This window comes from Microbacterium halimionae (assembly GCF_011761265.1).
Taxonomy (GTDB): domain Bacteria; phylum Actinomycetota; class Actinomycetes; order Actinomycetales; family Microbacteriaceae; genus Microbacterium; species Microbacterium halimionae.
The window spans coordinates 517,426-1,440,171 of record NZ_JAAOZB010000001.1; the positions used below are offsets into that span (position 1 = coordinate 517,426).

At 62.1% G+C, this 922,746-nt stretch carries 824 protein-coding genes, 9 tRNA genes, 6 pseudogenes and 2 riboswitches (2 of these 841 cut by a window edge); of the genes and pseudogenes, 502 read left to right on the forward strand and 337 right to left on the reverse strand.

Going from position 1 to position 922,746, the window contains the following annotated elements:
- Positions 1-140, reverse strand: partial view of a chorismate mutase gene (locus FHS06_RS02400; protein WP_167045001.1) — the beginning only. The gene continues 160 nt to the left of window position 1, outside the view; 140 of the gene's 300 nt are visible here — the first part of the coding sequence; it begins with the start codon at positions 138-140; its stop codon lies off the left edge, out of view.
- Positions 141-204: 64 nt separating this feature from the next.
- Here FHS06_RS02400 and FHS06_RS02405 point away from each other — a divergent pair, with 64 nt between their 5' ends.
- The gene (locus FHS06_RS02405) at positions 205-1,308 is read left to right on the forward strand and encodes an AI-2E family transporter (RefSeq protein WP_167045004.1); all 1,104 of its coding nucleotides are present in this window, start codon (positions 205-207) and stop codon (positions 1,306-1,308) included.
- Here FHS06_RS02405 and FHS06_RS02410 read toward each other — a convergent pair.
- Both FHS06_RS02410 and FHS06_RS02415 read right to left on the reverse strand, forming a co-directional pair.
- Entirely contained in the window at positions 1,305-2,525 is a 1,221-nt protein-coding gene (locus tag FHS06_RS02410) for a lactonase family protein (RefSeq protein ID WP_167045007.1), read from the reverse strand. The two genes, FHS06_RS02405 and FHS06_RS02410, sit on opposite strands and share 4 nt — an antisense overlap.
- Positions 2,525-3,811, reverse strand: coding sequence for an adenylosuccinate synthase (locus tag FHS06_RS02415; RefSeq protein WP_167045010.1), 1,287 nt, complete (start codon positions 3,809-3,811; stop codon positions 2,525-2,527). Before FHS06_RS02415 ends, FHS06_RS02410 begins: the two co-directional genes overlap by 1 nt.
- Before the next feature lie 170 nt (positions 3,812-3,981).
- Here FHS06_RS02415 and FHS06_RS02420 point away from each other — a divergent pair, with 170 nt between their 5' ends.
- From FHS06_RS02420 to FHS06_RS02465, 10 genes are all read left to right on the forward strand, one after another.
- Positions 3,982-4,680: a DUF1684 domain-containing protein gene (locus tag FHS06_RS02420; RefSeq protein WP_167045013.1), complete on the forward strand. Its 699-nt coding sequence runs from the start codon at positions 3,982-3,984 to the stop codon at positions 4,678-4,680.
- Between the two features lie 35 nt (positions 4,681-4,715).
- On the forward strand, positions 4,716-6,209 hold the full coding sequence (locus FHS06_RS02425) for an ABC transporter substrate-binding protein (protein ID WP_167045016.1): 1,494 nt from the start codon (positions 4,716-4,718) through the stop codon (positions 6,207-6,209).
- A gap of 75 nt (positions 6,210-6,284) precedes the next feature.
- Positions 6,285-7,247, forward strand: coding sequence for an ABC transporter permease (locus FHS06_RS02430; protein WP_167045019.1), 963 nt, complete (start codon positions 6,285-6,287; stop codon positions 7,245-7,247).
- Positions 7,244-8,083, forward strand: a complete 840-nt coding sequence (locus FHS06_RS02435) for an ABC transporter permease (RefSeq protein WP_167045022.1) — start codon at positions 7,244-7,246, stop codon at positions 8,081-8,083. The genes FHS06_RS02430 and FHS06_RS02435 overlap by 4 nt, the downstream gene beginning before the upstream one ends.
- On the forward strand, positions 8,080-8,892 hold the full coding sequence (locus FHS06_RS02440; protein ID WP_167045025.1) for an ABC transporter ATP-binding protein: 813 nt from the start codon (positions 8,080-8,082) through the stop codon (positions 8,890-8,892). Before FHS06_RS02435 ends, FHS06_RS02440 begins: the two co-directional genes overlap by 4 nt.
- Complete coding sequence (locus tag FHS06_RS02445; RefSeq protein ID WP_310734903.1) at positions 8,889-9,644, forward strand: ABC transporter ATP-binding protein; 756 nt, start codon at positions 8,889-8,891, stop codon at positions 9,642-9,644. The genes FHS06_RS02440 and FHS06_RS02445 overlap by 4 nt, the downstream gene beginning before the upstream one ends.
- A 44-nt stretch (positions 9,645-9,688) precedes the next feature.
- Positions 9,689-11,134, forward strand: coding sequence for an argininosuccinate synthase (gene argG, locus FHS06_RS02450; RefSeq protein ID WP_167045028.1), 1,446 nt, complete (start codon positions 9,689-9,691; stop codon positions 11,132-11,134).
- A gap of 55 nt (positions 11,135-11,189) precedes the next feature.
- Positions 11,190-11,825 carry a TetR/AcrR family transcriptional regulator gene (locus tag FHS06_RS02455; RefSeq protein WP_167045031.1) on the forward strand — a complete coding sequence of 212 codons (636 nt, stop codon included), beginning with the start codon at positions 11,190-11,192 and terminating at the stop codon, positions 11,823-11,825.
- A complete protein-coding gene (locus FHS06_RS02460) occupies positions 11,825-12,436 on the forward strand; it encodes a hypothetical protein (protein WP_167045034.1) in 612 nt (203 codons plus the stop codon). Before FHS06_RS02455 ends, FHS06_RS02460 begins: the two co-directional genes overlap by 1 nt.
- A complete protein-coding gene (locus tag FHS06_RS02465) occupies positions 12,433-14,244 on the forward strand; it encodes a YhgE/Pip domain-containing protein (RefSeq protein WP_167045037.1) in 1,812 nt (603 codons plus the stop codon). Before FHS06_RS02460 ends, FHS06_RS02465 begins: the two co-directional genes overlap by 4 nt.
- A gap of 29 nt (positions 14,245-14,273) precedes the next feature.
- Here the strand turns inward: FHS06_RS02465 and FHS06_RS02470 are convergent, their stop codons facing one another.
- The gene (locus FHS06_RS02470; RefSeq protein WP_167045040.1) at positions 14,274-15,122 is read right to left on the reverse strand and encodes an SDR family oxidoreductase; all 849 of its coding nucleotides are present in this window, start codon (positions 15,120-15,122) and stop codon (positions 14,274-14,276) included.
- 99 nt (positions 15,123-15,221) lie between these two features.
- Between FHS06_RS02470 and FHS06_RS02475 the strand changes: the two genes are divergently transcribed.
- Together FHS06_RS02475 and FHS06_RS02480 are read left to right on the forward strand one after the other, a co-directional pair.
- The gene (locus FHS06_RS02475; RefSeq protein WP_182486531.1) at positions 15,222-15,611 is read left to right on the forward strand and encodes a winged helix-turn-helix transcriptional regulator; all 390 of its coding nucleotides are present in this window, start codon (positions 15,222-15,224) and stop codon (positions 15,609-15,611) included.
- Positions 15,595-17,046, forward strand: coding sequence for a phytoene desaturase family protein (locus FHS06_RS02480; protein ID WP_167045043.1), 1,452 nt, complete (start codon positions 15,595-15,597; stop codon positions 17,044-17,046). The genes FHS06_RS02475 and FHS06_RS02480 overlap by 17 nt, the downstream gene beginning before the upstream one ends.
- 16 nt (positions 17,047-17,062) lie before the next feature.
- On the opposite strand, the gene mnhG is transcribed toward FHS06_RS02480, so the two are convergent.
- From mnhG to FHS06_RS02515, 7 genes are all read right to left on the reverse strand, one after another.
- A complete protein-coding gene (mnhG, locus tag FHS06_RS02485) occupies positions 17,063-17,428 on the reverse strand; it encodes a monovalent cation/H(+) antiporter subunit G (RefSeq protein ID WP_167045046.1) in 366 nt (121 codons plus the stop codon).
- Positions 17,428-17,691 (reverse strand): MrpF/PhaF family protein, encoded by a 264-nt coding sequence (locus tag FHS06_RS02490; protein ID WP_167045049.1) that lies wholly within the window; start codon positions 17,689-17,691, stop codon positions 17,428-17,430. Before FHS06_RS02490 ends, mnhG begins: the two co-directional genes overlap by 1 nt.
- Positions 17,688-18,257, reverse strand: coding sequence for a Na+/H+ antiporter subunit E (locus FHS06_RS02495; protein WP_375138710.1), 570 nt, complete (start codon positions 18,255-18,257; stop codon positions 17,688-17,690). The genes FHS06_RS02490 and FHS06_RS02495 overlap by 4 nt, the downstream gene beginning before the upstream one ends.
- Positions 18,257-19,819: a Na+/H+ antiporter subunit D gene (locus FHS06_RS02500; RefSeq protein ID WP_167047801.1), complete on the reverse strand. Its 1,563-nt coding sequence runs from the start codon at positions 19,817-19,819 to the stop codon at positions 18,257-18,259. Before FHS06_RS02500 ends, FHS06_RS02495 begins: the two co-directional genes overlap by 1 nt.
- Positions 19,819-20,349 (reverse strand): Na(+)/H(+) antiporter subunit C, encoded by a 531-nt coding sequence (locus tag FHS06_RS02505; protein WP_167045055.1) that lies wholly within the window; start codon positions 20,347-20,349, stop codon positions 19,819-19,821. Before FHS06_RS02505 ends, FHS06_RS02500 begins: the two co-directional genes overlap by 1 nt.
- The gene (locus tag FHS06_RS02510; protein ID WP_167045059.1) at positions 20,346-23,279 is read right to left on the reverse strand and encodes a Na+/H+ antiporter subunit A; all 2,934 of its coding nucleotides are present in this window, start codon (positions 23,277-23,279) and stop codon (positions 20,346-20,348) included. Before FHS06_RS02510 ends, FHS06_RS02505 begins: the two co-directional genes overlap by 4 nt.
- A gap of 83 nt (positions 23,280-23,362) precedes the next feature.
- Positions 23,363-24,430: a LacI family DNA-binding transcriptional regulator gene (locus FHS06_RS02515; RefSeq protein ID WP_167045062.1), complete on the reverse strand. Its 1,068-nt coding sequence runs from the start codon at positions 24,428-24,430 to the stop codon at positions 23,363-23,365.
- Positions 24,431-24,500: 70 nt separating this feature from the next.
- On the opposite strand from FHS06_RS02515, the gene FHS06_RS02520 reads away from it, so the two are divergent.
- Entirely contained in the window at positions 24,501-25,748 is a 1,248-nt protein-coding gene (locus FHS06_RS02520) for an MFS transporter (protein ID WP_167045065.1), read from the forward strand.
- Positions 25,749-25,769: 21 nt separating this feature from the next.
- Here the strand turns inward: FHS06_RS02520 and FHS06_RS02525 are convergent, their stop codons facing one another.
- Complete coding sequence (locus tag FHS06_RS02525; RefSeq protein WP_310734875.1) at positions 25,770-26,855, reverse strand: ATP-binding protein; 1,086 nt, start codon at positions 26,853-26,855, stop codon at positions 25,770-25,772.
- A 94-nt stretch (positions 26,856-26,949) separates the two neighbouring features.
- On the opposite strand from FHS06_RS02525, the gene nucS reads away from it, so the two are divergent.
- From nucS to FHS06_RS02540, 3 genes are read left to right on the forward strand one after another with little or no spacing between them, the layout of a single operon-like run.
- Entirely contained in the window at positions 26,950-27,642 is a 693-nt protein-coding gene (gene nucS / locus FHS06_RS02530) for an endonuclease NucS (protein ID WP_167045071.1), read from the forward strand.
- Between the two features lie 21 nt (positions 27,643-27,663).
- Positions 27,664-28,350, forward strand: a complete 687-nt coding sequence (locus tag FHS06_RS02535) for an HAD hydrolase-like protein (protein WP_167045074.1) — start codon at positions 27,664-27,666, stop codon at positions 28,348-28,350.
- 22 nt (positions 28,351-28,372) lie between these two features.
- Positions 28,373-30,454, forward strand: coding sequence for a bifunctional lysylphosphatidylglycerol flippase/synthetase MprF (locus tag FHS06_RS02540; protein ID WP_243845239.1), 2,082 nt, complete (start codon positions 28,373-28,375; stop codon positions 30,452-30,454).
- A gap of 60 nt (positions 30,455-30,514) precedes the next feature.
- Here the strand turns inward: FHS06_RS02540 and FHS06_RS02545 are convergent, their stop codons facing one another.
- Positions 30,515-30,721 (reverse strand): cold-shock protein, encoded by a 207-nt coding sequence (locus FHS06_RS02545; protein WP_165140603.1) that lies wholly within the window; start codon positions 30,719-30,721, stop codon positions 30,515-30,517.
- 274 nt (positions 30,722-30,995) lie between these two features.
- On the opposite strand from FHS06_RS02545, the gene FHS06_RS02550 reads away from it, so the two are divergent.
- Positions 30,996-31,679 carry a GntR family transcriptional regulator gene (locus FHS06_RS02550; protein WP_167045077.1) on the forward strand — a complete coding sequence of 228 codons (684 nt, stop codon included), beginning with the start codon at positions 30,996-30,998 and terminating at the stop codon, positions 31,677-31,679.
- Positions 31,680-31,849: 170 nt separating this feature from the next.
- Here the strand turns inward: FHS06_RS02550 and FHS06_RS02555 are convergent.
- Positions 31,850-31,933: transfer RNA gene (locus FHS06_RS02555), tRNA-Leu, on the reverse strand.
- A gap of 183 nt (positions 31,934-32,116) precedes the next feature.
- Between FHS06_RS02555 and FHS06_RS02560 the strand changes: the two genes are divergently transcribed.
- The 7 genes from FHS06_RS02560 (at position 32,117) to pknB (ending at position 40,983) form a co-directional block, all read left to right on the forward strand.
- Positions 32,117-32,860 (forward strand): FhaA domain-containing protein, encoded by a 744-nt coding sequence (locus FHS06_RS02560; protein WP_167045080.1) that lies wholly within the window; start codon positions 32,117-32,119, stop codon positions 32,858-32,860.
- Positions 32,857-33,390 carry an FHA domain-containing protein FhaB/FipA gene (locus FHS06_RS02565; RefSeq protein ID WP_167045083.1) on the forward strand — a complete coding sequence of 178 codons (534 nt, stop codon included), beginning with the start codon at positions 32,857-32,859 and terminating at the stop codon, positions 33,388-33,390. The genes FHS06_RS02560 and FHS06_RS02565 overlap by 4 nt, the downstream gene beginning before the upstream one ends.
- A 12-nt stretch (positions 33,391-33,402) precedes the next feature.
- Positions 33,403-34,641 carry a Stp1/IreP family PP2C-type Ser/Thr phosphatase gene (locus FHS06_RS02570; RefSeq protein ID WP_167045086.1) on the forward strand — a complete coding sequence of 413 codons (1,239 nt, stop codon included), beginning with the start codon at positions 33,403-33,405 and terminating at the stop codon, positions 34,639-34,641.
- Positions 34,638-36,029 (forward strand): FtsW/RodA/SpoVE family cell cycle protein, encoded by a 1,392-nt coding sequence (locus FHS06_RS02575; protein WP_167045089.1) that lies wholly within the window; start codon positions 34,638-34,640, stop codon positions 36,027-36,029. Before FHS06_RS02570 ends, FHS06_RS02575 begins: the two co-directional genes overlap by 4 nt.
- On the forward strand, positions 36,026-37,483 hold the full coding sequence (locus FHS06_RS02580; RefSeq protein WP_167045092.1) for a peptidoglycan D,D-transpeptidase FtsI family protein: 1,458 nt from the start codon (positions 36,026-36,028) through the stop codon (positions 37,481-37,483). The genes FHS06_RS02575 and FHS06_RS02580 overlap by 4 nt, the downstream gene beginning before the upstream one ends.
- Complete coding sequence (locus FHS06_RS02585; RefSeq protein ID WP_167045095.1) at positions 37,480-39,213, forward strand: serine/threonine-protein kinase; 1,734 nt, start codon at positions 37,480-37,482, stop codon at positions 39,211-39,213. Before FHS06_RS02580 ends, FHS06_RS02585 begins: the two co-directional genes overlap by 4 nt.
- 78 nt (positions 39,214-39,291) lie before the next feature.
- Positions 39,292-40,983 (forward strand): Stk1 family PASTA domain-containing Ser/Thr kinase, encoded by a 1,692-nt coding sequence (gene pknB / locus FHS06_RS02590; RefSeq protein ID WP_167045098.1) that lies wholly within the window; start codon positions 39,292-39,294, stop codon positions 40,981-40,983.
- Positions 40,984-40,987: 4 nt separating this feature from the next.
- On the opposite strand, the gene FHS06_RS02595 is transcribed toward pknB, so the two are convergent.
- The 3 genes from FHS06_RS02595 to FHS06_RS02605 are packed head-to-tail and all read right to left on the reverse strand — an operon-like array spanning position 40,988 to position 42,583.
- Positions 40,988-41,614 (reverse strand): anthranilate synthase component II, encoded by a 627-nt coding sequence (locus tag FHS06_RS02595; protein ID WP_167047807.1) that lies wholly within the window; start codon positions 41,612-41,614, stop codon positions 40,988-40,990.
- A 16-nt stretch (positions 41,615-41,630) separates the two neighbouring features.
- Complete coding sequence (locus FHS06_RS02600) at positions 41,631-41,786, reverse strand: hypothetical protein (protein ID WP_167045101.1); 156 nt, start codon at positions 41,784-41,786, stop codon at positions 41,631-41,633.
- Positions 41,786-42,583 carry a class E sortase gene (locus FHS06_RS02605; RefSeq protein WP_167045104.1) on the reverse strand — a complete coding sequence of 266 codons (798 nt, stop codon included), beginning with the start codon at positions 42,581-42,583 and terminating at the stop codon, positions 41,786-41,788. The genes FHS06_RS02600 and FHS06_RS02605 overlap by 1 nt, the downstream gene beginning before the upstream one ends.
- 54 nt (positions 42,584-42,637) lie before the next feature.
- Between FHS06_RS02605 and FHS06_RS02610 the strand changes: the two genes are divergently transcribed.
- Positions 42,638-42,877: a cell division protein CrgA gene (locus FHS06_RS02610; protein ID WP_167045107.1), complete on the forward strand. Its 240-nt coding sequence runs from the start codon at positions 42,638-42,640 to the stop codon at positions 42,875-42,877.
- Between the two features lie 89 nt (positions 42,878-42,966).
- Here the strand turns inward: FHS06_RS02610 and FHS06_RS02615 are convergent, their stop codons facing one another.
- Together FHS06_RS02615 and FHS06_RS02620 are read right to left on the reverse strand one after the other, a co-directional pair.
- A complete protein-coding gene (locus FHS06_RS02615) occupies positions 42,967-43,842 on the reverse strand; it encodes a rhomboid family intramembrane serine protease (RefSeq protein WP_167045110.1) in 876 nt (291 codons plus the stop codon).
- Between the two features lie 9 nt (positions 43,843-43,851).
- On the reverse strand, positions 43,852-44,409 hold the full coding sequence (locus FHS06_RS02620) for a peptidylprolyl isomerase (protein WP_165140579.1): 558 nt from the start codon (positions 44,407-44,409) through the stop codon (positions 43,852-43,854).
- A gap of 102 nt (positions 44,410-44,511) precedes the next feature.
- Here FHS06_RS02620 and FHS06_RS02625 point away from each other — a divergent pair, with 102 nt between their 5' ends.
- Together FHS06_RS02625 and FHS06_RS02630 are read left to right on the forward strand one after the other, a co-directional pair.
- On the forward strand, positions 44,512-45,096 hold the full coding sequence (locus tag FHS06_RS02625) for a DNA helicase (protein WP_167045113.1): 585 nt from the start codon (positions 44,512-44,514) through the stop codon (positions 45,094-45,096).
- Between the two features lie 8 nt (positions 45,097-45,104).
- On the forward strand, positions 45,105-45,599 hold the full coding sequence (locus FHS06_RS02630; RefSeq protein ID WP_167045115.1) for an aminoacyl-tRNA deacylase: 495 nt from the start codon (positions 45,105-45,107) through the stop codon (positions 45,597-45,599).
- On the opposite strand, the gene FHS06_RS02635 is transcribed toward FHS06_RS02630, so the two are convergent.
- Complete coding sequence (locus tag FHS06_RS02635) at positions 45,600-46,028, reverse strand: NUDIX hydrolase (RefSeq protein ID WP_167045119.1); 429 nt, start codon at positions 46,026-46,028, stop codon at positions 45,600-45,602.
- A gap of 158 nt (positions 46,029-46,186) precedes the next feature.
- On the opposite strand from FHS06_RS02635, the gene FHS06_RS02640 reads away from it, so the two are divergent.
- Positions 46,187-46,375 carry a hypothetical protein gene (locus tag FHS06_RS02640; protein ID WP_167045122.1) on the forward strand — a complete coding sequence of 63 codons (189 nt, stop codon included), beginning with the start codon at positions 46,187-46,189 and terminating at the stop codon, positions 46,373-46,375.
- Here the strand turns inward: FHS06_RS02640 and FHS06_RS02645 are convergent.
- The 3 genes and pseudogenes from FHS06_RS02645 to FHS06_RS02655 form a co-directional block, all read right to left on the reverse strand.
- Positions 46,300-46,853 (reverse strand): annotated as a pseudogene (locus tag FHS06_RS02645) (transposase); the annotation flags it as partial. The gene FHS06_RS02640 and the pseudogene FHS06_RS02645 sit on opposite strands and share 76 nt — an antisense overlap.
- Before the next feature lie 143 nt (positions 46,854-46,996).
- Positions 46,997-47,176 carry a hypothetical protein gene (locus tag FHS06_RS02650; RefSeq protein ID WP_167045129.1) on the reverse strand — a complete coding sequence of 60 codons (180 nt, stop codon included), beginning with the start codon at positions 47,174-47,176 and terminating at the stop codon, positions 46,997-46,999.
- A 9-nt stretch (positions 47,177-47,185) separates the two neighbouring features.
- Positions 47,186-47,539, reverse strand: coding sequence for an RHS repeat-associated core domain-containing protein (locus FHS06_RS02655; RefSeq protein ID WP_167047810.1), 354 nt, complete (start codon positions 47,537-47,539; stop codon positions 47,186-47,188).
- Between the two features lie 477 nt (positions 47,540-48,016).
- Here FHS06_RS02655 and FHS06_RS02660 point away from each other — a divergent pair, with 477 nt between their 5' ends.
- From FHS06_RS02660 to FHS06_RS14390, 5 genes and pseudogenes are all read left to right on the forward strand, one after another.
- On the forward strand, positions 48,017-48,250 hold the full coding sequence (locus tag FHS06_RS02660; RefSeq protein WP_167045132.1) for a hypothetical protein: 234 nt from the start codon (positions 48,017-48,019) through the stop codon (positions 48,248-48,250).
- Positions 48,251-48,578: 328 nt separating this feature from the next.
- On the forward strand, positions 48,579-49,118 hold the full coding sequence (locus FHS06_RS13865; RefSeq protein ID WP_243845242.1) for a hypothetical protein: 540 nt from the start codon (positions 48,579-48,581) through the stop codon (positions 49,116-49,118).
- Positions 49,119-49,627: 509 nt separating this feature from the next.
- Complete coding sequence (locus tag FHS06_RS14135; protein WP_259393050.1) at positions 49,628-49,942, forward strand: transposase; 315 nt, start codon at positions 49,628-49,630, stop codon at positions 49,940-49,942.
- 153 nt (positions 49,943-50,095) lie between these two features.
- Positions 50,096-50,866, forward strand: coding sequence for an IS3 family transposase (locus FHS06_RS02670; RefSeq protein ID WP_341779284.1), 771 nt, complete (start codon positions 50,096-50,098; stop codon positions 50,864-50,866).
- A gap of 48 nt (positions 50,867-50,914) precedes the next feature.
- Positions 50,915-51,718 (forward strand): annotated as a pseudogene (locus FHS06_RS14390) (type I restriction enzyme endonuclease domain-containing protein); the annotation flags it as partial.
- Between the two features lie 207 nt (positions 51,719-51,925).
- Here FHS06_RS14390 and FHS06_RS02680 read toward each other — a convergent pair.
- The 9 genes from FHS06_RS02680 to dnaA form a co-directional block, all read right to left on the reverse strand.
- Positions 51,926-51,998, reverse strand: a tRNA-Ala gene (locus FHS06_RS02680).
- Positions 51,999-52,011: 13 nt separating this feature from the next.
- A tRNA-Ile gene (locus FHS06_RS02685) sits at positions 52,012-52,085 on the reverse strand.
- Positions 52,086-52,169: 84 nt separating this feature from the next.
- Entirely contained in the window at positions 52,170-52,574 is a 405-nt protein-coding gene (locus tag FHS06_RS02690) for a DUF3566 domain-containing protein (RefSeq protein ID WP_165140571.1), read from the reverse strand.
- Positions 52,571-55,123 (reverse strand): DNA gyrase subunit A, encoded by a 2,553-nt coding sequence (gene gyrA / locus FHS06_RS02695; protein WP_167045135.1) that lies wholly within the window; start codon positions 55,121-55,123, stop codon positions 52,571-52,573. The genes FHS06_RS02690 and gyrA overlap by 4 nt, the downstream gene beginning before the upstream one ends.
- A 29-nt stretch (positions 55,124-55,152) precedes the next feature.
- Complete coding sequence (gene gyrB, locus FHS06_RS02700; protein WP_167045138.1) at positions 55,153-57,189, reverse strand: DNA topoisomerase (ATP-hydrolyzing) subunit B; 2,037 nt, start codon at positions 57,187-57,189, stop codon at positions 55,153-55,155.
- A gap of 122 nt (positions 57,190-57,311) precedes the next feature.
- Positions 57,312-57,800, reverse strand: a complete 489-nt coding sequence (locus FHS06_RS02705; RefSeq protein ID WP_167045141.1) for a DciA family protein — start codon at positions 57,798-57,800, stop codon at positions 57,312-57,314.
- Positions 57,793-58,938 (reverse strand): DNA replication/repair protein RecF, encoded by a 1,146-nt coding sequence (gene recF / locus FHS06_RS02710; protein WP_167045143.1) that lies wholly within the window; start codon positions 58,936-58,938, stop codon positions 57,793-57,795. Before recF ends, FHS06_RS02705 begins: the two co-directional genes overlap by 8 nt.
- A gap of 36 nt (positions 58,939-58,974) precedes the next feature.
- Positions 58,975-60,123 carry a DNA polymerase III subunit beta gene (dnaN, locus tag FHS06_RS02715; protein ID WP_167045145.1) on the reverse strand — a complete coding sequence of 383 codons (1,149 nt, stop codon included), beginning with the start codon at positions 60,121-60,123 and terminating at the stop codon, positions 58,975-58,977.
- Between the two features lie 349 nt (positions 60,124-60,472).
- Positions 60,473-61,897: a chromosomal replication initiator protein DnaA gene (gene dnaA, locus FHS06_RS02720; RefSeq protein WP_167045147.1), complete on the reverse strand. Its 1,425-nt coding sequence runs from the start codon at positions 61,895-61,897 to the stop codon at positions 60,473-60,475.
- A gap of 299 nt (positions 61,898-62,196) precedes the next feature.
- Between dnaA and rpmH the strand changes: the two genes are divergently transcribed.
- The 9 genes from rpmH to FHS06_RS02765 all read left to right on the forward strand — a co-directional run bounded on the left by rpmH (position 62,197) and on the right by FHS06_RS02765 (position 67,669).
- Positions 62,197-62,334 carry a 50S ribosomal protein L34 gene (gene rpmH / locus FHS06_RS02725; RefSeq protein WP_165140557.1) on the forward strand — a complete coding sequence of 46 codons (138 nt, stop codon included), beginning with the start codon at positions 62,197-62,199 and terminating at the stop codon, positions 62,332-62,334.
- 8 nt (positions 62,335-62,342) lie between these two features.
- Positions 62,343-62,678: a ribonuclease P protein component gene (rnpA, locus tag FHS06_RS02730; RefSeq protein ID WP_167045149.1), complete on the forward strand. Its 336-nt coding sequence runs from the start codon at positions 62,343-62,345 to the stop codon at positions 62,676-62,678.
- The gene (gene yidD, locus FHS06_RS02735; RefSeq protein WP_167045151.1) at positions 62,675-63,034 is read left to right on the forward strand and encodes a membrane protein insertion efficiency factor YidD; all 360 of its coding nucleotides are present in this window, start codon (positions 62,675-62,677) and stop codon (positions 63,032-63,034) included. Before rnpA ends, yidD begins: the two co-directional genes overlap by 4 nt.
- 54 nt (positions 63,035-63,088) lie before the next feature.
- Positions 63,089-64,111, forward strand: a complete 1,023-nt coding sequence (gene yidC / locus FHS06_RS02740; RefSeq protein ID WP_167047813.1) for a membrane protein insertase YidC — start codon at positions 63,089-63,091, stop codon at positions 64,109-64,111.
- A gap of 12 nt (positions 64,112-64,123) precedes the next feature.
- Positions 64,124-64,627, forward strand: coding sequence for a Jag family protein (locus tag FHS06_RS02745; RefSeq protein ID WP_167045153.1), 504 nt, complete (start codon positions 64,124-64,126; stop codon positions 64,625-64,627).
- A 23-nt stretch (positions 64,628-64,650) separates the two neighbouring features.
- Positions 64,651-65,271 (forward strand): 16S rRNA (guanine(527)-N(7))-methyltransferase RsmG, encoded by a 621-nt coding sequence (rsmG, locus tag FHS06_RS02750; RefSeq protein ID WP_310734872.1) that lies wholly within the window; start codon positions 64,651-64,653, stop codon positions 65,269-65,271.
- A 115-nt stretch (positions 65,272-65,386) separates the two neighbouring features.
- Complete coding sequence (locus tag FHS06_RS02755) at positions 65,387-66,328, forward strand: ParA family protein (protein WP_182486530.1); 942 nt, start codon at positions 65,387-65,389, stop codon at positions 66,326-66,328.
- Positions 66,328-67,278 (forward strand): ParB/RepB/Spo0J family partition protein, encoded by a 951-nt coding sequence (locus FHS06_RS02760; RefSeq protein WP_167045160.1) that lies wholly within the window; start codon positions 66,328-66,330, stop codon positions 67,276-67,278. The genes FHS06_RS02755 and FHS06_RS02760 overlap by 1 nt, the downstream gene beginning before the upstream one ends.
- A 46-nt stretch (positions 67,279-67,324) precedes the next feature.
- Positions 67,325-67,669, forward strand: a complete 345-nt coding sequence (locus FHS06_RS02765; RefSeq protein ID WP_167047816.1) for a tryptophan synthase subunit alpha — start codon at positions 67,325-67,327, stop codon at positions 67,667-67,669.
- Between the two features lie 71 nt (positions 67,670-67,740).
- Here the strand turns inward: FHS06_RS02765 and trxA are convergent, their stop codons facing one another.
- The 4 genes from trxA to FHS06_RS02785 all read right to left on the reverse strand — a co-directional run bounded on the left by trxA (position 67,741) and on the right by FHS06_RS02785 (position 72,970).
- The gene (gene trxA, locus FHS06_RS02770; protein WP_167045163.1) at positions 67,741-68,064 is read right to left on the reverse strand and encodes a thioredoxin; all 324 of its coding nucleotides are present in this window, start codon (positions 68,062-68,064) and stop codon (positions 67,741-67,743) included.
- 79 nt (positions 68,065-68,143) lie between these two features.
- Positions 68,144-69,127, reverse strand: coding sequence for a thioredoxin-disulfide reductase (trxB, locus tag FHS06_RS02775; protein WP_167045166.1), 984 nt, complete (start codon positions 69,125-69,127; stop codon positions 68,144-68,146).
- 85 nt (positions 69,128-69,212) lie between these two features.
- The gene (gene murJ / locus FHS06_RS02780; protein ID WP_167045169.1) at positions 69,213-70,805 is read right to left on the reverse strand and encodes a murein biosynthesis integral membrane protein MurJ; all 1,593 of its coding nucleotides are present in this window, start codon (positions 70,803-70,805) and stop codon (positions 69,213-69,215) included.
- Positions 70,802-72,970 carry a DUF6049 family protein gene (locus FHS06_RS02785; protein ID WP_167045172.1) on the reverse strand — a complete coding sequence of 723 codons (2,169 nt, stop codon included), beginning with the start codon at positions 72,968-72,970 and terminating at the stop codon, positions 70,802-70,804. Before FHS06_RS02785 ends, murJ begins: the two co-directional genes overlap by 4 nt.
- Before the next feature lie 118 nt (positions 72,971-73,088).
- Between FHS06_RS02785 and FHS06_RS02790 the strand changes: the two genes are divergently transcribed.
- The 3 genes from FHS06_RS02790 to FHS06_RS02800 are packed head-to-tail and all read left to right on the forward strand — an operon-like array spanning position 73,089 to position 76,717.
- Positions 73,089-74,621, forward strand: a complete 1,533-nt coding sequence (locus FHS06_RS02790; protein WP_167045175.1) for a DUF7059 domain-containing protein — start codon at positions 73,089-73,091, stop codon at positions 74,619-74,621.
- A gap of 9 nt (positions 74,622-74,630) precedes the next feature.
- The gene (locus FHS06_RS02795) at positions 74,631-76,058 is read left to right on the forward strand and encodes a CCA tRNA nucleotidyltransferase (RefSeq protein ID WP_167045178.1); all 1,428 of its coding nucleotides are present in this window, start codon (positions 74,631-74,633) and stop codon (positions 76,056-76,058) included.
- 17 nt (positions 76,059-76,075) lie between these two features.
- Positions 76,076-76,717 (forward strand): TMEM175 family protein, encoded by a 642-nt coding sequence (locus FHS06_RS02800; protein ID WP_167045181.1) that lies wholly within the window; start codon positions 76,076-76,078, stop codon positions 76,715-76,717.
- Positions 76,718-76,729: 12 nt separating this feature from the next.
- Here FHS06_RS02800 and FHS06_RS02805 read toward each other — a convergent pair whose 3' ends face one another.
- Positions 76,730-77,722, reverse strand: coding sequence for a hypothetical protein (locus tag FHS06_RS02805; RefSeq protein WP_167045184.1), 993 nt, complete (start codon positions 77,720-77,722; stop codon positions 76,730-76,732).
- A 191-nt stretch (positions 77,723-77,913) separates the two neighbouring features.
- Here FHS06_RS02805 and rpsF point away from each other — a divergent pair, with 191 nt between their 5' ends.
- From rpsF to FHS06_RS02840, 7 genes and pseudogenes are all read left to right on the forward strand, one after another.
- Entirely contained in the window at positions 77,914-78,270 is a 357-nt protein-coding gene (gene rpsF, locus FHS06_RS02810) for a 30S ribosomal protein S6 (RefSeq protein ID WP_167047819.1), read from the forward strand.
- 5 nt (positions 78,271-78,275) lie between these two features.
- Complete coding sequence (locus tag FHS06_RS02815) at positions 78,276-78,800, forward strand: single-stranded DNA-binding protein (RefSeq protein WP_167045187.1); 525 nt, start codon at positions 78,276-78,278, stop codon at positions 78,798-78,800.
- An 85-nt stretch (positions 78,801-78,885) separates the two neighbouring features.
- On the forward strand, positions 78,886-79,140 hold the full coding sequence (gene rpsR, locus FHS06_RS02820; protein WP_165140522.1) for a 30S ribosomal protein S18: 255 nt from the start codon (positions 78,886-78,888) through the stop codon (positions 79,138-79,140).
- An 11-nt stretch (positions 79,141-79,151) separates the two neighbouring features.
- Positions 79,152-79,604, forward strand: coding sequence for a 50S ribosomal protein L9 (gene rplI, locus FHS06_RS02825; protein ID WP_167045190.1), 453 nt, complete (start codon positions 79,152-79,154; stop codon positions 79,602-79,604).
- A gap of 129 nt (positions 79,605-79,733) precedes the next feature.
- Positions 79,734-81,215: pseudogene (locus tag FHS06_RS02830) on the forward strand (GH1 family beta-glucosidase).
- Between the two features lie 586 nt (positions 81,216-81,801).
- Positions 81,802-83,139, forward strand: coding sequence for a replicative DNA helicase (gene dnaB / locus FHS06_RS02835; protein WP_167047822.1), 1,338 nt, complete (start codon positions 81,802-81,804; stop codon positions 83,137-83,139).
- 91 nt (positions 83,140-83,230) lie between these two features.
- A complete protein-coding gene (locus FHS06_RS02840) occupies positions 83,231-84,139 on the forward strand; it encodes an oxygenase MpaB family protein (protein WP_167045193.1) in 909 nt (302 codons plus the stop codon).
- A 63-nt stretch (positions 84,140-84,202) separates the two neighbouring features.
- Here the strand turns inward: FHS06_RS02840 and FHS06_RS02845 are convergent, their stop codons facing one another.
- Positions 84,203-85,300 carry a nuclear transport factor 2 family protein gene (locus FHS06_RS02845; RefSeq protein WP_310734871.1) on the reverse strand — a complete coding sequence of 366 codons (1,098 nt, stop codon included), beginning with the start codon at positions 85,298-85,300 and terminating at the stop codon, positions 84,203-84,205.
- Positions 85,301-85,479: 179 nt separating this feature from the next.
- On the opposite strand from FHS06_RS02845, the gene FHS06_RS02850 reads away from it, so the two are divergent.
- Complete coding sequence (locus FHS06_RS02850) at positions 85,480-86,313, forward strand: formate/nitrite transporter family protein (protein ID WP_167045196.1); 834 nt, start codon at positions 85,480-85,482, stop codon at positions 86,311-86,313.
- A 92-nt stretch (positions 86,314-86,405) separates the two neighbouring features.
- On the opposite strand, the gene FHS06_RS02855 is transcribed toward FHS06_RS02850, so the two are convergent.
- The 7 genes from FHS06_RS02855 to FHS06_RS02885 form a co-directional block, all read right to left on the reverse strand.
- Complete coding sequence (locus FHS06_RS02855) at positions 86,406-87,803, reverse strand: ABC transporter permease (RefSeq protein WP_167045198.1); 1,398 nt, start codon at positions 87,801-87,803, stop codon at positions 86,406-86,408.
- On the reverse strand, positions 87,800-88,228 hold the full coding sequence (locus FHS06_RS02860; RefSeq protein WP_167045201.1) for a hypothetical protein: 429 nt from the start codon (positions 88,226-88,228) through the stop codon (positions 87,800-87,802). The genes FHS06_RS02855 and FHS06_RS02860 overlap by 4 nt, the downstream gene beginning before the upstream one ends.
- Positions 88,225-88,998, reverse strand: a complete 774-nt coding sequence (locus FHS06_RS02865; protein WP_167045204.1) for an ABC transporter ATP-binding protein — start codon at positions 88,996-88,998, stop codon at positions 88,225-88,227. Before FHS06_RS02865 ends, FHS06_RS02860 begins: the two co-directional genes overlap by 4 nt.
- Before the next feature lie 77 nt (positions 88,999-89,075).
- A complete protein-coding gene (locus FHS06_RS02870) occupies positions 89,076-89,774 on the reverse strand; it encodes a response regulator (RefSeq protein WP_167045206.1) in 699 nt (232 codons plus the stop codon).
- A gap of 5 nt (positions 89,775-89,779) precedes the next feature.
- Positions 89,780-90,979 (reverse strand): sensor histidine kinase, encoded by a 1,200-nt coding sequence (locus FHS06_RS02875; protein WP_167045208.1) that lies wholly within the window; start codon positions 90,977-90,979, stop codon positions 89,780-89,782.
- Positions 90,980-91,104: 125 nt separating this feature from the next.
- Positions 91,105-91,374 (reverse strand): hypothetical protein, encoded by a 270-nt coding sequence (locus FHS06_RS02880; RefSeq protein ID WP_167045210.1) that lies wholly within the window; start codon positions 91,372-91,374, stop codon positions 91,105-91,107.
- Between the two features lie 33 nt (positions 91,375-91,407).
- Positions 91,408-92,613, reverse strand: coding sequence for an MFS transporter (locus FHS06_RS02885; RefSeq protein ID WP_243845244.1), 1,206 nt, complete (start codon positions 92,611-92,613; stop codon positions 91,408-91,410).
- A 61-nt stretch (positions 92,614-92,674) separates the two neighbouring features.
- Between FHS06_RS02885 and FHS06_RS02890 the strand changes: the two genes are divergently transcribed.
- The 3 genes from FHS06_RS02890 (at position 92,675) to FHS06_RS02900 (ending at position 98,914) form a co-directional block, all read left to right on the forward strand.
- Positions 92,675-93,376, forward strand: a complete 702-nt coding sequence (locus FHS06_RS02890) for a GntR family transcriptional regulator (RefSeq protein WP_310734870.1) — start codon at positions 92,675-92,677, stop codon at positions 93,374-93,376.
- Positions 93,377-93,575: 199 nt separating this feature from the next.
- A complete protein-coding gene (locus FHS06_RS02895; protein ID WP_167045213.1) occupies positions 93,576-97,811 on the forward strand; it encodes an Ig-like domain-containing protein in 4,236 nt (1,411 codons plus the stop codon).
- Positions 97,812-97,930: 119 nt separating this feature from the next.
- The gene (locus FHS06_RS02900; protein WP_208387871.1) at positions 97,931-98,914 is read left to right on the forward strand and encodes an oxidoreductase; all 984 of its coding nucleotides are present in this window, start codon (positions 97,931-97,933) and stop codon (positions 98,912-98,914) included.
- A gap of 6 nt (positions 98,915-98,920) precedes the next feature.
- On the opposite strand, the gene FHS06_RS02905 is transcribed toward FHS06_RS02900, so the two are convergent.
- From FHS06_RS02905 to FHS06_RS02920, 4 genes are all read right to left on the reverse strand, one after another.
- Positions 98,921-99,490, reverse strand: a complete 570-nt coding sequence (locus tag FHS06_RS02905; protein ID WP_167045215.1) for a YdeI/OmpD-associated family protein — start codon at positions 99,488-99,490, stop codon at positions 98,921-98,923.
- A 115-nt stretch (positions 99,491-99,605) separates the two neighbouring features.
- Positions 99,606-100,187, reverse strand: coding sequence for a recombinase family protein (locus FHS06_RS02910; RefSeq protein ID WP_167045217.1), 582 nt, complete (start codon positions 100,185-100,187; stop codon positions 99,606-99,608).
- Between the two features lie 384 nt (positions 100,188-100,571).
- Positions 100,572-101,273 carry an SDR family oxidoreductase gene (locus FHS06_RS02915; RefSeq protein WP_167045219.1) on the reverse strand — a complete coding sequence of 234 codons (702 nt, stop codon included), beginning with the start codon at positions 101,271-101,273 and terminating at the stop codon, positions 100,572-100,574.
- Positions 101,274-101,345: 72 nt separating this feature from the next.
- Complete coding sequence (locus tag FHS06_RS02920; RefSeq protein ID WP_167045221.1) at positions 101,346-101,918, reverse strand: TetR/AcrR family transcriptional regulator; 573 nt, start codon at positions 101,916-101,918, stop codon at positions 101,346-101,348.
- 171 nt (positions 101,919-102,089) lie between these two features.
- Here FHS06_RS02920 and FHS06_RS02925 point away from each other — a divergent pair, with 171 nt between their 5' ends.
- From FHS06_RS02925 to FHS06_RS02940, 4 genes are all read left to right on the forward strand, one after another.
- Complete coding sequence (locus FHS06_RS02925) at positions 102,090-102,551, forward strand: nuclear transport factor 2 family protein (protein WP_167045223.1); 462 nt, start codon at positions 102,090-102,092, stop codon at positions 102,549-102,551.
- Positions 102,552-102,742: 191 nt separating this feature from the next.
- Positions 102,743-103,789 (forward strand): MsnO8 family LLM class oxidoreductase, encoded by a 1,047-nt coding sequence (locus tag FHS06_RS02930; protein WP_167045226.1) that lies wholly within the window; start codon positions 102,743-102,745, stop codon positions 103,787-103,789.
- A gap of 235 nt (positions 103,790-104,024) precedes the next feature.
- Positions 104,025-104,831 carry an alpha/beta fold hydrolase gene (locus tag FHS06_RS02935; protein ID WP_167045229.1) on the forward strand — a complete coding sequence of 269 codons (807 nt, stop codon included), beginning with the start codon at positions 104,025-104,027 and terminating at the stop codon, positions 104,829-104,831.
- 186 nt (positions 104,832-105,017) lie between these two features.
- Positions 105,018-105,647, forward strand: a complete 630-nt coding sequence (locus tag FHS06_RS02940; RefSeq protein WP_167045233.1) for a DUF1349 domain-containing protein — start codon at positions 105,018-105,020, stop codon at positions 105,645-105,647.
- An 85-nt stretch (positions 105,648-105,732) separates the two neighbouring features.
- On the opposite strand, the gene FHS06_RS02945 is transcribed toward FHS06_RS02940, so the two are convergent.
- From FHS06_RS02945 to budA, 3 genes are all read right to left on the reverse strand, one after another.
- Positions 105,733-106,965: an FAD-dependent oxidoreductase gene (locus FHS06_RS02945; RefSeq protein WP_167045236.1), complete on the reverse strand. Its 1,233-nt coding sequence runs from the start codon at positions 106,963-106,965 to the stop codon at positions 105,733-105,735.
- 68 nt (positions 106,966-107,033) lie between these two features.
- Positions 107,034-107,381 carry a hypothetical protein gene (locus FHS06_RS02950; protein ID WP_167045239.1) on the reverse strand — a complete coding sequence of 116 codons (348 nt, stop codon included), beginning with the start codon at positions 107,379-107,381 and terminating at the stop codon, positions 107,034-107,036.
- A 12-nt stretch (positions 107,382-107,393) separates the two neighbouring features.
- Positions 107,394-108,143, reverse strand: a complete 750-nt coding sequence (gene budA / locus FHS06_RS02955; RefSeq protein WP_167045242.1) for an acetolactate decarboxylase — start codon at positions 108,141-108,143, stop codon at positions 107,394-107,396.
- A gap of 74 nt (positions 108,144-108,217) precedes the next feature.
- Here budA and FHS06_RS02960 point away from each other — a divergent pair, with 74 nt between their 5' ends.
- On the forward strand, positions 108,218-108,778 hold the full coding sequence (locus tag FHS06_RS02960; protein ID WP_167045245.1) for a histidine phosphatase family protein: 561 nt from the start codon (positions 108,218-108,220) through the stop codon (positions 108,776-108,778).
- A gap of 9 nt (positions 108,779-108,787) precedes the next feature.
- Here the strand turns inward: FHS06_RS02960 and FHS06_RS02965 are convergent, their stop codons facing one another.
- Genes FHS06_RS02965 through FHS06_RS02975 form a run of 3 tightly spaced genes read right to left on the reverse strand, consistent with a single transcriptional unit; the run spans position 108,788 to position 110,809 of the window.
- On the reverse strand, positions 108,788-109,573 hold the full coding sequence (locus FHS06_RS02965; protein WP_167045248.1) for a hypothetical protein: 786 nt from the start codon (positions 109,571-109,573) through the stop codon (positions 108,788-108,790).
- A gap of 15 nt (positions 109,574-109,588) precedes the next feature.
- A complete protein-coding gene (locus tag FHS06_RS02970) occupies positions 109,589-110,002 on the reverse strand; it encodes an NUDIX hydrolase (RefSeq protein ID WP_167045251.1) in 414 nt (137 codons plus the stop codon).
- 42 nt (positions 110,003-110,044) lie between these two features.
- Entirely contained in the window at positions 110,045-110,809 is a 765-nt protein-coding gene (locus FHS06_RS02975) for an SDR family oxidoreductase (protein WP_167045254.1), read from the reverse strand.
- 100 nt (positions 110,810-110,909) lie between these two features.
- On the opposite strand from FHS06_RS02975, the gene FHS06_RS02980 reads away from it, so the two are divergent.
- The 3 genes from FHS06_RS02980 (at position 110,910) to nhaA (ending at position 115,080) form a co-directional block, all read left to right on the forward strand.
- Positions 110,910-111,758, forward strand: a complete 849-nt coding sequence (locus tag FHS06_RS02980) for a helix-turn-helix transcriptional regulator (RefSeq protein ID WP_167045257.1) — start codon at positions 110,910-110,912, stop codon at positions 111,756-111,758.
- A gap of 110 nt (positions 111,759-111,868) precedes the next feature.
- Positions 111,869-113,305 (forward strand): SDR family NAD(P)-dependent oxidoreductase, encoded by a 1,437-nt coding sequence (locus tag FHS06_RS02985; protein ID WP_310734879.1) that lies wholly within the window; start codon positions 111,869-111,871, stop codon positions 113,303-113,305.
- On the forward strand, positions 113,299-115,080 hold the full coding sequence (gene nhaA / locus FHS06_RS02990; protein WP_167045260.1) for a Na+/H+ antiporter NhaA: 1,782 nt from the start codon (positions 113,299-113,301) through the stop codon (positions 115,078-115,080). The genes FHS06_RS02985 and nhaA overlap by 7 nt, the downstream gene beginning before the upstream one ends.
- Before the next feature lie 9 nt (positions 115,081-115,089).
- On the opposite strand, the gene FHS06_RS02995 is transcribed toward nhaA, so the two are convergent.
- Positions 115,090-116,202 (reverse strand): glycosyltransferase, encoded by a 1,113-nt coding sequence (locus FHS06_RS02995; RefSeq protein ID WP_167045262.1) that lies wholly within the window; start codon positions 116,200-116,202, stop codon positions 115,090-115,092.
- 207 nt (positions 116,203-116,409) lie between these two features.
- Between FHS06_RS02995 and FHS06_RS03000 the strand changes: the two genes are divergently transcribed.
- The 6 genes from FHS06_RS03000 (at position 116,410) to FHS06_RS03025 (ending at position 120,336) form a co-directional block, all read left to right on the forward strand.
- On the forward strand, positions 116,410-116,931 hold the full coding sequence (locus FHS06_RS03000; RefSeq protein WP_167045265.1) for a DUF222 domain-containing protein: 522 nt from the start codon (positions 116,410-116,412) through the stop codon (positions 116,929-116,931).
- On the forward strand, positions 116,823-117,755 hold the full coding sequence (locus tag FHS06_RS03005) for an HNH endonuclease signature motif containing protein (protein WP_167045268.1): 933 nt from the start codon (positions 116,823-116,825) through the stop codon (positions 117,753-117,755). The genes FHS06_RS03000 and FHS06_RS03005 overlap by 109 nt, the downstream gene beginning before the upstream one ends.
- 30 nt (positions 117,756-117,785) lie before the next feature.
- Positions 117,786-118,802, forward strand: a complete 1,017-nt coding sequence (locus FHS06_RS03010; RefSeq protein WP_167045271.1) for a hypothetical protein — start codon at positions 117,786-117,788, stop codon at positions 118,800-118,802.
- A 115-nt stretch (positions 118,803-118,917) separates the two neighbouring features.
- Complete coding sequence (locus FHS06_RS03015) at positions 118,918-119,568, forward strand: acyl-CoA synthetase (protein WP_310734869.1); 651 nt, start codon at positions 118,918-118,920, stop codon at positions 119,566-119,568.
- Positions 119,565-119,903, forward strand: a complete 339-nt coding sequence (locus FHS06_RS03020; protein ID WP_167045274.1) for an amino acid transporter — start codon at positions 119,565-119,567, stop codon at positions 119,901-119,903. The genes FHS06_RS03015 and FHS06_RS03020 overlap by 4 nt, the downstream gene beginning before the upstream one ends.
- A 52-nt stretch (positions 119,904-119,955) precedes the next feature.
- Entirely contained in the window at positions 119,956-120,336 is a 381-nt protein-coding gene (locus tag FHS06_RS03025) for an SRPBCC family protein (RefSeq protein WP_310734868.1), read from the forward strand.
- Between the two features lie 18 nt (positions 120,337-120,354).
- Here the strand turns inward: FHS06_RS03025 and purB are convergent, their stop codons facing one another.
- Positions 120,355-121,737 carry an adenylosuccinate lyase gene (gene purB / locus FHS06_RS03030; RefSeq protein ID WP_167045280.1) on the reverse strand — a complete coding sequence of 461 codons (1,383 nt, stop codon included), beginning with the start codon at positions 121,735-121,737 and terminating at the stop codon, positions 120,355-120,357.
- Positions 121,738-121,778: 41 nt separating this feature from the next.
- The gene (locus FHS06_RS03035; RefSeq protein ID WP_310734867.1) at positions 121,779-122,279 is read right to left on the reverse strand and encodes a low molecular weight protein-tyrosine-phosphatase; all 501 of its coding nucleotides are present in this window, start codon (positions 122,277-122,279) and stop codon (positions 121,779-121,781) included.
- A 114-nt stretch (positions 122,280-122,393) separates the two neighbouring features.
- On the opposite strand from FHS06_RS03035, the gene FHS06_RS03040 reads away from it, so the two are divergent.
- Both FHS06_RS03040 and FHS06_RS03045 read left to right on the forward strand, forming a co-directional pair.
- Positions 122,394-122,663: a hypothetical protein gene (locus FHS06_RS03040; RefSeq protein ID WP_167045286.1), complete on the forward strand. Its 270-nt coding sequence runs from the start codon at positions 122,394-122,396 to the stop codon at positions 122,661-122,663.
- Between the two features lie 13 nt (positions 122,664-122,676).
- On the forward strand, positions 122,677-124,005 hold the full coding sequence (locus FHS06_RS03045) for an alpha/beta fold hydrolase (RefSeq protein WP_167045289.1): 1,329 nt from the start codon (positions 122,677-122,679) through the stop codon (positions 124,003-124,005).
- On the opposite strand, the gene FHS06_RS03050 is transcribed toward FHS06_RS03045, so the two are convergent.
- Positions 123,977-124,369, reverse strand: coding sequence for a phage holin family protein (locus FHS06_RS03050; RefSeq protein ID WP_167045292.1), 393 nt, complete (start codon positions 124,367-124,369; stop codon positions 123,977-123,979). The genes FHS06_RS03045 and FHS06_RS03050 overlap by 29 nt on opposite strands.
- 44 nt (positions 124,370-124,413) lie before the next feature.
- On the opposite strand from FHS06_RS03050, the gene FHS06_RS03055 reads away from it, so the two are divergent.
- The 17 genes from FHS06_RS03055 (at position 124,414) to FHS06_RS03135 (ending at position 139,538) form a co-directional block, all read left to right on the forward strand.
- On the forward strand, positions 124,414-125,517 hold the full coding sequence (locus FHS06_RS03055) for a histidinol-phosphate transaminase (protein WP_167045295.1): 1,104 nt from the start codon (positions 124,414-124,416) through the stop codon (positions 125,515-125,517).
- A 58-nt stretch (positions 125,518-125,575) separates the two neighbouring features.
- A complete protein-coding gene (locus tag FHS06_RS03060) occupies positions 125,576-126,652 on the forward strand; it encodes a thiamine pyrophosphate-dependent dehydrogenase E1 component subunit alpha (RefSeq protein ID WP_167047840.1) in 1,077 nt (358 codons plus the stop codon).
- On the forward strand, positions 126,649-127,632 hold the full coding sequence (locus FHS06_RS03065; protein WP_167045298.1) for an alpha-ketoacid dehydrogenase subunit beta: 984 nt from the start codon (positions 126,649-126,651) through the stop codon (positions 127,630-127,632). The genes FHS06_RS03060 and FHS06_RS03065 overlap by 4 nt, the downstream gene beginning before the upstream one ends.
- A gap of 24 nt (positions 127,633-127,656) precedes the next feature.
- Positions 127,657-128,967, forward strand: coding sequence for a dihydrolipoamide acetyltransferase family protein (locus FHS06_RS03070; protein WP_167045301.1), 1,311 nt, complete (start codon positions 127,657-127,659; stop codon positions 128,965-128,967).
- A gap of 75 nt (positions 128,968-129,042) precedes the next feature.
- A complete protein-coding gene (locus tag FHS06_RS03075; protein WP_167045303.1) occupies positions 129,043-130,032 on the forward strand; it encodes a metal ABC transporter solute-binding protein, Zn/Mn family in 990 nt (329 codons plus the stop codon).
- Positions 129,984-130,850, forward strand: coding sequence for a metal ABC transporter ATP-binding protein (locus tag FHS06_RS03080; RefSeq protein WP_182486528.1), 867 nt, complete (start codon positions 129,984-129,986; stop codon positions 130,848-130,850). Before FHS06_RS03075 ends, FHS06_RS03080 begins: the two co-directional genes overlap by 49 nt.
- Positions 130,847-131,707 (forward strand): metal ABC transporter permease, encoded by an 861-nt coding sequence (locus FHS06_RS03085; protein ID WP_167045307.1) that lies wholly within the window; start codon positions 130,847-130,849, stop codon positions 131,705-131,707. Before FHS06_RS03080 ends, FHS06_RS03085 begins: the two co-directional genes overlap by 4 nt.
- A gap of 57 nt (positions 131,708-131,764) precedes the next feature.
- A complete protein-coding gene (locus FHS06_RS03090) occupies positions 131,765-132,178 on the forward strand; it encodes a Fur family transcriptional regulator (RefSeq protein ID WP_167045309.1) in 414 nt (137 codons plus the stop codon).
- Positions 132,159-133,178, forward strand: a complete 1,020-nt coding sequence (locus FHS06_RS03095; RefSeq protein WP_167045310.1) for a permease — start codon at positions 132,159-132,161, stop codon at positions 133,176-133,178. Before FHS06_RS03090 ends, FHS06_RS03095 begins: the two co-directional genes overlap by 20 nt.
- Positions 133,171-133,965 (forward strand): TIGR03943 family putative permease subunit, encoded by a 795-nt coding sequence (locus FHS06_RS03100; protein ID WP_243845245.1) that lies wholly within the window; start codon positions 133,171-133,173, stop codon positions 133,963-133,965. The genes FHS06_RS03095 and FHS06_RS03100 overlap by 8 nt, the downstream gene beginning before the upstream one ends.
- A complete protein-coding gene (locus tag FHS06_RS03105; RefSeq protein ID WP_167045312.1) occupies positions 133,955-135,382 on the forward strand; it encodes a hypothetical protein in 1,428 nt (475 codons plus the stop codon). The genes FHS06_RS03100 and FHS06_RS03105 overlap by 11 nt, the downstream gene beginning before the upstream one ends.
- Positions 135,361-136,050 carry a DNA-3-methyladenine glycosylase gene (locus tag FHS06_RS03110; RefSeq protein ID WP_310734865.1) on the forward strand — a complete coding sequence of 230 codons (690 nt, stop codon included), beginning with the start codon at positions 135,361-135,363 and terminating at the stop codon, positions 136,048-136,050. Before FHS06_RS03105 ends, FHS06_RS03110 begins: the two co-directional genes overlap by 22 nt.
- Positions 136,051-136,230: 180 nt before the next feature.
- A complete protein-coding gene (gene rpmB, locus FHS06_RS03115; RefSeq protein ID WP_165140428.1) occupies positions 136,231-136,467 on the forward strand; it encodes a 50S ribosomal protein L28 in 237 nt (78 codons plus the stop codon).
- Positions 136,467-136,637: a 50S ribosomal protein L33 gene (rpmG, locus tag FHS06_RS03120; RefSeq protein ID WP_165140426.1), complete on the forward strand. Its 171-nt coding sequence runs from the start codon at positions 136,467-136,469 to the stop codon at positions 136,635-136,637. Before rpmB ends, rpmG begins: the two co-directional genes overlap by 1 nt.
- A gap of 3 nt (positions 136,638-136,640) precedes the next feature.
- On the forward strand, positions 136,641-136,946 hold the full coding sequence (gene rpsN, locus FHS06_RS03125; protein ID WP_165140424.1) for a 30S ribosomal protein S14: 306 nt from the start codon (positions 136,641-136,643) through the stop codon (positions 136,944-136,946).
- A gap of 254 nt (positions 136,947-137,200) precedes the next feature.
- On the forward strand, positions 137,201-137,488 hold the full coding sequence (locus FHS06_RS03130; RefSeq protein WP_165140422.1) for an HU family DNA-binding protein: 288 nt from the start codon (positions 137,201-137,203) through the stop codon (positions 137,486-137,488).
- A 73-nt stretch (positions 137,489-137,561) separates the two neighbouring features.
- On the forward strand, positions 137,562-139,538 hold the full coding sequence (locus tag FHS06_RS03135) for a bifunctional copper resistance protein CopD/cytochrome c oxidase assembly protein (RefSeq protein WP_167045314.1): 1,977 nt from the start codon (positions 137,562-137,564) through the stop codon (positions 139,536-139,538).
- Here the strand turns inward: FHS06_RS03135 and FHS06_RS03140 are convergent.
- A complete protein-coding gene (locus FHS06_RS03140; RefSeq protein ID WP_310734864.1) occupies positions 139,535-140,686 on the reverse strand; it encodes a hypothetical protein in 1,152 nt (383 codons plus the stop codon). The two genes, FHS06_RS03135 and FHS06_RS03140, sit on opposite strands and share 4 nt — an antisense overlap.
- A gap of 99 nt (positions 140,687-140,785) precedes the next feature.
- Here FHS06_RS03140 and FHS06_RS03145 point away from each other — a divergent pair, with 99 nt between their 5' ends.
- Complete coding sequence (locus FHS06_RS03145; protein ID WP_167045317.1) at positions 140,786-142,162, forward strand: ATP-dependent DNA helicase; 1,377 nt, start codon at positions 140,786-140,788, stop codon at positions 142,160-142,162.
- A 6-nt stretch (positions 142,163-142,168) separates the two neighbouring features.
- On the opposite strand, the gene FHS06_RS03150 is transcribed toward FHS06_RS03145, so the two are convergent.
- On the reverse strand, positions 142,169-142,822 hold the full coding sequence (locus FHS06_RS03150) for a biliverdin-producing heme oxygenase (RefSeq protein ID WP_167045320.1): 654 nt from the start codon (positions 142,820-142,822) through the stop codon (positions 142,169-142,171).
- Between the two features lie 42 nt (positions 142,823-142,864).
- Positions 142,865-143,173 (reverse strand): DUF2470 domain-containing protein, encoded by a 309-nt coding sequence (locus tag FHS06_RS03155; protein WP_167045322.1) that lies wholly within the window; start codon positions 143,171-143,173, stop codon positions 142,865-142,867.
- A 136-nt stretch (positions 143,174-143,309) separates the two neighbouring features.
- Between FHS06_RS03155 and FHS06_RS03160 the strand changes: the two genes are divergently transcribed.
- The gene (locus FHS06_RS03160; RefSeq protein WP_310734863.1) at positions 143,310-144,521 is read left to right on the forward strand and encodes a serine hydrolase domain-containing protein; all 1,212 of its coding nucleotides are present in this window, start codon (positions 143,310-143,312) and stop codon (positions 144,519-144,521) included.
- An 18-nt stretch (positions 144,522-144,539) separates the two neighbouring features.
- Entirely contained in the window at positions 144,540-145,484 is a 945-nt protein-coding gene (locus FHS06_RS03165; protein ID WP_310734862.1) for an EamA family transporter, read from the forward strand.
- On the opposite strand, the gene FHS06_RS03170 is transcribed toward FHS06_RS03165, so the two are convergent.
- Complete coding sequence (locus tag FHS06_RS03170; RefSeq protein ID WP_167045328.1) at positions 145,481-146,899, reverse strand: HNH endonuclease signature motif containing protein; 1,419 nt, start codon at positions 146,897-146,899, stop codon at positions 145,481-145,483. The genes FHS06_RS03165 and FHS06_RS03170 overlap by 4 nt on opposite strands.
- A gap of 111 nt (positions 146,900-147,010) precedes the next feature.
- The gene (locus tag FHS06_RS03175; RefSeq protein ID WP_167045331.1) at positions 147,011-147,964 is read right to left on the reverse strand and encodes a nucleoside hydrolase; all 954 of its coding nucleotides are present in this window, start codon (positions 147,962-147,964) and stop codon (positions 147,011-147,013) included.
- A 98-nt stretch (positions 147,965-148,062) separates the two neighbouring features.
- Here FHS06_RS03175 and FHS06_RS03180 point away from each other — a divergent pair, with 98 nt between their 5' ends.
- The gene (locus tag FHS06_RS03180; protein WP_167045334.1) at positions 148,063-148,902 is read left to right on the forward strand and encodes a PfkB family carbohydrate kinase; all 840 of its coding nucleotides are present in this window, start codon (positions 148,063-148,065) and stop codon (positions 148,900-148,902) included.
- A gap of 10 nt (positions 148,903-148,912) precedes the next feature.
- On the opposite strand, the gene FHS06_RS03185 is transcribed toward FHS06_RS03180, so the two are convergent.
- From FHS06_RS03185 to FHS06_RS03195, 4 genes are all read right to left on the reverse strand, one after another.
- Entirely contained in the window at positions 148,913-149,221 is a 309-nt protein-coding gene (locus FHS06_RS03185; protein WP_341779347.1) for an SDR family oxidoreductase, read from the reverse strand.
- Positions 149,222-149,341: 120 nt separating this feature from the next.
- Positions 149,342-149,503, reverse strand: a complete 162-nt coding sequence (locus tag FHS06_RS13770; protein WP_208387873.1) for a hypothetical protein — start codon at positions 149,501-149,503, stop codon at positions 149,342-149,344.
- 173 nt (positions 149,504-149,676) lie between these two features.
- On the reverse strand, positions 149,677-150,261 hold the full coding sequence (locus FHS06_RS03190) for a hypothetical protein (protein WP_167045337.1): 585 nt from the start codon (positions 150,259-150,261) through the stop codon (positions 149,677-149,679).
- Between the two features lie 213 nt (positions 150,262-150,474).
- A tRNA-Gly gene (locus FHS06_RS03195) sits at positions 150,475-150,548 on the reverse strand.
- Between the two features lie 60 nt (positions 150,549-150,608).
- Here FHS06_RS03195 and dcd point away from each other — a divergent pair.
- Genes dcd through FHS06_RS03210 form a run of 3 tightly spaced genes read left to right on the forward strand, consistent with a single transcriptional unit; the run spans position 150,609 to position 153,691 of the window.
- Positions 150,609-151,214: a dCTP deaminase gene (gene dcd, locus FHS06_RS03200; RefSeq protein ID WP_167045340.1), complete on the forward strand. Its 606-nt coding sequence runs from the start codon at positions 150,609-150,611 to the stop codon at positions 151,212-151,214.
- Positions 151,215-151,260: 46 nt separating this feature from the next.
- Positions 151,261-153,210 (forward strand): BCCT family transporter, encoded by a 1,950-nt coding sequence (locus tag FHS06_RS03205; protein ID WP_167045343.1) that lies wholly within the window; start codon positions 151,261-151,263, stop codon positions 153,208-153,210.
- 52 nt (positions 153,211-153,262) lie between these two features.
- Positions 153,263-153,691, forward strand: a complete 429-nt coding sequence (locus FHS06_RS03210) for a MarR family winged helix-turn-helix transcriptional regulator (protein ID WP_310734861.1) — start codon at positions 153,263-153,265, stop codon at positions 153,689-153,691.
- 6 nt (positions 153,692-153,697) lie between these two features.
- Here FHS06_RS03210 and FHS06_RS03215 read toward each other — a convergent pair whose 3' ends face one another.
- Positions 153,698-155,074: an MFS transporter gene (locus tag FHS06_RS03215; RefSeq protein ID WP_167047858.1), complete on the reverse strand. Its 1,377-nt coding sequence runs from the start codon at positions 155,072-155,074 to the stop codon at positions 153,698-153,700.
- 305 nt (positions 155,075-155,379) lie between these two features.
- Between FHS06_RS03215 and dnaK the strand changes: the two genes are divergently transcribed.
- The 7 genes from dnaK to FHS06_RS03250 are packed head-to-tail and all read left to right on the forward strand — an operon-like array spanning position 155,380 to position 163,911.
- A complete protein-coding gene (gene dnaK, locus FHS06_RS03220; protein ID WP_167045346.1) occupies positions 155,380-157,245 on the forward strand; it encodes a molecular chaperone DnaK in 1,866 nt (621 codons plus the stop codon).
- Between the two features lie 9 nt (positions 157,246-157,254).
- A complete protein-coding gene (locus FHS06_RS03225; protein WP_167045349.1) occupies positions 157,255-157,848 on the forward strand; it encodes a nucleotide exchange factor GrpE in 594 nt (197 codons plus the stop codon).
- A gap of 8 nt (positions 157,849-157,856) precedes the next feature.
- Positions 157,857-158,876, forward strand: a complete 1,020-nt coding sequence (locus FHS06_RS03230) for a DnaJ C-terminal domain-containing protein (protein ID WP_167045352.1) — start codon at positions 157,857-157,859, stop codon at positions 158,874-158,876.
- A gap of 39 nt (positions 158,877-158,915) precedes the next feature.
- Entirely contained in the window at positions 158,916-159,356 is a 441-nt protein-coding gene (locus FHS06_RS03235) for a heat shock protein transcriptional repressor HspR (RefSeq protein WP_165140368.1), read from the forward strand.
- A 41-nt stretch (positions 159,357-159,397) separates the two neighbouring features.
- Positions 159,398-160,147: a potassium channel family protein gene (locus FHS06_RS03240; protein WP_167045355.1), complete on the forward strand. Its 750-nt coding sequence runs from the start codon at positions 159,398-159,400 to the stop codon at positions 160,145-160,147.
- Positions 160,148-160,156: 9 nt separating this feature from the next.
- Positions 160,157-161,884, forward strand: a complete 1,728-nt coding sequence (locus FHS06_RS03245) for an ABC transporter ATP-binding protein (protein WP_167045358.1) — start codon at positions 160,157-160,159, stop codon at positions 161,882-161,884.
- On the forward strand, positions 161,881-163,911 hold the full coding sequence (locus FHS06_RS03250; protein WP_167045361.1) for an ABC transporter ATP-binding protein: 2,031 nt from the start codon (positions 161,881-161,883) through the stop codon (positions 163,909-163,911). The genes FHS06_RS03245 and FHS06_RS03250 overlap by 4 nt, the downstream gene beginning before the upstream one ends.
- On the opposite strand, the gene FHS06_RS03255 is transcribed toward FHS06_RS03250, so the two are convergent.
- From FHS06_RS03255 to FHS06_RS03270, 4 genes are read right to left on the reverse strand one after another with little or no spacing between them, the layout of a single operon-like run.
- Positions 163,908-165,209 (reverse strand): ion channel protein, encoded by a 1,302-nt coding sequence (locus FHS06_RS03255; protein WP_167045364.1) that lies wholly within the window; start codon positions 165,207-165,209, stop codon positions 163,908-163,910. The two genes, FHS06_RS03250 and FHS06_RS03255, sit on opposite strands and share 4 nt — an antisense overlap.
- A 3-nt stretch (positions 165,210-165,212) precedes the next feature.
- Positions 165,213-165,545: an SHOCT domain-containing protein gene (locus tag FHS06_RS03260; protein ID WP_243845246.1), complete on the reverse strand. Its 333-nt coding sequence runs from the start codon at positions 165,543-165,545 to the stop codon at positions 165,213-165,215.
- A 4-nt stretch (positions 165,546-165,549) separates the two neighbouring features.
- On the reverse strand, positions 165,550-165,981 hold the full coding sequence (locus tag FHS06_RS03265) for a DUF6325 family protein (RefSeq protein WP_167045367.1): 432 nt from the start codon (positions 165,979-165,981) through the stop codon (positions 165,550-165,552).
- Between the two features lie 52 nt (positions 165,982-166,033).
- Positions 166,034-166,630, reverse strand: coding sequence for a hypothetical protein (locus FHS06_RS03270; RefSeq protein ID WP_167045370.1), 597 nt, complete (start codon positions 166,628-166,630; stop codon positions 166,034-166,036).
- A gap of 128 nt (positions 166,631-166,758) precedes the next feature.
- Between FHS06_RS03270 and FHS06_RS03275 the strand changes: the two genes are divergently transcribed.
- Positions 166,759-167,976 carry a glycosyltransferase gene (locus FHS06_RS03275; protein WP_167045373.1) on the forward strand — a complete coding sequence of 406 codons (1,218 nt, stop codon included), beginning with the start codon at positions 166,759-166,761 and terminating at the stop codon, positions 167,974-167,976.
- A 5-nt stretch (positions 167,977-167,981) separates the two neighbouring features.
- Positions 167,982-169,208: a glycosyltransferase gene (locus FHS06_RS03280; RefSeq protein WP_167045376.1), complete on the forward strand. Its 1,227-nt coding sequence runs from the start codon at positions 167,982-167,984 to the stop codon at positions 169,206-169,208.
- A gap of 118 nt (positions 169,209-169,326) precedes the next feature.
- Here FHS06_RS03280 and FHS06_RS03285 read toward each other — a convergent pair whose 3' ends face one another.
- The gene (locus tag FHS06_RS03285; protein ID WP_167045378.1) at positions 169,327-169,650 is read right to left on the reverse strand and encodes a hypothetical protein; all 324 of its coding nucleotides are present in this window, start codon (positions 169,648-169,650) and stop codon (positions 169,327-169,329) included.
- 85 nt (positions 169,651-169,735) lie between these two features.
- Here FHS06_RS03285 and FHS06_RS03290 point away from each other — a divergent pair, with 85 nt between their 5' ends.
- Positions 169,736-170,761, forward strand: coding sequence for a GlxA family transcriptional regulator (locus FHS06_RS03290; RefSeq protein ID WP_167045381.1), 1,026 nt, complete (start codon positions 169,736-169,738; stop codon positions 170,759-170,761).
- A 4-nt stretch (positions 170,762-170,765) separates the two neighbouring features.
- Here the strand turns inward: FHS06_RS03290 and FHS06_RS03295 are convergent, their stop codons facing one another.
- Positions 170,766-171,998 carry a DUF2254 domain-containing protein gene (locus FHS06_RS03295; RefSeq protein WP_167045384.1) on the reverse strand — a complete coding sequence of 411 codons (1,233 nt, stop codon included), beginning with the start codon at positions 171,996-171,998 and terminating at the stop codon, positions 170,766-170,768.
- Positions 171,999-172,104: 106 nt separating this feature from the next.
- Here FHS06_RS03295 and FHS06_RS03300 point away from each other — a divergent pair, with 106 nt between their 5' ends.
- Together FHS06_RS03300 and FHS06_RS03305 are read left to right on the forward strand one after the other, a co-directional pair.
- Positions 172,105-174,297 (forward strand): ATP-dependent Clp protease ATP-binding subunit, encoded by a 2,193-nt coding sequence (locus FHS06_RS03300; RefSeq protein ID WP_167045387.1) that lies wholly within the window; start codon positions 172,105-172,107, stop codon positions 174,295-174,297.
- A 2-nt stretch (positions 174,298-174,299) separates the two neighbouring features.
- The gene (locus FHS06_RS03305) at positions 174,300-175,136 is read left to right on the forward strand and encodes a UbiA family prenyltransferase (protein ID WP_167045389.1); all 837 of its coding nucleotides are present in this window, start codon (positions 174,300-174,302) and stop codon (positions 175,134-175,136) included.
- Here FHS06_RS03305 and FHS06_RS03310 read toward each other — a convergent pair.
- From FHS06_RS03310 to FHS06_RS14285, 3 genes are read right to left on the reverse strand one after another with little or no spacing between them, the layout of a single operon-like run.
- Positions 175,113-176,297 (reverse strand): FAD-dependent oxidoreductase, encoded by a 1,185-nt coding sequence (locus tag FHS06_RS03310; protein WP_167045392.1) that lies wholly within the window; start codon positions 176,295-176,297, stop codon positions 175,113-175,115. The two genes, FHS06_RS03305 and FHS06_RS03310, sit on opposite strands and share 24 nt — an antisense overlap.
- Entirely contained in the window at positions 176,290-176,994 is a 705-nt protein-coding gene (locus FHS06_RS03315) for a methyltransferase domain-containing protein (RefSeq protein WP_167045395.1), read from the reverse strand. The genes FHS06_RS03310 and FHS06_RS03315 overlap by 8 nt, the downstream gene beginning before the upstream one ends.
- A complete protein-coding gene (locus FHS06_RS14285) occupies positions 176,991-178,094 on the reverse strand; it encodes a type III polyketide synthase (protein ID WP_167045398.1) in 1,104 nt (367 codons plus the stop codon). The genes FHS06_RS03315 and FHS06_RS14285 overlap by 4 nt, the downstream gene beginning before the upstream one ends.
- Positions 178,095-178,198: 104 nt before the next feature.
- Between FHS06_RS14285 and catA the strand changes: the two genes are divergently transcribed.
- From catA to FHS06_RS14395, 3 genes are all read left to right on the forward strand, one after another.
- Complete coding sequence (catA, locus tag FHS06_RS03325) at positions 178,199-178,855, forward strand: type A chloramphenicol O-acetyltransferase (RefSeq protein ID WP_167045401.1); 657 nt, start codon at positions 178,199-178,201, stop codon at positions 178,853-178,855.
- Positions 178,856-179,394: 539 nt separating this feature from the next.
- Positions 179,395-181,002: a hypothetical protein gene (locus FHS06_RS03330; protein WP_167045404.1), complete on the forward strand. Its 1,608-nt coding sequence runs from the start codon at positions 179,395-179,397 to the stop codon at positions 181,000-181,002.
- 72 nt (positions 181,003-181,074) lie between these two features.
- Positions 181,075-181,521, forward strand: a complete 447-nt coding sequence (locus FHS06_RS14395) for a helix-turn-helix domain-containing protein (RefSeq protein WP_424960768.1) — start codon at positions 181,075-181,077, stop codon at positions 181,519-181,521.
- Positions 181,522-181,571: 50 nt separating this feature from the next.
- Here FHS06_RS14395 and FHS06_RS03340 read toward each other — a convergent pair whose 3' ends face one another.
- From FHS06_RS03340 to FHS06_RS03350, 3 genes are all read right to left on the reverse strand, one after another.
- On the reverse strand, positions 181,572-182,303 hold the full coding sequence (locus FHS06_RS03340; protein ID WP_167045410.1) for an SDR family NAD(P)-dependent oxidoreductase: 732 nt from the start codon (positions 182,301-182,303) through the stop codon (positions 181,572-181,574).
- A 74-nt stretch (positions 182,304-182,377) separates the two neighbouring features.
- On the reverse strand, positions 182,378-182,944 hold the full coding sequence (locus FHS06_RS03345) for a hypothetical protein (RefSeq protein WP_167045413.1): 567 nt from the start codon (positions 182,942-182,944) through the stop codon (positions 182,378-182,380).
- Between the two features lie 87 nt (positions 182,945-183,031).
- Positions 183,032-183,643 (reverse strand): MerR family transcriptional regulator, encoded by a 612-nt coding sequence (locus FHS06_RS03350; RefSeq protein ID WP_167045416.1) that lies wholly within the window; start codon positions 183,641-183,643, stop codon positions 183,032-183,034.
- A 72-nt stretch (positions 183,644-183,715) separates the two neighbouring features.
- Here FHS06_RS03350 and FHS06_RS03355 point away from each other — a divergent pair, with 72 nt between their 5' ends.
- Positions 183,716-184,207, forward strand: coding sequence for a DUF4188 domain-containing protein (locus FHS06_RS03355; RefSeq protein ID WP_167045419.1), 492 nt, complete (start codon positions 183,716-183,718; stop codon positions 184,205-184,207).
- Between the two features lie 21 nt (positions 184,208-184,228).
- On the opposite strand, the gene FHS06_RS03360 is transcribed toward FHS06_RS03355, so the two are convergent.
- Positions 184,229-185,590: a glucose-6-phosphate dehydrogenase gene (locus tag FHS06_RS03360; protein WP_167045422.1), complete on the reverse strand. Its 1,362-nt coding sequence runs from the start codon at positions 185,588-185,590 to the stop codon at positions 184,229-184,231.
- On the opposite strand from FHS06_RS03360, the gene FHS06_RS03365 reads away from it, so the two are divergent.
- A complete protein-coding gene (locus FHS06_RS03365) occupies positions 185,582-187,417 on the forward strand; it encodes a glycoside hydrolase family 15 protein (protein WP_310734860.1) in 1,836 nt (611 codons plus the stop codon). The two genes, FHS06_RS03360 and FHS06_RS03365, sit on opposite strands and share 9 nt — an antisense overlap.
- A 61-nt stretch (positions 187,418-187,478) precedes the next feature.
- Here the strand turns inward: FHS06_RS03365 and FHS06_RS03370 are convergent, their stop codons facing one another.
- From FHS06_RS03370 to FHS06_RS03400, 7 genes are all read right to left on the reverse strand, one after another.
- Positions 187,479-188,063, reverse strand: a complete 585-nt coding sequence (locus FHS06_RS03370; RefSeq protein ID WP_243845247.1) for a nitroreductase family protein — start codon at positions 188,061-188,063, stop codon at positions 187,479-187,481.
- Positions 188,064-188,190: 127 nt separating this feature from the next.
- Positions 188,191-189,309: an ABC transporter permease gene (locus tag FHS06_RS03375; protein WP_167045431.1), complete on the reverse strand. Its 1,119-nt coding sequence runs from the start codon at positions 189,307-189,309 to the stop codon at positions 188,191-188,193.
- Positions 189,306-190,190: an ABC transporter ATP-binding protein gene (locus tag FHS06_RS03380; RefSeq protein ID WP_167045434.1), complete on the reverse strand. Its 885-nt coding sequence runs from the start codon at positions 190,188-190,190 to the stop codon at positions 189,306-189,308. The genes FHS06_RS03375 and FHS06_RS03380 overlap by 4 nt, the downstream gene beginning before the upstream one ends.
- A gap of 85 nt (positions 190,191-190,275) precedes the next feature.
- Positions 190,276-190,932: a response regulator gene (locus tag FHS06_RS03385; protein ID WP_167045436.1), complete on the reverse strand. Its 657-nt coding sequence runs from the start codon at positions 190,930-190,932 to the stop codon at positions 190,276-190,278.
- A complete protein-coding gene (locus FHS06_RS03390; protein ID WP_310734859.1) occupies positions 190,925-192,160 on the reverse strand; it encodes a histidine kinase in 1,236 nt (411 codons plus the stop codon). Before FHS06_RS03390 ends, FHS06_RS03385 begins: the two co-directional genes overlap by 8 nt.
- A 29-nt stretch (positions 192,161-192,189) precedes the next feature.
- Positions 192,190-192,510, reverse strand: a complete 321-nt coding sequence (locus tag FHS06_RS03395; protein WP_167045438.1) for a putative quinol monooxygenase — start codon at positions 192,508-192,510, stop codon at positions 192,190-192,192.
- 7 nt (positions 192,511-192,517) lie between these two features.
- Complete coding sequence (locus FHS06_RS03400) at positions 192,518-193,363, reverse strand: exodeoxyribonuclease III (RefSeq protein ID WP_167045440.1); 846 nt, start codon at positions 193,361-193,363, stop codon at positions 192,518-192,520.
- A gap of 374 nt (positions 193,364-193,737) precedes the next feature.
- Here FHS06_RS03400 and pyrE point away from each other — a divergent pair, with 374 nt between their 5' ends.
- On the forward strand, positions 193,738-194,316 hold the full coding sequence (pyrE, locus tag FHS06_RS03405; RefSeq protein ID WP_167045442.1) for an orotate phosphoribosyltransferase: 579 nt from the start codon (positions 193,738-193,740) through the stop codon (positions 194,314-194,316).
- 104 nt (positions 194,317-194,420) lie between these two features.
- Here the strand turns inward: pyrE and FHS06_RS03410 are convergent, their stop codons facing one another.
- Complete coding sequence (locus FHS06_RS03410) at positions 194,421-195,245, reverse strand: HAD-IIA family hydrolase (RefSeq protein WP_167045444.1); 825 nt, start codon at positions 195,243-195,245, stop codon at positions 194,421-194,423.
- 88 nt (positions 195,246-195,333) lie between these two features.
- Here FHS06_RS03410 and FHS06_RS03415 point away from each other — a divergent pair, with 88 nt between their 5' ends.
- Positions 195,334-196,320: an SDR family NAD(P)-dependent oxidoreductase gene (locus FHS06_RS03415; RefSeq protein WP_167045446.1), complete on the forward strand. Its 987-nt coding sequence runs from the start codon at positions 195,334-195,336 to the stop codon at positions 196,318-196,320.
- A 71-nt stretch (positions 196,321-196,391) separates the two neighbouring features.
- The gene (gene gad / locus FHS06_RS03420) at positions 196,392-197,756 is read left to right on the forward strand and encodes a glutamate decarboxylase (protein WP_167045449.1); all 1,365 of its coding nucleotides are present in this window, start codon (positions 196,392-196,394) and stop codon (positions 197,754-197,756) included.
- 35 nt (positions 197,757-197,791) lie between these two features.
- Here gad and FHS06_RS03425 read toward each other — a convergent pair whose 3' ends face one another.
- The 3 genes from FHS06_RS03425 to FHS06_RS03435 are packed head-to-tail and all read right to left on the reverse strand — an operon-like array spanning position 197,792 to position 202,259.
- Positions 197,792-199,504, reverse strand: coding sequence for an aldehyde dehydrogenase family protein (locus FHS06_RS03425; protein ID WP_167045452.1), 1,713 nt, complete (start codon positions 199,502-199,504; stop codon positions 197,792-197,794).
- A 42-nt stretch (positions 199,505-199,546) separates the two neighbouring features.
- Entirely contained in the window at positions 199,547-201,943 is a 2,397-nt protein-coding gene (locus FHS06_RS14290; RefSeq protein ID WP_310734858.1) for an acyltransferase family protein, read from the reverse strand.
- 55 nt (positions 201,944-201,998) lie between these two features.
- Positions 201,999-202,259: a glutaredoxin family protein gene (locus FHS06_RS03435; RefSeq protein ID WP_167045454.1), complete on the reverse strand. Its 261-nt coding sequence runs from the start codon at positions 202,257-202,259 to the stop codon at positions 201,999-202,001.
- A gap of 135 nt (positions 202,260-202,394) precedes the next feature.
- Here FHS06_RS03435 and FHS06_RS03440 point away from each other — a divergent pair, with 135 nt between their 5' ends.
- The gene (locus FHS06_RS03440) at positions 202,395-203,537 is read left to right on the forward strand and encodes a glycosyltransferase (protein ID WP_167045457.1); all 1,143 of its coding nucleotides are present in this window, start codon (positions 202,395-202,397) and stop codon (positions 203,535-203,537) included.
- Between the two features lie 21 nt (positions 203,538-203,558).
- Here the strand turns inward: FHS06_RS03440 and FHS06_RS03445 are convergent, their stop codons facing one another.
- Together FHS06_RS03445 and pgi are read right to left on the reverse strand one after the other, a co-directional pair.
- Positions 203,559-204,695 (reverse strand): polysaccharide deacetylase family protein, encoded by a 1,137-nt coding sequence (locus tag FHS06_RS03445; protein WP_167045461.1) that lies wholly within the window; start codon positions 204,693-204,695, stop codon positions 203,559-203,561.
- A 61-nt stretch (positions 204,696-204,756) separates the two neighbouring features.
- Positions 204,757-206,439, reverse strand: coding sequence for a glucose-6-phosphate isomerase (gene pgi, locus FHS06_RS03450; RefSeq protein ID WP_167045464.1), 1,683 nt, complete (start codon positions 206,437-206,439; stop codon positions 204,757-204,759).
- Between the two features lie 255 nt (positions 206,440-206,694).
- Between pgi and FHS06_RS03455 the strand changes: the two genes are divergently transcribed.
- Genes FHS06_RS03455 through FHS06_RS03470 form a run of 4 tightly spaced genes read left to right on the forward strand, consistent with a single transcriptional unit; the run spans position 206,695 to position 210,963 of the window.
- Positions 206,695-207,612 carry a hypothetical protein gene (locus tag FHS06_RS03455; RefSeq protein ID WP_167045467.1) on the forward strand — a complete coding sequence of 306 codons (918 nt, stop codon included), beginning with the start codon at positions 206,695-206,697 and terminating at the stop codon, positions 207,610-207,612.
- Positions 207,609-208,823: an acylneuraminate cytidylyltransferase gene (locus tag FHS06_RS03460; protein WP_167045470.1), complete on the forward strand. Its 1,215-nt coding sequence runs from the start codon at positions 207,609-207,611 to the stop codon at positions 208,821-208,823. The genes FHS06_RS03455 and FHS06_RS03460 overlap by 4 nt, the downstream gene beginning before the upstream one ends.
- Positions 208,820-209,692: an N-acetylneuraminate synthase family protein gene (locus tag FHS06_RS03465; RefSeq protein WP_167045473.1), complete on the forward strand. Its 873-nt coding sequence runs from the start codon at positions 208,820-208,822 to the stop codon at positions 209,690-209,692. Before FHS06_RS03460 ends, FHS06_RS03465 begins: the two co-directional genes overlap by 4 nt.
- Positions 209,693-209,733: 41 nt before the next feature.
- Complete coding sequence (locus FHS06_RS03470) at positions 209,734-210,963, forward strand: DUF6716 putative glycosyltransferase (RefSeq protein WP_341779874.1); 1,230 nt, start codon at positions 209,734-209,736, stop codon at positions 210,961-210,963.
- Positions 210,964-211,214: 251 nt separating this feature from the next.
- Here the strand turns inward: FHS06_RS03470 and FHS06_RS03475 are convergent, their stop codons facing one another.
- Positions 211,215-212,039, reverse strand: a complete 825-nt coding sequence (locus FHS06_RS03475; RefSeq protein ID WP_167045479.1) for a formate/nitrite transporter family protein — start codon at positions 212,037-212,039, stop codon at positions 211,215-211,217.
- A 72-nt stretch (positions 212,040-212,111) separates the two neighbouring features.
- Entirely contained in the window at positions 212,112-212,897 is a 786-nt protein-coding gene (locus FHS06_RS03480; RefSeq protein ID WP_167045482.1) for a glucose 1-dehydrogenase, read from the reverse strand.
- A 245-nt stretch (positions 212,898-213,142) separates the two neighbouring features.
- Here FHS06_RS03480 and FHS06_RS03485 point away from each other — a divergent pair, with 245 nt between their 5' ends.
- Positions 213,143-214,336 (forward strand): NAD(P)/FAD-dependent oxidoreductase, encoded by a 1,194-nt coding sequence (locus FHS06_RS03485; protein ID WP_341779388.1) that lies wholly within the window; start codon positions 213,143-213,145, stop codon positions 214,334-214,336.
- Between the two features lie 221 nt (positions 214,337-214,557).
- Here FHS06_RS03485 and FHS06_RS03490 read toward each other — a convergent pair whose 3' ends face one another.
- A complete protein-coding gene (locus FHS06_RS03490) occupies positions 214,558-214,830 on the reverse strand; it encodes a DUF7218 family protein (RefSeq protein ID WP_167045485.1) in 273 nt (90 codons plus the stop codon).
- A gap of 282 nt (positions 214,831-215,112) precedes the next feature.
- Between FHS06_RS03490 and FHS06_RS03495 the strand changes: the two genes are divergently transcribed.
- Positions 215,113-216,813, forward strand: a complete 1,701-nt coding sequence (locus tag FHS06_RS03495; RefSeq protein ID WP_167045488.1) for an AMP-binding protein — start codon at positions 215,113-215,115, stop codon at positions 216,811-216,813.
- A gap of 153 nt (positions 216,814-216,966) precedes the next feature.
- Here FHS06_RS03495 and FHS06_RS03500 read toward each other — a convergent pair whose 3' ends face one another.
- The 8 genes and pseudogenes from FHS06_RS03500 to FHS06_RS03535 form a co-directional block, all read right to left on the reverse strand.
- Positions 216,967-217,938: an NAD-dependent epimerase/dehydratase family protein gene (locus FHS06_RS03500; protein WP_167045491.1), complete on the reverse strand. Its 972-nt coding sequence runs from the start codon at positions 217,936-217,938 to the stop codon at positions 216,967-216,969.
- Entirely contained in the window at positions 217,935-220,544 is a 2,610-nt protein-coding gene (locus FHS06_RS03505) for an alpha/beta fold hydrolase (RefSeq protein WP_167045494.1), read from the reverse strand. Before FHS06_RS03505 ends, FHS06_RS03500 begins: the two co-directional genes overlap by 4 nt.
- Positions 220,544-221,566 carry a 3-oxoacyl-ACP synthase III gene (locus FHS06_RS03510; protein WP_167045497.1) on the reverse strand — a complete coding sequence of 341 codons (1,023 nt, stop codon included), beginning with the start codon at positions 221,564-221,566 and terminating at the stop codon, positions 220,544-220,546. Before FHS06_RS03510 ends, FHS06_RS03505 begins: the two co-directional genes overlap by 1 nt.
- Before the next feature lie 198 nt (positions 221,567-221,764).
- Positions 221,765-222,378: pseudogene (locus tag FHS06_RS03515) on the reverse strand (LysE family translocator).
- Between the two features lie 239 nt (positions 222,379-222,617).
- Positions 222,618-223,226, reverse strand: coding sequence for a class I SAM-dependent methyltransferase (locus FHS06_RS03520; RefSeq protein ID WP_310734905.1), 609 nt, complete (start codon positions 223,224-223,226; stop codon positions 222,618-222,620).
- 143 nt (positions 223,227-223,369) lie between these two features.
- Positions 223,370-223,442 (reverse strand) — tRNA-Phe (locus tag FHS06_RS03525).
- Between the two features lie 68 nt (positions 223,443-223,510).
- Positions 223,511-223,584, reverse strand: a tRNA-Asp gene (locus tag FHS06_RS03530).
- 28 nt (positions 223,585-223,612) lie between these two features.
- Positions 223,613-223,685, reverse strand: a tRNA-Glu gene (locus FHS06_RS03535).
- Between the two features lie 220 nt (positions 223,686-223,905).
- Here FHS06_RS03535 and FHS06_RS03540 point away from each other — a divergent pair.
- A complete protein-coding gene (locus FHS06_RS03540; protein WP_310734906.1) occupies positions 223,906-225,348 on the forward strand; it encodes a peptidoglycan DD-metalloendopeptidase family protein in 1,443 nt (480 codons plus the stop codon).
- A gap of 81 nt (positions 225,349-225,429) precedes the next feature.
- Here FHS06_RS03540 and FHS06_RS03545 read toward each other — a convergent pair whose 3' ends face one another.
- Positions 225,430-225,963 (reverse strand): inorganic diphosphatase, encoded by a 534-nt coding sequence (locus tag FHS06_RS03545; protein WP_167045503.1) that lies wholly within the window; start codon positions 225,961-225,963, stop codon positions 225,430-225,432.
- A 67-nt stretch (positions 225,964-226,030) separates the two neighbouring features.
- Here FHS06_RS03545 and tilS point away from each other — a divergent pair, with 67 nt between their 5' ends.
- The 13 genes from tilS (at position 226,031) to lysS (ending at position 237,730) form a co-directional block, all read left to right on the forward strand.
- The gene (tilS, locus tag FHS06_RS03550) at positions 226,031-227,032 is read left to right on the forward strand and encodes a tRNA lysidine(34) synthetase TilS (protein ID WP_310734907.1); all 1,002 of its coding nucleotides are present in this window, start codon (positions 226,031-226,033) and stop codon (positions 227,030-227,032) included.
- Positions 227,033-227,064: 32 nt separating this feature from the next.
- The gene (locus tag FHS06_RS03555) at positions 227,065-227,832 is read left to right on the forward strand and encodes a ParA family protein (protein WP_167045509.1); all 768 of its coding nucleotides are present in this window, start codon (positions 227,065-227,067) and stop codon (positions 227,830-227,832) included.
- Between the two features lie 18 nt (positions 227,833-227,850).
- Entirely contained in the window at positions 227,851-228,402 is a 552-nt protein-coding gene (gene hpt / locus FHS06_RS03560; RefSeq protein WP_167045512.1) for a hypoxanthine phosphoribosyltransferase, read from the forward strand.
- 126 nt (positions 228,403-228,528) lie between these two features.
- Positions 228,529-230,538, forward strand: coding sequence for an ATP-dependent zinc metalloprotease FtsH (gene ftsH, locus FHS06_RS03565; protein ID WP_167045515.1), 2,010 nt, complete (start codon positions 228,529-228,531; stop codon positions 230,536-230,538).
- A 9-nt stretch (positions 230,539-230,547) separates the two neighbouring features.
- Complete coding sequence (folE, locus tag FHS06_RS03570) at positions 230,548-231,159, forward strand: GTP cyclohydrolase I (protein ID WP_167045518.1); 612 nt, start codon at positions 230,548-230,550, stop codon at positions 231,157-231,159.
- 11 nt (positions 231,160-231,170) lie between these two features.
- Positions 231,171-231,956, forward strand: coding sequence for a dihydropteroate synthase (folP, locus tag FHS06_RS03575; RefSeq protein ID WP_243845248.1), 786 nt, complete (start codon positions 231,171-231,173; stop codon positions 231,954-231,956).
- Complete coding sequence (gene folB, locus FHS06_RS03580; RefSeq protein WP_167045524.1) at positions 231,953-232,327, forward strand: dihydroneopterin aldolase; 375 nt, start codon at positions 231,953-231,955, stop codon at positions 232,325-232,327. The genes folP and folB overlap by 4 nt, the downstream gene beginning before the upstream one ends.
- A complete protein-coding gene (gene folK, locus FHS06_RS03585; protein WP_167045527.1) occupies positions 232,324-232,857 on the forward strand; it encodes a 2-amino-4-hydroxy-6-hydroxymethyldihydropteridine diphosphokinase in 534 nt (177 codons plus the stop codon). Before folB ends, folK begins: the two co-directional genes overlap by 4 nt.
- Positions 232,854-233,345, forward strand: coding sequence for a DUF3180 domain-containing protein (locus tag FHS06_RS03590; protein ID WP_167045529.1), 492 nt, complete (start codon positions 232,854-232,856; stop codon positions 233,343-233,345). Before folK ends, FHS06_RS03590 begins: the two co-directional genes overlap by 4 nt.
- The gene (locus tag FHS06_RS03595) at positions 233,293-233,904 is read left to right on the forward strand and encodes a PH domain-containing protein (RefSeq protein ID WP_167045532.1); all 612 of its coding nucleotides are present in this window, start codon (positions 233,293-233,295) and stop codon (positions 233,902-233,904) included. The genes FHS06_RS03590 and FHS06_RS03595 overlap by 53 nt, the downstream gene beginning before the upstream one ends.
- On the forward strand, positions 233,901-235,457 hold the full coding sequence (locus FHS06_RS03600) for a PH domain-containing protein (protein ID WP_167045535.1): 1,557 nt from the start codon (positions 233,901-233,903) through the stop codon (positions 235,455-235,457). Before FHS06_RS03595 ends, FHS06_RS03600 begins: the two co-directional genes overlap by 4 nt.
- Positions 235,454-236,140, forward strand: coding sequence for a DUF2520 domain-containing protein (locus tag FHS06_RS03605; protein WP_167045538.1), 687 nt, complete (start codon positions 235,454-235,456; stop codon positions 236,138-236,140). The genes FHS06_RS03600 and FHS06_RS03605 overlap by 4 nt, the downstream gene beginning before the upstream one ends.
- Before the next feature lie 69 nt (positions 236,141-236,209).
- Positions 236,210-237,730, forward strand: coding sequence for a lysine--tRNA ligase (gene lysS, locus FHS06_RS03610; RefSeq protein ID WP_167045541.1), 1,521 nt, complete (start codon positions 236,210-236,212; stop codon positions 237,728-237,730).
- A gap of 6 nt (positions 237,731-237,736) precedes the next feature.
- Here lysS and FHS06_RS03615 read toward each other — a convergent pair whose 3' ends face one another.
- The gene (locus tag FHS06_RS03615) at positions 237,737-238,873 is read right to left on the reverse strand and encodes a DUF4192 family protein (RefSeq protein WP_167045544.1); all 1,137 of its coding nucleotides are present in this window, start codon (positions 238,871-238,873) and stop codon (positions 237,737-237,739) included.
- 111 nt (positions 238,874-238,984) lie between these two features.
- On the opposite strand from FHS06_RS03615, the gene FHS06_RS03620 reads away from it, so the two are divergent.
- From FHS06_RS03620 to FHS06_RS03650, 7 genes are all read left to right on the forward strand, one after another.
- Positions 238,985-239,176 carry a hypothetical protein gene (locus tag FHS06_RS03620; RefSeq protein ID WP_167045547.1) on the forward strand — a complete coding sequence of 64 codons (192 nt, stop codon included), beginning with the start codon at positions 238,985-238,987 and terminating at the stop codon, positions 239,174-239,176.
- Positions 239,177-239,221: 45 nt separating this feature from the next.
- Positions 239,222-240,685 carry a cardiolipin synthase gene (gene cls / locus FHS06_RS03625; RefSeq protein WP_167047876.1) on the forward strand — a complete coding sequence of 488 codons (1,464 nt, stop codon included), beginning with the start codon at positions 239,222-239,224 and terminating at the stop codon, positions 240,683-240,685.
- Positions 240,686-240,708: 23 nt separating this feature from the next.
- Positions 240,709-241,422, forward strand: a complete 714-nt coding sequence (locus tag FHS06_RS03630; RefSeq protein WP_167045550.1) for a hypothetical protein — start codon at positions 240,709-240,711, stop codon at positions 241,420-241,422.
- Between the two features lie 116 nt (positions 241,423-241,538).
- Positions 241,539-244,064: an ATP-dependent Clp protease ATP-binding subunit gene (locus FHS06_RS03635; RefSeq protein ID WP_167045553.1), complete on the forward strand. Its 2,526-nt coding sequence runs from the start codon at positions 241,539-241,541 to the stop codon at positions 244,062-244,064.
- 95 nt (positions 244,065-244,159) lie between these two features.
- The gene (locus FHS06_RS03640) at positions 244,160-244,663 is read left to right on the forward strand and encodes an amino-acid N-acetyltransferase (protein WP_167045556.1); all 504 of its coding nucleotides are present in this window, start codon (positions 244,160-244,162) and stop codon (positions 244,661-244,663) included.
- 49 nt (positions 244,664-244,712) lie between these two features.
- Positions 244,713-245,417 carry a hypothetical protein gene (locus tag FHS06_RS03645; protein WP_182486535.1) on the forward strand — a complete coding sequence of 235 codons (705 nt, stop codon included), beginning with the start codon at positions 244,713-244,715 and terminating at the stop codon, positions 245,415-245,417.
- Positions 245,418-245,499: 82 nt separating this feature from the next.
- Positions 245,500-245,649 carry a hypothetical protein gene (locus tag FHS06_RS03650; protein ID WP_167045559.1) on the forward strand — a complete coding sequence of 50 codons (150 nt, stop codon included), beginning with the start codon at positions 245,500-245,502 and terminating at the stop codon, positions 245,647-245,649.
- 26 nt (positions 245,650-245,675) lie between these two features.
- On the opposite strand, the gene FHS06_RS03655 is transcribed toward FHS06_RS03650, so the two are convergent.
- Positions 245,676-246,254 (reverse strand): hypothetical protein, encoded by a 579-nt coding sequence (locus FHS06_RS03655; RefSeq protein WP_167045562.1) that lies wholly within the window; start codon positions 246,252-246,254, stop codon positions 245,676-245,678.
- Positions 246,255-246,555: 301 nt separating this feature from the next.
- On the opposite strand from FHS06_RS03655, the gene FHS06_RS03660 reads away from it, so the two are divergent.
- Together FHS06_RS03660 and FHS06_RS03665 are read left to right on the forward strand one after the other, a co-directional pair.
- Complete coding sequence (locus tag FHS06_RS03660) at positions 246,556-246,966, forward strand: dehydrogenase (RefSeq protein WP_167045565.1); 411 nt, start codon at positions 246,556-246,558, stop codon at positions 246,964-246,966.
- A gap of 143 nt (positions 246,967-247,109) precedes the next feature.
- Positions 247,110-248,186 carry an aromatic acid exporter family protein gene (locus FHS06_RS03665; RefSeq protein WP_167045568.1) on the forward strand — a complete coding sequence of 359 codons (1,077 nt, stop codon included), beginning with the start codon at positions 247,110-247,112 and terminating at the stop codon, positions 248,184-248,186.
- Between the two features lie 28 nt (positions 248,187-248,214).
- Here the strand turns inward: FHS06_RS03665 and radA are convergent, their stop codons facing one another.
- The 10 genes from radA to add are packed head-to-tail and all read right to left on the reverse strand — an operon-like array spanning position 248,215 to position 260,405.
- Positions 248,215-249,597 (reverse strand): DNA repair protein RadA, encoded by a 1,383-nt coding sequence (radA, locus tag FHS06_RS03670; protein ID WP_167045571.1) that lies wholly within the window; start codon positions 249,595-249,597, stop codon positions 248,215-248,217.
- Between the two features lie 53 nt (positions 249,598-249,650).
- Positions 249,651-251,018: an amidohydrolase family protein gene (locus FHS06_RS03675; RefSeq protein ID WP_167045574.1), complete on the reverse strand. Its 1,368-nt coding sequence runs from the start codon at positions 251,016-251,018 to the stop codon at positions 249,651-249,653.
- An 18-nt stretch (positions 251,019-251,036) separates the two neighbouring features.
- Positions 251,037-252,155, reverse strand: coding sequence for an acyl-CoA dehydrogenase family protein (locus FHS06_RS03680; RefSeq protein WP_167045577.1), 1,119 nt, complete (start codon positions 252,153-252,155; stop codon positions 251,037-251,039).
- 24 nt (positions 252,156-252,179) lie between these two features.
- Positions 252,180-253,097, reverse strand: a complete 918-nt coding sequence (locus FHS06_RS03685) for an ABC transporter permease (RefSeq protein ID WP_167045580.1) — start codon at positions 253,095-253,097, stop codon at positions 252,180-252,182.
- Positions 253,094-254,254, reverse strand: coding sequence for an ABC transporter permease (locus FHS06_RS03690; RefSeq protein WP_167045583.1), 1,161 nt, complete (start codon positions 254,252-254,254; stop codon positions 253,094-253,096). Before FHS06_RS03690 ends, FHS06_RS03685 begins: the two co-directional genes overlap by 4 nt.
- Positions 254,255-254,262: 8 nt before the next feature.
- Entirely contained in the window at positions 254,263-256,056 is a 1,794-nt protein-coding gene (locus FHS06_RS03695) for an adenine deaminase C-terminal domain-containing protein (RefSeq protein ID WP_167045586.1), read from the reverse strand.
- Between the two features lie 19 nt (positions 256,057-256,075).
- Positions 256,076-257,608 (reverse strand): ABC transporter ATP-binding protein, encoded by a 1,533-nt coding sequence (locus FHS06_RS03700; RefSeq protein ID WP_167045589.1) that lies wholly within the window; start codon positions 257,606-257,608, stop codon positions 256,076-256,078.
- Positions 257,608-258,624 (reverse strand): BMP family lipoprotein, encoded by a 1,017-nt coding sequence (locus FHS06_RS03705; RefSeq protein WP_167045592.1) that lies wholly within the window; start codon positions 258,622-258,624, stop codon positions 257,608-257,610. Before FHS06_RS03705 ends, FHS06_RS03700 begins: the two co-directional genes overlap by 1 nt.
- A gap of 27 nt (positions 258,625-258,651) precedes the next feature.
- Positions 258,652-259,305, reverse strand: a complete 654-nt coding sequence (locus FHS06_RS03710) for a hypothetical protein (RefSeq protein WP_167045595.1) — start codon at positions 259,303-259,305, stop codon at positions 258,652-258,654.
- Entirely contained in the window at positions 259,305-260,405 is a 1,101-nt protein-coding gene (add, locus tag FHS06_RS03715) for an adenosine deaminase (RefSeq protein WP_167045598.1), read from the reverse strand. The genes FHS06_RS03710 and add overlap by 1 nt, the downstream gene beginning before the upstream one ends.
- Positions 260,406-260,602: 197 nt before the next feature.
- On the opposite strand from add, the gene FHS06_RS03720 reads away from it, so the two are divergent.
- Positions 260,603-261,097 (forward strand): nucleoside deaminase, encoded by a 495-nt coding sequence (locus FHS06_RS03720; RefSeq protein WP_167045601.1) that lies wholly within the window; start codon positions 260,603-260,605, stop codon positions 261,095-261,097.
- A 1-nt stretch (position 261,098) separates the two neighbouring features.
- Here FHS06_RS03720 and FHS06_RS03725 read toward each other — a convergent pair whose 3' ends face one another.
- The 3 genes from FHS06_RS03725 to FHS06_RS03735 form a co-directional block, all read right to left on the reverse strand.
- A complete protein-coding gene (locus FHS06_RS03725) occupies positions 261,099-261,854 on the reverse strand; it encodes a GntR family transcriptional regulator (RefSeq protein WP_167045604.1) in 756 nt (251 codons plus the stop codon).
- A gap of 69 nt (positions 261,855-261,923) precedes the next feature.
- Positions 261,924-262,676: a creatininase family protein gene (locus tag FHS06_RS03730; RefSeq protein WP_167045607.1), complete on the reverse strand. Its 753-nt coding sequence runs from the start codon at positions 262,674-262,676 to the stop codon at positions 261,924-261,926.
- Complete coding sequence (locus tag FHS06_RS03735; protein WP_167045610.1) at positions 262,669-263,100, reverse strand: PPC domain-containing DNA-binding protein; 432 nt, start codon at positions 263,098-263,100, stop codon at positions 262,669-262,671. Before FHS06_RS03735 ends, FHS06_RS03730 begins: the two co-directional genes overlap by 8 nt.
- Positions 263,101-263,351: 251 nt before the next feature.
- Between FHS06_RS03735 and FHS06_RS03740 the strand changes: the two genes are divergently transcribed.
- Genes FHS06_RS03740 through FHS06_RS03760 form a run of 5 tightly spaced genes read left to right on the forward strand, consistent with a single transcriptional unit; the run spans position 263,352 to position 269,625 of the window.
- Positions 263,352-264,560 (forward strand): metal-dependent hydrolase family protein, encoded by a 1,209-nt coding sequence (locus FHS06_RS03740; protein ID WP_167045613.1) that lies wholly within the window; start codon positions 263,352-263,354, stop codon positions 264,558-264,560.
- Between the two features lie 35 nt (positions 264,561-264,595).
- Positions 264,596-266,203, forward strand: coding sequence for an ABC transporter substrate-binding protein (locus tag FHS06_RS03745; protein ID WP_167045616.1), 1,608 nt, complete (start codon positions 264,596-264,598; stop codon positions 266,201-266,203).
- 49 nt (positions 266,204-266,252) lie between these two features.
- Positions 266,253-267,224: an ABC transporter permease gene (locus FHS06_RS03750; RefSeq protein WP_167045618.1), complete on the forward strand. Its 972-nt coding sequence runs from the start codon at positions 266,253-266,255 to the stop codon at positions 267,222-267,224.
- Positions 267,221-268,018, forward strand: coding sequence for an ABC transporter permease (locus tag FHS06_RS03755; RefSeq protein WP_167045620.1), 798 nt, complete (start codon positions 267,221-267,223; stop codon positions 268,016-268,018). Before FHS06_RS03750 ends, FHS06_RS03755 begins: the two co-directional genes overlap by 4 nt.
- Complete coding sequence (locus FHS06_RS03760; protein ID WP_167045622.1) at positions 268,015-269,625, forward strand: dipeptide ABC transporter ATP-binding protein; 1,611 nt, start codon at positions 268,015-268,017, stop codon at positions 269,623-269,625. The genes FHS06_RS03755 and FHS06_RS03760 overlap by 4 nt, the downstream gene beginning before the upstream one ends.
- Here FHS06_RS03760 and FHS06_RS03765 read toward each other — a convergent pair.
- Both FHS06_RS03765 and FHS06_RS03770 read right to left on the reverse strand, forming a co-directional pair.
- Entirely contained in the window at positions 269,622-270,572 is a 951-nt protein-coding gene (locus FHS06_RS03765; RefSeq protein ID WP_167045624.1) for an L-lactate dehydrogenase, read from the reverse strand. The two genes, FHS06_RS03760 and FHS06_RS03765, sit on opposite strands and share 4 nt — an antisense overlap.
- Before the next feature lie 12 nt (positions 270,573-270,584).
- Entirely contained in the window at positions 270,585-271,952 is a 1,368-nt protein-coding gene (locus FHS06_RS03770; RefSeq protein ID WP_167045626.1) for an MFS transporter, read from the reverse strand.
- 95 nt (positions 271,953-272,047) lie between these two features.
- Between FHS06_RS03770 and FHS06_RS03775 the strand changes: the two genes are divergently transcribed.
- A tRNA-Ser gene (locus FHS06_RS03775) sits at positions 272,048-272,137 on the forward strand.
- A gap of 57 nt (positions 272,138-272,194) precedes the next feature.
- Here FHS06_RS03775 and FHS06_RS03780 read toward each other — a convergent pair.
- Complete coding sequence (locus FHS06_RS03780) at positions 272,195-272,626, reverse strand: MarR family winged helix-turn-helix transcriptional regulator (RefSeq protein ID WP_167045628.1); 432 nt, start codon at positions 272,624-272,626, stop codon at positions 272,195-272,197.
- 117 nt (positions 272,627-272,743) lie between these two features.
- Here FHS06_RS03780 and FHS06_RS03785 point away from each other — a divergent pair, with 117 nt between their 5' ends.
- Positions 272,744-274,192, forward strand: coding sequence for an MFS transporter (locus FHS06_RS03785; protein WP_167045631.1), 1,449 nt, complete (start codon positions 272,744-272,746; stop codon positions 274,190-274,192).
- Between the two features lie 69 nt (positions 274,193-274,261).
- Here FHS06_RS03785 and FHS06_RS03790 read toward each other — a convergent pair whose 3' ends face one another.
- Together FHS06_RS03790 and FHS06_RS03795 are read right to left on the reverse strand one after the other, a co-directional pair.
- On the reverse strand, positions 274,262-274,468 hold the full coding sequence (locus FHS06_RS03790) for a hypothetical protein (RefSeq protein WP_167045634.1): 207 nt from the start codon (positions 274,466-274,468) through the stop codon (positions 274,262-274,264).
- Between the two features lie 47 nt (positions 274,469-274,515).
- Complete coding sequence (locus tag FHS06_RS03795) at positions 274,516-275,457, reverse strand: LysR family transcriptional regulator (RefSeq protein ID WP_167045637.1); 942 nt, start codon at positions 275,455-275,457, stop codon at positions 274,516-274,518.
- A gap of 123 nt (positions 275,458-275,580) precedes the next feature.
- On the opposite strand from FHS06_RS03795, the gene FHS06_RS03800 reads away from it, so the two are divergent.
- A complete protein-coding gene (locus tag FHS06_RS03800) occupies positions 275,581-276,573 on the forward strand; it encodes a DUF1852 domain-containing protein (protein WP_167045640.1) in 993 nt (330 codons plus the stop codon).
- Between the two features lie 20 nt (positions 276,574-276,593).
- Positions 276,594-277,634 (forward strand): methionine synthase, encoded by a 1,041-nt coding sequence (locus FHS06_RS03805; protein ID WP_167045642.1) that lies wholly within the window; start codon positions 276,594-276,596, stop codon positions 277,632-277,634.
- Here the strand turns inward: FHS06_RS03805 and FHS06_RS03810 are convergent, their stop codons facing one another.
- Entirely contained in the window at positions 277,635-278,996 is a 1,362-nt protein-coding gene (locus FHS06_RS03810; protein WP_167045645.1) for a glucose-6-phosphate dehydrogenase, read from the reverse strand.
- Between the two features lie 350 nt (positions 278,997-279,346).
- Between FHS06_RS03810 and FHS06_RS03815 the strand changes: the two genes are divergently transcribed.
- Positions 279,347-280,330 (forward strand): aldo/keto reductase, encoded by a 984-nt coding sequence (locus FHS06_RS03815; protein ID WP_167045648.1) that lies wholly within the window; start codon positions 279,347-279,349, stop codon positions 280,328-280,330.
- On the opposite strand, the gene FHS06_RS03820 is transcribed toward FHS06_RS03815, so the two are convergent.
- A complete protein-coding gene (locus tag FHS06_RS03820; RefSeq protein WP_167045651.1) occupies positions 280,294-281,220 on the reverse strand; it encodes an amidohydrolase family protein in 927 nt (308 codons plus the stop codon). The two genes, FHS06_RS03815 and FHS06_RS03820, sit on opposite strands and share 37 nt — an antisense overlap.
- A 29-nt stretch (positions 281,221-281,249) precedes the next feature.
- Positions 281,250-282,560: an enolase C-terminal domain-like protein gene (locus tag FHS06_RS03825; protein WP_167045654.1), complete on the reverse strand. Its 1,311-nt coding sequence runs from the start codon at positions 282,558-282,560 to the stop codon at positions 281,250-281,252.
- A gap of 139 nt (positions 282,561-282,699) precedes the next feature.
- Between FHS06_RS03825 and FHS06_RS03830 the strand changes: the two genes are divergently transcribed.
- From FHS06_RS03830 to FHS06_RS03845, 4 genes are all read left to right on the forward strand, one after another.
- A complete protein-coding gene (locus FHS06_RS03830) occupies positions 282,700-283,572 on the forward strand; it encodes a fumarylacetoacetate hydrolase family protein (protein WP_167047882.1) in 873 nt (290 codons plus the stop codon).
- 2 nt (positions 283,573-283,574) lie between these two features.
- Positions 283,575-284,327 carry an SDR family NAD(P)-dependent oxidoreductase gene (locus FHS06_RS03835; RefSeq protein WP_167045657.1) on the forward strand — a complete coding sequence of 251 codons (753 nt, stop codon included), beginning with the start codon at positions 283,575-283,577 and terminating at the stop codon, positions 284,325-284,327.
- Positions 284,324-284,485, forward strand: coding sequence for an SDR family NAD(P)-dependent oxidoreductase (locus tag FHS06_RS03840; RefSeq protein WP_182486536.1), 162 nt, complete (start codon positions 284,324-284,326; stop codon positions 284,483-284,485). The genes FHS06_RS03835 and FHS06_RS03840 overlap by 4 nt, the downstream gene beginning before the upstream one ends.
- Before the next feature lie 479 nt (positions 284,486-284,964).
- Positions 284,965-287,082 carry a beta-galactosidase gene (locus FHS06_RS03845; protein WP_167045660.1) on the forward strand — a complete coding sequence of 706 codons (2,118 nt, stop codon included), beginning with the start codon at positions 284,965-284,967 and terminating at the stop codon, positions 287,080-287,082.
- On the opposite strand, the gene FHS06_RS03850 is transcribed toward FHS06_RS03845, so the two are convergent.
- Positions 287,009-287,980 carry an acetylxylan esterase gene (locus FHS06_RS03850; RefSeq protein WP_167045663.1) on the reverse strand — a complete coding sequence of 324 codons (972 nt, stop codon included), beginning with the start codon at positions 287,978-287,980 and terminating at the stop codon, positions 287,009-287,011. The two genes, FHS06_RS03845 and FHS06_RS03850, sit on opposite strands and share 74 nt — an antisense overlap.
- A 174-nt stretch (positions 287,981-288,154) precedes the next feature.
- Between FHS06_RS03850 and FHS06_RS03855 the strand changes: the two genes are divergently transcribed.
- The 6 genes from FHS06_RS03855 to treS all read left to right on the forward strand — a co-directional run bounded on the left by FHS06_RS03855 (position 288,155) and on the right by treS (position 296,952).
- Entirely contained in the window at positions 288,155-289,477 is a 1,323-nt protein-coding gene (locus FHS06_RS03855; protein ID WP_167045666.1) for an ABC transporter substrate-binding protein, read from the forward strand.
- Between the two features lie 8 nt (positions 289,478-289,485).
- Positions 289,486-290,427, forward strand: a complete 942-nt coding sequence (locus FHS06_RS03860; RefSeq protein WP_208387876.1) for a carbohydrate ABC transporter permease — start codon at positions 289,486-289,488, stop codon at positions 290,425-290,427.
- Between the two features lie 85 nt (positions 290,428-290,512).
- Entirely contained in the window at positions 290,513-291,373 is an 861-nt protein-coding gene (locus FHS06_RS03865; protein ID WP_208387877.1) for a carbohydrate ABC transporter permease, read from the forward strand.
- 10 nt (positions 291,374-291,383) lie between these two features.
- Positions 291,384-293,681, forward strand: coding sequence for a glycosyl hydrolase family 95 catalytic domain-containing protein (locus FHS06_RS03870; protein WP_167045675.1), 2,298 nt, complete (start codon positions 291,384-291,386; stop codon positions 293,679-293,681).
- Between the two features lie 21 nt (positions 293,682-293,702).
- Positions 293,703-294,374, forward strand: coding sequence for a FadR/GntR family transcriptional regulator (locus FHS06_RS03875; RefSeq protein WP_167045678.1), 672 nt, complete (start codon positions 293,703-293,705; stop codon positions 294,372-294,374).
- 283 nt (positions 294,375-294,657) lie between these two features.
- Positions 294,658-296,952, forward strand: a complete 2,295-nt coding sequence (gene treS / locus FHS06_RS03880; RefSeq protein ID WP_167045681.1) for a maltose alpha-D-glucosyltransferase — start codon at positions 294,658-294,660, stop codon at positions 296,950-296,952.
- A gap of 1 nt (position 296,953) precedes the next feature.
- On the opposite strand, the gene FHS06_RS03885 is transcribed toward treS, so the two are convergent.
- Positions 296,954-298,189 carry a phosphotransferase gene (locus FHS06_RS03885; protein ID WP_167045684.1) on the reverse strand — a complete coding sequence of 412 codons (1,236 nt, stop codon included), beginning with the start codon at positions 298,187-298,189 and terminating at the stop codon, positions 296,954-296,956.
- Positions 298,190-298,290: 101 nt separating this feature from the next.
- Between FHS06_RS03885 and FHS06_RS03890 the strand changes: the two genes are divergently transcribed.
- From FHS06_RS03890 to FHS06_RS03915, 6 genes are all read left to right on the forward strand, one after another.
- Positions 298,291-299,586, forward strand: a complete 1,296-nt coding sequence (locus FHS06_RS03890) for a wax ester/triacylglycerol synthase domain-containing protein (protein ID WP_208387878.1) — start codon at positions 298,291-298,293, stop codon at positions 299,584-299,586.
- A 214-nt stretch (positions 299,587-299,800) separates the two neighbouring features.
- Positions 299,801-301,105: an ABC transporter substrate-binding protein gene (locus FHS06_RS03895; protein ID WP_167045687.1), complete on the forward strand. Its 1,305-nt coding sequence runs from the start codon at positions 299,801-299,803 to the stop codon at positions 301,103-301,105.
- Positions 301,106-301,170: 65 nt separating this feature from the next.
- Positions 301,171-302,061: a carbohydrate ABC transporter permease gene (locus FHS06_RS03900; protein ID WP_167045690.1), complete on the forward strand. Its 891-nt coding sequence runs from the start codon at positions 301,171-301,173 to the stop codon at positions 302,059-302,061.
- Entirely contained in the window at positions 302,058-302,921 is an 864-nt protein-coding gene (locus FHS06_RS03905) for a carbohydrate ABC transporter permease (protein WP_167045693.1), read from the forward strand. Before FHS06_RS03900 ends, FHS06_RS03905 begins: the two co-directional genes overlap by 4 nt.
- Positions 302,918-305,536, forward strand: a complete 2,619-nt coding sequence (locus FHS06_RS03910) for an alpha-L-rhamnosidase (RefSeq protein ID WP_167045695.1) — start codon at positions 302,918-302,920, stop codon at positions 305,534-305,536. Before FHS06_RS03905 ends, FHS06_RS03910 begins: the two co-directional genes overlap by 4 nt.
- Positions 305,521-306,570 carry a family 43 glycosylhydrolase gene (locus FHS06_RS03915; RefSeq protein WP_167045699.1) on the forward strand — a complete coding sequence of 350 codons (1,050 nt, stop codon included), beginning with the start codon at positions 305,521-305,523 and terminating at the stop codon, positions 306,568-306,570. Before FHS06_RS03910 ends, FHS06_RS03915 begins: the two co-directional genes overlap by 16 nt.
- A 13-nt stretch (positions 306,571-306,583) precedes the next feature.
- Here the strand turns inward: FHS06_RS03915 and FHS06_RS03920 are convergent, their stop codons facing one another.
- Positions 306,584-307,642 carry a LacI family DNA-binding transcriptional regulator gene (locus FHS06_RS03920; RefSeq protein ID WP_167045702.1) on the reverse strand — a complete coding sequence of 353 codons (1,059 nt, stop codon included), beginning with the start codon at positions 307,640-307,642 and terminating at the stop codon, positions 306,584-306,586.
- Between the two features lie 157 nt (positions 307,643-307,799).
- Between FHS06_RS03920 and FHS06_RS03925 the strand changes: the two genes are divergently transcribed.
- The 4 genes from FHS06_RS03925 to FHS06_RS03940 all read left to right on the forward strand — a co-directional run bounded on the left by FHS06_RS03925 (position 307,800) and on the right by FHS06_RS03940 (position 320,209).
- Complete coding sequence (locus FHS06_RS03925) at positions 307,800-310,601, forward strand: discoidin domain-containing protein (RefSeq protein ID WP_167045705.1); 2,802 nt, start codon at positions 307,800-307,802, stop codon at positions 310,599-310,601.
- 101 nt (positions 310,602-310,702) lie between these two features.
- Entirely contained in the window at positions 310,703-311,353 is a 651-nt protein-coding gene (locus tag FHS06_RS03930) for a hypothetical protein (RefSeq protein WP_167045708.1), read from the forward strand.
- A gap of 337 nt (positions 311,354-311,690) precedes the next feature.
- Positions 311,691-314,780, forward strand: coding sequence for an immunoglobulin-like domain-containing protein (locus tag FHS06_RS03935; RefSeq protein WP_167045710.1), 3,090 nt, complete (start codon positions 311,691-311,693; stop codon positions 314,778-314,780).
- A 107-nt stretch (positions 314,781-314,887) separates the two neighbouring features.
- Positions 314,888-320,209, forward strand: a complete 5,322-nt coding sequence (locus FHS06_RS03940; protein WP_167045711.1) for a glycoside hydrolase domain-containing protein — start codon at positions 314,888-314,890, stop codon at positions 320,207-320,209.
- Between the two features lie 30 nt (positions 320,210-320,239).
- Here FHS06_RS03940 and FHS06_RS03945 read toward each other — a convergent pair whose 3' ends face one another.
- Positions 320,240-321,130 carry an SDR family oxidoreductase gene (locus tag FHS06_RS03945; RefSeq protein ID WP_279587432.1) on the reverse strand — a complete coding sequence of 297 codons (891 nt, stop codon included), beginning with the start codon at positions 321,128-321,130 and terminating at the stop codon, positions 320,240-320,242.
- 220 nt (positions 321,131-321,350) lie between these two features.
- Between FHS06_RS03945 and FHS06_RS03950 the strand changes: the two genes are divergently transcribed.
- On the forward strand, positions 321,351-321,641 hold the full coding sequence (locus FHS06_RS03950; RefSeq protein WP_167045714.1) for a sugar ABC transporter ATPase: 291 nt from the start codon (positions 321,351-321,353) through the stop codon (positions 321,639-321,641).
- Positions 321,642-321,747: 106 nt separating this feature from the next.
- Entirely contained in the window at positions 321,748-322,266 is a 519-nt protein-coding gene (locus FHS06_RS03955; RefSeq protein WP_167045717.1) for a DUF421 domain-containing protein, read from the forward strand.
- 14 nt (positions 322,267-322,280) lie between these two features.
- Here the strand turns inward: FHS06_RS03955 and FHS06_RS03960 are convergent, their stop codons facing one another.
- Entirely contained in the window at positions 322,281-322,445 is a 165-nt protein-coding gene (locus FHS06_RS03960; protein WP_167045720.1) for a hypothetical protein, read from the reverse strand.
- A gap of 32 nt (positions 322,446-322,477) precedes the next feature.
- Positions 322,478-323,161 (reverse strand): HAD family hydrolase, encoded by a 684-nt coding sequence (locus FHS06_RS03965; RefSeq protein WP_167045722.1) that lies wholly within the window; start codon positions 323,159-323,161, stop codon positions 322,478-322,480.
- A gap of 193 nt (positions 323,162-323,354) precedes the next feature.
- On the opposite strand from FHS06_RS03965, the gene FHS06_RS03970 reads away from it, so the two are divergent.
- From FHS06_RS03970 to FHS06_RS03990, 5 genes are all read left to right on the forward strand, one after another.
- Positions 323,355-323,699, forward strand: coding sequence for a DUF7882 family protein (locus FHS06_RS03970; RefSeq protein ID WP_310734881.1), 345 nt, complete (start codon positions 323,355-323,357; stop codon positions 323,697-323,699).
- 127 nt (positions 323,700-323,826) lie between these two features.
- On the forward strand, positions 323,827-324,906 hold the full coding sequence (locus tag FHS06_RS03975) for an acyl-CoA dehydrogenase family protein (RefSeq protein ID WP_167045723.1): 1,080 nt from the start codon (positions 323,827-323,829) through the stop codon (positions 324,904-324,906).
- Complete coding sequence (locus FHS06_RS03980; RefSeq protein ID WP_167045724.1) at positions 324,900-326,270, forward strand: bifunctional PIG-L family deacetylase/class I SAM-dependent methyltransferase; 1,371 nt, start codon at positions 324,900-324,902, stop codon at positions 326,268-326,270. Before FHS06_RS03975 ends, FHS06_RS03980 begins: the two co-directional genes overlap by 7 nt.
- Entirely contained in the window at positions 326,267-327,001 is a 735-nt protein-coding gene (locus tag FHS06_RS03985) for a glycosyltransferase family 2 protein (RefSeq protein WP_167045727.1), read from the forward strand. The genes FHS06_RS03980 and FHS06_RS03985 overlap by 4 nt, the downstream gene beginning before the upstream one ends.
- Positions 326,982-328,445 carry an MDR family MFS transporter gene (locus FHS06_RS03990; protein ID WP_310734882.1) on the forward strand — a complete coding sequence of 488 codons (1,464 nt, stop codon included), beginning with the start codon at positions 326,982-326,984 and terminating at the stop codon, positions 328,443-328,445. The genes FHS06_RS03985 and FHS06_RS03990 overlap by 20 nt, the downstream gene beginning before the upstream one ends.
- A 62-nt stretch (positions 328,446-328,507) precedes the next feature.
- Here the strand turns inward: FHS06_RS03990 and FHS06_RS03995 are convergent, their stop codons facing one another.
- A complete protein-coding gene (locus FHS06_RS03995) occupies positions 328,508-329,488 on the reverse strand; it encodes an LLM class F420-dependent oxidoreductase (RefSeq protein WP_167045733.1) in 981 nt (326 codons plus the stop codon).
- Positions 329,489-329,662: 174 nt separating this feature from the next.
- On the opposite strand from FHS06_RS03995, the gene FHS06_RS04000 reads away from it, so the two are divergent.
- Together FHS06_RS04000 and FHS06_RS04005 are read left to right on the forward strand one after the other, a co-directional pair.
- Positions 329,663-330,625 carry an MFS transporter gene (locus FHS06_RS04000; RefSeq protein WP_167045736.1) on the forward strand — a complete coding sequence of 321 codons (963 nt, stop codon included), beginning with the start codon at positions 329,663-329,665 and terminating at the stop codon, positions 330,623-330,625.
- The gene (locus tag FHS06_RS04005; protein ID WP_167045739.1) at positions 330,586-330,870 is read left to right on the forward strand and encodes a CynX/NimT family MFS transporter; all 285 of its coding nucleotides are present in this window, start codon (positions 330,586-330,588) and stop codon (positions 330,868-330,870) included. Before FHS06_RS04000 ends, FHS06_RS04005 begins: the two co-directional genes overlap by 40 nt.
- A gap of 27 nt (positions 330,871-330,897) precedes the next feature.
- On the opposite strand, the gene FHS06_RS04010 is transcribed toward FHS06_RS04005, so the two are convergent.
- Positions 330,898-331,671 carry an adenine nucleotide alpha hydrolase family protein gene (locus tag FHS06_RS04010; protein WP_167045742.1) on the reverse strand — a complete coding sequence of 258 codons (774 nt, stop codon included), beginning with the start codon at positions 331,669-331,671 and terminating at the stop codon, positions 330,898-330,900.
- Positions 331,672-331,803: 132 nt separating this feature from the next.
- On the opposite strand from FHS06_RS04010, the gene FHS06_RS04015 reads away from it, so the two are divergent.
- From FHS06_RS04015 to FHS06_RS14295, 3 genes are all read left to right on the forward strand, one after another.
- Complete coding sequence (locus FHS06_RS04015) at positions 331,804-333,405, forward strand: sensor histidine kinase (protein ID WP_167045745.1); 1,602 nt, start codon at positions 331,804-331,806, stop codon at positions 333,403-333,405.
- Positions 333,402-334,049 carry a response regulator gene (locus FHS06_RS04020; protein WP_167045748.1) on the forward strand — a complete coding sequence of 216 codons (648 nt, stop codon included), beginning with the start codon at positions 333,402-333,404 and terminating at the stop codon, positions 334,047-334,049. The genes FHS06_RS04015 and FHS06_RS04020 overlap by 4 nt, the downstream gene beginning before the upstream one ends.
- Before the next feature lie 239 nt (positions 334,050-334,288).
- Positions 334,289-334,429, forward strand: coding sequence for a hypothetical protein (locus FHS06_RS14295; protein WP_182486537.1), 141 nt, complete (start codon positions 334,289-334,291; stop codon positions 334,427-334,429).
- Positions 334,430-334,656: 227 nt separating this feature from the next.
- On the opposite strand, the gene FHS06_RS04030 is transcribed toward FHS06_RS14295, so the two are convergent.
- On the reverse strand, positions 334,657-335,970 hold the full coding sequence (locus FHS06_RS04030; protein ID WP_167045751.1) for an HNH endonuclease signature motif containing protein: 1,314 nt from the start codon (positions 335,968-335,970) through the stop codon (positions 334,657-334,659).
- Between the two features lie 177 nt (positions 335,971-336,147).
- Between FHS06_RS04030 and FHS06_RS04035 the strand changes: the two genes are divergently transcribed.
- The 3 genes from FHS06_RS04035 to FHS06_RS04045 all read left to right on the forward strand — a co-directional run bounded on the left by FHS06_RS04035 (position 336,148) and on the right by FHS06_RS04045 (position 338,311).
- On the forward strand, positions 336,148-336,843 hold the full coding sequence (locus FHS06_RS04035; RefSeq protein WP_167045754.1) for a phosphatase PAP2 family protein: 696 nt from the start codon (positions 336,148-336,150) through the stop codon (positions 336,841-336,843).
- Between the two features lie 78 nt (positions 336,844-336,921).
- Positions 336,922-337,725, forward strand: coding sequence for a DUF1206 domain-containing protein (locus FHS06_RS04040; protein ID WP_167045757.1), 804 nt, complete (start codon positions 336,922-336,924; stop codon positions 337,723-337,725).
- 46 nt (positions 337,726-337,771) lie between these two features.
- On the forward strand, positions 337,772-338,311 hold the full coding sequence (locus FHS06_RS04045; RefSeq protein WP_167045760.1) for a YaeQ family protein: 540 nt from the start codon (positions 337,772-337,774) through the stop codon (positions 338,309-338,311).
- Positions 338,312-338,386: 75 nt separating this feature from the next.
- On the opposite strand, the gene FHS06_RS04050 is transcribed toward FHS06_RS04045, so the two are convergent.
- Positions 338,387-339,352 carry a sugar-binding transcriptional regulator gene (locus FHS06_RS04050; RefSeq protein WP_167045763.1) on the reverse strand — a complete coding sequence of 322 codons (966 nt, stop codon included), beginning with the start codon at positions 339,350-339,352 and terminating at the stop codon, positions 338,387-338,389.
- A gap of 140 nt (positions 339,353-339,492) precedes the next feature.
- Between FHS06_RS04050 and FHS06_RS04055 the strand changes: the two genes are divergently transcribed.
- A complete protein-coding gene (locus tag FHS06_RS04055) occupies positions 339,493-341,331 on the forward strand; it encodes an alpha/beta hydrolase family protein (protein WP_310734883.1) in 1,839 nt (612 codons plus the stop codon).
- Positions 341,332-341,430: 99 nt separating this feature from the next.
- On the opposite strand, the gene FHS06_RS04060 is transcribed toward FHS06_RS04055, so the two are convergent.
- Entirely contained in the window at positions 341,431-343,608 is a 2,178-nt protein-coding gene (locus tag FHS06_RS04060) for a glutamine synthetase III family protein (RefSeq protein WP_167045770.1), read from the reverse strand.
- A gap of 141 nt (positions 343,609-343,749) precedes the next feature.
- Here FHS06_RS04060 and FHS06_RS04065 point away from each other — a divergent pair, with 141 nt between their 5' ends.
- From FHS06_RS04065 to FHS06_RS04095, 7 genes are all read left to right on the forward strand, one after another.
- Positions 343,750-345,108: a D-alanyl-D-alanine carboxypeptidase family protein gene (locus tag FHS06_RS04065; RefSeq protein ID WP_167045773.1), complete on the forward strand. Its 1,359-nt coding sequence runs from the start codon at positions 343,750-343,752 to the stop codon at positions 345,106-345,108.
- Between the two features lie 146 nt (positions 345,109-345,254).
- Entirely contained in the window at positions 345,255-346,103 is an 849-nt protein-coding gene (locus FHS06_RS04070) for a MetQ/NlpA family ABC transporter substrate-binding protein (RefSeq protein ID WP_167045776.1), read from the forward strand.
- Positions 346,100-347,131: a methionine ABC transporter ATP-binding protein gene (locus FHS06_RS04075; RefSeq protein WP_167045780.1), complete on the forward strand. Its 1,032-nt coding sequence runs from the start codon at positions 346,100-346,102 to the stop codon at positions 347,129-347,131. The genes FHS06_RS04070 and FHS06_RS04075 overlap by 4 nt, the downstream gene beginning before the upstream one ends.
- A complete protein-coding gene (locus tag FHS06_RS04080) occupies positions 347,128-347,796 on the forward strand; it encodes a methionine ABC transporter permease (protein WP_167045783.1) in 669 nt (222 codons plus the stop codon). Before FHS06_RS04075 ends, FHS06_RS04080 begins: the two co-directional genes overlap by 4 nt.
- A 3-nt stretch (positions 347,797-347,799) precedes the next feature.
- Positions 347,800-348,969: an aminotransferase class I/II-fold pyridoxal phosphate-dependent enzyme gene (locus FHS06_RS04085; protein WP_167045786.1), complete on the forward strand. Its 1,170-nt coding sequence runs from the start codon at positions 347,800-347,802 to the stop codon at positions 348,967-348,969.
- Positions 348,969-349,442, forward strand: coding sequence for an S-ribosylhomocysteine lyase (locus FHS06_RS04090; RefSeq protein ID WP_167045789.1), 474 nt, complete (start codon positions 348,969-348,971; stop codon positions 349,440-349,442). Before FHS06_RS04085 ends, FHS06_RS04090 begins: the two co-directional genes overlap by 1 nt.
- Before the next feature lie 63 nt (positions 349,443-349,505).
- On the forward strand, positions 349,506-351,305 hold the full coding sequence (locus FHS06_RS04095; protein ID WP_167045792.1) for a DEAD/DEAH box helicase: 1,800 nt from the start codon (positions 349,506-349,508) through the stop codon (positions 351,303-351,305).
- An 18-nt stretch (positions 351,306-351,323) separates the two neighbouring features.
- Here FHS06_RS04095 and FHS06_RS04100 read toward each other — a convergent pair whose 3' ends face one another.
- Positions 351,324-351,854: a hypothetical protein gene (locus FHS06_RS04100; RefSeq protein ID WP_167045795.1), complete on the reverse strand. Its 531-nt coding sequence runs from the start codon at positions 351,852-351,854 to the stop codon at positions 351,324-351,326.
- A gap of 141 nt (positions 351,855-351,995) precedes the next feature.
- Here FHS06_RS04100 and FHS06_RS04105 point away from each other — a divergent pair, with 141 nt between their 5' ends.
- Both FHS06_RS04105 and FHS06_RS04110 read left to right on the forward strand, forming a co-directional pair.
- Positions 351,996-353,294, forward strand: a complete 1,299-nt coding sequence (locus tag FHS06_RS04105) for an APC family permease (protein WP_167045798.1) — start codon at positions 351,996-351,998, stop codon at positions 353,292-353,294.
- Positions 353,295-353,364: 70 nt separating this feature from the next.
- On the forward strand, positions 353,365-355,731 hold the full coding sequence (locus FHS06_RS04110) for a phosphoketolase family protein (protein WP_167045801.1): 2,367 nt from the start codon (positions 353,365-353,367) through the stop codon (positions 355,729-355,731).
- A 43-nt stretch (positions 355,732-355,774) separates the two neighbouring features.
- Here FHS06_RS04110 and FHS06_RS04115 read toward each other — a convergent pair whose 3' ends face one another.
- Genes FHS06_RS04115 through FHS06_RS04125 form a run of 3 tightly spaced genes read right to left on the reverse strand, consistent with a single transcriptional unit; the run spans position 355,775 to position 363,440 of the window.
- Positions 355,775-356,089 carry a hypothetical protein gene (locus FHS06_RS04115; protein ID WP_167045804.1) on the reverse strand — a complete coding sequence of 105 codons (315 nt, stop codon included), beginning with the start codon at positions 356,087-356,089 and terminating at the stop codon, positions 355,775-355,777.
- A gap of 37 nt (positions 356,090-356,126) precedes the next feature.
- Positions 356,127-357,101, reverse strand: a complete 975-nt coding sequence (locus FHS06_RS04120) for a serine hydrolase domain-containing protein (protein ID WP_167045807.1) — start codon at positions 357,099-357,101, stop codon at positions 356,127-356,129.
- 42 nt (positions 357,102-357,143) lie between these two features.
- Entirely contained in the window at positions 357,144-363,440 is a 6,297-nt protein-coding gene (locus tag FHS06_RS04125) for a rhamnogalacturonan lyase family protein (protein ID WP_310734884.1), read from the reverse strand.
- A 293-nt stretch (positions 363,441-363,733) separates the two neighbouring features.
- On the opposite strand from FHS06_RS04125, the gene FHS06_RS04130 reads away from it, so the two are divergent.
- Together FHS06_RS04130 and FHS06_RS04135 are read left to right on the forward strand one after the other, a co-directional pair.
- Positions 363,734-364,420: an META domain-containing protein gene (locus FHS06_RS04130; protein WP_167045811.1), complete on the forward strand. Its 687-nt coding sequence runs from the start codon at positions 363,734-363,736 to the stop codon at positions 364,418-364,420.
- 53 nt (positions 364,421-364,473) lie between these two features.
- Entirely contained in the window at positions 364,474-365,040 is a 567-nt protein-coding gene (locus tag FHS06_RS04135; RefSeq protein WP_167045813.1) for a hypothetical protein, read from the forward strand.
- On the opposite strand, the gene FHS06_RS04140 is transcribed toward FHS06_RS04135, so the two are convergent.
- From FHS06_RS04140 to FHS06_RS04165, 6 genes are all read right to left on the reverse strand, one after another.
- Entirely contained in the window at positions 365,037-366,479 is a 1,443-nt protein-coding gene (locus FHS06_RS04140) for an aldehyde dehydrogenase (NADP(+)) (RefSeq protein WP_167045816.1), read from the reverse strand. The genes FHS06_RS04135 and FHS06_RS04140 overlap by 4 nt on opposite strands.
- Positions 366,476-367,573: a mandelate racemase/muconate lactonizing enzyme family protein gene (locus FHS06_RS04145; RefSeq protein WP_310734885.1), complete on the reverse strand. Its 1,098-nt coding sequence runs from the start codon at positions 367,571-367,573 to the stop codon at positions 366,476-366,478. Before FHS06_RS04145 ends, FHS06_RS04140 begins: the two co-directional genes overlap by 4 nt.
- A complete protein-coding gene (locus FHS06_RS04150) occupies positions 367,570-368,469 on the reverse strand; it encodes a 5-dehydro-4-deoxyglucarate dehydratase (RefSeq protein ID WP_167045819.1) in 900 nt (299 codons plus the stop codon). The genes FHS06_RS04145 and FHS06_RS04150 overlap by 4 nt, the downstream gene beginning before the upstream one ends.
- Positions 368,466-369,380, reverse strand: a complete 915-nt coding sequence (locus FHS06_RS04155; protein WP_167045822.1) for an NAD-dependent epimerase/dehydratase family protein — start codon at positions 369,378-369,380, stop codon at positions 368,466-368,468. The genes FHS06_RS04150 and FHS06_RS04155 overlap by 4 nt, the downstream gene beginning before the upstream one ends.
- Entirely contained in the window at positions 369,377-370,714 is a 1,338-nt protein-coding gene (locus FHS06_RS04160) for a Gfo/Idh/MocA family protein (protein WP_167045825.1), read from the reverse strand. Before FHS06_RS04160 ends, FHS06_RS04155 begins: the two co-directional genes overlap by 4 nt.
- 224 nt (positions 370,715-370,938) lie before the next feature.
- Positions 370,939-371,937 carry a LacI family DNA-binding transcriptional regulator gene (locus FHS06_RS04165; RefSeq protein ID WP_167045828.1) on the reverse strand — a complete coding sequence of 333 codons (999 nt, stop codon included), beginning with the start codon at positions 371,935-371,937 and terminating at the stop codon, positions 370,939-370,941.
- Between the two features lie 105 nt (positions 371,938-372,042).
- Here FHS06_RS04165 and FHS06_RS04170 point away from each other — a divergent pair, with 105 nt between their 5' ends.
- Genes FHS06_RS04170 through FHS06_RS04180 form a run of 3 tightly spaced genes read left to right on the forward strand, consistent with a single transcriptional unit; the run spans position 372,043 to position 374,364 of the window.
- Complete coding sequence (locus FHS06_RS04170) at positions 372,043-373,050, forward strand: LacI family DNA-binding transcriptional regulator (protein WP_167045830.1); 1,008 nt, start codon at positions 372,043-372,045, stop codon at positions 373,048-373,050.
- Entirely contained in the window at positions 373,050-374,105 is a 1,056-nt protein-coding gene (locus FHS06_RS04175; protein WP_243845251.1) for a M24 family metallopeptidase, read from the forward strand. The genes FHS06_RS04170 and FHS06_RS04175 overlap by 1 nt, the downstream gene beginning before the upstream one ends.
- Positions 374,106-374,145: 40 nt before the next feature.
- Entirely contained in the window at positions 374,146-374,364 is a 219-nt protein-coding gene (locus FHS06_RS04180) for a hypothetical protein (protein WP_167045832.1), read from the forward strand.
- A 12-nt stretch (positions 374,365-374,376) separates the two neighbouring features.
- On the opposite strand, the gene arfB is transcribed toward FHS06_RS04180, so the two are convergent.
- Positions 374,377-374,814 (reverse strand): alternative ribosome rescue aminoacyl-tRNA hydrolase ArfB, encoded by a 438-nt coding sequence (gene arfB, locus FHS06_RS04185; RefSeq protein ID WP_167045834.1) that lies wholly within the window; start codon positions 374,812-374,814, stop codon positions 374,377-374,379.
- An 89-nt stretch (positions 374,815-374,903) separates the two neighbouring features.
- On the opposite strand from arfB, the gene FHS06_RS04190 reads away from it, so the two are divergent.
- Positions 374,904-376,679, forward strand: a complete 1,776-nt coding sequence (locus FHS06_RS04190) for an ABC transporter ATP-binding protein (protein WP_167045836.1) — start codon at positions 374,904-374,906, stop codon at positions 376,677-376,679.
- A gap of 24 nt (positions 376,680-376,703) precedes the next feature.
- Here the strand turns inward: FHS06_RS04190 and FHS06_RS04195 are convergent, their stop codons facing one another.
- Entirely contained in the window at positions 376,704-377,705 is a 1,002-nt protein-coding gene (locus tag FHS06_RS04195) for a LacI family DNA-binding transcriptional regulator (RefSeq protein WP_208387879.1), read from the reverse strand.
- A gap of 87 nt (positions 377,706-377,792) precedes the next feature.
- On the opposite strand from FHS06_RS04195, the gene FHS06_RS04200 reads away from it, so the two are divergent.
- From FHS06_RS04200 to FHS06_RS04280, 17 genes are all read left to right on the forward strand, one after another.
- Positions 377,793-378,905, forward strand: a complete 1,113-nt coding sequence (locus tag FHS06_RS04200) for a Gfo/Idh/MocA family protein (protein WP_167045838.1) — start codon at positions 377,793-377,795, stop codon at positions 378,903-378,905.
- Positions 378,902-379,819: a DUF6807 domain-containing protein gene (locus FHS06_RS04205; RefSeq protein WP_167045840.1), complete on the forward strand. Its 918-nt coding sequence runs from the start codon at positions 378,902-378,904 to the stop codon at positions 379,817-379,819. Before FHS06_RS04200 ends, FHS06_RS04205 begins: the two co-directional genes overlap by 4 nt.
- Positions 379,816-380,529, forward strand: a complete 714-nt coding sequence (locus FHS06_RS04210; RefSeq protein WP_167045843.1) for a cupin domain-containing protein — start codon at positions 379,816-379,818, stop codon at positions 380,527-380,529. Before FHS06_RS04205 ends, FHS06_RS04210 begins: the two co-directional genes overlap by 4 nt.
- Positions 380,530-380,669: 140 nt before the next feature.
- Entirely contained in the window at positions 380,670-381,785 is a 1,116-nt protein-coding gene (locus FHS06_RS04215) for a Gfo/Idh/MocA family protein (protein WP_243845252.1), read from the forward strand.
- A gap of 11 nt (positions 381,786-381,796) precedes the next feature.
- Positions 381,797-382,768, forward strand: coding sequence for a family 43 glycosylhydrolase (locus tag FHS06_RS04220; RefSeq protein WP_310734886.1), 972 nt, complete (start codon positions 381,797-381,799; stop codon positions 382,766-382,768).
- Between the two features lie 142 nt (positions 382,769-382,910).
- Positions 382,911-384,203, forward strand: coding sequence for an ABC transporter substrate-binding protein (locus tag FHS06_RS04225; RefSeq protein WP_167045849.1), 1,293 nt, complete (start codon positions 382,911-382,913; stop codon positions 384,201-384,203).
- A gap of 72 nt (positions 384,204-384,275) precedes the next feature.
- Positions 384,276-385,271 (forward strand): carbohydrate ABC transporter permease, encoded by a 996-nt coding sequence (locus FHS06_RS04230; RefSeq protein ID WP_167047912.1) that lies wholly within the window; start codon positions 384,276-384,278, stop codon positions 385,269-385,271.
- Positions 385,268-386,194: a carbohydrate ABC transporter permease gene (locus tag FHS06_RS04235; protein WP_167045852.1), complete on the forward strand. Its 927-nt coding sequence runs from the start codon at positions 385,268-385,270 to the stop codon at positions 386,192-386,194. The genes FHS06_RS04230 and FHS06_RS04235 overlap by 4 nt, the downstream gene beginning before the upstream one ends.
- A 3-nt stretch (positions 386,195-386,197) precedes the next feature.
- Positions 386,198-386,881: a hypothetical protein gene (locus tag FHS06_RS04240; RefSeq protein ID WP_310734887.1), complete on the forward strand. Its 684-nt coding sequence runs from the start codon at positions 386,198-386,200 to the stop codon at positions 386,879-386,881.
- 3 nt (positions 386,882-386,884) lie between these two features.
- The gene (locus FHS06_RS04245; protein WP_167045855.1) at positions 386,885-388,933 is read left to right on the forward strand and encodes a beta-galactosidase; all 2,049 of its coding nucleotides are present in this window, start codon (positions 386,885-386,887) and stop codon (positions 388,931-388,933) included.
- 20 nt (positions 388,934-388,953) lie between these two features.
- Positions 388,954-390,231 carry an ABC transporter substrate-binding protein gene (locus FHS06_RS04250; RefSeq protein WP_167045858.1) on the forward strand — a complete coding sequence of 426 codons (1,278 nt, stop codon included), beginning with the start codon at positions 388,954-388,956 and terminating at the stop codon, positions 390,229-390,231.
- Positions 390,232-390,354: 123 nt separating this feature from the next.
- Positions 390,355-391,557, forward strand: a complete 1,203-nt coding sequence (locus FHS06_RS04255) for a Gfo/Idh/MocA family protein (protein ID WP_310734888.1) — start codon at positions 390,355-390,357, stop codon at positions 391,555-391,557.
- Positions 391,558-391,561: 4 nt separating this feature from the next.
- Positions 391,562-392,764: a dihydrodipicolinate synthase family protein gene (locus tag FHS06_RS04260; protein ID WP_167045861.1), complete on the forward strand. Its 1,203-nt coding sequence runs from the start codon at positions 391,562-391,564 to the stop codon at positions 392,762-392,764.
- Positions 392,761-393,663: a sugar phosphate isomerase/epimerase family protein gene (locus FHS06_RS04265; RefSeq protein WP_167045864.1), complete on the forward strand. Its 903-nt coding sequence runs from the start codon at positions 392,761-392,763 to the stop codon at positions 393,661-393,663. Before FHS06_RS04260 ends, FHS06_RS04265 begins: the two co-directional genes overlap by 4 nt.
- Before the next feature lie 10 nt (positions 393,664-393,673).
- Positions 393,674-394,729, forward strand: a complete 1,056-nt coding sequence (locus FHS06_RS04270) for a LacI family DNA-binding transcriptional regulator (protein ID WP_167045867.1) — start codon at positions 393,674-393,676, stop codon at positions 394,727-394,729.
- Positions 394,730-394,826: 97 nt separating this feature from the next.
- A complete protein-coding gene (locus FHS06_RS04275; RefSeq protein WP_167045870.1) occupies positions 394,827-395,204 on the forward strand; it encodes a DUF1801 domain-containing protein in 378 nt (125 codons plus the stop codon).
- The gene (locus FHS06_RS04280) at positions 395,201-396,307 is read left to right on the forward strand and encodes a glycerate kinase (protein ID WP_167045873.1); all 1,107 of its coding nucleotides are present in this window, start codon (positions 395,201-395,203) and stop codon (positions 396,305-396,307) included. The genes FHS06_RS04275 and FHS06_RS04280 overlap by 4 nt, the downstream gene beginning before the upstream one ends.
- A gap of 4 nt (positions 396,308-396,311) precedes the next feature.
- On the opposite strand, the gene FHS06_RS04285 is transcribed toward FHS06_RS04280, so the two are convergent.
- The 5 genes from FHS06_RS04285 to FHS06_RS04305 all read right to left on the reverse strand — a co-directional run bounded on the left by FHS06_RS04285 (position 396,312) and on the right by FHS06_RS04305 (position 398,944).
- On the reverse strand, positions 396,312-396,872 hold the full coding sequence (locus FHS06_RS04285; protein ID WP_167045876.1) for a Dps family protein: 561 nt from the start codon (positions 396,870-396,872) through the stop codon (positions 396,312-396,314).
- 97 nt (positions 396,873-396,969) lie between these two features.
- A complete protein-coding gene (locus FHS06_RS04290) occupies positions 396,970-397,257 on the reverse strand; it encodes a DUF6510 family protein (RefSeq protein ID WP_167045879.1) in 288 nt (95 codons plus the stop codon).
- Positions 397,254-397,982: an FAD-binding oxidoreductase gene (locus FHS06_RS04295; RefSeq protein WP_310734889.1), complete on the reverse strand. Its 729-nt coding sequence runs from the start codon at positions 397,980-397,982 to the stop codon at positions 397,254-397,256. The genes FHS06_RS04290 and FHS06_RS04295 overlap by 4 nt, the downstream gene beginning before the upstream one ends.
- A complete protein-coding gene (locus FHS06_RS04300; protein WP_167045884.1) occupies positions 397,979-398,572 on the reverse strand; it encodes a sulfite oxidase-like oxidoreductase in 594 nt (197 codons plus the stop codon). Before FHS06_RS04300 ends, FHS06_RS04295 begins: the two co-directional genes overlap by 4 nt.
- A gap of 27 nt (positions 398,573-398,599) precedes the next feature.
- Positions 398,600-398,944 (reverse strand): DUF7882 family protein, encoded by a 345-nt coding sequence (locus tag FHS06_RS04305; RefSeq protein WP_167045886.1) that lies wholly within the window; start codon positions 398,942-398,944, stop codon positions 398,600-398,602.
- A 69-nt stretch (positions 398,945-399,013) separates the two neighbouring features.
- Here FHS06_RS04305 and FHS06_RS04310 point away from each other — a divergent pair, with 69 nt between their 5' ends.
- The gene (locus FHS06_RS04310) at positions 399,014-399,331 is read left to right on the forward strand and encodes a DUF7882 family protein (protein ID WP_167045889.1); all 318 of its coding nucleotides are present in this window, start codon (positions 399,014-399,016) and stop codon (positions 399,329-399,331) included.
- 24 nt (positions 399,332-399,355) lie between these two features.
- Here the strand turns inward: FHS06_RS04310 and FHS06_RS04315 are convergent, their stop codons facing one another.
- Complete coding sequence (locus tag FHS06_RS04315; protein ID WP_167045892.1) at positions 399,356-399,664, reverse strand: DUF7882 family protein; 309 nt, start codon at positions 399,662-399,664, stop codon at positions 399,356-399,358.
- A gap of 209 nt (positions 399,665-399,873) precedes the next feature.
- Complete coding sequence (locus tag FHS06_RS04320; protein WP_310734890.1) at positions 399,874-400,932, reverse strand: LacI family DNA-binding transcriptional regulator; 1,059 nt, start codon at positions 400,930-400,932, stop codon at positions 399,874-399,876.
- A gap of 106 nt (positions 400,933-401,038) precedes the next feature.
- Between FHS06_RS04320 and FHS06_RS04325 the strand changes: the two genes are divergently transcribed.
- The 4 genes from FHS06_RS04325 (at position 401,039) to FHS06_RS04340 (ending at position 404,498) form a co-directional block, all read left to right on the forward strand.
- Positions 401,039-402,187 (forward strand): Gfo/Idh/MocA family protein, encoded by a 1,149-nt coding sequence (locus FHS06_RS04325; RefSeq protein ID WP_167047921.1) that lies wholly within the window; start codon positions 401,039-401,041, stop codon positions 402,185-402,187.
- Positions 402,187-402,885, forward strand: a complete 699-nt coding sequence (locus FHS06_RS04330; protein ID WP_167045899.1) for a ThuA domain-containing protein — start codon at positions 402,187-402,189, stop codon at positions 402,883-402,885. The genes FHS06_RS04325 and FHS06_RS04330 overlap by 1 nt, the downstream gene beginning before the upstream one ends.
- Positions 402,864-403,967, forward strand: a complete 1,104-nt coding sequence (locus FHS06_RS04335) for a Gfo/Idh/MocA family protein (RefSeq protein WP_167045903.1) — start codon at positions 402,864-402,866, stop codon at positions 403,965-403,967. Before FHS06_RS04330 ends, FHS06_RS04335 begins: the two co-directional genes overlap by 22 nt.
- 90 nt (positions 403,968-404,057) lie before the next feature.
- Entirely contained in the window at positions 404,058-404,498 is a 441-nt protein-coding gene (locus FHS06_RS04340; protein ID WP_167045906.1) for a hypothetical protein, read from the forward strand.
- Here the strand turns inward: FHS06_RS04340 and FHS06_RS04345 are convergent.
- Both FHS06_RS04345 and FHS06_RS04350 read right to left on the reverse strand, forming a co-directional pair.
- Positions 404,495-405,532 carry a permease prefix domain 1-containing protein gene (locus FHS06_RS04345; RefSeq protein ID WP_167045909.1) on the reverse strand — a complete coding sequence of 346 codons (1,038 nt, stop codon included), beginning with the start codon at positions 405,530-405,532 and terminating at the stop codon, positions 404,495-404,497. The genes FHS06_RS04340 and FHS06_RS04345 overlap by 4 nt on opposite strands.
- On the reverse strand, positions 405,529-405,876 hold the full coding sequence (locus FHS06_RS04350) for a PadR family transcriptional regulator (protein WP_167045911.1): 348 nt from the start codon (positions 405,874-405,876) through the stop codon (positions 405,529-405,531). The genes FHS06_RS04345 and FHS06_RS04350 overlap by 4 nt, the downstream gene beginning before the upstream one ends.
- Before the next feature lie 123 nt (positions 405,877-405,999).
- Between FHS06_RS04350 and FHS06_RS04355 the strand changes: the two genes are divergently transcribed.
- Positions 406,000-406,812: an endo alpha-1,4 polygalactosaminidase gene (locus tag FHS06_RS04355; RefSeq protein ID WP_310734891.1), complete on the forward strand. Its 813-nt coding sequence runs from the start codon at positions 406,000-406,002 to the stop codon at positions 406,810-406,812.
- Positions 406,813-406,828: 16 nt separating this feature from the next.
- On the opposite strand, the gene FHS06_RS04360 is transcribed toward FHS06_RS04355, so the two are convergent.
- From FHS06_RS04360 to FHS06_RS04375, 4 genes are read right to left on the reverse strand one after another with little or no spacing between them, the layout of a single operon-like run.
- A complete protein-coding gene (locus FHS06_RS04360) occupies positions 406,829-409,147 on the reverse strand; it encodes a beta-xylosidase/alpha-l-arabinosidase (protein WP_445668758.1) in 2,319 nt (772 codons plus the stop codon).
- 25 nt (positions 409,148-409,172) lie between these two features.
- Positions 409,173-410,057 (reverse strand): carbohydrate ABC transporter permease, encoded by an 885-nt coding sequence (locus tag FHS06_RS04365; protein ID WP_167045914.1) that lies wholly within the window; start codon positions 410,055-410,057, stop codon positions 409,173-409,175.
- Positions 410,057-411,064, reverse strand: a complete 1,008-nt coding sequence (locus tag FHS06_RS04370; protein WP_167045917.1) for a carbohydrate ABC transporter permease — start codon at positions 411,062-411,064, stop codon at positions 410,057-410,059. Before FHS06_RS04370 ends, FHS06_RS04365 begins: the two co-directional genes overlap by 1 nt.
- A 10-nt stretch (positions 411,065-411,074) precedes the next feature.
- On the reverse strand, positions 411,075-412,361 hold the full coding sequence (locus tag FHS06_RS04375) for an extracellular solute-binding protein (RefSeq protein ID WP_167045920.1): 1,287 nt from the start codon (positions 412,359-412,361) through the stop codon (positions 411,075-411,077).
- Between the two features lie 163 nt (positions 412,362-412,524).
- On the opposite strand from FHS06_RS04375, the gene FHS06_RS04380 reads away from it, so the two are divergent.
- Both FHS06_RS04380 and FHS06_RS04385 read left to right on the forward strand, forming a co-directional pair.
- A complete protein-coding gene (locus tag FHS06_RS04380; protein WP_167045923.1) occupies positions 412,525-413,523 on the forward strand; it encodes a LacI family DNA-binding transcriptional regulator in 999 nt (332 codons plus the stop codon).
- A 182-nt stretch (positions 413,524-413,705) separates the two neighbouring features.
- Positions 413,706-414,074 (forward strand): hypothetical protein, encoded by a 369-nt coding sequence (locus FHS06_RS04385; protein WP_167045926.1) that lies wholly within the window; start codon positions 413,706-413,708, stop codon positions 414,072-414,074.
- 270 nt (positions 414,075-414,344) lie between these two features.
- Here the strand turns inward: FHS06_RS04385 and FHS06_RS04390 are convergent, their stop codons facing one another.
- Entirely contained in the window at positions 414,345-414,914 is a 570-nt protein-coding gene (locus FHS06_RS04390) for a TetR/AcrR family transcriptional regulator (protein ID WP_167045929.1), read from the reverse strand.
- Between the two features lie 63 nt (positions 414,915-414,977).
- On the opposite strand from FHS06_RS04390, the gene FHS06_RS04395 reads away from it, so the two are divergent.
- Positions 414,978-415,715: an SDR family oxidoreductase gene (locus tag FHS06_RS04395; protein WP_167045932.1), complete on the forward strand. Its 738-nt coding sequence runs from the start codon at positions 414,978-414,980 to the stop codon at positions 415,713-415,715.
- Positions 415,716-416,031: 316 nt separating this feature from the next.
- On the opposite strand, the gene FHS06_RS04400 is transcribed toward FHS06_RS04395, so the two are convergent.
- On the reverse strand, positions 416,032-416,586 hold the full coding sequence (locus FHS06_RS04400; RefSeq protein ID WP_167045935.1) for a TetR/AcrR family transcriptional regulator: 555 nt from the start codon (positions 416,584-416,586) through the stop codon (positions 416,032-416,034).
- A 36-nt stretch (positions 416,587-416,622) separates the two neighbouring features.
- On the opposite strand from FHS06_RS04400, the gene FHS06_RS13780 reads away from it, so the two are divergent.
- Positions 416,623-417,144 (forward strand): enoyl-CoA hydratase/isomerase family protein, encoded by a 522-nt coding sequence (locus tag FHS06_RS13780; protein ID WP_208387880.1) that lies wholly within the window; start codon positions 416,623-416,625, stop codon positions 417,142-417,144.
- Here the strand turns inward: FHS06_RS13780 and FHS06_RS13785 are convergent.
- Complete coding sequence (locus FHS06_RS13785; protein ID WP_208387881.1) at positions 417,122-417,346, reverse strand: hypothetical protein; 225 nt, start codon at positions 417,344-417,346, stop codon at positions 417,122-417,124. The two genes, FHS06_RS13780 and FHS06_RS13785, sit on opposite strands and share 23 nt — an antisense overlap.
- Positions 417,347-417,811: 465 nt before the next feature.
- Complete coding sequence (locus FHS06_RS04410; protein WP_310734892.1) at positions 417,812-418,987, reverse strand: ROK family protein; 1,176 nt, start codon at positions 418,985-418,987, stop codon at positions 417,812-417,814.
- A gap of 58 nt (positions 418,988-419,045) precedes the next feature.
- Here FHS06_RS04410 and xylA point away from each other — a divergent pair, with 58 nt between their 5' ends.
- From xylA to FHS06_RS04455, 9 genes are all read left to right on the forward strand, one after another.
- On the forward strand, positions 419,046-420,251 hold the full coding sequence (gene xylA / locus FHS06_RS04415) for a xylose isomerase (protein WP_167045940.1): 1,206 nt from the start codon (positions 419,046-419,048) through the stop codon (positions 420,249-420,251).
- A gap of 11 nt (positions 420,252-420,262) precedes the next feature.
- Positions 420,263-421,570: a xylulokinase gene (gene xylB / locus FHS06_RS04420; RefSeq protein ID WP_167045943.1), complete on the forward strand. Its 1,308-nt coding sequence runs from the start codon at positions 420,263-420,265 to the stop codon at positions 421,568-421,570.
- Positions 421,571-421,626: 56 nt separating this feature from the next.
- Positions 421,627-422,328, forward strand: a complete 702-nt coding sequence (locus FHS06_RS04425; RefSeq protein ID WP_167045946.1) for a GTP pyrophosphokinase — start codon at positions 421,627-421,629, stop codon at positions 422,326-422,328.
- Between the two features lie 36 nt (positions 422,329-422,364).
- On the forward strand, positions 422,365-423,561 hold the full coding sequence (locus tag FHS06_RS04430) for a cation:proton antiporter (protein WP_167045949.1): 1,197 nt from the start codon (positions 422,365-422,367) through the stop codon (positions 423,559-423,561).
- 1 nt (position 423,562) lies between these two features.
- Positions 423,563-424,069 (forward strand): glutaminase, encoded by a 507-nt coding sequence (locus FHS06_RS04435; protein WP_167045952.1) that lies wholly within the window; start codon positions 423,563-423,565, stop codon positions 424,067-424,069.
- 48 nt (positions 424,070-424,117) lie between these two features.
- Positions 424,118-426,328 (forward strand): glycogen debranching protein GlgX, encoded by a 2,211-nt coding sequence (glgX, locus tag FHS06_RS04440; RefSeq protein WP_167045955.1) that lies wholly within the window; start codon positions 424,118-424,120, stop codon positions 426,326-426,328.
- Positions 426,329-426,330: 2 nt separating this feature from the next.
- A complete protein-coding gene (treY, locus tag FHS06_RS04445) occupies positions 426,331-428,733 on the forward strand; it encodes a malto-oligosyltrehalose synthase (protein WP_167047930.1) in 2,403 nt (800 codons plus the stop codon).
- A gap of 103 nt (positions 428,734-428,836) precedes the next feature.
- Positions 428,837-430,591 (forward strand): malto-oligosyltrehalose trehalohydrolase, encoded by a 1,755-nt coding sequence (gene treZ / locus FHS06_RS04450; RefSeq protein ID WP_167045958.1) that lies wholly within the window; start codon positions 428,837-428,839, stop codon positions 430,589-430,591.
- Between the two features lie 171 nt (positions 430,592-430,762).
- On the forward strand, positions 430,763-431,809 hold the full coding sequence (locus FHS06_RS04455) for an isopenicillin N synthase family dioxygenase (protein ID WP_167045961.1): 1,047 nt from the start codon (positions 430,763-430,765) through the stop codon (positions 431,807-431,809).
- Between the two features lie 63 nt (positions 431,810-431,872).
- Here FHS06_RS04455 and FHS06_RS04460 read toward each other — a convergent pair whose 3' ends face one another.
- On the reverse strand, positions 431,873-432,634 hold the full coding sequence (locus FHS06_RS04460) for an SDR family NAD(P)-dependent oxidoreductase (protein ID WP_167045964.1): 762 nt from the start codon (positions 432,632-432,634) through the stop codon (positions 431,873-431,875).
- A gap of 85 nt (positions 432,635-432,719) precedes the next feature.
- On the opposite strand from FHS06_RS04460, the gene FHS06_RS04465 reads away from it, so the two are divergent.
- Together FHS06_RS04465 and FHS06_RS04470 are read left to right on the forward strand one after the other, a co-directional pair.
- Positions 432,720-433,331 carry a TetR family transcriptional regulator gene (locus FHS06_RS04465; protein ID WP_167045967.1) on the forward strand — a complete coding sequence of 204 codons (612 nt, stop codon included), beginning with the start codon at positions 432,720-432,722 and terminating at the stop codon, positions 433,329-433,331.
- Positions 433,332-433,392: 61 nt separating this feature from the next.
- Positions 433,393-434,202 (forward strand): tryptophan-rich sensory protein, encoded by an 810-nt coding sequence (locus tag FHS06_RS04470; protein ID WP_167045969.1) that lies wholly within the window; start codon positions 433,393-433,395, stop codon positions 434,200-434,202.
- On the opposite strand, the gene FHS06_RS04475 is transcribed toward FHS06_RS04470, so the two are convergent.
- Together FHS06_RS04475 and FHS06_RS04480 are read right to left on the reverse strand one after the other, a co-directional pair.
- A complete protein-coding gene (locus FHS06_RS04475) occupies positions 434,199-434,942 on the reverse strand; it encodes a glutamine amidotransferase-related protein (protein ID WP_167045973.1) in 744 nt (247 codons plus the stop codon). The two genes, FHS06_RS04470 and FHS06_RS04475, sit on opposite strands and share 4 nt — an antisense overlap.
- A gap of 20 nt (positions 434,943-434,962) precedes the next feature.
- Positions 434,963-435,559, reverse strand: a complete 597-nt coding sequence (locus tag FHS06_RS04480) for a LysR substrate-binding domain-containing protein (RefSeq protein WP_167047933.1) — start codon at positions 435,557-435,559, stop codon at positions 434,963-434,965.
- 174 nt (positions 435,560-435,733) lie between these two features.
- Here FHS06_RS04480 and FHS06_RS04485 point away from each other — a divergent pair, with 174 nt between their 5' ends.
- Positions 435,734-436,132 (forward strand): DUF1304 domain-containing protein, encoded by a 399-nt coding sequence (locus FHS06_RS04485; protein ID WP_167045976.1) that lies wholly within the window; start codon positions 435,734-435,736, stop codon positions 436,130-436,132.
- 17 nt (positions 436,133-436,149) lie between these two features.
- Here FHS06_RS04485 and FHS06_RS04490 read toward each other — a convergent pair whose 3' ends face one another.
- Positions 436,150-436,557, reverse strand: a complete 408-nt coding sequence (locus FHS06_RS04490) for a transferase (RefSeq protein ID WP_167045979.1) — start codon at positions 436,555-436,557, stop codon at positions 436,150-436,152.
- 213 nt (positions 436,558-436,770) lie between these two features.
- Here FHS06_RS04490 and FHS06_RS04495 point away from each other — a divergent pair, with 213 nt between their 5' ends.
- Positions 436,771-437,436, forward strand: a complete 666-nt coding sequence (locus FHS06_RS04495; protein ID WP_375138712.1) for a YitT family protein — start codon at positions 436,771-436,773, stop codon at positions 437,434-437,436.
- An 11-nt stretch (positions 437,437-437,447) separates the two neighbouring features.
- Here the strand turns inward: FHS06_RS04495 and FHS06_RS04500 are convergent, their stop codons facing one another.
- Both FHS06_RS04500 and FHS06_RS04505 read right to left on the reverse strand, forming a co-directional pair.
- On the reverse strand, positions 437,448-438,221 hold the full coding sequence (locus FHS06_RS04500) for a DNA-formamidopyrimidine glycosylase family protein (protein ID WP_167045982.1): 774 nt from the start codon (positions 438,219-438,221) through the stop codon (positions 437,448-437,450).
- 24 nt (positions 438,222-438,245) lie between these two features.
- Positions 438,246-443,102, reverse strand: a complete 4,857-nt coding sequence (locus tag FHS06_RS04505) for an Lhr family ATP-dependent helicase (protein WP_167045985.1) — start codon at positions 443,100-443,102, stop codon at positions 438,246-438,248.
- A 136-nt stretch (positions 443,103-443,238) separates the two neighbouring features.
- Here FHS06_RS04505 and FHS06_RS04510 point away from each other — a divergent pair, with 136 nt between their 5' ends.
- The 4 genes from FHS06_RS04510 to FHS06_RS14150 all read left to right on the forward strand — a co-directional run bounded on the left by FHS06_RS04510 (position 443,239) and on the right by FHS06_RS14150 (position 445,294).
- Entirely contained in the window at positions 443,239-444,294 is a 1,056-nt protein-coding gene (locus FHS06_RS04510; protein WP_167045988.1) for a DUF3558 domain-containing protein, read from the forward strand.
- 151 nt (positions 444,295-444,445) lie between these two features.
- Complete coding sequence (locus tag FHS06_RS04515) at positions 444,446-444,610, forward strand: hypothetical protein (RefSeq protein WP_167045990.1); 165 nt, start codon at positions 444,446-444,448, stop codon at positions 444,608-444,610.
- Between the two features lie 27 nt (positions 444,611-444,637).
- A complete protein-coding gene (locus tag FHS06_RS04520; RefSeq protein WP_167045993.1) occupies positions 444,638-445,147 on the forward strand; it encodes a hypothetical protein in 510 nt (169 codons plus the stop codon).
- A gap of 18 nt (positions 445,148-445,165) precedes the next feature.
- Positions 445,166-445,294, forward strand: coding sequence for a hypothetical protein (locus FHS06_RS14150; RefSeq protein WP_259393122.1), 129 nt, complete (start codon positions 445,166-445,168; stop codon positions 445,292-445,294).
- Between the two features lie 637 nt (positions 445,295-445,931).
- Here the strand turns inward: FHS06_RS14150 and FHS06_RS04525 are convergent.
- Positions 445,932-446,594, reverse strand: a complete 663-nt coding sequence (locus tag FHS06_RS04525) for an alpha/beta hydrolase (RefSeq protein WP_182486560.1) — start codon at positions 446,592-446,594, stop codon at positions 445,932-445,934.
- 78 nt (positions 446,595-446,672) lie between these two features.
- Here FHS06_RS04525 and FHS06_RS04530 point away from each other — a divergent pair, with 78 nt between their 5' ends.
- Together FHS06_RS04530 and FHS06_RS04535 are read left to right on the forward strand one after the other, a co-directional pair.
- Entirely contained in the window at positions 446,673-447,299 is a 627-nt protein-coding gene (locus FHS06_RS04530) for an NUDIX hydrolase family protein (protein WP_167045997.1), read from the forward strand.
- A 12-nt stretch (positions 447,300-447,311) separates the two neighbouring features.
- Positions 447,312-448,148: an AlbA family DNA-binding domain-containing protein gene (locus tag FHS06_RS04535; protein ID WP_167046001.1), complete on the forward strand. Its 837-nt coding sequence runs from the start codon at positions 447,312-447,314 to the stop codon at positions 448,146-448,148.
- 206 nt (positions 448,149-448,354) lie between these two features.
- Here FHS06_RS04535 and FHS06_RS04540 read toward each other — a convergent pair whose 3' ends face one another.
- From FHS06_RS04540 to FHS06_RS04550, 3 genes are read right to left on the reverse strand one after another with little or no spacing between them, the layout of a single operon-like run.
- Positions 448,355-449,170 (reverse strand): MBL fold metallo-hydrolase, encoded by an 816-nt coding sequence (locus FHS06_RS04540; RefSeq protein ID WP_167046004.1) that lies wholly within the window; start codon positions 449,168-449,170, stop codon positions 448,355-448,357.
- A gap of 31 nt (positions 449,171-449,201) precedes the next feature.
- Complete coding sequence (locus tag FHS06_RS04545; RefSeq protein ID WP_167046007.1) at positions 449,202-449,585, reverse strand: DUF1801 domain-containing protein; 384 nt, start codon at positions 449,583-449,585, stop codon at positions 449,202-449,204.
- Positions 449,582-450,196, reverse strand: a complete 615-nt coding sequence (locus FHS06_RS04550) for a TetR/AcrR family transcriptional regulator (RefSeq protein ID WP_167046010.1) — start codon at positions 450,194-450,196, stop codon at positions 449,582-449,584. The genes FHS06_RS04545 and FHS06_RS04550 overlap by 4 nt, the downstream gene beginning before the upstream one ends.
- A gap of 86 nt (positions 450,197-450,282) precedes the next feature.
- Between FHS06_RS04550 and FHS06_RS04555 the strand changes: the two genes are divergently transcribed.
- Positions 450,283-450,873 (forward strand): biotin transporter BioY, encoded by a 591-nt coding sequence (locus FHS06_RS04555; RefSeq protein ID WP_167046013.1) that lies wholly within the window; start codon positions 450,283-450,285, stop codon positions 450,871-450,873.
- 150 nt (positions 450,874-451,023) lie between these two features.
- On the opposite strand, the gene FHS06_RS04560 is transcribed toward FHS06_RS04555, so the two are convergent.
- Both FHS06_RS04560 and FHS06_RS04565 read right to left on the reverse strand, forming a co-directional pair.
- Positions 451,024-452,091 (reverse strand): threonine aldolase family protein, encoded by a 1,068-nt coding sequence (locus FHS06_RS04560; protein ID WP_167046016.1) that lies wholly within the window; start codon positions 452,089-452,091, stop codon positions 451,024-451,026.
- A gap of 11 nt (positions 452,092-452,102) precedes the next feature.
- Complete coding sequence (locus FHS06_RS04565; protein ID WP_167046019.1) at positions 452,103-453,530, reverse strand: DUF6421 family protein; 1,428 nt, start codon at positions 453,528-453,530, stop codon at positions 452,103-452,105.
- Between the two features lie 127 nt (positions 453,531-453,657).
- Here FHS06_RS04565 and FHS06_RS04570 point away from each other — a divergent pair, with 127 nt between their 5' ends.
- Positions 453,658-454,140, forward strand: coding sequence for an Lrp/AsnC family transcriptional regulator (locus FHS06_RS04570; protein ID WP_167046022.1), 483 nt, complete (start codon positions 453,658-453,660; stop codon positions 454,138-454,140).
- Here FHS06_RS04570 and FHS06_RS04575 read toward each other — a convergent pair whose 3' ends face one another.
- The 8 genes from FHS06_RS04575 to FHS06_RS04610 form a co-directional block, all read right to left on the reverse strand.
- Positions 454,141-455,451, reverse strand: a complete 1,311-nt coding sequence (locus FHS06_RS04575; protein ID WP_167046025.1) for an aspartate aminotransferase family protein — start codon at positions 455,449-455,451, stop codon at positions 454,141-454,143.
- 108 nt (positions 455,452-455,559) lie between these two features.
- Positions 455,560-456,735, reverse strand: a complete 1,176-nt coding sequence (locus tag FHS06_RS04580) for an ABC transporter substrate-binding protein (RefSeq protein WP_167046028.1) — start codon at positions 456,733-456,735, stop codon at positions 455,560-455,562.
- A gap of 56 nt (positions 456,736-456,791) precedes the next feature.
- Positions 456,792-457,565 (reverse strand): ABC transporter permease, encoded by a 774-nt coding sequence (locus tag FHS06_RS04585; protein WP_167046031.1) that lies wholly within the window; start codon positions 457,563-457,565, stop codon positions 456,792-456,794.
- Positions 457,562-458,374 carry an ABC transporter ATP-binding protein gene (locus tag FHS06_RS04590; protein ID WP_167046034.1) on the reverse strand — a complete coding sequence of 271 codons (813 nt, stop codon included), beginning with the start codon at positions 458,372-458,374 and terminating at the stop codon, positions 457,562-457,564. The genes FHS06_RS04585 and FHS06_RS04590 overlap by 4 nt, the downstream gene beginning before the upstream one ends.
- Entirely contained in the window at positions 458,371-459,252 is an 882-nt protein-coding gene (locus tag FHS06_RS04595; protein ID WP_167046038.1) for an ABC transporter permease, read from the reverse strand. Before FHS06_RS04595 ends, FHS06_RS04590 begins: the two co-directional genes overlap by 4 nt.
- Positions 459,249-460,265: a TIGR03842 family LLM class F420-dependent oxidoreductase gene (locus FHS06_RS04600; RefSeq protein ID WP_167046041.1), complete on the reverse strand. Its 1,017-nt coding sequence runs from the start codon at positions 460,263-460,265 to the stop codon at positions 459,249-459,251. The genes FHS06_RS04595 and FHS06_RS04600 overlap by 4 nt, the downstream gene beginning before the upstream one ends.
- An 8-nt stretch (positions 460,266-460,273) precedes the next feature.
- A complete protein-coding gene (gene hydA / locus FHS06_RS04605) occupies positions 460,274-461,710 on the reverse strand; it encodes a dihydropyrimidinase (RefSeq protein WP_167046044.1) in 1,437 nt (478 codons plus the stop codon).
- Between the two features lie 30 nt (positions 461,711-461,740).
- Positions 461,741-462,589: a nitrilase-related carbon-nitrogen hydrolase gene (locus tag FHS06_RS04610; protein ID WP_165139866.1), complete on the reverse strand. Its 849-nt coding sequence runs from the start codon at positions 462,587-462,589 to the stop codon at positions 461,741-461,743.
- A 162-nt stretch (positions 462,590-462,751) separates the two neighbouring features.
- Between FHS06_RS04610 and FHS06_RS04615 the strand changes: the two genes are divergently transcribed.
- Positions 462,752-464,089 (forward strand): aminotransferase-like domain-containing protein, encoded by a 1,338-nt coding sequence (locus tag FHS06_RS04615; RefSeq protein WP_167046047.1) that lies wholly within the window; start codon positions 462,752-462,754, stop codon positions 464,087-464,089.
- A 4-nt stretch (positions 464,090-464,093) separates the two neighbouring features.
- On the opposite strand, the gene FHS06_RS04620 is transcribed toward FHS06_RS04615, so the two are convergent.
- Positions 464,094-464,582 (reverse strand): hypothetical protein, encoded by a 489-nt coding sequence (locus FHS06_RS04620; protein ID WP_167046050.1) that lies wholly within the window; start codon positions 464,580-464,582, stop codon positions 464,094-464,096.
- A 321-nt stretch (positions 464,583-464,903) separates the two neighbouring features.
- Between FHS06_RS04620 and FHS06_RS04625 the strand changes: the two genes are divergently transcribed.
- Positions 464,904-466,460: an RICIN domain-containing protein gene (locus tag FHS06_RS04625; protein WP_167046053.1), complete on the forward strand. Its 1,557-nt coding sequence runs from the start codon at positions 464,904-464,906 to the stop codon at positions 466,458-466,460.
- Between the two features lie 47 nt (positions 466,461-466,507).
- Positions 466,508-469,315 (forward strand): LamG-like jellyroll fold domain-containing protein, encoded by a 2,808-nt coding sequence (locus FHS06_RS04630; protein WP_167046056.1) that lies wholly within the window; start codon positions 466,508-466,510, stop codon positions 469,313-469,315.
- Between the two features lie 199 nt (positions 469,316-469,514).
- Here the strand turns inward: FHS06_RS04630 and FHS06_RS04635 are convergent, their stop codons facing one another.
- From FHS06_RS04635 to FHS06_RS04645, 3 genes are all read right to left on the reverse strand, one after another.
- Complete coding sequence (locus FHS06_RS04635) at positions 469,515-470,003, reverse strand: SprT-like domain-containing protein (RefSeq protein WP_167046059.1); 489 nt, start codon at positions 470,001-470,003, stop codon at positions 469,515-469,517.
- A gap of 29 nt (positions 470,004-470,032) precedes the next feature.
- Positions 470,033-470,560, reverse strand: coding sequence for a hypothetical protein (locus tag FHS06_RS04640; RefSeq protein WP_167046062.1), 528 nt, complete (start codon positions 470,558-470,560; stop codon positions 470,033-470,035).
- 104 nt (positions 470,561-470,664) lie between these two features.
- Positions 470,665-471,525, reverse strand: coding sequence for a spermidine synthase (locus FHS06_RS04645; RefSeq protein ID WP_167046065.1), 861 nt, complete (start codon positions 471,523-471,525; stop codon positions 470,665-470,667).
- 75 nt (positions 471,526-471,600) lie between these two features.
- Between FHS06_RS04645 and FHS06_RS04650 the strand changes: the two genes are divergently transcribed.
- The 5 genes from FHS06_RS04650 to FHS06_RS04670 all read left to right on the forward strand — a co-directional run bounded on the left by FHS06_RS04650 (position 471,601) and on the right by FHS06_RS04670 (position 482,496).
- On the forward strand, positions 471,601-472,356 hold the full coding sequence (locus tag FHS06_RS04650; RefSeq protein ID WP_167046068.1) for a 5-oxoprolinase subunit PxpA: 756 nt from the start codon (positions 471,601-471,603) through the stop codon (positions 472,354-472,356).
- A 5-nt stretch (positions 472,357-472,361) separates the two neighbouring features.
- Positions 472,362-473,936 (forward strand): 5-oxoprolinase subunit B/C family protein, encoded by a 1,575-nt coding sequence (locus FHS06_RS04655; protein WP_182486559.1) that lies wholly within the window; start codon positions 472,362-472,364, stop codon positions 473,934-473,936.
- A gap of 353 nt (positions 473,937-474,289) precedes the next feature.
- Positions 474,290-477,787, forward strand: a complete 3,498-nt coding sequence (gene rpoB, locus FHS06_RS04660; protein ID WP_167046071.1) for a DNA-directed RNA polymerase subunit beta — start codon at positions 474,290-474,292, stop codon at positions 477,785-477,787.
- A 41-nt stretch (positions 477,788-477,828) separates the two neighbouring features.
- Positions 477,829-481,704, forward strand: a complete 3,876-nt coding sequence (gene rpoC, locus FHS06_RS04665; RefSeq protein ID WP_167046074.1) for a DNA-directed RNA polymerase subunit beta' — start codon at positions 477,829-477,831, stop codon at positions 481,702-481,704.
- A gap of 144 nt (positions 481,705-481,848) precedes the next feature.
- A complete protein-coding gene (locus FHS06_RS04670; RefSeq protein WP_167043772.1) occupies positions 481,849-482,496 on the forward strand; it encodes a hypothetical protein in 648 nt (215 codons plus the stop codon).
- Between the two features lie 9 nt (positions 482,497-482,505).
- On the opposite strand, the gene FHS06_RS04675 is transcribed toward FHS06_RS04670, so the two are convergent.
- Complete coding sequence (locus FHS06_RS04675) at positions 482,506-483,099, reverse strand: hypothetical protein (RefSeq protein WP_167046077.1); 594 nt, start codon at positions 483,097-483,099, stop codon at positions 482,506-482,508.
- A gap of 128 nt (positions 483,100-483,227) precedes the next feature.
- On the opposite strand from FHS06_RS04675, the gene FHS06_RS04680 reads away from it, so the two are divergent.
- From FHS06_RS04680 to FHS06_RS04910, 47 genes are all read left to right on the forward strand, one after another.
- A complete protein-coding gene (locus tag FHS06_RS04680; protein ID WP_167046081.1) occupies positions 483,228-484,214 on the forward strand; it encodes an ABC transporter in 987 nt (328 codons plus the stop codon).
- Positions 484,215-484,688 carry a hypothetical protein gene (locus FHS06_RS04685; RefSeq protein WP_167046084.1) on the forward strand — a complete coding sequence of 158 codons (474 nt, stop codon included), beginning with the start codon at positions 484,215-484,217 and terminating at the stop codon, positions 484,686-484,688. It abuts the gene before it with no gap.
- A gap of 20 nt (positions 484,689-484,708) precedes the next feature.
- Positions 484,709-485,380 (forward strand): spermidine/putrescine ABC transporter substrate-binding protein, encoded by a 672-nt coding sequence (locus FHS06_RS04690; RefSeq protein WP_167047945.1) that lies wholly within the window; start codon positions 484,709-484,711, stop codon positions 485,378-485,380.
- Between the two features lie 144 nt (positions 485,381-485,524).
- On the forward strand, positions 485,525-486,664 hold the full coding sequence (locus FHS06_RS04695; protein WP_167046087.1) for a serine/threonine-protein kinase: 1,140 nt from the start codon (positions 485,525-485,527) through the stop codon (positions 486,662-486,664).
- 17 nt (positions 486,665-486,681) lie between these two features.
- Entirely contained in the window at positions 486,682-492,579 is a 5,898-nt protein-coding gene (locus FHS06_RS04700) for an Ig-like domain-containing protein (RefSeq protein ID WP_341779521.1), read from the forward strand.
- Positions 492,580-492,613: 34 nt separating this feature from the next.
- Positions 492,614-493,579: an AAA family ATPase gene (locus tag FHS06_RS04705; RefSeq protein WP_167046093.1), complete on the forward strand. Its 966-nt coding sequence runs from the start codon at positions 492,614-492,616 to the stop codon at positions 493,577-493,579.
- Positions 493,576-494,943, forward strand: coding sequence for a DUF58 domain-containing protein (locus tag FHS06_RS04710; RefSeq protein ID WP_167046096.1), 1,368 nt, complete (start codon positions 493,576-493,578; stop codon positions 494,941-494,943). Before FHS06_RS04705 ends, FHS06_RS04710 begins: the two co-directional genes overlap by 4 nt.
- The gene (locus tag FHS06_RS04715) at positions 494,940-497,408 is read left to right on the forward strand and encodes a transglutaminase domain-containing protein (RefSeq protein ID WP_167046099.1); all 2,469 of its coding nucleotides are present in this window, start codon (positions 494,940-494,942) and stop codon (positions 497,406-497,408) included. The genes FHS06_RS04710 and FHS06_RS04715 overlap by 4 nt, the downstream gene beginning before the upstream one ends.
- A complete protein-coding gene (locus tag FHS06_RS04720; RefSeq protein WP_167046103.1) occupies positions 497,405-498,991 on the forward strand; it encodes a DUF5684 domain-containing protein in 1,587 nt (528 codons plus the stop codon). Before FHS06_RS04715 ends, FHS06_RS04720 begins: the two co-directional genes overlap by 4 nt.
- Positions 498,988-499,590 (forward strand): hypothetical protein, encoded by a 603-nt coding sequence (locus tag FHS06_RS04725; protein WP_167046106.1) that lies wholly within the window; start codon positions 498,988-498,990, stop codon positions 499,588-499,590. The genes FHS06_RS04720 and FHS06_RS04725 overlap by 4 nt, the downstream gene beginning before the upstream one ends.
- Positions 499,591-499,861: 271 nt before the next feature.
- Complete coding sequence (rpsL, locus tag FHS06_RS04730; protein WP_013584051.1) at positions 499,862-500,230, forward strand: 30S ribosomal protein S12; 369 nt, start codon at positions 499,862-499,864, stop codon at positions 500,228-500,230.
- Positions 500,231-500,235: 5 nt separating this feature from the next.
- Positions 500,236-500,706 (forward strand): 30S ribosomal protein S7, encoded by a 471-nt coding sequence (rpsG, locus tag FHS06_RS04735; RefSeq protein WP_165139824.1) that lies wholly within the window; start codon positions 500,236-500,238, stop codon positions 500,704-500,706.
- A gap of 90 nt (positions 500,707-500,796) precedes the next feature.
- Positions 500,797-502,911 (forward strand): elongation factor G, encoded by a 2,115-nt coding sequence (gene fusA, locus FHS06_RS04740; RefSeq protein ID WP_167046109.1) that lies wholly within the window; start codon positions 500,797-500,799, stop codon positions 502,909-502,911.
- Positions 502,912-503,078: 167 nt separating this feature from the next.
- Entirely contained in the window at positions 503,079-504,272 is a 1,194-nt protein-coding gene (gene tuf / locus FHS06_RS04745; protein WP_167046112.1) for an elongation factor Tu, read from the forward strand.
- Positions 504,273-504,550: 278 nt separating this feature from the next.
- Positions 504,551-505,081 (forward strand): hypothetical protein, encoded by a 531-nt coding sequence (locus FHS06_RS04750; protein ID WP_167046115.1) that lies wholly within the window; start codon positions 504,551-504,553, stop codon positions 505,079-505,081.
- A gap of 435 nt (positions 505,082-505,516) precedes the next feature.
- The gene (gene rpsJ / locus FHS06_RS04755) at positions 505,517-505,825 is read left to right on the forward strand and encodes a 30S ribosomal protein S10 (RefSeq protein ID WP_045246810.1); all 309 of its coding nucleotides are present in this window, start codon (positions 505,517-505,519) and stop codon (positions 505,823-505,825) included.
- A gap of 8 nt (positions 505,826-505,833) precedes the next feature.
- The gene (gene rplC / locus FHS06_RS04760) at positions 505,834-506,493 is read left to right on the forward strand and encodes a 50S ribosomal protein L3 (RefSeq protein ID WP_165139816.1); all 660 of its coding nucleotides are present in this window, start codon (positions 505,834-505,836) and stop codon (positions 506,491-506,493) included.
- 4 nt (positions 506,494-506,497) lie between these two features.
- Complete coding sequence (rplD, locus tag FHS06_RS04765; protein ID WP_167046119.1) at positions 506,498-507,160, forward strand: 50S ribosomal protein L4; 663 nt, start codon at positions 506,498-506,500, stop codon at positions 507,158-507,160.
- A complete protein-coding gene (gene rplW / locus FHS06_RS04770) occupies positions 507,157-507,456 on the forward strand; it encodes a 50S ribosomal protein L23 (RefSeq protein ID WP_165139812.1) in 300 nt (99 codons plus the stop codon). The genes rplD and rplW overlap by 4 nt, the downstream gene beginning before the upstream one ends.
- Before the next feature lie 24 nt (positions 507,457-507,480).
- On the forward strand, positions 507,481-508,320 hold the full coding sequence (gene rplB, locus FHS06_RS04775) for a 50S ribosomal protein L2 (RefSeq protein ID WP_167046122.1): 840 nt from the start codon (positions 507,481-507,483) through the stop codon (positions 508,318-508,320).
- Between the two features lie 13 nt (positions 508,321-508,333).
- Positions 508,334-508,615, forward strand: a complete 282-nt coding sequence (gene rpsS, locus FHS06_RS04780) for a 30S ribosomal protein S19 (RefSeq protein WP_141929808.1) — start codon at positions 508,334-508,336, stop codon at positions 508,613-508,615.
- A gap of 39 nt (positions 508,616-508,654) precedes the next feature.
- Positions 508,655-509,053, forward strand: coding sequence for a 50S ribosomal protein L22 (gene rplV, locus FHS06_RS04785; protein ID WP_165139808.1), 399 nt, complete (start codon positions 508,655-508,657; stop codon positions 509,051-509,053).
- Positions 509,053-509,802: a 30S ribosomal protein S3 gene (gene rpsC, locus FHS06_RS04790; protein ID WP_167046125.1), complete on the forward strand. Its 750-nt coding sequence runs from the start codon at positions 509,053-509,055 to the stop codon at positions 509,800-509,802. The genes rplV and rpsC overlap by 1 nt, the downstream gene beginning before the upstream one ends.
- Positions 509,802-510,221, forward strand: coding sequence for a 50S ribosomal protein L16 (gene rplP, locus FHS06_RS04795; protein WP_167046130.1), 420 nt, complete (start codon positions 509,802-509,804; stop codon positions 510,219-510,221). Before rpsC ends, rplP begins: the two co-directional genes overlap by 1 nt.
- Positions 510,221-510,541: a 50S ribosomal protein L29 gene (gene rpmC / locus FHS06_RS14155; protein WP_167046133.1), complete on the forward strand. Its 321-nt coding sequence runs from the start codon at positions 510,221-510,223 to the stop codon at positions 510,539-510,541. The genes rplP and rpmC overlap by 1 nt, the downstream gene beginning before the upstream one ends.
- Positions 510,541-510,900, forward strand: a complete 360-nt coding sequence (gene rpsQ / locus FHS06_RS04805) for a 30S ribosomal protein S17 (RefSeq protein ID WP_182486526.1) — start codon at positions 510,541-510,543, stop codon at positions 510,898-510,900. The genes rpmC and rpsQ overlap by 1 nt, the downstream gene beginning before the upstream one ends.
- Positions 510,901-510,932: 32 nt before the next feature.
- Positions 510,933-511,301 (forward strand): 50S ribosomal protein L14, encoded by a 369-nt coding sequence (gene rplN, locus FHS06_RS04810; RefSeq protein WP_167046136.1) that lies wholly within the window; start codon positions 510,933-510,935, stop codon positions 511,299-511,301.
- A gap of 2 nt (positions 511,302-511,303) precedes the next feature.
- The gene (gene rplX, locus FHS06_RS04815; RefSeq protein ID WP_167046139.1) at positions 511,304-511,663 is read left to right on the forward strand and encodes a 50S ribosomal protein L24; all 360 of its coding nucleotides are present in this window, start codon (positions 511,304-511,306) and stop codon (positions 511,661-511,663) included.
- 2 nt (positions 511,664-511,665) lie between these two features.
- A complete protein-coding gene (rplE, locus tag FHS06_RS04820) occupies positions 511,666-512,253 on the forward strand; it encodes a 50S ribosomal protein L5 (protein ID WP_167046142.1) in 588 nt (195 codons plus the stop codon).
- A gap of 91 nt (positions 512,254-512,344) precedes the next feature.
- Positions 512,345-512,743 (forward strand): 30S ribosomal protein S8, encoded by a 399-nt coding sequence (rpsH, locus tag FHS06_RS04825; RefSeq protein ID WP_165139794.1) that lies wholly within the window; start codon positions 512,345-512,347, stop codon positions 512,741-512,743.
- A gap of 6 nt (positions 512,744-512,749) precedes the next feature.
- On the forward strand, positions 512,750-513,286 hold the full coding sequence (gene rplF / locus FHS06_RS04830; RefSeq protein ID WP_167046145.1) for a 50S ribosomal protein L6: 537 nt from the start codon (positions 512,750-512,752) through the stop codon (positions 513,284-513,286).
- A 2-nt stretch (positions 513,287-513,288) separates the two neighbouring features.
- A complete protein-coding gene (rplR, locus tag FHS06_RS04835) occupies positions 513,289-513,648 on the forward strand; it encodes a 50S ribosomal protein L18 (RefSeq protein WP_167046148.1) in 360 nt (119 codons plus the stop codon).
- Complete coding sequence (gene rpsE, locus FHS06_RS04840) at positions 513,645-514,355, forward strand: 30S ribosomal protein S5 (protein WP_167046151.1); 711 nt, start codon at positions 513,645-513,647, stop codon at positions 514,353-514,355. Before rplR ends, rpsE begins: the two co-directional genes overlap by 4 nt.
- Positions 514,355-514,540, forward strand: a complete 186-nt coding sequence (gene rpmD, locus FHS06_RS04845; protein WP_167046154.1) for a 50S ribosomal protein L30 — start codon at positions 514,355-514,357, stop codon at positions 514,538-514,540. The genes rpsE and rpmD overlap by 1 nt, the downstream gene beginning before the upstream one ends.
- A complete protein-coding gene (gene rplO / locus FHS06_RS04850; RefSeq protein ID WP_167046157.1) occupies positions 514,540-515,103 on the forward strand; it encodes a 50S ribosomal protein L15 in 564 nt (187 codons plus the stop codon). Before rpmD ends, rplO begins: the two co-directional genes overlap by 1 nt.
- Positions 515,104-515,214: 111 nt before the next feature.
- Entirely contained in the window at positions 515,215-516,540 is a 1,326-nt protein-coding gene (gene secY, locus FHS06_RS04855) for a preprotein translocase subunit SecY (protein ID WP_167046160.1), read from the forward strand.
- Positions 516,537-517,142 (forward strand): adenylate kinase, encoded by a 606-nt coding sequence (locus FHS06_RS04860; protein ID WP_167046163.1) that lies wholly within the window; start codon positions 516,537-516,539, stop codon positions 517,140-517,142. The genes secY and FHS06_RS04860 overlap by 4 nt, the downstream gene beginning before the upstream one ends.
- 15 nt (positions 517,143-517,157) lie before the next feature.
- Positions 517,158-517,988, forward strand: coding sequence for a type I methionyl aminopeptidase (map, locus tag FHS06_RS04865; protein ID WP_167046166.1), 831 nt, complete (start codon positions 517,158-517,160; stop codon positions 517,986-517,988).
- Between the two features lie 10 nt (positions 517,989-517,998).
- Positions 517,999-518,673, forward strand: coding sequence for a DsbA family protein (locus FHS06_RS04870; protein WP_167046169.1), 675 nt, complete (start codon positions 517,999-518,001; stop codon positions 518,671-518,673).
- Between the two features lie 174 nt (positions 518,674-518,847).
- Entirely contained in the window at positions 518,848-519,069 is a 222-nt protein-coding gene (gene infA / locus FHS06_RS04875; protein WP_047544504.1) for a translation initiation factor IF-1, read from the forward strand.
- A 61-nt stretch (positions 519,070-519,130) separates the two neighbouring features.
- Positions 519,131-519,247 carry a 50S ribosomal protein L36 gene (rpmJ, locus tag FHS06_RS04880; RefSeq protein ID WP_165139771.1) on the forward strand — a complete coding sequence of 39 codons (117 nt, stop codon included), beginning with the start codon at positions 519,131-519,133 and terminating at the stop codon, positions 519,245-519,247.
- 191 nt (positions 519,248-519,438) lie between these two features.
- The gene (gene rpsM, locus FHS06_RS04885; protein WP_165139768.1) at positions 519,439-519,813 is read left to right on the forward strand and encodes a 30S ribosomal protein S13; all 375 of its coding nucleotides are present in this window, start codon (positions 519,439-519,441) and stop codon (positions 519,811-519,813) included.
- 38 nt (positions 519,814-519,851) lie between these two features.
- Positions 519,852-520,250 (forward strand): 30S ribosomal protein S11, encoded by a 399-nt coding sequence (gene rpsK, locus FHS06_RS04890; RefSeq protein ID WP_167046173.1) that lies wholly within the window; start codon positions 519,852-519,854, stop codon positions 520,248-520,250.
- A gap of 118 nt (positions 520,251-520,368) precedes the next feature.
- The gene (locus tag FHS06_RS04895) at positions 520,369-521,358 is read left to right on the forward strand and encodes a DNA-directed RNA polymerase subunit alpha (protein WP_165139762.1); all 990 of its coding nucleotides are present in this window, start codon (positions 520,369-520,371) and stop codon (positions 521,356-521,358) included.
- 48 nt (positions 521,359-521,406) lie between these two features.
- Entirely contained in the window at positions 521,407-521,973 is a 567-nt protein-coding gene (gene rplQ / locus FHS06_RS04900) for a 50S ribosomal protein L17 (RefSeq protein ID WP_167046176.1), read from the forward strand.
- A gap of 277 nt (positions 521,974-522,250) precedes the next feature.
- Positions 522,251-524,566 (forward strand): glycosyltransferase family 2 protein, encoded by a 2,316-nt coding sequence (locus tag FHS06_RS04905; RefSeq protein WP_167046179.1) that lies wholly within the window; start codon positions 522,251-522,253, stop codon positions 524,564-524,566.
- Positions 524,563-526,128, forward strand: coding sequence for a glycosyl hydrolase family 18 protein (locus FHS06_RS04910; RefSeq protein ID WP_167046181.1), 1,566 nt, complete (start codon positions 524,563-524,565; stop codon positions 526,126-526,128). The genes FHS06_RS04905 and FHS06_RS04910 overlap by 4 nt, the downstream gene beginning before the upstream one ends.
- Here FHS06_RS04910 and FHS06_RS04915 read toward each other — a convergent pair.
- A complete protein-coding gene (locus FHS06_RS04915) occupies positions 526,125-527,996 on the reverse strand; it encodes an acyltransferase family protein (protein WP_167046184.1) in 1,872 nt (623 codons plus the stop codon). The two genes, FHS06_RS04910 and FHS06_RS04915, sit on opposite strands and share 4 nt — an antisense overlap.
- 65 nt (positions 527,997-528,061) lie before the next feature.
- On the opposite strand from FHS06_RS04915, the gene truA reads away from it, so the two are divergent.
- Positions 528,062-528,934, forward strand: coding sequence for a tRNA pseudouridine(38-40) synthase TruA (gene truA / locus FHS06_RS04920; RefSeq protein ID WP_167046188.1), 873 nt, complete (start codon positions 528,062-528,064; stop codon positions 528,932-528,934).
- 82 nt (positions 528,935-529,016) lie between these two features.
- Positions 529,017-529,706 (forward strand): endonuclease/exonuclease/phosphatase family protein, encoded by a 690-nt coding sequence (locus tag FHS06_RS04925; RefSeq protein ID WP_167046191.1) that lies wholly within the window; start codon positions 529,017-529,019, stop codon positions 529,704-529,706.
- Between the two features lie 27 nt (positions 529,707-529,733).
- Here FHS06_RS04925 and FHS06_RS04930 read toward each other — a convergent pair whose 3' ends face one another.
- Positions 529,734-530,288, reverse strand: a complete 555-nt coding sequence (locus FHS06_RS04930; protein ID WP_167046194.1) for a cell wall protein — start codon at positions 530,286-530,288, stop codon at positions 529,734-529,736.
- Positions 530,289-530,388: 100 nt separating this feature from the next.
- Positions 530,389-532,167, reverse strand: a complete 1,779-nt coding sequence (locus FHS06_RS14300; RefSeq protein WP_167046197.1) for a DUF4012 domain-containing protein — start codon at positions 532,165-532,167, stop codon at positions 530,389-530,391.
- Between the two features lie 107 nt (positions 532,168-532,274).
- On the opposite strand from FHS06_RS14300, the gene FHS06_RS04940 reads away from it, so the two are divergent.
- Complete coding sequence (locus tag FHS06_RS04940) at positions 532,275-532,898, forward strand: hypothetical protein (RefSeq protein WP_167046199.1); 624 nt, start codon at positions 532,275-532,277, stop codon at positions 532,896-532,898.
- Here the strand turns inward: FHS06_RS04940 and FHS06_RS04945 are convergent.
- The gene (locus tag FHS06_RS04945; protein WP_167046202.1) at positions 532,895-534,010 is read right to left on the reverse strand and encodes a nucleotidyl cyclase domain-containing protein; all 1,116 of its coding nucleotides are present in this window, start codon (positions 534,008-534,010) and stop codon (positions 532,895-532,897) included. The two genes, FHS06_RS04940 and FHS06_RS04945, sit on opposite strands and share 4 nt — an antisense overlap.
- The gene (locus tag FHS06_RS04950; protein WP_167046205.1) at positions 534,007-535,683 is read right to left on the reverse strand and encodes a sensor histidine kinase; all 1,677 of its coding nucleotides are present in this window, start codon (positions 535,681-535,683) and stop codon (positions 534,007-534,009) included. The genes FHS06_RS04945 and FHS06_RS04950 overlap by 4 nt, the downstream gene beginning before the upstream one ends.
- A gap of 129 nt (positions 535,684-535,812) precedes the next feature.
- Between FHS06_RS04950 and FHS06_RS04955 the strand changes: the two genes are divergently transcribed.
- Positions 535,813-536,541 (forward strand): fructose 1,6-bisphosphatase, encoded by a 729-nt coding sequence (locus FHS06_RS04955; RefSeq protein WP_167046208.1) that lies wholly within the window; start codon positions 535,813-535,815, stop codon positions 536,539-536,541.
- Here the strand turns inward: FHS06_RS04955 and FHS06_RS04960 are convergent.
- Positions 536,516-537,442, reverse strand: a complete 927-nt coding sequence (locus tag FHS06_RS04960) for a hypothetical protein (RefSeq protein WP_167046211.1) — start codon at positions 537,440-537,442, stop codon at positions 536,516-536,518. The genes FHS06_RS04955 and FHS06_RS04960 overlap by 26 nt on opposite strands.
- A gap of 287 nt (positions 537,443-537,729) precedes the next feature.
- Here FHS06_RS04960 and FHS06_RS04965 point away from each other — a divergent pair, with 287 nt between their 5' ends.
- Positions 537,730-539,214 (forward strand): glycosyltransferase family 2 protein, encoded by a 1,485-nt coding sequence (locus FHS06_RS04965; RefSeq protein ID WP_167046214.1) that lies wholly within the window; start codon positions 537,730-537,732, stop codon positions 539,212-539,214.
- Positions 539,215-539,227: 13 nt separating this feature from the next.
- On the opposite strand, the gene FHS06_RS04970 is transcribed toward FHS06_RS04965, so the two are convergent.
- Positions 539,228-540,235 (reverse strand): response regulator transcription factor, encoded by a 1,008-nt coding sequence (locus FHS06_RS04970; protein WP_182486525.1) that lies wholly within the window; start codon positions 540,233-540,235, stop codon positions 539,228-539,230.
- Positions 540,236-540,312: 77 nt separating this feature from the next.
- Entirely contained in the window at positions 540,313-541,347 is a 1,035-nt protein-coding gene (locus FHS06_RS04975) for a glycoside hydrolase family 6 protein (RefSeq protein WP_310734857.1), read from the reverse strand.
- A 104-nt stretch (positions 541,348-541,451) separates the two neighbouring features.
- On the opposite strand from FHS06_RS04975, the gene FHS06_RS04980 reads away from it, so the two are divergent.
- Positions 541,452-541,883, forward strand: a complete 432-nt coding sequence (locus tag FHS06_RS04980) for a VanZ family protein (RefSeq protein ID WP_167046217.1) — start codon at positions 541,452-541,454, stop codon at positions 541,881-541,883.
- A gap of 235 nt (positions 541,884-542,118) precedes the next feature.
- Positions 542,119-542,964, forward strand: a complete 846-nt coding sequence (locus FHS06_RS04985) for a universal stress protein (protein ID WP_167046220.1) — start codon at positions 542,119-542,121, stop codon at positions 542,962-542,964.
- Between the two features lie 70 nt (positions 542,965-543,034).
- Here the strand turns inward: FHS06_RS04985 and FHS06_RS04990 are convergent, their stop codons facing one another.
- Positions 543,035-544,852, reverse strand: coding sequence for an amidase family protein (locus tag FHS06_RS04990; protein WP_243845253.1), 1,818 nt, complete (start codon positions 544,850-544,852; stop codon positions 543,035-543,037).
- A 56-nt stretch (positions 544,853-544,908) separates the two neighbouring features.
- Entirely contained in the window at positions 544,909-545,646 is a 738-nt protein-coding gene (locus tag FHS06_RS04995; protein WP_167046226.1) for a cohesin domain-containing protein, read from the reverse strand.
- A gap of 247 nt (positions 545,647-545,893) precedes the next feature.
- On the opposite strand from FHS06_RS04995, the gene FHS06_RS05000 reads away from it, so the two are divergent.
- On the forward strand, positions 545,894-546,904 hold the full coding sequence (locus FHS06_RS05000) for an adenosine deaminase (RefSeq protein ID WP_167046229.1): 1,011 nt from the start codon (positions 545,894-545,896) through the stop codon (positions 546,902-546,904).
- Here FHS06_RS05000 and FHS06_RS14305 read toward each other — a convergent pair.
- Positions 546,901-548,562 carry a sensor histidine kinase gene (locus FHS06_RS14305; RefSeq protein WP_167046232.1) on the reverse strand — a complete coding sequence of 554 codons (1,662 nt, stop codon included), beginning with the start codon at positions 548,560-548,562 and terminating at the stop codon, positions 546,901-546,903. The two genes, FHS06_RS05000 and FHS06_RS14305, sit on opposite strands and share 4 nt — an antisense overlap.
- A 9-nt stretch (positions 548,563-548,571) precedes the next feature.
- The gene (locus FHS06_RS05010) at positions 548,572-550,575 is read right to left on the reverse strand and encodes an ATP-binding protein (protein WP_167046235.1); all 2,004 of its coding nucleotides are present in this window, start codon (positions 550,573-550,575) and stop codon (positions 548,572-548,574) included.
- A gap of 72 nt (positions 550,576-550,647) precedes the next feature.
- Between FHS06_RS05010 and FHS06_RS05015 the strand changes: the two genes are divergently transcribed.
- Positions 550,648-551,010 carry a response regulator transcription factor gene (locus tag FHS06_RS05015; RefSeq protein WP_167046238.1) on the forward strand — a complete coding sequence of 121 codons (363 nt, stop codon included), beginning with the start codon at positions 550,648-550,650 and terminating at the stop codon, positions 551,008-551,010.
- Here FHS06_RS05015 and FHS06_RS05020 read toward each other — a convergent pair.
- Both FHS06_RS05020 and FHS06_RS05025 read right to left on the reverse strand, forming a co-directional pair.
- On the reverse strand, positions 551,000-551,818 hold the full coding sequence (locus FHS06_RS05020) for a shikimate 5-dehydrogenase (protein WP_167046241.1): 819 nt from the start codon (positions 551,816-551,818) through the stop codon (positions 551,000-551,002). The genes FHS06_RS05015 and FHS06_RS05020 overlap by 11 nt on opposite strands.
- Positions 551,819-551,850: 32 nt before the next feature.
- On the reverse strand, positions 551,851-552,591 hold the full coding sequence (locus FHS06_RS05025; protein ID WP_167046243.1) for a ZIP family metal transporter: 741 nt from the start codon (positions 552,589-552,591) through the stop codon (positions 551,851-551,853).
- Between the two features lie 272 nt (positions 552,592-552,863).
- Here FHS06_RS05025 and FHS06_RS05030 point away from each other — a divergent pair, with 272 nt between their 5' ends.
- Both FHS06_RS05030 and FHS06_RS14310 read left to right on the forward strand, forming a co-directional pair.
- Entirely contained in the window at positions 552,864-553,424 is a 561-nt protein-coding gene (locus FHS06_RS05030; protein ID WP_243845254.1) for a flavin reductase family protein, read from the forward strand.
- Positions 553,425-553,543: 119 nt separating this feature from the next.
- Positions 553,544-556,099 (forward strand): helix-turn-helix transcriptional regulator, encoded by a 2,556-nt coding sequence (locus FHS06_RS14310; RefSeq protein WP_167046245.1) that lies wholly within the window; start codon positions 553,544-553,546, stop codon positions 556,097-556,099.
- Here FHS06_RS14310 and FHS06_RS05040 read toward each other — a convergent pair.
- Positions 556,080-557,483, reverse strand: a complete 1,404-nt coding sequence (locus FHS06_RS05040) for an MFS transporter (RefSeq protein ID WP_167046248.1) — start codon at positions 557,481-557,483, stop codon at positions 556,080-556,082. The two genes, FHS06_RS14310 and FHS06_RS05040, sit on opposite strands and share 20 nt — an antisense overlap.
- Positions 557,484-557,583: 100 nt before the next feature.
- Between FHS06_RS05040 and FHS06_RS05045 the strand changes: the two genes are divergently transcribed.
- The gene (locus tag FHS06_RS05045) at positions 557,584-557,733 is read left to right on the forward strand and encodes a hypothetical protein (RefSeq protein WP_167046251.1); all 150 of its coding nucleotides are present in this window, start codon (positions 557,584-557,586) and stop codon (positions 557,731-557,733) included.
- Between the two features lie 133 nt (positions 557,734-557,866).
- Positions 557,867-559,504, forward strand: a complete 1,638-nt coding sequence (locus tag FHS06_RS05050) for a sensor histidine kinase (RefSeq protein WP_167046254.1) — start codon at positions 557,867-557,869, stop codon at positions 559,502-559,504.
- On the opposite strand, the gene FHS06_RS05055 is transcribed toward FHS06_RS05050, so the two are convergent.
- A complete protein-coding gene (locus tag FHS06_RS05055) occupies positions 559,472-559,990 on the reverse strand; it encodes a hypothetical protein (RefSeq protein WP_310734856.1) in 519 nt (172 codons plus the stop codon). The genes FHS06_RS05050 and FHS06_RS05055 overlap by 33 nt on opposite strands.
- A gap of 31 nt (positions 559,991-560,021) precedes the next feature.
- Between FHS06_RS05055 and FHS06_RS05060 the strand changes: the two genes are divergently transcribed.
- On the forward strand, positions 560,022-560,675 hold the full coding sequence (locus tag FHS06_RS05060; protein WP_167046257.1) for a pentapeptide repeat-containing protein: 654 nt from the start codon (positions 560,022-560,024) through the stop codon (positions 560,673-560,675).
- A gap of 3 nt (positions 560,676-560,678) precedes the next feature.
- Here the strand turns inward: FHS06_RS05060 and FHS06_RS05065 are convergent, their stop codons facing one another.
- From FHS06_RS05065 to FHS06_RS14160, 5 genes are all read right to left on the reverse strand, one after another.
- Positions 560,679-561,140: a pyridoxamine 5'-phosphate oxidase family protein gene (locus tag FHS06_RS05065; RefSeq protein WP_243845255.1), complete on the reverse strand. Its 462-nt coding sequence runs from the start codon at positions 561,138-561,140 to the stop codon at positions 560,679-560,681.
- Between the two features lie 114 nt (positions 561,141-561,254).
- The gene (locus FHS06_RS05070; protein WP_208387886.1) at positions 561,255-562,637 is read right to left on the reverse strand and encodes a CoA transferase; all 1,383 of its coding nucleotides are present in this window, start codon (positions 562,635-562,637) and stop codon (positions 561,255-561,257) included.
- 2 nt (positions 562,638-562,639) lie between these two features.
- Positions 562,640-562,837 carry a hypothetical protein gene (locus tag FHS06_RS05075; RefSeq protein ID WP_167046259.1) on the reverse strand — a complete coding sequence of 66 codons (198 nt, stop codon included), beginning with the start codon at positions 562,835-562,837 and terminating at the stop codon, positions 562,640-562,642.
- A gap of 83 nt (positions 562,838-562,920) precedes the next feature.
- Positions 562,921-566,418 (reverse strand): Ig-like domain-containing protein, encoded by a 3,498-nt coding sequence (locus FHS06_RS05080; protein ID WP_167046262.1) that lies wholly within the window; start codon positions 566,416-566,418, stop codon positions 562,921-562,923.
- Between the two features lie 261 nt (positions 566,419-566,679).
- Entirely contained in the window at positions 566,680-566,811 is a 132-nt protein-coding gene (locus tag FHS06_RS14160; RefSeq protein ID WP_259393016.1) for a hypothetical protein, read from the reverse strand.
- A gap of 369 nt (positions 566,812-567,180) precedes the next feature.
- On the opposite strand from FHS06_RS14160, the pseudogene FHS06_RS05090 reads away from it, so the two are divergent.
- The 3 genes and pseudogenes from FHS06_RS05090 (at position 567,181) to FHS06_RS14165 (ending at position 580,210) form a co-directional block, all read left to right on the forward strand.
- Positions 567,181-568,456: pseudogene (locus FHS06_RS05090) on the forward strand (amidase family protein).
- A 275-nt stretch (positions 568,457-568,731) separates the two neighbouring features.
- Positions 568,732-577,575 carry an isopeptide-forming domain-containing fimbrial protein gene (locus FHS06_RS14315; RefSeq protein ID WP_167046267.1) on the forward strand — a complete coding sequence of 2,948 codons (8,844 nt, stop codon included), beginning with the start codon at positions 568,732-568,734 and terminating at the stop codon, positions 577,573-577,575.
- A gap of 223 nt (positions 577,576-577,798) precedes the next feature.
- Positions 577,799-580,210, forward strand: a complete 2,412-nt coding sequence (locus FHS06_RS14165) for a metallophosphoesterase (protein ID WP_167046270.1) — start codon at positions 577,799-577,801, stop codon at positions 580,208-580,210.
- 87 nt (positions 580,211-580,297) lie between these two features.
- Here the strand turns inward: FHS06_RS14165 and FHS06_RS05105 are convergent, their stop codons facing one another.
- The 4 genes from FHS06_RS05105 to FHS06_RS05120 all read right to left on the reverse strand — a co-directional run bounded on the left by FHS06_RS05105 (position 580,298) and on the right by FHS06_RS05120 (position 584,710).
- On the reverse strand, positions 580,298-581,671 hold the full coding sequence (locus tag FHS06_RS05105) for an HNH endonuclease signature motif containing protein (RefSeq protein WP_167046272.1): 1,374 nt from the start codon (positions 581,669-581,671) through the stop codon (positions 580,298-580,300).
- A gap of 110 nt (positions 581,672-581,781) precedes the next feature.
- Entirely contained in the window at positions 581,782-582,612 is an 831-nt protein-coding gene (locus FHS06_RS05110) for a formate/nitrite transporter family protein (RefSeq protein ID WP_167046275.1), read from the reverse strand.
- Complete coding sequence (locus FHS06_RS05115) at positions 582,609-583,778, reverse strand: MFS transporter (RefSeq protein ID WP_167046278.1); 1,170 nt, start codon at positions 583,776-583,778, stop codon at positions 582,609-582,611. The genes FHS06_RS05110 and FHS06_RS05115 overlap by 4 nt, the downstream gene beginning before the upstream one ends.
- A 173-nt stretch (positions 583,779-583,951) precedes the next feature.
- Positions 583,952-584,710 (reverse strand): peptidase M23, encoded by a 759-nt coding sequence (locus tag FHS06_RS05120; RefSeq protein WP_167046280.1) that lies wholly within the window; start codon positions 584,708-584,710, stop codon positions 583,952-583,954.
- Between the two features lie 170 nt (positions 584,711-584,880).
- Between FHS06_RS05120 and FHS06_RS05125 the strand changes: the two genes are divergently transcribed.
- The 3 genes from FHS06_RS05125 (at position 584,881) to FHS06_RS05135 (ending at position 589,884) form a co-directional block, all read left to right on the forward strand.
- A complete protein-coding gene (locus FHS06_RS05125; protein WP_167046283.1) occupies positions 584,881-588,012 on the forward strand; it encodes a lamin tail domain-containing protein in 3,132 nt (1,043 codons plus the stop codon).
- 127 nt (positions 588,013-588,139) lie between these two features.
- Complete coding sequence (locus FHS06_RS05130; RefSeq protein ID WP_167046286.1) at positions 588,140-588,739, forward strand: TetR/AcrR family transcriptional regulator; 600 nt, start codon at positions 588,140-588,142, stop codon at positions 588,737-588,739.
- A complete protein-coding gene (locus tag FHS06_RS05135; RefSeq protein WP_167046289.1) occupies positions 588,736-589,884 on the forward strand; it encodes an SGNH/GDSL hydrolase family protein in 1,149 nt (382 codons plus the stop codon). Before FHS06_RS05130 ends, FHS06_RS05135 begins: the two co-directional genes overlap by 4 nt.
- On the opposite strand, the gene FHS06_RS05140 is transcribed toward FHS06_RS05135, so the two are convergent.
- Together FHS06_RS05140 and FHS06_RS05145 are read right to left on the reverse strand one after the other, a co-directional pair.
- A complete protein-coding gene (locus FHS06_RS05140) occupies positions 589,874-590,368 on the reverse strand; it encodes a GNAT family N-acetyltransferase (RefSeq protein ID WP_167046292.1) in 495 nt (164 codons plus the stop codon). The two genes, FHS06_RS05135 and FHS06_RS05140, sit on opposite strands and share 11 nt — an antisense overlap.
- Positions 590,369-590,394: 26 nt before the next feature.
- Entirely contained in the window at positions 590,395-591,711 is a 1,317-nt protein-coding gene (locus FHS06_RS05145; protein WP_167046295.1) for an NAD(P)-binding domain-containing protein, read from the reverse strand.
- 84 nt (positions 591,712-591,795) lie between these two features.
- Here FHS06_RS05145 and FHS06_RS05150 point away from each other — a divergent pair, with 84 nt between their 5' ends.
- A complete protein-coding gene (locus FHS06_RS05150) occupies positions 591,796-592,164 on the forward strand; it encodes an ArsR/SmtB family transcription factor (protein ID WP_167046298.1) in 369 nt (122 codons plus the stop codon).
- Positions 592,165-592,202: 38 nt separating this feature from the next.
- Here FHS06_RS05150 and FHS06_RS05155 read toward each other — a convergent pair whose 3' ends face one another.
- The 3 genes from FHS06_RS05155 to eda all read right to left on the reverse strand — a co-directional run bounded on the left by FHS06_RS05155 (position 592,203) and on the right by eda (position 596,391).
- Positions 592,203-593,936: a hypothetical protein gene (locus tag FHS06_RS05155; protein ID WP_167046301.1), complete on the reverse strand. Its 1,734-nt coding sequence runs from the start codon at positions 593,934-593,936 to the stop codon at positions 592,203-592,205.
- A 300-nt stretch (positions 593,937-594,236) separates the two neighbouring features.
- Entirely contained in the window at positions 594,237-595,607 is a 1,371-nt protein-coding gene (locus FHS06_RS05160; RefSeq protein ID WP_243845256.1) for an HNH endonuclease signature motif containing protein, read from the reverse strand.
- Positions 595,608-595,755: 148 nt separating this feature from the next.
- The gene (eda, locus tag FHS06_RS05165; RefSeq protein WP_167046304.1) at positions 595,756-596,391 is read right to left on the reverse strand and encodes a bifunctional 4-hydroxy-2-oxoglutarate aldolase/2-dehydro-3-deoxy-phosphogluconate aldolase; all 636 of its coding nucleotides are present in this window, start codon (positions 596,389-596,391) and stop codon (positions 595,756-595,758) included.
- Between the two features lie 91 nt (positions 596,392-596,482).
- On the opposite strand from eda, the gene FHS06_RS05170 reads away from it, so the two are divergent.
- Together FHS06_RS05170 and FHS06_RS05175 are read left to right on the forward strand one after the other, a co-directional pair.
- Positions 596,483-597,919, forward strand: a complete 1,437-nt coding sequence (locus tag FHS06_RS05170; protein ID WP_167046305.1) for a gluconokinase — start codon at positions 596,483-596,485, stop codon at positions 597,917-597,919.
- Positions 597,919-598,896, forward strand: a complete 978-nt coding sequence (locus tag FHS06_RS05175) for a phosphoglycerate dehydrogenase (RefSeq protein ID WP_243845351.1) — start codon at positions 597,919-597,921, stop codon at positions 598,894-598,896. The genes FHS06_RS05170 and FHS06_RS05175 overlap by 1 nt, the downstream gene beginning before the upstream one ends.
- On the opposite strand, the gene FHS06_RS05180 is transcribed toward FHS06_RS05175, so the two are convergent.
- On the reverse strand, positions 598,893-599,591 hold the full coding sequence (locus FHS06_RS05180; RefSeq protein WP_167046312.1) for a FadR/GntR family transcriptional regulator: 699 nt from the start codon (positions 599,589-599,591) through the stop codon (positions 598,893-598,895). The genes FHS06_RS05175 and FHS06_RS05180 overlap by 4 nt on opposite strands.
- Before the next feature lie 158 nt (positions 599,592-599,749).
- Here FHS06_RS05180 and FHS06_RS05185 point away from each other — a divergent pair, with 158 nt between their 5' ends.
- From FHS06_RS05185 to FHS06_RS05215, 7 genes are all read left to right on the forward strand, one after another.
- The gene (locus FHS06_RS05185; RefSeq protein WP_167046314.1) at positions 599,750-601,138 is read left to right on the forward strand and encodes a GntP family permease; all 1,389 of its coding nucleotides are present in this window, start codon (positions 599,750-599,752) and stop codon (positions 601,136-601,138) included.
- Between the two features lie 31 nt (positions 601,139-601,169).
- Positions 601,170-601,937, forward strand: coding sequence for an SDR family NAD(P)-dependent oxidoreductase (locus FHS06_RS05190; RefSeq protein WP_167046317.1), 768 nt, complete (start codon positions 601,170-601,172; stop codon positions 601,935-601,937).
- A gap of 53 nt (positions 601,938-601,990) precedes the next feature.
- Entirely contained in the window at positions 601,991-603,007 is a 1,017-nt protein-coding gene (locus FHS06_RS05195; protein ID WP_167047973.1) for a zinc-binding dehydrogenase, read from the forward strand.
- A gap of 94 nt (positions 603,008-603,101) precedes the next feature.
- A complete protein-coding gene (locus FHS06_RS05200) occupies positions 603,102-604,157 on the forward strand; it encodes an iron-siderophore ABC transporter substrate-binding protein (RefSeq protein WP_167046320.1) in 1,056 nt (351 codons plus the stop codon).
- The gene (locus FHS06_RS05205; RefSeq protein ID WP_167046323.1) at positions 604,117-605,181 is read left to right on the forward strand and encodes a FecCD family ABC transporter permease; all 1,065 of its coding nucleotides are present in this window, start codon (positions 604,117-604,119) and stop codon (positions 605,179-605,181) included. Before FHS06_RS05200 ends, FHS06_RS05205 begins: the two co-directional genes overlap by 41 nt.
- A complete protein-coding gene (locus tag FHS06_RS05210; RefSeq protein ID WP_167046326.1) occupies positions 605,178-606,242 on the forward strand; it encodes a FecCD family ABC transporter permease in 1,065 nt (354 codons plus the stop codon). Before FHS06_RS05205 ends, FHS06_RS05210 begins: the two co-directional genes overlap by 4 nt.
- Positions 606,239-607,051 (forward strand): ABC transporter ATP-binding protein, encoded by an 813-nt coding sequence (locus FHS06_RS05215; protein WP_167046329.1) that lies wholly within the window; start codon positions 606,239-606,241, stop codon positions 607,049-607,051. The genes FHS06_RS05210 and FHS06_RS05215 overlap by 4 nt, the downstream gene beginning before the upstream one ends.
- A gap of 240 nt (positions 607,052-607,291) precedes the next feature.
- Here FHS06_RS05215 and FHS06_RS05220 read toward each other — a convergent pair whose 3' ends face one another.
- Positions 607,292-608,689, reverse strand: a complete 1,398-nt coding sequence (locus FHS06_RS05220) for an HNH endonuclease signature motif containing protein (RefSeq protein ID WP_167046332.1) — start codon at positions 608,687-608,689, stop codon at positions 607,292-607,294.
- A gap of 185 nt (positions 608,690-608,874) precedes the next feature.
- The gene (locus FHS06_RS05225; RefSeq protein WP_167046335.1) at positions 608,875-609,474 is read right to left on the reverse strand and encodes a TetR/AcrR family transcriptional regulator; all 600 of its coding nucleotides are present in this window, start codon (positions 609,472-609,474) and stop codon (positions 608,875-608,877) included.
- A 119-nt stretch (positions 609,475-609,593) separates the two neighbouring features.
- Here FHS06_RS05225 and FHS06_RS05230 point away from each other — a divergent pair, with 119 nt between their 5' ends.
- Positions 609,594-610,538, forward strand: coding sequence for an alpha/beta hydrolase family protein (locus FHS06_RS05230; protein WP_167046338.1), 945 nt, complete (start codon positions 609,594-609,596; stop codon positions 610,536-610,538).
- 67 nt (positions 610,539-610,605) lie between these two features.
- A complete protein-coding gene (locus FHS06_RS05235; protein ID WP_167046341.1) occupies positions 610,606-610,914 on the forward strand; it encodes a hypothetical protein in 309 nt (102 codons plus the stop codon).
- 24 nt (positions 610,915-610,938) lie between these two features.
- On the opposite strand, the gene FHS06_RS05240 is transcribed toward FHS06_RS05235, so the two are convergent.
- A complete protein-coding gene (locus FHS06_RS05240; RefSeq protein WP_167046344.1) occupies positions 610,939-612,249 on the reverse strand; it encodes a UDP-glucose dehydrogenase family protein in 1,311 nt (436 codons plus the stop codon).
- 647 nt (positions 612,250-612,896) lie between these two features.
- Here FHS06_RS05240 and FHS06_RS05245 point away from each other — a divergent pair.
- The 5 genes from FHS06_RS05245 to FHS06_RS05265 are packed head-to-tail and all read left to right on the forward strand — an operon-like array spanning position 612,897 to position 618,080.
- On the forward strand, positions 612,897-613,910 hold the full coding sequence (locus FHS06_RS05245; protein ID WP_167046347.1) for an NAD-dependent epimerase/dehydratase family protein: 1,014 nt from the start codon (positions 612,897-612,899) through the stop codon (positions 613,908-613,910).
- Positions 613,900-614,685 carry a WecB/TagA/CpsF family glycosyltransferase gene (locus FHS06_RS05250; protein WP_208387887.1) on the forward strand — a complete coding sequence of 262 codons (786 nt, stop codon included), beginning with the start codon at positions 613,900-613,902 and terminating at the stop codon, positions 614,683-614,685. The genes FHS06_RS05245 and FHS06_RS05250 overlap by 11 nt, the downstream gene beginning before the upstream one ends.
- The gene (gene murB, locus FHS06_RS05255) at positions 614,682-615,716 is read left to right on the forward strand and encodes a UDP-N-acetylmuramate dehydrogenase (protein WP_167046350.1); all 1,035 of its coding nucleotides are present in this window, start codon (positions 614,682-614,684) and stop codon (positions 615,714-615,716) included. Before FHS06_RS05250 ends, murB begins: the two co-directional genes overlap by 4 nt.
- The gene (locus FHS06_RS05260; protein ID WP_167046353.1) at positions 615,713-617,044 is read left to right on the forward strand and encodes an oligosaccharide flippase family protein; all 1,332 of its coding nucleotides are present in this window, start codon (positions 615,713-615,715) and stop codon (positions 617,042-617,044) included. The genes murB and FHS06_RS05260 overlap by 4 nt, the downstream gene beginning before the upstream one ends.
- Before the next feature lie 49 nt (positions 617,045-617,093).
- Complete coding sequence (locus FHS06_RS05265) at positions 617,094-618,080, forward strand: glycosyltransferase (protein WP_167046356.1); 987 nt, start codon at positions 617,094-617,096, stop codon at positions 618,078-618,080.
- 49 nt (positions 618,081-618,129) lie between these two features.
- Here the strand turns inward: FHS06_RS05265 and FHS06_RS05270 are convergent, their stop codons facing one another.
- Both FHS06_RS05270 and FHS06_RS14400 read right to left on the reverse strand, forming a co-directional pair.
- Positions 618,130-619,392, reverse strand: coding sequence for a UDP-N-acetylglucosamine 1-carboxyvinyltransferase (locus tag FHS06_RS05270; protein ID WP_167046359.1), 1,263 nt, complete (start codon positions 619,390-619,392; stop codon positions 618,130-618,132).
- On the reverse strand, positions 619,385-620,284 hold the full coding sequence (locus tag FHS06_RS14400) for a serine O-acetyltransferase (RefSeq protein WP_424960767.1): 900 nt from the start codon (positions 620,282-620,284) through the stop codon (positions 619,385-619,387). Before FHS06_RS14400 ends, FHS06_RS05270 begins: the two co-directional genes overlap by 8 nt.
- Before the next feature lie 227 nt (positions 620,285-620,511).
- On the opposite strand from FHS06_RS14400, the gene FHS06_RS05280 reads away from it, so the two are divergent.
- Complete coding sequence (locus FHS06_RS05280; RefSeq protein WP_167046365.1) at positions 620,512-621,771, forward strand: O-antigen ligase family protein; 1,260 nt, start codon at positions 620,512-620,514, stop codon at positions 621,769-621,771.
- A 1,203-nt stretch (positions 621,772-622,974) separates the two neighbouring features.
- Here FHS06_RS05280 and FHS06_RS05285 read toward each other — a convergent pair.
- Positions 622,975-624,339 carry a tyrosine-protein kinase domain-containing protein gene (locus FHS06_RS05285; RefSeq protein ID WP_167046368.1) on the reverse strand — a complete coding sequence of 455 codons (1,365 nt, stop codon included), beginning with the start codon at positions 624,337-624,339 and terminating at the stop codon, positions 622,975-622,977.
- Between the two features lie 179 nt (positions 624,340-624,518).
- On the opposite strand from FHS06_RS05285, the gene FHS06_RS05290 reads away from it, so the two are divergent.
- The 7 genes from FHS06_RS05290 to FHS06_RS05320 all read left to right on the forward strand — a co-directional run bounded on the left by FHS06_RS05290 (position 624,519) and on the right by FHS06_RS05320 (position 631,835).
- A complete protein-coding gene (locus FHS06_RS05290; RefSeq protein ID WP_341779882.1) occupies positions 624,519-626,003 on the forward strand; it encodes a sugar transferase in 1,485 nt (494 codons plus the stop codon).
- A 115-nt stretch (positions 626,004-626,118) separates the two neighbouring features.
- On the forward strand, positions 626,119-627,195 hold the full coding sequence (locus tag FHS06_RS05295; protein ID WP_310734854.1) for a FecCD family ABC transporter permease: 1,077 nt from the start codon (positions 626,119-626,121) through the stop codon (positions 627,193-627,195).
- Between the two features lie 37 nt (positions 627,196-627,232).
- Positions 627,233-628,225, forward strand: coding sequence for an ABC transporter substrate-binding protein (locus FHS06_RS05300; protein ID WP_167046371.1), 993 nt, complete (start codon positions 627,233-627,235; stop codon positions 628,223-628,225).
- Complete coding sequence (locus FHS06_RS05305; protein WP_167046374.1) at positions 628,222-629,013, forward strand: ABC transporter ATP-binding protein; 792 nt, start codon at positions 628,222-628,224, stop codon at positions 629,011-629,013. The genes FHS06_RS05300 and FHS06_RS05305 overlap by 4 nt, the downstream gene beginning before the upstream one ends.
- Positions 629,006-629,800, forward strand: a complete 795-nt coding sequence (locus tag FHS06_RS05310; protein ID WP_167046377.1) for a class I SAM-dependent methyltransferase — start codon at positions 629,006-629,008, stop codon at positions 629,798-629,800. Before FHS06_RS05305 ends, FHS06_RS05310 begins: the two co-directional genes overlap by 8 nt.
- 133 nt (positions 629,801-629,933) lie before the next feature.
- Positions 629,934-630,368, forward strand: a complete 435-nt coding sequence (locus FHS06_RS05315; RefSeq protein WP_167046380.1) for an Hsp20/alpha crystallin family protein — start codon at positions 629,934-629,936, stop codon at positions 630,366-630,368.
- Between the two features lie 126 nt (positions 630,369-630,494).
- Positions 630,495-631,835 (forward strand): amidohydrolase family protein, encoded by a 1,341-nt coding sequence (locus FHS06_RS05320; protein ID WP_167046383.1) that lies wholly within the window; start codon positions 630,495-630,497, stop codon positions 631,833-631,835.
- Position 631,836: 1 nt separating this feature from the next.
- Here the strand turns inward: FHS06_RS05320 and FHS06_RS05325 are convergent, their stop codons facing one another.
- Complete coding sequence (locus tag FHS06_RS05325; protein WP_220476522.1) at positions 631,837-632,508, reverse strand: hypothetical protein; 672 nt, start codon at positions 632,506-632,508, stop codon at positions 631,837-631,839.
- Between the two features lie 10 nt (positions 632,509-632,518).
- The gene (locus FHS06_RS05330) at positions 632,519-633,469 is read right to left on the reverse strand and encodes a hypothetical protein (RefSeq protein ID WP_167046386.1); all 951 of its coding nucleotides are present in this window, start codon (positions 633,467-633,469) and stop codon (positions 632,519-632,521) included.
- Between the two features lie 203 nt (positions 633,470-633,672).
- Between FHS06_RS05330 and FHS06_RS05335 the strand changes: the two genes are divergently transcribed.
- Entirely contained in the window at positions 633,673-634,251 is a 579-nt protein-coding gene (locus FHS06_RS05335) for a phosphoribosyltransferase family protein (protein WP_167046389.1), read from the forward strand.
- 86 nt (positions 634,252-634,337) lie between these two features.
- On the opposite strand, the gene FHS06_RS05340 is transcribed toward FHS06_RS05335, so the two are convergent.
- Complete coding sequence (locus FHS06_RS05340) at positions 634,338-635,108, reverse strand: IclR family transcriptional regulator (protein ID WP_167046392.1); 771 nt, start codon at positions 635,106-635,108, stop codon at positions 634,338-634,340.
- Between the two features lie 204 nt (positions 635,109-635,312).
- Here FHS06_RS05340 and FHS06_RS05345 point away from each other — a divergent pair, with 204 nt between their 5' ends.
- The 13 genes from FHS06_RS05345 to FHS06_RS05405 all read left to right on the forward strand — a co-directional run bounded on the left by FHS06_RS05345 (position 635,313) and on the right by FHS06_RS05405 (position 660,944).
- A complete protein-coding gene (locus tag FHS06_RS05345) occupies positions 635,313-636,263 on the forward strand; it encodes a carbohydrate ABC transporter permease (RefSeq protein ID WP_167046395.1) in 951 nt (316 codons plus the stop codon).
- Complete coding sequence (locus FHS06_RS05350) at positions 636,260-637,162, forward strand: carbohydrate ABC transporter permease (protein ID WP_167046397.1); 903 nt, start codon at positions 636,260-636,262, stop codon at positions 637,160-637,162. Before FHS06_RS05345 ends, FHS06_RS05350 begins: the two co-directional genes overlap by 4 nt.
- A gap of 37 nt (positions 637,163-637,199) precedes the next feature.
- Entirely contained in the window at positions 637,200-638,492 is a 1,293-nt protein-coding gene (locus tag FHS06_RS05355) for an ABC transporter substrate-binding protein (RefSeq protein ID WP_182486523.1), read from the forward strand.
- 50 nt (positions 638,493-638,542) lie between these two features.
- Positions 638,543-640,804 (forward strand): FAD-dependent oxidoreductase, encoded by a 2,262-nt coding sequence (locus FHS06_RS05360; protein WP_167046400.1) that lies wholly within the window; start codon positions 638,543-638,545, stop codon positions 640,802-640,804.
- A 51-nt stretch (positions 640,805-640,855) separates the two neighbouring features.
- On the forward strand, positions 640,856-643,921 hold the full coding sequence (locus FHS06_RS05365) for a golvesin C-terminal-like domain-containing protein (RefSeq protein ID WP_167046403.1): 3,066 nt from the start codon (positions 640,856-640,858) through the stop codon (positions 643,919-643,921).
- A gap of 611 nt (positions 643,922-644,532) precedes the next feature.
- Positions 644,533-651,942 (forward strand): family 43 glycosylhydrolase, encoded by a 7,410-nt coding sequence (locus FHS06_RS05370; RefSeq protein WP_167046406.1) that lies wholly within the window; start codon positions 644,533-644,535, stop codon positions 651,940-651,942.
- A gap of 169 nt (positions 651,943-652,111) precedes the next feature.
- The gene (locus tag FHS06_RS05375; RefSeq protein WP_341779884.1) at positions 652,112-653,086 is read left to right on the forward strand and encodes a LacI family DNA-binding transcriptional regulator; all 975 of its coding nucleotides are present in this window, start codon (positions 652,112-652,114) and stop codon (positions 653,084-653,086) included.
- A 104-nt stretch (positions 653,087-653,190) separates the two neighbouring features.
- Positions 653,191-654,705: a sugar ABC transporter ATP-binding protein gene (locus tag FHS06_RS05380; protein WP_167046411.1), complete on the forward strand. Its 1,515-nt coding sequence runs from the start codon at positions 653,191-653,193 to the stop codon at positions 654,703-654,705.
- Positions 654,706-654,870: 165 nt separating this feature from the next.
- On the forward strand, positions 654,871-655,869 hold the full coding sequence (locus FHS06_RS05385; protein ID WP_167046413.1) for an ABC transporter substrate-binding protein: 999 nt from the start codon (positions 654,871-654,873) through the stop codon (positions 655,867-655,869).
- A gap of 148 nt (positions 655,870-656,017) precedes the next feature.
- Positions 656,018-657,628, forward strand: coding sequence for a sugar ABC transporter ATP-binding protein (locus FHS06_RS05390; protein WP_167046418.1), 1,611 nt, complete (start codon positions 656,018-656,020; stop codon positions 657,626-657,628).
- A complete protein-coding gene (locus FHS06_RS05395) occupies positions 657,625-658,722 on the forward strand; it encodes an ABC transporter permease (RefSeq protein ID WP_167046420.1) in 1,098 nt (365 codons plus the stop codon). The genes FHS06_RS05390 and FHS06_RS05395 overlap by 4 nt, the downstream gene beginning before the upstream one ends.
- The gene (locus tag FHS06_RS05400; protein ID WP_167046423.1) at positions 658,719-659,771 is read left to right on the forward strand and encodes an ABC transporter permease; all 1,053 of its coding nucleotides are present in this window, start codon (positions 658,719-658,721) and stop codon (positions 659,769-659,771) included. Before FHS06_RS05395 ends, FHS06_RS05400 begins: the two co-directional genes overlap by 4 nt.
- A 195-nt stretch (positions 659,772-659,966) precedes the next feature.
- Positions 659,967-660,944, forward strand: a complete 978-nt coding sequence (locus FHS06_RS05405; RefSeq protein ID WP_167046426.1) for a zinc-binding dehydrogenase — start codon at positions 659,967-659,969, stop codon at positions 660,942-660,944.
- A 173-nt stretch (positions 660,945-661,117) separates the two neighbouring features.
- Here FHS06_RS05405 and FHS06_RS05410 read toward each other — a convergent pair whose 3' ends face one another.
- From FHS06_RS05410 to efeU, 8 genes are all read right to left on the reverse strand, one after another.
- On the reverse strand, positions 661,118-663,319 hold the full coding sequence (locus FHS06_RS05410; protein ID WP_167046429.1) for a heavy metal translocating P-type ATPase: 2,202 nt from the start codon (positions 663,317-663,319) through the stop codon (positions 661,118-661,120).
- A gap of 4 nt (positions 663,320-663,323) precedes the next feature.
- Positions 663,324-663,542, reverse strand: a complete 219-nt coding sequence (locus tag FHS06_RS05415; protein WP_167046431.1) for a heavy-metal-associated domain-containing protein — start codon at positions 663,540-663,542, stop codon at positions 663,324-663,326.
- A 28-nt stretch (positions 663,543-663,570) separates the two neighbouring features.
- Entirely contained in the window at positions 663,571-663,852 is a 282-nt protein-coding gene (locus tag FHS06_RS05420; RefSeq protein ID WP_167046434.1) for a metal-sensitive transcriptional regulator, read from the reverse strand.
- Between the two features lie 97 nt (positions 663,853-663,949).
- Positions 663,950-664,120 (reverse strand): CsbD family protein, encoded by a 171-nt coding sequence (locus tag FHS06_RS05425; protein ID WP_167046437.1) that lies wholly within the window; start codon positions 664,118-664,120, stop codon positions 663,950-663,952.
- 113 nt (positions 664,121-664,233) lie between these two features.
- The gene (locus FHS06_RS05430; protein ID WP_167046440.1) at positions 664,234-664,854 is read right to left on the reverse strand and encodes an arsenate reductase/protein-tyrosine-phosphatase family protein; all 621 of its coding nucleotides are present in this window, start codon (positions 664,852-664,854) and stop codon (positions 664,234-664,236) included.
- A 451-nt stretch (positions 664,855-665,305) separates the two neighbouring features.
- Positions 665,306-666,580: an iron uptake transporter deferrochelatase/peroxidase subunit gene (gene efeB / locus FHS06_RS05435; RefSeq protein WP_167046443.1), complete on the reverse strand. Its 1,275-nt coding sequence runs from the start codon at positions 666,578-666,580 to the stop codon at positions 665,306-665,308.
- A gap of 19 nt (positions 666,581-666,599) precedes the next feature.
- Positions 666,600-667,832 carry an iron uptake system protein EfeO gene (efeO, locus tag FHS06_RS05440; protein WP_167046447.1) on the reverse strand — a complete coding sequence of 411 codons (1,233 nt, stop codon included), beginning with the start codon at positions 667,830-667,832 and terminating at the stop codon, positions 666,600-666,602.
- Positions 667,829-668,803 (reverse strand): iron uptake transporter permease EfeU, encoded by a 975-nt coding sequence (gene efeU, locus FHS06_RS05445; protein WP_167046450.1) that lies wholly within the window; start codon positions 668,801-668,803, stop codon positions 667,829-667,831. Before efeU ends, efeO begins: the two co-directional genes overlap by 4 nt.
- Positions 668,804-668,934: 131 nt before the next feature.
- Here efeU and FHS06_RS05450 point away from each other — a divergent pair, with 131 nt between their 5' ends.
- The 3 genes from FHS06_RS05450 (at position 668,935) to FHS06_RS05460 (ending at position 671,538) form a co-directional block, all read left to right on the forward strand.
- A complete protein-coding gene (locus FHS06_RS05450) occupies positions 668,935-669,774 on the forward strand; it encodes a CPBP family intramembrane glutamic endopeptidase (RefSeq protein ID WP_167046453.1) in 840 nt (279 codons plus the stop codon).
- Between the two features lie 310 nt (positions 669,775-670,084).
- Positions 670,085-671,152, forward strand: coding sequence for a lactate/malate family dehydrogenase (locus tag FHS06_RS05455; RefSeq protein ID WP_167046456.1), 1,068 nt, complete (start codon positions 670,085-670,087; stop codon positions 671,150-671,152).
- On the forward strand, positions 671,149-671,538 hold the full coding sequence (locus tag FHS06_RS05460; RefSeq protein ID WP_167046460.1) for an ACT domain-containing protein: 390 nt from the start codon (positions 671,149-671,151) through the stop codon (positions 671,536-671,538). The genes FHS06_RS05455 and FHS06_RS05460 overlap by 4 nt, the downstream gene beginning before the upstream one ends.
- Before the next feature lie 240 nt (positions 671,539-671,778).
- Here the strand turns inward: FHS06_RS05460 and FHS06_RS05465 are convergent, their stop codons facing one another.
- A complete protein-coding gene (locus FHS06_RS05465) occupies positions 671,779-673,155 on the reverse strand; it encodes an FAD-dependent oxidoreductase (RefSeq protein ID WP_167046463.1) in 1,377 nt (458 codons plus the stop codon).
- A 1-nt stretch (position 673,156) separates the two neighbouring features.
- Entirely contained in the window at positions 673,157-673,831 is a 675-nt protein-coding gene (locus FHS06_RS05470; protein ID WP_167047990.1) for an aquaporin, read from the reverse strand.
- A gap of 105 nt (positions 673,832-673,936) precedes the next feature.
- Here FHS06_RS05470 and FHS06_RS05475 point away from each other — a divergent pair, with 105 nt between their 5' ends.
- A complete protein-coding gene (locus FHS06_RS05475) occupies positions 673,937-674,629 on the forward strand; it encodes an arsenate reductase/protein-tyrosine-phosphatase family protein (protein WP_167046466.1) in 693 nt (230 codons plus the stop codon).
- 13 nt (positions 674,630-674,642) lie between these two features.
- Here FHS06_RS05475 and FHS06_RS05480 read toward each other — a convergent pair whose 3' ends face one another.
- Positions 674,643-674,912 carry a hypothetical protein gene (locus tag FHS06_RS05480; RefSeq protein ID WP_167046469.1) on the reverse strand — a complete coding sequence of 90 codons (270 nt, stop codon included), beginning with the start codon at positions 674,910-674,912 and terminating at the stop codon, positions 674,643-674,645.
- A gap of 338 nt (positions 674,913-675,250) precedes the next feature.
- Here FHS06_RS05480 and FHS06_RS05485 point away from each other — a divergent pair, with 338 nt between their 5' ends.
- From FHS06_RS05485 to FHS06_RS05535, 11 genes are all read left to right on the forward strand, one after another.
- Positions 675,251-675,736, forward strand: a complete 486-nt coding sequence (locus FHS06_RS05485) for a hypothetical protein (RefSeq protein ID WP_167046473.1) — start codon at positions 675,251-675,253, stop codon at positions 675,734-675,736.
- Positions 675,737-675,873: 137 nt separating this feature from the next.
- Entirely contained in the window at positions 675,874-676,719 is an 846-nt protein-coding gene (locus tag FHS06_RS05490) for an NAD-dependent epimerase/dehydratase family protein (RefSeq protein ID WP_167046476.1), read from the forward strand.
- A 162-nt stretch (positions 676,720-676,881) separates the two neighbouring features.
- Positions 676,882-677,328 carry a 50S ribosomal protein L13 gene (gene rplM / locus FHS06_RS05495; RefSeq protein WP_165139438.1) on the forward strand — a complete coding sequence of 149 codons (447 nt, stop codon included), beginning with the start codon at positions 676,882-676,884 and terminating at the stop codon, positions 677,326-677,328.
- A gap of 29 nt (positions 677,329-677,357) precedes the next feature.
- A complete protein-coding gene (gene rpsI, locus FHS06_RS05500; RefSeq protein WP_165139436.1) occupies positions 677,358-677,840 on the forward strand; it encodes a 30S ribosomal protein S9 in 483 nt (160 codons plus the stop codon).
- Between the two features lie 14 nt (positions 677,841-677,854).
- Positions 677,855-679,210, forward strand: coding sequence for a phosphoglucosamine mutase (gene glmM / locus FHS06_RS05505; protein ID WP_167046479.1), 1,356 nt, complete (start codon positions 677,855-677,857; stop codon positions 679,208-679,210).
- A gap of 91 nt (positions 679,211-679,301) precedes the next feature.
- Positions 679,302-680,447 (forward strand): LacI family DNA-binding transcriptional regulator, encoded by a 1,146-nt coding sequence (locus FHS06_RS05510; protein ID WP_243845257.1) that lies wholly within the window; start codon positions 679,302-679,304, stop codon positions 680,445-680,447.
- Between the two features lie 121 nt (positions 680,448-680,568).
- A complete protein-coding gene (locus FHS06_RS05515; RefSeq protein ID WP_167046482.1) occupies positions 680,569-681,837 on the forward strand; it encodes an extracellular solute-binding protein in 1,269 nt (422 codons plus the stop codon).
- A 3-nt stretch (positions 681,838-681,840) separates the two neighbouring features.
- Positions 681,841-682,818, forward strand: a complete 978-nt coding sequence (locus FHS06_RS05520; protein ID WP_167046485.1) for a carbohydrate ABC transporter permease — start codon at positions 681,841-681,843, stop codon at positions 682,816-682,818.
- 119 nt (positions 682,819-682,937) lie between these two features.
- Positions 682,938-683,744 (forward strand): carbohydrate ABC transporter permease, encoded by an 807-nt coding sequence (locus FHS06_RS05525; RefSeq protein ID WP_243845362.1) that lies wholly within the window; start codon positions 682,938-682,940, stop codon positions 683,742-683,744.
- A gap of 27 nt (positions 683,745-683,771) precedes the next feature.
- Positions 683,772-684,932 carry a glycoside hydrolase family 1 protein gene (locus tag FHS06_RS05530; RefSeq protein ID WP_310734852.1) on the forward strand — a complete coding sequence of 387 codons (1,161 nt, stop codon included), beginning with the start codon at positions 683,772-683,774 and terminating at the stop codon, positions 684,930-684,932.
- A gap of 212 nt (positions 684,933-685,144) precedes the next feature.
- Entirely contained in the window at positions 685,145-685,672 is a 528-nt protein-coding gene (locus tag FHS06_RS05535) for an NADPH-dependent FMN reductase (protein ID WP_167046491.1), read from the forward strand.
- Positions 685,673-685,737: 65 nt separating this feature from the next.
- On the opposite strand, the gene FHS06_RS05540 is transcribed toward FHS06_RS05535, so the two are convergent.
- Positions 685,738-686,664, reverse strand: a complete 927-nt coding sequence (locus FHS06_RS05540) for a Ppx/GppA family phosphatase (RefSeq protein ID WP_167046494.1) — start codon at positions 686,662-686,664, stop codon at positions 685,738-685,740.
- A 160-nt stretch (positions 686,665-686,824) separates the two neighbouring features.
- Here FHS06_RS05540 and coaA point away from each other — a divergent pair, with 160 nt between their 5' ends.
- From coaA to tsaE, 5 genes are all read left to right on the forward strand, one after another.
- Positions 686,825-687,763: a type I pantothenate kinase gene (gene coaA, locus FHS06_RS05545; RefSeq protein ID WP_167046497.1), complete on the forward strand. Its 939-nt coding sequence runs from the start codon at positions 686,825-686,827 to the stop codon at positions 687,761-687,763.
- A gap of 278 nt (positions 687,764-688,041) precedes the next feature.
- The gene (gene glmS / locus FHS06_RS05550) at positions 688,042-689,895 is read left to right on the forward strand and encodes a glutamine--fructose-6-phosphate transaminase (isomerizing) (protein WP_167046500.1); all 1,854 of its coding nucleotides are present in this window, start codon (positions 688,042-688,044) and stop codon (positions 689,893-689,895) included.
- Between the two features lie 58 nt (positions 689,896-689,953).
- Positions 689,954-690,328, forward strand: a complete 375-nt coding sequence (locus FHS06_RS05555) for a holo-ACP synthase (protein ID WP_167046503.1) — start codon at positions 689,954-689,956, stop codon at positions 690,326-690,328.
- The gene (gene alr, locus FHS06_RS05560; protein ID WP_182486522.1) at positions 690,325-691,449 is read left to right on the forward strand and encodes an alanine racemase; all 1,125 of its coding nucleotides are present in this window, start codon (positions 690,325-690,327) and stop codon (positions 691,447-691,449) included. Before FHS06_RS05555 ends, alr begins: the two co-directional genes overlap by 4 nt.
- Entirely contained in the window at positions 691,446-691,949 is a 504-nt protein-coding gene (gene tsaE / locus FHS06_RS05565) for a tRNA (adenosine(37)-N6)-threonylcarbamoyltransferase complex ATPase subunit type 1 TsaE (protein WP_167046506.1), read from the forward strand. Before alr ends, tsaE begins: the two co-directional genes overlap by 4 nt.
- A gap of 48 nt (positions 691,950-691,997) precedes the next feature.
- Here tsaE and FHS06_RS05570 read toward each other — a convergent pair.
- Positions 691,998-692,888 (reverse strand): annotated as a pseudogene (locus FHS06_RS05570) (alpha/beta fold hydrolase); the annotation flags it as partial.
- A gap of 63 nt (positions 692,889-692,951) precedes the next feature.
- Between FHS06_RS05570 and tsaB the strand changes: the two are divergent.
- The 4 genes from tsaB to FHS06_RS05590 are packed head-to-tail and all read left to right on the forward strand — an operon-like array spanning position 692,952 to position 695,687.
- Positions 692,952-693,632: a tRNA (adenosine(37)-N6)-threonylcarbamoyltransferase complex dimerization subunit type 1 TsaB gene (tsaB, locus tag FHS06_RS05575; RefSeq protein WP_167046509.1), complete on the forward strand. Its 681-nt coding sequence runs from the start codon at positions 692,952-692,954 to the stop codon at positions 693,630-693,632.
- Positions 693,629-694,150, forward strand: coding sequence for a ribosomal protein S18-alanine N-acetyltransferase (gene rimI / locus FHS06_RS05580; RefSeq protein WP_167046512.1), 522 nt, complete (start codon positions 693,629-693,631; stop codon positions 694,148-694,150). Before tsaB ends, rimI begins: the two co-directional genes overlap by 4 nt.
- Positions 694,147-695,214 (forward strand): tRNA (adenosine(37)-N6)-threonylcarbamoyltransferase complex transferase subunit TsaD, encoded by a 1,068-nt coding sequence (gene tsaD / locus FHS06_RS05585; protein ID WP_167046515.1) that lies wholly within the window; start codon positions 694,147-694,149, stop codon positions 695,212-695,214. The genes rimI and tsaD overlap by 4 nt, the downstream gene beginning before the upstream one ends.
- Complete coding sequence (locus FHS06_RS05590) at positions 695,211-695,687, forward strand: hypothetical protein (protein WP_167046518.1); 477 nt, start codon at positions 695,211-695,213, stop codon at positions 695,685-695,687. Before tsaD ends, FHS06_RS05590 begins: the two co-directional genes overlap by 4 nt.
- A gap of 26 nt (positions 695,688-695,713) precedes the next feature.
- Here FHS06_RS05590 and FHS06_RS05595 read toward each other — a convergent pair whose 3' ends face one another.
- Positions 695,714-696,904: a class I SAM-dependent methyltransferase gene (locus FHS06_RS05595; protein ID WP_167046521.1), complete on the reverse strand. Its 1,191-nt coding sequence runs from the start codon at positions 696,902-696,904 to the stop codon at positions 695,714-695,716.
- A gap of 156 nt (positions 696,905-697,060) precedes the next feature.
- Here FHS06_RS05595 and groES point away from each other — a divergent pair, with 156 nt between their 5' ends.
- From groES to FHS06_RS05610, 3 genes are all read left to right on the forward strand, one after another.
- Complete coding sequence (gene groES / locus FHS06_RS05600) at positions 697,061-697,357, forward strand: co-chaperone GroES (RefSeq protein WP_165139410.1); 297 nt, start codon at positions 697,061-697,063, stop codon at positions 697,355-697,357.
- A gap of 179 nt (positions 697,358-697,536) precedes the next feature.
- Positions 697,537-698,493, forward strand: coding sequence for an EamA family transporter RarD (gene rarD / locus FHS06_RS05605; RefSeq protein WP_167046525.1), 957 nt, complete (start codon positions 697,537-697,539; stop codon positions 698,491-698,493).
- A 160-nt stretch (positions 698,494-698,653) separates the two neighbouring features.
- Positions 698,654-699,925: an ABC transporter substrate-binding protein gene (locus FHS06_RS05610; RefSeq protein WP_167046528.1), complete on the forward strand. Its 1,272-nt coding sequence runs from the start codon at positions 698,654-698,656 to the stop codon at positions 699,923-699,925.
- Positions 699,926-700,090: 165 nt separating this feature from the next.
- Here FHS06_RS05610 and FHS06_RS05615 read toward each other — a convergent pair whose 3' ends face one another.
- From FHS06_RS05615 to FHS06_RS05630, 4 genes are read right to left on the reverse strand one after another with little or no spacing between them, the layout of a single operon-like run.
- Positions 700,091-700,831 carry an ABC transporter ATP-binding protein gene (locus FHS06_RS05615; protein WP_167046531.1) on the reverse strand — a complete coding sequence of 247 codons (741 nt, stop codon included), beginning with the start codon at positions 700,829-700,831 and terminating at the stop codon, positions 700,091-700,093.
- Positions 700,828-701,820: an ABC transporter ATP-binding protein gene (locus tag FHS06_RS05620; RefSeq protein ID WP_243845258.1), complete on the reverse strand. Its 993-nt coding sequence runs from the start codon at positions 701,818-701,820 to the stop codon at positions 700,828-700,830. Before FHS06_RS05620 ends, FHS06_RS05615 begins: the two co-directional genes overlap by 4 nt.
- A gap of 19 nt (positions 701,821-701,839) precedes the next feature.
- Entirely contained in the window at positions 701,840-702,820 is a 981-nt protein-coding gene (locus FHS06_RS05625; protein ID WP_167046537.1) for a branched-chain amino acid ABC transporter permease, read from the reverse strand.
- A 9-nt stretch (positions 702,821-702,829) separates the two neighbouring features.
- Positions 702,830-704,104, reverse strand: coding sequence for a branched-chain amino acid ABC transporter permease (locus FHS06_RS05630; protein WP_167046540.1), 1,275 nt, complete (start codon positions 704,102-704,104; stop codon positions 702,830-702,832).
- A 332-nt stretch (positions 704,105-704,436) separates the two neighbouring features.
- Between FHS06_RS05630 and guaB the strand changes: the two genes are divergently transcribed.
- From guaB to FHS06_RS05660, 6 genes are all read left to right on the forward strand, one after another.
- Positions 704,437-705,939: an IMP dehydrogenase gene (guaB, locus tag FHS06_RS05635; protein ID WP_167046543.1), complete on the forward strand. Its 1,503-nt coding sequence runs from the start codon at positions 704,437-704,439 to the stop codon at positions 705,937-705,939.
- 189 nt (positions 705,940-706,128) lie between these two features.
- Positions 706,129-707,244 carry a GuaB3 family IMP dehydrogenase-related protein gene (locus tag FHS06_RS05640; RefSeq protein ID WP_167046546.1) on the forward strand — a complete coding sequence of 372 codons (1,116 nt, stop codon included), beginning with the start codon at positions 706,129-706,131 and terminating at the stop codon, positions 707,242-707,244.
- A gap of 7 nt (positions 707,245-707,251) precedes the next feature.
- Positions 707,252-708,082, forward strand: a complete 831-nt coding sequence (locus FHS06_RS05645; protein WP_243845259.1) for an SURF1 family protein — start codon at positions 707,252-707,254, stop codon at positions 708,080-708,082.
- Positions 708,083-708,127: 45 nt separating this feature from the next.
- Positions 708,128-708,607 (forward strand): DUF3817 domain-containing protein, encoded by a 480-nt coding sequence (locus FHS06_RS05650; protein WP_167046549.1) that lies wholly within the window; start codon positions 708,128-708,130, stop codon positions 708,605-708,607.
- Positions 708,604-710,184: a glutamine-hydrolyzing GMP synthase gene (gene guaA, locus FHS06_RS05655; protein WP_167046552.1), complete on the forward strand. Its 1,581-nt coding sequence runs from the start codon at positions 708,604-708,606 to the stop codon at positions 710,182-710,184. Before FHS06_RS05650 ends, guaA begins: the two co-directional genes overlap by 4 nt.
- A 13-nt stretch (positions 710,185-710,197) precedes the next feature.
- Positions 710,198-711,577 carry a glycosyltransferase gene (locus FHS06_RS05660; protein ID WP_167046555.1) on the forward strand — a complete coding sequence of 460 codons (1,380 nt, stop codon included), beginning with the start codon at positions 710,198-710,200 and terminating at the stop codon, positions 711,575-711,577.
- A gap of 144 nt (positions 711,578-711,721) precedes the next feature.
- Here the strand turns inward: FHS06_RS05660 and FHS06_RS05665 are convergent, their stop codons facing one another.
- Together FHS06_RS05665 and FHS06_RS05670 are read right to left on the reverse strand one after the other, a co-directional pair.
- Positions 711,722-712,648: an ROK family protein gene (locus FHS06_RS05665; RefSeq protein WP_167046558.1), complete on the reverse strand. Its 927-nt coding sequence runs from the start codon at positions 712,646-712,648 to the stop codon at positions 711,722-711,724.
- Positions 712,649-712,740: 92 nt separating this feature from the next.
- On the reverse strand, positions 712,741-713,646 hold the full coding sequence (locus FHS06_RS05670) for a Bax inhibitor-1/YccA family protein (RefSeq protein ID WP_167046561.1): 906 nt from the start codon (positions 713,644-713,646) through the stop codon (positions 712,741-712,743).
- 167 nt (positions 713,647-713,813) lie between these two features.
- On the opposite strand from FHS06_RS05670, the gene FHS06_RS05675 reads away from it, so the two are divergent.
- The 3 genes from FHS06_RS05675 to FHS06_RS05685 are packed head-to-tail and all read left to right on the forward strand — an operon-like array spanning position 713,814 to position 716,872.
- The gene (locus FHS06_RS05675) at positions 713,814-714,842 is read left to right on the forward strand and encodes a glycerophosphodiester phosphodiesterase family protein (protein ID WP_167046564.1); all 1,029 of its coding nucleotides are present in this window, start codon (positions 713,814-713,816) and stop codon (positions 714,840-714,842) included.
- 57 nt (positions 714,843-714,899) lie between these two features.
- Entirely contained in the window at positions 714,900-715,835 is a 936-nt protein-coding gene (locus FHS06_RS05680) for an ABC transporter ATP-binding protein (RefSeq protein ID WP_167046567.1), read from the forward strand.
- Complete coding sequence (locus tag FHS06_RS05685) at positions 715,832-716,872, forward strand: ABC transporter permease (RefSeq protein WP_167046570.1); 1,041 nt, start codon at positions 715,832-715,834, stop codon at positions 716,870-716,872. The genes FHS06_RS05680 and FHS06_RS05685 overlap by 4 nt, the downstream gene beginning before the upstream one ends.
- 492 nt (positions 716,873-717,364) lie before the next feature.
- Here the strand turns inward: FHS06_RS05685 and FHS06_RS05690 are convergent.
- The 3 genes from FHS06_RS05690 to FHS06_RS05700 all read right to left on the reverse strand — a co-directional run bounded on the left by FHS06_RS05690 (position 717,365) and on the right by FHS06_RS05700 (position 719,453).
- Positions 717,365-717,440, reverse strand: a tRNA-Met gene (locus FHS06_RS05690).
- Positions 717,441-717,597: 157 nt separating this feature from the next.
- Positions 717,598-717,906 carry a hypothetical protein gene (locus tag FHS06_RS05695; RefSeq protein WP_167046573.1) on the reverse strand — a complete coding sequence of 103 codons (309 nt, stop codon included), beginning with the start codon at positions 717,904-717,906 and terminating at the stop codon, positions 717,598-717,600.
- Positions 717,903-719,453, reverse strand: coding sequence for a PspC domain-containing protein (locus FHS06_RS05700; RefSeq protein WP_167046576.1), 1,551 nt, complete (start codon positions 719,451-719,453; stop codon positions 717,903-717,905). The genes FHS06_RS05695 and FHS06_RS05700 overlap by 4 nt, the downstream gene beginning before the upstream one ends.
- A 114-nt stretch (positions 719,454-719,567) precedes the next feature.
- Between FHS06_RS05700 and FHS06_RS05705 the strand changes: the two genes are divergently transcribed.
- The 13 genes from FHS06_RS05705 (at position 719,568) to FHS06_RS05765 (ending at position 733,218) form a co-directional block, all read left to right on the forward strand.
- Positions 719,568-720,773 carry an ATP-binding protein gene (locus FHS06_RS05705; protein WP_167046579.1) on the forward strand — a complete coding sequence of 402 codons (1,206 nt, stop codon included), beginning with the start codon at positions 719,568-719,570 and terminating at the stop codon, positions 720,771-720,773.
- Positions 720,770-721,438 (forward strand): LuxR C-terminal-related transcriptional regulator, encoded by a 669-nt coding sequence (locus FHS06_RS05710; RefSeq protein WP_167046582.1) that lies wholly within the window; start codon positions 720,770-720,772, stop codon positions 721,436-721,438. The genes FHS06_RS05705 and FHS06_RS05710 overlap by 4 nt, the downstream gene beginning before the upstream one ends.
- A 53-nt stretch (positions 721,439-721,491) precedes the next feature.
- Positions 721,492-723,918, forward strand: a complete 2,427-nt coding sequence (locus FHS06_RS05715) for an ATP-dependent helicase (protein ID WP_167046585.1) — start codon at positions 721,492-721,494, stop codon at positions 723,916-723,918.
- Positions 723,919-723,971: 53 nt separating this feature from the next.
- The gene (locus tag FHS06_RS05720; RefSeq protein ID WP_167046586.1) at positions 723,972-725,033 is read left to right on the forward strand and encodes an SseB family protein; all 1,062 of its coding nucleotides are present in this window, start codon (positions 723,972-723,974) and stop codon (positions 725,031-725,033) included.
- Positions 725,034-725,233: 200 nt separating this feature from the next.
- On the forward strand, positions 725,234-725,998 hold the full coding sequence (locus FHS06_RS05725) for an SDR family oxidoreductase (protein ID WP_341779615.1): 765 nt from the start codon (positions 725,234-725,236) through the stop codon (positions 725,996-725,998).
- A gap of 40 nt (positions 725,999-726,038) precedes the next feature.
- Complete coding sequence (locus FHS06_RS05730) at positions 726,039-726,629, forward strand: TetR/AcrR family transcriptional regulator (protein WP_167046589.1); 591 nt, start codon at positions 726,039-726,041, stop codon at positions 726,627-726,629.
- On the forward strand, positions 726,616-727,611 hold the full coding sequence (locus FHS06_RS05735) for an NADPH:quinone oxidoreductase family protein (protein ID WP_243845260.1): 996 nt from the start codon (positions 726,616-726,618) through the stop codon (positions 727,609-727,611). The genes FHS06_RS05730 and FHS06_RS05735 overlap by 14 nt, the downstream gene beginning before the upstream one ends.
- Positions 727,611-728,342, forward strand: a complete 732-nt coding sequence (locus tag FHS06_RS05740) for a glucose 1-dehydrogenase (RefSeq protein ID WP_167048008.1) — start codon at positions 727,611-727,613, stop codon at positions 728,340-728,342. The genes FHS06_RS05735 and FHS06_RS05740 overlap by 1 nt, the downstream gene beginning before the upstream one ends.
- Before the next feature lie 119 nt (positions 728,343-728,461).
- Positions 728,462-729,199 (forward strand): ABC transporter ATP-binding protein, encoded by a 738-nt coding sequence (locus FHS06_RS05745; protein ID WP_167046592.1) that lies wholly within the window; start codon positions 728,462-728,464, stop codon positions 729,197-729,199.
- Positions 729,196-729,954, forward strand: coding sequence for an ABC transporter ATP-binding protein (locus FHS06_RS05750; protein WP_167046595.1), 759 nt, complete (start codon positions 729,196-729,198; stop codon positions 729,952-729,954). Before FHS06_RS05745 ends, FHS06_RS05750 begins: the two co-directional genes overlap by 4 nt.
- Positions 729,954-730,832: a branched-chain amino acid ABC transporter permease gene (locus FHS06_RS05755; protein WP_167046598.1), complete on the forward strand. Its 879-nt coding sequence runs from the start codon at positions 729,954-729,956 to the stop codon at positions 730,830-730,832. Before FHS06_RS05750 ends, FHS06_RS05755 begins: the two co-directional genes overlap by 1 nt.
- Complete coding sequence (locus FHS06_RS05760; protein ID WP_167046601.1) at positions 730,829-731,932, forward strand: branched-chain amino acid ABC transporter permease; 1,104 nt, start codon at positions 730,829-730,831, stop codon at positions 731,930-731,932. Before FHS06_RS05755 ends, FHS06_RS05760 begins: the two co-directional genes overlap by 4 nt.
- Positions 731,933-731,943: 11 nt before the next feature.
- Positions 731,944-733,218, forward strand: coding sequence for an ABC transporter substrate-binding protein (locus tag FHS06_RS05765; RefSeq protein ID WP_167046603.1), 1,275 nt, complete (start codon positions 731,944-731,946; stop codon positions 733,216-733,218).
- Between the two features lie 88 nt (positions 733,219-733,306).
- Here FHS06_RS05765 and FHS06_RS05770 read toward each other — a convergent pair whose 3' ends face one another.
- The 5 genes from FHS06_RS05770 to FHS06_RS05790 all read right to left on the reverse strand — a co-directional run bounded on the left by FHS06_RS05770 (position 733,307) and on the right by FHS06_RS05790 (position 738,361).
- Positions 733,307-734,893, reverse strand: coding sequence for a long-chain-fatty-acid--CoA ligase (locus FHS06_RS05770; protein ID WP_167046607.1), 1,587 nt, complete (start codon positions 734,891-734,893; stop codon positions 733,307-733,309).
- Positions 734,894-734,929: 36 nt separating this feature from the next.
- The gene (locus FHS06_RS05775; RefSeq protein WP_167046610.1) at positions 734,930-736,144 is read right to left on the reverse strand and encodes an acyl-CoA dehydrogenase family protein; all 1,215 of its coding nucleotides are present in this window, start codon (positions 736,142-736,144) and stop codon (positions 734,930-734,932) included.
- A complete protein-coding gene (locus FHS06_RS05780) occupies positions 736,144-737,181 on the reverse strand; it encodes a phosphotransferase family protein (RefSeq protein WP_167046613.1) in 1,038 nt (345 codons plus the stop codon). The genes FHS06_RS05775 and FHS06_RS05780 overlap by 1 nt, the downstream gene beginning before the upstream one ends.
- 95 nt (positions 737,182-737,276) lie before the next feature.
- Positions 737,277-737,690 carry an acyl-CoA thioesterase gene (locus tag FHS06_RS05785; RefSeq protein WP_167046616.1) on the reverse strand — a complete coding sequence of 138 codons (414 nt, stop codon included), beginning with the start codon at positions 737,688-737,690 and terminating at the stop codon, positions 737,277-737,279.
- 14 nt (positions 737,691-737,704) lie between these two features.
- Positions 737,705-738,361, reverse strand: coding sequence for a QsdR family transcriptional regulator (locus FHS06_RS05790; RefSeq protein WP_167046619.1), 657 nt, complete (start codon positions 738,359-738,361; stop codon positions 737,705-737,707).
- A 96-nt stretch (positions 738,362-738,457) separates the two neighbouring features.
- On the opposite strand from FHS06_RS05790, the gene FHS06_RS05795 reads away from it, so the two are divergent.
- Together FHS06_RS05795 and FHS06_RS05800 are read left to right on the forward strand one after the other, a co-directional pair.
- Entirely contained in the window at positions 738,458-739,687 is a 1,230-nt protein-coding gene (locus FHS06_RS05795; RefSeq protein WP_167046622.1) for an acyl-CoA dehydrogenase family protein, read from the forward strand.
- Between the two features lie 25 nt (positions 739,688-739,712).
- Positions 739,713-740,927 carry an acetyl-CoA C-acetyltransferase gene (locus FHS06_RS05800; protein WP_167046625.1) on the forward strand — a complete coding sequence of 405 codons (1,215 nt, stop codon included), beginning with the start codon at positions 739,713-739,715 and terminating at the stop codon, positions 740,925-740,927.
- 73 nt (positions 740,928-741,000) lie between these two features.
- Here the strand turns inward: FHS06_RS05800 and FHS06_RS05805 are convergent, their stop codons facing one another.
- The 6 genes from FHS06_RS05805 to FHS06_RS05830 form a co-directional block, all read right to left on the reverse strand.
- Entirely contained in the window at positions 741,001-741,459 is a 459-nt protein-coding gene (locus FHS06_RS05805) for a MaoC family dehydratase (protein WP_167046628.1), read from the reverse strand.
- Complete coding sequence (locus FHS06_RS05810; RefSeq protein WP_167046631.1) at positions 741,456-742,205, reverse strand: SDR family oxidoreductase; 750 nt, start codon at positions 742,203-742,205, stop codon at positions 741,456-741,458. The genes FHS06_RS05805 and FHS06_RS05810 overlap by 4 nt, the downstream gene beginning before the upstream one ends.
- Positions 742,202-743,326 (reverse strand): alcohol dehydrogenase catalytic domain-containing protein, encoded by a 1,125-nt coding sequence (locus FHS06_RS05815; RefSeq protein ID WP_167046634.1) that lies wholly within the window; start codon positions 743,324-743,326, stop codon positions 742,202-742,204. The genes FHS06_RS05810 and FHS06_RS05815 overlap by 4 nt, the downstream gene beginning before the upstream one ends.
- A gap of 112 nt (positions 743,327-743,438) precedes the next feature.
- The gene (locus FHS06_RS05820; RefSeq protein WP_167046637.1) at positions 743,439-744,587 is read right to left on the reverse strand and encodes an AI-2E family transporter; all 1,149 of its coding nucleotides are present in this window, start codon (positions 744,585-744,587) and stop codon (positions 743,439-743,441) included.
- Positions 744,588-744,657: 70 nt separating this feature from the next.
- The gene (locus FHS06_RS05825) at positions 744,658-745,893 is read right to left on the reverse strand and encodes an acyl-CoA dehydrogenase family protein (protein WP_167046640.1); all 1,236 of its coding nucleotides are present in this window, start codon (positions 745,891-745,893) and stop codon (positions 744,658-744,660) included.
- An 87-nt stretch (positions 745,894-745,980) separates the two neighbouring features.
- Positions 745,981-746,646: a TetR family transcriptional regulator gene (locus FHS06_RS05830; RefSeq protein ID WP_167046643.1), complete on the reverse strand. Its 666-nt coding sequence runs from the start codon at positions 746,644-746,646 to the stop codon at positions 745,981-745,983.
- Positions 746,647-746,782: 136 nt separating this feature from the next.
- On the opposite strand from FHS06_RS05830, the gene sucC reads away from it, so the two are divergent.
- The 6 genes from sucC to purH all read left to right on the forward strand — a co-directional run bounded on the left by sucC (position 746,783) and on the right by purH (position 753,304).
- Positions 746,783-747,946: an ADP-forming succinate--CoA ligase subunit beta gene (gene sucC / locus FHS06_RS05835; protein WP_167046646.1), complete on the forward strand. Its 1,164-nt coding sequence runs from the start codon at positions 746,783-746,785 to the stop codon at positions 747,944-747,946.
- Between the two features lie 29 nt (positions 747,947-747,975).
- Positions 747,976-748,878 carry a succinate--CoA ligase subunit alpha gene (gene sucD, locus FHS06_RS05840; protein WP_167046649.1) on the forward strand — a complete coding sequence of 301 codons (903 nt, stop codon included), beginning with the start codon at positions 747,976-747,978 and terminating at the stop codon, positions 748,876-748,878.
- Between the two features lie 209 nt (positions 748,879-749,087).
- Positions 749,088-749,528, forward strand: a complete 441-nt coding sequence (locus FHS06_RS05845; protein ID WP_167046651.1) for a nitroreductase family deazaflavin-dependent oxidoreductase — start codon at positions 749,088-749,090, stop codon at positions 749,526-749,528.
- Positions 749,529-749,605: 77 nt separating this feature from the next.
- A complete protein-coding gene (locus FHS06_RS05850; RefSeq protein WP_182486550.1) occupies positions 749,606-751,078 on the forward strand; it encodes a cell division protein PerM in 1,473 nt (490 codons plus the stop codon).
- 4 nt (positions 751,079-751,082) lie between these two features.
- Complete coding sequence (gene purN / locus FHS06_RS05855; RefSeq protein ID WP_167046653.1) at positions 751,083-751,676, forward strand: phosphoribosylglycinamide formyltransferase; 594 nt, start codon at positions 751,083-751,085, stop codon at positions 751,674-751,676.
- A gap of 20 nt (positions 751,677-751,696) precedes the next feature.
- The gene (gene purH, locus FHS06_RS05860; RefSeq protein ID WP_167046655.1) at positions 751,697-753,304 is read left to right on the forward strand and encodes a bifunctional phosphoribosylaminoimidazolecarboxamide formyltransferase/IMP cyclohydrolase; all 1,608 of its coding nucleotides are present in this window, start codon (positions 751,697-751,699) and stop codon (positions 753,302-753,304) included.
- 201 nt (positions 753,305-753,505) lie between these two features.
- Here purH and FHS06_RS05865 read toward each other — a convergent pair whose 3' ends face one another.
- Positions 753,506-754,930, reverse strand: a complete 1,425-nt coding sequence (locus tag FHS06_RS05865) for a dihydrolipoyl dehydrogenase family protein (RefSeq protein ID WP_167046657.1) — start codon at positions 754,928-754,930, stop codon at positions 753,506-753,508.
- A 133-nt stretch (positions 754,931-755,063) separates the two neighbouring features.
- Between FHS06_RS05865 and FHS06_RS05870 the strand changes: the two genes are divergently transcribed.
- The 4 genes from FHS06_RS05870 to FHS06_RS05885 all read left to right on the forward strand — a co-directional run bounded on the left by FHS06_RS05870 (position 755,064) and on the right by FHS06_RS05885 (position 761,027).
- Positions 755,064-756,623 carry an AlkA N-terminal domain-containing protein gene (locus FHS06_RS05870; RefSeq protein WP_167046658.1) on the forward strand — a complete coding sequence of 520 codons (1,560 nt, stop codon included), beginning with the start codon at positions 755,064-755,066 and terminating at the stop codon, positions 756,621-756,623.
- Entirely contained in the window at positions 756,620-757,144 is a 525-nt protein-coding gene (locus tag FHS06_RS05875; protein WP_167046660.1) for a methylated-DNA--[protein]-cysteine S-methyltransferase, read from the forward strand. The genes FHS06_RS05870 and FHS06_RS05875 overlap by 4 nt, the downstream gene beginning before the upstream one ends.
- A gap of 293 nt (positions 757,145-757,437) precedes the next feature.
- Positions 757,438-759,219, forward strand: coding sequence for an ABC transporter ATP-binding protein (locus FHS06_RS05880; RefSeq protein ID WP_167046662.1), 1,782 nt, complete (start codon positions 757,438-757,440; stop codon positions 759,217-759,219).
- On the forward strand, positions 759,216-761,027 hold the full coding sequence (locus FHS06_RS05885; RefSeq protein WP_167046665.1) for an ABC transporter ATP-binding protein: 1,812 nt from the start codon (positions 759,216-759,218) through the stop codon (positions 761,025-761,027). Before FHS06_RS05880 ends, FHS06_RS05885 begins: the two co-directional genes overlap by 4 nt.
- 31 nt (positions 761,028-761,058) lie before the next feature.
- Here the strand turns inward: FHS06_RS05885 and FHS06_RS05890 are convergent, their stop codons facing one another.
- Positions 761,059-761,511 (reverse strand): GNAT family N-acetyltransferase, encoded by a 453-nt coding sequence (locus FHS06_RS05890; protein WP_167046668.1) that lies wholly within the window; start codon positions 761,509-761,511, stop codon positions 761,059-761,061.
- A gap of 130 nt (positions 761,512-761,641) precedes the next feature.
- Between FHS06_RS05890 and FHS06_RS05895 the strand changes: the two genes are divergently transcribed.
- Complete coding sequence (locus FHS06_RS05895; protein ID WP_167046671.1) at positions 761,642-763,858, forward strand: NADP-dependent isocitrate dehydrogenase; 2,217 nt, start codon at positions 761,642-761,644, stop codon at positions 763,856-763,858.
- Positions 763,859-763,905: 47 nt separating this feature from the next.
- On the opposite strand, the gene FHS06_RS05900 is transcribed toward FHS06_RS05895, so the two are convergent.
- The 3 genes from FHS06_RS05900 to FHS06_RS14320 form a co-directional block, all read right to left on the reverse strand.
- The gene (locus FHS06_RS05900) at positions 763,906-764,295 is read right to left on the reverse strand and encodes a GntR family transcriptional regulator (RefSeq protein WP_243845261.1); all 390 of its coding nucleotides are present in this window, start codon (positions 764,293-764,295) and stop codon (positions 763,906-763,908) included.
- Positions 764,292-765,209 carry a hypothetical protein gene (locus FHS06_RS05905; RefSeq protein WP_167046674.1) on the reverse strand — a complete coding sequence of 306 codons (918 nt, stop codon included), beginning with the start codon at positions 765,207-765,209 and terminating at the stop codon, positions 764,292-764,294. The genes FHS06_RS05900 and FHS06_RS05905 overlap by 4 nt, the downstream gene beginning before the upstream one ends.
- A gap of 113 nt (positions 765,210-765,322) precedes the next feature.
- Complete coding sequence (locus FHS06_RS14320) at positions 765,323-766,819, reverse strand: L,D-transpeptidase (RefSeq protein ID WP_167046677.1); 1,497 nt, start codon at positions 766,817-766,819, stop codon at positions 765,323-765,325.
- A gap of 186 nt (positions 766,820-767,005) precedes the next feature.
- Between FHS06_RS14320 and FHS06_RS05915 the strand changes: the two genes are divergently transcribed.
- From FHS06_RS05915 to FHS06_RS05940, 6 genes are all read left to right on the forward strand, one after another.
- Positions 767,006-768,196 (forward strand): ROK family transcriptional regulator, encoded by a 1,191-nt coding sequence (locus FHS06_RS05915; protein ID WP_167046680.1) that lies wholly within the window; start codon positions 767,006-767,008, stop codon positions 768,194-768,196.
- Between the two features lie 71 nt (positions 768,197-768,267).
- Complete coding sequence (locus FHS06_RS05920) at positions 768,268-769,536, forward strand: extracellular solute-binding protein (protein WP_167046683.1); 1,269 nt, start codon at positions 768,268-768,270, stop codon at positions 769,534-769,536.
- An 81-nt stretch (positions 769,537-769,617) separates the two neighbouring features.
- Positions 769,618-770,577, forward strand: coding sequence for a carbohydrate ABC transporter permease (locus FHS06_RS05925; RefSeq protein WP_167046687.1), 960 nt, complete (start codon positions 769,618-769,620; stop codon positions 770,575-770,577).
- Positions 770,574-771,416 (forward strand): carbohydrate ABC transporter permease, encoded by an 843-nt coding sequence (locus FHS06_RS05930; protein WP_167046690.1) that lies wholly within the window; start codon positions 770,574-770,576, stop codon positions 771,414-771,416. The genes FHS06_RS05925 and FHS06_RS05930 overlap by 4 nt, the downstream gene beginning before the upstream one ends.
- 8 nt (positions 771,417-771,424) lie before the next feature.
- Complete coding sequence (locus FHS06_RS05935; RefSeq protein WP_167046693.1) at positions 771,425-772,384, forward strand: ROK family protein; 960 nt, start codon at positions 771,425-771,427, stop codon at positions 772,382-772,384.
- Positions 772,377-773,156 carry a glucosamine-6-phosphate deaminase gene (locus FHS06_RS05940; RefSeq protein WP_167046696.1) on the forward strand — a complete coding sequence of 260 codons (780 nt, stop codon included), beginning with the start codon at positions 772,377-772,379 and terminating at the stop codon, positions 773,154-773,156. The genes FHS06_RS05935 and FHS06_RS05940 overlap by 8 nt, the downstream gene beginning before the upstream one ends.
- 7 nt (positions 773,157-773,163) lie before the next feature.
- Here FHS06_RS05940 and FHS06_RS05945 read toward each other — a convergent pair whose 3' ends face one another.
- From FHS06_RS05945 to FHS06_RS05955, 3 genes are all read right to left on the reverse strand, one after another.
- Positions 773,164-774,525, reverse strand: a complete 1,362-nt coding sequence (locus tag FHS06_RS05945; protein ID WP_167048017.1) for an FAD-binding oxidoreductase — start codon at positions 774,523-774,525, stop codon at positions 773,164-773,166.
- Positions 774,526-774,539: 14 nt separating this feature from the next.
- Positions 774,540-774,908: a YrdB family protein gene (locus FHS06_RS05950; protein ID WP_310734899.1), complete on the reverse strand. Its 369-nt coding sequence runs from the start codon at positions 774,906-774,908 to the stop codon at positions 774,540-774,542.
- A gap of 113 nt (positions 774,909-775,021) precedes the next feature.
- Entirely contained in the window at positions 775,022-775,633 is a 612-nt protein-coding gene (locus FHS06_RS05955; RefSeq protein WP_167046699.1) for a TetR/AcrR family transcriptional regulator, read from the reverse strand.
- Positions 775,634-775,687: 54 nt separating this feature from the next.
- Between FHS06_RS05955 and FHS06_RS05960 the strand changes: the two genes are divergently transcribed.
- Together FHS06_RS05960 and FHS06_RS05965 are read left to right on the forward strand one after the other, a co-directional pair.
- Entirely contained in the window at positions 775,688-776,485 is a 798-nt protein-coding gene (locus tag FHS06_RS05960; protein ID WP_167046702.1) for an SDR family NAD(P)-dependent oxidoreductase, read from the forward strand.
- A complete protein-coding gene (locus tag FHS06_RS05965; protein WP_167046705.1) occupies positions 776,485-777,417 on the forward strand; it encodes an SDR family NAD(P)-dependent oxidoreductase in 933 nt (310 codons plus the stop codon). The genes FHS06_RS05960 and FHS06_RS05965 overlap by 1 nt, the downstream gene beginning before the upstream one ends.
- Positions 777,418-777,557: 140 nt before the next feature.
- On the opposite strand, the gene FHS06_RS05970 is transcribed toward FHS06_RS05965, so the two are convergent.
- Together FHS06_RS05970 and FHS06_RS05975 are read right to left on the reverse strand one after the other, a co-directional pair.
- The gene (locus FHS06_RS05970; protein WP_167046708.1) at positions 777,558-777,806 is read right to left on the reverse strand and encodes a hypothetical protein; all 249 of its coding nucleotides are present in this window, start codon (positions 777,804-777,806) and stop codon (positions 777,558-777,560) included.
- Positions 777,807-777,924: 118 nt separating this feature from the next.
- The gene (locus tag FHS06_RS05975; RefSeq protein WP_167046711.1) at positions 777,925-779,346 is read right to left on the reverse strand and encodes an AAA family ATPase; all 1,422 of its coding nucleotides are present in this window, start codon (positions 779,344-779,346) and stop codon (positions 777,925-777,927) included.
- 98 nt (positions 779,347-779,444) lie between these two features.
- On the opposite strand from FHS06_RS05975, the gene FHS06_RS05980 reads away from it, so the two are divergent.
- Positions 779,445-779,996 (forward strand): DUF6578 domain-containing protein, encoded by a 552-nt coding sequence (locus FHS06_RS05980; protein WP_167046713.1) that lies wholly within the window; start codon positions 779,445-779,447, stop codon positions 779,994-779,996.
- 27 nt (positions 779,997-780,023) lie between these two features.
- Here the strand turns inward: FHS06_RS05980 and nagA are convergent, their stop codons facing one another.
- Both nagA and FHS06_RS05990 read right to left on the reverse strand, forming a co-directional pair.
- Positions 780,024-781,193: an N-acetylglucosamine-6-phosphate deacetylase gene (gene nagA / locus FHS06_RS05985; RefSeq protein WP_167046716.1), complete on the reverse strand. Its 1,170-nt coding sequence runs from the start codon at positions 781,191-781,193 to the stop codon at positions 780,024-780,026.
- Entirely contained in the window at positions 781,180-782,685 is a 1,506-nt protein-coding gene (locus FHS06_RS05990; protein WP_167046719.1) for a beta-N-acetylhexosaminidase, read from the reverse strand. Before FHS06_RS05990 ends, nagA begins: the two co-directional genes overlap by 14 nt.
- Positions 782,686-782,774: 89 nt before the next feature.
- Positions 782,775-782,859, forward strand: a riboswitch (ZMP/ZTP riboswitch).
- Positions 782,860-782,898: 39 nt separating this feature from the next.
- Between FHS06_RS05990 and glyA the strand changes: the two genes are divergently transcribed.
- Genes glyA through FHS06_RS06010 form a run of 4 tightly spaced genes read left to right on the forward strand, consistent with a single transcriptional unit; the run spans position 782,899 to position 786,777 of the window.
- A complete protein-coding gene (gene glyA / locus FHS06_RS05995) occupies positions 782,899-784,173 on the forward strand; it encodes a serine hydroxymethyltransferase (protein WP_167046721.1) in 1,275 nt (424 codons plus the stop codon).
- Positions 784,174-784,229: 56 nt separating this feature from the next.
- The gene (locus tag FHS06_RS06000) at positions 784,230-785,117 is read left to right on the forward strand and encodes a bifunctional methylenetetrahydrofolate dehydrogenase/methenyltetrahydrofolate cyclohydrolase (RefSeq protein WP_167046723.1); all 888 of its coding nucleotides are present in this window, start codon (positions 784,230-784,232) and stop codon (positions 785,115-785,117) included.
- Between the two features lie 4 nt (positions 785,118-785,121).
- Entirely contained in the window at positions 785,122-786,438 is a 1,317-nt protein-coding gene (locus FHS06_RS06005; RefSeq protein WP_167046725.1) for an amidohydrolase family protein, read from the forward strand.
- Between the two features lie 51 nt (positions 786,439-786,489).
- On the forward strand, positions 786,490-786,777 hold the full coding sequence (locus FHS06_RS06010) for a hypothetical protein (RefSeq protein WP_167046727.1): 288 nt from the start codon (positions 786,490-786,492) through the stop codon (positions 786,775-786,777).
- An 18-nt stretch (positions 786,778-786,795) separates the two neighbouring features.
- Here FHS06_RS06010 and FHS06_RS06015 read toward each other — a convergent pair whose 3' ends face one another.
- Positions 786,796-787,782, reverse strand: a complete 987-nt coding sequence (locus FHS06_RS06015) for a PDR/VanB family oxidoreductase (RefSeq protein ID WP_167046729.1) — start codon at positions 787,780-787,782, stop codon at positions 786,796-786,798.
- Positions 787,783-787,974: 192 nt separating this feature from the next.
- Between FHS06_RS06015 and FHS06_RS06020 the strand changes: the two genes are divergently transcribed.
- Genes FHS06_RS06020 through FHS06_RS06035 form a run of 4 tightly spaced genes read left to right on the forward strand, consistent with a single transcriptional unit; the run spans position 787,975 to position 792,128 of the window.
- Positions 787,975-789,237 carry an amidohydrolase family protein gene (locus FHS06_RS06020; protein ID WP_167046731.1) on the forward strand — a complete coding sequence of 421 codons (1,263 nt, stop codon included), beginning with the start codon at positions 787,975-787,977 and terminating at the stop codon, positions 789,235-789,237.
- Entirely contained in the window at positions 789,234-789,995 is a 762-nt protein-coding gene (locus FHS06_RS06025; protein ID WP_167046734.1) for an ABC transporter ATP-binding protein, read from the forward strand. The genes FHS06_RS06020 and FHS06_RS06025 overlap by 4 nt, the downstream gene beginning before the upstream one ends.
- Entirely contained in the window at positions 789,992-790,870 is an 879-nt protein-coding gene (locus tag FHS06_RS06030; RefSeq protein ID WP_167046737.1) for an ABC transporter permease, read from the forward strand. Before FHS06_RS06025 ends, FHS06_RS06030 begins: the two co-directional genes overlap by 4 nt.
- Positions 790,871-790,925: 55 nt before the next feature.
- Complete coding sequence (locus FHS06_RS06035) at positions 790,926-792,128, forward strand: hypothetical protein (protein ID WP_167046740.1); 1,203 nt, start codon at positions 790,926-790,928, stop codon at positions 792,126-792,128.
- Between the two features lie 92 nt (positions 792,129-792,220).
- On the opposite strand, the gene FHS06_RS06040 is transcribed toward FHS06_RS06035, so the two are convergent.
- Positions 792,221-792,817, reverse strand: a complete 597-nt coding sequence (locus tag FHS06_RS06040) for a cyclodeaminase/cyclohydrolase family protein (RefSeq protein ID WP_167046743.1) — start codon at positions 792,815-792,817, stop codon at positions 792,221-792,223.
- 86 nt (positions 792,818-792,903) lie between these two features.
- Between FHS06_RS06040 and FHS06_RS06045 the strand changes: the two genes are divergently transcribed.
- Together FHS06_RS06045 and FHS06_RS06050 are read left to right on the forward strand one after the other, a co-directional pair.
- Positions 792,904-793,941, forward strand: a complete 1,038-nt coding sequence (locus FHS06_RS06045; RefSeq protein ID WP_167046746.1) for a methylenetetrahydrofolate reductase — start codon at positions 792,904-792,906, stop codon at positions 793,939-793,941.
- Positions 793,938-794,963 (forward strand): methylenetetrahydrofolate reductase C-terminal domain-containing protein, encoded by a 1,026-nt coding sequence (locus FHS06_RS06050; protein ID WP_167046749.1) that lies wholly within the window; start codon positions 793,938-793,940, stop codon positions 794,961-794,963. Before FHS06_RS06045 ends, FHS06_RS06050 begins: the two co-directional genes overlap by 4 nt.
- A 14-nt stretch (positions 794,964-794,977) precedes the next feature.
- Here the strand turns inward: FHS06_RS06050 and FHS06_RS06055 are convergent, their stop codons facing one another.
- Entirely contained in the window at positions 794,978-795,580 is a 603-nt protein-coding gene (locus FHS06_RS06055; RefSeq protein WP_243845262.1) for a helix-turn-helix domain-containing protein, read from the reverse strand.
- Between the two features lie 184 nt (positions 795,581-795,764).
- Here FHS06_RS06055 and FHS06_RS06060 point away from each other — a divergent pair, with 184 nt between their 5' ends.
- The 4 genes from FHS06_RS06060 to FHS06_RS06075 all read left to right on the forward strand — a co-directional run bounded on the left by FHS06_RS06060 (position 795,765) and on the right by FHS06_RS06075 (position 800,065).
- Positions 795,765-797,087, forward strand: a complete 1,323-nt coding sequence (locus tag FHS06_RS06060) for an FAD-binding oxidoreductase (RefSeq protein ID WP_167046752.1) — start codon at positions 795,765-795,767, stop codon at positions 797,085-797,087.
- Positions 797,084-797,881, forward strand: coding sequence for a creatininase family protein (locus FHS06_RS06065; protein WP_167046755.1), 798 nt, complete (start codon positions 797,084-797,086; stop codon positions 797,879-797,881). Before FHS06_RS06060 ends, FHS06_RS06065 begins: the two co-directional genes overlap by 4 nt.
- Positions 797,878-798,525, forward strand: coding sequence for a pyridoxine/pyridoxamine 5'-phosphate oxidase (locus FHS06_RS06070; protein ID WP_243845263.1), 648 nt, complete (start codon positions 797,878-797,880; stop codon positions 798,523-798,525). Before FHS06_RS06065 ends, FHS06_RS06070 begins: the two co-directional genes overlap by 4 nt.
- Positions 798,526-798,592: 67 nt before the next feature.
- The gene (locus FHS06_RS06075) at positions 798,593-800,065 is read left to right on the forward strand and encodes an NAD-dependent succinate-semialdehyde dehydrogenase (RefSeq protein ID WP_167046758.1); all 1,473 of its coding nucleotides are present in this window, start codon (positions 798,593-798,595) and stop codon (positions 800,063-800,065) included.
- Between the two features lie 8 nt (positions 800,066-800,073).
- On the opposite strand, the gene FHS06_RS06080 is transcribed toward FHS06_RS06075, so the two are convergent.
- Complete coding sequence (locus FHS06_RS06080; RefSeq protein WP_167046761.1) at positions 800,074-801,516, reverse strand: helix-turn-helix transcriptional regulator; 1,443 nt, start codon at positions 801,514-801,516, stop codon at positions 800,074-800,076.
- 121 nt (positions 801,517-801,637) lie between these two features.
- Between FHS06_RS06080 and FHS06_RS06085 the strand changes: the two genes are divergently transcribed.
- On the forward strand, positions 801,638-803,467 hold the full coding sequence (locus FHS06_RS06085) for a phosphoenolpyruvate carboxykinase (GTP) (protein WP_167046764.1): 1,830 nt from the start codon (positions 801,638-801,640) through the stop codon (positions 803,465-803,467).
- A gap of 45 nt (positions 803,468-803,512) precedes the next feature.
- Here the strand turns inward: FHS06_RS06085 and FHS06_RS06090 are convergent, their stop codons facing one another.
- Positions 803,513-803,851, reverse strand: a complete 339-nt coding sequence (locus tag FHS06_RS06090; RefSeq protein WP_167046767.1) for a hypothetical protein — start codon at positions 803,849-803,851, stop codon at positions 803,513-803,515.
- A 128-nt stretch (positions 803,852-803,979) separates the two neighbouring features.
- Between FHS06_RS06090 and FHS06_RS06095 the strand changes: the two genes are divergently transcribed.
- On the forward strand, positions 803,980-804,948 hold the full coding sequence (locus FHS06_RS06095) for a DNA topoisomerase IB (RefSeq protein ID WP_167046769.1): 969 nt from the start codon (positions 803,980-803,982) through the stop codon (positions 804,946-804,948).
- Positions 804,949-804,956: 8 nt separating this feature from the next.
- Here FHS06_RS06095 and FHS06_RS06100 read toward each other — a convergent pair whose 3' ends face one another.
- The 8 genes from FHS06_RS06100 to FHS06_RS06135 all read right to left on the reverse strand — a co-directional run bounded on the left by FHS06_RS06100 (position 804,957) and on the right by FHS06_RS06135 (position 813,715).
- Complete coding sequence (locus FHS06_RS06100) at positions 804,957-806,846, reverse strand: ABC transporter ATP-binding protein (RefSeq protein ID WP_167046772.1); 1,890 nt, start codon at positions 806,844-806,846, stop codon at positions 804,957-804,959.
- 69 nt (positions 806,847-806,915) lie between these two features.
- Positions 806,916-808,406, reverse strand: a complete 1,491-nt coding sequence (locus FHS06_RS06105; protein ID WP_167046775.1) for an MFS transporter — start codon at positions 808,404-808,406, stop codon at positions 806,916-806,918.
- Between the two features lie 173 nt (positions 808,407-808,579).
- Positions 808,580-808,933, reverse strand: coding sequence for a Fe-S protein (locus FHS06_RS06110; RefSeq protein ID WP_167046777.1), 354 nt, complete (start codon positions 808,931-808,933; stop codon positions 808,580-808,582).
- Between the two features lie 62 nt (positions 808,934-808,995).
- On the reverse strand, positions 808,996-809,469 hold the full coding sequence (ribH, locus tag FHS06_RS06115; protein ID WP_167046780.1) for a 6,7-dimethyl-8-ribityllumazine synthase: 474 nt from the start codon (positions 809,467-809,469) through the stop codon (positions 808,996-808,998).
- Entirely contained in the window at positions 809,466-810,746 is a 1,281-nt protein-coding gene (gene ribA / locus FHS06_RS06120; RefSeq protein WP_167046783.1) for a GTP cyclohydrolase II, read from the reverse strand. Before ribA ends, ribH begins: the two co-directional genes overlap by 4 nt.
- Positions 810,743-811,393 carry a riboflavin synthase gene (locus FHS06_RS06125; protein ID WP_167046786.1) on the reverse strand — a complete coding sequence of 217 codons (651 nt, stop codon included), beginning with the start codon at positions 811,391-811,393 and terminating at the stop codon, positions 810,743-810,745. The genes ribA and FHS06_RS06125 overlap by 4 nt, the downstream gene beginning before the upstream one ends.
- Complete coding sequence (gene ribD, locus FHS06_RS06130) at positions 811,393-812,436, reverse strand: bifunctional diaminohydroxyphosphoribosylaminopyrimidine deaminase/5-amino-6-(5-phosphoribosylamino)uracil reductase RibD (RefSeq protein WP_243845264.1); 1,044 nt, start codon at positions 812,434-812,436, stop codon at positions 811,393-811,395. The genes FHS06_RS06125 and ribD overlap by 1 nt, the downstream gene beginning before the upstream one ends.
- A gap of 56 nt (positions 812,437-812,492) precedes the next feature.
- Positions 812,493-812,650, reverse strand: a riboswitch (FMN riboswitch).
- Between the two features lie 45 nt (positions 812,651-812,695).
- Positions 812,696-813,715 carry a LacI family DNA-binding transcriptional regulator gene (locus FHS06_RS06135; protein WP_310734898.1) on the reverse strand — a complete coding sequence of 340 codons (1,020 nt, stop codon included), beginning with the start codon at positions 813,713-813,715 and terminating at the stop codon, positions 812,696-812,698.
- A gap of 147 nt (positions 813,716-813,862) precedes the next feature.
- Between FHS06_RS06135 and FHS06_RS06140 the strand changes: the two genes are divergently transcribed.
- The 7 genes from FHS06_RS06140 (at position 813,863) to glpK (ending at position 824,627) form a co-directional block, all read left to right on the forward strand.
- Positions 813,863-815,881 carry a beta-galactosidase gene (locus FHS06_RS06140; protein ID WP_167046792.1) on the forward strand — a complete coding sequence of 673 codons (2,019 nt, stop codon included), beginning with the start codon at positions 813,863-813,865 and terminating at the stop codon, positions 815,879-815,881.
- Positions 815,878-816,810 (forward strand): carbohydrate ABC transporter permease, encoded by a 933-nt coding sequence (locus FHS06_RS06145; RefSeq protein WP_167046795.1) that lies wholly within the window; start codon positions 815,878-815,880, stop codon positions 816,808-816,810. Before FHS06_RS06140 ends, FHS06_RS06145 begins: the two co-directional genes overlap by 4 nt.
- Positions 816,810-817,709 (forward strand): carbohydrate ABC transporter permease, encoded by a 900-nt coding sequence (locus FHS06_RS06150; RefSeq protein WP_167046798.1) that lies wholly within the window; start codon positions 816,810-816,812, stop codon positions 817,707-817,709. Before FHS06_RS06145 ends, FHS06_RS06150 begins: the two co-directional genes overlap by 1 nt.
- Positions 817,710-817,781: 72 nt before the next feature.
- Entirely contained in the window at positions 817,782-819,107 is a 1,326-nt protein-coding gene (locus FHS06_RS06155) for an ABC transporter substrate-binding protein (protein ID WP_167046801.1), read from the forward strand.
- Between the two features lie 5 nt (positions 819,108-819,112).
- Entirely contained in the window at positions 819,113-821,173 is a 2,061-nt protein-coding gene (locus tag FHS06_RS06160; RefSeq protein WP_167046804.1) for an alpha-galactosidase, read from the forward strand.
- 112 nt (positions 821,174-821,285) lie between these two features.
- Positions 821,286-823,016 carry a glycerol-3-phosphate dehydrogenase/oxidase gene (locus tag FHS06_RS06165; protein ID WP_167046806.1) on the forward strand — a complete coding sequence of 577 codons (1,731 nt, stop codon included), beginning with the start codon at positions 821,286-821,288 and terminating at the stop codon, positions 823,014-823,016.
- 72 nt (positions 823,017-823,088) lie between these two features.
- Entirely contained in the window at positions 823,089-824,627 is a 1,539-nt protein-coding gene (glpK, locus tag FHS06_RS06170) for a glycerol kinase GlpK (protein WP_167046809.1), read from the forward strand.
- A gap of 24 nt (positions 824,628-824,651) precedes the next feature.
- Here glpK and FHS06_RS06175 read toward each other — a convergent pair whose 3' ends face one another.
- The 3 genes from FHS06_RS06175 to FHS06_RS06185 are packed head-to-tail and all read right to left on the reverse strand — an operon-like array spanning position 824,652 to position 827,954.
- Complete coding sequence (locus FHS06_RS06175; protein ID WP_167046812.1) at positions 824,652-826,439, reverse strand: sensor histidine kinase; 1,788 nt, start codon at positions 826,437-826,439, stop codon at positions 824,652-824,654.
- Positions 826,440-826,497: 58 nt separating this feature from the next.
- Positions 826,498-827,361, reverse strand: coding sequence for an Fpg/Nei family DNA glycosylase (locus FHS06_RS06180; RefSeq protein WP_167046814.1), 864 nt, complete (start codon positions 827,359-827,361; stop codon positions 826,498-826,500).
- A 29-nt stretch (positions 827,362-827,390) separates the two neighbouring features.
- Positions 827,391-827,954 carry a GNAT family N-acetyltransferase gene (locus FHS06_RS06185; protein WP_167046817.1) on the reverse strand — a complete coding sequence of 188 codons (564 nt, stop codon included), beginning with the start codon at positions 827,952-827,954 and terminating at the stop codon, positions 827,391-827,393.
- A 519-nt stretch (positions 827,955-828,473) separates the two neighbouring features.
- Between FHS06_RS06185 and FHS06_RS06190 the strand changes: the two genes are divergently transcribed.
- Positions 828,474-829,331: an endonuclease domain-containing protein gene (locus FHS06_RS06190; RefSeq protein WP_167046820.1), complete on the forward strand. Its 858-nt coding sequence runs from the start codon at positions 828,474-828,476 to the stop codon at positions 829,329-829,331.
- Between the two features lie 117 nt (positions 829,332-829,448).
- Here FHS06_RS06190 and trpS read toward each other — a convergent pair whose 3' ends face one another.
- From trpS to sdhC, 7 genes are all read right to left on the reverse strand, one after another.
- Positions 829,449-830,453, reverse strand: a complete 1,005-nt coding sequence (gene trpS, locus FHS06_RS06195) for a tryptophan--tRNA ligase (RefSeq protein WP_167046823.1) — start codon at positions 830,451-830,453, stop codon at positions 829,449-829,451.
- A gap of 84 nt (positions 830,454-830,537) precedes the next feature.
- On the reverse strand, positions 830,538-831,386 hold the full coding sequence (locus FHS06_RS06200) for an exodeoxyribonuclease III (protein ID WP_167046826.1): 849 nt from the start codon (positions 831,384-831,386) through the stop codon (positions 830,538-830,540).
- 39 nt (positions 831,387-831,425) lie between these two features.
- Positions 831,426-832,643 carry a YihY/virulence factor BrkB family protein gene (locus FHS06_RS06205; protein ID WP_310734897.1) on the reverse strand — a complete coding sequence of 406 codons (1,218 nt, stop codon included), beginning with the start codon at positions 832,641-832,643 and terminating at the stop codon, positions 831,426-831,428.
- Between the two features lie 61 nt (positions 832,644-832,704).
- Entirely contained in the window at positions 832,705-833,484 is a 780-nt protein-coding gene (locus tag FHS06_RS06210; RefSeq protein ID WP_167046830.1) for a succinate dehydrogenase iron-sulfur subunit, read from the reverse strand.
- Positions 833,484-835,289, reverse strand: a complete 1,806-nt coding sequence (sdhA, locus tag FHS06_RS06215) for a succinate dehydrogenase flavoprotein subunit (protein ID WP_167046833.1) — start codon at positions 835,287-835,289, stop codon at positions 833,484-833,486. Before sdhA ends, FHS06_RS06210 begins: the two co-directional genes overlap by 1 nt.
- Positions 835,290-835,334: 45 nt before the next feature.
- On the reverse strand, positions 835,335-835,784 hold the full coding sequence (locus FHS06_RS06220; RefSeq protein ID WP_167046836.1) for a succinate dehydrogenase hydrophobic membrane anchor subunit: 450 nt from the start codon (positions 835,782-835,784) through the stop codon (positions 835,335-835,337).
- The gene (sdhC, locus tag FHS06_RS06225) at positions 835,784-836,218 is read right to left on the reverse strand and encodes a succinate dehydrogenase, cytochrome b556 subunit (RefSeq protein WP_167046838.1); all 435 of its coding nucleotides are present in this window, start codon (positions 836,216-836,218) and stop codon (positions 835,784-835,786) included. The genes FHS06_RS06220 and sdhC overlap by 1 nt, the downstream gene beginning before the upstream one ends.
- Before the next feature lie 234 nt (positions 836,219-836,452).
- On the opposite strand from sdhC, the gene FHS06_RS06230 reads away from it, so the two are divergent.
- The 10 genes from FHS06_RS06230 to FHS06_RS06275 all read left to right on the forward strand — a co-directional run bounded on the left by FHS06_RS06230 (position 836,453) and on the right by FHS06_RS06275 (position 848,004).
- A complete protein-coding gene (locus FHS06_RS06230) occupies positions 836,453-837,565 on the forward strand; it encodes a mannose-1-phosphate guanylyltransferase (protein WP_167046841.1) in 1,113 nt (370 codons plus the stop codon).
- Positions 837,562-838,551, forward strand: coding sequence for a nucleoside hydrolase (locus FHS06_RS06235; RefSeq protein WP_167046844.1), 990 nt, complete (start codon positions 837,562-837,564; stop codon positions 838,549-838,551). The genes FHS06_RS06230 and FHS06_RS06235 overlap by 4 nt, the downstream gene beginning before the upstream one ends.
- Before the next feature lie 196 nt (positions 838,552-838,747).
- On the forward strand, positions 838,748-839,845 hold the full coding sequence (locus FHS06_RS06240; protein ID WP_167046847.1) for a BMP family lipoprotein: 1,098 nt from the start codon (positions 838,748-838,750) through the stop codon (positions 839,843-839,845).
- A 74-nt stretch (positions 839,846-839,919) separates the two neighbouring features.
- A complete protein-coding gene (locus tag FHS06_RS06245) occupies positions 839,920-841,440 on the forward strand; it encodes an ABC transporter ATP-binding protein (RefSeq protein WP_167046850.1) in 1,521 nt (506 codons plus the stop codon).
- Positions 841,437-842,747, forward strand: a complete 1,311-nt coding sequence (locus tag FHS06_RS06250; protein WP_167046853.1) for an ABC transporter permease — start codon at positions 841,437-841,439, stop codon at positions 842,745-842,747. Before FHS06_RS06245 ends, FHS06_RS06250 begins: the two co-directional genes overlap by 4 nt.
- The gene (locus tag FHS06_RS06255; RefSeq protein WP_167046855.1) at positions 842,744-844,042 is read left to right on the forward strand and encodes an ABC transporter permease; all 1,299 of its coding nucleotides are present in this window, start codon (positions 842,744-842,746) and stop codon (positions 844,040-844,042) included. Before FHS06_RS06250 ends, FHS06_RS06255 begins: the two co-directional genes overlap by 4 nt.
- A gap of 26 nt (positions 844,043-844,068) precedes the next feature.
- The gene (locus FHS06_RS06260; protein ID WP_165139221.1) at positions 844,069-844,470 is read left to right on the forward strand and encodes a cytidine deaminase; all 402 of its coding nucleotides are present in this window, start codon (positions 844,069-844,071) and stop codon (positions 844,468-844,470) included.
- A complete protein-coding gene (locus FHS06_RS06265) occupies positions 844,467-845,759 on the forward strand; it encodes a thymidine phosphorylase (RefSeq protein ID WP_167046858.1) in 1,293 nt (430 codons plus the stop codon). Before FHS06_RS06260 ends, FHS06_RS06265 begins: the two co-directional genes overlap by 4 nt.
- Positions 845,760-845,791: 32 nt before the next feature.
- A complete protein-coding gene (locus tag FHS06_RS06270; protein WP_167046861.1) occupies positions 845,792-846,907 on the forward strand; it encodes an adenosine deaminase in 1,116 nt (371 codons plus the stop codon).
- A 203-nt stretch (positions 846,908-847,110) separates the two neighbouring features.
- Positions 847,111-848,004 carry an endonuclease domain-containing protein gene (locus tag FHS06_RS06275; RefSeq protein WP_167046863.1) on the forward strand — a complete coding sequence of 298 codons (894 nt, stop codon included), beginning with the start codon at positions 847,111-847,113 and terminating at the stop codon, positions 848,002-848,004.
- Positions 848,005-848,227: 223 nt separating this feature from the next.
- Here the strand turns inward: FHS06_RS06275 and FHS06_RS06280 are convergent, their stop codons facing one another.
- The 6 genes from FHS06_RS06280 to FHS06_RS06305 all read right to left on the reverse strand — a co-directional run bounded on the left by FHS06_RS06280 (position 848,228) and on the right by FHS06_RS06305 (position 853,952).
- A complete protein-coding gene (locus tag FHS06_RS06280; RefSeq protein ID WP_167046866.1) occupies positions 848,228-849,379 on the reverse strand; it encodes a mannitol-1-phosphate 5-dehydrogenase in 1,152 nt (383 codons plus the stop codon).
- A gap of 5 nt (positions 849,380-849,384) precedes the next feature.
- Entirely contained in the window at positions 849,385-849,822 is a 438-nt protein-coding gene (locus tag FHS06_RS06285; protein ID WP_167046869.1) for a PTS mannitol transporter subunit IIA, read from the reverse strand.
- Between the two features lie 85 nt (positions 849,823-849,907).
- On the reverse strand, positions 849,908-851,590 hold the full coding sequence (locus tag FHS06_RS06290; RefSeq protein WP_167046872.1) for a PTS mannitol transporter subunit IIBC: 1,683 nt from the start codon (positions 851,588-851,590) through the stop codon (positions 849,908-849,910).
- Between the two features lie 33 nt (positions 851,591-851,623).
- Positions 851,624-853,279 carry a phosphoenolpyruvate--protein phosphotransferase gene (gene ptsP, locus FHS06_RS06295; protein WP_167046875.1) on the reverse strand — a complete coding sequence of 552 codons (1,656 nt, stop codon included), beginning with the start codon at positions 853,277-853,279 and terminating at the stop codon, positions 851,624-851,626.
- 44 nt (positions 853,280-853,323) lie between these two features.
- Positions 853,324-853,599 carry an HPr family phosphocarrier protein gene (locus tag FHS06_RS06300; protein WP_167046878.1) on the reverse strand — a complete coding sequence of 92 codons (276 nt, stop codon included), beginning with the start codon at positions 853,597-853,599 and terminating at the stop codon, positions 853,324-853,326.
- A complete protein-coding gene (locus FHS06_RS06305; protein ID WP_167046881.1) occupies positions 853,596-853,952 on the reverse strand; it encodes a PTS sugar transporter subunit IIB in 357 nt (118 codons plus the stop codon). The genes FHS06_RS06300 and FHS06_RS06305 overlap by 4 nt, the downstream gene beginning before the upstream one ends.
- 174 nt (positions 853,953-854,126) lie before the next feature.
- On the opposite strand from FHS06_RS06305, the gene FHS06_RS06310 reads away from it, so the two are divergent.
- Positions 854,127-856,055 carry a BglG family transcription antiterminator gene (locus FHS06_RS06310; protein WP_167046884.1) on the forward strand — a complete coding sequence of 643 codons (1,929 nt, stop codon included), beginning with the start codon at positions 854,127-854,129 and terminating at the stop codon, positions 856,053-856,055.
- Positions 856,056-856,074: 19 nt separating this feature from the next.
- On the opposite strand, the gene FHS06_RS06315 is transcribed toward FHS06_RS06310, so the two are convergent.
- Genes FHS06_RS06315 through FHS06_RS06325 form a run of 3 tightly spaced genes read right to left on the reverse strand, consistent with a single transcriptional unit; the run spans position 856,075 to position 859,227 of the window.
- On the reverse strand, positions 856,075-856,656 hold the full coding sequence (locus FHS06_RS06315; RefSeq protein WP_167046886.1) for a GNAT family N-acetyltransferase: 582 nt from the start codon (positions 856,654-856,656) through the stop codon (positions 856,075-856,077).
- 22 nt (positions 856,657-856,678) lie between these two features.
- Positions 856,679-858,397, reverse strand: coding sequence for a phospho-sugar mutase (locus FHS06_RS06320; protein WP_167046889.1), 1,719 nt, complete (start codon positions 858,395-858,397; stop codon positions 856,679-856,681).
- The gene (locus FHS06_RS06325) at positions 858,394-859,227 is read right to left on the reverse strand and encodes a purine-nucleoside phosphorylase (RefSeq protein WP_167046892.1); all 834 of its coding nucleotides are present in this window, start codon (positions 859,225-859,227) and stop codon (positions 858,394-858,396) included. Before FHS06_RS06325 ends, FHS06_RS06320 begins: the two co-directional genes overlap by 4 nt.
- A 100-nt stretch (positions 859,228-859,327) precedes the next feature.
- On the opposite strand from FHS06_RS06325, the gene FHS06_RS06330 reads away from it, so the two are divergent.
- Positions 859,328-860,779, forward strand: coding sequence for an NAD(P)H-quinone dehydrogenase (locus FHS06_RS06330; protein WP_375138707.1), 1,452 nt, complete (start codon positions 859,328-859,330; stop codon positions 860,777-860,779).
- A 12-nt stretch (positions 860,780-860,791) separates the two neighbouring features.
- On the opposite strand, the gene FHS06_RS06335 is transcribed toward FHS06_RS06330, so the two are convergent.
- Together FHS06_RS06335 and FHS06_RS06340 are read right to left on the reverse strand one after the other, a co-directional pair.
- Complete coding sequence (locus tag FHS06_RS06335; RefSeq protein ID WP_167046897.1) at positions 860,792-862,558, reverse strand: ATP-binding protein; 1,767 nt, start codon at positions 862,556-862,558, stop codon at positions 860,792-860,794.
- A 98-nt stretch (positions 862,559-862,656) separates the two neighbouring features.
- Complete coding sequence (locus FHS06_RS06340; RefSeq protein WP_167046900.1) at positions 862,657-863,304, reverse strand: Maf family protein; 648 nt, start codon at positions 863,302-863,304, stop codon at positions 862,657-862,659.
- Positions 863,305-863,359: 55 nt separating this feature from the next.
- Between FHS06_RS06340 and FHS06_RS06345 the strand changes: the two genes are divergently transcribed.
- Genes FHS06_RS06345 through FHS06_RS06360 form a run of 4 tightly spaced genes read left to right on the forward strand, consistent with a single transcriptional unit; the run spans position 863,360 to position 867,627 of the window.
- The gene (locus tag FHS06_RS06345) at positions 863,360-864,679 is read left to right on the forward strand and encodes a class I SAM-dependent RNA methyltransferase (RefSeq protein ID WP_167046903.1); all 1,320 of its coding nucleotides are present in this window, start codon (positions 863,360-863,362) and stop codon (positions 864,677-864,679) included.
- 23 nt (positions 864,680-864,702) lie between these two features.
- Positions 864,703-865,368, forward strand: a complete 666-nt coding sequence (locus FHS06_RS06350; RefSeq protein ID WP_167046906.1) for a response regulator transcription factor — start codon at positions 864,703-864,705, stop codon at positions 865,366-865,368.
- Positions 865,361-866,611: a sensor histidine kinase gene (locus tag FHS06_RS06355; protein WP_167046909.1), complete on the forward strand. Its 1,251-nt coding sequence runs from the start codon at positions 865,361-865,363 to the stop codon at positions 866,609-866,611. The genes FHS06_RS06350 and FHS06_RS06355 overlap by 8 nt, the downstream gene beginning before the upstream one ends.
- Positions 866,605-867,627: a hypothetical protein gene (locus FHS06_RS06360; protein ID WP_167046912.1), complete on the forward strand. Its 1,023-nt coding sequence runs from the start codon at positions 866,605-866,607 to the stop codon at positions 867,625-867,627. Before FHS06_RS06355 ends, FHS06_RS06360 begins: the two co-directional genes overlap by 7 nt.
- 382 nt (positions 867,628-868,009) lie before the next feature.
- Here the strand turns inward: FHS06_RS06360 and FHS06_RS06365 are convergent, their stop codons facing one another.
- Together FHS06_RS06365 and FHS06_RS06370 are read right to left on the reverse strand one after the other, a co-directional pair.
- Positions 868,010-868,243, reverse strand: coding sequence for an acyl-CoA carboxylase subunit epsilon (locus FHS06_RS06365; RefSeq protein WP_167046915.1), 234 nt, complete (start codon positions 868,241-868,243; stop codon positions 868,010-868,012).
- A complete protein-coding gene (locus tag FHS06_RS06370) occupies positions 868,240-869,829 on the reverse strand; it encodes an acyl-CoA carboxylase subunit beta (protein ID WP_375138706.1) in 1,590 nt (529 codons plus the stop codon). Before FHS06_RS06370 ends, FHS06_RS06365 begins: the two co-directional genes overlap by 4 nt.
- Before the next feature lie 70 nt (positions 869,830-869,899).
- Here FHS06_RS06370 and FHS06_RS06375 point away from each other — a divergent pair, with 70 nt between their 5' ends.
- The 9 genes from FHS06_RS06375 to FHS06_RS06415 all read left to right on the forward strand — a co-directional run bounded on the left by FHS06_RS06375 (position 869,900) and on the right by FHS06_RS06415 (position 880,407).
- Positions 869,900-870,772 carry a biotin--[acetyl-CoA-carboxylase] ligase gene (locus FHS06_RS06375; protein ID WP_310734845.1) on the forward strand — a complete coding sequence of 291 codons (873 nt, stop codon included), beginning with the start codon at positions 869,900-869,902 and terminating at the stop codon, positions 870,770-870,772.
- Between the two features lie 79 nt (positions 870,773-870,851).
- Complete coding sequence (locus FHS06_RS06380) at positions 870,852-871,430, forward strand: PH domain-containing protein (RefSeq protein WP_167046920.1); 579 nt, start codon at positions 870,852-870,854, stop codon at positions 871,428-871,430.
- A 58-nt stretch (positions 871,431-871,488) separates the two neighbouring features.
- The gene (locus FHS06_RS06385) at positions 871,489-872,625 is read left to right on the forward strand and encodes a 5-(carboxyamino)imidazole ribonucleotide synthase (RefSeq protein ID WP_167046923.1); all 1,137 of its coding nucleotides are present in this window, start codon (positions 871,489-871,491) and stop codon (positions 872,623-872,625) included.
- Between the two features lie 134 nt (positions 872,626-872,759).
- Positions 872,760-873,227 (forward strand): 5-(carboxyamino)imidazole ribonucleotide mutase, encoded by a 468-nt coding sequence (gene purE / locus FHS06_RS06390; protein WP_167048037.1) that lies wholly within the window; start codon positions 872,760-872,762, stop codon positions 873,225-873,227.
- Positions 873,224-874,669 carry an LCP family protein gene (locus FHS06_RS06395; protein WP_310734844.1) on the forward strand — a complete coding sequence of 482 codons (1,446 nt, stop codon included), beginning with the start codon at positions 873,224-873,226 and terminating at the stop codon, positions 874,667-874,669. Before purE ends, FHS06_RS06395 begins: the two co-directional genes overlap by 4 nt.
- A gap of 66 nt (positions 874,670-874,735) precedes the next feature.
- Entirely contained in the window at positions 874,736-875,839 is a 1,104-nt protein-coding gene (locus tag FHS06_RS06400; protein ID WP_167046926.1) for a glycosyltransferase, read from the forward strand.
- 146 nt (positions 875,840-875,985) lie between these two features.
- Positions 875,986-876,861 carry an ABC transporter permease gene (locus FHS06_RS06405; protein ID WP_208387891.1) on the forward strand — a complete coding sequence of 292 codons (876 nt, stop codon included), beginning with the start codon at positions 875,986-875,988 and terminating at the stop codon, positions 876,859-876,861.
- Positions 876,861-877,610, forward strand: a complete 750-nt coding sequence (locus FHS06_RS06410) for an ABC transporter ATP-binding protein (protein WP_167046929.1) — start codon at positions 876,861-876,863, stop codon at positions 877,608-877,610. Before FHS06_RS06405 ends, FHS06_RS06410 begins: the two co-directional genes overlap by 1 nt.
- A 238-nt stretch (positions 877,611-877,848) precedes the next feature.
- Positions 877,849-880,407, forward strand: a complete 2,559-nt coding sequence (locus FHS06_RS06415; protein ID WP_167046932.1) for a glycosyltransferase — start codon at positions 877,849-877,851, stop codon at positions 880,405-880,407.
- Positions 880,408-880,484: 77 nt separating this feature from the next.
- Here the strand turns inward: FHS06_RS06415 and FHS06_RS06420 are convergent, their stop codons facing one another.
- Positions 880,485-880,904, reverse strand: coding sequence for an acyltransferase (locus tag FHS06_RS06420; protein ID WP_208387892.1), 420 nt, complete (start codon positions 880,902-880,904; stop codon positions 880,485-880,487).
- Between the two features lie 191 nt (positions 880,905-881,095).
- A complete protein-coding gene (locus tag FHS06_RS06425) occupies positions 881,096-882,178 on the reverse strand; it encodes a glycosyltransferase (RefSeq protein ID WP_167046935.1) in 1,083 nt (360 codons plus the stop codon).
- 305 nt (positions 882,179-882,483) lie between these two features.
- On the opposite strand from FHS06_RS06425, the gene FHS06_RS06430 reads away from it, so the two are divergent.
- Both FHS06_RS06430 and FHS06_RS06435 read left to right on the forward strand, forming a co-directional pair.
- Positions 882,484-885,270 carry an SH3 domain-containing protein gene (locus FHS06_RS06430; protein WP_167046938.1) on the forward strand — a complete coding sequence of 929 codons (2,787 nt, stop codon included), beginning with the start codon at positions 882,484-882,486 and terminating at the stop codon, positions 885,268-885,270.
- A 359-nt stretch (positions 885,271-885,629) separates the two neighbouring features.
- Positions 885,630-887,249 (forward strand): ArnT family glycosyltransferase, encoded by a 1,620-nt coding sequence (locus tag FHS06_RS06435; RefSeq protein ID WP_167046941.1) that lies wholly within the window; start codon positions 885,630-885,632, stop codon positions 887,247-887,249.
- Positions 887,250-887,451: 202 nt separating this feature from the next.
- Here the strand turns inward: FHS06_RS06435 and FHS06_RS06440 are convergent, their stop codons facing one another.
- Genes FHS06_RS06440 through FHS06_RS06485 form a run of 10 tightly spaced genes read right to left on the reverse strand, consistent with a single transcriptional unit; the run spans position 887,452 to position 899,340 of the window.
- A complete protein-coding gene (locus FHS06_RS06440; protein WP_167046944.1) occupies positions 887,452-888,348 on the reverse strand; it encodes a glycosyltransferase family 2 protein in 897 nt (298 codons plus the stop codon).
- The gene (locus tag FHS06_RS06445) at positions 888,348-889,775 is read right to left on the reverse strand and encodes a sugar nucleotide-binding protein (RefSeq protein WP_167046947.1); all 1,428 of its coding nucleotides are present in this window, start codon (positions 889,773-889,775) and stop codon (positions 888,348-888,350) included. The genes FHS06_RS06440 and FHS06_RS06445 overlap by 1 nt, the downstream gene beginning before the upstream one ends.
- 5 nt (positions 889,776-889,780) lie before the next feature.
- Positions 889,781-890,782, reverse strand: coding sequence for a dTDP-glucose 4,6-dehydratase (gene rfbB / locus FHS06_RS06450; RefSeq protein WP_167046950.1), 1,002 nt, complete (start codon positions 890,780-890,782; stop codon positions 889,781-889,783).
- Positions 890,782-891,654 carry a glucose-1-phosphate thymidylyltransferase RfbA gene (gene rfbA / locus FHS06_RS06455; protein ID WP_167046953.1) on the reverse strand — a complete coding sequence of 291 codons (873 nt, stop codon included), beginning with the start codon at positions 891,652-891,654 and terminating at the stop codon, positions 890,782-890,784. Before rfbA ends, rfbB begins: the two co-directional genes overlap by 1 nt.
- A gap of 41 nt (positions 891,655-891,695) precedes the next feature.
- A complete protein-coding gene (locus FHS06_RS06460) occupies positions 891,696-892,565 on the reverse strand; it encodes a glycosyltransferase family 2 protein (protein ID WP_167046956.1) in 870 nt (289 codons plus the stop codon).
- 47 nt (positions 892,566-892,612) lie between these two features.
- Positions 892,613-893,866 carry a lipopolysaccharide biosynthesis protein gene (locus FHS06_RS14325; RefSeq protein ID WP_167046959.1) on the reverse strand — a complete coding sequence of 418 codons (1,254 nt, stop codon included), beginning with the start codon at positions 893,864-893,866 and terminating at the stop codon, positions 892,613-892,615.
- Positions 893,863-894,990 (reverse strand): glycosyltransferase family 4 protein, encoded by a 1,128-nt coding sequence (locus FHS06_RS06470; RefSeq protein ID WP_167046962.1) that lies wholly within the window; start codon positions 894,988-894,990, stop codon positions 893,863-893,865. The genes FHS06_RS14325 and FHS06_RS06470 overlap by 4 nt, the downstream gene beginning before the upstream one ends.
- A 1-nt stretch (position 894,991) precedes the next feature.
- Positions 894,992-896,191, reverse strand: coding sequence for a glycosyltransferase family 2 protein (locus tag FHS06_RS06475; RefSeq protein ID WP_208387893.1), 1,200 nt, complete (start codon positions 896,189-896,191; stop codon positions 894,992-894,994).
- On the reverse strand, positions 896,188-897,411 hold the full coding sequence (locus FHS06_RS06480) for a glycosyltransferase family 4 protein (protein ID WP_167046964.1): 1,224 nt from the start codon (positions 897,409-897,411) through the stop codon (positions 896,188-896,190). The genes FHS06_RS06475 and FHS06_RS06480 overlap by 4 nt, the downstream gene beginning before the upstream one ends.
- Before the next feature lie 3 nt (positions 897,412-897,414).
- A complete protein-coding gene (locus FHS06_RS06485; RefSeq protein ID WP_167046967.1) occupies positions 897,415-899,340 on the reverse strand; it encodes a DUF6541 family protein in 1,926 nt (641 codons plus the stop codon).
- A 165-nt stretch (positions 899,341-899,505) separates the two neighbouring features.
- On the opposite strand from FHS06_RS06485, the gene glf reads away from it, so the two are divergent.
- Positions 899,506-900,642: a UDP-galactopyranose mutase gene (gene glf / locus FHS06_RS06490; protein ID WP_167046970.1), complete on the forward strand. Its 1,137-nt coding sequence runs from the start codon at positions 899,506-899,508 to the stop codon at positions 900,640-900,642.
- A gap of 7 nt (positions 900,643-900,649) precedes the next feature.
- Here glf and FHS06_RS06495 read toward each other — a convergent pair whose 3' ends face one another.
- Both FHS06_RS06495 and FHS06_RS06500 read right to left on the reverse strand, forming a co-directional pair.
- Complete coding sequence (locus tag FHS06_RS06495) at positions 900,650-902,737, reverse strand: acyltransferase family protein (protein ID WP_167046973.1); 2,088 nt, start codon at positions 902,735-902,737, stop codon at positions 900,650-900,652.
- Positions 902,734-904,311, reverse strand: coding sequence for a DUF2142 domain-containing protein (locus FHS06_RS06500; protein WP_167046975.1), 1,578 nt, complete (start codon positions 904,309-904,311; stop codon positions 902,734-902,736). The genes FHS06_RS06495 and FHS06_RS06500 overlap by 4 nt, the downstream gene beginning before the upstream one ends.
- A 184-nt stretch (positions 904,312-904,495) precedes the next feature.
- Here FHS06_RS06500 and FHS06_RS06505 point away from each other — a divergent pair, with 184 nt between their 5' ends.
- From FHS06_RS06505 to FHS06_RS06530, 6 genes are all read left to right on the forward strand, one after another.
- Positions 904,496-905,596 (forward strand): glycosyltransferase family 2 protein, encoded by a 1,101-nt coding sequence (locus tag FHS06_RS06505; RefSeq protein ID WP_167046978.1) that lies wholly within the window; start codon positions 904,496-904,498, stop codon positions 905,594-905,596.
- A 33-nt stretch (positions 905,597-905,629) separates the two neighbouring features.
- Entirely contained in the window at positions 905,630-906,703 is a 1,074-nt protein-coding gene (locus tag FHS06_RS06510; protein WP_167046981.1) for a nitroreductase family protein, read from the forward strand.
- A gap of 15 nt (positions 906,704-906,718) precedes the next feature.
- A complete protein-coding gene (locus tag FHS06_RS06515) occupies positions 906,719-907,687 on the forward strand; it encodes a lysylphosphatidylglycerol synthase domain-containing protein (protein WP_167046982.1) in 969 nt (322 codons plus the stop codon).
- On the forward strand, positions 907,684-908,925 hold the full coding sequence (locus tag FHS06_RS06520; protein ID WP_167046984.1) for a polysaccharide pyruvyl transferase family protein: 1,242 nt from the start codon (positions 907,684-907,686) through the stop codon (positions 908,923-908,925). The genes FHS06_RS06515 and FHS06_RS06520 overlap by 4 nt, the downstream gene beginning before the upstream one ends.
- A gap of 104 nt (positions 908,926-909,029) precedes the next feature.
- Positions 909,030-910,571, forward strand: coding sequence for a phospholipid carrier-dependent glycosyltransferase (locus FHS06_RS06525; RefSeq protein ID WP_167046994.1), 1,542 nt, complete (start codon positions 909,030-909,032; stop codon positions 910,569-910,571).
- A complete protein-coding gene (locus FHS06_RS06530) occupies positions 910,568-912,175 on the forward strand; it encodes a phospholipid carrier-dependent glycosyltransferase (RefSeq protein WP_167046997.1) in 1,608 nt (535 codons plus the stop codon). Before FHS06_RS06525 ends, FHS06_RS06530 begins: the two co-directional genes overlap by 4 nt.
- Before the next feature lie 2 nt (positions 912,176-912,177).
- Here the strand turns inward: FHS06_RS06530 and FHS06_RS06535 are convergent, their stop codons facing one another.
- Genes FHS06_RS06535 through FHS06_RS06550 form a run of 4 tightly spaced genes read right to left on the reverse strand, consistent with a single transcriptional unit; the run spans position 912,178 to position 919,149 of the window.
- Entirely contained in the window at positions 912,178-915,255 is a 3,078-nt protein-coding gene (locus tag FHS06_RS06535) for a glycosyltransferase (RefSeq protein ID WP_167047000.1), read from the reverse strand.
- A complete protein-coding gene (locus tag FHS06_RS06540) occupies positions 915,252-916,247 on the reverse strand; it encodes a rhamnan synthesis F family protein (RefSeq protein ID WP_167047003.1) in 996 nt (331 codons plus the stop codon). The genes FHS06_RS06535 and FHS06_RS06540 overlap by 4 nt, the downstream gene beginning before the upstream one ends.
- Positions 916,244-917,269 (reverse strand): glycosyltransferase, encoded by a 1,026-nt coding sequence (locus FHS06_RS06545; protein WP_167047006.1) that lies wholly within the window; start codon positions 917,267-917,269, stop codon positions 916,244-916,246. Before FHS06_RS06545 ends, FHS06_RS06540 begins: the two co-directional genes overlap by 4 nt.
- Positions 917,239-919,149, reverse strand: coding sequence for a glycosyltransferase (locus FHS06_RS06550; RefSeq protein WP_167047009.1), 1,911 nt, complete (start codon positions 919,147-919,149; stop codon positions 917,239-917,241). The genes FHS06_RS06545 and FHS06_RS06550 overlap by 31 nt, the downstream gene beginning before the upstream one ends.
- Before the next feature lie 128 nt (positions 919,150-919,277).
- Here FHS06_RS06550 and FHS06_RS06555 point away from each other — a divergent pair, with 128 nt between their 5' ends.
- Positions 919,278-920,069, forward strand: coding sequence for an ABC transporter permease (locus FHS06_RS06555; RefSeq protein WP_167047012.1), 792 nt, complete (start codon positions 919,278-919,280; stop codon positions 920,067-920,069).
- Positions 920,069-920,815 carry an ABC transporter ATP-binding protein gene (locus FHS06_RS06560; protein ID WP_167047015.1) on the forward strand — a complete coding sequence of 249 codons (747 nt, stop codon included), beginning with the start codon at positions 920,069-920,071 and terminating at the stop codon, positions 920,813-920,815. The genes FHS06_RS06555 and FHS06_RS06560 overlap by 1 nt, the downstream gene beginning before the upstream one ends.
- On the opposite strand, the gene FHS06_RS06565 is transcribed toward FHS06_RS06560, so the two are convergent.
- Both FHS06_RS06565 and FHS06_RS06570 read right to left on the reverse strand, forming a co-directional pair.
- Entirely contained in the window at positions 920,800-922,122 is a 1,323-nt protein-coding gene (locus FHS06_RS06565) for an O-antigen ligase family protein (RefSeq protein WP_310734843.1), read from the reverse strand. The genes FHS06_RS06560 and FHS06_RS06565 overlap by 16 nt on opposite strands.
- Positions 922,119-922,746 carry the final stretch of an O-antigen ligase family protein gene (locus tag FHS06_RS06570; protein WP_167047018.1) on the reverse strand. 806 nt of this gene lie beyond the right edge of the window, so 628 of the gene's 1,434 nt are visible here — the last part of the coding sequence; the start codon falls outside the window, past its right edge — the gene reads right to left on this strand; its stop codon occupies positions 922,119-922,121. Before FHS06_RS06570 ends, FHS06_RS06565 begins: the two co-directional genes overlap by 4 nt.

Sequence of the window (922,746 nt, forward strand, 5' to 3'; positions counted from 1 at the left end):
ATCCCGTGCTCGGCCTTCAATTCGCCGACCTGTTTCGTGCAGCGAAAGCGTTCAGCGAGCATGAAAATAAGAGCGGCATCAACGTTGTCGATGCTCGCTCGCAGCCGGGTCAAGGTGGCTACTGGATCAGCGTCAGTCATGGGGGGCGGCCTCCTGAATTCGACGATACCGTGTTGCGGCGCGCGCCACCTCTAGAGTGTGATCATGACCGATGGCACAGAGACCTCCGTGACGCCTGAATCCGCCGAAACACCAGCGCGCTCGGCAGTGTTGCGAAACCCATTTGCTTTCGGGTTCTTCGTCACGCTTGGAGGGCTCGTTGCCATCGTCCTCGGTCTCGCGGTTACCAATCTCACAACGATCCTGATCTATATCGCCTTTGCGATGTTCGCAGCGCTCGGCCTCGACCCGATCGTCCGCGCTTTAGAGCGTCGAAAGGTACCGCGCACCTGGTCGATCGTCATCGTCTACATCGGCTTCGCCGCGGTGCTCGCCGGCGTGCTCTTGATTGTGCTGCCGACCGTCATTCGGCAGGTCACACAGTTCGTAAACAACGTGCCGACCTACTTCAACGAGTTCATGCGGAGCGATGTCTACGCCTACATCAACGCGAACTTCGGAGACGCTGCGGGCGACATCGTTAAGCAGCTTCAGGACTTCATCGTCAACCCATCCAATATCGCGGCAATCGGCGGCGGCGTGCTGCAGTTCGGCGTCTCTCTCGCGACCGGGGTATCTGGCCTCGTGATCGTTCTGGTGCTGAGCCTGTATTTCCTTGCGTCACTCCCAATGGTCAAGCGCTCGTTCTACAGCCTCACGCCGGCGCGCAACCGTTCCGGGGTCGCTGATCTCACCGAGCAAATCACCGACTCGATCGGCGGCTACTTGATGGGCATGGTGGTACTTGCGTTCTTCAACTCGATGTTCACGCTGGTGCTCTTCCTGATTCTCGGGCTTCCGTTCCCAGCGTTGATGGCCGTAATTGCGTTCTGCATCACGATCATCCCGCTCGTGGGTCCCGTGCTCTTCTGGATTATCGGCTCGCTTGTCGCACTACTCGGCGATCCCGTCGGCGCACTGATCTTCTCGGCCTCGTATCTCGCTTACATGCAGGTCGAGGCATATTTCCTCACCCCGAAGGTCATGAACCGAACGATCTCGATTCCCGGCTCCCTCGTTGTCATCGGGGCGCTCGTAGGCGGCACGCTACTCGGGCTCCTGGGCGCGCTCGTGGCGATACCCGTGACGGCATCGCTCTTGCTCATCTTGAAGCAGGTAGTGATCCCGAAACAGGATCAGAAAATCTAGCGCAGCGGCAACAGGCACGTGGGTGATGCCACGTCGACGCGGTGACGGACTCGCCCCGGAATGCCTGTTCTGTCGTCAAGACTGAGCGACGCCACTTCATCAGAGAGCTGGCCTGCTATCAGGAGCGTGTCACGCACAACAGCATGATGGCGCGGCCAATTCACCCCTGCATCGACTAGTGCGATCGCGCTGACGGATTCACCCGCACCATCCACACGAAGCGATGCGATCGTGTTCGATCCGCGCACGCCAGCGTAAAGAAATGCGCCGTCGCGGGAAGGTGCGAGCTCCGCGGCGGTGTCGGTGTCCAGCAGGCCACCGCCGAATGCAACGCTTGAGACGATCCGCCACGTGCCCATCGCGTTCGGGGCGAGCACAAACACTTCATGCGAAAGCTCGGTGATCACGTAAAGGTGACCGCTCTGATGCCACACAGTGTGCCGCGGGCCACTCCCGCGCGGGAAAACAACCTGTTGGGCGAACTGAAGTTGCCCATCGGCACCGTGGCGCCAGAACCTGACGAGGTCATAACCCATGTCGACTGTCACGACGAGACCATGCGGAAGGTAACGCACTTGGTGCGCGCGGGATGCGCGAGAGGCGGCATCCGCTTCTTCGGAGTCGTCGAATAGCTTCAGGTCGTCGCTTCGGTTTTCATCGATGAAAGGAGGCGGTTCTTCCGCCGCGAGAAGGTCGGCGTATTCAGCGCCGGCGGCGTCTCGGAGCGCGCGGCGCGCCTGCTCAATTTCAGACTCTGGTTCTTCCTGCGCACCGGAATTTACCGGCACGCCAGTGCCGTACGGGTCAATCGCGGCCGGCAGGAGCTGTCGTTCTCGGGGAACACCCGAGGAGTCAAGTGGCATCCGCAGCACGCGGCCATCGCCCCAACATGACACCGCGAGAGCTGAGGCGTCGGGGGCAACAGCAATATGGCACGTCAGTTCTCCGGCCTCTACTGGGCGCCCGAGCGTCACAAAAGAGGTCTCACTAACGCGACGAAATGCCTGTACGACTCCCCGCCCCTCGAGCGCCGCGTATACGACGTCGAGCGTGGGGTGCTTCGCGATCCAAGACGGCGACTGGGCTGCCGCGACAGTGCCCGAAAAGTGCAGTTGACCCCCGGCGAGCGCTTCATCGCGAGCACCCGCAACAACCTCACCGATACCCTCGCCGACACCACCCATGTCAGGGGTGTAGCCACCGGTCAGAATGCGCATTAGTCGACGAGGTCGTGGCGCACGATCACCGCGTCACGCGAAGGCCCCACACCAATGACCGAAATTCGCGTGCCGCTCATGCCTTCGAGAGCGAGCACGTAGTCCTGCGCTTCGAGCGGGAGATCCTCAAAAGTGCGAGCCTTCGAGATGTCTGCATTCCAACCGGGGAAGTACTCGAAGATGGGCTTCGCGTGGTGGAAGTCAGTCTGGTTGACCGGCACCTCATCGAATCGTTCACCATCAACGTCGTATGCGACACACACCGGAATCTGTTCGAGCCCACTGAGAATGTCGAGCTTTGTCAGCACGAGATCGGTGATGCCGTTGATGCGTGTGGCGTACCGGGTGATGGGAGCGTCGTACCAACCAACGCGGCGCGGGCGCCCCGTTGTGGTGCCGAACTCGAAACCGCGCGAACGCAACCAGTCGCCCTGCTCGTCGAAAAGCTCGGTGGGAAACGGGCCCGACCCCACGCGAGTCGTGTACGCCTTCACGATTCCGACGATGCGATCGAGACGGTTCGGACCGACGCCCGAACCTGTCGAGGCCCCGCCTGCTGTCGCCGATGATGACGTGACGAACGGATACGTACCGTGATCGACGTCGAGCATGGCGGCCTGTCCACCTTCGAAAACGACAACATCACCAGCGTCGAGGGCTTGGCTCAACAACAGGCCGGTGTCGGCGACCATCGGGCGGAGCCGATCGGCGTAAGACAGCAGATCTTCGACGACCTCGTCGACGGTAACCGCGCGCCGGTTGAAGACCTTGACGAGCAGATGGTTCTTCTGGTCGAGAGCGCCTTCCACCTTCTGGCGCAGAATGTTCTCGTCGAAAAGGTCTTGCACGCGGATGCCTACGCGATTGATCTTGTCGGCATAGGCCGGACCGATGCCGCGACCGGTCGTTCCGATCTGGCGCTTGCCCAAAAATCGCTCCGTCACCTTGTCGAGGGTGCGGTGATATTGCGTAATGATGTGCGCGTTCGCGCTGACTCGCAGACGCGTAATGTCGACGCCGCGGGCCGACAGGGCTGTCAATTCGCCAAAGAGAACTTCGAGGTCGACCACGACGCCATTGCCGATGACGGCGTTGACTCCGGGACTTAGGATGCCCGAGGGCAAAAGGTGAAGAGCGTACTTTTCGTCGCCGATGACGACAGTGTGGCCGGCGTTATTACCGCCATTGAACTTGACGACCCAGTCGGTGCGGTCGCCGAGAAGGTCAGTCGCCTTACCCTTACCCTCGTCACCCCACTGGACTCCGACGATCACGATGCCTGGCATGAGGAGCTCCCTCTGTGGTGGATCGGTACACCCCATCCTATCGAGCCGTACGGGACCGTATTCTTCGCACGCATGAATCGGAGAGGGAATAAATCACCGCCCGATGCGCATTTCGCTATGTGACGACTGAATAAGTTGCCTCCCCTGTTGCCACCGAGAATGGTTGAAATATGTCTGCCGCCGAAGATCACGCTCGCTGGCGCGAACAGCGTCGCAGTGCAGTGACCGCACCCACCGGTAACCTCGCGCTCATCGAAACCCGATGGACTGGCGAAGTGCCTGACATCGAGGCCGCGAAGCGAAGCGCCCCCAGCTCGGCAACGGTTACGCCCCTGCAGCGCACGGGGATCGACTCCGGCCTCCCCGAGCACGGGCTCCGAGTGTGGGACGCGCAGTCCCCCGCGATCAACTCATTCGAGAAGATCGACGCCTACGACTACGACCCATCGTGGGTGATCACCGCACAGTTCATTCCCGTCGGCGAAGGTCGCACCGTGCCCTTCGAGCACATCCGCGACAACGGCGGAACACGCAATCTTGTCGTGCCCGGCGACATCGTCTTCACGCTCGACGGCAACGACTACTCACTGTCGGCGTTCGACGACGGCGGCCAGCTTCTTCTGGTTTTTGCGGATCAAACCAACGGTTCCGAAACCTACGGCTCCGGACGCTTTTTGTTCGTTGATCGCAGTGCCGAAGACTCCGAAAACGTGACACTCGACTTCAACCGTGCATTCGTTCCGCCGTGCGGTTTTTCGGCGAAGTACAACTGCCCTCTCCCACCCGCCACGAACAGGTTCTCGTTGCCTATTCGTGCCGGCGAGAAAAACGTCGTCTTCCGCGACGACTTCGACATCTACGCGGCTTAGCCCGCCCACATCACAGCAACCTGGAGCACCCGTTAATGAAGAGATCTCTCGCTGCCGTTTCGGCAATCGTCGTCGCGACCCTCGCGCTAGCAGGCTGCTCGTCGGGTGGAGAAACGGCCGCAAACGCCGATGATGCGACGATTTATATTGGTTCGCTCTACGAACCTCAGAACCTCAGCAACACCCAGGGTGGCGGGCAGGGCGTCACGGAGGCGTTCAATGGAAATGTTTATGAGGGCCTCTACAAGCTGACCGACGATGGCGAGGTTGAACCACTTCTCGCCGCGAGTTCGGAGGTGAGCGACGACGGTCTCACATACACCATCACGCTGCGCGATGACGTGACTTTTCACTCCGGCAAAGCGCTGACATCCGCTGACGTCAAGGCGAGCGTTGACGCTGTCACGGCGGAGGACTCCCAGTCGGCACGAAAGTCGAGCTTCGCCGTCATCAGCGATATCGCAACCCCCGATGATACGACTGTCGTTTTCACACTGTCGGAGCGATCCATCTCGTTCCTTTACAACCTGAGCTACATCTGGATCGTCAACTCCGAAGCAGGAGACCTTACCCAGACAGAAGACGGCACCGGGCCGTACACACTCGATGAGTGGCGCCAGGGAAGCACGCTCACCCTCACACGCTGGGATGACTACTCGGGAACCCCCGCGACCAACGGTGAGGTAGTTTTCACCTACTTCACCGATGCAACTGCTGAGAACAACGCGTTGCTCACCGGCGAAATCGACATCATTACGAGCGTGCAGAGCCCCGATTCGCTCACTCAGTTCACCGACAACGACGAGTTCGTCGTCAGCGAGGGCACCTCGACAACGAAGGAACTGCTCGCCTTCAACGACCGCGTTGCGCCTTTCGACAACGCGCAGGTGCGAAAGGCCGTCTACTCCGCGATCGATACCGAGCAACTGCTTACGGCAATTTGGGGCGATTACGGCACGCTCATCGGATCGATGGTTCCGCCCACCGATCCTTGGTACGAAGACCTCACTAACGTGAACCCTTACGACCCGGATCTTGCTCGTGAAGAGCTCGCTGAAGCCGGTTACGCTGACGGCTTCACGTTCACACTCGACACACCGAGTTACGACCCGCACCCGGCCGTCGCTGAGTTCGTGCAGTCGGAGCTGGCAGAGATCGGTATCACTGTCGAGATCAACACGATTAGCGCAGACGAGTGGTACACCAAGGTCTTCAAAGACCAAGACTTTGAGGCCACTTTGCAAGAGCACGTTAACGACCGCGATGTGGTTTGGTACGGCAACCCTGATTTCTACTGGGGCTATGACAACGCTGACGTACAGCAGTGGGTCGCCGACGCAGAACAGGCGACCACGATCGACGAGCAGACCGAGCTCCTCACACAGGTCAACGAGCAGATCGCTGAAGATGCCGCGAGCGTGTGGCTGTATCTTTATCCACAGATCGTCGTTGCCTCAAGCGACGTCACCGGGTACCCCGTTAATGGCTTGAACTCGCAGTTCTACGCCTACGACATCGTCAAATCGTAACTTCGCCCTTTCAACTGAAGAGCGGATGCCACGACGCACCTGTGTCGGCGGCATCCGCTCTCGTCTGTGAAACACATGATCACCTATCTCCTGCGTCGCTTCGCGTTTCTGGTGGTGTCGCTGGTCGTTGCGATGATCGTGATTTTTGTTCTGCTCCGCCTGTTGCCCGGAGATCCGGCGAATGCGCTGCTCTCTGTGGACGCAACGCCCGAGCAAATCGCGGCCGCTCGCGCACAGGTGGGCTCAGATCAACCGGTTCTGCAACAGTTTTTTCAGTGGGCGAGCCAACTCTTGCGGTTCGACCTGGGCGATTCGCTCATCAGCTCACGGCCAGTTGGCCCCGAAGTGGCATCGCGCCTCGGCATCACACTCCCGCTCACTCTTTTGGCATTTATCCTCGCGCTTCTTCTCTCCCTTGCGATCGGAATCGTCGCTGCTGTCAAGGCTGATCGTTGGTACGGCATCGCGCTATCCGGCTTTTCACAACTCGGCGTCGCTGTTCCGGTGTTCTGGGTGGGTGTCATTTTGGTGTGGGTATTCGCGCTCAATCTCGGACTCTTGCCGTCGGGTGGTTTCCCCAGAGGTGATTGGGACGATCCGGCAGATGCACTGCGTTCGCTTGCACTCCCCATCGTGACGATTGCCATCGTGATGAGTGCGTCGCTGAGCAGATATGTTCGCTCGGCGACCCTCGACGTGCTGGGGAGCGATTATCTCCGCACCGCTCGCGCCGGCGGTGCGGCCATGGCGGAAGCATTGTTGAGACACGGAGTGCGAAACGCTTCAGTTCCGGTGATTGCTGTGCTCGGCATCGAGCTTTCAACAACACTGCTGGGCGCCGTTGTGGTCGAGAGTGTCTTCACTCTGCCTGGCCTCGGAAACATGTTGCTCACGGGCATCGAGCAGCACGACTACGCGAATATTCAGGGCGTTCTCGTCGTCAGTACTCTTTTCGTGCTTTTGGTGGGTTTTGCCGCCGACATTCTTCAGCGACTCGTCGACCCGCGGTTGCGCACAAGCGTCTCGGGTAACCGTTGAGTGGCGCAAAGCGGCGGCCGCACGCAACACTCGTTATCGGGATCGCCCTCACTGCGGTGGTTCTCGTCGTGGCAGCCGTCTCGCTGTTTTGGCTGCCGTACCCACTCTCCGACACCAGCGGCGGCCGCCTAGAGGGCCCAAGTGCGCTGCACCTCCTCGGAACTGATCGACTGGGCCGGGATCTGCTGTCGCAACTCATGGTCGGCGCACGCATCGCACTGACGGTCGGGGCGGGTGCTGTGGCCATCGCCGCAACCCTCGGCATCCTGATCGGTCTCGGCGCCGCTCTCGCTCGCGCGTGGATTGATGACACGTTCTCGGCAGCCCTCGACGTCGTCATTGCTTTTCCGGTTCTGCTGCTAGCGATGCTCGTCGTTGCGGTGCAGGGCGCGTCACTGTGGTCGGCAACGTTCGCGATCGGGTTGGCGATGTCAGCGGTTATCGCGCGACTCACCCGTATTCTTTCGCGCCGGGTGCTGCAAGAGCAGTTCGTGACGGCCGCGCGCACCAGCGGCACGAATCTTCTCGGCATTGTCACGAAGCATGTGCTGCCCAACATCGCACCGACTATCGTCGTGAGTCTCGCATTGCAGTTCGGCATCGCGGTGCTCGCCGAAGCGAGCCTTTCTTACCTCGGGCTTGGAGCACCGCCACCAAACGCATCCTGGGGACGAATGCTGCAAGAGGCGCAGGGAACCGTCCTCACCGCCCCGGTCGGGGCTATCGCCCCGGGTATTGCGATCGTGGCTCTCGTACTCGGCGTGAATTTTCTCGCGGACGGCCTCCGCGAGTACACCGATCCAACCCGTCGGCGCTCAGGATGGAGGTCACGATGAATGTTCTCGATATCTCCGGCCTCACCGTGCGTGCGGGTGACAGCACGCTCGTCGACAATATTTCGTTCGTGGTGAAACCCGGCGAGCGCGTAGGAATCATCGGTGAGTCGGGTTCAGGAAAGTCGATCACGTCACTCGCGGCACTAGGCCTGCTAGCCGACTCCCTCGTGGCGACGGGAAGTGTGCGGATCGAAGGACGCGAGGTCATCGGCACACCCGACCATGAAATTCGCCGGCTTCGCGGGCCCGCCGCACAGATTGTGTTTCAGGAGCCCCTCACCGCGCTCGACCCGCTCATGCGCGTTGAGAGGCAGATCGCTGAGCCACTGCGTCGCCATCTCCATCTGCACGGCGCTGCTCTCCGCGACGCGGTGCGCGAGGCCCTCGCCGAGGTTTCGCTCACCGAACCCCGCATCGCGCGCGCCTACCCTTTTGAGCTTTCTGGAGGACAGCGCCAGCGTGTAGCCATCGCTATCGCTCTCGCCGCGCACCCGCGCATCCTGATTGCAGACGAACCGACGACGGCCCTCGATGTCACAGTGCAAGACGGCGTGCTCACGCTGCTCGAGCGTCTCGCAACCGATCGTGGCATGGCACTGTTGTTTATCAGCCACGATTTAGCTGTCGTTTCTCGTATGGTCGAGCGTCTCATCGTGATGCGTGACGGCGTTGCCGTCGAAGAGGGTGACGTTCGAGCTGTTCTTTCGACTCCGAAGCATCCGTATACGGCAGCGCTCGTCGCCAGCGCTCGTGCTCTCGATGCCGCATGGGATGCCGCAACACCCGGCACCGAGCGAGAGTCATCGTGAGCATTCTCGAACTCGAATCAGCCAGCTTCTCGTATGGCGCCTCAGAGGTACTCCGAGACGTTTCGCTCTCGGTGGAGCGCGGCGGCGCTGTGGGCCTCGTCGGCGAATCTGGGGCCGGAAAGTCAACCATCCTGCGGTTGCTTCTCGGTCTGGATTCGCCTCGCTCTGGCACCATACGATTCGAAGGCGAGCCTCTCCGACTTCGAGATCGGGCTCTGATGCGTCGTTTTCGAACGAGTGTGCAGCCGGTGTTTCAAGACCCATATTCGTCCCTTGATCCGCGACAGCGTATTGACAGCATCATCGCGGAGCCATTGCGCTCACTGCGGATCGCCAAGCCCGGAGAAATACCCGAGCTGGTTGCGGCAGCCGTTGCATCGGTCGGTCTCGAGCCCGACGCTCTTGCACGCTATCCCCATGAGTTCTCCGGTGGTCAGAGACAGCGAATAGCGATTGCGCGCGCAATCGTTTCGCGTCCACGGGTGCTCCTCGCCGATGAGCCGGTGAGCGCGCTCGACGTCACAACGCGAGTTCAAGTGCTCGATCTACTCGCGACGCTCCGCCGCGAACAGGGACTCGCGCTTGTGATGGTGTCTCACGACCTGGGTGCCGTGGCAGCCGTCTGCGATCACACCATCGTGCTGAAAGATGGACAAGTGGTTGAAGCCGGGTCGACCAGCAAGATACTCACTGCGCCCGAATCGGCCTATGCCCGCGAACTTGTAGCAGCGGCCCCTCGCCTGCCGCGATAGCTCGCCGAATATGCGAGCGCCAAGCGATCAGTAGGATTGAAGGTATGTCGAAGGTACTTGAATCACTGCCCATCGGCGAGCGCGTCGGAATTGCTTTCTCTGGAGGTCTCGATACCTCTGTCGCGGTCGCATGGATGCGCGAGAAAGGCGCCGTGCCGTTCACCTATACCGGTGACCTCGGTCAGTACGACGAAGACGACATCGAGTCGATCCCAGGGCGCGCGCTTGAGTATGGTGCCGAGGCATCCCGTCTCATTGACTGCCGCCGGGCTCTCGTAGAAGAGGGTTTCGTTGCGCTTTCATGCGGCGCATTCCACATCCGTTCGGGTGGACGCACCTACTTCAACACCACCCCTCTCGGCCGCGCCGTCACCGGCACCCTTCTCGTCCGCGCGATGAAAGAAGACGGCGTCGACATCTGGGGCGATGGGTCGACTTACAAGGGCAACGACATCGAGCGCTTCTACCGCTACGGTCTGCTCGCAAACCCACGTCTTCGCGTGTACAAGCCGTGGCTCGACGCTGACTTCGTCACCGAGCTCGGTGGACGCACCGAAATGAGCGAGTGGCTCACCGCGCGTGATTTTCCCTACCGTGATTCCGCCGAAAAGGCGTACTCAACCGATGCCAACATCTGGGGAGCGACCCACGAAGCGAAGACGCTCGAGCAGCTCGATGTGTCACTTGAAATCGTCGAACCCATCATGGGTGTGCGCTTTTGGGATCCAGAAGTAGAGATCGAAACCGAAGATGTCACGATCACCTTCGAGGCGGGTCGCCCTGTCGCCATCAACGGCGACTCTTTCGACGGTGACCCCGTCGAGCTCGTCAAGGCGGCCAACACCATCGGTGGCCGCCACGGACTCGGCATGAGCGACCAGATCGAAAACCGCATCATCGAAGCCAAATCTCGCGGCATCTATGAAGCTCCCGGCATGGCGCTGCTGTTCATCACCTACGAGCGCCTCGTGAGTGCAATTCTCAATGAAGACACCCTCGCGACCTATCACGAGCAGGGTCGCCGCCTCGGTCGTCTCATGTATGAGGGCCGGTGGCTCGAGCCCCAGTCGCTCATGCTTCGCGAGTCGATTCAGAAGTGGGTCGGTTCGACCATCACTGGTTCTGTCACCCTTCGGTTGCGTCGCGGTGAGGACTACACGATCCTCGAGACGACCGGCGCCGGACTCTCGTATGCCGCCGAGAAGCTGTCGATGGAGCGCGTCGGTGACGCAGCGTTCGGGCCGACCGACCGTATTGGTCAGCTGACAATGCGAAATCTCGACATCGCCGACTCACGCTCGCGTCTTGAGCAGTACGCGTCGCTTGGCCTCATCGGCGGAGCAACCGGTGAACTCGTCGGTGAGTTGGAGCGTGGGGGTGCAGAAGAGATCACCGAGCACGCGACAGACCGGAGCGCCGCACGTGAAGAACTCGCCGACGCTGTGGATGAAGCATCCGAGGCTGCAGCGTTTGATTCCGGCACCGACTAAGTGACATCGCAACATTAAGTTGCACACTACTGTGCAACTTGCGTAATATGTGCGGGTGAGCACACAACAGGTACCTCGGCGCGCTCGGCGCGATGCGCGCGACAACCGAACCGGAATCCTCTCGGCCGCGACCGAAACAATCGCGCGAAACCCGCACGCGTCAATTGACGAAATCGCTCGAAACGCTGGGCTCTCGCGGCGTGCGCTCTACGGGCACTTCGATGACCGTGAAGCCCTAGTGCGCGAAGTGATTTCTGCTGGCGCCGTGCGCTTCAACGCAATCGCCACCGAAATCTCGGCGCAGTCGCAAGCAACCGATAGCCGCGTCACGCTCGCCCGCCTCACTTCGCGGTTGTGGAAAGAGGCATCGCACGTGCAGGTGTCCGCGGCGGTCGCTCTCGATGATGCGCACATCAACGACACTGCAGCAGCCCTCGCTCCACTGCGGAGCGAGCTGCTGCAGGTAGTGGCAACCGGGCAAGCAGCCGGACACCTGCGCACCGACGTAACCGCCCCCACACTCGCTCGGCTGCTCGAAGAAACTGCGCGCATGATGGTGACACGGATCGATCCGGCGCCCGAGCCACAGCTTTCACTCGCGGTCCGCACAGTGCTTTCGGTCGCCGGGCTTTCGTGGCGCGAAGCCGCCGACCTTATGCACGAGTACTCCGACCTCGTGGGGGCGAACTGATGCTCATCGAACTTGAGTCGGTGGCGAAAGGGCGACGGATGCGGGCGCTCCCCGAAACGTCAGTCGCCTATTCAACCGGGCATGCTGTGCTCGCGTGTGCCGAGACAGAGCAGCGTCCCACGGTCCTTGGGCTCATCGCCTCAGGGAGAATGCGCCCGAGCGCAGGCTACGTAACGATCGATGGTTCCGAGAGAACTCGAGATCTTCGTCGGCGCGTTGCTCTGATCGATGCGCCAGAGGTGTGCGATCCGCACCCTGACGTTCTCACCGCGGGCGTGGTCTCTGAAGAACTCATGTTCGCGGGGCGCGGGTCCTCGACGATCTCCGCGGTGCGTTGGCTACGCGCACACGACATGGGTGACATCGCTTTCGTGCCCTTTGGCAACATCTCTCCCACTGAGCGGGTGCGGATCCTCTGCGAACTCGCTGTGCTGCGCACCGGCGTCGAGGGGTTCGTCCTCGTCTCTCCCGATAGGCACGGCGGGCGACCTAGTGCCTGGTGGGAAATCGCCGAGGAGTTCGCCGAAAGAGGCTTCGCCGTCCTTGTCATCGCAGGGCAGGCCGCAGCTGAGGCACTCGAAGCCACCGCCGAGAAAGAAGTTGGCGCATGAAGGTTCCCCAGATGATCACCGCCGAATTCCGGCGGTTGTTCTCCACACGGATGTCGATCATCGCCCTGATCGCGCTTGTGTGTGTCCCCATCCTCTATGGCGGCCTCTACCTGTGGGCAAACCAGGACCCCTACGGCAGTCTCGATGAGGTACCGGTGGCTCTTGTTGTGAGCGACAGCGGTGCCACAATCGACGGCACCTCACGAAACCTCGGTGACGAGGTGGCAGACGAGCTGCTCGACTCCGACACGTTCGATTGGCATGTTGTCCCGGCATCCGAAGCCGAATCAGGCCTTGATGATGGCAGCTACGACTTCTCAATCGAAATACCGGCTGACTTCACCGAAGCGATTGCGTCTATCACCTCAGACAGCCCCCGCCAGGCAGATCTAGACCTCCGCACCAACGATGCGAACAACTACCTCGCTTCCACGATTGGGTCCCAGGCGATCCAAAAGATCCAGAAGACGGTCGCCGAAAAGGTCGTCAACGAGTCAGGACTCACGCTTCTCGACGCGCTCAACACGATCAGGCTCAACCTGATCGATGCGTCCGAGGGTGCCGGTCAGCTCGCCGACGCCCTCTCGACGGCGAAGGATGGCGCCGACACCCTGGGTGCCGGCTCATCACAACTTGCCGATGGGACTGTGTCGCTCCGCGACGGCGCAGCCACTCTCACCGACGGTGCGACCCAAGTCGCGGCAGGTACCGCAACCCTCAACGACACGGCCCAGCAAGTGGCTGCAGCATCCACTGATGTCACGAACAGCCTCCCGCAGGCACGCAGCGACATTGCCGCAGAGCTCGCCAAAACCGACCTCGACCAGAGTCAGATCGATCAGATTCTCGGCTACCTCGACGACGTGGGCGACGACGTGGTGACGGTGAACGGCCGCGTGCAGAACGCTGTCGCTCAGATAAGCCAGCTCAACGACGGCGCCCACCAGGTCGCGGCGGGAGCAGCCAGCCTCACCGACGGGGCGGCGAGCGCCGCCGATGGCGCGGCGCACGTTCGCGATGGTATCAACTCGCTCGACAGTGGGATTGTTCAAATGCTCGACGGCGCCGGGACTCTGCGTGACAGCCTGGCAAGCGGAGCCGATGAACTCCCAAACACCGACGAAGCCACCCGCAGCGCACAAGCGGACACGCTCTCAAGCCCGGTCGACATTGAAACCAGCTCTGTGACGTCGGCGCAGAACTACGGAGCGGGTCTCGCGCCGTTCTTCGCGGCCCTCGCCGCGTGGATCGGCATCTACGCACTCTTCCTCATCGTCAAGCCGACATCGCGCCGCGCTGTGACGGCATTGCACTCTCCCCTGCGCGTCACGCTTGCGGGATGGGCGACACCGGCAGCTCTGGGTGCGGTGCAGATGGTCGCGCTCTTTGCCGTGCTGTCGTACACACTCGGCTTCGAGTTCACGCACCCGTGGGCAACCCTCGGACTCTTGGTGTTTGCGTCCGCGACCTATGCGGCAATCATCATGGCCCTCAATGTCTGGCTTGGCTCTGTCGGACAGTTCCTCGGTCTTGTGCTGATGGTGCTGCAGTTGGTGACCGCGGGAGGTACGTTCCCCTGGCAAACTCTGCCGGCGCCACTCGCTGCCCTCCATCATGTGCTGCCGATGGGTTACGTTGTTGATGCCATGCGCCAGGTGATGTACGACGGCAACGTTGATCGAGTATGGGTGGACGTGAGTGTTCTCACGGCATGGCTCGTCGGCGCACTCGTTCTCTCAGCAATCGGGGTCACCCGCATGACACACAAACGCACCCTGCGTGACCTGCAACCGAGTCTGATCGGCTGAGTCAACGCAGGATGCGTGTGAGGTGTTGGCTACGCGCGAAGGCTTTCGACGAGCGAAGCGGTCGGACGGCCGATGAGCTCGGAGAGGGTGTGGTCTGGTGCGACAAGAGCGCCTGCGGCGATACCGGCATCGAGCGCTGCCACGAAACCAGCAGTGCCCTCGTCAAGACCAGCGGCTTCGAGAGCCGCGACGTGGTCCGCTGTCGAGATCGCGCTGTAGACAACCTCACGACCCGTGATCTCCGACATGGCCTGCGCAAGCTCTGCGTATGACCAGGCGACGTCGCCGCCGAGTTCGTAGATCGCTCCGACGTGTCCATCGCCAAGCACGACCGCCGCTGCCGCGTCAGCATATTCGGCGCGAGTGGCGCTTGAGACACGCCCGTCACCGGCGCTTGCGATAAGGGTGCCGGTTTCACGCGCACGCTCAAGGTCAGCGGCGTAGTTCTCGGTGTACCAGCTGTTGCGGAGGATCACGGCGGGAAGACCGGATGCTGCGATCGCCTTTTCCGTCTCGACGTGCTCGGGGGCAAGCGGCAATGGGCTGTCGGGTGCACCCAAAAGGCTCGTGTAGACGAACAGCGAAACCCCGGCAGCCACAGCCGCGTCAATGACGGCCTGGTGCTGGGCGACGCGCTGACCCACAGCTGAACTCGACACGAGCACAACCTTGTCGACGCCATCGAACGCAGCGACCAAAGAAGCGCTGTCGGTGTAATCGAGGGCCACGACGCGTACACCCTGAGCGGCGATATCATCCGCCTTCTCGACGGTTCGCGCTCCCGCCACGATTTCAGCCGCATTAGCTCCGCGCGCAAGGAGGCTGTCAACAACGAGGTGCCCGAGCTGTCCGCTGGCACCAGTCACGAGAATGGTCATAATAAAATCCTTCCGAGGAAATCGGTACAGAGAGTGCAGCATCCGCGAGGCATCAAACATTCCAATCTGGGGGTACCCACCTTTTGGTAAGGTACTCACGTGTCCATCAGTTTTGCGGAAATTCAAGCGTCTCGGCCAGGATCTTTTTCTCTCGCGTGCCCCACGCGCACCGTTCTTGACCACGTCATGAGTCGATGGGGCGTCTTGGTTCTCTGCGCGCTTTCGAACGGCACGCGGCGCTGGAGCGAGCTCCGACGCGAAGTTGATGGCATCAGCGAGAAAATGCTCGCATCCACTCTTCGAACCCTGACAGCTGATGGCATCATCTCGCGCACCGCCCTGGCAACCGTTCCGCCGCACGTCGAGTACTGCCTCACGGATACCGGCCGCGAATTGATGGAACGCATGCTTCCTCTCATCGACTGGATCTCCGCGAACGCCGACGACATCGTCGGCGATGTCGAGAATGCAGATGCCGTCATCTACTGACGCGAATGTCGTCGGCTCGGGCCCGAACGGACTCGCCGCGGCTGTCACTCTCGCGCGTGCCGGCTACACCGTGCGGGTCTACGAAAAGGCCGACACGATCGGCGGAGCCGCGCGAACTCTTCCACTGACCATGCCGGGCTTCGAACATGATCTCGCTTCAGCAGTTCATCCGCTCGCACTCGCCTCGCCGTTCTTCCGCGCATTCGGGCTCGCCTCGCGGGTAGACGTTCGCGTTCCCGACATTTCGTTTGCGCACCCCCTCGTTGCTGGGCGGAGCGTCGTCGCATATCGAAGCCTTGAGCGCACAGTGTCAGAACTCGGACGCGATGGCCGCGCATACCGTCGGCTCCTCGCGCCTCTCGTAGCTCACGCCGACGACGTTGCCCGGTTCACTGGGTCCGCACTGTTACAGATTCCCGACGCACCCGTCGTTGCAGCGAGGTTTGGGCTGGGTGCACTGATCCAGGGCACGCCACTGTGGAATGCAGGCTTTCGCGGAGAAGATGCGCGGGCGCTGCTTACGGGAGCTGCCGCGCACACCGTTTTGCCCCTGCCCTCTCTCGCGAGTGCCGCTGCTGGTCTCGCTCTCACCACTCACGCTCATGCGGGCGGCTGGCCGGTTCCCGTTGGTGGCAGTCAGGCGATCATCAACGCCCTCGTTGCAGATCTCGAAGCACACGGTGGCAAAGTGATCACCGGTGTTGACGTCCAGACTCTCGGTGATCTGCCGGCATCCGAGATCACCATTCTCGATGTCACTCCGCGCGCGTTCGTTGGTCTTGCGGGTGACAGGATGCCGTCGTCTTACCGCCGCTCGCTCGAGCGCTTCCGATACGGCAGCGGCGTCGCCAAAGTGGACTTTGCGCTGCGTGAACCAGTTCCCTGGACTGATCCGGTGCTGCGGCAAGCACCCACTCTGCATCTCGGTGGCACTCGCGCGCAGATTGCCCGCGCCGAGGATGCCGTGGCGCGGGGTGGACACCCGACATCCCCCTACGTTCTCGTCTCGCAACCGTCTGTGCTCGATTCCGGTCGCGCACCGGGCGGGGCAGCGACCCTGTGGGCGTATACGCACGTTCCGGCCGGCTCCACGCTTCACCGCCGCAACGCAATAATTGCCGCGATCGAGCGCTTTGCTCCAGGCTTTCGGGACGTCATCCTTGCCTCTTCAAGCATGAGCGCGACCGACATCGAGGTAAGCAATCCCAACCTCATTGGTGGCGATATCGGTGCGGGTGCTCCCACACTTTCGCAGTTGATTGCGAGGCCGCGTCTCACACACGACCCGTGGCGGACGCCGATTCGCGGCGTTTACCTCTGTGGCGCATCAACCGCGCCCGGACCCGGGGTCCACGGCCTTTCAGGCTGGTATGCGGCACAAAGCGCCCTGCGCACGCATGCTCAGCTCGAATCGCCGGATCTGTCGCCCCGCTAGGAGCGCCTTCGGGGAGCTACTTGGTTACGGATTCGTCCGCGATGTCAGAATCCGCCAATTCATCAACCACGAGATCCGACTTGTGAATTGCGCCATTTCGGTAGGCCTGTCGTCCCACTATGTGCGCTGAAAGGGGTGCTGTTGCCAGCTGCATCATGATCACAGGCAAAAGGAAAGCAACAACGGGCCACGAGCGCAGCGAGACCGCCACAGCAAGGCACACCAGCACGAGGCCGAGCACCTGTGGCTTGGTGGCCGCGTGCAATCGCGACGCAACATCACGAAAGCGCACGACGCCGACAGCGGCGCTCAAACACAGCAGCGCACCCAGCAGGATGAGAACCAGCGAGACTCCGTCGAGCCAGGCATCAAGAGTCGGCACTATCTGTTGTCCTTCCTGGCGACGAACTGGGCAATCGAGATAGACCCGAAGACTCCGACCGCGGCAATGATGAGAAGTACCGGCAGCGTACGAGTGTGATGATTAATCGCCATGTCTGCGGCAAGCACACACATCACTTCGGTAAGCAGAACATCGGATGCGACGGCTCGGTCAAGAATCGATGGACCACGAACAATTCGCCACATAGTGATGAGAGCGGCGACTGCGAAAACGATGCAGATGATCAGCAGCATCACGTTCATGCGGATCCTCCAGCGGTGGCGTTCTGGTGCGCGCTGATCTGTGCGACCTGTTTTCGAGAGCCGACCGCGCGAACAATGCGGCGCTCCCAGAGCTGTACATGGCGACGCTGAGCATCAGCGTCTGCTGCGGAGTCGACGCCGACCACGTGCACATACAAGATTCGCTGATCGCGATCGACATCGACGAGAAGCGAACCCGGAACAAGCGAGGCGGTGACCGCCGTGTGGGTCATGATGAGGTCATCATCGATCACGAGCGGCACCGCGATAATCGCAGCCCCGGGTTGCCGGCGAAAGTCGAAGACCTGCAGCGCTACGACGACAGAACCTCGCACAACTTCAATGGCGAAAGTCACCAAGAAAATAAGGCCGTACCAGCCGTTTATGCGCCCTGAGAGCTCCACCGGCGGTAGCCGAAATACTCGCGTGACGAAGATAGCCGCCGCAACTCCGGTGAGAAAAGCGACAAGCGTGAACTGGCCCCACAGCAGCATCCACAACGCCACGAGCCATACGAAGAATGGCATCTGGCGCCAAACCCGCGTCAATCGCTTCTGCGGCGTCATCATGATCGCGTCTCCTGATCGACCTGAACGATGTGCACCGGCTCCAAGAGCGCGGCGCCGATGCGCTCACACACTTCGTAGAGCGGTCCAGCAAAGATCGTCAGCGCGACGGTAACCGCCACCATTCCTGTCGTGGCCGCGGTCATAATTCGCGGAATCGAACGTCGCGCGGTCTGCACCGTCGCCTCGGGAGCGTCACCGAGATATGAGATGCGGGCTTCGATCTCAGCTTCTTCCGGAGCGTCGCTCTTCTCGCGCCAGAACGAAAGGTTCCACGCCCGCATCAGGGCGTAAAGCGTGAGCAGCGACGTCACGATGCCAGCCACGATGAGCACCATCATGAGTGGTGTGCCGACCTCGGCCGCAGCGTCAAAGAGCGCGTACTTTCCGATGAAGCCCGAGAACGGCGGAAGACCCCCGAGGTTGACCGCCGGTATGAAATACAACACGGCGATCATCGGGGCCGCGCGCATCAGACCCTTGACCTTCAAAATGGAGGTGCTGCCGGCACGTCGCTCCACCAGGCCGACCGCCAAGAACAGCGTGGTTTGCACGATGATGTGGTGCACCATGTAGTAAATCGTGGCGCCAATCGCTGCCGGTGTCGCGATCGCAAGCCCGAAAACCATGTAGCCGATATGACTCACAAGCGTGAACGACAGGATGCGTTTCAGCTCAGCCTGGGCCAACGCACCGAGAACTCCGACAATCATGGTCGCGAGCGCCACGATCATAAGAAGGTCATTGACGCTGTTGTCAGAGAACAGCTGGGTTTCGGTGCGGATCAGCGCGTAAACACCGACTTTTGTCAGCAGGCCCGCGAACACCGCCGTCACGGGTGCCGGAGCCGTCGGGTAAGAGTCTGGGAGCCAGAACGAAAGTGGGAAGACCGCGGCCTTGATCGCAAAAGCCAGCAACAGCATCAAGTGCAACACGAGCTGCAGATCCTGCGGCAACTCCGTCATGCGCTCTGAGATCTGCGCCATGTTGACGGTGCCGAGTGCCCCATAAATCATCGCGATCGCCGCGAGGAAAAGAATCGACGAGACAAGGGAAACAACGATGTACACGGCGCCGGTGCGAATGCGCGACTCGGTACTCCCGAGAGTTATCAACACAAAGGATGCCACGAGCAGAATTTCGAACCCGACATAGAGGTTGAAAAGGTCACCCGCGATGAACGCGTTGAAAATACCTGCGGCAAGAATCAAATACGACGGGTGAAAAATTGAGACTGGTGTTTCGTCGTCACCGTCTGCGGCGCCTTGACCCACTGAGAACAAGAGCACCGCGAGCAGCACCACGCTCGAGACGAGAACGAGAAGCGCCGAAAGCCTGTCGACGTAAAGCACTATGCCGAAGGGAACAGGCCATCCACCGACCGATACGGCAATGGGGGTGCCAGCATCCACCGCCACGAGCAGAATGCCAGAGATCACAAAAGTGACGGTCAGCGTGATGACCGAGATGGTCACCTGCGCCCGGCGGTGCCGTCCCGCGATGAGAGCCATCGCCGCCCCGAGGAGCGGCAGGGTCACGAGCAGGGGAACAAGAGCGCTCATCATCGATCGCCCTCCGGTCTCTCGTAACCGCTATCTGTGGGAGCATCGTCGCGAAGCCCCGGAACATCGGCACTGTTGAGCACGGTCAACGGAGACGCGGCGTCGCCAACAAAGTCTGTGACCGCGTCGCTGTCTTGTTCTTCTGCTTCATCGTCAAGTGTCTCTTCGGTCTCGGCGCTGCGTCCGCGCACTGCGAGGTCTTCCGCGTCATCCTCGACGGTGTCGGCTTGACCGAGCTGCCAGGATCGATAGATCAGCGCGAGCAGGAACGCAGACACCGCAAACGTGATCACGATTGCTGTGAGCATGAGCGCCTGAGGAAGCGGGTCGCTGAAGGTGTCGGAATCTCCGGACCCGTAGAACGGTGCCATTCCCGGGTCGCCGATCACGATCAAGAGCAGGAGATTGGCAGCGTTGCCGAGAAGAAGGAACCCGATGAGTACGCGGGTAAGACTGCGCTCGAGCATCGCGTAGACGCCGCACGCGAAGAGAACCGCCATCACGATGATCAGCGAAAGAGAGACTGTCATGCGGTGGTGACACCCCGCATCCGACTCTGCTGTGTCTGTCGATCGACTTCTGCACCGAGGCTTCGCAGCACATCGAGCACGAGCCCGATAACCACGAGATAAACGCCGATGTCGAAGATTGTCGAACTTACGAACTCGATGTGGCCCAAAAGAGGAATCTCAGCCTCGAACACCATGCTCGTCAGGGGGTCGCTCCCGAAGAACATCGGCACAATTGCGCACGCGAGAGCAAGGCTCATACCGATTCCAAGTAGACGTCCGGCGTCTGTGGGTGCCGCTACGCCGAGTTCGTACCTTCCTCCTGCCACGTACCTCATGACGAGCGCCATTCCCGCAACCAATCCGCCTGCGAAACCGCCGCCGGGCAGGTTATGGCCTGCGAACAGCAGGTAAAGAGAAACCAGAATGATCGTGTGAAACAGCACGCGAACGATCACTTCTAAGACAATGGAACGACTTTCGGGGCGCATCCGCTGGCCACCCAGCAGCCATGTTCGCGGCTGCTGAATCGGACCCGTCGTTTGCGGTTTCGATCCCGATGACGTTTCGACAAGCGGTCTTCCGTCCCGCACCCGCGGCAGCGGTCGGGTGAGTTGCGTCAGCGTGTCAGAGCGGTGAGTGACGAACACGAGGGATGCTACGCCGGTGGCGGCGAGGATCAGCACCGACAACTCCCCCATGGTGTCCCAGCCACGAATGTCGACGAGCGCCACGTTGACGACATTTCGCCCGTGGCCAAGCTCATAGGCGAGTTCCGGGAAACTTACCGAGATCGGTGCGGCTTCCCGCGCGGCCGTCGCAACAATTGCCACGAATGCCATCGTGACCCCGACGGCACCGGCGAGCACTGCCCGAGCGAACGGCCATACCGAGGCGTTGTGGTCGCCCAAGCGTGCGGGGATTCGACGCAACACCAGTGCAAACGCGACAAGCGTGACGGTCTCGATGAGCACTTGAGTGAGCGCGAGGTCCGGCGCGCCACTCGTTGCAAACAACACAACCATTCCGAGACCTGTCACGGAGACGAGAACGACGCCGGTGTAGCGCTTCCGCGCCCTGACGGCGATGATTCCGGCAATGATCATGATCGGTGCCACGACAATTTGTGCCGGCGACTGCCAGAGCGCCAGATCCGTCTGCCACGCGGGATTTGCCAACAGGGCGGTGCCTTCCGCCACGACAAAGACGAGGAAGATCGTGCCGACGTAGACGGGGAGCGATCCTCGCTGTGTCGAACTCGTGGTCACTACGGCAACACGCGCGATGACTCGGAGTGTCGCGTTGTAAACCCCACCCGCAGTGAACGGCAGCACTCGGCGCCGACGCTCCCAGCCGAACTTTCGCGCAAAGACGAAGACGGCCGCCCCAAGCAAAAGAGTTCCGATTGATATCCCGAGAGCGGGCTCAAGGCCATGCCAAAGAGCGAGGTGATAGGTGTACTCGGGCGCGGGCACACCGTCAGATGCGAATGGTGCGGTGTCGGCGTACTTTTCAAGCGCCGAGCCGACCACTGATGAGGCAACACCGCCAGCAATCGTGAGTGCTCCAAGGACCACGGGCGCGGTCAAGAATCCGATCGGGGGCGCGGGCCACTCGGTCGGAGTTTTGGTGCGACCATCGGCATCTTTCTTCGTCCAGAACGCTCCCCAGACGAAGCGGATACCGTACGCCGCCGTCAAGACCGAACCCGCAACGATCCCGAGCAGGGCAACGAGACCCCAGATCGAGCCACCCTCAGCCTCAGTGAGCAGGGCCGAGAGTGCGGCCTCTTTTCCGACGAAACCGATCGTTGGGATAACACCTGCCATCGATGAGATCGCCACAATCGCGCACGTCGCAAGAAGAGGCGCGCGTCTTCCGAGCCCACTGAGGTCGTCGATATTTCGGGTTGAGAGCTGCCGGTCTATAATCCCGACGACGAGGAAAAGGGCTGATTTGAAGAGCGCGTGAGCTATCAGCAGTGTGATGCCGGCGAGTGCTGTATCGCGGGTTCCGTAGCCGAGCACAACAGTCAAGAAACCGAGCTGGCTCACGGTACCGAACGCGAGCAGGCGCTTGAGGTCAGTCTCGCGGAGGGCCTGGACACCTCCAAGCAGCATCGTAAAGACACCGAGCGTGATGATGATCGGGCGCCAGGGAGCGGAATCGGCGTACATCGGGGCAAAGCGCGCGATGAGATAGATGCCAGCCTTGACCATTGCGGCGGCATGCAGGTACGCGCTTACCGGCGTGGGGGCGGCCATCGCGCCCGGCAACCAGAAATGGAAGGGGAATATCGCGGACTTCGACAGCGCTCCGACCAGGAGCAGCACAAGCGCGGCGTCGATCACGGGGCCGGTTGGGATGTCAGTGAGTATCTGCGAAAGACTCGAGGTGCCTGCTTCGACGACGAACAGCACAACGCCGATCAGCATGACCAAACCGCCGAGCGTTGTGACCAAAAGCGCCTGCAGCGCCGCGCGTCGGCTGGCGCCTCGCATGTTGTAGAAGCCGATGAGCAGGTACGACAACACGCTGGTGATTTCCCAGAACATCACGAGCATGACGATGTCATCCGTCAAAACGAGCCCGTACATCGCTCCCGCAAAGGCGAGCAGAACCGCGGCGAACTGCCCAACGCCCTGCGTCTTTCCGCGGAAATACCAGCGGCAGTAGAGCATGACGAGAGCCCCGACACCCGTGACGATGAGCGTCATGACCCAGCTGAGCACGTCCATACGCATCGACAGCTCGATGCCCAAACTCGGGATCCAGGAGTATGACTCGTGCGGAATACTGCCGCTCAGCACCTGCGGAGCGTGCGCCACCGCAGCCCCAAAGGCGATGAGCGGCAGAAGAGCGGTCACATAGAACGCCCGAGCCCCGATGCGGGCGACAACGGCGGGCACGAGGAGCGGAAGTATCGCGAACGCGCTAAGGAGGAGAAGCAAGAGTCCTCCTCGGAGTCGTCAGTATTGGCGCAGATTATGCGTCTCGGGCGATCGGGGTGCGAAGACTATTCTACGGGCCAATTTCAAGAATCCGGCGGGAGGGCCGTCGTGTTCCCCTCGCGGAATACGCATGTGAACTCAATCGTCGCGGCATTATCCCCCTCCAACATGGCAGTCACAGCACGTCCAGCAGCACGACCCTTTTCGGTCGCGGGCTGCGACATCGTTGTGAGCAGATACGGGGCAAGGCCATCAACATCGACCCCGTCGAAACCCGTCACGCTGACATCCTCCGGAACGCGTAAACCCGCCTCCTCCGCAGCTCGAATGACTCCCGCGGCGAGCAGGTCGCTTTGCGCGACAACCGCTGTGGGCCGATCGGAACCGGCGAAGATCTCTCTTCCCGCGATGACGCCCTCGTCGATCGAACTATTTCTCGCAGACATTGCGGGCGCGTCAGGGAACACCTGGCGCGCACCCTGAAGCCGATCGCGCATCACGTCGACGGTGATCGTCGCTTCCCGCTGTTCATTGATCCACCCACGCTCACCGGAGACATCCGTGGGCAGCGTGACGAGTGCGACGCGGGTGTGTCCAAGTTTCTTGAGGTGCTCGGCCACGACGCTTTGAGCAAAGGAATTATCAAGCAGGACGGCGGGCACGTCCGACCCTGCGTCGCCTTCAATCACAACAACTGGGATTCGTCGCGAGAGGACGATCTCCAAGGAGGCTCGCATCCGGGCGTTGCATCCGATCAATACGGCCGCATCGATCGGTGCTGTGGTCAACGTTGCGCCACTCTCTCCTGAGCCACTCTCGCCTTCAACGTCATCACGCAAGAGCAGCAAGCCAGCGCCCTGTGGGGCCACCGCATCCGCGAGTCCATCCATCATCGCTCGGGTTACGGGGTCCAGAAAGGCGCCACCCAGGTGGCCTTGAAAAACGACACCGACGATGCCCGATCGACCCCGTCTGAGCGATGCAGCTCGTGGATCTGGGCCGGTGTAGCGAAGCCTCACTGCCGCGTCGAGCACTCGCTGACGCGTTGCATCTGTGACAGGGGTTTTTCCGCTGAAGACAACGGATGCCGTAGATGCCGACACCCCCGCCTCGCGGGCAACGTCGGCGATAGTCGCCCGTCGCGCGTTCATGGAGCGATCGTAGCCTTCTCTGGCGATGTCACCTATCGCAGGGATCGAATCGATTCGGTAAACTTCAGCCGTGGACACCCAGCTCAGCCGCTCGCGACTCCTCCGTTGGCGCGCCGCTATCTTTGCCGTCTTTTTCACCGCGGGTCTCGGATTCGCCACGTGGGCGGCACGCGTGCCCGCAATTAAGGTCAACCTCGGCATCAACGATTTTCAGATCGGCCTTCTGCTCGTCTTTTCGGGTGCGTTCTCGATTGTCGGGCTCTCCCTCGCTTCGGTCCTCATGGCGCGATTCGGTGCGCGACGCGGAATGCTGATCTCCCTCGTGAGTTTCGCAACAGGGCTCACGCTCGTCGGTGTGGGCGGTCAGCTCATTCCGATGTTCGCGATCGTTGCTGTCGGTCTTGCGCTGCTCGGTCTCGGCATGGGTTCCGTCGACGTGATGATGAACATCGAGGGCGCCGCGATCGAACAAACCACAACGAAGACGTTGATGCCGCTTTTCCACGCGTTCTTTAGTTTTGGCACTGTCATCGGAGCCGGCACTGGCGCCTTAATGGCGCTGTGGCGCGTAGACATTGCGCCGAATGCGTTCGCCATCGCTGCGGCGATTGTTGTGGTCGCGATCGCCGCCGTAGCGAACGTTCCGCAGCGTGAAATCGTGGGTGACCCCGCGACCGGGGACGAGAACGGACGCTGGACCGAACGCTTTGTCCGTGCTCTCTCGGCATGGCGAGACCCGCGGATCTGGTCAATCGGCATCATCGTGCTCGGGATGTCCTTCGCTGAAGGCGGAGCGAACGATTGGCTCTCGCTCGCAGTCGTTGACGGTCACGACGGATCTCAGTCGATGGGCGCGCTCGCACTCACGGTCTTTTCGATCAGCATGACAGTCGTGCGTGTGTGCGGCGGGCCACTTGTCGACGCTCTCGGTCGCGTGTGGACGCTCAAAATCTTGTCTCTGACTGCAGGCACCGGCCTTGTTGTCTTCATCCTCGCCCCGACGATCCCGGTTGCGCTCGTCGGTGTCGCATTATGGGGCGCTGGAGCATCTCTCGGCTTCCCCCTCGGTATGTCGGCTGCCGCCGATGATCCGACGAAGGCTGCGGCTTCTGTGAGCGCTGTCGCGACCATCGGCTACGTCGCTTTTCTTGCCGGGCCTCCTGCACTTGGCTGGGTCGCGCACGAAATCGGATTGCTTCCAACGCTGTGGATCATCGTTGTTCTGATCGTCCTGTCCGGGCTGTTTTCGGGCGCAGCGAAACCCGTCGCAGGATCAAAGGTGGGCGCTGCTCACTCCACGAGGCAAGCAAAACCGTAGCGGTAGACGCGCGCCCTCCCCTCAACGCAGCGGAACCGCTACGTCGCTGCCGCCCTCGTGGGTAAGCCGTTGACCCATCTGCACGAGTCGGGGCGTGTCCACGAACCCACCAGCGAACAGGGCCTGACCCTGCGCGAACGTCGGGGAGCGGCGCAGCAGCTCGTCGGGGGCGAAGCTAAACACTTCGCCGAGCTCGGCCAAGTCGCGGGCCGAACTCATGCGCATGAGCGCGAGGTTGTCGCACTGCGACAGAGCGTTCGGGTGCACCTTCGCAGGGCGCTGGGTCGACAACAGCAACCACAGCCCGTACTTGCGACCCTCCGCAGCAATCTGGACGATGCGCTCGGTGAGACGGCGCTCGACGGGTGTCGTTGCGTCAGGGCTACAAAGATTGTGTGCTTCATCGATCACGATCAGACGTCCGATGCGATCAGCGCGGTGCTCCCACAGGTGGTCGAGGATCGCGAGTGCTGCCGCCCGACTCTCGGGCTGCGTCGGGAATCCTCCGAGATCCGCGACGATCGCGTCCGGTCTGTCGTCGATCTCGTCGTTGATGGAACGTCCACCCCACGACCACAGATCCCAGTCGGTGATGCCAAGGTTCTCCAGCCGCATGGCGAGGCGCAGTCGCGCGGGGTTGCCCGATTCACGCAGCGCGTCGACGACCGATCCCTTCAGATTCGGCACGTCCGCTTCGAACTGCAACAGCGCGTTGAACTCTTCGACATCGACTAGGGGGTCGAGTCGCAGCACTGCTGCACGCGAACGCACCGGAAGATCGAGGAAGCGTGCGTGCAAGCCGGGCTCATCACCGCCGGACAAGAACACACGGATGTCGCGATCAGACAGCGCGGCGCGCGAAGCCTCCGGGGCGTCGTCGCGTACCTCTCCGAGCCGCACGAAGTCGGAATTCGGGTCGAGGATCACGATCGGGAGTCGTGTGTGGATAAGTACCTGCTCCAGCGCGACGCCCAGCGCGTATGTCTTGCCGGAGCCACTCTGCCCGCACCAGAACGTGTGCCGGTTGAACTTCCGCGCCAACAGGTGTGCGGCAAGGTGGGCATCGGACCCGAGTTGCGTGCCGATCTGCAAGGGATGTGTGCTCACATCAATAGGTTGCCACGAAACAACTTCCGCCACGAGCCGCGAGGTGAAACGCTTGTGGAGCACTCTTGCCTCGCCGACTTGGGACAATAGGTATGTGCGCCTCGTCATAGCTCGTTGTTCCGTCGACTACTCCGGCCGACTCAACACCCATCTTCCACTCGCCACCCGTCTCATCATGATCAAAGCCGACGGGACGGTGGCGTTCCATAGAGACGTACAACACGCACCCCTCAACTGGATGAGCCCGCCCTGCACGTTGACGGTCGAAGAACCGGAGCAGGATGCCGTCGACGCAGGCGTCATCCAGCAGTGGCGTGTCAGTCACACGAAGACCGGCGACTCACTTGTCGTGCGCATTTTCGAGGTCATCCACGATTCGACTCATGAGCTCGGCGTGGATCCGGGCCTGATCAAAGACGGTGTCGAAGCAGACCTTCAGCGCCTGCTGGCTGAGCAGGTCGATGTGATTGGTGAGAACCTCACGCTCGTGCGACGCGAGTTTCCCACCGCGATCGGCCCAGTGGATCTGCTGCTGCGCGATCCGGCCGGCGGCACAATTGCCGTCGAGGTGAAACGGCGCGGCGATATCGATGGCGTGGAGCAACTCACTCGATATCTTGAACTGCTGGGACGAGACTCACACCTCGCGCCGGTGACCGGGGTTTTCGCGGCCCAAGAGATCAAGCCGCAGGCACGCGTCCTCGCGGCTGACCGCGGCATCCGGTGCGTCACTCTCGACTACGAAGACATGAAGGGCATCGAATCAGGAGTGCCCCGCCTCTTCTGAGGTGCCGGTAGCGTATTGACCATGCCCGATCGATCACCTTTTTCTTGCGTCCTCTGGGATGTCGACGGCACAATCGTCGATGCGTCGGTCGGAATTCTTCGACGTTTGACGATAACGATGGAGCACTTCAGCAAGCCGGCACCAACGCGCGCAGAGCTCGTGCATTGGATCGGTCCTCCAATGCACGACTCATTTCAGGACAACGTGGGGATGAGTGCCGAAGAAGCCGACGAAGCAGTCACTTTCTACCGCACACTTGGCAAGGCCGACGGATACACAAAAGACGCGCAGTTGTATCCGGGCGTCGCCGAGCTCATCAGTGAACTTGCCGCAAGCGGCATCCCCCAGGGGACAGCTTCATCAAAACCAGAAGTGCAGGTCGCGGCACTCATGGATCACTTTGATCTTGCCCAGTACCTCACCTCGATCACTGGAGCCACCAGCGACGAGCGCACCCTCAGTGCAAAGTCGGACATCATCGCCGAAGCACTTCGGCGCCTCAGTGCATCAGGTGTCGACACCAGCCGGCCCGTGCTAATCGGCGACAGGCACCACGACGTCGAAGGTGGTGCAGAGCACGGGGTGCCTGTCATCTTCGTGCGGTGGGGATTCAGCTGGCCGCACGAGTCCGAGGGTGCGCAGGCTGCGGTCGACAATGTCGACCAGTTGCGCGATCTACTCCTCGTCGGAGACACCACCCTCGACTGACGACCCCGCTAGTGTGAGCACCATGTCGCAGACCTCCGCCATGGCAGGCCCACGCAGCCGCCTCCTTGCAGTAGTCCGAAGGGTTCCGGCAACGATCACGCTTGTTCTCATACTGATTGTTGTCGGTGTGGCAACGTCAGCGCTGTGGCAGCCGTTTGCGAACAATTCCGCATGGGATGCTGTCGCCTACGGCCTGCCCGCGCTCGAAGCGGGAAGGTGGTGGACGCCACTGACGGGAACCTTCCTTATCGCTCACCCCCTGCTCTACATTCCTGGCGTACTCGCCTTCTTCGGAATGGGATATCTCGAATACCGTCGCGGATCTCGCGTCGCGCTCGGCTACTTCACTATTGGGCAGCTCTTTGCAGTTCTCGGATCCGCACTGCTTCTGTGGGTGCTCGCATTCACACCGTGGGAGTGGGCACAGACGGTTGCGACTCTTCGAGACGTCGGCCCATCAGGTGGCACCATGGCCTGCATCGCTGCCGCGGTTGGTCTGTTCGTGTCACCGTGGCGCGTACGGGCGTGGATCGTTCTTCTCGCCTTTGTCTTCGTCACGATGTTGTTCTGGGGAAATCTCGATGACATCGAGCACCTCCTCGCCGTCGTGCTTGTCCTTTGTGTTGACCGCACTCTTCGCGTTCAGAAAACCACGGTGCGAGAACAGCGCCTACTCGCTTTTGTTGGTCTCACGACGCTCGTGATCATGGAGATTATTGTTCTCCTCGTGCCGACGAGCGGCCCCTTCGGCGCCACGAGGCCAGAACGTGGCTCCATCGTCGATGTCGCGATCGACGTTTTCATAGTGATCTTCATCGCGAACGGGCTTCGCCGCGGCAGGCGTTGGGCGTGGGTTGTTTCCATCGTGCTAGCCAGCATCAATGTCGCGACGTTCATCGTCGTAGTAGCTCTCATTGCCGCGCTCGGGATGGGCACAGTAACCAACCTCCTCTCCTCGCCGCCGTCGCTGAGCCTTGCCACCGGAGTGCTCTGGATGCTGATGCTCGGCTATCTCTTCTGGGTTCGGGGAGCATTCCGTGCGCGTCGCAGCGCGTCAGTCGGCGTCGCGCCGGTTCCCACGAAGTCTGATGTCGTCGCAGCGCTTCACGAATCCGGTGGCGGCACACTGTCGTGGATGACAACGTGGGATGGAAACTCCTACGCACGCACATCGACCGGGATCGTGGTTTATCAGCGTCGCGCCGGTGTCGCAGTCGTTCTCGGCGACCCGCTCGGCCCGGAAAGTGGTCGAGCGCAATCAATCACGGAATTCGTTGCCGCAGCCGAACGCGCAGGTCTCGTGCCATGCTTCTTCAGCTCGAGCGAAGCCACCCGTGCCGCCGTGCCTAAAAACTGGCGAAGCCTCATCGTCGCGGATGACACGATCGTTGATCTCGCCGGCCTCGAGTTCACGGGTAAGCGGTGGGCAGCAGTCCGAACATCAATAAATCGCGCACAACGCGAAGAGGTTGCGTTCCGCATGACGCGCCTTGCTGACGAGTCATGGGGTGTCCGCCAACAACTTCGCGCAATTTCGGAGATGTGGGTTGGTGACAAGGGGTTGCCAGAAATGGGGTTCACACTGGGGACTCTTGTCGAAGCCGAAGATCCGGAGGTCCGCCTCGCTCTTGCGATCTCGCCGCAGGGAGATATTGACGGATTCTTGTCGTGGCTTCCGGTTTATGGCCCCGACGGCAAGGTACGCGGATGGACTTTAGATCTCATGCGCCGTCGTGACGGCGGATTCTCCCCCGTCATGGAGTTCCTCATCGGATCGTCGGCCGCGTACTTTTCTCAAGAAGGAGCAGAGGTGATCTCACTGTCGGGTGCGCCACTTGCACATGATTATCCCGAGGACGCTGGCGTCATATCGGAGTTGAGCAGCCGCTTGGCCGAGACGCTTGAACCGGTCTACGGGTTCAAGTCACTCCATAAGTTCAAAGAGAAGTTCCACCCGCGATACGAAACCATGTACCTGCTGTTTCGCGACGAAAGCGACCTGTCTCGCATTGGCATGGGTCTAACCCGTGCCTTCTTGCCCACAGCGACGCTGCGGCAATTCGCCGGCGCAGGCGTAGAGCTGCTGCGCGGCGGAAGTTCTTAGGCGAAAGAAAGTCCTGGGTGGCGGGAAATCCATCCCGCCACCCAGGACGTCATCGCTCGATTAGATCGGGCGGATCTCAGCTGCCTGAAGACCCTTGGGGCCTTCAGCAACCTCGAACTCGACCCGCTGGTTCTCTTCAAGCGAGCGGAAGCCGCCGGACTGGATCGCCGAGTAGTGCGCGAAAAGGTCCGCTCCCCCGTCGTCGGGCGCGATGAAACCGAACCCCTTGTCCGCGTTGAACCACTTTACGGTGCCTGTCGTGCTCATTGAATTGCCGTTCTATACATCACCCGCGCGCTCTGCGCCGGCTAGCCCCACGTTAGCGGTCAAAGTGGGGTATGGTCTACGCCCTTTGAGAAGGTGACACAAATGTTGCACGAATATTTCCCATTCGATGCCCGGGCCGAGCCCTGCTCAAAGGCCCGGGCATCGACGGATCCCCCCGGATATGTCACGCAAAACGCGACAGCGACACTCTACTGATTTCCATACGAAATAGGCAGTGCCCTCGAAACCAGGCGCGCGTAGAATTGCCGCGCCAATGACCGATTCAGCAAGCTTTTCCCCGCTCGATCCCCGAGGTGTCGTCCTCGGAGACGAAGTTTTCGCTGTGCTCGGACAGGCAATTCTTGATGGCCGGCTAATGCCGGGTCAACGCCTTCGTGACGTGGATCTCGCCGATCAGTTGCGTGTGTCGCGCACTCCGGTGCGCGAAGCGCTGCAGCGATTGGAGAGATTTGGTCTTGTCGAAATCGCTGCGAATAGATGGACCCGCGTCACGACACCGAGCCCGACGGCGCTCCACGATACGCAGGAATTCATCGTGCATCTCGTCAGGGATGCCCTCACTCTGGGCCTACCGCGGTGTTCTACCGAACAGCTTGAGTTGATAATCGCAGCATCCGACGCTCTTATTGCGGCGTCGGAGGCCGACAGCTCCGACGCCATGCTGGGCACGACAGTCATGATGTACCAGCAAATGATCAGAGCGACCGGCAACGAGGTCTTTATCCAAGTCATGCGAGAGGCCGGCATCGCCTTTCAGCGGAACCTTCGCGGGTGGCAGCATCCTGATCCCGACGTCGAAGTGCGGACCAATAACTACCGGGCCCTCCGCGATGCAATCGCGCGCCGTGATGCCCCGGCTGCCGAGCGTGCGCTCTTCGCGAACACCCTCGATGCGGGTTCAACCGACAGACGGACGACCGAGTCTGATTCGCTTTGAGGCCGAACGGCAAGCCACGCGGGGTGAACTGCATCTTTGAGTAGGAGAAATGGATGCTGGCGCGGCCGCGCTCCGGCGCATGACGAAAACTGCTTTTGGAATGACCGAGAGCAAAAAATACCCCCAGCCGGAAGCCAAAAACTTCCGGCTGGGGGTCTCAATCTTTGCTGTGCGCGAGGGGGGACTTGAACCCCCACGCCCTTGCGGGCACTGGCACCTGAAGCCAGCGCGTCTACCTATTCCGCCACTCGCGCGAAGCAGCGCACCGCGAGGCGCGCCGTACACAACCTCACGAGGATATCACGGCGCGCGCGCCCGTCTTCTAACCGGACAAGGTCACTCGCGCCATGACGTGACATGCTTCGGAGCGACGTTGCACCGCACATCCAGCCGAGCCAACTACGATATAGCCACCGATCGCCTGCCTGAGGAGTCACGTGGGACTACTTGACAGTTTCGAGAAAGGTCTCGAACGCGCCGTTAATGGCGCCTTCGCGAAGACCTTTCGCAGCGGTATTCAGCCCGTTGAGATCGCCTCTGCCCTGCGGAGCGAGATGGACAAGAAGGCGGCAGTAGTCAGTCGCGACCGCATCCTTGTTCCAAACTCATTCGAGGTACGCCTTTCTACCGTCGACGACACGAAGATGAACGCGCTCGGCCCAGCTCTCGGCGACGAGCTGAACGCGCTCGTCCAAAAGCACGCGACGTCACAGGGGTACTCCTTCGCAGGTCCCGTTTCGATCAGTGTCTTGCGTGACGAGACGCTATCGACCGGAACCTTGCGCGTTGACTCGCGGTCCGCCGAAGGGCAGGTTTCCTGGCAGGCTGTCGTCGATATCGGGGGCACTCGTCACCCGCTGACTTCAGCGCGCACCGTCATCGGCCGCGGCAGCGACGCAGACATCACCATCGCCGACACCGGAACAAGCCGACGTCACGTCGAGATCCTGTGGGATGGCGAACGTGCCATGGTCCGAGATCTGCAGTCGACGAACGGCACGAAGCTCAATGGAAATCCCGTGAAGGAAGCGCGTCTCACTCCGGAATCGACGGTCACCATCGGGCGAACGAATATCGTCTTTCGCGTTGTGCCACAGACTGTCGCTCGTCGGCCACCCGCAGATGGCGTTTCAGATGCCACGCGAGCCTTCACTACCGGGGATGGGGGCCCGCTCACATGAGTGAACTCACTCTGCTTCTTCTTCGCATCGGTTTCCTTCTGCTGCTCTGGTTCTTCGTCTTCGCAGTCGTCTACTCACTTCGCGCCGACCTGTTCGGCACCAAGGTGCGACGGATGCCGCAAGCAGCGCCTGCTGCAGCAGCACCGACCGCCGGTGCAAAGGACGCGACGGCGCCGGTCGTGTCGCCTCCGCCCCCTTCGAAAGAGAAGGGCGGGCGTCGAGAGAAAGCCACAACCGAAAGTGTTTCGCGCATTGTGATCACCAGCGGACCAAAGACCGGACTTGAGATCTCACTGGGTACCGAAGCGCTCACGATTGGGCGTTCCAGCGAGTCTGGGCTCGTCATCCGTGACGACTACACATCGAGTCATCACGCTCGACTCCTCTTGTGGGGCGACCAATGGATGTTCCAGGACCTTGACTCAACGAATGGATCCTGGCATGACGGTGAACGCGTGACTTCTCCGGTTCCGATTACCGCTGGGGCTCCGCTCAAGGTCGGGGCGACCACCTTCGAACTGCGGAAGTAGCGGATTCCCTCGATGGTTTTCCAAGGCTCGAGTGCAGCACTTTCCCATACCGGGAAAGTGCGCTCGAACAACCAAGATTCGGGGTATTCGGGCTCCAATCTCTTCGTTGTCGCCGACGGTATGGGTGGCCACGCCGGCGGCGATGTCGCGTCGAGCCTGGCGGTCCATCGGCTCGAAGATCTCGATCATCCCTACGGATCGACATCGGATGCGGAGCACGCACTTCAGACGGCGATCGTCGACACCGCAGGCGACATCATCGACACGGTGCAGGTGAAGCCCGAGCTCGCAGGCATGGGCACGACCGTCAGCGCGCTCGTCATGGTTGATGATTACGCGGTCATCGCTCACATCGGCGACTCTCGTATCTACCTTTACCGCGATAACGCGCTGACGCAGATTACGACCGACCACACGTTCGTGCAGCGACTTGTCGATTCTGGTCGCATCACACCCGAAGAGGCAAGGTACCACCCACGCCGCTCCGTTCTCATGCGAGTTCTGGGCGACATGGACCCCGACCCCGAAGTCGACACGTTCATCATGCCGACCCAGCCCGGCGACCGCTGGCTGCTGTGCTCCGATGGCCTGTGTGGAGTGGTGGATGACGCGCAGACGTCGAAGGTGCTCGATCAGGGCCTTGCCCCCGGCGGCACTGCCGATGCACTCCTCAAGCTCGCGCTCGATGCGGGCGCACCCGACAACGTCACCATCGTGCTGGTCGATGTGGGGGGCCAGCATCCCGTCGTTTCTGGCACAGCCACGGTCGTCGGTTCGGCATCGAATCCGGTCGGTATAGAAGTACCGGCCGCACGCCCCGGCAGGTCATCCTGGCTTCACCCCGGACGCCAGGCCGCGAACGAACCGTCGCACTTCGAGCCGGCACCGGAGTATCTTGAAGAGCTCATCGATGAAGACCGCAGGCGCGCCCGCAGGCGTCGCGTGGTGTGGATCACAGGTCTCGTACTCGTTCTCGCCGCAATCGCCGCTGGCCTTTTCGCCGGATACAGCTGGTCGCAGACGCGCTACTACATCGGTGCGGATGACGATTCAGTCGTCATCTATCGCGGCGTACAGCAAAGCATTGGCCCTATCGCACTGTCGAGTGCGTACGAAGAGACCGGCATCGCGCTGGCTGACCTCAGCGACTTCGACCGAAACAAGGTTGAGAACACCATCTCAGCGCGATCGCTCTCCGACGCCAAGCTGATCGTTGACCGCCTCGAACCGCAAGAGGAGGCTGCCGGATGACCGCACCCGTTTCTGACGCACCCGCCGCCGACACCGCAGTCCTGCGGGCGCTTCGCAAGATGCGAGTGCCGCAAACGCTTCGCAATCGCGAGATGTGGTTGCTGCTCTTCGCCTTCGTAATTAACGCCGGGGCCGTGGCGCTCGTGCAACTCGGCGCGCTCGGCGCCATTGATGCAAGCTTCCTCATCTATGGCGGCGCCGTATCGGTGCTCACCCTCGTCATCCATATTCTGCTGCGAATCTTCGCGCGCGACGCCGATCCATTTCTACTGCCGATAGCAACCCTCTTGACCGGGCTCGGTATCGCGATGATCTATCGCATCGACATCGCCGATAACGCCGAAGGCTGGGATTCCTTCGCGATCAAGCAACTTGCCTGGACTGCCATCGCGCTCGTACTCGCTATCGCCGTCGTGCTTTTGCTTCGCAACTATCGAATCCTCTTTCGCTACACCTACGTCGCGGGTTTTGCGGGTGTCGCGCTGCTGGTGTTGCCTTTCGTCCCGGGCCTTGGCACCGATGCAAACGCAGATGTTTGGGTATCAGTGGGCTTCTTCTCTTTCCAGCCAGGTGAGCTCGCCAAGATTGCGCTGGCAATCTTCTTCGCTGGATACCTCGTGCGCACGCGAGAAAGCCTGACATCTGTCGGGACGCGCTTTCTGGGGATGACCTGGCCACGCGCACGCGAGCTCGGTCCGCTCTTGGTGATCTGGCTCATTTCTCTCGGCACAATCGTGCTGCAACGCGACCTTGGAACGGGTCTCCTGATCTTCGGCATGTTCGTCGCCATGCTGTACGTCGCGACCGGCAAGACAAGTTGGGTGCTCATCGGTCTTGGCCTCGCAGTCGCCGGCGCAGTGCTGGCTTCGCAAATCCTCACCTACGTGGGATGGCGTTTCACGAACTGGCTGGATGCCTTCAATCCCGCTGTCATCGATGCTCCGGGCGGAAGTTACCAGCTCGTGCAGGGAATCTTTGGACTCGCACACGGGGGACTCATCGGCACGGGCCTTGGGCAGGGTCGCCCCTACATCACGCCACTTTCACAGAGCGACTACATCCTGCCGAGCCTGGGAGAAGAACTCGGACTCATCGGGGTCTTCGCGATTCTGTGTCTGTATATGGTGCTCGCGAGCCGCGGTCTTCGTATTGGGCTTGCCGGTCAGGATGACTTCGGCAAACTCCTCGCTACGGGGTTGTCGTTCACTGTCGCGCTGCAGGTGTTCATCATGGTTGGTGGCGTGACCCGCGTCATCCCGCTCACCGGTCTCACAACGCCGTTCCTGGCGGCGGGTGGTTCTTCGCTGATCGCAAACTGGTTGATCGTCGCAATTCTTCTTCGCATTTCTGACTCTGTGCGCACCCGACCAAGGGCGGTGATCGGATGACAAAAGAATTGAAACGGCTGAGCATCCTGATGCTCGCTATGTTCCTCGTGCTGTTCGGTTCAACGAGTTGGATTCAGGTGGTTGACACCGACTCACTCGCCAACAACGACCGGAATACCCGCTCACTCTACGATTCCTACGAAGTGCAGCGCGGATCAATCATCGCGAGCGGCAGCGCCATCGCGTCCTCCGAACCATCGGACGATGTATTCAGCTGGCAACGTGTCTACACCGACGCCGACATGTGGGCGCCAGTTACTGGGTACATCAACCCCGCTCTCGGGTCAGCGACAGGTATCGAGCAGTCGATGAATCAGGAGCTTTCAGGCACGGGTAGTTCGCAATTTCTCGATCGCATTGATCAGATCTTCACCGGTCAGTCGCCGCAGGGGTCAAACGTCGTACTGTCGTTGGATTCTGATGTGCAACGTGCGGCCTACGAAGCTCTCGGTGATCTGCAAGGCGCCGTGATCGCGATCGAGCCATCAACCGGGCGCGTGCTCGCGATGGCGTCGACGCCGAGCTACGACACCAACCTGCTCGCGTCACACGATACAAACGCCGTGCAATCTACATATGCCGAGCTCGACGCAGCGGTGAATCACCCGCTTTACAACCGGGCCATCGCCGGAAACTTGAACCCACCCGGCTCGACCTTCAAGCTCGTCGTTGTCTCGGCGGCGCTCGCCTCCGATGACTTCACCCCGGAATCGACGCTTCCGAACCTCGCCACCTACACGCTTCCTGGAACCAGCACCGCGATTCGCAACGCCGGCGGCGGCACATGCGGCAGCGGTGAAACCGTGACAATCGCCGATGCCCTGCGACTGAGCTGCAACATACCGATGGCGCAGCTGGCTGTGAAACTGGGTGACGACGCGATCCTCGAAGAGGCCGAGAAGTATGGGTTCAATTCTTCGTTCTCGATGCCGCTCGAATCGACAGCATCTACGTACCCCCGAGGGCTCAGTGCCGATAAAACCGCACTCACCGGATTCGGCCAGGGCGACGTCCGGGCGACGCCTCTTCAGATGGCGATGGTTTCTGCCGGAATAGCGAATGATGGCATCGTCATGAACCCACGAATGGTTGACGAAGTCATTGCGCCTGATCTTTCGGTGCAGCAAACCTACGAAGACAGTGAATATGGCCGGGCACTCGAAGAGGACCTCGCAACGGAGATGGTGCAAATGATGATCGCTAATGTCGATAACGGTGCCGCATCGAATGCAAGAATAGATGGCGTCAAGGTGGCCGGTAAGACCGGTACCGCAGAGAATGGGTCAGATGACCCATACACCTTGTGGTTCACCGGCTTTGCGCCCGCAGACGACCCAGAGGTCGCAGTTGCGGTCGTCATCGAAGACGGTGGCGGTCAAGGACAAACGGGCACGGGAAATACGATCGCGGCGCCCATCGCGAAAAAGGTCATGGAGGCGGTGCTAGGTAAATGAGACCGACACAGGGTGTGACCTTCGGCGGCCGCTATGAACTGGATTCGCGGATCGCAATCGGCGGCATGGGCGAAGTATGGGAGGCCAACGACCACGTTATCGGCCGGACCGTCGCCATCAAGATCCTCAAAGACGAGTACATGGGCGACCCGGGCTTCCTCGAGCGTTTTCGCGCCGAGGCTCGGCACGCAGCGCTTGTGAACCATGAAGGAATCGCCAGTGTCTTCGATTATGGCGAAGAGAACGGCAGCGCTTTTCTCGTCATGGAACTCGTTCCTGGTGAAGCTCTCTCAACCATCCTGGAGCGCGACGGTTCGCTGTCGAGCGACAAAACGCTCGACATTGTCGCCCAAACAGCCGCCGCCCTTCAGGCCGCGCACGCCGCCGGTCTGGTCCACCGCGACATCAAGCCCGGAAACCTTCTGATCACGCCCGACGGTCGCGTCAAGATCACTGACTTCGGTATTGCCCGCATCGCCGATCAGGTTCCACTGACGGCCACCGGCCAAGTAATGGGTACCGTCCAGTACCTCTCACCAGAGCAAGCGTCTGGGCACGCGGCATCGCCCTCGACTGACATCTATTCGCTCGGAATCGTTGCGTACGAATGCCTCGCGGGCAAGCGTCCATTCACTGGCGAGTCGCAAGTAGCGATCGCTATGGCGCAGATCAACGAGCAAGCGCCACCACTCCCGCCGACAATCGCGGCGCCGGTGCAGAACCTCGTGATGGCGATGATCACGAAGAAGCCCGAAGATCGTCCATCCACTGCCGCTGCGGTATCGCGCGCCGCAGCTGCTCTTCGCCGTGGCGACGTTGCTGCTGCAGCGAGTGCCGTGCCCGCTGTCGCTGATGGCGTGCTCGAAACTGACGCGGCAACTCAGCTCCTCGCATCAGCAGGTGCGACTGGGGCCGCGACGCAGCTCATGCCGAGTGCCGACATGGAAGCCGAAACGGGTGAGCCTGCGAAGAAAAAGAAGCGCAGCCCTTGGACTTGGCCTCTTGTCGCGCTTGTGGTGCTGTTACTCATTGTCTTAGGTGGCACAGTCTTCGCGCTGTTCGGCAACCAAGGTTCTGACACTGATCCCTCAGCGTCGGCTTCCACGTCAGCATCGAAGCCCGCACCGTCCCAAACGACTCCGAGTTCGACGCCATCCTCCTCAACAGTGAGTGTCAATTCGCTGGGGCTCGACGGCCTCACATGCGACGATGCTTCGGCGAGGCTTAGCGAAGCAGGACTTGCCGCCAACTGCACAGCTGGAAACAGTGCCCCGAACGCCGAAAGCGTCGGCGTTGTCTACGAGGTGAACCCGACGGGAAATGTGCCCGAGGGAACGATCATCACGTTGACCGTCTATGGCGGTGAAGTTGAACTCGGGTCTCCGGGCGCGCCGTCGATGCCCGAAAGTGCTGTCACAGGTACGTCAGTTCAGGTCACCTGGCCCGGCTACACCTGCCCGTCCGGAACCGGTTCCGTGAGTTCGTATGACCTCACTGCCACGAACGGTGTGTTCCCCGCAACTGGACAGTCCACGGCATCCTTCGGTTCTGGTGAGCGCAGCGCCGATTTGCAGATCACCGGTACCGAGGGCCAGACAGTCATTGTCACTTACACGGTCTCATGTGTCGGGGGTTCCAGTACCGAAGCGCGGACGTCACCGTCCTCTGAAGAAGCAACACTTCAGGTACAAGCTGTAGCGCCGACACCGACGCCGACTTCGACGCCCTGAACTGTCTCCGGTATATCGGTTGGGCATACCCTCAGCAGTCGTCCGTTAGGCTGAATACGATCCACCCAGGGAGTGACCGTGACAGCTGATCCGCGACTACTTTCGGAGCGCTACCGGGTCGATGAACTCATCGGAACTGGCGGCATGGCGAGTGTCTACCGGGGCTACGACGCAACACTGGGCCGCGAGGTCGCGATCAAGCTCTTGAAGCCCGAACTTGCTGCGGACTCCGCGTTTCGAACCCGCTTTAGGCTTGAGGCTCAAGCGGCGTCGCGCATGGCGCACCCGTCGATCGTGCGCGTTTTCGATGCGGGCGAAGATTCTGAAGTCACACCCGAAGGCAAAACGGTCCCGGTGCCTTACATCGTCATGGAACTTGTCCATGGTGAGCTACTGAAGAACATCATCGCGGGTGGTCCGGTTCCGCTTGCAGACACGTTGAGCTACGTCGACGGCATCCTTGAAGCGCTTGAGTACTCCCATCGAGCCGGCGTCGTCCACCGTGATATCAAGCCTGGAAACGTCATGATCACGGCCTCGGGCAATGTGAAAGTGATGGATTTCGGTATCGCTCGTGCCGTATCGGATTCGTCATCGACTGTCGCTGAAACGACGACGATTCTGGGTACTGCGGCCTATTTTTCCCCTGAGCAAGCCAAGGGTGAGTCAGTAGACACTCGTGCCGACCTGTACTCCACGGGTGTTGTGCTTTACGAATTGCTGACCGGCCGGCAACCTTTCCGGGGTGAGTCTCCGGTCGCTGTGGCTTACCAGCACGTCAGTGAAGCCCCTATCGCTCCGTCCGAGGTCGCTGAAGATATTCCACGCGGCCTCGATGCGCTGGTTATGCGGGCGCTCGCAAAAGACCCCTACCAGCGCTTTCAGGATGCTCCGAGTTTCCGAAGCGCCCTCGTGGCCGCAGTCCAGGGCAAGAATCCGTCCAAGCGTCAGTTGGGCACGCTCACAAGCGAACTGTACGGCCCGAATCCCCGTCACGCAGCGGAGACAGCCCGTTCGCTTCGTCAGCTCTCCACCGACACGACGATGCCCCGTACTCAAGCAGGTCCCCCCGTTGCATGGATCTGGGCGGGCGTGGCGGTACTGGCGGTTCTCCTCATTTCGGTGTTGATCTGGGTTGTATCGTTGCCGCGCGGTGAGACAATCCCAGATTCAGCCCGTGTTGTTCCCGATGTCTCGCAAATGTCTGTGGATCGCGCCATTACGACGCTCGAAGACGAAGACTTGGAAACGCTGACGCGGAAAGAATCGAGTGAAAGCGTCGCCGAAGGCAATGTGGTCCGCACTGACCCCGAAGCGGGGGTCACCGTTACTCCGGGAGAGACGGTGACGGTCTACGTTTCGATAGGACAAGAGCTGGCTGAGGTTCCGACCCTCGAAGGCCTCACTGAAGCCGACGCGCGGACCGCGCTAGAAGCGGCTGGCTTGAAGGTCGGCACGATCACGCCGCAAAATGACGCGGATCTGGCAGCCGGGACTGTCATCTCGGCATCGGCACGCGCTGACAGCGAGGTGCCGCCCGGAACAATTGTGAACATGGTTGTAGCGACGGGCCGAGTGGTACTCGTCGATGTGACCGGTTACACGATCGATGCGGCCACTCGCGGTCTGGAAGACCTCGGGCTGATCGTTGAGACTGCCGACGACCCCGAGTGCGCCGCAACAAACCCACGAACGGTCTCAGTGCAGTCACTTGCTCCCGGCGAGGTCGACATACATTCGACCGTGACGCTCACTTCTTGCTCCGGTTAGTTGCTCACCTGAGTGGTTTGAGGTGTGCTCCGCGAGCGGCGGCCCCCGCCATACCGGCCGTCTCGAGCCAGTTACCGAGCAGAAGGTAGCCGTACTCGGTAAGCACGCTCTCGGGGTGAAACTGCACGCCCTGTACGGGGAGGCTGCGGTGTGAAATCCCCATCACTACTCCGGAATCCGCGGTGGCCGTAATTTCGAGGTCGGCACCGATAGTTCTGGGATCGACGGTGAGAGAGTGGTACCTCGTCGCGTGGAATGGCGACGGAAGCCCGGCGAAAACGCCTTTTCCATTGTGATGAATGGCGGAGGTCATTCCATGAACGAGTTCGTCCGACTGCGACACTTCGGCGCCACATGCGACCGCGATGATTTGATGCCCGAGGCAGACTCCGAGCACTGGAACGCCCACTTCTGCCGCGACGTGAGCGACCTTAAGCGCCGAGGTTGCGCTCTCGGGCGCACCCGGGCCCGGTGAGATGACGACACCCCCGTATCCCTGACACAGCGCCGCAAGATCAGCAACTGCCAGGGTGTCAGCTTCGACGAGGTCAATGACCGCCCCGAGCTCTTCGAGGTAGCCGCAGAGCGTGTGTACGAAGCTGTCGTGGTTGTCGACAACCAAGACGCGCATAGTCACGAGCTGCAGCTCACTCGACCGTGACCTCCTGCGGGTTCACAAACGTGCTCACCCACGGGAACACGTAGAAAAACAGGCCGTAGACGACGGCGGCAAGAAGAATCAATAGCAGGATGACTCGAACCCACCAGGGTCCCGGAAGAATTCGCCACAGTGCCCCGTACATCAGCTGAGTCCTTCGGTCAGTGCAGCAGGTTCGCCAGCGCTCCGCGGAGTAAAGGATTCAAACACGCTGTACGCGATAATTCGTTCAGTCAGGTTGTACATCGGGGAGCAGCTTGTCATGGTCAGGTAACGGCCATTCGCCTCGACCCCCTCTTGCTGGGGCACGGGGAGGAGAACGTCACTTGAATCAGGTGTCACGTATTCGAGGGTCCGGAAGCGATACGTGTACCAGCCCTCTTCAACCTCGATCACGATCGCATCGCCGACATGGAGGTCGGCGATCTGATTGAAAGGCTTTCCGTAGGTTGTTCGATGCGCCGCAAGCGAAACGTTTCCCACCGCCCCTGGCATCGGAGTATCCGAATAATGCCCGATGCGCACAGTATCAAGTGTGCGTTCGCGAGTAACCCCGCCGGCAACTTCATACGCATAGTCGGAGCCGAATCGAGGAACGTACATCGTCGCGAAAGTTTCGGCATCCGCGGCAGTCGGGAGCACGATCGGGTCGACTGTCGTCACGGGCGCCTCAGCAGTCTCCGAAGGTGACGGGCTGGCGGGCGCAGACTGCTCGTAGTCCTGTTGCCACTGCTCCGACAGGCTCTGGGCTTCAGCTGATGCCTCCGCGCCGTAGATAAGATCGCCGATCCACATCTGCCACGCAACGTAAAGCAGAGCGATGAGTCCGACGGTGATGAAGAGCTCACCGATCACACCGAGCACGCTCGTTCGACGACGCGGGCGACCCGCGGGAGGACGCGTGCGATCGCGTCGAAGAGGTGCGTTCTCGACATCCGTCACAGCAGGATTCTAACCTGAGCCAACTGAACGGAATCTGCCCGATACAATGACTGCATGGCACGACCCGTGAAGGACGACGATCAGTTCGAAGAACGCCCATCCGGCGAGGCCGCACCCAACCCTGTGTGGTTCAAGCCCATCATGCTCGGCTTGATGCTCGTGGGGCTGGTATGGGTGCTCGTCTTCTACCTGAGTGGCACTCTGTACCCGATTCCGGGGGTGGGTGCGTGGAACTTGGTAATTGGCTTCGGTATCGCCTTTATCGGTTTCTTGATGACCACGAGATGGCGTTGAGGTGAAATCTCGCTCGACAGAGTGAGAACACCGAATTACACCCGTGTGATTCATCCCCATGTGTGGATGAATCTGTGGATAACTTTCGGCTACACCCAGATAAGTGGTGCGAGTACGAGTAGGCCGATGAGCGCGGCCACCAGCAAAACGGTCAACGCTATCTGCCAACCGAGCTGAGATGCTCGGCGCGTGCGTGCGTAGATGAGCCCGAGCAACGCACCCGCAACGAGACCGCCGACGTGCGCCTGCCAGGAGATTCCGAAACCGGGGAGAAAGCCGATCACAAGGTTGATTCCCAGCACGATCATGATGCCTTTGACTTCGGCGCCGATGTGCCGACCGATGACGACGAGCGCACCAAATAAAGCGAAGATCGCACCGGATGCTCCCACCACAGGTGTAGTGAATGCCAAGAGTGCCACCGCGACCGAGCCACCCAGCGCTCCGACTACATAGAGCGTCAGAAACCGCCAACGGCCGAGCAGCGGCTCAAGGGATCTTCCGATCATCCAGAGCGCGAGCATATTCAGTCCGATATGCCAGAAGCCGGAGTGAACGAGTGCACCGGTGAGAATGCGCCATGGCTCAAAAACACCAGTCACGCTGGGGTAGAGCCAGGGAGCGTAGAACGCGAGCCACTGGTCAACTGCTCCGCCCGTGAGCAACTGCAGAAGAAAAACAGCAACCGTGACGCCGATGATCGAGTACGTAACTACCGGTCGTCCACCTACGGCTACAGAGCCTGAAGGCCGGCGGCTCCATCGGCGCTGCGCCGTGCGCTGTGCCGGTGTCTGAGCACGGACTTGCTCTTTCATGCACTCCGGGCAGATGACCCCGACCGCTGCTTGCGTCTGGCACTCAGGACAGATTGTTCGCAAGCACCGTTGACACAACACAAAACTTTGGCGATCGGGATGCCGATAGCAAAAATTCTCGGTGTTTCGAGTGAACTCGGTCGAGGTCACGGCCGGGAGTCAGACGGTTTCGATGTCGACCGAGGAGAGCACGACGGGGGATACCGGGCGGTCACCAGCAGCCGTGGGAACTGCAGCGATTGCATCCACAACGGCACGTGACGCATCGTCGGCTACTTCACCGAAGATGCTGTGCTTTCCCTGGAGCCACGGTGTCGGGTCAGTAGTGATGAAAAACTGCGAGCCGTTGGTTCCCTCGGCAGCGCCAGTGATTGCGTTCCGACGTAGGCCGGCGTTCGCCATGGCGAGCTTGTACGGGGCCTCAAACGTGAGCTCGGGGTGAATCTCATCATTGAAGTTGTAGCCGGGTCCACCGGTTCCCTGACCGAGCGGGTCGCCACCCTGAATCATGAAGTTCGGGATGATCCGATGAAAAACAACGTCACTGTAGAGCGCGCCCTCACCGGGTTGACCGGTGGCTGGGTTCGTCCAGGAGGTTGTTCCGTCAGAGAGTCCGATGAAGTTCTGCACCGTACGTGGTGCGTGATCTCCGAAGAGGTTGACGACGATATCGCCGTGGTTAGTGTGCAAGGTTGCGACAGCGGTATGTGCAGGCATGCATACATTCTCTCAGAGTTGGCAGCAAGCCCTGCCGTTTCTACCTGTGAGGTCTGGCAAGATGGGGACAACAATTACCCCCAGCGAGAGGGAGGACACGTCGTGAGCCTCAGCCGCAAGCGCAAGAAAGAGCTCCGTAAGCTTCAAGACCATGCCAATAAGGTGTGGGGATCGCAACAAGTGATCGTGGGGGAGGCTGCTGACGTCGCCCGCGAAGCCAGCCGTCAACTCGGACACTTCGGTCGCGAACAGGTTGCTCCTGCCGTCCACGCTTCATACGATCGCTACGCTGCGCCGTATGTAGACCGGGGCGTCAAGTATTCCAAGCACGTCCTGAGCGACAAGGTCGTTCCCGTCACCGGTTCGGTAGTGGGATCAGCATTGTCGGTATGGGATGCCGCGAACGAAACTCGTGAGCGAATCGCCGCAGGTAAGGGCCTCGCTCTTCCCGACGCGAAGAAGTATCAAAAGCTTGCCGACAAGTACGGCAAGAAGGCGTCCAAGAAGCTGTCGGCCAAGCTTTCTGCGCTCGAGCCCCCGCGGAAGGGTATTGGCGCCGGCGGCGTCATTGCCATCGTTCTGGGAGTATTCGCTGCCGCAGGAATTTTGTACGCAGCGTGGCAGACGCTTCGCGCTGATGACGAGTTGTGGGTTGCTGATGACCCGCTTCGCGCCCCTGATGCGTGATTACTAAAATGACTGAGCCTTCCGCCTCGCCGACGCACCGCGTCAGCGAGGCGGCGGCCGTTTTAGGCCTCGATGTCACGTTCGTTTCTCGGCCAGCGGCCGACAGTCTTGTTGCCGCGGCTGCTGCGTTGCAGATCGAACCACGCGACATCGTGAAAACTCTTGTCGTGAAGCGCAGCGATGACACTTTCGTCTTTGCGTTGATTCCCGGCGACCGAGTCATCTCCTGGCCGAAGCTCCGTGCCGTCGTCGGCGTCAATAAGCTGCAACTTCCCTCACCAGACATCGCGTTGGCTGCCACAGGTTATGAGCGGGGAACGATAGTTCCGCTCGGAAGCTCACACGCGTGGCCGGTCTTCGCCGATGAACGCGTGAGAGATCGCCTTGTTGCGCTCGGAGCCGGTGTGCACGGCTACAGCGCGTTCGTGGACAGCAACGCGCTGCTCAGCGCGTTAGAGGCTACCGTCGCCGACATCAGCAACGAGGCGCCAGCAGCATCCTGATCACCGGGCGTCTCTCGCCATCGACAGAGCCACGTCAACGAGTGAAACGCGTTTCAGCGTGCTGATCTCAGTACGTGTGAACCATCCTGCCCGGTCGGTAGAACCGCCGATCTCGTTGCGGAGCGCACCGCCGGTGATGCGAGCGCGGTAAAGGATCCGAAGGGTATGCAAGGGCGCGCTTGCGCCTGACGTGATGCGCTTGCGCGCGGGAATCACTCGAGAGTCGATTCCAAGTAGGTCACCGACTTCGACGTCGTAGCCGGTCTCTTCCCGCACTTCACGACGAGCAGCAAGTACAGGGTCCTCGCCGGGCTCCAAGCCGCCCCCAGGCATCGTCCACGAAGAATGCTGAGCCTCGCGCCAGTGAGCAAGAAGAACGCGATCGTCATCGTCAACAATGACCGCGTATGCAGCAACCCGGATGTCCATGACCCTTAGCCTAGGTCCGGCCAACAATGCGGTGTCTGAGAGAAAAACATCCGGTGTCTGAAAGATAAAGACTGTGGAGCCTGGGCTGTCTGGTTTCAGGACATAGGTCACAGGTGATGTGTCGCTCATGTCGTGAGACATAAGTCACAGTTCGATGCATGTCCAAACACCGGGTCGTGATCCTGAAGATCGTCGCGAAGCAGCTCACTGTCACCGAAGCGTCCGAGCAGTACGGGCTCGGCAATGCTGAGCCTTTGGGTGACTCGTTTCCTTATCCGGCCAGACAGGCAGGGTCTTTCATGATGGTCTCGAACTCGATGGGGGTCAACCTCCCGAGTCTTCGTTGACGTCGGCGCCGGTGCTAGCGCGCTTCGATCCAGTAGACGATCGCGAGGCGGAGATCAACACGCGTGGCCCACACGTGTTGATTGAGAACGTTCTTCTGCAACAGACTGAACCAATTCTCCATCGCCGCATTGTCCGCGCACGCGACCACTCTGCCCATCGATCCGAGGAGCTCTTGACGACGCAGCGCACGGCGGTAGCGACGCGATCGAAACTGATTGCGCCGTCCGAATGCACGATCACTCCGACCGGGTTTCCGCGGCGACCGACCGCGTCCTCGAGCGCGTTGACAGCCAGCCGGGCTTTCACTCGGTCGCTGATCGAGTACCCCACAATGCGGTTGCTGAACACGTCCTTCGCCGCGCAGAGATACAACTTGCCCTCACCGGTTCGATGCTCGGTGAAACCGGTGAGCCACAACCGGTTCCGCGCATCGGTCAGATCATCCGCATCCGGTGCACCATGGAAGCGAGGGGTACCAGTGTGATCTCGCGGCTTGCTCTAGGTCTCCGCGCTGAGTTCTCGACCAGGGAGGGCTTCTCGCCAGCGAATCTGCAGCACGAACGTTGCGCTGTACGTCCGAGGCGAGTTTCAGCCCAGGCCGCGGAATCGCCGTGACGAGGCTATTTTCCGTCTCGGCTATTCGCTCGTCCTGCACGCACAAATCGCACCAGGGTAATCAGGAAGATGGTCGACCATGCGGTTAGGAGAATGAGACCCCAAAGTCTCGCCTCGGGCGCGACGATCAGCGCAACGATGCTGGTGACTACGAACAACGCCGAGATGACGAGAAGAGCTTTCAAGAGCGACTCCTAATTACGGGACTGGATGCCGCCATACAGACTTAGTGCATAGCTTGCGGTAGCGGCACCCAGAATAAGTGAACCGCCCAACGTGGCTGGCGCAGTGACGGTTGTAGCGATGACGCCCACCGCTGCTAAGAGTACGCCGGCATACGCAAGCCAGCAGTCTCCTGACACCGCTGCCAGACCGCTGGGGTCAGCGCTGTTGATCGGGTTGCAGCTGGCATACGCGGAGGGGTTCCTTTCTTGGCCGCTGGGGTCCATCTGGGTGAAGCGGCCCTGAGCCGCTTCGTAGTGGCGGGCGCCGAGTTTGTAGATGCCGTTGCCGCCGTGGGAGCGACCGACGCAGCCGCCGAGTGCCAGGCAGCGAAGCGCGGCCGCCGGCCCGTCTCACCTGGTCGTGAAACGCGAACCAGACCCCGAGATTTGGCAGCGCCACACCGAGGAAGTCGCGCAGCTCCGCGAGCAACTGCGCGCCGTCCCGCTCGACGACCGCGACACCTGGTCGACCACGTCGCACGGTAGACCGCGGGCGCCTTCGCGACGTGGTCGAATGCGGTCGAGGAGACGCCCGGCGACCTGGCCGAGGCATCCGACGCCCTTGCGAAGTGTGCCCAGACCTACCGACACCCGGTGAAGCCGCAGCGGGCCGGTCGGGTCGCTATGTCGGGGGCGACGATGCTCCTCGCCAGCGTCGCGCAAGGCGGCTAGGGAACGTCCGCGCAGCTCGCACTCCTGCGCCAGCTCATTAACCTCTCCGAGACCGTCTACGACGCCGCCACAGCTGCAGGAGAAGCGCGCCAGGCGGCCAAGGTCGCCACCGCTGTGCGGGAGCGCGTGATGAACGTGCGCCGCCAGCTCGAAGCCGCACCCGTAGCCACGTCGACGGCGACCACACCGAAGGTCGACCGCTCCGCGATCGTCGACGCATCCGTACACGAAGCCCTCGACATCATGCAGCGCGCGGAGGAGAACCGCAGCAAGACCACCGGCTCGCCGGTCCCGCCACAGGTAGACCCGGCGCGGCCGCGCACCACGACGAAACCGGGCGCAGATCACGGCCCAGAGCGATGAGGAAGCAGTCAGATCATGGCCGATGAAAGCGACGGCATCGAGGAGGCCTTCGACGGGCAGCTCCGCGCCGCCGTGACGGCGGCGGGGCGGATCGGTGAAGCCCTCGCACGCGCCCGCGAGGACGCAGCTCGACGAGCACAGGCACAGGCACAGGCACAGAGTGAGCGGGAAGCCCGCGAACTGTCGTCACGGTTCGAGGCAGAGAAGCGCGCGGCTCGCGTCGAGCTGGGGAGCGTATACCGCTCCGACTGGTGGGACCGAGCCACACCGGAGCAGATCGGCGGCGCGTTCACCACGGCGCGCGTGGGGATCGGAAGACCCCGAAGCCGTGCGCGCGGAGGGCCGCATCCGCGACGAGCTCCGCACCCGCTTCGGCGTCGACGTGAACAACACCGGCGCCGATCCCGCGGCCGTACAGGCGGCCGTCGAGGCCGAGCAGCTACGCCGGCAGTCGGACACGGAGCGGCAGCGCAGCGCCACCGAGCAGGCCGAGGACGCCGCGCTCTCCTGTCAGGCCGACGAGACAGACCGCACAGCCGAAGCGGCGCGCACGAGCGCCGAAGTCGCTCCCGACGAGGGCGAACGGGAACAGGCTCAGGTGCAGGCCGAGCGCGAGCAGAACCGCGCCGACGCGACCCGCGAGAAGGCCGAGCCGCTGTACGACTCCGAGGAACGCCGAGAGCGCGACGCCGACAAGCTCGAACAGCGCGACGTCGGCAAAGACGCCGTCAGCGCCAAGATGGCGGCCGACGTCAGCCAGAGCAAGCCCGCCACCGCCGCGGTGAAGGCGCAGCAGACACAGAGCGCGAAGGCGCGACCGACCCTGTCGCGGTCGCCTAAGCTGCAGCGCACAGACATGGGGCGTTAACCGGTGGACGAGATCCTCGCGGAAATCTTCGGGATAGGGAACGGGCATGATGACATCCTCCCTGCCAGCGCTGGGCGGCATTTACAATCAGTCGTCATCGATCCGTTCCTCTCGCCCTTCTCAGCTACCGCGCTCGGTCTTGCCGACCTGCACCGCTGCCATTCTTGGCCTCGAACGCCCTCAATCTTTTCTTTGCCTTTCGCCAGAGGAACACGCCGTAGATCCCCATAGCTGCAAAAAACCAGATAGACCTATCGACCAGAGGTCCCAGCCCCGGAGTGTCGTGGAGTAGTAGACGAAATTTCCCAAAGCGAAGAAGGCTCCCACGAACGTCACGACTTTTGCCCACAGAAGCGCCCGCTCCATCGACATCCGCGACTGGATAAGGGACATCAGCTTCTCAATCCCGGATCAGACATTTGGCCAGCGCGGGTCCCACTCGGGTTCACATACAAAATTGATTCGCCCTGGGTTTCGTTCCGATATTTTCATCTGTGAAGGTTGGAACGATGTCGAGAATTTATCCACCCGAGTTTCGGGAACGAGCGCTGAGGTTGCTGGCCGAGGTCCGTGCTGACCATCCGTCCGATTGGGCCGCGTTCACTCATGCCGCAGGCAAGCTCGGAGTGAACCCTGAAACCCTGCGGAACTGGACTCGTGCAGCGCAAGTCGATGCCGGTCATCGCCCGGGACTGACGAGCGAAGCGCAGGCGGAGATCACGCGACTGGAGAAGCAGGTGCGCGAGCTGGAGCGCGCGAACGAGATATTGAAGGCAGCATCTGTGTTTTTCGCGAAGGAACTCGACCGTCCCACGACGCGATGATCCGGTTCATCACTGAACACAGGGATCGTTTCGGGGTCGAGGCCATCTGCCGGGTGCTCCGCGCGGCAGTTCGTGGGTTCATCACCAGCCGCGGGTACCGGGCAGCCGTGCGCCGTGGACCGTCGGCTCGTTCGTTGTCCGATCAGGTGTTGGGTGCGGAGATCGAACGCCTCCACTCGGAAAACTACGGCGTCTATGGGGGCGCGGAAAATGCACGCACTCATGGTGCGGCAAGGGTGGGTGATTGGTCGTGACCAGACCGCCCGTCTTATGAGGCAGGTTGGCGTTCGCGGCGTGATTCGCAGCAAACGTGTGTTCACGACGAAATCCGACCCGGCGGGTGCTCGTCCCATGGATCTCGTGAACCGGCGGTTCCATCCCGAAGCTCCCCGGAGGCTGTGGGTCGCGGACGTCACGTATGTGCGGACCTGGGCAGGGTTCGCGTATGTCGCGTTCGTCACCGACGCGTATTCGCGCCGCATCGTTGGGTGGAATGTCGCCTCCACGCTGAAAGCGGACGTGTTGCCGTTGCAGGCGTTAAACATGGCCGCCTGGGACGCTGAGGGGCAGCTTGACTACGTGTCGCACCACTCGGACCACGGGTCGAACTACATGGCGCTGGTCTACACCGAGCGGATCGTCGAGCTCGGCGCGACCCCGTCGACGGGCACCGTGGGCGACAGCTTTGATAACGCTCTCGCCGAGGCGGTAAACGGGCTTTACAAGACCGAACTCATCCGTCGGCAGGGCCCCTGGCGCACCGTCGAGCAGGTCGAAATCGCGACGCTCGAGTACGTGTGGTGGTGGAACAACCAACGCCTTCACGGCGAGCTCGGAATGCGCACACCCATCGAGACGGAACAGGCGTACTACGCTGGCCCCGAATCACCCTTGGGAACAAACGTTTCTCAAGCCACCAAGTAGGAACGAAACCCAGGGCGAATCACACGCCAAGAACGCCCACGATGAACTGGCGCTGGTCCGATGCAGGCGATCACGCGTGTGAACCGCACGCTCCGGGACAAGCCCGGCGGCCTGATAATCGACTACATCGGACTGTTCGCGAACCTGCAGGACGCACTGAAGGAGTACTCGCCGTCCGACGGACACCAGGCCAGCGTGCCGATTGAGGAGATCGTCGACGAGCTGCTGGAGAAGTAGGACATCGTGCGCGGCATCCTCCACGGCGTCTCCTACGACTCGTCCCCCGGGCTCACTTCATCCCAGCGACTGGCAGAGTACGCGAAGGTGCTCGACTTCGTGATGTCCGGCCCTGACCGCACGAAGCGGTTCAGCGACGAGGTCCTGGACTCGCTCGCGGAGAAGGAGAAGCCCAACCTCCAGATGGGTCTGTTGCGGAAGATCCTGAACGACCATATCCGCACCGTGCAGCGCAAGAACTTCGTCCAGGGGCGCAAATTCTCTGAGATGCTCGACGAGGCGGTGAACCGGTACAGGAACCGATCGCTGTCGACGGCGGAGACCATTGCCGAGGTGGTCTAACTCGCGAAGAACATGCGGGACGACCAGGCGCGGCACGTGCAGCTCGGCCACGAGACGCTGAAGGCGATCGCTCGCGACCTCGTGAAGTCGGTGCAGCACTCTGCGACGATCGACTGGACCCTCAAAGAATCGGTGTTGGCTTTGATGCGCTCGAAGGTGCGCCCGATCCTCACCCGCTACGGCTATCCACCGGATGCCGAGGAGGCTGCCGTCGACCTAGCGATCCAGCAGGCGGAGGTTTTCGCTGGCAAGCTCGGGGAGATTAGCAGATAGCTGATGGGACGCACCCTTGCACGCGGCGGATTCAGTTCCGCGTGATTCTGCGGAACTCTGCGACGCACCTGGCGCACTCGACCCAACACGCACTACTACCAGATCTCACCATTTCACTACCATTTAGAGTGAAGATCCGGGCCGTGGAGAGAAGAAAATCCCCGGTATTCGGCTGTTTCAGCGTAGATTCCGGGGATTCTGGTTCTGTGGAGCCTAGGAGATTCGAACTCCTGACATCCTGCTTGCAAAGCAGGCGCTCTACCAACTGAGCTAAGGCCCCCGGGGAAACGGGGTGGGGCTACCTGGACTTGAACCAGGGACCTCTTCATTATCAGTGAAGCGCTCTAACCGCCTGAGCTATAGCCCCGTTTTTCTTGACGATTCTCACCGTCAACCTCCAAGACTTTACCCGAAGGATGAGGGTTTTTACTAATCGTGTCGAGGAGTAGATCTAGTTCGAGGTGAAACCTACCAAAAGGCCGCCCGTCACCTTGACCGCAAGGTTGTAAATGCCCGCCACAACAGCACCAAGCACCGTCACAACGACGAGGTTGAGAATAGCGACGACAGCCGCGAAGGCCATAACCTGCGGCAGCCCGATGAAGTCCCGCAAGGATGCTCCACCCTCCGCAACGCTCTGGAAGATCTCATCACCTTTGTCGATGAGTCCTGTCGTCTGCACGATCATGTAGATCAAGAAGAACGTGACAACTGTCACAATCGCCAGAGCTACTGCTGCCAGAAAAGACAGCTTCACCGCCGACCAGAAGTCGATGTAAACAAGTCGCAGGCGGACCTGCTTTGCAGCAGTTTTACTGCCCGACTTCTTCGCGAGCTTGTCGGCTACCGTGCTCATTCGTCAGTGCTTTCCTCGGGGATGGGATCGGTGGCGCCCGTTGCGCCGTCCTCGGCTGAAGGCTGGGATTCATCAGTGAGACCACGCTCGGAGTTCCGCGCGATGGCAATGATCTTGTCATTTCCACCGACTCGGGCAAAAACGACACCCATCGTGTCGCGTCCCTTTGCTGGTACCTCAGCCACGGCAGAGCGTACCACCTTGCCGCTGCCAAGAACCACCAAGACCTCGTCCTCCTCGGTAGCGATCAGGCCGCCCGCCAGGTTGCCGCGATCGTCATTCAAACGCGCGACTTTGATACCCAGACCACCACGACTTTGCGTGCGGTACTGATCAACTGAAGTGCGCTTCGCATAGCCACCTTCGGTGACTACAAAGACAAATCCGTCCTCCGAAACGACTGAAGCCGATAGCAGCGAGTCATCTTCTCGGAACGACATTCCCTTGACGCCCTCGGTCGCGCGACCCATTGGGCGCAGCGACTCGTCGGTGGCTGTAAATCGCAATGACATACCGTGACGGCTAATCAGGAAAACATCGTTTCCCTCGTCGACGAGAAGAGCGCTCGTGACCTCGTCACCCTCACGCAAACGGATCGCGATGACTCCACCCTGACGGTTTGTGTCGTACTCGGTGAGCCGCGTCTTCTTCACGAGACCGCCCCGAGTCGCAAGCACGAGATAGGGCGCGACTTCGTAGTCACGAATGTCGAGAATCTGCGCGATATCTTCATCCGGCTGAAGGGCAAGGAGGTTAGCGACGTGCTGACCCTTGGCATCCCGGCCGGCCTCAGGAACCTCGTACGTCTTCGCGCGATACACGCGCCCACGGTTGGTGAAGAACAACAGCCAGTGGTGTGTCGTCGTGACGAAGAAGTGCTCGACAACGTCGTCAGAACGGAGCTGTGCACCCTTCACGCCTCGACCACCGCGGTGCTGCGACCGGTAATTGTCGCTACGCGTGCGCTTGATATAGCCGTCACGCGTAACCGTCAACACCATCTCTTCTTCTGGGATGAGATCTTCGATTGACATGTCGCCGTCAAAGCCGGGCATGATCTCCGTGCGGCGATCATCGCCGAACTTCGCAACGATCTCCGTCAGCTCATCGCGCACGATGGAGCGCTGCCGCTCCGGATCAGCCAAGATGGCGCGGAAGTCAGCGATCTGTGTCTCGAGATCCGTGGCTTCGTCGATGATTTTCTGGCGCTCGAGAGCTGCAAGGCGACGCAACTGCATTGCGAGGATCGCATCAGCCTGAATGTCATCGATCTCGAGCAGGCTCTTCAGCCCTGTGCGGGCCTCATCGACTGTCGGCGACCGACGGATAAGAGCAATAACCTCGTCAAGCGCGTCAAGAGCCTTGAGGTACGCACGCAAAATGTGCATACGCTCTTCTGCTTTACGCAGACGATATGTTGTGCGCCGCACGATCACAGTGATCTGGTGAGTGATCCAGTGCGAGATGAAACCGTCGAGGGGGAGCGTTCGCGGAACGCCATCGACGATGGCGAGCATGTTCGCGCCGAAGTTCTCCTGCAGCTGCGTGTGCTTGTAAAGATTGTTGAGAACAACCTTGGCAACAGCATCCCGCTTCAGAACGATGACCAGACGCTGACCCGTGCGATCTGACGTCTCATCGCGGATATCAGCAATCCCAGTGATCTTGCCCTCGCGAGCGAGATCACTGATCTTCACAGCGACGTTATCCGGGTTGACCTGGTACGGAAGCTCCGTGATGACGAGGCACGTACGACCCTGCAGCTCTTCGACGTTGACGACTGCGCGCATCGTGATCGAGCCGCGGCCCGTGCGATAGGCCTCGCGAACTCCGCGAACACCGAGAATCTGCGCGCCAGTGGGAAAGTCAGGACCCGGGATACGGGCCATGAGAGCTTCGAGCAACTCTTCGCGCGAAGCATCCGGGTTTTCAAGCGCCCAAAGCGCGCCGTTTGAGACTTCACGGAGATTGTGGGGCGGAATGTTCGTTGCCATTCCCACGGCAATTCCCACAGAGCCGTTGACCAAGAGGTTCGGGAAGCGCGCCGGCAGCACGACCGGCTCTTGGGTCTGTCCGTCATAGTTATCTTCGAAGTCGACGGTGTCTTCTTCGATATCGCGCACCATCTCGAGCGCGAGCGGGGCCATCTTGGTCTCGGTGTAGCGAGGAGCCGCGGCGCCCTGGTTACCGGGAGAGCCGAAGTTTCCCTGTCCAAGCGCGAGTGGATACCGCAGCGACCAAGGCTGAACGAGACGCACAAGTGCGTCATAGATGGGGGAGTCACCGTGCGGGTGATACTGCCCCATGACCTCCCCGACAATACGGGCGCACTTCGAGAAGGACTTGTCGGGGCGGAAACCACCGTCGTACATGCCGTAGATGACCCGGCGGTGCACTGGCTTCAAACCGTCCTCGACGCGAGGGAGTGCTCGTCCGACGATGACACTCATCGCATAGTCGAGGTAGCTCCGCTGCATCTCGGCTTGCAGATCGACCTGGTCGATATTTCCGTGGTTGTGGATGGGCTCGGGGCGCTCTTCGTCAGCCATATCTCGTTCTCAGTTCTGTCGCTACTCGATCAAATGTCGAGGAAGCGAACGTCCTTGGCGTTGCGCTGGATGAAGCTTCGACGTGATTCAACGTCTTCGCCCATCAGGATGGTGAAAATTTCGTCCGCAGCTGCAGCATCGTCGATGGTGACTTGGCGGAGCGTGCGTGTCTCGGCATCCATGGTGGTTTCCCACAGTTCTTTTGCATTCATCTCACCGAGACCCTTGTAACGCTGGATGCCACTGTCTTTCGGAATCCGCTTGCCCGACGCAAGTCCGTCGGCCAAAAGCACGTCGCGCTCTTGGTCGCTAAAGACGTATTCGTGCGGAGAATTCGACCACTTCAAGCGGAACAGCGGAGGCTGCGCGAGATAAACGAATCCAGCTTCAATGAGCCCGCGCATATATCTGAACAGGAGTGTAAGAAGGAGCGTCGTGATGTGCTGACCGTCAACGTCGGCATCTGCCATCAGAACGATCTTGTGGTAGCGAGCCTTCTCGATCGTGAATTCTTCACCGATGCCGGTACCGAAGGCAGAAATCATTGCCTGAACTTCTTTGTTGCCGAGTGCGCGATCAAGTCGCGCACGTTCGACGTTAAGAATTTTCCCCCGGAGGGCCAGGATCGCCTGGGTGTGCGGGTCGCGTCCCTGGACGGCAGAGCCGCCAGCGGAGTCACCCTCTACAAGGAAGATCTCGCTGATGGAGGGATCCTTGCTCGTGCAGTCCTTCAGCTTGTCGGGCATTGCTGCCGACTCAAAGACGCTCTTGCGACGCGCTGTTTCACGGGCTTTGCGTGCCGCCATGCGAGCATTTGCGGCGTCGATACCCTTGCGCACAACGTTCTTCGCCTGCGCGGGGTTACGTGCAAACCAGTCACCGAGGCGATCTCCTACGGCTTTCTGAACGTACGCTTTTGCCTCGGTGTTTCCCAGCTTTGTTTTGGTCTGGCCTTCGAACTGCGGCTCCGACAGCTTTACGGAAATGACTGCAGTAAGACCTTCGCGAACGTCATCTCCGGTGAGGTTGTCGTCCTTCTCTTTCAGAAGACCTTGAGCGCGCGCATATTTATTGACGAGAGCAGTCAGTGCGGCTCGGAAGCCTTCCTCGTGCGTTCCACCCTCGTGTGTATTGATCGTGTTCGCGAACGTGAAAACACTCTCGGTGTAGCTCGTGGTCCACTGCATAGCCATCTCGAGCGCAATTTTTCGCTCGGTGTCTTCGGATTCAAAATCGATGATGTCTTCGTTGACAACGTCGCTTTTGCGCATCTTGTTGAGGTACTCGACGTAGTCGACGAGACCACGCTCATAAAGAAAGCTGTCGTGACGCTGACGAACAACCTCTTCGCCGTTTTCCTCTTCAACCGCGACGGCATTTTCACGCTCGTCGCTCAGAGTGATCCGAAGGCCCTTATTCAAAAAAGCCATCTGCTGAAAACGAGTACGCAGGGTGTCGTAGTCAAAATCAACAGTGTCAAAGATTGTGTCATCCGGCCAGAACGTGATCGTTGTTCCGGTGAGCTCGGCTTCTTCGCCCTTCACAATCGGTGAAACCGGTGTTCCACCATCTCGATACGTCTGGCGCCATACGTGGCCCTGTCGTCGAACCTCAACCTCCAGTTTCGAGGACAGCGCGTTCACAACGGAGGAGCCGACACCATGGAGGCCGCCCGAAACTGCATACCCGCCACCGCCGAATTTTCCACCAGCGTGAAGAACAGTCAGAACAACCTCGAGAGTCGACTTGCCTTCGGTGCGGTGCATGTCAACAGGGATGCCTCGCCCGTTGTCGACAACTCGTACGGCACCGTCTTCAAGGATCGTGACCTGAATGACATCGCAGTAACCGGCGAGTGCCTCATCGACGGAGTTGTCGACGATTTCATAGACGAGGTGATGTAGACCCCGCTCGCCTGTCGAGCCGATGTACATACCGGGGCGCTTACGAACGGCTTCAAGTCCTTCAAGAACCTGAATCTCGTCGGCACCGTATGCGTGTCGCTCATCGACGGGGACCGGTGATTCGGGGTCTTCAGGAACGCTTGCGGAATTGTCTGACGTCATGTGTTTCGAGCGCTCCGAATCGATGGGCGGGTCAGTACCACCCTATCAAGTGGAGCGGGTTGGCGCGGCATTGTGCGGTCCTGTGACGCGATCAAATCAATTAACCCAAGGCGGGAGATGGGTTACCCGTAGGTATCTCGCGGACCACGCCCTGAAACCGTTCTGGGACCCCATTTCCAGGAGGGGACGTCTGGCCCGATGAAGCGGATAGCTTGCACACCTGCGTCAGGGAAGCGGCGAGTCAGTTCTGTGAGTATTTGAGATCGCATCAGTTGCAGTTGCTTCGCCCAGGCCGTCGAGTCGCATTGCACAACGAGCGTTCCGTCGTTGAGTCCCACTGGTCGCGTGTGTTTTGCCGTATCGTCGCCCGCAACATCAGCCCATTGCAAGACAATGTCTTCGCGAGCGAGTTGAGGCTCCCACCCGGCTTCACGTGTGAGCGTCGCGAGCACATCTCCTACTCCGTGTGGGTCACGCCCCGGAGTGAATGGTCCATGCTCTTCGTCGTCAGGGCTTCGCCTACGACGTCGTTTGGCCCGTGCAGATGGCTGTAGCCCTCGCAACCGCAGGTAGGTGGCGACCGTTTCCGGGATCGAATCTGGCTCACTCACTGACGTCACCCGAGATTTGACCCGCTTCTACGCGAACAGTGTGAGCTCTGAGTGCAGAGGGAACATCTGCCTCAACCGCAGCTGTCACGATGACCTGTTCGTACGCGCTCACGAGGTCCGCCAGACGAGTGCGTCTATGCACATCAAGCTCCGCAAAGACGTCGTCCAAAATTAGAACCGGATCGCCGAGACGAGAATCTGCGCGAAGGAGTTCCGCAGATGCGAGGCGAAGCGCAAGCGCAACAGACCACGACTCCCCGTGCGATGCATAGCCCTTGACCGGCAGATTGCGGATACTCAAGTTCAGGTCATCGCGATGTGGACCAACGAGCGTGACCCCGCGCTCAAGTTCCGCGGCCCGCCGGTTTTTCAACGCCGCTCGGAATGCTGTCTCAATATCGGAGATAGCCATCGCCTCTTGCGGTGGCGTGTCGTCATCACCGTGGAGTGACAAACTCCAGGATGCTGTCGGGTTGTGGTCTGCACCCGCGATCGATGTATACGCGGATGAGAGGGGTGAGGCCAGTGCGGAAGTCATCTCGGCCCGTGCGTTGATCACCTGGGTCCCAAGCGCCACCAGCTTGTCGTCCCACACATCGAGAGTTGAGAGTGAATCCGCGCGAAGACCCCGAGCGCGTGCAGACTTCAGCAGCGCAGTGCGCTGCTTGACCACCCGCTCGTAGTCACCGAGCACAGCTGACAGACGTGGAGTTCTTTGCACGAGTAGTTGATCAGCGAAGCGACGTCGGGCAGATGGGTCACCGCGAACAATCGTGAGATCTTCCGGTGCGAAGAGAACCACTTGCGCGTATCGGGGAAGTTCAGAAGTCTTTACAGGCGCGCCATTGACGCGTGCTTTATTCGAACCTGACTTGTTTATCTGGACATCGAGCGATATTTGGCGTTCGCCATGACCCAGTCGGGCCCTGACAATCGCGTAATCTGCGCCATCTCGCACCATCGGCGCGTCCATCGAAACACGATGGGAGCCCAGGGTCGCGAAGAAGGCAATGGCCTCGACGAGATTGGTTTTGCCTTGACCATTACTGCCGACGAAGACGTTGGGACCGGGGCGCAGCTCAACGTTGGCTTCCGTGTAGTTGCGGAAATCCGTCAGATTCAGCCGTTCGACGATCACTTCAAAACCCTAAAGCGCGCCACCGACGCTCGGCACTCAGCGCAGCAGAAGATTTGGCTGCAACAGGTACTTGAATGTGTCTTCGCCCGACTTATCCACAGATGTCTGAGGAGTGACGAGCACGGGACTCAACTTGTTTGCGTTGTCACTCGAGGTGAAGGTCACTCGCGCAAATTCACTTCGTACAGCGCTGAGCGACTCGAGCAGATACTGCGGATTGAGTCCGAGAGTCACGTCTTCGCCAATCAACGTGGAATCCACTGACTCCGTCGCGCGTGCTTGCTCAGTGCCGGCAGCATCCATCGAAACTGATTCGGGTGTGAAAGTGAAACGAAGTGGCGCCGCACGGTCGAGTACGAGAGAAACACGACGTACTGCTTCAGCGAGTTCCGCGGTATTAACAACAGCGTGGTGCTCAGTCTGTTCGGGAAAAAGTCGCCGTACCGGTGGGAAGTTTCCCTTGATGAGAAGTGAAGTGACTGTTTTGTTCGCTGAAGTGAAAGCGATGATCTCGCGGTCACCGGCGCCCGAAAATGCAATCGAGATATTTCCACCGTGCGCGAAGGTCTTACCCACTTCTTGGAGCGTGCGAGCTGGCACCAATGCGGTCATCGGGCTGTCGTCGCCGGCGCCGGGACCATCCCACGGAATCTCGCGGAGGGCGACGCGGTAGCGGTCTGTTGCGACGAGGCTCAGGCGATTTCCGTTGACTTCGAGCTGCACCCCAGTGAGAACGGGAGTGACATCATCGCGCGATGCCGCGAATGCAACTTGCGAAATTGCCGTTGCGAAATCTTCGGCCGGAACGACGCCGGTTTCAGCAGCAACTTCCGGGATTGCCGGGTATTCCTGCACAGGCATCGATGAGAGTGTGAATCGCGCAGAACCACAGGTGAGAACAATTCCGTCGTCTCCGGTCGCCACCTCGATGGGCGCGTTCGGCAGACGGTTGGCAATATCTGAAAGCAAACGACCGTGTACGAGAATCGTGCCTGGGTTATCAACCGTGGCATCGATCGTTGTTCGAGCTGATGCTTCGTAGTCGAAAGCTGCAAGGGACAGTCCTTCTGGGCCGGCCTCGATGAGGACTCCGGCCAGAATCGGCTGAGGATTGCGCTGCGGCAAGAGCTTGACTACGAACGACACGGCGTCGCTGAAGACATCGCGATTTACTTGAAACCTCACGGGCTCTCCCTTGACGTCGGGTTGGGCTCTCTCATGCTAGTGCCGTTGTCGTGAGCTTCTGTGCGAGCTGGCACGAATGGGTAAAGGTGATTGCATCAGCTTTCAATAGAGAGAGATCTGTCATGGTGTTAACACCTGTGGATAATGTGGATAACTCTGGGGATGCTTGTTCTCGCTTGGGAACTACATCCGTGTCAGTTGTGGAAGCCGTGCATGAAGTCAAAGGTATGAACACAAGTCCGGGATGTGAAAATCTCGCTTCGTCCACAGCTTCTCGGCTCCAGTTGAACAATTTGTCCGCAGCCTTTCGGAGTTTTCCACAAGTTATCCACACTGTGGGAAAACATGTTTACCGGGCGTTTCGCCCCAGCTGAGCCGTGATTTCAGTGACCTGGTTGTAGATCGATCGCCGTTCTTTCATGAGATCGCTGATCTTCTTGTAGGCGTACATGACGGTGGTGTGGTCGCGATTTCCGAACAACTGGCCGATCTTAGGAAGAGAGAGGCTGGTGCGCTCTCGACACAGATACATCGCGATCTGCCGTGCGATGGCGATTGCTTGAGAGCGACTAGAACCGTAAAGGTCGTCGACTGAGAGCTTGAAGTACTGGGCCGTTGCGGTGATGATGTCAGTCGGCGAGATGACGTTCGAGTCGTCCTGATCGATGATGTCTCTGAGGACTTGTTGCGCGAGCGATATATCGAGATCTGACCGATTGAGGCTCGCGAAAGCTGATACCCGGATCAATGCGCCTTCGAGCTCGCGAATGTTCGACGACACTACTGTCGCGATGTACTCCAGAACTTCGTCGGGAATCTGCAGCCGTTCGCTCTGTGCTTTTTTCCGGAGGATGGCGATACGTGTCTCAAGGTCAGGTGCCTGAACATCCGTGATCAAGCCCCACTCGAAGCGACTTCGCATCCGATCTTCAAACCCGGTCAGATGTTTTGGTGGCACATCACTGGTGATGACGACTTGCTTGTCGTGGTCGTGGAGCGTGTTGAAGGTATGGAAAAACGCTTCTTGCGTCTCGGCTTTTCCTTGCAAGAACTGGATGTCATCGATCATCAGAATGTCGACGTCGCGGTAGCGCGCCTGAAAGGCCGAACCGCGGTTGTTAGCGATGGAGTTGATGAAGTCGTTGGTGAACTCTTCGCTCGAGACATAGCGAACGCGAATTCCGGCGTAGAGGCTGAGCGCGTAGTCACCGATGGCGTGCAAGAGGTGCGTCTTACCAAGTCCCGAGTCGCCGTAAATGAAAAGCGGGTTGTATGCCTTTGCCGGCGCTTCGGCAACAGCGACAGCAGCTGCATGTGCGAATCGGTTGGATTGGCCGATGACGAAGTTATCGAATGTGTACTTTGCATTTAGGCGGGTGTCGCTCCGGCTGGCGCTGCTCGCTGGCGGTTCCACCGGTTCTTCGAGCGAAACTCGAGTGGTGAGTGGAAGCACATTGGCGGCGGTTGTGACGCGTGACGGCGCATGAAGGTGTGCGTCCGCGAGCTCTGGGTTGACGACCGTGCGGAATGTGGAAGCCTCAGGCTCACTGTCGACGTGAGCGAGCGCTTCCATAATCGGTGCTCGCATGCGCTTATTGAACTGCGCTGCAGTGAGTTCGTTCGGGACATCGAGATAAAGAGTTCCAGCCATGACACCCTGTGGTACCGCGAGGCTGAGAAATCCCTGCATCTGGGGCGTGATCCGAACGTCGTCGACGAGTACGTCGAGCACGTCGTTCCAGACTGGGACGTCCGGCGTGTCGTGCTGTGTCATATTGTTCCCGTGTGAAGTCGTGTCGGTGCCCGGTGCGAGGCCGGCAGCCAGCCTGTGGAAAACTGCCGGAGCTACGCTAGCCAGCGAGTGTCGCTGGGGCAAACTCCACTGTAGATCCGGGGGCGTGTCACTTCCAAGGCCTGACAGAGCCCTGTGGATAATGACAACTTCTGCATTCGGTTTGAGTTCTGGGGATCGGCGTCGTAGTCTTAGTCGGTTGACTTATGCCCTTGAGGCAGTCCCGTTTTCCTGTCACCGGTCTGAAGCGTTCCGGTGATAAACCGATCCGGAGTGATCCTATGACCAAGCGCACATTTCAGCCCAACATCCGTCGTCGTGCCAAGAAGCACGGCTTCCGTGCCCGTATGCGCACTCGCGCAGGCCGCGGCATCCTCTCTGCTCGTCGCTCCAAGGGGCGCACCGAGCTCTCGGCTTGATCTAGCGCGTGCTGGCCAAGCCGAACCGACTTACCGACGGCGCGGAATATAAGGCCGTCGTCCGTCGCGGTGCCCGCGCTTCTGGCGTTCATACGATCACATACGTCGTATCACGCGAGGATTCAGCGAGCCCGAGGTTTGGCTTCATCGTGAGCCGGCAGGTTGGTTCTGCTGTCGTCCGCAATCGTGTGCGACGTCGGTTGAAAGCTGTGTGTCTCAGCGCTCTTCCGCGAGTGCGGGCCGGATCAGAGGTTGTTATCCGCGCCCTGCCTTCGGCGGCAGACGCGACGTTTGATGCGCTTGAAAATGAAGTTTTCTCTTCGCTTGCCAGGAGAGCTGCATGAGTTCTGCAACTCTGCCGACGTCGGCAACAGGCGAGGCGACCCTCTCGCCCTCTGCTATCGCTCGATCGCTACCGCTACTTCCGCGCAATCTGGTCCTTGGTTTTCTGCATGGATACCGCGCGACGATTTCTCACACATACGGTGATGTATGTAAGTACTACCCGTCGTGTTCTGCCTACGCTGTCGGTGCTGTTCAGCAGCATGGTGCGGCGAAGGGTTCTGTTTTGGCGGCAGCCCGACTTGCGAGATGCCATCCATGGGCGGAGGGCGGTATCGATGATGTGCCGTCGAAACCTCGCTATCAATACGAACTAACGCGGCACGGATTCGTCGTGCCTTCTGTGAGAAAGGACTGATCCTTGCCGGATCTGTTGGGGTACGTCCTCTGGCCGCTTAAGTGGCTTGTCGAAATGGTGCTTGTTGCATGGCATCAGGTTTTGACCTTCTTTGGGATGCCGCCCGCGGCAGGCCTCACATGGGTTTTCTCTATCGTTGGCCTCGTCATCGTGGTTCGCGCGGCCTTGATTCCGCTCTTTGTGCGTCAGATCAAGAGCCAGCGCAAAATGATGGAACTCGCGCCGGAGATGAAGAAGATCCAGGCGAAGTACAAGGGCAAAACGGATCAACTCTCTCGCGAAGCCATGAGCCGCGAGACCATGGCGCTCTACAAAAAGCACGGCACAACGCCGCTTTCGAGCTGCTTGCCGCTGCTGGTGCAGATGCCCATCTTCTTCTCGCTGTACAGCGTTTTGAGTGATGTAAAGAAGCACGCCGAGGATGGTGTCGGTGGCGTGGGGCTCCTCAGCCCCGAGCTCACTCAAGAGTTTTACGACGCAAAGTTGTTCGGCACGACATCGATGCACACGACCCTGGTCGAGGCATGGGGACAGCCGGACGGCACCGGTACCGTCATCCTTCTGATCACGCTGGTCATTTTGATGATCGCTTCGCAGTTCTTCACGCAGCTCCAGATCATCTCAAAGAACCTCTCGCCCGAGGCGAAGACCGGCCAGGCGTACCAGATGCAGCGCATCATGCTGTTCATTCTCCCCCTGGGCTTTGTCTTCTCGGGTGTGTTCTTCCCGCTCGGTGTTGTCATTTACTGGTTCACGAGCAATATCTGGACCATGGTTCAGCAGTTCATCGTTATTCGCGAGATGCCAACTCCTGGTTCGGACGCAGCAAAGGCTCGCGAAGAACGTCTAGCTCGCAAGGGTAAGGCTGTTGATGCCAAGGGGAAGATCATCCCGCTCGAGAAGTACCAGGCAGAGCAGCAGCGTCTGTTGGAAGAAGCAGAGCGCGCACGGGCGGCAGCACCGAAGCGCCAGCAACCCGTGAGTAAGCAGCGAGCTAAGAAGCAGGGCACGCGTTCAAATGGAACCGCGACGCCGAAGCCTAGCCCGGACTCCCCCGATACTTCGAACAAATCCTGAGAGCGAGACATCATGACGCAGGTATCCCAGACGGAGGATGCTCCGACGGAATCGACAGTTTCCGAGCTTGAAAAGGAAGGCGACATCGCCGCTGATTATCTCGAGGGTTTGCTCGATATTGCCGACATCGGTGGCGACATGGCGCTCGACGTGAAAAACGGCCGAGCTTACGTATCGGTTGAGTCAGACGATGATGACTCGATTCGACTCTTATCCCACCCGGACACAGTGCAGGCGCTTCAAGAGTTGACGCGGCTCGCGGTGCAGAACCAAACTGATCAGTTTTCGCGCCTGATTCTTGATATTGCCGGATCACGTGATGTACGTCGCCGTGAACTCGAAACACTCGTCGATCGCGCTGTTGTTCGCCTTGACGAGGGTGCGACGCAAGCGTCTCTTCCAGCAATGACCAGCTACGAGCGCAAGCTTGTGCATGACATCGTGTCAGAGCGTGGACTTATCTCAGAGTCTTATGGCGAGGGTGCCGATCGGCACACAGTCATCCGCCGCTCTTGAATGTTTCACGTGAAACAAGCCCGGTGATTGAGGAAGAGCCATCTGTTGCTCAAGCGATCTTCGGTGAGCAGTTGCCAGTCGCACGCCAATTCGTGGAAAACCTCTCAGCGGAGGGTGAAGTTCGAGGTCTCATTGGCCCACTCGAACTCCCTCGGCTATGGTCGAGGCACATCCTCAACTGTGCAATTGCTGCCCCACTGTTCAGTGGCCACGTCGGTGATGTCGGTTCCGGCGCTGGACTCCCTGGACTTGTGCTTGCCATAGCTCGGCCAGATGTGACCTTCACGCTCATTGAGCCGATGGAACGGCGTGTTTCGTGGCTAGAGGAGCAGATTCAGTCACTTCAGCTCGACAACACGACGGTTGTGCGCGCCCGAGCAGAGGACTGGAGCGGTGGCCGGGTTTTCGACGTCGTTACTGCGCGTGCGGTGAGCGCACTTCGTACCCTGGCGCCTCTCACATCTCCACTCGTTCGGCCCGGCGGAGAGCTGATCCTTTTTAAGGGTGCGAATTCACCCGCAGAAATCGAAGCAGCGCAGAAGCAGATTCGGCGCGCAAAACTTCAAGATGTTCGAGTCGAAATCATCGGTGAAGGCGTTCTCGCCGAGCCAACGCGCGTTGTACGCGCACTCGTCACCGCGTGATGGATGAGGAGCGATGTTTCACGTGAAACACCGCCGCCGGGCAGTCATCGCGATTAATCGTGTCCGTGCTGACGGTTAGAGTTGTAGGTCGAGGAGCAAGGCTCGGAAAGGGAGTGTGTTTCACGTGAAACAACCCGAACAGGCGGCAGCCACTGCATCCTTTGATGACACTCCACTCGCGCGGGAACTCGCAGATCTAAGCTCGCGCCGCCGAGCTCTGGAAAAGGCTCAGGTCACTCTTCCGACGAGCACGCGCATTGTGACAGTATCCAACCAAAAAGGCGGCGTCGGTAAGACGACAACGGCTGTGAACCTCGCCGCCGCTCTCGCCCACGCGGGTGCCCAAGTGCTTGTTGTGGACCTTGATCCGCAAGGGAACGCGTCAACGGCGCTCGGTGTGCCGCACTCAGCTGATATTCCGAGTGTCTACGACGTACTTATCGATGAATTTCCGCTTCAGGATGTCGTTCAGTCGAGTCCTGAGTCGCACAATTTGTTCTGTGCTCCAAGCACTATTCACCTCGCCGGCGCTGAGATTGAGCTGGTATCGCAGGTTGCACGGGAGCATCGACTACGTCGGGCGCTGGAGGGATACCTCGAATCTGTTGATGTCGCTCCTCACTTCATAATCATCGACTGCCCACCGTCGCTCGGCCTTCTTACGATCAACGCTTTCGCGGCGGCTGATGAAGTCCTGATTCCTATCCAGTGTGAGTACTACGCATTGGAGGGGCTCAGCCAGCTGTTGGGTAGCGTGAAAATGATCCAAAAGCATCTCAACCCGGCTTTGCATGTCTCTACAATTCTTTTGACGATGTACGACGCTCGCACACGGCTCGCACAGCAGGTTGCCGAAGAAGTGCGCTCGCACTTCGCTGATGAAGTTTTGAAGACCGTAATTCCGCGCTCGGTGCGTGTGTCGGAAGCTCCTAGCTTCGGACAGACCGTCATCGCTTACGATGGCCAGTCAGCAGGGGCTGTGGCTTATCGCGAAGCAGCGGTAGAGATTATGGCGCGCGGTGTTCGTGCTGTCGTTGCAACAGAGGGAGAAGCCTGATGGCTAAAAGGACTGGTTTGGGACGGGGCATTGGTGCACTGATCCCTACGACGGACGCGAGCGAGTCACGTCCGGTTGATGTCTTCTTTCCTGGTGCGTCAGCGACGGCATCAGCGAAGCCCGCCGACGAGACCGAGCTTTTGACCGTGCCGGGGGCGCGGTTGATTAATATCGATCCACACGAGATCGTGCCGAACCCTCGCCAGCCACGTACCAATTTCGATGCGGACGATCTTGCCGAACTCGTGCACAGCGTGCGGGAGTTCGGTGTCTTACAGCCGGTCGTTGTTCGTCGCAACGATGAGGGTTCGTACGAGCTCATCATGGGCGAACGGCGCACCCGCGCTGCGCGTGAAGCAGGGCTTGAAACCATGCCCGCGATTGTTCGCGAAACCGAAGACGAGAACCTCCTGCGCGACGCGCTTCTTGAGAACCTGCATCGTTCACAATTGAATCCGCTGGAAGAAGCGTCAGCCTACCTGCAACTGTTGGAAGACTTCGGGATTACGCAGGAAGAGCTCGCGTCTCGGATCGGACGGTCTCGTCCGCAGATTTCAAACACGATCCGACTGCTTCGTTTGCCTGTACCGGTGCAGCAGCGAGTTGCGGCGGGCGTGCTGAGTGCAGGGCACGCGCGGGCGATCCTCTCAGTGGATGACCCGACGCGCATGCAGCATCTCGCGGACAAGATCGTCAACGAGGACTTGTCGGTGCGCGCGGCGGAGGCTGCTGCCAAGCAGTCTTCAGATCCGCGACGAAGCACACCAAAGGCTGGTTCTCGCCGAGGGCACCTTGATGACGTCGCGGCGCGCATTGGCGACCACCTGAACACGCGCGTAAGAATTTCTTTGGCTGCAAAAAAAGGCCAGATCACGATCGATTTTGCTACCATCCAAGACCTGAACCGCATCGTGGGTGAACTCGGGGTCGACGGGTACTCCACACACTGAGAATTTTGGGTCCATGCGCGTTGCTGGACCTTAGGCTAGAGGAGTGATGGAAGGTTCAGGGAGCGCCCCGCGGCGCGCGAGTCTCGAGTTGCTGCGCGCGGAGGCAACAGATGAACTCTCGTCGTTGGTGCACGAACGTCTTCGTGATGGCGAGGACCCCTGGGACTTTATGGAAGACCTACCGACGGTCGATGAGCTGGTTGTTCTGACCCTTCGGGCCGAAAACATCGCCGCAAATGGTGGCGTGAAGCCAAATGCTGCGCGCCACTACCGGGTGCTGCGACAAATCTCGTTCGACTATCCGCAACTCACTCCCGCGGTGTGGCGTCTTCTCGGCGAGCCAAACACCCATCGACGCTGGGACGCTGTCGTTCATATCGACGCGCAATAGCCTCTGAAATCACCCCACCCAAAAGTAATGCCCCCATCGACGCTGTCGACAGGGGCGCTACTTTGAGCAAACTAGCTGAGGTATGCCGCGAGATCCTGCTCGAGAGCAAACTTGGGCTTCGCGCCAATGATCGTCGTCTTGACCTCGCCGCCCTGGAAGACCTTCATCGCAGGAATCGACGTGATCTGGTACTGCATCGCCAGATCGGGATTCTCGTCAACATTCAGCTTGAGAACGGTGATCTTTCCCGCGTTTTCAGCCTGAATCTCGTCGAGAACGGGTCCAACCATGCGGCACGGGCCACACCACTCGGCCCAAAAATCAACGAGGACGGGGCCATCTGCGTCGAGAACGTCCTGCTGGAAGGTGCTCGAAGTGGTGGAATTGGCGGTCATGATTTCTCCTTTGAGAGTCTGCTTCCTATCCGAAGTCATTCACTTAAACAGCGAAGTGGGTCAAATTGTTCCCGACCGGCTACAGCTCAGCCCCGCTACGACCCTCGATTTGGTCTGCATCGGGTTCGGGTGCGCCAGCTTCGTCAAGCGCCGCGAGATAGTGCTCAGCGTCGAGCGCCGCCACTGTTCCGCTGCCTGCTGCAGTGATCGCCTGTCGGTAGGTCGGGTCGATGACATCTCCGGCGGCAAAAACTCCGGCGAGAGACGTGTGCGACGAGCGACCCTTAACCCAAATCGTGCCTTCGGGTGTGAGGTCGAGCTGGTTGTGCACGAGATGCGTGCGTGGGTCGTTGCCGATAGCGACGAAGAGCCCGTCGAGTGGCAGTTCGGTCAGTGCGTCATCGACGAGCGAGCGCAGCTGCACACCAGAAACGGCGGCGTCACCAAGGATGTCGACAACCTCGCTGTTCCAGATGAACTCGATCTTCTCGTTGGCAAACGCGCGCTCCTGCATGATCTTGGATGCTCGCAGCTCGCCGCGGCGGTGGATGACGTACACCTTTGACGCGAAGCGAGTGAGGAATGTCGCTTCCTCCATCGCGGAATCGCCACCGCCGACGACAGCGATCGTGCGGTCACGGAAGAAGAAACCATCGCACGTCGCGCACCAGGAGACGCCATGGCCGGAAAGTCGCTCTTCGCCAGCGACGCCGATCTTGCGATAGGCAGATCCCGTCGCGAAGATGAGAGCCGCGGCCTCGTGCTGCTTCTTGCTACCGAGCGTTACCTTCTTTACCGGGCCCGTCAGATCGAGTTCGGTGACGTCGTCGTAGACGATTTCGGCACCGAACTTCTCTGCCTGTTCTTGAAGCTTGGTCATGAGGTCAGGACCTTGAATTCCCTCCGGAAAACCGGGGAAATTCTCCACTTCTGTCGTGTTCATGAGTTCTCCGCCGGCTTCGACGGAACTCGCGATAACGAGTGGATTGAGATTGGCTCGAGCCGCGTAAATTGCGGCGGTATAGCCCGCAGGTCCCGAACCAATGATGATGAGCTGTCGCACGTACTTCTCCCTCGTGAGTTCCAGGGTGCTCAACACATGGTAGCCGGGCGGTATTCCCTTGCCGTGTGATACGAGTGATGATCGCTTAGCGCGCACCTGGAATGAATCGTCGAACAATGGCAAGCGCCGGCACGAGTTCAGGTGCGCGCAAGACTGCCAGCATCCCGAAGTAGACGACGACGGCACCGATCCCAATTGCGGCAGAGCTCACAACGCCGGTAAATACCGACTGCGACGCCCAACCCGCTGGGCCGCCCATCAGCATCAGGATTCCCCAGCCGAGGAGTGCCGCGGGAATTGCGGCGATGATGAATCGAAGGACTGCGGGCGCCCAGAGCGAAAAGCCGACGGTGCCGAGACGGCGGCGCAGCAGCCAGGTCGCGATGATGAGCTGAACGGTGGAAGCGAGTGATTGTCCTAAGGCAATACCGGCCGCGAGATTCGTGGCGTCGAGAGTTGCCCCGGCGATAAGCGCGGTGATCGCGACGAGAGAAGCCTGCACGAGCGTGAAGAAGAACGGCGTACGTGTGTCGTCATACGCATAGAAGGTGCGCTGCACGACAAAGAGAATAGCGAGAGGCACGAGTCCTACGAGAAGGCACAAGAGTACCGGGGCTGCAGCAATTGCATCCGCACTCGAATTCGTGAAAATACGGGACGCAGGCACTGCGGCAACGGCCAGTGCTACCGCCGCGATAACGATGAAGACGCCGAGCGTACGAATGCTGCTGGAAATGTCTGAACGCACGTCATCGTCACGACCCGCTGATGCGTGTTGACTCAGTCGCGTGAAGTAGGGGGTGCCAATCGAAATGACGATTATCGAGTACGGGAGCATGAACAGCAGCCATGCATTTTGCATTGCGAATGCGCCAGGACTGCCCTCTGGTGGAAGTTGGCGAGTCTGAACCAGCGCCGCTAGCTGACCGATGACAACCATAAGGAAGGTCCAGCCCGCCAGGCGGCCGATCTTGCCGAGACCCATTCCCCGCCACCTGAAATCGGGACGCACCTTCAGTCCTGCGCGCCGCCAGAACAGCAGCAGGATGCCGGCCTGCACAGCAATTCCGAGTGTCGCAGTACCCGCAAGAAGTGTGATCATCGGGAGCGTCCAGCCGGAAACCTTGCCGGTTGTTCCGAAGAAGAGAATGAATGCGCCGAAACCAGCGATGGAAACCACGTTGTTGACGATCGGAGACCACGTGAATGGCCCGTAGATGTTCCGAGCGTTCAGCGTTTCGCCGAGGAGTGCGTAGATACCGTAAAAGAAGATTTGCGGGAGGCACCAGTATGCAAATGTCGTCGCGAGTGCGGCCTGTTCGGGGGGAAACTTGGGTTGATAGAGCGTGATGAGCAGCGGAGCCGCGGCGAGAGCCAGTGCCGTTGCGACCATCAGAGTGAGAGTTCCGACAGTGAGGAGCTTTGAGACGAACGCGCTTCCCCCATCGGCAAGAGTGGCGGATCGCGCAATCTGTGGCACAAGAACGGCCGTCAGAAGCCCCGTCGAAATGATCGCGAAGACGTTGTTCGGAAGCTGATTCGCAATCGCGAAAGCATTCGCAGCCCCGGACATCGAGCCAACCGCGGAAACGAGTACGACAGTTCGCACAAAACCCGACAGGCGCGAAGCTATCGTGCCCGCGCCGATAATGAGGCTCGCGCGACCGATACCGCTCACTGTGCTGAATCTTCGTCGACGGAAGGTGCGGCGGCTGCCGGAGAATCCCTTTTTGCGCGGCGCCGCAGGATGGTACGGATGATTCCCACCACGAGCAGGCCACCGATCAAGACGATCAGCACGACGACTCCGATGCCTTCCCACTCGGCGCGGACGTTAACGTCGACCGATTCGGTAGGTCCCACATGAACTCCCGTTGGGCTTTCGAGTCGGAGGACGATGGTGACTTCGCCGCTCGCGATGCGCGCTTGAACGGGAATCTCTGCCCGAGTGTTGCTCGCAGGTTCAGCTTGCACCGTGGTGACAGGTTCGACTTCTAGTCGAAGGTCATCGGGCTGCGCGTACAGCACGACAGAGACGGGATAGGGCAGATCGTTCTTTACCCAGAACCCGAGCCCGGCGCCCGAGGTCAAGAGATTTATGTTGCTGGGGGGCAGAATGCTGACTGACGACAGGGTCGTCACCATCTGTTCGTGATGGGCATCGAATGCTGCGCGCCAGGCATCGTCAGCGATGAGGTCCACGCTCATCACCTGGAGTTCTCCTGCTCGATGAGGTCCGGTGAGGAGCACTTCATCATCAAGGATCGTGGCGAACTGCGCGATCTGCGCCTCTTCCTGTTGCATCGCATTGAGGGCAGCAACCCGGGCCTCATCAGGAGCGACATCTTTCAGAGTGCGTTGCTGAGGTGTTTGCGCGACGAGGGCGTCGAGCGAAATAGATGATGTCGTTGAAGACTGCTCGACGACATCTACTGCTGCTTCAAGTCCAGCGGCCGATCGTGTGAGCGAACGATCGAGCACGATCAGAACGGGGGAATCCGGTGAGTCAGCGTGAGCGAGGGATAGATAGGCCGTTGCCGCAGAGAGGGGAGCACCCCGAAAGGTGAGGTCAGCTGTGCTCGCGGCATCCGTGAGCGCGTCTGAGACTTCGGTGTTGTACACGAGAGCGTCCGCACCGTTCACCGTTGCACGGGTCGCGATATCTGGTTCGTTCACCGAAGCCGACGAGACGAGGGTGACAGTGTCGTCGTTCCCCGTGAGAGAGACAAGGGAAGAGACAGTTGAGTCATCGACCGAGCCTGTCGCTGGCCACAAGATATTCGAGGATGTAGCTCCGACATCGGTGAGTGCAGCGAGGTCCGGGACTACCGGTTCCGACGAATCGTCTACGACGTCTGTGTCTGTGTTGGAGTCAGTGGGTGTCGCGGTGGGTGAAGCCGTCACAGTGGGCTCGGGTTCGTTCTCAAAATTTGTCGGATCCGTATACGCCGTCAAATCCAGCGGAGTAACAAGAGAGGCGAGGCCCGCATCGACCTGTACTGCAACGTCAGCGTCTGCGAATTGCAGAGCGAATCGATCGTTGGAAAGCCGATTCAGCCGCTCTAGCCACGCGCTCGCGGAGCTTGGTGCGCTTGTGCCCAGCACGCGAATTGCCGCAACCACGGCGGGGTCGATCGCGAGGATCGCCGATGTGCCGTCCACCGCGTCCAACAGCGCGGTGAGTTGACCATCGCGCGCGGTGAGGGTTGCGAGCTCGGCTGAACTGAGAAGTCCGCGGTTTGAAGCTCGCGCCGTGATTGGCACGACGAGCGCCACCGGAGTCGAGGATGCGGTGTCGGCCGCCACGGTCACAACACTGGGTGAAGATGACGTTTCGGAGTCAGTTTCTACTGAGACCTCAAGCGGATAGACGCCTGGCGCACGATTCGCGAGCAAAGGGTCTGTTCCGGGTTTCGTGATGACAACCGCATTAGATTCTCCTGACGGAATATCTGCGTTTGCAGTGTCGAGAACGTCAAAGCCGGAGGTCGAACTGCTGTTGTCCAGCCACAGCGTGAGGTCGTCGCTGCTCGAGATGGCCTGATTGCCGATAGAGAGAGTGACTGTTGCGCCACTGATATCGGAATCCGTGCCGTTGGTCACATTGGCCCATGCGGTGAGTGCATCACCGGGCGTCATGACACCACTTGAAACGGGTGACAACTGGACATCTATGTGACCGCTCAGTTCACGCGGAGAGGGACTCGGTGTCACATCGGTCGCGTTCGCGGGCACCGTCGTGAGAACCGATCCCACCGCGACGATAATCGAGGTGAGCACGGCACACACCCGTGCGCGGCGGCGTGAGGCGGGGGACCCCGGCGAGGGAAAAGTCTCGGTCATGTCGTTGCTCCTGTGCGATACATGACCGCACGAATCAGATGCGAGTCTAAGGGGCGCTGCTCGGAGCATCCGGTAGACGCCCCGTGCATACCGCGGCGGAGGAAGGTTGAATAGAGCAATGCCCTATGTCTCGTCTGCCCTCGCGCGATCTCTCGCTCACAGTCTCTATCGCGCTGACTATACGGTGGCTGCCCTGACAGAAACCTTTGGCACAGCTGCACTTTCGGCGCTTCAACAGGGTGACGCGGCGCCGATTCGACGATCGCTTCACGCCGTTGCGACACCGATGGCAATCGTCACGCGCTTGTTCTGGTTGGGCGACTTGTGTGCGCGGCCGGAGGTGGAGAATGCACTGCAATCCGTCGCGTTGGGCGAGCTCGAAGCCAGCGGGATTGTTGAGACCGAGGGCAACGCCGTGCGAGCGCTCATCGCTATCCGGCCTTATGCCTATCAAGACGCGCATGGCGCCGGGGAGTGGTGGATTGCGAGCGACCTCGACGAGGTTGCCGGTGTTGCGCCACTCCGCAGCGATCATGTGCTGGGCGTGGGTGGCGCTGGCCGCACGCTCGCGAGTTTGCTCCCACCGTTGCACGTGAAACATTCACTCGACATGGGGTGTGGGTGCGGCATCCTGAGCTTGCACTTGCGGCGATTTTCAGACGAAGTGACCGCCACGGATATTTCTGAGCGCGCGGTGTGGTTCACCAATCTGACAGCAGACCTCAATGGCGTCGATTGCATCAACACGCGAGTCGGTAGCCTCTTCGATCCGGTTGCGGGGGAGCGGTTCGGCATCGTCGCATCTAATCCGCCTTTTGTTGTCACACCGCGAGTTGAAGGCGTGCCAACCTACGAGTATCGCGATGGCGGCGCCACGGGCGATGCGTTGATGGCGAACGTGCTGAGCGGTTTGCACGCGGTTTTGGATGACGGCGGAGTCGCCGTGCTTCTGGGTAATTGGGAGGAACGCATCGACACCTCGGGTCTCGATCGGGTGCAGACATGGACGGGCAACCTCGACACGTGGATTATCGAACGCGAAAACATTGATCCCGTTGGATACGCGCGCCTCTGGGCGCGTGACGGTGGTTCTCGGCCAGGGACCGACGACTACGACTCCCTGGTAGCCGCATGGCTGGATGACTTTGACTCCCGAGAGGTCTCAGGAATTGGCATGGGGTGGATCGTTGCCCGGCGACCGCTCGGCGGTAAGACTCTCGCTCGGTCGGAACGGCTTGCTCACCACATGCCGACAGACATGCCAGGAGTCCATGTTCTGGACGCGATTCGCGCACACGATGAACTGAGTGAGACTAACGACGATGCACTCGAATCGACATACCTGTTCGTCAGTGCGGATGTGACGGAGGCTCGGCATCATATGCCGGGTTCGGAATCTCCGAGCGTGATCGAGCTGCGCCAGGGCGGAAGCTTCGGTCGGAGCGTTGAGGTGGACCCAGCCCTCGCGGGATTCGTCGGTGCGTGCGACGGTGACCTGACGGTTGGCGCAATCATTGGAGCGCTCGCTCAGATCCTGGAGGTAGACCGCTCAGCACTGACCGCTGATCTTCTCCCGCGAGTGCGTGAACTAATCTTCACTGGGTTCTTGTCGTTGCCGCGCGCAGCGGGCTCAGCCGCAACAGATCGGTAGGCTCGACTGATGCTCAATATGGCCGAGGGAATCGCACGCCTCAGTGCGCTCGCCCAGTCTCCAGTGATCTCGACCGTCGCCGATGCTTTTGCGGCCGCCGGATTCGACCTTGCCATCGTGGGTGGACCCGTGCGTGACGGTCTCCTCGGACGATCGACGCATGATTTCGATTTCACGACAAATGCACGGCCCGACGACATCCTTCGCATCGTCACTCCCGTGAGCACTGCGCAATGGGACATCGGGCGTGAATTCGGAACCATCGGCGCACGCGTGCGCGGCGAGCAGGTGGAGATCACCACCTATCGTGCCGACAGTTACGACGGGGCGACGAGGAAGCCCACTGTGGAGTTCGGTGACACGCTCGAGGCAGACCTCGCTCGACGCGACTTCACCGTCAACGCGATGGCGTTGCGGGTGCCGTCTCTGACACTTGTCGACCCGTCCGGCGGAGTCGAAGATCTCATTGCTGGAGTGCTGCGTACCCCCATCGATCCCGCCGTCAGTTTCGGCGATGACGCGCTCCGGATGCTGCGTGCGGCGCGGTTCTCAGCGCAGCTCGGGTTCGAGATCGAAGAGAAGACCTCAGTCGCGATGCACGAGCTGCGGGAGACTCTCGGGATCGTCAGCGCAGAACGAGTGCAGTCGGAGCTCGTCCGTTTGCTGGCGGCGGACGATCCAGTGCGCGGTCTCAGAACGCTCGTCGACACAGATCTGATGGCACAGTTTTTGCCCGAGATTCCGGCGCTTCGCCTAGAAATCGATGAGCATCATCATCACAAAGATGTCTACGAACACTCGCTCACTGTCGTGCGTCAGGCTATTGAACTCGAACATGAGCGACACCCGGGGGCTGCGCCGGATGTGTCGTTGCGGCTCGCGGCTCTCCTGCACGACATTGGAAAGCCCGCTACCCGTCGCCTTGAGCCGGGCGGAGCCGTCACCTTTCATCACCACGATGTCAAAGGCGCACGGATGGCTCGCAAACGTCTCAAAGAGTTGAAGTTTGACTCCGCGACGATCGCCTCGGTCACGACCCTCATCGAACTGCACTTGCGATTCTTTGGCTACGCCGAGGGGACGTGGACAGATTCTGCGGTGCGTCGATATGTGCGCGATGCCGGCGACGAACTTGAGCGCCTGCACATCTTGACCCGCGCTGACGTGACGACGCGAAACAAACGCAAAGCCACTCGGCTGCGCAATGCTTACAACGACATTGAGGATCGGATCACGGCGCTCCGAGAGCAGGAACAGCTCGATGCGATTCGTCCAGAAATCGACGGGAACCGAATTCAAGAAATTCTCGGACTCGGGCCGGGTCGTGAAGTCGGCGAGGCCTACCGCTTCTTGCTCGAGCTGCGACTGGATGAGGGTGTGTTGGGAGACGAAGAGGCCGAAGCGCGCTTGCGGGCTTGGTGGGCATCCCGCCGCTGAAACGCTACGCTCGCACGGTGACGAAGGATCGGATGAATCAACCCGAGGGATTGCTCTCTTCGGAGCGCTTCAAGGCCTTTACCGACGCTGTCGTTGCCATCGCGCTTACCCTGCTGATCTTGCCGCTCATGGAGAGCGTCGGTGAATTCGCCAGCGAGTTCAGCACCGGGGAGTGGTTCGCTGAAGAATCGGCGAAGATCGCGAGCTTCCTGATCAGCTTCGCTGTGATTGCCGTTTTTTGGTTGGGTCATCACCGCATGTTCGCGAACGTCGAGCACGTTGATGGCTCTCTCATGTGGCTCACGTTCGGGTGGATGCTCACGATCGTCGCGCTCCCGGTTACGACCGCGATTTCGACCGCTTTCTCTGCGGACGTGCTGCAGCTTCTCGTTTACATGGGCTTGATGCTGGTGTCGAGCGTGGTGCTTTTCACCACTCGTATCTATTTGATGAGGCATCCGTTCTTGCGAACGTCCGATGTGGGATTCACGCCGGCAGACATCGCAGACGGCGCGGCAGTACCAGCGCTGTTTGCGATCGCAATGGTGCTCTCGATCGTCTTTCCCGTGCTGAGCTACTGGACACTCATTTTGCTGTGGCTCGCAGGTTTGCTCGGCCGTCTCTTTGTTAAATGGTTCGCGCCTCGGGGATCGAAGTAGCCGGGGTCTCTATCAAGCGTTGAGTTCGTCGGCATCCCACTGCAGCGATGATCCCTCGGCGATCGCACGTGCTTCAAGATCTGGGTCTGCGCACACAGCCTGAATGAGTGCGCTCGAACCGGCGACGATCGTTGAGTCAAAGTCGACTTCGCTGACCACAACCCAGGAATGGTCTGCCGGCCAGATGAGACTCGGAGAATGCGCCGAGGGCGCAAACCCGTTGCTTTCCGCCTCAAGATCACGCCAGGGGACGTTCTCGAACCAGTCGGGTTCCGCGAAGGCGGAGATGTCGCCGCGAAAGAGCACGTAGTCGCGATCCGGCAGGTGAAACCGGCCACTCTGAGAAATTTCATCTGAAAGGATGCCGGGTTGCCACCGTGGTTTCCGAAACGAATCATCGATCGGGCTCGTGATGCTGCGCGCGAGCATCTCGTCGTGGCGATCGCCGCCGCTCTCGCCAGCATTACTCATCGCGAAGAAAGTGCGGGAGGGCGTGACACCCATATGACCCATGAGATCACCCCAGCCTTCCCAGAGCGCAACGTACCCAGCACCCGGGGTAGTCGTGTGGGCGGCGAGATGATGCGTGAGTTGTGACAGTACTGCGGGATCGAGTTCGCCGACCACCGGGCTCGAATAGCGCCAGCCGTCGGTGTCTCGCGGACCGTCTTCGTTTTCGACAATGACGCCAGGAGCGACGAGTCGCTGCCACTGGGCTCCGGAGTGCATCTGAGTGCCGAGCGCGTGGGCGGTTTCGGCCCACGTGACGTTCTCGGTATCGATCTCCGGTGACGAGTTCTGAAACGCCTCCCATTCGCGCTCATGGGCTCGGTAAGGAAGGGGCGGCCAGGGCTGACCTACGGGCCGGTCGCGAAATCCCGGATGAAACACACGCGCGTAGGCGGGAAAGCCGCGAGGTACGACATCGTGCATCGTCCCGCGCCACGGCTCATCGACACGTTCACGTAGCCATGCACCTGCTGTGTTGTCACTTTCCCACTCCATGGTCCCAACGGTAGCGGTACGAATCGCTAAGAGCTGCGGCATCCGTTATGATCAAAAGGTTGTGTGGGCAAGAGCCACCCGGTTCGACCTCACACCAACGTGCATCAACCCTCCTGCTGCCGGGAAACGCCCGGTAGCCGTTCTAGTCCGAAGGAGGTGGGTTAGTGACGCACTCACACCAGTACGAACTTATGGTCATCCTCGACCCCGAGATCGACGAGCGCCTGGTCGCCCCGAGCCTTGATAAGTTCCTCAAGGTCATCACCAACGATGGGGGCACCATCGAAAACGTCGACATCTGGGGCCGTCGCCGCCTGGCTTACGAAATCCAGAAGAAGAACGAGGGCATCTACGCCGTCGTTAGCTTCACCGCGACGAGTGAGACCACGCAGGAGCTTGACCGTCAGCTGAAGCTGAACGAGCAGATCATGCGGACCAAGGTTCTTCGCGCCGAAGAGGCAATCGCTCTCGTAGCTTCTGAGAAGAAGCGCGCCGACGAGAAGGCTGCCCGCAAGGCTGCTGCTCCCGCCAAGGCTGCGAAGGCGTAACGATCGTGGCCGGCGAAACGATCATCACCGTCGTGGGAAACCTCACGGCAGACCCTGAGCTGCGTTACACGCAGAACGGCCTGCCCGTTGCGAACTTCACGATCGCATCGACGCCGCGCAACTTCGACCGTGCCTCGAACGAGTGGAAGGACGGCGAAGCGCTGTTCCTCCGGGCGTCCGTATGGCGCGAGTTCGCAGAGCACGTCGCCGGTTCCCTCACCAAGGGCTCACGCGTCATCGCGTCAGGTCGCCTGAAGCAGCGCTCTTACGAAACCCGTGAGGGTGAGAAGCGCACGTCGATGGAACTTGAGATTGACGAGATCGGTCCGTCACTTCGCTACGCGACCGCTCAGGTCACACGTGCTGCCGGTGGCAGCGGCGGTGGCGGCGGACAGTCGCGTCCGCAGGTTGCTGATGAGCCGTGGTCGACCCCCGGGTCGTCTGCTGCGAACAACAGCAATTCTGGCGGCAACGGTGGCGGCGATGCCTGGGCTGCGCCCGGCGCGTACGGCGACGACACTCCGTTCTAAACACAGATTCAGGCACGAGCCGGTCACGCAACAGACGTTTCGTCTCGCGTGACACATGTGCCGGTCACTAACCGAAGGAAAAAACATGGCTGGAAAGTCAAGCGGCGACCGCCGCAAGCCGCGGAAGGGCGCGAAGAACGCCGCCCCCGCGAAGTCCATCCGCGTGGGAGTCATCGACTACAAAGACATCTCCACGCTTCGCAAATTCATCTCGGAGCGTGGGAAGATCCGCGCCCGTCGTATCACCGGAGTCTCAGTGCAGGAGCAGCGTCTGATCGCGAAGGCGATCAAGAACGCGCGCGAAATGGCGCTCCTCCCCTACGCCGGCGCTGGCCGCTAAGGAGCACTCTCATGTCGAAGCTGATTCTCACAAACGAGGTCGCGGGGCTCGGTAGCGCCGGCGACGTGATCGAGGTCAAGGACGGGTACGCCCGTAACTACCTCATTCCCCAGGGTTTTGCCGTGGCCTGGAGCCGCGGTGGCGAAAAGCAGGTCGCATCGATCCGCGCCGCTCGCGAGACCCGTCTCATTCACGACCACGAAGAGGCCGTTGCGCTGCAGAACACTCTGCAGTCGAACAAGGTCAAGCTCACGGTCAAGGCTGGAGCCGAGGGCCGCTTGTTCGGTTCGGTCAAGCCCGAGCACGTAGCAAACGCAGTGAAGGATGCCGGTTTCGGTGACCTTGACAAGCGCAAGATCCACATCACCTCGCCGATCAAGTCGGTGGGCGAGCACGAGGCTACGATTCGTCTTCGCGACGACGTGACCGCCGTGATCACCCTGCAGGTGGTTGCTGCCAAGTAAGGCACAACAGTAAAGAAAGACGGCGTGCGGCTTCGGCCTCGCGCCGTCTTTCTTTACACCGGGGCCTCGGATAGCTTGTTCAATAGCCGGTGCAGCGCCACTGTCGAGCAAGCGAAAGGCTGACGTGTCATGGGCGTAAACGAAGTCGAAACCAGCGACGCACGTTCAGGTCTGGGTTTTCCCGCCGGTTTCATCATCGGGTCAGCGACGGCCAGTTATCAGGTCGAGGGGGCCGTCAACGAGGGTGGTCGCGGACCGTCAATCTGGGACACATTCAGTCACACGCCCGGTCGAACGTGGAACGGGGATACGGGTGATGTCGCCGACGACCACTTCCACCGTTGGGAGAGCGACCTCGACATCATGGCTGATATGGGGCCTGCAGGCCTATCGCTTCTCGATCGCATGGCCGCGCATTCAGCCTCTCGGCCGTGGCCCGGTGAACGCCGACGGTGTGCGCTTCTACTCTGAGCTCGTTGATGGGCTGCTGGAGCGCGGCATCCGACCTATCGCGACGCTCTACCACTGGGACTTGCCCCAGCAACTCGAGGATGCCGGCGGCTGGCCAGTACGTGACACGGCGCTGCGCTTTGCGGAATATGCCGCACGCACCGTGGAGCAACTCGGTGATCGGGTTCACACCTGGACCACGCTGAACGAACCTTGGTGCTCCGCGTATCTCGGCTACGGTTCGGGCGCTCACGCTCCGGGGCGTACGTCCGGCGCTGATGCGCTCGCCGCGGTACACCACCTCAATCTTGCGCACGGGTTGGCTGTTCCCGAGATTCGGCACGCGGCTACGAACAGTCCCGATGTGTCGGTGACACTGAACTTTCATGTGCCGCGTGGCCTGGATGACACCTCTCCGGAGGCGATTCGGCGAGTGGATGCTCTCGCCAACCGCGCATTTACGAGCCCGATCCTTCGCGGTCGATACGACGAAGACCTGCTCGCCGACACGGCGGAGACCTGCTCGCCGACACGGCGGAGGTCACGGATTGGGGCTTTGTTCACGACGAGGACCTCGCAGCGATTCACCAGCCGATTGACGTTCTCGGGGTCAACTACTACTCAACCGTGACGGTACGGATGTGGGACGGTGTCAGTCCGCGCGAACAAAACGACGGCCACAAGATGGTGGGCGGGTCCCCGTGGCCTGGCGGTGACTCGATCGAGTTTCTTGCACAGGATGGGCCGTTCACAGACATGGGGTGGAATATCGCCCCCGACGGCCTTGAAGAGCTGCTCGTGCACTTGCACGAAGAGTTCCCTGATCAGCCTTTGATGATTACGGAGAACGGTGCCGCTTTCCCCGACGAGCTTGTGGCAATCGGCTCCGAAAAGCGGGTCGTCGATTCGGACCGGGTCGACTATCTTCAACGTCACTTCGCGGCGGCTGAACGTGCCATCTCTCGAGGCGTTGACCTTCGCGGCTACCTTGTCTGGTCACTGCTCGACAACTTCGAGTGGGGCTACGGATACGCGAAGAGATTCGGCATCGTGTACGTCGATTTCGACACGCAACAGCGAGTGCTCAAAGACAGTGCGCTGTGGCTTCGACAGCTCCTCGCTGATCGGTATGACGCTGGGTCCCGCGACGCTGCACTCTGAGACCTGAATCGAAGCGCACCACGAATGATACGCGTGGCGCGCTTGGGTGATTATGCCCGCCAAGCAGCCCCATGACAAGTCATTTCTCCGTGTTGCGACTGATGCACATACCCGGCTTGAACGCAACACGTCGCGCTATTTGCGCGCGGCGTTGTGCACAACCTTCGACATGCATAACGCAACCTTCAACCCACACTTAAACCGCATCCCTATCCACAGGTTTTGATGATGTTATTACCTGATCAGGGATACAAAAAAATATTGAAAGACAGCGTGTTCGGGAGTTTATCCACAGTCGTTGTACACAGGGTTCGCGGCGTTTCGCGCATCTTATTCACATAGTTATCCACAGGCAGATTTGCGGGTGTAGAGACTCGCCCATAGCGTGGTCCCGGTCGGGCGCGAGGGGCTCCGGCACTCACACGCAGACAACGATGTCGGTGGGTGATGGTCAAGTGGTTACGCGGGGTTAAGCCGGGCACCAGCGCGATCGTTTTTTACCCCCAACACTTGTGCCCGAGTTACCGGGCAGTCTTCTGAGAGGAGCGTCACCACTGTGTCAATCGCCGACATCTCTGAAGACCGAATGGGGAGCCGCCGGGAGCATGAGCGCACCCCACCCCACGACAATCTCGCTGAGCAGAGCGCGCTCGGTGGAATGCTCCTCTCGAAGGATGCCGTGGCCGACGTCATTGAGACTTTGCGCGGCGTCGACTTCTACGTTCCGAAGCACGAGCTGATCTTCGAGGCGATTCTCAGCCTCTACTCGCACGGTGAACCGACCGATGTCGTCGCCGTGACAGACGAGCTCATTAAGACCGGCGAGCTGCAGCGCGCCGGCGGTGCTGACTACCTCCACACCCTCACGTCGATCGTTCCGACAGCGGCAAACGCTGGGTACTACGCGTCGATTGTTTCTGAACGAGCGCTGCTTCGCCGCCTTGTCGAGGCAGGGACCCGCATCGTTCAGCTCGGGTACTCGGGTCAGGGCGAAGCGCTCGACCTCGTCAACAATGCGCAGGCAGAGATTTACGGTGTCACGGGCGCGGATGCCGCAGAGGATTACGTTCCGCTGACGGTCGCTGTCGACGCGGCCGTTGACGAGATCGAAGCGGCCCGTGGCCGTGATGGTCAGATGACCGGTATTCCGACGGGCTTTTCCGGACTCGACCAGCTGACGAACGGTCTGCATCCCGGCCAGATGATCATCATTGCGGCGCGCCCTGCAATGGGTAAGTCGACGCTCGCGCTCGACTTTGCGCGTGCCGCAGCGATCAAACACAACATGCCGACCATCGTCTTCTCGCTCGAGATGGGCCGTAGCGAGATCGCGATGCGCCTCATGAGCGCCGAAGGTGCGATCCCGCTGCAGGCGATGCGTAAGGGAACGCTCGACTCGCGTGACTGGACGACGATCGCGGCTACCCGTGGCCGCATCAACGACGCACCGCTCTACATCGACGACAGCCCCAACATGACCCTGGTGGAGATTCGCGCGAAATGCCGTCGTCTCAAACAGCGCGTCGGTTTGAAGATGGTCATCATCGACTACCTCCAGCTCATGACGAGCGGTAAGCGTGTCGAGTCGCGTCAGCAAGAGGTCAGTGAGTTTTCGCGTGCGCTGAAGCTGCTCGCGAAAGAGCTCGGCGTGCCTGTGATCGCACTGTCGCAGCTGAACCGTGGTCCTGAGCAGCGCACTGACAAGAAGCCGGCGCTGAGCGACCTTCGTGAGTCGGGCTCTATCGAGCAGGACGCCGACATGGTGGTGCTGTTGCACCGCGAAGCGGCTTACGAGAAAGATAGCCCGCGCGCGGGCGAAGCTGACCTGATCGTGGCGAAGCACCGAAACGGCCCGACCGACACGATCACGGTCGCGTTCCAGGGTCACTTCTCCCGCTTCACCGACATGGCGGTTGGGCCGTAAACACTGCTGGAGGGATTATTCGGGAAATCCTCTGACGATCACCTTTCTGAGCCCCGGCCCAGGCTTCCCGTGGGCGTGGCACGCTGGAAGTATGAAGCGTCCCCCACTTCGAGCACGGTTGCTCACCGCGCTCGCGGGCGATCCAGATGGCACGCCGCGGTGGGTGCGCGAGCTCACGAACGGTGACGACGACGGGTATTTTCCCGACAGCGGCGCGGCCTGGACGGTCCATGCGGGTACCGCGACCTTTGTCGCCGGCATCCGAGCGCTGCTCATCCAGGCCCTGCACCCCGGGGCGATGGCCGGTGTGCACGACTTCTCGCGCTATCGCGAAGACCCGATCGGGCGCCTGACCGGCACCGTGCGCTGGGTCATCTGCGTCACGTACGGGTCGACGACGCAGGCGCAGCGAGAGACGGCCCGCGTCGGCCAGCTGCACAAGCGCGTCGCCGGAACATACGAGACGGATGCCGGGGCCCGCACCTATTCAGCGTCGGATGCCCGTCTCGTGGAATGGGTGCATCTCGCGTTCACCGAGGCATTCCTGGGCGCGCACGAGCGGTGGGGCGGTCCGATCCCTGGGGGTGCCGACGCATATGTGCGCGAATGGGCGACCGCGGGGCGTCTGATGCGTGTCGAGAATCCGCCTCACACTGAGGCCGAACTTCGAGAGAAGCTGCAAGGATTTCTGGTCAGTGGGGAGCTCCGCCGCGACGAACGCGTCGACGAGGTGGTGCGGTTCTTGCGAGACGTGCCCTTCACCGGTTCGATGCGCCTTGCCTACCGCGTGCTGTTCGCAGCAGCTGTCGCGAGCCTGCCGCGGCCGTACCGGCAGCTGCTCGGTGTACGTCGAACGGTGCTGCCCGTCGTGACGGCGACGCGCCTCGTGCTCGCGATATCGCAACGTGCCCTCGGCTCGGGCCCGCGTGCACAGGACTTCGCTCGAGAGCGGCACCGCCGTCTGGCGCGCGAACAGGCCGGGACTCAACCCGCAGAGTGAACGGGGCTCTCCCATGCTCCACGGCAGTTTCGTGAGCGCAAACGGGGCGACGCGGATGCGAAATCAGCTCGCGGGGGCGGTGGGAACCACATCCCAGTGTTCGCGGATGAGGTTGTCGTCGACGCGGAAGATGTCGGCAGCGATGAACGCGTCTCCGGGTGCGGCACCGACCGACTGCGAGAACGTCCACACCAGGTCACCGTCGGCGAGCGAGATGACCGACTCGTTCGGCGGGAATGTCGTGCCGCCGGAGAAAATCGACTTCAGCGCTTCGGTGCCGTTCGGTGCGACGGAGTTGTGCTGGAGATAGTTCGGGTCGAAGGCGGTATCGAGGATGCTCGGGTCCTGGTCGCGGAACAGGGTGTTGTAGGCGCCCACGGCGAGCTGACGGTTCGCTTCTTCTTGCTCTTCGGCGGGAGCGAACGTGCCACCGGTCGGCTGGTAGAGGTTGCTGAACATCGTGTTGGTGTTGCCGCTGGCCGGGGTGCCCGTGGGAACGGCTTGATCGAACGACCAGCGTTCGACGACCTTGCCGTTGGTTATGCGGAAGAGGTCGACTGCGGCCTCGCCCGTGCGCTCATCGGCCGGGGTGGGCGTGATCTGGTAGTGCACGGCGACGAGGTCTCCGTCGGTAGCGGTGTGCTTGATGACGGCCTGCGCGTTGGCGATGCGCGTGTGCGCCGCGGTGAACTGAGCCAGTAGCCCCTCGGGGCCCGCGGTGAGACCGTCGCCGTGGGCGACGGCGTCAGAGGCGACGAGCTTGTCGGCTGTGGTGGCCGCCGTGGTCGAGGACGGATCGTCGAATGCGTCGGTGATCAGACGCGTCACGATTTCTTCGTTTGCTTTCTCGGTTGTGGTGTCGGTGCGGTCTGCGGTGCTGCCGCCATCCTCCACGGAGGAGAGGGTCGTTGCCCCGGGCGACGGGTCGTCGACAGGAGATGCCGGCGACGCGGTCGCGCATCCGGTGAGGAGGGCGACGGTGGCGATGGCCAAGGTGGCGCCGGCGAATAGGGATCGGGGGGATCGGTGAGTGCTCATGGGGTACACCGTGACCGTCGATCCTGTGAAGATCTCAAGCGAAACCTGTGGGCCGGCCCTGGGCTCGGGAGACGGCAGGATGCTGGTGGTGGGGGAAGCTCGTGGCGCCAGAATTCCGTTCACAACACGCGCCGAGAGATTTGGATCAGACGAACGATATTCGACAGCGCATCGGACGCTCGTGCCCGGGACGTGCCCGCCGTCTGATCCGTGGCATCCATTACCCAGCTTTATCGCTGATCTTGTGCGTCTGGCCCGGCCCGCGATCAAGCAGGCCAAGCGTTATGTGAGAGCCTGACGATATGGCCGATCAAAGTCAGCTGTTCCCCGGTAAGCAGTTCATTTCGACAGTGCTGGGTGCGCTGGAGACCAAGACTGTCATGAGCGGCGCTCTGATCCGCATCTATCTGATGCGCGCGGCTATGGCGGGCACCATAATCGGCGTGATGTATCTCACCTACTACACCGTGCTCGCGGCGTTTGACGGCATCGCGCGTGGCGAACTCGTCGGAGTCGGCCACATGGTCGGGGCAGTCGTGTTCGGGTTTGCGCTGGTGTTCATTTACTACAGCAAATCCGAGCTGCTCACATCGAACATGATGATCGTCACAGTCGGTGCCTATTACCGCAGCGCCGCATGGTGGCGGCTACTGCGCATCCTGGTGTTCTGCTACGCCGGCAACATCATCGGCGGGCTGTTCGTCGCCCTCATGGTGAGACTCTCGACGCTTGGCGGCGGAGAGGTCGGTGCGGAGATGAGTGAGGCGGTCGACCACAAGCTCGCGTACCTGGGCGAGGGCGTCGCCGGATGGGGCGACTTGTTCGTCCGTGCCATCTTCTGCAACTTGATGATCAACCTCGCGATGCTGCTGGTCTACAACGGCTTGATCAAGAGCGACGTCGGCAAGATGCTCGTGATGATTGCGAGCGTGTTCGTGTTCGGATTCGTCGGCTTCGAACACTCCGTTGCAAACACGGTTCTGTTCATGATCGTCGGCCTGCAACAGAGCCTCGACATCGGACTCGTTCTGGGAAACCTCGGGATCGTTCTTCTTGGCAACTACATCGGCGGCGGATTGTTGATTGGCCTCTACTACGCCTACGCGAACGATGACCGCCGCTTCCACCGCGACTAGGCACATCGGGCTACGAGGTCGGGCTGGCACGACCATGAACGGCTCGCACCACACGTGGTGTAGACCTACACGTGTGGTGCGAGCGTCGCGTCTCACGCTTCGCGGAGAGCCTCGATCGGTGTAGTGCGGGTGGCCCGGCGCGCCGGCGCGAGCGCGGCGATCATGGTAATCGCGGTACCGACGATGAGGAGGGCGGCGATCAAGGTCGGGGGCACGGCTGGAGCGATCATGCCGCCGGCGGGGATCGAGCCGAGCAGGGACTGCGCCCCGGCCCAGCCATAGGCGATGCCGAGCAGGATGCCCACGACGATGGATGCGAATGCGACCTGAGCTGCCTCGGCCGTGATCATCGTCCTGACTTGTCGCACCGTGAGGCCCAGGGTGCGGAGGAGTCCGAGTTCGCGTCGTCGTCGTCTCACGCTCGTCGTTAGGTCGTTGATGAGGCCGATGGCGGCGATGAGGATGCTGAAGCCCACGAGCGCGCTGACCACGAGGCTTGTTGCCTGGAACATGGTGTCGATGCCCTTGTAGTAAGCAGGGTCAGCATCCGAGGCGCGGATGATGAGTTCCCGAAACGTCGCAAGCGCGACCGTGAAAGTCGTGACGAGGGTGACCCCCACGAGGACTCCAACGAACGAGCGGGTGCTGATCTCGGGATGGCGGGCGCTGTTTGCTGATGCCAGCCGCGAGGGCATGTTCCGGTTCATCATTCGCCCAACCAGTCGAAGGCTCGCCGGTACGAACAGATGCGCACCAAGAACGACGCCGCTGAAAGAGACAACTCCTCCCGCAAGCGCAACCAGGACGCCGAGGATCTGTGTTTGCCCGAGGATGATCCCGCCGACGAGTGCGGCTGTGCCGACGCCGAAAGCTGTGAGGGCGATGCTGGTGCGCACTGGCTGTCGTAGTTCTTCGGCTCTCGGTTCCTCAGCGGCACCGAGAGCTTGCAAAGGTGTCACGGCCAATACCGACCGCGAGCCCGCCCAGCCGGCCGACACTGTTGCAAGAATCACGCCGACCATCGGGAGCAAAAGGAGCCCGTCGACAAATTGATAGCTGAGTTGGGGAAGAACACCGATCGCGGCGAGGCCTTTTGTAAGGAGAGTGGCGAAGCCGAGGCCGAGCACACTCCCGAGAGCTGCGCCCGCGGCGCCAACGAGAAGGCTTTCGCGGAGGAACGAGCGACGAAGGTCGCGGGCGGATGCACCGAGCAGTCGCATCAGAGCGATAGTGCGAATGCGGGATTGCACGACTGAAGTGAAGGTATTCGTCGTAACGATGCCGCCCACGAATGTCGCGACGACCACGAAGACGATCGCGGCCATCGTGAGGAGCACTTGCACGGTCATGCTTGAGCCCGTGACCGGGTCGGCTTCGATGGCTTGGGTGAGCACGTGGGTGACGACGAGGACGGTCGTGCCAAATGCGGCTCCCGCAGCGGTGACAACGATGCTCGGCCCGTGACCGCGCAGTGCGAGATGCACGCTCACTGTGCCTCTCCCTCCGCGGAGGGCGTCCAGCCGTACCAGCCATCTGCACTAGCCATGACGGTCCATTCCCCGCAGGAGAACACGGCATCCCCGTCGGCGCCGTACACGTCCGGGGCGCCGACGACCTCAATCGTCGGTGCAGAGAGGCGGGGTACGCGCGTGCAGAGATCGGCGTCGAGGTCTCGGTCGCTGGCGAGCAGGATCGACGTAGCCGCTCCGTCGCGCGTCTGCACCTGCGTGATGTCCGTGGCATCTCCAGGTATCCAGGTCGGCGCATCGCCAGCGAGCGAGTCCAGCGAGTCGGATGTTGTCGTGGTTTTGCTGTACAGCAGGTCGTCGACCGCGGTGCAGCCTGCGAGGCTGGTGACGGTTAGGAGCGCTGCGGTCACGACGAGAAACCTGCGGGGAAAAGTCGTCTTGTTCATGCGGCATCCTCCATCTCGAGCATGTAACGGCTGATATCGGATGCGTCGGACCGCTCACGTTCGTCGACGATGCGGCCGTCGGCGAGAAAGACGATCCGGTCGGCGTAGCTCGCCGCGATCGGATCGTGCGTCACCATCGCGATGCTTTGGCCGTAGTCGCTGCTCGCGGTCCTCAACAGGGTCAGCACTTCACGGCCCGACTTCGAGTCGAGGTTTCCTGTCGGTTCGTCGGCGAAGATGAGGTCGGGCTTCGTCGCCAGAGCGCGGGCGATCGCCACGCGCTGCTGCTGCCCGCCCGATAGCTCGCTCGGGCGGTGCCGAAGACGCGCAGACAGCCCGAGCGAGTCGATGAGGCCGTCGATCCAGGTCTGCTCTTGGGAGTTCGGATTGCGTCCGTCAAGCGCGAAAGGGAGCAAGATGTTGCCGCTCACATCGAGCGTGGGTACGAGATTGAAGCTCTGGAAGATGAAGCCCACCCGCAGGCGGCGCAGCACCGTGAGTTTGTCGTCGGGGAGCGCCGTGATCTCGGTGTCACCGATCCAGGCGCGACCGGAGGTCGGCGCGTCGAGCCCCGCCATCACATGCATGAGCGTGGACTTGCCGGATCCGCTCGGACCCATGATGGCCGTGAGCTCTCCGCGCCGGATGCCGACTGTCACGTCGTCGAGCGCGGTGACCGCGGCAGGGGCTGTGCCGTAGGACTTGTTGAGGGAAGCTACCCGAGCGACGAACTCGCCGGGAGCGGGGGGAGGTGGTGATGTCAAGGTCATGACTTCGACGGTACGGAGACGTCCTCGGTCACCGAATCGTCCTCGAGTCGTCAAGGTGTACCTCTGAGGGATGACCTTCAGCCGGTGAGACCGTGCTCGAAAGCGAACACGACGAGCTGCACCCGGTCGCGCAGCGACAGCTTCGCGAGGATGCGACTGATGTGGGTCTTCACAGTTGCTTCGCTGAGAAACTCGGTGGCGGCGATCTCCGCGTTGCTGAGTCCTCTTGAGGCAAGCAGGAAGATCTCCTTCTCCCTCGCGGTCAACTCTCGAAAAGCCGCAGGCTCGACGTGCGTGGCCGGAGGCACGAACTGCTCGAACAGCTGCATCGTCGCGGAGGCTGCAATCACCGCGTTCCCCGCATGTACAGTCCTGATCGCGGCGAGAAGAAACTCCGGTTCCGCGTCCTTCAGGAGGAAGCCACTCGCGCCCGCGGCGATAGCCCGAGTTGCGGCCTCGTCGAGGTCAAAGGTGGTGAGAACGATCACGCGTGGCCTGGCGTCACGGCTGTCCGCCTCCGTGAGGATCTGACGGGTGGCGTCGATGCCGTCGAGCATCGGCATTCGGATGTCCATCAGGATCACGTCGGCACGCCAGCGTGCAGCTGCCGAGACGGCCTCCGCGCCGTTCGACGCTTCCCCGACGAACTCGAGATCGCTTTGGCTGGTGACCAGCATGCGGATGCCGGCCCGGAACATAGCCTGGTCGTCGACGAGCGCCACCCTGATGCGGTCAGTGCGGTTATCAATCTCGTCGTGATTGTTCTGGTTGATCATGTCTCTCAACTCGACACCACGACAGACTCAGGCGACACGGGAATACGTGCTGTCACAACGAAGGAACGGCCGTCCCTTTCCGACCGGAAGCTGCCGCCGACGAGCGCTGCCCGCTCCCGCATGCCAGCGAGGCCGTGCCCTCCGAGGTCGTGATCTTCCGGCTCCGGGGACACCTCATTCGTCACGACAACGGCGAGCACGTCTGTCGTCCAGCGCAGGTCGACTCGCACGGGCGTGTCGCGATCTCCGTGCCGCAGTGCGTTGGTGAGCGCCTCCTGCACGATTCGGTAGACCGCGAGCTGCCTGCCCAGCGGCAGCTCCATCGCCTGACCGACGACGGTCATCTCAACGACCAGACCGGATGCCCGCAACTGGTCGATGAGCGTGTCGATGTCATCGATCGTGGGTTGAGGGCCTGGGGGCTGGTCATCCCGCAGCTGCGCGAGCAGCATGCGTACGTCGCTCAGGGCACTTCGAGCGGTCGAGGCGATGGTCAGAAGCGCCGTGTCTGCCACCCGGGGATCGTACTTTGCGGCATAGCGGCCACCGTCTGCCTGCGCAATGACGACGGCCAGCGAGTGGGCGACGACGTCGTGCATGTCTCGAGCGATTCGAGTGCGCTCCTGCTCGACCAAGACATCTTTCTGCGCGGCAGCGCGCGCCGACTCCGCGAGGACCTCCGCTCGCCTGCTCTCCCGCGCCATGGAGAAGGTCCGCGTGAGCAGACCGAGAACCCAGCTGAGGAGAAACACCGAGAGCGACGCAACGAACAGCGGGTAACCGCTCGTGATCATGCTCGCCACTGTCTGGCTTAGCGCGTACTCTCCCGATCCGTCGCGCACCAGCTGCAGTCCCGAAAGCTCGATCGCGACTGCGGTTGCGCCGAGGACAGTCGAGATGAGTCCCGCCGAGCGAACTGCTTTTGACCCGTAAGCTGCGGTGCCGAAGAGCACGACGAGAATCGCGACGTTTGAGAAGCTCGGTGAGCCACCTGTCGCGATCTGCAGGATCGCGGTGAGCCAGGAGACTGCGAGAGCGAGGGCAGGGCTGAGACGCCGCATGCCGAGCGCGAGCGACATGCCAAGCGCGACCGGTATCCCGACAGGTTCGCCGATAAGAAAGTAGGCGAGGCATACCACCGAGAGGAAGGCGGTCGCCACTGCGAGATCGATCAGCAGAGCGCGACGGCTCAGGGCGCGGATCATCTCTCCACGATAGAGGAGAGGCTGCTTGCATCCGACTGATCCGGAGAAAGATCCTCCCTCCGATGCACGGTGTCATCCGAGCGATGTAGCTCCGAAGGAAGGCGGCTTCTCCCGCTTTTTGCGAGTTACCAGATGGTGCCGCCGCCGATCGAGATTCCGCCCCATGTGAGAGCGATGAAGATCGCCGCGAACACGACGGGCGCGATGCCCTTGCCGCTACGCGCGAGCCCTTTCAGTAGGGCGATTACGCCGAAGACGGTGGCGACGACGGAGAGGCCACCGCCGAGAATGAGCCCGATGAACAGTGGGATGGGCATGAGCACGAGGCCGACCAACGCGAACCAGAAGGCGGCCCAGGCGGTCGGGTTGGAACGGCGTTCGACGGGGTAGGTCATACGCCCATTATCCGGTGTTCGGTAAATTACCGCTTAACCCCAGTGCTGATCGCGCTTCGGGATAAGCCCGAGGGACGCGAGCGGAGCGAACGCAACAAGGGCGAAAGTCAGTGGGTAGCCGACCAGTGCGATGAGCGCGCCAATGCCGGGACCCACAGCGGATGCCGCAACGAACTGCCCCGTGTTTTGAATACCTAGCGCTCGGCCAGCCCACGCGGGACCGGCCGCCTCCGCAACGGACGTGAAGGCGAGTCCGTTGTCGGCAACAGTGACAGTGCTCGCGAGGATCAGCATGACAGCCGCCGCCGCGCTCCAGTGGAGTTCTCCGACTCCCGCGAGCAGCAGCATGACCCCCACGCAGCTGACCGCTACCCACCGCAAGACGCCCACTCGGGTCGCGACCCGGTCACTCACAGACCCGACCACAATTCGCCCCAGCGCGCCGATGAATTGCGACACCGCGATGAGCACACCGGCAGCTGTCGCGTTCCACTCCAGACCACCGACAAGCCACACGAGCCCGAAGGTTGAGAGCGTGAACTGGGGAATGACGAGCAGCACTGACACAGCGTGAATTCGAACCAAAAACGGGCCGTTGCGATACGGATTTACTGACCCTGAGGTCGGTGCGGATGCGCGCGTTGGTCGCGGCGGGTTCGCGATCGCGACGGAGCATGCGGCAGCGAGCACAGCAAGCGCTATCGCTGCTGCCAGGAGCGGTGCACCAATTCCGTAGTTCTCGGCAAGGGTCGGAACGACAATCGCTGCCAGCGCGACGCCGAGCGGCTGCGACATCTGGCGGATTCCCATCGCGAGCCCGCGTCGTCGCCGCGGAAACCAACCGACAACGATGCGGCCACTCGCGGAATTCGTGCTCGCGGATGCCGCACCGGCGAGCACGAGCAGCAGCCCCAGAGCGACAAAACCCGACGTCGACGCTGCGCTCGCGGTCAAGACCGCCGTAAGAGCAAGCCCGCCCGCAATGACCCAGCGCTCGCCGATGCGATCGGCCAGTGCGCCCCACGCCACAAGAGTCAGCACCATGCCGAAGGTGGGGGCGGCGGCGAGCAAACCGGCGTCCGCCAGTGAAAGACCCTGCTGAAGATGGAGCATTGGGATGAGAAATGCCGGGGTGCTGACGACGAAGGTTCCTGTCGCCTGGGCTGCGACGCCGAGTGCCAGCATTCGCCACGCCGCGAGAGGAACGCGCTCGACGCCATTTGTCGTCATGTCTGCCATGAGCTGCTCCGTTCTGGGTGCACCGTTTCGGTATACGATAGTGGTATACCAAGGAGGTTCAGTGACAACGCAGGCTGACGGCACTATTTACGCTTCGCTGCGGGCGGCAATACTGTCGCTTGATCTTGTGCCGGGTGAGAAGCTCAGTGAACGCGGACTCGAAGGACTTCTCGGTGCTTCACGCACACCCATTCGTGCCGCACTGATGCGGCTCGAAAACGAAGGGCTCACGGAGCGTGCGGGTCGAGGGTGGCAGGTGACTCCCATCGATCTCGCCGAAATTCGGGCGGTCATGGAGTATCGCGAGGCGATCGAAAAGGCTGCCGTGGCTCTCGCCATCGACCGTGCGGATGCCGAAGAGCTCGAGGCACTTCGGCAACTCATCGACTCCACGCCGATCGACGACAGCGAAGAAGCGGGGCTACGCGACGGTGGAGACTTTCATGTCGCTCTCGCACGCCTGTCGCGAAACAGATTCCTGGCCGAGGCGATCAGCGCATCACTTACGCGGCTCAGCCGCACACGGTGGTTAGAAGTGAGAACAGCCTCCTCGCGTGCTACCGCGCGCGAGGAGCACGCTGAGATCGTTGCCGCTGTCAACGCGCGGGATGCTGAGCGCGCTGACATGCTCATCTCAGCGCATGTTCGAGGAACTCGCGATCGTCTGCTGACCCACCTTTCGGAAGAGCACCGTCGGCTTCGCGGGCGAGGGTTTTCGATTATCGAGTCGTCGACAACCCCGCTGCCGTTGCTTCCATCGTGAGCGAGATCCGTTTTGGATGCAAAAGTGAACCGGCCAGTTAAAGTCTTGTTACGGGCCTGTTAAACGGCATAGCGAGCACACAGGTTATCCATAACCTCATCTCAGGATCATCTCGATCCAGCTCCATCCCCCCTCTGCGCTGCACTAAGCACACCGCTGTTTTTGCGCGCCCTTTTTCTGGAGAACCGTGAGATTTCGCATGCCTTCACGGGCCGGGTCGGTCACCCAAGAGACCCCTACGCCCCCGTACACGACATCATCCCGCCCGAAGTTTGCCGGCCGTGCGTTGATCGCGATTCCGGTCGTCGTCGCGCTTCTGCTGCCGGCGTCCCCCGCGCTTGCAGCGCCAACGACGACAGAGGTGCCGTCGATCGACAAGGTCGCCACCGCGCTCGAAACGGATGAACTGCCTGATCCCCTCGATCGCGGAACGTACACACCGCTCACGATCCAAGAAACGAAACTGGGACTCGCCGAGCTGCAAGAACCCAACTCAAGTGGCGCGGCCCCGACAGCTGGTACTTCGCAAGCCCCCGAATCGCTGGAGATTCGCGGCGCGCTCTACTATCCCGCCGACCGCACCGAGCCATCGCCGCTGATCGTGCTCGTCCACGGTAATCACGGTTCGTGTGACTCGGGCCAGAACAGCTCGACCGCGTCGTGTGCTGAGTTCAAGCGCAACGAAGCCGGATACGCGTATCTCGGTGAGAACCTCGCGAGCTGGGGATACACGGTTTTCTCACTCTCGCAGGACCAGCTCATGATGCGTCAAGACGGCACGAGCGGCAAGGGAATGCACCAGCGCCGCATGCTGATCGCGGCGGCTCTTGACGCTCTCACGGCGGCCAACCAGCCGGGCGGACTCCTCGTCGACGAGCACACCACGATCGGTGACGCTCTGGCCGGCAAGCTCGACATGACGCGCATCGGTCTCATGGGCCACTCGCGCGGCGGCGACGCTGTGACGAGCTTCATCGACTACAACCGCATCCGCACCGACGGCCCGCGGTACCCGATCCGCGGAATCATTGCGCTTGCGCCCGTTGACTACGAGCGCAAGGCGCCGTACGGCGTGCCGTTTATGACGATCCTGCCGTTCTGTGACGGTGATGTCTCGAACCTCCAAGGCGCGCGGTTCTTTGAGCGAAGCCAGTACATCAATGGCACCAACCCGTTCCCGTCTATTCAGGTCTCGCACCTCGGCGCGAACCACAACTGGTACAACTCAGTGTGGTTCGCAGACGGCCAGGATGGAAACAGCACCGGGGATGCGGCGTGCGGAAACACGCTCCCGACGAGTGATCGCAACGTCGCCCCCAACAACCTTCGCTTGAGCGGCGCAGCGAGCTACGACCCGATGTCGTACGTTCGCGACAACTCCGACACGTACAACCCGCTGGTCAACACCAAGATCTCGGGCGACCCGGAGCGCATGGGCGACCAGGAAAAGCTAGGTCTTGCGACGATGGCCGCGTTCTTCCGTCGTTACGTCGGTGGTGAAGGCGCTTTTGAGCCGTACATGACCGGAGAACTTTCTGACACGGCAACTCACGAGCAGGTGCCGGCGTCTGCGTGTCCCACGAGCGAGAGCGGAACGCGCATTGATTGCGCCGAGCGCGTCTCGACGTCGTACTTCGCCCCCTCGAACGAGCGCATTGACATTGTTCGCCCCGAAATCGAGAACCCGTTGACCCTCAACGCCTTGGGTGGCTCGCTGTCGGGCTCGGGCTTTGTGAACCCCTATCTCGACAACGGCGCGGTGGACCCGCTGCCCGAAACGACCGACCAGGGATTTGACTGGTGTGACCCTGAGCCAGATGAGTTCGCGCCGGGCGTGCTCGGAAAGTCGACCCAGCCCACCGGCGCCAAGGCATGTCCGTTGCCGGGCAAAGCCGACCAGGGTGGACAGAACAGCACACGTGAAAACGCGCCGATCAACCACTCCTACGGTCGTCAGCTCGCATTGGCATGGGAGTCCCAAAGCACCGCCACACTGAAAGCACAGATCCCCGACGCATCGAAGGATGCCAGCGGCCTCAAGGCTCTCGCCTTGAACGCTGACGTTAACTACTTCGATTCTCGGAACCCCGGTTCAGCTCGACTCAACGACGTCGGGGAACTTCTTCCCGTGAACTGGAACCCTGCAGCCACAACGCAGGACTTCAAGATCGTGCTCACCGACACCGAGGGTAACGAGGCATCCGTCAACGCGGGTGACCCGCGCTGGGGTAACGCGCTGCACATGACAACGGGTACCGTGACGCCCTCGACGCACATGGTGCTCGAGCAGCTGCGCGTGCCGCTGACCGAGTTCTCGTCACAGGGCGTCGATGTGTCGTCGCTCGCGTCGCTCGAACTGCGATTCGGCACTGACGGAACGCCCACATCGGGCTCGATCCAGCTTGCAGATGTGCGGTTCCAAGAGGCTGCGGCGGATGCCCCGCTCATCCTTTCGGATGGAAGGGCGCTGAACCAGGGCGCAGGCTCCGGTGCACCAACCTCCGGACCGGACCCGGAGGCGTACCTCGCTGGATTCGACATCACCGCCGGCGAGCTTTCGCTTCCTGACACAGTTTCTGACACGGCTTCGAACTCGACGTGGGTTGTCGACGACGATGGCATGCAGTGCCCCGCGGCGAACTTCACGAACATCCAGGATGCCGTCGACTACGCGGCACCGTGGGACACGATCGTTGTCTGTGAAGGCACATATGAAGAGAGCTCAACGCCTGTGAACAGCGCACGGGTGCCGGTGGCATCCGGAGCTCTCAATGGCCTGACGATCAACAAGCCGCTGAAGATCAAGGGTGCCGGCGCCGACAAGGTGACGATCATGCCCGATCAGAGCCTCACAACCCTCGCAGGCACCACGCCGTATCTGCGTGACGGTGGCGGCAACGTGATCACGGTCTCGCGCCAGTCGCTTGGCTCGACAGACACAAACGAGTTGTTCCTTGACATCTCAGGCGTGACTGTCACATCCGGCACCGTGTTCGCTGAGGCTGGGATCGCGTTCCTCAACACCGCAGGGCGTGTCTCGGACAGCGTCGTTGGCCCGTTGAAGACGGCGGAAACGGCCGAAGAGCTCGCAGCGAACCCGCACGGCTGGGGAATCGTGAAGACGAACTATTTGCAGGGCGCCGGAAGCGGCACAGTCGAAACTGAGCTCACTGTCGCCGACAGTGTTGTGACCGGTTACCAGTCGGGCGGCATTCTGTTCGACGGGGCGCGCGGCGCCGACGGTGACGCAGCGAACCTCGAGCGATCGGGCATCCGCCAGCACGGGTACGTTACGGGCACCGTTGTGACCGGATCGGCGAACCCGCTCTACCCGCAGGTAGGTGTGCGCTTCACGAGCGGCTTCGACGGTTTCGTGTCGGGCAGCCGCATCACGGGCAACACGTTCGCCTCTGAACCGACCCGCGGTGTGGGCGTGGAGTTGCGCGACTCGGGTGCTGTCGAAGTAAGTGATTCGGTCATCACCGCAAACGGCGTCGCGGTCGCAAACCGGGATGCTGCGGGCACGGCTCCGCGGACCGATGCACCGGTCACGGTGCGCGGTAGCATGACGGACGGGCTGTCGGCAGACGGTTCAACTGTCACCGTGCTCGACCCCGCCCAGAGCGAGCCGGGCAACGTGCCGATGACTGTTGGTGCCGTCACTGACAACGCACCGACGAGCATGATCATCGACCCGGGAACGGGCCTTGAGCTCGAATCCGGCGACACGATCGCACCTCTCGTGCGTGCCAATGACGACTTCGCCGTCACTTCGGTGTCGTTGCTCGTCGACGGCGAGTCGGTATCGAGCTCTTCAACGTCTCCGTACACGTTCTCGTGGACTGCTGCTGATGCCAACAAAGGCGAGACCGTCGCCTTGACGGCTGTCGTCACTGACTCTTCGGGTCAGTCGACAACGTCGGACGTCGTCTCCGTGAAAGTAGCGGGCGATGAAGAACCCGGAACTGAAGAACCGGGCACTGGGGAGCCAGGAACAGAAGAGCCCGGAACAGGTGAGCCGGGAACGGAAGAACCCGGAGCGGCGACCCCGAGCATCGCACTCTCCGCGATGACGGTGCAGGCCGGCGGAAAGATCACTGTGAGTGGTTCTGGGTTCGCACCCGGTGTCACCGTGCGCATCGAGTTGCACTCGACACCTGTCGTGCTCGGTGAGGCACTCGCTGCGGCTGATGGAAGAATCAGCACAACAGTGACGATCCCTGCCACAACCGCTGCGGGAGCACACGTGATGCATGCCTACCTCGGTGACACCTCGGTAGCGACTGCAGACGTGACTGTCTCCGCGGCAAACCCGCTGGCAACGACGGGTGGTGTGATCTGGACAATGGGCATCATCGTGGGGCTCATGCTGCTCGCCATCGGTATCGCACTGCTGCTGGTGATCCGAGGCAGAAGCCGCAACGCGCTGAGCTAAGCGCGTGAAAACAGGATGCGAGGACGCCGCCTCTCCGGGGCGTCCTCGCATCCTCTTTTGTTGCTGATAGTCGAGCTGGCAGCTTGACTTCGAGGTGCTTCAAGATCGAGCGTTAGACCATGACCACGACGCCCGAAATGATCGCCCGGCAACAACCTCTCGCTACCGACTTCGGATACCGCACGACAGCCGCCGAGGTAATTGCGGGACACGACCTCGCGGGTAAACGCGCGATCGTCACGGGCGGGTACTCCGGGCTCGGTCTCGAAACCGTCAAGGCGCTCGCCGGGGCTGGCGTGACTGTCGTTGTGCCTGCGCGTCGGCCGGATGCTGCGGCATCCGCTCTCGCTGGCGTCACTGGCGTCGAGGTCGAATCCATGGACCTGAGTGATCTCGAATCTGTCGCCGCATTCACTGCGTCGGTGCGAGGCGCGGCCAAGCCAATTGACCTTGTGATTGATGTTGCAGGTGTGATGGCACCCCCTCAGGGTCTGACCGCACAGGGGTGGGACACGCAGTTCGGAACGAACCACCTCGGACACTTTGCGCTGGTCAGTGGAGTTGCACCACTTCTAGTTGAAGGCTCGCGTGTCGTGTCGTACTCGTCGACGGGGCACTATCGCTCGCCAGTGTTGTTCGACGACATCAATTTCGAGTCGACACCGTATGACCCATGGGTGGCCTACGGGCAGGCAAAGACTGCCAACGCCCTGTTCGCCGTGGGCCTCGATGCCCGAGCTGCCAACCGCGGGATTCACGCCTTTTCAGTGCACCCGGGTGGAATTATGACGGATCTTCAGCGTCACATTTCGAAGGAAGAACTGATCAAGCGGCAGTGGATCGACGCCGACGGCAACCCCAACCCGCTGTTCAAAACACCGGCCGAAGGTGCCGCCACGGGGCTCTGGGCCGCCACAGCGCCCGAACTGCTGACGCGCGGTGGTGTGTACTGCGAAGACTCTTCTATCAAGGGCGTCGTGTCGGCCGACCATGCGGATATGACGACGGGTGGCGTCAAAGAATGGGCCATCGACGTTGACTTCGCCGACCGCCTCTGGGATCTCTCGGTTGCGGCGACGGGCCTCGATCCCTTCAGCGAGTAGCGCGAACTACACACCGGTGTCGAGGCGATCGATGGCTTTCACGATTCTCCTCGAGAGGGCTTCGTCGTTCGTGGCCGTGACGAGCGGGTGCAACACCGAATATCGCTCGCCACGGCTCAACGCGTCAAACCGAGCGCGCGCAGTCGGCGATGCGTTTAGTGCGTGCTCGAATTCTGCTGGCACGACGATGGTCGCTGAGCCGGCGTAGGCGCGGTCCCATCGACCGTCAGCTTGGGCGCGGTCGATCTCGGCCTGGCCACGCGGCCGAATCCGACCTTCGCGCGTAAGCCGCTCGACGTGCTCGAGATTTCGCTGCGACCACATCGAGCGTGCGCGGCGGGGAGTGAACCGTTGCAAAAATGTGGCCGCATCGTGGGAACGCTTTTGGCCATCGATCCACCCACTGCAGAGGGCTTCGTCAAGAGCCTCGGCATAGGTGAGTGATGTGGGGTGCACTGTGCCCTTCTTTGCGAGCGCCAGCCAGACTCCGTCAGAGGACTCTTCGTTGGTGTCGAGCCAGGCGCGCCATGCCGCTGCATCCGTCACCATAAACGGAACGATTGCCACTGCTGTCATGTTCTCCTCCGGGTGGGATGTCGCCGAGTGTAGAGCGCCGGGGCGTGGAGTTCGGAGCTCTTTGGCGGTGTTCTGTGATCGCTTCGTGTCGCGTCCGCTGCAGTGGCGGGTGTGATCAGGGCGTGAGTTCGGCGGCGCGGCGATAGAACGTGGAACGGGAGATCCCGAGGTCGCGGATGACCTGCGCGGTGGTTTCGCCGTTCTGGATGAGGTGGAGCGCGCTGCGTATTTGACTGTCGGTGATCCGCCGGGGCCTTCCGCCGAGATGCTTGCCGGCTGCACGTCTCTTGCTGACGGAGTCGGTGATTCGTTCGCTCTTGATGTCGTGTTCCATCTGCGCGAGAGCGGCCATGATCGTGAACAGCATCGAACCCATCGGTGTGGAGGTGTCTACGTCCCCGCCGCCAAGATTCAGGACTCTAAGACCAGCGTCGATCTGGCGGAGCTCTTCCGCGAAAGCGAGCATGTTCTGTGTGGACCGTCCGAGACGGTCAAGCGTGGTGATGACGAGGGTGTCACCCTCCTCCAGCGCGTCGACTGCTCGATCGAATTGTGGGCGTGACGCCCGGGCACCCGAGACGCCCTGATCGACGTAGAGGTCGTCGCGCCGGACCCCGGCCGCGAGGAGGTCTGCTTCTTGCCGGTCCGTTGACTGCTGACGCGTTGATACTCGCGCGTACCCAATCAGCTTCCCCATATGTGCTCCCGTGGTGTCTCATAACTAACAGTGAGTACTTGAATCCGAGCATCAACTTATGACGCATAGTTGCGGGACTCGCCGACATTGAAGAATTCGCAGGGCGCGCTGTGGTCAGTCATGCACTCATGGGGCGTCCTGAAACTCTAGCTTTTCAAGACAGTTCTCGACCGCATCCTCCCTATACAAAAGAGGTGTGCTCTCGCAAGCTGGCGGTGTATTTGTCGGGTCATGTCACCGAACGCCTCGAGGGTGAGCGCCACGGTGAGGTCGTCGCTCAGTCCAAGAATGACCGTGGAGGTGACCGGCGTGCCGGCAACGGTCGTGCGGAACTATAGGACGCCGCCGACGGGTTAAAGTTCCGGATCGGTGGGAGGGAACCGCTCAGCCGTAGAGGCGGCTGGGGTCGCCCCCGAGGGCGGCTTTGACGAAGCGGGCGGGGTCGTCCACGAGCACTTCGATCATGCTGGCCTCTACGCCATCGAGACTGGCACGCGCGACGTCCGCTGGGTCGATCTTCGGTCCCTCAACCCCGGCCATCATGTCGGTGTCCGCCCCGCCGAGGTGGACACCCTGCACGAGGATGTTCTGGCCTGCGAGTTCGACGCGAATGCCGTTGCTCATGTTCCATTCCGCTGCTTTGGCCACAGAGTAGGAACCCGATCCGGCGGCGGTGGCGACCCAAGACAGGACCGAAAGCACATTGACGATGACTGCCTCGTTCTGGTGGCGAAGTGCGGGCAGGAGCGCCCGGGTCACGCGCAGGGTGCCGAACAGGTGGGTTTCAAGATCTGTGCGGATGTCATCAAATGGTGCGGTGAGGAGATCTGCTCCTGTGGTGATTCCGGCGTTGTTGATGAGGAGTGTAACGTCGGACGCGACCTTCGCGGCCTCGGCGATGGAGTCCTGGTCGAGGAGATCGAGTCGGAGCGGGACAACGCGTGGGTCGTCTACGCGGATGGTTTCGGGGTGTCGAGCGGTGGCATACACCTTGCTTACACCTCGTACAAGGAGCTCCTCGACGAAACTCCGGCCGATGCCTCGGTTGGCGCCGGTAACCAGGGCGACTGATTTTTCGATGTTCATGCGTTCTCTTCCGGTTGGCGGGACGGTGCCCGCGGTGTGCGATTTGCCGTACCGCGTCGGTGACGGCGCGAGTCAGGGACCTGGGAAGGGTTGGCCCCACCCGTTGACCGTGATCTCGAGGAGGCGATTTCGTGCGTCACGGTCTGGTAGTGAGCTGATCGCCATGGCCATCGCCATCAGCTCGTCAATCTGGATGTCCGCCCGGATGTCGCCGGATGTCTTACCCACGTGCAGGAGGCGCCCACCGGCACCGGCGATCACGTCATGGCAACTCGGCATGTCGCTCGCCTGGTCGTCGGGCGGGGGTCCGATGACGGCAGCGAGACCGGATGTGCGGTTGGCCATGTCCACCAGAGCGCTGAACCACGAGGCGAACGCAACGTTGGGGTCATCCGCCATCAGCTCGTCGGCCTGCTGCGCAATCTGGTCCGCACGATCCTTGAAGATCGATTCCAGAAGGTTCCAGCGGGTCGGAAAATGACGATGCAGGGTGGCCGAGCCGACCCCTGCTTCGCGCGCGATCTCCTCCAGCGAGACCCCCGTACCGTCGCGAGCGATTAACTCTGCGGCCGACTCGAGTAAGCGACCGCGACTGCGCAGCGCGTCTGCGCGCATACCTCGACGTCGATTTTCCTCTTCCGCCACTACTTCTCCTCTCCTCGCACGTGTCCCTGATGCCCAGTCGGCTCGTCAGCACCGACCTCGACCCATCATGCCACAAACGGGGTGGAACCCCATATAGTAAGTGGGGGCGCCCACCGTTTGTTGGGTGTCTTCGTCTCTTCGAGGCGAACGACTCGAAGGAAAGGAAGACTCATGGGCAACACCAAGCAGGAGGACCTCGCGCTGCACGCGGAGGTCGTGGACGTGGTCACCCGCTATGCGAGCGGTATCGATCGGCGCGACTGGACACTGTTCCGCAGCGCGTTCGCCGACGACGCAAAGGTCGACTACGGGCCGTTCATGGGCTCGTGGGAAACGGGTGACGATTTCACCGCGTTCATGCGGGAGTCCCATTCGCCCGCGGGGCTGAGTGTCCATCGGATGACCAACATCGTCATCACCGGCACTGACCCGCTGACCGCACGGACCTACGGCGACGCCCTGCTGCAGCACCGTGATGACCCCACCACGGTTGACCACAGCGCCGGGTACTACGACGACGTGTTCGTCCGCACCGAGGGGGGGCTGAAGATCGCTTCTCGCACCACCGTCGCGGTCGTGCACGAGCGGCTGTCGAACAACATGGCTGCAGGCAACGCTGACCTGCCCGCCTGACAGGTGACCACACCCACCGGCTCTCCGCGCTCGTGAAGGATGGGGCGTCCGTACGCGGACGCCCCATCCTCGCGTCCATCAACGCGGTCGATCGGCCCTCGCCAATGGAGGCGTGCGCTGCCGCTTGGGTGCAGACCACTCGGCACGTTCTGCCTCACCACCGCCACATCCGCAGTCCGACAGGAACAGACATGTCCCACCTTGCACTTTCCATACTCGACCTCGTTCCCGTCCGCGACGGACAAAGGTCCTCCGACGCGGTGGCCGCTTCAATCGCGCTTGCCCGGCGCGCGGACGAGTTCGGCTTCACCCGTTACTGGCTCGGCGAGCACCACAACGTCCCATCAGTCGCCTCCACCAACCCCGCGGTCCTCCTCGGGGTCCTTGTAGGCCACACCGAGCGCATTCGGCTCGGTTCTGGCGGGGTCATGCTGCCCAGCCATGCGCCCCTCGTCATCGCGGAGCAGTACGCGGCATTGGAAGCGGCAGCGCCTGACCGCATCGACCTCGGGATCGGGCGCGCGCCCGGCTCCGACCCCATAGTCACCGCCCTACTGCAGCCCGGCGGACACGCCAGCAATGTCACTCGCCTGCCGGAGCACTTGCAGCAGATCAGGGCGATGATGTCCCCCCGAGGGGCCAGCTTGCAGTTGTCCGGGGGTGGGCAGTACTCGGTGTACGCAACACCCATGGCTGGCTCGAGTCCCTCGCTCTGGCTCCTCGGCACAAGTGAGTACTCCGCACGGCTCGCGGCACGTCTCGGGCTGCCCTATGTTCTCGCTCACCAAACCTCCGAGGAACACACCCACCGACTCCTGGACCTATACAGAGCGCAGTTCGAAGCGAGCGACCAACTGCGCGCTCCCCGAGCGCTTCTCACAGTGACGCTCGTCGTCGCCGACTCCGACGCTGACGCTCGCCGCCTCGCGCTCCCGCAACTGCAACACATGGCCCGCCTCGGCAGTGGCACCTCGCTCGGTCCAATGCAGACGGTGGAAGCGGCCGCACACACGGTCCTGACTGCGTCCCAATCAGAACTCGTCGACGGCCTGCTTGAACACCTGTTCATCGGCGAAACCGGCGCGGTCGCAGAAAGGCTCGCCGAATTTGCCGCCCGGATCGGGGTCGATGAAGTTATGATCGGGCCGGCAGCGGGCGGGTCGATTACTGACCCAAGAGACCGTTTCCCCGCGCGTGAACGCACTCTCGAACTACTCGCCGCCCGCATGTGGCGCTGATGCCAACCCCTCGGCCCGCATCTCGACACGGAGCGATGCGATGCGAGAAGGCCGCCACCAAGGGCTGCTGCCCACACTCCCCACCAGGAAGTACCAGCGCTTCGCGCCGACTCGTGAGACGTCTCGCAACCCATGCGATGCAACACAGCTATTGCCCGGAAGGAGCGACACGGAGCGATCACAGAACGCCGCCATTTAGCGTCGAAGGTCACACGCCGGGGCGACAATGGCACCTATGGATAGCGCACTTCGCCCCCTGACCGAGATGCCGGAGCCCCAGTTCGTGATGGCGGGAGCCGATCGCATCGCGACGTACACCTGGGGCGACGAAGATGCTCCGACCGTGCTCTGCGTGCACGGTTTTGCGTCGAGTTGTCGCGACAACTGGGTGAACACGGGCTGGGTGCGCGACCTCACGCGCGCTGGGTTTCGCGTGCTCGGTGTTGACCAGCGCGGTCACGGTGCGAGCGACAAGCCCCGTGACCCGAGCGGCTACGAGATGACGGCGCTCGTGAGCGACCTCGTGAATGTGCTCGACACCTACCTGCTCGACACCGTGCAGTACGTCGGCTACTCCCTTGGCGCGAGGGTCGGATGGCAACTTGCTGTCGACGACGCTGATCGCGTGAGCCAGGCTGTGCTCGGCGGCATCCCCGATGGTCGCCCGCTGGCGCGCCTGCAAATCGACCAAGCGCGCGCATACGCAGACGAGGGCGTCGCGGTCGAAGACCGCGTCACGAACAACTACGTCACACTCGCCGAGCGGGTGCCCGGAAACGACTTGCACGCGCTGATCGCGCTCGCCGAGGGCATGCGGCACGGCGAAGGCGACCCCGACGCGGCGCACCCGCCGCAGCAAGAGGTCTTGTTCGTCACGGGGAGTGAAGATGCGATTCTTGACGACTCTCGAAAGCTCGCGGCGGCGACTCCGCGCGGTTCATTTCTCGAGGTTCCGGGCCGGCACCACTTCAATACGCCCGGTTCGCGCGATTTTCGCCACGACGCGATCGATTTCCTCTCCCGTGAACGCGACGCCCGTTAGGTGTCCCCGGTCAGGACGTTGGTTGCAGTCGGCTGATCGGTGGTTGGCCGCCGAGGGCCGGGTGGCGTCAAAAAATGGGCCATCGACGTCGATTTCGCCGACCGCCTCTGGGAACGCTCAGCTTCAGCTACCCGAATTGACCCGTTTTCTGGGAAATAGTGGAGCGGTACAAGGAAAGGAGGCAGCATGCCCCACACTGTTGCCGTAACCGGCGCGCCCTTCGACTTCCTGCCCTCTGATCGAGCGTCGTGGCTTTCTGACCCCACATCAGGACGTCTTCACGTAATAGCCCATCCGCACAGCGATATTTTCGTCGACCCGGGCGGTGACGACGGCAAAGCCAACTCTGAAACCTTGCTCAACGCAGCGACGCTCCTCGCCGATGCGCCCGAAGGCGACTTTCAACTCAGCGCGCGTGTGTCCGTAAAGTTCGCTGACACTTTTGATGCGGGAGTGCTGCTGCTGTGGTTTGACGAGAAGCGGTGGGGAAAGCTCTGCTTCGAATTTGCTCCTGATCGCCAGCCTATGGTCGTCTCTGTCATCAACCGCGACGTCGCCGACGACGCAAATGCGTTCGTTGTAGCGGGCAACGAGGTTTGGCTACGGATGTCCCGCGTAGGAAGAGTTTTCGCTTTCCACGCATCACTCGACGGCGAGCACTGGCAAATGGTGCGCATTTTCGTGCTCGATTCGCCCGGCGCTCAGCCGCGCATCGGATTTGAAGCCCAGTCGCCGATGGGAGAGGGCTGCGACGTCGAGTTCAACGACATCGAGTATTCGACGACCTCGTTGAAGGATCTGCGCGACGGTTCATAGTCGAGCGGGAATGGGTCGCACGGCGAAAGTGACCCCGATCCGGCGCATCCGCCCCAGCAAGAGGACTTGTTCGCCGCGGTTAACTTCAGCCGAGAAGTGCGCGCGCTGCGCGTTCTCCCGAGACGAGCGCGCCCTGGATCGATGCGGTATCTCGATGGTCGCCGGCGAGGTAGACGTGTTCGCTGTGTCGGGGCACGCGCTCGGTGCTGAGCGGCGCGGGTTGCGCGGGCAAGGCATCGGGGATGTCGTCGCGCTGGAACAGCTGCCAATCGGCGGTCGCGACTCCCCAAATTTCCGCGAGATGACGGCGAACGTCGGGTTCGGTTGCCCCTGACGCCAGCAAGCACGTCGCTTCGATGAGGTGCTTGCCTGGGGGTGCGTAACGTGGTGCAGCATTCGACATGACCACCGTGTTGACCACGGGGCCCTGGCGGCGGCCATCCACCGAGATCATCGCGGATGCCGTTGGCGCACTGTCGGCGCTAAACCACCAGGTTTGCAATCCTTTTGTCGCCGGGCGAGGAATGTCGAGTAGGTCTGTGACGGCCCCCGGGCCCACGGCGACGACGACGTCACGCGCGCGGATGGGGTCGGACCCCGTGACATCGAGCTCGACGCCGTCGGTGTGGGCGCGGAGGTTCTGCACCCGCATCCCGAGCCGGATATCGGCACCGGCTGCGGTTGCCTTTCGGGCAAGTTGCGCCGGAAGAGCGCCGATGCCGGCCGCGGGAACGCCGGGGGCCCCGAGCACGAACATGCGCACGAGGAGCCGTACGAAGGCATCCGATGTCTGGCCCGAGTCGTCGGCGATAACCCCCGCAAGAAATGTTTCGAGCACTTCAGTGCGAAGTGGCCCGCGGAGTCCGACCCGGTCTAGGCCCTCGGTGAGGGCGCGGTCGGTGCCGGAGATCACGGCGCGGGGGCGAAGCAGCACCGGTACGACCCAGCGGAGGAGTGCGGCGGCATCCCTGGGTGAGACGAGGCCGCTGCGGAGAGTGCGAAGGATTGTTGAGGGATGACGAAGCGGGTGGCTCAGTTCAGCCACGCCGTTTTCGCGCCGAACGCGCACGCCAACGGGAAACGCGCGTAGGTCGAGCTCTGCGATGTCGACCCAGCGTTTGACCGCGGGGTAGGCCGGATTGAGTACTTGGAAGCCTCGATCGAGCAAAAATCCGTCGCGCGCGATTGTGCGCTGGCGGCCACCGACAACATCTTCGGCTTCGAGGAGCGTGACACCGCGTCCGCTAGCGGCCACGCGCGCTGCACACCGGAGCCCTGCGAGCCCTGCTCCGATGATGACGACGTCGTGATTCTTCACGGGTTCACGATAAGCGGTTGCGGGGGACCGGAGTGCCGCGGGGCGCAAAATATTGTGGCCTTACCTGGTCACATGACCCCTGCGCCAATACTGAGCGTCACGTAGGCCACAACGGTGAGCAGCGCAGAGACGCCGATGCCGATGAGGAGTACTGGCAAGGGGCTACGCCCCCAGACGAGCGGTACAGCGAATACCAGCACGGCTGTGATTGCCCACGCGACAAGAAGAGCGGGTTGAATACCGTTTGTCGCTAAGTCAGTCAGCGTGTGGTTGCAGGGCCGCTCTGGGCCACACCCCGCAACCATCATCCCGCTTAGCTGGACAAAGGTCCACGCAACTGCGGATCCGACGAGCTGAAGAACAAGCCCTGGCGACGCTTCGAGTGCATACCCGAAGCGCCGCCAGCCACTGTCCATAGGCCTCACCATTTAGTGGAACTCGTCTTCCTTTTTGCCGCCACCTTCCACGGTCACGATGCGGTGGTCTTCGTCGTGTGTGAGTTCGGTGCGCAAAAAGTGGTCGTCGCTCGGTAGGTGCAGATCGAACCGGGCGTAGGCCGCGATCCCCAGTTCGGCCCGATCGACAGTGACATCGAGTACGTGTCCGCCGACGCTGCGGTCATCGGCGAGAAAGTGGATGTGCAGCCCGGCAACGGTGATGCCCTGATAGATCGCGGGTGCCCAAAAGCCGACGAGAGTGCCGCGAACATCGGTCAGCAAAGTCTCGATCTGCCCGTTGGTTACTTCGGCAAGTGGACGATACGGATGCTCTTGCCGCTCGGTTACCCGAACGAGCACTGACGCGAAGACCCCGTCCGCGCGCACGGCGTGGAAGAGGTTGCGGCTCCGCAGCGCGCTTTCGACGCTGCGGGTGAATTCGGCGAGATCTGATCCGGCGACCTCCCTCACCGTGGCCGAGGCGAAGTGGCACACGTCGACGAAGGGCAGGATCTGTTCGTCACTCATGCGGTCGGGTGCCTCATCGACAGTGCATTCGAAAACGTCGCCGTCGAGGATGATGACTTCGCCGCCCAGGTGCTCGCAGCATCCGATGCCAAAATCACCGAGTTGCCGCACTCGAGAGACCGCGACGCCGGATTCGTAGGCGCCAGCCAGGAGCGCATCGAGCACCGCGAATTGCGTCACTGCGGCGTCGGTCAGGGTTTGTTCAGTCGTCACGGTGCGAGGCTATCCCGCCGGAAGGTGTCAAAACGCGACACACTGGGAACCGGAGTGATTGAAAGGGCTTGCGCATGACTGAGTTGTACATTGTTCGCCACGGTGAAACCGAGTGGAGCAAGTCAGGTCGACACACGTCGATCACCGACCTCGACCTCACAGACCGGGGCGTCGAGCAGGCGCAGGCGCTGCAGGCGCAGCTGAACCCCAACGATTTCGATCTGGTGCTGTCGAGTCCGCGACTGCGGGCCCGGCGCACAGCCGAGTTGGCTGGTTTTGATGATGTCGTTATCGACGACGATCTTTCGGAGTGGTTCTACGGCGATTTTGAGGGCAAGACGAGCAACGAGATTCGTGAGACCCACCCGGGCTGGCGTATCTGGTTCAACGGCTGCCAGGGTGGCGAATCAGCCGATCAGGTGCGTGCTCGCCTCACTCGAGTGATGAGTCGCGTGCGTGACTCCGGAGTCGACAAGGCCATCTGCTTCGCTCACGGTCACGCCTTGCGTGTCTTGGCGCTCGCTTGGCTCGATTTTCCCCTCGTCTTCGGCCAGAGCTTTCCGATCCAAACAGCGAGCGTCTCGGTCTTGGGCTACGAGAAGGAGTCCGCGGCCGTCATCAGGTGGAACATGTGAGGTCCTGGGCTATTCAGCGTCGCTCAGCACGATGACTTCGGAGCCATCGAGCACGAACTGAAATGCCGTGCCCTCGGGGTATGCGTCCTGGAGTTCTTGCGGGACCGAGTTCGATACGACGAATTGCAGCGTCGCGGGAAAGGTGCCGGTGCTACAGCCGCTGTAGAGCGGTCCTTCGAATGAATCAGATTCTGGGCTGAAGCCGGCCGTCGCGCCCAAAATGAGGCAGGTCTCGTCGACACCGTATCCCCAGCGTTCTGCGGGCACGGTGAATGCCGAGAGACCATAAAACTCGGTGAATGCTTTTTGTTTCGCGTCTTGCGACGGCTCGGGTGGAGCGTCGCCAAAGGAACTCGTCAAGAAGCCCGGCAATTCCGCCGCTGGATTGACTGTCAAGACAGCGATCTCTTGCGGATCCGCCTGAACTCGTCGGCTGACGACGGCGGTGACGGCGGTCGCAACAACGACTGCTGCGACAACGGATGCCACCCACACCATGCCGATCCGTCGTGCGCTCCATCGCGTGCGCTCGGCGGATTCGTTGGTGAGTGCGGGCTCAATATCGAGCCCAGGTTCGGCGTCCGGTTGCAGTTCGGGCAATGCGAGAAATTCCTCAGCAGGGGAGGGTGCCTCACTGGTCGTTTCGTCCGAGTCCGGCACAGTGTCTGCACCGCGCGACATCGCTTCGAGTTCCTGCAACCGCCGCAACGCTTCAGGGTCGTCGTGAAGATCGGCATTCGGGCCGTACGCTCGCGCTCGCAGTGCGCGCAGTTCGGCATTCACCTCGTCGTTCATGCGAAACGCCTCCCGTCACGCCTCGGGTAAGAAGTACTCGCGTGCCAGGGGCGCAACTTCGATCAGGTCGGCATCAGCACGAGTGATCCAGCGGAGCTCCGCGATCTCGGCCGCGATCTGCGGCCGCTGCGCGGCGATATCGGCCGCGAATACCTCGGCGACAACATCAAAACCGGCTTCGTTGGCGGCGACGGCGGTGAACGTGCCAAGAGGCTCAAGAGCATCAGCATCCAGCCGCACCCCGATCTCTTCTTCGAGCTCGCGGATGAGAGTTTCGCTCGCTGACTCTCCTGCCTCGGGTTTACCTCCCGGCTGCATGAATGCCGTTGTGCCGTTTTTTCGTACGAGCAGCAGACGGCCTTCTGAGTCGGTGATCACCGCCGCAGACACATGGATCTGGCGCGCGGCGTCGGGAGAGGCTGAAGTCACCCCTTCACGATAGGTGCTGAAGGGGTGACTGGGTCGAAGGTGTTACTTACCGTGCGGATCCAGCTGGTTGAGCGCGCGAACGACCTCATCGTAGTTGCCGCGGGCTTCGCCGTAGCGAAGGAACTTGACGTTCTCGACCTGGATCTCTGTCGCTGTCGGCTCGGATTTGATGAGCTCGACGACTTCCGACACGAAGTCATCGAGCGGCATTGCGAATTCACTCTCCCGCTGGCCGGGCAGCAGATCGGTGCGAACCGACGGAGGCACGAGCTCGAGCACCTTTACGGAAGTACCAGCGAGCTGCAGGCGCACCGACTCGCTGAGCATGTGGATCGCCGCCTTCGTCGCGTTGTAGGAGGGTGTTGCCTGCAGGGGCGCGAACGCGAGGCCCGACGAGACAGTCAGAATCGTGGCATCAGGGCGCGTTTGAAGGTGCTCGATGAATGCGCCGATGAGGCGAATAGGGCCGAGCAGATTGGTTGTCACGGTTTCTTCCGCCGTCGCGACAAAACCTGTCGGTGCTGTCCAGTCTTCGACCCGCATGATGCCAGCCATCGTGATGAGCACGTTGAGATCGGGATGCGTGTCGATGACGCTGCCTGCTGCACGGCGGATGCTGTCGGCATCCGTCGTGTCGATCTCAACGGCATCGACGCCCGGGTTCTCGGCCACAATACGAGTGAGAAGTTCGGTGCGGCGCCCGCCGATGATGACGGTGTTGCCTGCGTCGCGAAGACGAAGAGCCAGCGCGAGACCGATGCCACTGGTAGCGCCGGGGATAAAGATGGTGTTTCCGCTGATGTTCATGTCTCAACCTTCGGCCGGTTCTCTCTATCGCTCCAGGCACCACCGATCGGGGGAGCGGTGATCCCTGGTTGATCGTGACGCACGCGGTGATACTTGATTCATGGATCGCGCTGCGCTCGCCGCATTTCTGCTGAGTCGTCGCAGCGGCCTGCGGCCCGCCGATGTCGGGTTAAGCGCTGGACCACGTCGACGGACCCCCGGCCTCAGACGAGAAGAAGTCGCGCAACTCGCGGGAATGTCGGCCGATTACTACACGCGGTTAGAACAGAGCCGCGGTCCGCAGCCGAGTACGCAGATGCTGTCGTCACTTGTTCGAGCGCTCCGGCTGACGGCCGATGAGGGCGACTATCTTTTTCGCGTGGCAGGGCACAGCCCGCCCGACCGCTCGTTCGCGGGCGAACACGTCGCGCCAGGGCTGCTGCGGGTACTCGACAGGTTGGAGGACACTCCGGCGATGATCCTGTCGTTGCTTGGAGAGACACTGGTGCAGAACGGCCCAGCGAAAGCGCTTTTCGGTGACGCGAGCGCTTTAACCGGCTGGGCGCGTAGCGATGCCTATCGATGGTTTGTGAGTCCGTATGACGCGCGTAGTCGTTATCCCGAGAGCGATCACGAACGACAAGCTCGTGCGCTGGTGGCGTCTCTTCGCGCGGCGATCGGTGTGATGGGCAACGACTCGCGTGCGGGCGCACTCGTTCGTGAAATCAGCCGACAAAGTCCGGAGTTCGTGGCGCTGTGGGCAGAACACGAGGTGCGTCGGCGCTTCGAGGACCACAAAGTACTCATCCATCCCGAGATCGGCGAGATCGAAGTGGACTGCCAAGCTCTCTTCACCGAGGATCAATCGCAGGTGTTGCTCGTTCTTACAGCCCCACCGCGCAGCGAGGCAGCCAGCAAGCTTGAGCTGCTGGCAATTCTTGGGACCCAACGCTTTGCGAGTGAACGATAGCGTCTCATCGCCCTAGGTCGAGTGGGTTCGGCCTAGAATCGCATGTGCCCTCCGAGACGACAGAACCGCAGCCAGACGGTAGCGAGACGCCAGGCGACTACACGCCTGCGATCGACCCTGACGAGCTGGCGATCACTCTCAAGGTGCTCGCCGGGATGTCGAGCATCGACGAAGAGCACCCCGATTACGTGCAAGTGCGCCGCGCAACCGCGGCAATGTTCAAGGCCGTCAAGCGCGTTCGCCGCCGAGAGATCCGCGACGCGATCGTTGCCGCAGACAAAGCCGTTGTGGCAAAGACCGCGACGGGCGCTCCCGATCGCATCGACGATGAAACCCGTGGCATCCCGATTTCAACGGCCACTACGGCGCCGACTGCGGGCACGCTCCTAAAGGCGCGCGGATGCTACATCTGCAAAAAGCCGTACACGGTTGTCGATGCGTTCTACCACCAGCTGTGCCAGGAGTGCGCGGCGATGAGCCACGCCAAGCGCGATGCCCGCACCGACCTCACGGGTAAGCGTGCGCTGCTCACCGGTGGACGAGCGAAGATCGGCATGTACATCGCGCTTCGTCTGCTGCGTGATGGTGCACACACCACGATCACGACGCGTTTTCCGCGCGATGCCGTGCGTCGATTCAGTAGCCTTCCCGATTCGGCAGACTGGTTGCAGCGCTTGAAAGTGGTCGGGATCGACCTGCGCGACCCCGCTCAAGTGATCGGCCTCGCCGAAGATGTTGCCGCAGCCGGGCCCCTCGACATTCTGATCAACAACGCCACGCAGACGGTGCGCCGGTCGACGGGTGCGTATCAACCCCTCGTGGATGCCGAACTCGCGCCTCTCCCCGATGGCCCGCTGCCCGAACTCATCACTTTCGGGCACACGAACGACCGGCACCCGCAGGCTCTCGCGCAGTCGGTGACATCGCACCCGATTTTGGCGGCGGCATCCGCTCGAGCCGAGGAGCTCACCGAGCAGGCGCTGGCTGCCGGGTCGAGTTCGCTCGAGCGTCTCGCTGCCGGCACCGCAATCGATGCCGGTGGACTTCTGCCCGACCTCCACGACATCAACTCGTGGACGCAGCACGTCGACCAGGTCGACCCGCTCGAGATGCTCGAAGTACAGCTCGCCAATACAACGGCGCCGTTCATCCTCATTTCGAAACTGCGGCCATCCCTTGCCGCCAGCGACGGACACCGCAAGTACGTCGTCAACGTCAGCGCGATGGAGGGTGTGTTCGGTCGCGGTTACAAGGGGCCGGGGCATCCGCACACCAACATGGCGAAAGCTGCCGTCAACATGCTCACGCGCACAAGCGCGCGCGAGATGTTCGAGTCGGATCGCATTCTTATGACGAGCGTTGATACCGGTTGGATTACCGATGAGCGCCCGCACCCGACGAAGGTGCGTTTGGCCGAGGAAGGGTTTCACGCGCCCCTAGACCTCGTCGACGGTGCCGCGCGCGTGTATGACCCGATCGTGCGCGGCGAAGCCGGCGAAGACCTTTTTGGCGTCTTCCTTAAGGACTACGCTCCGGGTTCATGGTGACAACTCTGTCGGCAGCGCGCAGCGACCGGGTTGCCGCAGCGCTCCTGCTGCTCGCGACAATCGCCGCGGTGGTCTGGGCGAACGTATCGACCAGCGGATACGAAGTCTTCTGGTCGACGAACATCGATATCTCGGTGGGCGGGTTCGGCGCCGAATTCACGGCGCACGAACTGGTGAACGAGGGTCTCATGACCTTCTTCTTCTTTCTCGTCGGACTCGAAGTCAAACGAGAGTTCACGATAGGTGAGCTGACCTCGCGCTCACGTGCAATCGTGCCGATCGTTGCGGCCATCGCTGGGCTCGCGGTTCCGGCGCTTATCTTCATTGCCATTAACGCATCGAGCGGGTCGGCGGGCGCCTGGGGTGTAGTTATTTCAACAGACACCGCGTTCTTGCTCGGAGCACTCGCACTCATCGGGCCGAAGCATCCCGCACGACTTCGTACGTTCTTGTTGACCCTCGCGGTCGTTGATGACGTCGGCGCGCTCATCGTGATCGCGGTGTTCTACAACGAGGGCCTCAGTTTGCTCCCGCTGACCATCGCCATCGTGCTCTTGGTTTTGCTTGCGTTTGTGCGCTGGTTGCCTGCTGGCACGGGCATCGCCTACGCCATTGGTGGCATCGCGCTGTGGGTCGCCGTGTCGGCGTCGGGTGTGCACGCAACGCTCGCGGGTGTGGCGGTAGCGCTTATCATTCCGGTGTTTTCGCCGCGTCGCGCCGAGGTTGAGCGCACGACCGACCTCACGCAGGCCTTCCGGGAGTCGCCGAACCCGGCGTACGCGTCGGCCCTGCAGCGCACGGTGCGAGGTGCGCTCTCGATCAACGAGCGGATCGACTCAGCGTGGCGGCCGTACATTCAGCTCGGCGTGCTGCCGATCTTTGCTCTCGCGAACGCCGGCGTGCACATCGACGTCGAGGTGCTGACAGCCGCCGTCACGTCACCGATTACGTGGGGCATCATCGCGGCCCTCGTCGGCGGCAAGTTCGTCGGTATCACCGGTGCGACAACGCTCATGAAGCGCCTCGGCGTCGGCGAGCTCGCCCCCGGACTCACCGTCCGACGTGTCGGTGGCGGGGCAGCGCTTTCGGGCATCGGGTTCACCATTGCGCTGTTCCTTGTGCCACTGGCGATCAGTGACCCCGATCAGCAGGATCTTGCCCGGGTCGGGGTGTTGGCGGCATCCGTTATTGCCTTCGCTCTGGGCTGGGCGATTCTGTTCATCGGCGACAGGTTGCGCCCGCCGCGCGCTGTGGGTGCCGTGCTGAATCGGCCCGTTGATCCGGCACGCGACCACATTCGTGGCCCCGTTGATGCTCGCTACACAATCGTGGAATACGCCGACTTTGAGTGCCCGTTCTGTAGTCGCGCGACGGGATCAGTGGATGCTGTGCTCGCACACTTCGGAGACGAGTTGCGCTGGGTCTACCGGCACTTGCCGCTCAGCAGCGTGCACCCGCATGCCACTCTCGCCGCCCAGGCCGCCGAAGCATCCGCATTGCAGGATCGATTCTTCGACTTCGCCCCGCTGCTGTTTTCGCATCAAGACGAGCTCGATGAAGATGGCCTCCGTCGCCGAGCCGAGGAGGTCGGGCTCGATGTTGTGAGATTCAGTGCCGATCTCCACTCTGCCGATGCTGCACGTCGGGTCGAAGACGATCGTCTCGACGCGGAATTGATGGATCTCCACAGCACTCCCACGTTCTTCATCGGCGAGAAGCGCCATATCGGCCCGTACGATTCGGCATCGCTCATACGTGCAATCGAGGGACAGTAGGCCGAAGGGCTAATGGGGGCGGGTGACGAGGGCCTGCACCGCGTTGAGTGCGGCTGTTGGAGCCGGAAGAGCGAGAGCCTCTGCGCGCAGATCCAATACGCGTGCGCGAGTTGCGGCATCCTCCATCAGCGCTCCCGTAGCCGATGCGATCAGAGCGGAATCCGCGGTAAGTGCGTTGAGGACAGTTCCCACACCGAGGTCTTCCACGCGGTCACCCGTAAAAGGTTGATCAGCGCCCATCGGAAACACTATTTGGGGCGCGCCGCCCGATACTGATCGCATGAACATGCCGCTACCACCGTGATGAAGAACCACACTGGCACGCGGAATCAACGCTTCTAGATCGACGAAGCTCTCTATGCGAATGTGCGCGGGCTGTGGTCCGAAGCGGGACGCATCGAGGTCACTACCGATTGCGACAACCGCTGGCACGTCCAGCGCGGCGAGGGCGCCAAGAATGCGGTCGAAGAGATCCCCGGATTCGGTGTTGAATTCGGTTCCTAACGTCGCAACTATTGACCCGTTCGGGTGGGGTTCTGGCCCGCGGTCAGGGCGCATCCACGTTGTGTGCGGAGGTGGTGGAAACTCCGCTGCACGCATTCTTGGCGCGAAAGGAATGACAAAGAGATCACCGTGCAGCCTCAGCTGCGCGGAAAGTCCCAGATCGACGGAGAGTCGTTGCAGTGCGGCGCCGACACGGCTCTCGCGGACGAGTGCTCCTGATGCAATGACGGATACAACGACAACAGGAATCCCGGCTTCTGCACCTGTCGCCATCGCCCCAAAGTCGAATTCGTCGCAGATGACAACGTCTGCTGTCGCGGCACAGGCAATAGCGGCTGCAAATGAGCCGAGTGCAGCCTCGCCAGCGAAATATTGAGCCACGACGTCGACCTCGGACTCGCGGTTCAGGGGCAGCAAGGGGGTGATCTGTTGGGCGAGCGCAGCGCGACGATCGTCGCGCGTCACGATGCGGCGAAAGATGCCAGCCGGAGCCGCTTGAGCGCCAGACGAACGTCCGATCAGGGTGAGTTCATGCCCTGCCGCGGCCATTTCGCGTAGCAGCGGCATCTGCGGAAGTAGATGACCCGCACCGCCGGCGAAAGAGCAGAGAGCGCGCACACCCCAAGAATATGCGTCAACGATAAATGTTTCGGTGATCAGAGCGCGCCTCCCCCTTGGGACCTGAGCTTGCTCGGAGGCGAAGGGTTCTGATTGATATCTCTCTTCCTCTTCTCCCCAAAAGTTTTTTGAGAAAGTTATCCACACCGGGGCTTTTTGGGCTAGTTTGGCATGGTCAATGTCAGAGGTATGTTCGATACTTGGGGCATGTCAGAGAACGAAGCCGAGCCGCAAGAATCAGAAGCGCAGGTGCTGTCTGAGTCTGTATCGACTCTGACTTCTTTTGACGAGCAGATCGGGCAGATGGAGGCGGCGCGGGCTGCGGTTCTGGCGAACATGGGCCGGATCGCACTCGCGCAAATGCGGCGGATGACATCGCGCGATTCACGGGATCGTGAGATTCCGATGCGTGCGGTCGCGGCAGAAGTCGGGGCAGCATTGCGGATGTCGGACCGGACTGCGCAAACGCGCATCGATGACGCGATCGAAGTCACCGAGTCGTATCCCGAAACGTTCGCGTCGTGGAGTGCGGGGCGTATCTCGGAACGGCATGTGCAAGAGATATTGCGGGCGGGCGTGAACCTCACGGATGCTGCACCAAGGCCCGGTACGACCGGGACGTGGCGGCGGTCACTGAGGCCGAGACACCGGGGCGACTCCGCGGGTTCGCTGCAGCTCTTGCCGAGAAGGCGCAGCCACGAACGCTTGAGGAACGCTTCGACGACGTGAACGCGACGCGCACGGTGCGGTTGTTTGATCTTGCGGATGGGATGAGTTCGATCAGCGCGGTGTTGCCGTCGGTGCAAGCGCACGGGATCTTCAACCGCCTCACACAGCAGGCGCGAGCGTTGAAAGACTTTCGGGCCGGCCGGTCGGATTACGGCACGAAGGAACACGATCAGCCCGTGGATGATCCGCGGACGACGGATCAGATCCGCGCCGACATGTTCTCCGACATGCTGCTGACCTCGGTTCCGAGCCTTGACCCGCTCGCGGGCGATGACTGTGGCGGGCTCGGGGCAATCAAAGCGATCGTGCAGGTCACCGTTCCTGCCACAACGCTTGCGGGTACCTCATCGACACCGGCGGATTTGTCGGGCCTCAGCCTGGTTGACCCCGAGACCGCACGACGCCTCGCAGGTACCGCACCGGGATGGGATCGGGTGTTCACCCGGCCCGTGACAGGCACCGTCGTCGCCGTCGACCGGTACCGACCCAGCGATCAACTCAAACGGCAACTCCGGGCACGAGATCAACACTGCCGGTTCGTCGGATGCCGCATGCCCACCCACCGGTGCGACATCGACCACACAGTAGATGCAGCCCTCGGTGGACCCACCCATCAGCACAACCTCGCGCATTTGTGCCGAAGGCATCACAGTTTGAAACACGTGAGCAAGTGGTCAGTGAAGCAACGCGGCGATGGGGTGTTGGAGTGGACCTCGCCGACCGGGCGAAGGTACACCGACAAACCACCCGGGGTTGCATTTGAACCCGACTCAATCGATTACTCGACGCACTCCACGTCGCGCTTACCGTACTGTGGCGAGTGAGTGGGACTTACTCACTGGGGGAGTCTCGTTATGGTGAGTTCAGTTCGCGCATGGGCGACCGCTGCATTACTCGTTTCGCTCTTGGCGGTAGCGGCGCCCGCCGCAGCCGCTGCGCCGCCGGCGCTCGTGCTTACGCTTCCCGATCGTCTTGTTGTCGGTTCAGACGGTTCGCCTCCATTCGGCGACGTACATGGCGAAAATATACCGGGCCAATTTGTCGTTGAGGGGTGTCCTGATCCGAACGCCGTTGTCGTCGAAGCGACCTATTTCACCCCGGGCGGGAATCCAGACGGAGACGCAGCCGAAACATTTGACGGTTACCCGGAAGAACAAGGCCGCCAGGCAATCGCGTTACGCCAAGTGGTCGAGTGGTTCGAGAGCACCGGTCAGGCTGCGGGAGGTTCGATGGTATTCGCCGTAGAGTGCTCACCTCTTGGCGACACAGCGGTCGCTGCCATCCCCGTGCTCGAGCTGCAATTTCAGTTACCGACAGGCACAACCATCGAGACGCTGCAGGCGGAGGCAGACCCAGGTAGCGCTGTGATCCTTGGGTGTGGAGAAGGCTCCAGCAACTACATGCGTATCGCTGCCACTTATTGGGCCTCGATCGATGGCGAGTACATTGAGATGCCCGTGGCGGAGGTCCCCGGACAAGCGGTCGTAGACGGTGTCGTTGAGTTCCCTCTCACTGAGATAGCGGAATGGCTCAAGATCGAGAATCCTGCTCTCGGCTCTCTCATCTTGGAGGCGACGTGCTTTTCTCCGTCTTCCACGCCGTCGCCGGACGACGCAATCTCATTTGCGTGGATACTCATCCCAGGAAACGTGAACGGCGGTAGCGAACTCCTGCCGACGTCCGAGCCGGAAGTTACCGCCGATTCAACTACCGAGACAGATGGTTCCAACTCCGAGATGGATGGCCTCGCGGTAACGGGCGGAGATGAAGTCGACCCACTTGTGCCGTTGCTGGCGTTCGCCATGATCATTGCCGGTGCTATTGCGGTCGGGTTCAGTTCGATGCAAGGTCGTCGAAAGCGACAGGTGTGATCAGCGACCTCGCTACCGAGATCCCTGACTTCTCGGGCAACGCTCACCGCACCACGACTTAGACTGGAGTCATCCCCTGAACTCGCCGGGGAACCCGCTGCGCCCAGGAATTACCGTGTCTTCAACGTCCGTACCCCGAACTTTCGAAGTTCGTCACGTGCAAATGGCGCGCGCCGCTTTCGCGGCTCTCGCTGCCGCGATGATCACTTTTTCGCCTGATCACTCGGCGACCGTGGGGCTCAGTGTGTTCAGCGGGTTCACTATCGCGACCGGCATTGTGCTGTTGCTGGCGTCATGGCTCGTGTATCCGGCCGGCGCGCGCTGGCCCGCAATCACGCTCGGCGTCTTCGCCGTAATCGCGGGAATGGCCAGTGGCGTTGCAGGCCTTCGCACCTCAACACTGTTCTTCAGCGTCGTCATCAGCTGGGCACTTGCAACGGGATTTTTCGAGACCCTCGCGGGCTGGCGTGCACGTAAGAGCGTCGCCTCGACGGCCGCCAAAAGTGAGGCGCGTGACGCACTGACCGTCGGCATCCTGACTCTGGTTTTGGGCATCGCGCTGCTCTTCGTTCCGGCGCAGTACGCGCTGCAGTATTACATCGCGGATGCCGATCAAACCTTCACTCTCACCGGCATCACCATCGGCGTCGGTGTGTTCGGAGCGTACGCCGCAATCATCGCGGTGTTCCTCGCGATTGCGGCGCTTTCGCCGCGACCAGCGCCCGCCGAATCCGCGCAGACCGACACGCCGGGAGGCACGGCATGACAGATCGTCCGACACGTCGAGACCTCATGAAGCCCGCACAACTGGTGGGCCTCGCATTCGTTGCAGCTCTCTTTGGCGGCATCGTGACGCTGGTATCGATGGGAGCCTTTCAGGCGCGTCCCGCCGACGAGATTCAGCGCGCCATCATGGTCGCTCTGGTGGTTGCCGGTGTCACGTTCATCGTCACACTCGTCGTGATGGCGCTTCTCGTGCTCGCGGTTGACCCCGCACAGATCGAGAAGAAAATCGACCGCGCAGTGCTGCTGCCGCCCGAAGAAACCACCGACTCTTCCGAATCGGCGTCGAACGGCGACGAGACCCCCGAACGCCAGTAAGCCCAAATTGGTCCCACCGCAGTGGCATGCTGGTGCGATGAGAAGTCATCACGTGAGCAGAGTGATTTCGGCAACGCCCCAAGCGGTGTACGAGTTCGCTTCGGAGATCGACAATTTGCCGAAGTGGGCTGCTGGCCTCGCTCTCGCCGAAGTCGTTCGTGACGGCGACCTGCTGCTTGTTGACTCGCCGATGGGTCGAGTGAAGATTCGATTTGTCGAGTGGAACCGCTTCGGCGTCCTCGACCACGACGTCACACTGCCGTCCGGCACCGTTGTGACAAACCCAATGCGAGTGCTCGCGCACCCAGATGGCGCCGAAGTCGTCTTCACTGTTCGTCAGATCGAACTCACTGATGACGAATTCGCGCGCGACGTCGACATGGTCGCAGCAGACATAGAACGGCTCGCGAGCCATTTCGGCTCGCAGAGCTAGAGCGACGCTTCTGATCCGCTACAGCAGTTCGTCGACGACGTTTGCGGCAAGGCCCGTGTAGGTCGCTGGCGTGAGCGCGAGTAGCCGCTGACGCGCGTCATCCCCGATGTCGAGACCTCGCACGAACTCGGCAAGCTCCGGAGCACCCACTCGACGACCGCGAGTGAGGTCTTTGAGGAGTGCGTACGGGTCGGTGATCTTGGAGCGCCCGGCAGCGATTTCGGCGCGTACAACCGTCTGAATAGCTTCCGCGAGCACTTCCCAGTTCACGTCGAGGTCTGCAAGCAGCACATCGCGTGACAGCGAAATTTCGCCAAGGCCGCGACGCAGATTATCGAGCGCGAGCAGCGAGTGCCCGAAAGCGACCCCGATGTTTCGCTGAGTCGTCGAGTCGGTAAGGTCGCGCTGCATCCGTGATGTCACAAGAGTCTGCGACAGCGTCGCGAACAAGCCACTCGAGATCTCGAGGTTCGCCTCGGCGTTCTCGAACCGAATCGGGTTGATCTTGTGCGGCATCGTCGAAGAGCCTGTCGCGCCCGCAACCGGAATCTGCGCGAAGTACCCCATCGAGATGTAGGTCCAGATGTCGGTCGCGAGGTTGTGCAAGATTCCACCGACGTGACGCACGCGGTCGTAGAGCTCGACCTGCCAGTCGTGCGATTCGATCTGCGTCGTGAACGGGTTGAATCCGAGGCCCAGCTTCGTGATAAATCCGGCGGTGAGAGCGGGCCAATCCACGCTCGGGTCAGCAGCCACGTGCGCCGACCAGGTGCCGGTTGCTCCCGAGAACTTCGCGAGAAAGTCGGATGCCTCAACCTGGCCCGCAACGCGCTTCAAGCGCCACGCGAACACACCGATCTCTTTACCCATCGTGCTGGGAGTCGCGGGCTGACCATGAGTGCGCGACAGCATGGCCGCGTCTTTGTGCTCGTGCGCGATCTGCTCGAGAGTCGAGATCACGCTCTGGAGCGCGGGCAGCCACACGTCGAGAGCCGCGCGCTTGACGGTGAGGGCATACGCCGCGGAGTTGATGTCTTCGCTGGTGCACGCGAAATGCACGAGCTCAGCGAGATGACCAAGGTCGAGGGTTTCGAGGCGGTCGCGCACGAGGTACTCGATCGCCTTCACGTCGTGACGGGTGACCGCTTCTTTCTCGGCAAGCCAGTCGATCTCTTCCTGACCGAAGTCGAGGTAGAGGGCACGTAGGCGCTCCTGGTCGAGGGCACTCAGCGGCTCAGAGCCAAAAAGCGATGCGTCGGTCAGAGTGATGAGCCACTCGACCTCGACCTCGACCCGGGCACGATTGAGGCCCGCCTCGGAGAGATACTCGGTAAGCCCAGCAACGGCGGTGCGGTAGCGACCGTCGAGCGGGCTGAGGGGCTGAGCGGGGAAAGACGACATGGTGGCTCCCGTCGTGTCGTACGCTTGCGCCCGAGTGCGAGTCAGACGGCGCGGATGGCGGGGTGGAGTTGCCGGAAAAGTGCCCGGCACGCGTTCTCGATCATAGCGAGCACGTCGTCGAACATTTCTGGACCCGCGTAGTACGGGTCGGGAACATCGAGCTGGTCGCTCGTACCAAACGAGAGCAGCAGAGCAATCTTGTCGGCATCAGCCTCGCTCCGTGCCCATCCCCGCAGGATGCGTTCGTGCGTGCGGTCGAGCGCGACCACAAGGTCGCTTTGATCAAAATCTGCCGGTGTGAACTGGCGGGCTCGATGAAGCGAGCCGTCGTACCCCTCCTGGGAAAGCGCATCTATGGCGCGGTGGTCGGCTTGCTCGCCAACGTGCCAGTCACCGGTGCCGGCGCTTGTCGATGTCGCGCGCCCCGCAAGTCCGGCGTCTGCGACGAGCCGACGAAAGACGACATCTGCCATCGGGGAGCGGCAGATGTTTCCGGTACAAACGAAAACAACTCGAAAGGGATCTGATCCGGCAGCACTCACTTGTCCATTGTGATGGCCGTGATGCATTCTGCACACTTCCCGCGACCGCGCGCTTTTCCACCGAGGCTCGCTTGTTTGGCTTCGCGGGTCTTCCCTTCGCTCGACACTTGCGTCATGACCTATGGGTTTCTGCTCGACAATGACGCTGTTCTGTTCGCAGAACTCCAGGCGATTCATCAGTGCGCTGTCGCGCTCGAAGCTCCCGTCCGCGCGATTGCTGCGAGTGCCGCCGAACTCATCGAAGTGTCGGGCTGGCAATCGACAGCTATGGAGGAATACCGCAAGAGAGCGATCGCCTGGGATGCCGAAATCCACCTGCTTCGCGACGAAACGCTGCTGATCATCGACGAACTCGCAGCTGTACCTTGGCGTCTGATTGCGTGATGGGGCTGACTAGGTGAGCGATGGCCTCGAGATCACAAGCGGCGCCGTCGTTGCGGTCGACACGGCGGCGCTTCGCGGTGCCGCCGATCGACTCGAGTCGTGTGCCGAAGCCCTCACGGCCGTTGAGGAGGAGTTTCGTGTCATCTACATGCGCCTCTTTGCCAGCCTGCGGGCAAACATCTGGGCCGAGCTCTCTCGAGTACAGGGAGCGCGCGAACGCGCCCACAACGCGGCAGCGAAAGCAATCGAGGTGGCAGCGGCGCTTCGCTCATCCGCCGCTGTCTACGAGATCGTCGAACTGCGCGCGCAACGCGAACTCGCAGCGGCCAGCGGACACACAAGCGAGGTTGGCCTCATTGATGATCAACTGCGCGCGATCGCGCGCGAGTGGCCGGAAGCCACGGCGACGGCAGACGACCTCGTGGCGGAGTGGGGGCGGGAACGTTCGAGCGAACTGACGAATCAAGCGCTCGGGATGGTGTTGCCGTGGACGCCGCTCTTGGGGCTCACTCCAGCACTTTTTGCCATCGTGCTGCCGTGGGGAATCTCGCAAACCGCGACAGGAAAAATTCCTTCTGGCACCCTCCTCAGCGGTGACGCGCAGCCCGTGAAGGTGACGCCGCTCACGACGACTACCGGTGTGGCACCGCGAAGCCTTGCTGATGCGGCGGCACGGATTCCGGGTGGCGAGAAGGCACGCGTGCGCGTCGAAAAATATGCCATGACCGATGGCACCAAGCGATTCGCGATCTACATCACGGGGACGCAATCGTGGTCGACAAAGGGGCAAGAACCCTGGAACCTGACGTCGAATCTGGAACTCTACGACGGAGAACGTTCAGCATCTTACGGAGCAACACTTGCGGCGCTGCAAGCGGCTGGCGCAGAGCCCGGCGACACCATCTACGCGTTCGGGCATTCGCAGGGAGCGATGGTGGCAAGCCATGTTGCGCTCTCGGGCGAGTTCGACACCCGAGCGCTTTTTACCTTCGGCTCCCCGGTAGACGCTGCGGTTCCGGAGCAGACCCTGAGCGTGCAGGTGCGCCACGACGACGACATCGTTTCGGCACTCGCCGCCGGAGGGTACGCAGCTCCCGTGGGCACCGAGGGGAGCTTTGTCGCGCACCGCGTCGCTGATCCAAATGCGGGTTTTCATGACTTCACGCTCCCGGCACATCACATGAGTGTCTATGCCGACACGGCGGCGATGCTCGACGACTCGTCAGATCCCCGCATGAATCAGGTTCGCGAGGTCTTCAGTGAGCTCGGTGGTGCCGACTCAGTGCGGGTGACTGAGTATGGCGCTCTCGATCTCAGTCCTGACGCTGGGGGCGAAGAATGAGTCCGAAAATCCAGTTGATAAGTGAGATGACCACCCCTGCGACGACGCCCCACCAGAAGTCCTCGACGCGAAGACCCCACGACCAGAAGCCCGTGAACCAGGCCGTCAGCCACAGCAAGAAGCCGTTGATAACGAGTGAGATGAGCCCGAGGGTGAGGATGTAGAGCGGAAACGCCAGCACTTTCACGACGGTGCCGATGATCGTGTTGACGAGCGCGAAGATCGCGGCGACGAGAAGCAACGTGAGAACGAGTTGCAGCGTCTCGCCCGGCGAGAAGGCAATGATGCTCACCTGCAGAGCAGGAATGAGCGTGACGACCCAGATTGCAAACGCATTGATGACGACACGAATGAGGAAGCCCATGACATCGAGTGTGCCACGAGCACACGCTCTCTAGACTCGATCCCGTGACCGAGCCGATTCCCGTGCGTATTCGCCCAGAGATTGCCGCCCTACCCGCCTACCGCCAGGGACGCCAGGCGGGAGCTGACTCTTACAAGCTCTCGAGCAATGAGAACCCGTTCGACCCGCTTCCGACGGTCGTTTCGGCGCTCCACGCGGCGACGGGCGTCAACAGATACCCGGATGCCGCAGCCACGCGCCTGCGGGAACGCCTTGCGGAGCGCTACGGAGTGTCAGTCGACGAGGTGCACGTCGCCGCCGGCAGCGTCTCGATTCTCTACCAGCTCGCCCTCGCGGCCTGCGGCCCGCGGGACGAACTCATGTTCGCGTGGCGCTCGTTCGAGGCGTACCCGAGCCTTGGAGCCGTCGCCGGTGCGATTACTGTGCAGGTGCCGCTCGCTGAGGGTGCCCGACACGATCTCGACGCAATGGCCGCCGCGGTCACTGATCGCACTCGCATGATCATCGTCTGCAGCCCGAACAACCCCACGGGCCCCGTCGTGCGCCAAGACGAATTCGACAGTTTCGTCGCAGCCGTGCCGCACGACGTGCTTATCGTGCTCGACGAGGCGTACGCCGAGTTCGTGACTGACCCCGATGCTGTCAGCGGCCCTCGTGTGCTCTCAAACGGCCACCCCAACGTCGTGATGCTGCGCACCTTCTCGAAGGCGTACGGACTTGCGGGCCTTCGCGTCGGGTATGCGATCGGTAATTCGCGCATTCTGGATGCGGCCCGAAGCACAGCCATCCCGCTGTCGGTCACGGGCCAAGCGGAAGCTGCGGCCCTTGCGAGCCTCGACGCCGAACCTGAACTTCTTGAGCGCGTAAGTGTCATCGCGGAACGTCGCGACCGTCTTGTTGACGGCCTCCGTGCCCAAGGCTGGAACGTCCCGAATGCGCAGGGCAACTTCGTGTGGCTCGCCACGGGCGAACACACAGCTGACTTCGCGCCGGCGTTTGAGGCAGGCGGCATCGTGGTGCGCGCATTTGCCGGCGACGGCATCCGAATTTCGGTGGGCGAGCACGAATCTGTAGAGAAAGTCCTACAGATCACTAATTCCGTTGTGAAGAACCTCCCAGAAAGCCATCCGGCACGAGGGTTAGCGTAGAACGGTGATCCCGCTAGATGACCCCGCGGTCGTGCGCATCCTCAACCCGAATGGGACGATGAGCCCGACGGCCGCCGCTGAGCCCTATCTCGACGCGGTTGCCGCCCTGACCGACGCCGAGCTCGAGTCCTTTTATCGCGATATGGCGCTGGCCCGCGCGTTTGATCGCCAAGCCACGAACCTGCAGCGTCAGGGCCAGCTTGCGCTGTGGCCGCCCTCGTTCGGCCAGGAGGCAGCCCAAGTGGGCTCTGCCCGCGCCGCCCGCTCACAGGACCACATCTTTCCGTCGTACCGTGAGCACGCCGTATGCATGATTCGTGGCGTTGACCCGCTCGACATCATTCGATTGATGCGCGGCGTGACCCACGGCGGGTGGGATCCGTTCGATCCCAAGAACGGCAACACCCACATCTACACTCTGGTTTTGGCGTCGCAGACCCTCCATGCCACCGGCTTTGCCACCGGACTTGTCTACGACAAGAAACAGGGCACCGGAAACCTCGACACCGACGAAGCCGTCATCGTCTACTACGGCGACGGCGCCTCGAGCCAGGGCGACGTACACGAAGCGATGGTGTTCGCCGCGAGCACCCAAACGCCGCAGGTGTTTTTCTTGCAGAACAACCAGTGGGCAATCTCGGTGCCGGTGGCAACACAGTCGCGTGCTCCGCTCTACCGCCGCGGCGAGGGGTACGGCATGCCGTCGATCCAGGTCGACGGCAACGATGTGCTTGCAAACTATGCGGTGACCCGTGACGCGCTTGATGGTGCGCGCTCAGGCGGGGGTCCGCGCGCTATCGAAGCCGTCACCTATCGCCGTGGCGCTCACACGACGAGCGATGACCCCACCAAATACCGCACGAGCGAAGAAGAAGAAGCGTGGGCACTTCGCGACCCGATCCTCCGCATGCGCGCATTCCTTGAGAACCGCGGCGCTTCGGAGAGCTTCTTCACTGACATCGATGCCGAAGGCGACGACCTCGCAGAAGACGCGCGTGCACGCACGGTCGCCCTTGGTGGCATCCCGGCTGACTCGATGTTTGAAAACGTGTATTCGGAACCACATCCCGTGATCGAAGAGCAGCGGGCATGGCTTGCCCGCTACGAGGCATCGATGGGGGAGGACGCATCATGAGCGAAACCACGACGATGCCCCTCGGCAAGGCCCTCAATGCGGGACTTCGCCGCGCGCTGAGCGAAAACGATCGAGTGCTGTTGACTGGTGAAGACATCGGCCCACTCGGTGGTGTCTTCCGCGTGACAGAGGGCCTGCAGGCTGAATTCGGTCCACAGCGAGTCGTTGACACACCTCTTGCCGAGTCGGGAATCATCGGCACCGCGATCGGCCTTGCCATGGCAGGCTTTCGCCCCGTGTGCGAAATCCAGTTCGATGGTTTCGTCTTTCCTGGCTTCGACCAGATCACGACGCAGCTTGCGAAGTTTACGAACCGCCACGAGGGCGCCGTCAGCATGCCTGTTGTCATCCGCATTCCCTACGGCGGGCACATCGGCGCAATTGAGCACCACCAGGAAAGCCCCGAAGCGTACTTCACTCACACGGCGGGTCTTCGTGTCGTGAGCCCCTCAACGGCAAACGACGCCTACTGGATGATTCAGGATGCCATTGCGTCCAATGACCCTGTGATCTTCCTCGAACCGAAGGCCAAGTACTGGCAAAAGGGCGAAGTTGATACTTCTGAGCGCGCGATCGACCTCCACGCGAGTCGCGTTGTGCGCCGCGGAACCGATGTCACTCTCGTCGGCCACGGTGCGATGGTCACAACTCTCCTGCAGGCGGCGGCGCTCGCCGAGGCCGAGGGTACAAGTTGCGAGGTCATCGACGTCCGCTCTCTGTCGCCCATCGACTACGCGCCGATTCTCGATTCGGTGCGTCGCACGGGTCGCATGGTCTACGCGCAAGAAGCGCCCGGCTTCACGAGTGTTGGCAGCGAAGTGGCGGCGACCGTCACCGAGCGTGCGTTTTACTCTCTCGAAGCTCCGGTTCTCCGAGTCTCGGGATTCGATGTTCCCTTCCCGCCCGCGAAGCTTGAGGGCGTTTACCTGCCCGACCCCGATCGCATCCTCGAAGCCGTCGACCGCGCGCTCGCATACTGAGCTCGCACCCAGTTAGGAATCCGGATGAGCACCCAAACCTTTCTTCTCCCCGATGTCGGTGAGGGATTGACTGAAGCCGAAATCGTCTCATGGCGAGTTGCCCCCGGCGACACTGTCGCGGTCAACGACGTGCTTGTCGAGATTGAAACGGCTAAGTCGCTCGTCGAGCTGCCCTCGCCGTTTGAGGGCACAGTCGGTGACCTTCTCGCGGCAGAGGGCGACACGATTGAGGTCGGCGCGCCGATCATCACGATCGGCAGCGGTGCTGCCGCACCTCGCGAGCAGCCTGCAGCACCCGCCGAAGAAGCTGATGCCGGCGGCTCGGTGCTCGTTGGATACGGCACGGGTGGTCAGGTGGCATCGCGTCGCCGTAAACCTGCCGAGAAGCCCGTGACTTCCGCCGTCGGCGTGGTGGCAAAGCCTCCGATTCGCAAACTTGCTCGCGACCTCGGCGTAGACCTCGCCGAAGTCAGCCCAAGCGGGGCATCCGGCGAGGTGCTGCGCGAAGATGTCGTTCGTCATGCGTCCCAGGCGAGCGTCTTCCGCAACATCGAGACGCCCGAGTGGCCCGAGGTGCGCGAAGAAACGATCTCTGTCGCCGAGTCTGTTCCTGCGGCGACGACCGATGCGCGTGAGGAATCAATTCCCGTACGGGGCGTGCGCAAGGCAACGGCCAGCGCGATGACGAGCAGTGCCTACACAGCCCCGCACGTGTCGGTGTGGACCGACGTCGACGCAACCCGCACGATGGAACTCGTCAAGCGACTCAAAGCGTCGCCTGATTTCGCTGACACCAAGGTGTCGCCGCTGCTGATCATGGCCCGCGCCGTGATCTGGGCCGTGCGACGCACGCCGATGGTCAACGCCGCATGGATTGATGACGACGAGGGGGGCGGCGCACAGATTCGCGTGCGCCACTATGTCAACCTCGGCATTGCCGCGGCGACGCCGCGAGGCCTCCTCGTGCCGAACATCAAAGACGCGCAGGATCTCAACATGCGTGGGCTGGCGCAGTCGCTTGAGAAGCTCACTCTCACCGCGCGTGAGGGCAAAACGACGCCCGCCGACCAGCAGAACGGCACGATCACAATCACGAACATCGGCGTCTTCGGCATGGATGCCGGTACCCCGATCATCAACCCCGGCGAAGTCGGGATCGTCGCACTGGGAACGATCCGCCAGAAGCCGTGGGTCGTCGACGGGGAAGTACGGCCTCGCTGGGTGACGACGGTGTCGGGGTCGTTCGATCACCGGGTTGTCGACGGCGACGGCGTCTCACGCTTCATCGCCGACATCGCGTCGATTCTTGAGGAGCCTGCACTGCTGCTCGACTGAGGGCTCAGGTCCGTTAGCGATTTCGTGTCCGTTACTGGTTTTGATAACGATTATCAGTAACGTATAGTGATTGTCATGCCCCCCAAAGTCAAACCCCTTGCGTTGGTCGCTGTCGCGGCCGTTTCAGCCCTCGCACTCGCCGGATGCGCCTCGACGAGCGCCACTCCCGCGGCAACTGACGACAACTTGTTCAGCCTCGTGTCGTCAACCAACGTCTACGGAGATATCGCGCAGCAGATTGCGGGAGACGCCGCGACGGTCACACCGATCATCGCGTCTGCCGCTCAAGACCCCCATGGATATGAAGCGACAGCAGGCGACCAGCTCACGGTTCAAAGTGCCGATCTGATCGTGTCGAATGGTGGCGGGTATGACTCGTTCATCGACACGATGATCGACGCTTCCGGCTCAACTGCTCCCGTCATCGTCGCCGCCGAGTACTCGCACTCCTGGCCGGGCGATGAAGCAGACGAGCACACGACGGATTCGCTCGAAGACGAGCCGCACGCCGAAGAAGAGCACGACCACGATCACATCGAGGGGTTCAACGAGCACGTCTGGTACGACCCGCACACGGTCGAGCACGTCGCAGAGGCAATCGCACAGGAGCTGTCAACCCAGCTTCCCGATCAGGCCGACACGTTCGCTGCAAACCTAGAAAGCTTCGAATCTCAGGTAGCCGATCTCGAAGCGAGCCTTGATGAGATCAAGGCTGGGCACGAGGGTGAGGCCGTCTTCTACACTGAGCCAGTGCCGGGCTACCTGGTTGCTGCAGCCGGACTTGAAAATGCCACACCTGATGAATTCAGCGAGGCTGTCGAAGAGGGCCAGGACGTGCCCCCGGCGACGCTGCTCGAAGCGAAGACCGCCATCGAATCGGGTGACGTCAAGGTGCTGATTGCCAACGCACAGACCGGTGGCGCCGAAACGACCCAGGTGATCGACGTGGCAAACGCACAGGGAATTCCCGTGCTCGAGTTCACAGAAACGCTCCCGGACGGCGAGACTTACATTCAATGGATGCAGGAGAACGTCGCAGCCCTCGCCGGCGCGCTAACCAAGTGACCGCTGACGCGGCGCCGCTTCGGATCACCGGAGCGGCGCTTCGTCGCGATGGTCGAGAGCTCTGGTCGGGCCTCGACCTCGAAGTTGCGCCCGGTGAAATGATCGCGGTTCTGGGCCCGAGTGGCGCCGGAAAGACGACATTGCTCCGGGCGGTTCTCGGCCTCGACAAGCTGTCTCAGGGCAGCATCGAGGCTCTCGGTGAACCTGTTCGCCGAGCGGGAAACCGGCGAATCGGGTACATCCCGCAGCAGCGGCCTCTGCCGCGCGACACTGCGATGCGTGGCCGCGACTTGATCGCCCTCGGTGTCGATGGACACCGCTTTGGGCTGCCATTCCCGCGCCGTGGCGATCGTGTGCGTATAGATGCTCTCCTCGAAGATGTCGGCGGCATCGAGTTTGGTGACCGCGCGGTGGGAGTCCTTTCGGGCGGTGAGCAGCAACGTCTTCGCGTAGGACAAGCGCTCGCCGATGACCCCAAGCTGCTGCTGTGTGACGAACCGCTCACGAGCCTTGACCTCGCAAATCAGCAGGCGGTGATCCGCCTCATCGACCGGCACCGTCGTGAGCGGCAGGCCGCTGTGCTGTTGGTAACACACGACATCAACCCGGTCCTCTCAGCGGTTGACCGCATCCTTTACATCGCCAATGGCCGATTCACCCTCGGAGCGCCCGAAGAGGTTCTCACCTCTGAGGTGCTGAGCGACCTCTACGGAGCGCCGGTGTTAGTCTTGCGCGCCGGTGACCGGCTCGTCGTGGTTGGCGCACCCGATGCCCAAGAGTCGCACCATCACCACCACGATGAAGAGGACCAGGTATGAATTGGTCTGACATCGGCGACGCGCTCTTTGGCGGCGTTTCGCAATACGGCGCGATTCTCGCTCTGGTGCAGAATTCGCTGTGGGCCGGGGCCGCCCTCGGACTGGTGGGCGGGCTCATCGGTGTGTTCATCATGCAGCGTGACATGGCGTTCGCAGTCCACGGTATTAGCGAGCTGTCGTTTGCGGGAGCAGCCGCGGCCCTGTTGCTGGGCTTCGACGTCGTCGCCGGCTCAATCGTCGGTTCGGTGCTCGCTGCGGCAATCATCGGATGGTTGGGCGCGCGCGCCCGCGATCGCAACTCGATTATCGGTGTGCTGATGCCGTTCGGGCTGGGGCTCGGCATCCTGTTTCTTTCGCTCTACAGCGGACGCAGCGCCAATCGCTTCAGCTTGCTGACGGGCCAGATCGTCTCGGTGCAGTCGTCGCAGCTCACCTGGCTCATCGCAATCAGCGCCGTGGTCTTGGTCGGCCTGCTGGTCATTTGGCGTCCGCTGCGGTTCGACTCGCTCGACCCCCAGTCAGCCGCCGCGCGTGGGGTTCCGACCCGCACTGTGTCGCTGCTGTTCATGCTGCTGCTGGGTCTGGTTGTCGCTGTTGCCGTGCACATCATCGGCGCGCTTTTGGTGATGGCACTCCTTGTCACCCCGGCTGCGGCGGCAATGCGTGTGGCGCACGGTCCACTCATCGTGCCGGTGCTCTCGGCCGTGTTCGGGTTCGTGTCGGCGGTCGGCGGCATCCTGTTAGCTGTCGCTGGCACCCTGCCGGTGAGTCCGTACATCACAACGATTTCGTTCGCGATCTACCTCGTGTGCCGTCTCATCGGTGCGCGAAGAGACAGCACGATGCGTGCCGCATGACGGGTGTGAGTCAACTCTCTCGGTAGACCCACAACACCGGCCGTTAGACTCCCGCCTATGGTTCAGCGCAATACGTGGCAGCGCGAGCGCGTGCGCGAAGAGCTCTCTTCAGAGAGTGGTTTCGTGAGCGCGCAATCACTGCATGCGCGACTTCGCGACGACAACACGGGTATCGGACTTGCCACCGTGTACCGGGCGCTCGCGGGCCTTGCCGCCACAGGTGAAGCGGATTCGCTCCAGAGCCCTGACGGCGAGAGCCTCTATCGGGCGTGTTCAACGAGCGGCCACCATCACCACTTGATCTGCCGACGTTGTGGGCTGACCGTCGAAATCGCTGCCACCGACGTTGAGCAGTGGGCGCACGACACCGCAGCTGCCCATGGATTTACCCACGCGGAACACGTCGTCGACATCTTCGGACTCTGCGAGTCGTGCACGCGAATTGCTGCAAATGAGTCTGACGCGCGCTGACACACGTGCGCCGGTTTCCACTCGCGGGTGGGCAGTAGGCGCAGGTGTTGGCTTTGCCGCCGTCGCGGCGCTTTTTCTCATCGATCGGTTCGCGCCGACGCTTTTTACGGCGCCGCTCTCTGACCGTGCGCAAGACGGACTGACCCTCGCCATCAGCGTGCTGATCGAATCCTTGCCGTTTGTCGCTCTCGGCGTCATCCTTTCGATCGTCGTTCAGGTGTGGGTTCCGCCCGGTGTGATCGAGCGTTGGATGCCACGCCGAGCCTGGGCGCGCCGCGCTGTGCTGTCGCTCCTCGGCATGCTGATTCCGGTGTGCGAATGCGGCAACGTGCCGTTTGCGCGCGGCCTTCTGATCCGTGGCTTCGGCGTAGCCGAGACGCTTGCGTTTCTTATCGCTGCCCCCATCGTCAATCCGATCGTGATCATCACGACCCATGCCGCATTCGGGTTCAGCGATGGCATCCTCATCGCGCGGCTCGTGGGTGGGTACCTCATCGCGAACCTCATCGGATGGCTGTACAGCCGGCATCCCTCACCCGACGCGCTACTTACCGACCGCTTTCGCGACACGTGTGTACTCGTCTCCGGCGAAACCGGTGGGAAGGGCCGTCGGAGCATTGCCCAGTTCGTCATCGAACTGCGGGCGGTGATGCCGGCGCTGATCATCGGGTCGGCAATCGCGGGCGCAGTCCAGGTGATCGTGTCGCGGGAAGCTCTCCTTGAAATCGGATCGAATCCGGTTTACTCGATCGCCGCGATGATCGTGTTGGCAATGGTCGTTTCGATCTGTTCCAACGTCGATTCGTTCTTCGCGCTTTCTTTCGCTTCGACCTTCACTCCGGGTTCGATCGTCGCGTTCTTGCTGGTGGGCCCGCTCGTCGACGTCAAGATGCTCGCGCTCTTGCGCACGACTTTCACGGCACGAACACTGGTTGGCATTGTGGCCGTTGTCATACCCTTCGCCTTTGTCGTCGCGCTGGTGGTGAACTTCATTGGCTAAAGCACGTTTGGTTCAGGCGCGCTGGATCGGCGCGCGTTGGCTCGGAGTCGGAACGGCAGCGGTGCTGTCGGTTGTGACGATCGCGCTGACGCTTTCCGGCCAACTTTCGCTGTACATCAACCCCGATTCCACGTGGTTCACGGCGGGTATGTCGGTGTTCGTCCTTATCGGCGCTGTTGCAAGCTTTACGCTGCCACTGGGCGCCGAAGAAGAGCATGGTCACGATCACGGCGACGCGGATGGCGCTGCGGATCATGACCACCAACACTCGGCGTGGCGAGTCACCCCGGGAGGAGTTGCCGCTCTCAGTGGCGGGGTCGTCGCCTCGGGCGTCGTGCTCTCGATGCTTGTTCTGCCCGCGGCGACGCTCTCGACCGAGCTCGCGATGTCGCGCGATGTCGGAGCACCGCAGCTGTTTGGTGGATCGGATGCCGTCACGCTCGCATCGACCGGGGATACGACCCAGTTCGGCGTGGGCGACTGGGCGAGCGTTTTTGCCACCGCGACAAACCCAGACGCCTTCGAAGGCGACACCGTCACGCTCACTGGCTTTGTCACGCCTTCCGATGACACGGGGGACTTTCGGCTGTCACGCCTTGTCATCACGCACTGCGTTATTGACGCGCAGCAGGCAAGCCTTGCGATCTCGGCGGATGCCTCGGTGCCCGCTACCGGTCAGTGGGTCGAGATCTCCGGCACGATTCGCGAGAGCGACAACGGTTCCCTAAACATCGTTGCGAGCAACGTGTCGGCGATCGACGAGCCGCAGGACCCGTATGAGTACTAGGAGCGGTGCTACGCCCGAGGTTCGATCCCGGCGCGCGCGTACGACACAGCGGCGGCGACGCGCCTTCGCGAGTGCGTTTGCGATCGTTCTCACAGCTCTTGTGGTGTTCGCACTCGGCGGCGGACTCCTGAGTACGTTGCAGGGCCCGCGCGTGACATCGGTTGACGTCGCCCCGGAAGCTGCGACTCAGGCATCGGGCTCCCGGCTCATCATCACCACCAATCAGTCGCTCAACGACGTCACCGCTGATCAGGTGACGGTGACTCCCGCGACTGATTTCACCGTCGACACCTCGGGTCGGAGCATCGGCGTGCGCTTCGCGTTGCCGCTCTATGACGCAACCGACTACACGGTGACGATCAAGGGCGTGACGGGCATCGGTTCGGAGCCGGCATCGACGTTCACTGAAACTTTCACAACGCCAGCGCTAGACGCATACCTGCTGAAGCGGACCGACAGTGCCGACACGATTTTTCGCACCGACCTCACCGGCGAGGCGGCGGTGCCTGTCTTTGAAAACGAGCACATCGAGGATTTTCGCGCCACGGCCAACCACCTTGTGATTTCGGTGCGCAATGACGCCACGCCAACGCTGGTTGTCACCGATCTCGATGGTGAGAACCCCGCAGACATGACACTCCCCGGCGACGGGCAGATCACTCTGCTGCAAAGCGCCGATCGTGGCGACCTCATCGGCTACGTGTACTCCGATGCTGTGCTCACTGAGACGACGGGCGAGAACTCGGCGCTCTACACGGCATCCCTCGATGACCCGACGGCTGCGCCGACGCTCGTTACGATAGAGGGCGCTGATCCTCGTGTCGCGCAGTGGCGTTTCGTGCCCGATACCGACAGTGTGCTGGTGCTGACGTTTGGCGGTCGCCTGCTGTTGACGGATGCCACAGGAGACGGGGCTGTCGACCTCGGCGCCGCTGTCACGATCGATGGCATAGCGCGTGGTTCGTCGGTTGCCGTAATCGAACGTGCCGACGGCATGTTCGCCATCGACCTGACCGATGGCACCGAATCTCCGCTCGTCGACGCAGCCGACACCGATGGGCTCCCGGGCACAGTGCTGCCACTTCCCGGCGACGAGGGCACGCTCCGACCCTTCGCGCTCATCGGTGACGACGGTATCGCGCAGGGCACGATGATTGGGCGGGTAGCGTCCGATGGCACAACGACAAGCGTGTACTCGGTCGCCGCCGGAGATGCCCTGCTGCAGAGTTGCGTCTCTCCCAGTGGTCGCTACGCCGCCGTAACCGTTGCGCCTGACATTGTTGCCAACCCCTATGACACCTACCTACTGCCGGTTCCAACCACGGTTGAGACCCACGTGATCGACCTCGACACCGACGACGAGGTCGTCGCCCTCGCGGGGCTTGCAATCTCGTGGTGCCAGGTGCCACTGCAGTGAGGGCTGAGTGGGCAGCCGGTCGCCGGCCGGCTCGGCGCGATGATCTCGTCGGCCTTCCGCTCGAGGTCGCCCCGCGCCTTCTCGGCGGGGTACTCCAGGTGCATAGCGGTGGACGAGACGTAGCCCTCCGCATTACCGAGGTGGAGGCCTACCACGGGCAGGGCACGGGAGACATGCCTGACCCCGGATCGCACGCACGAATGGGACCGACCGCTCGCAACGCCACGATGTGGCGTGAACCGGGATTGTTGTACGTCTATCTGAGCCACGGCATCCACACCTGCATCAACGTCGTGTGCAGCCCTCCCGGTGTCGCCGGCGCCGTGCTGGTGCGCGCGGGCGAGGTCGTTGAAGGGGCGGATGCCGCAGCCATCCGCCGACCCGCAGCTCACACACCGCGGGACTATGCGCGTGGCCCCGGAAGGCTCGCGGCAGCTGTGGGGCTCCGCCATCCGGTGCACGACGGCGTGGACGCTATCGCAGGCAGCGAGTTGGCCGGGGCTACCGTGCGGCTATGGCTGACGAACGCGCAGCAGGCGGGGGTGGCCTCCGGGCCGCGCGTTGGTGTTGCGGGTGTTGCGGGCACCGACGCTTTTCCGTGGCGGTTCTGGATTGCGGGAGATCCCACGGTTTCGTCGTTTCGTTGGGGCCGCGGTGCTGCACCCTAAGTCAAGCCGACACGCCCGAGCATGTTAGAGTTGAACCTGTCTGTGCGCACTCCAGCGCGCGGTTCGCACTTTTTTCCTTCCTCTTCCTCGTTCTGCGGGGATGAGTTCTGCGGGAAAAAAGCGCAGACAAGGGATCTTGGGTGGCACCGTCCGGTGTCACGGTACTAAGGAGAAATTACTATGGCAGCAGTGTGCCAGGTGACTGGAGCTGTTCCCGGCTTCGGACACAACATCTCGCACTCGCACCGCCGGACGAAGCGTCGCTTCGACCCGAACGTGCAGAAGAAGACCTATTTCGTTCCGTCGTTGGGCCGCAACATCAAGCTCAACGTTTCGGCTAAGGGCATCAAGGTCATTGACGCCCGCGGTATCGAGTCGGTCGTCAAGGACCTCATTGCGAAGGGTGTGAAGCTCTAATGGCAAAGAAGTCTCAGGACGTTCGTCCGATCATCAAGCTGCGTTCGACCGCCGGCACGGGTTACACCTACGTGACGCGCAAGAACCGCCGCAATAACCCCGACCGCATCGTGCTCAAGAAGTACGACCCCGTAGTGCGTAAGCACGTTGATTTCCGAGAGGAGCGTTGATCCATGGCTAAGAAGAGCAAAATCGCTCGTAATGAGCAGCGCAAGGTCATCGTCGAGCGTTACGCGGCAAAGCGTCTTGAGCTCAAGAAGGCCCTGGTCGACCCGACCTCGACCGACGAGCAGCGCGAAGCCGCACGCCTCGGCCTGCAGAAGCTGCCCCGCAACGCATCGCCCATCCGCGTGCGCAGCCGCGATGTCATCGATGGCCGTCCCCGTGGTGTCCTGACGAAGTTCGGCATCTCGCGTGTGCGTTTCCGCGACATGGCGCACCGTGGCGAACTGCCCGGTGTCACCAAGTCCAGCTGGTAACCACCACAGCGTAAGAAAAGGGGCAGGAGTTCTTCGGAGCTTCCGCCCCTTTTTCGTGTTCCCGACGTCCAAAAATGGCAAAACGGGGTGAATTCACCCCAACACGCCGTGGGATTCGGGCCACAACAGCCTAAATCCGCGTATTTCCGGGGAAATTGGCTATAGTCGAGGCGGTCGATCCGACCAGCCGGAAGGTGTTCACCAACCGGACCCCAGTAATCAAAGGCGGCACTCGCTGCCTCGGAGGACAACACATGGCCGACAAGTCCATTACCAAGACCGAACTCGTTGCGAGCATCGCGAGCGCCACCGGACAAAGCCAGTCCGCCGTTTCGGGCGTTCTCGACTCCCTCTTCTCGACCGTTTCTGAGGCCGTTGCCAAGGGCACGAAGGTTTCGATCCCGGGTTGGATCGCGTTCGAGCAGGTTGAGACCTCGGCACGTACGGGCCGTAACCCCCAGACCGGCGCAGAGATTCAGATCCCGGCCGGCAAGCGCGTCAAGGTGACCGCTGGCTCGAAGCTGAAGGCTGCCGTCAAGTAGTCGACACCATCGTCAACAACAGGGAGGATGCTTCGGCGTCCTCCCTGTTGTTTTGGCCGCTTAGGCTGGGGGAGTGAATCCTCGAGTGCTGAGGGCCGTCGGCCCGTCGATCCTCGCGCTCACCGCGGCTCTTGGGCTTATTTGGGGCCTCGCATATGGCGGTGGAGCCGACCCGCTGCAGATAGCCGATCCCGGGCCTGTGGTTCGGTGGGGCCTGCCTGCCGCCACGATGTTGGTCAACATTTCCGCAGCCGGCATGCTCGGAACCCTCGTGCTCGCGCTCTATGCGTTGAAGGCTAGCGAGCGCGCCTTCGAAGTTGCACTCGATACCGCATCAATATCCGCGGCAATTTTCACAGTGGCTTCGGCACTGACGGGATTCTTCACCTTCGTCAACATCACGAATGCTGCCCCGAGTGCTGACGCTCTCTTCGGCGAGCAGCTCGGTCGTTTTCTCATTCAGCAAGAAGTCGGTCGCACGTGGCTGATCACCACGATCGCTGGTGCCGTCCTGACGGTGCTCACATTCGCTGTGCGTGGCTGGACATCGACACTGTTCGTGGCAATCCTTGCTGCCGCAGCCCTCGTGCCGATGGGGACTCAGGGCCACTCGGGCGAGCTATCGACCCACAACCTCGCGATGACCGCGCTCATCCTGCACATGATCGGTGCAGCGGTCTGGGTTGGCGGGCTTGTGCTGTTGGTCGTTATCCGTCCAGTGCTCACTCGAGATGAGATGGGCGGGGTGCTTCGTCGTTATTCGAGTCTCGCGATCGTCGCGTTCGTCGCAGTCGCGGCTTCAGGTGTTGCGCGTACGACTGTGAGCGTCCAGTCGTGGGCGGGTTTCATCTCTCCCTACGGCGCTCTGCTCGCGGTGAAAGTGATCGTCCTGATTGCGATAGGCATGTTGGCGGCGTGGTATCGGCTCAGGTTGATTTCGAAGATCGGGCAAGAAACGGTATCCCGTCTGTTCTGGCTGCTCATCGCGATCGAGGTCGCCTTCATGGGGATTGCGAGCGGTGTCGCGGTGGCGCTTGCTCGCACGGCACCACCCGCAGACGAAACCGTGCCGGTGGTGCGGACGCCCGCGGAACTCCTCACAAGCTCACCACTGCCACCTGAACTCACGATCGCGCGCTGGTTTACCTCGTGGGAGATTGACCTGCTGTGGGCATTCGTCGTTGCGTTCGGGGTCTTCTTCTACCTCGCCGGTGTCTGGCGCTTGCACCGCCGCGGTGACAAGTGGCCGATCTATCGCACCGCGCTGTGGCTGCTCGGTATGGCGCTGTTGTTCTGGGTCACCTGCGGACCCCTCAACGTCTACCAGGACTATCTGTTCAGCGTGCACATGATGGGGCACATGCTCTTGACCATGGCGATACCGCTGTTGTTGGTGCCCGGCTCTCCGATCACTCTGGCTGCACGCGCCATCGAGAAGCGACAGGACGGCAGTCGCGGCGGCCGGGAATGGATCCTGTGGGCGGTACACACTCCGGTTGCCCGTGTCGTCACGAACCCCTTCTTCACAGCTGCGATGTTCGTCGGATCGCTGTGGGTGTTTTATTACACCGACCTCTTCCGGTGGTCGCTGTACGACCATCTCGGCCACGAGTGGATGGTTGCGCACTTTTTGATCACCGGCTATCTCTTCGTGCAGTCGTTGATCGGCATCGATCCCGTTCCGTACCGCTTTCCCTACGCTTTCCGTCTCTTGACTCTCATCACTGTGATGGCAACCCACGCGTTCTTCGGTGTGGCCATCATGATGCAGTCGACCCTGTTCATCGCGGAGTGGTTCGGTTCTATGGGGCGCGAATGGGGCCTCACGCCCCTCGCAGATCAGTACACGGGCGGCGGCGTTGCCTGGTCGGTCGGTGAGATTCCCACGCTCATCCTTGCGATCACTGTGGCGATTCAGTGGAGCCGAAATGATGACCGCCTGCAGCGGCGCACTGACCGCCAGGCTGACCGCACGGGCGACGCAGAGCTTGCCGAGTACAACGCCCAGCTGCAAGCCCTTGCTGACAAAGACGCGCGGGCTGCACGCTAGTTTGCGGGAGTACCGCCGACGCGGATCGAAACTGATCCGTCGCTCAAGGCTGAGATTGAGCCATTCACGATGAACGGAATGTCTTGACTCAGCGTCGAAATTGAACCGTCGAACAGCGACTGCACGGCGACTTCGATGTGGGCCATCGCGGTGGTGTCGGGAATGCGCCAGTTTGCGCCGTCGGGCTTGATTGTCACTACGGGTTGCTGCACCACCGTCCAGGTCGGCAGGTCAACAATGCGATTCTGCTCGACGAAGCCGAAGGGGCATCCTGTCGGTTGGAGCACCTGCTGCTCGGCGCAACTCGCCAAGAACTCGGTGACGCGCTCTTGCGCTGTCTCGATGAACTCGGGTGTGGGTTCGGCTTGTACCTGAATCGGCACTTCTTTGAGCGGAACATCTGCCAGCACCGCCACCCCGGGTGTGGCTGAGATCGCAGTGTTGACTGACACAGTGTAGATGCCGGGAGAAAACACCAGCATGGGAATTGACGCTGTGGGGTCTGCGTCGACGCCGTCGGCCGAAACCTGGCGCTTATCGATCTCGAAACCGTTGACGCTGAACTCCATCGAACCGAGCACTGTGATGTCGACAATGCCGAGGGGGCTCGTCGCGAAGCGCCAGGTTGGTGCGACTCCGATCACTCCGTCGCGCGCAACCTCGAAGGTTGTGGTCGCGGGGTTTCCCATCGCCTTGTACGAGACCGTGACCTCGCTGATGTCGCCATCGGTGCTCTCCGAAATGGGAGTGATGTCGCTCAACTGCCCGAGTGCTGCTTTCCGCAAGAGCGCATCGGATGCCTCGGGTGATAGCTCATTCGCTTGAAGCTCTGCTTCCGTCAGTGCAACGCCGGGAAGCGTCAGTGCGTTCGCGGCCTCACCGTCACTGAGCATCTCCAGGTAGCGCATGACGAAGGCAGTAGGGCTGTAGAAGCGTTCGTAGATGACCGAGTACGAGGCGCCTGTCGCCGCGACGAGCAGAACGCCGATGACACCCAGAACAGTGAGATCGAGTGCGAGCCGTCGTCGGGTGCGAGGCTGTTTCTTGCGGCGCCGCGTAGTGGGCTGGGACGAGCGTTGAGCCGCAGGCGCGGCGACGGGCGGGTCTGCCTCAGCATCCCGCTCACTCGTGTCCACCCCCGTATCCACAGCATCAGTCTAGGAAACCTGGCGGCGCGTCCGGTGCAGAATGCACTTTGGGGTCATGTGGTACCACGAAGCGCCGCCAGCACGCCTAGCATTGGAGTGGTGAGCAAGCCGTCCCTGTCAGCAGAGCAGGAGGCGCTCTATCGACTTATCGAAGACACTCGAGAGCATGTCTTCGTCACGGGACGTGCCGGCACCGGAAAATCGACACTGCTGCGGCATCTGACGTACAACACGTCGAAACAGATCGCGATCTGTGCTCCGACAGGCGTTGCCGCCCTCAACGTCGAGGGTCAGACGATCCATTCGCTGTTCCGTCTCCCGATCGGTCTGATTGCGAACGGCGTTATCGATCAGAACGATGCCACTCGCAAACTGCTGAACGCGATTGACACTCTCGTGATCGACGAGATCTCTATGGTCAATGCCGACCTGATGGACGGGATTGACCGGTCACTGCGCCAGGCTAGGGGCCGTCGGGCTGAGCCCTTCGGTGGCGTGCAGATCGTGATGTTCGGCGACCCGTATCAGCTGGCCCCGGTGCCGCCCCGCGGTGATGAGCTGCGCTACATCGAAGATCACTACCGTTCGTTCTGGTTCTTCGACGCGCACGTGTGGGTCGGCGAGACCTCGGGCGATGGTCTTATCGATATCGGGTCGCACGGCGCTGAGCTGCACATTCGCGAGCTTCGCGATATTCACCGCCAGGCCGACCCGGTATTCAAAGCGATGCTCAACGCGGTGCGCTATGGACGCGTCACCGCAGACATCGCCCAGGTGCTCAACGATGCTGGAGCGCGAAAGCCCCCAGAATCGAGCGACGACGAGCCACCGATCATTACTCTCGCCACACGCAACGACATTGTGACGTCGATCAATCGGCGACACCTCGATGCGCTGCCCGGGAGATCTCAAACGGCGAAGGCCGAGATCAGCGGTGACTTCGGTCGAGGCGATCTCTATCCGGCTGATCCTGAACTTCAGCTCAAGGTCGGCGCGCAGGTGATGTTCTTGCGCAACGATGCGGCGACGTACGGCGAACCGCCACGATGGGTCAACGGCACGATTGGCACTGTGACGCGCATCACAGGAGGCACAGTGCGCGTCGAGGTTGATGGGCAGGAGCATGATGTCGAGCCCGCAGTGTGGGAACGATTCCGGTACGCCTACGACTCGGCATCCCGAAAACTCTCACGCGATATCGTCGCGGAGTTCACCCAGTTTCCACTGCGATTGGCGTGGGCGGTGACGATTCATAAGTCGCAGGGGCAGACCTACGACCGTGCCGTAATTGATCTTGGTGCTGGGGCGTTTGCCCCAGGTCAGACATACGTTGCGCTGTCGCGCCTGACGTCAATCGATGGCCTTTACCTATCGCGGCCGCTTCGGCCAAGCGATATTCGTGTCGATGCCGATGTGCAGCGTTTCATGGCACAGGCGCTTCGGCCTCCGGCAGCTCCGGCTCCCGAGGCGTCGTAGTGCTGGTTACGCCGCGGCTTCGGCCTTAGCGCGAGCGAGGTCTTCGAACAACTCAGTGTTGAAGCGGTAGGCGAGCAGCACCTCTTCGATGACGCGATCTTTTTCGCCGTCATCCCAGGGGGCAGCATCGAGCTGGTCGCGATAGACCTCTTTGAACTCTTTCGGATCGGCGATGTCAGCGAAGACGTAGAAACCGATGCCATTGGTGTCGAAGCCGAATCGACGTTTCATGAGGCGCCCGATGAAGAGCCCGCCGGAGAGATCACCGAGGTAGCGCGTGTAGTGATGGGCGACGAACCCACCCGCCCACGTTGCTGCGACCCTATTGATGCGGTCCACGTAGCGTTGCGTCGTCGGCAGCGGCGCCACCTGTTCGCGCCAGTCCGCGCCAATCAAAAATTCGAGGTCAGCCTCAAGCGCCGGCATCCGCGTGAGCTTGTCAGTGATGAACACGGATGCCACGGGGTCACGGCGCATTCGATCGGCGGCGCCTTCAAGAGCTTCATAGATGAACCAGTGCTGGACAACGAGCGCGACATAGTCATCGCGGGTGCCCTTGCCGTTGATGAGGTCGGCCATGAAGCCAGCGCTCTCACTGCCGGAGTGGGCTGTCGTGGAACGTTCGCGGAGGGCCGTCGAGAACGGTGTCAGGTGGCTCATGCGGTCAGTCTAGTGGAATATTAGGCTGCCCTAAGTAAAAGTTTACGCGTGGGGTCGTGGTTCAACGCCGAGACGGACGCAGGCTTCGTCGTAGAGCGCGACAACCTCGCGGCGCACCTCTCCGCGCTCTGTGATGGGGGCTCCCGGCCAAGCGACGTGCACCTCGGTAGTGCCGCCCGCGGCATCCGCTGCGTCCCATGTGCCACCGTCACCGTCGAAATCGATCATCGTCGCACCCACCGCAGCACGGTCGACGAACGCTCGGACGATGAGCAGGTTGTCATCTGAGTGGTCACCGTTCATGTGCGAGAGCACGGCGGAGCGAACATTGTCGTCAAAGCTATGGGGCATGTTCTCAGCCTAGAGAGTGATGTGATGGGACTGTGATATCCGTATGTTTGAATCGGTAAAGCACGATCACGGAGGGGTGAGGATGCAGGCCCGATCCGGTCGACGTCGTTTTGCAGTTCTAGGGACTGTTCTGGCAGTGAGCACACTGCTTCTTTCGGCGTGCTCCACCGACACCACAGTGTCGGTGAACGTGCCGGAGCAGGTTGACGCTGATCTTCCTGCCGACACAGCAGCGGAGATCGAAAGCGCTGTCGAGTTTGCGATGGCCGCGACCGGCTCCACCGGCGCGATCGTCGGTGTGTGGGCTCCGTGGAGCGGGACGTTGGTCAGCGGCTTTGGTATCGCTGATGGCGGTGACGCCGCAGACCTGACGTTCCGCGGCGCTGAAATTACGCGCGCTATGACCTGCGATGCGCTTTACCAGCTCGCAGCTGACGGTGTTGTTGCCCTTGACGACTCAGTATCGACGTATGTGTCGAGCGTCGCAGGCCTCGGATCTATCACTCTTGAAGAGCTCTGCAACGGCACCTCTGGACTCGGAACGTACTGGCCGGTCATCGAATCAATGGCGCTCTCGACGCCCGAACGCAAGTGGGAGCCCCGCGAACTCGTCGCCTATGGCATGGGTCGCTCCACCGACGTCGTGCCGGGAACCGCGTGGGGCGATTCTGACGCGGGATATGTGCTGCTCGGACTTGCCCTCGAAAGCGCGACTCAAAAGACCGCGTCGGCACTTTTTGCCGACACTATCTTTGAGCCCCTCGAAATGGAATCGACCTCGCTACCGCGCGCCACGGCGACGAGCCCAGGTTCAAATCCGCTCGACGGCATGCTTTCACTGCCAGATAAAGAGGGTGCGCTTAACTGCGCCGACCCGGCCAACGTCACCGAGTATTCGTCGAGTATCGGATTCACCAACTCTGGTGTCGTCACAAACATCACGGACCTCGGGCACTACACACAGGCGCTCGCTGTCGATGCCCTCGGAGTGGATGGCTCTGAGCGATTTGCGGCGCCCCTCCCCGCTGACCCGAGCGGCCCGACGTGGTTCACCACGACGGGCGGCGCCTACCAGGCGGCAAGCCTGGTGGGTCAGTACGGCAAGGTCCCCGGTTACATCACGGCATCGTTCGCTGACCCAACGACCGGCATGACGGTGTCAGTTGTGCTCAACAACTCGGCAGCTGATGCAGAGGTCGGCGCGTACTTGGCGTGGCAGATTGCAGCGATCACATCGAAGGCGCCGGCAGCGTCCGGTGAGACGGCGCCCAACGCTGGCCTCCCCTGGACAGCGGAGCAGTATCACGACGCTATTGCAGAGGCTGCTGTCTGCCCCTTGCCGGAGTGATCCTCCGATGAGCGCGACGTGGGCGTGAAATTCGGTTCCGCGCCGGCGATCACGCTTGTCGCGATCGGGCTTTTGTGCCAAGAAGTCGGGGCTTCGTTCGCAGTGTTGCTGTTCCCGCAGACCGGGCCGCTCGGCATGGTCATGCTGCGTTTGGTGTTCTCTGCGGCGATTCTGCTCCTGATAGCCCGACCGGCGTTGCGTGGTCACTCCTGGCAAACCTGGCGCTCAATACTGATCTTCGGAATCGTGTTGGCGCTGATGAACACGCTCTTTTACCTTGCCCTCGACCGCCTCGCCCTCGGGGTGACAGTGACGATCGAAGTGTTGGGCCCGCTCGTGCTGTCGATCGTAGCCAGCAGGAGCCGCGCGGCGTGGCTGTGGGCGGTGCTCGCCTTTGCCGGAGTCGCTGCCCTCGGTAGCGGCGGGTGGGACCGCCTCGATCCGCTCGGTGTCGTTTTCGCCCTTGGCGCGGCGGCGAGCTGGGCGTTTTACATTTTGGCGTCGGCGAAGGTCGGAGGCGAACTGCCCGGGCTCCAGGGTCTCGCGCTCGCCATGGCGTTGGGTGCAGTGATATCGGCGCCGCTCGGCATACTCGACGCGGGCACAGCGCTCGGGCGCATCGACGTGCTGGCCCTTGCTGCTGCCGTTGCTGTGCTGTCGTCGACGATTCCGTACGCGTTCGAGATCATCGCGTTGCGCCGGGTGGCGGCATCCGTGTTTGCTGTGCTCATGAGTCTCGGACCGGCGATCGCCGCGGTGGCGGGTCTGGTGCTACTCGGGCAGCAGCTGGTGTGGCTCGAAGTCGTGGGAATCGCCCTCGTGATCATCGCGAGCATGGGCGCTGTCTTCGCCGCGAGCCGAGCAAGCAGGGCTTCGCGCGCGGCATCAGAGTCTGACCCAACAGCGTCTGATTCAGTAAAGCCCGATCCAACCGAAGAACCCTTCAGCGCCCCGATGGCCTAGAACGGCGCGAGGGCAGAGTCATCCTGCGCGTTCGTGATGGTGTCTGGTGCAAGCGTGACATCGCGCGGCGTCGGCTGGAACATCACGCCCGGCGGTCTGTCGGTGTAGCTGTGGCCGGTGGGTGAGATCCATTCGAGGACTCCGCCGGGCTTCTGCTTCACCCTCCACGCCGTGGCATGTTTCAACGAATGGTGTCTTCGGCAGAGGTGGGCCAAGTTGCGCACTTCGGTCGGCCCTCCCAGGGCGGCATCAATGGTGTGGTCAATATCGCACCGGTGAGCGGGCGTGCGGCATCCCACGAATCGGCAATGCTGATCCCGTGCTCGCAAATGTCTCTTGAGCTGCTCGCTCGGGCGATACCGATCAACGGCAAGAACATTAAGACTGACGGGATCGGTGAACACACGATCCCACCCCGGCGCGTTGCCGGCGAGGCGACGGGCGGTTTCGGGGTCGACAAGCCCCATACGCCCCGCATCTCCGGGCGCGAAATCAGAGCCGCACAGGCTCGTCGCCGGAACAGTGACCTGCACAATCGCCCGGATGGCCCCGAGACCGGTCCCGCCCTCGCCGGTGCCGTCACCGGGAACAAAACCCGCCACGGGGCCAGCCGTCAGCAACATGTCTGCGAGTAGGTCTGCGCGGATCTGATCGGTCGTGCGCTCATCACGCTCAGACACCCGCTCGCCGGTACGCTCATCCGTACACTTCTCGGTGTCGGCAACGGGCTCGGCACCCGCGTCTCTCCGCGCATCCTTGATTGCGCGCGCCTGCTGCGTGAGTCTGTCGTGGATGCCGTGCGCCAGTATTCCGGGCAGTTCCGCGTGCAGCTCTGCCATTCCGTCGGGGAGCGGCGTCACCCACACTTTGCGCGACTCGCGCGCATCGCCATGGCGTTCCGCCATCGTGCGAGGCTGAGCTTTCTCGGCGAGGGCTTCGGCACGCTTTCGTAAGCGCCCCGTTGTCTCGACCTCAGCTATCGGCGCAACATCACGATCGAACTGCGCACGCGCCTTCGCATCCGAAATCGGAGCACCTGTGCGCAAAACAGTGGTGACGTGGCCCCGAGAAATTCGACCCGCAGCCCACGAACCATACGTCTCGGGATAGTCGCCGACGATCGTCATCGCTTCGTCGATCTGGCCTTGCGCGGTGCGATCCGCGACGTGCATTACAGTGCCGAGCTCGGCTGCGATCGAACGCAGGGGCATTTCCCGTTCGTGCGACGACCTCGAGCCGCTACGCGCCCCCTGTGCGAGACCGATACGGCCGGCCTCAGCGAGCAGCGCCACTTCTGTCGCTTGCCACTCGGCGACTTTTTGCCGCGCGTGCACCACTCCGGAGTAGATCGCAGTCAGGCCCGCAGGTTCGGCGGCTGCCGCGTCTGCGAGGTGAGGGGAGTGGTGGTCGCTCATGCATTAATTATCGAACAGACCTACGACATTGAGGTAGCTAACGTGGAGTCTGTATAGAAACTAAATGCGCCACTGCCCCTGGGTGGGGCATCGACCACGGCCCGTGCCGGCTCAGCTCGTGATGATCTCAACCAGGTGCGCCGCAGTACCGCTTTCCACATCGCGCACGAACCGGGTGCGAACGCCCTCGTGGTTGCGGTCGCCCAGGCGCTGGCCGCGAAGGTCAACAACTGTCTGGCCGCGACCGGGACCATCCGTCGTATCGACCTGAACCGGCACGAGCGGCGCGCGAGTAATGGTCGCGGCCCCGGCAGCAATCACAGCGGCGAGCGGGTCGTGCAGTGAGCTTAGGCGTTCGCCATACTGCGGCAGGTAGAAGTCGAGGTAGTGATCGAGAATCTCGCCCACGGCGCGCGCAAGCGGCGATGAGCTTTCGAGCAGTGCGTGGCGGTCGGCATCCGAGAGCGTGTGTTCCATCGTGACGTCGAGAGGCACGATCGTGACATCCCAGTCGGCGCTGAACACAACGGATGCCGCTTCGGGGTCGTTTCCGATGTTCGCCTCGGCGACGGGTGAAATGTTGCCGGCGGCGAGGGCCGTGCCACCCATCGTTGTGACTGCGGCGATGCGCTCGGGCAGAGTCGGGTCGGCGGCGAGGGCTGCCGCGATGTTGGTGAGGGGCCCGATCGTCAACAGGTGCAGTGTGCCCGCGTAGGTGTGCGACAGGTCGATCAACAATTGCACCGCCGTGCGCTCATCGACGGGCTGCGACGACGTGGGCAGAACGACATCGCCGACGCCGTTATCTCCGTGCACGTGCGGCGCGCCGCCGCCGTAGGGGTGGCTCGTGAAATCGTGCGCGCCCACGGCGACAGGAATGTCGTCGCGGTCAGCGACCGCCAGCAGGTCGAGGGTATTGCGGGCAGCCTGAGCTGAGTCGGTGTTACCGCTTACGGTGCCGACGCCGACGAGGTCGATCGCAGGTGAGCGCAAGAGGTAGGCCAGGGCGACAGAGTCGTCGATGCCGGTGTCGCAGTCGAGAAATACGGGGGTGGGGGTGCTCATACGGCTCCTCACGTCGGGGCGGGGGACCGCGTTGTCCGGGAACGGGCGCAAAAGCACCCCTTCGGTTATACCCCGTCAACGCATGATGAAATGGCGGTATGGATCTTTCGGCACTGGGCGCACTCTGCGTTGTAGGCAGTATCAACGTTGACGTGACGGCATCCGTGGTGCGTCTTCCCGCACCGGGCGAGACCGTGATGGGCAACGCGTTGCGACGGGATGCCGGAGGTAAAGGTGCAAACCAAGCGGTCGCTGCGGCTCGTCTCGGTGCCGCCGTGCGCATGGTCGGTGCCGTTGGCGATGATAGCGACGGCCAAGCGATGCTGCAGAACCTCCGCGATGCCGGAGTCAACGTGAGTGACGTCTGGCTCGGCGAAGATGCAACCGGAACCGCGCTGATCACGGTCGACGAAACCGGCGAGAACAGCATCGTCGTGTGTGCCGGGGCCAACGCCACGGTGTCGATCGACGGAGTGACCTTCGACGAAAACGAAGCCGTGCTGGCGCAGCTTGAAATTCCGATGGCAACGGTCGAAGCGCTCGCCGCTGTAGTGCCGGGCTACTTTGTGGTGAACGCGGCTCCCGCGCAGGGCGTGCCGCAGTCGGTTGTCGACCGAGCGGATCTGTTCATCGTCAACGAGACCGAGTTCGCCGCGTTGCCCGCCCTCAAAGACGCAAAGCTCGTTGCCGTCACCGAAGGCTCGGCGGGGGCAGCACTCTTCTCGCACGGCAAAGAGATCGCTCGGGCCACTGCGCCGCGCGTGCACTCGATCAGCGCAGTTGGCGCGGGCGATGCGTTTTGCGCTGCGCTCACCGTGGCGCTGCACGCCGGGTGGGATCCCGTCGAGGCGCTCGCAGCAGCCTGCGCTGTCGGCGCGGATGCCGTGACGCACCTGGGCGCTCAGCCGCCGCTCGCAAAACTCCCCACGTACCGCTGAGGGGCAGGCGTCAGCCGCGCTTGATGCGGTCAGACATTACTTTGACGCCGGCCGACGACGTGAAGCCGCCATCGACGGGAATCTCGGCGCCAGAAATGTAGGCCGAGGCATCCGACATCAAAAAGGTGACCACACTCGCAACGTCTCGGGCGGCTCCCATGTGACCGAGTGGCGTGAGGTCCAATAGGGCGCTGCGCATCGCATCGGGCGCGTTCGCCGTCATGGGCGTTTCGATAAAGCCAGGGTGCACGATATTCACACGGATGCCGCGGGCTCCATATTCGGTCGCCGCGACGTGTGCCAGGCCCCGTAGCCCCACTGCTCACCGTGTAGGCGACCGGGTAATGCGCCGTGAGCGCTGCCGACGACCCGACGTTTACTATCGAAGAACCCTCGGCTATGAGCGGCGCGAGTGCCTGAATTCCGAGCATCGCCCCCGTCAGGTTGACCGCGATGACACGGGAGCCGTCTCGGCGACGTCGGTTGCGATGACCCGCGCGCCCGATTGCGCCATCAGGACGGCTGCCGCAAGTCCTTGCCCACCGGCGGCGCCCATGACAACCACGGTGTGATCAATCAGCCCGGAGTACGAAGTGGTCATTGACGCTCCCGCAGTGTTGCTGAGCGGCGACGATGCCGCTCTGACTCGACGCTAGCGTCAGTGCGCTACGTCGGGAACGCGCGATCACTGATACCGGCTATCAACAGAAATGACGGGTTGTGCGATCGTCGCGCATCCCGTCTCGGCTCGCGTCAGGCCACGCTCACCATGCGTCAAGGATGGGTCGCGTTGAGGCGGGATTCGAGCTCAGCAGCCATGGCTTCAACGTCTGATTGACGCACCTTGTCGTAAGTGCCGACGATGGGCGTAAGCGCCATAGCCAGTTCGCTTGTTTCTCGCCGGATTGTGATCCACAACGACGGGTACTTTAGGGCGATGAAGGTGCCCTTTGGGGTGATCGCGGCCTCCCGTGCTTCGATCGAGGCGATGTTCTTCAGGGGGATCGAGACGATCTCGCCGATCTTCTTGTCGCGGATCGTTAGAGAGTAGGCGTCTGTGGTCACGACGGGGACGCTGTACCGCGTGATGCGGGGCGCTGGCGAGGTCGCACCCAGCAGCGTGCGGAGGCGAGCCACGTCTTCGGGAAAGGGCGGTGCCGGTGCGATTCGAATAGCCAAACCATCGGATGCTCCGCCAGCCGTGCCAGCCACGTTCTTGTTGGCTCGCCGGGCGAATATCCACCTCATCACAAAGACGACGAGCGCCAGTATCACGGCGAGGATGATGTAGAAGAAAATGTCGACGCTTTCGTCTGACGAGGTTCCGGCCCCTGCCAAGACGGATGAGATTAAGGACACGATTCTCCGTTCGTCGCGCTGCGCGCGTCTTCTGTGCGGTTGCGACGGACGCGGTGACCAGTCGCCGCAGCGTCTTGTGCGAGGGAAAAGCTGAAAGTGTTGATGAATCTACCGGACCGCGCCCGGGCTCGACACCGTCGAGCTGACGGGAACTGTCCCATCGCACTAAAACACGAAGGCCCTCCCGCACGACCTTTGGCCGCACGTGAGAGCTGGAGGGGCTGACGGGAATCGAACCCGCGCTATCTGCTTGGGAAGCAGAAGTTCTGCCATTGAACTACAGCCCCATGCGCCAGAAGACGCCCGGCAAGCATAACAGCAGGCCCCTCCGCCGATAGGCTGAACGCGTGCTGCTCTCTGATGGCGATATCCGCAAAGAACTGGGCTCCGGCCGTATCGGGCTTGCCCCCTTCGACTCCGAAATGGTGCAGCCATCGAGCGTCGACGTGCGCCTCGACAGGTACTTCCGGCTCTTCGATAACCACAAGTACCCCTTCATCGATCCGGCCGAAGATCAGCCCGATCTCACGCGCCTCATCGAGGTCGCGCCCGACGAGCCGTTCATCTTGCACCCCGGCGAATTCGCGCTCGGCGCCACGTTTGAGCAGGTCTCGCTTCCCGACGATGTCGCCGCACGCCTTGAGGGCAAGTCTTCGCTTGGTCGCCTCGGGCTGCTCACGCACTCCACTGCGGGCTTCATCGACCCCGGGTTCACCGGTCACGTCACACTCGAACTATCGAACGTGGCAACGCTCCCCATCAAGCTGTGGCCCGGCATGAAGATCGGCCAGCTGTGCTTCTTCCGCCTCTCGTCGCCTGCCGACAACCCCTACGGAAGCGGCCCTTACGGCAATCGGTACCAGGGGCAGCGGGGGCCGACGGCATCCCGTTCAGCGCTCAACTTTCATCACACGAACGTGGGCCTAACAGATCTGGGCGCTGCGGGCAATTAATCTTCCCGACCTGACAATTGCTCTCAGCGTTCGTTAAGGTTGCGGAATGCCGGATGCCAAAACCACCCGCGCCACTGCGCCACAAATAGTCGAGCCCAAGACCACGATCAAGCGCTGGGTCTTTTGGCCTGCGGCGATCGTGGTTCTCACCTTTAGCGGGTTCGCTCTCATCGCACCCGACGCCGCTGAGGCGATGTTCGGCGCGATCCAATCGTCGATCGTCAGCGCATTCAACTGGTACTACGTACTCATCGCTGCCTTCTTTGTGGCGTTTGCGTTCTTTCTCGGGTTCAGTCGGTTCGGTGACATCAAACTTGGCGCGGATGACGACAAGCCCGAGTTCTCGCTCGGGGCCTGGTTTTCGCTGCTGTTTGCCGCAGGTATGGGAATCGGCCTCGTCTTCTACGGCGTCAGCGAGCCACTCAGCCACTTCGTCACGCCGCGCCCCGGTGTGAGCGGAACCCCCGAACAACTCGCGCAGTCGGCACTGAGCCAGACCTATCTGCACTGGGGTGTGCAGGCCTGGTCGATTTACGTGATTGTCGGTCTCGGCCTCGCCTACGCGATTCACCGTCGCAAGCGGCCCATCTCGATTCGCTGGACGCTTGAGCCACTTCTCGGCAAGCGCGTGCGTGGGGGCTGGGGAAACGCGATCGATGTCGTCGCGCTCGTCGGCACCCTCTTTGGGGTCGCCACGTCGCTCGGACTCGGCGTGCTGCAGATCAGCGCTGGACTCGATTCGGCGGGTCTTTTTGAGCCCAACGAATTCGTGCAGATCATCATCATTGCGATCATCACGGTGTTCGTGCTGATGTCGGTGCTTTCGGGTGTGACCAAGGGCATGAAGTGGCTCTCGTCGTTCAACCTGATCCTCGCCGGTATCCTGGTGCTCTACCTGTTGGTGTTTGGCCAGACCGAATTTCTGCTGCGCGAATGGGTGCAGTCGATCGGTAACTACATTCAGGGTTTCGTCGGCCTCTCGTTCAACGTCAGCGCATTCGCTGGTGACGCGGGTGAATCGTGGCAGGCATCGTGGACGTCGTTCTACTGGGGTTGGTGGATTTCGTGGGCGCCCTTCGTGGGTATCTTCATCGCCCGCATCTCTCGCGGACGCACGGTGCGCCAATTCGTCATGGGCGTCATCATCGTGCCCACCCTCATCACGATCCTGTGGTTTGCGGTGCTTGGCGGTTCGGCGCTGTACATCGAGTTGAATCAACCGGGTGCGTTGACGACCGCTGGCGGAACTGTCGACCTCAACACCGCGCTGTTCCAGATGCTGCAGTACATTCCGGGAACGCCAGTGCTCACGATCGGCGTGATCTTGTTGATCACGATCTTCTTCGTGACGTCGTCTGACTCTGGCGCCCTTGTCATGGGAATGATCGCGACGGGCGGGCAGATCAACCCGCCCAAGTGGGTTCGTACATTCTTCACGCTCATCACAGCGCTCCTCGCGATCTCGCTGCTGCTCACGGGTGGCTTGCAGGCGTTGCAGACCGCGGCGATCATCATTGCTCTGCCGTTCAGCATCATCATGCTGCTGATGTGTTGGTCGACAGTGATTGCATTCAGTCGAGAGCGGCGAGCGTACGATCGCGCAGCACGCGCACAGTTCGTCGATGCGATCGGTGAGCACTACGGGCTTGAGGTCGAAAAGCCCAATGAAGAGGGCGACCTCGGCCGAGCTTCGTCGTGGGCGCGTCGTATCGCGCGACGCGTGGGGCTCCGACACGATGCCCCAACCGCCGCGATTGACGTTGTCGATGCGCCGGTGCAATCAGGGTCTACTGAGACCGACAGTGACGAGGTTTCTCGCAGTGCGGCGCAAAGCACGCTTGAGGCGCAGAATGCCCGACCTGGCGGCATCCCCACCGAAGACATCGACTTCATCGTGGACAACGACCCGCAGTCGAGTGGCGACGTGCAGGAGATGCTCGACCGTCGAAGTGAAGACGACGGCAAAGACCCGCTCGGAGACGGCGCAACTCGCTAGGCGCACGGAGCCTCACCGAGAAGCATGTCAGGTGGCATGTAATACTCGAACCGTGACCTCACCTCAACCCGCGGATGCGGCCGACGAGATCCTTTTGGCTCTCGGCCGTCTCCGTGGGCGAAGGGGGCCGCGTCCCACCGACGGTGGTCCGGGTCGAATGCGCCTGCTCATGGCGGTGGCTGCGGCATCCGCGCCGCTCTCGGTGAGTGAAATCGCCGATGTCATCGCCGTCGACCAGCCGCGCGCTTCGCGCCTAGTGCAGCAGTCAGTCGATCTTGATCTCGTGCGGAGAGAAGCCGACCCGGCCGACGCGCGACGTACCCAGATCGTGCTCACCGAGGCTGGCACAGCGCTTATCGACGGGTTTCGCGAAAAGCGACGCACTGCGTTGAATACGGCGCTCGCCGAGTTCGACGAGTCCGAGCGTACGGAGCTTGTACGACTGCTCTCGAAGCTTGCCGAGGCGTGGCCGCACGCATAACCGCCGCTAGTCGATCGCGACCTGCTTTTCTTTCACGGGCAGCATGAGCACGAGACCTGCGAGCAGCACGATGACAAGCCCGAGGATGCCGAGCCGCGTGTCGCCAGTGAGTGCAACAAACAGCGCAAACAGGCTGGGTGCAAGAAACGAAACGGCCCGGCCACTCGTGGCATAGAGCCCGAAGATCTCGCCCTCGCGCCCTGGAGGTGTGATGCGAGCAAGGAACGAGCGGCTTGCAGACTGCACGGGGCCGACGAACCCAGTGAGCACGAGTCCGGCGATCCAGAACCCCACCTGAGCGGTGCCGATGAAGAGCACCGCGGAACCTGCGATCACGAGCCCCGCGAGAGACACGATGATGACGCGCTTGGGTCCGAAGGAGTCATCGAGGCGCCCCGCGATGATCGTGCTGATACCGGCAACGACGTTGGCGGCCACTGCGAAGTACAGCACCTCGGTGCTGGAAAACCCGAAGACTTGCGCTGCGATGATCGCACCAAATGTGAAGACACCAGCGAGCCCGTCACGAAAGACAGCGCTCGCTAAGAGGAACATCAAGACCTGGCGGTTGCTGTGCCAAAGCTTCGAGATCGTCTTCGCAAGTACGGCGTACGACCGAAAGAATCCGACACGCACTTGCACATCTCGGGCCGGGATCTCAGGAACTTTCACGAGCACGGGGATGGCGAAGATCGCGAACCAGATTGCCGACGCGACGACAGCCATCCGCACGTGCAAGCCGCCCTCGGTCGAAATGCCCAGGAGTCCTGCCTCCCCCTCCGTGCCGAAACCCTGCACGAAGAGAGCGAGCAGCACGATGAGCAGCACGATGCCGCCGACGTATCCCATGCCCCACCCAAAGCCCGAGACGCGCCCCATGTTCTTGCGCGTAGAGACCTGCACGAGCATCGCGTTGTAGTTGACGCCTGCGAACTCGAAGAAGATGTTTCCGACGGCGAGGAGCGTCGCGCCAAGAATGAGGTAACCGGGGGCTCCGTCGACGAAGAACATGGCGAGCATCGCCAGAACGACGGCCCCCGTATTGATGCCGAGCCACAGCTTTCGGCGGCCCGTGCCATCGGAGCGCTGACCGAGCACGGGGGCGAGTATGGCAATCAGCACGCCAGCGATAGCGAGAGCCCATCCGATGGTGCTCGCATTGTCGGCGAGGGCGGCGACGAGAGCCGGGTCTTTGGCGTCGCCGTCAGCGGCGGCAACGATCGCGGGATCAACGAAGAGCTCGCTGGCAAGAAAAGTACTGAACACAAACGTTGTCACGACAGCGTTGAAAGCCGCCGAGCCCCAGTCCCACAGTGCCCACGACACCACTTGACCGCGCGGGATCACGCGGTTCTGTGCGGAATCGTCAGATTGTGCAGCCATTCCCAAGAGGGCCCCGGTGGATGCAGCGGGCGGCGAGGCGGCTGTTCGGGAGTTTGCTCGCGATGGTTTGTGGTCGTTCACAGCCTTACGGTATGCCCCAGGGGTAAACAGTGGGTAGCGCTCCTTGCAGATACAAACGTGGTGTTCCGCGAATTCTTCAAAGTTGAGCCGACTGATGTCAACTTCATTTGACACAAACAGCGTCGCTGAGTAACCTTGAGTCATCACGGCTCAACCTGTTGATTCGTGAGCAAACTTCGTCACCACTGGCCACGCTGGGCGCGGCCCCCGTAAAGGAGAATCACATGCCACGTGCTGTTGGAATCGACCTCGGTACGACCAACTCGGTCGTCAGCGTCCTCGAGGGCGGCGAGCCCAAGGTCATCGCAAACGCCGAAGGTTTCCGCACAACCCCCTCGGTTGTCGCGTTCACAAAAGATGGCGAGGTGCTCGTCGGTGAAACCGCGAAGCGCCAGGCCGTCACGAACGTTGACCGCACAATCTCTTCCGTCAAGCGCCACATGGGCACCGACTGGAAGACGCAGCCGATCGACGACAAGGGTTACACCCCGCAAGAAATCTCGGCTCGCATTCTGCAGAAGCTGAAGCACGACGCTGAGCAGTATCTCGGCGACACAGTGACGGATGCCGTCATCACGGTGCCCGCGTACTTCAACGACGCTGAGCGCCAGGCTACGAAAGAGGCCGGCGAGATCGCGGGACTCAACGTTCTGCGCATCATCAACGAGCCCACTGCCGCAGCTCTTGCGTACGGTCTCGACAAGGGTAAAGAAGACGAACTCATCCTCGTATTCGACCTCGGTGGCGGTACGTTCGACGTCTCGCTGCTCGAGGTGGGCAAGGATGACGACTTCTCGACTATTCAGGTGCGTTCAACGGCCGGCGACAACCGTCTCGGTGGCGACGACTGGGACCAGCGCGTCGTTGACTACCTGATCAAGCAGTTCAAGGCGACGTCGGGCGTTGACGTCTCGGGCGACAAGATTGCGCTGCAGCGCCTCAAGGAAGCTGCCGAGCAGGCGAAGAAGGAGCTCTCGAGCTCGAGCTCGACGGGCGTCAACCTTCCCTACCTCTCGCTGACCGACAGCGGCCCGGTGTCACTTTCTGAGACCATCACGCGCGCCAAGTTCGAGGACCTCACCAAGGATCTCCTCGACCGCACCAAGAAGCCGTTCGCTGACGTCATCCGTGAAGCTGGCATCAAGGTTTCGGACATCGACCACGTTGTTCTCGTTGGTGGCTCGACCCGTATGCCTGCTGTTGCCGAACTGGTGAAGCAGGAAGCCGGAAAAGAAGCCAACAAGGGTGTCAACCCTGACGAGGTCGTCGCCGTAGGCGCTGCCCTCCAGGCTGGCGTGCTGAAGGGCGAGCGCAAGGACGTTCTGCTCATCGATGTGACTCCCCTGAGCCTCGGTATCGAGACCAAGGGTGGCATCATGACGAAGCTCATCGAGCGGAACACCGCTATCCCTACCAAGCGCAGCGAAACCTTTACGACTGCCGACGACAACCAGCCGTCTGTTGCCATTCAGGTCTTCCAGGGTGAGCGTGAATTCACGCGCGACAACAAGCCGCTCGGAACGTTTGAGCTCACCGGAATCGCCCCGGCCCCCCGCGGAATTCCGCAGGTCGAGGTGACCTTCGATATCGACGCCAACGGCATCGTGCACGTGTCCGCAAAGGACAAGGGCACCGGCACCGAGCAGTCGATGACGATCACCGGTGGCTCGTCGCTTCCGAAGGAAGACATCGAGCGCATGGTGCGCGAAGCCGAAGAGAACGCCGCAGAAGACAAGAAGCGTCGCGAGCTCGCCGAGGTGCGCAACCAGGCCGAGACCCTCTCTTACTCGATCGAGAAGCTCATCAGCGACAACGCTGACAAGCTGCCCGAAGAGGTCAAGACAGAGGTTCAGGGTGACGTTGACGCACTCAAGGCAGCACTCGCCGGAGACGACGACGACGCCGTGAAGACAGCGTTCGACAAGCTCAACGCCAGCCAGCAGAAGCTCGGCGAAGCGATCTACGCGTCGAGCCAGTCTGAGCAGGCTGCCCCGAGCGCTGACGAGCAGCCCGCAGACAGCGGTGAGACGGCATCCGATGAGGATGTCGTTGACGCCGAGGTCATCGACGAAGACGACGAAAAGAAGTAAGACAGAGTCATGGCAAATAAGAACTTCGACGAAACGCCCGAAGGCGACGACGAGGTTCGGCCGAGCGACGAGGGGTCGGAAGCGCAGGCTTCCGGCCCCGAGTCGCAGGACGAGCTGACGGTCGACGACATTCTGGGCGCCGCGCAGAGCGCAGAGGCCGCGGCCGGAGGCGCAGAAGCTGCAGCCGACGAGCCCGACCTTTTGATTGACCTCAAGCGCGTTCAGGCCGAATACGCCAACTACCGCCGCCGCACGGAAGACCAGCGCGAGGTAGAAATCGAGCGCGCAAAGGGTTCGGTCGCAAAGGGCCTCCTGCCCGTGCTCGATGATCTCGACCGTGCCGCCAAGCACGGCGACCTCGTCGACGGCACGCCGTTCGCTGCCATCGCTGAAAAACTCCGTGCGGTCGCGGAGCGCATGGGCCTTGAAACGTACGGTGCCGCAGGCGATGTCTTCGACCCACAACAGCACGAGGCGATCTTCCAGCAGCCGACCCCCGGTGCGACAGAAACGACTGTTCTTGAAGTCGTCGAGGTCGGTTACCGGCTCGGCACTGTCGAACTGCGCCCGGCGAAGGTCGTCGTCGCCGTTCCGGCGGAATAGGAGACGATGTGGCCAGTCAGGACTGGTTCGACAAGGACTTCTACGCAATGCTCGGCGTCTCAAAAGACGTCAGCGCTGCCGACCTGAAGAAGACCTACCGCAAACTCGCGCGCAAGTATCACCCCGATTCGAACCAGGGAAATACCAAGGCTGAAGCGAAATTCAAAGAAATCAGCGAAGCCTATTCGGTGCTGAACGACCCTGCCCAGCGTGAAGAATACGACCAGATCCGCGCCATGGGTTCAGGTGCGCGTTTCAGCGCCGGCGGCACGAGCGGTGGCGGATTCGATGACGTGTTCAGCGGATTCGGCGGCCCCCGCGGTGGAGCACGTGGCGGACGAGGTGGATCAGCCGGGTTCTCTCAAGAGGACTTCGGCGACTTCTTCAGCATGTTCGACCAGGGCGGATCGTCGTCACGGTTCGGATCTGGCTCGTTCGGTCAGACGAGCGGTGGTTTCCGCGGCTATGGCGGCCCCACGAAGGGCGCTGACGTCACTGCGCGCACAACGCTCGACTTCATTACGGCAGCCAAGGGCGAAACGATCAGTTTGCAGTCCGAAGAGGGCAAGCCGTTCAAGGTGAAGATTCCCGCCGGAGTCGCCGATGGGCAGAAGATTCGCCTGCGCGGACGCGGGCGCCCCTCTCCCGACGGTGGCGAAAGCGGTGATGTGGTGGTGCAGATCTCTGTGCGGCAGCATCCTGTCTTTACCCGCGACGGGCTCAACCTGCGAGTTGTCGTTCCCGTGACCTTCACAGAAGCAGCCCTCGGTGCCACGATTGAAGTGCCAACGCTCGGCGGCGATGCCGTCAAGTTGCGGGTCGCGCCGGGAACCCCGTCAGCACGAGTGCTTCGGGTGAAAGGGCGCGGCATCCAAACCGCGAAGGGCACCGGTGACCTCCTCGCGGAGGTGCAGGTGGCAGTGCCGACGCATCTCGACGATGCGGCACGCGCCGCTCTGGAGAAGTTTCAAGAACTCGAACCGAACGAAAACCCACGCGCCGATCTCATGACGAAAGCACGCGGATAGCTGAACACGAGGGATGAGAGAAGACGGGAGGTGACGTACATGTCGGAAGACACGATTGACGAAGATGCGCCCATTTTCGCCATCGCCACCGCGGCGGAGCTTGCGAACATGCACCCGCAGACGCTCCGTCAGTACGACCGCATCGGTCTCGTCGTTCCCGCCCGCACAAAAGGTGGCTCTCGACGTTACTCCGTGCGTCACATCGCACAGCTGCGCGAAGTCGGGAGGCTTTCAGCCGAAGGCATGAGCCTCCCGGCCATCGCGCGCATTCTTGAGCTTGAAGATCGTGTGCGAAACCTTGACCGCCAGGTGAGAGAGCTCGAACAGCGCGTCGCGAGCGAACTCGAAAACCGCCCCGGTGCGCGGGTATTCGCCGCGGGCGCAACCGGATCTGTCGTGAGACTTCGGCACGGAACGCGAATGCGGCGTGCCACCGAGATCGTGGTGTGGCGTCCCCGCGGCGGCGAGCTCGAGCGTTAAGAATAGAACGAGCAGCGTCAACACCCCGGGGAGTTCCACTCATGTCGCGTAATCAAAAAGCGATGACGCGGTGGGAGTCCGTCACCCGGTGGCCGCTGACCGCCGCCGCCCTCGTCTTTCTCGTTGTCTATACCGCGCAGGTCACGCTCGAGTACACCGGTACTGCGCGCCTCATCGCTTCGACGCTCATCTTTGCGACCTGGGTTGCTTTCTTCGTTGACTACATCGTGCGGCTGAGCCTTGCGGATCCCAAAGGCGAGTGGTTCCGAAAGCATCTGTTCGACCTCGCTGCCGTGCTTCTGCCGATGCTGCGCCCGGTGCGCCTGCTCAGCGTTTTCGTTCGACCGCAGGGGGCGAAAGAAAGCGCCGGCGCGAATCTTCGAGCGCGCATGCTGATCTACGGTATTGGCGCCGCGCTGCTGCTTGTGTGGATCGCTGCGCTCTCAGTGCTCGAGGTTGAGCGCTACGCGGCGGGAGGCAACATTCGGAGCTTCGGCGACGCGATCTGGTGGGCTTTTTGCACAGTGACAACCGTTGGCTACGGTGACTTTGTGCCGGTGACGTTGCCAGGGCGCGCAATCGCCATCGGCCTCATGCTTGGTGGTGTCGTGCTCGTCGGCCTCATCACTGCGACGTTCTCGTCGTGGGTGATTGATCGCGTCACTCGAGGACACCAGGAGCAGCGCGCAGCGACCCGCGCGGATGTCGAGCGTCTTACTGCCGAACTCGACGCGCGGTTGCCCCGGCCGAGCGGGAACAACGGGCTCCCGAATGTCGGCGGTCAGCTCTAGTCTGAGCGTGTGCTCGGAAAAATCCTCTATCGCTACCTCAAGGAGTATCGCTGGCTCCTCGGAGGTGTGCTGGCGTTCCAGTTCATCGCAGCGATGGCATCTCTCTATCTGCCGCGACTGAACGCCAACATCATCGATCAGGGCGTCGCCCAGGGCGACACGGCGTACATCTGGTCGACCGGCACCGTAATGCTCGCTATCTCACTCGGGCAGATCACGGCATCCATCATCGCCACCTACTTCGCAGCGCGAGCATCTATGGCCGCGGGGCGAGATATTCGCCGTGACGTCTACGAAAAGGTGAGCGGTTTCTCCGAGCGTGAAGTGTCGACTTTCGGGCCCGGTTCGCTGATCACTCGCAACACGAACGATGTGCAGCAAGTGCAGATGCTCGCGATGATGGCGTCGACCATGCTGGTCAACGCGCCGTTGCTCGCAATCGGCGGCATTGTGATGGCGCTGCAGCAGGATGTGGGGCTCAGCTGGTTGATCGGTGTGTCGGTGCCGACCCTGCTCGTGATCGCGGGACTCATCATCAGCCGCATGGTGCCGTTGTTTCGTCAGTTTCAGAAGAAATTGGATGCGGTAAACCGCATCCTTCGCGAGCAGCTCACCGGCGTTCGCGTTGTACGCGCGTTCGTGCGCGAAGACATCGAAGAAGAGCGTTTCCGTGGCGCCAACACCGACATCATGGTGGTCGGGCGTAAAGTCGGGTCGCTCTTCGTGCTGCTCTTTCCGCTCGCGATGCTCGTGCTCAACATCACTGTCGTCGGAGTGATTTGGTTCGGTGGAATTCAGGTGAGTGCTGGCACTGTTGAAATCGGGACCCTCTTCGCCTTCATGCAATACGTGGGGCTCATCATGACGGGCGTACTCATGGCGAGCTTCATGGCCATCATGATTCCGCGCGCCGCGGTGTCAGCCGAACGAATCAACGAGGTGCTTTCAAGCGAATCGACGCTCGTGAAGCCCGGAAACCCCGTTTCGGAGTTTCCGGCTCCCGGAGCGATTCGGTTCGACGAGGTTGAGTTCAGCTACCCCGGAGCCGAAAAGCCGGTTTTGCAAGGCATCAGTTTTGAGGCAGCGGCGGGTGAAACCGTGGCCATCGTCGGCTCGACGGGTTCGGGAAAGACCACGCTCATTTCGCTCATTCCGCGGCTTTTCGATGCCACCGCGGGTTCGGTTTCGCTGGGCGGCGTCGATGTTCGCGAAGCGGACCTTGACCGCATGTGGCAGGGCATCGGGCTCGTGCCGCAGCGCCCGTTTTTGTTCACCGGCACTGTCGCATCGAACCTTCGCTTCGGCCGTGAAGAAGCCACCGACGAAGAACTCTGGCAGGCTCTCGAGATCGCTCAGGGTCGCGATTTCGTCGAGGAAATGGCAGGCGGTTTGAACGCCCGCATTTCGCAGGGCGGTACGAACGTTTCGGGCGGCCAGCGACAGCGGTTGGCGATTGCGCGAGCCATTGTGCACCAGCCCGATGTACTCGTCTTCGACGACTCGTTCTCGGCTCTCGATCTCACCACCGACGCGCGGTTGCGCCAAGCGCTGTGGCGCGAACTTCCCGAAGTGACGAAGATCGTGGTCGCGCAGCGCATATCGACGATTACTGACGCCGACCGCATCGTGGTCCTCGATGCTGGTCGCATGGTCGGCGTCGGCACCCACGAGAAGCTGCTTGCGACGAACACGACCTACCGAGAAATCGTCGAGTCGCAGTTGGGAGTAGAAGCATGAGTTCTCCCGACATGTTGACCGAAGAAGAACGACTCGAGCTTGAGCTCGCTGAGCAAGCCCGCCAGACATCAGGCGACTGGGACAGCGTAAAGCCCGGCAAGGCGGCCAACTTCGGCGCCAGTTTTGCGCGACTCGTCGGCCTCCTCAAGCCCTACGCGGGTGCCTTCATCTTCGTTTCGATCCTCGGTGCGCTGGGGGTCGTGCTCGCGGTCATCGCTCCCCGTGTGCTGGGCGAAGCGACAAACATCATCTTTGAAGGTGTCACCTCGACGGCGCTCGGAACCCAGTTCGCCGAGGGGACTTCGCAGGCGGATGTCGTCGCAGCCCTCCAAGCGGCGGGCCAGACCGATATGGCCAATGTGGTGTCGGCGATGAATAACTTCGCGGTGGGTGCCGGCATCGACTTTGACCGACTTCGCGTCGTGATCGTCGCAGCGCTCGCAATCTACGTCGGATCATCGATTCTCACCTGGCTCCAGGGTTTCGTCATCAACATCATCATGGTGCGCACGATGTGGCGCCTGCGGGAATCTGTTGAGGCGAAGCTCAACCGACTCCCGCTCGCATACTTTGATCGGGTGCAGCGCGGTGAGTTGATTTCGCGAGTCACGAACGACATCGACAACATCACGCAGACAATGCAACAGTCGCTATCCACTGTTGTCACGTCCGTGCTCACGGTATTCGGTGTGCTCATCATGATGTTCTCGATCTCATGGCAGCTCGCGATAGTCGCGCTCATTTCTTTGCCACTCATGGCGGTCATTTTCGGCGTCATCGGCCCGCGCTCGCAGAAGGCCTTCGGCGTGCAATGGAAAAAAGTCGGCCGTCTCAACGCCCGCGTCGAAGAGTCGTTCTCCGGCCACGCGCTTGTGAAGGTCTTCGGGCGCGAGCAGGATTCGCGTGAGAAGTTCCAGGAAGAGAACGAAGATCTCTACCAGGCAGCCTTCAAAGCGCAGTTCCTCGCCGGCGTCATCATGCCCGGCATGATGTTCATCGGAAACCTCACCTACGTCGGAATTGCCGTGCTCGGTGGGCTGATGGTGGCGAGCGGAAATCTCCGCCTCGGCGATGTGCAGGCATTCATTCAGTACTCGCAGCAGTTCACCCAGCCGCTGTCAGAGCTCGGTGGAATGGCAGCGGTCATCCAGTCGGGAACGGCATCGGCCGAGCGCGTGTTCGAATTGCTCGACGCCGACGAGCAAGACCCTGACGCGGAAGACGCGCCAGCTCTCGTGCGCGGACCAGGAGTCATTGAATTCGAGAACGTGCAGTTCTCCTACTCGCCCGACAAGCCGCTCATCACGGATCTGTCGTTCCGTGTTGAGCCCGGCCAGACTGTCGCGATCGTCGGCCCGACAGGTGCGGGCAAGACAACGCTCGTCAACCTCATCATGCGGTTCTACGAAATCGATGACGGGCGCATTTTGCTAGATGGACAAGACATCGCCGAACTTTCGCGCGACGATGTGCGCTCACGCACCGGAATGGTGCTGCAGGATCCCTGGCTCTTTGCCGGAACGATCCGCGACAACATCCGATACGGCCGCGAATCTGCCACCGACGAAGAGATAGCCGACGCGGCGAACGCTACTCGCGTTGATCGTTTCGTGCACTCGCTGCCTGAGGGTTACGACACTGTGCTCGACGAAGACGCGGCGAATGTGTCAGCTGGCGAGAAGCAGCTCATCACTATCGCGCGCGCGTTCGTGGCTCAACCTGCTGTGCTCATCTTGGACGAGGCGACCTCGTCGGTAGACACCCGAACGGAACTGCTGCTGCAGCACGCGATGGCGGCGCTTCGCGAAGGCCGTACTTCGTTCGTCGTTGCTCACCGACTATCGACGATTCGTGACGCTGACCTCATCCTTGTGATGGAGCACGGTGACATCGTTGAAAAAGGCAGTCACAACGACCTCATCGCGAAAAAAGGCGCGTACTGGCGGTTGTACCAGTCGCAGTTCGAGCACGCCGCAACCGAACCCGACGCCGTTTCGCCGGAAGAGGGTGCAGTCACGGAGAGCTAGGCGCTTGCTGCCTGTGCGCCCGAAGGTTCTTGTTTTTTGGGATGCACGATCATCTCCGGCGCAACCCGCACGATGAGCCACGCTGGCAAGATCACAACACACATCACCGGAAGCAGGGTGATGTCACCCGAAATTGCGACAGCGATGAACAGCGCAATCCAGCCATCCCGTGAAACCGCGAGCGTAAGTCCCAGCACTCCACAGGCCACGGCGAGGCCGAGGGGCAGTCCGGGAATGAGCGCATGAGCGAGTGTGCCGAGCGCGACGCCGATAAAGACAGCGGGAAAGATTCTTCCGCCGCGAAAACCCGCAGCTGCAGCGACGACAAGGGCTGCGAGCTTGACGACGGTGATCACTGCGAGCTGCGCCGGGCTGTAGGCATCCGGGTTCGCCAACAACTCCGCCGACTGTTCGAGTCCTTTGAAAAGAGTGAGGGGCCCACCCAAAAGCCCGAGCAGTCCCAAAATGAGTCCGCCGAGCGCCGTGTAGATGACGGGGTTTCGTAGCCGTCGAAACAGGCGGTGCACGTGCGGAAAGACCGCTATTCCCACGAGTGCGAGCGCAGCGGCGGCACACGCAATACCAATGCCCCAGAGGGCTTCGATAGCGGGGTTCTCAGGCTGGTAGGCGGGAATCCCCGCGGTCATCGAGATGCCGCCACCCACCATTGATGCCACAATGCTGCCGGCGCCAGCCGCGACAAGAGGCAGAAACAGCTTGTCCCATAGTGAGCCGGGCGCTTTCGTTGCGGCAAGAATCCCAGTGAAGACGAGTGCGGCAGCGACCGGCGTGCCAAACAGCGCCCCGATTGTGCCGGCGGCCGCGAGAACAACAACGAGCTCCGTGGGCACCGCACTCCACAGTCGTGCGACGACCGCGACAGCGATCGCGGTATTGATGGCGATGATGGGGCTTTCAGGCCCAAGGCTTACGCCGCCAGCGAGCGCAAGCACAACCACGAGTGCGACGCTCGGCAGCGCTGACACCGGCAGGGTGGGCGCGACAAGCTCGGTCGTTGCCGAGTCGGTTCCGCCGTGGCCTGGAACGAGCCACACGACGAGACCGACTGCTGCACCCGTCAGCGTGAGGATGAGCACGACCCACCAACCATCTGGGTCAACCCCGAGGGCGGCTGGCAGCGTTTGCCACCACACTTGTTGCAACAGATGTGCCAGTTCGTCGAGCAACCACAGGGTAAGGGCGGATGCCACGCCGATCAGTAGTGCAGGCAGCGACAGCTGGAGGAGCTGCCGTGTGCGAAGGACGCCGCCGGGTGTGTCTCCTGAGGTTTGCGACATGGTTTAGCTGAGGAGCTTCGCCTTAGCTGCCGCGAACTCAGCGCCATCGAGAATTCCGGCATCCTTCAGTGCCGCAAGCTTCTGGATCTCTGCGACGAGATCGAGAGCAGGAGCCGCGGGAGCTACCGGCTGCTGCTGTGCGACGGCCTGTGCCGCGGCGGCCTGCATCGCGATCTGTTGCTCTTGCGCTTCGTATGCTTCTGCCTGCTGCTGTTGCATCGAGCGATTCTCCTGTGAACGGCGCATGCCACCCGAGACGGCATTCGCCGTACCAGCCACAACCGCTGTGCGCGCCGCGAGGCCGAGCAGACCCGGGCGTCCCATTCTGCGAATCATGCGATCACTCCTCTTCCTGAGCTGCTTCGAGCAGCGCGTTCACGACCGGGGCGGGGATTCGTTCGCTATGGAGCAGCACGCTACCCGACGCTGCGAACGTCTGGGCGAGCCGTTTTGCCCACGCCATTTCGTAGGCGACGACGGCCGCTGATGAGCCAGCCGGAATCATGGCCGCCAACTCTTCAATGTCTTCAGTGCCGGCAATACCGATCTCAGCGAGTTCGACACCGCCGAACCCATAGCGATCTGTGTCGTCGTCGATCTCAATCGCGGTTACTTCGCCATCCTCAGACTTCGACACAATAATGAAGTCCAGTAGGCGAACAAGGCCCGAATCGATCAGATCTGTGATGGCAGCGATGACCCCGGGCGCGGGGCGGTCACCCTCGAAACCGATCAGGTGAAGTTCGACGGGTCCGTACTCGAATTCGGCCACGAGGGTCCTTTCAGTGCGTTATTTAACACAAAGAATGCCATGCCGCGGCGTTTCACGCAGAGGGATTTATTCGCAGCACCGTCGGATCGCCTTGCAGGGCAATGTCGTCAACGATGCGCAACGTGCGTGCGATGTCGTCCGCACCCCTCAGCACGATTCCGAATCTTTCCCGGTCTCCGCCGACGGCTGTGAGGGTCACGAGGTGCGTGCCGGTATCCCACGTGTATGTGGCAAACGGCGGGGTGCCGGGTTTACTCGGAAGCTCCATGGCCAACTTCTCACCGGTGCCGAGGTGAGGGTTCCGGAAATCTTCGGTGTCGTCATACTCCATCGGCATCATCGCGCGCGCTGTGCGCAGTTGCGGTGTGGCCTCTTGAAGCTGAGCGATGACGACCATCTGTTCGGGCTCTGCTTTCCACACCCACACGAGAATTCGACCCGCCGCTTTCCGCAGTAGCAAGGGCGTCGCCTGGCTCGCGGCCCACGCGGCAAAACCCGAACCTGGTCGCGGTGCTGCGCCGGTAAGACCCGCGCCCTGGTTGATCAGCATCCGAATCGCTGCTTTGCGGTGGCGTCGACCACGCAGCCCGAATGAACCCGTAACGGGGACCCAAAGATCGACGTTGGCATCGGCTTGAAGACGGGGCATGGCTCCAGGTTAGAACGCTCGCGGTGGGTGGGCGAGGCATCCGGGGTGTAAACAGGGGGCTCAGGTACAGTTGACGTGCGCGCGGAGACCCCGCGTGCACGCCGCAGAGATAGGCAGCCACCACACCCGTGACTTCCCCCGCGTCCCTTCCTTCTTCATCAGATGACGCCGACACGCAGCGCCCCTTGACGGTGCTCATCGGTGCCGACACCTTCTGGCCAGACGTCAACGGTGCCGCTCGCTTCGCGGAGCGCCTTGCCGCGGGCCTCACCGCACGCGGTCACGAGGTGCACGTGATGGCGCCGAGCCTCACGCACGCCAAACACGGTGCCTTCCGTGAGGTCATCGAAGGCGAGGAGATGACAATCCATCGACTCCCTTCGTGGCGCTACTACCCGCACGACTGGCTGCGTTTTGTCACCCCCTTCCGCTCGCCGCATCATTCGCGCCGGATTCTCGATGAGATCAAGCCCGACGTTGTGCACATTCAGTCGCACATTCTGATTGGGCGGGGACTCACCCGCGAGGCCCGAAAACGCGGCATCCCGGTGATCGCTACGAACCACGTGATGCCCGAGAACATCCTCGATTTCACGACGCTTCCGGCGAGACTTGACGAACTGATCGTCAAACTCGCCTGGAAAGACGCGAAGCGGACGCTCCTCAGGGCGCGCGCCGTGACGACGCCCACGCGAAATGCCGCCAATTTTCTGGAGTCGGCAATCGATATCACCGGCGTTATTCCCGTGAGCTGTGGGATTGATCGCCAGAACTACACTCCCGATCTCACGCCGCGAGACGCCAATCGTGTGCTGTTTGTGGGCCGATTGACAAGCGAGAAGAAGATCGATGTGGTGCTGCGCGCGATCGCACGTCTTGATCCATCTCTTGCGGTGAGCTTCGACATAGTCGGTGGTGGAGATCAGCGAAAGAACCTCGAGTTGCTTGCGGGCGAACTCGGAATCTCTGATCGAGTGCATTTTTACGGGCACACCTCAGAGGATGAGCTCCGGCAGATCCTGTCGCGAGCAAGCGTTTTTGCGATTGCGTCGATCGCAGAACTCCAGTCCATCGCGACGATGGAGGCGATGGCATCCGGATTGCCGATCGTCGCCGCGAACGCCGTTGCCCTGCCGCACCTCGTGCATGACGGTGAAAATGGTTACCTTTTCGAGCCCGGCAGCGTCGATGAACTCGCCGCGCGTCTCACTGATGTGTTGACAGCCGAACCCGAAGAGCGACTGCGGATGCAGCAAGCATCGCTCGACGGTGTGATCGTGCACGACATCAACCGCACCCTCAATACTTTCGAAGCGTTGTATCGCGGCCAGCCGCTGCCGGAGTAACCCCGATGCACGTCGTGATGTTCGGCGATCAGCACCTCGAGTCGCTCGGCGGGGCACAAGTGTCGATGCGGTTGCAGCGGCGCTTCTTAGAGCGCGCCGGACACACAGTGACGATCGTTGCCCCCGCCATGCACGGCGCGCGAGGACGTGCTGCGACTGTGGATGCTGCCTACCTCGACCTGCCGTCGATACCCATCACTTTCGACCGCGAGTACTCATTGGCGTGGCCAGGCAGACGCACTGACCGCTTTCTCGACGCAGCCATGGCGGATCGTGGACCAGTAGATCTGGTGCACGTGCAGGCTGACTTTTGGGGAGCATTCACGGGGCATCGATACGCCGCCCGCCATGGATTGCCCGTTGTGCACACGATGCACAATCGCGTTGACGTCGGAATTGAAGCCACCGCACCGGCCCCGGGCCTTGTGCTGCGGGCACTGAACTTCTGGCAGCGTCGCGCGTTGAATGTACGCGGTCCTGGCAGCGGCGGGTGGGACTATCTCCAGCGCTTCGCCCGGCTTTCACAGGCCGTGACGGCACCGTCTTCACATTTTGCGCGCCGGCTGGAAGCGCACGGAGCTGTGCCGCTCGGGGCGGAGACTCACGTCGACGTGGTCTGGAACGGTATTGACGATGACGTGCTTGATTCGGCGCTCGCCGCCGGCCGCGGGTCGCGTCGCCCGGGCCCCGCGCGTCTCGTGTGGATCGGCCGGATGAGCCCCGAGAAACGGCTTCTTCCGTTTCTCGAAGCTGTCGCGGCCTCATATGCCCACGTCGAAGTTGAGGTCATCGGCGGCGGTGGCCAGTGGCGCGAAGCGCAGCGAATCGTCGCGCGGCGGGTGGGGGCCATGGCATCCGTTCGTTTCGTTGGACGTTTGACGTACCTCGAGACTCTCCGCCGAATTGCGGCAGCGGATGCTGTGGTGCAAACGTCGATCGGTTTCGAAACGCAGGGCATGACGCCATTCGAAGGTGCGTCGCTCGGCACGCCTGCGATCGTGTGCGACCCCGATATTGCGAACGAACTGGGTTCAGGTATTTGGCGGGTCGGTGACGGGGTGACAGCTGACGCATCTGTGGAGGCTCTCGCTGCCGCGATCCGACGCGCCGCTGCCGACGTTGCAGACGGCTCGGCTCCCGTCCCTGATGCCGACATCGGCGAGCGATTCCGGCAATCTTCGCGCACGGCGGCGATGATCGACATCTACCGCCGCGTCACAAACGCCGCGTAGCCCCGCGCCGACTTACTACCCGCGCCGACTTGCCCGTTTTTGTGGGTGCGGAGCGCCCCGCACCCACAAAAACGGGCAAGTCGACGGGTGTGACGCCGGGTCAAGCGGCACGCGAGGGTCACGCAGCACGCGAGGGCGATGCCGAGCGGCGGGATGCTCGTGTGCCACGGTGTGACGACGAAACCCCCGCTGACTTGCCCGAATTTGTGGGTGCCACGGCGTCCGCACCCGCAAAAATGGGCAAGTCAGTGGGTGATGCGAGGGGTTCCGGCGCGGGCTCGGCAACGGCGGGCGCGGGCTGGGTGACGAGGGATGCGTCGGGGCGAGGGGGAACTCGGGCGGGGTCAGTAGCGACGGGTCGGAAGCCGTCGCGAGCGACGGCGATGATCGTGCCTGCGACGGCAGTGAGTGAGATGGCTGCGACAACAACGAAAAGTATCATGGCAGAAACGCTACGCATGTACCCATTCTGCCAAAAGTGGCAGAATGGACACAAATAGACGAATTACTGCCACTATGGAACTCTCATGAAAACTGTCGCTGTGATCGTAGAAGACGGATTCGCTCCTTTTGAGTTCGGAGTCGCGTGCGAAGCGTTTGGATTAGACCGCTCGGCCGACGGCGTTCCGAACTTCGACTTCCGCGTCGTGACGCCGGACCCCGGCGTCGTGCCGTCGCGCATGGGATTCTCGCTGAACGTTCACAACGACCTGTCGTACGCGTACGAAGCTGATCTCGTCGTCGTCTCCCCAACGCCGAAAGAGATGTGGGGGCGCTCGGATCCGCGGGTGCTCGAGGTGATTCGCGACGCTGAACGCCGCGGTGCGTGGCTGCTGAGCGTGTGCAGTGGCGCATTCATTCTCGCGAACGCCGGAGTGCTCGCCGGTCGCCGGGCGACGACTCACTGGATGTACGCGGATGTCATGACCGACATGTTCCCCGACATCGAGGTCGACCCCGACGTGCTTTACGTGCAGGACGGCAAGATCATCACGAGCGCTGGCACGGCCGCAGGGCTGGATGCCTGTTTGCACCTGCTGCGTCAAGAAGTCGGCCCCGAAGCGGCAAATACGATCGCGCGTCGCATGGTGGTTGCCCCGCAGCGCGACGGCGGGCAGGCGCAGTTCATCAACAAGCCGCTGCCGGAGGTGGCGTCGCTTTCACTTGCCCCTGTGACCGACTGGATGCTGCAGAATCTGCGTCTCGACCTGCACGTCGATGAGCTTGCAGCCAAAGCGCACATGTCACCGCGTACTTTTGCCCGCCGATTCAAAGCGGACCTCGGGGCAACGCCCGCCGCCTGGCTCGCGCGCCAGCGGTTGCTTCATGCTCAGCGGCTTCTCGAGAAGACCACGCTCGGGCTCGACCGCATCGCCTACGAATGCGGTTTCGGCTCGGCCGCCGTGCTGCGCCAGAACTTCGTGCGAACGCTCGGGCTCACGCCGACGGCCTATCGGGACCGCTTTCGCTGCACGACCGACACGCCAGCGGAAGTTTCACTCGATGCGACCATCGACATCACCGCAATGGCTGAGCCCACTCCGGTGGTGTAGCGCTTCAGCCCCAGAGGTTCCGGCGGCTGCTACGAAGCGTCGCGGCGTCGGCTCGAGGGAGAGCGTTGAATGCGCGGCGGGCTGCGGCATCCGCTGCGCGTCGAAATGACGCGGCGCGCCGCGGTGAGGTTGCCGCAAGTGCTGCGAGCACGCGTTGCAGCCGCAATGCGACCTCGATCATGCCTGCACCGTCACGGGCCAATGGTCGAAACGCGTCTTCGAGCAGGTCGTCGAGAGCCACCGGCGTGATCCAGACGTGCGGGTAGAGCACTTCATCGTCTGGTTCTTCAGTCAGCATCGCGGTAAACACGCGCTGCAACGAACCCAACACCTCGATTGCGGTTCCGGGGTCGTTGGTCGACGGAGAGAGTGCGCGGCTGCCAATCTCCGACAGTGCGATTACCCCCAGTCGCGGGTCCTGTTCGTACGTGCGGTGCGCATCGATCTGAAATGCGTTCGCGATCGCGGAGGCGGCATCTTCGTCGAGGTGACCGCTCACGCGCGCGAGGGGGGTTGCGGCATCCGTCATGCGACCAGCGCTGGCCACAATGTGCACCTGCACGTCTGCATCTGCTGCAACGCTTTCGATACGCGACAGTTGTACATGCGTGACGACGCCGACGCGCGGGGCCCGAATCTGAAATGAGCCCGTCGGCTTTCCTCGCAACACATTCGCGCCGAGCGCAGGCTTCGCCGCATATGAGGCGAGAGTTGAGCATGCTTCGCTTTCGACGCGATCGATCACGTCGGCCATGCGCCCAAAGCTCGAGAGGTGCCCGATCCATCGCAGCAAAGTGACCACGATGATGACGATGACTACGAGTGTGCCGAGGAACAGAATCGCGCGACCCTGGTCGGTGTAGTAACTCGTCGAAAGCGCGATGATGCCGACCAGAGAAAACGTGAATGCGCCGATAAACGTCGAGAGTACGTTCTGCGAGGTGGTGTCTTCGACGAGCAACTGGGTGGCGCGGGGCGTGGCAATCGCGGATGCCGAGGAGTACGCAGTCACCATCGTGGTCAGCGAGAAGGTGGTCACCGCGAGCATTGACGTTGCGAGAATCTGCAGGATTGATCCGACGGCACCTTGGCCCAAGTCGAATGCAAACGAATAGGGGACAAAGGATGCCACAGCTCCCGCGATCAGGGCATAGACGATGGCGATGATGGTGAAAAGGGCGGCGCGAAACCACACGCGTCGCGGCAGCCGTTTCACAAGAACCCAGAGACCACTCATAGCGACACGCTAGCCGCGTTCCGGCAGCCGTTGTTGCGCAGCATGCGACCTGATAAACTTGAGTCCACTAGGCTCAAGTTCGATCCTCGCAGATTTCAGGAGACAGATGAACGCCACGCAGCAGCCAGGACAGGAAGAGTCAAAGAGCGCCCTGGAGCAGTTTGGAATCAACCTCACCGAGCGTGCTCGCATGGGAAAGCTTGACCCCGTGATCGGCCGCGACGCCGAAATTCGGCGCATCAGTCAGGTGCTCACGCGCCGCACGAAGAACAACCCCGTGCTTATCGGCGAGCCCGGCGTGGGAAAGACAGCCGTCGTCGAGGGTCTTGCGCAGCGGATCGTTGCTGGCGATGTTGCGGAGAGCTTGAAAGACAAAGAGCTCGTCACTCTTGATATTTCGGCACTTGTGGCGGGAGCGATGTACCGCGGCCAATTTGAGGAGCGGCTGAAGAGCGTGCTGCAAGAGATCACGGAATCAGACGGCAAAGTGATCACCTTCATCGACGAGCTCCACGTTTTGATGGGCGCCGGTGGCGGCGAAGGCTCCGTTGCAGCGTCCAACATGCTCAAGCCCATGCTCGCCCGCGGCGAGCTGCGACTTATTGGCGCGACAACACTCAACGAGTACCGCGAATTCATCGAGAAAGACGCCGCCCTCGAGCGCCGCTTTCAGCAGGTGTACGTCGGTGAACCGAGTGTCGAAGACACCGTCGCGATCCTCCGCGGACTCAAAGAGCGCTACGAAGCTCATCACAAAGTGGCTATCGCTGACGCGGCACTGATTGCTGCGGCATCCCTCTCGCACCGGTACATTCCTTCGCGGCAGCTGCCCGATAAGGCCATCGACCTCATCGATGAGGCGGCCTCGCGATTGCGCATGGAAATCGATTCGGCGCCGCTCGAGATCGACGAACTTCGTCGTCACGTCGATCGGCTGAAGCTTGAAGAGCTCGCGCTGAAACGCGAGAAAGATGCCGCGTCGAAAGAGCGCCTCGTAAAGCTCCGCACCGACCTCGCCGAAGAAGAAGATCGACTTCAGGTGCTCGCCGAGCGGTGGGAGCATGAACGTTCGTCGCTCAACCGCGTCGGCGAATTGAAGACCCGGTTGGATGCGGCTCGCGTCGACGCCGAGCGTGCGCAACGTGAGGGAAACCTCGAGCGCGCCTCGCGTTTGCTCTATGCCGAGATTCCCGCTCTTGAGCGAGAACTTGCTGTCGAGGAATCGGCGGAAGACACGACGGATCGCATGGTGAGTGATCAGGTGACCGATGAAGACATCGCGTCGGTCATCGCCGCGTGGACCGGAATTCCCGTGGGCCGGCTCTTGCAGGGTGAGACTGAAAAGCTCATTCACCTCGAGGCAGAACTCGGCAAGCGATTGATCGGGCAGAAAGCTGCCGTCAAAGCGGTCGCGGATGCCGTGCGTCGCTCTCGCGCTGGGATCAGCGACCCGAACCGCCCAACGGGTTCGTTTCTGTTCCTCGGACCCACCGGTGTGGGAAAAACGGAACTCGCCAAAGCGCTCGCCAACTTCCTCTTCGATGACGAGCACGCGATGGTGCGCATCGACATGTCGGAGTATGGCGAAAAGCACTCGGTATCGCGCCTTGTTGGTGCCCCTCCCGGGTACATCGGGTACGAGCAGGGTGGCCAGCTGACCGAGGCTGTGCGCCGCCGTCCCTACAGCGTCGTTCTGCTCGATGAGGTGGAAAAAGCCCACCCTGAGGTGTTCGACGTGTTGCTGCAGGTGATGGACGATGGTCGACTGACCGATGGTCAGGGTCGCACCGTCGACTTCAAGAACGTCATCCTGATTTTGACGTCGAACATCGGCTCACCGATTCTGATCGACCCGACCCTGTCGGCCGAGCAGAAGGAAGAGCAGGTGCAGGCACTCGTGCGTCAGGCCTTCAAGCCCGAGTTCGTGAACCGCCTCGATGACATCGTCGTGTTCCAAACACTGACCGAAGACGACCTCGCGCAGATCGTCGAGCTCACCGTGGATGCGCTGCAGCAGCGCCTCACCGAGCGGCGGTTGACGCTCGCGGTTACCCCCGACGCGCGCACGTGGCTGGCGGAGCGAGGGTACGACCCGATTTATGGGGCGCGGCCGTTGCGTCGCCTCATCCAGTCGGAGATTCAGGACCGCCTCGCTATGGCGATTCTCTCCGGCGGTGTGCGAGATGGCGACGTCGTACGCGTCGATATCGATGCCACGGGTACGCAGCTTGTGCTGACGAGCGATGGACCGGCACGCGCTGAGGGCGACGAGTCAGAGCAGCACGAGCCAGAGCAGTGAGCATGGCGCGGGCGCTGTGGGCGTCATCGCATCCCGGCCCGACGCTTGTAGTCACCGCGCTGGCTGTCGCGCTCGGGGTGGCCGCCGGGGTCGATGCGTTGCGCGTTGTGCTCCTCGGCGCTGCCGTGCTCTTCGGCCAGCTCTCGGTGGGCATTTCGAACGACGCCATCGACGCGGCGCGCGACCGGAGCGTCGGCCGAAGCGATAAACCAATCGCACGAGGCGATGTCACGGTGCGCGCAGCTTTCGTCGCGGCATTCGTTGCGCTTGCCGGCGCTCTGCTGCTCTCGGCGATCCTGAGCTGGGGGATGCTGCTGGCACACGCGATCGCGCTCGCCTCTGCCTGGTCTTACAACCTCCGGTTGAAGTCCACAGCATTTTCGGTTGTGCCGTTTCTCGTGAGCTTCGGGCTCTTTCCTTCGCTCGCCACGCTTTCGGCGGTGCCGAGTGCTCTCGCAGCCCCGTGGGCTTTTGCTGCAGGCGCCGCTCTCGGTGCCGCTGTGCACCTCACCAATGTGCTGCCTGACCTCGACGATGATCGCCGCACTGGGGTGCGAGGCCTCGCCCACCGCATCGGCGGACGCCCGGCGGCGATCATCTCGACTCTCGCGCTCGCCGCCGGGGCTCTCGCGGTGCTGCTCGGACCCGTTGATGGCGCCCTCATCGAGGTAAGTGTGTTGTCGTGGGTGTTCTTCGGTGCCGTGATCGTTGTGTCAGTTGCGACTCTCTACACGGCGCTGTCTCGGCGGCCGGGACGAATTGTTTTTCGTCTCGTCATGACCGCAGCGCTCTTACTCGCCGCCCAGCTTGTTGCCTCAGGCGGAGCGCTCGCGGCCTGATTGACGATCTGGCGCGTGCGCGCCACGATCAAATCCCATGGCATAAGCCTTCGCAAACGCGCCGCCGGTGGGGGGCCGGAGCATCGCGCGCACCAGGGCGCTTCGCGAAGCATCACCCGCGGGCGAGAGCGCGCGGCCAAGGCGGGTGTTCGCTGCAGCGAGTGTTGCCGCCACGCGAGCCGACGCGATGCGTCGTTTCTCCCACGCCTCGAGGTCGGGCTCTGGCGTGAGCCCGCGTTGCACCCAGCGCGCGAGCAGTGGGGCAAGGCCCACTGCGTCGAGAAGCCCGAGGTTCATGCCCTGCCCGCCGATCGGGCTCACTTCGTGCGCCACGTCTCCGATGGCGAAGACTCGGCCGCGACGCAGCTGCGGGGCAACGAATCGTCGCACGTGGAACGCGGTCGCCGCGGTGACGTTTGTAGCTGCGACTGCTTCGCCACGCGTGCGCATTGCCTCTCGCAGTCGGTCGGCCCGGGCATCCGGAGAGTTGTCGGCACCCGGTTGGTCCCATGCCACGTAGCGGCGAAGCCCTCCCGGCAACGGAAAAGACTCGAGCACGCCTCCGCGCGACAGATTGACGACAGCGGTGTTTTCGTCGGCGTCGGGGCCGGCCACCGAGTCTGTCATGAGGTACAGGTCGGGGTAGCTGTGCACGGCGAGGCGGTCGGGTCGATAGACGAGGTCACGGCCACCCCAACCGGATGCCACCACCACAATCCGCGCGTAGAGCGTTTCGCTGCGGTCATCGTTGTCGCGGGTTTCCACACGCACGCGAAGACCCTCGGGAACGACCGCCGTCACGGTGACTCCACGTCGGGGTACCGGCGCGGCATCCCGAAGTACTGCTTCGCTCGCCGCTTGCGGCAGTGTCGCAACGAACGGGAAGGGGGCCGCGAGCTTGTTGAACTGCACAGTGCCGAGGCGGGCTCTATCTGAGCGTGCTTCGCCGCTCGTGACTCGGAGCGCGTGCGAAAGCAGAGCGTCGGTCACGCCCGATGGCTCGAGCGCCGCCAGCACGGGAGGGTGCACACCGATCGCGCGTGTGCCCGTTCCGGGCTCGGCACGCTGCTCCAGAATCTGCGCATCGACGCCGTGTCGGGCAAGCTCGATGGCGAGCAACATTCCGACGGGGCCCGCCCCCACCACGATGACGTCATGCATGGCCGGGGCCTTCGGCGAGTACCCGGAAAGCCCCGGGCGTCGTGATGTGCCAGGGTGTCGGCATCCGTTGATCAAGAAGCTCTTGCAGCTCGCGCGCCGTGAAGCTTCGGCGGATCGATCGCAGACCATCGGTGCGAAGAAAAGTGCCGGGGGCAAAGGGCGTGATGGCAATCGCATAGAGCGCGTATGCGCGGCGGCTGCGCGCGATATCTGAGTGGAGCACCGGGCCCGAGCTGAGCTGCTGCGAGAGCGCGAGAAATTCAGGCAGATCGTCGCCGAGGTGGTGCATAACGTGGTTGGAGATAACGGCGTCAAAGCGTTCGCCGGCGGCGAGCAACCCGGCCGCATCGGCGTGAACGAAGCGCAGGTTTTCGCGGCTGCGTGTCGAGGCGACCTCGAACGCTGTGGGTTCGGGGTCGACGCCCACCCACTCCACACTGAGCCCGTCGCGTTGCGCGAGGTCCGCGAGGTGCGCCGTGACATCGCCGCCCCCGCAGCCGAGGTCGAGTACGCGCGCTGGACGCCCGAGCGATGTGAGGTAGGGCAGAAGTTTGCTGCGATAAACGCCGCGCCAGCCGGCGATCACGGGGTTGATGAGGCCGAATCGTTTGAGCGTTGCCCGCAAGCGGGTTTGATCACAGTCGGGATCGTCCATGAGCTCATGCAGAGTCTCGTTGCGGGCTGAGAGAGACGTCATGAGCGGATCATCGTGAGCATCGCCGATTCGACAGTAAGACCCGGCCCGAAAGCGAGGGCTGCGAGTGGCGCTCCGTCGGGGAGGGCATCACTTTGCATGATCTCCTGCAGGATGAAGAGGATCGTGGCGCTCGACATGTTGCCGTAGTCACGCAGCACCGCGCGAGATGTGGCGAGAGCGTCGGGCGGCAGTTCGAGGCCGTGCTCGACGCGATCAAGCACGCTTCGGCCGCCGGGATGAACCGCCCAGGAAACGTTCCGCGGTTCGTCAGCCAGAAACCGAGTGACGGCATCCCGCACTTCACGGCCGACGATGCGGGGAACTTCGGCCGTGAGGGTCATATCGAAGCCTTCGTCGCCGATCGTCCACACCATGTCGGCTTCGCCTTCGCTGGTGAGGAGAGTTGCGAAGCTGTCGAGCCGAAGCTCCGTGGTGGTGTGGTGAGCTGCGTTGGCGGTGACGATGGCAGCCCCGGCGCCATCGGCGAACAGGGATGCCGCCACGATCTGCTGCGGATCACTCGATGCGCGGATGTGCAGCGAGCACAGCTCCGCACAAACGACGAGTACGACAGCGTCGGGTTGAGAGTCGGTGATTCGTGCGGCGAGGCGGAGCGCGGGAACCCCGGCTGCACACCCCATGAATCCGAGGTGGTAGCGCTCGACGGCGGGAGAGAGGCCGAGGTCGCGCACCAGGCGATAGTCGGGGCCCGGGGCGAAGAATCCCGTGCACGACACTGTCACGACGTGCGTCACCGCGCCAGCGTCGACGCCTGCGCGGGTGAGCGCATCGCGAGAAGCTTCAGCGAACAGATCGGGAGCCGTCTGAATGTACAGGTCATTCCGCTCGCCGGTTGTCGGCATGTGCAGCACGCCCGCCTCATCAATGAAACGCGCGTCTCCGGATGCTGCGGCAGCCCCGCCGAGCTCAGCGAGAACTGTATGGCGCTGCTCAATTGCTGCGGCGTCGAAAGCCGCGTGAACGAGCCTGGTTGTCAACCTGTCAATGTGCGGTTGCGCAGCGAACAGATCCCGCACGCTCGCTTGCGAAACACGGGTGGGCGGCACCGCGGTACCGATAGCGAGGATGCGGGCGGTCACTCAGTTACCTAAGCACGCTTCTGAGTCGCCGGGAACGACTTGCGCTCGTTTCGTATGTTGAGTAACGATCTCGCCGGTGGACCTCACGCTGCGAGAATGATCGAATGAACGATCCGATCCCGATCGATGTTGAAACGTGGCCGCGACGTCAGCACTTTGAGCACTACCGCACAGCCGTACCGTGCACGTATTCCATCACCGTCGAGCTCGACGTAACCACGTTCGTCGCGGCGGTTCGGTCCGCGATGCGCCGAACGTATATCGCGCAGATCTGGGCGATCGCATCGGTCGTCAATCGCTATGAAGAGTTTCGGATGACGTTGACCGATTCGGGTGCGCCAGCAACCTGGTCGCTTGTGCATCCCTCCTTCACCGTGTTCAACCGTGAGCGGGAGACATTCGCGAGCGTGTGGGCGCCCTACAATCCGGACTTTGCCGCCTTCCACGAGGCCGCAGCTCATGTCATCGCTGAGCACGCAGAGTCGACACGGCTTTTTCCACAGGGGCCTTCGCCACGAAACTCGTTCGACGTGTCGAGTCTGCCGTGGACTGCCTTCACCGGTTTCACACTCAATATTGGCGGCAGCTGGGATCACCTGGCGCCGATATTCACCCTCGGCCAGTACGTCGAGAGGGATGGGCAGGTGCTTCTTCCACTTGCTGTGCAGATGCACCATGCGGCCGCCGACGGTTTTCACACAGCGCGCCTCATCAACGAGCTGCGAGACCTTTTCAGCGACGCATCGTGGGTGAGTAGCTAGCGTCTATCAAGCACGACTAGAGACCGCCGCGTCGAGATCAACGAGGCGCCCCACACCGCGTACTGCTCCCGCGGCGGCGACCACTCCAGTGAGGCCTCCGAGCGGCCGTGCCGCTCAACCCGCGGAGTCACCAATTTCCGAGCGTCGGCGTGGCTTGGTGCACACGATGATCTCGTGTCACCGATAAGCAGCGACGAACTCCGCCAGCTGCTGTGCGTGCTCATCCAAGTAGATTGTGTCGGCCTCAGATTGCGCAACCATTCCTACGCCAATCAGGCTACTGACCTGCTTGCAATGGATGTCGGCTACGGCTGTTGCGATCTGAGATTGAGTTGGTTCAGGTTCTTCATGACTCTCTCCTTTACTCCACGGGGTTGTTCCCTTGCGAGACAAAATACTGAACTGCAGAGCCCGTGTTCGAAGTTGGTCACACTTCCGGGGTAAGCCTTTGCTGGTGGCCTGCCAACGACTTGAAACGGGGTCGTAGGCTCGAATACGTATCACTCCTCCCTTCCACGAGCAGACGCTGGAGACCGCGGATGACGCTTACCAGCACGCAAAATGTTCCGACCGACGGTAGTGCGAACGGCTCTTTGAACGCGAGAGAGCGCATGCCCTGGCGAGTCTTCGTGAGCGAACTGCTCGGCTATGTGCTTGCGGCCGCGCTTGGGGTCTACCTAACGGCCCATGTCGCGGCGACGCGCGAAGAGTTGTTCTTCTTCGACGGCGATTCCCTCTTTAACGCCCTGTTCATGCATTCTCTTGCTACCGGAGCGCCGCAGGACTGGGCCATGTCTCCCGTTCTGTTCGTTCCGGAGTTGGCAGCGTACGCGCTCGCGGCCGCGTTCGGAGGAGACACCGCGAGTGCGCTCCTGATCAATTCTGTGCTCAACTTTCTCGCCCTCTACGGCGCGTTTCGTCTCGCCTCAGGTTGCCGCCAAAGCGCGTCGGCTCCGATCCTGAGCGCTTGGGCTGCCTACGGCGCCTTCTGCTTGATCGCACTGTTCGAAAACGGCGGTGATCGCGACAGCTCGCAGTTGGCCAGCTTGATGGCGACAACCACCTACTACAGCGCCACGGTGGTGGCATCGATCGCAGCCTTGGGGCTCGTGCGTCGCTCCCTGGAGGCCGGGCGCCTTCGAGCGAGAGCCAGCGTGCCGCTCATCGCACTGGTCGTTTTATCGTGCTTCAGCAACCCGCTGTTCGTTGCTTGGGCCGTCGCGCCCCTTGTGTTGGTCATGGTAATCATTGGGATCGGCGGGGCACGCAGACATCTGCTGACGATGAATCTCCTGTTCATTGTCTGCTCGACGGTGGTTGGTCTCCTGCTTCGGAACCTCTTTAGCGGAACGATTGTTGCCCAGATGGGCTTCTATATTCGGACAGACAACGCGAGGGGCTCCTTCGCTCACTATTTGGGTCTAGCCAGTGCTGAGTGGCATCGGCCGCTGGCGGTCGTCGCGACGATCGTTTTGATATCCCTCGCAATCACCGCGATGGGTTTTTCGGTTGTGAGACTTCGAGGTGTCTCGAGCGGTGTACGCCTCGTCGCTCTATTCGCATGGTTGGCGCCACTGACGTGTTTTTTCGGATTCGTGCTGGTCGGTTCTGAGTCGCCGCGATACCTGCAGCCGCTCGTGTTCGCGCCTGTACTTGCCGCCATCTGTCTGGTCCAGATCATTGCCCGTCCTCGCCGTCGCGAGCCCACTTCTCCTCGTCCTGGTTGGACGGTCTTGCTTGCCGTCGTCGCTTTGGGAGGGATGTTGCTGTCGCTCCAGAGCGTGCAGAAGCTATCGGAGAATCGCGAAACAGCGTCCTCAGCGTCGCTTCAGTGCGTCGTCGGTTGGGTTAATGCAACACACCGCACGGGTGCTGGCCAGTTCTGGTCAATTAGGGCACCAAAGGCTTACATCGACGATCCAAGTCAGCTGCTACAGGTGACATGGAATCTCCGCCCTTATGCGTGGCTTGTCAACCGAGACGACTTCAATATGAAGTCGGCCTCTTTCTTGATCGTTGATGCGCAGTCGCATGATTTCGAGTTGCCGGTCGGCTGGTCGCTAGATTCAGCAACGCAAGTCGGATGCGGGCGATACACAATCTACGATTTCGGTCCAGTCGAGCTCCCCATTACCGGAGCAACTTAAACGGAACTCTTGCGGCTCTCCGTGACATTCCGTTGTACGTAGTCGGGATCTCACGAGGAGTGGCTTGTGCATGTGCAGGGAGAAGAATGGGAAGACGAATCAACTAGAGCTCTCGCGCTAAAGCTGATAGTTGCGGGTCATGCCGAACGCAACTTCTGTCCGCAATCTCTCGCCCACCGTCTGTACATCTCTCGCCGCCATCTTTACCGATGCCTGCATTCGGTTGGGGGCGTTGCCGAGATCATCGGCGTAGCGCGCGCGGAGACTGCAGCGATGCTCATGGTCCACAATCCAGCGGCGACGATGACAGACATTTATCCTGCTGCAGGGTTCGGCAACGACGAAGCGCTCCGATATCACTTTGTTCGAACCTTCGGTCTGCTGCCCGGTAGATACGAAGTCGGCGCGTCTTCACATCGTCCAGTGATAAGCCAAGCGCTCGCCCAAACGAGAGCGGCTACGGGCAGCGCCCATCGGCACCACGTCGCGCCAGCTCCCGGGTTCCACGTTCAACAGTGATCAAAGTTGCGGTGAGTGGTGCTCATGTTCGGTAGGTAGCCGAGGTCTCCTCACAGGCCGCCGGCGACTCGCAGGGTTGCGCCCGTCGTGTAGGCGGCGTCAGGGGAGAGCAACCACGCCACGGCACCCGCGATCTCCTCCGGCATCCCCGCCCGTCCCATGGGAATGGATGCCGCAACTTTTGCAGGGCGCTCGGGGTCCTGGTGAAAGTCGGTCCACACTGTGCCGGGCTCGACGCAGTTGACGCGGATGCCTTCTGACGCAACTTCTTTTGACAACCCCACGCTGAGGGCCGCGACGCCGGCTTTAGCTGCGGCGTAGTGCACGTAACTTCCAGGGCTACCGATCGTTGCAGCCGCCGATCCGATCAGCACGAGCGATCCCGCCGATTCGGCGAGGTGTTCGACCGCAGCGCGGCTCGTCAGAACGGCTCCGAGAAGGTTGACCTCGAGGTCATGCTTGAGGTCCGCCGGGTCGAGATCAATGAGGCGCCCCACACCGCGCACTGCTCCTGCAGCGGCGACCACTCCCGTGAGGCGACCGAGTTGCCGTGCTTGTTTGAGGAAGCTGTCGAGTGATTGTGGATCGGTCACGTCCACGGCGGCGACGATGGCGCTCCTGTCGAGCTTTCGCACGTGAGCTGCCACCTCATCTGCGGCGGTTGAGTCGTCTCGGTATCCAATGACGACGTCGTGACCGTCCGCTGCGAGACGGCGGGCGATTGCTGCTCCGATGCCACGTGACCCACCGGTGACCGCTGTCACCGCTTGTGCGCTGTTCATATAACTATCCTCGCGGATCTACCGCGCCGCATCGGCGGTACGGGTACGAACAGACTCAGATGCCGTGAGGCTTCTTAGCCCTGTCCCGGTTTTCCCATCATCGAACCAGGTGGGAGGGAGGGGCAGACCGCGGATTCTGTAAGGGCGGCAACTTCAGCCCTGATCGCGACGCCGTTTTCCTCCTTCGTAACCGTGTAAACGACTCCCTGCTGCGAATCGTCCGCGGGAATGTAACCGACGGTTGCCTCGTCGTAGTCCCCCTCCTCGTCGACGGTCCCCACGGCGGTAGAGACGAGGTCAGCCGTCGGATTCGCCGCCAGCCAGTTGGCAGTTTCTGCCACAGTCATACCGGAGATGGTCCAGTACGCTTCTTGCTCGACGACTGGTTGGCAGGGCCATCCCTGGTACGAGTAGAAGCCGCCGATGGTCTCAGTCGAACGGACGGCATCCGGCGGCACCGTGGCTGCATCGAGCCAGGCCTGAGCTTGCGCTTGTGCCTCGGCATCCGCCTCTTGCGATGTATCGGCTTTCTCGGGGGTTTGCGCTGGCGAAACGCTGATTCCATCGGCCGCGCCGGATGCGCAACCAGTCAGTGTTGCGAGTGAGAGGATGCCGATTATCAGAGCCGAGCGCCGCCGCATGACCCAACTATAGACACCGCCCTCAACGTGGATGATGGCAAGCGAATATTGCTGACAGCACGGGTCCATCAAAGGTGCACAAGGTCGCTAGCCCTCGCCGCCGAATCGCTCCCACGAGCTCACCTGCTGCGCTACTCGCCGCAGCGCCAAGAGCAGTGGCTCCACCAGCACTGAACCCAGCACTACATACCGAACCGCAGCCTCCGGAGACTCCGTCGGCACGCCGGCGATCTCGGCATCCGCGATGCGGCGCATGCTCGCGAGATACTCGCGCATCACGGCATTCGGTACGACAAAACCGGCACGCTCCAGACCTTCCACCGCTCGCGCGACTTCGTTCAACACGGCCAGATCGCACGTCCCTGGCTTCCAGCCCAGCGCAGAAACGATTCGTTCGGCCTCGTTGAGATCTAGCGCCTCATCCAAGGGTGGAGTAATTGCCGCGTGCGCAGTTCCGAGCAGGTCGTACGAATGCTCGGGTGGCTCATCCAGCGCGGTCAGTACCCGTCTTGTCTCAGCAATGCTCACTCCGGCGTCGAGCAGCGCTCGAATCACCCGCAGCCGCTCCACGTGCTTGTCGCCGTACGTGGCCTGCGTCGGTGAGCTGCGCTCACCTTCGGGAAGCAGTCCCTCGCGCAGGTAGTACTTGATCGTCGGCACGGTCATGCCCGTCTGCGTCGACAGTTCGGAAATTCTCATGGCCACCTCTTGACTTCGATAGTAGCGCTATCCATTATAGATAGTGAAGCTATCCAATTGCGAGGAGTCACCATGTCGAAAGTCGTAACCGGCCGCATGACACATCAACATGAGGGCGAACTCGTCGTCTTTCATATCGGGATGCAGATCAATCGCTGGTGGCGACCAGATCTGTGGATGCCAGCATTCTTCGCAATGCCGCGGATGTTGCGGGAACTCTCCGCAGACCCCGACTCAGGGATGCTCGGCTACCAGCTGCTTCTCGGCGCAGGCGGCCCGTACGTCGTCGAGTATTGGTCATCGATCGACAAGCTCTACGCCTACGCCTCCAACTCCTCACAGGAGCACCGCCCTGCCTGGACCGCCTTCAACCGTGCGGCCCGCAAGGCTCCTGGATCCGTCGGTGTCTGGCATGAAACCTTCGTTGTCGAGCGCGCCGAGAGTATGTACGTGTCAACGAAGCCGATCGGGCTCGCAAAGGCGACAGAGCTCATCGAGGTTGGACATAGACACGACCGCGCCAAGGCCCGGATGGCTGACGGGCGCACCGACCAGGGGAACTAAGAAACTAGCGCATGTGCTGCGCTAGTTGTCCCAGCCGGCGGGTCCGCGGGATCCCGCGGGGTACGTGTCGAGCGGAACTTTGTTTGCCTCCCACGCATCGAGGATCGGCTGCACGATGCGCCAGCACTGTTCGGCAGCGTCTCCCCGCACCGACAGTGTCGCTTCGCCGTCGAGTACTTCGGAAAGCACTTCGGCGTAGGCGCGGAGGGATCCGGCGCCGAGTGCCGCGTTCAGGTGCACGCGCTGCAGCTCGAAGGGATTCTCGCCGCCATTGACGTTCAGCTCAAGGGTCATCGTGTCGGGCCCGAGCGACATCCTCAGTACCGACGGTGCCGCGGCGCCCGCAAAGCCGCTCGGCAAGTGTCGTACCGGGCGGAATGTGAGGGCGATCTCTGTGCGCGGCTCGGAGAGGGCTTTTCCGGATCGCAGCGTGAACGGGACGCCTGCCCAGCGAGCATTCTGTACTTCAAACTTTGCTTCCGCGAGCGTTTCGGTGTCGCGCGAGGGGTCGACGCCGGGCTCATCGACATACGACGGGTAGTCGCGGCCGTCGATGTTTCCGGCCGTGTAGCGCGCGCGGCCCGAGTTGGCTACCGGATCGTCGTCCCACACGTGCGTCGCACGGAGTGCTGCCGCAGTTGCCGCCCGCAGATCGGTTTCATCGATGGAAGTCGGCGGCTCCATAGCGACGATGGCGAGTACTTGCAGCAGGTGGCTTTGGAGCATGTCGCGAAGAGCGCCGGCCTTGTCGTAGTAGCCTGCGCGGCCTTCGAGGCCGAGCGATTCATCGAAACGGATTTCAACCTCGGCGATGTGGTCGGCGGACCACACGGGCTCGAACACCTGGTTGGCGAAGCGCAGACCGAGAATGTTCAGCAGAGTGGAGCGGCCGAGAAAGTGGTCGACGCGAAAAATCTGGCGCTCCGGCAGGAGTGCCGCGAGCTTGGCGTTGAGCTCTTCCGCGTTTTTCTGGTCGGTACCGAACGGCTTTTCGAGCGCCAGCACGAGTCCGTCCGGCAGATCGACGCCGTTCAACGCCTCGCATGCGGTGGCAGCAACCGCGGGAGGCACCGCGAAGTAGACAGCGATGTGTCCCTCTGCAGACGCCAGCAGCTTGGTCAGATCATCGGTCGCAGTGATGTCGGCCTGCTGGTATTTCGTGGCCGCAACACGGTCGAAGGCATCGTTTGCACCGACCGATGCGAAGGCATCCTTCACTACTTTCTGCCAATGCTCGTCGGTCCAGTCGTCCATACCGGCACCCATGAGCGTGACTGAACGCTCCGGCTGCATTGTCAGCAGCTGCCCGAGCGCGGGGAGCAGCAGCCGTGAGGTGAGATCGCCCGAGGCGCCAAGGATGAGCAGTGTGCTGGTGTGTGCCATGCGCCTACGCTAGCGCCCTGGCACAATCAACACATGGCTACTCCTATCGAGGACTATGCAATTCTCAGCAATTGCCGCACGGCCGCTCTCGTTTCACGCGACGGCAGCATCGACTGGTTGTGTCTCCCGCGCTACGACTCATCGTCGATTTTCGGCGCGCTGTTGGGAGACGAATCGCACGGACACTGGAGTCTGCGACCGACAGACCCGGATGCCGTGCCCACCCGCCGCTACGACGGTGACACGTTCGTTCTCATCACAACGTGGCAGACGGCATCCGGTGTCGCCGAGGTGCATGAGTTCATGCCCGTCCACGGCGGCCGTGTCGAGGTCGTTCGCCAGGTGATCGGTGTCAGCGGCGATGTCGAGTTCACAACCCACGTGCGGCTGCGTTTTGACTACGCGCGAGCAATTCCCTGGATCCGTCAGGTTGGCTCCGAAGAACTCCCCGCGATTCTCGGCATTGCGGGCCCCGACGCGGTGGTGGTGCGCGGTGTCCAGCTGCGCGCCGAAGACCACATGCACGCTGGTTCGTTTACGGTGCGTCCGAACGAGCTTCGTGACTTGAGCCTGAACTGGTATCCGTCACACCTCCCGATGCCCGAAGCAGTCGACGTCGATGAGATGAAGCAACACACACTCACGTGGTGGCAAGACTGGGCCGCTCGCATCGACCATGACGGTCCGTTCGAAGCTGATGTCGTGCGCTCGCTCCTGGTGCTTCGCGCACTGACGCACGAAGACACCGGCGGAATCGTGGCCGCCGCAACCACATCGCTGCCGGAGGACTTCGGCGGGGTGCGCAACTGGGACTACCGCTACGTGTGGCTGCGCGATGCGGCCCTCACGATCGAAGCACTCATCTCGCACGGCTTCCTTCGCGTGACGGCCCGCTGGCGCGAATGGCTGCTCCGCGCGATCGCCGGAGACCCCGGCCAGATGCAGATCATGTACGGCCTCGCTGGTGAACGTGACCTCACTGAGCGCGAAATCACGAGCCTGCCCGGCTACGAGAATTCCTCGCCGGTGCACGTCGGCAACGGTGCGTGGCAGCAGTACCAGGCCGATGTCATCGGCGAAGTGATGGTGGCACTTGAGGCCGCGCGCTCGGCGGGGCTCGAAGAGACGCCATTTTCCTGGGCGCTCCAGCGCTCGTTGCTGGCGTTCGTTGAGGAACACCGAGCGCGTCCCGACAACGGCATTTGGGAGATCCGCGGCGAACTGCAGATGTTCACGCAGTCGCGCGCGATGATGTGGGCGGCTCTTGACCGCGGAGTGCGCGCCGTGCGAGAGTTCGGCCTCGACGGTCCCGTCGAAAGGTGGGAAGCCCTGCGTGACGAGGTCGCCGCAGAAATCGACGCGAACGGCTTCGACACCGAAGGTAACTACTTCGTGCAGCACTACGGATCAACCGAAGTGGATGCCTCGCTCCTGCTTCTCCCTCAGGTTGGCTACTGCGCCTACGACGACCCGCGCATGCTCGGAACCGTCGCGCAGATGGAAAAAACTCTCATGCACGATGGGCTCCTCCACAGGTACCGCACGGCATCGGGCGTTGACGGGCTGCCGGGGGCGGAGCATCCGTTCCTGGCATGCTCGTTCTGGCTCGTCGAGCAGTACGCCAATAGCGGCCGAATCGATGAAGCGAACGCTCTCATGACGCGGCTGTGCTCGCTCGCCAACGACGTGGGCCTTCTCTCCGAGGAGTACGACGTCGTGAATCAGCGGCAGGTAGGCAACACGCCTCAGGCGCTTTCGCACCTCGCTCTTGTGCGCGCCGCTGACGCGCTCGCTGGCCACCAAGGTCGGGCCGCGCAGCGCAGCTAAGAGGCCTAGAAAAACAACGGATGCCGCGCCTCAGCGAGACGCGGCATCCGTTGTTTTATTGCTACGCGTTGCGCAGCAGCGACTCGGCGACGGGGCGCCGAGTGCGCGGAGCCGACTCGAGCTCGCGCAGGAAATCGGGCGAGTCGGTGCTGTCGCCGAATGAGCCCACTGCCATCACAGCGACGGGGGTGAAGCGAGCGTCGAGGCCGAAGGCCGCGCTCACGCCGTCGCGGTCGAAGCCGCCCATCTGGTGCGTTGCCAAGTCACGGGCGTGCGCCTGAATGGTGAAGAAAGCCGCTGCCTGGCCGGTGTCGTACACGGCCCACGGGGCGCCGGTGCCGTCTTCCGTTTCGGTTTCTGCCACGAAGACGACAAGGGCCGCGGCGGAGCCCGCCCATGCCTGGTTGAAGCCGAGGAGGTGTGACATCAAGCTCTCGTGCTCCGAGGTGCCACGGCGAGCAACGATTGCGCGCCACGGCTGGCTGTTGTTCGCCGACGGCGCCCAGCGGGCGGCTTCGAGTGCGCTGGCGAAAGCTTCTTCGTCAAGAGGAACCTCGGTGTCGAAAACGCGAGTGCTCCAGCGCTCGGCGAACACATCGAGAACGGGGACATCGGTAACCGCGACGCGGTCCTGAATGATAGTCAAAGCTTGCTCCTTGAAGTACGCGGGGGTGGGCATTCACATGCCCACCCCCGGTCCAACGAAAGCCGCCGCCAAAATGTTCCCGGTTGCGACCTGTGAGTCTTCGATGAGTGGCGAACCACTCAGGCGCTCACCGGGACTTCAGTGCATCAACGAGCTTCACGCGCGCGCCCATTCGCAGGAGTGACCCGGAATAGATACGTGACGCCACCAAGATCGCGGCGATACAGGTCGCTGCCAAGACGACGAGTGAGACAAGTGGTTCCCACCACTGCGCTTCGCCGAGGTAGAGGCGAAGCGGCATGCCGACTGGCGCCGAGAACGGAACATACGACATCACCGTGAGCACCAGCGGGTTGTCGTTGAAGAAGATGACGAGGAAGTAGGGCAGCATGACGAGCATCGTGATCGGAGCTGTCGTGGCGCCGATATCTTCTTGGCGCGACACCATGGCGCCTGCGGCAGCGAAGAGGGATGCCAAAAGCACAAACCCAAGCAAGAAGAAGATGGCGAACCACACGAGCGGCCCGCCAAGGCCCGCCAGGACGAGTTGCTGATCTGTCACCGTGAGTCCGACGACCGCAATCGCTGCGAGTACCAGGATTTGGGCCATGGCCAGAATCGTGTTGCCGATCACCTTGCCGGCAAGGAGGGCACGCACCGGGATCGCAGAAATGAGAAGTTCTACGACGCGGGTTTGTTTCTCCTCCACGACAGACTGCGCGATCGTTCCGCCGAAGGTGGACGCGGCGAGCAAGAAAACGATTCCGAAGCCCAGAGCGACGAAATAACGAAGCAAGAAGTCTGTGCTCGGCGGTTCAAGAAGGTACGTCGCCGGTACCTGACTGAGCGACTGCAAGAGGCCCGAAGGTAGCTCCGTGTCGCCAACAACCGTGAAGTCGAATGCGCCAGCCTCGGCTTCAGGTACAGCGCTCGACGGCACAAGGGCGGCCGAGACGGTGCCATCTTCGACGAGCGCAAGAGCCTCATCAGCAGATGACGCAGCTGTCACTTCGAGACCTGCTGCATCCGGCACGAGACTCGACGTCTCGGTTGTCACGGCGATCGTCGTTGCAGATGTCGAACTCGCGGTGAACCCGCCCCACACCACAGCGGCAAGCGCGATGGCAAACAAGATCAGTGTTGAGATGACGAACGCTTTACTGCGAAGGCGCGATCCGATCTCGCGCTCCGCGACGAGTCTGATGCTCTGCGCCGTGGTGGGTGAGGTGTGTGATGCAGTGCTCATTTGATGACCTCCGTGAAAATCTGGGCGAGCGTCGGACGCTGCGGAGCGAAAGACGTGACGTCGCCCTCTTCAAGCGCGCGACGAAGAACCGCCTGTGCGACATCGCTATCGGGAGCATCGAAGACGGCGCGCCCGGCGGCGAACTCGATGACCGTGACTCCCGGCACGGTGCGAAGCCAACCGGCATCCGTTGTGCAGTTGAGCTCGTATCGGTGGTTCGCGTGCTGCTCGCGAAGCGCGGCACGGGAGCCCGCGGCGCGAATTGTGCCTTCGGCGATGATGATGAGGTCATCGCACAACCGCTCCACCACGTCGAGCTGGTGGGAGGAAAACAGCACGGCAGTGCCGCTCGCGGCCCGCTCTGAGAGCACAGCGGCCACGACATCGACCGCGAGTGGGTCAAGACCCGAGAACGGCTCATCGAGAATGAGCACCTCGGGGTCGTGCACGAGAGCCGCTGCGATCTGTGCGCGCTGCTGATTGCCGAGTGACAGGGTCTCGACGGTGTCGTTGAGGCGCTCGCCGAGGCCCAGCCTGTCGAGAAGCGCTGTCGCGTTGGCCGTGGCATCGGCCTTGCTGTAGCCGTGCAGCCGCGCCAAGTAAGCGATGTGCTCGCCGACCTTCATCTTTGGGTAGAGCCCGCGTTCCTCCGGCATGTATCCGAAGCGGCGGCGGTCATCGGCTGTCACTCGTGAGCCGTTGAGCTCGACGGTTCCCCCGTCTGATGCCAGCACGCCCAGGGCGATTCGCATGGTCGTGGTCTTGCCCGCGCCGTTTCCGCCGACGAACCCCGTCAGCCGCCCGGGCTCCACATGGAATCCGACGTTGTCGAGCACGCGGCGCTCGCCATAGTTCTTCGTAACTCCGGTGAGTTGGAGCATGGAACCTCCCTGTGTTTTCAACGACCGTTCGCCAACGACGCTACGGGGAGGGGTACGGCATCCGCTTCCCCCGGAGGAGGGATCTTTAGACCAGACCGTGCCGGTACGCGAGCACAATCGCATGAGCTCGATCGCGCGCGCCGAGCTTCTGCAGCAGGTTAGAGACGTGAGTCTTGACGGTTTGCTCGCCGATGAAAAGACGCGCGGCGATTTCGGCATTCGACTGCGCATCTGCAAGCAGCGCGAGCACCTCGCGTTCGCGTTCGGTAAGCGGCGGCGAGTTCGGAGTGATCGGGGCGGGTGGCGATGTGGGGGCCCCAGCGAACCGGGCGATGACGCGCCGCGTGACTTCGGGGGCAAGTAGTGCATCGCCGGCGGCGACTACACGCACAGCGTTGACCAGCTCTTCGGGCCCTGCGTTCTTCAGCAGAAAACCACTGGCACCGGCTTCGAGTGCGGCGAAAAGGTAGTCATCTCGGTCGAATGTTGTCACGACCAGAACCGCAGCTGACACTGCGGGGTCTGACACGATCCGCTCGGTGGCAACAAGGCCATCCATATCGGGCATCTGCACGTCCATACAGACGACATCGGGGTGAAGATCATTGGCAAGGCGCACGGCAGCGGCGCCTGTGGAAGCCTCGCCGACAACCTCGAATCCTGCGGCCTCCAAAATGACGCGGAAGCCCGCGCGCATCATGGCGTGGTCATCGGCGAGCAGCACGCGCACGGTCTTACTCATCATCGTTCCCTGTGAGCGGCGCCCGCACGCGCACCACGAAACCGCCTTCGCGAATCGGCAACAGCTCAATGCTGCCGCCCGAGGCGGCAGCTCGCTCGCGCATGCCGCGATGGCCCATGCCCGGACGGGTCGACGTGGGAACGCGCCCCGTGTTCGATACCTCCAACTCGACTTCGCTCGACAAATAGCGCAGGCGCACGTCAGCGGTCGCGTCGTGCCCGCCGTGCCGGCGCGCATTCGTCAGCGCCTCCTGCGCGATGCGATACAGGTTTACTTCGACAGTCGCTGGCACTTTCTGGGGCTCGCCCACAAGATGAAACTTCGTGGGCAAACCCGCCGCTGCGCTTTCAGCAACGAGCTTTTCTAGCTCGGTGAGACTCGGTGCCGTCAAAGTAGCATCCGGCTCATCACCGGCCCGGAGCGTCTGCAGGAGGTGCCGCATTTCAGTCAGTGCTGTGCGAGCCGACTCTTCAACCTGAGCGAGAGTGCGGGTTGCGGCATCCGGGTCTGTAGGGAGCACCGTCCGCGCAGCGCCCGCTTGCACACCCATAAGAGACACATGGTGAGCGACGACATCGTGAAGTTCCCGCGCGATACGTAGTCGCTCGAGCTCGACGGCTTGAGCCGCCGTGCGTGCACGCTCGCGTTCGAGCTCGGCCGTCCGCTCCTCCAGCGCGCGGCGCTGCTCGGCTGCCGCCCACGTGCGTTCGCCGAAGTAGTAGGCGCCGCCGAAGTAGAGGACGTTGATCAAGATGTTGATGAGCATGAAGGCGGCATATGCCGAGAACATTCCGGCGCGCGAAAGCCCGTCGTCTGCCGACGAAGAAGACGCATCGACGAAAAGCGAAACGAGCAGCCAGGTGAACATCCCGACGATGATCGCGATGCGTGTCCAACGAGCACGCTTGCGGTTCGGATCCCACGCTCCCACGGTGTAGAACGTGATGAACATCGCGATATTGCCGGCATAGATCTCGGGGACTCGCAGCGACACCGCAACGAAATAGGCGGTTGCGATGATGATTGCGACCGTAGACGGAAAGCGGCGGCGGAATGCGAGAGGCACGGCAAGAACGAATGCGTAGGCGATGGCCATCGGCATCCCAGCCTGGTTTGTTCCGTACATGCCGGCGACTGAAGATAGCGCGGCGCTCAGTACTGCGCCGAGACACGTCGCGGCGGCAAGGAACGCGTCGCTTCGGCGTTGCGCGGGAGTGAGCGGTGGCACCCCCTAACGGTACGGGGGATGCGCGCGTGCTACCTCCCCCGTGTGGGGGAGTCGATGGTCTGCGCGCTGAAATGCCGGAGCGTCAACGGGCGCTGCAGATAGCGGTCTTCGTCTGGAAAAGTCACCGGTTCGGTGGCCCAATTCACGCCCGCATAGTGCGCGAGGCCTTCTTCACTTGCCCACCGGCTGACGTAGAGAATGCGATCGGGGTCATGGTGGTCGACAAGTACTTCGTGGTCGATCAGTCCGGGGTACGCGGCGGGAAAACCCTCGACGAGCGCGTGCAGCGTTGTGAGGAACTCGGCCCTTGACTCTGGACGAACGAGCGCCTCGGAGGTGCGGACGATCATGAGGGGATCAACCGAAGATCATCGGGCGATCGTCGTCGTCATCGGGACCCGTGAGGTCGAGGTCGATGACCACTGGAACGTGGTCGCTCGGGATCTCGCCCTTCCGCTCGTCGCGGTGAATCTTGGCGCCGGTGACGGCATCTGCCAACGCGTGCGACCCGAGGATGAAGTCGATGCGGATCCCCTCATTGCGGGGGAAACGGAGCTGCTTGTAGTCCCAGTAGGTGTAGCCCGTCGGGATGAGAGGGCGAACGGTGTCGGTGAGCCCAGCATCGAGCAAGCCTGCGAACGCCTCGCGCTCGGGAACCGAGACGTGTGTCGTCACCCCTTCGATGAGAGTCGGGTCGCCGTTGTCTTCGTCGGTGGGCACGATGTTGAAATCGCCCACCAGCGCGAGGGCAAGGTCGGGGTCTTTGGCCAGCGCATCGCGGGTGTACCCGGTGAGAGCACTCAACCATTCGAGCTTGTAGCGGTAGTGCGGGTCGTCGAGGCCTCGGCCGTTCGGCACGTAGAGGCTCCACACTTTGACGCCGCCGATCGTTGCGCCGAGAGCGCGCGCCTCTTGCGGAGCTCCCGGGCCCTCGTGGCCCTTGAGGAAGCCCGGCATGTCAGGAAACGCGTACTCAACGTCTTCGATGGGCTCACGGCTTGCGATCGCTACGCCGTTCCACTGATTGAGGCCATGCGCCACGACGTGGTAACCGGCATCCTCGAACGGACCATACGGAAACTGCTCCGGCTTGCACTTGATTTCTTGCATCGCCAACACATCGACGCTCTCGCGCACGCAAAAGTCGACGGTGCGCGCAACGCGCGCGCGGATGGAGTTGACGTTCCAGGTAGCCAGGCGCATGGAATCCAGCCTAGAGCTGGGCGGGCATCAGCGTGCCCCGTGTTGCCCCGGCATCCTGTGTTCGCTCCCCGACCCTCCCGCCCTGCACGCTGCCCCGACCTCCGCAACCCTGGCCCAGGCCTTGTGCCCTGCACCGCCCCCGCCCGCCCTGTGCCCTGCACTAACTCAGGCTGCAGGGCATGTGTGACGGGTTTTGGGGGTGTGGGCGCGGCATCCTGCCTGAGTTAGTGCAGGGGGGCGGCAGGTATGGAGCGGAGGAAAGCGCGGAGACGGGGCGGCGCGGAGACGGGGCGGCGCGGAGACGGGGCGGCGAGGAGACGGGGCGGCGAGGCGGCGGGGCGCTCTAGAAACACGGTGCGCTCTAGAATCAAGACGTGACTGTCGCCTCTACGCCCGAGATCGAATCCGACCGCCAAGCCCTCATTGCGCTCATCAAAGATGAGGCGGTGTTCCACGGCGACTTCACGCTGTCGAGCGGCAAGAAGGCGACGTACTACGTCGACATGCGAAAGCTCACGCTCGACCACCGCGCGGCTCCTGCGATCGGCCGCATCATGCTCGATCTCGTCCGCGACGTCGAGGGCGTTGTCGCGGTTGGTGGGCTCACGCTCGGTGCTGACCCCATCGCCAACGCTGTGATGCACGAATCGGTGCACGCCCACCACCCGCTCGACGCATTCGTCGTGCGCAAAGAGCCGAAAGACCACGGCCGCGGGCGTCAGGTTGAGGGTGCGGATGTCGCGGGTAAACGCGTCGTCGTGCTCGAGGACACCTCCACCACTGGCCAGTCGGCCCTCAAAGCGGTCGAAGCGCTTCGGCGTGAAGGCGCTGAGCCGGTGGCGGTCGCTGTGATCGTCGACCGCAAGACCGGGGCACAGGCCGCTGTCGAGGCTGCCGGGCTGCAGTGGCTTGCTGCGATCGACCTCAATGACTTGGGTCTCGCGCCCCAGTAGTCAGTCGCGATCGCGGCGGAACCACTGCCACGCAAAAACCACGAGCGCTCCGAGCGTCGTGACGAGCGCCGTGAGCAGCACGAGGTTCTGCCCGAGGTCATCGCTCACAGAACGTCGGTGACTCCGGCGTCGGGCATTTCTGACTCGAACGGGCCGGTCGAGATGAGGTCTGCAACAGAATCCAGCACCTCATCGGGGCGGAATGGGTAGCGCTCGATTTCGGCCGCGTCACTGATTCCGGTCATGACGAGCACAGTGTGCAACCCAGCTTCGATGCCAGCGACGACATCGGTGTCCATGCGGTCACCGATCATGCCCGTCGTTTCGGAGTGCGCCCCGATGCGGTTGAGCGCCGAGCGGAACATCATGGGGTTCGGCTTACCGACGACGTAGGGATCTTTGCCCGTGGCCTTTGTGATGAGGGCGGCAAATGATCCCGTCGCGGGAACGACACCCTCGGAGGTGGGCCCGGTGGCATCCGGGTTGGTCACGATGAACCGTGCTCCGGCGTTGATGAACCGGATGGCTTTGGTGATCGCTTCGAAAGAGTACTGGCGGGTCTCGCCCACGACCACGTAGTCGGGCTGAGATTCAGTGATGATGTAGCCCGCTTCGTGGAGCGCGGTGGTGAGACCCGCCTCGCCGATGACGAAGGCCGACCCACCCGGAAGCTGCGACTTCAAGAATTCGGCCGTGGCCAGGGCCGAGGTCCAGATGTTGTCTTCGGGAACGTCGAGCCCCGAGCGTCGCAGCCTCGCGCTCAAATCGCGGGGTGTGAATATTGGGTTGTTCGTCAGTACGAGAAAGGGCGTGCCACCGTCGCGCCACTGCGCGAGGAGCTCAGCGGCTCCGGGAACGGGTCGGTTTTCGTGCACCAGCACGCCGTCCATGTCGGTGAGCCAGCAATCAATGTCCGCGCGGGTTCGCATGTGCCCAGCTTAGAACTATGACCTGTGACGGACGAGACCTTCGGCGCGCGGTCGACCGCATCGAGCGCGTGCCACTAGGGTCGGTTGCGTGAGCCGACGCGCTGCGGACTGGAATCCGCGCCTTCTGCCCGACCTCACGGGTCGGACATACCTTGTCACGGGTTCCAACGCGGGCTTGGGCTTCTTTTCAAGTGAGCAACTCGCCCGGGCAGGAGCGCGGGTCATCATGACCGGTCGCAGCCCCAATCGGTTGGCGGCAGCACGCAGCGCCCTGCTGTCACGACTAGCGGATGCCACAACAACAGGCCCGGTCGACACTCTTCTGCTCGACACGAGCAATTTGGGCTCGGTGCGTGCCGCAGCGGCCTCCGTAAAGCACATGGTGCGACGCGGACTGCGCTTCGAAAGTCGCATCGATGGTCTCTTGCTCAACGCCGGTACCGTGCATCCCCCGAAAGAGCGCCGCCAAACGCTCGACGGAAATGAGCTTGTCTTCGCCACGAACGTGCTGGGTCATTTTGCGCTCGCCGGTGAGCTGCTTCCGGCGCTTGCCGCGGCGCGTGGCCGCATGGTCTGGCTCGGAAGCATGTCGACGTCGATGGGTTCGTACGATCCGGTCGATCCGCAACTCGTCAATGACTACAGTCCGTGGCGCGCCTATGTGCAATCGAAGGTTGCAACGACTGCGCTCGGCCTTGAAGCTCATCGGCGTCTGCGCGAAGCGGGCGTGCCGGTCGATAGCGTGATTGCGCATCCCGGGTACGCGATAAGTGGACGAACACCTTTTGTTCGGGGCGTCAACGAGCCGAGCCGAAGGGCGCGCTTCGTCGACAATCTGCAGGCTCCCATCACTCAGTCGAAAGAACACGGCGCGTGGTCGCTGGTTCGCGCCCTGGTCGACCCCGATATCGATGGTGGGCAGATGTGGGGCCCCAAATTCATCACACACGGCGAGCCGCGACGCACGACGCCGGCACGGCTCACGCGCAGCGTCGAACTTGGCGATCGGCTCTGGCACGTCTGCGAAACGGCCGCTCAGGTTCGGTGGCCATTCGAGAAAGCTGCTCGAGTCTGACGTAAGACTCCTGACTCTGCCGCCACCCGAAGATCATGGCCACCCCGATAAACCTGTAAGAAAGGCGCTCGATGTCAGACGATGAACTTACGCCGGTATTTGACCGAGGTACCCGAGAGCACTCACGCTCTCGAAACCGCCTTCGGGCTGAGCCGATGCTTCCCGAGACGGCCTATCAACTTGTGCACGATGAAGCCTTGCTCGATGGCAACGCGCGCCTGAATCTCGCCACGTTCGTGACGACCTGGATGGACGATCACGCCAACCGGCTGTACGCCGAGACGTTCGATAAGAACATGATCGATAAAGATGAGTACCCCTCGACTGCTGCAGTAGAAGATCACTGCTGGCGAATTCTCGGAGAGCTGTGGAACGCCCCGAACGTCGACGATGCCGTGGGTACATCTACGACAGGTTCGAGTGAAGCCTGCATGCTGGGAGGGCTCGCGTTCAAACGCCGGTGGCAGCATGCCCGTCGTGCTGAGGGCAAGTCGACAGAGAAGCCGAACCTTGTGATGTCGAGTGCTGTGCAGGTGTGCTGGGAGAAGTTCTGCAACTACTGGGACGTCGAAATGCGCCTCGTGCCAGTGAACGCTGAACACCCCGTCTTCGATGGCTCAGATCTCGAAAACTACGTCGACGAAAACACGATTGGTGTCGTCGCGATCATGGGCGTCACATACACGGGCGCATACGAGCCGGTGCGAGACATCGCCGCGAAGCTCGATGAGATCCAGGAGAAAACGGGCTTCGACATCCCGATTCACGTTGATGGAGCGTCGGGCGCGATGATCGCACCGTTTGTGCAGCCTGACCTTGAATGGGACTTTCGCCTCCCGCGTGTGCACTCCATCTCAACCTCCGGCCATAAATACGGCGGCGTCTACCCGGGTCTCGGGTGGGTCGTCTGGCGCGAAACCAAGTGGCTTCCGGAAGATCTCGTGATGCGCGTGTCGTATCTCGGTGGCGACATGCCCACTTTTGCGCTCAACTTCTCGCGCCCCGGCGCCCAGGTGCTGCTGCAGTACTACCTGTTCTTGCGTCTCGGGTTCGCAGGCTACGCAGAAATGCAGCAGGGATCGCAGGATGTCGCGGTGTTCCTGTCCCGTGCCATCGGCGAAATGAAGCCCTTCCGTCTCATCAGCTCGGGCACCGACATCCCGGTGTTCGCGTGGACGATGAACGACGATTACACCGACAAGTGGACGCTGTATGACCTCAGCGACCGGCTACGGATGCGGGGATGGTTGATTCCGGCGTATCCGCTTCCCGCGGACCTCGAGAAGGTCATCGTGCAGCGGATAGTCGTGCGGGCTGACCTCAGCCTCGATATGGCGCAGAAACTCATGGGTGACTTCCGGGATGAAGTCGGCTACCTCGACGCTCTACCGGCGCCGATGCCTGACGCAGAACGGGCGCCGGCCTTCCACCACTGAGCTTGTCTCAACACTGAGCTGGTCGGCCCGCACGCTCACGCACGCATCGCGAGCGCAAGCGTGCGGGCCAGCCGCAGTGGGTCGTGATCGGTCTGAAACTTCGTGAGTCCCTCGCCGACTCGATCAGCTGTGCGCGATGTGACGAACCACGGTGGACGAGCTATCACCGAGAACTGGCCGTGGCGCACGCTATCGATCGAGGCCGAGCGCGGGAACGGCCGGAACGGCCCGCGCAGAACCGAACGTTCAACCCGGTCGAGTAAGAGCGCGTTGTGGACGACCCCGAGCCCGCTCCCGACGTCACTGATGGTGCCGCCCGGATAAGCGCCCCACGACAAGACGGGTGTTGCGAAGACAACTCCCGTCCAGGTGTTTATGGCGATGCCTCCGTAGTGCAGATCGCTGATCGCTCGCTCGAATCCGGCTCCGAGAGCCGATTCCGTGGCGGGGTCGATGAGCACGTTGGCGCCGAGGGTTCCGACGAGCTTGTTATTGGCGTGGACGACCGCAGCATCGAGAAACTCTAGTCCGCTTCCGGCTAGTTCGACAACACCCAGTACCGGCGCGAAGTATTCCGTCGTCTCAAGGTCGTTTGCCTCTCCTGGTAAAAGGTCAACGAGCGCACGCATGCCATCGCGGCTCCACGTCGCCTCGGGATAGTCGCGGCGCGCTGTGGCCAGCTTTTCGTCGCTGCGTGGGTACCAGACTGCTCGATCCGGTGCATCGCGGTAGGCAGAGCCGAGGGCTTCGAGAAACTTCTCCCTCAGGTGCCAGTCGCGACTGATGATCACAACCTGGCCCGCTACGCAGTTGTGACCGCCGTTGTGAAGCCGCATCGTCACGATGTGCTCGGCTTGGTAGCGCAGATCGGCATCGCTCCACGCGCCCGGAACCACGATGACGGGCGCGACCCCGCCGAGTTCTGCCGTGATGGGGGTCTGCAGGGCAGGGTCGGCGCGTTCTTTGTCGCCGCCCCAGACGATCGCGTCGAACGTTGCGGCAGATCCCGTGATGTGCACGTGAGAGATACCAGGATGCTGCGTCAGGTACGCACCGACGTCACCACCGCCGGTCACGATCCGGACGAAGCCCGGCTCGATGAGTGGGGCGAGGGCTCGTCGGAACACGTCGGCGAGAGCGTCTTGAGTGGGGTTGAGCTTTAACAGCACCACTCGTCCTGCAGCGAGCAGTTCGTAGAACGCATCGAGCACGGGTATCCCGGTGACGTTTCCGGCGCCGAGCACCAGCCCGATCCCGTGGTTCTCACGCGGATGCCGCTGCGCAAGTCCGGCGTGAATGTGAGCGTCGTCGAGCGAGACTCCCGGCTCAAGCCAGATTTCACCCCGAAAGCCCGAAAGCACGAGGTGATCGAGCGGTACCGCAGGGAACGCGTGAATACGCAGGCGACCGCCGGGAGCTGTGTCGGTCGAAATGCCCTCGAGCGGACTCTTACCCGCCGCGAGCGCTGCGAGTGAACGCCCATACGCGCTGAGAGCTTGCAGGGTCACGTAGGGTCCGGTGAGCCATTCTTCACCGCGCAGCGGACTTCCGGGGTCGATGCTTTTTGCGCGTGATGCCGCTTCAACCCAGTCATCCGCAACGGCGGCGACGGTCATTCTCACACGCTCCAAGAGCTGCGAACGCTGCGTCACTGTGAGGTTGGCCCATATTCGCGCACCTGTCTCGAGGCTCTCGATCGCGCTGTCGATGTCAGAGCGGGTGGCTTCAGCAAGTGTCGAATCGCTCATTGCTCGGCCCTTCGTTGGGTGCGCCAGATGTGGATCCTCAGCCTAGTTTGCCGACGTCGACATGAGTCCAAGCTGTTCGAGATTCCACCGGATAACCGGCGCAATGTGCTGGGCGTAGGCGGCCGTCATATGGGTCTGGTCGTACTTCGTGGGTATTCCGCCAGCAAAAGCTGGACACGAGTTTTCCCAGCAACTGAAAGTGAGCGAGCTCATCGAGGTGTCGCCGGAGGCGGCCGCTGCGACTTCCATCGCCATCTCGTATTCGGTCCACGTCGAGTCGACGCCCGAAAGGCAGTTGAGCGGGCTCGTGAGCGGCGAGTAGCAGCTACCGAGGCTTGCTCCCATTGGAGGCGGGGCGAGGTAGAGAACGCGACCTGCGGCGTTGAATTGCTCGAGTTCAGACTGAGTGCTCGATACCAGATCAGTCACCGACAGCGGCTGGCCTGCGACAGTGTTGCCGAGTGTGTACGCGTTCGAGACGACGACCAGATCTGGTGAATCGGCTGACACGATTGCCGCGATGTCAGCCTTTCGTTGAGTGCAGGCATCCATCACTCCAGCACCCGAGTTCTCGACGAGCACGTCGGTGAACCGGCATCCGTACAGCCCTATGGTCGTGATGCGCCAGTTGCCACTACTGCTTTCAGCGATCTGTTTGAACGCGGGAGCGTACGCCATGGCCGTCGAGTCGCCGACGAGATACATGTGGTGCGGAGCACTGGAACTTCCCCACGTGCACGCGTCAACGTTCGGAGCGGTGGCGGGCTCGAAACACGTGCGCGCGGGGTTGGTTTGTGATCCGTTGGTGATGGCGTTGTCCATCGATGGGTTGAGATCGGGCCACTCCGTCGCTTGGGTTGCTGCGGCAAGCTCCGCCTGAATAGCCGGCGTCGGGTCGGTCGCATCGTCCGCTGAGGCCACGGCTGTCGGCCCGATAGGAGTGATCAGCGAGCCACCCATCGCGCTATTTGTTAGCAGCAGAAGCGCTGTGAGGGCAACCGCGAAGCCGCCTGCCGTGATTCCGAGCTGCGACCCGAACTTTTCGCGCCACTGCGACCACGCGGCGCGCTTGTTCTCTCGAGCCGAGATCGCCACGGTGGGTACGTCTTGTGCCGCCGGCGTCGTGGGGTTCTCTAGAGCGACTTGCTGCGGGGGAGCGACGCGGGGCGCCACGGGTCGCGGCGTCGCTCCGGGAAAGTATCGCTGCCCTGGGGTCCATCCCGCGGGGCGGGTTTCGGCCCGTGCTGCGGGTGTTACGACTGGTTGCGGTTGAACGGATGCTGGTTGCTTCTTGGCTGGTACTCCAGAGGTTTCTGAATACCGCCGCAACCACGGAGAGCGATGAATCGGCTGCTCAATGAGGAAGTAAGAGGTCAGGGAAAAAACGAGAATCGCGCCAACCACGATCGCCAGCGTCAGGCCGGTGCTCCCAGGAAGGAGAACAGCCGCGAACACGATGACCGGAAAGTGCCAGAGGTACAGCGAGTAAGAGATGTTGCCGAAGAAAACGCTCACTGGATTCGTGAGCGGAAACAGATGCGCTTCGGCGCCACCCCTCATGCCGCCGATGATCACGAGGGCTGCGCCACACACCGGGAGGGCAGCGCCGGGACCTGGAAAAGGCGGATCAGAGGGGGTCAGCAGAAAGAATGAAGCGACGACTCCCGCGAGCCCTAACCAGCTGAGGAGACCTCCGAGCGCTGCAGGTATTCGCACGAGTTGTGAAGCAAGAACCGCGATCAGTGCGCCGAGCGCGATTTCCCACGCTCGCGTCAGTGTCGAAAAGTAAGCGACCGTCGCATCGCCCGTGCTCTGCACGACAGCCCACGCGAATGACGCAGCGATCACTGTGGTGGCAAGTACGCCAACCACGGTTCGGGCATGTGCCGTCTTCCGCACTGCCACGGGCAGAATCAGCAGTACGCACGCGAGTGCAACCGGCCACACGAGGTAAAACTGTTCCTCCACCGAGAGTGACCAAAAATGCTGCAGGGGTGAGACAGCATCTGCTGCGTGAAAGTAGTCGGTTCCCGCGAGGGCGAAGTTCCAGTTGGCTACGAGGAAGAACGACGAAACGGCGTCCCACATCGTCGCGATGGCGCGGGGACCGTTGAAGGCGAAGAACGCCGCAGCGCTGACAGCGATGAGAACTACGACTGCCGCCGGCAGAATGCGACGGATACGCCGCGCGTAGAACGACCGGAGCGATATCGACCCGGTCGCGGCAACATCTCGCAAAATGATTGCCGTCAGGAGATAGCCCGAAATGACGAAGAATACGTCGACACCAGCGAAACCGCCGGTTGGCCAATCGAGCAGGTGACTCAGTACGACCGCGATGACGGCCACAGCACGAAGCCCCTGAATATCACGACGAGCAGCAGGGCGTGGAACGGCGTCCGCGTTTTGCTGTGTGGAGATGGGGTCGGTCGAGTGCACTTCGTTGCAGAGTTTAAACCCCCGGGACCGCTCCCACCGTCAGGCTGACCAAAGGCTAGATGAGCGAGAGCTCCCGCAGCTTGGCGGCGACATCGTCGTTGCTCGGCTCAACGTGATGCGATGCGTCGGGGTACAGAACAACAGGAATGTTGGTTCGTCCCGAAATTTCGTGTGCAACGTCGGCAGCTTCGGGGGTCGCTACAAGGTCGACGTATTCGTATTTGACGCCAAGTTCATCGAGCTGAGCCTTGGTGCGGCGGCAGTCCCGGCACCAGTCGGCGCCGAAAAGTGTAAGGGGAGTGGTCTGTGTGGTCATGTATCAAGAGTAAAGCCGCATAATCTGGAGGGCTCCTTTGTATTGTGACGCGCGGCGCCAGTTGTGTCTGTGCACATGACACGATGGAGGGGATCGCGCCGGAGGGGGCGAGACCGTTGATTCCGGAGGGGCCGCATGCAGGTCACGGTCATTGTGCCGACGTTCAATGAGGCACCGAACGTCGCCGAGCTCGTGCAGCGAGTGTCTGCTGCAACCGTGGGACTCGAAGCCGAGATCCTTTTCGTCGACGACAGCACCGATGCCACGCCCGCGGCTGTCGCCGCGGCTGCTGCGACTGCCGCGATTCCGGTGCGCCTGATTCATCGTGATCGACCGACCGGGGGGCTCGGCGGTGCAGTGGTCGCCGGGCTGCGTGCTGCCGCCTTCGACGTGTGCATCGTGATGGACGGCGACCTCCAGCATCCGCCAGAGGAAATTCCCACGCTTATTGACCGCTACGAACGCGGCGAGGTAGACGTTGTCGTCGCGTCGAGGTACTCCGGTACTGGGTCGGCCGCGGGGCTCGCCGACCGCACACGCATTGCCGTCTCGAAACTGTCGACAGCGCTCACGAAGGCGATGTTTCCCATTCGACTGAAGGATGTTTCAGACCCGATGACGGGCTTCTTCCTTGTTGATCGGCGCAGTATCGACGTCGATGCGTTGCGTCCGCACGGATTCAAGATTCTGCTCGAACTTCTCGCGCGGCGGCCGCTGCGGGTCTGTGAGGTTCCCTTCGAGTTCGCTGATCGCCACGCCGGCGCCTCGAAGGCCTCACTACGGGAAGGACTGCACTTCTTTGCTCAGCTCACGTCGTTGCGATTCGGCAAGATGTCGCTGTTTGCGATCATCGGCGGTCTCGGTGCGATCGTCAATCTTCTGATCGTCTGGCTGCTCGCGCGCGCGGGGGTTGGCGACATTTTCGCGATGATTGTCGCGGCGGAGGTGACGATCCTCGGCAACTTCGTGCTGCAGGAGCGTTTTGTGTTCAGCGATATGAAGAGCGACGCATCCGGCGTCTGGAGTCGATTTGCCAAGTCGTTCGCTTTCAACAACACCGAGTTGCTCGTGCGCATACCGATTACAGCACTCATGATTTCGACCTGGCACCTGTCGGTCGTTATTGCGACTGCCATCACGTTGGTTGTCGCGTTCTTGGTGCGCTTTATGTTCCACTCGCTTGTGGTCTACGCGCCGCGCTCGTCGCGCCGGCCGTCGAAGATGCGCGCTTTTGTAGAAGAGATTGATCAGCAGGCGATGTCGCCCGGTGAACTTTGAGAACTCCCATACCGGCGAAATTCAGCCGATGAGCGAGATCAGCTCGTTCAACCCCATGCCGTAATTCATCCGGATGCAGGGGAGCGCCAGCTTGTCGGTGCCGACATGCACGTATCCCTGCTCGATGGTGCGTGCCATCTCAAATCCGGCCCGCCTAAGGCCTTCTTTTGCCGTGTCGTTATAGTGGCCAAACGGGTACGCCATGATCTCTTTGGCGCCGAGAACATCCGCTGATGTTTGCATGTCGGCCGCGATCTCTTCGGCGGTGTAATTGACCATGCGGCCATCGCCGTTGGCGCCGGCTTCGTGCATGTCGTGGGTGTGCGAGCGCTGCAACACATACTTCGATGGCGTGCCCTCGGAGCGGAACTTCGTGATGACAAAGGATGTCGTGAGCACACCGTGAGAGTCGACCACCGGTGCTGCCAGCTCGAGCCACGACGAATCAGCGTCGTCGTCGGTGATGATGACCGACCGGTTGGGTAGGAACAGGCGGCCATCGATGAACGCGCTCAGTTCATCCCACGTGGGGAGGTAGAAGCCGGTGTCGGCGATGTAGGTGATCTGCTCTTCGAAGTCACCGATGTAGGCGTAGTTGCCGCGCAACCAACCGTCTTCACCCTCGGGGCGAGTCGTGAACTGGTGGTACATCAAGATCGGTACACCGGTATTCTCGGCGGTGACTTCGTCGGGGGTTACCCAACCGCCGTAGAGCGTGAGTTCGTCGTCGGTGCATGCGACAACGTCTGACCCGTTGACTCGAGCCGCGATGTTGTGCGCTGCGGCATCCGCTTCTGTCGGGTACCACCCAGCAAAGACGTCACCCTCGCGGTCGGGAATTGGAAGGTATGAAAACAGGGCGTCTTGTGTTTGCAGCATCGGCTCATCCGGTACGGAATCTCCCACGAAACTCACCGCGCACGCGGCCGGGTCGTTCGCCTCTTGGAGGAGGGATTCGGCCGCAGTGAGCGGGGTGGGGGTCGGAGTCGCCGTTTTTGTCGACGCGGCGGGAACGGCGGCCGACGGCTCGGACGCCGTGAGGCCCACCGCGACAACGCTCCCCGCGGCAATCAGGCCAACCGCGAGAGCCGACACTCCCACCGCGATCGCGATACGCCGCTTCTTCCGACGTGCTCGACTCGACGAACGTGACGCCATTGCTCCCCCAAGCCTTCAGACCGAGCCAGCGTCGGTGGTGTCGTGATTTTAGCGCGGGTGCTCAGTTCGTGCGGTGCGAGTGGTAGTAGGCGAGCAGTGCCTGAGTGGAGGCATCCTGAGTTGCTGTGGCCTCGGCATCGCCTTCGATAGCGGGAGCGATCTGCTGAGCGAGCTGCTTTCCGAGCTCAACGCCCCACTGGTCGAACGAGTTGATGCCCCAGATGACGCCCTGAGTGAAGGTGATGTGCTCGTAGAGCGCGATCAGCTGGCCGAGCACGTTTGGAGTGAGCGCGGGAGCAAAGATCGACGTTGTCGGCCGGTTGCCCGCGAAGGTGCGTGCGGCAACAAGCGCGCCGGTTGTTCCTTCGGCCTCAACCTCTTCGGCCGTCTTGCCAAACGCGAGAGCCTTGGTCTGCGCGAGAAAGTTCGCGAGGAACAGCGCGTGCACGTCGCGCCCGCCGTCCGCCAGCGGGTACGCGGGGTTTGCGAACGCGATGAAGTCGGCGGGGATCAGGCGTGTGCCCTGGTGAATGAGCTGATAGAACGCGTGCTGCCCGTTGGTGCCGGGTTCTCCCCAGAAGACCTCACCGGTGTCGGTGGTGACGGGGGTGCCATCCCAGCGGACCGACTTGCCGTTCGACTCCATCGTGAGCTGCTGCAAGTACGCCGCGAAGCGGTGCAGCTGCTGAGCGTAGGGGAGAACTGCGTGCGACTGTGCCCCGAGGAACGTCGAGTACCAGACGTTGAGAAGGCCCATGAGCACCGGCACGTTCTCGGCGAGCGGCTGGGTGCGCACGTGCTCATCGACGGTGTGGAAACCGGCGAGCAGCTCGCGGAAGACGTCGGGGCCGAGAGCGATCGCGAGAGACGTGCCGATGGCGGAGTCGACGGAGTAGCGACCGCCCACCCAGTCCCAGAACCCGAAGGCATTTTTCGGGTCGATACCGAACGCTTCGACCTTGTCGAGAGCCGTCGAGACAGCGATGAAGTGGTGAGCCACGGCATCCGTTCGGGATGCCTCGTCGTCGCCGATCGAGCCACGCTTGCTGAGTTCGGCCCAGAGCCAGTCACGCGCAAGGCGCGCATTGGTGAGTGTCTCAAGCGTTGTGAACGTCTTAGACGCCACGATGAACAGCGTGGTCTCGGGGTCGAGGTCGGCTGTCTTCTGGGCCATGTCGGTCGGGTCGATGTTGGAAACGAACCGCGCCTCGATGCCAGCGTCGGCATAGGGCTTGAGAGCTTCGTAGATCATGACGGGGCCGAGGTCGGAGCCACCGATGCCGATGTTGACGATGTGAGTGACCTTCTTGCCGGTGACACCCTTCCACTCACCCGAGCGAACGCCCTCGGCGAAAGCGTCGATGCGGCCGAGTACTTCTTGCACGTCGTCGTCGATGTTCTGTCCGTCAACAACGAGCGCGGGTGTGGCGCCGGCCGGGCGGCGAAGTGCCGTGTGGAGCACCGCACGGTCTTCGGTCGTGTTGATGTGCTCGCCCGCGAGCATGGCCGCGTAGCGCTCGGCGACACCGGTCTGCTCAGCGAGGCGCACGAGCGAGGCGAGGATGTCGTCGGTGACGAGGTTCTTCGACAGGTCGACGTGCAGATCGCCGAGGCCGAAGCTGAATCGGTCGACGCGCCCCGGGTCTGTCTCGAACCACTCCCGCAGGTCTGGCGCGAAGCCATCCTTGTGTGAGGTCAGTTCAGACCAAGCGGACGTTGCGGTGGGGTCGATAGGTGCGCTCACTCGGTCCAAACTACTCCTCACTCCCCCCTCTCAACTACCCGCGAGGGGTCGCAACACGCCGCATACGTTGCCCTCCGGGCGCCGCAATGCGGCGTGTTGCGACCCCTCGAGATGGGGGTGCCGCAGCGTCTGAACGCGACGGGGAGCACCGTTCACCTTCTGGACGCTCGAACGACACCTTCGACGCACGCCGCGTTCACGTCTAGCGCAGAAAGTGTGCAGACGGTGCGGCCGTGAGCGGAAAGGAGACCGCGAGTGCGAAGCGAATCAGATCACATCGCGTGGGTAGAGTCTCCCCTGCAGCTTTTGGGCGCAGCCGAGTGGGGCCACGCGCACCGCAGGAAGGTGCCCATCGCGGGCCGACTCACCGCCCAGATGTCGGCCACGGCCGACGAACTCATCTCCCGCGGCGCGCCCTTCGGTGAGTGTGCTCCCTATCTCGGTATTCCGTGGCAGCTTCTCGCGACCCACCGGCACTGGCTGGTCGGCGATGGTTTTTCGGGTCAGTTTCGGCTCGCGGCATCCGTTCTGCGGCCCCGATCAATCACATTTCTCGACGACGGCGCAAACGCTGTCGCTTATGCCGACGCCCTCATCGGCTACGTGCCGTATGCGCGGCCCGGGGTCGCCGAGCGCGGGTTGACGACACGCGTCGCCCCTATCGCTCGTGAGCGTGTGCTCGCGCTCGCGCGCCGCGGCACTGTCGACATCTTCACGGCGTTCGAGCTGGGAGCATCGCGCATCGAGCGCCTCGAAGACATCGGGGTGACCTCCAACCGGCACAGCTTCACATTCACGCGTGCCACGGCACGGCCGTTGCCGCTCGAAACCGGACGCGTCGTGCTCGGCAGCGCGCGCGTCGTCGACGGCCGGATGCCGGAGGCCACATACCTGCGGTGGGTAGCTGCCGAGGCATCCGTTGCCGCATTCACGTATTTGCCGCACCGACGCGAACCCGAGGCTCAGATCGCTGCCGTGACGGCGCTGCCCGGTGTGCGGGTGCATCGAGCCGAGCTACCCGTTGAGATGCTGCTCGCCGGGACCACCCATCCGCTTGACGTCGTATCGCTCGCGTCGAGCGCCCTCACAACACTGTCGCTCGTGCTCGCACCGTCGGGTAGCCGAATCCAGGAGCGCCGCATGCGCGGCGAAACGGTGGAGGTACCCGCATGAGCGAGGTGATCGCGATCATTCCAGCGCGCGGCGGGTCGAAGGGCATTCCGGGCAAGAATCTGCAGCGCGTGGGCGGCATTCCGCTCGTCGCTCGTGCCGTGGCAGCGGCGCGCGCAGCGGACAGCGTCGATCGCGTTGTGGTCTCGACCGATGACCCCGAGATTGCCCGGGTTGCGACCGAGTGGGGCGCCGATGTCGTGACGCGCCCGGGAGCACTTTCGGGCGATGAAGCGAGTAGCGAAAGCGCACTGCGCCACGCCATAATGCAGCTCTCCGGAACGACAGCCGATGTTGCAACCGTCGTGTTCGTGCAGGCCACGTCGCCCTTCATCGATCCGTCACACATCGACCGAGCCGTCGATATGGTCACCTCCGGAACGCACGACTGCGTCTTCTCGGCTGTCGAGACCTACGGATTTTTGTGGGCGCCTGATGCAAGCGGCAATACGCACGGCATCAACCATGACCGAGCAGTGCGCCCGCGCCGCCAAGATCGCGCGCCGCACTTTCTCGAAACGGGCGCCTTCTATGTGATGGATGCCGAGGGCTTTCTCGAAGCGGGCCATCGCTTCTTCGGCCGAGTCGGTTTCGTGGCAGTCGACGAGCGTTCCGCGATTGAAATCGACGACCCGACGCAGCTCGAGCTTGCGCGCGCACTGGCGCCGCTCATGGTCACCGGCGGTGAGCCGATCCATGTCGACGCTGTTGTGACCGACTTCGATGGCGTGCACACCGATGACACGGCGACGGTCGACTCGAAGGGCCGTGAATACGTGCGAGTCAGTCGGTCTGACGGCGCAGGTGTGGCGGCGCTTCGTCGAGCCGACATTCCCCTTCTGATTCTCTCGACGGAAACGAATCCTGTCGTGACCGCTCGCGCCACAAAGCTTGGCGTCGATGTGCGCCAGGGCGTGAGCGACAAGCTCGCTGTGCTTCGCGAATGGGCAGCGGGGCGCGGCATCCCGCTCGATCGCATCGCCTACGTCGGAAACGATCTCAACGACCTGTCGTGCCTCGAGGCAGTCGGGTGGCCGGTGGCTGTGCCCGGGTCGCACCCCATGGTGCTGGCCGCGGCCCGAGTTGTGACGACTCACGCGGGTGGCGACGGCGCCGTCCGCGAAGTTGCCGAGCGCGTGCTCGATACAAGAGCTTCGGCAGCGCGCGGACGCGCTACCGCAACCGCCGCGACAACTGAAAGGTCTGCGACATGACTGTGACAATCGGAAACCACGTGATCGGAGGCGGACGACCCGCTTACGTGATCGCCGAGATCGGCCTCAACCACAATGGCGACGTTGCAATTGCCAAAGAGCTCATCGACGTGGCAGTTGCCGCCGGTGCTGATGCCGTGAAGTTTCAAAAGCGCACGCCGGAGATCTGCACCCCCGAACACATGCGTGACATTCCGCGCGAGACGCCGTGGGGAACCATGACGTACCTCGACTACCGCTACCGGGTCGAGTTCGGTCTCGAGCAGTACATCGAGCTCTCGGATTACGCCCTCTTGCGCGGTCTCGATCTGTTCGCATCTCCCTGGGACGTGCCGAGCGTGAAGTTTCTCGAGAAGCTCCAGGTACCAGCCCACAAGGTGGCGTCGGCGTGCCTGACTGACGTTCCGCTGCTCGAAGCGTTGCGCGACACGGGAAAGCCGATCATTCTCTCCACCGGCATGTCGACGATGGAGCAGATCGACGCGGCCATCGACGTGTTGGGTACCGATCAGCTCGTGCTGATGCACGCGACATCGACCTATCCGATGGAGCCCGACGAGGCAAACCTTCGCATGATCCCCGCGCTTCGCAACCGCTACCCGGGAGTGCCGGTGGGGTATTCCGGGCATGAGCGTGGACTCCAGATTTCGCTTGCCGCCGTTGCACTCGGCGCAGTCGCAGTCGAACGCCACATCACGCTTGACCGCACGATGTGGGGTTCCGACCACGCCGCGTCGCTCGAGCCGACGGGACTCACACACCTCATCCGTGACATCCGCATCGTTGAGCAGGCGCTCGGCGACGGCGTGAAGCGCGTGTATGAGGGCGAGCGGGCGCCCATGGCGAAGCTTCGCCGGGTGAGCGCCTGAGCGCTCACGAGGTCGCGTCGCCGACGCCGAGAGTTGTCGCAATCGCCGACAGCGACTCTTACGTCAAATGGGCGGCAGCGCTCCTCGGAACGCTGCCGCCCGAGGCCGGCGCAACGCTCCTGATCGTCGAAACGCGCGGCACGGTGAGCGCGGCACAGCAAAAAGCAGCCCTCCACGGCAGCGGGCTTGAGAGCACGCGGGTGCGTCGTATCGAGTACACGCAGCTCGCCGAAGTACTGCAGAAAGAAGCCCCCGACGCGGTGCTTCTCGCAGCTCGCGGACCCGTTGTGCGCGTGCTCGCCCGAGTGGTTGCCGCGCTCGATCCACGCCCGGTGCTAGTGACTGGGCTGCCTGGAATCTCGATTCCGGCAACGACTGCGGCTCTCATTCACCGCACGCAGTGCGACCTCTTCGTGCTGCACTCGCACGCCGAGGTGCAGAGCTTCGTGGAGCTTGCCCGCTTTCGCCAGATGACGCAGCGGTTCGCCCTCGCCCGGCTGCCGTTTCTTGCACAGCTGGGAGACGCGGATGCCACTCCCACAACGGATCGCACGGACCTCGTTTTTGCGTCGCAAGCTATCGTTCCGCGCGAGCGGGCTGACCGCCGTCGGGTTGTGGAGATGCTTGTGCGCGCTGCGATTGCGAACCCTGATCGACGCGTTGTGCTCAAAGAGCGCGCCGTCAAAGGCGAACTGCAAACTCACCGACAGAAAGACGCGCTGCCCGACCTCCTCGCGCGCCTTGGTCCGGTTCCTCCGAACCTCGTCGTATCGACCGCACCCATGTCGCGCGCGCTCGAGAGCGCAGAAGGCCTGGTGACCGTGAGCTCGACAGCAGCACTCGAGGCGGTGGCCCGCGGCATCCCGATCATCGCTCTTGACACCTTTGGAGTCTCGCCCGAGATGATCAACCCGGTGTTCGTCGGAAGCGGTCTCTTCGGCTCCGAAGACGACGTCGTAGCGCGAAACTTTCGCCACCCGAGCGATGAGTGGCTGCGCTCTACCTACTTCCATGCGCCGGTGGATGACGACTGGGTGGCGCAGATCGCTGAGCTCGTGGCGCTTCGACGCGCGGGTTCGCTGCCGGTGAAGCCCGCCCGCGTCCGCCGTGGCGGAGTGGTGCGCGACGCGTGGGAGCGAAAGCTGGCTCTCGGCCACCACGACCGCACAGTGTCTGGCATTGCTGTTGTGGCCGTCGGCATCCCGCTGCGTGTGGTGGTTCGTCTCGCGCGGCGCGCGACCGCCCCCTTTCGCGACACCTCCCCGGCCTGACCTGCCCGGCTCGGCCCGGCGCGGTTCGGCCCGGCCCGGCGCGGTTCGGCCTTAGCCCTTGCCGCTCCCGCCTCTTCGCATTCGCCGAAACGCTGCTCGCTGGCGCGACACGCCGAGTCGTCGGGCTCGACCGCGGTGTGTCGCCGGTTAAAGGCAGCGTTTCGGCGAACGGGCAGGGGTGAAGCTCGCGGCGAGTGGGTCAGGCTAAGGCTAGTTTTTCAGCCGTGGCTGGGGTGTCGACCGCGCCTGGTTCAGGCCGTGGCGGGTGTTTCGATCGCTGCGGCTTCGCTCGGCGCCCGGTATCGGGGTGATCCGCCGATGACCCAATAGGCGAGCCCCACGACGAGCGCACCGCCGACGAGGTTGCCGAGTCCGACCCAGAGCATGTTGGTTCCGAATGAGCTCCAGGTTGCGCTTTCGACTCCGGTGGCAAAGCCCAGAGTGAAGGTCGTCATATTCGCCACGACGTGCTCGAAGCCCGAGGCGATGAACGCCAGAAGAGCCCAGAAGATCACGGCGAGCTTCGGGCCGTCCGTGGTCAATCGTGCGACCATCCAGATTGCCAAACACACCAGCACGTTGCACAAAATGCCACGCACGAAAAGTTGCAGCGGAGCCTCGTGAGCCTTGGCGTCAATCATCGCCTCGAGCATGTCGGCAGCCGCAGGATTGTCGTGCACCACTCCCGAAACGGCGACCAGGATGCCGAAAACCGCTGACCCGAGAAGGTTCGCTATGAACGTGAACCCGAGCGCGCCGGCGGCGGGTCCCCGCGGTGTCGCTCGCATGAGCGTGCCCTGCGTGAGCGTCATCATCGATGAGGTCACGAGTTCAGCGCCCGCAAAGACCACGAGTGTCAGGGCGATTCCGAACACCAGCCCGCTGACGAGCTTGGTGAGCCCGTCATCTGCCGCGGCGAGCGGCCCGGCGGTACTGAGCATCAGGACGACGGCGATACCGACGTACGCACCCGCGAGCATGCCAGCGACTGTGAATCGCACGGGATGTCGGAGCTCCGCCACCTTGTGGATGGCAGCATCCGCTTGATACCCGAGGGTCTGTTCGATCGTCCGCACACTTCGACCCTAGGGAGCGGTCAGACCACACCCTAGGGTCGAAAGTCCCGAGCGATCAGGACTAGCGAAGAGTCAGTATTTCGCTGACTGTCCGCCGTCGATCGGAATGACTGCCGCGTTGACGTACGTGGAGTCATCAGACAGTAAGAAGGCCACGACTGAAGCGATCTCGTGGGCCTCGCCGTAGCGTTTGGTGGGGTTAGCCTGAATGAACTGCTCGGCAGCTGCGCGCGGGTTCTCGGCGTCGATCTGCTTCATCGAGTTTTCTACCATGGGCGTCCAGATCGCACCCGGTGCAATCGCGTTGATGCGGATGCCGTCGGCGCCGTATTCGACGGCGGAATTGCGCGTGAGACCCACAACGCCGTGCTTCGCGGCGGCGTAGCCAGACTGGTTACCCACGCCACGGATGCCTCCAACGCTTGCCGTGTTCACGACGGCGCCGCTGCCCTGTCGCTTCATAACGGCGAGTACCTTCTCGAGGCCGAGGAAGACGCCGCGGAGGTTGATCGCTACGACCTTGTCGAACTCATCTGCGGTGAAGTTTTCGGTGAGGTTCTGCTTGCCCTCAATGCCAGCGTTATTGAAGAAGCCGTCGATGGTGCCGAACTTTTCGACTGTGGCGTCAACGTACTTCTGCACGTCGGCCTCTTTCGAGACATCCGCGATGACTGTGACGTATTCCGCATCGGGTGCGGCAGCGGTGACTGTCTTTACTGTCTCGGTGAGCCCGTTTTCGGAGATGTCGACAAGTGCCAGCTTCGCGCCGTCTTTTGCCAGGCGCTCTGCCGTTGCCCGACCAAGGCCGGAACCTGCGCCGGTGATGAGGATCGTCTTGTTGGTGAATCGTTCTGTCATGTCAGCCTCCTGAGCTGTCGTTGAGGAACGGCCCGTTGGTCTTCACATCAGCGAGTCGCGCGCCGGTGTGGGCGCCTCATTCCAAAATACGCCTGATATTCATGCGGATGCATATATTCGCCGTCAGCGAACGGAGTTGCGGAGCATAGCGTTTTGCCCCTTGAGCGCAACACCCGTTCTGAGCGACGGCGCCCGACCTAGCATTGTGCGGGTCGGCGCAGACGTGCCGATGTGAGTAGCGAAAGGTGGATGACGAGATGGAGCGATTTGATTACGTGATCGTCGGAGGCGGGATGGTTGCGGATGCTGCTGCCCGCGGCATCCGTGAACTCGACACCGTCGGAAGCATCGGTGTGTTCAGCGCCGACGCGGACGAACCCTACGCTCGCCCGGCTCTCAGCAAGAAGCTATGGACCGACCCCGACTTCACCTGGGAAAAAGTGCCGCTCGGCACAGCCGCGGATACTGGAGCTGACATCCGGCTCAACACGCTCGTTACGTCGATTGATCGCGTGGGCAAGTCCGTGACGCTCGGCTCGGGCGAAAGCGTTGAGTACGACCGACTACTGCTCGCCACGGGTGCAACGCCACGCACGCTTGATACGCCCGAAAGCGATCGCATCATCTACTTTCGCTCGGCTGACGACTACCGCACCCTGCGAAGCCTCGCCAACGACGGCGCACACGTTGTCGTCGCGGGCGGTGGCTACATCGCCAGTGAAATCGCGGCGAGCCTCGCAACAAACGGTGTCTCGGTGGATCTCATATACCCGCACTCAGTGCTCGGCTCATCGCGTTTTACTGCCGAGATCGCGAGACGCTTCGAAGCGCTCTTCGTCGAAGGCGGTGTGAATCTCGTGCGCGAGCGTCGCGTCGACAGCGTGAGCGAGTCGAGCGAGGGCGTCGAAGTAGTGCTTGATGACGGGGTGAAAATGTCGGCGGATGCCGTCGTCTTCGGCCTCGGAGCAGACCCCGTCGTCGCGCTCGCCGAAGACGCCGGACTTGTTGTGGATGACGGCGTCGTGGTCGACGAGACGCTCAAGACATCCGATGGCTCGGTGTGGGCCGCGGGTGACATCGCACGATACCCCGACCCGATTCTCGGCAGCACCCGGGTCGAGCACGTCGATAACGCGAAAGAGATGGGTGCTGCAGCTGGGCGATCGCTCGCCGGTGCGGATGAGCCGTACTCGCACACCCCGTACTTCTACTCGCAGGTGTTCGGAACCCGATGGGAAGCAGTGGGAACGCTCGACCCCGAGGGTGACATTCTGCAGATAAACCTCGACGATGATCGGGCCGTCGTCTATTACCGCGACGACGAAGGAAAACCGGTCGGCGTGCTGCTCTGGCAGGTCGAAGACGCACGGGATGCCGCCCGCCAAGTGCTCGCGGACGCCCCGACCGACGAGGCAGCGCTCGCCCAGCGAATCAGCTAGCCCGCGGCATCCTGGATCGTCGTGGTGCCCCTCCGTTCGCCGAAACGCTGCTTCGCCGGGCGACACGCCGGGCTATGCCGGGTGCGCCCGGCGCGGCGGGCTCTCGGGGCAGCGTTTCGGCGGATGAAGAGCGAGTGAACACCGGGCGGAGAGCTGGCCGATAGCTGGCGGAGAGCTGGGGGAGAGCGCCAGAAAAGGAGCTTCGGGCGGATGCCTCGAATCTAGTGATTGCGAAGTTCCCTGATGAGGTCGGCTTTTTTCAACGTGGAGTACCCGGAGAGACCGAGCTCTTTTGCGCGCTCTTTGAGCTCTGGCACCGTCCAGTCGTCGTAGCTGCCGGACTCGCCGCCTTTGCGTCCCACCTCTGAGCGACCTCTTTTCGTGCCGCCCGAGGCGTTTGAGATGCGGGCAGCTTTTTCTTTTGACGCGCCCTCGTCGCGCAGCGCCTCGTACATCTCAGGGTCTTTTAAACGAGAGTTTTTTCCGCTGGGCATTGGTCTGCCGTCCTTTCGTTTTGCCCAGGCTAGGAGGCCTGGCAATTCACGCGCGAGGGCTTGACAGGCCGAGCGGCGCCCCTGGTTGGCTATTTCTGGCAGGCCGTGCGCAGAAGCCGAAACGCTGCTTCGTCGGGCGACACTCCGGGCTATGCCGGGTGCGCTCGGCGCGGCGGGCCCGCAGGCCAGCGTTTCGGCGAATGAAAGGGCCTGGGCTCGTAGACTGGCGCGGCAAGGTGCGGCCGCCGTGGCCGCGGCACCACCACGATGATCGAAGGCTCCATGTCTCTCTCTGCTGCTGGTCTCGCCTACCGTGAGGCTCGTGACACCCTGCTTGCTCGCTCGCACGACCTCGAAGCCGCGCGAGCAGCTTTTGAATGGCCGGATGTCGGGGCTCACTTCAACTGGGCTGTTGACTGGTTCGACGCCATCGCCGCGGGAAACGACCGCATCGCACTTCGCGTGGTCGAAGAAGACGGCACCGAGGTGTCGCGGACGTTCGATGAAATGCGCCGCCGCTCGAACCAGGCCGCCAATTGGCTGTCGAGCAACGGCGTGCAGCGCGGCGATGCCGTGATGCTGATGATCGACAACCGCGTCGAGCTGTGGGAAACGATGCTCGCGATCATGAAGGTTGGCGCGGTGATTTTGCCGACGTCTGTCGTGCTCGCGCCGGAAGATCTCGCCGAGCGCGTTGAGCGTGCCGATGTGCGCGTCGTCATCGCCGATCATGACGACGCCGCCAAGTTCGACGGTTTCGACCGCGACCTCGTGCGTATCAACGTGGGTGCCCCGCGCGAGGGGTGGCTGTCGTATGGCGATGTGGATGCGGCATCCGATGCGGCTCCTGGCGTCGTCGTGAATTCCTCGGATGCCTCGATCATCTATTTCACCTCGGGCACAACGTCGCAGCCCAAAATGGTGGAGCACACGTACGTCTCGTACCCCGTGGGTCACCTCAGCACGATGTACTGGATCGGCGTGAAGCCTGGCGATGTGCACATGACGATCAGCGCTCCGGGATGGGGAAAGCACGCGTGGAGCCTGTTCTTTTCGCCATGGATCGCCGAGGCCACGATCTTCGTCTACAACTATTCGCGCTTCAACGCTGTCGCGCTCGCTGATCAGCTCGACCAGGCCGAGGTCAACACGTTCTGTGCGCCGCCGACGGTATGGCGCATGCTGATTCAGGCTGATCTTGATCGCAAACCGCGGGCGCTCCGCGAACTGCTGGCCGCGGGCGAACCCCTCAACCCCGAGGTTATTTCTACGATCGAGCGGTGGTGGGGCATCCAGATTCGCGATGGATACGGCCAGACCGAACTCACCGCCGTCATCGGCAATACCCCCGGTGAGACGCTGAAGCCGGGTGCGATGGGCAAGGCGCTGCCGGGCAACGACATCGTGCTGCTTGACCCGATCACAGGCGAAGAAGCGCAAGAGGGTGAGATCTGCATGCCGATCTCACCCGTCCGCCCCCTCAACCTCATGCCCGGTTACATCGACGAACCCGACCGTACGGCGAAGGTCGAGCACGACGGTTTTTATCACACGAGCGATGTTGCATCGAAGGATGCCGATGGCGTCCTCACATTCGTTGGCCGCACCGACGACGTGTTCAAAGCGAGCGACTTCAAAGTGTCGCCGTTCGAAGTCGAGTCGATCCTCTTGGAGCACGACGCCGTTGCCGAAGCCGGAGTGATCGGAGCGCCGGACCCGCTGCGACTGAACGTCGTCAAGGCCTACGTTCAGTTGGCCGCGGGGGTTACCGCTGATGCCGAGACGGCGCGCAGCATCCTGTCGTATGCCCGCGAACACATGCCGCCCTATATGCGTGTGCGCCGTGTGGAATTTGCCGAGTTGCCGAAGACGATCTCGGGCAAGATTCGCCGCGTCGAGCTGCGCGAACGCGAGCAGCAACTCGCGGATACCCGCATCGACACCGAGTTTCGCGAGTCTGACTTTCCCGGCCTCAAGGGCTAGCGCCCCTGCCTCACGCCCCTGCCTCACGCCCCTGTCAGACGCGTCACTTGCCCGTTCTTGCGGGTGCGACGCGTTAAACACCCACAAAAATGGGCAAGTCGCGAGGGGTGACGGCGGGCTGCTGCAGGGCGGGTGCCTCTCTCGGCCCAGACCTCAGCGCGCGGGGTAGTGGGCGCGGAGGCGCTCGAAGCCCTCAGCGAGAGTGACGCGCGGGGTCCAGCCGAGGTCCCGGCGCACGTCGCGCTGGTCGAACCAGTGGGCGGTCGACAGTTGCTCGGCGAGAAAACGGGTCATCGGGGGTTCGTCTTCGCCGGGGCGCACTTTCCACCACTGCTCAACGGCGCCGCCGGCGGCCCGCGCGAGGCCCGAAGGCACCGACCAACGCGGTGGGTTCACGCCGGCTGCGAGGCAAATGTTCGCGAGCATTTCGGCCACCGGCCGTGGTTCACCGTTCGTGATCACGTACGCGTTGCCGTGGGCACGATCGATCGAGCGGAGTCCGGCGACGATCCCCCCGGCCGCGTTGTCGATGTACGTCGTGTCGATGAGCGCCGTGCCGCCGTCGAGGAGGGGCAGGCGTCCGCGCCGTGCGCGCTCGACGATGCGCTCCACGAGCTGCGGATCACCGGGACCCCACACCAGGTGCGGGCGCACAGCAACCACGCGCATCGCGGCGCCATTGCGTGACAGTGCTGCAATCTCGGCCAGAGCTTTCGTGCGCGCGTAATCGCCACGGGCACCCGTCGGGTCGGCAGGCTCAGCGCCCACGCCCACGAGGGCGCTGCCCGCGTGCGCAACCGAGGGCGACGACACCTGCACGAACGAGCGCACACCAGCGGCCTCGGCGGCCGCGAGCATCGTTTCGGTGCCGCCGACATTGACCTCGTCAAACTCGCGGGCATCACCGGTCAGCGTCACTTTCGCCGCGAGGTGGATGACGGCATCCGCACCATCGAGTGCTGCCGCTACGACCGCAGGGGCTGTCACCGAGCCCGCAACATCGTGGGCTCCCGCCACCCCCGAAGGTCGCCGCTGCAAAGTACGCACATCATCGCCATCAGCGAGAAGTGCCGCGACAACGGCCTTACCGAGGTACCCGCTTGCGCCGGTAACGAGCACTGTCATGGCGTGCGCATTTTCTGACCCGACAGGATGCCGTCGGCCCACACCGAGAGCGCGACTCTGTCGATCTTCGAATTGTGGCGGATATCGGTCGGCAACTCAGTGACCACAAGTACGGCCACAAGCGGCACCGAAGCTGCCGCACGCACTGCACGTGTCACCTCGGGCTCAGCGATACCCGCGTGCCGCGCGCCCGGCACGGTCTCGATTACGGCGACGCACTGGCGATTTCCCTCGGGGCCGATGCCGACGATGGCCGCGCGGCGCACGGCGTTGACGGCCTCGACCTGCTGCTCCGTGCCGACGGGCGAGAGGGGGCCGTCGGCCGTGACGATGACGTGGGGGAGTCGCCCTTCGATCCACAGCTGGCCGTCGGCGTCGAGGTGGCCGACATCGCCGGTGCGGTGCCAACGCCCAGCGGGCACGTCGCGCGTGCTCGCTTCGTCGGTGCGCCACAGGCGGTCGTAGCGTTGTTTGAGGTGCGGGGCCGACACGACGACTTCGCCGAGCACGCCCGGGGTGTCCGAGGGCTCGCCGGTGGCGTGACCGTGGGCATCGAGCGCGCTCACCCGCACCGAGACACCGGCGACCGGGCGACCCACGCAGACACCCGAGTCGGGCGCTACAGCAGCACCGTGAACGCCATCGAGAGTGATGTCGGAGACGAGTAGGCATTCGGTCATGCCGTAAACGACATGTGGCTCTGCATTCGGCATGAGGCGGGCGGCATCCTGCAGCAGCGCTTCGCTGATGGGCGCACCTGTCGAGAGGAAGATCCGCACCGATTCGAGGTCAGCGCGTGCGGCAGGCGAAAGCTCGTCGGCGGTCGCCACGACATTCAGCACTGCAGCGGGCGAGAGAAACACGATGTCCGCGTCAGACTCCGTCACGGCTGCAGCAACGGCGCGCGCGGTAAGGGTTCGTGGGGCCGAGACGTCCATGTCGGGGGTCGCCGAGCGTGCACCGAGCGCCGGGCCGAGTAGTGCAAAGGGCGCGAAGCCGGTCACGAGTCCAGACTCTGATGTGAGGTCGAACTGCTTCACGAGCGCATCCCGAATGCCCGAAAGCTGGGCGTGCGTGTAGAGCGCACCCTTGGCGGGTCCGGTTGATCCCGAGGTGAAGAGGATTGCGGCGGCCTCGGATGCCTCGGGCTCAGGCGGCAGTGCAGTGCCCGATGTGCCGCGAATCAAATCTCCGAGCGACGTCGAAACGCCGAGCGCCGCAGCCGATGCGCGGGGCAGCGACCGTGTGGAAATACGCTCGCCCGGCCAGCGCAGCACGCGCGCGGCGGTGAGCCCGCGAAGGTCGCCAATGACAAACCGTGGCCATGCGCCGCGGATCGCGCGGCCAAGGCCTTTTGCGCCAAGGCCGGCGTCAGCGACGACGACGACAGCACCTATGCGAAGACAGGCATATACCACCGCGGTGAGCGTTGCCCCGGGCGGAACCAGCAGCGAGACACGGTCGCCCCGGCGCACACCGTGGCGGTGAAGGCCCTCGGCGAGGCGCCGCACCCGGTCGTCGAGTTGTTGCCAATTCACGCGGCGGTTCGTGCCGTCGGCGCCCATCTCGACGACAGCGACCGAATCGTCGTCTGCGCGTGCATCGAGCCGGCTCCAAAGCGGTTCAAAGGCCGCAGCGGGTGCGACTTCAAGCGGCGAATTCCCGAGCGCATCGAGCCACGACAACACGGTTGCCGCAAAGGGGGCGTCTTCGGCGATGAGGTGGCCGGCGCCTTCGAACCGATGCACATCGGCCTGTGGCATCCGTGTCATCAGGTCGTTGAGGTAGCGGTCGCTGAAGATCGGATCTTTCGGCCCCCACAGCATGAGCGTCGGCAAGCCAAGATCGCGGATGCCGTCAGCAATCCGTGTGAGCTCGCTAAAGCTCTCGTGCGACGGCCCCACCGGGATGTCTGCGACGAATGCACCGATGCCGCGTCGACGCTCGGCCGAAAGGTACGGTGCGCGGTAGGCGTCGCGCACGTCGCGCTCAAGCGGCGGCGAAGCGAGAGCGAGAGTCACATCGAGAAAAGCCGTCGTGTTGACCGAGCCGGCACCGAGCATGCCGCGGGCACCTGCAAGTCGCAGCGGCGCCGGAATCGGCGTGCCATCATCGTGGTGCACAGCGGTGTTGAGAAGCATCGTGGCGGCAAGATCTGCCGTGTGCTCGGTGGCCCAGCCGAGCGAGACCACGCCACCCCAGTCGTGGCCGAGCGTTATCACGGGCCCGGTAAGAGGCACAGCCGCAGTGAACGCTGCGAGGTCATCGACCCGCTGTCGCAGCGTGCGGCGGAGCGACGTGCGCTCAGAGAAGCCCATTTCGAGCTGATCGACGGCGACCACGCGCCACGCGCGACCGCCGGCTTGAGCGGCCGTCACGCTTGCGGCGACAAGCGAGCGCCACATGTACGACCACGTGGGGTTGCCGTGCACGGCAAGGATTGTGCCCTCGGGCTCGATTCCCGCGGCAGTGAGCGCATCACCGTTGTCGAGATAGTGCCAGTGCCGCTCGACACCCGCATCGAGTCCGCGGCCAACAACTGTCGCGGTGCGTGAGTACGTGGCATCCAGTCCAGGCAGGTCTGTCGGCGCGTGTGTCTGGGGCATCACCAGGCGAGCTCCATGAGCGCCGTGTTGAGCCCTGATCCCACTCCCATCAGCAAGACGCGATCGCCGCGTTCGAGCGTTTTTTGCTCATCGGCCAGAGTGATCGGTATGGATGCCGGCCCCACATTTCCAAGGTACGGAAACGTCGTTGGAACGCGAGACGCATCGAGGTGAGCGGCCTTCACCATCGAGTTGGTGTGGACGGATGAGACCTGGTGCGTGATGTAGCGGTCCATGTTCGACCAGTCCCACTCGGTCGAAGCCTCGTCCCATGCCGAGACGACGAGGTCGAGACCGCCGCGCAGCAGCGCCTTTGCGTCGGTGAACATGCCGTCGACGCTTCCGACGCACAGGTCGTAGAACTGCGTGGCAGCGCGGGTGACGCCGCCCAGGATGCGGTGGCCCTCGGGGTGCAGATTGCTCGGGCCGATCACTGCGGCAGCAGCGCCCGAGCCCAGGGTGAGAGATGCAAACTCGCTCATGAACGCGTCGCGATCGATGTCGTCGTGCAGCAGGCGCTCAACCGTGTTGACCTGAATCTGGTCGGCATCTTCGCCGTTCACGATCAGTGCGTACTTGATCTGACCCGACTCGATCATGGCGCCAGCCAGCGTCATGCCGGTGACGAACCCGAGGCACGCGTTGGCCACGTCGAAGTTGATGGCAGATGTTGGCAGCCCAAGCCCGTGGTGAATGCGCACGGCAACAGATGGCTCGAGGTGCGGGCGAGATACCGAAGTATTGATCAAAAGACCAATATCGGATGCCTTGATGCCAGCCTCGTCGAGCGCGCGTTGACCCGCAGCGATCGTTGCGACGTCGGATGACTCGCCTTCAGCCCAGTTACGTCGCTCAATGACGCCCGCGACTCGTCGCAGCAGACTCTTTTTGAGTTTGAGGCGTTTGAGGGCGCCGCCGAGGCGGGTTTCGAGGTCGTCTGACGACGTCACTCTCGAGGGCAGCGAAGAAGCCACTGACAAGAGCGAAACGTTGTCGAACCGGGTTGTTGCGTTGCCGGTCACAATGCCTCCGCTGTCCAGTTATGACGCGCGAGCGCCAGTATGCATATGAAAGTATCGCCCAATAAATATGCGTGAGCTGGTACACGCAACTTCTCATTCGCGATGAAGCCGCTCGGGCGGGCGACCGTACTGTTCATCTATAGTTTCACGCCGACGGGTGTGGCAGGTGATTTCGGCGCTTATATAGGCGCCTGTTTGTCAGCTTTTACTGCCGGTGAGGGCGAGCGCGCCGCCGAGCCCGATCATCATGACCCCGCCGGTCGCGGTGAGATTCGACAGCCGTTTGGGTGACCTGGCAAACCAGTGCCGCGCACTGCCTGCGGCAAGAGCTCACGTGCCATCGGATGCCACAGCAATCACCTCGAAGATCAGCCCCAGCAGTAGTAGCTGCAACCACACGGCTCCGGCCGTGGGATCGACGAACTGCGGCAGCGCCGCAACGGAAAAGGCAATGGTCTTCGGGTTGGTGAGGCCCACGATGAAGCCCTGGCCGAGCACTGCGAGGTGCCCGCGGGTTCGCGGGGGACCGTCGCCATATGTGCGTTTCGATGCCGAATTGCCTGAATGCCCAGCCATGCGAGGTAGAGCGCGCCCGCGAACTTGATGATCGTGAATGCAACAACTGACGAGGCGACGATCGCGCCCACGCCGAAAGCGACCAGAAGCACCGCGGGCAAAGTGCCGAGTGCGTTGCCGAGCACGCTCAGCACCCCGACGCGGCGCCCGAAGGCGATGGAGCGGCCGATGACGAACAGCACGCTCGGGCCAGGAATGATGATGATCAGAAAGGCTGCGGTTGAGAACGCGAGCACGTGATCTAGCGGGGGCGTGAGCTGAGATTACTGCTCACGTGCGTCACAGCGCTCCTAATCGTCGCCCTGCACGAGCGGCGAACCGATCGATGGCCGAAGGTGCCTCTTCGCTTCGCCAGAACTGCCCACTCGATACTTGGCCCTTGTTTTGAGAATGCCCGCGTCGACGAGAGCTGTGAGGGGCGGATATGCGCTCGGTGTCTAGGCGTCGAGTGCCGTCGCTGCGGCCGAGGCGTCGATCACCGGATGTCGGAGGTGGGCAGTTCACAGAGAATCGCTCCAACAGGCCGGTGGCCCCGCTCGGTTCGATGATGGGTTTCGATGATCTCGAAACCGGCTGCTTCTAGAGCCTCATGTAGATCGTGTGATGGCCACCGGTAGGCGCGTGCGACAGCATGATCGAAGGCCTCGACGTCGCTGCCGGAGAAGTGTCCGAGCAGGAGTGTGCCGCCTGGGCGGAGCGTTCGCGCAAACTCAGCGAGCGGCGCCGCGATGCGTGATGGTTCGTGGTGGATGGTCGAGAACCACGACAGGATACCGCCGAGAGCGTCGTCCGGCTCGTCAAGGGCGTCGATGCTGCCGAGTGCAAAGCGCGCAGTGGGGTAAATGGCGCGGGCATGGTCGACGAATTCCGGGACGAGATCGATGCCGTGCACGTCAACACCGAGTGTTGCGAGATGGTTTGTCCAGTGTCCCGGTCCGCAGCCTGCGTCGAGAGCGCGGCCGGACACGGACTTTGCCCACTGCTCTACAACGTGACGGTCGCTGGAGTGCACAGCACTCATCGAGCCGAGGGCATCCGTGTATTCCACTGCCCGTTCCGAGTACGCGATGGTTACATTCGTCACATCGCGAGGATACCGAGCGCCTAATCCAGCGTGACCAAAAAAGTAAGTGTCCTTCCCCCAGTAAAGACCCAAGGGAAAAGCAAAACCCCCGCCATGTAGAAGCTAGGCGAGGGTTTCTGGGGCAACTGTAATGATTACCCGTGTGGCTCCGACCGGCATCGATCCGGTGACCTTTCGATTTTCAGTCGAACGCTCTACCAACTGAGCTACAGAGCCTCGCGGCATGTGGAGATGTCGCGATCTAGACGAAAGGCCCTCTCAAAGAAAGGGCCCGTCGCTTAGAGCGACCCTGACGGGACTTGAACCCGCGACCTCCGCCGTGACAGGGCGGCACGCTAACCAACTGCGCTACAGGGCCATGATTATTAAATTGTATGTGTCTTGCGTGACCCCAACGGGATTCGAACCCGTGCTACCGCCGTGAAAGGGCGGCGTCCTAGGCCGCTAAACGATGGGGCCGGAAGGAACCTTTACGGGTTCTCTCACCGACGGTTAAGCATACGCAACCGAAAGCGAAATCGCCAATCGGGATCGGAGTTGTTCCGCGCGGCGTGCAGAGCAGCCAGGTGTTGGGCGCGCATGATTGCGTTATCACGTCTCGCTTTGCGCCTGTTGAATATGTGACTGGTGTTGCTAGTGTGGTCTATGTTATTTGGCCCAATCAAGGGGAGGAGTGCGCGTGCAGACTGAAGACGACGACTGCGGCTGCGCTCCCACCGAGAGCGAAAGCCGCGCTTTCTGGCCCAAATCAGTCAGCCGACGCCGCGCCCTCAGCCTTGGCGCACTCGGTGTCGTTGCCCTCGGAGCCGCCGGTTCCCTCGGAGTCGCGAGCATTCCTTCGGCGTACGCCGCCGACTACCCCTCGTGGGACGACGTGCAGGCGGCGAAGGCGAATGAGTCGGCGAAAGCCTCTCAGGTGTCACGCATTCAGGGTCTTATTCAGCAGCTCAACGCAGATGTTGAGCGCACGGCTGCCGAAGCTCAGGCAGCATCCGATGCGTTCTTCCAGGCGCAGCAAGAATTCTTCGACGCCGCAAAGCGCGCCGACGACCTGCAGTCGCAGGCAGACGAGCAGGCCGCCGCAGCCCTCGACGCTGCCAACAAAGCCGGTCGGGTAGCCGCTCAGCTCTACCGCAGCGGTGGCGACGACACTGCTCTTGAACTTTTCTTCGCAGGCTCCGCCGCGAGCGCTGACGACCTTCTCTCTCGTCTCGGCACGATGGACAAGCTGCTTGAGCGCAATCAAGCCGTGTATTCCGACGCGACAACAGCGCGCGATGCAGCGCAGGGGCTGAGCGATCAGGCTAAAGAGGCACGTGCTGCGCGCGATGAGCTGCAGAAGGCCGCTGAAGCCGCGATGCTCGAGTCTCAGCAGGCAGCAGATGCTGCCGCAGCGGCCCTCGCTGCTCAGCAAGAAAACCTCGGCACATTGCAGGCCCAACTTTCCGCGCTGCAAGACAAGACAGCCAGCACTGTCGCCGAATACCAAGAAGGCGAGCGCGTCCGCAAGGCGGAAGAAGAGCGCAAGCGTCGCGAAGCAGAAGCCGCGGCCGCCGCGGCAGCTGCCGCAGCAGCCGAAGCCGAGCGCAAGCGGCGTGAAGCAGAAGCAGCCGCGCAGCAGAACTCCGGCGGCGGCGGTGGTGGCGGTGGTGGATCGTCAGGCGGCGGTGGCGGTGGCGGCGGCGGCGGAAGCAGCAGCAGCGGCGGCGCTTGGCGTCGACCTTCCGACGGTTACATCAGCTCCGGCTACGGTCCTCGCACTGTGCAGTGCGGTTCGGGCTACTGCTCAAGCGGTTACCACTACGGCGTCGACTTCGCCCCGGGCTGTTCAGCGCCGATTTACGCTGCCTCGGCAGGAACCGTTGTGTACGCGGGTTACAACGGTGGCTACGGCTACTACGTCAAGATCGATCACGGCAACGGCACTGGCACCGGCTACGGGCACATTCGCGAAGGCGGAATCTTCGTCGGCTATGGCCAGCAGGTCTCGGCGGGACAGGTCATCGCGAGCGTTGGCAACACCGGAAACTCGTTCGGATGCCACGTGCACTTCGAAACGTACGTCTACGGCGCCGCGGTGAATCCCTACGGCTTCATGTCGGCGCGAGGCGTCAACATCTAACCCACGTCGGATAACCCACGTCAGACAAAGAGAACGACGGATGCCTCTTCTCAGGCATCCGTCGTTCTCTTTGGATCTGGGTCACACAGTGCGGGGTGATTCGCCCTCGCCCTGGCTCTTCGTCTGGCCTTCGTGCTCTTCGAAACGCGCGAACGCTTCGCCGACGAGACGCTCAGCCTCAGCCGCGTTCGCCCACTCGTCGACCTTGACCCACTTGCCGGGCTCGAGGTCTTTGTAGTGCTCGAAGAAGTGCGAAATCTCTTTCTGCATGAACTCGGGGATGTCGGCGACGTCCTGCACGTGAGCCCAGCGGGGGTCCTTCGCGAGCACTGCAACGACCTTGTCATCGCCGCCGGCTTCGTCGCTCATCTTGAGCACGCCAACCGGGCGGATGCTCGCCGAGACACCGGGGTACAGGTCGTAGTCGAGCAGCACGAGCACGTCGAGGGGGTCACCGTCTTCGCCGAGGGTGTTCTCGAAGAATCCGTAGTTGCTGGGGTATCCGAAGGCCGTGTAGAGAATTCGGTCGAGAAACACTCGCCCGGTTCCGTGGTCGACTTCGTACTTCACGCGGCTACCGCGCGGGATCTCAATGACGGCGTTGTATGCGCCCATGCTCGTACTCCTTCAAAAGACGTGGGGATGCCGTCATCCACCCTACTGTGCGGGCTACCGTGGGACCGTGCCCGATTTACGACCTCCCCTCGACCCCGCCACAGCTCACATTCGCCGAGCGGTGAGAGCGGCGCTCGAGCCGCTGCGCGGAGCAACGGTTCTTGTGGCGCTCTCGGGCGGCACCGATTCTCTCGCGCTCACGGCTGCGGTCGCGTTCGAAGCACCCCGTCTCGACGTCACGGCCATCGCTGTAACGGTTGACCACGCGCTCCAGGATGGCTCGGATGCCGTAGCCGGCACCGCTGCAGCTGCTGCGGGCGGGCTCGGGCTTCGCACTCGCATTGTGCGCGTCACGGTCGACACCGAAGGCGGGCCCGAGGCCGCAGCGCGGACGGCCCGGTACGACGCACTGCGCGAGGTAGCCGAAGAAGAGTCCGCTTCGGCTGTTCTCATCGCGCACACTCTTGATGACCAAGCCGAAACTGTGCTGCTCGGGCTCGCCCGAGGAGCCGGCGCCACAAGCCTTTCGGGAATGCCGACTGCCCGCCCCGACGAGAAGAGCGACGTCACGTGGCTGCGCCCTCTCTTAGCCGTGCGCCGTGCCGAGACCGCGGCGGCGTGTGCTGCCGCGTCTCTTGAGCCGTGGCACGACCCGCACAACGACGATTCGCGTTTCGCCCGCGTTCGGGCGCGCCAGCTGGTGCTTCCCCAGCTCGAGAGCGAACTTGGCCCGGGTATCGCCGAGGCTCTCGCGCGAACGGCTGACCAACTGCGCGAAGACGCCGAGGCTTTTGCCGAGATGATCGAGGAGACGATCGAAGACATCGTCGAACACGCCGAGGCGGGCATCGCCGTGTCGGTTGCAGCTCTCGCGGCGAATCCGGCGGCACTTCGGCATCGCATCATCCGCCATGTTGTCGCCAGCGAGTTCGGCCAGAGCCTCACTCGCGCTCAGACTCTTGAAGTTGCGCGCCTCGTCACAGATTGGTCGGGGCAGGGCCCGCTTGATCTGCCGGGATGCCGTGCGGCACGGGTGAGTAGCCGCATTGTGTTCACCGCAACCCCCTGACATCAGCCCTCGCCGCAGATATCGTGGCCCGCGTGAAGGTTATTGGTGTCTATAGCGTCAAGGGTGGGGTCGGAAAATCGACGACCGCCGTAAATCTCGCGTGGGAAGCAGCAAAAGACCACCGTGTCTTGCTGTGGGACCTCGATCCGCAGGCTGCGGCGACCTACCTGTTAGAGGTCAAACCCAAACTCAAGGGCGGCGCTGAATCTCTCGTCGGCGGCAAGGGCAAGCCCAAGACGTCGAAGGCCGTGCGAAAGACAGCATTCGACAGGCTCGACGTGCTGCCGGGCGATGAGTCTTACCGAGATCTTGAGGTCGCCCTCGACGCCGCAAAGCACTCGAACCGACGGCTCGAGAAGGTGCTCGGTCCGCTCTCGAGCGATTATGACGTCGTCATTTTGGATTGCCCGCCTGGTTCTTCGCTGCTTGCGCAAGCCGTCATCCGGGCGTCAGATCTTGTCGTTCTTCCGGTCGTACCGTCACCGCTCTCGGCACGGTCACTTCAGCAGGTGCGCGACGTCATTTCCGCTGAACCCAAACCACCAAAGATTCTCGGGTTCCTCTCGATGGCCGACCGCCGGAAGACCGCGCACCGCAACGCGATCGCCTACTTTCCCGCCACCGAGCCTGAGATGACTGACATCGTGATCCCGGCAACTGTCGTCGTGGAACGCATGGGATCAGAGCGCTCACCGCTCGGTGTTTTGGCGCCCAGGTCTGTTGCGGCACAAGAGTCCTCGCGCCTCTGGGCGGCCGCGTGGGATGCCGTGAGCCCCCGCCGCCGGAAAGGTAAGAAGTGAGCCACGTAGACTCCTGATATGCGCGCGGCTGACATTGCGAATGACCTCACGACAGTTCTAGCAACCGAGGAGGAGATCCTCGCGAAGCTCAACGAGATCGCCGCTCAAGTCGCAAAAGACTACGAGCCAGACAGCCTTGTGCTCGTCGGTGTGCTGAAGGGTGCCGTCATGGTGATGGCTGATTTTTCGCGCGCCCTGCCGATGCTTGTGCCGATGGACTGGATGGCTGTGTCGTCGTACGGCGCTGGCACGCGCTCCAGCGGCGTCGTGCAGATTCGAAAAGACCTCGATACCGACATTCACGATAAGCACGTGCTGATCGTCGAAGACATCATCGACTCCGGACTCACCCTCAGCTGGCTTCTGGAGAACTTTGCCGCTCGCGGCGCGGCATCCGTCGAGGTTTTTGCGCTCTTCCGGAAGCCGGAAGCCGCAAAGGTTGAGGTGCACTGCCGCTACGTCGGATTCGACATTCCGAACGAATTTGTTGTCGGGTACGGCCTGGATTATGCCGAGCGTTACCGCAATCTGCGCGACGTCGCGGTGCTTGCGCCTCACGTCTACAGCTGAATCGAATACTTCGCTAGTACGCCGTGGGCGAATGCACAGACCTCACATAGCGAGGCCGCGATAGCCTAAATCCACTCTCCGCCGTAGCGGATCGTCGACGAAAGGGCTGGGGCGCGCCCCCGCAGCATGAATTTCAAGAAGCTCACACGCAACCCGCTCATCTATGTGCTGCTGATCGGGATAATGCTCATCGTCGGGTTCTCGCTCATTTCGAGCCTCGGCGGAGCGAAGCAGATCACGACCGAACAGGGCCTCACTCTCCTGAGTGGTGACACAGTGACCGAGGTCACAAACACCGATGGCGAGCAGCGCGTCGATATGACCCTGTCGAAGGCCTATGAGGGCTCGACCGATGTGCAGTTCTACTACGTCGGGGCACGCGCGGACGACGTGATTACCGCGATCAACTCCGCGGCACCGACCGACGGCTACAACGATGTCGTGCCGCAGTCTTCGTGGTTCGACGGCTTGCTCTCGCTGATGATCCCGATCCTGCTTCTCGGTCTGCTCTTCTGGTTCTTGCTCTCCGGAGCCCAGGGTGGCGGTAGCAAGATCATGCAGTTCGGCAAGTCGAAAGCAAAGCTCGTGTCGAAGGAGTCACCGACGGTGACCTTCGTCGACGTTGCCGGTTCTGACGAAGCCATCGAAGAGATGGAAGAGATCAAAGACTTCTTGAAAGACCCGACCAAGTTCCAGGCGGTCGGCGCACGAATCCCGAAGGGCGTGTTGCTCTACGGCCCTCCCGGAACCGGAAAGACACTGCTCGCACGTGCTGTTGCGGGCGAAGCTGGGGTTCCGTTCTACTCGATCTCGGGTTCTGACTTCGTTGAGATGTTCGTCGGTGTGGGTGCGTCGCGCGTTCGTGACCTGTTCAATCAGGCCAAGGAATCGTCGCCCGCCATCATCTTCATCGATGAGATTGACGCTGTCGGTCGCCACCGCGGTGCTGGCATGGGAGGCGGACACGACGAACGCGAGCAGACACTCAACCAGATGCTGGTTGAGATGGACGGCTTCGACCCCAAGGTCAATGTCATCGTGATTGCGGCGACCAACCGCCCCGACATCCTTGACCCCGCGCTCCTTCGCCCGGGTCGATTCGACCGACAGATCGGTGTCGATGCTCCCGACCTCAAGGGCCGCAAGAAGATTCTCGAAGTACACGGTCGCGGCAAGCCTCTTGCCGACGGTGTCGACCTCGAAGTCGTTGCGCGAAAGACCCCGGGCTTCACCGGTGCCGACCTTGCCAACGTTCTCAACGAGGCAGCGCTCTTGACTGCCCGCTCAAACGCGCAGCTCATCGACAACCGCGCACTCGACGAGGCAATCGACCGCGTCATTGCCGGTCCGCAGCGTCGCACACGTGTCATGAAAGACAAAGAGAAGCTCATCACGGCCTACCACGAGGGCGGCCACGCGCTTGCTGCTGCTGCGATGAACCACACCGACCCGGTCACGAAGATCACAATTTTGCCGCGCGGTAAAGCGCTCGGCTACACGATGGTGCTGCCGCTTGACGACAAGTACTCGATCACTCGCAACGAGCTGCAAGACCAGCTCACGTACGCGATGGGTGGTCGCGTCGCCGAGGAGATCGTGTTCCACGACCCGACGACCGGTGCGTCGAACGACATCGAGAAGGCCACCGACATCGCGCGCAAGATGGTGACCGAATACGGCATGACCACGGGCGTTGGCCCCGTCAAGCTCGGCTCGTCATCGGGCGAGGTCTTCATGGGACGCGATATGGGTCACGGTCGCGACTTCAGCGAGCGTGTTGCCGAGCGCATCGATGATCAGGTACGACAGCTCATCGAGCAGGCGCACAACGAGGCATACCAGGTCATCAACGACAACCGTGATGTGCTCGACAAGCTGGCTCTCGAACTTCTCGAGAAAGAGACTCTCGACCACATCGAGCTCGCCACGATCTTCGCGGAGGTGAAGCGGTTGCCCCCACGCCCGCAGTGGCTCTCGAGCGAAGAGCGTCCGGTTTCGCAGCTGCCGCCGGTCAAGGTGCCGCGTCGTGCCGAGCCCGCAGGTGTCGCAGCCCAGAACGAAGCTGAGGCCACGGAGGCCGAAGCGTCTCCTGCGCGTCAGCCTTCCTCCGGGCAAGCGCGGCCTGCAACCGCGTAGGCTCGCCCTGTGGCGGTCGATCAAGAACGGGTCGCAGCTCTCGTCCATGAGCTGCTCGAGGCGATCGGGGAAGACCCCGACCGCCCGGGACTGCGGGCAACACCTCAGCGGGTAGCTGACTCGTACGCCGAGTTCTTCGCGGGTGTTGGTGAGGATGCTTCGGCTCCCCTTGCACGCACAATCTCTGTCTCCCGCGGACCCGCGCCAGAAACGCTTCCCTCCGGCGCAGTGATGTTGCGCGACATCCGCTTTCGCTCGGTGTGCGAACACCACCTGCTGCCGTTCGCTGGGGTCGCCCACGTCGCATATCTTCCGGGCGAACAGATCGTCGGTCTTGGTGCGCTCCCACGTGTCGTCGACATTCTTGCCGCGCGCCCCCAGGTCCAGGAACGTCTCGGTGAGCAGATTGCCGACACGATCGATGCGGCGCTGGATGCAAAGGGCGTACTGGTCGTTATCGATGCTTCGCATGAGTGCGTGACGATGCGCGGAGGCAAGCAACCGGATGCGTCAACAGTGACGATCGCGGCGCGTGGGGAGCTGGCGGACCCAGCCGCCCGCGCCGAGCTCATCGCTCTTGCTGTTCGAGGCTCCGCCAACGCTGCCGTGGACGCGCGATGAGCTGCCTCATCATGGGCATCGTCAATGTGACGCCCGATTCGTTCAGCGACGGCGGTCGCTTTATCGCCACCGACGCAGCTGTCTCTCACGGCCGGCGGCTCTTGGCCGATGGGGCACACATTCTCGATATCGGCGGTGAGTCGACTCGCCCCGGCGCTGCACGTGTTGAGTCGGCCGTCGAACAAGAACGCGTACTGCCAGTCATCGAAGCGCTCGCCGCTGAGGGCGCGGCAGTAAGCATCGACACGATGAACGCGGCCACGGCGCGAGCTGCCGTCGCGGCAGGCGCGAGGATCGTGAACGACGTCAGCGGTGGTCTGAGCGACCCCGATATGCTCGCAAGCGTTGCCGACACTGACGCCGAGATCATTTTGCAGCACTGGCGTGGCCCATCTGCCGATATGTATGCCCGCGCGGAATACGACGATCTCGTGCGCGACGTCGCGGCGGAACTGCGGGGACGGATGGCCGCAGCAGAGGCCGCAGGCATCCCGCTTTCTCGCGTCGTGCTCGACCCGGGCATTGGCTTCGGTAAGCGCGGCGCTCAGAACTGGACCGTGTTACGTGCCCTTCCTCACCTCGTGGCGTTAGGGACACGGATGCTGGTGGGCACAAGTCGCAAGCGGTTTCTCGCCGATGCGCTCGGGGACGGCGCGTCGGAACAGCGGCGAGACCTCGCGACGGCCGTGACGAGCGTGCTCGCAGCGCAAAGCGGAGCCTGGGCGGTACGCGTGCACGATGCCAGAGCGACACGAGACGCGCTTGAGGTCGAGCGCGCATGGAGGGAACAGACATGAGCGAGCTCGACGAGATCACTCTCACGGGGCTTCGCGGATTCGGTTTCCACGGGGTCTATCCCGACGAACGCCGTGACGGTCAGGAATTCGTGGTTGATATCACGCTGTCGCTCGATACTCGCCGGGCCGCGGCATCCGATGATGTCACCGACACCGTGCACTACGGCGAGGTCGCCGACGAAGTCGTGGCGGTTATTACGGGCGCACCCGTTGACCTGATTGAGACACTCGCGGCACGCATTGCCGACACCGTGCTGATGCGCGATGCTGTGGAGCGCGTGCGGGTGACCGTGCACAAGCCTTCGGCGCCGATCACCGTGCCATTTTCCGATGTGACGCTCACGATCTTGCGTGATCGGACCAAGCTATGAGCCGGCGTCTTGCGCAGGGACTCGGTGACGACGGCGCCAGCGACACATCCGAACCGGTCGCTGCCGTCGTCGCACTCGGTGCCAATCTCGGCGACCGTGCGGCAACGATGGAGTCGGCAGTGCAAGCGCTTCGAGCTCTGCCGCTGGTAACCGGCGTCGTCGTGTCGACGCCCATCGAGTCGATCGCTGTGCGAGTAACTGGGCCTGACGCTGCGGCCCCCTCGTACCTGAATGCTGTGGCGCTCGTGACAACGCGGCTGGCGCCGAGTGTGCTGCTGTCATACCTCCACGCAATCGAGGCCCGTCATGGGAGAGAGCGCCGCGAGCGCTGGGGAGACCGCACTCTCGATCTCGATCTCATCGCCTACCCCGGCGTGACAAGCGCCGACGCCGCACTGATTTTGCCGCACCCACGAGCCGCCGAGCGAGACTTCGTTCTTGGGCCGTGGCTTGAGATCGATCCCGATGCAGAGCTCGCCGGTTATGGCCGAGTCGATGAGGTATTGGCACACCTGAGAGGTGACGCGTGAAACGCACAGGCCCCGCAGTATTGTTCGTCGCCGCCGTGCTCGGCACTGGTGTCGGCTTTCTCATCGACCAGGTGCTGACCGCCGGCGGACGCACCACGTTTACTCCCCACATCACGTTGCCGATTCTGTTGCTCCTGCTCGGAGCTGTCGTCGTGGTGCTTGCCATCCCCATCCGACGCGCCACGCGGAGCGCATTGGCCGCACCCATCAACCCGTTCCATGCCCTTCGCATTGCAATATTGGCGAAAGCATCGAGCATTGTGGGCGCGACGATGACAGGCATTGCACTTGGATTGGTGCTCTTCGTCGCAACCCGACCGGTGCAGCCCTCGCTAGGCTCGATGGCGACGAGTATCGCCACGATCGCGTGTGGCGTCATGCTGGTCGCCGCAAGCCTTGTGGCCGAGCAGATGTGCACCATTCGGAAGGACGACGATGACAACGCCGACGGACCCGACGAACCCCCCACCATCGGAGCCAGTCACTGACCTGCCACCCGCGCCTGTCGAGACTGAATCGGCGTTGGACGTCGATACTTTTCGGAAGATTCCGGAGCCGCGTTCTGCAGCAAAATTGCCGATCGGTGATGGGCAATGGCATCAGTTGGCACGCGCGTATCTCTGGGTACGGCTCATATCCACCGCTGTCGTCATGATCGCAATCCCCATTGCGGCGGTTGTTATCTCAACGCTGTCAGGCACGCCGTGGGTATGGATTCCGGCCGGCATCGCCCTGGTGGTGATTGCGTGGACACTCGCCATCACTCCGCGCCAGGTGCGCTCCTTTGGCTACCAACTGCGAGACGACGACCTCATCATGCGCCGCGGCATTCTGTGGCAGCGCGTTGTCGCTGTGCCCTACGGTCGCATGCAGCTGGTCGACATCACTCACGGACCGCTCGACCGGCTCGTCGGAATTGCCCAGTTGAAGCTCGTCACAGCCGCTGCAACATCGGGAGTTGTGCTGCCCGGGCTCACCCAGCGTGCTGCCGATGAGCTTCGCGACACGCTCATCGCTGTCGCAGAGTCACGCCGGACGGGGCTATGAGCGCACCCGTTCGCACAGCCTCCGCCTTCAGCGATGGGCAGTGGCATCGCATGCATCCCCTCAGCCCCTTGCTGCGCGGTGGCATCTTCCTGCTTGCCATGATCGGCATCATCGTGGCGAACCTGCGGGAGCGCCTCATCGAATGGTTCTTGCCGTGGCTTGTTCCCGGTGCGACGGGAGTACGCGCGCCCGATGACCCTGTCGACTACGTGCTGACGCACGAGCTCGTGCCGATCGCGCTTCTTGCGATGCTCGGTGTCGCGCTCATTTTGGTTCTGCTGTTTTGGCTGTCGTGGCGGGCACACTCTTTTCGCATCACCGATGATGTCGAGGTGCGAAGCGGTGTGCTTTTTCGCACGCACCGACGCGCTCCGCTCGACCGTGTTCAGGGCGTCAACCTCACTCGTCCGCTCGTTGCGCGCCTCGTCGGGCTCTCTAAGCTCGAAGTGATCGGGGCTGGTCTCGATGCCAACGTCAAACTCGAATACCTCGCAACTCGTGCGGCCGAGGCGGTGCGCTCCGACATCCTTTACCTCGCCTCCGGCCAGCGGCTCGCAGCCGCGGGCGCGGCGCCCGCGCGCGGCCCTCTTTTTCAGGGTGCAGTCGATGCGTTCAGCGACGGCGTCACTGGTGTCATCGATGGCGCCGAAGCGCCGGTCACTGAGCCCGAATCAGTGGTGCATATTCCGGCAGGGCGACTCGTGGCATCCCATCTACTCAGCAGCGCCACCATCTGGCTCATTGTTCTCATCGTTGGGTTCTCCATCGCCGCGAGTATGGGAAGCCCGTGGTTGCTCATCGGCTTCGTGCCAGCGGTGCTCGGCTTCGGCGCGTACTGGGTGCGCTCGATTACGCGCTCGCTGCGCTACGCAATTGCGCCCACACCCGATGGCGTGCGCGTGACCTTCGGACTGTTCACGACAGTCACCGAGATTTTGCCCCCGGGACGCGTGCACGCCGTCGAAGTTCGTCAGCCTCTCATGTGGCGCGGCGTCGGCTGGTGGAGCGTGCGGGTCAACCGGCTATCGGGCGGGGCGAGCCGGCAAAACGGGCAGGATGTCGCCGACGTGCTGCCGGTGGGAACACTCGGTGATGTCGAGCGAGTTTTGGACCTGTTGCTACCGGGCCTTGACCAGGATCAACGCGCGGCCGTCTTCACCCATGGTCTGTCGGGCTCGTCGGCAGACGAGGGCGACCCCTACACGACAACTCCGCGCCGGGCCCGGTTGCTGCGTCTGCTGTCATGGCGACGCAACGGCTTTGTGCTGAAAGCTCAGATGCTGTTCTTTCGGCATGGGTTTATCTGGCGCCGCCTCAACATTTTTCCGCTCGCGAGAATGCAGAGCATCGCGATGACGCAGGGACCACTCCGTCGATCGTTGGCAGTCGCGAACATCACGGTTCACACAATCGAGGGTCCGGTTTCAGGTGGGCTCCGAGTTGTGGGGCGTGCCGAGGCGCTCGAACTCTTTGACGCGACGGAGACGCACGCGATCGCCGCGCGTTCGTTGGATAGGTCGCATCGCTGGGCGGCAGAACAGGAGTCTTCGTGAATCGTGACGGTCGACTGGGCGTCGGCATTATTGGTGCGGGAAAAGTCGGCCCCGTTCTCGGGGCAGCGCTCGCTGGTGCTGGCCATGCGCTCACGGGCGTGACAGCTGGGTCAGACCCCGACCGGGTTGAGGCGATGCTGCCGGGCGTCCCGGTGCTCGATGCGTTGGAGGTCGTCCGCCGCAGCCAGCTCGTGGTGGTCGCGGTTCCTCATGACGAGCTCGCGGGCCTGGTGGCAGGTCTTGCTGAGGTTGGCGGGTGGCAAATCGGCCAGCTGGTGCTGCACGTCGACCCGGCGTACGGCATTGAGGTGTTGCGTCCGGCGGCAGCCGTTGGCGCGATTCCCCTTGCTCTGCACCCGGCCATTACGTTCACCGGCACGAGCAGCATCGATCTTCGCCAACTGGCGGCGTCATATGCGGCCGTCACAGCGCCGCCCGCAGTGCTGCCGATCGCGCAGGCACTTGCCGTTGAGCTCGGGTGCGAGCCCATCATCGTCGCAGAGGAAGATCGCCCAGCGTATGCCGAGGCGATCACGACCGCGACCGCGTTTTCTCGGTCGATCGTGCAGCAGTCCACCCGCATCCTGTCCGATCTCGGCTTCGACAACCCCGGCGGCTATCTCTCGGCACTCGTGCGTTCTACCGTCGACCACGCTCTCACCGAAGCCTCGCCTCTGCTCTAGCCAGCGGTTTCTCTCGACAGCCCAGCCCGCTCGGTAGACTGGGGAGGATTTTCTGAGGAGCCCCCGTACATGACGAATACACCCGCGAATGCCGCTGCCGAAACACCCGAAGAAGAGATCTTCGAGCAGAAAGCTGTGCGGCTGGCCAAGCGCGAGCGTTTGATCGCAGAACGAACGGATGCCGCCGGTGGTGCGTATCCCGTGGCGGTTGCCGTCACGACAACTATCGGTGCTGTGCGCGCGCGTTTTGACGGCCTCGAAATGGGTGCAGAAACCGGCGAGCAGGTGGGTGTTGCCGGACGCATCGTGTTCAGCCGCAACACCGGCAAGCTGTGTTTTGCCACTCTCCAGGCTGGGGACGGCAGTCGTATTCAGGCGATGGTTTCTCTCGCGAGCGTCGGCGAAGAGTCGCTGCAGGCGTGGAAAGAGCTCGTCGATCTTGGTGATCACGTGTTTGTGCACGGTGAAGTGATTTCGAGCCGTCGAGGTGAACTCTCGGTCATGGTGTCGACGTGGCAGATCGCATCGAAGGCGATTTTGCCTCTCCCCAATATCTACAGCGAACTGAGCGAAGAGAGTCGTGTGCGCAGCCGCTACCTCGACCTGATTGTTCGCGAACAGGCACGCGAGACCGTAGTCGCCCGCGCCAAGGTGAACCAGAGCCTTCGCCAGACTTTTATCGAGCACGACTTTCTCGAGGTCGAAACACCGATGCTGCAGGTGCAGCACGGTGGTGCGTCAGCACGTCCGTTCGTGACGCACTCGAACGCCTTCGATACCGAGCTCTATTTGCGCATCGCGCCGGAGCTCTTCCTCAAGCGCGCAGTCGTCGGCGGCATCGACCGGGTCTTCGAGATCAACCGAAACTTCCGCAACGAAGGCGCCGACTCAACGCACAGCCCAGAGTTCGCAATGCTCGAGGCCTATCAGTCATATAGCGACTACAACGGCATCGCCGATCTCACCCAGGAGCTGATTCAGAACGCCGCGATTGCTGTCTCGGGGTCAACATCGGTCACATGGGCAGATGGCACCGTCTACGACCTCGGTGGCGAATGGGAACGCATCTCGATGTACGACTCGCTGAGTGCGGCGAGTGGCCGATCGATCACTCCCGAGACACCGGTCGGAGAGCTCGTGGCGCTCGCCGACGAGGCTGGCGTTGACGCGCCTCCGCACGCCACACACGGCAAGTGGGTTGAAGAGCTGTGGGAGCACTTCGTCAAGGTGAACCTTGTGCGTCCGACTTTCGTCATGGACTTTCCCGTCGACACGAGTCCCCTCGTGCGGGAGCACCGGACACTTCCGGGTGTTGTGGAGAAATGGGACCTCTACGTGCGCGGCTTCGAACTTGCCACCGGCTACTCCGAGCTCGTCGACCCCGTGATTCAACGTGAACGCTTCGTCGAGCAGGCATCGCTTGCAGCGCGCGGCGATGATGAGGCGATGCGCATCGATGAAGAGTTCTTGCGCGCCCTCGAGCACGGCATGCCTCCAACAGGCGGCATGGGCATGGGCATTGACCGGTTACTCATGGCCATCACTGGACTCGGAATTCGCGAAACGATTCTCTTTCCGCTCGTCAAATAGCGCGCCTCACCCCTCGGGTGTAAATGCCCATTCGGGGAGATGGGAAGCGGCGACCATTGAGATCATGATCTGCGCGAAGCCGTGCCGGGGCTCAATCTCGCAGGCACGACTCGCATAGATACCAGCGTGCGTCGATCGCCCGAGCGCCCACGACAGCCATGCGCATACGGCGAGCGGGCCTGGTTGGCGCGCTCTCGTGGCGAGAGCCGCGACACGTCGCGAAAGCGACAGCGCTTTTTCGAGTCGCTCGCTGTTGGGCTTGGGGCCTTCGCCCCAGATGAACTTCGCGATGTCTTCGGGATATTCTTCGCCCCCTTCCCACCGAAGCTGGCCTTCCGCGGCGGCATCTGCGAGGTGCAGGCCGCGACACCAGCCGGCGAGTCCGATATCTCGCAGCGACGGACGCATGAGGCACCACAGAAGACTTGCCGCTTCAAACGGGGCGAGGTGCTCGGCATCCCACTCCAACGACTGTTCGAACAACAGCGGAATGTCGTCAAGCGTGCCGACGGCGGTGAGCGCGGCAGGGTTGATGCGAACTTTGTCACCCGCGTGCGGAGTGAAACCACACACTGTTGCCGCAGCGCCGTTGAGTTCTTCATACTCACGCGCGACCCGCACTCGTTCTGCAGCGCTTACGTCCGGCAGTACGGCGCCGGTTGCCTGATCTCCCCCAGCGGGAGCGGGTGCTGAAGCAGTTGGTGCCGTGCCGTCAGCGATCTCAGCGAGTGGACGTCCCGCTCGCGGGCGGCGTGCATCGAGATACGAACCCCACCCGTCCGCGGCAACACACAGTGCGTCGTGCACTTTGAGGCCGCAGCTGTCAGCCCGCTGCAAGACTGCCATCATGAGCTTCTGCTGTGGCAAACGCGCCGACGTCGCGTCGATGCTGTCATCGGTATAGATCACTGCTGTAAACGCGTCTGCTTCTGGAATGCGACACACCATCCCGAGGTACGTTGCCGCCACGCTGTCGATCTCGTTCTCGAGCGCGGGTGATGGCAAATCGATGCGCATCGCGCCGCAACTGCGTGTTCCCGCAAAAGGCACGAAGACGATGCTGCGGGTAGGCGTGAAAGCGAGCATGCGCGGGACGAGGGGAAGAAACTCTGCGGCTGACCGGGCGGGGATGATCGTCGTCATACGTCGACGGTCGTCGCCGTGGGGTTGCACCGGCAGCGCCACGTCGCACATGTGGATAGGAATCTCAGCTCGCGCGGCGGGGGAGAGCGGGATGCGAAGTACAGTTAATACGTGGACAGTTTTTGGGCAGCAGCGCTGTGGTCGATTCTTCCGACCCTGGTTGTTTCGGTGATCTTCGTGGTCGTTGTCCGCTCGATCATCCGCGCTGACCGCTCCGAGCGCCGTGTTTATGCTCGAGTCGAAGCCGAGGAACGGGCAAAGCGCGGATTGCCGCCAGCTCAACCCTCAGCATCCGATAGTTGAGCCGGCTCCCGCTACGCTGAGAGAGACCAGCGGGGAGAGCGTGTGATACAGATCGAGTTCGACGGGGCATGGTGGCTCGTCCTCATCTTCGTCACAGACGTTATTGTGCGAATTTTGGCGATCATTTTTGTGCCGCGCAATCGTCGGCCTACCGCCGCAATGGCGTGGCTCTTGGCGATCTATTTCATCCCGTTCGTGGGCGTGCTGCTCTTCTTGGTGATCGGTACACCGAAGCTGCCGCGCAAGCGTCGCCTCAAGCAAGAGGCGATCAACGACTACATTCGAGACACTAGTCAGGGCCTCGAATTCGGCACGCTCCGCCCTGACGCTCCGGACTGGTTCACAGCACTTGTGAGACTCAACAGCAACCTCGGTGCGCTCCCACTCTCGGGAGACAACGAGGCAACACTGATCTCGGATTACCAGACAAGCCTTGACACAATGGCCGACGCCGTGCGCGAGGCGAAGTCATACGTGCACGTCGAGTTCTACATCCTGCAGTCAGATACCGCGACGAACAACCTGTTCCTGGCGCTCGAAGAAGCCGCCGCACGTGGTGTCGTCGTTCGAGTGCTTCTCGATCACTGGGCGAATCGCGGAAAGCCGTACTACCGGCAGACGCTTGCGCGCCTTGACGCGATGGGCGCGCACTGGCGTTTGCTGCTGCCGGTTCAGCCCTTCAAGGGCAAGTACCAGCGACCCGACCTCCGAAACCACCGGAAGCTCCTCGTGATCGACGGCGACGTTGCTTTTATGGGGTCGCAGAACGCCACCGATTCGACGTACAACCTGAAGAAGAACATCAAGCGTGGTTTGCACTGGGTAGACCTGATGTCGCGTGTCGAAGGACCCGTCGTCAATAGCATCAACGCCGTGTTCCTCTCTGACTGGTATAGCGAAACCGATGAGATTCTCACTGAGGAGATCAATCTTTTCGAAGTGACGAACATGCCGGGAAACCTCGACTGCCAGATCGTGCCGTCGGGACCGGGATTCGAATTCCAGAACAACCTCAAGTTGTTCCTGTCGATGCTGTACGCCGCTGATCGCAAGATCATCATGGTGAGCCCATACTTTGTGCCAGAAGAGTCACTGATGCTCGCCATCACGACAGCGTGTCAGCGGGGAGTGCACGTCGAACTCTTCGTCTCAGAAGAGGGCGATCAGGCGATGGTTTACCACGCGCAGCGCAGCTACTACGAGGCCCTGCTTCGCGCGGGCGTAGAAATCTGGATGTATCGGAAGCCGTACATCTTGCACTCGAAGAGTCTCACGATCGATGATGAGGTCGGAGTGATCGGCTCGAGCAACATGGACATGCGTTCGTTCGGTCTCAACCTTGAGATTTCAATGCTCGTGCGAGGCACAGAATTCGTGGACGACATGCGGCGCGTTGAAGATAAGTACCGGAGCCTGAGCCGAAGGCTCACTCTCGAGGAGTGGACCAAGCAACCCTTGCGTTCCACTGTGCTCGACAACCTTGCGCGCTTGACCTCCGCTCTTCAATAGGCACTTACCACAGAGGAATATTCATGGCACGTCATACTGCACGCACGTTGGGCGCAGCTCTTCTTGTTGGCTCGGTGGCGTTCATCGCCGGTTGCTCCGATGCGGGTCCCATCCCGGAGACAACCGGTGATGCTGGAGTGCAGGTGGATGTCAATGCAACATGGCTTGACGATGGGCGAATGATTGGCCTGTGGACATCGGGTAGCTCGAGTTGCGCACCGATCGTGTCGGACACCGTCGTCAACGACGATGGTGTGCTCGAAGTAACTCTGGATGAGGACGGCGACCCGACGCCATGTACCGCAGACATGGCTCCGCAGATCACACTTCTTGGTGTGCCTGAGGGCGTCGACACGGCGGCAGACCTTGAGATTGTCGTGCAGGGTCAAGGCTTCTTCGGCACCGAGGAACTCTCCGGCGTTGAAGGTCTCGCAGGCCCCGGCTCCGAAACCGACTACGCACCATCGGCTGGATGGGGCGACACGTACAACGACTTCATCATTTTGACCTGGGGCTCATCTACGTGCGTGCCGATGCTGGAAGAAAGCGCCATCACCGGGCCGTTGGAAGTGACAGTGACATTTGCCGACGCACCCGCTGACCAGATGTGCACCATGGACATGGCCCCGCGTGGCACGAGTGCGTTTGCTGGCGGGATGAAGTCCGGTGATGCCGAGGTCGTTCTCTTCGGCGACAGTTTTGACGGCATCCGGGTTCCTATTCTCGGCAGCAACTGACTTATCGCGCGAAACCGGTCACGCCCACGGCGAACAATCGCCAAGGGGCCCAAGGCTCTGGTTACTCTCGTTGTAATGCGCCAGAAGTGGCGCACGGCCGATGCCGAGGAGTGATGATGTTCGAAAGATTTACCGACCGTGCCCGTCGAGTGGTGGTGCTCGCCCAAGAAGAGGCGAAGATGCTCAACCACAACTACATCGGCACCGAGCACATTCTGCTGGGTCTGATCCACGAGGGCGAAGGCGTTGCAGCCAAAGCTCTCGAGTCGCTCGGGATCTCGCTCGATGCCGTGCGTGAGCAGGTGCAAGACATTATTGGCCAGGGTCAGCAGCAGCCGACCGGCCACATCCCCTTCACGCCGCGGGCGAAGAAGGTCCTTGAGCTGTCATTGCGCGAAGCGCTGCAGCTCGGGCACAACTACATTGGCACCGAGCACATTCTGCTTGGCCTCATCCGTGAGGGCGAGGGAGTTGCCGCGCAAGTTTTGGTGAAGCTCGGAGCCGACCTCAACAAGGTGCGACAGCAGGTAATCCAGCTGCTGAGCGGTTACCAGGGTAAAGAGCCCGCCGCAGTTTCAGGGGCCGCGAACGAGACCGGCCAGGCCGCTCAAGGCGGATCGGCAGTTCTCGATCAGTTCGGACGCAACCTCACGCAGGCAGCGCGCGACAACAAGCTCGACCCGGTTATCGGGCGCGAAAAAGAGATCGAGCGCGTCATGCAGATTCTGTCGCGGCGCTCCAAGAACAACCCTGTGCTGATCGGTGAGCCCGGCGTCGGTAAGACCGCCGTCGTTGAGGGTCTTGCACAGGCGATCGTCAAGGGTGATGTGCCCGAGACGCTGAAAGACAAGCAGGTCTACTCGCTTGACCTCGGCTCGCTCATTGCCGGTTCCCGCTACCGTGGTGACTTCGAAGAGCGCCTCAAGAAGGTCACGAAAGAGATCCGCACCCGCGGTGACATCATCGTTTTCATCGACGAGATCCACACGCTTGTTGGTGCCGGTGCCGCTGAGGGCGCAATAGATGCCGCCTCGATCCTCAAGCCGCTGCTCGCCCGTGGCGAGCTGCAGACGATCGGCGCTACGACGCTTGACGAGTACCGCAAGCACTTCGAGAAGGATGCCGCTCTCGAGCGCCGCTTCCAGCCGATCCAGGTGGCTGAGCCCAGCTTGCCCCACGCAATCAACATCTTGAAGGGTCTGCGCGACCGTTACGAAGCGCACCACAAGGTGCAGATCACTGACGGTGCCATCGTTGCGGCCGCGAACCTCGCAGACCGTTATGTAAGCGACCGCTTCCTTCCCGACAAGGCCATCGACCTGATCGATGAGGCCGGAGCTCGCCTTCGCCTGTCGATCCTGTCGAGCCCGCCGGAGCTGCGCGAATTCGACGAGAAGATCGCCAAGGTCCGCGAGCAGAAAGAAGTTGCCTCGGAAGAGCAGGACTTCGAAAAAGCCGCGTCGCTGCGTGACGAGGAGAAGTCGCTTCTTGCTGAGCGCCTTCGCCTTGAGAAGCAGTGGCGCAGTGGCGACGTGGCATCCCACGCGGTCGTTGACGAAGGCCTCATCGCTGAAGTTCTCGCCCAGGCCACCGGCATCCCGGTGTTCAAGCTCACTGAAGAAGAGACCAGCCGTCTCGTCTTCATGGAGAAGGCGTTGCACCAGCGGGTTATCGGCCAGGAGCAGGCGATCGCCGCGCTCTCGCGCACGATTCGCCGTCAGCGCGCGGGTCTCAAGGACCCCAAGCGTCCCTCGGGATCGTTCATCTTCGCTGGCCCGACCGGCGTCGGTAAGACGGAGCTTGCCAAGGCTCTTGCCGAATTCCTCTTCGACGACGAGGGCGCGCTGATTTCCCTCGACATGAGCGAGTACGGCGAAAAGCACACAGTTTCGCGTCTGTTCGGTGCCCCTCCCGGGTTCGTCGGCTTCGAAGAGGGCGGACAGCTCACCGAAAAGGTGCGCCGCAAGCCCTTCTCCGTCGTACTTTTCGATGAGATCGAGAAGGCACACCCCGACATCTTCAATTCGCTGCTGCAGATTCTCGAAGAGGGTCGCCTGACTGATGGTCAGGGTCGCGTCGTCGACTTCAAGAACACCGTGATCATCATGACCACGAACCTCGGTTCGTCGGCGATCGCCGGTGGCCCCGTCGGTTTCCAGGTCGAGGGCAACGCGCAGACCAGCTACGAGCGGATGAAGGGCAAGGTCGACGAAGAACTCAAGCGTCACTTCAAGCCCGAGTTCCTCAACCGTGTCGACGACGTCATCGTCTTCCCACAGCTGTCGAAGACGGAGCTCGTACAGATCGTTGATCTGTTCACCAAGCGACTGAGCGAGCGTCTGCTCGACCGCGATATGACAATCGAGCTGTCGCAGGCCGCCAAGGAGCGCCTCATCGAGGTCGGATTCGACCCGACACTTGGTGCACGTCCGCTGCGTCGTGCCATGCAGCGTGAGATCGAAGACAACCTCAGTGAGCAAATTCTCCACGGCGAGCTGAACCCCGGTGACCACGTCAAGGTGACGTTCGACGACGGCAAGTTTGCCTTCGTCAGCGCACCCCGTGCCGACAAGGTTGCCGTGGGAGTCGCTACCGGCGGCGAAATCACGGCCACGCCCGACATCGTCGCCCAGGGCGAGTAGCCGAAGTCAGCGAACAGACGAAGAGCGGATGCCACGTGGCATCCGCTCTTCGTCGTTCTCGTGCGAGTGTCGCAGACGGCAATAGGCTTGATGCGATGAGTACATTCACGATTCGGCCGGCACGTGCCTCTGATGTGCGCGCTATCCATGCGCTGCTGGAGCCGCATGTGCAGCGACGAATACTTCTCGGAAAAGACCTCGTCGTGCTGTACGAATCTGTGCAGCAGTTCTTGGTTGCGGAGTCCGCTGAGGGGCGGCTCATTGGTTTCGGCGCGTTGCACGTGATGTGGGAGGACCTTGGCGAAGTGCGAACTCTCGTGGTCGCCGAGGAATGGCTGCACCTTGGCGTCGGGCGCGAGATCGTCGCCGAGCTTGAAGCTGTGGCTCGCAGGCTTGGGTTGACGCGACTCTTTTGCCTCACCTTCGAAGTCGACTTCTTCACGAGGCGTGGCTTTTCGCCCATCGGCGAGCATGTCGTCGACCCCGATGTGTACTCGCAACTTCTTCGGAGCCCCGACGAAGGCATCGCAGAGTTCCTCGATCTGGCCCATGTGAAGCCGAACACGCTCGGCAACACACGCATGCTGAAGCGCCTCTGACGCCGCGCGCCGTCGGAGTTGTTGCAGAAGGAGCGCTTAACCTTTCAGCATGAGTAGCCCGACCCCACGGCGACGCCCATCGCCCGCTGTCTACCGGCGGCGCCGACTGGTGGCTCTCGTGTTGGCGCTTATTGTCGTCGGGGCGATTGTTGCCGGAATCTGGGTCGTTGTTGCACAGCCATGGCGAGGCAATGCTGCGGAAACTTCCGCGGTAACCCCGAGCCCCTCGGTGTCGAAGAGCGTTGAGGCATCGCCCTCGGCCTCTGCAGCTTCGCAAGCGCCCGCTGAGGAAGACGCACCCGATGAAGACGCGGCTGCTGATGATGCGGTTGCTGCTGACGGCGCGCCCGCGTGCAATGCGGGTGACGTGACTGTCGAGGGATCGACGAGTCAAGAGTCGTACGGGTCGGATCAGAACCCCGAATTCTCGCTCACGCTCACCAACACCGGTGACGCCGACTGCACAATCAACGTCGGAACGAGCGCGCAGTCGTTCACCGTGACAAGTGGATCCGATACCTGGTGGCGCTCGACCGACTGCCAAGCCAAGCCGAGCGACATGATCGTGACGCTTGCTGCCGGGCAGACTGTCTCAAGCGCAGAAACGCTCAGCTGGGACCGCACACGTTCGTCCGTTGACACGTGCGACAGCGGCGATCGCCCTCGTGCACCCGGCAGCGGCGCGTCATACCATTTGGCCGTGGAAATTGGCGGCATCGCAGCGAATGGCACGACTCAGTTCTTCCTCAACTGACACCGTTTCATCCCGGGCATCGACGTGAGGCATCCCGCTCGCTAGTCTTTTGCCACGCAATGATGCGAACTGGGGGCCAGTCATGAACGAAACTGCAACCGAGGCGGCGCACGATGCCGTCGCGCACGCACGCCAAGCGAAATACCTCGCGAAAGATGAAGAGTTTCGTGAGCTAGCGAAGGCGGTCGAGAGCATCGCGAAGGCGCTAGAGCGCCTCACCCAAGAGCGTTGAAGCCTGGTCGCTGGCGCTTCGTGAAGTCAAGAAGCCCAAGCTATGTTGCTCACTTCTTCGACTGACGGGGCAATGGCAAACCAATCCTCTGTCACGACGTAGACCACGGTCGCTGGCGGTCCATTGTTGGGATCCGGCACGAGCTCGGTGCCACCCTCGACGTCACGGGTCGTGTAGCCGTAGTCGCCAGCAACGTCGATAATCTCCCGCTTTTGCCCTGCGGAAAGCTCGGCCCAGCCGTAGTACGTCACCACATTCTCATCATGGCCATCCGGTGGCCCCCAGGGGCATTCAACCGCAGGAAGCGTGAGCCCATCATAAAAGATCGTGAATCTGTCTTTTTGAGTCGGAACGAGTCCTTGAGCCCGGAGGTCGGCGTCCGCCTCTGGCGTGAGGAGTGTGTCGCAGCTGAGCACAGTCGCGGAAGAACTCGCAGACGGCTGACTCGTAGGTGACGCGGTATCCGCCGGTGTGGGCGTCGACGAGCTAGCGGCGGCGGTGGTCTGCGCTGCAGATGGCTCAGGCTCTTCGAAGGATGGTGCGCAGCCTGCAACCAGCGTGGCGACGAATCCGATTGCGAGGATTTGAGCGGGTATGTGGCGCATGCCGAAACCGTAGCGCGAACTTTCGCGCGGTCCCAATTCGTTGCACGCCATGCCCACGGCCTCCCCGATCCCTCCCCGGCTCCTCCCCCGTTTCCTACCCCTTCCCCTGCACTAACTCAGGCTGTGTGGGCACTTTATGGCTCTGCACTGGTCCGTGGCCGGGATTTTGCCTGCGTTCGTGCACGGCAGGAGGAAGACGGCGGGCGGGAAGTGGGACCAGGCAGGACGCGAGGTGGGCGCCGGGTAGACCGGTGTGGGCGTGAGGCGGGCCGGGTGGGCTGAAGCTCAGTAGGGTGGAGGGATGGCCTCGGGAAAGAAGCGAAAGAACAAGGCTGGGTCGCAGGAGTTTCGCAACACCGCGCTGAGCGACGCGTTGCAGACGCAAGACATGGCAGCGGTTGCGTTCGCGCTGCGGCACGGCCCGACGGTGGTTCCGCTGTTGCGTCATGGGTCCCGCGACGACCCGCGCGACGCCGGCGAAGTGTGGACCTACCGTGATCCGAACACCGGCGACGTCGCGCTCTTGCTCTTCAGCGATGCCACGCACAAGCCCGAGACTCTTCCGCCCGCCGTTGCGCTGCAGTCACCTGAATGGCTTCTCGCATTTCTGGCGACGCACATCGATCAGATCACGACCGTCTTCTTCGACATCGCTGGCCCCCACGCGATGCAGGCAACACCAGCCGACCTCATCGAGGCCCTCGGCGCGTAGGTTCTCGCCAGAGCATCACACGCATTTTGTGGTACCGCCGCAGCTATTCGTAAAACTCGTTCAGACAGCTTCGTCAAGCCCTCGGGTCTGATCACGCGCCTACGGAAGAGTATGAGCGAGTGACGGCGATCAGGAGGCAGCGGATGCTCCAACTCTCGACCGCGTGGCGCCAGCTCAGCGACTCGGCGCGGCTGCTTCTGGCGGGCAAAACCGCGATGGCTGCGACCATCGCATGGCTGACGGTGTCGTGGATTCCGCTAGCTGAAGATCAGTACGCTTACTACGCGCCGCTCGGCGCGATCGTGAGCATGTACACCACAGTCGCCGCGTCAGTGAAATCGGGGGCGCAGGCGCTCCTTGGGCTGGCTGTGGGAATCGGGCTTGGTGTTCTCGGTATAACGATGGTCATCAACGGCGTGCCCATCGTGGCTGCCCTTGCGATCGTTATCGCTGCCGGAGTGCTGATGGGCGGTCTCACCGCGCTTGGCGCCGGCCGTGACTGGGTGGCGGTAGCGGCACTGTTCGTCATGCTCTTGAGCGGCCCGGATGTCGAGGAGTACTCGCTGTCATACCTGCTCAGCGTGCTGTGGGGCGTTCTTGTGGGCGTCGTCGTGAACCTGGTTGTGGTGCCGCCGTTGTATCTCCGTCGAGCCGGTAATCAGTTAGCGGTGCTTCGGGATGCTGTGGTGTCGGCGCTGAACTCGGTCGCTGACCAGCTAGAGGCCCCTCAGTCGAATACGGCGACAATATCGATTGACACGGGCCGGTTGACGCGCGTCGTGGATGACGTGAGTTTCGAAGTGAAAAGCGCTGATGAGAGCAGCCGGGCGAATCCCCGCGCTCGTTGGTATCGCGATCAGTTGCACGGAACTGGTCGCGAGATGCAGTCATTGCAGCTCATCTCCGCGCATGCCAATGACGTGGCCCGCGTGCTCGGGCGGCTTGAAGAGTCGGATGAGACGCGGCTCCACGGCGAAGTGCGAGCGAAATGTATCGCGGCGATTCGCGCATGCACGGTTCTTGTGGGCACCCTCGATGGTGCGCATGTCGATCGTGAGTTGTGCGCTGCTGCTGAGTCCGCCGTCGACGAGTTTCTTGTCTCGCTATACGAGGCCCCAAGCGAGCAAGTCACATTTCGATCAGAGGTGTGGACCGTCGGCTTCGCCCTGCGGTGGATTCTGGATGCTTCGCGCCCCCCGGCTGGCTCAGAGAATACCTAAATCTGCGTCATCGTGAAGAGTGCGGCGCCTAGAACTCTGGGACGTCAACGCGGTCGCGCGCGGCGGACTTCGGCGCGGGCATTCCTCGCGCGGCGATTGCCTGCAGAGCACCCTGAAGGTTGACGGATGCCTCATCCACAACTGTGCGGAAGCCCAACCTCTCCGCCTCTGCGCGCCGCTGCGATGCTTGCGACACCGGGCGCACTTCGCCCGCCAAGCTGAGCTCCCCAATGGCGGCAACGTCGTGCCGCACGGCGCGCTCGCGGAGGGCACCAGCGATCGCGATCGCGATGGCGAGGTCGGCGGCGGGCTCGGTGAGACGCACTCCGCCAACCGTGGAAACGTAAACGTCTTGGTCGGAGAGCTTGATGCCGGCGCGGCGTTCGAGCACCGCCAAAATCATTGCCACGCGCGACGAGTCGACACCGTTCACCACGCGCCGAGGATTGGGTGCCGTGGTGTGCACAGTCAGCGCTTGCACCTCAACCGGAAGCGCGCGGCGGCCCTCCATCGCGACGGCGACGCAGGTTCCGGCGACGGGCGTGCCGCGGCTGATGAACAGTCCGCTGGGGTCGGGGACTTCAACGATCCCCGCGCCGCTCATCTCGAAGCAGCCGACTTCGTCGGTTGGTCCGAAGCGGTTTTTCTGTGCTCGCACGAAACGCAGCGACGTGTGGCGGTCGCCCTCGAAGTGGCAGACGACATCGACGAGGTGTTCGAGCACGCGCGGCCCCGCGATCGAGCCGTCTTTCGTGACATGGCCGACGAGCACGATGGGAATACCCCGGTCTTTCGCCACACGGATGAGAGCGGATGCCACCTCCCGTACCTGCGAGGGATGACCCGCTGCCCCATCAGACAGTGCCGACGAAACCGTCTGTACAGAGTCGACGATGACGAGCTCGGGGGAGACTTCGTCGATGTGACCGAGGATCGTGGCGAGGTCGGTTTCGCTCGCAAGGTATAGCTCATCGTGTAGCCCGCCGGTGCGTTCAGCGCGCAGGCGCACCTGGGAGGTCGACTCTTCACCACTCGCATAGAGAACTCGGCGGCCAGAGCGAGCGCTCTTGGCGGCGACATCAAGCAGAAGTGTCGATTTGCCGACGCCGGGTTCACCGGAAAGCAGTATCGCGGCGCCCGGAACAATGCCGCCGCCGAGCACGCGGTCAAACTCCGCGACACCGGTGGTTCGGCGAGGGGTGTCGTGTGAATCAAGCTCCGTGATGGGTCGCGCGGCTCGGCCCGGAGCGGGCGCCACAGCTGTCACGCCCCGAACGATGCCTGCCTGCTGCGAGACTTCGACCACGGTGCCCCACTGTTGGCATTCGCCGCACCGGCCGGCCCACTTGGACGTCGTCCACCCGCATTCGGTGCACCGGTAGGGCGCGACGGTGCTCTTACGTGTGGCCATCCCTAAAGGCTACGCGCCACCACCGACATCAGAGTCGACATAACAGCCGCACGTCAGCCCATCAAGCCGCCGAGTTCGCCGGCGCTCTCGAGATATGCCGTCCGTCGCGCAAACAGCCCGGGAACGAGTTCCCGCACCCGGGCGATCAGCTCTGGCATGTCGGCCGTCACGAGCTCACCGTCGGCAACAACAGTGCGACCGGCAACGATTGTGTGGGTCACGTCGTCACCGCGCACCGCGTGCACGAGGTTGTGGTGAATGTTGGCGTACGGCCCCTCGGGCAGGAGCGGCGTCATGCGAGGTGTGTCAGTGCGAACCGCCACGATGTCGGCCTGTTTGCCGACTTCGAGCGAACCGAGTCGGCCGTCTTCGCCAATGGCGCGCGCGCCACCGGTGGTCGCCATTTCGAGTACTTGCCAGGAATCCATGGCTGCGGCATCCATCTTGCGGAGCTTGCCCATGAGAGACGCAACTTTCATCTCTTCGAACATGTCGAGGTTGTTGTTCTCTTTTTCGCCGTCGGTGCCGATTCCGACAGCGACACCGGCGGCCAAAAGCTCGGCGACGGGTGCAAAGCCACTGGCGAGCTTCATGTTGCTCACGGGGTTGTGCGAGACGCTCACACCGCGCTCGGCCATGAGGGCAATCTCGGGCGCATCGAGCCAGACCGCGTGCGCAATCATCGTGCGGGGCACGTCGAAGAAGCCGATGTCTTCGAGGGCGAACATGGGGCGCTTGCCGGTGCGGTGATCGAAAAGCTCCACATCGAGTTCGGACTCGCTGCAGTGTGTGTAAAGCCCGGTGTCGTACTGCTTCGCGAGAGAGATTGCCCGGCGCTGACCGGCGGCATCCGCATAGAACGGATGCTCAAGACCCACCCACGGCATGATGCGCCCGCCTGCGGCTCCCGTCCACTCCTGCAGCATCTTCTCGTTGTCGTCGAGCGTGTCGAAGTAGTTGTAGTCGGGGTGCTCGCCCACGTAGTTGACGGTCACAAGCCGGTTGCCGAGCGCGCTCGCCGCGCGAGCGGCGCCATCCATGTATCGCCACATGTCGACAACTGTCGTCGTGCCAGAGAGGAGCCCCTCGGCGTAGCAGAGCCACGCGGCAGCCTCGGCATCTTCGGGCTTAAGCACGCGGTGCATCGGGTCGATGTGAAGGCGCAGCCACTCCCATACCGGTAGGTGCTCGGCGGTACCGCGGAGCATCCCGGAGTGGTGGTGTGAGTTGACGAGCCCGGGCATGAGTACACGGTCGGCAAAGTGCGTGCGCGCAGCATCGGGGTACGCGAGAGCGAGATCGGATGCCGCCCCCACGGCGATGATCGTGTCGCCCTCGATGACGATCCCGGCGTCGACAAGTACGTCGCGGGTGGCGTTCATCGTCACGACGATGTCGGCGGTGAGTAACTGAGAAGTCATGGGAGTCTCCGAGGGGGATTATTCAGCGTCGAGAACCCAGCCGCCGACCAGCTCTTCGCTGAACGGAACCGAATACGCCATCAGAGCGCCGGCTTGGGCGTCACGGAAGATGCGCTGGATGGGGGAGCGGACGAGATAGCCGCTACCGCCGCCGACGCGGACGGCAAGGGCCGCTGCTTTCTTGGCGACCTCGTTGGCGAGCATCTTGGTTTCGGTTGCCGCGGGCATTGCGTCGGGCGACTTCTGGTCGGCGAGCCACGAGACCTGCTCGGCCATGAGACGTGCTGCGCGGACCTCTGCCCACACCGGGCCGACGTCGGACTTGACCCACTGTGCATCGCCAAGGGTCCCCTGGGGAGAGCGGCGCGAGGTCGCGTAATCCTTGAGGGCGTCGAGAGCTGACTCTGCGATACCGATCGAGACGAAGCCGAACCCGACGGTGATGAGGTTGGAGTAGTCGGGTGCGGGCGGTGCGCACAGGCGGGACGCCAGCAGGGGCGTTCGCGAAAGCGTCATGCTGCGGCTGCGGGTGGCACGCATTCCGCTGGTTTCATCGATGGGAGGAAAGCTGATCGTGTCGTCGACTGTGACGCCGAAGAACGCCGGTGCGCCGTCGACGCGTGAGTTGAGGAAGAGGTGATCGGCGGCTTCAGAACCGGAGACGAACAACTTGCGACCCTCCAAGACCCAGCCATCTTCGACAGCTTCGGCGTCCTGTTGGGAGTTGAGGAAGTAGTTTCCGCCGGCAGGCTCTGACAGGGCGTTCGAGAATCGCTTGCCGGCGCGAAGCTCGGCAGCAAAGAACTCGGCCTCGGCGGGCTGTGAGCAGCTGACGAGCGCGTGGGCTGCGCCGATGTGCATGAGCCAAACCGTCGCCACAGCGGGGTGGGCCGCCGCGAGAGTGCGGACGACCTGGCCAAGCGTTGCGTAGGAAAGAGCTTCGCCGCCGTGCTCGATCGGAAGAAACGCGGTGTCGAGCCCCGTTGCGGAGAGCGCCCGCAGGTGGTCGATCGGCAGGCGCGCTTCGGCGTCGTCGCTGGCTACGGTCTCGGCAAATGTCTTCGCGAGGGACTCGACGGTGTCGAGCCAGTGCTGCTCGTGGGCCGGAACCTGAACGGGGGAGAGTCGGGTAAGCATGGGGATCCTTTCTTGCGGGTGAGACTACGTCGCGAGCTTCACTTTTGCTGTGGTCTTACGCAGTTGTGCGCGCGAGGTGAAGACCAAGACGATGAGTGTGACGACATAAGGAAGTGCTTGGTAAACCTCGCTCGGCAACTGCACGGCCGTTGCCTGCGAGAGCAGCGAGAAGCTCTGCAGGAACGAGAACAACAGTGCTCCGAGCGCGATACCGAGGGGAGTCATCCGGCCCATAATGACGACAGCCAGAACAACATAACCACGTCCGGCTGTGATTCCGGGAGTGAACGAACCGATCGATCCGACAGTGATGGTCGCTCCCGCGAGCCCAGCAAGAGCGCCGCCGATGAGCAAAGCGCGAGCGCCCACCTTCGCCGTTCGCACCCCTCGAAGCGCAGCGGACGTGGGATCTGAGCCGACCGCCCGGATTTGAAGTCCAAAGCGCGTGAATCGCATAACGGCCCATGCGGCGATGAGGAGAACAATTGCGGCATAGACGAGCGGGCTCTGGTTGAAAAACACCGGGCCGAGAATCGGGATGTCGGCGAGGGGGCCGAGAGGTGTGCGGCCGATGGTGTCGACGCTCACGTTCGTCTGGCCGCTCGGTATCCAGAGCTGGAAGAGGTAGGCACTGAGGCCCAGACCGAGCATTGTGATGGCGAGGCCGACAACAATCTCGTTGGCGCGCAGGCGGTAGACCGCCGTGTTCATCACGACGGCAGCAATGAGCCCCGCAAGAGTTCCGGCGAGGAGGCCGACGAAGGGGCCCGCAACGCTTGCTGCGACAATGGCGGTGAATGCGCCGAGGATCATCATGCCCTCGATGCCGAGGTTGATGCGACCCGCACGTTCAACGAAGCCTTCGCCGACGCCGGCGATGATGAGTGGGGTTGCGAGCGCGATGGCACCCGCAAAGATTGAGATCCAGAGTTCGAGACTCATCGCTGCTGCTCGCTTTCGCCGATGCCGATGTGGTCTTCGACTGCTGCGCTGGTTCCGCTGCCGGCCCCAGCCGGGTCGTCATCAGTGGCCGCAGGCTCGGCCGTTGGAGCAACAATCGCGGCGGGCTTTTTCTGCACGGCAGCTATGCACGCGACGCCCAACAAAATGACACCCTTGATGACCTCGGCGATGGAGGTCGGCACGCTACCGGTGGCTGACTGCATCCCCAACGCGCCGGCCGCGAGCGCAGAAAAGAAGAGGGCAGCGACAACGATGCCGCTCGGTACCAGTGCGCCGAGTAGGGCGACGGCGATACCAGAGAAGCCGACCCCACCAGCAACCGACCCCATCAACCGATCATTGATGCCCGAAACCTGGATCCAGCCGACGAGGCCCGCGCCAAGACCAGAAACCAGCATGGTGCTGTAGATCGTGCGGGCGCGTGTCGTACCCAATCGCCGGGCAAGCTTGGGGCGGCTTGCAAACACAGTGAGGCGAGCGCTATTCGATGTGCGCTGCCACCACATGAGCGCTGCGGCAATGATGACGACAAGAACTAATCCCCAGTGGGCGCGAGTGCCGGCGATCAGGGTCGGCAGAGCTGCCGACTCTGGAAACAGCGCGCTCTGCGGAGTGGCGGTGTTCTCACCGCTCGCGAGCCATGTGCGCAAAGACCAGCCAAGGATGCCGGTGGCAACGTAGTTCAGGAGGAGGGTTGAGAGAATCTCATTCACATTCCAGCGCACGGCCAACAGCGCGGGAAGAAGAGCGTACGCACCGCCGCCGATAGCGCCACAGACGGCGCCGCATACGAGGTAGACCGGTGCGGGAACCGCATCCCCGAAGGCGTTCTGTAGACCGAAGATGCCAGCCGTGGCGGTGATCGCACCGATTGTGACCTGGCCCTCGGCGCCCACTGAGAAAACGCCCGCGCGAAGAGCCGGGATGAGGGTGAGCGCGATGATTGCGATCGGTACCGTGCCGACGAGAAGCTCGCCGAATCGGTAGGGAGAGCTTGACACGCCCTCAACCAAGCCCCGGAGCCCGTCAAGCGGGCTCGCGCCCGCGAGCACGATCAGCAGGGCGGCGACCGCAACAATCCCCGCGGCGACGCCACCGATGATGGCAACGCGGCGGAAATCGAGTGTGAGTTTCATGATGACGGCTACACCTCGCCGTGGCCGCAGGATTCGACTGGGCCAGGTAGGAGAAGGTCGACGAATGATTGCTCGAACGCGTCGATCAGTCCGCGCTCGGTGATACCCAAATCGGGCACCACGTAGAGGCCGACAAACGACAGGATGATGTATGGCGAGGGGATGCGGCATCCGAGCTCTGCTGTGCGTTCGTGCCCAGCTTTGAGCGCTGCCGCTGTCTCTTCGAAGGGCGCATCGCTCATCATGCCGCCAATGGGGAGCGGCACCGAAGCGAGCACTTCGCCGTCGGCCACTGTGACGAATCCGCCCTGCATGCGTTCGAGCTCGGCGACGGCAAGCAGCATCGATTCATCATCGGCACCCACGACGGCGATGTTCATGTTGGGGCAGTTCATGCTGATGGCAATCGCGCCCCGCGAGAGGCCAAAACCTCGTACGAAACCGACTCCTGCTTCGCCTGAAGCGTGGTGGCGATCAAGAATGGCGATCTTCAATACGTCGGTTTCGGTGTCGCTCTTGACCAGGCCGTCAACGACCTTGAGCGACGTTTCGAACGCGTGCTTGAAGTACCCGTTGTACATTTCCATGGCGCGAACGCGGGCGGTATCACCGACAGCGTGCACCTCGAAGATTTTAGGATCGAGCCGCGAAGGCAATCGCACTGTGTCGCGCGCCCAGGTCGGCACGACGTCGTCATTGGTGAAGAGTGCCTTGCCGTCTCGCGCGACAACGTCGCCAGCAACCATCACGAGGTCGGGATGAACCTGGGCAAGATCGGGGATGATCTGCAGGTCGGCGAGACGTGAGGGCGCCAGGATGCCGAGTACCTGGTCGAGTCGGTAGTAATGCGCTGCGTGGGTCGTGGCCATGCGGTACGCAAGCTGCGGGTCGACGCCGAAGGCGATCGCTTGGCGCACGTGGTGATCGATGTGTCCCTGGACGGAGATGTCGAGCGCGTGCTTGTCATCAGCGCAGAAGCAAATGCTCCGAAGCGCTGGGGCAACACGGTCAAGATCTGAGAACAGGGGAATCGTGTTGTCTGTCAGCGATGAGCCCATGATCGTGACCATCGCGCCGAGCCGGGTTCGCTCAAGGACTTCATCGATCGTCGCTGAGTTGTGGTCGTCTCCGACACCGGCCGCGAGATAGCCCCAGAGTGACTCGCTTGTTTGCGCGGCTGTGTGCCCGGTGATGCGTCGACCCGCTACGAGAGCTTCACGGAAACGGTTGGTGGAGACATCCCCGTAGTCGAAGGGGTTCCCCTCGCCGAGCGTCGCGGTGACGTCGTCGTGCAGACGCGAGAGCACTGTCTCTTCGGGAATGATCGCGCCGCCCGTTTCGAGAGCAGTGGATGCGGGGGTCGTTGGCGAGACCTGCTGGAAGATGTGCAGCGGAGTCTGGGTTTCGAGAAGAAAGTCCATACCGCGCGGGCCCCAGACGTTCGCGGCACCGTTCGGATCGGTTAGAACCGTCGTTGTTCCACGTGCAACGCTCACTCGAGCAAGCTCGCCGGGAGTGAGGTTGGTGTATTCGATATGGAGGTGAGTGTCTATGAATCCCGGCACGACATAGCTGCCCGTTGCATCAATGGATGACCCAGCCTCGGGGAAATGTCCCCAAGGAGTGAGGGTTGCGATATGGCGACCCGAGATCACAATGTCGCGCTCAAGCCACTCCTCGGTTCCCGGCGATTGGACGAGCCCGCCACGAATGATGACATCCGGAAGCGCGCGACCCGTCGCGACGGAGCGAAGGGCAACCATCTCGGCAGTGGTCGGGTAAAGATCGGTTTTCTCCGTCATGCTTGCTGCTCTTTCGTCATCAACTCTGTTGGCCCGTCGTGATGCCGGCCATCGCCGACCCGAGGCGGTCAGTTGTTGCTTCGGCTACGGGGAGGTCGGTAACAATCTTTCCGGCGAACATCACTAGAACGCGGTCGGCGACTTCCAGAATCTCTTCGAGATCGTGCGAGGCGATAAGCACCGCTGCGCCCTGTTCGGCGCACGCGATCAGGCGTTCGCGGATAGCCTGGGCCGCTCGCAGGTCAAGACCCTGAGTCGGACCGTACGCCAAGACCACACGCGGCGTGCCCGAACCTGGAAGACCGAGACCGAGCTCGCGCGCCACGAGCAGCTTTTGCTGATTTCCGCCGGAAAGCCCAGACGCTGGGATCGTCGCGTTGGCGGGGCGAACATCGAATTCGCGCATCGCTGCTTCATGAGTTCGGCGCTGTTCCGCGCGACGGGGATGGCGCTGTGCTCGAACTCCGGCGGTGTGTCGGTACACATCGAGGTTGTCACCGGTGGAGAGGTTGGGCACGAGCGATTCGGAGCGCTCTTCGGGGATCCATGCAACGTGACCGCGCAAGATGTCGACGGCGCCAGCGGGGCTACCGTCGAGGAGCACTTGGCCGGTGACGGGGGTGACGAAGCCCGCCAATACGTCCATCAGCAGGTTTTGACCGCTGCCTGCAACTCCCGCGATGCCCGTGATTTCGCCCGCCCGCAGCGCGATCGAGACGTTCGTGAGCTGCGAGTCGCGCGCTGCCGCTGCTGTGACGTCGACGGCCTGCAGAACTATCTCGCCGATATCTCGCGCGGCGCGGGGCGCCGGTTCTGGAAGATCGCCCACCATGAGCTGTGCGATTCGACGAGCGTCGAGTCCGCGGGTGGGGCCGCTGTGCACGTCTACGCCGTGTGAAAGTACCGTGACGTCATCGGCGACGTCACTGACTTCGTCAAGGCGATGTGTGATGAGGACGATTCCGGTGCCGAGCGCGCAGAGTGCGCGAAGGTGGGCGAAAAGCCCGCCAACTTCTACCGGGCCGAGGCTTGCCGTCGGCTCGTCGAGAATGAGGGTTCGTGCGCCCTCGGCGAGCGCTACCACGATTTCACCGAGCTGGCGATGAGCTTGGCCGAGCGACGAGGTGGGCGCATCGATATCGACGTCGACTCCGGCAAGTGAGAGGGTCTTCGCGAGAAGTGCACGTGCGTGCGAGCGGCGTGCGATGCGTTCTGGAGCAACGAGCAATAGGTTTTCGGTGAGGCTGAGCTCCCCGACCAAACTCAGTTGCTGCGGCACCATGTTGATGCCGAGCGCGCGGGCGTCAGCGCGGTCATTGGGCGCATATGGCTCGGAGTCGATCGACATGACAGCGTGGTCGGGCTGTTCGATTCCCGCGAGGATCTTGGCGAGTGTCGATTTTCCGGCACCGTTTTCGCCGACGATGGCGTGGACCCGCCCGGGACGCACGACGATCTCGACATCGTCAAGCGCTGTGACGGTGCCGAAGCTCTTCGAGACGGACCGCGCCGTGAGGACGCGGCCCGTCTCAATAAGGGGGGTGGTGCTCATTAGGAGATGGTGACGCTTCCGTCTGCGAGGTTGGCCAGAAGCTCTTCGATCTCCTGAGTGACGTCGGAAGGCACAGCGCCATCGACATCGTTGATGGGCGCGTAGACAATGCCACCGTTGTCGAGAGTTGATGTCACGCCCTGGCCGCCGAACTTGCCTGCGGCAACCTCTTCGACCCAGGCTTTCACGATCGGGTACATGTCGAGGTCGACCGTTGACACATTGGTCGCCAGCGCATCCTCGCCCGCGGCGGGCGAAACGCCGACCGTCATGACTCCCGCAGAGGATGCGGCGGAGCCGACTCCGGCCGCGATACCGTCTCCGGTTGTGTACACGAGATCTGCGCCCTGTCCGATAAGACCCGTGGTCGCTGACGCCGCGGCTTCTGCGTCGTCGAAGCTACCGGCGTAGACGACCGGGAGGAGCGATGCTTCGGGGTTGGCTGCCATAACGCCCTCCTGGAAGTACTCATCGGTGGCGACGACGAAGTCAAGCTCCATACTTTCGACGCGTCCGATTTGAGTTGCGCCCGTGAGGCCGGCGATGTAGCCAGACAGGTAGCCGACCTGCGAAGAGTCGTAGGTCCACGTCTCGACGTTGTCGGTGTACGCGTCGAGGATATCCATGCCGCCCGATGCTGTGAAGTTCACATCGGGAAAGTCCTCGGCAACCGAGAAGACAGCATCCCCGAGCTCGATGCCGTGACCGATGACGAGATCGAAGCCCTGGCTTGCGAAGTCAGCGATGACAGGTTCGGAAGTCGCCGGGTCTGACATCTGGTCACGAAGCTCGTAAGTGATGAGTCCTTCATCTTCGAGCTGGGCGAGCGCGTCGGCGAGTGCCTGGTTGAAAGCGCCGTCATTGGTGTTTCCCGGGGTGAGGGCTCCCACGGTGATGACTTCGGATGCATCCGCGCTCGCATCGTCAGATGAGGTGTCGACTGTGCTCGAGCAGCCGGCGAGTGCGAAGACGGTCGCGGCAACCGTTGTCGTGAGGAGAAGTGGTCGAATGCGCATGCGTGGGTTCCTTTGCGTGAGGGGGGATTAACGGTGCAGGTCGGATAAAAGAGAAGCGTTGGGTGTGCCCGTGATGGTGAAACCGGGAGCGAGAGTTGCTCCGACGAATGCTGCGCTCGCCGCGGACCAGTGGCCGAGAACGGCTCCGGTTTCGACGTCGACACACGGGTCGAGCGCGACGAGCGCCGGCGACGCGGCGGGATGAATCGCCGCGTCGTCGATGCAGACGACGTCGGTGCCGTGCAAAACCCGCATGACGCCCGTCTCGGGGAGCGCCCCGGTTCGTGCGCTCTGCACAATTGCTGCCGTGGCAAGAAAACCCCGCAACTCGGGGTCATCGGTACACGCGGACGCTGACTTGGTGCACCCATCGATCCACTCGATGCCGCTTTCGGTGATGCTCACGGCGCTCAACTGCGTTCCCATTGCCGCATCACCCTGTCCGACTACTTCGATGCGGACGGCGAACGTGTCGCTGTCACGTGTCGCAAGAATCCGCTCGGTGTAAAGCGGCTCTGACTTCGTGCCCGTCACTTGGTAGCTGTCCGGCCAGCTCGACACGATGTCAGCGAGCGCGACCGTATCGCCCTCGCTGGGAGCTGCCCATGCAACGACGCCAGCCGTAAGCACCGAGGCGAGCACAATGCTCCCACTGGCAGTTACGAGCAGGCGTCGATTCATTAGCTGTGCTCGGCGATCGTCGTCTGTAGTTCGGAGTGGAGCGTGGCCTTGAGGTCGTCGTTTGCGAATGACGCGTCGATGGAGCGTTCAGCGAAGCCCGCGAGGTCGTCATAGGTGAAGCCGAATTCAGTGGCGGCAACAGCCCAGTCGGCGTCGAGTGTCGTGCCGAGCGGCGCGGGGTCGTCAGTGTTGAGGGTGACGGCAACACCCGCATCGAGCAACCGAGGCAGTGGGTGAGACTGCCAGTCGCGGTAGATGCCGAGCGAGACATTCGAGCGCGGGCACACCCCCAGCGTGATCTCGCGGTCAATCAGGGTCTTGATGAGTGCCGGGTCTTCGATCGCACGCACGCCGTGGTCGATGCGCTCAGCCTGGAGAAGATCGATGGCATCCCAGACACCCTCGGGACCGCTTGATTCACCCGCGTGCACCGTGCGGTGAAAGCCGGCGCTCGCGGCAGCGGCGAACGCATTCTGGAACTTTTCGCCGGTGCGGCCGGAGACCTTTTCGTCGCCATCAACCGAGAGTGCAACGACTCGTCGTGGACGCGCCGCAACGAGGGCACCCACGATGTCTTCTGCCTCGATTGCTGACTGAGAGCGCAGCAGCGAATACGCCATATTCGTCACACAAAGGCCGTCTTGTTCTGCGTCGTCGAATCCGGCGGCAAATGCATCCATAAGTTCGAGTTCGCGCCCGCGCCACGCATTCCAATGGGTTGGATTCACGATGACGTCGCTGTAACGCACACCGGCTGAGCTCTGCCGCGCCGCGAAGGAATAAGCGATGCGAGCCGCTTGTTCTCGGGTGCGAACGAGACCGCACTGCCAGTCAAGAAAACCGAGGAAGCCGGTGAGTCCACCCGCGCCGACACCTGAGCCGCCGCCGGTTGTCACTTCGGGGGCCGCGTATGCTCCATGCGTTGTGATGTCGAAGATCGTGGATGCGGGTCCGGGGAGAGCGCTTCCGGACTCTTTCGCGAGCGTCAGGATATCGATGAGGGCGAAGCTGCCCTCAAGGTGGATATGCACTTCAGCTTTCGGGAGGGCGCGGATATCGAACTCGTCGATGCGCGGTGCGCTTTGTGTGCGCTCTGGCATGGGGGCCTTTCGTGGTGCGGGTGCTTCTTGGTGTCTCAAGTTAGCGCTACTCGATAACTTGTTGACAAGTTGCAGCATCATCTTTCGAAACCTGTAACAAGAGCGAAATAAAAGACCTGAAATACGGCAAATAAGGTCGTACGCTGAATATGGCTCGCCGCAACTTATCTACAAGAAGGCGATTCTGAGGAGATGGAATGATGACTGAGTTGAACGCCGAAGACCTCGATTTTCTTCGCGAGAGCATCCGCATCGCTGAACGCGCGCGAGAGCGCGGCGTGCATCCGTTCGGTTCGCTCGTGGTGAGCGCAGCAGGCGAAGTCGTGTCGACGGCCGAAAATAACTCGCTGCCGCCGCACGGCGACCCTACTCAGCACGCAGAGATGCAGGCGGTAGCGGGGGCGTGGCGCGCGGTCGGTGCCGAAGGCATGGTGGGGTCGACTCTCTTTACGAGCGCGGAACCCTGCGCGATGTGTGCCGGCGCTGCGTACTGGACAGGAATCGACCGGGTTGTGTATGCGCTCTCAGAGCGAAGCCTGCTCGAGCTGACCGGTGACCACCCGGAAAACCCGACCTTTTCGTTGCCCTGCCGCGAAGTGTTCGCTCGCGGTCAGCGAGAGATTCAGGTCGTCGGGCCGCTTCTCGAAGACGAAGCAGCAGTAGCGCACCTGGGTTTTTGGACAGCTTCCTGAATCACAGACCGCCCCACGGCGGGCGGACGGTGCGAACGAGTGAGTACGACACGATGTCGGGATCGTGATACTCGAAGCTGTGCATGAGTCGGCGGCCACTGGTACCGATGCCGATGATCTCAAAGGTCATCACTGGAGTGCCGACTTCGCGCTCGAAGAGCGCCGCAAGGTTCTCATCGAGCGTTGTAATTCCGGGAGTAGAGACTTCCCAAATGACGGGCTCGCCCCACACTCGTGCCGCGAGAGCGAAGATCGACTCGTCGGCGTCACGCGTCAGATCATCGGCCCCGAGAGGCACGATATCGTCGGCGATCATCGCTACGGCGCCATCGGCGCGCCAACGCTTACGCACCGAGATTCCCTTGGTTGTCCCCGGCAGTTCCATGACCGCCGCGACATCCGGATGCAGCGGCGCCCGGTGTGAATCGAGCACCTCGACCTCTGCCCGGTACCCGAGCCGATTCAGTAGATCAGTGTGCTCAAACTGTTCTTCGAGTCGCACGCTCAGTCGAAGCGCGATGGGGTCGACGGTTGTGACTGTGCCTTGGCGTCGGCGCACCACACCCTGTGCTTCGAGACCCGCCATGGCGTTTCTCAACTGCTGACGAGTGCATCCGAGTCGCGACGTGAGCTCGATTTCTCCGGGCAGTGGCGTGCGATTGTCGGCAGCTTCGCGAACGAACCGGAGCAACCCATGCTGCACGCGCATGTGTGCGGGGTCGCTGTCTGGTCTCGGCAGAGGCAGATAGGTGGTCATGGACTCTCTTTCACCATCGATAGTGAGCGCGACGAGATCCTCACGCTAGCGCGAGTGTGCTCATCACATTTACTGCTGTTGTTGTGTGATGCCGAGCGATGTGCGGACGGCTGCAATGACTTGGGCGGACTCCTCGACGACATGAGCGAGGATGCGGTTGCCCTTTTCGGCGCTTGCCGAACGAGGATCGCCGAACACGCCGCTGTGCGACAGCGGCGCCAACGCCATCTGTCGTAGGCCGAAGTCCGGAGGAAGCTCGGGGTACTCCACGACGTATCGCTCTCGATGTACGAGTTCGGGCGCGATGGCCAGGATGAGAGAGGTCTCTACCTCTTCCGCGTGGCAGAGTCCGGGAGCGGCCCAGGGCGTCTCTTTGACGGCGTCGCCGATTTCGGTGAGTCCGGGGTAGTCGAGCACCAGGATCGGCATGCCGCCGCGCGAAGCTGCGGCTTCTGCGGCTCGGTGCAGTGGCAGCCGGTTTCCGAAATCACCGTTCACGACCACCAAGAGGCTAAAGCCAGCACTCTCTAGCGAAAGCGCGATGTCAGCACAGACAGCTGTCACAGTATCTGCGCTGAGAGAGATCGTGCCGGGGAGCGCATCGTTGCTCCACGTGTTTCCGTAGGGAATGGCGGGAATCAGAGCGCCCGTGATGTGCTCTGCGATCGCGGCGGCGAGCGCTTCGGCTTGAAGAGTGTCTGTCGACAGCGGAAGGTGTGGCCCGTGCTGTTCGAGAGCGCCGAATGGCATGACAGCAACCCGTCCATCGGTTTCGAGGAACTCCCCGACATCGGGTGATGTGCTGCGGCTGTAGTCAATCATTCGTCTGCTCGAATCCAAGAGTCGGGATGCCGTAGGTGCCGGCCCGCGGCGAACGCTCGAGGCGCGGTAAGAGCACCTCGTCGATGACGACTTCGACCGTGTAGTGGGCTGTGCCGCGCAGGAGGTGTCCGGCGTAGGCGGCTGCTGCGGCATCCTTTTCGCCTGCGACAACGTGCAGGTGCACAGCATATTCGCCATCCCGTGACGTGATCGTGCCAGAACCGATTCCCTCGGTGTAGGCGACGACTACGGAGTCGGCAAGGGGTAGTTCAGGGTCGGCAGCTGGTGTGTGGGACGCAATCAGCTCGACGGAGCGGAACGCTCCGCTGAAGGTCACGATGACGCCCTGTTCGATGTTCGCTCGCTCGCAGGCAGCGCTGATGCTCGGAATGATGTCGTCGCCGGGGTCGAGCAAAACGGCCAACCTGCGACCTGTGGTCAGAAGCTGATGGCGAATGATGCACTCCTCAAATTCTGCGACTTATCGACAAGCGAACTGTCGCGCATAACTGGGTATTTCGACCTCTAACGCTATTTTGCGTTGTCACGACGAGTGTTTCAGTCTCGTAAATATTTGGTCATTTCGAGCACTTGTTGATCTTTTGCAAAAACTCCGCCGGTATCGTGGCGGCTTGCACTCTTGCGCGCACGCCGCGCTCACTGGAAGGGACGCCCATGACGAACGCCAACGGACGCATTGAAGGAATCGCGCTGTGGGATGGCGACAGTTACCGGGGCGCTTCGGCCCTCGCATGGGACGCAGGTCGCATCACTTCTGTCGATGCCACCGACGCTGAAACCGGCAAGGCTGAGTTCAGCATCATTCCAGGCCTCGTTGACACCCACGTGCACTTCGACGGCTATGCCGGCGCCGGTTCGGTCGACTGGATGACATGGCCCCTCATCACGCCCGAGCCCGAGCGTTCGATCCACGTTCTCGCGCACGCACGCCGGGCCGCTGCCGCCGGAATCACGACCCTTCGCGACCTCTCGGGATCTTCTGTGCAGCTCGCCGCGGCGCGGGCGCTGGAGGCTGGGCTCGTTCCCGGTCCACGTCTTCTCGTGCACGGTGCTGTCGGAATGACAGCGGGGCACGGTGACCTCTTCACGCCTCCGCACTACCCGCACCGTGGGCCGGTTGCTGATTCCCCCGATGAGTGCCGCAAGCTTGTTCGTCAGTGGGCTCGTTCCGGGGCCGACGGCATCAAGATCTTCACGAGCGGTGGGGTTCTCTCGATCGGTGACAAGGTCGGCTGGCGCAATCAGACCGAGCAGGAGATCGCTGCGACTCTCGACGAAGCACACGCGCTCGGAATGCTCGTTGCCGCACACACTCACACCGCCGAGGGTGTTGATATCGCGTTGAAGTTCGAAGTCGACTCCATCGAGCACGGCACGGGTATCGAAGAACGCCACTGGGAGACGCTCATCGAGCGGAACATTCCGGTTGCGCCGACGCTCCTGATCAACGACGCCATCGCTGAACGACGTTTCACAGTGAGCGACGATGCATCCGAAAAGGCCCGCGCGGTCGTAGCTGAGCGCGACAGGAACTTCGTCGGCGCAGCTGCCGCCGGCGTGCGGTTCGTGCTCGGAACCGATGCAAATGGCATTTTCGTCGCCTTTGGCGATCAGCTCGAAGAATTGCGCCTGATGAAACAGGTGTTCGGATGGACCGATGAACACGCGCTGAAAGCGGGAACATCGGATGCTGCAGACGCTGTGCGCATGGGTGCGCACGTGGGCCGACTCGCTACCGGAAAGGGCGCCGACTTCGTCGTTGTGCGCGGCCGTCCGTGGGAGAACATCGGCGACTTGAACCGCGAGAACATCGTTGCCGTCGTGGCACGCGGTGAGCTCGTTGCCGGTGCCCTACCGGCGTGATGCACCACCCCATTCACAACAAGGAGATCACCCCCGTGACCACCAATAATCACCGCTTCGTCCGCTGGGCGTCGCTTCCTGCCGGCGCTCTCGTCGGCGTTCTCGCGCTCGCTGGCTGTTCCGGCGGCACCGAAACGGCGGCAACGCCAGCAGCGGATGCCGACCAGAACATCGTCTTCGCGCTGAAAGAAGACCCGACCTGCATCGACCCGCAGCAGACGTCGCTTACGACGTCACTGAACGTGGGCCGACAGATCGTCGACTCGCTGCTCGATCAGGATCCTGAAACCGGCGAGCTCGTTCCGTGGCTCGCTGAGAGCTGGGATGTCGCCGACGACCTCACGTCGTACACGTTCACGCTGCAAGATGGTGTGACCTTCTCGGACGGCACCGAGCTCACGTCTCAGGTCGTGGCCGATAACTTCGATGCGATCGTCGCACTGGGCGCTTCCGCGTCGCTCGCGAACGGTTACCTCGAAAACTACGCGGGCACCGATGTGACGAGTGACACCGAATTCACCGTCAACTTCTCGCAGCCGAACGTGCAGTTCGAGCAGGGCGCAACAACAATGTCGCTCGGCATCCTGTCTGAAGACACGGTGGCCGCAACCGCTGAAGAGCGCTGCCAGAGCGTTGTTGGCACCGGCGCATTCACGCTAACCTCTTACGTGCCCAACGACTCGGTCGTCATCGACCGTCGTGATGGTTACGACTGGGCGTCAGATCTTCGCACGCACGAGGGCGACGCTTACCTTGAAACCGTCACCTTCCCGATCATCACCGAAGCAAGCGTTCGCACCGGTGGCCTGACCTCCGGTGAGTACGACGTCATCCAGGATCTTCCTTACGTTGACGAAGCGCGGTACACAACCAACGAGTACAACCTGTACGCACAGGCGAACCCCGGCGTTCCGAACTCGTTCGTCGTGAACACCACTCACGGCCTCATGGGTGATGAGTCGGTTCGTCAGGCCATCTCGAAGGGCCTCGATCGCGACCAGATCAACGTGATCGCGGGTTCTGTGAGCGGATCTGCTCCCACGAGCGTGCTGACCTCTTCGACCCCGGGCTACACCGACCTCGGTGACGCTCTCGCGTTCGACGCCGAGGGTGCCCAGGAGCTCCTCGAGGATGACGGCTGGGTGCTCGGCAGCGACGGTATCTACGAAAAAGACGGACAGAAGCTCACTGTTACCGTCACCGCGTTCTACGCCCAGGATGTCCTCGAAGCTGCTCAGATTCAGCTGAAGGATGTCGGAATCGATCTTCAACTCAACATGGTGAGCGCCGGAGACTTCTTCGGTGCGATCGCAACGGGTGACTACGACATGCTCGGTGCGGGTCTCACGCGCACCGACCCTGATGTGCTCCGTGTGCTGCTCTCTGACTCTTCCGCTTCCCGGTGGGGAATCACGGGCGACGACGAGCTCGAAGCGCTGCTGATCGAGCAGGGGCAGACCGCCGACGCCGATGAGCGTCAGACGATTGTCGACGAGATTCAGCAGATGGTTGCTGACCGTGCCTACGTCATCCCGACTCTCGAGACAGTGCAGCTGCACGCGTCGCGTTCGGGTGTTGAAGGAATCACCTTCGACTCGGCGTCGCGCATCAACCTCTACGACGCAATGGTCACGTCCAACTAAGAAATAGCCGGTGCAGCGCGTGGAAAAAGTAAGTGTGAAAGCGAGAGCGGTGACCGTGCTGCGGTTCCTTCTCCCGAAGATCGCCCAGGGGATCTTCGTCGTGTGGGCTGCCTACACGGTTGCATTCCTCTTGATCCACGCGCTGCCCGGCGACCCCGTGCTCGCAGCTCTCGCCGTCAAGGGTGGCGACGCCACGAGCACCGACCCCGAGGTACTCAACGCCGTGCGTGCCCAGTACGGTCTCGATGGGCCGCTCTGGCAGCAGTATCTCAACGGCTTCTTCGGACTCTTCCGCGGTGACCTCGGTATCTCGATATCGACCGGTATGCCGGTTTCCGACATCATCGGCCGCGCGCTGCCTCACACCGCCGCGGTTGCAGTCTTCGCACTGATCCTTGGCTTTGTGCTCGCGCTCGGGTTCACGGTCTGGGCGTACGTCGCTCGCCCGGCGTGGGTGCGACAGGTGCTCGTGCAGATTCCACCGCTCGGAATTGCGATTCCCGCGTTCTTGAGCGGCCTGGTGCTGATTACTGTCTTCTCGTTCGGCCTCGGCTGGTTTCCGGCATCCGGAACTGGCGGGTTTGAGAGCATCGTTCTTCCCGGTGTCACTCTTGCGCTTCCGACAGCTGCGGTGTTTTTCCAAGTCTTCTCGGCCGCGGTATTTGACGCCGGCACGAGTCCTTTCGTTTTCACCGCCAACGCCAAGGGCCTCTCCCAGCCGACGGTGGTCTTTCGCCACGTGCTCCGAAACGCGATGTTGCCCGCAATCACAGTGATCGGCCTTCAGGTTGCTTACCTTGCTGGCGGAACTGCTGTCGTCGAAACCGTCTTTTCGCGTGACGGCATCGGACGCATCACCGTGGATGCCGTGCTCGCTCGCGACGTCAACGTCGTGATGGGCGTCGTGATCGTCGTTGCGATCGTGTACGCCGTTGTCACTCTCATCGTCGAGGCGCTTTACGGCGTGATCGATCCGCGCACGCGACAGACGCTCAAGGCGAAAGCGGGGGCGACCCGATGAGTATTTTGCGTAAGCCGGGCATTTTGCTGGCCATTCTCGTTCTCGCGTTCACAGCTCTCGCAATCGTCGCGCCTTCACTGCTCGCACCCTACGACCCCTACGATTCGGTGGGCACCGCACGCCTTGCTCCTCCCAGCTGGGAGCACCTCTTCGGCACCGACTACTTGGCGCGCGATGTCTTCTCCCGTGTGATTTATGGCGCGCAGCTCTCGATTTCTGCCGCGGGGCTTGCAGTCGTTGCCGGTGTCACTCTCGGTGGCATCATCGGTCTCGTGACCGGCTACGTGCGCGGCCTCGTTGATGCTGTCGTGATGCGCTTCGTCGATGTTCTCATCGCGATCCCCGGCATTCTGCTAGCGCTCATCGTGGTGGCCTCGCTCGGATTCGGCCCGCTCTCGATCGCACTCGGCGTCGGTCTTGGAACGGCAGGTACCTTTGCCCGTGTCATGCGTGCTCAGGTGCTGCGTGTGAGGTCAGAAGAGTACGTCGAAGCCGCACGAACACTCGGAGTGCGCGGCGGCACCATTCTTCTCCGGCACGTGCTGCCAAACGCGGTGCGCCCGATCATTGCGATGGCAGCTCTTGAACTCGCCCTGGCGATTCTGGCTGTCTCTGCGCTCAGCTTTCTCGGGTTTGGCGCTCAGCCGCCGGCGCCCGAGTGGGGTGCACTCGTCTCGTCGGGTCGTGACTTCGTCGCGGTAGCGCCGTGGCTGAGCCTCCTTCCCGGTGCCGTGATTCTCGCGGTCGTGCTCTCGGTGAACCGCATCGCCCGCTACATCGGAGGTGAGCGATGACTTCGCAGCCACTACTCGTCGTTGACGATCTACGCATCGACTACACGACACCGGCTGGAACGATGCCCGCCGTTCACGGCGTCGACTTCACGATCAACCGTGGCGAGGTTCTCGCCGTCGTGGGCGAATCGGGATCGGGCAAGAGCACGATCGCGCATTCTCTCGTGCGGTTGCTCCCCGATGAGGCACGCGTGCGTGCCGGGAGTGTGCGCTTCGATGGCACCGATCTGCAGAGCCTCAGCCAGCGCGCCATGCGGCGCATTCGCGGTGGTCGCATCGGATTCGTGCCGCAAGACCCGTCACACAGCCTCAATCCGCTCATGAGGGTGGGGGAGCAGATCGCCGAAACGCTCCGTCGCCACCTCGGACTCACCCAGCGCGTGGCAGCGAACCGTGCGATCGACATTCTCACCGAGGTCGGCATCCCCGATGCGGAGCTTCGCAGCACGCAGTACCCGCACGAGCTCTCGGGCGGGCTGCGTCAGCGTGTGCTCATCGGAATTGCCTGGGCGTGCACGCCCGACCTGGTTATCGCCGACGAACCGACAAGTGCGCTCGATGCCACTGTGCAGCGGCACGTGCTCGACCGGATCGAAGCACTCCGCGTCGCGCACGGCACCTCGGTACTCCTCGTCACGCACGATCTGGCGGTCGCCGCCGACCGGGCCGACCGCATCGTCGTCGTCAACAAGGGGCGCATCGTCGAAGCCGGCAATGCGCAGGACGTGCTTGCGTCCCCGACCCACGAGTACACGCAACGTTTGGTTGCCGCAGCCCCCGGCCTCAACAGCCGACGCCTCGAGCCGACGGTGAAAGCCGAAGCGCGGCAGGTGCGCGAAGGCATCCTGCTGTCGGTTAATGGTCTATCGAAGACCTATGGTCGCGGCGGGGTTGCGGCAGCGAAGGATGTCTCGTTCGAGATTCCGCGCGGCAGCACGTTCTCGATCGTGGGCGAGTCAGGCTCGGGTAAGAGCACGACGGCGCGAATGATCGCGCGTATCGTGCCCTCCGACAGCGGCCGCATCACGTTCGACGGCGCCGACATCACAGCGCTCCGCGGCGAGAAGCTGCGCCAGCTGCGCCGTCGCATTCAGGTCGTGTACCAGAACCCGTTCGGGTCGCTGGATCCGCGCATGAAGGTCGGCGCGATCGTCGCTGAGCCGCTCCGTGCCTTCGGAACGTCGTCGCGTCGTGAACGCGCCGCTGCCGTGCGAGACCTCATGGGGCAAGTGAAATTGGATGCCGCCCTCATCGACCGCACTCCGGCACAGCTTTCGGGAGGTCAGCGCCAGCGAGTCGCTATTGCACGTGCGATCGCACTTCGGCCCGAGTTCTTGGTTCTCGACGAACCGGTGTCGGCTCTCGACGTATCGGTGCAGGAGCAGGTGCTGCAGTTGCTCGTTGACCTGCAGGCCGATTTTGGGCTGACCTATCTCTTCATCTCGCACGACCTCGGTGTGATCCGGCAGGTGTCTGATCAGATCGCCGTGATGCGTCGCGGAGAGTTCCTTGAGCAGGACAGTGCGACGGCGATCTTCGAGAGCCCTCGCACTGACTACACGCGCGAACTTATCGGCGCGATCCCCGGCGCACACACAGCTCGCTAGCGCAGCGTTGTTGCGGCCTCGCGAAGCGTGGCAGCGGAGCGCGCGAGCAATTCGAACTCGTTCGAGCTGAAGGGCGTCTCGTGGATCGGGGTTGCACCCGACGCGCTCACGATCGACGGAACCGAGAGGGCAACGCCGTCGATGCCGTGGTAGTTGCTCAGCACCGTAGAGACCGGCATGACGGAGTGTTCATCGCCGAGAATCGCTTCGACGATACGGGCGCTCGAGAGACCGATCGCGTAGTTGGTCGCGCCCTTTCCCTGAATGACCTTGTACGCGGCGTCACGCACATCGATGGCAATCTCGTCGAGCTCGTCTGTTGTCATGCGCGGGTGACCGGGGCTTTCCCAGTCGAGAATCGGCACTGTGCCGATCGTGGCATTCGACCACAGCGGAAACTCGGTGTCGCCGTGCTCTCCGACGATGTAGGCGTGCACGCTCGAGGAGGCGACACCGGCACGTTGCGCGAGCTTCCACCGCAGGCGCGACGTGTCGAGCACTGTGCCGGAGGCGAAAATGCGCTCGGGAGGCAAGCCCGTGGCATCTTGTGCGAGCACGGTCAGCACATCGCACGGGTTGGTTACTATCACGTAGATAGCGTCGGGTGCGACCTCAAGTAGCCGGGGCAACATCGTCTTCAAGATATTGGCGTTGGTTCCCGCCAGTTCGATGCGGGTCTGGCCGGGCTTCTGCTTCGCGCCAGCGGTGATGACGACAACGTGGGACCCCTCGGCCACCGAGATGTCGCTGCCGCCGATGATGTCGCTCGAGCCGGTGAACTGTGTGCCGTGGGCAAGGTCGAGCACCTCGGCTTCGACCTTCTCGGTCGCGATGTCGTAGAGGGCGACATGGCGTGCCGAACCCCGAATGAGGGCCGCGTAGGCGGTACTGGAGCCGACGCTGCCAGCGCCGACGACGGTCAGTTTCGAGTTCTCGATCACGCTCATGCACCCAGTGTCTCAGGCGGAGGGCTCGCTCTGGTTACGAATTCCGAGAAAAGACACAGCCGCGCCCAGCACCATGAGTGCGGCTGTCACGATCGCGGCGCGGTGGAAGCCGTCGAGATCGAGGCTTCCGCCGACGATCGTCGCGATGGCGGCGATCGCCAGGAGCCCGGCAACTCGCGAAATCGCGTTGTTGACAGCGGATGCTGTGCCAGATCGCTTCGCATCCACGGCTCCCAGCACGGCGGACGTCAGCGGTGACACCGTGATCGAGAGGCCGAGTCCGAAGAGAAGGAGCCCGGGGAGCACTTGAGTCCAGTAGTTGAAGTCGCCTGAGACGGAAAGGAGTAGGAGGCATCCGACGGCGATGATGAGCGGCCCGATGGTCATGAAGATGCGCGGACCGAAGCGATCAGAAAGTGCACCCGCTCGAGAGCTGAGCGCGACCATCAAAAGCGTCATAGGGATGCTGGCCAGCCCTGCGAGGGTCGCAGGCAAGCCCGCGCCCTGCTGCAGATAGACCGACAGCACGAATCCATTGAGCGACAGCGCCGCGTAGATGAAGAAGGTCGCGACGTTTCCCGACCAGAAGTTGCGGGCACGGAACATATCGAGCGGCAGAATCGGCGCGCGCGAGGTGCGTTGCCGCAGAAGAAACATCGTGAACAGAACGATGCCTGCGACGAACGTTGCCCACACCGCGGGGTCGCCCCACCCGAGGTTCGGCTGTTCGATGAGGGCGAAGACCGTGAGGCCGAGGCCGAGCGTACACATGACCGCCGCGAGGATGTCGATCGAGGCATCCGTGTTTCGTTCGTCAGATGTGTGCTTCAGCCGCAGCATCCAGAGGGCGAAGGCGATCGGGATGACGTTGATGACGAAGACCAGTCGCCATGACACGAGATCGACAAGCGCGCCGCCGACGAGCGGCCCAGCGATCATGGCGCCTGTCGTCATAGACGTCCAGATGCCGATGGCCCGACCGCGCACCGGCCCATCGAATGCTTCGGTGATGAGGGCGAGCGAGCTTGGCACGAGAAATGCGCCGGCGGCGCCCTGCGCGGCGCGCGCGGCAATCAAGAACACGGGGTCGGGGGCAAGACCCGCCGCAAGTGACGTCACGCCGAAGCCGATGAGGCCAATGCGGAGCACGACCGTGCGACCGAAGGCGTCGCTGACGGAGCCGGCGAACAAGATGAGCGCCCCGAGTGTGATGAGGTAGGCGTCGACGACCCACTGCTGCGTGGTGAGTCCGCCGCCGAGCTCGTCGCGGATAGCGGGCAGCGCAACGTTCACGACAGTGCCGTCGAGAAATGCCACGAATGACGCGAGGGCAGCGATTGTGAGTACCCGACGCTGCACGGATGTCATTGTTGCGGCCATATCGACACGTTAGTTGCGTGGCGCGAAGTTTGGCGGATTATTCGCGCTGACAACCCGATTCGCTCGCGTGGCAAACCTCGCGTAAACTCTTCCGCGGTGACGTGTCCGAGCGGCCGAAGGTGCAACACTCGAAATGTTGTGTAGGTTCACCCCTACCGTGGGTTCAAATCCCACCGTCACCGCCATGGAAACCCCCGAGAAATCGGGGGTTTTTCCGTTTCCGAACTGCCTCGGTGTGCAGCTCAGCGGGCTTCGCGGTATCCCTCGATGTCGAGGTTGAAACGGTGGAGCATGTCGGCAAAGAGAGCGATCTCCTCGCTTGACCAGTCGCCGAGGATCTGGTCGAGTGCGCGCGTCGATCTTTCGCGCACCGCACGGAGTCTCGCAACCCCGTGCGTCGTCACGGTGAACTTGCGGGCGATTCCACCATCCGGATCCGGAATGCGCTCCAGAAGCGATTCTCGGGTGGCTGCCGTGGTCTGGCGCTGCACCGTGGAGATGTCGAGGCGGAAGGCCTCGCTCAGCTCGCTGATCGACATCGGGCCCTGGGTGTGGATGCGACTGAGCAGGAGATACGCACTGCGGTCGAGTCCATCGTCGGCCCGATGCTGAGCGATCGCATAGCGACTCAACAGCATCTGCTCGTACTCGATATCGGCGATCCGACGCTCCATTGCTGACTCTCCATTCCGGCGCGGTTGCCCGCCTCGCAACCTAGAATACCGCGTCATTATGTATACTGCATATGCAAGATACATATTTGTGATGACCTGACGTGCGGGGGACAGACCATGAAGTTCGAGACTGCGGAGCGCCGCCCCACCCTCATCGTCGCGGTCTTGGCCTTCGCGGGCATCGCCGCAGCCATCACGCAGACGATGATCACTCCGCTCATCCCGCAGCTGCCGACGATATTCGCAACCTCATCGTCGAACACGGCGTGGGTAATTACTGCGACGCTGCTCGCTGGCGCCGTGGTGGTTCCGATCGCCGGCCGGATGGGTGACCTGTTCGGCAAGCGCCGCATGATCATGTTTTCAAGCATCCCGCTCATCGTCGGCGGTGCCGTGTGCGCCATGGCGCCGACGGTCGAAATTATGATCACGGGGCGCGCCCTTCAGGGAATGGGGGCGGGGATGATCCCGCTCGGCATCGCGCTCCTGCGCGACGCGATTCCGAAAGAAAAGCTCTCTTCTGCCATCGCTACCGTCAGTGCGACGATGGGCGTCGGTGGCGCGATCGGCCTGCCGCTTTCGGCAGGCGTCATCGAGTTCGCCGATTGGAGAATGCTCTTCTGGGGTGGCGTAGGCATCAGCATCCTCGTTCTCTTCACCGTGTGGATGATTGTGCCGGCCGTACCCGGAGGCGCGCCAGGGCAGCGGTTCGACGGGCTCGGTGCCGCTGGCCTCGCGACCGGGCTAGTAGCGCTTATCCTCGCGGTTTCGAAGGGATCTGAGTGGGGATGGGCTTCGGGGTTGACGTGGGGGCTCATCGTCCTCGCGGTCGTCACTTTCGCGGCGTGGGGGTTCTGGGAGCTTCGCACGCGAGACCCGCTCGTCGATCTTCGAACGACTGCTAAACCACGCGTCTTGCTCACCAACGTCGCGTCGATTTTCGTGGGTTTCGCGATGTACGCAAGCATGCTCGTGCTGCCACAACTTCTTCAGCTGCCAGCGTCGTCTGGATACGGCTTGGGCCAATCGGTACTCGCGGCGGGCCTGTGGATGGCTCCGGCGGGCATCATGATGATGCTTCTCTCGCCGGTAGGCGGACGCTTGACCAACGCGAAGGGGCCGAAATTCACCCTGATCGTGGGCGTCAGCATCATCGCGCTGGGTTACGGTGTTGCCCTACTGGGAATGGGAAGCACCTGGGGACTATTGGCTACGGGCATCGTCGTCAACAGTGGTGTCGCGCTCGCCTACGGAGCGATGCCCGCCCTCATTATGAGCGCTGTACCGCGGAGCGAGACGGCTGCGGCCAACGGATTCAACGCTCTGATGCGCTCACTTGGCACCACGATTGGGGCCGCGGTTGTCGGTGTCGTTCTCGCTCAGATGACGACGACCATGGGTGGAATGCCTGTCCCGTCGGAAGCGGGATTTCGCACTGCGCTGATCATCGGAGTGGGAGTCGCCGTCATCGCCGCGCTCGTCGCGCTCTTCATCCCGGCAAAGAAGGCGACCGAGGCCGGGGTAGATGACGAGCTCGCAAAGCAGAAGGTCCCCACTTCCGCTTAGCGGAGGGCTGGGCTTCACTCACGCTCACACGTCGCGTAAGCCGCGAACGTTGCGAGAGCGTCGACGCTGTCAGCGGGCTGGCTGCGGGTATCCCACCGAGAAAACGATATTCAGTTCCGTCGACGAGAGCATCCCGAAGCCGAGCTCGACGGGTTTCTTGCTGAGTGGCTCGACCACATCGAGACCGGGCAGATGACCTACCAGTCCGTCCAGAATCTCAAGAGCAGCCTCGAGCTCGAAGGAACTGTCACTCTCACCGCGCAATAACAAACTCACGCCACGATCTTGCGGACCGGTGGCACGTGTCCGCAGAGATGCCCGACCTAACCGAGCACCTCGACTCCGAAGTCTGCGACGACGGCCCGCACCTGGGTGAGGTACCCCTGTGCCTGCTCAGTGAGCGGGATCGCGGAATGTCCGATCCAGCCGATCTCGATGCGTTCGTCGACGTCGAGCGGCACGGCAACAATCTGCGGGTCGAGGTCGTCGCTGATGATGCCCGTCGAAATCGTGTAGCCGTCGAGCCCGATCATGAGGTTGAAGATCGTTGCCCTATCGGAGACGCGAATCTCCTGCGCGCTCGAAAGCGTGGAGAGGATCTCTTCGGCGAAGTAGAACGAGTTATTCGCCCCTTGATCGAAAGTGAGCCGCGGCAGGTTGGCGATGTCGGCGAGGGTTGCGCGCTCTTGCGAGGCGAGTGGGTTCTTTCGGGAGATAAAGATGTGCGGCTCGGCGAGGAACAGCGGGTGAAACGCGAGGCCGGAGTCTCGGAGAAGCTTGGCGATGACATTGCGGTTGAAATCGTTGCGGAAAAGGATGCCCAGCTCGCTGCGAAGCGTTCGCACGTCTTCGATGATGTCCCAGGTGCGAGTCTCACGCAGCGAGAATTCGTATTCGGATGCCTCGGTGCCTTTGACCATTCGAACGAACGCGTCGACCGCGAACGAATAGTGCTGTGTCGACACGCCAAGCAGCCGTCGAGACGGCGGCCGGCCAAGGTATCGCTGCTCAAGGAGTGCCGCCTGCTCGACGACCTGTCGGGCGTAGCCGAGAAACTCCGCGCCGTCAGTCGTGAGTGTGACCCCGCGGGCAGAGCGGGCGAGAAGGATGCGGCCAACCCGGTTCTCGAGGTCTTTCATCGCCGCGGACATCGTCGGCTGGGCGACATAGAGCATCTCGGCTGCCGCGGTGATCGACCCCTCGGCGGCGACCTCGATGAAGTACTGCAGTTGCTGCAATGTGATGCCACTCGATTTCCCAGCCATAGGCAAAGGCTATAGGAAACCATAAGTTTATCGAGTTACCCGATGACCGGAAGATGCCGACACGATAAATGCACTGACTTCCGCTTGGCCAGCTCGGCCGATCAGCTACCGGATTGGCCGCTCATGACGAACGAATTCACGTTCAGCGTCACCACCACCCACTTCGACGAGAACTACGCGCCGTCGGAGAGTTCTCGAGCCACGACAAACTTCGCCAATCTTGCCCGAGGCGAGCATCGTCAGCAGAATCTTCGCAACGCGCTGGCAATGATCGATCGCCGATACAACGAGCTCGCACACTCAAAGAACCCGAAACAGGACCGCTACGCCGTCGAACTCGAGATCGTTTCCGTCGCGCTGGGCTTCGCTGCGGAAGGCGATGATCAGGAATTTCCGCTGCTCGAAATGCTCGACATCCAGATCGTCGATCGGCACACCGGCGCGCGCCACCAAGGAATCGTGGGGAACAACTTCTCGTCCTACGTCCGCGATTTCGACTTTAGTGTGGTGTTGCCAGCGGCCAACGAAGCCGCGACCGAGCCGACCGTGCCCGAAGACTTCGGCGATCTGCACGGCAAGCTGTTCCAGCACTTCCTGAACTCTGCCGCGTACCAGGAACGCTTCGCGCTGCCGCCAGTCATCTGCATCAGCGTGTCAACAAGTAAGACGTACCGCCGGACCGACAACTACCACCCGGCACTCGGAGTCGAGTATCAGCAGGATGAGTACTCGCTCACTGATGAATACTTCGGAAAGATGGGATTGCAGGTCCGCTATTTCATGCCCGTGGGCAGTGTGGCGCCACTTGCGTTCTATTTCCGCGGCGATCTGCTCAGCGACTATACCGACCTGCAGCTGATTGGCACGATCAGCACGATGGAGACCTTTCAGAAGATCTATCGCCCCGAGATCTACAACGCGAACTCGGCCGCAGAGGGCGTCTATCGGCCAAGCTTGAACCAGCAGGACTACGCACTGACGCAGATCGCTTACGACCGCGTTGAGCGCGGCCAGCTCGCGATCAAGCAGGGCAAGTACACCGAGCAGCACTTCGTCAATCCACATAAGAAAGTGCTGGAAGCGTGGGCAGCCAATTACCCGACTCCCGCCGGTTGAGCAGCGGAGAGTCATCGATCATGCACACCCTCTTGCCTACCGCAATTGTCGGCAGCCTCCCGAAGCCGCCGTGGCTCGCCGAGCCGGAAACGCTCTGGTCGCCCTGGAAGCTACAGGGCGACGCCTTGGTCGAGGGCAAACAGGATGCGCTGCGTATTGCCGTTCAGGAGCAGCGCCAACGCGGCATCCATATCGTCAGCGATGGGGAGCAGACCCGCCAGCACTTCGTCACGACATTTATCGAGCATCTCAGCGGGGTCGATTTCGAGCAGCGCGAAACGGTTCGCATTCGCAATCGATATGACGCGAGCGTGCCAACTGTCGTCGGTGCCGTGAGCCGTGAGAAATCAGTGTTCGTCGACGACGCGAAGTTCCTTCGCCAGCAGACTGATCAGCCGATCAAGTGGGCGCTTCCGGGTCCGATGACGATGATCGACACGCTCTACGACCGCCACTACAAGAGTCGAGAGAAGCTCGCGTGGGAGTTTGCGACGATCCTCAATCAGGAGGCGAGGGAACTCGAAGCGGCTGGGGTCGACATTATTCAGTTCGACGAGCCCGCGTTCAACGTCTTCTTCGACGACGTGCAGGACTGGGGGATAGCAGCGCTGGAGCGGGCGGCAGAAGGCCTCCGCGCGGAAACCGTCGTGCACATTTGCTACGGGTACGGAATCCAGGCGAACACCGACTGGAAGAAGACCCTCGGGTCGGAATGGCGGCAGTACGAGAAATCGTTCCCGCTGTTGCAGCGATCAACCATCGACATCATCTCGCTCGAAAGTCACCACTCTCATGTGCCGATAGATCTCATCGAGCTCATCCGTGGCAAGAAAGTGATGCTTGGGGCCATTGACGTGGCAAGTGACACTATCGAGACCCCGGATGAAGTCGCCGATACGCTCCGGAAAGCACTCGAGTTCGTCGATGCGGACAAGCTCATCCCCAGTACGAACTGCGGCATGGCACCCCTGCCTCGGGCTGTTGCGTTCGAGAAGCTGAGCGCGCTGACGGCGGGTGCGGACATCGTTCGCGACGAGCTCAGCGCCGCGTACTCGCTCTGACTAAGGGAACGTCAGCGAGTCTTCTGGACCGTCCGAGCCGGCGGCGTATTCCTGCAGCGGCACCAGATTTGCGCGCCACGCGGTGAGTGCTGGCTCGACGATGTCCCAGCAGCGTTCGGCGACGTCTCCTCGTACCGCGAGCAGGGGGACGCCATCGAGTACCGCGGCCAATACCTGCCCGTAGGGCAAAAGTGTTGGTGCCGGCGTGTGCGTCTCGGCTGTCGTCGGAGCGAGCGAGAACGGGTCGGCGTCGGCATTCAGTGACAACGTCAGAGATACCTGGCCGGTTTCGAGGTCGACGCTGATGCGGTCGGACTGCGGTCGTGACCCGAGCCCCTCGATTCCTTCTGCGCGCGCCAAGACTGCAGTAAGCAGGCGCCGATTGGTGCCGAGCGCCTTGCCGCTACGAAGAATAAACGGCACGCCTTTCCAGCGTGGAGTGTCGACCGCGAGCCGCAGCTCGGCGAGGGTCTCGGTGTCGCCGCTGGCGTCGACGCCGTCTTCATCTACGTACGACGGGGTGCCATGGCTTGCGGTATACCGGGCACGGCGACTAGCGTCCGCGGGATCGCCATCGAGACGAGTCGCTGCGAGCACGCCGGCCATCGCGTCACGGAATAGGCCCGCGTCCATCGATTCGGGCCGTTCCATGGCAGCGAGCGCGAGAACGTTGAGGAGATGGCTCTGCAGCATGTCGACCAGCGCACCCGTGCCCTCGTAAAAGCTCGATCGACCCTCAAGGGCAATTTCCTCGTCGAAGACGATCTCCACGCGCTCGATGGTGTCTGCGCTCCACGCCGGCTCGATCAGCCGATTCGCGAAGCGCATGCCGAGAAGGCCGAGAACCGCATTCATTCCGAGAAAGTGATCGACTCGAAAGATTCGCTCTTCCGGCAGGACGCGGCTCACCAGTGCGTTCAGGTCGCGAGCGTCGTCCCCTGATTCCCCGAAGGGCTTTTCGAGAACGAGCCGCAGATCGTCCGGTGCGCCGACTTCGAGCAGCGCCTTTCCGATTCCTTGCATCGCCGCCGGTGGCAGCGCCAGATACAGGGCGACACTGCCCTCGGCATCCTCCAGCAACGAGCGCAGCTGGTCGGGATCGGAGGGGTCGACGGTGCGCGCGTCACTGGCAACGAGTAGTTGGGAGAGGCGGTCTTTCGCGAAGCCCGCGGATTCGCTCGAACGCTCCAGCATCGCCTCCCACGCGCCGTCTTCCCACTCGTGGCGCGAAGTGCCGATGAGGCTCACTTCGCGATCGCTGTGTTCGAGGAGCGTCGCGAGGCCGGGTAAGAGCAAGCGTTCAGCGAGGTCGCCGCTCGCGCCGACCAGAATCACGGTGTGGGTCGCGGTAGCAGACGTCACGGGGGCCTCTTTTCTGGGGTGCGAGCGGCCGAGGCGCCGCTGAGCGGTGATGTTCGTCTACGTTACGCCGCAATGCACTGGCACAGTGGGGTAATACGAAGCTCCGCGCGCGCGATGGCTTCCGCGATGGCGGCATCGCCCTTTCTTAGACGGCGCCGCCCGTTCTCGCGTGCAAATTGACGGGCTTGAACATCGGCAGTCACGAAACACACCGGCGGCGCGAGTGCGGTTGTGCGCATAATTCGCACGCATTTGTCCGTGGCTACGAGTTTTAAGGTGTGCTGAAAAACGCATAGTCTGTGCGCTACACACAACGAGGTGGATATGCGAAAGGTGCCCGGCAAGCGGACATGAAACAGCGAATCTGGCACGGCGGGATTACGACGACGGAACTCGGGATCGGTGCCGCGCAATTCGGAAATCTCTACACCGAAACCACCGACTCTGAATCGGATGACGCAGTAGAGGCCGCATGGGACGCGGGAGTGCGATGTTTCGATACCGCCCCCCACTATGGGCTGGGCCTGTCGGAGCGACGGCTGGGATCGGCGCTGGGCGGGCTTCCGCGCGATGAATTCGTCGTGTCAACCAAGGTAGGGAGATTGCTGGTTCCGAATCCGGGCGGGGAAAGCGAGCAGGACACTGACTTCGTCGTGCCAGCGTCGACGCGCAGAGTCTGGGACTTTACCCGCGACGGCATTCGCCGCTCGCTCGACGCTAGCCTTGAGCGCTTGCGCCTTGACCGAGTCGATGTGCTCTATCTGCATGATCCTGATGACTATGAGCGGGAAGCGCTCGAACAAGCGCTGCCGGCGATGGTCGAGCTGCGAGATGAGGGCATTGTCCGGGCGGTCGGAGTAGGGATGAATCAGTCGGCGATGCCCGCTCGATTCATCCAGGAAATCGACCTCGACGTTGTCATGCTCGCGGGCCGCTACACGCTGCTCGAACAGACAGCCCTCGGCGACCTGCTGCCTGCGGCCGCGCTTAGGGGCGTCTCGATCGTCGCCGCCGGCGTGTACAACTCCGGTCTGCTATCGACCGACCCCATTCCGGATGACGCCCACTACAACTATCAGAAGGTGCCGCAGCGGATTCTCCAACGCGCTCGGCAGATCGCTGCGGTATGCGCGCAATTCGATGTCACGATTTCGGAGGCAGCAGTCGCTTTCCCGCTACAGCATCCGTCCGTCGTCAACGTCACTATTGGAGCGCGTACGTCCGAGCATGTTGCCGCTGCGGTTGCTCGCAATGCGGCGGCTGTGCCCGCCGAGCTGTGGAGCGCCCTGGTCGAACATCAGCTTCTGGACGCGCGAGCAGTGTTCAATCGATAGACCCGCTGTGCGTTCGCGCCCAATATAGCGCTGAGTTCACTAGCTGAAAGTACTCTGTTGAACACGCCTTCGATCGTGTGCCACATCGCGCTGTACCCACCGCCGGTGGTTGTCATCGGCCAGTCGCCGCCATACATGATCCTCTGGGCGCCGAACGTCTCGAGAGCCAAGACAAGGAGATCTTCAAGTGCGCGTAACGTATGCGAGCGTCCTTCCCGGTGCAGGCCGGAGTACTTGACGACGACATTCGGACAACCGCTGATCTCACGTAGCTGTTGTTCCCACAGGCGCATGGACGGATGCCCCGCAGGGGGTTTTCCGAGATGATCGATTACGACGGTGAGATCGGGCACAGCCTCGGCGAGCGCTCGGGCACTGTTGAGATGATCTGGGTATGCATCTGGAACGTCAAGAGTCAGTCCGGCTTCAGCGAGAAGTGCGGCGGACTGACGAACTGTACTCCTCTCAAGAAAATGAGGGCGCGGGTCGATGTGGACGAGGTGGCGCACGCCGATGAGTGCGCTTTCGTTTGCGTAGTCCTTGATTGACCTGAGAGTGTCTTCGGGGGAATCCAAGGGGAGCCAGCCGACGACTGCTGCTGCCCAGGGCTCGTGATTCGCGACTTCTAGAAGGTAATCCGTGTCTTCGCTGGTGTCATCTGCCTGCACGAGCACAGCGGACCCGAAGCCAGCGGTTCGGAGCTCGTGGGCGGCTTCTTCGGGAAGGAAGTCACGATCCAATACTCCGTCGCGAGGGATCCAGGAGTAGTCGCTGCGGGCCCGATTCCAGAGGTGTACGTGAGCGTCGACTGCCTCGAACGGATAGCGGTCTGAGCCCGGGGGGCACTCGACACCAGGGCGGCGGGGAGGGTAAAGATTGGTGCTATTCACGGCGGTGTCGAGACTATTCTGATGCCGAGCTACGGCGCGAGAGTGGTCGCTGAGTTTTCCGGCTTCAGCCATTCGAACTCCGCGAGCGATGTTGCATGCATCTCGGTGCTGGCTCCTGGCGTTAGGGGTGCGCAGTAGCGCCCGTCGAGGACCCGTGCCGGGCTAACGAAGTGATCATGAAGGTGATCCACGAATTCGATCATCCTATCTTCGAAGGTTCCTGACACCGCAACATAATCAAACATCGAGAGGTGCTGGACGGCCTCGCAGAGGCCAACTCCGCCCGCGTGCGGACACACGGGGATGTTGAATCGGCGTGCGAGGAGCAGGTGGGCGATGTTTTCATTCACCCCTCCCACGCGCGTCGCATCCACTTGCATCACCTGCATTGCTTGCGCCTGCAGCATCTGCTTGAAAATGACGCGATTTTGCGCGTGCTCCCCGGTCGCAACCCGGATAGGTGCGATGGCGCGCGAGATGGCAGCGTGTCCGAGAATGTCATCTGGGCTCGTGGGCTCTTCAACCCATGCGATTCCATAGGGCGAAAGTGCGCGTATCCATTCGATTGCTTGCGCGACTTCCCATTTCTGATTCGCATCGATCGCGATGGGGAAATCGTCACCAACAGTGGCCCGCGCGACACGCATGCGCCGGATGTCGTCGTTCAGGTCGGCACCGACTTTGAGTTTGATCTGAGGAAAACCGCTCTCGACCGCAAGGCGTGTGAGACGCTGCAACTTCTCATCGGAATAGCCGAGCCAGCCGGGGCTCGTCGTGTAGGCCGGATATCCGGTCGCCAGAATTTCTGCTTCTCTCCCGGCGCGCCCAGGAAGTGCATCCTGCAAAATGCTCAGTGCATCAGCGGGGCTAAGCGCATCAGTCAGGTAGCGAAAGTCGACGAGGGAAACGAGCTCCTCGGGGGAGAGTCGCGACAGAAGCTGCCACAGCGGCAGGTTTTCTCGCTTGGCGCGCAGATCCCAAAGTGCGTTTACCACTGCGCCGATCGCCATGTGCATGACTCCCTTTTCGGGGCCGAGCCACCGTAGCTGCGAGTCATGGACGAGACGCTGAGAGGTTGCACCCATATCGGACAGGAGCGCTTCGACGTCCTGTCCGAGAAGGTAAGGGCGAAGCGCTCTGAGAGCAGCCACTTGCACATCGTTGCCGCGTCCGATGGTGAACACGAACGCGTGACCTTCGTGGTGGTCGTCCGCATCCGTCCGGATCATCACGTACGCAGCCGAGTAGTCCGGATCCGCATTCATCGCATCGGAACCGTCGAGAAAGCGCGAAGTCGGAAACCTGACATCTCGTGTCTCCACGGCGACAATTGTGCTCATGTGCCCTCCAGGCGAATGCGACCGCAAGATGTGTCGCAGGAGGAGCCTAGACATCTGATGTATTTTCTGTCAATCTGTGAACGGTTCTAAGGGAATGATGCGTGGTCGCGCCAAAGAACTACCGTCTATGGAGGATATTTTGCGATTTGCTCGAGTTGGCCCCATCGGCGAAGAAGTTCCTGTCGTCGAATACGACGGTAAAACATATGACCTTCGACCCCTCACCGCCGACATCGACGGCCGCTTTCTTGCCGATCAGGCGCGACAGATTTTGCCTGCACTTTCCGCTGGTCGGCTCGCACCGTTCGTCGTCGAAGCCGGAGCGAGATGGGGGGCACCGATCGCTCGCCCGTCGGCGATTTATTGCATTGGGATGAACTACGCGGCGCATGCAGCAGAGTCTGGTTCCGCTCCGCCTGAGCACCTGGTCGTGTTCATGAAGGCACCAAGCTCACTGGCGGGCCCGTATGACGACGTGACCATCCCGCGCGGGAGCACTAAGACCGATTGGGAAGTTGAATTGGGTGTTGTCATCGGCGCTCGCGCACACGAACTGGATTCGGGCGCTGGCGCTCGAGCCGCGATTGCGGGTTACACCGTTGTCAATGATCTTTCAGAGCGTGATTGGCAGATCACGCGCTCGGGTGGTCAGTGGTCGAAGGGAAAAAGCGCGCCCGGTTTCTGCCCGGCCGGGCCGTGGCTTGTCACCCCAGATGAGGTCGACGCCGACGATCTTCGCCTGCGCAGCTGGGTGAACGGGAGTCAGCGACAGGATTCGCGTACAAATGACCTCATTTTTTCAATCGAAGAAGTTCTTATTGAACTGAGCTCGGTGCTCGTGCTTGAGCCCGGAGATCTCATACTCACCGGTACTCCCGCCGGCGTCGCGTTTTCTGGTCGTTTCCCCTACCTCGCACACGGTGATGTCGTCGAACTCGAAATAGAACTCGTCGGGCGGCAGCGGCAAGAATTCGTGGGGTACTCCGAAGCTTCCTCGCATACAAAGGAGTGAACATGGTTAGCGGTTTTGTGGGGCTGACCGCCCTTGTTACCGGAGGCGCCTCAGGCATTGGTGCGGCGGTCGTGGCGCGATTACGCGAGGAGGGTGCGCGGGTAGCCGTCTTCGATATCAATCCCGAGGGTGTTCGCGCGGACCTGGCGCTGGCGGTGGATATATCGGACGATGACGCCGTCCGTGCGGGCATGCTTCGAGTCGCTGAAATGTTCGGCGGGCTAGACATCCTCGTTAACAATGCGGGGGTCGGTGCGCGCGGGGATATCTCAGCGAACGACGATGCTGAATGGGCGCGTGTCTTGGACATAAACGTCGTAGGTATTGCGCGTGTGACTCGGTCTGCGTTGCCCTACCTCCATGCGTCACACTTCGCGTCGGTCGTCAATGTCGCATCGATCGCCGCCACGGCTGGGCTGCCGCAGCGTGCGCTCTATAGCGCGAGCAAGGGCGCGGTTCTTGGACTCTCTCGCGCCATGGCAGCCGACTACGTGCGACTCGGCATTCGCATCAACGCCGTTGCGCCGGGTACGGCTGATACGCCGTGGGTAGGGAGGCTTCTATCGGAGGCCGACGACCCGATCGTCGAACGTTCCGCGCTCGAGTCGCGCCAGCCACACGGGCGCCTCGTGACAGCGGAAGAGATTGCTGATGCGGTTGCCTACCTCGCGGGTCCGCGCGCGTCATCGACGACAGGAATCACGCTGGCCGTTGACGGCGGCATGGCGGAGCTACGGCTGGCGGCTGTGCAGTGAGCGGTTCCGGCTCAGCTCCTATCGCTCTGATCACCGGGGGTGAGAGAGGCATAGGTAAGGAGTGTGCACGACAGCTCGCTCAGCGCGGATACACCGTCCTGATTGGTGCGCTTGATATCGCGCTAGCAAAACTGCAGAGACGTGTCTTCGGACGCTGACAATAAAGCACTCAATGGACTGTCGCTTCGAAATACATCAGCTGTTTCTACTACCTCGTACCTAGTTTCCCGGGCTGCCTTGATCGAGATCGCTTCTACGACGCTGGTTTTAGGATGACTGGATAGTGATCCTGCCGCGACGGAACTCATGCGAGAGGCTTCTGTCGGAAACGGAGATTCAGTTGGTTCATTCCTCTGACCTTTGCAGGCGTCGTTACCGCCTCTGCCGTCGCACTCTGACAGTGCAGAATTTGCTGTGAAATAGCCGATTTTCGGGCCTTAAGCTTGTTTAACCTAGCTCGACGTGTCGAGCGACTACTCTGTCGCATAGATCAGATGATAGAACGAATTCTGCAGCAATGTCACCCCCTGAAATTCTCGGCGTGACGGCCGAGCTCCAGGCCGATTGGCCCTCACTGCTTCGATATTTTGCCAGACGGCTGTCTCAGAACGTGGCTCATTGCGAGCATAATGGTCAGATGAATACGGGACTTTCCGAAGGCGCCCCAACCCGCAACTCTCTTCGAGGCGTTGTGTCAGGCATCGCATTCGGCGGGGACTACTGCCCTGAGCAGTGGCCGCGCAGCGTGTGGGAAGAAGATATCGATCTCATGCGCGAGGCTCGCGTCAATTTAGTGACCGTCGGGGTCTTTTCATGGGGCGAACTTGAACTGGAAGATGATGTGTGGGAGTTCGGCTGGCTTGACTCCATTCTTGGGAGGCTGCACGAAGCGGGTATTGCGGTGGATTTAGCAACGCCGACCGCTTCGCCGCCGATTTGGCTTCACCAGGCGCACCCGGAGATTTTGCCAATGGACGAGCGTGGAACTCGATTTCATCAAGGCGGCCGATTGCAGTGGTGTCCTAGCTCGCCAATATGGCGCGTATACGCGACGCGTGTCGCGCGGAGGCTCGCTGAGCGCTACGCCAGCCACCCAGCGGTGCGGATGTGGCACGTGAGCAACGAAATCGGTGGAGGTAACCGACGCTGCTACTGCCCCGAGTCAACGGTGCATTTTCAACGTTGGCTCGCTGAACGGTATGGCAGTGTCGCGGCGCTCAACGAGACCTGGGGAACGGCCTTTTGGGGGCACCGCTATGGCTCCTTTGGTCAGGTCGAGGTGCCGCTAGACAGTGAATCGGGCCATAATCCGGGCTTGCTGTTGGATTTCGATCGTTTCAGCTCTGACGCTCTGCTCGATCACTATCGCGCTGAGCGGGACACCCTACGTGCGGCTGGAGTGTCTGCTCCCATCACGACAAATCTCATGATTAAGCCTGACCCGGCGGTAGCCGACTACGCATCGTGGGCGCCTGAGGTCGATGTGATCGCAAATGATCACTACACGGTGTCAAGCGACGCGCGCCGCGAGCAGGAATTGAGTTTTTGTGCGGACCGCACGCGGGGCCTCTCGAAGGGGGAACCGTGGCTACTAATGGAACACTCGACGGGAGCCGTCAACTGGCAGGTGCGTAACCGGTCGAAGGGGCCGGGCGAGATGATGCGCAACAGCATCCAGCACATTGCCCGGGGCGCCGACGGCGCGCTTTTCTTCCAGTGGCGAGCTTCGCGCGCCGGCGGTGAGCAGTTTCATTCGGGTATGGTGCCGCACGCTGGAACGCGTACCCGTATCTGGCAGGACGTAGTGCAGCTCGGGCATGCGTTGAGTGCGATCGCTGAGGTCGCGGAAACGCGTGTAGAGCCAGCTGACGTGGCGATCATCGTTGATGATGTCGCTGGGTGGGCGTGGCAAGCGGGCGGTAAACCGCTTAACGGTTTCGCGCCGTGGGCGCAGGGACCACGCTGGCATGGGCTACTCGGTCAATGGGGCATCCGTGCCGAGGTGCTGCCGCGCACGGCTGCTCTCGACGACTATCGCCTCATCATTATTCCCGGCGTGTATCTCGTAGACGAGACGCTGGCTGCGCGTATTGCCGCGGCCGCGTCGCGAGGAGCAGTCGTTGTAGTGACAGCGACCTCAGGAATAGTGGATGAGGCTAACGCCGTGCTCCTGGGCGGGTATCCGGGTAGATTTAGAGAGCTTCTGGGTGTCGTCGTGGAAGAGTTCTTCATCCTGCAAGACGGTGAAGAAGTGTCTTTGGACGACGGCGGAGCGGCTGTCGACTGGACTTCTTCCGTACTGATCGAAGATGCTGAGACCATAGTCAGCTACGCCGATGGCACGCTGCGCGGACGTCCTGCGTTGACTCGCCGGGCGGTCGGCGAGGGCGCAGCGTGGTTCGTGTCTGCTGAGCCGAATGAAAAAACTCTCGCAACGATCGTGGCTCGTGTTGTCGATGACTCGGGCGTAGAGCCGCCGTTTGCCGTGGTCGAGAATCTCGAATGCGTGCGTCGGATAGGTGCCGACGCCAGCTATTTGTTCGTTATCAACCACGGCGCGGAGCCGGCAGAACTTGTTGTGACGGGCCGCGAATTGATCGCAGGTATCGACGTCGGGCCAGCTCTGACGATCACGCCTGGAGGGGTGGCCGTCGTGAGGGAGAGACGAAGGAGCGTTGGGTTTACGGCATTCGAGCCGCCAACCATTCAGCCTGCCGAAGAGCATGGACGGTCTGTCCGCCCTCGTGACCGTTAAATCGGTAGACCTCAATAGCGCGATCTGCGCTTTTCAGGTGGTTGAACGCGGCGAATACAGTGGAGGGTAAAACGATGCCGTCCATCAGCGCGACGGAGAAATAGGCGGGGATGCTGATGCGTTCCGCAAAGTTGACCCCATCGAAGTAGGAGAGAGTGTCGAAGACCTGTTCGATGCGGTCGCGGTGGACCGCCAGATAGCGCACGATCTCGGTGAAGGGCATCTCAGCGGTCAGCTCAACCGCCCGCTCGAAATGGCTGAGGTAAGGCACATCGGGAAGGGTCGCTGCCACCCCATGAGAGAGTGCGGCGGCGGCAATAGCGATCCCTCCACCTTGGCTCGCCCCCGTGACGGCGATCCGGTCGCTGTCAATCCCGTCGAGCGATCGCACGGCATCGATGAGCATCACTGCGTCGGTGTAGACGCGCCGGTAGTAATACTCGGCGCGGTCGGTGATGCCGCGAGTCATGAAGCCGGGGAAACTCGAGTCACTGCCATGGGGGTCTGGGGTGGCGCCACCGGTGCCCCAACCACTTCCCTGTCCTCGCGTGTCCATTACGACGTGCGCGTAGCCCGCCGACGCCCAGAAGAGCTTCTCGCCTGGGACACCCCGTCCGCCGTTGTAGCCGACATATTCCACAACGACTGGGAGTTGTCCTGTGTGATTTTGCGGGGTAATCAGCCACGCGCGGATCGATTCGCCCCCGTACCCAGAGAACCGCAATTCCTCGAATTGCACAGTCTGCAGGGGGGTCGCTACTCGGCTGCGGGTTGCGGGCCACGAAGCAACTCGTGCTTGTGCCAGGGTGGTGTCCCAGAACGCGTCGAAGTCTTTAGGTAGACGGATCGATGGCCGGTAGGTGCGTAGTTCATCGAGTGGCAGGTCAGTAAGAGGCATTGAAATCCTTGGCTCAAAATAGATCGGATGTTTAGCGGCAAAATGCTTGACTGGAAGCACGCTTTGCTCCAAAATACACAAGAGACCGACCCCTAACATCAGATGAAATGGGATTGGTTATCGAGTTGCTTCCCCTGCACCTTCGAGACGACGTAGTTTCTGAAAGGAAAGTTGATGACAAAAACGTCTTCAGTTCACAGCCGCATCTTTCGCGCAGCAGCGGTCCTTGCATCTGGTGCGCTCGTGGCCACCGGGCTTGGCGCGTGTTCCGGCGCTGCGTCACCTGACGGCACTCGTGACGTCAGTAGCGGAGAGGCCACGGTCGATTTCTGGGGCTGGGTCCCCGGGCTAGAGGATTTGGTGGACGAGTGGAACTCACAAAACCCCGACATCCAGGTCTCATTCCACCGCATGACCGGTGACGACGGCGCAAAAGTCGAAGCGGCTGTTGATGCCGGTGCCGGCCCCGACCTCGTGCAGCTGAGTACTCATAATCTTCCCGACTATGTCATTGCGGGCCGGGTGCAGCCGATCGGCGAGTACGTCGAGGGTGACAAATCGAACTACACGCCAGCATCGTGGGCCGCTGTTTCTTTCGACGGCGAGGTGTATGGAGTCCCCCAAGGCATCGGGCCGGCAGGAACAATGTACCGCGAAGACATCTTTGCTCAATACGGCATCGATTTCCCCACAAACTGGGACGAATATCTCGACGCTGCGCGTGAACTTCACGCCGCTAACCCTGACGTCTACATCGCTAACATGTCTCCGACTGAATTTGGGCAGTGGGTGCAGGAAGTCTCGCAAGCCGAGGGCACCTGGTACGACATCGAGGGTGACTCGTGGTCGGTAAGTATGAACGGCGAGCAGTCTCAGCTCGTCGCCGAACGCTGGCAAACACTGCTTGACGAGGGTCTGGTCACAACCGAGCAAATGTGGACCCCCGAGTACTGGGCTCTGGTCAACGATGGCAAGATCGCTTCGATCTCTTATGCGGCCTGGTTCCCAAGCTTGCTGGCGCAGAATGCGGAGTCGACGTCTGGCCTATGGCGAGTTGCCCCCATGCCCGTTAATGCGGGCACCAGCTTCCAGGGTGACTCCGGTGGAGCCGCTGTTGTTGTCTTGACGGGCGCACAAAACCCGGCAGCCGCTGCCGAATTTGCGAGTTGGCTCAATGGATCTGACGAGACCCAAGAAGCACTCATCACTGTTGGAGGCTTGTTCCCGTCGACTATCAACGGGCTGGAGTCGCCGGCGCTACTCGAAGCGCAGCCATTCTATGGCGACCAGGTCATCAACGAAGTCTTCATTGACGCCGCAAAGAACACTCCGGATACCTGGGTGGAAGGGCCGAACTTTGGTACCGCGACTACGGCACTAACGGATGAGTTCTCCGAGGTCGTTACGGGAGCGCAAACATTCGCTCAGGCACTCGACAACGCTCAAGCCGCAGTGGTAGCAGACCTCGAAGCGCGCGGTCTGAACGTTAGCGAATGACAGAGGCTATGAGTTCTCCCGCTGTGCTTGCAGCCTCCCGGCGCCGCTTCCGCGGTGCCGGGAGGCCTTGGGTCCCCTACGCATTTGTCGCACCGTTCGTCATCCTCTTTCTGACGTTTCTGGTAGCGCCGATCGTTGTCGCTCTCATTAATGCGCTCTTCTCGCAGAAGTCCAGCGGACTGGGATTCGGCGGGACTGAGACTCTCTTTGTCGGCTTCGACAATTTTGCGCGCGCCTTCAGTGACACAGACTTCCTCGTCAGCTTCGGGAGGGTAGCCCTGTTCGGCATCGTGCAAGTGCCCGTCATGATGTTGTTTGCGTTGACTCTGGCGATGCTCTTTGACACCGCGTTTGTTCGTGCAGGCAAGTTCTTTCAGTTCGCAGTATTTCTGCCTTACGCGGTTCCCGGCGTCATTGCCGCGCTGCTCTGGGGGTTTCTCTATCAACCATCTGTTAGCCCGCTGATTCAGGGCTTGACTGCGATCGGCATCGATATCAACCTTCTGGCGCCGGGAACCGTGCTGTGGTCAATCGCAAACATTAGCGTCTGGTCATATACAGGCATCAACATGATCATTCTCTTCGCCGCTCTGCAGTCGGTGCCTCGCGAGATGTACGAGGCAGCAAAGCTTGATGGCGCGAACGATATGAGGATCTCTGTCAGCATAAAGCTGCCAATGATTGCACCCGCTGTCTTGCTCACGACGCTCTCATCGATTATCGGTACTCTCCAGCTTTTCAACGAGCCCAAGGTGCTCCAGACCGTCAGCTCCAACATTTCGAGTGACTACACCCCCACCATGGCGATTTACGCGGCATCGACTCTCGGCAAGGACGCGAACCTCGCGTCAGCAATGGCCGTCATTCTCGGACTGGCGACGCTCATCGTGTCGATCATCGTGCTGCGCGTCAGCAACAGAACGACGAGGACAGCTACCGATGGCATCTAACACCCTCAACACGGAGGCCATCGTTACGACATCAGAGCGCGGCGCAGTTAGGCCTAGCCGCGCACCGCAGCGCCGAGGTTCGTCGATGACAACGATCGCAGGCGAACGCGTGAGCAAGGCGTGGGTGTTCGTCATCACCTGCGCCATGGTTATCGCAGCGCTGTATTTCCTTATCCCCGTCGCATGGCTCGTGATTGCCTCTACGAAGTCAACGGGCCAGCTCTTTTCTACCCCCGGATTTGCGTTCGCTGATTTTCATCTGTTCGACAACCTCATTGAATTGAGCACGTACGATAACGGCATCTTCTGGCGATGGAGTCTGAACTCGATCATTTACTCAATCGTGGGTTCGGCCCTCACCACGCTCGTGTGCGCGGCAACCGGGTACGCGCTTGCTCTGTACCGATTCAGGGGACGCAATGTGCTGCTGGCAGTCGTCCTCGCGAGCCTTCTCGTCCCTGGCACCGTTATCGCGCAACCTACCTACGTGCTTCTGGTGAGCATGGGGCTCAACAACACGTATGCGGGGTTGCTGCTGCCGGCTCTCGTCTATCCGTTCGGAGTGCTGTTGTGCTTCATATACGCTCAGTCTTCGGTTCCGAACGAATTAGTTGAGGCCGCGCGCCTTGATGGCGCCGGAGAGTTCCGTATATTCCTTTCTATCGGGCTTCGCCTCATGATGACGGGAATGGTAACGGTGCTGCTGTTCGCATTTCTTAGCAGCTGGAACAACTACATTCTCCCGCTACTTGTCCTCACCGATCAGGAGCTCATGCCGGTAACAGTCGGACTCACCGGGTGGGGCCAATCGGCTGTCACGATCCCAGGGCTCCAAACTCTGACGGTTGTCGGCTCGCTCGTTTCTGTTATCCCGATAGCGATAGTCTTCGTCGCTCTTCAACGCTTCTGGCGCTCCGGCTTGACTGCGGGAGGAATCCGCGGATGAGTATGGTTGAATGAGTTCGCTAATCTATCGCGGCGCCGCTCGCGACTGGACAGAGCGGCTGCCGCTCGGCGACGGATCGTTCGGCGCTATGTGTCAAGGCGCGACTCCTCATGCTCGCTTCGCGCTGAATCACGACACGGTTTGGTCAGGTGAATGGCCGCAGGCGAGTGCCGGCCCAGACGAGGCGGAAGCGCGGGATGCGTTGGCGCTGGCACGGGACTACCTCTCGAATGGCCGCATACAGGCAGCAGAGCAGCAGCTACGCCGGCTGCAGTCTGGACACTCTCAGGCGTATTTGCCCTTCGCTGAGCTTGAAATACGCCGTGACGGTCGGTCGACATTGCTGCCCGAACGCACCTTAGATCTCGTCGACGGCGTGCACGAAGTGAGTGACGCTGGAGTTTGTGAGACGACCTTCGTCTATCAGGGGGTCCTGGTCCATCGCGTTCGCGGTGCTCGCGTGACGGGCCTGAACCTCACTACGCAACTCTGGGTCATCGGCAACGCTCATACGAGCGACGAACGTCATTTGTTGGTGCGTCTTCCGGTAGATGTAGCGCCGCGGCACGAACCAGCGTCTCCGCCCGCGCGTTGGGGTGACGGTACCGAGCGTGTGGTCGAGGGCGCCGTCGTTGCGCGAATTCTTCCCGCCGACGCGACCGGGCAGACAGTTCTCGTGGCGGGGGCAACTACCTTTGATCGCATCGGTCATGCGCCTGTCGGCTCGGCATCCGATGCGCTTCGTCGAGCTCGCACGCTCATCGATGCCGCAGCCCAGCAAGGACCGGATGGTCTCGAACGTGCCCATCGAGATTCGCATCGCGCGGTCATGCAACGCGTGCAACTCGTCACGTCGCTCGAGCGGGAGCGAGACGTGAGATCGACAGACGAGCGAGTAAGGCTCGCGGCGGAGAGCGGAGATCCGTTGGCCGCCGATCCCGCGCTCGCCGCGCTTCTCTTCGACTATGGCCGGTACCTCTTGTGGTCTTCGTCTCGGCCCGGGTCTTTACCGGCAACGTTGCAAGGTATCTGGAATGAGAACATGCAGCCGCCGTGGAGTTCGAACTATACGGTCAACATCAACACGGAGATGAACTACTGGGGTGCCTACGTCGCAGCACTTCCAGAGACCGCCATGCCTTTCGCCGACTTAGTCGTCGCGCTGTCGGAGCGTGGAACCGAAACCGCTCGCAGACTATACGGGGCGCCAGGTTGGGTTTGCCACCACAACACCGATGCGTGGGCATTTACCGAGATCGCTGGCGCAGGAAACGGCGACGCATGTTGGGCCTTTTGGCCCATGGGCGGGCCGTGGCTGATCCAGCAGCTGTGGGAAGCTGTTGACTTCGGTGCGGCATCGACCTCAGATGTCGAGGCATGGTGGCCAGCTATTCGCGGCGCGACGGAGTTTGGACTTGCTTGGCTGCGGCGCGACGAGAACGGTGAGTGGGTCACGAGTCCTGCTACGTCTCCTGAAAACACCTACAGACGCCCCAGCGGCGGAGTTGCTGGTGTGGATGTAACGTCAGCTCTCGATCTGCAGCTGCTGCGGACCCTTTTCCGAATCACCGCGGCAGCTGCAGATCGCCTCGGCATCGGAAACGACCCCGTCGTAGCCACGGCCCGGGCGCGTGCAGCGGAGCTGCCTGAGACGCCGCGCGTCGGAAGTGACGGTCTGCCCATTGAATGGGCCAATGAATACAGGGCCGACGATATCCACCACCGCCACGTCAGCCCTCTGTTTTGGCAATATCCGGGAGGAGGGGTCGGAACAGATGCTGATCGTGATGCTGCGCGAGCCCTTTTGCTGAGTCGCGGCGATGGCTCCGCAGGTTGGTCTGTTGTATGGAAGGCGGTGCTGTGGGCGCGACTTCATCGCGCAGATAAAGTCACCGACATCCTGCGCCATCTCTTTCGCCCGAGCCATGAGATGGACGGGCCTTACGGGGGAGGCCTCTGCTCAAACCTGCTGGCAAGCCACCCGCCTTTTCAGATCGATGGCAATCTCGGGTACATTGCAGCACTCGCTGAAACACTGGTGCAGAGTCATGACGGCATCGAACTGCTCCCGGCGTTACCGCCCGCTCTCTCGGACGGCGAAGCTCGCGGTCTTATTGCGCGTCCTGGCATTGTGGTGTCGATGCGATGGCGTGGCGGCCAGCTTGTCGAGGCCTCGCTGCGCTCGCTCGGTGAAACCCGAACGGTACGAGTGAAGTGGGGCACGTTCGAACTCACGTGCACGATCGAACGGCGGAACGCTATCACGCTTCTTCCGCGCGACTTCATAAGCGCAGCGCCGAATCAATAACGTCGCGATACGATACCCCACATGGCAGTCACTGACGAAGCAATCCTCCGTATCAAGGAGATGATTGTGGCGAGCGAGCTCACAGCAGGCTCGAAATTGCCGCCCGAGAAAGAACTTGCCGAACGGCTGGGTTTGTCTCGATCGTCATTGCGAGAAGCGGTCAAAGCGCTCGCGGTGATTCGGGTGCTCGATGTTCGTCAGGGTGACGGTACTTATGTCACAAGCCTAGAACCCCGGCTTCTCCTCGAAGCGATGTCTTTCGTTGTCGATCTGCACGAGAATGATTCAGTTTTGGAGCTATTCGCCGTCCGCCGGATTCTTGAGCCCGCGGCATCGCGACTCGCTGCTCGGCACGCCACGCCACAGATGATCGAATCACTGCGAGTGCTTGTCGGAACGATCGATGATGTCGATGATGTCGAGACTCTCGTCCAGCACGATTTGGGATTCCATCGTGGCATCGCCGATGCGACCGGCAACAGGTACCTCGCGAGTCTCATCGAGTCACTTTCAAGTCAGACTGCTCGCGCCCGTATTTGGAGGGGCATTACAGAGCAAAACGCTGTCGAACGCACACTTCACGAACACTCAGCGATCCTCGGTGCAATCGCAGCGGGGGATGAGCAGCTTGCCGAAGCGCTCACGCTCGTGCATGTGAGTGGCGTTGAGGAATGGCTTAAAAGTGCAATTTGATCAAGCTTCGAGCGCCGCCTCAGCGTGTTCGACGCGTTTCTGAATGAGCGCGCCGCAGGGCGTTCTTGCCGCCGAAATCTGACACGAAGTTCGGTCGCTGATTTGTGAAAGCCGCCGAAGTGATCGAACTTTCGCATTCTCCGCTGAGTCACGCTCGACACCGTTTCTGTCCCGGTCGACGCAGGGTGCGGCTCGCGGATCTTGTGCGGCGCGACCCCTTATCGCCTTGCGATGGTAATCACCAGCCCTCGTCGCTCACGCGCGGAGCGCGTAGCGTTAGGGAATGGCACGCGACGAGCTTCGGCCGGAAGACCTGTACACCGGACCCATCGACCTGCCCGGAGTGGCGGCCCTTGAGGACGACGAAACTGATCCCGAAAAGATCGAGATCACCTACGACGAGCAGCGCTATCCGGCCCGGCCAGGTCGGCTGCGGCCGCGAGATCACTTCCGCGGCGGGAGCGTACGTCGTGTCGCAACTGACCCTCGAAGCGCGGTCGGTACCAATCCCTCGTACGTCGAATGGCTCGTCAGACAGTCGATGCTGAAAGATGCGGATGTCTTGGCGCGGCAAGTATCGGGGCAGCCCTCGATGTGGCGGAATCCTTACGCGCGTCCCGACGCTCGTCGCGCGATTGCGACGAGCGACGTGTGGTTCACGGCGTATCCGATCTCTCTCCTGACCCGCCCGGGACAATCATTCCTGGCAGCCCTCGGCGATGAAGCGTTGTGGTCGGCGTTCGAGCGCGTCGGTATTACCGCGATCCACACCGGACCGGTCAAGCGTGCCGGAGGAATCGCTGACTGGCGCTACACCCCGAGCGTCGACGGACACTTTGATCGCATCAGCACACAAATCGATCCGGCTTTCGGCACCGAAGACGAATTCCGTGCGCTCTGCGATGTCGCAGAAACACACGGCGGCAGCGTCATTGACGACATCGTGCCCGGCCACACCGGCAAGGGCGCCGATTTCAGGCTCGCCGAGATGGGGTTCAAGGACTACCCGGGGATTTATCACATGGTGCAGATCCCGGAGGAAGATTGGTCGCTACTCCCTGACGTTCCCGACGGCGTCGACAGCATCAACCTCGACCCGGACACCGAGCATGAGCTCGCCGAGCGCGGGTACATCATCGGCGCGCTGCAGCGAGTCATCTTCTACACGCCGGGCGTTAAGGAGACGAACTGGAGTGCGACGGCACCGGCCACCGGTCCCGACGGCATCACGCGTCGGTGGGTTTACCTCCACTACTTCAAGCAGGGGCAGCCCTCGATCAATTGGCTGGACCCGACTTTCGCGGGCATGCGTCTCGTGATCGGTGACGCCTTGCACTCGCTCGGTGAACTCGGCACGAGCGCGCTGCGCCTCGACGCGAACGGCTTTCTCGGTGTGGAGAAGAGCGCGGGGGGTCTCCCTGCCTGGTCTGAGGGGCATCCGCTCTCTCACGCCGCGAACCACATCATTGCGGGAATGGTGCGTAAGGTCGGCGGCTTCACGTTCCAGGAACTCAACCTCACGATCGAGGACATTCGCGACACCGGAGCGGTTGGCGCTGACCTCTCGTATGACTTTGTGGGTCGGCCGGGCTATCACCACGCCCTCGCCACGGGCCAGACCGAGTTTCTGCGGCTTGCGCTCAGGGCGTCGCTCGAGCTCGGCGTCGAACCGGTGCAGCTCGTGCACGGTCTTCAGAACCACGACGAGCTCACGTACGAGCTCGTACACTGGGCGACGCGACACGATGACGATCAGTACCGCTTCCGTGGGCGCGAAATATCGGGTGGACAGCTTGCCGAAGAAGTTCGCGCCGACCTCACCGACAGTCTCACGGGTACCGCCGACTACAACCGTGTGTTCACGCAGAACGGCATTGCCTGCACCACCACGTCGCTGATCGCGGCAACGCGGGGTGTGGCGCAGCTGGACGAGATTACGGATGCCGACATCCCGGCGATCCGTGACGCGCACCTGCTGCTCTGCGCCTACAACGCGTGGCAGCCCGGGGTGTTTGCGCTCTCTGGCTGGGATCTCACGGGCATGTTGACAGTTCCGGCCGACGAGGTAGCGGACCTGTTGTCGGCGGGCGACACCCGATGGATTGAGCGTGGGGCGCACGACCTGCTTGATGTCGATCCGACTGCCACACGCTCCGCGGCTGGTATGCCGCGCGGGCGCGCACTTTACGGTCCGCTGCCAGCGCAGCTCGACGATCCGTCATCTTTCGCCTCCGGGCTCGCTGGCATTCTCGACATTCGGCGCGAATATGGCATCGCGACCGCGTCACAGATCGATATTCCCGAGGTCGCGCATCCGGGAATGCTCGTGCTCGTGCACCGTCTCGACAACGGCGAAGCGAATGACGACGCACAAATCCAGGTTACTGTGCTGAATTTCTCGGCCGAAGAGATCGAGGGCACAGTTCGGTCGGAGGAACTCACGCCGCAAACCGAGGCGATCGACGCCACCACGGGTGAGACAGTCGGCCACGTCGACGACCTTCAGAGCTTCGCCGTTTCACTCCCCGCGTACGGCGCGATGTTCTTGCTGCTCGACTCGGCAGACACCGCCGATTAAGTCAGGCAAGCGCCGCATCGATGCCCGCCAGCGGGACTGGCAGCCATTCGGGGCGGTTGCGCGCTTCGTAGATCGACTCGTACACAGCTTTGTCGAGCACGAGTGCTCGCAGTATGAGCGGGTCGAGATCGACGGAAACGGCGGCACTGGAATAGCCATCGAGGAAGGCCGCGCGGCAGGTAGCTGCCCAGCCCAAGCCGTCGCTGCTTCCGCCGACAGCGCCCGCGTAGTCGAACGAGCGCAGCATCCCGGCGACATCACGAGTAGTGAGGTCGGGGATTGCTCGCTCTTCCATAGGGCGGAGGGGCTCGCCCTCGAAGTCGACGATGCGCCATCCGCCGTGAGGCACAGCGAGCACCTGCCCGAGGTGCAGGTCACCATGGATGCGCTGCAACCGCGGCCACGGACGCTCGAGCGCAGCCTGATAGACGGCGTCGATCACGTCGATTCGATCAGCGACGGCAGGAACTTCGGACGCGGCGATCGCGAGCCGACGCCGCCATGCGGTCCCGGTTGCCGTTACGTCGGTGGGGCCGGCGTCAATCGTCTCTAGCGTCGTGGCGAGAGCCCCATGCACCCCTGCCACGGCGACACCGAGGTCGTGTGCGGCTTCGGTGAAGTCTCGTCCGTCGCGTGCGGCGTCAAGCGCGACTGCCCATCCGTCTTGCACGCCGGGGAGGAATTCCTGTGCGAAACCCAGCGTGCCGTGCGCGACACCGGAGGAGCGTCCGACATCCGGCCACTCGGTGTCGACGCTCGCATAAAAGCGAGGGACGTACGGTGACCCGGCTGCGCTGAGCGCGCGCTGCACGGTGACGTCGGGGTTTTCGCCGTGGTGGAGACTGCGGAAGATCTTGAGGATGATCGTCGGCTCTCCATCCTCATCGAACACGATCGAGGTATTGGATTGCTCGGCATTGAGCACTCGCGAGCCAGTGACGCGGCTAACGTCGACGCCCATCTCCGCCAGCATGCCGATCGCGAAGGCTGGGCTCCGAGTTGCATCGATCAGATGAACGTCGTCACCGATCGACACATCGGCATTGCCAGCAGATTCCACGCGCGCAAGCGGCACGTTATAGAGCGCCGGCAGCGACCCTGCGTCATCCATGAGGAGGTATCGAGTGGCCGCAGGCGCGGATTGTTCCGCGAGAATGCGGAACCGAGGTTCGTGGCTTTTCCCGGCGTACCACCGCTGCTGCGCCACCCAGGGGCTGAGATCTTCCAATAACCGCATACTCCACCTTGGCTTAGCGCCATCACATGGCGAAAGGGGGTGGACGATGCGGGAGAAGCGTAGTACCGGACTGCGTGTGCCCGCCCGCTACTCTGGGGCTGATGATCAGCGAACCCGATCCTTTGTCTGCCGATGATGCCCGCATCCTGGCGATGGAATCGGACGTGCTCACCGGACACACACTAAAGCTCATCATCATCGAGCCGGGGGTACCTCTTGACCTCGATGCCATGCGTGCTGCGGTCGTCGCTCGGCTGGCTGACCAACCTCGGGCACGTCAGAGGGTTGAGTCCGCTGACGGGCAGCCGAGGTGGGTTTTATCGGAGGGGTTTGACATCGCCAACCACGTGCGCCGTCGCGTTGGCGCGGAAGGCGCGACAACGGAGGGGCTCTGGCGCACGGTCGGCGCTCTGGTGTCGGAACACCTCGATCGCGCCCATCCGCTCTGGACGCTCGATCTGATCGGGCCTCTCGCAGACGGCCGAGAGGCGATCGCCGCGAGGATGCATCACGCGATGGTAGACGGCATCGCCGGGATGAGGTTCCTGGAGGCCGTCCTTCTCGACGCTGTGCTGCTCGAAGCGGGCGGCGCATCGATGCATGCCGTGGGCCGGCGAGAGAGTGAGCAGCCGTTATCGTGCTCCCAGGAGTGGCGCCGCATGCCAGCAGCCGTGCTGCGTGAACTCGGTCGCCCAGGGCCCGCGTCCCCCTTCAACCGGCCGGTCACGAGTGCACGCGAGCTTGCATTTGTTGCCGTACAGCTAAAAGAGCTGAAGGCGATCGGCGCATCTCGGCCGGAGCGGGCGACGGTGAATGATGTGCTTCTCGCTGTCGTCGCAGGCGGGTTGAGTGAATGGCTTGGCGCACATGCCGCGCACAGCCTGCGTGCTCAGGTGCCCGTGAGCTTGCACCACCGTGACGAATCCGCGACTGATCTCGGAAATCGCGACTCATTCCTCAACGTCGACCTACCGCTGACGATATCTGATCCCTTGCGCCGTCTCGATCGGATCAGCGCGCAGACACGCACTGAGAAGCTGCATGACGATCCCGCGCTGATGTACGACCTGTTCCATGCCCTCGGGCGCTGGAGCTGGGCGACGGCTGCGGCTCACCGTATTGCCGACAGCTCCCGAGAGTTCAGCGTTGCCATCTCCAACGTTCCCGGGCCGCGTGCGCGTGTGTCGGTTGCCGGACGGCAGGTAGAGGATATCTTCACCTCCTCCGAACCTGCGACTGGCCATGCGCTGCGCATCTCCGCAATCTCGTGCGCCGGCGAGATGGGCATCGGGTTCTGCGTCGACCCGAATGTTCTTCCTCGTGTCGCGGCGCTCGCCGAGGCGACCGCTGCCGCCTATCGAGGGCTCCAGGCAGCGGTACGGGGGCACGCTTCCTGAGGGTCGATGGCTTGTCTTTGCGTGCACATGATCACCGCTCGCTGAGTTCCTTTTCGAGAGAATGTGCCCGATTTTGGTCCCAGAGTTGACGACGATCTCGATGCCCGTGAAGCGTTTCGCGCTGCGGTATTGACTTCGCGCTTCGAAGGGGTAACATCATCAGCGTGAAGCGCTTCACGCAAGCTTCATCCTGACCCTGTTTCAAGGAGGAAACGTGTTCACAGCACAACGCGCTCGTACCGCAACCACTCTCGCTCTTTTATCCGCCGGAACCCTCGCTCTGTCCGCATGTGGGGCCAGTGATGGCGAATCCGGCGGAGCGGGAGGAAGATTCACCTACCTCGGCCAGACCCAAAACACAACCATCTCCGGCACGCTGGAAGCGCTTGCGGGTGACCAGTGTGCGGATGCCGACGCCGCAGCTCCTCTGACTCCTGATGCAATCGACGGCACGACGTGGGACCAACAGCTTCAGCTTCTTGCGGGACAGGGAGCCCTGTCGAACATGAGCATGGCCGCTGGTACTCCGTCACTGATGGAGCAATTCATTGAGGCTGGTCAGGTCGTCAATCTCAGCGACAAGCTCAGTGAGCTCGGTGTCGACTCCAGTGTTCTGCCTGCCGCAGAATCGACGATCAAGGCGTTGTATGATTCCGAAGACCTGTGGTCGCTCCCGACCGAATTCAACATCGAAGGATTTTGGTACAACAAGCAATTGCTTGACGACAACGATGTCGACGTGCCCACTACGTGGGGCGAGCTTGCGGATGCCGCAGCAACCCTGCAGGCAGCTGACGTACAGCCTTTCGTCGCGGCAGGTCAGGACGGATGGCCGATCACGCGCCTCGTCGGCGATTACATCTTGCGGGATCTAGGTCCGGACGCACTGAAGAAAGTGGCCGATGGTAAAGCATCGCTCACGGACCCAGAGTATGTCGTGGCAGCGGATGCGGTGGCTGAATTCGGTTCAGCCGGGTACTTCGGTCCCGCCGCCGGCTCGATCGACTACAACACCTCGATGAACCAGTTCCTTACCGGGAGTGGGGCGTTCTTTTATATGGGTAGCTGGGCGTTAGGAAACTTTAACGACGCAGAGCAGAACAAGATTGGCCTCGACAACATCGGATTTGCTCCGTTCCCAGAGGTCGAAGGCGGTGCGGGCAGCATCGACCAGATTCCCGCGAACGTGGGAATTCCGGTGATGTTTACGACTGAGAACTATGACGAGACCACGGATGCCTGGGTCGAGTGCGTTGTCGAGAACTATGGCGACACTGCGTTGAACGATTTCGGTCAGGTAACCGGTTTCGTCGTCGACAATCCCCCGGCAGATCAGCCCGCCTTGACAACACTCGTGCAAGAGGTGATTGCCGATGCGCCTAGCAGCATTCTGTGGTTCGAAGCGGCTTTCTCTCCCGAGGGAACAAGCGTGAGCCAAAGTAACGGTGGCGGCCTCGCTACCGGCTCTCTTTCAGGCCAAGAGTTCATGGAGCTCGTGCAAGCCGCCAACGAAGGCTGATTCCGCTTCGACGGGGTGGGCCTGCTCCGGAACCCACCCCGTCGCGCTGAAAGAAAGATACTTCTATGAACAAGCTGCTCGGAGATCCGAAGGCAGTACTAGTCCTTCTTGGCCCAGCCTTCGCTGTGTATTCACTCGTAATGCTGGTGCCCATCTTTTGGTCGCTCGGTTACACGGTGCTCGAAGGGAACTCGGTTACTGGGTTCGAGTTCGTCGGATTCGATAACTTCGTGCGGTTCTTCCAGGATCCAACAGCGATACAGGCTGTCGGATTCACAATCCGATACGCGCTCGTACTCACTCTTTTGCAGGTAGCCGCAGGGTACGGGCTTGCGCTGCTCTACGTGTTTTATCTCAAGCGTGGCTCGGCGATCGTCCGCACTCTCGTTTTCTTTCCTGTCATCCTGCCTACGGTTGCGGTTGCGCTCTTGTTTCGTCGTTTCTTCGAGGCGGCGCCGACGACCGGACCGGTGAACGCGATCATTGAGTTTCTCGGCGGCGCGTCCATCGACTGGTTTGGGCAGCCTGACGCCTCTTTCTGGGTCATCATCCTGATGGACCTGTGGCGATCGATGGGTTTCTACGCCGTGCTTCTCTACGCGGGCGTCGTCGAGATCCCCGACGACATTATCGAGTCGGCTCGCCTAGACGGCGCCAGTGGGCTTCGCCTCGTGCGATCAATCATTGTGCCCTTGTCGCTACCGGTCTTGATGGCCGCGATCATTTTCAGTATCAACGGGACGCTGAAAGTCTTCGACACCGTTGTGGCGCTCACCAACGGAGGGCCGGGTACCGCGACCACTCCGCTCACTGTCTATATGTTCCGCACGTCATTCAGTTTCGGGCAATACGGCTACGGCAGCACGGTGGCGTTGATGCTTTCCCTGCTGTGTCTGGCCGTCACACTCTTCATCTTTCGCGCTTCGCAGCGCGATCTCACGAAGGGCAAGTCATGACCACCACCCGCTCTCCCGAGGGTCGGCGCCTTCGAGTATTCGCTCGCCGACTGCCCATCCTTCTTGGTGTGGCAATTCTGCTTGTCATCGTGGCCTATCCGCTTGTCTGGCTCTTGCTCGGCTCATTCAAGACCCAGGATGAGTTTCTCAGCGAGCCCTTCTGGACGCTGCCGCGGCAGTGGAACTTCGACAACTACATCGAGGCGTTCGTCGGTGGGGGCCTTGGCGGATACATCGTCAACAGCGTGATTGCGGTGTTCCCATCACTCGCCCTCATCGTGATTCTGGGCACAGCCGCCGGCTTCGCGCTAGAGGTCATGGTGTGGAAGGGGCGCGGAATGGTGCTGCTGATGTTCCTCGCCGGCATCATGATTCCGGTGCAGATGATTCTGCTCCCGCTCTTCACGATCTATTTCAATGTGCACCTCACTGGCACGCTTTGGCCGCTCATAATTACCTACGTGGCGATAGGGATGCCGCTGACTGTCTTCATGATGGCGACATATTTTCGGTCGGTGCCTCGCGAGATCTTCGAGGCGGCAGCGCTGGATGGTGCCGGGATCTATCTAATGTTCTGGCGAGTCGGACTACCGCTGGTGAGCAATGCTGTCTTCACGGTCGCCCTCGTGCAGTTCTTCTTCATTTGGAACGACTTGCTGATTGCTCTGACGTTCGTGAACAGCCAAGGACTGCGAACGATTCAGGTCGGCCTCCTCAACTTCACTGGACAGTACGGGGCCGTTGACTACGGTCCGATGTTCGCAGGTATCGCAGTGAACGTCATCGGCACACTCGTGCTCTATCTGTTCCTCAATCAAAAGGTGATGCGCGGCATGACAGCAGGGTCGGTGAAGGGATGATCGCGCAAATCTCAAGACTTCGTGCTGAGCATCGCACCAATGCCTTCGGGCTGGGAACGGCAACTCCGCGTCTTTCTTGGTGGGTTGCCGCCGACGGTGGTGTGCAGGCCTGGGCGGAGATAGAACGCACGACCGCACGCGGCCCGATCGTTGCTCGCATCGATGGTGATGAGCAGGTGCTTGTGACGTGGCCTTTCGAGCCGCTGCGTTCTCGCGAACGAAGTGAAGTGCGAGTGCGCGTCGGGATCAACGTTGGCGAAGGGCGAGAACAACAGGTAAGCGCTTGGAGCAGTGCCTTGGTTGTTGAAGCGGGGTTACTCGAGCGCGATGACTGGGCAAGCAGTCTCATCATTCCCTCTGAAACTGCTGACCATTCTCGATGCAGGCCAGCATGGATGCTGAGAGCTGAGTTCGATCTCGCCACGGCGCCAGTGCGTGCTCGCCTCTACGTCACAGCCCAGGGGCTCTACCGCACCGAAATCAACGGGCGCCGGGTTGGCGACGACGAGTTGGCGCCGGGCTGGACCAGCTACGGTCATCGTTTGCGTGCCCAGGCATACGACGTGACAGAGACAGTGGTGCTAGGGAGCAACGCCATCGGATTTGAAATCGCCGACGGCTGGTTTCGTGGCCACATCGGATTTGACGGTGGAGTATGGGACCTCTATGGCGCCAACGTGGGGGTCCTGGCGCAGCTGGAAGTCACGGCTGACGATGGGACCATCCGCCGCATCGATCTCGACAAGAAATGGCGGACCGCTGTTGGTGGCACGATAGCGACGGGCCTCTACGAGGGGGAGAGCTTCGACGCTCGCCTTCACCCGGAGGGATGGTCAACGGCAGGTTTCGATGACAGCGGATGGATGCACCCGTTGGTGCGGCCCGTTGAGTCGATCGACGCGCGAATCGAGCATGCGATCGCCGAACCCGTGCGTCAGATCGAGCGGCTTGCGCCGGTCATGGTGGAACGACTGCCTAGTGGTCGCGTGCGCCTTGATTTCGGGCAGAACATTTCAGGCCGTCTGGAGATGACAGTGCGCGGTGCGAGCGGTCACCGCATCCGGTTGCACCACGCCGAAGTCCTGGAGGGTGGTGAGCTGGGCATTCGCGCCCTCAGGGCTGCGACGTCAGTCGATGAGTATGTAATCGGTGGGGGCGAGGTGCGCACGTGGCAACCGCGATTCACGATTCACGGCTTCCGGTTCGCGGAGATCGAGAATTGGCCCGATGGTCTTGATGCGAGCGCTCTCGTTCGTGCGGTAGTTCTTCACACCGACATGGAGCGCACTGGCTGGTTCGAATGCTCAGATCCGAACTTGACAAAACTCCACGACAACACCGTCTGGAGCATGCGCGACAATTTTGTGGACCTTCCCACCGATTGTCCGCAGCGTGATGAGCGGATGGGGTGGACGGGTGACATTCAGGTGTTCGCGCCAGCTGCAACGTACTTGTATGGCAGTGGAGGGGTGCTCTCCTCGTGGCTTCGTGACCTGGCGGACGAGCAGCACGAAGATGGAGCCGTGCCCAACTTTGTGCCCTGGGTGCCCTGTGGTTTTCCTGAGCCCGCGTCGCCCGCCTGGGGCGACGCGGCGGCCGTTGTGCCGTGGGCTATGTGGCAGCGGTTTGGTGACCGCGGAATTTTGGCTCAACAGTTTTCGAGCATGCGCGCCTGGGTCGAGCATTTGGCATCACGTGCGGATGAAGACGGGGCTATTCGCTCCGGGTTCTCTTTGGGAGATTGGCTTGATCCGGCCGCGCCGCCTGAGGATCCGGGTGCGGGGCGCACTGACCGTTACCTGGTTGCAACCGCATATCTGGTGAGATCTTCAAGAATCGTTGCCGAAGCGGCCGAGTTGCTCGGCGAGCACGCGCTGCGCAGTCGTTACCACGCTCTTGCGGACCACACGCTGCGAGGTTTTCAAGACGAGCACATCGCGCGGACTGGACGCATGCATGTGGAGACTCCAACGGGGCTGTCGCTAGCGATCGCATGGAACCTTTTCGCGACTGAGGGTCAGCGTGAGACAGGCGGCAGGCGACTGAGCGAACTCGTAGCGGAAGGTGACTACCGTATCTCGACCGGTTTCGTGGGAACGCCCATCATCTGCGATGCGTTAGTACAGACCGGTCATATCGATTCGGCGTACCGCTTGCTTCTAGAGCGAGAGTGCCCCTCCTGGCTATACCCGGTCAGTATGGGAGCAACCACGATATGGGAACGCTGGGACAGCATGTTGCCGGACGGCCGAGTGAACCCCGGTGACATGACTTCTTTTAATCACTACGCGTTGGGTGCGGTAGTCGACTTCCTTCATCGAATCGTCGCAGGGCTTGCGCCACGGGAGTCTGGCTATCGCAGCTTCAACGTTGCGCCGCAGCCTGGGCCTGGTATTGATTGCGCCTCGACCGAACATTTGAGCCCTTATGGACCTATACGTGTTGCATGGCAGCGCGACGGGGACGGACTCAACGTTGACGTGGAAGTTCCGTTTGGGACGACCGCTTACATCCAGATGCCTGGTGATGACAGCCCGCACATCGCTACGAGTGGGCGCCATCGGTTTTCTGCCGCCCCTTCGCAACCGAAAGGACAGATATGTCTTCTCACATGATCCAGCCTGGTAAACCCTGGCTTGATACCAACGGCAATCGAATCCACGCTCATGGCGGTTCGATTCTGACCGTTGACGGAATCTACTACTGGTACGGCGAGAACAAAGAGCACTCAACTCCCGGTAGCGGAATATGGCACTGGGGGGTGCGGTGCTACTCCTCATTGGACCTCATAAATTGGGAAGACCGCGGACTAATTATTCCACCCGACCCAGACGATGAAGAATCCCCTCTGCATCCATCAGCCGGGGTTGATCGTCCGCACATCATCTTCAATGAGCGCACCGGAAAATTTGTTTGTTGGCTGAAGGTTATGTCGAAAGGGTCGGTTCAGCGCTCCACTGTCTTGACGTCGGACAACATTCTTGGCCCATACGAAACGGTGCGCACGTGGCTCCGCCCGTTGGGTATGAGCGCCGGTGACTTCGACCTCGTGACTGACCCTCACGACGGGAAAGGGTATTACTACTTCGAGCGAGTCCATTCCGAGATGATCGTCGCTGATCTCACAGATGACTACACGGATGTCACGGGCTACTATTCGACGCATTTTCCGCAACCTCAGCCCCCGTTCGTGCGCGAGGCGCCCGCATACTTCACTCGAAGTAGAAAGCACTACCTGCTCACGTCTGGCACTACCGGCTACTATCCGAATCCCTCAGAAGCTGCGGTGTCCGCCAGCTACCACGGGCCTTACACGGTGATTGGTGACGTGCATCCGACCGACCCCTCGCGAACGTCTTTCCATTCACAAATTTCGTCGGTTTTCCGCCACCCCACCAAACGTGACCTGTACATCGCTCTTGGCGATCGGTGGCTGCCACGCTATCTCGAGGACGGCGCGCGTGCTCTCACTGAGTTCGAGACGCACTTCGCTCCCGGTCGCGACAGCGACGAGGCGATGGAGGAATTCGCCGCAGTCGATTCATCCATCGCGGACTATGTCTGGTTGCCCATTCGATTCGAGGGTAATCGCCCCGTCATCGAGTGGCGTGATGAGTGGAGCCCGGACGAGTTCGAGGACCTGCCCTAGAGCTGCCTGTGTTCTACCCGAGATGGCGGCCGAGCGTGCTTTCTCGGGCCGTCAACGAAGGCGCAAGAGTTACGTGACGATGCACATGCGCCGCGCCGTCGGCGAGTTCTTCAAGAAGAAGAGTCATCCCGGCGCGGCCCATTTCGTGTCCCGGCAAATTGATAGTTGAGATCGGAACCACACTGTCGTTCGCTGATCGGTTGTCGTCACACGCAATGAGGGCGATGTCGTCTGGAAACCGATATTCAGTTCGATTAAGTATCGCCTGCACCAAGCCGAGAGCGAGCAAATCAGCCGCTGCGACGACGCCATCGGGAAGCGCAGCGGCGGGGCGGTCGCTCAAGATGTTTCCCACATGGCGTCCGTCATCGACGACGACACCGGGAGAGGAAATATGCTCGAAGGTTGCCCCAGGAGCCTCGGCGACTGCCTCGCGTGCGCCGAGGTATCGATCAGCCACCGGTCGCGATTGTTCTAGTGGCCCCCCCACGAAAGCGATGTGGCGGCAGCCGCGTTCGAGAAGGTGCTGTGCTGCGAGACGCCCGGCTAGCCGGTTGTCTGCTGAAACGGCGCACCGACCGGTAAGGTCGGGAGACGCATCGAGCACGACGACCGGTCGGTGCGACCGATCGAGGCGATCGATGCCCAGCATGTTTTCTCCCACCGGCGCAAGAAGAACACCCGCTACCTGTTCCTCGTCGAAGTACTCGATGTAAGAGCGTTGTTTTTCGGGAGCTATGTCGCTGTTCGCTAGCACGAGATATTTGCCTGCTTCGGTCGCGCACTGTTCAGCCCCTCGCGACATATCGGTGAAGTATGAGTTGGCGAGGTCGACGAGGACGAAAGCTACTGTGTTGCTCACGCCGGCTGCCAGGCTGATTGCTGCTCGGTTCCGAACGAATCCCAGCTCGATGATCGATGCGCGTACTCGCTCGAGGATTACCGGAGTCACATGGTCGGGTCGGTTGAGCACTTTAGAGACCGTGCCCAGAGCGACGCCGGCATGTTGAGCCACGTCGCTCATCGTGACGGCACCGCTGCTTCGCGTCCGCCGAGTTTTTGCTTCGCTCATCTCCGAGCTCCTCTCTGCCAACACGTCTGGCACAACTGTAGCGTGAGTGGACCTTGACAGATGAAGCGCTTCACGACAGGATGTGAAGCGCTTCACGCTAGAGCGGCGTTGAAGCGGCGCCGAAACCGGCGCGACGACACAGACAAGGGAGCCTGTGATGTCTATACGCATACGCCGAGCCACTAGCGTTGCCGCAGTCGGAGTACTAATCGGGGCAGCTCTGGTCGGCACCAACCCGGCAACTGCATCGACTGCCGCTGGTGGCCTCGTCGAGGTCACCTACAGCGGATACAACGACGCGGCGACGACGCATCGACTTTCTGCGATGCCCGAGAAAAATCTCAGCGAGGTGACCTCGGCAGACATGCCATCTATCGTCGTCGATCCATCAGTCAAGTATCAGACCTGGGAGGGTTTTGGTGGATCGCTTGAGGATGCCACCGTTTACAACCTCAATCGACTCTCCACGGCCAACCGCGACGCTGCTCTTAACGATCTCTTCGACCCCGTCAGTGGCAATGGCTTTTCTCTGATGCGTGTGCCGATCGGCTGCTCAGATTTTTGCAGAGATGCCCCCAACTATTGGACATATGACGACAACGGTGGCGTTGCCGACCCGCTTCTTGAGAACTTCAGCGTGCAGCGCGACATCGACAACGGGCTCATCGAGATGCTGGGCGACATCACTGCCATAAATCCGACCACACGTTTCTACGCGTCGATGTGGTCACCCCCGGCATGGATGAAAACCAACAGCAGCTTGGTGGGTCCTGAGGAATGGGGCGCATGCGATCAAGAAGATGCACCCCGCGTGCACCACGGCGTATCTACCGGATCAAATGTCGACTACTATCCGATTCTCGCTGACTACTATGTGCGATACATCGAGGCCTATGAAGAACTCGGTGTCCCGATCTATGCCGTCACGCTTCAAAATGAGCCCGACATCAGCATGCCGTATCCAAGTACCTGCTTCACTCCGGCACAGCTCGCCGACTTCGCTGTTGAGCTTGGCTCCGCCTTCAGTTCAGCGGGCATCGATGCGCTCATCTGGGGGCTCGACGGAAACGAGCAAGGCACGTTCCCATATAGCGATGCGCTCCTCGGCGACCCCGCGGTCGTTGACTATGTCGATGGGTTGGGATGGCATAACTACGGCGGCACGGCTGTCTGGCAGCCAACCGCCGTCATCGGTGCTTACGCCGGAAAGACAGCGCATGTCACCGAAATCTCGAATGGCGCCGCGCGTTTGATCGAGTATTTCCGCAACGCCGTGTCGAGCTACTCCTATTGGGTCACGATGTATGAGTTTTCACCGGGACCGAGTCCGAGCTTCTGGGGCGACAAACCGCGCGACCCCGCGACTGATCCTGATTTTTACTCGCCCTCAATCGTGTCGTTCCTTGACGGTGACCCAACCAATTACCAGCTCAACGGGTGGTATTACTCGTTCGGGCAATTCTCCCGCTACATCCAGACGGGCGCTCATCGTATCGACAGCTCAGAAATCGTCTCTGACACGGTCAGCAACGTCGCCTTCGAGAACCCGGACGGCACCATCGTGATCATCGCAACTAACCGGGGAAACTCGCCATACAATTCGGCGCTTACTAACCCAGCGCCGGCAACCGTGCGCTTCGTAACTCCCAGCGGCGAGTTTCGCGACACGCTGCCAGGCGACACCATCGCCACCTACGTCGTTACGCCGACGACAGGCGCGGAAGCTTCGGTCGTGGCAGCGTCCGCGTCCGCAGCTCGCGAGGGGAACGCTGCTTTTCAAGCAATCGATGGCGACTCCGCGACGTTCTGGACGACAGGTGCTAATCAAGCCGCCGGACAAGCCTTCACTCTTGATCTCGGTGATGTGCGTACCGTTGATCAACTCACGCTCACACACGGCACACTCTCTGGGGACTTCGCAGCGGCCTACGAACTGAAGGCATCCACTGACGGAGTGACCTGGGGGAGCCCGGTCGCATCCGGCTCTGGAACACGCGACATAACCAACATCACCTTTGACAAGGTCAACGCTCGATACCTGCAGGTCAGCCTCACCACCGGAGCGCCGCGCTGGTGGAGCGTGGCTGAGGCAACGGCTTATGACTCGACCACCGGGCTATTGGACGGCAGCTCCATGTCAGCCGTCGCCTCGGCAACGAATGGTGCCGAGGTAGCTGATCGAGCGCTCGACGGCACTGCCACGTCGCGGTGGAGCAGCGGCGAAGCACAGCAGCCGGGCCAAAACTTCACCATCGACCTCGGCGACTCGCGTTTGGTGACGGCCATTGAGCTCGACAGTGGGTCGTGGGTAGGGGACGAGCCTCGCGGGTGGGAAGTGCAGGCATCCGATGACGGAGTCTCGTGGGGACCGGTGCTTGCTAGCGGGCTCGGGTCGCCCGGCGCGACACGTATCGCGATAGCGCCCAGCCCTGCGCAGTATTGGAGAATCACTCAGACTGGAACGGCGGCGAACAACTTCTGGACCATAGCCGAAGCTCGCGTCTATGGGACTTCGGCCGAACTGCCAGCGATCGAAGATGTGCCGCTAGATCGTGCAGGATGGTCGGCCACCGCGTCGAATGCTGGGCCGACGGGTGCTGGTGAGGCGTTGGATGGGCTCCTTGATACTCGGTGGGCGTCCGGCGCGGCGCAAAGCGGCAATGAGTGGTTTCAGGTTGATTTGGGCGCAGTGGAGACATTCTCTGCCGTGCAATTGAACGCCGCGGGGCCGCCCGATTGGGCAGATCAGCTCGCGCGGACCTACCGCGGCGACTTTGCGCGGGGATATGAGGTGTACGTATCCAGCGGCGACTCGTGGACGCTCGTTGCAAGCGGTGCTGGTGACTCGGCGGCAGACTTCATCCGTTTCCCCGAGCAGACTGCGCGCTACATCAACGTTCACCAGACTGGAACTTCCGCATATTGGTGGGGTATCGCAGAGTTCTACGCGTACGAATAGATGCCATGCGACGGCAGAGAGCATCCGCCCGCTGAGTCGCGTTTACTTCGTGTCCACTCCACGGACACGCGATTGATGTCTGAGTCGGGTGTTCTGTCGCGATGAAGATTCCACGATCGCTTGTACCCGGACTCGCGGCGTTGGCTCTCTCATCCGCGCTCGTTGGGTGCACGGCTTCATTCGCACCTGAGACAACCGCATCGACGACTGCATTCGCTGATGACGTTGTGCCCGAGCCCGGCCGCACGATCGAAGCAGCCGAGATCGACGCCAACACCGATACCTCGCTGACCGGTTATCGCATCGCCGTCGTGAACGTTGCGAGTGCTGGCTCGGACGCGATGCTCGACGGCGTCGTCGCCTTCGCCGAAGAAAAGAATGCGGATGTCGAGATCTTCGATGCGGCGGACGGCGACGATGTGGCGGGTGCCGTGGGCGACGCAATCGCGGCGCACCCCGATCTCGTTGTCGGGCTCGGTGAGAGTGTTGTCGACACCTTCTCGTTCGAGACCGCTCAGGTGCTCTACCAGCAGTTCTTGATCCTCGGCGCGCAGGTGGCAGAACCCACAGCGAATGTGACAGCCGTCATCTGGGAGGGCGCCACGTCGCGCGGATCTGCGGCGTCGGCCGACGGTGATCTGAATGGGGCGAACGTCACCGCGGAGTTCTCACGCAGCGTCGTGGGGGTAGGTGTCGCAAGCATCGAGTACGGAGTCACCGGGGTTATCGTCGCGGTAGACGCCCCGGGCTAAAAAAGGTTTTTCTCACGAACTGTGCGCTGATCGGGAGCAATCCGAAACACGTTGCCAGCAGTATGACTGTCGTTTACCTAGCGATCTCCTCCCGGATATTTCGAACGATCAAGTTGGTCGCGGGCGTGCACTCTGCCCACATCCCCTCACCACACAATCCAGATTGGCGTGACCTCTTTTGCTGAATAAGAATGCGACACCGGCTTCCGCCGGTGTCACGCGTGGGAAACGGATCGGGCGGCGCAGCGTTGCCGGCGCGGTCCTTCTCTCTCTGACTGCTGCCTCACTTGCCGCGACTGCGCTCCCCGCTGCAGCGGTCACTTCGCCCCGTGCCGCTGTGAATGCGGTCGCGTCGGACGGCATCGCCGTCGAGCCTGTGCGAATTCAGGCCGAGGACTACACGAGTGACAACGGCAACGGACTGAAAAAAGAAACCAGTTCCGACGCCACAGGAATGTCGCTCGGGAACGTCGGCGGCAGTTGGGATGGTGGTGAGATTGTCTTCGACAAGGTAAGCCTCGGCGCCACCCCGCTGTCGAGCCTCACCGTCCGCTATGTAAATAACTCGGGTCGCGTAGGCCAGAACCCCTCACTCGAGTTCTACCTCGATGACAAGTCGGAGGCGAACAAGCTCACTACCGTCGCGCTTCCGGTCACGGGGTCCAACTGGAACGCCTACAACACGACAACCGTCGAGCTTCCTCGCGAGGTTTCGGGCGACCACAAGTTGATTGTTGTGATGCGGGTCACCGCCGACTCAGGTCACCCCTACGTTGGCAATTTCGACTACTTCGAGTTCGCGCCAGAAGCGCTTCCGGAGACGTACCTCACGACTGACGACGAGTGGAAGTACTCAGACAACGCCACTGACCCGTCGGGCAATGGTTCGCTTTCTTGGACCACCGCCGAATTCGATGACAGTGCGTGGAAGCAGGCCGCTGGTTCGTTCGGTTCGAAGAAGGGCGCTGCCGACCTCGGCGGCGGCTTCGTCGCCGACACGCTGCTTCAGTATCTGAAGCCCGGTTCTGCCGACACCGTCGAGACTTACCACTTCCGGACAGATGTTGACATCAGTGCGGGTGAGCTGGCGCAGCTCGACTCCCTGCAGGGTTCGATCACTTACGACGATGCTGTGCGGGTTTACGTCAATGGTGTGAAGGTCGCTGGGTTTGAAGATGAGCGCGTCAACGGCGCGGCGAACCAGAACTTGACGTACGCGGGTAACAGTAACGGCGACCCCCGCACAAGCTCGTTCACGGTCCCGGCCGATCTTCTCGAGGCGGGTGAGAACACGGTCTCGGTCGCTCTTTACCAGGACCGCGCCACAAGCAGTGACATCTACCTCGATGTCACTGCGCTTAGTCCCGTCGCGAACGCGCCGGAGGTGCCCGAGGGCCCGGTCGTTGCGAAGATCACGGACGTCGCGCTCGGTGTGGGCGAGACCGAAGCTGAGCGTAATCTCGCGTGGTACTCAGACGTTGACGTGGCGCAGGTCGCTCAGCTTGCTCCCGCATCTGCTGTCGTCGATGGTGCATTCCCTGAATCAGCGACAACTGTCGAAGCTGTCAAGACGGGCGGAACGTCGAGTGGCGAGTTCTTCCGTGACGCTGTGTTCGCCGATCTCTCGGAAAACACCCAGTACGCCTATCGAGTTGGTAGTGAAGAGACCGGTTGGTCGGACATCTACACGTTCCGCACCCAGGACTTCAGTGGCGACTTCTCGTTCTTGTTCTTCGGTGACCCGCAACTCGGTGCTTCGGGCAATTTGCAGCGCGATGGTGCTGGTTGGCTCGACACCCTGAACGTCGCGACCGAGAGCTACCCCGACGCTGAGCTCCTGTTCTCCGCGGGTGACCAGGTCGAGAGTGCAGCGAATGAGTCACAGTACGAGTCGCTGTTTGCGCCCGAGCAGATGCAGAGCATTCCGTTCGTAGCGACGAACGGAAACCACGACGTGGGGTCGAAGGCGTACGAGCAGCACTTCAACGTGCCGAATGAGGACCTCACAGCCGGTGCCGGAAGCTCAACATCGTCGGGTGGCGACTACTGGTTCATCTACAAGGACGTGTTGTTCGTCAACCTCAACTCGAACAGTCGCGACTATGCATCGCACAACGCGTTCATGGACAAGGTCATTGCCGAGCAGGGCGACAAGGCGTCGTGGCGTGTACTTGCTTTCCATCACTCGATCTACTCGGTCGCTGCACACTCGAACGACGGCGACATTCTTGACCGACGTGGCACGATGCCGCAGAAGATCTCGGAGCTCGACTTCGATGTCGTGCTGATGGGTCACGACCATAACTACACCCGCAGCTACCTCATCAAGGACGGCCAAATGGCCGACGCGCAGGAGCTTGCTGGTCAGTCGAGCGTCGAAGCGAAAGATGGTGAAGTGCTTTACGTCACTGCCAACTCGGCGAGTGGCTCGAAGTACTACAACACGACTGTGCCCGACGCGTGGTTTGCCTCGGTGATGAACCAGGAGAAAGTACGCAACTATTCGGTTCTCGAAGTTACCGATGAGGACATCACGATGCGCACGCTGCGCAGCGAGTCAAACGGCTCGTCAAAGCCGGTGAACAGCGTCGTCGACGAGGTAGTGCTCACGAGGGACGCGGCTCCCGAGCTGAGCGTGCCGGCGGATTCTGAGATCGCTTTCGGCGACACCTTCGATGCGCTCGAAGGCGTGACTGCGATCGACAACGTTGACGGTGACCTCACCACGAAGATCACGGTAACGGGTACGGTCGACACTGCCACTGCGGGTACCTACAGCCTCACCTACGCGGTGAAGGATGCGCGTGGCAACGAGTCGACCGTCACGCGCGTCGTCACGGTGATGCCCAAAGCCGAAGAGCCCGGCACAGAAGAGCCCGGAACCGAAGAGCCCGGCACGGAAGAGCCGGGCACGGAAGAGCCGGGCACGGAAGAGCCGGGCACGGAAGAGCCGGGCACGGAAGAGCCCGGAACTGAAGAGCCGAGTGCGGGTAAGCCGGGCTTCACGCCGGGCGCTCCCGTTGCAGACGGCGCTGACCTGCCGTTCGCCCTGAAGGACAAGGTAGAGGCGACGATCAACGGCCGCACCGTGACTCTCAGTGGTCTGGTTGGCGACAGCTGGCACTACGTCTACGCCTACTCGGCCCCTACCGGGCTTGGTTGGGTGCAGTCCGCTGCCTCTGGTACCGCGACGGTGACGCTTCCCGCGTCGCTTGAGGCTGGTACTCACCGCATTGCGGTGACCGACGCCGAAGGAGCACTCGTCGGCTGGGCTGAAGTTACGATCGCTGCACCGGCCGGAAGCGGCCTCGCTGTCACTGGTTCGGATGCTGCAGCCGCTTGGGGCTTCGGCACGCTCGGCGCGCTCATGCTCGCCGCCGGCGGAGTGCTGCTTATCGCACGCCGCCGCGTCACTGCCACGCGCTGACGCACCCGCATCATCGGGGACCGGGACACATCACCCGGTCCCCGATGATCGCCCCGCTTCACACTGCCTTCTTTTTCTCTTCCCCCCTCTCACAGGAGAACCAGCGCATGTCTCTTTCGACCAGATCCCTCCGGCTCGTCGCCGTGGGTGTGCTCGCCGCCCTTGTTGGCACCGGACTCGTGCCCGCAGCTGCAATCGCAGCCCCGGGTGAAGCAAAGGTCGAAACCAACGACTTCGCCGCGCTGGTGAACTCCTTCGTGTCTACCGAGGATGACTTCGGCCAGGACCTTCCTGGAGCCGAGGCACCCAACTCGATCATCAAGATCAACCCGATGACGACACCGGGTCGCTCACACAGCGGATACGACTACGCAGAAGACCAGATCGCTGGTTTCACTCACACCAACCTCAACGGCGTCGGCGGCTCAGGCGGCGGCGGCGACCTTCTGGTCGTTCCCACATATGAGAGCTACACCAGTCGTCCCTCGACAAACACGTACGCGAAAAACTTCAGTCACGATGACGAGGAAGCCGAGCCCGGCTACTACGGCGTCGACCTGCAGACGACTAAGGGCGCGATCCTCGCCGAGGCGACCACCGATGTACGCACGGGGCAGGATCGCTTCACCTTCCCGCAGGCGGGCACGGCATCCGTCGTCGTTGACCTCCGCAATAACTTCACAAGCCGCCGCGACGCGTCCATTTCGTACGAGAAGTTGGGCGATGGGCGAGTAACGCTGTCGGGTGAGTTCACCGGACACTTCAACGGTTACGACTACCGCATGTATTACCACGCTGAGTCGACGAGCGCCGTCAAAACTGTTCGTACCTGGGGTGGATCGGGTGCACTCGGCGCGTCGAAAGAGCAGAAGGGCACCGACATCGGTGCGGTCCTTGAATTCAACGTGGCCGCCGGCGAGCAGGTCGGCCTGACCGTCGCGATCTCACCTATTAGCGCCGCACAGGCGCGCACCGATCTCGGCGTTGAGATGGGTGATCGCAGCTTTGAAGAAGTGCGAAGCGACACGAAGGCAGACTGGAACGAAATCCTCGGGCGTCTCGCTGTCACGGCATCAGAGACCAGCGATCCAGACGGCGAACTGCAGGAGCTCTTCTACACACACCTGTACCGGATGTTCGGCTCTCCCGTAAACGCTACGAGCACCAGCGGAACCTATCGTGGGCTCGACGGCGAGATCCGCACCGCCGAGGGTTACACCCACTACGACGGATGGGGATTCTGGGACGACTTCCGCAAATACGAAGTGCTTGCCGTCGGATACCCAGAGGTATTCAGTGACATGGCGCAATCGGTTGTCGATCTCTACTCTTCGTTCGCGAAGACGGGTAGCGCCTCGCTCTCGAATCGCGTCCACTCTGTGCCCACCGTGCGATTTGAACGCGCCGCAATCGTCGTTGCTGACGCGGTCGCCAAGGGGGCAGACCTGCGCGGTCTCGAAGAAGCATGGCCAGCGCTCGTTTCACAGTCGCAGGGCGGATACGCGAACGCCGACAATGTGAAGCGCGGCTACATCGCGAACGAGGTCGACGACACGCTCGGTACCGCCTATGACGACACGGCCATGGCCACGATCGCTGATGCTCTCGGGCGCACCGATGAAGCTGATGCCTATCGCCTGCGTGCGGCGAACTGGACGAACCTCTACAAAGATGATGCGGTCACGCTCGCTGACGGCTCGAAGGCCGGGCTCGTCTTTCCTAAAGACGCCGACGGCAAGTGGAGCACAGCCGACCCGGAGCGGTTCGAAGCCGGCAACGTCTACCAGGGCACCCTGTGGCAGTACAACTGGTACGTCGCAGGTGACATGGGCGGAATGATCGAAAAGATGGGCGGCGAAGATGCGACGCTATCGGCGCTCAGCTTCATGTTCGGCGAGCAAGCTCCAAACGACGGAAAGCGGATGCTGCACGCCAACGCCAACGAGATCGATCTGCAAGCGCCCTATCTCTTCAACTACGTAGGTGAGCCCTCGAAGACTCAGCACTGGGTCCGCAGTATCTACACGAAAGAGACCTGGAACCGTTACATCGCGACCGGTTCGACGAATGAGGCCCCCACGGGCGGCGGTGAGTTCAATCCACCGGTGAAGACGAAGGTCTACCAGAACTCCCCGCAGGGTTTCCTACCGACGATGGACAACGACACTGGCACGATGTCTTCGATGTTCGTCGCCGCAGCGATTGGCCTCTTCCCTGTGGCAGCCGGGTCGGATGAATACCAGATCGGCTCGCCCTTCTTCGAGAATGTCAGCATCAACTACGAGAGCGGTCGCACCTTCGATATCGCAGCGAACGGTGTCTCGCCCGACGACTATTACATCCAGTCAGCGACGCTCGATGGCGAAGGGTTCGACCGCACCTGGGTGACCTACGATCAGCTCACCTCGGGAGGTTCGCTCAGTTTCGAGATGGCAGACGAGCCCTCCGATTGGGCGGCCGACGGCGTTGCGGCGTCGTCGCTCAGCGACGAACTTCCGACCAGCGTCTATGAGCCCACCAGCGCGATCTCCCTTGACTCGCGTGAGTTCGTTGAGACCGAAACCGGCGACGGCAGCATCGGCAACACCATTGAGCTGACGATCACGAACGGCCGATTCTCCGGTCGTGATGGAGACGACCTCATTGCGTCGGGAGCGATCAGTGCACACAATGTGCCAGAAGGCCTTGACCTGCGAGCCACCCGCTCGGGCGATAGATCGGTCACTCTCCACCTCGATGGCGCCGCGACTACATCCGGCGTTCTCGAGAGCATCGACGACCTCGGCATCGAGATATCGGATGCCGCTTTCAGCCGGATGCCGTCGACTGGTCCCCGTGATTTCGAGCTCAAAGTTACCTTCGTCGGTGCCTCGCTGTCGGCTGACCGCACAACTGTGCTCGCGGCCCCCGATGGAACGGTCGATGCGACTGTTGCCATGGCGATGAATGGCGCCACGTTTGCCGGTGCGGCCGGACGTGACCTGATCGCAGACGGAGTCCTGACTGTTTCGGGACTACCCGCCGGTGTCACAGTCGCTGGAGTGCTGCGTTCGCCGACCGAACTCGACCTGCGACTGGGCGGATCCCTCGGTGACGCTCAAAGCGCGTCGTTCACGCTGGTTTTCGCTGACGGAGCGCTGAACGGAGTGCACGCGTCTAGCCTCCGAGGTGACGGAGTTTCTGGGCTTCGGTCGTTGACACTCGAGGTCGACCGCGAATGGCGGAGCCAGCTCGCGGCCTTGCTGGCCGACGCTGACCTGGTCGAGCGTGGCTCGTACTCGACGGCATCCTTCACCGCGTTCGCCGCCGCTCGCGAGTCAGCGCGCACAACTCTCGCCGACGACAAGTCATCTGAGGATGCCGTGCGGGCCGAGCTCGATGCCCTCACGCGTGCCGCCGACGCGCTGCAGATTGCTCCCGCGTCTGATCGTGTGGTGCTCGATGGGATCACCTTCGGTGACGTTGCCTTCGACGATGATTTCTCGACCGACCGCCTTTCGGAGTACACGACCTATGGTGATTCTGCCGAGCCGGCAGCGGCACTCGCGGTTGATGCGGCTGAAGGAGTGTTGACAGCAACGGCCGACGGTCGCCGCTGGAGTCATATTGCCTTTCCGGCGGAACCCGGCGACAGCTTCGCGCTCGTTGTCGAACCTCGGAGCTTCGCGGCTACTGGGGCAAGCGAAGACAGCCTCTTTCTCGGGCTCACCGATGGGGTCGGCAATCGCGTGCACAGCTGGTTCAACAACTCGCGTGGCGAGAGCGGCTTCGATGCTGTGGTGGGTGGCGAAGGACGCAACCTCAACACCGGTAATCAGAGCGGGCTTTCTTGGCAGCCAGGCGACCGGTTGGCGACGGTTGTCGACCACGGCACGATCACGTCGTGGATTGAGCAGAACGGCTCGTGGCGAAAGCTTCGCGCCGGTGCCTTAGATGGAGTGCTCACAGCGGAGCAGTTGCAGAGCTGGAAGCCGACGGTGAGCCTGCGCCTCGACACGGGGACAATCAGCCTCGACCGTGTGACGCTATTGCGCGCTGACTCGGCGGCGGCTGTTTTGCCCGCGAGGATCGAGGCGGAAGAGTTCACCTCGTCGAGCGGCGGCTCTTTGATCGCCGAAGGTACAAGCCCATCGGGCAACGTCGGTGGCACCTACGACGGTGGCGAGCTCGTGTACGAAGATTCCTCGTTTGGCACCGGGCCGTTGGCGACCGTGACAGTGCGCTCGTCAACGCGCGACGAGCGTGTCGGCGCCAATCCGCGATTGGAGTTCTACCTCGACGAGAAGTCGGACGCCGGAAAAGTGGCATCCGTTTCGTTGCCGAAGACGGGCGGGTGGGGCAACTACGTGACGACGACACTCGATCTCGACAGGCCGGTGTCGGGGCGCCACACCCTCATTGTGGTGATGCACTCAGACCCGATTGCCGGTCAGTCTTTCCAGTACGTATCCAACCTGGACTGGTGGGAGTTTGCACCCGCAGCGGACTCCGTAGAGCCCGCAGATCGCTCTGCGCTTCAGGCTGCTGTTGCCGGAGCGCAGGACGCCAAGGCGCAGGAGGACCGCTACGTCGCCATGGACTTCAGAGTGTTCCTCGGCGCCTTGAACACGGCAACGAAAGTGGCCGACGATGCGTCAGCAACGCAGGGTGAGGTCGATGAGGCACTGCGCGTACTGGAGGCCGCTCACGGTCAACTCGTGTGGAAAGTAGCACGCACGCTCCCTGGCCTGATCACTCAGGCCGAGGCAGTGGTGCGCGAGGGGTACACATCCGAATCGCTCGCGGCGCTCGATGCTGCGCTTGATGGTGCGCGGAACGTGGCGGATGACGCGACCTACGAGACGTATGTCTCGGCGTTCGATTCGCTAAAGGCCGCGCTCGAGGGACTAGCGACGCCCGGACCCGGCACTGAGGAGCCAGGAACTGAGGAGCCGGGCACGGAAGAACCGGGCACGGAAGAACCCGGCACGGAAGAACCAGGAACTGAGGAGCCGGGAAGCGGCAAACCAAGCTTCATCCCGGCAGCGCCGAGTGCGGATGGCAGCGACTTGCCGCTCGTCTTCCAGGACGTCATCACGGCGACAGTTTCGGGTCGTCAGGTGACTGTCGGTGGTCTCGGTGGCGGTGAATGGCACTTCGGCTACGTGTTCTCCGCACCTCGGGCGCTCGGGTGGTCGATCGCCGACGCCGGCGGCGAAGCGACGATGATGCTGCCCTCCGACCTGCCGGCCGGTGTGCACCGCTTGGCCGTCCTCGACGGCTCGGGGAGCCTCGTGGGCTGGACGGAGATCACAGTAGCGGTGACGAGCAGCCTGCCCGCCACGGGCGCTGATGCATCTCCGATGTGGTGGGCAGGCCTGATCGCGGCATTCTCTGTCTTGATCGGCGCTGTGCTCGTTGTGCGACGACGTCGCTCGATCAAGTTGTGAGGCGGCGCTTGTTGGTCCGAACGTGCGAGATCAGTGAACCGGCATCCCACCTGTGACGGCGATGGTCTCTCCGACTACGTAGCTGGACTCCTGCGACGCGAGGAAGACGAACGCAGGAGCCAGCTCCACCGGCTGTCCGGCGCGGCCCATCGGAGTTTGCGAACCGAATTCCTCGATCTTCTCGTTCGGCACGAATGCAGGTTGCAGCGGTGTCCAGATGGGGCCGGGTGCGACGCCGTTGACGCGGATGCCGCGCTCGATCAGCTGCTGCGACATTGCGCGTGTCCAGTTGGCAATGCCGGCCTTCGAAGTGGCGTATTCAGCGAGCGACGGCGAGGGGTTGAAGCCCTGCACGCTTGACGTGGTGATGATCGAGGCCCCGGGCTTCAAGTGCGGCGACGCGGCCTTGGTCAGCCAGAACAGGGGGTAGATGTTCGCCTTGACGACGTGGTCGAGCGTCTTCGTTTCGAAGTCATCGATGCTGTCGACAGTTGGCATCGTGCCCGCGTTGATTACGAGGATGTCGAGGCCCCCGAGTTCAGCGACAGCTTTTTCGACGACCTCGGCGTTGGTGCTCTCTTGTTGCAAGTCACCCGGCAGCAGCACGGCGGTGCGTCCCTCCGCGCGTACGAGGTCGGCCACTTCCTCGGCCTGTTTCTGTTCTTCAGCCAGATAGCTGAGAGCAACATCCGCGCCTTCGCGTGCATAAGCGATGGCTACTGCTCGGCCAATACCGGAGTCCGCTCCTGTGATCAGAGCCTTGCGCTCGGGGAGGCGACCCTTTCCGATGTAGGTCTTTTCGCCGTGATCGGGGGCCGGGTCCATCTTGTGGATGTCACCAGGGCCGTCCTGCTGCTGAGGCGGAAACGGCGGGCGAGGAAACTGAGTTGTGGGGTCCTGAGGGGTGTACATATCAGCCATGCTGCTGACGTTACGCCGCACCTGGCGAGGGTTTTTCGGGCTTGCGCACGGGGCTTTTGTCATCTACACGCCCACACCTATCCACAGTCTCTGATCGAAGAAGTGTGTGGCTGACGGCAGCGGGGATAGCGTCCAACCTCAGTAGTGTCAAGGCTCCGAGGTCATGCGCACATGGTGCGCATGATGGTGGTGAAGTCAAATGAGAAGACGAGGTGAACGCATGAGTACACCAGCTAGTGACGCTCCAGACGAGTCGAGCGCGATGGAGACTATCCAGCCGCTCCGTGACAACGACACATCGATTGAAACGGACCCGGCGGAGGACCCTGCGCAGGCGGAATGGGACCAAACCGCATCGTTTGACGAGGGCGCCGACCCCGTCGAAGACGCCGAGATCCCCGCGGCAGCACTTCCGAATCGAGCGATCCAGCCCGAGACGCAGGGAGACAACCCTGTTGCTGCGGAACTTGGTGAAGAGGGTCAAGGCGACCTCGCCCCTGAAGACCTCTGAGGAGCTCACTGGCTAGACCCCCCGGCGCGTGGGTCTAGCGCGACTCGCTTGAGCTACTCATCTTGAGCAGTAGCTGTATTGAGAACCCGCCCGTATGGTGGCACGCATGTGGTTCGAATCCTGGTCTGATCTGATGCGCGTCGTTCTATTGGGGACGGCGGGCTATGTCACCCTGGTGGGGGTGCTGCGATTGTCAGGAAAGCGCACGCTTTCGCAGCTCAACGTGTTCGACTTTGTCGTGACGGTGGCATTGGGATCGATCCTCGCGACGCTCTTGCTCAGCGCCGATGTGTCGTGGGCCCAGGGCGCGGTGGCGTTCATGCTCATTGCCGCGTTGCAGTTCGTCGTGGCGTGGGCATCCACGAAATGGCCGGCGGTGCGCCGGATGATCACTTCTACGCCGTCGCTCTTACTCAGAGACGGGGTCATTCTCGAATCGGCGCTTCGGCGCAGTCGTTTGACAGAGTCTGAGTTGCGTCAGGCGATACGCGCGGCAGGCAACGGTGACCTGGCCAACATTAAAGCAGTTGTGCTGGAAACAAATGGCACGCTCAGCGTCATTAGCGCGCAGAACTTCGGCGATGGTTCTGCTGTAAAAGACGTGGAGTCTGAAGCTTCAATGTAAGAGTGCTCCAAGCCCTATCGTTCGCTGTCGTCATCAACTACAGCGTCTTCGGCTGCAGCCATGGCGGCCTGACCTTCCTCGGGTGACTCCGAACCGGTGTCGGCGGCCGTGGCGTCCGACGACTCTTCCTCTTTTTGCTGGGCGCCGCCGTGCTGTTCCTTCGATGCGCTGTCGCTCATTTTTACTCCTCTGTTGTTGGTGTAGATCAGCATCACGCCGATGAGTTGGTAATGACGCTCTCGTCGAGTTTTTTCAGGAGGTCTGCGACGTCGCGATACACAGCTTCCGCGCCAGCTGATAGGAGCTCGTCCGCGCTGTACCCACCGGTGAGTACTCCGAGACTCATGACTCCCGCTCTTTTCGCCGATTGGATATCCCACACCGCATCGCCCACCATGATCGCTTGACCAGCAGAGACGGATGCCTTGTCGAGCGCCACCTTGATGATTTCTGGACTCGGCTTTGCCGTGCCGACGTCTTCGCTTGACGTCACGACATCGACATATTGATTGACGTCGAGTACCTCAAGCAGAGTGTCGAGTTCGCCCTGTGGCGCAGAGGTTGCGAGAACAACGCGGTGGCCTCTCGCATCGAGCTCCTCCAACAGTTGCCGTGCGCCCTGGAACGGACGGATTCGGTCGGAAAGTTCGGCATAGAAGCGACTTTGAGCTTCTTTCGCGGCGTCTCCCAGAGTCGACGCTTCGTCGCCGAGCAGCTCATCTAGCAATTTTCCCGAGTCCATCCCGATTCCGCGGTGAATGCGCCACATCTCCGCGGGGCGCTCGATCGCGACGAGCGCGCGGTCCCAGGCGTCGACGTGGAGGTAGTTCGAATCGACGAGCGTGCCGTCGATATCGAAAAGCACCGTCACGGGCTTTTGCGGGGAGATATCCATGGGGTTATTCAAAGCTATTGAGCAAGTTGAGTTCAAGGGCTGGCGGATCCGCAGAGAGTGTGCAGGTGCGGCGAGCGAACTGGTCACCGCGCTGAGCCGAAATCTGAGCCGAAATCTGGGCCGAACTGTTCAGCGCGCCATGCGAACGGGTATCGTCGCTGGTGCGTAAACACGCTGCGAGTTGACTGCCGAAGTGTCGGCAACGGGGGTACGAATGGGTCAGCTGATTTACGGAGTGGCACCTGCGATACAGATTGATGACTGGGGTCTGTACCATCTGCAGTCGGTGATGCTCAGCAAGTTGCGGCGTGATGAGAGCTTCAGCTTCAGCTGGGACAACGAGCCAGATGTCGATGGTGACGAAGCGCTCCCGACTCCTGGTCTTCACGGCACCGTGTGGATATCCAAAAGCACACCGCTCTATTTCAGCTACGACGAACCACGTGCGAAGCCTTTGAACCCGAAGTGGATCGCCACTCTGGCAGGAGCCGCCGGCAAAAATAGTGGCGCGTTTCGGCTTCTTCCAGAACCTGAGTAGCGCGCAGCGACGATTTTCGTTTCGTTTGTCAAGTCCCGGTAATCGAGGTTGACGCGGCCATAGCCTCCATTTTGGAGGAAATCATGGCTGAAACGTTGACGAAGGACGAGACGCGAGTCGGTGTTGCATGGATCGCGCAACGCTAACTCCCACTGCGCGCCAGAGCGCTCGTGTCGCGTCTGCGCTCGCCGGTGCGCAGCAGATCCGCGATTTCGGGCGCGACGTCGAGGCCACACTTAAGTGGTGCGTCGACGTCGGTAACCGTTCGCCGCGCGTAGGGGAGGGCAACACGGCTGAGGTGTGGGAGCTGCTCGCTGCCACTGCTCGACACGATGTTTCGGCTGCACGCATGCTCGAACCACACCTTGATGCGTTGAGTGTTCTCGCGCAGGCACGGGCAACGGCGGGCGTTGTATCGCGCTCGATTGATATCGAGCCCTTGAACGCAGGCAAAGACTCGAGCTGGGGAGTTTTCGCTGCCGAGGCTGCCGGCGTTCGCCTTGACGCACGAGAAACCTCTCGCGGCTGGACTCTTACTGGAACGAAGCCATGGTGCTCACTCGCCGCACACCTCTCTCACGCTTTGGTGACGGCATATATCGGCGACGACACGCGTCGACTTTTCGCCGTTGACCTGCGCGGATCCGGTGTGCATCCGCACCCGGGTCCGTGGGTGGCGCGAGGCCTCCCCGATGTCGTCAGCGCGCCGGTCGACTTCAACGAGGTACCCGCAGTGCCAGTGGGGGATGCTGGGTGGTACCTCTCACGCGCGGGGTTCACGTGGGGTGGAATGTCGGTGGCTGCGTGCTGGTGGGGTGCAGCAGTCGGAATCTCAGCACGCCTGCTTGATGCGGCACGATCGGGCGACGCCGACCAGCTGGCGCTGGTTCATTTGGGTCGGGTCGATGCAGCGCTGTGGGCCGCCCGCGCCGCGCTTCTCGAAGCCGCATCTCTCGTAGATGACGGCACGTCGGCAGAAGTCGGAAACCGTCTGCTTGCAGAGCGTGTCCGTTCCATCGTTGCGGATGCTGCAGCTCTCACCCTGGCAGAAGCGGACGCTGCGCTCGGCCCGGCGCCGCTCGTCGCCGACGACGCGTACGCGCGCCAGGCTGCGGGCTTACATCTCTATCTACGCCAGCACCACGGCCCGCGCGACATTGCGAAGGTCGGTCGTGCGGTCGTGACTGCGCCGCGTGCAGCATGGTGAGCTTCGACCACCTTGCCATCGGAACTGCGGAAGCCACCTGGCGGGCCGATGAGCGCATCAACGCTGTTCAGCCGTTCGATACGCGCATCAACCAGCTGATCGTCGCGGCAGCGCATCCGGACGATGAGACTCTCGGCGCGGGAGGTCTCATCCGTTGGGCACATGAGAACAATTGCGATGTGACGGTTGTCGTCGCAACCGACGGCGAAGCATCTCATCCGAACTCGCCGTCTCACACTCCCGCTGGCTTGGCCACGCTAAGAAGGCGAGAGGTACTCAACGCTGTTCACGTGCTCAACCCCACCGCGCACGTACATTTTTTGGGGCTTCCCGATGGCGAGCTTCGCGAGAACGCCGTGGCACTCGCCGCGGCGTTCCTCTCAGCGCTCGACGGATTGCCGCCGGCATCGGGCGAGAGCGTGATTGTCGCCCCCTGGTCGGGTGATGGCCACAGAGACCACCGGGTCACTGCGGAGTGTGTTGCGCAGGTTGCGGGGGTTCGCGGCATCCCTCATTTCGGGTATCCGATTTGGATGTGGCATTGGGCGCAGCCCGACGACGTGCCGTGGAACGCTGGCCGGGTACTCGCGCTGACACCCGATCAGCGTGCAGCGAAGGGTCGAGCGCTTCGTGAGCACGTGTCGCAGGTGCACCCGCTGTCGGATGCGCCGGGTGACGAGGCGATTCTGTCGGCGTCGATGCACGCGCACTTCGAGCGGGGCACCGAGCTGTTCTTCACGGAGGCCCCGCAGAACGAGGGCAAGACCCTTCCTGCTGACTGGTTTGAGCGGTTTTACGCTCGGCATGCTGATCCGTGGGGCTTCGAAACTCGCTGGTACGAGGAGCGGAAGCGCGCGCTGCTGATGGCAAGCCTTCCGGTGCGGAACCTAGGGAGAGTGCTAGAAATTGGTTGCTCGACAGGCTTGATCACGGCTGAACTGTCGGAGCGAGCAGACGAGGTTCTTGCGTTGGATGCATCCGCTGCTGCCGTTGATGCGGCATCTTCTCGACTGGCTAAGCGGCCCCACGTCAGCGTGCGCCAAAGCGCTGTGCCCGAGCAGTGGCCAGGCGGTTCCTTCGACACGATCATCTTCTCGGAAGTGGGCTACTACCTGTCGCATCGCGATCTTGCGAAGACGGTTGCGCTTATCGACACCGCGATGACGGGCGATGGGTGTCTCGTTGCCTGTCACTGGCGTCATCCCGTCGATGAGTATCCGCTGAACGGCGATGAAGTGCACGCCGCCCTCAGGTCTGTCGAAGGGTGGGACGGCATCGCCATTCACGAAGAGCGCGATTTTGTCATTGAGGTCTTCGGTCGCAGGCCCGCTCTATCGGTGGCTCAGCGGGAGGGACTGCGATGAGCCACCGCACAATAGGCGCTGTCGTGATTGTCGTTCCGGTACATAACGAAGAGGTGTTGCTGGCTGCGTGCCTTGATTCGATAGAAACGGCGATCAGCAACGTAGATATCCCTTGCGAGGTCCGAGTCGTGCTCGACGCGTGCAGCGACGGCTCGGCCGATATTGCCGCACGATATGCGTTTGAGGCGATGGGCATCGCAGCGAATGCGGTGGGTGTTGCGCGATCGCGGGGCGTCGCATCGGCCCTTTCGATGTTTTCCCGGATGCCGTCAGATCAGATCTGGATCGCAAATACCGATGCGGATTCGACAGTGCCGGCGAACTGGCTGACGGCTCAGCTCGACCTGGCGGCATCCGGCACAGATGTCGTCGTCGGCACGGTACGACCCGATTTCAACGATCTCGATCCCAATCATCAGGATCTTTGGCTGCGCACGCATTTTGCGGGCGCGCCCAACGGTCACGTGCACGGAGCGAACCTCGGAGTGCGTGCCAGCACCTACCTCGCAGCGCGGGGTTTTAGCGGTTCGACCGAGCACGAAGATGTGCGTTTGGTGGAGTCCTGCCGACAGGTGAACGCAACCGTGACGCCGAGCGATGCCGCCGAAGTCGTCACTTCAGGTCGATTCACCGGTCGCACGCCGGGTGGATACGCCGGTTATCTTCGCGAGCAGTCGCGTGCGGTGCACGATGCCCTGCCATACTTGCCCCGTGTCGAAGACCACTGCTGAAACTTCTCCCGCCCAGGATGCCGACGCGATAACGCCTGCCCATCGCCGTGTCATCGGGCTTTTGCTGATATCGGCGTTCGTTGTGATGCTCAACGAGACGCTGGTGGGCGTGGCGTTGCCGAGGATCATGGACGACCTCAAGATCGGCGCGTCAACAGCACAGTGGCTTGTGACGGCCTACATGCTGACCATGGCCGTTGTCATTCCACTCACGGGCTTCTTTATGAAGCGCTTTACGACGCGTGCTGTGTTTATCGGCGCGATGGCGCTGTTCGTCGCGGGAACCCTCGTCGCAGCCCTTGCGCCGGCCTTCGGCGTGCTGCTTGCAGGTCGAGTTTTGCAGGCGGCGGGCACAGGAGTCATGACACCGCTCCTGATGACCACGATTATGACTGTGGTGCCGGCCGGGCGTCGTGGTCGCATGATGGGCACGATCACGATTGTGATGTCGGTCGCACCTGTGCTCGGTCCCCTCATCGGAGGGATCATCGTCAACTCGCTACCGTGGCAGGCGCTATTCGTGATCATCTTCCCGTTCGGGATTCTCGCGCTCGTGCTGGGACTCTGGCGAATGACGAACGTCAGCGAAACAGAGCGCGTCCGGATCGACCTGCTCTCGGTGCTGCTGTCGGTTTTGGCATTCGGCGGGCTTATTTACGGTCTGTCGGAGTTCGGCAACGAAGCCGAGGGCGTCTCAACGATGTCGCCCTGGATTCCGGTTGCGGTCGGTGTGTTGTCGCTCGCAGCATTTGTGTTCCGACAGCTGCATCTTCAGCGCACCAACGACGCCTTGATCGACCTGCGAATCTTCGCGTCGTCAGCATTCTCGCGTGCGCTCATCATGATGGCGGTCATAAACGCCATCCTGTACGGGTCGCTGACGCTGCTGCCGCTTTATATTCAGGATGGTCTCGGCCTCACCCCGCTTCAGTCTGGACTGATCGTTCTTCCGGGTGGGCTGCTCATGGGCTTGGCTGGCCCGTTCGTCGGTTTGGCATTTGATCGCATCGGCCCGCGGCCGCTCGTGATCCCCGGCGCAATTATCACGTCGATTGCGCTGTGGCTGATGGCACTGATGTTTACCGCGCACGCGACGTTCGCGACGGTTCTTGGGCTTTACCTCGTGCTCTGTGCCGGGCTTTCGCTTCTGTTTGCCCCGTTGTTCACTGTGGCGCTCAGCTCGGTAAAGGACCAGTTCTATCCGTACGCGAGCGCTGGGATCGGCACTGCGCAGCAGCTCGCGGGAGCCGCGGGCACCTCGCTCTTCATCGTCGTCTACACGGTCATCGGTCAGGGAGTTCGCACTGATGGTGGCTCGGCTGCACACGCTGTGGACCAGGGGGCGCACTCTGCACTGCTGTTGGCAGCGGTGCTTTCGTTGGCGATCGTTGCGCTTTCGTTCACGATTCGAAAGCCAGAGCCCGCCGAGGTTGCTGCCAGCTGAACGCAACGAACAAAGCGGATGCCGCGGCTCGGCTTTCGGTGGACACTGCGGCGGCCGGTTCGTTAGTTTGCGGGCACGAGGGCGCGAAGCTTCTCTAGCAGCGGCTCGGCGGCTTCGGCGAGGAATCGGTCTTGGCCTTCGTCGCCGATCTGTACGAGCGCAACATCGGTGAAGCCCGCGTCAAGGAACGGCTGGAAGCTGGCGGCGATCTTGTCGAGGTCTGGGCCGCACACGATACTTTCGGCTACGTCATCCGGGCGAACAAATTGGGTAGCGCCCTGAAAGCCGGCCGGTGTGGGAAGGTCTGAATTCACTGACCATCCGCCGGCGAACCAGCGGAACTGATCGTGAGCGCGCGCGATCGCGGTCTCTTCATCGGGGTCCCAGCAGATGGGAATCTGACCGATCTTGCGTGAGCCCGCACCGTGGTGTTCGTCCCAACCACTTACGAGTGCCGCATCCGGAGTGGTTGCAATTGCGTGGTCGACGAGGGGTGCGAATTCCTCGATCGAGCGCGGCCCCGACACCGCCGCCGCGAGTGGAACGCCAACCTCTGGCAGGTCCCAGATGCGCGCCGAGTCGACCCGGAAATACTCGCCCTCCCAGGTGATGAGCTCACCGGTGTGCAGCTCTCGGATGATGTGGATGGCTTCTTTCAACATGTCTTGGCGTGCATGGACAGCGGGCCATCCTTCGCCGACCACGTGTTCGTTCAGGTTTTCACCGGATCCGAGACCGAGGGTGAAGCGCCCATCGGAGAGAAGCTGCAGTGTTGCTGCCTTTTGAGCGACCACGGCTGGGTGGTATCGCACGGTGGGGCATGTGACGTATGTCATCAGTTCCACAGAAGACGTCGCCTGAGCGACAGCCCCGAGCACTGTCCAGGCGTACGGTGCGTGGCCCTGGCTCACGAGCCACGGTGAGTAGTGATCGCTTGAGACCTCGAAATCGAACCCGGCGTGCTCTGCGCCGACCGCATAGCGGACGAGTTCGCGGGGCCCGCTCTGTTCAGTCATTAGCGTGTAACCGAAATTGACGCTCATCTGTTCTCCTAGGACGGGGGTTCGGGGCGATGCCATCGGGCAGCAATCGTCGGAGCGAGCGTACATTTCGCAATTTTCGGAGCCCGGGGGATTGCGTCACGTACTGCGTCGGCGTAAAGCGCTTGTGCTGCACGCGCGCCGTCGTGAGGCAACTCGGCGCTGTATCGTTCCGACATGACGTCACCCTCGCATCGTTCGCGCAGTCGCGTCGGTTGGATCCTCGTTGCGATTGTGCTCGCTGCGGCGATGCTCCGAAGCCCCATCGTCGCGGTGGCGCCGGTTGCGCGCCTGGTTGAGCAGCAACTGGGCATCACTGCGACCGTGGTGGGGTTGTTGACCAGCATCCCAGTGCTCGCTTTTGCTATCTGCGCACCGCTGGGAGTGGCCGTTGTGCGCCGCGGCGGCGCAAACTTCGCGCTGACTGTTAGCCTCGCGGGAGCGGTGCTCGGTTGCATCATTCGCTCCTCGGGAGACCTTGCATCAGCGCTCGTTGGCACCGCGATCATGGGCATCTTTTTGACAGTCGGAAATGTCGTGATGCCTGTCATCATTGCCCGTGATTTTCCGCCCAACCGCGTGCACGCGATGACGGGGGTCTTCACCGCATCCTTGAATATCGGCACGATGACCGTCACTGTTTCGACCGCGCCGTTGGTCGGTGCAGTCGGATGGCGCGTGGCCCTTGCCTCGAGCGCAGTTTTTGGCGTGGCAGCGCTCGCGACGTGGATTGCTCTGCACGGAATCCGAGGGGCTATCGTTCCCGAGCGGCGAGGCCACGAAGCGGCGCCAAAGATCGCAGCTCGGTCGGCCGCGAACATCGGCACGACCTGGATGCTGGGCGCGGCATTTGCCGGTCAAGCTTTCGCGTTTTACGCGATGACGGCTTGGCTGCCGACCCTTTTGACAGACAGCGGCTTTGGTGTCGCGGCCGCGGGCGCGATCGCGGGGATTTTTCAAGTCGCGGGCATTGCTGGCGCGCTTCTCGTTCCGCTGCTCACCACGCGCGGCTCAACGCTTGTTGCGGCCGTTGCCGTTGCCGGTGCGTGGTTGTCAGTGCCGCTCGGGTTCTTATTTCTTCCGCAGGCGTGGGTGGCGTGGTGCTTGCTGGGGGGGGTGTCGCGCAGGGAGGCGGGCTGACGATCGTCTTCATCATGATTGTGGGGCTCGGTGGCGGGCAGCGCGTCATCGCTGGTCGCTCCGGGGTAACGCAGGCGATCGGGTACGCAATCGCGGCAACGGGGCCGACTGTCGTGGGGGCGCTCCACGAGCAGACCGGCAATTGGGTCGCGTCTCTCTACGTCGTGCTCGTCGCTGTGCTCGTGTTTGGCGTCGCGGGCGGGTTCGTCGCCCGGCATTTGGAACGCGTTCCGGCGCGCCAGTGATACGGGTCTGCGCTCGTTCGACGCGCTTCAGCCCTCACCGGAGATCGACAGATGACCGAATGAAGATGCCGGTTCGTTCACGGCGGTTCGCGCAATGAGCACGGGCGCATTGATGTTGACGAGCACGTCGTGGATGACAAGAGCAAATGGAGAATCGGGTTGCGAGCAACCTGGTCCGAGTACAAGCAGAGTCGCGTTTCGCGACGCATCGAGGAGTGCCTCCGGCGCTGGTCTCGAAGTGCTGCGGCTACGTACCACGACTGTGGGCCAGCGCTCTTTGACGGCGGCCGTCGCAGCGGCGAGTTCAGAGCGGGTATCCGCTGCATTGGCCGGGGTGCTCCGCCCGAACGACGAGTGAATGAGTTGCAGTGGCTCTCCGAGGGCTGCGGCGTCAGCGTCGGCGACGGATGCCACGAGCACTGCGGTGGCAGCATGGTCGATTCCTGCAACGACCCCGGTGCGAAAGCGTAGATCGACATCCGGTATGACGGCGACGCTACTTCGCACGGTTGAGGCGATCTGGATGCCACGTGCCCCGTACCCGCGGGCATGGATGAATCCAGTTTTCCCGGTGCCGATCACAAGCAGATCATCGCTCTGAGCAAATCCTGCCAGCGTGTGAGAGATCGGTCCTCGCAGCACGATTTCCTCGCTACTGCCAGCAGTAGTGGTGTCGCTATCGGGCTCAACTCGCACCGTAATGAGAGGTATGTGGGTTCTCCGCGCGCGTGCTCTGGCCCAAGCCAACGCGTTGCCTGACGAGCGGGTGTCGTTGACCGCGACGACGTAGCGTGTGCACACTGACGTCGCCTCCGATCTGGTTACTACTGATCCTCTCCTGCGCCGTGGTATCCGTTCAGTGCCGAAGGTCCCAAAGTATGAGCAAGCAACCGTAGACTCGAGAGGGGCTCCGACGGCGCGGGAAAGGGAGAGATGGATGCTGACTCTCTCCGCCTGCTCGCGGCCAACCACCTCGTGGTCGAAGGCCTCGAGCTAGATCAGGTACTCCGTCATATTGTCGACGCGGCAGTGAGCCTGATCGATGCTGAGTACGGGGCACTCGGCGTGATCGCGCCAGACGGTCATTTGGAGCGGTTCATCCATGTGGGGATCTCCGACGAGGTTGCGGCGAAGATCGGCCACCTTCCAGAGGGGCGCGGCATTCTTGGTGCTGTCATCGATAGCGACGCCGCGATTCGGCTCGACGATTTGGGTGCCGACTCGCGTTCTATCGGGTTTCCCGCTCACCACCCGCCGATGGGCGCATTTCTCGGGGTGCCCATCCGCACGCGCAACGAGACGTACGGCAATCTTTACCTGACCAAACGCGCTGGCGACTCATTCACCGCAGAAGATGAAGAGCTCGTGACCGGTCTCGCCGCCACGGCCGCGATCGCGATCGACAACGCTCGCCTCTATGAAGAATCCGTCCGCGCACACCGTGTCAGCACGGCACTGAGTGAAGTGACCGCGACTCTGCTTGCTCCCGATGCGGGCGACGCGTTTGGGGTCGTCGCGGAGCGGATAGCTGCCCTGGTGGGTGCCGATCTCGTGACCATCGTTGTGCCCGGGTCAAGCGCAGCGGAGTATCGAATTGAGACAGCGCGTGGTGTTGGAGCGGCAGCGATCGAAGGCAGCATTCTGCCGGGTAATGACTGGTTGGTGGCGCGTGCTATCGCGGGCGGACAGGTCGTCTCAGCCGAGAACAGCGCCGATGCGCCGTGGCTCGGTGACCAGTTCACCGATGGTTCAACAGTCGCGGTACCGTTTGTCGTTTCGGGCTCGCCGGTAGGCGCGCTGTGCATCACTCGCGGTTCACACTCGGATGCCTTTTCGGCGATCGAACTCGCCACAATCGCCGAGTTCGCCGCCCAGGCAGGTCTTGCTGTGGCACTCGCTTGGGCACGCGCTGACCGTCAGCGTCTCGATGTGATCGCGGACCGGTCGCGAATCGCGCGAGACCTTCACGACCACGTCATTCAGCGGCTTTTTGGAACAGGGCTTGGGCTCCAGGCTCTTGCTGGTTCGGCGCCCGCCCACGCAGCCGCGCTTGATCGCCATGTGGCAGAGATAGACACGGCGATCGCTGACATTCGCACCGCGATTTTCGCTCTCCAAAATTCAGCTGCTGAGTCGGTTCGGCACCGCTTGCTTGACGTCGTCACAGAACTCACGCCGAGCCTTCGCCGCCCGCCGCGCATTAGCTTTGCGGGGCCCGTTGACCTGATTGCGAGCGGCGCTCTCGCCAACGATGTGGTCGCCGTCGTGCGCGAGGCGCTCGCCAACGTCGCGCGCCACGCTCACGCTGACACAGCAGTAGTGTTCGTTGCCGCCACAGAGAAAGAACTAACGGTCACCGTGGACGACGACGGCGTCGGAGTCGCCGCGAGCTCGGTAAGGGCAAGCGGTACAGCGAACATGGCCGCACGCGCCAGCGCCCACGGCGGCGCGTTTGTGCTCGAACCACGCGCCGGCGGCGGCACACGTGCGATCTGGCAGGTTCCGCTCGCGTCCACAGCTAAGGAGCAACGATGACCCGCGTATTCCTGGTCGATGACCACGAAATTGTGCGCCGAGGGATTGCGCAGCTGATCGATTCTGAACCGACGTTTGAGGTTGTCGGTGAGTCGGAAGCTGTGAGCGGCACCCTGGGCCGGGTGGCAGCGACGATGCCAGACATTGTCGTGTTGGATGTGCGCCTGCCCGATGGGAGCGGAATCGATCTGTGTCGCAGCATCCGATCAGCCCATCCAGACATTCGGTGTCTCATGCTGACCGCATACGACGATGACACGGCGAGCGTTGCGGCGGTTGTTGCTGGCGCCTCAGGGTATGTGCTGAAAAATATCCGCGGGCGCGGCCTTATCGAAGGCATCCATCGAGTGTCTCGCGGTGAGAACTTGATGTCTCGCGAAGTCACAGATCGAGTGCACGACTTTCTTAGTACGCACAGGCCGGAGTCGTCCGCACCGTCGGTCGAGCTGACGATGAGGGAGCGCCAGGCGCTTGAGCTGATTACGGAGGGTCTGACTAACCGGCAAATCGGTGAGCGTCTTGGTATCGCTGAAAAGACCGTCAAGAACTATGTGTCGGGGTTGCTCGCGAAGCTCGGAATGGAACGGCGCACGCAGGTTGCGGCGTACGGAGCAACCGCGATCGCGCGTGACAGGCAGGACTGAGGAGAAACGGGTAGGACCAACGGCTCTATGGGGTGCCCCGATACCCGGCCAGAGTTGAGTCATCGGCAACGCGCACGTGTGCCGATGGAAGGGCCCGAAAGTGGGTACCGTTACCGGTCGCATTCTGGCGGCAGCCCGCCGATATCCGTGGGTCACCGCGACAGTCGCTGTTGCCGTCGTGGCCGGGATCTTGGCATTCACGGATTGGGCGCCTGCGTGCCCTCGGCACCCAGAACCTCATGGTGCTGACCGGAGACGGTCAGGTGACAGCTGCAAGCGAAGCGGCCGACATCGTCATCTTGGGTGATGATGTATCTCGAGTAGCGGATGCTCTGGCTATCGGTCGCAGAACCGTCAACGTCGGGCTGCAAAGCATCTGAGTCGGCATCGCGCTGAGCCTCGCGCTCATGGTTCTCGCAGCGCTTGGCTTCATCCCGGCACTCGTCGGCGCATGGTTGCAGGAGGGCGTCGATGTTGTCGCAATTGCATGGGCGCTGCGCGCCACACGGCCTGGTTCCCCTCAGTAGCGCGCGGCTGAATCTCGCCGTGCTTCTTTGCGCCGCGACAAATACAAGGCTGATGTCGGCGCCAACAGCCGCGCCGACGACTAGCCGGTCAGGTCGGGTTCGAACACGACGCCGGGTGGTGTGTCGGTGTAACTTCGTCCGGTTGGCGAGGTCCACTCCAAAACACCGTCGCCTTTTTGTTTCACCGACCACCTGCTCGCATGTTTCAGGCTGTGATGTCGTCGGCACAGATGCGCGAGGTTGTGCTGATGCGTCGGACCCCCGAGCGCGGCATCGACTGTGTGATCAATGTCGCACCGGTGGGTGGGCATGCGGCATCCCACGAACCTGCAGTGTTGATCTCGCGCTCGAAGTTGCCGTTTGAGTTGGTCGCTGGGTCGGTATCGATCGACCGCCACCACCGTGCCCGTGACGGGCCGAGTGAACACTCGATCCCACCCCGGCGCGGTACCCGCGAGCCGTCGTGCACTCTCGGGGTCAACAAGACTCAGCCCCGACAGATCCGCCGGTGTCGATGACGTGCCCGCAAGTGTCGTAGCCGGCACTGTCACCTGCACAATCGCCCGGATCGCACCCAGCCCACCACAGTCGTCGCCCGCGAGCTGGTCGAGGCTCGGCACCGAGGTGAGCAGCATGTCGGAGAACAGGTCAGCGCGGATCTGATCCGTCGTCCGCCGATCATCCACCACAGGCTCATCCTCAGTGCGAAGCTTCGTGCCGTACTCCGACCGCTCTGTTTGGAAGTCTTTCAACGCCCGCGCCTGCTGCGTGAGTCGGTTGAAGATCCCATGGGCCTGCACCGACGGCAACACCGCGTTGAGCGTACTCATCCCATCAGCGAGGTCAAACAGGCGCACAGTCCGCGTCGCGTTCGCGTCTTCGAAGCGTTCCTGCAGCGTTCGCGGCTGTGCTTTCTCCGCCAACGCTGCAGCAAACCCCCGCAACCTGCCCGGTGTCTCAGCCTCAGCGACCCCGACCACGTCCCGGTCGTAGAGGGCCTTGGCTGCAGCATCCGTCAGGTTCACGCCCGCCCGCAAGATCTCTTGTACGTGGCGTTCCGAGACACGCCCCGCGCTCCACGACGCGAACGTCTCCGGATACGACTCGGTCACGTCGAGCGCGTCATCGACACGTATTTGCGCCGTGCGATCCGACAGTCGCAACGCAGCCCCAACTTCTGCCGCGACCGCCCGCATCGGAATCTCACGATCCCGCGAGTCACGCGATGTCATCCGCCGCATTTGCGCAAGCGCGATCCGCCCCATCTTTGCCAGAACCGCAGCGCGTGCCGCCTGCATCTGAGCGATCTGTTGATCGAAAGAAATCAACGTCACCACAGACTCAGACAGCTCGGAGGCTTCTGCTTCTTGTTGCTCGGTTTCGTTCTCTGACATGCCCCAAGTATCGAACATACCTCCGACACTGACCATGCCAAACCAGCCTAAAAAACCCGGCGTGGATAACTTTCTCAAAAAACTTTCGGGGAGAAGAAGAATGCGTGCGGGCCGCAACTCTCAGAAGTTCGACGCGTTGACCCGGCACTTGGGCGGGCGCTCTGGCACGATCTGTTCATGACAGAATCTCGGGACGCTCGCGTGCAGGCCGCGTCTGAGATGCGCGAGCCCGCCGCGCCAGACTTTCGGAGGCCCATAGCGCTCGCCGTGGGCGTTGGTGCGACCGTTGCCTTCGTCATCCTTCGCCTCGTTGTTGCGCTCGGCGACACGAAACCCCTCGACATCGATATCTGGTGGCACGACGTAATGGTCGCAACCCTCACTGACGCCGGTGTCGTCGTCGCGTTGGTGCCAGGGGTCGTCGGCGGCACCCTCGGAATGATCGTCATCGGCATCCTGGTCACGGTGCTGTTCTTAATTCGCAAACGACCATGGGATGCCGTGACCCTCGCGAGCGCGATCGTCGTCGTTGTGGCGATCGGGGCGCCGATGGCGGCAGTCATTGCTCGAGTGCGCCCAGCCGACTCGCTCGCCGAGAGCGTCGACACCTCGTTTCCCTCCGGGCACACGGCGGTTGCGACCACATTCGTGATCATCCTTTCGTTTATCTTGCGACGCAGGTACGTGTGGATGATCGGCATCGCCTGGGTCGTGCTGATGATGTGGAGCCGGACATATCTTTATGCGCATTGGCTGAGCGATGTGGTCGCCGGCATGCTGGAGGGGATCGCCGTTGCGACCCTCGTGTGGTGTGCAGTCGAGACTGTGCGCGATAATCACGCCCTCCGGGCGCAGCGCGATTCAACCGTTTAAAGAACCCGTCATTTACGGCACCGCAAAGTAAATCTCAAGCCCATCGCCGCATCTGATGCGGGTCGGTACCCTCCGAGGATGGCCAATGCAAAGGGTGCCGCGCGAGCGGCTACGGGTTCGAAAACGCTCCGAACGCTTGCTCGCGCAGGGTATGCGGTGCTCGGTGTCGTGCACATCGTCATTGGTGCGATCGCGATTTCTGTCGCGGTGGGTGCGGGCGGAGGCGAGGCCGATCAAAGTGGCGCGATGCGCCAGATTCAACAGAGTCCCGCAGGGGTTTTGCTCTTGTGGCTCATCGCGATTGGGCTGCTGGCTCTAGCTATCTGGCAGATAGTGCAAGCATTCCTCGAGCGCGACTCTGATGCAAAGAAGAAATGGGCGTCTCGCGCAAAATTTGTCGGCACAGCGGCCGCATACCTCGCTATTGCCTCCACAGCGCTGGTTTATGCGCTGGGCGGGCAGTCAGATTCGTCGCAGTCATCACAATCTCTAAGCGCGCAGCTACTCGCTGTGCCTGCGGGTGTGTTCCTTCTGGTTCTGGTTGGACTCGGTGTCGTGGCCGTCGGAATTGCGTTCATTGCGAACGGCGCGACGCGCTCGTTCAAGAAGAAGCTCGTGTTGCCCTCTGGAGCGGCCAAGCGCGGGATCGTCGCGTTCGGTGTGGCCGGATACATCGCGAAAGGCATCGCTGTGGGCGTCACCGGAATACTATTCATCGTCGCCGCCCTGACTCAGGACCCAGAAGCTGCAGGCGGGATGGATGCTGCACTCCACAGCCTCGCCGCGCTCCCGTTCGGCGCCGTCATCCTGTGGGTCGTCGGTGTTGGTCTCGCTCTCTACGGTTTGTTCTGCTTCGCGCGAGCGCGCTACGCCAAAATGTAGCGTCCTCGTCCGGTGAGAAGTCCGCCGGGGCATAAGCTCAGGCGTTATGGCAATCGGCGCAACAATCCACACGTTCACTGTGCAACTGGCGGATGTTGACCGTGGTGTCTATGACGAACTCACGCTCCGCGTGGCGCGGCATCCGTCTGAGACCGACGCGTACATGATGACCCGCGTACTCGCGTACTGCCTCGAGTTCGAAGAGGGTATCGGCTTCAGCGAGGGTGTTTCGTCGACCGAGGAGCCGGCCGTACTGGTTCGAGACCTGACGGGAGCGCTGAAGGTGTGGATCGAAGTGGGCGCCCCCGACGCTGCTCGCCTGCACTACGCCAGCAAGCTCGCGGACCGCACAGTGATTTACACGCATCGCGACCCAGCGAAAGTGGCGGCACCGTGGGCCGGAAAACGCATCCACGATGCCGACGCCATCACGCTCCGGAGCTTCGACGTGGGCTTTATCGATGCGGCTGCAGCCCTCCTTGAGCGCCGCAACACGATGACGCTCTCGATTACAGAGGCCCAGCTCTACCTCGAGCTCAATGGCACAACCCTGAGCTCCGGTCTGCACGAGCGCGGCGTCGAGTAGCCGACGCCTCAAACCCTCCGCGACTTGCCCGTTTTTGTGGGTATGTGAGCCCCACAACCCGCAAAAACAGGCAAGTCAGCGGGTGGGGGTGCGATCCAGCGCCGCGACGACGCCACTCGCTGTTTGCTCATCGAGGATGAGGTGCGTGATGATCCCAGCGTGGAGCGCCGCGATAAGGGGCTCGACCTTGTTGTCGCCGGCCACCGCGCAGACTCGCCGTGGAATCCGTTTGAGCTCTTTTGGGGTCGGACCCGTCGCGCGCTGATTGAGCGAGAGATCTTCGTACGTGCCGTCGGCACGAAGGAAGACCGTGCACACGTCGCCCACGACGCCCTCGGCATCGAGGGTCTCGATGTCTTCGGGTTCGAGGTAGCCGGCGGAGTACACATGGCTTGGCACTTCGCCGGTGAGGGCGCCGATCGAGAACAGTGCGATATCGACGCGGCGCTGCACGTCGAGCACTCGCGCCACCGATCGTTCGTGCCACATTGCTTCGCGAGTCGCGGCGTAGTCGAAAAAGGCTGGAACCGGAAAAAGATGCACTCTTGCGTCAAAAGCGCTGCCGAAACGCGAGATCAAACTTCCGATGTAGTCAACGCCGAAAGTGCGGTTGTTGGCGGCGCCGTTGAGTTGCACGATTGAGCTGCCTCGCGTCGGCTTCTTGCTGAGATGTTTCGCAATTGCAGCAAGCGTTGTGCCCCACGCGACCCCCAAGACCATGTCGGAATCGAACCAGCCGGTCACCATGCGGGCCGTTGTGATGGCGACCTGCTCAAGTCGTTCCTGCGTCGATGCTGAATCGTTCACTGGGGCCACCGAGGTTTCGACCCCGAAGCGTTGCGAAATGCGTCGCCCGACCTCGGGAGCACGCGTGGGTGCGGGGCGCAGTGTTATCTCGACGAGTCCCGTTTCACGCGCCTCTTTGAGCATGCGAGAGACAGTAGACCTCGACATATGCAGGTGGGCTGCGATTGCCTCCATCTTCATGTCCTGGAGGTAATACATCGTCGACGCCGCGAGGATCGTGTCGTCTTTATCCATCGTTTTCTTTCTGCACATACGTGCACATTCTCTGGGCGGATTGCCAGGCGGCCTGCTCATCGTAATACGCTCCTCGACGCGACTTGTCTGCGCTGATACCTCAATGAATGCCGATACCCACACAAAGGAGTAGGGATCACGTGAAAACCCCCTTACTGAGAAGAAACCCGTTCTGGCTTGCCCTCTCACTCGTACTCATGCTCGTTTCGGGATTTGTTGCTTCGGCCGTGCAGACGGATGCCGGTGGCGTCGATATCGAAGACATGCGCTGGGAGACCGCGTCTGGTCAGATGCTGCGCGCACTGCTGTTCAAGCCCGACGCCGCAACGGTTGACAACAAGGCGCCCGCCATCGTCGTGAGCCACGGCTGGTGGAACAACCGCGAAATGCAAGACGCCAACTACGTCGAGCTCGCTCGCCGCGGATACGTCGTCGTTTCAATCGACATGTATGGCCACGGCAACTCTTCGTACCTGCTGAACGAAGAGCTCACTCTCGGCGGCACCGGCATGTATGACACCGTCAAGCTGGTCGCTGACTTCCCGTACGTCGACCAGAACAAGATCGGGGTCTCGGGTCACTCCAACGGCGCACGTGCCGCGAACTTCTCGGTCGCACTCGACAACGAAGCCGACACGCAGCTGATCGACGCTGTTTTTCTCGTCGACAATGACCCGACATATACGGATGCCGATGGCGCCTATACCAACGTGTACGGCTCGCGTGACGTTGGCCTTGTTGCCGATCAATACGACGAGTTCTTCTTCCGTGGTTATGACGAGACCGGAGCGGTTGTTTCTCTCCCGCGCGACTACATCACGAGTCCCAATGCGCAGTCGTTCTTGAACTTCGGTACCGACCCCGCTGAGGGGGAGACGCGTAACGCTGACCAGTTCTACTCCGAAGATGGTGCCGTACGCATCATCTACAACCCCGCGCAAACTCACCCGTGGGGCACGATCTCTAAGGCGACAGTCGCCGACCAGCTCGAGTACTGGGATGAAGTTTTCGGCACACCGACGACGATCGCCCCAGGCTCACAGATCTGGCAGTGGAAAGAGGCGTTCACCGCGCTTGGTCTTGTGGGCTTCGGAATCTTCCTCGTCGCATTCACACGTGCCCTTCTCGGAACGCGCGCGTTTGCTGGCCTGAAGTCTGAACTGCCGAAGACGATTGCGGCGAACACCCGTAAGGGCCTCGCATGGTTCTGGGGCGGACTCGCGGCAACGGTCTTGTTCTCGGGCCTCAGCTACGTGTGGCTCAGTCAGCAGCCGATTATGCAGGGGATCGCGTACAACATCACGCCCACGATCTTCACCCAGGGGGCCGTGTTCTTCATCGCCGCATGGGCTGCGATCAACGGCATTTTCGCCGCGATCATCATGACCATCTCGTACTTTGCCTTCGGTAAGAAGAACGGGGTCAACCTGCGTGACGTTGGAGTGCTGCCCGGGTGGAAGAAGTTCTGGCACGGCATCGGGCTCGGCGCTGTGGTGGTGACGGCCGCGTTCGCGATCGTGTTCGTTATGGACTACTTCTTCAAGACGGACTTCCGGTTCTGGGTGCTCGCGGTAAAGGCGTTCGAGGCTGACAAGCTCTGGATTGCGCTGCTCTACGTGCCGTTCTTCCTCGTCTACTTCATCGCGAACTCTGTCGCAGTCAACGGCTTCAACCGGTTCACGATGCGGGGCAAAGAGTGGGTCAACACGCTGCTGCTGGCGGTTGCGAACTCGTTCGCGCCGATCGTCCTCGTGGTCGCGCAGTACACAACGTTCTTCATCAGCGGCGAGCTCATCCCGGGCTTTGGCGGAATCTTCAGCATCTGGCTGTTCCCGGTGATCGTGATTCTCGCGGCGTCGGCTGTCATCTCGCGCAAGATCTACCGCGTGACGAACAACCCCTACATCGGCGGGTTCATCAACGCAGCTGCTGTCACCATCATTTCGGTGTCGAACACGCTGACGGTGATCTACTCCTAACGGATGGTCGCCTACTCCTAGAGATAGTCGCCCACTCGTAAATACGACGATCGCCCCGGCGCGCATTCTGCGCATGCCGGGGCGATCGTCGTATTCGCGCTACAGGATGTAGAGCATTTCTTGATACGTCGGCAGGGGCCAGAGGTCATCCGCGATGACACATTCGATATCGTTGGATGCTGCTCGCACCGCCGCCATTGCGGGCAGGAGCGACTCGCGCGCGTGCTCGGCCTCGGCAAGCGTTTCGTGGCCGATCTCTTCGCCCAGTGCTTCGCTGAGAGCTGCGAGCGCTGCGCGCAGTGCTGTGAGAGGTTCGGTCACCTCATTGAGGGGCGCAAGATCAGGCTCGATTCCGGCCGCTTTCAGCGCAGCGACGTTGTGAGCAAGCTCGGTCTGGTACCGCATCGCCGCAGGAAGAATCGATGTGGCGCCCATCTCAAGCGTCAGGCGCGCCTCGACACCGATCGTGAGTGCGTACTGCTCTAGCCCGATTTCGTAGCGGCTGTGCATCTCTCGCTCGTTGAAGACCTTGTACTTCTCAAAAAGGGCCAGCGCCTCGTCCGAGATGAGTTCGGGCAGTGCGTCGAGGGTCGTGCGCAGGTTCTTGAGTCCGCGCTTTTCGGCTTCAATGGGCCATGCATCGCCATAACCGTCGCCGTTGAAGACAACAGCACCGTGCTCAGTGATGATCTGAGTGAGCAGGTTCTGCACTGCCGTGTCGAAGTCGGTGCCATTGGCAACGGCGGTTTCGAGTTCGGTTGCCGCGTAGTCGAGAGAGTCGGCCATGATCGTGTTAATTGTGACCATCGGTCCGTTCACCGTCTGCAATGAGCCAGGGGCCCGGAACTCGAACCTGTTCCCGGTGAAAGCGAACGGGCTCGTGCGGTTGCGATCGCCCGGGTCGGTCGGCAGCACCGGCAGGGTGTCGACACCGATCTGCATCGTGCCTTTGCCCTTAGATGATGTGGCGGCTCCCGCGGCGATCTGGTCGAACACATCAGCGAGCTGGTCGCCGAGGAAGATCGAGATAATCGCAGGCGGTGCCTCGTTCGCACCGAGGCGGTGATCGTTCGACGCGGACGCCACCGACGCACGAAGCAGTCCGCCGTACAAGTGCACCGACCTAATAACAGCGGCACAGAACACCAGGAACTGTGCGTTGTCGTGGGGGGTGTCTCCGGGTACGAGAAGCGAACCGAGGTCGCTGTTGCCGAGGGAGAAGTTGACGTGCTTGCCCGAACCGTTGACGCCTTCGAAGGGCTTCTCGTGGAACAGGCACTCCATGCCGTGCTTCTTGGCGATCGTTTTGAACGTCGTCATCAGCAGCTGCTGGTGGTCGGCGGCGATGTTACCGCGCTCGAACATGGGCGCAATTTCGAACTGGCCGGGAGCGACCTCGTTGTGACGCGTCTTCGCCGGAATTCCGAGTTTGAACAGCTCGCGTTCGGTGTCCATCATGAAGCCGAGTACGCGCTCAGGGATCGCACCGAAGTAGTGGTCGTCGAACTCCTGGCCCTTGGGAGGCTTCGTGCCGAACAGCGTGCGGCCCGAGTTGAGAAGGTCGGGACGCGCGAGGAAGAAGTGCCGGTCGACCAGGAAGTACTCCTGCTCCGGTCCGCAGAACGAGACGATTTTGCCCGGTTTGCTGTGGCCGAAGAGCGCGAGGATGCGTTCGGCGTGCTCGCCCATCGTCTGCTGCGATCGCAACAGCGGCGTCTTGTGATCGAGGGCTTCACCCGTCATCGAGACGAACACCGTCGGGATGCAGAGTGTGTTGCCGTTCGGGTTTTCGAGCACGTAGGCGGGGCTTGTGACGTCCCACCCGGTGTAGCCGCGCGCTTCGAACGTGTTGCGGAGTCCGCCGTTTGGAAAGCTCGAGGCATCGGGCTCACCCTGAATCAAGGTTTTGCCGGCGAATTCCGCGAGCGCTGAACCATCGCCCACGGGTTCGAAGAAGCTGTCGTGCTTCTCGGCGGTGAGGCCGGTGAGCGGGTAGAAGACGTGTGCGTAGTGCGTGGCACCGCGTTCCAGGGCCCAGTCCTTCATGGCCGAGGCGACGGCATCCGCAACAAGAGGATCGAGCACGGCACCGTGCTCGATGGTCGCCATGACCGACTTGAAAACAGGTTTCGGAAGCCGCTGGCGCATCACAATCGTGCTGAACACGTTGGATCCGAAGATCGCACCGGGTGTTTCAGACTCGTCGAAGCTCACGGCTGGCGGTACATAGGCCTCAACATCTTTGATGGCTTCGCGACGAACTGCATTTCCACTCATGTTTCCCCCAACACGGCTTATCCGCCGCCGGGTGCGGGCAGAAGCCTAGACAAGAAGATACGGATGCGGTGGGTCCGGGCTGTTTCCTAGGGGTAACGGTTGCTGCATGATGGATCTCAGCGTTACGGACGGGGGCCCGCAATGACGACGCAGCACGACTCTGCCGACGATCTCTCTGAATTCACGGAGATGATCGAGGTCGAGGCCGATTACTCAGGCCACGTTGAATCTCGGAGTATCGATCCCAAAATTCGTCGGCGCTGGCTCCGCGCATTTTTGATCGTGGGCCTTGTGATCGTGCTCGCTCTTGGATCGGTCGGGGCCTATGTAGCGTGGGCGCTCACGGCTCCCGTGCGCGCAGCTGACGTTTCGCTACGTGAGCCAGCAGTACCGACACCCGAAGCTGCGGTGATCGCTCTTCCGGCCGACGGCGCGTCGATCGTAAATGTCGTGGGCGGTGACGAATACCTCGGAGGGGATGAGGGCGGCACCTGGCTGGCTAGTGGTCCCGATGAGTCACGATCGATCGCAAGCATCAGCAAGCTGATTACCGCGCTCGTCGTGCTGGACGCGAAGCCGTTGGCGGATGCCGGTGACTCCGGCCCCACGATCACTTTCGACAAAGCAGCGCACGACCTCTACGACAAGTACTACGTGATGGGTGCGACTATCGCGCCGATGCCGACGGGCACCGCGATGTCGGAGTATGACGCGCTTGCGACCATGCTCATTCCTTCTGCAAGTAACTACGCGGAGGCGGTGTCGACCTGGGCCTTCGGTTCTCAAAACGCGTTTGTCGGTGCGGCCCGAGCATGGCTCAACGCCAATGGCCTCAACAACACAACGATCGTAGAGCCGACGGGAATCAGCCCGAACAACACGAGTACGCCCAACGACCTCATGGCGATCGCACGGCTCGTCGACGCCAACCCAGCGCTGAAAAACATCGTGGCAACCTCATCGATTTCGGTTCCGGGCGGCGGTACCGCTTTCAACACCAATAATCTGCTGGGCGTTGATGGTATCGACGGGCTCAAGACCGGGAATTTGGGCGAGGGGCAATTCAACCTGCTCTACACCGCGACGCTCTCAGTGGGGATCGAGGAACCACTCCGCATTACCGGCGTTGCGCTTGGTGGAGCAACTCACGAATCCGTGAACGCCGGTGTGCGTGCCGTGCTCGATGACATTCGCGCCGGATTCCACGATGTGCCGCTGATCGAAAGTGGCGAGGTGGTGGGTTCGTACTCGACGCCGTGGGGCTCCACTGCTCAGCTGGTGGTTGGATCTGACGCATCAATTTTCACCTGGTCGGATACTCCGATCGAGCTGACGATGGATACCTGGGACCCCACGGAGTATGTCGATGGTGAAGAGGCCGGGAGTCTGACGTGGACGGCGGGCCCCAACACGGCGACAGCGCCCCTCCAGCTCAGTGGGGAAATTGAACCACCAACTGCGTGGTGGCGCCTGACCCACCCCGATCAGCTGGGGAGCTAGTAGCGGCTCTCTCGGCAGACGTCGCATGTTGCGCTCTGTGACGCGCGACAAGACGAACTGAGCGCACGGTGGATAGCGTCTTTTCCGCGGCCACCCATGCACAGATCCAGGCGTGGTTGCGGTCTTCCACAGCGAAAGAGGCACCCATGAATGTCACGCGTACCGCCCTCATCGGGGCTACGTTCACAGCACTCCTTTTGGCGACAACGGCGTGCAGCGGCGCCAATGCCGAAACCACGGATGCCTCGGGCGCCGAGAAGACCGAGATCATCACTATCGGGTTCAACCCGGGCCCGTACCAGGAGATGTTCGAGGGCGGCATCCTGCCAATCCTCGAAGACGAGGGCTACGCCGTCGACACGCAGGACTTCACCGACGGCATTGTGATCAACGTTGCTGTTGCAAACGGCGAGATCGATGCGAACATCATGCAGCACCCGGTCTACCTCGACTTTGTGAACACGCAAGAGGGAATCGACAACGCCGCGCTCGTGCAGATTCCGACGCCGCGGATGGCCCTCTTCGGCGGCAAGTCGACGTCACTCGACGATGTGAAGGAGGGCGCCACGATTACCGTGCCGAACTCGCCGTCCAACCTCTATCGCGGCCTGCTGGTGCTGCGCGATGTTGGCTGGATCGACTTCGACGACGTGGACGACCCGAACACCGCAGATCTGTCGATCATCACCTCGAACCCGAAGAACCTCAACATCACGCCGATTGAGAACGCGCAGCAGGTGCCTGCCCTTCAAGATGTCGACTACGCGACCATCCAGGGCAACTTCATCGTGTCGGGCGGGCTCGACTACGGCGATGCGCTCGCCGTAGAGGATCAGCCCGTTGAGTTCTCGAACGTCGTTACCGTACGTGCCGGTGATCTCGAATCGGACTGGGCTCAGGCGATCAAGGATGCCTACGAGTCGCCGGAGTTCATTGAGTACATCGAGTCGAACCCGCAGTACGACGGCTACCAGTTGCCGTCCTGGTTCAATTGAGCTCGCCAACAGCGGGCGGAATCGTCTTCGAACAGGTCTCGAAGACGTTCACCGCAAGGGCTGCCGAAACGGCGGCCCTTCGCGGCGTTGATCTGACGGTTACTCCCGGCTCGATCTTCGGCGTGATCGGTTACAGCGGCGCAGGCAAGTCGACATTGATCCGACTCGTCAACGGTTTGGAAAAACCCACAAGTGGTCGTGTGCTCGTCGACGGTGTCGACGTCGGGGCTTTGAGCGGACGCACGCTCCGTGAGGCACAGAAACGCACCGGCATGATTTTTCAGCAGTTCAACCTGCTCGACACCGTGAGCGTGCGTGACAACGTGGCCCTTCCGCTGCGTCTTGACGGTGCGAACGCCACCCGTGCTCGGGCTCGCGCCAACGCGGTACTTGATTTCGTGGGGCTCGGCGAGAAGGCGGATAAGCACGCGGGCGAACTCTCTGGGGGCCAGAAGCAGCGCGTCGGCATCGCGCGTGCCCTCGTCCGCAATCCGAGAATTCTGCTCTCCGACGAAGCCACGAGTGCACTCGATCCCACAACGACAACGCAGATCATCGACCTCCTCAGAAGCGTGAACCGCGAATATGGCACGACGATCCTTGTTGTCACACACGAGCTCGATGTGATCAAAGACCTCGCTCATGACGTCGCGGTGATGGCCGCCGGCGAAGTCGTTGAACAGGGCACAGTGCTGGAGACGTTTCTCCACCCGCGCGCGCAGATCACGCGGGACTTCGTCTCGACAGTGATTCCGCAGGGCGTACCGGAGCGTGTCGTCGCGCACCTCGGTGGCGAGGGACTCTGGCGCCTGCGTCTCGTTGATGACGAGGTCACGCAGCCACTCATTTCGGACCTCATCACCGACATCGGTGTTTCGGTCAACGTCTTGCATGCCGACATGACCGAGATTCAAGAGCACACTGTCGGGCACATGATCATGAAGGTCGGCGGGCCACCCGAGCGGGTGGCTGCCGCGCGGGAGTTTCTCGCCGCGCGCGTCGTGCAGCTTGACGAGGTCGTCGCATGAACGATGGCAAATGGACTCTCATCACGCCCGAGATCTTCTTCAAAGCTCTTGGCGAGACCCTGCAGATGCTGGGCGTCTCGCTCGTGCTGGGTTCGCTCCTTGGCATCCTGATCGGTGCAGTTCTTGCACTCACACGGCCCGGCGGCGTGCTGCCGAATCGTGCCGTCAGTATCGTTCTCGGCACGCTCGTCAATCTTGTGCGCTCGCTCCCGTTCATCATCCTGCTCGTCGCCATCCTGCCGTTCACGCGGGTGCTCGTCGGCACGAGTATCGGCGTGTGGGCCGCGATCGTGCCACTGACGGTGATGATCGCGCCCTACATTGGACGCCTCGTTGAGAACTCCCTTCTCGAAGTTCCGCAGGGCGTCATCGAGGCCGCACGGTCGATGGGTGCCTCTCCCATGCAGATCTTCTGGCGATTCTTGCTCCCCGAAGCGCGAGCATCTTTGATTCTTGCCGTCACAATCGCGACCGTGGGGCTCGTTGACGCGACTGCTATGGCAGGAACTGTCGGTGCCGGTGGCATCGGTGACCTGGCGCTTTCTTACGGATATCAGCGCTACGACGGCTTCGCGATGGTCATCACCTGTGTGACGCTGATTATTTTGGTGCAGGGTGTTCAGATGATCGGTACATCGATAGCCCGCCGGTATCGGAGGCGTTGAGTCGTGGTGACCTTCGACGTTTCGGCCCGAGTGCGTGAGCTCCCGGCGAACTTTTGGGGCGCCATGGATCTGCAGATCGCGGCGCTCGCACAGGCTCCTGGCCCCGGGGTGATCGATGTTTCCAAGGGAAACCCTGACCTTCCGACCCCCGAGCACATCGTCGCTGCGATGCAGCGCGCCGTTGCGGAGCCGCTGAACCACCGCTATCCGTCGTATGCGGGGCGCAAAAGACTGCGCGACGCTGTGGCGTTCAGGTACCGCGAAGACCACGGCGTCGCCGTTGACCCTGATGCCGAGGTCGCGATATTCCATGGCGCACATGAAGCGATCATCGCCGCAGTCGGCGCGCTCGCCGACCCGCACACAACTGTCGTCGTTCCCGACCCCGGGTACCCCATTTATCGTTCGGCGGTAACCCTCGCGAATGCGGATGCCGTCACCCTGCCGCTGCGTGAACCTCACTTTCAGCCCGACTTCGACTCGCTGCGCGCAATCGAGGCGGCTCGAGTTCTGTTTCTGAACTACCCGAACAACCCCACTGGGGTGCTCGGGTCGCGCGCCACGTTCGACGATGCGCTTGTCTTTTCGCACCGCACGGGTGCTGCCTTCGTGCACGACTTCGCCTACTCGTCGCTCGGGTTTGATGGACAAAAGCCGCTATCTGCGCTCACGGTCGACACGAAGCTCGATGTGACTGTGGAACTGCAGACGTTATCGAAGACGTACAGCATGGCGGGTTGGCGGGTGGGATTCGCTGCGGGAAACGCATCGATCATCAGTGCGATGAAGCGGTACCAAGCGCACGCGTTCAGCACGATGTTCGGTGCGACCCAAGACGCAGCCGCCGCAGCGCTTGAAGGAGACCAATCGGGCGTTGCCCACCTCGTGGGTGTTTACGAGCGACGCCGAGACCTTGTTATCGCAGGGCTCCAAAGGCTCGGGTGGGATGTAGCGGCGCCCGCGGGTACGTTCTTCGTGTGGGTGCGGCTTCCTGGCGCTCAAGATGCAGTGCAGTTTGCGCAGCGGCTTCGTGATGAACAGCGCGTCGCGGTGGCGCCGGGCGACGGCTTCGGCGAGAGCGGCCGTGGATACATCCGCATCGGGCTTGTCGATGATGAAGCGACGCTTACAGAATTGATCGAACGCCTTGCTGCGTTCACGAGGAGGAACTAATGGCAGAAATCGAAAGCTTCACCCTCGACCACACCGCGGTTATTGCACCGTATGTGCGGCGCATTGGAGTGGAACACGGGCCGGGTGGCGGCACGATCACGAACTTCGACGTGCGTCTCGTGCAACCCAACAAGGGAGAGATCCCCACGGCCGGGCTTCACACGATCGAGCACATGCTCGCGGGGCTCCTCCGTGATCACGTCGACGGCGTCATCGACATTTCGCCCTTCGGGTGCCGTACCGGCTTTCACCTTCTCATGTGGGGCGAGCCCGAGATTCCAGCGGTCGTTGCTGGTCTCACGGAGAGCCTGCGGTTCATCGCAGAAGAAGCTGTTGAGGCCGACATCCCCGGTGTTTCAGAGATCGAGTGCGGCAACTATCGCGATCATTCGCTGCATTCGGCCCGGGAGTGGGCCAAGGTCGTGCTCGATCAGGGAATCAGTCACGACGCATTTTCGCGCGTCGGTGTATGAGTTAATTCGGCTCAACTGAAAGCTCAGTGCGCATACTCAGCACTGGGGGGACTACCCTTAAGCGTGACCTCCACAGATGTTTCCGCCGACGGTGCGGCCCCAGAAGAGCCCGCCGCGATCACCTTCTCTGACCTTGGCCTTGACGGGGCGGTGCTGAAGGCGCTGAGCGACGTCGGCTACGAGACCCCTTCTGCCATCCAGGCAGCTACTATTCCCACGCTCCTCGGCGGCCGCGATGTCGTCGGCATGGCGCAGACCGGAACGGGTAAAACCGCCGCCTTCGCGCTTCCGATTCTCGCTCAGCTCGACGTTTCGCAGAAGAAGCCGCAGGCCCTTGTGCTTGCGCCGACTCGTGAACTTGCCCTGCAGGTGTGTGAGGCTTTCGAAAAATACGCCGGTCGCATTAACGGCGTCCACATTCTTCCGGTCTACGGCGGACAGGGCTACGGTGTTCAGCTGTCGGCCCTTCGCCGTGGCGTCCACGTTGTCGTCGGTACTCCCGGCCGCATCATGGATCACCTCGAAAAGGGCACGCTTGACCTTTCCGAACTGAAGTTCCTCGTACTCGACGAGGCCGACGAGATGCTCAAGATGGGCTTCGCCGAAGACGTTGAGACGATTCTCGCCGACACCCCCGCTGAGAAGCAGGTTGCCCTGTTCTCTGCAACGATGCCGGCCGCGATCCGTCGCATCTCGCAGAAGTACCTGAACAATCCCGAAGAGATCACCGTCAAGACCAAGACGCAGACCTCGAACAACATTGCGCAGCGTTACCTTCTGGTCTCCTACGCCCAGAAGGTGGATGCCCTCACCCGCATCCTCGAAGTTGAAAACTTCGAAGGCATGATCATCTTCGTTCGCACGAAGAACGTCACCGAAGAGCTCGCCGAGAAGCTGCGTGCGCGCGGGTACTCAGCGGCCGCGATTAACGGTGATGTCGCTCAGGTGCAGCGTGAGCGCACGGTCAACCAGCTGAAGTCGGGCAAGCTCGACATTCTGGTGGCAACGGATGTCGCGGCTCGTGGCCTCGACGTCGAGCGCATCAGTCACGTGGTCAACTTCGACATTCCCACCGACAGCGAGCCTTACGTTCACCGCATCGGCCGCACCGGCCGTGCTGGTCGGAAGGGCGACGCGATTAGCTTCGTCACGCCGCGCGAGCGAGGCTTGTTGGCGCGTATCGAAAAGGCGACCCGCCAGCCGATCACGCAGATGCACCTCCCCACGGTCGACGATGTCAATGTCACGCGTCTTGCCCGTTTCGATGACCGCATCACTGCGGCCCTTGAGCAGAACGAGCGCATCGACGGCTTCCGCGACATCATCGCTCACTACGTGCGCAACCACGATGTGCCCGAAACGGATGTCGCGGCGGCCCTCGCCGTTGTTGCACAGGGCGAGTCGCCGTTGTTGCTTGAGCCCGAGGCCGAGCGCACGAGGCGCGACCGCGAAGAGCGTTTCGATCGCGAGAGCAGCCCGCGTGGCGAGCGTCGTGACCGGCCCGAGCGCGGTGACCGCGAGTCGCGCCCGCGTCGTGGAAACGGCAAGCCGATGGCCTCTTACCGACTCGCGGTCGGTAAGCGTCACCGTGTCGAGCCCCGCCAGATCGTGGGTGCACTCGCGAACGAAGGCGGACTGCAGCGTGACGACTTCGGCGCGATTCAGATCTTCCCGGCGTTTTCGCTCATCGAACTTCCGGCAGATATGCCCGCGGGTGTTCTCGACCGGCTGGCTGGCACGCGCATCTCGGGTCAGCTGATTCAGATGCGTCCCGATTCAGGTGCGCCCAAGCGCCGCGGCGGAGATCGCGAGTTCGACTCGCGCGACGACCGTCCGCCGCGCAAGCCTCGTCACCGCGACTAATCTCCGCCGCGCTCGCCGTTAGTCGTGATGATTGACGGCGAGCAGGTCGAAGACGACTTTGTCGCCCTGCGCGTTCTGCGCGATCCATGCGACCGAACCGACGAGTTCAATAGAAGCGTCGCTGTCACTGTCGGTAAGGGTCAGGTAGCGCATCAAGCCCACCTTCTTGATCTTGTGATCGACGGTGGCGCGATTAAACGACGCAAATTCTGTCGCGAGGCGTCCGTGGGTGTCGCCGTTGAGCACATGGATCGTGTCGGGCGTGATGGCGACGAGCAAAGTCGTCGTAGCGCCTTTCTCTTCAGCGGCGGCTGTCATCGCCAGATGCCGACCCGCAATTGCGCCGATCGCTGCGCCGACGCCACTGGAGTCGCTGAGCCCCGTGGGATCAAGTACGTCGGCAGCTGCTAGGCCGCCGGTGCTGCCGACGATTGAAGCGCCGACGAGGCTGGCAAGGTTGAACCTACCTGCCGCGAGCACGTCCGCGTCCTGGCCGAGAATCTTCTTCGCCTCGATGATCAGGTTTGCTTCGCTAAACGCACTGTTCATAGTGTTACTCCCCAAGGTTTCCTGCGGCGCAGGACAATTCAATTTACCCATACACCCTATCGATGAGCTGCGATAGCCAACGTTCCCGGGCCATGGCCGCGCGTAGTCTTCCCTCGCTGACTCCTCGAGAAAGGAAACCGCGTGGCCGAAAAGACAAACGGATCGATAAGCCTGGCGGGCTCGATATCGCTCGGCACGGGTGTCATGATCGGCGCGGGTATCTTTGCGCTGGTCGGACAAGTCGCGGGCCTTGCCGGGGTCTGGTTTTCGCTCGCTTTCGTTGCCGGCGCACTCGTGGCTGGGGTGAGCTCCTACGGCTACGCGAGGTACTCAAGCATCAACCCGTCGTCTGGCGGCATCGCGATGCTGCTGAAAGACGCGTACGGCCCAGGCGTTGTCGCGGGCTCTTTTTCGCTCTTCATGTATGTCTCCATGGTCGTGGCTGAAAGCCTGCTCGCTCGCACCTTCGGCACCTATCTACTTCGCCCATTCGGGCTGCAAGATTCGGCGATCCTCGTTCCGATTCTTGGCATCGTCGCGATCGTTGCGGCGGCCATCGTGAATCTTGTTGGCAACCAACTCGTCGAGCGATCGGCGATGACCACGGCCATCATCAAAATCGTGGGGATCGCAGCGCTCGCCATCGGCGGGCTGATCGCGGCATCCGTCAGTGGAAGTGGGTTCTTCTCGGGCAGCTCGGATGCCTCCGCAACACCTGTGGGGATCGTCGCGAGCGTCGCGCTCTGTGTGCTCGCCTACAAGGGTTTCACGACGATCACGAACCAGGGCGACGATGTGCGGGAGCCAAAGAAGAACCTGGCCCGTTCGATCTACATCTCCATCGCTATCTGCGCTGTTTTGTACCTTCTGATCACGGTGTCAGTTGAGGCATCCATCGGTGCGGGTGGCGCAGTTAACGCAAGGGATTACGCGCTTGCTCAAGCTGCCGAACCGCTCTTTGGATCGTGGGGTGTTGGCCTCACTGTGGCCATTGCGGTCGTGGCAACGCTCTCGGGCCTTCTCGCCAGTCTGTTCTCAGTTTCGCGGCTCTACGCGATGCTGCAAGATATGCGGCAGGCACCGCGCCTGCCGAAGCGGGTTCCGCACCAGCCGCTTGTGATCACCGCGGTGCTCGCTATCGTGCTCACTGCCTTTTTTGACCTTAGCCAGATTGCTTCATTCGGCGTCTTTCTCTACCTCACGATGGACATCGCGGTGCAGTGGGGAATTGTCTGGCGCCTTCGTGGAAAAGTAGATGCGAACGTCGCTTGGCCGATCATCACGATCATCGTGGACCTCGCGATCCTTGTGGCCTTCACGATCGTCAAGGTGCAGGCGGATCTCCTGACGGTGGGAGTCGCCGCGGCGATCGGTGCTGTCATCTTCGTCGGGCAGATAGTCGTCGTCTCCCGTCGCCATGCCGATGTCTCAAAGGGGTGACAACAACGTTCACGCATTGATCACTGTCAACCCCTCGCATGATGAGGTTTTTCGATGCAAGGTGGAGAAGATGACGACGATTAGTGCTGAACAAACGTTGCAACTTGATGCATGGTGGCGAGCGGCTAACTATCTGAGCGTCGGTCAGATTTACCTGAGAGACAACGCGCTTCTGCGTGAACCTCTCCGGGCCGAGCACATCAAGCCGCGGCTGCTTGGTCACTTCGGGACAGTGCCCGGACTCAACCTCGTTTATGCACACGCGAACCGGGCCATCGCAGAGCGTGACCTCTCGGCTCTCTACATTGCCGGGCCGGGACATGGTGGCCCTGGCATGGTGGCAAATGCGTGGCTCGATGGCACCTATTCTGAGCTCTTCCCCGACATCACAACGGATGCCGCTGGCATCACGAAGCTCTTTCGCCAGTTCTCTACTCCCGGCGGAATACCATCTCACGCAGCACCCGAAACCCCCGGATCAATCCACGAGGGCGGCGAGTTGGGATACTCGCTCAGTCATGCCTACGGCGCGGCGTTCGATAACCCCGACCTCACAGTGTTTTGCGTTATCGGCGACGGTGAAGCTGAAACAGGGCCACTTGCAACCGCATGGCACGGCAATAAGTTTTTGAACCCCGTAACCGACGGAACTGTCTTGCCGATTCTTCACCTGAACGGGTGGAAGATCGCCAACCCGACGGTGCTCGCGCGCATCCCCGAGGAAGAACTGCGCGACCTGATGCGCGGGAACGGCTACGAGCCGATCATGGTGGAGTTTGAGGCATCCGATGAATCCGCATCGGTGCACGAGAGATTCGCCGAGGTTGTCGATCTCGCCCTTGACAGAATCGCGGAGATTCGCGATGCGGCGCGCTCCGGCGAGACCGCGCGTCCGCGCTGGCCGATGATCGTGCTGCGCTCGCCGAAGGGCTGGACTGGCCCCAAAGAAGTCGGCGGCTTGCCCGTCGAAGGCACCTGGCGTGCACACCAGGTGCCGCTGCCCGATGCGCGGAAGCCGGAACAACTGGCACAGCTCGAAGAGTGGATGCACTCCTACCGCCCCAATGAGCTGTTCTCCGGTGACGGGGTCCCGGCGTCTCTGATCACTTCTCTCGCGCCCGAAGGAGAGCGCCGCATGTCGGCGACGCCGGTCGCAAATGGGGGACTCTTGAGAGAAGATCTCGATCTGCCCGATTTTCGCGACTTCGCGGTGGCGGTCGAACGCCCGGGGGGCTCGGATTCGAGCGCGACGACAGTTTTGGGCGACTATCTCGCAGAGGTGATTCGTCGCAATCCTCGCTCGTTCCGCCTCTTTGGCCCCGACGAAACGGCGTCGAACAAGCTGGCACCTCCGGTATACGAGGCGACCGAGAAGCAGTGGACTGCCGAGTTCGGCCCGCTCGATGAGCACCTGCAACGCGCCGGTCGAGTGATGGAAGTGCTGAGCGAGCATCAGTGCCAGGGGTGGTTGGAGGGCTACCTTCTCACCGGCCGACACGGCATGTTCGCTTCGTATGAAGCGTTCGTGCACATCGTCGATTCGATGTTCAACCAGCACGCCAAGTGGCTGGAAGCCTCAGCGAACATTCCGTGGCGCGAGCCGATTTCTAGCCTCAACTATTTGCTGTCGAGCCACGTCTGGCAACAAGATCACAATGGCTTCACTCATCAAGATCCTGGCTTTCTCGATGTGGTCGTCAATAAGAGTGCTGACGTCGTTCGCGTTTATCTTCCGTTCGACGCCAATACGCTCCTCAGCACGTACGCGCACTGTCTGCAGTCGAAGGGATACGTCAACGTCGTTGTTGCCGGAAAGCATCCGTCTCCCCAGTGGCTTTCGGCGACAGAGGCCGCTGACCACTGTCGTCGCGGGCTCGGCGTCTTCGAATGGGCGGGCAACGCCGATAGCGGCGAGAAACCAGATGTCGTGCTTGCCGCGGCCGGTGATGTGCCAACCGTGGAAGTCATTGCAGCGGCCGAAATCCTCCGTGAAGAAGCGACCGACCTGCGAGTTCGAGTTGTGAATGTCGTTGACCTCATGCGTATGACGTCGGAGTCGGAGCATCCGCACGGTCTGTCTGATGACGACTTCGACGCCATCTTCACTGCTGACTCGCCTGTCATTTTCGCCTTTCACGGGTATCCATGGCTGATTCACCGGCTGGCTTACCGACGTCGCGTACACCCTCACCTGCATGTGCGCGGCTACAAAGAACGGGGCACGACCACGACGCCGTTCGACATGCTCATGTTGAACGATCTCGACAGGTTCCAACTCGCTGTCGATGCACTCGATCGCATCCCGGGTGCCGCCGATACGTACGCGCGGCTGCGGGCTGATCTCGTTGAGCGCCGCACGGCGGCTCGGCAGTACACGCGCGATCACGGTGAAGATGACCCCGCGATTGCCCAGTGGCGGTTTAGCGAAGCGCGGTGAGCGCAGGCGCCGCCTCATCGCTCGACTAGCGCGGCGCGACGGATCAAGTGCGAGGTGCCAGGTGGGGCGACTCCCAGTTGACCTCGAGGGCCTCAGGATGCTGCGGCGCAATTGCGGCGGGGTAGATCGTTCCGGGTTTCGGCCAGTGCGCGCGGTTGAAGCCACCCGTCGTCTGCACAGTCGCTGGCTCCATGCCGGGCGCTTCAGCACGCACTTCGACGCGGCACTCCTGGTACGCCGCCCGCCCGACTCGTTCTGATACTGAGAGCACCTGAACTCGGCCTCGCACGGCGTCAGCCATCGGGTCGCCGAGAAGCTTCTCGATCTGTCTGGCTGCGTCTTCTACCCAAGGCTCCACGAGGGCAGCCTATTGCGTGCCCATTGCGGCCGTGTAACTAGACTCCCGAAACGATCGCATTGTCGAGCTGTGCGGTGTCGACACCGGGGCGGAGTGCCTGGTTCGTCAGCAGCACGTAGGTAACCCCGGCCGTCGGGTGCACCCAGAATTCGGTTCCGGCCCAGCCGCCGTGACCGAAGCCATCAGTCGAAATCAGTGCCGGGTCGTGACGGCGGAGATTCCACGAAAAACCCCAGTCCTGCCCGCGCTCAACGGGATAAGGCTCCAGGCGAGGAACGTCTCCCGTGAGTGGACGCAGCATCATTTCAAGGGTTGCCGGCTGCACGACACCGTCGCGGCGAAGCAGCGTGCTGCCGAGTGCGAGAAGGTCGCTCGCGCGCGCGAACATGCCAGCCCCCGGATGCTGCAGGCTCTGAAAGCGATCAACATCAAGGCCGGCGGCGCCAGCATCCGCCACGGGGTGAGCGTCGCACGCGGGGTCGACGGTGAAGCCATCTGCCCCGATCTCGTTTGCCCACTTGCTGACGCCGTCAATCCAGCTTTGGCCGGTTGCCTGCTCGATGAGGGCCGCGACACCTTCGTAGGCGATCGAGGAGTATCTGGATGCGGCGCCGGCGGCGAAGTCGCGGCTGCCAACCAAGAGCGACTCCCGAAGCCCCGCTACCGGGTCGAGTGGAGGCTCAGTGATGCCCGACGTGTGGCTCACGAGATGGCGGAGGCGCACGACATCGTCTCGAAGCGATCCGAACTCGGGGATTGCCGCCACGAGCGGGGTCTGCGGCGTGAGCAGGCCCCGCTCGATAGCGCGGGCCGCGACAAGGCCAACGAGGGGCTTCGTGATCGAGAAGAGCGCGTAGTGATCGTCAACGGTTGCCGTACGGGGGCCCGAAGCACCGAACGCATCAAGTGCGACGGTTCCGTCGGCGGTCGCGATACCGAGTACCGCCGACGGAAGTCGATCGCTTTTGACCTGGTGTCGAGCCCAGTCGAACGCGGCCGAGAAGTGTGACATTGGTTGTGAATCCTTTTGAGCTGCGATCGGGCCGCAGCCGAATCAGCGGACGACGACGTTGAGTGGTTGAGAGCTGGTCACACCGGCGGTGTTTTCGAACTCCACTACATACTCGTACGTTCCGCTTTCGCGCGCCACGACCGCTGACTTCGCACGCTGTGCCTGGGGCGATGCCGCAACGAGCTCCTGCTCATCGATGAGCACCCCGTTCTCCAAGAGTCGGTACTCGGTAGCGTTCGTGCCCCACCACAGGTTGCTCGTCACCGTGTAGTTGCCGTCGCCATCCCAGTTGTCGTGGCTGAGCACGGGAGCCCCCGGCGCCGCATCTTTCACTCGCACAGTGGTCGAGGTTGTCGACGTCACGCCGGCGGCATTGATCAGTTCACCGGTGTACTCGTAGGTTCCGTTTTCACGCCCCGCGACCTGCACCGTCGTCACCTGCGCGTTTGGCGAATCCGCTGACAACACCTGAGTGGAGATCAGGGCGCCGTTCTCGTAGAGCCGGAAGACCGACCCGTTTTCACCCCACCACAGGTTCATCGAAATTGTGAAGGCACCGTCGTGTAGACCGTCCTCCCATCCGCTGTTCGACGAGAGCACGCCGCGAGCCGGAGCTTGTGACGAACCGTTGTCTGCGTAGACGAGAATCTGCGCCGCCTGCGACGTCACAGCCCCATCGTGGTTGACGGCGCGTGCTGTGAGGGTGTGCGTGCCCGCAAGCCCGTCGAGGTCGATGACCGCATCGGAGGCAACCGGTTCACCATCGAAGGCGACGTCGAGACTGCGAACCCCTGATTCTGGATCGTCGGCCGTCACGGCGAGGGTAAGCGACTCGGTCGTTGCAAACAGCGCACCGTCGGCTGGTAGCCCCGATACGACCGGAGGAGTCGTATCGCCCTCGCCTGTGGGCGCACCTGTTACTGCAATCGACGGCATCGGGGCGGGATCCATGCCGTCGCCGATGAAGAAGCTCGGGTGCGGTGGCTGGTTGTATCCCGTGTTTTGCCATGCCACTGCGACGCGATACTGCATGTCATGCATGAGAGTCGGGATGCGGATGTCGGTGACATCGGTCGTCGAGTAGATACGTAGCTCGCTCGAATCAGCGCTTCGCCAGGCGATTTCTTCACGCCAATCTCCGAAGAGGTCAGCCTGTAGGTTGGGTGTTCCCTTCGTGCCGTTGTTTGAGCGGGCACCCTCATCGATCAGGATTGTCTCCTGTGTCTCGGTCTCCCAATTCCACTTCGATACCGTAGGCACTCCGAAGTACTCCTCCTGGTTGAAGTCGTGGTCGACGATTTCACGCAGAGCGTCTCCGTCGAACCACGCCAGGAAGTTCGCCGCCGGAATGTTCTCCGAAATCAACTCACCCTGGGCGGAACGCAACTCGCCGTTTCGAGAGTTCCAAGAAGCGTCGCCGCCGATGGCCCACCCTTCGGCACCTGCGTAGCGCGGATCGATGTCGCCCGCAGCCGCCCGACCAGTGTCGACCGTTGCGGCGATATCCCACAGGATCTCACCGGTGGCCGCATCTCGCATCGTCGCGCCACGGTTGCCCGCGGCCCCCATGTCTTCGTGTGCAGAGAAGATTTCGAGCCCCGGCCGGCCCGGGTCAAGGTCCGAGACGTGCTGAGCGTCGCCGTGGCCAAGGCCCGTCGAATACAGCAGTGAGCCGTCGTCGTCGATCGTGGCAGAACCGTAGACGATCTCGTCTTTACTGTCGCCGTCGACATCGGCCACCGACATGCTGTGATCGCCCTGCCCGTAGAGCCCTTCGCTGCCAGCATCGTTGGAGTCGATCACCCAGCGCGTGCTGAGGCTTTCGCCGTCGAAATCGTACGCAGCGACAACAGCACGCGTGTAGTAACCGCGGCTGAAGATCACGCTCGGGTGTTCGCCATCGAGGTATGCCACCGAGGCCAGGAATCGATCGACCCGGTTGCCGTACGTGTCACCCCATGAGCCCACGTCGCCACGGGCCGGGATGTAGTCGACAGTATCGATTGCAGCACCTGTTGCGCCGTCGAACACCGTGAGATATTCGGGGCCGCTCAGCACGTAGCCCGAGCTGTTGCGGTAGTCGGCACTCGCGTTTCCGATCGGCTGGCCGAGGCCATCGATCGTGCCATCACCGGTTTTTACGGACACCTCAGCGCGGCCGTCACCGTTGAGGTCGTAAACCATGAAGTGCGTGTAGTGCGCTCCGGCGCGAATATTCACGCCGAGGTCGATGCGCCACAGCTGCGTGCCATCGAGCCGATAGGCATCGAGGTAGACGTTGCCGGTGTAGCCCGCTTGCGAATTGTCTTTCGCGTTCGACGGGTACCACTTCACGAAGAGTTCGTACTGCCCATCACCGTCTACGTCTCCCACACTCGTGTCGTTCGCGCTGTAGGTGTAGGGCTGGCCATCTTTCGTGTAGCCGTCAGCAGGCTTGTTGAGCGGCACCGAGAGATACGAGGCATCCTGCACTGCGATGTCTTCACCCTCGGTGGTTTCAACGTCACCGATCACCTTTGTGATGAGATAGCGGGACTCTGTCGTGCCGTCTGCGTCGAGGTAATTGGTCGAATCAGCGATGGGCTCGTCGGTGAGGCGCTCGCCGTCGCGGTAGACGTGAAAGGCGATCTCGGAGGGATCAGTGCCAAGGAGTCGCCACGCGACGAGATTTCCCTCGTCGGTGCTGACAGCCGATGGTGCACGATCGAGGTACTCGGCTTGACGTTGCAAGACCGTCACCGCATCCGTGGCCAGCTGCTCGCTGGTGTCTCCGGTGCCACCGGCACCGACCGCGACGACCGAGTAGTAGTACGGAATCGTCGTGAGAACATCGGTGTCAACGAAACGCCCAGTGTCGGCAAACCCTGCAAACGTGCCGCGCTCGCCCTCGGTCTCTGACCGGAACACGAGATAGTACGCGGCGTCGACCGGCTGCGCCCACGCGATTTCGAGCTCGCGCTTTTCGATGCGTTCCACCGATAGCGACGTGGCAACACCGGGTGTGTCAGCGTCGGTGTCGATGAGCGACGCCTCAACCGAGGGGGATGGCACCGACTCGAGGTCGGTCTGATCCACCGCGGTGACGTAGTAGGTGTAGTCGAGACCAATGCGCGCAGTGGAATCGGTGAACGTTGGCTCGTCGACGGCAGCGATCAATGCGGCCGAATCCTCAAATGGAGACTGTCGATACACGTTCCAGCTGAGATCGGGTTGCTCATCCCATTCGAGGCTCACAGCGGGAGATTCAGGGTTGGCGTCAACGTCTGAGATCGCAAGCCCGGTGGGGCCGAGGAGGATCGGTGTGATCTCGAGACCATTGAGCCGCGTGCCAGCCGCAGCTCCGTACGCTTCGACCGTGAGTTGTCCGTCGGTGACCAGGAACGGGCCGCGCAGGGTGCTATTCACACTGCCGCGACCGGCATTTCCAGAGCCTGCCTCGGTGCCCTCGACACGGAAGCTCGTGCGCGTTGATCCGATCCAGTCGCCGGAGTACGTCATCACCGAGTACGTGCCGTTTGGTACGTCGAGGTTGAAGGTTCCGCTGTCTCCGGGCAGAAGGAAGTCACGCACCAGATCATTCGCCGCGCCATCGGCGCTGCCGCGGTCGCGGCCTCCCCAGCCAGAGCGGTCGAGGCCGTAGCCGCGCTCTTCGGTGTAGACCGTGGCATCCGTCACCTCGGTATATCCCGGCATGGTCGGGTTGCCCGCCAACTGGAAGTCGAACTTATACAGCGCCTGCTTTGTGGTGAAGGTGACAGTTGCGCTCGGCTCCGACTCGCCCCGACCATTGACTGCCACGACGCGGTATCGGTACCCGGTGCCCTCGGCGAGTCCCTGCACGATTGAGCTCGTCTGTGTTGTCGTTCCGACGAGAGCCCAGGTGGGTTCTGGGTCGGCAACGGCTTGGCGGTAGATCTTGTAGACGTCGGCTGTCGCTGCGGCATCCCACTGGAGTGTTGCGCCGCCGTTGCTGATGGCTCCAGCCACGACGTTCTGCGGTGACGGGGGCACTTCGGCTGGCGGATCAATATCGATCACAGCGGATGCGAGTGGGTCATCGAGGGCCGCGACATCCTGAGCAATCAGGCGTGCCATCTGGATGGCCCCGTACTCCTGAAAGTGGGTGTCATCGGTTGTGCCTCCCGGTCGGTTCGGGAAGATGCCCGGATCGACATGAAGGAACACGGCCTTCGACGCCTCGGGGCCAATCTCGTTGAGGTACTCGCGCGACGACGCCGAGAGGTCGACGAGCAGCACGCCTTCTTCGCCAGCGAGCTCTGTCATCTTCGCGACGTATTCGGGAAAGCTCACGTTGAACTGCCCTGTCGCTTCATCGAAGCTGCGTCGCGAGACCGGCGTGACCAAGATGGGGGTTGCGCCGCGCTGGCGCGCTCCCTCGACATACACGCGCAGATACTCTTTGTAATCTTCGGGGCTCGCATAGCGGTCATCGACGCCCTGAGTTGCGTCGTTGTGACCGAACTGAATGAACAGATAGTCGTCGGGACGAATGGCGCGAAGTACATCGTCGAGACGCCCCTGCGTCAAGAAGTTCTTCGAGGAACGGCCGCCAATTGCCTGATTGTTGAACGCGATGTCATCTTCAAAGAAGCGATCGATCATCTGGCCCCAGCCGGCCTGGGGTGCGTAGGCGGTGGGGTCGTATGTCTGAACAGTCGAGTCGCCCGTGATGAACGCGGTCGTAATGGCGCCGGCTACCCGCTCGGGCAGGCGTGTAATCGTGAGCGCATTGAGCGCTGCAGTGTCGCCTCCGAATTCGAGCGTCAGGACGCCGTCAACTAGTGCGATCTGAAAAGCCATTTCGAGGTAGGCGCCCGCGCTTTGCGGATTCTCCAGCACCTTCGGGATCGACTCTGCCGTGATGGTCGTGGTCGTGGCCTGCTCAGCGTCACCCGCAATGAGCTGCACCGAGTAGTCGCCGGCGCCGAGAGCGACAGCAAACGTCGATCCGGAAACGGCAACGAAGTCGCTGCGGGTGGCGTCGTCGGTGCCGCGGTCGATATCGGATGCATCGGCCGGAGGCGTGGTGAAGCCGTAACCCCATGCATCGTCGAATGCGGTGGTACTCGTGATCGCGATGGCATCTGTCGCGACAGCGCCCGGGCCAAAGTCAAAGGTGACGACATCGCCGTCGGGAAGCTCGGCAGGTGGTGCGTACGATGTTGCATCCACCACGGCGGGCTCGGATGTGCCCGCGGGGTTGCTGGCCGAGACGCGATAGGTCCAGCCAACTGTGGTGTCGATACCGGCGTCTGTGTAGCCCGGCACGTCGAGAGTCGCGACAGCTTCGAAGCCGTCAGTTCCGGTGACGGCTCGTTCAACGCTGTAGGTTTCGGCATTTGCTGTCGCTGACCAGGTGAGGCTGATGGCATCCTGTGTTACCTGCGTCACCGCGAGATCTGTCGGCGCTCCGGGCGCGGCGAGCTCAGGAATCGTGCCGCTTGTCACCGAGTCGCTTTGTGAAGACGAGCGGCCGAAGCCGCTGACTGCGACGACGGCATAGGCGTAGTTAGCGCCCGTTGTGACGGTCTCGTCGGAGTAGGCAGCGTCGCCGATGTTTTCTGCGATGGGGGCGAAGGCGCCGGCGGTGGAATCTTCGGCGATGTCAGCCCGCAGCACTGTGTAGCTGGCGGCATCCGCTTCTGCAGCCCAGGCGAGCGTGACGCCGTTGTAAGCGACGCGAGTGATCGTGACATCGCTCGGAGCGGCGGGTGTCACCGGTGCGACCTCGATGCCGTTGACGTAGGCTCCGAGACCTGAGCCGGTGAGTCCGACGGTGAGCTGACCATCTTCGACAAGAGCGCGGAAGGTGGCAGTTGTTGACTCGGCCCGCCCCGTCGTAATGCGCTCTTGGGCGACCCCTTCGAGCGAGACGGTCGCGTTCGTGCCCGATGTGCCGGTGAGCGCGTCGCCGATCGTCACGGTGACGTCGTAATCGCCCTCGGGTACGTCAACGAGGAACTCCCAGTTGGTGCCGGCAACGAAGTCTTCGGCGACAGCGTCTGCGGGAGTGCGGTTGCCAGTGCGGTCGCGGTCGAACAGCGTCGCACCGTCAGGAATCGCAATGCCGAACCCCGCCTCGGCCGTGTACAGCGAGTTGGTGCGAACCGCCTCGAAACCGTCGGCAACGGGGCTCGTCGCGGTGCCGAAGTCGAAGCGATACGTGCCATCATCGGCGGGCTCGATCGCGGATGCCGCCGGGGCTGTGAGCGCGGCGCTCGCGACTAGCGCGACAGCGGCGAGCGTGGCAATGGCGGCTCGACGGCGCGAAAGATGGTGATCCGCGGGGGATGCAGGATCGGACAACGCGTAGGGCACAGTTCCTCCTTGGGCGACATCGGCAAAGGGGTGTGCAGCGGGATGCAGCGACTTTGCGGCACTCCGAACACCGAACGAGCACGCACGTGTGCGAGCCTCTCGACCAGAATGCCATTATCTTGGAAAGCGCATTCCGAATCTGTTCGCAGCGATCCTGACATGCCGTACACGTGGTGCGCAACCCTTTATGAAACGTTTCTCATAAAGCGGGTTGGGCCGCCCAGTGTCCGTTACGGGTGACAGGAAGTTGCTACCTTGTGAGACCAACGTCGGCATGCATGAGGGGGTAGCTGATGTCTCGCGAGGCACCTCGCTCATCGTTCAGCGTGCTCGGCGAGATCGCACTCTGGATTGCGCTGCCGACGATCGCGGTGCTCGGCTACTGGGCCATGCTCTTGAGGGCAATGGGCGTCGCGGGATGCGAAGGTGCATGCGACATGGACCTCATCGATTGGGCCTATGGAGCCGTTCCGTGGGGGATCGGAGCGGCGTTCACCGTCGCCATTGTCGGCGCGGTTGTGCTTGTCCTTATGCGCCAGCGAACGGCCTGGGCGGCGGGCGCCGGCGTCGTCGTCCTCCTCGCGTCATTCGTCGTCACCGGCAGCGTTGTGGGCGAGGGGTTCGCGCCGATGCATGAGCGGAACGAGCGATCTGCGAGAGAAGCGGCGTCGCCACCTCCGCCGCTCCCACCGGTTGCTCCGATAGGTGCGTGGGGTACTGCTGGCCAGGGGCAAGCGCACATCACTTTTTCAGCCGATGGCACGTTAGCCGGGAGCGACGGATGCAACGATCTTGAGGGTATCTGGATGCAGGGCGCCGATGGCGAGATTTCGATCGACAAAACCGACGTGACGTTTCTCGCGTGCGACGGACTCGATACGTGGTTCAGCTACGGAGAATCAGCTGTCATCGCCGATGGTTTTCTGTACGTGAAGAATTCCGACGGTTCGGTAATCGGCGGATTCGACCGCGCGGAGTGAGGCGCTGACGCAACACTCGCTATCGTCAATGTTGTGCAGGGGTCGTCGCGGTGATGAGATTCGCAGCTTCCGCTTCCTGGTTCGTCAGCGATGGGGAGAACCTCCGCGCCGAGCCATCGTCACAATGGGCAATGGTTACGGGACTTGCGTTGGGGCTCAGCCTCGTGCTTTTGGTCCTCCTGCGAGCGCGACATTGGCGTCGCAAGATGGCTCAAGCGCTAGATAGATCAGGTGCGCCAGTTACCTTCGTTGCTGTGCCGGCCCGCGGCGGCTTTGGTCCGCCCACTCGCACATTGAGTGGCGCGCCCTTCCCTTTTGAAGGCGGGCGGGGCGCCGTGGGAATCGCAATAGCTGAAAGCGGCGTTTCTTTCTGGGAGTATTCGTCTCGCACGCCGGTGAAACGGTTCTCGCTAGAGGTCGAGACTGAAGTCCAAGTGGATTCTCGATTGGGCGAAGTGTGGCTCAGCTGGACGCACGAACGCCAACGTGTGCGCCTCGGGCTGATTCCGATCACTGTGGACACCATTGTGCGTCGCAGAGCGAAGGGTCAGTGCGAAGAGCTCATCGAGGCATTAAAGCTTTCGCATCCGCCGTCTCATCGCGTTGGAGACTCCTCCTAGGCGCGTAATACGCCGTTTCGGCGATGGGGGAGCGAAGCGAGCGTGCTGTCTCGAAGAGACTCGGGTAGAAGATGCTCGGGGGCGTCCTGGAACGCGATCGGGCGCAAGAAGCGACGGATGGCGGTAGCCCCGACCGACGTGTGGAGCGACGTTGTTGCGGGCCACGGGCCGCCGTGTTGTTGTGACCAGGTGACGGCAACACCGGTGGGCCAGCCTGCAAAGAGCACGCGGCCTGCCCGCAGCTCAAGAGCTTCGAGAATCGCAACGACGTCATCGCTTGGTTCGCTGTGGAGCGTTGCTGTGAGGCTCCCCGGCACAGCCTCGAGGGTGAGCAGGAGTTCTGCGTCGTTGTCGTATCGCACCAGCAAAGTCACGGGGCCGAAGCACTCTTCCAAAAGCACGTCCGCGTGGGCCGCGACTGCCGCGGCATCTGTTGCAAGCACCACTGGACTCGCGGATGCCTCGTCGTCGCTCGTGCCACTAAAGAGAACTTCCACGCTCGGCTCGGACTCAAGATGCGCAATACCGCGCGGGAACGCCTCGGTGATGCGGTCGGTCAGGAGTGGGCCGCTCGCAGCACCCGCAACATGACTCACCACGGCGTCTTCGAAACCAGCATCCCGCGGAACGAATACGACGCCAGGCTTCGTGCAGAACTGTCCGACGCCGAGTGTGAACGAAGCAACGAGCCCCTGGGCGAGTTCGTCGCGGCGAGCTTTGATGGCGCTTGCCGTGACGACGACAGGGTTGACGCTGCCGAGTTCGCCATAGAACGGGATGGGGTCTGGGCGACCAGTCGCGAGGTCGAACAAAGCGCGACCGCCGCTGAGCGAACCGGTAAAACCGGCGGCCTTGATCGTCGGATGCTGCACGAGAGCGTTGCCAGCTTCGCGACCCTCGACGAGGGCGAGCGAACCCTGCGGTGCCCCGGCTCCCTCGAGCGCCTGAATCATGATCTCTGCGGTTCGCTCGGAGAGCCGCGGATGCCCGGAGTGAGCCTTCACGATCACGGGGCAGCCCGCGGCGAGAGCGGACGCGGTGTCACCGCCTGCGACCGAGAACGCAAACGGAAAATTGGATGCCGCAAACACGGCGACGGGGCCAACCCCCGTGAGAGTGCGGCGCAATTCTGGCCGGGGAGGGGTGGCCGCCGGGTCAGCGTCGTCCACCGTGAGCTCGAGGTACGAGCCCTCCTCCACGACAGTCGCGAACAACCGCAGCTGACCGGTGGTGCGTGCTACCTCACCGCGCAGGCGAGGCTCACCGAGCCGTGTTTCTTCGTTGGCGATGGCAACGAGCTCGTCGCTGGCTGCACCGAGGGCATCGGCTGCGGCACGAAGCCACGCGGCACGATCGGCGGCGCGTGAATGGCGCCAGACGGGAGCCGCCTGCCGCGCGAGGGCCGTGAGTGCGTTGAGTTCTGCCGTCGTGGTGGTCATGCCATCTCCTTTTCGAGCTGGGGTGAGAATCGTATGCCGATTCCGGCATGGGGTCGTTCCGTGAGCCAACCATCGGTGATATCCACCGGGCATTCATCGGCGAGGGCGCCGAGAGCCGCGAAGCCGGCGTCTTCGACGTCTTCTGTCATCGGCTCTTGTTCGCCGACTGCAGCGAGGGTCATCGCGAGTTGTCCGGAGAGCTCAGGCAACAGGTGAGGATGCACCGGCACGCCCGAGTCTCGGGCGATATCGGCGATCGCCAGAAACGGTGTGATGCCGCCGACCCGCACGATGTTGGGCTGCACGATTTGAGCGGCGCCCGCGCGCACGTACTCTTCGAATCGCTGTCTTGTATGCAGGTTCTCACCGACCGCAATCGGCGTTGAGATCTGCTGAGCGAGCAGCGCGTGGCCCGCAAGGTTTTCGGCGCGAAGGGGTTCTTCGATCCATGCAGGATCGAATTTCTCGAGAGCTCTCACCGACTTCACAGCACGAGGCACGTCCCATCGCTGGTTGGCGTCGATCATGAGCGCGCGATCGGGGCCGAGCAACTCCCGCACTGCGCGGACTCGTGCGACGTCTTCGTCGAGATTCGGCCGACCCACCTTGATCTTGACGGCGTCGAAACCGGCGTCGATCCAACGCTGCACTTGAGAGAGCAATTCGTCTTCGGTGTAGTGCAGATTCACGCCGCTCCCGTAAGTGCGCACGCGCTTTCGCTTCTGGCCGAGCAGTTCAGAGAGCGGGGAACCTTGGCGGCGAGCTGCAGCATCCCACAGCGCGAGGTCGAGACCGGCGAGCGCGATCGTCGTGATGCCGCCGCCGCCAGCTTCGTGGAGGTGCTCCCACATGCCCTGCCACGCGGCGCCAGGGCTCGCATCGCGCCCGACCGCTGCGGGCGCGATGTCGTGGGTGAGCATCTGAGCTACGGCCTCGGCGCCGATCTGCGGCGTCCACGAGAATCCCCACCCTTCGCTCCCGTCGCTGCATTCGACGTGGGTCGCAATGATGCCGACAGACGTGACGTCAGCAGCCCATGGACGGGATAGCTTCATCCGCTGGAGACGGGACGTGAGGTGGGTAATCGTGGTCACAGTAGGGCGCGTCCGGTGTCGAGAATTTCGGTCAGGCGCGCTTCTTGAGACGCTGATGGATCGACGAGCGGCGCACGCACACTGCCGACATCGAGCCCACCCTGGCGAAGACCGGCCTTGATCAGCGAGACGCCAAACCCCGGCGTCTCATCGCGGAGTGCGACGAGTGGGCGGTAGAACGCGTCGATGATTTCGAGTCGTCGCGCATCGTCGCCGGCAACGTAGGCGCGATAGTGCGCGTTTGCGACTTCAGGAATCATCGCGAATGCGGCAGAAGAATAAAGAGGTATTCCAATACCGCGATACGCCCCTTGAGTGAGCTCTGCTGTTAGCAGACCGTTGAAGAACGCGAAGTCGGTGCGCCCGGTTTCAGCGACTGCCCGCACGATGAGCTGCGCCGTACCGACATCGCCCACGCCGTCTTTAAAGCCGACGACCTTTGGGTTTTCGGCAAGGTGCCGTACTGATTCGACGGAATATTGCGCGGTGCCACGGTGATAGATGATCACGGGAAGGGGCGAGGCATCCGCTATGGCCTCGACATACGCCACGAGTCCCGGCTGCGGCCCGGATACGAGATACGGCGGCAAGACGAGCAGGGCGTCGGCACCCGCATCTGCAGCGCTATGCGCGACCTCGATGGCGTGACCGAGCGGGCCGCCCGTGCCAGCGACCACTGGCACTCGACCCGCGACGGCAGCAGTTGCGGTGCGCACAACCGAGGCTGCTTCGGCAGCTGAAAGGGCGTGATATTCGCCAGTTCCGCACGCCGGAAAGACCGCTCCAGGTTTGTGATCAAGCGCGGAACTGATGTGCGCCGTGAGCACATCGTGATTGATCTGACCATCTCCGTCGAATGGCGTGACCGGAAAAAAGAGGATGCCGTCGAAGTTCACTGTGCTGCGTCCGTTCGAGTCGAGAGTTCGCCGCGCCAGGAGTACTTTGGGCGCCAGCCCAGCAGGCTCCGGGCTTTAGCGTTCGAGAATGCGGGAGAAGTTCCCGTGAGCTCGCGGGCGAGGGCTTCGGTTTCGGGAAAGAACCGCGGGATGAGCTCGGCGAGTGGTTCTCGGGCGAGAGCATCGTCGGCGGCGACGAAGAACACTTCGCCGTTCGGAATGTCATCGAGACCTTGAAGCAGAGTGTCTGTGAAGCACGCGACATCTCGTGCGTCGACGTAGTTGAACAGCGCCGGTGCCGACAGTGCCGGATCGTCGAGCCGCTCGTGCACCGTGTGGCCCTGCTGGGTTACGGCACCCGCCCACTCCTCTGGAGCGATTACATAACAGGGACGGAATGCAGCGAATCGCGTGGCATTGCCAGTCTGGCGAATAAGCATGTGAAGGGTCTGCTCAATCACAAGCTTCGAGAGCGCGTAAGCGTTCCAGGGGCGAGTGGGGCTCGATTCGTCGAGCGGTAGACGCTCCGGAATCCAGCCCGCCGGGGCGCCGTAACCGAGCACTGTCGGACTCGACGCCGCAACGATCTTGGGAATGCCAGCGGCGACCCCGCCGCCGAGTACCGATACGGCGAGCTGAGAATTGGTGCGCATGATGATGTCTTCTGGTGCGCTAAAGGGCACCGCGACGGCAGCCAAGTGAATGAGGGCATCTGCCTGTGCATTCGTCAGGGCGGTGGTGGTGGCATCCGCATCTGTCAGATCGAGCGCGAGCTGCTCAACGCCATCGAGCTCTGGGGCAGACGAAACCCCGCGGTCTAGCGAGATGAGGTCATGGCCGGCGTCCCGGAGTCCCGCAACGAGGCTTCGCCCGAGACGGCCGGCTCCGCCCGTGACGACGATTCGACTCACGGCTCATTCCCCGAAAGCAGCGGGATGCCGAGGTCTGAAATCAGCACCGGCATACCCGTTTCGAGCGACCTGTTTCCGGCGATTCCGACCGCAATTGACCGCACACCGTCGCGCCAGTCAGCAGGGCGAGCGAGCGGGTCTTCTGAGGGACCCACGAAAACATCCGCCATCAGAAGTGCGTCACCGCCGCCGTGGCCTCCCGCGGCACCATGGATGGGAACCTCAACGGCGTCTTGCCAGTGCAGCTGCACGAGTAGGCGCTCACCCATCGGGCGAAGTGATGTCGAGTCGCCCGCGTCGACAGCGCTCGGATCGAGAACCGGGTGCAACCCCTCATCTTCGAACACGGCTCCGCGCTCAACGACTTCGAGTTCGACCCGGCCGAGCGTTCCGTTGACGGCAACGCGGTAGCCCTCCCACGGAGAGTGGGCGTTGAGGGAGTAACTCATCGTCGCCCCGCCGTCGTAGTCGACGACCAGGGCGAGGTTATCTTCGATCGTGATTCCGGCACCGAAAACGTCGCGGTCCCGCACATAGCCGTCGTGCGATTCGGCCTCGAGGTAGAGCGAGCGCATGCGGTCGTCGTCGCGCAGGTCAAGTTCGAAGGCATCCCTCTCGCCGTCGTGCGTGCCGCGATCAGGCCGGATGCCGAGGCCCCGCGCCGCGGCATTGTCGGCGCCGTAGAACTTGAGCCCGCCGGATGCGTACACGCGCTGCGGAACCTGACGGATCCACCAATTGACGAGGTCGAAGTGGTGGCTTGCTTTGTGGACGAGCAGCCCGCCGGAGTGCTCTTTCTCGCGGTGCCACCGGCGGAAGTAGTCAGCGCCGTGCTTGGTGTCGAGCATCCACGAGAAGTCAACCGAGGTGATCTCGCCGATCGCGCCGTCTTGCAGCACTTGGCGCATCGCGCTGTTGCGTGGCGAATAGCGGTAGTTGAACGTGAGCACGACTTCGCGGCCTGTTCGCGCTACCGCTTCTTCGATCTGAGCCGCGCTCTCGGCATTGATCGTTAGGGGCTTTTCGACGACGACGTCGGCGCCAGCGTTGAGGCTTCGCACAATGATTTCGGCGTGCATGTCGTCGCGCGCGCACACAATGACGCGATCAACGTTCTCGTCGCGGATCATCTTCTCGAGGGCTTCCGGCTGCCATAGCGATGGTGCTTTGAGACCGAGCTCCCGAAGTTGGTCCGCGTAATACGCGGCGCGCACGGGGTTGGGTTCGCAGATCGCCGCGAGCGTGGCGCGGTCGGCGTAGGTGGTCGCGATGGCTTCGACGTACATCTGCGAACGGTGCCCCGCTCCGACGACGGCGTACCGACGGTGGCTCATGTCTACTCCTCAGGAAACGTTTTCTCAGCGTAGCCCGCTCTCACCCAACCGGCAAGCGTTTTCCCAAGCACTCGTTACCTCGGATTTTCGCCGCCTCATCCCCCCGTGAGGGGTCGCAACACGCCGTAGCCACCGCCGCATTCGCCGACCATTGCGGCGTGTTGCGACCCTTCGCGAGGAACGAAACGAGGGGCGGATGCTGCGGCGATGGGATGCTGCGGCGGCTACGGAGTGGCGGCGGTGCTGGCGCGGGGGACGATCTGGGGGTACAGCGTCTGGGCTCCGGGCACAGGTTGCGCGGTCAAGAGGGCGTGCAGCAGAGCCCAGGCTACAGCGCCGAGCTCGAACGCGGGGACAGACGCCGTGGTGAGAGGCGGGGAGAGGTACCGCGCAAATGGGATGTCGTCGAACCCCGTCACAGCGATGTCTTCTGGCACCCGCACGCCTTGGGCCGCGAGTGCGGTAACGAGCCCGGTCGCCACGAGGTCATTAAAGGCCAGCACAGCTGTCGCGCCTGAATCGCGCACGTCCGCGGCTGCTCGGGCGCCGGATTCCATGTCTACGCCCGTGTCGCGAGTGGTCAGTTCGACGCTGGAGTGCGTTGCAACAAAGCGGGCTGCGGCATCCCGTCGTGCGCGCTCGGAGGCGCTCCGCGTGCCGCCCGCAAGAAACAGCAACCGGCGATGGCCACGCTCGTAAAGGTGGTCGAGCAGCAGGGTGAACGCCGATCCGTAGTCAGCTGAGACGCTCGGGATGCCGGCAGACTGCCGGTTGATCAGTACCACCGGGCCAAGCGACGGCAGGAGGGCATCGAGTTCGCTGTCTGGCAGGCGCGGCGCGCACAGAACGAGGCCATCGGTGCGGCGCCGAGTTGTCGTCGCGAGCGTCCGTTCGGTATCGATGTCTTCGGCCGAATCGGCGACGAGCACATGGTAGCCGTCGTCTGCGGCAGCCCGGCTGAGCCCGCGCAAAATCGCGTGGAACGTGGGGTTGGCAAGATCGGGAACGACAACCGCGACTGTCTGGGTCTTGCCGAGCACGAGACTCCGGGCGAGCGGGCTCGCCGTGTACTTGAGCTCGACCGCAGCGGCTCGTACCCGCGCGGTCATGGCGGGATCAACTTTGACGTTGCCGTTCATCACACGCGAGACAGTTGAGAGCGAAACTCCCGCGCGTTTTGCCACGTCAGCGATGGTCGAGCCGCTGTCAGAGTGCTTCGCCATTACAGCCCTTTCCGTCGCGTCTCGCCCCTCATTATCACCGGCACCAGCCCGGACCATGCCAGACTGTCGGCAAATCGCTTGCCCACAGGGCTGTGTGGAGACGATATGAACAGAGTTGGCATCAAAGACGTGGCGCAGCGCGCGGGCGTCTCTATCAGCACGGTTTCAAACGCGCTGAATAAACCCGGCACCGTTAGCGCGCCGCTCGTCGAGCGCGTGACTCAGGCTGCTACTGAACTCGGCTACGTGCCGCTGCAGGCGGCGCAGCAACTGCGCGCACGGCGAAGCGGTCTGCTCGGGATGACGGTCATCAATATCGCCAACCCTTTCTTCGCCGAGCTGATGGCGGGAGCCGAAGAGGCTGCTGCGGCAGCTGGGAAGCGTGTTCTCGTTGGCAACAGTGACGATGACGCGCAAAAAGAACGAGACTACATCGAGCTCTTCGAGCGAGTGCATGTCGAAGGCGCGCTGATCGCACCGTTCGCCGACAACGCTGTGGCGATCGAGCGGCTGCGGGCACGCGGCATCCCTGTCGTTCTCGTTGACAGCGTCGATGAGGAAGGCGCGCTGTCTTCGGTCTCATTCGACGATGTGGCCGGTGGTCGCATGGCGGCGGAACATCTGATTTCGCTCGGACGCCGGCGGCTCGCGTTTTTGGGGGCACGCGAAGAAGTGCGCCAGGTGCGCGAGCGCCTCAGGGGAGTGCGCGAAGCTGTCGCTGCCCATTCCGGAGTTGAACTCGACGTCATCTGGACAAAGCGCACAACCCCAGACCTTGGCGACAGCTGGGGCGCTCGGTATGCACACAGCCCGGCGCTAGATCGCCCCGACGGGGTTATCGCGACCAATGACCTGCTCGCGTGCGGTGTCGTGAGTGCGCTTGTCTCGCGCGGCGTGCGAGTTCCAGAAGACCTCGCGGTCATCGGCTATGACGACATCGAATTTGCCCGGGTCGCGGCGGTGCCTCTCACCTCGATTCGGCAGCCGGCGCGTGACATGGGACGCCGCGCCGGAGAAATACTGCTCGCCCACGCGGCGGGTAGCCAAGAACGTGTGGCGGTGTCGTTCAGTCCGACGATCATCGTCCGCGCCTCAACTGTGGGAGTGCAGTGATGAGCGGTTCTGCTGCAGACAGAGCAACAAAGCAGCAGCGGATGACGCAGCTGCTCATCAATGCAGATGCTGACGCAGTGCTGCTCACCTCCCACGAGGCGGTGTCGTGGTACCTCGAAGGCGCGCGCACTCACGTGTCGTTGGCAGGCCCGCCCGTGATCGCGGTGCGTGCAGCGCGCGATGGTGATGAGATCTTTGTGGCGGCAAACGAGGCGGAACGGCTCGCGGAAGAAGAGCTACTTGCCCCCGACGCGGAGAGTCTCGTGCGCGTGTCTTGGGACCAAGCAGTGGCGCCGCCACTAGTCGGAGCGTTGCCCGAGAGCGCCGTTGCCGGCGAGCTTCGGAGGGCGAGGGCATCGCTCCTGACGGCAGAGCTTGCACGCTACCGCGCGCTCTGCGCTGAGACCGCCTGCGTCATGACTGATGTACTTTCGGCTGCGTCACCTGGCGACCGCGAGAACGCGCTCGCCGCTGCCGCCAGCTCGGAGCTTCGGGCACGGGGAATCGACCCGCTCGTCGTACTTGTGGCGGGTGCTGCGCGGTTGGACTACCGGCATCCGCTTCCGACAGCTGCTCTGCTCGGCGACTGCGCCATGCTGGTCGTCTGCGGCAGACGGCACGGCATGATTGCAAACGCGACCCGATGGGTGCAGGCGGGCGCGGCGGCTGGGGCGCTCGATGAAGCACGCTCACGAATTTTGGAAGTCGAAGCGACATTCTTCGCCGAGACGAGACCGGGAGTGCGCCTGAGCGATGCATTTCGGGCCGGGATCGCTGGGTACGGCGCGGCCGGGTTCGACGGCGAAGAGTGGCGACAGCATCACCAGGGCGGCCCCACGGGCTACGCCGGACGAGACCCGAGAGCGACTTTTGTGACGACTGACTCGGTGCAACAAAACCAAGCGTTCGCGTGGAATCCGAGTGCGCCCGGCGTCAAAGTCGAAGACACAGTGCTCGTCACGGCCGACGGCATCGAGCCGCTCACTGTCGACCCGCGGTGGCCAACGGTAGAAGTGCGCGGCATCCTTCGTCCGGTCGCACGTGATTTCAGTTGAACCGCTTCGCCCGCTGACGCGCGCTGATTAGGCTGGCCGCATGACGAGCTCGAACGAACCAGCAAACCCGTACCCGTTTCGCGGTTCGATAGAAGCGATCGACGCGGCCAACCCGCTGAAGTCGCCGTGGCACTACGACCAGAGCATCACGGCCCCGCGGCTCGACCGGCTCGACGCTAAAGCGACCTACTTTGTCGACTACATCGAGTATCTCGAGAGACGGATCGCCGCCCTCGAAGCACGTCTCGACAAAGAGTAGTTAGCCCGGTCTTCAGTCGGTGGGCGGTCGTCGCAAGCGCTTGATTTCGGTGTGACGCTGGTTCGCTTTGACGCGGCGCTGCTTCGCACCTCGACTCGGCGTCGTCGGGCGGCGCTTCGGCCCCGGCGGTTTCAGTGCGTCGGCTACGAGATCGACGAGACGGCCGCGAGCGGCTTCTCTGTTGCGCAACTGTGCGCGGTGCTCGGATGCCGTGACGCTCAGCACGCCGCCAACCAGGCGACCGCTCAGCCGGTCGAGTACTCGCTCGCGCTGGGCTGTTGAAAGCGCACCCGAGCTCGCAGCATCCCACACGAGTTCTGCCCGAGAGTCCGTGGTGTTCACGCCCTGGCCTCCTGGGCCGGATGATCGTGAGAATCGCCATGACAGCTCAGCTTCGGGAATCGTCACCGCCGCAGTGATCCGTAAGCCGGGGCGGTGGGGAGCAGCCATTATGCCTCCATCATCCGCTACTGAGCGGCGCGGTGAAGCCGTAATTCAAAAGTTGAGCCAAGAACCGCTGTGCTGGGTAGCATTGTTGCGTGTCTCAGAAAGCGCTTTCCAGTGCGACCGATCTGATCGACGGTACGCGTCCGAGTCGATCGGTCATCCGCCTACTTGCGCGTCGCCCGTGGCGAATGGCGATTGCGCTGGTCGCCTTCGCTTTCAAAGAGATCCCCATGTGGTTCCTGCCGGTCATCACCGCAGCGATCATCGATATCGTCGCGGGAAGCGGCACCGTGACAGCCGTGCTCGGATGGTTCGCGGTCGCCGTCGTCCTGCTTCTGCAGAACTATCCAAACCACATCGTCTACACCCGCAACTTCATGACTGTCGTGCGCGACACGGGGGCTGACCTCCGGAACGCCCTGGCTGAACGTCTGCAGTCGCTTTCGATCGGGTATCACACGCGTGTCAGCTCGTCGATCGTTCAGACCAAGGTGGTGCGCGACGTCGAAAATGTCGAACTCATGCTGCAGCAGGTCACGCATCCGCTCTTGTCGGCGCTCATGGTGCTGATTGGCGCCATCACGATGACAGCCATTGCAGTGCCGCAGTTTCTGCCGGTGTACGCGCTCGCTGTGCCGATTGCGATTGGGCTCCGCGCCGGCCTCCGACGCCGCTCACACGTTCGCAACGAGGTATTCCGTCGCGAGATGGAAGGGCTCGCTTCCCGCGTCGGTGAAATGGCATCGCTCATTCCTGTCACGCGTGCGCACGGGCTCGAGCGAACGGCTGTCACGCGGGTTGCGTCAGGCGCTGACGGTGTGCGGCGTGCGGGTCTTCACCTCGACATGCTGAACGGGCACGTCGCCTCGATTTCGTGGGTGACGATGCAACTGCTGGGAGTGGGATGCCTCGTGCTCGCTGCAGTGTTTTCGCTCACCGGCATCCTGCCCATTACTCCCGGCGAGGTCGTTCTGCTGTCGACGTACTTTGCTCTGCTGACACAGGGACTAACGCAGTTGCTCATGCTGATTCCGGTGGGCGCGCGCGGACTCGAATCGGTGCGCTCGATGGCGGAAGTGCTGCAAGAGCCTGACCTCGAACTCAACGAGGGAAAACGCCAGGTCGATGAAGTCATTGGCGCGATCACGCTTGCCTCAGCAAGTCACCGATATCCAGAGGCCGACGAAGACGCCCTGCATGCGATCGAGCTCGAAATTCCGGTGGGTAAGACGATTGCGCTCGTGGGGTCGTCCGGCTCGGGCAAGTCGACTCTCCTCAACCTTGTGCTGGGGTTTGTGCGGCCGACCGCGGGCCGGCTCCTGCTCGACGGTGCTGACATGCAAACCCTCGACATGCGCACAGTGCGGCGCTTCGTCTCGGTCGTGCCACAAGAGTCAGTGCTCTTCGAAGGCACGATTCGCGACAACGTGGCGTACGGCATGCCGGAGGCGAGTGACGAGCAAATCGAGCAGGCGCTCCGCGACGCGAACGCGTGGGAATTCGTCACCGAGCAGACGCTCGGCTGGCACACCGTGGTTGGCGAGCGGGGTGCTCGGCTGTCGGGCGGTCAGCGTCAGCGCTTGGCGATTGCGCGAGCCCTGGTGCGCGACCCGCGTATCCTTTTGCTCGACGAGGCGACGAGCGCTCTCGATCCGGAGTCGGAGGGACTCGTCAAGGACGCTCTCAACCGACTTATGGCCGGGCGAACGACTCTTGTCGTCGCGCACCGACTGTCAACCGTGCGTCGAGCCGACGTCATCGTCGTGCTGGAGCGTGGCCGAATCGTCGAGCGCGGCTCGCATGACGAACTGCTCGCGGCCCAGGGCCGCTACGCTCACCTTCACTTCACACAGTCGAGTGCGCGATGAGTGCCGTCACCGGCGAGCCTTCGATCAGGATGCCGCGTGCGCCGTCGATTCGCGCCAGATCACGCGGTGCAGGTCTGTCGCCGCAGTCTGATCCGCTGCATTGCCCCCCACCTTCGCAACGAGACGCTGCATCGATGCTCGGCCGAGTCCTTCGAGATCGACGTGAACTGTCGTGAGTGAACGGGCAAGGTAGCGCCCCATCGACGAGTTGTCCCACCCGGTGATGCTGATGTCTTCCGGAATCCGCCAGCCTCTATCGAGCGCCCCACGCATGGCGCCAGCCGCCGCGTGGTCGTTGCTCGCGATCACCGCTGTGGGGTGATCGCGCGTGCTGAGTGCGCGGATTGCATCGAGTCCACTACGACCCGACCAGTCGCCGTCGGCGACATCGGCCTGGGCAAGAGCGAGCGATTCGGCGGTGTGGAGAAAGGTTTCTCGTCGAGCGCGTGCAGAAGCAAAATCTAGATCGCCGGCAATATGCAAAAACTGGCGATGTCCTTGAGATGCGAGCGTGGTCATGAACTCGACAATCGGCGTTGCTTCGGCAAGGTCGCCCGTCCCACGCATTTCGCCGTCAAAATCTGGCGACACCACGAGCGGCGTGCGCTCGTAGGCGCGGCTGTGCCGAGTGATCGGGGCGAAGGAGAGGATGCCTTCGACTTGGCCGGAATTCGCGACCTCGACTACTCGGCTCTCGCGCGCGTGAGAGGTGTCATCAAGACTCAAGACGTCCACGGTATATCCGGCTTCATGGGCCGCTGCGGTCGCGCCGGCGAGAAGACGTGCTGGATTGAAAACGAGCGGTGGCAGCACCACCGTGAGTCGTCCGCTGCGGCGCGTGCGCATAGAGCGCGCGGCGAGATTGGGATGGTAGTCGAGTGCGCGAATCGCGGCGTCGATCCGGGCACTTGTTTGCGGCTTGAGCCCGCCAGAGAACGCGAGATACCTCGACACCGTCTGATGCGAGACCCCGGCGTGGCGCGCGACATCCAGCATCGTGGGGGCACGATCGTCAGATGCTGCCACCGCGTCACTCCTTGACGAAAACGAAGAGAAGTCACTACCGTAGCAGTGCAAAAGGTGAACGTTCACTATTCGACGCGAAGGAGCGCCATGTCCGTTAACGGCCACACCCTGAGGGCGGCAATCATCGGCACCGGAGGTATTGCGCATGCGCATGCCGATGCGCTGGCATCGCTCGCGCCGCGGGTGGAACTCGTGGCAGTCACTGACGTCGACGCCACGCGCGCACGCGAATTCGCAGCGACGTGCGGGGGCGCTGCCATCTATGACGACGCAGGCGACATGCTCGCGAGAGAAAAGCTGGACATCGTTCACATCTGTACGCCGCCACAGACGCACGCAGCCCTCGCGGAGCAGGTGGCTCGTACCGGTGTCGTGGCGCTCGTCGAGAAGCCGACGGCGCTGAGTCTCGCGGAGATGGACCGGCTCGTCGCGGTAGAAGCCGAGACAGGCGTGCCGATCTTGACAGTGTTTCAACACCGTTTTGGAGCCGCCGCGCTCGAGCTTCGCCAGCTCGTAAAGTCCGGGGCACTCGGCAGGCCGCTCGTGGCCACGTGTGAAACGCTCTGGTACCGAGCAGATGACTATTTCGATGTTCCGTGGCGGGGCCGGTGGGCGATTGAAGGCGGTGGACCGACGATGGGGCACGGCATCCATCAGTTCGATCTCATGCTCGCAATTCTCGGACCGTGGGCGCGGGTGAGCGCGATTGCCGCACGACAAGCTCGGCCGACGGATACCGAAGATGTCTCTCTCGCCCTCGCTGAATTTGAGAATGGGGCGGTGGCCACTGTGGTCAACTCTGTCGTTTCGGCGCGAGAGACCTCGCGTCTGCGGTTCGACTTCGAATGGGCGACAGTCGAAGTCGAGCACCTCTACGGCTACCGCGACGCGGACTGGAGATTCACGGCGGTGCCGGGGCGCGAAGACCTCGCGGCGCTCTGGCGGCGCGAACCTTCTGACGAGTTGAGCAGCCATCGCGGTCAGATCGGAGCGATTATCGACGCGCTAGTTTCTGGCGAAACTCCGGCCGTGGGAACGGTCGAGGCTCGCCGCACGTTGGAATTCGCGGCCGCGACATACGCGTCAGCGTTCCGAGGAATTCCGGTGGAGGCGGGTCAGCTGAGCGGGGACGACCCGTTCGTGAGCCGAATGGACGGCGGTATGGTGCCGTGGACGCCTGTTAAGGAGGTACTCGTATGAGCGCACTGCGCCTCACGCACCGGATTGGCCGCGGCATCGAGGTACACGACGGCGACACTGAACTGTTTCGGTACACGTATATGCCCGATTCGCCTCAGCTCGAATCCCCGAAGCCGTACTTCCATCCGATTCGTACGCGCTCCGGCCGGATAGTCAGTCTCTTTAGACCGCACGATCATGTCTGGCACAAGGGTATCGCGTGGTCTCTCCCGGTAGTCAATGACGAGAACTTTTGGGGCGGACCCACCTATGTTCGTGGTCGCTCGTACGTGCAGCTTTCGAACGACGGCGCTCAGGTTCATGCCGCAGTGGACGCGGCCGAGGTGTGCCCGGATGGCGGCGTTCGGTTCGCACACACTCTCGACTGGGTCACCGAGAGTGGGTCTCGGTTGTTTACCGAACGACGCGAGCTCACGGCATCTGTCACGGCAGAAGACACCTGGGTGCTCACTTTCGAGACGGCGATGACGAACATTTCTGATGCGTCAATCTCGATTGGATCCCCCACAACCAGAGGGCGCGAGAACGCGGGCTACGGTGGGCTGTTTTGGCGAGGGCCACGCTCGTTCACGGGTGGAACGCTCGTGACTGAAAACGGGTCGGGTTCGGGAAATGACCTTCGTGGTCAACATCACGAGTGGATGGCGTTCGTTGGAGAGCACGATGAGGTCGACGGAAGTGCCCTCGTGGTGATGCTCGACGCTGTCGAGAACCCGCACCACCCGCCGGCATGGTTCGCCCGCTCTGAGGAGTTCGCCTGCCTGAATCCGGCGCCGTTTTTTCATGAGGAGCTCTCGGTCGCGCCTCAACAGACTGTGCGGTTTCGCTACGGCGTCGGCGTGGCCGACGGTGAAGAAGCGGATGCCTCGAAGCTGGCGAGCGCCGTTCGCTCGGTCGTTGCGCGGTTGCCATGACGACGCCGCTCTTTCCAGGTGGCGTCGCACTGAGCGATCTTGCCGTCTACGACTGGCTTGCAAGTGATGGCACCTGTGGCGGGTCTCCGCACGTGCACACGGCTTCGAGCGAGGGGTATTTGGTTTCTGCGGGGAGCGGTCGCGTACAGACCCTTTCTCGCGACGGCGCAGCCGATTATTCGCTCACCCCCGGTGAGGTGCTGTGGTTCTCGCCCGGCACCGTGCACCGGCTCATGAACGAAAGTAACCTCGCGCTAACTGTCGTGATGCAAAATTCAGGGCTACCCGAAGCTGGCGACGCGGTGCTGACGTTTCCGGCGGCGGTCCTCGATGATCCCGAAGCCTATGCGGCAGCGGCCAGACTCCCCGCCGGTCGCGAAGAAGAACGCGCGGCCGCCGCGCGAGTTCGACGTGACCTGGCGGTCGCGGGCTACTTGGAGCTTCGCGACGAGATGGAGCGGAATGATCGCGCGCTCGCCGCATTTCACGACCGCGCCGCGCGCTTGGTTCGACACCGCGTCCGCGAGTGGCAGCAACTCTGGGAATCCACGGTGGCGGCCGAGACTGAACGCACGCGGCGCCAGTTCGTTGCTCTTTCTCGCGGTGACCGAGGCATCATGGCAGATGCTGCGGTCGTTCGCGCCGAGCCCAACCCTGGTCCGCGCGCCTTCGGCATGTGCGGCCGACTCGCAACCTGGCAGGGGTTCTAGCCCTGCCAGAGTATAGATGCCATGCGAACGCGCCCCGGATAGCGCTTTCCAATCTGTGGCCATAGGCTGGGATTCGGTGTTCCTCGATGTGGAGGTTGTATGTTCGTCACAGATTGCGCAATGGCCGCCAGGCCCGCGACATGAGCAGGGTTCAGGGCCTGAATAGGGTGCTGCGTTGCGCCCTCGTGGGCACCGGAGCCGTAGCTGCATTGCATGCCCGTGCGGTGGAGGCCGATCCACGCGCCAAGCTCGTCGCTGTGAGTGACCACAGTCGGGAAAAAGCTGAAGAGTTCGCCCGCACGTGGCGTGTGAATGAGGTCTATGACTCGCTCGAGGAATTACTGGCAGCAGAGCATCCCGATGTCGTTCTCGTCTGCACCCCGCCCGCAGCTCACACGTCGCAAGTGATTGCAGCGCTGGACGCAGGCGCCGATGTTGTTGTGGAGAAGCCACCGGCACCGTCGCTCGATGAACTGGAGCAGATGCGTATAGCGGAACGTGAGTCAGGCCATCGGCTAGCGGTCGTCTTTCAGCAGAGAACTGGAACAGCGGCCGCTCATGTGCGCTCCCTGCTGCGCTCCGGAGCGCTCGGGCGACCGCTGTTGGCAATCTGCCAGACACTCTGGTTTCGAGGCCCTGAGTATTACGCCGTGCCGTGGCGAGGAAAATGGAATACCGAGGGTGGCGGCACGACCCTGGGTCACGGTATCCATCAGATCGACCTGCTCGCCCACCTGCTCGGTGACTGGGAGAGCGTGCACGGGCGGCTATGGCGGGTCGATCGCGATATCGAGACCGAGGATGCCTCAACGGGAACAGTCGTTTTCGCCGACGGCGTTGTGGCCACCATCGTCACGAGTGCTGTCTCGCCGCGCGAAGTGAGCGCACTCCGGATCGATACTCAGAAGGCGACCATCACGGTGGAACATCTCTACGGGCATGGCCACGAGAATTGGTCGATCACCCCCGCGCCGGGGGTCGACGCAGAAGAAGCTGCCAGTTGGCGGTTTCCTGACACCGAAGAGCGAAGCGACCATCTGCCGCTGTTGCGAGACGTTTTCACGTCGTTCCTGTCTGGCGAGCCGCTCCCCCCGACGGCAGAGGCCCCGGCGCGTTCGCTTGAGATCGTCGCGGCACTTTATGCGTCGGCAGCCGGCGGCGGAGCCATCGTGACGCCCGCAAGCCTCGCGGCACACGCAACGCACCGGCGAAATTTCGAGAGTCCCGTGACAGATATGCGCGCAAGCGGCCTATGACTTGCGGTCACGTGGGAGATCGACCGCTCACGCCACGCGAGGTCTATCGTGACCCGGTGTACGACGGTGCGACAGACCCGAATGTCGTGCACGACGGTGAGTCGTGGTGCATGTTGTACACACAGCGCCGCGCCACCCACCCCGACCCGGGCGATGGTGTGGCATGGGTGCACGGCAGTCGAATCGGCGTCGCGCGAAGTGCTGACGGCGTGGCTTGGGAGTACGCCGGAACGCTGGAACCGGCTTCCGGCGGTCTCGTGCTGCACACTGGCCCGCCGCCAGAGGCTGTCGACAGCACTTTCTGGGCGCCCGAAGTGATTCACGATGGCGAACGCTGGCACATGTACGCGACGGAGATAGACGGCGTACCGACACAGTGGGCGGGTCATGACCGCCGCATCGTGGAGTACGTCTCGGATGACCTGGCACGCTGGACGCGTCGCGGTGCGCTTAAGTTGGCGAGCACCGCAGTGATCGATGCCGCGGTCGCGCGCTGCCCCGATGGGCTGTGGCGGCTCTGGTACAAAGACGAGGCTGCTGATTCCGTAACGAAGGTTGCGGCATCCGCTGATCTCGATGCATGGCGCGAAGAGGGGGTTGCGATCGGTGGACGCGCGCACGAAGGACCCTTCGTCTTTCACCTCGGCGGTTGGTGGTGGATGCTCACGGACGAATGGCGGGGTATGGCCGTATACCGCTCGGTCAATGCGTTGACCTGGACGCGGCAGGGTGGTGTCGATGACGTGATTTTGGGCGAGGCGGATGCCAGGCGTCTTTTGCAGGTCGGCCGCCACGGAGCGGTCGCGGTGGTCGATGGCAACGCCTGGCTGTACTACTTCACTCACCCGTGGTGGGATGCCGCGGAGCTCGCCGATGGTGCGGAATCGGTGGATGCGCGGTTCTCAACGATTCACCGTGTACAGCTCGTCGTCACTGGTGATGTGCTGACCGAAACCAAATCGTTTCCCACTGGGCAAGAATGACTGTTGCGAAACGTTTTTGCCCGTAGTACGGTTACCGGCAAGCGCTTTCCCGGCACCAAGGGACGCGTCAGACACCGCAACAACGGACAACGATCGTTCGTGCGATTTCATCGAACATGGACGTTCGTCAGAAAGGACAAAGATGTTCAGTAAGAAGCGGGCAACAGCAGCCATAGCTGTCGCGACCGGTGCTGCCTTGGCTCTCGCCGGGTGCTCCGGGTCGAGCGACACGGCAGACACATATGACCCGAACGAGGAGGTCACTCTCGACCTTGCGTTCTGGGGAAACGATGTGCGTGCCGCGCTCTACGACGAAGCAATCGCGGCGTTCGAAGAGGAATATCCCAACATCACAGTGAACTCATCGTTCCTGGGCTTTCCTGAGTTCTGGGAAAAGCGTCAGACCGAGGCTGCCGGCGGCAATCTCCCCGATGTGATGCAGTTCGACTACTCGTATATGCGTCAGTATTCGCAGAACAATCTTCTCCTCGATCTTGATCCGTATCTCGGCGGAATCATCGAGACGGACGCGCTGCCGGAGAACGTGCTCAGCATCGGCGTCGTTGATGGCGTAACGACGGGCCTTGCGACTTCCACGAATGCGTGGGGGATGTACACCAACCCGACCTTGCTTTCCAACGTGGGTGTCGACGAGTTCGCGGGCGGCTCGTGGGAGGACTACAACGACTGGATGGCTGAAGTCACTGCGGCCGGCGACGGCGAAGTGTGGGGCGGCACCGACTGGACCGGCCGAATTCAGAATTTCGAGATTCAGCTTCGCGCCAACGGGGGAGAGCTCTTCAACGAAGACGGCGCTGCTGGCTTCGACGAGGAAGACCTCGCCGCGTTCTGGGAGCAGGGCGACGGCATTCGCGCCGACGGTACCGTCATCGCGCAGCAGAAACTTGAAGAGGTGTACCCGCTATCGAGCTTTGACTCAGCGCTCACAGCGAGTGAGCTCACCTGGGACAACTTCGGTAGTGGCTACCTTGGCAACCTGGGCGAGGCTTACCCGGAACTTGGGCTCATTGAGCCCCCGATCACGGTGGAAGGTTCACAGGATCTATACCTGAAGCCCTCGATGTTGCACACGATCTCGTCGTCGACCGAGCATCCCGAGGCTGCCGCGACTCTCGTGAACTTCCTCGTGAACTCGCCGGAGTCAGGAAGAATCTTCGGCACAAACCGTGGCCTGCCCGCGTCCGAGACCGCACTCGCGGGGGCGGACCTCGACCCCCTCAGCCAGCAGATCGCCGACTACGAGGCATCCATCGAAGACCGTCTCGGTGACGCACCGCCGGTTCCGATCGTCGGCTTCGGCAGCCTGGAAGAGAAATTCCGCGTTCTCGGAACCGAGCTCGGATTCGGAACAGTGACTGTCGATGACGCTGTTGATCAGTTCTTCACCGAGATGGACGTCGTCCTCAACTCGTAAGAACACCACGGAGCCCGGGCGTTCAGCCTGGGCTCCGTGCCCATCCTCGCTACGACAACGGGAGATTCGACAGTGACCACTACTTCGACGAGAGTCATCGTCACCGGACAGAAGTCGTCTCGCGGCGCACTGTTTCGCGGCCGGCGCCCAGAGCTGAACGAGCGTCCGGGGCAGCGCGCTCGCCAACGTCGAGAGACGCTCGCGGGGTACGGCTTTCTCATCCCCTGGCTCCTCGGGTTCTTCGGTCTGACCCTCATCCCGATGGTCTATTCGCTGTATCTCTCATTTACGCGATACAACATTTTCCAGCCGCCACGCTGGGTCGGCCTCGACAACTACATTCGGTTGTTCACAAACGACCCGCAGTTCATTCAATCGGCGCAGATCACCATGATCTACGTGCTGATCGGCACCCCGATCACGCTCGCGGCAGCGCTTGCCGTTGCAATGCTTCTGAACTTTCGCGATCGCGGTGCTGGTTTTTTCCGCTCGGCGTTCTACGCTCCGTCACTCATCGGCGCTTCGGTTTCAGTCGCGATCGTCTGGCGCGCGATGTTCTCAACCGAAGGACCGGTTGACAACGTTTTGAGTTCGATCGGCCTCGATCTCGGCGGCTGGATCGGAAACCCTTCCCTCGTTCTGCCCGCAATGATCGTGCTCGCCGTCTGGCAGTTCGGCGGCACGATGGTGATTTTTCTCGCTGGCCTCAAGCAGATTCCAAAGGAGCTGTACGAAGCAGCCGAAATGGACGGTGCAAATGCGTATCGCCGTTTTCGTGCGGTGACGATTCCGATGCTTTCGCCGGTGATCTTCTTCAACCTGCTGCTTGGCCTGATCGGAGCCTTCCAAGTATTCGCGTCGGCCTACATCATCTCGAACGGCACCGGCGGCCCCGCGGGTATGACCAACTTCATCACCGTGTACCTCTACAAACGAGGTTTCTCTGACGGACAGATGGGATACGCGGCCGCCATCGCATGGGTGCTTCTTGTCGTCGTCGCCATCATCGCCTTCATCCTCTTCCGCACGCAGCGAAACTGGGTCCACTACTCGGGAGACAACCGATGACTACTGCAAGTTTCAGCGAACCCGCTCTCGCCGAACTCGAGCACCAGCTCGAGGATTCCTCCGGGCCGCGGCCGCGCCGCAAACTGAAGCGCAAGACCTGGCAGACGATCGTTTGGTTCGTCGTGTTGCTCGCGATCACGCTCGTCGTGCTGTATCCGATGTTTTGGCTCTTCTTGTCCACGTTCAAGCCGAACGCCGAATTCGGCCAGAACTCGGGGTTGCTCCCAAACAACCCGACCGTCGACAACTACTTCAAGGTGATGGAGGGCATCGCCGGCATCCCGATGTGGAAGTTCTTTTGGAACTCCTTTGTGCTGGCCGCTCTCGCTGTTATCGGCACTGTCATCTCGTCGGCACTCGCGGCGTATGCATTTGCTCGCATCCAGTTCAAAGGGCTTGGCATCCTCTTTGCCGCGATGATCGGCACGCTGCTGCTGCCGTTCCACGTCGTGATCATCCCGCAGTATCTGTTGTTCAATTCGCTCAACATGATCGACACGTTCTGGCCGCTCGTGCTGCCGAAATTTCTCGCGACCGAGGCATTCTTCGTCTTCTTGCTGGTGCAGTTCATGCGGCAGATGCCGCGCGACATGGACGAAGCAGCGCGCATCGACGGCGCCGGACACATTCGCATTTTTTGGGCGATCATCGTGCCACTCATTCGGCCGGCCCTCATTACATGCGCAATTTTTGCCTTCATCTGGTCGTGGAACGACTTCCTCGGCCCGCTCCTCTATCTGACTAGTCCCGAGAACTACCCGCTCCCGATCGCGCTGAAGCTCTACAACGACCAGACGTCGACGAGCGACTATGGCGCAACGGTGACGGCATCCTTCATGGCGCTGTTGCCGGTACTGATCTTCTTTATCGTGTTCCAACGTTTCCTCGTGGATGGCGTGGCAACACAGGGTCTCAAGGGGTAACTCGTGAGTGCGAACACAAAAGAGCTGCGCGCTGCGCGGCGCGCAGATCGGTCCGGTTCGGGGCCGACACTCACCGCGCGTGCGCCGGAGCGGTTTCCTGGTGCCACCGCGAAGTTCGCCCTGCTGGGCGAAGTTCTGTTGGTTGGGTTGCTCGTCGTGATCGTCGGTCTTGCGGTGGTTACGCTTCCGGCAGGGCTGGCTGCCGGAGTGCGACACCTCCGCCGCTTCATCCGCGCAGAAGGCTCACCGCAGCGCCTCTTCTGGCGTGACGTGTTGGCAGCCTTGCCCGGCGGCATCGCGGTCGGGTTTGTCGCGGTAGTGCTCGCGTTCGCGCTCACATTCGATATCGCCATCGCGACATCTGGCGCTCTGCCCGGCGGTGAGGTCATCGCAGCGCTCGGGTGGATCGGTCTTGCCCTGGGCGCCGCCGCACTTCTCGGTGCCGCCGGCCAATGGCGTCCGGAAGACGGGTGGAAAGGTGCCCTCAGGGCTCTGCCGAAGGTGGCCGCGCGTGACTTCGCCGGCGTGCTCTATCTGGTTGCGACGGGCGTATTCGTTGGTGTCGTGACGTGGGCGCTCGTGCCACTGATCATCCCCGCGCTCGGCTGCGCTGTGTTCGCCGTCGTTGCGATTCCTGAGCGTCCGCGTCGTGATCGGGTCGCACGCACAGCACCCGATCAGGAGTAAGCCATGCAGTACGGCGCTGACTACAACCCCGAGCAGTGGCCCGAAGAGATCTGGGACGACGACGTCCGCCTCATGCGTGAAGCTGGCGTCACTGTCGTGAGCCTCGGGATCTTTTCATGGTCGCGAATTCAACCATCGGAACACGTGTGGGATTTCGGATGGCTCGACCGTTGTCTTGACAAACTTCACGCCGCCGGAATTCAGGCAAATCTCGCCACGGCGACGGCATCACCACCACCCTGGGTGAGTGTCGCGTATCCCGACGTACTGCCGACAGACGAACGGGGCGCAATCTACTGGCCGGGCAGCCGTCAGCACTTCGCACCTTCTTCACCGTCTTACCGACGACTTGCGGGCGAACTCGTGAGTCGCATCGCCGAGCGATACGTTGACCACCCCGCAGTGGTGCTGTGGCACGTCGGAAACGAGTACGGCTGTCATTTGTGGGCCGACTACTCCGACTCGGCGCGGGATGCCTACCGAAACTGGCTGCGACAACGCTACGGCAGCATTGGTGCGCTCAACGCGGCGTGGGGAACCGATTTCTGGTCGCAGCGCTACAGCGATTTTGCGGAAATTTTTCCGCCGCGGTTGGCGCCGTACAGCCACAACCCCTCGTCGATGCTCGACTTTCGCCGGTTTACCTCCGACATGCTGCTGGAGTGCTATCTCGCCGAGCGCGAGATCTTGCAGAGCGCTGGCGCCACACAGCCCATCACGACCAACTTCATGGGTCCGTTCAAGCCCGCCGACTACCGGGCGTGGGCTCCCCACATGGACGTCATCGCCGACGATTGCTACCCCGACCCAAATAACCCCCACCGCGTGCGGGATGCAGCATTTCAGCGCGACCTCATCCGTTCCCTCAAGCCCGGTGTGCCGTGGCTTCTCATGGAACAAGCAACGGATGCCGTCAACTGGCGCCCCACGAACCCCGGAAAACGTGCCGGAGTACTTGCCGCAGAAACAGCACAGTCGATCGGGCGCGGTGCCGACGGCATCATGTTTTTTCAATGGCGACAGTCTCGCGCGGGAAGCGAGAAGTTCCATTCCGCGATGCTGCCCCACGCGGGAACCAACACGCGAATCTGGCGAGACGCTTCTTCGCTCGGGGCACGTTTAGCGTCATTGCCGGAGCTCCCAGCGCCCGGTCGTGATGCGCGAGTGGCACTGGTATTCGACTGGGAGAACTGGTGGGCTGTCGAAGAGCGAGACCACCCGATAGAGATCGACTACCTCGCGATCACACTCGCCTGGTACGGTGCGCTGCACCGCCGCGGAATCATGGTCGACATTGTTGCTCCCGAGGGCGTCGATGAGGGCTATGACCTCGTGATTGCACCGGCGCTCTATCTGTTGCGTGACGAGGGTGCCGCCGCCTTGACTCGCTTCGTCGCGGCGGGCGGCACGGCATTGATTGGCCCCTTCAGCGACATCGTTGATGAGCGCGATCAGTTTCGAACCGGGGGATTCGTCACTCAGCTCGTTGAAATGCTCGGCCTTCGATACGAAGACGTTGGCGCACTCGGCGGCGAAAGCACAGGCGGCACCGGTGTCGGTCTGCAGCACGCACGAACCGCGGCAACGCCCGGTGATCGCGTTGCTGTGCGCATGGGAAAAGGCGACTTTTCGGGATCTGTCCTCGCCGAAACAGTGCACGTGATCGGCGCTGAAACAGGCGCCCCCGCTGAAGTCGTGGCGACGTTCGTCGACGGTCCAGCGGCTGGCTCGCCGGCGCTCACGCAGCACCCCCATGGTCGCGGCTCGGCCTGGTACATCGCGACCGTGCCCGACGCCGACGGCATCGATCTGATCGTCGGTTCCGTTGTGGCGGCATCCGGTGTGAAACCCGTCATCGAGGATGTGCCGGCGGGGGTCGAAGTGGCACGTCGCGGCAGCCTCGTCACTGTGATTAATCACACCGACAGCGAAGTTGACGTCTCGCTCGACGGTACCGACATCGAAACCGGCAACCATGTCGGCGTTCGTCGCCTGCAGGCGCAAGAGGCGCTGTTCGTTTCGATGCCGATTCAAGAAAATTTGCAACGCTAAACCCCATCCGAAAGGGCACCATGAAGACCAGATCTCGCACTGTCGCGACCATAGCCATCGCCAGCGCCGGAGCGCTCCTCCTCGCCGGTTGCGCGGGGGGTGAAGAAGGCGCGGCCTATGACCCAGAAGAAGAGGTCTCGCTCAATTTCGCGTGGTGGGGCAACGATGACCGTGCTGACCGTTATGGAAAGCTCATCGATGCATTCAACGAGGACTACCCGAACATCACGATCAACTCGACGTTCAGCGACTTTCCGAGCTACTGGGAAAAGCGGCAGACCGAGGTAGCCGGTGGCGGCCTCCCCGACGTCTTCCAGTTCTCCGATAGCTACCTGCGTCAGTATGCAGAACCCGGACACGTGCTGGACCTCTCGACGGTCGCTGACCAGATCGACTTCACGACATTCGATGACGCGCTGCTCGGGACCGGGCAGTTGAACGGCGTGCAGTATTCGCTTCCGACGGGGTACAGCGTCTGGGCCAACTTCGTCAATGACGAGCTGCTCGCGGAGTACGGTCTCGATGCCCCGGAGGGCGGCACGAGCTTCGGCGAGTTCGACGAGTGGATGGCGGATGTCACCACCTCCACCGACGGTGCGCTCTACGGCGGCACCGACTATACGCAGCGAATTCAGGCGTTCGAGCTGGTGCTTCGCGCTAACGGCGAGAACCTCTACACGGAAGATGGCCAGCTCGGATTCGCCGAAGACGAACTGCGTGACTTCTGGACAAGCGGCGACGATCTCCGCGACGGCGTCACTGTGCCGCAGCAGCAACTCGAAGAGATCAGCCCGATCTCAGGGTTCGGGTCGAATCTCACTGCGACCGAGATGAGCTGGAGCAACTTCTTGGGCGGCTACCTTGCCGACTCTGGCTCATCAGCGATCTCGCTCGTGGCGCCCCCGACGGCGGTTGAGGGATCGAAAGACCTCTATCAGCAGGGTGGTTTGCAGATTGCGATCGCTGAAAACACCGAGCACCCAGAGGCTGCTGCGATCTTCTTGAACTACATCGTCAATAGCCCCCAAGCCGGCGAGATCTTCGGCACGACGCTGGGGTTCCCGGCATCGTCGTCGAAGCTGTCGGGTACGACCCTTGAGGGCGTCGACGCTCAGGTTGCTGATTACCTCGAGTCCGTCGCCGACCGCGTCGGTGAGGCCCCGCCCGTGCCGGTTGTGGGGTACGGATCGCTCGAGCAGACCTTCTGGGATCTCGGCAAATCGCTGGGACTGGGCGTCATTTCGGTTGATGACGCTGTCAGCTCGTTCTTCGGAGAAGCCGAAGTCATCCTCGGCTGAGAGCTGCCCGCGGTTGCAGCGAAACTGCGACCGTGACACACTTTTGGAAAGCGCTTACCCGCTTGAGATCAATTGCCCGCCGCGACAGATCTGTCGCGGCGGGCCCAAAGAAAGTAGGACACGGTGACCGACACGACGACAGCTTCGGCTCCCACCGCACGCCCGGCCGTGCGCGATATCGGCATCATCATGAATGGCGTTTCGGGCCGCATGGGATACCGCCAGCACTTGGTGCGCTCCATCCTTGCTATTCGCGAGCAGGGCGGCATTGAGATGCCCGACGGCACAAAAGTTACCGTCACGCCCGTGCTCGTTGGGCGAAACGAGCTGAAGCTCGCCGAGATCGCGGCGGAGCACGGCATCGAGAACTACACCACCGATCTTGATGCGGCTCTCGCCGACCCGCGCTGGGAGATCTACGCCGATTTTCTCGTGACGAAGGCACGCGCGTCAGCGTTGCGACGAGCAATTGCTGCGGGCAAGACGATCTACACCGAGAAGCCGACGGCCGAAACAGCAGAAGAAGCCTTCGAGATCGCGAAGCTTGCTGCCGACTCTGGCGTGAAGACAGGCGTCGTGCACGACAAGCTCTACCTGCCGGGGCTCCAGAAGCTCAAGCGGCTCATCGACTCGGGCTTCTTCGGACGCATTCTCAGCGTGCGTGGTGAATTCGGCTATTGGGTGTTCGAGGGCGACTGGCAGCCTGCCCAACGCCCCAGCTGGAACTACCGGGCTGAAGACGGCGGCGGCATCATTGTCGACATGTTCCCGCACTGGAACTATGTGCTGGAGAACCTCTTCGGCCACGTCAAGACCGTGTACGCGCAAGCAGCGACCCACATTCCGCAGCGTTGGGACGAACACGATGAGCCATATGCTGCGACGGCAGAAGATGCAGCCTATGGAATCTTCGAGATCGACGGCCGCGACGGTGAAATCGTCGCGCAGATCAACTCGTCGTGGACGGTGCGGGTCAACCGAGACGAACTCGTCGAATTCCACGTCGATGGCACGCTGGGGTCTGCGGTTGTCGGTTTGTTCGGTGCCAAAATCCAGCACCGCAGCGCCACGCCGAAGCCGGTGTGGAACCCCGACCTCGAAGACAGCCACGACTACGACGCCGACTGGGCGGGCATCCCGACGAACGACGTGTTCCAAAACGGGTTCAAGCAGCAGTGGGAAGAATTCCTGACTTCGTATGTTCTCGGAACGGAATACGAGTTCGACCTGCTTGCTGGTGCACGCGGTGTGCTCCTCGCCGAGTTGGGTCTTCGGTCGAGCAGCGAAGGCCGCAAAATCGAGCTGCCGAACCTGACGCTGGGCTAGAGCCATGACGACACTCACTCTTCTCGGCGCCGACGGCGGGCTCACGGCAACAGCTCTCAATGACGCTCCCGCATACGTCAAGCCCACGGTGCCGCTTCGCTCGCGCGTTGCCTACGCGGCAGCTCACGTCGTGCCGGTTACGTCAGGCGACAACACTCCAGGGCATCCCGCGCAGATCGACTGGGACGCGACGCTCGACTTCCGTCGAGCTGTCTATTCCTGGGGACTCGGGGTTGCCGATGCTATGGATACCGCGCAACGGAACATGGGGTTGGATGCCGCGGCCACCCGCGAACTGATCGCACGTTCCGCGCATGTTGCGCGGGAAGAGGGCGGATCCGTCGTTGTCGGGGTCAACACTGACCACGTCAGCGACGAGACCATCACACTGCGTGAAGTCATTGATGCGTATAAGCAGCAACTGCACTTCACCGAAGAGCAGGGCGCAGGCCCCGTGCTCATGGCAAGTCGCCACCTCGCGCGTGCGGCAGCATCGGCGGATGATTATCGGCGGGTCTACCGGGAAGTGCTCGAGTCTGCGACGACGCCCGTGGTGTTGCACTGGCTTGGCACAGCATTCGACCCGGCTCTTGCGGGGTACTTCGGCTCGACGGGGTGGCCGGAAGCATCCGAGGTGCTCTTGGACATCATCGGCGACAATGTCGACAAGATCGCCGGGGTGAAGATGAGCCTGCTCAATGCGGCATCCGAAGTGTCGGTGCGTGAGCGGTTGCCCGAAAGCGTCCGCATGTTTACCGGCGACGACTTCAACTACGTGGGTCTCATCGGTGGCGCAGACGTTCCCAATGCTCCACAGCCCGAGCGTGACAGCTCACGTGCTCGCCAGCATTCCGATGCGCTGCTTGGTGCCTTCGCTGCAATAACTCCGGTGGCGTCGGCGGCAATCCAAGCCTTGGATGCCGGTAACCCCGAGGGCTACCTCGACATCCTTGCTCCGACGGAGGCACTCAGCCGACAGGTTTTTGCTGCGCCTACCTTCTACTACAAAACCGGTGTGGCTTTTCTGTCCTGGCTTAACGGTCACCAGAGCGCGTTTCAGATGGTCGGCGGGTTGCATTCGGCGCGGAGTCTCCCGCACCTCTCCCGCATTGTTGAGCTTGCGAATTCCGCGCATGCTCTCGAAAACCCCGAATTGGCCGCGTCTCGATGGCACAGCATGCTGCGCGTGAATGGAGTGGACGCATGAGTGCACCCGACCCTCGCCTTTCGATCAACCAGGCAACGATCAAGCGCGCAAGCCTCAAAGAAGCCCTCGATGCCACGGCGCGAGCAGGTATCAGCGGAGTGGGTCTCTGGCGCGAGCCCGTGCAAGAAGTCGGGCTCGACACGGCCGCGCGAATGCTCGCCGACTCCGGACTTGTCTTCACGACGCACTGTCGAGGCGGTTTCTTCACGATGACTCCGGGCGATGCGCGGAATGCATCGCTCGACGACAATCGCCGTGCGATCGAGGAGACCGCGGTACTTTCTGCCGCTGCCGCGCCCGGATCGACAGCTGTCTTGGTGCTCGTCGCCGGTGGGCTGCCAGAAGGCTCTCGCGACCTGATCGGGGCGCGGGAACGCGTGCGGGATGCCCTGGGCGAGCTCAGCGCAGACGCGGATGCCGCGGGTGTGACGCTTGCGATCGAGCCGCTGCATCCGATGTACGCCTCCGACCGCGCAGTCGTGTCGACTCTCGGGCAGGCTCTCGACCTCGCGGCCGACTTTTCCCCCGAAACCGTGGGCGTAGCGGTAGACACTTTTCACATCTGGTGGGATCCGGAAGTGTTGCCGCAAATCGCACGCGCGGGACGAGAAGGCAGGATCGCCACCTATCAAGTGTGCGACTGGAAGACTCCACTCGCGGCAGACGTCTTGCTCAGCCGCCACTACCCCGGTGATGGTGTTATCGACTTCGCCTCCTTGACCTCGGCGGTCACGGCTGCGGGATACACGGGTCGTATTGAAGTAGAGATCTTCAACGAAGAGATTTGGTCGAGTCCGCCCGAAGAAGTGTTGCGCCGGACAGTAGCCGGATTCAACGCTGCTGTGTCGCCATCACTCGTGTCTCCATCGTTGGTGTCGCCATCGCGCCAGCAACCGTAGAATCGGCTCGATGAGCGACACGACGGTGGTACCTGCTTCACACGAGCGCGCGCGCACGAGCGCCCCGACTCTCGAAGATGTTGCGCGCGAGGCGGGTGTTTCGCTTGCCACGGCGTCGCGTGCGCTCAACGGGTCAACCCGCAAGGTCGCAGATTCGTATCGCGAGCGCGTTGAAGCCGCGGCGCTTCGACTTGGCTATACCGCCAATCTCTCCGCGCAAGCCACGGCACGTGGAACGTCGGCTGTCGTCGCGCTCTTGGTCGCCGATATTGCCGACCCCTACTTCGGTCAGCTTGCGGCGGGAGTCGCGCGCGGCGCCGACGAAGCTGGTCTCATCGTGACGATCTCGATCACCGAACGCAGCCTCGAACGTGAATTACGCCTCGTGCGTGCTCTCCGGGGACAGCGTCCGAGGGCTCTCATTCTTGCGGCTTCACGAAGTGATGACTCATCGGCGCCCGAATTGCAGGCTGAGCTTGATGCGCTTGCGGCAGCAGGCGGGCGGATCGTCGCTCTCGGGCCCGGCGCCGGCGAGGTGCGAAGCGTTCTCGTTGACAACAGATCCGGCGCGCGTGCATTAGGCGCGGCACTCGCAGCACGCGGGTATCGCCGCGCTATCGTGCTGGCAGCTGATGAGGGCGTGCGGACCTCCGATGAGCGCATTGCAGGCTTTGATGCTGGGTTCACCTCAGGTGGCGGCAGCATCGATCGCATCTACCGTGACGGCTTCACACGCGAAGGTGGGCACGCACTGATGCAACAGGCGCTCCGCGATGGGGTTGAGCCGGGAACCCTCGTGTTCGGAGTCAGCGACGTTGTCGCCATCGGCGGACTCGTCGCTATTCGTGAGGCCGGACGCACCGTGGGCGATGACATCGCAGTCGCGGGTTTTGACGATATCCCCGCCAGCCGTGACCTCACACCTGCTCTGACAACAGTGCACGTTCCGCTCGAAGACGTCGGCTACGAGGCACTCCGTGCCGCGGTTGATAACGATTGGCACCCAGACGCCGTCGTCACTCAGCTCGACGTGCGAATGCGTGAAAGCACGCCGGATAGATCGTGACGCGCGTCGCGTTCGGGGCTGACGCCCACCGGCGATCTCGTCATCGCCGACATGTCAAGACCGCATCACACCCGGACTCGTTAGGTTGGACAAATAGGTGCCCACGGTAGACGACATCATCGATCAGCTAGAAGACTGGCGCGGCGACGTGCTCGCGCGCGTTCGTGGTCTGATCAAAAACGCCGAGCCCGGTGTCCTCGAAGAGACCAAATGGCAGAAGCCGACGAACCCGCTCGGCGTCGCGACGTGGAGCGTTGAGGGAATCATCTGCACGGGCGAGACCTATAAAGACAAGGTCAAGTTCACGTTTGCCAAAGGTGCGTCGCTTGACGATCCCGAGAATGTCTTCAACGCAAGCCTCGATGCGAACGTCCGGAGGGCGATCGATATTCGTAAGGGCGAAGAGATCGATGCACCAGCACTCCAGGCTCTTGTGCAAGCCGCAGCAGCGCTCAACAGATCCACTCGATCGTGACGCGCGTCGTCTTCGCACCCGACAGCTTCAAGGGTTCGATTTCAGCAGCGGATGCCGCAGCAGCACTCGCGCGAGGGTGGAGCGCCGAGCGGCCCGGTGACGTTGTTGAGCTGCTGCCGATGGCTGATGGCGGAGAGGGAACCGTTGACGCGTTTGCTCTCGCGCTCCCGCACGCCCGACGCATGCCGATCACGGTCACAGGGCCCGATGGCGCCGCGGCTAGCGCATCGTGGTTGCTGGTTCCCGGGGGCCGTGACGGAGACGCGGCTGTCGTCGAACTCGCCTCGACATCCGGCATTGAGATGCTCGGTGAGAATCTGCTGCCGCTCGATGCGCAGACCCTCGGATTCGGCCAGGCGATTGCGGCGGCCCTCGACCACGGTGTCGAGCGACTCGTGCTGGGCATTGGATCGAGCGCGTCGACTGACGCGGGGGCCGGAATGCTCACGGCCCTTGGCGGGAACTTCTTCGACGCATCCCATACGCCGGTGCAGCCCGGACTCCGCGGTCTCAATGCAGTCGCGCAGGCCGATATGTCGGAGTTGCGTGCTCTCCCGCCGGGCGGGGTCATCGTGCTGAGCGATGTCACGAATCCGCTCTGCGGGTCGCGGGGTGCCGCGGCCGTCTTCGGTCCGCAGAAAGGTCTTGTTTCGGAGATCGCTGAAGCCGACCGCACGCTCGCGCGCTTCGCAAAGCTCCTCGGCGGCAACTCAGATGCGCCGGGTGCCGGAGCCGCTGGCGGCGCCGGGTTCGCCCTCGCCGCGTGGGGCGCAACACTCGTACCCGGAGCAGGTGAGGTCGCACGGCTCATCGGCCTGCCACAGGCGATCGCTGCGGCATCCGTCGTCGTCACGGGTGAGGGTTCGTTTGACGGGCAGTCTGCCGGTGGCAAAGCGCCCGCTCACGTCGCGATGATCGCCGCCGCAGAGGGCACTCGTGTCAACCTCGTAGCAGGGCGAATCGCCTCGGATGTCGTGACCGCTGGATTCGCGGAGGCCGTCTCGCTGACAGCACTAGCGGGCTCAGCTCGCAGTGCGCTCGCTGAGCCCGCTCGGTGGCTTGTGCAGGCCGGCGCGACTATCGCTCGAGCACACGCCGACTGATTTCTTACTTCTTGGGCACGCGGTTTTCTGCGCTCACCATCCACGACAGCTGCTCGAGGCGCTCAAGCACACCGTGCAGCACATCAGCCGTGGTGGGGTCTTCTTCGTCAACGGCGTCGTGCACTTCACGAATCGTCGACGTCACGTCGTCGATCCGTTCGGTGATGAGGTCGATGACCTCAGCCGTGTCGACTTCGCCCTGGGGAAATTCGGGAAGAGTCGTGGTCTCTGCCACGACGTCACTTCGCCCGTCGGGGAGAGCGTGAAGCGCTCGCATGCGCTCGGCAACATCGTCACCGAATTCGCGTGCCGCGTCGATGATCTCGTCGAGCTGCAGGTGCGTGTCGCGGAAGTTCTTGCCGACGACGTTCCAGTGGGCTTGCTTGCCCTGAAGCGAGAGCTCGATAAGGTCGACGAGCACCTTCTGCATGCTCTCGCTGAGCTCTTCCGACGCGCTGAAGCCGCGCTCTGCGTTCTGGTTGTCGGTCAGTTCAGCGCCGGTACCCCCGCGTGCCGCGCGACGGTTGTTCTTGGGCGTTGCTCCGGACTTTGTTGCTGTAGCCATCTTGAGGCTCCTTTCGCTGTCGGACGAGTCGACGATACGGAATCGGCGCATCCGGCTGCGGGGGATTGCGTGCTGCCTGTGGCAGTGATAATCGCGCTCAGATTGCGAGAGCCGCAAGCCCGGGGAACGACAAGTCGTGCCCCGATGAAGTCTTTACGCAGCGAAGGAGGGTGTGACTGCATCCGCGACAGATCAGGGTCACGCTTGCCTCATCTATCTCGGCTGTCGTTTCGGCGAGAGCGCCGGTGAGGTCGCAGAAGCGGCACGTGACCTGGGCCAGGGTCATGTCCGCGGTGAAAATTTCACTCAGCACGCCACTGGCCGCGTTGCCATCGACACGACCGATATCGACGGCACCTGTCGCGGGGTGGAATCGAGGCATCATGTTCCTCCGAATCGCTCCGTTTTGATCCTTGCGTCATTGAATCCGGATGCCTGGAGGAGGCGGGTCGTTGCCTCAACAAAACCAGTGGGTCCGCAGATATAGACAAGCGGGTCGTCGGCTGGCGAGATAACGGATGCCGCAGCTGTTGCAGCGTCGAGTCGTGCTGCAGGACGCGACCACCCCGCTGGGGTTGTGCGCGTATAGACCCAGTCGAGGGCGAAGCGTGAATCCATCAGCGCCGCCAGCTCGTCGGCGTAGAAGGCTTCGATTGGACTCCGCACCGAATACAGAAGTTTCATCGGTGCGGCACTGGCGTCTGCCGCGTGCGCTCGCGCTATCGAGACGAGCGGAACGATGCCCGACCCGCCGGCTATGAGCTGCACCGGCTCGGTTTGGGCGGCAGTCCACACAAAGTAGGCACCGAGCGGTCCGCGCACTTCAAGCTCATCGCCGATCATCATGTCTTCCACGAGGTAGGGAGACACTTCACCGTCGGGCAACTCATCGACCGCGATTTCGACGAGATCGCCTTCACCGTATGAGGCGAGCGAGTACGAACGCGCTGCTTGGTACCCGTCTTCAGCTGTCAATCTCAGGTCGAGATGCTGCCCAGGAAGATTGCCCGGCCACCCCGGCACTCGCAGAAAGAGGATGCGGGCGTGATCGTTGACCTGCTCCGCCCGCTCGAGTCGGGCATGGAGCCAGGCGGAAACGCCGCCGCTCACCAGTAGCGCTCTTCTTTCCAGGGATCCCCGTACATGTTGTAGCCGTTCTGTTCCCAGAACCCGGGCTCGTCTGTGGCCTGCAGGGTGAGACCACGCACCCATTTCGCTGATTTCCAGAAATAGAGGTGCGGAACGAGGAGGCGTGCGGGTCCGCCGTGTTCGGGCTCAAGCGGTTCGCCCTCGAACTCGGTAGCAATCCACGCTTTTCCCTCGAGCAGATCCTCAAGGGGCACGTTGGTCGTGTAGCCGCCATACGAATGCGCCATGACGTAGGCACCATCCGTTTCGATGTCGGCGAAGAGCTTGTCTAGTGAAACACCGCGCCAGTTCGTTGCGAGTTTCGACCACCGCGTCACGCAATGGATGTCAGTGTGCACATCCTCGACGCCGAGCGCGAGCATTTCATCCCACGACCACGTCGAGCGCTCGCCACTCTCGGAGACAATCGTAAGTTCCCAATCGGCGGTCTCAATGCGAGGCGTTGGCCCCGCCGATAACACCGGAAAGTCTTCGGTCAGATACTGACCGGGGGGAAGATTCTCGTCGGACTCACGACGTCGCCCACCAAATCCACGCGATAAAACCGCCATGCGCACCTCTCCTTAGCTGAGGCGAATCTACCGACTCTCAGCGTTGTCAGCGACCGGAGCGTGAGGAACATTGTCGAAATGTTCGGAGACAAGCATGATGCCACCGGAAGAGTTCGCTGAACTTGCCAACTCTTCCATCCACTCGGGACTCAACATCGTGGGTTCAGCATCGTCGAACACGAAGCGAAGCGGTATCGACTCCTGCAGCCAGATTGTGCTGCGACCGCGCGGCTGATCTTCCGGATGACGCCACGAAAGGGTGAAGCTTTCGCCGCGGCGAAGCTTGGTCGCAATGATGACCTTCAGGTGCGCGAGAGCTCGATCCTCGATGTGGATCGGTGTCGCGCCTCCGCCGTAATAAATCGTGCCCATATCACCAACAATAGCTCTCAGAAACCACCATGGTGATCACTATTTTCAGCGCCGGATACACTCGTTAATATGGGCCGATTCATCTACGACACGTCATCCAATTCTGTCGACATCGATGACCGCACGCTTGCGCATTTGCGCATCGTGGTGATGAACAAGTTGCGGCGTTCCGAATCGTTCATGTTCGATTTTGAAGTGGGTGATGGCAGCGGTCGTCGAAGCTACTGGATTGCACCCAGCGTGCCCATCCAGTTCCACTTCTACGGGAGTCGCACACCGCAGATCAACCGCGCCTGGGTGGAAGATCTGATGTTGGCCGCGTCTGGTCCTAACGGACTTTCGCTCACTCCTGAACCCGCAGACAGCGCGCCGCCGATTACTGGTTGACGACGGCCTGCAAGAACTGCAGGTCTACTCTTTTTCCAAATGCTCGGAGACGAGCATGATGCCGCCGGACGAGTTGGCGGAATTCGAGAGCTCTTCGATCCACTCCCGGCTGAGCGTTGCCGGCTCGGGATCGTCAAAAACGTAGCGCATGGGGATCGAGGGGTGCAGCCAAATAGTGCTGCGCCCGTTCTCATCGTCGTCAGGGTGAGTCCACGAGAACGTGAAACTTTCGCCTCGTCGCAGTTTTGTCGAGATCACGACTTTGAGGTGCGCGAGCGCTCGGTCTTCGATCTGGATCGGTGCTTCTGACCCGCCGTAATAGATGGTTCCCACACCGACACGATAACGCGTCCGCTTTCGTGGCGTTGGTGCTGCCCGTACGCACCGCCTGATCAAGTGTCAAGGGGGCTGCATTTCCTAGGTACGGGCGACATTGTTGAATGACAATAAGGAGGCGGCTATGAATCCACGCCCGAATCCGGAGAACATGCCGGAGCCCTCGGCAACCGACGCGCTTTTTGCGTCCGTTCCTCGAATCGACGTCATCGACGGCGAGCTAGTTCCGTTTGACTGGAGTAGCTCTGCACAGGATGCGCATTCGTCGAGTCCCGCACTATGAGGCGAGTCGGAAGAGTGATTGAGTTTTCGGAGAGCGGGTTACCCGCAGCGGCCGCTGCGAGATGATCTACGGCGATCGCCGCCATCTCGCGAATCGGTTGCCGCACCGTGGTGAGTGACGGCAGGAGCCACCGTGATTCGCGTAGATCATCAAAGCCCACGACAAGGACGTCGTGTGGAATGCTGCGATCCGCGTCCGCGGCAGCCGCGTAAACGCCTGCTGCCATATCGTCGGAGCACGCGAAAACCCCCAGCCGCTCGCCAGGGTGAAGCTCGCGCATGATGTTAAGCGTCGCATCCCGAGCGGAGGCTGTTCCCCAGCTTGCGGTGACGGTGTCGACGTAAGCATTCGGTCGTACGTCGCTGAGACGTTCGATAAACCCGCTCGCACGGGCCCGGCCAAAGCGGTACGGCGGATTGCCACCGACAACCAGAAACCGGGTGGCTCCCATGGCAGCCAAGTGAGTTGCGGCATCCGCTCCGCCGATCTCGTCGGTTGTTCGCACGTGGGATAGGGGGAGTGTCGCCTCGGCGCGCGGATCGACAACGATCATCGGAATGCCGGCCTCCGTGAGTACAGCGCGCTGAGTGGCCGTCGGCACCATGATGCCGAGCGCAACGCCTGCCGATCCCCGTCGGCGGATGCGCATGGGCCAGTCGTCATCTGGGGTGTCTCGTTCTTCCGTGAGCACGAGATCGTAGCCGTGGCGGGCTGCGGCGCTTCGTGCTCCGGCGGTGACCTCGTCGGCGTAAGCGTGATGAAAGCTTCCAAGCACGAGGTCGAATAGTCGCGTCGCGGCGGGAGGGCGACCGCCAGCTCGGGGTGAACGTGAATATCCGAGTTCTCGTGCGGCGGTCAGCACTCGCCGCCGCGTTGCTGGGGCGAGGTCGCCTCGTCCGGCGAGCGTGCGCGAGGCCGTGGCGATACTCACCCCTGCGGCTTCTGCCACTTGGGCAAGCGTTACGCGGTCAGAAATGCTCACGCGTTTAGTTTTGCGCAAAAAGCTAGCGCCGTGTCTCAGTGCATGAGATTGTCGAGCAAGCGGCGAGGAGGCCACGGGAGTGAGAACGAGAACTTTGCGGATTGCCATGATCGGCACCGGCTTTATGGGGCGTATGCATTCGCACGCGTGGCGTACAGCGCCGCGATTCTTCGATCTCCCGCGCGATGTCGAATTGACGACACTCGTGGGGCGGAACGGTGTCGTCACAGAGCGCGCCGCGACTGAACTGGGATGGCTCGAACACGCGACCGACTGGCGCGATGTTGTTGCGCGCGACGACATCGACGGGATCGATATCTGCACACCCGGAGACAGTCACGCCGAGATCGCTATCGCGGCGCTCGCCGCGGGCAAGCATGTGCTCTGTGAGAAGCCGCTGGCCAACTCTCTCGCCGAGGCCGAGGACATGGCCAAAGCCGCAGACCGCTCGGATGCTGTCGCCATGTGCGGTTTCAGCTACCGCCGCACTCCCGCGCTTGCGTACGCGCGGGAGCTCATCCGAGAAGGGCGCGTCGGCAACATTCGGCACGTGCGTGCGCAGTACCTTCAGGACTGGCTGAGCGATCCCGATGCCCCCTACACCTGGCGGCTCGATCGTGACCGGGCGGGCTCTGGAGCGCTCGGCGACATTGGCGCTCACAGTATCGATACTGCGCAGTGGCTGGCAGGAGACGAGATCGTCGGGGTTTCGGCGGCGCTGCAGACGTTTGTGGTATCCCGTCCCGTCATGGAATCGCAGCAGGGGCTCGGTGGTATCGCGGTAGCCGATGCCGAGCGGATGCCTGTCACCGTCGACGACGCTGTCGCATTCACGGCGCGCTTTCGCGGAGGTGCCTTCGGTGTCTTTGAAGCAACCCGCATGGCGACCGGCCGGCGAAACGCGAATCGGATCGAGATCAACGGTGACCGCGGAGCGATCTCGTTCGACTTTGAGCGTATGAATGAGCTCGAATTCTTCGACGCGACTCTGCCGAAGTCAGAACAGGGTTTTCGTCGCATCCAGGTGACCAACGCTGAGCACCCGTACGCGGGTGCGTGGTGGCCAGTCGGGCACGGGCTCGGATACGAACACCTCTTCACTCACCAGGCGGTCGACTTCGTGCGCGCTGTCGCGGGCGAAGCGGCAACAGAGCCCACCTTTGCCGACGCGGTGGTGGTGCAGCGCGTGCTTGCCGCGGTGGAAAAGAGCGCGGCGGAAGACAGCAGATTCACTCCCGTAGAAAGCAGCAACTGATGACCAAAACCGCACTCGTTGTGCGCGGTGGCTGGGACGGGCACCACCCGGTCGAAGCGACCGAACTGTTTATCCCGTTCTTGAAAGCGCACGGGTACGACGTAGCGATCGAAGAGACGCCCGAGGTCTACGCCGATGCTGAGCGCATGAAGGTGACGGATCTGATCGTGCAATCGGTGACCATGTCCGAGGCTTCCGCCGAAGCCGTTGCAGGTCTTCGAGATGCTGTCGCGTCGGGAACGGGCCTTGCCGGATGGCATGGCGGTATCGCCGATTCGTTTCGCAATAGCTCCGACTACCTTCAGCTCATCGGCGGACAGTTCGCAACGCACCCGGCAGCGCATCCTGATCGGCGGCAGGGTGATGAGAGCGACAACTTTCTCACCTACGCGGTAGAGATGACCGACCTGGGTCGCGAGCACGAAATCACAGTCGGCCTCACTGACTTCTCGCTTCACACCGAGCAGTACTGGGTTCTGCATGACAGCCTGATCGACGTGCTGGCAACGACAACCCATCCGGTTGAGCCCTATTACCCGTGGCACCGGCCAATCGTGTCGCCAGCCGTATGGACACGTGACTGGGGCAAGGGTCGAGTTTTCGTTGCCACTCCGGGCCACAACCCCGACGTTTTGCGCGACGACAGTGTACGAACGATTGTCGAAAGAGGGATGCTGTGGGCTACTCGCGCGGCATAGGAATCGTGGGCCTCGGGGTTATCTCCCGCGCCTACCTCGAGACGCTTGTGGGGCACGCAGACGTGCGCATTGTGGCGGTCGCAGACCTTGATGCCGAACGAGCGCGGGCAGTTGCGGAAACAGTGCCTGGCGCCCGCGCACTTTCGGTCTCGGAGCTGCTAGCCGACCCCGAGGTCGACACCGTCTTGAACCTTACGATTCCGGCGGCTCACGCCGAGATCGCTCACGGTGCGATTTCGCACGGCAAGAACGTGTACGGCGAGAAACCGCTGACAGCCGTGCTCGACGATGCGCGAGCGGTGATGGCGAGTGCCGCCGCGGCCTGGGTGCACGTCGGTTGCGCGCCCGACACTGTGCTCGGCACCGGAGTGCAGACGGCGCGCGCCGCGATCGATGCCGGGCATATCGGGCGACCGATTGCTGCGACTGCTGCGTTTTTTTCGGCGGGACATGAGTCGTGGCATCCGAACCCTCACTTCTACTACCTGCCCGGGGGCGGCCCACTGTTCGACATGGGGCCGTACTACCTTTCAGCGCTCGTGCATATGCTCGGCCCCATCGTGACCGTGCAGGGCGCGGGCTCTCGCACCCGATCGGTGCGCACGATCGGCTCTGGCCCACGTGAAGGCGAGACACTCGACGTCGAAGTGGCGACGCACGTCACAGGTGTGCTGACGCACGCGAGTGGTGCGCTTTCAACCGTCACCTTCAGCTTCGATGCGCACGCTTCGGAGGCGAAGCCTATTGAAGTGCACGGCGAAGCCGGCTCGCTGTCTGTGCCAGACCCCAACTACTTTGATGGCGACGTACGTATCTCTCGCGGCGACGGGTGGGAGCTTGTTCCGGTGTCGGCTGGCTACGAGCATGGTTCGCGCGGTGTGGGGCTGCTCGATTTTGCTGTCGGTGATGCGCCAGCGCGCCGAGCGAGCGGGGAGCTTGCGCTTCACACTCTCGAAGTAATGACGCTCCTTCTGGAGTCTGCTGAGACGGGGGAGCGTCGTCGGGTGTCGACAGCGCCCGAGCGCCCGGAGCCGGTGCCACTGACGACCGAAGCCGAGTGGCGGCGAATCGCAGACGCATAACCTCCCCTTGGACGTCTGTTGCGAGAGCCTGGGAGGCAATATCGTTGGCTCTGCGCAGCGGGCTGGTGCGAGCGAGCGAAGGGAACTGAGATGAGCGAAACCGAAGGCGGATTCAGCGATTCTGAGCGCGCTGCGATGAAGCAGCGCGCCGAAGAGCTCAAGGCCATGAAAGGGGTCAAAGGCTCTGCGAAGAAAGCCAAGGAGTTCGAGGCGTGCCTCGAGGTCATCGACGGACTCGAAGGCACTGACCGCGTTATCGCCGAGCGCCTCCACGTGATCGTGTCAGAGGAGGCGCCCGGGCTTGATCCGAAGACCTGGTACGGATTTCCGACCTATGCGAAGGACGGCAAGAACATCGTGTTCTTCCAGCCAGCGTCGAAGTTCAGCACGCGGTACGGCTCAATTGGCTTCACCGAAGATGCCGCTCTCGACGATGGCGAGATGTGGCCCGCGGCATTCGCTGTGGTCGAGATGACCGATGTCGTCGAGAAGCAGCTGCGCTCACTCATCAAGAAAGCCGCTGCCTACTAGGGCCGAGCCCTGCGGTAACCCTCGATGGCACTCGTGCCGCCCGCGATAGCCCCGAAGAGTACGGCTCCGACCGGCCAGATGACCCACGAGATGCCCCAGGCGTTGCCGATAAAGCTCCAGGCAAGAAATGCGGCTGTGAGAAACGGCCAATAGAACGCGGCAATAACTCCGACGATGCTGCGCTCGCCGTCCGAGCCGATTCCAAAGTTTCGGCGATGGCCCGCGCCGCGGACGAGCTCTTCTGCAACGTTCTTCGCCCACGCCCGCGGGAGAAAGATTCCGAGTCCTGTTGCGACGAAGGCGAGCACGAGCACGACACCGATCACGCTCCAGAAGCCATTTTGGGGTGAGTCTTCCGTGAGCAGTGCAAGTCCGATGAGCGGGATAGGAGCGAGAATCCAGAACGCGATCGCGATCTGGAGCGCGCGGATGCGTCCGCGTTCGTGCTGCATGGCGAGCGCCTCGGCCCAGTGCGTGACGGCCGGGCTGGTGGCGAACCGACCTTCTGGGATGCGTCCGTAGCGCGCAGTTTCGCGAGACGTCGCGAGGATGATTACCACTCCGATGGTAATGAGAGCGAGTAGCGCCACGAGTCCCACGAGCGACGCGACGCCATCAGTGAACGGAACAAATCCGGACTGCGCGGCGACCGGCAGCAGGATAAGCGCCGCAGGGGACATGACGAACAGGATGACGGCGGTGCTCACCCTAAAGCGAACATGCTGTTGCACGTCTGCGTAACCCTGAGCCTCTTCGATCGTGATCGGCGGATGCTCCGGAATGTCTTTGTCAGCAAAATTTGCTGAATCGTGGGCAATATCGGATGTGATGCCGAGCGCCGGCGCGACCTCTTCGAGGTTGCCGAAATCGCGAATTACCTGCCCGACGGCCTCATTCTCGGAACGACCGTCGGCGATGAGGCTCGAGTAGGCGTCCTCCATCATGTCTCTTAGTTCGGCCTTGGCCTCGAGTAGTCGTGGAGTTTGCGGGTACGTGCTGAACATGGTGTCCAGGTACGTGATGATGACGTTCACGGAGTGCCTCCTTCGATGGTTCCGTTGATGAATCTGTCGACGACGGACTTCGTATTGCGCCACTCCTCGACTTTGACGTCGAAATGGATGAGGCCAGCGTCGGTGATGCTGTAGTAGGTACGAGGTTTTCCTGAGGGGGACACTCCGGCGGACGAGTTGACCAGCCCGCTGGCTTCGAGTCGTTTTACAGCCGAGTAGAGGGTCGTCTGCTTGATGGCGTATTCATCGCCGCTGATTGCGGTGATGCGCTGCGCGAGCTCGTAGGCATACGAAGGGTTCGTGCGTAGTAGCGACAGGACGAGCACGTCGATGTAGCCACGAATAGCATCGGCACTGATCGCCATAGCTCGCCTTCTCATGATCGTTACTATTTCAAACATACTACGCCTGAAATAGTATCGGCAACAAGGGTGGTCTCCGCGCTGTCTGAAACCGCGTAAGGGTCGCTGCTTCTTTAGACTCAGAATGTGCCAAGCATCCGCGGAAAGATAACCAGTGCCGGAGCTCTCGTTATCGTTCTGCTCATCTCTGGATGCGCTGCGGCAACGGATACCGCCGGTGCCATCACTCTGCCGCCGTCCGATGGCCTGTTCGATTACCAGCTCGGTGGCGGCTACGACCCCGGTGAAGACGTGACTGTCGTCACGCGAGACAGCACCGATGAGCCCGCCGACGGACGCTATTCCATTTGCTATGTGAACGGTTTTCAGACCCAGCCGGGTGCCGAGTGGCCGGAGGCGCTGATTCTTCAGGACGCCAACGGCACGCCGGTGGCTGATCCGGGCTGGCCCGATGAATACCTGCTCGATATCTCAACGCCCGAAAAACGTACTGAGGCGGCCGCGCAGCAGGGCGCGATCATCGAGCGCTGTGCGGATAGCGGCTTTCAGGCCGTCGAGTTCGACAATCTCGACTCGTGGACACGATCCGAAGGCGCACTGACAGAAGCGGATGCCGTGGCATTTGCCACCGTGCTCGTCGACACCGCGCACGATCAAGGTCTGGCTGCGTCACAGAAGAACTCGGCCGAAATGACCGCTGTGGGTAAAAACGACATCGGCTTCGACTTTGTGACAGTTGAAGAGTGCGATCTATTCGACGAGTGTGATGAGTTCATGCGCGCGTACGGTGAGCAGGTCTTCGACATCGAATACACCGACGACTTTCGGGGCACGTTCGCCGAGGTGTGTGCCCGAGCTGCGACCCCCGCGCGCACTATTTTGCGCGACCGAGATCTGGTTACACCCGATAACCCCGCATACGTTTACGAACACTGCTGAGCCAGTCAGCGCACCGTCACTGCACCGAAACCTCCGCGCTCTGCACCGTGGCGCGAACAACGCGCGGGTCATCCGACGTGACGCTGTGGTCGGCGCCGACGAAGCGCACCTGAGCGCTCGTCTCTTGGTCTGCACATGACGAACCGACCCAGAGTTCGATGTCGCCTGCTTCGACAACGCGCTCGCCGCGGCGGTTGGTCAACGACATCCGTGCCGTCGGTACTTCGAAACGAATAAAAGCTTCTTCGCCCGCGTCGAGCTCGACGCGGCGATAGGCGATGAGCTGGGCGACGGGCCGCGTGACGCTTGCGACGACATCTCGGCCATACAACTGCACGAGATCAGTGCCAGCGCGCTCGCCCGTGTTCTTCACTTTTACTTCGACGGTGAACACGCTGCCCGTGTTCGTCTCCTCTGTTGTGCAGAGCTCGCTGTGCTCGAACGTTGTGTAGCTCAAGCCATGGCCGAACGGTAGCGCTGGGGTGCTGTCGGCGCTCGTAATCTCGTTCGGCCCGCCAAGGAACGGATGCAGATAGCTGTAAGGCTGTGCACCTGCCGAACGGGGGAGTGAGACCGGCAGGTGGCCCGAGGGTGCAACAGCACCGCTCAATACCCGCGCGAGCGCTCGGCCACCTTCTTCGCCGGGAAAAAACGCCTGCACGACAGCGGCGGGCGCTGACGTTCCCGAAAGCGCCCAGTCCAGTGCATACGGGCGACCCGATAGCACCACGAGAACAACCGGAGTGCCGCTCGCGACAACGCGCTCGACGAACTCTCGCTGCACACCTGGCAGCTCGAGCGACTCCACATCGTTTCCTTCGCCGACTGTGCCGCGCCCGAAGAGCCCAGCGCGGTCGCCCACGACAACGATGGCGACGTCCGCGTCGCGCGCAACTGTGGCGGCGGCATCGAAGCGCGACCGATCATCGCCCTCGACGTCGCATCCGTCTGCCGTCAACACGACGGAGCGATCGAACTCTGCCGCCATGGCGTCGCGCACACTTGGAATCTCGAACCCGAGAGGCGTTCCCGGGTGATGTGCGAGCACGTGGTTAGCGAAGGAATAGCAGCCCATCAGTGCTTCAGGACTATCGGCGTTCGGACCGATGACGGCAATGCGTGCCGGCGCCGAGTCGCCACTTGCGAGCGGCAGGGCGCCGTCGTTGGTCAGGAGCACGAGCGATCGTTCTGCGAGTTCACGCGCGACGCCGCGGTGCTCGGCATCGTCGAGATTGATCGACGTCGGAGCCGAAGACTGGTCGTCATCGAGCAGGCCGAGCGCCTCTTTCTGAGCAAGCACGCGGGCAACAGCTCGATCAACGAGCGCGAGATCGGTGCGGCCGTCTCGCACGCGTTCGGCGAGCGCTGCGCCATAGGTGTCGCCGCTCGGCAACTCGACATCGATACCGGCCGAGAGTGCCAAGTGAGCGGCGGCGCCCTTGTCTTCGGCAACGCGATGCATTGTCTGCAAGAACGCGATCGCGAAGTAGTCGGCGACCACAACACCATCGAATCCCCATCGGTCGCGCAGGATTCCCGTGAGGAACTCCGGTGCCGATGCGACCGGAATTCCGTCGATCTCGGCGTACGAATTCATGATCGACCGCACGCCGCCATCGCGAATTGCCATTTCGAACGGTGGCAAGAGCACATCTTCGAGTTCGCGTATTCCCACGTGGACGGGCGCGTGGTTTCGGCCGGACTGCGACGCTGAATAACCAACGAAGTGCTTTAGCGTCGCGTGGATTCCGGCATCCTGCAGTCCACGCACGTACGCGGTGCCGATGGTTCCGACGACGTAGGGGTCTTCGGCGATGCACTCATCAACCCGGCCCCATCGCGGATCACGGATGACATCGAGCACCGGGGCGAGCCCCTGGTGTACGCCGAGTTCACGCATCGAGCGCCCGATCGCGGTGCCCATTCGCTCAACGAGGTCGGGGTCAAATGCGGCACCCCACGCGAGCGGAGTCGGAAAGGTGGCCGCTTTCCACGCCGCAAGCCCGGTGAGGCACTCTTCGTGCACGAGCGCCGGGATGCCGAGGCGCGTTTCTTCACGCAGGCGCCGTTGCTCGTTCCACAGCCACTCGGCACGAGCCAATGGTTCGACCGGGCGGGTGCCGTACACGCGAGTGAGATGGCCGATTCCGTGTTCGGTGGCGTCTTCGTAGCGCGTCGATGTGGCCATCTCTCCCGCCATGGGGGCCACCACTTCGTCGCCCTGGTCTACCCAGAACCCCACCAGTTGGGCAAGCTTTTCTTCCAGCGTCATCTGGTCGATCAGTGCACGCACAAGCGCTGAAGCTGCGGGCGCACCGGATGTCGTCGTGTACACAGTTCTCAATCCGTTTCGCTACTGCTCAACCCTTGACCGCACCGGTCAAGCCGCCCACGATGCGTCGCTCGAACAGGCTGAAGAACACGAGGGCAGGAATCATTGACAGTGAGGTGAATGCGAGCACTTTCGCGGTGTCGACGGAGTATTGCGAGGCGAATGCCTGCACTCCGAGCGGCAGCGTGAAGGTGGATTCATCGTTGAGGATGAACAGGGGCAGCATGTAGCTGTTCCAGCTGGCGATGAAGGCCAGAATTCCGACTGTGATGACGGCGGGCACAGCGAGCGGAATCACCATTCGCCAGAAGAAGCCGAGCCGGCTGCAGCCGTCGATAAACGCCGCCTCTTCGATTTCTCGCGGCAGCGCCTGCAGGAAGGGCACCAGGATGATGATCGTCACCGGCAGCGCGAACGCTACCTGGGGCACGATGACACCGGCGAGCGAGTTCATGAGTCCGAGGGATCGGACCATGATGTAGAGCGGCGTGATGGCGACGGTCATGGGGAACATGAGGCCCGCTGCGAAGAGCGCGTAGAGCGCACCGCGTGCCCGAAAGTTGTACCGCGCGAGTACGTAGGCGGCTCCGAGACCGAACGCCACGACGAAGAACGTCGTGACTCCAGCCGCGATCGTTGAGTTGATTACTTCACGCCAGAAGACACCGCTCGACAACACATTGAAGTAGTTCTCGATCTGCCACGTCGCGGGAAGCCCCGAGGGGTCTTGCGTGATCTGTGAGTTCGTGCGAAATCCGCCGATGATGATGTACGCAACGGGGGCGAGAATGAGCCCGATCAGCACGATCGCAAGGAAATAGATGAAGAAGCTTCCGGTGCGCTGGCGAGGAGTGCGCGTAACCCGTCGCTTGCCGGGCTTGATGTGTCGAGTGATGATCGCTTCGGTAGCCATCAGCGTTTACCTCCCGTGACAGCGCCTTCGGTATCGCGGCGCAGCACGAAGCGCTGATAGAGCAGCGCGATGATGAGTGAAATAAGAAAGATCACGACAGCGACCGCGTTGCCGTAGCCATAGCTGCCGGCGTTGCGACCGGTGGCCACCATGTAGGTCGCCATCGTCGAGGTGCCGGCTGTTGCCGCAATGTATTGGCCCCAAATGATGTAAACGAGGTCGAAAAGCTGGAGCGATCCGATGATCGACAGGAATGCCCAGATCCGCACGGTGGGTCCGAGCAGCGGGAACGTGATCGAGCGCTGGATTTGCCAGTAGGAGGCGCCGTCGATTGCGGCGGCTTCATAGAGCTCTTCGGGGATGCCTTGGAGTCCAGCGAGGAAGAGGATCACGGCGAACCCGATGTATTTCCAGGTGATGATCGCCATGAGCGTCCAGATCGCGATATCAGGGTTTGCGAGCCAGTCCTGCGCGTAAGCGCTCAGTCCGAGTTTCGCCAGCAGGTCGTTGAGCGCGCCGTTGTTGGCGAGCATCAGGCTCCACCCGGTGCCGACGACAACTTCAGAGATGACGTATGGAACGAAGATCAAGACTCGGATGCTCGACTGGAAACGCATCTTGCGGTTGAGCAGAAGCGCAAGGGCGATAGCGATGGGGCCCTGGATAACGAGCGAGAGGATGACGATCAAGAAGTTGTGCCACAGCGCCTCTTGGAACGCCGGGTCGGACAGGATCACCACGTAATTGCGGAGCCCAACAAAGTCGGTCGCGGCTCCGTAGCCGCCCCAGCTGAAGAAGCCGTAATAGGCCGCAACGGCAACGGGCAGCATGACGAAGGAAAGAAAGACGATGAGAGCGGGACCGGCAAGAACGGCGATCTCGAGGCGTGTGCGCCACGGTCCGCCGGAGCGGGACCGCCGGGGCGGGGACGGCGCTTTTGCGCCGCCCCCGCCCCCTGCGAGATTCCCCGTCGACGTGCGCTCAGCGTTGTCGGTGAGGGAAGTCATGTGTTGCGCCTCAGCCTCTCAGTGCTGCGTCATTGACGGCACTCACGATGCTCTCCGGCGTTCCGCTACCGGCGAGCATGTCGACGACTGCGACGTTCAGCGCGTTACCGACGTTCTGTCCGTAGAGCGTGTCGAGCCACAGCACCACGTAGGGCGCGTCGTTGTACGCCTCAAGCACGCTCACGAGCGCGGGGTCTGTAACGACGCTCTGGGCTTCCTGGCTTGACGGCAGCGTCTGGAACGCATCTGCGTATGCTTCCTGCTGCTCTTTCGACGCGAGGAAATTGAGGAAGTTGACACATTCGGCCGGGGCATCTACGTAGCAGGAATATCCGTCAGCGCCACCCATCATGGCTCCGGGTGTGCCGTCGCCGCCACTGATTTCGGGAAAGGCGAACCAGCTCAGGTCGGCGAGCGGTTGCTCGTCGGGTGTGAGCGATGCCACGACTCCTGGCTCCCATGCACCCATGAGTTCCATGGCGGCCTGCTGGTTGGCGAGCAGCCCAGCCGATGAACCAGCGCCCTGCTGCGCTGCAGTCGTCAAATAACCCTGGTTGAAGGGCTCGGTGTCGGCGAAGTCCTGGAGGTCTTCTCCAGCGCGCAGCCAGCATTCGTCATCAAAAGAGCGCGAGTCAGCTGCTTCATTCATGACGTCTTGAGAGCACTCGCGAAGTGCGAAGTTGTAGTACCAGTGCGCTGCAGGCCAGGCATCCTTCGCTCCGACGGCAATGGGGTCGATGCCGGCTGACTTCAGTTCGTCATTGACAGCGATGAGCTCGTCGATGGTTCCAGGTGTGCCAGAAACACCGGCCTGGTCGAAGAGGTCCTGACTGTAGAACAGACCCTCGGGAAGCACCGAAAGGGGCATTCCATAAAGCTTGCCGTCGTATGTGAACGCGCTCAACGATGAGCTCATGGCGGACGCGGCATCCGAAGAAATCTTGTCGGTCAGGTCCATCACTTGGCCGGCCTTGACGACATCGGCGAGCTTGCCGCCACCGCGTGCCATGAATACGTCGGGCGCGTCTCCCGAGTTCAAAGCGGTCTGCAGCTTGCCGTCCATGTCTTCGTTTTGGATTGACTGAATCTCGACGGTTACGCCGGGATTTGCCTCTTCGAACGCCGCTGCAGCGTCTTCCCAGTAGGCCACGCCGTCACCGGTGGTGGAGTTCTGCCAGACCGAGAGGCTGACGTCGCCGCCGCTGTCACCGCCTCCGGAGTCTCCGCTGCATCCGCTGAGCGCGAGTGCGCCAATCGCTAGGGCTGCTGAGCCCGTGAGGATGTGTCGCATATTCATGTGATTCCAGCCTGCTCTCTTCTTTGAGCGGCACCTCGATCGTTGAGGTGCCAGGGTGGTGCGTCGTGGCGTGCATGCCCGAACGCGATGTCAGTGTCTCAGCGGGTTTTCAAAAGTGTCAAACGTTTTCGAAAACATTTTCAACGGTCTAGCATCAGGTCTCATGACAACACGTCCGACCATTCATGACGTCGCCCGCGTGGCCGGAGTTTCTGTTGCGACGGTCTCCAAAGCGATGAACGGCAGGTACGGGGTTGCCGCCGAAACTGTCGATCGCGTGATGACCGTTGTGGCTGAGTTGGGATACGCCTCCAGCCTCGTCGCAAGCAGCATGCGATCTCGAACGACGGGTGTTATCGGCGTTCTTGTGGCCGACTTCGAACCGTTCAGCGCCGAGATTTTAAAGGGCGTTGGTGCGGCGCTTCACGACTCGAGCTACGACGTGCTGGCCTACAGCGGTTCGCGTCAAGGCAACGGTGAAGGGTGGGAGCGCCGGTCGCTCAGCAGGCTGAGCGGCACGCTGATCGACGGCGTGATCATGGTCACGCCCACTGTCGTGAACGTTGCGGCCGAGGTGCCTATCGTGCTGATCGACCCGCACACCGGGCGAGCGGATTTACCGACGGTTGAATCCGACAGCCTCGGAGGTGCGCGAAATGCCACTCGGTATCTTGCCGAACTCGGTCACCGTCGCATCGGTTTCGTTGGCGGAAGACCAGACCTCAAATCGTCTCGGTTTCGAGACACCGGTTATCGCGAAGCGCTGGGGGCTGCGGGTATCCCTTTCGACGCCGATCTTGTGCGCGTTGGTTTCTACTCGGGAGATGCCGCGCGGGATGCCGCCCGCTCCCTACTCGTGCAAAAGCACCCACCGACCGCAGTCTTTGCCGCCAATGACCTCTCGGCCATCGCCCTCATTGAGGTGGCTACCGAGCTCGGAATCCGTGTGCCTGAAGACCTCTCGGTCGTCGGCTTCGATGACGTGCCCGAGGCCTCACGGCTGACGCCTGCGCTCACAACCGTCCGTCAGCCGATGCATCAGATCGGCCACACGGCCGCCGAAATGCTTACGACCCTCATGAGCGGACAGTCACTCGCGAAAACGCACGTGCTACTGCCGACACGACTCATCGCGCGCGCAACAACAGCGCCACCGCGCTGAGGTTCAGCTCGCTAGAAGACACGTGGCCCCGTATCTCGTTGGAGTCTGCTCATGTCGGCGCTTCTGTTTCTTGCGGCGATGCTGGTTTTCGCGCTCGGTCTGCCCTCCGGCGGCAGCGTCACGCGTCGGCGCCCACATGGTGCCTAATCGTGCTGGCGGTTCCGTCGATCCTGCTCCAAGGAATGGCTGCAACGAATCCATCGAATCTGCAGCAGTCAGCGGAGTGGATCTACACTTTCAACGTCCTTGTTGGTCTTGGCGTGCCTACCTTTCTCGGCGTGCTTGCGATCGCACTCGCTCGGCGACCAGCAATTCGTGAGCCCGTTCAGATCTATGGCGGCGGCCTCAACGGGGATCAATTCGCGGGTTCTTCTCGCGGTACGCGCGGCGCACTGTCAGCACCACGTCTGTTCGCGTCTGTTGCCGGACATTTGACCGCAGCGATCCCCGAGCTCATTCCCGACCGGACGTTGAATCCGGGGCCGGAACAGTGGACCCGGCCAAAAGATGACTGGCGCTGGACTCGAGCGATCCTCCCTGACGGCCAATAACCAATCGCCCGCCGTGAAGCCGCGTCAAAAAAGACGTCTCGTGACCCAAGGGATATGAGACGTCTCACGCACACTTAAGACTGACGAACCGAATCGGCAGAATTCCTGTGGACTTGATCGGTAGGTGGCGGTGTTCTGTGATCACTCGGTGGCGCAGTGGGAGGCGGAACCGTCTTGGATCGCATGCGTTGTGAGAGGTCTCAGATGTGGCACACCTCCGTGGCGAACGAGCGGGCAGGCTTCGCGCCCGTCGGGCGTGTCTCGACCGGGTCAGCGGTGGCGGCGAAGGGCGTCGACGACGAGGTCGAGCAAGTGATCAGTTCGGGTATCCGTTCGGCCGTCGAGCTGCCAGAGGAAGCCGACCAGGGGGAGTACCTCGTCGGGCGCGACGTCGGTGCGGAGCTCCGCGGTTGCCGCGCCGGCGTCCAGGAGTGCGGCGATGGCGGCGAGGACGCGGTCGTATTGCTCGTCGTGGAGCTGTGCCCGTGTCGCTGCGTCAAGGACGTCCGCGAGGGCGTGCTTCTTGCGGCCGAAAGAGGCGAGCTCGTCGAACCAGGCGCGGAGGGCCGCGACGGGGGAATGGTCGATGAGCAGGGTGTGAGCTGCGTCGACGAGTCGGTCGAAGTCCTCCCGGTAGACCTCGGCGAGTAGCGCTTCGCGGGTGGGGAAGCGTCGGTAGAGGGTGCCTTGTCCGACGCCGGCAGCGCGGGCGACGGCCTGCATGGTGGTCTCGCCGTCGGTCGCGAGGGCCTCGCGCGCGATCTCGATGATGCGCGCACGGTTCTGCTCAGCGTCCGCGCGAAGGGGGCGCCCAGTGGACGGTTGTTGCGAAACGGACATATGTCCGGTACCTTCCAGGAGGCGGACGGGTGTCCGCTTACTGTACTGGACATCAGGAGAATCATGAGCGGCATCACCGGCAAAACCATCGCCATCACTGGCGCATCGAGCGGGATCGGCGCCGCCACAGCTCGCCATCTCGCGGCACTGGGGGCGAACGTCGTGCTCGGCGCGCGTCGTGCAGACCTGCTCGAGGAAGTGGTCGACAGCATCACAGCCGACGGGGGATCAGCGATTGCGGTTGCCATCGACGTACGCCTGAGGGAGGGCCTCGAGCGGCTGGTGGAGACCGCTCAGGAACGCTTCGGCCGGCTGGACGTCCTCTTCTCCAACGCGGGGAGCATGGCGATCTCGCCGTTCGATGATCTCCAGGTCGACGCCTGGCAGCAGATGATCGACGTGAACCTCACCGGCGTTCTCAACGGAGTGGCCGCGGCACTGCCGGGTTTCCGCGCTCAGGGTTCGGGGCAGTTCATCCACACCGCCTCCACCGCCGCGCACCGGATCGTCCCCACCCAAGGCGTCTATGCGGCAACGAAGACCGCGGTCCGGGTCCTCTCCGAGGCCCTTCGTCAGGAGGCTGGTCCTTCGCTCCGCGTCACCGTCATCACGCCTGGCTTTACCAACACCGATGGGGTAGGCGTTGGCGCAAGCGCCGAGGTCGCTGCTGCGCTCGTTGCTCAGCGCGACGCGATCGCCATGCCGCCAGATGCGATCGCCCGCGCGGTCGCATTCGCCATCGAGCAGCCGGACGGCGTCGACGTGGGCGAGATCATCATTCGGCCGACCGCGCAGGGATAAGTCACCAAGTCTCGACGACCAGCGGACTCGCGATGGGGCGTCCCGAAAGCTTAGGGTTACGAGACGTCTCATCGATGATCAATAACGGCGCTGGAATTGCGATTTCGAGCTCGGGACGGCAAATCGTCGCGTTCATTTGACTTCGAGCCGCCAGCACGCGTGGCGGAGTTCGTTGACGGGGGTCGACCAGACGTCGTCGCGATGTGGTGCAGTGCCGTCACAATGCCCGCTAGAGGATCAATCACTAGTCGTTGTGAGCTGCCGCGGGTACACGAAGCCATAGCGTCGGAGATGAGCGGGCTCGAGCTAAATGCCTCTAGTTATCTAGCGGAACCGCGCTCAGCGCGACTCTCGCGACGGATTCAAGTTCGCTCCGGGTGGCTCCTTCGAGAGCACGCGCAGCGAGACCTGCGAGAACGCCGTTGACGTGCTCTGCCATGTCTTCGGCGTCTGCGGCGGTCGCGAATTCATCGGTGACAGCTCCCGCTTTAAAGCGGTGTCGAATGGCCTCGCGGGTCTGTTCTCGGCGTGTGGCGAGTCTCGGTTCGCGCATGACTAGGCATCCGTGGGGAGCGTCATCACGCGTAAATCCGATGACAGCCGACCGGAGCAGCGCCTCAGTGACTGCCCGAATAGATGAGCGTGCAAGGTCAGCCCGCAGCGCATCGTCGAGGCCTCGGATGTAGAGCTGGGCAGCTTCATGGAAGAGTTCGGACTTGCTGCCGAACGCTCCGTAGAGGCTGGGTTGGTTGATGCCGAGCTTCTGCGCGAGTTTCGCTGTCGTCACGCCATCGAATCCCTCAGCCCAGAACTCACGCATGGCGCTGTCGAGCGCGACGTCACGATCGAAGAGTCGAGGTCTGCCAGTCATAGAAATACTTTCGCAGTCACTACAAAAAGCAATTTGATGACGTACGAGAGTTTTGAAGCGATCCGGGTAGCCCTGGATGCTGGGGTGGCGACCGTGACCTTGGACAACCCGCCGGTAAATGTCGAGGATGCCAAATTGGTCCGCGACCTCACCCAGTTCGCACAGACCGTGGCCACCGACTCATCAGTGCAGGTAATCGTCTACCAGAGCGCCAACCCCGACTTCTTCGCTGCCCACGCGGACAACGGGTGGATGTTCGACCCCAGCGGCCTGATGGCCCTCGCGGATCCTGACGGCGACCCGGGTCTGAACCCGTTGCAGCAGCTGCATGAGCGGCTGCGCACCCTGCCCCAGGTTACGATCGCGAAGCTCCGCGGGCGTCTGCGCGCTGGCGGTGCGGAGCTCGCAATGACGGCGGACATGCGTTTCGCCGCAGCCGGTGAGACGTGGCTGTCCCAGCCAGAATCGCTGATGGGTATCTTTCCAGGCGGCGGCGGCACGCAGTACCTCAACCGTCTCGGGCCGAGCCCGCGGTCTAGAAATCGCCCTCAGCGGTGAGCGTTACGACAGCACCACGGCCGAGCGATATGGATGGATCAACCGAGAACTCGCACCCCAGTACCTTGACGCCTGGGTATCCACTGTCGCGCGGCGCATCGCCGCCCTTCCTGCGGGCGTCGCCGCGGCAGCCAAGGAGGCCTTCGACGCCGCAGAAGCCAGCGGCGTCGTTCCCGATCTTCTTGAAGAGGCCAAGGCCCACGGCAAGGTCTACCCCTCACCGCCTTCGGTTGTTGACCGAGTGCGCGTATTGATGGACCACGGCGGACAACAGCCCATCGGGGAAATCGACCTTGAGGGAACACTCCGCAGCATTCCCTGGCCCGCCGAGTAACGGGGCGGGCGACCGAGGGTCGCGTTTTCGGTCGCCCCGCCTGGCCGTCTCGCCGCAACGCGCGGGTCGCGAGAGTCGCTCGCGATCCGCGCTTTAGACGGTCAATCATCGATTGCAGGTAGATCTCGCAACGCCTCTTCCCGTCGTCGCCGAGCTATTGCTCGGTTGCCTCGCGGTCGTGCGGTTCTGCAGCGACTGCGCTCAGTAACTACTCCGTGTCTACCGCGCCGGGGCGGAACATCCTGCCAGCCACCGAACGCGCCGAGACCAATGCAACCTCACAGCGCTCGCAGTGGCTTCGCTGGAATCTCACGCAGAACGCCCCGGAATGGGTTAGCTAGCGCGCGAAGGATCTTCCAAAAGTGGAGCGAATGCCAGCTCGGCCGCACCGATCAGTAGGCGGTTTTCGGCAAGCGACGCGGCACGAATCTGCAGATGCTCGCCGCTTGCTGGCATCGCCTGCTGCCGCACTGCCGCGGTGAGGCCTTCGAGGTCCACTCCCGCGAGGGTTGCCAGAAACCCACCGAGCACAATGACACTCGGGTTGAGCACATTGACGGCGTTGGCGAGTGCCGTGGTGAGAATGCCCCGCTGCCGCGTGACCTCGCCTGCCACCACTGCCCCGGTGGCCTCGGTGAGTGCCGTGGCGAGCGTTGGCTCGTCCGCATCCGTGAGTTGAAGCACCTCCAGCAGTCGGGCACGACTCACTTCGTCTTCGAGTACGCCACCCGGCGCGCGCCGGTCATGATCATGCGCAATACCTGGCCGATTTTGGCCGAACTCGCCCGCGTAGCCGCCGGCACCGGCCACCGGCATCCCGCCAATGATCAGCCCGCCACCGATACCGCTGGCACCGCCGTTGAGATAGATAGCGTGATCGATTCCGCTCGCGGCGCCGAACAGATGCTCGGCGAGAGCGCCGAGGGTGGCATCGTTTCCCACCGAGACCGGCAGCTCTGTCGCCGCCGCGACGACCTCGGCGAGCGGCACATCGCGCCACCCGAGGTGCGGTGCATCGCGGACGAGCCCATCGCTTGCGCGCACGAGACCCGGAACTGCGAGGCCGATGCCGATGATTCGCGACAACGCGAGCGGGCCCGCGCGCCACCCAGAGACCTTTTTGGCGATCAGTGCTGCGGTCTCGGCTGGAGTTGGCACAGTGTCGTGCTGTACGCGGTCGCGAACGATGATCGCGCGGTCAATGCCGATCGCGGCGATTGTCAGCGCATCGACTTCGGGGTTCACAGTAATCGCGACGGTCTCGGGGGAGAGCGAAACGATGGGCGACGGACGCCCAACGCCGCGCGCAATGTCGGGTTCGCGTTCTGTCACGAGTTCCCAGGTTCCGAGCTGGGCGATGAGATCGGCGATCGTCGACCGGTTGAGCCCCGTGTGTTCGGTGAGCGCCGCGCGAGAGAGCGAACCCTCGAAATGCAGCAGGCGCACGACTTCGGCGAGGTTCAGCTGCCTGACGCTCCCTCGCGGAGTTCCTTGCTCTCTGGCATTCACGGTTCCATCGTAGTATGTTGTGGCTGACAACTTATTAGGTCCGCTGCAAAGGAGCACCATGTCCACGTCGTCTGTACCGACTCCCACCCCCGCCGATAAGTTCTCATTTGGTCTGTGGACTATTGGGTACAACGGTGCTGACCCGTTCGGTGGCCCCACGCGTCCCGCTCTTGACGTCGTTCACGGCGTGGAGAAAATCGCCGAACTCGGCGCCTACGGTCTCACGTTCCACGATGACGACCTCTTCGCTTTCGGTTCGACGGATGCCGAGCGCCAGAAGCAGATCGATCGACTCAAGGGCGTTCTCGCCGACACCGGCGTCATCGTGCCGATGGTCACAACCAACCTCTTCTCGGCTCCCGTTTTCAAGGACGGCGGCTTCACTTCGAACGATCGTCAGGTGCGCCGCTTCGCCCTCCGCAAGGTGCTGCGAAACGTCGACCTCGCCGCAGAGCTCGGCGCTAAAACCTTCGTCATGTGGGGCGGCCGCGAAGGTGCCGAGTATGACGCTGCGAAAGACGTGCGCGCAGCGCTTGAGCGCTACCGCGAAGCCGTCAACCTGCTCGGCGACTACGTCACCGACAAGGGCTACGACATCCGGTTCGCAATCGAGCCGAAGCCCAACGAGCCTCGCGGTGACATCTTGCTGCCGACGGTCGGCCACGCGCTCGCCTTCATCGAATCGCTCGAGCGCCCTGAGCTCGTCGGGGTGAACCCCGAGGTTGGCCACGAGCAGATGGCGGGCCTGAACTTCGCCGCAGGTATCGCGCAGGCGCTGTACCACGGCAAGCTCTACCACATTGATCTCAACGGCCAGCGGGGCATCAAATACGACCAGGACCTCGTCTTCGGTCACGGCGACCTGCACAACGCGTTCGCGCTCGTCGACCTGCTCGAAAACGGTGGCCCGAACGGCGGACCGTCTTACGAGGGTCCGCGTCACTTCGACTACAAGCCCAGCCGCACCGAAGACGAGTCGGGCGTGTGGGACTCGGCATCCGCCAACATGCGCACCTACCTGATGCTCAAGGAGCGGGCCGCGGCATTCCGTGCCGACCCCGAGGTGCAGGAGGCACTGGCGGCTGCCAAGGTTCCGGAGCTTTCGACACCGACGCTGAACGCGGGGGAGTCGTACAACGACCTGCTCGCCGACAAGTCCGCGTACGAAGACTTCGACGCGTCGGCCTACTTCGGCGCCAAGGGCTTCGGCTTCGTGCGGCTGCAACAGCTCGCGACCGAGCACCTCCTCGGCGCGCGTAGCTAGGTTCAGTGCACATGGGGTTTGTCGCAGGGGTCGATTCATCGACGCAGTCATGCAAAGTCGTCATCCTCGACACCGAATCAGGACGTGTGGCGCGCGAAGGGCGCGCACCACACCCTGATGGGACCGAGGTTGACCCGTCGGCATGGTGGGAGGCGTTGAACGACGCCATCACGGCCGCGGGCGGGCTCGACGACGTCACGGCGTGGGCAATCGGCGGACAGCAGCACGGCATGGTCGCACTCGACGCCGCGGGCCGCGTCATCCGGCCGGCGTTGCTCTGGAACGACACGAGATCAGCGGACGCCGCAACCGCCCTCATTGCAGAGTTCGGGGCAGACGAGCTGGCGCGCCGCACGGGGCTCGTTCCCGTGGCGTCGTTCACGATCACGAAGCTTCGGTGGCTGCGTGACAACGAGCCCGAAAATGCGGCACAGGTGGCAGCGGTTGCGCTGCCGCACGACTGGCTTACGTGGCGGTTGCGCGGATTCGGACCCGAGGGTGAATCACCGCTCGGCCCTGTGCTCGACGAACTCATCACCGACCGATCGGATGCCTCCGGCACCGGCTACTTCGACCCCGAAACCGACGGCTACGATCGTGAGCTTTTGATCGCGGCGCTCGGTCACGACGCTGTGCTGCCTCGTGTGCTTGGCGCGATCGAGAGCGTGCGCGATGAAGACGACCGTGTCGTCGGACCTGGCGCAGGAGACAACGCGGGTGCAGCGCTCGGGGTCGGTGCGAAAACCGGTGACGTCGTGGTGTCTATTGGCACGAGCGGCACGGTCTTTGCTGTGAGCGCGAAGCGCACGATCGACCCCACGGGGACGGTCGCGGGTTTCGCCGATGCCGACGGCGGCTTTTTGCCGATCGTCGTGACTCTCAACGCGGCGCGCGTGCTCGACGCGGTCGCTCGCCTTCTCGGCGTCGATCATGCCGAGCTCAGCGCGCTGGCGCTCGCAGCAGAACCGGGTGCGGGTGGCCTTAAGCTCGTGCCGTACTTCGAGGGTGAGCGAACGCCGAACCTGCCGGATGCCACAGCTTCGCTGGCGGGAATGACTCTGGCGTCGACAACGCGCGAGAACCTGGCTCGCGCCGCTGTCGAGGGAATGCTCTCGGGGCTCGGAGCGGGGCTCGAAGCGCTGCGACAGCTGGGCGTTCCGCTCCGGCGCGCGCTTCTCATCGGGGGAGCGGCGCAGTCCGAAGCGGTGCGAGAGATTGCGCCGCGTGTGCTGGGGCTTGCTGTTGACGTGCCGCCACCGGGCGAGTACGTAGCGTTGGGGGCCGCACAGCAAGCAACGAGGGTGCAGAGCGTCGCGTAGCGTATCCAGCCGTCCTTCACAGCCATCTCGTATGCGCGCTGCATACCGTTGGAGGCATGACTTCGCCCATTGAGGAAGAGCAGATGACTTTCTCTGCCGCACAGCTACGAGCCGCGCGCGATGAGATGCAGGCGTTTCTTCTCGAGTATCGCTTCGGGATGCAGGAGATCGAAACGAAGATCTCCATTCTTCGTGACGAATTCTTGAATATGCACGACTACAACCCGATCGAGCACGTCACAAGTCGGGTAAAAAACCCAGACAGTCTTGTCGAGAAGATCACTCGAAAGGGCATTCCCGCTGATTTCGAGTCCGTGCGCGCCAACATTCTCGATATCGCGGGGGTTCGAGTTACCTGCAGCTTCGTCGACGACACGTATCGCCTTTTTGATCTCTTGACCGCGCAAGACGACATTGTCGTGCGGACAGTGAAGGACTACATCGCCGAACCGAAAGAAAACGGCTACAAGAGTCTGCACGCAATCATCGAAGTGCCGGTTTTTTTGTCGACCGGCCGCGTCGACGTGCCCGTCGAGGTGCAGTTTCGCACCATCGCGATGGACTTCTGGGCAAGCCTCGAACACAAGATCTATTACAAGTACGACCGCCAGGTGCCCGGCGATCTGCTGGCCAATTTGAAAGAAGCGGCGGTTGCGGCATCCGATCTTGATGCACGCATGGAGTCGTTACATCGCCAGGTTCACGGCAGGTCGCCATCGTGTGGCGGCCGCGCGTCGTCACGCCCACGCGCGGTGTAGCCCGACACAGACCGCGCACGCCGCTACGCTGGGGCGATGCTGACCGACGCGAGTCTCGTGGTGATTCCGCTCCTGGCTGTGCTCGCGCCGCTTTTGGCGCGCGGAATCGGGCGATGGCTGCCGATCCCGATCGTGGTTTTCGAGCTTGTACTCGGAATCATCGTTGGGCCGGACGTGCTGGGGTGGGCACAGTCTTCCGAGTTCCTCGAGATACTCTCCGAAGTCGGGCTCGCCATGCTGTTCTTCGTGGCCGGATCTGAAATCGATGCGAGTTCGCTCCGCGGACGAACCGGCCGCCGCGCCATCACCGGTTGGATACTGAGTCTGGCACTCGGGCTTGCGGCAGGATGGATCATCGCCCCGGGAGAAGCCGCCATCATCATCGGTGTGGCGTTGAGTTCGACAGCCCTCGGCACGCTGTTGCCGATTCTGCGCGACGCCGGCGAGCTCCGTACCCCCTTCGGAAAGAGTGTCGGTGCGATTGGTGCTGTCGGCGAGTTCGGTCCGCTGATCGCGATCTCCGTTTTTCTTGGCTCCCGCAATCCCGGAGCATCGACGATCGTGCTCACGATTTTCGTCGTGATCGCCGCTCTTTCCGCCTGGTACGCGTCTCGAACGCCACAGGGTGCGCTCCACAGATTTGTCAGTGCGAGCCTTCACACATCGGGGCAGTTCGGTGTGCGCGTCGTGCTGCTCATCCTCGCGGCCCTCGCGACCCTCAGCATCGCCCTTGACCTCGACATGCTTCTTGGTGCGTTCGCGGCAGGAATCATCTGGCGCATCATGATGCGCGATGCGTCGAAAACCGACCAAGAAGCAGTTGAAAGCAAGATTGAAGCTCTTGCGTTCGGTTTTCTCGTTCCGATCTTCTTCATCTACACCGGCGTGACATTCAACCTGCAGGCTCTGCTCGATACACCGATCTTGTTTGCCTTTGTTCCTGTTGTTGCGATCGTGTTGCTGCTCGTTCGCGGCTTGCCGTCCGTTCTTGCCGCACCCGCTGGCTCGAGTGCACGCGACCGCACCGCCGTGGTGCTGATGGGTGCAACCGGCCTCCCGATCATCGTGGCTGTCACGGCTATCGGTGTCGACGCCGAGATTCTTTCGCCAGCCGTCGCCTCGGTGCTCGTGGGTGCGGGAATGCTGTCGGTTCTCGTCTATCCGCTGGTGGCAATGGCTGTGCGTCACACTCAAGTCGATGCGGATGCCGTGGCCTTCGACGAACGCATGTGACATGGCTCGCGTCGATTCAACTGCGCTCGCTGCACTCATTGCCAACGCTCGGGTTCAGCTCGGGAACACTGCGCGCGAACAGCTTGGACGCTGGCATCAGCCGGCACGGATTCTCGGCTTTTCCCGCGCAGAACGCATCGTTGCCGCTGGGCACGCGTGGCATCTCGGGGTCTTGTTGCTCACCGATTCTGAGTTGCTGGCGACCGGAGAAGTAGTGCGCTCGCGGGAACCCGCTCGCCGGGGGTTCACTGCCCAATCGCAGCGTGAACGCGCCACACACGCGGAAGCCGCCTACCGGGGCGGATTTGCGGAGGGCGACACCGCGCACGTCGACTGGCGCGTCATCGATCTTGACGCGATCGGCCGGGGGGAGGCATCCGGTCCGTTGTCGGTCGTTGACGGCGGGGTACGGGTGCGCTGGAGTCGCGGTGGTCTTACGCAACCGCTCGATACGTACCTATATGACCGGATAGCGCTGCTTGTCAACCCTCCCGGAGGAGCGACCTGAACCTAAATCCCCCTCGACTAGGGTTGACTCCACAACAAGGGAGAGCCAGTGCAGACGTGGCCAGGATCGACATATCCGTTGGGTGCAACATTCGACGGAAACGGAACGAATTTCGCGCTATTCAGTGAGGGCGCTGACCGCGTCGAACTCTGTTTGTTTGACGACGACGGCGAAGAGACCCGCTATGACCTCGTCGACGTAGACGCGTTCGTGTGGCACGGCTTCTTGCCGAATGTGGGCCCGGGACAGCGGTATGGCTTCCGTGTGCACGGAGAGTACGACCCATCGAGTGGCCGGCGCTTCAACGCAAACAAGCTGTTGCTCGACCCCTACGCCAAAGCAGTTGAGGGCCAGGTCGACTGGGATCAAGCAGTCTTCGGATATAACTTCGGCGACCCCGACTCGCGTAACGACGAGGACTCAGCCGAGCACATGATGATGGGTGTCGTCATCAACCCCTTCTTCGACTGGGGTGGGGATCGTCAGCCGAAAACGCCCTATTCCGAGAGCGTCATTTACGAAGCGCACGTCAAGGGTCTCACGCAGCTTCACCCCGACATCCCGGAAGAGATTCGCGGAACCTATAGCGCCATCGCTCACCCCGCGATCATCGAGCACCTCAATAAGCTCGGGATCACCGCGATCGAGCTCATGCCGGTCCATCAGTTCGTCAATGATTCCGGACTGCAGGATCAGGGTCTGTCGAACTACTGGGGCTACAACACGATTGCGTTCCTCGCACCCCAGAACACGTACTCATCGACGGGCGAACGCGGCCACCAGGTCCAGGAGTTCAAGGGCATGGTGCGTGCGCTGCACGACGCCGGCATCGAGGTCATCCTCGACGTGGTCTACAACCACACCGCGGAGGGCAACCACCTTGGCCCGCACCTATCGATGCGCGGCATCGACAATGAGGCGTACTACCGCCTCGAAGACGATGACAAGCGGTATTACACCGACTACACCGGCACCGGAAACAGCCTCAACGCGGGAAATCCACACGCGCTGCAGCTGCTCATGGATTCGCTTCGCTATTGGGTGCTCGACATGCACGTCGACGGGTTTCGCTTCGACCTCGCCGCAACCCTTGCGCGTGAGTTTTACGATGTCGATCGCCTCGCGACCTTCTTCGAGCTCGTGCAGCAAGACCCCGTAGTTTCGCAGGTCAAGCTCATAGCTGAGCCGTGGGACGTGGGTCCTGGCGGCTACCAGGTCGGAAACTTCCCCCCGCAATGGACCGAGTGGAACGGTAAATACCGCGACACCGTGCGCGACTTCTGGCGCGGTGAACCGCAGGCTCTCGGTGAGTTCGCTTCCCGGTTGACGGGCTCTGCTGACCTCTACGAGAACTCGGGACGTCGCCCCTTCGCCTCGATCAACTTCGTCACGGCGCACGACGGCTTCACGCTTCGTGACCTCGTCTCGTACAACGAGAAGCACAACGACGCCAACGGTGAAGACGGTCGGGACGGCGAATCACACAACCGATCGTCGAACTTCGGTGTCGAGGGTGAAACTGACGACCCCGAAATACTGATGCTGCGCTCTCGCCAGCAGCGCAACTTCATCGCTACCCTCATGCTCAGTCAGGGTGTGCCGATGATCTTGCACGGTGATGAGCTCGGGCGCACACAACACGGCAACAACAACGGCTATGCGCAAGACAATGAGATCACCTGGATCGACTGGAGTCAGGTCGACAACCAGCTCATCGAGTTCACCGCAGCCCTCGTGCGGCTCCGTCGCGAGCACCCGACCTTCCGGCGTAATCGTTTCTTCGACGGACGCCCGGTGCGTCGCGAAGCAGGGGAGCGAATTCCCGACATCGTATGGGTTCGCCCGGATGGCTCCGTCATGCAACCAGAGGACTGGGACTCCGGATTCGGCCTTGCCATCGGGGTATTCATCAACGGAAACGGGATTAGTGAGCGTGACCGCCGGGGCGAGGGAATTTCCGACTCCCACTTCATGGTGCTTTTCAACGCCGGCGGTGAAACCGTGGACTTCACGCTGCCCGATGTCGACTACAGCCCGAAGTGGGACGTACTCGTCGATACCGGCGGGGAGCGTGCAACCGAGGAACCCGTGGGCCCAGGCGACACGCTTGCTGTTAAAGCGCAATCGCTCATGCTTTTGCGGGAACACCAAGTGACGGAAAGCGATGTCGATCATTCGTTGTCGGCATCGTTGTCGCCGATGACGGGCGTCATCGACACGATTCCGTCTCCAGCACCGAAACCTGAAGCAGGGACATGAGCATGAGGCATCCATCGTCGACATATCGCCTACAGATTCGGGCAGCATTCGACCTGGATGCCGCAGCGAATGTCACTGATTACCTTCACGACCTCGGAATCGACTGGGCATACCTCTCACCGTTGCTTCGCGCCACTGCAGGGTCGGATCACGGGTACGACGTTGTCGACCCTTCAATGGTTGATCCGGCTCGTGGTGGCCGGGCGGGATTCGAGCGCTTCGTTTCGGCTGCGCGAGCTGGCGGCCTCGGCGTGCTCGTAGACATCGTGCCGAATCACATGGGCGTTGCGGTGCCCGCTGAGAACCCGTGGTGGTGGGACCTGTTGCTGCGGGGACGTGAGTCTCGCTACGCGGATGCCTTCGATATCGACTGGGCGTTCGGTGCTGGTCGCATTCGACTGCCGATTCTGGGAGACGATCTCGAAGCTGTGTTGACGGCGGGCGAGATCACGATCGATCCGACAGAGACGGATGCTGCGCCCTTCGGTGTGTTGCGGTATTACGACCACGTGCTGCCCCTTGCCGAGGGATCTTCTGCCCTGGCTGACGTGCCTGCTGTGCTCGACGCACAGCACTACGAACTTCTCTTCTGGCAGCGCGAGGCGACCGAACTCAACTACCGCAGGTTCTTTGCGGTGACAACGCTTGCGGCTGTGCGCGTTGAGCTGCCCGAGGTCTTCGCGCAGGCGCATGCTGAGGTGATCGGCTGGGTGAACGACGGCCTCATCGACGGGCTACGCGTTGATCATCCCGACGGTCTCGCTGACCCCGGCGCGTATCTTGTCGCCCTCTCTGAGGCGACCGGCGGCCTGCCGGTGTGGGTCGAGAAGATTCTCGAGCACAGTGCCACAGACCACCCCGAAGCATTGCCGTCGTGGTGGCACACCGTCGGCACCACGGGATACGACGCGCTCGCCGAGATCGAGCGAATGCTCATCGACCCCGCGGGTGCCAACGGCTTGGACGAGCTCGATGCTGACCTTCGCCGTGACACCGATCTGCCGGGGCCACAAAGCTGGAGCGATCTGATTCACAGCACCAAGCGAATGATCGCCGACTCGATTCAGGTGGCCGAGATTCGTCGCCTGGTGCGCACACTTCCCACCGAGGTCGCCGCGGTGGCCGGGGCAGAGGACGCACTCGCTGAGGTTCTTGCGTGTTACCCGGTGTATCGGTCGTATCTACCGGCGGGCGAAGAGTTCATGACGCAGGCGATAGCTGAGGCATCCGAGCGTCGCCCCGACCTTGCCGATGCCATCGCGGCGCTGGTTCCTGCGCTCACCGATACCTCGGCCGAGGTTGCGCGGCGTTTTCAGCAGACCACCGGCCCTGTGATGGCCAAGGGCGTCGAAGACACAGCGTTCTATCGGTACACACGACTCGGATCGCTGACGGAAGTTGGCGGGGACCCCTCGGTTTTCTCGCTCGATGTCGGCGGCTTTCACCGCGCCTTCGCCGCCCGGCAAGCGTCGTGGCCACTGTCGCTTACCACCCTGTCGACGCACGATACGAAGCGCGGCGAAGATGTGCGGGCGCGCCTCGATGTGCTTGCTGAGATGCCGGAGCGGTGGGCCGGCATGCTGGGTGAGCTGCGTGGAGTCGCCTCAAGTGGCCACGGCCCGTTCGACGCGCTGCTGTGGCAAGCGATCATCGGGTCGTGGCCTGCAACGCCCGAGCGCCTGCACGCCTACGCCGAAAAGGCCGCTCGCGAGGCGGCCGAGGCTACCGGTTGGTGGCAGCCGAACGCCGAGTTCGAACAGCGGATGCATGCGGTAGTCGATGCGGCCTATGGGCCTGCCCACGATGTTGTCGACGGTTTCGTCGCCGAGATCGCGGCCGCTGGATGGTCGAATTCACTCGGTGCCAAGCTGCTGCAGCTGACAGGCCCCGGGGTTCCTGATGTGTACCAGGGGTCGGAGCTGTGGGAAACCTCGCTCGTTGACCCGGACAATCGGCGCGCTGTCGACTTCGACCTGCGACGTCGGCTTTTGGTCGACATCGATGCCGGGGCGCGCCCTGAGATCGACGCGTCGGGGGCAGCGAAGCTGCTGGTGACATCTCGTGCCCTGCGGCTGCGCCGCGACCACCCCGAGTTGTTCACGAAGTACACGCCACTCGAGGTTGTGGGGGAGGCATCCGCTCATGCGGTGGCCTTCGACCGCGGCGGTGCGCTCACGGTCGCAACGCGCTTGCCGCTGGGCCTTGTCGCCCGCGGTGGCTGGGCAGACACGGCAGTGATGCTGCCGGAGGGGGCCTGGGTTGATGTGCTGACCGGCACCCAGTGTGCCGGCGGCATCCTGCCCCTCGGTACCCTGCTGCACACCTACCCCGTTGCCCTGCTGGCCCCCGCCCCCACAGATGTCTCACTTGTGCAGGCTGCGGCCTCCCGAAAGCTGAATAAGTGAGACATCAACGGTCGGAGTGCTGGGCTGATGTCTCAGTTGTGCAGGGTTTTGGGCCCGGGGAGCTGAATAAGTGAGACATGGGCTAGGGAAGAGGGATGAATTGATGCAGGTATGGGCTCCGCGGGCGGAGCGAGTACGGCTCAGGATGCTGCAGCACGGCGCCGCAGAATCGAACGTTGTCGAAGACCTCGAGATGACGCGCGGCGCCGACGGCTGGTGGGATGCCGCGGTGCAGCTGTCCGACGGTGACGAATATGGCTTCGTGCTCGGTGACGGCGACGACCTGCTCCCCGACCCCCGGTCGATGCGGCAGCCGCACGGGGTGCACGAGGCATCCGCTTTCGTCGACCCCGGCGCCTTCACGTGGACCGACGACGCTTGGACTGGCAAGCAACTCGCTGGCGGGCTCATTTACGAGCTCCACATCGGTACTTTTACGCCGGAAGGCACTCTCGATGCGGCGATCAGCCGCTTTGACCACCTCATCGAACTCGGCGTTACTCACATCGAACTGCTCCCCGTCAACGGGTTCAACGGCACCTGGAACTGGGGCTACGACGGGGTCGCCTGGTACACCGTGCACGAGGCGTACGGCGGGCCCGCCGCCTACGTGCGCTTCGTCGATGCCGCGCACAATGCCGGACTCGCCGTCATCCAGGACGTCGTCTATAACCACCTCGGGCCAAGCGGAAATTACCTGCCTGAGTTCGGGCCGTATCTCCGCGACGGCAGTCGCAACACGTGGGGCGACTCGGTCAACCTCGACGACGCGGCGGTTCGCGCGTACATCGTCGAGAACACCCTCATGTGGTTGCGCGATTACCACGTCGACGGGTTGCGACTGGATGCCGTGCACGCTCTGCACGACGAACAGCCCGTGCATATTCTGCAAGAGATGGCCGAGGCATCCGATGTGTTGAGTGCCCACGTGGGGCGCCCGCTGACGCTCATCGCCGAGTCGGACATGAACGACCCGAAGCTCATCTTGCCGCGCGAAGCCGGTGGCTACGGGCTGACCGCCCAGTGGAGCGATGACTGGCACCATGCGGCACACGTGGCGCTCACGGGTGAGACCGTCGGGTATTACGAAGACTTTGCGGCGCTAGAGGCGCTGCCGAAAGTGTGGATGCAGGGTTTCTTTCACAACGGCACCTTTTCGTCGTTCCGGGAGCGCGCGCACGGCTTCCCGATTCCGGAGACGGTGCCAGCCTGGCGCCTTGTCACGTTCGCTCAAGACCACGACCAGATCGGCAACCGGGCAGCGGGCGACCGCCTCTCGCAATCGCTGTCTTACGGACGCCTAGCGGTGGCAGCAGTTCTCACAATGACCGCGCCCGGAACGCCCATGCTCTTCATGGGCGAGGAATGGGGTGCCTCAACACCCTGGCAGTTCTTTACGTCGCATCCCGAAGAGTGGCTCGGCGAAGCTGTGCGAAAGGGCCGCACGGCCGAGTTCGAAAAGATGGGCTGGGACGAGTCGGTCGTTCCCGACCCGCAGGATCCCGCAACGTTTGAGCGATCGAAGCTCGCATGGCATGAGGCCGCCGAGGGCGACCACGCTCGTCTCCTGAAGCTCTACCGAAGCCTTGCGCGGCTGCGCCGGGATCGCCCTGAGCTGACCGATCCGGCGTTCGCGAATCTGACCGCGCAAGCCGGAGAGAGCGCCGATGGCAGCGTCGCGGGCCGTACATTCAGGTTGGGCCGCGGCGACGTTTCGGTGTTCGTCAACCTGAGCGATGCTCCGGTGAGCTGGCGAGCGGCGAAAGATACCTCGGTGCTGCTGCGCACAGACGCGGCCGTCGCGATCGTGGACGGCCGTCTCACGCTGCCTGCCGCTACCGCTGCCGTGGTCGACTGACGGGCACAAGAATTCCCACCCGCTCGTAATCGTTTTGAAATGTCGTGCACGTAGCGTGTAGGCAGCGTTCATGTACAACACGAGCCGTGGCGAGGCCGCGGTGGGAAACACGTGAAGTGGCTGACTCACTCACCATGGTCGCCTTGAGCGACCTCCTGCCAAGGAGTAGCTATGACATTCAACGTTCCACTCGTCGACATCACGCCCTACGTGCGCGACGGATCACCCGAAGACCGCGCCGAGGTTGCGCGGCAGATTGATGCCGCCTGCCGCGAGGTGGGCTTCATCCAGATCACAGGTCACGGCATCCCCGATGAGGTCATTGCCGGTCTCACCGATGCTGTCGATGAGTTCTTCGCGTTGGGGCTCGAAGAGAAGAAGACTTACCGCACGCCGCCATCAATCAACCGCGGCTACAGTCCGCCCAAGTCCGAATCGCTGAGCCTTTCGCTCGGCGTCGAGTCTGCCAACCGTATGAACGACTTCTTCGAGGCATTCAACATTGGTGCGGGTGAAGCAGAGTATCCCCATATGGCGGAGCTTCCTCAGCCCGATTACGCCCCCAATGTGTGGCCGGATGTCGATGGCTTCGAAGAGCAGGTGCAGACCTATTTCGGCGAAGCTGCCCGTGTCGCGCGCGCGATGACACGCATCTTCTCTGACGCTCTGGGCCTCCCCGCCGACTTCTTTGCGAACGTCACCGACCACTCACTCGACGTCATGCGAATGAACAACTATGCGCTCCCGCCGGGTACCGATGTGAAGCTCGACGGAGATCTCATCGGGATGGGGGAGCACACCGACTATGGCATCGTGACGATCCTGTGGGCCGACCAGGTGGCTGGTCTCCAGGTTCTCGGTACGGATGGCTCGTGGAATGATGTGCAGCCGGCTGACAACGCGCTGCTCATCAACCTCGGAGATGTGACAGGCCGGTGGACCAATGAGCAGTGGATGTCGACGCTCCACCGGGTGAAGCCGCCCGTCATCGACGGCACGATCGAGCGACGTCGGTCGGTAGCGTTCTTCCACGACGGCAATGTGGATGCCACGATCTCGACGCTGCCCTCGTGTATTGATGCGGAGCATCCTGACCTCTACGAGCCGGTCACGATCGGCGAGCACATCGCCGCGAAGCTTGCTGGCTCCCGTGCCGGAAAGAAAAACGAGTCTGCCGAGCGCGAGTCTGCCCGCGTGCTCGCAAGTCAGCGCTACTAGTACGCGTCGAACGGCGAAAAATGCGGCGTCTGGCTCACGCCAGACGCCGCATTTGTTGAGAGATCAGACGGTGGACCAGCCGCCATCAGACATCAAGATGGCGCCGTTGACGTTGGCCGAGTCATCGCTCAAAAGCCACGTGATCGCCGAGGCAAGTTCGTCAGGCTCGGCGGGTGCGGGAACCGTTGTGCCCATGATGGGGCCGAGACGCTCGCCCGCCCACGCGGAATGGAAAGGCGCTTCGATGTTGGTCTTGACGGCACCCGGAGCGACGGCGTTGGTACGCACGCCCTTGGGGCCGTAGAAGAAGGCTGTGCTCTTCGTGAGACCGATGACGGCGTGCTTAGAAGCGGCGTAGGCGGTGCCGGAGGCACCGGCGCGAATTCCGGCTTCGCTTGCCGTGTTGACAATGGTGCCGTGTCCGCGCTCGATCATGCCGGGGAGTACAGCACGCGTGAGACGCATGGGCGCCGTCACGTTGACGTTCATGACGCGGTCCCACATCTCATCGGTGATTTCTGCTGTGGGAAGGAACGCATCCATGATGCCGGCATTGTTTGCAAGTGCATCGACAACTCCATCCGCGGCTTCCAGAATGGCGGCGATCGTTTCGGCGGCGGCGACGTCGCCACTGACGGTACGAAGCCGATCGGATGCCAGTGCGGTGACGAGAGCCTCGAGGCGTTCCGTAGAAATATCGGTGGCGACGACGATCGCGCCCTCTGCGATGAGGCGTTCGGTGATCGACTTGCCGATGCCTGAACCTGCGCCCGTGACAACTGCGGTCTTTCCTTCAAAGCGACCAGTAATGGCGGTAGAAGTCATAGCTCCATTGCTCCTTTCGGGAGGAATTTCTCTGAACTCACAATTTTAGCACTCAGTGTCATAAAAGTATCGGGATACTAGATGTGTGATCAACACCAGCGCGACACCTCAGCGGGGGCGAGGGCGCCCGGCGCAGGCGGAGCCAGAAGCTATCGCATTGATAGCGCTCCGTCTTTTCGAAGAGCGCGGAGTCGCCGACGTCACGATGGACGAAATCGCGGCCGCTGCGGGGGTCAGTCGCCGCACACTCTTTCGGCTTTTCCCATCGAAGGCTGCACTCGTGTGGTCGGGTGCGACTGAGGCGGATGCGCGCTTTGAAGTCGCCTACAACAACCTCGATGCGCGCGAAGGCGGTGTGCTTACGCGCATCAGGGTCGCGTACGCGGCGTCGATAGCGCCGCTCGACGAAACCGCCGACATCACCAGGCTTCGCTTGCGCCTCATCAGCGACAACCCCGTCGTATACGCGTGGGGTTCCGATCTTCGCGCGATGACGCGGGCTCATCTCGCAGCTCACATCGCTGCGGCTCTTTCGCAACCTGTAGGGAGTGTTCGAGTGCTGGCGCTCGTTGCCGCGATCGAGGGTGCCACCTACGCTGCGCTCGCGTGGTGGGCGCACAATGGCGAGAACATGAAGCCCGACGACGTTATCGACGAGGCGCTCGCGGCACTCAGCTCCACGTTCTTCGAGTCATAGTGTGCGCAGTGGCCTTGTCAAGGTCGAGCGTTTTCGGGTATATCTCCGTACGGTAGAGGGCATGAGCACCACCGATACGTCTGCTGGCCACCGCGATATCGTCCGCCAGATCGCCGTGCTTTCGGCGACGACATTCATGCTGATCGCCGCAGCGGTCGGCGTGGGAGCCTTTGGCGGCACTGCAGTGCAGGATTTGCAGGGTGGGGCCCTCGACTCAGATGGGTCCTATCTTGCTCCCGCTTCGTCGGCATTTTCGATCTGGAGCGCGATCTACGTCCTCCTGATCGCTTTCGCTGTCTGGCAGGCGCTTCCGGGTCAGCGCTCACGCCCACGCCAGCGCGCTATCGGTTGGTGGATAGCCCTCACGATGGTGCTGAACGGCTTTTGGCTGCTGACGGCTCAGTTCTTGACGCTCATCATGACAGCCGTCGTGATTGTGCTGTTGCTCGTCGCGCTGGCGATCACGTTCCGTCGTACCGTGAAGATGCCGTCTGAGACGTGGGGCGACCGTCTCTTCATCGACGGGTCGACCGGGCTTCACCTTGGGTGGGTGTCGCTTGCCACCGTCGCGAACATCACCGCGTGGCTCACGCAAAATCTACCGGCCAGTGCCGAAGAAAACGCGACGTTCTGGGGCATTGCTGTTCTCGTCGTTGTCGCCATTGTCGGCATCGGGATCGCAGCGGCAAGTCGGTGGCGGATTGCGCCCGCGCTCGCGCTCACATGGGGTCTCTCATGGCTGGGCGTCGGGCGGCTCACCGGTGAACCCACGAGTTTCGCGATCGGTGTCACAGCGTTTGTCGTGGCCATCATCGTGCTCGTGGTGCCCGTCGTCGGAACGACAGCGAAGATTCTTCGTCAGACTGCCTAGCGATCGTTCTTCGCGCACATCAGCGCGAATGCACGTAGCAGTCGCGGCGGTTCGGTAACGGATGCCGCGAGCACACGTGCTGCGACTGCGTCGTAGTCGCGGGAGTCGAAATAGCCGCCATCACGGTAGATCGTCATGCGCTCGGTGAATGCGTGCGGTGTCGGTTCGGGGTGAAACTGCGTCGCGTACAGTCGGTCGCCGAGCCGGAAAGCCTGCACGGGACAGTCATCGTTGGTCGCGAGCTGGATCGTGCCTTCTGGGAGTTCGGCTGCTCCCTCTTTGTGCGCTGTGAACGCAGTGAAGGTCGGACTCATCACCCCGGTGAGTTGATCGGCACCTCCGTCTGCGGTGAGTGTGACCGTCGTTGGCCCGGTGTCTTCAGGGTAGGCGCGAGAGACGGCGGTGCCGAGCATCCTAGCCACGATCCCGATGCCGAAGCAGGTGAACATCGCGCTTGTCCTCTGGGCCGCAGCCTCTGCGGCAATCTCTTCCAATCCTGCTTCGACCTGCAGCTGTGCGGCGGGCTTCGACGATTCGGGGTCGGCAACGTTGAACGGGCTCCCGCCCACGATGAAGCCGCTGTAGTTCTCGAAGACTCCCGACGGAAGCGGTGCTTCGACGAGATCGTGACGGGCAAGTTGGGAGCGCTCAAGGCCCATCGCGAGACGAAATGATTCGTATTCACCGTCTGCGGCGTCACGTTGCGGGCGCACACAGACGTAGAGGAGTGCGCGAGTCATGCCGAAAAGCCTAGCCGGGGTTATGCGCGCGACGAGTTCGCGGTGCGGCCGCGCACGATGCCAACGAACGCTTCGATAGCGGGAGTGGTGGCGTCGGCGTTCCACGCGAGGGCGACAGTCGACGTTCCGGCGCCAAGAAGCGGGCGGGATGCGAGGTCCTTGCGGTGATAGAGCCGCGCGATCGACATCGGCACCACGAGAAAACCCACGCCTGCCGCAACCGTTGCCACCGCATCCTCAGTTGTTGTCGGTGGTGCAAAGCGAGGAGCGTGTGCACCCGGGATCTGAAGCACGAGGGTGTCATCTTCTGGCACGACGTGCACTTCACCGGAAAGATCTGAGATCTCAAGCTCATCAGCGGCGGTGAGCGATGAGTCGACCGATGTTACGACGACCGCTACCTCCTCGTAGAGAGAAACGAGGTGCAAGCCGTCGGCCGAAAGTGGAAGACGCACGAGCGCCGCATCGACTCGATTCTCGTCGAGCGCAGCACGTTGGTCGGACACAGCAATAGGTACGAGCTCAAGCGGAGCGCGAGGCATCCGCTCTTTCCACGCATCGATCCACTTGCCGGGCGTAGTTCCAGGCACCACGCCGAGCCGAAAACGACCCACCACCTCGGGGGAAGCATCAGGCTCCGGCGCTGGCTTTGGGGCCCGCTTTACTTGGCTTCGGGCCGGTACCGGGGTGCGCCCGACGCGGGGCTTGCGAGGGAGCTTTCCCCGCCCGCCGCCTGCGTGTTTACGTCCGTTGGCCACTGGTTCAGCGTACCTGCGCGCTATCGTCAAATCATGCTCGCCATCATCGCAACAGTCTTCGCCGCGCTCGCGGCACTTCTTCACGGCTATATCTTCGTGATGGAAAGCGTGCAGTGGACTCAGCCGAAGGTGTACCGGCGCTTCGGGCTTGCCGATGCGGAGACGGCGGAGATCACGAAAGGCATGGCCTACAATCAGGGCTTCTACAACCTCTTCTTGGCGATCGGCGCGGCCCTAGGGCTCGTGCTGTTCTGGATCGGAGACAATGCCACTGCCGCCGATGTTGCCGGCCGCACCCTCGTACTCTTCTCGCTCGGATCCATGGGAGCGGCATCCCTCGTGTTGCTATCGACGGGGATCCGCAACCTTCGACCCGCGCTCACGCAGGGAACACTACCGATAATCGGCTTCGTGCTCTTTCTCTTCGCGTAGAGCGCTAGTAATAATAACTACGCTGCGAGGCGTAGCCCTCGTCGGTCGGTTGCGACGTGCTCGCCGTCTTGGATCGTCTCGTCGTCGCCGATGAGCGAACCAATCGCTACCTGCGCGCGTTCGCCGATATAGGTGCGCACCCCGATTTTCGCTCCAGCGCCGATGGCAGCCTGCGACGCAATATGCGCGTGGGGTGCGATCAGCACGTCGGGACCGATCGTGGCGTCGTGTTCGACCCACACTCCGTGTCCGATTCGTGCTCCGGCACCCACATGGGCCCCCGGCTCGATGTAGGCACCCGCTTCAATCATCGCGCTCGCGTGCACTTTGGCGCCATGCGCAATCAGGCCGCGACCGTTCGAGTGCTTGCGGTAACGCAGCGTCTCGCCACGTTCGTTCTCAATGTCGACGTAGTTCTTACCCACGTTGCCCTCCTCCGGCTCTCATTCCTTGCCGAGTTATCACATGCAGAAACCGGGAGTCTGTCGGATTCATTCCCGATCGTTGCTGGTTGTTCGTTGTGAACGCCGAATCGGATTGCGACAGACCGCCGTCGACTCGCCAGGGTGTCATATGGAGTGATCGCTTAGCTGGCAGTACGGCGAACGCGTGAAGCGAGAGCGGCCACCAGTGGCACGATAGACCCCGTGACTAACGCCGAACACACCGCTGATCCAGCGACCTCGCCCACGCTCGTATTCGACGAGCGCACTATGGCTCACAGTTGGTTCGAAGATGCGCTCGGGATTCTCACGGGCACGTTCGCGGCGGCATTCGGCATCTACCTGCTGCAGTCGAGCGGCTCTGTCACGGGTGGTACCGCTGGACTTGCGCTGCTCGTTGATTTCGCGACGTCGTGGCCGTTCTGGCTCATCTTCGGCGTGGTCAATCTCCCCTTCGCGGCCCTGGCCCTGTGGAAGAAAGGTGTCAGCTTCACCGTCCGCACGGTGATCTCAATCGCGCTGGTATCTCTTTTTTCGGCCGTCAACCCTGTGCTCGTGCCACTCGGCGACATCAACCCGATCTTCTGCACCTTCGCGGGCAATCTCTTTGCCGGCGTCGGCCTTTTAATTTTGTTCCGTCACCGGGCAAGCCTCGGCGGCATCAACATCATTGCGCTGTTGGTGCAAGAAAAAACCGGATTCCGCGCAGGCTGGACTCAGTTGGCGTTTGATGTCGTGATCATCGCTGCTGCGCTCATTGTTGTGCCATGGCCGAATGTGCTGCTGAGCGCCGCGGGTGCTGTGCTGCTGAACGTTGTGCTCGCTCTCAACCACCGGCCCGGTCGCTACATCGGCCATTGAGCCGACGGCAGCTATGTCTGGCAGCGTGGGCACCAAAACACGTTGCGTGTCGATGTGGCGTTCGCCCCGAGCTCAGCGCTGAGAATACGAGTGCCGCAGCGACGGCACGATCGATTTTCTCGCCCGTACACCCACGTGCTGCGGCCGCGACGGCTGTCTCCGGTGAACGTGCGAGCGGAACGATCACGGTTCGCCCGGATCATTCGAACCCCCACGTCGAGGATGGCCGCGGCATCCGTGTCGGGCGCGGGGGTCGCAGGCAGGATACCGCGGACGAACAGAATCTCGTTCGCGTATTCGTTTCCGAATCCGGCGACATTGCGCTGGTCGAGGAGCGCGACATGAATCGGACGTGAGTCGGCGCTCAGCCGCCGGGTAGCCTCCGCCAGGTTCCAGTCTTCGCGCAGGGGATCAGGACCGAGGTAGTCAACCAGTTCGCCCTCGTCGCGCGTGGCAACCACATCGATCATGGCGAGGTCGAAACCGACAGCCAGAGCTTGTGAGGTACCCACGATTGCGCGCGCTTTGAATGCCGGCGCGCGCCACTTCTCACCCGGCCGGTACACGTGCCACTCACCCTCCATCTTGAGATGAGAGTGGAGCGTGTACTCGCCGATCCGCATCAAGAGGTGTTTCCCGCGGGGGACGACACCGTGCACAACCTGGCCGGTGAGGTCAAACGTTGCGAGCTGCGGTACGCGGAGGTCAAAGCGCGTCACTTCTTGGCCGTGGAGCGCCGTCTGGAGGCGCGCCGCAGCCCGAAATACTGTGTCGCCCTCAGGCATAGTCGCCTTCAGGCATGGTTACCTTCAGGCACGCGAGCGCCCGGCTGTTGCGCGTGCGGTGTCGCCCGCGGTGAGGCGGCGCAGTGTGAGTCCGCGCGGGGTTTCGACGAACCCCGCATCGCGAAGCGCCGCCCCCACCGGCGTGCCCAAAACGAACACACCGTTGACCTGCTCGACAGTGATGGTTTCGAGGTGGTGAGCGCGCGAAGTCTCAACCAACTGACGGGATGCCGCGGCCAGCTGCTGCGGGTCATCGCTAAACGCGAGTGCTGTCTTGCCGCCGCGCTCGAAGTACAGCGTGAGGGCGCCGTCGACGATGCTGACCACCCCGCCGGCCTTTCGCCCGGGCCGATGTGAGACCCCTTCGATGCCTGGCCACTGCAGGGCTGCGCCGTAGGGGTTCGCGGGGTCGGTTGCCGCAAGTGTCACAGCGCGGTACGGAGGGGGATCGCTGAGGCCCGCGAATTCGCGAATCCGATCGACGGTGGCAGACGCGGCAAACTGCGCGGCGCCAAGTTTTTCGATCACATAGCCGCGGCGGCAGTGCCCCGCTTCTTCGAAGCCAGACAGCACGCGGTACGCCTGAGCGAATCCACCGGGGAGCCCCTCGGATTGCACCGAACCGCGTGTGACGACGCCGTAGCGATCGAGGAGGAGACCTGCGGCAGTCGTTGCCCGAACCGTCGGATCGGCTTCGGGCGTCGGCAGCAGTGACCACCTGCCACCAATTGAGGGAGGGCGCGGCGGAGGCGTCGGGTTGCGTGCGAACTCAGGCCGAGCGGCACGATAAAGGCGCGAGCGTGGGGTGCGGCGGGCTGTACGGTGCGCCTGCGAGCCGCCGCCGAGGAGGGTGCGCACCGGAGCGAAGGTGTCGTTCGTGATGCGTCCGGCCCAGGTGAGAGCCCAGAGTGCCTCAACAACGGCTTGCTCGTTGTCGGCATACGTCATTTCGCGCAGCTGTGCGGCGAAATATGCGCCGCCGTTCCCGAGCGCCTGGAGCACGCGAGACTCGAGACTTTCGGGTGCGAACTCCGTGTCGCTCACAGTCAGCGTCAGCGGAGCCAGATCCGCGGGATGCAGGGCCACCCAGCCGTCTCGCCCAGGAAGCGAACCGTGCCCTGACCACACAACCTCACCGCTCGCCGTGAGCTCATCGAGCAGTGCTGGGCGGTAGTCGACCACACGTGAGGGCAACACCAGGGATTCCCACGCGCTCGCGGGCAGTGGCACGCCGGCAAGTTGCTCGATGATCGCAGCGACGCCGTCCAGACCCTCAAGGGGGCGAGTGACGTGTTGCCACACCGGGAGAAAACGGGCGAAGGCATCCGGGGAAACCGGCTCGACACTGCCGCGGATGGCAGCGAGCGAGCGCATGCGCAAGCGTCGCAGTACTTCGGTGTCGCACCACTCGGTGTCGTCGGCTGCTTCGCTTGCTGAGTCGGAAGTGCCGCGGCCTTCGGGAAGGAAGAAGCCGCTCGTGAGTCGGCCCTGTGACTCCAGCCGCTGCAGCGTGAGGCGGGCAACGGCTGCGCCAAGCCCAAACCGCGTCGCTACGTCGGTGCCGCGAAAGGGCCCGTGCGTGCGGGCGTGCCGAGCGACGAGGTCACCCAGCGGATCGGCGAGCGGTTCAAGAAACGCGTTCGGCAGCCCAACGGGCAACGCCGTGCCGAGTGCGTCGCGGAGACGCCCGGCATCTTCGATGGCCGCAACCCTCGATTCGCCAGCGATATTCACCGCGATCGCGCGTCGCGCGGTGACGAGGGCATCGAGGTGGGCCTGCGCGAGAGCGACATGCGCCGGGCTCGGGGCCCCGGCATCCGTCGGCTTTCCTGTGCCCACGGGAGGAGATATGCCCGCGGGAGGGGCGATGTCGGGCGACGTCTCCTCCGCCGGGTTGATCTCCTCCGCTCGGTCGACGTTGTCGACTCGGGACGCCGCGGACTCGGCGCCTTCCTCAGGTTCGAGACGCGCGGCAACCTCTGTCGCAGTCAGAGGGCCGAGCAGTCGCAGTAGGTCGGCGACACCCTCGAGGCCTCGGGCATGTCGCGACGGGTCGAGTCGCTGTGCTTCACGCTCAAACTGTGCGATCACATCGGGATCGAGCAGCTCGCGCATCTCGACCTTGCCGAGAAGTTCGCTCAGTAGCGCCGGGTCCACCGAGAGCGCTGCGGCCCGACGCTCCGCCAAGGGCGAGTCGCCCTCGTACATGAACGCACCGACATATCCGAACAGCAGGTCGCGCGCGAAGGGTGATGGCTGCGACGTTGTGGTCTCGACGAGTCGAATACGGCGATCGCCGATTCCGCGCGCGATTCGTAGCAGCGCAGGCAGATCGTAGACGTCTTGCAGCACCTCGCGAAGGGTCTCGAGGATGACGGGAAACGTCGGATACCCGCGTGCAACCTGCAGTAGCTGTGCCGAACGCTGGCGCTGCTGCCAAAGCGGGCTGCGCTTTGTGGGGTTCATGCGTGGCATGAGGAGCGCGCGAGCGGCGCACTCGCGGAAGCGAGACGCGAAAAGAGCCGAGCCACCGACCTCGTCGGTGACGATCTGTTCAAGCTCGTCGGGATCGAACACGAAGAGTTCTGCGCCGGGCGGTTCGGCTTCGGCATCCGGAATGCGCGCGATAATGCCGTCGTCGCTGGCCACGGCCGAACCTTCGACGCCGAGGCGCTCACGAAGCCGTGCGTTGACGGCCAGGGCCCACGGCGAATGCACTTGCATGCCGAAAGGGGAATGCAGGATGACGCGCCAGTCGCCTACCTCGTCGCGACTGCGTTCAACGGTGAGGCTTTTGTCGGTCGGCAGGCTTCCGGTGGCCTCTTTTTGCTCGGCGAGGTAGGACAGCAGGTTGTCGATGGCGTTGTCGTCGAGGCCGGATTCGCGCAGCCGCGCTTCGGCCTTTGGCCTGGACGCTGACCCGAGTTCGCGTGAGAGTCTTCCGAGTGCTTCGCCGAGTTCAGCTGGGCGACCAATGCCGTCACCGTGCCAGAAGGGCACTTTGCCCGGTTGCCCGTACGCGGGCGTCACGTTGACGCGATCGTGCGTGATTTCGACTATTCGCCAGCTGGTCGTGCCGAGCGTAAAGACGTCGCCGACCCGGGACTCGTAGACCATCTCTTCATCGAGTTCGCCGACACGTGCGTTCTGCGTTTCGCCCGCCACGAACACACCGAACAAACCACGGTCGGGAATCGTGCCGCCACTCGTCACGGCGATGCGCTGGGCGCCGGGGCGACCAGTCAGGGTTCCGGCGTCGCGGTCCCACACGAGCCGCGGGCGCAATTCAGCGAACTCATCGGAGGGGAATCGGCCCGCGAGCAGGTCGAGCGTTGCTTCATATGCCGAACGAGGCAGCGTGCGAAATGGTGCTGACCGCCGTACAGTGTCGAACCATTCCTCAACGTCGAGCGCATCCATGGCGGATGCCGCCACCGTCTGCTGCGCCAGCACATCGAGCGGGTTTTGGGGTACCGAGAGCGCTTCGATCTGACCCGCGAGCATCCGCTCGGTGACGATTGCCGTGTGCAGCACATCGCCTCGATGCTTGGGAAACAGAGCTGCGCGGCTGATCTCGCCGACCTGGTGGCCGGCGCGGCCCACCCGTTGGAGGCCCGATGCCGCCGACGGCGGCGACTCGACCTGGATCACGAGGTCGACGGCGCCCATATCGATGCCGAGTTCGAGGCTGCTTGTGGCCACAACGCAGCGGAGCACACCGGACTTGAGTTCTTCTTCAACGATGGCGCGCTGGTCTTTTGACACCGACCCGTGGTGCGCTTTCGCAAGGACCGGAGCGGCGCCCGCGGTTGCCCCGGCCTGGGCCATGATCGCGGCGGGAACAGCGGGCTCGGGTAGATCGAGCGCCATCCGTTCGCTCGCGATTTCGTTCAAGCGTGCGGTGAGGCGTTCGGCGAGACGGCGTGAATTTGCGAACACGATCGTGGAATTGTGCGCCATCACCCGGTCGACAATTGCTTCTTCGACGTGTGGCCACACCGAGCCCGTGATTTCGGTGCTCTCGCCTTGGTTTGCGAACCAGTCTTCGGCGCCGGGTTCTGGCGCGGGAGACCCCGGTGGAGGCGGTGGATGCAGCATGTCAGCGATCGGAACGACAACTGAGAGGTCGAAGGTTTTCGTCGCGCGCGGGGCGACGATGTCGACGGGTGCCGAACCCCCGAGAAAGCGGGCTACCTCATCGATGGGTCGCACAGTGGCCGACAACCCGATGCGCTGCGCTGGGGTTTCCAGCAAACTGTCGAGGCGCTCAAGGCTCAGTGCCAGGTGGGCGCCTCGTTTGGTTGCGGCAACAGCATGCACCTCGTCGATGATCACGGTGTGGATGCCGCGCAGAGTCTCGCGCGCTTGGCTTGTGAGCATCAAGTAGAGCGACTCGGGCGTTGTGATCAGGATGTCGGGCGGTGCGGTGACAAGCTTTCGACGATCGGATGCCGTCGTGTCCCCGGACCGCACCCCGACAGTGACGTTCGGCACAGGGAGACCGAGGCGGCGACCAGACTGCCCGATACCGACGAGCGGTGATCGGAGATTCCGCTCCACATCGACGCCGAGCGCCTTCAGTGGCGAGATATAGAGGATGCGGGTGGCCGGCGGCTCGTCAGGCTTCTTTCGTGAGGGCGCGGCCTTCTGAGACGCTTTCTCTGTCTGCGACTCGGCGGAGTCCTTCTCCCGAAAGATGCGGTCTAGCGCCCAGAGGAATGCGGAGAGTGTTTTTCCGGAGCCGGTGGGTGCCACCACGAGTGCGTTGCGACCTGCCGAAATTGCTTCCCACGCACCGGCTTGCGCGGTGGTGGGTGAGGCGAAGGCGCTACGAAACCACTCCTGCGTGGCAGGGGAGAACCGGCTGAGCACATCGTCCACCTCCCTATCATCCCCGCTGCCACCGACACCGGGTCGGAGTGCGGTGCCGGGTGTGACATTTGTGCAACGTCTTGACTCTGCCCGTTCGCGCGAGTGCGAGTGCACGATACGTTTTCAAAGGCTGAAGGGGGCTGCTTTGCATACTCGAGTTCGAGGTATTGGCCGCGGAGCTTCACGTTCGTTGGGGTTCGCGTTCGTTGTGGCGTTGAGCGTGGGCATCGTTGCGTGTGCGCCGGCAGGCGAAACCACAGAGTCAGCGGCGCCGTCTGAGAGCACTGCAGCTCCGACGACGAGTTCATCCCCCGAAGTCCTGACGGTTGGGCCGGCCGACAAACCGCCCGTGCTGTTCAACGGTGACTGCGCGAGCATGCTCTCTGACGAAGAGGTCTCCGACGTGGTGGGGGTCGAACTCAGCCTGTACGACTCTTCCGGCGACAGCTCGGGCATGGCTAATACTGGTGGCCTCAACTGCGACTGGCAAGGTGAATCGGGCGACGTGCACATCTCTGCGAGTCCGACGAGTCAGATAAATGGCACTGATTTGTCGGCAGAGATGCGCGACATCTATTTCGGTTCATGCAGCTCGGACGTCTCGAATTGCGGCAGTGAGTGGGAGTCCGAGGATCTGTGGATCTCGTTGGGGTTCAACCTGCTGCCGAACATGGCAAATGGCGGGGTTGAGGCCTGGTCAAGTGCGCTCGGCGAGGAAATTCAAGCTCAATACGAACAGCAACCCACTGAGCTGTGGACGCAGGATCGCACCGGCTGGTGGCAAAACGAGGATTGCGCGGACCTTTCGGCATCTGTATCCGCCGGAGCAGGAATCGACATTGACGTCGAAGAGTACGGCTACATCGATTTCCCCCGAGCCGGTTTCTTCTTGCAAGACAAAGCGTTGGGCGTTACGGACTGCCGAGCGGCGCTGGCCGCGGACACTTCTGCAGACGTCGATATTACTTTTCGCGCAACACCGGGAGCGGCGTGGAATCTCAACTCCGATGAATTGAGCGAGCTCGATTCGGATGTCGAGGGCATCACCATCTACCAGAGCACGGAGTTCGAGAACCTATTTGTGCTCACTGACCAGGTCAATGTTGGGACTCTTTCGCCTTACGTGGGTGCTGATGCTCCGATTTCTCCCGAGAGTTTCGCGATAGCCCTGGCGGGCGCATTGGCCCAAACCTGGGGCTAGCTCCCGCACGTAATTCTCGGCTGCAGTCGGCTCAGCACGGCTGCAGCTCACATGAAATCTCAGATGACGAAGCGGCTTTCAGTGCTTGCCGCTGCAGTCATCACGGCGATGGTGCTCACCGTCGCAGGTGCTTTCCAGTGACTGCGGCGTGATGGCATCCCACGCCCAGATCGCTGCGGCGCTCGGAGTGAGTGTCGACGGAGTCGCCGATTTCGACATATCTGACGGATCTGAACCATTTGTCGCGGCCGTTGGTGGAATGAGTTGTGCGTGGACGGCACGGAAGTCTGGCATGGCGCTCGCGGTGCTCCCCTAGCCTGCCCTCGATGGCGCAACTGTCTCAGTGGCTGAGAACGATTACCTCGCGGAAGATTGCACGTGGTTCTGCTCCGCTATCTCAGGTCAGGGCGACTACGTTGTTGTCGCTTCAGTGAACAACAGCGATGGCACCGGCGGTGTCACTCAGGACCAGGCCGTTGCAACGCTGGAAGTTCTTGCCCCCGTCGCAGCTGAGAACGCGGCATCCGAAGCCAGCCGGCGTCAGGACCGTGACGGCTGGCTCGACGACGCGCAGTGTGTTGTTACGAGGGATTTCATCGCTGACGCAACCGGCACGTCGCCGGAGGTCACCGTCGGTCTATGGCCATCTCACGAGCCGCCGCTGCCAGGCGCAACTATCGCCGCGAAAGCTACCGGAGTAACGGTGTGCTCGATCACCTCGCGGTCGGGTGACTCGTCCTTCTACTACTTGAGCCCGGGCGCCGGCTGGAATTGGGATCACGCTAGTGCGAACAGTGTTTCGCTCATCGAGGAGGGGCTGCCGGCTGGATGGCAAGGCGCCGTCTTGCCTTAAACGATCGGATACAACGGGGTGACCGGCAATGAATATGTCTTCTCCGATGGAATTAACATCGTCAACCTGAGCACGATGGCGGAAGCTTGGGGTGACTCCGCTGTGGTCTTCACCGCAATCATGGCGGGGCTTCAATCCGAGGACTGAGGCGTCCTGGCTCGCAGCGCCCAGCTTCGTGCGCCCCTTGCTGCCCACTGCTTTGCCTCGCGTTCGCCTCTGCCCTGCACTAACTCAGGCAGAACTGGCACGGCTTTTGGCGCGCGAGTGATTTTCCGCGGATGTGTGCCGGTGCTCTCGGAATCTAGCCTGAGTTAGTGCACGCGGCGCAGGGCTTTGGCCAGGCCGTGCCGGCCTACGGGGGCGGGCTTCGGCCAGGCCGTGCCGGCCTACGGGGCGGGCCGTGGCATCCGGCCTTGTTTTTTTCGATGGCTCTACTCGGTATCGGCGGCCACGGTCTTTGTCGGGCCCACCCGACCCAGCTCGCCGAAACGCTGCCTGTGGCCCACAACACGCCGCAGACGGATGCCGCAGCCCGGCGTGTTGCGGTCAGGAGCAGCGTTTCGGCGAATTGCTGAGAGGCCGTGACAGCTTGAGGGTGAGCGGCGAGCGGGCCGGTGGACGGTGGCTCGGGGTAGACCGGGCCGGCGGACGGTAGCTGGGGGCCGGCGGACGGCGGCCAGCGGACGGTGGCTCGGGGTTGGCGGGGAGGCTGGCGCGGCCGGCGGCAGAGGGCACGGCGCGGGGCGGGTCGTCGCGGCAGGGTCCAACGGCAACCCGGGGTTCGTCAGGCTGACGGGGTCTGGTGCTTGGCGAGGAAGACGCCGACGTCGTCGAACTCTTGCTGAGAGACGCTGTGGCCGAGGCTTTCGTAGACCCGGCCGCTGAGCTCGGCGTGTGCGGGAAGCCACTCGATCGTGTGCGCGATGAGGGGCTCGGGGATCACCTCGTCGTGCGAGCCGCGACCCCAAAACACCGGGGGCTTCCGCTCAGCGAGGGCCACATCGGTGGGGAGCTCTCCGGGGGTCACGTAGCCACTCAGATTGACGGCGAACAAGAACCGTTCGGGGCTCACCCTGAGCGCCTGCATGCTGACGGCTGCCCCCTGCGAGAACCCGAGTAGGCCCACCGGCCTTGAGTCGCCTACGGCGTTAGAGATCCACTCGAGCAGGCGCGTGGCGGCATCGGTCACACGCTGCGGGTCGCGGCCGTCGAGACCTTCGATCGGATACCACGAGTATCCGGGCGCCGGAAACGGCGGTGCAAGAGGTGCGCGCACAGCGGCGATCACGAATCTGTCGGGCAGCTGAGGCACGAGCCCGAACAGATCACGCTCGTCGGAACCGTAGCCGTGCAACAGCACGAGCAACGGCCAATCAGGATGCTCGTCGGCTGGCGCCGACCACTGCACTGCGTCAGGGTCGATGGCGGGGGTCTCTGTCGCGCTCACCTCCACATCTTCGCAAATACCACCGACAGTGTCGCCCCCGAAGCGGGCCTATTGGGCAACGTGAGGTATACAAGAGGCATGGCCGTGCGCACCCCGGACCCCGATCCGAACGAGAGCGACGACAACGGAGCCTCCCGAGATCCGTTGCGTGGCATGGAGAGTTCCTACGGCTCAGGGAGCAACGGGACAAACCCCGGTTGGCTCACGGATGTCGAACTTGCTGAAGCACGTCGTCGGATGCCGATGCTTTATGTCGAGGCGATTCCGGTGCGCACCGACGGGATGGGTGCGGTAACCCAGGTCGGTATTCTGCTGCGCGCGACGCCCGTCGGCGAAATGGTGCGGACCATTGTTTCCGGCCGCGTCCGCTACGGCGAAACAGTGCGCGACGCTCTCTTCCGCCACCTTGAAAACGACCTCGGCCCGATGGCATTTCCGATGCTTCCGCCGCAGCCGTTGCCCTTCACCGTGGCCGAGTACTTTCCGATCCCTGGCGTCAGCGCTTTCCACGACGACCGCCAGCACGCGGTGTCGCTCGCGTTCGTTGTGCCCGTCACGGGTACGTGCGAGCCGCGCCAGGATGCGCTCGAAGTGACGTGGATGGCCCCCCAAGAGGCGGCATCCGATGCGCTCGCCGCCGAGATGGAAGGTGGCCGCGGCACGCTCGTGCGGTTGGCGCTGGCAAGCGTCGGCGCCCTGCGCTGAGGACGACCGCGGATGCCGCAGAACAGTGTTATGGTCGAGTTCGCGCTCGCCATCCCCGGTTCCCTGCTCATCGCAGCTCTCATCGCGCTGCTGATCAGGGCCATTTTTGGCCGGCGCCTCTCACTCTCTTTGCCCGTCATGATGCTGACGTCGTTGCTGGGCCTGAGTCTTGGGCTTCTTGCGGCGGGCTGGTTCATCGCGGGTGCTCGAATCTGGACACCCGTGCCATTGCTGCTCGCATTTGGCTTCAGTATCGCGATCTCTTTCATCGTCGCCACGCTTTTTGCTGCATCCCGGCGTGCGCGCGAACGCGTTGACGTCGACGCTGTGCTCGCGGCAGGGGAGTCTGATCGCGTCGAATTCAAAGAGACGGCCCGCTGGAACGTGCGAGAGTCCAAGCGCGATACGCGCATGGAGCTTGCAATAGCAAAGACCGTGGCAGCGTTTTTGAACAGCGGCGGTGGGGTGCTTGTCATCGGAGCGAACGATGACGGCGAAGCAATTGGGCTGGACCGGGATTTTTCGACACTGCGAGTGCCGGACGTCGACAGGTTTGAACTCTGGCTGCGTGACCTGTTCTCGACACTGCTCGGCCGAAACGCGGCCGCATTGCCCCGTGTGCAGTTTGATGAGGCAGCGAACGGCACTCTCGTGTGCTGCGTCGTGTGCCCTGCGTCGCCTCGGCCCGTCTATGTCACGCAATCGAAAGATGGCGCCTCGACCGACCTCTGGGTACGCGTGGGCAACTCAACGCGCTCGTTCGCGATCGATGAAGCCGTCGAGTACGTCGGTCGGCACTGGCGCCCGCGCGCGCTGGGCGGGCGCCGCGCCGCTTTGTCGGATCGCTGACTGCCCTCACCCGCCCCGGTGATGTCTCACTTGTGCATCTCGCTGAGTTCTTATAGCTGAATAAGTGAGACATCGGTGGGAAAGAGGGCTGGACTGATTGTGCCAACAAGCCAGCCGGTGTGGCATCTGAGTCGAAATCTCATTTGCTGGGCGAATATCAGCTCCGTCGTCGCTGAGGGACGCGCTTTTTGCTGAGCGCGTGTGGACTATTCCGGGATCTCGCCGCGCAGCCAGCTGATGTACCGACGCAGGGAACGGTCCGTGATCTCATGTGCCTGCTCAGTTACCACCCCGAACGCGCTGTACAGGCGGTCGAAGCTCAACGGGAGCGTGGTGTCCATGATGCGGCGCACTGCGCGCTCTGGCAGAGGGATGCGATTCACGAAGCTTCGCATCACGTTTACAGAGGTACGGTCGGCGCCAATCGCGATCGTGTCTCCCGTCAATAGAACTCCGCGCCCTTCGGCTCCGGCCGACCAGTGCACGACGCTGCTGCCTGCGAAATGGCCGCCGCACTCGATCATCGAGATACCCGGAAGCAGATCGATCCTGTCGTTCCACAGCTCTATGACGGGGTCCGGCCTTCTGATCCACGCTTCGTCTTTCTGGGACACATAGACCGGCACGCGGTCAAACGCGTGACTCCACTGGATCGATGCCCCAGTGAGATGCGGGTGGCTCGATGCAATCACCGCGACCCCTCCGAGGTGGCGTATCGCGTCAACAGAGGCTTCGTCGATGAAGCCCGGGGGCTCAAAAAGGAGATTGCCGGCTGGCGTCTGAACGAGAAAACCGCGCTGGCCGATGCCAAGCTCGGGTTCTGTCGTGACTCCGTACAGCCCGGGCTCTACCTCGACGACAACCACGCGGTAACCCGCGTCGGCCAGTCGCTCGCGGGTCGTCCACTTCTGCCCATCTTCCGGAACGAACTGGCGTTCGTCTGAGCAAATTTCGCAGCGCAAGGGTGGGGAATCTGAGTCAGAATGCTCAATTGCGCACGTCGCGCAGATCCAGATGGTCATCGGGCGGCTCCTATGCTGCGCAGATCGCAGCTCAGAGGGACTTTACCCACGCGCCGACGGTCTTCTCGAACTGCGGCAGTGACTCGACGACATCCTGATTCGACGTGAAGGTTACGATCGCGCGGTTGTGAGACGCCCACTTCAGCCGGCCACCAACGTCATCGACCTGTATGGCGGGGAGTTCTGGTTTCGGCTTCGCGCCCGTGTGAAGAATGACTTGTAGTGTCCCAGGGCGACGCATGCTGAAGGTCGCAAAATCATCATCGAGCGCAAAATTCGGCGCTTGCCATTTGACGCTCTCAGTCGCGTCCGGAACGGTCCGCAAAATGGCTGCCCTCACGGCGCGCGCTCCATCGATCAGATCGTGAGTCTGGAGATCCAACCATTCATCGACGTCCTGCTCTCCGTGCGTCATGCAGTCCTGCTCTCGGCAACCGTGGCGCGAATCCCTGCGGTGATCAGTCGCAGGCCTGCCCGAAAGTCATCGCCCTGTGACCCGATGTCTGCGACCGTCATGGTCGCAGTCTCGTGGATCGCGACTCCCGCAGAGTCGGCGTTCATGCGCTGCTGCTGATGGAAGGTGAACCCAATGACAAAGTGAACGATCGTGTCCGCAGCGATCGTTGCTCCCTGCTCCTCTAAGCCCGCGCGCACTGCGGCATCGTGGATCAGCGGGCGTGCCGGAAGCGTGATCAGCCCCAGGGCGAGGGAGCTCGACACCAGCTCGGCGGCATCCCGATAGGCGAGCAGGCGCTCGTGGAAGTTCACGGCGATCGACTCGATGTCGCCAGCAGCATCGCTATCGATTGTTCCGCTCTCGAGAAGCCGTTCGCTGACCTGCGCGAGCAGCGTCTGCTTGTTGCGAAAATGCCAATACAGCGCGCTGACCTGAACCCCAATGCGGTCCGCGATCGCGCGCATCGAAAGATTTGGCAGCCCCTCATCGTCGAGAAGCTGGAGTGCGGCGCGCACGATGTCAGCTCGCGAATGGCGTCGAGCTTGTCCGTTCGGGTCTGGATCCCTCATCTGCCTAGCTTACTGAACAGTGTTCACCTGAACGGTGTTAAGGTGAACACTGTTCAGGTGGCGATGATTTCGTGAAAGGCCCAGCAATGACGACAGCAACTTTTTCCCCACAGCACACCCGCGTGCTCGCAGATCTCATTCCGGGTGCCCGAGTCAGAGACGTCGCTCTTGTTCTGAGCGGCACACTCTCCATCGCCCTGTCGGGTTTCATTGTCATCCCGCTGCCATTCACCCCGGTGCCGATATCGCTCGCGACGTTTGCCGTACTTCTCACCGGTGCCGCCCTCGGCCCCGCGCGCGGAGTGAGTAGCGCTAGCTTGTACCTTCTTCTCGGAGTTGCTGGGGCACCGATCTTCGGCGACGGACGCTCGGGATGGGCCTTCGCATCGTTCGGCTACATCATCGGTTACGTGGTGGCCACTCTTGTTGTCGGCACCCTCGCGCGACGGAAAGCTGACCGCAACGTCTGGGCAACGCTTGGCCTCGCGGCCCTCGGCTCGCTGACGATCTACGCATTCGGTGTTCCGTGGCTTGCCGTGTTCCTGGGCGTCGACTTCGTAACCGCGCTCGCCTACGGGGTCATTCCGTTTCTTATCGGCGATGCCCTCAAAATTGCGGCGATGGCCGCACTGCTCCCGGTGACATGGCGCCTGCTGAACCGAACCGGTCGTTCTTAGCTCGACGTTTCTTCTTTCCGCAGGGGTCAGACGTCAACGCGTCCACCATCGTTAACGCCTTAGCCACGGCGTCATGCGTCTTACCGGGCTCGTTGGGGCCCGTGGCAGCAACAAGCGCTCGAAGCAGCCGTCACGCAAGCGAGAGAGCGCTCAAACAGACGTTTCGCGGGCGATAGCGGCAACAAAAGCGTCGACGTCGGTTTCGGAGGTGTCGAACGAGCACATCCACCGCACTTCGCCGCGCGCGGCATCCCAGTCGTAGAAACGAAAACCGGTACGCAAACGCTCGGCAACTCCCGCGGGGAGAGTTGCGAACAGCCCATTGGCTTCGGTCGGCTGCGTAAAAGCAACGCCGCGAATCGAACCGTCGGCGATGCCCGCTTCGACGCCGTGACGCAGTCGCTGTGCCATCGCGTTGGAGTGCTGCGCGTTTCGCAGCCACAGGTCACCCTCGAGTAGCGCAATCAACTGAGCCGAGATGAAGCGCATCTTCGACGAAAGCTGCATATTGAGCTTTCGCAGATACGTCAGACCATCGGATGCCTCGGGGTTCAACACCACGATAGCTTCACCGATCATGGCGCCATTTTTCGTTCCGCCGAAGCTCACGACATCGACACCGACGTCAGTCGTGAAGGCGCCAAGCGGCAGGTCGAGTGCCGCTGCAGCGTTCGACATGCGAGCACCGTCGACGTGGAGGCGCATGCCGCGTTCGTGAGCGTGCGACGCGAGAGCCGCGATCTCATCCGGCGTGTACACGGTTCCGAGTTCGCTCGACTGCGTGATCGACACGACGAGCGGCTGGGCGCGGTGTTCATCACCCCACCCCCAGGCCTCGCGCTCGACGAGCTCGGGCGTCAGCTTTCCGTTGTCGGTCGGCACGCTGAGGATCTTCACGCCGCCGATCTTTTCGGGCGCTCCACCCTCGTCGACGTTGATGTGTGCCGAGGATGCCGCAATTACAGCGCCCCATCGCGGCAGCATCGACTGGAGTGCCGTGACGTTCGCGCCGGTGCCGTTGAAAACCGGGAAAGCTGTGGCCTGGTCGCCGAAGTGCGAAGCAAAGACCTTCTGGAGGCGAGCCGTGTACGTATCAGCGCCATACGCGCTTTCGTGCCCGCCGTTGGCGTCAGCGATCGCCGTCAGAATTTCGGGGTGAATACCGGAATAGTTGTCGGACGCAAAGCCGCGTACGGCCACGTCGTGCAGAGTCGTCATCGAGATTTAGCCTATGCCGCCTCAGCCATGTCGGTTGCGCGGATACCGGCGGTTGAGGCAATCACCTGACGCATCTTCTTCTCGAGAGCCTCGTAGAACATCGACAGCGGAAACTCGTCGTCGCGGACGGCATCCGTATATCCCGAAAGCGCACCCGCGAGCACATCTTCGGGCAGCCCTTTTGCCCAGACAGATGCGGGGTGGGGAGTCAGCACGCCAGCAACGAGATCGTAGGCCGCGAGCCAGTGGGCGCTCTTTGGCCGGTCGATCGATTCCCAGTAGAGCCGGTCGATCGCGTCGGCCAGAGCGATCACGGTGTCGGCGACGCGGTCCCACTCGATGCGGAGCGCGGTATCGGTCCAGTGCAGCACACCCTGCTTGTGCAGCCACGTGAAAAGGAGTTGCCCGCCGAGGCCGTCGTAGTTTCGCACCCGCGACCCCGTGATGGCGAAGCGGAAGATGCGATCGAACACCACGGCGTACTGCACGAGCTGGGCCTGGTCGAGCAGTTCCGTCTCAATGGCATCGAGCTCTGCTCCCGCAGCGACGCGCTCACTGAGCTCCGTCGCGATCTTCACGCACTCGCGGAAGGCAGTCAGGTCACAGCGCAGTTCTTCGAGGGCATAGAGAAAGTACGGCATCCGCTGTTTGATCATGAACGGATCAAACGGAAGATCCCCGCGCATGTGGGTGCGGTCGTGGATGAGATCCCACATGACAAAGGTGCGCTCGGTGAGTTGCTGGTCGGCGAGCATGCGCCGGGCATCGTCTGGAAGAGCCAGTTTCGTGATCTCGGATGCCGCCGCCACAACCCGCCGGTATCGCGCTGCTTCGCGGTCTTGAAAAATCGCCCCCCACGTGAACGTCGGCACTTCGCGCATCGCGACGGTTTCCGGAAAAAGCACGGCCGAGTTCGTGTCGTAGCCGGGTGTGAAATCGATAAGGCGAAGCGAAACGAAGAGTGAGTTGGTGTACTCGGTCTCAAGCTGCGCGATGACCTCTGGCCAGATCGCTTCGACGATGAGGGCCTCAACGAAGCGGTTTCGTGAGCCGTTCTGCGTGTACATCGGAAAGACCACGAGGTGACGCGCACCGTGCACCCGGGTGTCTTGCGGGCGGAAGGCGACGAGCGAATCGAGAAAGTCAGGTACGCCGAATCCTGCGTCGCGCCAGTGCGTGAAGTCGGTGACGAGTGCGGTCAAATATTCGGCATCGTGCGAAAAACAGGGTGCAAGTTCGCCGATCGAGGCGGTGATCACGTCGACGAGGGCGCGCGCTGAATCTATATTCGCCGCCTCGGCCAGTGACCCGTCCGGTGCTTGAAGCCCCTGCAGGGCGGTCGCGGCTGATTTGAGAGTGATCCACGCCTGCTGGTGTTCAACAGCGTGCGCCGCGTCGAAGCGTGCAGAAGTGGTGTCAGAAACCGGGCTGAGCGGCATAGGGGCCTCCGAGGTGCGACAGGGGAGGTGGGCGTGGAATGCCGCCAGTATAGGAAAAAGATGACCTAAGGTGACCATAAACAGGAAAAAATCCTGTCTGAGTGTCTCTCGCTGGTAATCTCGCGACATGCCGTATCCCGAGAACCCAGCTGCCACAGGTCGCGTCGAAGACAGCGTCGACCTCATGATCGTGCGCGAGATCGCAGCAGACGCACACGCCACCCTCACACTCATCTCGGAACGTGTGGGGCTCTCGGTTTCAGCCGTGCAAGCGCGCGTCCGCCGCCTCGAAGCTCGTGGGGTGATCGCGGGGTATCGCGCGGTCCTCAACCCCGAAGCTCTCGGAAAGCCGCTTTCGGCGTTCGTGGAGATCACTCCTCTCGACCCGGCTCAGCCTGACGATGCCCCTGAGCTCCTCGAACACCTCGTCGAGATCGAGGCGTGCCACTCGATCGCGGGGAATGCCAGCTACATGCTGTTCGTGCGCGTTGCGACTCCCCGCGACCTTGAGGCCCTCATCCGCGAAATCAGGGTGACGGCATCCGTCAATACCCGTACCACTGTCGTGCTGCAGACGTTCTACGAAAATCGGCCGATTGCGGCGGTCTAGTTAGCCGAGCGTGCTGAGCGCCCGGTCGTAGATGTCGATGGCTTCGGCCACCTCGTCGTCGGTGACGACGCAGGGCGGCACGACATGGATGCGGTTGTCCTGCACGAACGGCAAGAGCCCGGCCTGCAGCATCGTCTTTTTGAGGGCTCCCATCTGAGCGGCAGGTAGCGGTTCGCGAGTTTCTGCGTCGGCCACGAGCTCGAGAGCCCAGAAGACGCCCTCGCCGCGCACGTCGCCGATCACCGCGTGCTTTTCGGCGAGCTCAGCGAGCGCGGGCGCCAACACGTCGCGCCCGATGCGCGCAGCGTTCTCGACGATGCCCTCCGCGGCCATCGCGTCGAGAGCTCCGACAATGGATGCCGCAGCGAGCGGATGCCCCGAATAGGTGAGCCCACCGGGGAACACCTGATCGTCAAACTGCTTTGCGATCGCGTCCGAGATGATCACGCCACCGACGGGTACGTAGCCGGAGTTCACGCCCTTGGCGAAAGTGATGAGATCAGGCGTGACGTCATATCCATCGAATGCAAACCAGCGCCCCGTGCGGCCAAAGCCCGCCATGACCTCATCGAGGATGAGCACAATTCCGTATGTGTCGCAGATCGCGCGGACCCCGGCGAGATATCCGGGGGGAGGCACGAGCACCCCGGCAGTGCCGGGGATTGTCTCAAGCAGCACCCCAGCGATCGACTCCGGGCCCTCGGCTTGAATAACGCGCTCAAGGTGGTGGAGCGCGCGCTCTGCTTCTTGCTCGGGCGTCGTTGCCCAAAACTCACTGCGGTAAAGGTAGGGGCCGAACACGTGGACGTGACCGCGGGCGTACTCGTTCGGAATGCGGCGCCAATCGCCTGTTGAGGCGATGGCAGCTCCGGTATTGCCGTGGTAAGAGCGATACGTCGACACGATCTTGTCGCGACCCGCGTGCAGGCGTGCGAGACGGATTGCGTTTTCGTTGGCGTCAGCCCCGCCGTTGGTGAAGAAGACCTTTTCGAAACCGTCAGGTGCATGCTCCACGATCCGTCGCGCAGCTTCGCCGCGCGTGAGGTTCGCCGTTGCCGGGCCGATCGTCGCGAGGAGCCCCGCCTGCTCGGTGATCGCGGCAACGACAGCGGGATGCTGATGCCCAATATTGACGTTCACCAGCTGGCTCGAAAAGTCCAGGTAAGTGGTGCCGGCGTGGTCCCACACCCGGGAGCCGAGCCCACCCGCGATGACGAGCGGCGAGAGCGCCCCTTGCGCCGACCACGAATGAAAGACGTGTGCGCTGTCGAGCGCGAGAGTGCGAGCGTCGAGAGTGTTGTCGAAGGTCATGCGGATGCCTCGGATCTGTGTGTGCGGTTGTTGCCGGCCGAGCAGACATCTGCCCGGCCGGCAACAATCTTTCGCGTCAGGACGCGGTGGTCATTAACGCGCTAGTGGTTACTTTCCGCCCTCGGTGAGGGTGACATCGATCGGCGTGTAGGTGCCGTCGACCGTGACGCCTTCATCTTGCAGCGCAGCGATCGCTTCATCGAGGTACTCGGTCGAGTACACCGACTCCGGCGGGTCTGTCGTGATGAGGTGCTGGTCATCCTGGTTGACAGCGGCAAGTGCTCCCGCAATGGTCTTGTCCCATGAGTCCGAGTCGATCTCGCCGAACGTGCCGCCATCCCAGATGAGCTTGTTGACCTCGTTCATCTGCCACAGCTGGTGTGTGGGGCCGACGGGGTAGGCAAGCTCAGCGTTTGATGCAACGTCCCAGACGAGAGAAGCGGCATCCTCTGGGTTGTCACGTGCGTACACCCAGCCTTTGATGATGGCCTTCAAAAAGCGCACCGAAGCATCGGCGTACGCGGGGTCGTCAGCGAGACGCTCGGTGTCAGCCCAGATCGCATCCTGCAGCATCGCGCCCTCGGTGTCTTCGTACGAGATCACATCGAGGTCGTCCATCGTGTAGAGCTCACCGGTGTCGGGGTTGACAGTTTCGAGCACCATGGCCAGTTCGTTGTACGTCATCGCCTGTGCCGCATCGACGTCACCATCGAGCAGGGCGTTCATCGAGAAGTCCTGAGTCGTGACCGACACCGAAGAGGCGTCAAGGTCATCCGCTGCCATCGCAGCGAAGATCTCCCACTCGTTACCGAAGCCCCACGAGCCGATTCGTTTGTCTTCGAAGTCGGCAACTGACGTGATGCCGGAGTCCGCCCACGACACCTGGGTCGTACCGGAAAGCTGATAGACCTGCGCGATGTCGGTGAGTTCCACACCGCTCGATTCGATTGTGCCGAGCACCTTTGGTACCCACGCAATAGCGAAGTCGACGTCGCCGGCGGCGAGAGCATCCTGCGGCACGATGTCGCCACCCGAGGGAATGATTTCGACGTTGTCGAAGCCCTCCTCTTCGAAGTAGCCCATCTCCTGCGCCACGTAGTAACCGGCGAACTGTGCCTGGGGCAACCACTGCAGTTGCAGGCTGATATCGGTGATCGGTTCGAAGTCTCCCGATGCCGAGTCGCTTGACGTGTCAGGGGTGGTGCCCGAGCAGGCAGTCAACGTGAGCGCTGCCACGGTGGCTGCCGATGCGAATGTCAGGATGCGTTTTGTGCTGTGTCGCATGGTGTTCCTTTCGAAGTCGGGTGGTGCAGGGTGGTGCGGGACTTTTTGCGCTGTGTTCAGCGCGGTTTTCGCTTCACCACGAGCTGCTCGAGCAGCACAGTGAGGAAGAAGAAGAGGAGGCCGACGATGATCGAGGCGCCAACATAGGCGAAAGCGAGGGCTGAGTTTCCTGATTTGGAGTAGGTGGCAATCGCCGTTCCTAACCCATCGGCGGGGCCGCCGAAATATTCAGCAACCAGCGCCGAAATGACGGCGAGCGAACTCGCAATTCGAATACCGGTGGACAGGTACGGCATCGCTGTGGGGAGGGTTAGCTTTCGAAACCGCTGCCCACCAGACGCCCCGTATGCGGTGAAGAGGTCTCGCTCCACCTGTCGCGCCTGTCGAAGCCCCCGCAGCACGTTGATGAAGACCGGAACGAAAGCCGCAACGCCCGCAACGATCTGGCGGCCGAACTGGCTGGACGCTCCGAACATCGTGTTGAGCAGGGGAGTGAGGGCAACGATAGGTACGACCGCGATGGCGGCAACCAGGGGCGCGGTCATTTGATCAATCGGCCGAAGCCAGACCGCGAGTCCCGCGAGAGTGACCGCAATCACCGTGCCGGCGATCAAACCCACGAGCGCGTTGCCGCCGGTGACGAACGCGTCTTCGGCGATGATCCCGAAGTTTTCCGCGAAGGATGCAATCACCTCAACCGGGCTCGGAATCAGCTGAGTGCGCCCCAGCGGAATACCGGACGCCACCCACCACGTCGCGAGGAGCGCAATACCCACCACGACTGGGGCCGCCACCCGGGCATAGCGCTCGGTTGTGTTGACGTAACTCATCGCTCGTTCGCTCTCGCTGTGGGGGCGCCGTGGAGTGCCTCGCGCACAGCTGTGACTCGTTCGAAGTACGCGGGAGATTCGCGAAGTCCCTCGCCGCGGTCGAGCCCGAACGGGATATCGATGACGTCAGTGATGCGCCCCGGTCGCGGCGACATCACGACGACGCGGTCGGAGAGATAGACGGCTTCGGGAATGGAGTGGGTAACGAAGACGACAGCGGCTCCAGTTTCTGCCGCAATTCGGATGAGCTCCGTCTGCATCCGCTCACGGGTCATCTCATCGAGAGCGCCGAACGGCTCGTCCATCAAGAGCAGTCGCGGTTTTGTTGCAAGCGCTCGTGCGATGGCAACGCGCTGCTGCATCCCACCCGAAAGCTCATCCGGGTAGCGCCCGCCGAAGTCGCTGAGGCTCACCATCTCGGCGAGTTCCTTGGCTCGCGCAAGGCGCTCTGCTGCGGCAACGCCGTGCAGCTCAAGCGGCAGCGCGATGTTTTGCAGCACTGTGCGCCAGGGAAGGAGCCCGGCCTGCTGAAAAGCGATGCCGTAGTCCTGATCTATCCGGGCAGCGCTCGCCGTCTGACCGAACACTTCGAGGGTGCCCGCGGTGGGGGCATCGAGGTCAGCGATCAACCGCATGAGAGTGGATTTGCCGCATCCGGACGGACCGATGAGCGAAACGAATTCGCCGGCCCCAACCGTCATATTGATCTCGCTCAGCGCGTGCACTGGACTGTCTTTTGCCCCAAATACTCTCTCGAGTCCGCTCGCTTGAACCGCGGGAGTGGAGGTTGGCAAGGGGGAATCGGTCATGCTGTGGCCTCTCCGCGTCGGTATTTCGTGAGGGTGGCGCCAAGGAGCGCAACCGAACCCGCGGCCACGAGCCCGAGCACGACCGCGCCAAATATTGGAGCCCAGGGGAGGGCCGGGTCAGCCGACGCCGACTGGGCCATCTGCAGCAGCATGCGCCCGAGACCGCCCCGCATGCCGATAGACACTTCGGCAACGACAGCGCCGACGACGGCGTTAGCCGCGGCGAGCCGAAGGGCTGGCAACAGGTAGGGAACGGCAGCCGGGAGCCGCAGTTGGCGAAGCGTCTGGAGGTAGCTTGCGCCGTAGCTTCGCATCAGATCGCTGTGGATCGCGTCCGGGGAGCTGAGCCCGCGAAGCGCCCCGACGGCAACGGGAAAGAATGCGAGATACGAGGCGATGATCGCCACCGATAGCCAGTCTGGCCATGGAATGACGTTTCGATCGATCTGTGAGCCGATTCGCGACACGAGCGGCGCGAACGCGATGAGCGGCACTGTTTGCGAGACGACGATCCAGGGTAGAAGCCCCCACTCCGCAAGACGCCACCGCTGCATGAGAAGCGCGAACAGCATCCCGACCACCACACCGATGACCCAGCCGACCGCGGCGATCCCGAGGGTCGTGACCATGCCACCGACGACAGTTAGCCAGAGCGGTGGTGTCGAAGCGCCGCTCGTGGCTTCGAACAGGCGCGCAATCATGACCCACACATGGGGCATCGCCCGGTCATGCGTGCGCGGCAGGATTCGAAGCCCATCGCGTTCGCTGCCGATTACGACGCCATCGGCCGGACCCGCCCACTTGTACAACTCCCACAGCGCGACGACGGCGATGACGCCGAGCGCGCCCCACGCCACTGCTCGCCACCGGGATGTCATGACGTAGCCGTCACGCTTTCGCCAAGGGCGGGAATGACGGTCTCGCCGTAGACGCGCATGGTTTCTTCTTTGTTGTCGTGCTGCAGGTATCCGGCGAACTGCGTGATACCGATCGCGCGAAGCTTCTCGAGCTTTTCGATGTGCTCTTCGGCGGTGCCGAGCAGACAGAAACGGTCGATGATGTCGTCGGGTACGAAGTCGACGTGGTCGTTGTCGGCCTTGCCGTGACTGTTGTAGTCGTAGCCCTGACGCCCAGCGATGTAGTCAGTGAGGGCCTGCGGAACTTCGCTGTCTGTGCCGTATTTGGCCACGATGTCGGCGACGTGGTTGCCCACCATGCCGCCGAACCAGCGGCACTGGTCCCGCATGTGCTGCCGGTCGTTGCCGATGTACATCGGGGCGGCAACGCAGAACGCGATCGATTCAGGGTCACGGCCGGCGGCGGCCGCGGCATCCTTCACGACCTTGATCATCCACTCGGCGATGTCGAGGTCGGCGAGCTGCAAGATAAATCCGTCACCCACTTCGCCGGTGAGTTTCAGCGCCATGGGGCCGTAAGCCGCCACCCACACCTCGAGCTCTGAGCCGTGGCTCCAGGGGAACTGCACCGTCGCACCGTTGTATTCGACGGCGCGAGAGTTTCCGAGTTCGCGAATGACGTGCACCGATTCGCGAAGCTCTCGCATCGTGACGGGCTTGCCGTTCGTGACTCTCACCGCGGAGTCACCGCGACCGATGCCGCAAATCGTGCGGTTGCCATACATCTCGTTGAGAGTGGCGAAAACGGATGCCGTCACGGTCCAATCCCTAGTTGCCGGGTTCGTGACGAACGGCCCGACGGTGACGCGACGGGTCGCGGCGAGAATCGCGGAGTGGATGACGTAGGGCTCTTCCCACAGCAGGTGCGAGTCAAAGGTCCACACGTGACTGAAGCCGTGCGCTTCGGCGAGGGTTGCGAGCTGGATTGTCCGCGCTGCGGGCGGGTTGGTTTGAAGAACGACTCCGAAGTCCATGGGGTTCCTTAAATCAGGTACTGGCTCAGGCCGCGCTTGATGAACGCGCCATCGCCCTTGGCGCCGAGGTACTCGTTGTCATCGACAATGACCTTGCCTTTGGAGATCACGGTGTCGACGTGTCCATCGATTTCGAACCCCTCCCAGGCGGAGTGATCCATGTTCATGTGGTGGGTCTTGTCGTAGCCGATCGACGTGTGCCCGTTGGGGTCGTAGATCACCACATCGCCATCGGCGCCGGGCTGGATGACACCCTTTTTGCCGTACATGCCGAACATGCGTGCGGGCGTGGTCGATGTGAGTTCCACCCAGCGTTCGAGGGTGATCTCACCCGTCACGACTCCCTGGTACATCAGGTCGAGGCGGTGCTCGACAGATCCGATACCGTTCGGAATCTTGCGGAAATCTCCGAGGCCGAGATCTTTTTGCCCCTTCATGCAGAACGGGCAGTGGTCGGTCGACACCATTTGCAGGTCGTTGGTGCGAAGGGCCCGCCACATGTGGTCTTGGTGTCCCTCGGCGCGGGAGCGTAGCGGCGTGGAACACACCCACTTCGCGCCCTCGAACGAGCCCCACTCTTCGCTCGACGCGCCCAGCTGCTCTTCGAGCGAGAGGTAGAGGTACTGCGGGCACGTTTCGCCGAAGACGTTTTGCCCCCGGTCTCGAGCAATAGCCAACTGCTCAACCGCCTGCTTCGCGCTCACGTGCACGATGTAGAGCGGGGCCCCGGTGATGTTGCCGAGCATGATCGCTCGGTGGGTTGCTTCTTCTTCGGCCTGCCAGACGCGCGCGAGTCCGTGGTTGTAAGGGTCGGTCTTGCCTGCCGCAATCAACTGCTCGGCGAGAACGTCGATGACGGGACCGTTCTCGGCGTGCATCATCGTGAGAAGTCCGGTGTCGGCGGCGACCTGCATGGCTTTCAGGATCTTTGCGTCGTCGGAATAGAAGACGCCGGGGTACGCCATGAACATCTTGAAGCTCGTGATGCCCTCGTCGACCAGCTTCGGCATCACGGCGAGCGAGTTGTCATCGACACCGCCGATGATCTGGTGAAAGCCGTAGTCGATGGCGCAGTTGCCCGCCGCGAGCTCATGCCATTTCGCGAGCCCATCTTCGACGCGCTCGCCGTAGGTCTGTACAGCGAAGTCGACGATCGTGGTCGTGCCGCCCCACGCGGCTGCGCGCGTGCCCGTCTCGAACGTGTCGCTTGCGGCGGTCCCGCCAAACGGCAATTGCATGTGAGTGTGCGCATCGATGCCGCCGGGAATGACATACTTACCGCTCGCATCGATCACTCGATCAACGGATGCAGTCAGGTCGGTTCCGAGCAGTTCTGAACCAGGGCGCAGCACCGCCGCGATCTTGTCTCCGTCAAGCAGCACATCGGCGTGCGAACGTCCCGTTGCCGAGACAACGGTTCCGCCGGTAATGAGGGTCGTAGTCATGATTGCTCCTCTGGGTGCTTTCTGGGGGGTTTACGGTGCGGTGATTTCGCCGTAGGAGTCCGGCCGGCGGTCACGGTAGAACTGCCAGTCGTCACGCATCTCCTGAACGAGGTCCATGTTGAGATCGCGGATGATGATCTCCTCGTCGGTGCCCGAGCCAAGGTCGCCCACATAGTTGCCGCGCGGGTCAACGATCTGACTCGTGCCGTAGAAAGTCACAGCCTCATCGCCGTACTCGTTGTCTTCGCGGCCCACGCGGTTGGGGGCAAGAACGAAGTATCCGTTCGCCACAGCGGCCGCTGGCTGCTCCACTTCCCACAGCCGGTTCGAGAGGCCGGGCTTCGTGGCATTCGGGTTGAAAGCGAGGTGTGCGCCGTTCAACCCAAGCTCGCGCCACGCTTCGGGGAAGTGGCGGTCGTAGCAAATAATGACGCCCACCTTGCCGACGGCGGTGTCAAAGACCGGGTACCCGATGTTGCCCGGGCGAAAGTAGAACTTCTCCCAGAACTTCTCGACGTGCGGAATGTGGTGCTTGCGGTACGACCCGAGAATCGTGCCGTCGGCATCGACGACGACCGCGGTGTTGTAGTAAACGCCGGTCTGCTCTTCTTCGTAGATCGGCAAAATCATGACCATGTGCAGCTCTTTTGCAAGAGCGGCGAACCGCTGCACGATGGGCCCATCGGCCGGCTCGGCGTATCGGTAGTACTTCTTGTCTTGCGTAATACCGAAATACGGTCCGTAAAAGAGCTCTTGAAAGCAAATGATCTCGGCGCCGGCGGCCGCGGCATCCCGAGCAAATTGCTCGTGTTTGTCGAGCATTGACTCTTTGTCGCCAGTCCAGGTGGTCTGCGTAATTGCTGCGCGTACCGTCGTCATGGTTGCCTCCGTCATTGTGGGGAGAACCCTTGCTCAGACGGGGACCGGTGTGCGAGCCGGTAGGTCGGCCCCGTTCTGTTATCTTTCTCTCTGAACATTTCTCTTCGGTTTCGGCCTGTGACGCGGTGGTAAAGCCTGGCGCGCACTGAGAGGCAGGTGCGCATGGCAATCGACGTCGAGTTTTCGGACCGCACTCCCCAAGGAATCGCGGGGGTGCTGGCCCGCCTCATCAGCGACGGGGTGCTTGCGCCCGGTGATCGACTGCCGACCGTTCGCGACATCGCTGCCGATCTCTCTGTGAGCCCGGCGACGGTGAGCGCCGCATGGCAGGCGCTCGCGCGCACGGGTCTGATCGTGTCTCGTGGGCGAGCCGGCACCTTCGTGAGAACGACGCGCCGCGACTGGTTGACGCCCCGAGTACAGGGGCTGAGCGCACGCGGCGAGAGCACAGGGTTCGATCTTTCGCTCGGCACCCCCGACCCCCTGCTACTGCCGCCTCTCGGGCCGGTGTTCGCGCGCGTGACTCCACGCGCCGAGACGGGCAGGTACCACGACCTGCCCGTGCTTCCGGAGCTTGCCGCCGTTCTTCAGAGCACGTGGCCCACGGCTGCCGAAAGCATCACCGTTGTCGATGGGGCACTCGATGGCATTTCGCGTGCGCTCGAGCAGGTCGTGAAGTTCGGCGATCGCGTTGTCGTTGAGTCTCCTGGCTTTCCCTACTTTTTCGACCTCGTCGAAGCTGTCGGTGGCGAGGTCGTCACTGTCGAACTCGACGAGGAGGGGATCATTCCGGCGTCGATGGCGCGTGCACTCACACTTCGACCGGCGGCTGTCATCGTGCAGCCTCGCGCACAAAACCCGACGGGGGCGTCGATGACAGCTGAACGGGCGCGCGCGCTCGCCGAGGTGGTCAGTGCCGCGCGCGACGGAGAACACATAGTCATCATTGAAGACGACCACTCTGGTGCCATCTCGATGGCCCCCGACGTCACGCTCGCACAGTGGCTCCCCGATCAGGTTGTGCACGTTCGCAGCTACTCGAAGTCACACGGGCCAGACCTCCGAATCGCCGCTATCGGCGGGCCCGCGCAGCTGATTGAACGAATCGTTGCGCGCCGCATGCTCGGGCCGGGCTGGACATCACGGCTCTTACAGAATGTGCTGTGGGAACTTCTCACCGACGAAGATTCGGCGCGCGCCGTGACTCGTGCCCGCCTGACTTACCGCGCTCGGGTTGCTGCTGTCGTGAGTGCCCTCGCGCGACAAGGAATCGCCGCGCCCACTCCTGACGGCGTCAACCTGTGGCTTCCCGTTCTACAAGAGAGGGCAGCCCTTGTGCACCTCGCAGCGGCCGGTATAGCCGTCGCCGGTGGCTCGTCGTTCGTCGCGACGCGAGGGAGCACGGGAGACTTCGTGCGTGTCACCGCCGGTCTCGTCGCCGAAGGAGCGGATGCGGTCGCCTCAGAGCTGGCCGCGGCATCCCGTGCAGTACCGGTGTAGGTGACTACTCGGTGCGATCGCGCCACGTCGGGGCAAGCGCGCGAATGCGAATGGAGCGCCACTGCCACGCGGCCCACATGACCGGCCAGATGAGTGGTGCGATAGCGCCGCGAATCACGAGGCGGTCGCGCCAGATGCTCTTCGACGGGTCGCCGGGAACGGCTGAGATCGCCATTTGGTGATCCCACACGTCGAGGGTTGCGAGGGGGCCGGTGAGTGGCATCCCACTGTCTCGAAAAATGCGGACGCGGCCGTTTGCGTCTTCGGTTTCGCGATCGCTGATGGCAATGAGCTGCCGGCCCATCGGGATGAGCCCGCCGAGGTAAAGCCCGACGCCTGCACTGTCGCCGGAGACCCAGCTCGTGGGGAGCGGCGCAAGCGGCTGCATGTCGACGAACGGTCCGTAGAGTTCGGCGACGGCTCTGGGCGAATGGAGCGCGCGCCATGCCGCGTCGGCGTCGCAGTCGATGACGAACTTCAGCACAATGCGCATGCCCCCAGTGTCGCACCCCCTGTCCTCCCGGTCCGCGCCCCCGGTCCCGGTTCTCCCTTTCTCCCCTTCCATCTCGCCGAAACGCTGCTCTTGGCCCGCAACACGCCGCCCTCCTCCTGGTGGCCTCGGCGTGTTGCCTCGGCGAGCAGCGTTTCGGCGAATGGCAAGGGGTTGGTGGCGGGGCGCTCTGCGGGATTCATGTGATCGATCCACGGCGTTCACCAACTGTTCCTCAACACTCTCAGCTGGCGCATTTCGTCTCGATAGGTTCTTCGCGGCGCGCTCCCCCCGGTGCGCCGTGTGAAAGGAGTTCTCACCCGAATGAGACACAACACCCGCCGGAAAATCCGGAACATTCTCGCTGCGACTGGCATTGTCGCGCTGGCCCTTGGAGCCGCTGCTCCCGCATCTGCCGACGCCGAATCCGAACTCGTTGGTGCGCCAGAGCAGTACCTGATCGAGAACGTGCACGCCTCCGGCAAAGTGCTCGAGATCGGCAACGACGGTGCGCAGGCAACCGGCCCGGATGCCGCATGGACAGCTGCCGCTGCGATTTTCTCGCGTGCCGAAACGGCCCCAGCTATCTCTGCACAGGCCGTTGTCGCCTACCCCGTCACGGGCGCTGAGAGCACCTTCGTGTTTACGAACGACGAGGGTGAGGTGCTTGTTCGTCGTACGAACGACGACGAGTACTACCGCTACCTCGATCTCTCAGACATGACCGTCGACGAAGCAGCCGCCGACCCTTACGCGCAGTGGACCGCAGTTGACGCCGGCAACGGCGCTGTCTACCTGCAGAACGTGCAGCGCGACAAGAACGGTATGACCGCTGCTCTCGATATGTACAACTGGAAAACCGAGAACGGTTCAGAGATCCAGACGTACGACGTCGGCACTGCCGCTGTGCAGAAGTGGATCATGCGTTCGCTGACCCCGACGGTCGACACGATTACGGGCCGTACCGAAACGGGCACCGCTGTGCAGCCTCCCAAGACTGTCCACGCTCGCTACAGCTGGGGCAAAGCGTACGAGATGACACTCGTCTCCTGGCAGCAGCCCGAGGCAAGCGTGTGGGATGCCGACGGCACCGTGTCGATCGACGGCACCGGGGTCGGGTTCTTTGACGAAGAAGTTCCGGTTCACGCTGAGTACCTCGTCGGCACTGTCGGTGATGCCGTTGATTCTGCTGTTCAAGGCTTCGTTGGAATCACGGCCAAGGAACTTCAGATGATCGCCCCGACGATGGTGGAACGCTCCATTTCGGGATCTGACGTCAAGGTCTCGTCCCCGGTCAAGTGGGATTGGTCTGTCGTGACGGCAGAGTCAACCTCGCAGGTCGGCACTTTCAGCATCCCGGCACTGCCGGAAACCGGGTTCGCGGCGAATCTCGTTGTCTCGATCGTTGAAACAGCGCCCGTGAACATTGCCCGCGGTGATGGGGTCCATGTCAAGGTGCAGGTTGGCTCTGCGGGCGGACTGAATGATGGTGTGCTCGATCGCACCGGATTCGGTGACTGGGTGAGCGGTGGCAACGCGAATCGCGTCAACCCCAACGTCGTCTCCTACCTGTTTGAAAAGCCCCACCAGGTGACGGGCGTTGCGCTTTACGACACCGGAACCGACGGCGATGCGAAGCACAACATCGGCGGAGTGACCGTGCAATACCGCAACCTCACCGGCGGATGGGTCGACCTTCCGGCGAAAGAGCTCACGTGGCCCTACGTCAACAACGCTGCTGACCTCAGCTTCGTCGTAGACAGCGAGCCGGTGCTTGCCACAGGAATGCGGGCGCGCCTGACAAACAAGTCGAACAACTCCTGGATGAGTTTGTCCGAATTCGAGGTCTACGGACCTGCAGCGGCACCGATCGAGCGCTAACTATGCGCTCGCCGTTCTTTCAGAAAATCACAGCACAAGGAAACCCCATGCTTTCCCCCCTTTCCCGCCGTCGTACTCGGCGCGCGGTCGCAGCTTCTCTCGCTGTCAGCACCGTTCTCGCGCTCAGCGCTGGAGCCGTGACTTCGTCGGCGAGCGCAGCAACTCCCGATGATGCACCCGCGCCAGATCGCTCCAGCTTCGTGCTGCCGGTTCTTCCCGACACGCAGTTCTACTCGCGCTACAGCGAATCGCAGTTCTATCCGAAATACGGCACCAACCCGTTCGAAGTGCAGACGAAGTGGATCGTCGAGCACCAAGACGATCTCAACATTCCTTTCACCGTTCACGTCGGCGATGTCGTCGACCAAGAATGGGTGAGCGGTGAGTGGTCCGCTGCTGATAAAGCAATGAAAATCCTCACCGATGGTGGAATGCCGTACTCCGTATTGCCCGGAAATCACGACGTAACGAACCAGGGTGCTCGCTCTTCCGCGGGTAACGCCGCCAACTATCGTGCACACTTCGGTGCTGCGGCGATGAGCGATCAGGCATCCAAGACCGGCAGCACGCTGCTCGGCACATTCCAAGATGGGTTGTCGTCGGCTTACCTCTTCGAAGCTGAAGGCCACACCTGGATGTCGCTCGCAATCGCGTGGAACGCCTCGGACGACACGTTCGCCTGGGCTCAGGGCATCCTTGATGCTCACCCCAACGTGCCCGTCATCCTGTCGTCGCACGCGATCATCAACATCGCGGAAGACCAGATGTCGCCGGCTTCGTGGTGGTGGGGAGACCTGCTCTGGGATCAGCTCATTCGTAAGAACGATCAGATCATCCTCACGGCGAACGGGCACTTTCACGGTGCCACGATGCAAACGCGCACGAACGACTTCGGGCACCCTGTGTATGAAATCCTCACCGATTACCAGATGTCCGCAGACGGCGGCAACGGGTACATGACGACGTTCGAGTTCGACTTGACGAACAATCGCATTGACGTCGAGACGGTTTCGCCGTGGGTGACGGTCAAAGACAAAGACTCGTTGACATCGTCTGACACACCGGTTCTCGACGGGCCGTGGCAGTCGTTCAGCATCGACTTCGACTTCGCGGAACGCTTCGGGTGGAGTGTCAAGGCCTCAGATGAAGACAACGTCGACCTGTCGCAGCGCGTCATCGACATTGCTTCCGAAGGTTGGGATGGCGGAGCTGCCGGCGGCGAGTTGGTCGCTGCGGGCAGTGCTGACGACTACCACCAGGTGGATGGCACCATCGCGCACTGGCGGTTTGGTGCAGTCGCGGAAGGCGTCGTAGACGAGAAGACCGTTATCCCCGACGTTGCGGGCGAAAGCCCTATGTATCGCAACGCACCCGAGACGACTGACGAGCCGGATGAGCTCGAAGATATGTCGATCACCCACTCGAACACGGCGTTTTATTCGGCTGACCCCGGTGCCGTCTGCTTCGACAACGTGACCCGCAACGCCAGTGGCGCCGACCGCCTGTCGTACCTGTCAACCGAATACGGTGCTCCGGCGACGTTCGCAGACCTCAACGCCGTCGATGGCTACACGATCGAGACGTTCCTGCAGCTCGATGAGGAATGGACAGAGACGGCAAACCGCTGGGGTGCGGCGCTCACCCGCGGCGGATCACGCGAGTGGACCGGCATCCATGACTCGGCAGACCCCGGCGCGGGCGTTGCGTGGATTGGTATCTCGAGTCTGCGTGAGTACCAGTACTCCGCTGCGGACCCGCGTACCGCGAATTCGTACACGCTCTGGTCCGGTGAAATCATGCAAGGTGCCTGGCACCACGTGGCGATTGTCAACAACCCCGCCGCAAACACCGCCATCATGTACGTCGACGGCGTGCCTGTTCTTCGTAACGCCTCGAACGTCGGCGGAATGATGGCTGCGGACTTCATGCCCTGGGTCATCGGTACTTCGACCTGGGATTCCGAGCCCGATCACGGATGGCACGGTTGCGTGGGCGAAACGCGCATTGTCAACCACGCCCTCGCGTCGAGCGACTTTTTGTACAATCGCATCGACATCAACGGTGACGGAGCAAACTTTGCTCTCGCAACCGATCTCGGCACCGTCTACGCACCGGATGCGACCGTGTCGACGTTCACAGGTACCGGTTACCCCGGCGCTGTGGTTCGTGTTGAGCTCGGAGGCAACAGCATCGGAACCGCTGACGTTGCAAGTGACGGTAGCTGGACGATTGAGCTCGCAGAGGCGCTGACCGGTTCTGGATCGTACGGGCTGTCGTTCGTGCAGTCGATCGGTGAGCGTGACGGCAGCGCACACGAGGCGACTCTCGTCATTGGTGAGAGCTCGGACTGGACGCCCGTCGATTCTGATCTCACCCCAAGCTACGAGGGGCTCATCACTGTGAACCCCAACCCGTTCACCGCGGGAGCTACCGTTGAGGTCGCGTTGCCGGCGGGCTCCGAGGGCGACACCGTGTACGCCTTCGCGTTCTCGTCTCCGACGTCGCTCGGGCAGGCAACCGTTGCGGCCGATTCGACTGTGCGGCTCGCGACGCCGGCTTCGTTCCCCGTCGGGGAGCACCGCATCGCGCTCTACACCGCCGATGGCGACTTGATCGGGTGGGATGCCGTATCGGTGCTCGCCGCAGAGAGTGACTCTGGTTCGGGATCCGACCCCGGAACAGGCGGCTCGACCGGGGGAGACGTCGCTGGTGAGGCAACTGGTGGCGCTGACGCCGGCGAACTCGCGGTGACGGGAGCGTCTCTGACGGCCCTGTTCCTGCTGTTGGCAGCTGGCATTACCGCGGTGATTACCGGGGTGACACTGCGAGCACGCCGCATCCGTCGCGTCCGCTAACCCGCTGCAGTCAAAACGCTCCTTCCCCTCGCCGAAACGCTGCTCCCAACGGGCAACACGCCGCCTCGCACCCTGTGCGCCCGGCGTGTTGCCTCGAGGGAGCAGCGTTTCGGCGCAGTTGTTTTGTGTGTCGGGCAGGGCAAAAGGGCAGGGCAGGATGCCGCGGCCACTTGCCTGGGCACGCGCACCGCCGCGGGAGCTACCTGGGCGTCAGGGCGGCCAGGCGTGTCGCCGGGGTGATCTCGCGTCGCGTCCAGGTGAAGAGGTAGCGCTGGTCGAATCGCGGCGCACATGCGACACATGACGCCGCGCGGGTCGGGCGGCGGTGCCGATACGCCGTGTGACCCGCGGGGCAGCGGCCGACCCATGGGGCGAGTTCTTCCGCTGTCTCGCCGCGATGCGTTGTGCCACCCACATAGCCGAGGTCGCGGGCGATGCGTTTCCACTTCGCGCCATGGCCAGAGTCGGGGCCGGCGAGAGCATGAGCGACCTCGTGCAGCAGCGTCTGGTGGTTGGTGTCGTCGTCGTAGCGAGCGGTCAGATACTTCGAGACGCTGATGCGCTTTCGCGTGTAGTCGCAGAGGCCGGCGCGACGCTTCGCGTTATCGAAACCGAAACTCCACGACGAATCGAGGTGAAGGGCGAGAAGCGCCTCAGCCCAGTGGCGTACGCGATCTAGATCTGACATGCGAAAATACTAGAACATACCTACGACACTCAAATGGCGAGTTGAACCCGCGCGCGGTGTCGGTCTATTGCATCGATCAACAGCAGTGTCGATTGAAGCTCGGTTTCCGATGCTCCCGCTTCTTGCCGAAGAAAAAGGGTGCGCTTGAAATCGACCCGTGCGCCCTCGAGGTCGTCGCCGTCGAACCGCACTTTCGCGCGGTGCTGGTAGGCGAAGGCGGCGATACCCGCCCAGTTCTGACCCTCGGCTTCGTCGGCGCACGTCGTGAGTTCGTGGTCGGCCGCACCGAGTGCGCCTCGCCAGTGGAGAACTGTCGCGTGCAGAATGCGCGCGCGCAAGACGTCTTTGCGAGTACCTGCCATCCGCGCGACCCGCACCGACTGCTCGGATACGGCGAGTGCCTCATCCAATTCGTCGAGCACCTTCAGCAACCAGACGCGCTCCAGTAGTGCCGGGAGGCTCCGCTGCGGCCCAATTTCGTCGAGTCGCTCCTGGCACTCGCCAAGATTCACGATTTCGCGCAGGGTGTCGGTGTCGTAACCCTCGATGTAGCTCACGTCGATATCCTTCCCGCACGAGAACTGTTCCAGTGTGCCTCGGCGGTCAGCGCCCGCGCGGACGACGCGCCGACCATCCAGCGTGGCCTCAGCATTCGAACAGGTCAGCGTTCGAACAGGGATGCCGCCGGCTTCGGTGACGCGACAGCATCCGCATCTGTGACTATTCGTGCGCTGCGGGCAAATTCGCGCACTTCGTTGCCCTCAGCCACCTTTGCGGGGTGCGGACCGGCCGCCATCAACCGCGGGAGCCATTCGGTGGGGAGTTTTGTTCGGGATGCCGCCACGACAAGGTTTCCGAACCGGCGACCTTTGAGGGTTTGCACTTCGGCGAGCACGATGACGTGATCGAGTACAGCGTTAACTGTCGCCACTTGACGTCGAGCGAATGCGAGCCCCGCGCCATCGGCAACATTGATGAGCAGCACCCCGTCGGGCGCGAGAAGGGCTGCCGCTTCGCGGTAGAACTCGAGCGTGGTCAGATGAGCCGGTGTCTGTGATCCGGCGTACACATCAGATACCAGCAGGTCGACGTTGCCGGTGATCGCGGGAGGAAGCCGCGAAAGCCCTGCCCGAGCATCGCCAATGCGCATCCGAATCGAGGCGCCTTTGGGAAGCGGCAGGTTTTCACGCACGAGATCGACGAGCGGTTGCTCTAGTTCGACGACCTGCTGGCGCGATCCAGGCCTCGTCGCCGCGATGTAGCGGGGAATGGTGAGGGCGCCCGCGCCAAGATGCACTGCCGTGAGGGGTTGCCCCGGCATCCTGAGCTGGTCGATGACGGCGCCCATCCGCGCCACATATTCGAAGTGCAGGTGCGTGGGGTCGTCGAGGTCGACGTGCGACTGCGGTGTGCCATCGACTTCGAGTTCGAAGCCGCCGGTGTACGCCGACGGTACAACGCGCGCGATTGTGCCATCGCTCAACCGCGTCTGTGGCGGCTCTTCTACATGTGCCCGGGCCATGCCTTAACCGTAGGCCCCTCCTGCCGAGGGCTCGCAACATGCCGTATTGCGGCTGCTCGGCGCTAGCGTTGGGGCATGGCGACGATCGATCTCAATGCCGACCTCGGCGAGACGATCGACGGCGTGCCCACGGCCGACGACGAAGCGATGTTCTCGCTGATTTCGAGCGCGAATATCGCGTGTGGTGGTCACGCGGGGGATGGCATAGCCATGCGCCAGGCCGTTGATCGGGCCGCGCGGTTCGGCGTCGCGATCGGCGCACACCCCTCGTATCCCGATCGCGCGGGTTTCGGCCGCACGGTTGTTCCCATGAGCGCGGAAGAACTGCGGTGCGAAATGGCGGCGCAGTTGGCGGCGCTGAGAGCCGCTGGCGCCGACATTAGCTACGTCAAACCTCACGGCGCGCTCTATCACGCGGCCGGCAGTGATCAACAGCAGGCAGCGGCCGTTGTGGCTGCAGTCGCCGACCTGTCAGAAGCCCTCGGGCGCCCGCTTCCGATCTTGGCAATGGGAGAAGCGTTGCGGAGTGAAGCCGTCGCTCTGGGCCTGCCGTTTGTTCGAGAGGCGTTCCTCGATCGCGCCTATCTTCCTGATGGCGCGCTCGTGCCGCGGACGATGCCCGGCGCCCTGCTGGAAGACCCACACGCGGTTGCCACCCGGGCTGTACAACTCGTGCGGGAGCAAACGGTCAACGCGATCGACGACACAACGATCGCGGTCGACGCCCGGTCACTCTGTGTGCACGGCGACACTCCTGCGGCCGTCGAAATGGCTCGCGCCGTCCGCAGGGCCCTGTCAGAAGCCGCCTTCGACATCGCTGCGCCGTGGTGATCTGCATGGTTATCCCTGACGAGAAAAAGGCGCGTGGCTCGGCCATTCGTGTCTTACCGTTCGGAGCAGCCGCGCTCCTGGCTGAAGTCGACACCCTTCCGCAGGTGCTTGATCTCCACGCAGCGCTCGCCGCCTCTCGCCCCGCGGGCGTCGTCGATCTCGTTCCCGCGGCGCGCACAGTGCTCGTGCGGATCGACCCGCAACGCTTGACGCTCGCTGCCGCCCGCACCTGGATCACGGAGGCCGAGACGGATGCCGCCCCCATCCGTCTCGATTCGGCCCCGGTCATCGAGCTTCAGGTCGCCTACGACGGCCCCGACCTGGCTGGTACGGCGTCGGCCCTCGGTGTCTCCGTTGATGCTCTCGTGTCTGCCCACCAGGCAGCGCACTGGGTTGTCGCCTTCACCGGATTCGCACCAGGGTTCGGCTATCTTGTCAGCGACGAGTGGCACTTTGATGTGCCGCGGCTCGACAGCCCGCGCACGCGAGTACCGCCGGGCGCTGTCGGTCTCGCGGGCGACTTCACGGGTGCATATCCGCGTGCAACTCCCGGGGGTTGGCGGCTCATCGGCACGACCGAAGCGGTACTTTTCAACCCGGATGCCGCATCTCCCGTGCTCCTGACTCCCGGAAGCCGCGTGCGCTTTGTCGCCGCCGGCCCGACGCGCGAAGCCGTCATCGCTGCGCCACCAGCTCTGCCCGAGCGGCCGAACGTGCCCGCAGCATTCACCATTGCCGCACCGGGGTGGCAGTCCACCGTGCAGGATCGGGGACGACCCGGCGCCGCCTCGCTCGGCATCGCACCGTCTGGCGCTCTGGACCGGGGTGCTCTGGCGGTGGCGAACCGGCTCGTGGGTAACTCGGAGGATGCCGCGGCGATCGAGGTCACCGGCGGTGGTTTTCGCGCCGTTGCCGAGCGCGATCTCTGGATCGCTCTGGCTGGTGCTCGTGGCGTGGCCCGAGTGGGCGCTTTGGCACTCGATGCCCTCGCGGCAACGCTCTGGCCCGAAGGCGAGGAGCTTGAAATTAGCGCTTTTGAGCACGGCATCCGGGCGTACCTTGCGGTGCGTGGGGGAGTAGCGGGGCCGATTTCGGCAGGGTCGAGATCATCCGACGTGCTCGCAGGTCTCGGGCGCGCCGCGTACGCTTCCGGCGACGGTGTCGCACTGGCAAACGATGTGGTGGGGCCTGTTCCGCCGCTCGACATTGCGCCCTGGACGGCACCGACCGACGACGTGATCGAACTGGGCGCGGAGGCCGGGCCGCGCGGTGAGTGGTTCGCGGCATCCGCTCACGAAGCCCTCTTCGAGGCACTCTGGACAATTTCGGCTGATGCCAACCGGGTGGGCGTGCGGCTGGAAGGTCCAGTGCTTGAGCGAACCCGCCCCGGCGAACTGCCGAGTGAGGGCATGATCCCTGGCGCAATCCAGGTACCGCCCTCAGGGCAGCCGACGATTTTGCTCGCCGATGGCCCCGTGACAGGCGGGTACCCGGTGATCGCGGTCGTGTCGGATGCCTCGCTCGATGCTCTGGCGCAGGCCCGCCCCGGCATGCGCGTGCGGTTTCGGCACGGCATCTAGCGCGAGGCATCCTGATCCCTCGGTCTCGCGTGAATGCAGTCCGCTGAGACTGTGGGCATACTCACAGTGAGCCGGATTATCCGCGGAATATTAGCTCATCTTGGCGGCAAAAGGTCGGTTTATACCTCACGATTCACACCGGGTCAAGGATCCAGTAGACACGGCGCGTCACGCGGGATATAGTTGTTCCTTGCGCTCTTGGATTCTCCCTGCCCTCATATGGTGGTCGGCTGGGCCTCCACGTCCCCGTGCTGTCACGGTGCGTGACGTGAAGGCTAAATGGGGGACGACTGAGCAGTTCACCTGACGACAAAGGATCACGAGCCCTCATCCGGGCTCACGGAGGTTATCCCTTGGCTGCTGCGCCCAACGCATCCAACCCCACCACCCCCAAGAACGGTCGCGATGCGTCGCGGCTTTCGTTCGCCAAGATCTCCGACACGCTGACGGTCCCTGACCTTCTCGCGTTGCAGACGGAGTCTTTCGACTGGCTCGTCGGTAACGACGCCTGGAAGACGCGTCTAGCTGAGGCACAGGCACAGGGGCGCACTGACATCGCGCTCCACAGCGGCCTGGAAGAGATCTTCGAGGAGATCTCGCCTATCGAGGACCTGAGCGAGACGATGCAACTCTCGTTCACTAACCCGTATCTCGAGCCGGAGAAGTACTCGATCGATGAGTGCAAGGAACGCGGCAAGACATACGCGGCTCCGCTCTACGTCGAGGCTGAGTTCATGAATCACCAGACCGGTGAGATCAAGACCCAGACCGTCTTCATGGGCGACTTCCCGTTGCAGACCAACAAGGGAACGTTCATCATCAACGGCACCGAGCGTGTCGTTGTGTCGCAGCTCGTCCGTTCACCCGGTGTCTACTTCGACAAGACCGCCGACAAGACGAGTGACAAAGACATCGTTTCGGCGCGTGTCATCCCGAGCCGTGGTGCATGGCTCGAGTTCGAGGTCGACAAGCGCGACCAGGTCGGTGTTCGTATCGACCGCAAGCGCAAGCAGTCGGTCACGGTCTTCCTGAAGGCCCTCGGCCTCACGAGCGAAGACATCCTCAACGAGTTCGCCGGCTTCACGTCGATCGAAGAGACCCTCGCGAAAGACACGATCCTCACCAAGGAAGATGCGCTTCGCGACATCTACCGGAAGCTCCGTCCGGGCGAGCAGGTTGCTGCTGAAGCTGCCCGTGCGCTGCTCGACAACTTTTACTTCAGTGCAAAGCGCTACGACCTCGCGAAGGTTGGTCGCTACAAGATCAACCAGAAGCTCGGTATCGACAAGCCGCTGAGCGACTCGGTTCTTTCCGTTGAAGACGTCGTTGCAACGATCAAGTACCTCGTGCGTTTGCACCGTGGCGACGCGTCGTACGACGGCGTCCGCTCGGGCAAGCCCGCCGAGATCCGTATCGACGTTGACGACATCGACAACTTCGGTAACCGCCGTATCCGCGCCGTCGGTGAGCTCATCCAGAACCAGGTGCGCACCGGACTTTCGCGCATGGAGCGTGTTGTGCGTGAGCGCATGACGACGCAGGACATCGAGGCGATCACGCCGCAGACCCTGATCAACGTGCGCCCCGTCGTCGCCGCGATCAAGGAGTTCTTCGGAACCAGCCAGTTGTCGCAGTTTATGGACCAGAACAACCCGCTCGCGGGCCTGACCCACAAGCGTCGCCTTTCGGCGCTTGGACCCGGTGGTCTGTCGCGTGAGCGTGCAGGCGTCGAGGTTCGTGACGTTCACCCGTCTCACTACGGCCGCATGTGCCCGATTGAGACGCCTGAAGGCCCCAACATTGGTCTGATCGGTTCGCTCGCATCGTTCGCTCGTATCAACGCGTTCGGTTTCATCGAGACCCCGTACCGCCGTGTCGAAAACGGCAAGGTCTCCAAGACCATCGACTACCTGACCGCCAGCGAAGAGAACGACTTCACTGTTGCTGGTGCCGGTGCTGAACTTGCTGCAGACGGCTCGTTCGCTACCGACCGCGTGCTAGCACGTCGCGGTAAGGGTGGCGAGGTTGACCTCTACCCGGCCGAAGAAATCGGCTACATGGATGTCTCGCCGCGCCAGATGGTGTCGGTTGCGACGTCGCTCATCCCCTTCCTCGAGCACGACGATGCAAACCGCGCGCTCATGGGTGCCAACATGCAGCGTCAGGCTGTGCCGCTCGTGCGCAGCGAATCGCCCGTGGTCGGTACCGGTATGGAGGGCTACGCAGCCATCGACGCCGGTGACGTTGTCACGGCTCAGAAGGCCGGTGTGGTTCGCGAGGTGTCGGCTGACGTCGTCACCATCCAGCTCGATGAGGGTGGCACACAGGACTACTTCCTGCGTAAGTTCGACCGCTCCAACCAGGGCACGAGCTACAACCAGCGTGTGATCGTCTCCGAAGGTGAGCGCATCGAAGTCGGCGAGGTTATCGCCGACGGACCCGCCACCGAAGACGGTGAACTCGCCCTCGGTAAGAACCTCCTCGTAGCGTTCATGACGTGGGAGGGTCACAACTTCGAAGACGCGATCATCCTCAGCCAGGACCTCGTGAAGAACGACACGCTCTCCTCGATTCACATCGAAGAGTACGAAGTCGACTCGCGCGACACGAAGCTCGGTAAGGAAGAGATCACTCGCGACCTTCCGAACGTGAGCCCCGATCTGCTGAAGGACCTCGACGAGCGCGGCATCATCCGCATCGGCGCCGAGGTTCGTCCCGGTGACATCCTCGTCGGCAAGGTCACGCCCAAAGGTGAGACCGAGCTCAGCGCCGAGGAGCGTCTGCTTCGTGCGATCTTCAACGAGAAGAGCCGCGAAGTTCGCGACACTTCATTGAAGGTTCCCCACGGCGAGCAGGGCACGATCATCGCCGTCAAGGAGTTCAACGCCGAAGATGGTGACGACGAGCTCGGCTCGGGCGTCAACCGTCGCGTTGTTGTCTACATCGCCCAGAAGCGCAAGATCACCGAAGGTGACAAGCTCGCTGGTCGTCACGGAAACAAGGGCGTCATTGCGAAGATTCTGCCCGTCGAGGACATGCCGTTCCTCTCGGACGGTACTCCCGTTGACATCGTGTTGAACCCGCTCGGTATCCCCGGTCGAATGAACTTCGGTCAGGTGCTCGAGACCCACCTCGGATGGATCGCGAAGCAGGGCTGGAAGGTCGAGGGTAGCCCCGAGTGGGCTGGCCGTCTTCCCGACAACGCACGCGAAGCTGCCCCCGGCACGAAGGTTGCAACCCCCGTGTTCGACGGTGCAGCCGAGACGGAGATCGCGGGTCTGCTCGACTCGACGCTCCCGACGCGTGACGGTGTACGCCTCATCGACTCCAGCGGTAAGACGCAGCTGTTCGATGGTCGTTCGGGTGAGCCTTTCCCGGCGCCGATCTCGGTTGGCTACATGTACATCCTGAAGCTTCACCACCTCGTCGACGACAAGATCCACGCGCGTTCGACGGGTCCGTACTCCATGATCACCCAGCAGCCGCTCGGTGGTAAGGCACAGTTCGGTGGTCAGCGCTTCGGTGAGATGGAAGTGTGGGCGCTCGAGGCTTACGGCGCGGCTTACGCACTGCAGGAGCTCCTCACCATCAAGTCCGACGATATCCTCGGCCGCGTCAAGGTGTACGAGGCAATCGTCAAGGGCGAGAACATCCAGGAACCGGGCATCCCCGAGTCCTTCAAGGTGCTCATGAAAGAAATGCAGTCGCTCTGCCTGAACGTCGAGGTCCTCTCGGCTGATGGCACCGTCGTCAACTTGCGTGACACGGATGACGACGCTTTCCGCGCAGCGGAAGAGCTCGGCATCAACATCTCCAGCCGATTCGAGTCCTCGTCAATCGACGAGATCTGATCCGGCCCCCCAGCGACAGAATTTCCGACACAGGAGAACCAGTGCTCGAATCCACCACCTTCGATCAGCTTCGCATCGGCCTTGCGACCGCCGACGACATCCGTCGTTGGTCCTTTGGCGAGGTAAAGAAGCCCGAAACCATCAACTACCGCACGCTCAAGCCCGAGAAGGACGGTCTGTTCGGCGAGCAGATCTTCGGACCTTCCCGTGACTGGGAGTGCGCCTGCGGTAAGTACAAGCGCGTCCGATTCAAGGGAATCGTCTGCGAGCGTTGCGGCGTGGAGGTCACCAAGTCCTCCGTGCGTCGTGAGCGCATGGGCCACATTGAGCTCGCCGCACCCGTTACCCACATCTGGTACTTCAAGGGCGTTCCCTCGCGCTTGGGATACCTGCTCGACATGGCACCGAAGGACCTCGAAAAGGTCATCTACTTCGCCGCCTACATGGTGATCTCAGTCGACGAGGACGCACGCCACCGCGACCTCCCGACGCACGAGAACAACCTGCGTCTCGAGATGAAGACGATCGGAGACCGTCGCGACGCGAAGGTTGCTGACCGCCTCCAGAAGCTGGAAGAGGAGCTTGCTGCTCTCGAAGCTGAAGGCGCGAAGGCCGACGCTAAGAAGAAGGTCAAGGACGCCGCAGAGAAGGAGATGTCGTCGACGCGTAAGAACGCCGACGAGCAGATCTCCAAGCTCGAGCGCGTGTGGGAAGACTTCCGCACGCTCGATGTCGGTGCTCTCAAGCCCGAAGATGACGTCTTCCACGAGCTCCAGGACCGCTTCGGTCAGTACTTCGAAGCCCACATGGGTGCCGAGTCGATCCAGCGTCGCCTTGCAGCGTTCGACCTGCAGTCGGAGGCGGACAGCCTTCACCTGCAGATCTCAGAGGGTAAGGGTCAGCGGAAGATCCGCGCGATCAAGCGCCTCAAGGTCGTCAACTCGTTCCTTCAGACCGGCATGAGCCCGGCTTCGATGGTGCTCGATGTTGTTCCGGTCATCCCGCCGGAGCTGCGCCCGATGGTGCAGCTCGACGGTGGTCGCTTCGCGACCAGCGACTTGAACGACCTCTACCGTCGCGTCATCAACCGCAACAACCGTCTGCGTCGTTTGCTTGACCTCGGTGCTCCCGAGATCATCGTCAACAACGAGAAGCGCATGCTTCAAGAGGCTGTTGACGCACTGTTCGACAACGGTCGTCGTGGTCGCCCCGTTACCGGAACCGGTAACCGCGCTCTCAAGTCGCTGTCAGACATGCTCAAGGGCAAGCAGGGTCGTTTCCGTCAGAACCTGCTGGGTAAGCGCGTTGACTACTCGGGTCGTTCCGTCATCATCGTCGGACCTCAGCTCAAGCTCCACCAGTGTGGTCTGCCCAAGCAGATGGCACTCGAGCTGTTCAAGCCGTTCGTCATCAAGCGCCTGATCGACCTCGGTCACTCGCAGAACATCAAGGCAGCAAAGCGCGCCGTTGAGCGCACACGCCCCGAGGTGTGGGACGTGCTCGAGGAGATCATCCGCGAGCGCCCCGTGCTCCTCAACCGTGCGCCCACGCTGCACCGTTTGGGAATCCAAGCGTTCGAGCCTCAGCTCGTTGAGGGTAAGGCCATCCAGCTTCACCCCCTCGTCTGTGCTGCGTTCAACGCTGACTTCGACGGTGACCAGATGGCTGTTCACCTTCCGCTGTCGGTCGAGGCTCAGGCCGAAGCTCGCATCCTGATGCTCGCTTCGAACAACATCCTGAAGCCTTCGGACGGCCGCCCGGTGACCCTGCCTTCGCAGGACATGATCATCGGTCTCCACCACCTGACCACGGTCAAGGTTGGTGGCGCCGGTGAGGGTCGCGTCTTTGGTTCTGTGGGAGAAGCGATTCTCGCAAAGGATGAGGGCACGCTCGATCTCCAGTCGAAGGTACGCATTCGCGTTCCCGGTCTCTCATTCCTTGAGGGCGAAGCCCCCGAGGGATACGAGCGCCACGGTCTGCTTGACGCATCTCTCGGTCAGGCGATCTTCAACGACACCCTTCCCAAGGGCTACCCGTTCGTTCGCGAGCAGGCAGACAAGGGCAAGCTGTCGCAGATCGTCAACAAGCTCGCTGAGGAATATCCGAAGGTGGAGGTCGCGGCATCGCTCGACCGCATCAAGGATGCCGGTTTCTACTGGGCTACGCGCTCGGGCGTTACCGTCGCGCTGAGCGACATTCTTACCCCTCCCGGTAAGAAGGACATCATCGCCCGCTACGAGAAGCTCGCCGCGAAGGTTCAGGCTCAGTACGAGAAGGGCCTCACGACCGACGCCGAGCGTCGCCAGGAGCTCATCAAGATCTGGACCGAGGCAACCGACGAGGTTCAGGTCGCGATGCGCGCGAACTTCCCCGAGGACAACACCATCAACCGCATGGTGTCGTCGGGTGCTCGTGGTAACTGGCTGCAGATCCGGAACATCGCCGGTATGCGAGGCCTGGTGAACAACCCGAAAGGTGAGATCATCGCCCGTCCGATCATCTCCTCGTACCGCGAGGGTCTGTCGGTCGCCGAGTACTTCATCGCAACCCACGGTGCTCGTAAGGGTCTGGCTGACACGGCGCTTCGTACCGCCGACTCGGGATACCTCACACGTCGACTCGTCGACGTCTCGCAGGATGTCATCATCCGCGAAGAGGACTGCGCAACGTCGAAGGGCCTCGCGTTCACGATCGCGGCTCCCGGAGCCGATGGCGTGCTGGTCAAGGATGCAAACGTTGAGAACTCCGTGTTCGCTCGTACGCTTTCCGCTGATGTTGTCGACGACAAGGGCGAGATTCTCGCTGAGTCTGGCGCTGACGTCGGAGACGTCCTCATCAACAAGCTGGTCGAAGCCGGCGTCACCTCGATCAAGGTGCGCTCGGTCCTGACCTGTGAGTCGGCCGTTGGTGTCTGCGCGAAGTGCTACGGCCGTTCGCTGGCAACCGGCAAGGTCGTCGACATCGGTGAGGCAGTCGGTATCATCGCAGCACAGTCGATCGGTGAGCCCGGTACCCAGCTGACGATGCGTACCTTCCACACCGGTGGTTCGGCTTCGGCAGATGACATCACGCAGGGTCTGCCCCGCGTGCAGGAGCTGTTCGAGGCGCGCACGCCTAAGGGTTCTTCACCGATCGCTGAGGCCGATGGCCGTATCACGATCGAAGAGACGGACAAGTCCAAGAAGGTCATCCTGACGCCTGACAACGGCGATGAGCCGCACGTCTACCCCGTGCTGAAGCGCGCGACGCTGCTGGTCGAAGATGGCCAGCACGTCACGGTTGGCGAGCCCCTGCAGGTCGGAACTCTCGACCCGAAGGAGATCATGCGTGTTCTGGGCGCTCGTGAGGTGCAGAAGTACCTCGTGAACGGTGTCCAGGGCGTCTACCGCTCACAGGGTGTTCCGATCCACGACAAGCACATCGAGGTCATTGTTCGTCAGATGCTGCGGAAGGTGACCGTGGTTGACCACGGTGACACGACGCTGCTTCCGGGTGAGCTCATTGACTCGCGTCGCTTCGTTGACGTCAACCGCCAGACGGTTGGCGAGGGCAATCGTCCCGCATCCGGCCGTTCGGAGCTCATGGGTATCACGAAGGCGTCGCTTGCGACCGAATCGTGGTTGTCAGCAGCTTCGTTCCAGGAGACGACCCGCGTTCTCACGCAGGCCGCCATGGAAGGCAAGAGCGACCCGCTGATGGGCTTGAAAGAGAACGTCATCATCGGAAAGCTCATCCCCGCCGGAACAGGGCTCGCGAAGTACCGCGACGTCACGGTGGAAGCAACCGAAGAAGCGAAGAGCGAGCGGTACCCCAACCGCATCTTCGCGTCCGACGGCGCTTACAGCGATGCCGACCTGAGCTATGTCGACTTCGACAGCTTCTCGACGGACGACTTCACGCCCGGCACGTACAACTAGCGAACAGGATGCCGCAGTGAGCTGCGGCATCCTGTGTCGATCGATTGGGTCTCAGCTTCGGCTGGGGCCCTTTCGTCGTTCTGACCGCGCGTCGTGCCGGGTCACCTTCCCCGGCCGCACGTAGCGTTGAGGAGGAGGTCGCAGATGGCAAAACTTGGGGGGCGAAACAACTGGCTTGCTTGGCCGGTTGGTCTCATCTGTGCTGCCATCATCGGTGTCCTCGTCGTTGTGGCGCTTCCGATGGTCGGGCCCTCAATTGACTGGGCCGGAAGTGCCCTGCGAGGGCCGACGGTTGCGCCTCGTGTGGCCGTCGAGCCAGAAGACGCTCGACTCGGCACTGTCGCAGGCCCGGTTGAATCGGCAGACCCATCGGCGTCAGTCGACGAGTGCCATTCGCTTTACACCGATGTGCTGTGGGAAGAATTGAGTTCCCGCACCGGGGGACACCCGATTCAAAATGACGCCCTACCGACAACTCATGCCACGAGTCTCGCGGCGGCGCTCGGGCCAAAGGTCCTCGAGACGTGTGCCTGGAACGCGACAACGACCGGCAGCATCGTGACAACGGTTTCTGAAGTCGAAGGCGGCGCACAGGGCATCGCCGAGGCAAGCCTCGGTAGCCAGGGTTACGTCTGCTCGGAGTTTGGTGACGGCATCCGGTGCACGAAGAACATCGATAACACCCGTGAGGACCACGTCTTTCGTGATGGCCTGTGGGTTGCGACGCAATTCAGCGCGTGGGAGCCATCGCTGTACACGGAGCGGGTCGCCGAGCGCCTCTGGCCCGGATAGCGAAACGTCTTAGCCGAAAACGCTGTCGACAACTGCCGCGGTGTAGCCCGCCGGCGCGAGATTCGAGTATTGCGTGTCGATGAGGATGTCGTCGCGCCAGAAGAGGGTGCGCCCATCGTTTACCTGGTACTTCTGATTCATCCAGACCTTCTCGCACCGAGTACCGTCGTCGGGCGTGTAGCAGGAGTAGCCGTCGTCGGCGCGCAACTGATTCATGAGATCGAGAGCGGGTCCGCGGTTCATCGCCGAAACTGTGGTCTGCAAGTACGTGGTGTCGGCGCGGACATCCCGCCACAGGCAAATGAGTGACCCGTCGGCCTGTACGCCCGTCGAAACTCCGGTCGCGGGATCGTTGAGCGGAGTTTCGCCGAGCTCATCCAGCACGTCTTGAGTGAGAATCTTGCGACAGTCTGTCGGGAGCGAAACGGCAGTGACGCTCGGAGTCGGTGTCGGGGAGGCGGAGAGGCTTTCGCTTGGAGTCGCGCTCGTGCGAGCGGGCGCAGGCGACGCAGATGGTTCCGGGAGGCAAGCCGCCAGCGAGAGTGTCAGCGTGACAACCGCTGTCGCGATTACGACACCACGTAACTGCTGGTTCAGGGGCATGATGCTCACGATAAGTCCCGATTCGGTTACACACGTGGAGACACGGCGGCACGCCTGCGCCCCGCACAGACCCGCGGGTATTAGCCTCACAGGGGCGGGGAGGTGTCCCGCAGGAGGAGCAGCATCCGATGAGCGATTCGAAATCATCGTACGGCGAACCGGTCGACGAGCCGAAAGACGTCGACGACGTCGTAGGAGAGGCGCAGGCGGGTCTCGCTGACGCCGACGCTGCCGGTCGTGACGCGACCGATAGTTCGGACGGCGCAGTTCCGGCGAGTGCGGCTGAGGCAGCTCAGGAAGACGCCATCGCATCATCAGCGCGCGTCGAGTCTGGACCTGCTCCGGAAGCTCACGCGACCGTTGACGCTGCCGAACAGCCCGATGCCTCATCCGGCGCTGCCTGGTATGACCGCCCCCTTGAAGAGACTCCCGGCGCTGCTGAACCTGCGGCTGCTGATGCCTCAGCGACCGCAGTGACAGCCAGTGAGCCCGCTCCGGCTGAGGCAGGCTATACAGAAGAAGTTGCATACGTTGCACCCTCGGCGCCCCAGCCGATCTTTGTGCAGGCCCCCGAGGCGCCGCGTCCGCGCGGCAACCGCGGTGCGGCAGGCGCAATTGGACTTCTCGCAGCGCTCGGTTTCGCCGTCTTGCTGCTTGCTGCCGTGCTCATCATCGGGTGGAGCGCTGGCCGGATCAACGTTGACTCACTTGTTGACACGATCGTTCTGACCGTCACCGCGTGGAACTTCTGGATGCCGGTAGCAGTCTTCTACTTCGCTTTCTGGCTGCTGGGCGCAGTGATCAACCGCGGTCGCTGGGGCCATTGGGTTGTGTGGGGTGTGCTCGTCGGGGTCGCTTCGTACTTTGGTTACATCCTCGGCGCCCTGTTTCAGGCTCCGTTCTGGTTGCTCACGGCGCGCGATGGTCTCGCGCTCATCGGTGCCGAGGCGCTTTCGCCCTACGCCATCATTTCTTTCGTGCTGGGTCGTGAACTTACTATCTGGTTCGGCGCGTGGGTTTCACGTCGCGGCAAGCGTGTGAGCGAAATCAACGACGAAGCACAGCTCGAATACGAGCGAACGCTCGAAGCCGGCCCGCAGCTCTACCGCGGATAAGTGTCACGAGAGGCGAATTCCGGGAGCAGTGGCGTTGGCCCTGCCGCGGCACTTGCCTTTTCGGGCATCGGCTTCGTCGCGCTCGCGATCTGCGGTCTTGGGATCGCGAGTCTCGTGACAAACACTGATGTGATCACAACGAGGGGTCTGGGACAGATTCCCGGAGTCGTCGGCTTCGTGGGGGCGCTTGCGGGCTGGGCGGGTGCCACGTGGGTGGGCCTTCGGCGCACTCGTCCGTCGTTCTTCACTGCAGGATGGGCGTGTGCTGCCGGGTATCTCGCCTACATTTTCGTCACTGGCATCGCTGCAGCTATCGCGGTAGCTGACACGGCGGTTGGCGGTTCAGTTGCGGCGGCGCTTGCGGTGGGCTGGCCGGGCGGAATTATTGCGTTCGCCGCGTTCATCGCTTCCTGGTCAGCAATTGCCCTCGTTCGTACCCGAGCACAGCCGCCGCAGTGGCCATGGGAACGCTAATGGGGCTACCGTAGATGTCTGTGGAGCGCTCGCTCGAAACACAGGTCAGCCAGGCGGTGGACGCTTGGCTGCGTTGGGTGCCTCGCTGGGAGCCGGCAACGCATCGCGGACGCGTGGCACCATGCCGCCGCTGTATTGGATCCCCGGTGCTTTCGGCGGCGGGGCTCGGCGCCGACGTGCCGCACGGAGTGCAGCACGGTCTATCCACCCGAGTGAAGTCGATTGTCGATCACTCCGTCGCTGAGTACACGGCGCGGAACCTCCCCATGTTGCAGAGCGAGCTTGACCAACAGGCCGCACGCAACCGTGCTCGGAGCTACCGGCCGGCCGAAGGGCTCGAGCCGGAGTTCGAAGGCTTGCCCCTCGATCCGGAACCCGCGCCTGGGGCGCCTTTTCTCTTCACTCTTTCCGGAATGGCGCATCAAGACGATGCGGAAGTTCCTGCCCTTCCGCCACTGAGTGATGAGGCGAAGGCCGCCCTTCGTCAAGAAGTTGCGCTCGCCGACGACTACGCCAATCTCGTGGGTCGCGAAGTGTGCGCTGTCCTGCTTCATCATCGCCAGCGCATCAACGATGCCGTGTCGGCGTACGTTGAGCCGCAGATCGAAGCGCTTCTCGCAGATCTCTCGCTCTCACTCGATGACCCCTTCGGAAGTGCGCAAACCCCGCGCGACAAGGGCCCTTCGTACTGAGCGCGAACCAGCGCCTCATCGTGAGCACGGTTGTGCTCGCGATGAGAACGGAATTCACCAGGGCTTTTGTTAGCATGATCGAGCTTCATCAGCCAGTTCACTGGGTACTGAGAGCGAACGGACAGCGGTGATGAAAGGGGCAAAGTGTCTCAGCGACTGCCCTCGGCACCGCCGGTTATTCCCGGGCTCGTCTACGTGCGTCCGCTCGGGTCGGGCGGATTCGCCGATGTCTTTCTGTACGCGCAAGACATGCCGCGCCGCCAGGTCGCCGTCAAAGTACTTCCCAGCGACGTGCGTGATCCCGGACTTTTGCGCATGTTCAATTCCGAGGCTGACGTGCTTGCACACCTCTCGGCGCACCCGTCGATCGTGACCGTGTACCAAGCCGGGGTTTCCGCTGATGGGCGTCCCTATATCGTCATGGAGTATTGCCCCGGATCCTTCGCGCAACGCTACCGCGTAGAGCGGCTGCCGGTCGCCGATGTTCTGGCAACAGGCGTGCGCATGGCAAGTGCTCTTGAATCCGCGCACCGGGCCGGCTTGATTCATCGTGATGTCAAGCCGAGCAACATCCTGATCACGACCTTCGGCACTCCGGTTCTCGCTGACTTCGGAATCGCGTCTTCGCTTGCGCTCGATCCCTCTGACGAAGTGCTCGCGATGTCTATTCCATGGAGCGCGCCGGAGATCATCGCAGAGGACACCGCAGGAACAGTCTCAACCGAGGTCTGGAGCCTTGGGGCGACCATTTATTCGCTTCTCGCTGGCCAGAGTCCGTTTGAGCGACGCGATCGCGGCGAAAACTCTCGCGAACAGTTGAAGCGCCGCATCGCGCGCGCCAGCTATGCGCCGATCGCACGCACAGACGTTCCCGGTGCACTCCAGGACGTGCTCGCGCGTGCCATGAGCCGCAATCCTGAGCATCGATATGGCTCGGCGAGAGAAGTAGCTGAGGCGCTTCGCACAGTGCAGGCCGAGCTCGCGCTTCCCATGACGCCGATCGAAGTCGCCGCCGAAGAATGGGCCGCATCCGGCCCTGTACTCGATTTCTCAGATGGCTCGCTGCGCGGTCCGGTGCGGACGACGGTCGAACGCGAAAGCTACCGCAAGCCGCGATCGCGAACCGGCATGTCTTCTCACGTGAGAGATGAAGACACCGACATCACCGCACCGGGCAGGCGACCCGCGATGCGGAGAGCCTTTCCTTGGCTGATTGCCATTGGCGGCCTCGTTCTCGTGGTCGCCACCGCGGTGACAGTCTTGTTGATCGCTGGCGTGCTCTGATGCGCCCGCGGACAGTAGTGACGACGGTCGCCTCCATCGCATCCCTTGCGCTTGTCGCTACGATTGCCGCCGTTTGGCCCGGCTTGGATGCCCACGACACGCCTCTCGCTGATACGTCGGTCTGGGCTATGCAAACCGGCGACGGTCGACGTTACGCGCGCGTGAACACGACCGTGGGTGAGCTCGACACCGTGCGTGCCGTGAGCAATCCCAGCCAAATCGTGCAGACGTCGGACGCCGCCTACCTATTTTCAGATAGCTACAGCAAGGTCACGGCGATTGACGAAGCGCTGCCAACCGATCTTGATGAAGAGACGTTGAAAGCGTCACCGTCGACTCCTCCGGGGACCGTCGACGTCGAAACAGCAGGAGATTTCGTCGCGTATCGTACCGATGCCGGCGCTGTCTACGTGGGACTTCTCTCTCAGGGCACGCCGCAAGCTGTCGAGCCTTTTCGCACGGACGATGACGAAGACGCCGTCAGCTATACCGCCGACGCAATTGCCGTCAACGGTGACGGAACGCTGTTCGCCTACTCGTCACAAGACGATTCGGTGTTGACCTACGACATTTCCGACGGTTCGGTGCGCGAGCGCGATGACCTCACGGCAGATCTCGGCACGCCGGCTGTGACCGCCGCGGGCGATGCGTGGGTGGTGGTAGACGCCGAAGACGGTGAATTGTGGCGTCGAGGCTCGGATGCCGCGGGGACGGCGGGAACCACTGGCACTGTCGTGGTTGGCCGCGCTGACGCTGACGCTGATGCGGTCTACCTTGCTGACGAAACGATGCTCGTACGCGTTCCTGCCGACGGCTCAGATATTTCGACTGCGGTCGGTGGGGGCTCGGCCGTATTGGGGAGCCCCGCCGCGCCTATTGTGCGGGATGGTGTCGTCTACGCCGCCTGGGTGGCCGGTGAAACGGGCGGCGGCGTGCTGTGGACCTCCGACGGTGGTCAGGTTGCTCTTGACTACAACGGCGAGAGTTTGGGAGATGTTCGTCGCCCGGTTTTCGTCGCGACGGATGAAGCCGTCATCTTGAATGAGATGAGAAGCGGCTGGGTATGGACCGTTCCCGACGGGGCACTCGTCGCGTCGAGTCAGGACTGGTCGCTGGATGACCGCACTGACCCAGAATCCGTTCCGAGTGACGAGCAGCTCGCTGTCGTCATCGACCCCAAACCACCGATAGCCGAACCCGACACATTTGGTGTGCGCCCGGGCGCGCTGGTATCGCTCGCTGTGCTCTTGAACGATCACGACCCGAACGAAGATGTTCTCAGCATCGACCCCACCTCGGTAACGGGCCTCGACCCGGGTTTCGGAACGCTCTCACTCACGGAAGACCAGCAGCAGCTGGCGATCAGAGTCGATCCTGAGGCGACGGGAACCGCCACGTTTTCTTATGCCGTCACCGACGGGACAACGGATGATGGGCTAATTTCCAACTCCACCACTGTCACGCTCACAACCGTCGGTGCAGAGAGCTCCGCGCCCGTCTGGTGCGGAGTCGAATCATGTCTGGCGGAATGGCCGACCCCCGAGGTTTCCCCCGGCGGAACTGTTACGGTTCCGGTTTTGAACGGCTGGGTGGACCCCGAAGGCGACCCGCTTTTCCTGCTCAGTGTTGACAACGCATCGGACGTGGGCAGCGTTGCCGCGTCGCCGTCGGGCGAAGTTGTCTTCCAGCACAGCGACGACGGCGGAGGTGCCGAGCAAGTCGTGCAATTGGACGTCACAGTATCGGACTCGACCGGTCAAACTGTGACGAAGCCGCTGATCGTGAGGATCTCTTCTCAGCCGCAGCTTTCCGTGCAGTCGTTCGCGCTTGTCGACACGATCGACGCGAGCCTGACTGTCGATGTTGCTCCCCACGTGACCGGAACCGCAGGCACACTCGCTGTCACCTCCGTGCGTGTCCTTGACGACGCCGATGCTTCGGCGACGATCATCGAGGGTGCGACCACGTTCGACTTTGCGCCAAATGATCCCGGGATATACCGCGTCGATTTCACTGTGACGGATGGGCTGTCTGAAGCATCGGGCACTGCCCGCATCACGGTGTTGGAGGCATCCGCACCCGCTCAGTTGGCGACGGCGCCAGTCGTGGCGTTCGTGAGACCGCAAGAAGACGCGACAATCGACGTTTTTAGCGCGGTGTCGAACCCAACGAGGCGCGTGCTGTTGCTCAGCGATGTCACCGCTCGCGCCGCCGATGGCTCGAGCCTTTCGGTCGATTCGGTCGCCCAGAACTATCTGCGGGTCACCGGTACGACCGAAACTGGCGAAAGTGGGCTGCTGGGCACGGTGGATTACACAGTCAGCGATGGAACCGACGACACCGGATCGCGCGTTGAGGGTGAAGCTGTGGTCTACCTGCTGCCCGAAGCGCCCGACCTGGCTCCGATTGCGGTCGATGACAGTGTGGTCGTGCGTGCTGGCGAGCAGATCGACATTCCCGTGCGAGAAAACGACATTTCTCCGGCAGGCGGGTTGCCCATCCTCGATCCCTCCACTGTGAGCTCTTCGACTCCAGATGCGCTTGCTTTCGCTTCTGGTGGCGTGCTGAGATACCTCGCTCCGGAAGAACCCGGCGACTACACGATCGATTATTCCGTCTACACCCAGGGTGCACCATCGCTCGTCGACACCGCGAAAGTCCGCGTTCGCGTCGTTCCAAGCGACGTCAACCGTGCACCTCGACCCGAAACGCTCGAGGGCAGAGTGCTCGCAGGCCAGTCGACAGCGATCAGCTTCGACGGGTTCGGTATGGACCCCGACGGCGACGTGGTGACATTGAAGTCGGTCGTGACGCAGCCGGAGTCGGGCGTTGCGACGATCTCCGCTGACGGCGAATCAATCGAATACTCGAGCGTCTCGGGTTTTCGAGGTCAGGTGAGCTTTCGCTATCGCGTCACGGATGCCGCGGGATCGACAGGGGAGGGCACAGTCCGAATCGGGGTGCTCGATGGGGAATCTAATCCGAGCCCGATCACCTTCACCGACTATGTCCAAGTACAGGCCGGCGAAGACAGCACGATCCGCGTCAGCCCCTTGGCGAACGATATCGATCCCACAATGAAGCGCCTTTCGCTCACAGCTGTGCGCCCAGACCTCCCCGAAAGACTCAGTGACGGCAGCGTCAACGCGGAGTACGGGCGACGCGACGCTCACATTGGTGCGCTCACCGACACCACGGTCGTTATCGAGGCCGGTACTGAGCCGGGCACGATGTCTTTCCTATACGACGTCGAATCGGCGTCAGGCAACACCGGCCGTGGGCTCATCGTTGTCAAGGTCGTGAGAGAGAGCGTCCCGGATTATCCCGTCGTAGCCGACACCGTATTGACGGTGCAAAACCGCGACGACTTTATTGATGGCGTCAACGTGATCGATGGCCGCGCCACGTGGTCGAGCGGAGATCTCGACGACGCGACCATCTCGCTCTGGCGGGATTCTGACAGCGACGTGAACGTCGATGGCGACCAGCTGAGTGGGCAACTGCCGGCTCGCACCCGCGTCATTCCGTTTGCGGTCACTGCCGAAACCGCAAGTGGTGAAGTCCAGACATACGCATTCTTGCGTGTGCCTGGCGACGATGACCTATCGCTCTCGCTGAAATCGTCGGTACCGCCCCAGGAAGTCAACGAGCTCGAATCCGTCAGCTTCGACATGACTGATCTCGTCGCCGTCCCCGCGCAGCAAGAAATCGAAGTGGGCAAAGACATTGCCGCGTCCGGCGCCCGCGCGGAGGCATCCTGCCAGGCCGATGGCGGAACCTCTGTACGATACGACGCTGGCGCCGGTGGGCCGTGGACCGATGCCTGCCAGGTTGCGGTGCGCCTCGTAGGGCAAGAGGAGTGGACATACCTTTCGGTGCCGATAACGGTCATCGCAGCTGACCCGCAGCCCATACTTTCGCCGGCATCCATTACTGCTGGGCCCGGCGAGACGGTCACGTTCGATCTCAAGAACATGACAACGTGGCAGCTTCGTGATGACTGGGCCGGTATCGAGTACGCCATCTCTGGCGGCAGCGCGCAATTCGAGGTGTCGCTCGACGGTTCGATCGTCACGATCACAGGCGTTGATACTGCTGTGCCGGGTTCGGAAGCTGCCGTCGTCGTGACCGTTCCAAGCCATGAGGGAGTAGCGCCCGCTCGGCTGCTGTTACGCGTGGGAGCTGCACCCTCCACCCTTCCGCAGGGGGGATCGCTGACACAAACGTGCTCGCAGGCGGCCGGATCTTCGTGCACCATCTCGGTGATCGGCGCGTCCGGTGAAGTGAACCCGTTGCCGGGTACGCCGCTCGAGGTCGTGGGCGTTCGCACCACGGGCGCGTGCGTCGGCGTGAGCTTCGCGGTGTCCTCTACATCAGCGGTGACGGCGTCGTGGTCGCAGGATGCCCCGGGCGCGACGTGCTCGGCAGCATTCACAGTGCGCGATGCTCAAGGCCGACAGACGAGTGCCGAGCGCGATGGGCGAATTCTGCTTGACCTGCAGGGATACCCGAAGGCTCCCGCGAGCGTGCGTCAAGCCTCATACGACAACGGCTCTCTGACGCTTGCTGTTGATCCCGGTGCTGCTCGTGAGGCATACCCCGCACTCACAGGGTTCACGATCCGCTCCAACGGCCAGGTCGTGGCGCAGTGTTCCACGGCAGGCGCCTGCCCCGCGATCTCCGCGCCTAACGGTGAGCGGCGCACCTACGAAGCCTGGGCGGTGAACAGCGTCGGTGAATCGAAGTCGAGTGTGCAGGCGACCGCTTGGGCCTACAAGACGCCAGCGACTCCGAGCCAGATCAGCGCATCACCGGTTGTCACGCCCGATGGAACCGGTGGCGTCGTATCGCTGACGATCGGTCAGGTCGAATCCGCTGAGACCGGGTCGCTCGTGATCTCGAGTGCCGCGGGCGACACGATCACAGTCAACGTCGGGCCCAACCAGCGCAGTGTTCAGGTGCCTTCGTTCCGTGTCGGGGCCAATGTATCTACGGCAATCACCGTGACTCCGGTGTCACGGTTTGATCTGCCGCCGGGGCTCGACGGTGTGACGTCGGGCGCGGCCGCCACCGCATATGGCAATGGCGTCGGTGCGCCAACGAACCCTCGGCTGAGTCTCTCCTCGTCATCGAACGGTGACGGCACGTCGAAGGTCTCCGCGGAGGTCGTGGGAGACTCTGGCGGCGAGGGATCAACGATGCGCTACGGCATCGTGCCGGAAGGCCAGGACTGTCGCCCGAATTCCGGCGGAAACACAGCCTCGTTCGACAGGCTGGAAGACGGGCGCGAATACACGTTCGTCGCGTGTATCGCATCCATCGTTGATGGGCGTTCATTCGGAACGACCCAAACGACCAAGTCTGTGCGCGCCATTCAGAGTGGCTTCGCCCCGACCGGATATACGTTCGTGGTCAATGGCGCACCGCAGGTAAACGGCAACACCGCGCGATGGACGATTACCGAGCAGCCGACATCGAACGAGTCGGTGCCGCGCAATAACCGCGTCGAATTCAGTGGTTGGCCAAGCAACAGCACCTTTGATCAGAACCCAGGGATTCAAGTCCGCTACGTTCACACGTTCTGGAACACATCAACGCCGTACTCGAACGTGTCAGCGCGGGCGGGGAGTGCGCCGTACCAAACGCAAGCTTCATGGGGTGCGACGTGCACACAAGGTGCACCGCTTTCAACTACCTCCCAATCTTCGAATGGGCTCGCAGCAATCACATTCGACCCCGCAGCGCTCGTTTACTACGACGCAGATAACGCGGTAGTGCCGCACGAGGCAGGCACCTGGGATGTTCCTGCTGGCGCGGTGCGCGTTGACGGCATCCGCGTAACAGTTGACTGGAGCGCGCAGGGCTGGAACCTTTCGCCTGCTTCTCAGAATTTCTCCGTGACGTGTGCTCCTTGAGCCACCCCATTACTCTCCGCACAGAAAGATGCACATGACGATCACTCAAGAGCAGGCGACCTGGTTCTCGCAGACGTTCTCGCAGATCTCCGACAACGTGGAACGAGCGATCCTCGGTAAGCGTCAGGTTGTCGAGTTGGTAGTGACTGCAATGCTCAGCGACGGCCACGTTTTGCTCGAAGACGTGCCCGGCACGGGAAAAACTTCGCTCGCGCGTGCCGTCGCGCAGTCCGTTCAGGGCACGAACACGCGTATTCAGTTCACACCCGACCTGTTGCCGGGCGACATCACTGGAATCACTGTGTATGACCAGAAGAGTGGCACGTTCGAGTTTCACTCCGGCCCGATCTTCGCCAACATCGTGCTTGCTGATGAAATCAACCGCGCGAGCCCCAAGACCCAGTCGGCATTGCTCGAGGTCATGGAGGAAAAGCGGGTCACAATCGACGGTGTCACCCGAGCTGTCGGTGAGCCATTTCTGGTGTTGGCAACGCAAAACCCCGTCGAGCAGGCGGGTACCTACCGGCTTCCAGAAGCTCAACTTGACCGCTTCATGATGCGCACATCGCTCGGATATCCCGATCACGCAGCGACCATTCGTATTCTCGATGGTGGTTCGGTCGCGACCGCAGACCTCTCGCCGGTGATCACGCCGCAAGCTCTTGCCGGGATGGCCGACCTCGCAGCAACCGTGTACGTCGATGCGCTCGTGCTCGATTACATCGTGCGTCTCGTCGATGCGACCCGCTCCGCCGACGAAGTGCGGTTGGGTGTCAGCATCCGTGGAGCTCTCGCCCTCACACGCTCGGTTCGCACGCGCGCAGCATCACAGGGTCGCACCTACGTGACACCAGACGACGTAAAGTCGCTCGCGGTATCGGTTCTCTCGCACCGCCTCATTTTGCACGCGGAGGCAGAGTTTGACGGAGTGACTCAAGAGGCAGTCATCGGTCAGGTCTTGCTTGATGTCGCACCGCCCTCGCAGCGTGAGGCCGGATGAGCCCGACCGAATCTCGTATCGCACGGACGTCGACATCGACGTCTGCTCACACGGGCCAGACCACTCGTACTCAGACGAGTGTGCGCCGTGGTCGCCGCGTTGTAGCGGCTATGGTCTGGTCGTCGGCGGCGTGGCGGAGCATCCGTCGTGGCGTAAGAGTCGCCGTCGTCTGGAGCGCCCGCACGGTTCGGCCGGCGGGGGCGATCGTGGTCGCGACAGCCACAGTCGGGCTGTTGTTAGGCCTCGTCTTCGGCTGGGTCGAATGGATCGTTGCGGCCGTCATCGCGCTGGTGCTTCTCGCCTTGAGCGCTCCCTTTCTCTTCGGTGCTCGCTCATACGCTGTTGATCTCACCCTCGGCCACGATCGAGTGACAGCCGGAGACAGCGCGGCGGGAGAAATTACCGTGCGCGCTGTGGGCAACCGAGTGGTTCTCCCTGGAAGGCTCGATGTGCCGGTCGGCGCGGGGCTGGTTGAGGTGGGTGTTCCGCTCCTTCGTCCGGGGCGTTCGGTGGCGCAGCCGCTGGATCTGCCGGCGCTTCGCCGCGGCGTTGTCACAGTCGGACCCGCGACAACGGTACGGTCGGATCCGATCGGCCTGCTGCGACGCGAACACACCTTCGATGACGTGCACGAGCTGTTCGTGCACGCGCGCACCGTGTCGCTGCCGTCGACGAGCGCTGGCTTGATTCGCGATCTTGAGGGCAACCCCACGCGGCGTCTCGTAGACGCTGATATGTCATTTCACGCCATCCGGGAGTACGCACCCGGCGATTCCCAGCGCCAGATCCACTGGAAGTCGACCGCCAAGACCGGTCGGCTCATGGTGCGTCAATACGAGGAATCGCGACGTTCCCGGATGGCGGTCGTGCTAGCCGCAGCCCGGGACGAATACCTGGATGCCGACGAGTACGAACTCGCCGTGGCGTGCGCGGCCTCGCTCGGGCTGCGAGCTCTTCGCGATGCGCGTGATCTCGACATCATGACCGGTTCTGAGATCCCTCGAGTCGTGCGTGGGCGCGTGCGCGCCGTGGAGCGGGTGCCCGTGGCAACTCCACGCGCGATGCTCGACGGCTTCAGTCGCGTAGAACTGCACGACGCCACAATGCCGGTCGGTGATGTCGTGCGCTTCGCGGTGGATGCAGGTGACCGTCTCTCGGTGGCCTTCGTCGTTGTCGGGTCGATGCTCTCACTGACGCAGCTGCGAAGAATTGCGCTTCATTTTCCTGCTGATGTCGCAGTGTTCGTCATCGTGTGCGACGAACGAGCTCACCCCAGGATGCAGGCGATCGCGGGTTTGACAGTGCTCACTGTGGGTGTCGTCGAAGACCTTGCTGGTTTGCTTCTCAAGGGGGCGGCCTCATGAGCGCCGCTCCAGCTGCCGGAAGAATTGTGTCGGGATCGATCTATGTCGGCGTCGCCGTCACGCTCGCAGCGATCGCCGCCTGGCCGGTGTACCGCAACCTCCAATTCATCCTGTTGGTGGGCGTCGCCGTTGCGGCGGCGGCAGGAATTGCCTGGCTCGCAGCGTGGCGAAAGCTCTCCGCCTGGCTCATTGCAGCGTGCCTCGCCGGTGCGGTCATCGTGCTCGGAGTGCCGCTGGCCGTGCCTTCCCGCATGACGAGTGTGTCCACGGTTGCCGCGGGTCTCGGCGACGTGCTCGCCGGGGCAGTGCTGGGGTGGAAAGACCTCCTGACAGTGGAACTCCCGGTGGGGAACTACCGAAACCTGCTCGTGCCTGCGCTGATCGTTTTTCTCGTCGGAACCTGCATGGCACTCCTTCTCTCGTGGAGGTCTGATCGAATCGGTGCTGCCGCGGTCATCGTCGGCATCGCAATGCCCTTCTTCGGGCTTCTTTTCGGGCGCACGAGCGTCAGCGACCCGGTGCGTCTCGGCGGCCTCGAAATTACGGCGCCGATTGAAACCCTCATTGGAGCCGCGACCCTCCTCGCTGCTGTTTTGTGGCTCTCCTGGCGCAGTCGTGATGAGCGTCAGCGCGCGTTGGAGCGGGTGACCATCACGGGCGGTAGGAGAAGCGCGGCACGCGGGTCGCGTTTTGATCGATCGCGCGCGGCGCTTGCGGCGGCCATGGTGGTGTGCGCTCTTGTGGTGGCCGTCGCTGTCGTGCCGTGGGCAAGTAGCGCCTTGTCGCGTGACGTACTGCGCTCAGCTGTCGGTCCTGACCTGAACCTCTCCGCCGAGATAAGTCCCCTCGCCGAGTATCGCGCGCAGTTCGCAGATTCTCGGGCCGACGAGGTGCTGTTCACCGTCACGTCCACGGGAGAGATGCCTGACCGCATCCGACTGGCGACGTTGGATAACTACGACGGTGAGGTCTACCGTGCGGGGGGAGAGACGGCGTCAGCGACATTCGTGCGCGTGCCCTCAGCGCTCGACGCGGGAAGTGGTACACCGACCGACCTCGACATTGAGATCGACGGCCTCCGTGGAGTCTGGGTCCCGACAGCTGGGAACCTCGTCGAAGTTTCGTTCTCTGGTGATCGCGCAGCGGCGCTTGCCGACGCTTTCTATTACAGCCAAGATGCCGCGGCCGGCATCGAAACAGCTGATGGTGGGCTCGAATCGGGCGACGCTTATCGCCTCACGTCCGTCACGCCCTCAACGACTGACGTGACCGCGATTGAAGCTCCCGGGACCAGCGACATGACCGTCGAGCTGCCGGCAAACCTAGAGTCGTGGATTGAGGAGCACGTCTCGGGTTCTGGCGGTGAAGCCCTCGACGGGCTCGTGACGCTTCTGCGCGAACGTGGCTACCTCAGCCATGCGCTTTCGGTGGGCGATGAGACTCCGGTGTGGGCGGAATCATTGGGGGATTACAGCTTTCAGCCGAGTGCATCCGGCCACTCGCTCGCGCGAATAGACACGCTTTTTTCGCGATTGCTCGAACGAGAAAGCGACCCTCGGGCGAAGAAATCCGAAAACTACGTTGCCGCAGTCGGCGACGATGAGCAGTTCGCTGTCGCGGTTGCACTTATGGCCGAGAGCCTCGGATTCCCGGCGCGCATTGTCGTAGGCGCGCGTGTGAGCACAACGGATGCCACGCTCTCTACGTGCGATGAGGGTGCATGCCGCGCCGCTGACCTTGCCGCGTGGACCGAAGTGCAATCAGCTGACGGACAATGGGTACCCATTGATGTCACGCCGCAGCACGAGCAGTCTCCGAGCCTGGAGGTCACTGAACAGCGCGATCCCGAGAACATGACTGAAGTGCGACCGGATTCCGTCGAAGAAGTCGTGCCGCCAAACCCCGTTCAAGATGACACAACGGCTGACGAAAACAACGAGAACGTCACCGCAGACATTTCGTGGCTGTGGACGAGCCTTCGCGTTGTGGGCATCGCGCTGCTCATCGTTCTGGTTCTGTTCGGCCCCCTCCTCCTTGTCACTGCGGCGCGTGGGCTCCGCCGGCGCGGGCGGCGCAGTCGCCCAGAGCCGGTGGGCAAGATCACCGGAGGATGGGACGAGCTTATTGACGCAGCAGTGGACGCGGGTCGCAGCATCCCCGCACTGTCGACGCGGTATGAGCTCGCCGCGGCGCTTGATACGCGTGCCGCAACGACGCTTGCCCGCGACGCTGACAGGGCCGTTTTCTCGGTCGATGGAGCATCAGAAGCGGAGGCTGATGCGTTTTGGGTAGCCGTGGAACAGGAGCGACGCGCCTACGCAAGAGAGGGCAGTCTCTGGCATCGCGTCCGAACCGCTCTATCGTTGAGATCGTTCATTCGTTTTACGGCGTCTCAGCCCGAACGCCGTGTCGCAGCAAGTCTCGAGAGGAGGAAGCGTCGCAATAGCCGTCGCACCACATCATGAACGATTTCGCTCCCGTTGTCGGGGTACTGATCTCCCTCGTCGTCCTGCTGCTGCTTTACATCTGGTTGGCAGTTGCGCTTTCTGCGGTGTTCCGGAAAGCGGGCGCTTCGCCCTGGAAAGGCTGGGTGCCGATTGTCAACACCGTCACCCTGCTTCAGCTGGGCGGTTTTTCGGGATGGCTCGTACTGCTGGGACTCATCCCGATTTTCGGCGCGATTCTGCTGCCGGTGACGATCATCGTCGCTTGTTATCAGATCAACCGATCGTTCGGTTTGGGCGCTGGAATGACAGTATTGGCGGCATTTCTTTTGCCGGTGTGGGCGACTGTGCTCGGCTTCGGGTCGGCGCGATGGCTCGGCACAGACAACACAGCGTCTCCCGTGCAGGCCGGGACAGTGCCTGATTATTACGGCGCGGAGCCACGGCCTTCTCTCGTTCTCCCGCCGATCCTCACCGAACCGCCGCCGGATCAGCGTGCGGAAGAGTACCCGGATCCGGTACGCAACGGGCCGACTGTCTCGTCGTGGTTCGGCTCGAGCATCGTGCCGCCGACCGAACCCGAGCAGTCAGATACTCCTGATAACGCCGATACTGCCGACATAAAACTCCTCTTCGGCGATGTGGTGTCTTCGCGCGACGACGAGGCGCACGACATACCCGTAGCCCCTGTGCCGCAGACGGCGCCAGCGCCAGCCGCCACGCCTGAGCCCGCGGCATCCGAACCTGAACCTGAAGCGCCTGAGCCTGCCGCGGTCGTTCCCGAGCGCGAAGCACCCGTGATGTCTGCGCCGGACTGGTGGAGCCCACTTCCCGAAGCGCAACGCGAGCCGGAGCCTGAGCCTGATCCCATCGACGACATCGCGCGCACGACAGGCGGCAGCATCATCTCCGAGGTGCCATCCGCACCCACCACCGCGAGCGAACGCTTTAGCGATGGTCTCGATGAGGACGATCTCGATGGCGACGATCTCGATGAGCCCAACGTCATCGTGCCGTCGCCGGCCGTCACCCGTCCTCCCGCTCCTGAGCCCGCTGGCGCACTGTGGGCACGACGAACCCCGGCGGCGCCGGCTGACGAGCCTGAGAGCGATTCATTCCCCGAGGCATCCGGCGAGGTATCCGCCGTTGTCGGTGTCCCGGATGCCGGGGCGCCACGCTCAGCGCTGTCCTCTGTATCAGCGCTGTACGCGAAAAGCGCTCCAGACGAAGACGAGAGCTTCGACGAGACGATCATTGCGCGGCGCCGTCGTGTGCTCTGGCGGCTCGTGCCGCCGAAGGGCGCGCCCATCGATCTGACGGCGGACACTGTCATTGTCGGACGCCGGCCGGGTGCAGACCCGGCGCACCCCGGGGCTCAGCTCGTCGCGATATCGGATGACACGCGGACAGTGTCGAAGACGCATGCTCTGCTGGTGCGTCGCTCCGACACGTGGTTCATCACTGACCTCGGCTCGACGAATGGCGTGACGTTCGCGACGCTCATGGGTACGGACATCGACATCGACCCTGGAGTCGAAACCGAAGCCGGCGACCGATTCTTTCTCGGAGATGCAGAAGTACAGTTGGCCCGGAGCGAGGGATGACCACGCGCGACAGCGCCAGCGCCAGCGACAGCGACCGTCATGAGAAACTCGATGATGGGCTCGACGACACTGTTCTTGGTGCGCGCCGATCCCGTATGGAGGCGCAAGACCGAGACGACGATACATTCGTTTCTGCGCGAAAGCCTGTCCCCGATGCGGACATCGATCCAGACGACGTGACGGTGATCGCCGCGCGAAGGTCCGGGGTCGATGATGATCACGCGACTGATGACGAGACTTTCATCGCATCGCGAAAGGCTCGCACCGACACCGACACCGACACCGACGATGACACCTTCGTTGCGGCGCGAGGTGAGGGGGATCGCTCTAAGCGGAGCGTACGGGCGGCGGAGACCACTGTTGCGCCGGAGGCGGGCGCATCGTCGTCGGCGCGAGAGATATACCGCCCACGCGCGGCGGCCCCCGCGATGGTTGTGCGCGCAGCACCCGCGCCCACAATGCCGCAGGCGTCAGTGAGCGGTATCGGCGCGCTCCGGCAAGCGCGACGGCGCGCGCGGCGGCGTGCAATCGCCGTCGCGGTGGGCGCCAGCATCCTGATCGTTGCTGTGATCGTGCTGATCGTTGCACTCGTCGTTTGACCAGCGTCTCTAAACCCGCGTATCATTGACCGGGTGTGCGCCTAGCGCGCCCTGTGTCGTGCTCCGGTACGAAATAGGTCCGCTTGGCACATCATCTCAGGGAAGGGCCTGCGAACAGGTCGCCCCCACGGCATATCCACCACAACACGCGTCAGTCATTCTGTTGCGTTGGTGGATACATGTGAGCCTCCGGCGACACGGAACGTAAAGATCCGCGAAGCCCGAGGGGAGACACGAAGCTGTCACCGTGCAGCACAATCAAGGAGAGAACGTGCCAACCATTCAGCAGTTGGTTCGCAAGGGCCGCTCGCCGAAGGTCTCAAAGACCAAGGCTCCGGCGCTGAAGTCGAACCCGCAGCAGGCGGGCGTATGCACTCGCGTGTACACGACCACCCCCAAGAAGCCGAACTCGGCGATGCGCAAGGTCGCTCGTGTGAAGCTCCGTAACGGCACCGAGGTCACCGCCTACATTCCCGGCGAGGGCCACAACCTGCAGGAGCACTCGCTCGTGTTGGTTCGCGGCGGCCGTGTGAAGGACCTTCCCGGTGTGCGTTACAAGATCGTCCGCGGCGCCCTGGACACCCAGGCTGTCAAGAACCGTAAGCAGGCTCGCAGCCGCTACGGCGCCAAGAAGGGTTGAGTTAGATGCCTCGTAAAGGTCCAGCACCTCGTCGGGTCGTTGTCAACGACCCGGTATACGGCGCCCCGATCGTCACCCAGCTCGTCAACAAGATTCTCGTTGACGGCAAGAAGTCCATCGCTGAAGCGATTGTCTACAACGCTCTGCGCGGTGTCGAAGCAAAGAACAGCCAGGATGCTGTCGCAACGCTGAAAAAGGCGCTCGACAACGTTCGTCCGACCCTCGAGGTCAAGAGCCGCCGCGTCGGTGGCTCGACCTACCAGGTGCCGGTTGAAGTCAAGCCGCACCGTGCGAACACCCTCGCGCTTCGCTGGCTCGTCAGCTACGCAAAGGGTCGTCGTGAAAAGACGATGACTGAGCGCCTCCAGAACGAAATTCTGGATGCCTCCAACGGCCTGGGTGCCGCGGTCAAGCGCCGTGAAGACACCCACAAGATGGCCGAGTCGAACCGCGCGTTCGCTCACTACCGCTGGTAACAGCTCTCGGGGCGGGTCGATACCGGCCCGCCCCATCACCCGCCTGATCGCCATCCGCGATCTCTCGGCTTCCGACAGTAAGGAACCCCCGTGGCACAAGACGTGCTCACCGACCTGACCAAGGTCCGCAACATCGGCATCATGGCGCACATCGATGCCGGAAAAACGACGACGACCGAGCGCATCCTGTTCTACACGGGCGTCAACCACAAGATCGGCGAAACGCACGATGGTGCGGCGACGACCGACTGGATGGAGCAGGAGCAGGAGCGTGGCATCACGATCACCTCCGCTGCTGTGACGTGCTTCTGGGACAAGAACCAGATCAACATCATTGACACCCCCGGCCACGTGGACTTCACCGTCGAGGTCGAGCGCTCGCTTCGCGTGCTTGACGGCGCGGTTGCTGTCTTCGACGGCAAAGAGGGTGTTGAGCCTCAGTCCGAGACCGTGTGGCGTCAGGCTGACAAGTACGACGTTCCGCGTATCTGCTTCGTCAACAAGATGGACAAGCTCGGCGCTGACTTCTACTTCACCGTTGACACGATCGTCAACCGCCTGAAGGCGAAGCCGCTCGTGCTGCAGCTGCCGATTGGCGCCGAAAACGACTTCGTTGGCGTGATCGACCTCGTCGAGATGCGCGCGCTCGTGTGGCCCGGTGACTCTAAGGGTGACGTCACGATGGGTGCGAAGTACGAGATCCAGGAGATCCCGGCTGACCTCGCCGACAAGGCTGCGGAGTACCGCGAAATCCTTCTCGAGACGGTTGCCGAATCCGACGAAGAGCTTCTTGAGAAGCACTTCAGCGGCGAAGCGCTCACTGTTGCTGAGATCAAGGCTGCGATCCGCAAGATGACGATCAACAGCGAGCTCTACCCCGTGCTCTGCGGTTCGGCGTTCAAGAACCGCGGCGTTCAGCCGATGCTCGACGCTGTTGTTGACTACCTTCCCTCGCCCCTCGACGTGCCCGCCATCGAGGCGCACGATCCGAAGGACGAAGAGGTCGTCATCCCGCGTCACGCCGACCGCGAGGAGCCGTTCGCGGCTCTCGCGTTCAAGATCGTGACGCACCCCTTCTTCGGTCGCTTGACGTACATCCGCGTTTACTCGGGTCACCTCGACTCGGGTGCGCAGGTCGTCAACTCCACCAAGGGCAAGAAAGAGCGCATCGGCAAGATCTTCCAGATGCACGCCAACAAGGAGATGCCGGTTGACGCTGTCACCGCCGGTCACATCTACGCGGTCATCGGCCTCAAGGACACGACCACGGGCGACACCCTGTCAGACTCGCAGCACCAGGTTGTGCTTGAGTCGATGACGTTCCCGGAGCCGGTCATTGAGGTGGCTATTGAGCCCAAGACCAAGGCCGACCAAGAGAAGCTGGGTCTTGCGATCCAGAAGCTCGCCGAGGAAGACCCGACGTTCCGCGTCGAGCAGAACTCGGAGACCGGTCAGACTGTCATCAAGGGTATGGGTGAGCTTCACCTCGACATCCTCGTTGACCGTATGAAGCGCGAGTTCCGCGTTGAGGCCAACGTCGGAAAGCCCCAGGTTGCGTACCGCGAGACGATCCGCAAGGCCGTTGAGCGTCACGACTACACGCATAAGAAGCAGACGGGTGGATCGGGTCAGTTCGCAAAGATCCAATTCGCTATCGAGCCGCTTGAGGTCACTGCAGAAACGACCTACGAGTTCTCGAACAAGGTCACCGGTGGACGCATCCCGCGTGAATACATCGGTCCCGTCGACCAGGGCTTCCAGGATGCAATGCATGTCGGTGTACTGGCCGGATACCCCATGGTGGGCATCAAGGCAACACTGATGGATGGCGCATCGCACGATGTTGACTCGTCAGAAATGGCGTTCAAGATCGCCGGATCGATGGGCTTCAAAGAGGCTGTTCGTAAGGCAAGCCCCGTTATTCTCGAGCCGATCATGTCGGTCGAGGTGCGTACTCCTGAGGAGTACATGGGCGACGTCATCGGCGACCTCAACTCTCGTCGTGGACAGATTCAGTCAATGGAGGATGCCGCTGGCGTCAAGGTTGTACGTGCGAACGTGCCGCTTTCCGAGATGTTCGGCTACATTGGCGACTTGCGATCAAAGACCTCGGGCCGCGCTGTGTACTCCATGGAGTTCGACAGCTACGCCGATGTCCCGCGGGCCGTCGCGGACGAGATCATCCAAAAGGTCAAGGGCGAATAGGTCCTTGTGTGGTCTCGGTCGCCGAGCTTCGCGACGCGATCGGGACCACCTATACAACTTCACAGCAATAATCACTCCCTCTCTACTAAACTGAGAACCATCCCCGTAGCGAGTCGGCCGCATCCAGCGGCCGAAACACTACACACGACCGTCCTGAGGAGGACCCAGTGGCTAAGGCCAAGTTCGAGCGGACCAAGCCGCACGTGAACATCGGAACGATCGGTCACGTCGACCACGGCAAGACCACGCTCACCGCGGCGATCTCGAAGGTGCTTGCAGACAAGTACCCGTCAGACGTCAACAAGCAGCGTGACTTCGCGTCGATCGACTCGGCTCCCGAGGAGCGTCAGCGCGGCATTACGATCAACATTTCCCACGTCGAGTACGAGACGCCGAAGCGTCACTACGCGCACGTCGATGCTCCCGGTCACGCTGACTACATCAAGAACATGATCACCGGTGCAGCGCAGATGGACGGCGCAATCCTGGTCGTCGCGGCCACTGACGGCCCGATGGCTCAGACGCGCGAGCACGTGCTGCTGGCCAAGCAGGTTGGTGTTCCCTACCTGCTGGTTGCTCTTAACAAGAGCGACATGGTCGACGACGAAGAGATCCTTGAGCTCGTTGAGCTCGAGGTTCGTGAGCTCCTGTCGAGCCAGGACTTCGATGGCGACAACGCCCCCGTCGTTCGTGTCTCGGGTCTCAAGGCTCTCGAGGGTGACCCCGAGTGGACCGAGAAGATCGTTGAGCTCATGGCAGCTGTCGACGAGTCGATTCCCGACCCGGTACGCGACAAGGACAAGCCGTTCCTCATGCCCGTCGAGGACGTCTTCACGATCACTGGTCGTGGAACCGTCGTTACGGGTCGCGCCGAGCGTGGCACATTGGGCATCAACTCCGAGGTCGAGATCGTGGGTCTGCGTCCGACGCAGAAGACGACCGTCACCGGTATCGAGATGTTCCACAAGCAGCTCGACGAGGCATGGGCCGGCGAGAACTGTGGTCTTCTGCTGCGCGGTACCAAGCGTGAAGACGTTGAGCGCGGCCAGGTTGTCGTGAAGCCGGGCTCGGTTACGCCCCACACCAACTTCGAGGGCACGGCTTACATCCTGTCCAAGGACGAGGGTGGGCGTCACAACCCCTTCTACACGAACTACCGTCCGCAGTTCTACTTCCGCACCACCGACGTCACCGGCGTCATCTCGCTGCCCGAGGGCACCGAGATGGTCATGCCCGGCGACACCACTGACATGACCGTTGAGCTGATTCAGCCCATCGCCATGGAAGAGGGCCTCGGTTACGCGATCCGTGAGGGTGGCCGCACCGTCGGCGCCGGCACGGTGACCAAGATCATCAAGTAGTCATTTCGACTGCGGCAAAAGGGTCGGGCCTTCGGGCTCGGCCCTTTTGTCATGTTGCAGGTTGCTCGCCGTTATGTTTCTTTTAGATGAATTTCACGGTCGCAACGCATCGGCGCTTGTGAAGTTCATAAGAATGCCGTTATGGTGATTACCGGGGGAAGGTCGAAGGAAGTTCTATTTAGAAATTCCTCTGTTGTCGTGGGGCTCTTCTCTCTGGATCATTACCGCGCGATCGACAACACACCAGACCTTTAACTCTCTTCAGCATCGGAGAAATAATGAAGAACCTTCGCACCAAGATTGCTGCGGTTGCCATCGCGGTCGTGGCTCTCATTGCCGCCCCCGCCGCAGCCAACGCCTACACGCCTTCCAGCCCGACTGGAACGGTGACCATCACGCCAGGTGGTACTTCGACCGTTCAATTCGGCGGATTCGAAGATGAAGAGCCCATTGTGTTCACACTGACCGGTGAGAACGGCGCTGGCGGAACGCTTTCGTCCGTTCGGTTCGTCGTCAACAGCACCTCGATAACGAAGGCTGCCGACGAAGATGGCGACGCGAGTGTCGCCGTCACGCTTCCCGCCAATGCATCCGGCTCTTACTCGCTCGCTGCGGTGGGCCAATCGTCAGGTGCGTCAGCGGCTGTAACGATCGACAGTGGGGTTGCCGCAGGCAGCGGCACTGCGCTTCCCGCAACTGGATTCGACACCGCGTCGATGACCGGCATCTGGGTTGGCGGTGGCGTCCTCCTCATGGGTGGTATCGCCGTTACCGTTATCGCCCTGATGCGTCGTCGTCAGACCGCGTAACTCGTTTTACTGAAAGCCCCGGGTCTTCGGACCCGGGGCTTTTCTCGTTGTTATGCGCCGGCACCGAGAACGCGACACGCCCGGGTTTGCGGGTGACGGAATCCACACGTACACTAGTGAAGTTCCACATTTCGGCGCCCGCATTGCGTGTGCGCTGAATCACTGCCAGGGCAGTGCATAGGTAGCGTGAAAGCGTAGATTCCTAGGCCGCGGGCAGAAGAGCATCCAATCCAACGATCTCCACCGGGAAACCGGGTTTCACCTATGCGTGCGACGAGATGTTGGAGCCGGCATGAAAATGCTGGATTGACATGAAAACAGCGGTGCAGTATCCCCGTGAAAGCGGTGTGAAGTGCCGTGGCGCAACAGCGTCACCGTGCGTCCAATGCCCCCGAACCCGGTGTGGTAAGACGCGAGACAGAGAGTGAGCAGACAATGGCGGGACAGAAGATCCGCATTCGCCTGAAGTCGTACGACCACGCCGGCCTTGATTCGTCGGCGCGCAAGATCGTCGACACCGTGACCCGTGCTGGCGCGACAGTTGTGGGCCCCGTGCCCCTTCCGACTGAGAAGAACGTCGTCGTCGTCATCCGGTCGCCCCACAAGTACAAGGACAGCCGCGAGCACTTCGAGATGCGCACCCACAAGCGTTTGATCGACATCATCGATCCGACGCCTAAGGCTGTCGACTCGCTCATGCGACTTGACCTTCCGGCCGATGTCAACATCGAGATCAAGCTCTGAGGCTCGGCATGGTTGACATCAACTCAAAGATTTCCAAGGGCCTTCTCGGTACGAAGCTCGGCATGACCCAGGTCTGGGACGAGCAGGGAAAGCTCATCCCCGTAACGGTCATCGAGATTTCGCCGAACGTCGTGACCCAGATCCGCACCGACGAGAAGGACGGCTACAAGGCCGTTCAGATCGCCGCAGGCCAGATCGATCCCCGCAAGGTGAACAAGCCCCTCGAAGGTCACTTCGATGTTGCCGGCGTTACGCCGCGACGCAACGTGACCGAGGTGCGCACCGCTGACGCCGCTGACTACACACTTGGTCAGGAACTGACCGTTGACGGTGTGTTCGATGCCGGCCAGCTGGTCGACGTCGTTGGCACGAGCAAGGGTAAGGGCACCGCCGGTGTCATGAAGCGCCACAACTTCAAGGGCGTTTCGGCATCGCACGGTTCGCACCGTAACCACCGCAAGCCCGGTTCGATCGGCGCATCGTCGACCCCGAGCCGTGTTTTCAAAGGCATGCGCATGGCTGGCCGTATGGGTGGCGAGCGCGTGACCGTCCTGAACCTCACGGTGCACGCCGTCGACGCCGAGAAGGGTCTGCTGCTCGTCAAGGGCGCTGTACCCGGCGCACGTGGCCGCATCGTTTACGTCCGCAACGCAGTGAAGGGGGCTTGAGCACATGGCTGACTCGACTCTCGCGCTCGACGTCCACAAGGCTGATGGCAAGAAGGCTGGCTCGGTAGAGCTGCCCAGCGCCATCTTCGACGTCAAGACGAACATCCCGCTTATCCACCAGGTCGTCGTCGCGCAGCGCGCGGCAGCACGACAGGGTACCCACTCGACCAAGCGTCGTGGTGAGGTTTCCGGTGCCGGTCGCAAGCCCTTCAAGCAGAAGGGCACGGGTAACGCCCGTCAGGGTTCTATCCGCGCACCGCACATGACAGGTGGTGGCATTGTCCACGGGCCGAAGCCCCGCGACTACTCGCAGCGCACCCCGAAGAAGATGATTGCTGGTGCACTCCTCGGAGCACTCAGTGACCGTGCTCGCGGTGAGCGTTTGCACATCGTTGACACGTTCGCGATCAACGACGCCCCTTCGACGAAGGCTGCCGCCACGGTTCTTACCGCGCTGGCTCCCACCAAGAAGGTTCTCGTTGTCATCGAACGTGGCGACGACATCACAGTCAAGAGCGTTCGCAACCTGTCGTACGTGCACGTGCTGACGTTTGACCAGCTGAACGCCTACGACGTGATCGTTTCTGACGACATCGTCTTCACCAAGGCCGCATACGATGCCTTCGTCGCGTCGAAGTCCGGCCAAACCTCGGAGGTATCGGCATGACCGCCGTCAACAAGGACCCGCGCGACATCATTTTGAAGCCGGTCGTCTCGGAGAAGAGCTACAGCCTGATCGACGAGGGAAAGTACACGTTCTTCGTGGATCCTCGCGCGAACAAGACTGAGATCAAGCTTGCTGTCGAGAAGATCTTTGGCGTCAAGGTCGCTTCGGTCAACACGCTCAACCGCGTCGGAAAAGCCCGTCGCACCCGCTTTGGACTCGGAAAGCGTAAAGACACCAAGCGTGCCATCGTGACCCTGAAGTCGGGCACCATCGACATCTTCACGGCAGTCGGCTGACGGTCGGGATAGAGGACAACAGACATGGCTATTCGTAAGTACAAGCCCACGACCCCGGGTCGCCGCGGTTCGTCAGTGGCTGACTTCGCCGAGATCACGCGATCGACGCCTGAGAAGTCACTGCTGCGCCCGCTGGCCAAGACCGGCGGTCGTAACAACCAGGGTCGCATCACGACTCGTCACATCGGTGGTGGCCACAAGCGCCAGTACCGCGTTATCGACTTCCGTCGTAACGACAAGGACGGCGTGAATGCCAAGGTTGCTCACATCGAGTACGACCCCAACCGCACCGCACGCATCGCGCTGCTGCACTACTTCGACGGCGAGAAGCGTTACATCATCGCGCCCAACAAGCTGAAGCAGGGCGACGTCGTTGAGTCGGGAGCATCGGCTGACATCAAGCCGGGCAACAACCTGCCCCTTCGCAACATCCCTACCGGTACCGTGATCCACGCGATCGAGCTGCGTCCCGGCGGCGGAGCGAAGATGGCCCGTTCGGCTGGCGCCTCGGTTCGTCTTGTTGCTAAAGACGGTCCCTATGCTCAGCTGCGTCTCCCCTCGGGTGAGATTCGCAACGTCGACGTGCGCTGCCGTGCAACGATCGGCGAGGTCGGTAACGCCGAGCAGTCGAACATCAACTGGGGTAAGGCCGGCCGCATGCGCTGGAAGGGCGTTCGCCCGACAGTTCGTGGTGTCGCGATGAACCCGGTTGACCACCCGCACGGTGGTGGCGAGGGTAAGACGTCCGGTGGACGTCACCCCGTGTCGCCGTGGGGCCAGTCTGAGGGCCGCACGCGTCACGCCAACAAGGAAAGCGACAAGCTGATCGTCCGCCGTCGTACGGCCGGCAAGAAGCGTAAGTAGGTAGGAAGAGAAGATGCCACGTAGTCTCAAAAAGGGCCCCTTCGTCGACGAGCACCTGCTTCGCAAGGTCGTCGTTCAGAACGAAGCTGGATCCAAAAATGTCATTAAGACCTGGTCACGTCGTTCGATGATTGTGCCGGCCATGCTTGGCCACACAATTGCCGTGCACGACGGCCGCAAGCACATTCCTGTGTTCGTGAGCGAGACCATGGTCGGTCACAAACTGGGCGAATTTGCACCCACCCGAACCTTCCGCGGCCACGTGAAGGACGACAAGAAGGGTCGCCGCCGCTAACGCGGGGCGCTCTCTAGAGAGGACAGAGGAGGAGAACAAATGGTGGAATCCATCGCACGTGTGAAGCACATCCGCGTGACCCCTCAGAAGGCTCGTCGTGTCGTCGCGTTGATCAAGGGAAAGCAGGCGCAAGAAGCGCTCGCCATCTTGAAGTTCGCGCCGCAGGGTGCAAGTGAGCCGATTTACAAGCTCGTCGCCTCGGCCATCGCGAATGCTCGCGTTACGGCTGACAAAACGAACGAGTACCTGGACGAGCAGGACCTGTACGTGGCTAACGCGTACGTCGACGAGGGCACAACGCTGAAGCGTTTCCGTCCCCGCGCCCAGGGTCGTGCCTTCCAGATCAAGAAGCGCACGAGCCACATCACGGTTCTGCTTTCGACCCCCGTGGTCGAAGAGACTGTGGCCGCTGCATCGACGAAGAAGGCGAGCAAGTAATGGGACAGAAAGTAAACCCGTACGGCTTCCGCCTCGGTATCACCACGGACCACGTGTCACGTTGGTTCTCGGACTCCACAAAGCCCGGCCAGCGTTACGCCGACTACGTGGCCGAGGACATCAAGATTCGCAAGCTCCTGCTGTCGAACCTCGACCGTGCCGGCGTAAGCAACATTGAGATCGAGCGCACCCGTGACCGCGTCCGCGTCGACATCCACACTGCCCGTCCGGGTATCGTGATTGGTCGCCGTGGCGCGGAAGCCGAGCGCATCCGTACCGACCTCGAAAAGCTCACCAGCAAGCAGATTCAGCTGAACATCCTTGAGGTCAAGAACCCCGAGGCTGACGCTCAGTTGGTTGCTCAGGGTGTTGCCGAGCAACTCACCGGTCGTGTGGCTTTCCGCCGCGCGATGCGTAAGGGTATGCAGGGTGCAGAGCGCGCCGGCGCCAAGGGTGTTCGCATCCAGGTTTCTGGCCGTCTCGGAGGCGCGGAAATGAGCCGTTCGGAGTTCTACCGTTCGGGTCGCGTGCCGTTGCACACCCTTCGTGCCAACATCGACTACGGCTTCTACGAGGCTCGCACCACCTTCGGCCGCATCGGCGTAAAGGTCTGGATCTACAAGGGCGATCTCACCAATAAGGAACTCGCCCGCGAGCAGGCCAACCAGAAGCCTTCCCGTGATCGTGGCGACCGTCCGCGTCGTGCGCCTCGCAACGAGGCCCCTGTCGCAGAAGGAGCATCGGCGTAATGCTTATTCCCCGTAAAGTTAAGTTCCGCAAGCAGCACCACCCCGGCCGGTCCGGTCAAGCGACCGGTGGCACGGAGGTCAGCTTCGGTGACTACGGTATCCAGGCCCTCACCCCCGCATATGTGACAAACCGTCAGATCGAGTCAGCTCGTATCGCGATGACGCGTCACATCAAGCGTGGTGGAAAGGTATGGATCAACATCTATCCCGACCGTCCGCTCACAAAGAAGCCTGCTGAAACCCGCATGGGTTCTGGTAAGGGTTCACCGGAGTGGTGGGTCGCAAACGTCAAGCCGGGTCGCGTCCTTTTCGAGGTCGCCGGAGTCGACGAGCAGCTTGCTCGCGAGGCTCTGACCCGTGCCATTCACAAGCTGCCGCTTAAGGCACGCATCATCAAGCGCGAGGGGGGCGACGCATAATGGCGATCGGAACCAAGCAGCTCGCTCCGAGCGAGCTCGACACGTTCGAAGACCAGCGCCTCGTCGAGGAGCTGCGTAAAGCCAAGGAAGAGCTGTTCAACCTGCGCTTCCAGTCGGCTACAGGCCAGCTTGAGAGCCACGGTCGCATTCGTGCGGTCAAGCGCGACATCGCGCGGCTCTACACCGTGATCCGCGAGCGCGAGCTCGGCATTCGTGCCACTCCCGCTCCGGTTGCGGCCACGAGCAAGGCAAAGAAGACCAAGGCGAAGAAGTCTGAGGAAACCTCAGACACCGCCGCAGCTACGGAGGAGGCTGAGTAATGGCCACCGCACAAAAGAAGGCGCCCGCCACCAAGAGTGCAGAAGAGACCCCTGTGGTCGAAGCTGCTGGTTCTACGGGCAGCGACCACGACGTTCGCGATGCGAACGCGCGTGGTTACCGCAAGACGCGTCGTGGCTACGTCACGAGCGACAAGATGGACAAGACCATCGTTGTCGAGGTCGAAGACCGCGTAAAGCACCCCCTGTACGGCAAGGTCATCCGCCGTACGTCCAAGGTCAAGGTCCACGATGAGGGCAACACCGCCGGAATTGGCGACCTGGTGCTCATCAACGAGACCCGCCCGCTGAGCGCCACGAAGCGCTGGCGCCTCATCGAGATCCTCGAGAAGGCCAAGTAGGCCTCGGCCTCTTGGAACCCAAGGAGTAAGAAGTGATTCAGACTGAGTCCCGCCTCAAGGTGGCCGACAACACCGGTGCAAAGCAGCTGCTGACCATCCGCGTGCTCGGCGGCTCCAACCGCCGTTACGCAGGCCTGGGCGACATTATTGTCGCAACGGTCAAGGATGCGATTCCTGGCGGAAACGTAAAGAAGGGTGACGTTGTCAAAGCCGTCATCGTTCGCACCGTGAAAGAGACCCGTCGTTCCGACGGGTCCTACATCAAGTTTGACGAGAACGCCGCCGTCATCCTGAAGACCGACGGGGAGCCTCGTGGCACCCGCATCTTCGGACCGGTCGGTCGTGAGCTTCGCGACAAGAAGTTCATGAAGATCGTCTCGCTGGCCCCGGAGGTCATTTGATCATGGCGAAAATTAAGAAGGGCGACCTAGTTCAGGTCATCTCGGGCGCCAAGCCCGAGCGCGGCGGCGACCGTGGCAAGCAGGGCAAGGTCCTTGAGGTCCTTACCGAGCGCAACCGCGTCATCGTCGAAGGCGTGAACTACGTCACCAAGCACACCCGCGTGGGTCAGACCCAGCGTGGTACCAAGACCGGCGGCATCGAGACATTCGAAGCCCCCATCCACATCTCCAACGTGGCCGTCGTTGACCCCGAGACGAAGAAGCCGACCCGCGTCGGCCGTCGCGTCGAGGAGCAGGTCAAGGATGGCAACAAGCGCATCGTTCGCGTGCGCTTCGCTAAGAAGTCAGGCAAGGACCTCTGAATATGAGCACCGTGACTGCCGCGGAGGCTGGCAAGATCCAGCCTCGCCTCAAGCAGACGTACAAGTCGGAGATTCTTCAGAAACTCCAGGACGAGTTCGGCTACAAGAACGTCAACCAGATTCCTGGCCTCGTCAAGGTCGTCGTCAACACCGGTGTCGGTGAAGCGGCCCGTGACAGCAAGGTGATTGATGGTGCTGTCGCTGACCTCACCAAGATCACGGGCCAGAAGCCGGTTGTGACGAAGGCCCGCAAGTCCATCGCGCAGTTCAAGCTTCGCGAAGGACAGCCCATCGGCGCACATGTCACCCTCCGTGGTGACCGTGCGTGGGAGTTCATCGACCGCCTGGTGAACCTCGCGCTGCCGCGCATCCGCGACTTCCGCGGTTTGTCGCCCAAGCAGTTCGATGGTCATGGCAACTACACGTTCGGTCTCCAGGAACAGTCAGTGTTCCACGAGATCGATCAGGACAAGATCGACCGCGTTCGCGGATTCGACATCACGATCGTGACGTCGGCTTCGACGGATGACGAGGGCCGCTCATTGCTGCGTCACCTCGGCTTCCCGTTCCGCGGCGAGGGCGACAAGTAAGATCTTCTCTTGGGCATTTCGCCCACCACCACCACAGGTCGGCCGTCGTGTACCGGCGTACGAAACCTGGTGAACAAAGGAAACAAAACATATGACGATGACAGACCCGGTCGCAGACTTGCTGACCCGTCTGCGCAACGCGAACTCGGCGCACCACGATTCGGTGTCACTGCCGAGCTCCAAGCTCAAGACCCACATCGCTGAAATTCTCCAGAAGGAGGGTTACATCTCTGGTTGGGAGACTGCCGACGCTCGTGTTGGTCAGACGCTGACCCTCACGCTTAAGTACGGTCCCAACCGCGAGCGTTCGATTGCGGGCATCAAGCGCGTGTCGAAGCCCGGTTTGCGCGTGTACGCAAAGTCGACCGAGATCCCCACCGTCCTCGGTGGCCTCGGCGTTGCCATCCTGTCCACCTCCTCCGGTCTTCTCACTGACCGTCAGGCTGAGCAGAAGGGCGTGGGCGGAGAAGTTCTCGCCTACGTGTGGTGATCTGACATGTCACGTATTGGACGTCTTCCCATTGACATTCCCACCGGCGTCACGGTTTCGGTGTCGGGTCGGGATGTGGCCGTTAAAGGCCCCAAGGGTGAGCTGACGATTTCGGTGGCTATGCCCATCGAAGTCAGCGTCAACGAAGGACAGGTCGTCGTTACCCGTCCCGATGACGAGCGCGAATCGCGTTCGTTGCACGGTTTGACGCGCACACTCATCAACAACAACATCGTCGGTGTCACGACGGGCTACACCAAGGGCCTCGAGGTCGTTGGTACGGGTTACCGTGTCGCTCAGAAGGGCGGCTCGGTTGAGTTCGCCCTCGGCTTCTCGCACCCGGTTCTCGTTGAACCCCCCGCGGGGATCACCTTCACGGTAGAGGGCAACAACAAGCTCACCGTGAGCGGCATCGACAAGCAGGCCGTCGGCGAGGCGGCTGCGAACATCCGCAAGATTCGCAAGCCCGAACCCTACAAGGGTAAGGGTGTGCGTTACGCCGGCGAGGTCGTACGGCGCAAGGCCGGAAAGGCTGGTAAGTAACCATGGCTGTGAAGACGAAGTCCGACGCCCGCGCGCGTCGTCACACCCGCCTTCGCAAGAAGGTTGTCGGCTCCGAGCTGCGTCCGCGCCTGGTCGTGACCCGTTCCGCCCGTCACGTATTCGTGCAGGTAGTGGACGACACCAAGGGCTACACCGTTGCATCGGCATCTACGCTCGAAACCGATCTTCGTGCGCTCGACGGCGACAAGACCGCTAAGGCCCGCAAGGTCGGCGAACTTGTTGCAGAGCGTGCAAAGGCAGCCGGCGTCGTTGACGTCGTATTCGACCGTGGCGGCAACCGCTACGCGGGACGTGTCGCGGCTATCGCCGATGGCGCCCGCGAAGGGGGTTTGAACCTGTGAGCGAAAACAAGGAGAACAACGTGACCGCCGAGACCGAGGCTCCGGCCGCCGCGTCAGCCGAGGCCACCGCGCCCGCTGAGGGCGCGACGACCGAAGCTGCGACGACCACCGAGCGGGAGCCCCGCCGTGGTGGCCGGGAGCGCAATCCCAACCGTGAACGTAATTCACGCGACCGTGGTGACAACCAGTTCCTCGAGCGTGTTGTCACGATCAACCGCGTGTCGAAGGTCGTGAAGGGTGGACGTCGCTTCAGCTTCACCGCTCTCGTGGTCGTCGGTGACGGCAACGGTGTAGTGGGCGTCGGCTACGGCAAGGCGCGCGAAGTTCCTCTCGCCATCTCTAAGGGTGTCGAAGAGGCCAAGCGCAACTTCTTCCGTGTGCCGCGCGTCGGCTCGACAATTCCCCACCCGGTACAGGGTGAGGCTGCTGCTGGCGTTGTACTGCTGCGTCCGGCTTCTGCCGGTACCGGTGTTATCGCCGGTGGTCCTGTCCGCGCCGTACTCGAGTGCGCTGGTATTCATGATGTGCTGTCGAAGTCGCTTGGTTCGTCGAACACGATCAACATCGTGCACGCGACCGTTGCGGCCCTCAAGCAGCTCGAAGAGCCACGCTCGGTTGCAGCGCGTCGTGGACTTGACTTCGACCAGGTCGCGCCCGCACGTTTCATCCGTGCTGAGGCAGAAGCTGCGCAGAAGGTAGGTTCCTGATGGCTGAACGTCTGAAGGTGACGCAGACCAAGTCCAAGGTGAGCGAGAAGCAGAACCAGCGTGACACGCTGCGTTCGCTCGGTCTGAAGCGGATCGGCGACTCTGTCGTCCGTCCCGACGACGCGCAGACGCGCGGTTATGTCAAGACCGTTGCTCACCTCGTAAAGGTTGAGGAGATCAACTAATGGCTGAGAAGAAGGACGAGACGGCTAAGGCTGTCGCGACGGAGAAGCCGAAGGCTGCTCGCAAGCCCGCTGCCAAAAAGGCTCCGGCTAAGGCGGCAGCTCCGAAGGCTGCACCGGTCACCCGTCCGGGCGTGCTGAAGGTACACCACCTTCGCCCCGTCCCGGGTGCCAACACCGCGAAGACCCGTGTGGGTCGCGGTGAGGGCTCGAAGGGTAAGACCGCTGGCCGCGGTACCAAGGGAACAAAGGCTCGCTACTCTGTGCGCCCCGGTTTCGAAGGTGGCCAGATGCCGCTCCACATGCGTACGCCGAAGCTGCGCGGGTTCAAGAACCCGTTCCGCGTCGAGTACCAGGTGGTCAACCTGGAGAAGCTCGCTGAGCTTTATCCCTCAGGCGGCGACGTCACCATCGGTGACCTCGTGGCAAAGGGTGCAGTTCGCAAGAACGAAAAAGTTAAGGTGCTGGGCACCGGAGACATCGATGTCGCGATCAACGTGACTGTCGATAAGGTCTCTGGTTCTGCCGAGCAGAAGATTGTCGCTGCCGGCGGCACAGTTAAGTAATCGACTTTAGGGGTCGGAGGTAATCCTCCGGCCCCTCTTGTCTTTCCGGCTGGGATAGTCTGTCCTCGGTGCGCCTCGTGGGGCATCGACACCCGTTCTGGAGGAATCCACTTGTTCAGCGCCATCGCGCGGGTTTTCCGCACACCTGACCTGCGGCGGAAAATCGCCTTTACCTTGGGCATCATCGCCCTGTACCGTCTCGGTGCTCACGTGCCGTCGCCGTTCGTCGACTTCTCTAATGTGCAGGAGTGCCTCGCGGATTCCGGTGGCGCCGAGGGTCTGTTGTCGCTCGTCAACCTGTTTGCTGGCGGAGCGCTGCTGCAGCTTTCCGTCTTCGCACTCGGAGTGATGCCCTACATCACAGCGACGATCATCGTGCAGCTTTTGCGCGTTGTTATTCCGCACTTCGAGACTCTCTATAAAGAGGGACAGGCGGGCCAGGCTCGCCTGACGCAGTACACCCGCTACCTGACGATCGCGCTCGCGCTCTTGCAGTCGACGACACTCGTTACGGTGGCGCGGAGCGGTCAGCTCTTCGGCACGACCGATATTGCTTCGTGCGCGCAGGTTCTCACCAACGACGCGTGGTGGGCGCAGCTCCTCATGATCATTACGATGACCGCCGGTACCGGCCTCATCATGTGGTTCGCGGAACTCGTCACCGAGAAGGGAATCGGCAACGGAATGTCGATCCTCATCTTCACGTCGATTGCGGCTTCCTTCCCCTCCGCCATGTGGCAGATCTTCGAGGCGAACGGTTTCGAGGTCTTCCTGCTCGTGCTGGCTGTCAGCATCGTTGTCGTGGGGCTGGTGGTGTTCGTTGAACAATCTCAACGTCGAGTTCCTGTGCAATATGCGAAACGAATGGTGGGACGCCGCACCTATGGCGGTACGAATACGTACATCCCGATCAAGGTGAACATGGCCGGCGTTGTGCCCGTCATCTTTGCGTCGTCTCTCCTCTACATCCCGGCGCTGATCGCGCAGTTCAACATCACACCCGACGCTGATGGCAACATCCCTGGTTGGGTTACATGGGTACAGACAAACCTCACGACGGGTGACAGCCCGATCTACATGGCTGTCTACTTCTTGTTGATCGTCGGATTCACGTATTTCTACGTCGCCATCACGTTCAACCCGGTCGAAGTTGCCGACAACATGAAGAAGTACGGCGGCTTTATCCCAGGCATCCGTGCCGGGCGACCGACCGCTGAATATCTTGACTACGTGCTCACGCGCATCACGCTTCCTGGCTCGTTGTACCTCGGTCTGATCGCACTTATTCCGCTGATCGCGCTTTCGACTGTTGGCGCCAACCAGAACTTCCCGTTCGGTGGCGCGTCGATTCTCATCATCGTCGGTGTGGGTCTTGAAACTGTGAAGCAGATCGACGCTCAGCTTCAGCAGCGTCACTACGAAGGGCTCTTGCGATGACTGCGCCGGCCGCACGTTTGTTAATCGTGGGTCCCCAGGGTTCAGGTAAAGGAACCCAGGGTGCGCGCGTCGCCGAGGCGCTGGGGGTACCCGCAATTTCGACGGGCGACATGTTTCGCGCGGCGATCGCAGGCAAGACGCCACTCGGGCTTGAGGTCCAGGCGATCATCGAAGCCGGCGATCTTGTTCCGGATGAGCTCACGAGCGCTGTCGTTCGGGAACGCCTCAGCGAGACGGATGCCGCAGCAGGATTCCTGCTGGACGGCTACCCGAGAAACCTCGGCCAGGTCAGCGACTTCGATGCCTTTCTCACCGATCGCGGAGAAAAGCTGACGTCAGTGATCGAACTCAGCGTTCCACGCGACGAAAGCATAGAGCGACTGACGCTTCGGGCACAGCAGCAGGGGCGCACCGATGACACTGAAGACGTCATCGCTAATCGCCTGCGTATCTATGAGCGCGAGACTGCGCCGATTCTCGACGTCTACCGCGAACGCGGCATCGTCGACACTATCGACGGCGTTGGCACGCTGGATGGCATCACTGCTCGCGTAGTTTCGGCGCTTCAGGCTCGTGGCCTTTCCGCCGAAGCAGTGCGCTGAACGGCAAGAACTGTCGTGCTTCGTCGTTCGATATATAAGTCACCAGCTCAGCTTCGTGCAATGCGCGAGCCGGGTCTCATCACAGCTGCCGCGCTCGATGCTGTCCGCGCATTGATCGCTCCCGGGGTGACGACCTTGGAGCTGGATGCTGCGGCATCCGCTGTGATCACGTCCGCAGGCGCAAAATCTAACTTCCAGATGGTGCGTGGCTACCGGCACACGATCTGCGTCTCTGTGAATGAGCAGGTAGTTCACGGGATTCCCGGTGGACGCGTTCTGCGACCCGGGGACATCGTGTCGGTGGACGCCGGAGCGGAGTTGCGCGGCTGGAATGGTGATTCTGCGTTCACCGTCGTAGTGCCGGACGAGTCTCAACCAGACGTCGTCGCTGAGCGTGAAGAGCTTTCGCGCGTGACCGAAGGCTCGCTTTGGGCGGGGATCGCGTCGCTCGCAGATGCGTCACATATTGGCGAGATTGGCGCGGCAATTCAGGGCTACATCGAAGCGTCAGGTCATGACTACGGGATTCTTCGTGACTACGTCGGTCACGGCATCGGCCGCAAAATGCACGAATCGCCCTCTGTTTTCAACTATCGGGTGAGTGATCCGGGCGCCGAGATTAAGCCCGGACTTGTTCTTGCAATCGAGCCGATGGTCGTCGCGGGCTCTGAAGAAACATTCATCGAAGAGGATGACTGGACGGTATCGACCGTCGACGGTTCAGCTGGTTCACACTGGGAACATAGCGTCGCCGTGCATGATGACGGTATATGGGTGCTCACAGCGCCCGACGGAGGCAAAGCGGGGCTCGCGCCTTTCGGTGTGATTCCGCAAGAGATTCGATAGGAAAGTTTTCGTGGCCGCAGCTGCACGTAAAGTCAACACGTTCGTCATTGGCGTCACCATCGCGGTGGTCGTTGTCCTAGCTGGGGTGACAGCGCTCGTCGTATGGATGAACAGCGCTGCGAGCGACCCGGGAGTGGCTCCCGAGGCATCCAATGTGAACTCCGAAACTGGAGCGATTGTGTTCGGTGACGGCCCCGATGTGGTCGACACCTACATCGACTTCATGTGCCCCTACTGCAACCAGTTCGAGCAGAGTGAGGGTGACACGATTCAGGGGCTCATCGAGTCCGGCGACATTACGCTCAACGTGCACCCGGTCTCTATTCTTGATCGACTCTCGAACGGCACCGAGTATTCCAGCCGCTCAGCTGCAGCCATGTACGCAGTAGCTGCTGCCGACCCCGACAATGCTTACGCATTCCTTGAAGCAATGTACGCCAACCAGCCTGCCGAGAACTCCGATGGGCTGAGCGACGAGCAGATCATTCAGCTCGCGAGAGATGCCGGCGTTAACGTCACGAGTGATCTCGAAGACGCGATTACCTCGGGCGAATACACGAACTACGCGCAGTCGCAGTCGTTGCCTGACGGCGCGACAGGAACCCCCACGCTGGTAGTGAACGACGAGATCATCTCGATCACGTACGACCCGCAGACGGATATCCTCGCAAACCTGAGCAGCTAACGCTGTGAGCGACGCCGCTCGTGAGCGACGTCGCGGGCGTCATCGTGTTGCCGAGCTTGGTTTTATCACGTATGATCGTTCTTTGGTGCGTTGTGCCTTTATTGGCGTGTCGTAGCACCACACAACCCTTACCCAACGCAGATCGACCGGTCTGCACCAAGCGCGAGCGAGGATATGGCGAAAAAAGACGGTGTCATCGAGATCGAGGGCACAATATCCGAGGCGCTGCCCAATGCGATGTTTCGCGTAGAGCTCAGCAACGGACACAAGGTGCTGGCAACGATCTCAGGAAAGATGCGGCAGAACTACATCCGTATCATTCCCGAAGACCGCGTGGTGGTAGAGCTTTCGCCCTACGACCTCACGCGTGGTCGCATCGTTTACCGCTACCGCTAAACCGGTCGAGAAGTAACGGCTGCCCTCACCAGGCGGCACGAAGACAGCGAATAGGAACATCATGAAGGTTAAGCCCTCCGTTCGGCCCATCTGCGATCACTGCAAAGTGATCCGTCGTCACGGCCGCGTCATGGTTATCTGCAAGGCGAACCCTCGCCACAAGCAGCGCCAGGGCTAAGACGGATGTCGCGGCAACGCGGCAGTCTCTCTCACAACTGAATACACATCTCACCGGCAGCATCAGAACCTCTCGCCATTGCCGGCTATCCATTACTGGAAAGCCATCACTGGAAATGAGGGGGGACACCTCGGGCGGAGGCCCGGGCACCGATTCTGCTCCACACCTCCACATACTCCTAGGAGAGTCGCATGGCACGTCTTGCTGGCGTCGACATCCCGCGCGATAAGCGCGTGGTCATCGCCCTGACATACATCTACGGCGTTGGCCGTACCCGTTCCGTCGAAATCTTGAAAGCTACTGAGATCGACGAGAGCATCCGCGTGAAGGATCTCACCGACGAGCAGCTCGTCGTGCTTCGCGATCACATCGAAGGCACCTACAAGGTGGAGGGTGACCTTCGCCGTGAGGTTGCCGCCGACATCCGCCGCAAGGTTGAGATCGGCTCCTACGAAGGCGTGCGTCACCGCCGCGGCCTTCCGGTGCGCGGTCAGCGCACCAAGACCAACGCGCGTACCCGCAAGGGCCCCAAGCGCACCGTCGCCGGCAAGAAGAAGGCGCGCTAGGCCTCGCCAGCGCCCCAGGATTCTAGGAGATCAAAGCAATGGCACAGGCCAAAACTGCCGCGCGCAAGCCGCGCCGCAAGGAAAAGAAGAACATCGCGCTGGGCCACGCCCACATCAAGTCGACGTTCAACAACACAATCGTTTCGATCACCGACCCCTCCGGTGCCGTCATCAGCTGGGCATCGTCCGGCGGCGTCGGCTTCAAGGGCTCGCGTAAGTCGACACCGTATGCCGCTGGTATGGCCGCCGAATCGGCAGCTCGCCAGGCAGCTGAGCACGGTGTCAAAAAGGTCGACGTTTTCGTTAAGGGACCGGGTTCAGGTCGCGAGACCGCAATTCGTTCGCTGACGACTGCGGGTCTTGAGGTCGGTTCGATTCAGGACGTGACTCCTCAGGCCCACAACGGCTGCCGTCCCCCCAAGCGCCGCCGCGTCTGACTTCTCGGAGCCGGGGCACCCTCTTTGGTGCCCCGGCATCCGTGTGTCTTAAAACAACTCCATATCTCACCCACTGCACGTGTCATATAGCGGACATGTCGCACGAAAGGAACACATAGTGCTCATCGCACAGCGTCCCACCCTCACCGAGGAGAAGATCGGCGAATTCCGTAGCCGATTCATCATCGAGCCGCTGGAGCCCGGTTTCGGGTACACGATCGGTAACGCGCTGCGTCGCAGCCTTCTCTCTTCCATCCCGGGGGCTGCAGTAACCAGCATCCGCATCGACGGCGTGCTGCACGAGTTCAGCACGATCCCCGGTGTGAAAGAAGATGTCACCGAAATCATTCTGAACATCAAGCAGCTTGTTGTTTCGAGCGAGCGCGACGAACCGATCACTGCGTACCTGCGCAAGACCGGTGCGGGCGAAGTTACCGCCGCAGACATTTCGGCTCCCGCCGGTGTCGAGGTGCACAACCCCGAGCTCGTCATCGCAACTCTGAATGACACAGCGCGTTTTGAGCTCGAGCTCACGATCGAGCGTGGCCGCGGCTACGTTTCGGCAACGCAGAACCGCAACGAGTACGCCGAGGCCGGTCAGGTTCCGATCGACTCGATCTACTCGCCCGTGCTCAAAGTCAGCTACCGCGTTGACGCAACGCGTGCCGGTGAGCGTACCGACTTCGACAAGCTCATCCTCGATGTTGAGTCGAAGTCGTCGATGGCTCCCCGTGATGCCGTCGCCTCTGCCGGTCGCACTCTCACCGAACTTTTCGGTCTCGCTCGCGAGCTGAACGTTGAGGCCGAGGGTATCGAGATCGGCCCGCCGCCGGTTGAGACTGTGCACACGAACGAACTGTCGATGCCCATTGAGGACCTCGACCTTTCGGTTCGCTCTTACAACTGCCTCAAGCGCGAGGGCATCAACACAGTCTCCGAACTGGTTGCCCTCTCTGAGACGCAGCTGATGAACATCCGCAACTTCGGTCAGAAGTCGGTCGACGAGGTGCGCGACAAGCTCATCTCGCTCGGACTGTCGCTCAAGGATTCGGTGCCCGGTTTCGACGGCGCTCAGTTCTTCGGCGGTTACGACGAAGAGAACGTTTGACCTTCGGGCCGAACACCGACCGACTTTTCACTCTGGAGTATTTGAGACATGCCTAAGCCCACGAAGGGTCCCCGCCTTGGAGGCGGCCCCGCACACGAGCGTCTGCTGCTTGCGAACCTCGCGGCTGCCCTCTACACGCACAAGTCCATCAAGACCACTGAGACCAAGGCAAAGCGCCTTCGTCCGCTTGCCGAGCGTCTGATCACGTTCGCTAAGCGCGGCGATCTTCACGCTCGCCGCCGTGTTCTCTCGGTCATCGGTGACAAAGAAGTGGTTCACACTCTTTTCACCGAAATCGCACCGTTGGTTGCCGAGCGTGAGGGTGGCTACACCCGCATCACGAAGGTCGGAAACCGAAAGGGTGACAACGCACCTATGGCAGTCATCGAACTGGTTCTCGAGCCCGTTACGAAGAAGGCCTCTGCTGTCTCCAAGAAGGATGGCGCTAAGAAGGATGCTGCTGCTCCCGTCGCCGAAGAGGCAGCGGTAGAAGAAGCACCCGTCGAAGAGTCCGCAGCTGACGCTGGTGCGGAGTCGTCCGAAGAGGGCGAGGCCGCAGAGGCTGCAGCGGAAGAAGCTGTAGCGGCTCCCGCCGAAGAGTCTGACAAGGCGTAACACCGCCGGGCTCACGCCCCCAAATACGCGTGAAAAAAGAACCGCGGGCCCGAACGGGCTCGCGGTTCTTTTTTGTCAATGCATGCTCCGAGTTGTGTTCCGCAACGCCACCGCAAGATAGGCGCAAGATGCCACAAAGAAACACCAAGAGCGTGTATTTACTGGTGATCTTCAAAGCCGCGCGTGGTTGTCTGCAAGGGTGCGGCGACGATCGTGGCACGTTTTTTTGGGGAGGCGTGTGCTGGTGACGGCGCTGCCGGAATTGGGACCGGGTTAGATGTTGAAAGAACTTTCGGCGCCGAAACGGCGTCGGCAGTGGGGCACCGAGCGATCATGGATTCCGCTTCCGGCTATGCATCCTGCTCCGTCGACCGCGAAGCTTATTTGGGGAAACATCGCGATCTGGTCGACGATCGTCATCTGGGTGCTCTACGTCGTGAGTGTGGTGTTCACCCAACTCGTTGGCGGTGCGTTCGACACGACGCTGCGGATCGTGGAAGCGGTCTCATATGTGGTCGTCGTTACATTCCTGATGTTCTCGGCACTCATGTACCTTGTGGCGCGCCAGGGCGCATACGGACGCTTTCTCCACCATGAACGCGCGCCGCGTACCGAGCTCGACGACCATTTCGGCAGCTCGCACGAGCCGCTCACAGTGCTGATACCCTCATACGCCGAAGAGCCTTCGGTGGTGCGGAAGACGCTGTGGTCGGCTGCTCTGCAGGAATACCCATCGCTGCGAGTCGTCCTCCTTCTCGATGACAATCCGGAGCCGGATGACCAGGCAGACGCCGAGAGGCTGGCCTTGACGCGTGCTGTGCCCGCAGAGATCGAAGCAGCACTGCGCGAGCCAGCTGAGCGCTTCTCAGATGCCTGGCTGGAATGTTCTCACCAGTTGATGATCGATGGTGCTCCCGTCGAGACAGTGATGCCGACTCTCGTCGCTGAGTATCGCGTCGGTGTCGAGTGGCTTCGCGCAATGGCGGATGCCGAGCGAGACGACGACCACGTTGACGACTTTTTCATCGGCGAGGTGGTTGAAGGCCTCGCTGAGGACCTCGAAGAGACAGCGCTTGCTATCGAGGCCGCGATCGCGGCAGAGCACATGCTTAAGCCAGAGCGAATTCAGCAGCTCTTCCGACGATTGGCCTGGATCTTCTCTGCTGAGGTCACGTCGTTCGAGCGCAAACGCTACGCATCGCTATCGCACGAAGCAAACAAGGCGATGAACCTCAACTCATATATCGGTCTCATCGGCGGTCGATACCAGGAGCATGCGACGCCGGATGGCCGCATGCTGCGCTACGTACCGGGCACGGAACCTGCGGATTTCGTCATCCCCAACTCTGAGTTCATTCTGACACTCGACGCGGACTCATTGCTTCTTCGCGACTACTGCTTGCGTCTTGTCTACTTTCTCGAGCAGCCCGAGAATTCCCGCGTTGCCGTAACTCAAACTCCCTATTCTTCCTTTCGTGGCGCGCCCACCCGGATTGAACGATTGGCGGGTGCCACAACTGACGTGCAGCACATTCTGCATCAAGGTATGACAGCCCACAACGCAACCTTTTGGGTGGGAGCGAACGCGGTTATTCGCATGGAAGCTCTTGACGACATCCTTGAGATCGAGTCGTCTGGCGGCCTCGATGTGCGGCGTTACGTGCAAGACCGCACTGTCATCGAAGACACCGAATCGAGCGTCGACCTCGGCGAACACAGGTGGACTCTCGTTAACTACCCGGAGCGTCTGAGCTACAGCGCAACGCCCCCCGACTTCGGTTCGCTCGTCGTGCAGCGGCGCAGGTGGGCCAACGGTGGCCTGGTGATCTTGCCTAAGCTCTGGCACCAGATGCGAGAGCGTCGTCGCGACGGTATGCCGATGAAGGCGATGGAGGTCGCGCTTCGCGCCAACTATCTCGCCTCGATCATGTGGGCAAGCTTCGGTCTCGTCTTTCTGCTCGTCTATCCGTACGACAGCAGGCTCGTCAGCCCGCTCGTGTTCCTCGGCGCTATTCCCTACTTCGCTGCGATGGCAAGCGACCTGCACTACACCGGTTACAAGCGCACCGACATCTTTCGGATTTACGGGTTCAATCTCATCTTGCTGCCCGTCAACCTCGCGGGTGTTCTGAAATCGATCCAGCAGGCAATTACGGGAAAGAAGATTCCGTTTGCGCGGACCCCCAAAGTGAAAGATCGAATCGCTGCGCCCTTTATCTTCGTCGTGGTCCCGTACATCATCGTCGGGTTCTCGGCGTACATTGCATGGCAGAGTTTCTTTCAGCAAAACTGGTGGTTGTTTGGGTTTGCCGCCTTCAATACCGTCTGTGCGATGTGGGCGATCATCACGTATATCGGGCTGTGGAACTCGGTTGTCGATATCTGGCTAGGCCTCACCGACTGGATGTGGATAGACGCGTCGAAAGGCAACGGACTTGCGCCGGCGGCGGCGACCGTGGACTGGCAAGCAGCGCTGTACCGAGGCGCGGCAGCCCCAGGTCAAAAGGTGCGCGGTACTCCGCGTGACCGGTCTGTTGTAGAGGTCACAGAGACAGCTGAAGAGCACCCAGCCGACGCGGCGAACGCAGTATGAGGTCCGCGAAGCCTCGCGTTGGTAGGCACAGCGGCAAACGGCTGTCGTGGTGGAGATTTCTTCTCGCCGTCGTAGCGGTAGCCGTCGTTGCCATCGGTGCAGTGTTCCTCGTGCGAACAGCTGTCGCGCCGGTGGTCGCCGAGGCCGATGGGTCTGACGCGACCACTCCCTGGTTCGGGGGATACATGGACGTGACCCTCGCAGATGACTACCAACTTCCCAACAGCCTTGATGCTGACACCGCGACAACAGTGCTTGCCTTCGTGGTGGCCGATCCGAAAAACGAATGTGAGCCCACCTGGGGCGGCGTGTACGACCTTGACGAGGCTTCGGACAACCTCGACATAGATCGGAACATCGCGCGATATCGACAAGCGGGCGGAGACGTTGTCGTCTCGTTCGGCGGTATGGCCAATGATGAGTTGTCGACTGTGTGCAGCGATCGTTCCGCACTCGCGGATGCATACTCCTCTGTCGTGGATCGGTACGATCTCGACACGGTAGACCTCGATATCGAAGGCGATGACCTTCTCGATACGGTTGCCGGTGCGCTGCGCGCCGATGCCATTGCCACAGTGCAGGCCGAGCGGGCGGCAGACGGCCACGATCTTGCTGTGTGGATGACACTTCCTGTCTCACCCGACGGTCTCACCGATGACGGTGTGAGAGCTGTGCAGCAGATGCTGCAAGCTGGAGTGACGCTTGCCGGCGTAAACCTCATGACAATGGACTACGGCGTGGACCTTGACGGGGCGACGATGGCTGCGGCATCCGAATCTGCCATCGAAGGCGCCAATGCGCAGCTCGTGCGTATTTACACCGACGCTGAGATCAAGCTGCCCGGTGGTGAGGCCTGGAGCATGCTGGGTGCAACGCCAATGATCGGTCAGAACGACATTGCAGGAGAGGTTTTCACGCTGAAGGATGCCGCGACGCTCAACGCATACGCCGTCAAGAAGGGTCTGGGGCGCATGTCGATGTGGTCGCTCAACCGAGACCGAACGTGCGGAGAGAACTACCCCAACACGATGGTGGTTTCGAACGAGTGCAGCGGCGTCGACCAGGGCGGCGAGAGCTTCGCGACAGCGCTCAGCGCTGGGTTCGATGGATTGCCGGGCCCCATCCCAACCGCAACACCTACGCCGATTACTACAGCGATCGTTGATGACCCAGAAAGCAGTCCGTTCCCGGTCTGGACGCCGAAACAGTCATACTCGGCAGGGGTGAAGGTTGTGCGGCAGGGCTACGTGTACGTCGCGAAGTGGTGGACGGACGGCGAGTCGGACCCGGCCGATCCGACCGTGAGCGCGGTCGATTCGCCGTGGCTGTATGTCGGCCCGGTGCTGCCTACGGACCAACCCTTCACGCTGCCGACGGTGGCTGAAGGCACCTACGCCCCGTGGGATAAAGAGACGAACTACCCCGCCGGTGAGCGCGTCGTCGTAAAGAATGTGCCGTTCGTTGCCAAATGGTGGACGCAGGGAGAGGACCCGATGGACGCGGTGACTGACCAGACGCAGAGCGCGTGGGAACTCCTCGACTCGGACTCGGTGAGCCGTTAAGGCAGTAAATCTTGACCGGCACGCGCCAACTGTGCCCGCTGCAGATCCTTCATTGCGGTGTCGACCGTGTCGCAGAAAATGCGTCCGCCGGATTCCCCAGGATGGATTTTGTCGCCAGACAGCAGATCGATGTGGGGCGCAATTGCGCCAGACCAGTCGGCGAGCTCGACGTTGCGGTGTATGGCCGAGAAACGAGCGAGCTCAGCATTGACACCATCGATCCAATCGCGAGGCGCAAAAGCGTTTACAAGGATGAGCTGTCGCGTCGGGCCGACGATACTTTCAATGCGATCAAGCGCCTCGACGTCGATGGCGCCGTTCGTTCCGAGTGCGACGATGACGTGATCACGGAGTCGTCCTGAATCAGCGAGATCCTGCAGTACGCTGACGCCCTGCCACATCGATCTGGAGACTGCTGCGTCAATGGCGATACCGGGGAAACGCTCGATGAGAGCGGGAGCCGATGCGAGCATGACGGAGTCGCCGACAGCTGAAATCTGGTCGCCTTGGATCGGTTCCAGAGCCGGTAGCGGTTTCGGGAACAGCGTGCGTGGGGCCGGGGGTACCTTGTGGCGTGCCTGCTCGACGGCCGCCGCGCCTGCCGCGACAACCGCCTCGCTCGATGTAACAGCGGGCGCTGCGGCAACGGCGGCGGACGTGCCGCCGAGCACGAGGGCAAATGCTGCGAGAGCAGCGATCGCTCGGAATCGAGATGCCGGAGCGCCTCGGAGGTGCTCGAGGAGCCGAGAAACACAGACGCGGAAGCCGTAGCGGCGCACCGGAACTTCGAGATAGCGGTACGAGAGCGCAGCGGCAACGACGGTGATGACGACGGCCACTACTCCTATTGTCACTGGCACGTTGGATGCGGCGGTGCTCTGCGACGTCGCCGACATCAGAAGGACCAGAATCGGCCAGTGCCAGAGGTAAAGACCGTACGATCTACGTCCTATCCACCTGAGTGGTGGCGCGTCGAGTGCACGTCCGATGCCCACGCCGGGCCACGAGCCAGCGACGATCGCCACGCCGGTGAGGATACCGGCGGTCAACAGCACGCCCGGGAACGAGGCGACTCCGTCGACCTCTGGGAGGAGGGCGACGCCGATGAGCGCCGCGATTGCTGCCGCCCCCACGGCGCCCACGGCGACGCGAACGAGCAGGAGGTGCATCCTGGGTCGAGGATCTGATAGCGCCCGCTTCATCCCGAAGGCGAGTGCGACCCCGATGAGCAGCCCGAAACCGTGAGATTCGGTTCCGAAGTATGCGCGGGTGAGGTCGCCGCCGGTGGATACGAGTACTGCCATCCAGGCCGCTGAGACGACAGCGAGCGCTGACGCGATGAGTACACGAAATCTGGCCCGTGGGATCAGCAAGAAAAGCGGCAGAATGAGCGGCCAGACGACGTAGAACTGCTCTTCGACCGCGAGCGACCAGAGGTTTCGAAAGAGCTCCGGCATGGCCGCGTTGAAGTATGCAGAGCCGTCCGCAATCGACACCCAGTTGTAGCTGAAGGTAACGGCCGATAAAAGTTGCTGACCGAGGCGTACCAAGACGTCGCCGCCGACAATCCACGCGAGAGAGGAACAGACGGTGAGAACAAGCGCAAGCGCGGGCAAGAGTCGTCGCGCTCGTCGTCGCCAGAATGAAAAAAGCGCGATTTTTCCAGTGCTCACGCGCTCACGGAGTAGGAGCGATGTAATGAGAAATCCGCTTATGACGAAGAAAACGTCGACGCCGATAAAGCCGCTCTGAAAGATCCAACCAGGGAAAAGGTGATAGAGCACAACGAGGATCACTGCGACTGCGCGCAGGCCATCAAGGCCCGCGTAGCGCGCGGTCTTCGGGGGAGGGCTGGCGGCAGTTTTCATCGGCTTGGGACGACAAAAGCGGGCTCGTCCACGCTTGATCCTACGCGCCCGGATACGCTGGTTCGATGCGCATTCGCCTTGACATCGCCTACGACGGTTCGCACTTTCGTGGCTGGGGGATTCAACCGGGACTTCGCACTGTGCAGGGGAGCCTCGAAGGTGCGTTGGAACGCATTTTGGGCGGGCAAACCAGGCTTGTCGTTGCGGGCCGTACCGATGCTGGAGTGCACGCCACCGGCCAGGTCGCGCACGTCGACCTCGATGACAAGCAGACCGGGCGCCTGCGCCAGCGGCGCGGCAACCAGGGCGAGCCAGCTGATGCGGTGACCGAACTTGGGCACCGCTTGCGTGGAATTCTCGGCAGCTATGCCGACGTCACAGTGACACGGGCGAGTGTGGCACCCGACGGGTTCGACGCGCGCTTTTCTGCCATTTGGCGCCGCTATCGTTACCAAATTTCTGACTACGTCACGGGCTATGACCCGCTTTCACGACACGATCGGACGAATGTCAAAGGCGTACTCGATCTCGACGCCATGAATGCCGCTGCGAGCTCGCTCGTCGGTCTTCATGATTTTGCTGCGTACTGCAAACCCCGCGAACGCGCCACCACAGTGCGCACGCTCCTCAACTTCGAATGGGAGCGCGACGGGGACGGCGTTGTCGTGGCCGCTGTGCGTGCAGACGCCTTCTGTCACAGCATGGTCCGCGCGCTCGTGGGGGCCTGTGTCTCGGTAGGTCTTGGCCGGATGGACGTCGATGATGTCGCAGCGCTCCGCGACGCGAGAGAGCGCACAAGCGCCATTCCGGTCATCGCCGCGCGCGGGTTGACCTTCACCGAGGTGGGTTACCCTTCCAACGATTTGTTGGCTCTTCGTGCCGAACAGACAAGGGCGCGCAGAAAGCTAGCGATAGAGCAGGAGCAGGAGCAGGAGTAGAAAATGGCGTTTCGAAACTTTCCTTTGTGTCTGTCGAGAGATCGTGTCCAACGACCGGTGCGGGCCTAGGCTGGGCAACACCATGAAGGTCATTTCTTACAACCTGCGTAAGCACAAAGCTGTCGGAGAGATTGCTGCTCTCGTCGAGAGCCATGCTGCCGATGTGCTCTGTTTACAAGAAGCCGACACGACCGATATTCCCGCCCAATTCGGCGAGCTTCGGCTCGCGGATGCTACGCGACGCAACCGTCTCGGTCTCGCTGTCTATTATCGCGAGAGCACGTTTCGGCTTGAAGAAGTGTGCACGATGGCGCTGAAGAAGTCGCTTCACGATCGAGTGCTGAGGCCAGCCGAGGAACGGATGCTCGGGGTACGCCTCCATGACATTGATCATGGCCGCGATCTCATCGTCGCCTCTTTTCATGCGGCGCCGCTCACCGCTTTGAACTCGTTACGGCGTCATCAGATCCGCACTGCACTGGCGCAGCTGCAGACGCTCGGAACCGAGCTGCCGGTGCTTATGGTTGGCGACTACAACTACCCGGTCTTCAAAGAGAATCTGGGGATCAAGGTGCGTGACCAGGGCTACCAGCTCACGCTCAGCGACGCGCGCACGTACACGCGTTATCGTTTCTTTCGCGGCCACTACGACTTCGCGACGTCGACCGGCTTCGATATCTCTCGCATCCGCACATTGCCGCAGGGACTGAGCGACCACCTGCCGATTTTGGTCGACGCTGAGCTCGAAGCTGCAGCCGCAAAACTCGCCTGAGGTGAAGCGCGCCCACGGGGGCTGTTGCTACGCGTTCGCCTTGCGCTGGCGGTGAACTGTTGCGGCTACCGCGATAGCGCCACCGGCAAGCACGAGGGCTCCGCCACCGACCCAGAAGCCCAAGAGGCTGGCCGACTGGAACCCGGTTGTCGGAAGGGATCCGACTGTGACAGTAACGGTGTCTCCAGGAGAAGATGATGAAAACACCGCGATATTGTAGGCGCCGTTCGCGTTCTCAGGAAAGTTGATTGAGACCGGGTCAAGTCCGCCGTCAGAATTAGCTTTGGCGTCAGCGTAAGTTTTCGTCTCAACGGCAAAACGGACCATGCCGAACGTAATCTCGTTGGCGTTTTGGCCGGTCACAGTGATAGTGACCGTCTCGCCGGGGATGAATGTTCCGTCGGCAACGCTGAGATCAACCGAGCCGCCCTGCTCGATCGTTGCCGATGACACCTGCGCCGAATCGCTCGCGGGGTATGCGCTGGCGCTCGCTGCGAGGGGCGAAGCGACAACCGCAGCTGCGGAGAGTATGAGGGCGGCGGTGGCTCGCGCCAGTGAAGCCTTCACGAGGATGAGCTTCATGGTGCGCTGCGCTTTCTGATGGTCATGTCGCCGTGACAAGCGGTCAAAACAAGTAAAGAGAGTGCCATCTTGGTTCTCGACGACGAATCCCTTAGGTCGATTATCCCGAAACTTCGCACGATAGCGCAACACTAGCTGTGTCTGCGGTGTTAATTGTTGGCGTTTCCTGCACACTCAAGGACGGCGTATGAGGCGTGCGTACTCGAACAAGCGCCGTCGACTCCTGGCCCGGAGTCAGATCTGTGCTCCAGGTGAGCACCCGCCTGCCGTCGTGTTCACCCCCGCCGAAGCCTGTCGTCGTTACGGTTCCCGTCGTTACCGCGCTGACGACCTCGGAGCCCTCCGGAAGGTAGAGGTAGACAACTGTTCGCGTGACACCGGGCGTCACACCGAAGCCGCCGCCACCGGTGATGTACGAGGGTAGATTCGCAGCGTCCGCGGGCGCATTGTCGCGTAAACGTACCGTGAGAGCGGCGTCGGAGGTTTCGCCGCCGTCGCTGCACCAGCCCACGGCCGAATCCAGCTGCATGTAGTAGTCCATTTTGGAACCTGTGCCATCGTTGGCATACACACCGAAAGTGGTTTGACTGTCGTCAGTGACCGGCAGATCGCCCTGCAGCGTCGTGCCGTCGAGCACCGACTGGTCGTCGGCATCCGCATTCCAAATAAGCAGGCGCCGCTCTGATCCCGCACGCGAGAGTGCGGAAATCAGTGTCGCGGGATCTGCTTGCCCCGACGCGAGCTTCTCAAAGACGGCGGCGGTTGCTGCGGCGAAGAAAGCATCTTGCTCGGCAGGCACGTCGTAACGCTGATAAACCTCATTGAGCAGAAGCGATACCGCGTTGTCGCTCGAGAGCACGTCGCCGCTTGGCAGGGTCACGGGGCCTGTTGCTTCCAACACGTAAGACAGCGTCACAGGATCGATAGCGATGACACCGTCGACGGTTTGTCCGGTTTCGCGGAGCCACATTGCCTGCGCGAGCTCGCCGCTGAGAGAGAAGTCCGGCACCTGAGTGATGTTTTGGATGTAGAGCGCTGGTTTGTCGTCATAGATCGCGAGAATCTCATCGCTCAACGGAATCACTCCGCCGTCGTAGCGCGAGAAATCACCCGACGATGCTTGGGCGCCGAGCGAGATGCTGCCGGCATCGGTGTGGACGACAGTGGTGGCGCCTACGATTCCACCGAGCGAACGCCATTCGGCGTTGTTCTGGAAAACGACGAGATAATCGCGCGGGCCGTCAGATCCGAGCATTGCGGGCATCAAAACTGCGGCTTTCGCCACCGCGTCAATAGCCGTGTGCGTTTGGTCTAGGAGAACTCCAATCTCCGTTACCGCTGTCTGTAACGGTGGGAGAAGCGCCGACGAATCGATGGCGTGAACGGATGCTGCGGCTTCACCCACATCGCTCGCGCCGGTAGCCGCGGCATCCGCTACCGATTCCAAGGGTGTCGTGTCGAAAGTGCCATCGACGGGGCGCAGGGTGTCGAGGGAAAACGTTGTTCCTACTTCGACGAGTGGGCTCAATGCTTCTGAGGCCACCTGGTCCGCTGCTGCGGCAATCGTGGATACAGCCTGTAGCTGGGGTCCTATCCAGGGCAGGGTTTCAACCGCACGCCACACCGGGTCGGATGTGAGCTCGCGGGCGGCAGCAGTGTCATTCGCGATCTGCGGCACAGCGCTCGTTGCGATTGTTGGGTCGCTGAGGTCCGCTGCAACTTCGCGCGCGGTCGCTTGAGCACCAGTGAGATGGCCGTACGCGAGGTAGGCGCGCACGCCGATCCAGGCGAACACAGCGAGCACGATGACGAGAACACTGACCAGCGTCCATGCGACGATGTGTCCGGCGCGGGCTTTTGTCGGAGGAGCAGAGGTCACCCCCATACTTTAGGCGCTGCGAACGCTGGCGCGAATAGACTGATCGTCAGGTCGGATACAGAAGGCGCGGCGCGGCGACGTCTGTACTTCGATGGAGAGAGGAAATCATGCAGTCAGTCCGGAGAGGCGCCGCGGTTGTGCTTGCAAGCGGCCTGCTCGTCACGGCGCTGACCGCGTGTGGTCCAGCACCCTGGAACCAGGCAAGTTCAGCTTCGCCAACACCGACGTCGACGGCCACCGCTGTGCCAGCGCCTGTCGAGAATGATCTTTCGTCGGGCTCTACCGAGCGCGAAGTGACGGCTGGTGCTGTCGCCGCAACGATCAACTACTGGTCGACGCTTTCAATGGATCAGTGGACAGCGACATCGCTGAAACCCATCAGCCTTTCGATGTCAACGACGGTGACGCCCAATGACGGCCAGAAGGTCTATCTTCAGCGCGCTGTAATGGTTGCCGTGCCGGGGAATGCGACGGAGACGTTTGCGGCTCTCGATCCGCAAATCGACGAGTCAAGCGTGAATCCGGGCTATCTCGTGCTTGACCCATACAGCTACTCTCAGACGTTCAACATGGGAGAGGTCCCTGCGGGGGCAACCTTTGTCACGGTGCAGTTCACCTACGATTTTTTGGTTCAGGCTGCGCCTGATTCGACAGAGTTCGCCAAGCAGACAGCGACCGATTCGCTCACGATTGCGATTGCGGCGTCTCCTGCGTCGGGAACCGAAGGCTAAATCCGGTCACGGTGCCAGCGGTCGCCGCCCGCGGCGGCGGCGATATCGACACCAATGCGTGCTGCTCGTTCAAGTTCGCTGAAGTCGTAGCCCGCGGTTTCTACGGAGCTCCACCCCACGCTTGCCGATACCTGCAGAGATCCGTCGGCGGGCGGCAGCGATAGCTCGGCAAGGAGCTTTCGAACGTATTCTCGCGTCACGGGCACCGTGCGGGGGACAAGGGCTACCACAGTTCCTGCGGAACGTCGGCCAATATCGGCATCGGCGGGGACCATCTGACGCACGAGCGACTCAAACCGGGCAGCAATTCTGGCGAACCCGATTTCACCAGCTGCATCACGAATATCGGCAATATCGTCGACGCGCAGCATGAGAAGAGCCCACGTGCGCTCGTCGCGGTCGCGCGCGCGCACGAGGCGTTCCGAAGCCGTCGCGCGAAACCTGGCCCATCCGGCGACCTCGCGGATTTGGCCGGCCGATGTTCCTTGCGCAAGCCACAGCAGGCTCACCACGATGCAGATCATGTAGCCAAGCAATCCGAGCCCGTTCACCAAGCGTGCAACTGCCAGCGGATCGGTCGCTGATGCGGGAAAAAACGCGCTCATTAAACCGATGAGGGCGAAAACAACAAAACCGATGGACGCCACGGTCAGCGGCAGCAACATTCGCTCGCGACGCTCAGGAATCCGGCGGAGCTCCACGATTGTCAAGCCGCAGAAAACGGCGACGACTGCGAACGAAAGGCGGAAGGCGAGGGCGTATTCAGCTACTCCGAGCGGGAGCGAGAAGGTGATTGCAAACACGGCGCCGACAGGGGCGACGGCCCAGATGTATGGTCGGGCTCCTCGCCAGGAGCGGAGCCCCGACCAGATCAAGATCGGTGCTCCCAAGAGCAAGGCGAGACCGATTCGGCGCAGCGTTTCTGCGCCTGCCGCTTCAGCTCCTACGGTGAGGTAGACGGATGAGATCGCGAGAACGAAAGCCAGCGCCCACGCGAGCGTCGCGCGGCTCGGACGAGGAATGAACCCAAGACCCACCATCAGCACGGTGCAGAGTGAAACAACCACGAGCTGAGCGGACCCGATTCCGCCGTCACTTGTCAGTGCGGTCATTGGCCGTCTTCCGCTCCGTCGTCGGCGAGCGGGAGTCGCACGGTGATTCTGGTACCGGCCCCCGGCTCGCTCTCGACATCGAGAGCGCCGTCGTGCTCGGTGATGATGTCACGCGCGATTCCCATGCCGAGGCCGGTGCCGGGTGTTGAGCTTTCACGTGCTGTTTCGGCGCGAAAGTAAGGATCGAACACTTGGGGCAGATCTCGTGCTGAAATTCCAATGCCGCTGTCGGTGATCGTCATCACAGCGGCACCGTCGTCGACGGTTCCGGAGATCTGGACGGTTCCGTCGCGTTGTGTGTATTTGATGGCGTTGCTCAGGAGGTTGTCGATGACCTGACGGAGCCTGAATCCGTCGCCGTGTACGGGTAGCGGCTGCGGTACCGAGATGCTGACGCGGACGCCCTGCGCGACGGCCGAAGGCTGGAACGACTCGAGTGAACTCTCGAGGATGCGGCGAGCGTCGACGCGCGAGTATCCACTGTCGACTCGTCGCGGTTGGGTGCTGGTGAGAATCTCACCGATCAAGGTCTGCATGCGCTGGCCCGCGTGGTCGATCACTTCTAGCTGCTCGCGTGTGCTCGCGGCGAGTCCGTCGTCTTCGAGCGCGAGTTCTGCGTGCCCGATGATGGCGGTGAGCGGGTTTCGGAGCTCATGCGAGACCACGGTGGCGATATGCTCGCGGGCACGCTCGGCCTCAATGAGATCGGTGATGTCGTGCACGATGAGAAGAGTTGAGAGCGGCTCGCTACCCAAGTTGTCGAGGATTCGTGTTGACGCCGAGAGTGCGTGCCACTTGCCGTTGCCATCGAAGAGCCATACCCGCTCATCTTCGAAGACTTCGCCGCGTATCGCTCGCGCCAGCGGCCGGCGGAGCTCTGGAAGCGCTTCGCCCCGAAGCGCCGCATACTCGACGGCGCGGCCAGGTTGTGTCGGATCATCGCGGTTCAAACCGTAAATATCGGCGTACGTGTCGTTGACGGCCAGAATGTCGCCGTCAAGGGCGAGCCGCGCGATGCCGACATCCAAGGCGTTCAGCATCTGTGTGACGCGGCGCTCTTGGGAGCTCACGCGCTGAATGGTGCCCTGTTGGCGAGATGACTGGCGGCGCAGGAGCTGCTTGAAGGCACGCGTCTGTCTGGCCGCCTGCCAAGACGTGAGACCGATGAAGGTGAGCGAGAGGATCACGATCACGAGTTGGAGCGTGAGGTTTCCGTTGGGAGGTGAAATCGCAGCTTCGCCGACCATCAAACCAGCAACACCGAGAAGCGCTGCAATAAGAGCCGGAAGGGCGAAGTGCGTCGCAATCCAAAAGATCGGAAAGACCCACAAAAAACCGAACTGGAGGTCGTTGGCTGCGACGAGGAGCCCAATTCCGATGATGTCGCCGTACGGCAGCACGAGCACGGCATCCCGAGGAGCGTGCGTCCACGGCACAAGCAAAGCGGCGGCGGTAAGCGCAATGATCATCGCGAGTCCGGCGGCATAAGTCCAGCTCGAAAAATCATCGGGGCTGAGGATCTGCACGACCGCAGTGATGCAGACGACACTGCCGGTCAGGACGAGCTGTGTGAGCCAGATTGACCGCGTTCGCGCGGTCGGGCCCGGAGCACGCACGACTGGTACACCTGTTGTGTGCGCCTTGCGCGCTGTCTCACCCCCGCTGGCAGCCATAGTGTTGAGTCTAGTGAAGCTAACGTATACTTCCCTCGCCGCCCTCTGCCCGTGCAGCTTGCAGGATGACGGTGTGCCCGACCCGTCTTGAGGTAACCCGAACACCTCACCACTGAGGAGTGGATCACTGTGAGCCGTACCCCGTCTTCCCGACTTGCCCGACGCAGCTTAGCCGCAACTTCTGTCGCCCTGGCCGGCGTGCTGTCGCTGAGCGGATGTGCGCAGGTTGTTGATGCGTTCAATCAGCTGGGCGGTTCGTCGACCGAGGCAAATGCGTCGACCACTGTGAGTACGCCAGCGCCGAGCCCGTCGGCTTCGATGACTTTCAACTCGCAATTCACCTACGACGGATCGGTGTCACTGTCGACCGATGTTGCCAACGACCTCGAGCTGACTCTCGATGTCTGGGCATCTGACCCGAAGCGCACACGTGAGTGGTGGCCCTCGAACGAGAAGACGTTTGGCTTCGCCATCAATGTGCACGACAACCTCGTTGATGAAAAATCTGTGCTGAAGGAGAAGCGTCGAGTGTATATCTCGTCGATCTCGATCACATCGCAGACTGCGCAGACCTCGGGCCAAGTGCAGAGCCCGTTCCAGTTTTCCGCGGATCCCCGCACTCTGGTTCCCACCGACACGCTTCGCAGTAGTCGGGGTCTCTTGCTCAACAGCTTCCAGGGCGGCCTTTACGTGCCTCTGACGACAATTCACCAACTACCAGAAGACACCTATGGCCTGACGCTTGAGTTTGCGATCGAGATATCGGTCGAAGGCACAGCTGACACCGACTCGAGCTTCACCCAGCAGACTGTGTACCAGTATCTGCCGATTGCTATCTTCCCGGACGGAACCGAGTAGCCGTCGCGTCACGAACAAACGCCGTCACGTCTGCGGGCGTGGACAGATCGTGGCACTCGACAGTGAGAATTAGCGGTTCTGAATAGATTGCCGTTGTCGCCTCGAGCCGCTCGACCTTTAGTGCGAATTCGGGACGAACACTGGTTTCACAATCGAGGCCAGAGCCGGGTGGAACGATCGCTATGACGCGGCCGTCGTCGTGGGAGGATGCTTGAGCCGAGCCGACAAGGTAGTCTTCGACGGCGTCAAAAAGTGCATCTTGGATAGTTCGGGCGTAGCTCGAACCCCGTCCGACACGCACCACGGTGAAATTCTCGATCGAGAAAACGACGGCGCTCGATCCCTCGGGAGAACCATCGGAAATACCGGGTTGCGTGGACGTGGGAGAAAGCGCACGCAGCAGTCGCACAACGCCGATCGTCACGAAAATAAAAACGACAATTCCGGCGATGGTGAGCCGGCGAGTGGCAAACAGGTCGGCGCCGTCAGCGCCGCGGAACACCTCTATGACGAGGCGAAGCCCGAGCAGCATCGCGAAGGTGACGGCGGTGAATGCAATCATCCTGGTTCCTGGGAGGGCCGACAGTGGAGTCTGTCTCGCCTCGAAGAACACCGCGATAGAAAACCCAGCCATCGCCAACAGCTTCACCGCAGCGGCCGGCGGTAGTGGAATGAGCAGTCCCAGCACGTAAACGGTGAGTGGCAGTGTCACCGCGAGCAACAGGCCACTCCATGCGCGCACGTTTACGATGCGTAATGCGACCCAGATCAGCCCTGGCGCCAGCACCATTAAGGCATCGCCGAGGGCGATCGCGAGGTCGGTATCAGTGAAGAAGTTCAGCGCGTAAAACACTGTCGACATCAACCACGCGACACCGGCGAGCGCAGTGTATTCGGCCACAGTGCGGCGCTCTGATGCCGTGCCTCGAACGCGTCGAACCGTGATGAGAATCACGCCGGCCGTCGCCGCGAGTGCGATGAAGCCAGAAAACAGGGGGGTGAGCAGGTGCAGGGTGTCCTCCGACGGGTAATCGGGAGTGTCAATCTTGCGGGAAAATTGCGCTTTCGTGCAGTCAAGCCTGCGCCATCGCTGCGGGGAGTGTAGCAGTCTGTTTCTTGCCGGACGATTTGGTCTTCGGCACGGGACATCAGAGCGGTGTTACCGCTTGTATGCGAGGTGAAGAATCCATGTCGAATGTGCGCAACCGCATCGAAGCCCCGGCTAGGTCGTATGAAGCCCCATTGCACGCTCAAGAAATCGTCGGATCGCCGTTCGAAGGCGAGTTTCCCGAAGACTTCGCGGCTGTGCTTGAGAACTCCACGGGGCACCGGTCAACTATCGGATGCGTCATCCCCGCGTACAACGAGGAAGAGTCGATCGCCGATGTCATCGAGGCGTTGCTGAAGCAGACTCGTGTTCCCGACGTCATCCACGTTGTTGTCAACAACACTTCTGACAACACCGTGAAGATCGCATCGGAGTTCGCTGGCCCTCACGAACTCAAGAGTGACGAGGGAGACCAGTTCACCGAGGTGTTCGTGCACGACATTGGTAAAAACCCCGACAAGAAGGTCGGCGCACTGAACTACGGCTACTCGCTCGTCGAGGGATGCGATTACCTCCTCGGTGTCGACGGTGACACCATCGCAAACTCACGTGCCGTCGAGTACCTCGAGACAGAAGCCGTGGGAGATTCTCGAATCGGTGGCATCTCCGCGATCTTCACGATCGACGATCGCCCTATCAAAGGCGGAGTCGGCAAGTTCTTGATTGCCGGACAGCGCACGCAGTTCGCCGCATTCAACCTGCAAAACCTGCTCCGTGGTCGCAATATGGCTGTTCTCGGTGGGCAATTCTCGATCTTCTCGACAAACGCGTTGCGTGACGCGATGAAGCAAAATCACCAGACAACACCGTGGGTGAAAGACAGCGAAGTGGAAGACTCGCTGCTGTCACTGCAGATCAAGAGCGCCGGGTACCTCACCAAGATCAGCCCGTATGCTCGCGCCAACGTCGGCGGCATGACCACTTTGAAAGGCTATGACGCACAGCAGGTCAAGTGGACCTACGGTGCCATCGAGTTGATGTGGCCCGGACAGCGCGGCGACACTAAGGGACAGCCTTTCCACCCCAACCTGCGTCTGCGGTGGTTTGAAAACTTCGGCATGCTCACCAACCTCTTCGTGCGAGTTGCCTTCGTGATTCTGCTGGCAGGCTCGCTCTCGATCGATGCATTCATCTTCTCAGCGTGGTGGTTGATTCCACCGCTCGTGGCAATGGCGCTCAACCTTCGTATTGCGCGAACAATGACGCACTGCGATAACCGAGATGTGCTGTTCGCTGTTCTGCTGTTTCCTGCCGAGATGTTCATGTGGGTGCGGCTTGGCCACTTTCTTCGGTCCTGGTCACGCTTTCTTTCGAAGAAGAAGGTCGATAACTGGGCTGCCCAGGCGAAAGCCGAAAGCGGTGGCGGATCGCTCGGCCACTGGGCGCCCCTCCTGCTTCTTGCCGCGGTTCTCGTTGCCATGGCCGTCGTATGGACCCTCATCGGTCCGGTAGCGCAATCGACAATCCTCTGGATTGGATGGCCGATCGTCGGCGTCGTCACAGTGCTTCAGACAGTGGGCATGTTTGCGAAGCTGCTGCGTCGCCACCACGGTTACAAGGTCTAGAACTGCTTCAGAGCTAGACGCCCGATATAACCTCGGCAGTGAGCCGGTATCCGACACCCCGGACGGTTTCGATGTACCGCGGGTTGGCGGGGCTATCGCCGAGTTTGCGCCGAAGGTTCGTCATGTGCGCCTCGACCGCGCGTTTGTCAGCTTCGCCAACGAAGTACGACGTGACGTACGACTCTCCGCGCAGCACCAGAGTGAGGTCTGCTTTGCTGCGCACACGTCGCTTCGACTCCATCAGCGTCGCGAGCAGATCGAACTCGGTGCGAGTGAGTTCGACTTCTTCATTGCCGACAACAGCAATCCGTGTTTCCGGGTTCACCTTCAGGTCGCGATGCGACATCCAGGACCCACGGTGCGGGTGCGTATGTGCGACTTCGGCCTCGGCCCCGGTATTGACCGGCTGTGCATGCTGGACGACAGCGGAGCCAGCGACGGGCTGTGCGATCGGGAAGGTTTGTGGAACCTGCTGCGTCGGCGGGATCTCGTACAGTGTCTGGTCGTATTGTTCGGCGCTGACGGCTTCGCTGGGTTGGGGCAGCGTCGCTGCTGGCGCCTGCGGGGGAGACTGCGGTCGAGCTCCTGGAAATGACGGGCCCACGCTATCTTGTCGTGGCGCCTGTGACGTCTGCGTCGGGCGAGGGCGACGCATGAGCGCTTCGACGCGAGCACGGAATTCGCGCGGACGGAATGGCTTGATGATGTACTCGTCGGCGCCCGCGCCAAGTCCGAGGACGACGTCGGCCTCATCGGTGAGCCCAGTGAGCATGATGATGAAAGTGTCGCTCTTCGCGCGAATACGGCGGGCGGCTTCGAAGCCATCGATACCTGGCATATTGACATCAAGCGTTGTCAAGAACGGCTGGTATGCAATTACCGCGCGGACGCCGTCGATTCCGTTGCCCACTGAAACTGTCGAGAAACCTGCGGCCTCCAATACTTCAACAAGCAGGTGGCGCACATCGGGATCGTCTTCGACTATCACCGCCGTTTTTTGCACCGCTGCGTCGTCGGTCATCTGGGCCTCACCTAAGGTCGATTGATCTTCGTCATTGTTCCATACCGGCGGAGTAGACCGGTGCTCTGCCACGAGTGTTACTGCACCACGTTCGTCGTCAACTCGACCGCGCTTTCAGGCCACCATGCTCCCGCGACTGGACCGCCGTTGCACTCGCCGTCGCTTTCCCCCGGGGGCTTCACCCAGAGATTTGTGTCGACGACGTCGTCACCGTAGGCGCCGCCGGCAGCTCCGATCAGCTGCCCTGACGGATTGCACCAATCCGATTCGGCCTGATCCGCGCCGTTTCTGGATGTGTCAACGATGGCGTGGCTACCGCCGAGCGCATCCGAGATCTGGTGCGCATATTCGAACTCAGCGTAGGTGGGCTGATAGTTGGACACGTTCGTTGCAAAACCGCGGATAGCGTCAGAAACGTCGACCTGCTGGATGAGGCTTGCCATTTCGGAGGCGGGGAGCCAATTTGAGTGTCCGCCGTCGAGGTAGATCCACGTGTTTGTTCCAGCGAGCCGATCGACGGCGTCGTGGAGCTGCGTCATCCGTGCATTGACGTTGTCGCACTGCGGAGCGAGAGCCAAGCTGTCGGGCTCAAGGATGATGATCTTCTGAATGTCTGCTGCGCCAGCACTCGAGAGCGCGGAACCGATTTCAGTTGTCCACGTGTCGTAGTCGGCATCGTCGAGTCCACCCGCGGAGTATTGCCCGCAGTCGCGCTCGGGGAGTCCGTAGATGACCACGGCAAGCGCTGCGTCTTGATCACGTGCTTCGTTGGCCAGATTGAGGACGCGTGCACCGACATCACCGATGGGATCGAGCTCTGGCGTGAGCCAATAAGCGGTGGGAGCTGCTGCGAGGTACGCCGCGGCGGCGAATTCTTCCGTGCCCTCAGATGCGGACTCTGCCGCGAGGGAAGCTTTTGACTCCGCCGGGGCGACGATGGTCGTTCCGACCCCGGGAGGCTCTGCGTTCAAGAGGCTGAGTCCTGTGGTCACTGTCCATCCGATCGCGGCGATCACGGCGAGAATAATGACGAGTGCTGCTGCGACGATACTGATCCACACCCAGCGCGGGAGACTGCGTCGGCGTCGCGACGCGGCGGGTGCAGTGGTCACTGTGAGACTCGATCCGGGGAGGCCGTAAACAGGGGAGGCTTTGAGGATAGGATAGCTCCCCACGATCGTGCTGGCTCAGCACGGTGGGCGAGACCGGGAGTCCGATGAACGCGAACCCGACCCCGCGGCATGGGAAAACAGCATCGGTCTGGCTGGCGTTCTACCTCGCCGCGCTGACCGCAATCGCTATCTGGCCTGTTCCGGTGGACTCCGGCGCGGGGCCCTTGCTGAGGTTTGTGCAGCGCCACGTGCCCTGGGCGACATATAGCCGGGTAGAAGTTGGTGCGAATGTGCTGCTCTTCGTGCCGCTCGGGCTGCTCCTGATGTTGATCTTGCGGCAATCTCGCTACCTGGTCCTGCCGTTATGCATTCTTGCGACAGTGACCATCGAGTCCGTGCAGGCTCTCGTGCTCGACCAGCGGGTCGCGAGCCTGATGGACATCGTGGCGAACACCGCGGGAGCCTGCCTGGGGATGCTCCTGATTGCCCTGGGCGAGGGGATACGCACCCGGAGGACCCGAAACGCGTCGAGTTAGCAGAGCGACCCCCTCAAGCTATAGAAGGGGGTGGCTTGAGGGGGTCGCGAGCATGCGGTGCGGATCGTGGGTTGCGCAAGGGGGTGCAGGGCCAACCTCTCGCCCAACGTGGGATCGTCGGGCAACGATCCCTCGGCAACGGCATGCAGGGTAAAGAATAGGGGTTGTCGCTCAGGGCGCGCAACGCCGTACGCTGATGTCGACAGCGCGCCCCTCGAGAAAAGGAACCCCGTACATGAGCGAGACAATCATCGTCGGTGTGACGGAGGCGGCCGCCTCTCAACGTGCCCTCGACTGGGCTGCGCACCGCGCTGCCGCCGATGGTGCTGATCTGTTGCTCTCATGCATCGTCGGAGGTGCTGTCGGCGCCGTCGGCGAAGACGAGGTCTTGGCGCGCGCAATGGATGCCGCAGCTGTGCTGCTGGATGCTGAAATCACCCGCATATCGGCGCTTATTCCAGGGCTGTCTATCTCGACCCACGTCGGAAGCGGCAATCCCACAGAAGAGCTCATCGAGGGATCGGCTGACGCCACGCTCCTCGTGATCGGCATCGAACCAGGCGCGCGTGGTCGCGCGGGTCATCATGGTGCCCGCATCGCCGCCGGTGCGCACTGCCCCGTCGTCGTCGTGCCCAGTGCGACGGTAGGAGAGCAAGGCACGCGTCGCGGTGTCGTTGTCGGCGTCGACGGCTCAGATGTCGCGCTCACCGCTTTGCAGTTCGCAGCCGCTGAAGCAACACGCCTGGATGAACCTCTCATCGCTGTCTCGGCCTGGATGCCGGTGTTCGTTTCGGGTGACTTTGGAATGTACCCCGACATGTATACGACTGACTTGCAGGGTATTACCGAGGCGCTCGTCGGCGACATGGTCGAGAAAGTGCGTGAATCTCATCCCGATCTCGTCGTAGAGACGCGCATCGAGGAGGGTGACCCGGCGACGGTCATCAATGCCGCCGCAGAGAGTGCGCTCATGACCGTGATTGGCACGCATGGGCGCTCCGGGATCGCGCGCTTCCTGCTCGGATCCGTCAGCGAAGAAGTGATCTCACATTTGAAAGCGCCCACAGCGGTCGTCCGCTGACACGTTAGGCGTAACGCACTTGGGGGCCCGAGTCGGGTGGCTCGGGCCCCACAGGTTTATACGGGGCTCGTTACTGCGTGAGTGCCGGGTAGAGCACAGGTGTGGTGCGGGCGTGGGTTGCCTGCTCGAATGAGTAGGTCAGACCCAACAGCGTGCCCTCGTCGAAGTCGCGCCCGAGGAACTCGAGGTTGACGCCGGCGCCGGTGGTGGTGGCATCCGCTTCAATCGCCTGGCCCATCGGGACGGTGACCGATGGCATGCCCGTGTTGGGGCTCAAACGCAGGTTGGTGCTCTGGGTGCCATAGGGCGTACCGCTCGGGTAGATGAGCGAGTCAAGGTCGTTGTCGTTGAGCAGCGCTGTCACGAGTTCTTTACCCTTGGCGAGCTGGACTGTGTGGGTACCCTCGGCACCCGCCCAGTTCTGGTACGTCTCTTCGGTGACCGCTTCGCGGCTCTGGTACGTGCTCTTGCGGGAAATCACGTAGTTGCCGGTTTCAAGGATGCCGGTAATCGATCGTGCCGTGACGTTTTCAGCGAGGTGAGTCTCGATGTACGAGGCGAGGTCGTGCTTGAACTCGTTGGTGCTACCGCTGCCCTCGCCCAGCACCGCGCTGAAGCCTGTCGGGGCTGCGACCTCGACGACAGTGGCTCCCTGTGCTTCGAGGGTTGCCTTCGCCTCAGCGAACAAGCGTGCCGTGGTCCTGTTGCCCCCGACCATCGACGCGACGTAGCCGATGCGTGCGCCTTCGAGAGCGTTTGAATCGAGGTACTCGGTGTAAGACGCCGGTACGAGCCCTTCTTGTGCGCTCGTGACGGGGTCTGCCTCATCGACGCCGACAACAGCATCAAGTGCCACAGTCGCGTCGAGGACGCTACGAGCCATGGGGCCACCGGTGTCTTGCGAGAGCGCGAGCGGAATGATGCCGTCGCGGCTCGTCAGGCCAACGGTGGGACGGATGCCGACGAGCTGGTTGTAGCTGGACGGCACTCGAATCGAGCCACCCGTGTCGGTGCCGAAACCGATCCCCGCGAGGTTCGCTGAGATCGCGGCCCCAGTGCCGCCCGACGAGCCACCGGCCGTCTTCGAGGTGTTGTAGGGGCTTGCGACCAACAGTGTGGAGCCGGGCTGCTGGAAGGATGAGAATTCCGAAGCGAAGCCGTACGCGAATTCGTCGAGGCTTGCCTTGGCGAGGATCACGGCGCCCTCGGCGCGAAGACCTTCGACCATGGCGGCATCCGAGTCGGTCTGGTTTTCGTTCCAGCAACCACAGCCACCGGTGGTGACCATGTCGATCGTGTCGTAGTTGTCTTTTACCGCGATCGGCACACCGAGCAGCATGCTCGTCATGCCGTTTGTTGCGCGCTCGGCATCGGCGGCAGCGGCAGCGGTGAGGGCTACATCGCTGACCGTGATGATGGAGTTCAGCGGACGTTCGCCTTCGGCAACCGCGGTACGGTCATAGGCCGCGATGCGGTCCATGTAGCTCTGCGTGATTTCGACCGACGTCGTGACGCCCGCGTTCATAGCTGCCTGCATGTCGATGACGGATGCCTCGATCAGCTCGAAGGGGCCGTCGTCGTAGATCATGCGCTGTGAGAGGGCCGCGATGTCGGCAACGGTGATGACGCTGTCGGCGTCGGTGTCGATCGCGGCAATGGCTGCCCAACCGGCGACTGTTGACGTTGTGCCGAGAGCGGCAGCGGCGACACTCAAGTCGTCGGTTGTGACCTGCTCGTCACCGGTGAGGTCAAGCTCCGTGTAGTAGGGCGTGAGGATAGGGGCGGTTGCATCGGGTTCTGCCGCGACGGCCGGTATAGCGATGAAGCTTGCCGCTACCGTGCCGACGATCGCCAAGCCGGCGAGGGCGCGCCGAGAGGGGGATGTCAACGAAGTTCTCCTGTTCGAAGGAAGAGTGCTCGAGAGTGGGGTGAGGGGCGTGTTGTTCATTCGGTCACCGCCCGGCGACGGATGAGCAGTACGACTCCAAGAGCGATGACAGCAACGGCGACGCCGCCGACAACAATCCACGGCATCGCGTCAGCGCCCGTGGTCGCAAGTGGGTCGGCGTCGGAGGCCACGGCGGCCGGAGTTGCACTCACGGTCGGCTCGGCTTCGGGAGCTGATGCCGAGGGAGCGGGTGTCGCCGAGGGAACGGGAGCTGCTGCGATAGCGACGGTTGTCGCCGCGACGTCGGCGACTGTGACGCTATCGCTCGTCGAGCTGACAAAGGTTGCGGCGCTGAGCGAGAGGTCAGCGGAAGTCGCGCTCAGGGCCGTGAACTCGAACGACACAAGCGTGAGGTCGGTGTCGGTCAGCCCGGGCGATGTACCGAGGCGTGTGTAAGTGAATGAGACAGACCCGGTTCCTTCGGTGACGGAAGAGAACCCGCCGTCCGCGAACGTGGCCGAAACGTAGTCGAGAGCCGCCGGGTCAAACGTCAGCGTGAGGGTCGAGGCGTAGAGGTCTTCCACGGTGGCAGCCATGATGGTTCCCGTCACAGCGTCGCCGACGGTGGCAGATGCAGGCGCGGTAATAGTGATCGTGTCGGTGACGGGTGGAGCGGCGTTGGCCGCGGGTGCCAGGATCAGCGAGGTGCTGATCGCGGCGGCAAGCGCGAGAACCAGGGCGGCGCCGCGCGCGCGAGCGCGCCGCATTCGTCCTCGGGGCTGTGTTTCGGGCATGGGTGCGGGTCCTCTCGATGGGGCGGACAGGAGGTCGCGCGAGCGCGACGATTACCCCGTTGCGGCTCGTGCTGTCTTGCCGCCACGGGGGCAGGGAACACACCGTTTTATGCGGCTGGAAGTGGGGGATGAATCGCTGGTGTGCTTGCTGCGAATGTAGCGGGTCGCGAGGCGTGAATCAGTCGGTTCAATCAGATAGAAATCTGCCGAAACAGAGATTTAACGTAAGACATGGTGAGGTAGGAGTATGGCTCGATCTCTCGCTGCATTGCCGAAGGCTGAACTTCACATTCACGTGGAGGGAACCCTTGAACCGGACCTCGCGTTCGAGATCGCGCAGCGAAACGGTATCTCGCTCCCGTACGACAGCCCCGACGCGCTGCGGGCCGCCTACGACTTCGTCGACCTCCAGAGCTTTCTCGACGTGTACTTCATTGCGGGCGGTGCACTTCTTACGCTCGCGGACTTCAGTGATCTTGCGCTGGCCTATCTCGAACGTGCCCATCAGGATGCTGTTGCGCACGTCGAACTGTTCTTTGACCCGCAGGCACACGTCTCGCGCGGTGTTCCGCTCAGTGACATCGTCGGGGGGCTCTCGGAAGCGCTCGCCGAAGCTCACACGCGGTGGGGCATGAGCGGAAGTCTCATCGCCTGCTTCTTGCGAGATCGCCCGGCGGCGGAAGCGATGGCAGTGCTGGATGATCTCATTGCTCTCAACTCACCTGACCTTGTCGGTGTCGGGCTCGACTCGACTGAGGTGGGCTATCCGCCGGCGCTGTTTCGCGATGTCTTTGCCCGTGCTGCGGACGCGGGGCTTCACCGGGTATCGCACGCGGGCGAGGAAGCACCTCATACATACATCACCGAGGCGCTCGAGGCATTGGGCGTTGAGCGAGTGGACCACGGTGTGCGCGCCATCGATTCTCCGGAACTCGTCCAACGCCTCGCGCGTGAGGGCATCGCGCTAACGATGTGTCCGCTGTCGAACAAGCGACTGCAGGTGACCCCGGATCTGAAAGATCATCCGCTTCTCGTACTCGTTGAGCAGGGTGTGAAAGTGACGATCAACTCTGATGACCCCTCATATTTTGGTGGCTACATCGCTGACAACTATGAGGTTGTCCGCGAAGTGCTGGGACTAACAGATGAGCAAGCTGCCGACTTCGCGCGCACGTCGATCGAGGTGTCTTTCGCATCGCCATCACGAAAAGCTGAACTGCACACTCTCGTCGACGAGTGGCTCGCTGAGGAGGATTAGATTCGCACCGGCACTTCGAGGGTCGCTGTCGTTCCGGAGCCCTTTCGGCCGCTGATGCGGATTAGTCCGCCGTGCGCTGAAAGTATGGCGCGTGCCGCGGGCAGCCCGAGCCCGAAGCCCTGAATGGCATTTTTGTGCGCGTGCTCTGTGCGATAGAACCGCTCGAAAACTCGTTCTCGATCCGATACTCGGATGCCGGGACCTCCATCGTGGACGGATATCTCGACGATCCCCGCCACCGTGCGGCACTCCACGTCAACGAACCCGTTGTCGGGCGAGAACTTGATGGCGTTGTCGATCACATGACCGATTGCTTCAGCGAGCTGAGACTCGTCAACCGAGGCGACAGCCGATTCAGGTAGCTCAAGCGAAATGTCAATGCCTCGGCTCGCCGCTTTCGGGACGTGGCCGGCAGCAGCACGAGCGACGACATCAGCGATGTCGGCGGGTGCGAGAGCGAGACTCGGCTCAACATCGGAGGCGTGGAGGAGTTCCGTGACTCGATCGACGAGGCGCTCAACGCTCTCTTGCACGATACTCAAGCGTTCTTTCGCTGGCACCGAAAGGGAGTCTTTCGTTTCTTCGGACAGGAGATCGAGATGCCCGACGAGCGGAGTGAGCGGACCGCGTAGTTCGTGCGATGCGATGCGGAGGAAATCATCACGCAATCGACGAGAACGAACGATGTCGCTCACGTCGTGCGCCACGACGAGTACACCCAGCAGTGAGCCGTCCGGTCGGCGCACGTGCCGCGAGAATGCAAGGTATGCAGATTGCTGGTCGTCAGCGCCGACCCACGTGATGTGGGGTGCGAGCTCATGGCCACGCCACGCAGCCAGCAGGACTCGCTCGGACTCGGCGAGCGGTTCATGTGCGCGCTCATCGAGCACCATTGCATTCGGATCGAGGTGAGGGTTTCGAAGATCGATGATCTGACGCTCAGCAAATGTCTGCGCATTCCCATTGGCGAAAACGAGGTTTTGCTGGTGGTCGTAAAAGACGACTGCTGAGTCGATCACGCTCAGGATGGTGCTGTGGATAGTACTGTCGTCGCGCTGGAGGCGATGGGCCATATCGCGCTCTCGCCGAAGGAGTTCGTTGTCGGACCGCTGGCGATCGCGCACTCGGGCCCCGAGCCGCGTCGCGAGAACGACGAGCATGATGGCGCCTACTGGCAAGAGGGAGTCGAGGAGGTTGGCGAGCGTGGACGGCCACAGGTCTGTCACCGCGAGCGGAATCGCCCATACGGCGAGCGTGCTGACAGCTGCAGTGACTACGCCGTAGCTGAAATTCGCCGCGATGAGCACCGCAGGCAGGGTGACGAACACTGTCGTCGAAGGGAGATCGGTGACGGTGGCGGTGCGGAGAGCAACTATCGCGGCGATGTCGGTCGCAAGTACCGCAACCGCCCACTTCGGCTCGAGGCTCTGGCGCTGTGCGGTAATCGAAACAACGCCCGCTAAAACGAACAACGCCGTGGTTGCGACGACGACCGCGACTATCGCGGATTCCGCTCCGAGCGTGCACATTGCCACTGCGACCAAAAGGCTGCCGGTCGCGATGATGAATTGGGTGGCTGAAAGTGCGGGTCCTGGGAGCCTCGAGTAGAGGGCGTCCCGCGCAACATCCGCGGCGGGGCGGTCCGTCGCAATGCTCACGTGCCGATGTTACCGGTGACGTGCGGCGGCGGGAAAACGCAGGGTCGCCGTCACCCCGGCGCCCGGCACAGAGTCGACAGTAACGGTGCCACCATTTCGGCGGGCGAGTTCGGCGGTGATGGACAGCCCGAGACCGGTGCCGGGAGTGCTGCTTCTTTCGGCATCGGGCGCGCGATAAAAACGTTCGAAGATGTGAGCCATGGCATCTTCCGAAATGCCCGGCCCCGTGTCGGTGACGGTGATTGTGGTTTCGGCATCCGCTGTTCCAGTGATGACACGAACGGTGCCATCGGCCGGCGTGAACTTTACAGCGTTCGACACGAGGTTTGCGATGGCTCGATTCACATCGTGCGCGACGCCGTAGACCACGCAGTCTTCGGCGCCCTCTTCGACCTCGATGCTGAGAGTGACATTTTTGATGTCTGCGAGTGGGCAGTGCATCGACACAACATCTTCGACGAGCGCGCATGCAGGCAGGAGATCGGGCGGCGAGTGCAGTTCTGGCGCTGCTGACGCACGACCGAGCGTCAGCAGGCTTTCGACGAGTGCCGTGAGTCGGTCGGCGTTTCGCGCGATGGCACGCAGCCAGCCGCTCTCGGGCGCGCGCAGAAGTGACGACTCCTCAAGTAGCTCCGCGTAGCCGGCGATGCTCATGATCGGAGTTCTTAGCTCGTGACTGGTCGTTGCGATGAAATCATCACGCTGTCGCTCGAGTTCGAGGCGTGTCGCGAGGGCTCTGGCGTGCTCGCGTTCAGCTTCAAGCCGCTTCTCAGCGCCGAGAACCGACGCCGTAACGTCGACGATCTGAACCGCGACGCGCTTTTCGCTGTTGCCGACGTGGTTCGCGACGACATTGACAGTCGCGCCCGAACCGAGGACGCAGTGTGAAACGGCGCCATCCAATTCGAGTGCTGCTCGTGCCTCAGTAGCCAGTTGGCCCTGCCAGCGTCCGTCTGCGGACACCTCCGTAGCGATGAACTCACGTGCCGTGCGGTTAGCCCAACGAATTGTCCACGTGTCGTCATCGTCATGGTCGGTCAGAATAAGGCCGACCTGCGAATCGATAAAACCACTCGAAAGGATCTTTGCTGACTCCGTTGCCGCACGGGAAGAGATATTTACTTCGTTTTGAGCGGTAACGAGCAGGACCGTCGCCATCGCTAGGGCAAGCAGAAAGCTGGAAAGGATCGTGACTTGAGTGTCAAGGGTCAGAGTGGTGGCAGCGTACGGTCCAAGCCCCGCCAGGGTGAACAGAAGCGCTGCGGTGCCAGTCGCGATGGACTGGATGAGAGCGATGTAGACCGGAAATCGGAAAGCCGCCCAGCCGAGCAAGGTCAGCGGGACAAAGGCGAGCGGCACATACCCGGCGGCGCCGAATATGGTGACGATCGCGACGATGAGGAGCACGGATTGGAAGGCAATCTCCGCCACTCTCGGCGCTTCTTTCATCGGCGGAGGCAGCGCGGCGAAGGGTGCGATGAGGACTATTGCGCTCGCGTGCGACGCCGCGGTATGCACCGCGAGCGCAAGAAACGTCTCGCCAGTGATTGTGGAGATGAGTAGGCCCAGGAACAGTCCGGTTACAGCGCTCGCCGCGATGGCTGCAACGATGAGACGGGTTGCATCGCGAACAGTGCGTAAGACAAACGTGTGCTGTCGCCCCTCCAGCAGGAGGAGGAAGCTCAAGACCTCGATGGCATCGGTAATGCCGATAGTCAGGGCAAGATTCAACTGATCGATGCCGACGAGCGTGCCGAGCGTGATCGCGGCGGCGACGAGGACGACAGCCGCCGCCCGCCGCTTTCGAGCTGTCGCGAGAACGAACCAGGCTGACGCGCCCGCCGCAGGCCACCAGGCCGCCGCGTTGGTGTCACCGAAACGAAAGACGGCGCCGAGAGCCGAAAGTGCGAAGATCATTAGGCCGGAGAGCACCCAGATAACCCAGGTGTGCGTAGATGATGTTCGAAAACGCGTACGGCTCGTCTGCGCGCGTGGTGCGCCAGCGGAGTTCATAATGTGAACTTAAGCGCATTTAGTGAAAGATGGCGCTAATGCGGTGCACGATGTGCAGGCCCAAGGAGCGAAATGGCAGCGATTCTGGTCGTCGAGGATGATGTGGACGTCGCTCATCTGTTGCGCGCTCGCCTCGAGAAGTCGGGGCACGGCGTCGTCATGGCGGCCGACGGTGTGCTGGGACTCGCCGCCGCACACGCGCACACCCCCGATGTGATCGTGCTCGACTGGATGATGCCAAATAAGAATGGCATCGACGTATGTATCGAACTCCGTGCTGATGCTGAGTTCGTTCGCACCAAGATCTTGATGCTGAGCGCGCGCGCGGCGCCCGCCGATCGCGAACAGGCGTTCGCCGCCGGCGCCGACGATTACGTGACGAAGCCGTTTTCGCCGCGCGCCCTCGTCGGACGCGTCGAATCTCTTATTGCGTAGCTCGCGAGAAAGCGGATGCCTCGGCTACGTGTTCAGCGGTCAGCGATACGCCGGTGTAGCGCTCGAACTGGCGTGCTGCCTGTAATGCGATGACTTCGGCTCCCGTGATCACGGGCAGATCCTGTTTACGCGCAGCGTGGATAAGGGGTGTCTCAGACGGAAACGCGACGACGTCGAATACAACGGCGGCCTCCGCGACATGGGCTGCTGAGAACGCGAGCGCGTCGGCATCCGAACCGTTCATTCCAAGTGGAGTGACGTTCACGAGGATGCCGTGGCCTGGGGCCGGGTCACGGGTGACGTGGCGATAGCCGTATGCATCGGCCAAGGCGCTGCCTTTTTCGGCGTTTCTGGCAAGAACGGTGAGATCCTCGAACCCGGCGCCGTGGAACGCGGCAACGACTGCTTTTGCCATTCCCCCCGAGCCGCGGACGAGTACTGGCAGCGCGTGATCAACGGCGTGAGATTCGAGCAGGGTCGCGACAGCTTCGTAGTCGGTGTTGGACGCGGTCAGCACCCCGTCGCTATTCACGATGGTGTTCACCGACTCGATTGCGGCGGCGGACGGCTCCATCTCGTCGATAAGCGGAATGACGGCTTCTTTGAACGGCATCGAGACGGAGCATCCGCGGATACCAAGACCTCGGACACCCGCGATCGCGGCTGTTATGTCGTCGGTTGTGAACGCCTTGTACACGAAGTTGAGACCGAGCGCGTCGTAAAGGTAGTTGTGGAAACGGGTGCCGATATTGGATGGGCGTCCCGAAAGTGAGATGCACAGCGACATGTCTTTGTTGAGGATCGGCATGGTTCTATTCTCGCGCGGCGTACGAGCTGGCTTCATCCCCCCAGCACGTGGAGTGCGTATCCGGTGAAGAACCCGCACACTGCGATCAGACCGGTGAACGCTTTTGTCGTGCCGAATGCCTCGGGCAGCATCGTGTCGGCAATCATGGCGAGGATAGCGCCGGCGGCGATGGCAGTGACGAAGCTCGTTGTGCTTTCGGGTGCGCTGCCGAGAAGAGCAAAGCCGCCGATGGCTGAAAGTGTGCAGATGACAGCGATCGAGCCCCAGATGCCGAAGACGTAGGCGGCGCTCTTCCCGTTTTGCTTCATGTCGGAGGTGCTGGAGAGCCCCTCCGGAAAATTGGAGATGATGACAGCTGCGACGATGGCTAGCGACAGCGATCCGGTCGCGGCGAGGCCGAGGCCTTGAACAGCGGTTTCGGGTACGCCGTCGAGGAGTGAGCCAAGAGCAATGCCAAGCCCCGTGCCGGATGATGCCGCCTTGCTGCGTGCCCGCTTCTTGCGAGATCCGACGCGCTCAAGCAAAATGTCGAGCCCCACGTAGACGATTGCACCGGTGAAAAATCCTGCCATCGCAGAAGTGAATGAGCCGGTTTGCGTAGCTTCTTCGACGAGGTCGAAGGCGAGAGCTGAGATCAGGACCCCGGCACCGAAAGCCATGATCGTGGCAACGAGCCAACGGGGGACCGTCACGAACCAGGCGACCGCGGCGCCGACAACCAAAGAAAGTCCGGATGCCAAACCTGCGATTCCTGCGAGGACGACGGGTGCCATGCGGCCCACCTTAGCGAGGCCGGAAGCCCCGTAACGGGTTGGTTACATCGGCGACACTGTCGAGAAACGAGCAGCAGCGCATACTGGGGGTGCAGCGTGAGCCGCTGCACCCCCATCCGAGACACAAAACCTCGGGGGCATCCTCAGCCCGGCGACCATCGCGGCCTAGGCGCCTCTTGTGAAGTCTCGTATTTTTGCAGTGTGCTTGTGTCTCGACCTCCGGGTTCCAGTGCCGTCATCTGACGGCGAACCACGGAAGGGGCACGCCCGCAATGAGCGCCACAACTACAATTTTTCCTCCGAAGCCCCAGATGGCGTCGGACTCGTCACGATCACTCGCGCCGGTGAGCGACGAACCTGCCCACGTGCGCGGAGCATTCGGCCGATTCCCGTCGGGGGTCGCGGCCCTTTGCGCGACAGTTGACGGCGAGAAGGTCGGACTCGTCGCAACATCCTTTTCGGTTGGCGTCTCGTACAGCCCGGCCATGGTGATGTTTTCGGTGCAGAATTCTTCGACGACCTGGCCCGTGCTTGCGTCCGCTGATCGTATTGGTGTGAGCGTGCTTGGTAGCGCGCATGCCGATGCGTGCATGCAATTGGCTTCCCGTCACGGCGATCGCTTTGCGGGTCTTGATGTGACAGCGACGGATGCTGGCGCTCTCTTCATCGGGGGTTCGACGATGTGGCTCGACTGCGAGGTCGTCTCGACGACACCGGCGGGCGACCACCACATCGTCGTCATGCAGGTGCACGGCATGAGCGTCGACCACGAGACCGACCCGCTCGTTTACCAGCAGCAGCGCTTTCATCACCTTGCGGCCAATGCGAATTGAGTAGTCGCTGTGAGATGACCCCGTCGGAATCGGAAGCCGTGGCAGCGTATTCTGCATTCATCAGTGAACTCGGGGCGAGCGTACGTCGCGAGGCAGCACGTTGATTCGGAGGATGCTGAGTGGGGCTTTCTGGTGTGCCACGACTCTCTCCGCGCCTTGTGCGTCGTGAGCGAATTTCTGAGCTATTTGAAGGCGACAACCCACTCGTTGTTGCACACGCACCGATGGGCTACGGAAAAACCGTGGCGCTGGCGCACTGGGCCGCGACGACTGGCCGTGACGGGGTGTGGTTGCGGGTGCGTGACGAGGTCGCTGATCCCGTGACGTTTGTGCAGTATCTCGCCACAGAACTCGATGACTTCGGTTTTCTCGATGAGGGAAACCCGTTGCTCATGGCGAGCGATGCGCTCAGGATTGCGTCGGATCCTTGGGACCTTCTCCGCCGTGGACTGCGACGTTTGCCGGGAGCCCTGACGATCGCGATTGACGACAGCGACGGCCTCTCGAACGAGACAGCTCAGGGACTCTTGGCGCTCACAACTGATCTCTCGATGCTCTCCGTGCGGGCGGCTACACGGGGCACAAACCTACTGACGGAGTCAGCGCTGGCTGTGCTGCTCGACGCCGTTATTGTCCCCACTTCCTCCTTCGCGCTGACGGCGAGCGAGGCGAGAAAGGTGCTTGCTGACAGCGGCGACGAGAGTCGATGCGAAGAACTACTCGCTCACGGGGGCGCGCCGGTGCTCGCGCGAATGATTGCGCTGGGCGCTCAGACGCAGACTTCTGAGCCGAGATCCGTTATTCATGCCGTCGAGTCGCTCCTGCGTGTGCGGATGACGCACGGAGACCATCGCTTCGTCTCATTCTTGGAGCGGACGGCACTGACCGATTCCATAGATATTGAGTTTGCGGTCGAGCTCACCGGCTACCACGATGCCGGGGCGATGTTTGACCTTGCTGAACGCGAGGGACTCGGGTATTGGGCTGCGCCAGGGGTAAGGGGCCGCTCCTCACGCTTTTTTTACTCACCCTTTCTCCAGGTTGCTGCGGAGGCAAATATTCGCCGCGAACAGCCAAAAGAGGTGCTGCAGCAGCTCGAAATGCGGATCGCGCGCTGGGACCTGGCCAACGGGCGGCCTTTACCCGCGTTGCGGCGCGCTATTTTCTACCGCGACTATGCCTTCGCGAGCGACGTCGTGCGCGAACACTGGTTCGAAGTGCTCAAGTCGGGCAAGCAACTGAATGAGATCTTCCGCGGCGTGCCCATGCTCGCATTGCGTGCATGGCCGCTTTTGAGCATGCTGCTAGCGCTCAGCGCCAATGCGGTTGGTGCACATCGGCTTCGAGCGCTGGAGTATTTCGCGCTGGCAACGTACGGTGCGAAAGCGCATCGTGCCAAGGCATCCCCGGCCGAACGTGCACTCCTGCGTGTGATTGAAGCCGCGGCGTATCGCGTGGGGTCACGCTCTGCGGCAGCGCTCGCCGCCGCAGATGACGCGTACAGCATGATGCTCGAGATGAGCGCTGCAGACCGTGACCTCCTCGGCACAAACAAGTCCGTGATGTACAACCAGATCGGCACGACGCTTTTTTATGCCGGACGCACTGATGATGCTATCGACTGCTTCGAACGCTCTATCGCTGCGGGTGAGGCGCGCGGTCTGAAGAGCGGTCTGCAGGGCATGGCCTTGAAGGCGGGTGTACTTGCGGTGTCGGGCGATATACCGGAGGCGCGTCGTGCGATTACCCAGGCAGAACATCAAAACTGGCCCGATCGTTGGCTTTTGGGGTACCCAGGCAGTTTTTATCAGCTTGCTCGAGTCATGGTCGCACTGGAAAACGGCGATGCAGAGGGTGCGGACACTGCCCTACGCACGCTTGATCCGCATCGAGAGACTATCGAGCACTGGCCGTTGCTTACTCATGCTGAAGTACTCATCGGACTCTTGCGTCGTCGACCCGACGAGATGTCGAACTTTTTGCAGCGGGTGTTGCATCAACAACACAGGCGAAAAGCTGTCAGCGAACTGACGAAAAACCGGCTCCGCCATACTCGCGTGCTCATCGAGTTGGCGCGCGGCGACATGACTGCGGCCGATCACGCGCTGGGGAAAGTGTCTGACGGAGCCCGCACTTCGGTCAGCCGCGCTCGAATCGCGTTGGCCCGCGGAGACGCCGACGGCGCCATGCGTGCGTTGCATGCCGAAGATCCAGATGATTGGTCTGCCCGCGCGCGTGCGGAATATTCCGCCCTGGCCGCGGCCGCAGCTGCCATTCATGATCCTGACAGCCCGCGTACGCGTGAGCTCATGTCGCGGATCGAACGCAGCTTGCAGGATCGACAGCAGTGGCTTGCGCTGGCCTTTGTGCCTGTCGCCGGCCTAGACGCGATGTTGGTGGCTTCGCCCCCGGAATCGTTCGAGCAGAAGCTGCGGCGGGCTCGAGAGCTCGCCATCATTCCGGCTGCGGCGGCGCGGCCGAAGTTGACGGAGCGCGAGCTTGCTGTGGTTCGTCAACTTGCGCGGTCAGAGAGCGTCGCGGAGATCGCAGCGGCACTTGTCGTGTCGCCAAACACGGTGAAGTCGCAGTTGCGGTCGATCTACCGAAAGCTGGGTGTGAACTCGCGAGCGCACGCACTCGCAGCGCTGTCGACGCTCAACCTCTCTGAGAAGTAGGTCTCTGAGAAATCGCGTCCTGCTGGGCTGCTGTTCTGGCTGCGATTCGGCGCACCGCGGGGAGGAAGCACGCAGCGATGAGAGCCATCACGGCCGCTGACAAATACAGTGCGAAATAGTTGTCAGCGCCACCCGAGAAGGGATCGGCGCCACCGATCGTGAGTAGTGGCACGGCGGCAAGCGGAACAACAATCTGTGGCACTGTCTCGGTGATGTTCAAGACCCCGAGATAGGTGCCTGCCTTCGCCCGTGGAATGGTGCGGAGCGCCAGCGCGAGATCGACAGCGGTGAAGGTTCCGATCGCGAGCCCACCGATCGCGGCACTTACCCAGAGGAGAACAGAATCGGTTGCAAACGCTCGGAGGATCGCGGCCCCGGCGAGGCCACCAATTGCGAACGCCAGGAAGGGAAAGTAGTTGGAACGGCGCGCGGCCCAGAACCCAGCGACAGTGGCTGCAATGACCACAGCCGCGCCGCCGAGGGCAGTGTTTGCTGACGTGATCGGTGTTGCGTCAACTTCGGTCGTGTTCATGCGGTCTACGACGAAATAGAGCGTGAAGGCGAGAAGCAGAGCCATGGACGTTTGAGCGAACAGGCGTTGCAGCCACACTTGCGCGAAACCGGGGGCATCTCGGAGTGAGAACGCACGAGGCGGGTTGGCGCTTGCTCGCGCGGCTGTGCCGGCGAAAGCTGTGCCGACAAAGGCTGCGGGCTCTCGAACCCAAATAACAGTGGCGACGGCTGCGAATATCGCGACCGCCGGCATAACGAGAGTAATGATGCCCAGATGATCGGGAAAGAACGCCGCGAGCGCGAGTACGGGAATTGTTCCGAGGTACGCTGCCGCCGAGAACACGCCAGCCGCGGCCGGCCGTTGCTGATCCGGCACGGTGTCGGCAAGTAGGGCCGTGACCGCTGCAAAGGTTGCGTTGTACAGGAGCTGCATCGCCACCCATGCCGCGGTGAGAATGTACAACGATTGCGCCTGCACGAGAACCACGGACGCGACTGCACCGCCGAGGGCCCCAAACACTATCCAAGGATGCCGGCGGCCGAACGGCCCTCTTGTCCTATCGGAGAGATAGCCGAAGAGGGGGTTTGCCACCACCGCCGACAGTGCGCCGACGGCCAAGATGACCGCGAGAGCTGCAGTGTGTTCGTCTGCGGGGACAAGATCCGCGATTCGTCGGGGCAGCCCGATGATGACGGGGGCCGTCAAAGATCCCAGGGTCGCGAAATTGACCGCGGTAAGAAAGAAGACATGCCGAATGCCTTGGAGGCCTGGTCGTCTGGAGGATCCGTCTTCGAGGGATCTTTGTGTGTCGAGCACGCTCCAGATTAGCAATTGCTCGCAGAGCAATGTCTCGTCTCGCGTCGACTTCACCGGGGTGATTTTGAGGGTGAAGGTGGGCGGCGAGGGCTAAGCGTGCCCGCTGTGGCTTTTACGCTCGCGCTAGCGCCCCGACTGTTTGAAAGAGCTCAAGATGACCCAGAAGAAAATCATCGCTATCGCGATGATGGTGGTGGTTGCGACAGCGGCGGTGTTCTCCCTCATCGGATTTGTTCGCGGAGCGATGTTGGTAGATGCTGCGAGCGCGGTTTTTGCGAACGTCATAGGCGGAGGATTCCTCTAGCGGGGCACATGAGAGTGCAATAACGCTGGAGAGCGTTTGGCGGCCTTTCGCGTCCGGAGCGCCGAAAGCGCATATGCTCAAACTGGCACGACGCTGTGTCGTTTTCACACGTGCCGGGGGGAGAGCGCATCTCATGCCAATGTTCGAGCTTGAGCTGACCCCTCAGGGGCGGCGCAGGGTTTTTCTGCGCGGCCAGTTCCCGTTTTTTATCGGCGCAGTCTTCGTCGCTGTGGTTATCGCTGTCGCCTACCCGGAGGCATACGAATCCTGGCTTGTGATCGTCGCCTACGTTCTCATCGTGTCATCGACCCTCGTCGCGTACTTCGTGCCGTGGGAGCGCTTCAACCCGATGTGGATGATGCCGCTGCCGATAATCGACCTGATCGCGGTGGGACTCCTGCGCGCGGAGTTGTACCAGGTGCTGGCGGCGGCCGCGATTTTGGCGATTTTTCCGATTCTCTGGTTGGCATACGGGTTCTTCAAGTACGCCGTCTGGACGGCGGCGCTCGGAGCCGCTTTCATCACGTCATTCACCTACATCTACAACCAGACGTTGCCCGCGACGCCGCTGGAGTGGGCGAACGTCATCACGCTCCCCGTGCTGATCGTCGTGATGGCACGTGTCGTGCAGGTAGCAGCCCGTCAGCTTCGAAGGCGAGGTGAACAGCTCACTAAGGCCAATGCAAAGCAGGCAGAGGCACTGCGCGAAGCGTTGGATAACCAGATTCTTGCGCGCAGCATCCTGAACACTGTCAACGCCGGAGTGGCTTTCTATGACTCGAACGGTCAACTGAGGCTTGCGAACGAGCTCGCGTCGCAGATGACCGAGTCTGTGGGGTTCTCCATCGACACTCCGCCCTATGCGGGGGAGCAGGTACGCGCGGCTGACCGTGTGACACCTATTCCATTCGACCAGCAGATCATTCCTCGAGCCCTGCGGGGCGAAGAGATGGCCGAGCACATGGAATGGCTGGGCCCGCCCGATCAGCAGGCTGCAATTATCGCCTCGACGCGACGGGTGCTTCGCGAAGATGGCGAACTGCTCGGAACCGTCATCGTCGCCTACGACGTGACGGATCTTGCGACCGCAATCGATGTGCGCGAGCAGTTCCTCAAAACGGTTTCGCATGAGCTGCGCACACCGATGACCAGCATCATGGGCTTTCTCGATCTCATCGATGATGCGGTCGATCCTGGTGAAAAGAAGATTCACGAATACCTCGCCGTGGTGAGCCGCAAGTCGCAGGACCTGATGGAGCGCATCGGTGAGCTTCTGGCTGCGGCCGACCGGGAGGATCCGCTGCAGATCGTGTCGACAGACGTCGACCGCGTCATCGAGTTGGCCGTTGAGGCAGTGCGCGAGCGAGCTGCCGCGCGCGGCATCACCGTCGAACGCATAGGTCACCGAGACATCCATGCGCGGGTCGACGGTAGACGAATTCGGCAGGTCATTCGTGAACTGCTGGTCAACGCGATCAAATTCGGCCGTGAGCATTCGGCGATCACTGTCGCTCAAGAGCTTCGCGGCGACCGGGTGAGAATTTCAGTGACGAATCGCGGGGCTGGCCTCGGGCGCGGCGAACAGGGGCTTATTTTCGACCGCTTCTATCGCACCGATGATGCGCGCCGGCGCGCAATTCAAGGCTTTGGGATCGGCTTGACGTTCGTCAAGAACGCTGTTGCGGCGCACGAAGGTCGGGTGTTTATCGACAGCGATGTCGACAACGGCTCCGAAGGGCTAACGAGCTTTACGATCGACCTTCCGGTCTGATCGCGGCGCCTGCGGCGGCTTCGGGTAGGCCTCGCGCAGATAGTCGCTCTGTAGATAGTCGGAGATTCCGATGAGCAGGATGGCGAAGACAATTTGCTCTGTTATCACCCATAAGGGGTAGAGGCCCGGAATTGCTGCGAGCACGAGCGCAATGATCGGAAAAATGCGACTGAACAGTTGGAGGCGGCGGAACGCCCAATACCAACCGAGGCGAGCGCGCCACAGAAAGTAGAAGAGCGTCGTGGTAATTCCGAGCACAACAAGGCACCGCATCCAGACGGCAAATCCCACGGGGCTGCTGTTGAGTGTGAGTACGACTGACGCGACGACGGTGCCAGTACCGAGAACGAAACACGCAATCAGCAGCCAGGTAATGACTCGAAACGCGCGTGCGACTCGACGATCTGTGGATGGCTCCACCCGGTGATGGGCAATACTGCCGCCGGCGATCTTGTCGAGTTTTCGGAGCATCGTTTCGACTGTCACGCACACACCTTAGCTCGCGTAGCGTTGAGGCGTGGCAAAACCGAAACGGCCAGCTCCGCCTCGACTGAGCGCACCCGACCTGCCTGAGGTACTCGAAATCGGGGCGCTCCGTGCGCGTTCATCAACGTTCGCGGCACGCGTTGAGTCGCTTTCTGGCGATGTGGATGCCTCGCACGCCCACATCAATGAGTCGCTGATCGTCGACGCCAATGTCGGCTCTTTTCGCCTCACCGGCGCGGATCTCACCGACGTCGACATTCTAGATGTGCGGGCAATCGAGATGACAGCTCGCGCGGGGCGCTGGCGAAACGTTCGCATCGTGGGCGGGCGGATTGGGACTCTTGACCTGTCAGGTAGTGACATCGATAGCGTCGAACTGCGAGGGCTCCGCATCGACTACCTCACGCTTGCGGGGGCGACGGCATCCGATCTGATGCTTTCTGACTGTGTGATCGGCACCCTCGACATGCCCCAGGCAAGGGTGAAGCGCGCAGCTTTTGAGGGCTGCCGCGCCCACGATGTTGACAACCGTCTGTGGCGCATAGAGAACGTCGACCTGCGCGGGCTGGATGCCGCCGGCTATCTCGACCCGACAGCTCTTCGGGGCGCCACGATGAGTCCGGGTCAGGTCAACGTTCTCGCGGCCGATTTCGCCCGTGCGCTGGGCATCGACGTACAGGACTGAGGGTTACAGCTCGACCTTTTCGTTCGTACCGTCGGGGCGGGTACCTGCGAGGAGCTTGGCCGCGCGGACGATTGAGCTTCCTTCGCTCGTCCAGTACTCGGCGCCCTCGGCGTTGAACTTCAAGAGCGTGATGTTCGGGTCTTCCGGGCCGCCCGGGAACCATGCTTCGGTAGAAGAGGTCCAGAGTTCCTTGAGCTTTGCGTCGTCGTCGACGAGGGTGGCCGTGCCGGTCAGCGAGACCCACGTGTCTTTGGAGCTGAGTGAGACACCGGCCTGCGAGTTGATGTGAAGGTGCGAGGCCACGGGCGAGTCTTTTGCGACGATGAACCAAAGGTCGCCGTCAAATTCGCTTTCTTGCACGGTGAGAGGGTGGGCGACGAGCGAGCCGTCAGCCTGAACGCTTGTGAGCATTGCGAAGCGGAAGCCGTCGATGAGCTTTGCGAGAGTCTTCTGATCGTCTGACATCGTGATCTCCTCTGTCGTTGGGCTGGCTTCATGCGCCAGGAAAACAAGCATTTCAGGCCGCTGGCGACGCGCCAGGAGGGTTGCGTGTGGCGCGAGGATGTGTCACGCGCAGCGCTAGCTCGTCCAGCGCGCAGGATCGATACCCCACGCGCGGCCCACAGTGGGGTATCGATCGGGCAGTTCTGGCTGAGTGAAGACGGATGCCGCGCACTCGAGGTCACCCGACGTCGTTTCTGCGTGGACGGTGTGATCTGTGGGAGGCCCGGTATCTTCGCCGACAGCAGTTGTGCCTGCGGCCAGGAGCTCCTGCGCTATTCGCGCGAGGCTCACATTGATGCCGCCGCCGGCACCTGAGCACGCGCGGCGCCGCAAAGCGGACATGATGCCGGAGGCAAGAAGATAGCCCGCTGTGTGGTCGAGCGCCTGTGCGGGTAGCGCCCCGGGCCGGGCTCCGTGATGTGAGCCTTCAGGTGAACTGATGGCGGCGATGCCGGAGACGGTCTGCACGATGCTGTCGAAGCCGCGCCGGTGTGCCCACGGCCCGCGTGTTCCCCAGGCGCTGATCCGTCCACGGATGAGGCCCGGGTGGCTTGCTGCGAGTACGTCGTCGTCGAGTCCAAAACGGGTGAGCGCGTCGGGCCGGTATCCCGTGACAACAACGTCGGCTCCGGCCAACAGTTCGTGGAAAGTGCGGAGATCGTCAGCCGCTGCGAAGTCGAGGAGACCCGAGTGTTTTCCCTGCCCGGTGTCGAGGTGCTGCCAGGCGATCTCGGGGCGGCGGGGGTTATCGATGCGGAGGACATCGGCGCCGAGGAGAGCGAGGGTGCGGGTGGCAACGGGGCCTGCGATAACGCGCGTGAGATCGAGCACCCTGATGCCTTGAAGCGGGGCGGGGAATCCCGTCGAGATCGGCTGTGGGTGCTGGCTGGTGCCGACGGTGTCGGTTGTGACCTCGATGAGTGGGGCAGCCGCGACGGCTTTCGCCTGAGGGTGTTTCGCCCAGGTGTCGGCGCTCCGGTAGGCGCCGACAATCGCTCCGACCTCGGCGGCGCGGGTTTCTAGCTCCACCCCCGACCACTCGGAGAGCGCACGCGCGAGATCTTCTGGCGTGGCATCGCTCTCAAGCCCGAGAAGGGTTCGAAGCGCGCTGTCGTGGTGCGGGTAGTTGGCGTGCGTTCGCACCCATCCGTCGGCTGTGGCAAAAAAGCCGGAGCGTGGTGCCCAAGCCGCGGGCGGTTCACCGTTCAGGCGGAACAGCTGATCGCTTCGGTAAGACGCCGCGATTCGGCGCGGTGACAGCACCGCATCCGGAATCTCTGTTGTTCCGAGAGCGAGCGCCATGAGCGTTGCGGTTGCGACGGCGTCGTGCGCGAGCGCGCCGACAGCCAATGGGGACGCGAGCGGCACGGCCTGACGTTGGTCGCTGACATGCAACGCGAGTGCTTCGTCTTCGCCGAGCGCGCGCAGCATGGCAGGCAGAAACGCGCCGGATGCCACCGCTAGAAGCCGCCCATTCGCATCCAGGAGTTTTGCCCTTCGGCGCGAAGCGCTGCGTCATCGGCGGAGGTCGAGTCGGATTTGCCGGCGCGCATCATGTCGTTGCGAGGTGCGCGCTTTCGTGGGTGCGCTTTTCGTCGCCAGCGCACTCCGAGCCCCGCAAGCACCGCGAACACGGCGATCGGGATGAGGATGAGCACGGCGCTGAGTCTACGACCGGTACGGCAACAGGGCGCCGTCTCCGGAAAAGAGACGACACCCTGTTGTTGGAGCGTGAGACTGGTTAGCTCTCGGTGTGCTCGACGGCGAGTTCTGCAGCACGGCGCTGGCGCGCGTAGAGCAGGGTTCCGCCGGTGATCATGAGGAGCGCGGTCAGCATGAGTGACCAGCCGAACCCGTCGGATCCGGTGACAGCGAGCGCGCCCGTTGCCGTTCCGGTGGGTGAGCCGTCGGTGACTGAACCGCCGGTGCCCTCACCCGAGCCGTCGCCGCCGTCCGAACCGTCGCCCTCTCCGCTATCGACCGGAGCTGCGGCCACGACGATCGTGACTGCTGCCGAGGTCGATTCGCTGGCGACACCGGTGCGTGCGAAGTTCGCCACGACCGAGTAGGTGCCAGCGGGGAGTCCGTCGGCGAGGGTGAGTGTTGCCACGCCCCCGACAACATCAGCGGTCCCGATGATTCCGCCGGCAACCGCTGTGCGCGCTGTGCCGCCGGTTGAGCCGGAGCTCGTCGCAGGACCATCTGTGAAGGTGACAGTGCCATCGGTTGCCTGGCCGTCAATGGATGCCGTCAGGGTGATTGCGTCGCCCTCGGTGTACTCCCTGTCTTCGATTTCGAGTGCCGTCTCGGTGGGAGCAAGCACCGGCACGCTGCTGGTGAGCACTCGTACCGAACCTGCGCCAACCGCTGTTGTCTCCGAAGCGCCAAGTTCAGCGTCTTCAGCGATCTCGATCGATGTCGTCGCAACACCGTCGGCATCGGCGATGACCGCTTCGAACGTGTCTTCGCCGCGGACGAAGACGACAGCTTCACCGGCGCGGAAGCCCGACCCGGTGAGGTCGAGGGTGCCGCCGGGGGCGACATACTCTTCTGTCGAGGTCAGCTCTCCGGGTGTGACGGATGCCGCAAGCTCAGCGCAGACGTCGCCTTGCGCGCCGACGGGCAATGCCTCGACAGCGGGTGCGGTGACACCGTCGTCTTCGCGCACCGTGAGGCGTGTGAAGGCGTTTGCTCCCATGACGACGTCGGTCGTGTTGGTGACGCTCACCTTGAACCATGCCGACGGCGATGCCGAAGGCGCATCGTTGCCGAGAGTGGGCACTGTGACTGACGTGCACACCTCGCCGGGGGCGAATGTCACTTTCTGCATTCCGATTCCGACGGTGCCTGTTGCCGAGCCGAGCACGCTGACGTATCCAGTGACAGTCGACGTTTCGGCGCGGTTGAGGTAGACAGCGATGTTCGCCGTGCTGGGGCCGTTCCCCTCATCGACGGTGGTGGGTGCCACGTTGATGCTGGTGCGGGTTTGCACTGTTGCGGTTCCGACGGTGGGGGTGTCGAAGGCCAGGTCGGACAGGTATACCCCGCCGGTTCCGGTGCCGTCGGCGCCCACGCCCGAGGTGATGCGTACTTCGCGCACGTCGCTCAGGTTGATGCCGGTCATGCTGGCGGTGGGGATCGTGAGTTGCTGCAGCACGATCTTGTTCAGCGTGGTGTTGGAGCCTCCCGGCATCCGGTTGATGGCGAGTGGGTTGATTTCTGATGCCAGCACATTGAATGTGTTGTTGCTTCCGTCGACGACCGTGATTGTGAAGTCGGTACCCGACTGCACAGTTTCGGTGGGTGCCGTCTTCAGTGTGAGCTGGCTACGGTTCGATACGTCGCGCTTACCCGCGGGGATCGAGATACGCAGTTCTGCGTTGCTCGGTACCGTCGCGTCGCTTGACGATCCGCCGTTCCAGAGGAACTGCGTCGCGGGGAATGTTGGCACGTTGGGTGCAAACGATCCGGGCGTCCAGTGCGGCACCTGCGATGAGGCCTTGGTCGTGGCGCAGTACGGCTGCGACTGCGGCAGTGTGCGGCCGGTGAGGTTGGTGCACACAGCTGCCGTACCACTTCCGTTGACGCGAACCAGTGCGGAGTTCTCGGCGAAGTCCGTGATGAGAGTCGTTGCGCTGGTCGGCTGTGCGGCCATGACGCGAACGTCGGCGTATTCGGTTGCTGTCGTTGAGGGCTTGACCGATCCGTCGAACATCTGCTGGAACTGGGTTTCGCCCCCCATCGTGAGGCGGAAGAAGCCCGTCATGTACGACACGCCCACCTGGTACTGCTCGGCGGCAGTCATGCGGGTGTCGTCACGTGTGGAACAGGTCGATGTCGTGTCGCTGGTGCGCCAGTCATCACCTGTTGCGGCCGGGTAGAGGCCCGGCGTCCACACAGTGTTGAAGAAGTTGTGGTTTGCACCCATGACCCACACCGCGGAGCGGAGCACGTCGTCGCCGTACGCGTGACGCGAGTCGTCGATGAAGTGCTGACCCTGCTGGTTAGAGACGTCACCGTCGCAGTAGGGAAGGAACACTGCGGTGGGCACGTCGGGCATTGTCATGCGTCCGAAGTCGACGGGCGCCAGCGGAAGTACCGAGACGATGCCGAACGGAGACTCGAGTGCCTGGTTGAGGGTGGCCGCCGAAACGACGCCCTCACCGCCGCGGGAGTGCCCCATGATGCCGACCTGTCTGAGATCGAATCGACCCTTGAGCGACGCAGCTGTGACGCTCGAAGCGGCGGCGGGCTGGTCTGTGCGGGTCGTGGCGAGAGCGAGTGCGTCGTCAAGCGTGCGTGTCGTGGTGACGCCCGGGTCGGATTCGGTCGCCCAGGTGGTGTCGTCGTAGGAGACGGCCTCGCCGGCGCTGGCCTTACGGAGCATGTCGAGAGTGTCGAGGATGAGCTGACCGCGAGCCTGTGCGCCGTAGTCGAGTGCGAGCTGGTTGTCGTTGGAGTTAACGGCGTTGGCAGCGATCGACAGCACGTTGTAGCCGTGCGACGCGAGAGCACGAGCTGTGCTTTCGTAGCCGAGGTACGAGCGGATGTTCATCTGTGTGGGTCCGCAGGGCCAACGAAGCGGGTTTGAGCCTGACCCCGAGCACGACGTGTGGCGACCGTGAAGCAGCACGACGGTGGGCCGTGCACCCTCGGCGCTGGTGAGGTACATCTTGCCGGTCATTTCACCGCGGATGCCGCCGATGGCTGCCAACGGAACGGCACGGTCACCGAAGTCGTACTCAGCTTCGGTGACGGTGTACGCGCCGAGATCGGAGGGGTCTTCGACGGCCGCGAGGGGCTCGAGCGCGTCGAGTTGACGCATGAGCGCGTCGTTTTCGGTGTCGACCGATTCTTCTTGCGGAGCAGCATCCTCGGATGCTTTCTCGTCGTCGCCGGAGGACCATCCCTTTTCGACGGTCTCGGCCGCGGCGATGTCGGGGTCGACGGTGGTCACCGACAGCGACATGCCGTCGGCAGATTCAGTGGCGAGCCCCATCGGTACGCCGTCGACGATGAGCGTCGGTGCGTCGTTGACGATGGGTAGCGGCTCATCGAGGTTGTAGGTCAGTTCGTATCCACCGGGGGTGGTGGTGACTGACCAGTTCTCGCCCTGCGCGACGATGGGGTCGTCTGCGGGGGAAGCGATCGCGGGCGCTGAGCTGACCGCGATGATAGGGACGACAAGTGCAGCCACGAGGGCAGCAGCGCGCGCCCGTGAGGACATACGAGTGCTCACAGTTCTCCGAACATTGGGGGGTGATTTTGGGGAGGTGAAGACCCGAGGAGCTGGTCCCAATGAGGAGGCTATGTCTCACATGTGCGTTGCCTGAATCGTTTAACAATGCGGTAACACGAACTTAACTGACCGATTCATTTCGAGGTCTGGCAGGCGACGACAAGGGGTCGCCAGTGCCAGCCGAACAGCAGTGCCAGCCGAACAGCAGTGCTAGCTGAACAGCAGCGTGAGACTGAACACCACGTTGAGTCGGTTGCGGTCTTAGCGCATCGCGGCGGCGTACTGCAGGAACGCTGCGATGCACAGCACCACGACACCGGTGGCGAGCATCGCGACGCCGACGTAGATCATCCAGTGCGTACCGCGGTTCGGATCTTTCAACTCAGCGCCCATGGCACCACAGGTTACCGGAATCGTTGGCCGGGTGAACGACACACGTTGCCAGAAACGGTGGGGCGCCTGTCCCCCGCATCGGAGAACGAGGGGACAGGCGCCCCACCAAGAGTTCCGCACAGCGCAGCTCGACTCTCGCGACCTCTCACTTTTGCTCGTGGCGGCCGCAACAAACATCATGACGGGAGGCGAGGGCTCTGCTGCTTTTCGTGCGTAATTACACCCCGTCTTTCACCCTCGCTGTCGACGGCCCCGCTGAGCGGAAGAGATTCTGTCTTGCGAAACCGAGGGTACCTTCGTCTCTAACCGAACTGCTCACGACGAAAGCTCCCTATGACAGACGCGTTTACTGCAATGGATGCCACAGCAATGCGGGCGCTTCTCGTTGCGCGAGAGATATCTGCCAGCCAGCTCTGGCAAGCTCATCAGCTTCGCTTGGAGCAGTGCGGTGAGCGGTACGGTGCGATCGTCGATACCGATCTCGAGGGCGCTGCGGTAACCGCGGCAGCAATCGATGCCCGCTACGCGCGGGGTGAGGCGATTGGCGCGCTCGCCGGTGTGCCGATGACGATAAAGGATTCGTTCGACGTTGTCGGTTTGCGTACGAGTCACGGGCGCCTTTTGGATTCGCATACCGCCACGAGGGATGCCCCTGCGGTGGCACGTGCGCGGGCCGCGGACGCCGTGATCTTCGGGTGGGGCAGCTGTCGCTGTCGCGACGGGCCTCAGCGCAATCGAGCTTGGCAGTGATCTTGCGGGCTCAATCCGGGTGCCAGCGGCGTGGAACGGGATTTTTGGGCACCGGCCGAGCAACGGTGTTGTCTCAAAACGCGGGCATTTGCCGTGGCGTGTGGATAGCCGCATTGAGCCTCCGGTCTCGGTATCGGGGCCGCTTGCTCGTTCAGCGCGTGACCTTGAGTCGGTGTTTAGGGTGGTCGCGGGTGCCGCGGACCCTGATTCGGTGGGGTGGCGTCTCGACTTGCCTCGCCCCGCCTGGAACAATCTCACCGGTATTCGTGTGGGTATCTGGACGGAGAGCGCCAGCGCTCCCATCGACGACGAAATGCGATCGGCGATCAGCGCTCTGACTGCTGATCTGACGAACGCCGGATGCCACGTGGTTGACATCATCGATCCGCCCGGGGCAGACGCGGCCGGTCTTGAGCTTTTCGCTCGCCTGCAGCAGGGGGAGATTTCGCACAGCGTTGGCCAAGAGACGTTCGACGCCGCGGTCGATGTCGAAGGCGACCTGGCTCAGCGGGTGTACAACGCGTGGCGTGATGCTGAGGATCAGCGTGCCATCCGTGACGCGTGGAACGAGCGCGTGTTCACGGAGGTCGACGTGGTGATTGCTCCGGCTGTGCCCGGGGCTGCGCCCGTCTATGACGAGCAGCCCGAGGAGCTGCGCGCTCTAGAAATCTCGGGACGTGTCTACCCTGCTGCAGAGGCGGTTGCCGCGTGGAGCTGTATGGCTAACCTCGCGATGCTGCCGTGCACCGTCATTCCGCTGAAGCGTGGTGCGAGGTCGCGCTTGCCGCTCGGCGCTCAGATCATCGCTCCCTACCTGCACGATCTCACCGCGTTGCGCTTTGCGTGCCTCCTCGAGAGCGCCCAGATCGTGGGTTTTGTCGCGCCACCGGCCTGACGCACGCCGGGGCCGATGGCCCCAGTTCAGGGGTGAAGCCGCGGGGTGAAAGTGAGGGTGAAAACCCGCCTCAACGGCAAATCGCTCGACGCTGCCTAGATAACTTGCATGAGCAGGAGTTATGGCTGCGCACACCCAACGCAGCCATGTTGACTCGCCCCTGGCGTCCCCCAGGTAGGCGATAACTGGCGCGCCGAAAACATCCGTATTCGGCGTGCCGGAAAGTCTCGGCGATGCCACGCCGTTTGCTCCTGGTCCGACTACTGAGGAGCATCGTGCATCACCCATCTGTCACCACAGCACCGACGAGGCGAGCCACACGCGCAAGCCGCAAGCGCGGCCATGGCTTCTTGCGCGGACCGTCGCGCCTGACGAGTCTTTTGCTGATCCCCTCACTTGTGGTGGCGACGTTGACGGGTGCAGCGTTCTGGGGTGCGTCCGCGGCCAGCGCCGCCGCGATTCCCGACCCGCAGGCATCCATTTCGCTTGAGCCGACTGGCTCGAGCGACGCTCAGAAGCCTTTCATTCTCGCGGGCGAAGATGCGACGTTCGACATCTCGCTGACGAACTCGTCGACGACGCCGGGCTACAACACATCGTTCACGCTGTTGGTGCCGAACGGCATCGATTTCGTCTCTTCGGCCGCAATGGGTGCCCCGAACGTTTACGCGAGCGGTCAGACGCTTCCGAACAGTGCAAAGAGGCAGGCGAGTTCTCCGCTCGCGTCGGTTCCGGCAGGCTTCCAGCTGTGGGTCTTCCAAGATGTCGCTGACCTTCCCGCGTCGGCGTCGTACTCATCAACAATCACCGTTCGCCCGGATGCTTCGATATTCCCCGTCGGTACGTCTCCCGACTTCGCGCTGACGGGATATGTGTCGAGCGCTCCCGCCACCCTCCCGGTCTTTGACGGTTCGACGGGAGTCGCGGGAACCTCTGGCGCAACCGACACCTCGTCAGATGGCGACTCGGCGGACGCCCCCATCTCCGCGCTTCGGCTGACCAAGCAAGAGCCGAGTCCCGAAATCGAGCTCCTCCGCGGTGTGCACGACCACCAGACCATTTACACGCTGACCGTCGAAAACACCCCCCAGGGCGCAACCGATGGAGTAACGCTCGTTGACTACCTGCCGGCAGGTCTTGAATTTCTCGCGTGCGCAACTGTCGACAACACGCAGGCCTCGGGTCTGCTCTACGACGGCGCGGGGGCTCTCGGGGGAACGCAAGAGCACCCGGGCTCGGGCGACGTTACCGGTGCGAACCCCGGTGCCGATTGCCTCACACCTGCGGCGGTCGAGACTGTCAGTTCCGATCTTCCTGCCTCGCTCGACGCGGGCGTCTACACGAAGGTCACGTGGAACCTGCCGGCGCTGACCGGCACTACACCGCAAGCGACCGACTTGAGTAGCGCGGGCGTCGCAGGCAACTACGTCATCACGTATGCCGCCGCTGTGCCGCTGTTCGAAAACACGATGGACTTCGTGACGACGGCGGGCACCGGAACTCCGGATGCTGCAGGCCTCGGCCAAGCATCGAATTTGAACAACAACAACGGTGCGTCGACTCGTCAGGGCCAGGGCGCCGGATTCGGCGATGGCATCCTCTATGACAACCTCGCAACGGTCGCTGGTACGTTCGCCGGCCCCGTAGCGCCCTCGACATCAACGGCTGTCACTGACAGTGACACCGAACAGATTCAGGCGATGGACCTGCGGATACTCAAGAGCGTCTCGACATCGCTTGGTACCGACTTCGTGACGGGCGAGCTCGCCACCTACACGCTTGATCTCGCCACGAGCGAGTACACGAGCGCCGACCAGATGGAGATCGTCGACACTTTCGCCAACGGGCTCTGCCCGGCCCTCCCCGGCAGCGGAGCAACGCTCACGGGAGATCCTCTGCCGACCGACTGCGCGTATCCCTCGACCGAGGGCGGTGCGACTCTCACCGGTGCGACAGTTTCGGCAATCGACTACAACTCGGCGACGGGTGAGTTCACGGTCACCTACCTGTCGGATCCCACAGCATACGAAGCAAACGACTCCCACGAAATCGTGTACACGGGCCTCATGCGCAACGCGTACGACACTGACGACCCGTGGTTCGGTCCTACGACCTCGGGTGACGAGATGACGAACAACGTCGTAGTTACCGGGTGGACGACATCAACGGATGAACTCGATGGTGTCAACAACGGTTCGGGTGTACCCGCGTTCGGCACAGAAGACGTGACCGACAACTCGTCGGCCATGCTGGAGTCGCGCTACTCCGGAATCTCGAAGCAGGTGCTGCCACGCGACGCTGTGATTTCGACCGCCCCTGCTGCCGCCTCGGCCGCCGCATCGTGTGATGTTGCACCGGGCAGCGCGTGGTCGCAGAACCAGACGGATGCCGCGGACGCACCATTCCACGCGGGTGATTACGTCTGCTACCAACTGACGGTTGACTTCGCAGAAGCGATCGATGTGCGTAACCCCGTCGTCACCGACTTCTTGCCGCGGGACATGACCTATGTCGATTCGGCCGTTTACACGGGAACCGGCGGTACATCAGCCGACGTCGACATCGATTCAACCTCCGTCGAGGGTCAGCGCCTGACGTGGAACGTCGGAACGCCCGGCGAAGGCGGCGACCGTTACGTGCCCCTTGACTCCGTGCTCGTTCTGCATGTCCTTGCGCTCGTTACGTCGAATACGCCCGCAGATGCGTCAGCGCTCGACAAGCCCGAAAACCTCATGAAGTACCAGCAGAACGACGTGCTCGCAGACATCTACTACCTGCGTGACGCCTCGGCGATTCAGTTGGGGCAGGGACCGACTCTCCTCAAGGGCGTTCTCGACGTCGACGGAGATTCGACTTTGCCAGCTCGGTCGCAGAACGATTCTGACGGCACGGTCTTTGACTCGAACCGCGATGGCATCGAGGTCGTGCAAGATGACGTCGTGACGTACCGCGTCGACCTGTCGGGTGGCGATTTCGCCGCCGAAAACATGACGGTGTGGGATGCTTTGCCCGACGGCATCACGAAGTCCGAAGTCTCCGCGATCAGCGACGGTGGCACGGCCCTCAACCCGGGCGACGCAGGCTACCCCGCAAACATCGCGGGATCGGCATCCGGTCATTCGGTCATCGTCTGGAACGGTCTCGACGTCGGGGTGAAGCCGGCTACGAATACGCTCACCTACGACGTCACGGTTCCCACCGACGTTCTCGTCGACACCTCTTTCACGAACACCGCTTCGATCACCCAGTTCGATGTGGAGACCAACGCAGGAACCGCCGAGACCCAGTACCCGACTGGTTCGCTCGACGCCACGACGCGTTCAGATGACTCCACTGTTCCGGGTGACGATATGCGCGACGACTCGCTCATTTTCACACCGGCACCCACGATCGCGAAGACGCTCGATTCCACCGAGATCGCGCCGACCGGCACGACTGTCACCGACCCCAACAACGCTGTCAACCAGGCGACACAGGGCGAGCTCATCACGTGGAGCTACGACGTCGTGATTCCCGCACACACAAGTGTCGCGAACGGTGTGCTGTCTGACCGCGGAACGCTGAGTCCCGGAAACGTGTCGTACACCGTCGAGGGCGTGCCCACCTGGGATGCCACGGCTCTCACGGGCGCGGTTGCCTCTGACTTCGCGCTGTCGGGCGACGGCGAACTCGCCTTCCCCGATCTCTACACGAACAGCTCTGGCGACGATCAGACGTTCACCGTCACGATGACGGTGTACCTCGGTGATGCCGGAAACAACGGCACCAGACTCACCAACCGTGCACTATTCACGAGCGACTCGTGGGACGGCAACGCCGACGCATCGGTGACGTACATCGAGCCCAACCTGACGATCAACAAGACGGCATCCCCGGCGAACGACGTTTCGACGAACGACACGATCACCTACACGCTGACGGTGGCGAACAACTCGAACCGACCCGTCTCGTACGACAACACCGTTGTCGATACGGTTCCCGATGGCATCATCGTCGACGGTACGACAATCTCGGGCGGTGGAACGCTTACCGGTGCTGACCCGATTGACGGCGATGGCGGAACCATTACATGGGACATCGCACGGGTTGCTCCGACAACCGTGCTGACGTATGAGGCGAAGATCGACCCCGAGACCGGTGGCGGACAAAGCTACGTCAACACGGCTGAGGTGACCGGATACACGCTGCCCGACACAATCGATTCCGGTCATGTGCGCGGCGGTGAACGCGACGATGACGATGACGCGACTGTGAAGGCGATCACAGCAGACATCGCAAAGGGTGTGCGCGAGGCGGGATCAACGGATGCCTTTTCGAACACCGTTTCAGAACCGGCCGGTCAGACGGTTGAGTACGAAGTGCAGGTGGCGCTGCAGCCCAGCATCAACTATTTCGACTCGATCATCACCGATCAGCTGCCCGCAGGCGTTGTGCTGCAGGATGCAACGATCAGCGGCCCGATCGCGACACCGTCGACCGGTATCGCTGGAACGTGGGATTACGCGCTCGATTCCAGCACGAACACGGCAACGTGGACCTATAACGATGGTGCGGGTAACGACATCGCCTCGTTCTCTGAGGAGCGAATCCTGACGATGACGTACGAGGTGCTGCTTGATGGTGCCGGTATTGATTCCGCGGTGAGCGATCTCGACAACACGGCGACGTTCACGTGGAATTCGCTGAACGGTGACACCTCGACGCGCCAGACGATCACCGATGACGCTGAGGTCGATCTGCTCGACCCCGTGCTCGCGATTGCGAAGAACGTATCGAACGAGACACCGAACCCGGGTGACACGTTCTCGTACGACGTCACCGTGACGAACACGGGCAACACTCCCGCGTACAACATGGACATCACCGATGTTGTACCCGCAGGTGTAGTGGTAGACCCCGCAACTATTTCGGATGGGGGCGCTTTGACCGGCGCCGACGCTGAACTCGGCGGTGGAACGATCACGTGGGATGCCGCAGACCTTCCGGGTCCGCTCTATCCCGCCGGTTCTGCCGAGAGCCCCATGTCTCTCGTCTTCACCTATGACGCGACGTTGACAGCGAGTGCCAACATCGACGGCTCCGACGTGTTTACCAACACGGCATCCGTCGAGCACTTCGAGTCGTTCCCGACTGATGGCCGGGAATACGACCCGACCGATGTTGACGACACGGCGGCCGTCGACCCGCCGTTCCCGACCGTGGCGCTTGCCAAGTCGGTCACCTCGACTGACATCGCCTACGCGGATGTTCCGTTGAGCTGGACGCTGACGGCGACCAACAACGGTGACGGGCCGGCGCAAACTGTGACGCTCACCGACGCGCTTCCGACCAACTGGACGTACACGGCCGTCACAAGTGTGACCGTTGCGGGAGCCGCGTGGAGCGGGACGACTACGCCCACCGTGACAGGTTCGGGTGCTCCGGGATCTGAGCAGAGTCTCGAGTGGAGCTTCGGCACCGCGGCTCCGAATGCCGTGCTCTTGCAACCGGGCCAGTCGATCGAGATCGTCTTCACCGCGACTCCCAACGAGGACGCTCTGACAGATCCGGGTACGACGGAAGACGGTGGCACGCGCGTGCCCCACACCAACACGGTTTCGGGAGAGACCACGGACACGTCGGGCGCGACCGAGAACGGCGATGGCCCGTACACGGGACCCGATGCTGATGACAGTGCATTCATCGAGCGTGCAGACCTGAACCTCATCAAAGACGCGATCGGTGGCAACGCTGACGGTGACTGGATTTCTGGTGTCGTCGCCGGTGCCGACTATGACCAGCCGCAGTGGCAGATCACAGTGACGAACCAGGGGCCGGATGCCTCGGTGGGTCCATTCCGATTCGTTGACACGACGACGCTGCCGGACGACGTGACGACGGGCGCGTTCACAGCGCGCTACTTCGCCGATGCCGGCGACGCGACCGGTACCGCGCTGGCACTGACGGGAGCGGGTACGGAGGCTGATCCGTTCGTCGTCGGCGAGGGGTCAACGAGCCTTGCAGCTGATGGTTCTGACCGGATCGTCTTGACCGCTGATGTGACGGTGGGTGCTGCGGCAACCGGCACCGCCGAAAACGACGCGAGCGTTGTGGGCACGACGTGGGAGACCCCCGACGACGTGACGAAAGACAACAGTGACGACGCTGAGAAGCCGCTGTCGCCCGAGGCCGACCTGCAGATCACGAAGACGGCAACGACCGTCTCGCCGAATGCCGGTGGAACTCTCACGTGGGAACTGGCGGTGCGAAACAACGGACCGTCTGGCTCCGCCAGCACGACAGCTGACCCGATCACGGTGACTGACACGGTGCCGGATGGCATCTCGAACGTCGCGGACCCGTCGAACGCAGCATGGACAGCATCGGCATCCGATGGTTTCCCAGCGAACGCGGGAGATGAGATCACGTGGACCTTCGTTGAGTCGTCGTTCCCGGTGGGCCCATCGACAGCGATTGTGCTCACCGGCACCATCGATGCTTCGTGGGCGGCCGACACCGACATCGTCAACACGGCCGAGGTTCAGCCGGGCACGACTCCCGATCCTGACCCCGACAACAACGACGACGACGAGACCGTCACACCCGGTATCGACACGACGCTCGCGATCGACAAGACGCGCCTCGTCTTCAACGGAACCGACTGGGTTGCGGCGACCGCCACTGACCTGGCGACCCCGGGTGAAAACGTGACGTACCTCGTGGATGTCACGAACACCGGCACCGCGGATGCGCGGAACGTCGAGGTGCTCGACACTGTTGAGCCTTACTTCACGTACGAGTCGTTTGAGTCGGTAGATGGCACCTGGGCACGCACATCGACGACGGCTGCTGCCGGCGACGATCAGACGTTTGCTCTTGACGGTGACCTAGTGGCCGGCGATTCGGCTTCGTTCCGAATCACGCTGCTGCTCGATGCGGCCCACGAGACTGGCGCGACGGTGGACAACACCGTCAGGGCATCGGCCGACAACTCAACGAACCAGCCGACTGACACGGACTCGACCACTGACTCGGAGCGTTCCGCCGATCTCACGATCGAGAAGACACACGCCGGTGATGCGATTGCAGGTTCGACGCTTGATTACACGATGACAGTGACGAACCTCGGTCCTTCGGTTTCTTCGGGTCCGATCGAGATCATCGACACATTGCCGACAGGATTCAGCTACGACGAGGGAACCGCCACGGTTGCTGTCGCTGGTGGCCAGCCGGTCGCGATCGAGCCGACGATTGTCGACCAGACGTTGACCTGGTCGGTGGACGGAGACTCGTTCACACTCGCGAAGGATGCGACGATCGTCGTTTCGTTCACGTCGAACCTTGCCGCTGACCTCTTGGCCGGTGGCTACATCAACCAGGCTGACGTCGATGGTCCCGATGACGACAACCCGCTCAACAACCATGACGATGACCCGACGGCCGTCACAACGATGACGAACCTGTCGATCGTGAAGGATGTCGCGGCGGGCCCGTATGTTGCTGGCACGAGCGTTGACTACACCCTCACGGTCAAGAACGAGGGGCCGTCGGTTGCTCGTGACGTTGTGGTGATCGACACGCCTCCCGGAGGTATGACGTTGACCGCGATGTCGGGCGACGGATGGACCTGCGGCGTTGACACGCTGACATGTGGCCGTGACGACTTTGCTGTGGGTACGTCGACAATCAATGTGACAGCGATGATTGCGGCATCCGTTGCTGACGGCACCGAGCTTGTGAACGTCGCAACCGTTGCGACATCGACGCCGGAAACGACGACGACCGACAACGAGTCAGACGTGACGATCACTGATGTGGCCGAGGCTGATCTCGGAATCGTGAAGACTGCGGTTGACGAGCTGGGTGCTGAGATCACAACGGTCGATGCCGGTACGCAGGTGCGTTACCTGCTCGAGGTTCACAACTATGGGCCGTCGGATGCCGTGGGGCCGCTGACAATCTCGGATGTGCTTCCGGCCGGGCTCTCGTTCGTCTCGGCTGAGTCTGAGGGCTCCGCTTGGGTGTGTGCGGCGGATGCGACCAATGCGCAGCTCGCGAACTGCGAGATGCCGGGCGGGCTTGCCGTAGACGCCGATGCGACGGATCTCGTGATGGTGGTAGCCGTTGACCCGGCTCAGACGACGGGAAGCATCGTCAATACCGCGACGGTGACATCTTCCACGACCGAGCCCACGCCGGACCCGCACTCGAACACTGATGACGCTGTCGTTGATGTGACGCGCAACGTGAACGTGTCGATCGTGAAGACCCACAGTGCGGAGAACGTGCGCATCGGTGACGATCTGACGTTCGATCTGGCTGTGCACAACGACGGACCAGCAACGGCGACAGGCGTCACGGTTGTTGACACGATTCCGGCAGGGCTGACATACGTCGATGCTGCGGCAAGTGACGCGGCCTGGACGATTGTCGCGGATGCCATGGCCGAGGACGGCACGACGGCGGTGACGGCGACCCTCGAAGGTGCACTCGCGCCGACTGCGGATGCCCCGCGACTCGCGGTGACTGTTGCCGTGACGGCAGAGGCGTACGACACAGTCGTGAACACGGCGACGGTGTCGACGACCGAGCCTGAGACGGATCCGACCGACAATACGAGCGATGACACGGTGATTGTTCCGGCGCTGTCAACGCTCGTAGTGACGAAGGATCTTGCATCGCCGCTGAAGGTCGGCGGGAAAGCCACCTACGGCATCACCGTCACAAACACCGGGCCGACGGAAGACCCGGGACCCATCGTTCTGACTGATGTGTTGCCCAACGGGTTGACGTTCGTTTCGGCATCCGGTGATGGGGCGACGTGCGATGCCGACGGATCTACCGTGACGTGCACGCTCGATGGCGCACTCGGTGTTGAGCAGACCCGCACGATTGCGCTGACGGTATCGGTTGCGATCGCGGCCTACCCTGAAGTGACGAACGTCGTCACAGTGACAACGCCGACCGAACAGGGTGTCGGTGGAAGCCTCACGGCTTCGACGACAGACCCGGTGGCGCAAGACCCGCTTGCGGTAACGGGCGCGCCAGCCGCGTGGTGGTTTGCCTTCATCGGAATTCCGTTGCTGCTTGCAGGCATCGTGTTGATGCTCCTTCGCCGTCGTCGGCATCAGGACGCGTGATGTGCAGGTTGAGCTGACGCGAGTGAGCTAACGAGGGGCCCGGTCTGGTAACTCAGGCCGGGCCCCTCGTTGCTGTTGAGCCACTGGTGTTGAGCCCCTGTTCAGGTCGATGTCATTGGGTTTTCATAGCGAACGGACAGCCTGGGCGTACCCCTCCTCGTAGGTTCGACGATTCGCCGAACGCCCAGATTCTGGTGAACGTCCTCGACAGAAAACCGGAGATATGCTCACTCGACGATCCAAGATCGCCACAACAGTTATGGGTGCCGCGCTCTGCGTTGCCCTCGCCACACCGCTACTTCCTGCCGCCGCGTTTGGGATGACGACGCCATCTGACGCCGCCGCAATGAAGGCGCTACCGGCAACCGCCACTGATCCGAGTGGCACGTTGCCGCTCCTGAGCGATCCGTACCTGCAGATGCCGGGTGCGGATGACGTCTATGTCGTGTGGAACACCGAGTTTGCGGGCACGCAGAACGTTGCGCTCGTGGGCTCGGGCGTTGCTGCGCTGAGCGATGAAGACGCGATGCGCGCTGCGGCGGGCGCGACATTCGCGAACGTGGAGCTTTTTGCCGCCGAGTCGATGGCGTACTCACGGATGGCTGAAGACAGTGGTTCGCGCCTTGATGAGAAGCCCGCGGCAGAGGACGGCATCGTCACGCGCGATGTGTGGCGTCACGAGGCGCACGTGACGGGGCTCGCTGCTGGTGAGAGGGTGGCGTACCGCGTGGTGTCGGCTGAGAGCACGACGGATGCCGCAATCTCGGGCACGTTCTCGCTCGCACCAGTGCCGAGAGCAGGCGATAGTCTTCGGGTGCTGCTGACGAGTGATCACCAGGCGATGGCGAACACTCCGGCGAACCTTCAGAAGGCTGCCGAGACAATTGGCGACATCGACGCGGTATTTCTCGCGGGGGACCTCGTAAATCAGCCAGACCGTGCGTCGGAATGGTTCGACGACACCCGCGGCAGCGCTTTCTTCGCGACGCTGCAGGGTAACGGTGGCCGCATCGACAACAACGGTGTGGCGGAATATTACGGCGGCGAAATTGTGCAGAACGCGCCGCTGTTTCCTGCGGTGGGAAACCATGAGGTGCAGGGCCGGATCGATGGCATGACGAGCATCGGATCAAGCTTCGGTGCGCCGGTGCCGGTCCCGATTGCGGAGCAGGAGTACGAAAAGGTTGCAGCGGTCGTCAACCCGGCAGGCGATGCAACGGTGAAGGCGAAGTGGATCGAAGACAACTCCTTCAGCACGAGAACGTATGAAGAGGTGTTCACTCTGCCGGATTCTTCTCCCGGCGGTGAGACGTACTACGCGACGAGCTTCGGCGACATCCGTTTGATTTCGTTGTACTCGACGCGTATTTGGCGCGGCACGACGGCGCAGGCCGACCCGGCCGCGCGCACATCGAACAGCCGATATCAAGAAGCTGTCGGCAGCCTCGACGATCCGTTGGCGCAGGGCTACGGTGAGCACGTGTTCGAGTCACTTGCCGTGGGGAGCGAGCAGTACGAGTGGTTGCAGGAAGAACTTGAGAGCGACGACTTTCACGACGCGCGCTTTCGCATCGTGATGTTGCACGAGGGGCCGCAGGGCCTCGGTGACAATGTGATGCCCTTGTTTGCCGACCCCGTGCGCATAGAAGAGAAGAACGCTGATGGTGACGTGATTGGTGTGCGCTACGAGTACCCGGCCGAAGGCAACATGCTTCTCAACGATCTCTCGCCTCTGCTCGAAGATGCGGATGTTGACCTTGTGCACAACGGGCATTCGCACCTGTGGAACCGTTTCGTTTCTGAGAACGGCGTCAATTACATGGAGACGTCGAACACGGGAAACTCATACGGCGCGTTTCATGAGCTGAGTGGGCGGTCGCGTCCGCTGCCGCCTGAGCCGTGGGATGCCTCGAACTACATGGCGCAGGGAAACCCCGGTGGGCTTGAGCCGATCGTGCCGAACGTGAAGCCGTTCGAAAACGAAGATGGTGTCGCGCTGCCGTTCGTGCAGAGCAACGATTTGGCCGTGTTTACGATGCTTGACACCGGTGCGAACGAGGTTGTGTCATATGCCTATGACGTGCGGACACCCGAGGTTGAACCGTGGGTGATTGATCGCTTCGCTATTGGGCGGGAACTCACAGAGCCCAGCAACCCGGAGGAGCCCGGCGAGCCCGGCAACCCGGAAGAGCCAGGCGAGCCGGGTAACCCGGAAGAGCCCGGCGAACAGGCGCCTGACCTGACGGACGCTGCTGTGAAGCTCTCGGCTTCGACAGTTGTCGCGGGCGGTTCGCTTTCGGTGACAGGCACCGGCTTCACCGCCGGTGAGACAGTGCGCGTCGAGCTGCACTCGACGCCGGTGATGTTGGGGACTGCGGTTGCTGATGCGTCGGGAGCGATCTCGGTGGGTGTGAAGATTCCGGAGTCGACCACGGCTGGGCGTCACGAAATCGTGTTGGTAACGGCATCCGGTGAACGTGCCTCAGGTGTCGTGACGGTGACGTCGGCGGGACCTCTCGCGGTGACGGGCGCGGATGCTGGGCGCACCTGGAGCATCGCTCTCGTTGCGTCGTTGGCTCTCGCCCTCGGCGGAGCCCTCCTGTGGTGGCGCACGGTGCGGCGCAGCGCCGCGTAAGCCAAACGCAGCGAGACCTGCGCTGCCAGAGGTGCGGAGATGCCGGATTCCCGGCGCTCCGCACCTCTGGTGCTTCGATCCTCCACGTCAGAACGGCGCAGGTTCGATGTGCTGCATCGGTGCGTGTACCGTGCCCGTCGCGTCTGGCGGATCGTTGAGCCCTAGTGGATCGGGTTCGAACGCGACCCCGGGCGGCTTGTCCGTGTACCTTCGCCCGGTCGGCGACGTCCACTCCAAAACCCCATCACCGCGCTGCTTCACCGACCACTTGCTTGCATGTTTCAAACTGTGGTGCCTTCGACACAGATGCGCCAGGTTGTGCTGATGAGTCGGGCCCCCGAGGGCAGCATCCACGGTGTGATCAATGTCGCAGCGGTGGGTGGGCATGCGGCATCCGACGAACCGGCAGTGTTGATCTCGTGCCCGAAGCTGCCGTTTGAGTTGATCAGTGGGTCGATACCTGTCGACCGCGACGACGGTGCCCGTGACGGGCCGGGTGAACACTCGATCCCAGCCCGGTGCAGTACCCGCGAGGCGCCGTGCACTCTCGGGGTCAACGAGACTCAAGCCCGACAGATCCGCGGGTGTCGATGAGGTTCCGGCGAGCGTCGTGGCAGGCACTGTGACCTGCACAATCGCCTTGATCGCACCGAGCCCACCACAGTCGTCGCCCGCCAACGGGTCGAGGCTCGGCACCGAGGTGAGCAGCATGTCGGAGAACAGATCGGCGCGGATCTGATCCGTCGTCCGATGATCGTCCACAGGCTGCTCATGTTCGCGCGTGCCGTAATCCGATCGCCCCGCCCGGAAGTCTTTCAACGCTCGGGCTTGCTGCGTGAGTCGGTTGAAAATCCCGTGCGCCTGCACCGACGGCAGTACCGCGTTGATAGAACTCATCCCATCCGCCAGGTCGAACAGTCGCACCGTGCGGGTCGCGTTGGCGTCTTCAAAACGTTCCTCGAGCGTCCGCGGCTGCGCCTTCTTCGCCAGAGCTGCAGCAAACCCTCGCAACCGTCCCGGTGTCTCGGCCTCAGCGACCTCGACCACTTCGTGGTCGTATCGGGCCTTGGCTGCGGCATCCGTGAGGTTTATGCCTGCCCGCAGTATTTCTTGCACATGCCGTTCTGAGATGCGCCCTGCGCTCCACGATGCGAACGTCTCGGGGTAGTGTTCGGTGACGTCCATCGCCTCGTCGATGCGATTTTGCGTGGTGCGATCCGACATCCGCAATGCCGCCGCGAGTTCTGCAGCCATGGAGCGCATCGGAATCTCTCGTTCCCGCGAGTCGCGCGACGGAGTGAGACGCATCTCAGCGAGCGCCATACGCCCGCCTTCGGCCAAATCTTCTGCCAACCCCGCCTGCAGCTGCGCGATCTGCGCCAGGCGGGATTCTGCCGACAACACAACCTCAGCGCGGGTGCGTTTCCCGGCCGAGTGTTGTGTGGTCGTGTTCTCTGACATGACTCAAGTATCGAACATACCTCCGACATTGACCCCACTTAGCCAGCCCACTGTGAATAACTTGCCTTGAAGAACTTTGGGGAGAATGTGGGCGGTGAAAAGCCCCGTGACTACACGTCGAGGTTGTGGCGTCGCAGCGAGAACAGTTCGCCCGTGCGCACGATTCGGAGCACGGTGACGAGCAGCAGTCCGCCGAGAAGGTTGAGCCCAAGAACCGGGAGGAACCACAGCAACCAGTCTAGGTAGGTGATGTCTGCGCCGCTCAAGATCGCACCGAACGCGAAGAGCGAATCGAGGATCGAGTGAAAGAGCTGGAAGCCAGCAAGCACGAAGCCGCCGGCGATGGCCGCGACGATCTTGGCAGGTTCGGAGTCGGTGCCCTCCTGCATCCGGGTCATGAGGGTGATGACGGCGCCACCGAGAAGCGCGAGTGCAACGAGCTGCCACGACATCGGGGTGTCGATGAAGTGGTGGGCTGTCTCGGAAAGGAGCTCATGCCAATCGGGGAATGCAAGGACGATGATGCCCATCATGAGCCAGCCGCCGGCGAGGTTGGCAATGAGCGTTCCGCCCCACAGTCTTGCTAGCTGCCCGAGGGAGCCTTCGCGCGCGATGAGAGCCGCGATCGGCATGAGAAAGTTCTCGGTGAAAAGTTCGCTGTGCGCCATGAGAAGCGCGATGAGACCGATACTGAACGCGAGCCCCGCGAGCAGATGGCTATCCGTTGCGTAGAGAACTCCGACGTAAGCGAGTACGCCGACGCCCACCTCGATGCCGCCGAGGAACCCCGTGACGAGAGTGCCGCGGAACGTGCGGTGCAGGCGCTCGGCGCCCTCGCCGACGATGTCTTCGAACTCGGCTTCGAACTCTTCCTCGACGGGGCCGTCGTTATCGCCGTCGGCGCGGCGTTCGTCAGCGCGGCTTTCGTGGTCATCTCTCATTTCATGATCTTCGCAGACGTGGTCGTCGGTCGGGCCAGGATCCCGCTCAGTGCGATAATCAGCACCGCCACGACCGCTGTGCCGATGATCGCCGTTGGTACGCCGCCCTGCTGAATGAGTATTCCGGCGGTGGCGCTGCCGGCAGCACCCCCGAGGTTGTGGCTCGTGTTTACCCAGGTTGTCGCCGCGTTCTGTTGCCGCTCGCCACCCGCGGCGTGAGCTGCGACGTACGCCACGATCATGACGGGTGAGAAGAACAGCCCCGCGATGGCGAGAACGATACTCACGGCGACAGCGTCCGAAACGACGGCAACGAATGAGGATGCCACGAGCAACCCCGCCGAGAGCACCACAAGCTGTCGGGCGAGTGACCCGGGCACCTTGAGCGCGCCGTAGAGGAGTCCTCCGAGTGCGCTGCCGCCGGCGAAAAGTCCGAGGGCGACACCGGCGGCTGCGGGGCCGCCGTTGCCCTCGAGCGATGCGGGTACTGCCACGCTGAGCGTGCCGGATATGGCACCCGCGACGAGCGCGGGTAGTAAGACGCCGACGAACCGTCGATCGAGAAGAAGCGACCTGCTCTTCGCATGAACATCGGTCGCGAGCACTCGGTGTGACATGTCGCCGACGGCTGAAGTGGCGACGAACCAGAGCCCACCGACGGTGACGAGCGCGGCAGGAACGTAGAGCGCGAGCCCGGGCGCGATGAACGCGAGCGCGATGCCGGCGAGAGCCGGCCCCGCAAGGTAGAGCAACTCTTCCGTCACGGCATCAAGGCTGAGGGCTTTCCGAAGATGAGCGCTGCTCGGCGTGAGTGCGCCCCACGCGACGCGCATTGTCGGCCCGAGCGGCGGCGCGACAGTGCCCGCTAGGCCGGCGAGCACGATGAGAGTTGCCCCGCCACTGCCGACAAGGGATGCTGTCGCGATCGCTGCCAGTGCTCCACCGAACAGAATCGTGAGGAGTGCGAGCACCGGTCGTGCGCCGAATCGATCGATCGACCAGGCACGAACCGGGGAGAGAAAACTGGCCGTGGCGCCATACACCGCAACGGCTGCACCGCCGAGCGCAATTGATCCGGTGGCGTCGGTGACGGCATAGAGGAGCGGAAGAAAAACGAGCGCGTACGCGGCACGGCCAATGACCGCTGCGCCGAACGTGAAGGGCACTCGAGGGAGGGTGAGCACGTCAATATAACGTGCCGTCGGTGAAGACTGCATGCTGCGAAAACTCCAGGTTAAAGCGCACGCCGGGTGGCGTGCGGGAGAGAAATGATCAGTGCGAAGTCGCGCAGAAACGGCGCGATCGCTGATCAGTCACAGGCGTGGAGCATGCTCAAATCTTATGCGGCGCATGCCGGGATGCCGTCAAGGCTGTCGCCGTCGGCGGGGGAGCCGCCGAGAGCTGCCGTCACGCGGGTTGCTGCATCCCAATAGCGGGCGTAGTGATTCGCGTCGAGGTTGATCTGGGTGCGGTGCGCGATCATCGTCGGGTCGATGCCTTCGCGGTCGGGAACGCGTGCTGCCATCGCCCGATAAAACAGCGTCGCGGCGGCGTAGGGGTCGAGGCGTTCATCTCGGCTGCCCCAGTTGTCTTGCTGCTGGAACAGGCCGATCGACGTCGTTCGGCTGCCGTCGGGGTTGGTGACGCCGCTCGTTTCCCAGTCGCCGTAGTCGATATTGCGGAGTGAGGATTCGCCCATGGCGGTCATGACAGCAATGGTTTGGTCGCGACCGTCGAAGCCCAAGTCGCTGCCCGCGGCGATGATCGTGCAGGCATTGCCGAGTTGCTCCACTCCGTACCCGGCGACGTTCGGTGGAGCTTCGATACTCGGCGCCGATTCGAAAGCGAACGAGTCGTCATTGAACGAGGTCGAGAACGCGTTGACGGCAAAGACTATGAGCAGGCTGAAGCCTCCGAAAGCGAGCAAGGGCAACGCGACGAGTGTCGAGATGAGCCACGCGCGTCGCACCCGTGCCTGCTTGCGCCGCCGTTCTGCGGCCGTCGGCTTTCGCCGGCGAGCGGATGCCGCGGGTCGCCGCTGCGCGCGAGACTGCGCGCGCGGCTTTGTGCGCGGCTTTGCGGGCGGGCGGGCATTCATCTGCTAAATCGTAGGCGTCGAGGCCGAGCGTTGACCGTGCACGAGCCTCGACGGCCGCAGTTTCACCACGGGTCAGGAGCCGTTTACCGGAACGACACCGGCAGGCCATACGACGTCTTCTCGTGCCCGATGGTGTGAGGGCACCCGCGCCAATTCTCCTTAGGAGCTCCATGTCTCGCTTGTTCTCTGGGCTCGCTGCAACGGTGGTGTGCGCCCTTGGTGCAGCCGTTGTCGTTGCCGTGCCCACCGCCGCAATCGCTGCCGATTCCGGCATCCGTATCAACGAAGTCGAGTCGTCTGGCGGAACGCCCGGTGACTGGGTTGAGCTCTACAACCCGACCGGTGCGGCTATCGCGCTCGATGGCTACCAGTTGAAAGACTCCGACGACGCTCACGTGTACACGCTGCCGGTGGGTACGACGGTTGAGCCCGGTGCGTACCTTGTGCTCAACGAGGTGAACGGCGGGGTCGGTGACTTCGACTTCGGTCTCGGCAAAGCTGACTCGGCGCGCCTCTTCGACGCGTCGAGCAACCTTGTCGACGGGTACGAATGGTCAGCACACGCCGACGTCACCTGGGGCATCAACGCGTCGGGTGAGTGGGCGCAGACACTTGAGGCAACGAAGGGTGCGGCGAACGTTTTCGACGCACCGCCCGAGCCGAGAGAACCCGGCGAGATCGTGATCAACGAGATCGACTCGCAGCCGGCCGACTGGGTGGAGTTCTACAACCCCAGCACCGAAGTGCTCGATATCTCGGGTTACGAGATCCGTGACAACTCTGATGATCACCGCTGGGAGTTTCCGGCCGGTTCGAGCATCGCGGCCGGCGAGTACCTCGTTGTCGATGAAGCAACGATGGGGCTGTCGGGTGGCGTCGAGAGCCGCTTCAGTGCAGCAATCGGTATTGGTAGTGCCGACCGCATCCGTCTGTACAACGCTGAGCTCACCATGATCGACGACTCGCTGCCATGGTCGGGTCACGCGGCAATTGATGGGGATGCCGCGGCGGCAACGCTCGCGCGATGCCCCGATGGTGAGGGCGACTTTGTGCTCGCCTACCCAACGCCCGGCGCATCGAACTCGTGCGTGCTGCCTGACGTCGTGATCAACGAGGTTGAGTCGAACGGTGACGCGACGGACTGGGTCGAGATCATCAACATGGGTGCGACGACGGTCGATCTGTCGGGCTGGAGCGTTATGGACAGCGACCCGGTTAAGCACGCGTCGGAGACCACACCGTTGCCGGCGGGCACGACGCTTGCGCCGGGTGCGCTGTTCGTCTTCGATCAGCCGACGAACTTCACCTTCGGTCTCGGTAACGGTGACACAGCGACCGTGCGAAACGCACAGGGTGCGACGGTCGACGAGTACGCCTACGCGGCTCACGCCGGTGGCGTGTGGGCGCGCTGCGCCGACGGCACGGGCGACTTCATCGACGTTGCGGTGTCGACGAAGGGACTTCGGAACGCCTGCGGCAACCCGGTGCGCATCAACGAGGTCGACTCTGACGGTGGCGACCCGGGAGACTGGGTTGAGCTCGTCAACCCCACGGCGTCGAGCATCAACGTGAGTGGCCTCATCGTGAAAGACGACGATGACACGCACGCCTACGTGATTCCTGAGGGCACCACGATGGCGGCCGGTGCTTATCTCGTGATCGAGGGCGATCAGCTCGGCTTCGGACTCGGCAAGGCCGACAGCGTGCGCCTCTTCGAGGGCGACGCGCTGCGGGATTCCACCACGTGGGGCCCCGCTCACGCCGCCACCACATGGGGCCGGTGCCCCGATGCATCCGGAACGTTCGCTGTGACCGCGGAATCGACCAAGGGTGCGGCGAACATCTGCGTCGGCGAAATCGCCGTGAGCGAATGGCCTGGTTCGGCGGAGGTAACAGTCGTCGATGAGACCGCGATGTTCCTCAGCGACAGCTCGGGCCTCGACACGCAGGTGACAGACGAGGGCACGTTCCTTTGGGCAGTCGACAACGGCACAGGCACGTTCTGGAAGCTCGACGTTGCCGCAGACGGAAAGACGACGTTTGCCGACGGCTGGGAGAACGGCAAGCGCGCGCGTTTTCAGAAGGATGCCGCAGACGCCTCCGCCGCTGGCCCCGACACCGAGGGCATCACCGTTGACGGTGACGGCTGGGTATACGTCGCATCGGAGCGTGACAACAGCGCGAAGGGCGTGAACCAGAACAAGGTGCTGAAGCTTGACCCGAACGCGGCCGGCCCGGATGTCGTGGCGACCCAAGAGTGGGACCTCACCTCGTTGCTGCCCGCTGTGGGCGCGAACCTCGGCGCTGAAGCTGTCGAATGGGTTGCCGACGCAGACCTTACGGGTCTCGTCGATGACAACACCGGCACGGCATATGACCCGGCGAGCTACCCGGGGCACGGTGACGGTCTGTTCTTCGTTGCTCTCGAAGACAACGGTCACGTCTACGCGTTCTCGTTGAACGCTGACGGGTCGGCTCAGATCGTGTCGGAGATCGATGCAGGGCTACCCGCGGCGATGTCACTCGACTACGACACGGTGCTTAATGTGCTGTGGGTCGTCTGCGACAACGGATGCGACGGCAAATCTGCGCAGGTGACGTTCAACGGCACGGCGGACCCGACGGTGGCGCACTTTGCGCGGGCGGCGGGCTTGCCGAACGACAACAATGAGGGCTTTGCGACGTCGCCGATGGCGCTTGCCGACGGTTCGGGTCGCCCCGTGTGGTGGTTCACCGACGGTGTGACCACAGGTGCGATGCACCAGGGCACGCTGCCCGGCGGCACGGTTGCGCCTACCGACCCGACTGACCCTACCGACCCGACCGACCCGACCGACCCGACGCCGACAGTTCCGGAGTTGCCGACGACGGGGTCTGGCGCGTTCACGCCGCTCGCCGGTGATGCGCTCGTTGAGAGCAACCGCGGCACGGTGACGGCTCCGGCATCCGCTCAGCCCGGAAGCGCTGTGACGATCAATGTGGGCGTGCAGCACGCTGGCACCGGAGTGAAGGTGTGGATGTATTCGACGCCGCAGCAGATCGGTGCGGGAACGCTCGATGCGCTCGGCAATATCACTGTGAGGATTCCGGCGGATGCTCCGATCGGAATGCACCGTCTCGCGGTGTATTCGAACGACGGTGAGCTGCTCGGCTGGACGAGCATCAACATCGTCGCGGCCGGTCAGCTTGCCGTGACAGGTGCCGACAGTGCAGCGCTTGCGGGTCTCGGTGGCCTCGCGGCGATGATGCTGGTCGCTGGCGCGGTGCTGCTGGTTGCGCGGCGCCGGGCTCGTATCGAGTAGCTCTCGCAGCAAATAGCCAACGAGTGCGCCACGCGCGGGGGAGACCCGCTACGTGGCGCACTCGCATTTCGATGTGGTTTAAAACTATGGGCAGTAGGTTTAGGCCTACGCGTGTTAGGTTGAAGAAATGAGGACATCAACGTTGTCGGCGGCCGCGGTCATCGACCGTGGCGCTGAATTAGCGGATGAGAAAGGTTTTGCGACCCTCACCCTCGCTGAGGTTGCTCGCTCCCTGAAGATTCAAGCCCCAAGTCTTTATACGCACGTTGAGAGCCTCGAAGCGCTGCGGGATGGCATAGCGATTCTCGCGTTGCGAGAGCTGTCTGAGCGGATCACAGAGGCGATCATGGGGCGCTCCAGCACGTCGGCGCTCGCCGGCTTCGCGAATGCGCACCGTGAGTACGCGCGGCTGCGGCCCGGATGCTGGGAGTCGCTGCAGCGGCCGCAGGGCGAACAGGTTGCAAGAGCCGACGCTGCGCGCCGACTCGTGCAGGCAACCAACGCGGTCTTGCACGGATATGGCATCACGGCGCCCGCTGACCACGTGCACGCGACGCGGATCATGGGTAGCGCAATCAACGGCTTCGTGCACTTGGAACGGGTGGGCAGCTTCTCGTACAGCGAGCCCGAGCCTGATTCCACGTGGCCTGAGCTCATCGATGCACTCGACACGATTCTTCGGAGCTGGGCGACGGGGCGCGCCGAACCGACGGGAGAGATTTCATGATCACTACACAGATCACCGCCGAGCTCATTCATGGAACAGCTGAGCTCGAAAAGACGGCGCGTGGTGTGAGGCCCCACCGATTGCCGCTGTCTGTGCGGGAACGCGACGCCGATGCGCAACTCGCGATGGTCGAAGCGCAGCCGTCGGGCGTGCGGCTCGAGTTCGTGACTGAAGCGCGTTCGATTGTTATCGGGGTGCACTCCACGCGTATGTCTTACGTGGGAGTGGACCGTGCGCGAGGTGCCGTGGACGTCGTTGTGAACGGTGCCGCATGGTCGTCGCACGTGCTTGCGGCAGGTGACAGCATCGAAATCGACATGCAGTCGGGCAACTCCGCACTTGTGGCTGGCGACACCGACCGGATCGTCATCGATGGTCTCGCCGGTGGAGAAAAGCTCGTCGAAGTGTGGTTGCCGCACAACGAGACAGTCGAGCTGGTGTCGCTCGAGTCGGACCTGCCGCTTATGCCACGCGACAAAAATCGACGCGTGTGGTTGCACCACGGCAGCTCGATCAGCCACGGCTCGAACGCGACGAGCCCCACGCGCATCTGGCCGGCAGTTGCTGCGCGCCGCGCCGACGTCAGTCTGCACAATCTCGGGTTCGGCGGCAGCGCGTTGGTGGACCCGGTTATGGCACGAGTCATCCGCGATACGCCGGCCGACATCATCAGCCTCAAGCTCGGAATCAACGTGGTGAATTTCGACGCAATGAGGCTTCGGAGCTTTGTGCCCGCGGTGCACGGCTTTCTCGACACGATTCGTGACGGTCACCCGACGACGCCGATTCTCTTGGTGTCGCCGATCTACTGCGGAATTCACGAAGACACTCCGGGGCCGGGTGTCATCGATCCCGCGTCGTTCGCCTCGGGCAATATGCGGTTCGTCGCCGCCGGCCAGGCCGGCGACACCGCACAGGGACGGCTGACGTTGCAGGTGATCAGGGCAGCGCTGGCCGAGATCGTCGCGGCGCGCTCTGATGACGCTCACCTGTCGTACCTCGACGGCTTGGAGCTTTACGGTGAAGGGGATGCCGAGACGCTTCCCCTGCCGGACGCGCTCCACCCCGACACTGAAACCCATGAGCTCATCGGCGAGCGTTTTACCGCGGCCGCTTTCGGCGCGAGCGGTGCTTTCAGCGGCTGAGGGAGCGGCGCTCGATCAAGACAGTGTCGCGCCACTGGCCGGCACGTGGGCCAAGTTCGGAGCGCGCGATGCGCTCTCGTGTGCCGACGATGCGAAAGCCAACAGCCTGGTGTAAACGGATGCTGGCGGCATTCTCCGGAAAAATGCTCGATTGAATTGTCCAGAAACCGGCGTTTTCGGCAGCCGCGATCAACGCCTCGAGCAGGAGGCGTCCGATGCCCTCGCCGTGCCGACCAGAATCGACATACACAGAGTGGTCGATCACACCCCGGTACGCGGCTCTGGCTGAGACTCGTGACGCGGCTGCCCACCCGAGGACGATCTCGGTGGCGGAGTCCTCTGTGACGGCAACGATGCGAGGTTTCTCAATCTTGCCCACATCGAATTGCTGCCATGTGGGTGTTGTCGTCTCGAACGTCGCTTCGCCACCCGCAATCCCGGCAGCAAAAATGCGCTCCACCTGCGGCCAGTCTGCGCGGGTCATTTGACGAATGCTGATCGGGGGTGGGCTCATGAGCAGCAGGAGTTTTCGATCGTGAGGTTGGTTGAGCATACGCCCGTCGCTGGCAACGTCAGCTGGACCTTGGTTGCCGCGAGCATATCGCCCGCAAGCCACGCGGCTATCGAGCGCACCTGCTCGTACCCCGTCGCGAGCAGGAACGTGGGTGCGCGTCCGTAAGACTTCATGCCGACGAGAAAGAACCCCGGATCGGGATGCGTGAGTTCCCGAAATCCGTGGGGCTCTACAGTGCCACATGAGTGCATATTCGGGTCGATGAGGGGGGCCAGGAGCCGTGGAGCTTCAACGACGTCGTCGAGGTCGAGCCGTATTTCGCGCAGGATGTCGAGGTCGGGGCGAAAGCCGGTCGCGTTGACGACAAGGTCGGTGTCGTGTCGGGCAGGCGTGCCATTGCGGGTGCCGCGAAGGCTGATTGCGGCGCCGTCGGGCGCGACGGACGAGATTTCAAAACCGTCGATGAGTTCGATACGTCCTTCTGCCGCCAGATTGTCGACATGCGAACCGAGGCGTGCGCGTGCGGAAAGCTGATCGTTCGAAGACGAGGTCACCCGCACCGCAGACGCATTGCGAATCAGCCACGTGACGCGTGTGTCGGGTTCTTGTTCGGCGAGTTGCGTCAGTGCGATGAGGGTGTTCGCGGCGGAGTGACCTGCCCCAACGACGGTCGTGTGGCGCCCGACGAAGCGTGCGCGATCGGCGCCGAGCACGTCGGGAAGAGCATGCAGGATGCGGTCGGCTACGGCATCCGAACCGATCGGTGGCAGTCCCGACGAACCGAGCGGGTTGGGTGTTGCGTAGGTGCCCGATGCGTCGATGACAGATCTGGCGGTGAACTCCTCGACAGCGCCGTCGGTGCGTTGGGTGCGCAGGAGGAAGGGCATGGCGGCGCGACCGGCGCTGCGGGTTCTGTCCATGCGTTCCCGCGAGACCGCGACGACTCGGGTGTCCAGTTGGATGCGTGATGCGATCTCGCCGAGGCTCGCGAGCGGCTCGAGGTACTGCTGGACGAACTCCAGGCCCGTGGGGGTAGCGTCTTGATCTGGTGTCGTCCACCCCGCGTTTTCGAGAAGACGGGCCGCAGCTGGATCGATGAGGTGCCGCCATGGCGTGAACAAACGAATGTGGCCCCAGAGCCGGATCGATGCCGCGATCATCGAGCCCGCCTCGAGAACCACGAAGTCGATGTCACGTTCGGTGAGTTCTGCTGCCGCGGCGAGACCGACCGGACCTGAGCCGATGATTGCGACGGGGAGTTGGGTAAGCCGCTCGGTTGTTGTTGGGCGGGGGGAGAGGTCGAGCATCGTCATGGCTGATCTCCAAATATCGATGAGTGTCGATGTTTAGTATTCGCGCATATATCGATGCCTGTCAATATCGAGTATCGTCGATGTATGGGCGCGGCAATCGACACAGCAACGGAAACATCGATCGCAGGCGGGGTGTGCTGCCAGCCGTTGGCAGAGGATCCGCTCGGTCAGCCGGATGCCGAGCGGCTCGCTCAAACGCTGAAAGCGCTCGCCGACCCCGCTCGGCTTCGGCTGCTGTCAATCGTTGCCGCGAGCGCAGACCGAGAAGCCTGCGTGTGCGATCTGACCGATCCGGTGGGGCTATCGCAGCCGACGGTGTCGCACCATTTGAAGGTGCTCACAGATGCGGGGTTTCTCAGCCGTTCAAAGCGCGGAACATGGGCCTACTACCGGCTGCAGTCCGGAGCACTCAACGAGATTGCGTCGTTTCTTGCAACGCACTCTGAGCGCTGAGCGGCAAATCTCGTGCCTGGCAAGGGGGGTCGGACGCTCTAGCCGATTCCGAAGATGAACATGAAGCCGTCGATGGCCTCGGCGTTGGCGACGTCTTCGCCGACGGTGACGACCGCGGTGAGGCTCTTCGGGTCGAACATGACGCGGGTCTCGGTGTCGCCGCCGACGGCGCCTGCGAAGTGCTTCAGGCCCGGGAGGGGAGAGTCGCCGACGAAAGCGTCGAAGGTGGTGGGTTCGAGCTCTTGCCAGTCGGCGCCGCCGATCCACCAGTTGTTGGCGCCGACGTTGTGGCCCTGGCCGAAGCAGATCGGAATGTCGGATGCCGGAAGGCTCCCGCCTTGCGGTGAGAGATCGCCGCAGTAGGCAAAGTTGAGGTCGCCGGGGGTTGTCGAGGCGCCGGTGCCGGCTCCGATCATGGCGCCCGACGGCGTCACCTGGTCGTCGAACCATGATGCGACCGCGGCGCTGTTGTCGCGACCGGCGGTGGCGTTGAGGGTCATGTTGTTGAGGGGGTAGCCGTTGAGCGCGATCTTCCACGCTTCACTTTCGTAGGTGTCGGTGGTGTGCACGCCACCCCAGACTTGCCCAGATGTGATCGACGAGTTGTCGCTCGTGGCGCAGTAGTCGTCGCACGTGAACTCCCAACTGGTGGGCGTTGTGATGGTGCCGTCGGTCGGGAGAGCGTCGACGGCATCCTGCAGAATCCTTTCTTTCGCCGGCGACATCGTGCTGTTGCTCTGCAGCCATGCGAGCAGGTCGTCGCCGAGCTGTTGCGGGTCGACGGGAACGTCGAATGCTTCGTTGGGGCTGTAGAGCGAGAAGTAGTTGGGGGATGTGCCGCCGTCATTGATTTCGAACTCGCTGACGCCGGTGCCTTCGAGGCACGCCACGAGGCTACTGCCGACACTATTGGTGGCGCTCGGGTCGATGAAGCAAGCGTTGCCGTCGTTGTCTACGTAGTCGGCTCCGCCGCCCCACCAGTTGTTGTTGAGGCCGTCGGAGCCCTGCCCAAAGCAGCTGTCAGTGCTTGCTGAGTCAGCGCTTTCCGAGGTGAAGTCGGCGAAGGCGAGCGTGCCACAGAACGCGTAGTGCAGTTCGGAGGGTTCGTCGGTGCTGGCTTCGGCGGTGTGGCTGGCGAAGTAGTTTGTCCACTGCGCGAAATCGGATGCCGGGAGCGTGCTGTTGTCGTGGGTTCCCTTGACAGCGATCGAGAGCGTGGGGGAGTTCCACTCGCTGTCGACGAACGAGAACGAATCGCCGCTCGAGGTGCCGTTGTACGAGAACGCAATCTCGCCAGTATCGGTGGGATACAGCACCAGTTCGTCGTCGTGGATGGTGCTGCTTTCACCGTCGGAATCTTCTGGCGACGGCTTGGGCGTGTGCGTGGGGGGCGGGGTTGAGGGCGCTGCGGGTGCGGTGGCTGAGTCGGTGGCGCTTGGCGCTTGGTTGCGCGCGGGAGCGACGTAGGGCTGCGTTGGCGCCGAAGCGTCGGGGCTCTCAGGGGTCGCGGGTGTCTCGGGCGCGCTCGGCTTGCTCGGCGTGGTGGGAGGCTCGGTCGGCAGTGGCATGGGTGACGCGCTGGGGGCGGCGGGTGCGTTTGTCGGAGGCTTGCCGGTGGCCTCAACCTCGGCAGAATCGGATGCCTCGGCGTCTGGTTCTGGGGCAGATACAGTGCACCCGGTGAGCAGCAGGAGTGCGGCGATACCGGCGGCCGCGATACCAGAGACAGTGAAGCCGCGGAACGCTCGTCGTGGCGTCGGCTGGGTGTGCACGGTCGTCTCCTTACGCAGGCCCTTCTTGCGTCCGTGCAAGAAGGCGGTAGCTCGGCGGTGGCGATGGGTTTCGGGTTCCTGCGTCAAACCGTGCTGCTCCACCTACCGTAGCGGCCGCGCGTCGGCGCCTCGCTATGGAGTTGCTGAACGTGCGGTGGCATCGACTGATTGTTTGGGATGCCGGCACCTCAGAGCGGTGTTGCCATAGAACGGTGCTGCTTCAGAACGGTGCTGCGTCAGAACAGTGCTGCTTCAGAACGGTGCTGCTTCAGAACGGTGCTGCTTCAGAACAGTGCTGCTTCAGAACGGTGGCGATGCGTCCGGTGGCGCGGCGGAGGCAGACTGCTCCCTTGGAACCGAACTACCCTCTGGGTCGGGTTCGAACGCGACCCAGGGCGGCTTGTCGGTGTAACTTCGCCCGGTCGGTGACGTCCACTCCAAAACCCCGTCGCCCTTTTGCTTCACCGTCCACTTACTCGCATGTTTCAGACTGTGATGTCGCCGGCACAGATGCGCGAGGTTGTGCTGATGCGTCGGACCGCCAAGCGCTGCATCCACCGTGTGATCAATGTCGCAGCGGTGGGTGGGCATGCGGCATCCCACGAACCGGCAGTGCTGATCTCGTGCCCGAAGCTGCCGTTTGAGTTGGTCGCTGGGTCGGTATCGATCAACCGCGACCACAGTTCCGGTGACGGGCCGAGTGAACACTCGATCCCACCCCGGCGCGGTACCCGCGAGCCGTCGTGCACTCTCGGGGTCAACCAAGCTGAGCCCCGACAGATCCGCTGGCGTCGACGACGTGCCCGCGAGCGTCGTGGCAGGCACCGTGACCTGCACGATCGCTTTGATCGCGCCGAGCCCACCACAGTCGTCGCCCGCGAGCGGGTCGAGACTGGGCACCGACGTCAGCAGCACGTCCGAGAACAGGTCGGCGCGGATCTGATCCGTCGTCCGCCGATCATCCACCGGCTCATCCTCAGTGCGAAGCTTCGTGCCGTAGTCCGATCGCCCGGCCCGGAAGTCCTTCAACGCCCGCGCTTGCTGCGTCAGCCGGTTGAAGATCCCATGGGCCTGCACCGACGGCAACACCGCATTGAGTGAACTCATCCCATCAGCGAGGTCGAACAGTCGCACCGTCCGCGTCGCGTTCGCGTCTTCGAAGCGTTCCTGCAGCGTCCGCGGCTGTGCTTTCTCCGCCAACGCTGCAGCAAACCCCCGCAACCTGCCCGGTGTCTCAGCCTCAGCGACCGCGACCACGTCCCGGTCGTACTGCGCCTTGGCTGCGGCATCCGTCAGGTTCACGCCCGCCCGCAAGATCTCTTGCACATGCCGTTCCGAGATGTGACCCGCGTTCCACGACGTGAACATTTCCGGATACGACTCAGTCACTTCGATCGCATCATCGATACGTATTTGCGCCGTGCGATCCGACAGTCGCAGTGCGGCCCCAACTTCTGCCGCGACCGCCCGCATCGGAATCTCACGATCCCGGGAATCACGCGATGTCATCCGCCGCATTTGCGCAAGAGCGATCCGCCCCATGTTTGCAAGAACCGCAGCGCGTGCCGCCTGGATGTGCGCGATCTGTTGATCGAAAGAAATCAACGTCGCCACAGACTCAGACAGCTCGGAGGCTTCTGCTTCTTGTTGCTCGGTTTCGTTCTCTGACATGCCCCAAGTATCGAACGTACCTCCGACATTGAGCATCCCAAAACAGCCTAAAAAGCCCCGGTGTGGATAACTTTCTCAAAAAACTTTTGGGGAGAACTGGATGGTTTCGCTCGCGCCATCAAGCGCCATCAAGCGCCATCAAGTACCGTTATGGAGTGGCTGACACCTGCTGCGAGACGGCGCGGGTGGTGAGATCGGTGATGGTGTTCCAGTCGCCCTGGGCGATTGCGGTGCGGGGCAACATCCATGAGCCACCGACTGCCGCAACGCACGGCTCGGCGAGGTAGTCGCTCGCGGTATCAGTGCCGATACCGCCGGTCGGCACGAACGAGACGTCGCCGAAGGGAGCAGCAAGCGCGCGGACCGCAGCGATGCCGCCAGAAGATTCAGCGGGGAAGAACTTGAGGGTCGTGAATCCGAGTGCGATTGCGTTTTGCACCTCGGTGGCGGTGACAGCGCCGGGGATAAGGGGGATGCCGTGCTCTCGGGCGCGTTCGGCGACGGCCATTGATAGTCCGGGCGAAACAAGAAAGCGTGCGCCGACGGCCGCGGCGATATCTACGTGCTCTGGAGTGGTGACGGTGCCGGCGCCCACGAGCACTTCGCCCCGTTTGACCAGGGCCGCCATGACGTCAGCGGCGACGGGCGTCCGAAAGGTGACTTCGGCGATCGGGAGGCCTCCGGCGGCAAGCGCAGAACCAATGCCGATACCCTCGCTGAGGGAGTTGGCGACAACGACCGGGACGATGCGGTGTGGGCGGAAAATTTCGACGACGTTGTTCATTTTTGCTCCATCCGTGACACGATTGAATAAATCATATTATTGAGTGCGAGGCGAGCGATGCCTCGAAAGTCACAGATGACGGACCTAGATCATGATTATTCTCGCGTTGGAATCAAGTACCACTTCGGCCAAAACGCTGCTCTTCGACTCGGAAACGGGTGACACGAGCGTTCGCGATCGGCGCTTCGAAGTCTCGGGACCGGACGCATCGGTGCGAGACGCCGATGCCATCTATACGCAGCTCATGGCGCTCGGGCGTGAAGCCGCAGCGGGTGTGAAAGTCGATCTCATTGTGCTCAGCGGCACATGGCACGGGCTCACCCTGGTCGATGAAGACCTGAGAACTGTCACGAAGGTGCGGGAGTGGCCCGACACCAGTGCGCAAGACCTGTGCGCGCGTGAGCGTGCCAACGAAGATTTCACCTGGTGGTTTTACGAACGCACCGGGTGCATGGTGAACGCGGTCTACCCTGCGTTCAAGTTGGCGTGGTTGCAGGAACAGGGGCTTTCGCTTGCTGGAAAGCTGGCGCTCGACCAACCCACGATCAACTTCGCGCGCCTCACCGGCGAAGCGGCAACAAACGCCTCGCTGGCGTCGGGCACGGGACTCCTCGGTGCTGAAAGCCTCGAGTGGGATGCCGAGATCGTCAACCACCTCGGCATTGGCACTGTGCGGCTGCCCGAACTTCGTGAGTCGACCTATACGGCGCCGCTGACGCGCGACGCGGCGATCTTGCTCGGCCTCACGCCTGGAATTCCCGTGCTCACCCCGGGCCCCGATGGTGGCCTCAGCCAGGTGGGCGATCGCGCGACCGAGCCGGGCGACATGACTTTTTCGATGGGAACGAGTGGTGCGCTGCGGTTTGCGACGCGGCATCCGTCGTTTTCTCAAGCGATGAGTACATGGTCGTACCGTTCGCCGCTGGGCGCGCTGAGCGGCGCGGCAACGTCGGGGTGCGGCAACTGTGTGGATTGGGCGCGCGAGCGTCTGTTTGGTCTCACAACCGACTACTCCGAAATCGAACCGCTGCTGTCGGCCGACAAGACAGATCTGCCGGTGTTTTTGCCGTTTCTTTTCGGCGAGCGAAGCCCCGGTTGGCAAGACCAGCGTCGCGGTGGCTTTCTCGATCTGAAGCCCAATCACGGTCGCGCCGACATGTATCAGGGCGTGCTCGAGGGCATCGTCTTTTCGCTTTATCACTGCTTCAAAGAGCTCACGGCGCTCAACGGGATGCCTCGGCGCATTGTCTTGTCGGGTGGAGTGTTGTCGTCGCCGTTTTGGACGCAGCTCGTCGCTGATGTGTTCGGCACCCAGATGGAAGTGTCGACACTGCAGCACAGCTCGGTGGTCGGGGCTGCCCGCATGGGGCTGCTCGCGAGTGGTCTGCCGAGTGCGCACCCCGCTTTTGACGGTGGCACGCCGAGGCTTGTGCAGCCGCGCACCGAGCGCAAGACGCACTACGACGGCGAGTTCGCGCGCTACCTCGAGCATTATTCGCAGACGCGACCCGAGGCGGTGAGCTCGTGATGGATACGCGCGCAATGAAGGTGCTCGTGACGCCGACGTCGCTCTGTCAAAATCCCGACGGCCCGGCGCTGCGGGCGCTTCGGGCCGAGGTGGGCGAGGTCGTGCTCAACCCCTTCCAGCGCCCGATGACTGAAGCAGAGCTCGCAGAACTTCTCCCCGGCGTCGACGGTGTCGTTGCGGGCCTCGATGCGTACAGCGAGACCGCGCTCGCCGCCGCCGACCAGCTCAAAGTGATCGCTCGCTACGGCGTGGGCGTCGACCGGGTAGATCTGGATGCCGCAGCAGCACGCGGCATCACAGTGACGCGCACGCCCGGGGCCAACTCCCTCTCGGTCGCTGAGCTTGCAATCGGGCTCACCTTCGCTGTGGCTCGTGGCATCGCGTATGCCGATGCGGGAGTGAGAGCGGGGCAGTGGCCCCGTATCGATGGGCGTGAGCTCACCGGTGCTGTGTTTGGTGTGGTCGGCTTTGGCGCGATTGGGCGGCTTGTCGCCGAGCGCGCTCGCGGTGTCGGCATGACGCCGATCGCATACGATCCGTTTTTGCCCGATGAGGTCTTTGCCGCTGCCGGAGTTGAGCGGGTCGATGTCGATGAGCTGTGTCGGCGGTCGGATGTCGTGAGCCTGCACGTGCCGCTCACGCCCGAGACGCGTCACCTGATCGATGATCGGCGGCTCCGGATGCTGCCGCCCGACGCCATTGTGATCAACACCGCTCGTGGGGGTCTGCTCGACGAAGGTGCCGCTCGCCACGCGCTCGATGACGGAACGCTCTTTGGCGTCGCTGTTGACGCGTACGAAACGGAGCCGCCGTCGGCGTCGCCGCTCGTGGGGCACCCTCGTGTCGTGTCGACCCCGCACAGTGGTGGGCACACGCGTGAAGCTGTGCAGCGGATGACCGAGCAGTCGATCGCTGATTTGCTGACGGTGCTGCGGGGCGACATCTCGCCGAACGCAGTTAGCGAGACACGCAACTAGTTGGACGAGCCTCGGACTTCGCCGAGGACGGCGTCGACGTAGCGACGGGTGTGGAGCTCCGCGGCTTCGGCGTCGCCGCGCGCAATCGCGGCAGCTGTGAGCATGTGGTTGTGCAGTGCTTCGTGTACCGGCACCGACGGGGTGAGGCCGACGCGTGAGCGCCCAGCGATGACTTCGGCGATGGGGCGCTTGACGGCGGCGAGCATGAGGTTGCCGCTCGCGTCGAGGATGAGGTCGTGAAAAGCGATGTCGGCGGCGAGGTATTCGTCGCTGTCGCCGAGGCCCTGTTCGCCGAGCTTTTCGAGGACGCCCGAGAGGCGCAGGATTTCGGAGCGCTGCAGGTCGGTGGCGCGGGTGGCGGCAAGACGCGCGGCGATCGGTTCGATGCCGGCACGCAGCTCGGTCACGACGACGAGCTGTTGCGCGCGGCGGGGGCCGGCGAGCTGCCACGCGATGAGGCGTGTGTCGAGAGCACTCCACGAAGCTGCGGGTTGCACGGTGACTCCGACGCGGCGCCGGGAGGCGAGCATGCCCATGGCTTCGAGCACGCGGACGGCTTCGCGGATGACGGTGCGTGAAACGCCGTAGTCAGCTTCGAGGCCCGCGGCAGTCAGTACCTGGCCCGCGGTGAGGTCGCCCGAAGCGATGCGGACGCCGAGGTCGTCGAGCACGTTGGTGTGCGAGGCTTTTGCCAAGGCGACTCCAATAAATACGATTTTCTAATGGCACAAATACGATCTTTGTGTAAAGATCGGTTGTCTCCCCACTGTAGGCCGGGGAGACATACGCATAGTACGCGCGGACATCGCGGCGAAGCCGCCGGTGCCCTCGGCACATCAATGGAGATATACCGATGGAAGATTGGTCTCAGACCCTAGGGACGGTTCCGCTTCTGCTCATTGCAGTAGGCGCGATTGCCCTCATCTTGTTGCTCATCATCGTCTTTAAGGTGCACGCCTTTTTGACGCTGATTATCGTCTCGCTGCTCACGGCTTTTGCCGCGCAGATCCCGGTCAGCGCTATCGCGTCGACTCTCACCGGGGGATTGGGAGGGACGCTCGGCACAGTCGCCCTGCTTGTCGCGCTCGGAGCGATGCTCGGGCGTTTGATTGAGCATTCCGGTGGTGCGAAAGCGCTCGCCGACAAGTTCGTCGACATTTTCGGCGAGAAGCGTGCGCCGTTTGCTCTCGGCATTGCGTCGCTGATTCTCGGGTTCCCGATGTTCTTCGACGCCGGGCTCGTCATGATGCTCCCGATCGTTTTCGCCGTGGCGCGTCGCGTTTCGAAGAACAACGTGCTGCTGTTCGGAATCCCCGCCGCTGCCGCCTTCTCGGTGATGCACGTCTTCTTGCCGCCGCACCCCGGCCCCGTCACCGCGACGGAGCTCTACGGCGCAAACCTCGGCATCGTGCTGATCGTGGGTCTCATCATCGTCTTCCCGACGTGGTACCTCTCGGGTTACCTCTGGGGCAAGTTCGTTGCAAAGCGCATTCCGTTGCCAGTGCCGACCCTCTTCGGCGAGATCGACGACGACCAGCCCACCAACCCGCCGAAGCCCGGCACCATCGTTGCGCTGTTGTTGCTGCCGATGTTCCTCATCTTCATGAACACCGGGCTCACCACTCTGACGAGCATCGGCGCTGTGAACGGCGACGACCTCTGGGTGCAGGTGCTCGTGCTGCTCGGCACGTCGCCCGTCGCCCTGTTGATCACGGTGCTCGTTGCCATGGTCGTGCTGGGTACTCGTCGCGGCGAGAAGGGTTCGGCGATCGAGAAGCTCGTCGACTCCGCTCTTGGCCCGGTAGCTTCGGTGATCCTCATCACCGGTGCCGGTGGCATGTTCGGTGCTGTGCTTCGCGCTTCGGGTATCGGTGAGGCTCTCGCTGACACGCTCAGCGACCTGGGCCTGCCGGTCATAATCGCGGCATACCTGATCGCCGTGGTCATCCGTCTCGCGCAGGGTTCGGCGACGGTCGCGCTCGTCACGGCTGCGGGTCTTGCGGCTCCTGCTGTGCTTGCTGGCGACTACAACCCCCTGCAGGTCGCAGCGATCGTGCTCGCGACGGGTGCGGGTTCGGTGTTTGCCGGTCACGTGAACGACTCGGGTTTCTGGCTCGTTGGTCGACTCATGGGTATGGACGTGAAGACCACGCTGAAGACCTGGACCGTGCAGCAGGCGATCGAGTCGGTGACGGCTTTCGTGTTCGTGCTGGGTGTGTTCGGCGTCGCGTCGCTGATCTAACCTTTCTCGCTCAACTCTTTGGAGGTACTCCATGTCTGACATCTTCGACATCTCGGGCCAGCTTGCGCTGGTGACTGGTTCAACGCGGGGCCTCGGGCGATCGCTCGCGACGGGCTTGGCGAAAGCCGGTGCGCGCGTGATCGTGCACGGCCGGAGCGCCGACGCGGCAGCGCAGACTGCGGCTGAGATTTCAGAAGAGTCGGGCACGCCCGCCGTGTCTGTTGCGTTCGACGTGACCGATGCGGCGGCGGTGGAGGCCGGGGTTGGTGAGCTGATTGCCGCTCATGGGGTGCCCAGCATCCTCGTGAATAACGCGGGTGTGCAGCGGCGTGCGCCGATTGCTGAATTCGCCGTCTCTGATTGGGACGACATCATCGCAGCGAATCTCAACGGTGTGTTCTACGTATCGCGCTTTGTTGCCCCCGCGATGATCGAGCGCGGTTCGGGCAAGATCGTGAACGTGGCGTCGGTGCAGTCGCTGCTTGCTCGTCAGACGATTGCTCCGTACTCGGCATCTAAGGGTGGCGTTGTGCAGCTGACGAAGGGGATGGCGGCTGATCTTGCGCGTCACGGCATCCAGGTGAATGCACTTTCTCCCGGATACTTTGCGACCGAGATGAACCGTGACCTGGTTGATGACCCGGAGTTCAGTGGGTGGCTCACTCAGCGGACTCCGGCGCAGCGCTGGGGAGACTTCGCTGAGCTCGATGGCGCGTTGCGCTTTCTCGTTTCGGATGCCTCGAGCTTCGTTTCGGGTCAAAACATTTTTGTCGACGGCGGCATGACCGCTGTTGTCTAACGCAGCGGTCGTCTGAGCCCGCAGGAAAACTGAGCACATAAGAGATGAGTGACATGCGCGCGGCCTTTATCGACGGCAAAGATTCGCTTCGGATCGGGATGCTTGAAGTTCCGGTGCCTGCAAACGATCAGGTGCGCGTGCGCATTGAGTACGTGGGGATTTGCGGGAGCGATCTGCATTACTACTTCGAGGGCGCCAACGGCGCTTTCGTGGTGAAGGAACCGTTGATTCCCGGGCACGAAGTGTCGGGGCGCATCGATCTTGACCCGACTGACGAGTGGAGTGCGGGTACTCCCGTGACCGTGCATCCGGCGACGTTCGGTGAGCCGCGTGAAGACCTAGCTGATTCGCCGCACCTGTGGCCGGGAGGTGCCTATCTCGGTAGCGCTTCGACGTGGCCGCACACGCAGGGTGGTCTCGTGGAATACCTGCTCGTGGAACGCAAAATGGTGCGGTTGCTGCCCGAGTCGTTGCCGGTGCGCCGGGCCGTGCTCGCCGAGCCGCTCGCGGTGGCGATGCATGGCCTTAGCAAGGCGGGAGATGTGCGCGGCAAGAAGGTGCTCGTGACGGGCGTCGGGCCGATTGGTCTGCTCGGTGTTGCGGCCGCGGTTGCCGCGGGGGCAGCTGACGTAACAGCAACGGATGTTTTTGCTGAGCCGCTCGCGCGTGCTCGGGCTTTGGGTGCGACCGCGGCACTGAACGTGACGCAGGATGCCGTGCCAGAGAGTGCTTTCGATGTTGTGCTGGAGTGCTCGGGTGTTGCTGCGTCGATCAATACCGCGGTGAAGGCTGCGGCGATCGGTGGGACTGTCGTGCAGGTGGGAATGGTGCCGAACGCAGAGCGGCCGCTGAACATTGCGCCGTTCATTTCGAAAGAGCTGAGCTGGTTCGGTACTTTTCGGTTCAACGATGAGATCGATCAGGCGATCGCGTTGCTCGACGCGAACCCTGGCATCGAAGATGTCATTACGCACGTTGTGCCCGCCGATGACGCCCTTGCGGCATTCAACGTCGCTCGTGACTCTCGGGCGTCGGGCAAGGTCGTTGTCGAGGTGTGGCCCGCGCGGTAGCGGGTAGCGGGGTCACGGCTCGGTCATGCAGCTTTAGTAAGGGTAGGATTACCTACGTTTGCCAACTGGCGATGCCGTCGTCTCGAGGAGTTTCATGATCCCCCCACAATCTCGCCTGTCTATCCGCAAGCGAGTGGTCGTTGTCGCGGCCGCTATTGTCGCTTCGGCGCTCGCGCTATCTGGCTGTGCTGCGGATGAAGCAACGACCACCAACGATGCGACGGCTGCAAGCGACGCATTTCCGGTGACGATCGAGAGCGCTCTTGGATCGGCGACGATCGATGAGGCGCCAACGCGTGTCGCGACGTGGGGTTGGTCGTCTCAAGATGCCGTGCTCGCGCTCGGAATCGTGCCCGTGGCGATGCCCTACAACTCTTACGGCGGAAACGACGAGGGCGTATTGCCGTGGGATGCCGAGGCGATTGCCGATCTTGGTGGTGAGACGCCGATGATGCTCAGCGGTTCGGATACCGGTGAAGTGCCGGTTGAAGAGTTCATCGAAGCTGACCCCGACATCATCCTTGCCCCCTATTCCGGCATTACGCAGGAGGACTACGACACGTTGAGCAAGATCGCTCCTGTCGTTGCCTACCCCGACGAGCCATGGTCGCTGCCGTGGCAGGATCAGCTGACGACGATCGGCGAGGCTCTCGGCAAATCAGCCGAAGCAGCGGAACTGCAGGCGAGCGTTGCGTCGGAAATCTCCGACCTCGCAGCCGGCGCGCCGGTGCTCGAGGGCAAGACGTTCGTGTACGTCTCGGCACTCGAGGCAGATCAGCTGAATATCTTTCGTGCCAGCGACCCGCGCGTCGACCTGCTGACGCAGTTGGGGATGGTCGTCAGCCCTAACGTTGCTGACCTCGATGCCGACCCGACCGCGGGCAGCTATTTCTATCAGCTGAGCTATGAGAATCTCGGCGAAATCGATGCTGACTTGATCGTCGGATACTTCGACAGCCAGGCCTCGGTTGATACTTTCCTCGCTGACCCGTTGGTCGCTGCTATGCCTGCCGTCGAAGAGGGTCGGTTCGCTCCGGTCGTTGGTGAGTCGTTCGTGATGGCGAGCAGTGCGCCGACGGTACTGTCGATCCCGTGGATGCTCGACTCTTATGTTCCGGAGCTCGCTGCCGCGGCAGACAACGTCGGTTGATTCTTTGGCGATAGGTCAGCGGCGCGTTCGTGGGCGCGTCGTGGTTGCGTATGCGGTCGCGGTGGTCGCACTTGTCTTGGTGGGGCTTGCCAGCATTTTGGTCGGCGCATCGGGGCTCGACCCGGTCACCGTGATCGGTGCGATCTTCCATTACGACCCGCAGAGCACCGTTGACCTGATCGTTGTGCAGAAGCGTTTGCCACGAACCCTTGTCGGGTTGCTTGTGGGGTGTGCCCTTGGGCTCGCGGGTGCTGTCGCTCAGGGGCTGACACGTAACCCGATCGCAGACCCGGGGCTCTTGGGTGTGAGCTACGGGGCGTCGCTCGCTGTTGTGCTCGGCACGTCGATAACGGGTGCGATGGCACTCAGCGGCTACGTGTGGTTTGCGTTTCTTGGCGCTGCGATCGCCTCGGTTGTCGTCTTCGCGGTCGCGTCGCTCGGGCGTGAGGGGGCGACCCCCGTGAAGCTCGTGCTGGTTGGAGCGGCCGTTTCGGCGGCGTGTGGTTCGATCATCACGGCGCTACTGCTCACCAGTCGGGCGGCGCTCGACACGATGCGTTTTTGGCAGGTAGGTGCGATCGCTGGCCGCGGCTACGACGTGTTTTGGCAGATGATGCCGGCGGTCGTTGTTGGTGTTGTTCTCGCGCTCTTGCTCGGACGCCAGCTCAACGGGCTTTCGCTCGGAGATGACGTCGCGCGCGGGCTGGGGCAGCGTGTCGGGCTCACTCGTGTGCTCGGGGCACTGGCAATCGTGTTGCTGTGTGGTGCGGCGACAGCTGCTGCCGGACCGATCGTGTTCGTGGGCCTTGCTGTGCCGCACATTGCGCGTGCGTTCGTCGGCCCCGACTACCGGCGAGTGATCACGTTTTCTGCGCTCGTCGGACCGATCGTGATTCTCGGATGCGACATCATCGGTCGGCTTATTGCGGCGCCGGGCGAGCTCGAAGTTGGAATCGTGACGGCGTTTGTTGGTGCACCGTTCTTTATCGCCATGGTGCGACGGCGGAAGTTGCCGAGCCTATGACCGGCGCCGATATCTCGCTTCTCACGACGTCAGTCGCTCGTCGGCGCTCGGCTCGGCGGTTGGCTCGTCGCAAGAAGACGGTCGTGCTCGCGGCGCTCATCGCGTTGATTGTTATTTTTGCTTTTCTGTCGCTCACCCTCGGCAAAGCGTCGGTCAGTGTCAGCGAAGTCTTTGCCACGATGATCGGGCAAGGCACGGCGATGACCGAGCTTGTGGTCTTAGAGCTGCGACTACCTCGCATCTTGACAGCGATAGTGGTCGGCGCGTGCCTCGGCATGTCGGGCTCCGTTTTTCAAAGCACGCTGCGAAACCCGCTGGCAAGCCCCGACATCATCGGGATCACCGCCAGTGCGAGCGTTGTGGGGGTCGTCTGCATCGTGTCGTTTGGGATGAGCGGCTACGTGTTGACTCTGACCGTGATCGTGGGCACCCTCCTTGCTGCGGTGCTGATGTATGTGCTTGCGTGGCGCGAAGGGCTCAATGCGTTTCGGCTCGTGCTCGTCGGCATCGGCGTGGGAGCGTTTTGCGCCGGTTTTGTCTCGTTCATTCTGAGTCGGAGTGACATCAGAGACGCGCAGACTGCTCTCGTGTGGGTGACCGGGAGCCTGAGCGGCTCTAGCTGGCAGGCCCTGTGGCCGATGACGGCGTGTGCTGTGATCATCGTGGGGTTGGTGGCGATGCTCAGCCGCCCTGCGCGCATTCTTGCGTTGGGCGATGACACCGCGGCGGGGCTCGGCATCCCGGTAGAGAAAATTCGGCTTGCGACGCTGGGCTGCGCCGTGGCGTTGGCCGCCATCGCCGTATCGACCGTTGGCCCGCTGGCGTTTGTGGCGCTCGCGGCAGGTCAGATAAGTCGGCGGCTGCTGCGTTCCGGATCATCGAGTGTTGCAACTGCGGCCTGCGTGGGTGGCGCGCTGTTGTTGGGTGCTGACATCATCGCTCAGCACGCCTTGCCCAGCACTCCGTTGCCGACCGGTGTGGTTACGGGATTGGTCGGTGCTCCCTTTTTGATCTGGCTGCTTGTGAGAGCGAGCCGAACCGGCAACGAAAGCGGACAATGACGGACTCTTCTGCGCACTCACTCGCCGCGGCACATTTGGCTCTCGGATATCGCGACCGCCGCATCATCGATGGACTTGATGTTGAGATACCGGCGGGCGCGATTACCGCGATCGTTGGCCCGAACGCGTGTGGCAAGTCGACGTTGCTGCGGGGGCTTTCGCGGTTGCTTGCCCCGGCTGAGGGCAAGGTGCTGCTCGACGGCAAAGACATTCACTCGATGCACACGCGGGAGGTTGCGACCGTGCTTGGTTTGCTGCCGCAAGCGCCGCAGGCACCGGACGGAATCAGTGTTGCAGACCTCGTGGGGCGCGGCCGTTACCCGCATCAGGGGTGGTTTCGAAAGTGGAGCACTGAAGACGACGAGATTGTGCACGCGGCGATGGAGGCGACTTCGGTCGTGTCGCTCGCGGCGCGCAATGTGGACGAGTTGTCGGGTGGTCAGCGTCAACGAGTGTGGATTGCGATGGCGCTTGCGCAGCGCGCGGAGGTGCTGTTGCTGGATGAGCCGACGACGTATCTTGACATCACGCATCAGATTGAGGTGCTCGATCTGCTCGTCGACGTCAACAAAGACTCGGGGGCAACCATCGTGATGGTGCTGCACGACCTCAACCTCGCGAGCCGGTACGCCGACCATCTCATTGCGATGTGTGATGGTCGAATCGTGGCGCAGGGGGCTCCGACCGATATCGTGACGGCAGACTTGGTGCGCGAAGTGTTCGACCTCGATTCAGTCGTCTTGCCTGATCCCGTGGGTGGAACTCCCACGGTGAGCGCGATTGGGCGCCACCACCGCTTATCGCCGTAGGGCTTTCTTTACCTCGGTGGCAGCGTCACGTGCAGCGGAGCGCGGCGCAGCTTCGAGCGCGGTGCAGGTTCAGGTACGTTGCAGCTTCGAGCGCGGCGCAGGTTCAGGAACGGCGCAGCTTCAAGCGCGGCGCAGCTTCGAGCGCGGCGCAGCTTCGAGCGCGGTGCAGGTTCAACCAGAGCGCAGTGCAGCACAGCGCATTGCAGGTCTAAGCGCGGTGCAGCGAAGCTAGCCGCTGCGTCAGAACGGCGGCGGCGCGTCTAAAGGTGTGGCGCCACGTGCGGGGGAGGCAGACTGCTCCCGTGGAACCGATTCTGCCCCGGGTTGATCGACCACATCGGGTTCGAATACCACCCCGGGTGGTTTGTCGGTGTAACTTCGCCCGGTCGGCGAGGTCCACTCCAAAACACCATCACCGCGCTGCTTCACCGACCACTTGCTTGCATGTTTCAAACTGTGGTGCCTTCGACACAGATGCGCCAGGTTGTGCTGATGAGTCGGGCCCCCGAGGGCAGCATCCACGGTGTGATCAATGTCGCAGCGGTGGGTGGGCATGCGGCATCCCACGAACCGGCAGTGTTGATCTCGTGCCCGAAGCTGCCGTTTGAGTTGATCAGTGGGTCGATACCTGTCGACCGCGACGACGGTGCCCGTGACGGGCCGGGTGAACACTCGATCCCAGCCCGGTGCAGTACCCGCGAGGCGCCGTGCACTCTCGGGGTCAACGAGACTCAAGCCCGACAGATCCGCGGGTGTCGATGAGGTTCCGGCGAGCGTCGTGGCAGGCACTGTGACCTGCACAATCGCCTTGATCGCACCGAGCCCACCACAGTCGTCGCCCGCCAACGGGTCGAGGCTCGGCACCGAGGTGAGCAGCATGTCGGAGAACAGATCGGCGCGGATCTGATCCGTCGTCCGCCGATCATCCACCACAGGCTCATCCTCGGCGCGGAGCTTCGTGCCGTAATCCGATCGCCCCGCCCGGAAGTCTTTCAACGCTCGGGCTTGCTGCGTGAGTCGGTTGAAAATCCCGTGCGCCTGCACCGACGGCAGTACCGCGTTGAGAGAACTCATCCCATCGGCAAGGTCAAACAACCGTACCGTGCGCGTCGCGTTGGCGTCTTCAAAACGTTCCTCGAGCGTTCGTGGCTGTGCCTTCTCCGCCAGAGCTGCAGCAAACCCTCGCAACCGTCCCGGTGTCTCGGCCTCAGCGACCTCGACCACTTCTTGGTCATATCGGGCCTTGGCTGTGGCATCCGTGAGGTTTATGCCTGCCCGCAGTATTTCTTGCACATGCCGTTCTGAGATGCGACCCGCGCTCCACGATGCGAACGTCTCGGGATAGTGCTCGGTGACGTCCATCGCCTCGTCGATGCGATTTTGCGTGGTGCGATCCGACATCCGCAATGCCGCCGCGAATTCTGCAGCCATGGAGCGCATCGGAATCTCTCGTTCCCGCGACTCGCGCGACGGAATGAGACGCATCTCAGCGAGCGCCATACGCCCGCCTTCGGCGAAATCTTCTGCCAACCCCGCCTGCAGCTGCGCGATCTGCGCCAGGCGGGATTCTGCCGACAACACAACCTCAGCCCGGGTGCGTGCCCCGGGTGAGTGTTGTGTGGTCGTGTTCTCTGACATGACTCAAGTATCGAACATACCTCCGACATTGACCGTGCCAAATCGCCCCAAAACAGGCCAGTGTGAATAACTTTTTCAAAGAAATTTTGGGGAGAAGAGGATGGCCCGTAGATCGCAACGATTAACGGCCCGGTTTTCGTGGCGCTTGCTGTCGTTTCCCGCGCGAGGGAGCGGTGGGATCTGGGTTAGTGACGTCCTCGGCTAAGCACGCCCGAGATGAGCAGTTGCACGAGTGCGCCGGCGTCGTACTTGGCGTCGCTTGCGGCACCGATGCAGAGGTTGCCGATGCCTTTGAGTACGTTATAGGCGTCGACCGGTAAAGCATCCTCCTCGGATTCGAGTGCTGCCTCGAGAAGTTCGCCACACACCGGTACGAGACGGCTAACGAAGTAGGTATGCAGAGCATCGGAGCCGGCGCTGTCTCCCTGCAGTGCGCCAGCGAGGCCGTGCTTGGTAACGAGGAACTCCACAAACAAAGCCACCCATGCCCGCAAGGCTGCCTCGGGCGTCGGGCTCTCGGCGAGTAGTCGCGGGCCCGCCTCTGCACACGCCTCGACCTGGTGCCGGTACACCGCCACCACAAGCTCCGGACGGGTCGGGAAGTGACGGTAAATCGTCCCCACGCCAACGCCGGCCTTGGCTGCGATGTCGCGCACCGGAGCGTCGACCCCGGAGGTCACGAACACCTCTGCCGCGGCAGCGAGGAGTGCCTGCTGGCTTCGTCGAGGACGGCCCACTTGCTGGGGTCGCGCAGGGTGCGACTGGTCGCTCTCGGTCGTAGCCATGTGCTCGTCCTCACTGCGTCGATCGCCCGTATTTGCAATACGGAGCAGGGTTCCGTAATGTTGCGGAACGATGCTCCGATAAACAGTATGTCAGAGCGCACCTCTAGAAAGGAATTGCCATGACCTCGCTTCTCGTCGACGCGCTGGACGGCATCATCGGCGCCAGCGCTCCGGTCGTCTCGGTCGCCCCTGTCATGTTGTCTGCCCCCGACCGCCCCGTCCCCTTGGAGGTGCGTGTGTCTGCGCCGACTGCCGGTACGAACCTCCCCGTGGTGGTGTTCTCCCATGGCAACGGGTGGAACCTCGACGGCTACACGCCGCTCACCGCGTTCTGGGCCTCGCGAGGGTTCGTCGTGATCCAGCCCACCCACCTCGACTCACGCCGAAACGGTTTCGGGTTCGATCACCCGGTGTTTCCGACGATCTGGACCGAGCGGATCGCGGATCTCACCCGCATTCTCGATCAGCTCGACACCATCGAGGCCGCCGTACCCGGACTTGCTGGCCGAATCGACCGCAGCCGCGTTGCCGCTACCGGTCATTCCTGGGGCGGCCAGACGGCGCAGTCGCTCCTCGGCGCACGGATCCTCGACGAAGCCGGCCAGGTCGGCGATGATATGTCCGACAGCCGTGTCACCGCGGGCATCCTGTTCGCCGCAACCGGCGTCGGCGGCGACGACCTGCATCCGTTCGCGCAGGCGAACTTCCCGTTCATGCGCCCCTCATTCCAGGAGCTCACCACGCCCACGCTCGTCGTCGCCGGCGACCATGACCAGTCCAAGATGTCGAGCCGCGGACCCGACTGGTTCACCGACGCCTACACGTACAGCCCCGGCGCGACCGACCTGCTGACCTTCTACGGTGCCGAGCACTCGCTTGGCGGGATTGTCGGCTACGAAGTAGCCGAGACCACCGACGAGAACCCTGAGCGGGTCGCCGTCATCCAGCGGATGAGTACTGCCTACCTTCAGACCGCTCTGCACGTCGAAGAGAGCAGTTGGTCCGCTGCTCGCTCTGCGTTCAGTGACAGCACCGATCCGATCGGGCGCGTCGACAGTAAGTGAATCAGGCCACTTACCGCTGCGACTCACAAGGGTGGCCCGAAAACACTGAAAAAGCTATCGTGGCCGCATGAGCGAAACACCAGTGACCTCAGTCAGCACATACGGCATCGTCGTCGCCTGGGTCTCAGGCCTGGCGCTCGGCCTGCTGATGGGCCTCGGGCTCAGTGCGGTGATTCAAGACCTCTGGTGGGGGCTCGGTCTTGGACTCGCTTCGGGGCTCGTGCTCGCCCTCGCGATGCTGCGCTGGGCGCGCGGTGTGAACAACGGACCACCCCGACGCACCGAGCGTCGAATCAACGACACCGACTACGGCCCGATGGGCCCGGGCGTCTACGGTGCGGGCCACGCGGGTCGCGACGGCGGCACAGGCCGCTAGGCCCCCGTCAGCCCAAAGTCACCCTTACGGGCGGCCCATGCCGTAGTAAGTCCAGCCAGCGGCGCGCCACGCGGCGGCGTCGAGGCAGTTGCGTCCGTCGACGACGATGGTGCCGGCCGTGAGGGATGCCGCGTGCTCGGGCGAGAGCTGGCGGCGGTATTCGTCCCATTCGGTGACGACGATCACGGCATCCGCTCCGGTGAGAGCTTCGTCGCGGTCTTGCACGTACCCGAGCTGCGGGTGGACGCGCTGGGCGTTTTCGATGGCGGCGGGGTCGGTGACGGTGACCTTGGCGCCGAGCCCGTGCAGGCGCACGGCGACGTCGAGAGCGGGGGAGTCGCGGATGTCGTCGCTGTGAGGCTTGAACGCGGCACCGAGCACGGTGATCTTCTTTTCGAAGACTTGGCCGTCGAGGGCTTCAACGACGAGCTGCACGGCGCGTTCGCGGCGGCGCATGTTGATTTCGTCCATTTCGCGCAGGAACGCGACTGATTCGCCGCGGCCGAGTTCTTCGGCTCGTGCTGAGAATGCGCGGATGTCTTTGGGGAGGCATCCGCCACCAAAACCGATACCGGCCTTAAGGAACTGATTACCGATGCGCGCGTCGTGCCCGATCGCCTCGGCCAGTTGGGTGACATCGGCTCCGGTAACTTCGGCGATCTCGGCCATGGCATTGATGAACGAGATCTTGGTGGCCAAGAACGCATTGGCGGATACCTTGACGAGCTCTGCCGTTGCATAGTCGGTGACGATGAACGGTGTGCCCTTGTCGATGGAGGGGTAGTAGATCTCGCGCAGAATGTCGGCTGCGCGCTCGCCCTCGGCGCCCGCGGGAACGCCAGCTACGAGGCGGTCGGGGTCGATGGTGTCTTGCACGGCCCAGCCTTCGCGCAAGAACTCGGGGTTCCAGACGAGCGTTGCGCCGGTAGGTGTGACCTTTTCGGCGAGGTCGGCCGCGGTGCCGACGGGAACCGTCGACTTGCCCGCAACGAGGTCGCCCTCAGAGAGGTAGGGGAGCAGGCCTTCGACAGCTGCGTTGACGTAGGTGAGGTCTGCCGCGTAGCCGTCTTTTTGCTGAGGGGTACCGACGCCGACGAAGTGCACCTTAGAGCCCTGCGCCTCGGCCATGTCGGTGGTGAAGCGAAGCTTGCCCGACTCGATGCCAGCTGTGAGGATCTCTTGCAACCCAGGCTCAAAGAACGGAGCCTTGCCCTGCGAGAGGGTATCGATCTTGCGCTGGTCGACATCGATGCCGACAACGTCGTGACCAATGGATGCCATGGCTGCCGCGTGAACGGCACCGAGGTAACCGCACCCGATGACTGAAATCTGCATGAAACTCCCTTAAATAGGTACCGAGTGAACGGCCCCTGCCGATGCGATTAGGGCAAAGCTAGCAGTCACGCGCCGAGCGGCTAGCTACCCGGAGCGCAAGTGGCATTAAAGTCTCGACCGGCATACCTGGCTGATCGTCTTTCTGAAGAACACTTTAGTCAACTGGGCAAAACGAAATGGCCAAAATTGGTTTGAGAACTGAACATGAGAAGTCTGGGCAGGGCTAGCAGCTGCAGCATCGGCGGCCAAGATCAACTTCTTGTATCGATACGACACCGTGAGTAGAAAAATCGCGAAGCATGTCGGCAGATCACCGCTCAACGTTCACAAATTTGGGGCGCGCCCAATTGTGCCGAGTCGCCGGCTGGCACAGCGGCCAACGAGAGCATCGGCGACTCGATGCGTGCGCTTGTACAGCCCGAATCGGTGCGCGGGAGGGAGCGACTGTCTGTGGAGGGAATGCCTAGCTCGCTCTTGAAGCAACTTTTTTGTTAACAGGCTGTGTCGATCAGCCGTCGGCGCATGAATTGAATGGAGCGCTCTGTATATTTAACCTGCGGCACTGATCGCGGCATCAGATTTGCACGACGTTCGCGCTTCGGGATAGCCAGCTATGCCCGAAGCCCGACGAGACGGTAGGAGCACGATTGAAGTACTTCGTCACGGGTGTTGCGGGCTTTATCGGGTTCCATCTCGCCCGCGTTTTGCTAGACGCTGGGCATGAAGTTCGTGGGTTTGACGCTCTAACCCCTTACTACGACCCGTCACTGAAAGTGGCACGCTTAGCTCGGCTGGAAGGATCGTCAAGTTTTTCGTTCGTCCAGTCAATGCTCGAGGACAGAGACGCACTTGATAGAAGCATTGATGAGTTCGAGCCTGAGATAATTGTTCACTTGGCGGCTCAAGCGGGGGTGCGCTACAGCATCGACCATCCAGATACCTATGTGCAGTCTAATTTGGTCGGTACATTCAATATCTTGGAGGCGGCGCGCAGGGTCAAGCCGCGACACTTGCTTTTTGCGTCTACGTCATCGGTATATGGCGGGAACGAGAAGACTCCATTTAGCGAAGTCGATTCGTCTCACCAACCCGTTTCTCTCTACGCAGCAACTAAGAAAGCTGGCGAGGTGATGAGTCATTCATACTCACATCTCTTCGACATTCCTACCACGTGCTTTCGTTTTTTCACGGTTTATGGACCGTGGGGGCGCCCTGACATGGCGCTGTTTAAGTTCGTAGACCGCATCGAGCGCGCGGAGCCGATTGAAGTTTATGGCAATGGAGAAATGAGCCGTGATTTCACCTATATCGAGGATTTAGTCCATGCGATCAAGCTTCTCGCAGACGTCGTCCCGTCGAAGGGCGCTCCAGCTGGCGGGAGCAGTAGTATTGATTCGTTGTCGACCGTCGCGCCGTGGCGTGTCGTGAATATTGCGGGCGGGCGGCCCGTAGGGCTGATGGCCTTCGTGGAAGCCGTCGAACGTAGCCTCGGCCGCGAAGCAGTCAAGATTATGCTTCCGATGCAACCTGGTGACGTGCGCACCACGAGTGCTGATCCTCGGCTGCTAAAAATGCTGACCGGCTACGAACCATCTACGCCAGTTGGTGAAGGAGTGGCCAGATTTGTCGAGTGGTATCGAGAGTATCGCCGTGCCGGATAAAAGTTCTGGCGTCCCAACTGTCGTTGTAGCTGGACTAGCTACCGCTCGCGTGACGGGCGATCAGCTCGCCGAGATGATGGTTGAAGACTGTCTTGCGGCGCGCGGCGCAATTGGTACGCGGCCCAAGGTTGTATTCTCATCTAACGGACAAGGGATCGCACTCGCGGGGGCTGACGCCGAATTTTCAGCGGCGATGTACGAAGCCGACATTATTCACGCGGATGGCATGCCAGTAGTGCTCGCGTCGAAGCTTACTGGAACGCCCTTGCCGGAGCGCATTGCGACCACGGACTTCTTTCACAACGCGGCGATTGCCGCGGTTCGCAGCGGTCTAAGCTTCTTCGTTCTGGGGGCCACAGAGAAGCAGAATAGTGCAGCGGTTGATGCGATGGTGAGGCTCTATCCCTCATTGAAAATCGCGGGAAGACACCACGGATATATTGGCCCCGAGGACGACGAGCGCGTAAGCGAAATGATTGTCGAGAGCGGTGCGGACGTGGTCTGGGTCGCGCTGGGGAAGCCCCGTCAAGAATACTGGTGCGTTCGAAACAGAGAGCGGTTGACGGGCGTTGGGTGGATCAAGACGTGTGGCGGCTTGTACGCGTTTCTCGCAGGTGACGTTCGACGTGCTCCTACATGGATGCAACGACTTGGCCTCGAATGGTTGTACAGAGCACTCGAAGACCCGCGAAGACTGGGCTGGCGATATTTAACTACGAATCCGCGCGCTCTATATCGGCTCATCCGCTACACGAATAGATCGACGGAAAAATGACTACACCTAGTGCAAGCAGCGCGGGCGAATCAAGGATAAGACGGCTTGGACTCGAGATTCAAGCAGCGCTTCCTGGAGCAGTAACCTTCGACGTCCGGCTCTCTTCGATGTCGTGGTGGCAGATAGGTGGGCCCGCTCGAGTCGTCGTTGAGCCGAGGAACCGAGCAGAAGTGGTCAGCGTCATGACGATTCTCGACGGATCGCTTGTGCCCTTCTGCATCATCGGTGAGGGTTCAAACATTCTCTTCGATGATCGAGGCTTCGAGGGCGTGATTATGGTGATCGGCCGGCGAATGTCGAAGACGCGCATTTCAGGGAATACGGTCTGGGCCGAGGCAGGGACGCCGATCCCTCGACTTGCGTTAGAAGTTGGAGCTCAAGGGCTCACGGGTTTGGAACACGCAGTAGGGATACCAGGTACTCTAGGCGGCCTCATTCTCATGAACGGAGGCAGCCAGCGCAAAGGAATTGGAACAACTGTTCGTCGCGTGACATGTGTGGATCGAAACGGCGAGATACTGGAAATGACCCAAGCGGAATGTGAATTTTCGTATCGAGGATCGCGGCTACAAGCGACCGATGCCGCAATCGTCGAAGCGGAACTTGAACTGGGGAGTGGCTCCGCCGCGGATATCAAAGCCGAGATGGAAGAAATTGTCGCCTCTCGAAACGCGCGGTTTCCCCAGAATTTACCAAGCTGCGGATCAACGTTTGTGTCTGATCCAAAGCTATACGCAACTATCGGGGCGCCGGGAAAAGCCATAGAAGCCGTTGGCCTGCGCGGTTGGCGCCGAGGGAATGCTCAGATATCAGAGCAACATGCAAACTTCTTCGTAAACCTTGGAAACGCGTCGTCGGCCGACATTCTTTGGCTTATTGCGCTCGCCCGCAACTCAGTAAGGGATGTCACTGGGGTTGCCATGGACTGCGAGGTTCGGTACGTGGATGTCTCTGGTGAAGCGAGCCCGGCCCATATTGCTGCGACCGCACGATGGGGAGAGCAACTGACGAGCAGCTCGCTCAGCGCATGAGCGGTCTCGCGCGACAGGCGTTCACTGTGCTGTTCGGGCGCGGTGTGGTCCGTGTTGCGCAGTTCGTAGCATTTCTAGTGCTGGCTCGGTTGCTGTCACCGACGGATTTTGGGTGGTTTGGCATCCTCACATCGGCAATCACTCTCGCCGCTACGCTCGGTAGCCTTGGGCTTCGCCAGTCTTTCGCGTACGAAATTGGCCAAGACCGTATTACGCCGGGGCAAGCCGCCGGTACTTCGTTGGCTTTATGGCCGGTCCTTAGCCTGATTGCCGCTGCCGTGATATTCGCGGTATACGGCCGTCAGATATCTGGAATAGCCCCCGCTGTTGCGGCGGTCATAATCTTACTTGGCGTCAGCGGAGCAATTTTGCACACCCTCCTCCAAGGTATCTTCCTCGGTCGGGGTGTGATTTGGGCGTTCAGCCTAAGTGATGCTTTGCCTCGGATCACGCTGATGCTAGGAGTGCTCGCGATTGCGTTTATGGGCGTGATGACCCTGGATTTGGCATTGTGGGTGCAGGTGGGGAGTTATCTTATAACGCTTCCCGTGATCGTAGTTCTCGCCGTTTGGCAGACCGGACCGCTCGGAACGGCATTTAGGCGCCTTCTGCCGATGCTTAGGTACGGGCTGATCTTCGCGCTGAATCTCTTCCTCGTGACGTTGTGCTCGCGCTTATCCATGTTTGTCATCGAGGCGACATCAGGCGCTGATTCCGCAGGTCAGTTCTTCGCCGCCATTCGCGTGAATGAAATATTTCTTGAGATAGCGACTGCACTTGGAATGGTCCTATTCTCAAACGCGGTACGTAGCACAGATTCCGCTTCTTCAATCAAACGCGGCATCGATATTGCGAGTTGGCTTTTCTGGCTTTTCATGCTTCTTGCGGTGCCAGTTTCCCTCTTAGCACCTAGCGTTCTTACACTCCTTATCGGCAGCGAATACGCCGGGGCAGTTCCCGCGCTCCAGATTCTTGCTTTTAGCCTTGCCCCAACCGCAGCGAGTCGAATGGTGTACCCGACTCTTGCAGGAAGCGGAAGTCCATTTTTCGGCACACCTGTGATTGCCATGAGTTTGATGTTGAACGGCGCTCTGGCTCTCATTCTCGTGCCTCAGTTCGGCATCGCTGGAGGCGCAATTGCCGTGACAGTCGGACAGTACGCTCTCCTCGTTGGTTATGCAATCACCTGTCGTATCCGGTTTAATATACCCATTCATGCTTTATTCCTTCCACGATGGGGTCAGATTAAACAGATAGGATCCGGCTTGATATCGAGGCTTCGAAAGCGACGAGAAGGGCCTGGCGACGAGAAGGTTGGCGATATCTAGCGATAGATCCTCACACTTCTCAATATCGTCTGATGATTGGATATTACTCATGAAAGTATCAGTTATTGCCGGTTTTTATAATCGTGCACCCGTCCTCGAGCGAACGCTACGCTCACTCGTTGCGCAGAGCCTAACCGATATTGAGATATTGATCTTTGATGACGCTTCTTCCGACAACACATCGTCAGTTATGACGCGGCTGCAAGACGAACTGCAGGATTCGCGAATCCGATATGTGAGGTACGAGAATAACCGGGGCTTCGCTCAAGGCTTGCGGGACGCCGTAGCGATGACAAAAGGCGAATTCATCGCTATTCAGGGCTCGGGTGACGTTTCCCTGCCTCAACGTTTAGAGATGCAATCCGCAATTCTCGAAAGCCGACCAGATGTTGGCGCTGTGGGATGCTGGTATACAAACATAGAGGAGGATAGCGGAATAGCTCGCGTACGGCGGCCGGACGCTGACAATACTGACTTTGATGCCCTGCTACGAGGAAATGTATTCTCGCACGGTGAGGTTATGATTCGCCGATCTTACTATGACGCGGTCGGGGGATATCGTCCCGAGTTCAAGAATTGTCAAGATTACGATTTATGGCTTCGCATCGCGCAAGTGTCGCGCATCGCGACCGTTCCGCAAGTGCTTTATGAGCGTTTCATTCAATTTGATGGCGTCACATACGACGTGCGAAAACTGGCTTTGCAAAGTCGCTATTCAATCTTTGCTCGCCGACTTGCGCAGCTCGGCGAGATTGAAACGAGTGCATCCCTTGAACGCCTGCGCGTCGATGGGATAGAAGCAGTTGTTCCGCTGTCCGACCGATCACTGCAAAAAAAGTATGTGCGAGGCTGTATCAGATTCGCGGTTTGGGGTGCTTCAGGAGATGCAGTGACTATGGCGAAGGGCTATATAGCGAGTGGGTGGAAAAGACGCGCTTTAATCTTATTTGCGAAAACATTTAATGCGCGATTTTTTGCGCCCGGTAGATTTGTTGCCCACGCTGTTCTCGGCGTGCGACGAAACCGTGATCGCTAGAACCTCGCCCCTGAGTGAAGCCCAAGCACGTCACCTTTGTCGGGCTCTTCTATTCCCAGCGGAGATCTGCCCCGAGAGCGTTCAGCTTTTCAGCGAAATTGACGTAGCCCCTCTCAATCTGCCAGGCATTGGTTATTGTTGTGACACCATCCGCGAATAAACCGCAGAGAGCAAGCGCCGCCCCGGCTCGCAGGTCGAGCGCATTAACGTGCGCTCCGTGGAGTTGTCCGCCTCGGCCGTGAATCCTCAGTAAGTCACCATCGATTTCGTGCTCGAGACCCATACGCGCCATCTCATGCGCGTAGCCATAACGACCTGGAAAACGAAGGTCGATAATCCGCGATTCTCCCCGGGACTTGGCTGCCCACGCGGCGAGTATCGGCTGTACGTCTGAGTTGATCCCAGGGTGCGGGCCGGTGCTGATCTCAATGGGGTAACAATTGCTCCCGCGCACTATGAGGGAGTCCTCGCCTCTGTACATTTTCGCGCCAGCTGAGTCTAGGTGAGCGAGTACAACTTCAAGGTCTTTATATGGGAAGTCCTCGATCTCGACGTCCCCTTCTGTGACGACAGCTGCAGCAAGCCACGTGATCGCTTCCATGTTGTCAGGTATGACGCTGTGTCGTGTGCCGTGAAGCACATCGACACCCTGTATTTCGATATGTTCCTGGCCGAACACGCGAATACGTGCTCCCATTGAGTTGAGCATTTCGATCAGGTCGAGGATCTCGGGCCGGATGTGGGGATTCCAGACGCGGGTAGTTCCTCGTGCTAGTGAGCCAGCCAAGATCGCATTCTCGGTGGCTCCCGTGGAACGAATGGGAAGATGGATGTCCGCACCGACTAGGCCGTTTGGTGCCTCAGCATGAAGGTAACCGTCGTCATCATCCCAAACCCGAGCTCCCAGAGCCGTCAAAAGCATTACGTGAAGATCGAACTTGCGTTCACCGAGCCGGCAGCCGCCAGGCAGCGGGACGCTTCCCGAGCCAAACCGCGTTGTGAGTGCTCCCAAGATCAGCAGCGTGTTGCGAATAGAGCGCCCAGGCCATTGCAACTTAGTCTGCAACGATGTTTTCTCGGAGATTAGAACTGCGGTGTCTCCGAGTATTTGTGATGACTTTCCAAGTGCGCGCAGCATCTCCACGTGTACCTGCGTGTCCAAAAGCGACGCCGGGTAATTGTCAAGCTCGACCGTGTCAGATGTCAAAATGCTTGCAGCCAGTAGCCGTAGCGCCGAGTTTTTTGCACCATCGAGCTTCACGCGTCCCTCGAGTCGTGCTTTTTGAACAAAAAGGGTATTGCGTTCACTCATTCTCGGTTCTCCGATCGAGGGGGTTCGGGACTTGCCGATCAACGACGCGAGCGGGGGCCCCGACAGCAGTGGAGCCGTCCGGGACGTCGCGGATAACTACAGAATTGGCTCCGATGATGCAATTTTTGCCAATCGTGATGTCTCCGACAATCACCGCTCCCGCGAATATGACTGTGTCATCTCCGATCGTGGGGTACCGCCCACGCTGCCAATCCCCTGTACGGGCACCACCTAGGGTCACATGCTGGTAGATAGCAACGCGCTCGCCAAGCCGCACCCCCTCTCCGACAACTACGCCAGTAGGGTGCTTGAGGTCGAGCGACAAAGGAAAGTGCGCTTTGTGAGAGATGAATATTCCGTACTTTCGCTGCATTCTTGCCTCAATGAATTTCGCGAAAGCGACATTCCCGGCCTCGCGGGCGTGCACCAAGGCCCGCAGATGAACCTTGATCCTGGGGCGGACGCCTCCGAATAACCAGATCTTCATGGCTTTGCGAAACTTAATCACCGCGTGAACATCCATCTTCTCCTCAAATAACCGGACAATAGCTCTACGCGACATTGCGGTTTGGTTTGAGGGGAGAACCCCTTTCCACCGTCTTGCAGCGGATTTCGGAGGGGGTGAAGCGATCGCTGCGTCTCCGTCATCATACCGGCTGTTGGGAACGGGCTGAAGAACCATCCACCTACTCGGGAACGGCGCCGATGCGAGAGCGCGTATAAGGCTCGCCGCGGTCATTTGGGGACAGTGGCGACGAGCTGCATTGCGGATCTGTTCGTTGCAGAGTGCGCCGGAAGCTGCGGCTGAGTCGGCGGTAGCGCCTTCCCCGCGCCGAGCTTCACACGAGTCCCGCGACGGTTCCGCCAACAGATCTTCGACTCCACCCACCATCGACGTGGCTGTGTACGTGAGTCCGCCGCCTGGCTGAAGAACACGAAGTTATATTGGGCGCGCCACCCTGTCGCCGATGACTCCGGTAGATTGTCCACATGGTTTCGCCGGGCGATTTTGCAAGCAAGCCTGCCCGTGCGGCAACGCTGAGATCACGAGCGAGCTCACCTCGGCCACACCTTGATGAAGCCGCGTCTGTTCGCTTCGCAACTATTCTCGTGTGGTCCGTGGCTTTCTATCCAGTTCTCTGGCTCACGGGCTTAGGTGGCATCTACATGGTGCTGATGGCAGTGCCAAGTTCGCTTTATTTAGTACGATCGCGTGTGTCGCGCCCGGGCGTTCTCGCTCTCTTAGTCGGCGCGACCATCGGTATCTCAATTCCAGTCGGTATCGCGGCCTTCGGTTTCGACGGCGCTCGCTTGATCGGGGCTGTCGCCAACATGTGTGTTTGGCTCGTACTTGCGGCTGCACTGACTGCGGCAGCGCACGTCGATTTCCGTGGACGTTTGCTGAAGGCACTAAGTCTCGCCGTCATAGCGCAGGCGCTGCTGATCTTGGCCTCGGCTGCTATCTATCCGCGAAAACTGCCCGTTCCGCTGCTTGATTCAGTCGCCGCCCGTCTGCCATCGGGCATTGGTGCATTTGCGGATAACGCGCTCTACGTTTCCAGTTGGCTCGGGGGGGCCGCCTTCCGTACATCTGGCATATGGGCTAATCCAACCTGGGCTGCCGCGACTGCGAGCTTGGTGATTCTCGTCACTATATTTAGCGAAGGTATCCGCCCGCGGAAGACGCTCGCCGCGCTTGCGCTATTCGCTGGCGGAGTGGCTGTTTATTTTGGGTTGAGTCGGACGTCTTATAGCTTGCTCGCCGCCGGTCTGGTTGTTGGCCTTCTCATGAAGCTACGGCGGCGGTCTCAACTGTTGTTCCTCGGTGCCATTGCAATAGCTATTCCAGTTTTCGTCGCGATTTTACTCGCGGGTCAGGGCGCGATCTCTTCCTTTTTCGAAGAAGTCGACGGCGCTCGCTCTGGCTCTTCTAAGTCTCGGGGGGAGGTATATGCGACGACCTGGGACTATATTCTGAGAAATCCGTTCCCGCTTCTCGGCTACGGTCTGAAGCCGCAGGTTGAGGGCCTAGTGGCGAGCGTGGGTACGCTTTCTACCTATCTCGGCCTTGCGTTTCGCGCTGGCCTGCTCGGGCTGCTTCTGTTCGCGGCCTTGCTTTTTTTGCTTGCGCGAAGGTGCTTTCATCAGGGCTCCGCGAGCGGCATGGTCGTTGTAGTGTTCATAGCTATTTGGGCTGTTATTGCTGATATGGACGCGGGGCACTTAGTGCCGCTATTTCTTGTTTTCTGCGTGCATCCCGAGCCCCCCAATCTCAGATTTGGCCGGGCCCGCCTCAGGAGCCGTGGTTCTCCACTGGCTGCCCGCCGAAAACATGAAACACGAAAGGATTTGCCCGTTTCTGATTCCGAAGCGCTCTGAACTTCGGCTCTAGCTTGAGTGCCGAAATGTAGAATGTTCGGAATACTTCGGTATCGGCCTTCGAGGCTATCCGACTGCCGATAAAGCGGCCGAATGGTTGGGTTCGAGCACGGTCCCTTCACCCCCAGCGTTAACTTTCGCCTTCGGGCGTTGTGCGATGGCACCCTATGGCGGTCTATCGGGTAGCGGGACGGGCGCTACGTACGTAGCTTTCGACGAACATCGGGGTTGAGCGACAACTTCTGAAAGTAGCCGCGAAGTTCGTGCTGTTCACATGGTCCGCATGGCGCGCGGCACACCGGTTTCACGCCGTGCGCCCGCTCGGTTGCGGCGCAGCGCAGCGGGCATCATCTTTGATGTGCCTGGAGGGGAGTTTTGGGTCAACGCCGAAGGCGTAGTTCAGCTCACTGATGTGCAACGAGTATGTCGAGTCGGCATCCCATAAACGGGGCACGGTTGATGTCGTAGTCAGTGCCAAGTTCGTCAAGGGGCCAGTGGGGATGAGAGGCGCGCTGCACCGAGGACATGGCGTAGCGGCATCTGCATACGCTCGAGAAGCGTTCCAGCTCGATATCTGCAACTTGAATTCTCGAGACTCATCGGCGACGACGAGCAGAAGCCCGAAGCCTAAAACGCGTCGCGAGCCTTCGTGAGCGTTTGAGGCTGGTACTGCCGCAGCACGTCTGAGAGGCGTAAGGGGGCGGCTGGCGCCAAGGCATAGTAGTGCCTCGCGCCGACGTGAGCGCGCCGCACTTCGCTACCAAGGGAGTTCTTCGGTAGCGACCTCCTTCAAGATTCGTTGCAGAGGCGTCTGCTCGTAGATTCGGGTATGGAAGGCACGAAACGAGCCATTTTCATAGGTAGTGCTCATTCGGTCGGCGCGACCCGGCTGTGTCTGATCATGACAGTTCGGATATTGTCGTGACGTCGATTTTGGCTTGATTTAGCCACTTCCACAGCTCCCTGGGGTGCTCGCCCCCGAAGGCAGAGCGACCCACTCAAGCTTGTTGCTCGGCTCCTGAGTGACTCACGGAGATACGTCGATCGTTGGAACTGTGGATTTCGCGACGAGATCAGTCAAATCTGGCAGCACTTTATGTCGTGCCTCGCCTGCGACGCTCTGGTCATAATCAAACGGTTCAATCGCCCGTTGAGACCGGGCAATCCTATGTGCGGCTCGTCGGGGGTCACGCCTCGAAGAATTCACACAGGATCCGCGGAGTAAGACCCATACCCATACCCATACCCATATGCGTCTGCCCCGCGTGTCGGGACCATCGTGAGCACGACCCCACCCAACTTGGCGCCGACGGTATCAAGCGCGTCGAGTGCCCTATCAAGTTGGTGTGTTGTTGTGTGCCCGGCGGCAGCGATCAAGATGGCAGCCGACGTGTTTTTGGCGAGAATCGCCGCATCGGTGACGGGAAGGAGCGGCGGCGCATCGAGCAGCACGATATCGAAGTCTCGAGCAAATGCCTCTAGCAGCTGCGCCATCTGCTTTGATCCAAGAAGCTCGCTCGGGTTAGGCGGAACCTTGCCAGCTGGGAGTACATATAGCGGGCGGTTTCCCCATGGCAACATAACGTCCGACACCTTCGTGCGTCCGATCAAAACGTCGGTTAGGCCGACACCTCCCTCGATGCCGAGGTACTCAGCAACTTTGGGCTTCCGTAGGTCAGTGTCGAGTAGCGCGACACGCTTGCCTGCGTCAGCGAGCGCAATAGCGAGATTCGTCGTTGTCGTTGATTTACCCTCACTTGGCATGCTAGACGTCACGACAAAGCTGTGTCCTCCGTCCATCTCGAGGAACTGCAGGTTGGTTCTGAGTGAGCGGAAGGCTTCCGCTCGCACATTCTGTGGATCGGCGTGCAAAATAATCGGTCGTTCGGACGCCTTTGGGTCAAAGGGAATGGAACCTATGAGAGGCCGATCTGTAAGCTGCTCGATATCGCGAGCGGTGCGCACCTTGTTGTCAAGTACCGTCCTCAGTACGGCAAAAGCAACTCCGATCGCGAGGCCGACCAGAGCGCCGAGGATGAGGTTTAGTGGAACATCGGGGCTCACCGGACGGCTGGGCGCTACCGCGTCTTTTACTCTGGTCAGCTTCACCGGGCTCACATCTTGCCCGTCCGGCGTCTCAATCGTTTCGACTGACGACGTAAGGCTTGCGCCGAGGGCATTCGCTATGTCGGCGGCGAGGACCGGATTCGCATTCTCCACGCTGATCTCGATCAAAGTGGTGTTGGCGGGACTAGATGCAGTGACACTTGCTGCGAGCTGGTCGGACGTCATGTCTAAGCTGAGATCTGCAACTACGGGATTCATTACGATCGGCGTCTCAACTAGGTTGACGTACGTTGCAACGCGGGCTTGCGTAAATGAGTTTCCCTGCTGCAACTCGGCAACCGTGGTGCCCGATTGGGTCGAGACGAAAACTTGGCTCCGCGCCTCGTAAAGCGGCGTTCTGGATAGCGAGTATGCAGCCGCCACCCCAACGCCCACGAGCACTGCGATCACAATTATCAGCCAGTTCTTGCGAAGGATACGGATGTAGTCGGTGAGCTCCATGACGCCTCTCGGTGTGGGTTCTCGATCATCCTGCCATATGCGGTGTTCGCAACCTGTTTCGCACCCGTCCGTCACACAGTTTTTGCTGACCGCTGCTAGGCTCGCGCGCAGACGCCATCAGTATTAATCGCGTCGACTTTCTCAAGAAGAGAGGCTCGAGGTTCACAGTGAGTTCGAAGGTGGAAAAGTCCTTCGATGGTGCGTCGGCGAGGACTACCCCGGCCCGGCAGAGCTGGCGCAAAGGATATGGCCGACGACTATTCATTACTGACCTTCTTGTGCTCGTATGGGTTGTATACGGTAGTCAGATTGCTTGGTTTGGCAACGGAAGCGCTCAAGTCGCCATGAGCTATGACATTCGTATCACTGCTCCGTCATATTGGGTTGCTTCTGCTGTATTGATCCTTCTCTGGATGCTTGCACTCGCCGCAAATGACACTCGTAGCGACCGCATTTTCGGCTCCGGAAACGCTGAGTACGTGCGTGTGACGATGGCAAGCCTCAATCTTTTCGGAATCGTTGCGATCGTTGCATTCCTCGCCAAGATAGATATCGCACGTGGGTACCTCCTGATCGCGCTGCCCGCGGGCATTTTGATGCTTCTCGTCTCTCGTTGGTTGTGGCGCCAGTGGCTCGTGGCGAAGCGGCTCGGTGGGAATTACAGTGCGCGCGTACTTCTGGTCGGGTCAAGTGCTTCAGTGGCCGCGATCGCTCGCGAGCTTGGGCGCTCGCGTAGCTCGGGTTATGTCGTGGTTGGGGCGTGCATGCCTCGCGAGCAGCTCTCTTCGACGGTGCCGGGTACCGACATTCCTGTGCTTGGTTCGGTCGATGACGTGCGCGATGCGATGACTGCTGTGGGCGCTGACACCGTCGCCGTCACAAGCACCGATGATCTTCCGCCCAACAAGGTCAAGGAAATCTCGTGGGGGCTCGAGGCAGGCCGACAGCACCTCGTGATTGCGCCGAGCATGCTCGACATTGCTGGGCCGCGCATTCACACGCGACCAGTCGCAGGCCTTCCGCTCATCCATGTGGAGACGCCTCGCTTCTCGGCTGGTCAGCGGTTCTTGAAGCGTGCCGTCGATCTCGTAGCCAGCGTGCTCGGCGTGATTGTGCTGTCGCCTCTTCTGCTCGTGCTCACTGTGCTGGTGTCGGCGACGAGCATGGGCCCCGTGTTCTTCATGCAGACCCGCGTTGGATATCACGGCCGCGAGTTCAAGATGATCAAGTTCCGTTCGATGGTCGTCAACGCTGAGGAACTACTCGCTGACCTTCGAGCGAAGCAGCGTGATTCTGGCAACGAAGTGCTGTTCAAGATGAAAGACGATCCGCGCATCACCGGGATCGGTCGATTCATGCGCAAGTACAGCCTTGATGAGTTGCCTCAACTGTTCAACGTAATTGGTGGGTCGATGTCGTTGGTTGGGCCGCGGCCGCCATTGCCAAGTGAGGTCGCGCTGTATGCGCAGCACGTACACCGTCGCTTTTTGGCGAAGCCAGGGATCACCGGGCTGTGGCAGGTGAGTGGGCGCTCGTCACTCTCGTGGGAAGAATCCGTGCGCCTTGACCTCTCGTACGTCGAGAACTGGAGCATGATGGGCGACCTCGTCATCATTGGGAAGACAGCTAAAGCTGCACTCGCTCCCGGCGACACCGCGCACTGAACCAGTGCGAAGAGAGTGTCGCGCTGAGATTCACCTGACCGGGCGAGCCTGGCTGGAATGCTGAGTGAGCAGCAGAGGATTTCCCCCCGCTACTGATAATGGTTATCGTTAGTGCGTGACATTTGCTCTCGACCGGCCTCGCGTTGTCGCCGATCGACTTCGCCGTGATCGGCGACAGGGTGCGTGGCGGATCGGGGGATTGGCGGCATCCGCTCTGGTCATTGCGTTAGTTGCGATGGGGATCGGGCCGGTCGCAATCGACCCTGCAACCGTCGTGAGCGTGTTGGCTCACCACCTCTTTGGAGCGCCGCTGCCAGTGGGCACCGATGACATTGCGCAGCAGATCGTATGGGGCACTCGTGCACCGCGCGTGGCGATGGCGGTCGTCGCCGGCGCGGGGCTCGCAATGGCGGGTGCCGTGCTGCAGTCACTCGTGCGCAACGACCTTGCCGATCCATATTTGATGGGCGTGAACGCGGGTGCCTCGACGGGCGTTGCGCTTGTCGTGCTGGTGATTGGCGGGGCCAGTGGCCTGTTGCTCTCGGGTGCAGCGTTGCTCGGCGCTGTTGCTGCCACCGCGCTTGTGGTGTTGATCGCCGGAACCGCTCGCACCCGTGGTCCGTTTCGACTCGTGCTTGCCGGACTCGCTGTGGGCTACGCGCTAAATGCGGCCACGAGCTTTTTGCTGTTCTGGTCAGATTCGCCCGAGGCCGCGCGCTCGGTGCTCTTCTGGTTGCTCGGGTCTATTGCGACAGTACAGCCCACCGTGCTGATCGCTGCCGTTGTGACCGTCGCTGCGGCAGCGATCTTTTTCACCAGCCTTAGCCCGCGCATCGACGCCCTCGCCTCGGGCGACGACTCGGCGCTCGCAGCTGGGCTCGACCCGGAGAAGTGGCGATTCGGGTTGATGGCTGCGGCATCCGCTCTCGTGGGTGTCGTTGTTGCGGGAGTGGGCGGGGTCGGCTTTATCGGCCTTGTCGTGCCGCACCTCGCCCGCGCGATCGTTGGCGGTCGAAGCCGACTCGTGCTGCCCGCGAGCGCCGCACTCGGTGCCGGTCTGCTCGTACTTGCCGACACCGTGGCGCGAACAGCGCTGTCTCCGCAAGAGATTCCCGTGGGTGTTGTGACCGGCGTGATCGGCGCGCCCTTCTTGCTCTTTCTGCTCCGCCGCTCAGGCCGCGCTGGCGACTGAACTTTTTCACCCTGTTTCACCTGAAAGGAAACACCACATGATGACCCCTGCCCGCCCCTGGGCCGCTCTGGCTCTCGCGACCGGCGCTGTGCTTATGCTCGCCGGATGCTCCACAGTGGCTGATGCCTCTGGTTCAACCTCGGCTTCTGCTGCTATCACTCTCGACAACTGCGGGTCGGAGGTGACGCTCGATGGGCCCGCGAAACGCATAGTGCTCGTGAACAATGACGCGCTCGCCGACATCGAAGCGCTCGATGCGATTGATCGCGTGGTCGCTGTCACTTCAACGCCGCAAGAAGGCCTCTACGGCGACACCACCTATTCGGCGCTTCAGAACCTCGATGTGCTCTCGACCGAGAAGAACGCCACCGGCGGCTCGGTCGTGTCGCAAGAAGCCATCATCGGTGCAGACCCAGACCTGGTGATCGCACCCGAAAACGCCGTCGACCGCGATGCGCTCGCCGCCGCCGGCATCGCCCTGTACACGCCGACGGCATACTGCTCAGACCCGCCGCCGGAGCTTCTCGAAACTGCCACGTTTGACCGCGTGTGGAACGAGATCACTACCTACGGTGAGCTGCTGGGCGAACAAGATCAGGCGGCCGACGTGATCGCCGGGGCGAAAGCCGACCTCGCATCGGTGCCATCATCGTCAGTCGGTACGGCGGCTGCGCTCTACGTCTCGTCGGGCGGAACAGTGCTCTCGCCCTACGGCGGGCCCAGCATGGTGACCCCGGTGTTTGCTGCGGCCGGCCTTGAGAATGTCTACGCCGACCAAGACGAGCGCGTCTTCGACGTGAACATCGAAGACATCATTTCGCGAGACCCCGAAACGATCGTGCTGCTCTCATCGGCTGCCGACCCCAACGAGACGAAGGATGCCTTTCTCTCATCTCCCGGCGTCGACTCGCTCTCGGCAGTGAAGAACGATCGCGTGATCGTGCTGGCGTTTCCCTACACCGACCCGCCCAGCATCCTGTCGACTCGCGGGCCCGCAGTGCTCGCTGACGCGCTAGCCGACCTGTCGTGATTACGGCAGACGGCGTGGCGGTACGGTTCGGTCGCCGCGAGGTGCTGAGCGGTATCGACCTCGCCGTCTGCCCCGGCACAGTGACCGGAATTGTGGGACCGAACGGCAGCGGCAAATCAACCCTGCTGCGAGCCATGCTCGGGGCCGTGCCAGTGAGCGCTGGCCGGGTGCTGCTAGACGGTCGTGATCTGCGGCGAGTGCCCCGGCGCTCGATCGCGCAACGAGTGGCGTTTGTGGGGCAGAACGTGGGCGGTGACCCCGCACTGCGAGTGGCCGACGAAGTGGCGCTCGCCGGGATTGCGCGCGGGCGCGGCGGCGCCTCGTTTGACCTCGACGTGGCGCGAGCGCTCGATGCCGTGGGTCTTGGTGATCGCGCGCACTCGGCGCTCGGAACCCTGTCTGGCGGCGAACGCCAGCGGGTGTCGATCGCCCGCGCGATCGCGCAAAACGCCGAGGTCGTGCTGCTGGATGAGCCGACCAATCACCTCGACGTGCGCCACCGGCTCGAGCTCGCCGCAATGCTGCGAGGCATCGCCCCCACGGTGGTGATCGTGCTGCACGACCTCGACCTGGCAGCCCACGTGTGCGACCACGTCGTTGTGCTCAACGAGGGGCGAGTGGCGGCGGCGGGCAGCGCCGACAAGGTGCTTGTGCCCGCGGTGCTCGACGAGGTCTACGGCGTGGAGGTGGTCGCCACGCAGGGCGGCGGCGGCGTGCGGTCGCTGACGTTTCGGCTGCCCGCCGATGTTGTTGATGGATATATGAAAAGAAGGAACTTAGATGAGTGAGAACACAATGCTGGATCGGGCTTTGGTTGCGCGCGAGCTGATCGCGCGCTGGGATGCGCAGCAGACCGGGTACATTCGTCGGCGCGCTGAGCGCTTTGACACGATCGGGCGGACTGTCGCCCACGTGTGCACCGGGGTGGCCGAGCCGCGCGTGCTGGATCTTGCGGGCGGGGCCGGGTCTCTCGGGGCAGCGGTGCTCGAACATGTGCCGACGGCACATGTGGTGGTCGCAGACAAAGACCCCGCCCTGTTGGCGCTCGCGCGCGATGCATGGGCGGGAGACGCCCGCGTTGAGGTGGCACAGATCGACCTCGACTCGGATGCGTGGGTGCGGCATCCGGCGATTGTTGCGGGTGAGTTCGACGCTGTCGTGAGCTCGACGGCACTGCATTGGCTGAGCCCTGATGCGCTGGTGCGCGTGTACTTCGCGCTCTCGGCGCTCGTGCGACCGGGCGGAATCGTGCTGAACGGCGATCACCTCAGCTACGACGCCGTGAGCGAGCCGGCCATGCGCGCCCTTGCGCTGAGCGACGACGCCGAGATGCAGCGCGACACGTTCGGCGCGGGCGTCGACACGTGGGACGAATGGTGGGATGCCGTGGCGGCATCGGGCGCGTACGGCACCGAGCTTGCCGCGCGCGACGAAGTGTGGGGGAGTGAGCTGCACGAACCGCCACTCAAAGTGACGCTGGGCTTTCACCTGGAGACGCTGCGAAGTGCCGGCTTTGCGCAGGCAGGCACCGTGTGGCAATACCTTGACGACCATGTCTTGTACGGGATGCGGTAGCCCGGAATTCCGGCGCAAAACTCAGGAAATTTTGAGCTTTTGGCGCTTAGCACTCTATGGGTGAGAGTGCTAAATTATTCGTACTTGAGTGATAAGCACTCAAGTCTTCGATTCGGAAGGAGATTGATTCATTATGGCTATGTCTTTTGATCCTTTCAGCGAGCTGGACCGCCTCACGTCTGGCCTGCTTCAGGCACGTTCCGGACCCCGAGTGATGCCAGTGGATCTCTACCGAGACCAGGACCGCTACGTGCTGAACGCGGATCTACCGGGCGTCGACCCGGGCTCGGTCGATGTTGACGTTGACGGTCAGCTGCTCACGATTCGCGCGCAGCGTACGGCCGGCTCAGCCGACGGCGCCAAATGGCTCGCACAGGAGCGACCCGCTGGCAGCTACCTGCGTCAGTTCAGCATTGGCGAGGGCGTCGACACCGCTGGCATCTCAGCGTCGTACGACAACGGGGTGCTCAGCGTGATCATTCCGGTGAGCGAGAAAGCAAAGCCGCGAAAGATCGCTGTGCACTCGCAGAACACCGGGGCTGAGAAGCAGAAAACCATCGCAAGTTAGCGCAGTGCTCATCCCGCGTGGGGTGGGGCCCGTTTGTCGGGCTCCACCCCACGCTTTTTTGTCGCTGCGGCCCCGCGTGCCTGTCCGGTAACCGCGGCGAAACGGCAACCGCGTAGCGTGCGGTGAATGAGCGAAGAGCTGGGCATCCGTAGGGGTTTCGACACCGTCATTGCCGACGCGACGATCGTGACGATGAACCCGGCGCGCGATGTCGTGTCGGGGTGGGTCGGGATTTCGGACGGGCTCATCGCAGCGGTTGATTCTGGGCCTGTGCCCGATGGCGTGCACGCGGAACAGTGGGTGTCGGCCGGCGGGGGGATCGTGCATCCGGGGTATGTGAGCGTGCACCAACACACAGCGGACACCCTCGCGCGCGGCGAGGCAGGCGAAGCCCGGGAGTTCTTCGACTGGCTGTTTGGTGTGTACTACGAGAGCGTGCTCGGGCTGTCGAACGACGATGTTCGAACGGCCGCGACCCTTGCCGCGGGCGACCTGCAGCGGGCCGGAATCACGACGGTTCTCGACTGCTGGGGCGTGGGAGATGCCGGGTCGCCGCGTTCGCGCGCGGCGCTCGAGACCACGATTGCGGTCGCCGAAGCGAGCGGGTTGCGGTGGATTGTCGCGCCGATGGTGTCGGATTCCATGCCCTCGGCGTGGGGCCCGGTTCTCGACTCTGCGGCCGCATCGTCGCGGGTGGGGTTCGCGGCCGAGCGGCTCTATGGGGCAACCGCCGACGTGCTCGAATTCGCCGAGTGGGCTTCGTCGCTGTCGACCTCACGGGTACCGGTGTGGACGAGCGTCGAACTGCCCGAAATGGCAAGCGACGAGCTGTTGCGCGGGCTCGCTGCGGTGGCCACTGATGCAGGCCAAGGGTTCACCACGCACTTGTGCGCGTCAGTGCCGGGAGCTGCCGGAATCGACGGTGAACGAGCGGTCGCGCGCCTCGAACGGCTCGCGGTTTATGAGGGGCGCATGGTCGGAGCACACCTGACCTTTACTGACTCGGCGGAGCGTGATGCGCTCGCCGCCGGGGGAGTCGGGGCCGCACACTGCGCTGCATCGACGATGTTCGGCGGCGGCTCGCACAGTGCCCTCGGGGAGCTGCGTGCTTCTGGCGTGACCGTCGGCCTCGGGCTCGACAACGCCTCGCTCAACACGACGACCGACATGGTCGGCGAGATGCGACACGTGCTCGCGTTCGACCGGTCAGCGGGCAGTGGCCCATCACGCCTCACGGCAGCGGATGCCTTGGCCCTCGCCACCATCGACGGTGCACGCGTGCTCGGGCTCGAAGACAGCATCGGCTCGATCGAAGTCGGCAAAGACGCCGACCTCGTGCTCGTCGACACGTCTGGCCCGTGGTGGCGGCCCGACGTCGACGCGGCAACCGGGATTGTGTTGCGGTCGCGGGCAGACGACATCCGTATGGTCTTCGCGCGTGGCGCGGTCGTGCACTCGCGGGGTTAGCTCAGCTGGCACGCCTCTTGGTTGCAGAAGGCAACAGCGCGGCGGCTGCGACGAAGAAGCAGAGTGCGCCGATGAAGGTCGAGTTGCCCGCAAGCGTGGCGTTTCGCACGCCGCCCGTTGACGTCACGATCGCAGCGACAGCCGAGATGCCGAAGGCCACTGACCCGCCCAGGTTGAGGAGAGTGCTCCACCATGCGGTGTCACGCGGAGCCCACAGCTCGCGCTCGCGCACCAGCGGCACCAGGGCCAGCACACTGCTGATGAGGAAGGCCAGGGAGCCCGCGGCATCCGGAGCCCACACGTAGTCGCGCTCGGCGGTGATAGTTGAAGCTTGGAGCGCAGCGCCCGTGCTGACGTTGAACAACACAGTGCCGATGAGCTGCACTGCGGCCGACAACCACATCGCGCGCACAACGATGCCGGGGGCAGTCGGGTGCTCGTCTTGTGCTGCATGGCTCGGAGAACCGGTGAGAAGAAACTGCATGCCGGCGGCAGCAGTGAAAAAGATCGCGCCGACAAAGAACGACCAGTTGGCGAGGGCCGATGACATCCAGGCGGCGAAAAACGGTGCGGAGCCGAAAGCGAAAAATGCCGAGCCGATCATGAACGACCAGCTCTGAGTGCGCAGCGACGGACGAACCGTAATTCTGCTGCCGGTATGAATCGTGCTCACGGGTGCGCCTCTACTGCAGCGTGACGAGCGCGTCGCCGGCCCACACGAGCGTGGCAGTGTCGTCGGGGGCTACCGCGACGGGCTGAGCGGGGTCGGTGCCCTCGGCGCATTGACTCGCTTCGGGCGTCGAAAGGTCGCCGGTAGCAAAGCGGGTGACGAGGATGCCGGAGCACGAGGCATCCGTTGTGGCAACTGCGAGAGTGTCGGAGGTGAGCCCGACCGTCAGTGCTCCGGAGATGGGCAGCTGCGACCACGTCTGGTCGTCGGCCAGCACCGATGCCGTGCCGTCGTCGCAAGTGACGGCGGCAGTGCCGCTGACGCTTCGAAGCGACGTGGGGGAGGCGCAGGGAGTGGCAACATCACCGGCGGGAGTGACGACCTGGCCCGGGTTTTGCGGGTTGAGGTAGGTGGATTCCGCCAAAACTTCGGGGTAGAACTCCCAGAAGCTGCCCTGCGTGAAGGTGCGAAGCGCCTGAGGGGTGCAGTCGGTGTCGTCGTCTTCAACGGAGGCTGTGGCAACGATCTCGGCCTCGGTGCCAGCGAAACCGTCGAGCGAAAGAATCTGCGTGACCCCGCGGTAGAGCGGCGTGATGTCGGCGAAAGTCGCGCCGCCATCGGTCGACTTTTCAAGCAGCGGGTCTGCGCCCGTGCACGACCCCGCCACAGCACGCCAAATGGCATCGTCGCCGACCGCGAGAAAACGCACCGTCGACGGGTCGATCTGCACCGCCGCCGGAGCCTCGGGCGACGGAGATGAGTCAGGCGTCGACGTCGAGCGCGGTGTGAAGGTGGGAACCGGGGCCACCGTCTCACCCGCGTAAGGATCTTCTCTGGACTGCTGCAGTGCAAAAACCGACAGCGCGCCCACGCCGACCGCGAGTACCGCCACAATCACCCATGCCACCCACCTGCGTGCCTCATGCGGGGGTCGCGGCGTGCGTCGGCTACGGCGGTTGCTCATAGGGCGTCCTCGGAATCGTGCGGCGAACTCAAACGTGAGGTGCGGTGCTCGTGAGCAAACGCGGCAACATGTCGCCAGGCGTCTACCCGGAAGGTACCAAGCCAGACTAGTGCGATACCCGCACTGTCCCCGGTCGAGACAGGCGTGAAAATCGGATGCCGTGGCGAAACAGTCCTGAAACCGGCAGGGCATAACGTCAGATCATGGTTGCAGAAACGTTCGATGCGCAGGTCGGTAGCCAGCGCATCACACTTCCGGTCATCCCGGTGGGATTAGACCTCTCGATCGCGCTCATGATGGTGATCGATCATGGTGTGTCATTCGTTGACACCGCAGGCCGGGAGCTTGCCGAACACTTCGACGAGATGCGACCAGAGATTGTGGTCGCACCAGCGACGCTCGGCATCCCGATCGCCATCGCTGTCACGCGGGCTCTCGGCCTTGACGATTACCTCATCTTGCAGAAGACCCGCAAAGTGCACCTCGGTGATGCGCTCGAAGAACCCGTGCACGCGATCACGTCAACGAACCCGCAGTCGCTCTTGCTCGACCGCGCACGCCTGGCGTCGGTCGCCGCGCGCCGCGTGCTCTTCGTCGACGACGTGATCTCGTCGGGATCATCGGTGAAGGCAGCGCTCACGCTGCTGCAACGAGCCGGCGCCGACATCGTGGGGGTCGGGTCGCTGCTCGTCGAGGGTGAGGGGTGGCCCGACGTGCTCGACGAGTACAGCGACAGGTTGTATGCCCTCGGGCGCATTCCGCTCTTTCCGCACGACTCGTAGCTTCTCGCAGCGGCGTCCGGTCGGAGAATAGCGATCAGTCGGACGGATGCTGGGCGCAGCATCCGAGGGAGTGCGAATCTCCGACGTTACTGAGCGCGCGGCCCGTGGTAGCCCAGCACAGAGCTGATGCGATCGGCCTTTTCGATCGCGATACGGCCGAGTTCGTCTTGAGTGTGCTCGAGGTCGATCGTGGTGCGCGGGCCCGAGATCGAAATGGCCGCCATAACCCGCCCGCGCTGATCGACGATGCCCGCGGCGACAGAGGCGCGTCCGAGTACGAACTCCTCTACTTCGGTGGCGTACCCGCGACGCGCAATGACGGCGGCCTCTCGATCCAGCGCAACCGGCTCGGTGATGGTGAACTCGGTGTAGGCAGTGAGAACGAGAGCTCGGCGTTCCGATGAGGTCAAGCCCACCAGCGCCGATTTACCGATGCTCGTGGCGTGAAGGGGTACACGTTGGCCCATCAACGTGTGCGACTTGGGAGAACGGCGCCCCTCGAAGTTGCAGAGGTACACCAACTCGGCCCCGCGCCGCACTGCCAGGTTGACCCCCAGCCCTAGCTCGAATGCCAGGTCTTGGGCGATCTGACGCCCGGCACGATGAATGGGATTCTCGTTGATCGCGACGCCGGCAAGGGTGAGAAGCTCAGCGCCCAGAAAGTACAGCGACGTGAGCGGGTCGCGTTCGACCAGCCCCGCGCTTTCGAGCGTTGCCAAAAGGCGCGAGGCGGTCGACTGGGTGATGTGGGCTGCACGCGCCACATCACCGACGCGCAGCGGCTGACCGTCAGAGAAGGACTCGAGCACGGCAACGGCTTTCTCCACGCTCTGGTTGGTGCTCTTATCGGCGGACATGTCGCTCCCTTGCGAAGGATCGTGTCACAGCGATGCCGACGTGGCAATGCTGTTGCTATTACTGTCATTCACATAGTGCATGACAGTTGCACAAAGTGCGAATCGTGTGCACCATGTTCATATTGCAGCGTGCAACACCGAATCGGCCCGCGGGAACTCACCGACGAGTCCTCCGATACGGAGCAAACGCTACGAGGGACAACGATGACCATATCCACCGCACCGGGCAGCGCTCGCGTCGGCCACCGGCGAGGTGCCGCACTCTCGGAGCGCTCCTTCCTGTTCTTCTTGCTCGCCCCCGGCGTGCTGTTGCTCGCGGGCGTCGTGTTATACCCGCTCATCCGCTCGCTGGCATCCGCTTTCTTCGAAGAAAGCTTGCTGTACCCCGGCGCTGTCTTTGTCGGCTTGAACAACGTCGCCGAAGTCATGAGCACCGAGTTCATCCCGCTGACCACACAAACGCTGATCTTCACCGTGGGGTCGACGGTGGCCCCTTTCGTTCTGGGGCTCGCTCTTGCTCTCGTGCTAAACCAGCGCTTTCGCGGGCAAACCTTCTTGCGCGGGGCGTTCTTGATTCCGTGGCTGATTCCCGGCGTCGTCGTCTCCTTCTTGTGGATGTGGATCTTCGACGCCAATTACGGCGTGCTCAACGGCATCTTGATGAGCGCTGGGATGATCGACAGCCCGATCGCGTGGCTGTTTCAGACCGACACGGCTCGGGCGGCACTCATCGTGGCTAAGACGTGGAACTCCTTCCCATGGATCATGGTCATGTTGCTCGCGGGGCTGCAAGCGGTGCCGGTTGAACTTCACGAAGCCGCAGCGATGGACGGCGCGGGCGCCATCCGGCGATTCTTCGCCGTGACATGGCCACACATCAGCGGCATCGCCGGACTCGTCGTGCTGCTCGAGTTCATCTGGAACTTCCAGCACTTCGACATGATCTTCGTGCTCACCGGGGGCGGCCCCGCCGGCACCACCGCTACCTATGCGACAGCCGTCTACGACACCGCTTTCAAAGGGTACGACCTCGGGCATGCCGGAGCGCTCGGCTTGGTTTGGATGCTTCTTCTCAGCGTGCTGGTCGTCATCTACGTCTGGCTCTCAGAACGTGGCGAAAGAGAAATGCGCACAGCCAAGGGAGGGCAACAATGAGCGTAAAAGAGGCAGTCGCCGTGCCGTCATCCCTCATCTCAGATGTGGCTTCCCCGTCGGCCGATAGAGTGCGCCGACGTGGCAAGCCCCGATGGGCGATGTGGATTGCTCTCGTGGTGGTTGCGCTTTTCACCTTCTTGCCGATCTACTGGCTGCTTGTCACTTCGCTGACACCAGAAAACCAGGTCTTCACCTTTCCGCCGCGCATCTGGCCGCAGCAAGTCACGCTGGAGCACTACGCCAGCGTGTTGGGAAACCCGGAGATCTTCGGATATCTGCGTAACAGCGTGATCGTGTCGGTGATCACGGCAGTGCTGTCGGTCGTGGTGTCGATGTATATGGGTTTCGCATTCTCGAAATACCGATTCGCGGGCCGCAAATCACTCATGTACTTCGTGCTGTCGAGCCAAATGTTTCCGCAGGCGCTGCTCCTCGTGACGCTCTACCTCGTCTTTGCACAGTTCGGGCTTCTCAACACTTACCTCGCGCTGATCATCTCGTTCACAACGTTCACGCTGCCCCTGTGCGTGTGGATGCTCAAGGGGTTCTTCGATGCCCTTCCCGACGACCTCATCGAAGCCGCGCGCATCGATGGCGCGGGCCCCTGGCGAATTTTTCACTCCGTGATCCTGCCGCTGGCGGCGCCGGGCCTCGTCGCGGCGGGACTTTTCGCGTTCGTGCGCGGGTGGAACGACTTCATCTTTGCGTTGACACTCGCCGGACCCGATAAGCAAACGCTCCCACCAGGCCTGGTCAATACCTACATCAGCGAAGCGAGCACATCCTGGCCGGCACTCATGGCGGCATCCCTGCTCGTCTCGGTGCCCGTCTGCGTCGTCTTCATCTTCTTGCAGCGCTTTCTCGTGGGCGGCATTACCGCGGGCGCCGTCAAAGGTTGACTCTTCCATCACCCCGTTTCGTATTCAGAGGAGAATAATGAACGCACATATCTCTCGCCGTGACCTGTTGCGGGTCTCCGCCCTTGGGCTCGGCAGCGCCGCCCTTGTCGGACTCGCCGCCTGTGCACCGACGCCCCGGCGGTCATCGGCAGCGACGCCGTCGTCCGGTGGAACACCCACCGACTTCTCGTTTGGGTCGTGGAGCCTGTCAGAAGACGCTGCGAAAGGCCCCATCCAATCCGCGATGAAGACCTTCGCCACGCAAGATGGCATCACGATCTCGCCCGTGACATACCCCTACAACGACTACCTCAACCAGCTCACGCTTCAGGTACGGGGCGGCCAGTTCGCCGGGGCCGCGCAACTCGATGTCGCCTGGCTGTCGGCGCTTGCCGCACTCGGAAAACTCGACGACCTGTCGTCGTATGCTGCCGGACGCGACTACACCAGCGCAGCGCTTGGCGCCGGTCAGTACGACGGTGTGCAGTACGGGCTGCCTTGGACGATCGGGGCCATCGGACTCATCGCCAACAAGGAGCTCTACGACAAGGCGGGAGCCTCGCTCGCTCCAACCACGATCGATGAATTCGAAGACGGACTTCGCGCCCTCAAAGGAATTGGCGTCATTCCCTATGCAGCATCGACCAAAGCCGCCCAGCTCAAAGACATCCTCGTCTGGATGCAGACCTTCGGCTCACCCGTGATCGAAGACGGTAAGACGACGATCGGCGACGAGGCCTCGGTGAAAGCCGTCGAATGGTACAAGAAGCTGTATGACGACGGGCTCATCGCGCCCGACGTCGACCGAGCTGCTGCGCGCACCCTCTTCGCTCAGGGGGCAACGGCCCTCTACGACGATGCGCCGGTCGGCAAATCAGCCGTCGTGAGCCAATCACCCGATAGCGGACTCTCCGCAAAGATGACCCCGATGGCGCGGCCCGTGCTCTCGCGCGGAGACACGTCGCAAAATGTGCTGTGGGGGCACCTCGTCGTTGTCGTCGACGGGGCGGGCGCCGGAACCGCGGCCGACTACGCGCAGTGGCTGACCAGCAACCCCGAGCAAACCGTTTCGTACTTCGAGGCGCTCGGGCTGCCCCCGACCACCACCACCGCCCTCGAATCGGATGCTGTCACCTCGAACACGTTCGTGAATGAATTCACGTCGCGCATCACAGCGACAGCAAAACCTAGCCCGCTTTGGGTCTACCCGAGCTACGGACAGATGGAGACAGCAATCGCCGATCAGGTACAGGCCGTGCTCATCGGTCAGTCCACGGCGGCGAAGGCAATGGGCGCTGCTGGCGCCGCGGTCTCACGCCTTATCGGCTGACCCGATCAGGCACCCGATCTCGCCCTCACCCCACCCACCTTCAGGACGTCATGCAATCTCAGAATTTTCAGTCAGACATCACCATCGTCGGGGGAGGCCTGGCAGGAGTGTGCGCGGCGATCAGCGCCGCGCGCCTCGGCAAGTCCGTCGCGTTGATCGGTAACCGCCCCGTTCTGGGCGGCAACTCGTCATCGGAGGTGAGGGTGTGGGTGTGCGGCGCCACATCGCACGGGGTGCAGCGGTACGCGCGGGAGAACGGCGTGATCGGTGAACTGTATGTCGAAAACCAATACCGCAACCCAGAGGGCAACCCCATCATCTGGGACGAGGTCGTGCACGATGCGGTACGGGCAGAACCCAACATCCGGCTTTTTTTGAACACGGATGTGCGCGAAGTCGATGCCGCCGACGTCGGCGGTGAGCGGATCATTACGGGGCTACGCGGATGGACGATGGGCTCGGAGTTGTGGACCGAATTTCACAGCCCATACGTGATCGACAGCACCGGTGACGGCCTCATCGGCCATCTCGCTGGCGCCGAATACCGTCTGGGTAGAGAAGCGCGTCGCGAGTATGACGAGTCGTGGGCGCCGGAGGTGTCGGACGACGAGTTTCTGGGGTCGACGATCTTGTTCTATACAAAAGATTTGGGTCGGCCCGTCAAGTTCGTCGCTCCCGACTCGGCGAAAGACATCACGCAGACACCCATTCCCACGTCACGGATATTGCGCAGCGGCGACTCCGGAGCCCAGTATTGGTGGATCGAATGGGGTGGCGAGCTCGACATCGTGCACGACAACGAGCGCATCAGAGATGAGCTGCGCTCGGTGATTTTCGGTATCTGGGATCACATCAAGAACTCGGGAAACTTCGAAGCCCAAAACCTCGACCTCGAGTGGGTCGGGTCAGTACCAGGCAAGCGTGAGTATCGTCGTTTCATCGGCGATTACGTGCTGACGCAGAACGACATTCTTGCCCAAACCGACTTCGCTGACGCTGTCGGATTTGGTGGATGGTCGATAGATCTACACCCGGTCGAGGGGATGTACGCGTCAGAGCCGGGCGCGCTGCAGCGGTACGGTGCGGGGATCTACGGCATCCCGTTTCGCTCGTTCTACTCGCGCAATGTCGCCAACCTTCTCGTTGCCGGGCGTGATATCTCGGCCACTCACGTGGCATTCGGTTCGACCCGTGTGATGGCGACGTGCGGTGTGGGCGGCGAAGCGGCGGGTACCGGTGCCGCGCTTGCGCTGGAGATGGGTCTGCGTCCGCGAGAAATCGCCGCGGACCACCCCGAGAAACTGCGCCAGCTCTTGCTGCGCCAAGACGCCGCAATTTTCGGTGTGAAAAACAGCGACCCAGACGATCTGGCGCGGCACGCCACCGTGACGGCGAGCTCCCACGCTGTTGCCATCGATCCTGCCGAGTTCGAGCCCGGCAGGGCCGACGAACTCATCGACCTCGACAACGACCTGGCCCTCGTGGTCCCGGTCGATCCACACCTCGACGCAATCGACCTCTTGCTTTCTGTGCCGAACAATACGCGCGTGAGCGCATCGCTGTGGACCACCGGGCGCCCACAAAACGCTGTGCCCATCGATGAGCACGCGCGCACGAGTGTTGATGTCACCGGTCGCAACGAACCACAGTGGGTGCGCTTTCCTCTGGGCTGGCACCCCGAGGTGCCAGAAAATGTCGTGATCGTGCTGGAGGCGTGCTCCGGCGTCGCGGCGGTATCGCAATCGGTGCAGGTGCCCGGTGTGATGACCCTGGTGCATTCGCCAGAGGCAGACGGAGACGTCAACGTCGAAGTCGATCACACCGAACCGCTCATCGCGTGGCCGGCTCTGCCGCTGCGCGGACGAACCGTGCGGTCCCGGCTTCACCCGGCCACCGCTGCATATGCGCCGCAAAAAGCCGTCGGTGGTTACCAACGGTTCTACGGTGGCCCGCAGCTTTGGGCCTCCGCGCCACTGGACGAAGGCGACCATGCCGACCTGATGGTCGAGTGGCCGCACCCCTTGGAGATCCGCCAGGTGCGCCTCGTTTTCGACGATGACCCTGACGTTGAGCTCAACACGCTTCACCATCACCGCACTCCCGACGAGGTCTTTCCCGAGCTCGTACGCGACTACGTCGTCGAAGTGAGAGATGGCGACACGTGGCATCTGCTTGCCCGCGTGAGCGCGAACCGAAGACGGCAGCGCGTGCACAACACAGAACGCGCCTATATCGCAGACGCCGTAAGGGTGCGGGTACTGGCGACCAATGGTGCCGCGCAGGCGCGCGTGGTGTCGCTGCGCGTCTATTAACACCCGCGCGGGAAACCGCGGAAAAGAAAGCACACACAAAGGAGTGGATGCATGCCATTGGCATTATCTCGAGGCACAACACGAATGCTGGCGCTGCTTGCCAGCCTGACGCTGGCCGCTGCCATGGGCGTTGCGGTCGTCCCGCCGGCCACAGCAGAGACCACGCAGGCGATCGTCGCGACCACTGCATCGCCGGAATATCGTGAAGTGGGTACGTGGGCTACTGCGCGCGACGCCAGCTATGACGGCGTGCGCCCCCGGTATTCCCGGAGCGCGGGAGACACAGCCACCTGGAAACTCACCGCACCTGCTGCCGGAGCGTATCGTCTCGGAACCTACTTCACGGGCTCTGTCGACAACAGTGAAGATGTCGCCTACTCCTGGAGCGTAGCCAACGGCGCGGCTTCTGAACCGGTGTTGATCGATCAGACCGCGGGCGGAAACACGTGGCATGCGCTTGGAAGCGTCGACCTCGACGCGGGGGACACCGTTTCGCTCACCGTGACGGCTGGCGGCGGTACGGCCGCAACCAACTCCTCGCTCGGCGCGATCACTCGCGCAGACGCGGTTCGGCTCTCGCCCGCTGGCGCGGCATGCGAGACCGTCGATACGGTCGCCACATCCGTCGCGGCATCCTCGGTTGACTATCCCCAGTACCGGCTGCAGCAAGAGGGTACATCGGTTCGCATCGAGACCGCTGAATGGGCCATGAACATCGAACGCGTTGGTTTTCGTTACGGCTTCGAAACTGGTGGCGAGATGGCGGCCGACGCACATCCCGAAACGGGGCTGCAGCTCGGATCCGATGCTTACGAACTGTGCAGCGCCATCGCCGCCGAAGTCACTGGTACGAGCGATGACAGCGTCGAGTTGAACGTCGTGTTCTCAAACGGACGTGAAGCGCACGTACACCTCGGCATCAGCGACGATGACCTGAATATGCGGGTTGCGGCATCTGATGGCACCGATTCGGTGATTCGTGCGCAGGTCGCAGGGGAAATCGGGCCCGCCTACGGCCTCGGCGACCTCGGAGGTTGGGGCAGCAGCCTCAACGTGTACGGTACGAAAGATTTGGACTACTACGCCCAACAAAACCCGGGCACGACGGAACAGCGCTTCGTCTCGAACTTCGCCGTCTTTCCTGAGCGCAGACTCGCGGAGGTGGCTTTCGACGACGGGCATCTGGCCGTGCAGATTGATGATGATGCGACGCTCCTCGGCGTTGAGGGGTCGAGTATGGGCGGCTTGCACTACTTCTTCGGCGACATGGAGACCATTTACCGCGCCTATAAATCGGCGCGCAACGAAGCGGGATATCTCGATGCCCGACCCGAGGAGACCTTCTTCGGCGTGGGGTACGAGTCATACGGAGCCCTCGGCTACAACACCAACCAGTCGACGATCACGCAGTCCGTATCGGACTATCTCGACGAAGGATTCCCGGTGCGTTGGGCGGTGACAGGATCCGGCTTCTGGCCCTACATCGACGGCGCCCAGGGCACCACCTCAAGCTTCGGAATGTGGGGCGAGAAGTATCCGGACCCCGCTGCGTACAAAACATTCTTTGATGAAAACGACATTGCGCTCATCCTCGGGCTTCGCCAGACGTTTCCCGCGCTGCCCGAAGACGGTGGCACCTACGACCCGCAAAAAGATGGCCCCTACGTGCAAGAGGCACTCGACGCTGGCTATTTCATCGCCGATGGCAATGGTGATGCCCGCGCGTTCTCTACCATCTCGTTTCCGTCCGGGCGGGTGTACATGATCGATCCTGACAACGCCGATGCCGTGCAGTGGTTCGTTGAAAAAGAACGGTTGTGGGAAGCCGACGGTTTCAAAGAAGACCACATGTACGATGCGAGCGCCAACGAGGGCTTCGCCCTGAACGATCTCGTCAACGCCGTCGATCTCGGGCTGCATGAAGATGGCGCGCTCATGATGGTGCGAAACTCCGCCTACTCGGTGCCTGGGTCGATCCTCCGCATCAACGACACGGACTATAACCATGGCGGAGGCGACCGTGATCGTGCAGTGATCAACAGCCTGGCGTTCGCGGCAAGCGGTCAGCCGAACTACTATCCCGATATCGTCGGCGGGCGCATCATTTCCGATCTCGCGACCAACACCGACAAGCAGAAATACCTCACGCGAAACGCGATGTTCGCGGCGATGTCGCCGTCGATGTCGTTCGGCAATGAGCCGTGGGTGATGAAGGACGCAGATCTGGTGGCTGCCACGGTCAAGGCGGCGCAGTGGCACGACGAGTACCTGCCCTATATCTATGCGGCGGCCATCTCCTCGTACGAGACTGGATACCCGTCGACGGCGACACCGCTTCCGATCGCCTACCCCGATGACGCCGCGACGTATGAACTCGTCTCGCGGTCGGCGAAGCAGTACGAATGGATGCTCGGGCCTTCGTTGCTCGTGGCTCCGCTGTACGGAAGCGATGCCACGACTGTGACGGCGCGAGATGTTTATCTGCCGGAAGGTACGTGGACCGACATCGAGACCGGCGACACCTTCGTCGGACCGACGACACTCGACGACTATCCTCAGCCCTTCGGCAAAATCCCGGCGTTCGTCGGTGGGGATGGGATCTTGGTTCACCAAATTGATGAGCGTCGTGAAGCTCGCGTCTTTGCGATGGCAGGGGCCGGAGCAAGGCTGCAAACTGTGGCCGAAGACGGCACAACGGGCAGCATTCGTGTTGCGGAAGCTCTAGGAACCGACCCTCGCGCCGTCGAAGTGCGTGACAGCGATGGCAACACGGTCGAATTCTCTGTCGACGACGTCACGGGGGCACTCGAGTTCGTGATCGTCGACGGCGAGGACTACGTCTTACAGAAAGTGAGCGCCGAAGACACCGCGGATGCGAGCCCCGACGGCGACGACCGAGCGGATGCAGACTCGGCGGGAGCCGGTTCGGGTGGCACGGATGCGGGGGATGGGACGTCGGAATACGCAGCTAGCGTGGCAGCGAACGACTCAGCACCGCTTGCCATGACGGGCGCGCATCCGGCGCTGACGCTTGCTGTGGGCGGTGGCGTTCTCGCGCTCGCGGGCATTCTTCTCGCACTTCTGGTGCGCCGCAAGAGGCGCAGTGTCGATGCCTGACGTCGGCCAAGCGAGAAAGCGGAGCACGAGAAAATAGCTCGCCAGCAGGATGAGTGCGACCTGCAACCGGGCGCGGGAATGCTTCGGCGTGCCGGGAAAGCGGGGCGAGAGCCTCGCGGCGTCCACAGCGAGCTCGCGGACGCCGTGAGGTAGACCTACCGAATCGATCTTCGCGTTCGTGACTGGAATCTCGAACAGCTTCTGCCGGCGCCGACATCGTGGGGGTCGGGTCGCTGCTCGTCGAGGGCGAGGGGTGGCCCAACGTGCTCGACGACTACAGCGACAGGTTGTATGCCCTCGGGCGCATACCGCTCTTTCCGCGCGACGCGCAGCTTTTTGCGGCGGCGTCCGGTCGGAGAATAGCGATCAGTCGGACGGATACTGGGGGCAGCATCCGACGTCACGCGATTCTCCGAAGTTACGGCGCGTGCTGAGCTCGCCGCGTAAAGAATTTTCGAGCAAATTTCGCACGCCACGTTGACACCGCGGTTTCGTGGACCCTATGCTCGGCAACAGATTGTTACCGGTAACAGAAATGGCCGGCGACGATCGTGACCCCCTGTCGCCCGCCCGAGCAATGCAGCCCGAGAGATCCACGAAGGACAGCAACGATGCACCGTTCTCGCACGCTATTAGCGCGCCCATTTTCCCGAAATAGGGCGCTGAAATTTACCGCGGGTGCGGCTATTGCCACCCTCGCGCTCACGGGCATCGTGCCCGGCGCCGCAGTCGCGGCTGATGAGGACCTCGTCGCGCATTACGCGCTCGATGAGACCGAAGGCACCGTCGCGCACGACAGCTCGGGTGCCGGAAGAGACGGCACGATCGTCGGTAACCCGACATTGGCCGCGGGCGAAGGCATCCGCCTCGATGGCGTCGATGACTACGTGAAACTGCCGAACAACCTGCTCGAAGGCCTCGACTCGATCACGATCACCATGGACGTGCTCATCGCGAGCGACCAGGCAACGCCGTACTTCATCTACGGCCTCGGAAACCCCGCCACGAGCCAAGCGGGAACCGGGTACCTCTTCGCCACCGGCAACAATTACCGCACCACCATCTCGCCCAACAACTGGTCTGGTGAGAAGAACACCACCAACTCGACAGCTCTCGCGCGCGGTGTGTGGAAGAGCATCGCCTACACGCTCGACAGCGCAACCCAAACGGGAACGCTGTACCTCGACGGAGCGCAGGTCGGCCAGACGACCGATATCGCGATCACACCCGCGAGCCTCGGCGGCGGCGTGACGACCTCGAACAACATTGGCAAGTCGAACTACGCTGCTGACCGCCTGCTCAAAGGCAACGTGCGCGACTTCCGCATCTACGACTCGGCGCTCGCAGCCGGCGACGTCTCGGCGCTTGCGCTGACGCCCGCTGAACGCGTGAGCGGCGACCTGGGACTCATTAACCTCGGCGACCTGTCGAACGTCACAAGCAACCTGACGCTTCCAACGTCGAGCCGCTACGGCACCACTGTTACGTGGACCTCAAGCAACGACGTTGTCGTGAGCAACACCGGCCGCGTTGCACGCCCGAGCCGCGGTGACGGTGACGCCACTGTCACGCTGACGGCAACAGCAAAGTCGGGGGATGCCACCGACACCCGCACGTTCGAGGTCACGGTTCCCGAGAACCAGGACGCCACGGAAGAAGAGCGCCAAGCCGACCTCGACGCGCTCGCGATCGCGAACGCTGACGACATCCGCGGCAACATCACGCTCACCGACACCGGTGCTGTCAACGGCACCGAAATCACGTGGACTGCGAGCCCCGAAAACGTCATCTCGACAACTGCCAACGGCGACATCGCCGCGGGCGTTGTGACGCGCGGCGACAACGATCAGGCTGTCACCCTCACCGCCCGCAGCGGCACGCTCTCACGCACATTCGACGTGACGGTGCGCGCAGCACACGGCGCCGATGAGAACGCCGCGTACCTCTTCACCTACTTCAACGGTGAAGGCGGACCGGCCGGCGAATCAGTACGCCTCGCGGTCAGCGAAGGTACTGATGCTCTCGACTGGCACGACCTCAACGGTGGCGCAGCTGTGCTGTCGTCTGACGAAGGCACACGAGGTGTGCGCGACCCGTTCATCATCCGCTCTCCCGAAGGCGACCGGTTCTACCTGCTCGCCACCGACCTCAACACCGAAAGCGTCGGCTTTGCTCAGGCGCAACGAGACGGCAGCCGCTTTCTTGAAATCTGGGAGTCCACCGACCTGGTGAACTGGTCTGACCAGCGTCACGTCGAAGTTTCGAGCGAGTTCGCCGGAAACACCTGGGCTCCCGAGGCCTTCTACGATGAAGCGCGCGGCGAGTACCTCGTCTTCTGGGCCTCGAACCTCTACGAATCAGCCAGCGTCGATGGTCGCAACAACACTGCTTCGTACAACCGCATGATGTACTCGACGACCCGTGACTTCGTCACGTTCAGCGAGCCACAGATCTGGATCGACTCCGAGCGCCGTGAAGGCGGCTACGGCATGATCGACTCCTCGATCATCAAGAACGGCGACACCTACTTCCGCTTCACCAAGGAAGAAGGGCCCATGAACGTGCTGCTGCAGAAGTCGAACGACCTGCGCGCCGCGATCACACACGACGGCATCGGCACCGCATTCAGCACCACCGATGACGCCAACCAGTGGAGCCTCGTCACCGAGCGGATCGGCGTCGGACAGTCATACGCCAACCCCACCGGTGCGATCTCCACCTACACGAACGGTGAAGGCCCCACAGTCTTCCCCTCGATCGACAACCCCGACCAGTGGTACCTCTTTATCGACCAGCCGAGCTACCACGGTGGCCAGGGGTACGCCGCGATGACCTCAGCGAACCAGGGCAAAACCTGGACGGTGATGGACTCATCTGGTCTTCCCAACTCGCCGCGTCACGGCACAGTTATGCCGATCACACGTGCCGAGCACGACCGCTTGGCAACGAAGTACCAGCCCGAGCTTCTCGTCACTTCTGTGGAGAGCAGCACAGTCGAGGTGCCCGTCGGTGGGCCGGCAGCTGTCTCGCTCCCCGAGACAGCGACAGCAACGTTCGGCAACGACGGCGGTCGCACCGAAGAGGTGAAGGTCTCCTGGGAGACCCCCGACTTCTCGGGCCTCGGCGCCGTCGGCGACACAGTGACGGTCGAGGGCTGGATCGACAACGGTTCGGCAACGCCCGCCACAGTGACGTTCGTTGCGACGGCAGAACCGACAGCAACCGACTTCGCGATCGACACAGCACGTGCCGGCATTCGCCCGGGCGAAACCGAGCAGGTGGCGTTCACCGTCGCCGGCTCCGGTGCGATCCCGGCCGTTGAGTGGACGAGCTCAGACGACACCGTCGCGACAGTCTCAGACGCTGGCGTCGTGACCGCAGTTACTGAGGGTGACGTGACGATCACCGCCACAGCAGGCCTCGCACGCGAGACGGCAACGCTTCGCGTCGCGGCGACTCCCGCTGACCTGCAGCTCTGGTACGACTTCGACAGCGTTCCCGAAACCGGCGACGGTGCAACCGTGGCCGACCTCTCAGGTAACGGCCGCGACGGCACGATCAATGGCGCGGGAGCGGCGACAGTGACCGGCTCGAACGGTGACGGGCGCGCACTCGATCTGCCCGGCGGCACCTCGACCTCAGGTGCTGCCTGGGTGGGGCTGCCGACCGGCATTATCGACTCCGACCAGGAAGACATCACCTACTCGGCATGGTTGAAGCCCGACAACGCCCGAAACTGCGAGTGGAACATCTCGCTCGGCGAATCGCGCTCGCGAAACTCCTACCTGTTCGACAGTGCACTCTGTGGTGGTGACTCTCGTGCCGGCGTGAAAGCCGGCGCGACCGAGACACTCGCACGCTCAGCGACGCTGTCAGCGGGTAACTGGACGCACCTCGCCATCGTGCTCGACGGCGGATCGAAGATCACCGCGTACGTCAACGGCACTGCGGTTTCATCGGCCAATACTGCGGTCGTCGCCTCGGCGCTCGCCGCAGTCGCGTCTCCCAACGGCGGCGCTATCGGCCGCTCACCGTACAACGGTGATCCGTTCTACGGTGGCGCAGTCGACGATGTGCGTGTCTACGGTTCGGCGCTGACCGCAACTCAGGTCGCTTCGGTCATGGAGGGCGTACTCGACCCGACAGCTGCCGACGCCGACACCGAATGGGTCACCCGAACTGCTGCGGCGGTGAAGGGACTGCCCTTCGCCGGCGAAAACAGTGATGTCACTGGCAACATCCTCTTGCCCGAGACCCTGGCCGAGATTCAGGGTCTTGACGCCGAGGATGGCGCTGAGACAGTGAAGATCGAGTGGTCATCGTCTGACACCGCCGCGATCTCAGAGACCGACATGCCCTCGGGCACGTCGACAGCTGGTCAGCCCGATGTCATCGCGAAGGGCCGCGTCGTACGGGCCTCGGCCGACAACAACGTGACTCTCACCGCCACCATCACTCGCGGTGGCGCCACCGAGGTGGTTGAGATTCCCGTCACAGTGAAAGCAGCGGTCGAGGATCAGGAGTATGAGGGCTACGCCTTCGCCTACTTCACCGGCAACACACTCGCGGGCGAAAAGATCTACATGGCTGCCAGCGACGGTAACGACGCGCTCTCGTGGAGTGAACTCAACGACGGACAGCCCGTGCTCGAGTCCGAATACGGCACTAAGGGTCTGCGTGACCCGTTCGTCATTCGTTCTCCTGAGGGTGACAAGTTCTACCTGATCGCTACTGATCTTTCGATCGGCGGCGGAACCTCATGGGATGCCTCGCAGCGAAGCGGCTCGCGCTACCTCGAAGTGTGGGAATCGACCGACCTCATCAACTGGTCTGAGCAGCGTCACGTACGCGTCTCGCCCGACGAGGCCGGAAACACGTGGGCGCCGGAGGCGTACTACGACGACTCCATCGGTGAATACGTCGTGTTCTGGGCATCGAAGCTGTATGACTCAGCCGACACGAATCACACCGGAAGCACCTACAACCGGATGATGTATGCCACAACCCGCGACTTCGAGACCTTCAGCGAACCGCAGATCTGGCAGGACGGTACCAGCCGCATCGACTCGACAGTTCTCGAGGTCGACGACGTCTATTACCGCTTCACGAAGGATGAAGGCGCCGGAACCACAGGTTGCAGCGACATCATCCAGGAGTCGTCAGAAAGCCTGCGAGCACCGCTCACTGACTGGACGATGACTGACTCTTGCATCGGTCGCGACGCGGGAACTCAGGCAGTTGAAGGTCCGTCGATCTTCGCAGCCAACGAGAATGATGTGAACGGTGACGGCTACTACCTCTTCGTTGACGAGTACGGCGGACGCGGCTACATTCCGCTGCACTCCGACGACATCGCCAACCCGGACTGGAAGGTTCCTGCAAGCTTCGATCTGCCCGCAAGCCCTCGCCACGGCACGGTAGTTCCGGTCACGGCAGCGGAACTTGAGGCACTGTCGGAGCTCAAGGCTCAGGGCCCCGACCCGGTGAAGTCGAATGAAGACGGCGAGGTTCTTCGCTACGACTTCACCGACGGTGAAGGAACGACTCTTCACGACAGCTCCGGAAACGGCTACGACGCCACGATCGCTGGTGGAACCTGGACGGCTGAAGATTCGCTCAGCCTGAACGGAACGTCGGGCCAGTACGTCGATCTGCCCGACAACATCCTCAGCGGCGTCGAAGACGTCACCGTCGAGACCGAAGTGTGGATCGACCCAACACAGGGCGGCAATTACTTCATCTACAACATGGGTAACACCGACTCCGGCGGCGTCGGAAACGGCTACTTCTTCGCGACAGGAGACGGTACCTACCGATCGAGCATCGCGTCGGGCAACTGGACCACCGAACAAACCGTCAACTCGGGCACCAAGCTCGAGCGCGGCCGGTGGGCACACCTGACCTACACGCTCGAAGGCACGACAGCGCGTCTGTACCTGGACGGCATCCAGGTCGCAGAAAAGACGGGCGTCACTCTCGACCCGGGCGACATCGGCAACGGTGCGACCACGGCGAACTACCTTGGTCGTTCGGCATACAACGCCGACAACCGCCTGAAGGGTCAGCTGCGGGAGTTCGCGATCTACAATCGTGCACTCAGTGCGGGTGAGGTGCTCGCACAGTCGGGTAACGCGTCAGCACTCGTCGACATCACGCTGGAAGATGCCGATGCGCTGAAGGTTGCTCCGATCATCGACAGCACGGCACACACAGTCGTCTTCCCGGTGAAGCCGGGAGTCGACGTGACGGCACTGACCCCGGTGTTCGCATCGGGCGACGGAGCGACTGTTGCTCCGGCATCCGGTACGACTGTCGACCTCTCTTCGCCCGTGACGTACACGCTCACGGCAGAAGCTGGCGAAGAGACTGAATGGACGATGTCGGCTCTGGTCATGGCAAGCCCTGTCTTGCCCGGCTACTATGCCGACCCGAACATCGCTGTCTTCGGGGGCACGTACTACCTCTACGCAACGACCGACGGCTACTCCGGCTGGGGCGGACAGGACTTCTACGTATGGAGTTCGACCGACCTCGTCGAGTGGACACGCTCGGCAGCGCCGATTCTGACGCTCGATGGCGAAGACGGCAACGTGCCGTGGGCCAGCGGTAACGCGTGGGCGCCGACGATCACTGAACGCGACGGAAAGTACTACTTCTACTTCAGTGGTCACAACGACAGCTACGGTCGGAAGACCATGGGTGTGGCAATTGCCGACAGCCCCGATGGCCCGTTCACCGCGCAGCCAGAGGCGATGGTTCTCAACAACGAGACGGTCACGTCGGGTCAAGCAATTGATCCTGCCGCCTTCAAGGACCCGGTATCGGGCGACTACTACCTCTTCTGGGGTAACGGCTCGCCCGTGTACGCCAAGCTGAGCGACAACATGACGTCGCTCGAGCCCGGCACGATCTCACGGATCAGCGGTCTGACCGACTTCCGTGAGGGCGCGTTCGTCAACTACCGAGATGGTCTGTACCACTTGACCTACTCGATCGATGACACCGGTTCGGAGAACTACCGAGTGGGTTATGCGACAGCGACAAGTATCGACGGCCCCTGGACCTACCGCGGAGTGCTCTTGCAGAAGGACCTCTCGCTCGGCATCAAGGGCACCGGTCACAACTCGATCATCAACGTGCCGGGAACCGACGACTGGTACATCGCGTACCACCGCTTCGGAATGCCCGGTGGCGACGGTACCCACCGTGAAACGACGATCGACAAGCTCACAATCGGTGACGACGGCCTCTTCCAGACGGTAACCCCGACGCTCACGAGCGTTGAGGCCCAGACGATCGAGGACCCGAACCCGCTGACGGTTGCCATCTCTGGTGATCCGAAGGTGGGAGAAACATTGAGCGTTGACACCAACGAGGAGTGGACGGCATCCGAGATTCAGTGGACCCGCAACGGAACTGCCGTAGCGGGCGCGACAGCTGCCACCTACGAACTCAGCGACGCCGACATCGACGCCACGATCGGTGTACAGGTGACAGGCGCGAAGGCGCTCTGGCCCGGCATGACGGTCGAGGCCGAAGTTGGACCGATTGTCGGTAGCGGCACAGTGACCCCGGAGCCGACGCCTACGCCGACAACGGACCCGACCGACCCGACTGACCCGACGGCGGAGGCTGAATGGGCTGATGTGTCGCTGGCCGGTGGCGGTTCTGTTGAGCAGGGCGGAACGTTGCGGGTGTCGGTGACGGGCTTGACTCTTGGCCAGCAGATTGGTGCAACTCTTCGGAGTGAGCCGATCTTGGTGACGGGTATTCCGGCAGCGGATGCCTCGGGCTCGGTGTACTTCGAGGTACCGATCCCGTCGGACTTCGCACTCGGTGCGCACCGTTTGATCATCACGTCACCTGGTTATGACGACCTGGTCATCGGGGTCTCGGTAGTGGCCCCCGGTGTGCTGGCAGTCACCGGTGCACAGGTGCCTCTCGGCATCCTGCTTGCAGCCATGATGCTGCTCGTGATCGGTGGAATGATCACCGTGACGCGCAGGCGCCGTACGGCTTGATCTGAACACACACGCGGTGTGGTCTCCGGGGTACTCTTCCCGGGGGCCGCACCGCGGTTAGGGCTGTCGATTCGGGTGCTGCAGCGTATGCTGATCGAATCCGGGCTCACCGGCGAGTGGAGATCGAGTGGCGGGAATTACGGGGCCGGACAAACCCAATATCCGGCAGGTGGCGGAGATTGCGGGCGTCTCCCACATGACCGTTTCACGTGTACTCAACGACTACCCGAACATTCGGGAGTCCACAAGATCGCGTGTGCTCGAGGTTATCGAAGAGCTCAACTATCGCCCTAACAGTGCTGCTCGAGCACTCGCGTCACAGCGCTCTCGTCGCATCGGAGTGATCGTTGACAGCTCCAGTGAGAACGGGCCAGCCTCAACTCTCCGCTCGGTAGAGCTCGCAGCCCGCCAAGCCGGATATTCAGTGAGCTCGATCGCCCTCGGCAGTGATGTGATGAGCCCGCAAGAAGCGCTCGAACACTTGACGGCTCTCGGCATCGATGCGCTCTGTGTTATCGCACCCCGCTCGTCGTCGGTGTCAACGCTTCGTACCCTCGCAATCGGTGTGCCGGTGCTCGTCATTAAGGCCGACCGTGATCCCACATTCCTCACTGTTGCGGTCGATCAACAGCAGGGCACACGACTCGCCGTTGACCACCTCGCCTCCCTCGGCCACCGCGATGTGCTGCACGTGGCAGGACCACTCGACTGGCTCGATGCCCGTGCTCGCGAGCGCGCATTCCACTCGCGAGCGCGATCGTGGGGAATCCATGAGCGCCCCATCGTGATCGGCGACTGGACCGCTGACTTCGGTTACGACTTCGCCCGCACCCTCACCCAGCTCCCCGACTACACGGCGATGTTCGTCGCTAATGATGAGATGGCGTTCGGCGTCATCCACGGGCTGCATGAAAACGGCTTCTCGGTTCCGGGAGATGTCAGCATCGTCGGTTTTGACGACCTCTCGGTATCACGGCATTTTCTTCCGCCGCTGACAACGGTGCGCCAAGACTTTGCTGCCCTCGGGTCGCGCGTTGTCGAGGCCCTTCGAGCGGCCGTCGAAGGGCATGAAGTGCCGCAGCGGACGGCTATCCCCGCTGAGCTGCTCGTTCGCCAGTCGACGGGGCCCCCGCGCGCGACATAGTTGCACAGTCGAGAGATGGTGAGCAGTACTGCCACCGCGGCGTCTGCCGTAGGCTCAGCTGTCACGAGAACCCCACCCACCCACCGGATTCAACGAGGATATCCATGCACACGCGCCCTCTCGTCGAGATGGAGAGTATCCGGGTCGAGTACCCCGGCGGTGTCGCCGTCGATGGTGTGGACCTGCGCCTTTTCGCCGGCGAAGTGCACGCCCTCATGGGAGAAAACGGTGCGGGCAAGTCGACGATCGTGAAAGCGCTCACGGGTGCCGTGCGGATGCAGTCGGGCACCATCCGCATCGATGGCGAAGAGCTGAAGACCGGGTCGACGGCTGACAGCCTTGCCGCAGGCATCGTGCCCGTGTACCAGGATCGGTTCCTTTCTCCGACCCTGAGCATCGCCGAAAACGTGATGCTCGGCAGCGAAGTGACGGGTCGCTTCGGAATCAACTGGCGCGCGACGCGCAGACGCGCTGTCGAAGCGCTGGGGGAGCTGGGGCTCGACCTCGATCCGTATGCGCTGCCCTCTTCGCTACCGCCGGCGACCCAACAGCTTGTCTCCATCGCACGCGCAATGGTGGGGCGGCCCCGCATCGTGGTTCTTGACGAGCCGACATCGAGTCTCGACGCGCAAGAAGTGTCGCTGCTTTTCTCCGTCATCGAGCGCCTCCGCGCGCGGGGCGTGGCGATCCTATTCATCTCGCACTTTCTCGAGCAGGTGTACGCGATCAGCGACCGCATGACGGTGCTCCGCGACGGGCGCCGCGAGGGCGAATATCTCACTCGTTCAATTGATCGCGCAGACCTCATCTCTAAGATGATTGGCTCTGACATCACGTCGTTGCAGGCCCTCGGCTCGCAGCGACAGGAACACCGTCACGAGCCCACAGGCAAAGCTGTTTTGCGCATCGAGGACCTCGGTAAACGCGGTGCCCTCGGATCGACAAACCTGGAGCTGTTCCCCGGAGAGATCGTCGGGCTCGCTGGGCTGCGCGGGTCGGGTCGGTCAGAACTTGCCGATCTCATCAGCGGGGTTGAACGAGCCGACGCGGGAAGAATCTGGATAGACGAGCGGCTCGCTCACCTCACAGATCCGCGAGCAGGACTCGCTCACCGGATTGCGAGATCCGGCGAGCATCTGAGCGATGACGGCCTGATCGGTGAGCTCAGCGTCGCTGAGAACATCACGCTTGCGCTGCAAGCTATGCGTGGATGGACGCATCCGCTGTCATCTCGGGAATCGGCAGAGCTCGTTGCCTCTTATATAGAGGCCTTTCGCATCAAAACGCCCTCAGCGCGCACTCCGGTCCGTGAACTTTCGGGCGGCACGCAGCAGAAGGTGCTCTTGGCGAGGTGGATGGCCACGCGCCCACGCGTGCTCGTGCTCGATGAGCCGACGAGCGGAATCGATATCTCCGCAAAGATCGACATCCAGCAGCGTATTGCGGCGCTCGCGACCAGCGGCGTCTCGATCGTCTTCATCTCTTCGGAACTCGCAGAGATCGTGCGCTTAAGTGATCGCATCGTGGTGTTGAAAGACCGGGAGAAGATCGGTGAAGTGGCAAACGGGCCTGGGCTCACAGTCGACACGATCGTTGAAATGATCGCCGCGGACGAGTGAAAATATGCCGTGTTGACCGCTGCTGCGCGCCCGTGACAAAAATGAGATAGAAGAATCTTGTTACCGGTAACAGTTACCGCTAACATGATGAACGTCAGCACAAAGAGTGTGTCGTCGTTCGCATTGCGGCCCGGTCCGCGCGAGCGATCTCAAGGAGGAGATTTCATGGCTATCAAGAAGAAAATGCTCGGCATTTTGGGGTTCGTTGGCGCTGGAGCGCTCGCCCTCAGCCTCGCAGGTTGCTCGTCTAACGGCGACGACGCAGGCGCCGGCAGCGACGGTGACCTCACGACAGTTGGCTTTGTCGCAGTGGGCCCCGAGGGTGCATGGCGTCAGGCGAACGAGACCAACATTCAGGACACGTTCACTGAGGCGGCCGGCTTCGACCTGAAGTACGCGCCCGCAACAAACCTCGACCAGAAGTCACAGATTGACGCATTCACGTCGTTCGTCGACGAGGGCGTCGACGTCATCCTGCTGTCGGCAACCGAAGGTTCCGGCTGGGAAGACTCGCTCTCACGTGCACAGGAAGCCGAAATTCCGGTCATCCTGATCGACCGTGGTATCGAGCCGGATGACACGAGCCTGTACGTCACCCGCATCGCGCCCGACAACTTCGAGGTCTCGAAAGAGTCGGCCGAATGGGCTGTCTCCGAGTTCCCCGATGGTGCCAACTACGTAACCCTCGAGGGCCCCGCGGGCGTCTCGGTTGTCAACGAGCGCAACAAGGGCTGGGACTCTGTCATGGACAGCGAGTCGCAGTTCGTCCAGGTTGACGCACAGACAGCAAACTGGTCTGCCGAAGAGGGCAAGAGCGTCATGGAGACGATGCTCAAGGCCAACAACAACGACATCCAGCTCGTGTTCGCACAGAACGACGAAATGGGTCTCGGCGCGGCACAGGCTGTTGAAGAAGCTGGTCTGGTTCCCGGAGAAGATGTCAAGATCATCACGATCGACGGCACGAAGGCAGCCATGGAGGCTCTCGCCGACGGACAGCTGAGCTACGTGCACGAGTACAACCCGCTCTTCGGACCGACTGCACTCGAGGTTGTGCAGAAGGTACTCGATGGCGACACAGTTGAGTCGTACATCATCGTTCCGAGCGAGGCGTTCGACTCTGCTGAGGCCGCTCAGGCAGTTCTCGCGGACCGCCAGTACTGATTCCTTAGGTAACAAGCGGCCTCGTTAATAAACGACGTCGGTAGTAACCGACAACGACGCGGTGCGGAGTAACTCACCCGAGTACTCCGCACCGCGTCTCGGCCGCACCGCGTGCGACAGCTGCTCGGAAAGAAAACAGGAACACCACATGACTGGAACACTGCCGATCGTCGAGATGCACAACATCTCGATTGAGTTTCCCGGCGTAAAGGCGCTCGACGACGTCGACTTCCGCCTCTTCCCCGGAGAGGTGCACGCCCTGATGGGCGAGAACGGTGCGGGAAAATCGACCCTCATCAAAGCCTTGACGGGTGTCTACAAAATTTCATCCGGCTCAATCGTGGTCGCTGGTGAGACCAAAGAGCTGCACGGAACCGCCGATGCTCAGGCTGCCGGTGTCTCGACCGTGTATCAAGAGGTCAACCTCTGCGCGAATCTCTCCATCGGTGAGAACGTCATGCTCGGCCACGAAGTGCGGGGCCTGTTCGGTGTCAACTGGCGCGCCACGCACGAGTCCGCTCGTCGGGCCCTTGCTCGCCTCGGCCTGGACTACCTCGACACTCATCAATCCCTGTCGACGCTGTCGATCGCAGTGCAGCAGCTCGTTGCCATCAGCCGCGCGATGGCCATTAAAGCCAAGGTGCTCATTCTTGATGAGCCCACTTCAAGCCTCGATGCGAAAGAAGTCGAGGGGTTGTTCACCGTCATCCGCTCGCTTCGCGACGAAGGCGTCGCGATTCTTTTCGTCTCCCACTTTCTCGACCAGATCTACGCCATCAGCGACCGCTTGACGGTGCTACGAAATGGCCAGTACGTCGGCGAGTACATGACGCGTGAGCTCGACCGTGGCGAGCTGATCTCGAAGATGATCGGTAAAGACCTCGAGTCGCTTGCCGCCCTCGGGGGAAATCGCCAGGTCGGAGAGCGCGATCGCGACACCGCGCCGCTCGTCCGCGCCGAAGGTTTCGGAAAACGCGGCAGCATGGGCGCCACAGACCTCGACATTCACCGTGGTGAGATCGTTGGGTTTGCGGGTCTCCTGGGTGCCGGTCGCACCGAGTTCGCCCGCATCCTCTACGGGGCAGACAAAGCCGACTCGGGCACCCTCAGTATCAAGGGTGAGAAGATCACGCTGTCGTCTCCCGTCGATGGACTCGACCACCGCATCGCGTACTCCACCGAGAACCGTCGTGACGAAGGAATCGTTGCCGACCTCACAGTGCGCGAAAACCTCGTGCTGGCCGTGCAAGCCAAGCGCGGCTGGGCGCGGCCGATGTCGCGTCGCGAAAAAGACGAGATCGTCGATACCTATATCAAGGCCCTCAACGTTCGCCCCGCAGACCCGTCGCGCTTGATCAGCGAGCTCTCTGGTGGAAACCAGCAGAAGGTACTGCTCGGCCGGTGGCTTGCGACTGAACCCGAACTACTGATTCTCGACGAGCCGACCCGAGGGATCGACGTCGGAGCAAAAGCCGAAATTCAAGAAGCTGTTGCAAAGCTCGCCGAAGGCGGCGTCTCGGTCGTCTTCATCTCTTCGGAGCTCGAAGAGGTCGTGCGACTGAGCGAAAAAATTGTGGTCTTGAAAGACCACCAGAAGATTGGTGAGATCATCAACGAGCCGGGAGTAACCGCTCAAAAGATTGTCGATGTGATCGCCGCGCACGGAGTGAGCGAGGCGAAGGCCGAAGAACACAAAGTCGAAGAAGACGCAGTCGAAGCGGAAACATACGCCGCAGCAAGCGGTGAGGAGCACCAATGAGCGGGCAGACAAGTGGCGCAGCGTCGGTGTTGCGCGACATCATCCGAAAGCCCTATTTCTGGGGAATCATCGCAATCGTGGCGCTCCTGCTGCTGAATGTGCTGAAAGACCCGAGCTACCTCGCCGTGAGCGTGAGCCCATCGACGGGCTACCTCGTCGGCAACCTGATCGACATCATGCGGTACTCGGCACCGATTCTCATGATCGCCATCGGAATGTCACTTGTGATCGCAACGGGTGGAATCGACCTCTCGGTCGGGTCGATCATGGCCGTCTCGGGCGCTGTCTCGATGCAGTTGCTGAGCAACGTGGATGCCTCGACTTCGGTCAGCGCGGCTCTTGCCGCCGTCGGGCTCGCAATTCTCATCAGCGCATTGCTCGGCGCAGTGAACGGCGCACTTGTCGCCTACATCGGGTTGCAACCCTTCATCAGCACGCTGATCATGATGCTCGCCGGTCGAGGAATCGCCAAGGTGATCACATCGGGTCAGAACACCGCGGCATCCAATGAGCCGTTCCGCTGGATCGCGAACGGATTCATCTTCGGCCTGCCGGTGATCTTTCTGATCGCGATCATCATCGTCATCATCGTGAGCGTTGTCGTTCGAAAGAGCGCCCTCGGCCTCATGATCGAAGCAATCGGTATCAACCCCAAGGCGAGCCGTATGGCGGGAATCAAACCCCGCGGCCTCCTGATGACCGTCTACATCGCCAGCGCATCGCTCGCCGGAGTCGCCGGAATTTTCTCGGTGGGCACCGTGATGACCGTCGATATCTCGCGCACCGGCTATCAGATGGAGCTCGACGCGATTCTCGCCGTCGTGATCGGTGGAGCATCTCTCGCCGGAGGTAAGTTCTCCCTCGGTGGCGCCGTCGTCGGAGCGCTGTTGATTGCAACGCTCGATAAGACAGTGCTCTTCCTCGGGATCTCGTCGTCGGCAACACCCGCCTTCAAGGCGATCGTGATTGTCGCGCTCTGCCTGCTGCAGTCGCGCCGAGTGCGTGCATGGTTCGTCACGCGGAGAAAGCCACCGCTGTCTCCGCCCCCGCCCAAACAGAAGACCCCCGCGACGGCGCAGGAGGTGTCAGCATGACCACCATCAACGCACCCACAAAGAAAACCGAGACACCTCAGGGAGTCACGGCGGGTATCTGGCAGCACATTGTGCGCGTCGTCACGACAAACCCCGCGGCACTGCCGACGATGGCAGCCGTCGTGATCTTCGCCTCAATGGTGATCTTCGGAGAAGTGGCTTACGGCCGAATCCTGCAGTACAGCACGCTGTCGAACCTGCTGGTCAACAACGCGCACCTCATCATCATGGCCGTCGGCATGACGTTCGTCATTCTGACGGGAGGCATCGACCTCTCGGTCGGAGCCGTCATCGCCTTCTCGAGTGTCGCCGGAGTCATGCTCTCCAACGCCGGGTGGAACCCACTCGTCGTCATCATCGTGATGATCGTTTCGGGAACTGCGTTCGGTTTACTCGCGGGTGTGCTGATTCAGTACTTCAATGTGCAACCGTTCATAGCGACGCTCGCCATGATGTTCTTGGCGCGAGGACTTGCCTCGGTGCTGAGCACGACCCCCGAGCGCCTCGGCGATGACTCGCCGATTCGGGCTCTCGGTACGCAGTTCAAGATCATCGACGGGCCGAAGGTGAACGACCTCGTCATCACCCCGGGTGTGATTATCGCCATCGTCGTGGTCTTGATCGCCTTCTTCGTCTTGCACCGCACCCGCACTGGGCGCACCGTCTACGCGATCGGCGGATCGGAATCATCGGCAAGCCTCATGGGGCTCTCGGTCTTCCGCACGAAGCTGCTCGTCTACGTGATCTCGGGAACGCTCTCGGGAGTCGCCGCTGTGGTTTACACCTCACGTCTCGGCATCGCGCAGAACATCACCGGCGTCGGCTGGGAGCTTGACGCGATCGCTGCCACCGTTATCGGTGGCACGCTCCTCACCGGTGGAGCCGGTTACGTCCTCGGCTCCGTCATCGGCGCACTGGTGCTCGGTCTTATGAACGTGCTCATCACGCGAGATGGCAGCATCGCCCCGGAGATGACGACGATTATTACCGGCGGCATCCTGCTGGTCTTCGTCTTGCTGCAGCGCGCAGTAAGCCGAAGGCGAACCTAGCTGCCGGTCGTTTGGTCGGAGAATCGCGTTCAGTCGGAGGGTTTAGAGCCCAGGCATCCGACTGAACGCGATTCTCCGTTTTTGTGGTGTGCGGCATAGACCGCGCACAGGATGGGGGAGCAACATGCGAAGGGGAATATCTCGCGGCGCTGCGCCGTTGTCACCCTGGTACCTCACAAAGGAAGAAGGAAAAATATGCGTGCTGTGATCCATCACGAATTCGGAGAACCGTCGGACGTTTTGACGGTGGAAGATGTCGCAACCCCCGAGCCCTCAGCCGGCGAGGTGCGAGTGCGCACACTGATGTCTCCGATTCACAACCACGATCTGTGGACGATCCGCGGCACCTATGGCTTCAAGCCCGAACTCCCTGCCCGTGCCGGAACCGAAGCAGTCGGCGTCATCGACGCGCTCGGTGAGGGCGTCGAGCACCTGACAGTTGGTCAGCGTGTGGCAACCGGCGGCACCTTCGGCGTGTGGGCCGAATACTTCATCGCGAAGGCTGCGGGCCTGATTCCCGTGGATGATGCAGCCCCCGACGAGGTTGCATCTCAGCTCGTCTCGATGCCGTTCTCCGCGCTTGCGCTGCTCGACTGGCTCGATCTGAGCGAAGGCGACTGGATCATCCAGAACACTGCAAACGGAGCGGTTGGCCGTCTGCTTGCGCAGCTTGCCCCGACTCGTGGCATCAACGTCGTTGGCCTTGTGCGTCGCGACGCCGGTGTCGCTGAACTTGCCGCGCAGGGCATCAACGGTGTCGTGTCGACCGAAAGCGACGGCTGGGAAGCCCGTGTCGCTGAGATCACGGGTGGCGCCAAGATCGCTGTCGGTATCGACTCGGTAGGTGGTGACGCCACCAACGAGGTCGTCTCGCAGCTCGGCGAAGATGGCACCCTTGTCGTCTTCGGCGCCATGGGGGCCCCGACGATGACAATCAGCTCCGGCTCGGTCATCTTCAACAACATCACCGTCAAGGGGTTCTGGGGAAGCCGCGTCATGGGCTCACTCGACCCGAAGCGCCGTGGCGAGCTCTTCACCGAACTTCTCACGCGCGTAGGGGACGGCACGCTCTCGTTGCCGACCGAAGCCGTGTACTCGTTCGACCAGGTGCGCGACGCTGCTGCTGCTAACTTTGTCGCCGGTCGTGCGGGCAAGGTCATGCTCAAGCCGTAATCGACTCTGGGTTTGGCGCCCGCTTCTTCTTCGGAAGGGGCGGGCGCTTTCGTGTGTGCGGGGTTTGCGTGGCGTGCGGTCGGAGAATCGCGTTCGGTCGGAGGGAATTGAGGTGCGGCATCCGACTGAATGCGATTCTCCGACGTTACGCGCGGGGCGCGTGGGGGGTGGGGTTACTTGAAGCGGCGCAGGCGCAGGCTGTTCGTCACCACGAAGACCGACGACAGGGCCATGGCGGCGCCCGCGATCAGGGGGTTGAGCAGGCCGAGCATCGCAAGTGGGATCGCAGCTGCGTTGTAGGCGAATGCCCAAAACAGGTTGCCCTTGATCGTGCCGAGTGTGCGACGAGAAAGACGGATGGCGTCGGCCACAACCCGCAGGTCACCCGAGACGATCGTGATGTCGCTGGCCGCGATAGCAGCATCTGTGCCGCCGCCCATTGCGAGCCCGAGGTCTGCGGCGGCAAGCGCTGCGGCATCGTTCACGCCGTCGCCGACCATTGCCACCGTGCGACCTTCGGCCTGAAGTGCACGGACAGCATCGAGCTTGCCGGCGGGCGTGATACCGGCGCGTACGTCATCGATACCGACTGCGGCTGCCACGTGACCTGCGGCACCGGGGTTGTCGCCCGTCAAGAGCACCGGGGTAGGGCCCAGTGCCTTCAACTGTGCCACGGCCTCAGCGCTTGTGGGCTTGAGCGTGTCGGCGACGGTGATGAGTCCGAGCGGGGCGCCGTCGCGACCGACGGCGATGACAGTGGCTCCCTGTGCTTCGCGGGCGGCGGCGGTGGCGTCATCCGTTTCGATTGCCCACTGCTCATGCAGCCACGACGCGCGACCGGCAACGGTGAGGGTCTCACCGACCATTGCCTGCACGCCGAAACCGGGGTGAGAGAGAAAGTCGGTGGCAAGTGCGGGGTCAGTTTTCGCGGCTGCAACGATCGCGCGAGCAACCGGATGCTCCGACCCGGCTTCCACCGCGGCAGCAATTCGCAGCAGCTCGTCGCGAGAAACACCCGCGGCGGGAAGCACCTCGGTGACGCTCATGGTGCCGGTTGTGACCGTACCGGTCTTGTCGAGCACGATCGTGTCGATGGCGCGCGTCTGCTCGAGGATTTGCGGTCCGCGAATCAAAATCCCGAGCTGTGAACCGCGGCCGGTACCGACGAGCAGGGCGGTCGGGGTGGCGAGCCCGAGCGCACACGGGCAGGCAATGATGAGTGTTGCGACGGCCGCGGTGAACGCCTGATCGAGCTCGCCACCGACCAGGAGCCAGCCGACGAACGTTGCGATCGCGAGCACGATGACGACCGGGACGAAGATCGCTGATACGCGGTCGGCGAGGCGCTGTACCTGCGCTTTTCCGGTCTGCGCTTCGGAGAGAAGTCGACCCATGCGGGCAAGCTCCGTGTCGGAACCGACGCGGGTGATGTCGATGATGAGCCGACCGCTCACATTGAGGGTTGCTCCAACGACACGAGAACCTGCCGTGACTTCGACCGGAGTCGATTCGCCGGTCAGCATGCTCGCGTCGATAGCGGATGCCCCGTCGCTAACGAGACCGTCGGAGGGAATCTTTTCGCCCGGACGCACGACAACAGTGTCGCCGACGGCGAGTTGCGCCACCGGAACCGGGCGTTCGATGCCGTCAACGAGCACACTCGCGGTCTTCGCTCCCAGATGAAGCAGCGACTGCAACGCCTCGGCCGACGACTTCTTGGCGCGTGCTTCAACGTAGCGGCCGGCGAGCAGAAAGACCGTTACGAGAGCTGCAACTTCAAGGTAGATCTCATCGCTCGCGTGCGCGTCGCCGAACAGTGAGAAACTCATCGTCATGCCGGGCTCGCCCGCCGAGCCGAAGAACAGGGCGTACACCGACCACGTGAACGCCGCGATCACACCGAGGCTCACGAGGGTGTCCATCGTGACACCTCCGTGGCGCGCGTTGACAGCCGCAGCGCGGTGGAACGGCCACGCGCCCCATACGGCGACAGGGGCCGCGAGAGTCAGCGCCAACCACTGCCAGTTCGTGAACTGCCACGCCGGCACCATCGACAGCACCGCGACGGGCAGGGCAAGTGCCGCACTGATCAGAAGCCGACGACCAAGGGCTGCGGTTTCGGTGTCGCGCGGTGTTTCTTGTGCTGTCTCGTCGGCGGCCGGTGGTGCCGGGACTTGCGCCGAGTAACCGGCGGCTTCAACCGCGGCAATGAGGGTTGCGGCATCCGCTGATTCTGTTGTGACCTGAGCCTTTTCGGTGGCGTAGTTGACGCTCGCTGTGACACCCGGCACCTTGTTGAGCTTTCGTTCGATGCGAGTGGCGCATGACGCGCACGTCATGCCGGTGATGTCGAGTTCGACCTCGGTGGTGCTCATGGCGTCATGCCTGGGCGATGACGTAGCCCGCCTCGGTGACGGCCTCATCAATTGCATCGTTGTCGAGCTCGGATGCCGCGCTGATCGTGACCTGCGAGATACCGCCGGGGTTCAGATCGACCGAGACAGCATTGACACCGTCGATTTCGGTGAGCTCTTCGGTGACGCTCGAGACGCAGTGGGCGCACGTCATACCCTGCACGGGAACAGTGATGTTGATCATGGTGTCGATGTCTTTCGCTTCTCGTCGGTTAGGAACGGACCAGGCGGGCGATCGCTTCGTTCGCCTCGCGGATCTTTTCTTCGGCTACCGACCCGCCCTGAGCGCTCGCCTCGGCGACGCAGTGGCTGAGATGGTCGGCGAGGAGCGACAGCGCCACGGCCTCGAGGGCCTTGGTAGCGGCGGACACCTGGGTGAGGACATCGATGCAATACGTGTCTTCTTCGACCATGCGGGCGATGCCGCGCACCTGGCCCTCGGCGCGCTTTAGGCGTGCCAGCAGCTGATCTTTATTGTTCGCGTACCCGTTCATGGGATATAGCCTACCCCCCTAGGGTATGAAGCGCGCGGAGTGTGCACAAAAAAGATCCCCAGGCCTGAGCCTGAGGATCTTTTTATGTAGTGCTGGATTACTTGAACGCATCCTTCACGTTCTCGCCAGCCTTCTTCATGTCGGCCTTGGCCTGGTCGCCCTTGCCTTCGGCCTCAAGCTCTTCATCGTTGGTCGCCTTACCGGTGGCCTCTTTGGCCTTGCCCGAGACGTCTTCTGCAGCGTTCTTGATCTTGTCGTCGAGTCCCATGAGGATTCCCTTCAGTCGTCGGGGCTTCCTGTTCGGAAGTACTTCCACGCTACGTCCGAGGGCATCGGGACAAAAAGGGGGTCGCGTTTTTCGCGCAACAGGCGTATAGGGCGCTAATCCTGGGGCTGGTTCTGGCCTTGGTTCTGGCCCGCCGCGATCCGGACAAGTCGCACGACCTGGACTAGTGCGGGGTCGAGTTGCGCGCCCGAAAGCTCATACATGTCGACCGAGCGACGGTACGGGTCGACAACGTCGTCATCGGTCGGGTCGGCCGGCGGCGCGACCAGACCGCGACGTCCCGCGAGGTGTTGCAAAACGGCGCGGAATCTCTCGTGCGGGTCGGAGCCTGCGGCATCCGCGGCAATCATGAGCGAGGCATCCGTCGCGCGCTCGGCGAGGCGCTCAAACTCGCGCGCCGTGAAAGCCGAGCGGATGCGGGAGGGGGACAGCTCAACGACAGCACGGCGATGCTCGCGCGCCATCGCCAGTACGAGGTCGGGCGTCTCGAGGTGCGACTCGTTGAGCCACCGCGCGTGGTGCTGCGCGATATCGGATGCAGGCACGCCACGCTTCGTCGCGAGCTCAGCGGCCTCATCGGGCATCCCTTCGCCGACCATGGCTCGAACGCCCGCGCTAGAAACTGTGGCAATGCCATCGAGCTGCTGGCGGAGGAGGAGTTCGGCAAGCGGGGACCGGCAGATATTGCCGGTGCAAACGGTAAGGATTTCGAGCACCGAGGCGCCTTCCCATGTGGATCGGTCGCGGAAGCAAGGGGGTGCCCGCGGTGGGGCACGAGGGCGAGCCTACCGGGTTCGCGCGGTGCGCCCGGAGTTGTGGGCGCGGTGGACAGGTGAGCGGGCGTGCGTGTTTTGGGTGTGCGCACTAACTCAGGCAATCCGTCGTGGGGATTTCCGTAGAACTGCGGATTCGTGCGGGAGGCGCAAGGAACGGATGCCGTTCTGCCTGAGTTAGTGCAGGGTGGTGGGGGAGAGGCGCCGCAAGAGGCAGCGAACGCACCCGGGCATCGCTGGGCGCTCTGGGAGAGGGTCGCCGTGGAGCCGACTCCGGGTACGTGCACTAACTCAGGCAAACCGTGGTGGAAGAAATTTCGGAACCGCGGATTTGCGGGAAAGGTGCCGAACACGGGCGCAGCCCTGCCTGAGTTAGTGCGATAAAGGGCGAGGGTTAGGAGAAGAGGCCGGCGCCGACGTAGGAGCCGCTCGCGGCTCCCGGCGGGACCGCCCAGATGCCGGAGCCCACGTGCTTGAGGTACTCGCCCATCACATCGGTGGAGAGCTTTTTCTGGATTGCGATGAACTGCTCCGGCGACCGCTGGTACGACAAAAAGAACAGCCCGGCGTTGAGCGAACCAAGCTGGTCGTTGCCGTCGACGAAGTTATATCCCCGACGAAGAATACGGATGCCGTTGTTCATATCCGGATGCGCAAGCCTGACGTGCGAGTTGGCATCAATCGCTGTTGAGCCCGACGAACCGGTCGCCTCGAAGTCGGGTTCGGTGAACTCGTCGCCGCCCGAGAGCGGTGCGCCGTGGGCCTTGTCGCGGCCCACCGAGCGTTCCTGCTCTTCGAGGCGCACGCGGTCCCACGTTTCGATGGTCTGCCGGATGCGGCGGGCCACCAGATAGCTTCCGCCGGCAAGCCACGCGGGGCTCTCGGCGGATGCCGCCCACACATGCTTCTTCAAAGCTGACGTGTCGTCGGCCAAAATGTTGGCGGTGCCGTCTTTGAACCCGAAAAGGTTCCGCGGAGTCGCCTGAGCGCTCGTGGTCTTGGACGTGCGCCCGAATCCGAGTTGTGACCATCGGAGTCGCGCCCGACCGAAGGCGATACGCGTGAGATTTCGGATGGCGTGGAATGCGACCTGCGGATCGTCAGCGCAGGCCTGAATACACAGGTCGCCACCCGAGGACAGCGGATCGAGAGCATCGCCAACGAACGCCGGGAGGTCTTCGAGCAGCGCGGGTTTCTTGGAGGCAAGCCCGAAACGCGAGTCGAAGAGGGCTGGTCCGACGCCGAACGTGAGAGTGAGGGCGCTCGCGGGTAGCCCCAGCGCTTCGCCGGTGTCGTCGGGCGGCGCGAGCGGAGATCCGCCTACGGCGCCGGAGGCGCTGACGTCGAGGCCCTGTGTCATGCGCGACGCGGCATATGACCAGTCCTGCAACAGCGACTGCAGATCTTCGGCCGTCGCGCCATCGGCGAGATCGAACGAGGCGAACTGCATGTGGTCTTGCACCGGCGTCGTGATGCCCGCCTGGTGGGTTCCGTAGAACGGGTGGACCGTGGCATCCGCTTGCTGTTTTGACACCGCAGTTGCCGTGACAGCGCCGCCCGTGGCGCCGATCGCGAGTCCCGCCGCGCCCGCACCGAGCAGGCCGATGAGGCCGCGGCGGCTGAGCCCGCCGGTGGGGGCGGCGGGCTCGCGTTCGATGTTTTCGGTCATAACGGTGCCGTATTTTCGCTCACGAAAGTACTGTCACGGTGAGCTGCGACAGCGGCTCGGCAAGCGTATTAATGAGGTTGGTGAGCTCGCGCTTGTTGGCCTCGGTGAGCTCTGAGTAGTTCACGAAGCCGTCTGCGAGGCTGCCGTACTGCGCGAGGTCTGCCTCGAGGTTGGCGTAGCCGTCATCGATCTGAGCGACCAGGGCTTCGCCGTCGTCACCCTTCGACTCAGCCAGATCGCGTACGAGCGAGTACGCCATCTTCGAGCCCTCGACGTTCGCTGCGAAGTCGTAGAGATCTGTGCCGCTCCACCAGTCTTCTTCTCCCGAGATCTTGCCGGTTGCGACCTCATCGAGCAGTGCGATCGCACCGTTTGAAATGCCGGCGATGCCCTGGGTATCGAGCGCGGTCTGGAAGTCGTCGGAGTGAACGTAGTCATTGAGCTCTGCGACATCGGACACGAGCAAAGCTGCGAAATCAGCGCGCTCGGCGTCGGTCGACGGCGCCCAGTTCTCGTACGCCGACGTTTGACCATCGGAGTTGAGAGCGTCATCCGCCGGTACCCAGAGGTCTTTTTCGATGCGGTGGAAGCCAGTCCAGTCGAGGCCCTCAGCCACGGCGTCGACCTCACGGTAGTCGATGCGCGGGTCGAGGTCGCCGAGTGACTCAGCGACCGGCTCGATGCGCTCGTAATAGGCGCGCACCTGGGGGAAGAGCTCACGCGCCGTCTCATCGTCGCCCGCGATGTACGCCGCGGTCAGCTCGTCAACGGCCGGAACAAGCTTTTCTACCTGGTCTTTGACGAACGAGCCGTAAAGATCGACCGCCTGTTGCATCTGTTCGGCGTCGTCACCGGTCGCCTCGACCTGGTCGCCTGTCACCGAAAAGCTTGCGCGCCCCACGCCGTCGCCGACCATGCCGGGCTTACACAGCGTGTAGTAGTCACCCGGCTGCGCCGTGACGGTGAGAGTGCGGGATGCCCCGGGCGCAACGTTTTCGACCTCGCCCACGATCCGGAGCCCGTCTTCGGCGAGAAGGTAGAACTCTGTCGTATCGTTTCCGGAGTTTGTGATCTCGAACGTCAGGTTGCCGCTCGTGGCGGTCGCGGCCGAGACCTCACAGGTGTCGGCGGTGCTTGTGACTGTCAATGCGTCGCTGGATGCGGCATCCGTCTTGGCGACGCAGCCTGCGAGAACCAGCGACAAAGCGCCTACGGCGGCGACGCCTGCCAGGGTGCGGGTCGTACGGGTCATGATGCTCCTTGCTGTGGCGTGTGGGCGTGCTCGGGCGCTGGCGCCGTTGCAGAAGTAGGGGCGGGAGAAGTTTGTGACACGGCTGTTTTTGACACGGATGCCGGGCGGCGCATGTTTCGGAAGAACACTGTGCCGACGATGCCGACATAGAGCACCCAGGCGATGACCTGGAGCCAGCTCATCTGCGGCATGAAGCCGACTGTGGCCTGCAGGATGGCGGCCAAAGCGCTGCCGGGCGCTATCGCGGAGGTGACGTCGAAGGCCCATCCGAACGGGAAAGCGCCCCACCCGACAGCGACCGCGCCGGTGAGCGCGTCAAGGGGAGCGGCAGTCGTGAAGGGGCCGGGGAAGACGCCAGCCTCTTGCAGATCGTGGATCGCGTAGGCGAGTACGCCGGCGGCGACGATCACGAGGAAGCCGCCCGTCCAGGCGAAGAAGATGCGGAGGTTGAGACGCACGGCGCCCCGAGCAATGAGCCATCCGAGCGCTGCCGCCGTGAGAAGACCGAGAAGTGCGCCGAGGAGGGCGAGGGGTGCGTCGCCGAATGACTGCACCATCGACCACAGCAGCAGCGTGGTTTCGATGCCCTCGCGGGCGACCGAAATGAACCCGATAAGAACAAGGCCCCAGAGCGCACCGGAGGCGAGAGCGCGGTCGACTTCACCCTCGAGGGTGCGCTTCATGGTGCGGGAGGCCCGCTGCATCCAGAAAATCATCCAGGTGACCATGCCGACGGCGACAAGCGAAAGGGTGCCCCCGATGATCTCTTGCGCCTCGAACGTAAGGGTGTAGGCGCCGAACGTGAGCACTGCCCCAATCATGAGCGACAGCACGATCGCGGCTGCGACCCCGATCCACAGTCGCGGCAGCACATCGCGTCGGCCGAGGCGCGCAAGGTATGCCGCGAGGATGCCGACGACCAGTGCGGCCTCGAGGCCCTCGCGGAGGCCGATCAGAAAGGTAGCGAGCACGGAAAAATAGCCTTCAGCGGATGGGTAGGCTTACTGAGGTTAGGCAAGCCTTAGCGAGAGTACCTCTTCATGGGCCTGGTCTACAACGTGACATTGCGCTCTGCGACGCGTGGCGCGGTACTCTGACAGCGATGTCTGACACCGATGCACCCGCAGCAGAAGCCCCTCTCGAGGGCACGGATGCGGCCCCCGACCCCGATCGCGAGCTGCGGCGCGCCCGACGCCGGTCACGCCGGGGCTCAGGGCGGAATGGTTGGCGCGACGGCGGAAAATCGGTCGTCGGCTGGGGTTGGGAGATTGTCGGCTGGGTCGTTATCGCCCTCGGCATCGGTGTGCTCGTCGGTACTGCTGCCAACCAGTTCATCGGAGGAGTAGGAGGCGCCATCCTCGGCACCGCCGCTATCTGGGTGAGCATGTTCGTGCCGATCGCACTGGCATTCACCCGCTCTGTGCCGCGCGGATTGCTGAAGTTTCGCCCCATCGATGTGCTCTACGGAATCGTGATCGGTGGCGCTCTTCGTCTCGCCCAGGGTGTGCTCGAAATGGCCGCCGGCGGCAACGGCGCTTTCCCGTCGTACGGCTCGCTCTCGGGGAGCTGGTGGATTACCGACCTCGTCGGTCCGGTCGTCATCTCGCCGCTGCTCGAAGAGTTCTTCTTCCATGCTGTGCTGCTCATCGCGCTCTACAGTGCGTTGCGGCGGCTCATGGAATCGCGGATTTTGGCCGGCATATTCGCTGTGGTGATGGCATCCGGCGTGTTTGTTTTGGCGCACGCACTCACGGCGACTCTCTCGTGGGATGCCGTTGTGGCCCTGTTGCTCGTCGGCCTCGTGAATGGAACGCTCGTCGTGCTGACAGGCCGTATCTGGGGTGCGGTGCTGGTGCACATCATGTTCAACGCGTCGTTCGTGGCGCTCGCGCTGGTTGGCACTGTGCTCGGCGCCAGCGGCGGCGGCGTCGTTCTGCAGTAGCGCTCCGTTCCCGTCTCGTTCGTTTCGTTCGTCTCGCGTCCCGCGGTGCGCGGCGACCCGCCTTCTTCTCGCGACTTGCCCGTTTTTGTGGGTACTTTGCGTCACGCACCCACAAAAACGGGCAAGTCACGAGGGTTTGGGGCACGCAAGCGACCGGATGCCGTGGCTCGGCGCCGCGCATGGCGCGTGGCTCGGCGCACGCATGGCGCGTGGCTCAGCGCACGGCGCCGGCGGTGCGCACCGGGCCGCCGGCGCGCTCGGGGCGCCGCGCATGTTTCGAGACCGGGCGCCGGGCAGGTAGCGTCAGACCATGGATGTTGCGGTACTGGGAGCAACGGGCGATATTGGGCGAGCGATCTGCTCGGAGCTCATCGAACGGCGTGTGCTTCGCCCCACGTCACGTTTGCAACTCGTAGGTCGTGCCGGGGGAGCGTCGGGGCGTGCCGCCCACGGGCTGCGCGTCGACCTCATCGACGCCCACGATGAGCACGCGCCACTGATCGACGTTGCTACGTCGCCCGACGAGGTAGTCGCCGACGTGATCGTCTTCGCCGCGGGTCAGACGATTCCGACCGGCACCGGACGCGTCGTTGACCGCGATGGACTCGCGGCCCAAAACCTTGCCATCTTTCAGGACTACGCCGCAGCGATCGCCGAAAACGGCAGTGGACACGAAGTGGTTGTCGTGGTGTCGAACCCCGTCGAGCTTGGCGTTGCGATCGTGGCCGAGCAGATCGGGCGGCACCGGGTCATCGGTATGGGCGCGTGGCTTGATACGCTCCGCTTTCGCCGCGAGATCGCATCGGCCCTCGGCATCCGTCGTCAACGCGTGAGCGGATTCGTCGGCGGACAGCACGGCGATGGCGCTGTGCCGCTGTGGTCGAGCGTGCACTTGCGCGGGCTCGATGTGGCAGAACGCCGCGATGTGATCGCGAGGCTGCGTGGACCACGCACACTCGCAAGTTTTGCCGCTGAAATCGCCGACGCGAAAGCACAGCTCGCGGCGGTTGAGACCGACGATATTGCGGCAGCATTTGCGTTGACCGACTCGTGGGCTCCCGACCTGCAGGCTGTCGTCCGCCCGTACTTGACGCATCAGTCCGGTGCGAAAACAGCGTTCGGTACGGCGAGCGCAACCGTCGATCTCGTTGACACCCTGCTCGATGGGCGCGAGATCGTCGTTGCCGGTCAGGTGATGCTCGACGGCGAAATTTCGTTACAAGGCTCGCCCTGGCGCGGCCCGATGGGAGTGCCTGTCGTGTTGGGTCCCGACGGCTGGCGAAATGTGTTGCTCGAAGACCTGGCTGAAGACGAAGAAGAGCGCCTGGCTGCGGTTGGGCACCACGTCAACAGTGCAATCGAGGGGTGGACGAGATGACGACCGACATCAATGACCGTTGGGTGGCGTTCGTCACCGTCGCCGACCGCAGCGGCACAGTGACGGGGCTCGCGAACATGTTTTCAACCCGAGGAGTGAGCTTCGAATCGTTCCATACCCTGTCGGTACGCGACGGAGTCGGGCGAATGTCGATCACTTTTCGTGGCAGCGAACGTCTCGCGCGCGTGCTCATTCGGACGCTTGAACGGCTCGACGTCGTGCGCTCGGTGCAACTCGAAAACACAAGTGATGAACGCGTACGCGCAATCGCCGTGCTCGGCAGCTCCGTGATCATCGGGCCCTTCGCCGATGTGGAGGCTCAACTCGACGAGGCGCTCGCCGAGGGCGAGACTCTCGTGGCTTTCACCGTGCTGCCTCCGGAATAGGTCGCTGCCGCGCGCGTGCCTCGTGCTCGTGCCTTGTGCTCGCACCCCCACTTATGCTCGTGCCTTGTGCTCGCTGACGTGCCCGTTCTCGTGCTCGCGACTTGCCCGAATTTGTGGGTGCGAGGCGGGTTTAACCCACAAAAACGGGCAAGTCGCGAGTGGGAAAAAGGGATGCCGCGGCCCAGGGCCCGGGTCGGGGCGTGGGCTCAGCGCCCGGGCGACGGGCTCAGGGTGCGGGGCTCAGGGGCGAGTGCGTGCGGCGCGGGACCAAGCCTGCGTCGCGACCTGGACAGCGTCCCAGGGGGAACCGAGGGGCGGGGTATACGACAGATCGAGGTCGCTCACCTGCTCCACGGTGAGCCCGGCAAACAGCGCCGTTGCGTAGGTGTCGACGCGCTTCGCGGTCTCCGTTCCGAGACGCCCAACGAGTTGAGCACCGAGCAGCTGGCCCGTGCCCGCATCGCCCGTGATGCGGATGCTGATGGGCTGCGCACCGGGGTAATACCGCTTGTGGTCGTCAGCGATCGCCTGGGTCGTCAGCGGGGTGAAGCCGGCTGCGGCCGCCTCATCGTGCCGCAAACCTGTGCGGGATGCGACCAGGTCGAAGACCTTGACCACCTGAGTTCCGACCGACCCCGCGAACTGCGCCTGGCCGCCCAGCGCGTTTTCGCCCGCAACGCGCCCCTGCTTATGTGCCGTCGTGCCGAGGGGGAGATACGTGAGCCCGAGCAACCTGTGATGTGTGGCGACGCCGTCTCCGGCTGCGTACACATGGGGGAGCCCGGTGCGCATCTGGGTATCGACGGACACGGCACCCGCCGGCCCGAGGGTGGCCCCGGCATCCGCCAACAACGCCGTGTTGGGGCGAACGCCCACGACCGCGAGCACGACTTCGGCAGAATGAGCGACCCGGATGCCACCGCGCTCAGCGTGCACGGTCAGCCCGCCGTCGCTCTTCTCGACTCCGTGCACCACAGTGTTGGTGTGCACCTCGACGCCGTGGTCGGTGAGTTCGGAATGCACGAGCGCGCCGAGCTCGGGGTCGAGGGTCGAGAGCACCTCGGGCCCACGCTGGAGCTGAGTGACCTGGATGCCGCGGGCGGTGAATCCCTCGGCCATTTCGAGTCCGACGTAGCCGGCGCCGATGATGATGGCCGTCTTCGGCGCGTGCTCGGTGAGAAACCGCTCGAGCGTGAAGGTGTCGCCCATCGAGTGGATGACGTGCACGCCATCTTCGGGGGTGAGGTCGTCGAGCCCCTGGATGCCCGCGTATGACGGCAGGGCGCCCGTGCCGACGATCAGCTCGTCGTAGGCGATGTTCGACAGCTGGCCGTTCTCATCGCGCACGGCCAGCTGCTGGCCGGCGACATCGATCGACGTAGCGAACGTGTTGAGACGCAGGTTCATGCCGGTTGCTTCGAGGTCTGCGTGCGTGCGGTGCGCGAGCGACTGCCACGGCGCGACTTCTCCCGAGAAGTAATACGGGATGCCGCAGATCGAAAAGTTCGGATACGCATCTGCCACGACAACAGTGACGTCAACGGACGGGTCAAGTTCGCGGGCGCGGAGCGCGGCGGAGATGCCGGCGTCACTACCGCCGATGGCGACGAGGTGCATGTCAGTCCTTTGGTTCGGGTTCGTGGGGGATCACCATGTCGTCCGCGGCGCGGTCGGCATGTGGGAAAAGTGCGATGGCAAGGAGTGCGCCGATGGCTCCGCCGATGAGCTGTGCGGCGATGAAAGGGAGCACGGATGCGGGGGCAATGCCGGCGAACGAATCGCTGAAAATTCGGCCGATGGTCACAGCCGGGTTGGCGAACGAGGTTGAGCTCGTGAACCAGTACGCGGCGCCGATGTATGCCCCGATTGCGGGCGCTGCGGCTGATGTTTGTCCGGTGCGCGCAAGTGCGATGATGAGCAAAATGAGGCCCGCTGTCGCAACGACCTCGGCGAGAAAAGTCGCCGGCGTTGCACGGTCGGTTGTCGAAAGCGCTGTCGGCAGCGCGAACATCGCGTTGGCAAGAACCGCGCCCGCAATGCCGCCCGTGATCTGCGCGACGAGGTAGATCGCTGTCGTCGGAAGCGACAACCCGGTGTGGTGTCTCCGACCGAGAGCTGCGTCAACAAGAGACACGACGGGATTGAAGTGCGCGCCCGAGATGCGTCCGAACATGAGGATCAGCACGGCGAGGCCGAGTGCGGTGGCGATGCTGTTGGCGAGAAGCTGCACTCCGACGTCTTCTGACAGCTGCTCGGCGGCGATGCCCGAACCCACCACAATCGTCACCAGCATGCCGGTGCCGAGAGACTCGGCCACCGCTCGGCGGATCGTCGGGACAAAATTCACTGGGGCTCCTCGGCTTGACGCACTCACATTACCTCAGTGATGATTGAGGTAATGAACGAACAGGTGAATTCTCTTGCGGCGAGAGCGGCACGTCACGCGGCTCTGGGCGAGCCCGCGCGGTTGCGCCTTCTCGACCTGCTCACGCTCGGCGACCTGTCGCCCACCGAAGTACGCGAGCGCCTCGGTATGACCTCCAACCTTGTGTCGCACCATCTCGGCGTGCTCGAAACAGCCGGCCTCATCACGCGCACAAGGTCCGAAGGCGATGCGCGCCGGAGCTATGTTTCGCTCCGCCGCGAAGCACTCACGCACCTCGCGCCATCGGCGGATGCTGCGGCTCACCGTGTCGTGTTCGTCTGCACCGCAAACTCGGCACGGTCGCAGCTGGCTGAAATGCTGTGGCGCACACAGAGCAGTGTGCCCGCGGCATCCGCTGGCACGCACCCGGCCCCCGCCGTTGCCGCGGGAGCGGTGCGCGCAGCGATCCGCCACGGGATGAACCTTGGCGACGCGACACCCCGCAGCGTCGCCGACGTCGTCCGGGACACAGACCTCGTCATCACTGTGTGCGACAGTGCCTACGAGGAGCGTGCTTATGAAGAGCGTGCGGCGCGGGTATCAGCCCCGCTGCATTGGTCGGTGCCCGACCCGGTGCGCGTCGGAACTGACGATGCCTTCGACGCCGCTTACGACGATCTGATGCGCCGTGTTGCGGAATTTGCGCCCCGCATCCGGGTCTCGTAAAAGCGCCGTCGCGTTACAGGCTGAGCTGCATGAGCGCCGCACTCAGCGCATCGGTGCTGGTGTCTTGTGACAGTGCCATGTAGACGAGAACGGCGGCGCCCGCCGCGATCATCGCGAGACCGAGGAATGCCCACCAGGGGGTTCCGGGGCGGCGCGGCGGCTTACGCGAGGACTTATGCCGTCGCGGAGGTGGCGACGGCATAGGCGCGGGCGAAGGTACGGGCGTTGTGCGCGTGCGGTGGAAGATGGACGACGTCGAGAGAACTGACTCAACAGCAAGCATGATCTCGTTTCCCAAAAGAGTTCGGGTGCAGCTGTGGTGTTACTTCGGAGACCAAAAGGTGTGGTCGTCACTGTTATAGCAGCGCAAGGTTTACGTCATGTTTCGCTTATGTGATCACTTTTCTTCGGGCGCGCTCACCCCCGCTCGTATGCCCGGTTCCTGCGCCCCCATTGCCAAAAACCCCGCTGACTTGCCCGAATTTGCGGGTCGTGGGGCGTGCGCACCCGCAAATTCGGGCAAGTCGCGAGGAGGAAGCGAGCTGTCGCGACCGCTTCTCGACTTCTCTGCGACGTTTCGCGTTCACCTCTTGTACCCGAAGTTGATAGGGCAGGGCCGACATGATCCGTGCAGACAACGGAGAGTCGGAGAGTGGGCGGGCGGCGATGGGGGCGACGCAGATCACATTCGCGACCTTTCGTGGACTCGACGAGCGAAAGCTGGACTCCTGGTGCCTCGCGGCAAACACCGTGCGCGCCGCACACGAAGTTGCGTCAGTGCTCGACGCATATGAGCGGGCGACAATCGACGCGACCTATTGGCGATTGCATGCGCTGAATTCTCGCGAACTCGGCAGGTCGGTGCGGCTCTACTCGGGTCGTGAGCAGGCATTCGCTCACGTCGCCGAGATCCGGGATCGGCGCGACGAGTTGGTCGCGCACGCGTATCCGTATTCGGCGGCGCGGCGCACAATCGGTTGGTATCTCACACTCGATGCGGAGCCCGTTGTGATGAGCGCACGCTCATACGAAAGTGCAAAGGTTGCCATGCGGGTTGCATCGGCCACCCCGGATCTCATGGTCAACCTCACTGAGCGTTGCTTCTAAACCCCTAACCTTCATCGCGACTTGCCCGTTTTTGAGGGTGCGCGACGCGAAACACCCACAAAAACGGGCAAGTCGCGAGTTGATGGCGGGGCACGTACGCTCGAAGTACCCACGCTCACCGCCGAGAGGAACCACGCATGAGAATCGCAGTCACGGGATCGTCCGGAAAACTCGGCGCCGTTGTCGTCCGGGAGCTTCGCGCCGCAGGTCACACCGTCATCGGGATGGATGTCGTCGGTACCCGTGGCCCGGGATTCGTGCAGGTCGATCTCACCGACTACGGCCAGGTGGTTGATGCGTTCACGGCTGTCGGCGACCAACACGACGGCGTTGACGCCGTTGTGCACCTCGCGGCAATTCCGGCCCCCGGCATCCGGCCCGATGTCGCGACGTTCCACAACAACATGCCGGGCACGTTCAACGTGTTCTGGGCGGCAGCTCGCCTCGGCATCACGAAGATCGTCTACGCCTCGAGCGAGACAGTGCTTGGCCTTCCGTTCGATGTGCCGCCTCCCTATGCGCCGGTCGATGAGGAATACCCCGCGCGACCCGAGTCGGTGTACTCGCTCGTCAAGCACCTCGAAGAGCAGATGGCCATCGAACTCGTGCGGTGGAATCCGGAGCTCTCGATCACGGCGCTGCGTTTTTCGAACGTCATGGTTCCCGAGGACTACGCCGAGTTCCCCTCGTTCGATTCTGATGCCATGATCCGCAAGTGGAACCTGTGGGGCTACATCGATGCCCGCGACGGCGCACACGCCGTGGAGCGAGCCCTCGAGGTTGCACCCGCCGGATTCGAGCGCTTCATCATCGCCGCCGCCGACACCGTCATGACGCGACCCAACGAAGAGCTGCTCGCCGAAGTGTTTCCCGACGTGCCGCTTCTGCGCGAGGTGGGAGTCAACGACACGCTGCTTTCGATCGACAAAGCACGCCGGATGCTCGGCTACGCTCCGCAGCACAGTTGGCGCGATCACGTCTAAGCGCCGCAGCGTGGTATCGTAGATCTTTGGTGCCTGTGCCCGCTAGCCAGGTACTACGAACGTGAGCCCTCCACTGGCGTCTTGTAGAGACATCCGTCATTTGCAAGCACCCCGGAGCGGGATTCACGAACTTCTCCGTTCGACAAAGAAAGCAGCACTACAGTGACGCGCACTTATACCCCCAAGACTGGTGAAATCCAGCGCGATTGGATCGTGATCGACGCAACTGACGTCGTTCTCGGTCGCCTGGCATCGCACGCTGCCACGATCCTTCGTGGCAAGCACAAGCCCACCTTCGCCAACCACGTCGACGTCGGTGACTTCGTCATCGTCATCAACGCTGGCGCTGTTGCACTCACCGGCCAGAAGCTCGAGAAGAAGAAGGCTTACCGCCACTCCGGTTACCCGGGTGGACTCAAGTCGATCACCTACGCCGAGCTGCTCGAGAAGAACCCGGTGCGCGCCATTGAAAAGGCCGTGCGCGGAATGCTCCCCAAGAACAGCCTGGGTGCCCAGCAGCTGTCGAAGCTGAAGGTCTACGCCGGTGCCGAGCACCCGCACGCCGCTCAGCAGCCCACGACGTACACCTTCGACCAGGTCGCCCAGTAGGCGTTCCTTAAAGGATTCAGGACATCATCATGGCGCAGATCTCTGAGACGATCGATACCTCCAACTACTCCACCGAGTCCGCAGCCGAACCGGCCGCCGTTGCCGCAGAGCGCCCCGTGCTCTCGGTTCCCGGCGCAGCCGTCGGCCGTCGCAAGCAGGCTATTGCCCGCGTGCGTCTGGTACCCGGCTCCGGCGTGATCACGGTCAACGGCCGCACGTTCGAGGACTACTTCCCCAACAAGCTGCACCAGCAGCTGATCAACGACCCCTTCACTGTGCTGAGCCTCGAAGGCGGCTACGACGTGATCGCTCGCATCTCCGGTGGTGGCCCTTCGGGTCAGGCCGGCGCGCTGCGTCTCGGCATTGCCCGCTCGCTCAACCAGATCGACGAAGAGAACAACCGCGCCACTTTGAAGAAGGCCGGATTCCTTTCGCGTGACGCTCGTGTGAAAGAGCGTAAGAAGGCTGGTCTCAAGAAGGCCCGCAAGGCTCCTCAGTACTCGAAGCGCTAAGCGCTCCGGTACTTATGGCGCTGTTCGGTACGGACGGTGTGCGGGGCCTTGCAAATGGCTCCCTCACCGCCGACCTCGCGCTCACCCTGGCCCAGGCGACTGCTGTCGTTCTGGGCCAGGGCCGCACGGCAGAAGCACGCAAGGCCGAAGGTCGGCGTCTGACAGCCGTGGTTGCCCGCGATCCGCGGGTCTCCGGTGAGTTTCTCTCGGCAGCTGTGTCTGCCGGGTTGGCCTCATCGGGTGTCGACGTGTTCGACGCTGGGGTTCTTCCCACCCCCGCAGCGGCGTTTTTGGTAGCCGACATCGATGCCGACTTCGGCGTGATGGTTTCGGCGTCCCACAACCCTGCCCCCGACAACGGGATCAAGATTTTCGCACGCGGCGGCGTGAAGCTCCCCGACGAGGTTGAGCAACGCATCGAAGCCGCTCTCACGGCTCCTAAGTTCCAACCGACGGGCGCTGGCGTTGGCCGCATCCGCCGCTTCGCTGACGCGGAAGACCGCTATGTGCTGCACCTGCTGAAGTCACTGCCGCACAAGCTCGACGGCCTGCACGTCGTGCTCGATTGCGCGCACGGCGCAGCATCGGGGGTATCGCCCGAGACATTCAAGGATGCCGGAGCCCGCGTCACAGTCATTGGTGCTGACCCCGACGGGCTCAACATTAACGACGGTGTGGGTTCGACTCACCTCGGCGTGCTGGCCGAAACTGTCGTCCGCCTCGGTGCCGACCTCGGAATCGCACACGATGGTGACGCCGATAGGTGCCTCGCTGTTGATGCTCACGGCAACACTGTCGATGGCGACCAGATTATGGCGATCCTCGCGGTGGCGATGAAGGATCGTGGGGTGCTGGCATCCGACACGCTCGTCACGACCGTCATGAGCAACCTGGGGCTTCACCGCGCGATGGCCGAGAACGGCGTCAACGTGTTGTCGACCGCTGTCGGCGACCGCTATGTGCTCGAAGAGATGAATCGCGGCAAGTACTCCCTCGGCGGTGAGCAGTCGGGTCACGTCATCATGAGCGCGTTCGCGACGACCGGTGATGGGCTGCTGAGTGGGCTGCACATCATGGCCGAAATGGCGCGGCAGAAGCGCACCCTCGCTGAACTTGCCACCGTCATGACGGTGTATCCGCAGGTGCTCATCAACGTCGACGGGGTAGACCGCACCCGGGTTGCTGACGCTGGAGTAGCGGATGCTGTTGCCGCCGCAGTGCGAGAGCTCGGTGACGAGGGGCGAGTTTTGCTGCGAGCGTCGGGTACCGAAGCACTCGTACGCGTCATGGTCGAGGCATCCGAGGCTGAGGTTGCAGAGCGCATCGCGCAGCGCCTCGCATCAGTTGTGCGCGAACGCCTCGCGCTCTAGCCGCGGGCTCAGCTTGTGCCGAACAAAAGCACAATGGTGTGAGGATGGAAGCACCCGTGCTTGATGCGGAACGGGACAGCGACGATGCCGAATGGGGGATGCCGCCATGGTGCCAGATCGTGCGCGCCGCGTAACTGTGTATGACGTTGCCGCGCGCGCTGGTGTGTCTATCGCCACTGTATCGTTCGCGTTTCGTCGACCCGATGAAGTGCGCGCGGCGACGCGCGAGGCGGTGCTGACCGCGGCGCGTGAGCTGGGCTACGCTCCGAGCGGTTCTGCGCGCGGGCTTGTTTCGCGACGCACGGGATCTCTCGGTCTTCACTCGTTCGACATGCTCATCGAGCGGCCTCAAGACGAAGAAGCGCCCGAGGGGGCTGCGGTCGACGCTGATCTTGACCTCTCGGCGGACACGCTGCCGTGGGCAGCGCTCGGCGATGACGTGCACTCGGACCCTCTTGCGTATCCGCTCTACGTCGACGAGATTCAACGTGGTTTCGAGCTTGAGGCGCGCCGTCGTGGGCACAATGTGTTGCTTTCCAGTGGAGGGCGTAGCACTGCAGACGTCGCGGATACTGCGGGACGCGTCGACGGCCTGGCCGTCTTTCCATCTATCGTCGCCCGGGAGTCGCTTGCGCACATCACGCAGACAATTCCTGTCGTGCTCTTCAGTAGCCCCATAGCGAGTGCTGACGGTTACCACCGCGTGCTTGTTGACAATGTGCAGGGTATGCAGGACCTCGTGGCTCACCTTGTGCAAGACCACCAGATCACCGACCTGGCTTTTGTCGGCGGGCCGGCGGCCGCCGACTACGCCGAACGTTTCGCGGGGATGCAGTCGGCTATGAGGCGCTTTGGGCTCACTCCAGCGAGCGAGCCCCTCGATTCTTCGCTGCTGGGAGATACGCGTCCCTTGGCTCGGGTGCGAGAACTAGCAATCGCTGGCGCGCTGCCACGTGCTCTTATCTGCGCGAGCGATCAGCTCGCCCTCTTCACGTTTGAAATTCTCAGGTCGGTTGGCTCGCGTGTGCCCGAAGATGTCGTTGTCACCGGGTTTGATGGTGTGCTCGCGAGCCGCCTCAGTGTGCCGCGTCTGACGACTGTGCGCCAGCCCATGGAGGCGATGGGCCGGGTGGCGGCCCAGCTGCTCGCGAATGCTGCGGGGGCGCCGCCGCAGATGCCTCGAACCCTGCGTCTCGGCACCCAGCTGCGGATCGGCCAAAGCTGTGGCTGCCCGTAAATCGGACCGCTGAAGCAGATAGTTGTGGATGACGGCGCTGTGTGCATATGATTCATGCAACGCAATCTAAGCGCTTTGATTTAGAAAAATGTATGTGCTGTAAACGTTCGAGGAGGAACAAATGCGACGAAGCAGAATGCTCGCGGTAGTTGGCGCGGCAGCAGTGATCTCACTCACATTGGCGGGTTGCGGCCGCGCATCCGACAGTGAAGCGGGTGCCGCAGAGGCGACAACCCTCGGCGATGCCGAGGCGACAGGCACCGTCACGATGTGGGCGATGGGCGCCGAGGGCGAGGAGCTTCCAGCTTTCGTCAGTGCCTTCGAAGAGGCAAACCCCGGCGTCACGGTTGACGTCACAGCCATCCCGTGGGATGCCGCGCATAACAAATTCCAGACCGCGATCGCCGCAGGCAAGACTCCCGACATCGCAATGATGGGCTCGACCTGGATGTCGGATTTCTCGGACGCGTTCCAGACGGTGCCGACAGATCTTGATACGTCGGACTTCTTCGACAGCGCCCTCGAAAGCGCGACGATCGATGATCGTGCGGTGGGTGTGCCGTGGTACGTAGACACTCGAGTGCTCTACTACCGCACCGACGTCGCCGCGACAGCAGGGTGGGATTCCGCGCCGACCACGTGGGATGAACTCAGCCAGATGGCGAGTGACATGCAAACCAAGGGCGGCGCTGATTGGGGCATTCGACTCATCGCTGGCGGAAACGACTCGTTCCAGGGTTCGCTTTGGGCCCCCCTGTCTTCCGGAGCCTCACTCGAAGCCGACGACGGGTGGACGCTCGACACGCCAGAAATGGTTGCCGGGTTCGAGTATTACCAAAGCTTCTTCGCCGACGGGATCGCGGATCCGAATGCGGGCAACGCTTCGGGCGCGCAAGAAGTGGCATTCGTGAATGGCTCGACGCCGATGCTGATCGAAGGTCCGTTTGAGCGCGGTCAGCTCGATGAGATCGGTGGCGATGGCTTCAGCGACAAGTACACCACCGCAGTGCTCCCCACCGACGAGTCGTCGACGTCGTTCAGCGGCGGGGCAAACCTCGTCGTGTTCGACGATGCAGAGAACCCCACGGCTGCATGGCGTCTCGCGGAGTGGCTAAGTAACGCTGATACACAAACCGACTGGTTCGAAACGACCGGCGATCTCCCGGCCGCTCAGACCTCGTGGGATGACGCAGCCCTCAGTAGCGACGAAAAGCTTCAGCCGTTCGGCGAACAGCTGAAGACAGCAGTTGCACCGCCATCGGCGACCACCTGGGTGCAGGTTGCTGCCGCAGGCGACACGATGGTCGAGCAGATCACACAGCAGAGGACCACTCCCGCAGAAGGTTTGGCTGCGCTGCAAAAGACGGCCGACTCACTCGGACTGGGCTAACCCATGTCGACTCTTCTCACTGCGCCGGCCGCCACGTCGAATTCCGGCGGCCGGGGCAGTGGGCGAGGCAAGACGTCTCGCCCGACTCGATCACCTGCTCAGCGTGCTGCCTACCGGCGCCGATCGCTGATCGCATGGGGATTCAGCCTGCCCTTCGCGATAGTGTTCGCGGTCTTCATGCTGCTCCCGATCATCAGCTCCTTTGCGATGTCGTTCACCGACTTCACGGCGAGCGATATCCGGTCGCCGTTCGCCGTGAACTTCGCGGGGCTCGACCAGTACGTCGCTCTCTTCTCGGACGAACGTTTCGTGCGCTCTCTCGGCGTGACGGCAATCTTCGTCGTCGTCGGAATTCCGCTCACGATCGCGGTAGCTCTGGCCTTCGCACTAGCCCTCAACACCGGGCGAGGAAAACTCGTCTCGTTCTTTCGTGTGGGGTTTTACGCGCCTGTGGTCACGAGCATCGTCGCGGTATCGGTCGTGTGGCGCTACATCCTGCAGGACGACGGGCTTCTCAACAGTGCACTCGCAGTGATCGGCATCGATGGGCCGAACTGGCTCAACGACACGAACTGGGCACTGCCGTCGCTGATCGTCATGGCAATCTGGCGAAACGTCGGAACGCTCATGGTGATTTTTCTTGCGGGACTGCAGTCGATACCCACCGAAGTGAAAGAAGCTGCTCTCGTCGATGGTGCACGCTCAGGGCGTCGACTCGTGTCAATTACGCTGCCGCTGCTTCGTCCAACGATCCTGCTGGGCGCGGTCCTTATTTCGGTCGGCTATCTGCAGTTCTTCGAAGAGGCCTTCGTGATGACTCAGGGCGGGCCTCTCGACTCGACGCTCTCGGTCGCGTACTACACCTACCAACAGTTCGGATTCGGCAACTACGGCCTGGCATCCGCTGCGAGCTATGTGCTGTTTCTCGCAATTGCGCTTCTCAGCCTGCTGCAGTTCCGACTCTTGCGCTCAAAGGACTGAACATGGCTACCGTCTCATCTCTTACCGGCCCGGTGACTGACCCGGATCCAGAAACAGCCTCGTCGATCGTGATCAAGGGCCGCCGCAAGCGCAGTCATGCGGGGACTGACCCCTCACGGATGTCGACCCCGGTCGTCATCATTTTGAGTGCACTGCTTTTGCTCTGGCTCGTACCGTTCGCCTGGATGGTGCTCGGAAGCGTCAAAACCCAGGGGGAAATCCTTCAGCAACCGCCCACGTGGTGGCCGCAGAATCCCACGTGGGAGAACTTCGCCGCGTGGATCGGTCAGCTGAACTTCACGACGTTCTTCACTAACAGTGCGGTCGTCGCCATTCTGACTGTCATCGGTAACCTCATCTTCTGCTCGATGGTGGGCTACGCACTTGCAAAAATGGAGTTTGCAGGCAAACGCATCCTCTTCGGCACCGTCATGGTCACGCTCATGGTGCCGGGCGTCGTCACCTTCGTTCCACTCTTTGTGATCGCATCGAAGTTGGGCCTGCTCGACAGCTATGCGGGGCTTGTGCTGCCGTTTGTGACGGCTCCGATCGGGGTATTCCTGATGCGTCAGTTCATGTTGGCCATACCTGATCCGCTGATTGAAGCCGCGCGTATCGATGGCGCGGGTGAATTCCGTATCTTTCTGCGCATTGTTCTGCCCCTGTGCGGTCCAGCCCTCGCAACGCTTGCGATCCTGACCTTCCTTTCGTCTTGGAATAACTTTCTGTGGCCACTTGTCGCGGCACAGAGCGAAAGCAGCTACACGCTTCCCGTTGCCCTCTCGCTCTACTCAACCGGTCAAAATGCCACCGACTATGGACTCCTCCTGGCCGGCTCAGTGCTGGTCATCGCCCCCATCCTGCTGCTGTTCGTTTTCTTGCAGCGTTACTTCATCCGCGGCATTGCGACCGCGGGGCTGAAGTGACATTTCGAACCGATCGGAGAATCTTTCGTGACTCAATTTCCCAGTGACTTTCTGTGGGGCGCGGCCACCGCGGCTCATCAAATCGAAGGAAACAACGTCAATTCGGACTGGTGGGAGCGCGAACATGCTCCCGGCACCGACGTGGCGCAGCCGAGCGGTGATGCGGCCGACAGCTTTCACCGCTTTCCCGAAGACATCGCCCTGCTCTCGGAGCGCGGTTTCAACGTGTACCGCTTCAGTATCGAGTGGGCGCGAATCGAACCGGAGCCCGGTTTCATCTCAAAAGCTATGCTGCAGCACTACCGCAGAATGATCGAGGGATGCCTCGCGGCCGGCCTCAAACCGATGGTCACTCTGCATCACTTCACGACGCCGCGATGGTTCGCGCACCGCGGCGGATGGCGCGCGGCGGACGCTCCTGAGCTGTTCATCCGCTACGTCGAGACAGTGCTGCCCATCCTTCGAGATGTCGAGTGGATCTGCGACATCAACGAGCCCAATATGGTCGCGATGACACGGGGCGAAGAGGGTACCGAGATGGCTGCGGCAGCGCTCCCGTCTCCCGATGCACTCATCACTGAGCGCCTCATCGAATCCCACCACCGAGCGCGCGAGGTGCTGTCGACGCTACCGGCACTTAGCGGGTGGTCGATCGCTGGGCAGGCTTTTCACGCGGCACCCGGCGGCGAAGAAGAGATGCGCGCATACCGATACCCGCGTGAAGATGTCTTCTTAGAAGCATCCCGTGGGGACGGCTTCATTGGAGTGCAGGCGTACCTTCGCACCTTCATCGGAAAAGACGGACCACTCCCGGTTCCCGAGGGAACGGAAACGACCCTCACCGGCTGGGAGTACTTTCCGCAAGCGCTCGAAATCTGCTCGCGTCACGCATGGGACCTCACGAGAGGCGTGCCCCAGTTCGTGACCGAAAACGGCATCGCGACAGCTGATGACGAGCGACGCAAGGATTACACCTTCGGCGCGCTTAGCGGACTGGGCCGTGCGATGGCCGACGGGATCGACGTGCGCGGATACCTTCACTGGTCGCTGCTCGACAACTACGAGTGGGGCAGCTTTGATCCCACATTCGGTCTGGTCGGATTCAACCCCGACACGTTCGAGCGTCAGCCTAAGCCGAGTATCGACTGGCTCGCGCAGATCGCTCGCACGGGAAACCTCGCACGCTAACCAGATGCGCTCTGTAACACCCGGGTAATACAGCGCGCATATTCTGAGTTCGCAACGTAAGCCGTTGCGGGCCATCGGGCCACAAAATCTCGGTGGAAAAGTGCGAGACGCGGGTGTCATTCGACGCCCCGCCGCGTGACGACCACGGCTTGCTGTTCGTCGTCACGTGAGTCTCAACTCCTGTAGACCGGTGGAAGTGTGAGAGTTCAGACATGACTGTGAAAGTTTCGGTTGTCGTAGGCAACCCCAAGCCCCAATCGCGCACGCTCAAGGTAGCAACGACTCTGGTTGAGCATCTGTTTGCCGACGACACGTACGACCTCAAAGTCATCGATCTTGCTGACCATCAGAGTGAGATCTTTGCGTGGCCGTCCGAAGAAATGAGCGCGCTCAACGCCCACGTCGCTGAGAGTGACCTGGTTGTTTTTGCGTGTCCGACCTACAAGGCGACCTACACGGGATTACTCAAGGCGTTCCTTGACCGCTACCCAGCGAACGGACTTGCCGGCGTTGTGGCAATTCCGGTGCTGACGGGCGCTGATCTGACGCACTCGATGGGTCCGACTGTCAACCTTGCCCCGTTGCTGGTCGAGCTTGGCGCCATCGTGCCTGGTCGCGGTTTCTATTTCGTTGCGAGCCAGATGGACAAGATCGACGAACTCGTTGCTGCCGCGGCATCCGAGTATCGCTCGAACTTCGCCAAGGTTGCGTTCCTCGCAGGCCCAGGGGACATGTCCTAGGGCTCGCGCTCATTCCCTCGGGCTGCCGGCGGTGTTCCTCATCCCGCTGCCGGTGGCCTGAGTCATCAATCGACGGTTTCGAGATAGCGCAGCAGTACGCCCTCGCGAAGGGCCCAGGGACTCACCTCGAGTTCGTCGACGCCGAGTGCTTTCATCGTCGCGTGCAGCACAACGGCACCGCCGACGATCTGAAAGGTGCGTTCTGGGGTGATTCCGGGTAGCTGCTGGCGTGCTTCGGCGGGCATCGCTGCCATCCGCGGAATCCAGCTCTTCAACGCTGAACGCGTGAGAATCAGACGGTCCTCTTCAGCCCAACCGGGTTGAGTCGTGCCCGCCAGGCGAGCCAACGAGCGGATCGTTTTCGACGAGCCGACGATGTGATCGGGCTGCGGGCGCCCCGCGAGGGCGTCGCGGATAGGGGCCAACTGCTCGCGAACGTGATCGCGAAGACGACGGATGTGGGCCGCCTGCGGCGGGTCTTCGGGCAAGAATTCAACCGTCACTCGCCCGGCGCCGAGCGGCACCGAAAGCGCAACATCGGGCAGTTCGTCGGCGCCTGCTGCGACCTCGAGTGAACCGCCACCGATATCGAGCATGAGGATGTTGCCAGCCGACCAGCCGAACCACCGGCGGATCGCCAGGAACGTGTAGCGAGCTTCTCCGGGGCCATCGAGCACGTGCAACGGCACACCCGTGATCGCCTCAATGCGCGCGATCGTTTCGGGGCCGTTCGTCGCTTCGCGAAGCGCCGACGTCGCGATCGTAAGAAACGCCTCGACGCCTTCGCGTTCGGCTGCCTCGCGTGCAAGAGTTGCGGCCTCTTCGAGCGCTGCGACGCCGTCCGGGTTGATCGCACCTCTTGAGTCCAGAAAGCGCATGAGGCGCAACACCTGACGAAAAGTCGTCGATGTCACGGGCCGAACGCCGGTTCTAGCGTCGGCGACGAGCAGGTTGACAGTGTTCGATCCGATATCGAGGACCCCGAGGCGCACCTATACAGGCTAGTGGTGCGCTGAACCCGCGGCGTTCAGTCGGAGAATAGCGTTCTGTCGGACGGTTTGGGGCTGTGGCATCCGCCCGAACGCGATTCTCCGACGTTGTTTGGTGTGCTCTCGCGCTGGCGCAACCGACGAGCGTGGCTACGATGGTGCGGTGCCCGAACCTTTGGAGACCGCGGCGTTGTACCGCGAGATCGCCCGCGACGAATGGTCGCGGATGGCAGCCGACATGCCGCAACCGCTGACACAGAGCGAAATCGTGCAGCTGCGGGGTATCGGCGACCGCCTCGACCTCGACGAAGTCCGCGAGGTGTATGCGCCACTCAGTCGGCTGCTGTCGCTGTACGCAAAATCAACGAAACGACTGGGGGCCGACACCAGTGCGTTCCTCGGCGAGCCCGACACGACCACTCCGTTCGTCGTCGGTGTTGCCGGGTCTGTCGCCGTCGGGAAGTCGACGATCGCGAGGCTTCTGCGCGAACTGATGAGCCGGTGGTCCGACACCCCGCGCGTCGAACTTGTCACGACAGACGGGTTCTTGTACCCCAACGCCGAGCTTGAGCGCCGTGGGCTCATGGACCGCAAAGGGTTTCCGGAGTCTTACGACCGTCGTGCGCTCGTCGAGTTTCTCACCGAGGTGAAGTCGGGTGCGCCCGAGGTGCGTGCGCCGTTCTACTCGCACATGCGATACGACATCGTGCCCGACGCGCACGTGACGGTCCGTCGCCCTGATGTTGTGATCGTTGAGGGGCTCACCGTGCTGCAGCCCCCGCCAGCACCAAACGACATGGCGGTGTCTGACCTGTTCGACTTCTCCATCTACGTTGACGCCGATACAGCCCACATTGAGAAGTGGTACGTCGATCGCTTTCTCGCGCTGCGTGAGTCAGCCTTCAGCGACCCCAGTTCGTTTTTTCGCGTTTTCGCTGAACTTTCCGACGAGGATGCCGTCGCTCAAGCTCTCCGGTTCTGGAACGAGATCAATCTCCCGAACCTCGACGAGAACGTGCTGCCGACGCGTCACCGCGCCTCTCTTGTGCTGCAAAAGGGCGCGAGTCACGCGGTGGATCGCGTCTTGCTGCGGAAGCTCTAGGTCTCTCAGCCGCGCACGCGAGCCCCGCGCAAGCGAGCCCCGCGCAAGCTGCTGCCCTGCACTAACTCAGGCAAAATGGCTGAATAGGCTGCCTGGCAACCCGATATGGCCGCGTCTTGCCTGAGTTAGTGCAGGGGGGGTGGTGTGAGGGTGCTGGATGCCGGATGCCGGATGCCGGATGCCGGATGCCGGATCCCGGGTGCCGAGTGCCGGCACTTGGGACGACTCGTGCCGTGCCGCGCGGCGGGTGCACAGCCTGGCCCGCCTAGCATGGAGGTATGTGCGGAATCGTTGGGTACGTTGGCCCTCAGCAGAGCCAGGCCATTCTTCTTGCAGGTCTTGCTCGCCTTGAATATCGCGGTTACGACTCCGCTGGCATTGCCGTTATCGACGCCGATGGGGAACTCGGGATGCGCAAGCGTGCCGGCAAGCTCAAGGTGCTGCGTGATGATCTCCTCGAGGCCCCCATGCCGAACGGCACCACGGGTATCGGTCATACACGTTGGGCCACCCACGGTCGCCCCACCGACGAGAATGCCCACCCGCACTTGGCTGACAACGACAAGCTTGCAGTCATCCACAACGGCATCATCGAGAACTTCAGTGCGCTGAAGGCGGAGCTCGTCGCCGAGGGATTCACCTTCTTGAGCGAAACCGACACCGAGGTCGCCGCTGTGCTGTTGGGGCGTGCTTATCGCACCAACGGTGGAGATCTGGTCGCCGCGTTCCGCGTGACTGCTGCTCGCCTCGAGGGCGCCTTCACTTTGCTTGCCATGCACGAAGATCACCCCGGGCTTGTTGTCGGCGCTCGCCGCAACTCGCCGCTCGTCATCGGCCTCGGCGAGGGTGAGAACTTCCTCGGTTCTGACGTTGCGGCGTTCGTTGAGTACACCCGCAAGGCCCTGGCGATCGGTCAGGACCAGATCGTTGCGATTACTCCTGGCGGCGTCGTCGTGACCGACTTCGATGGCAACGAGGTTGAGGTTGAGCCTTTCGACGTGACATGGGATGCTGCGGCCGCTGAGAAGGGCGGATGGCCCTCGTTCATGTCGAAAGAGGTGTCAGAAGAGCCCGAAGCTATCGCGAACACGCTGCGCGGACGCATCAACAACGGCGCCGTCGAGATCCCTGAGCTCGACGGACTCGACGGACTCTTCGAGGGAATTTCGCGCATTGTCGTGATCGCCTGCGGCACTGCGGCCTACGCCGGCCAGGTGGGTAAATATGCCATCGAGCAGTGGGCACGCATTCCCGTCGATGTCGAGCTGGCGCACGAGTTCCGCTATCGCGACCCCGTCATCGGACCCGACACTCTCGTCGTCTCGATCAGTCAGTCGGGCGAGACGATGGACACACTCATGGCGGTCAAGTTCGCTCGCGAGCGTGGAGCCCGCACCCTCTCGATCTGCAACACCCAGGGCGCAACCATTCCGCGCGAATCGGATGCCGTCGTCTACACGCACGCAGGGCCCGAAGTTGCCGTGGCATCCACCAAGGCTTTTGTCGCGCAGATCGCGGCGCTGTATCTGCTCGCACTGCATGTTGCACGCGTTCGCGGCACGATGTCGGCCGAGGCTATCGCTGAGCAGGTCGACGAGCTTGAAGCCGTGCCGACGAAGATTCAGCGCATTCTCGATACTGAGTCGGCTCGCATCACGGAACTTGCACACTGGATGGCCGACACCCGCTCGGTGCTGTTCCTCGGGCGCCACGTTGGGTTCCCGATCGCACTCGAAGGCGCCCTCAAACTCAAAGAGATCTCTTACATTCACGCGGAGGGCTTTGCCGCTGGAGAGCTCAAGCACGGCCCGATTGCGCTCATCGAGCCGGGTCAGCCCGTCTTCGTGATCGTGCCGTCACCGCGCGCTTCCGCTTTGCTCCACTCCAAGGTGGTCTCGACCATTGAAGAGATCCGTGCGCGTGGTGCGCGTGTGATTGCGATTGCTGAAGAAGGGGACGCTGCGGTTCTGCCCACGGCCGACGAAGTGCTGCGCATTCCACTGGCCGCGCCGCTGATCGAGCCGCTGCTCGCCGTAGTGCCATTGCACTTGTTCGCGATGGGGCTCGCTACCGCGAAGGGCCTCGACGTTGACCAGCCGCGCAACTTGGCGAAGTCTGTGACTGTCGAATAAGCACGCTCGAATACGCAATGTTCAAAAAGCACGCTGGCGTTGTGCGTCGGGAGAGCAGATGATCGTCGGAATTGGGATCGACCTCGTCGATATTCCTCGGTTCGAGGCCCACATCTCGCGCACGCCCAAGCTGCTGGAGCGGCTCTTTTCGCCAGCCGAGCGTGTGCTGAAACCGCGCTCACTCGCGGCTCGGTACGCGGCGAAAGAGGCGCTCATCAAGGCGCTCGGTGGATCTGATGGCGTGCACTGGACCGAGATCGAGGTGACGCCTGAGGCATCCGGTCGACCCTGGTTCACTCTGACCGGATCGACGGCGGAGGTCGTCGCTGCGCGCGGTATCGATACGCTGCATCTGTCGATGAGTCACGATGTCGGATTTGCTGTTGCATATGTCGTAGCTGAGTCGACGGTCAAAAAGGAGCCACGTTCATGAGCCGATTGCCTGCGGGGGTCATGCGCGAGGCGACGATTGATGTCGGTGCGATTGAAGCGAATGTGCGCCACCTCAGACGTCTCACCGACGTTGAGGTCATCGCCGTCGTGAAAGCTGACGGCTACGGTCACGGAGCGGCGCGAAGTGCGACGGCCGCACTCGACGGGGGAGCAACGCGCTTGGGCGTTGCCGACATCGGCGAAGCGCTTGCCCTCCGGCGGGCGGGCATCATGGCACCCATCGTGGCCTGGCTGCACGCGCCCGGAACGTCGTTTGCCGAGGCCGCAGCAGCTCATATCGAATTGGGAATCTCGACTTTCGAGCAGCTGCAGCAGGCCGCGGCAGTGGCTTCCTTCGACGGTCCGGTGAGCGTGCACATCAAGCTCGAAACCGGCCTTAGTCGAAACGGGGTTGCGCCCGAGGAGTACCGGGTGGTTTTCGCCGAGGCGGCACGCTTGGAACGGATCGGTAAGCTCCGCGTCATCGGAATCTTCAGTCACCTCTCAAACGCATCTGCCGACGAAGACCGGGCAGCTCTCGCACGATTCAACACGGGCCTCGGCATAGCGGCGGCCGCGGGAATCGCCCCACCGCTTCGGCACATCGCAGCAACGCACGCCGCGATTGCGCTTCCAGAAAGTCGGCTCAACTGTGTGCGTCTCGGCATTGGCATCTACGGGCTCTCGCCGTTTGCCGACCGGACGTCTGCCGAGCTGGGGCTTCGGCCAGCGATGACACTGCGCGCATCTGTCGCGGCGGTTCGGCGTGTGCCGGCGGGCACAGGAATTTCCTACGGGTACACACACCGAACTGAATCTGAGACAACCCTCGCTCTCGTGCCACTCGGCTATGCCGATGGAGTGCCGCGCTCGGCATCGAGTGGTGGCCCGGTAGAGATCGGCGGCTCGACCTTCCGGGTCGCTGGACGCATCGCAATGGACCAGTTCGTTGTCGACGTGGGCGATAGCCCCGTCGCCGTCGGCGATGAGGCCGTGCTCTTCGGTGATTCGACGCTCGGCGTTCCTTCGGCCGACACCTGGGCGGATGCCGCTGGCACTATCAACTACGAGATCGTCACCCGGATCGGCCCTCGGGTTCCACGCCGGCAGGTCTCCTCATGAGCGTTCCCGAAGAGCTTCTCGGCACACGTGAGATTTCTTCTCGCGACGAAATGCACGAACTCGGCAGGATGCTGGGAGACGCCCTCGTTGCGGGCGATCTGATCGTGCTTACCGGCGCCCTTGGCGCTGGGAAAACGACCCTCACTCGCGGAATCGCTGAGGGCCTCGGCGTCCGCGGACCCATCCAGAGCCCTACGTTCGTCATCGCCCGCACCCATCCATCGCTGGTCGGTGGCGCGCCGCTCGTTCACGCTGACGCCTACCGGCTTTCGTCAGCTCTTGAGCTTGACGACGTCGACATCGACGCTACGGGCTCTGTTGTCATCGTCGAGTGGGGTCGCGACATGGTCGAGGGCATTCGCGACAACTGGTGGGAGATTGAGATCGAGCGCGAGACCGGAGGGCGCGGAGCCGACACGATGTGTGGCGACCTTTCCCGCGTCTCGATGGAGCTTGACGCCGATGCGCCGCGCATCGTCACGATTTCGCGCCGTCCGTAGCGCCGGAGCTGACGCCGAGAACACGTCAGCGAGGGCTTTACGTACCGCAGTTGGCTGCTCGACGGCGGCGTAGTGGCCGGCATCCGGCAGGCTCACATCGTCGAAATCTCGGATGCGGCGTCGCATCGCCGCGCTATCGCCGGCACCGACGAACACGTCGTGCTCTCCGTGCACTGACCGCACCGGCACCGAAATGCGGTTCCACAGTGACGTTTCGTAGACCCGGGCCTGCTCGGCAGCGGCAAGAAAAGCCCGTGGGCGAATCTCGTCTGCGAGCGCATCGCTCACCGACGCGTCGATGGCTCGAGGGTGTCGAAACAGGGGACGTGCGAGCACTCGAAGTGCGCCGCTTCGGCGAAGGAAGTTCAGGAGAGGAAGCGCCGCGGCGCCGAGCCCGCCGAGCATCCGCATTGCCAGGAGCATTCCGCTGAATGCTGGGAGCGCTGCCGCACCGACGATCGGATTGCGCAACGCCCGTTGAATCCCGCTACCGCTTGGCGACACGAGCCCAACCGCAACCGTGTGCTGCGGAAAACGAGCAGCAATATCGAGAGCGATGAACCCGCCGAGCGAGTGACCGATGAGTCGCCACTGGCGGTAACCGAGGGACCTCGCAACGGCGGCGATCGCGCACGAGACCACAGCTATCTCGGGCACGGGGCCGGCGCTCTCGCCCCACCCGGGCAGGTCGATTGCGATCACATCGGTCAGCGACTCGCCGTGACCGCCATCGGCGCCATCGCTCGCGGCATCACTTGCAACGATCAGCGGTGTCCAGGTCGTCCATGATGCTGCAGCGCCATGCAGCAGGATCGTTGCCACTCCACCAGCTTCACGGCCGTGGTGCACCACGATGTGTCCCGCAGCTGTCGGCACAACACTTCGTCGCAGCCCGAGCGTTGCAGCATCGGTGTGAAGCGTTGACATGTGCCTGTTCATGCCAGGTATTCGGTGCCGGAGCGCGATCGGATGCCTCGCCCGCGCGCGCACTACCCTGGAAGGGTGATCCTTGGCATCGATACTTCACTCGGCACGGAGCTTGCTCTCGTTGACCCCGACGGTGTTGTGCGCGCAGAAGCGGCAAGCCTCGATGCTCTCGGGCACGCCGAAGTCATCGGAACACTGCTCGTGCGCGTGCTCGCTGACGCCGCCACAACGGCCGCAGTCGGTAGCCCCGTTCCGGCAGGGGCGGAAACTGTCGTGACGCACGTTGCGTCTGGCATGGGGCCCGGGCCCTTCACTGGTCTTCGCATCGGCATTGCGGCAGCTCGCGCTTTCGCGCTTGCGCGCGGCATCCCGGTCATTCCCGTACCGAGTCACGATGCTGTCGCCCTTGAGGCGCTGATGGCTTCAGCCCTTGCGGATACGGAGCCCGAGCGTTTTGCCGTCGTGACCGACGCGCGTCGACGGGAATTCGCCTACACCGTTTATGACGGCATCGACGACGATGGTCTTCCGTTGCGGGTTGCGGGCCCCGCTCTCGTGCCACGCGACGATATCGATGCAACTGTCGCGGCGCTCGGCGCGCGACGCCTTGATGCCACCCGGGTGCCGGCGGCGTTCATCGGCCTCGTTGCCGCACGTGCCCTCGCGGCCGGCCGAGAGGTTGCCGACGCTGAACCGCTGTACCTGCGCTCGCCCGATGTGACGCTCGGCCATGTTCCCAAGAAGGTCGGGGTATGACCGAAATGCGCCGCGCCACCCTGGCCGACCTCGACGCCATCATGGCGCTCGAAAAAGCAAGCTTTCCAACGGATGCCTGGAGCGCACCCATGATGCGCGAAGAACTCGCATCGCCGCATAGCTTCTACCTCGTGCTCGAAGGCGAAGCGCAACCAGGCGAAAGCCCCGTGCTCGAAGGCTACGCGGGACTTCGCGCACTTTCGGGTTCCCACGACGCTGACGTTCAGACCATCACTGTTGCGGCGGCAACCCGCGGGAAAGGCCTCGGCCGCACGCTGCTGCGTGCTTTGCTCGATGAAGCTGGCGAGCGAGGTATCCGAGACGTCTTTCTCGAGGTGCGCGCCGATAATCCGGTTGGTCAGTCTCTGTACGTGTCGGAGGGTTTCGTCGACATCGGTCGTCGACCCGGCTACTACCAGCCTGACAACGTGGATGCCGTCGTCATGAAGTGCGAGATGGCCCACTGGCATCGGGCGGGTCTGCGTGTCGAGGCCGAACCGGGGACAATAGTCACGTGAACCGCCGTGAACCCCTCGTGTTGGGTATCGAAACGAGCTGCGACGAAACCGGCATTGGGATAGTCCGGGGTCGTACGCTCCTCAGCAACACGATTGCCTCGAGCATGGACGAGCACGCCCGTTTCGGTGGCGTTGTTCCCGAGGTGGCGGCTCGCGCTCATCTTGAGGCGATGCAGCCCAGCATCGAAGCTGCGCTCAAAGAGGCACAAGTGTCGCTCGAAGACATCGATGCCGTCGCTGTGACGTCGGGTCCGGGCCTTGCTGGCGCGCTCATGGTCGGCGTCGGTGCGGCGAAAGCGCTCGCCGTGGGACTCGACAAGCCGCTTTACGCCGTGAACCATCTCGTCGGGCACATTGCCGCCGATATTCTCGATGACGCCGCAGCCCCGCTCGAATATCCCACCGTCGCACTTCTCGTGAGCGGCGGTCACACGTCACTCTTGCTTGTGCATGATCTCACCGGCAACGTCGAGCTGCTCGGTGAGACAGTCGATGACGCAGCTGGCGAAGCGTTCGACAAGGTCGCACGGATTCTGGGGTTGCCCTATCCGGGCGGTCCGGAGATCGATCGGGCAGCCGTCACCGGAGATCCCACGGCGATTCGGTTCCCGCGTGGGCTCTCCCGCGCATCCGATCGTGAAAAGCACCGCTACGACTTTTCCTTCTCGGGGCTCAAGACTTCGGTTGCGCGCTGGATCGAGCAGCACGAGGCCGCCGGGCAACCGGTGCCGGTAGCTGATGTCGCGGCGTCGTTTCGTGAGGCCGTCGTCGATGTGCTCGTGACCAAAGCTCTCGATGCCTGCCAGGCGTATGGGGTTCCGCGGTTGCTGCTGGGTGGGGGAGTCATTGCCAATCGGCGACTTCGTGATGTCGCCACGGCCCGGGGCGCAGCGGCAGGCGTCACAGTACGCATCCCGCCGCTCCGCCTCTGTACCGACAACGGCGCCATGATCGCGGCCCTCGCGGCCGAACTCATTATGTCTGGGCACGAACCGTCGACTCTCGCGTTCGGGGCAGACTCCACTCTTCCGGTCACCGACATCCAGGTCGCGGTGAGCGGATGACCGATCCGACGTCCCCGGATGCTTCGCGCACGCCTGCACCGCCCTTTGCTGCACCCGCTGCGGTACCGTCGCCTGCTGCGCCGGCTGCTGCGCCGACTGCGCTGCCGGGTGCGCACCGCGGTGGGTATCAGCGCGAGCTGACCGCCCCACTCGACATCGTGGTGCAGTCGCAGACCGAGTATCCGTCTGTCCCGTGGCAGCCCCCCGCGACGGCGCCGGTTTCGCCGCCCGTGCAGGGGGCATTTTCGGGGTGGGCGCTCGGATTTGCTGTCGCCGGACTCGTGTTCTCCTTTTTCGTCGGCTGGGGCTTTCCCCTCGGGATCGTCGCCATCGCCACAGCGATTCTCGCGCTCCGACGTCCGCTCGAGAGCCGTCGTGTGGCGGTCTGGTCAATCGTGCTGGCCACTCTCTCGATCGCATATAGCGCGCTCTGGCTAGTGGCGTCTGCTCAGCAGGCGGGCATGATCAACTAGCCAGCGCTCGCCGTTCGCGACCTGATCTAGTCAACGCGGTCAACCAGCAGCGCGCGGCGACGCTCGCCGATGCGGGTGACGATGAGCGTCGCGGATGCTGTGCCAGAAAGTTTTAGTTTGGTTCGGAGGATGGCGGGGTCGATATCGACGCCGCGCTTTTTGATCTCGAGCGTTCCTATGTTGCGCTCGCGCAGTGCTTTAGCAAGTGACTTCACATCGAACGGCAACTCTTCGCGCACCCGAAACGAACGGACGAACGGGCTTGTGAGTGCGGCATCCGATGTGAGGTAAGCGATGCCGTCAGAAACCATGCCCGCTTCTAACCGGCGAGCCACGTCGCCGATGAGTCGCGCACGGATGACGGCGCCCTCGGGTTCGTGCACGAACTCCCCGAGCGCGCGAGTCTCGACATCTGCCGCGTCGTCTGCCGCGGTAATCTCGTGCGCTGTATCGCCGCGCACCACGAGGGCGGAGCGATAGACGCCGGGGCGCGCGAGTGCACCCGACCACAACACGAGCTCGATGGTTGCGCCGTCCACGCTGATCCACTGCGCCTCGATCTCTGGTGGAATCGCATCGCGTTCGAATCCCGGGCCGAGCTTGATTCCGGTTGGGAGCGTGCGTGCGAGCCCGAAAACCCAATCAAGGTTCGGCGAGTAGTCGGTTGGGTGAACCCGTCGCGTCTCGGTGTGTCCAGCTGTTCGTCGTGCCGGGTCGAGCCAGGCTGCTCTCACACCAGAGAGATCGGATGCCTCCGCCACACCATGCCGCACTGTCACTGCTTTGCCGAACGGCGCGAGGTTGTACGCGGCAATGGCTGCTGTCACCTCGTCGGCATCACACGCCTCGACTTCGAGTCCAAGACCGGCAAACCCCAGTGCGTCTCCGCCGATTCCGCAGCCGAGATCCGCAATGTGTGTGAGCCCAGCATCACGAAACCGCCCCGCGTGCCTGGCGGCAACGGACAGGCGAGTGGCTTGCTCGAGACCCGCGCGGGTAAAGAGCATGCTCGTGGCGAAATCACCGAACTTCGCGCGTGCTCGCACGCGCAGGCGTGCCTGCCCGACAACAGCGGAGACGAGGGCGGGTGAGTGGCCGACGGCACGCAACCGCGAGACGGCGGATGCTACATCCGTCGTTGACTCGAGTGCACCCACCTCATCGAGGAGCCGGAGCCCGTCTGGGGTCAATAATTCGGTGAGCTCGGCCATCTCCATGCCACCACCCTATGCGCGGCTCCGATTGCACGAGAGAGAAATTGGCACTCGCGTTGCGTGAGTGCCAGCACTTCCCTAAACTTGTTTTTAGCACTCTCGGCCTGAGGGTGCTAACGAGTCTTCCGTTCACGAAGCGCAAGAAAGAAGAGGTAGACCGTGTCGGTTTCCATCAAGCCGCTCGAGGACCGCATCGTCATCAAGCAGGTCGAGGCAGAGCAGACCACCGCGAGTGGTCTCGTCATCCCCGATACCGCCAAGGAAAAGCCCCAGGAGGGTGAAGTTGTTGCTGTCGGCCCCGGCCGCATTGACGACAACGGCAACCGTGTTCCGCTCGACGTAGCCGTCGGCGATCGCGTGATCTACAGCAAGTACGGCGGCACCGAAGTGAAGTTCGGCGCTGACGAGTACTTGGTGCTCTCGGCACGCGACGTGCTGGCGGTTGTCGTTCGCTAAGACGACCACCCCTCGAAAGGCCCGGAGCGATGCTCCGGGCCTTTTCTTTTCTCCCGCCACCGACTCTTTTTCTCACAACTTTGCTGTCTGCGAGGCGGTGGCAGAAAAGAGTGCATGATCGGCAGGTCCCGGGACCTGGATGGTGCCTTGCCGATGGCGCTCAGATCTAGGCTAAGTAAGTGACGCAGCCGAATGCCCCCGAAGATGCGACGGATGCTGCGCGCACGCGCGTCGTCGGAACGACCTATGCCTTCTTGGCCTACCTGCTCTGGGGATTTCTCCCTCTCTACTTTTTGCTGCTGAAACCTACCGGTGCGTGGGAAGTCGTGGCATGGCGCATTCTGTTGTCGCTCGTGTTCTGTGCGTTCCTCATCGCCGTTACGCGGTCATGGCCGCGCTTCCGAGCGATCATCGCCCAAAAGCGGTTGCTCATGTGGACAGCGGTCGCCGGTGCTTTGATCTACGTCAACTGGCAGGTCTTTCTGCTGGCGACTCTCACAGGCCACGTCATCGAGACGAGCCTCGGCTATTTCATCAATCCCATCGTGACAGTGCTGCTGGGTGTGCTTGTGCTGCGTGAGCGGCTTCGCGCGACGCAGTGGGTAGCGATCAGTCTCGCCGCCGTTGCTGTGATTGTGATCATGGTCGGGTACGGCACTTTCCCCTGGATCGCGCTTCTTCTCGCGTTTTCATTCGGCTTCTACAGTCTTGTGAAGAAGCGGATCGGTCCCGCTGTGGACGCGGTCAGTGGTCTTACCTTGGAATCCTTCTGGCTCGCGCCCATTGCCATCGTGCAACTCATCGTGGTCGGAGCAACGACCGGCATCACTCTCGCGAGCGCGGGGCTGGGGCACGGCATCCTGCTTGCTCTTGCGGGCGTCGCAACAGCTGTGCCGCTGTTGCTGTTCGCCTCTGGCGCGCGCCGAGTGACCTTGACAACACTCGGCATCATGCAGTTCATCGCGCCGATTTTGCAGTTCATGATCGGTGCATGGCTGCTGGGTGAACCCATGCCGCTTGAGCGCTGGATCGGCTTCGGCATCGTGTGGGTGGCACTGATCGTGCTGACGATTGACTCTGTTCGCGCCGCACGCCGCGGGCGTCGGGTCGTTAGCGACGTGACAGAACTGACCTAAAATCCACCGGATGCTGGAGTCGCTGTTATGCGTCTGTGATCTGGTTGTTTCACATCGTTAACGCACCGCAACACTGCGGTGCGCTCCCGCTCGTTACTGTGAATTACATCGAGTCCGGTTCTGTGAGCCGGACGCCTGTTTGTACACAGCAAGGAGCACTATGAACGTCTTTACTCGTTCGCGTTCGAGCAAGGCCATCAGCGGTATCGCTGTGGTCGGGATCAGCGCGCTCTTCCTCGCCGGCTGCTCAAGCAGCGGTGACGAGGGATCATCATCCGCCCCAGAAGCCGGGGAAGCGATGACTCTCACCATCGGAACAGCACTGCCGCAGACCGGTAACCTCGCATTCCTCGGCCCGCCCGAAGAAGCTGGTGTCGCGTACGCGGCATCTCAGGTGAACGACATCTCCGACGCAACAGGTCTCTCAATGGACGTCGTGTACGGCGACTCGGGTGACACTGACAACAAGGCATACGAGACTGAAATCCCGCGTCTGCTCAACGATGACGTTTCGGCGATCATCGGTGCAGCCTCATCGGGTGTGTCACTGCAGTTCATCGACCAGGTGACGGGTGCCGGAGTCATCCAGTTCTCGCCCGCCAACACGTCGGACGCCTTCACGACATACGACGACAACGGTCTCTACTTCCGCACCGCGCCTTCGGACGTGCTGCAGGGTGAAGTGCTCGGAAACTTGATTGCTGAAGACGGCAACCAGACACTCGGCATGATCGTTCTCAACGACTCGTACGGCACGGGACTCGCCAAGTACGTCACGGAGGCATTCGAAGCCGCCGGTGGCGAGGTAGTCGCATCGACCACCTACAACACTGGTGACACCACGTTCGACGCTCAGGTGAGCGAAGTTCTCGCCGCAGACCCCGACGCGATCGCGCTGATCACGTTCGAAGAAGTGACGACGATTCTTCCGAGCCTGTTCGGACAGTTCCCCGCCGAAGACCTTTACTTCGTCGACGGCAACCTGTCGAACTTCGGCGATGAGTTCCCCGAGGGCTCACTGACCGGCGCAAAGGGCACGCTGCCCGGACTGTCGATCGACTCGATCGGTGAGTTCACCGGTGCGCTCGATGAGTTCGTTGCATCAGAGGGCGACGACCCGCTCGAAGAGTACAGCTACGCTGCTGAGTCGTTTGACTCGGTCATCCTGCTCGCTCTTGCCAGCCTCTCGGCAGGTACTACCGATAGCGCAGCTATCGCAGAGAAGCTCATCGAGGTTTCAGGTGGCAGCGGCGACGGTGAGAAGTGCACCACGTACTCTGACTGCGCCGACATCATCATGGGCGGCGGAACAGCCGACTACGACGGTGTTTCTGGTCCGATCACGTTCGATGACGTCGGAGACCCGACCGAAGCATCGGTCGGTATCTACCAGTTCGGTGACGACAACAACTACTCCGCATACGAGGGCTAAGCCTTCCAGCAACACAGCGGCCCCGGTCTTCGGACCGGGGCCGCTGTGCGTGTGCTGTGCAGCAGGGTACTGAGCAGGTGCTGCCGCCGCCGCTTGGCGGCAGGGCGCAGCAAAAAGCTCCGCCACACGACGATGACCGTATGGCGGAGCTTAAGCTATTGGCGGTTACGCGCCGAGCGAGCCCAGGTAGAGCTCTGTGACCTTGGAGTCGTTCAGGAGCTCGCGCCCAGTGCCGGTGTATGCATCGCGGCCCTGGTCGAGGACATATCCGCGGTCGCAGATCTGCAAGCAGCGGCGTGCGTTCTGCTCGACCATGATGCAGGTGACGCCGGCCTTGTTGATCTCCGAAACGCGAATGAACGCCTCATCCTGACGCACGGGAGAAAGTCCAGCAGACGGCTCGTCGAGAAGCAGAACCTTGGGGTCCATCATGAGAGCTCGGCTCATAGCGACCATTTGTCGTTCACCGCCCGACAGCGAGCCAGCACGCTGCTTCAAACGTTTGCCGAGCTCGCCGAAGATGCTCGTCACGAATTCGAGTCGCTCCTTGTAGACCGACGGATTCTGGTAGAGCCCCATCTGCAGGTTCTCTTCGATTGTGAGAGACGGAAAGACATTGTTCGTCTGAGGGATGAAACCGACCCCGCGTGCAACGAGCTTGTTCGCGGGCAGGCCCGTGATGTCATCACCTTCGAGAGTGACAACACCCGATCGAATGTTCACCTGACCGAAGATCGCCTTAAGAAGCGTCGACTTACCGGCACCGTTCGGGCCGATGATGCCGATGAGCTCGCCCTGATGGGCAATGAGAGAGCATCCGTTGAGGATGTTGACTCCCGGCAGGTAGCCGGCGTGTACGTCGTCGACGTGCACAACAGGTGTTGCCGTGGCCGTAGGTGTGCTCACTTGTCGTTCTCCTCTTCGGCCTGACCTTCAGCCACGATCGTGGCTGAAGTGATGCCCGAGCTGCCGGGCAGGCCCGCGGTACCGTTCGCTTCTGCCTCAGTGACGCGACCCGTGAGTACGCCGAGGTCTACCTCTTGATGTGCGCCGAGATACGCGTCGACGACAGCCGGGTTCTTCATGACCGAAATCGGGTCACCCTCGGCAACAATGCGACCTTCCGCCATCACAACAACCCAGTCCGCAATGTGGCGCACCATGTGCATGTCGTGCTCGACGAACAGCACAGTCATCCCCTCTTCTTTCAAATCGAGGATGTGATCGAGCAGCGACTCGGTAAGGGCCGGGTTGACGCCCGCCATTGGCTCGTCGAGCATCACGAGTTCTGGCTTCGTCATGAGTGACCGAGCCATTTCGAGAAGCTTTCGCTGGCCGCCCGAAAGGCTAGCTGCGTAGTCAGGAGCCTTGGTGTCGAGCTTGAACTTGGCAAGGAGCACCATGGCACGTTCTTCGATCGCCTGATCCTGCTTGCGCCAGATCCATGGGATCAAGCTCGCCCAGAACTTCTCACCCTTTTGACCTGTCGCGCCAAGCTTCATGTTGTCGAGAACAGTGAGAAGCCCCAGCGCTTTTGTGAGTTGGAAGGTGCGGACAAGCCCCATTCGTGCGACTTTGAACGCGGCCACGTTTCCGAGCGGCTTTCCATCAAAGCTCCACTTGCCGGCGTTTGGTTTATCAAAGCCGGTGAGGAGATTGAACAGCGTGGTTTTACCCGCGCCGTTGGGGCCGATCAGGGCGGTGATGGCGCCGCGGGGGATTTCGAGATGATCTACGTCGACGGCGGTCACGCCGCCGAAAGATCGAAGAATACCGTCAGCGACGATGATCGGATCTGTCTTCGCGACACCCGGCACAGCTTCACCGACGTGAAGGCCCGTCGTTTTAGGACGCGCGATCAGCCCGGTGGTCGTCGGCACCTTTTCACTTGACATATCTTCACTTGACATATCTTCACTTGACAAAGGTCAGCTCCTTCTTATTGCCGAGGATGCCCTGCGGCATGAAGATCACGAGCAACATCAGGGCAACGCCTACCAGGATGAAGCGCAATGTACTCGCCTGGATCTGTGACATGAACGGCAGGATGCCGGCCGCCACCATTGCAGGAAGCACGTTCGACAGGAACGTCTGGATGACCCAGAAAATCAGCGAACCGAGCAGAGGCCCGAATACAGTTGCCGCTCCACCGAGCAAGAGTGCCGTCCAGATGAAGAACGTCAACGACGTGACGTAGACACCGGGGCTTACGGCGGAAGGCATCGCGTAGATGATTCCACCTGCGGCGGCGATGACGCCACCGAGTACGAGCGACTGCATCTTGTACGCGTACACGTTCTTGCCGAGTGAGCGAACAGCATCCTCGTCTTCACGAATGCCCTTCATCGCTCGGCCCCATGGGCTTCGCATCAGCATCCACACAACGAGAGCGGCGATGGCCAGGGTGAGCAGGCCCACAATCCGCACCCACCATTGGTTTTCGTTATACGTCCAGGGGCCGAAACCGTAGGTTCCATCCGGGATCGGATTCATCGCTCGGAAGCTGGAGTGATAACCGCTGAGTCCATCGGCGGACCCGGTGACCTCGTCAAAAGCCGTCGTAAGGAACAGCAGCCGCACAACTTCTGCGGCCGCGATCGTCACGATAGCGAGATAGTCACCGCGCAAGCGCAGAGTCGGAATACCGAGAATGAGAGCGAAGATCGCTGCTGCAGCGAGTCCGACGAGAGCTGCCAACCACCAAGGGAAGTTGAACGACAGGATCGAGATGGCGTAACCATACGCACCCATCGCCATGAATCCAGCGATGCCCATGTTGATAAGGCCTGCGTAGCCGAAGTGAACCGCCAGTCCGAGGGCCGCGAGCGCGTAAGCGATTGTTGCCGGGCTCAGGATTGAGGAGCCGGTGTTTGAGAGGATTTGAAGCCAGTCCATGAGTTTCGCCTAACCTATTCTCTCGCGACGGCCGAGGATGCCCTGTGGTCTGAACAGCAGGATGACGATGAGGACGAACAGGGCGCTTGCGTATTTGAGATCGGCAGGAATCCACAGGCTCGATACCTCGACGAGGAGTCCAACGATGATCGCGCCGATGAGAGCACCCATTGCGGTACCCAGGCCACCGAGGATCACGGCCGCGAACATCAGGAGCAAAAGCTGTGCGCCCATGTCCCATTTGATACCCGGCCGGTAGTACGCGTACAGGATGCCGGCGAGGCCTGCGAGAGCACCCGAGACGATCCAGACCACGCGAACGACGAAGTCGACATCGATACCGGAAGCCGCCGCCAGCGAGGGATTGTCGGAGATGGCGCGGGTGGCCTTTCCGAGACGTGACCGTGTCAGCCACACACCAAAGGCGCCGATGACAACAATCGAAATGCCGATCGAGACCATGTCGATCACGCTCATCTGCACGACACCGAAGAGTGCGATCTTCGGTGCTGAAGAGTAGGGCAACTGCAGTGTTCCGCCACCGATGAAGAACTGGAAGATATAGCGCAACGCTAGCGACAAACCGATGCTCACGATCATGAGCTGGACGACGCCGACTCGCCTTCTTCGCAATGGTCGCCAAATTATCATGTCGAGAATCAGGCCGAGAAGTGCGCTCAGCACGATAGCGAGCGGGTAGCCCAGCCACCATGGGAGGGCAAGGCTTGCGGGCCCCACTAAGAACAGACCAGCGATTGCACCGAAGGTGACCATCTCGCCCTGAGCGAAGTTCGAGATACTGGTTGTGCCGTATACGAGCGTCAGACCGACGGCTGCGAGTCCGAGCATCAACCCGAAGCTCAGCCCCTGGACGATGCGTTGGACGAGCTGGTCCGCGAAGCTTGTGACGTTTCGCTCACCCTCACCGATGAAGAAGTTGACGGTCACGCGACCGCCCGCTCCCATCTCGACCTCTTTTTCGTTGGGCGCTTCAGTGTCGTCAACAACGGCGATGCCCTCAGGCAGTGTGTTCTCGTCGAGGACGACCGAGTATGTTTCGTCCCGGTCGGGTACTTGAACTGACCATTGACCGTTCTCATCAGTTTCGACTTCTTGTGCACCCCCAGAGCCGTCGATCGTAAGAGCGACGCCTTCGAGCGGTTCGCCATCGAGCTGAACGTTGCCGCTGATGCGATAAGGATCATCCTCTGCTGCCATCGCGGTAGATGGGAGCGCGAGGAGTGCAAGCAATATCGCGGCGACAACGCCAAAGAGCGCTGTCATAACTGGGCGTCGCCAAAGGCGATGCGCGGTTGTCGTGGGCCTCACTGATCCTCCAGGTGGCTTGGCCACCGTTTAACGACGGGTTTGCGTCGACTGTGACGAAAACATTATGAGCGTAATGTGTCCGCGGTGTTTCCGTCGTGGAACCGCTGCCACCGATTACGAATTTGATATTGGACTGAGTTTTAAAACCGTCGCTGGTGGCCCCGGAAAGACGCGGTGAATCCGGGAATTAACTCGGGTCTCAGGCGCTTAGAATTATCACGTCGGATTTTTTTGCGGCGGACCCTCGTTGCCGTCAAAACCGTCAGCGCGCTGGCAGAAGGAGAATTATGGAGCACCACGACCCCTTCGGTTTCGTCGGGCTGACCTATGACGACGTGCTGTTGTTGCCGGGCCACACCGATGTCATCCCCAGTGAGGCTGACACTTCCTCTCGGGTGACGCGTCGCATCACAGTTGCGACGCCCCTTATCTCCAGCGCCATGGATACCGTCACCGAAGCGAGAATGGCAATCGCCATCGCTCGCGAGGGCGGCTTGGGCATCATCCACCGCAACCTCTCGATTGCCGATCAGGCATCCATGGTCGACCGGGTGAAGCGCAGCGAGTCGGGCATGATCTCCGACCCCATTACGACAACGCCCGACGCGACGATCGAAGAGGTAAACGACCTCTGTGCGACGTACCGCATCTCGGGGCTTCCTGTTATCGACGGCGAAGGTCACCTCTTGGGCATCGTGACCAACCGGGACATGCGGTTCGTCTCGGGCTTCGAGCGTCAGACCACGCTCGTCAAAGACGTCATGACGAGCGAAGGCCTCGTGACGGGAAAAGTGGGCATCGGAGCGAACGACGTCATCGCTACATTCGCAAAGCACCGGGTCGAAAAGCTTCCTCTCCTCGATGACGACGGCAAACTTGCGGGTCTCATCACGATCAAAGACTTCGACAAGAGCGAGAAGTACCCTCTCGCGACAAAAGACGAAGTTGGCCGCCTGCGCGTCGGCGCTGCCATCGGTTTCTTCGGTGACGCCTGGCAGCGTGCTGAAGCGCTGCGCGACGCTGGCGTTGACGTTCTCGTTGTAGACACCGCCAATGGTCAGTCCGCTGGTGTTATCGACATTGTTCGCCGTATCAAGGCCGACGCGACGTTTGATCACATCGACGTCATCGGCGGAAACGTGGCGACTCGCGAAGGCGCCCAAGCGCTCATTGACGCCGGTGTGGATGCCGTCAAGGTCGGTGTCGGCCCCGGCTCCATCTGCACGACTCGCGTCGTTGCGGGTGTCGGTGTGCCCCAGGTGACTGCCGTGTATGAGGCATCCCTCGCCGCTCGCGAGGCTGGCATCCCGATCATCGCCGACGGCGGATTGCAGTACTCGGGTGACATCGCGAAGGCTCTCGTTGCCGGCGCCGATGCTGTCATGCTCGGGTCACTCCTCGCGGGAACTGATGAGTCGCCGGGAGAGATCGTCTTCCAGGGCGGAAAACAGTTCAAGCAGTACCGCGGCATGGGTTCGCTCGGGGCGCTCCAGACACGTGGCAAGAAGACGTCGTATTCCAAGGACCGCTATTTTCAGGCTGACGTCCCCACCGACGACAAGCTCATCCCCGAGGGGATCGAGGGGCAGGTGGCCTACCGTGGCCCCGTCGGTGCCGTTGCCTACCAGCTAGTTGGTGGCTTGCGTCAGTCGATGTTTTACGTCGGCGCCCGCACGATTGAAGAGCTGAAGGCCAAGGGCAAGTTCGTTCGTATTACGTCGGCGGGGCTCAAAGAGTCACACCCGCACGACGTGCAGATCGTGGTCGAGGCCCCGAACTACAAGCGCTAGCCCGCGTCCGCGGCATCGCCCCGCGGAGCGAATCCTTTTTCCCTACTCGCGAGGGGTCGCAACACGCCGCAACGAAACCGCGGGCGGTGATCGCATGCGGCGTGTTGCGACCCCTCGGCGGGGATATCTCCGCCGGAGAGTGTGGACGCGAGGGCGGATGCCGGTGGCGGCTAGGCTGGAAGGGTGAACATGGAGATCGAAATCGGCCGCGCCAAGCGCGCTCGGCGGGCATACACGTTCGACGACCTTGCGGTGGTGCCGTCGCGGCGCACTCGCAATCCCGAAGACGTGTCGACGGCGTGGACGATTGACGCGTTCCAGTTCGACATTCCGGTGCTCGGGGCGCCGATGGACTCGGTCGTGAGCCCCAAGACGGCCATCATGCTCGGCCAGCTCGGTGGTCTCGGAGTGCTCGATCTCGAGGGGCTCTGGACTCGCTACGACGACCCAGAGCCGCTCCTTGCCGAGATTGCATCGCTGCCTGACGCCGAAGCAACGAGACGGATGCAGGAGCTCTACTCCGAACCGATCAAGCCCGAGCTCGTGCGCGACCGCCTCGCCGAGATCCGCGCTGCCGGTGTTACCGTCGCAGGGTCGTTGACTCCCCAGCGCACGCAGGACCTCTACGAGACAGTGGTTGCTGCCGGGGTCGACCTCTTCGTCATCCGGGGTACAACAGTTTCGGCCGAGCATGTGTCATCAGTCCATGCTCCCCTCAACCTCAAGAAGTTCATTTACGACCTCGATGTCCCCGTTATTGTGGGCGGTGCCGCCACCTACACGGCTGCTCTCCACCTCATGCGGACGGGTGCCGCGGGCGTTCTCGTCGGCTTCGGCGGGGGAGCGGCGTCAACAACGCGCGCTGTCCTCGGTTTGCACGTGCCTATGGCGACAGCTGTCGCCGAGGTCGCAGGCGCACGCCGTGATTACCTCGACGAGTCGGGCGGGCGTTACGTCCACGTCATCGCTGATGGCGGCGTCGGCACGTCGGGTGACATCGTGAAGGCTCTCGCTATGGGCGCTGACGCCGTGATGCTCGGCGTCGCACTTGCGCGAGCAACCGATGCCCCCGGCCAGGGTTACCACTGGGGACCCGAAGCTCACCACCCCAAGCTTCCGCGCGGGCACCGCGTCAGGGTCGACCTCGTCGGCACGCTTGAAGCTGTGCTGTACGGGCCGGCGCCGGTCGCCGATGGAACTGCAAACCTCATCGGAGCACTTCGCAAGTCGATGGCCACGACCGGCTACTCCGACCTCAAGGAATTCCAGCGGGTTGACGTGGTCGTCGCGCCGTACGACCTGTGAGTGCTGCATGACCATCACCGAGCCTGAGGTCTTTCCGCCGACCCTTCGCGAAGTGATGCTTCGCGGGCGCTGGATCGGCATGCTCGCACTGTGTCTCGTCGTTGCCGGTATTTTCGCGTGGCTGGGGCAATGGCAGCTCTCGCGTGCGGTCGATGCCAACCCGCGCGAAGAGGGGGCAACCGAACAGGTGCTCCCCATCGCCGAGGTCGTGCAGCCGGGCGAGTACTTGCCCGAACCTCTCGTCGGTCAGCGCGTCGAGCTGACCGGCACATGGATCCCGGGCGATTTCCTCGTCGTCGCTTCGCGCTACAACGATGGCGACGAGGGCTACTGGGTGACCGGTCAGCTGCGTCTCACCGAGGCCACAACTGGGCTCGTGAACCAGCCCGCGTCGATTGCGGCGGCGGTCGGATGGGTGGCGACGCGTGAAGAAGCAGAGGATGCGGCATCCGCTCTGTCTGCGGAGGCGGCGGTGAACCCGAACGCTGTCTCTGAGTTCACCGGCCGCATCATTTCTGACGAGGGCCAGCTGCTGCCTCCGGCAGATGACCCGCAAATAATGGAGCGGATGTCTCCTGCCGTTCTGCTCGGACGCTGGCACGATGTGGCCGACCTCGATGTGTATCGGCCGTATTTCACACTCGATGTGCCACTGGGTGACCTCACTGATATCTCGTCTCCCGCTCCAGACCAGGGCTCGAGCGTCAACTGGCTCAACATCTTCTACGCGGCCGAGTGGGTCGTGTTCGCGGGTTTTGCGTTCTACCTCTGGTATCGACTCGCGAAAGACGCGTGGGAGAAAGAACTCGAAGACCTCGAAGAGGCTGAAAGCGCCTAAGGCTTCGGCCCGGTTAGAGCCGCGGCCGCAGGTAGGATGGTGTGCATGGCTGCCCCCAAACTCGCCTCGTTTCCGGCGATCCGTGGCGCGCTGAAGTTCTACCAGATCTGCTCGGTCATTACCGGTATCGGCCTGCTTCTGCTCGTCACCGAAATGATCTTGAAGTACACCCCGCTGCGAGTAGAAGTTTTCGCTGGTGGCTCGGGTGGGTTCCTTTGGCTCGCACCCGTCATCCCCGGTATCGATGGAGAACTTGTCTCAACCGGTGATGGCGTGAACCTCTCGCTCGGCATCCTGATCGTGCACGGCTGGTTCTACGTCGTGTACCTTTTCGCGTGCTTCCGAATTTGGAGCCTCATGCGCTGGTCGCTGTGGCGCTTTTTGATGCTTGCCGCCGGTGGCGTGGTGCCCTTTCTGTCGTTCGTGATGGAAGCGATCGTCGGGCGCGAGATCAAGAACTACCTTGTGACTCGCGAAGCGGCCGCAACTTCTGACCCTGTCATTTCAACAGAGAGCTCCCGGTGACCGAACAGAATTCGACAAGCCAGCGACCCGTTCTCGTCGTCGACTTTGGTGCACAGTACGCGCAGCTCATCGCTCGACGCGTCCGCGAGGCGGGCGTGTACAGCGAGATCGTGCCCCACACGGCAACAGCCGCTGAAATCGCGGCGAAAGAGCCCGTGGGAATCATCCTCTCGGGCGGCCCGTCCTCCGTTTACGAACCCGGTGCCCCGACGCTCGATGTAGGAGTCTTCGACCTGGGCGTGCCAACTCTCGGTATTTGCTACGGCTTCCAGGTGATGGCCCAGGCCCTCGGCGGCGAAGTCGCAAACACTGGCCTGCGTGAATACGGTGCGACGGATGCCACGATCGTCACCGACAGCGTGCTGCTTTCGGGCCAGCCCGTTGAGCAGAACGTGTGGATGAGTCACGGCGACCTGGTGTCACAGGCTCCGGCTGGCTTTGATGTTCTCGCCCGCACAGGAGCGACCCCGGTCGCAGCTTTCGCGAGCGATAGCCGAAAGATGTACGGGGTGCAGTGGCATCCTGAGGTGAAGCACTCCGACTACGGACAGAGTGTGCTCGAGAACTTCTTGCACGATGCGGCGGGTATCCCGGCCGACTGGAACAGCGGCAACGTGATCGCAGAGCAGGTCGAGCGCATTCGCGCGCAGATCGGTCACGCGCGAGTGATCTCGGCGCTGTCGGGAGGCGTTGACTCCGCAGTGTCGACGGCGCTCGTGCACAAGGCGGTGGGTGACCAGCTCACAGCGATTTTCGTTGATCACGGACTACTCCGAAAGGGCGAGCGCGAGCAGGTCGAGAACGACTACGTGGCATCGACCGGTGTACGTCTCATCACGATCGATGCGCGTGAGCAGTTCCTCAACGCTCTCGCCGGCGTCAGCGACCCCGAACAGAAGCGCAAGATCATCGGGCGCGAGTTCATCCGCTCCTTCGAGGCAGCAGAGCGTGATCTCGTCGCCGAGGCAAAAGCTGACGGTGAGCCCATCCGCTTCCTCGTGCAGGGCACGCTCTATCCCGATGTTGTTGAGTCGGGTGGCGGCACAGGAGCGGCCAACATCAAGAGCCACCACAACGTGGGCGGACTTCCCGAAGACCTCCAGTTCGAGCTCGTCGAGCCCCTGCGCACTCTCTTCAAAGACGAGGTGCGACAGATCGGTCGTGACCTGGGTCTTCCCGAAGCGATCGTGGGCCGCCAACCCTTTCCGGGGCCGGGTCTTGGCATACGGATCGTCGGTGAGGTTACCGCTGACCGCCTCGAGATCCTGCGTGATGCCGACGCGATCGCTCGTGCCGAATTGAGTGCAGCCGGTCTCGACAACGAGATCTGGCAGTGCCCCGTCGTACTGCTGGCTGATGTCCGCTCGGTCGGCGTGCAGGGCGACGGGCGCACCTACGGGCACCCCATCGTGCTGCGCCCGGTGTCGAGCGAAGACGCCATGACCGCTGACTGGACCCGTCTGCCGTACGACGTGCTGTCGAAGATCTCTAACCGCATTACCAACGAGGTGCGCGACATTAACCGCGTTGTACTCGATGTGACATCCAAGCCCCCGGGGACCATCGAGTGGGAGTGAGGCGCTAAGTCTCATGAGTGGTGACGCGGTAGCAGGTGGCGTTGTCGTTCCGGCCGCGAACTATTTGATCGTTGCGAGTCGGCTGGTGCCGGATCTCGACGGCGGGTTCACCGTGTCGGTTACTCGGCGTGCCCGAGATATTTCCTCCGCGACCGCCGGGCCTCGGCCGCTGTTGCTCACTGTCGACCCGGGGGAGCGCGCTACTCACGACGCGCACCGCGCAGAGTGGATGCGGCGCGGAATACTGACCGATGAGTCGGGGCTTCGCAACCTGTTCGACGATATGCGAGATGACGCGGAGTGGGCACGCGCTGCATCCGAAGCATTACCGCTGCCCGCGACCGATGATGTGCCGTACCGCGCGATCACAAACGACGCCGGGCGCACAGTGCTCGAGATTCCGTATGGCATCGGTGGGGCCGAGTGGCACCTGACCGATGCGCCCGTGCGGGTATGGGATGCCGCGGGCACTGCGCCCGTCGGATGGCTTCGAGGCTACGGCGGGCTCTACCGCGCCTGGATCTCTTTTGTTGCCGCCGCGGAGACGGCCCGCACCGGACTCGATTCAGTGGTGGTATGCGAAGCGCGCCAGATCGGTGAACTTCTTGCCGCAGGCATCGGGATTCCCGTTGTGCACACCACACACGCAGCCCACGTGCGCGCACCGTTCTCGTGGGACGCGCCCATCGACCCGGCATGGGAGCGGTGGCTTGGGATCGCCGACCGCTTCGACGCCGTGCTGTGGCTGACAGCGGCGCAGCAGCACGATGTTGAACGGCGTGTGGGCGACGGCATCCGCTCGTTCGTTGTGCCACACCCCGCGCCCGCCGTGACTGCACCAGTGGAGCCGGTACCCGGTCGTATTGTCATGCTCAACTCGTTGATTCCGCGAAAGCGTATTGACCACGCGCTTCGTGCTCTTGCGCGCGTGCGCGCAGAGGTGCCGCACGCGCACCTCGAGGTGTACGGTGCTGGCGGCTCGCAGGATGAACTCGCCGCGTTGGCTGTCGAGCTTGGTGTTGATGATGCGGTTACGTGGCACGGGCACTCATCGCACCCCGAAGAAGCATGGGCTGGTGCCGACCTCTTTCTCTTCACAAGCGAGAACGAGGGGCAGGGGCTGGTGCTGCTGGAGGCTCTCGCGCACGGTGTACCGGTCGTTGCATACGATGCGCCGTACGGTCCGGCAGATGCCCTCTCAGATGGTGGCGGAATCCTCGTGCCATCGGGTGATCTGAACGCGCTCGCCGAGGCGCTTCGTAGCGTGCTCGGCCGACGCGAGCTGCGGGCGGAACTGTCGTCGCTCGCGCAGCGAGCTGCCTCGAGACGGGATGCCGTGGCATCCATGAAGGCCTTCGGAGACGCTGTCTCGGCTGTGCTTCGCCGGTTCTGACCCGCTGCTTGTGCCTGTGCTTGTGATTGTGCCTGTGCTTGTGCCTGTGCGGAGGAGATCTGCTGGGTGGAGGAGTGTCGCTCGGAATCTCTCCTCCGCCGGGCATATCTCCTCCGGCTGGCAGGGGCTTAGGTCGATCGCGAGCTAGATTCCCTGCCAGACGAGGGCTGCGGCTCCGATGAGCGGCCCGTCGCCGTCGAGCGCTGACGGGCTGATGCGCACAGCGCGGGCATACGGATGCAGCGCCGCGCTGTGAGCGGAAGCGCGTACGTGATCGAGGTAGTCGTCGGCGACCTGTACAAAGCCCCCGGCTACGGCGACGGCCTCGAGGTCATAAAGGGTCGCCGCCGTCGTGATCGCTTCGCCCACAGCTGTTGCTGACCGAATCACGGCGCGGCGTGCGACCTCATCGCCGGCCCGGTACGCCGCGCCGAGCTCTTCCCCGGTCGTGCCGGTCCAGCCCTGAGCACATGCCCATGCCACAGTGGCGGGGCCTGCCGCTATCGCTTCGAGACTTGATGCCGCGGGGTCGCTGGCATCGAGGGTACGCACACGGATTTGCCCGATGTGCCCGGCATTTCCGCTCGCGCCACCGACAGCCCGGCCGTGTGCGATGAAACCGCCGCCGACCCCGGTGGACACGACCATCGCAAGCGCCGTTTCGCATCCGACAAGTGCCCCGTATGAATGCTCTGCGAGCGCAATGCAGGTGCCGTCGAGTGCAAGAGTAACAGGAGCGTCAGCGACGAGGCCGACGAGGACCTCGGCGAGCACCAGACCGTGCGCTGCGGGCAAATTAAGCGGCGAGATGCTGCCACCGGGCAGATCAACAGGTCCGGCCGAGCCGACACCGATCCCGGCAACACTTCGCGATGCGGGCACATGCGAGAGGGCGGATGCCGAGGCATCCCGAATCGCCCGAGCGATCTCATCACGCGATGCCGCCCGACCCGTAGGGCGGCGTGATACCGAAGCACGCTGCACGAGTCCGTCAGAATCAACGAGCGCGGCATCGACCTTCGTGCCCCCGATGTCGATTGCCAAAGCGAGGGGCGCGCCGTGCAAGCTCATTCTTCGATCCTGACACACGATGCAAAGCTCGTGCGGCAAAAAAAGAAGAAGGGGCCGCCCGTAGGCGACCCCTTCTTAGTGAATTGCGAAAGCTAGTTGCTGCCTCGAAGAATCGCGATCATGCGGAGGATCTCGAGGTAGAGCCAGACAACCGTCACCATGATGCCGAAGGCACCCATCCACGCGTAGACGCGCGGTGCACGGTTCTTCACACCCTGCTGGATCGAGTCGAAGTCGAGCACGAGCGAGTACGCAGCCATGATGACGACGAGCACACCGAGGATGAGACCGAGCGGAATGCCGAAGACCTCCTGGCTGCGGAGGCCGAATGCGCCACCCGCAGAACCCGGGATGAAGATCATCATCACGAGGTTCACCAAGCTGAAGGCGAGGTAGCCGAACATCGCGATCATGAAGATCTTGGTGGCCTTCTTCGAGGCGCGGATCTTGCCGCTCGCAAACAGGGCGAGAGTGACGCCGACAACACAGAGGGTCGCGATCGTGGCCTGGATGACAATACCGGGCCAGATGAATTCGAAGTACGCCGATGCGGAGCCAACGAACAGACCTTCAAGCGCCGCGTAGGCGAAGATCAGCGGCGGGCGCACCTTCTTGCGTGACGTGAAGATGATGACCATGGCCAGCACGAAACCGCCGAGCGCACCAATGAGCCACGGTGCCATAGAGGGCATGTCGCCGACGGACTGAACCGTCGACATCGACCAGACCCATCCGACGACAGCCGTTGCCAGCAGAATCGCGAAGAGCCCGATCGTCTTGATCACTGTGTCTTCGACCGTCATGCGGTCGGTCTCGATGGCGCCAGCGGTGGGCGCGGCATACATGCCCTCGAGGCGTGCGTTGGTTGCGGCATCCGTGGTGCCAGCCTGGGCGCTAGCGCCGCCCAGCCGAGCAGCGTTCGCGCCACCCGGGTACGTTCTGACCGCCTTCGGGTCTTGGAAGGCGGAGTTGTTGAATGCAGGATTCGTCGAGGCCATTGCTCGGCTCACACTCCCGTTACGTCTGTGACAGCAAGGTGCTGTAGATCAACGATATCGAACACGACGGACACAGCAACCGAATAGGCCTGTGAGTGCTCTTAGAGCGCGCGTGGAAGAGACGCTGTCGGCAGCCTCCAGACAGCACTCGCGGCTAGCCTGAGACCGTGCCGCATACCTCTCCACTCATCATCGGACATCGAGGAGCGCCGGGGTATCGTCCCGAGCACACGCGGGCGTCGTACGAACTTGCGATAGATCTGGGTGTCGGCGCTGTTGAGCCCGACGTTGTGGTGTCGCGCGATGGCGTGCTCGTGGTCCGCCACGAGAATGAGATATCCACCACAACCGACGTTGCCGAGCACTCCGAGTTTCTCGATCGACGCACAACCAAGGTGATCGACGGAGAAGAAATATCCGGGTGGTTTACCGAAGACTTCACGTGGGACGAACTGTCGCTTCTGGGTGCTCGCGAGCGCCTGCCCGAGCTCCGCCCCGGCAGCGCGCAGTTCGACCGGCAGCAACCCATGCTGCGCCTCGGCGAACTGCTCGCGCTGGTGGATGCGGCATCCGCTCGCGTCGGACGCGAGGTTGGCGTCGTCGTCGAAATCAAACACGCCACGTACTTCGCATCTCTCGGATGGAATATGGCCGACCTCGTCTCGGCTGAACTCCGCGCCGCGGGGTGGGCCGGGGGAGCGCGGGGGCTCGTCATCGAGTCGTTCGAGCAAAGCGTGCTTTCAGAGTTGAAACGCACTGGTGTGCCGGCGACCTACGTTTATCTCATCGAAGCGAAAGGCACACCTTTCGACCTCTTGGCGAGTCTCGGTGCGAAGGCCGAGAAATACTCCGCTGCCCTCAGCGAAGCGGGGCTCGATCGACTCGCGCACGAGGTAGATGGCATCAGCCTCAACAAACGCTTGATTCTCGCACCCGACGTTTTGGGGCACGCCACCGGTCCCGCGCCCGTCGTTTCGCGCGCGCACGAGCGCGGCCTGAAGGTGTTCACCTGGACATGCCGCCCCGAGAATGCGTTCTTGCTACGGCAATATCGCGACGGCGCGGATGCTGCCACACACGGTCATTGGCAGGCCGAATGGGCTGTGCTTCGCGACGCAGAGCTCGACGGAATTTTCGCTGACCACCCTGATCTCGCGGTGTCATTCTTTACGCCAGAAGCACCGCGGCGCCGGTGAGCCTCAGCTGCGAGAAAAACCTTTCGCGCATACCAGCGGACCCATAGGGTGGGAACCATGGCTTCACCCGGCATTGTCGTTCAAGATGTCCGCCGCTCATTCGGAAGCATAACTGCCGTCAATGGCGCAACACTCCAGGCCGACTTCGGACGCATCACTGGACTCGTGGGCCCGAACGGTGCGGGCAAGACGACGCTACTTCTCATGCTCGCTTCGCTCCTCGCACCCGACGAGGGTGAAATCTGGATCGATGGCGTCAACCCGCTCGACGATCCGCAGGCCGCCCGAGGATCCCTCGGCTGGATGCCCGACGCACTCGGGGCCTGGGGATCGCTCACGCCACGCGAAATTGTGCGTGTGACCGGACGGCTTTACGGCATGCCAAGCCCCGCAGCAAACGCGCGCACCGCGGAGCTGCTTCACCGCGTAGGTCTCGATGATCTTGCAGACCGCCCGGCACGCGTGCTCTCGCGCGGACAAAAGCAGCGCCTCGGATTGGCCCGTGCGCTCGTGCACAACCCGCGCGTCCTGCTGCTCGATGAGCCAGCCTCCGGCCTAGACCCCCAAGCGCGGGTGGACCTCCGACTGCTGTTGCGTGAGCTTGCAGCAGAAGGCCGCTGCATCCTGATCTCAAGTCACGTGCTGAGTGAACTTGAAGAAGTCGTTGACGACGCGGTCTTCATGGTCGCCGGTGCGACGATGGCCGCCGATGACGTCGCTCTCGCACAGCGGAGGTCGCGTCCGTGGCGGCTGAGGCTCGCTGGCCTCGATCAATCCGAGGCCCGTGCGCGCACTGCCGAAGCTCTCTCGATTGATGCTGATGCCGTCACCACAGACCGCCGTGACATCCTGCTCGCGTTCGACACCGACGTCGAAGCCGCGGCGGCGCTCCGAACCCTCATCGAGGCGGGGCTCCCGGTCGCAGAATTCGCGGCAGCCACCGGAGACCTCGAACACACCTTCCTCGGAGCAGCAAATGGAGGTGCACGATGAACGCGGCTCGCCTTCGGACCTTGATAGGTCTCGAGCTCACGCAGCGCATGCGGAGCGTCGCCTGGTACGTGCTGCTCGGTGTCTTCGCCGCCGTGCTCATCGTTGTGACAGTGCTGTCGTTCCTCGTGTTCGGCATGCAGAACTATTCCGGTCCTGGCATTTACTCAGCGATCGTCTACATCGTGCTGCTGCTCGTCGTGCTCGTCTCACCGACTCTCAGTGGCAACGCGATCAACGGTGATCGGGAGGCCGCAACGCTTGCGCCCGTGCAGATCACGCTTGCCACGACGGGCGAAATCATCATCGCGAAGTTTCTCGCGGCGTGGATAACGGGGCTGGCGTTCGTCGTCGTCGCGGTGCCGTTTCTGCTCATCGCGATGACCGCAGGTGGAGTGAACATCCCCACGGTAATCGTTTCGCTTCTCGTGCTGATCTTCGAGATCGGCATCGTATCCGCGATCGGTGTCGGACTCAGCGGGCTGATCGCCAAGCCCCTCTTTTCGGTGACGTCGACCTACTTGGTTGTGGCGGCGCTGACCATCGGCACGCTGATCATCTTCGGGTTAGCGGGCGCCAGCATCCGTTCCACTGTCACCTCGGAATACCGATACGGCATGTACGAAGAGTCGGGATCGGGCACGCTGGAGTGTGGATCATGGGAGACATCGACCTACGAGACACCGCGCTTTGACTACGTGTGGTGGACGTTGGCGGCGAACCCGTTCGTCATCCTCGCCGACGCGACGCCGACCTCTTACGACCCGAGTGGCTACCCCGATGATGTGTTCGGGCAGATCAAGTACGGTCTGCGGAGCGCCCAGATTCCGCCCGACCTCAACGTCAAGTACGACGATTGCAACCCGAGTTCGTCACAGTGGCAAGGGCCTGACCACCGCGAGGTGATCGACAGCACGGTGCCCAGCTGGTTCGTCGGGATGGCGCTGCAGGTCGTTCTTGCGGCCGCGCTGTTGTTCGGCGCGTACTCCCGCACCCGTACTCCCGCACGACGTCTACCCCCTGGCACCCGCATCGCGTAGCGCGCCGCCGGTGGGCCGCGCCGTTACGCCGTGCTGGGGGTGCCTCGGCAGCGCACCGGCAGCGTTCACTCGGGAAGTATCACGCGCTACCCGGCACTAACGCAGGCAGTATCCATGTGTGATGCTGCGCTGCGGCGTTCCAGCCCCGGTTCTGCCTGAGTTCGTGTAGGACGGTGGTGCGAAGCGCGACGCCGGGACACTGGGGCGCCCGCGGAAGGTGCGGACGGACCCAACCCGACATGCCCGACCAGAGCAGCCCTGTTTTGCCTGCACTAACGCAGGCAAAACAGGGCTGCTGGAGCAGATTCCGGGTGAAACGACGTGTTTTTGCCTGAGTTCGTGCAGAGGAGCGGGGTGAAGGCGAAACCTCGTCGAGTGGCAGGTGATGGCCCGCGGCGCTTTTTCGGGCGGATGCGACGGGGGGGCTGCGTGGGGTAGGCCGCCCTGAGGTAGGCAGCCCGGGGTAGGTCGACGAGTGGCGTCGAATGAAAGTGGACGCGACGGCGGGAGTCGAACCCGCAACGCTGCCGGATATGAACCAGAGCCCGGGACCGCCCGGATCGCCGCGATAACCCCACGCTAACTGAGCGCGCAGCCCGTGTCGAGGAACATCGCGCTGTGTATCAGAATGTGACGGGGTGTGACCTTGGATGACGTCACACCCCGATGCGGACAGTTCCCGGATCGACCTCCGCTTATTAAGCGCGGAGATCGCGGCGTGCGGATCAGCTCACGCGGCGACCGTGCTCTACACGCCCGAGCTGCACGCGCCGGAGCGACCCCGCGAGACCGGCAACGAACATGAGCGTGCCGATGCCGAGAATGACGATGGCTGTGGCTACGAGCGGATCAATGGTGATGGTCCAGTCGACGATATTGGTGCGCATCGCGGGATCTATCAGGAGCGTAAGCGCCCAGAGCGCGGCGGCAGAGAACGCCATGAAGAAGAGTCCCCAGATGATGCCGGCCCACCGAACGCGGGGGACTGCCGGTGTCGGGAGAGTAGTGAAGTCGATACGGTCTGTCGTGGTCACGGTGCTACCTCGGATGTTGGAGTGGTGGTGTCTGTCGGGGACGAGCCGGTCACGGTTGTGTCGGTGAGGGGGACGCCCTTGTCAGTGGTGAAAGTGATCCGCACGCTTCCGCTTTCCTGCGCGAGGGTGAGTGCTTGAGTGGTCTGTACCGCAGTGTCAGCGAAGGCGAAGGTGCGGTCGATTTTCTGCGCTCCGTCGACACTTGTGCTGTCCACGGTGAAATAGATCGCCCTGTTTTCTCCAGTTGCGTAGTCGACCACGTCTCCGGAGAGCACAACGTCGTCACCAAGCATCATGTCGAGATCGAGCTCGACACCCTCCTGCACCGCGATAGTTGTGCTGCCCTCGCGTTTGGTGACCTCGATGGGGGTGGGGCGGGTGCCAGCAGCCGAAACGTAAATCGACATGTTTCCGTTGTCTTGTGAAGCCGTCCACGGGCCCATGGTGTTGTCGATGTACTGATTGCGAGCATTGACCTCGGAAATAGTGACGGGCGCAATGGTTGCAATTGTGCCCAAGAAAAGCATCACGACTGTCAAGAACGCGAGAAAGTCGCTGCGTCGGCGCAGCGCGCCTGCCACGACCATCGACGTGGCCAGTACGAGCCCCGCCGTGAAGCACCCGAACGCTGCCACTAGATCGCGCCCGGCCGGGTCTACTACGGCCGACCACAGTGAGACGAGGGCTCCGATGACGAGTGCCCCGCCGGTCACGACGACGATGAACGTGCCACTCGTGCGCGGGTTTTCGAGCCGCTGTATTCGCCGACGCTCATTTGCTTCTGCTGCGAAAGCTGCGGCGGTTGCTTCTCGCTCACTTCGCGCTTCTGCGCGGGCACGCTGTTCGGCGTCTGCCTGATCGTGTCGCCACTGATCGTGCTGCACACGCCACTGTTCGTGTTGTGCGCGCCACGCGGCGAGCTCATCAGCCGATTCGGTTGCGGGCGCGGGCGGTTCGGTGGGCGCGGCGGGCGCCGACGCATCGGATGCTGGCGCAACATTCGTCTCGAGTGTTTCTCTGGTCTGCCGGGAACGTGACCGCGAGCGTCGCGATCCGCGAACGATGAAGTACACGATGGCGCCGAGCACGACAAGGCTGGCAAGTGTGCCGAGTGCGCGTAGCGGAGAGGAGTCGAGGAAGTACGGAGGCGAACCCGTGAACACGATGGCGAACCACGGAAAGATCGCGATGAGTCCGACGACGGTGAGGATGCCGATGCCCACCATCGCTGGGTCGAAACCGCCGCGCATCAACTCCCGCAGGTGAATAGTGCCGTTCGCGTCAGGGATGAGGGCCCAAGCGATGGCGTACAGCACGAGCATGGGGAAGCCGAATATTGCTGTGACAACGACGATTGCCCGGACGATCGCGGGGTCGATGCCGATACGGGCAGCGATCCCGGCGCAGACCCCGCCGAGCCAACCGTCGGCGCGAGCGATACCGAAACCGCTCACCCAAGAAAAGAAACGCTCGCTGCGCGGGGCGCTTGACGCGGGGCGCGGCGGTTCCGGCGCGGGTGGGGGCGGAGGTGTACTCGTGTCGGTCATGGTTCGATCCTCCCAACCGCTCGGTGGTTCCAGCTATGGGGGGATTCCCTGATCGCACCCTGAAGTGCGAGCGCGAGCACCCCTGATACCGGTGTCGAGTGATTGGATGGCGACATGTCCACAGCTGTCCCGATCTCGCGGCCACCCCTGCGGCGCCCGCGAGAGTGTCTGATATCCGGCACGTGCGAGGGTCTCGCGGCCCACCTCGGGTGGAGCGTCGCGTGGACGCGCATGCTCTTTGTCGCACTCGCGCTCGTGTCGGGCGCAGGCATCTTGCTTTACGTCTGGATCTGGGCGTTCACAAGGTGGGACGAGACAATGTCGGCTTCGCCATCCCGCAAAGCTCCGGTGGCATGGATCTTTGCCAGCGTCGCAGCAGTCGGGCTGCTCGCATTGGTCGTCTGGGCGCTTACCTGGAGCTCTCGAGGTGTCGTCTTCGCGGACACTTCGAACTGGAACCTCTTCTTAGTGGCAACGGCGGCGTTCGCTGTCGCCGCCGGCCTCTGGGCGACGTTTATCGACGGCGCCGATACCGCACGCGGCCCGAAGCACGTGCTGTCCGTCCGGCTTACGGTCACCGCGATACTCGCGGTACTTTTTCTTATTGAAGGGGCGCTGCTCCGGCAGGGCGGTCTATACGCGTTCACGGGTGCGCTCGTCGCTCTCGCGGGTGTTGTGCTCGTCTATTCTTCGGTGTTCATCGAGAAGATCCGGCAGCTCTCGGGCGAGCGAGTCAAGCGCATCCGCGAAGAACAGCGCAGCGAAATGGCAGCCCATCTTCACGATTCAGTGCTGCAGACCCTCGCGCTCATTCAGAACCGTGCTGGCGCATCGAGTGAAGCTGCGCGCCTCGCCCGTGCGCAAGAGCGAGAGCTGCGTGCGTGGCTCTACGACGGCGACGCTCCCGCCGACAGCGACTTGCCAACAGACCTCCGCGACTATGCAGCGGCGCTCGAACTCGACTTTGCCGTGCGCATCGATGTCGTCTCGACGGGGGCCTCGGCCGAGCGAGCCAGCGGAGAACTCGCCGCGGCGGCGAGGGAAGCGATGCTCAACGCTGCGCGCCACGCCGGTGGCGAGGTGTCGGTCTACATCGAAGGCACTTCTGACTACGTCGAGGTGTTTGTGCGCGACCGCGGCCCGGGGTTTGACCTTGAAGCTGTGCCCGACGACCGTTTGGGCGTGCGGCAATCGATCCTCGGTCGAATTCGCCGCATCGGGGGCACCGCGACGGTGCGACCCGGCAGCGGCGGCGTGGGGGTAGATGTACATTTGCGCCTGATGAACAACGTCAATACTTCTGCAGAGGCAGCGTCATGAGTGGCATCCGAGTTGTCATCGTTGACGATCATTCGATCTTTAGGTCGGGGTTGCGGGCCGACCTCGACGCCAAAGTTGACGTCGTGGGCGATGCCGCGGATGTTGCTTCTGCCATCGCGGTGATCGTCGAGACTCAGCCTGACGTGGTGCTGCTCGACGTGCATCTGCCTGGTTCTGCTGGCGCCGAGACCGTAGCCACCGGGGGCGAAGCAGTCCTCCGCGCTGCGTTGCCGCAGGCGCCGAACACGCGGTTTCTTGCATTGAGCGTGTCGGATGCCGCCGAAGACGTTGTGCGGGTCATTCGCGCCGGCGCTCGTGGTTACATCACGAAAGGTTCGTCCGGCATCGAAGTCAGTCAGGCCGCGCTCGCCGTGGCGGGAGGCGACGCCGTATTCTCGCCGCGGCTCGCCGGGTTCGTGCTCGACGCGTTTGGCGCCGTGGGCGGCGAGACCGCAACGGCCTCCGACGAACTCGACCGGCTGTCTGCGCGTGAACAAGAGGTGATGCGGCTCATCGCGCGCGGGTACGCCTATAAAGAGGTGGCGACCGAGCTCTTCATCTCTGCGAAAACCGTCGAGACACATGTATCGGCGGTGCTCCGAAAACTGCAGCTCTCGTCGCGCTACGAACTCACGGCGTGGGCAACCGAACGGCGACTGCTCTAACGGCGGCTTCTTCTGACAGTACTGTCGGAGCCGCCGCCTACACTTGAAGAGCCATGACAGACGCCTCCGCACCCCTCGTCGTGGGGGATACCTCACAACGCTCCGATGATGATCTTCTTGCGGGCCTCAATCCGCCCCAGCTCGAAGCCGTGACGTACCGCGGCCAGGCGCTGCTCATCGTGGCGGGTGCGGGCTCGGGTAAGACGAGCGTTCTCACGCGCCGCATCGCGTCGCTCCTGCGGGCGCGCGAAGCCTGGCCCAGCCAGATCCTCGCGATCACGTTCACCAATAAAGCAGCCGGTGAGATGCGAGAGCGTGTTGGTCAGCTCGTCGGCGAAGCCTCTCGTGGCATGTGGATATCGACGTTCCACTCGGCGTGCGTACGAATTCTCCGCCGCGAGGCACAGCAGTTCGGCTTCACGAGTGCCTTCACTATCTACGACTCGGGCGACTCGCGCGCGCTTTTGAAGCGGCTCGTGAAAGAACATGAGGCGGATGCCTTCGGCCTCACACCCGCGGCCGTTCAGGGCCGCATCTCGAAACTCAAGAACGAGCTCGCCGATGCTGAGTCGTACGCGCGGCAGGCCAACATGTCCGACCCCGCGGAGCGGATCTTCGTTGAGATTTTCGGCGATTACCAGCGCGCACTGCAGCGTGCGAACGCCTTTGATTTCGACGACCTCATCGCGCAAACCGTCTATTTGTTCCGTGCCTTCCCGCAGGTGGCAGACGTCTATCGGCGGCGGTTCCGCCACATCCTGGTCGACGAATACCAGGACACCAACCACGCGCAGTACGCGCTGATCCATGAGCTTACGAGGCCGCCCGTCGGCGCGACTCCGGAACCGTATGCCGACAGCGGCATGATGATCTTCGAGGCCCCGAAGCACGACGCTATTGGCGCGGAGGCCGTGGGCGCAGCTCTTACCGTGGTCGGCGACTCAGATCAGTCGATCTACGCCTTTCGTGGCGCCGACATCCGCAACATCAGCGAATTCGAGCGCGACTTTCCTGGGGCGAAGGTTGTGCTGCTGGAACAGAACTACCGCTCGACCCAGAACATCCTGTCGGCGGCAAATGCGGTTATCGGCCACAACTTTGATCGCAAAGACAAGAAGCTGTGGACCGACAGCGGTGCTGGCGAAAAGATCGTTGGCTTCACCGGTTACTCGCAGCACGATGAGGCGCAGTTCGTCGCCGATGAGATCGAAGTGCTGCACAAGAAAGACGTGCCGTACTCCGAGATGGCCGTGTTCTACCGCACCAACTCACAGTCGCGTGCACTCGAAGAGATTTTCATCCGCTCGGCCGTTCCCTACAAAATCATGGGCGGCACGAAGTTCTACGAGCGCGCCGAAATCAAAGACGCCCTCGCGTACCTCGTCGCCATCGCCAACCCGGTCGACGAAATGGCTATTCGGCGCATCCTCAACAAACCCAAGCGCGGTATCGGCGATGTGACCGAAACTGCCATCGCGCGATACGCCGAAGAAAACGAAATGTCGTTCCGCGATGCGCTCGCGAACCCCTCGGCGATGGGTTTCGGCCCCAAAATTCAAAAGGCGCTGCTTCACCTCGACGAAGTTCTGGTTGAAGCATCCGCTCTCATGCTCCCCGCTACCGGCGAGCTTGCCCCGCCGACCGCGGTTGCCGAAGGCCTCACCCTGCTGCTGAACAAGAGCGGATACCTCGACGCTCTGCGTGCGAGTCGTGATCCGCAAGACGAGGCCCGACTCGAAAACGTCGACGAGCTCGTTGCTGTGACCCGGGAATTCGCGCGAAACAACCCCGAGGGCACGATCATCGACTTCCTCACTGAAGTCGCCCTCGTGGCGGCAGCAGACGATCTTGACGACACCTCGGGGTCGGTGTCGCTCATGACGATGCACACGGCGAAGGGCCTGGAGTACGACAGCGTTTTTCTCACCGGTGTCGAAGAAGACCTCATCCCGCACCGAATTTCGGCAAACGAGCCGGGTGGCCCTTCTGAAGAGCGACGCCTGTTCTACGTGGGTGTCACGCGCGCGCGCAAGCGGCTGTATTTGTCGCTCGCGATGACGCGGGCACAGTTTGGCGAGGTGACAGTTGCGATGCCGAGCCGTTTCTTGCAAGAAATTCCCGCAGAACTCATCGAATGGCGGCAGTCTCCGGGAGACGTCAACTCGCGCGGCGGAATGCAGTCTCGTGCGCTCAATGCGCGAAAGCCTGGTTCATGGGGCGGGCGCCGTTCCGAAAACCCGCCGGCGTTGGCGCCGCGATCGACATCGCTCGACAAATTTCCGAACCGTGTGCCCGCCAAGGTGCGGGACAACGGTGAGATGGAATTGGCGTCAGGCGACCGCATCCGTCACGACGACTTCGGCGAAGGACACGTCGATGCAGTGACAGGCGAGGGTGCGAAGCGTGTCGCGCACGTGCGTTTCGAAGCAGTCGGGGCGAAGAAGCTGCTGATCAAGATCGCTCCCATCGAAAAGCTGTAGCGCTCCGGGCTGGCTCATCAACCCGCGCGTGGTCCACGGGCTACGCTGGGGCTATGGCATTGTTCTCGCGCCGCCCGAAGAAGTCTGAAGAGCCCGCTACTCCCGCCGAGGAACCGGCTATCGCCGATGAGTCGACGGCGAACAGCGCCGGAGCTGAAAGTCACACACCCGAAGAAGTAGTGCCGCAGGTCAACATTTCGATGTCGACGTACGGCAAATCCTCACCTCCGACTCCGACTCCGACTCCGGCCCCCGAGAACGTCGCGAAAACAGCGCTTCCGCGGCCCGATGCTGAAGCGCCGGCGCCCACAGAGTCGGTTCCTGGCCTTCGCGACAATGTGCTCGTGCGTCAGGCTATGAGTGGTGTCAACAAGCCACCTGAGCCCACCGAGCTTCTCAATGTTGCTCGTCAGTTGTTGCAGGGGCATGTGTTCTTGCGCATTCAGGGCGACGCGAAGGAGCTGCTCGCTGAGGGCAAAGACCTGCCGCTTTCGGTCGCGAAGCTCAACGGCAAACCGTATGTTCTCGCGTTCTCCGGGGGAACGGCGATTCAAGACGCTGTGCGCGCTGACGGCAACTCGTCAACATCAGCAGTGGGACAGCCCGTCTTGAACGTGCTGAAGCACGCAATCAGTGGCGAGTTCGCCGGCCTTATCGTCGACCACGCTTCGTCGCCGGCATCAGCTGTGCTGCCGCGGGCACTGCTCGAGCGCACTCTTGAGCAGGCCGACGATGACATCACGATCAAAGAGCTTCTGGCGGCAGTTCGCACGCCCGAAACGGGACGTGAGGTTGCGCGCGCGATGAGTACAGCGCCGCTGTGGCTTGCCGGAAAGCGCACCGACGACGGCAGGTTCGGTATCGCTGAATACCGCGCCGCCGATGGCACGCGAGCGCTTGAAGTTTTCACCCACCCACTCGAGCTGCTCGCACTTGGCCGTGGCGATCAACCGCTGCCGATCACGGCCGCACAGCTGGCCACGGCGCTTCGAGGTAACGAACAACTCACCGGTGTCTTCGTGAACCCGGCGGGCCCCTGGATTCGTCTCAGTCGCGAAGAACTCGCCCCGCTTTTCGAGATCACAGCGCCCGACGAGCCCACCTCTTCTGAGTAGGACCTGCGACACTCAAGGGTGCACCTGGTTTCGTAAGGCCCGTCACGACGGGTGAGGACCGTGGGTGACAGCGCCCGCCGTTTGCAGCCGAGTGGCGGCGTGTGAAACGGAGCTCGGCGCGCACGTCGGATGCCTTTGGGGCATCTCGATTCGGTGCCCGATCTGGTGGGGGTAGACATACATACCGACTGGACGGTATTGTGTCTTCCAACGGAAGCGAGGTCGCAGTGCGCAGATTCGAGGGCAGAGTCGCCCTGATCACCGGGGCCAGCAGGGGCATCGGCTTCGCCATCGCCCGGCGCATCCTCGCCGAGGGGGGTTCGGTCGTCATTACGGGCCGCAAGCAGGCCGCGCTCGACGCCGCGCTCAGCGAGCTGGGAGAGCGTGCATCGGCGGTGGCTGGGCACGCCGATGACGCCGAACATCAGCAGGCCGTTTTCGCCCACATTGTCGACCGGCACGGGGGCATCGACCACCTCGTCAACAACACCGGTATCAATCCCGCGTACGGACCGATTGTCGACACCGGTGCGGACATCACCCGCAAGATCGTCGACGTAAACGTCGTCGCGGCGCTCGACTGGACCCGCGGGGCGGTCGCTGCGGGGTTGACGCGGTCTGTCGTGAACATCGCGTCGGTCGCAGGCTTGGGTGCGAGCCCCGGAATCGGCTTCTACGGCGTCTCGAAGGCAGCGCTCATCAACCTGACGATGCAGCTGGCCTTCGAGCTCGCCCCACGGATTCGCGTCAACGCCGTGGCACCCGCCGTGATCAAGACGGCGTTTGCTCGCGCCCTCTACGAAGGACACGAAGCCGAGGCCTCCGCCGCATATCCCTTGCAGCGCCTCGGCGAGAGCGACGACGTCGCGGGGCCCGTCGCCTTCCTCCTATCCGACGATGCCGGCTGGATCACCGGCCAGACAATGCCGATCGACGGCGGCGCCAGCATCCGCCCCCAACTGTGAGCTGCTCGGGCTCGCGGCCGATTCGCGGGAGGATGAACGTATGAAAGATTCTCACGTCGCCGACGACGTCACCCGTGCCGCTGTCGAGCTTTTCGCTACTCAGGGCTACGCCAACACGAGCGTTCAGCAGATCGTTGCGGCCGCTGGTGTCACCAAAGGCGCGATGTATCACTACTTCGAGTCGAAAGATGACTTACTGTTCGGCATCTACGACCGCCTGCTGTCGCTGCAGAAGTCGCATCTCGATGAAATCATCGCGCGCGGCGGCGCGACCGACGAGGTGCTACGCGCGGTCTGCGTCGACGTGCTCGAGACCTCGATCGATGACATTTCGGCGGGAACTGTGTTCTTCCGCAGCATGCACATGCTCAGCGCGCCACGCCAGCAAGAGGTCACGCGCCGCCGAAGGAGCTACCACGACCAGTTCGCGGCGCTGATCGTGCGTGGACAGGCGGACGGGCTGTATCGCGACGACATCCCGGTCGTGATGATCGTCGCGCATTTCTTCAGCGACGTGCACTATCTCTCGCACTGGTACTCGCCCGAAGGGCCGGAGGATCAGACTCTCATCGCCGAACAGATCACTGATCTGTTCTTGAGCAGCATCAGGAGCAAAGATGACCCTGCCTGACACGATGCGCGCCTGGCGCGTCACCCGACTCGCCGAGCCGAACGAAGCGCTCTCGCTCGATGAGCTCCCGATGCCCACGCCGTCGGCGGGCGAGGTGCTCGTGCGGGTCCGCGCGGTCGCGGCGAACTTTCCCGACGTGTTGCTCTGCCGCGGCGAGTACCAGGTCAAGCCTGCGCTGCCCTTTGTGCCCGGTATCGAGTTCGTCGGCGATGTGGTCGCATACGGCTCGAGTGTCGACGGGCTCGAGGTCGGGGCTCGTGTGCTCGGCTCGAAGATCGGTGTGCTCTCGGAATATGCCGTGCTACCCGCGTCGGATGTGTGGGCGGCACCCGAGTCGCTCCCGGACGTCGAGGCATCCGGGTTGACGGTCGCCTACCAGACCGCGTGGTTCGCGCTCCACCGTCGCGCGGCGCTGCAGTCCGGCGAATGGTTGCTCGTTCATGCGGCAGCCGGCGGCGTGGGGCTCGCGGCCGTGCAACTGGGGGCCGCTGCGGGTGCTCACGTAGTCGGCGTCGTGGGGTCGGCGGCAAAAGCGAAGGTGGCGCGGGATGCCGGAGCCGACATCGTGCTGGTGCGGGGCACCGATGACATCGTCACGGGGGTCAAGTCGGCTACCGGTGGGCGGGGCGCAGATGTCGTCTTCGACCCGGTCGGTGGCGACGCGTTCGTGGCCTCGACGAGGTGCATCGCTTTCGAGGGTCGCATCATCGTGGTCGGCTTTGCGGGCGGCACGATCCAAGAGCTCCCGGCCGGGCACGTGCTCGTGAAGAATTATTCGGTGGTGGGGTTGCACTGGGGAATGTATCCGGGCCTTCGTCCGGACCTCGTGGATGACGCCAGGGCAGGTCTGACTCGTCTGGCGGAGGCCGGCTCGATCCGGCCCGTCGTCGACCACGTCGTGCCGTTCGATCGGGCGCCGGAAGCCCTGACCGCGCTCGCAGGGGGCGCGACGGTGGGTCGCGTCGTCATCCAGGTCGGGTGATGACCCTCGACGGGCGCGTCTGCCTGGTCACGGGCGGTGCCCGGGGGATTGGTGCGGCCGTGGTCCGCGCGCTGCACGCTGAGGGTGCGCGCGTCATGGTCGCCGACGTACTCGAGGTCGAAGGTGCCGCGCTCGCGGACGAGCTCGGCCCATCGGTGCGTTTTGCGCGGCTGGATGTCACGGACGAGCACGGGTGGGCCGCGGTGGTCGCGGCATCCCTCGACGCCTTCGGCGCGATCGACGTGCTCGTCAACAACGCTGGCATCGCCAACGCGGCGCCCATCGAGCATCTGTCAACGGCGAAGTGGGATGCGGTCATCGCTGTCAATCTGACGGGGACGTTCTTCGGATGCCGTGCCGTCGTGCCGATCATGAAGACCGCCGGTCGGGGGTCGATCATCAACCTCTCGTCCGTGGAGGGTATGCGCGGCAGTCGGGGCCTGCACGGCTACACCGCAGCCAAGTTCGGCGTGCGAGGGCTGTCGCAATCGATGGCGGTCGAACTCGGTGAATTCGGGATCCGAGTCAACTCGGTGCATCCGGGCTTTATTCGTACGCAGTTGACGGAACGCATCGATCCGGCACATCTCGACATCCCGCTCGGGCGGCCGGGGGAGCCCTCTGATATCGCCGCCACCATCGTCTTTCTTGCATCCGATGCCTCGGCCTTCACCACGGGCGCGGAGTTCGTGGTCGATGGTGGCATGATCGCCGGCATCCCGCACCGGTAACGGGCATACGCCCTCTTCGCCGCCATGGGTGCGACACTCGAAAAGATGGCTGCAACATTTACATACCGCCCGGTCGGTTTCTGATGTACAGTGAGGGCATCTGACACGAAGAGGTGCCGATGCTTTCCCAGAACAGCCCCCACGATCCGCTCGGTCCGCGGCTCGAGATCGATCGACTGACCGTCACATTCGGCGGCCTCACCGCGGTCGACGAGGTCACCTTCACCGTGCAGCCCGGCGCGGTCGTCGCACTGATCGGCCCCAACGGAGCAGGCAAGACCACGGTCTTCAACGCCGTGTGCGGCCTCGTGCGACACAGCGGATCCGTCCGTATCAACGGCGCACTCGCACCGCGCCGCACGGCCGCACTCACCGACCTCGGTGTGTCGCGCACCCTGCAAGGACTCGGGCTCTTCGGTTCGCTCAGCGTTCGCGAGAACGTGCTCGTCCCCGTCGCGGGTCGTCGCGATGCCCCTCGCCTCGTCGCGGAACAGCTTGCTGCACTCCACCTCGACCCCCTCGCCGATCGACCGGTCGCCGCCCTCGCCTACCCCGATCGCAAGCGCGTCGCTCTGGCACGTGCGCTGGTCACAGATCCCGGACTTCTGCTGCTCGACGAACCCGCGGGCGGACTCGGCGCTGACGACATCGATGATCTCGCGTCGACGATCCGGCGAGTGGCCGAAGCAGGATGCTCCGTGTTGCTGGTCGAGCACCACGTCGACTTCGTCATGAGTCTGGCCGACGACATCGTCGTGCTCGACTTCGGTCGTCGGATCGCGCAAGGCGCCCCGGAGGACGTACGTACCGATCCGCGCGTCGAAGAGGCCTACCTCGGTGTGAAGGCGACACGATGAGCGCGACAGTCGCACCGACCGCACAGCCGACGCCGACACCCGCCGGAGCGCTCGCTCTTCGAGGCCTGACCGTGGGGTTCGGGGGCGCTCCCGTGCTGCACGGCGTAGACATCGAACTGCGTCCAGGCGAGGTCGTCGCACTCCTCGGCGCCAACGGCGCGGGAAAGACGACACTGCTTCGCGCGCTGGCCGGCCTCGTGCCCGCCGCATCGGGCGACATTCTTCTCGACGGATTCGATCTCGCACCACTTCGCACAGAGCAGCGGGCTCGACGGGGCATAGCGCTCGTGCCCGACGGCCAGAGCGTGGTGGCCGAGTTGACGGTAGAAGAAAACCTGCGGCTGGGTGCGTTGTGGCGCCATCGCGGCGCAGCGCGTGACCGCGCCGTGGCCGCGATCTACGAGCTCTTCGAGCCGCTCGCTCGGCGACGCACAAGTGACGGGCACCAGTTGTCCGGCGGCGAACGGCAGATGCTGGCTCTGGGGCGTGCGCTCATCGCCGAACCGATCGTGCTCGCCCTCGACGAGCCATCGCTCGGACTCGCGCCACTCGTCGTCGCGCAACTCATGGGCACTTTGCGCGATGCCGCCGAGAGTCGTGGCCTCACCGTCCTGCTCGCCGAACAGAACGTCACGAGCGCGCTCTCGATCGCCGATCGAGGCGTCGTCCTCGATCTCGGTCGAGTCGTGGCCGACGCGCCGGCCGCCCAGCTCGCTACCGACTCCGCCCTCCGACACGCCTACCTGGGGTTCTGATGGATCGCTTCGTCTTTCTGTTCGCCACCGGACTCGCTCGCGGCGCGATTTTCGCACTGTTCGCGCTCTCGCTCGTGCTCATCTGGCGGGCCGCGCGCATCATCAACTTCGCGCAGGGGGCGATGGCGCTCGTCGCGACGTACGTGGCGTTCGCCGTCACCGGGGGGACGGGGTCGTACTGGGCCGGACTCGCCGCGGGCATCATCGCCGGCGCGCTCATGGGGCTCGTCGTCGAGCGCGGCGCCATGCGATTCGCGTCTCATGAGAACCCGCTTGCCGGCGTGATCGTCGCGATCGGACTCGTGATCGTGCTGCAGTCGGTCCTTGGCATCCTTTTCGGCGCCGAGTACCGCCCCATGCGCGCGCCATTCGATGACAGCCCGATCATCGTGAACGGGGTGCCGCTCGTCTCGCCCTACGACCTCTTCGTCCTCGCCGTCGCGATCATCGTGATGGTGGCACTCGCCCTGCTTTTTCGCTACACATCGCTCGGCCTGCAGTTGCGAGCATCCGCGTTCGCCCCGGAGGTTTCGCGCATCCTCGGGGTACGGGTCACCCGGATGGTGACGATCGGATGGATGCTGTCGGCCGCCGTCGCGGCGCTGGCGGCGATGCTGCTTGTGCCGACCGAGCTGGGACTCAATCCGCACTCGACTGATGTGCTGTTCGTCTACGCTTTCGCGGTCGCCGTCGTGGGAGGTCTCGACTCGCCCGTCGGGGCGATGGTAGGAGGTGTCGTCGTCGGAGTCGCGATGACGCTCGTCACTGGATACCTCGGTGCCACGGTCGCCCCGATCGGAGTCCTCATCCTGCTCGTGGGTGTGTTGCTGATCCGACCGGGAGGCATCTTCTCGATGCGGGAAGCGAGACGCGCATGAACCGGCTCGCTCCCTCTCTCTCGGGCACCCCGCGGAGCATCGTCCTCGGTGTGCTGCTCACCGTCGTTGCGATCGGCGGAACCTTCCTGCTCGATCCCTACCGCAATTTCCAGCTCGCCACGATCGTGGCCTACTTTTGCGCGGTTGCAGGACTGACCCTCCTGACCGGACTCAGCGGGCAGCTTTCGCTCGGGCACGCGGCACTCATGGCTGCGGGTGGGTACGGCTACGCGCTCACGGCGAACGCCGTGACGGATATCGGAATCGACGGCATCGCTCGCTTCCTGCTCGGCATGCTCGCAGCGATCCTGGCATCCGGCGTGCTCGGACTGCTCCTCGGGCTCGCCGCGGCTCGCCTCAAGGGGCCGTATCTTGCGGGTGTCACCCTCGCGCTCGTCGTCGCACTGCCGGCTGTCACCTCCGTCTTCTCGGGAGTGTTCCGCGGTGACCAGGGCCTGCAGATCGCTTTCGAGGGCGTTCCGCCGGTGCTTGCACGTGTCATCGCGCTCGAGCAGTGGCAGGCGTGGGTCGCGATCCTCGTCACGGCTGTGATCGTGACAGCGCTCGCGATCGTCCGTCGTGGTGGTCTGGGGCTACGGATGCGGGCGGTTCGCGACGACGAGACGGCAGCACGCCTGAACGGCATCCCGGCGGCCCGCGTGAAGATCGCGGCCTTCGCGATCAGCGCTGTCGCCGCAGGAGCCGCGGGCGGTGTGCTCTGCTTCGTCACGCAGTCCGTCAGCCCGGGCGCCTACACCCTCGCCTTCTCGCTGTTGCTCGTCGTCGCCGCCGTGATCGGGGGACTCGGCTCGATCGGCGGAGCCGCCATCGGCGCCGCACTGATCGTGATGCTGCCGTGGCTGATCAACTCACTGGCGTCTGCACTCGCCCTGCCGAGCGAGCTCGAGCAGCGTCTCTCGGGCAACGCCGCCCTGCTCGTCTTCGGCGTGCTGCTCATCGTGGTGACTCTCGTCTGGCCGCGCGGTATCGCCGGTATCAGGATCACGCGCCGGCGCGCGTCGACTGATTCCGCGGCCCCCGACCATCCGGGACCAACCACCCCCGTCTCATCCGCTGCACGATCCGTCCAATCGCAATGAAAGAGGAGAACATGTCACAGCACACGACCGCACGTCGCGTCGTGGCGACCATCGGCGCTACCGTCGTCGTCGTCGCGCTCGCGGGATGCAGCACACCCACCCCCGCGGCCGATACTCCCGGTGTCACTGAAGACACCGTGACGATCGGCGCCCACGCCCCGCTGACCGGACCGGCCGCCGCGGGGTACTCGTCAATCTCGGCCGCCGCGTCCGCCTACTTCGACTACATCAACGACAACGGCGGCATCCACGGCCGATCGATCGATTACATCGTCAAAGATGACGCCTACAACCCCGCCAACACCCAGACCGTGGTGCGCGAACTCGTCCAGCAGGATGAGGTCTTCGCGATCGTCAACGGGCTGGGTACACCGACGCACACCGCCGTGCTGGAGTATCTCAACCAGAACGAGGTGCCCGACCTGTTCGTCGCGTCCGGGTCGACGACCTGGAATCAGCCCGAGGAGTTTCCCTTCACATTCGGATTCAACGCCGACTACCTGGTGGAAGGCGGTGCACTCGCGCAGTACGCGGCGGACGAGTACCCCGATGCCACGGTCTGCCTGCTCGGGCAGGACGACGACTTCGGCGACGAGATGATCGAGGGAGTCGAGCTCGCGCTCGGCGCGAACGGGCTCGCTCACATCGAGCGGTATTCGGTATCGAACCAGGATCTCGCCGCTCAGGTCGGTGCGCTCCAGGCGGCAGGATGCGAGATCAACATCCTCGCGACGATTAACGGGTTCACTGCGGTCGCGCTGGGCACGGCAGCAGCGATGGGATGGTTCCCACAGTGGTTCTCGTCCTCGTCGGGTGCCGACTACCCGACGCTCATCGGATACCTCGGTGAGGATGCCGGACCCCAGTTGATGCAGGGATTCACAGGCGTCAACTACCTGCCAGCGGCACAGGGTGACGACGACTGGACGGCACTCTTCCAGGAGGTCAACGCGGAGTACAACGACGGCGCCGCCTTCGACGGGAACACCGTCTACGGGATGAGCGTTGCGTATCTCTTTGCCGAGGCGCTCGAAGCGGCAGGCGAGAACCCGACCCGAGAGTCCCTGCTCGCGGCGGTGTCATCGGGCGATCTCGTCGGCAACGGCATCCTTCCGCTCGCCTTCGGCCCCGACAGCCACGCCGCCTACCTCGGCGTTGGCATCACGACCGTCGACCAGGGTGTGCAGGACTACATCGGGGTGTCGTACGCGATCGATGGTGGTTCGGTCGTGGCGGTCAATCCTGATCCGGTCTCGCTCGTCGGCAAGGGAGTGCCCGGATCCTGATCCGGTAGCGCCTTCGCACGCAAAAGGAGAGATCCTCACCTTCGAGAAGGTGAGGATCTCTCCTTTTGTCTGTGCGAGATGCGCGGGTTCAGTGGCGCAGCGGGGCGTGCTGGTCGGCGAGGAGACGCTTGAGGACCTTGCCGCTCGAGCCAAGGGGGAGGGCGTCGACGAGGTGCACCACGCGCGGGTACTTGTAGGCTGCCATCCGCTCCTTCGCGAACGCCACGAGCTCTTCGGCCTCGACGTCGGCGTTGTCGTGGACGACGATGGCCGCATGGATCTCTTGCCCGTGCGTGTCATCCGGCACTCCGAAAACGGCGGCGATTGAGACGGCCGGATGCGTCGCGATGACGGCCTCGACCTCGGTCGGATACACGTTGTAACCGTTGCGTAGGATCATGTCCTTCTTGCGGTCGACGATCGACAGGACGCCCTGGTCGTCTATCGTGCCCAGATCGCCCGTGCGGAACCACCCGTCGACGACCGCCTCGGCGGAGGCGTCGCCGCGGCCAAGGTAACCCTTGAACAGGTTGTGGCCGCGCACCACCACTTCGCCCACGGCGCCGGGCTCATCAATGAGGTCGATCCGGCTTTCGGTCTCGGCCTCGGCTATCGCAACGTCGACACCCCACAGCGGTCGGCCCACCGTACCCGGGCGAATCGGCTCATGGAGCGGATTGGACGATACGGTCGGGGCGGTTTCGGTCAGACCGTACCCCTCGTGCACGTCTGCGCTATAGGCCTCGGCGAAGGCCTCGAGCACGACGACGGGCAGCGCCGCCCCGCCTGATACCGCGTAGCGCAGGGGCGGCCGGTCGGGTGATCGCCGGGCGGCCTCCAGCATGCCGACGTACATCGTCGGAACCGCCGTGAAGACCGTCGCGTTCTGCTCCACCATGAGGCTGAGCGCGACATCCGGATCGAACTTGGGCAGCAGAATCACGGATGCGCCGACGCGGAACGCGATGTTCATCACGGCGGTCTGCCCGAACGTGTGGAACAGGGGCAGGCCACCGAACACGATGTCGTCCGCGCGCAGATCGAACGCATCGAGCAGCGTGCAATGAACCTGCTCGATGATCGATAGGTGCGTGCCCACCGCGCCCTTGGGTGTGCCGGTCGTGCCGCTCGTGTACAGGATCGTTGCGGCCTCGAGCGGGCCGACCGGCTCGTGGCGCACGATGGGCGCGTTCGCGGCCGCCTCGGCCTCGAGGCGCGGAAGGTCGATGCTGGCGTCTTTTGGCAGCAGCACGGTCATGAGGGGAACACCTTCGCGGGCCGCGGCGGGGACCGCCTCGCCGAGCAGAGGGGCCGCGGCAATGAGCAGGTCGGCCCCCGAGTCGCGCAGGATGAACGCGATCTCGTCGGCCTTGAACAGCAGGTGCACGGGCACGACGATTGCGCCGAGGGAGAGAGTGGCGAAGTAGACCCGTGCAAAGTCGGGCACGTTCGGTACGAGCATCGCGACGCGGTCACCGTGCCCGATCCCGCGGGCCCGGAGCGCGCCAGCGTAGCTGCGGGTCTGATCCCACAGCTCGCGATAGGTCGTCGATGTGCCCATGAAGTGCACCGCTGGCCGTTCGGCATGGCGTACCGCCGATTCGCTCAGAATGCTCGCGACCGACATGGTCGTGAAGCCGGGGCCGTCTATGGCGGGATCTGGCTGATGGTTCATTGTTCGCCTTTCGTGGTCGGTGCGAGAAAGGTGGTGCTAAAGAGAGGGCCGAGGTCGCAGCTCGGCGCGTCCGAGGCTCGAGAGGTGTACCTCGTCGGGACCGTCGGCGATGCGGAGCGAGCGGACTCCGGCGTAAAGCTCGGCGAGCGGGGTGTCGGATGAGACACCCGCGGCACCGTGAACCTGTATTGCGCGATCGATGATCGTCTGCACAGCACGCGGGACAGCGATCTTGATCGCCTGAATCTCGGTCATGGCCTGGCGATTGCCCGCGGTATCCATCAACCAGGCGGTCTTGAGAACGAGCAAGCGCAGGGCCTCGAGCTGGAAGCGTCCCTCTGCGGCCCATTCGCGCACGACACCCTGCTCTGCGAGCGAGCGGCCGAAGGCATGCCGTTCGTTGGCGCGGGTCGACATCAGCGCCAGCGCCCGCTCGCCGGTGCCGAGTGCCCGCATACAGTGGTGGATGCGCCCGGGGCCGAGCCGTGCCTGGGCGATGGCGAAACCATCGCCCTCGCCCGCGATCAGATTCGCCGCCGGAACGCGAACGTCATCGAACGCGATCTCGGCGTGCCCGCCGTGGTCGCGATCGTCGTAGCCGAAGACCGACAGCGGTCGCACGGTTCGCACTCCCGGGCTGTCCCTCGGCACGAGGATCATCGACTGCTGACGGTGGCGGTCAGCATCCGGGTCTGTCTTTCCCATCACGATGAAGATCGCGGCATCCGGATTCATCGCACCCGTCGACCACCACTTGCGCCCCGAGACGATGTAATGGTCGCCGTCGCGTCGAATGCGGGTTCCGATGTTCGTCGCATCCGACGACGCCGTGTCGGGCTCGGTCATGCAGAACGACGAACGGATCTCGGCGCTCATCAGGGGTTCGAGCCACTGCTCCTTTTGCGCGGGGGTGCCGAAGTCGTTCAGCACCTCCATGTTGCCCGTGTCGGGTGCGGCACAGTTGAAGGCGACAGGGGCGAGCCGCTGGCTCCAGCCCGTGACCTCGGCGACCGGCGCGTATTGCAAGTTCGTCAGCCCGGCGCCGTTCTCGCCGGGCAGAAACAGGTTCCACAGGCTCTCGTCGCGCGCTTTCTGCTGCAGGTCGCGGACGATCGGCTTGACGGCCCAGTCTTCGGGGGCCGCGGCGAGCTGTTGGTCGAGGATCGGTTCTGCGGGCAGAACATGCTCCGTCAGGAACGTGCGCGCACGCTCGGTGATCTCGTGCGCGGTGCTATCCGGTGCGAAGTCCATCAGCGTGCGTCCTTTCCTCGAGTGGCGAGAGGCTCGACGAGGTCGCCGATCTGCTCGAAGCCTTCGCCGACGGTGTCGCCGGCCTGGTAGCGAAAGTGGATGCCCTCGAGGATGACGGCGAGCTTGTACGCGGCAAACGCGCGATACCAGCGCAGGTTTGGCACCGCGATCTCGGACCGGTCGGCGTATGCCGCGAGAAGCTCGTCGAAGGTGGGGTAGCCGGCGGTGAAATCCACCGCGCTGGGGACGGCACCCGCGAACGCCCCGGGCAGGGATTGGATGTCCCAGTAGAGCGCGAAGATGCCGAGATCGACGAGCGGGTCGCCGAGCGTCGCCATCTCCCAGTCGAGTACCGCCGAGATGCGCGGGTGGTCGCCAGCCCCCGTGACCAGCGCGTTGTCGAGCCGGTAGTCGCCGTGCACGATTCCGGTTCGAAACGAGTCGGGCATATCGTCAGCGAGGCTCGCCTGGAGGCCATCGAGGATGGGGGTATCGCGGGAGCGCGAGGCGTCGAGCTGGCGTCGCCACGTCGACAGTTGTCGAGCGAGGTAGCCATCGGGCCTGCCGAAGTCTTCGAGGCCGACCGACGACGGATCGACCGCGTGCAGATCGGCGAGATGCTGCACGAGCTCGATGCTCAGCGAGCGCAGTCCCGCGGGGGAGTAATCAGCATTCTGCGACGTGTGTGCCAGCACCTGCCCCGGCGCGCGCTGCATGAGGAAGAACACCGTGCCGGTGATCTCGGCACGCTCGGCGTCGTCGACGAGGTCGATCGCCGTCGGAACGGGAACGGGGCTGTCGGCGAGCGCCGAGATCACGCGGTGTTCGCGGCGCATGTCGTGCGCGCTCGAGAGCACATGCCCGAGAGGGGGTCGGCGCAGCACGAGCGGTATGCGCGCGCCGTCCACCGCGTAGGTCAGGTTGCTGCGGCCGCCGGGAATGACGGATGCCGTGAGATCGCGGTCGGCGAGATCGGGGTGCGCGTGGCGGAGCCACTCACTCAGTGCCGCGACATCCAGCCCGGGAACCTCGGTCATCCTCGACCTGCCTCTCGAAGCCCGTCGTTGGGCTTTCGATTAGCATACCGGATGGTCGGTTTGTTGCGCCAGGGGCACGAACGGGACCGGCTGGATCAGGGCATGAGATGGCGCTCGACGGCCGACCGGATGGGTTCCGGGATCGCTAGCGGGCGTCGGGTCGCTGCATCCACGAACACGTGTACGAAGCGCCCGGCCGCGATCTTCTCGTCGTGACCGGCACGAAAGATGCCGAGGCTCCACGTGATGCTGGTCGTCCCCAGGCGTTCTATGTCGATCCCGACTTCGAGCGGTTCGGGGAATCCCGCGGATGCCGTGAACTCGCAAGATGATGCGGCGCACACTGCGATGGCGTCGCCGCCGAGGGGGTCGAGTCCGCCGGTGCGAATCATCCAGGCGTTGATCGCCGTGTCCATCGCGGCGTAGTAGACGGTGTTGTTGAGGTGTCCGTACTGGTCGTTGTCGGACCAGCGCGTCGCAAACGGCTCTCGAATCGGGTGAGTGCCCATTGCTCTTCCGCCCCTCAGCCGTCTACTCGCAGCAGCATCCGGAACGCCGTGCGCGCCCTCTCGCTGCTGGGTTGGTCGCCGGAAATCAAGTCGGTGTATGAGAACGACTCGGAGACTCGCACGAGGAGGTAGGCGAGGGTCAGCGGATCGATCGTGCCGCCCAGTGGTGCGGCGCCCAGGTCGCGGCGCACAAGCCACTCCGTCGTCGCGACGTATCGGCGTTGGATGGGGCTCTCTTTGGTGGTGAGGAGGCGCAGCGCACGAGCGGGCTCACGACGTAGGAATTGCCGGAAGTAATCAGCGGTGATCAGATCGTCCACGAAGTGCGTGAGGATGCCGACGACACGTTCCCCGCCGTCGAGCTCGGCTGTCGTGTGCTCGGCCTGCGCGAGCGTGGGGATCGCGAGCGACCACAGCACCTCGCTGAGGAGCGCGTCACGATTACCCACCCAGCGGAAGAGCGACGTGCGGTCGACCCCGAGCGAGGCTGCGAGGCTGCTCATGTCGATGCGTTGACCTGAGATGAAGGTCTCACGCGCGGCCTCGAACGCGCGCTCCGCGTCAGGGTGTGATCCATCGGACAGTCGCTCCGAGAGCCACGAAGACGCCGCGTCGAGTCCGGCGGTCGAGATCGTGGTTGTCGTCGGTATCGCTGTCATCGAGGTCGTCATGCCCGAACTCTACCTGCGCGGTGACCAAGACATGCAACATAATCCGGAATGTTGTGCGACACTTACGATTACGTTGCACGCTTGAATGGAGAAACGATGACGTTCACCATGGACCGGCCCGAGGCCGACTCTGCTGCCGCCGACCTGCTCAACGCAGACTTCTACGGCTTTCAGCACCAGCTGACCGATACGGAGCAGCGCGCGCTCGCCAGCGTGCGCGACTTCCTCGACACCGAAGTGCGCCCGTTCGCCGACGACTACTGGGAGCGCGCCGAGAGCCCCAAGCACCTGTGGCCTCGCTTCGCGGAGCTGGGTCTGTTCGGCAACGCCTTTCCCGAGACGCAGCAGTTCGAGAACAGCAACGTCTACCGTGGCTGGGTTGCGATGGAGATCTCGCGCGCCGATCCATCGACCGCGACCTTCATCGGTGTGCACTCGGGTCTCGCGATGACCTCGATCGCCGTCGGCGGCTCGGAGGCGCAGAAGGTCGAGTGGCTGCCGAAGCTCGCGGCGGGCGAGCTCGTCGCCGCTTTCGGGCTCACCGAGCCCGACCATGGCTCCGACACGGCAAAAGGCCTCGAGACGACAGCCGAGCGCCGGCCCGGGCCGGACGGCGCCGACGAATGGGTTCTGAACGGATCCAAGCGCTGGATCGGAAACGGCGCCTTCGCCGACCTCGTTGTGATCTGGGCACGCGACGTCGCCGATGATCAGGTGAAGGGTTTTCTCGTGCGCACGCCGACGCCCGGATTCGTCGGAACGAAGATTGAACGCAAGCAGTCGCTGCGCGCGGTCGAGAATGCCGACATCACGCTCGACGGCGTGGTCGTTCCCGAGAGCGATCGCCTGCAAAAGATCAACGGATTCCGCGACGTTGCCGTCGTCCTCCGTCTGACGAGAGCAGATGTCGCGTGGCAAGCACTGGGAGTCGCCGTCGGTGCCTACGATGCGGCGCTGGCCTATACCCAGAGCCGCATGCAGTTCGGCAATCCCATCGCGTCCTTCCAACTCGTGCAGCAGAAGCTCGCCAACGCTCTGTCGAACATCACGGCGTCGATTGCGCTGTGCATGCGGGTGTCTCAAATGCAGGACGAGGGCATCCAACTCGATCACCACTCGGCCATGGCCAAAGCCTTCGTCTCGGCTCGCATGCGAGAGACCGTGGCGCTGTGTCGCGAGCTCTGCGGAGGCAACGGGGTGCAGCTCGACCACGGGGTCGCCCGCTATTTCGCCGATGCCGAGGCCGTGTTCACCTTCGAGGGGACGTTCGATATGAACTCCCTCATCGTCGGGCGTGCGATCACCGGCATCGCCGCTTTCGTCTGAATCACCCACCGACCCGAGGACACTCATGGCTGAGGCATACATCGTTGCGACCGCACGTTCACCGATCGGCCGGGCCGGCCGAGGCTCGCTCGTCGACATCCGGCCCGATGATCTGGCCACACGCATGGTCGAGGCCGCGCTCGCCGCGGTTCCCGGTCTCGACCCAGCGCGAATCGAAGACCTCATGCTCGGCTGCGGCCAGCCCGCAGGGGAGCAGGGGATGAATATCGCCCGGATCGTCGCCGTCCTGCTCGGGCTCGACGGTGTTCCCGGCACGACGGTCAACCGTTACTGCTCGTCTTCGCTGCAGACGACGCGCATGGCTTTCCACGCCATCAAGGCGGGGGAGGGCGACGCGTTCGTTTCGGCGGGCGTCGAATCTGTCTCGCGCTACGCCGCGGGGTACTCCGACATCGCGACCGCGTTCAACCCGCGCTTCGCGGATGCCGCGAGCATGACGGCTTCCCGGGCGGAGGTGGGCGCGCCGATCTGGCGAGACCCTCGCACGCAGGGTGCGCTGCCCGATCCGTACATCGCCATGGGGCAGACCGCCGAGAACGTGGCGCAGCTGCGTGGCATCACGCGCGAAGAACAGGATGCCTTCGCGGCGCGCTCCCAGCAGCGCACCGAAGCCGCGATTGCCTCAGGCTTCTGGGCAAAGGACATCACCCCTGTGACGCTTGCAGATGGCACTGTCGTTTCGGCCGACGACGGGCCTCGCGCCGGGACGACGGTCGAGAAGCTCGCCGAACTCACCCCGGTGTTTCGGCCGGACGGTACGATCACGGCAGGCAACGCATGCCCGCTCAACGACGGTGCGGCGGCCGTTGTCATCGTCTCGGATCGCATCGTGGACGAGCTCGGCCTGCAGCCACTCGCGCGGATCGTTTCGACGGGACTCGGCGGACTCTCGCCCGAGATCATGGGGCTCGGCCCGGTCGATGCCAGTCGTCGGGCTCTCCACCGTGCCGGTCTCGAGATCGACGACATCGACCTCGTCGAGATCAACGAGGCCTTCGCCGCGCAGGTGATTCCGTCTGCGCGAGAGCTGGGCATCGACGAGCAGCGCCTCAACGTGCACGGCGGCGCGATCGCGGTGGGACACCCCTTCGGAATGACGGGTGCTCGCATCACATCGACACTCATCAACGGCCTCACGGCGACCGGCGGTCGGTACGGCCTCGAGACCATGTGTGTCGGCGGCGGTCAGGGCATGGCGATGATCCTCGAGCGCGTCTGACGTTCGGTGTGAAGGGGTCCCGCTCGCGCGGGGCCCCTTCTCGCTGCGTTCGGAGCTGAGGCCGGCGCCCCTCTTATGGAGCCGGAGCGAACAGTGCGAGCGTCTCGGCGACCAGGGCGGGACGCTCCGACCCCTCGATCTCGACCGTGACGGTCAGGGCGGCACGCTCGCCCAACGCTGTCGTCTCGACCGCACGCAGCGTCACCGTGGCCCGCACCCGCGAGCCGCTCGTGACCGGCTGTAAGAACCGCACTTTGTCGAGGCCGTAGTTCACCACCATCCCAACGGCGCCGACGGAGAGCAGGCCATCGGTCAGGCGCGGGACGAGAGAGAGGGTGAGGTATCCGTGCGCGATGGTGGCGCCGAAGGGGCCGGATGCCGCGCGTTCCGCGTCCAGGTGAATCCATTGCCAGTCTTCTGTGGCGTCGGCAAAAGCCTGGATCCGCTCCTGGTCGATGGCGAACCAATCACCCGTCGCGGATGCGCCGATCGCGTTGGAGAGCGCGGCGGGAGAGGCGACGACGATGTTCATGCGCGCGGACCTCCCGCGACGTAGAGAACCTGACCCGAGACGAAGCCGGCGCCCTCGGAGCAGAAGAAGGATGCCGCAGCCGCGATGTCTTCGGGATCGCCCGCTCGCTGCACCGGGATCTCTTTTGTCGCGTGCTCGACGAAGTCGTCGAATTCGACGCCGATGCGGGCCGCGGTTGCGCGCGTCATGTCGGTGACGATGAATCCGGGCGCGATCGCGTTGGCCGTCACTCCGTAGCGGCCGAGCTCGATCGCGAGCGTCTTGGTGAGCCCCTGAAGGCCCGCCTTGGCTGCTGAGTAGTTTGCCTGTCCTCGGTTGCCCAGCGCTGAGGTGCTCGACAGGTTGACGATGCGGCCCCAACCCGCCGTGACCTGGTGGGCCTGGACGGCACGGCTCATGAGGAACGCTCCACGCAGGTGCACGCTCATCACCGCATCCCAGTCGTCCTCGGTCATCTTGAACAGGAGGTTGTCTCGCAAGATCCCGGCGTTGTTCACGAGGATTGTCGGTGCGCCGAGCTCTGTCTCGACGTGCGCCACGGCGGCGGTTACCGCGCAGGAGTCCGAGACATCGGCACCCACGGCGATCGCCCGGCCTCCGGCGGCGGTGATGTCGGCGACGGTCGCGGCGCATGAGCTTTCGTCGAGGTCGACGACGGCGACGGCGTATCCGTCTGCGGCAAGTCGCCGCGCGGTGGCGGCACCGATGCCACGCGCAGCGCCGGTAACGATAGCGGTACGAGTCATGAGTGATTCCCTTCGAAGGTGATGAGTTGACGTAGTTCTTCGCCTGCGGCCAGACGGTCCATCGCCTCGGCGAGGTCGTCGAGACGGACGCGGGAGGAGACGAGGCGTTCCAGCGGAAGGCGGCCCTCGCGCCACAGGTCGACGTAGCGCGGGATATCTCTGCCGGGTACCGCCGAGCCGAGGTAGCTGCCGATGATCGTGCGTGCCTGGGCGGTGAGGACCAGTGGTGACACGTTCGCGTAGGCATCGGGTCGGGGGAGCCCGACGGTCACGGTGGTACCGCCCGGCGCTGTGACGGCCAGCGCCGTCTCGAACGCGCGAACGGCGCCGGCCGCTTCTATGACGACAGGAGCATGGATGCCGCGGGCCAGGGCCTCGGCGGGTGTGAGTGCGTCGACAGCGCCGAGCTCGCGGGCGAGTTCGAGCTTTGCCTCGACCGCGTCGATTCCGATCACGGGGTGCCCGAGGGCTGCGGCGACCAGCAGCGCCGCCATTCCCACGCCGCCGAGTCCGACGACGATCACATGCTCGCCCGGGGCCGGGCGTCCCGCGTTGATCACCGCGCCGCCTCCGGTCAGGACTGCGCAGCCGAGGAGGGCGGCGATCTCGGGGGGAACGTCGGGGTCAACGGCCACGACGCTCGATCGACTCACAACAGCATGAGACGCGAAGGCGCTCACCCCGAGATGGTGATGGACGGGTTCGGCGCCTTTTTCCCCGCGGTGGAGGCGGATACCGCCCCCGATCAGTGTGCCGGCGTTGTTCGCGGCCGTGCCGGGCTCGCACGGTAGACGCCCGTCCGATCGGCAGCCGGGGCAGTCGCCGCAGCGCGGCAGGAACGTCATGACCACGCGCCCACCGATCGGGGTGTCGGTCACGCCGTCGCCGACAGCTTCGACGATGCCGGCCGCTTCGTGCCCCAGCAGCATCGGAGTGGGCCTCACGCGATTGCCGTCGACCACGCTGAGATCAGAGTGGCACACGCCGGCGGCTTCGATCCGCACGAGCACCTCGCCGGGTCCCGGCGGGTCGAGGATGAGGTCAGCGACCGTGAACGGGCGGGATATCGCGAACGGCGGGGTGTCGCCCGCGCGTTCGAGCACAGCACCTCTGATGCGCATCGGATCCTCTCGTCGCCATCGACTACGAGCGAGCATACCGACCGCCCGGTATGTTCGTCCAGCCCCGGACCCCAGCGTGTTCGTGCACGCAAGAGGGCGTGGGCGGAATGGGCTACGTCTTCGAGGGCTTAGGCCGTGCCCAACGAGCGGGAAGACTGGGTCCATCCCACACCTGAATAATGCCCCACACCGTTGCGGTGATGGGCACGGCAAGCACGGCACCGACGATGCCACCGAGCGCCGTGCCCGCCGTCAATGCGATCAAGATGACAAAAGAGTGCAGCTTCATCGAGCGGCCCATGAGTACCGGCTGCAAGAAGTTGCTCTCCAACTGGTTCACCAGCACGACAACGCCCACAACGAACAACGCGTTGACCCAGTCGTTCGCGACGAGAGCGACGAGAGCTGCGAGCGCGCCGGCGAGAGTTGCACCGACAATCGGAATGAAGGCGAGCAAGAACACGAGTACGGCCAGCGGCAATGCCAGTGGCACCTGCAGAATCAGAAGACCGATCAAGATACCGATCGCATCCACGAACGCAACGGATGCCGTACCGCGCACATAAGAGCCGAGCACTGTGACTGTCTTGTCGCCGATGCGCTGGGCGCGCTCCTCCCGCTTTCCGTGAAACGGACGCAGCAAGAACGCCCACATGCGAGGGCCATCCTTCAAGAAGAAGAACAGGATGACGATCAGCAAGACGAAGCCGGTGGCGAAGTTTGCGAGCGCGCTGACTCCGGCGATCGCGCCAGAACCGAACTGGGCGCTCGTGACGAAGTCCGTTGCCGTTTTGCCCCAGTCATTCAGCTGGCTCGATGTGGGTGCGAAAGGCAGCGTATTGATCCAGGCGACAAGTTCTTGAATTCCCGCCTGCGCCTGGGAGTAAAGGTCGTCCCACTGGTCCTCTACGGCCCACACTACAAGCCACGTCAACCCGCCGATCAGCACGACGATCGTGATCAGCGTGATGGCGGTGGCGAGAAGCGAAGGTACGTTGTGCCGGCGCATCCATCCCATCACCGGCGCGAAGGCTGATGCGAAGATCAGCGCGAGCACGAGCGGAATCGTGACGAGCGTCAGCGACTGGATGGCGTAGATGATTCCGGCAGCGACCATCACGACGACAATCACTTGCACGGCGCGGATTGCGAGCTTGCCGAAGGTGTCTGACCAGAGCGAAAGCGGTGGCGTCTCGGTGCCGATTTCGACTTCAGGCGTCAAAGGTGATTTTGACGTGTGGTCGCGCCGGAAGAATCCCATGAGAAGAAGGTAACTCGCACACGCGTCGCGGTGCGAGCCTTGCGCATGCATCGCGCGTGAGCTAGAGCGGTTAGGCGAATGCTCCCACGCCGGTGATGTCCCGCCCGAGTAGGAGCGCCTGCACGCTCTCGGTGCCCTCGTACGTGTGGATCGACTCGATGTCTGCCATGTGACGAGCGATGCGGTGCTCAAGCAAAATTCCGTTGCCGCCGAGCAGATCCCTCGCCGTCGCGGCAACCCGTCTGGCGGTGCGAGTGTTGTGGTACTTCGCGAGCGACGCTTGCGTGGGACGAAGACCCCCGGATGCCTCCAGGTCAGCGAGCCGCCGACAGTACAACTGCATCGACGTTAGGTCGTCGAGCATCTGCGTGAGGCGCTCCTGCACCATCTGAAAGGCGGCGAGAGGCTTGCCGAATTGAATTCGCTGCGTGGCATAGCTGAGGGCAACTTCGTAGCAGGCCGTCGCGTGGCCGAGCGCCGACCAGGCGACGCCGGAGCGCGTGGCATAGAGAACCCGTGAGGCATCCTTGAAGCTCTTCGCTCCCGGCAGCACGGCGTCAGCGGGGAGCTGGACGTCAGTCAAGGTGATGTGCGCCTGGTGGATGGCGCGCAGAGAAGTTTTGCCGAGGATCGGCTCGCCGTTGTAGCCCGGTGTTTCTTGGGGGACAAGAAAACACCGCACTGCACCGTGGTCATCCGAGCCTTTGGAATCGACCCGAGCCCAGACGAACGTGATGCCGCCCGAAGCACCGTTTCCGATCCACTTCTTGACCCCGTTGAGTGTCCACGAGTCGTCGGGATTCCGCGTTGCAGTGCTCTCGAGTGAGACCGAATCTGAGCCGTGGTCGGGCTCGGTGAGCGCAAACGCTCCGAGCACCTCGCCACGTGACAGCGCAGCGAGGTGTTGCGTCTTTTGTGCCGCGCTGCCGAAGAGGGCGAGTGTGCGGAGCGCGAGGCCGCCCTGCACCGCGACAATCGTGCCCATGGAGCCGTCGCCGCGCGATACTTCCATATTGACGAGTCCGGCGGCGAGAGGAGATAGCTCGGTGAGTCCCTCGTGCACGATGCCGTCGGCAAAGAGATCGAGTTCACCCAGGCGACGCGCGAACGCGACGTTGTATTCGGCGCGATCCCAGTACTCACCGATGACGGGAATGATCTCGTCGGCGAATGTCTTCGCACGATTCCACGCGTCACGATCGGCACCATCGATGTCTGAGAACACCGCGTAGTAATCGGTGTCGAGCCGAGCGTCGACGTCGTAGCGTTCGACGCGCTGGCCGGGGTGAGGCGTGAAATTGCTCATGATGCGCTCCGTTGCGAGTGGGATGTGTACCACTGTAGCGAACCGCAATGTCGGTTTAGGTGAAACTCAGTGCCAAGCGTGAATGCGTTAGTCGTCGAGTTTGGCGCGCAACTGGCGAGCGAGTTCTGCTTTGGGAATAGCGCGAGGGAAAACCGCGACGACGACATCGCGGGGGAGCGCAGCGGACTCTTCCAACCCAAATCGTTCACGGGTCGTGGTGAGTGCATCTCGGAGCTGAGAGGCTGAGGCATCCTCACCGCGTAAGAGCCGACGCAACACATGATTGTGAACTGCGGTCACTGCTGCCGCAAAGCTCACAGCATCGAGTGGGTCGAGTCCCGGCAGCGCTCGCCGCAAGTACTCGTCGAAAAGACGCTCGTACCTGAACACTGTCGTAATTTCACGGTCACGCAGCGATGGCACGCCTCGCACCACTGCGTATCGGCGGCGTGCAATTTCTGGCGCGGCAGCGAAATTCTCGAAGACCTCGAGGCACGCGTCGCACACGGCGAGCCACGGATTGTCGTGTGGAGAATCAAGAAACTCGCGTAACTGCGTGAGCAGTACCTCGTGATCGGCAAAGATCACGTCGTCTTTTCCGCCGAACTGTCGAAAAAATGTGGAGCGCGAAATTCCTGCTGACTGAGCAATCTGATCGACAGACGTTGCTTCGAAGCCCCGCTCTGCGAACAGCTCAAGGGCTGCGGCAACGACATCGGTGCGCGCGGGAGAAGACGGAAGGTTGTCGCTCATGACGACAGAAGCCTAGACCTGTGTGCTGTGTCAGGATGCGTCGAACTCCGGTAGTAGGCTGATTAACGGTCGAAATTATCTCGACATCAAGACGTTGAACGTCTCTCCATCCCGTTCGCCCAGCGAAGGATTGCACGTGGATCTGTACGAGTACCAGGCACGAGACCTTTTTGAAAAATACGAGGTGCCGGTTCTCCCCGGCATCATCGCCGACACCCCCGAGGACGTGAGGGCTGCCGCTGAGAAGATCGGTGGCGTCGTCGTCGTGAAGGCTCAGGTGAAAACCGGTGGCCGTGGAAAAGCCGGCGGCGTAAAGGTCGCCAAGAACCCCGATGAGGCATACGAGGCGGCCAAAGCCATCCTCGGCCTCGACATCAAAGGCCACATCGTCAAGCGCGTGATGGTCGCCGGTGGGGCACGCATCGAGAAAGAGTTCTACTTCTCGGTACTGCTTGACCGGGCCAACCGTTCCTACCTGTCGCTTGCGAGCGTCGAGGGTGGAATGGAAATCGAGCAGCTCGCGGTTGAGAAGCCCGAAGCGCTCGCGCGCATCGAGGTCGACCCGTTGGTCGGCATCGACGAAGCGAAAGCACTCGAGATCGCCAAAGCCGGCGGCTTCGACGACGAGCTCGCAGCGAAGGTTGCTCCCGTCTTCGTCAAGCTGTACGACGTGTACAAGGGCGAAGACGCCACCCTTGTTGAGGTAAACCCGCTCGTCCAGACCGTTGAAGGCGACATCATCGCCCTCGACGGCAAGGTATCGATCGATGAGAACGCCGGCTTCCGTCACCCCGAGCACGAAGCGCTCGAAGACAAGGATGCCGCCGACCCCCTCGAGGCCAAGGCTAAAGAGCACGACCTCAACTACGTCAAGCTCGACGGCGAAGTTGGCATCATCGGTAACGGTGCTGGGCTCGTCATGTCGACCCTCGATGTCGTCGCCTACGCCGGCGAGGCTCACGGCGGCGTGAAGCCCGCGAACTTCCTCGACATCGGTGGCGGAGCATCGGCCGAGGTCATGGCTGCCGGCCTCGACGTCATTCTCGGTGACCCTCAGGTCAAGAGTGTTTTCGTCAACGTCTTCGGTGGAATCACTGCGTGTGACGCAGTGGCCAACGGCATCAAGGGCGCGCTCGAAACGCTCGGGGATGCAGCATCCAAGCCCCTTATCGTGCGCCTCGACGGAAACCGCGTCGACGAAGGCCGCGCGATTCTGCGCGACTACAACCACCCGCTCGTGACGCTCGCCGACACGATGGACTCGGGAGCCGACAAGGCCGCCGAGCTCGCCGCCGTCTGATCGCCGCACCCGGATAAGGAACAGTAGAAATGTCGATCTTCCTCAACAAGGACTCCAAGGTCATCGTCCAGGGCATCACCGGCGGCGAAGGCACCAAGCACACAGCTCTCATGCTGAAAGCCGGCACGCAGGTCGTCGGTGGCGTCAACGCCCGCAAGGCTGGCACTGCCGTTTCGCACACTGACAAAGACGGCAACGCCGTCGAGTTGCCAGTATTCGGCACGGTAGCCGAGGCCATGGAAAAGACCGGTGCTGACGTATCGATCGCTTTCGTGCCCGCAGCCTTCACGAAGGCCGCGATGGTCGAAGCCATTGACGCCGAGATTCCACTCCTCGTCGTGATCACCGAGGGCGTACCCGTCGGCGACAGCGCCGAAGCGTGGGCTTACGCGCAGAGCAAGGGCAACACGACCCGAATCATCGGACCGAACTGCCCCGGCATCATCACGCCGGATGAATCGCTCGTGGGCATCACCCCCGCGAACATCACCGGCAAAGGACCCATCGGTCTTGTGTCGAAGTCGGGAACGCTGACCTACCAGATGATGTTCGAGCTGCGTGATCTCGGCTTCTCGACAGCGATCGGTATCGGTGGCGACCCCATTATCGGCACGACCCACATCGATGCGCTCGCGGCGTTCGAAGCTGACCCCGAGACCAAGGCGATCGTCATGATCGGTGAGATCGGTGGCGACGCTGAGGAGCGCGCGGCCGACTACATCAAGGCTCATGTCACGAAGCCCGTCGTCGGTTACGTCGCAGGCTTCACGGCACCCGAGGGCAAGACCATGGGCCATGCTGGGGCCATCGTGTCGGGCTCCGCGGGTACCGCTCAGGCCAAGAAAGAAGCCCTCGAGGCCGCGGGCGTCAAGGTCGGCAAGACGCCGAGCGAGACCGCAGCCCTCATGCGCGAGATCATCACGGCTCTCTAAAACGCTGTACCCGAGAGGGGCGGATGCCACGCGGCATCCGCCCCTCTCTCTTTTTCGCCCCGCGATACCGCCCTCTCCACCACTGCCGAGGGGTCGCAACACGCCGCAAAGGTGCCCGGAGCCGGGTTCCCACGCGGCGTGTTGCGACCCCTCGCGGAGGGGTGGTGCGATGAGGGCCATGCGAGGGACAGCGGGTTTAGGCTGAAGGCATGCCGCTGACAGGGGAATACAAGCCGAGTACGTCCGAGTGGGCCCGCACGCAGGCCGAGCAGTACGAAGCCTCGAACGGTACCGAAGCCAACGAACTACGTGGAGTGCCGATCATCGTGCTCACAAGCGTTGGCGCGAAGTCGGGCGGACTGCGCAAGACCGCTCTGATGCGCGTAGAGCACGAGGGAAAGTACCTCGTTGTCGCATCGAAGGGTGGCGCCCCTGAAGCTCCCGCCTGGTACTGGAACGTTGTGAAGAACGCCCACGTTGAGCTCCAAGACGGCGCCGTGACACGTGACTACATGGCTCGTGAACTTTCTGGCGAAGAGCGAGCACTCTGGTGGGAGCGTGCCGTCGCCGTATGGCCCGACTACAACGAGTACCAGAAGAAAACCGAGCGTGAGATCGCGATCTTTGTGCTGGAGCCTTTCGACTCCTGATTTGCCGTGAGCCGCACCGGCTTTTCGGTGCGGCGACCGGGTGCCGCTGTCTTCGGTAGGTAGGGTCGATCAGGCATATGTACCGCCTTCTTGTCGCCCTTCTCGCCGCCGTCGACGCCCTCGTCGCGGCGGCCGTTGGCATCACTGTCATCCTTGCTCCGCTTACCTTGCTCTGGGTCTTCGGTATCGGCGAACCCGACTGGGGATCACTCTGGCCAACGGCCGCGAACGTATGGCAACTCGGTCATGCTGTGCCGCTGGCCGTTACTCTTCCGGCTGAATATCTGGCTGCAACGGGCATCTCCGCCGACGCTGCATCTTTCACCGTCAGCCTGGCGCCACTCGCATTCGGCGCGTTCACGGCGATATTTGCCGCCCGATCGGGTCGTCGCGCTGCGCGAGCTGGCGCGTCGATCACCGGCGTGCTTGTCGGCACTGCTGCTTTCGCTGCGATCGCCGCGGGAATCGCGATCACCTCTGTGACGCCGACCATCAGTGCCGAGCTGTGGCCCGCGATCGGGTTTCCTGCGCTCTTCTATCTCGTGCCGTCGTTGTGCGGCGCTATCGTCGCCGGGTGGACCGACAACGACGCCGGAGTGATCGACAGGGTACGCGAGCGCGTCGAAGCACTTCCCGACATCTGGGCACTTGTTCCCGGGCTCGTGGTGCGAGGCACGGCCATTGTCGTGATGGGTCTGGTTGGCCTCGGCGCCGCAGCTCTCGTCGTGGCTGTCATCGTGCGCGGCCCGCAAATGCTTTCGCTCTATCAAGCCGGAAATTTCGATGCAATCGGCGCCACTGTCTTCGCTCTCGGACAGTTGGCCTATCTTCCAACACTCGTGATTTGGGCTCTCGCATTCGTCGCGGGCCCGGGGTTTGCGGTCGGGACCGGCACGGCCGTGTCGCCCGCGGGTACGCAACTCGGCGCGGTGCCGGGTATTCCGGTGCTGGGTCTACTGCCGGAGCAAACGTCTTCGTGGCTGCTTCTCCTCGCGCTTCTGCCCGTGGCAGTTGGTGCGTTCGCGGGGTGGGTTGTGCGTTCACGGGTCGTCGCGGCAACACCGAAAGCCGGCGGCGAGCCCGTCGGACCAATGCTCGCGTTGACCGCGGCGATCACCGCGCTCTCGGCGTCGGTGGTAGCGCTGGGCGCGGTACTCGCATCCGGGGCATTCGGCCCGGGACGCCTGGCCGACATTGGCCCCGCTGCGGGGGCGATTGCCATCACCGTTGGTGTGGAAGTGGCGGTGGGGTGCGGCATCCTGTTGCTTTCGCCACGGCCGCGAGCGCGCACTCCATCGTTGCCCGAGACCGGCGGCAACGGCTGGACAGCGCGACCGTCGGAGGTTTCGCCATTCTGGCGCGACAACGTGCCGTTCGACGGCGCTACTTTTCGTGCGGACGACGCTCACACCGAGCTGGCACCTGAAGCAGAGCAGGATGCCTCGGGCCCGAAGCCGCCGGAGGACACGCCACCGTCTGAGCCCGGGTCGTCCGACGCCACCCCAACAGCAGACGCCGACGAGGCCAAGCCGCTGTCGCCGCTAGACTAACCGGGTGCTCAGAGTCGCGGTCCTTCTCTCCGGCGCCGGCTCCAACATGAGAGCCCTGCTGGAAGCGGCAGCACACCCCGATTTTCCTGCGCGCATCGTGGCGATTGGGGCTGACCGCGAAGCCGATGGTCTCGCTCATGCCGAAGAGTTCGGCATCCCGAGTTTTGTTGTTCCCTGGCGTGGCGTCGCGGAACGCGATGCGTGGGGCGAGGAGCTCGCTGCGCAGCTCGACGTCTGGCAGCCAGAACTCGTCGTGCTGAGTGGTCTCATGCGCCTGCTTCCGGCGGGCGTGGTTGACGCCTGGACGCCCCGCATCGTCAACACCCACCCGGCATATTTGCCTGAGTTCCCTGGTGCTCACGGTGTTCGCGACGCGCTGGAGGCTGGAGTTACCGAGACCGGTGCCAGTGTGATCGTCGTCGACAGTGGTGTCGACAGTGGCCCGATCCTCGCGCAAGAGCGCGTTGTGATCGAGCCCGGTGATACCGAATACTCCCTGCACGAGCGCATCAAGCCCGTCGAAAGACGCCTCTTGATCGACATTGTGCGCCGCATCGCCACCGGCGAACTCGTACTTTCCGCGGCATCCGCTTCCTGATCCACCAACGGAGGAGACCCATGGCAGGCCCCGCTCACGACCCGTCCCTGTACCGCGAACGTGACCTCGTGCCGGTGCGCCGCGCGCTTGTCTCGGTCAGCGACAAGACCGACCTCATTCCGCTTGCGAGCGCGCTTGCTGCCGCGGGCGTCGAGATTGTCTCCACAGGATCGACGGCGAGCACGATCCGCGACGCTGGTTTTTCGGTGACGGATGTCTCGTCGGTCACCGGCTTTCCGGAATCGCTCGACGGTCGCGTGAAGACGCTTCACCCCAGTGTCCACGCGGGTCTCCTCGCCGACCTCCGTCTCGAAGACCACGAACGCCAGCTCGGAGAGCTCGGTATCGAGCCGTTCGAGCTCGTTGTCGTCAACCTCTACCCGTTTGTTGAGACGGTCTCGTCGGGAGCCGTGGGCGACGATGTGGTGGAGCAGATCGACATCGGCGGACCGGCCATGGTTCGGGCATCTGCGAAGAACTTTGCCAACGTTGCAATTGTGGTGTCTCCCGCGTCATACCCCGCCATCATCGCTGCGGCAGGTAACGGCGGCACGACCCTCACTCAGCGCCGCGAACTTGCTGCACGCGCCTTCGACCACACGGCAGGCTACGACCGTGCCGTTGCCACCTGGTTTGCCGAAGGCACGATCGCGACCGACACCGAGCTGCCGACGCACCTGACGATTCGCGCCGAGCGTATGGAGACGCTTCGCTACGGCGAAAATTCGCACCAGCGCGCCGCGATCTACACCCGCACAGGTGGCCACGGCATCGCCCAGGCCACGCAGCTGCAGGGCAAAGAGATGTCGTATAACAACTATGTTGACGCGGATGCCGCACTTCGTGCCGCATTCGACCTCATCAAGCCGGCGGTCGCCATCATCAAGCACGCGAACCCGTGTGGGATCGCAGTTGCCGCACCCAACGCGCTCGACCCGATAGCGAGCGCGCACCTCCGCGCGCACGAGTGCGACCCGGTGTCGGCCTTCGGCGGGGTGATCGCCGCGAACCGTACCGTGACGTTGAAGATGGCTGAGAACCTCCGTGACATCTTTACGGAAGTGATCGTCGCTCCCGACTTCGAGCCAGAGGCGCTTGAAGTCTTCAAGCTGAAGAAGAATCTGCGCGTGCTGCAGTTGCCCACCGATTGGCGCCAAGAGCCGATGGACGTGCGCCTCGTCTCCGGTGGGCTTCTGCTGCAGGATGCCGACCGCTTCCCTGACGACATCGAGTCGGTCGCCAAAAACTGGGAGCTTGTTTCGGGTGAGCGCCCGGCCGAGGCCGAGATGACGAACTTGATTTTCGCGTGGAAAACGTGCCGCGCAGTGAAGTCGAACGCCATCGTGCTCGCACAGGGCTCGGCCACAGTGGGCATCGGTATGGGGCAGGTCAACCGCGTTGATTCCTGCCGACTTGCTGTTGAGCGCGCAGGGGACCGCGCGAAAGGCTCGGTTGTGGCATCCGACGCGTTCTTCCCGTTTGCTGACGGCCCCCAGGTGCTCATTGACGCCGGAGTCTCCGCGATCATTCAGCCCGGCGGTTCGGTGCGCGACGCTGAGGTCATCGAAGCTGCCCGTGCCGCGGGCGTGACAATGTTCTTCACCGGCGAGCGTCACTTCTACCACTGATCGACTCCCGGCCCCGGCCCCGGCCCCGGCCCAGCTCCGCGGAGTCCCTTCCTCTCATTGCCCATGTCTCACTTATTCAGCTTTTGGGGGCTCCAGAACTGAATAAGTGAGACATGCGTGGTGGGAGAGGGGCTACCTGGCGGCGGCTACCGGCCAGGGGCTACCTGCCAGCGGCTACTTGGCAGGCCGCCGGGGTGGGGGCTACTGGGCGGGGCGGCCGTAGGCTTCGAGCCAGCGCAGCCACACTTCGCTCACCGTCGGGTACGACGGCACAGCGTGCCACAGCCGCGCCAGGGGCACCTCGCCGACGATCGCAATGGTCGCCGAGTGCAGCAGCTCAGCAACCTCGGGGCCAACAAAGGTTGCGCCTATGAGCACGCCGCGATCTTCATCGATGATCGCGCGCGAGAAGCCCTTGTAGTCGTCAGCAAACGTGCTCGAGCCCGCAATCCAGGCGAGGTCATAGTCAATGACACGGATGCTGTAGCCAGCATCTCGCGCGGACTTCTCTGTAAGTCCAACCGACGCGACCTCGGGATCGGTGAAGGTGACCTGTGGCACGGATGCATGGTCGGCCGTTGCCACATGGGCACCCCACGGTGCATCGTCCACAGCGGAGCCTTGCGCACGAGCGGCGATGACATCGCCCGCGGCGCGCGCTTGATACTTGCCCTGGTGGGTGAGAAGCGCTCGGTGGTTCACGTCTCCCACGCCGTAGAGCCAGTTCGTGCCAGCGACGAGCAGCGTGTCGTCGACATTGAGCCAGCTGCCGGGTTCAAGGTCGATGCTCTCAAGCCCCAGGTCGGTCGTTCGAGGTGTGCGACCTGTCGCTACAAGCACTTCGTCTGCCGTGACAGAACTGCCGTCGCTGAGGTGCAGTACGGCGGCACCATCAACGCGCTCGGCACCTTCGGGGCTCACTCCCGTGTGAATCACGACGCCAGCGTTCCGGAGCGACTCCGTGACAAGCTCGCCGGCGAACGGCTCCATACCTGAGAGCATTCCGCCACGAATGATCATGGTGACCTTCGTGCCAAATTCGGAATATGCCGTTGCCATTTCGGCCGCGACAACGCCGCCACCGACAATCGCCAGAGATTCGGGCACACGGCGGACCGACGTAGCATCCCGACTCGTCCAGGGCTTGATGTCGGCGAGGCCCGGCACGTCAGGAAGAAGCGCCGCTGAACCTGTCGACACGACCACTGCATGTCGCGCGATGAGGGGCGTAACGCTGCCGTCTTCGGTTGTCACCTCGACTCGGCGCTCGCCCGTGATGCGGCCCTGTCCGCGCACAAGGTCGATACCCGCCGATTGCAGCCACTCGACCTGCGAAGAGTCGTTCCACTCGTGGGTCATCGTGTCGCGGCGGCGCAGCACGCCCGCGATGTCGACCCCGCCGGTGACAGCCTGCTTCGCGCCGTCAACTGCGCGCGCGGCTCGAAGGGCGGCACCACTTCGAAGCAGCGCCTTGGAAGGCATGCACGCCCAGTAAGAGCACTCACCGCCGACGAGTTCGCTCTCTACGATCACGACCGATAAACCGCGCTGGTGCGCCCGGTCGGCAACATTTTCGCCGACGGGGCCGGCGCCGATCACGATCAGGTCATACTCGCGTTCACTCATGGGGGCAACGCTACCGCCGCTCGGGGCTCGGCTGAAGGGGGTTGCGTTCGACAAATGAAGAAGGGATGCCGGGGCTCATTGTGATGTCCGAAAACCGCGAGTGGTGGCATCCGTCTCATGCAAAGGTAGAGGTATGACCGGCTCATCGATACCCGTGGCGCAGACGTTTGATGAGCGCTACCGTGCGATCAGCGCACGCGATTCGCGGTTCGATGGGCAGTTTGTGACGGCGGTGCGGACGACCGGAATCTACTGTCGCCCCAGCTGCCCGGCACGCACGCCAAAGCCTACGAACGTTGACTTCTTCGCGACGAGTGCGGCAGCGCACGAGGCCGGTTTCCGTGCGTGCAAACGGTGCCTACCCGAAGCCGCGCCGGGGTCGCCCCTCTGGGATCTGCGCGGCGACGTCGCGAGTCGCGCGATGCGGTTCATCGCGGACGGCGTCGTGGAACGTGAAGGCGTCTCGGGGCTCGCGTCGCGGTTGGGATACTCGTCGCGACACCTTGTGCGCGTGCTTTCGACCGAGCTGGGCGCGGGCCCGCTGGCCCTGGCACGCGCACACCGGGCGCACACCGCACGGATGCTGTTGGTCGGCACCGAGATGCCGGTCGCAGATGTGGCATTCTCGGCCGGATTCTCAAGCGTCCGTCAGTTCAACGACACGGTCCGTGAAGTGTTTGGAATCACGCCCCTCGAGGTGCGCGCACACCGACGTTCACACCCGGGCACCAGCGCTCCGGGACGAATTAGTCTCGCACTCCCATACCGTGCCCCCATCGACCTCGACGGTCTCTTCGCCTGGATGGCAGCTCGCGCCGTCGCAGGAGTAGAAGAAGCCACGCCAGACTCGTTCGCCCGCACGCTGCGGTTGCCGCAGGGCACAGCGTGGTTCCGTCTTGAGCGCGTCGGCGACCGGCTTGGACTCGAAGCGCACCTCACCCACCTCGGTGACCTTTCGACTCTGGTTGCGCGAGTGCGGCGACTGTTCGACCTCGATGCCGATCCCATCGCGATCGACTCAACGCTTGGTGCGCACCCCGAACTTGCACCGTTCGTTGCAGTGACCCGCGGCATCCGGGTTCCGGGAGCCGTCGACCCACACGAAATGCTTGTGCGAGCGATGATTGGGCAGCAGATCAGCGTGCCAGCAGCGCGAACAGCGCTGACGCGACTCACAGAGGCGCTCGGCGAGGACGTTGCTGAAACGGCGGGACTTACGCGACTGTTTCCGACGATGGCGGCGATCGCAGAGCACGGCAGCGAAGTGCTCCGCGGCCCAGGCGCTCGCATCCGGGCCATTGTGGGAGCCGCCCGAGCCGTTGTTGACGGTGAACTCGAGCTGTCGAGTGGTGACGAAAGCTCGGCACAGCGCGCAGCGCTTTTGGCTCTGCCGGGTATTGGCCCCTGGACCGCCGACTACGTGAGAATGCGCGTCACCGGCGACCCGGACATCTTCCTCCCCGGTGATGTCGCGGTGAGAACAGGTGCTGCGCGCGTCGGAATTCCCGCGGAGGCTGCGCCCCTCACCGCCTGGGCTACCCGCTTGGCGCCCTGGCGGAGCTACTTCACCGCTCATCTGTGGCGCGCCGTCGGCACTAACGCAGGCAATATCCCCGCTCAGCCCGCCGCTGCGCCCGAATCGAAGCAAGCTGCCTGCCTTAGTGCAGGGCCCAAGAAGGAGACCTCGAAATGAACGAGCCCACCGTGCAGACTGAGCCCACCGCAGAGGCAACCGTGCAGGCCCTCGACACCCCCGACGGCGCATTCACGCTCATCGCCGACCCACAGGGCCGGGTTCTCGCGTCTGGGTGGAGCTCCGACGTCGCGACGGTGCTCGCACGCATCCCGCTGCGTGTTCGCCCGACCCGACTCATCGAGGGCGAAACGGATGCCGCAGCCGCAGTCCGCGCGTACTACGACGGAGACCTGCTCGCTATCGATACTGTGCCCGTGGCGCAGTACGGCACCGAGCTCCAACTGCGCGGGTGGAAGGCGCTCCGCACCATCCCACTCGGGGGCCCGCTGACGTACACCGGACTCGCGGCGGCGCTGGGGGAGCCACGCGCTGTGCGTGCCGCAGCGTCGATCTGCGCCCGCAATGCTCCGGCGCTCTTTGTGCCATGCCATCGGGTGTTGCGCACTGACGGCAGCCTCGGCGGGTTCGCGTGGGGCCTCGACGTAAAGCGTGCGCTTTTGGAGCGCGAATCTCACTGAGTTCGAAACGCAGCTTGCGCTCAGTGAACTCCCAGGCATATTCTGAAGGGCTAGCCGGAGTTGACCCCGGCATCGTGCACGCTCATCACACCGAGGGGGAAGCCATGTTTCAGGCGATTATCACCATGAACCCGACGCTTCCCATCGCTTCCCAACGGCGTGCCGCGCCGGGCCGCACCCCTCAGGGTTAGCTGCTCTTCGTAGCCTCACGGCATCCGCCGCTTTCGCCGCAGCTTTAGCCCCGGCACCTTCTTCTCTGCGCTCCGCGCCGGCTTCGGCCGCCCTTTAGGACTATGACTACTTCTGATCTCTCCACGCCGCGCGCGCTCGCGCGGTTACTTCCCTTCGCGCGGCCCGTGTTGCCGCGGCTTATTTGGGGCGCGGCAAGCGCTCTCGCGGCGAGTATCGTCTCGCTCGCTATCCCGCTCGTGCTCGAAGTTGTGGTCGCGGGCCCCGTGGGCTCTGGCGACCTGATGCAGATCGCTTTGGGCGCTGGCATCATTCTCGCGCTGGGTCTCGCAGAAGCGGGCCTTGTGTGGCTCCGTCGCTGGTTCGTGCTCGGCCCCTCAACCGAGGTGGAGTACAGCCTTCGCACCAAGTTCTACGAGCGCTTGCAGCGGTTGCCCGTGTCGTTCCACGACCGTTGGCAGTCGGGCCAGCTGCTTTCGCGCATGATGCAAGACATCAGCAGCATTCGCCGTTGGCTTGCCTTCGGGCTCATCCTTCTCGTGGTCAACCTGCTCACGATCGTGATCGGCTCAGCGATTCTGTTCACGTGGCACTGGGTGCTGGGGGCTGTCTTCCTCGCATGCTCGGCCCCGCTCTGGTACACGGGTTACCGCTTCGAAAAGCAGTACGGGATGCTGACACGTCAGAGCCAGGATCAGGCCGGCGACCTTGCGACCGCTGTCGAAGAGAGCGTGCACGGTATCCGTGTTCTCAAGGCATTCGGTCGGGGGCGTCACGCGCTGCAGAAGTTCGTGCGGCAGGCGGAAACTCTACAAACCACCGAGATTCGCAAAGCTCGAGCAGTTGGCAGCATTTGGTTCTGGCTCGTTTTGCTGCCAGATATTGCTTTCGCGCTGTGTCTTGCCGCGGGCATCGTTTTGGTGCAGATGGGCGAGATTTCGGTGGCGCAGCTGTTCGCGTTCTTCGCGATGGCGACAGTGCTGCGTTGGCCGGTGGAATCAATCGGATTCCTCTTCTCGTTCTTGCTTGATGCGCGCACCGCCACTGACCGCGTCATGGAGGTGTTCGACGCTGAGAACACGATCGTCGATCCCGAGAATCCGAGCACGCTCAGTGAGCCTCGTGGCGCGCTCGTTTTTGAAGGTGCACGCTTTCGATATGCCGACGCGCCGGAAGACACGCGCGATCAGCTCGATGGCATCGATCTGACACTTGAGCCGGGCGAGACGATGGCGCTCGTCGGGCTCACCGGTTCGGGTAAGACGACTCTGACAACCCTGCCGACGCGCCTTTACGACGTCACGGGGGGCCGCGTGCTGATCGACGGCGTCGATGTTCGTGACCTGCGGCTCGAAGAGTTGCGCCGTCACATCGCGCTCGCGTTCGAAGATGCAACTCTTTTTTCGGCGTCGGTGCGCCACAACGTGCTGCTGGGCCGCGACGATCTCGATGAGTACAGCGTCGAGGCAGAAGCGCTCATGCGAGAAGCGCTCGACGTTGCGCAGGCCAGCTTCGTTGATGACCTGCCGAACGGCGTCGAGACTGTCATCGGTGAAGAAGGAATGAGCCTGTCGGGCGGCCAGCGCCAACGTCTGGCGCTCGCGAGGGCGGTGGCCGCGCGTCCGGCTGTTCTCGTGCTTGACGACCCGCTGTCGGCGCTTGACGTTGACACCGAAGCGAAAGTAGAAGACGGCCTTCGCCGAGTGCTGGCGTCGACCACGGCCCTGATCATCGCGCACCGCCCCTCGACAGTCGCGCTCGCTGACCGGGTCGCGCTCTTGGAAGAAGGGCGCATCACTGCGGTCGGCACCCACTCGGAGCTACTGCGAGACAGTGCTCACTATCGCTACGTCATTTCGAGCCTGGAAGAGGAGTCGGCATTATGACTGACGTCACCGGCACCCGCGGCGAAGACCGCTCTGACTATACGGCCGAAGAGAGCCGTGCGATCCGCAGACGCTCATTGCGTCTGCTCGGTACTCTGATCGGCCCCCTTCGCGGGCAATTGATCCTGGCCGGTCTGGTTCTCGTGATCTCAACAGCTCTGCGCGTCGCAGGTCCCGCGTTGATCGCCTACGGGTTGAACAACGCGCTGCCGGCTGTTATCGACGACCTCAACTGGATGCCGACAATCGGTGTCGTCGCCGTGTATCTTGTCGCGGGTATCGGCGGTGCCGCTCTCATCGGGTGGTACGCGATCATCGCGGCGCGCTTGACTCAGGCGATCATGCTGGAGCTTCGCACGAGGCTTTTCCGCCATACGCAACGCTTGAGCCTCGAGTTCCACGAGTCGTACACGTCAGGTCGCATTATTTCGCGCCAGACGAGCGATCTCGATTCCATTCGGGAGCTACTTGATGGTGGTCTCAACGAGTTGGTCTCGGGCGTGCTCTACGGCGGATTCACACTTATCGCTCTGCTGCTCATCGATTGGCAGAGCGGTGTCGTGCTGGCGCTCATGGGGATTCCGCTCATGCTGCTCATGCGCTGGTTCTATGGGCGTTCACAGGTGCTCTACCGTCGTTCTCGCGTGGTGAGCGCGAAGGTGATCGTGCACTTCGTTGAGACGATGACCGGCATTCGCGCGGTGAAGGCGTTCCGCACGGAGCCGGCTGGTGACCGTGATTTCGGTGCGGTGTCCGACGACTATCGCAAGGTCAACATGGCCTCGATCCGCCTCTTCGGCACGTTCGAGCCGGCCCTCATGGCGATCTCGTCTGTCACTCTCGCTGTCGTTGTGCTGTGGGGTGGCGTGCGCGTTGCGGACGGTGCGATCGAGATCGGAATCCTGCTCGCGGCAGTGCTGTACGTGCGCAACTTCTTCTCGCCGCTGCAAGAAGTGGCGATGTTCCTCAACTCGTATCAGTCTGCGACCGCAGCGTTGGAGAAGGTTTCTGGCGTGCTCGAAGAAGAACTGAGCGTGCCGGACCCCGAGCGCCCCGTAGATCTCTGGGAAGCCCGCGGACACGTGCGCTTCGATGATGTGGAGTTCGGCTATGGCGAGGGGCGCGTCATCCTGCCAGATTTCTCGCTCGATATTCCGGCGGGGCAGACGATCGCTCTTGTCGGCACCACGGGCGCCGGAAAATCGACGCTCGCGAAGCTCATTTCGAGGTTCTACGACCCGACGCGAGGCGTCATTTCGCTCGATGATGTTGACCTTCGGTCTCTCCACCCGAAAGATCTTCGCCGTGCGATTGTCATGGTGACGCAGGAGGCGTACCTGTTCAGCGGAACAGTTGCAGACAACATCGCGCTCGGTAAGCCCGGCGCAACGATGGAAGAAGTTCGCGCGGCGGCCACAGCGGTCGGTGCGGATGCTTTCATCCAGGCGCTCCCGGACGGATACGGCACCGACGTCAACAAACGCGGTGGCCGCGTATCTGCGGGCCAGCGTCAGCTCATCTCGTTCGCCCGCGCGTTCCTTGCGAACCCCGCCGTGCTCATCCTCGATGAAGCCACTGCGTCGCTCGATATTCCGTCAGAGCGCGCCATCCAAGATGCGCTGCAGACCCTTCTCGCCGACCGCACCGCGATCATCATTGCGCACCGGCTGTCGACAGTCGCGATCGCTGACCGCGTGCTGGTGATGGAACACGGACGCATTATTGAAGACGACGTTCCGGCAACGTTGATCGCCGGGGATGGAAAGTTCGCGCAGCTGCACGCTGCGTGGCAGCAATCCCTCGTGTAGCCGACGGAAGATGTTTCGCCGGATGCCGCCGCTACAGGCGGTACTCGGCGACAGTTTCGCCGTACTCGTTTTCGCCGCGTGCGGTGAATCCGACGTTGTGGAAGAAGACCTCGGGCCCGTCAGGCCCTGCCTCGTAGATGACAGTGACGAATTCCATACCGCGGGTGCGTGCTTCTTCGATGAGCTGCTCGATGAGGAAAGTTCCGACGCCTTTGCCCTGCACGCCAGCGTCTACGTTGATACGCCACAACACAGACCGGAAGGTCTCGTCGGGTTCTTCGCTGTCAAAATTCGCGCTCACGAAGCCAACGACGTCATCGCCGGTGAGCGCGACGCGTTGCCACGACGACACGGGGTTGACGACTGTTGCGGCAATACCGTAGCTCACCGGTGCCAGGAACTGCTCCTGGCCGGGCTTTAACTCCATATTGTTGACTGCAACGATCGTTGAGGCGGACAGCTCTTCCAGTCGAAGCTCGGTCATACCCACAGGTTAGCCCGCGACACCATGTTTCGGCAGTGCCAAAGTTTTGAAGATATCTTGACGTCGAGATACTTCGGGCGGTGCGATAGTGTGAGATTTACACCCTCGACGCTATACGGAGAGACGAAACGTGCCTGATTCGACCATCATTTACACGCATACCGACGAGGCGCCGGCCCTCGCGACCGCATCGTTCCTGCCGATTGTGCAGGCTTTCGCGGGCCAAGCAGGCGTCGAGATCGAAACACGCGATATTTCGCTCGCCGCGCGTGTCCTCGCGAACTTCCCGCAGCGTCTGACGCCCGAGCAGCAGGTCGGCGATGCGCTCGCCGAACTCGGCGGACTTGCGACCCTCCCCGAAGCCAACATCATCAAGCTGCCCAACATCTCGGCTTCGATTCCGCAGCTGAAGGCAGTCATTGCGGAGCTCCAGAGTCAGGGCTTCGATATTCCCGACTACCCCGACGACGCCACCACTGTCGAAGACAAAGACATTCGCGCTCGCTACGACCGCGTTAAGGGTTCCGCTGTGAACCCCGTGCTGCGCGAAGGAAACAGCGATCGCCGTGCACCCATGTCGGTGAAGAACTACGCGCGCAAGCACCCGCACCGCAACAAGGCGTTCGCTGCCGGATCAAAGACCCGTGTTGCGACGCTGGGTCACGATGACTTCCGCACCAACGAGAAGTCGTGGGTTGCGCCGAGCGATGATGTCCTCACCGTCAACCACATCGCGACCGACGGCGAAGTTACAGTGCTGAAGCCTTCGATCAAGGTTCTTCCGGGCGAGATCATCGATGCGACGTTCCTCTCGGCATCAGCCCTTGACGCTTTCCTCGCCGAGACGCTCAAGACAGCTGCCGCCGATGACGTGCTCTACTCAGTGCACCTCAAAGCGACGATGATGAAGGTCAGTGACCCGATCATTTTCGGCCACGTTGTTAAGGCGTACTTCTCGGACGTCTTCGCCACCTACGGAGACGCGATCGCCGCTGCTGGGCTTACCCCCAACAACGGTCTCGGTTCGATTCTGTCGGGGCTCTCAAAGGTTGAAGGCGGCGACAAGATCGCCGAAGCGATCACTGCCGACCTCGAGCGCGGACCCCGCCTCTCTTACGTCAACTCCGACAAGGGCATCACCAACCTGCATGTTCCCTCCGATGTCATCGTGGACGCCTCGATGCCGGCGCTTGTGCGCAACGGCGGCAAGCTCTGGGGCGCGGACGGTGGCGAAGACGACACTCTCGCCGTCATCCCCGACTCGTCGTACGCCGGCGTCTATCAGGCAACGATCGAAGACGTCATCGCGCACGGTCCGCTCGACCCGGCCACGATTGGCACGGTTCCGAACGTCGGTCTCATGGCGCAGGCAGCTGAAGAATACGGCAGCCACGACAAGACCTTCGAGATCGCCGCTGACGGCGTCGTGCAGGTCGTCAACTCGGCCGGAGATGTGCTGCTCGAGCACAACGTTCAGGCGGGCGACATCTGGCGCGCTACGCAGACGAAAGACGTCGCTGTGCGCGACTGGGTCAAGCTCGCCGTCACCCGTGCTCGTGCCACCGGTTCTCCCGCCATTTTTTGGCTCGACGAAACCCGTTCGCACGACGCGGAACTCATCGCGAAGGTGACGACGTACCTCGCCGATCACGACACCGATGGTCTCGAGATCAAGATTCTTCCTCCTGCAGAAGCGACGCTCTATTCGCTTGGGCGTATGCGCGAAGGCCTCGACACGATTTCGGTCACCGGAAACGTGCTGCGTGACTACCTCACCGACCTCTTCCCCATCCTTGAGGTCGGGACGAGCGCCAAGATGCTCTCGATCGTTCCCCTGCTTGCTGGTGGTGGGCTCTTCGAAACTGGTGCGGGTGGTTCAGCCCCCAAGCACGTGCAGCAGCTCCTGTCGGACGACTTCCTCCGTTGGGATTCGCTGGGGGAGTTCTTCGCGCTGTCGGCATCGCTCGAGCACCTCGCCGAGACAACCGGCAACGCACATGCCAAGGTGCTCGCCGACACACTCGATGCGGCAACGGGTACCTACCTCGAAAACGACAGGTCGCCGGGGCGCGCGCCCGGCTCGCTCGACAACCGTGGAAGTCACTTCTACGTTGGTCTCTACTGGGCGAAAGAGCTCGCCACACAGACGTCTGACCCGGCGCTCGCTTCGATCTTCGCTCCGGTTGCTGACGCACTGACGGAGAACGAAGACGCAATCGTTGCCGAGCTTCTCGCTGTGCAGGGCTCACCCGTCGACATCGGTGGTTACTACTACCCCGACATGGACCGAGTGAAGGCAGTCATGCGCCCGTCGGCGACGCTGAACAAGATCATCGACGCACTCTAAGCGGTCTTGAAACGCCTGAGGGGCGGATGCCACGTGGCATCCGCCCCTCAGGCGTTTTTGCTGGGATTCTCTGTGTCCGACTCCGGGAGCTTCGGCCAGATCGCGCGCAGGAGACGAATCGCGTCGTCGATGTTGAGCCCAGCTTCGGATCCGGCCGTGGCGAGGTCTCGTGCAGCGTTGAGAACTGTCCGAGGTGTGGCTGCGGCAGCGCTGCTCACGCGGGTGCCACCACCGATACGAGCGGTCACCAACCTTTCTGCCTCAAGCGTTCGGTACGCCTTGGCCACTGTGCCCGGCGCAACGGCGAGGTCTTTGGCAAGTTGCCGGACCGATGGCAGGCGATCTTCAGCGGCAAGCTCGCCTGAGGCGATGAGGCCACGCACCTGATCGCAGATCTGTTGTGCGGGAGGCATCGATCCCGCCAGCGTGATCATCATGACCGACGGGTGTGCGGGGGCATGGTGCGAGCAGGAATCGCAGACAATGCGATGCTGGCCCAGAGCGCCACGCCACACGCGCCGACAACGTAGGCTGCGCCGAGGAGCGTCGGCCCGAGAGCCGCGAAAGGTGTCCATGTATGCACTGTGCCGATGGAGCTCGAGAACATACCCCTCATTGACGACGTTCCATACAAAGAACTCAGTATGGTCGCGAGGTGCATGAGAAATGTTGCGGTGACCGCAGCAAGAACGTTTCGAGTACGCGTGTGGCGCACGGCGCTATCGCGAACGGCATCTTTTTGCAGCGCAGGGCGCGAGATCAGCACAATGTCGACCGCTGCCACAAGGAGTACGAGCGCCATCAGAACGAGAGCGGGAACGGAGAAGTACCAGCCGTATATGCTCGTGCCAATCGAGTTTTCGCCGCCCAGGTGGACCGTGTAGTTCGTGTAGTCGCCAGTGATTTCGTCACGCTCCGACGCCGCGCCAGCGGCCAGGGTCGCGGTCAAGATCAGTGCCAGCACAAGTGTCGGCGGGATCAGCCACCAGCCTCGGATAAATGTGAGTGGGGTGCGGCGAGAGAGCTCTGCGCTGCCATCACCGAGTCGACGGTGCACCGGAAATGCGAGGAGCACCAACCCCACGATTCCGGTGATGAGGGGGGCGATAAACCGCATATCCATTGACCAGCCACGTACGGGTGCGAAAACATCTATCGGCCAGGTGAATGAGACATTTATGCTCTTCGCAAGCAACTCGGAGAGCACCCCGAGGAGCGCCGCCAGGATGGCGAAGATGACCGTAGTGCGTCCGGTAAGCGGGTTGCGTTCGCGCCGAATCAGCCGCCACAGCACTGCGATGGTAATGCCCGCGAGCACAGGGCCATATTGCGTGAGGTAAATAAAAACCAATAGCGCCCTCCCATCGAAAGTGTACTAATGAAATGGTACACGCGTGTGCCATTCATCTGATACACCTTTGAGAGGTCGTCAGGACGTGCTCAGCAAATTGCGCTGGTGTCTGCCTAGTTGTGAATCCACACGTCGACGCCCTGCGGGGCCCAGCTGTAGATCTGAGCTGCGCGGTACTCAGGCATTCCGACGCACCCGTGACTCATGCGCTGGCCGTAATTGTTGTGCCAGTAGACACCGTGGAACGCTTGATCGCCGTTGAAGTACATGACCGACTTGATGTTTGGTGTCTCGTAGGTAGTGCCGTCGGCGTTGTTGCCACGCATCGTCTGCATGGGTGTCTTCCAGCCGATGTTGTAGCGCCCAGTCTGCGTGGGAAACTCAAGCCCACTCGAAATGAGCCACGAGTCGACGACGGCGCCGTTCTCTTTTACATAGAGACGTTGCTCGCTCAAATTGACTTCGAGCATGCGAGCCAACGAGGTCGTGGTGAACTCAGTCTCGGTCACCGGGAGCTCATACACCGAATTCCCGCTCGCGAGCTGGGCGGCGTAGCTATCGGCGATGCCATCAGTGGAGTCGAGCGCACGGCCCGCGACCCCTTCGGTCTCGGTCCGCAGTACATCGCCAGCTTCGTTGGTGATGACTGTTGCATTTACAGCATCGCGATCAACGGCCTTCGGAAGCGCGTCGATCACGTCTGCCATTGCGCTCGCATCTGCGGTGACTGTGACGTCGCTCGATTCAACCGCGTCGGTTGTGTCGACGGCCAGCCAAGACGCGACGACTGCGCGGTCGAGGGGGACAGTGCGTTCTTCGCCGACGTAGAAGCCTGCGGAGTCGAGCATGCCGTTGAGTGCTGTCACTGACTCTTCCGCAGACGCGGTCGTGAACGTGGCGTCAACGGGGACGACCGACGCATCAATTTCGACTCGCGTCGAACCATCGAGGAAAGCCTGCTTGAGAGTGCTCTGGATGAGGTCGAGGTCAATGCCGGTGCCCGCAACGGCCGGGTCAACCGCGTAGCTTGCGGAATCGGCATCGAATGAGATCGTTGCGTTGATCGGCGCCAAGAACGCGTCCGGAAATGCTGCCGTGAGTGCAGCTTCTGCGGTCACCGGGTCGATGGCGACGTCAGGGGCTGAGCTATCGGCAAACCACTGCGTGACGTTCCACATGGGGTGCGCCTCGAATGCGGCTTCAGCGGCAGCGCTCGCATCAATGCTTGCGCCGAGATCTGCGCCGGTGAGCGTTGCTGATCCGTCGGGTGTTGCGATCGCGATCTCAGTTTCGGCAAGGCGCGAGTTAACAGCACCTATTGCGCCACCTGGCGTCATGAAGCCGACCGAAACACCGGCAATCGCGGTGCCTGGGGCGATAAGTACGAGAGACGAAGCGACGATTGCTACGGCAACGACAGCTGCGGCTCCCGAGATCCACCATCCAAGATGGCGCTTTTTCGGGGCGGGTTCACTCGGGGCCCACTCGTAGTTCTTGTCGGCACCGTCGCCGGAATCCCCTTCGACTGTTGTGTTGTCGATGAGTGTTGTTGCGGCGTCGTTTGACGACGCACCGTTGTCCGCTTCGTTTTTCGTTGCGATGTCGGTCACGTCACCACCCCCTCAGCGTGATCGTGAGATCCATGGTATGCGACCACATGCCCTAACGGAACCGAATCAGCATCACGCTTTTGTGACATTCCGTGCTGATCACGCCATGTAACAAGTTTGTAAAGGGCCCGCACTAATTCGGCGAAACGCTTGCGGGGTGAGGGTTCGTAAGTTGTACTAACAAACATGTCTGCATCGGAAGTGCAGCGCGGCTCTTCCACATTGGATTCCGCGCACCCATCGCACGCTCACTCATTCGGCCCTGGCCGGGTGCTGCGTTCCGGCACGAAAGTGCTCCCTGGAGACGCGCGCGGTCACAACCGCTCGCTCGTGCTCCAAACGCTCTATCACGGGGGTGCCCAGAGTCGAGCTGACCTCGCTCGCGAAACCGGCCTCACTCGCGTGACGATCTCGGACCTTGTTGCTGACCTCATATCTGACGGGTTCGTCACCGAGATTGGCATGCGAGAAGCAGCAGGACCGGGAAAGCCCGCGATGCTCGTCGATATCGACCACGCAGCGCACCGCATCGTCGGACTCGACCTCTCGGGTAGTGACACTGTGATCGGCGCTGTGCTCACTCTCGACGGCGATATTGTCGCCCGCCGTGAAGTTGCTCAGCCAGCCGAGGCAGCCGACGTCATCCCTGCGGTGGTCGCACTGGCACGTGAGCTTGTTGCCGATGCGCATGCGCCGGTGCTCGGCGTCGGAGTCGGAACTCCTGGTGTGATTGACGACGCAGGCGTCGTGCTGCGCGCACCCAACCTCGGCTGGGTGGGATTTGATCTTCGGGGAGTGCTCGAAAGCGCCCTCGATCTTCCCGTGATCGTCGCGAACGACGCGAACGCTGCTGTGCTGGCGGAATACACCTTCGGCGGCGCCGGCGACGACGTCATCCTCGTCAAGGTCGGTCGAGGTGTTGGTTCCGGCTTGCTGGCTGCAGGTCAGCCGATGCGTGGAAGTCGCTTCGCCGCGGGCGAGATCGGGCACGTCACGGTCGGCACCGACGGCGGTCCGCAGTGTGCCTGCGGCAAGGTCGGATGCCTCGAAGCGTGGCTCGCAGTACCGGCCCTTGAAGAGCGGCTTGCCGCGGCATCCGCGTCGGAGCGCGAAAACCTGCTGCGTGACGCCGGTGAGCGTCTCGGTATCGCGTTGGCGCCTGTCGTTGGTGCCCTCGATCTGTCAGAGATTGTGCTCTCTGGCCCCCCTGAACTCCTCGGCGGTGTGCTTGCGCAGGCCACCGCCGAGGCCCTCCGCACCCGAACGCTCGCTCCTTTTCATGAGGGCGTTCGAGTGCGGATGACGGCTCAAGGCCAGGACATTGTTCTGCGCGGTGCCGCCGTCATGGTCCTGTCGTCGAGACTCGGCGTCTCTTAACCGGACCACAAGCCGCTGGCAAGAGGTCTGCGGCATTCACCCTCACCACAGAGAAAACAGAAGGACAACACATGAAGAAGTCCCTCGGAGCCGTCGCCCTGCTTGGGGTCAGCGCTCTCACCCTCGCCGGTTGCGCAGGATCTGGCAGCGACACCGCCAGTGCTGATAGCGCAGAAATCCGCGTCTGGCTTGTCGGTACAGATACCCCACAGGATGCTCGTGACTATCTCGTTTCAACATTTGAAGACGAGAATCCTGGTTCCACACTGGTCATTGAAGAGCAGCAGTGGACGGGGCTCGTCGACAAACTTACGACGAGCCTCTCATCCAACGATTCGCCCGATGTCGTTGAAATGGGCAACACGCAGGCACCCGCATTCACGTCGAGTGGTGCGCTGCTGAGCGTCGATGACATCGAGGAAGATCTTGGCGGTTCGGATCTTCTGCCCGGCTTCGTCGATATCGGTAGCTGGGACGACACACTGTACGCGGCGCCCTACTACTCGGGGTCACGCGTTGTGTTCTACAACACAGCGATGTACGACGAGGCTGGCGTCTCTGTCCCCGAGACGCTCGATGACTACGTCGCGAACGGTGTCACGCTTGCTGACGCACTGCCCGGAGTCTCTGGCGTCTACTTCCCCGGTAAGGACTGGTACAACGCGCTTCCGTTCGTCTGGGAAAACGGCGGCGAGATCGCCGTGGAGAATTCCGATGCCACGTGGGACGCACAGCTGTCCAGCGAAGAGTCGGTCGCTGGCCTCTCGCAGGTGCAAGATCTCATGACGAACGCTTCGCTGGCGGCGAAAGACGGAGACGAAACCGAATCGTGGGTCCCCTTCCGAACTGAGCAAGCAGCAACGCTTTCGGCACCCAGCTGGGCGTACTGGTCGATCGTCGCCGACGAAGACCAGAACGACACAGCGGTCGTCGACACGACGGGTTATTACGCCCTGCCCGGAATGGACGGCGGAGCCGCTCAGGTATTTGCTGGCGGATCGAATGTGGGGATCGCCGCGAAGTCGGCTCACCCCGACCTCGCCAAGAGCGCCTTGAAGATCATGCTGAGCGACGAATACCAGACGATTCTGGCGGAAGCCGGTCTCGTTCCGGCCAAGACATCACTCGGAGACAAGGTCGCCGCAGCGACGCCAGAGCTTGCCGCAGTGATTGCCGACGCCGCTGCGAATGCCAAGCTCACCCCGGCATCACCCAATTGGGCCGATGTCGAGGCGCAGGGCGTCATGCAAGACCTCTTCGTCAACATCGCCAACGGCGGTGACGTCGCGCAGCTTGCAGCTGACGCCGACGAGACGATCGAGTCAATTCTGAACGGCTAATCCAGCGGCGGAGGCATCTCGTGCACACGCGAGGTGCCTCCACCTGGCCCCGTTATTGACCCACCGTCGAAAGGAAGCGCGATGGCCAACACCACGCTCGCGCCGCCCGTGGCATCGTCGCCGCCTGCCCCGGAATCTCAACAAAACCCGCGACGTCGGCGGTCTCTGGCCCCGTTTGCATTGATAACGCCCGCGATCATCATGCTGGCGGTCTTCATCGGCTGGCCGCTCGTTCAGATGATCGTGATGTCGTTCCAAGAGTTTGGCCGCGCGCAGATCTTTGGCACGCCGGCTGAGTTCATCGGCATCGACAACTACATCGCGGTGCTGACGGACAGCGAATTCTGGATGGTGCTGGCGCGCAGCATCCTGCTGTGTCTCGCGTGTGTCACCGCCACCATGGTGCTCGGCGTGCTGATCGCGCTCATGATGAAGAGCCTCGGTGCCGTGATGCGCACGGCGCTTTCAATCTCGCTGTTGCTGGCGTGGGCGATGCCCGCGCTTACGGCCACGATCGTCTGGGGATGGATTTTTGATACCCAGTACGGGCTCGTCAACTACTTTTTGACCCAGATCACCGGTACCGACTGGACCGGGCACAGCTGGCTCATCGACCCGCTGAGTTTTTTTTCCGTCGCAGCGATCATCATCACGTGGGGCGCGATCCCTTTCGTCGCCTTTACCGCGTATGCCGGCCTCACCCAGGTGCCCGACGAAGTGCTCGAAGCTGCTTCACTCGACGGCGCCGGACCCGCACAGCGATTCCGGCTCGTGACGCTGCCGTACATCCGATCGATCTTGATCGTGCTGCTGATTCTGCAGGTGATTTGGGATCTTCGGGTGTTCGCGCAGATCTACGCGCTGCAGACAATCGGCGGTGTGCGCGCTGACACCAACACGATCGGTGTCTACATCTACAGCGTTTCGATGGCCTCTGGCGATCTCGGCGCGGGAGGTGCGATCTCGGTGATTCTCGTCGTGATCATGCTGCTGATCGCTGCCTACTACATTCGCTCGATGCTCAAGGAGGACCGCTCGTGAACCCCCGCGTTCGCCGCCGCACCGGGCGGGTAGCTCTCAACGCCGCCGCCCTGGTCGTGATCGTCTGCTCGATTTTTCCGGTCTATTGGATGGTCAACACGTCGCTGTTGCCGGCAGCTGCCGTTCGCACCTCGACACCTCACCTCTGGCCAGACCAGTTCACGCTGAGTAACTACGTCGATGCATTCGTCGAGGGTGGATTCGGCCCGGCGCTCTTCGTGTCGCTGAGCGTGACCGTCATCACGGTCGGCGTCGCACTCGTCTTTGCGTTTCTCGCAGCCGTCGCCGTCTCGCGGTATCGGTTTCGCAGCCGAACGAGCTTCATCATCGCGATCCTTGTCATTCAGATGATCCCGGCAGAGTCGCTCATCATCTCCACCTTCCGAGTGCTCGATGGTTGGCAACTGCTCAACACGATCATCGGTTTGAGCTTCGTCTACATCGCGCTCGTGCTGCCGTTCACAATCTGGACGCTGCGCGGCTTCGTTGGTGGCGTGCCAGCTGAGCTCGAAGAGGCGGCAATGATCGACGGATGCAGTCGCACCGGCGCCTTCTGGCGAGTCACTTTCCCGCTGCTTGCTCCGGGTCTCGTCGCCACGGGCGTCTTCGCTTTCATTCAGGCATGGAACGAGTTCGTGTTCGCGCTCGTCATCATGACGCGGCCTGAGTCGCAGACGCTGCCGATATGGCTTCGTAGTTTTGTGCAGGCCACGAAGGCAACCGACTGGTCTGTTGTGATGGCGGCATCAACGCTGATGGCTATCCCGGTGATCATCTTCTTTTTGTTCGTGCAGGGCCGCATGACGAGTGGACTCGTGTCAGGGGCGGTAAAAGGCTGATGCGCGACATGCAATCCGCCGTTTCCTCGACCGGGAGACGGCCACTCAAAGTGGGGCTCGACGTCGGCGGCACCAAAACGGATGCTGTAGCGATCGATGCCAAAGGCGACGTCGTGGCGCTTCGGCGCCTTCGCACCGGATGGGGGCCCGACGCCGTTGCCGACACGATTCTTGCTGCCGTCGAAGAGCTCCGTTTGGAACTTCGCGATGACGACGTTGAGTTCGTCTCTGTGGGGGTCGGAATGCCGGGGCAGACTGTTCCGGGCACGGCACGCATGCGGCACGCAGTGAATCTTGGTGTGACGGAGTTCGACATGGCCACCGCGGTCGCTCCGCGGCTCGGCGGCGTGGCGGTGGCGGTGGAGAACGATGTAAAAGCAGCGGCCATCGGCGCGTACGCCATGCACGGGAACGTCGGCACGATTGCGTACTTGAACCTCGGCACCGGAATTGCGGCGGGAATCGTGTCAGACGGCATTCTTTGGCGAGGTGCGAGAGGAACAGCTGGCGAAATCGGCCACATCTCGGTGGATCCGCAGGGGCCACTGTGTCGATGCGGTCAGCGTGGATGTATCGAAGCGCTCGCCGGTGGCGGCGCAGTCGCCGAGAGATGGGGGCAGGGTGGGGAGCTGCCGATCCGCGACGTGTTCGACGCGGCCGATGGCGGAGACGAGCGAGGGTTGCTGCTTCGTGAAGAGTTGGTGAGAGGCGTCGCCGCAGCTATCCGCGTACTGGTGCTCACGACCGATGCCGACGCGATCGTACTCGGTGGGGGACTCACCGGGCTCGGCGACCGACTGATGACGCACGTCGATCAAGAGCTGGCGCAGAGCGCTGCGGCATCCGCTTTCATGACCTCGTTGCGGCTACCGGAGCGCCTGCAAATGCTCGCCCCGGGGTCAGCAGTCGCAGCAATCGGAGCGGCGCTGATCGGGCCCACCACAACGGAGGATTACCACCATGGCTGAAGTTGTTATCGTTCCCGATGCCGCACGCGCGGGTGTACTCGTGGCAGAAGAAATCGTGCGACTGATCACGCGCCGCCCGGATGCCGTCTTGGGCGTTGCCACGGGTTCGACCCCGTTGCCGGTCTACGAGGCGCTTCGCGAACGCGTGGGTGGCGTCGATGTTTCGCTGCTTCGTGCGTTTGCGCTCGATGAATACGTCGGAATCGATCCCGATCACCCCGAGAGCTATCGCAACGTCATTCGCCGCGAAGTCGTCGAGCCGCTCGGGCTCGACCCCGAGCGCGTGCGCGTGCCGGCGGGGGCCCTCATGGGTATTGAGACCGCTGGCGAGGAGTACGAAGAAGCCATTGCGTCTGCCGGCGGCATCGACCTGCAGATCCTCGGGATCGGCACGGACGGGCACATCGGGTTCAACGAACCCGGTTCATCGTTTGCCTCGCGCACGCGCGTGAAAACGCTGACGCAACAGACCCGTGAAGACAATGCGCGGTTCTTCGAAAGCGTCGACGACGTTCCGGAGCACTGCATCACTCAGGGACTCGGCACGATCCTTGCTGCGCGCCATCTTGTGCTGTTGGCGTTCGGTGCAGGCAAAGCCGAAGCCGTGGCGGGTGCTATCGAGGGGCCCGTCACCGCTTCGGTTCCGGGCTCGGCAATTCAGCTGCACTCGCATGTGACGGTGGTCGTGGATGAGGCTGCGGCATCCGCTCTACGTTTCGGTGACTACTACCGGTACGCGTGGTCGCACAAACCTGCGTGGCAGGGGCTGTAGCGCAGGTTCAGCGCGCGAAGACTTTGCCGGGGTTGAGGATGCCGGTGGGGTCAAACACCGCTTTGATCTGCTGCTGCAGGTGCCACTGATCATCGCCGAGCTCGTCGGCCAGCCACTGCCGCTTGAGCACTCCGATGCCGTGCTCGCCCGTCAGGGTGCCGCCGAGACGGAGCGCCGAGCGAAACAGATCGCTTGCGGCACCCCAGATGACGTCGGGAACCTCGTCGCCCTGGAACGTGAAGTTGGGGTGCAGGTTGCCGTCACCCGCGTGCGCAATCGTTGGGATGACGAGCCCGTACTGCTTCTCGATACGCGCGATCTCATCGAACATGTCGGGCAGAACCGACCGCGGTACCGACACGTCTTCGACGAGTGACATGCCGAGCTTTTCGGTTGCTGGGTGCATCGACCGGCGGATGCGGAGAAGCAATTCGCCCTCTTCAGGTGTTGTCGCTACTCGCACCGTGCCCCCGGCGTGCTGCAGCACTGCCGAGATCGCCTCGGCCTCGGCAGTAGCGGTCGGGCCATCGGTTTGCACTGTGAGCTGGGCGGCGCCCGGGGGAGGCGGGGGAAGCTCAAGATAAGTGTGGACGTTCGCGAGACTCGTTGCGTCCATCAGTTCCATGATTGCCGGCTGTGTTCCCGAGGCTGTTACGGCCGCCGCAGCAACCGCAGCCGCGCGCACATCGGCAAAGGTCGCGTTGAGCGTGCAGACTTCGCCCGGGATGAGGCGGCGAAGCTTGAGCGTTGCGCCGACGACGACGCCGAGGGTGCCTTCGGAGCCGATCATGAGCGCCGTGAGGTCGTAGCCCGTCACTCCCTTTACGCTGCGGTGCCCGAGGTGTACGAGCCGTCCGTCAGCGAGAACGACGTCGAGTGCGAGAACGGCATCGCGAACAACTCCGTACTTCGCACACAACAGGCCACCAGCGCCCGTAGCGATATTGCCGCCGACCGTCGAAATCTCGCGGCTGGCCGGGTCAGGCGCCCACCACAGTCCGTGCTCGAAAAGGGCAGCGTTGAGATCGGCATTCACGATGCCGGGTTCGACGACCGCGAGTAGGTCATCCGCGCGCACCTCGAGAATGCTGTCCATGGCTCGCACCGACAGCGCGATCTCACCGGTACCGGCATTTGCCCCGCCCGCAAGCCCGGTGCCGGCGCCGCGCGTGACAACGGGGGTGCCGGAGGCGTGGGCAATGCGGAGGGTCGCTTGCACATCAGAAATGGATGCTGCGTGCACGACGGCGAGTGGACGACCGGATGCGGCATGCCCCGACTTGTCTGCTCGCGCAGCGTCGAGCGCAGCATCCGTTGTGTCAACGCGCTCGCTGAGAGCTTCGCGAAGTTGTTCGAGGACGGAGCTCATGTCGGTGTGCGCACTCACGCCAAGCGGCGACGACCCGCAATAACTCCGACGGTGACGGCGACGACGGCGAAAGCGATTCCGGCCCAGACGAGGCCGAGGCTCCAGAGGACGACCGTTGCGGCAGCGTAGATCAGCAGCTCAGCGATTGCACGGACGAATGGGTGCACGGCGAGCACTGCACGAGGGGAGACGAACAGTGCCCACACCAGGATCGCGATCGCAGGGGTTGCGATGCCGAACAGAATGTTCCACGCGAACGGCCACGCCAAGAAGCCCCACACGGCAAGTACCGCAAATGCTGCCAGCTCGACGATGAACGCGAGAATGTCGACCACGCTTGGGCGCGCACTCATTCCGGGGGTATTTTCAACGCTCTGTGACACGCCCCCAGTCTACGGGCGGCGTGATGTGCGGCCGGAGCCGCATCATCAACATCGACCCGGGCGCCGGATTCTCTACGAAATGGAAAAAGAACCATCCCGCCCGCTTTGTGAAATCAGCCCGCTTGTCCGGCCGTGTGGAGCACATCCAAGGCTGAATCAATGGCAGCCTCAAGCGGCCACGAAGCTTTCTCGGGCTGACTCAAAACGAGGCCACCTTGAAGAGCGGCGAGGATCGCCACGGCAATGCGCTGAGGGGCTGCTCCCGCCTGGACTTTGCCTGCTGCCTGCATCCTGGTGACCCCGGCAGCGAGAGAGGCTCGCCAGTTCGTCATGCTTTCCGTAATGATGCGAGCCAGCTCTGGATCTGTCATGGCGGCCTGCGTCGCCATCGAACCGATCGGGCAGGCCCACCGGCCGAGGCCGATGTAGTAGTCGACCAGGGCATCGCGCCAGGCGTGCCATGACTCCCAGCTCGCGAGGTCGTCGATGTGCGGCTTTTGAGCTTCGAGTAGCTCGCCGGCTTCCCATACCGCCACTTCGCGCACCAGTTCGGCCTTGCCGCCAGGGAAATAGTGGAACAGCTGGCTCTTGCTCGTGAGTGTCGCCGCACGGATGGTGTCGAGAGTCGTGCCACCAATGCCGGACGCAAGGATCTCGCGGCCGGTCGCCTCGATAATGCGCTGGCGAGTTGCCCGACCGCGCTCAGTGATGTTCGCCTCCTGCATGAGCTCAGACTACCTCGATGGACCCATCGGTCCAATTTGTGCTAGGAATGGACCATGAAGTCCAATGAAGAAGAACTTGCCTCGCTCACAACGGATGCGCGACTCGCTGGTCAGACCGCCCTCGTCACCGGTTCCAGTAGCGGTATCGGCGAGGCGATCGCCCGAGTGCTCGCGGCGTCGGGCGCAGAAGTTATCGTTAGCGGCCGCGATGCGGGTCGTACACAGGCCGTCGTCACGATGATCGAACAGGCGGGCGGCACCGCATCAGCTCTCGTCGCCGATCTTGGCGCGTCGCCTGCCGACGTTCGACACTTCGCTAGCGAGGCGCTGGCTCTGGCTGGCGGCAGGATCGACATTCTGGTGAACAATGCTGGAATCTATCCGGCGACTGCCACTGCCGATCTCAGTGATGACGACCTCGACGCCGTGCTCGCCATCAATATCCGTGCTCCGCACGTGCTCGTCGCGGCCCTCGCTCCGACCATGGCCGAGCGCGGGAGCGGATCCGTCGTGAACATCGGCTCATGGATGGCCCGTGTCGGTCTGCCGTTCGGCGCGATCTACACGGCGTCGAAGGCGGCACTCGAGCAGATGACGCGCACCTGGGCCGCCGAGTATGGGCCGCGCGGGGTCAGCGTCAACACCGTCGCGCCCGGGGCAACGAGCACTCCGGGCAACGCCGAGAGTGCTGACGTCTTGGCCGCGATGACAGCTGTCACTGTTGCCGGACGCCCGGTGCGGCCCGTCGATGTGGCCTACGCCGTTCGGTTCCTCGTCTCGGGTGAGGCGTCGTTCATCCGCGGCGCCGTCGTAGACGTCGACGGCGGAATTGCGCACACGAGGCTCAGCTAATGCCCGACCCGCGAGAGGCGTTCGACGCTGAGTCAACGGCGCTCCAGGTCATTGACGGAATCGACCTACGAGGCAGTACGGCGATAGTCACGGGCGCAGGATCTGGGATCGGCGTCGAAACGGCCCGCGCCCTGGCTGCGGCCGGTGCGGCGGTCACTCTCGCCGTCCGCGACGTCGCGAGAGCGGCCCAGGTGGCTGCGGACATCCGCGCCAGCACCGGCAACGGCGCTGTGCGGGTGGCGCTCGTCGACCTTGCCGATCTCGGATCAGTTCGTTCTTTCGTGGATGCCTGGTCGGGGCCACTCAACCTGCTCGTGAACAACGCTGGCATCATGGACTCGCCCGAAATGCGGACTCCGCAGGGGTGGGAGATGCATTTTGCGGTCAACCACCTCGGCCATTTCGCGTTGGCGCAGGCCCTGCACCCGGCGATGCTGTCGGCGGGTGGCGCGAGGATCGTATCCGTCAGTTCGAGTGGGCACGGTTCCTCGGGCATTCGGTTCGACGACCCGTTCTTCGAACGAGACCCGTACGACCCGGGGCTCGCCTATGGGCAGTCGAAGACGGCCAACGTGCTCTTCGCCCTCAAGGCGACGCGACGGTGGCACGGCGATGGAATCGCAGCAGCCGCGGTCATGCCCGGTGGCATCTGGACCAACCTGCAGCGTCACTGGAACCCTGCCGTGCTCGCCGACATGAAAAAGCGCTATGCCACGAAGACCGTCGAGCAGGGCGCTGCGACGTCAATCTACGTGGCGACGCGGGCAACGCTGGGCCCCGGGACTCCCGCGTACTACGAGGACTGCCATCCGGCGAAGGTAGTGAGCGCAATCGAGGGCGGAGTGCACGGGGTTCTGCCGCACGCGCTGGATGCTGTCGCGGCGGAGAGGCTGTGGGAGGTGTCTGTGCGACTCGTCGCACAGACAGATTAGGTTCGTGCACATAAACCTTGCCGCAAATATCCCCACACGCGTCGCCGTGTGCCAACGCTGATAAACCCATCGCTTGAGTAACCGGGCCTCAGCACTCGTTTTTGGCATCAACTGACACCCAATACTGTCCACCGGCCGATTTAGAGTGCGTCAACGATGACGATCTTGCCACGCACGCCCCGGCCAGAAAAAGCACGATGCGCGTCCGCAATATTGGCGAGTGGGTAGGTTTCGGGCCCGACGCCTCGTCCACCACTTCCTGCCCTCGTTTGCCGTGTGGGACGAGAGCGCGAACGGCGTCGCCGACGTCGCCAGCGAATAAACGCGAGCTGGGTGCCTTCGCCCGTAGTCCGGAAGAGCATCGTCAGCAGATCTTCGTCGCGGGCCACTGCAACTGCGGTAGATCGGCGTTCACGGAGATCAACCTGGAGGAATGGAAAACAGTTCAGTTTCTAGGCGGAACTGCTCGACGCCTGGACATCTCGGCGGATGCCCTGACCATCCGAACTAGTACCCGAACGTAATATGCCCTGGGGCGTCGAGCTCTGATTCAGAACCATCGCCGCCGAACAGCACCCGCGAGATGCCCACCTGCGCGGCCAGCATTGCATCGAGTGCTTCCGTCAGATCGCTGTCTACGACATCGCTGCCTCGAACCGTCGCGTGCAGGACCGTTCGACGAATCAGCTCCTTCGCAAACGACGCTGTTACGCCTTCTGCGCGGTCGGCGGCCGCATCGAGCACTTCGCCGCTCAGAGGCACCGATGCTCCATACAGTCGGAACAACGCACGCCGCGCGGTAGCGTCCGGCAACGGAATCTCGACGGCCAGATCCACGCGACCCGGGCGTGCAGCGAGCGCGGGCTCGAGCACATCGGCACGATTCGTCGTGAGAATGAAAGCGATGTCGGTGTCGCCCTCGACGCCATCCATCGCATCAAGAATCTCAAACAACAGCGGTTGCGGTCCACCGAACATGCCGCGCTCCATCGCGACGAGATCTACGTCTTCGAGCACGACAATCGCGGGCGAGAGCGCACGCGCCAAGCGGGCTGCTTCGCCGACGTACGCGAGGCTTCCTCCCTGCAGGACGACAGCGGTCGTGCCTGGTGTTGCAGCGAGCAGGTGTCGCACTGTCAGCGTCTTTCCGGTTCCTGGCGGGCCGTAGAGGAGCACGCCACGCTTGAGATGCTGGTGCAGACTCCGGAGGCGCCCGGCGTGTGCGCCGATGTCGACTACGTGGCCGCGGATGTCATCGAGCAGGCCCGGGGAAAGTATCACCTCGGATGCTGCAACATCGGGGCGGGGCAAGAACGTCATGTGACCGATGCCTTGGCCGTACTCGCTTGGCGCGAAGCCGACAACGTTGCCGCGCACTACGCTCAGCTCGATCATGAGCTGCTGTAGCTCTGTCATGAATTCCGATGCCACAGTCGCGTCCGAGCAGAGGACTTCTAGCGATGCGGACTCGCGACCGAACATGCGGTTGGCTGCACGCTGCAGGACGACGACCGCGACGCCACCGAAGTGCAGCATCCTGAGTCCAAACGAGACGGTTTGACGCGTGCTCGATGGGCCGGTCGCGGCTGTCGCGTACTCGATCTGTCCCTCGCGAAACTGTGTAAACCGATGCACTAAGAGCCCAGCAAGGTCCTCGTGTTGACGCTCCTGACCGCCGCCGATGCCGACAATAACCGCTGATTTGTCACGCGCGGCGAGCGCGTCTAGTGCGATGTCCGCATCGACAAGTCGGTGCGGAGGTAGGTCTTCGCGCAGCAGTGGAAGGCCAGCGGGATCCACGCCGAGATAGTCCCGCACTTTCAGGCCGATTGGTGTCAGTGCTGCGTCACGGTCATCTGGCATTTCGTTCAGGCGCTGGACCAGACGCTGAAGGTCACGGACGAGGTCTGCATCTTCGCTCTGCGGCATGGCATCACGCTAGCAAGTGCGGGTGTCGACTGACTATGCCTCGTGCGCTCACACTCAGGAAGGTGCGCTTGTGGGGTGGCCTGGTTAGCGTAGGCGTTATGACGCAAGTCTGGCTAACGCATTGGGAGTGGGCGTGCTGCGGCGATGCCTTCGCCTGCGGAGATGACGTCGACTTCGGAGTGAGAACGCGGGCAGCACATTCGGTGCTTGCCGACGAGCTCGGCGCGGACCTCGCAGCAACAGTCGATGCGATCGAGTCGCATCACGAGGAAGAATTTCCCGACCGCGTGCGGGGTCGTGTCACCGCGGTGAACGTTGTCACCCGCGAGGTGCGCGAACGTCGCTCGTTGCGCAAGCCCGGGCACGGCGCACCGCTATCTGCTGAGATGCCGGCGGCTGGAGAAGCTTGGCCGAACAATCGGATGGAGCTTGGAAACGGTGTCTGGGCGGGAGCGCGACCGTCGCGATACGTGATCGAAGTCGTGCCTGTTCCCGGCACCGTCGCCCTTTCGCCTGTGCGAGGCGTCCGGCTCAGCGAGGCTGAGAGCGACGACTCACTGCCATCGTTCCCAGATTCCACTACCGTTCCGCGGCCTGAGCGTACTGTGCGCGTGTCGATCGGTTGGCTCGTCGACGTCGATGAGGAGTAGCGCCTCATTGCCGCGCCCTGAAGCAGGCTATGCGACGGGTCGCCCCGCGCACCACACCGCGCGCACGGTGAGGTCGGTGTTCAGCAGCACGGCGTCGGCAAGAAAACCGGGCGTCAGCGCGCCGAGGGAGTCGGCATAGCCGATGGCGCGCGCGGGTGTTGACGTCACCGCGGCGATGGCATCGACGAGCCGCACGCCGGCTGAAACAGCAGTGCGCACTGCGGCATCCTGCGTGAGGGTTGAACCGGCGATCGTGCCGTCGCCCAGCCGCGCGACCCCATCTTCGACCGTGACCTCCAGCGACCCGAGCACGTACTGGCCATCGGATGCCGCAGCCCCGGCCATCGCGTCAGTCACGAGTGCGATGCGACCCGGCGCCGCAGCGAACGCGAGGGCGACCATCTGCGGGTGCACGTGCACGCCGTCTGCGATCACCTCGAGGGTGATTCGCCGATCGGCCACCGCAGCGCCGATGGGGCCCGGTTCGCGATGGTGCAGCCCGGGCATCGCGTTGAACGCGTGCGTGAGAATCGTTGCCCCGGCATCGAAGGCCGCTGCAGTCTGATCGAGCGTCGCGCCGGTGTGGCCGACAGCCGCAGCGGCACCCGCAGCGGCACCGGCAGCGACGATCTGCCGCACAGCGTCGAGGCCGCCTATCAGCTCGGGGGCAAGGGTCACTTGGCGAACCGTGCCGCTCCCGGCGTCAAGAAGCATCGCAATCCGTTCAGCCGTGGCGTCGGTGAGGAGAGATGGGTCGTGCGCACCCTTATGTGCGTGCTCGAGAAACGGACCCTCGAGGTGCGAGCCGAGAATGTCATCATCTGTTTCCGACAGAGCAGCGACTAGAGCAACCCGCTCCGCGAGGAGACCCAGCGGTGCTGTAACAAGAGAAATGACTGCCCGTGTTGTGCCGTGCGCCCGGTGGGCGGTGCGCGCAGCGCGGATTGCGTCCGCTCCGTCGTCGTAGGAGAAACCGCCGCCGCCGTGGCCATGAATGTCGATGAAACCTGGTGTGAGAACACCGCCGCGGGCGTCAGTCACCGTCGATGAATTGTGGGCATGTGCACGCCACGTGTCACCCGTGCCGGTGCCGAGGATGCGTTCGCCCTGCCACGCGACCCAGCCGTTGCGGGTCTCGACGCCGTCGGAAATTACCCGCGCCGAATGAACGACCGATACGTGCTCAGTCTTCGTCATATGCCCATTCGACCCCGGCTACGCGGGTAAAAGCTATTCCGGTGCGCGACCAAAGCGGGCCGAGCCCGGCCACGCGACCGCGGAAAGACTCCCAGTCGCGCTGCTCCGGCTGCGACCACGCGGCCTCGGCGGCCGCTGCGATGCGAGGAAACGCCATCGCGTCGATGTCTGCGGCGTCGACGATTGTTTCGGTCCATAGCGGCGCTTCGACGCCGAGGATTGCGTCTTCGCCGATGCCCTCGATGATGCTCGTCGGCTCCCACCGGTACGAGCGTTCGAGGCTCGTTGGGCCGTTTGCCCAGGTGAGGCCGAGGCGATCGCTGTCGTTCTCTTTCATGTCGAGGTACACGGCATCCGCGGGGGAGAGAATCAGTCGCGAACCATGCGCGACGAACGCACGCGCTTTCTCCGCAGAGTCGGCGGTGGGCGCAACGAACCCCCAGTACTGACCGACCGTGCTGGGTGCAATGTCCGGCGCGGCTCCCGCTTCATGCCACGCGATCGGGGTTTTGCCGAGCTTTGCCACGATCGCCGTCACTCGGGCCATGAATGCGGCGAAATCGGCGGGCGGAGTGCCGAGCGCCTCATCGCCACCCACGTGCAGGTACGGCCCGGGCGTCATCGCTGCAAGTTCACCGAACACAGCCGTGAGAAATTCGTCGGTCGCGGCACTGTCGATGATGAGGGAGGAGAACCCCACGGCAAGGCCGATGTAGGGCACACCCGGTGTCGGCATGCCGCCGCCGAACTGCGCTACGGCATCGTCGACCGCTTCGCTGACTGCGGGCGGTGCAGCAATCTCCGGATACCCGAGCCCCACGGCATGAGTGTGACCGGGCACATCGAATTCCGGGACCACCGTCATATGGTGCGACGCGGCATACGCCACGATGTCGCGGTAGTCGCCCGCGCTGAAGTATCCGCCGGGTTTGTCGCCGACGCTGGTTCCCGCCCCTGACCCGGTGAGCTCGGGGCGCGACGACAGCTCGAGTCGCCAACCCTGATCATCGGTCAAGTGCAGGTGCAGCACATTGAACTTCAGCGCCGACGCTCGGTCGATGTAGCCCCTCACAGTATTGACACCGTGGAAGTGGCGCGCCACGTCGAGCATGACGCCACGGTATTCAAAGCGTGGAGCGTCGGTGATCTCGACGGCGGGCAGAATCCATTCGCCGTCGTGCCGGGCGACGAGCTGCACGAGAGTGTGCACACCGTAGAAGAGGCCGGCGGCATCCGGGGCCTCCAACTGCACGCCTTCGGGGGTCACCCGCAACCGGTACGACTCGGGTTCGCCGTGCTCAATGAGCGCGCAAAAGAGCTGCGCATCCGCGCCGGTTTCAAGTGCCAGACCCGTGCGCTGTGCAAGTAGCTGCGCGCAGAGAGCGGATGCCGCGGCCTCACCGCCGACGACAACTCCGCTGCCGAGCAGAAAGGTTCCGTCGCCCACGTGAATCATCGCCGGGGCGGGCACAACCGCGGGGCGCTGAGTCATGGAAATACCCTCACGCCAACAGAACACTTCATGTAAGGAACCCTAACTAATTGCCAACGCGGGCAACAGGGGGCAAAGATCCGATATGCTCGCATCGTCGCAACTGGCGTTGAGGTGGGCTACCACCGGGAAGCGACTGATAACGGCATTCGATCGCTCGCCTGGGCCGATGCGGACACATCTATCCGAAAAGCCGTCGTCAGGGAGCCTGCCATGACCGATCAGTATTTCAACGCCCCACTTTCTGAGGTTGATCCCGAGATCGCCCAGGTGCTTGAGCGAGAGCTTGACCGCCAGCGCGGATTCCTCGAGATGATCGCCTCCGAGAACTTTGTTCCAGTATCTGTCTTGCAGTCGCAGGGCTCGGTGCTCACGAACAAGTACGCCGAGGGCTACCCCGGTCGCCGCTACTACGGTGGCTGCGAAGAAGTCGACGTTGCAGAAGAACTCGCAATCGAGCGCGCGAAGGCACTCTTCGGGTCCGAGTTCGCCAACGTGCAGCCGCACTCCGGTGCGACAGCGAATGCCGCCGTGCTCCACGCCATTGCTCGTCCCGGCGACACGCTCTTGGGCCTCGCGCTCGACCAGGGTGGGCACCTCACGCACGGGATGAAGATCAACTTCTCGGGTCGCCTCTACAACATCGTGGCGTACGGCGTTGACCCCGAGACATCCCTCATCGACATGGATGAGGTGCGTCGCCTCGCGATCGAGAGCAAGCCCAAAGTCATCATCGCCGGGTGGTCGGCGTACCCGCGTCAGCTTGATTTCGCACGCTTCCGCGAAATCGCTGATGAGGTCGGCGCCTACCTGTGGGTCGACATGGCTCACTTCGCTGGTCTCGTGGCCGGGGGCGTCCACCCGAGCCCCGTGCCGCACGCCCACGTCGTGTCGACCACGGTCCACAAGACCATCGGTGGACCCCGCTCCGGAATCATCCTGACCAACGACGCTGATCTCGCGAAGAAGATCAACACTGCCGTCTTCCCCGGCCAACAGGGTGGACCCCTCATGCACGTCATCGCGGCGAAGGCCACGGCGTTCAAGCTGGCGATGACTCCTGAATTCCGCGAGCGCCAGGAGCGCACCGTCCGCGGTGCATCGATCCTTGCCGATCGCCTCTGCCAGAAAGACATCGCGGACGCCGGCATCTCGGTGCGTTCGGGCGGAACCGACGTGCACCTCGTGCTCGTTGATCTTCGGAACGCCGAGATCGACGGCAAGCAGGCGGAAGACCTGCTGCACGACATTCGCATCACTGTGAACCGCAACTCGGTGCCCAACGACCCGCGCCCTCCGATGGTGACGTCAGGGCTCCGTATCGGCACGCCGGCGCTCGCGACCCGCGGGTTCGGCGATGCTGAATTCACCGAGGTTGCCGACATCATCGCGCTCGCGCTGCTGCCCAACGCCGACGTCGCCGCCCTGCAGACGCGTGTCGCGGCACTCACCGCCGCGTTCCCGCTCTACCCGGGCCTGCACCAGTAAAACTCAATTCCGCACACACACGACTCGGGGCGAGGCCGCCTTGAGGAGGGAATGACATGACTGCACAGAAGCTTGATGGCGTCGCGACAGCGGCCGCGATTAAAGAAGAGCTGCGCCAGCGTGTTGTCGCGCTCGAGGCGCGAGGCAGCGTGCCAGGCCTCGGCACGCTGCTCGTCGGCGACGACCCCGGCTCACGCTCGTATGTCACGGGAAAACACCGTGACTGCGCCGAGGTTGGCGTCGCATCGATCTCGAAAGAGTTGCCGGCAACGGCGACTCAAGCAGAAATTGAAGCAGCGGTTCATGAGCTGAACGAAGACCCCGCAGTGACGGGATTCATCGTGCAGTTGCCGCTGCCGAAGGGTATCGATGAGAACCGCATCATCGAACTCATCGATCCGGCCAAAGATGCTGATGGGCTGCACCCGATGAACCTCGGTCGGCTCGTCTTGGGTGTCGACCCGGCGACAGCTGTTGCTGCGCCCCTCCCGTGCACTCCCGCCGGCATCATTCAGCTGCTTGAGCGTCACGGCATCGACATCGCAGGCAAACACGTGACGGTGATTGGCCGCGGCATCACGGTCGGTCGCCCGCTCGGCCTTCTGCTTACCCGCAAGGGTACGGATGCCACGGTCACGCTGACGCACTCGCGCACAAAAGACCTGGCTGCCGAAGTCCGGCGCGCCGATATCGTCGTGGCAGCTGTCGGTCAGCCTCACATCGTGCAGGCCGACTGGATCAAGCCGGGCGCTGCGGTGCTTGATGTCGGAGTCACCCGCGTCGGCACGACCGAGTCTGGTCGGGCGAAGCTTGCCGGCGACATCGATCCGGCCGTCTCCGAGGTTGCCGGGTGGCTCTCGCCGAACCCCGGTGGTGTCGGTCCGATGACGCGTGCTCTGCTCGTGGCCAACGTCGTAGAGACTGCGGAGCGCCTGGCAAGCTAGCAGGATGCTGACACTCTCCGGCGCTGAGCGCATCATGATCGATCCCGCCGACGAGCGGGATGGCGATCTTCATATCGCCGATGACGGTCGTGTTGCCGGGTCTGGCGCGCCAGGCGGCGAGACGTGGGATGTCACGGGCTGTGTTGTCACCCCTGGGCTCGTTAATGCTCACCACCACCTCTTGCAAACCGGCTTTCGCACCCTGCCGGGCACGCGGGGCGTGCCAATGCGTGAATGGCTCCCGGCGATGGCGGCGGCATATGCACGAGCGGGAATAGATGCGTCACTCACTGGAGCTACCGCGGCTGTTGGCCTTGCCGAGTCTCTCCTGAGCGGGGTCACCACGACCGCCGACCATCAGCTCAACTGGCCGAATCCGAGCGGCTCGACCGATCCTGTCGCCGACACCGTCGCCATTGCGCGTGCCATCGCGGAGTCGGCAACGGCTCTCGGTGCGCGTCTCGTGTTCGTTCGCGGGTCTGCCCGTGACGACCCCGAGCAGGCGGCCGCGAGCGCCGAGGCGATCGCTCAGGCCCTCCTCGCCGGCGGTCATGACGGCGGCGTCACTCATGACGGAATGCTGCAGCTCGCCGTTGGGCCCGCCGGAGTGCACTCCGATAGCGAAGCAACGTTTCGGCTGCTCGGCGAGGTGGCCGCGCGCCACGGTCTTCGTCGCCGCACTCAGGCCAACGAGCAGGTCGATACCGAGATCGCTCTTGAGAAGTACGGGCGGCGCCCGCTCGACCTCCTCGAAGACTGGGGATGGTTGTCGTCGGATGTGACTATCGCGCATCTGTGCGACGTGACGCCCGCCGAAATCGCGCGCCTCGCCGAAGGTGGTGTGACGGGCACCCACGCGCCCGGTTGCGATGTGCCGATGGGCTGGGGGATAGCGCCCGTGCACGCCCTTTTGGAGGCGGGTATCGAGGTCGGCCTCGGGACGTCTGGCGGCGGATCGAATGACGCCGGTCACCTTCTTGCCGACGCGCGCCTTGCGATGCAGGTTTCTGGGCTTGTTGGTCCGCAGTTGCCTGCTCGCACAGTTCTGGCAATGGCAACAGCTGGTGGCGCCGCCGGCCTTGGCCGTACCGATATTGGGCACCTGCGCGAGGGTGCTCGCGGCGATCTGTGTGTCTGGGACGTCTCCGGCGTTTCGGACGCCGGCGTTGCCGACCCGATCGCCGGGTTGCTCTGGGCATCTCCCGGGCGAAAGCCCCGTCATGTGTTTGTCGGCGGTCGCCCAGTCGTCCGTGACTACGAGTTGGTGTCAGCGCGCGAAGCCGATCTCGTGGCAAACCTGAAAGCGCGAATCACCTCGTAGTTGGTCTTGAATTTTGTGTCATGCAACTCCAAACGACCAAGGGAACTGAACATGCAATACAAACTGATGAACGCCTCCGGTGCGTCGTGGCCGTTCTGGGCCGAAGACGGAGTGTGCGGGTACGGAGATCCGGTCTTACCCCCGGAGCTTGAGGCCGAGGTCACGAAGTGGGTAGCGCAGTTCGAGCAACACTTCGACGATGACGAGGGCTGGCCCGACAAGGCGACAGCCATTGCGCACCGTGCTGAGGGCGAGCGTTTGCTGCTTGCGATCGATGATGTGCTCCCGGCCGACATCATCACGCTCGACTACTGGGAGACCGCACACCGTACGCCGTGACAGCCGGCCGCGCGCCCGCTACAGATCGAGGACGATGCGTGGGCATGCCGCCCGCGAAACACAGGGCATCATGACGAGGCTCTCTTCTCGTTCCACCGGGGTGAGAATTGAATCGCGGTGCTCGATCTCGCCTTCGAGAACCGGTACTTCGCACGTGCCGCACGTGCCGCGACGACAGCTCGACAGCACAATCGTGTCCGGGGACTGCTCGGCAATGGCCTCAATGATGGTCTGCTCAGGTTCGACGGTGACCACGTCGCCGCTGAGTGCGAGTTCTACCTCGAAAGCTTCCAACCAGAGCGGCTCACCAAACTCTTTCGCTTCGAACCTCTCAACGTGCAGCACGCTGTCGCCCGCTGTGGCCAATCCTGATTCCAAGGCCTCGATAAGCCGCGCGGGGCCGCAGGCATAGATTGCTGTGCTTTCGTCCACGCTTTGAATCAGATCGTCAAGGCTCAGCCGTGCGCCTTCGTCTGCCGCGAAGACCCGCACGCGCGTCGGGTGCGCCGATGCCAGCTCCGCGACGAAGGCCATGGTCTCGCGCGAGCGGCCGGTGTAGTCGAGTGTCCAGTCAGCGCCCGCGGCATCCGCTGCCTTCACCATCGACATGATCGGCGTGATGCCGATTCCGCCCGCGATGAAGCGGTACGAGGTACCGGGTGTTACGTCGAACGAGAAGTGATTGCGTGGTCCGCGCACGCGCAGGCGCTGGCCGACTGCCACCTCGTCGTGCACGCGCACCGAGCCGCCGCGCCCATCGGCTTCGCGCAAGACGGCGACCCGCCAGGCTGAGCGGTCACTCGCGTCGCCGCACAGCGAATACTGCCGCTCGACGGTCGCTCCGCCGTTGACGGCGGGAAAAATGAGATCGACGTGAGAGCCAGGAGTCCACGCGGGCAGGTCTCGACCGTTGTGGGAGACAAGGTCAAGAGCAACGACCCCGGATGCCACATCGGTTCGTGCCGCGACCACCAGATCGCGCTCGACGTCACTGAAAAAGCTCACACTTGCTCCTGATCGATTATGTGGAACAACGTTAGCGATAGCGGGATCTTGCAATCGGTTCTATCGGTTGACGTGTAACAGAGACGCAACAGTGGCCGCTGGTCACGGAAACACGCTGCACGTTGAATGATCTTAATTGTTGGTCATGCCAACAGGAATTCACAACTCTGAGCTCCCCTGAAAGTGAGTGACATGCTTCTTCGCCGCCCCGACGAGCTAGTCCCCGGTGAGACCGTGCGGTCGCTGCGTGCCGTGACAGATCTTGACGGCACGGTTGTCTCAGTGGGGTTCGCGGATGGTCGCATCGTGAACAGGGATGCTGAAGGCCTCGCCGCAGGAGTGGATGTCGACGCATCGGACTGGATGCTGCTGCCGCCGATGGCCGACCTCCACGCGCACGTCGACAAGGCCTATACCTGGAGCGCGGCGGGTAGCCCCGAGGGCTCTCTCGAAGATGCCGTGTCATGTTGGCAGTCGTTCGGTGAACTTCTCACCTACGAGCAGATCAAGATCAATGCGCGCCGCCAGCTCACTGCCGCGATGCGTGCGGGCGTGACCGCGATTCGAACCCATGTGAACTATCACGAGGGACCAGATCCGCTTCGGGGAATTCGCGCCGTCATCGAACTGAGGGAAGAGTTCCGCGGTTTCGTAGATCTTCAGGTGGTTGCGATGCACGGCTACAACCGTGAATCTGACGTCATCCGCGAGGCGATCGGGCTTGGTGTTGATCTGTTAGGTGACGCACCCCACCTTTCTCCCGATCCCCAGGCTGAGATCGAACGCACTGTGCAGCTCGCTGAGGAAGCGGGACTCGGCGTTGATATCCACACTGACGAGACGCTCAACCCGAACTCTCTCGGAATCCGAGACCTCGCACGTCTGACGTCGCGCTGGCCGGCGTCGATGACGCGATCTGCCGGTCATTGCGTGAGCCTTGCGATGCAAACACCCGAAACGCTCGCGGTCGTGCTCTCAGAGGCTGCGGCTGCTGGCGTGAGCATCATCACGAACCCACTGACGAATCTCTACCTCCAAGGGTGGGAACATCCCACCGCCACTCCGCGTGCACTTCCTCCGCTGCGGTCCATTCTGGAGGCGGGAGTCGGTCTCGCAGCCGGAGGCGACAACGTTCAAGACCCGTTCAACCCGCTGGGAAACGGCGACATGATCGATGTTGTTGCTGCGCTTGTGCTTGCGGGACATCTGACGCCCCGCGCGGCGTGGGAAGTTGTCACCGCCGGGCGTGGACTCATGAATTTGCCCCGCGCGACGGGCGCTGTCGGCGATGTCGCCGACATGATTCTGGTACGCGCGACATCGGTCGCAGAAGCCGTCGCAGAGCGGGCCCCAGAGCGCATTGTGATTCGCGGAGGGCGAGTCATTGCTCGTCGCCGACTCGCGATTGATGCGGTCGATGTGAGCATCATCGAGGCGAAAGAGATCCGAGCATGACCCAACGAGCAGATCGCCCGGCGACGACCGTTCCGACGCTGAGCTTTGACAATGTGACAAAGGATTTTTCTACCGGAACGCGCGCGCTCACCGGAGTGTCGCTCGACATATCGCGAGGAGAATTCGTCTCGATTGTCGGTCCTTCCGGGTGTGGCAAGTCAACTCTGCTACGGCTGGCTGCGGGGCTTGAGGAGGTTTCGTACGGCACGCTCGACGTAGAAGCCGATGTCACAAGCTTCGTTTTCCAAGATCCGACACTGCTGGAGTGGCGGACTGCTCAAAAGAACGTCGAACTCGTCGGTGAGCTGGCGGGCGTCAGTCCATCAGAACGGCGTCGAAGGGCATCGGAGACCCTCGAGATGGTGGGCCTGGGAGGCTTCGAAGAACAGCATCCGCGTGAGCTCTCGGGCGGCATGCGGATGCGGGTGTCGATAGCCCGCGCTCTCGTCGCTGAGCCCCAGCTCGCCCTGTTCGACGAACCTTTCGGCGCCCTCGATGAAATCACCCGTTTGAAGATGCAGACCGAACTGCAGCGCCTTTTTCAACTGAAGGCTTTCGCTGCACTGTTCATCACTCACTCCATTTCGGAAGCGGTGTACCTCTCGAGTCGCGTTCTCGTCATGAGCGGTCGCCCCGGTCGCATCGTCGACGACATCACGTTGCCCTGGTCATATCCACGGCCTCCCGAGTTGCGGTATGAGCCGGAGTTCGGCCGCATCGCGGGTCACATTTCTCAGATGCTGGAGGTCAACGCATGAGCGGCGAAGTCACAGTAGCTGGAACACCGGTCGCGTCCACGCCACATCCGCCAGTCGCAACGGATGCGAAACGTTCGTCGGCTGGCGCGATGCGTCGCGCCGGTGCGCGGGCTTTTCCGATCCTTGCCGCGATCATCGGGCTCCTGGTGATTTGGTATGCCGTCTCATATCTCCTGCTCACCGAGAATCGCCGGTTCTTGCTTCCGCCACCGCATCAAGTCGTCATCGAGACGGTAGGAAACCCTCAAGTCGTCGCGCCGATGCTCGCCGCACTCGGACAGACGACGATCGTTGCCCTCGTGGGTCTCGCTTCCGCCGTTGTGATCGGTATGGGATGGGCCATATTGATGTCGCAGTCACGACTTGCTGAGCGAGTGCTCTACCCCTACGCCGTGATCTTGCAAACCATTCCGATTCTCGCGCTCACCCCGCTCATCGGGATCTGGATGGGATACGGCATACCGGCCCGCATTGTGGTGTGCGTCATCATCGCGGTTTTCCCGATGATCTCGAACACCCTATTCGGGCTGCAGTCTGCGGATGCATCGGCGCACGATTTCTTCACCCTCAACAAAGCGACGCGTCGTCAACGACTCATCAAGCTTCAGCTTCCCGCGGCGATTCCCTCGGTCTTTACGGGCCTGCGCAATGCAGCCGGACTCTCCGTGATCGGAGCGATCGTCGGGGACTTCTTCTTCCAGCAGGGCAGTCAGGGTATCGGTGGCCTGCTGCGCACCTACACGCTGCGATTGAACATGGAATCACTGTTCTTAGCCATCATTTTCACTGCCTTATTCGGCGTGCTGGTGTTCTCCGTGTTCGCTGCTCTCGACCGTGCCGTCGTCGGACGTCTGTTCGGCTGGAAGAACCGTTGACGGCTCCCGTACGCACCACCGCACCACACCATCTGCACATCACTAGGAGGAATCTGTGTCGAAACCCACTTTCGCGCGTCACTTTCAACGTTCCATTGCTGCTGGCATCGTGTTCTCTGTAGCGGTGAGTCTTGCCGCGTGCTCATCAGACAGCGAGCCCGAAGAAGCCGCAACAGGAGGTTCAGCCCCCGCGGCCGAGGCAGGGAGCGCACTCGATCTTTCGGACTCGTGCCCGGCAACAGTCGTCATGCAACAGGATTGGCAGCCGGAAGCCGAGCACGGCGCCATGTATGCCCTCGTCGGCGATGACTACACGATTGACAACGATGTGAAGTCGGTGACCGGCTCGCTCGTGGCCCAGGGCGTCGATACCGGTGTCGACATCGAGGTGCGCCCCGGCGGCCCCAACGTCAACTTCCAGCCTGTTCCGGCGTTGATGTACCTCGACCAGGACATCATGATCGGCGCGGTCAACACGGATGCGGCGATCGTCGCAGCCGCTGATCAGCCCACCGTCGCCGTTACGTCGCAACTGACCTACAGTCCGCAGATTCTGGTGTGGGATCCCGAGAGCCACCCCGGCGCCGACACAATCGCCGAGGCGGCGGCCGACGGCGCTCCGGTCGTGACGTCGGGTGACGTCATCCCCAACCTCCTGCTGTCGCAGGGGATGATCGATTCGTCGCAGATCGATCTCAGCTATGAGGGCACTCCGCAGCGTTTCGTTTCTGACCCGACGATCCTGCAGCAGGGTTTCGCCACGGCCGAGCCCTACATCTACGAGAACGAGATCTCGGAGTGGGGAAAGCCGGTCAGCTACCAGTTGCTCTCCGACGTGGGCTACTCGATCTACCCTGAACCTCTCGCGGTGCGGGCGGATGCTGTTGAAGAGTACAGCGGCTGCCTCGCCAGGCTCGTACCGATCATGCAGCAGTCTCAGATCGACTTCTTGAACGACCCGAGCGATGCCATCGCCTTGATCATGGACCTCGTCGACACGTACGACACGGGCTGGGCATACTCCGAGGGTGTGGCGGAATTCTCGGTGCAGCAGCAGCTAGAACTCGGCATCGTGCAGAACGACCCCGCATCGGGTGTCTTCGGCCAGTTCGACGAGGACCGGATGCAGTCGATCCTCGATGAGTTCGTCCCCTTCCTCGTGGAATCGGGCAGCATCAGCTCCAGCGACGCCGACGCGATTGACATCGATTCGCTCTACACGAACGAGTTCATCGACACCGACATTTCGATGAACTGAGAACTGACGACATGAGTGCCCACCTTCCCGCGTCGCGCAATTCATTGCATGGTTTCGCGAGCACGGGGAGGTGGGCGCGCGTCGGGTTCGTCCTACCCGGCGCTTGTCGTATTAGCAGCGATAGCAGTGAACCGATCCGCCAAGAGTTCGGCGTCTCTGCGAGCGGAGTGCAAGTACTCGATGTTTTGCTCACCCACCGCGGCGCTCGCACTGCTGGCTATATTGATGCAACTTGTGCGAATCGCTGCAGCGGTCAGCGCGGCGGAGACCGCGACGTCTGGCAGCAGCCTCGGCTCACCGTGTGTGCTCAGCCAGTCCAAGACATCAATCATGGAGCTCGCGATGCGCACCACCGCGATGCTCGATCGACCGGCTGCATCGATTGCGGCAGCTCGCGACGAACTGGTGGCGGAATGATTCCGGTACGCTGCGGCGAGGGCCGCCGAAGCCGCGGCATCATCGTCTGTTGCGCGCAGCGCGAGTTCTCTCACTCTTTGGGCAGTACGCAGTGTTCTCGTGCGGCTCCCGGATTCGGCGGCGTAGCCCGCTGCCATCTGGGCCGTTGCGGCACCGATCGCCAACACAACAGCACCCGCCGCACCGCCACCCGGAGCCGGGGTCGGCGAGGAAAGCTGTTCAATCCACTGGGTGAGCGTCGCCGATGCTGTCGAAATGTAGTCCGTGTCCACGCGGGCAGTCTAGGTGTGCACGCTACCAGCGAAGAACATGAGGTGATCCCGTGCGTGAAATGATGACCGGGACGTGCCCCAAACATATGGTTTTCGGGCCCTGCGGTGGCGTCCGAGAAGACGCACAGTGCGAGGCCCAAGACGCTCGCTGTGGCTTTATCGACGCGCCGACTCCATTGTGGTCGCCCTCGGCGCTCGCCGCTGGGCATCCTGACGGCCTTCGTGACCTTCGCGCTGACACTGGCGGACAGCATGCGGGGGCGATTCGGTTTGCGGAACGCCTGCGAAGCGAATGGGTAGTAACCGCCGACCTGATGCTCCGGGCAACCGACTCATCCGTCGTGGCCGACACATCAGCGCGCCTCGCGAGTGTGCTCTCAGCGGCTGTTCTCGGTGAGCTCGCCACAGCCGGTCCGACTCTTGCCCCCGCCCATCGTGCCGCTCTGATTCAAGCCTCTGGACTCAACGTGATTTCGGCGCTGACCTGCCGTGACCGCAATCGCGTCGCCTTAGAAGGCGAACTCGCGGCGCTCGCCGATGTACAGGTCGCCGCGGTGCTCGCACTGACAGGCGATTACCCGACGCGTCGCGATAAGGACACATCGGCGGCCGTATTCGATCTTGATTCCACGCGTCTCGCGGCGCTCGCCCACCGCGGCGGTCATCTCGTTGCGGTTGCCGAGCAGCCGGCCGCGCACCCTGTGGCCCGTCGGGCCGAGCGGCTGCGACAAAAGCTGAACGCGGGTGCGGAAATGTGCCTTGTCAACATGTGCGGCGGAGCGGATGCTGTCGCGCGCTTTCGTGAAGACCTCGAAATGATTGGCGCCGAAATCCCATTGATTCCGGTGATTCCAGTGGTGCTCTCTGCTGCTGCTGCCGACGGTCTCAGCACTCTCCCCGGGACGGTTGTCGAGCCGAGTCTTCGCGAACAACTGAGCAGAGCATCGCAGCCGGAGCAGGTGGGCATCAAATATGCCGTTTCGCTCGCGCACGAGCTTGCGGCGATCTCGGGTGTTGCTGGCGTCCATTTGAGTGTTTTCGGAATGTCCGATGACCCGACAGGCGTACGTGCGTCTCTCCTGTTGGCGGATATTGCCCACCGCATTCGAATGGAGGGCCGATGACTCTGACCGCGTGCCCCAAATCGATGACCTTTGGTCCGTGCGGCGGCGTCAACGAAGACAGCAGCTGCGAAGTTGATCCTGCACCGTGTGTCTTTCTGAGCCGGCACCTGCCGGTGTCATGGTCGGAACCTGCGACCGCCGCCACACCGAACGCAGCGACCGCAGCGGCGAAAGAAGTCGGACGGATCATGCGTCGGCGTCCCCTGGTGGTCACCGGGTTCCCGGTGCGGGCGATGACCTCGTGCGACGTTCCCCGCGTTGCCGACGTGCTGCGTGGCCGTGCCGACGTCGTGCTTTCGGGCGACGCTGGAACGTCAAGGACGCAGTTTCCGCCTTCGTACCGCGCGTTTCTCATGGCACAGGCCGGGGTTCGGGTGTGGATGGGGGTAAACGCACGCGACCGAAACCGTGCGGCCCTGGACCGGGAGATGCTGTCCCTGCAAGAAATAGGTATTGCCGGCATCCACTGCGTCACCGGAGATCACACGTTTACCGGGGATCGTCCCGATGCGCGTGCGGTGTTTGATCTCGAATCGACGACCATGCTTTCGCGCGCGCGCTCTCTGGGGCTTCTCACCTCTTTCGCGGAGTCACCTGCCGCACCTCCCATCGAAAAGCGCGGTGCGCGCGTGCGGGAGAAACAGCGTGCCGGTGGTCAGATGTGCTGGCCGCAGTACTGCGGCGATGTCTCCGACGTTGAAGCCTTCATCGCTACGTGTGGCGATGCCGGCGCCGATGTGCCCGTGCTGCCGGGGGTCCCTCTGGTCGTAGACCGCGAGGGTGCAATACTGCTGGCTTCATTTCATGCGGCCAAGCTTCCCACCGGGTTCATTTCACGACTTCTCAATGCGAAAGACGTGCGTGCTGAGGGGGTGCGCGCAGCGGTCGAGTACGGCGAATCGTTGTTGACCGCCGCGGGGGTTGGGGGAGTCGTCATCGCCGGTGGCACGCGCCATGGAGACGAGCTCGCGTATGCCGCGGACCTGGCTACGGTTGCTGAAGCGTTGGGGGGAGGATCATGACGAGCGTGCAGATGCTAACTGCTGTGCTGCTGCTCTTTGACGACCAGAACTCGGCAGGTGGCACCTTCTGGAGTCCGCCATTTGTGGCGCACTCCACCCTCGTAGTACGTGGAGTCACCGGCAGAAAGCGAAATCTCGTCCTCGTCGATGACGACGATCACTTCGCCTTCGAGGACGAAGATGAACTCTTCTTCGTCGTGTTGCCACCAGGTGGCGTCAGTGAAGCTGCCGGAGAAGATCATCGGTACAAAGCGAGCGTGCTGTTGCGCGAGAATCGTCACAGGCCCAGTCCCGGCATCGACGGGCGAGTCACCTTCGCCACGAAAGATGTGAAAACCGCCGGAAGGACGCTCGCCGGCATCTTCTGTGAGGAGCGCCTGTTGGGTTGTTCCGAGCGCGCGAGCGATGCGAAACAGCGACGCCATGCTCAGGCGTTCAACGCCTCTTTCCACTTGGCTGAGAAACGAATGCGAGAGCTCCGCTTCGGTCGCGGCCTGAGTGAGGGTCATTCCTCGGCTTTTGCGGAGCGCGCGAATTCGCGCTCCCAGCGCGCGCGACGACGACTCAGGGTCGCCCGGCGCGGGCATCGGCGACGTTGTCACGGTGGTTTCCGGCATGCCAGCACATTACCGCTACGCACATCAGGATCGACCGCCTTTGCCCACGGTCGTCGTCGAGGTGCTGATGCTTACCGAAACATGCCCCACGATAGAAGTGCCGCAATGGCATTCCATCCGACGAGTGACTCATCACCCGGCTCGTCGTGCTCTGCGTTCGGGAGATGCAGTGAAGGAGAATTCCATGACCGAGCCTGACTACTCCGCTTTGGAGCACGACCTTATTCAACTGCTGGGGCCACGCGGTGTCAGTCGCGACGCACGGCAGCGAGAAAAGGCATCCGTCGACGGTGCGCGGATGTCGCCCATCATCGCCGAGCTCCTCCCACTCGGTATCGCAGATCTTGTGGCGTTTCCCACCAACGCCGAACAGATCGCCGGAGTCGTCGCGGCTGCCGTTCGCCGCGGAGTTCCTGTGACTCCGCGAGGCAAAGGCACCGGTAACTATGGGCAGGCCATCCCGATGTCGGGTGGCCTGGTGCTTGATATGTCGCGGGCGCGCGCTGTTATCGGTGTGTCGGGCGACACAATCACAGCGGATGCGGGCGCACCCATCACCGCGCTCGAACAGGCCGCGCGCGCGGAAGGAAAGCAGTTGTGGATGTACCCGTCCACGGTGCACTCCACGATCGGCGGTTTTCTGGGGGGTGGCTCCGGTGGCACCGGAACGATCTTGCACGGCAGTAACGACGCCGGGTTTGTCTCAGCTCTCGACGTCGTGACGCCAGAATCCGACGGCGAGCTGCTGCACGTTGAAGGCGACGAAGCGCAGGGCTTTGTACACAACTACGGCACCGCGGGAATCATCGCGCGTGCGACCGTGCGACTTGAGCCCGCCCAAGACTGGCGTGGCTTGTATGCCTCGTTCACGGATTTCGCCGGTTCGTTGTCGGTACTTCGCAAGCTGGGACGCATGCAGCCCGCTCCGCGCTTGGTTTCTGCAGACACCCCACACATCACGGCTCAGCTGCCGCCCGATGACGCTTTCCCCGCCGGACGAAGCTCGTTGCGGATGATCGTCGACGCGAGCATTGTTGCCGAGGCATCCGCCATCATCGAGGGTGCAGGCGGTCGTATCGAAGACGTTCGTGAGGGGCCTTCAGTTTCGGCCGCGCTCTCGGTGCTGAGCTACAACCACCCGATCGAGTGGCTCCAGAAGTCCGAACCCGGCGTCTACTTTCACGTCGAGGTCTCGGGCGATGCGCTCGTCGACCGCATCGACGACGTGCACGCCGTGTATCCCGGTGGACTGTTGCACATCGAGGCCGGACACACCGTGCCAATCGGGATGCTGGCGGGTATCTACGAAAGCCCGGAAGCGGTGTACGCCGGAATCGAAAAGCTCGGCGAGCTGAAAGTCGGAGTCCACAACCCTCACCAGTGGAACGTCGACTTCCGACTGCAAGAAACACTCGAACTCGCGCAGAGCACAGACCCACAGGGCCTACTCAACCCGGGGAAACTCAACCCCGACTATGCCGGTCCCACGAAAGGAGCGATCCGATGAGCACGGCTTTTCGTTCAAACTCTCGCGCGTGGGCTGATCTCTCTGGACCATCCCTCGTTGCCGCAACATCGGAACGCTCGATCGCGGTGGTTCCGATTGGCGCGATCGAACACCACGGCCCCCACCTGCCGCTTCGTACCGACGCGCTCGTTGCTGAATCTGTCGCGGCGGCTGCAGTGGAGCGCGTGGCGGCGAACGGGATAGACGCCTGGCTTCTCCCGACGATCTCGTACGCGAAGTCGGATGAACACTATTGGGCTCCGGGAACCCTGTGGATGGAGGGCACGACGCTGCTCGAACAGCTCATCGAAATTGGCCGTTCGATTGCGATGACCCCCGTAAAGACCGTTGTTTTCGTCAACGGCCACGGCGGAAACGTCATGCTCCTCGGCTGGGTCAATCGCGAGCTCCACCGCCGATTCGGCTTGCGCTCATTCTCGATGCCTTCGGGCATCGCTGCGGCCGGCGACGGAATCGATGGACGCCCAGACGAACTCGGCCAGGGCATCCATGCGGGCTTTGGCGAGACGTCGATCGTCATGCACCTCGCCCCTCACCTGGTTGCGCCAGAACTGCCACCGCGCAATGTTCCCAAAAAGATCGCGGGCCTCCAGCACATCGGGTTCAACAAGAAGCCGGTCATGTTCGGCTGGACGAGCGACGACTTCGGGCCGAGCGGCGTGATCGGTGACCCCACCGGGGCGAACGCAGAAGACGGGGAGAGGTTGTTTACCGCAGGGGTCAACTTCGTCAGTGAAGCGCTCGCCGAGATCGACGGGTTCGAATTCGCATGAGCGGCGAAATGCAGCAGACAGCCACGACGGTTGTCGAGATCCCGCTCATCGATCACACCACCGATCCGGTGCAGTCGGACGACCCGATGCACGACCCGTCAGCGCTTGCCGCTGACTGGCTCCCAACGGCCGATGAGCCGCGCCTGCTGATGACGCTCTCAACGATCGACTCCGAAGGGTTCCCTCGAAGCCGCACCGTCATGCTGAGCGAGTTCGACGGCGAAAGCTTCTTTTTTCACACCGACACCCAAAGCCAAAAGGTGCAAGACCTGGCACAGAACTCGCGGGTTGCGCTCACTGTTTTGTGGCCCGGCTTCACCAGACAACTCGTCGTGCAGGGCACAGCATCGATTGCCCCGGCAGCTGAAGTATCAGATGCCTACGAGAAGCGCTCGCCCTACCTGCAGCAGCTTGCGTGGCTCAACACGACAGAGTACGCGCGGATGCCGCTGGCCACCCGCGTTTCGGAATGGGCTCACTATGCCGAGCGGGTGCCCGCACCACAGCAGCCGCAGGGTTGGGTGGGATACGCGGTGAAACCGCATCGCATGCTGTTCTGGGTATCTCACCCGAACGCTGCAAGTCGTCGTGTCGAGTACACGCGCAATGGCAGCGAATGGGAGCACCAATACTTGCCCGGATAGCTGCGCGTGTAACGCTGCTGGGTGTAAAGATGAACTGATCCATCCGCGCGTGCGAGTCGGGAGAAACATGACTGAGATCAGTGAGAGCGAACTGCTGGGGCGGGTACCCGCAGCCCTTTTCATCGGCGGTGAGTGGCGGTCGTCGAGCGACAACAGCACGCTCGATGTCACAGACCCATCAACCGGCGACGTGATCAAAACGATTGCCTCCGGAACCCCGGCAGATGCCAAGGCTGCGATGGATGCCGCATCCGCAGCGTTTCCGGAATGGTCGGCGACACCTGCCCGCGTGAGAGGTGAAATCTTGCGCCGCGCCTTCGACCTGCTGCAAGAGCGCTCAAATGAATTTGCGCTGCTGATGACCCTCGAGATGGGAAAACCCCTCGCCGAGTCACGCGGCGAGGTGACCTACGGCGGGGAGTTCTTACGGTGGTTCAGTGAAGAGGCCGTGCGGGTACACGGACGCTATGGCGCAAACCCCGAAGGAACCGGACGCATGATTGTGTCGCAGCATCCGGTCGGGCCGTGCTACCTCATCACGCCGTGGAACTTTCCGCTCGCGATGGCGACGCGAAAGATTGCGCCCGCGCTCGCCGCCGGATGCACGCTCATCATTAAGCCGGCTGAACTCACGCCGCTGACGACCCTGTTTTTTGCGCGACTGCTCGAAGAAGCCGGCGTTCCAGCGGGTGTGGTCAACGTGCTCACAACGAGCGATTCCGTCGGGGTGTCAGAGCCCATCATCAGCGATTCGCGACTGCGCAAACTTTCGTTCACAGGATCTACCGCAGTCGGGCAGAAGCTTCTCGCGCAGGCCGCGGGTGGCGTGCTGCGAACATCCATGGAACTCGGGGGAAATGCGCCGTTCGTCGTGTTCGATGATGCCGACCTCGACAAGGCCGTTGAGGGCGCAATCGCAGCAAAGTTCCGAAACATCGGGCAAGCATGCACGGCTGCGAACAGGTTCATTGTGCAGCGGAGCATCGCCGAAGAGTTCGCCCGCCGCGTCACCGAGCGTGTGCAGAAATTTGGAGTCGGTCGTGGCACTGAATCGGATGTGACGATCGGGCCCCTGATCGATGATCGCGCAGTCGCCAAGGCTACGAGACTCGTCGATGATGCGCTCGAGCGTGGCGCAGACCTTCGTACCGGCGGCAAAGCGATCGACCGAGCTGGCACATTCTACGAAGCAACAGTGCTCTCTGATGTCGCCGCGGGTAGCGAGATTTTGCGCGAAGAGATCTTTGGCCCCGTGCTGGCGATCGTGCCTTTCGATACCGAAGCTGATGCGGTTCGCATCGCGAACGACACGGAGTTCGGTCTTGTCTCCTACGTCTTCACCCAGGACCTCGCCCGTGGTCAGCGCATGATTGAGAAGCTGGAGACCGGGATGATGGGGCTGAACGTCGGCGTCGTTTCAAACGCTGCGGCACCCTTTGGCGGCTGGAAGATGTCGGGGCTTGGGCGTGAGGGTGGGGCTGAAGGCATCCACGAGTATCTTCAGACGAAGTACACGCTCACACCTAACCCGTTCAGCTAGACCGCGGGTCAGCTCGACGCGTGCCGGTCGAGGAACGAGTACACCTCGTTGTCATCGACCCCTGGAAACGCGCCGCGGGGGAGCGGCGAGAACATCTGCATGTGGACCCGGGCGCTCGGCCAGGATTTTCCGCGCCACCGGGCTGCGGCATCCGCGGCAGGCTTCCGGCAGCAGGACTCGTCGGGGCAGATAGACGTGGCCCGCTTGTTCGTCTCGCGGCCGCGAAACCACTTAGAGTCGTCGAACGGTACGCCGACGGTGATGGAGAATTCACCCTCCGAAGTCGTTCCGGTTTGCGTTGCGCACCAGAAGGTACCCGAGGGCGTGTCGGTGTACTGGTAGTGCTCGGTTGTGCGGTTCTGCTCACTGAACGCTGAGCGAGCAGAGAACCACTTGCAGGCAACCTGCCCTTCGACAGCACCCGTGACGTCCATCGGCAGCGGGAGGTCATCATTTTCATACACGCGGTTGATTGCGCCCGCGCTGTCGACCCGGAGAAAGTGGAGCGGGATATCGAAATGCTGGGTCATGAGGTTCGTCATCCGCATGCCCGCCGCCTCGTGAGTAACCCCGAACGCATCCCTAAAATCCTCGACAGCAATATCTCGATCGCGCTTGGCCTGCTGCAGCATCGCGACGGCGTTGGTCTCGGGCATGAGGCAGCACGCGGCGAAGTAGTTGATCTCGAGCCGTTGCTGCAAAAAGTCCGCGTAGTCGGTTGGCTGGGTGTGACCGAGTAGTCGGTGCGCCATCGCTTGCAACGCCATTGATCGCAACCCGTGGCCGCCAGGAATCGATGCGGGTGGAAGGTAGATACGCCCATTCTCGAGATCGGTGACAGAGCGCGCCGAGTGGGGCAAATCACTCACGTAGAGCAACTCGAAGCCGAGCTGCTCTGCCATCACACTGACGCTTCGGTGAGTGAGAGCGCCTGAGGTGTGGCCCACCGCTTTCAGTTGCTTCTCTGCCAACGCCTCGATCCCGGGCAGATAGTTGTTCTTTTCGCGCATGCGATGACGAAGCTCGGTGTTTGCTCGACGAGCTTCTTCGGGGGTGGCTATCGCATCTCGCTCGCGGCGCTGAAGCTCGCGATGGAGCCCGAGCACCGTCTCGATGGTTTCGTCTGGTGTTGACTTCGTGACCTTCACCGGCGCAACCCCCAGCCGACGAAACACAGTGCTCGATTGAGCGCGGTTCAACTCAATCTCCAGCGCTGCGCGCCGATTCGGGGGCTCAGCGGACAACAGCTGTGAGAGGTCGGTGCCCGTCGCGCGCGCTACAGACTGCAGCAGCGACAGCTTCGGCTCACGCTTGCCGTTCTCGATAAGGCTGAGGTGGCTTCCCGCAACGCCTACGGCGTTTCCGAGCTCGTCGAGGGTGAGTCCCGCGGTCTGCCGGTAATGGCGAATGCGATGCCCGAGGGTGGTCAGTTCCATAGTGCGCTGCGCCATTCCTTGATCATAGCGAAAGAAATCAAGAAATTTCGGAGAATAGTCGTGTAAAAAAGCTTTTGAGGCGACCAAAGTGAAGAAAGACGGACAATATCTCGCCACTTCCAGCAAAGGAGTCGTTATGGCAATCGCCGAAACTTTCACCCACGCAGCACCCGCCACGACCGCGCTGGAAGATTGGGTAGACGAGATCGCGGGACTTACACAGCCCGATCGAATTCACTGGGTCGACGGGTCGCCTCGTGAAAACGAAGTTCTTTTGCACGAAATGGTGACCGAGGGAAAGCTCATCAAGCTGAACCCGGAGTGGCGCCCCGGCTCATACCTCGCCCGTTCTCACCCGAGCGACGTCGCTCGAACCGAGGCGCGAACATTTATTGCTTCTGAGAGTGAAACCGACGCCGGTCCGACAAATAACTGGGCCGATCCGGTCGCGATTCGTGAGACTCTCAAGCCGCTGTTTGCTGGTTCGATGCGGGGTCGCACAATGTACGTCGTGCCCTTCTCGATGGGTCCGGTGGGTGGTCCGTTGTCGCAAATCGGTGTGCAGATCACTGACAGCGCCTACGCAGTCACTTCCATCGGAATCATGACGCGTGTCGGAGACGAGGTGCGTCAGCTCATCGCTGAGGGCCAGCCCTGGGTCAAGACCGTGCATTCTGTCGGGGCGCCGCTGGTGCCGGGAGCGCAGGATGTCGCGTGGCCGTGCAATGACGAAAAGTACATTGTGCATTTTCCTGAGGCGCTCGAGGTCTGGTCATACGGGTCGGGATACGGCGGAAACGCGATTCTCGCGAAGAAGTGCTTTGCGCTCCGCATCGCGTCGGTCATTGGCCGGGACGAAGGATGGCTCGCCGAGCACATGTTGCTCATTCGGGTCATCAGCCCCGAGGGCAAGGCTTACCACGTTGCCGCAGCGTTCCCCTCGGCATGCGGCAAGACGAACCTCGCGATGCTGCGGCCAACGATTCCGGGTTGGCGGGTCGAAACGCTCGGCGATGACATCGCCTGGTTGCGGCCGGGTGAAGATGGACGGCTGTGGGCGATCAACCCCGAGGCCGGATTCTTCGGGGTCGCCCCGGGAACCGGAGACGAGACCAACGTGGCCGCGGTCGAGACGCTCTGGGGCAACACCATCTTCACGAATGTGGCGCTTCGCCCCGATGGAGATGTGTGGTGGGAAGGCCTTACCCGAGAAGCTCCGCCGCACCTCACCGACTGGGAAGGGAACCCATGGACACCGGACTCCGGGCGACCGGCAGCGCACCCAAACTCTCGGTTTACGGTCTCAGCATCCCAATGCCCCCAGATCGCTGACGACTGGGATGCCCCCGAAGGTGTGCCCATCGACGCCATCCTCTTTGGCGGACGTCGCGCCACGAATGTTCCGCTTGTCGTTGAAGCTGCCGACTGGAGTCAAGGCGTCTTCATGGGCTCCAATATTTCGTCAGAACGCACAGCTGCCGCTGAAGGCACAGTCGGAGAGCTTCGTCGCGACCCGTTCGCCATGCTGCCATTCTGTGGATACAACATGGGCGACTACTTCGCGCACTGGCTCAATATCGGACAGCAGTTGTGGTTTGACCGCGCGCCGAGAATCTTTCAGGTCAACTGGTTCCGCAAAGGCGAAGATGGCGGCTTCTTGTGGCCGGGCTTTGGCGAGAACTCGCGCGTCATTGACTGGATCATTCGCCGCGTCGAAGGAGAGGTGGGCGCGGTGGCAAGTCCGATCGGTCGCCTGCCTCGCATCGAAGATCTCAACCTCGAGGGTATTGATGTGCCGAAAGCCAATCTCGACGCGCTCTTCGCTATCGACACCGAGTCGTGGCAGAAAGAGGCCGACCTAACGGAGGAGTTCTACGCCACGTTCGAGGGCACGGTTCCTGCCGCTCTTCGCGCCGAGCTCGCATCGCTCCGATACCGCCTCAAGTACGCGCCTGCGCATAAGTAGCGCACTCGCGGTGCGCCGTCGCCGACGGGGGAGTGGCGAGCGACTTTATGCGGCAAGCGCCCCGTAGACCTCAATGATCAGAAGGAATGCCGCCGCCGCGATGGAAAGGTAAGACAGCAGGAGTCCGATCTTCGACGCACGGTGCTGGCCCTCCCGGCGGCGGGCCATCGTGCCAACCACGATGCCCGCGAGCGGGAGAACGTATTGGAATACTGTGGCGATTGCGATTGCGACGAGATTCCCCGGCAGGATCCACGAGACGAGCGCTGTTCCCAGCACGTAGTTCAGCGCGGAGAGCGCCCCCAGTACGAACGTGCTCTTGCTCAGCGGACCAGCGTTTGTCAGCAAAGTCTGCTTCGGGGTGGTCGAGAATGGTTCGCTCATATGCCGAGCCTAGAAGGTGAGCTCGTCGAGCACACCCGCATGCGCTGTGTGTTTTCAATAACTGCGCACACATTCAGCTCTGTTGTCGAGGGGCTCGGTCCATTTCTCGTGCGTGAGATTATGACCACATGACACGGTTGCGTCGAAGTCAACCCGCGAAGCCCGGGATCACACGCGTGCGGCGCGGACGCGGCTTCGGTTATGTCGACACCAGTGGGAGTGCGCTTCAGGATCGCGAGATACGGCAACGAATCACATCTCTCGTCATCCCGCCGGCCTGGAAAGACGTGTGGATCGCTCCCTACGCAAACGGTCACATCCAGGCGCTGGGGTTCGACGAAGCAGGACGCCGTCAGTACATCTATCACCCGGCCTGGCGTATTCAGCGCGATCGTGTGAAGTTCGACCGGATGCTGGAGCTCGCAGCGGCACTCCCCGCAGCCCGCCGGGGAGTAACAATCGATATCCGCCAAGACGGCTTGACGCGCTTGCGGGTGCTCGCGGGTGCATTCCGCATGCTCGACACCGGCAGCCTCCGTGTCGGTTCGGAGCGGTACGCAGACGAACACGGAAGTTATGGCCTCTCTACTCTGCGTGGAACACATGCCACCGTCCGATCGGGTGAGATCGTCGAGCTTCGATTCCCCGGCAAAAGTGGCCAAGCGTGGGAGTCGGACATTCACGATGCTGAGCTCGCAGAACTCGTGGCTCGACTCAAGCGTCGCGGTGGGCAGGCCCGGCTTCTCGCCTGGCAGGGCGAAGGGTCGTGGCATCCGCTTCAGCCCGAGGAAATCAACGATGATCTCCGTCGGCGGCTCCGGGGAGAATTCACCGCCAAAGACTTTCGTACCCTCCACGGCACCGGTGCTGCAGCTATAAGCCTCGCCAAGGCGGGTCCGCAAAAGTCTGTCGCCGCGCAACGTCGTGCTGTCGCCGCTGCCATGCGAGACGCCGCAGACGTACTCGGAAATACCCCGTCGATTGCTCGCAGTAGCTACGTAGACCCACGTGTACTAGACCGCTACGAACGCGGCGAGACGATTAATGCTGCCACGTCGGGCTCGATCGAAGTGCAGCTCATCCAGTTACTGACCTAGCGAGCCGACTATACGAGCAACTGGTGTTTTGCGAGGTCTCGGTACAGGGGAGTGGAAGCGACGAGCTCGGAGTGAGTGCCTTGGCCGACAACCTCACCGTGGTCGAGTACGACGATGATGTCGCTGTCGACGACAGTGGAGAGACGGTGCGCAATCACTATGAGAGTGCGGCCGGTTGCGACGGCGTCGATTGCTTCGCGCATCCGCTGCTCGTTGAGTCCATCGAGGGATGACGTCGACTCGTCGAGGAGCAGGATGGGGGGAGCAGCCAACAGTGCTCGCGCGATCGCGAGCCGTTGGCGCTCGCCACCGGAGAGCATGACTCCTGATTCGCCAACTGGCGCGTCGATCCCGAGAGGACTGCGCTCGAGTACATCGCCGAGGTTCACCGCATGCAACACCTGCTCGCACTCGTCGTCTGTGGCGTCGGGTGAGGCGAGCCGCAGATTGCCCGCGATCGTCCCGGCGAGAGTAGGCGCGTCCTGTTCGACGTATCCCAGCTGCGCACGAAGCTCTTCACGGTCGAGGTCACGGATGTCTCGGCCATCGAGCAAAATCGCGCCGTCGGTCGGGTCGTAGAACCGCTCGATGAGCGACAGCGTTGTGCTTTTACCGGCGCCGGAAGGGCCGACCAGCGCAACACGCGCTCCGCGTGGCACGTCGAACGACACTCCGCGCAGCACATCACCGGGCTTCCGGCCTGCCGTTTCAGTGTCGATCGCTGAGGTATCAGAGCGCGCACCTTCTAAGAGCGTGAGCGCCTCAGTTTCGGCTTTCTTCCGCGCTGTGACAACAGCATCCGGATACCGAAAGTGCACATTCTGGAACGAGAGTGCAGCGCTCGACGCAATCGCTGCAGGCGCTGACGCGGCATCGGCCTTGTCATCTTGCGTTTCTGTCGGCAGGTCGAGTACCTCTTGAATGCGTCCCAAAGCACCGAGGGCTTGGCCGACCGACGTGATTGCACCGAGGAATGAGCCCAGCGGCTGAATAAGCAAGAACAAGAAGATGACGAACGTCACGAGATTCGCGATCGTCAGAGCACCCGAGGCCACGCGGAATCCGCCGACGCCCAGCACGACGAGCAGCGAAACCTGCAGCGCGATTCCCGCGACCGGCACGACAAGTGCGGATGCCTTCGCCACCCGCACACCGGCATCGTACGCGTCTTCGGCGACCGATGTGATCGTGCGTTGCTCGCGCTCGCTGGCGCCTGACGCGCGCACCGTCCGAATTGAACCAATCGCACGCTCGACACCGGATGCGAGCTCGCCGACCTTCTCTTGCTGCACTCGAGTTGCCGCACGAATGCGCCCACTCAGCACGACAACAGCCGCAACGGATGCTCCCACGACGACGAGAATCAGCAGCAGCAGAATCGGGTCGAGAATCAGCATCGCGATGATTGCGCCCGCGAAAATGAGCACGTTTCCGATCGAATCGGCGAGGCCCTGGGTGAGCACGGCGTAGAGCAGCGTCGTGTCGGTGCCGACGCGTGAAACGAGGTCGCCGGTGCGGCGGGCATCGAACTCGCGAATCGGAAGATGCAGGATTCGCGCGATCAATCGACGTCGGCTGGAGAACACCACCGCGGTGCCGGTGCGCTGCAATAGGTAGTGCTGAAACCCGGAGATGACTGACGAAACAATGACGAGCGCAACGAGCGCCCAGACGAGCAGGCCCAGGCTTTCGTCTGCTTGCACGCGTTCGATGACAGAACCCACGAGGAGCGGTTGGCCGAGCGTCGCCGCCGCCGCCAACACACTGAGAACACCCACGACGACGAGTACGCGTTTGTGCTCGAAGACGTACGGCAGAAGTTGTTTAATGCTCGCGCGCGGACCGTCGTCTTTGGTGGGGCGACGGAATCCGCGACGCGCGGGTGCGCTCGTAGACATGGATACCTCGGTTCAGGGTGACTACCTACGACGCTACTTCGTGTTCTCAACGTCGCGGCGCCTTTGGGATTAAAGCGACGCGGTTGCTCCCACGCCGAGCGAGCCATCGTCGTCGTAGTCGACGTCTTTTGTCTCTTTTGACAGCAGCAACGCGATGAGGGTGAGCACGCCCATCGCCGACAAATACAGTCCGACGAGCCAAGGCTCGCCGCCCGCCGATGCCCACAGCCACACAGCGATCAGCGGTGCGACAGCCGCGCCAAGGATCGACGACATGTTGTACGCGATCGCCGACCCCGAGTAGCGCACGTTGGTCGGAAAGAGCTCTGGCAGGAGCGCCCCCATTGGACCGAACGTCGCACCCATGAGAACAAAACCCAACACCAGGAATGCCTGCACGAGCGCACCGGTGAATTTCGGGTCGGCCTGTGGCAAGAGGAATAGGTTGAAGGCCAAGCCGAAGACGATGATGCCGATCGTCACCCAGATGAGGAGCTTCCGGCGTCCGATGCTGTCGGCGATCGGGCCCGAGAGCAGCGTGAAGATGCCGAAGAAAACCACACCGATAATCTGCATGACAACAAAATCGATATAGCCGAATCCGAGACCCGGATAGAACTGCGCAGCGAATGCTGTGGCGTCAAAACTCTTTCCGGCGGCCTCGGCCGCAGCCTCAGCTGCAGGAGACGCGGTCGAAAGATCGGCCGCTTTCGTGCCGTACGACAGCGTGAAGTTCGTCATCAGGTAGAAAAGCACATACGTGGCGAGCATGATGAACGTGCCGAGGATGAGGTTTTTCCAGTGGCGGCGGATCACGAAGCCGAGCGGGAATTTGCGGATTGCACCCTTCTTTTCGGCCTGCACAAAAGCTTCCGACTCGACGAGGCGCAATCGCACCCACAGGCCGATGATCACCATGACCGCTGAGAAGAGGAAAGGCACCCGCCATCCCCACGCGAGGAAAGCTTCTGAGCGCTGGAGTGCACTGTCGGGGTGGGGGAGAGCCCAGTTGATCGTCAAGAAAACCATGTTGGCGATGATGAAGCCGATGGGTGCACCGAGCTGAGGGAACGTGCCGTACCAGGCGCGTTTTCCCTTTGGTGCGTTCTCGGTCGCAACGAGCGCGGCGCCCGACCATTCGCCACCGAGCGCGAAACCTTGAGCGAGGCGTAGCACGAGCAGCAGGAGTGCTGCCCACCATCCGATGTCGGCAAAGGTAGGGAGGCATCCGATCAGGAACGTCGCGATGCCCATCGTCAAGAGCGAAACGACGAGAGTGGTCTTGCGCCCGACCCTGTCGCCGAAATGGCCGAAAACGACAGCGCCGATAGGGCGGGCGACCATCGCGGCGCCAAAAACGGCGAACGATGACAGCAGCGATGTCGTGTCGTTTCCGGTAGGAAAGAACAGGATCGGGAAGACAAGAACGGCCGCTGTCGCGTACGCGTAGAAGTCGTAGAACTCGATCGTCGTGCCGACAAGGCTCGCGGTGATAACGCGAGAGCGGGGGTTGAGCGGTGCAGCAGTGCTGTCCGCCGCTGTGGGAGATGCAGATGACATGGGAGACCTGAAAAGAGAGAGTGCGAAGCTGTCCTTTTGGGACCAAATCGGTGGCGCGGTCCTGAGACGCGGTAGCGCATCAGGCGGCGCTGCGCTGGGTCACCGGTGTCGCGGGCAGAAATCGCCGATGCGAACGACTTATTGTAGGCCGCGAATTGGCCTCGCAGCGGTGGTTATCGCCAGATGACGGCGATTGCAGCGTTGAGCGCTGTCAGCACGCCGACCAACCAGAACAGTGCTGACGGCATGCTGCCGGTCTTGCGTTGCTTGCTCTGGCCGATACCGAGGAATGCGCCGATGATCAACAACACGACGAGCTTCACGCCGATCTTCGTGTAGTTCAGGTCGTATTCGAGACCCCACGGAGCGGCCAATGCGAGTCCCGCAACTGCGGCGATGACCAGGCCGATGTTCATGAGTGGCGTCACTCGAATTCGGCGGTTATAGGCCTCGACAGCCCACGCCCCGAACAGTGTCGCGAAGCCAATGAGGTGAATGAATACGACGACGTGGCGCACGGTCTCCATGCAGTCAGATTAGTGGGCGCCCCGGCATCACGCCAGCAAGGGATGCCTCACCCAAACACCCGCTATTCGCGAAGCGCGCGCAGCAGGAGAGCTGTACGGACTGCGGCGTCAGCGGCCTCGGCGCCCTTATCTTCCTTTGAATCAGGAAGGCCCGCGCGGTCAAGACCCTGCTGTTCGTCATCGAGAGTCAGGAGACCGAAACCGATGGGCTTTCCGGTATCAAGCGCCACGCGGTTTAGGCCGTCGGTGGCTGCGGAGGCAACGTACTCAAAGTGGGGTGTACCGCCTCGAATGATGACACCCAGTGCGACGACGGCATCCGCTCCGGCCTCGAGAGCAGCCTTGCTCGCGAGAGCGAGCTCAAACGATCCAGGTACGCGCACAACGCGGTACGTCGCGCCCGATGCTTCGAGAGTGCGCTCAGCGCCGGCGATCAAGCCATCGGTGATCACGTCGTGCCAGGTGCCAGCGATAATTGTGACCTTCAAGCTCGACGCGTCGGTAGGAACGATGACGGGTGCTCCTTTACCGCTCATGCTCCCGAGCCTTCCTGCATCTTCGCGATCGCATCGCTCAGGTCTTGTTCGGCGATGATGTGTCCCATTCGATCCCGTTTCGTGGAGAGGTACTGATGATTGTTGGGGCCGACTCCGACCAGCAGAGGTACCTGCTCGACGATGTCGAGTCCCAAGTTCTGTAGTTGATTAACTTTGTCGGTGTTGTTCGTCAGGAGGCGAAGCCTGTCGATGCCGAGATCAGTGAGAATGCCAGCGGCAGCGGCATAATCGCGGGCATCTGCGGGCAGTCCAAGAACGAGGTTGGCATCGACGGTGTCGAGACCGCGCTCTTGCAGGCTGTAGGCGCGTAGCTTGTTGATGAGCCCGATGCCGCGGCCCTCGTGGCCGCGCATGTAAATGACGACCCCACCCTCTTGCTCGATCGTGTCGAGAGCGGCGTCAAGTTGCGGACCACATTCGCACTTGAGCGAGCCGAAGGCTTCTCCGGTCAGGCATTCTGAGTGAACGCGCACGAGCGGTGCTTCGTCGGTGAGGTCGCCGGAAACAACAGCGATATGGTCGGTTCCGGTTACCCGATCCTTGTACGCCAAGAAGCGAAAAACCCCATGCGACGTAGGCACGAGCGACTCTGCTCGCAAGCTCACGCGGCGACTGTGCGCTGGCGCTTGGGCGGATTCGATCGGGTCGATGCGCTGCAGGTGAGCGATCAGCTGCTCGATGGTGATGACGGGCAGTCCATCGCGTTCTCCGAGATCAAGGAGACCTGGCATCCGCATCATCGCACCGTCTTCTGCCACGATTTCGGCGATAGCTCCGACGGGCTCCAATCCAGCGAGCTTCATGAGCTCGACGGCCGCCTCGGTGTGGCCTGGGCGTTCACGCACGCCGCCGTCGACAGCACGCAGTGGAAGAACATGACCGGGGCGAAGCAACGACGACGGAACCGATGTGGGGTTTGCGAGCACGTTGAGAGTGTGGGCGCGGTCAGAGGCGCTGATTCCCGTGGAATCACGGCGATCGGCCGCGTCGACGCTCACCGTGTACGCGGTGCCGCGTGCATCCTGATTTACCTCAACCATGGGAGGCAGGTCGAGGCGGTCTGCCCACTCGGCTGGCATTGGCGCGCAAATAAAGCCACTCGACCAGCGCACCGTCCATGCGATCCACTCCGGCGTCGCAAGCGCTGCCGACAAAATGGCGTCGCCTTCGTTCTCGCGGCTTTCGTCGTCAGCAACGATGATGGGGCGTCCTTCCCGCAGTGCGGTGAGGGCGTCTTCGATGGATGAAAGGCTCATCGCGAGCCTCCTTCTGTGCGGGCGCCGATCGGCGCCGAGGGTGTTGAAAAAGTGAGCAAACGCTGCACGTGGCGGGCGAGAATGTCGGTTTCGAGGTTGACCGCTTCTCCGATTGCCCGCGAACCGAGAGTTGTTGCCGTGAGTGTCTCGGGAATCAGTGAGATTTCGAACCACTGCGTCTCTTCTGTCGCGGCGCTGACGGAACTCACGGTGAGCGAGACGCCATCGACGCTGATGGATCCTTTGTCGACGATCAGGGCAGCTAGTGCGCGGGGTAGCTCGATGCGCACGACCTGCCACTTATCTCCGGGGCGGACATCCGACACGGTGCCGGTGCCATCGATGTGGCCCTGCACTATGTGTCCGCCCAGTCGACCGTGGGCGGCCGTCGCGCGTTCAATATTGACTTCCGCACCCGGGGCGATTCCTGCGAGCGTCGACATGTCGAGCGTTTGGCGCATGACGTCGGCTGTGAACCAGTCGGCACCCTGTTCGATCACGGTGAGGCAGACGCCACTGACCGCGATCGAATCGCCGTGGCTGGCATCCGATACTGCCAAGGGCGCACGTACCGTGAGGCGAACGCCATCGCCCGAGGATTCGACAGCCGTGACGCTTCCGATTTCTTCGATGATTCCGGTGAACATTAGAGGTCTCCTTGTTCTGCGCGGGACGCGAGACGGGGCGCGCCGATCATCAGAAGATCAGCCCCGAGTTGCTCGGTGTGGAGTATGCGCAAGTGCTGTGCCGCGCTGATTGTGTCGACGCCAATATCCGTGAGGGCGAGACGGTCGCCGCCGATCAGAACCGGGGCGATGTACACGAGTACTTCATCGACAAGTTCGCTCTGCAAAAATGCGCTCGCGAGAGTCGGGCCACCTTCGACGAAAACGCGATGTACTCCGCGTCCGCGGAGATCTTCTAGTACTCGAGCTAAATCGTGCGTTGCAAAGAACCAGGGCGAGAGCGGATGCTGTCGAATCGCGGCGCCGCGTGGCGTTTCTCGTTCGCCAATCACGACGGGCCGCGGCTGGTGGTCGTAGAGATCACCGTTGGGTGTCCGCGCCGTCAGCGAGGGATCATCTGCGGTGATGGTTCCGGTTCCGATGACGATTGCGTCGGACTGAGATCTGCGGGTGTGCACATCCGCTCGAGCCTCTGGACCAGTGATCCACTGGCTTGTTCCGTCTGCCGCAGCGGCGCGGCCGTCGAGGCTCTGGGCCCACTTGACGGTGACGTGCGGACGTCCAAGTTTTTGCACTGCCAGCCACGAAGAAATCAGTTCGCGCGCTTCATTGGCACACAGCCCAGCTTCAACTTCGACTCCAGCGCTTCGCAGTCGCTCGGCGCCGCCGCCGGATGCATCCCCTGGATCGGGGAGTGCGAAAACAACGCGCGCGATGCCCGCTTCCAATAGGGCTTCCGTGCAAGGGCCGGTTCTTCCGGTGTGGTTGCAGGGCTCAAGAGTGACGACGGCTGTAGCGCCGGCGGCTTCGCCTGCCGACACATGCGAAAGCGCATCAACTTCAGCGTGCGCTGTTCCCGCTCCCCGATGCCACCCCTGCGCGATGACTTCGCCTGATGCCGAAATGATGACCGCGCCCACCTGCGGGTTGATGCCCGTGTGCCCCCGCCGTGCGAGTTCCAGAGCGAGGCGCATAGCGTCACGCTCTACCGGCATCGTGGTCATTCCCGTTCCCCTTATTTCGGCGCCCCGGGAACGGCCGTGCCAACGCCTAGGGCGCCGTGTGCTTCCTCTCATCCGGACTAGCCACACTTCTGTGTCGCATCACCGTCGGTCCTGGAATTTCACCAGCTCAACCGCCGCCCGCATCGTGAGATGCATTGCGTCGGGTCGCGGACTATCACCGCCGGTTCGGATTCTCACCGACCCCGGAGCACTTCTGCTCATCAGTGTACTCAACAGTTTTGGTGAAAATTCATTCCCACTACGCGGAGTTGCGCCAGACGATCGGGCACTCGAGCATCTGAGCGTTCTGCATGGGTGCTTCGCCCCGGATTTGACGCAAAACAGCCTCAGCGGCTGCGCGCCCAAGGCTCGTTGCAGGCTGCTGCACTGTCGAGAGAGGTGGGTCGCACCTCATCGCCCACGAGCTGTCGTCAAAACCCACGATGCCGATATCTTCCGGCACTCGGCGGCCGGCGAGATGAAGAACTTCGAGGGCGCCAGCGGCGAGGGCATCGCTTGACGCGAACACGCCATCAATATCGGGCGCGCGCTGTAACAGTGCGCGCATGCCTTCTTGGCCGTCTCGGTAGGAGTAGAGCGGTACAGACTCGACGAGAGCTGGATCAAAGTCGTTTCCGAGGGCCGCTCGGAATCCTGCGAGCCGATCCGCGCCGGAGTCACGGTCCAAAGCAGCGGCGATCATGCCGATCCGTCGCCGGCCGGTTGACGCCAACCGGCTTGTGATCGCCTGGGCTGCCGTCTGGTTGTCGATCGCGACATATGCGGCATTGCCGATGTCACGCGGATGACCGACAAAAGCTGTGGGGAGATCAAGCCGACTCACGGCCCTGGTAATGGCGTCTCCCTCCCGAGCCGACACGATGATCACGCCGTCGATCAGGCCCCCACTCAGGTAGTTGGACAGCCGAGATATGTCGCGCGATGAATCCGCGATCAGGCAAGCCATCTGGTAGTCGGCTTCGGAGAGGGCCTCGTTGGCGCCCAAGAGGATCGAGCCGATATTCGGATCCTCGATGAAGAGTGAACTCGGCTCGTGCACGATGAGCCCTACCGCTTGCGAACGCTGCATGACAAGGCTGCGTGCTGCTCCGTTGGGGACGAACCCCACTTTGGCTATCGCGGCGTCGATCGCGGCGCGGGACTCGCTCGAAACGTAGCGCTTTCCGTTCAACACGCGGCTCACGGTTCCTCGCGAAACACCAGCCTCGACGGCGACGTCATTTACCGTCGCACGACGGCGTCGATCCTCGGAAGCCACGCATCCATCGTATGTGCCAAACGTGCAACTTTTGTTCCGCGCTGTTGACATGTCTTTCGCGGTATCTATAGTGTGTGCACGTTCACACATTTTGCATCGACGAAGATTTTACGTTCTTCTGTGCACGTTCACAGATACGAGGAGACCATGGCGGCCCCCGCACACGCGTTCACCCACGACGGCATTGCCTTCGGTGGTGATTACAACCCTGAGCAGTGGGATCCCTCTGTTTGGGAAGAGGACGTCACGCTCATGCGCGAAGCGGGCGTTGACCTCGTTGCGATCAATATCTTCGGTTGGGCAGGCGTTGAACCGCGTGATGGCGAGTTCACGTTCGCGTCGCTCGATCGCATCATCGAGCTTTTGCACGCGGCGGACATTCGGATAAACCTCGGGACCGGAACTGCTTCGCCGCCAGCATGGTTGACTCGCGCGCATCCCGAGATTCTCCCGATCGCTGAAGACGGCACGACGCGCTATCCCGGTGGACGCCAAGCATGGTGCCCCAGCTCTCCAGCTTTTCGTGCCGCGGCCCTCTCTCTCGTGCGCGCCGTCGCTGAACGCTACGGGTCTCACCCGGCTGTCGCGCTGTGGCACGTGTCGAATGAGCTCGGATGCCACAACTCGCTGTGTTACTGCGACCAGAGCGCAGCGGCTTTTCGACTCTGGCTTCGGGCACGATATGGGTCAGTCGATGCGCTGAACGCCGCGTGGGGCACCGCATTCTGGTCTCAGACCTACGGCGATTGGGAAGAAATTCTCCCGCCACGCGCTGCGCTCTCGGCAAGAAATCCGGGACAGGCACTCGACTTCCATCGGTTCAGTTCTGATGAGCTCCTCGATCACTACCGCGCCGAGGCTGCCGTTATCCGCGATCTCAGCGATGTGCCGGTAACGACGAACTTCATGGTCGCGGCCCACATCGAAAACATGGACTACTGGCAGTGGGCCGGCGAGATGGACATCGTGGCAAACGATCACTATCTCGACTACCGCCTCGGCGATCCGCGCACCGAGCTTTCTTTCGCCGCCGATCTGTCGCGCGGTCTGGCGCTCGGTGCACCGTGGCTTCTCATGGAGCACTCGGCGGGCGCTGTGAACTGGCAGCCGATTAACTTCCCAAAGAGCCCAGGCCAGATGTTGCGCAATTCGCTCACCCACGTTGCTCGTGGCGCGGATGCCGTCTGCTTCTTTCAGTGGCGTGCTTCTGTGCAGGGTAGCGAGAAGTTCCACTCCGCGATGTTGCCGCACGCGGGAACGGGTTCGACGCTTTGGCATGACGTCGTGGAACTCGGCGGCATAATCAGCAAGCTCGACGAGGTTGCGGGTTCGCGGGTTGTCGCTGATATTGCCCTTGTCTTCTCATGGGAGTCATGGTGGGCGGCGGACGCCGAATCGCGACCAAGTTCAGCGCTCGGCTATCTCGACCAGGTGCATGCGGTCTACGCGGCCTTCGCAGCGCTCCACGTAACAATTGACGTTGTTGCGCCAGGCGCCGATCTCTCCGCATACCGACTTGTCCTCGTGCCGGGCCTCCACCTTGTTCGTGATGAGGAAGCGACCGTCATCAACGATTGGATCTCGGCTGGTGGCACCGCGCTCGTGACGTTCTTCAGCGGGATCGTTGACGAGAACGATCGCGTGTGGACGGGCGGGTACACCGGCCCATTCCGTGATGCCCTCGGCATCGCGGTGGAAGAATTCGCTCCAGTTGCGCCCGGTGCTCGCGTCTCGCTCGGTAGCGGCGCAGCCGGAACGCTGTGGTCGGAGCGCATGCATGTCACCACCGCAGAGGTCGTGGATTCCTTCGCTGACGGCCCAGCCGCTGGCGGTCCAGCAATTACCCGCAATCGGTGGGGTTCTGGAAATGCGTGGTACCTCTCCACTCTGCTTGAACCCCAGGCGTATCGCTCCCTCGCGCAGGAGCTTGTCTCCGCTGCGGGAGTGGAATCTCCCGTTCCGGTAACCGGAGACTCCGACGGGGCTGTCGAGATCGTGCGCCGTCGAGGAGACATCTCCTCGTATGTATTCGCGATCAACCACGGCAGTACCTCAGTTCAGCTGCAGGTGAGCGGTACCGAGTTGATCACCGGCGACAACACTGTCGCAACCCTCGAGGTTCCGCCCGGGGCGGTTCGAATTATCAGAGAGGAGTCTGCGTCATGACAACCGACGTCGTAGACCCGACTGCACAACGTTCTCGTAGCGGTCGATCAGTGCCAAAACGGCGGCAAGGACAGACTCACCGATCGGCGGTCGCGTTCTTTGCTGCGCCGTTCGGCGTACTTTTCTTGCTCTTCTATCTCGTGCCGATCGGGTACGCGATATGGCAGTCGCTGCTGGTCGTCGAACGCGAGGGCACATACGGCGCACCACAAGAGGTGTTCGGGTGGTTCGCGCAATACGCACTTGTGCTGCAAAACGGCCCCTTCTGGGAGTCAGTGCTGCGCGTACTGCTGTTCGGCGTCGTGCAAGTGCCTGTCATGCTCGGGCTCGCGTTGCTGTTTGCGCTGTTGCTCGACTCGCCAGTTCTGAAAGGCCGGAAGTTCTTCCGCCTCGCATTCTTTGCTCCTTATGCGGTTCCTGGAGTGATCGCGGCGATCATGTGGGGATTTCTTTACTCCCCGAATCTGTCACCTTTCACCGATGTGACGCGTGCCATCGACTTTCTCTCGCCGGAACTCGTGCTCTGGTCGATCGCGAACGTTGTGACCTGGGTGTTCGTCGGCTACAACATGCTCATTATCTACTCGGCTCTCCTGGCGATTCCCAGCGAGGTGTATGAGGCGGCACGGCTCGATGGTGCAGGTCAAATCCGCATTGCCTGGTCGATAAAGATCCCGATGGTGGCACCGGCGATCGTGCTGACCGCGATCTTCTCGATCATTGGAACTCTTCAGCTGCTCGCCGAGCCCCAGGTCTTCCGATCATTCAGCTCCGCCGTATCCAGCACGTTCACACCAAACATGACCGTGTACGCGACGAACTCGATCCCCAATATCAACCTCGCCGCCGCGTTCTCGGTGGTCCTGGCCTTGGCGACGTTCATCCTCTCGTTCACGTTCTTGAAGATCACCCAGCGGAAGGCCGACTGATGAGCTTCCTCACGCGCACCAAGGGTGCGACAGCCGACGACCTCGTCACAGGCAAAGGCCCGAAGGAAGGGCTACTCTCCCGCGGGGCAGCGCTGCTGATCATGAGCGTGTTCACGCTCTACTTCTTGGTTCCGATCTGGTGGCTTTTCATCGCCTCCACAAAAGATCGCGGCCAGCTCCTCACGACACCTTCGTTGTGGTTTGCTGACTTCAACCTCTTCAACAACATCAGAGACCTGCTCGACTACAACGACGGCATCTATGTGCGCTGGCTCGGTAACAGCCTGCTCTACGCCGGAGTCGGTGCCATTCTTGCGACGATCCTTGCGTCGATGTGTGGTTACGCGCTGGCGAAGTACTCGTTCCGCGGGCGTGAACTGCTGTTCAACGTGGTGCTGGGCGGAGTGCTCGTACCCGCGACAGCCCTCGCGTTGCCGCTGTTCCTACTCTTTAGCCAGGTCAACCTGACGAACACCATTTGGGCAGTGCTGCTCCCGAGCATCGTCAGCCCGTTCGGCGTGTATCTCAGCCGCATTTACGCGGCATCAAGCGTGCCCGATGAGCTCATCGAGGCAGCACGACTTGATGGCGCGGGCGAAGTTCGCACCTTCTTCACCGTGTCTATCCGCCTGATGGTTCCAGCTCTCGTGACTGTCTTTCTCTTTCAGTTCGTCACGATTTGGAACAACTTCTTCTTGCCATTGATCATGCTTCGTTCTCAGGAACTTTTCCCCGTGACATACGGGCTTTACACCTGGAATACGCAGCTCAATCAGATCCCTGAGCTCCGCACCTACGTGCTCGTCGGTTCTCTCCTTTCGATCATCCCGTTGATCATCGCCTTCCTCCTACTTCAGCGCTTCTGGCGCGGCGGCCTCGGTGCCGGTTCTGTGAAGTAGGTTCCACGCCGGAGGAGGTATCTCCGGCATCCGCAAGAGTCCGTTCACCCACACAGAAAGCACTGAAAGATCATGCACAACACCAAGAAAGCAGTCGCCACAGGCGTCGTACTGCTGAGCGCGGTCGCGCTTGCAGGATGCACATCTGGAGACAGTGGTAGCACCGATGCTGCCGATGCCTGCACCCCAGCAGACGGTCCCGTCACCCTGGAATTCACCTCGTGGATCCCTGGAATCGAAGATGTCGTAGCGACGTGGAACGAGGCGAACCCCGATATTCAGGTCGAGGTTCAGACCGGTCCGAACGGTAACTCCGGCACTTACCAGAACTTCTTCAGCCAGCTCGAAGCCGGAAACGCACCCGATCTCGGTCAGATCGAGTACGACGCCCTCGCAAGCTTCCGGGTTCAGGACGGGCTGACTGACCTCTCGGGGTGTGACGATGTCGTTGCGGCAGAGTCTGAGTTCATCCCGTGGACCTGGTCGCAGGTCACCCTTGGGTCGGACGGCATCTACGCCATCCCCCAAGATTCCGGCCCGATGGCGCTCTTCTACCGTTCCGACCTGTTCGAAGAGAATGACATTGCGGTCCCGACGACGTGGGCTGAGTACAAGACCGCTGCCGAAGAGATTCGTGCTCTCGGTGGCTACATCACGAACTTCTCGACCGCTGACATCAACCAGTTCGCTGGCCTCGTCTGGCAAGCAGGCGGCGAGTGGTTCGGTAACGAGGGCGACGAATGGACTGTTGATCTCGCCGGAGGCGAATCGCAGACTGTCGCTGCGTACTGGCAGGACCTGATCGACAACGACCTCGTAGCCACCTACCCGGCGTGGACCGAAGAGTGGAACAACGCCTACAACTCCAGTGAGGTGTGGACGTGGGAGTCAGCGGTGTGGGGTGCAAACTCGATCTCGAGTGGCGCTCCCGACACAGCAGGTCTGTGGTCGGTCGCAAGCTCGCCGCAGTGGGAAGCCGGAGAGAACGCAGCAGGAAACTGGGGTGGATCCTCGACAGCAGTGTTCAAGGGAAGCGAGCACCCCTACGAAGCGTCGAAGTTCGCGCTCTGGCTCAACACTTCCGAAGAAGCGCTGACGGCCCTCAACGCGAGTGCCAACATCTACCCCGCGACCACGGCGGGTCTTGAGTTGCCCGTGCTCAAGGAGGGCGTCGAGTTCTACGGCGGCCAGGCTATCTATGACGTGTTCGCCGAGGCTGCTGCTGAGGTTAACCCGGACTTCATGTGGGGCCCGACGATGACACAGACGTATGCGGACGTGTCTGACGGATTCCAGCAGGCTGTTACTGGACAGGGCACACTTGAAGATGCCTTGAAGTCAGCGCAGAGCTCTACGATCGACACGCTCAAGGCGCAGTCCATCCCGGTATCGGAGTAGAACGCATGATCCATCACCTCCGTGCTGCGGGAGTCTCTCTCGTGGTCGACTCCCGCGGCACGGAGGTGCCGGCGATCGTGCACTGGGGGCGCGACCTTGGTGCGCTCGCCAAGAACGATCTTCAGAACTTGGTCGACGCAACAGTGGCACTCAACCCGCCGAGTTCAATCGACCGCCCGCCCCGGCTCAGCTTGATTGCTGGCCTCGGGGAAGGCTGGTCTGGGCATCCCGTGGTTGCGCTCGCCGGAGTCTTCGGCACCGCGCGGCACCGCGAGACTCTCAGCCGCCAAAACATCATCACCTCGGTGAGCGAATGGGCTGCGGCATCCGTCACGACGCGCCTTGAGCTCACAGCCGATGGTCTACTTCTTGCCTCGCACGTCGTCCACAACGAAGGCTCGAGCGCAATCACATTAACTTCGGCCGCCGTGGCGCTTCCGATCCCGGATCGCGCCCGCGAGTTGCTCGATTTCACCGGACTATGGTCGCGCGAGCGGCAACCTCAGCGCCAGCAGCCCGGCTTAGGAGTCTGGCTGAGAGAGTCTCGACACGGGAGAGGCGGCCACGACGACGCGTTCTTGATGGTCGCCGGTACACCAGGATTCGGCTTTTCATCGGGTGAGGTATGGGCGACACACGTCGCGTGGAGCGGCGACACGCAGCAGTGGTTCGAACGTTCGCCCCTCGGAACCACAGTGCTCGGTGCGGGGGAGCGTCGGCCACCAGTCACGCTCGCGCCCGGGGACACGCTCGAGACGCCGACGATTGTGGCGGCGTGGTCTGATCAGGGGCTCGACGGGATTTCGTCAAGAGTTCATCCCTGGGTGCGGTCGTGGTCGACGCACGCGTCACCTCGACCGGTGACGCTCAACACGTGGGAAGCCGTCTACTTCGATCACTCGATCGATCGCCTTGCACCCCTCGTTGATCGCGCAGCAGATGTGGGCGTTGAGCGGTTCGTTCTCGATGACGGTTGGTTCGCTGGCCGAAGTGATGACAAGCGCGCTCTCGGCGACTGGACGGTTGACACCACGACCTGGCCCGACGGGCTGTGGCCGCTCATTGAGCGAGTCGAGGCACGGGGCATGCAATTCGGTTTGTGGGTCGAGCCCGAGATGATCAGCCCTGATTCAGAACTCGCGCGGGCTCATCCGGACTGGGTCATGTCGGGTCAGGATGCCGTCACTTGGCGCTGGCAGCACGTGCTCGATCTCTCCGTGCCTGGTGCCGAAGCGCACGTGCGTGACAGTCTCGACGCTCTCCTGGGCGAATACCCGATCCGCTACCTCAAGTGGGATCACAATCGTGACCTTCTCGTTGAAGACTCGCACGAGCAAGTGTCGGCGCTCTACCGGGTTCTCGATGACCTGAGGCGTCGCCACCCCGAGGTCGAGATCGAGTCGTGCGCGTCAGGCGGAGCCCGCATCGACCTCGGGATTTTGCCGCGCGTTGACCGCGTATGGACGAGCGACACCAACGACCCGCTCGAGCGTCAGCGCATTCAGCGGTACACCGGCATTTTGATTCCGCCCGAATACCTTGGCTCGCATCTGGGAGATGCGCGCGCGCATACTTCAGGCAGAACGTCCTCGCTCGCGTTTCGTTTGGCGACCGCCTTCTTCGGCCATGCCGGAATCGAATCCGACCTGACCCGCCTCCGCGACGATGATCTCCAGGTCGTCCGTCGGTGGATTGCGGCTCACCGTGAGCACCGTGAGCTGTTGCACAGCGGCACGGTCGTGCACGTAGACGAAGCGGATCCGGCGGCGATTGTGCACGGTGTCATTGCGCTGGACGGCTCCGAAGCCGTTTTTTCGTACGCGCTCGTGTCGCCGCCCGAGACCGCTGTGCCGCCGCGATTACGGATGCCGCGCCTCGACCCCGAGCAGCGTTACCGGGTCGAGCGTCTCGATGTCGGCGCCGAGCCACACGAGCTTGCTGATGCGCCGCCGCCGTGGCTCACTGCGGGCGTAGAAACTACCGGCCGAGCGCTCGACGAAGTGGGGCTGGCGATGCCCGGTCTCCTGCCCGGTGAAGCACAATTGTTCGCCGTTCGCGCCATCTAACGACCGTTCGTACGCTCAGCGTCACAACGCCGATGCACATTTGTGCAAACCCGCTGAGAGAAAACCCGACGGGTTCGAATCTCTGTGAGGGTAGAAGCAGGAAAGGGAATTCATGACCAACACGAATGCCGAGAACGCGACAGCTCATTCTCTAACTGCTCGCCCCACCGCCGAGGTGCTGATCATCGGTGGCGGGATCAACGGCCTCGCGACTTTTCGAGATCTCGCACTCCAGGGTGTCGACGTTGCTCTCGTCGAGAAGAGCGACTTCGTCAGCGGCGCATCCGCGGCTTCGTCGCACATGATTCACGGCGGCGTGCGTTACCTCGAAAACGGTGAGTTCCGACTCGTTCATGAAGCAGTGACCGAGCGTAACGCCCTGCTGCAGACAGCTCCTCACTACGTGCGCCCGCTCCAGACCACGATCCCGATCTTCTCGACATTCTCTGGCATCCTCGCGGCCCCGTTTCGCTTTTTGCGTCACGGTTCGGGAAAGCCAAGCGAACGCGGTGCTGCTCTCATCAAAATCGGACTCGTAATTTATGACTCGTTCTCTCGCGGCGGCGGGCGAGTTCGTCGCCACACTTTCCACGGCAAGCAGCGCTCGCTTGAAATCCTTCCCGACCTCAACCGAGGTGTGAAGTACACAGCCTCATACTGGGACGCTTCGCTACAGGACCCGGAACGTCTCGCCATAGACGTGCTGCGCGACGGGCTCTCAGCGGGCGCCGGCAACGCCCGTGCTGTGAACTACACCTCAGCCGTTGGCGCCCACGATGGAAAGATCATCTTGCGCGATGAGCGCACCGGTGCTGAATACGACTTCACGGCCCCCGTGGTTATCAACGCAGCAGGGCCTTGGACCGACCTCACCAACACGGCGATCAATGAGTCGACCCATTACATGGGCGGCACCAAAGGTTCGCACATCGTGCTCGACAATCCTGAGCTGCTTGCTGCGACAGGCGGCCGCGAACTCTTCTTCGAGCACAAAGACGGTCGCATCGTCTTGATCTACCCCCTTAAGGGTCGCGTTCTCGTGGGAACGAGCGACCTAGAACACGACATGTCACAGCCTGCGATCTGCACCGAAGCCGAGGTCGACTACTTCCTCGACCTCATCGGGCACGTCCTTCCCGATGTCGAGGTCGACCGTTCCCAAATCGTGTACCGGTTCTCTGGCGTGCGGCCGCTGCCCGGCCACGGCGACATGGCTCCCGGTTTCGTTTCGCGTGACTACCGCATCGAAGAATCGGCGCTGTCGGGCGCACCGGCAGTCTCAGTGTTCAGCCTCGTCGGCGGCAAGTGGACGACATTCCGGGCATCCGCGGAGTCGCTCACCAATCGCGCTCTCGCGTCGCTAGGTCGTGACCGTCGCCGTTCCACGCTCGGTCTTGCCATCGGCGGCGGCGCGGGATACCCGGCGACGGCGCGTGCCCGTCAGCAGTGGATCACCGCGCATGACGTTGGCATGGGCCGCGCCCGCACCGCGGCTCTGCTCGAACGGTATGGAACCGTGGCATCCGATTTCATTGCCGCCATCGACGCCGACGCAGACGATGCGCAGCTCGCAACTCTTCCCGAATACAGCACAGGGGAGCTTCGTCACATCGCGCGCACCGAGCACGTCGTGCATCTTGCCGACATTTTGCTTCGCCGAACCAGCGTGGCCTTCGTCGGAGATGCAGACGAGGCATCCGCTGCAGAAATTGCTGTCGCGGTCGCTCCTGTTTTGGAATGGGATGCCGAGCGAATCGAGGCTGAAGTGAGCCTCGGCGTCGCGGCAGTCCACGCCGCTGACCCCGCCGCTGCCCCCGCAGCGAGCGAGTCCGCGATAGCCTGACCGACGCAACCCGGCGCGTTTGACGTGCCGACAAAGACCATGCCCACATAGTTGCGGGCGGGAAGAAGTGCCATGGCCGAGCATGTCCTCGCTCTCGATCAGGGAACGACCTCGACACGAGCGATCATCTTCGATGCGCGCGGGACGATTGTTGCGACGGCTCAGCGCGAGCATTCGCAGCTGCTTCCGCGCGCGGGCTGGGTCGAACACGATCCGGTTGAGATCTGGACCAACACGGAATGGGTACTCTCGTCGGTCTTGGCTCGAGCTGGGCTATCTGCGGCAGAAATAGCGGCTGTAGGGATCACTAACCAGCGCGAAACCGCGATGGTGTGGAATCGTCGCACGGGGCGACCCGTGCACCCAGCGATCGTCTGGCAGGACACTCGCACTCAGCCGCGAATCGACCAGCTCATTGCAGATGGTGGACGCGATCGATTCGCCGCTGTCACCGGGCTGCCGCTCGCGACGTATTTCTCAGCATCGAAGATCGCCTGGATCCTCGACCATGTTGCGGGAGCGCGCGCCGCAGCGGAGGCGGGCGACCTGATGTTCGGAACCCCGGATTCGTGGCTGGTATGGAATCTCACCGGTGGCACGCGAGGCGGACGCCACATCACAGATGTCACGAACGCCAGCCGCACACTGCTGATGGACCTTCAGACGCTTGAGTGGTCTGACGAAATGCTCGCGATCTGGAACATTCCGCGCTCGATGATGCCCGAAATTCGATCTTCTTCTGAGGTCGTGGGGGAGATCAGCGAGCCAGGTGAAGCAGCTGGCATTCCCATCGCTGGAATCCTCGGCGATCAGCAGGCAGCATCCTTTGGGCAGGCCGCATTCGATACCGGCGAGTCAAAAAACACATACGGCACGGGCAACTTCTTGCTCGTCAATACCGGCGAGAAAATCGTGCGATCACGGCACGGTCTGCTCACGACGGTCGCCTATCGCTGCGGCGACGAACCCGCCAGATATGCCCTCGAAGGATCGATTGCTGTAACCGGGTCGCTCGTTCAGTGGCTTCGCGACAATCTCGGCCTCATCCAACGATCAGAAGATGTCGAAGAGCTGGCGAAGACTGTCGATGACAACGGTGGCGCGTACTTCGTCCCCGCATTTTCCGGACTGTTCGCTCCGCACTGGCGCCCGGATGCTCGTGGCGCACTCGTGGGCCTCACCCGCTACGTAAACAAGGCACACATCGCGCGTGCGGCGTTGGAATCGACTGCCTTTCAGAGCCTTGACGTTATCGAAGCTGTTGTAGCCGATGCTGGCCGAGAGCTAGAAGAGCTGCGCGTTGACGGCGGAATGACGAAAAACAACCTCCTGCTGCAGTTCCAGGCCGACATCCTCGGCATTCCAGTGGTGCGTCCGGCGGTCGTTGAAACCACCGCCCTCGGCGCAGCATATGCCGCGGGGCTCGCCGTCGGCGTCTGGTCTACGCGTGATGAACTTCGCGAACACTGGCGTGAAGACCGCCGCTTCGAGCCAAAGATGGACGCTGATGAGCGCTCTCGCCGCATCCGGCTGTGGCGAAAAGCGCTGACAAAATCTCTCGACTGGGTTGACGATGATGCTCGCACCCTCATGGGAACCACGGGCCCATAATTTCGCAGCAGGATGGCTCGGACGCTAGCCTCCGAGAGCCGTCTGGGGGCACGGCACTTGTGCTTCGAGCACGACCCAACCGTCGCGTTCGAACAGCCGCGTGGGGACCCGAATGTTGGCGAGCCCGCGCCCGTGTGAGCCGCGGAGCCTGATCACGCCCGGCGTGGATACATGCAGCTGGAGAGTTGGGGGCGATTCATTCACGAGCGTCACAGCAACGCGAGCCGCGCGCGCATCCGAATGCTTGATCGCGTTGACGAACGCCTCCGTCACGATCTCTACGACGTTTTGCGATACAGCTGGATCTCGCATTGCGAGATCGGCCTCGAGTGCAATAGCCGAATCAATAGTGAGCACATGAGACCACGTCGAAATGAGATCCTCCAAGCGATCGCCATGGCACGGGTGCGGACTCTCGCCGAAAGAGGTTTCAACCGCGGCGTGCGCTTCTGACTGGAACTCCGCGAGCTCGGACGGAAGCGCGGGACGCTCGTCGAGCGCCGCGGCGAACATGACACACCTGCCCTGGGCGCGCCCGTGAAGTCCTTCGCTGACGCGATGGAGCGCGCCACGGATCTCACTTGTGCGGGCACCGGCTGAACCGCGGTACTCCGAAAGGGACTGCGTCAGAAGGTTTTCTTGTATGCGCATCTGCTCGAATGCGTCAGTGCACAACGCCGTGATAGCCGCGACTACCGGAACGCCCAGAAGTGGGATCAGCGGCGCCACCAGCGGCGCGGATGGAACCGCTGTGGTTGCGGCAGCGATGACAGCGCCGAAAGAGATCCAGCTGGCAACAACAACCGCACCTCGTCGTCGAGGCGAAACGCTGTGCTGCCTGACACGAGAAAGAATGTCGACCAGAAAACTACCCACAACGACAAGCGCGAGGATACCGAGCCCGGGCTCTCTCCCCAAAAAGTAGATCGTGTACGCCGCGGTCGAGAGCGCGTAGGTGCCGCCAACGAGCATCGTCGGGGGAGGAGAGAACCGCGCCAAAATAGCGCGACGCGGAACGCGGTACGAGCGTGCCGCAGACACCAACTCCCGCGGAGAGCGTAGCCGCCGCGATGCTAGAGCATCGAGAAGATGGCTCTGTACGCGGATTTCTTCCGAAAGAGATTTGATCCGCTCGAAATCTACCTCACCATGTTGCGGATCGCTCAGTGCATCGATTGCAGCGTGCAACTCCCGACGAGCGGTATCGGTGGCATCCGCTGCCTCAGTCGCGAACTGGTCGACTTCGCGGTCCGCAGCGCGCATTGCGCTCAGGCCTGATGCGAGACGGCGGGCCATCGCTGTGGACACGTCATAGCTCGTAGTCGCGACGGCCACCATGGTGAGGACGATCGTCCAGATGATGAGATTTACTGCCGCGCGAAGAATCCAATGACCGGCTTCGGGTACGTCGGGGGTGATCCACATCGACAACGCGTCGTTGAGTTGTGCCCGGACGAGTGAGATCGCGACCAGAGTCACGATTGTGACCGTCACGCGCAGTCGGGCAGAGGCGAGCCGACGCTGCAAGAGCGCAAACGGCAGAACAAACGTCGCCAAAATCGCCCAGGTGAGCGCAGATACGACAAAACCTCGTGCGTAGTCATTGAGCGTCGTGGTGCCGAGATACGCGCCGAAAACAGTACTGGCAAAGATGAACGAAACCAGAGCCGACCATCCGGTGTAGAACTTTCGACTCGTGAGCGCTGTACGAACCGCGAGGGCAGGGGTCAGAGCCACCTGTCTGCCAATGCCAAAGGCTGTCGGCACGGCGGAGCGCGTGCGATGCACGTCGGCGATCGGGAATTCGCCCACGGCCTTACTTTAGCGACGCGACGTGTCTTTCAACGGCTCAACGTAAGAAATAACGCTGTTACTTCAGAATGCGGGAAAGTCTGCGGTCTGCGAGGAGCTTTCCCCCTGTTTGGCAGGTGGGACAGTACTCAAGACTTCTGTCCGCGAAGAACACTGAGCGCACGGTGTCACCGCAGACCGGACATATTTCGCCGCGGCGTCCGTGCACGCGCATGCCGCGCCGTTTGGCATCTTTGAGATCGGCAGGTGGCCTTCCTGCTGCAGCGGCGGAGGCATCCGTCAACGTTTCGATGATCGCGTTATGCAGAATGCCGATCTCTACATTCTCGAGTGACGAAGCGAGCGCGTAGGGAGACATGCGCGCCGCGTGCAGTATCTCGTCTGAGTAGGCGTTGCCGATCCCCGCGATGATCGTCTGGTCTCTCAGTACCCCTTTTATTTGGGTACGCCGCGCCGAGACAATTTCTGCGAGCACCTCGCGAGTGAAGGATGGATCGAGCGGGTCGGGCCCGAGCGTTGAGATACCCGGAACATCAGATGGTGAACGCACGAGCGATACGGCGAGCGACTTCTTGGTTCCGGCCTCGGTGAGGTCGAATCCGGATTCATCATCGAAACCTATCCGGAGCGCGAGAGGCGACCTTGCGCTCGGTTTTGTCGGCACTGTGGGGAGTGTTTCGTACCACCGCAGCCAGCCGGCTTTCGCGAGATGAAAAACCAGGTGGACCTCTGGAGTTGCGATGTCGATGAACTTGCCGTGGCGCGAAACCGAGAGCACAGTTGCCTGCTCAAGCGACTCCACCGGTGGGTCGTACGTTTTCAAGGCAGCGATTGAGACCACGCGGACCTTCGTTACCCTCCGGCCAACGATCCGTTCGCTGAGGAAATTGACGAGGCCCTGGAGCTCGGGCATCTCTGGCATGCGCTCAATCCTGGCACGCGTCGCTGTGCTCAGGGCAGAACTGGCCACGCTTGCGGTGTGCGTTCGTCTTCGGTTAGGAGTGCGGCGGCCCAACCGTCATCGCGGTAGGCGCCGTGCACCAGCGCACGGCGTCGTGTTCCTTCGTAACGAAAGCCGACCGCGCGCGCCGCGCGAGCTGACGCATCGTTGCCAACGACCGCGTGCCACTCGATGCGTTGTAAGGCGAGTCCGTGTCGGTCAAAGCCCCAGTCGAGCACTGCGGCGCTTGCCTCGGTGACGAAGCCGTTGCCCCGCGACGCGGCGCCAACCCAGTACCCAAGCTCGGCGCCACCGTTTGCGTCGAGGCGATAGAGACCGATCATTCCCACAAGTTCGTCGCGGCTGCGCATAGCCCACGTGACATGCGTTTTTGCCGCCCACTGCGCGGCGGTTTCGGTGATGAACTTCTCCGCGTGCTCTCGAAGGTAGGGCGACGGCACCGTCGTGTAACGCTGAATATCCGGATCTTGGCACGCGTCAAAAATGGCGGAAATGTCAGCATTTGTCGGTGCCGAAAGCACGAGCCGCGTCGTGTGCAAGACCACTGGTTCCATCGCGCCAGAATATCCGTCCGATCACCTGCCCTGTCGTCCGGCGCCCTGCCCCGGGGCACTCCCGCTCTCGGGTTTCCTGCGCCGGGGCACTCCCGCTCGCGCGTTCGCTGCCCGGGCCGTCGTCCCGCTTTCCGCACCACAACTATGCGGACCTCCGCACCACAACTTTCCCGACCCGAACGCAGGCAATACGCCAGTGTGTGGGCGCCAAGCGTGCCTTGTGTCCGCATCCTGCCTGAGTTAGTGCCTGTCTGCTGCCCAGCCCCCCGAGTAGCAGACGCCGCTCAACTGCGTGCGCACGTCGCCAAGCCACCGACCCGAACTCAGGCAGAACGGCGCATGATCGGCCTTCTAAGCCTGTTCGTGCGGCATCCTGCCTGAGTTAGTGCCGGGGCGTCCTCCCCAGTGGGCGGCGCAAAAGGTTTTGGCCCGGGAATGGGCGGCGGTATCCCACCGATGGTGCACAGCCGTGAGCGTGGGCCTATGCATGGTTCTGATCAGTGGACGAATAGTCGTGAGATGGCAGCGAACGCTCGGTCGCTGTCTCGCGCTGAGTTGCGGAATGCAGGCTGGGGGAGACACGCGATTTCGAAAGCTGTGGCAACCGGAGTACTTGTGCGTGCGCGCCGCAACCACTATCTGCCGGGGGACGCTCCGGTGAGTATCTTGCGCGCCGTACGTGTTGGCGGCCAGCTGACATGCCTGTCGTTGCTGCAACTGGCTGGAGTTTTCGTGCTGAGAAACTCGAGGCTTCACGTTCGCGCAGCCCACACGATGAGCCGGTTGCGCTCCCCGCACGATCGCTGGCGTCGGCTCGAGCATCGCTCAGTTCGTGGCGTCCACGTGCACTGGGAGGTGCTGATCGATCCCTGCCCCCACGAAGCAACTTGCGTGAGCGTCGTGGACGCGCTCGCTGCTGCGGCCCGCTGCCAACCGCCTCGAGCCACAGTCGCGACGTTCGATAGCGCGCTGCACCTCGGCTTTGTCGATGAACAGGATCTCGACGACATATTTGCATCTCTGCCGGTGCGTTATCGGGCGCTTCGGCCACTTATCGACGGTCGGGCAGAATCAGGTGCTGAAACTCTGCTCCGTCTGATACTTCGTTCGCTTCGTTGCAAGGTGGAGTTGCAAGTTGTGATCGACGGGGTAGGGCGCGTTGATTTGCTCGTCGACGGCTGGCTGATCATCGAGTGCGATAGCGAAGAGTTCCACTCCGGTTGGCATTACCAAGAGCGTGATCGCTTGCGGGATCTCGCCAGCGCGGAGCGCGGGTACACGGTGCTGCGCCCGACTGCGAGACTGATTTTCACAGAGCCCGAACGCGTACGCGCCGCCGTGCACGGTCTCCTCAGCGCCCGGCGCAGGCTTCGGTAACGTGCACTAACTCAGGCAGTTACGGAATGCCGTTGTCGCGAACTTGGGCAACGACAGGTGTGCCCGCTGCGGACCCATATGCATTGCCTGAGTTCGTGCAGGGCAAGGGCGCGAGGGTCAGCGGCGGCGGAGCAACCCGATGCGGTCGTAAACCGTCGAAAGGGTCTCCTCGGCAACGGATGCCGCGTGGTCAGCGTTCTTCGCCAGCACGCGGTCGAGTTCTGCCGGGTCCGCGAGCAGCTCGAGGGCGCGCTCTCGCACCGGCCCAAACTCATTGACAACGACCTCGGCCAGTCCCTTTTTGAAGTCCCCGTAGCCGCGGCCGGCATACTCGTCTTCCAGCGATGGAATCTGGCGGCCAGTCAGCGCCGCGTAGATCACGAGGAGGTTCGACACACCGGGCTTCGCGTTGCGGTCATACCGCACGACACCTTCACTGTCGGTGACGGCGCGCATGATCTTCTTCGCGCTCGCTGAGGGATCATCGAGCAACCACAGCACTCCCGCTGTCGACTCAGCCGACTTCGACATCTTAGAGGTCGGGTTCTGCAGATCGTAGATACGAGCGGTGTCTTGCTGAATCATCGGAACCGGCACACGAAAGGTGTCGCCGTAGCGCGCGTTGAACCGCTCGGCCAAGTCACGAGTGAGCTCAACATGCTGCTTCTGGTCGTCGCCCACCGGAACGATGGCCGTTTGGTAGAGCAGGATGTCGGCGGCCATCAGCACGGGATAGGTGAAAAGGCCGACTGAGGATGCCTCCGCCCCATATCGGCTGGACTTGTCTTTGAATTGCGTCATGCGGCCGGCTTCACCGAACCCCGTGATGGTCGACAGAATCCAGGCAAGCTCCGCGTGCGCCGAGACGTGCGACTGCACATACAGTGTCGACTTTGACGGCTCGATGCCTGCGGCAATGTACTGTGCAGCGGTGCGGCGGGTCTTTTCGCGCAGTTCGGCGGGGTCGTTCGGCACCGTGAGCGCGTGCAGGTCTACGACGGAGAAGAATGCGTCATACGACTCCTGCAGGTCGCGCCACTGCAGAAGCGCCCCAATGTAATTACCGATCTGAAGAGAGTCGGCCGAGGGTTGCATTCCGGAGTACAGACGCGCTTTGCTCACTCCACGATTCTAGACGGGATGCTGCCGACCGCTGCGCCGGAACCCGCGCCGGAAGCTGTGCCTCAAGCCGCGTGCGATGCCGCCCTAAACCCCAAACGAATAGTCCGCAATGACTGGAGCGTGGTCACTCCAGCGCGTGTCCCACGAGGGTGCTCGCACAATGGAGTAGCCGGTGACGCGTGCCGCGAGCGGCGCCGAGGCGAGGTGGTAATCGATCCGCCAGCCGGTGTTCGTATCGAATGCCTGGCCGCGATTCGACCACCACGAGTAGGGGCCATCGACGTCGCCGTGAAAGGTGCGTCCGACATCGGTCCATCCGAGGCCGACACCGGCCGACTCATCAATGCGAGTGATGTGTTCGCCTTCTGCAGCCAAGAAGCTGTCGAAGTAGGCGCGCTCGCGACGCAGGAAACCAGCCTTCTTGAGGTTCCCGCGCCAGTTTTTGATGTCGAGCTCGCGGTGACCGACGTTGAGGTCACCCGTGATCAGCGCGAGAGAACCGTCGGAAGCGAGCTGCGGCATCCGTTCGGTCATTGCATCTAAAAACGCATACTTCGCGTCCTGTTTGGGAGTGCCGTCTTCGCCCGTGTAGACGTAGGCACTCACGACAGTGAGATGTTCTCCTTCGATGGAGAAATCGGCTTCGATCCAGCGACCCTTCGAATCAAAATCATCACCGCCAAGATCCTTACGGACCATCGACGGGGCTTCGTGGCTTGCGATAGCTACTCCGGCACGGCCCTTCTGCAGCGCCTCGTCTTCGTGAATGTGCCAACCGGGAAGGGCCGCTGCGAGGTGCTCAGCGGTACCTCGCACTTCCTGCAGCGTCAGAATATCGACGCCGGCGTTTTCCAACCAGGAGTTCATGCCTTTGCGGGCGGCGGCACGGATGCCATTGACGTTGACTGAAGCGATGCGAACTGTACGAGACACGCTTTTCACCCTAACTGTCCGCACCGACACGGCAGTCCGCTAGTCGAGAAAACGTGTTTTCCGAGGGGGTGGGGGAGAGTCCTGCAGCTCGTCCTGCTCAAGGAGAGCTTTGCGGAGATCACGCTCGGCTCGCAAGCGCTGCCACCATCGCGAGCGCTCATATGCCGCACGCGCGGTTCGTACTCGAACCTCGGCGGCGATCGTCAGAGCTTCATGCTCGCGGCGCTCGCGTTCCAGCTCGGACTCTTCAACGAGGGGGAGGTCACGATCGGTGGTTGAGACGGCGATCCACGCTCCGGCGACCAAAATAACGACGCCGTTGAGCCGAAACCACAGCAGGAAGCCTACGAAGATCGCGAATGTTGCCAAGAGGGGATTACTCGGAGAGTAGCTGAGGAGGAGTCCAGCGCCGATCTGCAGCACGACGATGGCGCCGCCTCCCATGAGCGATCCCGGCCAAATTCGACGCCACCGCAAGCTTGTTCCCGTGAGAAAGCGAAACAGTGCTGCGAGTGCTGCGGCATTGATGATGAAGGCGACGATCAGCGAAACGCCGCGCACACCGATCTCGGTCCAGAGCGCCGCTGTGTCGAGCCCAACCAGGGATACCACTGTTCGTAACGCCCACGTCGCGAAGTTCGCCAGAACGGCACCGACGATGAGGGCGACGCCGAATACCAGTGCGGCGAAAAGGTCACGCGCTTTGAGGAGCAAGTAACTGCGGTTGTCGTATGCCAGGCCGAACGTGTCGCGTACCGCGCGGCGCGCGTATGTCACGAATCCGATGGATGTCCAGATAGCGACGACGAGCGCGATGCCACCGGTTGCAAGGAGGGTGCTACCGCTCTCGGTTGCGATGGCTGAAACTTGATCGGGCGTCGCTAGGCCGTTCTCACTGATCAGGTCGGGAATATAGCGATTGATGAGGTCGATCAGCCACTCGATCGAAGTCGGGCTGCCGCCGAGCCACAGCCCTGCAATGGCAAAAGCGAGATAAATCACAGCAAAAATCGTGAACAACGATTGATAGCTCACGCCAGCGGCGAGGAGAAAGCCGTTGTGCTGCAAAAAATGTCGCCACACTCGGATGGGAAACCACCCGAGCGTCTGGCGCGTCAGCTCGGTCGCACGCTCGATTGGCTCATCGAACCGCTCGCGAAGGCTTGCTTCCCACCGTGCGCGCAACGAGTCCTCTGCCGCCTCCTCGGATGAGGGTCCAGGAGATGGCAGATCGGCGGGAGTTTGTGTATGCGCCACGGTGCCAGGATATCCAGCACGGATGCCACGCGCTCAGCGCGAGCTGAACGGCATCCGTGTGTCAGCGCTTGCCGCGCAGTACCGCCTGCTTGACCTCGGCGATCGCCTTCGTGACCTCAATGCCGCGAGGGCATGCCTCAGTGCAGTTGAAGGTCGTACGGCAGCGCCACACTCCTTCTTTGTCGTTGAGGATGTCGAGGCGCACGTCGGCTGCGTCATCGCGAGAGTCGAAGATGAAGCGGTGTGCGTTGACGATCGCAGCTGGACCGAAGTACTGTCCGTCGGTCCAGAACACGGGGCACGACGAGGTGCACGCAGCGCACAGGATGCACTTGGTGGTGTCGTCGAAAATCTCGCGGTTGGCGACTGACTGAATTCGTTCTTTGCCCTTTTCAGGAGCCTGGTTCGAGATCAGGAATGGCTGAACATCGCGGAACGACGCGAAGAACGGCTCCATGTCGACGATCAGGTCTTTCTCCAACGGCAGGCCCTTGATGGCCTCGACGTAGACGGGCTTCGAAATGTCGAGGTCCTTGATGAGTGTCTTGCACGCGAGGCGGTTTCGTCCGTTAATGCGCATCGCATCAGAACCACAAATACCGTGGGCGCACGATCGGCGGAACGTCAACGAACCGTCGACCTCCCACTTGATCTTGTGCAGCGCGTCGAGCACGCGGTCGGTCGAGTAGACCTCGACGTCGTAATCGACCCAGTGCGGTTCAGCATCTGTTTCCGGGTTGAACCGGCGCACGATGAACGTCACAAGGAACGACTGGATGCCGGAGTCTTCTGCGGCGTCGGGAGCCTTGGGGGCTTCCGGTTCTACGAGAGCTGTAGACATCAGTACTTCCTCTCCATGGGCTGGTACCGGGTGATAACGACCGGTTTCCAGTCCAACCTGATGTGATCTTCGGGGTGTGACGAGTGCGGGTCTCCCGAAAGGTAAGACATGGTGTGCTGCATGTAGTTCTCGTCGTCGCGCGTCGGGTAATCATCGCGCATGTGTCCGCCGCGGCTTTCCTTGCGGTTGCGGGCGGCTACCACGACGACCTCGGCAATATCGAGCAAGAAGCCGAGCTCGACTGCCTCAAGCAGGTCAGTGTTGTACCGCTTGCCTTTGTCGTCGACGCGCACGTTGAGGTAGCGCTCGCGCAACTCCTCGATCACTGTCATGACCTCGCTGAGCGACTGGTCGGTGCGGAAAACCTGGGCCTTGCGGTCCATTTCTTCCTGCAGAGTCTTGCGGAGGACGGCGATACGCTCGGTGCCCGCGTTGTTGCGCAGGCCCTCGATGAGTTCGCGTACTTCCTTGGCCGGGTCTTCCGGCAGCGGCACGAACTCGGCCGTCTTCACATACTCGACGGCGTTCTTTCCGGCGCGCTTTCCGAAGACGTTGATGTCGAGAAGCGAGTTGGTGCCGAGGCGGTTGGAGCCGTGAACTGACACGCAGGCGCACTCGCCGGCCGCGTAGAGACCGGGCACGACAGTGGTGTTGCTGCTCAAGACTTCAGCATCGTTGTTGGTTGGGATGCCACCCATGGCGTAGTGCGCTGTCGGCATCACAGGCACGGGCTCAACAACTGGGTCGACGCCGAGGTAGGTGCGCGCGAACTCAGTGATATCGGGGAGCTTGGTCTCCAAGACCTCGGCTCCCAGGTGGGTGCAGTCGAGGAAAACGTAGTCTTTGTGTGGTCCGCCACCGCGTCCTTCGGCGACTTCTTGCACCATGCAGCGACTGACGATGTCGCGAGGAGCAAGGTCTTTGATCGTCGGTGCGTACCGTTCCATGAATCGTTCACCGGAGGCGTTCCGCAAAATGGCACCTTCGCCACGTGCGCCCTCAGTGAGCAAAATGCCAAGACCCGCAAGCCCCGTGGGGTGGAACTGGAAAAACTCCATGTCTTCGAGCGGCAACTTTTTGCGCCACACGATGCCGACGCCGTCGCCGGTGAGGGTGTGGGCATTCGATGTCGTCTTGAAGATCTTGCCGAAACCTCCGGTGGCGAAGATGATCGCCTTCGCCTGGAAAACGTGGAGGTCACCGGTGGCGAGTTCGTAGGCCACCACGCCCGATACCTTGGTCGATCCGTCATCTTCAGTGACGGTCAGAAGGTCGAGAACGTAGAACTCATTGAAGAAGTTGATGCCGAGCTTGACGCAGTTCTGGAAGAGCGTCTGCAGAATCATGTGGCCGGTGCGGTCTGCTGCGTAGCAGGCGCGGCGGACGGGCGACTTACCGTGATCGGCAGTGTGACCGCCAAAGCGACGCTGGTCGATCTTGCCTTCGGGCGTGCGGTTGAACGGCAGACCCATGTTCTCGAGGTCGATGACGGCATCGATCGCTTCGCGGGCAAGGATCTCAGCGGCATCCTGGTCGACCAGGTAGTCGCCACCCTTGACGGTGTCGAAAGTGTGCCACTCCCACGAGTCTTCTTCGACGTTGGCGAGGGCCGCAGCCATGCCGCCCTGCGCCGCGCCTGTGTGTGAGCGCGTCGGGTACAGCTTTGAGATGACGGCGGTTTTTGCACCGGGACCAGCTTCAATCGCGGCGCGCATGCCAGCGCCACCGGCGCCTACGATGACGATGTCGAACTGGTGGTAGTGCACGCCGTCTTTCACGACGCTATCCGTGCTGTCGGTGCTCACGTGTTGGATACTTTCGTTTCGTTGTCGCGGGCGTCGTGCTCAGGCTCAGGCCTGGCAGGCTTCCCACAGGGTGCTGTCGGTCGTTACGCCGATGCAAGGGTCAAAGGTGAAGACGACGAGCGTTCCGAGCAGGATGAGGAACCCTGCGGTGATCCAGATTGCCCACACCAGCACACGACGCGCAGTGTTGTGTGTGACGTAGTCGTTCACGATGGTGCGCATGCCGTTGCCGCCGTGAATGAGGGCAAGCCACAGCATCAGGACGTCCCACCACTGCCAGAACGGCGATGCAAGCTTTCCTGCGACGAACGCGAAGTCGATGCCGTGGATGCCGTCACCGAGCATCAGGTTGACGAACAGGTGACCGAAGATCAGCACGACGAGGATGATTCCCGAGCCGCGCATGTACAGCCAGCCGATTTTCTCGAGATTGCGGCTGCGCTTGCGGGGTCCAGCGAATGAGGACCGGGGATCGGCGAGAGCGGGAGCAGTCATCAGTGACCCCCTCCCATCTCAGCGAACACATTGATGAGGTGGCGCGGTGCGAAGCCGAGCATCGTTACCGCCCAGACTGCGAGAACTCCCCACCACAGCTGACGCTGGTAGCGAGCGCCCTTGGCCCAGAAGTCCACGACGATGATACGCAGGCCGTTGTAGGCGTGGTAGGCAATCGCTGCGACGAGGAAGACCTCGCCGATGCCCATGATCGGGTTCTTATAAGTGCCGATGACCGCGTTGTAGGCCTCGGGGGACACGCGGATGAGCGCGGTGTCGAGAATATGAACCAGCAGGAAGAAAAAAATCGCCACGCCAGTGATGCGGTGAAGAACCCACGACCACATGCCCTCGTTGCCGCGATACAGCGTGCCACGAGGAACTTTCGACGTTGTGACGGAGACATCTGGTGTGACGCGTGCAGGTGCAGACACGATCGTCCTCCTTGAACGAAACAGCGGAGGGGCAAGCTTTGCCCCACAGGAGCAAGGCTCCAGAGCGTCACTCGGGCGCTCCGGCAATCATATTCGCGTCACACCCCTCCGGCGAGGAAGGGGAGCCTTAGTCTCTCGATGTCGAGATATCTCACCGCTGGCCAGTCGTCGGGGGCCGACCAGTCGTCATGTTGCTGTCATGGGCTCGTTACGCCGCGGCGATACGCTGTCGGCATGGCACACCCCATCACGGACTTTTACGCGGTCATCCCCGCGGGCGGCATCGGCAGCAGACTCTGGCCACTCTCTCGCGCAGATGCGCCAAAGTTCTTGCACGACCTCACGGGGTCGGGGCAGACGCTCTTGCGCGACACGTGGGATCGCCTGGCGCCGTTGAGCGGTGAAGGCCGTATCGCCGTCGTGACCGGCCGCGCGCACCGCGCTGCTGTCGAGCGAGAGCTTCCCGACATCGAGGACAAGAACGTCATTCTCGAATCCGAACCTCGCGAATCCGCCGCCGCGATCGGGCTTGCCGCGGCAATCCTCGTGCGCCGCGAGCCTGACGTCATCATCGGCTCTTTCGCCGCAGATCACGTCATTCATGGCACACGTACGTTCGAGTTCGCTGTGCAGCAGGCCGTTGACGTGGCACGCGCGGGATACATCTGCACGATCGGTATTCAGCCGGGTGAGGCTTCGGTGGGCTTCGGCTACATCAAGAAGGGCGGCGAACTCGATGTCGACGGCGCCCCGGAGGCGGCCCTCGTCGAAAGGTTCGTAGAAAAGCCTGATTTCGAAACCGCACAAACGTACTTCGCTGACCGTTCCTATCTTTGGAACGCCGGGATGTTCATTGCTCGCGCTGATGTGCTGCTTGCCGAGATCGAGGCAAACAATCCCGCACTCCACGCCGGCCTGATCGAACTAGCCGCCGCGTGGGATGACCGCGATGCGCGAGGCCCGGCGGTCGACCGGATCTGGCCGACGCTTGAGAAGATCGCGATCGACTACGTCGTCGCAGAACCCGCTGCCGAAAAGGGCAGACTCGCCGTTATTCCGGGGCATTTCGACTGGGATGACGTGGGGGACTTCGCAAGCCTTGCAAAATTGAATTCACGTGGCCGCGGCGAGCTCGCCATTCTTGGCGGCAACGCGCGCGTGTTGGCCGATGCCTCGAGTGGCATCGTGGTCTCGCAGACGAGTCGAGTCATTAGCGTCATCGGTGTGCAAGACATCGTTGTTGTCGACACCGAAGACGCACTCCTCGTGACGACAAGCGCTCATGCCCAGCGAGTGAAAGGCGTCGTTGACGCTCTCAAGCTCACAGGTCGCGGCGACGTCCTGTGACCGGCGGTTCGCTACCGGAGCGCATTCCGCTCGTTATCGATACCGACACAGCGCAAGACGACTGTGTCGCGCTCTTGTTGGGCCTGCTTGATCCCGCAGCAGACCTCAAAGCCATCACGATGGTTGCCGGGAATGTCGGGTTCGACCAGCAGACGACGAACGCAGAACTCACCCTCGCGATGGCTGGGCGAACCGGAGACGTACCGATCCACCTCGGATGCCGTCGGCCGCTCGTGCGGGAATGGATTTCGGCCGAAGAGGTCCACGGTGATGGTACCGGCGGCGTTGAACTGCACACTGAGACGAGCGGCGTCGACGCTGAACACGCGGTTGATGCGCTCATTCGGCTGGCCGCAGAAGAGCCGGGCACACTGCGGATCGTGTGCATCGGTCCGCTAACCAACATCGCCACAGCGCTCGTGAAAGATCCCGACTTCGTGAACAACGTCGGCGCCCTCTTCATCATGGGCGGCTCCAATAACGGCCGCGGCAATATCACTGCTGCTGCGGAGTACAACTTCTACGTTGACCCCGAAGCGGCGAAGGCAGTATTTGCAGCAGGATTCGACGACATCACGGTGGTGCCGTGGCATCCGCTGTCACTCGAAGATGCTGTGTTTTCGCGGGAACAGGCCGACGAGATTGAGCGCATCGGTACGCCGCTCGCGCGCTTCTTTACTCGCATCATCGCAACGACGCGAGAATTCGACGAGTCGGTCGGCATTGCGGGTTCGACGCATCCGGATTCACTCACCGCGGCGGTGCTGCTGCATCCAGAGCTCGTTCTTGCGGCGAGCAACTACGCGGTTGACATTGAAACGGGATCGGAGCTCACTCGTGGTTACTCCGCGATGTCGTGGGGCGTGCACGGACTCAGCGCGAATGCTCGAGTCATCGAGAAAGCGGATGCCGCGGGCTTCTTCCGACTGATCACGCAGATGCTCGCACTCGATATTGCGCCATCTGGCACTGTGACGGGCCTCTAGCCCGTGCGAGAGCTTGATACTCGGCGTCATCGCTCGTAAACCTGCGTTTCGCTGTGGAGCAGCTATGCGACGGATTTGTAACCATTGCGTTGCGTACCTTCATTGGGCGCTGTTCACCAGCGCAACATTAGGTAACGTGACACCGTTCACTCCGAATTGGTCGGGGGACACAGCAGTTTTTTACGGGAGGACTCCAGTGACGAAGACGACGAGAAAGGCCCTTTTGGGTGGCCTGGCAATCGCCAGCGCGAGCGTACTGCTCGCCGGGTGCGGTTCCGCACCTGAGACATCCGCCAGCGGCGACGCGAGCACCAGCGATTACCTGCCTTGCATGGTGTCGGACTTCGGCGGGTTCGACGACAAGTCGTTCAACCAGCTCGGATACGACGGCTTGATGAAAGCGGGCGAAGAGCTCGAAGTTAAGCCGAAGACGGTGGAGTCGGCGACAGAGACCGATTACGCGTCGAACGTTCAGGGTCTGGTTGACCAGGGCTGCAGCACGATCATCACTGTCGGATTCGCACTTGCCGATGCTGCTGCAGAGTCGGCGGAAGCGAACCCCGAGACCGAGTACGTCTCCATCGACGACATCGTCGACATCGACGGCGACGGCGAGACCGACTTCCCGAACATCAAGCCGATCATCTTCGACACCGCGCAGGCCGCGTTCCTCGCGGGCTACCTGTCAGCTGGTGTATCGCAGACCGGTGTTGTCGGAACCTTCGGTGGCATGAACTTCCCGACGGTCACCATCTTCATGGACGGCTTCGCGCAGGGCGTGACGTACTACAACGAAGAGAACGCCGCTGACGTTCAGATCATTGGTTGGGACAGCGCAGCGCAGGATGGTTCGTTCACCGGTGGCTTCGAAGCCAACGATGGTGCGCGCCAGATCGCACAGGGTCTGATCGACCAGAACGCAGACGTCATCCTTCCCGTCGGCGGCCCGATCTACCAGTCGGCTGCTGCAGCGATCGAAGACTCGGGCAAGAACATCGCGCTCATCGGTGCTGACGCCGACGTGTACGAGACCGATCCGTCGGTTGGTGCACTTCTGCTGACATCGATCCTCAAGGGCATCGACGTGGGTGTCTACGACACGATCGTCGCGGCGGGTAACGATGAATTCGATGCGACTCCGTTCATCGGAACGCTCGAAAACGATGGCGTCGGCATTGCACCCTTCCACGACTGGGAGGCCAATGTTCCGGCCGAACTGTCAACCAAGCTCGATGAGCTGAAGCAGTCGATCATCGACGGTGACATCACCGTTGACTCGTACTTGGCTTCGTAGTCACACCAGAGGAGGGGAGGTCGGCTTAGCCGACCTCCCCTCCTCTCATTCCGCGAGAACTAGAATCGGGAAACATGAAGCTCGAACTCCGCGGCATTACCAAGACATTCGGATCTTTGGTTGCCAACGACCACATTGACCTCACTGTCGAGGCAGGTGAGATCCACTGTCTGCTCGGTGAAAACGGGGCGGGTAAATCCACCCTGATGAACGTGCTCTATGGGCTTTATCAGGCCGATGGTGGTGAAATCGCCCTCGATGATGAGGTGCAGCATTTTGCTGGGCCGGGAGACGCAATGCGCTCCGGCATTGGAATGGTCCACCAGCATTTCATGCTGATTCCGGTCTTTACTGTGGCTGAGAACGTGATGCTCGGTCATGAAGAAACTCGGTTCGGCGGTCGGCTAGACCTCGCCGCCGCGCGCGCCAAGGTGCGCGAGATTTCTGATCGATTCGGTTTTGACGTTGATCCCGACGCTCTCGTGGATGACCTTCCTGTGGGAGTGCAGCAGCGCGTTGAGATCATCAAGGCTCTTGCGCGCGACGCGAAGGTTCTCGTGTTCGATGAGCCGACGGCTGTGCTCACTCCACGCGAAACCGATGAGCTCATGGCGATCATGCGCCAGCTCAAAGAGTCGGGTACGTCAATCGTCTTCATCACGCACAAGCTGCGTGAAGTCCGTGAAGTGGCCGACCGCATCACCGTCATCCGTCTTGGCAAAGTAGTCGGCGAGGCGGCGCCGACGGCCACGAACGCTGAGCTTGCCTCACTGATGGTGGGCCGCTCGGTCGAACTCACAGTGCAGAAGAAACCGGCCGATCCGGGCGAAGCTGCCCTCTCCGTCCGTGGGCTCACCGTCATTGACGCGGCGGGGCAACTCGTCGTCAACGATGTGAGCTTCGAAGTGCGTCGGGGCGAGATCCTTGCCGTCGCTGGCGTGCAGGGAAATGGCCAGACCGAACTCACCGAGGCTCTCGTCGGCCTCCAAAGCCGCGTCGAGGGCAGCATCATGCTCGACGGTGTCGACTTTCGCGGCCAAAGTGTGCGAAAGATTCTCGATGCTGGCGTCGGCTTCGTGCCAGAAGACCGAAAAGAAGATGGACTCGTTGGCGAGTTCAGTATCGCCGAGAACCTGATGCTTGATCGTGCCGACGGTGCCCCATTCGTAAAGTCCGGAACGCTCCAGCTTTCTTATCTCGCGGACTTTGCCCGAGAGAAGATCGCAGAATTCGATGTGCGTACGCCCTCGGCCGAAACTGCTGTTGGACGTTTGTCCGGCGGTAACCAGCAGAAGGTTGTGCTGGCGCGCGAGCTCAGCCGCGAGCTACGGCTACTTGTCGCAGCACAACCAACCCGCGGCGTAGACGTCGGTTCCATCGAGTTCATTCACAAGCAGATCGTCGCTGAGCGCGACGCGGGAGTGCCAGTTGTCGTCGTTTCGACCGAGCTCGACGAAGTTCTTGCGCTCGCTGACCGCATCATGGTGATGTATCGCGGCAAGGTCGTGGGAATCGTCCCGGGTGATACTCCACGCAGTGTGCTGGGTCTCATGATGGCTGGCGAAACGCCGAACACCGAAGGGGTCGCGGCATGAGTGACCAGAACAATAACGACGCGGACGTCGCGATCGAGTCACCCGCCAACGCCGTGGGGCCGTCGGAATCGACTGGTTCACGGCCAGAGGTACCGGAAGAAAGCCGGTGGAATCGAGCGCTTCGCGAGATCACCACCGGAAACGTAGCGATCTCATTCCTCGCGGTGATCCTCGCACTCATCGTGGGCGCCGTCATGATTGCCGCCACCGACGAGAACGTACAAGAAGCTGCTGGTTACTTCTTTGCACGACCACTCGACACGCTCGCCGCAATCTGGACCTCAGTTGCCGGAGCGTATGGCGCGTTCTTCCGTGGATCGATCTACAACGTCTACGCAGACGACTTCGCCGCGGGTATTCGTCCGCTGACTGAGACTTTGACGTTTGCAACTCCACTGATCGCAGCTGGTCTGGGTGTCGCCCTCGCGTTCCGCGTCGGAATGTTCAATATCGGTGGTCGTGGCCAGATGCTGGTTGCATCGGCCGCTGCCGGCTGGGTCGCGTTCGCCGTCGACCTTCCCTGGGGCATCCACATGATCGTGGCGCTGCTCGCGGGTCTCGTTGCGGGTGCAGCCTGGGCAGGGATTGCAGGCCTGCTCAAAGCGCGTACCGGTGCGCACGAGGTGATCGTCACGATCATGCTGAACTACATCGCGTTTTACTTGATCAGCTGGATGCTTCGCACTCCGGGCCTCTTGCAGGCACCCGGTTCGAGTAACCCCAAGACGCCGGCGATGGCAGAGACCGCGGTTTTTCCTGAACTTCTCGGCTCCTCCTACAACCTGCACTTCGGCTTCATCCTCGCGCTCTTGAGCGTCGCGGTGGTGTGGTGGATCTTGAACCGTTCCGCGCTCGGATTCCAATTCCGAGCAGTTGGTGAGAACCCGAACGCTGCTCGAGTCGCTGGCATCAACGTCAAGGCAATGTATGTCTACGGCATGCTCATTTCCGGTGCCCTGGTTGGTCTTGCCGGTGTAAGCCAGGTGCTGGGCACCGTCACGACAGGTTTCTCCAGCGGAATCGACGCCGGTATCGGGTTCGACGCCATCACCGTGGCGCTCCTCGGGCGTTCAACGCCCATCGGTGTTTTGGTGGCCGGTATCCTCTTCGGCGCTTTCAAAGCCGGCGGTTTCGGCATGCAAGCTGCGGAGGGTGTACCGATTGACATTGTGCTCGTCGTGCAGTCGCTCATCGTGCTGTTCATTGCGGCGCCGCCTCTCGTCCGTGCGATCTTCCGCCTTCCCACACCGGGTGCGCCGCCGAAGAAACGACGCCGTGCTCTCACGAAAGGGGCGTCGGTGAAATGACGACCATCACAGCAGACCGCGAGAGTTCTTCGCCGGTGAATCGTCTCGCGACCACGATCGTTGTGAGCTGGAAGGCGCCGATCGCATTCGCCGCCATCACGGTTCTCGCGTTCGTATTATTCATCCTTGCGGGAACTGACGGCGAGGCCATTTTCCGAATCTCCGACACCGCTGACCTCGTGCAGTTGCCCTCATTTACGCTGAACGGCCTGACAACCGGGATCGTCGTTGTGATTGTGCTCGCTCTCGTGACTGCGGCAGCTACCGCACTCGTACGAGCGAAACGTCGTGTGCCGCTGTGGCTCACCATCATTTTCGCCGCCTTCTTTCTCACGGGTTTTCTCGCGTGGGCGGCAGCCGGCGCGACAATCCACGTCATCCCGCTCCCGGGTCTTCTCGCTGGTGCGCTCAGCCTCTCAGTGCCGCTCATATACGGTGCACTCTGCGGTGTTCTGAGCGAACGCGTCGGCGTCGTGAACATCGCGATCGAAGGCCAACTGCTCGCGGGCGCTTTCACCTCGGCGGTTGTTGCGACTGCGACCGGAAGCCCATACCTCGGGCTGATTGCTGCCGGAGTCGCGGGCGTGCTCGTCTCTTTTGTTCTCGCCGCCTTCACGATCAAGTACTTCGTTGAACAGGTCATCGTCGGTGTGGTTCTCAACGTGCTCGTCATCGGGCTCACGAGCTTTCTTTTCTCGCAGGTCCTGGCGCCCAACTCCGCGACTTTGAACTCGCCGCCGCGCTTCGAGCGCATCGAGATTCCGATTCTCGGGGATATCCCGCTCATCGGGCCGATGCTGTTCCAGCAGACGATTATCGTCTACCTGATGTACGTGGCCGTCATCGCCGTCTACATAGGGCTTTTCCACACCAAGTGGGGCCTGCGCCTTCGAGCCGTCGGTGAACACCCTCAAGCGGCCGACACTGTGGGCATCAACGTCGCACGCACGCGCTTCTGGAACGTCTCGCTCGCCGGTGCGATCGCCGGTGTCGGCGGTGCGTTCTTCACGCTCGGGTCGGTTGGCGCGTTCAACAAAGAGATGACAGCTGGCGCCGGATTCATCGCCCTCGCCGCCGTGATCTTTGGGCAATGGGACCCGATCAAGGCAACCCTTGCGGCTCTTCTGTTTGGTTTCGCGTCGAACCTGCAGAACACACTGGGCATCATCGGCTCCCCGGTACCCAGCGAGTTCATGCTCATGCTGCCTTACGTGATCACCATCTTCGCGGTGGCGGGTCTCGTTGGAAAAGTACGCGGTCCTGCGGCTGCAGGCACACCGTATATCAAGGGCTAACGCCCACCAATGTGAAAGGTGATCGCGTGACAGATATCGACTGGGACGAGCTGCGAGTTGCGGCATCCGAAGCCATGCGACGCGCCTACGCGCCGTACTCGCGCTACAAGGTAGGCGCGGCCGCTCTCGTGAGCGACGGACGTATCGTGTCTGGCTGCAACGTCGAGAACGCGTCGTACGGGGTGGGGCTCTGTGCCGAGTGCGCTCTCGTCGGTGATCTGCACATGAGTGGCGGCGGACAGTTGGTGGCGTTTGTCTGCGTCAACGGCGATGAGCAGACCATCATGCCGTGTGGCCGATGCCGTCAGCTCCTCAACGAATTCGCACTACCCGGAATGCTGCTTGAAACTGTGTCCGGCATCCGCACGATCGACGAGGTACTCCCGGATGCCTTCGGCCCCCGCGACCTCGAAGAGTACTCGCGGTGAGCGCAGTCGAAGCCTTCGACGCAGTTGATGTCATTCGCGCTAAGCGCGACGGGGGCGTGGTTGCCGAAGATGAGCTCCGATGGATGATCGATGCCTTCACCCGCGGCTACGTCTCTGATGCCCAGATGTCATCTTTCGCAATGGCCGTGCTGTTGAACGGCATGAGCCGCGATGAGATTCGGGTGATGACCGATGCCATGATCGCCTCGGGCGAGCGCATGAGCTTCGCAGGCCTCGGCAAAACCACCGTCGACAAGCACTCAACCGGGGGAGTGGGCGACAAAATCACCCTGCCTCTTGCACCGTTGGTGGCATCCTTCGGAGTTGCGGTGCCTCAGCTTTCCGGCCGAGGCCTCGGCCACACGGGCGGTACCCTCGACAAGCTCGAGTCGATTCCCGGATGGCGTGCTTCGCTGTCCAACGAAGAGCTCACTGCGCAGCTTCGCAATGTGGGTGCGGTCGTCTGTGCCGCCGGCTCAGGCTTAGCGCCCGCAGACAAGCGCCTGTATGCACTTCGAGATGTGACCGGCACGGTTGAGGCGATTCCGCTGATCGCCTCCAGCATCATGTCGAAGAAGATCGCCGAGGGCACGTCGGCACTCGTTCTCGATGTGAAGTTCGGGTCTGGCGCATTCATGCGCGATGTCGAAAAAGCACGCGAGCTCGCGCGAACAATGGTCGCGCTCGGCACCGACTCGGGTGTTGCGACGACCGCTCTCCTCACCGACATGAACACCCCTCTCGGGCTCGCAATTGGCAACGCGAACGAAGTACGCGAGTCGGCAGAGGTGCTCGCTGGTGGAGGTCCCGCAGACATTGTTGAGCTGACGATTGCGCTCGCAAAAGAAATGTTGGCACTCGCTGGGCAGCCTGATGCTGATGTCGAGGCTGCTCTGGCCGATGGCCGCGCCATGGACTCGTGGCGCGCGATGATTGCGGCCCAGGGCGGCGACCCGGATGCCGCGCTCCCGACGCCAAACGAGACGCACACGGTCTTTGCGGGCCGGTCCGGTGTCGTGACGCGTCTGGACGCGCTCCCGTTCGGTATCGCTGCCTGGCGGCTCGGCGCGGGGCGAGCTCGCGCAGAAGATCCCGTCGTGCACGCGGCGGGTATCGATCTGCATGTGAAACCGGGCGATGCTGTTCTGGAAGGTTCCCCATTGTTCACTTTGAGCGCCGATGATGGAGCACGTTTCGAGCGCGCATTGGCCGCAGTGCACGGAGCGTGGGATATTGGAGGGTCAGCTCCCGCGAACACTCCACTCGTTCTTGAACGCATCACGGCGTAGTTTGTTTCGCGTCATCATCCCCGGAGGTTTTCATGCCCATCGATCAGTACGGTGATGCCCGAGTCCAAGGACTCTCAGTACGCGGTCTTCCCAAGGTTTCGTTGCACGACCACCTCGACGGTGCTGTGCGTCCCGATACGATCGTGGAGCTTGCGGAAGAAGCCGGAGTGGAGCTTCCAGAAGTCAACGGCGACGCGCTTTCGGATTGGTTCGCTGATGCATGCGATTCAGGTTCGCTCCCCGAATATTTGAAGACCTTCGATCTGACGGTCGCTGTCATGCAGACCCCTGAGGCTCTGACACGAGTTGCGCGCGAATTCGTCGAAGATCTGGCCGAGGACGGTGTTATCTACGGTGAGGTGCGTTGGGCGCCGGAGCAGCACCTCGCAGGCGGGATGAGTCTCGAAGAAGTGGTCGAGGCCGTGCAAGAAGGCATCGAAGAAGGCGAGGATGCCGCGGAGGATGCTGGCCACGACATCCGTGTTGGTCAGATTCTGACCGCCATGCGTCACACCGATCGTTCGCTTGAAATCGCACAGCTTGCTGTGGGTTTCCGCGAGTCAGGCGTCGTTGGATTCGACATCGCGGGAGCCGAAGATGGGTTTTTGCCGTCACTTCACCGTGAAGCGTTCGACTACCTTGCAGAAAACTTTTTCCCCGTTACTGTCCACGCGGGTGAAGGCGCCGGTCTTAGTTCGATTCGGTCGGCCCTGATCGATGGTCGTGCCGTGCGTCTTGGGCACGGTGTGCGGATCGCCGAGGATCTCGATGTCGTCTCGCGTGCCGGTGAAGAGGTCACGGTGCAGTTCGGAGACGTCGCGCGGTGGGTGCGCGACCGCGAGATTCCGCTCGAGCTTTCGCCGTCGTCGAACCTCCAGACCGGTGCAATCTCGGCGTGGGGCACGCAGCTTGAGGATCACCCCTTCGACCTGCTGTACCAGCTCGGTTTCTCGGTGACGGTGAACGTCGACAACCGCACCATGAGCCGGACGTCACTCACTCGCGAACTCGTTTTGCTGGCTGAGACTTTCGATTACGACCTCGACGATCTTCAGGCTTTTCAGCTCAACGCCGCTGCCGCCGCATTTTTGCCCGTGGAGGAACGCGAAGAGCTCATCGAGCTCATCGCCGAGGGCTTCGAGCGCTAACCCCCTGTTCCCCCGCGGTCCCGTTTCCCCCGCCCCGTTTCCCCCGCCGATGTCTCACTTATTCAGCTTTTCGGCGCTAAAAAGCTGAATAAGTGAGACATCGGCGAGGTCGGAACGCACTGCACAGCGGCGGAGGCAGGGGAGATGCTCACAAATTCTGAACGGATGCTGCGCGCACGGCGCCAGTTTATTTTGGTTGTGGGGTGGATACCTCCAGGCCGTTCTCATATCGCGAAGCACTTCACGCCGGAATTGGGCGGGGCGTGCTCTTCGGCCCACGGTTTGCGCGTCCATTCCATGGCGTGCGCGCCTTGCCGAGCGATCAAACGGATGCCGTTTCCACAGCATCCGAGGCAATGCTGCGACTCTGCAGCCAGCTAGCTCCGCGCCTGCGCGAGGGCCAGTTCTTCAGCTCCGAGACGGCACTGGCTCTGTACGGTGCACCGACGCCACGTGGGTGGGTACCCGCGGTGCATGTCGCTGTTCATCGCCCGGCGTATCCGCCACGAACTCCGGGTGTGATTAGGCATCGGCTTCAAACTCGGATGCCGCTGACACGAGTGGTGCACGGCATCCCGGTTGAGGACCCGGTGCGTGCGTGGGTGCAGGCGTCACGAGTGTGGAGACCTGACGATGTCGTCGCGGCAGCGGACTTTCTGGTCTCACCCCGGCGGCGATTGGCCACGATCGAAGAGTTGCAGCACGAAGCTCGGCGAATACGAGGACATAAGCTCGACACGGTTTGCGCTGATGTTCGCGAGGGCTCTGAGTCGCCGCAAGAGACACGGCTTCGGCTCGCAATAATGCGGTCTCGGCTGCCCGAACCCGTGCTCAATCTCGAGATCTTCGACGAGACGGGACGATTTCTTGCCCGGCTGGACGGCGCTTACCCGCAGTATCGCGTGGCCGTTGAGTATGACGGGCGACAGCATGCAGACGATCCGGCACAGTTCGCTCGCGACGCTGACCGCTGGGACGACGTGCGACGCGAGGGTTGGGATCTTGTCCGGATCCTGAACCACCATATGCGCGACGGCGCTGCACCCGCCGTTGCGAAGGTGCGCGCGGCGCTCCGCCGTGCCGGTTGGCCGGGTTGAACCCCTGCCCTCCCCGAACCCTGCCCGCCCCGAACCCTGCCCGCCTAGCACCAGGCGGCCGCCCAGTGCTGGCCCCGCAGCTCCCGCAGCCACGCCGATGTCTCACTTATTCAGGTCGTGGACCCTTGGGGGGTGAATAAGTGAGACATCGGTGACGGAAAATGGGCCAGGGCCGGAGGCCAGGACGCCACCGCCGGAGGCGGGCGGCGACGCCAGGGCGGGGTCAGGCGTTGGCAGCCTGGTGGGCTGCGACGACCGCGCGCACGCGGGCGAACAACGGATGCCCGGGGTCAAGGCTTGTCACGGACGCTGTGAACGCGTCGGCATCGTTGTCGGCGAGCAGCTGCTGCATCTCGACCGACTGGTCATCCTGATCGTCATCGAATGACAGCGCCGCAGCGATCGCTGCCACGAGCGCATCAACCGGAAGGCCCCGTTCGATTGCCTGCGAGGCCGGGCCGACGAAGCGCTCGTGTCGTGAGAGCTTTCGCAGCGGCTGCCGCCCTACCCGCCACACAGTGTCGGGGAGAGCCGGGTTTCGGAACCTGTCGACGATTCGCGCCCGGTATCCAGCGAGGTCGTCGGGGTCGAGCTCGTGCTTGGCGACAAGCAGAGCGGAGGTCTCTTCGAGCACGGCTTCGACGCGGGCGCCGATCGCGGGGTCAGTGAGCGCGTCGGAGATCTTCTCAATTCCGGCCTGCGCTCCGAAGTACGCGGTCGTCGCGTGCCCGGTGTTGACGGTGAAGAGTTTTCGCTCGATGTAGGGAGCGAGGTCATCGACGAAGTGCGCGCCGGGGATACTCGGTGGGTTATCTCCGAACGCCGGGCGTTCGATCGCCCACTCGAAGAACGGCTCGACGGTAACGTCCACGCCGCCACCCTCGGGCTGCCCCGGAACGATTCGATCGACCGCTGTGTTGGCAAACACCACGCGATCAGTCAGACCTGCCGCATCTGTGCCCGCAGCATCCCATACGAGAGACTCGAGCACGTCGGTGGCGTTGATCGCGTTCTCGCACGCCATCACTTGCACAGGTGGCAGCGTTTTTTCGCGCTCACGCAGGCCCCGCAGCAGCAATGGTGCGACGAATCGAAGAATCGTCGGGCCAACCGCGGTTGTCACCACGTCAGCCGTGGCGATTTCGGCCGCGACCTTGTCGGGGTGCTCGGCGCTGTTGATGGCGCGAAAACCCGTGACCTTTTTGTCGGTGCCGCCAGCTCCTACTTCGTGCACCGTGTATTCATCGACAGCGTTGATTGCATCAACGAGGGGCGCCGCGACGTCAGAAAAGACAAGCTCATACCCACCCTCATGCAGAAGCAGACCAACGAAGCCTCGCCCGATGTTGCCAGCGCCGAAATGAACCGCCTTCATAGCGCTCACACGCCCGCAGCAGAGACGAGGGCGTAAAGCTCCTCGGGGTTTGACGCTGCCTTGAGGCCGGCGACCTCGTCATCGTCGGAGAAGAGGAGCGCGATCTGCGAGAGAATCTCGAGATGCTCGTCGCCCTTGCCCGCGATTCCGATAACGAACGTCACGGCCTCGCCGCCCCAGTCGACACCGCCGTCGTAGCGCACGACCGAAAGTGCTGACTCGAGAATCGCCTCTTTCGTTTCGTTTGTGCCGTGGGGAATCGCAAGTTCGTTTCCCATGTACGTCGATACGGTTTGCTCACGCTGCTGCATCGCATCGAAGTATGCACCGGTGACGGCGCCGACGGATTCAAGGATGTCCGCGGCCTCCTTCATCGCTTCTTCGCGCGTTGCGCCTCCGGAGTGAATGCGAACCTGTCCAATTGCGAGCACGTCACGTGCCATGATTCAGCCTTTCTAGTTACGGATGCTCCAGCCCAAGGTGCGGGGTCACGCTCACCAAGCCGTGACCCCGCATTAATACTTGTGCTTACGCCTCATCCTGGTGCTGGTCGCGAACGAGGTCTACGACCTCTTCGTATCGCGGCGAGTTCATGAAGTTGTCTACCGACACGTGTGTCGCGTTCGGCGTCTTCTGGCGTGCCCGGTCAGTGAGTTGGTTCTGCGTGATGACCAGGTCGGCCGATTCGTCGAGGTTCGCGATGGCCTTGTTGGTCACCGTCACGCCTTCGATCCCGGCCTTCTTGATCTTGTTCCGCAGAACGCTGGCACCCATCGCTGACGAACCCATACCCGCGTCACAAGCGAACACGATGTTGTTGATGCGAGTTGTTTCGAGAACGCCACCGGTGAGGCCGCCGTCGGTCGACCGTGCGGACTCGGCTTCGTCGTATGCGGCTTCGGCGTTCCGCTCAACGGAACCATCAGCGGCCGAGCTGGCACGAAGACCAGCGAGGGCTGCAGATTCCTTGCCCTTGTTGGCTTCGGTCTGAGCGATTGCTGCACTCAGGTCGCCGGTAAGGCCAGCCTCAAGGTCGCGCTTGCGTGTCGAGCGCAAGATGATTCCCGCGATGAGGAAGGTGACGATCGCCGCAAGTGCGACCGACAGGTAAACCACCAGAAGGTTGCCAATTCCGCCGGCAGCGGGCCCTGCTGCTGCGGCTGTGACCGCGATGATGCTGCCGGGAGCTGCGGGGAACGCGAGGCCGCCACCAAGGAGCATGTTGGTCGCGACACCGGTCGCGCCACCTGCGATGAGGGCGAGGATCGTCATCGGCTTGCTGAGTGCGTACGGGAAGTAGATCTCGTGGATGCCACCGAAGAACTGGATGATGATCGCACCGGGAGCCGAAGCCTTCGCTGCGCCGATACCGAAGAAGGTGAAGGCGAGCAGCAGACCGAGACCCGGACCGGGGTTCGCTTCGATAAGGAAGAGGATCGACTTGCCAGTCTCCGCAGCTTGCTCGATACCGAGCGGTGTGAAGACCCCGTGGTTGATCGCGTTGTTGAGGAAGAGGACCTTCGCGGGTTCGACGATGATCGACACGAGGGGAAGCAGGTTCAGATCAACGAGCCAGCCGACTGCTGCGCCGAGTCCAGCGCTGATGCCGATCATCACCGGGCCGAAGACGAAGAACCCGACGATCGCGAGGAGCATACCCAGGATGCCCGCCGAGAAGTTGTTGACGAGCATCTCGAAGCCGGGCTTGAGCTTGCCGTCCCAGATCTTGTCCATCTGCTTTGTGAGCCATGCCGCGATCGGACCCATGATCATGGCGCCGAGGAACATCGGAATGTTCGTTCCGACGATGACGCCCATGACGGCGATCGATGCGACAACGCCGCCTCGCTCGCCGTAGATCATGCGACCTGCGGTGTTGGCAATCAGCAAGGGAAGCAGGTAGGTGACCATGGGGGAAACAAGGCCTACGTACTGCTGGAACGTGGTGCCGTCTTCGGCTTGCGCGAGTGTCGTCAACGCGCCCTGCCAACCAACCTGATCGGCGTTGCCGAAGCCTCCCAAGAGGTCAGCCACGGGGTACCACTGGCCGAGCCAGCCGACACCGATGAAGAGCATCGTGATGAAGCCCCACGCGATGAAAGCGGCAATATTGGGCATGATCATGCCCGATAGGAATGTACCGAATCGTTGTACTGCAACTTGCGCCCGCTTGCCGCCTGATGCGGGCGCTGCGGTTGACGTCGATGTCATTGCACTGTCTCTTTCTGTGTGGTTGGTGCTGTTTTAGTGGGAAACGATCGCTTGCGCGTTCGCACGAGCCGACGCCGCATCCGTTGCGGTGAGGGCGGCCTCGGCGACACGCTGTGCATCGTCGAAGGTGTATTTGAGGAGCGTGGCGCGCACATCCGCGAGAGCTGTGGGTGCCATAGAAAGGCTCGTGGCGCCGAGGCCAACAAGGACGACTGCCAGCAGCGGGTCGGCCGCAGCCTCGCCGCAGATACCGACTGGCTTGCCGGTGGAGCGCCCGGCGGCACCCACTTCGCGCACGAGGCGCAGCACAGCGGGGTGCCATGGATCCTGGAAGCTCGACACGGAACCGAGGAGACGGTCGGCAGCGAGCGTGTACTGCGTCAGATCGTTCGTGCCGATCGACGCAAAGTCAGCGCGTGCCAGGATGTGGTCGGCAAGCAGCGCTGAGGAAGGAACCTCGACCATCACGCCAGCAGTCTTGATGGCATACTCCTTGGCCAGGGCTACGAAGTACTCCGTCTCTTCGACTGTCGAAACCATCGGTGCCATAACCCACAGATCTGCTGAGGTTGCGGCATCCGCTTCGGCCAGAGCTGTCAGCTGCTCACGAAGAATGTCTTCGCTCGCGCGCAATGCGCGGAGCCCACGGAGCCCGAGGGCGGGGTTCTCTTCGTGCGCGTCGTTAAGGAAGGGGAGGGGCTTGTCGGCACCGGCATCGAGCGTGCGAACAACAACCTTCTTGCCGGGGAAAGCCGCGAGGAGCTTGGTATACGCCTCACGCTGCTGCTCGACGGTCGGAGCCTGGCTTGCACTGAGAAAGAGGAACTCGGTGCGGAAAAGTCCCACGCCTTCGGCGCCGAGCTTTACCGCATCAGCTGCGCCATCGGGGCTGCCGAGGTTTGCGAGCAGCGGCACAGCGGTGCCGTCTGCGAGCGCGCCCGGGGTGATGGGGGCCGATGCTGCCTCTTCGCGGTCTGCGGCGCGGCGCGATGCACGCTCGCGCTCATCGTCGGACGGGTCGGTCGTGACTACTCCGGCTGCGGCGTCGACGATGACGGTTTCGCCTTCGACGAGATCTTTCGCTCCTGCGGCTCCGACGATCGCGACGATCGATTTTTCACGCGCCAGGATCGCTGTGTGTGAGGTCGGGCCACCTTCGGTCGTCACGAGCGCGAGCACCTGCGACAGGTCGAGGAGGGCGGTATCGGCCGGGGCCAGGTCTTTAGCAACGAGGATAAACGGGTGTCCAGGTTCGGGCACACCAGGAGCTGCAACGCCTTGCAGACGCGCGATCACACGCTGCGCGACGTCATCGAGGTCGGCCGCGCGCTCTCCGAGGTAGCCGCCCATCGCCGTCAGTGCGTCGCGGAACGTTGCAAACGCGTCGAAGACCGCCCACTCCGCGGTCTTTCCGTTGGCAACACGCGAATCGATCTCGGTTTCTAGCGACGGGTCCTCGGCCATCATGGCCTGCGCTTCGAGTACCTCTTTCGCTGCACCGCCGGCTTCAGAACCGCGCGTTTCGAGCTCGCGAGCAACCGCGGCGACGGCCTCGCGTGCACGGGCGGTTTCTTCTTCCGCGGTGATCTCACTCGGAGCGTCGGCGGGCGCGGGCAGCGGGTCTGCCATTCGAGCCACCGGTCCTTGAGCAATGCCCAATCCGATTCCGACCCCGCGTAGTTCCGCCATTGTGTTCTCCTTTGTGATGCTCTGTGCCGTGCTCATGCGTGTCTTTAGGCCTCGTCGTGGTCCGTCGACAACAACTCCGTGAGGGCATCGATCACTGATTCAGCGGTCGGGCCTGACGCGTTGAGAGTTACGTAATCGCCGTAGTTGAGGCCGAGCGCGATCACTCCGAGAATGCTGGCCGCGTTGACCGGTGCCCCAGCGTCTTTCGAGATGGTGATCGGGATGCCGGCATCCTTCGCCCGTTGCGCGAACATTTTCGCGGGGCGAGCATGCAAACCGTGGGTCGATCCGATGCGTACAGTGCGCGTGACCTGAGTCATTCGGGCTCCTTCTTTGCAGACGCGTGAGTGGGCGCAGTTTCGCCCTGGGCCACGCCGATGGCGCTGTGGACCAGCGCGAGGGTTCGCGATCCATCGAGGTCGCCGAAGATGTCGTCGGGAAGCACCGCCACTGTCACGCCTTTGGACGCAGCGCTTGCCGCGATGTTGTCGCGTTCCGCTTTGAGGTGGGGCCCCAGGAGAAGTACGTCGGTTGCATCAAGGTCTATTTCAAGTGAACGGAGAGTTCCTGCGGAGGAACTGTAGGAGAGGTCTCTTGCACGAGCAGCATGGCGAAGCCGCTGGGCGACAAAAGTGCTCGACGCGCCCGCGCCACACACCACTAAGATCCTCATTGACCTGCCTCCTCGTCTTTTCATTGTTGTGAGAACGCTGGGAGTGCACAACCAGAGGTTTTTCCCACCCTGCGGAAACCTTTTGCAGATCGCCGTAAAAGCCACACCGAGCGCCGATGTCCGAGGCGTGATGGAATGGAGTGCTGGCGTTCGTGCTGGTGCGACCCGGAGGCGATGGTGACAAGAGCACGGCAAGACCGCTTGCTCGCACTTCTCCTGCGAAACGGGGCGTGGGCCACAGCATCCGTTCTCGCCGACATGCTCGGCGTTACGCCGCGAAGCGTGCGGTCGTACGTCACAGCGTTGAATGCGCGCGTAGACAGTGGAGCCGTCGTCGAATCTGGACCGCTCGGCTACCGCGCCGGCCCTGGCGCATCAGCCGCATGGCGGCCTGGAGAATCGGATGCCGCAACTCCAAGAGATCGGCTGCACATACTCGTTCGTGCGCTCCTCGATAACTCGGAAGGTATTGACGTTTTCGAGACGGCCGATCGCCTTCATGTGAGCCCGGCAACGCTCGAAGCTGACCTCGCACGGGTGCGCGGCCTTCTCGGAGGTACAGCTCTTGTTCTCGAGCGGTCTGCTGAGCGTGCCCGCCTTGTCGGTACCGAAGCAGCCCAGCGTCGACTGCTGTCGAGCCTCGCGCACGATGAGATGGACGCTGGCTCATTCGACCTCGAGGCGCTTCGGCGTGCTCTCGGAGTGGGTTCTGCGGGAGCGGGCGCTTTTGGCCAGTTCAAAGTAGACCTCGTGCAGGCTCTGGGCGCCGAGGGGTATTTCGTCAATGAGATCGGAATTTCCGACGTGCTCATGCACATCGCAATCGCTGCGGATCGGGTGTCTCACGGACACCCCCTCGAGGGCGTGAGCGGATACGTGCGGCCTGCAACCGATCAGATCGCCGAGATCCTCGGCACTCTCGCAGAACGTCACCTAGGAATTCGGCTGGGAGCGGGTGACCGTCGTCATCTAGCGACGCTCGTGTCGACCCGAGTCGTGGCGCCAGGGGCAGCATCCACGAGCGAAGAAGCGCGAGCTCCGCTTGACGCGGATGTTGAGACATCCGTTCGTGCTGTCGTGATCGAAGCCGCGGCGGAGTTTCTGGTCGATATCGCCCACGAAGATTTCATCGTGCGGCTAGCCCTCCACGTGCAGAACCTGCGGCTGCGAGCTCAAGAGCAAGCCTGGTCAAGAAACCCTCTGACGCGCTCATTGAAGTCGACCTATCCGATGATGTTCGAAGTCGCCGTTTTCATCGCGAGCGGGCTGCACGAACGGCTCGGCATACCGATCCTCGACGACGAGATCGCATACATTGCAATGCACGTGGGTGGCCGCCTAGAACGCAGTCGTCGCGCCGACCACTTGCTCACAGCAACCATCGTCTGCCCGGGCTACTACGAGCTTCATGAGCTGCTGCGCTCGAGCGTTGATCGTTCTCTTGGCCAGGCCGTTGAGGTGGTGGGAGTTGAAACTCGCATCGATCCGGATTGGGAATCAATCACGACAGATCTTGTTTTGACGACGATTGACCCACCGGCTCCCAACGACCGTGTCGTGCGAATTCAACCATTTCTTACTGACGCTGATGTTGAACGTGTGCAGAACGCCGCCGGTCGGGTGCGACGCGGACGCAGACTCGCCCGGCTTCGCACTGAACTAGAGCGGTACTTCGACGCGGGGGCGTTTGTGCGGGGCGTCGATTCGCACGCGGGCGAAGACGGCGTGATCCGGCAACTCGGTGACAGGCTCGTCGCGCGCGGAGTGATCGATGAGAACTATGTCGAGCGAACGATCGAGCGTGAACGACTGTCATCGACAGCATTCACTGACGCGCTCGCCGTTCCTCACGCGATGGGCATGACGGCATCCCGCACGGCCATTGCGATCGGAATCGCTGAGCCCTCGATGGTCTGGGGCGATGGGCGCGTGCAGGTCATCGCGCTTGTGGCGTTCTCTGAAAACGACCGCGAGGCGTTCCAGACGGTCTTCGAGCAGTTCGTCGAGGTGTTCAGCGAGCGCGACAGTGTGCAGCGGATCGTGCGACGTGGGACCGACTTTGCTGCGTTCCTCGACGAACTCGTAGCAGTGATCGACGGTTAGCCAGCCACGAGAGTGCGCATTACGAGCTGAGACGCGCCTCGAGCCCGCGCCGCACCCCAGGCCACTCGTGCGGGAGTATCGAGTAGACGACGGTGTCTCGTAGGAGACCGTCGGGGCCGACCTTGTGGTTGCGGAGCACTCCATCGCGACGTGCACCCAGCCGCTCTATTGCGGCGCGTGACTGACGATTGTGCCAGTGGGTTCGAAACTCCACCGCGATCGCGTCGCAGTCCTCGAACGCGTGCGAAAGCAACAGGTGTTTTGCCGCGGTGTTCACCGGCGTGCGCTGGGCGCTTATGCCAATCCAGGTATATCCGATCTCAACATGCCGATTCGCCTGATCTATGTTGCAGAACGTCGTCATCCCGACAGCTCGCCCCGATCGCACGTCACGAATCGCCCACGGGTTCATCTCACCGCGTTCAGCCAGCGCGACGCGACGCTCGATCTCGGTGCTGACGCCGTCATTCGTCGGAACAGATGTGTACCACGCGCGTTCAAGTCCGACTGTCGCGTCCCGAAGGTCGTCAGCGTGCGCCGGCGCGAGCGGTTCGAGGCGCACGTAGTCGTTGGCGAGAGCAATGGGGGTAGCGAGCAGCATCCTACGATCGTAGACGGATGCCTCAGCTCACTGCGCTCAGAACCTCGCGCGCGCCGTCGCTGAGCGCCGCGAGTCGTTCAGCGGCATCACTCGCCGAGGAACCGCGCACATCGAGATACAGCTTGAGCTTTGGCTCGGTACCGCTTGGGCGAACGATGAGCCTTGACCCGCCCTTCAACCAGAAGCGCAGCACATTTCCGGAAGGAAGTCCGTCGACTCCCGTGAGCAGATCATCGACGCGCTTGACCTTGACGGTTCCGAAGCGATCCGGCTGATTCTCGCGCAGCACAGTCATGATCGTGTCGATGGTCGAGAGTTCGTCGACACGCACCGAAATCTGGTCGCTCGCAAAGTATCCGAAGGTCTGCTCGAACTCGGTGAGGAGTCCCGAGAGCGTCGTGCCCCGGCCGCGTGCTTCGGCCGCAAGGCCGAGGAGCGCGACCGCTGCGGAGATGCCGTCTTTATCGCGGACTGTTTCGGGATTCACGAGGTAGCCGAGAGCCTCTTCGAAGCCGTAGACCATCCCGGGAGCGCGAGATATCCACTTGAACCCGGTGAGCGTCGCGAAGAAATCGAGACCGTAATGGTCGGCGATAACTTCGAGGCCTGGCGACGAGACGAGCGAGCATGACAGCGACACATCTGCGGACGACGTCGGACTCGTGTTATCGCGTGCAGTGGCCGCGAGGCGTGCAGCGCGCCAACCGAGAAGCAGGCCCACTTCATTTCCACTCAGTCGGCGCCACCCACCGTCGACGCGGCTGTCGGGAATTGCAACAGCGAGACGATCAGCATCCGGGTCGTTCGCGAGCACGAATTCTGCGTCGGATTTCTGCGCCGTCGCGAGGGCGAGATCCATGGCGCCGGGTTCTTCCGGGTTCGGGAATGACACTGTCGGAAAAGCAGGATCGGGATCGATCTGCTCTGACACGACGGTGGGTGCGGGATAACCCGCGGCGGCCACGACGCGCGCTGTTGTTTCCCATCCGACGCCGTGCATTGCGGTGTACACCCAACGCATTTCTGCGGCTGATTCTGGTGCCGGAGATACCGCGGCGGTCGCGGCGACGTATGCATCAACCACGTCATCACCAGCGCGCTCATAGCCAAGGTGGCGAGGAAGGCGAGTGATGTCGCCTTCGGCCGAGATTCGATCGATGTGGGCGGCGATCTCACCATCCGCTGGCGGCACGATCTGGGAACCATGATCATCGCCACCCAGGTACACCTTGTAGCCATTGTCGTTAGGCGGGTTGTGGCTTGCTGTCACCATCACGCCGGCAGAGGCGTGGAAATAGCGCACCGCAAAAGCCAACACAGGTGTCGGGAGCATCCGGGGCAGCAGGATGGCGCGAAGACCGGCGCCCGCAAAGATTTCGGCCGAATCCAGGGCGAACCGCGCAGAGTTGCGTCGCCCGTCATAGCCAATGACGACCGAGGGCGCTTCGCCGAGATTGCCTTTGTCTGCAAGGTAGGCGGCGAGTCCCGCTGCCGCCTGGGCGACGAGTACCCGATTCATTCGGTTTGTTCCCGCGCCGAGCTCGCCACGAAGCCCCGCGGTTCCGAAGGCAAGCCTCGTTCCGAATCGATCCGCCAGCGCCGCCTGCGCTGCTGGCTCATCGGCGCGAGCGATCAGGTCTTCGAGTTCGTGTCGGGTCTCCGGATCAGGATCTTGTGCCAGCCAAGCCTGCGCTGCGCTGAGGTTACTCGGCGCCGTCGCCGAGGTGTCCGCGTTGTTCACAGTTCTCCGATCACGCGAGCGAGCAGGTCAGAAATGACAGCTTCAGCTGCCTGGCCCGCCGCGATGACCTCGGCGTGGCTCAGCGGCGTCTTCTGGATTCCGGCGGCCAAGTTGGTGATCAGAGAGAAGCCGAGCACCTCCATACCTGACTGCCGCGCTGCGATCGCTTCAAGCGCTGTCGACATTCCAACAATGTGACCGCCGAATGACTTCGCCATTTGCACTTCGGCTGGTGTTTCGTACTGGGGGCCACGGAACTGGCAGTACACACCCTCGTCGAGGTTGGGCTCGACCGACCGGGCGACATCGCGAAGGCGCGACGAATAGAGGTCGGTCAGATCGATGAACGTTGCGCCCTCGAGTGGGCTCGCGCCAGTGAGGTTGATGTGGTCGCTGATCAAAACAGGCTGGCCTGGCGTCCATGTTTCACGGATGCCACCAGCACCATTTGTCAGCACCATTGTGCGAGCGCCGGCGGCGGCGGCCGTCCGAACGCTGTGCACGACGCGGCGCGCGCCGTGGCCCTCGTAGAAGTGGGTGCGAGCACCGATGACGAGTACGTGCTTTCCGCTGGGAGTGCGCACACTACGTAGTGTGCCGACGTGCCCCTCGAGTGCAGGCTTACTGAAACCAGTGATCTCGGTCGCCGGGATCGTTGCGATGGTGTCACCGATGAGCTCGGCGGCTTTGCCCCAGCCGCTACCGAGCGTCAGTGCGATGTCGTGCGATTCGACTCCAGAGATGCGGGCGATGTCGTCCGCTGCCTGCTGCGCGATCTCGAACGGATCGGCTGCAGTGTCATCGAGAGGGTTGTGAGTGGGTGATGCCATACCCCCCACTCTATGAAATCCGAGCGGATTTACTGCAACGCAGGTTGCATTCAGATTGCTATGTCAGAGGCACCACGTCTTGCGGGGCAGAATGGAAGTCATGTCTCTGAGCTTCGAAAGCAGTCAGCGCGTTGCCATCATCGGTGGCGGACCCGGGGGGTACGAAGCAGCTCTTGCCGCGGCCCAACTCGGAACCGAGGTCACCCTCGTCGAACGCTTGGGCGTGGGTGGATCTGCTGTCATCACCGACGTTGTGCCTTCGAAAACGCTCATTGCAACGTCCGACGCTGCTGTCGCAATTTCGCAAGCCAGCGAGCTGGGCGTGCAGTTGTTCGCACGAGGTGGCGACGGAAAGCCTCTTCGCCCCGAGATCGCGATCAATCTTGCGGCCGTGAATCGCAGGCTTCTCTCACTCGCACGTCAACAATCCGATGACATGCGCGCGTCTCTCGCCGATGCTGGCGTTCGTATCATCTCGGGCCAGGGCCGACTCGAAGGCACGAACACCGTTGTTGTCTCTACGGATGCTGGCGGCACCGATTTTGAACGGGTCGAGGCAGACACGATTGTCGTGTCGGTCGGCGCTTCTCCCCGCGAACTTCCGAGCGCCAAGCCGGATGGGGAACGGATTCTCACGTGGACGCAGCTCTACAACATGAAGACGGTGCCTTCGCACCTCATCGTCGTGGGCTCAGGCGTCACAGGAGCTGAGTTTGCTTCGGCGTACATGAATCTCGGCGCGAAAGTCACATTGATTTCGAGCCGAGATCAAGTTCTGCCAGGAGAAGATGCGGATGCAGCAGCTGTACTCGAGCGGGTATTCACTCGAGGTGGGATGACAGTGCTGTCCAAATGCCGCGCTGATTCGGTCGTTCGCGACGGCGATGGCGTTGTTGCGACTCTGAGCGACGGTCGGACCGTTGAAGGTAGCCACTGTTTGATGGCTGTCGGTTCCATCCCCAACACCGCGGGCATTGGTCTCGAGCAGGCGGGCGTGCAGCTGACCGAGTCAGGTCACATTCGCGTCAACCGTGTCGCTCGCACGTCGGTGCCGAATATTTACGCGGCGGGAGACTGCACGACGTTTGTGCCCCTGGCATCCGTTGCTTCTATGCAGGGACGGACTGGAGTATTCCACGCTCTTGGCGATGTTGTGATTCCGCTGGAGCGCAGGCGAATTGCGGCCAATATTTTCACCGCGCCGGAGATTGCGACCGTGGGCTGGCAAGAGAAGGACATCTCAGACGGCAGCATCAACGGCATTGTGCACAAGCTTCCACTCGCGGCGAATGCTCGCGCCAAGATGATGGGGATCAAAGACGGCTTCGTCAAGATCATCGCTCGTCAAGGAAGCGGCACCGTCATCGGTGGCGTCATTGTCGGCCCACGCGCTTCGGAGCTGATCTACCCACTCGCGATCGCTGTCGAACGTCGACTCACCGTCGATCAGGTTTCTCGCGTCTTCGCCGTCTTCCCATCACTGACGAGCAGCATTCAAGACGCGATGCGTGCAATGCACGTCGTGGATAACGGACCCTCCGAAGAAGACTGACGGCCCGGACAACTACGAGATCGTGAGCAGCTGGTGACCAGCTGACACCGTGGTGCCAGGCTTCGCATCGATGGCGCCGACGACGCCATCCTTGTGCGCTTGGATAGGCTGTTCCATCTTCATCGCCTCAAGGACGACTACCAGATCACCCTTGACGACGTTTTGGCCGTGTTCGACCGCTAGCTTCACGATCGTCGCCTGCATAGGGGCCTTCACAACATCACCCGACGCGCCAGCTGAGGCGCTGGCCTGATGCGCACGACGCGACGGGGGCGCAGCGGCGGGTCGCCCCGTAGCCGCCGGCGCGCTCACGATGCGGTCGGGGAGACTCACTTCGAGTCGCTTCCCGGCGACTTCGACGACGACCGTGTGACGTCCCTCTGCGGGTGCAAGATCAGAGAGCTCGCCGTCCCACGCCGGAATGTCATTGACGAACTCGGTTTCGATCCATCTCGTATACACGCCGAAGTTGCCGTCTTCCGCGGTGAACGCTGGGTCGCGCACGACCTTCCGGTGGAAGGGCAGCACCGTCGGCATTCCGGAAACCTCGAACTCGTCGAGAGCGCGACGCGCACGCTCGAAAGCCTCGGCGCGCGTGCGGCCGGTGACAATAATCTTGCCCAGCAACGAGTCGAATGCACCCGAAACAACATCGCCCGCGGTCACACCAGAATCGAGACGGATGCCGGGGCCGCCAAACGTTTTGAAGACGTGAATTGAGCCCGGCTGGGGGAGAAAGCCTCGACCCGGGTCCTCGCCGTTGATGCGGAACTCAATTGAGTGCCCGGTGGGCTCAGGATCGCCGTAGTCGAGGGTGCCGCCCTCGGCCAGACGGAACTGTTCCCGCACGAGGTCGATTCCGGTGACCTCTTCTGAGACAGGATGCTCGACCTGCAGGCGTGTGTTGACCTCGAGGAATGAGATCGTGCCGTCGCCGCCAATCAAGAATTCGCAGGTGCCGGCGCCGACGTAGCCGACCTCGCGAAGAATCGCCTTCGACGACTCGTAGAGAATTGTATTTTGCTCTTCACTGAGGAACGGAGCTGGCGCTTCTTCGACAAGTTTCTGGTGGCGGCGCTGCAGTGAGCAATCACGAGTTGACACGATGACAACGTTGCCTGCGGCATCCGCGAGGCACTGCGTTTCTACGTGGCGTGGCTGATCGAGATACTTCTCCACGAAGCACTCGCCGCGGCCGAAGGCGGTGATGGCCTCCCGCGTCGCGGATTCGAACATTTCGGGCACTTCTTCGAGAGTGCGCGCGACCTTGAGGCCACGACCGCCGCCGCCGTAGGCTGCCTTGATAGCGATGGGAAGCCCAAATTCCTCGGCAAAAGCGACAACCTCCTCGGCGCCACTTACGGGGCCAGGTGTGCCGGGTGCGAGAGGTGCGCCCACTTTTTCAGCGACGTGACGCGCGGTCACCTTGTCGCCGAGGGCTTCAATGGCATCGGGAGATGGTCCGATCCAGATGAGACCTGCGCCAATCACCGCGCGAGCGAAATCAGCGTTTTCGGCGAGGAAACCATAACCCGGGTGTACCGCATCCGCGCCAGAGCGGCGCGCGACCGAGAGAATCTTTTCGATCGAAAGATAGGTGTCAGCTCCGGTTGCACCCTCGAGTGCGTAGGCCTCGTCTGCGAGGCGGGTGTGGAGCGCCTCGCGATCTTGATCGGCGTACACCGCGATGGATGTCTTTCCGGAGTCACGTGCGGCGCGGATGACGCGGACGGCAATCTCGCCGCGGTTCGCGATCAGGACCTTGGCGATATGAGGCATGAGGGCCAGCCTACCGAGGTCGCGGGGGTCGTTTTTGACCGACTCCCACAAGAATATGGCCCAAACGTGTGCGGAAGCCTACGATGCTCAGTGCGGCTCTATATGCGGTTCCACAGCGAAGGCCAATCCACTCCCAGACTGCGACAGAGCTTACGGAGAGTCGACAACGACATCCCGACCACGGTTGATGGGTCTCCTTCAACACGCTCGATGAACGCGCCACCCAAGCTATCCACGGTGAACGCGCCCGCAACAGCCAGCGGCTCACCTGTTGCGACGTAGGCACTAATTTCGGAGTCGGTGACGTCGGCGGCGAACGTGACTGAGGCCTCAGCAACAGCGTGGGCCTCACGAGGGCGTTGTCCTGGCTCGACCCGAATGACCGCGTGACCTGAGTGCAGCACGCCGGTTCGACCACGCATCTCATGCCAACGCGTGGCGGCAATTTCTGGGTAGTGGGGTTTTCCGAGCACCTCTCCGTTGATCTCGAACATCGAGTCGCCGCCGACGATGAGGCCGTCGAAACCGGGATCTGAATCCCGAATTCGAGCTGCAACGTCGGCGGCTTTTCGGCGCGCTAACAACAGCACGTGCTCCGCGGGTGCTAGCGTCCGCCCCTCAGCCAATTCAACCGCTGCGATCACCGCCTCTTCATCAACGTCCGGGGAAGAGGTCTCGGGCTCAATTCCTGCTTGCCGCAGCAGCATTAAACGAGCGGGCGAGGTGGAAGCAAGCAGCAGGCGCACGTTCCCACGGTACTGCGTGAGACAGGCGTCACGAAGTGTGTGGAAAGCTCAAAGGATGAACACCGGCGAGACGATCGAACTCACAGTCACAGACGTTGCCCACGGTGGCGTCTTCGTCGGACGCATCGGCGCCGAAGACGGGCGTGGTGGCCGAGTCATATTCGTGCCCGACGCGATACCCGGCGAGACCGTGACCGTGCGTCTGAGCGACACGCGGAAGTCGTCGTTCTGGCGCGGCGAAGTGCTGGCGGTTTCGGATGCCTCCCCACACCGCCGTCCGCATGTCTGGGCTGCGGCTGACCTCGACGTCGCGCCCGAAGACCGACCCGGTGGCGCTGACTTCGGACATATCGAGCTTTCGCACCAACGCGAGTTGAAGCTCCACGTCTTGCGTGACGCACTGTCGCGCTTCGGTGGAATGGGCGCGGACGCGGTCGCTGCGGCCACACTGCAGCCCGCACCGAGCGTGCGTGGCGCAGACGGCGAGGTCGTGGCATCCGAATCTGCTGATGGCACGGGCTGGCGCACGCGGGTGAGTCTGCACGTCGATGAAAACGGCAATGTCGGTCCGTTCGCGGCGCGCAGTCACCGAGTAATTCCGGTCGACGCGCTGCCGCTCGCGACAGCTGGGGTGCAACGCGCAGCTCAAACGCTCCAGGGAAGAGCACCGGGACGCCTCGATCTTGTGCAGCCTGCAGACGGCCGCGTGCGTGTGATTGCGCGGGCAGATGACGCGAAACGTCGACCGACTGCGAGCAAGGATCCTGCTCGCGAGGTGGTGCGGGAGCGCGTCGGCGCGCGCGAGTTTCTCGTCGATGCCGGTGGCTTTTGGCAGGTGCACCGTCTGGCCGCCGCGGCTCTCGACGGACTCGTTGGCGACGCCATCGAAACGTTAGCGCCCGGTGGGCTGGATCCTGAGGCTCAGCACCTTGATCTTTATGGCGGTGTGGGCCTCTTTGCAGCAGCCCTCGGCGATCGCGGCGCACGCCGGATCGTCTCGGTGGAATCAGACCCGCGTGCCACAGACAACGCCAGTGAGAACATCGCGGAATGGCTTGGTGCACGTGCCGAGACTGCTCGGGTCGATCGCTGGCTGAACAACTGGAATAGCCGAGCGACGGATCGCGACCGGGAACGGGTGGCTCGCGGAATTGTCGTGCTTGACCCGCCGCGCTCCGGTGCCGGGCGCGAAGTTGTGGAGAGTCTCGTCGCGGCCGCGCCCGCAGGCATCGTCTACGTTGCGTGTGATCCGGTCGCTCTCGCTCGCGATATCTCGACATTCCGAGCCGCAGGCTACGAACCGCGCAGCATCCGTGGTGTCGATCTCTTCCCGCACTCACACCACATCGAGACGGTAGTGACACTTTCGCGGTAACAGCTACCGGATAGCATGACCATATGACACGTGTCGCTCTCATCGACGACCACGAGTCAGTCCGCCTCGGTCTTGAAGCCGCGACTGCGCGCTCAGGACTAAGCACCGTGGTTTTTTCCGGCAGCAGCGTGGCGGGCTATCTCTCCTGGTTGCGCGAAAACGAAGAGTCTCCCGCCGATGTCATTGTGCTCGATCTGACCCTGGGTGACGGAACAACAGTCACCGGAAACGTCTCCGATCTCACTGCGGCGGGATCGAGCATCATCATCCACAGTGTCGCTGATCGCCCTCACTCTGTGCGTGAGGCGTTGGCTGCCGGTGCTGCCGGAATCGTGAGTAAAGCCGCACCAATCGACGACGTCGTATCTGCTATCGGCATCGTGGGTCGCGGTCAGCCGCTCGACAACGTCGAGTGGGCGAGCGCTGTCGAGGGTGATCGAGCGTTCGCTGACGCTCAGCTCTCCGCCAGAGAGCGCGACGTCCTCCGGCTTTACGCCGCTGGTTTGCCGCTGAAAGCTGTGGCCGATCGGCTGGGAATCGCGTACTCGACTGCGAAAGAGAACATCACTCGCGTGCGCGTGAAGTACGTCGAGGTCGGACGTCCCGCACCCACCAAGATCGACCTGCGCCGGCGCGCGATGGAAGACGGTTTGCTGCAAGAGACCGACGGGGCACCACGCGATGAATGATCGCGACCAGGCTGTACTTTCGGAAGCGTGGCGCTACATTCCGAGCGGTAAATCCAACGCGCCCGGAATCGGTTCATTCTCCCGGACCCGCGTTGACCGAATGATCGCCTTTTTGATCGGCGCCGCGTGCATCGTGCACGGAGCTCAAGCTTTCGGCGCTGCCATCTCGGTTGAACCGCCAGTGCCACCCGTCGCGATCGTGATAACGGTGGCCGCTTTCGTTGCACTCCTCGCGACGATTCTCGGATGCCTCGTCAACGTTTTGGCTCGCCCGCTTGCTGCCATATTCGCCGTCGTCTATGTCGTGGGACTCATGTTCTGGCCGCTTGCCTACCAAGAACCTGTGCTGCCCAGCGCTGAGTCGCTCTGGCAGTTCTACCTCGTTGATATCGCTGTTGCTGCGGCCGTCGTTGCATTCCGCCTATCTCTGCAGTTCGTATGGGCAATCGCTGCCCCGATCGTGTACGGGGCAGCCCGGATGGCCATTGCTGGTTTCGATTCCGAAGCATGGTTACCGGTCGGGTTCGAAGTGTCGTTCGGTCTGCTGCTGGGAGGTGCACTCGTCGCCATGGCGTGGGCGATCCGATCTGCGGCGTCGAATGTTGACGCTGTGCGCACTAACGCTGTGCGGTCATACGCGGATGCTGCTGCGGTCGATGCCGCCGAAAACGAACGGGTAGCCGTAGCGGCGCTCATGCACGACAGTGTCTTGGGCGCATTGCTAGCAGCCGAGCGAGCCGACACCCCGCGAGAACGCACGCTTGCCGTGACGATGGCTCGGGAAGCGATGTCAGGGTTAGCGCACGCGGATTCGGACGACGCAGACACCCGTGATGAAAATACGACGGTGAGCGGTATCGCAGACGAGATTCAGGCCGCGGCAAAAGAGTTCGGCATCGGTATCCCCGTCGAACGTGACGGAGCCACCGAGGTGGCAGTGACTGGACGTGTCGCGCGTGTGCTCACTCTCGCTGCTATCCAGGCTGTGGCGAACGCTGTTCAGCATGCTGGTGGGGCAGGACTCAGCGTGTCCGTCCGAGGGAAAGAAGCTCCCACCGGAGTGTCTATTCTGATCACTGACGCGGGCCCAGGCTTTGACGTGACCAAGGTTCCCGGAGACCGTCTCGGGGTGAGGGGTTCGATCATCGCCCGAGTTTCGTCTATCGGTGGTCACGCCGATATCCAGTCGAACAGCGACGGAACCGTCATCGCGATCGAGTGGCAGGGTGGCGACCGATGGTGAGTGTTCGCACGATCCTGACCGTCATAGGCGTTGCCTTCACGGCGTACCTTGCGGCGCGCGGACTCTGGTGGACTGGCGATGTCACGTCTCCCGCGCTGATTATCGCTGCCATCCTCCTTTATGCCGCGACAACGTGGTTGTGGATCTTTTGGGGCGCACGAACCGAGCGGCAGAGTTCAGTTGCCCCTGGTGTGCCGATATGGGCCGGCGTGCTGGCCTTGGCGGTTGCGCTAGCGGTTCCGAATGCGCTGATGGTGGCGACACCGCCATCGGCGCACTACGAGCCGTACGTGACGTGGGCGATCGGCGGTATTGGCGCGCTCATGACGATCATCATGGTGCGAGGCCGATGGATCTTCGCATGGACGGGCATGGTGCTCATGGGCGGCTCCTATATGGTCTGGCTCGGCGCCCTCGAAGCACTCGTGTACGGCCTCATCGGTTCGATTGTCTGGGTTGCTGTCGCGCAGCTCGCCCTCATCTTTCTTATGCGCGCAAGCCGTGATGCTCAAAAGCTTGCGGAGCTGCAACAAGCAGCATCTGCATGGCAAGCAGCGCATGCGGGTCGTGCGCAAGAGCGCCGGATGCACGTGCGCCGCGCGCTCGCCGAGGCGGGGCCGATCTTGAGCCGCACCATTGTTACCGGTGCTGAACTTACCGCTGAGGAGCGTGCGGCCGCGAGCCTCGCTGAGTGGCGATTGCGTGACGAACTTCGTGCGGCGCGGCTGCTAGATAACGGAGTTCGAGATGCTGTTGATGATCTCCGTCGGCGCGGCGTCAACGTCATGCTGTTTGACGAGGGTGGCCTCGATGGCCTCAGCGATCCGGCCCTTCGTGCGATCCGCTCGGAGCTCGCTGAAATCCTGCGCGGAGCGACGTCTCCCCGTCTTTATGTGCGCACCTCACCCGACGAGAAGGTCGCAGTGACAGTGGTTGGGCGTGCTCCTGCGCCAGCAGGAACAGGTGACGAAGACGCTGTGGAGCTGTGGCGCGAAATCGGGCACTTTCTCGAGTGAGAATCCCGTGCGCCTCGGGGAGCCCATCTCCCGCAGAGGAGAAGGGGCGAGGGGCGGCGAAGCCGCCCGCCCCTCGCCGTGCGGACAGTTACCCGAAAACCGTCCGCGCCGTCGATGTTGGCTCTACCCTGTGATGAGCAACTCGACGAGAACGCAAGAAAGCGTTCCAGCTCTTCAAGTATCCGTCGCCGTCAACGTTTGGTCTGTAGGTATTTCGGGGGACAAAGATGAGATTTTTCTCATCTTCTTTCCCCCACACCGTCGTCGAGGGGTCGCAACACGCCGCTTAGGGGGCACAACACACCGCGGACCACGGCGTGTTGCGACCCCTCGGCGGAGTGATCGAGCGGAGTTCGAGAAAGCGAGACAGCTGGAGGAACGATCAGCCGGAGAAGCGTCCCCAGCGCACATCGCGCCGGAGGGGCTCTCGCAAAGCTCTGGCGGAGATCTCCCACGCGGAACGCGCTGTCACGTCGTCCGCGGTGGCTTCGTCAGCCTCGACCGCGTATGCCTCGCTCACGACGGCCATGACAGCAGCGAGTTCGGCATCCGTGGGATGACCGCGTCGCACCTCGAGCGAGAAATCTCGGGGCGCTGTGGCATCCGCATCGGTCATAGCGGGATGTTTCCGTGCTTCTTCGGCGGCAAGCTCGCGCGTTTGCCGCGGAGCGCTCGAAGTGCCTTAGCGATCGATACCCGCGTTTGAGCGGGTTCGATGATGCTGTCGAGTTCTCCGCGTTCCGCCGCAAGGAACGGCGATGCCACGTTGTACGTGTATTCGCTCGCGAGCTTCGCCCGCACCGCAGCGACGTCTTCGCCTGCGGCCTCGGCACGCTTGATCTCGCTGCGGTACAGAATGTTGACGGCACCCTGCCCACCCATGACAGCGATCTCGGCCGTTGGCCATGCGAGGTTGATGTCTGCTCCGAGCTGCTTCGAACCCATGACGATGTATGCCCCGCCGTAAGCCTTACGCAGGATCACAGTGACGAGGGGCACTGTGGCCTCGGCGTAGGCGTAGAGCAGCTTCGCGCCACGGCGAATCACGCCGGTCCACTCTTGGTCGGTTCCGGGTAGATACCCGGGCACATCGACGAGGGTGACGATCGGAATGGAGAAGGCATCGCAGAATCGCACAAAACGGCTGGCCTTCTCGCCAGCTTCGATGTTGAGGGTCCCAGCCATCTGCGATGGCTGATTGGCGACGATTCCGACGCTTCGCCCTTCGACTCGACCGAACCCGATGACGATGTTCGGAGCGAAAAGTGGCTGCACCTCGATGAACTCGCCCGCATCTACGATGTGTTCGATCACCGTGTGGATGTCGTACGGCTGGTTCGCTGAATCAGGAATGACCGTGTTCAGGAATCGGTCGGCGTCTGTCGTTTCGAATTCGAAGCCGGACTCGTATGCGGGAATTTCCGCCATGTTGTTGTCGGGGAGGTAACCGAGCAGGGTGCGAACGTAGTCGAGCGCGTCGTCTTCGTCTTCGGCGAGGTAGTGCGCAACTCCTGAGCGGGTGTTGTGCGTGTACGCACCGCCGAGTTCTTCCATTCCGACGTCTTCACCGGTGACTGTCTTGATGACGTCGGGGCCCGTGACGAACATTTGGCTTGTCTTGTCGACCATGATCACAAAGTCGGTAAGTGCGGGGGAGTAGACCGCGCCACCAGCGGCGGGTCCCATGATGATCGAGATCTGCGGGATGACACCGGAGGCCGCCGTATTGAGCCGGAAGATCTCGCCGTACTTGCCGAGAGCGACAACACCCTCCTGGATGCGGGCGCCACCCGAGTCGAGAATGCCGATGCATGGGATGCCGCTTCGAAGCGCGAGCTCCATCACCTTGATGATTTTTTCGCCGGCGACTTCACCGAGAGATCCGCCGAATGTCGAGAAATCTTGCGAATAGACGGCAACTGTTCGTCCGTGAATTGTGCCGGTTCCTGTCACGACCGAGTCGCCGTATGGACGTGCCTTGTCCATTCCGAAGGCGGTTGTGCGGTGGCGAACGTACTCGTCCATCTCAACGAAAGAGCCCTGGTCTACCAATAGCTCAATGCGTTCGCGTGCGGTGAGCTTGCCCTTCGCGTGCTGTTTGTCGTGTGCCGTCGCTTCGGCGTCGACAACCGCCTCCTGGTAGCGCGCACGCAGGTCGGCGATTTTTCCGGCGGTGGTCGCGAGGTCGTAGCTGTCCGTCACGGATTCCACCCTAGCGGCGCACCCCGGCTGTGCGTTGGAGGGTACGCACAGCCATCTGCATCATCCACTGTTGATTTCCTCCCGCGCATTCATCGAAGTGACCGTTGGTGTCAACCGGATGCTGAGATTCATCGGCACGCGTAAGGTCTTTCGCATGCCGATCCCCGCCGAGGGCTACCCCCTCACTGCCGCCGTTAGCCCGCGTGTCCAGATCGCTACAAGCACGGGTTCTACGAACGCCGACGTTGTTGCTGCGACCTCCGCCGAACCGGATGCCTGGCCACACCTCTCGCTACTTCTGACGACTGATCAGCGTGCTGGGCGCGGACGACTCGATCGCAGCTGGACTGCGCCCGCCGGAACAGCACTGGCCATTTCTGTTGTGCTGCGAGTTTCTGAGCTACCTGTGCAGTTTCGCGGCTGGCTGCCGTTGCTTGCAGGTGTCGCGATGACGACCTCTGTTCGGGCCCAGCTCCCCGGATCCGGGCATGTCGCCGGCCTTAAATGGCCGAACGATGTACTCGTCGACGGCAGAAAAATCTCGGGGATTCTCGCGGAGGTCGTGCCGTCGCATCCCGACACCATCGTCGTCGGTGCCGGGATAAATACCCGCATGAGTGCCGTCGATCTGCCCGTCGCTACAGCGACCTCGTTCGCCGCGCTGGGGCTGGAATGCAACGACGATGCACTTCTCGCCACTTTCGTTCGGGAGCTCGGCGACGAGGTCACCCGGCTTGTGGGCGCAGCGGACACGAAGGGTGCCCGTGCTGAGGTCGAGTCGGTATGCACGACGATTGGCTCTGATGTCGTTGTCTCGCTGCCCGACGGCACACGGCTGGAAGGCAAGGCGATCAGCCTTGACGATGACGGTCGGCTCGTCGTGAAGACGACGGCCGGCACGGAAGCTGCCGTGGCGGCGGGAGATGTCGTGCACGTTCGTTGAATGTTTCACCCAGAACCGCCCTCGGTCCCAGTGGGCGTGGGAGAACCCCGAGCGCCCGTGTGGAAGTCACAATAGGGATGTGACGCAGCCGACGACTTACGGGGGACGCCCTCTGACGCCCGCTCCCGGGGCTCCCACGCCCGAGCTCAAGGTCGTGCGTGTTCGCGGGCACGCAAGGCGGCAGTTTTGGGGTGTTCTCGTTTTGCTCGCGGTCGCCGCTGCGGCGGGTTATTTCTACGACAACCTGCCAGCGCCCTACGAAAATTGGATGCTTCTCACCGCCGCGGCAGTGATGATCTTCATCTTCGTACTCATGCCGTTTCTCGTGTGGTGGTCGCACACCTACACGGTGACAACGCGGCGTGTGATTGAACGATCGGGTGTTGTGCGCCGTAAATATCGCGAGCTGATGCACGTTCGGGGGTATGCCGTCACGCAGCGCCGAGGCATCCTGCAACGGATGTGGCGCACCGGCACCCTCACTCTCGCCAACGGGGTGGACGATCCTATTGTGATCCGCAACATTCCGAGTGTGGCGCTCGTTCACGAGGCGCTCGTGGATCAGGTTGAGGTAAATCAAATCCTCGCGCATCGTGATGGCCAACAAATGGGAACCGGGGACGTTGCCTCGGCAGGGCCACGTCCAGCACTGCCCTAAACCTCGGAGCATCCTCGCTCTCGGCGTGCGAGAGAATGAGGTTGACGGAAGGAAACTCATGTCTTTGCGAATCGGTGTTGTCGGCGGTGGGCAGCTGGCCCGCATGATGATTGCTCCCGCGTCTGAACTCGGCGTAGAGATTCGGGTGTTGGCAGAACAGGCCGGAATGTCGGCTGAGCTTGCCGCCTTCGCGGTCGGGGATTACCACGACGTTGAGACTGTGCTCGAATTCGCTCGCGATGTCGACGTCGTCACTTTTGACCACGAACACGTCCCACAGTCAGTCCTGCATGCCCTGGTCGATGCCGGCGTCGCTGTACACCCGGGCCCCGATGCTCTGCAGTTTGCGCAAGACAAATTGGTCATGCGTGCACGTCTCGCTGAACTCGGGATGCCGCAGCCCGAATGGGCGGCCGTGACGAACGCCGTCGAACTCCAAGAGTTTCTCGACGCGAATGGCGGGCGTGGTGTCGTCAAGACGCCGCGAGGAGGCTACGACGGCAAAGGCGTGCGCGTCGTCAGTGCGGCCGCCGAGGCGGAAGATTGGTTTGCAGCCCTCGCTGAGGATGCGCGCGGCGGCGCGTTACTCGTTGAAGAGCTCGTTGACTTCTCTCGAGAACTTGCTCAGCAGGTGGCCCGTCGCCCATCGGGTGAAATGCGCGTGTACCCCGTCGTGCAAACTGTGCAGCGCGACGGTGTGTGTGCCGAAGTCATCGCTCCCGCCCCGGGCGCGAATGAGAGATTGCTGGAGGCCGCAGCGCAGTTGAGCGTTGACATAGCTGCGGGGCTAGGGGTCACGGGAATGCTTGCAGTCGAACTCTTCGAAACGACCGATGAGCGCATTCTCGTCAATGAACTCGCGATGCGCCCGCACAACAGCGGCCATTGGAGCCAAGATGGCGCCGTGACGAGCCAGTTCGAGCAGCACGTTCGAGCAGTGCTCGACCTGCCGCTCGGAGATACCTCTGCTCGCGAGGAGTGGTCTGTGATGGTGAACATTCTCGGCGGCCCAACGGAGGGCGGCATTGAAGCAAGGTTCGCGCAGGCAATGTCGGCGCACCCAGACGCCAAGATTCACACCTACGGCAAATCACCGCGTCCCGGGCGGAAGGTCGGCCATGTGAACGTTGCTGGGTCGGATATCGACGACGCCGTCTACACCGCGCGCGCCGCGGCATCCCTCTTCAACGATTAACCCATGGATGCGTGGCGACTTATCGTCGACGCTCGGTATGCGTGCCGTTGCGGGGATCTTCCAGGAGCGACCCCTAGCCTGGACGGGTGACTGAGCCGCTGCACGCTTCCTCCGCCCCGCTTGTCGGCGTCGTGATGGGTTCCGACTCCGACTGGCGAGTGATGAGCGCTGCATCGGAGGCGCTGAGAGATTTCTCGATAGCCCACGAAGTCGAGGTCGTCTCGGCCCACCGCACGCCAGACAAGCTTCTCCGCTACGGGCGGGAGGCGCGGGCGCGCGGCATCCGAGTCATCATCGCTGGCGCTGGTGGTGCCGCGCATCTTCCGGGCATGCTCGCGTCGGTGACGTCGCTTCCCGTCGTGGGAGTTCCTGTGCCGCTGGCGTATCTTGACGGCATGGATTCGCTCTTGAGTATCGTGCAGATGCCTGCGGGAATCCCGGTGGCGACGGTTTCGATCGGTGGTGCAAAAAACGCCGGGCTTCTTGCCGCCCGTATTCTCGGTGTGAACGAGCCAGAGCTCGGCGAACGAATTGACGCCTACGCTCGCGAGCTAGAGGCGGTCGTCGAGGAGAAGAACGCACGGCTGAAGGGCTCACTGTGAGCGTTGCGAGCCCGGCGCGTTTGACGCCGCGAGCGAGCACTCCCGACCTGGTAAACCCATTTCCGATGCGGTATCCGGACTCATCGTCACGCCAGGTGATGAGTCGGCGAGGCTGGTGGCTAGTCCTTCTCAACTTCTTCATCCCGGGTTCTGCGCAGGCCGCAGCCGGTGGTCGGCGGCTAGCGCGTATCGGCCTCTTCGCCACGCTTCTGATGTGGGCACTTGTCGTACTGACCGCCCTCACAGCGCTGCTGTGGCGTTCAGTTTTGTTTAGCCTTGCCACCAACTGGTTCGTGCTCCTGCTGCTGCAGGGCGTATGTCTGGCCTACGCGGCACTGTGGATTCTGCTCACAATAGACACGCTCAGAATTGTGCGCCTTGTAAAGACCAAGCCGCTTTCTCGGTTCGGAATTGTTGCACTTGCCGCGATACTCGCTGTCGCGTCGAGCGGCGGCGCCGCCTACGCGGCGAATGCTGCCGGAGCAACCCGTGGTGCGATCGTCGATATCTTCGGGTCGTCGGCACCCGCCGTGCCTCCGAGCGACGGCTACTACAACATCCTCGTTCTGGGGGCCGACAGCGGCGAAGGCCGCGACTCGATGCGCTTTGACAGCATTTCCGTCGTATCGGTCAATGCCGATTCCGGAGCAGTCACGATCACGGGTCTTCCGCGAGACATGGGACACTTCCCGTTCGCAGAAGGACCGATGCAAGACCTCTACCCAGATGGCCACAGCGGATATTCCGATCCCGTGTGTGGGTGGGGCAGTGGTCTCAATCAGCTCCGCACCGAGGTTGAGGTGTGCCGTGACGGCGCAGCGCTTTACCCCGATGCAGTATCCAACGGGTCAGAGCCGGGCGTTGAGGCGACCAAGGATGCCGCGGAGGGCATCCTTGGCATCGAAATCCCGTACTACGTCTTTATCGACATGGATGGATTCGCGGCTCTGATCGATGCGCTCGGTGGGGTAGACATCAACGTCACGGAGCGACTCCCCGAAGGTGGTGGTCCAGCATACGAAGGACAGCCCGCCGACGACTGGGCGATTGGCTGGATCGAAATTGGCCAGCAGCACATGGACGGCAACACCGCTCAGTGGTATGCGCGGTCGCGCTACACGACCAGTGACTGGGACCGCATGCAGCGCCAGCGTGAACTGCAAGAAGCGATGCTCGCGCAGTTCACCCCAGAGAATGTGCTGTCCCGGTTCCAGGACATCGTGGCTGCGGGAACCCATCTGGTCGAGACTGATGTGCCACAATCCCTGTTGCCGACGCTCGCCGAGCTGGCCATGGATGCCAAATCGCAGCCGGTGACGACCATCGAGCTGACACCCGAAGCGAACAACATCGACCAGGATGACCCCGACATCGATTACATCCACGAACTGATCCGAACGACGCTTCACCCTCCGTCGCCGACCCCTAGTTCTTCGGACTGATAACGATCTTGCACCTGGGGTGGTGGCATCCGGGTTGCACCCATCTGGCGAGATTACGCTCGAAGGATGACCGCGACACTACGGGTCGTTCTCGACCAGCTCACCACCCCGACCGACGCGAACCTTGCGATGGCCGAGAGCGAACTCGCGCGCGCACTGGTGCAGACAGCACCGCGTGGGTGCGTCGTTTCGGCGATAGTTCCTGCAAACCACGCCGATGAGGCAGAGCGCCTGATTCCCGGGTTGAAGGATGTGACCCAGTCGACTCTTGCGCGTCGTGAACTCACCGCTGCATGGCAGCTCGGCGTCGCACCCCGCCTTGGCGGAGGGCTCATTCATGCGGCCTCGTTGGCTGCTCCTCTGGTCAAGCACGATCGTGTGCATAACCACGATCAGACAGTTGTGACGCTCTGGGACCTCACTCCGTGGCTTGGTGGAGAAGGGATGTCGAAGCCCGCTCTCATGTGGCATCGTGCAATGCTCAAGCGCGCCGAACGGCACGCGGATGCTGTCATCGTCCCCACGCATACGATGGCCGAGCAGCTGCGTGAGGTTTCGCGCTTGGGCTCTCGGGTGCGTGTGATTTCCGGAGCTGCACCCGAAGGCTTCGCGGCACCAACGGATGCAGTGGGTCGCCGCCGCACTCTGGAGCTTCCCGAGGAGCACATTGTCGTGGCTCCGGGTTCACCCGCAGAACTTCGCGTCGCGTTCGCTGCGATCGTGGATGCCGGTATCGAATTGCCGGTAGTAGTTCTCGATCAGGCAGAGGGCCGCGAGCCAGCTGTGGTCGAGATCGCCGTGTCGACGGGGCTTGTCTCCTCCCGTGTGCACGTCAGGTCGACGCTTGACGTCGCCGACAGGGCCGCTGTGCTCGAATCCGCGCGGGCCATGGTGGCGCCTTCTGGAGCGAGTTCGTTCCCGTGGCGGGTACTCGAAGCACTCAAGCTCGGCGTCCCGATCGTTGCTGCGGCATCCGACGTGCATAAAGAGGTGCTCTTCGACGGCGGTCTGATTGCCGAAAACGAGAATGCATTCGGTGAGTCGCTCGCACAGATCATGGGTTCGGATACCTCCCACCACCGCTTCGCCATCATGGCTGCGGATCGCGGTCGCGGCTTCTCATGGCGCGTTGCTGCCGAGAGCGTGTGGGCGCTTCACGCTGAACTCTGAGCGCTGCCGGTTGCGGACACGATCACGACGCTTATTAGGGGGAAAGATCTGTTAGCGGTGCATCACCGGTGTCTCTTCAGGCTAGAGACGATGGCGTGACGTAAGATCATGATCGGCCTATCCCCGCCGTTCAGAAAGCGAACACATTGACTACTGGTATCCCAGTCGATATTTCGGCGTTCGACACTCCAGGTCGAGGCCGCGGTATATTCGACATCTTCGGAAGACGGTATCTCCTCCAACTCCTCGTGAGGAAGGGCACCGCGACCCGTTACCGTAACTCGGTTCTTGGCTGGGTCTGGTCATATGTGAAGCCCGGCGCTCAGTTCCTCATCTACTACCTGGTGATGGGGATTATTCTTCAATTCCACAGGGACGTTCCGAACTTTGCGATCTACCTGTTCGCAGGCGTCGTTGTCGTGAACTTGTTCAACGAAGCGTTCGGTAACGCGACAAACGCAATCGTTGATAACAGAGCGCTCGTTAAAAAGATATATCTTCCTCGCGAACTGTTTCCCGTAGCGGCGATCATCGGGGCGTTCGTCCATTTTCTACCGCAGCTTCTTATTCTTCTCGCTGTCTGTCTGATCGTTGGATGGGCGCCATCCATGCTCGCGTTGGGTGGGGTCTTGCTCGGCGTGCTGATCGTGCTTATGTTCGCATTGGGAATGGGACTCTTCTTTAGCGGTATAAATGTGAGGTTCAGGGACGCGCAGAACTTCGTTGACTTGATCAAAATGTTCTCGACCTGGACATCCCCAGTTCTATACACATGGACTCTTGTCGCGGACGCGCTCCAGGGCCACCAGTGGCTGTTCTACATCTACATGTGCAACCCGATCACCGTCGCAGTCGAGCTTTTCCATTTAGGTTTCTGGGATGCAACGGTCGATATCACCCACGGACTTCCAGCGCATTTTAACCTCATGATTATCGTGGCGCTGATTATCTCAGCGGCCTCCCTCGTTATCGGACAACTCACGTTCCGTCGTTTTGAGCGCACGTTTGCGCAGGATCTCTAATGAATGAATTACTCGCCTCAACTGTGACTGAACCGTGCATCATTGTTGATCACGTTTCGAAACGATTTCTTCGCCGCAACACGCATTCGTTCAAAGAAGCCTTTGTGAGTTGGATCAAGAGGAAAAAGGTACGCGCCGACACATTCCTTGCATTGAATGACATCTCATTTCAGGTTGGTAACGGGGAGTCGCTTGCTGTCCTTGGATTAAACGGCTCGGGTAAGTCCACGACGCTCAAGTTGATCTCGGGAGTATTGGAACCAGACGACGGGCGTGTCTTTACGAGGGGTCGGGTCGCGGGGCTCATCGAAGTTGGTGCTGGCTTTCATCCGGACCTGTCGGGCCGCGAGAACGTCTACCTGAACGCAGCAATTCTCGGTATGGAGCGCAAACAAATCGACGAGCGGTTCGACGATATTGTCGCGTTCTCAGAGATCGGCGAGTTTATCGATCAGGAGGTCAAGTACTACTCCTCAGGGATGTTCATGCGCTTGGCGTTTTCCGTAGCCATCCACGTCGACCTCGAGATACTCCTCGTCGATGAAGTTCTATCGGTAGGTGATGCGCCGTTCCGAGCCAAGTGTTACGAGAAAATCCGTGAACTAACTGCTCGTGGCGTCACGATGATCGTCGTAAGTCATGACACGAAGACCATACGCGAGCTTTGCCAGCGTGGTGTGGTAATCGAAAAAGGAACAAAGGTGTTCGACGGCCCAATTGAAGAGGCGGCTGCATATCTTGCACGTTGAACGTGAACCTTTCGATTTTTCCAGCTCCGAGAGCGTATGCGTGGAGTTGATTTCAGGGGTTCCTTGTCTCTACCCACGCTCAGCGTACGCATCTGATTCGGAGCGGCAGTGGTCGGGAGATGCGCTTTCATCTATGGTTCTTCGCGGCATCCTTGCCGAGCATTCGGTTCCCTCGAGCCGGGGTCCTTCTTCACATCGTGGACGACTGTTGACTGGTGGCAGCGCATTGGACTTCGCCGTGGCCGGGGACGTCGTGTGGGGGGCAGGCCTCAGCGGCGAAATCCTCACTGGCGCACTCCCCACTCAGTTGGATGTTCGCTCGGTGCGCGGTCCGTTGACTAGGGCCGCGCTCCTCGCGCATGGCGTTGACGTATCGGACGTGTTTGCAGATCCGGTTTTTTTGCTGCCTTCGTTTTTTCCGGACGTGGTTTCTGGCGAAAACAACGCGGACGAGGTGCTCATTGTTCCAAGCGTCGACGAGATTAGCCGCTTTGATGGTTCGAATGTTGCTAGTCCCTTTGCCGAGCCGCTCAAGCTGATAAATCGTATCGCGAGCGCACAATTCGTTACGGGGAGCTCGCTTCGTGCAATCAGCGTCGCTGAGGCTTTTGGAGTACCGTCCCGTTTGATATTGCCGGTGGGTGCGCACCCTTTTGAGTACGTCGATTACTTTCTAGGGACCGGCCGATCGAGCATTGTTTTTGCGTCATCGCTGTCCCAAGCGTTGGCGATGGGGCCAGAGGACGCCCCTGAAGTACCGCTTGACGCTCTGCGTGATGCATTTCCACTCGATCTTTGGGGACGCGCTGCCAGCGTGGGGAATGCCAATGCGGCAAAGAACGCTACAAAGAGCTCGAGCTACATCGCGCGCCGCGCTGAGGCGGACGCAGAGCGTGAGCGAATCGTGAGCTCTATGCCATGGGGAGCGTCGGACACAGACGCTCAGGCACTGCTCAGACTGGATCAGTTGACTGCTCAAGACAAGCCTGCGGATGGCGTGACGCGCGAAGAGGCGCAGATACTTGGTTTATCGCTCCCACATCTCGGTCCATTGCGCCGCACTGCAGGAGTGGTTCTCTCTATCGTCGTTCCGACACATAACGTTCGGGACTGGGTGGAGGCCACGTTGAAGTCGATTCTGGCTCAGAATGTTCCGAAGATGCAGGTGATCGTTGTCGATGACCATTCGACGGACGGGACTCTAGAATTACTGCGGAACATCGCCGAGGGTGATCAACGAGTTCAAGTGATTTCGGCGGTGACATCAGGGGGCGGCTCGGCTCGAAACATCGGGGTCGATCACGCGCGTGGCAAATACCTCATTTTCTGCGACGGGGATGACATCGTTCCCGATGGCGCGTATGCCGCTCTGATCTCTTCGTTGGAAGAATCAGGTTCCGAAATCGCGATTGGTGACTATCTAAAATTCTCACCCAACGACACCTGGCGCCCGACCGCTGCGATGGAGGCCTTCGACCGCCCGCAGCTAAAAACTTCTATCGCAGACGAGCCCACTCTCGTTTACAGCAGACCCTGTTGGAACAAGGCATTCCGGCGGGACTTTTGGGAGTCTCAGCACATAAGGTTCCCCGACGTTTCGCGGTCGAACGATATCGTGCCAATGACACGGGCATACCTGCTTGCGCGCCGCATCGACATCATCGAGGATGTTGTCTATCTCTACCGGGATAGGCCCGGAACGTCGTCAATGACAGCTCGCGCGCGCAGTGCGGCATCCACCGTTAGTTATTTCGAACAAGAGGCGGAATGTGCGCGCTTAGTCATTTCTGCTCACAACTTTGCTCTCAACGCCATCTACTCATCGCTGATTTTTGATCGCGACGGCTTTGTTCATATCGCCAAATACCTTCAGTGTTGGGCGGGTCCTTCCTCCTCAGACGAGCTCGTATCCGGGGCCGTTGAAGAGCTTCTGCGACTGACCGAAAGGCCTCCGCTCCGAATTCATCCGCTCAAACGAATGACGCTTGTTTTCGTTTCGCTAGGGGACTTCCGCGCTGCTGCAGCAGCAGTGCAGCTTCTCGATGAAGACAGCATCAGCGAAACAGAGTCGGTTGCCAAGCTGTGGTGTGATTTCATCAAGGGGCTTACGAATCTGAACGACCCGATCGACTCGGAAGATTTAAGGTTCTTTTCTGAGCGAGTTGCCGACGCATTGAAGCAAGGAGCGATGGAATTCGAGAGTCGCGTATCAAGGGATGCGCTCCTGGCCGCAAGCGAGGGCTTGTTCGGCGAGAGTTTCGTCAGGGCTGCGACGCTGTTTGATTTCATTGATAGTGACACAGTTGCGTTCATAAAACTGCGTGCCGAGGTAGGTGGCAGTGTGTCCGATGTAAGCGGTGGCGCCAGCCTGATTCTTAGAGGATCCTCTCGAGTCGGCTCGGACCGGGTGAGCCCAATCCTGTACGACCCGGCCTCGACGACTCACCCATGGATTGCTCCGCGAAGCGTGGAATGGACCGAAGAGGGGGAAGAGTTCTCGTGGACGGCTCAGTGGGATGCAGGATCACTGCCGATGCACAGATCCGTAGTGCCGGCACTTGCCGACACCACAGAAGATATCGCTGTGCCTGTGCCAGTGCGGGCGGAACCCCCTGAGTACGTCGGCTTCGATACTTTTCTCTACCGATCCGTTCGAGAGAGCTTATTCATCGATCGACGACGCCACTGGGCTATTCGTGCGGTGCGACGTGGAGCGATCATTACAAGAGACCGTGCGGTGCACATGCCTGCTCGCGCAAAGTCCGGGCTTCAGAAACTTCTATTATCGTCTGATTAATTCTCGCCCTCGAAGTAAGTCTGCCCGGGGCGAATCAGCTTTCTCGAGCACGGCATCGGAGGGGCTGCGCTCGACGACTAGGGAGCGAGTTCTCGAATTAGTTTTGCGGGGATGCCGCCGACGAGAGAATTCGATGCCACGTCGTTTACGACAACGGCGCCGGCGGCAACGATGCAGCCTGTGCCAATAGTCACTCCGGCGAGCACGGTAACTCCGGCCCCTATCCAGGTGCCAGCGCCAACGACGATTGGGTCGTGTCGGACTTTACCTGCTCGCTTCTTAGCGGGACCAATTTCATGGGTGTCAGTGATGAACCGAGCAAACGGCCCGATGTTGACGTCGTCCCCGATAGCGGTGTGGGGTCGGATGTAAACATCTCGGTTGATGAAAACACGATCTCCGATGGTCACAGGGCCGAGGATGTTGCCCCCCGCGTAGATCTTGGCGAAAACTCCGATGGTGATGTCGCCTACGCAGCTTACGCTCTCGTGAATCATTTGAGCATTTTAGCCGACAAGAAAATTGAAGCGAGCCGGTATTGGATGCACCTGCAGGAATTAAAGCTCAGCGTTGGTGGAGTTCGAGGGGGGGGGGGGGGGGGATAGTTGACTATGTATGCGAGCCAGGAGCAGGCGAAAAATTCACCCGCAATGTCCGACGGTCGACATGCTTACCCTCGTAAATCAAGTCAGAAGCGCCGGGGCGGAGGGGCCAAGGAATCGAGCAGAGCTAGATACTCTTTCGAGATTTCCCAGGGCGATCTATCACGGACAAAACTCGAAAACTCAGCTTCGTCGATACTGCGAAGTTCGTCGGTCCCGCGAAGTATTTCCGCAATCGAGTCCTCCGGGTTCGTCTGGTCGAAGAACCTTACCCAATTCTCGTCCTCAAACATGGCCCGAAGATGATCTTCACCGGGCAGTATCACGGGCAGCCTGTATGTCGCTGCCAGGTGAACGCTTCCGGAGTTCAGTATCGCGGTATACGGGAATGCAGCAACATCCGCTGCGGCCAACCACCGAGCGAGGTCCCCATCCTCAACGAAGTTGAGATGCAACACGGTGCGCATGTCCGGCGGTATCATTTCGCGCACTTCATCGGCGGTGGTTTCTTTGACAGCTCCGGCGAGCATCAGCACGGGCGAAATGCCTGGCCCGTCAAGTTTCGACACGGCTCTGATCAGCGTCTGAACTCCCTTATATGGCCTAATTTGGCCGAGAAATAAAACGGCGAAGTCTTCTGGGCGCAGCCCAAAGGATTCTCGCGCGAGCTCACGGTCGGGTGCTGCGGAGTAAATCCCGTCGTAGGTCGAATGCGGAATAATCCGAACTTTCTCCGCGGGCAATGTGCAGATATCAGAAAGCACCGAAGGCGTGACAGGGTTCATTATGTGAATGGCATGCGCTTCTTCTGCGAGGATTCGGTAAAGCGCGACCTCGGACTCGCGATGTACCACCTCGTGAGGAAGCCGGTTGTGAATAGTCCAGACAATATTCACCTCACGCTTGCGAAGCGCTGGTAGCAGCTTCGCGAATTCTCGAACTCGCCGGATCGCCTCGTCATTGGTGAGCGCGCCCTGCAAAAGGGGTGAGGTCCAATGCATATGCAATACGTCACCGCTTTCGAGACGCTTCGCCTCACCAAGAAGGCTCTCGTACTGGGTCGCCGCAAGAAAATGATATCCCGAGGAGCGAGGCGCGAGGCCGAGAAGGTTCAGGTAGGGGTTTTCTCTCCATGAAGGAAAAACAAGTACCTGTGGCCCACTCTTCATCCCCGCAGCTTACTTTGTTTCTCTCACCCCTCCATACCCGAACGCGACGTCGATACCAAGACGAGCACGGCTGTAAAACGGGGTGCATTCGCTCGCCCCAAAGTCTGGACCGGAGGGGTTCGTGAAACGCGCCTGGTTTTCAATGCGTGCTCCTTCGATCCATGTTTTGGCTTCTATGGTCTCTCCCCTCGCGAGGCCGGTAGTTTCGAACGCTGAATCGATCTGATCCACTTCTGACGCCCGTCGCGTGCCCAAAGTTATTGCAATCATTGGTGCTCACAGGTAACTTCCGTCACACTATTCACATGAGACACTCATTGTTCTCGCGGTTCGGCATGCGCGCCGGCGTGGCGAGTCTTGCAGCGTTCGCCTTGGTGATCGCCATATTGGTTGCAGCCGCGCAGCCAGCGACCGCCACTGAGCCTGACGCCTCAGTGGCTATGACTTCCGCAAATACGCTTGAAGCCGAAGTCTCCGCGGACATCGCAAAGAGCGCCGACCTGTCTCGGTTTGATGCGGGACGCATCATTAGCGACGATGATTTCTTCAACTCCGGCACAATGACTGAGTCGCAGATTCAGGCCTTCTTGGAGAAGAAGGTTTCGTCGTGTCGGAGTGGATACACATGTCTGAAGGACTGGTATGACACGTCCCGTTCTACGAGTTCGAATGCTATGTGCGATGCCTACAGCGGGGGAATGCGTGAACGCGCATCCCGGATCATCTATAAGGTTGCGAAGGCCTGCGGCATCAATCCCCAGGTGCTGCTCGTAATGCTCGAGAAAGAACAAGGCCTCGTTAGTCACGTGTGGCCGAGTGAGTTCCGCTACACAATCGCGATGGGGCAAGGATGCCCCGACACAGCAGCATGTGACACTCAGTACTACGGATTCTTCAACCAGGTCTACGGCGCAGCGCGCCAGATGAAGATCTACACTGTCTATCCGAACTCGTTCGCCTACCGCGCGGGCCAGACGAACTCAATCTATTGGCATCCAAACGCATCTTGCGGCACCTCGAGCGTTTACATCGCGAATCAGGCTACGGCGAATCTGTATATCTATACTCCCTATCGTCCAAATTCTGCAGCGTTGAACGCGGGTTACGGGACGGGCGATGGGTGCTCCTCGTACGGCAATCGAAATTTCTATCAATACTTTACCGACTGGTTCAAATCGCCGGTCACGAGCGATCCGTGCGCTCAGCCATCGAGCGTGTCGAACGCAAAAAAGGTGTATGTCGTGAGCGCCGGCACCCTGAATGCTCGGACAGCTCCATCGACTTCCTGCTCGAAGAGCGTCATCGCGCTCTCGTCGGGAACAGCAGTTCAGGCCATTGGCGTATTGGACGGGTGGCTAAAGATTCGATGGTTGGACCAGGACCGCTGGATTTCACGAGACTACGTGCGTTACGCGAGCCAGGACGAGTCATATTGTGCTGTTCCAGGCAACGTCAAGTCTGCTTCCAAGGTTTACGTCATCGCCGACGAAGTTACAGGGCGGGCAGTCCCCAACTCTCGTTGCGCATCGCAATCTGAATCTCTCGACGCCGGTTCTATACTGCAAGCTCTGACAGTTAATGCTGATCGTGACTGGATCACTGTCGCTTCCGCACGCGGTAACTATTGGGTGGAACGCTCTGCAGTTCGATACGCGACCACGAGCGAGGCGGTGTGCGCAGAACCCGCCACTTTCGGAGCAGCTTCGAAGACCTATGTTGTCAAGGCCGGAGGTGCAGCAGCTCGAAGCGCCCCTAATTCTCGATGCGAAATCGGCTCCTCTCTTCTGCCTGCGAACGTCGCTGTGACTGCTTCGGCCATCAGCGCGGACCGCGAATGGATTCGCGTGAATATCGGCGGCGCGCACGCATGGGTCCGTCGTACTGACACAACAAAGGCGAGCTCAACGGCGCTTTCATGCGCGATCCCTGGTGACGCGAAGTCAGCGACGAAGACCTATGTCCTGAAATCCGCTTCGACGGGGCGCATAGCGCCAAACGTGAGTTGCTCTAGTGAGAAGCAGGCGTTGTCTTCTGGGTTGGTTGTGCAAGCTATCGGTGTGGTGGACGGGTGGTTGAAGGTGCAACTTGAGAACGGGTACGCCTGGATCCCGCGATCGAGCGTCGATTACGCAAGTCCGGCGCAGGAGCTTTGTGCAGTCCCTGCCGCGGTGGGATCGGCTCGTCTAACCTATGTCGTGGGCGGCGGCGGCACAGCTGGGCGTGCAGCACCGGACGCAGGATGCGACTCAAACGCCATCGACCTCGCTGAAGGCACGATCGTCCAAGGACTCGGGGTAGACGCCTCACGCAGCTGGCTCAAAGTCACGTTCGATGGACGTGACGTCTGGTTGAGTAGGGCAGACCTCGCGAAAGCCACTGAAGTCGACCTCACCTGCGCGGCTCCGTCTAAATATTCGGCAGCTAGGAAGCTCTATGTCGTGCAGTCGGGCACCGTGGTGTCTCGAACTGCACCTTCATACGCGTGTGGAGATAGCACAGTGGAAGTGACTGAGGGATCCGTCGTGAAGGCGGTGGCCGTCGTGGATGGTTGGTTGAAGGTGTCGTTGCCTTCGGGCGAGCGATGGATTCCCCGCGATTCCGTGCGGTACGCGACAGGTGAGGAGTTGTGCGTCGTTCGCAGTGGGGTGAAGAATGCGAAGTTGTCGTATGTGGTGACGTCGGCGGCGGCGGGCCGTGTGGCTCCAACGTCAGGTTGTGATGTGGACGTTGTCGATGTCGCGGTTGGAACGATCGTGTCTGCCGTGTCAGTTACTGCTGCAGGCGATTGGCTGAAGGTGTCGTTGCCTTCGGGCGAGCGATGGATTCCCCGCGATTCCGTGCGGTACGCGACAGGTGACGACTTGTGCGCCGTTCCCAGTGGGGTGAAGAATGCGAAGTTGTCGTATGTGGTGACGTCGGCGGCGGCGGGCCGTGTGGCTCCAACGTCAGGTTGTGATGTGGACGTTGTCGATGTCGCGGTTGGAACGATCGTGTCTGCCGTGTCAGTTACTGCTGCAGGCGATTGGCTGAAGGTGTCGTTGCCTTCGGGCGAGCGATGGATTCCCCGCGATTCCGTCGACTACTTGAGATAGCCCGCACTCTCGTCATGAGGAACAGGTTCACGAGGTTTTTGGCTCACGTTGTAAGTGGCTAGGGGGCTTCGAACGGCGAGCTAGCCGCTTCGGAATCGTCATCATCCGGTGTCGCCACTAAGCTCTATCCAATGAACTCAGAGACACAAACCCCTGGAGCGGTCAACAGGGGTGGCCTCAGAGGTTGGATTCGATCTCGCTCGAACCCCCGTTCTCTGATTTCGCTAGTCATCGTGCTCGTCGGTGCTGCCATTGTTAGCACACTGTTCGGCCTGACTCCTTTTTCGGTGAGAGCATCCGTCATCCACTACATAGCTCTCGGCAGAATCGATTGTGGAGTCGATTCGATTCGGAACGCGATGAGTTCCTTCTGCCCAGATGTCGGCGGTGATTTGGGCGGACTATTCGCGACGAACGTACCGATTATTCTGTCTGCGACCATGATTTCGCGGTTCCTGTTGGTACCAGCAGTGTGGTCCTACGCAATCGTCAACTACGTCGTGATCGTGGTCGGCATTCTAGGTACCTACCGGCTAACACGCCGCTTCGCTGTTAGGCACTGGATCGCCCTGGGCGCAGCATTTGCGTACTGCACTTCCCTCAGCGTATTTGGGCTACTCGGGTTCGGCGGGATGCTCTACGGGGCCCTGCTCTTACCCACACTCGCGGCGATCGTGGGGTACACGCTGGATCGTCTAGGGCATCGATCCAGGTGGTGGGTTCTTGGAGTAGCGGCGTGGGGACTCGTTCTCGTATCGATGCTGTTCGCTGACGGCTACACGTTTATGATGGCGTGCTTGCTCACAGGCAGTCTTGTCTTCTTCAACTCCTGGGGGAGGTGGCGACGGCCGTCCACGTGGTTCTCGTATGTCATCCTCTTCGGTGTGGTTGCGGGGTCATACGTTGCATACCGGTCTGTTGTGACAAACGCTGGAGCCTGGGGCGAAGACTCGCTCGACAAATTTCGGGCCTTTGGCCTTGATCTGAGTACGCTCTTCGTTCCGAGCAATCAGGTTTGGTGGGCCAAGCTCCTTGGAATCGGTCAGGACTCGAGCGCTCTCTGGGGAGACGGCTCGAATTCGGTCTACAACATGCTCGGCGTCTTATTCGTCTTGCTGGCGATCGTTGGACTGATCTGCCACGCGCGTTCAGTTCGACGCGAGGTAGTTGCTCTTGCTTTTGCTGGCACGGTGGCGTTAGTTTTCGCGTTGGGTCCTGCGCTAAAGTTCATGACTCTTTTTGACCCGGCTTTATCCGACGCAGCGACCAGCATGCCTGCAGGAGCCGGTATTTTGGAACTCCCTACCGCTGTTCTCTTCGAGAAAGCACCGGGCTTCGAGTACATGAGGGCGATCTATAGATGGGTCCTGGTTACACGTCTGGCTGTCGTGATTCTCGCGGCCATCTGTATCGAAACACTTTTGCGGCGCAAGAGAGCTGGTCTCGCGATCGTGCTCGCGGTTTTAGCCGTCGCAGAGGTGTCTTTCAACCCTGTCGCAGTGTTCAACAAAAACGTCGAGAACGCTCAAATGATTCGTAGCTTCGACGATGACGTCACGACGCCGCTCGCTGCAGCACTCGATACGGATGAGCGAGTGATCTTCGTGAGCGGCACCGCAAAGTCTAACGACTACCTTTCGGTGTATCTCGTGCCGACAATTAACGTCCGTAGTTGGAATATTGGCAATGATAAAGCGCTCCGTCGAGCGCGTGCTGGTTGGAGCGAGGAGGTTGACTTTCTGATCGCACGACAGCCAGCGGGCGATGAGCTTCTCGATGCTTCACTCAAGACTCTTACCTCTGGTGAGGCCGATGCAATTGTCGTTCTCGACTTTGATTTGAGGAATAGCGCGAAGTCTTGGCCACCCTCAGAATCCTTCATCGAACGTGGCCAGGAGATTTCAGACACATACTCGGCGGACGCGCGTTTCGCTGTCGAAGAGCATGAGTACTTCGACGTGGTGACGCTATCTAGGTAGTTTCGTTGACGTCTATGACGATGAATGGGCTGCTCACGATCGGCCATAGGGTTGTGCGTCACATCCGTGGCCGTAGCATCTCGATTCTTGCCACGCGTCACTAATTATCGCCACAGCGAGCGATCCGTCACCACGGGAGTCGACGCTCAGCAGGTAGGCGTGGAGTGGCTATTGCCACGAAGAAGCGAATCGGTGTGCAGATTCAGTTGACCTTGCGTTTCACCCACTGTTTGAGCCGATTCCAGAACGAAGCCTCGACGATCTCGTGACGGATCCCGGCCTCCACGTCGACAAAGCGTTGATCGATGAACTTCGTCAGATAAAGCACCAGCCCGAGCCCGTCGTTCTCCGCGTACTTGCGCAGCTCGGAATCGCGAATACGCGCATCAAATCGATCGTGGTCACTGCCCGCGCCGGTCACGCTGTTGCTCTCGGCACCACTCGTGTCGCTGCGTTGGTGCCAATATGCAAGAGCATGACCTGACAGATATTCGAGGGGTCCGCGCGCCAGCACTCGCAGGTTAAAAGCCCAGTCGCCGATGACGGGCAACGTATCGTCGTAGAGCCCAAGTTCGGCGTGAAGAGTGCGGCGGTAGAGGAATCCGATAGGAACGAACCTGTTGAACAGTAACGCGTCAGTGAGAAGAAGGTCTTGGAGATGGCCTTGGAAGAGCTCTCGACGTTCGACCGAGAACGAATCTCCGTCGCGGGTTTCCCACACGATTTCTGTTCGCGCAACCACACCGTCGCGCTCAGCATGCTGCGAAAGGTAAGAGGTCGCGTGTTCAAGGAACTCAGGATGCCACGAATCATCGTCATCGTGCAGCACGAGCAGCGGAGCAGTCGTCCCCAGCACTCCTGCGTTCGCGCTCTTCCAACGGCCGCGTGACTCGTCGTGGCTGAGAATGTGAATGCGGGGATCATTTGGCGTGGCTGCTGATGCGACGACCCGCTCGACCTGCTGAAGGTCGCCGCCGTCGTTCACGATCACGCATTCCCACTCCGCAAACGACTGCGACTGAATGCTCCTGATCGCGCGGTGCAAGAAGTGAGGACGGTCTTTCGTACGTACAATGATCGCAACTTTTGGCGCTGTCATTACAGGTCCCCTCGTGCGCTCTCGAGATAACTTATAAGGCTGTCGTGCGCGTCTGGAGTCGTCACGTTGGCCGTCTGCGCTTTAGCCAGGCTCAGCGCGCTATTTCGGGGTCGCGGCGCGACAGCTGTCGTTGACGTCGCAAAATACTCGTCTGTCGAAACGGCGCTCACGCGCTCGGGGTCGTGACCGCTCAGTCGATAGACATCGCGGGCGATGTCGTACCAAGAGCTGGGCGTGCCAGCGCCAGTTACGTTGTAAATTCCGTAGGGTGCATCTGAGGTGCACAACTGGTCGATAGCTGTCGCGATGTCGCTCGTGAACGTCAGCCGCCCGACCTGGTCATTGACGACTTTGGGGTCGATGCCTTTTTCGGCGAGGCGTGCCATGGTGCTGATGAAGTTGTTGCCGTCTCCGATGACCCAGCTGGTGCGGATGATGTAGTGGCGGGGCACGGTTTGGGCGATCGCGTCGCCGGCGGCTTTGGTTTGCCCGTAGACACCGAGGGGACAGATGGGGTCTTCTTCGGTGTATTCACCGGTTTTTGTGCCATCGAAGACGTAGTCGCTGGAGACGTGCACGAGGATGATGCCGTGCCCGGCGGCGATGCTCGCAAGGGCGGTGAGTCCGGTGACGTTCGCGGCCCACGCGTAGGTGCGCCCCTCGGGGGTTTCGGCCGTATCGACAGCGGTGTAGGCGGCAGCGTTGATGATGATGTCGTAGTCCCGCCACCGACGTGCTGTGCCAAGCCCCGGGGCGGTGATGTCGAGGGTGTCGCGTGTGGCGTATTCCACCGAGGCTTTGTCGCCGTATTCGGCTCGGAGCGCACGGCCGAGTTGCCCATCGGCTCCGATGACGAGGGTTTTTTTCGGAGGTATGGGGGTGACGTCGCTCAGGCGGGGGTGGTTTTTGTCTTTCGCGCTGATTTCTACCTGCTCGAGGGGGATGGGCCAGGTGATGTTCGCCGTTTCGTCGGCGAGGTTCAGGAACGAGTACGACGCGGTGGGCGACCAGTGGTCGTTCACGAGGTAGACGTACGCCGTGTCGGGTTCCAAGGTTTGGTAAGAGTTGCCGACGCCACGGGGAACGTAGATCGCTTTTGAGGGGTCAAGTTCTGTGGTGAACACGGCCCCGAACGTGTCGCCTTCTCGAAGGTCGACCCAGGCGCCGAAGATGCGCCCGGTGGCGACGGAGACGAATTTGTCCCAGGGTTCCGCGTGGATTCCGCGGGTCGTGCCGACGGCGTCGTTGAAGGAAATGTTGTTTTGCACGGGCCCGAAGTCTTCCAGACCTGCTGTTGTCATTTTCTCGTGTTGCCAGTTCTCTTTGAACCAGCCGCGACTGTCGCCATGGAGCGGGAGATCGAAAACGACAAGCCCGGGGATTGTGGTTTCGGTGCGGGTGAGGGGTTTACCAAACTCCGTTGCCATCGAGGTCACTGTCCCTTTGCGGCGTAGAACGCTTCGACGCCGTCCTTGGACGCTGCCCACCAGGCTTCGTTGGTGCGGTACCAGTCGATCGTTGCGGCAAGACCTGCCTCGAAGTTGCCGTAGGAGGGCGCCCAGCCAAGTTCCGTGCGGAGTTTTGTGGAATCGATCGCGTACCGCATGTCGTGTCCGGCACGGTCGGTGACGTGATCGTACGCGTCAGGTTCTTTACCCACGAGGGTGAGGATTTGCTCAACGACGTCTTTGTTGTTCTTTTCCCCGTCGGCCCCAATCAGGTACGTCTCACCCATCTCGCCCTTATCAAGGATGGTGAGGACAGCACTGGAGTGGTCGTCGGCGTGGATCCAATCGCGGACGTTCTCTCCTGCACCGTAGAGCTTGGGGCGGATGCCGCGGATCACATTCGTGATCTGACGGGGAATGAATTTCTCCACGTGCTGGTAGGGCCCGTAGTTGTTGGAACAGTTGCTGATCGTGGCCTTTACCCCAAACGATCGCACCCATGCGCGCACGAGGAGGTCGCTGCCCGCTTTCGTGCTGCTGTAAGGGGAGGACGGGTTGTAGGGGGTGTGTTCGGTGAACCGGGCCGGATCATCCAGTTCCAGGTCACCGTAGACCTCGTCGGTGGAGATGTGGTGAAAGCGACGGTCGTGTGCGCGGGCAGCTTCGAGGAGCGTGTACGTACCAATGATGTTGGTGTCAAGGAATGGACGCGGGTCGTGGAGGCTGTTGTCGTTGTGGGACTCTGCCGCGTAGTGCACAACAGCATCCACCTCTTCAAACAGACCGTTCACAACAGGAGCGTCGGCGATGTCGCCTTGAACGAACCGGAACCGGTCCGCAGGTAGGCCCTCAAGAGATGCGAGGTTTCCGGCGTAGGTGAGCTTGTCGAGCACCGTGACATGGTCATCAGTGTGCGCGAGGACATGGTGCACGAAGTTCGATCCGATGAAACCGGCACCACCGGTGACGAGGAGCTTCCGGGGCATTACTTCTCTCCTCGTTCGAGCAGTTCCATCAAATACGCCCCGTATCCAGACTTCATCATCTTCCCGGCGCGCTCAGCAAGCTGCTCGTCCGTGAGGAACCCCTGACGCCACGCGATCTCTTCCGGGCACCCGATCTTCATCCCGGTGCGGCGTTCGATCGTTCGGACGTAGTCCGCGGCATCCGTCATCTGATCAAACGTTCCCGTGTCCAACCAGGCTGTTCCGCGGGGGAGGACCTCGACCTGTAACTTCCCGCGCTCCAAATACGCCCGGTTCACATCAGTGATTTCGAGCTCACCGCGGGGTGAAGGTTGCAAGTTTCGGGCGATGTCAACGACATCGTTGTCGTAGAAATACAGACCCGGGATCGCGTAGTTCGACTTCGGTGTCGCGGGTTTCTCCTCCAACGAGATCGCACGACCATCTTTATCGAATTCGACAACACCGTATGCGGACGGTTCTGCCACCCAGTATGCGAACACGGCACCACCATCAATATCGGTATACCGATTCAACTGCGTACCAAGACCCGGACCATACAGAAGATTGTCACCAAGAACGAGAGCGACCTTGTCGTCACCGATGAAGTCCGCACCGATCGTGAACGCCTGAGCAAGTCCGTCAGGTGAGGGCTGCACCGCGAACTCGATACTGATCCCGAACTGCGACCCGTCCCCCAATAGCCTCACGAACGCATCAGCATCGTGAGGAGTCGTGATGACCAAAATCTCAGAAACACCAGCCAACATCAGCGTTGAGAGGGGGTAATACACCATCGGCTTGTCATAGACCGGTACGAGCTGCTTCGAAACACCCAAAGTCACAGGATGGAGCCGAGTACCCGAACCACCCGCAAGAATAATGCCCTTCATCCGTCAATCGTTGCACAGCTGAAGCCGAGGCATGAGCGGGCTTATCGCTTGACGGCGCTTTGATCACTGGCGTGACGGAAAGTCTTGCCAACGACGCCTTCGAAGCGTCCGAGGAACGCTGAGAACCCGTCAGTGACTCCATATTCCGCGCGGCGGAAACCGATTACTGCGCCGGCAGCCACAAAGCCCCAGCGCTGCCAGATGGGAAATGGATGTGATTTATACACGTGGCCTATTCCACGGCCATAGGCCCGAAGCTTCCACCGTCGTTCCCGTGGGCTAAGGCCTGCGGCCTCCGGGATACCACCCACAAAAGCCTTCTCGTGATGAATCCAGCGAAACTGCTGTGCGACGCTCGCATCCATTTCGAGAGCGCGGAGGAGTAGGTCGGTGCTCTCCCCGGCTTGCCAGGGCGAGGCGGCACCGGTGCCGATTGCTTCGTTGAAGCCGTTGAGCGCTCTGAAACGATCCGCGCGGATCAGGAGACCCATCTCGATTACTGCCCAGACCGTCTCGTAATTGAGCGGTGTGCCGACCGGCGGCAGAACAAACCGAGGTCCGTCTTCTGTCACGACAGGGATGCAGCCGAGAGCAGATTCACCCATGCCTGACCGTATTGCGTCCACGCTGCCGGGTGGAAACCATGTCGTGTCATTCGGGAAAAGAACGAGTGCGTTGTCTGGGACGCCCTGCGTATACGCGAAGCCCGTGTTTCGTCCGAGAGACGCGCCCCGGCCTGATGTCGTCACATCGATCCGTGCATCAGTCTGCGGGCTGAATTCCGCAACGAGTTGGCGCACCCGGTCTTGTTCGCTTTGCGCAACGACGACTAGGTGGTCTCGCTCGGACAGCTGTGCACAGAGCGAATCGAGTAGTTTTCGAAGCGGCTCAATTCTCCCGAGCGTGCTCACGATAAGTACTACAGGGGGAAGAGTCGGAGAGTTGGAACCCGACGCGCTCATGCCGCCGCCGCCGAATCGCCTTCGCGCAAGTGCGCAATTGTCTTAAGTGCGCGCTTACACCGACGGAACAGAAGCACTGTCGCAATCAGTTCCGTCATTGCGTACCCAAACGCCGCTCCGACAGGGCCGAACCATGCGGCGAAGAGGAGCATTGCGGGAACACCGACGACAGTCCCGATGAGAGTCGCTGCCATGACTGTTCGTGCTGCACCGGTTGGGAAAAGTAAATGCCTTGTCATTGACGTGCGGAGCGAATAGAGCGCAAAAGCGAAACCGAGCGGAATCACGACGGCGAATGTCGCGGCCGCTTCCGCGCCGAAAAGCACCTCACTGGCCCAGGGCCCGGCAGTTGCGAGCACAACCCAGCCCGCGACGCCGAAGGCAGCATGCGCAGAGAGCGCAATTCGAATTCGGTGCGCTCGGGCGATTCCTGTGACCTCTGCGGTCCAACTTTGCAGCGCGTTCGCAAGAGTCAGAGGAAGAAACTGGCCGAGCTTCAGCATCTTGTCAGCCGAAGCGAAACCTGCCGCTGCGATTCCAGGTGAGGTCACATTCACGAGCGGGGTCGGCACAGCGGAGTATGCTCCGAGAGCGGCGTCGTTCAGCGCGACGGGAGCGCCCCTTCGGAATAATGAAGGGATGTCGGAGAGGCGAGGCCACGCGCCAGGAAATCTGCGCAGCACCCGAATCGTGTACAGGCCGGTACCGCAAAGGGTTACGACGATGCCCACCGTCGGGTACAACTCAACAAACCCACCCGCCGTGATCGCGAACGCCGCCCCAGCTGCCACCAACAGGCGCGGGATAGCGTCATAGAACGCGATAGCGCTTGGGTCCCCGAGTCCCACCGCGAACCACGTGAACGACAGCGCGATAAGAGCCCCTTGGACACCCATAAGCGCGGCCAGTGCTTCGAAGCCGGGTGACGCGATGAGCATGCACACCAGCACCATGAGCGGCAGCGCGACCGTTGCTATGAGTACGCGCACAACGAGCGCGTCGCGATAGAGCCTGCCGCGGGCAGGGTCGTTTGGTGCAATAGCGACAAGGGCCGGGCCGATAGTCGTCCAACCGTAAGCGATGGCGATCGCCGCGAATGTTCCGACTGACTCGCCCGCGATGGCACTGGCCCATCCCTCCGGGCCGGCTGTTCGCGAAACGATGGGCAGCACAAGCAGCGGTGAAACCGCCGCGATCGCGGGAAGCATCGTGAAGCCGAGCATGCGCTTCACTAGTGGGGATGCGCTCACATATTTCCCTTTCGCCCTGACAGCTGCGCGTCCAGGACTGCCGCTGTGCCTGCTGCGGAAGCGTCCCAGGTGAAGCGTGACGCCCACTCGATGGCTCGTGCACGTTCTGTATCCGCCAAAGGATCGAGCGCGCCGCTAATTACCATGCCGAAGTCTGTCGGATTTGTCGCATCTGCGTATACGACGACTTCGCCGCCGACCTCGCGCAGCACAGCAACATCGTTCGCCACGACAGCGCATCCCCGTCTTAGAGCGTCAACAATGGGAAGCCCGAAGCCTTCAACGAGCGATGGGCATGCGTATACGTCGCAGACGGTGTAAAGCGCTTCGAGCTGGTCGGATGTGACCCAGCCCGGGAGAATGACATCTTGCTCAAGGCCAAGGGTTTCGACGAGCGGTCGCAGCGGATCGTCGTCGTGGCTACCAGGAATGACGGTGAGCGGGCGCTCACCAGGAGCAATCGTTGCCACGGCGCGAAGCAAGCCTTCGAAATTCTTGTGCGGCATCCTGTTCCCAGTACTCAGCACTATTTTGCGTTGTGTGTCGATCCCGAGTGGGCCGAGAGTACTGTTCGCATCAGCGTTCGCGGGTGGCTCGCTGCTGCCATTGAGAACGACGCTTATACGATCGCTTTCGATTCCCAGGTGTGTCATCACAGCGGTTCGGGTCGCCTTCGAAATCGTCACGATCGCGTCGGAACTCCGCGCTGAGCGATTCATCAACCACGAAGTTACCGAACGGCTCACCCGTTCCCGCAAGCTTCCACGAACCTGATGATAAATCACATCGTGAATAGAAGTGACGCGCTTGGTGCCCCGCCAAATCGGCCCAAAGTTCGCGGGCGCCCACACGAGGTCAACGCCCTCGCGCCTCGCAGCCCGATTTGCCCCTAACACTTCGCCGAGTGCCCAAGACGAACTCGATGAGCCGACCCACGCCAACGTTCTCAACTGACCAGGAAAGAACGAACCTACTTCTTCGGCGCCGACGGCATTCGTCAGCGCGACAAACTCGACATCCGGCATGAGAGTCGGTAGCCGCACCATGAGGTTACGCACATAGGTTTCAGTGCCCCCGCGTGCGCCGGTGTAGCCGAGTAGATCGACAAGAATGCGGCGCTTCACTTCAGTTTTCGATGACGGCATCAAGTCTGGTCTCACGGCGCGGAATCGTCAGGACACCAGCAAAGAAGCTCATCAGGACAGTCTGGAAGCCCAGCATGATCCCCAGGGCGCTGGGAACTGCGATGCGGAGGACTTGGCCAGCGTCAAGCGGTCCGAAGTCGAGGCTGCTCCAACGTATTACCTGCACGATGCCGATCAGAACGCCCACGAGGAACAGCGCGAGTCCAAGAAGTAGACCTCTCTCTTGCGACCACTTCGCTGCCAGCGAACGATATCTGAGGCTCGCAGGGAGGAATCCTTCTTGCGTTGCGTACAACTTGGTCAGCCAAGCAAACATGAGGGCTTGATATCCGATTGCGCACAATGCTGTCGCGTACACCATCGTCGTTACATCGAACCCGACGCCGCCTACCTCAATGGGCCCGATCGCGAGAGCGCCCACAGCGACTGCCCCCAAAATAAACGCGATGAGCCCCGGATAGATGAAGAGCCATCTCGGCGAAAACAGCAGCAAGAACCGGAGGTGGCGCCATCCATCGTGCCAACTACGCAGGTGAGGCGGCCGCGAGCGTCCGTCTTTCTTCAGGGTTGTCGGGACTTCTTCGACTCTGAATTTAGCGAGCGAAGCTTTGACCACCATTTCAGAGGCAAATTCCATGCCCGTAGTTTGAAGATCGAGCTCAGCGATTCTTGCGCGATTGAATCCTCGTAGACCGCAATGGAAGTCGCCGATCCCGGGCCGGAAGAACAGTTGCCCGATTCCAGAAAGCACTGGATTTCCGAGGTACTTGTGCAGGGGCGGCATTGCTCCCGGCTCGATTCCACCTTTGAACCTGTTGCCCATGACGAGGTCGGCTCCGCCACGAAGGCGCTCGACGTAGCCATCTAGATTGACGAAGTCGTAGCTGTCGTCTGCGTCTCCCATGATGATGTATGTCCCTCGGGCTGCTTCGATACCCGCGATGAGTGCCGCTCCATAACCCCGCCGAGGGGCGTTAACGACACGCGCGCCCAGACGCGTCGCAATTTCCTGCGATCCGTCGGTACTGCCGTTGTCGGAGATGAGGACTTCGCCGGCAATCCCGAACCGTTCGATGAAACCCAGTGCTTTTCGAACGCATACTTCGAGAGTCTCCGCCTCATTCAAGCAGGGCATGAGAATCGTCAACTCGACTGAGTCATCTCCGTGGTACGTATTCATGGGCGTCCTTCCTCAGCCGCACGGCGGATTCGCCGCGAGGGGTGTGCATCGTTGAGAGCGGAACCGGGGGCGCCGATTACCTCGACGATGCGACTCACTGTTCGTTCTATCGTGCGCGATGTGATCGCTTCTTCATACCAGGATCGTGTACGGCGGCGTAGTTCAGCCCCGCCACGCACGGAGGCAATGATTGATGATGCCAAGTCGCTTGGATTCGCGGTCGCGGCAACAAAACCGTTAACGTCATCCGTTACCAACTCAGTCGACGCGTTTCCCTCGTCGTTTACGAGCACGACCGGAGTTCCGTGCGCTGCGGCTTCGACGACGACAAGGCCGTATCCTTCGCGTTTCGAGGGATTTGCCAAGCACACAGCGCGTGACATCAAGTTGTCGAGCTCTTCTTGTGAAACAAAACCTGGCAGCTCGGTCCACGAGTTACCCTCGGCACGCGCAACTTCTGCTCTGATGAGCGGCGTGGTCTGCCCGGTTCCGAGAACGACCAGCTTCAGATCGGGAATCGTCTGACGTGCCCGTTTCACCGCGGAGGGCAACGCCTCGACTCGTTTGTCTGAGATGTGTCGTCCGGCGTAGAGCACGTAGGGCGGGTCAGCTGATTTTTCAGTGAAGCCTGCCACTGAGGTGCTATCGATAAGGCCTGGACTTACGAGAGGCACGCTTCGTAGTCCTTCAGCGCGGAGTCGTGTTGCACTGAGTTGAGAGTGACATGTCGCGTGCGGGGACAGCAGTATGGCGAGTTTTTGGAGAACCCAGGCGACGGTTCCCATAACCACCCCTGAGTACTCTCGCCACTGCTGCGCACCCCATACCTCTAGGTAGTCAACGATGACAGTGGTACCAGATCCACACAGGGCCAATCGGGCAGCGAAGACGTTGAGCACCGGCAGCGCGCTCACGATGACAGCTCGGTATTGGCGTCGTCGACGAACAAGTCCGCGAAAAAGTCCCCATGCGAACCCGAGCGCTGCCGCGGGTCGTCGCACACCCTGCTGGTCGTAGAGCGCGAGACGACCAGTGACGGGGACAACCGAAAACTCTGTGTTTTGCGGTGGCTCGTCGTCCCACTGTGATGTCGTGAGGTAGTCGACGTCGAAGCCCAGTCGATGAAGTTCTTCAGCGAACCCACGGTATTGGCGCTCGCCGCCTCCGGTGCTCAGGGGAAAAAGACAGTCGTACGCTATTGCGATGCTTTGTTGGCGCATGGATCAGCAGCCCTCGATGCGGAACAGTCGAGCATCCGGGCCTTCTTCGTCGATCAAAACAAGGTGGTCCGAGGGATCCAGGCTTTGGATACCTTCACGGTCAGCAGCAGCGTCGGGATTGCTGAATACATTACGATCGCCGAAATCCAACACGTAAGAGACGCCAAGGTTCTCGACTGCGGCGCACACGCGTGGATCAGTATCGATGTCGTTCAAATGTGCGTCAATATAAGTTTCGTCCTCGTCGCGAGCCCCGAAAACGTGCTTTTCGAGCACGTTTCGTCCGGCAATCGCGTAAGCCAACGACACGCCGGTCCAGGGGCTCCCCGCGATCACGGCGTCTGACGGCGTCGTGTCGTCGAGACGCGATATGAGTGCCGCTTCGTCTGTGCTCAGGAGCGCCGATGAGTCGTTCATTGTGTAAGAACCGCGCGCCGCGGTTGCCATCGTCGTGACGTTCGGGCCGATTGCGACCAGGAAAAGTGCTGCGGCGGAAACGGTTGCGAGCGTCGCTTTGAAGAGATGAGGTGATGCGGCTACAAACTTCACTCGCCGCGCGGCATCCACAACGATCAACGCGCCGTAGGTTGCAACGGGAATCCCTGCGATCGGGAGAAGGGCTGCTAAACGGTAGGGGTCGTTGTACCAGGGGTTCGTCACCATCTCGCGAAGCAACGTGTCGACGGGCGTGCCGGAGACAAGGATGAACATGAACCCGGCCACCGCTGCCGGGATGAGAACCGGTAGATGAGCCGGTCGTCGAACCACGGCGACAATGCCGATGGCGAGCAGCAGTGCTGTCCCAAGTGTGATGGGGTACGCACGCGGAGAGAGCAGGAGCGCTTCACCAATCGCTTGCGCAGTGCTTTGCCATGGCCCCCACCGTGACATGCCCCAGTTCGTGCGAGAAAAACGCCAGAGGAGTAGACCGGTGAAAAGAAGAAGTAGAGCGGCGGCGCCGTTGAATATCCATGCCCGTCGAGACTCGTTCTGCAGTGCTCTTCGTGCCAGTTCGGACAGCGCCAGGAATACGGCGAAAGCAAAGAGCGCCAGGAACGCGTTCGGGTGGCCAAGTCCGATTCCAGCGCATACGACAGCGAGCAGAACGATGTGCCGAGTAATGGTTGCTACGCCTCGCAGCCGAAGCAACTCCCATACAACTGCAATGCCCGCGGGTAAAACTGCATACCCCATCGCATTCGGGTAGAGCACGCCGAAGTCGAACAGCAGAATCGGAAATGCTCCGAAAGCTGTGGAAAGCGCCGCGGTGGCCGCTATCGCTGCGGCGCGCTCACGGAAGATCGTTGCGCCAAGCGCCATGGCCGACGCGGGCCACGCGATCGCGCCGATAGCGATATTCGCCGCGTTTACCGACAGCGGTATCGATGTGCCGGTTGTCAGCGCTGTGAGGGAGGAGAGAGCGTGCCACGCGTTGGGGTAGAACGGGATGTCGGTCGTGGTGCCAATATTGAGTGCCGAAGCATTGGCAGTGTCGACCGCGAAGCGCACGGTATTCAGGTGGACAATAGCGTCGAAGGTCTGCGAAATGCTCTCTGGAGTGATGAAGACGTATGTGAGCTGAGCCCAGAGGGCGACCGCGGCAAGCACTAATCCGCCAACCATCGCGACGATGCGTCGTGGCGATGGTGTGAGAAGGACCTCCGTGCCGACCCAGCGCCTGATGGCATACGCTGCCAAAGCTGCTACAGCGGTCAAGCCAATGACTGGGATCCACGACCATGACATGCCTACGAGCGGTGCGAGGGTCGCCGATACTGCCAAGATAGCGACAGATACGGCAGGGGCCAGCAGTAGAAGCCGCAGTCGACGCCAGCCCCAACCAGCGAGCACGATGACGAGCCCTGGAATTATGAGGGCGGCTGCGGCTACGAGGAACGCGGGGACGGCGCTTAGCCACACTTCACTCATGCGATACCCCTCTTAATGACACAGTGAGCAATCGTATCCGACAGCTTGCTTTGTGACCCCTGGGTGCGCGCAGCGGAGTCTTGATGCCGTCTAGGTACACTCTTCTGAACCCACTTTCCGGCATCCGATGTCGTGTAAGTCACCGCAGCTCAGAAAGAACTCACAATGGATCTTCTCGTCGTCGGCTCTGGATTCTTCGGGCTCACGATCGCTGAGCGGGCCGCAGCCGCGGGTCGCCGCGTCACTGTGATTGATCGCAGGCATCACGTCGGGGGTAATGCGTACTCCGAAAATGAGCGTTCCACGGGGATCGAAGTGCACCGCTACGGTGCGCACCTTTTCCACACTTCCAACGCGACGGTGTGGGAGTACGTAAACCGCTTCACGGCTTTCACCTCCTACGTGCACCGTGTCTACACAACGCACAAAGGGCAGGTCTTCCCGCTGCCAATCAACCTCGGGACGATTAACCAGTTCTTTCATGCCGCGTACTCGCCGAGCGAAGCGCGCGCACTCATTCACGAACTCGCTGGCGAGTTCGATACGAAAGAGGCGCAGAACCTCGAGGAGAAGGCTATTGGCCTGATCGGACGCCCGCTCTACGAAGCATTCATTCGGGACTACACCGCCAAACAGTGGCAGACGGATCCGAAGAACCTGCCAGCTGAAGTCATCAGCAGGCTCCCGGTGCGTTACAACTACGACAACCGCTACTTCAACGACACCTGGGAAGGTCTTCCCGTTGATGGCTACACGGCTTGGCTCGAGCGGATGGCGGATCACCCGAACATCGAGGTGAAGCTCAACACTGACTTTTTCGACGAATCGCAGCCGTTGCACAAGAAAGCGGTCGTCGGTCAGCTTCCTATTATCTATACCGGCCCCGTGGACCGCTATTTCGACAACTCCGAAGGTGAGCTATCGTGGCGCACGCTCGATTTCACCGAAGAGGTTCTCGACGTCGCTGACTTTCAGGGCACGAGCGTCATGAACTATGCCGACGCAGATGTTCCATTCACACGCATCCACGAATTCAAGCACTTCCACCCTGAGCGCGCACATATATACCCTGCCGATAAGACAGTCATCATGCGGGAGTTCTCCCGGTTTGCCACGCGCGACGACGAGCCTTACTACCCGGTGAATACGCCCGAGGACCGGGCGGGCGTATTGGCCTACCGCGAGCTTCAAAAGGGTGAGCGTGACGTCTTCTTTGGTGGGCGTCTCGGTACCTACCAGTACCTGGATATGCACATGGCCATCGGATCCGCGCTGTCGATGTGGCAGAACCAGCTCAACTGAGTCGGGATCAGCGCGATTCGGATGCAGCGAGCACGTCGCGAAGCCTCTCACTGAGGTACGGTGCGATGGTTTTGGCGTAAGTCGCCGTGAGGTGGCGACCATCGCGGTAGACGATGACATGTCCAACGACCGGCGAGCAGTTCTCTGGCCCGCAATAGAGATCGGTGAGATCGACAGTGTACGAGTTTGGGTCACTCGCTGCTGCCTCGTTGAGACCGTCAGGCTTGAGAGCCTCTGCGCGGCTGATTGAGCACTCATCGGTGGCGTCAAGACCGTACTGCTCCACGCACTCCAGCGAGTCTGCGGGGAGCCAGGGATTGTCGATGAGGGCTATAACTGGCACGTCGAGAGATGGACGTTTGCCCCACGCGCTGCTCATCCCATTGACGACCTCAGAAAAAGCGACATCCTGGTCTACCGTCGTGACTTCCGCGCTGAGAGGTCGACGCGCCTTAGTTGTGACAATGGCGTCAACATCGGGATTGTCTCCAACAAATGAAGCCAACGAGTCTCGCCACTGAGCGCATTCATCTTGTAGCGCTTCAGTCGGTTGAACGAGGTCGACATCTGTCCAGTAGCATCCTGCTCGACCGGCGACGTCTATTCGCCAGTTGTTCTCCTGTGCGATCAGGTCATAGGCCCCAAGTAGCGCATTGCTATGAGAGTCACCTACGACGAGTAGATGCTTGTCGAAGCCTGAGGTCGGCCCGAGCGTGCACGAATTGAAAGTCGGATCTCCTCCGGTTGACCAGCACTCGGAACGGTTGTCGTTGTCGTCAGTAACCTCAGTGAGGTTGGGCACCAAAATGCCGTCGAGGTCGGGGTTCACGCAACCCGGTTCCGCCAAGCTCGCGGCTCCGAGGCAGGGAGACGTCCCGGCTTCAATGGCCCGCGTCGCTTCTTCAAAGTGCGCTTTTTCTTGACGCACGATGAGTGCGCCAGTCGCGGGCAACGCTAAAACGATCGCCATACCGATAGCGCTCACCGCCGCGATGGTCCGAGGTCGAGCTCTCCCCAGTAGTCGGGGGGAGAACCTCACCCGGTCTTCCCACAACAACGTCGCTGCGGCTCCCATTGCGATGGCTCCCACGATAATCAGCAGCTTCTCGATAGTCGTAAGCGGGTGCTCTGTGATGTACGGGAGAAGAATAATCGGCGGCCAGTGCCAGAGATAAACCGCGTATGAGATTCGTCCGAGAAACGCGATCAGGGTGAACTTGCCCAGCGCGGAGGCGAACGTGTCTGAACCTGCCCAGATGACGAGCGCCGTCCCGAGAACGGGAAGCGCAGCAGCCGAACCAGGAAAAGGCGTTGACTCGGAGAAGACTCCGATCGCGATCCCGATGCTTGCCAAACCGACGAGAGTTATGAATCCTTTCGCTACGGCGTTCTTCAGTCTTGGGAGGACAGGGATGAGTGCACCGACGCCAAACTCCCAAACCCGTGTGAGCGTCGAGAAATACGCCTCGCTCTCTGACCAATGCGTGAGCCAGATGCTGTAGAAGAAAGACAGAAGCGTAATGGCGCCGAGAAATGAATAGATGGCGATGCTGCGGTTCCATCTAAATCGTCGAATCGCGAATACAAAGGCGATGAGGAGGAGGGGAAGCGCGATGTAGAACTGCTCTTCGACCGAGAGCGTCCAAAAATGCTGCACCGGAGACGCGCCGTTATCCGCAGCCGAGTAGTCCACGCTGTTGGCGGCGAGCAACCAGTTCTGAACATAGAGCGTCGACGCAGCGACTTCGGTGAGAAATTGCTGCCACAGCGTACGGGGCACCCAAATGAGAATCGCAATTCCGGTCAGTGCAAGCACGAGGAGGGCATCAGGAAGAAGTCGCTTCGCTCTCCGCGACCAAAACCTTCCGACTGAGATACGTCCCGCCGTGTTCAGCTCCGAGAGGAGGTGGCTCGTGATGAGGAATCCGCTGATGACGAAGAAGACATCCACCCCAACGAATCCACCACTGACGCGGTTGGGCCACAGATGATAAATGAGCACTGCGCCAACAGCGAGAGCGCGGAGACCCTGAATTTCAGGACGGAAGCTCTTCCTGCTGGACGCTTTCATCTCAGCAGGAAGGACAGCGCTCACCCGGCAAACTCTCGTTGTTCGCGGTCTTCTGGCGACACGAGTATCGCGCGCACCGACATGACCGCGCCCGCGATGAGCAAGGCGCACGCCAAGCCGGCGATTACTATGGTCGTGCCCGCGGGGAGCGAGGAACTATGGAAGATCCAATTCGTAAGGGCGCCCCGCCACTGGGCCCAAAGATCATCGCCATAAAAGTAGATCCCTGAGACGGCGAGTCCGAAAAAAGCCATGAATACTGATGCGGCAATAGTCCCGAGGCCCAGCGCAACTCGGGCAGATCGTTCGCGCACGATATTAGAGATTGCAAGCGCCGCGAGAGCAAGGCCCAAAACGATAAACGGATAGAAATAGCGCCCGTGCAAACCTCGATATTCAGTTGTTTCCGCGTACGCACCCCAACTGACCCGTAGCATCAGAATGGCGCTCACCACAATTGGTGACGCGAGTATCGCGGCTGTGCGAAGAGTGTTCTTTCGACGAAGTAATCCGGTGACTACCAGGACGACGCAGGTGACCGTGGCGAAATCTACGAGGATCTGCGGAAGAGGCGCGTTCACACGCCCGAACCAGCCCCAGAAGGTCGCCGATGTCACCCGCCACATCTCGTCGATGAAGTCGAGGATGCTGGGGCCTGTGCCCGGTGCCCAGGTCGTATCGCTGAGCAGATATCCGTAGGGCTGGAGAGTCCCGAAAAGCACGATATTTCGAATCCACCACCACTGACCGAACACGAGGGAAACCAGCAATGGCCACGTCGCTTGCCACAATCGCTGTGGCCACGCGCGAGGGTGTCGGGCCCCAAAGATCAAGGCGAGCACTACCAACACTCCGTACGCGAGAAGAGTCCCCTTAGCCAAACCCGTGATCCCGAAAGCGATCCCGAGGCCCAGAAGAACGGATCTTCTGCGGTCACCGCAGAGGATCTTGATGCTCAGCCAAGCGACGATCGATCCCATCAGAATCGCAAAAGTATCGTTGTTGGTCACCCCGAGCATCTGAGCAAAACCCGGCACGACGAAGATCCCCATTGCGGCGACAATTCCCGCTTTTCGCGATCGCGTCAGCGTGCGCGTCGCGCTCCAGGCAAGCCACACCAGGGGCGAGGCGAGTACCGCACCCAAGAGCCGTGCCAGTAAAACCGCTTGGTCCCAGCGCCAGTCCTGGGCGTCAAAGACGTTGACGACGCCCGCCGCAATGACGTAGTAGAGCGGCGGATGCTGCGTCATCTGATCAACTCGGTCGCTGGCATTTGGATACTGCGTGGCGAGGTCGCTAAGTATGCTTCGTTCCGAAGGTGCTTCTTCCCACTCGTCAGAGAGAAGCGTTACGTATTCTGGTATTCGAGCCTCGCCGGGGTCTGGCCAAGAGAGGTCGTTGGCAACGCGCAGCACGCTGGAAAGGTGAGATGTCTCATCGGGGGCAAGTAGCGGCGGTGTGAGAATACTCCAGGTGGCGCAGACGAAAATGAGTGCGGCCGTCAGCACCCAGACGAGAAGCGGTGCTCGCTCTGTCAACGGGGGCTGAGGGAGCTCGCTGGGATCCCTTGAGTCGACGGCGCGGAGCGTAGATCGCATGCGCTCTCCTTGAGGAGTCTGTGAGGGACAAGTCAAGCTTGGAGCTTGTGCGGGTCGTGGTGCGTTCGAGGTACTCGTGCGAGGCCATCGGCTAGGATACTACCGGCTGCTGCGTGAGAAGAGCTGGCATTGCTCTACTAGGCCGCAGCTCTGTTTTCGTTCGGTACATGATCTGAAAGTCATAATGCGCCTGTTCATCCAAATTCCCTGTTTGAACGAAGAAGAGACTCTTCCGATGGTGTTAAAGGGGATACCGACTCAGATCGACGGTATCGACGAAATTCACATTCTTGTGGTGGACGACGGCTCGACCGATGCGACCGTCGAGGTAGCGCGTCAACTCGGTGTCGAACACTTTGTCTTCCATACCCGCAATATGGGGCTAGCGCGCTCCTTCCGCGACGGGGTTGATTATGCGCTCCAGCACGGAGCGGACATCGTTGTGAATACGGACGGCGACAATCAGTACCCACAGGAGCGAATCGCAGATCTCGTTGCCCCGATACTGCGCGGCGAGGCAGATATCGTCATCGGTGATCGCCAAACAAAGACGATCGAGCATTTTTCTGCGTTCAAGAAACTTATGCAAAGCGTCGGAAGTCGAGTCGTGAACTTCGCCGCCGAAACAGACCTGCCCGACGCCGCGAGTGGGTTTCGTGCCTATTCGCGTGAGTCACTCATCCGGCTGAACGTTGTGACTCAGTTCAGCTATTGCATGGAGACGATCATCCAGGCAGGAAACAAGCGCCTGCGGATTTACAGCGTTCCGATCAGAACCAACCCCAAAACGCGGGAATCTCGGCTCTTCAAGAACATTTTCCAGCACATGGCCCGTTCCGCTCAGGCGATTATGCGCAGCTATGTGATGTTCAAACCACATGCGCTGTTCGTGAGCCTCGCAATCGCTTTCTTCATCGCGGCAGCAATTCCTTTTGGGCGGTTTCTTGTTCTTAGCTGGCTAGGAGTGGCGGGAAGTCATATCCAGTCGCTTGTGTTCGGATCGGCCATGCTGGTTGGTGGATTGCTCAGTCTTGCGCTCATCGTGATTTCCGACATGATCCGCACAAATCGCACACTGCTCGAGGATTCTCTCGAGCGACTGAAACTTTTGCAGTACTCGGCTGACCGAGTCATTAATCCCAACACCTCAGTGCATGAAGAGGTGGCTCAGCATCCCTCATTGCCCGTCAGCGTGCGCGCCGCCGAGTCGTTCATCGCTCGTGCGGAGAGGACTAGTGATGTCGCAGGAGCAGCTTCCGCTGAACAAGCTGCCCCGCGCCGCTAGTCGACACTCGCCATCCAAATATCAGGAGACCCGTTGCTGAATACGCTCAAGAACATCGCGAAGGATCTGCTCGCAATTACATGGATTCGGCGTATCTATGAGCTTGTCAATCGGATCGTCCTCGAATCTTTCGGATCAAGTCGATTTTTGACGCACTTTTGGTATTTCGTAAGCTTTCTGACATTCAACCGAGAGCAGTCGGCGGTACTGCGTGGTCGCCGTGATTACTACCGCAATAAGCGACGCGATCGACTCTCCCATGTGGAATTGCGGCGCAATATTCATCGCCTGGAGAAGGGCCTGATCATGCGCCCGCGACGTGATGTCTTTGCGCGGGATTACATCACCGAGACCATCGAGTTCTACGAGGACGCAGTCGCGCAGCACCAATCGGCACCAGCCTCGATGGAGGCAAGCGAAATGGCATGGGCACATGACGTGCTTGCCGAGTACTTTCGCGTCAGCGCGAGAACCGACGCGACGGTGGAAGCTGCGCGGGAGCGATTCGATAGTGCGCACTTCATTGGAGAGTTCAGCGGCAAGATTCCGCATGTGAAAGAGCATCTTTCTGATATCGAGTTCGATGCTCTTGAGCGGCTGGTTCGCCAGCGGCGAAGTGTTCGTTGGTTTGAGCAGAAGCCCGTGCCGCGGGAGCTCTTCGATAAAGCGCTTCTCATTGCACGCCAGGCGCCGACGGCCTGCAACCGGCTCCCCTATGAGTTCCGCATCTTTGACGAGCCAGCCGCTGTGCGCCGGGTGTCGTCCATTCCGTTCGGGGCTGCTGGCTATGGCGACAACATCCCCTCGATCGTCGTTGTCGTTGGAAAGCTGGAGTCGTACTTCAGCCCCCGTGATCGCCACGCGATCTACGTCGACAGTTCCCTCGCCGCGATGCAGTTCATCCTCGGTCTTGAGACTCTTGGGCTCAGTTCCACGGTTATCAACTGGCCCGATTTTGAGCCACTAGAACGCAAGATGCAAAAGGAACTGAAGCTCCGACTTTCGGATCGCGTCGTGATGCTTATCGCCGTGGGGTATGCAGATCCCGAGGGGCAAGTTCCGTACTCGCAGAAGAAGGAACTCGATACCTTCCGCCGATTCAACTAGTTTCGGCCGATCCAAATGGTGAATAATTCATCGCCCTGGTGGCGAAAACGTGCGCTGCGTTGGGGCATCACTGTGCTCGTGCTCGCCGCAGTGGGTTACTTCTTTGTCTCCTCGCTGTGGAGCAACTGGGATCAAATCTCGCAAAAACATCTTGAATTCGACTGGCTATGGGTTCTGGCAACTCTGATCTTCGCTCTTGCTGTGCCGCTTACTGGTCTACTTTGGGGCCGAATGGTGCGTGTACTTGAGCCCACCGCGCGTGTTTCCGCTGCCGAGGCGATAGCCGTGCAATGCGCTTCGTGGCTGCTCAAGTACATTCCTGGCCAAATCGGCTCCGTCCTGAACAAAGTTGTCTGGGCAGGAAAGAAAGGGGTGAGCCGATCTCTGATCGTCATCTCCTTCGTATATGAGAACGTCTATCTGCAGTTGGCTTCGATTGTGCCAAGTGCACTTATTCTGCTGGTGAGTCTTGGCCCTCGCATTTTTGGTGACAACGCGACTCTCCTCTTGCTTCCGCTGCTGGTGCTCGTGCCCCTGGTACTAATCCTGCATAAGCCGACATTCCGTAAGATCGTGGGACTTGCGGCTCGACGCATCCTTAAGAAGGATGTTCCCGAAGGCTACTTTCTTAGCTCGCCGCAGACGCTCCGGTTCTTCGCGGAGTTTCTTCTCCCCAGGATTCTCAACGGAGTCGGTTTCGTACTGATCGCTGTGACAGTTTCTCGAATCAGCCCCGCGGAGTGGGTTCCATTCGCCGCGGCCTATGTGCTTGCAGGTGCCATAGGAATTCTCGCCTTCTTTGTGCCGAGCGGTCTCGGCGTTCGAGAGGCCATCATCGTTCTTGTTCTCACCCAGTATGTTCCCGTCGAGGAGGCAGTAATCATCAGTCTTCTCGCACGTCTCCTCAGCACCGTTGGTGACGCGCTTGTTGCGCTCATCTATGGCGGTGTCCGCCGCACGATACCTCTGGAGTACCGACCATGACCTCTCCCAATATCGCCATCATTGGATCTGCTCTGTCGGGTAATAAGGGCGCGTCGGCGATGCTCGAAGCCGCTGTCCAGACGCTCTCCGAGCGCCTAGACAACCCGACGTTTACGTTGCTCAGCATGTATCCCGAAGAGGATGCAGCGCTCAATCCTTACCCGAACCTAAACATCGTGGCCGCAAACGCAAAGCAGCTCGGCGTGACGATCAATTCGCTCGCGCTCGCGTACCGGGTTCTTCCATTTCTGCGCGGGGTCTTGCGTAGCCGGTCGGAGGCTATTCGTGCGTTGAGCGAGGCGGATATTCTTCTTGATCAAGGCGGAATTACGTTCACCGACGGACGCGAGAAGTTTTTGCTCTACAACATCGCCTCAATTCTTCCCGCGATCAACGTAAAAACCCCCGTTTTCAAATGCGCTCAGGCCGTCGGACCGTTTCGTAATCCCGTGAATCGATGGGCTTCTCGCACATTCCTGCCGAAGGTGCGTACGCTCGTCACTCGCGGCAGGATTACCCACGAGTATGCGGAGGGTCTCGGACTGAGCAATATTGTTGCCGGGGCCGACTACGCCTTCTCTCTTGAGCTGGCCGGCACTGAAGCGACGGATGTTTCGAATCAGATCGATCTCACGTTCTTCGATGAGGATGTGGTGGGTGTGTGCCCGAGCGTTGTGCTGCAGAAAAAGGTCGACGCGCGGGGAGGTGACTACGTCGGTCAGATGGTCGCTTTCATCGAACACCTTCGAAGCGAGGGAAAACGCGTGATGTTGATCCCTCACAGCGTTCGAACCGGAACAGAGAAAACACACAACAACGACTTGCCGTTGTGTCGTGCGATCCACTCGCGACTGCGGCTGGGTTCGGATTTGCTGTTCGTCGATCGCGAACTTACTTCGCAGCAGCTGAGGTTCCTGATTGGGCAGTGCTCGCTTTTTGTCGCCAGTCGGTTCCACGCGATGGTTTCCTCGCTCGCGATGGCAGTTCCCACACTCGTCATTGGCTGGAGTCATAAATATCGGGAAGTTCTTGAGATGTTTGAACTCGAGGACTGGGCATTCGGACATGACAAACTCACTCTTGACTACTTGACTGAGCGTTTTTCAGAGCTCAGCGCTCAACGCGAAGCAGTAAAGGCAAAACTTGACTCACGTCTGCCGTCGGTGAAGGCACGGTCGGTCATGCAAGCAGACTTGATCGCTGACGTCGTCCGAACTTCCCGTGGTGTGAACGCGTGACTTCGCCCATGACGGATGCGCGGCTCGATCAGCCAGTGTCTAGAGCCTCTGAGCGACGCCTGAGAGCTCGTCGTGTAGCGGGACCGTCATGGTACTCAGTAGGAGTGGCTGCGATTACCGTTGCGACTTTCATTGTGCTCTTCGGCTGGGCGACAGCCACTGCGCCATTCACTACCGTCGACGAACCGCGCCATATGAATTCAGTTTTGCGGCTTATGCAAAACGGAGGCTGGCCAGCACCGAAGTCAGCGCCGATGCTCGAAGGCACAGCTTTGGCATCCCGAGAGGCAGGGCACCCCACCACGGGTGACGCGGTTAGCCCTCTTCCTTCTGCGAGCGAGCGCTCAGTCATAACAGACAAGAACAAACCAAGTTCTCCCGAACAAATCGATTGGATGACTCAGCATCCTCCTGCGTATTATGCGATTGTCGCGGGTACGCTAACTGTGCTCGGCGCGCATGACTGGCGCTGGGATCAGCTGCTGCTGGGGATGCGACTGGTTTCAGCAACATTGGCCGCGCTAGCGGTGCCATTTGTGGCTGGTAGCGTGCGACGGATAACGAGATCGCGCGCAGCGGGAATTCTTGGCGGTGCGCTTCTTTTGGCGATTCCGCAGTATCACCACGTGCTTTCACTTGTCACCAACGACGCGCTGGCCACCTTTCTTGGCGCGGCGCTCATGTACATCGTCGTTCGAGCGATGACAAAGCCGAAGCGCGTATTAACGCTTGCGCTGGTCGGCGGAGCGACTCTGGGTCTCGCGTTGCTCGCGAAGGGCTTGCTGCTTGCTGCGATCCCTCTCGTGCTGGTTGGCTTCCTCATCGCAGGCTGGCGCGCATATGCTCAGCCGCTGCGGCGGTTGCTTCCGGCCGCGATCAGCATGGCTGTCGCGTTTGCGATCGGAGGCTGGTGGTGGCTTCGAAACATCATTGTTTTCGGTGTGCTTCAACCGAGTGTTTTCGGAAGCGGAATTGACGAGGAGGAGCCTTCAGAAGAGTACAGCCTGAGTGGCTTCTTCATGAGAGTCATGGAGCGCCTAAACGAGACTATGTGGGGTTCTTTCCGAGCCGAACTTGATCTTCCGGTAGTGCTCACCGCGACGGCAAGCATTGTCGCTCTGCTGAGCATCGTGTGTGCGCTCGTGTTTTCTCGTCGACGGCTCGCCTTAGCGGTGCTCCTTTTATATCCGCTCGCGACGATGGGAGTTATCACATTCCACGCGTGGGAAATCTTCTGGGATAACGGCACGATTCGCGGAATTCAAGGGAGATATCTCTACGGCGGCTTGACCGCGCTCGCCGTCAGCATTGGCTTGTGCTGGACCATGGCGACTAGGCGCTCCCCTTCTTGGGTACGCGCGGCAAGCGCCGTCGTGCTAGTTGCGGGCGCGGGCATCGCTGGCATCGCAGGCTGGGCGTTCGGTTTCCATGTCCTATGGTCTGAGATGGGGTGGAACGCAATGCTCGATAGCGGCGCGGTGACGCTACCTGCTTTTGCCGCGGCTGTGGCCGTTGGCGCCATCGCGGGGGTGGCATCGATGATAGCTGTGGGTATCTGCGCAGCACGGCCCGCGGCCGGCATCGAGCGACTTGATCAAGACGCGATGTCGTCTCCGACCGAAGAACCTGAACAAAAATTGCTATGACAGCTGCAACCGGCTCGAGCTCAATCGACGAACCGGGTAGCTCGATGCGTCACATCCTGTTTCGTCATGGGTACGACCTCGCCACCGCAGCTCTCGCGCTTCTCTTTTTTGTGTCGGCGTCTGGGTGGGCGTTGGTGATGCCTGCATTTTCTGGACCCGACGAAACTGCGCACTACAACTCCGTAGTTCGCCTTCTTGACGGTGGGGGATGGCCGAGGCCCTACGACGCGACATACGAACAGTCGACGATCTCTGCATTGCTAGAAACCGGTCGCACTTTTCGGGATCAGTCGCTTGAGCGTCTGCCCTCGCCTGATGATCGCTCCACCCTTTTGGGCGGTGGTGAATGGGACGAACTTGCAACGGACTACATGGTCCAACACCCACCCGGGTATTACGTCGTGGTCGCTGCTGTCGTGGCAGCCGTTGGCGGCGGAGATTTACGCTGGGATCACGCTCTTATGACCATGAGGATGGTGTCGGCATTGCTGGTCGCGGGCGCCGTTCCCTTCATCGTGGGTATATCACGACGAGTCTCCGGGTCTCGTTCAGCGGGTATTGCAGGAGGTGCGATAGTACTTTTCGTACCATTCGTTGCGAATCTTGCCGGCTACGTGTCGAACGACAGTCTCCTCATTCTTGGGTGTTCGGCGAGCTTGTATTTTGCCGTTCGTGCGTTGGATCACGCGAAGCGTCCGCTGGGACTTCTCGCGCTTAGTGGGGTCGCGCTCGGTGTAGCGCTCGGAACAAAAGGTTTAGCGCTCATGCTCATACCGGTTGTCGCGGTGATCGCGATTGCTGTGGCATGGAAGCTCACGGGATGGTTTCGCCGCATTTGTGCGGTGGCTCTGCCATTGCTCATCGCTTTCGTTATCGGAGGCTGGTGGTGGTTGCGCAACATTGTCGTATTGGGAAAGATTCAACCTAGTATCTACGGACGTCGTACTTCCAGCGGATCACGGCATCCCGACTACGATCTGAGCTTCTTCGTCGAACAAGCGGTTTATCGACTAAACAGCACTTTTTGGGGGCGAGGAGCGCGTGCTGATCTTGCCTTGCCCGAGGTCACTGCGATAATCGCGGGGACACTCCTGCTTACCGTTGTCGCTGTCTCGGTAGTATTTGCTCGGCGTCGTCTGCTGCTCTTCGTCGTCTGGGCTTTTCCGCTCGCGATATTAGGCGTTACGCTCTGGAACGCTCATGGTATTTATTGGGACCTGGGTTCAGCTTCTCGCGGCGTGCAAGGTCGGTACGTATTCGCTGGTATCGCTGCCATCGCATCGAGTATGGCGGTGGTCTTCGTCGCGTATCTTCGCTTCTGTTGGGCCCGGGGCCGTGCCGGAGGCTTCGCCCTCGTCTTGACTCTGGCGTGTGGGATCATGGCCAGCTGGACAGCCTTGATCTGGACAACATCTCGAGTGTGGGCAGGGGTGTCTGACGCGTCATTCTCCTCAGGAGTTCCGCTTATCTACTACATCGCGGTACCCGTCACCGCAGCCTTGGTAAGTGTTGTCCTCATCGTCTCGGCGCTGAGCGTGACGAAATTGGAGCTTAGCCTCCGCACGGCAACTCGGCGCGGCCGCGCCGAGTTGTATTCAAGGTGAGGTCAGCGCCTTGCGGCGAGCGCAGCCTTGAGGAGTTCCTGCGCTCGAGCATCGAACGAGTGCTCGCGTCTGATGCGATCACTCGTGTGCGTGATCTCTGTAGTAGGCGGGAAGATGTTCTCGATGCCATTTCTTAGAATTTTTACGAGATCGTCTCCGGAGCCATAGGTCACGACCGAAGAGCCAAATATATCTTCGATCCCGTCGACACGATCGCTGAGCACGCGTCCGCCCGCTGCCACGACATCGAATAGGCGGTTGGAGATAAACCCGTCGCGCTGCATATCGCGCCAATGGTCGTTCAAAACGACGGATGCAGATTCGTAGAGTGCGGGAACGTCCGCATTCGGAACGCTCGTGGCTGCGATTGAGTCGGGGGAGATGAACTGCTCCCAACCGCCACCGTAGACGACGATGGGAATTCCTGCTCGCAGCGGTTCGAGCACTGCCGGGCGAGCAATGTGTCTGCTGTTGCCCACGAATACTATGTCTTTCGTTCGTGGCCGCTGTGTTGGGCGGAAAAGTTCTGGATCAGTGCACTGCAGAAGCGGCGTTACAGTGCGGCCCCAACGACTTGATTGTCTTTGAGCCCATGAGTCCGACGCGGCAAACACCAAGTCAAACTTGCTTGCTTCGGCTCGGGTGACCATCTCGGGGTGGCTGATGACCCATAGCATGTTGATCCCTGCAGTGGGAGTGACGTGCGCGTCAAGACCTCGGATGACGAGGCTGACGTCGTCAATGTACGCGGTATCGCGACTGTGTGCATCGTGGTGATCGATGACGACTTCTTGTCCTAGGCGTTCGAGAGCGCGCGCTAACGACCGCGCGAAGTGCGTGTCACCCCAGGTTTCACCCATCGGCCCGAAGCGCGAGGCGATCTTCAACGCCCATCGCAGGCGCGGAATACTCGACGAGGTTGCGATTTCACGGTGAATCATAGGCCGCATCCGGGACTCACCGTCTGCAGTGGTGAGATACTCCCAATGTGCGAGGTGTTGGCCGAGCTCCGCATGAAGTTCAGCGGCGTCACCGAGCGTCGCGGGCATCAGTGTGGTTAGCGCTTTGAGGTTTCCCAGCGGATCAACGCGCGGAGGGGTCCTGCTTTCGAACTGGCGCCACACGACGTCAGTTCGAACGACGAATTCGTAGTCAGGCCACTCTGCACGCAGCGCCGATGAAAGGGCAGGCAGCTCGAACTGGTTGTAAAGGAGTGGTGAAAGTCCCTGCACTTTGATGAGATCAGCTGTCGGCATAGCGAAAGAATCGCCGTGGAGCGCTGGAATCTTGTGGGTCGTCCCTAAAGCCTTGGCGTCAGATAGGGGGTGTCCCCACAGCATCGGCTCGGGCGCCGCGCCGCGCTTGGGCTGCGCCGATCCGACGCCGAGCAACACTCCTTGGGGCGTGACGTTGGTAGGAATGACTACTCGTCGCGAAGCCGGTTCTGCTGCGTTGGCCAGCTTTCGGATGGAATCGGCATCGAAGAGCGCGTGCGGGCCAAGGACCAACGTTCCGGTTCGGCGCACCTTCGTCAGGCACATGTTCACTGCGTAAGAAAAGGACTCGAACTCGACAAAAAGCTGTGTATCGAGGTTCGGGCGTCCGGGGCGCGCTGCCGCCCCTGACATCCACTCCTCTCGGGTAGGAGCGATGAACGCCACGAGCACGCTGAATGAAGGATCCTCAGAAAGTAGGAGAAGCTCCTTCAGCTTGTAGCTGATATCGGTGTCTCGCCGATTCAAGATCGCGACGACGTGAGTTCCTGAAAGCAGCTCTTTTCCCCGCACCTCGTCCCAGGCGACTTGTGCGCGAAGACGCACGTAGGTGTCCCAGCCCATGGGCTCAGCCGTTGAAATGCGGTCAGCATATTCTTCGTGATTGCCATATACCGGCCCGAGCACCGGGATGTGCCGAATTCGGTTCTTTTCTGCAAGCCGCAAAATGAGGTCGAAGTCAACTGCGCGCGGCAAGGCAGTGTCAAAGTTTCCTGCCGCGGCGAGGGCATCAGAGCGCACGACGAGCGAATTCAGATCGACAGAGTTACCGAGAAGCAAGCTGTCATGTGTTGGTTCATTTTGCCGGTAACTAACGCGATCCTCGTGCACCAGCTCGACTGTCGCAAACGTTACGGCGTCGCCCTCTTCGACCATCGAGGAGACCATCGTCTCGAGGAAGAGCGGCTGCCATTCATTGTCGCTGTCAAGAAACGCGATGTACTCGCCCTGCGCTGCGTCGATGCCTGCGTTGCGCGTGGCGCTCACGCCGCTGTGATCACGGGGGATGAATCGAATGCGCTGGTCTCGACACGCGAGAAGCTGAGCGATAGTCGCGGTGTCGTCCCACGAGCCGTCGTCGACGATTAAGAGTTCCCAGTTCGTCCATGTCTGGGCAAGAACTGATTCCGCGGCGACTCTCACCCCGCCCGATCTATTCCACACCGGCATGACGATGGATACAAGCGGCTGCGCGTTTGCATCGCCCCAAACCGGCAGCGGCTCCGTCGGTTTCTTCAGCCATGAATTTGGGCGGCGGCGGCCGTTGTCCGCCCGCGCGGTCGACCACGCTGAAATCGCGTGCAGTGTGTGCTGGTAAAAATCTGTCCAGTCGACACTTCGTACCCCCGAAGCATCCTGAATGGGTATCTTTACGTTCTGCGGGTCGCTTTGAACGCGCCCCCACAAGTGCCCCACTGGGCCGCCGGGATGTTGCCTTGCCTCTGGGTGTTCTGTCAGATAAACTTCAGCATCCCAAGCGGGGCTCACCGGTGTGTTCCACTCCGCGCTCGCGATGTAGTCATAGGCGAGAGGACGGGTAGTGCCAGACATGTTCCGCTTAAGGACGAAGTCGTCGATGAGGATGTTGACGGCGTAACCGTGCCGATAGCCCGAGTGAATGTAATGCGCGGCGGCTTCTGCTGTGTTCATTTCATCGAGGCCGAGCTGCGCCGCGTAGAGCACAGGGTCAACGATCCCTGCTGCGATGACTCGCGCGATCCGTCGACGTGAATCGCTTTTCTCGAGAGCATGTCGCACGACGGGAATACGGCGGAGGTGCCGACTCATCTCACGCAGTCGGTTCATCTGGGTGTCCTTGCTCTCATCCATCGTGCTTGTCGCGATGTGTAGCCCACTCGCCGGCGTTGCAGTGGAGGGAGTGAGCTTGGGCTGTCGTTCTCCCAGCGTCGCCCAGGGTAGAAAGAAGTCGTGGTGTCGATGTATTTGCGCACCCCATCGAATTCGTTCGGGAACCGCGCTTCGCACATCGAGAGCAGCGCGGCCGAGTCGAGCCAATAGGGGTCGTAGCGGAGGGTGTCGAACTTCACCACGGGAAATCGCGTGTTGTCGAACACGGAGTCTGCGTAGACGGTTGATGGGTTGAGGAAACGACTTTCGCGCGGATCACGTCGCTGGGATACATCGAAGTCGCTGTCGACGAGGTCGAGAAATTTTGACGGATACCGGTCGCGTCGACGCTGTAGCCAGTGTGTTCCGCGTCTGGATGCACGTTCCATTTCGGCGGTCGTCGGCTCGAAGTAGGAGCCGAGCCGGAATCCCGCTTCACGCATCTGCAGGCTGATGCCAAGCTCTTGTTGCGCGATCGCTGTCCTTCGATCCACCGCGGGACGGTATAGGTCCCAGAACGAAGTGAAAGTCGCAGATTTCAGTGCTTCGGTCGAGAAATACAGGAAGTAAGACTGGATATGCTCTCCGCGGCGCCAGGTTCGTGTTGCTCCCCACATTTCCACCGGTTGTGACTGCATTTTGGTGATCATCGACTCGACGGGGACTAGCTGCACGTAGGAGTCGTTCGTGAGCAGCAGCTCGTCGTAGTCGGCCGCGAAGTCCGTCATCTGGAGTGCCTCGTGCCACGACCCGAAGTCTTGGCCAACGTTTGCGCGCTCAAGAATTTCAGCGTACGGAGATATCGCGGTGCGATCTTCCGGCGTGAAAGTACTCGTGGAGGCGAGAACGACTCGCTCGAATGTCCGCGAAAGATCCTGGAGCTGGCGCAGCACGTGCGGTGCGATGCGTCCGAGCGGGTTGAAGTGGGCGACGAGAGCTAGTCGCTTCACTCGAGCGTTCCTTTATCGAGGCCCGGCATTGGGCGCCAACTGGCATCCTGGGAAATCTTTCTCCCGTCCCGAATCCCGCGAACGAGATTGCTCGTGCCGCGTACGGTGCGTTCGACGAAGAGCAAACGAATGAGTTCTTTGGCGAATGTGAGAGTTGTACCCGCGCCGAAGAGCACCGGGTTGTAGATGCCAACGGCCCGGTAGTACTGCTTGATGTGCGCGCGGTTGCGCATGATGTAGTACCGGTAAGCGTTGCTCGAGGCGTTCATGTGGCGAATGCCCATGTCCCACTGTTTGATTTCGCGGGTTCGCTTCAGCACGAATTCGTTGACGATGACTGATTGCGTCTTGCGCGAAGCAAGCCAGCCGTACACCTGGTCGTCCCAGTAAATGAAGAATCGTGGATCAGGAAGACCGATCTGCTGCACGATGTCACGATGTATGAACATGCCCTCGAAGCATCCGGAGTTCATCGGCTTGAAGCCCGACTCATCGAACCCAGCCGGCGCAAAGGGGATGGGGATGCCGAGAGGCTCGGCGATGCGGTACTGCCAGTAGAACTCGCTGCCGTCGTAGTCATAACGGCGCCCCTGGATGCTCTTGAAACGCGGCGCCCAGGCGCCCATTCGTGCGAGTCCGTTGGGGATGACTTCGACGTCGTCATCCATGAGCCACATCCAGGTCGAGCCCAGCTCGTACGCCACGCGCATGCCTTCGCTGAATCCGCCAGAACCACCGGTGTTTTCGTCGAGCCGACGGTACACGAGCGTCGCTCCGAGCCGCTCGCGATAGGACTCGACGAGGGCTGTGGTGTCATCTGTTGATGCGTTGTCGACGATGACGACATGGCCCGGTTTCGGATCCATCACAATGATGCTGTCGAGGAGCTTCGAAAGCAGGTGCGACCGGTTGAACGTGACGATCGCAATCGTTGCAGTGGCCGGGTCGAACTGCGTCGGCGTGGAATCGCCGTGGAGGCCTGGTGACACGCTCACGACTTCGTCACCAGCTGCTCGCGCCATCTGTCGGCCGAGGTGAGATCTGGCAGCGCCTCGCGATATTCGCGGGACAGCCGAGGCCATTCTTTGCGAAGACGCCGGTGCAGGCGAACGCTCTCGAGAATCATTCGCCGGTAGGCCGCGCGATCACGGGTGTAAATGTTCTTCCCCGCTCCGTCGGCGGTACTGACGAGAGCGCTGTCATACCTCGGGATGCGCCACCAGTGCGCGTCCATCTTTCCAAATTCCACCTCGGGCTGCGCCACATTCTCTGGCCTGGGAGTGTGTATCCAGTGCGCCACAAGCGTGCTGAGTGTGAACCAGCGAAGCTGCATTCCCGTTGGGCTGTCGAACTGCTGCCGCCTGAGGCGCTTGAATACCTGGCGGCCACGGCGAGATCGCAACACCGTCGAGGATTCTTTGTGGACGACGGTCTCGGGATAGTCCTTGGCGGCCGCACGTGCGCTGGGCATAGCCGTTTCGAGATTTTTCCACATGTGCTGCGGGCCCGACATCACGTCGCGAAGCGCTCGGTGACGGAGTTCAACCGGGTAATACTGCATCATCATGAGGTGCTTGAGGTCCACACGTCGGCTGTGGCGGATCAGTGTGCCGCCGTCGGGAACGGGGGAATGCAAGAGTGCTGCGACGATACGGTTTCGCGCGTGGAAATACGCTTGCCAGTCGATGCTGTCGTCTTTGCCGACCCAGGAGACGTGCCAGAGCGCGACGCCCGGCAGCGAAACTGTGGGCACTCCAGCAGCTCGCGCACGCAGGCAGTGCTCGGCGTCATCCCACTTGATGAAGGCAGGCAAAGCAAGCCCGATCTCACGCAACACCGAAACGGGGATGAGGCACATCCACCACCCGTTGTAATCGGAATCGAGACGCATGTGCAACATCGGAGACTGTCGAAGGTTTGCTTCGCTGAAGTCGTGCGGCATTCGCTCTTGAAAGAGTGTTCGCCACATGAACGGAACATCATCGACGACTTCGGCCCATGCATGGAGCTTGGGCCTATCGAGCAGGTCGAACATGTGCGCTCCGACGATGGTCGGCGTCGTGCAGTACCGGCCGAAGATCACGGAGCGACGGATTGATTCGGGTTCGATGCGCACGTCATCATCGAGGAGCTGAACGAAGTCGCTGTCGGGACGGTCGAGTGTCTCGACCATTGCGCGCGAGAAACCTCCCGAGCCACCGAGGTTGTGCTGACGGATCACCTGCAGAGTCTCGCCGAGCTCTGAAGCGAGTCCCGCGTATTCAGGGCGATCTTCGACGTTCTCAGTGCCCTGGTCAATAACGAAGATGCGGTCGATAACGTCAAGCGCTTCGGGGGACTGAGCCAGATTCGCCAGAGTTTCAACGCAATAGCCAGGCTTGTTGTAGGTCGTGATTCCGAGCGACGCTTTGCCCGCACGAACCGGTTCTTGCTCGGTTGTCCACTCTGCGCCCTCGAAGATCGTGTCTTCGTGGTCAGCGACAATATCGAACCAGATCCAACCGCCATCACTGTACTGATCGAGCACGAGATCAACCGTTGTGGTGGCAGACCCCGTCACCTCATGCGTCTCAATGCGCTGCTTTATGCCTCCGCCTGTCGAGCGATAGACGAGAACTGTCGCAGTGCCAGTGGTGCGCACCGTCAACGAGATGTTGCGAATCGGCGTCCAGTGCTGCCAATACGAGGCTGGGAAAGCATTGAAGTATGAAGCAAACGAGACGCGGCGGCTTGCGGATATGCGCGCACGGCGGCGATCAAGAACATTCGCGAGATGCGCAACGCTGCTGACACGCACCGGCTCCTCATCGATGATCGACCATGTTTCAGGGTCGGCATACAGCGGAAGGATGTCGGGGTCCCGCTCGAGCGGGAAGACGACATTCTGAAGGACGTGTGTCACTGGTTCTCCGATTGCGTGTGAGACAGGCGTCGGGAGCGTCGAGCCGAAGAGAAGCCTATCGTGCGCGCCCTGTTGATCCCTGGGTGTGAACGCTCGTGGATCGCGGTTAGGGCTCTACACTCGAAATCGTGACCACCGCAGCCGTCGGCGCTCCCGGATCTGCGCGCCGGTACCTGCACTCTTTGTGGATACTGTCGGCGCGTGATCTTCGCGTACGTTATTCCACCAGCGCCCTCGGGTATCTCTGGTCGGTTCTCGACCCGCTTGTAATGACCGGTATTTACTGGTTCGTCTTCACTCAGGTGTTCCATCGGACAGTCGGCGAAGAGCCGTACATCGTCTTTCTGATCACGGCTCTTCTTCCCTGGGTCTGGCTCAACTCCGCTGTGAGCGACTTCACAAGAGCGTTCAACAAAGACGCTAGGCTCGTGCGCTCAACGTCAATACCGCGCTCTATCTGGGTGAATCGCATTGTTCTGAGCAAGGGGATTGAATTTCTCTTCTCGCTGCCGGTTCTCGTTGTCTTCGCTGTTTTTTCGGGCGCGACCGTTGGATGGGGACTTCTGCTCTTTCCCGTCGCGATGATCCTTCAACTGGTGCTGCTGACAGGTCTCGGGCTCTTGGTCGCGCCACTCTGCGTGCTCTGGACCGACCTTGAACGCACGACGAAACTCATCTTGCGGGCGCTCTTCTACGCTTCGCCCATCATCTACGGAGTGGCGAACCTCCCCGGTGCCTTCTCCGCCGCGGCCGCGTTCAATCCACTGTCCGGAATCTTTGCGCTGTACCGCATGGGCTTTTTCCCCGATCAATGGAATACCTTCACCGTTGTCGTTGGAGCAGTGATGAGTTTCATGTTCTTGGCGCTCGGCCTGTACACATTTAGATCGCTTGAGCGCGCTGTGTTGAAGGAGCTGTGATGTCAACCGCTTCGTTCGCGATCGAGGTAGAGAGCCTCGGCATCCGTTTTCGCCGCAATAAGCGCGGTCGGCGGAGCATCAAAGACTTGTTTGCGGGAGCATCACGTCGTTCACGCCCGGGTGAGTTCTGGGCACTTCGCGACGTATCTTTTTCTGTGACACCCGGCGAGTCCATAGGTGTCGTAGGGCGAAACGGTCAGGGAAAATCGACGCTGCTGAAGCTTGTCGCAGGCGTACTTCTCGCCGATGAGGGCGAAGTGAGGGTGCACGGCGGCGTTGCTCCGCTTATCGAGATCACCGGCGGATTCGTCGGAGACCTCACTGTGCGCGAAAACGTCCGCCTGACCGCGGGGCTCCACGGCATGAGCCGAGCTGAGATCGCCCGCCGGTTCGACGGGATCATCGCTTTCGCCGAACTTGAGGACTTCCTCGAGACGCCTTACAAACACCTGTCGAACGGAATGAAAGTTCGCCTCGCGTTCGCCGTGGTCTCGCAGCTTGACCAGCCGATTCTCCTTGTCGACGAAGTGCTGGCTGTCGGAGACAAGGCCTTTCGCGAGAAGTGCTATCGCCGGATTGATGAACTCCTGGCCGAAGGTCGAACCTTGTTTTTCGTCAGCCACAACGAGCGCGACTTGCGGAGATTTTGTACGCGCGGGATTTACTTCGACAAGGGCCGCTTGGCAATGGATGCCCCGCTCGCTGAAGTCCTCGACCGGTATAACGCCGACTACTCGGCCACTTGAGCCGCCGGGAGGTCGGAACTTCCAGGCCCGCTGTCGACATGTTGGCGCCACGACCGTGATTGCCCGGCGCGCACCGCGCAGATAACGAGCAGCATCCAGCCGAAACCCGACAGTGTGAAGCTCTCGAAAAGAGAATCGACGATCAGCGCTATCAGCATGAGCGGTGTCCAGGCATAAACGACCGAGCGACGAACGCTCGCGACAAGCCACGACCGCACGAGGGCGATACCCGCGAGGAGCGCAAAAAGCGCCAACCCTACCCAGCCCAGTTGAAGTACGACGTCAACGAAAGCGTTGAGTGCGCTCGCGTGATGATCTTGTTCGACATAGTTGATGGCGTTGAACGGAGCTTGGCTGCGAAGCCAGGGCCCGGTCCATCCCCACCCTTGCACGGGGAAGATGCGGACGAACTGCTCAATCGTGTTCCACAGGTCGACGCGTGTCGAGAAGTCGCTGCCGGCACCGAGGAACGCAATGATTTGATGCCGCAACGCGTACGCAACGGCGAGCCCCACGGCCACAACGGATCCCAGCGTCCATTGCAATACGTTCCGATTGTCGCTCGCAGTGTGTCGCACAAGCATCAGGAGAAGTGCTGCGGTTCCGACGACGACGCCGAGGACGATGACAGTCGGCGAGTCCGATAGCACCGCGAGCACGCCAGCGAGGACGACCGAAGTGACAGCAACCCCTGGTCGGACGGATGCCGTCCGCCACTCGATCATGAACGCGATGAGAGCGATGACCGCTACGAAACCGAGAGCATTTCGGGTGCCGAAGATTCCCTGAACCGGGCCGCCAGCGGCGATGTTTGCTTCTATGCCGAGGAACGCGATCGGAGTGTCGAGGAGGATTCCGGAAAGTATCTCGATGCCGAGCGATACGGCCAGCAGCACGCGTAGAACATCGCCGAGGGCGCGAACCATCTGCAGTGTGTCTCGCACGTGAGCGGCGACGATTCCCAAGAAGGCAACTGCCGCCAGCGAGAACCAGCCAACAACGGTCTGTTTCGTGCCGTGGGTCCAGATCGTGCTGGCCAGCGCCCACACCAAAAAAGCGAGCACAGAAAAAGGGACGAGGCGCACGAGTACAAGGTCGTCACGGCGAGCCCAGAGTATCGCGGAGCCCAGGATGCACAGCCCGGTGATGATTGTGATGAGAGTCACCCGGCCTGCAATGTGTTCGATCGCAAATGTTCCGAACGCAGTGCCGAGTGTCGCCAACGTGAACGCGCGAGCTATCGCCGCTGACTGGAAGAGCTCCGCGCCGAACCGCAGCGAGGAGGATGGGCCACCGATCCCGCTCACGTGCGTTGGTTCCCAGCGACGCCGTTACCGTCGGTGACGCTGCTGATGCCGTCACCGCGCTCCATGGCGAGGGTTTGCTCCGCGGGGCCGATACCGATCAGCGGCGCCTGCTTAATCTTGAATCCGAGCATCACGACGCTCAACCAGCCCCACAGCAAAAGCGGGCCGGACTCGGCAAGCCCCTGCACAAGGAGCATGCTCATCACCAGCAGCGGCAACAGGGTGAGCGGGGAGAAGGGACGATTGGCAACCAGATCCCATCGGGGCCGGTCAACAGCGAAGAACCATGCTCGCCAGATGACCGAAAGGTAGATGCCGGCCATGATGAACAGTCCAACTGCGCCGAGCTGCAAGAAGACATCGATCCACATGTTGTGCGCTTGCATCACGCTCTGCCCGTGATCGATGATCCAGCCGTCGAAAGCGGGATCGGAACTTAGCCACGGCGTTGCAAATCCCCAACCGATCACAGGATGCTCGATGGCACGCTCAAGCACGGCTTGCCAGATTGTTTCACGCCCAGTGAGAGTCGAAGAACGGCCCAGCACCGCGAAGATCGCGTCACGCCACACCCATACAACTGCGATGCCTAAACCCCCCACAGCACCGAAAGCTGCGTAGTAC

Excerpts from the sequence above, each read along its gene's own strand:
- FHS06_RS04580 (WP_167046028.1), bottom strand. The coding sequence starts at position 456,735 with ATGCGACACAGCACAAAACGCATCCTGACATTCGCATCGGCAGCCACC.
- FHS06_RS06165 (WP_167046806.1), top strand. The coding sequence starts at position 821,286 with ATGACCAACACGAATGCCGAGAACGCGACAGCTCATTCTCTAACTGCT.
- FHS06_RS04500 (WP_167045982.1), bottom strand. The coding sequence starts at position 438,221 with ATGCCTGAGGGCGACACAGTATTTCGGGCTGCGGCGCGCCTCCAGACG.
- FHS06_RS05450 (WP_167046453.1), top strand. The coding sequence starts at position 668,935 with ATGTCTGACACCGATGCACCCGCAGCAGAAGCCCCTCTCGAGGGCACG.
- FHS06_RS04945 (WP_167046202.1), bottom strand. The coding sequence starts at position 534,010 with ATGACCGCACTGACAAGTGACGGCGGAATCGGGTCCGCTCAGCTCGTG.
- FHS06_RS05960 (WP_167046702.1), top strand. The coding sequence starts at position 775,688 with ATGAAGTCCAATGAAGAAGAACTTGCCTCGCTCACAACGGATGCGCGA.
- rpmB (WP_165140428.1), top strand. The coding sequence starts at position 136,231 with ATGGCAGCAGTGTGCCAGGTGACTGGAGCTGTTCCCGGCTTCGGACAC.
- FHS06_RS05135 (WP_167046289.1), top strand. The coding sequence starts at position 588,736 with ATGATCACTACACAGATCACCGCCGAGCTCATTCATGGAACAGCTGAG.
- FHS06_RS05610 (WP_167046528.1), top strand. The coding sequence starts at position 698,654 with ATGAACGTCTTTACTCGTTCGCGTTCGAGCAAGGCCATCAGCGGTATC.
- FHS06_RS06270 (WP_167046861.1), top strand. The coding sequence starts at position 845,792 with ATGCCCATCGATCAGTACGGTGATGCCCGAGTCCAAGGACTCTCAGTA.
- FHS06_RS02865 (WP_167045204.1), bottom strand. The coding sequence starts at position 88,998 with ATGACCTTGACATCACCACCTCCCCCCGCTCCCGGCGAGTTCGTCGCT.
- FHS06_RS04680 (WP_167046081.1), top strand. The coding sequence starts at position 483,228 with ATGAGCGATTCGAAATCATCGTACGGCGAACCGGTCGACGAGCCGAAA.
- FHS06_RS03690 (WP_167045583.1), bottom strand. The coding sequence starts at position 254,254 with ATGAAACTCACACTCGATTTCCGCCGCGTTGCCATCATCGGTGGCGTC.
- FHS06_RS02440 (WP_167045025.1), top strand. The coding sequence starts at position 8,080 with ATGAATGTTCTCGATATCTCCGGCCTCACCGTGCGTGCGGGTGACAGC.
- FHS06_RS02595 (WP_167047807.1), bottom strand. The coding sequence starts at position 41,614 with ATGCGCGTCTTGGTTGTCGACAACCACGACAGCTTCGTACACACGCTC.
- FHS06_RS04915 (WP_167046184.1), bottom strand. The coding sequence starts at position 527,996 with ATGAAAACTGCCGCCAGCCCTCCCCCGAAGACCGCGCGCTACGCGGGC.
- rplP (WP_167046130.1), top strand. The coding sequence starts at position 509,802 with ATGCTTATTCCCCGTAAAGTTAAGTTCCGCAAGCAGCACCACCCCGGC.
- FHS06_RS03330 (WP_167045404.1), top strand. The coding sequence starts at position 179,395 with ATGACGCTTACCAGCACGCAAAATGTTCCGACCGACGGTAGTGCGAAC.
- FHS06_RS02585 (WP_167045095.1), top strand. The coding sequence starts at position 37,480 with ATGAGACCGACACAGGGTGTGACCTTCGGCGGCCGCTATGAACTGGAT.
- FHS06_RS02760 (WP_167045160.1), top strand. The coding sequence starts at position 66,328 with ATGGCTAAAAGGACTGGTTTGGGACGGGGCATTGGTGCACTGATCCCT.
- FHS06_RS06475 (WP_208387893.1), bottom strand. The coding sequence starts at position 896,191 with ATGAATACGTACCACGGAGATGACTCAGTCGAGTTGACGATTCTCATG.
- FHS06_RS05025 (WP_167046243.1), bottom strand. The coding sequence starts at position 552,591 with ATGGCACCCGTCGTCCTCGCAGGAATCGCAGGTTTGGCATCCGGACTT.
- gyrB (WP_167045138.1), bottom strand. The coding sequence starts at position 57,189 with ATGACGTCAGACAATTCCGCAAGCGTTCCTGAAGACCCCGAATCACCG.
- FHS06_RS04930 (WP_167046194.1), bottom strand. The coding sequence starts at position 530,288 with ATGAAGCTCATCCTCGTGAAGGCTTCACTGGCGCGAGCCACCGCCGCC.
- FHS06_RS04675 (WP_167046077.1), bottom strand. The coding sequence starts at position 483,099 with ATGCCCCTGAACCAGCAGTTACGTGGTGTCGTAATCGCGACAGCGGTT.
- FHS06_RS06300 (WP_167046878.1), bottom strand. The coding sequence starts at position 853,599 with ATGACTCAGGTCACGCGCACTGTACGCATCGGATCGACCCACGGTTTG.
- FHS06_RS04995 (WP_167046226.1), bottom strand. The coding sequence starts at position 545,646 with ATGCCCGAAACACAGCCCCGAGGACGAATGCGGCGCGCTCGCGCGCGC.
- FHS06_RS03495 (WP_167045488.1), top strand. The coding sequence starts at position 215,113 with ATGTCTCTCTCTGCTGCTGGTCTCGCCTACCGTGAGGCTCGTGACACC.
- FHS06_RS04585 (WP_167046031.1), bottom strand. The coding sequence starts at position 457,565 with ATGAGTTACGTCAACACAACCGAGCGCTATGCCCGGGTGGCGGCCCCA.
- FHS06_RS04435 (WP_167045952.1), top strand. The coding sequence starts at position 423,563 with ATGGCTCGCGTCGATTCAACTGCGCTCGCTGCACTCATTGCCAACGCT.
- FHS06_RS02905 (WP_167045215.1), bottom strand. The coding sequence starts at position 99,490 with ATGACAGCAGTGGCAATCGTTCCGTTTATGGTGACGGATGCAGCGGCA.
- FHS06_RS05010 (WP_167046235.1), bottom strand. The coding sequence starts at position 550,575 with ATGAACTCCGCTGGCGCACCACGCGCGCAGACGAGCCGTACGCGTTTT.
- FHS06_RS02575 (WP_167045089.1), top strand. The coding sequence starts at position 34,638 with ATGACCGCACCCGTTTCTGACGCACCCGCCGCCGACACCGCAGTCCTG.
- folP (WP_243845248.1), top strand. The coding sequence starts at position 231,171 with ATGGGCATCGTCAATGTGACGCCCGATTCGTTCAGCGACGGCGGTCGC.
- FHS06_RS03080 (WP_182486528.1), top strand. The coding sequence starts at position 129,984 with ATGGATGCAGGAGAACGTCGCAGCCCTCGCCGGCGCGCTAACCAAGTG.
- FHS06_RS06305 (WP_167046881.1), bottom strand. The coding sequence starts at position 853,952 with ATGAGGATCTTAGTGGTGTGTGGCGCGGGCGCGTCGAGCACTTTTGTC.
- FHS06_RS03865 (WP_208387877.1), top strand. The coding sequence starts at position 290,513 with ATGACAACGATCGCAGGCGAACGCGTGAGCAAGGCGTGGGTGTTCGTC.
- FHS06_RS02495 (WP_375138710.1), bottom strand. The coding sequence starts at position 18,257 with ATGACGCCGCAGAAGCGATTGACGCGGGTTTGGCGCCAGATGCCATTC.
- FHS06_RS03155 (WP_167045322.1), bottom strand. The coding sequence starts at position 143,173 with ATGCCCCATAGCTTTGACGACAATGTTCGCTCCGCCGTGCTCTCGCAC.
- FHS06_RS05490 (WP_167046476.1), top strand. The coding sequence starts at position 675,874 with ATGAGAATCGCAGTCACGGGATCGTCCGGAAAACTCGGCGCCGTTGTC.
- rpsI (WP_165139436.1), top strand. The coding sequence starts at position 677,358 with ATGGCGCAGATCTCTGAGACGATCGATACCTCCAACTACTCCACCGAG.
- FHS06_RS04000 (WP_167045736.1), top strand. The coding sequence starts at position 329,663 with ATGACGTCACCCTCGCATCGTTCGCGCAGTCGCGTCGGTTGGATCCTC.
- FHS06_RS06185 (WP_167046817.1), bottom strand. The coding sequence starts at position 827,954 with ATGGAACCAGTGGTCTTGCACACGACGCGGCTCGTGCTTTCGGCACCG.
- FHS06_RS03360 (WP_167045422.1), bottom strand. The coding sequence starts at position 185,590 with ATGGCACACACCAGCACACTGCTCATCCTTGGCGCCTCGGGCGATCTC.
- FHS06_RS03425 (WP_167045452.1), bottom strand. The coding sequence starts at position 199,504 with ATGAGCGATTCGACACTTGCTGAAGCCACCCGCTCTGACATCGACAGC.
- rpsC (WP_167046125.1), top strand. The coding sequence starts at position 509,053 with ATGGGACAGAAAGTAAACCCGTACGGCTTCCGCCTCGGTATCACCACG.
- FHS06_RS03315 (WP_167045395.1), bottom strand. The coding sequence starts at position 176,994 with ATGACGTCTCTCTCAGCCCGCAACGAGACTCTGCATGAGCTCATGGAC.
- FHS06_RS05915 (WP_167046680.1), top strand. The coding sequence starts at position 767,006 with ATGTCTGCATCGGAAGTGCAGCGCGGCTCTTCCACATTGGATTCCGCG.
- FHS06_RS04350 (WP_167045911.1), bottom strand. The coding sequence starts at position 405,876 with ATGGCGATCAGTGCCGATGCTATTCGTGGCTACATCGACGTGCTCGTC.
- FHS06_RS05990 (WP_167046719.1), bottom strand. The coding sequence starts at position 782,685 with ATGACTCAGCGCCCCGCGGTTGTGCCCGCCCCGGCGATGATTCACGTG.
- FHS06_RS05125 (WP_167046283.1), top strand. The coding sequence starts at position 584,881 with ATGTCTCGCTTGTTCTCTGGGCTCGCTGCAACGGTGGTGTGCGCCCTT.
- FHS06_RS02900 (WP_208387871.1), top strand. The coding sequence starts at position 97,931 with ATGACCACGACGCCCGAAATGATCGCCCGGCAACAACCTCTCGCTACC.
- FHS06_RS03410 (WP_167045444.1), bottom strand. The coding sequence starts at position 195,245 with ATGCGAACCCGCGCGGACATTGATTGCTGGCTCACCGACATGGACGGC.
- FHS06_RS03980 (WP_167045724.1), top strand. The coding sequence starts at position 324,900 with ATGGTGAGCTTCGACCACCTTGCCATCGGAACTGCGGAAGCCACCTGG.
- FHS06_RS03250 (WP_167045361.1), top strand. The coding sequence starts at position 161,881 with ATGAGTTCTCCCGACATGTTGACCGAAGAAGAACGACTCGAGCTTGAG.
- rpmD (WP_167046154.1), top strand. The coding sequence starts at position 514,355 with ATGGCTGAACGTCTGAAGGTGACGCAGACCAAGTCCAAGGTGAGCGAG.
- FHS06_RS02410 (WP_167045007.1), bottom strand. The coding sequence starts at position 2,525 with ATGCGCATTCTGACCGGTGGCTACACCCCTGACATGGGTGGTGTCGGC.
- FHS06_RS04040 (WP_167045757.1), top strand. The coding sequence starts at position 336,922 with ATGGCCAATGCAAAGGGTGCCGCGCGAGCGGCTACGGGTTCGAAAACG.
- FHS06_RS04045 (WP_167045760.1), top strand. The coding sequence starts at position 337,772 with ATGGCAATCGGCGCAACAATCCACACGTTCACTGTGCAACTGGCGGAT.
- FHS06_RS06065 (WP_167046755.1), top strand. The coding sequence starts at position 797,084 with ATGAGCACGGCTTTTCGTTCAAACTCTCGCGCGTGGGCTGATCTCTCT.
- FHS06_RS03805 (WP_167045642.1), top strand. The coding sequence starts at position 276,594 with ATGCACACCCTCTTGCCTACCGCAATTGTCGGCAGCCTCCCGAAGCCG.
- FHS06_RS04950 (WP_167046205.1), bottom strand. The coding sequence starts at position 535,683 with ATGGCTGCCAGCGGGGGTGAGACAGCGCGCAAGGCGCACACAACAGGT.
- FHS06_RS05105 (WP_167046272.1), bottom strand. The coding sequence starts at position 581,671 with ATGTCAGAGAACACGACCACACAACACTCGGCCGGGAAACGCACCCGC.
- FHS06_RS03835 (WP_167045657.1), top strand. The coding sequence starts at position 283,575 with ATGGTTAGCGGTTTTGTGGGGCTGACCGCCCTTGTTACCGGAGGCGCC.
- FHS06_RS05335 (WP_167046389.1), top strand. The coding sequence starts at position 633,673 with ATGGTTGCAGAAACGTTCGATGCGCAGGTCGGTAGCCAGCGCATCACA.
- FHS06_RS06050 (WP_167046749.1), top strand. The coding sequence starts at position 793,938 with ATGACTCTGACCGCGTGCCCCAAATCGATGACCTTTGGTCCGTGCGGC.
- FHS06_RS05650 (WP_167046549.1), top strand. The coding sequence starts at position 708,128 with ATGGCTGCCCCCAAACTCGCCTCGTTTCCGGCGATCCGTGGCGCGCTG.
- FHS06_RS03090 (WP_167045309.1), top strand. The coding sequence starts at position 131,765 with ATGGTTCAGCGCAATACGTGGCAGCGCGAGCGCGTGCGCGAAGAGCTC.
- FHS06_RS05815 (WP_167046634.1), bottom strand. The coding sequence starts at position 743,326 with ATGCGCATCAGAGGTGCTGTGCTCGAACGCGCGGGCGACACCCCGCCG.
- FHS06_RS02420 (WP_167045013.1), top strand. The coding sequence starts at position 3,982 with ATGTCTGCCGCCGAAGATCACGCTCGCTGGCGCGAACAGCGTCGCAGT.
- FHS06_RS04595 (WP_167046038.1), bottom strand. The coding sequence starts at position 459,252 with ATGACATCCCGGTGGCGAGCAGTGGCGTGGGGCGCGCTCGGCGTCATC.
- FHS06_RS06110 (WP_167046777.1), bottom strand. The coding sequence starts at position 808,933 with ATGGAGACCGTGCGCCACGTCGTCGTATTCATTCACCTCATTGGCTTC.
- FHS06_RS03260 (WP_243845246.1), bottom strand. The coding sequence starts at position 165,545 with ATGATTCGCAGAATGGGACGCCCGGGTCTGCTCGGCCTCGCGGCGCGC.
- FHS06_RS03885 (WP_167045684.1), bottom strand. The coding sequence starts at position 298,189 with ATGCGGTTATTGGAAGATCTCAGCCCCTGGGTGGCGCAGCAGCGGTGG.
- FHS06_RS03800 (WP_167045640.1), top strand. The coding sequence starts at position 275,581 with ATGACGAACGAATTCACGTTCAGCGTCACCACCACCCACTTCGACGAG.
- FHS06_RS05455 (WP_167046456.1), top strand. The coding sequence starts at position 670,085 with ATGGATGTTGCGGTACTGGGAGCAACGGGCGATATTGGGCGAGCGATC.
- FHS06_RS05355 (WP_182486523.1), top strand. The coding sequence starts at position 637,200 with ATGAACGCACATATCTCTCGCCGTGACCTGTTGCGGGTCTCCGCCCTT.
- FHS06_RS05945 (WP_167048017.1), bottom strand. The coding sequence starts at position 774,525 with ATGAGCTCCGTCCTCGAACAACTTCGCGAAGCTCTCAGCGAGCGCGTT.
- FHS06_RS06075 (WP_167046758.1), top strand. The coding sequence starts at position 798,593 with ATGACTGAGATCAGTGAGAGCGAACTGCTGGGGCGGGTACCCGCAGCC.
- FHS06_RS05320 (WP_167046383.1), top strand. The coding sequence starts at position 630,495 with ATGAGCGAAGAGCTGGGCATCCGTAGGGGTTTCGACACCGTCATTGCC.
- FHS06_RS05370 (WP_167046406.1), top strand. The coding sequence starts at position 644,533 with ATGCACCGTTCTCGCACGCTATTAGCGCGCCCATTTTCCCGAAATAGG.
- FHS06_RS05760 (WP_167046601.1), top strand. The coding sequence starts at position 730,829 with ATGAACCGGCTCGCTCCCTCTCTCTCGGGCACCCCGCGGAGCATCGTC.
- FHS06_RS03225 (WP_167045349.1), top strand. The coding sequence starts at position 157,255 with ATGGCAAATAAGAACTTCGACGAAACGCCCGAAGGCGACGACGAGGTT.
- FHS06_RS05755 (WP_167046598.1), top strand. The coding sequence starts at position 729,954 with ATGGATCGCTTCGTCTTTCTGTTCGCCACCGGACTCGCTCGCGGCGCG.
- ribA (WP_167046783.1), bottom strand. The coding sequence starts at position 810,746 with ATGAGCCTTTCATCCATCGAAGACGCCCTCACCGCACTGCGGGAAGGA.
- FHS06_RS05890 (WP_167046668.1), bottom strand. The coding sequence starts at position 761,511 with ATGACCGAGCTTCGACTGGAAGAGCTGTCCGCCTCAACGATCGTTGCA.
- glmM (WP_167046479.1), top strand. The coding sequence starts at position 677,855 with ATGGCGCTGTTCGGTACGGACGGTGTGCGGGGCCTTGCAAATGGCTCC.
- FHS06_RS02765 (WP_167047816.1), top strand. The coding sequence starts at position 67,325 with ATGGAAGGTTCAGGGAGCGCCCCGCGGCGCGCGAGTCTCGAGTTGCTG.
- FHS06_RS04050 (WP_167045763.1), bottom strand. The coding sequence starts at position 339,352 with ATGGATAAAGACGACACGATCCTCGCGGCGTCGACGATGTATTACCTC.
- FHS06_RS03355 (WP_167045419.1), top strand. The coding sequence starts at position 183,716 with ATGTCGAAAGTCGTAACCGGCCGCATGACACATCAACATGAGGGCGAA.
- FHS06_RS05885 (WP_167046665.1), top strand. The coding sequence starts at position 759,216 with ATGACTGACGTCACCGGCACCCGCGGCGAAGACCGCTCTGACTATACG.
- rplE (WP_167046142.1), top strand. The coding sequence starts at position 511,666 with ATGAGCACCGTGACTGCCGCGGAGGCTGGCAAGATCCAGCCTCGCCTC.
- FHS06_RS03095 (WP_167045310.1), top strand. The coding sequence starts at position 132,159 with ATGAGTCTGACGCGCGCTGACACACGTGCGCCGGTTTCCACTCGCGGG.
- FHS06_RS03685 (WP_167045580.1), bottom strand. The coding sequence starts at position 253,097 with ATGAGTCTCGAACTCTGGATCTCAATCTTTGCGGGTGCCATCGCGCTC.
- FHS06_RS03350 (WP_167045416.1), bottom strand. The coding sequence starts at position 183,643 with ATGAGAATTTCCGAACTGTCGACGCAGACGGGCATGACCGTGCCGACG.
- FHS06_RS05190 (WP_167046317.1), top strand. The coding sequence starts at position 601,170 with ATGTCTGACATCTTCGACATCTCGGGCCAGCTTGCGCTGGTGACTGGT.
- hydA (WP_167046044.1), bottom strand. The coding sequence starts at position 461,710 with ATGACTACGACCCTCATTACCGGCGGAACCGTTGTCTCGGCAACGGGA.
- purE (WP_167048037.1), top strand. The coding sequence starts at position 872,760 with ATGGGTTCCGACTCCGACTGGCGAGTGATGAGCGCTGCATCGGAGGCG.
- FHS06_RS04235 (WP_167045852.1), top strand. The coding sequence starts at position 385,268 with ATGACTACTGCAAGTTTCAGCGAACCCGCTCTCGCCGAACTCGAGCAC.
- FHS06_RS06355 (WP_167046909.1), top strand. The coding sequence starts at position 865,361 with ATGAATGATCGCGACCAGGCTGTACTTTCGGAAGCGTGGCGCTACATT.
- FHS06_RS04645 (WP_167046065.1), bottom strand. The coding sequence starts at position 471,525 with ATGGCCCGGGCACATGTAGAAGAGCCGCCACAGACGCGGTTGAGCGAT.
- FHS06_RS04250 (WP_167045858.1), top strand. The coding sequence starts at position 388,954 with ATGAAGACCAGATCTCGCACTGTCGCGACCATAGCCATCGCCAGCGCC.
- FHS06_RS04615 (WP_167046047.1), top strand. The coding sequence starts at position 462,752 with ATGGCAATCGACGTCGAGTTTTCGGACCGCACTCCCCAAGGAATCGCG.
- FHS06_RS03695 (WP_167045586.1), bottom strand. The coding sequence starts at position 256,056 with ATGACGGAGAAAACCGATCTTTACCCGACCACTGCCGAGATGGTTGCC.
- rplX (WP_167046139.1), top strand. The coding sequence starts at position 511,304 with ATGGCGAAAATTAAGAAGGGCGACCTAGTTCAGGTCATCTCGGGCGCC.
- FHS06_RS03965 (WP_167045722.1), bottom strand. The coding sequence starts at position 323,161 with ATGGATATCTCCCCGCAAAAGCCCGTGACGGTGCTTTTCGATATCGAC.
- FHS06_RS05425 (WP_167046437.1), bottom strand. The coding sequence starts at position 664,120 with ATGGGACTCGACGACAAGATCAAGAACGCTGCAGAAGACGTCTCGGGC.
- FHS06_RS02950 (WP_167045239.1), bottom strand. The coding sequence starts at position 107,381 with ATGGACAGTGGCTGGCGGCGCTTCGGGTATGCACTCGAAGCGTCGCCA.
- FHS06_RS05260 (WP_167046353.1), top strand. The coding sequence starts at position 615,713 with ATGAGCGGTCTCGCGCGACAGGCGTTCACTGTGCTGTTCGGGCGCGGT.
- FHS06_RS03270 (WP_167045370.1), bottom strand. The coding sequence starts at position 166,630 with ATGCCCCGTCTTCAAGCCGATGCCAACGTCGATCTTTGGGTCCCCGTT.
- FHS06_RS06515 (WP_167046982.1), top strand. The coding sequence starts at position 906,719 with ATGGTGAATAATTCATCGCCCTGGTGGCGAAAACGTGCGCTGCGTTGG.
- FHS06_RS14160 (WP_259393016.1), bottom strand. The coding sequence starts at position 566,811 with ATGGGCGCTGAGTTGAAAGATCCGAACCGCGGTACGCACTGGATGATC.
- truA (WP_167046188.1), top strand. The coding sequence starts at position 528,062 with ATGCGCATTCGCCTTGACATCGCCTACGACGGTTCGCACTTTCGTGGC.
- FHS06_RS04070 (WP_167045776.1), top strand. The coding sequence starts at position 345,255 with ATGAATGTCACGCGTACCGCCCTCATCGGGGCTACGTTCACAGCACTC.
- FHS06_RS06100 (WP_167046772.1), bottom strand. The coding sequence starts at position 806,846 with ATGTCTACGAGCGCACCCGCGCGTCGCGGATTCCGTCGCCCCACCAAA.
- FHS06_RS04940 (WP_167046199.1), top strand. The coding sequence starts at position 532,275 with ATGCAGTCAGTCCGGAGAGGCGCCGCGGTTGTGCTTGCAAGCGGCCTG.
- FHS06_RS02480 (WP_167045043.1), top strand. The coding sequence starts at position 15,595 with ATGCCGTCATCTACTGACGCGAATGTCGTCGGCTCGGGCCCGAACGGA.
- FHS06_RS04180 (WP_167045832.1), top strand. The coding sequence starts at position 374,146 with ATGACGAGCTCGAACGAACCAGCAAACCCGTACCCGTTTCGCGGTTCG.
- FHS06_RS05870 (WP_167046658.1), top strand. The coding sequence starts at position 755,064 with ATGACCGGCTCATCGATACCCGTGGCGCAGACGTTTGATGAGCGCTAC.
- FHS06_RS03955 (WP_167045717.1), top strand. The coding sequence starts at position 321,748 with ATGTGGTTCGAATCCTGGTCTGATCTGATGCGCGTCGTTCTATTGGGG.
- FHS06_RS05195 (WP_167047973.1), top strand. The coding sequence starts at position 601,991 with ATGCGCGCGGCCTTTATCGACGGCAAAGATTCGCTTCGGATCGGGATG.
- FHS06_RS03375 (WP_167045431.1), bottom strand. The coding sequence starts at position 189,309 with ATGAGCACTGCATCACACACCTCACCCACCACGGCGCAGAGCATCAGA.
- FHS06_RS03150 (WP_167045320.1), bottom strand. The coding sequence starts at position 142,822 with ATGAGCCACCTGACACCGTTCTCGACGGCCCTCCGCGAACGTTCCACG.
- FHS06_RS06435 (WP_167046941.1), top strand. The coding sequence starts at position 885,630 with ATGAGTTCCTTCTGCCCAGATGTCGGCGGTGATTTGGGCGGACTATTC.
- FHS06_RS06105 (WP_167046775.1), bottom strand. The coding sequence starts at position 808,406 with ATGTCATCTGCATCTCCCACAGCGGCGGACAGCACTGCTGCACCGCTC.
- FHS06_RS05685 (WP_167046570.1), top strand. The coding sequence starts at position 715,832 with ATGAACGCGGCTCGCCTTCGGACCTTGATAGGTCTCGAGCTCACGCAG.
- catA (WP_167045401.1), top strand. The coding sequence starts at position 178,199 with ATGAACGATCCGATCCCGATCGATGTTGAAACGTGGCCGCGACGTCAG.
- FHS06_RS02565 (WP_167045083.1), top strand. The coding sequence starts at position 32,857 with ATGAGTGAACTCACTCTGCTTCTTCTTCGCATCGGTTTCCTTCTGCTG.
- FHS06_RS05775 (WP_167046610.1), bottom strand. The coding sequence starts at position 736,144 with ATGGACTTCGCACCGGATAGCACCGCGCACGAGATCACCGAGCGTGCG.
- FHS06_RS04965 (WP_167046214.1), top strand. The coding sequence starts at position 537,730 with ATGTCGAATGTGCGCAACCGCATCGAAGCCCCGGCTAGGTCGTATGAA.
- FHS06_RS03960 (WP_167045720.1), bottom strand. The coding sequence starts at position 322,445 with ATGAGCGACAGCGCATCGAAGGAACAGCACGGCGGCGCCCAGCAAAAA.
- FHS06_RS02785 (WP_167045172.1), bottom strand. The coding sequence starts at position 72,970 with ATGACCGAGACTTTTCCCTCGCCGGGGTCCCCCGCCTCACGCCGCCGC.
- arfB (WP_167045834.1), bottom strand. The coding sequence starts at position 374,814 with ATGGCTGCTCCCCACCGCCCCGGCTTACGGATCACTGCGGCGGTGACG.
- FHS06_RS04080 (WP_167045783.1), top strand. The coding sequence starts at position 347,128 with ATGAACGATGGCAAATGGACTCTCATCACGCCCGAGATCTTCTTCAAA.
- FHS06_RS03545 (WP_167045503.1), bottom strand. The coding sequence starts at position 225,963 with ATGGGCGCATACAACGCCGTCATTGAGATCCCGCGCGGTAGCCGCGTG.
- FHS06_RS03890 (WP_208387878.1), top strand. The coding sequence starts at position 298,291 with ATGATCAGCGAACCCGATCCTTTGTCTGCCGATGATGCCCGCATCCTG.
- FHS06_RS05940 (WP_167046696.1), top strand. The coding sequence starts at position 772,377 with ATGGCTGAAGTTGTTATCGTTCCCGATGCCGCACGCGCGGGTGTACTC.
- FHS06_RS04725 (WP_167046106.1), top strand. The coding sequence starts at position 498,988 with ATGACCACGCGCGACAGCGCCAGCGCCAGCGACAGCGACCGTCATGAG.
- FHS06_RS03725 (WP_167045604.1), bottom strand. The coding sequence starts at position 261,854 with ATGACCACCTATCTGCCTCTGCCGAGACCAGACAGCGACCCCGCACAC.
- FHS06_RS05805 (WP_167046628.1), bottom strand. The coding sequence starts at position 741,459 with ATGAACATCGTCGTCGCCTCTCCCGCCGCGCTCTCCAACGCGATCGGC.
- rpsK (WP_167046173.1), top strand. The coding sequence starts at position 519,852 with ATGGCACAGGCCAAAACTGCCGCGCGCAAGCCGCGCCGCAAGGAAAAG.
- FHS06_RS05140 (WP_167046292.1), bottom strand. The coding sequence starts at position 590,368 with ATGACCCGCGCAGACTGGCCGCAGGTGGAGCGCATTTTTGCTGCCGGG.
- FHS06_RS04860 (WP_167046163.1), top strand. The coding sequence starts at position 516,537 with ATGACTGCGCCGGCCGCACGTTTGTTAATCGTGGGTCCCCAGGGTTCA.
- FHS06_RS04215 (WP_243845252.1), top strand. The coding sequence starts at position 380,670 with ATGAGCAGGGTTCAGGGCCTGAATAGGGTGCTGCGTTGCGCCCTCGTG.
- FHS06_RS05475 (WP_167046466.1), top strand. The coding sequence starts at position 673,937 with ATGAACGAACAGGTGAATTCTCTTGCGGCGAGAGCGGCACGTCACGCG.
- FHS06_RS06560 (WP_167047015.1), top strand. The coding sequence starts at position 920,069 with ATGTCAACCGCTTCGTTCGCGATCGAGGTAGAGAGCCTCGGCATCCGT.
- FHS06_RS03020 (WP_167045274.1), top strand. The coding sequence starts at position 119,565 with ATGACAGATCGTCCGACACGTCGAGACCTCATGAAGCCCGCACAACTG.
- rplQ (WP_167046176.1), top strand. The coding sequence starts at position 521,407 with ATGCCTAAGCCCACGAAGGGTCCCCGCCTTGGAGGCGGCCCCGCACAC.
- FHS06_RS03905 (WP_167045693.1), top strand. The coding sequence starts at position 302,058 with ATGACCACCACCCGCTCTCCCGAGGGTCGGCGCCTTCGAGTATTCGCT.
- FHS06_RS05965 (WP_167046705.1), top strand. The coding sequence starts at position 776,485 with ATGCCCGACCCGCGAGAGGCGTTCGACGCTGAGTCAACGGCGCTCCAG.
- FHS06_RS04120 (WP_167045807.1), bottom strand. The coding sequence starts at position 357,101 with ATGTCACACTTCTCGGCCGCGTTCGACTGGGCTCGACACCAGGTCAAA.
- FHS06_RS03925 (WP_167045705.1), top strand. The coding sequence starts at position 307,800 with ATGTCTATACGCATACGCCGAGCCACTAGCGTTGCCGCAGTCGGAGTA.
- FHS06_RS03170 (WP_167045328.1), bottom strand. The coding sequence starts at position 146,899 with ATGAGCGACCACCACTCCCCTCACCTCGCAGACGCGGCAGCCGCCGAA.
- FHS06_RS05360 (WP_167046400.1), top strand. The coding sequence starts at position 638,543 with ATGCAATCTCAGAATTTTCAGTCAGACATCACCATCGTCGGGGGAGGC.
- FHS06_RS05765 (WP_167046603.1), top strand. The coding sequence starts at position 731,944 with ATGTCACAGCACACGACCGCACGTCGCGTCGTGGCGACCATCGGCGCT.
- FHS06_RS02430 (WP_167045019.1), top strand. The coding sequence starts at position 6,285 with ATGATCACCTATCTCCTGCGTCGCTTCGCGTTTCTGGTGGTGTCGCTG.
- FHS06_RS14135 (WP_259393050.1), top strand. The coding sequence starts at position 49,628 with ATGTCGAGAATTTATCCACCCGAGTTTCGGGAACGAGCGCTGAGGTTG.
- FHS06_RS06500 (WP_167046975.1), bottom strand. The coding sequence starts at position 904,311 with ATGCGATCTACGCTCCGCGCCGTCGACTCAAGGGATCCCAGCGAGCTC.
- FHS06_RS05875 (WP_167046660.1), top strand. The coding sequence starts at position 756,620 with ATGAACGAGCCCACCGTGCAGACTGAGCCCACCGCAGAGGCAACCGTG.
- FHS06_RS06150 (WP_167046798.1), top strand. The coding sequence starts at position 816,810 with ATGAGCTTCCTCACGCGCACCAAGGGTGCGACAGCCGACGACCTCGTC.
- eda (WP_167046304.1), bottom strand. The coding sequence starts at position 596,391 with ATGAACAACGTCGTCGAAATTTTCCGCCCACACCGCATCGTCCCGGTC.
- FHS06_RS05410 (WP_167046429.1), bottom strand. The coding sequence starts at position 663,319 with ATGAGCACCACCGAGGTCGAACTCGACATCACCGGCATGACGTGCGCG.
- FHS06_RS06520 (WP_167046984.1), top strand. The coding sequence starts at position 907,684 with ATGACCTCTCCCAATATCGCCATCATTGGATCTGCTCTGTCGGGTAAT.
- FHS06_RS05160 (WP_243845256.1), bottom strand. The coding sequence starts at position 595,607 with ATGTCAGAGAACGAAACCGAGCAACAAGAAGCAGAAGCCTCCGAGCTG.
- FHS06_RS04030 (WP_167045751.1), bottom strand. The coding sequence starts at position 335,970 with ATGTCAGAGAACGAAACCGAGCAACAAGAAGCAGAAGCCTCCGAGCTG.
- rpsG (WP_165139824.1), top strand. The coding sequence starts at position 500,236 with ATGCCTCGTAAAGGTCCAGCACCTCGTCGGGTCGTTGTCAACGACCCG.
- FHS06_RS06210 (WP_167046830.1), bottom strand. The coding sequence starts at position 833,484 with ATGTCTACAGCTCTCGTAGAACCGGAAGCCCCCAAGGCTCCCGACGCC.
- FHS06_RS05225 (WP_167046335.1), bottom strand. The coding sequence starts at position 609,474 with ATGGCTACGACCGAGAGCGACCAGTCGCACCCTGCGCGACCCCAGCAA.
- FHS06_RS05240 (WP_167046344.1), bottom strand. The coding sequence starts at position 612,249 with ATGCAGATTTCAGTCATCGGGTGCGGTTACCTCGGTGCCGTTCACGCG.
- nhaA (WP_167045260.1), top strand. The coding sequence starts at position 113,299 with ATGGTGACAACTCTGTCGGCAGCGCGCAGCGACCGGGTTGCCGCAGCG.
- FHS06_RS04455 (WP_167045961.1), top strand. The coding sequence starts at position 430,763 with ATGACATTCAACGTTCCACTCGTCGACATCACGCCCTACGTGCGCGAC.
- FHS06_RS03010 (WP_167045271.1), top strand. The coding sequence starts at position 117,786 with ATGGTGAGTTCAGTTCGCGCATGGGCGACCGCTGCATTACTCGTTTCG.
- rplB (WP_167046122.1), top strand. The coding sequence starts at position 507,481 with ATGGCTATTCGTAAGTACAAGCCCACGACCCCGGGTCGCCGCGGTTCG.
- rplR (WP_167046148.1), top strand. The coding sequence starts at position 513,289 with ATGGCTGTGAAGACGAAGTCCGACGCCCGCGCGCGTCGTCACACCCGC.
- FHS06_RS06085 (WP_167046764.1), top strand. The coding sequence starts at position 801,638 with ATGGCAATCGCCGAAACTTTCACCCACGCAGCACCCGCCACGACCGCG.
- FHS06_RS03710 (WP_167045595.1), bottom strand. The coding sequence starts at position 259,305 with ATGAATCGACGCCTGCTCGTAACTGCCAGTGGGAGCATTGTGCTCGCC.
- FHS06_RS05315 (WP_167046380.1), top strand. The coding sequence starts at position 629,934 with ATGGCTATGTCTTTTGATCCTTTCAGCGAGCTGGACCGCCTCACGTCT.
- FHS06_RS02490 (WP_167045049.1), bottom strand. The coding sequence starts at position 17,691 with ATGAACGTGATGCTGCTGATCATCTGCATCGTTTTCGCAGTCGCCGCT.
- FHS06_RS05265 (WP_167046356.1), top strand. The coding sequence starts at position 617,094 with ATGAAAGTATCAGTTATTGCCGGTTTTTATAATCGTGCACCCGTCCTC.
- FHS06_RS03780 (WP_167045628.1), bottom strand. The coding sequence starts at position 272,626 with ATGGAGCGTCGGATCGCCGATATCGAGTACGAGCAGATGCTGTTGAGT.
- FHS06_RS02580 (WP_167045092.1), top strand. The coding sequence starts at position 36,026 with ATGACAAAAGAATTGAAACGGCTGAGCATCCTGATGCTCGCTATGTTC.
- FHS06_RS05405 (WP_167046426.1), top strand. The coding sequence starts at position 659,967 with ATGCGTGCTGTGATCCATCACGAATTCGGAGAACCGTCGGACGTTTTG.
- FHS06_RS04670 (WP_167043772.1), top strand. The coding sequence starts at position 481,849 with ATGGCAAAACTTGGGGGGCGAAACAACTGGCTTGCTTGGCCGGTTGGT.
- FHS06_RS06420 (WP_208387892.1), bottom strand. The coding sequence starts at position 880,904 with ATGATTCACGAGAGCGTAAGCTGCGTAGGCGACATCACCATCGGAGTT.
- dnaK (WP_167045346.1), top strand. The coding sequence starts at position 155,380 with ATGCCACGTGCTGTTGGAATCGACCTCGGTACGACCAACTCGGTCGTC.
- FHS06_RS04385 (WP_167045926.1), top strand. The coding sequence starts at position 413,706 with ATGGCTGCAACGAATCCATCGAATCTGCAGCAGTCAGCGGAGTGGATC.
- FHS06_RS03070 (WP_167045301.1), top strand. The coding sequence starts at position 127,657 with ATGAGCACCCAAACCTTTCTTCTCCCCGATGTCGGTGAGGGATTGACT.
- FHS06_RS03280 (WP_167045376.1), top strand. The coding sequence starts at position 167,982 with ATGCACGTCGTGATGTTCGGCGATCAGCACCTCGAGTCGCTCGGCGGG.
- FHS06_RS04540 (WP_167046004.1), bottom strand. The coding sequence starts at position 449,170 with ATGACCATCTGGATCTGCGCGACGTGCGCAATTGAGCATTCTGACTCA.
- rpsQ (WP_182486526.1), top strand. The coding sequence starts at position 510,541 with ATGGCCACCGCACAAAAGAAGGCGCCCGCCACCAAGAGTGCAGAAGAG.
- FHS06_RS03175 (WP_167045331.1), bottom strand. The coding sequence starts at position 147,964 with ATGAGCACCCCCACCCCCGTATTTCTCGACTGCGACACCGGCATCGAC.
- FHS06_RS03760 (WP_167045622.1), top strand. The coding sequence starts at position 268,015 with ATGACTTCGCAGCCACTACTCGTCGTTGACGATCTACGCATCGACTAC.
- FHS06_RS06090 (WP_167046767.1), bottom strand. The coding sequence starts at position 803,851 with ATGAGCGAACCATTCTCGACCACCCCGAAGCAGACTTTGCTGACAAAC.
- FHS06_RS04600 (WP_167046041.1), bottom strand. The coding sequence starts at position 460,265 with ATGGACTTCGGAGTCGTTCTTCAAACCAACCCGCCCGCAGCGCGGACA.
- FHS06_RS05810 (WP_167046631.1), bottom strand. The coding sequence starts at position 742,205 with ATGACTCGTACCGCTATCGTTACCGGCGCTGCGCGTGGCATCGGTGCC.
- FHS06_RS05340 (WP_167046392.1), bottom strand. The coding sequence starts at position 635,108 with ATGTCCGCCGATAAGAGCACCAACCAGAGCGTGGAGAAAGCCGTTGCC.
- folB (WP_167045524.1), top strand. The coding sequence starts at position 231,953 with ATGAGCGAGCTCGACGAGATCACTCTCACGGGGCTTCGCGGATTCGGT.
- FHS06_RS03950 (WP_167045714.1), top strand. The coding sequence starts at position 321,351 with ATGAGTACACCAGCTAGTGACGCTCCAGACGAGTCGAGCGCGATGGAG.
- FHS06_RS03650 (WP_167045559.1), top strand. The coding sequence starts at position 245,500 with ATGAACGAAACTGCAACCGAGGCGGCGCACGATGCCGTCGCGCACGCA.
- FHS06_RS04715 (WP_167046099.1), top strand. The coding sequence starts at position 494,940 with ATGAGCGCCGCTCCAGCTGCCGGAAGAATTGTGTCGGGATCGATCTAT.
- FHS06_RS04380 (WP_167045923.1), top strand. The coding sequence starts at position 412,525 with ATGACAACACGTCCGACCATTCATGACGTCGCCCGCGTGGCCGGAGTT.
- FHS06_RS06125 (WP_167046786.1), bottom strand. The coding sequence starts at position 811,393 with ATGTTCACCGGAATCATCGAAGAAATCGGAAGCGTCACGGCTGTCGAA.
- FHS06_RS04035 (WP_167045754.1), top strand. The coding sequence starts at position 336,148 with ATGACAGAATCTCGGGACGCTCGCGTGCAGGCCGCGTCTGAGATGCGC.
- FHS06_RS03655 (WP_167045562.1), bottom strand. The coding sequence starts at position 246,254 with ATGCGCCACATACCCGCTCAAATCCTCGCAATCGGATTCGTCGCCACG.
- hpt (WP_167045512.1), top strand. The coding sequence starts at position 227,851 with ATGCGCGCGGCTGACATTGCGAATGACCTCACGACAGTTCTAGCAACC.
- FHS06_RS05825 (WP_167046640.1), bottom strand. The coding sequence starts at position 745,893 with ATGAGCAATTTCACGCCTCACCCCGGCCAGCGCGTCGAACGCTACGAC.
- FHS06_RS03770 (WP_167045626.1), bottom strand. The coding sequence starts at position 271,952 with ATGGCCGCAACAATGACATCCGTGCAGCGTCGGGTACTCACAATCGCT.
- rplO (WP_167046157.1), top strand. The coding sequence starts at position 514,540 with ATGGCTGAGAAGAAGGACGAGACGGCTAAGGCTGTCGCGACGGAGAAG.
- FHS06_RS05710 (WP_167046582.1), top strand. The coding sequence starts at position 720,770 with ATGAGTGGCATCCGAGTTGTCATCGTTGACGATCATTCGATCTTTAGG.
- FHS06_RS06485 (WP_167046967.1), bottom strand. The coding sequence starts at position 899,340 with ATGAGTGAAGTGTGGCTAAGCGCCGTCCCCGCGTTCCTCGTAGCCGCA.
- FHS06_RS04205 (WP_167045840.1), top strand. The coding sequence starts at position 378,902 with ATGAGCGCACTGCGCCTCACGCACCGGATTGGCCGCGGCATCGAGGTA.
- FHS06_RS05515 (WP_167046482.1), top strand. The coding sequence starts at position 680,569 with ATGCGACGAAGCAGAATGCTCGCGGTAGTTGGCGCGGCAGCAGTGATC.
- FHS06_RS02660 (WP_167045132.1), top strand. The coding sequence starts at position 48,017 with ATGAACGTGCGCCGCCAGCTCGAAGCCGCACCCGTAGCCACGTCGACG.
- rfbB (WP_167046950.1), bottom strand. The coding sequence starts at position 890,782 with ATGCCCCGGAAGCTCCTCGTCACCGGTGGTGCCGGTTTCATCGGATCG.
- FHS06_RS04225 (WP_167045849.1), top strand. The coding sequence starts at position 382,911 with ATGTTCAGTAAGAAGCGGGCAACAGCAGCCATAGCTGTCGCGACCGGT.
- FHS06_RS05350 (WP_167046397.1), top strand. The coding sequence starts at position 636,260 with ATGAGCGTAAAAGAGGCAGTCGCCGTGCCGTCATCCCTCATCTCAGAT.
- FHS06_RS04555 (WP_167046013.1), top strand. The coding sequence starts at position 450,283 with ATGACGACAGCAACTTTTTCCCCACAGCACACCCGCGTGCTCGCAGAT.
- FHS06_RS03720 (WP_167045601.1), top strand. The coding sequence starts at position 260,603 with ATGATGACTGAGTTGAACGCCGAAGACCTCGATTTTCTTCGCGAGAGC.
- nagA (WP_167046716.1), bottom strand. The coding sequence starts at position 781,193 with ATGACGAAGACTGAGCACGTATCGGTCGTTCATTCGGCGCGGGTAATT.
- FHS06_RS05015 (WP_167046238.1), top strand. The coding sequence starts at position 550,648 with ATGGCAGCGATTCTGGTCGTCGAGGATGATGTGGACGTCGCTCATCTG.
- FHS06_RS05485 (WP_167046473.1), top strand. The coding sequence starts at position 675,251 with ATGATCCGTGCAGACAACGGAGAGTCGGAGAGTGGGCGGGCGGCGATG.
- FHS06_RS04970 (WP_182486525.1), bottom strand. The coding sequence starts at position 540,235 with ATGACCGACGACGCAGCGGTGCAAAAAACGGCGGTGATAGTCGAAGAC.
- FHS06_RS05850 (WP_182486550.1), top strand. The coding sequence starts at position 749,606 with ATGTACCGCCTTCTTGTCGCCCTTCTCGCCGCCGTCGACGCCCTCGTC.
- FHS06_RS04200 (WP_167045838.1), top strand. The coding sequence starts at position 377,793 with ATGTCCGTTAACGGCCACACCCTGAGGGCGGCAATCATCGGCACCGGA.
- FHS06_RS04065 (WP_167045773.1), top strand. The coding sequence starts at position 343,750 with ATGACGACGCAGCACGACTCTGCCGACGATCTCTCTGAATTCACGGAG.
- FHS06_RS06025 (WP_167046734.1), top strand. The coding sequence starts at position 789,234 with ATGACCCAACGAGCAGATCGCCCGGCGACGACCGTTCCGACGCTGAGC.
- FHS06_RS03630 (WP_167045550.1), top strand. The coding sequence starts at position 240,709 with ATGGCACGTCATACTGCACGCACGTTGGGCGCAGCTCTTCTTGTTGGC.
- FHS06_RS04160 (WP_167045825.1), bottom strand. The coding sequence starts at position 370,714 with ATGAGCCACCGTCGGTACGCCGTCGTCGGAGCGGGGCACCGTTCGCAG.
- FHS06_RS04165 (WP_167045828.1), bottom strand. The coding sequence starts at position 371,937 with ATGGCGAAGCACTCTGACAGCGGCTCGACCATCGCTGACGTGGCAAAA.
- FHS06_RS02470 (WP_167045040.1), bottom strand. The coding sequence starts at position 15,122 with ATGACCATTCTCGTGACTGGTGCCAGCGGACAGCTCGGGCACCTCGTT.
- FHS06_RS04590 (WP_167046034.1), bottom strand. The coding sequence starts at position 458,374 with ATGACCGATTCCCCCTTGCCAACCTCCACTCCCGCGGTTCAAGCGAGC.
- FHS06_RS05030 (WP_243845254.1), top strand. The coding sequence starts at position 552,864 with ATGAGCGCCACAACTACAATTTTTCCTCCGAAGCCCCAGATGGCGTCG.
- rpmG (WP_165140426.1), top strand. The coding sequence starts at position 136,467 with ATGGCAAAGAAGTCTCAGGACGTTCGTCCGATCATCAAGCTGCGTTCG.
- FHS06_RS04060 (WP_167045770.1), bottom strand. The coding sequence starts at position 343,608 with ATGAGTGGAAATGCAGTTCGTCGCGAAGCCATCAAAGATGTTGAGGCC.
- FHS06_RS04470 (WP_167045969.1), top strand. The coding sequence starts at position 433,393 with ATGAGCACCACCGATACGTCTGCTGGCCACCGCGATATCGTCCGCCAG.
- FHS06_RS05750 (WP_167046595.1), top strand. The coding sequence starts at position 729,196 with ATGAGCGCGACAGTCGCACCGACCGCACAGCCGACGCCGACACCCGCC.
- FHS06_RS02885 (WP_243845244.1), bottom strand. The coding sequence starts at position 92,613 with ATGGCAGACATGACGACAAATGGCGTCGAGCGCGTTCCTCTCGCGGCG.
- FHS06_RS03730 (WP_167045607.1), bottom strand. The coding sequence starts at position 262,676 with ATGATTGACTACAGCCGCAGCACATCACCCGATGTCGGGGAGTTCCTC.
- FHS06_RS06335 (WP_167046897.1), bottom strand. The coding sequence starts at position 862,558 with ATGCCTCATATCGCCAAGGTCCTGATCGCGAACCGCGGCGAGATTGCC.
- rplW (WP_165139812.1), top strand. The coding sequence starts at position 507,157 with ATGACCGCCGTCAACAAGGACCCGCGCGACATCATTTTGAAGCCGGTC.
- FHS06_RS05110 (WP_167046275.1), bottom strand. The coding sequence starts at position 582,612 with ATGAGAGATGACCACGAAAGCCGCGCTGACGAACGCCGCGCCGACGGC.
- rpsM (WP_165139768.1), top strand. The coding sequence starts at position 519,439 with ATGGCACGTCTTGCTGGCGTCGACATCCCGCGCGATAAGCGCGTGGTC.
- FHS06_RS04570 (WP_167046022.1), top strand. The coding sequence starts at position 453,658 with ATGCCGTATCCCGAGAACCCAGCTGCCACAGGTCGCGTCGAAGACAGC.
- glmS (WP_167046500.1), top strand. The coding sequence starts at position 688,042 with ATGTGCGGAATCGTTGGGTACGTTGGCCCTCAGCAGAGCCAGGCCATT.
- add (WP_167045598.1), bottom strand. The coding sequence starts at position 260,405 with ATGCCAGAGCGCACACAAAGCGCACCGCGCATCGACGAGTTCGATATC.
- FHS06_RS03295 (WP_167045384.1), bottom strand. The coding sequence starts at position 171,998 with ATGAGTGGTCTCTGGGTTCTTGTGAAACGGCTGCCGCGACGCGTGTGG.
- FHS06_RS03740 (WP_167045613.1), top strand. The coding sequence starts at position 263,352 with ATGACGAACGCCAACGGACGCATTGAAGGAATCGCGCTGTGGGATGGC.
- ftsH (WP_167045515.1), top strand. The coding sequence starts at position 228,529 with ATGAATTTCAAGAAGCTCACACGCAACCCGCTCATCTATGTGCTGCTG.
- FHS06_RS06310 (WP_167046884.1), top strand. The coding sequence starts at position 854,127 with ATGGTGACAAGAGCACGGCAAGACCGCTTGCTCGCACTTCTCCTGCGA.
- FHS06_RS02425 (WP_167045016.1), top strand. The coding sequence starts at position 4,716 with ATGAAGAGATCTCTCGCTGCCGTTTCGGCAATCGTCGTCGCGACCCTC.
- FHS06_RS05330 (WP_167046386.1), bottom strand. The coding sequence starts at position 633,469 with ATGAGCAACCGCCGTAGCCGACGCACGCCGCGACCCCCGCATGAGGCA.
- FHS06_RS05270 (WP_167046359.1), bottom strand. The coding sequence starts at position 619,392 with ATGAGTGAACGCAATACCCTTTTTGTTCAAAAAGCACGACTCGAGGGA.
- FHS06_RS03940 (WP_167045711.1), top strand. The coding sequence starts at position 314,888 with ATGTCTCTTTCGACCAGATCCCTCCGGCTCGTCGCCGTGGGTGTGCTC.
- FHS06_RS02550 (WP_167045077.1), top strand. The coding sequence starts at position 30,996 with ATGACCGATTCAGCAAGCTTTTCCCCGCTCGATCCCCGAGGTGTCGTC.
- FHS06_RS05935 (WP_167046693.1), top strand. The coding sequence starts at position 771,425 with ATGCAATCCGCCGTTTCCTCGACCGGGAGACGGCCACTCAAAGTGGGG.
- FHS06_RS04650 (WP_167046068.1), top strand. The coding sequence starts at position 471,601 with ATGGCGACGATCGATCTCAATGCCGACCTCGGCGAGACGATCGACGGC.
- xylB (WP_167045943.1), top strand. The coding sequence starts at position 420,263 with ATGGGGTTTGTCGCAGGGGTCGATTCATCGACGCAGTCATGCAAAGTC.
- FHS06_RS04575 (WP_167046025.1), bottom strand. The coding sequence starts at position 455,451 with ATGACCTTCGACAACACTCTCGACGCTCGCACTCTCGCGCTCGACAGC.
- glpK (WP_167046809.1), top strand. The coding sequence starts at position 823,089 with ATGGCCGAGCATGTCCTCGCTCTCGATCAGGGAACGACCTCGACACGA.
- FHS06_RS02465 (WP_167045037.1), top strand. The coding sequence starts at position 12,433 with ATGAAGGTTCCCCAGATGATCACCGCCGAATTCCGGCGGTTGTTCTCC.
- FHS06_RS03060 (WP_167047840.1), top strand. The coding sequence starts at position 125,576 with ATGAGCCCGACGGCCGCCGCTGAGCCCTATCTCGACGCGGTTGCCGCC.
- rpsJ (WP_045246810.1), top strand. The coding sequence starts at position 505,517 with ATGGCGGGACAGAAGATCCGCATTCGCCTGAAGTCGTACGACCACGCC.
- FHS06_RS03500 (WP_167045491.1), bottom strand. The coding sequence starts at position 217,938 with ATGACAGTGCTCGTTACCGGCGCAAGCGGGTACCTCGGTAAGGCCGTT.
- FHS06_RS03215 (WP_167047858.1), bottom strand. The coding sequence starts at position 155,074 with ATGGCTGCACAATCTGACGATTCCGCACAGAACCGCGTGATCCCGCGC.
- FHS06_RS05740 (WP_167048008.1), top strand. The coding sequence starts at position 727,611 with ATGACCCTCGACGGGCGCGTCTGCCTGGTCACGGGCGGTGCCCGGGGG.
- FHS06_RS03065 (WP_167045298.1), top strand. The coding sequence starts at position 126,649 with ATGAGCGAAACCACGACGATGCCCCTCGGCAAGGCCCTCAATGCGGGA.
- FHS06_RS04515 (WP_167045990.1), top strand. The coding sequence starts at position 444,446 with ATGGCATCCCACGCCCAGATCGCTGCGGCGCTCGGAGTGAGTGTCGAC.
- FHS06_RS02980 (WP_167045257.1), top strand. The coding sequence starts at position 110,910 with ATGGATCGCGCTGCGCTCGCCGCATTTCTGCTGAGTCGTCGCAGCGGC.
- FHS06_RS04090 (WP_167045789.1), top strand. The coding sequence starts at position 348,969 with ATGGCAGAAATCGAAAGCTTCACCCTCGACCACACCGCGGTTATTGCA.
- FHS06_RS03130 (WP_165140422.1), top strand. The coding sequence starts at position 137,201 with ATGGCCGACAAGTCCATTACCAAGACCGAACTCGTTGCGAGCATCGCG.
- FHS06_RS02635 (WP_167045119.1), bottom strand. The coding sequence starts at position 46,028 with ATGGACATCCGGGTTGCTGCATACGCGGTCATTGTTGACGATGACGAT.
- FHS06_RS03985 (WP_167045727.1), top strand. The coding sequence starts at position 326,267 with ATGAGCCACCGCACAATAGGCGCTGTCGTGATTGTCGTTCCGGTACAT.
- treS (WP_167045681.1), top strand. The coding sequence starts at position 294,658 with ATGGCACGCGACGAGCTTCGGCCGGAAGACCTGTACACCGGACCCATC.
- FHS06_RS02405 (WP_167045004.1), top strand. The coding sequence starts at position 205 with ATGACCGATGGCACAGAGACCTCCGTGACGCCTGAATCCGCCGAAACA.
- FHS06_RS02500 (WP_167047801.1), bottom strand. The coding sequence starts at position 19,819 with ATGAGCGCTCTTGTTCCCCTGCTCGTGACCCTGCCGCTCCTCGGGGCG.
- FHS06_RS03850 (WP_167045663.1), bottom strand. The coding sequence starts at position 287,980 with ATGCCTCTTACTGACCTGCCACTCGATGAACTACGCACCTACCGGCCA.
- FHS06_RS04395 (WP_167045932.1), top strand. The coding sequence starts at position 414,978 with ATGAGCGGCATCACCGGCAAAACCATCGCCATCACTGGCGCATCGAGC.
- FHS06_RS05555 (WP_167046503.1), top strand. The coding sequence starts at position 689,954 with ATGATCGTCGGAATTGGGATCGACCTCGTCGATATTCCTCGGTTCGAG.
- FHS06_RS05795 (WP_167046622.1), top strand. The coding sequence starts at position 738,458 with ATGACGTTCACCATGGACCGGCCCGAGGCCGACTCTGCTGCCGCCGAC.
- FHS06_RS05770 (WP_167046607.1), bottom strand. The coding sequence starts at position 734,893 with ATGAACCATCAGCCAGATCCCGCCATAGACGGCCCCGGCTTCACGACC.
- FHS06_RS03975 (WP_167045723.1), top strand. The coding sequence starts at position 323,827 with ATGGATCGCGCAACGCTAACTCCCACTGCGCGCCAGAGCGCTCGTGTC.
- FHS06_RS03285 (WP_167045378.1), bottom strand. The coding sequence starts at position 169,650 with ATGATACTTTTCGTTGTTGTCGCAGCCATCTCACTCACTGCCGTCGCA.
- FHS06_RS05395 (WP_167046420.1), top strand. The coding sequence starts at position 657,625 with ATGAGCGGGCAGACAAGTGGCGCAGCGTCGGTGTTGCGCGACATCATC.
- FHS06_RS04260 (WP_167045861.1), top strand. The coding sequence starts at position 391,562 with ATGACGACACTCACTCTTCTCGGCGCCGACGGCGGGCTCACGGCAACA.
- FHS06_RS02935 (WP_167045229.1), top strand. The coding sequence starts at position 104,025 with ATGGATAGCGCACTTCGCCCCCTGACCGAGATGCCGGAGCCCCAGTTC.
- FHS06_RS03490 (WP_167045485.1), bottom strand. The coding sequence starts at position 214,830 with ATGCCCAGCGGAAAAAACTCTCGTTTAAAAGACCCTGAGATGTACGAG.
- FHS06_RS05535 (WP_167046491.1), top strand. The coding sequence starts at position 685,145 with ATGACTGTGAAAGTTTCGGTTGTCGTAGGCAACCCCAAGCCCCAATCG.
- FHS06_RS06000 (WP_167046723.1), top strand. The coding sequence starts at position 784,230 with ATGACTGCACAGAAGCTTGATGGCGTCGCGACAGCGGCCGCGATTAAA.
- FHS06_RS05700 (WP_167046576.1), bottom strand. The coding sequence starts at position 719,453 with ATGACCGACACGAGTACACCTCCGCCCCCACCCGCGCCGGAACCGCCG.
- FHS06_RS05640 (WP_167046546.1), top strand. The coding sequence starts at position 706,129 with ATGGAGATCGAAATCGGCCGCGCCAAGCGCGCTCGGCGGGCATACACG.
- FHS06_RS06095 (WP_167046769.1), top strand. The coding sequence starts at position 803,980 with ATGACACGGTTGCGTCGAAGTCAACCCGCGAAGCCCGGGATCACACGC.
- FHS06_RS02960 (WP_167045245.1), top strand. The coding sequence starts at position 108,218 with ATGACTGAGTTGTACATTGTTCGCCACGGTGAAACCGAGTGGAGCAAG.
- FHS06_RS04370 (WP_167045917.1), bottom strand. The coding sequence starts at position 411,064 with ATGACTTCCCTCACCGACAACGCTGAGCGCACGTCGACGGGGAATCTC.
- FHS06_RS13770 (WP_208387873.1), bottom strand. The coding sequence starts at position 149,503 with ATGACCACTTCGTACTCCGGGCTGATTGATCACACCGTGGTTGTCATG.
- FHS06_RS05220 (WP_167046332.1), bottom strand. The coding sequence starts at position 608,689 with ATGTCAGAGAACACGACCACACAACACTCACCCGGGGCACGCACCCGG.
- FHS06_RS04980 (WP_167046217.1), top strand. The coding sequence starts at position 541,452 with ATGAACGCGAACCCGACCCCGCGGCATGGGAAAACAGCATCGGTCTGG.
- FHS06_RS06020 (WP_167046731.1), top strand. The coding sequence starts at position 787,975 with ATGCTTCTTCGCCGCCCCGACGAGCTAGTCCCCGGTGAGACCGTGCGG.
- FHS06_RS06155 (WP_167046801.1), top strand. The coding sequence starts at position 817,782 with ATGCACAACACCAAGAAAGCAGTCGCCACAGGCGTCGTACTGCTGAGC.
- FHS06_RS05150 (WP_167046298.1), top strand. The coding sequence starts at position 591,796 with ATGGGCGCGGCAATCGACACAGCAACGGAAACATCGATCGCAGGCGGG.
- FHS06_RS04925 (WP_167046191.1), top strand. The coding sequence starts at position 529,017 with ATGAAGGTCATTTCTTACAACCTGCGTAAGCACAAAGCTGTCGGAGAG.
- FHS06_RS05975 (WP_167046711.1), bottom strand. The coding sequence starts at position 779,346 with ATGCCGCAGAGCGAAGATGCAGACCTCGTCCGTGACCTTCAGCGTCTG.
- FHS06_RS03400 (WP_167045440.1), bottom strand. The coding sequence starts at position 193,363 with ATGCGCCTGGCTACCTGGAACGTCAACTCCATCCGCGCGCGCGTTGCG.
- FHS06_RS03860 (WP_208387876.1), top strand. The coding sequence starts at position 289,486 with ATGAGTTCTCCCGCTGTGCTTGCAGCCTCCCGGCGCCGCTTCCGCGGT.
- xylA (WP_167045940.1), top strand. The coding sequence starts at position 419,046 with ATGTCCACGTCGTCTGTACCGACTCCCACCCCCGCCGATAAGTTCTCA.
- FHS06_RS06060 (WP_167046752.1), top strand. The coding sequence starts at position 795,765 with ATGACCGAGCCTGACTACTCCGCTTTGGAGCACGACCTTATTCAACTG.
- FHS06_RS05865 (WP_167046657.1), bottom strand. The coding sequence starts at position 754,930 with ATGAGTGAACGCGAGTATGACCTGATCGTGATCGGCGCCGGCCCCGTC.
- FHS06_RS03075 (WP_167045303.1), top strand. The coding sequence starts at position 129,043 with ATGCCCCCCAAAGTCAAACCCCTTGCGTTGGTCGCTGTCGCGGCCGTT.
- FHS06_RS03310 (WP_167045392.1), bottom strand. The coding sequence starts at position 176,297 with ATGCATGACGTCATCGTGGTGGGGGCGGGCCCCGTCGGAATGTTGCTC.
- FHS06_RS04545 (WP_167046007.1), bottom strand. The coding sequence starts at position 449,585 with ATGACGCACGGAGAGCAGGACGTCGATGAATGGTTGGATCTCCAGACT.
- FHS06_RS04210 (WP_167045843.1), top strand. The coding sequence starts at position 379,816 with ATGACGACGCCGCTCTTTCCAGGTGGCGTCGCACTGAGCGATCTTGCC.
- rpmC (WP_167046133.1), top strand. The coding sequence starts at position 510,221 with ATGGCGATCGGAACCAAGCAGCTCGCTCCGAGCGAGCTCGACACGTTC.
- FHS06_RS05525 (WP_243845362.1), top strand. The coding sequence starts at position 682,938 with ATGTCGACCCCGGTCGTCATCATTTTGAGTGCACTGCTTTTGCTCTGG.
- FHS06_RS04460 (WP_167045964.1), bottom strand. The coding sequence starts at position 432,634 with ATGACTTCTACCGCCATTACTGGTCGCTTTGAAGGAAAGACCGCAGTT.
- FHS06_RS14165 (WP_167046270.1), top strand. The coding sequence starts at position 577,799 with ATGCTCACTCGACGATCCAAGATCGCCACAACAGTTATGGGTGCCGCG.
- FHS06_RS04175 (WP_243845251.1), top strand. The coding sequence starts at position 373,050 with ATGAGCGGTTCTGCTGCAGACAGAGCAACAAAGCAGCAGCGGATGACG.
- ptsP (WP_167046875.1), bottom strand. The coding sequence starts at position 853,279 with ATGGCGGAACTACGCGGGGTCGGAATCGGATTGGGCATTGCTCAAGGA.
- FHS06_RS05470 (WP_167047990.1), bottom strand. The coding sequence starts at position 673,831 with ATGCTGGTGACGATTGTGGTGGGTTCGGGCATCGCCGCCGAGCAGCTG.
- FHS06_RS03755 (WP_167045620.1), top strand. The coding sequence starts at position 267,221 with ATGAGTATTTTGCGTAAGCCGGGCATTTTGCTGGCCATTCTCGTTCTC.
- FHS06_RS05845 (WP_167046651.1), top strand. The coding sequence starts at position 749,088 with ATGCCGCTGACAGGGGAATACAAGCCGAGTACGTCCGAGTGGGCCCGC.
- FHS06_RS06220 (WP_167046836.1), bottom strand. The coding sequence starts at position 835,784 with ATGACTGCTCCCGCTCTCGCCGATCCCCGGTCCTCATTCGCTGGACCC.
- FHS06_RS05595 (WP_167046521.1), bottom strand. The coding sequence starts at position 696,904 with ATGGAGATGGCCGAGCTCACCGAATTATTGACCCCAGACGGGCTCCGG.
- FHS06_RS06180 (WP_167046814.1), bottom strand. The coding sequence starts at position 827,361 with ATGCCAGAGATGCCCGAGCTCCAGGGCCTCGTCAATTTCCTCAGCGAA.
- FHS06_RS05400 (WP_167046423.1), top strand. The coding sequence starts at position 658,719 with ATGACCACCATCAACGCACCCACAAAGAAAACCGAGACACCTCAGGGA.
- FHS06_RS02880 (WP_167045210.1), bottom strand. The coding sequence starts at position 91,374 with ATGACCTACCCCGTCGAACGCCGTTCCAACCCGACCGCCTGGGCCGCC.
- FHS06_RS05590 (WP_167046518.1), top strand. The coding sequence starts at position 695,211 with ATGACCGATCCGACGTCCCCGGATGCTTCGCGCACGCCTGCACCGCCC.
- FHS06_RS06055 (WP_243845262.1), bottom strand. The coding sequence starts at position 795,580 with ATGCCGGAAACCACCGTGACAACGTCGCCGATGCCCGCGCCGGGCGAC.
- FHS06_RS05790 (WP_167046619.1), bottom strand. The coding sequence starts at position 738,361 with ATGACGACCTCGATGACAGCGATACCGACGACAACCACGATCTCGACC.
- FHS06_RS06080 (WP_167046761.1), bottom strand. The coding sequence starts at position 801,516 with ATGGCGCAGCGCACTATGGAACTGACCACCCTCGGGCATCGCATTCGC.
- FHS06_RS02570 (WP_167045086.1), top strand. The coding sequence starts at position 33,403 with ATGGTTTTCCAAGGCTCGAGTGCAGCACTTTCCCATACCGGGAAAGTG.
- FHS06_RS05705 (WP_167046579.1), top strand. The coding sequence starts at position 719,568 with ATGTCCACAGCTGTCCCGATCTCGCGGCCACCCCTGCGGCGCCCGCGA.
- FHS06_RS04985 (WP_167046220.1), top strand. The coding sequence starts at position 542,119 with ATGAGCGAGACAATCATCGTCGGTGTGACGGAGGCGGCCGCCTCTCAA.
- gad (WP_167045449.1), top strand. The coding sequence starts at position 196,392 with ATGTCAGACGATGAACTTACGCCGGTATTTGACCGAGGTACCCGAGAG.
- FHS06_RS04100 (WP_167045795.1), bottom strand. The coding sequence starts at position 351,854 with ATGAACAGTGCGTTTAGCGAAGCAAACCTGATCATCGAGGCGAAGAAG.
- FHS06_RS04565 (WP_167046019.1), bottom strand. The coding sequence starts at position 453,530 with ATGCCGCTCAGCCCGGTTTCTGACACCACTTCTGCACGCTTCGACGCG.
- FHS06_RS05210 (WP_167046326.1), top strand. The coding sequence starts at position 605,178 with ATGACCGGCGCCGATATCTCGCTTCTCACGACGTCAGTCGCTCGTCGG.
- FHS06_RS05120 (WP_167046280.1), bottom strand. The coding sequence starts at position 584,710 with ATGAATGCCCGCCCGCCCGCAAAGCCGCGCACAAAGCCGCGCGCGCAG.
- FHS06_RS05720 (WP_167046586.1), top strand. The coding sequence starts at position 723,972 with ATGGCATTGTTCTCGCGCCGCCCGAAGAAGTCTGAAGAGCCCGCTACT.
- FHS06_RS05510 (WP_243845257.1), top strand. The coding sequence starts at position 679,302 with ATGGGGGATGCCGCCATGGTGCCAGATCGTGCGCGCCGCGTAACTGTG.
- FHS06_RS02975 (WP_167045254.1), bottom strand. The coding sequence starts at position 110,809 with ATGAACATCAGCGGAAACACCATCTTTATCCCCGGCGCTACCAGTGGC.
- FHS06_RS04340 (WP_167045906.1), top strand. The coding sequence starts at position 404,058 with ATGAGCGAAACCGAAGGCGGATTCAGCGATTCTGAGCGCGCTGCGATG.
- FHS06_RS05880 (WP_167046662.1), top strand. The coding sequence starts at position 757,438 with ATGACTACTTCTGATCTCTCCACGCCGCGCGCGCTCGCGCGGTTACTT.
- FHS06_RS03460 (WP_167045470.1), top strand. The coding sequence starts at position 207,609 with ATGAGCGAGGTGATCGCGATCATTCCAGCGCGCGGCGGGTCGAAGGGC.
- FHS06_RS05745 (WP_167046592.1), top strand. The coding sequence starts at position 728,462 with ATGCTTTCCCAGAACAGCCCCCACGATCCGCTCGGTCCGCGGCTCGAG.
- FHS06_RS03815 (WP_167045648.1), top strand. The coding sequence starts at position 279,347 with ATGAAACAGCGAATCTGGCACGGCGGGATTACGACGACGGAACTCGGG.
- FHS06_RS03765 (WP_167045624.1), bottom strand. The coding sequence starts at position 270,572 with ATGAGCGTGATCGAGAACTCGAAACTGACCGTCGTCGGCGCTGGCAGC.
- FHS06_RS06045 (WP_167046746.1), top strand. The coding sequence starts at position 792,904 with ATGGTTTTCGGGCCCTGCGGTGGCGTCCGAGAAGACGCACAGTGCGAG.
- FHS06_RS04720 (WP_167046103.1), top strand. The coding sequence starts at position 497,405 with ATGAACGATTTCGCTCCCGTTGTCGGGGTACTGATCTCCCTCGTCGTC.
- FHS06_RS03445 (WP_167045461.1), bottom strand. The coding sequence starts at position 204,695 with ATGGCGTCACGTTCGTCGAGTCGAGCACGTCGGAAGAAGCGGCGTATC.
- FHS06_RS03920 (WP_167045702.1), bottom strand. The coding sequence starts at position 307,642 with ATGAGCGAAGCAAAAACTCGGCGGACGCGAAGCAGCGGTGCCGTCACG.
- FHS06_RS04535 (WP_167046001.1), top strand. The coding sequence starts at position 447,312 with ATGCCGCAGAACAGTGTTATGGTCGAGTTCGCGCTCGCCATCCCCGGT.
- FHS06_RS02910 (WP_167045217.1), bottom strand. The coding sequence starts at position 100,187 with ATGGGGAAGCTGATTGGGTACGCGCGAGTATCAACGCGTCAGCAGTCA.
- FHS06_RS06425 (WP_167046935.1), bottom strand. The coding sequence starts at position 882,178 with ATGAAGAGTGGGCCACAGGTACTTGTTTTTCCTTCATGGAGAGAAAAC.
- FHS06_RS05420 (WP_167046434.1), bottom strand. The coding sequence starts at position 663,852 with ATGAACGGGTACGCGAACAATAAAGATCAGCTGCTGGCACGCCTAAAG.
- FHS06_RS06505 (WP_167046978.1), top strand. The coding sequence starts at position 904,496 with ATGCGCCTGTTCATCCAAATTCCCTGTTTGAACGAAGAAGAGACTCTT.
- FHS06_RS05925 (WP_167046687.1), top strand. The coding sequence starts at position 769,618 with ATGGCCAACACCACGCTCGCGCCGCCCGTGGCATCGTCGCCGCCTGCC.
- FHS06_RS05645 (WP_243845259.1), top strand. The coding sequence starts at position 707,252 with ATGACCATCACCGAGCCTGAGGTCTTTCCGCCGACCCTTCGCGAAGTG.
- FHS06_RS06365 (WP_167046915.1), bottom strand. The coding sequence starts at position 868,243 with ATGACCGATGCGGATGCCACAGCGCCCCGAGATTTCTCGCTCGAGGTG.
- rpmJ (WP_165139771.1), top strand. The coding sequence starts at position 519,131 with ATGAAGGTTAAGCCCTCCGTTCGGCCCATCTGCGATCACTGCAAAGTG.
- infA (WP_047544504.1), top strand. The coding sequence starts at position 518,848 with ATGGCGAAAAAAGACGGTGTCATCGAGATCGAGGGCACAATATCCGAG.
- FHS06_RS04310 (WP_167045889.1), top strand. The coding sequence starts at position 399,014 with ATGGGCCGATTCATCTACGACACGTCATCCAATTCTGTCGACATCGAT.
- FHS06_RS06255 (WP_167046855.1), top strand. The coding sequence starts at position 842,744 with ATGACGACCATCACAGCAGACCGCGAGAGTTCTTCGCCGGTGAATCGT.
- FHS06_RS05900 (WP_243845261.1), bottom strand. The coding sequence starts at position 764,295 with ATGATGATCACGCTGGCGGGATCGATGCCTCCCGCACAACAGATCTGC.
- FHS06_RS03290 (WP_167045381.1), top strand. The coding sequence starts at position 169,736 with ATGAAAACTGTCGCTGTGATCGTAGAAGACGGATTCGCTCCTTTTGAG.
- FHS06_RS04905 (WP_167046179.1), top strand. The coding sequence starts at position 522,251 with ATGTTGAAAGAACTTTCGGCGCCGAAACGGCGTCGGCAGTGGGGCACC.
- glf (WP_167046970.1), top strand. The coding sequence starts at position 899,506 with ATGGATCTTCTCGTCGTCGGCTCTGGATTCTTCGGGCTCACGATCGCT.
- FHS06_RS06330 (WP_375138707.1), top strand. The coding sequence starts at position 859,328 with ATGTCTCTGAGCTTCGAAAGCAGTCAGCGCGTTGCCATCATCGGTGGC.
- FHS06_RS06070 (WP_243845263.1), top strand. The coding sequence starts at position 797,878 with ATGAGCGGCGAAATGCAGCAGACAGCCACGACGGTTGTCGAGATCCCG.
- FHS06_RS03380 (WP_167045434.1), bottom strand. The coding sequence starts at position 190,190 with ATGCTCCAACTCACCGGAGTTACGAAGAACTATGGCGAGCGCCGCGTG.
- FHS06_RS03395 (WP_167045438.1), bottom strand. The coding sequence starts at position 192,510 with ATGATCGTCCGCACCTCCGAGGCGCTCGTTCGTCCAGAGTCAAGGGCC.
- FHS06_RS04140 (WP_167045816.1), bottom strand. The coding sequence starts at position 366,479 with ATGACCACCACGACGGCAGAACTCAACGCACTCACGGCCCTCGCGCGG.
- FHS06_RS03665 (WP_167045568.1), top strand. The coding sequence starts at position 247,110 with ATGCTCCAACTCTCGACCGCGTGGCGCCAGCTCAGCGACTCGGCGCGG.
- FHS06_RS04020 (WP_167045748.1), top strand. The coding sequence starts at position 333,402 with ATGACCCGCGTATTCCTGGTCGATGACCACGAAATTGTGCGCCGAGGG.
- FHS06_RS03235 (WP_165140368.1), top strand. The coding sequence starts at position 158,916 with ATGTCGGAAGACACGATTGACGAAGATGCGCCCATTTTCGCCATCGCC.
- FHS06_RS05300 (WP_167046371.1), top strand. The coding sequence starts at position 627,233 with ATGATGACCCCTGCCCGCCCCTGGGCCGCTCTGGCTCTCGCGACCGGC.
- trxA (WP_167045163.1), bottom strand. The coding sequence starts at position 68,064 with ATGACCGCCAATTCCACCACTTCGAGCACCTTCCAGCAGGACGTTCTC.
- FHS06_RS06430 (WP_167046938.1), top strand. The coding sequence starts at position 882,484 with ATGAGACACTCATTGTTCTCGCGGTTCGGCATGCGCGCCGGCGTGGCG.
- FHS06_RS05000 (WP_167046229.1), top strand. The coding sequence starts at position 545,894 with ATGGCTCGATCTCTCGCTGCATTGCCGAAGGCTGAACTTCACATTCAC.
- FHS06_RS05065 (WP_243845255.1), bottom strand. The coding sequence starts at position 561,140 with ATGTCAGACGATCAGAAGACTCTCGCAAAGCTCATCGACGGCTTCCGC.
- FHS06_RS05170 (WP_167046305.1), top strand. The coding sequence starts at position 596,483 with ATGATTATTCTCGCGTTGGAATCAAGTACCACTTCGGCCAAAACGCTG.
- FHS06_RS06160 (WP_167046804.1), top strand. The coding sequence starts at position 819,113 with ATGATCCATCACCTCCGTGCTGCGGGAGTCTCTCTCGTGGTCGACTCC.
- FHS06_RS04245 (WP_167045855.1), top strand. The coding sequence starts at position 386,885 with ATGCAGTACGGCGCTGACTACAACCCCGAGCAGTGGCCCGAAGAGATC.
- FHS06_RS03900 (WP_167045690.1), top strand. The coding sequence starts at position 301,171 with ATGAACAAGCTGCTCGGAGATCCGAAGGCAGTACTAGTCCTTCTTGGC.
- FHS06_RS05630 (WP_167046540.1), bottom strand. The coding sequence starts at position 704,104 with ATGACAGCGCTCTTTGGCGTTGTCGCCGCGATATTGCTTGCACTCCTC.
- FHS06_RS02925 (WP_167045223.1), top strand. The coding sequence starts at position 102,090 with ATGGGCAACACCAAGCAGGAGGACCTCGCGCTGCACGCGGAGGTCGTG.
- FHS06_RS03595 (WP_167045532.1), top strand. The coding sequence starts at position 233,293 with ATGACAACGCCGACGGACCCGACGAACCCCCCACCATCGGAGCCAGTC.
- FHS06_RS03505 (WP_167045494.1), bottom strand. The coding sequence starts at position 220,544 with ATGCCCCAGACACACGCGCCGACAGACCTGCCTGGACTGGATGCCACG.
- FHS06_RS05230 (WP_167046338.1), top strand. The coding sequence starts at position 609,594 with ATGACCTCGCTTCTCGTCGACGCGCTGGACGGCATCATCGGCGCCAGC.
- FHS06_RS05185 (WP_167046314.1), top strand. The coding sequence starts at position 599,750 with ATGGAAGATTGGTCTCAGACCCTAGGGACGGTTCCGCTTCTGCTCATT.
- gyrA (WP_167045135.1), bottom strand. The coding sequence starts at position 55,123 with ATGGCTGACGAAGAGCGCCCCGAGCCCATCCACAACCACGGAAATATC.
- FHS06_RS05730 (WP_167046589.1), top strand. The coding sequence starts at position 726,039 with ATGAAAGATTCTCACGTCGCCGACGACGTCACCCGTGCCGCTGTCGAG.
- FHS06_RS05145 (WP_167046295.1), bottom strand. The coding sequence starts at position 591,711 with ATGACGATGCTCGACCTCTCCCCCCGCCCAACAACAACCGAGCGGCTT.
- FHS06_RS03795 (WP_167045637.1), bottom strand. The coding sequence starts at position 275,457 with ATGGCTGGGAAATCGAGTGGCATCACATTGCAGCAACTGCAGTACTTC.
- FHS06_RS05285 (WP_167046368.1), bottom strand. The coding sequence starts at position 624,339 with ATGGAGCTCACCGACTACATCCGTATCCTTCGCAAGAACTGGCTGATA.
- rpsR (WP_165140522.1), top strand. The coding sequence starts at position 78,886 with ATGGCTGGAAAGTCAAGCGGCGACCGCCGCAAGCCGCGGAAGGGCGCG.
- FHS06_RS05200 (WP_167046320.1), top strand. The coding sequence starts at position 603,102 with ATGATCCCCCCACAATCTCGCCTGTCTATCCGCAAGCGAGTGGTCGTT.
- FHS06_RS03700 (WP_167045589.1), bottom strand. The coding sequence starts at position 257,608 with ATGAGCACCACCCCCCTTATTGAGACGGGCCGCGTCCTCACGGCGCGG.
- FHS06_RS04135 (WP_167045813.1), top strand. The coding sequence starts at position 364,474 with ATGAGATTCGCAGCTTCCGCTTCCTGGTTCGTCAGCGATGGGGAGAAC.
- FHS06_RS03255 (WP_167045364.1), bottom strand. The coding sequence starts at position 165,209 with ATGTCGCAAACCTCAGGAGACACACCCGGCGGCGTCCTTCGCACACGG.
- FHS06_RS04630 (WP_167046056.1), top strand. The coding sequence starts at position 466,508 with ATGCTTTCCCCCCTTTCCCGCCGTCGTACTCGGCGCGCGGTCGCAGCT.
- FHS06_RS04655 (WP_182486559.1), top strand. The coding sequence starts at position 472,362 with ATGGTTATCCCTGACGAGAAAAAGGCGCGTGGCTCGGCCATTCGTGTC.
- FHS06_RS04625 (WP_167046053.1), top strand. The coding sequence starts at position 464,904 with ATGAGACACAACACCCGCCGGAAAATCCGGAACATTCTCGCTGCGACT.
- FHS06_RS05310 (WP_167046377.1), top strand. The coding sequence starts at position 629,006 with ATGAGTGAGAACACAATGCTGGATCGGGCTTTGGTTGCGCGCGAGCTG.
- FHS06_RS02545 (WP_165140603.1), bottom strand. The coding sequence starts at position 30,721 with ATGAGCACGACAGGCACCGTAAAGTGGTTCAACGCGGACAAGGGGTTC.
- FHS06_RS02790 (WP_167045175.1), top strand. The coding sequence starts at position 73,089 with ATGCCCTATGTCTCGTCTGCCCTCGCGCGATCTCTCGCTCACAGTCTC.
- FHS06_RS06545 (WP_167047006.1), bottom strand. The coding sequence starts at position 917,269 with ATGGCGCGAGCAGCTGGTGACGAAGTCGTGAGCGTGTCACCAGGCCTC.
- argG (WP_167045028.1), top strand. The coding sequence starts at position 9,689 with ATGTCGAAGGTACTTGAATCACTGCCCATCGGCGAGCGCGTCGGAATT.
- FHS06_RS06535 (WP_167047000.1), bottom strand. The coding sequence starts at position 915,255 with ATGAACCGACTGCGTGAGATGAGTCGGCACCTCCGCCGTATTCCCGTC.
- FHS06_RS03305 (WP_167045389.1), top strand. The coding sequence starts at position 174,300 with ATGGCGCGGGCGCTGTGGGCGTCATCGCATCCCGGCCCGACGCTTGTA.
- FHS06_RS04610 (WP_165139866.1), bottom strand. The coding sequence starts at position 462,589 with ATGACGACGGTACGCGCAGCAATTACGCAGACCACCTGGACTGGCGAC.
- FHS06_RS02600 (WP_167045101.1), bottom strand. The coding sequence starts at position 41,786 with ATGTACGGGGCACTGTGGCGAATTCTTCCGGGACCCTGGTGGGTTCGA.
- FHS06_RS02610 (WP_167045107.1), top strand. The coding sequence starts at position 42,638 with ATGGCACGACCCGTGAAGGACGACGATCAGTTCGAAGAACGCCCATCC.
- FHS06_RS03600 (WP_167045535.1), top strand. The coding sequence starts at position 233,901 with ATGAGCGCACCCGTTCGCACAGCCTCCGCCTTCAGCGATGGGCAGTGG.
- FHS06_RS02850 (WP_167045196.1), top strand. The coding sequence starts at position 85,480 with ATGGCCGATCAAAGTCAGCTGTTCCCCGGTAAGCAGTTCATTTCGACA.
- FHS06_RS05920 (WP_167046683.1), top strand. The coding sequence starts at position 768,268 with ATGAAGAAGTCCCTCGGAGCCGTCGCCCTGCTTGGGGTCAGCGCTCTC.
- FHS06_RS06280 (WP_167046866.1), bottom strand. The coding sequence starts at position 849,379 with ATGAAGGCGGTTCATTTCGGCGCTGGCAACATCGGGCGAGGCTTCGTT.
- FHS06_RS06230 (WP_167046841.1), top strand. The coding sequence starts at position 836,453 with ATGGCACACCCCATCACGGACTTTTACGCGGTCATCCCCGCGGGCGGC.
- FHS06_RS05800 (WP_167046625.1), top strand. The coding sequence starts at position 739,713 with ATGGCTGAGGCATACATCGTTGCGACCGCACGTTCACCGATCGGCCGG.
- yidC (WP_167047813.1), top strand. The coding sequence starts at position 63,089 with ATGGTGCTTGTTGCATGGCATCAGGTTTTGACCTTCTTTGGGATGCCG.
- FHS06_RS05785 (WP_167046616.1), bottom strand. The coding sequence starts at position 737,690 with ATGGGCACTCACCCGATTCGAGAGCCGTTTGCGACGCGCTGGTCCGAC.
- FHS06_RS05365 (WP_167046403.1), top strand. The coding sequence starts at position 640,856 with ATGCCATTGGCATTATCTCGAGGCACAACACGAATGCTGGCGCTGCTT.
- FHS06_RS14400 (WP_424960767.1), bottom strand. The coding sequence starts at position 620,284 with ATGGTGGGTGGAGTCGAAGATCTGTTGGCGGAACCGTCGCGGGACTCG.
- rplF (WP_167046145.1), top strand. The coding sequence starts at position 512,750 with ATGTCACGTATTGGACGTCTTCCCATTGACATTCCCACCGGCGTCACG.
- radA (WP_167045571.1), bottom strand. The coding sequence starts at position 249,597 with ATGGCCACACGTAAGAGCACCGTCGCGCCCTACCGGTGCACCGAATGC.
- FHS06_RS05465 (WP_167046463.1), bottom strand. The coding sequence starts at position 673,155 with ATGCACCTCGTCGCCATCGGCGGTAGTGACGCCGGCATCTCCGCCGCG.
- FHS06_RS04365 (WP_167045914.1), bottom strand. The coding sequence starts at position 410,057 with ATGGCTACCGAAGCGATCATCACTCGACACATCAAGCCCGGCAAGCGA.
- FHS06_RS05390 (WP_167046418.1), top strand. The coding sequence starts at position 656,018 with ATGACTGGAACACTGCCGATCGTCGAGATGCACAACATCTCGATTGAG.
- FHS06_RS04560 (WP_167046016.1), bottom strand. The coding sequence starts at position 452,091 with ATGACGACTCTGCACGACGTGGCCGTACGCGGCTTTGCGTCCGACAAC.
- rimI (WP_167046512.1), top strand. The coding sequence starts at position 693,629 with ATGACCGAAATGCGCCGCGCCACCCTGGCCGACCTCGACGCCATCATG.
- alr (WP_182486522.1), top strand. The coding sequence starts at position 690,325 with ATGAGCCGATTGCCTGCGGGGGTCATGCGCGAGGCGACGATTGATGTC.
- yidD (WP_167045151.1), top strand. The coding sequence starts at position 62,675 with ATGAGTTCTGCAACTCTGCCGACGTCGGCAACAGGCGAGGCGACCCTC.
- FHS06_RS02870 (WP_167045206.1), bottom strand. The coding sequence starts at position 89,774 with ATGATCAACCAGAACAATCACGACGAGATTGATAACCGCACTGACCGC.
- dnaA (WP_167045147.1), bottom strand. The coding sequence starts at position 61,897 with ATGACACAGCACGACACGCCGGACGTCCCAGTCTGGAACGACGTGCTC.
- FHS06_RS04290 (WP_167045879.1), bottom strand. The coding sequence starts at position 397,257 with ATGATGCCTCGATTCCACCCCGCGACAGGTGCCGTCGATATCGGTCGT.
- FHS06_RS06530 (WP_167046997.1), top strand. The coding sequence starts at position 910,568 with ATGACAGCTGCAACCGGCTCGAGCTCAATCGACGAACCGGGTAGCTCG.
- FHS06_RS02895 (WP_167045213.1), top strand. The coding sequence starts at position 93,576 with ATGCCTTCACGGGCCGGGTCGGTCACCCAAGAGACCCCTACGCCCCCG.
- FHS06_RS04910 (WP_167046181.1), top strand. The coding sequence starts at position 524,563 with ATGAGGTCCGCGAAGCCTCGCGTTGGTAGGCACAGCGGCAAACGGCTG.
- FHS06_RS03345 (WP_167045413.1), bottom strand. The coding sequence starts at position 182,944 with ATGCGGCGGCGCTCGGCTCTGATAATCGGCATCCTCTCACTCGCAACA.
- FHS06_RS04265 (WP_167045864.1), top strand. The coding sequence starts at position 392,761 with ATGAGTGCACCCGACCCTCGCCTTTCGATCAACCAGGCAACGATCAAG.
- folK (WP_167045527.1), top strand. The coding sequence starts at position 232,324 with ATGAGCCGGCGTCTTGCGCAGGGACTCGGTGACGACGGCGCCAGCGAC.
- FHS06_RS04330 (WP_167045899.1), top strand. The coding sequence starts at position 402,187 with ATGACCAAAACCGCACTCGTTGTGCGCGGTGGCTGGGACGGGCACCAC.
- FHS06_RS03995 (WP_167045733.1), bottom strand. The coding sequence starts at position 329,488 with ATGAGCGTCAATTTCGGTTACACGCTAATGACTGAACAGAGCGGGCCC.
- FHS06_RS05680 (WP_167046567.1), top strand. The coding sequence starts at position 714,900 with ATGGCTTCACCCGGCATTGTCGTTCAAGATGTCCGCCGCTCATTCGGA.
- FHS06_RS04425 (WP_167045946.1), top strand. The coding sequence starts at position 421,627 with ATGACTTCGCCCATTGAGGAAGAGCAGATGACTTTCTCTGCCGCACAG.
- FHS06_RS03440 (WP_167045457.1), top strand. The coding sequence starts at position 202,395 with ATGCAGGTCACGGTCATTGTGCCGACGTTCAATGAGGCACCGAACGTC.
- ribD (WP_243845264.1), bottom strand. The coding sequence starts at position 812,436 with ATGACCACGATGCCGGTAGAGCGTGACGCTATGCGCCTCGCTCTGGAA.
- FHS06_RS03615 (WP_167045544.1), bottom strand. The coding sequence starts at position 238,873 with ATGACGACGATCATCCCCGCCCGGTCAGCCGCAGAGTTTCTTCCCCTC.
- rpsN (WP_165140424.1), top strand. The coding sequence starts at position 136,641 with ATGGCTAAGAAGAGCAAAATCGCTCGTAATGAGCAGCGCAAGGTCATC.
- FHS06_RS04620 (WP_167046050.1), bottom strand. The coding sequence starts at position 464,582 with ATGCGCATTGTGCTGAAGTTCGTCATCGACTGCGACGCCGACGCGGCA.
- FHS06_RS05380 (WP_167046411.1), top strand. The coding sequence starts at position 653,191 with ATGCACACGCGCCCTCTCGTCGAGATGGAGAGTATCCGGGTCGAGTAC.
- FHS06_RS03660 (WP_167045565.1), top strand. The coding sequence starts at position 246,556 with ATGGCCTCGGGAAAGAAGCGAAAGAACAAGGCTGGGTCGCAGGAGTTT.
- treY (WP_167047930.1), top strand. The coding sequence starts at position 426,331 with ATGAGGCATCCATCGTCGACATATCGCCTACAGATTCGGGCAGCATTC.
- FHS06_RS03050 (WP_167045292.1), bottom strand. The coding sequence starts at position 124,369 with ATGGGCTTCCTCATTCGTGTCGTCATCAATGCGTTTGCAATCTGGGTC.
- FHS06_RS05820 (WP_167046637.1), bottom strand. The coding sequence starts at position 744,587 with ATGGGATTCTTCCGGCGCGACCACACGTCAAAATCACCTTTGACGCCT.
- FHS06_RS04430 (WP_167045949.1), top strand. The coding sequence starts at position 422,365 with ATGCTGACCGACGCGAGTCTCGTGGTGATTCCGCTCCTGGCTGTGCTC.
- FHS06_RS06385 (WP_167046923.1), top strand. The coding sequence starts at position 871,489 with ATGTCTTTGCGAATCGGTGTTGTCGGCGGTGGGCAGCTGGCCCGCATG.
- FHS06_RS06400 (WP_167046926.1), top strand. The coding sequence starts at position 874,736 with ATGACCGCGACACTACGGGTCGTTCTCGACCAGCTCACCACCCCGACC.
- rplC (WP_165139816.1), top strand. The coding sequence starts at position 505,834 with ATGGTTGACATCAACTCAAAGATTTCCAAGGGCCTTCTCGGTACGAAG.
- FHS06_RS05980 (WP_167046713.1), top strand. The coding sequence starts at position 779,445 with ATGACGCAAGTCTGGCTAACGCATTGGGAGTGGGCGTGCTGCGGCGAT.
- FHS06_RS03785 (WP_167045631.1), top strand. The coding sequence starts at position 272,744 with ATGAAGTTCGAGACTGCGGAGCGCCGCCCCACCCTCATCGTCGCGGTC.
- FHS06_RS03105 (WP_167045312.1), top strand. The coding sequence starts at position 133,955 with ATGAGTACTAGGAGCGGTGCTACGCCCGAGGTTCGATCCCGGCGCGCG.
- FHS06_RS04485 (WP_167045976.1), top strand. The coding sequence starts at position 435,734 with ATGCTCGCCATCATCGCAACAGTCTTCGCCGCGCTCGCGGCACTTCTT.
- rplI (WP_167045190.1), top strand. The coding sequence starts at position 79,152 with ATGTCGAAGCTGATTCTCACAAACGAGGTCGCGGGGCTCGGTAGCGCC.
- FHS06_RS05520 (WP_167046485.1), top strand. The coding sequence starts at position 681,841 with ATGTCGACTCTTCTCACTGCGCCGGCCGCCACGTCGAATTCCGGCGGC.
- rplV (WP_165139808.1), top strand. The coding sequence starts at position 508,655 with ATGGTGGAATCCATCGCACGTGTGAAGCACATCCGCGTGACCCCTCAG.
- FHS06_RS02930 (WP_167045226.1), top strand. The coding sequence starts at position 102,743 with ATGTCCCACCTTGCACTTTCCATACTCGACCTCGTTCCCGTCCGCGAC.
- FHS06_RS05215 (WP_167046329.1), top strand. The coding sequence starts at position 606,239 with ATGACGGACTCTTCTGCGCACTCACTCGCCGCGGCACATTTGGCTCTC.
- FHS06_RS06005 (WP_167046725.1), top strand. The coding sequence starts at position 785,122 with ATGCTGACACTCTCCGGCGCTGAGCGCATCATGATCGATCCCGCCGAC.
- FHS06_RS02535 (WP_167045074.1), top strand. The coding sequence starts at position 27,664 with ATGCCCGATCGATCACCTTTTTCTTGCGTCCTCTGGGATGTCGACGGC.
- FHS06_RS02805 (WP_167045184.1), bottom strand. The coding sequence starts at position 77,722 with ATGGAGTGGGAAAGTGACAACACAGCAGGTGCATGGCTACGTGAACGT.
- FHS06_RS04550 (WP_167046010.1), bottom strand. The coding sequence starts at position 450,196 with ATGAGGGATCCAGACCCGAACGGACAAGCTCGACGCCATTCGCGAGCT.
- FHS06_RS05345 (WP_167046395.1), top strand. The coding sequence starts at position 635,313 with ATGACCATATCCACCGCACCGGGCAGCGCTCGCGTCGGCCACCGGCGA.
- FHS06_RS05130 (WP_167046286.1), top strand. The coding sequence starts at position 588,140 with ATGAGGACATCAACGTTGTCGGCGGCCGCGGTCATCGACCGTGGCGCT.
- FHS06_RS05625 (WP_167046537.1), bottom strand. The coding sequence starts at position 702,820 with ATGGACTGGCTTCAAATCCTCTCAAACACCGGCTCCTCAATCCTGAGC.
- FHS06_RS03915 (WP_167045699.1), top strand. The coding sequence starts at position 305,521 with ATGTCTTCTCACATGATCCAGCCTGGTAAACCCTGGCTTGATACCAAC.
- FHS06_RS02860 (WP_167045201.1), bottom strand. The coding sequence starts at position 88,228 with ATGAACAAGACGACTTTTCCCCGCAGGTTTCTCGTCGTGACCGCAGCG.
- FHS06_RS03040 (WP_167045286.1), top strand. The coding sequence starts at position 122,394 with ATGACCTATGGGTTTCTGCTCGACAATGACGCTGTTCTGTTCGCAGAA.
- FHS06_RS03000 (WP_167045265.1), top strand. The coding sequence starts at position 116,410 with ATGTCAGAGAACGAAGCCGAGCCGCAAGAATCAGAAGCGCAGGTGCTG.
- FHS06_RS02540 (WP_243845239.1), top strand. The coding sequence starts at position 28,373 with ATGTCGCAGACCTCCGCCATGGCAGGCCCACGCAGCCGCCTCCTTGCA.
- FHS06_RS04015 (WP_167045745.1), top strand. The coding sequence starts at position 331,804 with ATGGATGCTGACTCTCTCCGCCTGCTCGCGGCCAACCACCTCGTGGTC.
- FHS06_RS03635 (WP_167045553.1), top strand. The coding sequence starts at position 241,539 with ATGTTCGAAAGATTTACCGACCGTGCCCGTCGAGTGGTGGTGCTCGCC.
- efeB (WP_167046443.1), bottom strand. The coding sequence starts at position 666,580 with ATGACCGAAAACATCGAACGCGAGCCCGCCGCCCCCACCGGCGGGCTC.
- FHS06_RS06010 (WP_167046727.1), top strand. The coding sequence starts at position 786,490 with ATGCAATACAAACTGATGAACGCCTCCGGTGCGTCGTGGCCGTTCTGG.
- efeO (WP_167046447.1), bottom strand. The coding sequence starts at position 667,832 with ATGACCCGTACGACCCGCACCCTGGCAGGCGTCGCCGCCGTAGGCGCT.
- FHS06_RS04270 (WP_167045867.1), top strand. The coding sequence starts at position 393,674 with ATGAGCGACACGACGGTGGTACCTGCTTCACACGAGCGCGCGCGCACG.
- FHS06_RS02515 (WP_167045062.1), bottom strand. The coding sequence starts at position 24,430 with ATGAACGCGCGACGGGCGACTATCGCCGACGTTGCCCGCGAGGCGGGG.
- FHS06_RS04750 (WP_167046115.1), top strand. The coding sequence starts at position 504,551 with ATGAAGAACCTTCGCACCAAGATTGCTGCGGTTGCCATCGCGGTCGTG.
- FHS06_RS02745 (WP_167045153.1), top strand. The coding sequence starts at position 64,124 with ATGACGCAGGTATCCCAGACGGAGGATGCTCCGACGGAATCGACAGTT.
- FHS06_RS06445 (WP_167046947.1), bottom strand. The coding sequence starts at position 889,775 with ATGGCAACGGAGTTTGGTAAACCCCTCACCCGCACCGAAACCACAATC.
- rpsS (WP_141929808.1), top strand. The coding sequence starts at position 508,334 with ATGCCACGTAGTCTCAAAAAGGGCCCCTTCGTCGACGAGCACCTGCTT.
- FHS06_RS14295 (WP_182486537.1), top strand. The coding sequence starts at position 334,289 with ATGGTGCTGACCGGAGACGGTCAGGTGACAGCTGCAAGCGAAGCGGCC.
- FHS06_RS06480 (WP_167046964.1), bottom strand. The coding sequence starts at position 897,411 with ATGCGCCAACAAAGCATCGCAATAGCGTACGACTGTCTTTTTCCCCTG.
- FHS06_RS05780 (WP_167046613.1), bottom strand. The coding sequence starts at position 737,181 with ATGACCGAGGTTCCCGGGCTGGATGTCGCGGCACTGAGTGAGTGGCTC.
- FHS06_RS05460 (WP_167046460.1), top strand. The coding sequence starts at position 671,149 with ATGACGACCGACATCAATGACCGTTGGGTGGCGTTCGTCACCGTCGCC.
- FHS06_RS04530 (WP_167045997.1), top strand. The coding sequence starts at position 446,673 with ATGGCCGTGCGCACCCCGGACCCCGATCCGAACGAGAGCGACGACAAC.
- FHS06_RS05955 (WP_167046699.1), bottom strand. The coding sequence starts at position 775,633 with ATGCAGGAGGCGAACATCACTGAGCGCGGTCGGGCAACTCGCCAGCGC.
- FHS06_RS06190 (WP_167046820.1), top strand. The coding sequence starts at position 828,474 with ATGGCAGCGAACGCTCGGTCGCTGTCTCGCGCTGAGTTGCGGAATGCA.
- murB (WP_167046350.1), top strand. The coding sequence starts at position 614,682 with ATGACTACACCTAGTGCAAGCAGCGCGGGCGAATCAAGGATAAGACGG.
- FHS06_RS04170 (WP_167045830.1), top strand. The coding sequence starts at position 372,043 with ATGAACAGAGTTGGCATCAAAGACGTGGCGCAGCGCGCGGGCGTCTCT.
- FHS06_RS04400 (WP_167045935.1), bottom strand. The coding sequence starts at position 416,586 with ATGACTGGCAGACCTCGACTCTTCGATCGTGACGTCGCGCTCGACAGC.
- rpsF (WP_167047819.1), top strand. The coding sequence starts at position 77,914 with ATGGTCATCCTCGACCCCGAGATCGACGAGCGCCTGGTCGCCCCGAGC.
- FHS06_RS02965 (WP_167045248.1), bottom strand. The coding sequence starts at position 109,573 with ATGAACGACGAGGTGAATGCCGAACTGCGCGCACTGCGAGCGCGAGCG.
- FHS06_RS03180 (WP_167045334.1), top strand. The coding sequence starts at position 148,063 with ATGGATCTTTCGGCACTGGGCGCACTCTGCGTTGTAGGCAGTATCAAC.
- FHS06_RS02795 (WP_167045178.1), top strand. The coding sequence starts at position 74,631 with ATGCTCAATATGGCCGAGGGAATCGCACGCCTCAGTGCGCTCGCCCAG.
- FHS06_RS03205 (WP_167045343.1), top strand. The coding sequence starts at position 151,261 with ATGCCGGATGCCAAAACCACCCGCGCCACTGCGCCACAAATAGTCGAG.
- FHS06_RS03930 (WP_167045708.1), top strand. The coding sequence starts at position 310,703 with ATGAAGATTCCACGATCGCTTGTACCCGGACTCGCGGCGTTGGCTCTC.
- FHS06_RS03855 (WP_167045666.1), top strand. The coding sequence starts at position 288,155 with ATGACAAAAACGTCTTCAGTTCACAGCCGCATCTTTCGCGCAGCAGCG.
- FHS06_RS03480 (WP_167045482.1), bottom strand. The coding sequence starts at position 212,897 with ATGACAGAACGATTCACCAACAAGACGATCCTCATCACCGGCGCAGGT.
- FHS06_RS06360 (WP_167046912.1), top strand. The coding sequence starts at position 866,605 with ATGGTGAGTGTTCGCACGATCCTGACCGTCATAGGCGTTGCCTTCACG.
- FHS06_RS04390 (WP_167045929.1), bottom strand. The coding sequence starts at position 414,914 with ATGTCCGTTTCGCAACAACCGTCCACTGGGCGCCCCCTTCGCGCGGAC.
- FHS06_RS06285 (WP_167046869.1), bottom strand. The coding sequence starts at position 849,822 with ATGGCACGTGACGTGCTCGCAATTGGACAGGTTCGCATTCACTCCGGA.
- guaB (WP_167046543.1), top strand. The coding sequence starts at position 704,437 with ATGGAGCACCACGACCCCTTCGGTTTCGTCGGGCTGACCTATGACGAC.
- purH (WP_167046655.1), top strand. The coding sequence starts at position 751,697 with ATGGCAGGCCCCGCTCACGACCCGTCCCTGTACCGCGAACGTGACCTC.
- FHS06_RS05205 (WP_167046323.1), top strand. The coding sequence starts at position 604,117 with ATGTTCCGGAGCTCGCTGCCGCGGCAGACAACGTCGGTTGATTCTTTG.
- rpmH (WP_165140557.1), top strand. The coding sequence starts at position 62,197 with ATGACCAAGCGCACATTTCAGCCCAACATCCGTCGTCGTGCCAAGAAG.
- FHS06_RS03240 (WP_167045355.1), top strand. The coding sequence starts at position 159,398 with ATGTCGCGTAATCAAAAAGCGATGACGCGGTGGGAGTCCGTCACCCGG.
- tsaE (WP_167046506.1), top strand. The coding sequence starts at position 691,446 with ATGAGCGTTCCCGAAGAGCTTCTCGGCACACGTGAGATTTCTTCTCGC.
- FHS06_RS04130 (WP_167045811.1), top strand. The coding sequence starts at position 363,734 with ATGTCTCGCGAGGCACCTCGCTCATCGTTCAGCGTGCTCGGCGAGATC.
- FHS06_RS06140 (WP_167046792.1), top strand. The coding sequence starts at position 813,863 with ATGGCGGCCCCCGCACACGCGTTCACCCACGACGGCATTGCCTTCGGT.
- FHS06_RS02460 (WP_167045034.1), top strand. The coding sequence starts at position 11,825 with ATGCTCATCGAACTTGAGTCGGTGGCGAAAGGGCGACGGATGCGGGCG.
- FHS06_RS05050 (WP_167046254.1), top strand. The coding sequence starts at position 557,867 with ATGCCAATGTTCGAGCTTGAGCTGACCCCTCAGGGGCGGCGCAGGGTT.
- FHS06_RS02690 (WP_165140571.1), bottom strand. The coding sequence starts at position 52,574 with ATGAGCACGGTAGCCGACAAGCTCGCGAAGAAGTCGGGCAGTAAAACT.
- FHS06_RS05415 (WP_167046431.1), bottom strand. The coding sequence starts at position 663,542 with ATGATCAACATCACTGTTCCCGTGCAGGGTATGACGTGCGCCCACTGC.
- sucD (WP_167046649.1), top strand. The coding sequence starts at position 747,976 with ATGTCGATCTTCCTCAACAAGGACTCCAAGGTCATCGTCCAGGGCATC.
- FHS06_RS04300 (WP_167045884.1), bottom strand. The coding sequence starts at position 398,572 with ATGGCGGTTTTATCGCGTGGATTTGGTGGGCGACGTCGTGAGTCCGAC.
- FHS06_RS04375 (WP_167045920.1), bottom strand. The coding sequence starts at position 412,361 with ATGAATATGCGACACATCCTCACGGGCTCAGCAGCCCTAGCGATTGGC.
- FHS06_RS03910 (WP_167045695.1), top strand. The coding sequence starts at position 302,918 with ATGATCGCGCAAATCTCAAGACTTCGTGCTGAGCATCGCACCAATGCC.
- FHS06_RS05735 (WP_243845260.1), top strand. The coding sequence starts at position 726,616 with ATGACCCTGCCTGACACGATGCGCGCCTGGCGCGTCACCCGACTCGCC.
- FHS06_RS03640 (WP_167045556.1), top strand. The coding sequence starts at position 244,160 with ATGAGTACATTCACGATTCGGCCGGCACGTGCCTCTGATGTGCGCGCT.
- FHS06_RS13780 (WP_208387880.1), top strand. The coding sequence starts at position 416,623 with ATGACGTACGAGAGTTTTGAAGCGATCCGGGTAGCCCTGGATGCTGGG.
- FHS06_RS03085 (WP_167045307.1), top strand. The coding sequence starts at position 130,847 with ATGAATTGGTCTGACATCGGCGACGCGCTCTTTGGCGGCGTTTCGCAA.
- FHS06_RS06315 (WP_167046886.1), bottom strand. The coding sequence starts at position 856,656 with ATGCTGCTCGCTACCCCCATTGCTCTCGCCAACGACTACGTGCGCCTC.
- FHS06_RS03340 (WP_167045410.1), bottom strand. The coding sequence starts at position 182,303 with ATGAACAGCGCACAAGCGGTGACAGCGGTCACCGGTGGGTCACGTGGC.
- FHS06_RS06440 (WP_167046944.1), bottom strand. The coding sequence starts at position 888,348 with ATGACAGCGCCAAAAGTTGCGATCATTGTACGTACGAAAGACCGTCCT.
- FHS06_RS02640 (WP_167045122.1), top strand. The coding sequence starts at position 46,187 with ATGTCCAAACACCGGGTCGTGATCCTGAAGATCGTCGCGAAGCAGCTC.
- FHS06_RS03465 (WP_167045473.1), top strand. The coding sequence starts at position 208,820 with ATGACTGTGACAATCGGAAACCACGTGATCGGAGGCGGACGACCCGCT.
- FHS06_RS06030 (WP_167046737.1), top strand. The coding sequence starts at position 789,992 with ATGAGCGGCGAAGTCACAGTAGCTGGAACACCGGTCGCGTCCACGCCA.
- FHS06_RS06325 (WP_167046892.1), bottom strand. The coding sequence starts at position 859,227 with ATGGCATCACCCACTCACAACCCTCTCGATGACACTGCAGCCGATCCG.
- FHS06_RS02630 (WP_167045115.1), top strand. The coding sequence starts at position 45,105 with ATGACTGAGCCTTCCGCCTCGCCGACGCACCGCGTCAGCGAGGCGGCG.
- FHS06_RS03675 (WP_167045574.1), bottom strand. The coding sequence starts at position 251,018 with ATGACTTCTCAGTTACTCACCGCCGACATCGTCGTGACGATGAACGCC.
- FHS06_RS05385 (WP_167046413.1), top strand. The coding sequence starts at position 654,871 with ATGGCTATCAAGAAGAAAATGCTCGGCATTTTGGGGTTCGTTGGCGCT.
- FHS06_RS05830 (WP_167046643.1), bottom strand. The coding sequence starts at position 746,646 with ATGAGCGACAACCTTCCGTCTTCTCCCGCGCGCACCGATGTCGTTGCC.
- FHS06_RS02505 (WP_167045055.1), bottom strand. The coding sequence starts at position 20,349 with ATGACAGTCTCTCTTTCGCTGATCATCGTGATGGCGGTTCTCTTCGCG.
- purB (WP_167045280.1), bottom strand. The coding sequence starts at position 121,737 with ATGTCGTCTTTCCCCGCTCAGCCCCTCAGCCCGCTCGACGGTCGCTAC.
- FHS06_RS05665 (WP_167046558.1), bottom strand. The coding sequence starts at position 712,648 with ATGAGCTTGCACGGCGCGCCCCTCGCTTTGGCAATCGACATCGGGGGC.
- FHS06_RS06250 (WP_167046853.1), top strand. The coding sequence starts at position 841,437 with ATGAGTGACCAGAACAATAACGACGCGGACGTCGCGATCGAGTCACCC.
- FHS06_RS05045 (WP_167046251.1), top strand. The coding sequence starts at position 557,584 with ATGACCCAGAAGAAAATCATCGCTATCGCGATGATGGTGGTGGTTGCG.
- FHS06_RS03945 (WP_279587432.1), bottom strand. The coding sequence starts at position 321,130 with ATGGCTGATATGTACACCCCTCAGGACCCCACAACTCAGTTTCCTCGC.
- FHS06_RS02840 (WP_167045193.1), top strand. The coding sequence starts at position 83,231 with ATGAAGCGTCCCCCACTTCGAGCACGGTTGCTCACCGCGCTCGCGGGC.
- FHS06_RS02875 (WP_167045208.1), bottom strand. The coding sequence starts at position 90,979 with ATGATCCGCGCCCTGAGCCGTCGCGCTCTGCTGATCGATCTCGCAGTG.
- FHS06_RS06410 (WP_167046929.1), top strand. The coding sequence starts at position 876,861 with ATGAATGAATTACTCGCCTCAACTGTGACTGAACCGTGCATCATTGTT.
- lysS (WP_167045541.1), top strand. The coding sequence starts at position 236,210 with ATGACGAATACACCCGCGAATGCCGCTGCCGAAACACCCGAAGAAGAG.
- FHS06_RS04635 (WP_167046059.1), bottom strand. The coding sequence starts at position 470,003 with ATGTCAGATCTAGATCGCGTACGCCACTGGGCTGAGGCGCTTCTCGCC.
- FHS06_RS03435 (WP_167045454.1), bottom strand. The coding sequence starts at position 202,259 with ATGACCACACAGACCACTCCCCTTACACTTTTCGGCGCCGACTGGTGC.
- FHS06_RS06350 (WP_167046906.1), top strand. The coding sequence starts at position 864,703 with ATGACACGTGTCGCTCTCATCGACGACCACGAGTCAGTCCGCCTCGGT.
- FHS06_RS04325 (WP_167047921.1), top strand. The coding sequence starts at position 401,039 with ATGATCGGCACCGGCTTTATGGGGCGTATGCATTCGCACGCGTGGCGT.
- FHS06_RS03385 (WP_167045436.1), bottom strand. The coding sequence starts at position 190,932 with ATGAGTAAGACCGTGCGCGTGCTGCTCGCCGATGACCACGCCATGATG.
- FHS06_RS05480 (WP_167046469.1), bottom strand. The coding sequence starts at position 674,912 with ATGCTTGCTGTTGAGTCAGTTCTCTCGACGTCGTCCATCTTCCACCGC.
- FHS06_RS02940 (WP_167045233.1), top strand. The coding sequence starts at position 105,018 with ATGCCCCACACTGTTGCCGTAACCGGCGCGCCCTTCGACTTCCTGCCC.
- FHS06_RS04705 (WP_167046093.1), top strand. The coding sequence starts at position 492,614 with ATGACGATCACTCAAGAGCAGGCGACCTGGTTCTCGCAGACGTTCTCG.
- FHS06_RS04285 (WP_167045876.1), bottom strand. The coding sequence starts at position 396,872 with ATGGCTACAGCAACAAAGTCCGGAGCAACGCCCAAGAACAACCGTCGC.
- glyA (WP_167046721.1), top strand. The coding sequence starts at position 782,899 with ATGACCGATCAGTATTTCAACGCCCCACTTTCTGAGGTTGATCCCGAG.
- FHS06_RS04305 (WP_167045886.1), bottom strand. The coding sequence starts at position 398,944 with ATGGGCACGATTTATTACGGCGGAGGCGCGACACCGATCCACATCGAG.
- FHS06_RS04710 (WP_167046096.1), top strand. The coding sequence starts at position 493,576 with ATGAGCCCGACCGAATCTCGTATCGCACGGACGTCGACATCGACGTCT.
- FHS06_RS03705 (WP_167045592.1), bottom strand. The coding sequence starts at position 258,624 with ATGCGCATTCGACCACTTCTCCTCACGACAACGGTTGCCGCGACCGTC.
- FHS06_RS04475 (WP_167045973.1), bottom strand. The coding sequence starts at position 434,942 with ATGACTCGCGCACTCCTCTACGTCTGTGTGCGCCCGCAACGTGACGCC.
- FHS06_RS05715 (WP_167046585.1), top strand. The coding sequence starts at position 721,492 with ATGACAGACGCCTCCGCACCCCTCGTCGTGGGGGATACCTCACAACGC.
- FHS06_RS02915 (WP_167045219.1), bottom strand. The coding sequence starts at position 101,273 with ATGAACATCGAAAAATCAGTCGCCCTGGTTACCGGCGCCAACCGAGGC.
- FHS06_RS05175 (WP_243845351.1), top strand. The coding sequence starts at position 597,919 with ATGGATACGCGCGCAATGAAGGTGCTCGTGACGCCGACGTCGCTCTGT.
- FHS06_RS04110 (WP_167045801.1), top strand. The coding sequence starts at position 353,365 with ATGACGACGATTAGTGCTGAACAAACGTTGCAACTTGATGCATGGTGG.
- FHS06_RS05670 (WP_167046561.1), bottom strand. The coding sequence starts at position 713,646 with ATGGCCTCGACGAATCCTGCATTCAACAACTCCGCCTTCCAAGACCCG.
- FHS06_RS03680 (WP_167045577.1), bottom strand. The coding sequence starts at position 252,155 with ATGCTTACCCGACTCTCCCCCGTTCAGGTTCCGGCCCACGAGCAGCAC.
- rplD (WP_167046119.1), top strand. The coding sequence starts at position 506,498 with ATGGCTGACTCGACTCTCGCGCTCGACGTCCACAAGGCTGATGGCAAG.
- treZ (WP_167045958.1), top strand. The coding sequence starts at position 428,837 with ATGCAGGTATGGGCTCCGCGGGCGGAGCGAGTACGGCTCAGGATGCTG.
- FHS06_RS03825 (WP_167045654.1), bottom strand. The coding sequence starts at position 282,560 with ATGAGCACAATTGTCGCCGTGGAGACACGAGATGTCAGGTTTCCGACT.
- FHS06_RS03875 (WP_167045678.1), top strand. The coding sequence starts at position 293,703 with ATGGCAGTCACTGACGAAGCAATCCTCCGTATCAAGGAGATGATTGTG.
- FHS06_RS02415 (WP_167045010.1), bottom strand. The coding sequence starts at position 3,811 with ATGCCAGGCATCGTGATCGTCGGAGTCCAGTGGGGTGACGAGGGTAAG.
- FHS06_RS03300 (WP_167045387.1), top strand. The coding sequence starts at position 172,105 with ATGAACGCCACGCAGCAGCCAGGACAGGAAGAGTCAAAGAGCGCCCTG.
- FHS06_RS05660 (WP_167046555.1), top strand. The coding sequence starts at position 710,198 with ATGAGTGGTGACGCGGTAGCAGGTGGCGTTGTCGTTCCGGCCGCGAAC.
- FHS06_RS06145 (WP_167046795.1), top strand. The coding sequence starts at position 815,878 with ATGACAACCGACGTCGTAGACCCGACTGCACAACGTTCTCGTAGCGGT.
- FHS06_RS05235 (WP_167046341.1), top strand. The coding sequence starts at position 610,606 with ATGAGCGAAACACCAGTGACCTCAGTCAGCACATACGGCATCGTCGTC.
- FHS06_RS06245 (WP_167046850.1), top strand. The coding sequence starts at position 839,920 with ATGAAGCTCGAACTCCGCGGCATTACCAAGACATTCGGATCTTTGGTT.
- FHS06_RS03645 (WP_182486535.1), top strand. The coding sequence starts at position 244,713 with ATGAGTAGCCCGACCCCACGGCGACGCCCATCGCCCGCTGTCTACCGG.
- FHS06_RS03870 (WP_167045675.1), top strand. The coding sequence starts at position 291,384 with ATGAGTTCGCTAATCTATCGCGGCGCCGCTCGCGACTGGACAGAGCGG.
- FHS06_RS06345 (WP_167046903.1), top strand. The coding sequence starts at position 863,360 with ATGAACACCGGCGAGACGATCGAACTCACAGTCACAGACGTTGCCCAC.
- ribH (WP_167046780.1), bottom strand. The coding sequence starts at position 809,469 with ATGAGCGGTAAAGGAGCACCCGTCATCGTTCCTACCGACGCGTCGAGC.
- FHS06_RS06290 (WP_167046872.1), bottom strand. The coding sequence starts at position 851,590 with ATGACATCGACGTCAACCGCAGCGCCCGCATCAGGCGGCAAGCGGGCG.
- rfbA (WP_167046953.1), bottom strand. The coding sequence starts at position 891,654 with ATGAAGGGCATTATTCTTGCGGGTGGTTCGGGTACTCGGCTCCATCCT.
- FHS06_RS05020 (WP_167046241.1), bottom strand. The coding sequence starts at position 551,818 with ATGCCGATCCTCAACAAAGACATGTCGCTGTGCATCTCACTTTCGGGA.
- FHS06_RS05620 (WP_243845258.1), bottom strand. The coding sequence starts at position 701,820 with ATGTCAAGTGAAAAGGTGCCGACGACCACCGGGCTGATCGCGCGTCCT.
- rpsH (WP_165139794.1), top strand. The coding sequence starts at position 512,345 with ATGACGATGACAGACCCGGTCGCAGACTTGCTGACCCGTCTGCGCAAC.
- FHS06_RS03845 (WP_167045660.1), top strand. The coding sequence starts at position 284,965 with ATGAATACGGGACTTTCCGAAGGCGCCCCAACCCGCAACTCTCTTCGA.
- dnaB (WP_167047822.1), top strand. The coding sequence starts at position 81,802 with ATGGGGAGCCGCCGGGAGCATGAGCGCACCCCACCCCACGACAATCTC.
- FHS06_RS02620 (WP_165140579.1), bottom strand. The coding sequence starts at position 44,409 with ATGCCTGCACATACCGCTGTCGCAACCTTGCACACTAACCACGGCGAT.